This is a genomic window from Pseudomonas kermanshahensis (genome assembly GCF_014269205.2).
In the GTDB taxonomy this organism is placed as follows: Bacteria; Pseudomonadota; Gammaproteobacteria; order Pseudomonadales; family Pseudomonadaceae; genus Aquipseudomonas; species Aquipseudomonas kermanshahensis.
In genome coordinates this window covers 1995508-2918253 of the sequence record NZ_JABWRY020000001.1, presented here as the reverse complement: position 1 = coordinate 2918253, position 922746 = coordinate 1995508, and the positions used below count along the sequence as shown (strand labels likewise).

Annotated in this window: 761 protein-coding genes, 19 pseudogenes and 2 riboswitches (2 of these 782 cut by a window edge); of the genes and pseudogenes, 386 read left to right on the top strand and 394 right to left on the bottom strand. The window is 61.8% G+C overall.

Annotation, left to right across the window (positions count from 1 at the left end; genetic code table 11):
* Positions 1-1234, bottom strand: the 5' portion of a protein-coding gene (locus tag HU764_RS27965) for a M12 family metallo-peptidase (protein WP_186702601.1). Its footprint begins 482 nt before the window's first position; the window shows 1234 of its 1716 coding nt (coding positions 1-1234); its start codon is at positions 1232-1234; its stop codon lies beyond the left edge, outside the window.
* Positions 1235-1570: 336 nt separating this feature from the next.
* Between HU764_RS27965 and HU764_RS13175 the strand changes: the two genes are divergently transcribed.
* Positions 1571-2002: a PACE efflux transporter gene (locus tag HU764_RS13175; RefSeq protein ID WP_027596753.1), complete on the top strand. Its 432-nt coding sequence runs from the start codon at positions 1571-1573 to the stop codon at positions 2000-2002.
* 181 nt (positions 2003-2183) lie between these two features.
* On the top strand, positions 2184-3746 hold the full coding sequence (ilvA, locus tag HU764_RS13170) for a threonine ammonia-lyase, biosynthetic (protein ID WP_027596754.1): 1563 nt from the start codon (positions 2184-2186) through the stop codon (positions 3744-3746).
* A 121-nt stretch (positions 3747-3867) separates the two neighbouring features.
* On the opposite strand, the gene HU764_RS13165 is transcribed toward ilvA, so the two are convergent.
* Positions 3868-5049, bottom strand: coding sequence for a hypothetical protein (locus HU764_RS13165; protein ID WP_186702600.1), 1182 nt, complete (start codon positions 5047-5049; stop codon positions 3868-3870).
* A 302-nt stretch (positions 5050-5351) separates the two neighbouring features.
* Here HU764_RS13165 and HU764_RS13160 point away from each other — a divergent pair, with 302 nt between their 5' ends.
* The gene (locus tag HU764_RS13160) at positions 5352-5585 is read left to right on the top strand and encodes an RHS repeat-associated core domain-containing protein (RefSeq protein WP_225935647.1); all 234 of its coding nucleotides are present in this window, start codon (positions 5352-5354) and stop codon (positions 5583-5585) included.
* A gap of 132 nt (positions 5586-5717) precedes the next feature.
* Here HU764_RS13160 and HU764_RS13155 read toward each other — a convergent pair whose 3' ends face one another.
* From HU764_RS13155 to HU764_RS13145, 3 genes are all read right to left on the bottom strand, one after another.
* A complete protein-coding gene (locus tag HU764_RS13155; protein WP_186702599.1) occupies positions 5718-6185 on the bottom strand; it encodes a VOC family protein in 468 nt (155 codons plus the stop codon).
* A 109-nt stretch (positions 6186-6294) separates the two neighbouring features.
* Entirely contained in the window at positions 6295-7914 is a 1620-nt protein-coding gene (locus HU764_RS13150) for an NADP-dependent glyceraldehyde-3-phosphate dehydrogenase (protein ID WP_027596757.1), read from the bottom strand.
* A 224-nt stretch (positions 7915-8138) separates the two neighbouring features.
* A complete protein-coding gene (locus HU764_RS13145) occupies positions 8139-11795 on the bottom strand; it encodes a leucine-rich repeat domain-containing protein (protein ID WP_225935646.1) in 3657 nt (1218 codons plus the stop codon).
* 502 nt (positions 11796-12297) lie between these two features.
* On the opposite strand from HU764_RS13145, the gene HU764_RS13140 reads away from it, so the two are divergent.
* From HU764_RS13140 to HU764_RS13110, 7 genes are all read left to right on the top strand, one after another.
* On the top strand, positions 12298-13452 hold the full coding sequence (locus HU764_RS13140; protein ID WP_186676816.1) for a GNAT family protein: 1155 nt from the start codon (positions 12298-12300) through the stop codon (positions 13450-13452).
* 43 nt (positions 13453-13495) lie between these two features.
* On the top strand, positions 13496-14614 hold the full coding sequence (locus HU764_RS13135) for a glycosyltransferase 61 family protein (protein WP_186676817.1): 1119 nt from the start codon (positions 13496-13498) through the stop codon (positions 14612-14614).
* A gap of 409 nt (positions 14615-15023) precedes the next feature.
* Entirely contained in the window at positions 15024-15200 is a 177-nt protein-coding gene (eppA, locus tag HU764_RS13130) for an EPS-associated small membrane protein EppA (protein WP_077068395.1), read from the top strand.
* Positions 15201-15548: 348 nt separating this feature from the next.
* A complete protein-coding gene (locus HU764_RS13125) occupies positions 15549-16106 on the top strand; it encodes a polysaccharide biosynthesis/export family protein (RefSeq protein ID WP_186702598.1) in 558 nt (185 codons plus the stop codon).
* 23 nt (positions 16107-16129) lie between these two features.
* Entirely contained in the window at positions 16130-17245 is a 1116-nt protein-coding gene (locus HU764_RS13120) for a hypothetical protein (RefSeq protein ID WP_085273383.1), read from the top strand.
* Between the two features lie 20 nt (positions 17246-17265).
* Positions 17266-18825, top strand: a complete 1560-nt coding sequence (locus tag HU764_RS13115) for a GumC family protein (protein WP_099454019.1) — start codon at positions 17266-17268, stop codon at positions 18823-18825.
* 11 nt (positions 18826-18836) lie between these two features.
* On the top strand, positions 18837-19643 hold the full coding sequence (locus HU764_RS13110; protein ID WP_186676819.1) for a CpsD/CapB family tyrosine-protein kinase: 807 nt from the start codon (positions 18837-18839) through the stop codon (positions 19641-19643).
* A gap of 135 nt (positions 19644-19778) precedes the next feature.
* On the opposite strand, the gene galE is transcribed toward HU764_RS13110, so the two are convergent.
* The 3 genes from galE to HU764_RS13095 form a co-directional block, all read right to left on the bottom strand.
* Entirely contained in the window at positions 19779-20747 is a 969-nt protein-coding gene (galE, locus tag HU764_RS13105) for a UDP-glucose 4-epimerase GalE (RefSeq protein WP_186702597.1), read from the bottom strand.
* Positions 20748-20855: 108 nt separating this feature from the next.
* Positions 20856-23462: a cellulase family glycosylhydrolase gene (locus tag HU764_RS13100; protein WP_420876190.1), complete on the bottom strand. Its 2607-nt coding sequence runs from the start codon at positions 23460-23462 to the stop codon at positions 20856-20858.
* Positions 23462-24988, bottom strand: coding sequence for an O-antigen ligase family protein (locus tag HU764_RS13095; protein ID WP_186676824.1), 1527 nt, complete (start codon positions 24986-24988; stop codon positions 23462-23464). The genes HU764_RS13100 and HU764_RS13095 overlap by 1 nt, the downstream gene beginning before the upstream one ends.
* A 94-nt stretch (positions 24989-25082) precedes the next feature.
* Here HU764_RS13095 and HU764_RS13090 point away from each other — a divergent pair, with 94 nt between their 5' ends.
* The 11 genes from HU764_RS13090 (at position 25083) to HU764_RS13040 (ending at position 37231) form a co-directional block, all read left to right on the top strand.
* Positions 25083-26459 (top strand): oligosaccharide flippase family protein, encoded by a 1377-nt coding sequence (locus HU764_RS13090; RefSeq protein WP_186702596.1) that lies wholly within the window; start codon positions 25083-25085, stop codon positions 26457-26459.
* 275 nt (positions 26460-26734) lie between these two features.
* Complete coding sequence (locus HU764_RS13085; RefSeq protein ID WP_186676828.1) at positions 26735-28201, top strand: FAD-dependent oxidoreductase; 1467 nt, start codon at positions 26735-26737, stop codon at positions 28199-28201.
* Between the two features lie 106 nt (positions 28202-28307).
* The gene (locus HU764_RS13080; RefSeq protein ID WP_027596770.1) at positions 28308-28925 is read left to right on the top strand and encodes an acyltransferase; all 618 of its coding nucleotides are present in this window, start codon (positions 28308-28310) and stop codon (positions 28923-28925) included.
* Positions 28918-29874, top strand: coding sequence for a glycosyltransferase family 2 protein (locus tag HU764_RS13075; protein WP_186702595.1), 957 nt, complete (start codon positions 28918-28920; stop codon positions 29872-29874). Before HU764_RS13080 ends, HU764_RS13075 begins: the two co-directional genes overlap by 8 nt.
* 8 nt (positions 29875-29882) lie before the next feature.
* The gene (locus HU764_RS13070) at positions 29883-30413 is read left to right on the top strand and encodes a serine O-acetyltransferase (protein WP_099454027.1); all 531 of its coding nucleotides are present in this window, start codon (positions 29883-29885) and stop codon (positions 30411-30413) included.
* Positions 30414-30418: 5 nt separating this feature from the next.
* Positions 30419-31396 (top strand): glycosyltransferase family 2 protein, encoded by a 978-nt coding sequence (locus HU764_RS13065; RefSeq protein ID WP_186676834.1) that lies wholly within the window; start codon positions 30419-30421, stop codon positions 31394-31396.
* A gap of 7 nt (positions 31397-31403) precedes the next feature.
* Positions 31404-32405 (top strand): DUF535 family protein, encoded by a 1002-nt coding sequence (locus HU764_RS13060; RefSeq protein WP_186702594.1) that lies wholly within the window; start codon positions 31404-31406, stop codon positions 32403-32405.
* A gap of 49 nt (positions 32406-32454) precedes the next feature.
* Positions 32455-33657 (top strand): glycosyltransferase family 4 protein, encoded by a 1203-nt coding sequence (locus tag HU764_RS13055; RefSeq protein ID WP_186702593.1) that lies wholly within the window; start codon positions 32455-32457, stop codon positions 33655-33657.
* Positions 33654-34841 (top strand): glycosyltransferase family 2 protein, encoded by a 1188-nt coding sequence (locus tag HU764_RS13050; RefSeq protein ID WP_186702592.1) that lies wholly within the window; start codon positions 33654-33656, stop codon positions 34839-34841. Before HU764_RS13055 ends, HU764_RS13050 begins: the two co-directional genes overlap by 4 nt.
* On the top strand, positions 34841-35605 hold the full coding sequence (locus HU764_RS13045) for a WecB/TagA/CpsF family glycosyltransferase (protein ID WP_186702591.1): 765 nt from the start codon (positions 34841-34843) through the stop codon (positions 35603-35605). Before HU764_RS13050 ends, HU764_RS13045 begins: the two co-directional genes overlap by 1 nt.
* A 210-nt stretch (positions 35606-35815) precedes the next feature.
* A complete protein-coding gene (locus HU764_RS13040; RefSeq protein WP_186702590.1) occupies positions 35816-37231 on the top strand; it encodes an undecaprenyl-phosphate glucose phosphotransferase in 1416 nt (471 codons plus the stop codon).
* A 32-nt stretch (positions 37232-37263) separates the two neighbouring features.
* On the opposite strand, the gene HU764_RS13035 is transcribed toward HU764_RS13040, so the two are convergent.
* Entirely contained in the window at positions 37264-38199 is a 936-nt protein-coding gene (locus tag HU764_RS13035; RefSeq protein WP_099454034.1) for a LysR substrate-binding domain-containing protein, read from the bottom strand.
* 146 nt (positions 38200-38345) lie between these two features.
* On the opposite strand from HU764_RS13035, the gene HU764_RS13030 reads away from it, so the two are divergent.
* Positions 38346-39722: an L-serine ammonia-lyase gene (locus HU764_RS13030; protein ID WP_186702589.1), complete on the top strand. Its 1377-nt coding sequence runs from the start codon at positions 38346-38348 to the stop codon at positions 39720-39722.
* Between the two features lie 141 nt (positions 39723-39863).
* Here the strand turns inward: HU764_RS13030 and HU764_RS13025 are convergent, their stop codons facing one another.
* Entirely contained in the window at positions 39864-40541 is a 678-nt protein-coding gene (locus HU764_RS13025; RefSeq protein ID WP_099454036.1) for a DUF3313 domain-containing protein, read from the bottom strand.
* 251 nt (positions 40542-40792) lie between these two features.
* Between HU764_RS13025 and HU764_RS13020 the strand changes: the two genes are divergently transcribed.
* Positions 40793-41176: a type II toxin-antitoxin system RelE/ParE family toxin gene (locus HU764_RS13020; protein ID WP_186702588.1), complete on the top strand. Its 384-nt coding sequence runs from the start codon at positions 40793-40795 to the stop codon at positions 41174-41176.
* Positions 41157-41462 (top strand): helix-turn-helix domain-containing protein, encoded by a 306-nt coding sequence (locus tag HU764_RS13015; RefSeq protein ID WP_186676873.1) that lies wholly within the window; start codon positions 41157-41159, stop codon positions 41460-41462. Before HU764_RS13020 ends, HU764_RS13015 begins: the two co-directional genes overlap by 20 nt.
* A 131-nt stretch (positions 41463-41593) precedes the next feature.
* Here HU764_RS13015 and HU764_RS13010 read toward each other — a convergent pair whose 3' ends face one another.
* The 3 genes from HU764_RS13010 to HU764_RS13000 all read right to left on the bottom strand — a co-directional run bounded on the left by HU764_RS13010 (position 41594) and on the right by HU764_RS13000 (position 45480).
* Positions 41594-42889 (bottom strand): NAD(P)/FAD-dependent oxidoreductase, encoded by a 1296-nt coding sequence (locus HU764_RS13010; protein WP_186676875.1) that lies wholly within the window; start codon positions 42887-42889, stop codon positions 41594-41596.
* A 14-nt stretch (positions 42890-42903) separates the two neighbouring features.
* On the bottom strand, positions 42904-43992 hold the full coding sequence (locus HU764_RS13005) for a polyamine ABC transporter substrate-binding protein (RefSeq protein ID WP_186676878.1): 1089 nt from the start codon (positions 43990-43992) through the stop codon (positions 42904-42906).
* Between the two features lie 129 nt (positions 43993-44121).
* Positions 44122-45480, bottom strand: coding sequence for a glutamine synthetase family protein (locus HU764_RS13000; RefSeq protein ID WP_027596784.1), 1359 nt, complete (start codon positions 45478-45480; stop codon positions 44122-44124).
* 152 nt (positions 45481-45632) lie between these two features.
* Between HU764_RS13000 and HU764_RS12995 the strand changes: the two genes are divergently transcribed.
* Both HU764_RS12995 and HU764_RS12990 read left to right on the top strand, forming a co-directional pair.
* Positions 45633-46532, top strand: a complete 900-nt coding sequence (locus HU764_RS12995; RefSeq protein WP_099454041.1) for a helix-turn-helix domain-containing protein — start codon at positions 45633-45635, stop codon at positions 46530-46532.
* Positions 46533-46613: 81 nt separating this feature from the next.
* Entirely contained in the window at positions 46614-48527 is a 1914-nt protein-coding gene (locus HU764_RS12990) for a DEAD/DEAH box helicase (protein ID WP_186702587.1), read from the top strand.
* 37 nt (positions 48528-48564) lie between these two features.
* Here HU764_RS12990 and HU764_RS12985 read toward each other — a convergent pair whose 3' ends face one another.
* Positions 48565-49950 (bottom strand): aldehyde dehydrogenase family protein, encoded by a 1386-nt coding sequence (locus HU764_RS12985; protein WP_027596787.1) that lies wholly within the window; start codon positions 49948-49950, stop codon positions 48565-48567.
* 106 nt (positions 49951-50056) lie between these two features.
* Here HU764_RS12985 and ptrR point away from each other — a divergent pair, with 106 nt between their 5' ends.
* Entirely contained in the window at positions 50057-50947 is an 891-nt protein-coding gene (gene ptrR / locus HU764_RS12980; RefSeq protein ID WP_099430907.1) for a putrescine utilization regulator PtrR, read from the top strand.
* 76 nt (positions 50948-51023) lie between these two features.
* Here ptrR and HU764_RS12975 read toward each other — a convergent pair whose 3' ends face one another.
* The 3 genes and pseudogenes from HU764_RS12975 to tssG form a co-directional block, all read right to left on the bottom strand.
* Positions 51024-51287 (bottom strand): PAAR domain-containing protein, encoded by a 264-nt coding sequence (locus HU764_RS12975; RefSeq protein ID WP_186676881.1) that lies wholly within the window; start codon positions 51285-51287, stop codon positions 51024-51026.
* A gap of 590 nt (positions 51288-51877) precedes the next feature.
* On the bottom strand, positions 51878-52366 hold the full coding sequence (locus tag HU764_RS12970) for a hypothetical protein (RefSeq protein ID WP_186676885.1): 489 nt from the start codon (positions 52364-52366) through the stop codon (positions 51878-51880).
* A 340-nt stretch (positions 52367-52706) separates the two neighbouring features.
* Positions 52707-53522: pseudogene (gene tssG, locus HU764_RS12965) on the bottom strand (type VI secretion system baseplate subunit TssG); the annotation flags it as partial.
* A 431-nt stretch (positions 53523-53953) separates the two neighbouring features.
* Here tssG and HU764_RS12960 point away from each other — a divergent pair.
* The 3 genes from HU764_RS12960 (at position 53954) to HU764_RS12950 (ending at position 55924) form a co-directional block, all read left to right on the top strand.
* On the top strand, positions 53954-54397 hold the full coding sequence (locus tag HU764_RS12960) for a hypothetical protein (protein ID WP_099454046.1): 444 nt from the start codon (positions 53954-53956) through the stop codon (positions 54395-54397).
* Between the two features lie 57 nt (positions 54398-54454).
* Entirely contained in the window at positions 54455-55201 is a 747-nt protein-coding gene (locus tag HU764_RS12955; protein WP_186676893.1) for a phytanoyl-CoA dioxygenase family protein, read from the top strand.
* A gap of 201 nt (positions 55202-55402) precedes the next feature.
* On the top strand, positions 55403-55924 hold the full coding sequence (locus tag HU764_RS12950) for an acyloxyacyl hydrolase (RefSeq protein ID WP_027596791.1): 522 nt from the start codon (positions 55403-55405) through the stop codon (positions 55922-55924).
* A gap of 114 nt (positions 55925-56038) precedes the next feature.
* Here HU764_RS12950 and HU764_RS12945 read toward each other — a convergent pair whose 3' ends face one another.
* From HU764_RS12945 to HU764_RS12930, 4 genes are all read right to left on the bottom strand, one after another.
* Positions 56039-58174 (bottom strand): TonB-dependent siderophore receptor, encoded by a 2136-nt coding sequence (locus HU764_RS12945; RefSeq protein ID WP_186676896.1) that lies wholly within the window; start codon positions 58172-58174, stop codon positions 56039-56041.
* A gap of 295 nt (positions 58175-58469) precedes the next feature.
* Positions 58470-59360 (bottom strand): universal stress protein, encoded by an 891-nt coding sequence (locus HU764_RS12940; RefSeq protein WP_099454048.1) that lies wholly within the window; start codon positions 59358-59360, stop codon positions 58470-58472.
* Positions 59361-59415: 55 nt separating this feature from the next.
* Positions 59416-60882 carry an efflux transporter outer membrane subunit gene (locus HU764_RS12935; RefSeq protein ID WP_186676899.1) on the bottom strand — a complete coding sequence of 489 codons (1467 nt, stop codon included), beginning with the start codon at positions 60880-60882 and terminating at the stop codon, positions 59416-59418.
* A 17-nt stretch (positions 60883-60899) separates the two neighbouring features.
* Complete coding sequence (locus HU764_RS12930) at positions 60900-61682, bottom strand: helix-turn-helix transcriptional regulator (RefSeq protein WP_186676902.1); 783 nt, start codon at positions 61680-61682, stop codon at positions 60900-60902.
* 415 nt (positions 61683-62097) lie between these two features.
* Between HU764_RS12930 and HU764_RS12925 the strand changes: the two genes are divergently transcribed.
* The 5 genes from HU764_RS12925 to HU764_RS12905 all read left to right on the top strand — a co-directional run bounded on the left by HU764_RS12925 (position 62098) and on the right by HU764_RS12905 (position 105553).
* Positions 62098-68466: a non-ribosomal peptide synthetase gene (locus tag HU764_RS12925; RefSeq protein WP_186702586.1), complete on the top strand. Its 6369-nt coding sequence runs from the start codon at positions 62098-62100 to the stop codon at positions 68464-68466.
* Positions 68467-68673: 207 nt separating this feature from the next.
* Complete coding sequence (locus tag HU764_RS12920; protein ID WP_186715091.1) at positions 68674-91005, top strand: non-ribosomal peptide synthase/polyketide synthase; 22332 nt, start codon at positions 68674-68676, stop codon at positions 91003-91005.
* Positions 91002-102326, top strand: coding sequence for a non-ribosomal peptide synthetase (locus tag HU764_RS12915; RefSeq protein WP_186702584.1), 11325 nt, complete (start codon positions 91002-91004; stop codon positions 102324-102326). The genes HU764_RS12920 and HU764_RS12915 overlap by 4 nt, the downstream gene beginning before the upstream one ends.
* Before the next feature lie 63 nt (positions 102327-102389).
* The gene (gene macA / locus HU764_RS12910) at positions 102390-103547 is read left to right on the top strand and encodes a macrolide transporter subunit MacA (protein ID WP_186702583.1); all 1158 of its coding nucleotides are present in this window, start codon (positions 102390-102392) and stop codon (positions 103545-103547) included.
* Positions 103548-103549: 2 nt separating this feature from the next.
* Positions 103550-105553 carry a MacB family efflux pump subunit gene (locus tag HU764_RS12905; protein ID WP_186702582.1) on the top strand — a complete coding sequence of 668 codons (2004 nt, stop codon included), beginning with the start codon at positions 103550-103552 and terminating at the stop codon, positions 105551-105553.
* A gap of 149 nt (positions 105554-105702) precedes the next feature.
* Here the strand turns inward: HU764_RS12905 and HU764_RS12900 are convergent, their stop codons facing one another.
* Positions 105703-106347 carry a helix-turn-helix transcriptional regulator gene (locus tag HU764_RS12900; protein WP_186676928.1) on the bottom strand — a complete coding sequence of 215 codons (645 nt, stop codon included), beginning with the start codon at positions 106345-106347 and terminating at the stop codon, positions 105703-105705.
* Between the two features lie 220 nt (positions 106348-106567).
* Between HU764_RS12900 and hisN the strand changes: the two genes are divergently transcribed.
* Together hisN and HU764_RS12890 are read left to right on the top strand one after the other, a co-directional pair.
* Positions 106568-107359, top strand: a complete 792-nt coding sequence (gene hisN, locus HU764_RS12895) for a histidinol-phosphatase (protein ID WP_085273361.1) — start codon at positions 106568-106570, stop codon at positions 107357-107359.
* Between the two features lie 87 nt (positions 107360-107446).
* Positions 107447-108178 carry a hypothetical protein gene (locus HU764_RS12890; RefSeq protein ID WP_027596802.1) on the top strand — a complete coding sequence of 244 codons (732 nt, stop codon included), beginning with the start codon at positions 107447-107449 and terminating at the stop codon, positions 108176-108178.
* Positions 108179-108186: 8 nt separating this feature from the next.
* On the opposite strand, the gene HU764_RS12885 is transcribed toward HU764_RS12890, so the two are convergent.
* Positions 108187-109161 carry a LysR family transcriptional regulator gene (locus tag HU764_RS12885; RefSeq protein WP_027596803.1) on the bottom strand — a complete coding sequence of 325 codons (975 nt, stop codon included), beginning with the start codon at positions 109159-109161 and terminating at the stop codon, positions 108187-108189.
* Positions 109162-109559: 398 nt separating this feature from the next.
* Here HU764_RS12885 and HU764_RS12880 point away from each other — a divergent pair, with 398 nt between their 5' ends.
* The 4 genes from HU764_RS12880 (at position 109560) to HU764_RS12865 (ending at position 113690) form a co-directional block, all read left to right on the top strand.
* Positions 109560-110438, top strand: coding sequence for a quaternary amine ABC transporter ATP-binding protein (locus HU764_RS12880; protein WP_275970796.1), 879 nt, complete (start codon positions 109560-109562; stop codon positions 110436-110438).
* 19 nt (positions 110439-110457) lie between these two features.
* The gene (gene proW, locus HU764_RS12875) at positions 110458-111411 is read left to right on the top strand and encodes a glycine betaine/L-proline ABC transporter permease ProW (RefSeq protein ID WP_217835006.1); all 954 of its coding nucleotides are present in this window, start codon (positions 110458-110460) and stop codon (positions 111409-111411) included.
* A 57-nt stretch (positions 111412-111468) separates the two neighbouring features.
* The gene (gene proX / locus HU764_RS12870) at positions 111469-112497 is read left to right on the top strand and encodes a glycine betaine/L-proline ABC transporter substrate-binding protein ProX (protein WP_186702915.1); all 1029 of its coding nucleotides are present in this window, start codon (positions 111469-111471) and stop codon (positions 112495-112497) included.
* Positions 112498-112634: 137 nt separating this feature from the next.
* A complete protein-coding gene (locus tag HU764_RS12865) occupies positions 112635-113690 on the top strand; it encodes a GlxA family transcriptional regulator (protein ID WP_186702914.1) in 1056 nt (351 codons plus the stop codon).
* A 39-nt stretch (positions 113691-113729) separates the two neighbouring features.
* Here HU764_RS12865 and HU764_RS12860 read toward each other — a convergent pair whose 3' ends face one another.
* Entirely contained in the window at positions 113730-114575 is an 846-nt protein-coding gene (locus HU764_RS12860) for an RHS repeat-associated core domain-containing protein (RefSeq protein WP_420876189.1), read from the bottom strand.
* A 421-nt stretch (positions 114576-114996) separates the two neighbouring features.
* On the opposite strand from HU764_RS12860, the gene benR reads away from it, so the two are divergent.
* The 11 genes from benR (at position 114997) to HU764_RS12805 (ending at position 126335) form a co-directional block, all read left to right on the top strand.
* The gene (gene benR / locus HU764_RS12855) at positions 114997-115953 is read left to right on the top strand and encodes a benABC operon transcriptional activator BenR (protein ID WP_186702913.1); all 957 of its coding nucleotides are present in this window, start codon (positions 114997-114999) and stop codon (positions 115951-115953) included.
* Positions 115954-116046: 93 nt separating this feature from the next.
* Positions 116047-116955: an RHS repeat-associated core domain-containing protein gene (locus tag HU764_RS12850; RefSeq protein ID WP_225935645.1), complete on the top strand. Its 909-nt coding sequence runs from the start codon at positions 116047-116049 to the stop codon at positions 116953-116955.
* A gap of 83 nt (positions 116956-117038) precedes the next feature.
* Entirely contained in the window at positions 117039-118397 is a 1359-nt protein-coding gene (gene benA / locus HU764_RS12845) for a benzoate 1,2-dioxygenase large subunit (RefSeq protein WP_186681659.1), read from the top strand.
* Complete coding sequence (gene benB, locus HU764_RS12840) at positions 118394-118879, top strand: benzoate 1,2-dioxygenase small subunit (protein ID WP_027595427.1); 486 nt, start codon at positions 118394-118396, stop codon at positions 118877-118879. Before benA ends, benB begins: the two co-directional genes overlap by 4 nt.
* A 70-nt stretch (positions 118880-118949) precedes the next feature.
* The gene (gene benC / locus HU764_RS12835; RefSeq protein WP_186702912.1) at positions 118950-119960 is read left to right on the top strand and encodes a benzoate 1,2-dioxygenase electron transfer component BenC; all 1011 of its coding nucleotides are present in this window, start codon (positions 118950-118952) and stop codon (positions 119958-119960) included.
* A gap of 133 nt (positions 119961-120093) precedes the next feature.
* Positions 120094-120855 (top strand): 1,6-dihydroxycyclohexa-2,4-diene-1-carboxylate dehydrogenase, encoded by a 762-nt coding sequence (locus HU764_RS12830; protein ID WP_186702911.1) that lies wholly within the window; start codon positions 120094-120096, stop codon positions 120853-120855.
* A 55-nt stretch (positions 120856-120910) separates the two neighbouring features.
* On the top strand, positions 120911-122239 hold the full coding sequence (locus HU764_RS12825; protein ID WP_186702910.1) for an MFS transporter: 1329 nt from the start codon (positions 120911-120913) through the stop codon (positions 122237-122239).
* Positions 122239-123438 (top strand): benzoate/H(+) symporter BenE family transporter, encoded by a 1200-nt coding sequence (locus HU764_RS12820; protein WP_186681652.1) that lies wholly within the window; start codon positions 122239-122241, stop codon positions 123436-123438. The genes HU764_RS12825 and HU764_RS12820 overlap by 1 nt, the downstream gene beginning before the upstream one ends.
* Before the next feature lie 54 nt (positions 123439-123492).
* Positions 123493-124743 (top strand): OprD family porin, encoded by a 1251-nt coding sequence (locus HU764_RS12815; protein ID WP_099429408.1) that lies wholly within the window; start codon positions 123493-123495, stop codon positions 124741-124743.
* 95 nt (positions 124744-124838) lie between these two features.
* Positions 124839-125918 carry a metal-dependent hydrolase gene (locus HU764_RS12810; RefSeq protein WP_186702909.1) on the top strand — a complete coding sequence of 360 codons (1080 nt, stop codon included), beginning with the start codon at positions 124839-124841 and terminating at the stop codon, positions 125916-125918.
* A gap of 204 nt (positions 125919-126122) precedes the next feature.
* The gene (locus HU764_RS12805; protein WP_027595420.1) at positions 126123-126335 is read left to right on the top strand and encodes a cold-shock protein; all 213 of its coding nucleotides are present in this window, start codon (positions 126123-126125) and stop codon (positions 126333-126335) included.
* 213 nt (positions 126336-126548) lie between these two features.
* Here the strand turns inward: HU764_RS12805 and HU764_RS12800 are convergent, their stop codons facing one another.
* Entirely contained in the window at positions 126549-127559 is a 1011-nt protein-coding gene (locus tag HU764_RS12800) for an aldo/keto reductase (RefSeq protein WP_186681646.1), read from the bottom strand.
* A 276-nt stretch (positions 127560-127835) separates the two neighbouring features.
* Here HU764_RS12800 and HU764_RS12795 point away from each other — a divergent pair, with 276 nt between their 5' ends.
* Entirely contained in the window at positions 127836-130016 is a 2181-nt protein-coding gene (locus tag HU764_RS12795) for a PQQ-dependent dehydrogenase, methanol/ethanol family (RefSeq protein WP_186681644.1), read from the top strand.
* Positions 130017-130023: 7 nt separating this feature from the next.
* Entirely contained in the window at positions 130024-131457 is a 1434-nt protein-coding gene (aldA, locus tag HU764_RS12790) for an aldehyde dehydrogenase (protein ID WP_186681642.1), read from the top strand.
* A 115-nt stretch (positions 131458-131572) separates the two neighbouring features.
* Here the strand turns inward: aldA and HU764_RS12785 are convergent, their stop codons facing one another.
* The 3 genes from HU764_RS12785 to HU764_RS12775 all read right to left on the bottom strand — a co-directional run bounded on the left by HU764_RS12785 (position 131573) and on the right by HU764_RS12775 (position 136591).
* Positions 131573-133486: a sigma-54-dependent Fis family transcriptional regulator gene (locus HU764_RS12785; RefSeq protein ID WP_186702908.1), complete on the bottom strand. Its 1914-nt coding sequence runs from the start codon at positions 133484-133486 to the stop codon at positions 131573-131575.
* Positions 133487-133551: 65 nt separating this feature from the next.
* Positions 133552-135072, bottom strand: a complete 1521-nt coding sequence (locus HU764_RS12780) for an FAD-dependent oxidoreductase (protein WP_186702907.1) — start codon at positions 135070-135072, stop codon at positions 133552-133554.
* Positions 135073-135262: 190 nt separating this feature from the next.
* Positions 135263-136591, bottom strand: a complete 1329-nt coding sequence (locus HU764_RS12775) for an MFS transporter (RefSeq protein WP_186702906.1) — start codon at positions 136589-136591, stop codon at positions 135263-135265.
* Positions 136592-136753: 162 nt separating this feature from the next.
* On the opposite strand from HU764_RS12775, the gene HU764_RS12770 reads away from it, so the two are divergent.
* From HU764_RS12770 to asnB, 9 genes are all read left to right on the top strand, one after another.
* Positions 136754-137851 (top strand): sugar diacid recognition domain-containing protein, encoded by a 1098-nt coding sequence (locus HU764_RS12770; protein WP_099454070.1) that lies wholly within the window; start codon positions 136754-136756, stop codon positions 137849-137851.
* Between the two features lie 114 nt (positions 137852-137965).
* Complete coding sequence (locus HU764_RS12765) at positions 137966-139099, top strand: glycerate kinase (protein WP_186681634.1); 1134 nt, start codon at positions 137966-137968, stop codon at positions 139097-139099.
* A 352-nt stretch (positions 139100-139451) separates the two neighbouring features.
* On the top strand, positions 139452-140738 hold the full coding sequence (locus HU764_RS12760; protein ID WP_338109069.1) for a phenylacetate--CoA ligase family protein: 1287 nt from the start codon (positions 139452-139454) through the stop codon (positions 140736-140738).
* Positions 140735-142450, top strand: coding sequence for a prenyltransferase/squalene oxidase repeat-containing protein (locus tag HU764_RS12755; RefSeq protein WP_186702904.1), 1716 nt, complete (start codon positions 140735-140737; stop codon positions 142448-142450). The genes HU764_RS12760 and HU764_RS12755 overlap by 4 nt, the downstream gene beginning before the upstream one ends.
* 9 nt (positions 142451-142459) lie before the next feature.
* The gene (locus HU764_RS12750; RefSeq protein WP_186702903.1) at positions 142460-142867 is read left to right on the top strand and encodes a hypothetical protein; all 408 of its coding nucleotides are present in this window, start codon (positions 142460-142462) and stop codon (positions 142865-142867) included.
* Positions 142864-143148: an acyl carrier protein gene (locus HU764_RS12745; RefSeq protein ID WP_027595408.1), complete on the top strand. Its 285-nt coding sequence runs from the start codon at positions 142864-142866 to the stop codon at positions 143146-143148. The genes HU764_RS12750 and HU764_RS12745 overlap by 4 nt, the downstream gene beginning before the upstream one ends.
* The gene (locus HU764_RS12740; RefSeq protein ID WP_186702902.1) at positions 143145-144140 is read left to right on the top strand and encodes an AMP-binding protein; all 996 of its coding nucleotides are present in this window, start codon (positions 143145-143147) and stop codon (positions 144138-144140) included. The genes HU764_RS12745 and HU764_RS12740 overlap by 4 nt, the downstream gene beginning before the upstream one ends.
* Positions 144127-145512 carry an amidase gene (locus HU764_RS12735; protein ID WP_186702901.1) on the top strand — a complete coding sequence of 462 codons (1386 nt, stop codon included), beginning with the start codon at positions 144127-144129 and terminating at the stop codon, positions 145510-145512. Before HU764_RS12740 ends, HU764_RS12735 begins: the two co-directional genes overlap by 14 nt.
* Positions 145513-145522: 10 nt before the next feature.
* The gene (asnB, locus tag HU764_RS12730; RefSeq protein ID WP_186702900.1) at positions 145523-147358 is read left to right on the top strand and encodes an asparagine synthase (glutamine-hydrolyzing); all 1836 of its coding nucleotides are present in this window, start codon (positions 145523-145525) and stop codon (positions 147356-147358) included.
* 2 nt (positions 147359-147360) lie between these two features.
* Here asnB and HU764_RS12725 read toward each other — a convergent pair whose 3' ends face one another.
* The gene (locus HU764_RS12725; RefSeq protein WP_027595404.1) at positions 147361-148302 is read right to left on the bottom strand and encodes a LysR family transcriptional regulator; all 942 of its coding nucleotides are present in this window, start codon (positions 148300-148302) and stop codon (positions 147361-147363) included.
* 192 nt (positions 148303-148494) lie between these two features.
* On the opposite strand from HU764_RS12725, the pseudogene HU764_RS27960 reads away from it, so the two are divergent.
* Both HU764_RS27960 and HU764_RS27955 read left to right on the top strand, forming a co-directional pair.
* Positions 148495-149142 (top strand): annotated as a pseudogene (locus HU764_RS27960) (SDR family NAD(P)-dependent oxidoreductase); the annotation flags it as partial.
* A gap of 24 nt (positions 149143-149166) precedes the next feature.
* On the top strand, positions 149167-150219 hold the full coding sequence (locus tag HU764_RS27955; RefSeq protein WP_420876201.1) for an SMP-30/gluconolactonase/LRE family protein: 1053 nt from the start codon (positions 149167-149169) through the stop codon (positions 150217-150219).
* Here HU764_RS27955 and HU764_RS12715 read toward each other — a convergent pair.
* Positions 150209-151192, bottom strand: a complete 984-nt coding sequence (locus HU764_RS12715) for a site-specific integrase (protein ID WP_202885423.1) — start codon at positions 151190-151192, stop codon at positions 150209-150211. The genes HU764_RS27955 and HU764_RS12715 overlap by 11 nt on opposite strands.
* Positions 151193-151321: 129 nt before the next feature.
* Between HU764_RS12715 and HU764_RS27675 the strand changes: the two are divergent.
* Both HU764_RS27675 and HU764_RS27670 read left to right on the top strand, forming a co-directional pair.
* A pseudogene (locus HU764_RS27675) lies at positions 151322-151759 on the top strand (RHS repeat-associated core domain-containing protein); the annotation flags it as partial.
* Positions 151760-152161: 402 nt separating this feature from the next.
* Complete coding sequence (locus HU764_RS27670) at positions 152162-152356, top strand: hypothetical protein (RefSeq protein ID WP_225935773.1); 195 nt, start codon at positions 152162-152164, stop codon at positions 152354-152356.
* Between the two features lie 53 nt (positions 152357-152409).
* On the opposite strand, the gene HU764_RS12705 is transcribed toward HU764_RS27670, so the two are convergent.
* Together HU764_RS12705 and HU764_RS12700 are read right to left on the bottom strand one after the other, a co-directional pair.
* Positions 152410-153396, bottom strand: a complete 987-nt coding sequence (locus HU764_RS12705; RefSeq protein WP_186702897.1) for an SCO family protein — start codon at positions 153394-153396, stop codon at positions 152410-152412.
* Positions 153397-153538: 142 nt separating this feature from the next.
* On the bottom strand, positions 153539-156931 hold the full coding sequence (locus tag HU764_RS12700) for an Ig-like domain-containing protein (protein WP_186702896.1): 3393 nt from the start codon (positions 156929-156931) through the stop codon (positions 153539-153541).
* 242 nt (positions 156932-157173) lie between these two features.
* A riboswitch (TPP riboswitch) is annotated at positions 157174-157288 on the top strand.
* Positions 157289-157367: 79 nt separating this feature from the next.
* On the opposite strand from HU764_RS12700, the gene HU764_RS12695 reads away from it, so the two are divergent.
* A complete protein-coding gene (locus tag HU764_RS12695; RefSeq protein WP_027595398.1) occupies positions 157368-158015 on the top strand; it encodes a TenA family protein in 648 nt (215 codons plus the stop codon).
* A 2-nt stretch (positions 158016-158017) separates the two neighbouring features.
* Positions 158018-158677, top strand: a complete 660-nt coding sequence (tenA, locus tag HU764_RS12690) for a thiaminase II (protein WP_186702895.1) — start codon at positions 158018-158020, stop codon at positions 158675-158677.
* 126 nt (positions 158678-158803) lie between these two features.
* On the opposite strand, the gene HU764_RS12685 is transcribed toward tenA, so the two are convergent.
* From HU764_RS12685 to HU764_RS12650, 8 genes are all read right to left on the bottom strand, one after another.
* On the bottom strand, positions 158804-160429 hold the full coding sequence (locus HU764_RS12685) for a dipeptide ABC transporter ATP-binding protein (protein ID WP_186702894.1): 1626 nt from the start codon (positions 160427-160429) through the stop codon (positions 158804-158806).
* Positions 160429-161268: an ABC transporter permease gene (locus HU764_RS12680; RefSeq protein ID WP_186702893.1), complete on the bottom strand. Its 840-nt coding sequence runs from the start codon at positions 161266-161268 to the stop codon at positions 160429-160431. Before HU764_RS12680 ends, HU764_RS12685 begins: the two co-directional genes overlap by 1 nt.
* Positions 161265-162224, bottom strand: coding sequence for an ABC transporter permease (locus HU764_RS12675; protein ID WP_186681613.1), 960 nt, complete (start codon positions 162222-162224; stop codon positions 161265-161267). The genes HU764_RS12680 and HU764_RS12675 overlap by 4 nt, the downstream gene beginning before the upstream one ends.
* A 3-nt stretch (positions 162225-162227) precedes the next feature.
* Positions 162228-163829, bottom strand: coding sequence for an ABC transporter substrate-binding protein (locus tag HU764_RS12670; protein ID WP_186702892.1), 1602 nt, complete (start codon positions 163827-163829; stop codon positions 162228-162230).
* 9 nt (positions 163830-163838) lie between these two features.
* Positions 163839-165158 carry an LLM class flavin-dependent oxidoreductase gene (locus HU764_RS12665; RefSeq protein WP_186702891.1) on the bottom strand — a complete coding sequence of 440 codons (1320 nt, stop codon included), beginning with the start codon at positions 165156-165158 and terminating at the stop codon, positions 163839-163841.
* A gap of 50 nt (positions 165159-165208) precedes the next feature.
* Positions 165209-167647, bottom strand: a complete 2439-nt coding sequence (locus HU764_RS12660; RefSeq protein ID WP_186681606.1) for a TonB-dependent receptor plug domain-containing protein — start codon at positions 167645-167647, stop codon at positions 165209-165211.
* A gap of 175 nt (positions 167648-167822) precedes the next feature.
* Positions 167823-168791, bottom strand: coding sequence for an ABC transporter substrate-binding protein (locus tag HU764_RS12655; RefSeq protein ID WP_186681603.1), 969 nt, complete (start codon positions 168789-168791; stop codon positions 167823-167825).
* Positions 168792-168801: 10 nt separating this feature from the next.
* Positions 168802-169626, bottom strand: a complete 825-nt coding sequence (locus tag HU764_RS12650) for a class II aldolase/adducin family protein (RefSeq protein ID WP_186702890.1) — start codon at positions 169624-169626, stop codon at positions 168802-168804.
* Between the two features lie 501 nt (positions 169627-170127).
* On the opposite strand from HU764_RS12650, the gene codB reads away from it, so the two are divergent.
* The 5 genes from codB to HU764_RS12625 all read left to right on the top strand — a co-directional run bounded on the left by codB (position 170128) and on the right by HU764_RS12625 (position 175316).
* Positions 170128-171393 carry a cytosine permease gene (gene codB / locus HU764_RS12645; protein WP_186702889.1) on the top strand — a complete coding sequence of 422 codons (1266 nt, stop codon included), beginning with the start codon at positions 170128-170130 and terminating at the stop codon, positions 171391-171393.
* Entirely contained in the window at positions 171390-172607 is a 1218-nt protein-coding gene (locus tag HU764_RS12640; RefSeq protein ID WP_186702888.1) for a PucR family transcriptional regulator ligand-binding domain-containing protein, read from the top strand. The genes codB and HU764_RS12640 overlap by 4 nt, the downstream gene beginning before the upstream one ends.
* Positions 172608-172611: 4 nt before the next feature.
* Positions 172612-173853: a cytosine deaminase gene (gene codA, locus HU764_RS12635; RefSeq protein WP_186681594.1), complete on the top strand. Its 1242-nt coding sequence runs from the start codon at positions 172612-172614 to the stop codon at positions 173851-173853.
* Positions 173854-174085: 232 nt separating this feature from the next.
* Positions 174086-175078, top strand: a complete 993-nt coding sequence (locus tag HU764_RS12630) for a DNA-binding protein (protein ID WP_186702887.1) — start codon at positions 174086-174088, stop codon at positions 175076-175078.
* A gap of 67 nt (positions 175079-175145) precedes the next feature.
* Positions 175146-175316 (top strand): DUF6021 family protein, encoded by a 171-nt coding sequence (locus HU764_RS12625; RefSeq protein WP_172961362.1) that lies wholly within the window; start codon positions 175146-175148, stop codon positions 175314-175316.
* A 37-nt stretch (positions 175317-175353) separates the two neighbouring features.
* On the opposite strand, the gene HU764_RS12620 is transcribed toward HU764_RS12625, so the two are convergent.
* Together HU764_RS12620 and HU764_RS12615 are read right to left on the bottom strand one after the other, a co-directional pair.
* Positions 175354-175605: a hypothetical protein gene (locus HU764_RS12620; RefSeq protein ID WP_099454096.1), complete on the bottom strand. Its 252-nt coding sequence runs from the start codon at positions 175603-175605 to the stop codon at positions 175354-175356.
* An 8-nt stretch (positions 175606-175613) separates the two neighbouring features.
* On the bottom strand, positions 175614-176114 hold the full coding sequence (locus HU764_RS12615; RefSeq protein WP_099454097.1) for a DUF4142 domain-containing protein: 501 nt from the start codon (positions 176112-176114) through the stop codon (positions 175614-175616).
* Between the two features lie 167 nt (positions 176115-176281).
* Between HU764_RS12615 and HU764_RS12610 the strand changes: the two genes are divergently transcribed.
* From HU764_RS12610 to HU764_RS12600, 3 genes are read left to right on the top strand one after another with little or no spacing between them, the layout of a single operon-like run.
* Positions 176282-176524, top strand: a complete 243-nt coding sequence (locus tag HU764_RS12610) for a hypothetical protein (protein WP_186702886.1) — start codon at positions 176282-176284, stop codon at positions 176522-176524.
* Positions 176521-177315, top strand: coding sequence for an exodeoxyribonuclease III (gene xth, locus HU764_RS12605; protein ID WP_186702885.1), 795 nt, complete (start codon positions 176521-176523; stop codon positions 177313-177315). The genes HU764_RS12610 and xth overlap by 4 nt, the downstream gene beginning before the upstream one ends.
* 43 nt (positions 177316-177358) lie before the next feature.
* Positions 177359-178927 (top strand): sensor domain-containing diguanylate cyclase, encoded by a 1569-nt coding sequence (locus HU764_RS12600; protein ID WP_186702884.1) that lies wholly within the window; start codon positions 177359-177361, stop codon positions 178925-178927.
* A 33-nt stretch (positions 178928-178960) separates the two neighbouring features.
* On the opposite strand, the gene HU764_RS12595 is transcribed toward HU764_RS12600, so the two are convergent.
* Both HU764_RS12595 and HU764_RS12590 read right to left on the bottom strand, forming a co-directional pair.
* A complete protein-coding gene (locus HU764_RS12595; protein ID WP_186681585.1) occupies positions 178961-179467 on the bottom strand; it encodes a GNAT family N-acetyltransferase in 507 nt (168 codons plus the stop codon).
* A gap of 34 nt (positions 179468-179501) precedes the next feature.
* Positions 179502-180215, bottom strand: a complete 714-nt coding sequence (locus tag HU764_RS12590; protein ID WP_099429372.1) for an MgtC/SapB family protein — start codon at positions 180213-180215, stop codon at positions 179502-179504.
* Between the two features lie 414 nt (positions 180216-180629).
* Between HU764_RS12590 and HU764_RS12585 the strand changes: the two genes are divergently transcribed.
* Positions 180630-181097 (top strand): sterol desaturase family protein, encoded by a 468-nt coding sequence (locus HU764_RS12585; protein ID WP_186681583.1) that lies wholly within the window; start codon positions 180630-180632, stop codon positions 181095-181097.
* 12 nt (positions 181098-181109) lie between these two features.
* On the opposite strand, the gene HU764_RS12580 is transcribed toward HU764_RS12585, so the two are convergent.
* Complete coding sequence (locus HU764_RS12580; protein WP_027593198.1) at positions 181110-182009, bottom strand: bile acid:sodium symporter family protein; 900 nt, start codon at positions 182007-182009, stop codon at positions 181110-181112.
* Between the two features lie 197 nt (positions 182010-182206).
* Between HU764_RS12580 and HU764_RS12575 the strand changes: the two genes are divergently transcribed.
* The 9 genes from HU764_RS12575 to ku all read left to right on the top strand — a co-directional run bounded on the left by HU764_RS12575 (position 182207) and on the right by ku (position 190798).
* On the top strand, positions 182207-183088 hold the full coding sequence (locus HU764_RS12575; protein ID WP_186681581.1) for a Dyp-type peroxidase: 882 nt from the start codon (positions 182207-182209) through the stop codon (positions 183086-183088).
* An 88-nt stretch (positions 183089-183176) separates the two neighbouring features.
* Positions 183177-184085 carry an aldo/keto reductase gene (locus tag HU764_RS12570; RefSeq protein WP_186681579.1) on the top strand — a complete coding sequence of 303 codons (909 nt, stop codon included), beginning with the start codon at positions 183177-183179 and terminating at the stop codon, positions 184083-184085.
* A gap of 4 nt (positions 184086-184089) precedes the next feature.
* Positions 184090-185373 carry an NTP/NDP exchange transporter gene (locus HU764_RS12565; protein ID WP_186681577.1) on the top strand — a complete coding sequence of 428 codons (1284 nt, stop codon included), beginning with the start codon at positions 184090-184092 and terminating at the stop codon, positions 185371-185373.
* A 160-nt stretch (positions 185374-185533) separates the two neighbouring features.
* Entirely contained in the window at positions 185534-185716 is a 183-nt protein-coding gene (locus HU764_RS12560; protein WP_099454107.1) for a con-10 family general stress protein, read from the top strand.
* A 54-nt stretch (positions 185717-185770) separates the two neighbouring features.
* The gene (locus HU764_RS12555) at positions 185771-187105 is read left to right on the top strand and encodes an iron-containing redox enzyme family protein (RefSeq protein WP_186702883.1); all 1335 of its coding nucleotides are present in this window, start codon (positions 185771-185773) and stop codon (positions 187103-187105) included.
* Positions 187105-188058, top strand: coding sequence for a methyltransferase (locus tag HU764_RS12550; RefSeq protein ID WP_186702882.1), 954 nt, complete (start codon positions 187105-187107; stop codon positions 188056-188058). The genes HU764_RS12555 and HU764_RS12550 overlap by 1 nt, the downstream gene beginning before the upstream one ends.
* A gap of 6 nt (positions 188059-188064) precedes the next feature.
* Positions 188065-189216 carry a carboxylate-amine ligase gene (locus HU764_RS12545; RefSeq protein WP_186702881.1) on the top strand — a complete coding sequence of 384 codons (1152 nt, stop codon included), beginning with the start codon at positions 188065-188067 and terminating at the stop codon, positions 189214-189216.
* A 46-nt stretch (positions 189217-189262) separates the two neighbouring features.
* Entirely contained in the window at positions 189263-189844 is a 582-nt protein-coding gene (locus tag HU764_RS12540; protein WP_027593205.1) for a phosphorylase family protein, read from the top strand.
* A 111-nt stretch (positions 189845-189955) separates the two neighbouring features.
* Positions 189956-190798: a non-homologous end joining protein Ku gene (gene ku, locus HU764_RS12535; RefSeq protein WP_099429364.1), complete on the top strand. Its 843-nt coding sequence runs from the start codon at positions 189956-189958 to the stop codon at positions 190796-190798.
* A gap of 56 nt (positions 190799-190854) precedes the next feature.
* Here ku and HU764_RS12530 read toward each other — a convergent pair whose 3' ends face one another.
* The 9 genes from HU764_RS12530 to araD1 form a co-directional block, all read right to left on the bottom strand.
* Entirely contained in the window at positions 190855-191517 is a 663-nt protein-coding gene (locus HU764_RS12530) for a glycosyltransferase family 2 protein (protein WP_186702880.1), read from the bottom strand.
* On the bottom strand, positions 191514-192113 hold the full coding sequence (locus HU764_RS12525) for a class I SAM-dependent methyltransferase (protein WP_186702879.1): 600 nt from the start codon (positions 192111-192113) through the stop codon (positions 191514-191516). Before HU764_RS12525 ends, HU764_RS12530 begins: the two co-directional genes overlap by 4 nt.
* 11 nt (positions 192114-192124) lie before the next feature.
* A complete protein-coding gene (locus HU764_RS12520) occupies positions 192125-192874 on the bottom strand; it encodes a PIG-L deacetylase family protein (protein ID WP_186681567.1) in 750 nt (249 codons plus the stop codon).
* Positions 192871-193914 (bottom strand): acyl-CoA dehydrogenase family protein, encoded by a 1044-nt coding sequence (locus HU764_RS12515; protein WP_186702878.1) that lies wholly within the window; start codon positions 193912-193914, stop codon positions 192871-192873. Before HU764_RS12515 ends, HU764_RS12520 begins: the two co-directional genes overlap by 4 nt.
* A complete protein-coding gene (gene ligD / locus HU764_RS12510) occupies positions 193914-196406 on the bottom strand; it encodes a DNA ligase D (protein WP_186702877.1) in 2493 nt (830 codons plus the stop codon). Before ligD ends, HU764_RS12515 begins: the two co-directional genes overlap by 1 nt.
* A gap of 113 nt (positions 196407-196519) precedes the next feature.
* The gene (locus HU764_RS12505; protein ID WP_186702876.1) at positions 196520-198100 is read right to left on the bottom strand and encodes an aldehyde dehydrogenase (NADP(+)); all 1581 of its coding nucleotides are present in this window, start codon (positions 198098-198100) and stop codon (positions 196520-196522) included.
* 44 nt (positions 198101-198144) lie between these two features.
* A complete protein-coding gene (locus HU764_RS12500; protein ID WP_186702875.1) occupies positions 198145-199698 on the bottom strand; it encodes a UxaA family hydrolase in 1554 nt (517 codons plus the stop codon).
* A 27-nt stretch (positions 199699-199725) separates the two neighbouring features.
* Positions 199726-201042, bottom strand: a complete 1317-nt coding sequence (locus tag HU764_RS12495) for an MFS transporter (protein ID WP_172960359.1) — start codon at positions 201040-201042, stop codon at positions 199726-199728.
* Between the two features lie 64 nt (positions 201043-201106).
* A complete protein-coding gene (araD1, locus tag HU764_RS12490; RefSeq protein WP_186702874.1) occupies positions 201107-202105 on the bottom strand; it encodes an AraD1 family protein in 999 nt (332 codons plus the stop codon).
* A 107-nt stretch (positions 202106-202212) separates the two neighbouring features.
* Between araD1 and HU764_RS12485 the strand changes: the two genes are divergently transcribed.
* Positions 202213-203130 (top strand): LysR family transcriptional regulator, encoded by a 918-nt coding sequence (locus tag HU764_RS12485; RefSeq protein ID WP_099429358.1) that lies wholly within the window; start codon positions 202213-202215, stop codon positions 203128-203130.
* A 53-nt stretch (positions 203131-203183) separates the two neighbouring features.
* On the opposite strand, the gene HU764_RS12480 is transcribed toward HU764_RS12485, so the two are convergent.
* On the bottom strand, positions 203184-204014 hold the full coding sequence (locus tag HU764_RS12480) for an NAD-dependent epimerase/dehydratase family protein (protein ID WP_186702873.1): 831 nt from the start codon (positions 204012-204014) through the stop codon (positions 203184-203186).
* Between the two features lie 84 nt (positions 204015-204098).
* Positions 204099-204824, bottom strand: coding sequence for an oligogalacturonate-specific porin KdgM family protein (locus HU764_RS12475; protein ID WP_027593218.1), 726 nt, complete (start codon positions 204822-204824; stop codon positions 204099-204101).
* 361 nt (positions 204825-205185) lie between these two features.
* Here HU764_RS12475 and HU764_RS12470 point away from each other — a divergent pair, with 361 nt between their 5' ends.
* The 8 genes from HU764_RS12470 (at position 205186) to HU764_RS12435 (ending at position 215367) form a co-directional block, all read left to right on the top strand.
* Positions 205186-206340 (top strand): mandelate racemase family protein, encoded by a 1155-nt coding sequence (locus HU764_RS12470; protein ID WP_186702872.1) that lies wholly within the window; start codon positions 205186-205188, stop codon positions 206338-206340.
* A 69-nt stretch (positions 206341-206409) separates the two neighbouring features.
* Positions 206410-208020 (top strand): ABC transporter substrate-binding protein, encoded by a 1611-nt coding sequence (locus HU764_RS12465; protein ID WP_027593220.1) that lies wholly within the window; start codon positions 206410-206412, stop codon positions 208018-208020.
* A 66-nt stretch (positions 208021-208086) separates the two neighbouring features.
* Entirely contained in the window at positions 208087-209124 is a 1038-nt protein-coding gene (locus HU764_RS12460; RefSeq protein WP_027593221.1) for an ABC transporter permease, read from the top strand.
* 54 nt (positions 209125-209178) lie between these two features.
* Positions 209179-210789 carry an ABC transporter substrate-binding protein gene (locus HU764_RS12455; protein ID WP_186702871.1) on the top strand — a complete coding sequence of 537 codons (1611 nt, stop codon included), beginning with the start codon at positions 209179-209181 and terminating at the stop codon, positions 210787-210789.
* Between the two features lie 62 nt (positions 210790-210851).
* On the top strand, positions 210852-211769 hold the full coding sequence (locus tag HU764_RS12450) for an ABC transporter permease (protein WP_186681551.1): 918 nt from the start codon (positions 210852-210854) through the stop codon (positions 211767-211769).
* Between the two features lie 11 nt (positions 211770-211780).
* Entirely contained in the window at positions 211781-212620 is an 840-nt protein-coding gene (locus HU764_RS12445; RefSeq protein ID WP_099429354.1) for an ABC transporter ATP-binding protein, read from the top strand.
* A gap of 10 nt (positions 212621-212630) precedes the next feature.
* Positions 212631-213407 carry an ABC transporter ATP-binding protein gene (locus HU764_RS12440; protein WP_186702870.1) on the top strand — a complete coding sequence of 259 codons (777 nt, stop codon included), beginning with the start codon at positions 212631-212633 and terminating at the stop codon, positions 213405-213407.
* A 148-nt stretch (positions 213408-213555) separates the two neighbouring features.
* Positions 213556-215367, top strand: a complete 1812-nt coding sequence (locus tag HU764_RS12435; RefSeq protein ID WP_186702869.1) for a glycosyl hydrolase family 28 protein — start codon at positions 213556-213558, stop codon at positions 215365-215367.
* On the opposite strand, the gene HU764_RS12430 is transcribed toward HU764_RS12435, so the two are convergent.
* On the bottom strand, positions 215355-216098 hold the full coding sequence (locus HU764_RS12430; protein ID WP_027593227.1) for a FadR/GntR family transcriptional regulator: 744 nt from the start codon (positions 216096-216098) through the stop codon (positions 215355-215357). The two genes, HU764_RS12435 and HU764_RS12430, sit on opposite strands and share 13 nt — an antisense overlap.
* Positions 216099-216195: 97 nt before the next feature.
* Between HU764_RS12430 and HU764_RS12425 the strand changes: the two genes are divergently transcribed.
* Positions 216196-216897: a FadR/GntR family transcriptional regulator gene (locus HU764_RS12425; protein ID WP_085272843.1), complete on the top strand. Its 702-nt coding sequence runs from the start codon at positions 216196-216198 to the stop codon at positions 216895-216897.
* Positions 216898-216961: 64 nt separating this feature from the next.
* Positions 216962-217423, top strand: coding sequence for a phosphotransferase system, HPr-related protein (locus HU764_RS12420; RefSeq protein WP_099454129.1), 462 nt, complete (start codon positions 216962-216964; stop codon positions 217421-217423).
* 135 nt (positions 217424-217558) lie between these two features.
* Here the strand turns inward: HU764_RS12420 and HU764_RS12415 are convergent, their stop codons facing one another.
* Genes HU764_RS12415 through HU764_RS12400 form a run of 4 tightly spaced genes read right to left on the bottom strand, consistent with a single transcriptional unit; the run spans position 217559 to position 221404 of the window.
* Positions 217559-218506, bottom strand: coding sequence for a lysylphosphatidylglycerol synthase domain-containing protein (locus tag HU764_RS12415; protein ID WP_186681544.1), 948 nt, complete (start codon positions 218504-218506; stop codon positions 217559-217561).
* Positions 218506-219708, bottom strand: a complete 1203-nt coding sequence (clsB, locus tag HU764_RS12410) for a cardiolipin synthase ClsB (protein ID WP_186702868.1) — start codon at positions 219706-219708, stop codon at positions 218506-218508. Before clsB ends, HU764_RS12415 begins: the two co-directional genes overlap by 1 nt.
* The gene (locus HU764_RS12405) at positions 219705-220490 is read right to left on the bottom strand and encodes an endonuclease/exonuclease/phosphatase family protein (RefSeq protein WP_186681540.1); all 786 of its coding nucleotides are present in this window, start codon (positions 220488-220490) and stop codon (positions 219705-219707) included. The genes clsB and HU764_RS12405 overlap by 4 nt, the downstream gene beginning before the upstream one ends.
* Entirely contained in the window at positions 220487-221404 is a 918-nt protein-coding gene (locus HU764_RS12400) for a DUF72 domain-containing protein (RefSeq protein ID WP_186681538.1), read from the bottom strand. Before HU764_RS12400 ends, HU764_RS12405 begins: the two co-directional genes overlap by 4 nt.
* Before the next feature lie 215 nt (positions 221405-221619).
* Here HU764_RS12400 and HU764_RS12395 point away from each other — a divergent pair, with 215 nt between their 5' ends.
* The 3 genes and pseudogenes from HU764_RS12395 (at position 221620) to HU764_RS12385 (ending at position 222880) form a co-directional block, all read left to right on the top strand.
* On the top strand, positions 221620-222171 hold the full coding sequence (locus HU764_RS12395; RefSeq protein WP_186681536.1) for an ATP-dependent Clp protease proteolytic subunit: 552 nt from the start codon (positions 221620-221622) through the stop codon (positions 222169-222171).
* A 193-nt stretch (positions 222172-222364) separates the two neighbouring features.
* Positions 222365-222520: pseudogene (locus tag HU764_RS12390) on the top strand (con-10 family general stress protein); the annotation flags it as partial.
* 90 nt (positions 222521-222610) lie between these two features.
* On the top strand, positions 222611-222880 hold the full coding sequence (locus HU764_RS12385; protein WP_027593236.1) for a DUF6555 family protein: 270 nt from the start codon (positions 222611-222613) through the stop codon (positions 222878-222880).
* 54 nt (positions 222881-222934) lie between these two features.
* Here HU764_RS12385 and paaZ read toward each other — a convergent pair whose 3' ends face one another.
* From paaZ to paaF, 15 genes are all read right to left on the bottom strand, one after another.
* Positions 222935-224989 carry a phenylacetic acid degradation bifunctional protein PaaZ gene (paaZ, locus tag HU764_RS12380; protein ID WP_186702867.1) on the bottom strand — a complete coding sequence of 685 codons (2055 nt, stop codon included), beginning with the start codon at positions 224987-224989 and terminating at the stop codon, positions 222935-222937.
* Positions 224990-225027: 38 nt separating this feature from the next.
* Positions 225028-226260 (bottom strand): OprD family porin, encoded by a 1233-nt coding sequence (locus HU764_RS12375; protein ID WP_186681532.1) that lies wholly within the window; start codon positions 226258-226260, stop codon positions 225028-225030.
* A gap of 32 nt (positions 226261-226292) precedes the next feature.
* Complete coding sequence (locus tag HU764_RS12370) at positions 226293-227855, bottom strand: cation acetate symporter (protein WP_099429343.1); 1563 nt, start codon at positions 227853-227855, stop codon at positions 226293-226295.
* Entirely contained in the window at positions 227852-228160 is a 309-nt protein-coding gene (locus HU764_RS12365; RefSeq protein ID WP_027593240.1) for a DUF485 domain-containing protein, read from the bottom strand. The genes HU764_RS12370 and HU764_RS12365 overlap by 4 nt, the downstream gene beginning before the upstream one ends.
* A gap of 85 nt (positions 228161-228245) precedes the next feature.
* The gene (gene paaE / locus HU764_RS12360; protein ID WP_186702866.1) at positions 228246-229322 is read right to left on the bottom strand and encodes a 1,2-phenylacetyl-CoA epoxidase subunit PaaE; all 1077 of its coding nucleotides are present in this window, start codon (positions 229320-229322) and stop codon (positions 228246-228248) included.
* 15 nt (positions 229323-229337) lie between these two features.
* Positions 229338-229871, bottom strand: a complete 534-nt coding sequence (gene paaD, locus HU764_RS12355; protein WP_186702865.1) for a 1,2-phenylacetyl-CoA epoxidase subunit PaaD — start codon at positions 229869-229871, stop codon at positions 229338-229340.
* A complete protein-coding gene (paaC, locus tag HU764_RS12350) occupies positions 229858-230616 on the bottom strand; it encodes a 1,2-phenylacetyl-CoA epoxidase subunit PaaC (RefSeq protein ID WP_027593243.1) in 759 nt (252 codons plus the stop codon). Before paaC ends, paaD begins: the two co-directional genes overlap by 14 nt.
* Positions 230617-230624: 8 nt before the next feature.
* The gene (paaB, locus tag HU764_RS12345) at positions 230625-230906 is read right to left on the bottom strand and encodes a 1,2-phenylacetyl-CoA epoxidase subunit PaaB (protein WP_004374528.1); all 282 of its coding nucleotides are present in this window, start codon (positions 230904-230906) and stop codon (positions 230625-230627) included.
* 25 nt (positions 230907-230931) lie between these two features.
* Entirely contained in the window at positions 230932-231921 is a 990-nt protein-coding gene (gene paaA / locus HU764_RS12340; protein ID WP_099429341.1) for a 1,2-phenylacetyl-CoA epoxidase subunit PaaA, read from the bottom strand.
* A gap of 228 nt (positions 231922-232149) precedes the next feature.
* Positions 232150-233469: a phenylacetate--CoA ligase PaaK gene (paaK, locus tag HU764_RS12335; RefSeq protein WP_186702864.1), complete on the bottom strand. Its 1320-nt coding sequence runs from the start codon at positions 233467-233469 to the stop codon at positions 232150-232152.
* 111 nt (positions 233470-233580) lie between these two features.
* Positions 233581-234801 carry a 3-oxoadipyl-CoA thiolase gene (gene pcaF / locus HU764_RS12330; RefSeq protein ID WP_186702863.1) on the bottom strand — a complete coding sequence of 407 codons (1221 nt, stop codon included), beginning with the start codon at positions 234799-234801 and terminating at the stop codon, positions 233581-233583.
* Positions 234794-235234 carry a hydroxyphenylacetyl-CoA thioesterase PaaI gene (gene paaI, locus HU764_RS12325; RefSeq protein WP_027593247.1) on the bottom strand — a complete coding sequence of 147 codons (441 nt, stop codon included), beginning with the start codon at positions 235232-235234 and terminating at the stop codon, positions 234794-234796. Before paaI ends, pcaF begins: the two co-directional genes overlap by 8 nt.
* Entirely contained in the window at positions 235227-236744 is a 1518-nt protein-coding gene (paaH, locus tag HU764_RS12320; protein ID WP_186702862.1) for a 3-hydroxyacyl-CoA dehydrogenase PaaH, read from the bottom strand. The genes paaI and paaH overlap by 8 nt, the downstream gene beginning before the upstream one ends.
* Positions 236745-236746: 2 nt before the next feature.
* A complete protein-coding gene (gene paaG, locus HU764_RS12315; RefSeq protein ID WP_027593249.1) occupies positions 236747-237538 on the bottom strand; it encodes a 2-(1,2-epoxy-1,2-dihydrophenyl)acetyl-CoA isomerase PaaG in 792 nt (263 codons plus the stop codon).
* A 35-nt stretch (positions 237539-237573) separates the two neighbouring features.
* A complete protein-coding gene (gene paaF / locus HU764_RS12310) occupies positions 237574-238347 on the bottom strand; it encodes a 2,3-dehydroadipyl-CoA hydratase PaaF (protein WP_027593250.1) in 774 nt (257 codons plus the stop codon).
* A gap of 354 nt (positions 238348-238701) precedes the next feature.
* On the opposite strand from paaF, the gene paaY reads away from it, so the two are divergent.
* The 7 genes from paaY to HU764_RS12275 all read left to right on the top strand — a co-directional run bounded on the left by paaY (position 238702) and on the right by HU764_RS12275 (position 245957).
* Positions 238702-239301: a phenylacetic acid degradation protein PaaY gene (gene paaY / locus HU764_RS12305; RefSeq protein ID WP_186681515.1), complete on the top strand. Its 600-nt coding sequence runs from the start codon at positions 238702-238704 to the stop codon at positions 239299-239301.
* Between the two features lie 77 nt (positions 239302-239378).
* On the top strand, positions 239379-240302 hold the full coding sequence (gene paaX, locus HU764_RS12300; RefSeq protein WP_186681513.1) for a phenylacetic acid degradation operon negative regulatory protein PaaX: 924 nt from the start codon (positions 239379-239381) through the stop codon (positions 240300-240302).
* A gap of 135 nt (positions 240303-240437) precedes the next feature.
* Positions 240438-240782 (top strand): helix-turn-helix domain-containing protein, encoded by a 345-nt coding sequence (locus HU764_RS12295; RefSeq protein WP_186681511.1) that lies wholly within the window; start codon positions 240438-240440, stop codon positions 240780-240782.
* Complete coding sequence (locus tag HU764_RS12290) at positions 240782-241996, top strand: type II toxin-antitoxin system HipA family toxin (protein WP_186681509.1); 1215 nt, start codon at positions 240782-240784, stop codon at positions 241994-241996. The genes HU764_RS12295 and HU764_RS12290 overlap by 1 nt, the downstream gene beginning before the upstream one ends.
* A gap of 88 nt (positions 241997-242084) precedes the next feature.
* Complete coding sequence (locus HU764_RS12285) at positions 242085-242606, top strand: sigma-70 family RNA polymerase sigma factor (protein WP_186681507.1); 522 nt, start codon at positions 242085-242087, stop codon at positions 242604-242606.
* Positions 242603-243451: a FecR domain-containing protein gene (locus tag HU764_RS12280; protein ID WP_186681505.1), complete on the top strand. Its 849-nt coding sequence runs from the start codon at positions 242603-242605 to the stop codon at positions 243449-243451. Before HU764_RS12285 ends, HU764_RS12280 begins: the two co-directional genes overlap by 4 nt.
* A 115-nt stretch (positions 243452-243566) precedes the next feature.
* The gene (locus HU764_RS12275; protein ID WP_186681669.1) at positions 243567-245957 is read left to right on the top strand and encodes a TonB-dependent receptor; all 2391 of its coding nucleotides are present in this window, start codon (positions 243567-243569) and stop codon (positions 245955-245957) included.
* 82 nt (positions 245958-246039) lie between these two features.
* On the opposite strand, the gene rfaD is transcribed toward HU764_RS12275, so the two are convergent.
* Positions 246040-247071 (bottom strand): ADP-glyceromanno-heptose 6-epimerase, encoded by a 1032-nt coding sequence (gene rfaD / locus HU764_RS12270; RefSeq protein WP_186702861.1) that lies wholly within the window; start codon positions 247069-247071, stop codon positions 246040-246042.
* Positions 247072-247682: 611 nt separating this feature from the next.
* On the opposite strand from rfaD, the gene HU764_RS12265 reads away from it, so the two are divergent.
* Positions 247683-248597 carry an integrase gene (locus tag HU764_RS12265; protein WP_186702860.1) on the top strand — a complete coding sequence of 305 codons (915 nt, stop codon included), beginning with the start codon at positions 247683-247685 and terminating at the stop codon, positions 248595-248597.
* A 341-nt stretch (positions 248598-248938) separates the two neighbouring features.
* Here HU764_RS12265 and HU764_RS12260 read toward each other — a convergent pair whose 3' ends face one another.
* On the bottom strand, positions 248939-250030 hold the full coding sequence (locus tag HU764_RS12260) for a hypothetical protein (protein ID WP_186702859.1): 1092 nt from the start codon (positions 250028-250030) through the stop codon (positions 248939-248941).
* A 653-nt stretch (positions 250031-250683) separates the two neighbouring features.
* Positions 250684-251256: a hypothetical protein gene (locus HU764_RS12255; RefSeq protein WP_186702858.1), complete on the bottom strand. Its 573-nt coding sequence runs from the start codon at positions 251254-251256 to the stop codon at positions 250684-250686.
* A gap of 865 nt (positions 251257-252121) precedes the next feature.
* On the opposite strand from HU764_RS12255, the gene HU764_RS12250 reads away from it, so the two are divergent.
* Positions 252122-252727, top strand: a complete 606-nt coding sequence (locus HU764_RS12250) for a DUF262 domain-containing protein (protein WP_225935644.1) — start codon at positions 252122-252124, stop codon at positions 252725-252727.
* A gap of 61 nt (positions 252728-252788) precedes the next feature.
* On the opposite strand, the gene HU764_RS12245 is transcribed toward HU764_RS12250, so the two are convergent.
* Both HU764_RS12245 and HU764_RS12240 read right to left on the bottom strand, forming a co-directional pair.
* On the bottom strand, positions 252789-253856 hold the full coding sequence (locus HU764_RS12245; protein WP_186702857.1) for a UvrD-helicase domain-containing protein: 1068 nt from the start codon (positions 253854-253856) through the stop codon (positions 252789-252791).
* Positions 253849-255453 (bottom strand): AAA family ATPase, encoded by a 1605-nt coding sequence (locus HU764_RS12240; protein WP_186702856.1) that lies wholly within the window; start codon positions 255451-255453, stop codon positions 253849-253851. Before HU764_RS12240 ends, HU764_RS12245 begins: the two co-directional genes overlap by 8 nt.
* Before the next feature lie 147 nt (positions 255454-255600).
* Between HU764_RS12240 and HU764_RS12235 the strand changes: the two genes are divergently transcribed.
* Positions 255601-256395, top strand: a complete 795-nt coding sequence (locus HU764_RS12235; RefSeq protein ID WP_186702855.1) for an HNH endonuclease — start codon at positions 255601-255603, stop codon at positions 256393-256395.
* A gap of 486 nt (positions 256396-256881) precedes the next feature.
* On the opposite strand, the gene HU764_RS12230 is transcribed toward HU764_RS12235, so the two are convergent.
* Positions 256882-261225: an NACHT domain-containing protein gene (locus HU764_RS12230; RefSeq protein ID WP_186702854.1), complete on the bottom strand. Its 4344-nt coding sequence runs from the start codon at positions 261223-261225 to the stop codon at positions 256882-256884.
* A gap of 540 nt (positions 261226-261765) precedes the next feature.
* Here HU764_RS12230 and HU764_RS12225 point away from each other — a divergent pair.
* Positions 261766-262176: a helix-turn-helix domain-containing protein gene (locus tag HU764_RS12225; protein WP_186702853.1), complete on the top strand. Its 411-nt coding sequence runs from the start codon at positions 261766-261768 to the stop codon at positions 262174-262176.
* Between the two features lie 86 nt (positions 262177-262262).
* Positions 262263-263009: a hypothetical protein gene (locus HU764_RS12220; RefSeq protein WP_186702852.1), complete on the top strand. Its 747-nt coding sequence runs from the start codon at positions 262263-262265 to the stop codon at positions 263007-263009.
* A gap of 429 nt (positions 263010-263438) precedes the next feature.
* Here HU764_RS12220 and HU764_RS12215 read toward each other — a convergent pair whose 3' ends face one another.
* Together HU764_RS12215 and HU764_RS12210 are read right to left on the bottom strand one after the other, a co-directional pair.
* The gene (locus HU764_RS12215) at positions 263439-265670 is read right to left on the bottom strand and encodes a hypothetical protein (protein ID WP_186702851.1); all 2232 of its coding nucleotides are present in this window, start codon (positions 265668-265670) and stop codon (positions 263439-263441) included.
* Between the two features lie 321 nt (positions 265671-265991).
* Complete coding sequence (locus HU764_RS12210; protein ID WP_186702924.1) at positions 265992-266918, bottom strand: LysR substrate-binding domain-containing protein; 927 nt, start codon at positions 266916-266918, stop codon at positions 265992-265994.
* Between the two features lie 228 nt (positions 266919-267146).
* On the opposite strand from HU764_RS12210, the gene HU764_RS12205 reads away from it, so the two are divergent.
* The 7 genes from HU764_RS12205 (at position 267147) to HU764_RS12175 (ending at position 274596) form a co-directional block, all read left to right on the top strand.
* On the top strand, positions 267147-268583 hold the full coding sequence (locus HU764_RS12205) for an NAD-dependent succinate-semialdehyde dehydrogenase (RefSeq protein WP_186702850.1): 1437 nt from the start codon (positions 267147-267149) through the stop codon (positions 268581-268583).
* Positions 268584-268595: 12 nt separating this feature from the next.
* Positions 268596-268934: a carboxymuconolactone decarboxylase family protein gene (locus tag HU764_RS12200; RefSeq protein ID WP_186702849.1), complete on the top strand. Its 339-nt coding sequence runs from the start codon at positions 268596-268598 to the stop codon at positions 268932-268934.
* Positions 268931-269926, top strand: coding sequence for an NAD(P)H-quinone oxidoreductase (locus HU764_RS12195; RefSeq protein ID WP_186702848.1), 996 nt, complete (start codon positions 268931-268933; stop codon positions 269924-269926). The genes HU764_RS12200 and HU764_RS12195 overlap by 4 nt, the downstream gene beginning before the upstream one ends.
* 604 nt (positions 269927-270530) lie before the next feature.
* A complete protein-coding gene (locus tag HU764_RS12190; protein ID WP_186702847.1) occupies positions 270531-271148 on the top strand; it encodes a histidine phosphatase family protein in 618 nt (205 codons plus the stop codon).
* A gap of 525 nt (positions 271149-271673) precedes the next feature.
* Entirely contained in the window at positions 271674-272675 is a 1002-nt protein-coding gene (locus tag HU764_RS12185) for a metallophosphoesterase (protein WP_186702846.1), read from the top strand.
* Between the two features lie 9 nt (positions 272676-272684).
* Positions 272685-272816 carry a type II toxin-antitoxin system Phd/YefM family antitoxin gene (locus HU764_RS28115; protein WP_119713699.1) on the top strand — a complete coding sequence of 44 codons (132 nt, stop codon included), beginning with the start codon at positions 272685-272687 and terminating at the stop codon, positions 272814-272816.
* A 1027-nt stretch (positions 272817-273843) separates the two neighbouring features.
* A complete protein-coding gene (locus HU764_RS12175; protein WP_186702845.1) occupies positions 273844-274596 on the top strand; it encodes an SIR2 family NAD-dependent protein deacylase in 753 nt (250 codons plus the stop codon).
* Positions 274597-274649: 53 nt separating this feature from the next.
* Here HU764_RS12175 and HU764_RS12170 read toward each other — a convergent pair whose 3' ends face one another.
* A complete protein-coding gene (locus HU764_RS12170; RefSeq protein WP_186702844.1) occupies positions 274650-274997 on the bottom strand; it encodes a hypothetical protein in 348 nt (115 codons plus the stop codon).
* A gap of 42 nt (positions 274998-275039) precedes the next feature.
* Between HU764_RS12170 and HU764_RS12165 the strand changes: the two genes are divergently transcribed.
* Positions 275040-275495, top strand: a complete 456-nt coding sequence (locus tag HU764_RS12165) for a 3'-5' exonuclease family protein (protein ID WP_186702843.1) — start codon at positions 275040-275042, stop codon at positions 275493-275495.
* 535 nt (positions 275496-276030) lie between these two features.
* Here HU764_RS12165 and HU764_RS12160 read toward each other — a convergent pair.
* The 9 genes from HU764_RS12160 to HU764_RS12120 form a co-directional block, all read right to left on the bottom strand.
* Positions 276031-276333 carry a nucleotidyltransferase domain-containing protein gene (locus tag HU764_RS12160; protein WP_186702842.1) on the bottom strand — a complete coding sequence of 101 codons (303 nt, stop codon included), beginning with the start codon at positions 276331-276333 and terminating at the stop codon, positions 276031-276033.
* A gap of 113 nt (positions 276334-276446) precedes the next feature.
* The gene (locus HU764_RS12155) at positions 276447-276866 is read right to left on the bottom strand and encodes a hypothetical protein (protein WP_186702841.1); all 420 of its coding nucleotides are present in this window, start codon (positions 276864-276866) and stop codon (positions 276447-276449) included.
* 219 nt (positions 276867-277085) lie between these two features.
* On the bottom strand, positions 277086-277652 hold the full coding sequence (locus HU764_RS12150; RefSeq protein WP_186702840.1) for a hypothetical protein: 567 nt from the start codon (positions 277650-277652) through the stop codon (positions 277086-277088).
* Between the two features lie 272 nt (positions 277653-277924).
* Entirely contained in the window at positions 277925-279874 is a 1950-nt protein-coding gene (locus HU764_RS12145) for a caspase family protein (RefSeq protein WP_186702839.1), read from the bottom strand.
* A 2-nt stretch (positions 279875-279876) separates the two neighbouring features.
* Positions 279877-280443: a hypothetical protein gene (locus HU764_RS12140; protein WP_225935641.1), complete on the bottom strand. Its 567-nt coding sequence runs from the start codon at positions 280441-280443 to the stop codon at positions 279877-279879.
* Positions 280444-280612: 169 nt separating this feature from the next.
* Entirely contained in the window at positions 280613-281461 is an 849-nt protein-coding gene (locus tag HU764_RS12135; protein WP_186702837.1) for a DUF7281 domain-containing protein, read from the bottom strand.
* Complete coding sequence (locus tag HU764_RS12130) at positions 281458-282699, bottom strand: hypothetical protein (RefSeq protein WP_186702836.1); 1242 nt, start codon at positions 282697-282699, stop codon at positions 281458-281460. Before HU764_RS12130 ends, HU764_RS12135 begins: the two co-directional genes overlap by 4 nt.
* The gene (locus HU764_RS12125) at positions 282696-283343 is read right to left on the bottom strand and encodes a hypothetical protein (protein WP_174141220.1); all 648 of its coding nucleotides are present in this window, start codon (positions 283341-283343) and stop codon (positions 282696-282698) included. The genes HU764_RS12130 and HU764_RS12125 overlap by 4 nt, the downstream gene beginning before the upstream one ends.
* Positions 283340-287068: an ATP-binding protein gene (locus tag HU764_RS12120; protein WP_186702835.1), complete on the bottom strand. Its 3729-nt coding sequence runs from the start codon at positions 287066-287068 to the stop codon at positions 283340-283342. The genes HU764_RS12125 and HU764_RS12120 overlap by 4 nt, the downstream gene beginning before the upstream one ends.
* 87 nt (positions 287069-287155) lie before the next feature.
* On the opposite strand from HU764_RS12120, the gene HU764_RS12115 reads away from it, so the two are divergent.
* Positions 287156-288097, top strand: coding sequence for a helix-turn-helix transcriptional regulator (locus HU764_RS12115; RefSeq protein ID WP_225935640.1), 942 nt, complete (start codon positions 287156-287158; stop codon positions 288095-288097).
* Between the two features lie 219 nt (positions 288098-288316).
* Here the strand turns inward: HU764_RS12115 and HU764_RS12110 are convergent, their stop codons facing one another.
* Positions 288317-289309 (bottom strand): DNA-binding protein, encoded by a 993-nt coding sequence (locus HU764_RS12110; protein WP_186702833.1) that lies wholly within the window; start codon positions 289307-289309, stop codon positions 288317-288319.
* Positions 289310-289517: 208 nt separating this feature from the next.
* Here HU764_RS12110 and HU764_RS27950 point away from each other — a divergent pair, with 208 nt between their 5' ends.
* The 3 genes from HU764_RS27950 to HU764_RS12095 all read left to right on the top strand — a co-directional run bounded on the left by HU764_RS27950 (position 289518) and on the right by HU764_RS12095 (position 293850).
* Positions 289518-290456, top strand: coding sequence for a tyrosine-type recombinase/integrase (locus tag HU764_RS27950; RefSeq protein WP_186702832.1), 939 nt, complete (start codon positions 289518-289520; stop codon positions 290454-290456).
* Between the two features lie 263 nt (positions 290457-290719).
* Positions 290720-293050 carry an AAA family ATPase gene (locus HU764_RS12100; RefSeq protein ID WP_186702831.1) on the top strand — a complete coding sequence of 777 codons (2331 nt, stop codon included), beginning with the start codon at positions 290720-290722 and terminating at the stop codon, positions 293048-293050.
* 2 nt (positions 293051-293052) lie between these two features.
* Complete coding sequence (locus tag HU764_RS12095) at positions 293053-293850, top strand: HNH endonuclease (protein ID WP_186702830.1); 798 nt, start codon at positions 293053-293055, stop codon at positions 293848-293850.
* A gap of 119 nt (positions 293851-293969) precedes the next feature.
* On the opposite strand, the gene HU764_RS12090 is transcribed toward HU764_RS12095, so the two are convergent.
* The 9 genes from HU764_RS12090 to HU764_RS12050 all read right to left on the bottom strand — a co-directional run bounded on the left by HU764_RS12090 (position 293970) and on the right by HU764_RS12050 (position 303219).
* On the bottom strand, positions 293970-294341 hold the full coding sequence (locus HU764_RS12090; protein WP_186702829.1) for a histone-like nucleoid-structuring protein, MvaT/MvaU family: 372 nt from the start codon (positions 294339-294341) through the stop codon (positions 293970-293972).
* A 192-nt stretch (positions 294342-294533) separates the two neighbouring features.
* Positions 294534-295538 carry a hypothetical protein gene (locus HU764_RS12085; RefSeq protein ID WP_186702828.1) on the bottom strand — a complete coding sequence of 335 codons (1005 nt, stop codon included), beginning with the start codon at positions 295536-295538 and terminating at the stop codon, positions 294534-294536.
* Entirely contained in the window at positions 295531-296208 is a 678-nt protein-coding gene (locus HU764_RS12080) for a TauD/TfdA family dioxygenase (protein ID WP_186702827.1), read from the bottom strand. The genes HU764_RS12085 and HU764_RS12080 overlap by 8 nt, the downstream gene beginning before the upstream one ends.
* Positions 296209-296340: 132 nt before the next feature.
* Positions 296341-296874 carry a hypothetical protein gene (locus HU764_RS12075; RefSeq protein WP_186702826.1) on the bottom strand — a complete coding sequence of 178 codons (534 nt, stop codon included), beginning with the start codon at positions 296872-296874 and terminating at the stop codon, positions 296341-296343.
* 427 nt (positions 296875-297301) lie between these two features.
* Positions 297302-297751: a pyridoxal-phosphate dependent enzyme gene (locus HU764_RS12070; protein ID WP_189662587.1), complete on the bottom strand. Its 450-nt coding sequence runs from the start codon at positions 297749-297751 to the stop codon at positions 297302-297304.
* A 563-nt stretch (positions 297752-298314) separates the two neighbouring features.
* Positions 298315-300942, bottom strand: a complete 2628-nt coding sequence (locus HU764_RS12065; protein WP_186702825.1) for an AAA family ATPase — start codon at positions 300940-300942, stop codon at positions 298315-298317.
* Between the two features lie 240 nt (positions 300943-301182).
* Complete coding sequence (locus tag HU764_RS12060) at positions 301183-301767, bottom strand: UbiA prenyltransferase family protein (protein ID WP_225935639.1); 585 nt, start codon at positions 301765-301767, stop codon at positions 301183-301185.
* A gap of 82 nt (positions 301768-301849) precedes the next feature.
* The gene (locus tag HU764_RS12055) at positions 301850-302809 is read right to left on the bottom strand and encodes an MvdC/MvdD family ATP grasp protein (protein WP_186702823.1); all 960 of its coding nucleotides are present in this window, start codon (positions 302807-302809) and stop codon (positions 301850-301852) included.
* A gap of 14 nt (positions 302810-302823) precedes the next feature.
* A complete protein-coding gene (locus HU764_RS12050) occupies positions 302824-303219 on the bottom strand; it encodes a hypothetical protein (protein ID WP_225935638.1) in 396 nt (131 codons plus the stop codon).
* A gap of 300 nt (positions 303220-303519) precedes the next feature.
* Between HU764_RS12050 and HU764_RS12045 the strand changes: the two genes are divergently transcribed.
* Entirely contained in the window at positions 303520-304215 is a 696-nt protein-coding gene (locus tag HU764_RS12045) for a DUF4145 domain-containing protein (protein ID WP_186702822.1), read from the top strand.
* A 49-nt stretch (positions 304216-304264) separates the two neighbouring features.
* On the opposite strand, the gene HU764_RS12040 is transcribed toward HU764_RS12045, so the two are convergent.
* Positions 304265-306100 carry a DUF4209 domain-containing protein gene (locus HU764_RS12040; protein WP_225935637.1) on the bottom strand — a complete coding sequence of 612 codons (1836 nt, stop codon included), beginning with the start codon at positions 306098-306100 and terminating at the stop codon, positions 304265-304267.
* A 194-nt stretch (positions 306101-306294) separates the two neighbouring features.
* Here HU764_RS12040 and HU764_RS12035 point away from each other — a divergent pair, with 194 nt between their 5' ends.
* From HU764_RS12035 to dapA, 3 genes are all read left to right on the top strand, one after another.
* Positions 306295-307224 carry a hypothetical protein gene (locus HU764_RS12035; protein ID WP_186702821.1) on the top strand — a complete coding sequence of 310 codons (930 nt, stop codon included), beginning with the start codon at positions 306295-306297 and terminating at the stop codon, positions 307222-307224.
* Entirely contained in the window at positions 307221-307556 is a 336-nt protein-coding gene (locus tag HU764_RS12030) for a hypothetical protein (protein ID WP_186702929.1), read from the top strand. Before HU764_RS12035 ends, HU764_RS12030 begins: the two co-directional genes overlap by 4 nt.
* 116 nt (positions 307557-307672) lie before the next feature.
* On the top strand, positions 307673-308548 hold the full coding sequence (dapA, locus tag HU764_RS12025; RefSeq protein WP_186702820.1) for a 4-hydroxy-tetrahydrodipicolinate synthase: 876 nt from the start codon (positions 307673-307675) through the stop codon (positions 308546-308548).
* A gap of 506 nt (positions 308549-309054) precedes the next feature.
* Here dapA and HU764_RS12020 read toward each other — a convergent pair.
* The 5 genes from HU764_RS12020 to HU764_RS12000 all read right to left on the bottom strand — a co-directional run bounded on the left by HU764_RS12020 (position 309055) and on the right by HU764_RS12000 (position 312406).
* Positions 309055-309627, bottom strand: a complete 573-nt coding sequence (locus HU764_RS12020) for a hypothetical protein (protein WP_186702819.1) — start codon at positions 309625-309627, stop codon at positions 309055-309057.
* A 373-nt stretch (positions 309628-310000) separates the two neighbouring features.
* Positions 310001-310555 carry a hypothetical protein gene (locus HU764_RS12015; protein ID WP_186702818.1) on the bottom strand — a complete coding sequence of 185 codons (555 nt, stop codon included), beginning with the start codon at positions 310553-310555 and terminating at the stop codon, positions 310001-310003.
* Between the two features lie 562 nt (positions 310556-311117).
* Positions 311118-311474, bottom strand: coding sequence for a hypothetical protein (locus HU764_RS12010; RefSeq protein ID WP_186702817.1), 357 nt, complete (start codon positions 311472-311474; stop codon positions 311118-311120).
* 72 nt (positions 311475-311546) lie between these two features.
* Positions 311547-311957, bottom strand: a complete 411-nt coding sequence (locus HU764_RS12005; protein ID WP_186702816.1) for a DUF6957 family protein — start codon at positions 311955-311957, stop codon at positions 311547-311549.
* Positions 311954-312406 (bottom strand): hypothetical protein, encoded by a 453-nt coding sequence (locus HU764_RS12000; protein ID WP_186702815.1) that lies wholly within the window; start codon positions 312404-312406, stop codon positions 311954-311956. Before HU764_RS12000 ends, HU764_RS12005 begins: the two co-directional genes overlap by 4 nt.
* A gap of 359 nt (positions 312407-312765) precedes the next feature.
* On the opposite strand from HU764_RS12000, the gene HU764_RS11995 reads away from it, so the two are divergent.
* The gene (locus tag HU764_RS11995) at positions 312766-313245 is read left to right on the top strand and encodes a helix-turn-helix domain-containing protein (RefSeq protein ID WP_186702814.1); all 480 of its coding nucleotides are present in this window, start codon (positions 312766-312768) and stop codon (positions 313243-313245) included.
* A 181-nt stretch (positions 313246-313426) separates the two neighbouring features.
* Here HU764_RS11995 and HU764_RS11990 read toward each other — a convergent pair whose 3' ends face one another.
* From HU764_RS11990 to HU764_RS11970, 5 genes are all read right to left on the bottom strand, one after another.
* Positions 313427-313687, bottom strand: a complete 261-nt coding sequence (locus HU764_RS11990) for a hypothetical protein (RefSeq protein WP_186702813.1) — start codon at positions 313685-313687, stop codon at positions 313427-313429.
* A complete protein-coding gene (locus HU764_RS27645) occupies positions 313680-314126 on the bottom strand; it encodes a hypothetical protein (protein ID WP_225935636.1) in 447 nt (148 codons plus the stop codon). Before HU764_RS27645 ends, HU764_RS11990 begins: the two co-directional genes overlap by 8 nt.
* 768 nt (positions 314127-314894) lie before the next feature.
* Positions 314895-317033, bottom strand: a complete 2139-nt coding sequence (locus HU764_RS11980; protein ID WP_186702812.1) for a TniQ family protein — start codon at positions 317031-317033, stop codon at positions 314895-314897.
* A 194-nt stretch (positions 317034-317227) separates the two neighbouring features.
* Positions 317228-318190, bottom strand: coding sequence for a TniB family NTP-binding protein (locus HU764_RS11975; RefSeq protein ID WP_186702811.1), 963 nt, complete (start codon positions 318188-318190; stop codon positions 317228-317230).
* Entirely contained in the window at positions 318187-320088 is a 1902-nt protein-coding gene (locus HU764_RS11970) for an integrase (RefSeq protein ID WP_186702810.1), read from the bottom strand. Before HU764_RS11970 ends, HU764_RS11975 begins: the two co-directional genes overlap by 4 nt.
* Positions 320089-321357: 1269 nt before the next feature.
* Here HU764_RS11970 and HU764_RS11965 point away from each other — a divergent pair.
* The 3 genes and pseudogenes from HU764_RS11965 to HU764_RS11955 all read left to right on the top strand — a co-directional run bounded on the left by HU764_RS11965 (position 321358) and on the right by HU764_RS11955 (position 325889).
* A complete protein-coding gene (locus tag HU764_RS11965; protein WP_186702809.1) occupies positions 321358-322944 on the top strand; it encodes a hypothetical protein in 1587 nt (528 codons plus the stop codon).
* 238 nt (positions 322945-323182) lie between these two features.
* Positions 323183-323458: pseudogene (locus HU764_RS11960) on the top strand (transposase); the annotation flags it as partial.
* 1174 nt (positions 323459-324632) lie between these two features.
* Complete coding sequence (locus tag HU764_RS11955; protein WP_186702808.1) at positions 324633-325889, top strand: OprD family porin; 1257 nt, start codon at positions 324633-324635, stop codon at positions 325887-325889.
* 456 nt (positions 325890-326345) lie between these two features.
* Here HU764_RS11955 and HU764_RS11950 read toward each other — a convergent pair whose 3' ends face one another.
* Positions 326346-327515, bottom strand: coding sequence for a M20 aminoacylase family protein (locus HU764_RS11950; protein ID WP_186702807.1), 1170 nt, complete (start codon positions 327513-327515; stop codon positions 326346-326348).
* Between the two features lie 24 nt (positions 327516-327539).
* Entirely contained in the window at positions 327540-329171 is a 1632-nt protein-coding gene (locus tag HU764_RS11945; RefSeq protein WP_186702806.1) for an APC family permease, read from the bottom strand.
* A gap of 486 nt (positions 329172-329657) precedes the next feature.
* Here HU764_RS11945 and HU764_RS11940 point away from each other — a divergent pair, with 486 nt between their 5' ends.
* Positions 329658-330143 carry an Lrp/AsnC family transcriptional regulator gene (locus tag HU764_RS11940; RefSeq protein ID WP_186702805.1) on the top strand — a complete coding sequence of 162 codons (486 nt, stop codon included), beginning with the start codon at positions 329658-329660 and terminating at the stop codon, positions 330141-330143.
* A 348-nt stretch (positions 330144-330491) separates the two neighbouring features.
* Here the strand turns inward: HU764_RS11940 and HU764_RS11935 are convergent, their stop codons facing one another.
* A complete protein-coding gene (locus tag HU764_RS11935) occupies positions 330492-331709 on the bottom strand; it encodes a diaminopropionate ammonia-lyase (RefSeq protein ID WP_186702804.1) in 1218 nt (405 codons plus the stop codon).
* Positions 331710-332371: 662 nt separating this feature from the next.
* On the opposite strand from HU764_RS11935, the gene HU764_RS11930 reads away from it, so the two are divergent.
* A complete protein-coding gene (locus tag HU764_RS11930; RefSeq protein WP_186702803.1) occupies positions 332372-333040 on the top strand; it encodes a DUF421 domain-containing protein in 669 nt (222 codons plus the stop codon).
* A gap of 59 nt (positions 333041-333099) precedes the next feature.
* Here the strand turns inward: HU764_RS11930 and HU764_RS11925 are convergent, their stop codons facing one another.
* Positions 333100-333330: a hypothetical protein gene (locus HU764_RS11925; RefSeq protein WP_047583161.1), complete on the bottom strand. Its 231-nt coding sequence runs from the start codon at positions 333328-333330 to the stop codon at positions 333100-333102.
* A gap of 419 nt (positions 333331-333749) precedes the next feature.
* Between HU764_RS11925 and HU764_RS11920 the strand changes: the two genes are divergently transcribed.
* Positions 333750-334697, top strand: a complete 948-nt coding sequence (locus tag HU764_RS11920; protein WP_202885424.1) for an AraC family transcriptional regulator — start codon at positions 333750-333752, stop codon at positions 334695-334697.
* A 116-nt stretch (positions 334698-334813) separates the two neighbouring features.
* On the opposite strand, the gene HU764_RS11915 is transcribed toward HU764_RS11920, so the two are convergent.
* Positions 334814-335341 (bottom strand): phenolic acid decarboxylase, encoded by a 528-nt coding sequence (locus HU764_RS11915; protein ID WP_225935635.1) that lies wholly within the window; start codon positions 335339-335341, stop codon positions 334814-334816.
* A gap of 231 nt (positions 335342-335572) precedes the next feature.
* Between HU764_RS11915 and HU764_RS27640 the strand changes: the two genes are divergently transcribed.
* On the top strand, positions 335573-335752 hold the full coding sequence (locus HU764_RS27640) for a hypothetical protein (RefSeq protein ID WP_420876188.1): 180 nt from the start codon (positions 335573-335575) through the stop codon (positions 335750-335752).
* Between the two features lie 45 nt (positions 335753-335797).
* Here HU764_RS27640 and HU764_RS27635 read toward each other — a convergent pair.
* Positions 335798-336024, bottom strand: a pseudogene (locus HU764_RS27635) (hypothetical protein).
* A 1050-nt stretch (positions 336025-337074) separates the two neighbouring features.
* Here HU764_RS27635 and HU764_RS11910 point away from each other — a divergent pair.
* The 4 genes and pseudogenes from HU764_RS11910 to HU764_RS11895 all read left to right on the top strand — a co-directional run bounded on the left by HU764_RS11910 (position 337075) and on the right by HU764_RS11895 (position 340506).
* On the top strand, positions 337075-338277 hold the full coding sequence (locus tag HU764_RS11910) for a zinc-dependent alcohol dehydrogenase (protein WP_186702802.1): 1203 nt from the start codon (positions 337075-337077) through the stop codon (positions 338275-338277).
* Between the two features lie 13 nt (positions 338278-338290).
* Positions 338291-338522: pseudogene (locus HU764_RS11905) on the top strand (PLDc N-terminal domain-containing protein).
* Between the two features lie 33 nt (positions 338523-338555).
* Positions 338556-339884 carry an SDR family oxidoreductase gene (locus HU764_RS11900; protein WP_186702801.1) on the top strand — a complete coding sequence of 443 codons (1329 nt, stop codon included), beginning with the start codon at positions 338556-338558 and terminating at the stop codon, positions 339882-339884.
* Between the two features lie 82 nt (positions 339885-339966).
* A complete protein-coding gene (locus tag HU764_RS11895; RefSeq protein WP_186702800.1) occupies positions 339967-340506 on the top strand; it encodes a type 1 glutamine amidotransferase domain-containing protein in 540 nt (179 codons plus the stop codon).
* A 57-nt stretch (positions 340507-340563) separates the two neighbouring features.
* On the opposite strand, the gene HU764_RS11890 is transcribed toward HU764_RS11895, so the two are convergent.
* Positions 340564-341088, bottom strand: a complete 525-nt coding sequence (locus HU764_RS11890; RefSeq protein WP_186702799.1) for a hypothetical protein — start codon at positions 341086-341088, stop codon at positions 340564-340566.
* A gap of 196 nt (positions 341089-341284) precedes the next feature.
* Here HU764_RS11890 and HU764_RS11885 point away from each other — a divergent pair, with 196 nt between their 5' ends.
* From HU764_RS11885 to HU764_RS11860, 6 genes and pseudogenes are all read left to right on the top strand, one after another.
* The gene (locus HU764_RS11885; protein ID WP_186702798.1) at positions 341285-342142 is read left to right on the top strand and encodes an SDR family oxidoreductase; all 858 of its coding nucleotides are present in this window, start codon (positions 341285-341287) and stop codon (positions 342140-342142) included.
* A gap of 178 nt (positions 342143-342320) precedes the next feature.
* Entirely contained in the window at positions 342321-342824 is a 504-nt protein-coding gene (locus HU764_RS11880; protein WP_186702797.1) for a CinA family protein, read from the top strand.
* Positions 342825-342889: 65 nt separating this feature from the next.
* The gene (locus HU764_RS11875; protein WP_186702919.1) at positions 342890-343342 is read left to right on the top strand and encodes a hypothetical protein; all 453 of its coding nucleotides are present in this window, start codon (positions 342890-342892) and stop codon (positions 343340-343342) included.
* A 10-nt stretch (positions 343343-343352) separates the two neighbouring features.
* Positions 343353-343796, top strand: coding sequence for a DUF421 domain-containing protein (locus HU764_RS11870; protein WP_186702796.1), 444 nt, complete (start codon positions 343353-343355; stop codon positions 343794-343796).
* Between the two features lie 441 nt (positions 343797-344237).
* On the top strand, positions 344238-346064 hold the full coding sequence (locus HU764_RS11865; protein WP_186702795.1) for a glycoside hydrolase family 15 protein: 1827 nt from the start codon (positions 344238-344240) through the stop codon (positions 346062-346064).
* A 97-nt stretch (positions 346065-346161) separates the two neighbouring features.
* A pseudogene (locus HU764_RS11860) lies at positions 346162-346580 on the top strand (hemerythrin domain-containing protein); the annotation flags it as partial.
* A gap of 35 nt (positions 346581-346615) precedes the next feature.
* On the opposite strand, the gene HU764_RS11855 reads toward HU764_RS11860, so the two are convergent.
* A complete protein-coding gene (locus HU764_RS11855) occupies positions 346616-347527 on the bottom strand; it encodes a LysR family transcriptional regulator (RefSeq protein WP_186678533.1) in 912 nt (303 codons plus the stop codon).
* 164 nt (positions 347528-347691) lie between these two features.
* A complete protein-coding gene (locus tag HU764_RS11850; protein ID WP_085272854.1) occupies positions 347692-348582 on the bottom strand; it encodes a LysR substrate-binding domain-containing protein in 891 nt (296 codons plus the stop codon).
* A gap of 150 nt (positions 348583-348732) precedes the next feature.
* Here HU764_RS11850 and HU764_RS11845 point away from each other — a divergent pair, with 150 nt between their 5' ends.
* The 8 genes from HU764_RS11845 (at position 348733) to HU764_RS28110 (ending at position 356407) form a co-directional block, all read left to right on the top strand.
* Entirely contained in the window at positions 348733-349590 is an 858-nt protein-coding gene (locus tag HU764_RS11845) for a transketolase (RefSeq protein WP_420876187.1), read from the top strand.
* Positions 349587-350588 (top strand): transketolase family protein, encoded by a 1002-nt coding sequence (locus tag HU764_RS11840; protein WP_027593269.1) that lies wholly within the window; start codon positions 349587-349589, stop codon positions 350586-350588. The genes HU764_RS11845 and HU764_RS11840 overlap by 4 nt, the downstream gene beginning before the upstream one ends.
* Before the next feature lie 128 nt (positions 350589-350716).
* Positions 350717-352018, top strand: coding sequence for an MFS transporter (locus HU764_RS11835; RefSeq protein WP_027593270.1), 1302 nt, complete (start codon positions 350717-350719; stop codon positions 352016-352018).
* Positions 352019-352049: 31 nt separating this feature from the next.
* Entirely contained in the window at positions 352050-352448 is a 399-nt protein-coding gene (locus tag HU764_RS11830) for a glucose dehydrogenase (RefSeq protein WP_186702793.1), read from the top strand.
* An 11-nt stretch (positions 352449-352459) separates the two neighbouring features.
* A complete protein-coding gene (locus HU764_RS11825; protein ID WP_186702792.1) occupies positions 352460-354490 on the top strand; it encodes a pyrroloquinoline quinone-dependent dehydrogenase in 2031 nt (676 codons plus the stop codon).
* A 59-nt stretch (positions 354491-354549) separates the two neighbouring features.
* Positions 354550-355302, top strand: coding sequence for an SDR family NAD(P)-dependent oxidoreductase (locus HU764_RS11820; RefSeq protein ID WP_099454167.1), 753 nt, complete (start codon positions 354550-354552; stop codon positions 355300-355302).
* 38 nt (positions 355303-355340) lie between these two features.
* Positions 355341-355976: a glutaredoxin 2 gene (gene grxB / locus HU764_RS11815; protein WP_099454168.1), complete on the top strand. Its 636-nt coding sequence runs from the start codon at positions 355341-355343 to the stop codon at positions 355974-355976.
* A gap of 11 nt (positions 355977-355987) precedes the next feature.
* Positions 355988-356407 carry a winged helix-turn-helix domain-containing protein gene (locus HU764_RS28110; RefSeq protein ID WP_186702791.1) on the top strand — a complete coding sequence of 140 codons (420 nt, stop codon included), beginning with the start codon at positions 355988-355990 and terminating at the stop codon, positions 356405-356407.
* A gap of 112 nt (positions 356408-356519) precedes the next feature.
* Here HU764_RS28110 and HU764_RS11805 read toward each other — a convergent pair whose 3' ends face one another.
* From HU764_RS11805 to HU764_RS11780, 6 genes are all read right to left on the bottom strand, one after another.
* Positions 356520-357521, bottom strand: a complete 1002-nt coding sequence (locus tag HU764_RS11805; RefSeq protein ID WP_186702790.1) for an NADP-dependent oxidoreductase — start codon at positions 357519-357521, stop codon at positions 356520-356522.
* Between the two features lie 52 nt (positions 357522-357573).
* Positions 357574-358317 carry an SDR family NAD(P)-dependent oxidoreductase gene (locus tag HU764_RS11800; RefSeq protein ID WP_186702789.1) on the bottom strand — a complete coding sequence of 248 codons (744 nt, stop codon included), beginning with the start codon at positions 358315-358317 and terminating at the stop codon, positions 357574-357576.
* A 26-nt stretch (positions 358318-358343) separates the two neighbouring features.
* On the bottom strand, positions 358344-359330 hold the full coding sequence (gene acuI, locus HU764_RS11795) for an acrylyl-CoA reductase (NADPH) (RefSeq protein ID WP_186678513.1): 987 nt from the start codon (positions 359328-359330) through the stop codon (positions 358344-358346).
* 61 nt (positions 359331-359391) lie between these two features.
* The gene (locus tag HU764_RS11790; RefSeq protein ID WP_186678512.1) at positions 359392-360225 is read right to left on the bottom strand and encodes an alpha/beta fold hydrolase; all 834 of its coding nucleotides are present in this window, start codon (positions 360223-360225) and stop codon (positions 359392-359394) included.
* A gap of 36 nt (positions 360226-360261) precedes the next feature.
* Entirely contained in the window at positions 360262-361344 is a 1083-nt protein-coding gene (locus HU764_RS11785; RefSeq protein WP_186702788.1) for an alkene reductase, read from the bottom strand.
* A gap of 89 nt (positions 361345-361433) precedes the next feature.
* The gene (locus HU764_RS11780; protein ID WP_099455847.1) at positions 361434-362273 is read right to left on the bottom strand and encodes an alpha/beta fold hydrolase; all 840 of its coding nucleotides are present in this window, start codon (positions 362271-362273) and stop codon (positions 361434-361436) included.
* 129 nt (positions 362274-362402) lie between these two features.
* Between HU764_RS11780 and HU764_RS11775 the strand changes: the two genes are divergently transcribed.
* The 3 genes and pseudogenes from HU764_RS11775 to HU764_RS11770 all read left to right on the top strand — a co-directional run bounded on the left by HU764_RS11775 (position 362403) and on the right by HU764_RS11770 (position 363962).
* Positions 362403-362957 carry a TetR/AcrR family transcriptional regulator gene (locus HU764_RS11775; protein WP_027593280.1) on the top strand — a complete coding sequence of 185 codons (555 nt, stop codon included), beginning with the start codon at positions 362403-362405 and terminating at the stop codon, positions 362955-362957.
* A gap of 417 nt (positions 362958-363374) precedes the next feature.
* A pseudogene (locus HU764_RS28265) lies at positions 363375-363485 on the top strand (hypothetical protein); the annotation flags it as partial.
* Positions 363486-363491: 6 nt separating this feature from the next.
* Positions 363492-363962 carry a substrate-binding domain-containing protein gene (locus tag HU764_RS11770; protein ID WP_477749793.1) on the top strand — a complete coding sequence of 157 codons (471 nt, stop codon included), beginning with the start codon at positions 363492-363494 and terminating at the stop codon, positions 363960-363962.
* Between the two features lie 468 nt (positions 363963-364430).
* Here the strand turns inward: HU764_RS11770 and HU764_RS11765 are convergent, their stop codons facing one another.
* The 5 genes from HU764_RS11765 to HU764_RS11745 all read right to left on the bottom strand — a co-directional run bounded on the left by HU764_RS11765 (position 364431) and on the right by HU764_RS11745 (position 368838).
* Complete coding sequence (locus HU764_RS11765) at positions 364431-364868, bottom strand: GlcG/HbpS family heme-binding protein (RefSeq protein ID WP_027593281.1); 438 nt, start codon at positions 364866-364868, stop codon at positions 364431-364433.
* On the bottom strand, positions 364861-366243 hold the full coding sequence (locus HU764_RS11760) for a metal-dependent hydrolase family protein (RefSeq protein WP_186702787.1): 1383 nt from the start codon (positions 366241-366243) through the stop codon (positions 364861-364863). Before HU764_RS11760 ends, HU764_RS11765 begins: the two co-directional genes overlap by 8 nt.
* Positions 366244-366351: 108 nt before the next feature.
* On the bottom strand, positions 366352-367275 hold the full coding sequence (locus HU764_RS11755; protein WP_186702786.1) for a LysR substrate-binding domain-containing protein: 924 nt from the start codon (positions 367273-367275) through the stop codon (positions 366352-366354).
* The gene (locus HU764_RS11750; protein WP_186702785.1) at positions 367257-367646 is read right to left on the bottom strand and encodes a Rieske 2Fe-2S domain-containing protein; all 390 of its coding nucleotides are present in this window, start codon (positions 367644-367646) and stop codon (positions 367257-367259) included. Before HU764_RS11750 ends, HU764_RS11755 begins: the two co-directional genes overlap by 19 nt.
* 64 nt (positions 367647-367710) lie before the next feature.
* Positions 367711-368838: an FAD-dependent oxidoreductase gene (locus HU764_RS11745; protein ID WP_099454176.1), complete on the bottom strand. Its 1128-nt coding sequence runs from the start codon at positions 368836-368838 to the stop codon at positions 367711-367713.
* Between the two features lie 219 nt (positions 368839-369057).
* Here HU764_RS11745 and HU764_RS11740 point away from each other — a divergent pair, with 219 nt between their 5' ends.
* The 3 genes from HU764_RS11740 (at position 369058) to HU764_RS11730 (ending at position 372449) form a co-directional block, all read left to right on the top strand.
* The gene (locus tag HU764_RS11740) at positions 369058-369981 is read left to right on the top strand and encodes a LysR family transcriptional regulator (protein ID WP_027593285.1); all 924 of its coding nucleotides are present in this window, start codon (positions 369058-369060) and stop codon (positions 369979-369981) included.
* Between the two features lie 352 nt (positions 369982-370333).
* On the top strand, positions 370334-371491 hold the full coding sequence (locus HU764_RS11735; protein ID WP_186702784.1) for an alpha/beta hydrolase family protein: 1158 nt from the start codon (positions 370334-370336) through the stop codon (positions 371489-371491).
* 22 nt (positions 371492-371513) lie between these two features.
* The gene (locus HU764_RS11730) at positions 371514-372449 is read left to right on the top strand and encodes a VOC family protein (protein ID WP_027593287.1); all 936 of its coding nucleotides are present in this window, start codon (positions 371514-371516) and stop codon (positions 372447-372449) included.
* Between the two features lie 124 nt (positions 372450-372573).
* On the opposite strand, the gene HU764_RS11725 is transcribed toward HU764_RS11730, so the two are convergent.
* From HU764_RS11725 to HU764_RS11670, 12 genes are all read right to left on the bottom strand, one after another.
* Positions 372574-373581, bottom strand: a complete 1008-nt coding sequence (locus HU764_RS11725; protein WP_186678487.1) for a formylglycine-generating enzyme family protein — start codon at positions 373579-373581, stop codon at positions 372574-372576.
* Positions 373578-375215 (bottom strand): arylsulfatase, encoded by a 1638-nt coding sequence (locus HU764_RS11720; protein WP_186702783.1) that lies wholly within the window; start codon positions 375213-375215, stop codon positions 373578-373580. Before HU764_RS11720 ends, HU764_RS11725 begins: the two co-directional genes overlap by 4 nt.
* Positions 375216-375233: 18 nt before the next feature.
* Positions 375234-376022: a cyclase family protein gene (locus HU764_RS11715; protein WP_099429316.1), complete on the bottom strand. Its 789-nt coding sequence runs from the start codon at positions 376020-376022 to the stop codon at positions 375234-375236.
* Between the two features lie 11 nt (positions 376023-376033).
* On the bottom strand, positions 376034-377014 hold the full coding sequence (locus tag HU764_RS11710) for an NAD-dependent epimerase/dehydratase family protein (RefSeq protein WP_186678482.1): 981 nt from the start codon (positions 377012-377014) through the stop codon (positions 376034-376036).
* Complete coding sequence (locus tag HU764_RS11705) at positions 377005-377997, bottom strand: fumarylacetoacetate hydrolase family protein (RefSeq protein ID WP_186702782.1); 993 nt, start codon at positions 377995-377997, stop codon at positions 377005-377007. Before HU764_RS11705 ends, HU764_RS11710 begins: the two co-directional genes overlap by 10 nt.
* Positions 377994-378566 (bottom strand): cupin domain-containing protein, encoded by a 573-nt coding sequence (locus HU764_RS11700; RefSeq protein ID WP_099454184.1) that lies wholly within the window; start codon positions 378564-378566, stop codon positions 377994-377996. The genes HU764_RS11705 and HU764_RS11700 overlap by 4 nt, the downstream gene beginning before the upstream one ends.
* Before the next feature lie 63 nt (positions 378567-378629).
* A complete protein-coding gene (locus HU764_RS11695) occupies positions 378630-379835 on the bottom strand; it encodes an MFS transporter (protein WP_186702781.1) in 1206 nt (401 codons plus the stop codon).
* A gap of 112 nt (positions 379836-379947) precedes the next feature.
* Positions 379948-382413 carry an efflux RND transporter permease subunit gene (locus tag HU764_RS11690; protein WP_186702780.1) on the bottom strand — a complete coding sequence of 822 codons (2466 nt, stop codon included), beginning with the start codon at positions 382411-382413 and terminating at the stop codon, positions 379948-379950.
* A gap of 4 nt (positions 382414-382417) precedes the next feature.
* A complete protein-coding gene (locus HU764_RS11685) occupies positions 382418-383506 on the bottom strand; it encodes a WD40/YVTN/BNR-like repeat-containing protein (protein WP_186702779.1) in 1089 nt (362 codons plus the stop codon).
* Positions 383507-383564: 58 nt separating this feature from the next.
* Complete coding sequence (locus HU764_RS11680; RefSeq protein ID WP_186702778.1) at positions 383565-384929, bottom strand: DUF1329 domain-containing protein; 1365 nt, start codon at positions 384927-384929, stop codon at positions 383565-383567.
* A gap of 12 nt (positions 384930-384941) precedes the next feature.
* Positions 384942-386621, bottom strand: a complete 1680-nt coding sequence (locus HU764_RS11675; RefSeq protein ID WP_186678471.1) for a DUF1302 domain-containing protein — start codon at positions 386619-386621, stop codon at positions 384942-384944.
* Positions 386622-386991: 370 nt separating this feature from the next.
* Positions 386992-387462 (bottom strand): MarR family winged helix-turn-helix transcriptional regulator, encoded by a 471-nt coding sequence (locus tag HU764_RS11670; RefSeq protein ID WP_099454190.1) that lies wholly within the window; start codon positions 387460-387462, stop codon positions 386992-386994.
* A gap of 285 nt (positions 387463-387747) precedes the next feature.
* Here HU764_RS11670 and HU764_RS11665 point away from each other — a divergent pair, with 285 nt between their 5' ends.
* Both HU764_RS11665 and HU764_RS11660 read left to right on the top strand, forming a co-directional pair.
* Positions 387748-388701: a PDR/VanB family oxidoreductase gene (locus HU764_RS11665; protein ID WP_186678468.1), complete on the top strand. Its 954-nt coding sequence runs from the start codon at positions 387748-387750 to the stop codon at positions 388699-388701.
* 36 nt (positions 388702-388737) lie between these two features.
* On the top strand, positions 388738-389814 hold the full coding sequence (locus tag HU764_RS11660; protein ID WP_186678467.1) for an aromatic ring-hydroxylating oxygenase subunit alpha: 1077 nt from the start codon (positions 388738-388740) through the stop codon (positions 389812-389814).
* Positions 389815-389922: 108 nt separating this feature from the next.
* On the opposite strand, the gene HU764_RS11655 is transcribed toward HU764_RS11660, so the two are convergent.
* Complete coding sequence (locus HU764_RS11655; protein ID WP_186678466.1) at positions 389923-390843, bottom strand: LysR substrate-binding domain-containing protein; 921 nt, start codon at positions 390841-390843, stop codon at positions 389923-389925.
* A gap of 125 nt (positions 390844-390968) precedes the next feature.
* Between HU764_RS11655 and HU764_RS11650 the strand changes: the two genes are divergently transcribed.
* Genes HU764_RS11650 through HU764_RS11640 form a run of 3 tightly spaced genes read left to right on the top strand, consistent with a single transcriptional unit; the run spans position 390969 to position 393986 of the window.
* Positions 390969-391862, top strand: coding sequence for a sugar phosphate isomerase/epimerase family protein (locus HU764_RS11650; RefSeq protein WP_225935634.1), 894 nt, complete (start codon positions 390969-390971; stop codon positions 391860-391862).
* Complete coding sequence (locus tag HU764_RS11645; RefSeq protein WP_186678464.1) at positions 391859-392638, top strand: SDR family NAD(P)-dependent oxidoreductase; 780 nt, start codon at positions 391859-391861, stop codon at positions 392636-392638. Before HU764_RS11650 ends, HU764_RS11645 begins: the two co-directional genes overlap by 4 nt.
* Positions 392639-392675: 37 nt before the next feature.
* Complete coding sequence (locus HU764_RS11640) at positions 392676-393986, top strand: MFS transporter (protein WP_186678463.1); 1311 nt, start codon at positions 392676-392678, stop codon at positions 393984-393986.
* A gap of 24 nt (positions 393987-394010) precedes the next feature.
* Here HU764_RS11640 and arfB read toward each other — a convergent pair whose 3' ends face one another.
* Both arfB and HU764_RS11630 read right to left on the bottom strand, forming a co-directional pair.
* Positions 394011-394424, bottom strand: a complete 414-nt coding sequence (gene arfB, locus HU764_RS11635; RefSeq protein WP_085272877.1) for an alternative ribosome rescue aminoacyl-tRNA hydrolase ArfB — start codon at positions 394422-394424, stop codon at positions 394011-394013.
* A 27-nt stretch (positions 394425-394451) separates the two neighbouring features.
* The gene (locus HU764_RS11630) at positions 394452-395645 is read right to left on the bottom strand and encodes an MFS transporter (protein WP_186678461.1); all 1194 of its coding nucleotides are present in this window, start codon (positions 395643-395645) and stop codon (positions 394452-394454) included.
* A 192-nt stretch (positions 395646-395837) separates the two neighbouring features.
* Here HU764_RS11630 and HU764_RS11625 point away from each other — a divergent pair, with 192 nt between their 5' ends.
* Positions 395838-396785, top strand: coding sequence for an AraC family transcriptional regulator (locus HU764_RS11625; protein ID WP_202885425.1), 948 nt, complete (start codon positions 395838-395840; stop codon positions 396783-396785).
* Positions 396786-396833: 48 nt separating this feature from the next.
* Here the strand turns inward: HU764_RS11625 and HU764_RS11620 are convergent, their stop codons facing one another.
* From HU764_RS11620 to HU764_RS11595, 6 genes are all read right to left on the bottom strand, one after another.
* Complete coding sequence (locus HU764_RS11620) at positions 396834-398903, bottom strand: hybrid sensor histidine kinase/response regulator (RefSeq protein WP_186702777.1); 2070 nt, start codon at positions 398901-398903, stop codon at positions 396834-396836.
* 257 nt (positions 398904-399160) lie between these two features.
* Entirely contained in the window at positions 399161-400459 is a 1299-nt protein-coding gene (gene dctA, locus HU764_RS11615) for a C4-dicarboxylate transporter DctA (protein ID WP_099454197.1), read from the bottom strand.
* Between the two features lie 37 nt (positions 400460-400496).
* Entirely contained in the window at positions 400497-401438 is a 942-nt protein-coding gene (locus tag HU764_RS11610; RefSeq protein ID WP_186678441.1) for a D-2-hydroxyacid dehydrogenase, read from the bottom strand.
* A gap of 38 nt (positions 401439-401476) precedes the next feature.
* Positions 401477-401854 (bottom strand): VOC family protein, encoded by a 378-nt coding sequence (locus HU764_RS11605; RefSeq protein WP_186678439.1) that lies wholly within the window; start codon positions 401852-401854, stop codon positions 401477-401479.
* Entirely contained in the window at positions 401851-402816 is a 966-nt protein-coding gene (locus HU764_RS11600) for a hydroxymethylglutaryl-CoA lyase (protein WP_186678437.1), read from the bottom strand. Before HU764_RS11600 ends, HU764_RS11605 begins: the two co-directional genes overlap by 4 nt.
* A 16-nt stretch (positions 402817-402832) precedes the next feature.
* The gene (locus tag HU764_RS11595) at positions 402833-404023 is read right to left on the bottom strand and encodes a CaiB/BaiF CoA transferase family protein (protein WP_186702776.1); all 1191 of its coding nucleotides are present in this window, start codon (positions 404021-404023) and stop codon (positions 402833-402835) included.
* Positions 404024-404137: 114 nt separating this feature from the next.
* Between HU764_RS11595 and HU764_RS11590 the strand changes: the two genes are divergently transcribed.
* The 3 genes from HU764_RS11590 (at position 404138) to HU764_RS11580 (ending at position 406634) form a co-directional block, all read left to right on the top strand.
* Complete coding sequence (locus tag HU764_RS11590) at positions 404138-405043, top strand: LysR family transcriptional regulator (RefSeq protein ID WP_412764911.1); 906 nt, start codon at positions 404138-404140, stop codon at positions 405041-405043.
* A 245-nt stretch (positions 405044-405288) separates the two neighbouring features.
* A complete protein-coding gene (locus HU764_RS11585; RefSeq protein ID WP_027593311.1) occupies positions 405289-405984 on the top strand; it encodes a 3-oxoacid CoA-transferase subunit A in 696 nt (231 codons plus the stop codon).
* An 8-nt stretch (positions 405985-405992) separates the two neighbouring features.
* Complete coding sequence (locus HU764_RS11580; protein ID WP_099429294.1) at positions 405993-406634, top strand: 3-oxoacid CoA-transferase subunit B; 642 nt, start codon at positions 405993-405995, stop codon at positions 406632-406634.
* Between the two features lie 109 nt (positions 406635-406743).
* Here the strand turns inward: HU764_RS11580 and HU764_RS11575 are convergent, their stop codons facing one another.
* From HU764_RS11575 to HU764_RS11540, 8 genes are all read right to left on the bottom strand, one after another.
* Positions 406744-409593 (bottom strand): HD domain-containing phosphohydrolase, encoded by a 2850-nt coding sequence (locus HU764_RS11575; protein WP_186702775.1) that lies wholly within the window; start codon positions 409591-409593, stop codon positions 406744-406746.
* 319 nt (positions 409594-409912) lie between these two features.
* Positions 409913-410530, bottom strand: coding sequence for a dTMP kinase (locus HU764_RS11570; RefSeq protein WP_186702774.1), 618 nt, complete (start codon positions 410528-410530; stop codon positions 409913-409915).
* Positions 410531-410544: 14 nt separating this feature from the next.
* The gene (locus HU764_RS11565) at positions 410545-410967 is read right to left on the bottom strand and encodes a PA0061/PA0062 family lipoprotein (RefSeq protein ID WP_099454204.1); all 423 of its coding nucleotides are present in this window, start codon (positions 410965-410967) and stop codon (positions 410545-410547) included.
* A gap of 35 nt (positions 410968-411002) precedes the next feature.
* Entirely contained in the window at positions 411003-411812 is an 810-nt protein-coding gene (locus HU764_RS11560) for a response regulator transcription factor (protein WP_186702773.1), read from the bottom strand.
* Between the two features lie 67 nt (positions 411813-411879).
* Entirely contained in the window at positions 411880-413217 is a 1338-nt protein-coding gene (locus HU764_RS11555) for an MFS transporter (RefSeq protein ID WP_186678428.1), read from the bottom strand.
* A gap of 86 nt (positions 413218-413303) precedes the next feature.
* Positions 413304-413492 (bottom strand): DUF2783 domain-containing protein, encoded by a 189-nt coding sequence (locus HU764_RS11550; RefSeq protein ID WP_186678426.1) that lies wholly within the window; start codon positions 413490-413492, stop codon positions 413304-413306.
* A gap of 7 nt (positions 413493-413499) precedes the next feature.
* Positions 413500-415200, bottom strand: a complete 1701-nt coding sequence (locus HU764_RS11545; protein ID WP_186702772.1) for an FAD-dependent monooxygenase — start codon at positions 415198-415200, stop codon at positions 413500-413502.
* A gap of 122 nt (positions 415201-415322) precedes the next feature.
* The gene (locus HU764_RS11540) at positions 415323-416702 is read right to left on the bottom strand and encodes an aminotransferase-like domain-containing protein (protein WP_186702771.1); all 1380 of its coding nucleotides are present in this window, start codon (positions 416700-416702) and stop codon (positions 415323-415325) included.
* 138 nt (positions 416703-416840) lie between these two features.
* Here HU764_RS11540 and HU764_RS11535 point away from each other — a divergent pair, with 138 nt between their 5' ends.
* From HU764_RS11535 to HU764_RS11520, 4 genes are all read left to right on the top strand, one after another.
* Positions 416841-418127, top strand: a complete 1287-nt coding sequence (locus tag HU764_RS11535; protein ID WP_186702770.1) for a hydroxymethylglutaryl-CoA reductase, degradative — start codon at positions 416841-416843, stop codon at positions 418125-418127.
* Positions 418128-418270: 143 nt separating this feature from the next.
* Positions 418271-418747, top strand: a complete 477-nt coding sequence (locus tag HU764_RS11530; protein WP_186702769.1) for a hypothetical protein — start codon at positions 418271-418273, stop codon at positions 418745-418747.
* Positions 418744-420132 carry a tripartite tricarboxylate transporter permease gene (locus tag HU764_RS11525; protein ID WP_186702768.1) on the top strand — a complete coding sequence of 463 codons (1389 nt, stop codon included), beginning with the start codon at positions 418744-418746 and terminating at the stop codon, positions 420130-420132. Before HU764_RS11530 ends, HU764_RS11525 begins: the two co-directional genes overlap by 4 nt.
* Before the next feature lie 332 nt (positions 420133-420464).
* Positions 420465-421841 carry an amino acid permease gene (locus HU764_RS11520; protein ID WP_186702767.1) on the top strand — a complete coding sequence of 459 codons (1377 nt, stop codon included), beginning with the start codon at positions 420465-420467 and terminating at the stop codon, positions 421839-421841.
* Positions 421842-421880: 39 nt separating this feature from the next.
* Here HU764_RS11520 and HU764_RS11515 read toward each other — a convergent pair whose 3' ends face one another.
* Entirely contained in the window at positions 421881-422825 is a 945-nt protein-coding gene (locus tag HU764_RS11515; protein WP_186702766.1) for a GlxA family transcriptional regulator, read from the bottom strand.
* Between the two features lie 234 nt (positions 422826-423059).
* On the opposite strand from HU764_RS11515, the gene HU764_RS11510 reads away from it, so the two are divergent.
* On the top strand, positions 423060-424067 hold the full coding sequence (locus HU764_RS11510) for a zinc-binding alcohol dehydrogenase family protein (RefSeq protein ID WP_186678394.1): 1008 nt from the start codon (positions 423060-423062) through the stop codon (positions 424065-424067).
* A gap of 186 nt (positions 424068-424253) precedes the next feature.
* Positions 424254-426800 carry an HWE histidine kinase domain-containing protein gene (locus HU764_RS11505; protein ID WP_186702765.1) on the top strand — a complete coding sequence of 849 codons (2547 nt, stop codon included), beginning with the start codon at positions 424254-424256 and terminating at the stop codon, positions 426798-426800.
* Between the two features lie 51 nt (positions 426801-426851).
* Here the strand turns inward: HU764_RS11505 and HU764_RS11500 are convergent, their stop codons facing one another.
* Entirely contained in the window at positions 426852-427604 is a 753-nt protein-coding gene (locus HU764_RS11500) for an SDR family NAD(P)-dependent oxidoreductase (protein WP_186678385.1), read from the bottom strand.
* Between the two features lie 102 nt (positions 427605-427706).
* Here HU764_RS11500 and HU764_RS11495 point away from each other — a divergent pair, with 102 nt between their 5' ends.
* A complete protein-coding gene (locus HU764_RS11495) occupies positions 427707-428630 on the top strand; it encodes a LysR family transcriptional regulator (protein ID WP_085272891.1) in 924 nt (307 codons plus the stop codon).
* 7 nt (positions 428631-428637) lie between these two features.
* Here HU764_RS11495 and HU764_RS11490 read toward each other — a convergent pair whose 3' ends face one another.
* Entirely contained in the window at positions 428638-428910 is a 273-nt protein-coding gene (locus HU764_RS11490; RefSeq protein ID WP_027593326.1) for a PepSY domain-containing protein, read from the bottom strand.
* A gap of 106 nt (positions 428911-429016) precedes the next feature.
* Between HU764_RS11490 and HU764_RS11485 the strand changes: the two genes are divergently transcribed.
* Together HU764_RS11485 and HU764_RS11480 are read left to right on the top strand one after the other, a co-directional pair.
* Positions 429017-429952, top strand: a complete 936-nt coding sequence (locus HU764_RS11485; RefSeq protein WP_186678382.1) for a LysR substrate-binding domain-containing protein — start codon at positions 429017-429019, stop codon at positions 429950-429952.
* A 92-nt stretch (positions 429953-430044) separates the two neighbouring features.
* Positions 430045-431244, top strand: a complete 1200-nt coding sequence (locus tag HU764_RS11480) for an MFS transporter (protein WP_186702764.1) — start codon at positions 430045-430047, stop codon at positions 431242-431244.
* On the opposite strand, the gene HU764_RS11475 is transcribed toward HU764_RS11480, so the two are convergent.
* Entirely contained in the window at positions 431241-432164 is a 924-nt protein-coding gene (locus HU764_RS11475; RefSeq protein WP_186702763.1) for a LysR family transcriptional regulator, read from the bottom strand. The genes HU764_RS11480 and HU764_RS11475 overlap by 4 nt on opposite strands.
* A gap of 190 nt (positions 432165-432354) precedes the next feature.
* Here HU764_RS11475 and HU764_RS11470 point away from each other — a divergent pair, with 190 nt between their 5' ends.
* The 10 genes from HU764_RS11470 to HU764_RS11425 all read left to right on the top strand — a co-directional run bounded on the left by HU764_RS11470 (position 432355) and on the right by HU764_RS11425 (position 441865).
* Positions 432355-433722, top strand: coding sequence for an MFS family transporter (locus HU764_RS11470; protein ID WP_099454219.1), 1368 nt, complete (start codon positions 432355-432357; stop codon positions 433720-433722).
* A gap of 201 nt (positions 433723-433923) precedes the next feature.
* Complete coding sequence (locus HU764_RS11465; protein WP_027593331.1) at positions 433924-434454, top strand: thiamine pyrophosphate-binding protein; 531 nt, start codon at positions 433924-433926, stop codon at positions 434452-434454.
* Complete coding sequence (locus tag HU764_RS11460; RefSeq protein WP_186702762.1) at positions 434442-435038, top strand: thiamine pyrophosphate-dependent enzyme; 597 nt, start codon at positions 434442-434444, stop codon at positions 435036-435038. The genes HU764_RS11465 and HU764_RS11460 overlap by 13 nt, the downstream gene beginning before the upstream one ends.
* Positions 435039-435107: 69 nt before the next feature.
* Positions 435108-436271 (top strand): acyl-CoA dehydrogenase family protein, encoded by a 1164-nt coding sequence (locus tag HU764_RS11455; RefSeq protein WP_186702761.1) that lies wholly within the window; start codon positions 435108-435110, stop codon positions 436269-436271.
* Between the two features lie 63 nt (positions 436272-436334).
* Positions 436335-437537, top strand: a complete 1203-nt coding sequence (locus tag HU764_RS11450) for a CaiB/BaiF CoA transferase family protein (RefSeq protein WP_027593334.1) — start codon at positions 436335-436337, stop codon at positions 437535-437537.
* A gap of 40 nt (positions 437538-437577) precedes the next feature.
* Positions 437578-438420 (top strand): HTD2 family dehydratase, encoded by an 843-nt coding sequence (locus HU764_RS11445; RefSeq protein WP_186702760.1) that lies wholly within the window; start codon positions 437578-437580, stop codon positions 438418-438420.
* Entirely contained in the window at positions 438417-439241 is an 825-nt protein-coding gene (locus HU764_RS11440) for an HpcH/HpaI aldolase/citrate lyase family protein (protein ID WP_186702759.1), read from the top strand. Before HU764_RS11445 ends, HU764_RS11440 begins: the two co-directional genes overlap by 4 nt.
* Positions 439242-439243: 2 nt before the next feature.
* Positions 439244-439864 carry a TetR/AcrR family transcriptional regulator gene (locus tag HU764_RS11435; protein ID WP_186678367.1) on the top strand — a complete coding sequence of 207 codons (621 nt, stop codon included), beginning with the start codon at positions 439244-439246 and terminating at the stop codon, positions 439862-439864.
* A 37-nt stretch (positions 439865-439901) separates the two neighbouring features.
* The gene (locus HU764_RS11430) at positions 439902-440753 is read left to right on the top strand and encodes a LysR family transcriptional regulator (protein ID WP_186678364.1); all 852 of its coding nucleotides are present in this window, start codon (positions 439902-439904) and stop codon (positions 440751-440753) included.
* A gap of 116 nt (positions 440754-440869) precedes the next feature.
* Positions 440870-441865 carry an aldo/keto reductase gene (locus HU764_RS11425; RefSeq protein WP_186702758.1) on the top strand — a complete coding sequence of 332 codons (996 nt, stop codon included), beginning with the start codon at positions 440870-440872 and terminating at the stop codon, positions 441863-441865.
* A 278-nt stretch (positions 441866-442143) separates the two neighbouring features.
* On the opposite strand, the pseudogene HU764_RS11420 reads toward HU764_RS11425, so the two are convergent.
* A pseudogene (locus tag HU764_RS11420) lies at positions 442144-442496 on the bottom strand (alanine:cation symporter family protein); the annotation flags it as partial.
* A 280-nt stretch (positions 442497-442776) separates the two neighbouring features.
* Here HU764_RS11420 and HU764_RS11415 point away from each other — a divergent pair.
* The 6 genes and pseudogenes from HU764_RS11415 to HU764_RS11390 form a co-directional block, all read left to right on the top strand.
* A pseudogene (locus HU764_RS11415) lies at positions 442777-443142 on the top strand (aminotransferase class I/II-fold pyridoxal phosphate-dependent enzyme); the annotation flags it as partial.
* A 195-nt stretch (positions 443143-443337) separates the two neighbouring features.
* Positions 443338-444525 carry an MFS transporter gene (locus HU764_RS11410; RefSeq protein ID WP_420876186.1) on the top strand — a complete coding sequence of 396 codons (1188 nt, stop codon included), beginning with the start codon at positions 443338-443340 and terminating at the stop codon, positions 444523-444525.
* 320 nt (positions 444526-444845) lie between these two features.
* Positions 444846-446039: an aromatic ring-hydroxylating oxygenase subunit alpha gene (locus HU764_RS11405; RefSeq protein ID WP_412764960.1), complete on the top strand. Its 1194-nt coding sequence runs from the start codon at positions 444846-444848 to the stop codon at positions 446037-446039.
* Between the two features lie 5 nt (positions 446040-446044).
* Positions 446045-447181, top strand: a complete 1137-nt coding sequence (locus tag HU764_RS11400) for an FAD-binding oxidoreductase (RefSeq protein WP_186702757.1) — start codon at positions 446045-446047, stop codon at positions 447179-447181.
* Positions 447182-447253: 72 nt separating this feature from the next.
* Positions 447254-448891, top strand: a complete 1638-nt coding sequence (locus tag HU764_RS11395; RefSeq protein WP_186702756.1) for a BCCT family transporter — start codon at positions 447254-447256, stop codon at positions 448889-448891.
* A gap of 196 nt (positions 448892-449087) precedes the next feature.
* Positions 449088-450053: an endonuclease gene (locus HU764_RS11390; protein ID WP_186678354.1), complete on the top strand. Its 966-nt coding sequence runs from the start codon at positions 449088-449090 to the stop codon at positions 450051-450053.
* An 18-nt stretch (positions 450054-450071) separates the two neighbouring features.
* Here the strand turns inward: HU764_RS11390 and HU764_RS11385 are convergent, their stop codons facing one another.
* From HU764_RS11385 to HU764_RS11350, 8 genes are all read right to left on the bottom strand, one after another.
* Positions 450072-451046, bottom strand: coding sequence for a 2-hydroxyacid dehydrogenase (locus HU764_RS11385; protein WP_186702755.1), 975 nt, complete (start codon positions 451044-451046; stop codon positions 450072-450074).
* 11 nt (positions 451047-451057) lie between these two features.
* The gene (locus HU764_RS11380; RefSeq protein WP_186702916.1) at positions 451058-452350 is read right to left on the bottom strand and encodes an MFS transporter; all 1293 of its coding nucleotides are present in this window, start codon (positions 452348-452350) and stop codon (positions 451058-451060) included.
* A gap of 53 nt (positions 452351-452403) precedes the next feature.
* Complete coding sequence (locus tag HU764_RS11375) at positions 452404-453354, bottom strand: sugar kinase (protein WP_186702754.1); 951 nt, start codon at positions 453352-453354, stop codon at positions 452404-452406.
* Positions 453347-454126, bottom strand: coding sequence for an AP endonuclease (locus HU764_RS11370; protein WP_186702753.1), 780 nt, complete (start codon positions 454124-454126; stop codon positions 453347-453349). The genes HU764_RS11375 and HU764_RS11370 overlap by 8 nt, the downstream gene beginning before the upstream one ends.
* A gap of 63 nt (positions 454127-454189) precedes the next feature.
* Positions 454190-455212 carry a LacI family DNA-binding transcriptional regulator gene (locus HU764_RS11365; protein WP_186702752.1) on the bottom strand — a complete coding sequence of 341 codons (1023 nt, stop codon included), beginning with the start codon at positions 455210-455212 and terminating at the stop codon, positions 454190-454192.
* Positions 455213-455447: 235 nt separating this feature from the next.
* Positions 455448-456740, bottom strand: a complete 1293-nt coding sequence (locus HU764_RS11360) for a cytochrome c (RefSeq protein ID WP_186702751.1) — start codon at positions 456738-456740, stop codon at positions 455448-455450.
* Between the two features lie 12 nt (positions 456741-456752).
* On the bottom strand, positions 456753-458537 hold the full coding sequence (locus tag HU764_RS11355) for a GMC family oxidoreductase (RefSeq protein WP_186678336.1): 1785 nt from the start codon (positions 458535-458537) through the stop codon (positions 456753-456755).
* Positions 458538-458540: 3 nt separating this feature from the next.
* The gene (locus HU764_RS11350; RefSeq protein WP_186678333.1) at positions 458541-459281 is read right to left on the bottom strand and encodes a gluconate 2-dehydrogenase subunit 3 family protein; all 741 of its coding nucleotides are present in this window, start codon (positions 459279-459281) and stop codon (positions 458541-458543) included.
* Between the two features lie 303 nt (positions 459282-459584).
* Between HU764_RS11350 and pmrG the strand changes: the two genes are divergently transcribed.
* The 12 genes and pseudogenes from pmrG to HU764_RS11290 all read left to right on the top strand — a co-directional run bounded on the left by pmrG (position 459585) and on the right by HU764_RS11290 (position 476792).
* Positions 459585-460274: a lipopolysaccharide core heptose(II)-phosphate phosphatase PmrG gene (gene pmrG, locus HU764_RS11345; protein WP_186702750.1), complete on the top strand. Its 690-nt coding sequence runs from the start codon at positions 459585-459587 to the stop codon at positions 460272-460274.
* Between the two features lie 2 nt (positions 460275-460276).
* Positions 460277-461155 (top strand): phosphatase PAP2 family protein, encoded by an 879-nt coding sequence (locus tag HU764_RS11340; RefSeq protein ID WP_186702749.1) that lies wholly within the window; start codon positions 460277-460279, stop codon positions 461153-461155.
* A 470-nt stretch (positions 461156-461625) separates the two neighbouring features.
* Positions 461626-463806 carry a type VI secretion system Vgr family protein gene (locus HU764_RS11335; protein WP_186702748.1) on the top strand — a complete coding sequence of 727 codons (2181 nt, stop codon included), beginning with the start codon at positions 461626-461628 and terminating at the stop codon, positions 463804-463806.
* Entirely contained in the window at positions 463806-464684 is an 879-nt protein-coding gene (locus HU764_RS11330; RefSeq protein ID WP_186702747.1) for a DUF4123 domain-containing protein, read from the top strand. Before HU764_RS11335 ends, HU764_RS11330 begins: the two co-directional genes overlap by 1 nt.
* Positions 464685-464695: 11 nt before the next feature.
* Positions 464696-467356 (top strand): annotated as a pseudogene (locus tag HU764_RS11325) (T6SS effector BTH_I2691 family protein).
* The gene (locus tag HU764_RS11320; protein ID WP_186715135.1) at positions 467356-468492 is read left to right on the top strand and encodes a DUF6708 domain-containing protein; all 1137 of its coding nucleotides are present in this window, start codon (positions 467356-467358) and stop codon (positions 468490-468492) included. The pseudogene HU764_RS11325 and the gene HU764_RS11320 overlap by 1 nt, the downstream one beginning before the upstream one ends.
* A gap of 145 nt (positions 468493-468637) precedes the next feature.
* On the top strand, positions 468638-469774 hold the full coding sequence (locus tag HU764_RS11315; RefSeq protein WP_186715133.1) for a DUF6708 domain-containing protein: 1137 nt from the start codon (positions 468638-468640) through the stop codon (positions 469772-469774).
* A 112-nt stretch (positions 469775-469886) separates the two neighbouring features.
* Positions 469887-471023 carry a DUF6708 domain-containing protein gene (locus HU764_RS11310; protein ID WP_186715131.1) on the top strand — a complete coding sequence of 379 codons (1137 nt, stop codon included), beginning with the start codon at positions 469887-469889 and terminating at the stop codon, positions 471021-471023.
* Between the two features lie 224 nt (positions 471024-471247).
* Complete coding sequence (locus tag HU764_RS11305; RefSeq protein ID WP_186704251.1) at positions 471248-472576, top strand: hypothetical protein; 1329 nt, start codon at positions 471248-471250, stop codon at positions 472574-472576.
* 32 nt (positions 472577-472608) lie between these two features.
* Positions 472609-474840 (top strand): Ig-like domain-containing protein, encoded by a 2232-nt coding sequence (locus tag HU764_RS11300; protein WP_186704250.1) that lies wholly within the window; start codon positions 472609-472611, stop codon positions 474838-474840.
* Positions 474841-474856: 16 nt separating this feature from the next.
* Positions 474857-475330 carry a curlin gene (locus HU764_RS11295; protein ID WP_027593362.1) on the top strand — a complete coding sequence of 158 codons (474 nt, stop codon included), beginning with the start codon at positions 474857-474859 and terminating at the stop codon, positions 475328-475330.
* Positions 475331-475346: 16 nt separating this feature from the next.
* Positions 475347-476792 carry a curlin gene (locus HU764_RS11290; protein ID WP_186704249.1) on the top strand — a complete coding sequence of 482 codons (1446 nt, stop codon included), beginning with the start codon at positions 475347-475349 and terminating at the stop codon, positions 476790-476792.
* Positions 476793-477222: 430 nt separating this feature from the next.
* On the opposite strand, the gene HU764_RS11285 is transcribed toward HU764_RS11290, so the two are convergent.
* Positions 477223-478281 carry an IS110 family RNA-guided transposase gene (locus tag HU764_RS11285; protein WP_186683367.1) on the bottom strand — a complete coding sequence of 353 codons (1059 nt, stop codon included), beginning with the start codon at positions 478279-478281 and terminating at the stop codon, positions 477223-477225.
* Positions 478282-478464: 183 nt separating this feature from the next.
* Here HU764_RS11285 and alkB point away from each other — a divergent pair, with 183 nt between their 5' ends.
* The 3 genes from alkB to HU764_RS11270 all read left to right on the top strand — a co-directional run bounded on the left by alkB (position 478465) and on the right by HU764_RS11270 (position 480176).
* Positions 478465-479109 carry a DNA oxidative demethylase AlkB gene (alkB, locus tag HU764_RS11280; protein ID WP_027593364.1) on the top strand — a complete coding sequence of 215 codons (645 nt, stop codon included), beginning with the start codon at positions 478465-478467 and terminating at the stop codon, positions 479107-479109.
* Positions 479110-479188: 79 nt separating this feature from the next.
* Complete coding sequence (locus HU764_RS11275; protein WP_027593365.1) at positions 479189-479476, top strand: hypothetical protein; 288 nt, start codon at positions 479189-479191, stop codon at positions 479474-479476.
* 85 nt (positions 479477-479561) lie between these two features.
* On the top strand, positions 479562-480176 hold the full coding sequence (locus HU764_RS11270; RefSeq protein WP_027593366.1) for a Yip1 family protein: 615 nt from the start codon (positions 479562-479564) through the stop codon (positions 480174-480176).
* Between the two features lie 20 nt (positions 480177-480196).
* On the opposite strand, the gene HU764_RS11265 is transcribed toward HU764_RS11270, so the two are convergent.
* The 4 genes from HU764_RS11265 to HU764_RS11250 all read right to left on the bottom strand — a co-directional run bounded on the left by HU764_RS11265 (position 480197) and on the right by HU764_RS11250 (position 483160).
* Positions 480197-480457 carry a DUF1652 domain-containing protein gene (locus tag HU764_RS11265; RefSeq protein ID WP_186678283.1) on the bottom strand — a complete coding sequence of 87 codons (261 nt, stop codon included), beginning with the start codon at positions 480455-480457 and terminating at the stop codon, positions 480197-480199.
* Positions 480458-480659: 202 nt separating this feature from the next.
* A complete protein-coding gene (locus tag HU764_RS11260; protein WP_099454251.1) occupies positions 480660-481535 on the bottom strand; it encodes a pirin family protein in 876 nt (291 codons plus the stop codon).
* Positions 481536-481636: 101 nt separating this feature from the next.
* On the bottom strand, positions 481637-482509 hold the full coding sequence (locus HU764_RS11255) for an alpha/beta fold hydrolase (RefSeq protein ID WP_027593369.1): 873 nt from the start codon (positions 482507-482509) through the stop codon (positions 481637-481639).
* Between the two features lie 21 nt (positions 482510-482530).
* On the bottom strand, positions 482531-483160 hold the full coding sequence (locus tag HU764_RS11250) for a LysE family translocator (RefSeq protein ID WP_172960357.1): 630 nt from the start codon (positions 483158-483160) through the stop codon (positions 482531-482533).
* Positions 483161-483285: 125 nt separating this feature from the next.
* Between HU764_RS11250 and HU764_RS11245 the strand changes: the two genes are divergently transcribed.
* Complete coding sequence (locus HU764_RS11245; protein WP_099429240.1) at positions 483286-483765, top strand: GNAT family N-acetyltransferase; 480 nt, start codon at positions 483286-483288, stop codon at positions 483763-483765.
* A 142-nt stretch (positions 483766-483907) separates the two neighbouring features.
* Here the strand turns inward: HU764_RS11245 and HU764_RS11240 are convergent, their stop codons facing one another.
* The 4 genes from HU764_RS11240 to HU764_RS11225 form a co-directional block, all read right to left on the bottom strand.
* Positions 483908-484837, bottom strand: a complete 930-nt coding sequence (locus HU764_RS11240) for an aliphatic sulfonate ABC transporter substrate-binding protein (RefSeq protein ID WP_186703744.1) — start codon at positions 484835-484837, stop codon at positions 483908-483910.
* 3 nt (positions 484838-484840) lie between these two features.
* Positions 484841-485884, bottom strand: coding sequence for an L-glyceraldehyde 3-phosphate reductase (mgrA, locus tag HU764_RS11235; protein ID WP_186703745.1), 1044 nt, complete (start codon positions 485882-485884; stop codon positions 484841-484843).
* A complete protein-coding gene (locus tag HU764_RS11230; RefSeq protein WP_186703746.1) occupies positions 485881-487215 on the bottom strand; it encodes an LLM class flavin-dependent oxidoreductase in 1335 nt (444 codons plus the stop codon). The genes mgrA and HU764_RS11230 overlap by 4 nt, the downstream gene beginning before the upstream one ends.
* A 187-nt stretch (positions 487216-487402) precedes the next feature.
* Positions 487403-489610 (bottom strand): TonB-dependent receptor, encoded by a 2208-nt coding sequence (locus tag HU764_RS11225; protein WP_186703747.1) that lies wholly within the window; start codon positions 489608-489610, stop codon positions 487403-487405.
* A 260-nt stretch (positions 489611-489870) separates the two neighbouring features.
* On the opposite strand from HU764_RS11225, the gene HU764_RS11220 reads away from it, so the two are divergent.
* From HU764_RS11220 to HU764_RS11120, 21 genes are all read left to right on the top strand, one after another.
* Complete coding sequence (locus HU764_RS11220; RefSeq protein WP_186703748.1) at positions 489871-490917, top strand: substrate-binding domain-containing protein; 1047 nt, start codon at positions 489871-489873, stop codon at positions 490915-490917.
* Between the two features lie 97 nt (positions 490918-491014).
* Positions 491015-491929 carry a LysR family transcriptional regulator gene (locus HU764_RS11215; protein WP_027593377.1) on the top strand — a complete coding sequence of 305 codons (915 nt, stop codon included), beginning with the start codon at positions 491015-491017 and terminating at the stop codon, positions 491927-491929.
* Positions 491930-492063: 134 nt separating this feature from the next.
* The gene (locus HU764_RS11210; RefSeq protein ID WP_186703749.1) at positions 492064-493200 is read left to right on the top strand and encodes an acyl-CoA dehydrogenase family protein; all 1137 of its coding nucleotides are present in this window, start codon (positions 492064-492066) and stop codon (positions 493198-493200) included.
* A complete protein-coding gene (locus HU764_RS11205; RefSeq protein WP_186703750.1) occupies positions 493197-494141 on the top strand; it encodes a D-isomer specific 2-hydroxyacid dehydrogenase family protein in 945 nt (314 codons plus the stop codon). Before HU764_RS11210 ends, HU764_RS11205 begins: the two co-directional genes overlap by 4 nt.
* A gap of 21 nt (positions 494142-494162) precedes the next feature.
* A complete protein-coding gene (locus HU764_RS11200; protein ID WP_186678255.1) occupies positions 494163-494957 on the top strand; it encodes a class II aldolase/adducin family protein in 795 nt (264 codons plus the stop codon).
* A gap of 146 nt (positions 494958-495103) precedes the next feature.
* Positions 495104-496729, top strand: a complete 1626-nt coding sequence (locus HU764_RS11195) for an ABC transporter substrate-binding protein (RefSeq protein ID WP_186703751.1) — start codon at positions 495104-495106, stop codon at positions 496727-496729.
* Positions 496726-497676: an ABC transporter permease gene (locus HU764_RS11190; RefSeq protein ID WP_186703752.1), complete on the top strand. Its 951-nt coding sequence runs from the start codon at positions 496726-496728 to the stop codon at positions 497674-497676. Before HU764_RS11195 ends, HU764_RS11190 begins: the two co-directional genes overlap by 4 nt.
* A 2-nt stretch (positions 497677-497678) precedes the next feature.
* On the top strand, positions 497679-498569 hold the full coding sequence (locus tag HU764_RS11185) for an ABC transporter permease (RefSeq protein ID WP_186703753.1): 891 nt from the start codon (positions 497679-497681) through the stop codon (positions 498567-498569).
* Positions 498566-500182 carry a dipeptide ABC transporter ATP-binding protein gene (locus HU764_RS11180; protein ID WP_186703754.1) on the top strand — a complete coding sequence of 539 codons (1617 nt, stop codon included), beginning with the start codon at positions 498566-498568 and terminating at the stop codon, positions 500180-500182. The genes HU764_RS11185 and HU764_RS11180 overlap by 4 nt, the downstream gene beginning before the upstream one ends.
* Before the next feature lie 281 nt (positions 500183-500463).
* Positions 500464-501798, top strand: coding sequence for an LLM class flavin-dependent oxidoreductase (locus HU764_RS11175; protein WP_085272925.1), 1335 nt, complete (start codon positions 500464-500466; stop codon positions 501796-501798).
* A gap of 27 nt (positions 501799-501825) precedes the next feature.
* Positions 501826-502926, top strand: coding sequence for an LLM class flavin-dependent oxidoreductase (locus HU764_RS11170; RefSeq protein ID WP_186703755.1), 1101 nt, complete (start codon positions 501826-501828; stop codon positions 502924-502926).
* Positions 502927-503093: 167 nt separating this feature from the next.
* Positions 503094-504656 (top strand): flavin monoamine oxidase family protein, encoded by a 1563-nt coding sequence (locus HU764_RS11165; RefSeq protein WP_186703756.1) that lies wholly within the window; start codon positions 503094-503096, stop codon positions 504654-504656.
* 21 nt (positions 504657-504677) lie between these two features.
* Complete coding sequence (locus HU764_RS11160) at positions 504678-505172, top strand: RidA family protein (protein ID WP_186703757.1); 495 nt, start codon at positions 504678-504680, stop codon at positions 505170-505172.
* Between the two features lie 33 nt (positions 505173-505205).
* Positions 505206-507617, top strand: a complete 2412-nt coding sequence (locus HU764_RS11155; protein WP_186703758.1) for a TonB-dependent receptor plug domain-containing protein — start codon at positions 505206-505208, stop codon at positions 507615-507617.
* A gap of 56 nt (positions 507618-507673) precedes the next feature.
* Positions 507674-507895, top strand: a riboswitch (cobalamin riboswitch).
* Between the two features lie 94 nt (positions 507896-507989).
* Positions 507990-508175: a CbtB domain-containing protein gene (locus HU764_RS11150; RefSeq protein ID WP_027593390.1), complete on the top strand. Its 186-nt coding sequence runs from the start codon at positions 507990-507992 to the stop codon at positions 508173-508175.
* A gap of 9 nt (positions 508176-508184) precedes the next feature.
* Positions 508185-508877, top strand: coding sequence for a CbtA family protein (locus HU764_RS11145; protein WP_186703759.1), 693 nt, complete (start codon positions 508185-508187; stop codon positions 508875-508877).
* A gap of 17 nt (positions 508878-508894) precedes the next feature.
* Entirely contained in the window at positions 508895-509287 is a 393-nt protein-coding gene (locus tag HU764_RS11140) for a cobalamin biosynthesis protein (RefSeq protein ID WP_186703798.1), read from the top strand.
* A gap of 33 nt (positions 509288-509320) precedes the next feature.
* Positions 509321-510073 (top strand): precorrin-4 C(11)-methyltransferase, encoded by a 753-nt coding sequence (cobM, locus tag HU764_RS11135; RefSeq protein ID WP_186703760.1) that lies wholly within the window; start codon positions 509321-509323, stop codon positions 510071-510073.
* Between the two features lie 65 nt (positions 510074-510138).
* Positions 510139-510381, top strand: coding sequence for a DUF1272 domain-containing protein (locus HU764_RS11130; RefSeq protein WP_027593394.1), 243 nt, complete (start codon positions 510139-510141; stop codon positions 510379-510381).
* Between the two features lie 222 nt (positions 510382-510603).
* Positions 510604-511218, top strand: a complete 615-nt coding sequence (locus HU764_RS11125; RefSeq protein ID WP_186678225.1) for a response regulator transcription factor — start codon at positions 510604-510606, stop codon at positions 511216-511218.
* 11 nt (positions 511219-511229) lie between these two features.
* Positions 511230-514502: a transporter substrate-binding domain-containing protein gene (locus HU764_RS11120; protein WP_186703761.1), complete on the top strand. Its 3273-nt coding sequence runs from the start codon at positions 511230-511232 to the stop codon at positions 514500-514502.
* Here HU764_RS11120 and HU764_RS28105 read toward each other — a convergent pair.
* The 3 genes and pseudogenes from HU764_RS28105 to gntR form a co-directional block, all read right to left on the bottom strand.
* Positions 514477-514902: pseudogene (locus HU764_RS28105) on the bottom strand (methyl-accepting chemotaxis protein); the annotation flags it as partial. The gene HU764_RS11120 and the pseudogene HU764_RS28105 overlap by 26 nt on opposite strands.
* Positions 514903-515013: 111 nt before the next feature.
* Positions 515014-515796, bottom strand: a pseudogene (locus HU764_RS28100) (PAS domain-containing protein); the annotation flags it as partial.
* A gap of 116 nt (positions 515797-515912) precedes the next feature.
* Positions 515913-516932: an HTH-type transcriptional regulator GntR gene (gntR, locus tag HU764_RS11110; protein WP_186678217.1), complete on the bottom strand. Its 1020-nt coding sequence runs from the start codon at positions 516930-516932 to the stop codon at positions 515913-515915.
* A gap of 207 nt (positions 516933-517139) precedes the next feature.
* On the opposite strand from gntR, the gene HU764_RS11105 reads away from it, so the two are divergent.
* The 3 genes from HU764_RS11105 (at position 517140) to HU764_RS11095 (ending at position 519527) form a co-directional block, all read left to right on the top strand.
* Complete coding sequence (locus HU764_RS11105; protein ID WP_186678213.1) at positions 517140-517679, top strand: gluconokinase; 540 nt, start codon at positions 517140-517142, stop codon at positions 517677-517679.
* A 112-nt stretch (positions 517680-517791) separates the two neighbouring features.
* Positions 517792-519144 (top strand): GntP family permease, encoded by a 1353-nt coding sequence (locus tag HU764_RS11100; protein WP_027593400.1) that lies wholly within the window; start codon positions 517792-517794, stop codon positions 519142-519144.
* A gap of 92 nt (positions 519145-519236) precedes the next feature.
* Positions 519237-519527 (top strand): hypothetical protein, encoded by a 291-nt coding sequence (locus HU764_RS11095; RefSeq protein WP_186678210.1) that lies wholly within the window; start codon positions 519237-519239, stop codon positions 519525-519527.
* A 139-nt stretch (positions 519528-519666) separates the two neighbouring features.
* On the opposite strand, the gene HU764_RS11090 is transcribed toward HU764_RS11095, so the two are convergent.
* From HU764_RS11090 to HU764_RS11075, 4 genes are all read right to left on the bottom strand, one after another.
* Entirely contained in the window at positions 519667-521094 is a 1428-nt protein-coding gene (locus HU764_RS11090) for a sigma-54-dependent transcriptional regulator (RefSeq protein WP_027593402.1), read from the bottom strand.
* A complete protein-coding gene (locus HU764_RS11085) occupies positions 521063-522556 on the bottom strand; it encodes a sensor histidine kinase (protein ID WP_186703763.1) in 1494 nt (497 codons plus the stop codon). The genes HU764_RS11090 and HU764_RS11085 overlap by 32 nt, the downstream gene beginning before the upstream one ends.
* Positions 522557-522840: 284 nt before the next feature.
* Entirely contained in the window at positions 522841-524301 is a 1461-nt protein-coding gene (locus tag HU764_RS11080) for a sensor histidine kinase (protein ID WP_186703764.1), read from the bottom strand.
* A gap of 119 nt (positions 524302-524420) precedes the next feature.
* On the bottom strand, positions 524421-525014 hold the full coding sequence (locus HU764_RS11075; RefSeq protein ID WP_027593405.1) for a transglycosylase SLT domain-containing protein: 594 nt from the start codon (positions 525012-525014) through the stop codon (positions 524421-524423).
* A gap of 185 nt (positions 525015-525199) precedes the next feature.
* On the opposite strand from HU764_RS11075, the gene gspG reads away from it, so the two are divergent.
* Complete coding sequence (gspG, locus tag HU764_RS11070) at positions 525200-525625, top strand: type II secretion system major pseudopilin GspG (protein WP_027593406.1); 426 nt, start codon at positions 525200-525202, stop codon at positions 525623-525625.
* Positions 525626-525636: 11 nt separating this feature from the next.
* The gene (locus HU764_RS11065) at positions 525637-526827 is read left to right on the top strand and encodes a type II secretion system F family protein (RefSeq protein WP_186678194.1); all 1191 of its coding nucleotides are present in this window, start codon (positions 525637-525639) and stop codon (positions 526825-526827) included.
* Here HU764_RS11065 and HU764_RS11060 read toward each other — a convergent pair.
* On the bottom strand, positions 526821-528128 hold the full coding sequence (locus HU764_RS11060; RefSeq protein WP_186703765.1) for an LLM class flavin-dependent oxidoreductase: 1308 nt from the start codon (positions 528126-528128) through the stop codon (positions 526821-526823). The two genes, HU764_RS11065 and HU764_RS11060, sit on opposite strands and share 7 nt — an antisense overlap.
* A gap of 138 nt (positions 528129-528266) precedes the next feature.
* Complete coding sequence (locus HU764_RS11055) at positions 528267-529208, bottom strand: ABC transporter substrate-binding protein (RefSeq protein WP_186678192.1); 942 nt, start codon at positions 529206-529208, stop codon at positions 528267-528269.
* Between the two features lie 306 nt (positions 529209-529514).
* Between HU764_RS11055 and HU764_RS11050 the strand changes: the two genes are divergently transcribed.
* Together HU764_RS11050 and HU764_RS11045 are read left to right on the top strand one after the other, a co-directional pair.
* The gene (locus HU764_RS11050; protein ID WP_027593410.1) at positions 529515-530123 is read left to right on the top strand and encodes a cysteine dioxygenase family protein; all 609 of its coding nucleotides are present in this window, start codon (positions 529515-529517) and stop codon (positions 530121-530123) included.
* A complete protein-coding gene (locus tag HU764_RS11045) occupies positions 530120-531706 on the top strand; it encodes a rhodanese-related sulfurtransferase (protein WP_186703766.1) in 1587 nt (528 codons plus the stop codon). The genes HU764_RS11050 and HU764_RS11045 overlap by 4 nt, the downstream gene beginning before the upstream one ends.
* Before the next feature lie 15 nt (positions 531707-531721).
* Here the strand turns inward: HU764_RS11045 and HU764_RS11040 are convergent, their stop codons facing one another.
* Positions 531722-532405, bottom strand: a complete 684-nt coding sequence (locus tag HU764_RS11040) for a tetratricopeptide repeat protein (RefSeq protein ID WP_186703767.1) — start codon at positions 532403-532405, stop codon at positions 531722-531724.
* A 255-nt stretch (positions 532406-532660) separates the two neighbouring features.
* Here HU764_RS11040 and HU764_RS11035 point away from each other — a divergent pair, with 255 nt between their 5' ends.
* Complete coding sequence (locus HU764_RS11035) at positions 532661-533905, top strand: DUF1835 domain-containing protein (RefSeq protein WP_186703768.1); 1245 nt, start codon at positions 532661-532663, stop codon at positions 533903-533905.
* 42 nt (positions 533906-533947) lie between these two features.
* Here the strand turns inward: HU764_RS11035 and HU764_RS11030 are convergent, their stop codons facing one another.
* Positions 533948-535069, bottom strand: coding sequence for an MFS transporter (locus HU764_RS11030; RefSeq protein WP_186703799.1), 1122 nt, complete (start codon positions 535067-535069; stop codon positions 533948-533950).
* Between the two features lie 330 nt (positions 535070-535399).
* Between HU764_RS11030 and mexE the strand changes: the two genes are divergently transcribed.
* The 5 genes from mexE (at position 535400) to HU764_RS11005 (ending at position 544207) form a co-directional block, all read left to right on the top strand.
* Positions 535400-536641, top strand: coding sequence for a multidrug efflux RND transporter periplasmic adaptor subunit MexE (mexE, locus tag HU764_RS11025; protein WP_027593415.1), 1242 nt, complete (start codon positions 535400-535402; stop codon positions 536639-536641).
* A 12-nt stretch (positions 536642-536653) separates the two neighbouring features.
* On the top strand, positions 536654-539833 hold the full coding sequence (locus tag HU764_RS11020; protein WP_027593416.1) for an efflux RND transporter permease subunit: 3180 nt from the start codon (positions 536654-536656) through the stop codon (positions 539831-539833).
* Complete coding sequence (locus HU764_RS11015) at positions 539830-541245, top strand: efflux transporter outer membrane subunit (protein WP_186678177.1); 1416 nt, start codon at positions 539830-539832, stop codon at positions 541243-541245. Before HU764_RS11020 ends, HU764_RS11015 begins: the two co-directional genes overlap by 4 nt.
* A 190-nt stretch (positions 541246-541435) precedes the next feature.
* Complete coding sequence (locus HU764_RS11010; protein WP_186678174.1) at positions 541436-542491, top strand: tetratricopeptide repeat protein; 1056 nt, start codon at positions 541436-541438, stop codon at positions 542489-542491.
* Positions 542492-542602: 111 nt separating this feature from the next.
* A complete protein-coding gene (locus HU764_RS11005) occupies positions 542603-544207 on the top strand; it encodes a response regulator (protein ID WP_186678170.1) in 1605 nt (534 codons plus the stop codon).
* Between the two features lie 6 nt (positions 544208-544213).
* Here HU764_RS11005 and HU764_RS11000 read toward each other — a convergent pair whose 3' ends face one another.
* Positions 544214-546286 (bottom strand): hybrid sensor histidine kinase/response regulator, encoded by a 2073-nt coding sequence (locus HU764_RS11000; RefSeq protein ID WP_186703769.1) that lies wholly within the window; start codon positions 546284-546286, stop codon positions 544214-544216.
* A 151-nt stretch (positions 546287-546437) separates the two neighbouring features.
* On the opposite strand from HU764_RS11000, the gene HU764_RS10995 reads away from it, so the two are divergent.
* Positions 546438-547127, top strand: coding sequence for a type 1 glutamine amidotransferase domain-containing protein (locus tag HU764_RS10995; protein WP_186703770.1), 690 nt, complete (start codon positions 546438-546440; stop codon positions 547125-547127).
* Positions 547128-547259: 132 nt separating this feature from the next.
* A complete protein-coding gene (locus tag HU764_RS10990) occupies positions 547260-548066 on the top strand; it encodes a CSS-motif domain-containing protein (RefSeq protein WP_186678164.1) in 807 nt (268 codons plus the stop codon).
* A gap of 18 nt (positions 548067-548084) precedes the next feature.
* On the opposite strand, the gene hppD is transcribed toward HU764_RS10990, so the two are convergent.
* Positions 548085-549161 carry a 4-hydroxyphenylpyruvate dioxygenase gene (gene hppD / locus HU764_RS10985; RefSeq protein ID WP_027593423.1) on the bottom strand — a complete coding sequence of 359 codons (1077 nt, stop codon included), beginning with the start codon at positions 549159-549161 and terminating at the stop codon, positions 548085-548087.
* Between the two features lie 301 nt (positions 549162-549462).
* On the opposite strand from hppD, the gene HU764_RS10980 reads away from it, so the two are divergent.
* Both HU764_RS10980 and rarD read left to right on the top strand, forming a co-directional pair.
* Positions 549463-551049 (top strand): EAL domain-containing protein, encoded by a 1587-nt coding sequence (locus HU764_RS10980; RefSeq protein ID WP_186678161.1) that lies wholly within the window; start codon positions 549463-549465, stop codon positions 551047-551049.
* A gap of 33 nt (positions 551050-551082) precedes the next feature.
* Positions 551083-551970, top strand: a complete 888-nt coding sequence (rarD, locus tag HU764_RS10975) for an EamA family transporter RarD (protein ID WP_099454293.1) — start codon at positions 551083-551085, stop codon at positions 551968-551970.
* Here rarD and HU764_RS10970 read toward each other — a convergent pair.
* On the bottom strand, positions 551933-553504 hold the full coding sequence (locus tag HU764_RS10970) for a TerC family protein (RefSeq protein ID WP_027593426.1): 1572 nt from the start codon (positions 553502-553504) through the stop codon (positions 551933-551935). The genes rarD and HU764_RS10970 overlap by 38 nt on opposite strands.
* Before the next feature lie 250 nt (positions 553505-553754).
* Between HU764_RS10970 and HU764_RS10965 the strand changes: the two genes are divergently transcribed.
* Positions 553755-554336, top strand: coding sequence for a LysE family translocator (locus HU764_RS10965; protein ID WP_186703771.1), 582 nt, complete (start codon positions 553755-553757; stop codon positions 554334-554336).
* Here the strand turns inward: HU764_RS10965 and HU764_RS10960 are convergent.
* The 5 genes from HU764_RS10960 to HU764_RS10940 form a co-directional block, all read right to left on the bottom strand.
* Complete coding sequence (locus HU764_RS10960) at positions 554321-555097, bottom strand: AraC family transcriptional regulator (protein ID WP_186703772.1); 777 nt, start codon at positions 555095-555097, stop codon at positions 554321-554323. The genes HU764_RS10965 and HU764_RS10960 overlap by 16 nt on opposite strands.
* A gap of 10 nt (positions 555098-555107) precedes the next feature.
* Complete coding sequence (locus HU764_RS10955; protein ID WP_186703773.1) at positions 555108-555650, bottom strand: helix-turn-helix domain-containing protein; 543 nt, start codon at positions 555648-555650, stop codon at positions 555108-555110.
* Positions 555651-555746: 96 nt separating this feature from the next.
* On the bottom strand, positions 555747-557198 hold the full coding sequence (locus HU764_RS10950; protein ID WP_172960356.1) for a short-chain fatty acid transporter: 1452 nt from the start codon (positions 557196-557198) through the stop codon (positions 555747-555749).
* A 73-nt stretch (positions 557199-557271) separates the two neighbouring features.
* Positions 557272-557928: a CoA transferase subunit B gene (locus HU764_RS10945; RefSeq protein ID WP_027593431.1), complete on the bottom strand. Its 657-nt coding sequence runs from the start codon at positions 557926-557928 to the stop codon at positions 557272-557274.
* A 35-nt stretch (positions 557929-557963) separates the two neighbouring features.
* Positions 557964-558662, bottom strand: coding sequence for a CoA transferase subunit A (locus HU764_RS10940; RefSeq protein WP_027593432.1), 699 nt, complete (start codon positions 558660-558662; stop codon positions 557964-557966).
* Positions 558663-558802: 140 nt separating this feature from the next.
* Between HU764_RS10940 and HU764_RS10935 the strand changes: the two genes are divergently transcribed.
* Positions 558803-559708, top strand: a complete 906-nt coding sequence (locus HU764_RS10935) for a LysR family transcriptional regulator (protein WP_186703774.1) — start codon at positions 558803-558805, stop codon at positions 559706-559708.
* Positions 559696-560517 carry an aldo/keto reductase gene (locus HU764_RS10930; RefSeq protein ID WP_186678137.1) on the top strand — a complete coding sequence of 274 codons (822 nt, stop codon included), beginning with the start codon at positions 559696-559698 and terminating at the stop codon, positions 560515-560517. Before HU764_RS10935 ends, HU764_RS10930 begins: the two co-directional genes overlap by 13 nt.
* Before the next feature lie 144 nt (positions 560518-560661).
* Here HU764_RS10930 and HU764_RS10925 read toward each other — a convergent pair whose 3' ends face one another.
* Genes HU764_RS10925 through lexA form a run of 4 tightly spaced genes read right to left on the bottom strand, consistent with a single transcriptional unit; the run spans position 560662 to position 566401 of the window.
* Positions 560662-563742 (bottom strand): error-prone DNA polymerase, encoded by a 3081-nt coding sequence (locus HU764_RS10925; RefSeq protein WP_186703775.1) that lies wholly within the window; start codon positions 563740-563742, stop codon positions 560662-560664.
* Positions 563739-565157 (bottom strand): Y-family DNA polymerase, encoded by a 1419-nt coding sequence (locus tag HU764_RS10920; protein ID WP_186678130.1) that lies wholly within the window; start codon positions 565155-565157, stop codon positions 563739-563741. Before HU764_RS10920 ends, HU764_RS10925 begins: the two co-directional genes overlap by 4 nt.
* Before the next feature lie 12 nt (positions 565158-565169).
* Positions 565170-565784 carry a translesion DNA synthesis-associated protein ImuA gene (imuA, locus tag HU764_RS10915; protein ID WP_186703776.1) on the bottom strand — a complete coding sequence of 205 codons (615 nt, stop codon included), beginning with the start codon at positions 565782-565784 and terminating at the stop codon, positions 565170-565172.
* Positions 565784-566401, bottom strand: a complete 618-nt coding sequence (lexA, locus tag HU764_RS10910) for a transcriptional repressor LexA (protein ID WP_085272942.1) — start codon at positions 566399-566401, stop codon at positions 565784-565786. Before lexA ends, imuA begins: the two co-directional genes overlap by 1 nt.
* A gap of 93 nt (positions 566402-566494) precedes the next feature.
* Here lexA and HU764_RS10905 point away from each other — a divergent pair, with 93 nt between their 5' ends.
* Both HU764_RS10905 and HU764_RS10900 read left to right on the top strand, forming a co-directional pair.
* On the top strand, positions 566495-567151 hold the full coding sequence (locus tag HU764_RS10905) for an HAD family hydrolase (RefSeq protein ID WP_027593439.1): 657 nt from the start codon (positions 566495-566497) through the stop codon (positions 567149-567151).
* A 148-nt stretch (positions 567152-567299) separates the two neighbouring features.
* Positions 567300-568211, top strand: coding sequence for a LysR family transcriptional regulator (locus tag HU764_RS10900; protein WP_186678128.1), 912 nt, complete (start codon positions 567300-567302; stop codon positions 568209-568211).
* Positions 568212-568246: 35 nt separating this feature from the next.
* On the opposite strand, the gene HU764_RS10895 is transcribed toward HU764_RS10900, so the two are convergent.
* The 4 genes from HU764_RS10895 to HU764_RS10880 all read right to left on the bottom strand — a co-directional run bounded on the left by HU764_RS10895 (position 568247) and on the right by HU764_RS10880 (position 572530).
* The gene (locus tag HU764_RS10895) at positions 568247-569590 is read right to left on the bottom strand and encodes an MFS transporter (RefSeq protein ID WP_186678118.1); all 1344 of its coding nucleotides are present in this window, start codon (positions 569588-569590) and stop codon (positions 568247-568249) included.
* A 68-nt stretch (positions 569591-569658) separates the two neighbouring features.
* Positions 569659-569988 carry an NIPSNAP family protein gene (locus tag HU764_RS10890; RefSeq protein ID WP_186678116.1) on the bottom strand — a complete coding sequence of 110 codons (330 nt, stop codon included), beginning with the start codon at positions 569986-569988 and terminating at the stop codon, positions 569659-569661.
* Entirely contained in the window at positions 569988-571706 is a 1719-nt protein-coding gene (locus tag HU764_RS10885) for an FAD-dependent oxidoreductase (RefSeq protein WP_186703777.1), read from the bottom strand. The genes HU764_RS10890 and HU764_RS10885 overlap by 1 nt, the downstream gene beginning before the upstream one ends.
* The gene (locus HU764_RS10880; RefSeq protein WP_099454307.1) at positions 571703-572530 is read right to left on the bottom strand and encodes an SDR family NAD(P)-dependent oxidoreductase; all 828 of its coding nucleotides are present in this window, start codon (positions 572528-572530) and stop codon (positions 571703-571705) included. The genes HU764_RS10885 and HU764_RS10880 overlap by 4 nt, the downstream gene beginning before the upstream one ends.
* A gap of 177 nt (positions 572531-572707) precedes the next feature.
* On the opposite strand from HU764_RS10880, the gene HU764_RS10875 reads away from it, so the two are divergent.
* On the top strand, positions 572708-573619 hold the full coding sequence (locus HU764_RS10875) for a helix-turn-helix domain-containing protein (RefSeq protein WP_186678112.1): 912 nt from the start codon (positions 572708-572710) through the stop codon (positions 573617-573619).
* On the opposite strand, the gene HU764_RS10870 is transcribed toward HU764_RS10875, so the two are convergent.
* From HU764_RS10870 to HU764_RS10850, 5 genes are all read right to left on the bottom strand, one after another.
* On the bottom strand, positions 573608-574381 hold the full coding sequence (locus tag HU764_RS10870; protein WP_186703778.1) for an IclR family transcriptional regulator: 774 nt from the start codon (positions 574379-574381) through the stop codon (positions 573608-573610). The genes HU764_RS10875 and HU764_RS10870 overlap by 12 nt on opposite strands.
* Before the next feature lie 70 nt (positions 574382-574451).
* Positions 574452-575909 (bottom strand): amidase, encoded by a 1458-nt coding sequence (locus tag HU764_RS10865; RefSeq protein WP_186703779.1) that lies wholly within the window; start codon positions 575907-575909, stop codon positions 574452-574454.
* Positions 575906-577216, bottom strand: coding sequence for a citrate-proton symporter (locus HU764_RS10860; protein WP_186703780.1), 1311 nt, complete (start codon positions 577214-577216; stop codon positions 575906-575908). The genes HU764_RS10865 and HU764_RS10860 overlap by 4 nt, the downstream gene beginning before the upstream one ends.
* A gap of 80 nt (positions 577217-577296) precedes the next feature.
* Entirely contained in the window at positions 577297-578472 is a 1176-nt protein-coding gene (locus HU764_RS10855) for a M20 aminoacylase family protein (RefSeq protein ID WP_186703781.1), read from the bottom strand.
* Between the two features lie 296 nt (positions 578473-578768).
* On the bottom strand, positions 578769-579542 hold the full coding sequence (locus HU764_RS10850; RefSeq protein WP_225935711.1) for an RHS repeat-associated core domain-containing protein: 774 nt from the start codon (positions 579540-579542) through the stop codon (positions 578769-578771).
* Positions 579543-579749: 207 nt separating this feature from the next.
* Between HU764_RS10850 and uvrA the strand changes: the two genes are divergently transcribed.
* Positions 579750-582266 (top strand): excinuclease ABC subunit UvrA, encoded by a 2517-nt coding sequence (gene uvrA / locus HU764_RS10845; RefSeq protein ID WP_186703782.1) that lies wholly within the window; start codon positions 579750-579752, stop codon positions 582264-582266.
* A gap of 36 nt (positions 582267-582302) precedes the next feature.
* Here the strand turns inward: uvrA and HU764_RS10840 are convergent, their stop codons facing one another.
* The 5 genes from HU764_RS10840 to peaA form a co-directional block, all read right to left on the bottom strand.
* On the bottom strand, positions 582303-583976 hold the full coding sequence (locus HU764_RS10840; protein WP_186678098.1) for a fatty acid CoA ligase family protein: 1674 nt from the start codon (positions 583974-583976) through the stop codon (positions 582303-582305).
* A gap of 125 nt (positions 583977-584101) precedes the next feature.
* Positions 584102-585223: a quinohemoprotein amine dehydrogenase subunit beta gene (gene peaD / locus HU764_RS10835; RefSeq protein ID WP_085272948.1), complete on the bottom strand. Its 1122-nt coding sequence runs from the start codon at positions 585221-585223 to the stop codon at positions 584102-584104.
* A gap of 32 nt (positions 585224-585255) precedes the next feature.
* Entirely contained in the window at positions 585256-585579 is a 324-nt protein-coding gene (qhpC, locus tag HU764_RS10830) for a quinohemoprotein amine dehydrogenase subunit gamma (RefSeq protein WP_008091708.1), read from the bottom strand.
* Position 585580: 1 nt separating this feature from the next.
* Positions 585581-587011, bottom strand: a complete 1431-nt coding sequence (gene peaB, locus HU764_RS10825; protein WP_186678087.1) for a quinohemoprotein amine dehydrogenase maturation protein — start codon at positions 587009-587011, stop codon at positions 585581-585583.
* A gap of 47 nt (positions 587012-587058) precedes the next feature.
* Positions 587059-588624 (bottom strand): quinohemoprotein amine dehydrogenase subunit alpha, encoded by a 1566-nt coding sequence (gene peaA, locus HU764_RS10820; protein ID WP_186703783.1) that lies wholly within the window; start codon positions 588622-588624, stop codon positions 587059-587061.
* Positions 588625-589120: 496 nt separating this feature from the next.
* On the opposite strand from peaA, the gene HU764_RS10815 reads away from it, so the two are divergent.
* Positions 589121-590614, top strand: a complete 1494-nt coding sequence (locus HU764_RS10815; RefSeq protein WP_099454318.1) for an aldehyde dehydrogenase family protein — start codon at positions 589121-589123, stop codon at positions 590612-590614.
* A gap of 136 nt (positions 590615-590750) precedes the next feature.
* The gene (locus HU764_RS10810) at positions 590751-592064 is read left to right on the top strand and encodes an alginate export family protein (protein WP_186703784.1); all 1314 of its coding nucleotides are present in this window, start codon (positions 590751-590753) and stop codon (positions 592062-592064) included.
* A 36-nt stretch (positions 592065-592100) separates the two neighbouring features.
* Here the strand turns inward: HU764_RS10810 and qhpG are convergent, their stop codons facing one another.
* The 33 genes and pseudogenes from qhpG to mdcA form a co-directional block, all read right to left on the bottom strand.
* On the bottom strand, positions 592101-593393 hold the full coding sequence (gene qhpG / locus HU764_RS10805; RefSeq protein WP_186703785.1) for a flavin-dependent monooxygenase QhpG: 1293 nt from the start codon (positions 593391-593393) through the stop codon (positions 592101-592103).
* Positions 593386-594063 (bottom strand): subtilisin-like serine protease QhpE, encoded by a 678-nt coding sequence (gene qhpE, locus HU764_RS10800; protein ID WP_186703786.1) that lies wholly within the window; start codon positions 594061-594063, stop codon positions 593386-593388. Before qhpE ends, qhpG begins: the two co-directional genes overlap by 8 nt.
* Positions 594053-595786, bottom strand: a complete 1734-nt coding sequence (locus tag HU764_RS10795) for an ABC transporter ATP-binding protein (RefSeq protein ID WP_186703787.1) — start codon at positions 595784-595786, stop codon at positions 594053-594055. The genes qhpE and HU764_RS10795 overlap by 11 nt, the downstream gene beginning before the upstream one ends.
* Position 595787: 1 nt before the next feature.
* Positions 595788-597698, bottom strand: a complete 1911-nt coding sequence (locus HU764_RS10790) for a sigma-54-dependent Fis family transcriptional regulator (protein WP_186703788.1) — start codon at positions 597696-597698, stop codon at positions 595788-595790.
* A gap of 203 nt (positions 597699-597901) precedes the next feature.
* On the bottom strand, positions 597902-598702 hold the full coding sequence (locus HU764_RS27945; protein WP_338109068.1) for an RHS repeat-associated core domain-containing protein: 801 nt from the start codon (positions 598700-598702) through the stop codon (positions 597902-597904).
* Between the two features lie 590 nt (positions 598703-599292).
* Positions 599293-600144: a CsgG/HfaB family protein gene (locus tag HU764_RS10780; protein WP_186678058.1), complete on the bottom strand. Its 852-nt coding sequence runs from the start codon at positions 600142-600144 to the stop codon at positions 599293-599295.
* A gap of 34 nt (positions 600145-600178) precedes the next feature.
* Positions 600179-600592, bottom strand: a complete 414-nt coding sequence (locus tag HU764_RS10775; protein ID WP_027593461.1) for a curli assembly protein CsgF — start codon at positions 600590-600592, stop codon at positions 600179-600181.
* Positions 600589-600990, bottom strand: coding sequence for a curli production assembly/transport protein CsgE (gene csgE / locus HU764_RS10770; protein ID WP_186703790.1), 402 nt, complete (start codon positions 600988-600990; stop codon positions 600589-600591). Before csgE ends, HU764_RS10775 begins: the two co-directional genes overlap by 4 nt.
* Complete coding sequence (locus HU764_RS10765) at positions 600987-601514, bottom strand: type II secretion system protein (protein ID WP_099454327.1); 528 nt, start codon at positions 601512-601514, stop codon at positions 600987-600989. The genes csgE and HU764_RS10765 overlap by 4 nt, the downstream gene beginning before the upstream one ends.
* A complete protein-coding gene (locus HU764_RS10760) occupies positions 601489-601863 on the bottom strand; it encodes a type II secretion system protein (protein ID WP_085272959.1) in 375 nt (124 codons plus the stop codon). The genes HU764_RS10765 and HU764_RS10760 overlap by 26 nt, the downstream gene beginning before the upstream one ends.
* Positions 601864-601868: 5 nt before the next feature.
* Entirely contained in the window at positions 601869-602342 is a 474-nt protein-coding gene (locus HU764_RS10755) for a type II secretion system protein (protein WP_033694024.1), read from the bottom strand.
* Positions 602339-604204: a secretin N-terminal domain-containing protein gene (locus HU764_RS10750; RefSeq protein ID WP_027593466.1), complete on the bottom strand. Its 1866-nt coding sequence runs from the start codon at positions 604202-604204 to the stop codon at positions 602339-602341. Before HU764_RS10750 ends, HU764_RS10755 begins: the two co-directional genes overlap by 4 nt.
* Positions 604201-604710 carry a hypothetical protein gene (locus HU764_RS10745; RefSeq protein WP_186678043.1) on the bottom strand — a complete coding sequence of 170 codons (510 nt, stop codon included), beginning with the start codon at positions 604708-604710 and terminating at the stop codon, positions 604201-604203. The genes HU764_RS10750 and HU764_RS10745 overlap by 4 nt, the downstream gene beginning before the upstream one ends.
* On the bottom strand, positions 604710-605273 hold the full coding sequence (gene pilO / locus HU764_RS10740) for a type 4a pilus biogenesis protein PilO (protein ID WP_186703791.1): 564 nt from the start codon (positions 605271-605273) through the stop codon (positions 604710-604712). The genes HU764_RS10745 and pilO overlap by 1 nt, the downstream gene beginning before the upstream one ends.
* Complete coding sequence (locus HU764_RS10735) at positions 605260-605802, bottom strand: pilus assembly protein (RefSeq protein WP_099429181.1); 543 nt, start codon at positions 605800-605802, stop codon at positions 605260-605262. The genes pilO and HU764_RS10735 overlap by 14 nt, the downstream gene beginning before the upstream one ends.
* A 1-nt stretch (position 605803) precedes the next feature.
* A complete protein-coding gene (locus tag HU764_RS10730) occupies positions 605804-606598 on the bottom strand; it encodes a hypothetical protein (protein ID WP_186678036.1) in 795 nt (264 codons plus the stop codon).
* Positions 606579-608249 carry a GspE/PulE family protein gene (locus tag HU764_RS10725; protein WP_186703792.1) on the bottom strand — a complete coding sequence of 557 codons (1671 nt, stop codon included), beginning with the start codon at positions 608247-608249 and terminating at the stop codon, positions 606579-606581. Before HU764_RS10725 ends, HU764_RS10730 begins: the two co-directional genes overlap by 20 nt.
* A 61-nt stretch (positions 608250-608310) precedes the next feature.
* Positions 608311-608844 (bottom strand): response regulator, encoded by a 534-nt coding sequence (locus HU764_RS10720; RefSeq protein WP_186703800.1) that lies wholly within the window; start codon positions 608842-608844, stop codon positions 608311-608313.
* 248 nt (positions 608845-609092) lie between these two features.
* Positions 609093-609734, bottom strand: coding sequence for a SurA N-terminal domain-containing protein (locus HU764_RS10715; RefSeq protein ID WP_186703793.1), 642 nt, complete (start codon positions 609732-609734; stop codon positions 609093-609095).
* 12 nt (positions 609735-609746) lie between these two features.
* Positions 609747-611318, bottom strand: a complete 1572-nt coding sequence (locus HU764_RS10710; RefSeq protein WP_186703794.1) for an ABC transporter substrate-binding protein — start codon at positions 611316-611318, stop codon at positions 609747-609749.
* Between the two features lie 88 nt (positions 611319-611406).
* Complete coding sequence (locus HU764_RS10705) at positions 611407-612072, bottom strand: SCO family protein (protein ID WP_027593475.1); 666 nt, start codon at positions 612070-612072, stop codon at positions 611407-611409.
* Positions 612069-612761: an SCO family protein gene (locus HU764_RS10700; RefSeq protein WP_186678013.1), complete on the bottom strand. Its 693-nt coding sequence runs from the start codon at positions 612759-612761 to the stop codon at positions 612069-612071. The genes HU764_RS10705 and HU764_RS10700 overlap by 4 nt, the downstream gene beginning before the upstream one ends.
* Complete coding sequence (locus HU764_RS10695; RefSeq protein WP_186678012.1) at positions 612758-614749, bottom strand: cytochrome D1 domain-containing protein; 1992 nt, start codon at positions 614747-614749, stop codon at positions 612758-612760. Before HU764_RS10695 ends, HU764_RS10700 begins: the two co-directional genes overlap by 4 nt.
* 18 nt (positions 614750-614767) lie before the next feature.
* On the bottom strand, positions 614768-620635 hold the full coding sequence (mnxG, locus tag HU764_RS10690) for a manganese-oxidizing multicopper oxidase MnxG (RefSeq protein ID WP_186678011.1): 5868 nt from the start codon (positions 620633-620635) through the stop codon (positions 614768-614770).
* Positions 620636-620906: 271 nt separating this feature from the next.
* A complete protein-coding gene (gene madM, locus HU764_RS10685) occupies positions 620907-621671 on the bottom strand; it encodes a malonate transporter subunit MadM (protein ID WP_186703795.1) in 765 nt (254 codons plus the stop codon).
* Positions 621672-621673: 2 nt separating this feature from the next.
* Positions 621674-622096 carry a malonate transporter subunit MadL gene (gene madL, locus HU764_RS10680; protein WP_186678009.1) on the bottom strand — a complete coding sequence of 141 codons (423 nt, stop codon included), beginning with the start codon at positions 622094-622096 and terminating at the stop codon, positions 621674-621676.
* Between the two features lie 62 nt (positions 622097-622158).
* On the bottom strand, positions 622159-623079 hold the full coding sequence (mdcH, locus tag HU764_RS10675) for a malonate decarboxylase subunit epsilon (RefSeq protein ID WP_186703796.1): 921 nt from the start codon (positions 623077-623079) through the stop codon (positions 622159-622161).
* Positions 623076-623690: a malonate decarboxylase holo-ACP synthase gene (locus HU764_RS10670; protein WP_186678006.1), complete on the bottom strand. Its 615-nt coding sequence runs from the start codon at positions 623688-623690 to the stop codon at positions 623076-623078. The genes mdcH and HU764_RS10670 overlap by 4 nt, the downstream gene beginning before the upstream one ends.
* Before the next feature lies 1 nt (position 623691).
* Positions 623692-624483, bottom strand: coding sequence for a biotin-independent malonate decarboxylase subunit gamma (mdcE, locus tag HU764_RS10665; RefSeq protein WP_186703797.1), 792 nt, complete (start codon positions 624481-624483; stop codon positions 623692-623694).
* Positions 624480-625326 (bottom strand): annotated as a pseudogene (locus HU764_RS10660) (biotin-independent malonate decarboxylase subunit beta). Before HU764_RS10660 ends, mdcE begins: the two are co-directional and overlap by 4 nt.
* On the bottom strand, positions 625319-625618 hold the full coding sequence (locus tag HU764_RS10655) for a malonate decarboxylase subunit delta (RefSeq protein WP_186703541.1): 300 nt from the start codon (positions 625616-625618) through the stop codon (positions 625319-625321). The pseudogene HU764_RS10660 and the gene HU764_RS10655 overlap by 8 nt, the downstream one beginning before the upstream one ends.
* A gap of 1 nt (position 625619) precedes the next feature.
* Entirely contained in the window at positions 625620-626576 is a 957-nt protein-coding gene (locus HU764_RS10650) for a triphosphoribosyl-dephospho-CoA synthase (RefSeq protein ID WP_186703542.1), read from the bottom strand.
* Positions 626576-628237, bottom strand: coding sequence for a malonate decarboxylase subunit alpha (gene mdcA, locus HU764_RS10645; protein WP_027593486.1), 1662 nt, complete (start codon positions 628235-628237; stop codon positions 626576-626578). Before mdcA ends, HU764_RS10650 begins: the two co-directional genes overlap by 1 nt.
* Before the next feature lie 344 nt (positions 628238-628581).
* Here mdcA and HU764_RS10640 point away from each other — a divergent pair, with 344 nt between their 5' ends.
* The gene (locus HU764_RS10640) at positions 628582-629652 is read left to right on the top strand and encodes an enoyl-CoA hydratase/isomerase family protein (protein ID WP_027593487.1); all 1071 of its coding nucleotides are present in this window, start codon (positions 628582-628584) and stop codon (positions 629650-629652) included.
* A 16-nt stretch (positions 629653-629668) separates the two neighbouring features.
* Positions 629669-630820: an acyl-CoA dehydrogenase family protein gene (locus tag HU764_RS10635; RefSeq protein WP_099429168.1), complete on the top strand. Its 1152-nt coding sequence runs from the start codon at positions 629669-629671 to the stop codon at positions 630818-630820.
* 64 nt (positions 630821-630884) lie between these two features.
* Here the strand turns inward: HU764_RS10635 and HU764_RS10630 are convergent, their stop codons facing one another.
* Entirely contained in the window at positions 630885-631817 is a 933-nt protein-coding gene (locus HU764_RS10630) for a LysR family transcriptional regulator (protein WP_027593489.1), read from the bottom strand.
* A 125-nt stretch (positions 631818-631942) separates the two neighbouring features.
* Between HU764_RS10630 and HU764_RS10625 the strand changes: the two genes are divergently transcribed.
* The gene (locus HU764_RS10625; protein ID WP_186680092.1) at positions 631943-632206 is read left to right on the top strand and encodes a DUF2790 domain-containing protein; all 264 of its coding nucleotides are present in this window, start codon (positions 631943-631945) and stop codon (positions 632204-632206) included.
* A gap of 1 nt (position 632207) precedes the next feature.
* On the opposite strand, the gene HU764_RS10620 is transcribed toward HU764_RS10625, so the two are convergent.
* Entirely contained in the window at positions 632208-632903 is a 696-nt protein-coding gene (locus tag HU764_RS10620; RefSeq protein WP_186680095.1) for a tRNA (adenine(22)-N(1))-methyltransferase, read from the bottom strand.
* A 100-nt stretch (positions 632904-633003) separates the two neighbouring features.
* Positions 633004-634050 (bottom strand): class I SAM-dependent methyltransferase, encoded by a 1047-nt coding sequence (locus tag HU764_RS10615; RefSeq protein ID WP_027593492.1) that lies wholly within the window; start codon positions 634048-634050, stop codon positions 633004-633006.
* 256 nt (positions 634051-634306) lie between these two features.
* Between HU764_RS10615 and HU764_RS10610 the strand changes: the two genes are divergently transcribed.
* Entirely contained in the window at positions 634307-634867 is a 561-nt protein-coding gene (locus tag HU764_RS10610; RefSeq protein ID WP_186703543.1) for a hypothetical protein, read from the top strand.
* Positions 634857-635054: a hypothetical protein gene (locus HU764_RS10605; protein WP_099430898.1), complete on the top strand. Its 198-nt coding sequence runs from the start codon at positions 634857-634859 to the stop codon at positions 635052-635054. Before HU764_RS10610 ends, HU764_RS10605 begins: the two co-directional genes overlap by 11 nt.
* A 78-nt stretch (positions 635055-635132) precedes the next feature.
* Here HU764_RS10605 and mqo read toward each other — a convergent pair whose 3' ends face one another.
* Positions 635133-636722 (bottom strand): malate dehydrogenase (quinone), encoded by a 1590-nt coding sequence (gene mqo / locus HU764_RS10600; RefSeq protein ID WP_186680104.1) that lies wholly within the window; start codon positions 636720-636722, stop codon positions 635133-635135.
* 156 nt (positions 636723-636878) lie between these two features.
* Here mqo and HU764_RS10595 point away from each other — a divergent pair, with 156 nt between their 5' ends.
* Positions 636879-638099 carry a putative DNA modification/repair radical SAM protein gene (locus tag HU764_RS10595; RefSeq protein ID WP_186703544.1) on the top strand — a complete coding sequence of 407 codons (1221 nt, stop codon included), beginning with the start codon at positions 636879-636881 and terminating at the stop codon, positions 638097-638099.
* Positions 638090-638956 carry a TIGR03915 family putative DNA repair protein gene (locus tag HU764_RS10590; RefSeq protein WP_186703545.1) on the top strand — a complete coding sequence of 289 codons (867 nt, stop codon included), beginning with the start codon at positions 638090-638092 and terminating at the stop codon, positions 638954-638956. The genes HU764_RS10595 and HU764_RS10590 overlap by 10 nt, the downstream gene beginning before the upstream one ends.
* A 27-nt stretch (positions 638957-638983) precedes the next feature.
* Here HU764_RS10590 and HU764_RS10585 read toward each other — a convergent pair whose 3' ends face one another.
* The 3 genes from HU764_RS10585 to HU764_RS10575 all read right to left on the bottom strand — a co-directional run bounded on the left by HU764_RS10585 (position 638984) and on the right by HU764_RS10575 (position 641691).
* Positions 638984-639955, bottom strand: coding sequence for a 5-oxoprolinase subunit C family protein (locus HU764_RS10585; protein WP_027593496.1), 972 nt, complete (start codon positions 639953-639955; stop codon positions 638984-638986).
* The gene (locus HU764_RS10580; RefSeq protein ID WP_027593497.1) at positions 639952-640839 is read right to left on the bottom strand and encodes a 5-oxoprolinase subunit B family protein; all 888 of its coding nucleotides are present in this window, start codon (positions 640837-640839) and stop codon (positions 639952-639954) included. The genes HU764_RS10585 and HU764_RS10580 overlap by 4 nt, the downstream gene beginning before the upstream one ends.
* Before the next feature lie 93 nt (positions 640840-640932).
* Positions 640933-641691 (bottom strand): 5-oxoprolinase subunit PxpA, encoded by a 759-nt coding sequence (locus HU764_RS10575; protein ID WP_027593498.1) that lies wholly within the window; start codon positions 641689-641691, stop codon positions 640933-640935.
* Positions 641692-641811: 120 nt separating this feature from the next.
* Between HU764_RS10575 and HU764_RS10570 the strand changes: the two genes are divergently transcribed.
* From HU764_RS10570 to HU764_RS10555, 4 genes are all read left to right on the top strand, one after another.
* Complete coding sequence (locus tag HU764_RS10570; protein WP_027593499.1) at positions 641812-642729, top strand: LysR family transcriptional regulator; 918 nt, start codon at positions 641812-641814, stop codon at positions 642727-642729.
* 176 nt (positions 642730-642905) lie between these two features.
* The gene (gene treS, locus HU764_RS10565; RefSeq protein WP_186703546.1) at positions 642906-644972 is read left to right on the top strand and encodes a maltose alpha-D-glucosyltransferase; all 2067 of its coding nucleotides are present in this window, start codon (positions 642906-642908) and stop codon (positions 644970-644972) included.
* An 83-nt stretch (positions 644973-645055) separates the two neighbouring features.
* A complete protein-coding gene (locus HU764_RS10560; protein WP_186680111.1) occupies positions 645056-645685 on the top strand; it encodes a riboflavin synthase subunit alpha in 630 nt (209 codons plus the stop codon).
* A gap of 2 nt (positions 645686-645687) precedes the next feature.
* On the top strand, positions 645688-646389 hold the full coding sequence (locus HU764_RS10555; RefSeq protein ID WP_186680112.1) for a YoaK family protein: 702 nt from the start codon (positions 645688-645690) through the stop codon (positions 646387-646389).
* A gap of 42 nt (positions 646390-646431) precedes the next feature.
* Here the strand turns inward: HU764_RS10555 and proP are convergent, their stop codons facing one another.
* The 6 genes from proP to glaH all read right to left on the bottom strand — a co-directional run bounded on the left by proP (position 646432) and on the right by glaH (position 654082).
* Positions 646432-647934 carry a glycine betaine/L-proline transporter ProP gene (proP, locus tag HU764_RS10550; protein WP_027593503.1) on the bottom strand — a complete coding sequence of 501 codons (1503 nt, stop codon included), beginning with the start codon at positions 647932-647934 and terminating at the stop codon, positions 646432-646434.
* Positions 647935-648076: 142 nt separating this feature from the next.
* The gene (hemB, locus tag HU764_RS10545) at positions 648077-649051 is read right to left on the bottom strand and encodes a porphobilinogen synthase (protein ID WP_027593504.1); all 975 of its coding nucleotides are present in this window, start codon (positions 649049-649051) and stop codon (positions 648077-648079) included.
* Positions 649052-649268: 217 nt separating this feature from the next.
* Positions 649269-650162 (bottom strand): PA4780 family RIO1-like protein kinase, encoded by an 894-nt coding sequence (locus HU764_RS10540; protein WP_027593505.1) that lies wholly within the window; start codon positions 650160-650162, stop codon positions 649269-649271.
* Between the two features lie 119 nt (positions 650163-650281).
* Positions 650282-651673, bottom strand: coding sequence for a GABA permease (gene gabP / locus HU764_RS10535; protein WP_027593506.1), 1392 nt, complete (start codon positions 651671-651673; stop codon positions 650282-650284).
* A gap of 158 nt (positions 651674-651831) precedes the next feature.
* On the bottom strand, positions 651832-653082 hold the full coding sequence (gene lhgO / locus HU764_RS10530) for an L-2-hydroxyglutarate oxidase (protein WP_099429153.1): 1251 nt from the start codon (positions 653080-653082) through the stop codon (positions 651832-651834).
* 22 nt (positions 653083-653104) lie between these two features.
* A complete protein-coding gene (gene glaH / locus HU764_RS10525) occupies positions 653105-654082 on the bottom strand; it encodes a glutarate dioxygenase GlaH (protein ID WP_050580735.1) in 978 nt (325 codons plus the stop codon).
* Positions 654083-654278: 196 nt separating this feature from the next.
* On the opposite strand from glaH, the gene csiR reads away from it, so the two are divergent.
* Entirely contained in the window at positions 654279-654977 is a 699-nt protein-coding gene (gene csiR / locus HU764_RS10520) for a DNA-binding transcriptional regulator CsiR (protein ID WP_027593509.1), read from the top strand.
* Between the two features lie 4 nt (positions 654978-654981).
* Here the strand turns inward: csiR and HU764_RS10515 are convergent, their stop codons facing one another.
* A complete protein-coding gene (locus HU764_RS10515) occupies positions 654982-655413 on the bottom strand; it encodes a multidrug/biocide efflux PACE transporter (RefSeq protein ID WP_027593510.1) in 432 nt (143 codons plus the stop codon).
* Positions 655414-655506: 93 nt separating this feature from the next.
* On the opposite strand from HU764_RS10515, the gene HU764_RS10510 reads away from it, so the two are divergent.
* The 4 genes from HU764_RS10510 (at position 655507) to HU764_RS10495 (ending at position 661617) form a co-directional block, all read left to right on the top strand.
* Positions 655507-656361, top strand: a complete 855-nt coding sequence (locus HU764_RS10510) for a LysR family transcriptional regulator (protein WP_186680116.1) — start codon at positions 655507-655509, stop codon at positions 656359-656361.
* Between the two features lie 306 nt (positions 656362-656667).
* Positions 656668-658413, top strand: a complete 1746-nt coding sequence (capB, locus tag HU764_RS10505; protein WP_186703547.1) for a caprolactamase subunit beta — start codon at positions 656668-656670, stop codon at positions 658411-658413.
* Positions 658414-658426: 13 nt separating this feature from the next.
* Positions 658427-660511, top strand: a complete 2085-nt coding sequence (capA, locus tag HU764_RS10500; protein WP_186703548.1) for a caprolactamase subunit alpha — start codon at positions 658427-658429, stop codon at positions 660509-660511.
* A gap of 149 nt (positions 660512-660660) precedes the next feature.
* On the top strand, positions 660661-661617 hold the full coding sequence (locus HU764_RS10495) for an AraC-like ligand-binding domain-containing protein (RefSeq protein WP_099454359.1): 957 nt from the start codon (positions 660661-660663) through the stop codon (positions 661615-661617).
* Between the two features lie 27 nt (positions 661618-661644).
* Here the strand turns inward: HU764_RS10495 and HU764_RS10490 are convergent, their stop codons facing one another.
* Both HU764_RS10490 and HU764_RS10485 read right to left on the bottom strand, forming a co-directional pair.
* A complete protein-coding gene (locus tag HU764_RS10490; protein ID WP_186703549.1) occupies positions 661645-662538 on the bottom strand; it encodes a DUF2950 domain-containing protein in 894 nt (297 codons plus the stop codon).
* The gene (locus HU764_RS10485; RefSeq protein WP_186680127.1) at positions 662535-664001 is read right to left on the bottom strand and encodes a DUF3300 domain-containing protein; all 1467 of its coding nucleotides are present in this window, start codon (positions 663999-664001) and stop codon (positions 662535-662537) included. Before HU764_RS10485 ends, HU764_RS10490 begins: the two co-directional genes overlap by 4 nt.
* Before the next feature lie 204 nt (positions 664002-664205).
* On the opposite strand from HU764_RS10485, the gene HU764_RS10480 reads away from it, so the two are divergent.
* Both HU764_RS10480 and HU764_RS10475 read left to right on the top strand, forming a co-directional pair.
* On the top strand, positions 664206-664457 hold the full coding sequence (locus tag HU764_RS10480) for a hypothetical protein (protein ID WP_186680130.1): 252 nt from the start codon (positions 664206-664208) through the stop codon (positions 664455-664457).
* Between the two features lie 81 nt (positions 664458-664538).
* A complete protein-coding gene (locus tag HU764_RS10475) occupies positions 664539-665258 on the top strand; it encodes a TorF family putative porin (protein ID WP_099429146.1) in 720 nt (239 codons plus the stop codon).
* On the opposite strand, the pseudogene HU764_RS10470 reads toward HU764_RS10475, so the two are convergent.
* Positions 665255-666126: pseudogene (locus tag HU764_RS10470) on the bottom strand (DMT family transporter). The gene HU764_RS10475 and the pseudogene HU764_RS10470 sit on opposite strands and share 4 nt — an antisense overlap.
* 100 nt (positions 666127-666226) lie before the next feature.
* Entirely contained in the window at positions 666227-666637 is a 411-nt protein-coding gene (locus HU764_RS10465; RefSeq protein ID WP_186703550.1) for a Rid family hydrolase, read from the bottom strand.
* A gap of 189 nt (positions 666638-666826) precedes the next feature.
* Between HU764_RS10465 and HU764_RS10460 the strand changes: the two genes are divergently transcribed.
* Positions 666827-667144, top strand: coding sequence for a hypothetical protein (locus HU764_RS10460; RefSeq protein ID WP_186703551.1), 318 nt, complete (start codon positions 666827-666829; stop codon positions 667142-667144).
* Between the two features lie 50 nt (positions 667145-667194).
* Here the strand turns inward: HU764_RS10460 and HU764_RS10455 are convergent, their stop codons facing one another.
* Positions 667195-667407, bottom strand: a complete 213-nt coding sequence (locus HU764_RS10455; protein ID WP_027593522.1) for a PLDc N-terminal domain-containing protein — start codon at positions 667405-667407, stop codon at positions 667195-667197.
* A gap of 98 nt (positions 667408-667505) precedes the next feature.
* Positions 667506-667976 carry an FAD/FMN-containing dehydrogenase gene (locus tag HU764_RS10450; protein ID WP_099454365.1) on the bottom strand — a complete coding sequence of 157 codons (471 nt, stop codon included), beginning with the start codon at positions 667974-667976 and terminating at the stop codon, positions 667506-667508.
* 138 nt (positions 667977-668114) lie between these two features.
* On the opposite strand from HU764_RS10450, the gene HU764_RS10445 reads away from it, so the two are divergent.
* Positions 668115-669122: a GlxA family transcriptional regulator gene (locus tag HU764_RS10445; RefSeq protein ID WP_027593523.1), complete on the top strand. Its 1008-nt coding sequence runs from the start codon at positions 668115-668117 to the stop codon at positions 669120-669122.
* A 6-nt stretch (positions 669123-669128) separates the two neighbouring features.
* On the opposite strand, the gene HU764_RS10440 is transcribed toward HU764_RS10445, so the two are convergent.
* On the bottom strand, positions 669129-669800 hold the full coding sequence (locus HU764_RS10440) for a TetR/AcrR family transcriptional regulator (protein WP_027593524.1): 672 nt from the start codon (positions 669798-669800) through the stop codon (positions 669129-669131).
* Positions 669801-669980: 180 nt separating this feature from the next.
* Here HU764_RS10440 and HU764_RS10435 point away from each other — a divergent pair, with 180 nt between their 5' ends.
* Positions 669981-670865, top strand: a complete 885-nt coding sequence (locus HU764_RS10435) for a DMT family transporter (protein ID WP_186703552.1) — start codon at positions 669981-669983, stop codon at positions 670863-670865.
* A gap of 8 nt (positions 670866-670873) precedes the next feature.
* Here the strand turns inward: HU764_RS10435 and HU764_RS10430 are convergent, their stop codons facing one another.
* Complete coding sequence (locus tag HU764_RS10430) at positions 670874-671758, bottom strand: NHL repeat-containing protein (RefSeq protein ID WP_186703553.1); 885 nt, start codon at positions 671756-671758, stop codon at positions 670874-670876.
* Between the two features lie 216 nt (positions 671759-671974).
* On the opposite strand from HU764_RS10430, the gene HU764_RS10425 reads away from it, so the two are divergent.
* From HU764_RS10425 to HU764_RS10405, 5 genes are all read left to right on the top strand, one after another.
* Positions 671975-672955: an aliphatic sulfonate ABC transporter substrate-binding protein gene (locus HU764_RS10425; RefSeq protein ID WP_186703554.1), complete on the top strand. Its 981-nt coding sequence runs from the start codon at positions 671975-671977 to the stop codon at positions 672953-672955.
* 16 nt (positions 672956-672971) lie between these two features.
* The gene (locus HU764_RS10420; RefSeq protein ID WP_099429139.1) at positions 672972-674363 is read left to right on the top strand and encodes an LLM class flavin-dependent oxidoreductase; all 1392 of its coding nucleotides are present in this window, start codon (positions 672972-672974) and stop codon (positions 674361-674363) included.
* A gap of 106 nt (positions 674364-674469) precedes the next feature.
* Complete coding sequence (locus HU764_RS10415) at positions 674470-675306, top strand: bifunctional allantoicase/(S)-ureidoglycine aminohydrolase (protein ID WP_186680176.1); 837 nt, start codon at positions 674470-674472, stop codon at positions 675304-675306.
* A gap of 101 nt (positions 675307-675407) precedes the next feature.
* Positions 675408-676013 (top strand): START domain-containing protein, encoded by a 606-nt coding sequence (locus tag HU764_RS10410; protein ID WP_186680179.1) that lies wholly within the window; start codon positions 675408-675410, stop codon positions 676011-676013.
* Between the two features lie 90 nt (positions 676014-676103).
* Entirely contained in the window at positions 676104-677027 is a 924-nt protein-coding gene (locus tag HU764_RS10405; RefSeq protein ID WP_186680182.1) for a LysR substrate-binding domain-containing protein, read from the top strand.
* Positions 677028-677075: 48 nt separating this feature from the next.
* On the opposite strand, the gene HU764_RS10400 is transcribed toward HU764_RS10405, so the two are convergent.
* On the bottom strand, positions 677076-678494 hold the full coding sequence (locus HU764_RS10400) for an amino acid permease (RefSeq protein WP_186680185.1): 1419 nt from the start codon (positions 678492-678494) through the stop codon (positions 677076-677078).
* A 379-nt stretch (positions 678495-678873) separates the two neighbouring features.
* Complete coding sequence (locus tag HU764_RS10395) at positions 678874-679296, bottom strand: Lrp/AsnC family transcriptional regulator (RefSeq protein ID WP_027593533.1); 423 nt, start codon at positions 679294-679296, stop codon at positions 678874-678876.
* Between the two features lie 193 nt (positions 679297-679489).
* Here HU764_RS10395 and HU764_RS10390 point away from each other — a divergent pair, with 193 nt between their 5' ends.
* Positions 679490-680542, top strand: a complete 1053-nt coding sequence (locus HU764_RS10390; protein ID WP_186680187.1) for an ornithine cyclodeaminase — start codon at positions 679490-679492, stop codon at positions 680540-680542.
* Between the two features lie 33 nt (positions 680543-680575).
* Entirely contained in the window at positions 680576-681535 is a 960-nt protein-coding gene (gene ctlX / locus HU764_RS10385; RefSeq protein ID WP_186680189.1) for a citrulline utilization hydrolase CtlX, read from the top strand.
* A 156-nt stretch (positions 681536-681691) separates the two neighbouring features.
* On the opposite strand, the gene sodC is transcribed toward ctlX, so the two are convergent.
* The 6 genes from sodC to pobA all read right to left on the bottom strand — a co-directional run bounded on the left by sodC (position 681692) and on the right by pobA (position 688064).
* A complete protein-coding gene (gene sodC / locus HU764_RS10380; protein WP_186680191.1) occupies positions 681692-682207 on the bottom strand; it encodes a superoxide dismutase family protein in 516 nt (171 codons plus the stop codon).
* A 120-nt stretch (positions 682208-682327) separates the two neighbouring features.
* On the bottom strand, positions 682328-683275 hold the full coding sequence (locus HU764_RS10375; protein ID WP_186703555.1) for a FecR domain-containing protein: 948 nt from the start codon (positions 683273-683275) through the stop codon (positions 682328-682330).
* Entirely contained in the window at positions 683272-683787 is a 516-nt protein-coding gene (locus HU764_RS10370; protein ID WP_186703556.1) for a sigma-70 family RNA polymerase sigma factor, read from the bottom strand. The genes HU764_RS10375 and HU764_RS10370 overlap by 4 nt, the downstream gene beginning before the upstream one ends.
* Positions 683788-683840: 53 nt before the next feature.
* Positions 683841-684722, bottom strand: coding sequence for a LysR substrate-binding domain-containing protein (locus HU764_RS10365; RefSeq protein WP_186703557.1), 882 nt, complete (start codon positions 684720-684722; stop codon positions 683841-683843).
* Between the two features lie 70 nt (positions 684723-684792).
* Positions 684793-686598: a gamma-glutamyltransferase gene (ggt, locus tag HU764_RS10360; protein WP_186703558.1), complete on the bottom strand. Its 1806-nt coding sequence runs from the start codon at positions 686596-686598 to the stop codon at positions 684793-684795.
* Positions 686599-686876: 278 nt separating this feature from the next.
* On the bottom strand, positions 686877-688064 hold the full coding sequence (gene pobA / locus HU764_RS10355; RefSeq protein ID WP_186703559.1) for a 4-hydroxybenzoate 3-monooxygenase: 1188 nt from the start codon (positions 688062-688064) through the stop codon (positions 686877-686879).
* Between the two features lie 172 nt (positions 688065-688236).
* Here pobA and HU764_RS10350 point away from each other — a divergent pair, with 172 nt between their 5' ends.
* The 3 genes from HU764_RS10350 to HU764_RS10340 all read left to right on the top strand — a co-directional run bounded on the left by HU764_RS10350 (position 688237) and on the right by HU764_RS10340 (position 690501).
* Positions 688237-689115 carry a helix-turn-helix domain-containing protein gene (locus tag HU764_RS10350; protein ID WP_027593542.1) on the top strand — a complete coding sequence of 293 codons (879 nt, stop codon included), beginning with the start codon at positions 688237-688239 and terminating at the stop codon, positions 689113-689115.
* Between the two features lie 67 nt (positions 689116-689182).
* Entirely contained in the window at positions 689183-689581 is a 399-nt protein-coding gene (locus tag HU764_RS10345; protein WP_027593543.1) for a MerR family transcriptional regulator, read from the top strand.
* Between the two features lie 20 nt (positions 689582-689601).
* Positions 689602-690501 (top strand): hydroxymethylglutaryl-CoA lyase, encoded by a 900-nt coding sequence (locus HU764_RS10340; protein WP_027593544.1) that lies wholly within the window; start codon positions 689602-689604, stop codon positions 690499-690501.
* 529 nt (positions 690502-691030) lie between these two features.
* Here the strand turns inward: HU764_RS10340 and HU764_RS10335 are convergent.
* Positions 691031-691561 (bottom strand): MgtC/SapB family protein, encoded by a 531-nt coding sequence (locus tag HU764_RS10335; RefSeq protein ID WP_186703560.1) that lies wholly within the window; start codon positions 691559-691561, stop codon positions 691031-691033.
* Between the two features lie 154 nt (positions 691562-691715).
* Between HU764_RS10335 and HU764_RS10330 the strand changes: the two genes are divergently transcribed.
* From HU764_RS10330 to HU764_RS10305, 6 genes are all read left to right on the top strand, one after another.
* Complete coding sequence (locus HU764_RS10330; protein ID WP_027593546.1) at positions 691716-691955, top strand: DUF3203 family protein; 240 nt, start codon at positions 691716-691718, stop codon at positions 691953-691955.
* Between the two features lie 121 nt (positions 691956-692076).
* Positions 692077-693480, top strand: coding sequence for a cytochrome c oxidase accessory protein CcoG (ccoG, locus tag HU764_RS10325; RefSeq protein WP_186703561.1), 1404 nt, complete (start codon positions 692077-692079; stop codon positions 693478-693480).
* Positions 693481-693532: 52 nt separating this feature from the next.
* Positions 693533-694942: a GntR family transcriptional regulator MpaR gene (gene mapR / locus HU764_RS10320; protein ID WP_027593548.1), complete on the top strand. Its 1410-nt coding sequence runs from the start codon at positions 693533-693535 to the stop codon at positions 694940-694942.
* A 57-nt stretch (positions 694943-694999) separates the two neighbouring features.
* The gene (locus tag HU764_RS10315) at positions 695000-696655 is read left to right on the top strand and encodes a PAS domain-containing sensor histidine kinase (protein ID WP_186703562.1); all 1656 of its coding nucleotides are present in this window, start codon (positions 695000-695002) and stop codon (positions 696653-696655) included.
* Positions 696656-696719: 64 nt separating this feature from the next.
* On the top strand, positions 696720-698789 hold the full coding sequence (locus HU764_RS10310; RefSeq protein ID WP_186703563.1) for a hybrid sensor histidine kinase/response regulator: 2070 nt from the start codon (positions 696720-696722) through the stop codon (positions 698787-698789).
* Positions 698790-698835: 46 nt separating this feature from the next.
* Complete coding sequence (locus HU764_RS10305) at positions 698836-700542, top strand: ATP-binding protein (protein WP_225935633.1); 1707 nt, start codon at positions 698836-698838, stop codon at positions 700540-700542.
* A 6-nt stretch (positions 700543-700548) separates the two neighbouring features.
* Here HU764_RS10305 and HU764_RS10300 read toward each other — a convergent pair whose 3' ends face one another.
* From HU764_RS10300 to HU764_RS10275, 6 genes are all read right to left on the bottom strand, one after another.
* The gene (locus HU764_RS10300; RefSeq protein ID WP_027593552.1) at positions 700549-701295 is read right to left on the bottom strand and encodes an SDR family oxidoreductase; all 747 of its coding nucleotides are present in this window, start codon (positions 701293-701295) and stop codon (positions 700549-700551) included.
* 472 nt (positions 701296-701767) lie between these two features.
* Positions 701768-703303, bottom strand: a complete 1536-nt coding sequence (locus HU764_RS10295; RefSeq protein WP_085274261.1) for a DHA2 family efflux MFS transporter permease subunit — start codon at positions 703301-703303, stop codon at positions 701768-701770.
* The gene (locus HU764_RS10290) at positions 703300-704493 is read right to left on the bottom strand and encodes an HlyD/EmrA/EmrK family protein (RefSeq protein WP_027593554.1); all 1194 of its coding nucleotides are present in this window, start codon (positions 704491-704493) and stop codon (positions 703300-703302) included. The genes HU764_RS10295 and HU764_RS10290 overlap by 4 nt, the downstream gene beginning before the upstream one ends.
* 30 nt (positions 704494-704523) lie before the next feature.
* Entirely contained in the window at positions 704524-704997 is a 474-nt protein-coding gene (locus HU764_RS10285) for a MarR family winged helix-turn-helix transcriptional regulator (RefSeq protein ID WP_027593555.1), read from the bottom strand.
* 121 nt (positions 704998-705118) lie between these two features.
* On the bottom strand, positions 705119-705736 hold the full coding sequence (locus tag HU764_RS10280; protein ID WP_186703564.1) for a response regulator: 618 nt from the start codon (positions 705734-705736) through the stop codon (positions 705119-705121).
* A gap of 12 nt (positions 705737-705748) precedes the next feature.
* On the bottom strand, positions 705749-707155 hold the full coding sequence (locus HU764_RS10275) for an ATP-binding protein (RefSeq protein ID WP_186703565.1): 1407 nt from the start codon (positions 707153-707155) through the stop codon (positions 705749-705751).
* 195 nt (positions 707156-707350) lie between these two features.
* Between HU764_RS10275 and HU764_RS10270 the strand changes: the two genes are divergently transcribed.
* From HU764_RS10270 to HU764_RS10260, 3 genes are all read left to right on the top strand, one after another.
* Positions 707351-708973, top strand: coding sequence for an acyl-CoA synthetase (locus HU764_RS10270; RefSeq protein ID WP_186703566.1), 1623 nt, complete (start codon positions 707351-707353; stop codon positions 708971-708973).
* Between the two features lie 141 nt (positions 708974-709114).
* A complete protein-coding gene (locus HU764_RS10265; protein WP_186703567.1) occupies positions 709115-710884 on the top strand; it encodes an acyl-CoA dehydrogenase C-terminal domain-containing protein in 1770 nt (589 codons plus the stop codon).
* A gap of 170 nt (positions 710885-711054) precedes the next feature.
* Complete coding sequence (locus tag HU764_RS10260; RefSeq protein WP_085274265.1) at positions 711055-712062, top strand: FecR family protein; 1008 nt, start codon at positions 711055-711057, stop codon at positions 712060-712062.
* A gap of 13 nt (positions 712063-712075) precedes the next feature.
* On the opposite strand, the gene HU764_RS10255 is transcribed toward HU764_RS10260, so the two are convergent.
* Positions 712076-713395: a Na+/H+ antiporter family protein gene (locus HU764_RS10255; RefSeq protein WP_027593561.1), complete on the bottom strand. Its 1320-nt coding sequence runs from the start codon at positions 713393-713395 to the stop codon at positions 712076-712078.
* 187 nt (positions 713396-713582) lie between these two features.
* Between HU764_RS10255 and HU764_RS28095 the strand changes: the two are divergent.
* Together HU764_RS28095 and HU764_RS28090 are read left to right on the top strand one after the other, a co-directional pair.
* Positions 713583-714869 (top strand): annotated as a pseudogene (locus tag HU764_RS28095) (methyl-accepting chemotaxis protein); the annotation flags it as partial.
* Between the two features lie 102 nt (positions 714870-714971).
* Positions 714972-715727: a methyl-accepting chemotaxis protein gene (locus HU764_RS28090; protein WP_371097434.1), complete on the top strand. Its 756-nt coding sequence runs from the start codon at positions 714972-714974 to the stop codon at positions 715725-715727.
* Between the two features lie 32 nt (positions 715728-715759).
* Here HU764_RS28090 and HU764_RS10245 read toward each other — a convergent pair whose 3' ends face one another.
* Positions 715760-717676 carry a S8 family serine peptidase gene (locus HU764_RS10245; protein ID WP_186703569.1) on the bottom strand — a complete coding sequence of 639 codons (1917 nt, stop codon included), beginning with the start codon at positions 717674-717676 and terminating at the stop codon, positions 715760-715762.
* A 174-nt stretch (positions 717677-717850) separates the two neighbouring features.
* Between HU764_RS10245 and HU764_RS10240 the strand changes: the two genes are divergently transcribed.
* From HU764_RS10240 to HU764_RS10220, 5 genes are all read left to right on the top strand, one after another.
* The gene (locus HU764_RS10240) at positions 717851-718867 is read left to right on the top strand and encodes an ABC transporter substrate-binding protein (RefSeq protein ID WP_186680224.1); all 1017 of its coding nucleotides are present in this window, start codon (positions 717851-717853) and stop codon (positions 718865-718867) included.
* On the top strand, positions 718864-719712 hold the full coding sequence (locus HU764_RS10235; protein WP_085274270.1) for an ABC transporter permease: 849 nt from the start codon (positions 718864-718866) through the stop codon (positions 719710-719712). The genes HU764_RS10240 and HU764_RS10235 overlap by 4 nt, the downstream gene beginning before the upstream one ends.
* Positions 719713-719793: 81 nt before the next feature.
* Positions 719794-720657 (top strand): LysR substrate-binding domain-containing protein, encoded by an 864-nt coding sequence (locus HU764_RS10230; protein ID WP_186703570.1) that lies wholly within the window; start codon positions 719794-719796, stop codon positions 720655-720657.
* 109 nt (positions 720658-720766) lie between these two features.
* Entirely contained in the window at positions 720767-721684 is a 918-nt protein-coding gene (locus tag HU764_RS10225) for an AEC family transporter (protein WP_186680227.1), read from the top strand.
* 34 nt (positions 721685-721718) lie between these two features.
* The gene (locus tag HU764_RS10220; RefSeq protein WP_027593568.1) at positions 721719-722330 is read left to right on the top strand and encodes a cell wall hydrolase; all 612 of its coding nucleotides are present in this window, start codon (positions 721719-721721) and stop codon (positions 722328-722330) included.
* A 115-nt stretch (positions 722331-722445) separates the two neighbouring features.
* Here HU764_RS10220 and HU764_RS10215 read toward each other — a convergent pair whose 3' ends face one another.
* The gene (locus HU764_RS10215) at positions 722446-724611 is read right to left on the bottom strand and encodes a TonB-dependent receptor (protein WP_186703571.1); all 2166 of its coding nucleotides are present in this window, start codon (positions 724609-724611) and stop codon (positions 722446-722448) included.
* Between the two features lie 269 nt (positions 724612-724880).
* Between HU764_RS10215 and HU764_RS10210 the strand changes: the two genes are divergently transcribed.
* Positions 724881-725732, top strand: a complete 852-nt coding sequence (locus tag HU764_RS10210; RefSeq protein ID WP_186703572.1) for a CAP domain-containing protein — start codon at positions 724881-724883, stop codon at positions 725730-725732.
* Positions 725733-725766: 34 nt separating this feature from the next.
* On the opposite strand, the gene HU764_RS10205 is transcribed toward HU764_RS10210, so the two are convergent.
* Positions 725767-726741 carry a GlxA family transcriptional regulator gene (locus tag HU764_RS10205; protein WP_186703573.1) on the bottom strand — a complete coding sequence of 325 codons (975 nt, stop codon included), beginning with the start codon at positions 726739-726741 and terminating at the stop codon, positions 725767-725769.
* 102 nt (positions 726742-726843) lie between these two features.
* Here HU764_RS10205 and HU764_RS10200 point away from each other — a divergent pair, with 102 nt between their 5' ends.
* Entirely contained in the window at positions 726844-727455 is a 612-nt protein-coding gene (locus HU764_RS10200; RefSeq protein WP_085274275.1) for a LysE family translocator, read from the top strand.
* 6 nt (positions 727456-727461) lie between these two features.
* Here the strand turns inward: HU764_RS10200 and HU764_RS10195 are convergent, their stop codons facing one another.
* A complete protein-coding gene (locus tag HU764_RS10195) occupies positions 727462-728661 on the bottom strand; it encodes an MFS transporter (RefSeq protein WP_186703574.1) in 1200 nt (399 codons plus the stop codon).
* A 113-nt stretch (positions 728662-728774) separates the two neighbouring features.
* Complete coding sequence (locus tag HU764_RS10190; RefSeq protein ID WP_027593574.1) at positions 728775-729674, bottom strand: LysR family transcriptional regulator; 900 nt, start codon at positions 729672-729674, stop codon at positions 728775-728777.
* A gap of 117 nt (positions 729675-729791) precedes the next feature.
* Between HU764_RS10190 and HU764_RS10185 the strand changes: the two genes are divergently transcribed.
* From HU764_RS10185 to HU764_RS10175, 3 genes are all read left to right on the top strand, one after another.
* Positions 729792-730142 carry a cupin domain-containing protein gene (locus HU764_RS10185; protein WP_027593575.1) on the top strand — a complete coding sequence of 117 codons (351 nt, stop codon included), beginning with the start codon at positions 729792-729794 and terminating at the stop codon, positions 730140-730142.
* Between the two features lie 268 nt (positions 730143-730410).
* On the top strand, positions 730411-732828 hold the full coding sequence (locus HU764_RS10180) for a glucose/quinate/shikimate family membrane-bound PQQ-dependent dehydrogenase (protein ID WP_186680243.1): 2418 nt from the start codon (positions 730411-730413) through the stop codon (positions 732826-732828).
* A 128-nt stretch (positions 732829-732956) separates the two neighbouring features.
* Complete coding sequence (locus HU764_RS10175; RefSeq protein WP_186680245.1) at positions 732957-734225, top strand: carbohydrate porin; 1269 nt, start codon at positions 732957-732959, stop codon at positions 734223-734225.
* Positions 734226-734370: 145 nt separating this feature from the next.
* On the opposite strand, the gene argE is transcribed toward HU764_RS10175, so the two are convergent.
* The gene (argE, locus tag HU764_RS10170) at positions 734371-735531 is read right to left on the bottom strand and encodes an acetylornithine deacetylase (RefSeq protein WP_186680247.1); all 1161 of its coding nucleotides are present in this window, start codon (positions 735529-735531) and stop codon (positions 734371-734373) included.
* A complete protein-coding gene (locus HU764_RS10165; protein WP_099429103.1) occupies positions 735524-736201 on the bottom strand; it encodes a DUF1028 domain-containing protein in 678 nt (225 codons plus the stop codon). The genes argE and HU764_RS10165 overlap by 8 nt, the downstream gene beginning before the upstream one ends.
* A gap of 303 nt (positions 736202-736504) precedes the next feature.
* Here HU764_RS10165 and HU764_RS10160 point away from each other — a divergent pair, with 303 nt between their 5' ends.
* The gene (locus tag HU764_RS10160) at positions 736505-737824 is read left to right on the top strand and encodes a flavin-containing monooxygenase (protein ID WP_186703575.1); all 1320 of its coding nucleotides are present in this window, start codon (positions 736505-736507) and stop codon (positions 737822-737824) included.
* Positions 737824-738240 carry a RidA family protein gene (locus HU764_RS10155; RefSeq protein WP_027593581.1) on the top strand — a complete coding sequence of 139 codons (417 nt, stop codon included), beginning with the start codon at positions 737824-737826 and terminating at the stop codon, positions 738238-738240. The genes HU764_RS10160 and HU764_RS10155 overlap by 1 nt, the downstream gene beginning before the upstream one ends.
* Here the strand turns inward: HU764_RS10155 and HU764_RS10150 are convergent.
* From HU764_RS10150 to HU764_RS10135, 4 genes are read right to left on the bottom strand one after another with little or no spacing between them, the layout of a single operon-like run.
* Entirely contained in the window at positions 738231-739037 is an 807-nt protein-coding gene (locus HU764_RS10150) for a sugar phosphate isomerase/epimerase family protein (protein ID WP_186703576.1), read from the bottom strand. The two genes, HU764_RS10155 and HU764_RS10150, sit on opposite strands and share 10 nt — an antisense overlap.
* Positions 739034-739774, bottom strand: a complete 741-nt coding sequence (locus HU764_RS10145; RefSeq protein ID WP_027593583.1) for an SDR family NAD(P)-dependent oxidoreductase — start codon at positions 739772-739774, stop codon at positions 739034-739036. The genes HU764_RS10150 and HU764_RS10145 overlap by 4 nt, the downstream gene beginning before the upstream one ends.
* Positions 739771-741120 carry an MFS transporter gene (locus tag HU764_RS10140; RefSeq protein WP_085274278.1) on the bottom strand — a complete coding sequence of 450 codons (1350 nt, stop codon included), beginning with the start codon at positions 741118-741120 and terminating at the stop codon, positions 739771-739773. The genes HU764_RS10145 and HU764_RS10140 overlap by 4 nt, the downstream gene beginning before the upstream one ends.
* Positions 741121-741162: 42 nt before the next feature.
* Positions 741163-741990, bottom strand: a complete 828-nt coding sequence (locus HU764_RS10135; RefSeq protein WP_027593585.1) for an amidohydrolase family protein — start codon at positions 741988-741990, stop codon at positions 741163-741165.
* Between the two features lie 147 nt (positions 741991-742137).
* Between HU764_RS10135 and HU764_RS10130 the strand changes: the two genes are divergently transcribed.
* Positions 742138-743091 carry a LysR family transcriptional regulator gene (locus HU764_RS10130; RefSeq protein WP_186703577.1) on the top strand — a complete coding sequence of 318 codons (954 nt, stop codon included), beginning with the start codon at positions 742138-742140 and terminating at the stop codon, positions 743089-743091.
* 126 nt (positions 743092-743217) lie between these two features.
* Here the strand turns inward: HU764_RS10130 and pgm are convergent, their stop codons facing one another.
* Positions 743218-744855, bottom strand: coding sequence for a phosphoglucomutase (alpha-D-glucose-1,6-bisphosphate-dependent) (gene pgm, locus HU764_RS10125; protein WP_186703578.1), 1638 nt, complete (start codon positions 744853-744855; stop codon positions 743218-743220).
* A 148-nt stretch (positions 744856-745003) separates the two neighbouring features.
* Here pgm and HU764_RS10120 point away from each other — a divergent pair, with 148 nt between their 5' ends.
* Positions 745004-745651, top strand: coding sequence for a DUF1345 domain-containing protein (locus HU764_RS10120; RefSeq protein WP_186680265.1), 648 nt, complete (start codon positions 745004-745006; stop codon positions 745649-745651).
* A gap of 252 nt (positions 745652-745903) precedes the next feature.
* Complete coding sequence (locus HU764_RS10115; RefSeq protein ID WP_027593589.1) at positions 745904-746164, top strand: DUF1652 domain-containing protein; 261 nt, start codon at positions 745904-745906, stop codon at positions 746162-746164.
* Here HU764_RS10115 and HU764_RS10110 read toward each other — a convergent pair.
* From HU764_RS10110 to HU764_RS10070, 9 genes are all read right to left on the bottom strand, one after another.
* Complete coding sequence (locus tag HU764_RS10110; protein WP_186680268.1) at positions 746161-748248, bottom strand: putative bifunctional diguanylate cyclase/phosphodiesterase; 2088 nt, start codon at positions 748246-748248, stop codon at positions 746161-746163. The genes HU764_RS10115 and HU764_RS10110 overlap by 4 nt on opposite strands.
* 464 nt (positions 748249-748712) lie before the next feature.
* Positions 748713-750200 carry an efflux transporter outer membrane subunit gene (locus HU764_RS10105; RefSeq protein ID WP_027593591.1) on the bottom strand — a complete coding sequence of 496 codons (1488 nt, stop codon included), beginning with the start codon at positions 750198-750200 and terminating at the stop codon, positions 748713-748715.
* On the bottom strand, positions 750197-753304 hold the full coding sequence (locus tag HU764_RS10100) for an efflux RND transporter permease subunit (protein WP_027593592.1): 3108 nt from the start codon (positions 753302-753304) through the stop codon (positions 750197-750199). Before HU764_RS10100 ends, HU764_RS10105 begins: the two co-directional genes overlap by 4 nt.
* Positions 753301-756399: an MdtB/MuxB family multidrug efflux RND transporter permease subunit gene (locus tag HU764_RS10095; protein WP_027593593.1), complete on the bottom strand. Its 3099-nt coding sequence runs from the start codon at positions 756397-756399 to the stop codon at positions 753301-753303. Before HU764_RS10095 ends, HU764_RS10100 begins: the two co-directional genes overlap by 4 nt.
* Complete coding sequence (locus tag HU764_RS10090) at positions 756396-757667, bottom strand: MdtA/MuxA family multidrug efflux RND transporter periplasmic adaptor subunit (RefSeq protein WP_027593594.1); 1272 nt, start codon at positions 757665-757667, stop codon at positions 756396-756398. The genes HU764_RS10095 and HU764_RS10090 overlap by 4 nt, the downstream gene beginning before the upstream one ends.
* 202 nt (positions 757668-757869) lie before the next feature.
* Positions 757870-758370, bottom strand: a complete 501-nt coding sequence (gene tpx / locus HU764_RS10085) for a thiol peroxidase (protein WP_027593595.1) — start codon at positions 758368-758370, stop codon at positions 757870-757872.
* Positions 758371-758538: 168 nt separating this feature from the next.
* Positions 758539-759819 carry a serine/threonine transporter gene (locus HU764_RS10080; protein WP_027593596.1) on the bottom strand — a complete coding sequence of 427 codons (1281 nt, stop codon included), beginning with the start codon at positions 759817-759819 and terminating at the stop codon, positions 758539-758541.
* A 240-nt stretch (positions 759820-760059) separates the two neighbouring features.
* Entirely contained in the window at positions 760060-761256 is a 1197-nt protein-coding gene (locus HU764_RS10075) for an amino acid aminotransferase (RefSeq protein ID WP_027593597.1), read from the bottom strand.
* 209 nt (positions 761257-761465) lie between these two features.
* Positions 761466-762491, bottom strand: coding sequence for an Ldh family oxidoreductase (locus HU764_RS10070; RefSeq protein ID WP_186703579.1), 1026 nt, complete (start codon positions 762489-762491; stop codon positions 761466-761468).
* 143 nt (positions 762492-762634) lie between these two features.
* Between HU764_RS10070 and HU764_RS10065 the strand changes: the two genes are divergently transcribed.
* The 11 genes from HU764_RS10065 to HU764_RS10015 all read left to right on the top strand — a co-directional run bounded on the left by HU764_RS10065 (position 762635) and on the right by HU764_RS10015 (position 775296).
* Entirely contained in the window at positions 762635-763507 is an 873-nt protein-coding gene (locus HU764_RS10065) for a MurR/RpiR family transcriptional regulator (RefSeq protein ID WP_027593599.1), read from the top strand.
* A gap of 21 nt (positions 763508-763528) precedes the next feature.
* On the top strand, positions 763529-764281 hold the full coding sequence (locus tag HU764_RS10060; protein WP_099429094.1) for a transporter substrate-binding domain-containing protein: 753 nt from the start codon (positions 763529-763531) through the stop codon (positions 764279-764281).
* A gap of 171 nt (positions 764282-764452) precedes the next feature.
* Entirely contained in the window at positions 764453-765172 is a 720-nt protein-coding gene (locus HU764_RS10055; RefSeq protein ID WP_027593601.1) for an ABC transporter permease, read from the top strand.
* Positions 765169-765879, top strand: a complete 711-nt coding sequence (locus tag HU764_RS10050) for an ABC transporter permease (RefSeq protein ID WP_085274374.1) — start codon at positions 765169-765171, stop codon at positions 765877-765879. The genes HU764_RS10055 and HU764_RS10050 overlap by 4 nt, the downstream gene beginning before the upstream one ends.
* Before the next feature lie 16 nt (positions 765880-765895).
* On the top strand, positions 765896-767140 hold the full coding sequence (locus HU764_RS10045) for an NAD(P)/FAD-dependent oxidoreductase (RefSeq protein ID WP_186680274.1): 1245 nt from the start codon (positions 765896-765898) through the stop codon (positions 767138-767140).
* A 20-nt stretch (positions 767141-767160) separates the two neighbouring features.
* Positions 767161-767943: an amino acid ABC transporter ATP-binding protein gene (locus HU764_RS10040; RefSeq protein ID WP_027593604.1), complete on the top strand. Its 783-nt coding sequence runs from the start codon at positions 767161-767163 to the stop codon at positions 767941-767943.
* Between the two features lie 427 nt (positions 767944-768370).
* Entirely contained in the window at positions 768371-769180 is an 810-nt protein-coding gene (locus HU764_RS10035) for a gamma-glutamyl-gamma-aminobutyrate hydrolase family protein (protein WP_099429091.1), read from the top strand.
* A 448-nt stretch (positions 769181-769628) separates the two neighbouring features.
* Positions 769629-770540, top strand: coding sequence for a 5-dehydro-4-deoxyglucarate dehydratase (gene kdgD, locus HU764_RS10030; RefSeq protein WP_027593606.1), 912 nt, complete (start codon positions 769629-769631; stop codon positions 770538-770540).
* Between the two features lie 104 nt (positions 770541-770644).
* On the top strand, positions 770645-772006 hold the full coding sequence (locus HU764_RS10025) for an MFS transporter (RefSeq protein WP_099454424.1): 1362 nt from the start codon (positions 770645-770647) through the stop codon (positions 772004-772006).
* A gap of 78 nt (positions 772007-772084) precedes the next feature.
* Positions 772085-773638 (top strand): galactarate dehydratase, encoded by a 1554-nt coding sequence (gene garD, locus HU764_RS10020; protein ID WP_186680280.1) that lies wholly within the window; start codon positions 772085-772087, stop codon positions 773636-773638.
* 77 nt (positions 773639-773715) lie between these two features.
* Entirely contained in the window at positions 773716-775296 is a 1581-nt protein-coding gene (locus HU764_RS10015) for an aldehyde dehydrogenase (NADP(+)) (protein WP_085274371.1), read from the top strand.
* A gap of 368 nt (positions 775297-775664) precedes the next feature.
* Here HU764_RS10015 and HU764_RS10010 read toward each other — a convergent pair whose 3' ends face one another.
* On the bottom strand, positions 775665-776414 hold the full coding sequence (locus HU764_RS10010) for a FadR/GntR family transcriptional regulator (RefSeq protein ID WP_027593610.1): 750 nt from the start codon (positions 776412-776414) through the stop codon (positions 775665-775667).
* A 197-nt stretch (positions 776415-776611) separates the two neighbouring features.
* On the opposite strand from HU764_RS10010, the gene HU764_RS10005 reads away from it, so the two are divergent.
* Both HU764_RS10005 and HU764_RS10000 read left to right on the top strand, forming a co-directional pair.
* The gene (locus HU764_RS10005; protein ID WP_186703580.1) at positions 776612-777262 is read left to right on the top strand and encodes a DUF998 domain-containing protein; all 651 of its coding nucleotides are present in this window, start codon (positions 776612-776614) and stop codon (positions 777260-777262) included.
* Positions 777263-777336: 74 nt separating this feature from the next.
* Positions 777337-777666, top strand: coding sequence for a hypothetical protein (locus HU764_RS10000; RefSeq protein ID WP_085274370.1), 330 nt, complete (start codon positions 777337-777339; stop codon positions 777664-777666).
* 123 nt (positions 777667-777789) lie between these two features.
* On the opposite strand, the gene HU764_RS09995 is transcribed toward HU764_RS10000, so the two are convergent.
* The gene (locus HU764_RS09995) at positions 777790-778725 is read right to left on the bottom strand and encodes a LysR family transcriptional regulator (protein WP_186680287.1); all 936 of its coding nucleotides are present in this window, start codon (positions 778723-778725) and stop codon (positions 777790-777792) included.
* Positions 778726-778752: 27 nt separating this feature from the next.
* Positions 778753-779727: a quinone oxidoreductase family protein gene (locus HU764_RS09990; protein WP_186703581.1), complete on the bottom strand. Its 975-nt coding sequence runs from the start codon at positions 779725-779727 to the stop codon at positions 778753-778755.
* 194 nt (positions 779728-779921) lie between these two features.
* Here HU764_RS09990 and HU764_RS09985 point away from each other — a divergent pair, with 194 nt between their 5' ends.
* Positions 779922-780830 (top strand): LysR family transcriptional regulator, encoded by a 909-nt coding sequence (locus HU764_RS09985; protein WP_186680291.1) that lies wholly within the window; start codon positions 779922-779924, stop codon positions 780828-780830.
* Here the strand turns inward: HU764_RS09985 and HU764_RS09980 are convergent, their stop codons facing one another.
* The 4 genes from HU764_RS09980 to HU764_RS09965 form a co-directional block, all read right to left on the bottom strand.
* On the bottom strand, positions 780831-781346 hold the full coding sequence (locus HU764_RS09980) for a DMT family transporter (RefSeq protein WP_085274367.1): 516 nt from the start codon (positions 781344-781346) through the stop codon (positions 780831-780833). It abuts the gene before it with no gap.
* A gap of 123 nt (positions 781347-781469) precedes the next feature.
* Positions 781470-782048, bottom strand: coding sequence for a hypothetical protein (locus HU764_RS09975; protein ID WP_027593617.1), 579 nt, complete (start codon positions 782046-782048; stop codon positions 781470-781472).
* A 68-nt stretch (positions 782049-782116) separates the two neighbouring features.
* A complete protein-coding gene (locus tag HU764_RS09970) occupies positions 782117-783409 on the bottom strand; it encodes a PQQ-dependent sugar dehydrogenase (RefSeq protein ID WP_186703582.1) in 1293 nt (430 codons plus the stop codon).
* On the bottom strand, positions 783406-783780 hold the full coding sequence (locus HU764_RS09965) for a DUF2231 domain-containing protein (protein WP_186680347.1): 375 nt from the start codon (positions 783778-783780) through the stop codon (positions 783406-783408). The genes HU764_RS09970 and HU764_RS09965 overlap by 4 nt, the downstream gene beginning before the upstream one ends.
* 246 nt (positions 783781-784026) lie before the next feature.
* Between HU764_RS09965 and HU764_RS09960 the strand changes: the two genes are divergently transcribed.
* Positions 784027-784326, top strand: coding sequence for a hypothetical protein (locus tag HU764_RS09960; protein WP_085274366.1), 300 nt, complete (start codon positions 784027-784029; stop codon positions 784324-784326).
* Positions 784327-784343: 17 nt separating this feature from the next.
* Here HU764_RS09960 and HU764_RS09955 read toward each other — a convergent pair whose 3' ends face one another.
* Complete coding sequence (locus tag HU764_RS09955; protein ID WP_186680299.1) at positions 784344-785156, bottom strand: class I SAM-dependent methyltransferase; 813 nt, start codon at positions 785154-785156, stop codon at positions 784344-784346.
* Between the two features lie 393 nt (positions 785157-785549).
* Complete coding sequence (locus HU764_RS09950; RefSeq protein WP_186703583.1) at positions 785550-787736, bottom strand: OsmC domain/YcaO domain-containing protein; 2187 nt, start codon at positions 787734-787736, stop codon at positions 785550-785552.
* A 253-nt stretch (positions 787737-787989) separates the two neighbouring features.
* Here HU764_RS09950 and HU764_RS09945 point away from each other — a divergent pair, with 253 nt between their 5' ends.
* The 5 genes from HU764_RS09945 to HU764_RS09925 all read left to right on the top strand — a co-directional run bounded on the left by HU764_RS09945 (position 787990) and on the right by HU764_RS09925 (position 793808).
* Positions 787990-788448, top strand: coding sequence for a (2Fe-2S)-binding protein (locus tag HU764_RS09945; RefSeq protein ID WP_186703584.1), 459 nt, complete (start codon positions 787990-787992; stop codon positions 788446-788448).
* On the top strand, positions 788448-790706 hold the full coding sequence (locus HU764_RS09940; RefSeq protein WP_186703585.1) for a xanthine dehydrogenase family protein molybdopterin-binding subunit: 2259 nt from the start codon (positions 788448-788450) through the stop codon (positions 790704-790706). Before HU764_RS09945 ends, HU764_RS09940 begins: the two co-directional genes overlap by 1 nt.
* 17 nt (positions 790707-790723) lie before the next feature.
* Positions 790724-792070: a c-type cytochrome gene (locus HU764_RS09935; protein WP_186703586.1), complete on the top strand. Its 1347-nt coding sequence runs from the start codon at positions 790724-790726 to the stop codon at positions 792068-792070.
* Positions 792071-792213: 143 nt separating this feature from the next.
* Positions 792214-793242, top strand: coding sequence for an XdhC family protein (locus HU764_RS09930; RefSeq protein WP_186680310.1), 1029 nt, complete (start codon positions 792214-792216; stop codon positions 793240-793242).
* Positions 793224-793808 (top strand): nucleotidyltransferase family protein, encoded by a 585-nt coding sequence (locus tag HU764_RS09925; protein ID WP_225935632.1) that lies wholly within the window; start codon positions 793224-793226, stop codon positions 793806-793808. Before HU764_RS09930 ends, HU764_RS09925 begins: the two co-directional genes overlap by 19 nt.
* A 3-nt stretch (positions 793809-793811) precedes the next feature.
* Here HU764_RS09925 and HU764_RS09920 read toward each other — a convergent pair whose 3' ends face one another.
* The 11 genes from HU764_RS09920 to HU764_RS09870 all read right to left on the bottom strand — a co-directional run bounded on the left by HU764_RS09920 (position 793812) and on the right by HU764_RS09870 (position 804461).
* On the bottom strand, positions 793812-794630 hold the full coding sequence (locus tag HU764_RS09920; RefSeq protein ID WP_186703587.1) for a substrate-binding periplasmic protein: 819 nt from the start codon (positions 794628-794630) through the stop codon (positions 793812-793814).
* A 139-nt stretch (positions 794631-794769) separates the two neighbouring features.
* Positions 794770-795732, bottom strand: a complete 963-nt coding sequence (locus HU764_RS09915; RefSeq protein WP_186703588.1) for an alpha/beta hydrolase fold domain-containing protein — start codon at positions 795730-795732, stop codon at positions 794770-794772.
* Positions 795733-795819: 87 nt separating this feature from the next.
* Positions 795820-797100 carry an OprD family porin gene (locus HU764_RS09910; RefSeq protein WP_186680316.1) on the bottom strand — a complete coding sequence of 427 codons (1281 nt, stop codon included), beginning with the start codon at positions 797098-797100 and terminating at the stop codon, positions 795820-795822.
* Positions 797101-797152: 52 nt separating this feature from the next.
* Complete coding sequence (locus HU764_RS09905; protein ID WP_186703589.1) at positions 797153-798022, bottom strand: aldose 1-epimerase; 870 nt, start codon at positions 798020-798022, stop codon at positions 797153-797155.
* Positions 798023-798112: 90 nt separating this feature from the next.
* On the bottom strand, positions 798113-799201 hold the full coding sequence (locus HU764_RS09900; protein WP_186703590.1) for a mandelate racemase/muconate lactonizing enzyme family protein: 1089 nt from the start codon (positions 799199-799201) through the stop codon (positions 798113-798115).
* Positions 799198-800007, bottom strand: a complete 810-nt coding sequence (locus HU764_RS09895; protein ID WP_186680322.1) for an NAD-dependent epimerase/dehydratase family protein — start codon at positions 800005-800007, stop codon at positions 799198-799200. Before HU764_RS09895 ends, HU764_RS09900 begins: the two co-directional genes overlap by 4 nt.
* Before the next feature lie 67 nt (positions 800008-800074).
* Positions 800075-801364: an MFS transporter gene (locus HU764_RS09890; RefSeq protein ID WP_027593634.1), complete on the bottom strand. Its 1290-nt coding sequence runs from the start codon at positions 801362-801364 to the stop codon at positions 800075-800077.
* 86 nt (positions 801365-801450) lie between these two features.
* Complete coding sequence (locus HU764_RS09885; protein ID WP_027593635.1) at positions 801451-801744, bottom strand: Dabb family protein; 294 nt, start codon at positions 801742-801744, stop codon at positions 801451-801453.
* Positions 801745-801757: 13 nt separating this feature from the next.
* Positions 801758-803164, bottom strand: coding sequence for an aldehyde dehydrogenase (NADP(+)) (locus HU764_RS09880; RefSeq protein ID WP_186703591.1), 1407 nt, complete (start codon positions 803162-803164; stop codon positions 801758-801760).
* Between the two features lie 37 nt (positions 803165-803201).
* Positions 803202-803648, bottom strand: a complete 447-nt coding sequence (locus HU764_RS09875; protein WP_027593637.1) for a nuclear transport factor 2 family protein — start codon at positions 803646-803648, stop codon at positions 803202-803204.
* Between the two features lie 3 nt (positions 803649-803651).
* Positions 803652-804461 carry an RraA family protein gene (locus HU764_RS09870; RefSeq protein WP_186703592.1) on the bottom strand — a complete coding sequence of 270 codons (810 nt, stop codon included), beginning with the start codon at positions 804459-804461 and terminating at the stop codon, positions 803652-803654.
* A gap of 172 nt (positions 804462-804633) precedes the next feature.
* Here HU764_RS09870 and HU764_RS09865 point away from each other — a divergent pair, with 172 nt between their 5' ends.
* Complete coding sequence (locus tag HU764_RS09865; RefSeq protein ID WP_186680328.1) at positions 804634-806205, top strand: IclR family transcriptional regulator domain-containing protein; 1572 nt, start codon at positions 804634-804636, stop codon at positions 806203-806205.
* Between the two features lie 18 nt (positions 806206-806223).
* Here HU764_RS09865 and HU764_RS09860 read toward each other — a convergent pair whose 3' ends face one another.
* The 3 genes from HU764_RS09860 to HU764_RS09850 are packed head-to-tail and all read right to left on the bottom strand — an operon-like array spanning position 806224 to position 807458.
* Positions 806224-806865 (bottom strand): LysE family translocator, encoded by a 642-nt coding sequence (locus tag HU764_RS09860; protein WP_186703593.1) that lies wholly within the window; start codon positions 806863-806865, stop codon positions 806224-806226.
* 55 nt (positions 806866-806920) lie between these two features.
* Complete coding sequence (locus tag HU764_RS09855) at positions 806921-807121, bottom strand: DUF1289 domain-containing protein (RefSeq protein WP_027593641.1); 201 nt, start codon at positions 807119-807121, stop codon at positions 806921-806923.
* Between the two features lie 19 nt (positions 807122-807140).
* Entirely contained in the window at positions 807141-807458 is a 318-nt protein-coding gene (locus HU764_RS09850) for a hypothetical protein (RefSeq protein ID WP_027593642.1), read from the bottom strand.
* A gap of 313 nt (positions 807459-807771) precedes the next feature.
* Between HU764_RS09850 and HU764_RS09845 the strand changes: the two genes are divergently transcribed.
* Complete coding sequence (locus HU764_RS09845; protein ID WP_027593643.1) at positions 807772-809523, top strand: BCCT family transporter; 1752 nt, start codon at positions 807772-807774, stop codon at positions 809521-809523.
* 51 nt (positions 809524-809574) lie between these two features.
* On the opposite strand, the gene dddP is transcribed toward HU764_RS09845, so the two are convergent.
* The 5 genes from dddP to HU764_RS09820 form a co-directional block, all read right to left on the bottom strand.
* Entirely contained in the window at positions 809575-810921 is a 1347-nt protein-coding gene (dddP, locus tag HU764_RS09840; protein WP_186703594.1) for a dimethylsulfonioproprionate lyase DddP, read from the bottom strand.
* A 60-nt stretch (positions 810922-810981) separates the two neighbouring features.
* Positions 810982-812010 (bottom strand): glycine betaine/L-proline ABC transporter substrate-binding protein ProX, encoded by a 1029-nt coding sequence (gene proX, locus HU764_RS09835; RefSeq protein WP_186703595.1) that lies wholly within the window; start codon positions 812008-812010, stop codon positions 810982-810984.
* 56 nt (positions 812011-812066) lie between these two features.
* The gene (proW, locus tag HU764_RS09830; protein WP_099429070.1) at positions 812067-813020 is read right to left on the bottom strand and encodes a glycine betaine/L-proline ABC transporter permease ProW; all 954 of its coding nucleotides are present in this window, start codon (positions 813018-813020) and stop codon (positions 812067-812069) included.
* A 19-nt stretch (positions 813021-813039) separates the two neighbouring features.
* On the bottom strand, positions 813040-813918 hold the full coding sequence (locus HU764_RS09825) for a quaternary amine ABC transporter ATP-binding protein (RefSeq protein ID WP_275745068.1): 879 nt from the start codon (positions 813916-813918) through the stop codon (positions 813040-813042).
* A gap of 394 nt (positions 813919-814312) precedes the next feature.
* Positions 814313-814792, bottom strand: a complete 480-nt coding sequence (locus HU764_RS09820) for a VOC family protein (RefSeq protein WP_027595395.1) — start codon at positions 814790-814792, stop codon at positions 814313-814315.
* A 243-nt stretch (positions 814793-815035) separates the two neighbouring features.
* On the opposite strand from HU764_RS09820, the gene HU764_RS09815 reads away from it, so the two are divergent.
* On the top strand, positions 815036-815686 hold the full coding sequence (locus tag HU764_RS09815; RefSeq protein ID WP_085274352.1) for a TIGR04211 family SH3 domain-containing protein: 651 nt from the start codon (positions 815036-815038) through the stop codon (positions 815684-815686).
* Between the two features lie 53 nt (positions 815687-815739).
* On the opposite strand, the gene HU764_RS09810 is transcribed toward HU764_RS09815, so the two are convergent.
* Positions 815740-816618, bottom strand: a complete 879-nt coding sequence (locus HU764_RS09810; protein WP_186703988.1) for a LysR family transcriptional regulator — start codon at positions 816616-816618, stop codon at positions 815740-815742.
* A gap of 103 nt (positions 816619-816721) precedes the next feature.
* Between HU764_RS09810 and argC the strand changes: the two genes are divergently transcribed.
* Together argC and HU764_RS09800 are read left to right on the top strand one after the other, a co-directional pair.
* Positions 816722-817663: an N-acetyl-gamma-glutamyl-phosphate reductase gene (argC, locus tag HU764_RS09805; protein ID WP_085274350.1), complete on the top strand. Its 942-nt coding sequence runs from the start codon at positions 816722-816724 to the stop codon at positions 817661-817663.
* A gap of 80 nt (positions 817664-817743) precedes the next feature.
* Positions 817744-818430 (top strand): GNAT family N-acetyltransferase, encoded by a 687-nt coding sequence (locus HU764_RS09800; RefSeq protein WP_027595391.1) that lies wholly within the window; start codon positions 817744-817746, stop codon positions 818428-818430.
* A gap of 33 nt (positions 818431-818463) precedes the next feature.
* On the opposite strand, the gene HU764_RS09795 is transcribed toward HU764_RS09800, so the two are convergent.
* Genes HU764_RS09795 through HU764_RS09775 form a run of 5 tightly spaced genes read right to left on the bottom strand, consistent with a single transcriptional unit; the run spans position 818464 to position 822901 of the window.
* Entirely contained in the window at positions 818464-819219 is a 756-nt protein-coding gene (locus HU764_RS09795) for an ABC transporter permease (protein ID WP_186703987.1), read from the bottom strand.
* Positions 819219-820424 carry an ABC transporter substrate-binding protein gene (locus HU764_RS09790; RefSeq protein ID WP_186682620.1) on the bottom strand — a complete coding sequence of 402 codons (1206 nt, stop codon included), beginning with the start codon at positions 820422-820424 and terminating at the stop codon, positions 819219-819221. Before HU764_RS09790 ends, HU764_RS09795 begins: the two co-directional genes overlap by 1 nt.
* A complete protein-coding gene (locus tag HU764_RS09785) occupies positions 820411-821232 on the bottom strand; it encodes an ABC transporter ATP-binding protein (protein ID WP_186703986.1) in 822 nt (273 codons plus the stop codon). The genes HU764_RS09790 and HU764_RS09785 overlap by 14 nt, the downstream gene beginning before the upstream one ends.
* The gene (locus HU764_RS09780) at positions 821229-822293 is read right to left on the bottom strand and encodes an acyl-CoA dehydrogenase family protein (protein ID WP_186703985.1); all 1065 of its coding nucleotides are present in this window, start codon (positions 822291-822293) and stop codon (positions 821229-821231) included. Before HU764_RS09780 ends, HU764_RS09785 begins: the two co-directional genes overlap by 4 nt.
* Positions 822294-822340: 47 nt before the next feature.
* Positions 822341-822901: a carboxymuconolactone decarboxylase family protein gene (locus HU764_RS09775; protein WP_027595386.1), complete on the bottom strand. Its 561-nt coding sequence runs from the start codon at positions 822899-822901 to the stop codon at positions 822341-822343.
* A gap of 102 nt (positions 822902-823003) precedes the next feature.
* Here HU764_RS09775 and HU764_RS09770 point away from each other — a divergent pair, with 102 nt between their 5' ends.
* Complete coding sequence (locus HU764_RS09770) at positions 823004-823912, top strand: AraC family transcriptional regulator (RefSeq protein ID WP_186682616.1); 909 nt, start codon at positions 823004-823006, stop codon at positions 823910-823912.
* 63 nt (positions 823913-823975) lie between these two features.
* Here the strand turns inward: HU764_RS09770 and HU764_RS09765 are convergent, their stop codons facing one another.
* Both HU764_RS09765 and HU764_RS09760 read right to left on the bottom strand, forming a co-directional pair.
* Entirely contained in the window at positions 823976-824515 is a 540-nt protein-coding gene (locus HU764_RS09765; RefSeq protein ID WP_099454460.1) for an RrF2 family transcriptional regulator, read from the bottom strand.
* Positions 824516-824600: 85 nt separating this feature from the next.
* Positions 824601-825980 carry an NAD(P)-binding domain-containing protein gene (locus HU764_RS09760; protein WP_186703984.1) on the bottom strand — a complete coding sequence of 460 codons (1380 nt, stop codon included), beginning with the start codon at positions 825978-825980 and terminating at the stop codon, positions 824601-824603.
* Between the two features lie 584 nt (positions 825981-826564).
* Here HU764_RS09760 and HU764_RS09755 point away from each other — a divergent pair.
* From HU764_RS09755 to HU764_RS28080, 3 genes and pseudogenes are all read left to right on the top strand, one after another.
* The gene (locus tag HU764_RS09755) at positions 826565-827767 is read left to right on the top strand and encodes an NAD(P)/FAD-dependent oxidoreductase (protein WP_186703983.1); all 1203 of its coding nucleotides are present in this window, start codon (positions 826565-826567) and stop codon (positions 827765-827767) included.
* A 230-nt stretch (positions 827768-827997) separates the two neighbouring features.
* A pseudogene (locus HU764_RS28085) lies at positions 827998-828768 on the top strand (MCP four helix bundle domain-containing protein); the annotation flags it as partial.
* Positions 828760-829623, top strand: a complete 864-nt coding sequence (locus HU764_RS28080) for a methyl-accepting chemotaxis protein (protein WP_371098201.1) — start codon at positions 828760-828762, stop codon at positions 829621-829623. The pseudogene HU764_RS28085 and the gene HU764_RS28080, both read left to right, overlap by 9 nt.
* Positions 829624-829767: 144 nt before the next feature.
* On the opposite strand, the gene HU764_RS09745 is transcribed toward HU764_RS28080, so the two are convergent.
* Positions 829768-831171 (bottom strand): purine-cytosine permease family protein, encoded by a 1404-nt coding sequence (locus HU764_RS09745; protein ID WP_186703981.1) that lies wholly within the window; start codon positions 831169-831171, stop codon positions 829768-829770.
* Positions 831172-831488: 317 nt separating this feature from the next.
* Here HU764_RS09745 and HU764_RS09740 point away from each other — a divergent pair, with 317 nt between their 5' ends.
* From HU764_RS09740 to HU764_RS09695, 10 genes are all read left to right on the top strand, one after another.
* Complete coding sequence (locus HU764_RS09740; protein ID WP_027595379.1) at positions 831489-831974, top strand: flavin reductase family protein; 486 nt, start codon at positions 831489-831491, stop codon at positions 831972-831974.
* 66 nt (positions 831975-832040) lie between these two features.
* Positions 832041-833081: an LLM class flavin-dependent oxidoreductase gene (locus HU764_RS09735; protein ID WP_027595378.1), complete on the top strand. Its 1041-nt coding sequence runs from the start codon at positions 832041-832043 to the stop codon at positions 833079-833081.
* Between the two features lie 261 nt (positions 833082-833342).
* A complete protein-coding gene (locus tag HU764_RS09730; protein ID WP_003256068.1) occupies positions 833343-833939 on the top strand; it encodes an amino acid synthesis family protein in 597 nt (198 codons plus the stop codon).
* 68 nt (positions 833940-834007) lie between these two features.
* Positions 834008-834841: an alpha/beta fold hydrolase gene (locus tag HU764_RS09725; RefSeq protein ID WP_186682606.1), complete on the top strand. Its 834-nt coding sequence runs from the start codon at positions 834008-834010 to the stop codon at positions 834839-834841.
* Positions 834838-836319 (top strand): aldehyde dehydrogenase, encoded by a 1482-nt coding sequence (locus tag HU764_RS09720; RefSeq protein ID WP_027595376.1) that lies wholly within the window; start codon positions 834838-834840, stop codon positions 836317-836319. The genes HU764_RS09725 and HU764_RS09720 overlap by 4 nt, the downstream gene beginning before the upstream one ends.
* Positions 836320-836332: 13 nt before the next feature.
* On the top strand, positions 836333-836818 hold the full coding sequence (locus tag HU764_RS09715; protein WP_186682604.1) for a flavin reductase family protein: 486 nt from the start codon (positions 836333-836335) through the stop codon (positions 836816-836818).
* Positions 836819-837021: 203 nt separating this feature from the next.
* The gene (locus HU764_RS09710) at positions 837022-837411 is read left to right on the top strand and encodes a carboxymuconolactone decarboxylase family protein (protein ID WP_008100863.1); all 390 of its coding nucleotides are present in this window, start codon (positions 837022-837024) and stop codon (positions 837409-837411) included.
* Between the two features lie 89 nt (positions 837412-837500).
* A complete protein-coding gene (locus tag HU764_RS09705; RefSeq protein ID WP_033697319.1) occupies positions 837501-838265 on the top strand; it encodes a GntR family transcriptional regulator in 765 nt (254 codons plus the stop codon).
* Between the two features lie 2 nt (positions 838266-838267).
* Positions 838268-838831: an NUDIX hydrolase gene (locus HU764_RS09700; RefSeq protein ID WP_186682602.1), complete on the top strand. Its 564-nt coding sequence runs from the start codon at positions 838268-838270 to the stop codon at positions 838829-838831.
* Between the two features lie 204 nt (positions 838832-839035).
* Positions 839036-840832: a sensor histidine kinase gene (locus HU764_RS09695; RefSeq protein WP_186682600.1), complete on the top strand. Its 1797-nt coding sequence runs from the start codon at positions 839036-839038 to the stop codon at positions 840830-840832.
* A 3-nt stretch (positions 840833-840835) separates the two neighbouring features.
* Here HU764_RS09695 and HU764_RS09690 read toward each other — a convergent pair whose 3' ends face one another.
* From HU764_RS09690 to HU764_RS09680, 3 genes are all read right to left on the bottom strand, one after another.
* Positions 840836-842971 carry an ATP-binding protein gene (locus tag HU764_RS09690; protein ID WP_186703980.1) on the bottom strand — a complete coding sequence of 712 codons (2136 nt, stop codon included), beginning with the start codon at positions 842969-842971 and terminating at the stop codon, positions 840836-840838.
* Between the two features lie 87 nt (positions 842972-843058).
* Positions 843059-843691, bottom strand: a complete 633-nt coding sequence (locus HU764_RS09685) for a LysE family translocator (RefSeq protein ID WP_027595370.1) — start codon at positions 843689-843691, stop codon at positions 843059-843061.
* Between the two features lie 66 nt (positions 843692-843757).
* Positions 843758-844372, bottom strand: a complete 615-nt coding sequence (locus HU764_RS09680) for a LysE family transporter (RefSeq protein ID WP_186682596.1) — start codon at positions 844370-844372, stop codon at positions 843758-843760.
* A 111-nt stretch (positions 844373-844483) separates the two neighbouring features.
* Between HU764_RS09680 and HU764_RS09675 the strand changes: the two genes are divergently transcribed.
* Both HU764_RS09675 and HU764_RS09670 read left to right on the top strand, forming a co-directional pair.
* Positions 844484-844936: an Lrp/AsnC family transcriptional regulator gene (locus HU764_RS09675; RefSeq protein ID WP_085274335.1), complete on the top strand. Its 453-nt coding sequence runs from the start codon at positions 844484-844486 to the stop codon at positions 844934-844936.
* A 412-nt stretch (positions 844937-845348) separates the two neighbouring features.
* Entirely contained in the window at positions 845349-846761 is a 1413-nt protein-coding gene (locus HU764_RS09670; protein ID WP_186682594.1) for a purine-cytosine permease family protein, read from the top strand.
* A 63-nt stretch (positions 846762-846824) separates the two neighbouring features.
* On the opposite strand, the gene HU764_RS09665 is transcribed toward HU764_RS09670, so the two are convergent.
* The 5 genes from HU764_RS09665 to glnT form a co-directional block, all read right to left on the bottom strand.
* Positions 846825-848126: an ammonium transporter gene (locus tag HU764_RS09665; RefSeq protein WP_186703979.1), complete on the bottom strand. Its 1302-nt coding sequence runs from the start codon at positions 848124-848126 to the stop codon at positions 846825-846827.
* A gap of 147 nt (positions 848127-848273) precedes the next feature.
* On the bottom strand, positions 848274-849599 hold the full coding sequence (locus HU764_RS09660) for an FMN-binding glutamate synthase family protein (RefSeq protein WP_027595365.1): 1326 nt from the start codon (positions 849597-849599) through the stop codon (positions 848274-848276).
* 15 nt (positions 849600-849614) lie between these two features.
* A complete protein-coding gene (locus HU764_RS09655; RefSeq protein ID WP_099429051.1) occupies positions 849615-850289 on the bottom strand; it encodes a GltB/FmdC/FwdC-like GXGXG domain-containing protein in 675 nt (224 codons plus the stop codon).
* A gap of 27 nt (positions 850290-850316) precedes the next feature.
* Positions 850317-851222 carry a class II glutamine amidotransferase gene (locus HU764_RS09650; protein ID WP_186703978.1) on the bottom strand — a complete coding sequence of 302 codons (906 nt, stop codon included), beginning with the start codon at positions 851220-851222 and terminating at the stop codon, positions 850317-850319.
* 65 nt (positions 851223-851287) lie between these two features.
* The gene (gene glnT, locus HU764_RS09645) at positions 851288-852622 is read right to left on the bottom strand and encodes a type III glutamate--ammonia ligase (RefSeq protein WP_186703977.1); all 1335 of its coding nucleotides are present in this window, start codon (positions 852620-852622) and stop codon (positions 851288-851290) included.
* A 272-nt stretch (positions 852623-852894) separates the two neighbouring features.
* On the opposite strand from glnT, the gene HU764_RS09640 reads away from it, so the two are divergent.
* Positions 852895-853488 carry a helix-turn-helix domain-containing protein gene (locus HU764_RS09640; RefSeq protein ID WP_027595361.1) on the top strand — a complete coding sequence of 198 codons (594 nt, stop codon included), beginning with the start codon at positions 852895-852897 and terminating at the stop codon, positions 853486-853488.
* 294 nt (positions 853489-853782) lie between these two features.
* A complete protein-coding gene (locus HU764_RS09635; RefSeq protein WP_186682588.1) occupies positions 853783-854712 on the top strand; it encodes a DMT family transporter in 930 nt (309 codons plus the stop codon).
* Positions 854713-854904: 192 nt separating this feature from the next.
* On the opposite strand, the gene HU764_RS27620 is transcribed toward HU764_RS09635, so the two are convergent.
* The 3 genes and pseudogenes from HU764_RS27620 to HU764_RS09625 all read right to left on the bottom strand — a co-directional run bounded on the left by HU764_RS27620 (position 854905) and on the right by HU764_RS09625 (position 856749).
* The gene (locus tag HU764_RS27620) at positions 854905-855351 is read right to left on the bottom strand and encodes a hypothetical protein (protein ID WP_225935631.1); all 447 of its coding nucleotides are present in this window, start codon (positions 855349-855351) and stop codon (positions 854905-854907) included.
* A gap of 150 nt (positions 855352-855501) precedes the next feature.
* A pseudogene (locus HU764_RS28075) lies at positions 855502-855633 on the bottom strand (RHS repeat-associated core domain-containing protein); the annotation flags it as partial.
* A gap of 420 nt (positions 855634-856053) precedes the next feature.
* Positions 856054-856749, bottom strand: a complete 696-nt coding sequence (locus HU764_RS09625; RefSeq protein WP_186682584.1) for an NUDIX hydrolase — start codon at positions 856747-856749, stop codon at positions 856054-856056.
* A 138-nt stretch (positions 856750-856887) separates the two neighbouring features.
* On the opposite strand from HU764_RS09625, the gene HU764_RS09620 reads away from it, so the two are divergent.
* Entirely contained in the window at positions 856888-857538 is a 651-nt protein-coding gene (locus tag HU764_RS09620) for an isochorismatase family protein (protein WP_085274331.1), read from the top strand.
* Positions 857535-858734: a nicotinate phosphoribosyltransferase gene (gene pncB, locus HU764_RS09615; RefSeq protein WP_099429045.1), complete on the top strand. Its 1200-nt coding sequence runs from the start codon at positions 857535-857537 to the stop codon at positions 858732-858734. Before HU764_RS09620 ends, pncB begins: the two co-directional genes overlap by 4 nt.
* A gap of 106 nt (positions 858735-858840) precedes the next feature.
* On the opposite strand, the gene HU764_RS09610 is transcribed toward pncB, so the two are convergent.
* Positions 858841-859728: a LysR family transcriptional regulator gene (locus HU764_RS09610; protein WP_186703976.1), complete on the bottom strand. Its 888-nt coding sequence runs from the start codon at positions 859726-859728 to the stop codon at positions 858841-858843.
* Between the two features lie 112 nt (positions 859729-859840).
* On the opposite strand from HU764_RS09610, the gene HU764_RS09605 reads away from it, so the two are divergent.
* Both HU764_RS09605 and ppnN read left to right on the top strand, forming a co-directional pair.
* Complete coding sequence (locus tag HU764_RS09605) at positions 859841-860902, top strand: YeiH family protein (protein ID WP_186682580.1); 1062 nt, start codon at positions 859841-859843, stop codon at positions 860900-860902.
* A gap of 50 nt (positions 860903-860952) precedes the next feature.
* A complete protein-coding gene (gene ppnN, locus HU764_RS09600) occupies positions 860953-862326 on the top strand; it encodes a nucleotide 5'-monophosphate nucleosidase PpnN (protein WP_186703975.1) in 1374 nt (457 codons plus the stop codon).
* Between the two features lie 358 nt (positions 862327-862684).
* Here ppnN and HU764_RS09595 read toward each other — a convergent pair whose 3' ends face one another.
* Positions 862685-863845 (bottom strand): GGDEF domain-containing protein, encoded by a 1161-nt coding sequence (locus HU764_RS09595; protein WP_186682578.1) that lies wholly within the window; start codon positions 863843-863845, stop codon positions 862685-862687.
* A 263-nt stretch (positions 863846-864108) separates the two neighbouring features.
* On the opposite strand from HU764_RS09595, the gene HU764_RS09590 reads away from it, so the two are divergent.
* Positions 864109-864885, top strand: coding sequence for an RHS repeat-associated core domain-containing protein (locus HU764_RS09590; RefSeq protein ID WP_186703974.1), 777 nt, complete (start codon positions 864109-864111; stop codon positions 864883-864885).
* Positions 864886-864950: 65 nt separating this feature from the next.
* Here the strand turns inward: HU764_RS09590 and pssA are convergent, their stop codons facing one another.
* On the bottom strand, positions 864951-866264 hold the full coding sequence (gene pssA / locus HU764_RS09585) for a CDP-diacylglycerol--serine O-phosphatidyltransferase (protein WP_186703989.1): 1314 nt from the start codon (positions 866262-866264) through the stop codon (positions 864951-864953).
* A 173-nt stretch (positions 866265-866437) separates the two neighbouring features.
* On the opposite strand from pssA, the gene HU764_RS09580 reads away from it, so the two are divergent.
* Positions 866438-867430, top strand: a complete 993-nt coding sequence (locus tag HU764_RS09580; protein ID WP_186682574.1) for a GlxA family transcriptional regulator — start codon at positions 866438-866440, stop codon at positions 867428-867430.
* Between the two features lie 39 nt (positions 867431-867469).
* Here the strand turns inward: HU764_RS09580 and HU764_RS09575 are convergent, their stop codons facing one another.
* The 3 genes from HU764_RS09575 to katG form a co-directional block, all read right to left on the bottom strand.
* Positions 867470-868804 carry an MFS transporter gene (locus HU764_RS09575; RefSeq protein WP_186703973.1) on the bottom strand — a complete coding sequence of 445 codons (1335 nt, stop codon included), beginning with the start codon at positions 868802-868804 and terminating at the stop codon, positions 867470-867472.
* Positions 868805-868926: 122 nt separating this feature from the next.
* Positions 868927-870138, bottom strand: a complete 1212-nt coding sequence (locus tag HU764_RS09570; protein ID WP_186703972.1) for a M24 family metallopeptidase — start codon at positions 870136-870138, stop codon at positions 868927-868929.
* A gap of 245 nt (positions 870139-870383) precedes the next feature.
* The gene (gene katG / locus HU764_RS09565) at positions 870384-872642 is read right to left on the bottom strand and encodes a catalase/peroxidase HPI (RefSeq protein WP_186682570.1); all 2259 of its coding nucleotides are present in this window, start codon (positions 872640-872642) and stop codon (positions 870384-870386) included.
* Positions 872643-873077: 435 nt separating this feature from the next.
* Here katG and HU764_RS09560 point away from each other — a divergent pair, with 435 nt between their 5' ends.
* Positions 873078-873983 carry a LysR family transcriptional regulator gene (locus HU764_RS09560; RefSeq protein WP_027595347.1) on the top strand — a complete coding sequence of 302 codons (906 nt, stop codon included), beginning with the start codon at positions 873078-873080 and terminating at the stop codon, positions 873981-873983.
* A gap of 12 nt (positions 873984-873995) precedes the next feature.
* Here the strand turns inward: HU764_RS09560 and HU764_RS09555 are convergent, their stop codons facing one another.
* Positions 873996-874874: a DMT family transporter gene (locus tag HU764_RS09555; protein WP_099453761.1), complete on the bottom strand. Its 879-nt coding sequence runs from the start codon at positions 874872-874874 to the stop codon at positions 873996-873998.
* Positions 874875-875121: 247 nt separating this feature from the next.
* Between HU764_RS09555 and HU764_RS09550 the strand changes: the two genes are divergently transcribed.
* Entirely contained in the window at positions 875122-875946 is an 825-nt protein-coding gene (locus HU764_RS09550; RefSeq protein WP_186682568.1) for an aldo/keto reductase, read from the top strand.
* A gap of 131 nt (positions 875947-876077) precedes the next feature.
* On the opposite strand, the gene HU764_RS09545 is transcribed toward HU764_RS09550, so the two are convergent.
* Both HU764_RS09545 and HU764_RS09540 read right to left on the bottom strand, forming a co-directional pair.
* The gene (locus HU764_RS09545; protein ID WP_186703971.1) at positions 876078-878177 is read right to left on the bottom strand and encodes a putative bifunctional diguanylate cyclase/phosphodiesterase; all 2100 of its coding nucleotides are present in this window, start codon (positions 878175-878177) and stop codon (positions 876078-876080) included.
* A 186-nt stretch (positions 878178-878363) separates the two neighbouring features.
* Positions 878364-879851, bottom strand: a complete 1488-nt coding sequence (locus HU764_RS09540) for an aldehyde dehydrogenase family protein (RefSeq protein ID WP_186703970.1) — start codon at positions 879849-879851, stop codon at positions 878364-878366.
* A gap of 201 nt (positions 879852-880052) precedes the next feature.
* On the opposite strand from HU764_RS09540, the gene HU764_RS09535 reads away from it, so the two are divergent.
* From HU764_RS09535 to HU764_RS09500, 8 genes are all read left to right on the top strand, one after another.
* Positions 880053-881204: an amine dehydrogenase large subunit gene (locus tag HU764_RS09535; RefSeq protein WP_186703969.1), complete on the top strand. Its 1152-nt coding sequence runs from the start codon at positions 880053-880055 to the stop codon at positions 881202-881204.
* A gap of 15 nt (positions 881205-881219) precedes the next feature.
* A complete protein-coding gene (locus tag HU764_RS09530) occupies positions 881220-881756 on the top strand; it encodes a MauE/DoxX family redox-associated membrane protein (protein ID WP_186682560.1) in 537 nt (178 codons plus the stop codon).
* 3 nt (positions 881757-881759) lie between these two features.
* Complete coding sequence (gene mauD, locus HU764_RS09525) at positions 881760-882401, top strand: methylamine dehydrogenase accessory protein MauD (RefSeq protein ID WP_186682558.1); 642 nt, start codon at positions 881760-881762, stop codon at positions 882399-882401.
* Positions 882402-882415: 14 nt separating this feature from the next.
* Positions 882416-882937, top strand: coding sequence for a methylamine dehydrogenase light chain (locus tag HU764_RS09520; RefSeq protein ID WP_027595339.1), 522 nt, complete (start codon positions 882416-882418; stop codon positions 882935-882937).
* Positions 882938-882941: 4 nt separating this feature from the next.
* Positions 882942-883460, top strand: a complete 519-nt coding sequence (locus HU764_RS09515) for a cytochrome C (RefSeq protein ID WP_186703968.1) — start codon at positions 882942-882944, stop codon at positions 883458-883460.
* Between the two features lie 443 nt (positions 883461-883903).
* Positions 883904-884818: a transcriptional regulator FeaR gene (gene feaR, locus HU764_RS09510; RefSeq protein ID WP_186703967.1), complete on the top strand. Its 915-nt coding sequence runs from the start codon at positions 883904-883906 to the stop codon at positions 884816-884818.
* A gap of 118 nt (positions 884819-884936) precedes the next feature.
* Positions 884937-885335, top strand: coding sequence for a c-type cytochrome (locus tag HU764_RS09505; protein WP_027595336.1), 399 nt, complete (start codon positions 884937-884939; stop codon positions 885333-885335).
* A 182-nt stretch (positions 885336-885517) separates the two neighbouring features.
* Positions 885518-886837 (top strand): alginate export family protein, encoded by a 1320-nt coding sequence (locus tag HU764_RS09500; protein ID WP_186703966.1) that lies wholly within the window; start codon positions 885518-885520, stop codon positions 886835-886837.
* Positions 886838-886879: 42 nt separating this feature from the next.
* Here the strand turns inward: HU764_RS09500 and HU764_RS09495 are convergent, their stop codons facing one another.
* Positions 886880-887392: a nuclear transport factor 2 family protein gene (locus HU764_RS09495; protein ID WP_186703965.1), complete on the bottom strand. Its 513-nt coding sequence runs from the start codon at positions 887390-887392 to the stop codon at positions 886880-886882.
* A gap of 13 nt (positions 887393-887405) precedes the next feature.
* The gene (locus HU764_RS09490; protein WP_186682550.1) at positions 887406-888530 is read right to left on the bottom strand and encodes an amidase; all 1125 of its coding nucleotides are present in this window, start codon (positions 888528-888530) and stop codon (positions 887406-887408) included.
* Positions 888531-888704: 174 nt separating this feature from the next.
* Here HU764_RS09490 and HU764_RS09485 point away from each other — a divergent pair, with 174 nt between their 5' ends.
* A complete protein-coding gene (locus HU764_RS09485) occupies positions 888705-889184 on the top strand; it encodes a MarR family winged helix-turn-helix transcriptional regulator (protein ID WP_186682548.1) in 480 nt (159 codons plus the stop codon).
* A gap of 227 nt (positions 889185-889411) precedes the next feature.
* On the opposite strand, the gene HU764_RS09480 is transcribed toward HU764_RS09485, so the two are convergent.
* Genes HU764_RS09480 through iacA form a run of 7 tightly spaced genes read right to left on the bottom strand, consistent with a single transcriptional unit; the run spans position 889412 to position 895025 of the window.
* Entirely contained in the window at positions 889412-889909 is a 498-nt protein-coding gene (locus HU764_RS09480) for a flavin reductase (RefSeq protein WP_186703964.1), read from the bottom strand.
* A gap of 11 nt (positions 889910-889920) precedes the next feature.
* On the bottom strand, positions 889921-890880 hold the full coding sequence (locus HU764_RS09475; RefSeq protein WP_186703963.1) for a PDR/VanB family oxidoreductase: 960 nt from the start codon (positions 890878-890880) through the stop codon (positions 889921-889923).
* Between the two features lie 51 nt (positions 890881-890931).
* Complete coding sequence (locus HU764_RS09470; RefSeq protein WP_186682544.1) at positions 890932-891684, bottom strand: SDR family NAD(P)-dependent oxidoreductase; 753 nt, start codon at positions 891682-891684, stop codon at positions 890932-890934.
* 10 nt (positions 891685-891694) lie between these two features.
* Positions 891695-892171: an aromatic-ring-hydroxylating dioxygenase subunit beta gene (locus HU764_RS09465; RefSeq protein WP_027593647.1), complete on the bottom strand. Its 477-nt coding sequence runs from the start codon at positions 892169-892171 to the stop codon at positions 891695-891697.
* A gap of 14 nt (positions 892172-892185) precedes the next feature.
* Positions 892186-893460 carry a Rieske 2Fe-2S domain-containing protein gene (locus HU764_RS09460; RefSeq protein WP_186703962.1) on the bottom strand — a complete coding sequence of 425 codons (1275 nt, stop codon included), beginning with the start codon at positions 893458-893460 and terminating at the stop codon, positions 892186-892188.
* Between the two features lie 15 nt (positions 893461-893475).
* Positions 893476-893838, bottom strand: a complete 363-nt coding sequence (locus HU764_RS09455) for an IacB protein (RefSeq protein WP_186683363.1) — start codon at positions 893836-893838, stop codon at positions 893476-893478.
* 17 nt (positions 893839-893855) lie between these two features.
* Entirely contained in the window at positions 893856-895025 is a 1170-nt protein-coding gene (gene iacA, locus HU764_RS09450) for an indole-3-acetate monooxygenase (protein WP_027594215.1), read from the bottom strand.
* Positions 895026-895511: 486 nt separating this feature from the next.
* Here iacA and HU764_RS09445 point away from each other — a divergent pair, with 486 nt between their 5' ends.
* The 7 genes from HU764_RS09445 (at position 895512) to HU764_RS09415 (ending at position 903580) form a co-directional block, all read left to right on the top strand.
* The gene (locus HU764_RS09445; RefSeq protein WP_225876706.1) at positions 895512-896462 is read left to right on the top strand and encodes a LysR family transcriptional regulator; all 951 of its coding nucleotides are present in this window, start codon (positions 895512-895514) and stop codon (positions 896460-896462) included.
* Between the two features lie 246 nt (positions 896463-896708).
* Entirely contained in the window at positions 896709-897983 is a 1275-nt protein-coding gene (locus HU764_RS09440) for an aromatic ring-hydroxylating oxygenase subunit alpha (protein ID WP_217835005.1), read from the top strand.
* Between the two features lie 14 nt (positions 897984-897997).
* Positions 897998-898474, top strand: a complete 477-nt coding sequence (locus HU764_RS09435) for an aromatic-ring-hydroxylating dioxygenase subunit beta (protein WP_027593647.1) — start codon at positions 897998-898000, stop codon at positions 898472-898474.
* Positions 898475-898484: 10 nt separating this feature from the next.
* A complete protein-coding gene (locus HU764_RS09430; protein ID WP_099453744.1) occupies positions 898485-899444 on the top strand; it encodes a PDR/VanB family oxidoreductase in 960 nt (319 codons plus the stop codon).
* 108 nt (positions 899445-899552) lie between these two features.
* On the top strand, positions 899553-900797 hold the full coding sequence (locus HU764_RS09425; RefSeq protein WP_186704211.1) for an OprD family porin: 1245 nt from the start codon (positions 899553-899555) through the stop codon (positions 900795-900797).
* A 22-nt stretch (positions 900798-900819) separates the two neighbouring features.
* On the top strand, positions 900820-902127 hold the full coding sequence (locus HU764_RS09420) for an MFS transporter (RefSeq protein ID WP_027593650.1): 1308 nt from the start codon (positions 900820-900822) through the stop codon (positions 902125-902127).
* Between the two features lie 94 nt (positions 902128-902221).
* Entirely contained in the window at positions 902222-903580 is a 1359-nt protein-coding gene (locus HU764_RS09415; RefSeq protein WP_186704212.1) for a spinster family MFS transporter, read from the top strand.
* A 618-nt stretch (positions 903581-904198) separates the two neighbouring features.
* Here the strand turns inward: HU764_RS09415 and catA are convergent.
* Genes catA through HU764_RS09400 form a run of 3 tightly spaced genes read right to left on the bottom strand, consistent with a single transcriptional unit; the run spans position 904199 to position 906622 of the window.
* Complete coding sequence (catA, locus tag HU764_RS09410; RefSeq protein ID WP_099453741.1) at positions 904199-905134, bottom strand: catechol 1,2-dioxygenase; 936 nt, start codon at positions 905132-905134, stop codon at positions 904199-904201.
* 43 nt (positions 905135-905177) lie between these two features.
* Positions 905178-905468, bottom strand: a complete 291-nt coding sequence (gene catC, locus HU764_RS09405; RefSeq protein WP_027593653.1) for a muconolactone Delta-isomerase — start codon at positions 905466-905468, stop codon at positions 905178-905180.
* A gap of 32 nt (positions 905469-905500) precedes the next feature.
* Positions 905501-906622 (bottom strand): muconate cycloisomerase family protein, encoded by a 1122-nt coding sequence (locus tag HU764_RS09400; protein WP_027593654.1) that lies wholly within the window; start codon positions 906620-906622, stop codon positions 905501-905503.
* Between the two features lie 135 nt (positions 906623-906757).
* Between HU764_RS09400 and HU764_RS09395 the strand changes: the two genes are divergently transcribed.
* On the top strand, positions 906758-907630 hold the full coding sequence (locus HU764_RS09395; RefSeq protein ID WP_186683185.1) for a LysR family transcriptional regulator: 873 nt from the start codon (positions 906758-906760) through the stop codon (positions 907628-907630).
* Between the two features lie 169 nt (positions 907631-907799).
* A complete protein-coding gene (locus HU764_RS09390; protein ID WP_186704213.1) occupies positions 907800-909131 on the top strand; it encodes a D-serine ammonia-lyase in 1332 nt (443 codons plus the stop codon).
* Here the strand turns inward: HU764_RS09390 and HU764_RS09385 are convergent.
* Together HU764_RS09385 and HU764_RS09380 are read right to left on the bottom strand one after the other, a co-directional pair.
* Positions 909128-910525, bottom strand: coding sequence for an amino acid permease (locus HU764_RS09385; RefSeq protein WP_186704214.1), 1398 nt, complete (start codon positions 910523-910525; stop codon positions 909128-909130). The two genes, HU764_RS09390 and HU764_RS09385, sit on opposite strands and share 4 nt — an antisense overlap.
* A gap of 70 nt (positions 910526-910595) precedes the next feature.
* Positions 910596-911630 carry an arginase family protein gene (locus tag HU764_RS09380; protein ID WP_186683199.1) on the bottom strand — a complete coding sequence of 345 codons (1035 nt, stop codon included), beginning with the start codon at positions 911628-911630 and terminating at the stop codon, positions 910596-910598.
* A gap of 123 nt (positions 911631-911753) precedes the next feature.
* On the opposite strand from HU764_RS09380, the gene HU764_RS09375 reads away from it, so the two are divergent.
* Positions 911754-912236, top strand: coding sequence for an Lrp/AsnC family transcriptional regulator (locus tag HU764_RS09375; protein WP_027593659.1), 483 nt, complete (start codon positions 911754-911756; stop codon positions 912234-912236).
* A 137-nt stretch (positions 912237-912373) separates the two neighbouring features.
* Here HU764_RS09375 and HU764_RS09370 read toward each other — a convergent pair whose 3' ends face one another.
* Complete coding sequence (locus HU764_RS09370; protein WP_186704215.1) at positions 912374-913285, bottom strand: LysR substrate-binding domain-containing protein; 912 nt, start codon at positions 913283-913285, stop codon at positions 912374-912376.
* A gap of 97 nt (positions 913286-913382) precedes the next feature.
* Between HU764_RS09370 and HU764_RS09365 the strand changes: the two genes are divergently transcribed.
* Positions 913383-914474, top strand: a complete 1092-nt coding sequence (locus HU764_RS09365) for a tartrate dehydrogenase (protein WP_186704216.1) — start codon at positions 913383-913385, stop codon at positions 914472-914474.
* A 16-nt stretch (positions 914475-914490) separates the two neighbouring features.
* On the opposite strand, the gene HU764_RS09360 is transcribed toward HU764_RS09365, so the two are convergent.
* The 7 genes from HU764_RS09360 to HU764_RS09330 all read right to left on the bottom strand — a co-directional run.
* Complete coding sequence (locus HU764_RS09360; protein WP_186683205.1) at positions 914491-915336, bottom strand: LuxR C-terminal-related transcriptional regulator; 846 nt, start codon at positions 915334-915336, stop codon at positions 914491-914493.
* Positions 915337-915389: 53 nt separating this feature from the next.
* Positions 915390-916802: an aminotransferase gene (locus HU764_RS09355; RefSeq protein WP_186683207.1), complete on the bottom strand. Its 1413-nt coding sequence runs from the start codon at positions 916800-916802 to the stop codon at positions 915390-915392.
* A gap of 34 nt (positions 916803-916836) precedes the next feature.
* The gene (locus HU764_RS09350; protein ID WP_186683209.1) at positions 916837-917940 is read right to left on the bottom strand and encodes a polyamine ABC transporter substrate-binding protein; all 1104 of its coding nucleotides are present in this window, start codon (positions 917938-917940) and stop codon (positions 916837-916839) included.
* A 251-nt stretch (positions 917941-918191) separates the two neighbouring features.
* On the bottom strand, positions 918192-918893 hold the full coding sequence (locus HU764_RS09345; protein WP_186704217.1) for an NAD(P)H-dependent oxidoreductase: 702 nt from the start codon (positions 918891-918893) through the stop codon (positions 918192-918194).
* On the bottom strand, positions 918890-920077 hold the full coding sequence (locus tag HU764_RS09340; RefSeq protein WP_186704218.1) for a pyridoxal phosphate-dependent aminotransferase: 1188 nt from the start codon (positions 920075-920077) through the stop codon (positions 918890-918892). The genes HU764_RS09345 and HU764_RS09340 overlap by 4 nt, the downstream gene beginning before the upstream one ends.
* Positions 920078-920099: 22 nt before the next feature.
* Positions 920100-921329 carry an alanine racemase gene (gene alr, locus HU764_RS09335; protein ID WP_027593667.1) on the bottom strand — a complete coding sequence of 410 codons (1230 nt, stop codon included), beginning with the start codon at positions 921327-921329 and terminating at the stop codon, positions 920100-920102.
* Positions 921330-921363: 34 nt separating this feature from the next.
* Positions 921364-922746, bottom strand: the 3' portion of a protein-coding gene (locus HU764_RS09330) for a 5-guanidino-2-oxopentanoate decarboxylase (RefSeq protein ID WP_186704219.1). Its footprint extends 225 nt past the window's final position; only the last 1383 of its 1608 coding nucleotides appear in the window; the start codon falls outside the window, past its right edge; the stop codon is at positions 921364-921366.

Here is a 922746-nt window from a genome sequence, read left to right as displayed (position 1 = left end):
TCAAGCGCCGTGTAGCGTGCCCAGCGGCTGGGTCTCCCAATGGAATTCCCATAAGAGTCCTCATGGGGTCCGAGAATTCGGGGATTGGCGCGCATGGGCTGGTTCGAGCACATCCATAACCCATTATCGTATGGAAGCCTGGGTACATATCGTGCGTCCATCCGCGAGCGTAATTGGGGTTCACCGCGCCGGGATCCGAATACCGATCATGGTGGATACCCAGATTGTGCCCAAGTTCATGCGTCAGACTATAAAGTTGTGAAATGATGGCGGTGACAGCATTGCTTTTTCCTGGGAGGATAACCCCTATTCCGCTCGAGCCTGGCTCATACTTGGCAGAGTACACGACAACCAGATCTGCACGTAGCGCATTACGCTCCTTTAGTATGTCAGCAGAAGTGGGCGTACCTGTTGTCAGTTCGCTAAATTGCTGGCCTAGTGTTTTTCCGCCTTCATCGTAGTTAGCATCATAAAAGCCCACCAAGCGGAAAGTAATGGGCGTCTGGCTGGCCTGCATGGACTGATTAGCGTCATTCAATGCTTGCGTCAGTTCAGCGCGGTTATTCGGCTTCTTGGCCCTTAGCTGATTTGTCGTGACGAACATCACGTCGATTTCACTGTAGGGGGTTGTCGCTGCCTTGGCTTTGCTTGACGCTGTCGCCCCCGGCAGCAGCGGCTTTGCATCCGTTAGGTCGTTAGACTCATCAACCTTGATCAACACATGTTGTCCCGTGCTTACAGAGTCGATTCGATAAGGCTGGCCGTCGACCAATACCCTGCCCACCAGTTTCTCTCCAACACGAACGAGTGACAGGGCGTAGAGCGGATCGTAGTCGATCTCTCCTGGAACCGATGGGTGCGCCTGCTTCCAGGCCGAGGGCACGTAACCTATCCACCCATCAAAGCCAGGGGTGATTGTACTGAAACGGCGCAATTGGAATAGAGCTGTTTTACCACTCGGTAGCGTTACCGCAAGCGCGTGATGAGTATTGCTGACGACCTCCAGGTCGGCCTTGATCAAGGTGATTTCCTGATTTTCAGGATCCGCCAGTAACGATGCCAAGTACCCGGTCGCGTTTTTCTTCAATGTCGCGCGGTCTGGTGTTGGCTCAAGCGTAAAGAGCTGTGTTGCAGTACTTGTGTTTTCGCGCTTAGTTGGTGTAACCGACGAACAGGCTGCGAGCAATGCGCACCCTGCAATAACCAGCCATGCTTTGTTGATGATCGTTTTCACATGTCCTGCTCCTATGGAAGTCCTTAGCCCATAGCAGAGCAATTTGTGCATTGATCTGTCGCCTAGCAGTAGTGCTAGGTAAACGCAGTTGATAATGAGGCCGCTCTGTGCGTAGCACAAACCGATCCTTGCCACTGCGCTTAGCCTTATACAGCGCCTGGTCGGCCTTGACCGGCATCATGGTCAGGGTCTCTGCGTTGTCCACCCGGGCAGGTTGCCCTTATTGAAATTGTCGGTGTCGATCTGCCCCAGTGCCGGTTTGCCCGCGCACGCGGCACTGGTACTCTTGTGGGCCAAATCGTGTCGTTTGGCAGATCGTTTTTCAGGGAGTTGAACATGCAAGGCAAGGCCCGCAAGATCGTCCAGGCCATTCTTTACGAAGCCATCGCTGTTGCCTGCGTGGCACCCGCGCTGGAACTGGCGTTTGGCGCCGGGATGGCTCAATCGGCGGTGTTGTCCGTCCTTATGTCAGGGATCGCCATGAGCTGGAACATGGCATTCAACTGGGGCTTCGAGCGTTGGGAGGCGCGTCAGCCGCAACGCGAACGTACCTTCATGCGCCGGGTCTTGCATGCCTTGGGCTTTGAAGGCGGGCTGGTAGTGATTTTGTTGCCGCTGGTGGCGTGGTGGCTCGATGTCAGCCTGTGGGCGGCCTTCTTGACCAACCTGGCGCTGTTCGTGTTCTTCTTCGTGTATGCGTTCGTTTTCCAGTGGGGGTTCGACAAGGTGTTCGATGTACCGCTTTCGGCGCAGCAGGCAAAGTGTTGACTTGCTGCCCTGCGGCGGGATAAGTTCCTACCCCATGAACACCTTCTCGCACGTGAACGCCATTATTATTACCGCCATTATCAGTTTGGCGGGCTAGCGCGTACGTGCACCTAACCCGCCCTGGAGGCGGGTTTTTACTCTCTGACTCCTGGACAACGTGAAAATAGCCAAGGAGTCATCGATGACCAGCTTCAGCGCCAACCTGCGTACCCCTGTCACGCCACAGCAACTGCTGTCGGAACAGGTACGGCGTATTCTCGCTGCACCCGTGTACGACCTGGCCATCGAAACGCCGCTGCAGGCAGCGCCAGCACTGTCCGCTAGCCTGGGCAACCAAGTGTTGCTCAAGCGTGAAGACCTGCAACCCACCTTCTCGTTCAAGATCCGCGGTGCCTACACCCGCCTGTCACGGCTGACCCCCGCCCAGCGCGAGCGCGGGGTGATCACCGCGTCGGCCGGCAACCATGCCCAAGGCGTGGCGCTGGCGGCTTCGCACCTGGGGCTGAAAGCCACCATCGTCATGCCAACCACCACGCCCTCGTTGAAAGTGGAAGGGGTGCGCTCGCGCGGTGGCCATGTGGTGCTGCACGGTGAGAGCTTCCCCCATGCACTGGCCCACGCCCTGCAATTGGCCGACAGCGAAGGTGCTACCTTCGTGCCGCCGTTCGATGACCCGGACGTGATCGCCGGCCAAGGCACCGTGGCCATGGAGATCCTGCGCCAGCGCCCAGGTGCACTGGATGCGATCTTCGTCCCGGTGGGCGGTGGTGGGTTGGTGGCGGGCATTGCGGCCTACGTAAAATACCTGCGGCCCGAGGTCAAGGTGATCGGCGTCGAGCCGGAAGACTCCAACTGCCTGCAGGCTGCCTTGGCCGCGGGCGAGCGAGTGATCCTGCCGCAAGTCGGCACCTTTGCCGATGGCGTGGCGGTTGCGCAGGTGGGGGCGCACTGCTTCGAGCTGTGCCGGCACTTCGTCGATGAAGTGATCACCGTCAACAGCGACGAACTGTGCGCAGCCATCAAGGACATCTACGACGACACCCGCTCGATCACTGAACCTTCCGGTGCCCTGGCCGTGGCCGGCATCAAGAAATACGTGGCCCGCGAAGGCGTGCAGGGCCAAACCCTGGTGGCGATCGACTCCGGGGCCAACGTCAATTTCGACCGCCTGCGCCATGTGGCGGAGCGGGCCGAGCTGGGTGAGCAGCGCGAGGCGATCATCGCCGTGACCATCCCTGAGCAGCCAGGCAGTTTCCGCGCATTTTGCCAGGCACTGGGTAAACGCCAGATCACCGAGTTCAACTACCGCTATTACCCGGGCAAGGAAGCGCGTTTGTTTGTCGGGGTGCAGACGCACCCGCTGCACGACCCTCGGGAAAACCTGCTGACCAACCTCGCCGAGCAGGGTTACAGCGTGCTAGACCTGACCGACAACGAACTGGCCAAGCTGCATGTACGCCACACCGTGGGCGGGCATGCGGCGCCGGGAGCGGATGAGCGTGTGCTGCGCTTCGAATTCCCGGAGCGGCCTGGGGCGCTGTTGGGGTTCCTGGAGCGGTTGGGCAAACGCTGGAACATCAGCCTGTTCCATTACCGTAACCATGGTGCAGCGGAGGCGCGGGTATTTGCTGCGCTGGAAGTGCCAGGGGATGAGCTGGCGACGTTGCCGCAGACGCTGGATGAGATGGGCTACCGTTATTGGGATGAGACCGAAAACCCAGCGTACAAGCTGTTTCTGGGTTGATCTGTAGGAGCAGCCTTGTGCTGCGAAGAGGCCGGCGACAGCACCCTTGATCTTGGTTATGTTCACTGGCCTCTTCGCAGCGTAAGGCTGCTCCTACAGGTTGCGCGTAGCGCTGGGGTGCTTAGCGCTCACGCATAAAGAAGCCCGCCACATACTTGCGGAAGGTTTCCAGGCTCTTGAAGTCGGCATAGCGCTTGAAGTTCTCGGCATCCGGCTCCGGGCCAATCGGCTGCTCCAGCAGCGACACCGAAAGCACCCGGTCCTGATCAGAGGTCAGCACCAGCTCATCCATCACCTGCCCGCCGATCACCGGTCGACGCATCTGGACCTTCACGCCTTTGCTGGCCATCCAGTCGATCAGCGACACCAACGCCTTGAGTGGCTCACGCTCTTCATCGCGGTACACCGGGAACAGGTGAGCGCGTGACAGCACGGGCACGCTGGCGACATGGATCAGTTCGTAAAAGTGGCTGCCAGCACTAGCAGGCGAATACAGCGCCAACGCCAAGAGCGGCCCGGCTGCACGGCTGCCTCCCCAATACAGGTGGTGGCCCTGGAAGTCGAACCCGTCCTCGCTGCGGCTATTGAACAGCTTGCGCCCTTTGATCTGGTCGACGCAGTCCAGCATCAGGCCATGCCGACGATGATTGCCGAACACCGTCGCCTCGCGCAGACGGGCCTTGAGCATCATCATGTGCTTCATGTCCAGCCGGGTTTCCAGGTAGTTGCTGGCCGGTACCCGCTCCAGCAACGGGTAGCGGCTGGCGACGCTGCGCAGCTCGGCAAACTGCCCGGTGAGGTCTTTTTTCAGGTGGGTGGCGTAGAGGTTCAAGCCACTGATCTCGATCCAGGTCAGCAGCAGCGACAACAGCCGTTGTTGTTCGCGCCGGTCAGTGCCCTCACTGCCACTGCTGTCCTGGGCCGGGCGAAAGTCACCGATAAGTCGCAAAGGCGTATCGGGTGGCAGCCAGGCCGCAGGGGGGACGGGGTCGTCTTCGCGTTCTGCGGCTTCACGCTCGTCCTTGGTGAACGGGCAACCAGGCGCATGCTCGGCAGTGCCTGGGTTGTTTTTCAGGAACAGCGTGCCGGTGTTGCCGTTGAGGGTCACGTTCAGCACCGGCAGGGCGTCCTTGCGGCAGTCGCAGGCCAACCATTGGTTGGCGTTACGCACCTTCATCAGTAACTGGTTGGCTTGCAGCAGGCGAGGGCCAGCGAGCGTGCCTGTGTTGAAACCGACCAGGAGCTCTTCTTCAGCGGGGGTCAGGCTGCGGACCTGCGCGGCGGTCTTATCGATGATTCGCATTAAGGGGCAGCTCCAAGCTACGAGCCTCAAGCTTCAAGCAAAGTTGAGCCGCTTTCAACCAGTTGAGTCATGTTTGCTAGCCTGGCTGGCGTTGCGGTGGATCTTCCTTTGGCCAGAGTGCCTCGCAACAAGCCAGTAGCAGTTCAGTGCCGCTTAGCTTCAGATTTGGGTACTGTCAATTCTACGAGTTGAAAATGAGCGGGTGACGCTTCAGCATGCGGCCTAAGCAAAGGAGCTAATCGGAGACGTTTGCGATGTTCCGATTTGACGATAAACGAACGCTATGATGGGCGCATGGCCAAATGAAAAGAACAGCAATACTTGCTTACGGGGGGATTTGGCCATCTGTAAATCTTTTACAGGCTTACAACGGTGAACGCTCGGACCGGGTGACGGAACGTTATCCACTGGGCAACGGCTACCGAAACTACAGCCCTCAGATTATGCGGTTTACAAGCCCCGACGGGCTTAGCCCTTTTGGCAAAGGGGGGAGGAATGCATGCATACCGCCAGAAAGACCCAATGAACAGCGTTGATCCGTCGGGACACTTCATCGTGGCCTGTTCGCCTGTATCCGGTGAGGGCAAAAGGCCCTCCGCCGGATGTTTCCCGCAGGCGCATCACAAGGCCGAGGCGCGCCCAATTAGAGCGGGTACAAAACGCGCCGCTCAGTTACCACTGAACATCTGCGCGGCGCGGGCGCGAATCTCTTCAGGGCTGAGGTCTTCCTTGTGGGTCGAGACGAACCAGATATTGCCGAACGGGTCCTTGAGGGTGCCGCTGCGGTCGCCATAGAACTGGTCCGTCACTTCGCGCAGCTGGGTGGCGCCGCATGCCAGGGCCTGGGCATAGACCTTGTCGCAGTCTTCGACATACAAGTGCAGGCCTACAGCCGCGCCCGCGAGTTTCTGGCTGGCGGTCAGGCCACCTTCCATGTCGCAGGGGTCGCCGAGCATCAGCGACGAATCGCCGATTTTCAATTCAGCATGCCCCACGCTACCGCCCGGGGCGTCGAGGCGGAACATCTCGACCGCGCCAAAGGCTTTCTTGTAGAACTCGATGGCCTTGGCGGCGTCGTTGATGCCCAAGTAGGGGGTGATGCTGTGCTGGCCTTCGGGGATGGGTTTGGCTGCCATGTTCGCTCTCCTTTGAAACGGGCGCCGGTTGGCGCCCTTTTGCTTAGAGTCGTTTGCACAGATGGAAAATCGACAGCGGCGCTAGACCGATTTTCTATAACGGCGGCCGTTAGAAGATGTAATCGGTGGTCAGGAAACTCGATTGGCGATTGCGGATGATCTCGCTGATCAGCGTTTTGTTGGCCTCCTGGAACTTGGTCGCCACCAACGTACGGATCGAGAACACGCGCAGGGCGTCATGCACCGACAAGGTGCCTTCGGCACTGTTCTTGCGGCCGTTGAATGGGTAGGTGTCTGGCCCGCGCTGGCACTGTGCGTTGATATTGATACGGCCGACCTGGTTGGCAAAGGTGTCCACCAGGCTGCCGATGGTCGCTGGGTCGTTGCCGAACAGGCTCAGTTGCTGGCCGTAGTCGGAGTCGAGCACGTAGTCAATGACGGTTTCCAGGTCGCGATAGGGCACCACTGGCACCACTGGGCCGAACTGCTCCTCGTGGTACACGCGCATGTCATGGCTCACCGGGTACAGCAGGGCGGGGTAGAAGAACGAACCGCGGCTTTGCCCACCGCCTTCGTTGATGACCCGAGCGCCCTTGGCCGTGGCATCGGCTACTAGGCCATCGAGGTAGTCGACCTTGCCCGGTTCCGGCAATGGCGTTAGCGCCACACCGGGTTCCCATGGCATGCCAGGTTTGAGCGCGGCCAGTTTGCGCTGGAACTTTTCCAGGAAGGCGTCGACCACGTCTTCGTGGACGAACAGTACCTTCAGCGCCGTGCAGCGCTGGCCGTTGAATGACAGCGCACCCGTCACGGCCTCTTCGACCGCGTTGTCCAGGTCGACCTGGGGTAGCACGATGCCGGGGTTCTTGGCGTCCAGGCCCAAGGCTGCGCGTAAGCGGTGCGGGCGCGGGTGCAGTTTTTTCAGGTCGCTGGCGGCCTTGTGGGTGCCGATGAAGGCGAACACATCGACCAGGCCGCTGGCCATCAGGGCGCTGACAGTTTCGCGGCCGCGGCCATAAATGACGTTGATCACCCCCGGTGGGAAGCTGTCGCGGAAGGCTTCGAGCAACGGGCGGATCAGTAATACGCCAAACTTGGCCGGCTTGAACACCACGGTGTTGCCCATGATCAGTGCCGGGATCAACGTGGTGAACGTTTCGTTCAGGGGGTAGTTGTAGGGGCCCATGCACAATGCAACGCCCAAGGGGGCACGGCGGATCTGGCCGAGGGTGCCCTGTTCAAGCTCGAAGCGGCTGGAGCGGCGATCGAGGTCCTTGAGCGCATTGATGGTGTCGACGATGTAATCGCAGGTGCGGTCGAACTCTTTTTCCGAATCCTTGAGGTTCTTGCCGATCTCCCACATCAGCAACTTGACCACGGCCTGGCGCTGCTCGCGCATGCGCGCAAGGAAGCGTTCGACGTGCTGTATGCGTTCGGCAACGCGCATCGTCGGCCAGGCGCCACGGCCCTTGTCGTAGGCCTGCACGGCAGCGTCGAGCGCGGTGAGGGCGGTGTCGGCGTCAAGCAGCGGGGCACTGCCGAGAATGACCTGGCGCTCGCCGTCGGCTTCCTTCAGCCAGACCGGGCTGCGCACCGTGGCCAGAGGGCCGTCCCAGCGCCTGAGCTGGCCGTTCACCAAGTAGTCGCGTTGTTCCAGGGGGGCTTCCAGGCGCCAGGTGTCGGGGATGTTCTCGGCGGTCGGGAAAAGTGAATCGAGCAGACGGTCCATGGGTACTGCACCTCACATATCTGAGCGGAGTTCGTGCCAGGTGAAACGCTTCAGCTTCGAGCATGCACCGGTCACAGGAAAAACACCAGTCTGGCTCAACATTGCCTGCACTGCGCCGATGCAAAACTGGGCGGCCGATGCCGGCCGCCGAGTTGCAAGGCTGGCTAGCGCATCCGCGTAGGCAGCGCCTGTCACCTGGGTAACAGGCGATTTTTCGCCGCTCGCTACAGGGGAAGGCGGAACAGATTATAGGGCGGGTGCGTCAACCACGCCTGGCGTAGCACCAGGTCAGCATCGATGGCTGCCAGGCGCCGCCAGAACTCCGTGCGGGCTTGTTGCGGGCGGGTTATGAAAAAATCGTTTTCAAGCAACGGCCTGAGGTCGCGGCGGTACTGAATTGGCAAGCGCTGCCACAGCGCGGCCTGTTCCGGGCCCGTCCCCTCGAAGAACTCTGCATAGTCCCCCTCACACACCAGCAAATCGACTTCATGGGCGGCATTGTAAGCATCGACCTGGGCAAGCATGCCTTCGCTCAGCCACTCGCTTTCCAGGCACAGGGCTTCGGCGGACGGGCCGGGGAGGTTGAAGCCCGCTGGCAACCGCTGAAACTGGTTGCCAGACAGGTCCAGGACGAGAGGCTCGGCAACGACGTTCAGGCCTAGGGGCAGCTCGGACAGGCCACACTCGGACAGAAACAGGGTTTTCAAGTGGTCAAGCCCGTTCAGGTCTGGCGCCTCCAGCAGCGGGTTGCCCGACAGGTCCAGCACGATAAGCCCGGCACACCGGTTCAGCGCTACCTGGTTGCGGTTATCCCAAGTGATGCGGTTGTTGTCCAGATCAAGCCAGGTCAATCGATCGGGGTTGGTCACACGGGGCAGGGCGTCGAAACGGCAATTGGACAACAACAAGCGTTTCAGTTTGGGGAAGCGCTCCAAGAATTCGGCAGGGAGCTGGCTGAGTGCTGGGTTGCTGTGCAGCGATACATGCTCCACATGGGTGAAGTCATCCGGCAGGGCCAGGCTGGCCAGGTCCTGGTTTTCCAGTTCGAGGCCGGAAAGGTCGAGGCTGGCAATCCGCCCCCCGCCTGCAAGTGGCACGCTCGACAGGCGCCGCCAAGCGTTGATGATTGGGCGGATCGCCCGCTGGCGTTGGTGCAGGCGCTGGGGGTCGGGGCGGGCCCATTGCTGCAGGTTGCGGCGCAGCGTATCCAGGCGTTGTTGCAGGTCGCGCAGCCTTTGTGTCGGTGAGCGAAGGTCATTGTCTTCAGGGTCGTTGCCAAGTACATCCTCGATCTCCGAATCAGTGGCATCGGGGTACAGGCGGCGATAGGCGCCGGCCAGTGAACCTGTGTGGCGTGGGTGCGGGGGTTGCGGGTCGAGTGGGCGACCTCCACGCAGTTGGACTGGGCGGGCGCGACGCCTGGCGCGAGGCCCCCACAGCCGTTGTGCAAGGTCATCTCGGTTGTCGTTGACCCAAGCCAGGACGCGCTGGCGTAACGTACGCCCGTCGGCCTGGAGGATCGCTAGCGCGTTGCGCTGGACTTGCGGCAGTGCCTGCTCTACAGCGCGGCACAGGTCCATGTCGCGCGTGGCGGGGGCAGGGCGTTGCCCCAGGTCAGCTTCATAGCCTTCTGCACTTTTGATCACCCGGCAGACGCGGCCTGCTGAGTTGCTGCCGATATGTTCAAGCAGAGGGCCTTCGGGGCTACCCGCACGTAGCTCCAGGCGCACATCGCGCGGCCAGTCGGGCAAGCCATCGAGGGCACTGAACAGCAGGCGTTCGCTATCGGCATCGGCCCGAGCGGGAACGAGCACGCCTTCCACGGCACGTACCAGAGGCAGTTCGCTTTGCGTGTGTTCAACTTGCTGACGTAGCCAGGCAGGTAACACCGCGTCGTTTTCCCAGGCGAGGGATTGCGCGGCGCTCAGTGGCGCCAGTAGACGCCTGCCGAGTACAGCCGACAGGCGAGGGTAGGCTTCCAGCAACGTGCGTGTTGCCGGTTCGATGGGCGCATCGCCGTTATACAACCGTTCGAACAGGTTGCCCGGCGCGTCGCTGCCCAGCGCAACCACCTTCTCTTGCGCGGCCATACGTTGCAGGGTGTCGAGCAGCAAAGCCGGTGGCGGCTGCCCTTCGAGGTGCACGCGGCGCAGGTACGCGGCATCGGTCCCACAAATGCGGCCAGCCAGCTCAAGTTGTTCGGGTGTGAACGCGGCGTAGCTTTCCCCCAAACGGCGAGCCAGTATTGCGAAGGACCACTGTGATGGCTGTTCATGGCTGGCGCGCCAGGCACCCTGTTGATTGTGTTCCAGAGGTGGCTGCCAAGCGTCCTGCGCGTGTGGGTGCACAAGCCGCCACTGCTGTGTCTGCGTGTCCAGGCGCTGCTCGTAGAGGTGGCCATCCATGCGAATGAAATACCGGCCATCGTGCAGGTACTGGCCTTGAGCATTGGCGTGCAGGTTTTCCGGCAATGCCTGGCTACTGCGGTAGGGCCTGAGATCTGGCTGCCAGAGCCGGTAGCGCCCATCGGGCTTGCGAACTTCCTGCAGGCTTTCCAGCAGTGGGCTTTTGAACAACTTCGGCACCACGTGGCCAGCGACTACCAGGCCCCCGATCATGGCCAGGTTCAGGCCGACCGCCTCCAAGTGACGCAATGCCAGGTGGCGGTCACCCTGATGCCAGGCCTCATAGCCTTCGTACACTTCGCCAAGCAGTTGGCATGCCGTCACCGCCAGCATCAGCGTGCCCACGGCGGGGATGAAGAAGCCGGCCAGGTTGAGCGCGTCCATGCCGAGGTCTTCCCACGCTTGCAGGCGGTTTGCCCGGGCCGTAGCGTCGGCTTCGGCAGTCGGCACCGCCAGCTGGCGAGCTTCGCGTTTGAGGCGGTCAAGGTGCAGCGCCTGATAATAAGCAAAGGGTTCCTCGGTGATTGCCAGCCGAGTGGGGCGCAAATCCGCCTCAGGGGCCCGCTGCCATGCCTTGTCGTCGTCAGAAGCGCCTGAGGCGTCAAGGTTTTGGTGCAGCAAGTCGAGAAAGTGCTGCTGCTGACCCTGCTCCACGTACGCCATGAACGTCTGCCGGTCGGTGGGTTCCAGCAGCAGGGCCGCCAGTGCCTCGTGTACAGCCTCAAGGTCGGCGCATTGACGCAGGGCCTGGTCGTGGCCTGGCAAATAGAGCAGCAGCCCGGTGATGCCGGTGTCGATCAGCATCACCTCATGCAAGGTGATACCGAACAGTGCCAGTTGCCAGCAAGGCATCTCGTTGCCCTGCAGAAACAGGTCGACTTGGTCGCGCGCGGTGCCGGTGAGCACATGCCGTAGGTAAGCCAGGTCGGCCGCCAGGCGCAGCCTGTCCTTGTACACGGCCATGGCCTGCTCGCGTACAGGGGGCTTGGCGAAATGCTGCTCCAGATGGTCTTGGTACTGCTGCCCCAAGTCCAGCGAACGGCACAGCGTGGCAAAGGCAGCGGGTGTCAGCGGTAGTCGCTCCACTTCGTACCGTTCCGAGACCAGAGGAAAATGCGCCGGAGATGTTTGCGGGCCCAGTACCACAGTGCCTTGTAACTGGACGGTTGTGACTTGGATGTCGGGGCTCAGGGCAATGGCGCTTTGGGCGCTGAAGTGTTCGTCATCGGCGAAGTTCTGCAGCGCGGCCTGCAGCAGCGTGTCACGACGATGACTGTTCAGGTAACGCATGCCTGCCCAATGCCAGGTGCTTTCTACTCGAAGCAGTTCGGTAGCACGAAGTGGCGCGCTGCAGCCGAGTTCGGCAAGGCGTGCCGTCAGCCGGGGCTCAGCGAACGCAGTGATCTGCTCAAGCCCCTCAAGGGTGCGGGCCAAGGTGCTTTGCGAGCGCAGTAGGCGCGACTGGCTACGGTGCACGGCCTGACGAAGATCAGGCGCGGCATTTGCAAACCAGGCCTGCGTGTAATAGGCCGTTAGTTGACTTTGCCTCAAGCTGTGCCATTGAGGCGGGCTATTTGGTGTGCCCAGGTGGGCAGCTGTGTTTCCAGCAGTGTTTGATGCGGTTCAAGCGTTGAAAGGGATGGCATGTCGATGCTCCTTTATGAGGAGAGAGCATCAAACGGTATTGATTAATAACCAGGTGGTAACCCGGTATTGCCTGCAACTCAACAGGCGTCATGTGTTAGCGTCACACGATCATCAAAATAAAAAGAGAATTTTGACGTCATAAAATAGATTGGCATGCTGTCAGAGTGCCGCTTGCCAAACCGTTGCCTGGCATCTTAAATTGTTACTGAATGTGAGAGTGAAGTTTCGATAGTAATCTTTTGTATATCAGTGCGTTGGGTGTGTTTATTACAGCTAAATATGATCTTGTTCTGATCTGCCCATAGACAACATCAAAGGACGTCGAAGAAGAATGAAACAGCACTTGGCAGCGGTGGCACGAAGACTCATCTCTCCTTCGACGCGCTACGAGATCAGGCTGCTTGCCAGCCAAGTCCGTGAAGTGCTTGGCCGAGCCTGTGTCTGGCGGTGGGAGGTCGCCAGGTTCAGGCTGCAGCAGGAAAGCCCCTACGAAATCCTCTACATCGGGCGCAAGCAGCAGCGCGAGATGGCCAAGCTGCTGATTGGTGGCAAGGCTGCGGGCAACGCTCCGGTTGCCGGCAGCAGTGCAGAGCCAGACGCGTCGAACCATGTGGTGGTGGTGAGTGAAATACCCACCACAGGGGCGTTGTCCGTGCCGCACTACCTGAGTGCCGTGGTACCACTGGGGCGAACGCTGGATGACATTACCGCCCGCTACGACAGCGAGTTGCGCCGTAGCATTCGCAAGAACCGGCCGCTTTATCAGATGAGGCAGACGCTGTCGGATGAAGAAATCGCAATGGCTGACAGCCAGTTGCTGCGCCCCTATGCCACGGCCAGGCAGGGTATTCATGCTGCGCAGTTTCCCACGGACGATGTGTTCCGCATTGCCAAGAGCGTCGGGCGCCTGGACCTCATCACCTTGGGCGACGAAGTGATCGGTTGCCACCTGGGTTGTGAAGTCACGCGCGGTGGCAAGCGCTACTGGAGCACCCTGCGTTTTGGTTATAGCGAAGCGGTGTTTTCAGATGCGAAAAAACTGCGTGAGGTGAACTCCATCACCACCTTCATGGCGCTGGAGTGGGCGTTGCAACATGGCTTCGATTATTACGACATTGGCCTGTGCCTGGCGCGGCCGGATGACGGTTTGCTGAAGTGGAAAAGACGGCGCGGTGGCGACATTGATTCGTTGGGCAACCACGCCTACCTGTTCGTGCGGCTGCCCAAGACCGGGACGGCGAAATTTCTTTGGGAAACGCCAATGTTCGCGGTTGAAGGCGACAAATTGACACTGCACCTGGGCCTACCGGACGGGCCGAGCGATGAAGAGGTCGCCAGCCGGTACCACGAGATGGTCTTTGGCGGCCTGCACAAGATTTATCTCTATGGTGACAAACGTTCGGGCGAGTCGTTTATCGAGACCTTACGCACGCGTTACGCCAATTTACAGTCGCCGCCGACGATGGAAAGGATCACATCCAACTGAGTCGTTCTAAGGCTTGTGACCACGCCACTCCGGGGAGCACTTCATGGGCAGCGATATCTCCAAATTCAGCGCACCGTCTGCCGGTAAACGGCATAAGTGGACCCTCGCCGCATACAAATACATGGCGCGAAAGCGGCTTGCACGTAATTCTTCCATCGACCTGAAAAGCATCGCGTCAAAAAGCTGGGATATCGCGCCTGGTGAAACAACGGTTTCCCCGCCCGCCTTCTATTTGCCCAATCAGTTGGAGCGGGTGACGGGGTGGGAGGCAAAGCGCTTCTACCCCTACGTGCATCCCGCCCGCACGATGGAAGGTGGGCTCAGCGTGGCGCAGGGCCCTACCCGTGGGTACCTGATCAAGGACGTGTGGTTGGTCGATGGCGCGCTCTACAAAGGCAAGGCCAGCCACTGGTTATCCTTGAAACCGAGCACCTTCCCGCGGGTTGTGGTGGAGCACGAGATCGAGCGCGCGGCCATCTACTGCACGCAAAATGGCAACTCCTGGTTTGGCACCTGGTTGATGGAAGACTGCGTCACCTATGCCCTGGCCTGCAACGAGGGCGTGCCGGTGACCACTGCGCCCTCTGCGCGCTACCCACTGTTTACCCAGGCGCCGGCTTATGAAGACTGGCTGGGCATGAAGCCCCTTCGTTTGCGCAGCGCGTTTTTCCGTGAGCTGGTGCTGTTCGACGACCAGAGCAACAACCAAAGCCGCCACTTGCGCTACCGGGCCATGGGCGAAAAGCTGCTGTCGCATGTGCCCCACGAACCACACCCCGGTGTATTCATATTGCGTGGTGGCGACGGCGACTTGCGCTTCCTGCGTAATGAAATGGCCGTAGCAGAGCACCTGCGCACGCACAGGGGCTTTCGCATTGTCGACCCGCTGAAAACCGACGTGCCGAGCATTATCGCGGCGTGCGCCGGCGCCAGGGTGGTGGCTGGGGTCGAAGGCAGCCAGCTGGTTCACGGCGTGAACGTGCTGCAGGCCGGCGGCTCAGTATTGACGTTGCAGCCACCGAACCGTTTTGTCAGTTACTACAAATACCTGACAGACCGCGACCAGCAGCACTTTGGCTTTGTGGTGGGCATGCCGGAAGGCGATGGGTTCAGGATTGACATCGATGAGGTTGAGCGCACCCTGGATTTGATGCCGGTGTAGCAACCTGTTAAGCCTCAGCTAAAAGCGCCAGATTTCGTTCGTAAGGCCAACCATTAGCATTTGGTTTCTCAGCGATGAAACGCAAGGGCTTGCCTCCTTCACGTCTTCGATTGATCAGCTATCACAATCGCGCCAGCCGCCGGGGTCGCCTGTGCGGCTACTATCATTGAAATGTTTGCCATATCAGCGCCTTACACTTAATTGCCCATACTCTGGCAGTACCGAGAAACGCCTGCAGTTTATGTGTGACGGCATTTTGACGAAGCCACCCCTTGCTCATTGAATTTTATTATGGTGTCGGATCATTGACGTAGTGTCATTGTGCCCATAAGCTCAAATCAACAGCGAGGAAGTCTCCCGCTAAACCCACCAATAAATATTTTTATTATCCTCTTTATAGGAGGGGGTTATGCGCTCGACACTGTTCATTAAATCAATCTTCTTGTTGGTGCTTTTAAGTGGCGCTGCACGCGCTGCTGATTCTTATGTCAATCAAAACAGTGTCATTCCTGTCGCAACGGCAGGGTGGTTCTTCGCCTTTGCAGTGATCGGTTTTGTTGCCGTTGCCAACAGAAGAAAGATTTAAACGTTCTCGCCTGGCAAGGGTAATAGGGGGCTTTAACAGTTGATCAATTACGGGGCTTTTTTTGAGCTGTCGGTAAATTGACGTCTGAGGTTTGTTGTTGATGGCTTCGCAGCCGCTGACAGCTTGTCAATTTTCCAACTGTTGCTATATTCCAGTGGCGACTCATCGCCATTAGCCGTAGGGTGTCGCAGCGGGCGGGTCAGGCAGGGTGTCGAGGTGTCAAGGTACAGGGCCTCCAGGAAGGTTGAGGCCATCGCAGCAGGCAGTGCGGTTGCGAAGTGGAGCGAGAGTTGGTGTGCCGTTCTCATTCAGTGCTCTTTGTCAGGCCAGTAGGCCGGAGGGACCCTCATGGTACGTTCATTGTGTTCCGCTTTTTGCGTGCTGATGCTGTGGTCTGGTAGCGGCAACGCGGTCGAAAATAGCGCAGCTTATCGGCTCAGCCCTGGCGATGTTGTAATGGTGTCCGTCTGGCAAGAGGAGAGCCTGCGTCAAGAAGCCACCGTGCTACCCGATGGCAGTATCACCTTCCCCTTGGCAGGGCGGATCGATGTCGCTGGCCTTGATGTCACGGCCGTTGAAAAACAGGTCGCTGCCAAACTCGAAAAATTCCTCCCCGATCCGAACGTCAGCGTTGTCGTCAAAAGCATCGCCGGCAACCTTGTGTACGTGCAGGGCAAAGTGATCAAGCCAGGGCCCGTACAAATGGCGGGGCCCACGGCCGTATTGCAGGCCTTGAGCATGTCGGGTGGTTTGGACAAATTCGCTGACGAAAGCGACATCAAGGTGGTTCGCGGCCAGGGGGCTTCCCAACGGATTCTGCCCGTGAGATATAGGGACCTGGTTTCCGGGCGTGACATGTCCACCAACATTCAACTTCAGGCTGGCGATACGCTGGTCGTTCCTTGATCTTGCCTTAATAAGAACACTTAATGCCTCTTCTTAGAACAACTAGCATTGCAACGGCAATCATGGTCTTGCCGTTTACGGACGCGGTCCAGGCAGCAAATTGGCAGTCATCGGTGGTGGTACCGACCTCGGTCGAATACGACAGCAACCCGTTGTTGCTGTCGTCTGAAGAAAAGGGAGTGACGCGCACCATCATTGCGCCCGACTACACCCTTGTCGGTACCTTCGACCGCGACGAATTACGGTTGGGTCTTGGCATGCACGTGTTGCGCTCTTCAGACACGGACATCGTCGACGACCGCGAAGACCCCAATGTAAGCCTGGGCTGGCAACGCGACACCGAGAAAGGGCGTTTTGGCCTGGTGGCCCAGTACAACGAAAGCTCCACGTTGTCTGGCATTGTCCAGGACACCGGCGTGGTGACCACCGACGGCACGCAGAAGCTGTATACGCTGGCGGGTAATTGGAGCAGCGCCATCACCGCGCGCAGCACATTGTCCAACGAAACCAAGTACAGCCGAGCGCGTTACGACATCAACACGCTGACTGGCTACAACGAGCTTGGCAACGTGACAACCTGGACCTACGCCTGGAACGAGCGGGCCGATGTGTATACCCGGTTTGGGGTGAGGCGCTATGAGCCCGAACAGGACCTTACTGCGACCGCCTCTAACAGCTATACCCCTGCAGTTGGGGTGAAGTATCAGTTCTCGGAGCGCCTGAGTGCCGATGCGCACGTTGGCGTCAACCAGGTGTCCGGCTCTGAAGGTGGTCGGCGCGGGGAGGGCGGGGCTTCGCTGCTGTATACCGGCGTGCGTTCCGACCTCAGCTTGAGTGCCGAACGCAGCACGGTCGCCAGCGCGGAGGGTGGTTTTGCCGAGCTCGACATGGTGCGCGGTATCTACAGTTACGCGGTCAACGAGCTGACCCGCGTCGGCGCCGATGCCACCTGGCAAGACAGCAAAGGGCAAACCCCCAACACACTGCAAATGTACAGTGTCTGGGCCAGCCGGGAATTTTCGCCTTTTTGGGATCTGCGCCTATCGTTGATGTACAAGGAGCGGCGGCAGGACGATGCACCCACTGCGGATGCAACAATTGTTGGTTTGACGTTGACGTATAGGTACCCCGACCTCTGAACTTCAGCCTGGTGGCCTTTATGAAGTCTGACTACGAGCTTTCCCTTAAAGATTACATCGCCATCATCAAGGATAGGGCCCTGTTATTAGGGATCAGTATCGTAGTCATTCTTGCCGCGACCGTGGTGGTCGCGGTCAGCGTGCCACCGATCTATCAGTCCACCGGGACCATTCTGGTGGAGTCGCAACAGATTTCCCCCGAGCTGGTATCGGCGAACAACAACAGCTTTGCCGATGAGCGCATCGAGGTTATTCGCCAGCGCGTCATGACCCGCGAGAACCTGCTGCGGATCATCGACAAGTACAGCCTGTTCGCTGACAAGCGGCTCAGCGAAAGCGACAAGATCGACCAGATGCGCAATGCCATTGTGGTCGCTACCCTCAGCACGTTCGTCAGAGGGCGGGGTGAGGCCACGGTCGCATTCAATGTGTCCTTCGAGCACAAGCAAGCCCAGGTGGCCAAGGATGTCGCCAACGAACTGGTGACGCTGTTCCTCAACGAAAACCTCAAGCAGCGCACCGAGCGCGCCAACGAAACCACCGAATTCCTAACCCAGGAAGCCAACAAGCTGGGTGCCGAGCTTGCCAGCCTGGAAAACCAGCTGGCGGACTTCAAGCAAGCCCACGCCAATGCCTTGCCTGAGCACCAGTCGCTGCGCATGAGCATGCTGTCGCGTTCGGAGCTCGAATTCAGGGAGGTCGACCGCGATTACAAGACCGCGCAAGAAGAACTGCGTTACCTGGAGCTTGAACTGTCGGCGGCCAATGCCGGCTTGACCACCAAGGCTGACGGTACCCGGCCGTCCAGTGCCGACCAGCCACAAGACCTGCCCAGCCTCAAGGCCGAGTACGCCCGGCTGCTGACCAAATACAAGGACGCGCACCCGGACGTGGTTGCGGTCAAGCGCAAGATCGATGCCCTGCAAGCCAGCGGCGGCGGCAGCAAGGCTGCGTCGTCGGTCAGCCTCGATGTGGCGCGGGTGCGTGCGCGGATTGGCGCGGCTCAGGAGCGCATCACCTCACTGGCGGAGCAAAAGCGTGAGTTGGTGAAGAAGATGGAAGGCTACGAGGCGGAGATTCTTGAAGCCCCGCAAGTGGAGCGTGGCCTGGTCACCTTGATGCGCGACCACGACAACGCGCGCAAGAAGTACGAAGAAATCCGTGCCAAGGAAATGGGCGCGAAAATTACCGAAAGCCTGGAACAGGAAAACAAGGCAGAGCGTTTTGTGCTGCTGGAGCCACCGCTGCTGCCCGAAAAGCCGATCAAACCCAACCGCAAGAAAATCGCCGCCCTGGGCCTGGTGCTGGCACCGGCAGGCGGTGGCGCGTTGGTGATGCTGCTGGAAATGCTCAATCAACGGGTACGGGGTGTAGGGGCGCTAGAGAGCGTGTTGGGCAAGCGTGTGCTGGTGACGGTGCCCTTCATCACCACCCAGGCGGAACTGGCAAAGCGTAAACGCTGGCGCAACCTGCTGATCCTGGCGGTGCTTGTGCTGATTGCTATGATGGTAGTGCTGGTGCACGTGTTCTACATGCCGTTGGATGTGTTGCTGTTCAAGGCTATGGCGCGGTTTGAATAGGGAAAGCAGTGATGGACAGGATCAAGCCGGTAGTTGGCAATGGTATTCATCAAGTTTCTCCAGGTGCTGCCCAGGCACCGCAAACCGCCCAAGGGGCGGAGCCTCCAGAAGTGCCAGGGCAATTCGATTACGTGAAGACCAAGGTGGTGCCGTTGCGTGCGGAGCACCTTGAGCGCAATCGGATTGTCGCGTTCAACAAGAACTCGAACATGAGTGGGCCGATCGACCTGTTGCGCACGCAGGTGCTGCAGGCGATGGAGGAAAACGGCTGGCGCACCTTGGCCATCACCTCGCCAACACCCGAGGCGGGCAAGACGGTGCTGGCGATCAACCTGGCCATGAGTATCGCGCACCACACGACCAAGACAGCGCTGTTGGTGGACTTCGACCTGCGTCGCCCCAAGGTCGGCAGCAGCCTGGGCTTGCCGATGGAAAAGGCCCTCAACGAGTTGTTGTCTGACCAGGCCGGGCTCGAAGAGGTGTTGGTCAACCCCACGTTGCCGCGTTTTGTCGTGCTGCCAACGCGGGTGCCTATTCCGATGTCTACCGAAATGCTGTCGTCCCCGCGGGTGAACAACCTGATCAGCGACTTGCGCAGCCGCTATGAGTCGCGCATCTGCATTTTCGATTTGCCGCCGCTGTTGAGCTCAGACGATGCAATCACCGTGATGCCCAAGTTCGACTGTGTGTTGTTGGTCGTGGGCAACGGCATGAACAGCAAGCAAGAGATCGAGGAATGCCTGCACCACCTGGCGACGGTCAACCTGATTGGTACGGTGTTGAACAAGGCGGATGAGAAGCCGCGCACCTATTACTGATTATTCACTATCGGGATGCAGGAGCAGCCTTGTGCTGCGAAGAGGCCGGTGACAGCAGCGAAGATTCGCTGTGTTTTCACCGGGCTCTTCGCAGCACAAGGCTGCTCCTACACCCAATAGTGAATAGCCGCATGATTACGGCCGAGGCCACGGGTACTGCAACTCCCACCCCCAGGCGTGCGCCACGATCTGCTCCAGCGATGCATACGCTGGCCTCCAGCCCAACACATTCATCGCCTTGCCTGCATCCGCCACCAACCTGGGCGGGTCACCCGCGCGGCGGGGTGCATCGAGTGTGTGGATCTGCCGGCCCGTCACTGTGCGGGCGGTATCGATCACTTGTTGCACTGAAAAGCCCAGGCCATTGCCCAGGTTGAACGCCGTGCTGGGGCCGCCAGCGACCAGGTAGTCCACTGCCAGCGCATGTGCCGAAGCCAGGTCGGCGACATGCACATAATCACGAATACAGGTGCCATCGGCGGTGTCGTAATCCCGGCCAAACACCGTGACCGCCTCACGCCTGCCAGCGGCCGCCTGGAGGATCAACGGTATCAGGTGAGTTTCCGGCTCATGGCGCTCGCCCAGCTCCCCGTCAGGGTCAGCCCCTGCGGCGTTAAAGTAGCGCAGGCACACCGACTTCAGCCCGTAAGCACGGTCGAAGTCCTCGAGAATTTGCTCGACCATCCACTTGCTGAGCCCGTAGGGGTTGATCGGTGCCTTGCCATGCGCCTCGTCAATGGGCACATACAGCGGGTTGCCGTAAACGGCTGCGCTGGAGGAAAACACCAGCCGCTTGATGCCCGCATTCACCATCGCCTGCAGCAATGTCAGGGTGGCCGCTACGTTGTTCTGGTAGTACTTGCCAGGGGCGCCAACCGACTCGCCCACCTGAATGAACGATGCGAAGTGAAAGACTGCATCGAAGTGGCACTCGGCGAACAGCACATCCAGCGCCGGCTCGTCGGCAATGTCGAGCTTGGCCCATTGCACCCCAGGCCCTGGCGACACAAGGTCCGCCACCACCACATCATGACCCGCGGCCAGCAAGTGCTTGACCATGTGCGAGCCGATATAACCTGCGCCACCGACAACCAGAAACTTCATCCGTGCCTCCAGGACTCTGCTGTTGTACAGACGCCGCGGGTCGTCCCTGAATCGAACAGGTGGGAGTATCAGCTACAGGTCTCTTGAGACTGTAGATGGCCAAATGCCCTATTTCAAGAACAGCCAGTTGGACATGTACTGGCCATCGAACGTGATCACATAGCGCCCGTTCTGGTACGCCACTGGCAATTCCTTGAGCTGCGCGTGTGCATCGCGCGCGAACAGTTTCAGACCGCCCGCCGCCTGGATGGCCAGGGTGCCTTCGAAGGGCTCGACATTGAACGGTGTCTTGTCGTCGACCTTGGGCACAGCCCGGGTGCCCAGTGAGATCAGCAGGCTGCGAGCCTGGCCCAGCGGTTTGGCATCTAGGCTCTGCACGACGACACTGGCATAAGGCGTCTTTGCCTGTACCTCGACCTGCCCAAGGTTGAGGGTTCGACCGCCCAGCCAGCCGGTCGCCGCCTGGGTCAGGGGGGTATCGATAGTGTAGAGGCCTTGTTGCCAGTTGCGCTTGAGCTCCCCGGTATCGGTTACCGACTCGCTGGCGTCAGGGGGCAGCAACGATTGGGCAGGGTCACGCAGCACTTGGGCATCGGTCGGGATGACGCTGGGTTTCAACCAGGGCAACTCCGGCGTCTGCGGCATGGCGATCTGCAGCCTGCCTTTTTCCATGGCGGTGCGCAGCAGCAGCGAGTTGCGCGGCGTGATGTCTTGGTTGAACAAGGTGGCGGGTGTTGGCGCGAAGACGTAACGGGTGGTGGCTTGCTGCACGTCCGCACGGCGGTAGAGCAGGGCAGCCGCGGGGAGCGTGGCCAGCATGGCCGGGTCGTTGTACGCGTGCCAGTTGTCTGCCGTGCGCCAACCGCTGTTGAAGGCCTGCTGACTATAGGCATATTGCATCATGGCGTCCCAGCCTTGGTGGCTGGCCGTGCCCGCCACATACAGGGGCAGCGAATGGCGGTCGGGCAGGGGGAAGGGTTCAGCGTTCCATTCGGTGACCGTCAGGGGCAGGCCGACGACCTGGGCCGCGGCAATCCAGTTGATCATCCCGTCGCTGGTCAGCGGGTTCTTCTCGAGCTGGCCGATGGCGCCGTAGCTGTGCGCATCGATCACATCGCCCGAGGTCAGCGCGGGCAGCGCGCTCAGGCCATTGCCGCCCCAGGTGCTGGTGGTGGCAATGGGTACCTTGACCCCCAGACTGCGCAGGTGCGTAATCATTTCGACATCGAAACGGCGTTCCAGATCATTCAAGAAGAGCTTCGACGGGCCATGTTCCCAGGCGCGCCAGGTGCGGTCTGCAGGCAGGTCATTGTGCTTGGCGAAGGCGTCTGCCTGCTCCTGGTAAAGCTTGGTATGTGCGGGGACTTTTTTGTCCGGCATCAGGGCGTTGCCGTAGTGCTGGGTGATGTCGTTTTCGTTGGTGATCAAAACCGCAGCAATGGCCGGGTCGTCTTTGTAGGCTAGGCCGGTGTAGGGGTTCACATGGGTCATGTACTGCTCAATAAAGCGTTTCATGGCCTGTTGAATGCTCTTGTTCACATAGGCGTAGCCTTTAAGGTCGACCCTGGGCTCGCCCTTGGCCAGCTCCTTGAAGTCATCGATGTTGTCATTGGCGGTGAGGGCGCGCTGTACGTGCATGTCGAGCCAGACGTAGATGCCCTCGTCCTTGAGGCTTTTGACCCACAGGTCGATCTTGCGCAGCGACTCGGCATTGAGCTGCTGGGTATCGCGAATCAAGGTGCCGTCGCCAAACACGTTCGGGCTGACCCATGGGGAGTCGTGGTGGTGCAGCCGGACGAGGTTGAAACCCAGTGCCGACAGGCGTTTGGCCTGTTTGATGATTTCCTCGTCTGGCGTCTTGAACAGCGAGTACGCAGACAGGTTAGTGCCCCAGAAACGCACGGGGGTGTTGTCCTCGAACGCCAGTTGCTCGCCGGAGGCCTTTACAAAGCCGCGCTTGCCTGCCGGTTTCTCGGGAGCGTTGAGAAAAGACAGGTCGACCGGCGAGGTTTGCCAGTCAAGCTGGTCGTCGGGCCACTGCGCGGGGTCTTGCAGGCCAAAGCGCTCGGTGGGGGTTGGGCCCAGCTCGATATCGCCCGTCACGTTCAATGTCGCCTTGATCTGCTGCTGGCCGGCGCTGATGGGGTCTTTGTAGAAGAATGCGCGGATCTCGGCATTGCTGCCGGGCTCGAAGTATACCTTCGCCAGTGCAGGTTCGAAGCGCATCTCGATGCGCCTGCCTTGCGCATCCTTGCCCCAGGACCAGCCCCGGTTGTCGGGCAACAGCACGGGGGCGCCCATCTCCCCGTTGAACAGGGCCGGGTCGAACTGGAAAACGATGCCGCCGCCCATCACGTTGGTCTGCCTGCTGTGTGCGGTCAGGTCGAACGCCCAGGTCAAGGTTTGTGTTTGCGGCTTGCGGATATCCGCCGTCAGGTCGAAGTCCAACTGCTTGTTCTTGCCCTGCAGGGTGTAGCTGTAGGGCGCATTGACCTTCATGGCAGTGTAGAAGCCAGTCCAGCTCCAGTTAGCCGCCCAGAAGTCGAACTTGGCTTTCATCACCTGCCCGCCACCGCGTGTCACGCTGGGCAGGCCGTTTTGCTCTTCGACGCTGACGACCCACCCGGAGGCCCAGCCAGCCTGGGACATGACGGCCAGGCCAACGAACAGGGATACCCGCATGAAGGGGCGCAAGGGGAAACGGCTCATGGGCATCACCTGATTTGAAGGCCGGCAGCGGGAAGGTCGCTGGCCTGGCTGGAACGGAGCCTGCGCACCCGCTGTATGTAGGCCACCCCAAGCCCTGCGACCGACCAGTACACGGTGGGGATGATAGTGATGCTGCTGACGGTGAAGATGATCACCAGGATCCCCACCAGCGTCGCCAACAGCGCCCGGCCCAGTTGCCGTTGCTCGTCATCCTTGTCGGGGAACGCGCGCATGGCCTTGCGGATGCCCAGCAACACGGTGACGAAAAATGCCACGAACAGCGCGAGCCCAACCAACCCGACCCGCAGGGCCAGGCTGACGTAGGTGTTGACGATGTCGATAATGCCTTCCCCCTGAATCATCGACTGCATTTCAGGGGTGTTACGGAAGTCGAACGAACCGAACAAGGGGTTACGTTGGATCACGATCCAGGAGTTGTCGATCAAGCGTTCCCGGTAGGTGATGTTCTCTTTTTCGATATTGCCGATGAAAGGCAACAGGTCCAGCACCTTGTCGCCCCCAGGCAGCACAGTCAGCAGCGGCAGAGCCAGTACGCCGGCAAGGGCAAGCACAGTCAGGCGCTTGATGGCGCCTTTGCCCATGGCAATGAACACCACGACGATAACCACAGCGCCAATCCAGGGGCCGCGGGACAACGGCGCGAAAAGCCCGGCAGCCAGCAGCAGGGCGCCGAGCACCCGCTGCAGCTGGCTGCGCACATAGCCCTGGACGAACAGGTACAGGCCGATGGCCACACTCATCACGTAGCCCAGCGCAATTGCCTGCCCGGTGGTGGCGCTGGCCCGTAGCGAGCCACCACGGCTCAGGTAGCTGGACATGCTCCACTGCACGCCCATGGCATCGATCAGGGCGTTGTACAGCAGCCAGTGGCGGACGAACTCGGCAAAGCCGATCAGTGCCAGGACGAAGGATGCCAGTACGAATGCCAGCATGGCGTCCTTGAAATCACTGATCTCCTTGAGCCCTCGGCTGGCGACGTAGTAGGGCAAGAACACATCGACATACAGGTAGAGCGCCTGGCGCAAGGTGTCGGTCAGGGTGGTTTCACGCAGGTACAGCACACTCATCAGCACCAGGCTGGCCGCCAGCAGCTTGTCGGGCCAGGTGCGGCCGAAGCGCAGGGTATCGCTTTGCCTGCTCAGGGCCAGCGCCGCCGGCAGCAGCACGCACAGCGTCAGCAGGCGAACATGGTTGAGGTCGACCAGGTAGTTGACCACGCCAAACCCAGGTATTTGCACCGAGGCCGGCGGAATCAGGAACAGCAACATGAAAAACAGCGCCATGGCATTGCGTTCGCGCCGCCCGGCGATGTACATGATCAGCCCGGCAGCGGCCACGTACACCCAGAAGCTGTGGGAGGCGAAGGCCACCAGCGTCAGGACGAACCACAGGTTACGCCGGCGCTTGAAGTCGCTGTAGGGGATGAGGTCTGTCGCCGGGCGGCGCGCCATGACAAAAACGACGCCTGCCAGAAACAGAATGACGATCAACGCACGAAAATGTTCAGGCATTGGCTAAGGACACCTTTCCCTTGGTGGGCACGGCTAGCATCATGGCTAATTGAAACTATAGTGACTTTTAGCCAATCAGTCAGAGATTGAAGTCATGCCGTCGATTGATGTGTCAGCCTCCGCGAGCCTGCGCAAGCGCGCACTGAAGGCCGGGTCATGGAACCTGGTGTCGCTGGTGGCGTCACAGGTCATGCGCCTGGGCGGCAACCTGATCATGGCCCGTTTGTTGCTGCCGGAAATGTTCGGTGTGATGGTCATCGCCACCACGGTTTCGGTACTTTTGCACTTGCTGTCCGATGTTGGCCTGCGCCAGAACATCATCCAGAGCCACCGGGGCGACGACCCCGAGTTTCTCAATACCGCCTGGACCGTCCAGATCATCCGCGGCTTCGTCCTGTTTGCCCTGACCTTGCTGCTGGCCGCCGCCTCCTGGTTCGCGCAGTTGGCCAACCTGTGGCCGGCGGACTCCACTTACGCCGCCCCCGAGCTGCCGATGGTACTTGCGGTGACCGGCCTTTCGGCCATCATCTGGGGATTCCAATCGACCAAGATAGATGTCGCCGTACGAACTTTCCAACAGAAGCGCGTGGTATTGGTGGACCTCGCCTCGCAAGTGGTCGGTTTGATCGCGATGCTGGTGATTGGTTATTTCACCCGGTCGATCTGGTCGCTGGTGATCGCCGGCCTGGTCAGTGCCCTGGCGGGCACCTTGCTGGGGCACCTGGCGCTGAAAGGGCCGAACAACCGCCTGCAGTGGGACCGAAGCGCGCTGACCGAGCTGATCGTGTTTGGCCGCTGGATACTGCTGTCGTCGATGGTCGGCGTACTGGCCATGTACGGTGACCGAATCTGGTTTGGTGCGAGCATGTCAGCGGGGCAGTTGGGGGTGTATTCGATTGCCGTGCTGATCCTCGGGTCCGTGCAGACCGGGTTGCTGAAACTGGTGGGCTCGGTAGCGCTGCCCGCGTTCAGCGAAGCCGCTCGGGAAGGTGACAAGGCACGCCTGAAGGCGCTGTACTTCCGTTTCAGGTTGCTGGTCGACCTTGTGATGCTGTTTGCCTGCGGGGTGTTCCTGACCGCCAGCCCGTTGTTGATCGGCTGGATGTACGACGCGCGCTACACCGAGGCGGGTACGATTCTTGCGATTCTTTCGCTGTCGTTCTTCACGCTGCGCTATACCTTGGCACATCAGATATGGATTGCCCTGGGCCTGACGAAATACCAGGCCATGGACAACATCATCCGGCTAGTCTCGTTATGGGGCTTGTTGCCACTGCTGCTGGCCATTGGCGGTGTCGACTACGCAATCTGGGGGGTGGCCCTGCATACCTTCCCGACGCTGCTGTTGGTGGTCTACGTTAACTGCAAGCTGGATATCTTCAGTGTCAAACGCGAGTTGGTGGTACTGCCGATGGTGGCCGTGGGGGCACTCTGTGGGCTGTTGGCGACCCGTTTCTTCGAATGGCTGTGATGAGGCCAGAGGCGGGCGATGGTGCAATGTGGGGGCGGTCGAGTGACTGATTGTTAACACTTCATCGAGATAGGTCTGGGGATCATGGGGAAGCTTACGTTGTGTACTCCGCAGTTGGGTCGTAGGGGTTTTCTCCAGAGCTGTGTCCTGCTGGGCGTTGGCGGCGCGGTGTTTGGGGTGGCCGCAGACGTTGCACGCAAACCCGTCGAAAAACCCGGGTTCGTGGTGATCAACGGCTGGGTGTTGCCTTCTCAGTACTTCCGGAACGAGCCAGCATGATCAAGGACTATCAGCAGCAGAAAACGCTGCGTGACGACTATGACTTTTGCATCATCGGGGCCGGCCCCGCTGGCATTACCCTGGGCCTGCGGCTGGCAGCTGCGGGTTGGAACGTGCTGCTGGCCGAGGGCGGTGGGCGTGAATATTCGCCGCACTCGCAAGGGCTGTATAAGTGCGCCTCGACGGGGCTCGAACTGTACGCCGAGGAAACACGCCTGCGTTACCTGGGCGGCACGTCCAACCACTGGGCAGGGCGCTGCCGGCCGTTCACCCCTTCAGACTTCGCCGTGGCGCCGCCCGGCGACTTGCCCGGCTGGCCGATCCCCTACTCGGAGATCGAGGGCTACCTGGCGGCGGCCATGGACATCGTCGATTTGCCGCCAGGCTCGGAGTTTCACGCGATGAACACCGGGCTTGCGGGTGATGACTTCGAACCCGACCGCTTCCTGCTGAGCCCTCCAACGCGCTTTGCGCAGAAGTACGCGACTGCACTGAACGAGACCCACGGGCTGGATGTGTTCATCAATTGCAACTGCGTCGACCTGGAGTTCGACAAAGCGTCGGGCCATGTGGTGGCTGCGGTGGTGTCCGATTACGACCGTCATCGTCAGCGCGTGGTGGCCAGAAACTTCATCCTGGCGACGGGCGCCATCGAGAATGCCCGGCAGTTACTGAACAGTGAATCCCTGTTGGCCGCGGGTATCGTCAACAAGGAAGGGTTGACCGGGTGTTGCTTCATGGAGCACCTGAACATCGACATGGGCACGTTCATCCTGAAGTCGGACCAGGATACCCAGATGCGTCAGTACTACACCACCGACGCCTTTGTTGAGGAATACCAGGCCGGTAAAGGCAATATCACCGCTTCACTGCTCTCGGACGTGCAGACGTATGGCCGCACGGCCGAGGTCAAACACTTTCTGGAAAACCTTGCCTGTGACATGGGCGTCGCCGACAAGATCGCCTTCTTTGCCAAGTTCAGCTGCCCGGGCGACGGTGTGATCGGCACCATGATCGAGCAGTTTCCCAACCGGCAAAGCCGCATTTCACTGCTGGACGAAAAAGACGAGTTGGGGGTGGCCAAGGTCAACGTGCATTGGGCACTGAGCGAAAGTGACAGGCACACCATCAAGTGCATCGGCACCGAACTGGCCAAGCAATTTGCCGACATGGACCTGGGCTTCGTCAAGCTCAACGATTTCGTCTACGACACATCGGTGCCGTTGAAGATGGCGCCGCATGCCCATCACATGGGCACCACGCGCATGGCTGCGTCACCTGAGTTCGGTGTGGTCGACGCCAATTGCAAAGTGTTCGGTACCCAGAATCTCTATGTGGCGGGAAGCAGTATCTTTGCCAAGGGCGGCGCGTCCAACCCGACCATGCCGTTGTTGCAGTTTGCCGTCAGGTTGGCGGACCACCTCAATGAAAAGTTGAAATCGGCCACGGGTGCCGCGGTGTAACGCACGTTGTAAACGGGTTGAGTGCGATGCGGTCAGCACCAAGAAGAATGAGACCGAAGTCGCCTCAGGGACAGTTCAGAATCGCATTGATTGTGAGGCTCGCAGAATGAATGGATGGATACGGAGTGCACTGACGCGTTATGTCAACTCGACCGGGCGGGGAAGCTCGACGTACAAGAAGTTGTGTAATCCAACGGGGCGAGAGTGGGGGATCTATCTGGCCCGTTGGGGTAAGTTTCATTCAGTAGGGGACAACTTTCATATCAATACTGGGTGCAACGTTACCGACCCTGCGCTGGTGCGTATTGGTAACAACGTTGGCCTGTCGGATTGCACACTGATCGGCCACGACGGCGTAGTGGCATTGATCGAGCTCTGCTACGGGAAGCACCTCGATTCGGTCGGCTATATCGACATCAAGGACAACTGCTTCATCGGCCATGGCGCGATTGTGATGCCCCGCGTGACCATCGGGCCCGATGCGATCGTCGCTGCCGGTGCGGTGGTTACCAAGGACGTGCTGCCGGGCACCGTGGTGGGTGGCAACCCGGCCAAATTCATCTGCACCACCGAAGCACTGATCAAGAGGGTGGAGGAGCGCTGTGAAAGCTACCCGTGGATAGAACTGGTCAAACAGCGCAAAGGGGCCTTTGACCCGACCGTGGAGCCTGCCCTTGCCGCACAACGACGGCAGTACTTCTTCGGGGACGGTAGCAATGGATAGAAAACCCGTCGATGTGATGGTGGTCAATTTCAATACTGCGTCTTTGCTGCAGCCCATGTTCGATGCGCTGCGCCAGGCCGACAGCGAAAAGCTTGCCAGTTACCTGGTCGTCGACAATGCCTCGGTCGATGATTCTGTGGAACGCATGGCCCAGGTGTGCCCCGAGGCGCTGTTGCTGAGCAACAAGAAGAACGTCGGTTTCGGGCGCGCCAATAATCAACTGCTGGCGCACTTGAAGGGCAAGTACGCACTGCTGCTGAATACCGATGCCTTCGTGGCGGCCGATTCACTGGCCAAGACCATCGAGTACATGGACAACCACCCCGAGTGCGGCGTGCTGGGCGTGCGCCTGGAGGGCCGCGATGGCGACCTGCAACCCAGTTGCCGCTACTTCCCGACACCCCTGAACGTGTTTGTCGGCCGTACTGGGCTGGGCCGTTTCTTCCCAGGCTTGAAAATGGTCGATGAGATGACCTGGGACCATGGCTCGGTACGTGAATGCGATTGGCTGCCCGGTTGTTTCTACCTGGTGCGTCGCGAAGTGCTGGACCAGGTAGGCCTGTTCGATCCACGCTACTTCCTCTATTACGAGGAGGTTGACCATTGCAAGCGGGTCAAGGAAGCGGGCTGGAAGGTCGTCTTCTATCCCCATACCACGGTGGTGCATATCGGCGGCGAAAGCTCCAAATCGGTCAGCGAACTGGAAGCGGCCAGCCGGCAGATTTCCAGCTACCAGATCGAAAGCGAAATGCTGTACTTCCGCAAGCACCACGGCGTTGCCGGGCTGGCGTTGCACATGCTGCTGGTGTGTGTGGGTGACCTGGTACTGGCACTCAAGGCACTGTTGAAGGGGCGAGGCCGCGCGGCGATCCGGGCGTGCTGGCGGCACTGCCAGACTACCTGGTCGCTGTTGTTCAAGACACGGTTCGCAAGCCAACCCACACGGTAGGTGACGTCATGTTCGAGAATATCCGCGCCGACTTGCGTGCACACGGGGGTGATTGGGGCGCCCAGGGGTTTTGGGTATTGCTGGTGTATCGCTTCGGGCGCTGGCGCTATGGTGTGCGCCCGGCACTGCTGCGCAAACTGTTCTCCATTCTCTACAAGATCCTGTTCAAGTTCGTGCAGATCATCACGGGTGTTGAATTGCCCTGCGAGGTCGTGATCGGCCGCAACTTCGTCATCGACCATTTCGGCGGCATCGTGATCAGCGGTTATGCCCGCTTTGGCGATGACTGCCGAATTCGCAACGGTGTGGTGGTGGGGCTGAAGAATGTCAGCGAGCCGATTGCGCCGGTGTTCGGCAATAACGTCGATATTGGCACAGGGGCCAAGGTGCTGGGCAACATCCGCATCGGCAACAACGTGGTCATCGGCGCCAACGCCGTGGTGCTGGTGGACGTGCCAGACAACGCGTTGGCGGTCGGCGTGCCTGCGACCATCAAGCTGCGCAACCCCACCGAGGCGGCGCAGTGCACGGTCGAGTGAGGCCCATGGTGACAGGTATCGGCGTTGTAGTGATTGGACGCAACGAAGGCCTGCGTCTGGAGCGCTGCCTGCGCTCGTTGGCGCACGGTGCGGACCGGGTGGTGTACGTGGATTCAGGCTCCACCGACGGTTCCGTGCAGATGGCACAGGCCCAAGGGGTCGAAGTACTGGCGCTCGACATGAGCCGGCCGTTTACCGCAGCCCGGGCCCGCAATGAGGGCTTCACCCGCCTGCAACGCCTGTTGCCGTCGATGCACTACGTGCAGTTTGTCGACGGCGATTGCGAGGTGGATGCGGCCTGGCTGGGCGATGCCCAGGCCTTCCTTGATGCACGCCCAGACGTAGCGGTGGTGTGCGGGCGGCGTCGTGAACGGTTCCCGCAACGCTCGGTGTACAACCTGCTGTGTGACCTGGAGTGGGACACGCCCATCGGTGAGGCGAAGGCCTGTGGGGGGGATGCGTTGATGCGCGTCGATGCCTTCACGCAAGTGAGCGGCTTTCGCCCGGACCTGATCGCCGGCGAAGAACCGGAGCTGTGCGTCCGCTTGCGCGCCAAGGGGTGGAAAATCTGGCGCCTGGCCGCTGAGATGACCTTGCACGACGCTGCCATGACGCGTTTCAGCCAGTGGTGGCGACGCAGCTTGCGCGCCGGCCATGCCTATGCCGAGGGTGCCTTTTTGCACGGGCGAGCGCCAGAGCGCCATTGGTTGCGAGAGTCCCGCCGCGCGTGGCTCTGGGGCTTGGGCATCCCCCTGGCGATCGTGTTTGCCAGCGGCCTGCTGGGTGTGTGGGCGCTGCTGCTGTTGCTGATCTACCCGCTGCAAGCGGTGCGCCTGGCGCGTCGTGCTGGCAAGCCGACACGCGAGCGCTGGCTGCAGGCGGTGTTCCTGGTGCTCGGCAAATTCCCTGAAATGCTTGGGCAGGTAAAGTTCCTGATGAACAGGTTCTGTGCCGGCAAAGCCGTGCTGATCGAGTACAAATGAGATTCCTATGATTGCCAGATCGATAGTGAAAAGTGTGCTCACCCTGCAGCCCGGCTACTCGCTGCGGGCCTTGAACAACAAGGTCAAGCTAACGCGGCAGATCACCCGGGAGTGGCCCGCGCTGAAGGCCTTCATGCAGCGCATGTCGACGGCGCTGGGTGATGACCGGTTTGCAAGGCTTGGGGTCGATTGCATCGGTGTCGTGCAATGGCCCTACATCAGCAAGGACTGGGAGGCGCAGGAGCGGCTCGGTGTGGTGGCGTCGCATTTTGAGGTGGTTGCCCGGCAGTTTCCCACGTTGCTGCTGCTCGATCGCGACGAGCGCCTGACCCTGTGCGACCTGTCGGCCTATTCTAAGGGCTGCGCGCTGGTGCTGGACCGGCCGATCTGGTTCAAGCGCGAAGGGGAGCTGGTGCTGAACCTGTTCCAAGGGGATTTGCGCGTGGCATCGCTGGCGTTCAGCCTGTGCCGCCAGCACGGTGAGCTGTGCGTGTTCATCGGCGCCGTGCAGGGCATTCACAAAGGCATCGACAGCGAAACTTCGCTGAACATCTACCGGGACTTGACCAAGGACTTCGAGGGCCTGCGCCCGCGCAGCTTCCTGCTGGAGGCCTTCAAGTGCATCGCCAGAACGTTGGGGGTGGTGCATATCTACGCAGTTGGCGATGCGCACCGGCATCATCGCCATCCTTACTTTGGCGCTGATAAGGCGCACGACCTGGCCGCCCACTACGATGCCATCTGGCTGGAAAACGGCGCCACGCCTTCGGAGCGCGACGACTTCTTCAGCTTGCCGCTGGCCGCTGCCAAGCGCGCCGCAGACGACATCGCCCCCAAGAAGCGTGCGATGTACCGCCGGCGTCATGCCTTGCTGGATGAGGTATTCGCGCGCGTTGAAGCGGCTTTATCAGGCAGCGAGCCCGTCCATGGGCTACAAGGGATGAAGGGGGATGTGCTTGAACGTGCATCGGCAGGGAGCCCACCGCCGGCGATCGACAGCCTGAAGTAACGGGTTGCAGTTGGTAAGGCTCATTACGCAGGCATTGATCTGGATTTATATGCGCATTGCTTACTTCATCAATCAGTACCCGAAAGTCAGCCATAGCTTCATTCGACGCGAAATTCTGGCGTTGGAGCGCCAGGGCATGGAGATCCAGCGCATTGCCTTGCGGGGTTGGGATGCCGAACTGCAGGATGACGAGGACATCGCCGAGCGGGGCAAGACCCGCTGCGTGTTGCAGCACGGCCTGAAGGGGTTGTTGGCGCCCACGCTACAGGTGCTGCGTGCCGAGCCACGACGCTTTTTCGCCACCCTGTGGTTGGCCCTGCGCCTGGGCCAGCGGGCGGATCGCGCCTGGCCCTATCACCTGGTGTACCTGGCCGAGGCCTGTCAGGTACTACTCTGGTTGCAGGCCTTTGGCGCGAAGCATGTTCATGCGCATTTTGGCACCAACTCGACCGAGGTTGTGATGCTGGCCCATGCCCTCGGCGGGCCTGCCTACAGCTTTACCGTGCACGGGCCGGAAGAATTCGACAAACCACAGTTTCTGCATGTGGGCGAAAAAGTCCGGCGCGCCGCGTTTGTGGCGGCGGTCAGTTCGTATGGGCGCAGCCAGTTGTTCCGTTGGGTGGCGCACGAGCACTGGGAGAAGGTGAAGGTCGTGCATTGCGGCCTGGAGCGCGACTTCCACGCGGTTGCCGCCGTTGCCGCACCCTCGGCGCCACGCCTGGTGTGCGTCGGGCGCCTGTGCGAGCAGAAGGGCCAGCTACTGCTGATCGAGGCGGCCCGCCTGCTGGCCATCCAAGCCATTGCATTCGAGCTGGTGCTGGCGGGTGATGGCGAAATGCGCGAGCAGATCGAAGCCCTGGTCGCCCAGCATGGTTTGCAGGCGCAGGTACGCATCACCGGCTGGATCAGCAGCGCTCAGGTGCGGGAAGAAATCCTCGCTGCCCGTGCGTTGGTGCTGCCGAGTTTCGCCGAAGGCCTGCCGGTGGTGATCATGGAGGCCATGGCATTGCGCCGGCCGGTGCTGACCACCTATGTGGCAGGCATCCCGGAGTTGGTGCGCCAGGGCGAAAACGGCTGGTTGTTCCCCGCCGGCACGGTAGAAGAGCTGGCTGCGGCAATGGCCGACTGTCTGTCGCAACCGGCCGACGTGTTGCAGCGCATGGGGGAGGCCGCTTACCAGCGGGTGCTGCAACGCCACGATATCGACACCGAGGCCGCCAAGCTGGCCCGCTACTTCAAGGCATCCGCATGATCAGCATCGTGACGTGGTTATTGAGCCTGGTGGCGTTTTGCATCTTCGTGCCCGCGCTGGTGTTGTTTGCGCAGGTACTGCTGGCGTGCCTGCCGGTGCGATCACGACCTGAGGAGGATGTTAGGCGCCCGCGCGTGGCGGTGCTGGTGCCCGCGCACAACGAGGCCTTGATCATTCGGTCGACCCTGGCAAGTGTCGCCCCGCAATTGCTGGCGCAAGACCGCTTGCTAGTGGTGGCGGACAACTGCACCGACGACACCGCGCAGTTGGCACGCAGCGCGGGCGCTGAGGTGGTGGAGCGCGACAACGACCTGTTGCGCGGCAAGGGGTATGCCCTGGACTTCGGCGTACGGCATCTGGCGCAGCGTCCACCCGAGGTGGTCATTATCGTTGACGCCGATTGCCAGGTGGGCGAGGGCGCCATTGACCTGCTGGCACGCCGTTGCCTCGAAGCTTCACGGCCGGTGCAGGCGCTGTACTTGATGCGCGCGCCCGCCGGCGCGGGCCTGAAGGTGCAAATCGCGGAATTTGCCTGGCGGGTCAAGAACCTCGTTCGCCCGCGTGGTTGGGCACGCCTGGGCTTGCCCTGCCAGCTGATGGGCGCGGGTATGGCCTTCAGTTGGCGCGACTTGGCTGCGGTCGACTTGGCCAATGGGCACCTCGTCGAAGACTTGAAGCTTGGTCTGGACTTTTGCCGAATCGGCAAACCGCCGCTGTTTTGCCCGGATGCGCAGGTCACCAGCCAGTTTCCGCTCAGCCAGGAAGGCTTGAGCAGCCAGCGCACCCGCTGGGAGCATGGCCACTTGGGGGTGATCCTGGCCGAGGTACCCAAGCTGCTGGTGAGCGCGGTCACTCGGCGTAACGCGCCCTTGCTGGCCATGACCCTGGACCTTCTGGTGCCGCCATTGGCGTTGCTGGTCATGGCTCTGGTAGGGGTTGCATGTGTTGCCTGGCTGGCTGCGCTGCTGTTCGGTATCACTGCACCTGCATGGGTCGCCACGGGTGCCCTGGTCATGCTGGGTGTTGCAGTTCTGCTGGCGTGGGGCCGGTTTTCTCGCGAACTGATCCCCTTTTCGGTCTTGCTTTACGCCCCGTTCTACGCCGCGAGGAAGATTCCCCTGTACCTGGGGTTCTTGATCAAGCGGCAGGTAGAGTGGGTGCGCTCGAAACGGGATGACAGCTAATGGGCGAATGGCAAAACAGCTGGAAAACGATTATCGGCAAACTTCAGACCGTGAGTGACCCTGCACACGAGCAGCGCTTGCTCGAGGCCCTGGGCCAACCTGAGGCGCCCACGGTGCTGGGTTTTGTCAACGCCCACGCCATGAACCTGGTCGCAGGCAACGCCGATTACTGCCAATCGCTGGCCTCGGCCGATGTGTTGCTGCGCGATGGTGCGGGCATGGCAATCCTGTATCGCCGCCTGGGCCTGGCCCCAGGGCTGAACATGAATGGCACGGATTTAATCCCCAAGCTGCTGGCGGCCTTCAAAGGGCGACGGGTGGCATTCTGGGGTACTCAGGAGCCATTCTTGAGCCGGGCGGTAGCGTGCAGCGAGGCGCGGTTTGGCGTGTTGCCGGTGTCGGTTCACGACGGATTTGCTGAAATGGCCACCTACCTGGAGCTTGCGCGGGTAACGCAGCCAGAGCTGATCGTGCTGGGCATGGGGATGCCCAAGCAAGAAGCCGTTGCCGCTCGCCTGGCTGCCAGTGGGGGGGCGTGCCTGATCGTGTGTGGCGGGGCGATTCTGGATTTTCTCGGCGGCAAGGTTAGCCGGGCGCCGCAATGGCTACGGCGATTGGGCGGGGAGTGGGTCTACCGCTTGCTGAGAGAGCCCAGGCGCTTGTTCATGCGCTACGTGGTGGGCAACCCGCTGTTCCTGTTACGCACCCTGCGGTGTACCAAGGCGATGACGCTTGGGGCCCGGAACACCCCAAGGCGTATCTGATGATTCTGCCTCCCGAGCCGTCCGAAACGGCCAAAATCCATGGCAGGAGTGATTCCGCCCGCCGGGTGTGCGGGCGACTGCTACAGTGATAGCAAGCGCCCAGGGGGCGGCGAAGACTATTCAGTGTGCAGGATTATATTTTAAAGGCTGGTATTGATTGACTGAATAAGCTGCCAGGCATGTGCTGCGCGCTAATTAATGAGGTCTGAAATGGTTCTCGAACCCAGAAGCAGTCGTTCCTTACTTCAACGAAGAAGCAGCGTAAGTAACGCCATTCAGGCCGGCCTTGATGGGATTGCAGTCACCGGTGTCGCCTGGTACTTGATCTACGATCAGTTTGGTCACATTACCTCGGATTATGTGATCATGCTGCTCTTGTTGATTGGGGCGCTGGCCGTTATTTATGATCATTATGCGATCTATCGGACCAACGTGGGCTTGTCCATCAAGGCGTTCAGGTTATTCAAGGCCTGGTCAGCAACGTTTTGTTTTCTGGTGGTCATGGCGTTTTTGACCAAACAGAGCGAAACCTATTCGCGGTTGTTGGTGGTGCAGTTGTTCGTCATTGGTTATGTGGTGCAGTTGTTTTTGCATTTTGCAGTGCGTGAACTGCAAAAACGGTTTACCGCGCACGCTCGGCTGGACAACGCACTGATTATTGGCGCCGGCGACCTGGCCAACTTCCTGCACCAGAAGATCAGTAACAACCCGTGGTTCGGTGAGCGTGTGCTGGGGTGTGTGCTGATAGACGATGTGGTTGAACAGGGCGCGCCTGATGCAAAGCAACGCCTGCCAGTGCTGGGCCACGTCGCTGACCTTGACGAGATCGTTGCCAAACATGCTATTCGCACGGTGTACCTGGTGACGCCATTAGGCGGCTCGGCGGTCATTAACGAAGTGTATTTGAAGTTGCTCGACAAGTGCATTGCAGTGAACTGGGTGCCGGATATCTTCTCGCTGCGTTTAATCAACCACAGCGTCCGTGAAATTGCCGGTATCCCGGTATTGACGTTGTCAGAAACGCCGTTGACCGGCATGAGCCTGTTCCTTAAAAACCTCGAAGACCGCGTGTTGGCAGCACTGATATTGCTGTGTGCATCGCCGGTGCTGTTGGCAGTGGCGATAGCCATCAAACTAGACAGTCGCGGCCCGGTATTCTTCAGGCAAGAACGCATGGGCTGGACCGGTGAATCGTTCCGGATATGGAAGTTCCGCAGCATGCATGTTCATCAACCGGAAAACGGTGTGGTCAAACAGGCCCAGAAGAACGACCCGCGACTGACCCGCGTTGGGGCTTTTATTCGCAAGACCAGCCTGGATGAACTGCCGCAGTTGTTCAATGTATTGACCGGCGAAATGTCGTTAGTGGGGCCGCGCCCGCATGCACTTCAGCACGACACGCTGTATTCGCAGGATATTGTCGACTACTTCGCGCGACACAACATCAAGCCTGGCATGACCGGCCTGGCACAGGTCAGGGGCTTCCGGGGTGAAACCAAGGACATCGAGCAGATGATTCAACGGGTCGACTCGGACATCGAGTACATCAACAACTGGTCCTTGTGGCTCGATTTCGTCATTTTGGTGCGCACGCTCAATGCTTTTACCGGCAAGCAGGCCTATTAGCCGGGGTCGACGAGCTGCCCCGGGGCAGGCACTCAACCCAACGGGTGCAATTCCCTGAAGCCACGGGCCTCTTCCACCAGCCAGTCATGCACCGCGCGGGCACCCGGCTGGGTCAGCCCGCCCGGCGGGTAATGCACCACGTAACGCTTGTGGTTGGCGATAGCCACGCCGAACGGCACGATCAGCGCCCCCCGTTCCAGTTCATCGTTGAGCAAGGTACGCCGCGCGATTGCCACGCCAACCCCGGCAATCGCCGCTTCAATGGTCAAGTGGTTGCGGTTGAAGGTATGGCCCCTGCGCACGTCCAAGCCACCTGCGCCGATGCCTTCCAGGTAGAACTCCCATTCAGCGTATTCCGAGGCGCCCCGCCAGGCGGTGATGTCGTGCAGCAGCGGGTAATGCGCCAGGTCAGCGGGCCCGTGCAGCGGCGGGCGACCGCGCAGCAGGGTGGGGGAGCACACGGGAAAGATCTGCTCGTCCAGCAATGGCGTCGACAACATGCCAGGGTAACTGCCGTCGTTCAGGTCGATGGCCAGGTCGAAGTCGCCCGGGTGCAAGGCTTGCGCACTGTCTTCGGCCACCAGCCGCAACTCGATGTCCGGATACCGCTGCTGAAAGCGCGGCAGGCGCGGCGTCAACCATTTGGCCAGGAAGGAGGGGATCGAGCGCAGGCGCAGGGTGCCGCGGATCTCGCCGGCGTCCAGGCGCAGCAGCTCGGCCTCAATGCTGCCATAGGCCTCTGAAACCGTTTGCGCCAGGCGTTGGCCTTCGGCGCTCAGCTCTACCCCACGGGCACGGCGCAGGAACAGTCGATAGCCCAGCCGTTCTTCCAACTGGCGCATTTGCTGGCTGACGGCGCCAGGGGTGATGTGCAGTTCTTCGGCGCAGCGGGTAAATGACAAATGCCGGGCTGCACAGGAGAACACATGCAGCCAGACGAACATCTGGCCATTGAGTTGTCGTCGCATCGTTTAGTACCACTAAAGCCTTGCTTAGGAAGTTTCGTTGGTCATCTTCGCGGGAGCAGGTCAGTATCGCTCAAGTTCGCAGTAGTGTTCAATTTCTCCAGAGAACCGCGCCTTGGCGATTCTGCCCAACGTGGTCAGGCATTAGTATGGCTATCAGTGTTTTCGACCTCTTCAAAATCGGCATCGGCCCTTCCAGCTCTCACACCGTAGGCCCGATGCGCGCAGCGGCAACCTTTGCCCAGGCCCTGCGTGAGCGGGGCTTGCTGGCCCAGGTCAGCCGTGTCGAGGTGCGTCTGTATGGCTCCCTTTCGGCCACGGGGGTCGGACACGCCACCGACCGTGCCTGCCTGCTTGGCCTGATGGGGCAGTGGCCCGACCGGATCGACCCGGCCACGATCGAGCCACGTATCGGTCAGGTGATGCAGGAGCAATGCCTGATGCTCGATGGCAGCCATCCCCTGGCGTTCAACTACACCCGCGACATGCTGCTGCTTGAGCAAAGCCTGCCGTACCACCCGAACGCCATGAGCCTGGAAGCACTGGACGAGCAGGGCAGCCTGTTCAGCCAAACCTACTATTCGGTGGGCGGTGGTTTCATCGTCGAGCAGCAAGAAATCGATGCCCCCCAAGGCGAGGCGAATGCGGTCGAACAGCCGTATCCGTTTGCCAGTGCGGCTGAGTTGTTGGCGCTGTGCAAGGCGCACGGAATGGGCGTGGCGCAGCTGATGATGGCCAACGAATGCGTCTGGCGCACGGAAGCCGAGGTGCGCGAAGGCTTAATGCGCATCTGGGCAGCGATGCGTGAATGCGTCGACAATGGCCTGCGCAATGAGGGCATCCTGCCGGGCGGGCTCAAGGTCAAGCGCCGGGCTGCGCGTTTGCACCGCAGCCTGCAGGAGTTGGGCAAGCCGAACGTGATTGGCTCCACCCTGAGCGCCATGGAATGGGTCAACCTGTTTGCCCTGGCGGTCAACGAAGAAAACGCTGCCGGCGGGCGCATGGTCACGGCGCCCACCAACGGTGCGGCAGGGATCATCCCGGCCGTGTTGCACTACTACATGAAGTTCAACCCGGATGCCTGCGACGACGATGTGGTGAGGTTCCTGCTGGCGGCAGCCGCAGTCGGCATCCTGTGCAAGACCAACGCGTCGATCTCCGGTGCCGAAGTGGGTTGCCAAGGCGAAGTAGGCTCGGCCTGCTCGATGGCAGCCGCAGGCCTGGCCGAAGTGCTCGGTGCCACGCCGCCGCAACTGGAAAATGCCGCGGAAATCGCCCTGGAGCACAACCTGGGGCTGACCTGCGACCCGGTGGGTGGCCTGGTGCAGGTGCCGTGCATCGAGCGTAATGCGATTGCCGCGGTCAAGGCGATCAACGCCGTGCAAATGGCCCTGCGCGGTGATGGCGAGCATTTCATCTCGCTCGATCAGGTTATCCGCACCCTGCGCGACACCGGTGCGGACATGCATTCCAACTACAAAGAAACCTCGCGCGGCGGCCTGGCCGTCGCCTTTGTCGAGTGCTGATTCGCAGCCCAAGGTTTATTCAGGGGCATTGACACGCTACCCGGTAGGAGCAGCCTTGTGCTGCGAAGAGGCCAGTGAACACATCATCAATCTTCGCTGCTGTCACTGGCCTCTTCGCAGCACAAGGCTGCTCCTGCACGGTCAACGGCTCTTCTGTTTCAGCGTCAGGAAGCTCGCACGCATGTCCTTGGCCCAGCCGTCGAGCACTGGTTTGACGTCATTGAGGGTGAGTTTCTGGGTGTCGTTCTCCAGCTCCTTGCCCGCGCCCTTGCGCACCACCTGAGCGAGCACTTTCTGACTGGCACCGTCCAGGAAGGCCGCCTCTACGCCAACATCTACTTCCTGGTCACGGCCGCCCATGGCGGTATTGACACCCGCCGAGATCAGCGCAATAGGGATGACCTCATAAGGCTTTAGGCCTTCGTTGCTGGTAGACACGGCGGTGATCGCCGGGCGTACCACGATGGTGCCTGGGCCGGGGGCTTTGGCCAGGGTCAGCACGCTGCCCAATTCACGTCGCATGGCTTCGTTGAAGTAACGGGTAATCTCCTGCAGCGTCTGCGCCGAAATGACCGCTGTCGGTTGCGGCTTGGGGTAGAACTGGCTGGGCTCGATGAACACCTGGCTGTATTGATTGACGTTGACCTTGGGGTCGATCCAGCGCATCACCGGCGCGCCGGATGGGCTTTCAGCGGGCTGCAAGCGGCTGTAGTCCTTCAGGAAACCGGAGTAGTCACTGGGGTCCACGCGGTTGCTGGAGCAGGCGGTTACGGCAAGCAAGGCTGCGCACAACAAGGTGATGCGGGGCAATGATTTCATGATCGTGATGCATCCATGAGAGGTCGGCCAGAACAACGCTAGCAGGTGCAGGGCAGTTGGCCAGTGACCAGGGCAATCTTGGGAGCTGGCGCAGTGGTGTAATGGGGCGAAGGCGCCTTCTATTGGCGTAAATGCCGGAAGCCCGATGTGTAACAGAGAAGATTCCTACGTCACAGTAGGATCACGATGGCTTTTCATCTGCGCTCGGTATTGGAAAACCATGCCCGTAACGGGTATGGTTGGAGCGAGTCATGGAGATTTTCAAGCGCAAGGATTTCGCGCGTTGGCAAGTCGGGCAAAGGCTTACTGACAGTATGTTGTGCAAGGCGGTAGAAGAAATGCGCAGAGGGTTGGTTGATGCCAGCTTGGGTGGCGAGTTGTTCAAGCAGCGCATTGCGGGCCACGGCGCAGGTAAACGAGGCGGTTTTCGGACTGTGCTCTCTGCTCGGATAGGCAGCCGTTATGTTTTTCTGCATGGGTTTGCCAAAGGCTGCAAGGCGAATATCACGCTGGAAGAGCAAAGGGCGCTCCGCTTTGCGGGCAGGGTTTTTCTCGAGTTGTCATCTATGGCGCTCTGCCGGGCGTTACAGTCAGGTGTATTAATGGAGGTCTGTTGTGAGCAGCAAACTGATTGAGTCGTTGCGTGATGACCTTGCCCTCTTGCATGAAGCAGGTGCCATCGGCAAGGTCACCCTACGCGATTTCGAAGCAATCTGCCCTGCGCCGGTGCGGGATTTCAGCCCGCTGGACATACGGCATTTGCGTGAGGCGCTGAATTTCAGCCAGCCAGTGTTTGCCATGCACCTGCACACGAGTGCTTCAACCGTTCGAAAATGGGAGCAAGGCGAGACACGTCCAGCAGGGCCGGCGCTTAAACTCCTTAACGTAATACAATTCAAAGGCTTACAAGCTATTCTTTAAGTATTTTATTCGTAGTGGGTTCTAGCGTTAATCACTAGCATTCATTAAGTTAACTATTACTCTTCATGTATTGTCTTATTGTCGCTGCCCTCATCGTACCAGCGTCCACGACGAGGGCACACAGGCAGCACTTACCCCAGCACCTCGCGTAACCGGTACCACAACATCCCCAACGCCAGCAGCGGTGAGCGCAATGCCTTGCCGCCCGGGAAGGTCAGGTGCGGCACCGCACTGAACACATCCAGCCCTTGGCTGTGGCCCACGGCAATGCCCTCGGCCAGCAGCTTGGCTGTCCAGTGGGTCACGTTCAGCCCGTGCCCTGAATAGCCTTGGGCGTAGTAAACGTTAGGGTGCTGGTGCAGCCGCCCGACCTGCGGGAAGCGGTTGGCCGTGATGCCGATCATGCCGCCCCATTGGTAGTCGATGCGTACTTCGGCCAACTGCGGGAACACCTTGAGCACTTTCGGCCGCATGTACGCGGCGATGTCCTTGGGGTCGCGCCCGGAATAGTGGCAGGCACCGCCGAACAGCAAACGCCGGTCGGCAGTGAGGCGGTAGTAGTCCAGGCCTACCTTCTGGTCGCAAAGCGCCATGTTTTGGGGGATCAGGCTATTGGCGAGCGCCTCGGGCAGTGGCTGGGTGGCCACCACGTAACTGCCGGCCGGCAGCACCTTGCCGCTCAGGCGCGGCTCCAGTTCATCGAGGTGCGCGTTGCAGCCAAGCACCAGGCTCTGTGCCCGGACCTTGCCGTGGGCGGTATGCAGGGTCACGCTGGGGCCATGCTCGATGCGCAGCACCGGGCTCTGCTCGAAAATGCGCACGCCAAGGGCTGCGGCCGCACGTGCTTCGCCCTGTACCAGGTCCAGTGGGTGCAGATGGCCCGAGCCCATGTCGACCAGGCCACCGGCGTACTGGTCGCTGGCGACGATCTGGTGCATGTGCTCGGGGCTGACCAGGCGGGTTTCGTGGCGATAACCCAGCGCGGCCAGGTCCTCCTGTTCCGCCTTGAAGGCGGCAAACTGGGCGGGTGTGTTGGCCAGTTCGCAGAAGCCCCACTGCAGGTCGCAGGCAATGCCGTATTGCTCGATGCGCCTGGCCACCAACGCCACCGAATCGATGCCGGCCTGTTGCAGGTAGCGCACGCCGTCCTGGCCGACATAGCGGGCAAAACCACTGACGTCATGGCCGATACCGCGGATCAGTTGGCCGCCATTGCGCCCACTGGCACCCCAGCCGATGCGCCTGGCTTCCAGCACGATCACCGAAAGGCCGCGCTCGGCAAGCTCCAGTGCGGTATTGACCCCGGTCAGGCCACCGCCGACCACGCACACATCGGCGCTCAGTTCGCCGTCCAGGCTGGGGTAGGGCGCCGCGTCGCGAGCCGTGGCAGCGTAGTACGAAGCAGTGTGCAGGGTATCGAAAGGCATGGTGCGTTCTCGGCTCAACGGTTGGACTTGATCTTGCTCCAGGAGCGGGTCATCACGCGCATGATCTTGGGGCTTGGCGTGCTGGAGATGTACAGCTTGTCCAGCACTTGCTGGGGTGGATAGACCTCGGGGTTGTTCACCAGGGACGCATCCATGTAGGCCTGGGCGTCGGGGTTGGCGTTGGCATAGCCGACCGTGGCACTGACTTTAGCGATTACTTGAGGCTCAAGCAGGTAGTTGATGAACGCCAGTGCCTGGTCCGGGTTGCTGGCGTCCTTGGGGATGGCCAGCAGGTCGAACCACAGGTTGCTGCCTTCCTTGGGAATGCTGTAGGCAACCTTGACGCCGTTCTTGGCTTCCACTGCGCGGTTGGCGGCCTGGAACACATCGCCGGAGTAGCCGAAGGCCACGCAGACATCGCCGTTGGCCAGGTCCGAGACATATTTGGAAGAATGGAAGTAGGTGATGTAGGGCCGCAGTTCGAGCAGGCGGGCTTCAGCCTTGGCATAGTCTTCGGGCTTTTCGCTGCGTGGGTCCATGCCCAGGTAGTTGAGAATGGCCGGGAACAGCTCGTCGGGCGAATCCATGAAGGCCACGCCACACTGCTTGAGTTTTTTCAGGTTCTCGGGCTCGAACAGCACCGCCCAGGAGTCGATGTGGTCCACGCCCAGCGCGGCCTTGACCTTGTCGACGTTGTAGCCGATGCCATTGGTGCCCCACAGGTAGGGCACGGCGTACTGGTTGCCGGGGTCGTTCTGCTCAAGCTGTTTGAGCAGTTTGGGGTCCAGGTGCTTCCAGTTGGGTAGCTTGCTGCGGTCCAGCGGCAAAAATGCACCGGCCTGGGCCTGGCGGGCGAGGAAGTGGTTCGAGGGCACGACCACATCGTAGCCAGTGCGGCCGGCCAGCAGCTTGCCCTCCAGGGTTTCGTTGGAATCGAACACGTCATAGACCACCTTGATCCCACTGCTGGCCTGGAAGTCGGCCAGTGTCGTGTCACCGATGTAGTCGGTCCAGTTGTAGACGCTGACGGTCGGAGCGGCCTGGGCAGCTGCGCCGAACAGAAAGGTGAATGCAGCGGGAACCAGGGATTGCAGATGACGCATGTCGACACCTCGTTGGTCTTGTTCTTGGGTTCGGTGTATCGGGGGCTGCGTTGCAGCCCTTTCGCGACGCAAGGCCGCCCCCACAGGAGAGCGCGGTCTTGCGTCCTCGCTCGGGCAGTGCCCTTGGGTTTAAACGCTGAGCATCAGGAATTCACGTTCCCAGGAACTGATCACCCGTTTGTAGTTCTCGTGCTCGGCACGCTTGACCGCTACATAGCCTTGGACGAACTGCTTGCCCAGGTACTGCTGCACGGTTTCGCAGTCTTCCATGTGCTGCAGGGCATCTTCGATGGTGATGGGCAGGCGCAGGTTGCGTCGCTCATAAGCCCGGCCCTGCACCGGCGCACTCGGGTTGATCTTCTCGACCATGCCCAGGTAGCCACACAGCAGGCTGGCAGCAATGGCCAGGTAAGGGTTGGCATCGGCGCCCGGCAGGCGGTTTTCCACGCGCATTGCATCGGGGCTGGAGGTTGGCACACGCAGGCCGGCGGTGCGGTTTTCTTCACCCCACTCGACGTTGACCGGTGCCGACGTGTCCGGCAAGAAGCGGCGGAACGAGTTGACGTTAGGTGCGAACATCGGCAGCAGCTTGGGGATGTACTTCTGCAGCCCGCCGATGTGGTGCAGGAACAGCTCGCTCATGCTGCCGTCTTCATTGGCGAACACCGGCTTGCCGGTCGCGATGTCGACCACGCTCTGGTGCAGGTGCATGGCACTGCCGGGTTCGTCAGTGATCGGCTTGGCCATGAAGGTGGCCGCCACGTTGTGCTTGAGCGCGGCTTCACGCATGGTGCGCTTGAACACGGTGATCTGGTCGGCCAGGTCCAGGGCGTCGCCGTGGCGGAAGTTGATCTCCATTTGCGCCGGGCCGTCTTCATGGATCAGGGTGTCCAGGTCAAGGCCCTGCAGTTCGCACCAGTCATAGACGTCTTCGAACAGCGGGTCGAATTCGTTGGCGGCATCGATCGAGAACGACTGGCGACCGCTTTCTGCGCGGCCCGAGCGCCCCAGGGGTACCTGCAGCGGCAGGTCTGGGTCTTCGCAACGCTTGGTCAGGTAGAACTCCATCTCCGGTGCAACGATCGGCTGCCAGCCTTTGTCGGCGTACAGCTTCAGCACCTTCTTCAACACGTTGCGCGGCGACAGCTCGATCGGGTTGCCTTGTTTGTCGAAAGTGTCGTGAATCACGATCGCGGTCGGCTCGATTGCCCAGGGGATCTGGTACACCGCAGTCGGGTCAGGGCGGCAGACCATGTCGATGTCGGCGGCATCGAGCAGGCTGTAGTAGATGTCGTCGTCAACGTAGTCGCCGGTGACCGTCTGCAACAGCACGCTCTCGGGCAGACGCATGCCACGTTCGTGCAGGAATTTGGCGGTCGGTGCGATCTTGCCGCGGGCGATGCCGGTCAGGTCGCTGATCACGCATTCGACTTCGGTGATCCGGTGTTCTTTCAGCCACGTGGACAGCTGATCGAAGGGGGCGTTCATACAGACCTCTTGGTTGGGTTTTTGTGTGCGCGGCGGGAGCGGGTGGCTTCCCAGGTGACGCGCTGGAGACTATCTTGGTCGCAGCCCCCTGGGGCGATCTATCCACTTTCTCCGATAATCAATGCACCAAAAGAGTGCATACAGGACAATGCGTGACAACGCTCAACGCCTTGCAGGTTCAGGCTTTCCACACCACCGACGTCACCGAGCAGGTGCGTGCCACCCCTGGCTGGCAACAGCAATACCGGCAAATGTCGCCCGGGCATTTCAGCGGCGAACTGCGTTGCCTGGGGCTCGATGGCGTGGAGGTTTATGAAGAACGGCTCAATACCCGTGTCGAGCAGTTCTTTCGCCCCCCCAGTGGATCGCTGGCGTTCTGTTTCGACCGCAGCGAAAACAGCCTGTACCTGCTCAACGAGCAGAGCCGCAATATCTGGATCACCCCGGAGAACTACGAAGAAGTGGCCGTGGTGTTCGACCAGGCGTTTCTGGCCCGTCATGGCCTGGATACGCAGCGCCTGGAAGGCTTGTTCATGGTGCCATTGGGCAGCGGCCAGAACGCCTTGTTCGGCAGTTGGCTGAGCGCCACCCTGACCCGTTTGGGCAACGCCGATTGCCCACTGCAGGGGCAGGCGCTGGCGGAACAGTTGCTGGAAGACTGCCTGTTCATCCTCGACAGTGCCTGCCAGCGGCTGGACAGCGGTGCGCTGGGCAGGCGCAGTGAAGAGCGCTTGATCATGCGGCGGGTCAGTGAATGGGCGGCGGACTGCCCCGAAGAAACCCTCAACCTGGTGGCACTGGCTGATGTGGCCGGAGTATCGCTACGCCAGTTGCAGCAGGCATTCAAGGCCTTTACCGGTATGCCGCCGGGGACCTGGCTGCGGTTACGCCGGCTAAACGGCGCGCGACGGGACTTGTTGCGCGGTGGCGAAGTAACGGTAGCGGAAGTCGCCATGCGCTGGTCGTTCTGGCACCTAGGGCGGTTTTCCGAGAGTTACCGGCAGCTGTTCAAGGAGTTGCCGAGCGAGACCCTGAAACGGCGCAGGGGCTGAGGGCCGGCAGCCGGTGCATTGAACCCAGCACCCCCCACGGAAAGTTGCTATCGTGCCGACCTGTTTCCACCCGAGGTCCCGATGTTCTACCTGCCATTGCTCAGCGACCAAGCCGACCGCCTTGCCAGCGAACCCACCGCCAGCGATTTTTTCCCGACTGCCAGTTTGCTGGAGGCCGCGGCGGTGCTGTTCGTGCAAAACCTGCCACGCCAGCCCGCCACTGCAACGGCCGACGCTCAGGAGCGGCGCTTTGCCGAAATCGTGCGCATCGCGAACGAGGTCGAAACGGCCGCGCCGGGGCGCTTTCAAGGCCAGGTGGCGCAGCATTTCGACTGCGAGGCATTCGCCATGGGCCTTGGCATGCTGGGTGAGAATGGCATCGGTTTGCTGTCCGCCGAGGTCCAATACGACGTCGAGGACCTGCAGGATGACCAAAGCCAGTGGAGTTTCCAATTTGCCGATACCTACCGCCAACAGGTCACGCCGCTGCATCCGGTCTATTTGCCATCGCTGGCCAGCGACCTGCTGCTGAGCGATCAACAAAACCGCCTGCTGCGCGAGTTTCTGTCAGGTGTTGACGAGTCGGTGGCGGTGCAAGGCTTTGCCGGCACCGGCAAGACGTTCCTGATTCACCAGTTCGCCCGTTTGCTCGACCCCCAGCGCACGCTGCTGCTGGCCTTGACCGAGGGCCAGCTGCGCGCATTGCAGGCACGCGTCAAGGACGCCCAAGCTTACACCGCACTGACCTTCGGCCAACTGGCAGACGAGCTTCTCAACCGAGACCTCACCAGCAACGGTTGGCGCTTGCGTGACCCGTACCGCACCAAATTGTCCTGGCGCCCGCAGGAGGCGCAGGTGGTGAAGTGGCTGAATATCCCCGATATCGGCCCGCTCGCCGCCCGCGACGTGGTTGCCTTGTGCATCAAGGCCGTGCGCAGTTTCTGCCGCAGCGGCGATGCAGAGGTCCAGCTTCACCATTTGCCCTGGGCCGGGCCGGGCACCTCGCCACTGGATCAGGAAGTGCTGCTGGAAAAGGCCCGGCTGTACTGGCAGGAGCTGATTCGCCCCTCAGCGCGGGAGATTCAACTGCCGGTGCGTGATTACCACCGGGTCAAACTGCTGTCGCTGACCGCTGACATGATCGACAGTCGGTACACCCACGTCATCGTCGACGAGGCCCACGAGCTGTCGGCACCGATGCTCGCCGTGCTGGACCGCAGCCCGCAGTCGATCATCACCCTGGGCGACGAGCTGCAGAACCTCAATGGCTTGAGCCCGCACCACGGTGGCTTCATCCGCCAGCGTTACATCGACCATTCGCTGCGCGCCGGGCCTGCCATGGATAACGTCCTCAACCCGCTGATCCAGGCGCATCCGGCCAAGATCCAGGCGGCATTCAGCGGCAGTGCCGAGCACTACACCCGGGTCAGTTTCTTCGACACGGTCACGGTGCCAGAGCAGCCCACGGCACTGATTGTCGATGACGAGTGGGGCCTGTTTGGCTGGTTCCAGCGCCTTACGCACCAAGGGGTGCCGTTCGTGTTGTTGAAGAGTGCGCGCAAGGATTTCGAGCTGTTCGTCGAAGATTGCATCGAGCTGTACCGCTACGGCACCCGGCCGCGTCACCCCATGCTGTTCCGCTACGCCAGTTGGCAGGCGCTGGAGCAGGACAAGGGCGATGACAAAGCCTTCGTAGCGGTCGCCAACATGCTGCGCAAGGGCTATACACCAGAGCATTTCGCCAAGGCCAAGAGCCGTTATCGTTGGGACAAGGCGCCCAAGCTGTTCCTGGGGCGGGTGCGGGACGTGAAGAACATGGAATTCGCCCGGGTGATGGTGTCACCGGAGCTGATGGTCGCGCCCGTGGCGGCGGGCAATCGCAACGAACGGGCGCGGATGCTGGCGGGCCTGTATACCGCCTGTTCGCGGGCACGGCATGAACTGATCGTGCCGGGGGGGATGCTGGACTGGGTGAAGGACCAGGTCAGGGACTGAGGAAATCGGGGCCGTCAGGCGGCCCCGATTCCCTCCGTCAATTACGGTCCAGCCACACCGTTTGCGCGTTGGTGAATTCCCGCACACCAAAGTGCGACAATTCGCGGCCAAAACCACTCTTCTTCACACCGCCAAAGGCGACGCGGGGGTCGGATGCGCAGTAGCCGTTGATGAACACGCCACCGGTATCCAGTGCTGCGGTCATGCGTTCAGCCAGCGCATAGTCGGCGGTGTAAATGGTCGACGCCAGGCCGAATTCGCTGTCGTTGGCCAATGCCACGGCATGGTCGGCATCCCGCGCAGTGATAATCGCCGCCACTGGCCCGAACAGTTCCTGCTTGAACGCGGTCATTTCCGGGGTGACGTTGGCAAACACGGTCGGTGCGTAGAAGTTGCCCACGCCTTCGATCTTGTTGCCGCCCAGCAGCAAAGTAGCGCCTTCGGCGAGTGTCGCCTGAACCTGCCCATCGAGTTCATCGCGCAGGTCATAGCGGGCCATCGGGCCGATGTAGGTGTCGTCTTCCAGCGGGTTGCCAACCTTCAGCTGGCGCGTTGCTTCAACAAATTTTTGGGTGAATGCTTCAACGATGCTTTCTTCGATGATCAGGCGTTTGGCCGCCGCGCAAACCTGGCCGGTGTTCTGGTAGCGACCGATGACGGCCGCCTTGACTGCGGCATCCAGGTCGGCATCGGCCAGTACGATGAACGGGTCCGAACCGCCCAGCTCCAGCACGCACTTCTTCAGCGCGGCACCGGCTTGCGCACCGATCGCCATGCCAGCGCGCACGCTGCCGGTCAGGGTCACGGCGGCAATGCGAGGGTCGTTGATGGCGCGGGTGACACCGTCCGGCGTGACGTTCAGCACTTCAAAGACGCCTTCCGGCAGGCCGGCATCCTTGAACAGTTCGCCCAGCAAGTAGGCGCTGCCCATGACGTTCGGGGCGTGCTTGAGCACGTAGGTATTACCCGCCAGAATCGCCGGGACAGCACCGCGCAGCACTTGCCAGATCGGGAAGTTCCACGGCATCACGGCCAGGATCGGGCCCAGCGGGCGGTACTCGATGCGCGCTTTTTCGACCTGGGTTGGTTCCGCTGCCAGCATGGCAGGGCCGTGCTCGGCGTACCAACGGCACAACCCGACACACTTGCTCACTTCGCCCCGGGCCTGGGTGATCGGCTTGCCGATTTCACGGCTGATCATTTGCGCGAACGCTTCGGCCTTGGTTTCCAGCGTGTTGGCCAGGGCGAGCAACCACTCACTGCGCTGACCCAGCGACACCTGGCGCCATTGGCCATAGCCCACCTTGGCGCGTTGCAGCGCCGCTTCCAGTGCGGCGTCGGTATCGAACGGGTAGGCGCCAATCTGCTCGCCGCTGTGCGGGTCGAGGGAGATGGCGTGGGTCAGGCTGCTGATCGCGCTCATGGTGGAAACTCTCGCTGTTGTTGATCCGTGACGCCAGACTAGTGGTGTAGGGATTTAATGAAAACTGAATAATAATGAGCGAAACATTCACGTTTGGAGAATGACTGTGGACCTGGTGCAACTGGAAATCTTCAAGGCAGTGGCCGAGCAAGGCAGCATCAGTGCCGCCGCGCAGCATATCCATCGGGTGCCCTCGAACCTGACCACACGTATCAAACAGCTGGAGGAAGACTTGGGCGTCGAACTGTTCATCCGCGAGAAAAGCCGCCTGCGCCTGTCGCCAGCGGGCTGGAACTTTCTCGAATACACCCGGCGCATTCTCGACCTGGTGCACGAGGCGCGGCTAACGGTGGCCGGCGAAGACCCGCAGGGCACCTTTGCCTTGGGTTCGCTGGAAAGCACCGCAGCCGTGCGGATCCCGGCCTTGCTGGCTGCCTATAACCAGCGCTACCCCAAAGTCGACCTGGACCTCTCGACCGGGCCGTCGGGGACGATGCTCGAAGGGGTGCTGTCTGGGCGATTGGTCGCGGCGTTCGTGGATGGGCCGGTGTTGCACCCGACGCTGGAAGGCATGCCAGTGTTCGAGGAAGAGATGATGGTCATCTCGCCCCTCAACCATGCGCCCGTAACCCGCGCCCAAGATGTCAACGGCGAGAATATCTACGCATTTCGGGCCAACTGCTCGTACCGCCACCACTTCGAGAACTGGTTTGTGCAGGATCAGGCCGTGCCGGGCAAGATCCACGAGATGGAGTCGTATCACGGCATGCTGGCATGCGTGAGTGCTGGTGCCGGGTTGGCCATGATGCCGCGCAGCATGCTCGACAACATGCCGGGCTGCAGCACGGTGAGCGCCTGGCCGATGTCGGAGGATTTCCGGTATTTGAAGACCTGGCTGGTGTGGCGGCGGGGGGCGGTTTCGCGCAGTTTGAGTATGTTTGTGAAGTTGTTGGAAGAGCGGCAGGGGAGTTTAGGTATGGCTGTAGATACCGTATAGAGCAACCTTCGAGAGCAGGGGCGTAGCTACCGGCGCTTGCCACGACCCGAAGGCTCTCTCTTCTTGGTTTATCAACTCAGCGATGGACGCTGCTGTGTGATGCGCTGGCAATCAAGCTGGCGCCGCACGCGGTTTTCATGCCGTCAAGGGCGACGGGTACTCCGTTGACGCGGTACGTGTCACTGCCTTCGATGATTGGAAACTCGCCTTTGCACAGAGGGCAGAAAACCATGCTGCCTTCGCCGGCCATTGGTTTGCCGTTGAGGTTAGTATCGTCTATGGAGCCGATCACCATACCACCATGGTCGGTTGGATCCCCAGTCCTTACAATGCTCTTCATGTGAATTTCTCTTGTGTGTTTCAGGTAGGTTAGGTCACTCAAATGACCCTTAATGCGGCGAATGCTACTGTGAGGGGGTTTTAAGTGCGTACAGATTTGTGTAAAAATCCCAATGAATAATTTTTGAGTTATTTTCATTTGCGTATAGAGTGTTTACGTAATCTAGTTCTTGTGCGTATGGTTGCCATTCTTTCAGAGTGGTTGTAATTGCTGGGAAGGCATCATCTATGTTGATGATCATTATGGTTTCTGATTCCTTTAGGTCTATGAGTGATGCTGCGGCGAGTATCTCCATGATTAATTTGTCTCTTTGGATAGAGTGTGCTTCATATTTGTCGGGGATTTTATCCCAATGAATGTTGGATGCGCCTGTTGGTAGTAGCATCCTGGTTTTCATAGAGGTGGGTGTCGATGTAAGCTTGGCATTCTGGTGTGAAGCTCATCGGTTAAATCTCCTTATTATTTTTCCAACTGTTTTTTGTGTTGCCTCAAAGCAAATTGTTATTTCGTTTTTCCTGTTGAAAGCATTTATATGAGCCTTGTGTCTGTTGTCATATCCCACACGAAATCCCCGGTGTTCATCTTAATTGTCATGAAGGTAGGGGTTCCTGATTTGGTAGTAGTCGCCTGATAGTGCACTCGTATAGTTTTTTACTTCCATAAGAAGAGTAGTCAATTGAGATTTGAATTGAGAGGTCGCTAGTAAAAAATCTTAATTCGTCACTGACGCTTTTGTCAAAGTCAAATTGAGGATTTATAATGGTTTTTTTGGGTAGTTTTATGGCTCCATAATATTTCCAGTCTTCGTCGATGAATGCGTAGAATTCTTTTTGATATAATTCGGGCGAGAAGCGGTTCAAACACTCGGAAAAGGAGTGGAGTTCCTCGTTTAGGCAGGTTTTTAGTTTTAATTTTTTTATTTTATTTAGTACATCATCTGTCTCAGTTAGCTTTAGTTTTGCTATTTTCTGATGGTTGTTAGTAAATATTTCTCGGATTTTTTTCTCGTGGCTATTCTGTATTTTTTTTCCTTGTGCTTTTCTATAGAGCAACTCTTTATCATATGGATTGATAGTCAATTGCAGCACTCCTTAGTGTAAAAGACTTTTCCTTTTCCATTTCGAATTTGTGGCCGATTATGTCTGCTCATTCTGGGGTTTCCATCGTCATCTAGTTTAACCTTTCCCGCTTCCCAGTGTGGTTTTTCGATATGGCTGCTATCTAACGTTTGCTGCTGCACAGATGCAAGGCCTTTCGCTCCTCCTGGTTGCGCCATCTCATAACGGTATTCAAATCCGGATTGGTTCCTGGATTGACTAATGGGTTGCTGACTTGTAGGGATTTTTGCCTGCCTCATAGCTTCACGCCTAGCTCCCCTCGAAGTGGCAAACGGATTGACTTCACTTCCTAGTGCTTCTGGAAGTTACCGCCGCTGGGCAAGAATTCGCGAAACTGCGGCTGATTCAGGCCAGCGATCACGATGGTGAACTTGCTGTTGCGTGATTCGGTGCTGTCGCCGACCAAGAAGTTGTTATCGAGTTGGCAATTGCGGGTGCCTAGGCCATTGCGCTGGGGCAAGGGAATCGGCACCGTACGTTTTTCGTATTCACGGATAACCACCTGCTGCAGGTCGAAGCAGTGCGCGATCATGCCGGCCACCATGCTCGGTGATCGGCTGCGGCTGGCGATCATCCCCACATAACTGAGCAACCGGCTCCACGGTAGCGGTGTGGCGCCTCGCAACGCTGAGTCATCCAGCCCGATGAGGGCAAAGATGTAGCGAGAGAAGCCATCTTTTGCGCCCGGTTGAAAGCGCCGGTAGTAGCGGTACTTGCGCCATCCCTGATGCAACAGGGTGTGCAGGCGATGGTTGAAGAAGTTGAAGTACGCCGGACGCAGCCCGATGCCATGAGCGTGTTCGTAGGCAATGTCGTCGAGATAGTAGGTGGGCAGCGGCGAATCTGTGCCATGCAGCCCCAGGAAGCTGGCCTGAATCCGATAGCGATCGTCCTCCAGGCGGTCAGCGCGCAGTACGTCGGCAACCGGGAACGATAAACTGGGAGAAACCTCCAGCCGCAAGCGGCGCCGAGCCTCCCGGGACAGGGGGCGTTGTTCGAGATCGTCCCCGTGCAGCTGGTGCATCAGTTCCAGTAATTGGAAGTAGGTGTACTGGTGCGCGCTACGTAGAACAATATCGGCTCGTTGACGACGTGTTTCTTTATCGAGGTTGTCCATAGCGTATTGCATATCCCACTGTGTTTGATTATGCCTGTCGTGGCGCTATTTGATCTGTGTTGATGTAAGTCATGTTGTTGGATGATGGGTTATGTTCGATCGGTGGATCTTTAAAAGTTTGTAGGAAAATTCGCTATCGCGTTCGTCGAAATTAAACAGCTCGAACACTGGAGTGCATTCTTCCGGAAATTCACGATGTACTGGGTGATGGTTTCCTGTCGAGTATTTGGGTGTAAGAAAATGTGTGTTCGCTAGTCGTTTGCCGATCCAGCTTTTTTGAATAAAGAGTGCAATATGCCCATGAAATATAAATGCGCACGTTGAAGCGCCGACTTGCTGCCCGTGCCCGGACGACCCTCTGTCAGTAAGAAAACGAGTGTCGTTAGAGAGCGTAATAATAGGTAAACCATCCTCAGAAGGAGGGTTCTACCATGCGTAATCATCACTATGCCCTTGGTGCTGCGCTACTGCTCACCCTGGCCATGCCTTGGACGTTAGCGGCGGCTGCCGACCTCAATGCGCCTATCGACATGCAGGCTGTCCAGCTGCAGCCGCAAGAGCAAAACGGCATCCGTTATCTGGAAGGCGGTATTGGCCAGGATGAAGCCAATGCCCTGCGCAAGACCAAAGGGTACGACTTGCATGTCGAACTCTCGGCAGGCCCGGGAAGCGAGTTCCAGAGTGGCGCCACAGTCGACATCCAGAGTGCACAGGGCCAGCCCGTGCTGAGCGTTACCAACGTAGGCCCGCTGCTCTATGTGCAGTTGCCACCGGGCCATTACAAAGTTACCGGCAACGCCCAAGGTGAGACGGTACAACAGCAGGTGGCCGTCGACGGCAAAGCGCCTGTGACGGTGAACCTGCACTGGCGTTGAATGGCACAGTCCGGGCAGGAGTACATCTGTACTCCTGCCGAATGGGAGCGCACCGCCATGAGCCTGGACCTTCAGCTGGAGATGTTGGACGAGCGGGGTTTTGTGTTGATCCCCGGTGTGCTCGAACCCCTGCGTATCGCTTTGCTGCGCTGCGCCATCGATGACTTGCAGCCCATTCACTGGGATTACCAAGGGCTGCTCGAACACTACAAGTGCGTGTTCAACCGCAACCCCCTGTGGTTGCCCTTTCTGGATCTGCCACCGCTTATCAACCTGGCCGAGGCCGCGCTCGGCGAGGACTGCCACGTGATCGGCCAGACCGCCTGGCGCAGCCACCCCGGCTACCCCGGCATGGCGCTGCACCTTGATCACCTGCCCATGAAACTGCCTGCCTGGCTCAGCGAGCGAGGTGCCTTTACCCAGCCCATGCAGATCCTTACCGTGCAGCTGTACCTCAGTGATATCGATCACAGCATCGGGCCGACCTGGATCGTGCCTGGTAGCCATCGTGCAGCACGCCCACCCGAGGCCGGCGAGTCCGAGTGGCAAGGGCGTGAAGCGCATCCGGTGTTGTGCAAGGCGGGGGATGCATTGGTGTTTCGCAGTGATGTCTGGCACAGCGGCGGCGCCAATTGCACGCAGTCGCGTGAGCGCGACATGCTGCAGGTGCATTACGGCCGACGCATGGTGGCGCAGAAGTTTTCGCCGTATTTGCACTGGCAATTCAACCCGCAGGTGTTGCAGGAGGCGACGCCGAGGCAGCGGCGGCTGTTGGGTGAGCATGAAGAGGCGGCCTACGACTGAATGGCGACAGGGCCCGTGATAGGGCGGTCGCCCTGGTATTAGCCAATGGTGGCAAACAGCTTTCAACTTTCTGATTATCTGGACAATAATCAGAGAAGTATTACTTGGTGTGACCGGTTTGGATGCGCCGGCCACCGCATAAGCTCGAGGGGCTCAAGCCCCCACTTTGCCCGTGTTGTAGACCATCAGGAGATGTCATTGATGAAAACCCGTCTCGCTGCTTCGCTGGCCGCTGCAGTGCTGGCCTTCGCGGGGGCCAACCTGGCCCAGGCCGCGCAGGTATCGGCTGCAGTTGGCGCCACCAGCCAAGGCGACATGACCTACCGTATCGGCCTTTCGTTCGACTGGGACAAGAAATGGCTGGAAAGCAGTACCGGTTATGTGACCGGTTACTGGGATGCGGCCTACACCTATTGGGAAGGCGGCGACGCCAGCGGCGCGCACTCGTTGTCGTTCAGCCCGGTATTCACCTACGAGTTCAGCGGTTTCACCTATACCCCATACATCGAGGCCGGTATTGGCCTGGCGGCATTTTCCAAGACTGAAGTGGGCGACCAGCGCCTGGGTTCGGCGGTCAACTTCGAAGACCGCATTGGTTTCGGCCTGAAGCTGCCAGGTGCGCAGAAGGTCGGCATCCGCGCGATGCATTACTCAAACGCGGGTATCAAACAGCCTAACGACGGGATCGAGTCTTACGCGTTGTTCTACAGCAAGGCGTTCTGAGTTTGATGCGCTTTTTGTAGGAGCAGCCTTGCGCTGCGAAGAGGCCGGTACCGGCAACAGATATGCAGTGCCAGTACCGACCTCTTCGCAGCACAAGGCTGCTCCTACAGTCAGCTAGAAGGTGTACGAAACCCCGGCCTGCACCGTTCGCGGTGCGCCCGGGTACACGTAGTTGTTGAACGCCCCTTCGTCATACCCTTTGTTGAAGACGTTCTTCACATCGAGGTTCAGCCGCACGTGTTCATTGACCTTGTAGAAGCTGAGCAGGTCAACCACGCTGTAGCGCTCCATGGTGTAGGTCGTCACGGCTGTCTGGCCGGCGCGATCATCCACGTATTTCAGGCCAACACCCAATCCAAGGCCTTTGACCGCGCCGTCCTGGAATTCGTAAGTGTTCAGCAGGCTGAAACTGTTGCGTGGGATGTTGGCCAGGTGGGTGCCGGTAGGCAAGCTGGTGTCTTTTGTCACTTCGGCATCGACATAAGCGTAGCCACCTATCACGCGCCACTCGGGGGTGATGTTGCCCGCAATGTTGATGTCCAGCCCGCGGCTGCGCACCTCACCTGCTGCAATGCTGTAGACCCCGGTGGGGTCGTTGGGGTCGCGTGCCAGCACGTTTTCCTTGACGATGTGGTACACCGCCGCATCGATGCTCAGCTGGCGATCGAGCGCTTCCCACTTCACGCCCAGCTCGTAGGATTTACCCTTCTCCGGGTCGAAGCTGCCGCCTCCCGCAGGGGCGCCACTGTTGGGCTTGAATGAACGCGCCGTGTTGGCATAGACCGCCACCGTGTCGGTCAGGTCGTAGATCAGGCCAACGCGCGGGGTGACGCCGTTCTCGCCCTTGCTGAAGTCACGGGTGTCGACCAGCTTGTCGTCATAGTCGTGCTCAAAGCGCTCGAAGCGGATGCCGGCCAACGCTTTGAGGCGCTCGGTCAACGCCACTTGGTCCTGAATGAAGAAGGCCCAGGTCTGCAGGTTTTCCTTGTCCCAGGTGGTGGTGCGTGTCAACGCGGGCCTTGGCTGGCCGAGCACTGGGTCGTAGATATCGATGGGGTAGGTGCCGACGGCTGCCGAGGAACGCTGGATGATCGAGTTGTAATCGTAGTTTTCGTACTCGATGCCGGTCAGCAGGGTGTGGCTGAAACCACCGGTGTCGAAATGCCCGGTAAGGTTCAACTGCCAGTCACGGTCAGTCCATTCCAGTTTGCGGTAGTTGAAGTTGCGCTGCAGGGTACGCCCGTCAGCGGGTGCGCCGTTGGCTTCGACCGCGTTGCCCTTGAGCGAGCCATCGAGAAACTGGAACCCGCCCCCCAACGTCCAGTTGTCATTGAGCAGGTGCTCGAAGCGTACCTGGGCCATGTTGTTGTCGTTGTGCAGCACGTTGTCGCTGCCTTTCTCCCAGATATAGGTGTCGCGCGAGGCGCTGCCGGTCTGGGTGGCATAGCGGGTCAGGCCGCGGTCCAGTGGGTGGTTGTTGCGCATGAAGTCGCCTTCGAAGACGATTCTGGTGCTGTCGTTGACCTGCCAGCTGACCACGGGCGCCACGTCGTAGCGCTCGCTCTCGACATCATCGCGAAAGCTCTCGCCACCTTCGCCAAGCACGTTCAACCGGTAAGCGAGCGAGCCGTCCTCATTCAGCGGGCCGGTGGCATCGAGGGTAGCGCGGTGCATGCCTTGGTCGTCGATCTGGCTGCCCAGGGTGACCTTGCGTTCAGCCAGCGGTTGCTTGCTGACCACGTTGAAGGTGCCACCAGGGTCGCCACGCCCATACAGGCTGGTGGCTGGGCCGCGGATCACTTCAAGGCGCTCGACAGTATTGGCGTCGGGGGCGTTGGGGTAGCCGCGGTTGATCGGGAAGCCATTGCGGTAGAACTCGCCCGTGGTAAAGCCACGCACCGTGAACGTGGTCAAGCCCTGGCCGCCAAAGTTGTTGGCGCGGCCAACGCCGCCGGCGTAGTCCAGGCCATCTTGCAGCCGTGTGGCGCCGGTGTCTTCGAGCACGTCCTTGGGGACCACGCTGACCGATTGCGGGGTTTCGTGCAGGGCGGTGTCGGTGCGCGTGGCGCTTGCCGAACGGCTGGCCTTGTAGCCGACGACCGGGCCATCGGCGCGTTCACTGTCGGCAGTACCGGTGATACTCAAGGCCTGGAGTTCGATCCGGGCGGGGTCGCTGGGCGATTCGGGCTCAGCCCAGGCCAACGGGGAGACAGCATGAAGCACACAAAGCGAAACGAACGTGCGACGCATCGACGGTACGATCCTGGAGTAGGGCGCTAGGGGGAGGGGTAGAAAGCGTCGCGACACTACTACGAATCATTATCAAATGCATTCTTTTTAAATGGAGCGCGCGTGCCAAATGCCTACCTTCACCGCCGGCCCCTGTAGGAGCGGCCTTGCGTCGCGAAAGGGCCGCGCAGCGGCCCCAGCAATATTGTAGGTGACACTGAAATCGGGGACTGCTCCGCAGCCCTTTCGCGACGCGAGGCCGCTCCTACAGGGGCTGCGGATTAATGACGAATCGGGCACATAGTTCGCCGAATACTCAATGCATCGCCTTGATCGCCAGCACATTGCACAGCGGATGCTCCAGCACATGCGCCGTGGTACCGCCCAAAAAGGTCTGCATGGCGTCGTGGCGATGGCTGCCCATGACGATCACATCGACCCGGCTATGGCTGACGAACTGGGCAATCGCACGAATCGCTGGCCCCTCGACGAAATGCCTGCGCTCCAAGGGCACCTGGTGATGGTCGCCCAGGCGGTTGAATGCTGAACGCTGTGCGGTACGCACACTGCCATCGAAGCCAGGCATGGTGACGGTGCCGGCACCGAAGTCGGCGATGTGGGTCTTGGCCGCGTCGCACACATGCAGCAGGTGCAGTTCGGCATTGCACTGCAGCGCCAGCGCATGGGCGCTGTGAATGACCTGCTCATCGAGGTGTTCACCGGCGCCATGGCTGTTCAGGTCCACTGCGGCGGCGATCTGCTTGGGCAAGGGCAGGCGGATGTCACTGATCAGGTGCACGGCAACCGGGCTGTCCTTGAGCAACTGCCAGTCCAGCGGTGTCACCAGCAAGCGTTTGAGCACCGGTTCGTGCTGCACGTCCTTGATCAGCAGGTCGCAGCCCAAGCGTTCGATACGCTCGAGCACGCTGGCCAACGGGTCGCGGGTCAGCAGCAGTTCGGTGGACACATCCAGGCCGGCGTCGGCCATCTGCTCGGCTTCATCGGCCAGCCACTGGCGATTGTCGCTGAGCAGCCGTTCACGCTCCCGGCCATCGCTCATCAAACCGAAAGTGTCGACATCGTCGACGAATACGTTGATATCGAGTAGCGCACCGCTTGACTCTGCCAACGCCGCCGCGCGTTGTAGAGCCGGCGTGTGGCGCATCTGCGGGCCGAGCATGACGAACAAACGCTTGAACTGGCTCATCTCACACCTCCGCGTGTGGAAGCCCCCCGGTTCATGCCTGGTGATCTGGCCCTGTTCAGTCTAGACCCACGTAGGCACCCTTGGGCGCCGCTTCGCTTGCGCTTGCCGCAGACGGAGCCTGGGTGTCAGCGGCCTCTTTCCACCCGCCACCCAACGCCGCGTACAGGTTCACCTCTGCCACCAACTGCGCCAGGCGGTCATTGATCAGCCCCTGCTGGGCACTGAACAACGAGCGCTGCGCGTCGAGAAAGGTCAGGCTGCTGTCCACGCCGATCCGGTAGCGGTGTTCAGCAAGGTTGTAGTAACGCTGGTTGGAGGCCACCAAGTCGCGTTGCGCCTGCAGTTGCCGCTGGTAAGTCGCCCGCGCCGCCAAGCCGTCGGCCACTTCCTGAAAGGCGCTTTGGATTGCTTTTTCGTACTGCGCTACCTGAATGTCCTTCTGCAATTGGGCATAGTCCAGGCTGGCACGCAGGCTACCGGCGGTGAAGATCGGCAGGTTGATCTGTGGCTGGAACAGCCAGGTCCCTGACCCTGCATCGAACAGCCCACTGAGCGCCGGGCTGGTACTGCCGGCATTGGCGGTCAGGCTGATGCTCGGGAAAAACGCCGCACGCGCGGCGCCAATATCGGCGTTGGCCGCACGCAGCTGGTATTCGGCCTGGAGGATGTCGGGGCGGCGTTGCAGCAGGTCTGACGGCAGCCCGGCTTGCAAACCGGCGATCTGTTCGTCGGCCAGCGGCAAGGCGCCGAGGCCGTCGGCCACAGGGGCGCCCACCAGTACCGTCAGTTGGTTGAGGTCTTGGGCGACTTGGCGTTTGTAACGGGCGACGGCCGCCCGGGTACTGTCGACACTGGTCCGCGCCTGGATCTGGTCCAGGGCCGACACTGTGCCGGCGCGGCGCTGGTTGGCGGTCAGGCGCAGGCTGCGCTCGTCCGCGGCCAGGGTTTCGTTGGCCAGCGTCAGCAGTTCCTGGTCGGCACGCCAGGTCAGGTACACGCTGGCGACACTGGCCACCAGGCTCAATTGGGTGCTGCGCCGGGCCTGGTCGCTGGCCAGGTAAGTCAACAGCGCTTGGTCACTGAGGCTGCGCAGGCGACCGAACAGGTCCAGCTCATAAGCACTCACGCCTAGCGTCGCAGCAGTGGTGGAACTGATCATGCCCTGGTCGGTACCGGTCATGCGCCGCGGCAGATACTGGCGTTGCCCCTGGCCATTGGCCGAGACCTTTGGCAACAGCTCGGCGCGCTGAATGCGGTATTGGGCGCGGTAGGCTTCGACATTGAGCGCCGCGCTGCGCAGGTCGCGGTTATTGGCCAGGGCGCTGTCGATCAGTTGGCGCAGGCTCGGGTCGTGGAACACCTGGCGCCAGTCCTCGATGGCCGGGTGCTTCTGCACATCGCCGGCGTAGGCCGGCCCTTGCGGGTACTGGGTGGCGACGGGGGTGTCCGGGCGCTGGTAGTCAGTGGCCAACGAACAGCCGCACAACAGCGCCGCGCACAGGATAAGGCTGGATCGGGGCATCAGAGGGTCTCGCAGAGTCAGGCGCCTGCCATCCACTTGGTCAAACCATGGCGGCCACTGACCCCCAGCTTGGCGGTGGCGCGCTTGAGGTAGGTTTCGATCGAGCTGTTTTTCACGTTAAGCCGCTGCGCCATTTCTGGCACCGTGCCGCCCGTCAGCAGGCCCAGGCAGACCTCCTGTTCACGCGTCGAAAGCCGCACGGCTTCCTGCACCAGCCGTTCACCAAAGGAGTGGCGTAACGCGCCCGCCTGCAGATCGCACAGCGGCGACCCGGTCTGCCGCGCGGCCCCTTGGTTGAGCAACTGGCCGTGGTGCTCGACCAGGGGCAGCAAGGTGTCGGACAGGCTTTTCAACTGCGACAACTCACTCAACGAAAAGCCCCGCTGGCTGGGCAGGCGGTGAAAGCAGATGACCCAGCGCCGGGCACCGCTGCAAGACACCAAGTTGCACTGGTGGGCGCTGTGGCGCGGGTGGTCGGTGTCCGGGGGGGCCTTGAATTCGATCAGCAGCGGGTCTTTCATCTGCATGATGCTCTGCAGCAGAGGGTGGCGCAGAGGATCGACGCCGGGCAGTTCAGGTGCTGGGCCGGCGCTGCCGAGTACCCTGATGCGGCTGATGCTGGCGCCGCGTGGCTCGAGGGTCCATTCGCTGAGGTCGAGCCTGTGGATCGGCACTTGGGCATCGACCAGTTGCAACATCTGTTCGGCAAAGCCCTCGGCGCCGGTACTGGCGATCAGTTCGCCAAGTTGCAGATACAGCTGGGGGTCGGGGCGGTGTTCGAGGCTGTCGGTCAGCTTCATAGCGTTGTCATCCTTGATCCAAAGCGTTACGGCGGGTGGTGTCGCAGGCGAGTCCTCCGGGTGGCGAGTGGTTTGTGGCGGTATTCAAGCCCGGCCTGGGGGCCGCGTCTGTAATGGAAAACAGGGACAGAAAGTGCCACCGATTACGGATCAGTGGGGCAGGGCACTTACAGGCGAGACACTGCACATGAACGGATAAGCCAGCCAATTGACGTCAGAAGCGTGGCGATCAAGGCCTGATCCAGACCGATGGCCCCTGGCGTAGGCCAAACCGGGCAGCCGCTGTGGCAAATCTCCTACATGTTTTTCAGCAGCCATCGACAGGCCCGGTGCGTGTCCGGGTTTCGGGGGCCATACAGCCTGAAGGTGGGGTGCTTGAATCCGCGGATGATCAACCAGAAGGACCTGCCGAACCATGCCTGCCGCCCAAACCTTTGCCCTGACCGTTGCCCAGCGCGACATCTGGCTGGATCAGATCAGCCACGGCGACTCGCCGCTGTACAACATCGGCGCGTACGTCGAACTGGCCGGCGGGGTGGATGCCGAGCGGCTAAACCGGGCACTGGCGCACCTGGTCGCCCAGCATGATGGCCTGCGCACCGTACTGGTGACGCACGCGGGCCAGGGTGGGGTAGCCCGCCAGTACTTTGCCGAGGCCCTCGATGTGCAACTGGTGCAGCACGATGTCCGCAGCGCGGATGACCCGTTCGGCGCTGCCCAAGGCCTGTTGCAAACACAGATGCAGACACCCTACCGCCTGGATGCCAGCCCACTGTGGGGGGCGACATTGATCCGCCTGGGCGAGCAGCGGTACCTGTTTGCCGTGCAGGCCCATCACCTGATTCTCGATGGCTGGGGCGTGGACCAGTGGTTCAAGCAGATCGCCGATCATTACCGCCTGCTTGAACAGGGGCTGGCATTGCCAGACAGCGCACCGTCCTACCGCGCGTTCATCGAGGACGATGCCCAGTACCAGGGTTCGCCACGCCATGACCGCGACCGCGATTACTGGCTGGCCAAGTACCAGCAGCTACCCGATGCCTTGCTGGCACCCCGCGAGCGCAATGCGCAGCACGTGTCGCCGCCCAGTGCGGTACTCGAACAGCCCTTCGATACCCGCTTGCTGGCACGTATGCGTGCCCTCGGTACCACGCTGCAGGCCTCGCCCTTCCATGTGCTGCTGGCGGCGTTGCATGTGTGCAGCGCACGTACCTGGCAGCGTGACGAGTGGGTGGTCGGCCTGCCGGTGCGCAACCGTGGCAACGCCCAGTTCAAGTCTACCCTGGGGCTGTTTACCCAAGTCAGCGCACTGCGCATGGACTTTGGCCGTGAACGCTCGTTCAGCGCGTTGGTACAGGGGATCCGCGATGCGCTCAAGCAAGACTTTCGCCATCAGCGTTTCGCCCTTAGCGAACTCAATCGCAGCCTTGGTGCATTGCGTGAAGAGCGGCCGCACCTGTTCGAGCTGATGGTGTCATTCGAGGAGGATGGCAACGACCTACGCTTCGGTGACGTGCCCGGCCACACGGTGATGGTCTGCAATGGCCACGAGCCCACGCCCTTGAGCATCCACCTGCGTTGCAACAGCCAACGCGACAGCGCGTGCCTGCACCTGGTGCACAACCGCGCCTGGTTCAGCGATGAAGATGTGACAGCGTTGGCCGAGCGCCTGCTGCATGTGCTGGCGCAAGGCCTGGAACAGCCCGAACAAAGTATCGCGGCGTTCGATCTACTGACCGCCCGCGAGCACGCCCGCCTGCGGCAGTGGAATGCGACGGCGCAAGCAGCGCCTGAACAGGCTGAGGCGTTGATCCATCGTCGTATCCAAGCTCAGGCCAACGCCACGCCACACGCCGTGGCGGCGCAGCACGACGGCCAGCGCCTGAGCTATGGCGAACTCGACCGGCGTGCCGACGCGCTGGCCCGGCACCTGGCAGCCCTTGGCGCCAAACCTGACCAGCGGGTAGCGGTGGTCGCCCAGCGCGGCCTGGACACCTTGATCGGCCTGCTGGCCGTGCTCAAGGCCGGGGCCGCTTACGTGCCGATTGACCCTGCCCACCCGCAGGAGCGCCTGGCCTATCTGCTGCAAGACAGCGCGCCGGCCGTGGTGCTGACCCAGTCGCGGCTGCTCGACCGCCTTCCACCCCATGGCCTGCCACAGGTCGTGTTGGACCGCTGGGACTGGAACACGGCAACCGCCGCAATGCCAGCCCCTGTGCAGCCGCAAGCGAGCGACCTGGCCTATGTCATCTACACCTCCGGCTCCACCGGCCAGCCAAAGGGCGTGATGGTCGAGCACCACATGCTGGCCAACCTGGTCGCCTGGCACTGCAGTGCCTTCAACCTGGGCCCCGGGCGCCACCAGTCGAGCCTGGCCGGCTTCGGCTTTGACGCCATGGCTTGGGAGGTGTGGCCCGCGCTGTGCAGTGGCGCTACTTTGCACCTGGCACCGGTGCGTGACGGTGCTGAAGACATCGACGCCTTGCTCAGTTGGTGGCGCGCCCAGCCGCTGGATGTCAGCTTCCTGCCCACCCCGGTGGCCGAGCATGCCTTCGCCCAGGGCGAGCTGCACCCGACCTTGCAGACCCTGCTGATTGGCGGCGACCGTCTGCGGCGCCTGGCCCGCGAGCGGCGCTACCGGGTCATCAACAACTATGGCCCCACCGAAGCCACGGTGGTGGCGACCTCGGGCGAAGTAAACGCCGGCGGCCCGCTGCATATCGGCCGCCCGGTGGCCAACACCCAGGTGTACGTCCTCGATGAGCAGTGCCGTCTACTGCCAATCGGCGCCCCAGGCGAATTGTATGTGGGCGGCAAGGGGGTGGCCCGGGGTTACCTCAATCGGCCGCAGATGACCGCCGAGCGTTTTCTCGATGACCCGTTCAGCGCGCTGGCAGGGGCACGCATGTACCGCACGGGCGACCTGGTACGCTGGCTGCCCGACGGCACGCTGGAGTACCTCGGGCGCAATGACGACCAGGTGAAAATCCGCGGTGTGCGGGTTGAACTGGCCGAAATCGAGGCCGCCCTGGCCAGCCATGCGGCGGTGCGCGAGTGCGTGGTGATGCTTCGCGATGGCCAGTTGCAGGCTTGGTTCATTGGCGAGGCGGCGGTGCTGCCCAGAGTGCTGCATGACCACCTGCGCGAGCGGCTGCCAGTCGCTTTGTTGCCGGTGGCCTATGTCAACCTGGCCAGTTGGCCATTGACCGCCAATGGCAAACTCGACCGCCGTGCCTTGCCGACAGCGGACGAAGCCGCCAAGGTGCGCCGCGAGCACGAAGCGCCGATCGGCGACGTCGAGCAACGCCTGGCCTTGCTGTGGGCCGAATTGCTGCAGGTCGAGCGGGTAGGGCGCCAGGACCACTTCTTCGAGCTGGGCGGCCACTCGCTGCTGGCCGTGCAACTGATAGAGCGCATGCGCCAGCAGGGCCTGCAAGCCGATGTACAGGTACTGTTCGGCCAATCGACCCTGGCCAGCCTTGCGGCCAGCGTAGTGGTCGGCGAAGCCGCGCGCGTGCCGGCCAACCGGGTTCCGCCAGGGTGCCAGCACATCACGCCGGGCATGCTCACCCTCAGCGAACTGTCGCAGGTTGATATCGACCGCATCGTTGCCACGGTGCCGGGCGGCGCAGGCAACGTGCAGGAAATTTATCCGCTGGCGCCCCTGCAACAAGGCCTGCTTTACCACCACGTCACCGATGCTCGCGACCCGTACCAGCAGCAGGCTTTGTTCACCTTTGCCAGCCGCATGCAGTTACAGGCCTTCACCGAAGCGTTGCAGCAGGTGATAGACCGTCACGACATCTTGCGCACCAGCCTGGCCTGGGAGGGGCTTGAACAGCCCCAGCAGGTGGTCTGGCGCCAGGCCCTTCTGACGGTCGACAACTGGGTGGGGGAGGCACACGCAGGCAACATAGCCGGGCAAATGCGCAGCCACTTCGACCCCCAGCAACGGCCCTTGGACCTGCGCCAGGCACCGATGATGGCGCTGGCCTGCGCCGAGGATGCCCAGCACGGGCGTTGGTTGGGCTTGCTGCGCTTCCACCACTTGGTCAACGATGCCGTTTCGCTGCAGGTGCTGTTGGGCGAGCTGGACGCCTTCATGGCTGGGCGCGGCGAGCCGTTGCCGGCACCTGTGCCGTATCGTGACTACGTGGCGCTAAGCGCTGCCCCCGAGCGCCAGGCCCGGCACGAAGCCTTCTTCCGCGAGCAACTGGCTGGCATCGAACCACCAGCGCCGATTGCCGGGCTGGGTGGCGAGCCGGTCGACGAGGGTGACCTGCACAGCCACAGCCAGGTGATCGATGCGCCGCTGGCAGGGCTGTTGCGCGCTCAGGCCCGGCACCAGGGCGCGAGCCTGGCCAGCCTGCTGCACCTTGCTTGGGCCCAGGTGCTTGGCGCCCTCGGTGGGCGTGATGAGGTCACCCTGGGCACCGTGTTGCTGGGCCGCAGCATGGCTGGCAACGGGGCTGATCGTGCCCTGGGCATGTTCATCAACAGCGTGCCCTTGCGGGTAGGCCTGGCGAATCGCTCGGTCGACCAGGCGCTGAGCGAGACCCACGCGCGGTTGGCCGCCTTGCTTGGCCATGAAGATGCGCCGCTGATCCTCGCCCAGCAGTGCAGTGGTTTGCCCGCCGGCACGCCGCTGTTCAACAGCCTGATCAACTACCGCCAAGGGGCAGTAATGCTCGGTCCGGTATTGCCCGGCGTAGAGCTGGCCGAAGCCAGTGAAGTACACAGCCATGGCCTGGTCCTCACGGTGGACGACCATGCCGACGGGCTACAGCTCGCCCTGCGCGCGCCGCGTGCGATTGGCGCGCAGCGGGTGCTGAACTACTTGTTGACCACCTTGCGCCAACTGGGCAATGCCCTGGCCGAGCGCCGCAGCACGCGCCTGGATGCACTGTGCGCGGTGCCGGACGGCGAGCTGCACCGCTTGCTGCAGGGCTTCAACGCCACCGAAGACCCGCAAAGCCCGGTCAGGCAGACCTTGCCGGCGCTGTTCCAGGCCCAGGTGCGGCGTACACCCCATGCCATCGCCCTGCAGGCTGAGGACGGCTGCCTCGATTACCAAGCCCTCAACGCCCAGGCCAACCGCCTGGCCCACCACCTGATCGCCCTGGGTGTTAAGCCCGACGCGCGGGTGGCGGTTTGTGTCGAACGTGGCGTTGCACTGATGGTCGCCTTGCTGGGCGTGCTCAAGGCAGGCGGTGCCTACGTGCCACTCGACCCCGCTTACCCGGCCGAGCGGCTGCGCTTCATGCTGGAAGACAGTACGCCGTCGGTGGTGCTGGTGCACGGCGCTACCCTGGGCCTGTTCGAGCAAATGCCAGGCCCTGTGCTTGACCTTGACCGGGGCGATTGGCACACCTGCTCGGCAGCCGACCCGCAAGTGCCAGGCCTGGGCCCGAGGCAGTTGGCTTATGTGATGTACACCTCGGGCTCCACCGGCACCCCGAAGGGAGTGATGGTCGAGCACCGTGGCCTGTGCAACCTGATGCACTGGGGTTCGCGCATCTGCCCGCCACGCTCGGGCGATGCTTTGCTGCAACGGGCGCCGTTCACCTTCGACGGTTCGGTCTGGGAGCTGTTCTGGCCGCTGACCGCCGGTTTGCGCCTGGTCCTGGCGCGCCCTGATGGGCACCGCGACCCTGCGTACCTAGTGCAGTTGGTGCAGGCCAGGCAGGTGACCACGATCAAATTCGTCCCGGCGCTGCTGCATCAGTTTTTGGAAGAGCCGGGTGTTGAGCGTTGCACTAGCCTGACGGACATTTTCTGCGGCGGCGGTGAATTGACATTGGCGCTGGTACAACGCCTACGCGAATGTCTGCCCACGGTGCGTCTGCACAACGTCTATGGCCCGACCGAAGCGACGGTAGACAGCACCGCCTGGACCCTGCAGCCGCACGAACCGCTGCCGTTGATCGCGCCCCCGATCGGCCGGCCGATCGCCAATACCCGCCTGTATGTGCTCGATGCGCATGACCGCCCGGTGCCACTCGGCGCGGTGGGCCAGTTGCACATTGGCGGCGTCGGCGTGGCCCGCGGCTACCTCGGGTTGCCGGCATTGCAGGCTGAGCGCTTCATCGCCAGCCCGTTCGTCGAGGGCGACCGCCTGTATCGCACGGGGGACTTGGTGCGGTACCGCCTGGACGGTGAGCTGGACTTTGTCGGCCGCAACGATTTCCAGGTCAAGCTGCGTGGGTTGCGGGTCGAGCTGGGGGAAATCGAAGCGTCGCTGACGGCGCATCCGGCCATCGGGCAGGCCGTGGTGCTGATGCGCGAAGAGCGCCTGGTGGCCTACTTCACCTGCCGTGAGGGCAGTAGCGCACCCGCGCTTGAGGTGCTGCGCAGCCACGTGCTGGCGCGCATGCCCGATTACATGGTGCCGCAGGCGTTCGTGGCCCTGGCCGAGCTGCCGTTGAGCAACAACGGCAAGGTCGAGCGCCAGGCCTTGCCAGCGCCGGGGGCCGAGGCAGTGATCAGCCGCCAGTACCAGGCCCCGCGCGGCGAGCTGGAAACGGCGCTGGCCGAGATCTGGACCGATGTGCTGAAGATCGAGCAGGTTGGGCGTGACGACAACTTCTTCGAGCTGGGCGGCCACTCACTGCTGGCGGTCAGCCTGGTGGCACGCATGCGCCAGGCCGGCTTGCATGTGGATGCCCGCACCTTGTTCAGCCAGCCGACCCTGGCTGCGCTGGCCGCCAGCACCCGCCTCGAGCAGGTCGAGGTGGTGATACCGCAGACCACCATTCCCAGCCTGGGCAAACGCAGGCGCATCTGAGATTGCCGGGGCCGCGTTGCGGCCCATCGCCGGCAAGCCAGCTCCTACAGGGTGCTCACAAGGTCTAAGCCTGCGCAGATACCTGTGGGAGCCGTCTTGCCGGCGATCGCTTTCCGAAATTGTCCCCGCTTCCCATGTCAGACCGACCGGTCACGATCCTTTAGCGTGTCCACGATTCCCATTCCAGGCAAAGCAGGATGCTTACCGATGCACTTCAGCGAACTGATGGCTGCTCTTTCCACCCGTGCGATCCGACTCCAGCGTGAAGACCAGGACCTGATCGTCCTCGGCGATGACGATACCCTGGACGACAGCTTGTGGGAGGCGTTGTCACGGCACAAGCCGGCGTTGCTGGAGATGCTCGCCGAACGCGATGACGACTGGCTCAGCCCGGCCTTCCGGATCACCCCCGACATGCTGCCGCTGGTCACGCTGGACCAGGAAGCCATCGACCGCATCGTCGCCAGCGTGCCGGGCGGCGCAGCCAACGTTCAGGACATCTACCCGCTGGCCCCGCTGCAGCAGGGCATGCTGTACCACCACCTGTCCGCCACCGAGGGCGACCCGTACCTGTCGCAGGTGCAACTGCGCTTCGCCAGCAAAACCCACCTGGAAGCCTTCGCCGAGGCGCTGCAGTGGGTGATCCAACGCCATGACATCCTGCGCACCGCGCTGCACTGGGAATACCTCGACCAACCGGTGCAGGTGGTCTGGCACGAGGCGACGCTGGTCCGCGAAGCCGTGCCAGTCGCTGGCAGCACAGCCCTTGCTGAGCTGTGCGCGCGCTTCGACCCGCGCCAGTATCGTCTCGACCTGCGCCAGGCACCGTTGATGCAACTGATGCACGCGCAAGGCGAGGGCACTACGTGGGTGGCGCTGCTGATGTTCCACCACGTGGTGATGGACCATACCGCCCTGGATATCGTGCGCCGCGAAATCCAGGCGCACATCGCTGGCCAGTCCGACCGACTGGCGGCCCCCATGCCGTTTCGCAATGTGCTGGCCGCCGCTCGCCAGGCACTGGATGAGGACGCCCATGAGCGCTTCTTCCGCGAGATGCTGGGCGACATCGATGAGCCCACGCTTGCCTTCGGCCTGCAGGACAAAGGTGATGTGCAACTGGAGCAAGCACGCCTGACCCTGCCACCTACGCTCAGCCAGCGCCTGCGCAGCCAGGCCCGGCAACTCGGCGTGAGCCCGGCAAGCGTGTTGCACCTGGGCTTTGGCCGGTTGATTGGGCAGCTGTCGGGCCGCCAGCAGGTGGTGTTCGGCAGCGTGCTGCTGGGCCGCATGACCACCGGCGACGGCAGCGAGCAGGCGCTGGGGATGTTCATCAACAGCCTGCCGTTGCGCATCGACCTGGGCCCAACCAGCGTGCGTGACGCCCTGCTGGCCACCCACCGACGGCTCAGCGCCTTGCTCGGCCACGAACAGGCGTCGCTGGCCCTGGCCCAACGCTGCAGCGGTGTGGCCGCGCCGGCGCCGCTGTTCAATAGTCTGCTCAACTACCGGCACAGTGACGCCGGTGATGCCGCCGAGATCATCCCGGTGGCTGCTGGCATCGATATCGTCGGCGCCGAGGAGCGTACCGATTACCCGCTGACTGTCAGCGTCGACGACCTGGGCGACGCGCTGCGCCTGACCGTGCAGAGCCTGCCAGCGTGGAGCGCGTCACGCCTGTGCGCGCAGTTCGAACAGGTATTGGCAAGCCTGGTCGACGCCCTGGAACACACCCCCACGGCAGCGCTGCAAGGGTTGCAGGTATTGCCGCCTGCCGAGCGTGATCAGGTACTGCAACAGTTCAACCACACCGCCCAGCTTTATCCGCAGGGGCAGACCGTACACGCCATGGTCGAGGCCCGCGCCGCCACCGCGCCAGCAGCGGTTGCGCTGTTGCAGGATGGCCAGGCGCTGCGTTACGACGAACTCAACCGCCGTGCCAACCAACTGGCTCACCAACTGATCGAACGCGGCGTTCAGGTGGGGGACCGCGTGGCCCTGTGCCTGCCGCGCAACAGCGGGCGCGTGGTTGCGTTGCTGGCAGTGCTTAAAGCGGGCGCGGCCTACGTGCCGGTGGACCCGGCGTACCCAGCTGAGCGCATTGCCTACCTGCTGGCTGACAGTGCCCCGGCACTGGTCGTGAGCGAGACTGCGGTGAACGGGCTGCCGGCCGAGGTGCCGCGCCTGGACCTGGACCCCATCAGCACCTGTACTGCGCACGACAGCAACCCACAGCGACCTGGGCTGGACGTGCAGCAACTGGCCTATGTGGTCTACACCTCCGGCTCCACCGGCCAGCCCAAGGGGGTGATGATTGAGCACCACACGCTCGCCAACCTGGTGCATTGGCACTGCCAGGCCTTTGCGCTGGACGCCGATGCGCACACGTCAAGCGTGGCCGGTTTCGGGTTTGACGCCATGGCCTGGGAGGTCTGGCCAGCCTTGTGCGCCGGGGCCACGCTGCACCTGCCACCCGCGCACATCGCCAACGAGCATGTCGATGAGTTGCTCGACTGGTGGCTGTTGCAGCCACTGAAGGTCAGCTTCCTGCCCACCCCGGTAGCGGAGCAGGCCCTGCGCCGCGAACACCAGCACCCGACCCTGCGCACCTTGCTGGTGGGCGGGGACCGCCTGCGCCAGTTCGAGCGAGCGCCAGGCTTTGCCCTGATCAACAACTACGGGCCAACCGAAACGACTGTTGTCGCCACCTCTGGGCAGGTCTTGCCCAACGGCGCACTGCACATCGGCCGGCCCATCGCCAATACCCGCGTCTATGTACTGGACGAAGGCTTGCAGCCAGTCCCGGTTGGCGTCGCGGGTGAGTTGTTCATCGGCGGCGCGCAAGTGGCGCGGGGCTACTTCAATCGCCCGGCGTTGACCGAACAGGCTTTTCTTGTCGACCCGTTCAGCGAGCAGCCCAACGCACGCATGTACCGCAGCGGTGATCGGGTGCGCTGGAATGCCGACGGCACCCTCGACTACCTCGGCCGCAACGACGACCAGGTGAAGATCCGTGGTGTGCGGGTTGAGCTGGGTGAAATCGAGGCCACCCTTGCGGCGCAGCCGGGTATCGACGCCGCCGTGGTGCTGGTGCGGGGCGAGCGTTTGCTGGCCTGGTTCACCGAGACCGCCCCTGTCGCCCTCGACGCCTTGCGCCAGGCCCTGCAGGCCCGCTTGCCGGCGCACATGGTGCCGCTGGCGTTCGTGCGCCTCGATGAGCTGCCGCTGACCAGCCATGGCAAACTCGACCGCCGTGCGCTGCCTGACCCAGAGGCCTCGCAGTTGTTTGGCCAGGCCTACGAAGCGCCCACGGGCGAAACCGAAGCGACGATGGCGGCGATCTGGGCCGATGTGCTGGGTGTGGAGCGGGTAGGGCGCCATGACAACTTCTTCGAACTGGGCGGCCACTCGCTGCTGGCGGTGACGTTGGTCGAGCGCTTGCGCAAGGCTGGCCTGCTGATCGATGTGCGGGTGCTGTTCGCCCAACCGACCCTGGCGGCCTTGGCCGGCGCGGCGGGCATCGGCCACGAAGTGAAGGTGCCGGCCAACCGGGTGCCCGCGCAGGCCCAACGCATCACGCCGAGCATGCTCAGCCTGATCGACCTGGACCAGGCAGCAATCGACGACATCGTCGCCACAGTGCCGGGTGGCGCCGCCAATGTGCAGGAAATCTACCCGCTGGCCCCGCTGCAGGAAGGCATTCTCTATCACCACCTGAGCGCCGAGCAGGGCGACCCCTACCTGCTGCAGACCCGTCTGGCCTTCGACAGTGTCGAGCGCTTGCTGGCCTGGGCCGGTGCGCTGCAAAAAGTCATTGATCGCCACGATATCCTGCGCACCGCCGTGCTTTGGCAAGGGCTGGCGCAGCCGCTGCAAGTGGTTTGGCGCAAAGCCGAGCTGGTGGTCAGCGAAATCGACGACCTGGCCGATGACGATGGCCTGGCGCGGGTTGAACAGTTGCATGCCCGGTTCGATGCGCGGCACCACCGGTTGGACCTGACCCAGGCGCCATTGACCCGCCTGTATTACAGCCTGGACCCAGCCAACCAGCAGGTGGTGGCGATTCTGCTGTTCCATCACCTGACCCTCGACCACACGGCCATGGACGTGGTCGCCCGCGAGATGCGCGCCTTGCTGTTTGGCCAGGGGCACACACTGCCGGCAGCGGTGCCATACCGCAATTACGTGGCCCAGGCTCGCCTGGGTGACCAGGCGGCCCACGAAGCGTTCTTCCGCGAGATGCTGGCGGATGTCGAAGAACCAACCTTGCCACTGGGCTATGCCGATGTGCAGGGCGATGGCCGCGGCATCGAAACGGCGTTCCAGGCACTGGACGGCGAAGTTGCCCACGGTTTGCGCACCCAGGCGCGGCAACTGGGCGTCAGTGCCGCCAGCCTCATGCACCTGGCCTGGGCGCGCGTACTGGGCGTGCTGGCCAACCGCGATGATGTGGTGTTTGGCACGGTACTGATGGGCCGCCTGCAGGGCGGCGAGGGCGCCGACCGGGCGTTGGGGATGTTCATCAACACCCTGCCGCTGCGGGTGGACACCACGCTGGCCGTGCGTGCCGCCGTGCGCGCCACCCACCGCAACCTCTCGGCCTTACTGGGCCATGAGCACGCGCCGCTGGCCTTGGCCCAGCGCTGCAGTGGCGTGGCCGCGTCCGCGCCGTTGTTCAGTGCCTTGCTCAACTATCGGCACAGCGCCGACGCGGCCACCGGCGAGGCAATCTGGGAGGGTGTGCGCCTGCTCGGTGGCGAGGAGCGCAGCAACTACCCGCTGACCCTCAGCGTCAATGACCTGGGTGAAGGTTTCACCTTCAGTGTGCTGGCTATCGCAGGGATGGGTGCGGCGCGGGTCGCCGCCTGGATGGTCAATGCCGTCACCCAGCTGCTGCAAGCATTGCAGCAAGGGCAGGAGGCGCGGGTCGACAGCTTGTCGATCCTGAGCGACGAAGCGCGCCAACAGCTGCTGGGCAGTTTCAACGCCACCGCACAGCACTACCCGCAAGGGCAGACGGTGCACGCGCTGGTGGAGGCCCGCGCAGCCGACACCCCGGATGCCACGGCCGTGAGCCAGGATGGCCAGGCACTCAGCTATGGTGACCTGAACCTGCGGGCCAACCGCCTGGCGCATCAGCTGATCGCACGCGGCGTGCGCGGCGGTGACCGCGTGGCATTGTGCGTGGGCCGCAGCGCCGAGCGAGTAATCGGCCTGCTGGCCGTGCTCAAGGCCGGCGCTGCCTATGTGCCGGTCGACCCGGGCTATCCTGCCGAACACATTGCCTACCTGCTGGCCGACAGCGCACCCGCCCTGGTGCTGAGCGAAACGGGCATTGCAGGCCTGCCTGCTGACATACCCCGCCTGAACCTCGACCAGGCCGCCGCCGATGATGCCCTGGACAGCAACCCGCACGTACCTGGGCTGGACGCGCACCACTTGGCCTACTTGGTCTACACCTCCGGCTCCACCGGCCAGCCCAAGGGCGTGATGATCGAGCACCACACCCTGGCCAACTTGGTGCACTGGCACTGCCAGGCCTTCGCGCTGGAGGCCGGTGTGCGTACCTCGAGCGTCGCAGGTTTTGGCTTCGACGCCATGGCCTGGGAAGTATGGCCGGCGCTGTGTGCCGGTGCCACGCTGCACCTGCCACCTGCGCACATCGGCAATGAACATGTGGATGAACTGCTCGACTGGTGGCTCGAGCAGCCGCTGGCGGTCAGTTTCTTGCCCACGCCGGTGGCCGAACAGGCGCTGCGCCGCGAACGGCAACACCCGACCTTGCGCACCTTGCTGATCGGTGGCGACCGCCTGCGCCAGTTCGACCGCGATCCAGGCTTCGCCCTGGTCAACAACTATGGGCCGACCGAGACCACGGTGGTCGCCACCTCTGGCCAGGTCTTACCGGGTGCGGCGTTGCACATTGGCACCCCCATCGCCAATACCCGCGTCTATGTGCTCGATGCGCATCGCCAAGCGGTGCCCGTGGGCGTCGTGGGCGAGCTGTACATTGGCGGCGCGCAGGTAGCGCGGGGCTATTTCAATCGCCCTGAACTGACCGAAGAGCGCTTCCTCGCCGACCCGTTCAGCCGCAAGCCCGGCGCGCGCATGTACCGCAGTGGCGACCTGGTGCGCTGGAACGCCGATGGCACGCTGGACTACCTCGGCCGCAATGACGACCAGGTGAAGATCCGCGGCGTGCGCGTGGAGTTGGGTGAAATCGAGGCGGCGCTGACGGCCCAGGCCGGTATTGCCGATGCCGTGGTATTGGTGCGTGGCGAGCGTCTGCTGGCCTGGTTCACCGAACAGGTGCCGGTGGCGGTCGAGGCCGTGCGTCACGCGCTGCAGGCCAGCTTGCCGGGGCACATGGTGCCGCAGGCGTTCATCCGCCTGGACCAATGGCCGTTGACCCGCCATGGCAAGCTGGACCGCCGGGCCCTGCCTGAGCCGGACGCGGCCCAACTGATCAGCCAGGGCTATGAAGCCCCTGCCAGCGAGACCGAAGCGGCCATGGCCAGCGTCTGGGCCGACGTGCTGGGCGTGGAACGGGTAGGGCGGCACGACAACTTCTTCGAGCTGGGCGGCCACTCGCTGCTGGCTGTGACCCTGATCGAACGCTTGCGCCAACAGGGCCTGCAGACCGACGTGCGGGTGCTGTTCGGCCAGCCCACCGTGGCTGCACTGGCTGCCGCGCTGGGCAAAGGTCGCCAGGTCAGCGTGCCCGCGAACCGTATTCCAGCGGGCTGCACCCACATCACCCCCGCCATGCTGCCTTTGCTGACGTTGGACGCCAGTACCCTCGAGCGCATCGTCGCCACGGTGCCAGGTGGTGCTGCCAACGTGCAGGACATCTACCCGTTGGCACCGCTGCAGGAGGGCATTCTCTACCATCACCTGAGTGCCGCAGACGCAGACCCGTACCTGCTGCAGTGGCGTGTGGCATTCGACAGCCAAGCCCGCCTGTTGGCCTTCGCCCAGGCCTTGGACAAGGTCATCGCGCGCCACGATATCCTGCGTACCGCCGTGCTCTGGGACGGCCTGGTGCAGCCGGTGCAGGTGGTATGGCGCAGCGTGCCGGGCTCGGTGCTGGTCAATAGCAGCGAAGCCACCGGGCCTCTCGACCTGAGCCAAGCCCCACTGATCCGCCTGCTGCAGACCCCACAGCCAGGCACCGAAGGCCTCGAAGCCACTCTGCAGTTCCACCACATCGCCCTGGACCACACGGCAATGAAGGTGGTGCTGGAAGAAATCCGCGATCACCTGCGCGGCCAGCAGCCCAGCCAACCGGCCGTGCCGTACCGCAACTACGTGGCCCAGGCGCGCCTGGCCATCAGCGAGGCCGAGCACGAGGCGTTCTTCCGCGCCGAGCTGGCCGACATCGACGAACCGACCTTGCCCTATGGCCTGGCCGACCTGCAGGGCCAGGCCAGCGCCTTCGAGTTGGCCACGGTGCAACTGGCCCCTGAGCAATACCGGTGCCTGCGCAGCCAGGCCCAGCAGTTGGGCGTGAGCGCCGCCAGCGTGCTGCACCTGGCCTGGGCGCGGCTGGTGGCCGCCACCAGTGGCAACGACCGCGTGGTGTTCGGCACTGTGCTGTTGGGGCGCCTGCAAGGCGGCGCTGGCGCTGATCGCGGCCTGGGCATGTTCATCAATACCTTGCCACTGCGCCTGGACCTGCAAGGGCTAGGCGTGCGCGCAGGGGTGCGCCTGGCCCACCAGCGGCTGAGTGCATTGCTGGTGCACGAGCACGCTTCGCTGGCCTTGGCCCAGCGTTGCAGCGGCGTGGCTGCGCCAACGCCGTTGTTCAGCGCCATGCTCAACTACCGGCATGGCGCCAGCCAGCCCGAGCAGCAAGCGCAACGCGAAGCCCTGGAAGGCATCCAGGCACTGCCCAGCGGCGGCCACGGCAATTACCCGCTAAGTGTCAACGTGGACGACCTGGGCGATGGCCTGCGGCTGACGGCCCAGGTCAGCGCTCAGGTGGGCGCGCAGCGTGTCTGCGACCAACTGCTGCAGGTGCTGCACGGGTTGCTGGATGCACTTGAGCACGCGCCTGACACGCCAGTGCAGCAGTTACCGGTACTGACGCCTGATGAGCGCCGGCGACTGCTGGCCAGTGCCCCGCAAACGCCTCACGACATGGCGCAACCGCTGCACGGGCTGTTCGAGGCCCAGGTACGGCGCACGCCCACTGCCATTGCACTGGTCGCCGAGGAAGGCGAGCTGAGCTATCGCCAGCTCGATGAGCAAGCCAATCGGCTTGCTCATCATTTGATCGGCTTGGGCGTCAAACCGGATGATCGTGTAGCGATCTGCGTCGAGCGCGGGCTGTCGATGGTGGTCGGCTTGCTGGCCATCCTCAAGGCAGGCGGCGCGTATGTGCCAGTTGACCCGGGCTACCCGGCTGAACGTATCCGCCACATGCTGAGCGACAGTGCGCCGCTGGCCGTGCTGGCGCACAGCGCTACCCGTGAGGTCGTACACGGCACCCCGGTGCAGTTGATCGACCTCGATCAACCTTGCTGGGAAGCCCAGCCGATCAGCAACCCTCGCGTAGCCGCGCTGAACGCGAGCCACCTGGCGTATGTGATCTACACCTCCGGCTCCACAGGGCAGCCCAAGGGGGTGATGGTCGAACACCGCAACGTGGTCAACCTGGTGCGCTGGAGCCAGCGCCTTTGCCAGCTACCTGGCAAAGGCGCTGTGCTGCACAAGACCCCGGTCAGCTTCGATGCCTCGGTGTGGGAACTGTTCTGGCCGTTGTGCAGCGGCCTACGCCTGGTACTGGCGCGCCCGCACGGCCAGCGTGACCCGCACTACCTTGCGCAATTGATCGAGGCGCAGCAGGTCAGCGTGGTGCAATTTGTGCCGGCGTTGCTGCAGCAGTTCCTCGAAGCACCTGCGAGCGCTCGCTGCGCCAGCCTCAGCGATATCGTCTGCGGTGGTGGTGAGTTGACCCAGGCGCTTGCCGCTCAGGTACGCGAGCGCCTGCCGGGTGTGCGCCTGCATAACGTGTATGGCCCGACCGAGACCACCGTCGATTGCAGCGCCTGGACGCTGGAACCGGGCGCGGACCTGCCGCACGGGGCGTTGCCGATTGGTACCGCCATCGACAATACCCGGCTGTATGTACTCGACCACTACGACCAACCCGTGCCGTGGGGCGTGGTCGGCCACCTGCATATCGGCGGCGCGGGCGTAGCGCGGGGTTACTTGGGCTTGCCCGAACAGCAGGCCGAACGCTTCATCGCCAGCCCCTTCGTTGACGGCGATCGCCTGTACCGCAGCGGTGACCTGGTGCGCCAGCGCGAGGATGGCAACCTGGTCTTCCTCGGCCGTAACGACCACCAGGTCAAAATCCGTGGCCTGCGCATCGAGCCGGGCGAGATCGAAGCCTGCCTGGTGCGTGTGCCCGGTGTGCGCGAGGCCGTGGTACTGGCTTACGATGCCCCGTCCAGTGGGCCGCGCCTGGTCGCCTACCTCACCGGTGAGCCACCCGAGGCGGACAGCCTGCGCCAGGCACTGCTGCACGACCTGCCGGAATACATGCTGCCGGCACAGTACATCCACCTCGACCAGTTGCCGTTGACGCCCAATGGCAAGCTCGACCGTAAAGCGCTGTCCGCGCCGGATGCCGCCTTGCATGAACGCCCCTACCAGGCGCCGCAGGGGCAGACCGAAACCCTGCTGGCCCAACTGTGGGCGCAACTGCTGGGCGTCGAGCACGTGGGCCGTCACGACAATTTCTTCGAGCTGGGTGGCCATTCGCTGCTGGCGGTAAGCCTGACTGCGCGTCTGCGCCTGGAAGGGCTGCAAGTCGATGTACGGACCCTGTTCGGCCGGCCTACCATCGCGGCCCTGGCCGAGACCTTGGGTCGCAACCAGCAAGTGCGGGTACCTGAAAACCGCATCCCTGCCGGTTGTACTCATATCACCCCAGACCTGTTGAGCCTGATCGACCTCGACCAACCCGCGATCGACCGCATCGTCGCGCGCGTGCCGGGCGGTGCGGCCAATGTGCAGGACATCTACCCGCTGGCCCCGCTGCAGGAAGGTATCCTTTACCATCACCTGAGCGCCGAGCACGATCCCTATGTGCTGTATTCCCGGCTGCGTTTTGACAACGGCGAACGCCTGCAAGCCTTCGCCAGCGCGCTGGACCAGGTCATCGCCCGCCACGACGTGCTGCGCACAGCAGTGCTATGGGACGGCCTGCCGCAGGCTGTGCAGGTGGTCTGGCGTCACGCCCCGCTGCAGGTCCTGCGCGACGACGATGCGGCTACCGTTGGCCTGGACTTGAGCCAAGCGCCGCTGATTCGTCTGCTTCATCGCCAGGCACCGGGCAGCGAGTGCATCGAAGCCACCTTGCAGTTCCACCACATCGTCCTCGACCACACCGCCCTGGAGGTGGTCGGTGAGGAGTTGATGGGCTTCCTGCAGGGCACGCCGCCGGTCCAGACCCCCGTGCCGTATCGCAACTACGTGGCCCAGGCGCGCCTGGGTGTCAGCCAGGCCGAGCATGAGGCGTTCTTCCACGAGCAGTTGGCGGATGTCGACGAGCCGACGTTGCCGTTCGGCCTTAGCGATGTGCAAGGCGATGGCCTTGGCATGCAAGAAGCCAAGCTGGCGCTGTCGGCCGAGCTGGCCGCAGGGCTGCGGCGCCAGGCACGGCACCTGGGCATCAGTGTCGCCAGCCTGTTCCACCTGGCTTGGGCGCGCCTGTTGGCCGCTGCCAGCGGCAAGGACCGCGTGGTGTTCGGCACGGTGTTGCTGGGGCGCCTGCAAGGCGGTGAGGGCGCCGAGCGGGCGCTCGGCATGTTCATCAATACCTTGCCGCTGCGGGTCGACCTGGGCGAGGTGAGCCTGCGCGAAGGGGCGCAGGCCGTGCATCAGCGCCTCAGTGCACTGCTGGCGCACGAACACGCGTCCTTGGCGTTGGCCCAGCGCTGCAGCGCTGTGGCTACACCGTTGCCGTTGTTCAGCGCCATGCTCAACTACCGCCATGGCGCAGAAGCCAGCGCCGAACAGCGGCAGGCGTGGCAAGGCATCGACGTGCTCGAAGGTCAGGAGCGCACCAACTACCCGTTGAGCCTGAACGTCGACGATTTGGGGGAGGGCTTCCGCCTGGTTGCCATGACCCCGGCCGATGTAGGCGCGGCGCGTATCTGTGGGCAGATGAACCAGGTGCTGGAGGCCATGGTCGAGGCGCTGGAGCAGACGCCGGAACTGCCGGTGCAGCGCTTGCCGGTGCTGGAAGCGCAGGAGCGTGAGCGTGTGCTGCTGGGCTTCAACGACACGGCGGTGGATTATGACCTTGAGCAGACCCTGCACGGGATGATCGAGGCGCAGGTGTTGCGTACGCCGGATGCGGTCGCGGTAAAAGCCGAAGAAGGCATACTGAGCTATCGCCAGCTGAATGAGCAGGCCAACCGCCTTGCGCATCACCTGATTGAGCTCGGTGTTAAACCTGATGATCGGGTGGCGATCTGCGTCGAACGTGGGCTGTCGATGGTGGTTGGCTTGCTGGCCATTCTTAAGGCGGGCGGCGCGTATGTACCGGTTGACCCCGATTACCCAGCTGAGCGCGTGCGGCATATGCTGAGCGACAGCGCGCCGGTGGCGGTGCTGGTGCACAGTGCTACGCGTCATGTACCGGATTCGGCCCAGGTTATCGACCTGGATCAGCCGACCTGGAACGCCCAGCCGTCCAGCAATCCAGTTGTCACCAGCTTGACCCCGCGTCACCTGGCCTACGTGATCTACACCTCAGGCTCCACCGGCTTGCCGAAAGGCGTGATGAACGAGCATGCCGGCGTGGTCAACCGCCTGCTGTGGATGCAGGAGGCCTACAACCTCGGCGCTGACGACGTGGTCTTGCAGAAGACCCCATTCAGCTTCGACGTATCGGTATGGGAATTCCTCTGGCCGCTGCAAACTGGCGCACGTCTGGTCATGGCGCGCCCCGGCGGCCATCGCGATCCGGAGTACCTGCGTCAGGTGATCCGCAGCGAAAACGTCACCACCTTGCACTTCGTGCCCTCGATGCTGGATGTGTTCCTGGCCCATGGTGACGTCTCGGCGGCTTCGTTGAAGCGCGTCCTGTGCAGCGGCGAAGCCTTGCCGGGCAGCCTGGTTCGACGCTTCCACGCGCAATTACCAACCGTTGAACTGCACAACCTGTACGGCCCGACTGAAGCAGCGGTGGACGTGAGCGCCTGGCACTGCGTGACGGCACCGGACAACACCCCCATCGGCAAACCGATCGCCAACACCACGCTGTACGTACTCGATACGCTGGGGCAACCCGTACCGCAAGGCGTGGCTGGCGAGCTGTTCATCGGCGGCGTGCAAGTCGCCCGAGGCTACCTGAACCGCATCGAACTGACCGCCGAACGCTTCCTCGACGATCCGTTCAGCACCCGCCCTGGTGCACGCCTGTACTGCACCGGCGACCTGGCGCGGCACCTGGCCGATGGCAACATCGAATACCTGGGCCGCAACGATGACCAGGTGAAGCTGCGCGGCCTACGCATCGAGCTGGGTGAAATCCAGGCTGGCCTGACGGCCATCGAAGGCGTGAAAGAAGCCGTCGTGGTCGCCCGCGACCAGCGTCTGGTGGCGTATTACACCGGTGAGCAGCAGGCCGCAGACGTTCTGCGCACGGCATTGCTGGCCCACCTGCCGGAGTTCATGGTGCCCGCGCTGTTCCTGCACCTGGACGCATTGCCCCTGAGCCCCAACGGCAAACTCGACCGCAAGGCTTTGCCACTGCCGGACACCGAAGCCCTGCAAAACCGTGCGTACGAAGCCCCAGAAGGCGAAACCGAAACCCTGCTGGCAACGATCTGGGCCGAGCTGCTGGGCGTTGAGCGGGTAGGGCGGCATGACAACTTCTTCGAACTGGGCGGCCATTCGCTGCTGGCGGTGACCCTGACCTCGCGCCTACGCCAACAAGGCCTGCATGCCGATATCCGCGTACTGTTCGGCCAGCCGACCTTGGCAGCGCTCGCCGCTGCGGTGGGCGGTGAAACCCGCATTAGCGTGCCAGCCAACCGCATTCCGGCAGAGGGCACACGCATCACGCCGGACATGCTACCGCTCGCCGAGCTGTCCCAGGCGGCCATCGACACCCTGGTCGCGCAGATCCCCGGTGGCGTGGCCAATGTCCAGGATGTCTACGGCCTGGCCCCGCTGCAGCAAGGCATCCTCTACCATCACTTGGCCAGCGAAGGCGCAGACCCCTACGTGCTGCAGGCACGCTTTGCCTTCCCGACGCAATCCGAACTCGATGCCTTTGCCGCAGCGCTCGACCAGGTCATCGCCCGTCACGACATCCTGCGCACCAGCATCCACTGGCAGGGCCTGGAGGAGCCCGTGCAGGTCGTCTGGCGCACTGTGCCGGCAGTCGGCGCAGCCGTGCGCGGTGATGAAAGCAGCACCACGCTCGACTTGAACAAGGCCCCCTTGATCCGCCTGCTCCCTAGCCACGGCGAGGGGCGCGTGGAAGCCACGCTGCTGATCCACCACATCATCCTCGACCACGCAGCCGTCGAACAGCTGGTGGCCGAGATCACCGCTGTGCTGCAAGGCCAGGCCCTGTCGCAGGCCAGCGTGCCCTACCGCAACTATGTGGCGCAGGCACGGCTGGGCGCCGATAGCCAGGCTGACGAGGCACTGTTCCGCGAGCTGCTGGGCGACATCGACGAACCCACCACGGTATTCGGCCTACGCGATGCGCTCAGTGACGGCAGCCGTGTGTTGGACAGCCGTCTGGCCCTGGACACGGCGCTGGCCGGCCGTTTGCGCGAGCAGGCCCGCCTGCTTGGCATCAGCGTCGCCAGCCTGGTGCACCAGGCCTGGGGGCAGGTGCTGGCGCAACTGTCAGGGCGCGAGGAAGTGGTGTTCGGCACGGTGTTGCTCGGTCGCCTGCAAGGCGGCGAGGGGGCTGAACGGGCCCTGGGCATGTTCATCAACACCTTGCCGCTGCGAGTGAGCGTGGGTGCCACGGCGGTGGCCGAGGGCGTACGCCTGACCCACCAACGGCTGGCCCGCCTGCTGGCCCATGAGCAAGCCTCGCTGGCGTTGGCTCAGCGTTGCAGTGCAGTCCCGGCGTCTCAGGCGCTGTTCACCAGCCTGCTCAACTTCCGCCACAGTGCACCGGCCAAGGCCGAGCTGCGCCAGGCCTGGCAGGGTATCGAGCAACTGGCCGCGCATGAGCGCAGCAACTACCCATTGGTGGTCAACGTCGACGATGTGGGCGACGCCTTTGTGCTGACCGTGCAAGCGGTGCCGGAGGTCGATGGCGCGCAGGTCTGCCGCCTGCTCAGCACCGCCCTTGAGCAACTGGCCCAAGCCCTTGCGCAGGCGCCGACCACGGCCCTGCACAAGGTGAGCCAACTGGCAGTTGCCGAGCGCGAACTGGTGTTGCAAGGCTTCAATGCCACCCGCCGCGATTACCCACGGGAACATGCGCTGCACACCCTGTTTGGCACCTATGCCGCGCTCAGCCCGGCTGCACCGGCGGTGGTTCACGGTGGCCGGCAGTGGAGCTATGAGCAGCTCGAACAGCACGCCAACCGCCTGGCTCACCACCTGCTCGCCCTGGGCGTGCGCCCTGGCGATCGTGTGGCCCTGCTGCTGCCCCGCAGCATCGAGTTGCTGGCTGCGCAACTGGCGGCGAGCAAATGCGCGGCGGTCTTCGTGCCGCTGGACAGCAACGCGCCTGCCGAGCGCCAGGCCTTCATGATCGAAGACAGCCAGGCGCGTGTCTTGCTCACCTTCAGCAGCGAACAGCGGGTAGGCAATGCCCTGCGCGTCGAGCTGGACCGCCTCGACCTCACCGGGTACGCGCAGCAGTCGCCGGGCCTGGCGGTAGCTGCCGAAAGCGCCGCCTACATCATGTACACCTCCGGCTCTACCGGCACCCCTAAGGGCGTGCAAGTGCCGCACCGGGCCATCGTGCGCCTGGTGATCAATAACGGCTTTGCCGAATTCACCTGCCAGGACCGTGTCGCGTTCGCCTCCAACCCTGCGTTCGACGCCAGTACCTTGGAAGTCTGGGCACCGCTGCTCAACGGCGGCACGGTGGTCGTCATCGACCAGGACCAGGTGCTGTCGCGTCAGGCATTGCGTGAGGTGTTGCTGGCGCAGCGCGTCAGCGTGCTGTGGCTGACTGCCGGCCTGTTCCATCAGTTTGCCGATGACCTGCTGCCGGCATTCGCCAAGCTTCGCTACCTGATGCTGGGCGGCGATGTGCTGGACCCGGCCATCGTCGGCCGGGTGCTGCGCGAAGGCGCCCCACAACACCTGCTCAATGGCTATGGCCCGACTGAAGCTACCACCTTCAGCACCACCCACCTCATCGCCACGGTCGGCGAGGGCAGCATCCCGATTGGCAGGCCGATCGGCAATGCCCGTTGCTATGTGCTCGACGCCCGTCAGCAGCCGTTGCCGGTTGGCGCGGTCGGTGAGCTGTACATCGGCGGCGCTGGCGTCGCCTTGGGGTACCTCGGCCAGCCGGCTCTTACCGCTGAGCGCTTCCTCGACGACCCGTTCAGCCGTGAGCCGGGTGCGCGCATGTACCGCAGTGGCGACCTGGCCTGCTGGCAGGCTGATGGCACCTTGCGTTACCTGGGCCGTGCCGACCAGCAGATCAAGCTGCGAGGCTTCCGCATCGAGCTGGGTGAAATCGAAGCGCGCCTGGGCGCGTGTGCCGGTGTGCGTGACACGGCCGTGGTGGTGCGTGAGGACGTGCCCGGTGACAAGCGCCTGGTGGCCTATTTCACCGCCAACAACCCGGCCCCTGGCATTGCCGAACTGCACCAACAGATGCAAGGCCAGTTGCCGGACTACATGCTGCCAGCGGCCTACGTGTGCCTGGATGAATTGCCGCTGACCGCCAACGGCAAGCTTGACCGCCGTGCCTTGCCGCAACCCGGCAGCGAGGCAGTACTCAGCCGCGCCTTCGAGGCGCCACAGGGTGAGGTCGAAACCACCCTGGCGGCGATCTGGGCCGACCTGCTCAAGGTCGCGCAGGTCGGGCGCCACGACCACTTCTTCGAGCTGGGCGGCCATTCGCTGCTGGCCGTGACCCTGGTTGAGCGCATGCGCAAGGCCGGCCTCAGCGCCGATGTGCGCGTGCTGTTTGCCCAGCCCACCCTGGCGGCGCTGGCCGCCGCCGTGGGCAGCGGTCGCGAGGTGCAGGTGCCCGCCAACCGTGTGCCACACACGGCCCGCCACATCACCCCGGACATGCTCAGCCTGATCGAGCTCGACCAGGCCAGTATCGACCGTATCGTCGCCACGGTGCCGGGTGGCGCCGCCAATGTGCAGGAAATCTACCCGCTGGCCCCGCTGCAGGAGGGCATCCTGTACCACCACTTGAGCGCCGCACAGGGCGACCCGTACCTGCTGCAGTCGCGCCTGGCCTTCGACAGCCTGGCGCACTTGCAGCGCTGGGCGGGCGCCTTGCAGCAGGTCATCGACCGGCACGACATTCTGCGCACCGCAGTGGTCAGCGAAGGGCTTGCGCACGCAGTACAAGTGGTTTGGCGGGAAGCGCGGATGCAGGTGAGCGCAATCGAAGGCCTGGCTACTGGGTCGGTGATCGATGCCTTGCAGGCCCGCTTCGACGCCCGTCACCAGCGCCTCGACCTGTCGCGGGCACCCTTGCTGCGCCTGCTGCATGCCGATGACCCGGCCAACCAGCGCGTGGTGGCGATTCTGCAATTCCATCACCTGGCCCTGGACCATACCGCCATGGAAGTCATCGCCAGCGAGATGCAGGTGTTGCTGGCGGGCCAGGGCGAACGCTTGCCGGCGCCAGTGCCTTATCGCACCTATGTTGCCCAAGCCCGCCTTGGGGCCGACGATGCCAGCCATGAAGCGTTCTTCCGCGAGATGCTGGGGGACCTTGATACCCCGACCTTGCCGTTTGGCCTGAGCGACGTACAGGGTGACGGCCACGCTATCGAAGAAGCCCACCTGGTCATCGACGCCAGCGTGGCGCGCGGCTTGCGCGAACAGGCTCGGCAGCTGGGCGTGAGTGCCGCGAGCCTGGCGCACCTGGCCTGGGCACGGGTGCTGGGTGTGCTCGCCAACCGCACCGATGTCGTGTTTGGCACCGTGCTGATGGGGCGCTTGCAGGGCGGTGAAGGGGCCGACCGGGCGTTGGGCGTGTTCATCAACACCTTGCCGCTGCGCATCGACTTGACTGCACCGGTGGCGCAGGCGGTGCGCGCCACCCATCAGCGGCTCTCGGCGCTGTTGGCGCACGAGCATGCCTCGCTAGCGTTGGCCCAGCGCTGCAGTGGCGTGGCCGCGTCCACACCGTTGTTCAGCGCCTTGTTCAACTACCGCCACAGCACGGCAGGGGTGCCTGCCGACGGCGATACCCACAGCCAGGGTGTTCGCCTGCTGGGCGGTGAGGAGCGCAGCAACTACCCGCTGACCCTGAGTGTCGACGACCTGGGCGAAGGCTTTGCCTTGAGTGTGCTGGCCCAGGCAGGCATTGGCGCCGAGCGGGTCGCTGGCTGGATGAACCAGGCCCTGGTCGAACTGCTGCAGGCGCTGACGCAGTCTGCGGCCAAGCCGGTCGAGGCATTGTCGATCCTGGACCCGGTGGCCCGGCAGCAGGTGCTGGAAGCGTTCAATGCCACCGCACGCGACTACCCGAAAGGGCAGGCCGTGCACGCCCTGGTCGAGGCCCAGGCGGCCCGCGCACCGCAAGCGGCAGCACTGGTGCAGGATGGCCAGGTACTGAGCTACGGCGAGCTTAATCGCTGCGCCAACCGCCTGGCGCATCACCTGATCAGCCGCGGGGTGAAGGTCGGCGACCGGGTGGCATTGTGCTTGCCGCGCACCCTGGAGCGCCTGGTCGGCCTGTTGGCCATTCTCAAGGCCGGTGCGGCCTATGTGCCGATCGACCCGGCCTACCCAGGCGAACGCATCGCCTACCTGCTTGAAGACAGCACGCCGGCATTGGTGCTGGTCGATGCGGCCACCCTGGCGCTGGTGGGGGACACCCCACGTGTCGAGCTGCACCGCGATGCCTGGCAGGGCGCAGCCGACAGCAACCCCTGCGTGGCAGGCCTGGATGATCGCCAACTGGCGTATGTGATCTACACCTCCGGCTCTACCGGCCAGCCGAAAGGGGTGATGGTCGAGCATGCGACCCTGGTCAACCTGGTGCACTGGCACTGTGAGGCCTTTGCCTTGAAAGCCGGCAGCCATACCAGCACGGTGGCCGGTTTTGGCTTCGATGCGGTGGCCTGGGAGGTGTGGCCGGCGCTGTGCACGGGGGCCGTGCTGCACGTACCGCCCGCACGCATTGCCGGTGAGCACGTCGACGAATTGCTCGACTGGTGGCTGGAGCAGCCGCTGGCCGTCAGCTTCCTGCCCACACCCGTGGCCGAACAGGCGCTGCGCCGCGAGCGTCAGCACCCGACCTTGCGCACGCTGCTGGTCGGCGGCGATCGCCTGCGCCAGTTCGAGCGCGACTCAGGTTTTGCCCTGGTCAACAACTATGGCCCGACCGAAGCCACCGTGGTGGCCACGTCCGGGCAACTGCTACCCGAAGGGGCGCTGCATATCGGTAAGCCTATCGCCAACACCCAGGTGTATGTGCTCGACGAGCGCCGCCAGCCGGTGCCGGTGGGCGCCGTGGGTGAGTTGTACATTGGCGGCGCTGGGGTGGCCCGCGGTTACTTCAATCGCCCGGCACTGACCGAGGAGCGCTTCATTGCCGACCCGTTCACCGCCCAACCCCATGCGCGGCTGTACCGCACAGGTGACCTGGTGCGCTGGAGCGCTGACGGCACCTTGGATTACCTGGGCCGTAACGACGACCAGGTGAAGATCCGCGGCGTACGGGTGGAGCTTGGCGAAATCGAAAGCGTACTTGCCGCGCAGCCTGGTATCGGCGATGCGGTGGTGCTGGTGCGTGGCGAGCGGCTGCTGGCCTGGTTCACTGAAACCACACCGGTGGCGGTGGACACACTGCGCCAAGCTTTGCAGGCAAGCCTGCCCGCACACCTGGTGCCGTTGGCCTTCACCTGCCTGCCAGCACTGCCGTTGACCAGCCATGGCAAGCTCGACCGCAAGGCGTTGCCCGATCCGGATCCGGCGCTGCTTGCAGGCCAGGCCTATGTCGCCCCGCAGGGCGAAGTGGAAATGGCCCTGGCAGCGGTGTGGGCTGACATGCTGGGCGTTGAGCGAGTGGGCCGCCACGATAACTTCTTCGAGCTGGGTGGCCATTCGTTGCTGGCGGTGAACCTGACCGCGCGCTTGCGCCGCGAGGGCGTGCAGGTGGATGTGCGTACGCTGTTTGGCCAGCCGACGGTGGCGGCACTGGCGACGACCCTGGGCCAGGTGCAACAGGTGCAGGTGCCGGACAACCTGATCCCGGCCGGCTGCCCGCACATCACCCCCGGCATGCTGCCGCTGGTGGCGCTGGAGCAGGCGGCCATCGACCGTATCGTTGCCCAGGTACCCGGCGGTGCCCGCAATGTGCAGGACATCTACCCGCTGGCACCCTTGCAGGAGGGCATCCTGTACCACCACCTCAGCGCGCAGGGGCACGACCCTTATGTGCTGCAGTCGCGCTTTGGGTTCGCCAGCCGCGAACACTTGAACAACTTCGCGGCAGCATTGGACAAGGTCATCGCCCGCCACGACGTGCTGCGCACAGCGGTGCTCTGGGAAGGCCTGCCGCAGCCGGTGCAGGTGGTCTGGCGGCAGGCGCCGTTGTCGGTCATGGCGCGTGGTCGCGACAGCGAGGCCATGCTTGACCTGAGCAAGGCACCGCTGATCCGTCTGCTGTACACGCAGCAGCCGGGCGCGGCCCGCATCGAAGCCACCTTGCAGTTCCACCACATCGTGCTCGACCACACGGCCATGGAAGTGGTCGGCGAGGAGCTGATCGGTTATCTGCAGGGTGCGGCCGAGCCGGCCCAGGCACCGGTGCCGTACCGCAACTACGTGGCCCAGGCGCGCCTGGGTATCAGCCAGGCGGAGCATGAAGCGTTTTTCCGCGGGCAACTGGCGGATATCGACGCGCCAACGCTGCCGTTCGGCCTTAGCGATGTGCAGGGTGACGGTCGTGACATCGAGGAGGCCCAGCTGTGGCTGCGTGACGACCTGGCACAAAGGCTGCGCCAGCAAGGCCGGCAATTGGGTATCAGCGTCGCCAGCCTGTTCCACCTGGCCTGGGCGCGCCTGCTGGCGGCCGCCAGTGGCCAGGACAGCGTGGTGTTCGGCACCGTACTGCTGGGCCGCCTGCAAGGCGGTGAAGGCGCCGAGCGGGCGTTGGGCATGTTCATCAACACCTTGCCGCTGCGGGTCGACCTGGGCGGTATCAGCCTGCATGAAGGGGCCCATGCTACTCATCAGCGCCTCAGTGCCTTGCTGGCCCACGAGCATGCATCGCTGGCCTTGGCCCAGCGCTGCAGTGGCGTGGCTGCGCCCTTGCCGTTGTTCAGCGCCATGCTCAACTACCGGCACAGCACGCAGGTCACTGACAGCCAGCGGCAGGCGACGCAAGGTATCGACAACCTAGAAAGCCAGGAACGCAGCAACTACCCGCTGGGCTTGAACGTGGATGACCTGGGGGAGGGCTTCCGCCTGGTTGCCATGACCCCGGCCGACGTAGGCGCGGCGCGTATCTGTGGGCAGATGAACCAGGTGTTGGAGGCCATGGTCGAGGCGCTGGAGCAGACGCCGGAACTGCCGGTGCAGCGCTTGCCGGTGCTGGAAGCGCAGGAGCGTGAGCGTGTGCTGCTGGGCTTCAACGATACGGCGGTGGATTATGACCTTGAGCAGACCCTGCACGGGATGATCGAGGCGCAGGTGTTGCGTAAGCCGGATGCGGTCGCGGTTAAAGCCGAAGAAGGCATACTGAGCTATCGCCAGCTGAATGAGCAGGCCAACCGCCTTGCGCATCACCTGATTGAGCTCGGTGTTAAACCTGATGATCGGGTGGCGATCTGCGTCGAACGTGGGCTGTCGATGGTGGTTGGCCTGCTGGCCATCCTCAAGGCCGGCGGCGCGTATGTGCCGGTTGACCCCGATTACCCAGCTGAGCGCGTGCGGCATATGCTGAGCGACAGCGCGCCGGTGGCGGTGCTGGTGCACAGTGCTACGCGGCACGTACCGGATTCGGCCCAGGTTATCGACCTGGATCAGCCGACCTGGAACGCCCAGCCTTCCAGCAACCCCGTTGTCACCAGCTTGACCCCGCGTCACCTGGCCTACGTGATCTACACCTCAGGCTCCACCGGCTTGCCGAAGGGCGTGATGAACGAGCATGCGGGCGTGGTCAACCGCCTGTTGTGGATGCAAGACGCCTATAACCTCGGCGCTGACGACGTGGTCTTACAGAAGACACCATTCAGCTTCGACGTATCGGTATGGGAATTCCTCTGGCCGCTGCAAACCGGCGCACGTCTGGTCATGGCGCGCCCCGGTGGCCATCGTGATCCGGAGTACCTGCGTCAAGTGATCCGCAGCGAAAACGTCACGACCTTGCACTTCGTGCCTTCGATGCTGGATGTATTCCTGGCCCATGGTGACGTCTCGGCGGCTTCTTTGAAGCGCGTCCTGTGCAGCGGCGAGGCCTTGCCGGGCAGCCTGGTTCGACGCTTCCACGCGCAATTACCAACCGTTGAACTGCACAACCTGTACGGCCCGACTGAAGCAGCGGTGGACGTGAGCGCCTGGCATTGCGTGACGGCGCCGGACAACACCCCCATCGGCAAACCGATCGCCAACACCACGCTGTACGTACTCGACAACCAAGGCCAGCCAGTACCGCAAGGCGTGGCCGGCGAGCTGTTCATCGGCGGCGTGCAAGTCGCCCGAGGCTACCTGAACCGCATCGAACTGACCGCCGAACGCTTCCTCGACGACCCGTTCAGCACCCGCCCTGGTGCACGCCTGTACCGCACCGGCGACCTGGCGCGGCACCTGGCCGATGGCAACATCGAATACCTGGGCCGCAACGATGACCAAGTGAAGCTGCGCGGCCTACGCATCGAGCTGGGTGAAATCCAGGCTGGCCTGACGGCCATCGAAGGCGTGAAGGAGGCAGTTGTTGTCGCCCGCGACCAGCGTCTGGTGGCGTATTACACCGGTGAGCAGCAGGCCGCAGACGTTCTGCGCACGGCATTGCTGGCCCACCTGCCGGAGTTCATGGTGCCCGCGCTGTTCCTGCACCTGGACGCATTGCCCCTGAGCCCCAACGGCAAACTCGACCGCAAGGCTTTGCCACTGCCGGACACCGAAGCCCTGCAAAACCGTGCGTACGAAGCCCCAGAAGGCGAAACCGAAACCCTGCTGGCAACGATCTGGGCCGAGCTGCTGGGCGTTGAGCGGGTAGGGCGGCATGACAACTTCTTCGAACTGGGCGGCCATTCGCTGCTGGCGGTGACCCTCACCTCCCGCCTGCGTGATCAAGGCCTGGAAGCCGACGTGCGCGCCCTGTTCGACCAACCGACCTTGGCGGGCTACGCAGCCATCACAGACAGAATGGAGATCGTCCTGTGAGCATCAACCAACTACTGGCAACACTGACGGCCAAAAACGTGCAACTGGCGTTGAAGGACGGGCAACTGGCCGTCCAGGGCAACCGCCAGGCCCTGACCGACCCCGCGTTGGTGGCGCAACTGCGTGAACACAAGCCAACGCTGGTGGCGATGATCGAGCGCGGCGAGTACGTGGCCGTGAAACAGGGCGCGGTACACGTGCCGTCCAACCTCATCGAGCCGGGCTGCACGCGCATTACGCCGCAGCACCTCAACCTGATCGACCTCGACCAGGGCACCCTTGACCGCATCGTCGCCTGCATCCCCGGCGGCGCGGCTAACGTGCAAGACATCTACCCACTGGCACCGCTGCAGCAGGGCATGCTGTTCCACCACGCCAGTGCCACCGACAGCGACCCGTACGTGATGCAGGCGCGTTTCGTGTTTGCCAGCGAGGCCCGCTTGCAGGCGTTTGCCGATGCGCTCCGTGGCGTGATTGCCCGCCATGACATCCTGCGCACCTCGGTGCACTGGGAAGGGCTCGAAACGCCGGTGCAGGTGGTCTGGCGCCACGCTGACCTGCAGGTGGCGACGTTACCCGATAACGACCCCACGCGCGGCAGGCTCGACCTGACCCAGGCACCGCTAATCCGCCTGCTGCGCGAGGCCGAGCAGGCCGATGGCGCACTGACCGCCACCCTGCAGTTCCACCATATCGCCATGGACCACAGTGCCTTGGAGGTGGTGCGTCACGAACTGATCGCGTTTCTGGCCGGCGAGGGTGATCGGCTGGGCACCCCGGTGCCGTTTCGCAATTATGTGGCACAAGCCGTGCTGGGTATCAGCGAGGCCGAACACGAGGCGTTTTTCCGCGACATGCTGGGGGGGATCGACGCGTCGACCCTGGCCTACGGCATCCAGGATGTGCAAGGCGTGGGTGAGGTGCACAACGAGCACGCGCTCGACCTGCCACTAGCGCTGTGCCAGCAGCTACGCGGCCAGGCGCGTAGCCTGGGCGTGAGCGTCGCCAGCCTCTTCCACCTGGCCTGGGGCCGCGTGCTGGGCGGGCTGACGGGGCGCGAGCAGGTGGTGTTCGGCACAGTGCTGATGGGGCGCTTGCAGGGCGCCGAAGCCACCGACCGGGCGCTGGGGATTTTCATCAACACCCTGCCGGTACGCGTTGACCTGGACAGCGCTGACTTGCCGACGGCGATCCGCGCCACCCACCAACGGCTGAGCGCATTGATGCGCCATGAACACGCGCCACTGGCCCTGGCCCAGCGGTGCAGCGGTGTGGCGGCGCCGGCGCCGCTGTTCAATGCCTTGCTCAACTACCGCCACAGCGCAGTGGACAGCACCCAGCCACGCCGTGCAGCCCTGGCCGGCATCGACATCGTCGAGTCTGCCGAGGCCACCAACTACCCCTTGACGCTCAGCGTCGACGACTTGGGCGAAGCATTTCGCCTGACCTTGCTGGCCAGCGCCGAAGTGCCGGCGCAGCGCGTCTGTGCTTACTTGCAGCAGACCCTCGAAAGCCTGGTGCAGGCACCGCAGTCGTCGGTCCTGGCGTTGGCCATGCTCCCCGACAGCGAGCGCGAGGAACTGCTGGAAGCGTTCAACCATTATCCGGCCCCCTATGAGCGGCAACTGACCCTGCACCAGCGCATTGCACACCGCGCCGAGTTGCACCCTGACGCCGTCGCCGCCACCTGTGACGGCGCGCGCTTGAGTTACGCCGAGCTCAACCGCCAGGCCAATGCCCTGGCGCAGCACCTGATCAACCTGGGCGTGCGGCCTGACGACCGCGTCGCCGTGGTGGCGCGGCGCAGCCTTCAGACGCTGGTCGGCTTGTTGGCGGTACTCAAGTCTGGGGCCGGTTACGTGCCGGTAGACCCCGCCCACCCGGATGAGCGCGTGCACTACTTGCTGAACGACAGCGGCCCGGTAGCGGTGCTGACGCAGCAGGCGCTGCGTGAGCGCCTGGGGGCTGTCGCGGTGCCGGTGGTGCTGCTCGATCAGCCGCACTGGCCTGTATGCGAGAGCGACCCGGTTGTGCCGGGGCTGAGCGCGTGCCACCTGGCCTATGTGATCTACACCTCTGGTTCCACCGGGCAGCCCAAGGGCGTGATGGTCGAGCACCAGACCGTCAACAACCTGGTCGACTGGCACTGCCGCGCCTTCGACCTGTGCCATGGCCGGCACACTTCGAGCCTGGCCGGTTTTGGTTTCGACGCCATGGCCTGGGAAGTCTGGCCGGCGTTGTGCGCCGGGGCCACGTTGCACCTGGCGCCGGCGTCGGAGGGCAACGACGACCTGGATGCCATGCTTGCCTGGTGGCAGGCGCAGCCCCTGGACGTGAGCTTCTTGCCGACGCCGGTGGCCGAGTATGCCTTCAACCATCAGCTCGAACACCCGACCCTGCGCACCCTGTTGATCGGCGGTGACCGCCTGCGCCAGTTCAACCGCACCCAGCGCTTTGCCGTGGTCAACAACTACGGCCCGACCGAAACCACGGTGGTGGCCAGCTCCGGCGTGGTGGAAGCGGGCGGGGCGCTGCACATCGGTCGGCCGGTCGATAACGCCCGTCTGTACGTACTCGACCCACACCTGCAGCCTGTTGCGCTGGGTGTGCCAGGTGAGCTGTACATTGGTGGCGCCGGGGTTGCCCGAGGCTACCTGAACCGCCCGGCGCTCACCGCCGAGCGCTTCCTCGACGACCCCTTCGTCGCCCGTGGGCGCATGTACCGCACAGGCGACCTGGTGCGCTGGCTGGCGGACGGCACCCTGGACTACCTGGGGCGCAACGACGACCAAGTGAAGATCCGCGGCGTGCGCATCGAACTGGGCGAGATCGAAAGCCGGCTGAACGCCCTGGCTGGCATCGATGAAGCCGTGGTACTGGCCCGTGAGGACCAGCCCGGCCAACCGCGCCTGGTGGCCTACTTCACCGCCCAGGCAGGCGTCGAACCGCTCACCCCAGAAGGCCTACGCAGCCAATTGCAGGCGCACCTGCCGGAATACATGGTGCCGATGGCCTATGTCGAGCTGCCGGCGTTGCCGCTGACGGCCAACGGCAAACTCGACCGCCGCGCTTTGCCACGCCCGGAGCGCTCGGCGCTGTTCGAGCAGGGCTACGAGGCCCCCGAAGGGGCGTTGGAGCAGGCGCTGGCAACGCTATGGGCCGAGTTGCTGCACGTTGAGCGAGTCGGCCGTCGCGACCATTTTTTCAGCTTGGGCGGGCATTCACTGCTGGCGATGCGCATGGTCTCCCAGGTGCGCCTGCGCCTGGGTGTCGAACTGAGCCTGGCCGACCTGTTCGCCAACCCCGAGCTGGCCGCCGTGGCCGAGGTACTGGCCCACGCCGGGCGCAGTGAGCTGCCGGCGATACGCCCAGTGCCGCGCGATGCGCCGCTGCCGATGTCGTTCGCCCAACAGCGGCTGTGGTTCCTGGCGCAAATGGAAGGCGGTAACCAGGCTTACAATGTGCCGCTGGCCCTGGGCCTGCGCGGGGCACTGGATGCCGATGCGCTGGAAGCAGCCTTGCTGGGCATCATCGAGCGCCACGAGACCTTGCGCAGCCGCTTCGTACCACGCGATGACAGTGCCGAGGTGGTGCTGGCCGCCACCGCGGGTGCCGATTGGTTCCAGCGTGAAGACCTGAGCGTCGATGCGCTGCCCGCCCGCTTGCATGAAGCGGCCAGTGCGCCTTTCGACCTGGCCCACGGGCCGCTGTTGCGAGCGCGTTTGCTGCGTCTAGGCGCAGAACACCATGTGCTGGCCCTGACCGTGCACCACATCGTTGCCGACGGCTGGTCGCTGGGCGTGCTGACCCGCGAACTAAGCGCGCTGTATACGGCCTGCTGCCAGGGCCAGGATAATCCGCTGCCGGCCCTGGACATCCAGTACGGCGACTATGCCGTGTGGCAGCGCCGCTGGTTGGCCGGCGCCCAGTTGCAGCGCCAGGCCGATTACTGGCGCCAGGCCCTGGACGGTGCACCCAGCCTGCTCAAGCTGCCCAGTGATCGCCCACGCCCCGAACGCCAGGACTTTGCCGGCGCAAGCCTGCCACTGCAGTTGCAGCCCCGCCTGGCGGCTGGCCTGCGCAGCCTGGCCCAGCGCCACGGGGTAACCCTGTACATGGCCGTGCTCAGTGCCTGGGCCGCCGTGTTGACGCGGCTGTCCGGCCAGGGCGAAATCGTCATCGGTTGCCCTGTGGCGGGCCGCGGCCGTGCCGAGCTGGAGCCGCTGGTGGGCTTGTTCGTCAATACCCTGGCCGTGCGCATCGACACGGCTGCCGCACCAACGGCGCAAACCCTGCTGGAGCAGGTCCGTACGCGCGTGCTGGAGGCTCAGGCGCACCAAGACCTGCCATTCGAACAGGTGGTGGAAATCGTCCGCCCAGTGCGCAGCCTTGGCCACACCCCCTTGTTCCAGGCCACGCTCAACTGGCAGGCGATCGAAGGTGGCGCCTTGCAACTGCCGGGCCTGCGCCTGGAAGCCGTGGCCCAGGCTGGCCAAGTCGCCAAGTTCGACCTGACACTGAACCTCGGCGAGTTCGGCGACACGCTGGCCGGCACCCTGGACTACGCCACCTCGCTGTTCGACGAAGCGACCGTGCGGCGCTATGTCGGCTACTTCGAGACCTTGCTCTGGGCCATGATCGGCGATGATCAACAGCCGCTGGCACAGGTGCCGTTGCTTGGCGACGCCGAGCGCCACACCCTGCTGCACAGTTTCAATGCCACGCAACGCGATTACCCCCGTAACCTGGCCGTGCAGCAGCTGTTTGAGCAGCGCGTATCGCGCCATCCCCTGGCCGTGGCGGCAGTGCAGGGCGGCCAGGCGCTGTGCTACGGGGCACTTAACGAACGCGCCAACCGCCTGGCCCATTACCTGATGGGCGCAGGTGTGGCACCGGGTGCCTATGTGGCCGTGCTGCTGCCGCGCTCGTTGCACCTGCTGGTGGCGCAACTGGCTGTGCTCAAGTGTGGCGCGGTCTATGTACCGCTCGACATTCATGCCCCGACCGAGCGCCAGGCCTTCATGGTCGAGGATTGCCAGGCCACCGCGTTGCTGACGCTTGCTGGCACACCGGTTGAGTATGCGGTGCGGCGGGTCGACCTGGACCAACTGGTCCTCGATGACCAGCCTGGCCACAACCCTGGGGTGGCCCAGGACGCTGGCAGTGCGGCCTATGTGATGTACACCTCTGGCACCACAGGCAAACCCAAGGGCGTGTGCGTGCCGCACCGGGGTATTGCGCGGTTGGTGCTGAACGAGCGGTATGCCGGGTTGCTGGCCAGCGACCGCATCGCTTTCGCTTCCAACCCGGCGTTCGATGCCAGCACCCTGGAAGTGTGGGGCGCGTTGCTCAATGGCGGGCAGGTGCGGGTGATCGACCACCGCACGCTGGTCGACCCAGCGCTTTTCGCGAAGGCGCTGGCGGAGCAGGGCATCACCGTTCTGTTCTTGACCACGGCGTTGTTCAACCAGTACGTGCAGTTGATCCCCGAGGCCCTGGCCGCGCTGCGCGTGCTGATCAGCGGCGGTGAGCGTGCCGAACCTGCAGCCTTCCGCACGCTGCTGCACAAAGCACCTGGGCTGCGCCTGCTCAATGGCTACGGGCCCACCGAAACCACCACGTTCGCAGTGACCTGCGAAGTGCGTGAATTGGCGCCCGACGCAGCCCAAGTGCCGATTGGCCGGCCGATCGGCAATACCCAGGTGTATGTGCTGGACGCCTGGCAACAGCCCGTGCCGCAAGGCGTGGTCGGTGAACTGTATATCGGCGGCGACGGCGTGGCGCTGGGTTACCTGAACCGCCCAGAACTGACGGCGCAGCGGTTTATCGATGACCCGTTCAGCCCGCAGCCGGGCGCTCGGCTGTACCGCACCGGCGACCTGGTGCGCTGGCAGGCCGACGGCCAACTGGAGTGCCTGGGGCGCAATGACGACCAGGTCAAGATTCGCGGTTACCGGATCGAGCTGGGCGAAATCGAGCAACAGTTGGCACTGGCACCGGGTGTCGGTGAAGTCGTGGTGATGGCTGTGCCGAACGAGCAGGGCCCACTGCGGCTGGTGGCCTGGTTTACCCGGCACGAGGCCCCAGTGGAGGCCGCTGACCTGCGTGCCTTCTTGCGTGGGCGCTTGCCGGATTACATGGTGCCTACCGCTTTTGTGGCATTGCCGCGGATGCCACTGAACAACAATGGCAAGGTTGATCGCCAGGCCTTGCCGGCGCCGGCACCACAGGACCTGGCGGTGACAGCGTACGAAGCACCGGAAGGCGAGCGCGAGCAGGCGCTGGCCACGTTGTGGGGCGAACTGCTGCACCTGGAACGCGTCGGGCGACACGACCGCTTCTTCGAATTGGGCGGCCATTCACTGCTGGCGATGCGCATGCTGGCCCAAGTTCGCCAACGCCTGGGGCTGGAGCTGGCATTGGGCGACCTGTTTGCCGATGACAGCCTGGCAGCGGTGGCCGCCTGCCTTGCGCGTGACGGCGACACCTTGCCGGCTATCCAGCCGGGCCCGCGTGACGGTGCTTTACCGCTTTCGTTCGCCCAGCAGCGGCTGTGGTTTCTGGCGCAGATGGAGGAGGCCAGCGCGGCCTATCACATTCCCCTGGCCCTGCGCCTGGAGGGCCGTTTGGACTCTGGGGCGCTGGAGCGCGCGTTAAGGCGTCTGGTCGAGCGCCATGAAAGCCTGCGCAGCCATTTTGTCGAACAGGAAGGCGAGCCGCAGGTGGTGCTGGCAACCGGTAGCGAAGGCTTCCTGTTTGGCCGGGACCTTTGCCAGGGCCTGGATGAAGCCGCCATTGCGGCGCTGATCCGCCAGGAGGCGAGCCAACCCTTCGTGCTTAGCCGCGACCTGCCGGTGCGTGGGCGCCTGCTGCAGCTGGCCGAGGACCACCACCTGCTACTGCTGACCTTGCACCACCTGGTGGCCGACGGTTGGTCGCTGGGGGTGTTGGTGCGCGAGCTTGGCGAGTTGTACCAAGCCTTCAGTTGCGGTGGCGACGACCCCTTGCCGGCCTTGCCCGTGCAGTACATCGACTATGCCTTGTGGCAGCGGCGCTGGCTGAGCGGCGATGCGCTGCGCCAACAGGCGGATTACTGGGTTGGCCAGCTGGCCGGGGCACCGGCGCTGCTCAGCTTGCCTTGGGATCACCCACGGCCAGAGCGTCAGCAGTATGCCGGTGACAGCGTCGCGCTGAGCCTGGATCCGCGCCTGAGTGCCGAGCTCAAAGCCGTGTGCCGGCGCCATGGCGTCACGCCTTACATGCTGTTCATGGCGGCTTGGGCAGTGTTGTTAAGCCGGCTTGCCGGCCAGGATGAAGTGGTGATCGGCTCGCCGGTAGCCAACCGCAGGCAGGCTGAAGTGGATGGCCTGGTCGGCATGTTCGTCAATGCCATGGCGTTGCGCGTGGACACCTCGGGGGCACCGGATGTGGCCACGCTGCTGGCCCGGGTAAAGGCCGTGGTGCTGGGCGGGCAGGCGCATCAGGACTTGCCGTTCGAGCAGGTGGTCGAGTTGCTGCGCCCGCGCCGAAGCCTTGCGCATACGCCGCTGTACCAGGCCACCCTGGACTGGGACGCCAGCCCGGAGCGCCAGGCGCTGCAATTGGCCGACCTGTCGGTGAGCGCAGTGAGTGGGCCTGCGTGCATTGCCAAGTTCGACCTGAGCCTGAGCCTGGGTGAGCGCGCCGAAGGTTTTGCCGGCGGTATCGTGTTTGCCACAGCCCTGTTCGAACGCTCGACCATCGCGCGTTATGCGGGGTATTTCGAACAACTGCTGTGGGCCTTCGGGGAGAGCGATCGGGCCATTCCGGGCCATGTCGGGTTGCCGGATGCCGATGAGCGCAAGCGGTTGCTGCAGGGCTTTAACGACACGGCGGTGGATTATGACCTTGAACAGACCCTGCACGGGATGATCGAGGCGCAGGTGTTGCGTACGCCGGATGCGGTCGCGGTTAAAGCGGAAGAAGGGGCGCTGAGCTATCGCCAGCTGAATGAGCAGGCCAATCGATTAGCGCATCACCTGATTGATCTGGGTGTTAAACCCGATGATCGGGTAGCGATCTGCGTTGAACGTGGGTTGTCGATGGTGGTTGGTTTGCTGGCCATCCTCAAGGCCGGCGGCGCGTATGTGCCGGTTGACCCGGACTACCCAGCGGAGCGCGTGCGACATATGCTGAGCGACAGCGCGCCAGTGGCGGTGCTGGTGCACAGCGCTACGCGGCACGTTCCGGATTCGGCCCAGGTTATCGACCTCGATCAGCCGACCTGGAACGCCCAGCAGTGCAGCAACCCAGTTGTCACCAACTTGACCCCGCGTCACCTTGCTTACGTGATCTACACCTCAGGTTCCACCGGCTTGCCGAAGGGTGTGATGAACGAGCATGCCGGCGTGGTCAATCGACTGCTTTGGATGCAAGACGCCTATAACCTCGGCGCTGAAGACGTGGTCTTGCAGAAGACTCCATTCAGCTTCGACGTGTCGGTATGGGAATTCCTCTGGCCGCTGCAAACCGGCGCACGTCTGGTCATGGCGCGTCCTGGTGGCCATCGCGATCCTGAATACCTGCGTCAGGTGATCCGTAGCGAAAACGTCACGACCTTGCACTTCGTGCCCTCGATGCTGGATGTGTTCCTGGCCCATGGGGACGCCTCGGCCGAAGGCCTCAAACGCGTCCTGTGCAGCGGCGAGGCCTTGCCGGGCAGCCTGGTTCGACGCTTCCACGCGCAATTGCCAACCGTTGAACTGCACAACCTGTACGGCCCGACCGAAGCAGCGGTGGACGTGAGCGCCTGGCATTGCGTGACGGCGCCGGACAACACCCCCATCGGCAAACCCATCGCCAACACCACGCTGTACGTACTCGACAGCCAAGGCCAGCCGGTCCCGCAAGGCGTGGCCGGCGAACTGTTCATCGGCGGCGTGCAAGTCGCCCGAGGCTACCTGAACCGCGCCGATCTGACCGCCGAACGCTTCCTCGACGACCCGTTCAGCACTCGCCCTGGTGCACGCCTGTACCGCACCGGCGACCTGGCGCGTCACCTGGCCGATGGCAACATCGAATACCTGGGCCGTAACGATGACCAGGTCAAAATCCACGGCTTGCGCATCGAACTGGGCGAAATCCAGGCCAGCCTGACGCGGATAGAGGGGGTCAAGGAGGCCGTGGTGATCGCTTATGAGCAGCAGTTACTCGCTTACTACACGGGCGAGTCGTTCCCTGTGGAGGCGCTGCGCTCGGCATTGCTCGGGCGCCTGCCGACCTTCATGGTGCCGGCGCTGTTCGTCCACCTGCAGGCACTGCCCCTGAGCCCCAACGGCAAGCTCGACCGCAAGGCTTTGCCGTTACCGGATACCGAGGCCCTGCAGAACCGCGAGTACCAAGCGCCAGAAGGTGAAACCGAAACCCGGTTGGCAACGATCTGGTCCGAACTGTTGGGCGTTGAGCGGATAGGGCGGCACGACAACTTCTTCGAGCTGGGCGGCCACTCCCTGGCGGCAATCCGGCTGGTCGACAAGATGACCAAGGCGGGCCTGAAGGTGGCCATCAACGATGTGTTCCAGCACCCCAGCGTAGCGTTGCTGGCGGCCAGGCTCGGCAGCCCTGACGCTGCGCACCGCGGGGTGATCCGGGTGCGTGCAGGGGGTAGCCAGACGCCGCTGTTCCTGGTTCACGAATTCACCGGCCTGGATTTCTACTTCCCGGTGCTGGGCCAGCACCTACCCGGTGATTTCCCTCTCTATGGGCTGCCCGGCATCCCGGCCGTTCAACCGCAGCCACAGACGCTCGAGTGCCTGGCCCGCTATCAGGTCGAACAAATGCGCAGCGTGCAGCCACAGGGGCCGTATCGCCTGGCAGGCTGGTCGTTTGGCGGGATAGTGGCCTTCGAAATGGCTAACCAATTGCTGGGTGTGGACGAGGAGGTCGAATTCCTCGGTTTGATCGACACCTATGTGCCGCGCCTGGCCGACCAGGGCAAGGCGCGCTGGGAGGGACCACGTGCACTCGAACGGCAGTTGCTGTTGAACTGCAGCACGTTCTGGCGCACGCAAGGCCCGGCAGGCGCCGACAAGCTGGTACGCCTGCAGCAATTGGAGGCCGGTCAGGCCGATTTTGCCACGCTGGTCGCCAGCTGCCGCGAGCACCAGTTGCTCTATGGGCTGTGGGCGAGCATGACCGACGCGCAACTGATGCACTACTTCACCCGTGAACTGGCGCACGGCCATGCGCTGGCGCATTACCGCCCTTCACCGTTGAGCGTGCCGGTGCACCTGCTGCGCGCCGAACAGGGCAGTGACAGCCAGTCGACTCTGGGCTGGCGCGAGACCCTGCCGTCCCAGGCCCTGGTCCTTCTGGGCGTGCCGGGGGACCACCGCAGCATGATGCAGGCGCCCCAGGTGGCCGCGCTCGGTCAGGCGCTTGGCCAGCTACTGGGCAGTGTGCCTAGCACGAACATCGTCAAGGCAGCGGCTTATCAGCCCTTGGTGGCGATCCAGACTGGTCAGCACGGGCATGCACCGTTGTTTTGCGTGCCGGGGGCTGGCGACAGCGTCACCAGCTTCATAGGCCTGGCCGAGGCCCTGGGGCCGGACTGGCCGCTTTACGGCCTTCAGGCGCGGGGGCTGGACGGCTGCTCGGTGCCGCACACTTCGGTGGAGGCTGCTGCCGATTGCCATGTGCAGGCCATCGAGGCGCTTTATCCGCAAGGGCCGCTGAACCTGGTCGGGCATTCGTTTGGCGGCTGGGTAGCACATGCCATGGCTGCCCGGTTCGAGGCCAAGGGCCGGCAGGTGCGTTCATTGACACTGATCGACAGCGAAGCGCCGGGTGAGGGCGGCACCTGTGGCCAGCCCTACACCCTGGGCGCAGCCTTGCAGCGGCTGATCGAGGTGTTGCAGCTGTCCACCGGAAAAACCCTGGGTATTGACCCACGCGCCTTTGCCGAGGCCAGCGACGACCAGCAGTTGAGCCAGTTGCACGCGGCCATGGTGCGGGTCGAATTACTGCCGGCGCGGTCGCAGCCAGGGGCGCTGGACGGCACCGTACGGACCTTCGCCACGGCGTTGCGCACGGCCTACCGGCCAACGTTGAGCTACCACGGGCCGGTCGGCCTGGTACTGGTGGATGACCCGGGCCTGGATGCCTTGGGCAATGCCCGCGAGCATGCCGCCATGCAGGCCGGTTGGCAGCAACTGATGCCCACGCTTGCGCTGTGGCAGGGGCCGGGTGACCACTTCAGCATCCTCAAGGTGCCGGATGTGTTCAGCCTGGCGGCCTGGTGGCACGACGGGCAGGCGCTGCACCACGGCAAGGTTACCCCTTAAAGATGGGCCTTCCCGGCCCCACTGGGGCCGGGTCATGCGAACCCCGAGAGATAGTGAGTGTTCATGGAAAAGTCCAGATTCCGCAAATTCAGCCTCGGCATCGCCGTGGCTCTGGTCGCCGGCATCACGCTGTATGCCGTTCAGGCCCCGGCCAAACCGCCGCAGTACATCACCGCCACGGTCGAACGTGGCGATATCGAGAACGCCGTGTTGGCCACCGGCACGCTGCAGGGCATCAAGCAGGTGGACGTCGGCGCCCAGGTGTCGGGCCAGTTGCGCTCATTGAAGGTCAAGCTGGGTGACAAAGTCACCGAGGGCCAGTGGCTGGCCGAAATCGACCCGCTGGTGCTGCGCAATACCTTGCGCCAGGCTGAGGTCGACGAGGACAAATTGCAGGCCGAGCGCCGTTCTAGCCTGGCCCAGCTCAAGCAGGCCAGGCGGGTGTATGAGCGCTATCGCGAACTGCAGGCCGACGAATCGGTATCGCGCCAGGACTTCGAGAACGCCGAGTCCGAATACGAGGTGCAGCAGGCCGCCGTGCGCTCGCTCGATGCGCAAATCCAGAGTGCCCGGGTCGAGATCGACACGGCCAAGGTCAACCTGGGCTACACCCGTATCAATGCACCGATCAACGGCCATGTGGTGGGCATCGTCACGCAAGAAGGGCAGACCGTGATCGCCAACCAGTTGGCGCCCGTGCTGCTCAAGCTGGCCGACCTCGACACCATGACCGTCAAGGCGCAGGTGTCGGAAGCCGATGTGATCCACATCAGCCCAGGCCAACCGGTGTACTTCACCATCCTCGGTGAAGACAAACGCTACTACGCCAAGCTGCGCGGCACCGAGCCGGCCCCGCAGAACTACGCGCAAAGCACCGACAACAGCGATGGCAGCGCCACGAAACCCAATGGCGCGGTGTTTTACAACGCCCTGTTCGAGGTGGCGAACCCTGAGCACCGCCTGCGCATCTCGATGACCGCGCAGGTGCACATCGTGCTCGACACGGCCGAAGGCGTGCTCACTGTGCCGGTGGCCGCCCTGGGCGCGCGCAATGGCGACGGCAGCTTCCCAGTGCGGGTGCTCGATGCCAAGGGCTTCGCTCAGGTGCGCAACGTGCAGGCGGGGATCAACAACAACGTCAAAGTGCAGATCAAGGATGGCCTGGCCGAAGGTGACCGTGTGGTGATCGGCGAACCGGTGTCTGGCGAAGCAGGGGCGTGAGCATGAACATGAATGTCGAGCTGAGCGCACACAGCGCCGTTGCCTGCAACAACGGCGAGCCGTTGTTGCGCCTGCAGGGGGTCAGCCGCAGTTTTCTGGCCGGCGACCGCGAGTTCCTGGCGCTGAAGGGTATCGACCTGCAGATCCACAGTGGCGAGCTGGTGGCGATCATTGGCGCCTCTGGGTCCGGCAAGTCGACCCTGATGAATATCCTCGGCTGCCTGGACAACGCCAGCAGTGGCAGCTACCAGGTCGGCGGGCAAGAGACGCGCACGCTGGACGACGATGCCCTGGCGGCGCTGCGCCGCGACCATTTTGGCTTCATCTTCCAGCGCTACCACCTGCTGCCGCACTTGGATGCCCTGCACAACGTCGAGATTCCAGCAGTGTATGCCGGCACTGCGCACGGGCAACGCCACGACCGGGCACGTGAGCTGCTCACGCGCTTGGGGCTTGCCGGGCATCTGGAACACCGCCCCAGCCAGTTGTCCGGCGGGCAGCAGCAGCGTGTGAGTATCTGCCGGGCGCTGATGAACGGTGGCCAGGTGATCCTCGCCGACGAGCCGACCGGTGCGCTGGACACGGCCAGTGGCAAAGAGGTGATGAATATTCTGCTGGAGCTGCACGCAGCCGGGCACACGGTGATCCTGGTGACCCACGACCCCAAGGTCGCCGCGCATGCCGAACGGGTCATCGAGGTCAGCGACGGTCAGATCGTCAGCGACCGGCGCACGGGCACTGCAGCCATGCCCACCCCGGTGGCCGAGCCGGCACCGGCCGCCTCGCCGGCAAGGCGCCTGGTCGCCAGCCTGGGGATGTTCCGCGAGGCCTTCAAGATGGCCTGGATCGCTTTGATCTCGCACCGCATGCGCACCTTGTTGACCATGCTCGGGATTGTCATTGGCATCACCTCGGTGGTGTCCATCTCGGCCATCGGTGAAGGGGCCAAGGGCTACGTGCTCAAGGACATCCAGGCAATTGGCAGCAACACCATCGATATCTATTCGGGCAGCAACTTCGGAGACAGCCGGGCGAAGACCATCGAAACCCTGGTGCCCGCCGACGTCACGGCGCTCAACGCGCTGTACTACGTCGACAGCGCCACCCCGGTGATCGGCCAAAGTACCTTGGTGCGCTACCGCAACCTCGATGTCGATGTGCAGCTCAATGGCGTCAGCGAACACTACTTCCAGGTGCGCAACATTCCCCTGGCCGCCGGTATCGTGTTCAGTGCCGAGGACGCCAGGCGCCAGGCCCAGGTGGTGGTGATCGACCACAACACCCGCAAGCGCCTGTTCGGCCCCAACGTAGATCCGCTGGGGCAGGTGATTCTGGTGGGGAACCTGCCGTGCACGGTGATCGGCGTCACCGCCGAGAACAAGAACCTGTTCGTCGCCAGCAACCAGCTGAATATCTGGGTGCCGTACGAGACTGCTGCTGGCCGCGTGCTTGGCCAACGCCACTTGGACAGCATCAGCGTGCGCATCAAGGACGGCGTGCCCAGCAAACGGGTCGAAGAGGAGGTGACCAAGCTGATGCTGCAACGCCATGGCACCAAGGACTTTTTCACCAATAACCTCGACAGCATCATGCAGACCGTGCAAAAGACCAGCCGCTCGCTGACCCTGCTGCTGTCGCTGATCGCGGTGATTTCGCTGGTGGTGGGCGGTATCGGGGTGATGAACATCATGCTGGTGTCGGTGACCGAGCGTACCCGCGAGATCGGCATTCGCATGGCGGTGGGGGCACGGCAGTCGGACATCCGTCAGCAGTTTCTGGTGGAGGCGGTGATGGTCTGCCTGTTTGGCGGGTTGGTCGGTATTGGCTTGTCGTACGGCATCGGCTACCTGTTTGAGTTGTTCGTCAAACAGTGGGAGATGGTGTTCTCACCGGCGTCGATCGTGATGGCGTTTGCCTGTTCGACGTTGATTGGGGTGGTGTTCGGCTTTGTGCCAGCGCGCAACGCGGCCCGGCTTGACCCGATCGAAGCGCTGGCACGGGATTGAGGTGCCCTGTGCCTCAACCCGTGTAGGAGCAGCCTTGTGCTGCGAAGAGGCCGGTGATAACACCGTGAATCTTCGTTGCTATAACCGGCCTCTTCGCAGCACAAGGCTGCTCCTACACGGTGATTCGTGCCCAAGCGGGAATTACAAGATCAAACTGCCGTATACATCCAGCGCATCAACGAATGCCGCCCGCTGATACCCAGCTTGATCGCCGCCCTGCGTAAATAGCTTTCGACCGTATTCACCTTCAACTCCAGCCGCTCGGCCTGCTCCGGTGCGGTATGCCCGGCCAGCAGGCCAAGGCACACCTGACGCTCCCGTTCGGACAGCTTCAGCCCCGATTGCGCCAGGCGGTCAAGAAAACGCTGTTCGAGGCTCTCTTGCGTGGCGCGCTCGGCGGCGGGTTGCAGGGCATCGATGTGCTTTTCCAGCATCGGCAACAGCAGGGGCGAGATGTCATCCAGGCGGTTGCGCTCGAAGGCGGAGAAGCCATAGGCGGAGTCAGCGCGCAGCACCTGGATTTCGTAGCGGGCGTCGCCTTTGCGGCGAATCAGGTGCAAGCGCGACGGGTCGCTGCAGTCCCTGCTTGGCTGCACGTCCGAGGAAAATACGGTCTCGTTGATCACGGGCGCGTTGGCTTCAGGGCCAGCCGGGGCCACGGGCAGCAGGCGTATGTGCGTGGCGTCGATGGTCAGGTGGGCCTGGATCAGGTCGTGCAGCATGCGCGGGAATTGGCGGCTGCCGGTGCTGGCAATGACTTTGCCGATTTGTGGGTAGAGCAGGTGCGAATTCATCGTGTCGTCCATGAGGTCCGGTGGTGCAATTTCCCGTCTGGCTGTTGGCCCGCATCCTGGGCCGCATTCGGGAGGTGATGGGTATCCTAGTACAACGATTGAGTGACGGTTAAATGAAGTGGCGATAGTGGCATAATAATGGCTTCTATGGCAGGCGACTGCTGTGGCGCGGGTTGTCGGGTATGATGCTTGCCCCCATCATCTTCAAGAGGCCTGCCCCATGTCCCTGAGTGCTGAACAGATTGGCGAATTCCGCGCCTTTGCCGAGCAGTTGGCCGATGCCGCCGCTGTGGCGATCACGCCGTATTTCCGTGCCAGCCTGGACGTCGAGGACAAGGGCGGGCGGTTGTACGACCCGGTGACGGTGGCCGACAAGGCGGCTGAAGATGCGATGCGCGCGCTGATCCAGGCGCGCTATCCCGAGCACGGTATTTTGGGTGAAGAGCAGGGCGTGGCAGTGGGCACCAGCCCCTTGACCTGGGTACTCGACCCGATCGACGGTACCCGCGCGTTCATCACCGGCTTGCCGCTGTGGGGCACCTTGATTGCCTTGAACGATGGCACGCGTCCGCGGGTAGGGGTAATGAACCAGCCTTTTACCGGCGAACGCTTCGTTGGCACCCCGGAAGGTGCCTGGCGCAGTGGCACGCCGCTGAAAACCCGTGCCTGCGCCGACCTGGCCTCGGCCACGCTGATGTGCACCACCCCGGACATGTTCGACACCGCAGCGCGCAAGGCAGCGTTCGAGACCGTGGCCGGCAAGGCTCGGCTGATGCGTTACGGCGGCGACTGCTATGCCTATTGCATGCTGGCGTCGGGCTTTGTCGATGTGATCGTGGAGGCGAGCCTGCAGCCGTATGACGTGCAGGCCTTGATGCCGATCATCGAAGGGGCGGGCGGTGTGATCACGGCCTGGGATGGCAGCTCGGCGCAGCATGGTGGGTGTGTGGTGGCCTGTGGTGACCCGGCGTTGCATGCGCAGGTAGTGGAGATGTTGCGTCACGCCATGTGACATCGCACTTTTTCGGTTTCTTGGGCTCTATGCTTGGCCAGGCTGCACTGATCCCCGGTGTGGCCGCCGAATATCGACCCGGTGCCGATGGTTGCAAGCCCTTCCAGAATAGTCCCCGGCCTGCTGTTGGCAGGCGCCCTGACGTGCCTGTGCGCCTGTACCCAAGAGCAGGGCCGTGACATCGTCAGCCAGTTCGGCAACGGCAAGCCCAGCGAGCTGTTCCAGACCAGCGTCGACCGCCTGGCGACGTTGTCGATGCGCGACAACCTGCAGAGCTTGTACCTGCTGATGAACAAGCTGTACCTGCGCAACCCCAACCAGTGGAAAATGTCTGGCTACGTCGATGCCGCCACGGCCGAGCGGCAGATCCGCATAGCCATCGAACAGCGCCAACCGTTGGCGCAACTGGGCAATCGCCGCGACCTTGCCGCCTTGAGTTACGCGCTGAGCCCCGAGTTTCGCGGGGACCGGGTCGGCGCGTTCATCTATGCCATCGGCAGCATGCTGATTACCGCCCATGGCGGGCGCACCGAGTTCTACATGACGGACACCATCGACCCGCTGTTCGTCAATAACGCGGCACGCAATATCGAGAAAGCCACCTGGATGCTTAGCCAGCGGCAGGATGCCAACGGCGTGCTGTTGCTGTTCTCCAACGAGATTTCGGAGGAGGGCAGCAACCTGAGTTTCGCCGTCGAGTTCGGCAAGATCGTGGCGCGGCTGGATTTGCTGGCAGAGCTGCTGGACGAGCGCTATCGGCGGATAGGGCTCAATTATGCGCAAAGCCTGTTGTTGATGAATTTCTTGCCGGTGCAGTGACCCGGGCCTTAAGTGGCGGCCGTCAGCAACGGTTGAAACTCCGCCAACAACCAGTCACGCAACCGTCGGCAACTGGCGTCATGTTCCTTGTCTTCGTTGAAGGCCAGGAAATGGAAGGTGTCCTTGAGCACCAACTGCTGTTCGACCGGCCGCACCAGCAAGCCTTGCTCCACCAGCGGGCCCACCAGGTGGTGCCAACCCAATGCCACGCCCTGGCTACTCAGGGCAAGCTGCACCAGCAGGTTGTAGTCATTGGCATTGAAGAAATGCGGCGCCGTGCTGGCACGGCTCTTCAGGTCGACGTCATGGAACGCCAACCAGACATTCCAGTCGACGTGCTCGGCCACCTGTGAGCGCCCATAGGGGCTGAGGTTGAGCAGGGAGCCGTCGCGAATCCCTTCCAAGGTAGCCAGCTGTGGGTGCTGTGCCAGGTATTGCGGGCTGCATACCGGGTAGACCACATCATGGTTGAGCGGGTGGCAGCTGTAGCCGGCCTGGATCTTGCCCAGCTTGGTGATGTAGATGTCCGGCCGTACGCCAGGCTCCATCGACAGGAAGTTCTGGGTCGTCACCAGGTTGATGTCGATGTCGGGGTTTTGCTCGAAGAACTTCGGCATCCGTGGCCCCAGCCACAGGGCGGCAAACGCTGGCGAGCAGCACAGGGTAACCACGTGCTTGGGGTTGATGTTGCTGCGGATTCGCTCGGCCGCCTGGGAGATGTTGACGAACGATAACTGCACCGCATCGAAGAAGATTGAACCCGCCACGGTCAGCTCTACCGCGCGGCCGACACGGGTAAACAGTTCGGCACCCAGGTAGGTTTCCAGTTCACGGATCTGCCGGCTCACGGCGGCCTGGGTGACGCACAGGGCCTCGGCGGCACGGGTGAAATTCTGGTATTTGGCGGCCGCGACGAAGACTTTGACCGCGCGCAGCGAAGGCATCTTGATCAAGGTCTGATCGGGTTCGGAGTGTCTGACCATGTCGGTAGGGTTCAGGTCCTGTGTAGGAGCAGCCTTGTGCTGCGAAAGGGCCCTTACCGGCATCCCATAACCAGTGTATGAGCGGGCCTCTTCGCAGCACAAGGCTGCTCCTACAAAGGGCGGGGCGGGGTTCAGGCCTTGATTGATAACTTCAGGTAATGATTAGCGCCCTGCAAATGTCGTTGGACCCACCCTGGGCCAAGGCATAACGTAAATCCCACGGCGCGACATTGAGACATCGATGTCGAATAACTTTTTGAAGCAGGACTTTCTGCGTGCCGGTGTTGACTCACGTTCGCTCTTGAACGGACTGCCAAGCGTACTCGCTCTGATCTACCCGCCTTACCGAACAGTGCGATGTTGATAGATTGGTTAATAAGCATAATAACGAGGGTCGTATGAGCCATGCCGATGAGATTCTTTCGGTAAACAACATCTTCAAAGTGTTCGGCCCCAACCCGAACATGGCCATGGAGATGCTCCGCAAGGGCGCCGACAAGAACGAAATCTTCAGAAAGACCGGCCATGTCGTCGGCGTGTTCGATGCAAGCTTTTCCGTCAAACGTGGCGAGATCTTCGTCATCATGGGCCTGTCGGGCTCGGGAAAGTCGACCATGGTGCGGCTGTTCAACCGCCTGATCGAACCCACCGCCGGCAGCATTCACCTCAACGGCCGCGAAATTACCGGCCTGTCCGATAAAGCCCTGCTCGATGTGCGCCGCAAGGAAATGGGCATGGTGTTCCAGTCCTTCGCCTTGATGCCGCACATGAGCGTGCTGCAGAACACCGCCTTCGGCCTGGAAATCGCCGGCGTTGCTGAAACCGAACGCCACCGCCGTGCCCGCGAGGCGCTGAGCCAGGTCGGCCTGGCCGGCCACGAGCACAGCTACCCGCACCAGCTGTCCGGCGGCATGCAGCAGCGCGTGGGCCTGGCACGGGCGCTGGCCAACGACCCGACCATCCTGTTGATGGACGAAGCCTTCTCGGCCCTCGACCCGCTGATCCGCAACGAGATGCAGGGCGAGCTGATGCGCCTGCAGGCCGAGCAGCAGCGCACCATCCTCTTCATTTCCCACGACATCGAGGAAGCCATCCGCATCGGCCATCGCATCGCGATCATGGAGGGCGGCCGGGTGGTGCAAATCGGCACCCCGCAGCAGCTGATCAACCAGCCGGCCAACGATTACGTGCGCGCGTTCTTCAAGACCTTCAACAGCCGCTGCCAGTGTTCTAGCCTGGCCAACAGCACGCCGTTGCAGTCCCTGAGCCGCCACTGACCCCCGCGAGGTTTGCCCCATGTCCGAATTCAGCCTGCTCGACCCGTTCCAGGCGGCCACCATCCCCCTGGGCGACTGGGTCACCGCTACCCTCAACTTCCTCGTGCACAACTTCCGTGAGGTATTTCGCGCCATCCGCTGGCCGATCGACCAGGTGCTCAACGGCATCGAGTTCACCCTGCAGAGCATCCCTCCCACCATCGGCATCCTGCTGTCGTCCTTGCTCGGCTGGCAGCTGGCGGGCAAGCGCATGGCGCTGCTGTGCTTCGTCACCCTGACCCTGCTGGGGCTGATCGGCGTGTGGTCGGAGTCGATGACCACCTTGGCGCTGGTGCTCACTTCGGTGTTTTTCTGCGCGGTGATCGGCATCCCGCTGGGCATCGTCTGCGCCCGCAGCAACCGCCTGGAAAGCATCATCCGCCCCGTGCTCGATGCGATGCAGACGCTGCCGGCGTTCGTCTACCTGGTGCCGGTGGTGATGCTGTTCGGCATCGGCAACGTGCCGGGTGTGCTGGTGACCATCGTGTTTGCCCTGCCGCCCCTGGTGCGCTTGACCAACCTGGGCATCCGCCAGGTGCCGGAAGACAAGATCGAAGCGGCCCGCGCCTTTGGCTGCACGCCGCGCCAGATGCTGACCCGCGTGCAGCTGCCGCTGGCCACCTCGACCATCATGGCCGGGCTCAACCAAACCCTGATGCTGTCGCTGTCGATGGTGGTGATCGCCTCGATGATCTCGGTCGGCGGCCTGGGCCAGATGGTGCTGCGCGGCATCGGCCGGCTGGACATGGGCCTGGCCACCGTCGGTGGCATGGGGCTGGTGCTGTTGGCGATCTTCCTCGACCGCCTGACCCAAGCCATGGGCGCGCGCACCAATGCCGACCCGAGCCTGCGCTGGTACCACACCGGGCCCGTGGGTGCGGTGCTGCGCCTATGCGGCTCAGGGCACGCTGCAGGGCGGCGCAAGACCGGCTGACGCAAACACATTCGTACTGCCGCACACGACATAAAAACCAGAAGAAGGTACGCGACGATGTTGGAATCCAAGTTCTCCCGCAGCATCCTGCAAGGCGCCAGCGCGCTGGCCCTGGTAATCGCCTCGCTGTGCGCCAACGCCTCGGCCGACAAGCCGGGCGAGGGCGTGAAGGTAACGCCGATCTTCCCCTCCATCGCCGAAGAGCGCTTCCGCGGCGAAGTCGCCATGGAAGGCCTGCGCGAGCTGGGCTACAAGGTCCAGGAGCCTAAGGAAACCGAGTACGGCGTGATGATGGTGGCCCTGGCCAACGGCGATGCCGACTTCACCGTGCACCTGTGGGACAAGCTGCACGACAAGTTCTACCAGCAGGCCGGCGGCGATGACGTGATGGTCAAGGCCGGCGACATCATGCCTGGCGTGCTGCAGGGCTACCTGATCGACAAGAAGACCGCCGAGCAGTACCACATCAAGTACATCACCGACCTGAAGAAGCCGGAGATCGCCAAGCTGTTCGACACTGACGGCAACGGCAAGGCCAACCTGACTGGCTGCAACCCTGGCTGGGGCTGCGAGCTGATCATCTCGCACCACATCAAAGCCTATGACCTGGACAGCAGCGTGCACGTCGACCAAGGCTCGTACTTCGCGCTGATGGCGGACACCATCACCCGCTACAAGGAAGGCAAGCCGATCCTGTACTTCACCTGGGTGCCACAGTGGATCTCCACCGTGCTGGTTGAGGACAAGGACGTGGTTTGGCTGGAAGTACCGAAGACCGACCTGCCGGATGGCAACAACGATGTCGACACGATGTACAAGGGCAAGAACCTGGGCTTTGCGGTCGACAAGGTAGAGGCGGTGCTGAACAAGGAATTCGCCCAGGAAAACCCGGCAGCCACCAAGTTCCTGTCGCTGATGCAGATCACCACGGCGGACGAGAGCGCGCAGAACCTCAAGATGCAGCAAGGTGAGAAAAAACCTGCTGACATCACCCGCCATGCCAAAGAATGGGTTGCGGCGCATCGCCAGCAGTTCGACGCGTGGCTGCAAGCGTCGCTCGCGGCGGCGACACAGGCCAGCAAGTAACCTGTTCCATCGGTGAGCGCTTCTTCGCGGGCAAGCCCGCTCCCACAGGGTTCGTGCCAGCGTTGGGTTTGCGCGCTGCCTGTAGGCGCGCTTGCTCGCGAAGAAGCCAACGCGATTTTTGCAGTTGAGTCAAAGCCATGAACCATTTCGAAAGCACCCTCAAGAACGCCAACCTGGCCCACCTGGACACCTCAGGCCGTACCTCGCTGTCGATGCCGTGCCAACGCGTCGCCTTCGTGTTACGTGAGCATTTCTCCATGATGGCCTTTACTGCGGCCATGGACACCCTGGTCACCGCCAACCTGATGAGCGCCACGCCACTGTTCCAAATCCAGGTAGTGGGTGATGGAGCACAGGTCATGAGCGACCTGGGCATCGCTTTGCCGGTCAACACGCCACTGGCCGAACTCGATGTGCAGGTGCTAGATACCCTGTTGGTATGCGGTGGGTTTCGGGTGCGCCTCGAAAGCGCACCGCTGCTGCGCGCCAAGCTGCGCCAGGCCGACCAGCATGGCTGCCAGCTGGGTGGTCTATGGAACGGCACCTACTTCCTGGCCGAAGCGGGCCTGCTCAATGACCACGACTGCGCCTTCCACCCCGATGGCCGGGCGATGATGAGCGAGCTGTTCCCCAAGGTACGTGTCAGCCGCCAAGCCCATGTGCTGGACGGTCGGCGCCTGAGTTGCGCAGGGGCTAGCAGTGCCCTGGACATGATGCTGGCCTTGCTCGAACACAGGGGTGGCAACGGGTTGCGCCGGGCGGTGGAGCAGATGCTGGCCTGCGATCGCGCACGGGTGATGAGCGATGCCCCGGCCACTGCAGCGGACATCGACCCCAGCCTGCCCAAGGGCATACGCTTGGCCCTTGAGCTGATGCATGCGAATATCGAAGACCCGATCGGCATCGACGAAATCGCCGAACATGCAGGCTTGTCGCGTCGGCACCTGGAGCGGCTGTTCCGCCGCCATGTACAGGCGACACCGCCGCGCTACTACCTGGAATTGCGCCTGACCCATGCCCGGCAGTTGCTGCAACACACCAGCAAGTCTTTGACCGAAGTGGCCGTGGCCAGCGGCTTTGTCAGTTTTCCGCATTTCTACCGGCGTTTTCGTGAGCTGTTCGCCGTTGCGCCGCGCCAGTTTCGGGCGAGGAGCCAGGGGTGGGCAGGGCGGCAGGAAGTGGCGGTGCATTGAAAGGTTGCGTTCCGCGCCATGAGCCATGAATGTGCCTTGTCACTCTTCTGCCCTGATTTGCATATTGTTGATGGTCAAGGCTCCGTCGGCATGTCTCAGGAGCGTATGGGTCAGATCTGACATATATTCTGGCAACTCTTGAGCTAGCATCTGGGTATTCTCTGCGGCAAGACTTTGAACATGGTTTCTCAAGGTCCGGTAGTTGGCATGGTTAGGTGATTGAGGATTGCCAAAGCCCTGTCTGTTCGCTTGCAATAGCGTTATTGAAGAGATGACGTAGTTGTCCAGCACATCTTGTGGATTAGGTGCGGCAGCCGGGGCTCCACCTATATTGATCGCGCGTTGCGCTGCACTCGCTTCGGGCGCCACTGGAGCCACTGGAGCCTGTAGAGGCGCAGGATTTCGATCAGCTGACGCCGCGGGAACGGCGTGCCTCCTGTTGGCCGCTCTGTTTGGGTCGTGACGGGTTCGTTGAATTGCCCGGCTGCGAAGCACGAGTAGCTCATTTGGAACTAGCGCGTTTGGCTCGCCCGCCCGTCCCTCTGGGTCAACCAAGTTGACCGGGTCGCCGTTACAATAGGCATAGCTGTTCAAACCACCATTCCCGAATGGGCTTACTTTATCGGGAGAAACGAATCTGCCCAAGGCTGGGCTGAACGAGCGGTAGCCATTTCCCAATAAATATAAGCCTGTTATTGGATCTTGTTGCTCGCCTGTAAATTTAAGTCGGATGGGCATCTGAGAAGGCGCGAGGGCGAACCCAAAGGGCAAATAATTTACAAGGCCAGTTTTCCCTTGTGCGTAGGCGATTATTATCGAGTTTTGGCTGTTGGTAGCCAACAAGGTGAAACCGGTTTTTGTATTAATCATCAGAATACCCAGCAACACTCGCGCTCGTAGATAGATAGCTCCGAATTGTCACTTGTTGTAAGCGTGCTAACAACTAGCAGAAATACCAGGTAGCTGCATTTACCTTTGCCTGTGCCGGCCTTTTCGCGGGTTAACCCACACAGCGTCTTCCTCGGCCCTCGAGACCTTCGCAGCCCTGTACAGAGGCCAGCACAGGAAAATACTGTTCGATAAGCGAACACTAGCTGCATCCGACCTGTCCGCTATCCGCCCATGCAATCCCATCGCCACATTGCCCAACCCCCGCCTTTTTGCTGTAGTGTACCTAACCACCGGTTGTCGCCTGCCCCCGCGACCCGTAACCGGGCCGATAGAATGACCGTGACGACCGCAACCACAGCCCACAAGGCTGTAGGAAGCGGCGACTAGAACAATAACGAAACCGAGTGCCTTGCCTATGGAAAGCCGCCTGCTGAGCGAGCGCAGTAGCGTGTTTCACCACGCCGATCCTTATGCTGTGTCCGATTATGTGAACCAGCACGTGGGCCAGCACTGCATCGGTTTGTCGCGCACCACCCACCCCCAGGCCAGCCTCAGCCACCGCAAATTCGCCGAACTCGACCTGTGCCGCATCAGCTACGGCGGCAGCGTGCGCGTCACCTCGCCCGCGTTGGAAACCATCTACCACTTGCAAGTGTTGCTCAACGGCAACTGCCTGTGGCGCGGGCCCCAGCGTGAGCATCACTTGGTGCCGGGCGAGTTGTTGCTGATCAACCCGGACGACCCGGTTGACCTGACCTACTCGGAAGACTGCGAGAAATTTATCCTCAAGGTGCCGACCCGGCTGCTCGATTCGATCTGCGAAGAACAACGCTGGCATCGCCCGGATGGCGGCGTGCGGTTCCTGCGTAACCACTACCGGCTGGAAGAGTTGGACGGCTTCGTAAACCTGCTGGCGATGGTGTGCCATGAAGCCGAGGTGAATGAGTCGTTGCCGCGGGTGCAGGGGCATTACAGCCAGATTGTGGCCAGCAAACTGCTGACCTTGATGAGCACCAACATTCGGCGCGAAAGCCTGAGTGCACCGGCGGCTAGCCTGGAGCGGATTCTGGATTACATCGAGCGCAACCTGAAGCTGGAGCTGTCGGCTGAGGTGCTGGCGGAGCAGGCCTGCATGAGCGTGCGGTCGCTGTATGCGCTGTTTGATCGGCACCTAGCTACCACGCCTAAGCATTATGTGCGGCAACGCAAGCTAGAGCGGGTGCAGGCGTGTTTGAGTGACCCCACGTGTGGGGTGCGGAGTGTGACGGAGCTTGCTCTGGATTACGGCTTCCTGCATTTGGGGCGGTTTTCCGAGGTGTACCGGCAGCAATTTGGTGAGCTGCCATCGCAGACCTTCAAGCGACGCGGTTAAGCGGAGCCGTGCTTCGTACCTGTTATTTCTGCCAGTTGCGGGCGGATTGGCGCGGACCCACCATTTGCCTTCATGGATAAAATGGTGGCACTTATGTCTACGTCGCAGCAATTGTATTTTTACTCGCCGGAGGGTCTGGCGATGGTCAAATATCCTGGTACGCAGGCATCGACTATGTTGCGCGCCGCAGAGCAGGTGCTCGCCCAGAAAAAAGATGAACAAGTTGCGATGTGCTCAAGTGACCTGCAGGGTTCGATCATAGGGCTCACGGGTGATAAAACGTCTTATTCGATTCAGTACACGCCTTACGGCCATGACGCTGACATCGTGGATGCCCCTTTGCTGCGATTCAACAGTCAGCGGAAAGTATCCGTCACAGGGCACTACTTATTAGGGCAGGGATACCGTGGGTTTAACCCTGTTCTGATGAGGTTCAATAGCCCCGACAGTCTGAGCCCATTCGGTGTAGGAGGGCTCAATTCTTACATATACTGTGGTGGGGACCCTGTTAACAATACTGATCCCAGTGGTCATAAGGGCGTTCGGAAGCAAAATAAAACTGGCATTAGGCCTGATACAGGAAACACTAAAAGTGGGGATACTATCAATCCAGATTATTCACGGGCGCGCTCTCATGTTGTGAGCGAGGATGTTGTAGCTACAGTTAACGAGCTGGGCCGCAATAATGGGAGCCAATTGCAGAGAATTGTTGAAGCTCCGATATGGTCTAAAGGAGACTATTTAGTGGTGGAGGGGAGTGTTTTAACACTGTCCAAGAATTACGGAGAAACACTCAGCACGAACGCCCAAGTAACGACTACAGCGAGCAACTTTCACAATCCCCTGGCGGAGCAACAGCGTAGAATATGGGAGGCGCTTAAGTTTCTTACTCCGCTTCACGTTAAAATGAAAGCAGCCGAGGACATCCCTCGTATTACCAGTTGGCTCCATGACCCCAAACGGCTGGTTCCAAAAGTGCGAGATCCCGACAAAGCTGGATAACACTCTGCACAATCCGGATAGTCCCCCACCCGTCGAATCCCTAACCTGACCCGGTCTGAACAATAACAATGGAGACCCTGGCCATGTCCCTGGGATTCGACTACCTCAATGCCATGCTCGAAGACGACCGTGAACAGGGCATCTACCGCTGCAAGCGCGAGATGTTCACCGACCCACGCCTGTTCGACCTGGAGATGAAGCACATCTTCGAGGGCAACTGGATCTACCTGGCGCACGAAAGCCAGATCCCCGACAAAAACGACTTCCTCACCCTGACCATGGGGCGCCAGCCGATCTTTATCGCGCGCAACAAGGATGGGGTACTCAATGCCTTCCTCAATGCCTGCAGCCACCGCGGCGCCATGCTGTGCCGGCACAAGCGCGGTAACCGTGCCAGCTACACCTGCCCATTCCATGGCTGGACCTTCAACAACAGCGGCAAACTGCTCAAGGTCAAAGACCCGAGCAACGCCGGCTACCCCGACAGTTTCAACTGCGACGGCTCCCACGACCTGACCAAGGTCGCGCGCTTCGAGTCGTACCGGGGCTTTCTGTTCGGCAGCTTGAATGCCGATGTGAAACCGCTGGTAGAGCACCTGGGCGAGTCGGCCAAGATCATCGACATGATCGTCGACCAGTCGCCCGAAGGCCTGGAAGTGCTGCGTGGCGCCAGTTCGTATATCTACGAAGGCAACTGGAAGCTCACCGCCGAGAACGGCGCCGACGGCTACCACGTCAGCTCCGTGCACTGGAACTACGCCGCCACCCAGAACCAGCGCAAACAGCGCGAGGCGGGTGACGAGATCAAGACCATGAGCGCAGGCGCTTGGGCCAAGCAGGGCGGGGGCTTCTATTCCTTCGACCATGGCCACCTGCTGCTGTGGACCCGTTGGGCCAACCCAGAAGACCGCCCGGCCTACGAGCGACGTGACCAGCTGGCCGCCGATTACGGCCAGGCGCGCGCCGACTGGATGATCGAGAACTCGCGCAACCTCTGCCTGTACCCCAACGTGTACCTGATGGACCAGTTCAGTTCGCAGATCCGTATTGCCCGGCCGATTTCGGTGAACAAGACCGAAATCACCATCTACTGCATCGCGCCCAAAGGCGAGAGCGCTGACGCCCGTGCCAAGCGCATCCGCCAGTACGAGGACTTCTTCAACGTCAGCGGCATGGCCACCCCGGACGACCTTGAAGAGTTCCGCTCGTGCCAGACCGGCTACGGCGGCGGCACCGGCTGGAACGACATGTCCCGCGGCGCTGCCCACTGGGTCGAGGGCGCTGACGAGGCGGCCCAGGAAATCGAGCTCAAGCCGCTGTTGTCAGGCGTGCGCACCGAGGACGAAGGCCTGTTCGTGCTGCAACACAAGTACTGGCAGGACACCATGATCCAGGCGCTCAAGGATGAACAGCAACTGATCCCCGTGGAGGCCGTACAATGAGCCTCTACGAAACCGTGCGCGACTTCCTCTACCGCGAAGCGCGCTACCTGGACGACGCCGAATGGGACCAGTGGCTGGAGCTGTACGCAGCCGATGCCAGCTTCTGGATGCCGTCCTGGGACGATGACGACCGCCTCACCGAAGACCCACAAAGCGAAATCTCGCTGATCTGGTACGGCAACCGTGGTGGCCTCGAGGACCGGGTGTTCCGCATCAAGACCGAGCGCTCCAGCGCGACCGTGCCGGACACCCGTACCTCGCACAACATCAGCAACATCGAGATCGTTGAGCAGGGCGAGGGTTACTGCCAGGTGCGCTTCAACTGGCACACACTGAGCTTTCGCTACAAGACCACCGACAGCTACTTCGGCAGCAGCTTCTACACCCTCGATTTGCGCGGCGAGCAGCCGTTGATCAAGGCCAAGAAGGTGGTCCTGAAGAACGACTACGTGCGTCAGGTCATCGACATCTACCACATCTGAACCGAGGTAACGCGAGCCGCCCGGTGTGCCGCATGGCGCGCCGCGGGCAGGCTCGCCCGCGAGGTGCAACATGAGCTTCCAGATCGCACTGAATTTCGAGGACGGGGTAACCCGCTTCATCGAGGCCACTGGCCATGAGACCGTGGCTGACGCCGCCTACCGCCAGGGCATCAACATCCCGCTGGACTGCCGCGACGGCGCCTGCGGTACCTGCAAGTGCAAGGCCGAGTCCGGGCGCTACGACCTGGGCGACAACTTCATCGAAGACGCCCTGAGCGAGGACGAAATCGCCGAAGGCTATGTGCTGACCTGCCAGATGCGGGCTGAATCCGACTGTGTGGTGCGCATCCCGGCCTCTTCGCACGTGTGCAAGACCGAACAGGCCAGTTTCGAAGCCGCCATCAGCGACGTGCGCCAGTTGTCGGCGAGCACCATTGCCCTGTCGATCAAGGGCGAGGCGCTGAGCCGGCTGGCGTTCCTGCCGGGGCAATACGTCAACCTCAAGGTGCCCGGCAGCGAGCAGAGCCGCGCTTACTCGTTCAGCTCGCTGCAAAAGGACGGCGAGGTCAGCTTCCTGATCCGCAATGTGCCGGGCGGCTTGATGAGCAGCTTCCTCACCAACCTGGCCAAGGCCGGCGACAGCATGAGCCTGGCTGGGCCGCTGGGCAGTTTCTACTTGCGGCCGATCCAGCGCCCACTGCTGTTGCTGGCAGGTGGCACCGGGCTGGCACCGTTCACCGCGATGCTGGAGAAGATCGCCGAGCAGGGCAGCGAGTACCCGTTGCACCTGATCTACGGGGTCACCAACGACTTCGACTTGGTCGAACTGGACCGCCTGCAGGCCTTGGCGGCGCGCATTCCAAACTTCACCTTCAGCGCCTGCGTGGCCAACCCAGACAGCCAGTACCCGCAGAAAGGCTATGTCACCCAGCACATCGAACCGCGCCACCTCAATGACGGCGATGTGGACGTGTACCTGTGCGGGCCACCGCCGATGGTCGAGGCAGTCAGCCAGTACGTTCGCGAGCAGGGCATTACGCCGGCGAACTTCTACTACGAGAAGTTCGCCGCCGCGGCCTGAGTTTCCTTGGGGCCGCCCTTGTGGGAGCGGGCTTGCCCCGCGAACACGGGCGCAGCCCGTGCCATCCACCGTGGGGTCTGCTAGCGGGGCAAGCCCGCTCCCACAGCGTCCGCGTCAGCATGGAGAAATACTGATGAACACAAGATTTCAAGGCAAAGTCGCCCTGGTCACCGGCGCCGCCCAAGGCATTGGCCGCGGCGTGTGCTGGCGGCTCAAGGCCGAAGGCGCGCAGGTGGTGGCGGTGGACCGCTCCGAGTTGGTCCACGAATTGGCCGGGGAGGGCATGCTGACCCTCACCGCCGACCTCGAACTGCACAGCGATTGTGCCCGCGTCATGGCCGCTGCGGTCGAAGCGTTCGGCCGCCTCGACATCCTGGTCAACAATGTCGGCGGCACCATTTGGGCCAAGCCTTTCGAACACTACGAAGTGGAACAGATCGAGGCCGAAGTGCGCCGCTCGTTGTTCCCCACCTTGTGGTGTTGCCATGCCGCGTTGCCGTACATGCTCGAACGCGGGGCAGGGGCCATTGTCAACGTCTCGTCCATCGCCACCCGTGGCGTCAACCGCGTGCCCTACGGCGCGGCCAAAGGCGGCGTCAATGCGCTCACCGCCTGCCTGGCTTTCGAAACCGCCGGCCGCGGTATCCGTGTCAATGCCACTGCCCCTGGCGGCACCGAGGCACCGCCACGGCGCGTGCCACGCAACAACGCCGAGCAGAGCGCGCAGGAAAAGGCCTGGTACCAGCAAATCGTCGACCAGACCCTCGACAGCAGCTTGATGCACCGCTACGGCAGCATCGACGAGCAGGTCGGCGCCATCCTCTTCCTGGCCTCCGACGAAGCCTCCTACATCACCGGCGTAACGCTGCCGGTAGGGGGCGGCGACCTCGGCTGAGTCAGCCCCCCGGCAACCGTTTTCCTCCACAACAAAAACAACAGAGACAGATGCCATGCGAACCCTTGACGTGCACCCGATCATCGATAATGCGCGCTTTACCGCGTTCCACTGGATGGTCATGGCCTGGTGCGGCCTGCTGCTGATCTTCGACGGCTATGACTTGTTCATTTACGGCGTGGTACTGCCGGTAATCATGAAAGAGTGGGGCCTGACGCCCCTGCAGGCCGGCGCCCTGGGCAGTTATGCGCTGTTCGGCATGATGTTTGGCGCCCTGGTATTCGGCAGCCTGGCCGACCGCATCGGGCGCAAGAAGGGGATCGCCATCTGCTTCGCGTTGTTCTCCACGGCAACCATCCTCAACGGCTTTGCCACCAGCCCCAGCGAGTTCGGCATCTACCGCTTCATCGCCGGTCTCGGGTGTGGCGGCTTGATGCCTAACGCCGTGGCATTGATGAACGAATACGCCCCCAAGCGCCTGCGCAGCACGCTGGTGGCGATCATGTTCAGTGGTTATTCGCTGGGCGGCATGCTGTCGGCAGGCGTCGGTATTTTCATGCTGCCGCGTTTCGGCTGGGAGTCGATGTTCTTCGCTGCGGCGGTACCGCTGCTGCTGTTGCCGGTGATTCTCTACTACCTGCCAGAATCCATTGGCTTCCTGGTACGTAAAGGGCGTACCGAAGAAGCCCGCAAGCTGCTCAAACAGCTTGACCCCGCGTGCGACATCCAGCCTGGTGACGTGCTTCAGGCAACCGACCGCAAGGGGGCTGGCAGCTCGGTCGTCGAGCTGTTCCGCAACGGCCTGGCCGTGCGCACCCTGGCCCTGTGGCTGGCGTTCTTCTGCTGCCTGCTGATGGTCTACGCGCTCAGTTCATGGTTGCCGAAGCTGATGGCCAACGCGGGTTACAGCCTGGGTTCGAGCCTGTCGTTCCTGTTGGCGCTGAACTTCGGTGGCATGGCCGGGGCGATTTTAGGGGGCTGGTTGGGCGACCGCTACAACCTGGTCAAGGTCAACGTCGGTTTCTTCATTGCAGCCGCGCTGTCGATCAGCCTGTTGGGGGTGAACAGCCCGATGCCGGTGCTGTACCTGCTGATCTTCATCGCCGGCGCCACCACCATCGGCACGCAGATCCTGCTGTATGCCGGCGCGGCACAGATGTATGGCCTGGCGGTGCGCTCCACCGGCCTGGGCTGGGCGTCGGGCATTGGCCGCAATGGCGCCATTGTCGGCCCGCTGCTGGGTGGCGCGCTGATGGGCATCAACCTGCCGTTGCAACTGAATTTCATCGCGTTCGCCATCCCTGGCGCGATTGCCGCGCTGGCCATGGCCGTGCACCTGGTCAGTGGCAAGCGCCATGGCCTGTCCACGGCGGCGCAAGCGTAATGAAAACCTTGATCAAGGACAGCTCGCTGTCCGCCATCGTCGCCGGCTGCCTGGCGACGATGATCTCCTACGCTGGCCCATTGGTGATCATCTTTCACGCTGCCGAGGCCGCGCAGTTGTCCCATGGCCAGCTGTCTTCCTGGGTCTGGGCCGTTTCCATGGGCAGCGGAGTGCTCGGCGCTGTACTCAGCCTGCGCTACCGGGTGCCGGTTGTGATCGCCTGGTCGATCCCAGGCTCGGCGCTGTTGGTCACGGCCCTGCCTGAACTCGGCTTGGAGCAGGCCGTGGGGGCGTACCTGGTGGCCAACCTGGTCCTGCTGCTGATTGGCATCAGCGGGGCCTTCGACCGCATCATCGCGCGCCTGCCGGGCTCCATTGCCGCCGGCATGCAAGCCGGCATCTTGTTCAGTTTCGGCATCGAGGTGTTCCGCGCCTTGCCGGTACAGCCGCTGCTGGTGGTGGCGATGTTCATCACCTATGTGCTGATGCGCAGGCTTCAGCCGCGCTATGCGGTGGCCGCCGTACTGTGCGTGGGCACCGTGGTGACCGTGGCCAGCGGGGCGTTTCGCAGCGAGGCGTTGGTGCTGCAACTGGCCTCGCCGCAATGGATTGCCCCGCAATTCAGCTTGGCGGCGGTGTTCAGCCTGGCGTTGCCCATGGTGCTGGTGGCCCTCACAGGGCAATTCATGCCGGGGATGGCGGTGCTGCGCAACGCCGGTTACGCCACACCGGCCAGCCCGCTGATCAGTGCCAGCGCCATCGGTGGCGCCGTGCTCGCGCCTTTTGGTTGCCACGGCCTGAACCTCGCGGCCGTCACCGCAAGCCTGTGCACAGGCCATGAGGCCCATGAAAACCCGCGCCGGCGCTATGTCGCGGCCGTTGCCGGCAGTGTGCTGTACCTGCTGCTTGGGGTTGCTGGGGCCACGTTGATGTCGCTGTTCGCGGCATTTCCGGCGGCACTGATCGCGGCCCTTGCCGGGCTGGCCCTGTACGGGGCAATCAGCGAAGCCCTGGCACGCAGCCTCGCCGAGCCTGCTGAGCGAGATGCCGGGCTGTTCACTTTTTTGGTCACCGCTTCGGGGGTGTCCTTCCTTGGCCTGTCGGCGGCGTTCTGGGGGCTGCTGTTCGGCCTGCTGGCCCACGCGCTGCTCGTTCTGCGGCGGCCTCAAGCGCGGGAGGTAATGCGCCGCACCCCATGATGCCTGTGTTCCCAGCGCTTTATTCCATAAAAACAAGATCAAGAGAGCTTCGGAATGAACCACACCCCTTGCGTCGCTATTGGCCTGACATTGCTCAGCCCACCGCTGCTGGCTGCTGAAGGCGGCTTCTTCGAGGATTCGAAGGCCAGCCTCAGTGCCCGTAATTACTATTTCAGCCGCGACTTCTCCGACATTGTCGGCGCCAATCAACAGTCCAAGGCCGAGGAGTGGGCCCAGGGCTTCATACTTGACTTCAAATCGGGGTACACGCCTGGCACGGTGGGGTTCGGGGTGGATGCACTCGGCCTGCTGGGCATCAAACTCGACAGCAGCCCCGACCGGGTCAATACCGGCCTGTTGCCGGTGCATGGCGATGGCCGCGCCGCAGACGAATACAGCCGCCTGGCGCCGACGTTCAAGGCCAGGCTGTCGAAAACCGAGCTGCGGGTGGGCGAACTGCAGCCCAACCTGCCAGTGCTGACATTCAGTGATATCCGCCTGCTGCCGCCGACTTACCAAGGTGCCAGCCTGTTGTCGACCGAGCTGCAGGGGCTGACCTTGCAAGCCGGGCACCTGACCTCAACCCACCTGCGCAACGAGGGCGGCGACGGCAAGATGAATGCCATGCTCGGCCACGTGCCAATGCGTCAGGCTGAAGGTGACGCGTTCAACTATGTGGGGGGCGACTACGCGTTCAATGCGAACCAAAGCAGTGTCAGCCTCTGGTACGGGCAGTTGGAAGATATCTACGAGCAAGGTTTTGTCGGCCTTAAACACAGCAAACCTGTCGGCGACTGGGTGCTGAGCGCCAACCTTGGCTATTTCACCGCCCGCGAGGACGGCGACGCCCTGCTGGGCAGTATCGATAACCAGGCATTCTTCTCGCTGTTCACTGCCCGCCATGGCGGGCACAGCTTCCATGCAGGGTATCAGGGCATTTATGGCGACAGCCCGTTCCCGCGGGTATTTGCCAACATCTCCCCCTTGGGCAACGAGGTGCCAACCTACGAGTTCGCCTACACCGACGAGCGTTCCTATCAGGTGCGCTACGACTACAATTTTGCCGCCATGGGCGTGCCGGGGCTGACGGCAACGGTGCGGTACATCACCGGCAACAATGTCGATACCGGGCAGGGCTACGAGGGTCGTGACCGGGAGCGCGACCTGGATATCGGCTATGCGGTGCAGAGTGGGGCGTTGAAAGGCCTGGGCATTCGCGTGAGAAATGCCATGGCACGGTCCAACTACCGCAGTGATATCGACGAGAATCGCTTGACCCTGGTGTACACCTGGCAGTTGTTGTGACTACCCAGCTGCCATCTTTTGTCACTGAGCCGCATTTGCACCCAGAGGGTAGAGGGGGTTAGCTTTCACGCGTCATCCTCTCAGGAAATCCCGCCTTGGACTCATTGACCCAAGCCGTACTCGGCGCCGCCCTACAGGGCACTGTGCTCGGTCGCATCCAGGGCCGCCGAGCGCTGCTGTACGGCGCAGCGCTGGCCACATTGCCCGACCTGGACGTAGTCATCCGCTACGCCGACCCGGTGTCGCAGATGACCTACCACCGGGGGTTCTCCCACTCCCTTTTCGTCCTGACCGGGCTGGCGCTGCTGCTGGCCTGGTGCGTCAACCGGTGCTGGCCAGGCAAAGGCTATACCGTTCCGCGCCTGTTCCTGGCGTTCTGGCTGGTGCTGGTCACGCACCCGGTGCTGGACGCTTTTACCGTGTATGGCACGCAACTGTTCTGGCCGTTGGCGCTGACCCCGCAAAGCTGGGCTGCGGTGTTCATCATCGACCCTGTCTACACCGTGCCGCTGCTGGCGGCAGTGAGCTACACCCTCGCCAAGGGCGTGACGGGTACTGCCGTGCGGCTGCTGACCCTGGCACTGGTTTTCAGTACGGCCTACCTCGGCTTTGGCCTGGCTGGGCGCATGCAGGCGGAGCAACGCTTTCAGGCCGCGTTGGACCAGCAGGGCATCACGGTCAGCGACGTACGTGCCGTGCCGATTGCCTTCAACAGCCTGATCTGGCGCGTGCTGGCCAAGACGCCGGACGGCGACTACTACGAAGGTGTCAGCAGTGGGTTCGACCAGCAACCGCCAGAAATGCAGCGCCTGCCACGCAACCTTGAGCTGGCCGCTGCGCTTGGCGGTGCGCCTTTGCATCAGCGCCTGCGCTGGTTCACGGATGACTGGTTGCGCTATGACGAAATCGACGGGGCGCTGGTGGTGACCGACCTGCGCATGGGCATCCCCGGCAACTACACCTTCCGCTTCAACATGGCCCACCGTAATAGCCAGGGGCACTGGATTGCCGACACGCCCACGGCGTGGCGAGGGGCAGGGGTGGCATCGATGTTCAACGGGCATGACCTGGGCTTGATCTGGCGGCGTATCGTCGATCAGCAACCCCCATTGCCACTGGCTGAGTGGACTTCGCGCTACCTGGGGCCGGCTGCAGTACCGCCCAGGGGCGATTAAACGAAGATTCTGTTTACCGCCGCAGCCCCCATTTTGCGGGGGAAATCGGGTACAGGGCACAGCTATTTTGCGGCTTGGTGGAATTCTTAGTAGCTTATCGTCGCCAAAGCGCTCAATATGCCACTGCAGGGGCTGGTTGTTTGATAAGGCCCTCGTTGTAATTTCACGTAAAACGCATCAAATAAGCCATCGAGGGCTCAGAGCATGTCCAACAGACAAACCGGTACAGTTAAATGGTTCAACGATGAAAAAGGGTTCGGCTTCATTACCCCAGCGGGTGGTGGCGACGACCTCTTCGTTCATTTCAAAGCCATTGAATCGGACGGCTTCAAGTCGCTGAAAGAAGGCCAGACTGTTAGCTTTGTTGCCGAAAAAGGGCAAAAAGGCATGCAGGCCGCCCAAGTGCGACCTGAGTAAGACACGCACCCGCCGGCTCGGCGTTCGAACAGGTGCTTGCAACCTTGCGGGTTGACCTGGGTGCTTGATCGAACGGCGTGAAGCCTGGCAATTGTGTGGCGTGTAAAGAAAAGCTCCGTATCGAAAGATAGGGAGCTTTTTTTGTATCTGCCGCAACGCGGTAGAACCGCCAAGCGGCTTTGCAGCCCCTTGGCTTCAATCAAACGGCTGCCATCAATTGCGCGCCAGTCGCCCACTCACGTAGTGCGCCACGTCATTGAACCCTGGCGTCGAGGCATGGCCCGGCGTTACCAGCGAATCGATGAACGCTTCATCCTCCGCCGTGATCTTCACGTCCAGTGCGCCGGCATAGGTGTCCCATTGTGCTTCGGTGCGCGGCCCGACAATGGCCGAACTCACCAGTTGGTTATTGAGTACCCAGGCAATCGCGAACTCGACGATGCCCACGCCCTTGGCTTCAACATAGGCCTGGATCTGGCGGGCGATGGCCAATGATTCCTGGCGCCATTCCACTTCCATGATCCGCTTGTCCTGGCGCCCGGCACGGCTGCTGGCATCTGGCACCGAGCCGGGTGCGTACTTGCCGCTGAGCACACCGCGGGCCAAGGGGCTGAACGGCACCACGCCCAGGCCATGGTAAGCCGCAGCGGTCAGCTGTTCGGGCTCTGCCTGGCGGTTGACGATGTTGTACAACGGTTGGCTCACCACCGGCTTGGCCACGCCGAGTCGCTCGGCCAGGTGGCACAGCTCGGCAATGCGCCAGCCGCGGAAGTTGGACACGCCCCAATAGCGGATCTTGCCTTGGCGCAGCAGGTCGCCGATGGCTTGCACGGTTTCCTCCAGCGGTACCTTGTGGTCTTCGCGGTGCAGGTAGTAAACGTCAAGGTAGTCCAGGTCCATGCGCGTGAGCGTCGCGTCGATGGCATTGAAAATGTGCTTGCGCGAAAGCCCGCTGCGGTTGGGCAGGCCGTCGGCCGGGCCAAAGCCGACCTTGGACGCCACTATCCAGTCCTGGCGATGGCGCGCCACGGCTTCACCGACGATTTCTTCCGAACGCCCGCTGTTGTAGACATCGGCGGTGTCGATGAAGTTGATGCCCTGGTCCCAGGCTTTTTCGATGATCCGCAGTGAGTCCTCGGTGCTGGTCTGCTCGCCGAACATCATGCTGCCCAGGGTAAGGGCGGAAACCTGCAGGCCACTCTGGCCAAGGGGACGGTAGATCATGCGGTTGAGTCCTTTGCAGTGGGCTTGTCTGCCTGTTTTACACACAACCGCACGCCATTGAAAGCCCGCCACAGTGGCTGACACACCTGTGCCATGCCTGCATCAGCTGTGCCATGGCTGCTGCATGTGCAGGCCTCAGCCATTGCCCGGCCGTTTGGCTAGCAACCGCTCTGTAATGCCTGTTTCGAGGATGCTGGGTGATGCTGGCACAGCCGTTGCTCTGTCTGTTATCGACGCCTGATGCGGTGTCGCCATAACAAGAACGGAGAACCGACCATGAACCGAACAGGCCCGCACCGCCGGCCCCTTCCGCACGCCTTGGGCTGCCTGGCCCTTGCCTTGGCGTGCTGCGCAACCGCTTTTGCTGCAGAAGTGGATGGCAAGCGGATCATCCAGGCCGACCAGGAACCTGGCAACTGGATGAGCCACGGCCGTACCTACGATGAACAACGCTTCAGCCCGCTCAAGGCCATCAACCAGGACAACGTCAATCAATTGGGCCTGGCTTGGAGCTATAAGCTCGACCTGGACCGGGGTGTAGAAGCCACGCCTATCGTGGTCGATGGGGTGATGTACACCACGGGGCCGTTTTCCGTGGTGTATGCCTTGGATGCCCGCAACGGCAAGCTGCTGTGGAAATACGACCCGCAGTCAGACCGCAATCGCGCCGGTGAGGCGTGCTGTGATGCGGTAAACCGCGGCGTGGCCGTGTGGCAGGGCAAGGTCTACGTCGGCGTGCTGGACGGGCGCCTGGAGGCGATCGATGCCAAGACCGGCCAGCGCGTGTGGTCGGTGGACACCCGCGACGACCATAAGCGCAGTTACACCATCACCGGTGCGCCGCGGGTGGTCAATGGCAAGGTCATCATTGGCAACGGTGGGGCAGAATTTGGTGTGCGTGGCTATGTGACGGCTTATGACGCCGAAACCGGCAAGCAGGCCTGGCGCTTCTTCACCGTGCCGGGTGACCCCAAGCTGCCGCCTGAAGACAAGGCCATGGAGATTGCCAGCAAGACCTGGCACGGCGATGCCTTCGTCGAGTGGGGCGGCGGCGGCACGGCCTGGGATTCGTTCGCCTACGACCCTGAGCTGAACCTGTTGTACATCGGCGTTGGCAACGGCTCGATGTGGGACCCTAAATGGCGCAGCCAAGCCAAAGGCGACAACCTGTTCCTGTCGTCGATTGTCGCCGTCAATGCCGATACGGGTGAATACGCCTGGCACTACCAGACCACCCCCGGTGATGCCTGGGACTTCACCGCCACCCAGCACATGATCCTCGCCGAGCTGCCGATCAACGGCAAACAGCGCAAAGTGCTGATGCAGGCGCCCAAGAATGGCTTCTTCTATGTGCTCGACCGGGCCACCGGCGAGTTGCTGTCCGCGAAGAATATCGTGCCGGTGAACTGGGCCAAGGGCATCGACATGAAAACCGGGCGGCCGATTCTCGACGATGAGGCAGCGGCCTACTGGAAGGACGGCAAGCGCAAGCTGGTGACGCCGGCATTCTGGGGCGCGCATGACTGGCACCCAATGTCGTACAACCCCAACACCGGCCTGGTGTACATCCCGGCGCATATCATGTCGGCCTATTACGAGCACATCCCCGAAGCACCCAAGCGCAACCCGTTCAAAAGCGTGTACCAGCTGGGCTTACGCACCGGCATGATGCCCGAAGGTGCCGATGGCCTGCTGGAGATGGCCAAGACCTGGTCCGGCAAGCTGATCGCCTGGGACCCAGTGAAACAGGCGCCGGCCTGGGAGGTGCCCTACATCACCATCTTCAACGGCGGCACCCTGAGCACCGCCGGCAACCTGGTGTTCGAGGGCAGCGCCGATGGCCGTGTGATCGCCTATGCCGCTGACACCGGCAAGAAGCTGTGGGAATCACCCGCCGCCAGTGGCGTGATGGCAGCGCCGATCACCTATTCGGTCGATGGCGAGCAGTACGTCACCTTCATGGCCGGCTGGGGCGGGGCCTTCTCGACGTTTGCCGGGGCGTTGTCGTTGCGTGCCGGGGTACAGCCGTTCTCGCAAGTGCTGACCTACAAGATTGGCGGTACCGCCAAATTGCGTGAGCCAGCGCCGCCCGCCAATGCGCCCGAACCCCCACCATTGACCGCCGACGCCCAGACTGTCGCCGCCGGTGCGGCCCTGTACGACGGCAACTGCTCACAGTGCCACGGCATCCATGCCGTCAGCGGCGGTGTACTGCCAGACCTGCGCAAACTCGGTGCTGACAAGCACCAGATGTTCCTTGGCATCCTCTATGGCGGCCGCGTGCCGGATGGCATGCCGTCGTTTGCCGACAACCTCAACCCCGAGCAGGTCGAGCAGGTGCACCAGTACCTCATCAAGCGTGCCCATGACCTGAAAAGCGAAGGCAACGCCTGGCAGCAATTCAGCGCCAAGCCGGCTGCCCAGCCGTCACTGGCCGACAACCCGTCACAGGAGTGAGATGACCATGACTGAAGCGATCTACCAGAACTACATCGACAACGCCTTCGTACCCAGCGAGGGGCTGATCGAGGTGTACAACCCGGCCAACGCGCAGTTACTGGGGCGTGTGCCGGAGTCGCCGGTCGATCAGGTGGAGCGGGCCATTGCAGCGGCACGCAACGCGCAAAAAGGCTGGGCAGCGAAACCTGCCATCGAACGCGCCGGCTACCTGCGTCAGATCGCCGCCAAGGTGCGTGCCAATGCCGACCGCCTAGCGCGCATCATCACTCAGGAAGGCGGCAAAGTGCCGGGGCTGGCGCAGGTCGAGGTGAACTTCACCGCCGACTACCTCGACTACATGGCGGAATGGGCGCGGCGCCTTGAAGGCGAGGTGCTGACCAGCGACCGTGCCAACGAGCACATTTTCCTGATGCGCAAGCCGCTGGGTGTGGTGGCTGGGATACTGCCCTGGAACTTCCCGTTCTTCCTCATCGCCCGCAAGATGGCGCCGGCGCTGCTCACGGGCAATACCATCGTGATCAAGCCCAGTGAAGAAACGCCCATCAACTGCTATGAATTCGCCAAGCTGGTGGCCGAGACTGACCTGCCAGCGGGGGTGTTCAACGTGGTCGGTGGCAAGGGGGCCAGCGTCGGCCATGGGCTGTCGAGCCATGCCGGTATCGACCTGGTCAGCTTTACCGGCAGCGTCGCTACGGGGGCACGGATCATGGCGGCGGCAGCGCCGAACATCACCAAGCTCAACCTTGAACTGGGCGGCAAGGCCCCGGCGATTGTGCTCGCGGACGCTGACCTGGACTTGGCGACGAAAGCCATTGTTGCCTCGCGGGTGATCAATACGGGCCAAGTGTGCAACTGCGCCGAGCGGGTGTACGTGGCGCGCAAGGTGGCCGACGCCTTCGTCGACAAGGTGGCCAAGGCCATGGCAGCGACCCGATACGGCGACCCGTCGCGCCAGGCTGACCTGGACATGGGGCCACTGATCAATCAGGCCGGTCTCGACAAGGTAGCGCAGATGGTGCGCACGGCGGTCGGGCAGGGCGCCCAGTTGGTGACCGGCGGGCAGGTAGCGGACCTGGGGGCCGGGTTCCATTACCAACCGACCGTGCTCGCGGGCTGCGCCGCCGACATGGAGATCATGCGCAAGGAAATTTTTGGGCCGGTGCTGCCGATTCAAGTGGTCGATGACCTGGACGAGGCGATTGCCTTGGCCAATGACAGCGAGTACGGGCTGACGTCTTCGCTGTACACCCGCGACCTGAACGCGGCGTTGAAGGCTAGCCGCGAGATCGATTTTGGCGAGACCTACATCAACCGCGAGAACTTCGAGGCCATGCAGGGCTTCCATGCCGGGGCGCGCAAGTCCGGCATCGGCGGGGCGGATGGCAAGCACGGGTTGTATGAGTACACGCGCACGCAGGTGGTGTACATCCAGGGATAAGGGTTGGCTTTTCTGGCCTCTTCGCGGGCAAGCCCGCTCCTACAGGTGAGTCCACAGGCTTGAAAACTGTGGTGTACCTGTGGGAGCGGGCTTGCCCGCGAAGAGGCCGGTACAGTCACCCCAACTGGTTCGGCTGAACGATCCCGTACCGCTTCATCTTCCGATACAACGTCGACCGCGAAATGCCCGCAGCCTCTGCCGCCAGGCTCATGTTCCAGCGCTCTCGCTTTAAAACCTCCAGCAAGTGCCGCGCCTCGGCATCTTCGACCTGCTGTTCCAGCACTTTTGGCCTGGCAGGCACTGCACGGTTCAGTAGCTCCTCCGGCAAATCTGCCAGCTCAATGACCCCACCTTCCGCCAGCGCGACCGCCTGGCGCAACGTATTGAGCAACTGCCGCACGTTCCCCGGCCAGGCATACCCCAGCAAGCAACGCTGGGCCTGATCGCTCAAGCGCAAAACAGCCCCTCCCGGCAACCCCGCCAACAACCGCTCGATCAATTCACGTCGGTCACTGCGCTCACGCAATGCCGGCAACGTCATGCGCATGCCGCATAGCCGGTAGTAAAGGTCTTCGCGAAAGCCTTTATCGCCAATCATGGCTGGCAGGTCCTGGTGCGTTGCCGAAATCACCTGAATATCCAGCGTCACCGGCGCCTCTGCGCCCAGTGGTACCAGTTCGCGTTCGGCAAGCACCCGCAGCAGGCGCGTTTGCAGGTGCGTTGGCATGTCGCCGATCTCATCAAGGAACAACGTGCCGCCATTGGCCTGCTCCAGCTTGCCTTTCATGCCCTTGCGATTGGCACCTGTAAAGCTGCCAGCGCGGTAGCCGAACAGTTCGCTCTCGATCAGCGACTCGGGTATCGCCGCACAGTTGAGCGCGACGAAGGGTTTGGCGTGGCGCTGGCTAGCCTGGTGCAAGGCACGGGCGAAGGCCTCCTTGCCAGTACCGGTTTCGCCGTTCAGCAAAATGGCGATGTCCTTGTCGAGCACCTTGCGCAGGCGTTTCACTCCCTGTTGCAACTGTGCATCCTCGCCTGCCAATTGCTCAAGCGTGGGGTACGCCGCCCGCGCGGGCAGGGGCCGCGACGGCGTGGATTGGCGGTAGCCGGCCGGTATACGCAGGCCGACGTCCAGCAGATGCGCCTGCACATGCCCGTGCAATTGAGTGCCACGGGCACCGCCGCGCGTAAGGTCGAGCAACTGGTCAATGTTGGCGGGCAGCAGCTGCTCGATCGCCACGCCCAACAGCGTGCCGGCATGCGCTAGGAAGGCCGCCCGATTGGCGCCGATCACCCGGCCGCCTTCGTCCAGGGCCAGCAGTTGCTCGGCGGCAAGGTCGGAGAAATCATCACGCGGCTTGATGGCCAAGGTCAGGCAGTCGCGGTAGCGCTGGCGGAAATGGCTGTTCTCGATCAGCCGGGCGTACAGCGTCACCAACTGCAAGGTCAGGTGCTGGGCCTGCTTGGGGCCGTCGTTATAGAGGCAGGTCGCGTTGAGGCAGCCGAGCAGTTGGTTATGGGCATCGAAGATCGGTGCCACCGAGCAACTGAGCCGGGCGTTGGTTGCCAGGAAGTGTTCCTGACGGTGGATGGTCAGCGCTTGCTGCGAGGCCAGTGCAGTGCCGATGCCGTTGGTACCGGCGATCGACTCGTCCCAGCGCGCGCCGACAATCAACCCGGAGCGGGTGTAACGCTGGTGGTCGGCTGGCAGGCGGGCATCAAGGGTGATGCCGTCGGCGTCGCTGAGCAGCACGGCAAAACCGGCGTCCACCACACGCCTTGCCAGGCCACTGACGCCTTGGCTGGCGATGCTCAGGTAGGCCTCGTGTTGGGCCTGGTGCTGGCGGATTTCGGCAGCGCTGAGGATGTTGTCGACGTGGCGCAGTTCAGGGTCCAGGCGGTGCTGGGTGAGGCTGCGGTACCAGGATTCGGCAATCACCGGTTCTGGCGTCAGGCCGCGCTCGGCGAAGTGGCAGTCGACGAAGGCGGCCAGTTCACTGGCGCGGGGTGAAGGGGTGTGCGCGGCCATGGGCGCTCCACGAAATACTTGTTATTAGAGGTGGGGAAACCATAGCTGATTTTTTCCCGGAAAAGTCAGCCAATCAGCTTCAGCGCCTCGTCCAGGCGCAACGGCCGCTTCATCCGCTGCGATAGCTGCGCCATGGCATCCGAGTAGCCCTTGGCGATGACGGCCTCGACTTGCTCATCCACGCATTGCAGCGCGACGAAATCGCCTTGCTCCGGCTGGCCGACGAACTCGATGCGGTTCCAGTCCCGTGCATGCCCCAGGACTTCATAGGTGCGCCCATGCTGGTAGGTCCAGAAGAACGGCACATCTTCGTAGCGGCGCTGCTCGCCGAGCATGTTGGCCGCAGCGATCACGCCGTGTTGCTGGGCCAGGCGCCAGTGTTCGATGCGCACGGGCCGGTCAGCCAGGGGGAAGGTGGCGATATCACCAGCGGCCCACAGCCCGGGTGCCGCACGCATTTCGGCATTGACCGGCAGCGATTTATCGTCGGCCAGCGCCACCCCTTGCACATAGGCTGTGGCAGGTTTGACCCCGGTGCCCAGCAATACCAATGGCGCCTGCAGCCGTTCACCGTTGGCCAGCAACACGGCCTCCACCTTAGCCTGGCCTTCGAAACGTTCGACTTCGGTGGGGCCGTGAAAGACCACGCCTTTGCGTTCGTGCAGTTCGCGAATGCTGCGCCCGATACGTTCTCCCAATTGTTTGGCCAACGGCACCTCATGGCGGGTGACCAGGTGCACCTGCAGGCCGTACTTGCGCAGTGCAGCGGCGGCCTCCAGGCCGATGAAACCGTCGCCGACGATCACCACCGGCTGCCCGGGTTCTGCAGCGTCGAGCAACAGCGCGGCGTCCTCACGTGAGCGCAGGGTGAATACACCCGGCAGATCTGCCCCCGGGAGCGCTGGACGTTGCGCTTTACCGCCCGTTGCCAGTAGGCAAGCGTCATAGTCGATGTGCTGGCCGTCGGCAAGGATGATCTGGCGTTTCTCGCTGTTGAGTGTGCGGACCTTGCCGTGCTGACGGATCAGGTGGCCTTTGCGCAAGTCATCCGCTTCGAGCAGGGCAGGGACTTCATCAGGTGGCATTTGCCCAGCAATGACGAATTTACTAAGCGCGGTCCGGTCGTAGGCCGGCTGGTGTTCCTGGTCGAGCCAGACCAGGCGGCCGGCGAAACCGTGCCGCAGCAAGGTAGCGACGGCGGCACTGCCGGCGGCGCCGGCACCGACTACCACGAAACAACGGGCATCGCTGTGCCGCGGTGGCTCGGCCTTGGCCAGGGGTTGGTCATCCACCCACACCTCATCACCTTTGACCCACGCACGGTAGCGGCGCAGGTCGGCCAGTGCCGGCGGTTCGCACACCGCACCTTCGTCCACGGCAAACGCCGCCTTGTGCCATGGGCAGACCAACAGCCCCGAGCAGATCACGCCCTCTTCGAGCGGGGCGCCAGCGTGCGGGCAGTTGGCCTGGTAGGCATGCACCAGGTCGCCCTGGCGGATCAGGATGAGTTCTTCACTGCCGGCCTGCACACGCAGGGGGCGGTTGGGGTCGAGCTGATCGAGGCGGGCCACGGCGTGCTGGGTCATGGGGGTTCTCCAAAGGGGCCTTTGGAACCATTTGACGCCTGTGGTGATGAGTTGCTGACCCGAGCCGACGATCGGGGGCATTGCCCTGTAGGAGCAGCCTTGTGCTGCGAAGAGGCCGGTGATCACACAGCAAATGTTCGCTGCTATCACCGGCCTCTTCGCAGCACAAGGCTGCTCCTACACAGGCGTTCTAGTTGGCCTTGGCCGTGACCAACGCCCCTGCGCGCGTTACCCGCAGCGCCACCAGGCTACCGACCACGATCAATGCCGCCAACGAATACAGCGCAGCATCAGTCGAGCCGGTCTGGTCCTTGATGAAACCCACCAGGTACGGGCTGAGGAAGCCGGCCATCTGGCCCACCGAGTTGATCAGCGCAAGGCCGGCCACGGCCGCACCTGCGCTGAGCAGGGCGGTAGGCATTGGCCAGAACATCGGCAGGCCGGTGAGGGCGCCCATGGTGGCGATCGACAGGCCAAGAATGGCGATGGTCGGGTTGCCGGCGAAGTTGACCGCAATCAACAGGCCAATGGCGCCCATCAGCATCGGCACGACCAAGTGCCAGCGACGTTCGTTGCGCTGGTCTGCCGAACGCCCGCAGACGATCATGAACACGCCCGCCAGCAGGTACGGAATGGCGCTCAGCCAGCCAATCAGCAAAGGGTTGTCGAAGCCCATGTTCTTGATGATCGACGGCAGCCAGAAGTTGATCGCGTACACACCGCTCTGGATGCAGAAGTAGACGAAGCCGAACGTCCAGATCAACGGGTTGGTCAACACCGCGAGCACGCCGTCACCGGTGGTGGCGGGTTTGCTCGCGGCATCGGCCTTCAGGTCGGCTTCGATCAGTTGGCGTTCGGTCGGGCTCAGCCAGGCGGCTTTCTGGTAGCCGTCGCTGAGCAGGCGAATTGCCAGGCAACCCAGAACGACGGTGGGTAGGCCCTGAATCAGGAACAGCCATTGCCAGCCGGCAAGGCCATGCTGGCCGGCGGCGAAATGTTCGAGGATCCAGCCGGAAAACGGCCCGCCCAACAGCCCCGACACCGGGATCGCCGACATGAACAAGGCCATGATGCCGCCGCGACGGGCCGCCGGGAACCAGCGCGAGAGGTACAGCACCACGCCAGGGAAGAAGCCGGCTTCAGCCGCGCCGGTCAGCAGGCGCAGGGTGTAGAACTCGGTGGGGGTGGTGACGAACAGCAGGCAGGTCGAGAGGCTGCCCCAGGCGATCATCATCAGTGCGATCCAGCGCCGTGGGCCGAAGCGGTTGAGCGCCAGGTTGCTCGGCAGGCCGCAGAGGACGTAGCCGATGAAGAAGATACCGGCGCCAAGGCCGTATACCGTTTCGCTGAATTTAAGCGCGTCGAGCATCTGCAGCTTGGCAAAGCCGACGTTGACGCGGTCCAGGTAGTTGAACAGGTAGCAGATGAAAATGAACGGAATCAGCCGCAAGGTGATGCGCCGGTACAGCGCATTGCGGGTGGTGTCCGTGCCTTGGTCAGGGGCTGGGCTGTGTGCCATGATCGGGTTCTCTGTTGTTATGGTTGTCACCGCGTCGCCTGTTCCGGCGCTCGCCCTGACGAGTCTCGGGGACAGCGGCGTGCCTGTCTTTGTGCTTTTGCACAGCGATTGACCAGGGGCGCTGTGCCAGGGACCAAAGCCTACCACCCTAAGGACCCTTGAATGTTCGAACTCGACCATGACCTGGCGCAGGATATCGTTGATCGGGCGATGGCCATTTTGCCGTGCAACGTCAATGTCATGGACAGCCAGGGGTTGATCCTGGGCAGTGGCGAGCCGGAGCGCATCAACACCCGCCACGAAGGCGCACAACTGGTGCTGGCCAACGGCCGGATCGTCGAGCTCGACGTGGACGCGGCCAAGTGCCTCAAGGGCGTGCAGCCCGGGGTGAACCTGCCATTGATGCTCGATGGCCGGCTGATGGGGGTATTGGGCCTGACCGGCGACCCGCAGCAGCTGCGTACCTATGGCGAACTGGTGCGCATGACTGCTGAAATGCTCCTGGCCCAGCGCCACCTGCAGGTTGAACAGCAATGGCGGCGGCAACGCTGCGACGACCTGCTGGCCTTGCTGTTAGGCGGCAGCGGCGATTCGCCTCGGCTGCTCGATGAAGCCCGTCAGCTTGGCCTGAAGCCGCAACTGCCAAGGGTACCTTGCCTGTTCGAGCTGGAATCAGGGCCGCCTGCCGAAGCCCTGTCGTCCTGGCTGATGAGCCGTTACCCGGACAGCTGGTGCGTCAGCCCCGCACGGCAATCGCTGCTGTGGTGTCGCCCGGCGGGCCTGGTGCTGGACGACGCGCGGTTGCTGGAGCGCCTCGAACGTCACGGCTGGCAGGTTGAGCGCTTGGCCCTGGGGTGCATGGCGCAAAGCCTGGAGCAACTGCGCCGTGGTTATCGCCGGGTGCGCGACCTGCTGGCTTATGGGCAAGAGGTGCTGCCGGCCGAGCGCCTGCTCAGCCTTGAGCGGTACCGGCTACCGGCCTTGCTGTGGCGGCATCGCAATGACGATGCGCTGGATGAGCTGTTGCAGCCGCTGCAACGCATCCGCGCCAAGGACGCCAGTGGTCAGCTGATCGCGACCTTGCGCGCCTGGTGTGCCCATGATGGCCAGAGCCAGGCCTGTGCCGACGCCTTGGGCATTCACCGCAACAGCCTGCGCTACCGGCTGGAGCGGATCGCCGAGCTGGGCGAGGTCGACCCCTTGCGGATGGAGGGGATGCTCAGCCTGTACCTGGGGTTGCAGTTGTTGCGAGCTGAGTGAAACGCGGGCCGAAGGCATTTGCCCAAACAACGCCTCCGCCGTCTTGTGCATTTGACCGAGGCCACCTTGCCAGGCAACTGTCAGCATGCCGCTCATCTGGACAGGAGAATCCCCATGAAGATCGTCATCGCCCCCGACTCGTTCAAGGACAGCCTCGACGCTGCCGGTGTCGCCCGCGCCATTGCCACCGGCCTGGCCGAGGTGTGGCCGGATGCCGAACTGGTCGAATGCCCCATGGCCGACGGCGGTGAAGGCACCATGGACGCCATCTTGGCCGCCAGCCAGGGCGAATTACGCCGCCTGGCTGTACGTGGGCCGTTGGGGCACAGCGTCGAGGCCGGCTGGGGTTGGCTGCCGCAGAGCCGCACGGCGATTATCGAAATGGCCCAGGCCAGTGGCCTGCAATTGGTGCCCACCCAGCAGCGTGATGCCTGCCGCAGCAGCACCTGGGGTACGGGCGAACTGATCGCCGCCGCCTTGGCTGCGGGTGCCCGCCGCATTGTCTTGGCCATTGGCGGCAGCGCGACCAATGACGGCGGCAGTGGCATGCTGCGCGCCTTGGGGCTGCGGCTGCTGGATGCCGAGGGGCAAGCACTGGAAGAAGGGGGGCTGGCCCTGGCAAAGCTGGCACGTATCGATGCCAGCGACCTCGACCCTCGGCTGGCCGAGGTCCAGGTCGAGGTTGCGGCCGACGTCGACAACCCACTCTGCGGTGCCAATGGCGCTTCGGCAATATTCGGCCCGCAGAAAGGGGCAAACCCGCAGCAAGTAGAAGCACTGGACCAGGCACTGGGGCACTTTGCCGATCACTGTGCGCAATTGCTGGGCGAGGACGTGCGTGATTTCCCGGGCTGCGGCGCTGCAGGCGGCATGGGCTTTGCGGCCAAGGCGTTCATGGGCGCGCAGTTCCGACCTGGCGTCGAGGTGGTGGCTGAGTTGGCCGGCCTGGACGGGCTGGTACAAGGCGCCGACCTGGTGCTGACCGGCGAGGGGCGTTTCGATGCCCAGACCCTACGTGGCAAGACGCCAATGGGCGTGGCACGGGTCGCCAAGCGCCATGGTGTACCGGTGGTGGTGCTGGCAGGCACGCTGGGGGAGGGGTATCAGCAGTTGTATGGCCATGGCATCGACGCGGCTTTTGCGTTGGCGAGCGGGCCGATGAGCCTGGAGCAGGCGTGCGCCAACGCCCGCGAGCTGCTGCAGGCGCGCGCCGGTGATATCGCCCGGCTGTGGCGCTGCGCGGTGTAAGCGCGGTCAGAGATTTCCGTGTAAGTGCAACTAGTGTGGGGGCTGCTTTGCAGCCCTTTCGCGCCCTAAGGCCGCGCCTTCACGTCCATGCCGAAGTTATGAGTCTTGGCAAATATGGAAATTATCTTTGTTTGATATCTCGCCATAAACAAAGGCCGAATCGCTGATTTCGATCAGAAAAGCACTACATACAACCCACGCAAAAGGCTCTATTTCGGCCCAGTAATACCGTCCGACTCTCACCGCTACTTACTATTAAGTATTTTACTTAACCCCCGTCGCTCGCCAATTCTCTGCACTGTTTATTCGAGAGGGCGAGTCGATGTTAGTTCATGGTGATAAGGATTTCGGCGTGTTGAAGGATGCCGAGGGCGAACTTCAACAGCAGGTCGGGCGTGTGCCCGATGCCGCATTCTATGAACGCAAGTTGCAAGCAGTCTGGACGCGTGCACAACACAGTAGCCATTACGCAGGGATTGGCCCCTACAGCTTCACAGCGTTCCAGCAATTGCCGCTGACCGCCAAGGCCGCGCTGAAAAGCCAACCCCTGGCGTTTTGCACCGTAGCCCTTGGCGATGCGGCCAAGTACTACGCCACCACCGGCACCACCGGCGAGCCAACCCCAACCCCGCGCCTGAAACACGACATCATCTGGAATGCCGTCAGCGTCGCCAGCCACTGGCGAGCGGTGCTGCAGCCCGGGGCGCGGGTGGCCAACCTGATGCCATCGGACATCGTGCCGGTCGGCGACCTGATCGCCAACGTCTGCGAATACCTCGACGTGTCGCATGTACGGCTCTATCCCTTTACCACCGGCATCACCGACTGGGAACGGGTGTGCACGACCTTCGACACCTACCGGCCCACGGTGCTGTTCATCGCCCCCGGCGTACTGGTGCAACTGACCCGCTACCTCAAGCAGCGGGAGCTGCTCGACACGTTTGCCCAGTCGGTGCGCACGATCATGCTGCTGGGCGAGGTCAACACCCAGCCGTTTCGTGACCGTTTGGCCCGCGGGTGGCACTGCGAGGTACACGATGCCAGTTATGGCAGTACCGAGACCGGCACGCTGGCAGCCGTAGGCGCGGACCAGCAGATGCGCCTGGCCACGGCCACCAATTATTTCGAGCTGCTGTTGCCGGACGGCAGGCTGGTAACGCCCGCCGAAGGCCTGACCGGCCGCCTCGTCGTCACCCCGCTGAACCTGTACGCGCGGCCGTTACTGCGGCTGGACACCGGCGACAGCGTCACCCTTACCGCGCCTTGGCAAGCCGGGCAGAGCAGCCCCAGCCTGTTGGTCAATGGCCGCGACAGCGACAGCATTGCGGTGGCCGGGGTGGACCTTGAGATTCGCGCCGTCGAAGAGGTGGTCTACGGCGCCTGCGACGCCACCGGTTATGTGATCGAAATCGATCGCCAGAACGACAGCGCCGCGTTAATCCTTGAACGTGACGTGCACTGGGACAACGCCCAGGAAGGCCCATTGCAAGCGCAGCTGCTGGCACGTTCCGAGCAACTGATGGGGCTGCGCTGGAGCCGTGTGCTGTTCGTCAACAACTTGTCGGCCATCAACAAGAGCGGTGGCTCGCAAAAAAGCTGGAAGAAGACCAACCTGCGCTTCGTGGGGGGCAAGCAATGACCACGTCACCCCTTGCCCAAGGGCACGGCCTGGGCAACGGCCAGCCTGACTTGTGGTGCACGTACGCCGCGATCCGCAGCCTGGCCTGGGTCGAGCGCCTCGACAGCGTCGATACGCCGGCCCTGCACAGCTATATCCAGTCCCGGCGTAACCGCGACGGGGGGTTCGCCTGGAGCAAGGGCATGCCATCCGACGCCTGGGCGACTTTTTATTGCACCGAAACGCTCAAGGACCTGGGTATCGCCATCGACCATGGCGCCCAAACTGCCGATTGGCTGCAAACGCTGTTCGACGGTGATGCTTACGCCATGTGCCCTGGGCAGACGGCGGATGTCTGGGCCACCCACTATGCCGTGCGCACGTTAATCGAGGTGTGCCAGGGGCAGGTGGCCGATGCCCCGGCGTTGTACGCCTGGCTGGAAGGGCTGCAGTGCAGCAATGGCGGCCTCAGTTGGTCCGCGGACTTTGCCCAGCGCAACTTGGCCGACACCCGTGCCTGCTTCTACGGCGTAATGGCCGCACGAGCCCTGGCCCAGCAAGGGCTGCCCGCACCGCGGTGGGACCTGCCGCGGTTGATTGCCTGGTTGCAGGCGCAGCAGGTGGAAAGCGGCGGCTTTCGTTTCAGCGAGGCTGCCGAGCAGCCGTGCCTGTGGGCGACCTACCGCGCCACGGCTAGCCTTGCGGCATTGCACGCGCAGCCGTTGGCGCGCCACGCGTGTATCGCCTGGATCGACGCACTGCGTCGGCCCAGTGGCGCTTTCGTGCGTTGGCAGGGCTATGACGGCGAGGACGTCTGGGCCGCTTTTTGCGCGGTGGGCTCGCTCAAGGCGTTGGGAGAGCCGGTGGCCCACCTGGCAGATGACATTGCACGGTTCATCGCGACCTTGGCGCTGCCTCAGGGTGGCTACACCTATCGGCAAATCGACAGCGCGGCGGATGTGCTGACCACGGCGGCTGCCGTGCTTGGCGATCAGCTGAGCGCTGCGCAGCGGGCGGCAGCCTTGCACTGGATCGAAGGCTGCCAGATGCCTAACGAGCCTGGGCTCATGTACATGCCAGGGCGGGGCGCTGAAGTCCGCTGCACCAATTGGGGCCTGGCGGCGGGCGCCTTCGCCGGCCAGCCAGCGGCGCGCAAGGCGGTCGGGCACTGGCTGGCCTCATTGCAGAACCCCGATGGTGGCTTCGGGTTCTGGGAGGGGCGCGGGTCGGACTTGGTGTCCACGGCGTCTGCGGTGGCGATCCTCCAGCAACTGGGCAATAACGCTGGGGTCGACCTCGTGGCGCTGGAGGCCTTTGTGGCCAGTTGCGCTCAGCAAGGTGGGCACGCCGCCTACCCACGAGGGCAGGCGTCCTTGCGTGCCAGCCTGCAAGCCTTGATCTGCCTGAACCATGTGGGCTGGGATGTGCGCGAGCAGGCAAACGAACTGCTGGTTGCGCACAAGGTGCGCCAGGGCGGCTTCGCCAACCTGGGGCAGCGCATCCCTGATTTGCTCAGCACCTACCAGGCCGTGGCGTTTGGCGCCGCGCAGGGGTTGCCGGTCGACCGCGCGCACCTGCAGTTCTTTCTCGACAAGGTGCGCAGCGGCCAAGGCCATGCCTGGTCGCCGCTGTACCTGGAGGGCCACGACGCACTGTCCGATTGCCTGGGGCGCCTGTTGCAGGCGTTTGCCGAAGGCAGGCGTCAGCACCTGCCCAACCTGCAGCTGTCGTGAGGAGCAGGCATGCCAACCATTACTGTTACCTGCGCACCACTGCAGCCCATCGAGCGCAAGCGCCTGGCCCTGGCGTTCACCCGCCTGCTGAAAGCGCAGGGCGCCGATACCGCGCACTGCATGGTGTTTTTCAATCCGCTGGAACCGGGGTGCGTGTTCAGCGCCGGCATGCCGTTGCCGACCGTGGATGGCAGCGGCGTGGCGTTGCAGTTCTACCTGCGCATCACCCTGTCGGTGGCGCGCGACGGGCTGGCCCATGCGGCCTTGGCCGAAGGCCTGCACCGTTGCCTGGTCAGTCACTACCCGAACGCTTTCATCTATTTGCAGTTTGATCCGATCCTGCCAGAACACGTGTTCTACAGCGCGGGAACGGCATTGATCAATGCCCACCATCAACAAGGAAAACCAGGCGCGTGAGCAACCTTTCTATTGAGCAGCAGATTCGTCAGGCACTGGCGCAACTACTCGGCGACGAGGTCAACGCCATCGATAAGCGTGACAGCTTCCGCGATTTTCTAGGCGAACGCTTCGACAGCCTGATGGCCGTCGAAGTCATCACCGCCATTGAAGCCTGTTTCGCCATCGAAGTGGATTACCTGAGTGACGACGTTCGCTACTGGTTTGAAACACTGGAAAAGATGGAGCAGTTCGTCGCCCAGAAACGCGAAGACCAATTGACCCTGCAGGCCACCCCGTGAGCGGCGATCATCTGTTCACCACGTCGGGCTCCACCGGCGCGCCACGCCACTGGCTACGCAGCCACGCGCAGATGGTCGACGAGGCCGCGCTGATTCTCGGCCGCTGGGCGGCTGACGCGACCGAGATTCTGTCATTCGCGCCGAGTTGCCACAGCTACGGGATGATCCTGGGCGAGGTCGGTGCGCAATGGCTGAGCGCGCGGTTACAGGCCTGCTCGCTGGAACAGCAGCTTTTACCGCAACTCGATGGCGACGGGCCCTGTGTGATCCTCGCCATTGCCAGCACCTGGCGGCTCTTGCCTGCACTGCTGGCGCGCCTGTCAGCACGGCGTTCAGTACTGGTGGTGCACAGCGCATCGCTGTTGCCACCGGACGCATTGGCCACCGTGCACCGCTTCGCAGGGCCGCAGGTGCGCTTCATCGAGCTGCTGGGTGCCACCGAAACCGGCGCCATGGCCTATCGCGCGCTGGATGCGCAGAGTACCGCAGAGCAACTGTGGACGCTGCTGAGCGATGTCGAGTTGCTAAGCCCGATCGGCGCAGCCGGCCCGCTGGACGTCAGCAGCCCACGCATCGCGCGGGAGCAGGGCGCTGCAACCCCGGCACACCATCATCGTTGCGATGACCTGGTACTGCCATTGGACGCGCGACGCTTTCAATGGCTGGGCCGGGCCAGCAGCCTGATCAAGGTCAACGGGGTTCGGCTCGACCTGGCGCGCCTGGCCAGCGAACTCGGCCAACGCCTGCAATGCCCGGCCCTGGCCTGCGTAGCGGTGCGCGATGGGTTGCGCGCCGAAGCGTTCGAAGTGCTGTTCAGTTCGCCAACGTTAACCGAACAGGCCGTGCGCGAAGCGCTCAAGCACTGGCCTGCGCACCACCCGCGACCGGTCGCCGTGCGCCGGGTCGCACACCTGCCGCTGTCTGCCACTGGCAAGCCCCAACCGTGGGCCGCCTCATCCACTGTCAAGGACTACACCCATGAGCCACGCTGATACCCAGGGCACCATCGCCCATTACCTGAACCACTGCGGTGCGCCGCTGGCCAGTGGCCGCGAACAGCCCGAATACCTCGGCCTAAGCCTGCGCAAGCGCCTCGAACTGCTGGAACGCAGCCCTGCGCTGGCGGCTGATTGGGCTGCACAGTATGAGGCGTGGCGCGATCACGCCGACAGCCACTATCGCTGCCTGACCAGCACCCGCCCAGCCGAAGCGCCGTGGGTCCGGCTGGGGGTGAAGGACACCGTGGACGTCGCCGGCCTGCCGACCCGCCTGGGGCTGCGCAGCTACCGTCACTACCCGCAACGCAGCGCCGAGGCGCTGAGCCACCTCGACCCGCGTATCGCGCTGACCAGCAAGGTGGCGACCACCGAGCTGAACATCGCGTTCGGCGCAGGCTGCCGCAACCCGCATTTCCCGACCATCGACCCATCGGGTTCCAGCACCGGTTCTGCGGTTTCCGTGGCTGCAGGCCTGTGCGACATCTCGTTGGGTACCGATGTGCTGGGCTCGGTGCGTTGGCCGGCGTCCCACTGTGGCATGGTCGGCCTGCGCATGACCCACAAGGCCGCCAGCCTGGCCGGTGTATTCCCGCTGTCGCCACGCATGGACGCCTTGGGTTGGGTGACTCGCAGCGCCGACGACCTTGCCCTGCTGCTGCCGATGCTGGGCTTGGGGCCGTTGCTGGGCGATCAGCAGCCGCTCAAGCAGCAGTACCGTGTCGGCGTGCTTGAACACGCGCTCGACCCTGCGCTGACCAGCGCACCAATGCTCGACATGTTGAGCCAGGCCCGTATTGCACTGGCCGACCTGGGCATGGCCCCGCGTGAAGTGGCCATGCCCGACCTGTGGGCCTGCCGTGGCGATGCTTGGCAGCTGTGCGCGCGCGACGCTTGGCTGGCATCTGCGGCCTGGGCGCGGCGCTTCGACTGCGAACTGCATTGGTCAACGCTTAGCGCGCTCAAGGTGGGTGAAGGGGTAAGCGACAGCGACTACTCGCGCATTCATGCCCGCATGGACGCCGTGCGGGCGGGTATCGATGCCTGGTTCGAGGCCGCCCAGGTGGATGTCGTTATTTTCCCGATGGACCCGAACCGGCCCTTCGACCGGCGTAGCCCACAACCAGGTGATTCGACCATTCCGTCTCCGGACGATCACGACTACGCCCAGAAAATCGGTTTCACCCCTCTGGCCAGTTTCAGCGGCCTGCCGGCGATTACCGTGCCGATCGCCCTCAGCGCTGACGGCAAGGCGCCCCTGGCGATACAGATCATGGGCCGACGCGACAGCGAGCAACAGTTGCTGGACATCGCCAAACGTGTGCAGGCGTTGATCGGCCTGCTGCCTACCCGTCGTCTTCAGGTGTAAGGGGCGAACCATGTGCGGAATTACAGGCTGGGTGGACTACACCCGCGACCTCGCGCAACAGCGCCAGGTGCTCGGCGCCATGACCGATACCCTGGCCTTGCGCGGGCCGGATGCCAGCGGCAGCTGGCAGCACCGCAACGCCTTGCTGGGGCATCGGCGCCTGGCCATCATCGACCTGAGCGGTGGCGTGCAGCCCATGACCTACCGCTTCGCCACGGGTGAGGAAGTCGTACTGGTGTACACCGGCGAGGTCTATAACCACCATGCTCTGCGCGAGCGGTTGCGCCAGGCCGGGCATGTGTTTAAAACACGCAGCGACACCGAGGTGGTGCTGCACGCCTACCTGGAGTGGGGCGAGCTGTGCTGCGACCATCTCAATGGCATGTTCGCCTTCGCCGTGTTCGATGGGCGCGATGGCCACTTTCTGCTGGTGCGTGACCGCTTGGGGGTCAAGCCGCTGTACTATGCCCGTCACCAGCAGGGGCTGCTGTTCGGCTCTGAGATCAAGGCGATTCTTGCTCACCCCGAGGTTGCCAGCACCCTGGACGCGGTCGGCCTGGTGGATGCCTTGAGCCTGTCCCGCGGCACCACCCGCACGGCCTTTCGCGGGGTCAGCGAATTGCCGCCGGGGCATCGTTTGTCCTGGCGGCCCCAGGGGCAGGTGAAGATCAGCCGCTACTGGCAGTTGCAACGCCGTGAGCATCAGGACGACCTGACGACCACGGTCGAACACACCCGCGAGCTGCTCGACAATGCCTTGGGCGAGCAGTTGCATGCTGATGTGCCGGTTTGCTCGCTGCTGTCCGGTGGCCTGGACTCGACCCTGCTGACCGCCATGGCGCAACAGCGGTTAGTGGCCGAGCAGGGCGGGGCGGTGAATTCGTTCTCGGTGGATTTCGTCGGCCAGGCCGAGCAGTTTCAGGGTGATGCGTTTCGCCCCGAACGTGACCAGCCTTATGCCCTGGCGGCGGCCCAGTATATTGGCAGCCGGCACCAGACCATCCTCATCGACAACCGGGAGTTGGTGTCGGACCCGGCCCGCCTGGCGGTGTATCGCGCCAACGACAGCGCGGCCACCTTCGGCGACGTAGACACCTCGTTGTACCTGTTGTTCAAGGCGATCCGCGCGCATTCCACGGTGGCCATCTCCGGTGAGGCGGCAGATGAAGTGTTTGGGGGCTACGCCTGGTTCCGCGACCCGCAGGCCGTGGCCGCATCGCGCTTCCCTTGGCTGTCGCGCATGCAACTGCTGCAGCCCGAGCTGATCAACCCTGAGTTCAACCGGGCCTGCGATTTTGCCCAGTATCAGGACAGCTGTTATCACCAGGCCCTGGACAGCGTCGAGCATCTGTCAGGGGACAGCCCGCAGGAACGGCGCATGCGCGAAATCTGCCACATGCACCTGCAGCGCTGGCTGCCGATTCTGCTCGACCGCAAGGACCGCCTGAGCATGGCCGCGAGCCTTGAGGTGCGGGTGCCGTTCACTGATCATTCACTGGTGGAGTACGTGTACAACGTGCCGTGGTCGATCAAGGGCAAGGATGGCGAGGAAAAATGGCTGCTCAAGCAGGCCGGCGCCGACCGGGTTCCGCCTGCGGTGTTGCAACGGCGCAAAAGCCCGTACCCAACGTCGGCGAACCTGGCCTATGAGCGCTTTCTGCGCGAGCGCATTCGGCAGTTGCTGAAGGCGCCAGACAGGCCCGTGTTCCAGGTCATCGACCATGGTCGGCTGGCCGCCGAGTTGCGCCAGCCCGAGGGCTATTTCAACTCGCAACTGCGGCGTAACAACCTGGAGACGGCCCTGGCGCTGGACACCTGGCTACGTGAGTACCGGTTGACGGTGTAGGGCTACAGGATCAGAGGGTTCTGCAGGGTGTCGCTGAAGCGCTTCGGCGCGCCCTGGTCGAGCATGGCGATGAAACTGCCCAGGGCCGGCGAAGCGTTCTGGATGTTCCAGTTCATGTACAGGCCCATGGTTGGGGTGGGCTGGTCCTTGATCGGGCGGATCGGGCGGAATTGCACGCGCTCACGCAGCGTCGAGTAAGCGATCGATTCCGGCACCAGGGCCACGCCGAAGCCACAGGCGACCAGGCCGATCAGGGTGTGGATCTGCGCCGCCTCCTGCACCACCTTGGGGTAGAAACCGGCCGATTCGCACAGGGCGATCAACTGGCTGTGGTAGCCACTGCCCAGGGCTTGCGGGGTGAAGACGAAGTCCTCTTCGGCAAAGTCGCGCAGGTCGACCAGCGGCTGATGGGCCCTGGCGTGGTTGGCGGGCAGGGCCATGATGATCTGCTCGTTGAGCAACAGCCGCGACTCGATGGTATCGGGCGGCATCGGCAGCTTGCGCATGAAACCGATGTCGGCTTCGCCGGCCATCAAGGCCTTGGCCTGCGAGGCTGAGGGCATCTCGCGGATGGTCAGGCGTACATTCGGGTAGACCTCGCGGAACCTGCGCAAGGTCGTGAGCAGCGACTCGTAATACGCAATGGAGATGGCCGTGATGGTCAGCTTGCCGCAGATCCCTTCCGAGACATTGCGCGCGTACTCGATGCCTTGCTCCAGCTCTTTGAGCGTGCGGTAGGCGGTTTCCAGAAAGGCCATGCCAGCGGCAGTCAGCTTGACCCCGCGCTTGTTGCGCAGAAACAGGCTGAAGCCGAGCTTTTCTTCAAGGCGGTTGATCGCTTGGCTCAGGGGCGGCTGCGCCATGTGCAGGCGGATGGCGGCCTTGTGGAAGTGCAGTTCTTCGGCCACGGCGATGAACTGCCTGAGCAAACGTGTCTCGATCATTCTATGTTCCTTCATCGACTTGCCGGGGTGCCTGGCAGGCGCCCCCCCTGCAAGGCGGCCATCATAGTGCGTGGCCACCGAGTGACAAAGCCTCGGTGATATCCCTGAGATATCAAAGTTGCATGCTTTTAATATTAAGTCATTGATTTTTTTATTGTTATCGTAAAAAAGGAGAATCGAAGGTGCCCTGCAATGCCAATCACAGACCCATTCAAGAACAAAGTCGCGATCATCACCGGTGCTGCTCAAGGGCTGGGCCTGGCTTACGCCATGGCACTGGCCGAGCGAGGCGCCCGCGTGGTCATCAGCGACCTGGGGACTGACCGGGCAGGCCAGGGCGAGGACCCGTCGGCGCTGGCCCAGGCACTCGCGGCCCTGCAGGCCAAGGGCTACAACGCGATCGCCCATGCCGGGCAACTGGAAGACGAAGGCGCCTGCCAACAATTGATCGAGCTGGCCATCGCGCAGTTTGGCGCACTGGATATCCTCATTCACAATGCAGGCTGGGTCGATTACCAGGGCATCGAAGCGCAGGAAGAAGCCTTTCTTCAGCGCGCGCTGGGCATCAGCGTGCACGCCCCGGTGTGGCTGGCCAAGCATGCCTGGAAGTACCTCAAGCATTCCGCCGCCCCGCGCGTGGTGCTGACCACCTCGGACCGCGCCATGTACCAGCGCTATTCGCAGCCGGGGCTGGTGGCCTATTCAGCCGGCAAGATGGCCCAGGTCGGCATCATGAACGCCTTGAGCATGGAAGGGATGGAGCACGGCATCCTGGTCAATGCCATCTCGCCCGTGGCCAAGACTCGCATGTGGGGCGTGACCCAGGCACCGGAAGAGCTCAAGCCCGAATGGGTCACCCCAGGGTTGTTGTACCTGGCCAGCTCGCTGTGCCGCGACACGGGCTACATCCTGCGTGCCAGCAACGGGCAGTTCACCGCCACCCGTTTCACCGAGAACAGCGGCGTCAGCTACCCACGCGACCTGGCGCGGGTACAGGCGGGCAACTTCAAGGAAGTGGCCGAACGCTGGAGCCGCATCAAGGAATGCCACTACGTACCGGTCAAGGTCGCCAACACCCGCGCCGACCTGGGCGAGAGCCCGGTTTGGGACGCGCGCAGCGGCGCGCTGTACTTCGTCGATATCACCGATGGGCGCATCAATCGGTTGAACCCGGACGGCGAGGTCGAAAGCCTGTATGAGTCGGCCGCACGCATTGGCGCCCTGGCCCTGACCGACCAGGGCAACCTAATCTTCACCGAGGATTCCAGTGTCGCCATTCTGGACGTGAACGCGCGCAAGGTGCGGCAATACTCCGTGCCGGTTCACCCGCGTTCCACCTACCGTTTCAACGATGGTGCCTGCGACCCCCAGGGCCGTTTCGTCAGCGGCCTGATGGACGAAGCCCCAAGTGGCAAGACCGGCGCCTTGTTCCGTTTCGACGCGGAACTGAGCGACCAGGTGATCCACGATGGCATGGCGCTGCCTAACGGGCTGGCCTGGTCGGAAGACGGGCACAGCGTTTACTTCGTCGACTCGGTCGCCCGCGCCATCTACCGCGCCGTGTACCTGCCCGAAGGCCGCTTGACCGAGGTTACGCTGTTTGCCGAAACGCCTGCCGAGCTGGGGCGCCCAGACGGCATTGCGCTAGACCGCGAAGGCGGGCTGTGGGTGTGCCAGTTCAATGGCAGTTGCCTGCTGCGTTACGACCGTCACGGCCACCTGACCGACCAGGTGGTGATGCCGGTGACGCGCCCGACCAGTTGCTGCTTTGGCGGTGAAGGGATGACCACCTTGTATATCACCACCGCGCGGTTCGGCATGAACGCTGTGGAGCTGCGGCACTACCCGGATGCCGGCGACCTCTATGCAATTCGCCCGGAAATCGGCGGCATTGCGCGCCACGCCTTCAAGGAATGAGGTTGTGCACCTGGCTGGCCGGTAACACGGCCAACTCGCCAAAGCGTTGCGCCGAGTCGATGTAGCGCAGTGCTGACTTGGCGTCCTTCCAACCCACGTAGCTCATCAACGACTTCAGTTCCCAACCATTGGCCGTGGCCCACGTGGCGAAACCACGGCGCAGCGAGTGGCCGGTGTATAACGCCGCCGGTACCCCGGCACGCTCCAGCATGCGCCGGAGCAGCCCGACCAGGCTGTTGCTGTTGAGCGGCGTGTCGCTGAGGTTGCCCCAGCGGTCGAGCTTGCGAAACACTGGGCCATGGGCGATGCCAGCCACTTCGATCCACTGCAGGTAAGCGCTGACCGGGCACAATGCCTTGAGTGCCGGCGTGCGGTGCTGCACGCCAAGCGCTTCGCGGTCACCCTTGCTGCGAGGCAGAAACAAGGTGATACCGACACCGGCTTCAGCCTGGATGTGCTCGACGCGCAGGCGCGCCAGCTCATCCCCCCGAAACCCTCGCCAAAACCCCAGCAACAGCAGCGCCGTGTCGCGACGCGCTCGGCGCAGGGTGGTCAAGTCATGGCATTCGCGTGCCTGGCGGGCTTCGTCCTCGAAGCATTGCACGGCAGTTTGCAGGTGTTGCAGCAACAGCGGTGCAGCCTGTTTTGGCGGTGTCGGGTGCAGGGTGCGAATACCGCGCAGTACCTGGCGCACCAGCGGCGCCTTGGTCGGGTCGGGGAAGCCCTGGCTGATGTGCCATTGGCTGAGGGCCGCGAGGCGTTGACGCAAAGTGCTCACCGCGTGCTGCTCGGCGTGGTCGGCCAGGTAACGGGCCACGCCCTCGGCGGTGGCCGGCAGAAAGCCACCCCATTGGGTCTCGAAATGGTCGATGGCAGCCTGGTAGCTGCGCCGCGTGTTGTCACGGGTGGCGGCGCGGACGTAGCGCTCGATGTCGGTCATGGTGCTGCGTTCATCCTCATCCAACGTCCCCATGATATTGGGTATTCAGTATATGGACAAATTGATCCGGCTCCCAGGATTGAAGACTGGTAAATTTACCAGTTACCTCTCAGGGAGGGCAGCGGTAAGCTCAAGCATACAGTTCAGTCGACGGTGGGCAGCATGGTTCTCAAAACACAATACTTTTATCAAGGCAGCCACCCAAGTGTTGTGATGAGCACCAGGGGGAAGTTTGTTTTCGTTCGTAGTGGACCTCTGCCGTTGGCTGAGTTTCGGCATGACGAGACCTTAAGCCGTACGTTATTACTGGCTTGTGATGGCAACCACTCGGTACTTGATCGGTCCGATCATACGGCTCACCCACTTGAACCTTGTCGCTACACAGCCTATGGGCATGACAACAATGCCCTCAGTACGAGACTCGGCTTTAATGGGGAGCTACAACGCCTGCAGGAGCATCTTTACCTATTAGGCAATGGCACACGCATTTACAGTCCATCCCTCATGCGCTTCTATACGCCAGATTCTTTTAGCCCTTTCGGTGCAGGCGGTTTCAATGCCTACATCTACTGCAGTAACGATCCGGTAAATTATACGGATCCCTCGGGGCACGCGGGGAAACCCAGAGGAATGAATACGCCAGAAAGAATCCACCCTCCCAGTTCCCCCATTGGCGCACCGCTCTCGACGCCTAGTTGGGATGCTAGTTGGGATGAGGGTTTATATCCTCTGCCATCTCCTGCTGCCATACCTACCTCCCCAGTGCCCTCGCCGGCTGTTTCAAACAGTCCCGTAGCAAGCCCCCTCGCACAGACGGGTAGGCAATCACCCGATCCCGTAACAATCCCCCCCGCACAGATGGGTAGGCAATCACCCGTTCCCGGAACTTCCTCAGCTTTGTATCAACCACTTGGGCCGCTCGTCAGGCGTTACGGTTTTACAATGACTAAAGAGGGTATTGCAATAGCCCAGGTCCCAGCGTTGCTGAGGTGGAACGATTCTATGACTACCTCCGTGGGAAAATTAAGTGTTGAGCAAACTAAGTTGGCTCGCAAGTTAGTGATCGAAGGTAAAATGCAGGGTTCATCTGGAAATATAGAATGGCACAAGTTGGGCTTTATTGTTGAAGTGCCTGTCCGCAAGGGCATCTGGCAATCAGTATTGGCCAAAGCGAAAAGGCTACGGAAATCTAATTAGTTGCGGGCCGTGCAGCGGTATAAGTAGGTTGATGACGGTAAGATTATTTGCCATCAAGGTTTCGCTGTATCCGCCAAAGGCGTCTGCAAGCGTGTGGTTTCTTCTTCGATGTAGGTCATCAGCGCAGCGACCTCGGCATCGCCCAGGCGCATGTTGGGCATCGCCAGGCGGTTGTATTGCTCGTACAGCAGCATCGCCAGTGGGTCTTTTTGCGCAAGCATCTGATCTGGCTCTTTCAGCCAGCGGCTCAGCCAGCGGGCATCGCGTTGCCGGGTCACGCCTAACAGGTCGGGGCCGATGCCCCGTTGCACGCCTGGCTCGGCGTCGCCCAGGGTATGGCAGGAAGAGCAGCGGGTGCGGAAGATCTGCTCGCCGCTGCTGGGCGAGCGGACTTCCGGCGCATGGGCGTAGTCGTTGGCCATGGCGCTGGCTTGCTTCCAGTTGTGCAAGCTGTTGCCCAGGCGGTCGGCGAGGATGTAGGGGCTCTCGAAGGGCGAGGCTTTCATCCAGCGGCCGGTGGCCTGGTTGCCGATGATCAGGCTCAGGTTGTGGTCTTTGGAGCGACCGTTTTCCAGGCCTTCAATGTACAGGCCCAAGCTTCTGCGCAATTGCTCGATGTCGGCAGGCTCGCCGGTAAGCAAGGTCCAGCCAGGCCCAATGGCGAATTTTTCGGCGTAACGTTTGAGGGTGGCCGGCGTGTCGTTGTAGGGGTCGATGCTGATGGAGTAGAGGAATATGTCCTTGCCGACCCGGTCACCGAGAATCTTTTGCACCTGGCGCAGGCGCGCGGTTTCCACTGGGCAGGAGTCGGAGCAGCCGGTGAAAATGAAGTTGATGGCGACGACCTTGTCTTTGATCAGGTCATCGAAGAAGTGCACTTTTTCACCGTCCTGGGTCAGCAGGGGGGTATTGGGGAAGTAGTCGGCGCCCCAGGGGGTGGCGGTTTCTTGGGGAGGGGCTTGCCGGGGTTGCACGGGCCAGAACGGGATGCTGGCAGCGAACAGCGACAGCACGAGCAGAACACGCCATGAGCCAGTCATGAAGTCGTCCTCCGTAAAAGATCCTACACAAACCGTTGTAGGAGCAGCCTTGCGCTGCGAAAAGGCCAGTGAAAGCACCGAAATTGCATTGTGTTGTCACTGGCCTCTTCGCAGCACAAGGCTGCTCCTACAGCTGATTTGCCTACTTGATGCTGATTGGCGCTGTCACGCTTTGCCCCAGCGTCGACGTCACGGTCGCTGTCGCCGGTGTTGCTGGCCCGTTGCCGGTAGTGGTGGCCGACAACCTCCAACGGGCACCTGTGGTGGCCGCGGTCAGCGTGGCAGCACCCAGGTTCAACGGCCCGCTGGTGGTGGCCACCGTCACGTTGATGGCATTGCCGGTAGCCACCGAGGTGGTGCCCGCCAGCGCCCAGGTGTAGCGATTGCCGCTGCGCACTTGCACCGAGGCACTGCTGACCTGGATGTTGTCGACCGGTACTGCCGGGCTCACCGCGATGCTGACCGCCGCCGGGGCGACCGACTCGGCACCCTTGGCGTCGCGCGCCGAGTAGTTGAAGCTGGCGGTGAACGGTGTGGCGACGGTGGCCGGTGGGGTGTAGGTCACCGTGGTGCCGTCGGTGCTGGTGGTACCCATGCCCGAATCCGGCTGGCTGAGGCCAATGACGGTCAAGGGCAGGTTGCGCTCGGGGTCGGTGTCATTGGCCAGCACATTGAGCGTGATCGCCTTGCCGGCCGTGGTGGCAGCACTGTCGTTGACCGCAACCGGTGGCTTGTTGGTATCGTCGTTATCATTGTGGCCCGACGTGCGGAAGGTCGGCAGGCCTACAGAAGCGACGTATTCCACACCGTCCCAACCCGGCAACGGGGTTGGCATCACCTGGAACTGGCCAGGGTGCTCCAGGTCCCAGCGCAGCAGCATCGACGAGTCTTCGTGCTGGGTGTTGTGGCAGTGCTCCATATAGGTGCCGGCAAACTCGCGGAAGCGGATGGCCATTTCCACTTCTTCCGACGAATCGGCATCCGGCCCGATGCGATAGACGTCCTTACGCGCCCACTTTTCCCACTCTGGCGGTGCCTTGCCGTCGCGGCTGAGCACGATGCCTTCCTCGAAGTGCACATGCACCGGGTGGCTCCAGCCGTTGCCGCCGTTCTTGATCTTCCACACTTCCAGGGTGCCGTCGCCGCTAAAGCCGCCTTGGGTGGCTTCGCTGGCCAGTTGCGGCGCTGCGTTGATGCGACGTGGGTCCATGCTGTAGCCGAAGCCGCCATCGGTCTTGATGGTCCAAGGGTCGGTGTCGGTGCCGTCTGAACGGCCGAAGATGAACTCGCGGTGGCGGGCATCCTTGAGCTTGGCCTGGTCAGCCACAGCGTTGCGGTCGAGGGTCAGCGGGATCATCTTCAGGCCTGCGGCCTTGCCCGGCTTGGCAGGTTCATAAGCGACTGGGTCCATGCTCAGGTCCTGGCCGCTGTAGGGTTGCACCAACAGTTGCAGGAACTTGCCCACCACCGGGTCGCCTTGGTCCCACTGCGGGCCCTTGCTGGTCTGCTTGATGACCGCCTTGTATTTCTCCGACAGCACGTCCGCCAGCGAAATAGCCTGGTTCGGGCCCTTGCCTGACTGGTGTTCCATCAGGTTGACGAAGTACAGCTTGTCGCCTGCCTTGATGCCGTTCTTGGCGAAGTTGATGATGATGTCGTAACGCTCGGCGATGGCTTGCAGCGGCAGAATGCCGTTGTTGTCCTTGAGGTCACCGTCACCGTTGAGGTCCAGGGTGCCGTCGAATGGCACGGCATGTTCCATGATGTTGCCGTCGTTGGCGATCATGTGGAACGGCACGCGGGCATACGACACATTGGAGCCAGTCGGCCCCTTGAATTCGCCGCTGCTGCCAGCGATTTCACGCACCACGGCAAATTTGAAGTAGCGCGACACCGACCCATTGAGGATGCGGAAACGGTAGCTGCGCGCCCGTACTTTCAGCTTGGGTTGGTACTGCCAGTTGACCAGGATCTGGTCGCCGAGGAAGCCGTCGGTGTTGAACGGGTTGAACCACAATTGGCCGTTGGCATCCCAGGCTTTGTCGGCAATCACCAGGTTGACGTCGTAGTCGCGGTTGCCCCACGGCATGGCCGAACCACTGGGGAAGCGCAGGTTGACGCCATCCTGCAGGGCCTCGTTGCCGCGGTCCAGGGCGCTGTAGTAGTTCATCATCACGGCGTTGCCTTTGTAGACGTTCTGCGCCGTGAAATCCATCATGTGGTCGTGGAACCAATGGGTACTCATGGTTTCGCGCCAGTCGCCACGAATCTTGATGCTGCCGTTTTCGCAGGTTTTAAGGCCCGGCGAGGTGTCGTTGACGTACAGCGTTTCGCCCGGTGAGCAGGGGAACGCCGCGCGCGGGTCCTGGGCGCGGGTGTTGATGGTGTCGTAACCGGCCAACTGCACCGGCCACCGGTAGTCGTAGTACTGGCCGGGGAAGAAGTAGGCGTTGGCAAAGCCATCGCTTTCGGCCGGGGAGTGGCCGTTGTGCTCGTGGGTCGAGATGGTGTGCAGGCCAAAGCCGCCGTTGGCCGACGGGTCGATCGGCAAGGCGTTGTAATGGCGCATCAAGATCGGCTGACCATAGCGGACCATCAGCAGCTTGGGCGGAAAGGTGCCGTCGAAGGTCCACAGCGATTTGTGGTTTTGTAGAGGGAAACTTGGGTGGAAGCGGGTGTCGATGCCCTTGGTGGTGCCCAACGTGGTGGGGATGTCCGAGGTCTGGTAGTACAGCCCGCCCGGCGCGAACTCGCCGACCGCATAGTTGTGCATTTGCTTGCGGTCACGCAACCCTAGGTTGATGCGTGCGCCAGCTTGGGCGGTCTTGAACGCAGCCTGAGGGTAGAACTCGTTCCAACGCTGATGGGACCAGCCTTTTCCTGGGGGGCGGCCTTCAGCCGGCGAGCCGACCGGGTGGCGGTTGAGAAACATCTCGATCTGCGCCTTCCACGGGTTGCGGTCGAGCACGTTGGAATACTGGGTGGGGAATGGGTATAAGCCTGGTTGTTTGAGGAACGCTTCCAGGGCGGTGCCACTGGGGCCGCTGCGGGCGACCACATTGGGATCTTGTGCGGGGGCCGCGCCCAGGGTCGGTACAGGAAAGGTCAGGTCCGGTGCCGGGATGCTGGGGTCGAGCTTTTCCGGGCCGAACTCTTCGAACAGCAGCAGTTGCTGGGTGAACGGCCGCGCACCGAACAGCGGGCTGGGCTTGCCGTTGGTGGGGTATTTATCAGAGGTTTGCAGGGCGGGCGGCAGTACGTTGTCCTGGCGCACGGTCGAACGGTCACCGTAGGCACCATCGGTGAGCTCCAACGAGCCTTCGTTGGCTTCCGGCAAGGTGTACAGGTTGAGCAACGCCGGGTTTGGGTCGTCCGGCTGGTCGGTGTAGGCCGAGGGGTCGGTCGGCGGGGGCTGGCCGACGTCATCGAGGGAAGACGCGATTGCCGGGTTCAGCCCAAGGCTGAGCATCAGCACGGTGACGGCAGACAGTTTGAATGTGTGCCTGGTTGGGTGACTCACGGCAGGTGTTTTCATTGCCTGGTGCCTCGCTCGCGGCGTTATGGCTTGGGGCCATCAATGGCGTTTTGCCTAGTAACAGGGCCTGAGCAACGGCTGTGCCAACAGATGTTGCGGTAATGCTTTGTTAAACAAATCCTTTAAAAACCTGAGTCGCGCTAAATAATGGCGTGCCAGGCTGGGGACCTGTACCCACAAGCGGGTCACCCAAGGCCCAGAGTTTGGGGCGTGACAGCACCTTCCTACCTGCTGTATACCTGTGGGCCACCAAGGGGAGCCCGGCAACGGGCTGAGAAACCGCTGAGCGTTGCAGCGCGGTGACCCTTCGAACCTGATCCGGATCATGCCGGCGAAGGGATGGGACATGAAACCTGCCTTTTTGCCGGCCTCACTGCGAGGCCAGTCCATGCCAGCTTCAACGGTCTCGCTGTCACCCCCTGCAGAGGACAGCATCATGACCGAACGTTTCACGCAAACCCTGCGCCGTCAGAGCGAGCCGACCTGGTCGGCGGCCATCGGGCACCGCTTCGTTAGCCAACTGTGCGACGGCAGCCTGCCGGACCCGATCATGGTCCGCTACCTGGTGCAGGACCACCGCTTTCTCGACAGCTTCCTGACCCTGCTCGGCGCTGCGATCGCCACCGCGGACACCTTCGAGGCACGCCTGCGCTTCGGCCAGTTCGCCGGCATGATCTCCAGCGATGAAAACACCTATTTCCTGCGCGCCTTCGAGGCGCTGGACGTCAGCCCGGCGCAACGCGCAGAGGCCGCAGACACTGCGCCGACCGCAGGCTTCAAGGCGATCATGCGTGAAGCGGCCGCCACCCGCTCGTACGCCGCCGCGTTGGCAGTATTGAATGTCGCCGAAGGGTTGTACCTGGACTGGGCGCTCAAGGCGCCGAAACCCTTGCCTGAACACTTCGTGCATGCCGAATGGATCACCTTGCACGACAACCCGGCGTTCCAGGCGTTCGTCGCCTTCCTGCAGGCCGAACTGGACCGCGTTGGGCCGCAGGAAGCCGAGCTGAGCACCGATTTCTACCTGCGTACCGTGGCCTTGGAGCTGGCCTTCTTCGATGCGGTTTACGAGGGGGAGGCGTGAGCATGGATATTTTCGATCGCCTCAAGGCCGCCACCACGGGCGAGTGGCACCGCTATGTCGAGCATGATTTCGTGCAGCAGATGGGCGAAGGCACGCTGAGCGAGGCGGCGTTTCGGACGTACCTGGTGCAGGACTACCTGTTTCTGATCCAATTCGCCCGCGCCTGGGCCCTGGCCGCTTACAAGAGCCGCTTGCCGGCCGACATCCGCGCCGCCCAGGCGGGCCTCGCGGCGATTCTCGACGAAACCGAACTGCACCTGCGCCTGTGCGCGCGTTGGGGGCTGACCCAGGCTGATATCCAGGCCGCACCCGAGCACCAGGCCACGGTGGCGTACACCCGCTATGTGCTCGACTGCGGCGCCGCCGGCGATTTGCTGGAGCTGCATGTGGCGTTGGCGCCCTGTGTGATCGGCTATGCGGAAATTGGCCGGACGTTGGCTGAGCGGATTGGTGACCTGAGCGATCACCCTTACCGTGAGTGGATCGCTGAGTATGCCGGGGAAGGGTATCAGCAGGTGGCGGCCAATGCCCGCAAGCACCTGGATGAACTGGCCGCGCGGAGCATGACCGAACAACGCTTCGAGGAGCTGGCAGGGATCTTTGGCCAGGCGTCGAGCCTGGAGGCCGATTTCTGGCAGATGGGGCTGGATGGCGCGAAGTAGGGATCAATGGTCCTCGTTGATCATTGGAAACTCCAGGTAGGAGCAGCCTTGCGCTGCGAAGAGGCCGGTGAAGACACCGTTAATCTTCGCTGCTGCCACTGGCCTCTTCGCAGCACAAGGCTGCTCCTACCCGGATCGCGCATGACGGGTAGGCAAGGGTAGTGGGGCCGGCTGCAGGCCTCGCCACCCTGGCATATCCGCCAGCAAGCGGCGTGTGTACTCACTCGCTGGTTGCTCGAATACCTGCTCGGTAGGCCCTTGGTCCACAAGCCTGCCCTGGCTCATCACCAGCACCTGGTCGCTGATGCCGCGTACCGTGGCAAGGTCGTGGGACACGAACAGATAGGTCAGGCCCAGGTCGCGTTGCAAGGTCTGCAACAGCTCCAGCACTTGCGCCTGCACCGGTGCGTCCAGCGCTGACAGCGGCTCATCCAGTACCAACAGTTCCGGCTCGGCGGCCAGCGCACGGGCGATGGCGACCCGTTGCCGTTGCCCACCGGACAACTGGCCAGGGCGCCGCTGCAGCAAGTCGGCAGGTAGCCCGACACGCTCCAGCAGCTCGACCACCCGCTGGCGATCATCGCGCCGGTTGCCGATGGCGAAGGCGCGCAGCGGCTCACTGATGATGTCCAGCAGGTTGTGCCGCGGGTCGAGTGCAGCCCAAGGGTTCTGGTAGACCAACTGCACCCGGCGCCGATAGGCCTGCAACTGCTTGCGCCCTGCGCCAAGCACCTGCTCGCCATCAAACAACACGCTGCCTGCGTCGGCCTGCTCTAGGGCCAGGATGATGCGCGCCGTGGTGGACTTGCCAGAGCCCGACTCGCCAACCAGGCTGGTAGTGCTGCCACGAGGCAGGCTGAAACTGACATCCGCCACCGCCGCCGGCCCCTGGCGGTTGAAGCGCCGCTGCAGCCCAGTGACCTGCAGCAAGGGCGCCGCAGGGTGATCGGCCGGGCGGGTACGACGCTGCTGCAACCGTGCCAAGGGTGAGGCATTGAGCAACTGGCGGGTGTAGGGGTGGCTGGGGGTATGCCACAGGTGTTCGGGCGTGCCGCTTTCGAGCAGTTGGCCGTGGCGCATGACCAGAATACGGTCGGCCCGGTCCAGCGCCACCGCCAAGTCATGGGTGATCAGTAACAGGCTGCTGCCGCGCGCGCGCACCAAATGCTGCAAACGGTCGAGGATCTGCCGCTGGACACTTACGTCGAGGGCACTGGTGGGCTCGTCGGCGATCAGCAGCGGCGGGTCATTGGCCAGGGCGATGGCGATCAATACCCGCTGGCACATGCCGCCCGACAACTGATGGGGGTAGCACCGCAGCAGTTGCTCAGGTGCCTTGAGGCCAACTTGCTGTAGCAAGACCAGCGCCTTGGCATGGGCTTCACTGTGCGCTACGCCATGCACGGTCATGGCTTCGATTACCTGGGCGCCGATGGTCTTGACCGGGTCCAGCGACGTACCTGGGTCTTGTGGCACGAAGCCGACCAGCCGGCCACGACGGGTTTGCCAGTCGCGCTCATTGAAGGTGTCGAGTGCCTGGCCCTGTAGCCACAGTTGGCCGTTTTGCCGTGCTGTAGCCGGCAGCAGACCCGCCAGGGCGGCAGCGGTGGTGGACTTGCCTGAGCCGGACTCGCCGACCAGGCAGACGATTTCGCCCGCGCCAATCTCCAGGTCCAACGCCTGTACGGCGGGTTGTTGGCTGCCGGGGTAGTCGACGCGGAACTGGCGGATACGAACCAATGGCGAACTCATCACGCTGCTCCTTGAAGTTGTTGCAGGCTGCGCGCCAGTTGTTGAGTGGCCAGGACCACTGCGGCCACCACCAGGCCAGGCAAGGTGGTGTACCACCAGGCGACGACCATGTAGTTGCGCCCCTCGGCGATCAGCAAGCCCCATTCCGGCTGGGGCGGCGGCGCGCCGAAACCCAGAAAGCTAAGCGCCGAGACGGCCAGCACAGCGCTGGCGAATTCCAGTGCGGCCAGGGCCAGCAACGGCCCCGCGGCATGTGGCAGCACGTGGCGGCAAAGGTTGGTCCAACTGCCAACCCCGGCCACCTGCGCCGCTTCGACAAAGCTGCGGCGGCGCCAGCGCAAGACTTCGCCACGGGCGAGGCGGGCGAACATCGCCACCGAGGAAAGCCCCACGGCGAGGGCGATTTCCAGCGTGCCGAAACCCAGGGCGGTGACGATGGCCATCGCCAACAACAAGGCAGGAATCGCCATCAGGACTTCCACCCCCATCGCCAGCAGCCGGTCGGCGACGCCACCGAACCAGCCGGCAATGCCCCCCAGCAGGCTGCCGGCAACCAGGGCGATCAGTACCGCGATGCTGGTGGCCTGCAGCGACAGTGCCGCGCCATGCACACAACGCGCATACAGGTCGCGGCCCAGGTGGTCCGTGCCGAACCAGTGGTCGGCGGAGGGGGCTTGCAGGGCCTGGCGTGGGTCAGCCAGCAGCGGGTCGGCGCTGCTGAACAGGTTCGGCCAGAAGGCCCAGCCCAGCACCACGATGAACAAGGCCACGCTCAGCGTCAGTGGCAGGCTGGGCCAGCGCACCGGGCGTGCCAGGCGGTAGGCAGGTTGCAGGATCATAGGCGGCTTCCTTGGCGGATACGGGGGTCGAGCAACGGGTAGGCCAGGTCGGTCAGCACGTTGGTCAGCACGTACAAGGCGGCGGCCAGCAGTACTACGCCCTGGACCACAGCGATGTCCTGGCTGGCAACAGCACCTTGGGCCAAGCGCCCGATGCCATCACGGGAGAACACGGTTTCAGTCACCACCGCGCCGGCCAGCAGATTGCCCAGCAGGGTGCCGGCCAGGCTCAGCAAGGGGATCGCTGCGTTGTGCAGAATATGCCCGCCAAGCAGCCGCCATGGCCCGACACCCTTGCTGCGCAGGGCCTGAACAAAGGGCTGTTGGCTGACCGTGACGATCGAGCGGCCAAGCACCTGGGCGATCATCGCCGCGCACGGCAGGGCCAAGGTCACGGCCGGCAGAACCAGGCTGGCCAAGCCTTGCCCACCCATGGCCGGCAGCCAGTGCAGTTGAAAGGAAAACAGTTGCAGCAGCACCAGCCCGACCCAGAAGGTCGGCAGCGACACCACCACAGCGGGGGCATTGTGCAGCACGCTCTGCAACGGTCGCTGGCGCACGCGATGGGCCGCGAGCGCTAGGCAGATGCCCAGTGGCAGCGCCAGGCCAAGCGCCGTCAAGGCCAACGCCAGCGTGGCCGGCAATGCCGCTGCAAGGGCTGCGTTGACCGGCTTGCCGGTCTGCAGCGAAGTACCCAGGTCTAGCTGCAGCAACCGCCACAGGGCACCGGTGTACTGCTGCCAGAGGCTGCCGTCGAGGTGATAGCGAGCGCGCAGCTCAGCGACCTTGACCGGGTCTGCCGAGCCCGGTTCGCCGCTTTGCGCCAGCAGGATCGCTACCGGGTCACCGGGCAGCCCATAAAGGATGGCAAACGACAGGCTAAACGCTGCCCACAGCACCAGCAGTGACTGGGCCAGGCGCCACAGGTGCGCGGGGTGATGGTTCAGGGCGTTCATCGGTCAGTGACTCCCCGGCTGTGCCAGCCAGGTGTCGTAGAACTGCAAGCGGGTCGAGGCCTCGTAATGCAGGCCGCGCACCGCATCGCGGAACGCCGTGACCGTAGCGGCCTCGACCAGCGGGATCACGTGGCCCTGCTCGAGCAGCTCGCGGCTGGCCTGGTGGATCAACGCTCCGCGCCTTTGCACATCGAGGCTGGCGGCCGAATCGATCAGGGTCTGGTCCAGTGCCAGCGGGCCTCGCACGTTGACGTTGCGCCCGCTGGCGAGGAACACCGTGCGCAGCACGTCCGGGTCGGCGCGGGTCAGGTTGAAGAACCACAGTTCGTAGTTCAGCGATGCCTGCAGCAGGCTGACTTGGCCGATGGTGGACTTGTTCAGGCGCAGCTCGATGCCGGCCTGGCGCAGTTGCTGCTGTACCAATTCCAGCACCGGTGTGCTGGCCTGCCAGTAGTCGAGGGCAAAGCTCAAGCGCTTGCCTTCACGCTGCCGCCAACCGTCGGCGCCCTTGTGCCAGCCGGCGCTGTCCAGCAATTGGCCGGCACCTTGTGGGTCGTAGGCGAGCACCGCGCTTAGGTCCTGGTAGTAGGGCGTGCTACTGGCGAGCACGGAACTTGCTGGTTTCTGGTAGCGGGAGATCACGCCCTTGAACTGGCTGCGGTCGATCGCCTTGTTCAGTGCCTGACGCACCTTGGCATCGTCCAGCGGCGGGCGGGACTCGTTGGGCGTCAGGTTGAAGACGATGCCTGGGTTGGACCGCGCGATGGACGCAATACCCTGGGCCTGCAGCACCGCTTCGTCCTGTACCGGCACGCTGGTGTTCACGTCGATTTGCCCGGACAGCAGGCTGCCCAGGCGCACACCGGACTCGGGCAGGATGTGAAACTCGATAGCCTCCAGCCAGGCACGGCCCTTGTGTTCGGCCAGCGAAGACGGCCAGGCGTAATCGGCGCGGGCCTCGATGCGCACCAGGCGGTTGTGCTCGAAGCTTTTTACGTTGAATGGCCCGGAGCCCACCAAGGCGCCCTGACAGCGTTGTTCGGCGCTACGTGCCAGGGTACTGGGTGCCAGCAGCCCCAGGCTCATGGTCGAGGTCGCCTGAAGGAACTGCGCGTTGGCCTGTTTGAAGCGGATGCGCACGCTCAGCGGCCCAATGACTTCGACGGTTTCAAGGCCAGCCAAGTAAGTGCTGGCCAGTTGTGCCTGGGCACCGAGGGCGACGATGGCCTCGAAATTGGCCTTGACCGCTGCGGCGTCCAGCACGCTGCCGTCGCTGAAGGTCACCCCTTCACGCAGGTGAAAGATGAACTGGCGCGAATCGTCGCTGACTTCCCAGCGCTCGGCCAGCCAGGGCACGATCTCGGCGGTCTGCGGGTCTTGGTCGGTCAGCGAGTCCACCAGTTGCCGGCCAACGTTGAGGGCGGTGTTGTTGCCCGCCTGTTGCGGGTCGATGCAGTTGGGGTCGCCGTCGAACGCCACCCGCAGCACGCCGCCATGCTGCGGCTGCGCCGGGGCGCCCGTGTTGGCCTGCTGCACGCTTTTACCATCGCAGCCGGCCAGGCTCAGGGCGATGGCCAGGCTCAGTGTCGCCAGGGGTCGGAACATGGGCTCTCCTTAAAAGAAGCGGTTGGCGCGGTAAGGCAGGCCTAGGTTTTGCCGCAGGGTGGTGCCGGCGTATTCGCGCTGGAACAGGCCGCGGCGTTGCAGCTCTGGGATCACGCCATCTACGAAGTCATCGATGGCTGAGTGCAGGCCGCTGAACATGATGTTGAAGCCATCGGCGGCGCCGGCTTCGTACCAGGCCTGCAGGTCGTCGGCGATGCTCTGCGGGGTGCCGATCAGGATGCGATGGCCGCCGGAGGTGAGTTGGTTGAACAGTTGACGCACGGTCGGCCGCTCGCGGCGGATCAGGTCGAACACCAGCTTTTGCCGGCTCTGGTGGGTGTTGGTGGTGAAAGTCTCTGGGGGCAGGGGCACTGCTTCGTCGAAGGGCAACTCCGAGAGGTCGTAGCCGAGGCTGGCGAAACGCGAGATGGAACTGAGAAAGGCTTTGGGCTCCAGCAGTTCTTGCTGGCGGTCGTACTTGGCCTGGGCTTCAGCCTGTGTCTTGCCCACTACCGGCGAGACGCCCGGCAACACTTTCAGTGCATCGGCACGGCGCCCAAAACCGGCGGCGGCCTGCTTGGTCTCCTGGTAGAACGCCTGGCCTTGGGCAATGGTGTGCTGGGCGGTGAAGATCAATTCGCCAACCCGCGCTGCCAGCCGCTTGCCAGCCACAGAAGCGCCGGCTTGGGCGACCACCGGGTGACCTTGCGGCGATCGCGCCACGTTGAGCGGCCCGCGCACCTGGAAGTGCTCGCCCTGATGCTCGAGCACATGCAGTTTGTCGATGTCCAGCCAGGTACCAGTGGCCTTGTCCTGGACAAACGCATCGTCGGCCCAGCTGTCCCACAGGCCGCTGACCACGTCGTAGAACTCTTCGGCACGGGCGTAGCGGTCATCGTGTTCGACGTGCTCCTGGCGGTTGAAGTTTTCGCCGCCGCCCAGCGACGTCACCAGGTTCCAGCCGGCTCGGCCTCCGCTCAGGTGGTCCAGTGCAGCGTATTTGCGGGCGATGTTGTAGGGCTCGTTATAAGTACTGCTGGCCGTGGCGATCAGGCCGATATGGCGGGTGCTGGCGGCCAGCGCCGGGGCAAGGATCAAAGGGTCCCAACGCACGCTGTTGGGGCCACGCTGCAGGGCCAGGTCGAGTTTGACGTCGAGGGTGTCGTTGAAAAAAAGCGCGTGAAACCGCCCGGCTTCCAGCTTGCGGGCAATGTATTGGTAATGCTCCAGGCTCTTGAAGGTATCGAGCGGTGCCTCCGGTAGGCGCCAGGCGCTGCCGCTGAGGGTGCCGGGGATGAACGCGCCGAGTATGAACGGGCCGTGGCTCATGGTGTTTCTCCTGGCGCCCGCCACACACGGCGGGCGCTGTGTAGGTAGGGTCAGAAGTTGTAGGCGATGCGCGTGTACCAGAAGCCGCCGTAAGGGTCGAACGGCGAAATGGCACCGAACTTGGGGAAGCCATTGGTATCGCCGGCGGGGTAGCCGTTGTTGTCGGCACGCACGTCGAACAGGTTGTTGGCACCCACGGCGACATCGAAGTGGTCGGTCAGGGCGTAGGCGACTTCCAGGTCAGTCAGCCACTTGGCGCCGTAGGTCACGTCATAATCGGGGTTGGCGTCGCGGGCGATGACTTTGTCGTAGCGGGTCAGGCCGGCGTTGATGGTGAAGCGCTCGATCTGCCAGTTGGCGCTGAGCATCAGCTTGGTCTTGGGGTTGGCCACGGTCAGGTAACCCTGGGCGACGCGGTCGAACAGTTCGAGGTTGTTGCCTGCGGCGCGCAGCGATGCCGGTGTCTGCTTGATGTCGTCGATGATGGTCTTGTTGTAGTTGACCCCCAGGCCGTACTTGACCCGGCCAAAGCGCCCATAGTCGACGCGGTAGTCGGCCACCAGGTCGACGCCACGGGTGGTGGTGTCAGCTGCGTTGGTGAAGTACTTGACGCGGTAGCCTGGCTTGTAGCCGTTGGCGACCAGTTGCTGATCGACGCCGTTGCCATAAAGAAAGCCCGTCAATGCAATGCGGTCGCGGATTTCGATCTGGTAGGCATCCAGGGTCACGCTGGCCTGCGGCAAGGGTTGCCAGGTCAGGCCGAGGCTGATGTTGCGTGACTTTTCCGGGCTGAGGTCTTCGGCGCCCAGGGCTTTGGCCAACGGCGAATCAACCCGCACGGTCTTGGCTTCGACGAACTGCGCCACACCGTCGACGGTGGTGTACTGGTTGGCGGTCTGGGCGTAGACCGACTGCGACAGCGACGGGGCGCGAAAGCCGTTGCTGAGGGTGCCGCGCAGGGCAAAGGTTGGGGTGAAGTCGTACCGTGCGGAAAACTTGCCGCTGCGGGTATTGCCGCTGCTGTCATCGTATTTTTCGAAGCGCGCGGCCACGCCGAGCCAGAGTTTTTCCGTCGGGGTCAGGCCCAGGTCGAGGTAGCTGGCGTAGCTGTTGCGGCTGAGTTGGCCTTCATCTTCCGGGGTCAGGGTAATGGCGCCTTGGGCGCCCACCGCTGCCGGTTGGCCTGCCAAGGGGCCGCTGGGGTAGAAGTAGCCGCCGTTGATGTACGAGAGCGGGTCGTCGGACTCGGTCTTGTAACGTTCGTGGCGGTGTTCCAGGCCCCAGGAAACCTGCAAGGGCTTGGCCAAGCCAACCTCGAAGGCGCGGGTCAGGTCGAGGTTGTTGGTCCACTGGTCGAAGGTATTGGTATAGGTGTCGAAGCGGGTCGGGCTGGTCGGGCCGAGCGAGGCGTTGAGGGTCTCGTCGGCACCGGCTTGGCCTTTGTCGCGGCCGAAGGTGGAGCTCAGGTCCCAGTGCCATTCGGCGAACTCACCCTTGCCACCGGCGGCTGCCTGGTAGTCGGTTTCTTCCAGGGTGTAGAAGGGGGCGGTGCCGTCCGGGTAGATCTCGGGGATGATGTTGGTGGAATTGGGCCGGCGGTAGTTTTGCCCGCCGCGGGCATCACGCTTGCTGAAGGTCGAGAAGGAATACAGGGTCAGCGCGTCGCTCACCGGCAGTTCGGCGTTATACGACAGGTTGATGGCCTTGATCTTGGGCAGGCCGTTTTTTTGCACTTCGCGGTCGGCGGTGTCGTTGCGGGGGTCGCCGGCGAAATACAGGTTGCCGGTGGCGGCGCGTGAGCGGGTGGCGGTCTGGACCGACTTGGCGTCCAACGCATAGTTTAAGAAGCCGCCGTTGTCGCCCAGGGCCAGGCCCTGGTTGAGGGTTTGGCGCAGGTTACCGCCGTCGCCGTCCTCATAGTATTGGCCGTACTGGGTGCTGGCCGATCCGCCGTTGTCGCGCTGCTTGAGGATGATGTTGATCACCCCGGCGATGGCGTCGGAGCCGTACTGCGCCGAGGCGCCGTCGCGCAGTACTTCGACGTGGTCGATGGCACTGATGGGGATCATGTCCAGGTCCACCGGGTTGGTCCCGTAGGCGGCGGTGGAGTCGAGGTTGATCACTGCGCTGTTGTGGCGGCGCTTGCCGTTGACCAGCACCAGTACGTTGGAGCCATTAAGCCCGCGCAAGCTATAGGGGCGGGCGATGCTGTCATTGGACGAACCGGAAGGGCGCTGGGAAAACGATGGCAGCGTTTTCTGCAGGGCACCGCGCAGGCTGGACTCGCCGGTTTGCTCCAGTTGCTTGCTGTCGATGACGTCGATCGGTGCCGGGCTGCTGGTGACGGTACGCACTTCGCTGCCCCGCGAGCCGGTGACGATCACCGTGTCGAGGGCGGCATCATCCTCCGCTGCCATGGCCAGGGGGGTGAGCAGGTAGCCAGCGAATACGGCGGGTGCCAGCGTTAAAGAGGTAAACACAGACTTCATGACTGTTCCTTGGGTTCGATTGGCAGATCAGGCCCTGGATGTGCGATCGAACGGGCTCTCATAAGGTGTTTCACGCAGTGCAGGCGCAGCCTGGCCCGCAGGAGGTCCGTTGCTCCCGTGGCTAGGTGCCTGTGAATCGTCCGGCGCGCGCCGGTGCGGGGTGCCGCGCGGGTCTCTAGCCGCTGAGCAAGGGGGTGAAGCGGTCGTCCCAGAAGCCCCGCACATCCAGTGCCTGGCGAATCAACCCACTGTCGTGGAACAGGTCGGCGATGTGTTGCTGGGCAACGATGTCTGCCTCGCTGACGGGCAATAGCCGACAGGGCTGCTGACGTTGCGCGAACTGTTGCAAATAGAGGTCGCTGGAAATCCCGGTAAGGGCATGGTTACGTGCAGCCCATTCATGGGGGTTGTGCTCGACCCAGTCCCAAGTGGCTTTTTCGCGCTGCAAAAAGTCGCGAATGGCGGCCTGTTTGCCCGGCTGCTGCAACGCCTGGGCGGTGGTTGCAATCAGGTAGTTGCCGCAGTGATAGGGGCTGGCGTCGGCCAGCGCCATGCCATCCATGGCCGTCTGCGCTTGCAGGGCACCGATACCGCCGGCGACGATGGCGTCCAGGTGGCCGTTTTGAAATGCCACCAGCGCATCCCGGGCAGGCATGGGCCTGGCCTGGATATCGGCAAGGGTCAGGCCGTTGTCGCGCAGCAGGTTGAGCATCAGGTAGTGGGTGTCGGTGGCGCGGACGAAGCTCACGCGCTTGCCCTTGAGGTCAGCGATGGAGGCGATGCCGCTGCTGCGTTTGACGATCACACTGCTGCGGTTCTGCTCGCCTTGGTAGCTGGCGATCAACACCAGCGGGTTACCGGCCACGCTGGCGAACAGGGGTAGCACCGGGCTCATGAAGGCGTAGTCGAGGCTGTTGCTGGCAAAGGCCTCCAGCACCATGGCGCCCCCGGGCACGTCTACCCAGTGCAGCGGGTAGGGTGTTTGCGCTTGCCCCGCGTCGGCGAGAAAACTCGCGGCCTGGCCCTTGTAGCGCCAAACCCGCAAGGCTTCATTGGCGCGTACCAGGGCGGGGGCCAAGCCTACGGCCAGCCCGGCAATGGCGCTGTGGCGTAGCAAGGTGCGGCGGCTGATGCTGATTGCCATGGGGTGCGCCTCAGTCCAACAGGTCGGGTTGTTGCTGGACGATGCGGTCCCACAGCGGCAGGAAGTTTAGCCAACCGAACAGCTCGCGCTGGGCAGGGTCGACTTGGGCTTCGTCAAGGTCCGGGATACGCGGTTGGCCGGCAGCGTAAGCCAGCAGGTGGGCGCGGGCGCTGTCGTCGGCGAGGATGAAGCGCCAGGCGGCGCTTTCCACAGTCTGGCCCGTGGTCCACAGGCCGTGGTTCTGCCAGACCAGCAGGTTGTTGTCGGCGAAGGTTTCGACGAAGGCTTGTGCCACTTGGTCGCGGTTTTGCAGCAGGCCGCCTTCCGGCGTGCGCAGGGCGTGGCGGTCGAACAGCACCTGCTCACCGGCGAAGGCAGACGACTCTGCAGTGATTGGCTGGAACAAGCGCCCCAGCGCTGACCAGACCCGCCCATGGAAGCCATGCAGGTGCGCAATACCCACCACGTCAGGCCGGGCGCGTTGCAACGCGTAATGCAGCTCAAGGGCGCTGGTATTAAGCAGGCCGTCACCTTCGACCACCTGGCCTTCGCCGTTTACCCGCAGCAGGTCACGGGTGCGGATGTGCGAGAACGGCACCCCTAGAGGGTTGATCCAGTAGTGGTCGGTCTCGATCGGGTCGCGTGCCGTAAAATGGCCGGCCAGGCCTACTTCAAAGCCCAGTTCGGCGAACAGCCGATAGGACGCTGCAAGGCGCTGCTTGCGGTGCAGGCGCTCGGCGAGCGGGTCGCTTAACGTGGGCGCAGCGGTGATTTGCAGGCGATGGTCGAGGTTGGGCAGGCGGGCGACACTGTGGCGCGCAGCAGGTTGGCTCATGGCAGTACCTCACGGAGGAAATGATCGTTTGCCGATCATCCGTTCTGCCATGTCCGCCGTTTCAAGGGCAGGGCTCGCAGGGGGATGAATCGGGGCCTCCACCATGCGAGGGGTCGGGTCTGAAGGGACTGTAGCAAGGGGGTAGGGGCGGGAAGAAATACTGTTTTGATCTATTTTTATTATTATTTTTACGAATAAAAAATAGCGATGATATTTGAATAATGCATGTAAGGCGTGTGCTTGCCCGTGACGCGGGGCCTTACGGGCAAAGCCCTGGCTGAAGCATGGGTGAAAACTACTCAACGCTGTTCACCTTTGGTGCGTAAATGCCTCAAATCAAGGCAGCTGGCACACATCATCTCGACTCATTCGATGCTTAAATGTGCAGAGTGCACAGTATTGTCTGTGCTGTTCGCCCGTTGCGCTTCGGTTTCCATCCCTTGTAAAACCGGCCCGCATATTGCTCTTCCTGCTCCCGTCTACCACCCGGAGCCCCGTGCAATGAGCTCACCAACCGAATTCCCGCTTTGCGAAGCCCCGCAGTCGTCCCGCAAGGGCCTGCTACCGATAGCCATGGTGCTGTTCAGTTTCACGTTCTTCACTGGCACGATGTTCGCCGGTGGCAAATTGGGCATGGCCTTCAACTTCGTCGACATGCTGTGGGTTGCCACGGTCGGCAACACGCTGTTGGCGTTATACGCCGCAACCCTCGCGTTCATCGCGTCACGCAGTGGGCTGAACACCGTGTTGATGGGCCGCTTCTGCTTCGGTGAAGCGGGCAGCCGACTCTCCGACTTCTTGCTGGGGTTCGCTGAACTGGGCTGGTACGCCTGGGGCACCGCGACCGTGGCGATCGTGCTGGTCAAATTGTTGGGCCTGGCGAGCGGCTTCACTGTGCCGCTGATGGTGCTGTTCGGCCTGGGCTTCAGTATTACGGCCATTATCGGCTTCAAAGGGCTGGACCTGTTGTCGCGGGTATCAGTGCCCTTGATGTTCGTGCTGTTGCTGGTGTCGATGTACATCGCCACCCACGATGCCGGTGGCTTTGCTGGCCTTGCCGCGGTGGTGCCACACGAGACCATGACTTTTTCGGCGGCCGTGACCATGGTTTTCGGCACCTTCGCCAGTGGCGCCACCCAGGCCACCAACTGGACACGCCTGGCACGCAGCGGGCGGGTGGCGGTGGTTGCCAGCATCGTTGCGTTTCTGCTGGGCAACGGCCTGATGGTGGTTGCCGGTGCCTGGTGCGCGATGGTGTATCAGCAGGCCGACATCGTCGAGGTGATGATGCTGCAGGGCCTGTCGTTCGCGGCGGTGGTGATGCTCTGCCTGAACCTTTGGACCATCCAGGGCCCGACCATCTACAACGTGTCGGCAGCTGCCTGCCACCTGCTGCGCAGTGAGCGGCGGCGGACCGCGACGCTGGTGGCGGCAGGGGTGGGCATTGTGCTGGCGATCGGCGGCATGTACGAATTGCTGATTCCGTTTTTTGTGCTGTTGGGGTCGGTCATCCCGCCAGTAGGTGGGGTGATCATGGCCGATTTCTGGTATCGCCACCGTGGCCAGTATCCCGCATTGGCCACAGCCACCCTGCCGCGTTACAACCTGAGGGGGCTTTGTGCCTATGCCGTCGGCGCGGTACTGGCGTATGCCTCGCCCTGGGTTGCGCCGTTGGTAGGTATTGCTGCCTCGGCGCTGTGCTACATCCTCTTGCTTGAACTGAGCGGCCGGCGCCGGGTGGTGGGCGAGGCCGGTGTCGAGCCGTGAGCCTGGCACTGGAAGACATTCTGCACCTGCCTGGCTTGCAGGAGATGACCGTGCGCGCAGGCGCACGCAACCTGCAGCGTCGGGTGCGCTGGCCTTACGTCGCAGAGAACGAGGGCATCGCCGAGTGGGTGATGGGCGGCGAACTGGTGTTCGTCACCGGCATCAACCACCCGCGTGGCGAGGCCAACCTGCTGAGCCTGGTGGAAGACGGCGAGGCCGAGGGTATTGCCGGCTTGGTGATCCTCACTGGCGGCACTTTCATCCAGGCAATCCCGCCAGCGGTGGTTGCCCGCGCCGAGCAACTGGGCTTGCCGTTGATTGAGCAGCCCTATGCGCTGAAAATGGTCGTGGTCACCCACCTGATCGGCACGGCCCTGGTGCAGATGACCCAGGTGCGCCGCTCGCGCAACGACATCCTCGGGCAGCTGTTGACCGGCGACTACCCAAGCCTGGCCATCGCCCGGCAACGGGCAACGCACCTGGCCCTGGCGCTGGACGAGCCGCGACGCCTGCTGGCGCTGCGTTTGTCGGGCGTCGATGGCGTATTCGAGCGCCATGGGCTGGCCCAAGGCGAGCGCTTGTGGCAAGGCATTCGCCAAGCCCTTGAAGACCAGCTGGAGGCCTGGTGCCGCAGCCGGCCGGGCAGCGTGACGGCCCACTTGCCGGGTGACCTGTTCGTACTGTTGCTGCCCGATGCACCGGGCTTGCCTGCTACGCTGGCCGCGCTGCACCGGCAATTGGCGGGCGTGGCAGGGGAGTTGGGCCTCTATATGGGGCTGTCGAGCCTCGCGGAAGATTGCGCGCACTACCGCCGCGCGCTCAACGAGGCCCGCCAGGCCCTGGAAGTGGCGCAAAACCTGCGTCCCGCCAATGGCTATTGCGATTTCAGCGAGCTGGGCGTGCTGCGCCTGCTGCAAGGGATCGTCGATCGGTCGTTGATCGACGACTTCGTCGCCCAGACACTAGGGCCGCTGATCGCGCCCGGCCGCAAGCACCCGAATACACTGGTGCATACCCTTGATGCCCTGCTCAAGGAAAACGGCAACGGCCTGAAAGCCGCGCAACGCCTGGGGCTGCACCGCAATACCATCAATCAGCGCATTCAACGCATCGAACACCTGAGTGGGCAGTCGCTGGACGACCCGCTTTTCCGTATGAATGCTTCGGTCGCCATGCTGGTGTGGCGCATGACCGAAGCCCAAGGCAAGGAGTAACGCCATGAACATCATCAACGCAAAACTGCGAGGCAAGGCTGGCCTGTTTCGCATCGAACTGAACGGTGACCGCATCGCCAGCATCACGCCACAGGGCGACCCGGTGGCGCCAGGCGGCGCTGATGACCTGGATGCCAAACAGAACCTGGTGGTTGCTCCCTTTGTCGAGCCGCACATTCACCTGGATGCCACCCTGACGGCCGGCGAGCCGAAGTGGAACATGAGCGGCACGTTGTTCGAAGGCATCGAACGCTGGGCCGAGCGCAAGGAAATCACCACCCACGAAGACATCAAGGGCCGCGCCAAGAAGACCATCAACATGCTGGTGGACCACGGTATCCAGCATGTGCGCACCCATGTCGACGTCACCGACCCCAAGCTCACTGCCCTTAAGGCCATGGTCGAAGTGCGTGAGGAGGTGCGCCATTTGGTCGACCTGCAGATCGTCGCCTTCCCGCAGGAGGGCATCGAGTCGTATGCCAACGGGCGGGCGCTGATGACCGAAGCCGTGGCCATCGGCGCCGACGTGGTCGGCGGTATTCCGCATTTCGAAAACACCCGCGACCAGGGCGTGTCGTCGGTCAAGTTCCTGATGGACCTGGCCGAGCGAACCGGCTGCCTGGTGGACGTGCACTGCGACGAAACCGACGACCCGCAGTCGCGCTTTCTCGAAGTGCTGGCCGAAGAAGCGCGGGTGCGCGACATGGGCGCCCGGGTCACGGCCAGCCATACCGTGGCCATGGGCTCCTACGACAACGCCTACTGCTACAAGCTGTTCCGTTTGCTCAAGTTGTCGGGCATCAACTTCGTCTCGTGCCCGACCGAGAGCATTCACCTGCAAGGGCGCTTCGACAGCTACCCCAAGCGCCGCGGCGTGACCCGCGTGGCGGAGATCGACCGGGCGGGCATGAACGTGTGCTTTGGCCAGGACTCGATCGTCGACCCGTGGTACCCGTTGGGCAATGGCAACATCTTGCGCATTCTTGAAGCCGGGCTGCACATCTGCCACATGCTCGGCTACGAAGACTTGCAACGCTGCCTGGACCTGATCACCGACAACAGCGCCCGCACGCTCAACCTGGGGGAGCGTTATGGCATCGAGGTGGGGCGGCCGGCGAACCTGCTGCTGCTGTCGGCGCCGGATGATTACGAGATGGTGCGCAGCCAGGGGCATGCGCTGGTGTCGGTGCGCAACGGCAAGGTGCTGATGCGGCGTACGCCGGCGCAGGTCGAACGCCTGGCCTGACACCGCTGCACGCTGCAAACGCAACGCCCCGCTGGCTTTTGCCAGGCGGGGCGTTTTGCTTTCTGCGCTTCGTGTACGCGTTTCCCAGTCAAAAACCGCTTATTCAGCCCTTCACATGCGATAAGCCGTGATTATTCCATGTTAGATATCACTTGAATTAGAGGTGATGAACGGTCAAAATTAGTACGTAATTACATATTACGTATTCCAGTACAAAATCGTAGGAGCACGCATGGCCCGGGGCGGTATCAACAAGGTGGTAGTGCAGCAAGCGCGTCAGGCGCTGATCGCCCGCGGGGAGAACCCCAGCATCGATGCGGTACGTATTGAGCTGGGCAACACCGGCTCGAAAAGCACGATTCATCGCTACCTGAAGGAGCTCAATGGCCAGCAAACCGTGGCCACGGCGGGCGCCCCTGGGTTGAGCGACACGCTTGGGCGTTTTGTCGGGCAGTTGGCAACACAGCTACAGGAAGAGGCGGATATACGCATCGAAGAGGCCGAAAGCGTTTTCACCCAGCAACGCGAACAGCTCGAAGCACAATTGCAGCTGGCCCAAGAAGCGCTGGCTGCGGCGCATCAACAGCAAAAGATCCAGGACGCGGCACTGGCTGCCGAATCGGAGAAACTGCTGTCCACGCAAAGCACCTTGCAGGCTGAGCAACTGCGCAGTGCCAGCCTCAATCAGTCATTGGGCGAGTTGCAGTTGCGCCTGAACGACAAGGAAGAGCAGGTGCGGTCACTCGAAGACAAGCATCGCCACGCCCGAGATGCCCTGGAGCACTACCGCAGCGCCAGCCGCGAACAGCGCGAGCAGGACCAGCGCCGCCACGAGGCGCAACTGCAACAGTTGCAAGTTGAAGTACGGCAACTGCAGCAGGGCATGATGGTCAAGCAGGACGAACTGACCCGCCTGCACCGTGATAACGAGCGCTTGCTCGGCGAGCATCGCCAGGCCACCAACGAACGCAAGGCACGTGACGAACTGCTTGAACAGCGGGACGCGCAGATTCAGGGCCTGCGAACGATTTTGGCTCAAGCCCAAGGGGCGACCGAGGAAATGCGGCGGCAGTTGGATGTGCAAACGCAAAACCTGGAAGACAAGCGCGAACTGTATGCCGAACAGGTGCGCCAAGTGCAGCGTCTGCAGGATGAGCTGCTAGAGCGCGATGAGGCGCTGAAGGCGGTTCGCTCGCAATTGAGCGAAGCCACTCAAGCAAAATGAGCTACTGATAAATCAAACTTCCTCGGGCTGATGCTTTCTTCCGTATACATTCACAGGAGAAAGTGCCATGCCAACGCCTGGAAAGCAGCACACACAGCAAGAGGGGCCTCATTCTTCCGATCACGGTGACAAACAGGAAGACCTGGGGTTCGACCCGGACTCACCAGACTTGGAAGACCCGCAGGTTGACCCGCAAGGCCCGGCTATCGCTCCGCGTGACGTCGAGAAAGATAAATGAGAGAAGGGGCCGCTGAGCGGCCCCGCATTCACGTTGGCTAGCGCGCCAATTGCTTCGCGGCTTCTACCCCCGAAGCGGACAGCTTTATCGGATACTGCAGGCTAATGCGGTGATCACCGTCTATGGCAACGGCGCCATCGTGAATCAATCCGTGGTCCTGGAGTGTCTTCAACATGCCGGCCACCGCTTTTTCACCGCGGTAGTTGTCCAGCACCTCCTTGCCCAACCCCTCGGGGTGGGCATGCAGCAGACGGGTCAACACTTCCGAGCGCAATGCATCATTACTCATATCTGGCCTCACTTACCGTGCTTGGCCTGAAGTGCCTTGGCATGCTCCAGGTGCTGTTCGAGTTTAGGCAGCGTAGCGCTGGCGAATGCCTTCAGTTCAGCCTTATCGGACGATGCCGCTTCTTTCTTGAACAGTTCGACGGCCTTCTCATGGGCATCGACCTGGTTGTTGATATAAGACTTGTCGAAGGATTCATCACGCCATTCCAAGATCATCTTCTTGACCTTGTCGGTCAGCGCTGCTTCATCCGGGACAGAAATATCGAGTTTACGGGCAATGTCGCCAAGCTTCTGGTTGGCCTGGGTATGGTCAGTCACCATCTGCTGTGCGAATGATTTGATGTCGGCGCTCTGGCTTTTCTCTTTGGCCAGGTTGCCTGTCACCACCTCCGCAATACCCGCTTCGGTGGCCGCGTCAACGAAATCATCGGAACTCGCTGCCATCGCATGCACAGAGGCCAGGCCCAATGCTATCGACAACCCGATGCGCTTGATCAATAAATTGCTCATGCTTCACTCCTTAACCGTTGGCGCGACTTCAGTGTCGCTTACAGTTGAGCGCTCGCAGGCGGCAAAGGTTTAAAGAGTTTGCCGGCCGGCTCCTTTTCTCAGTGAGGTTGAACGCTGGCGCAGGGCAAGGCTCACACATTCAAAGCGGGTAGCGAGGAGCCACGCACATGAGCATTGAACGCAGCATTCCTGAGTTGCAGGCTTGGTACGCCCAGTATGACGATGTCAGTTACCAGCGCGAGTCACCGGATGCCTATCATCATGAACTGGTGCGCACGGCCGAAGCCCTGCGTGATGACGGCGCCATCGACTGGGATGACTGGTTGCAGCTCAAGGCCATGGCCGACCAGGCACACATCAACGCGCTCGAAGATGCAGTACAGGCGCATATCGACGACCCTGACGCATGAAAGCGCTGAAGATCGCCACCTTCAATATCAACGGTATTCGCAGCCGATTGCCGGCATTGATCGCCTGGCTAGAGCGAGAGAAGCCTGACATCGCCTGCCTGCAAGAGCTGAAAGCGCCCGACCAGCAGTTCCCGCGTGAAGCGCTAGAAACGGTGGGTTACGGGTGTTTGTACCAAGGGCAGCCTTCGTGGAACGGCGTTGCTATTCTCGCGCGTGGCAGTGAGCCACTCGAAGTGCGCCGCGGCCTACCCGGCATGGAGGATGACGCCCAGAGCCGCTACCTGGAGGCAGCGGTGCAGGGGCTGATCATCGGCTGCCTCTACCTGCCCAACGGCAACCCGCAACCCGGGCCTAAGTTCGACTACAAACTGCGCTGGTTCCACTGCCTGATCGACCATGCGGCCAGTTTGCAAAAGAGCGGGCACCCGGCAGTGTTAGCCGGCGATTTCAACGTCGTCCCCACCGATTTCGACATCTATAACCCGCGCTCCTGGCTCAAGGACGCGTTGCTGCAACCTGAGACCCGCGATTGCTACCAGCGTTTGCTCAACCAGGGCTGGACAGATGCGCTGCGCCACCTGCACCCTGACGAGCGGGTTTATACCTTCTGGGACTATTTTCGCAATCACTGGCAGCGTAACGCCGGGCTGCGCATCGACCATGTGATGCTCAACCCTGAACTTGCGCCTTACCTAAAGGCTGCAGGCGTGGACGCCTGGGTACGCAACGAACCCAAGGCCAGCGACCATGCACCGGTGTGGATCGAGCTGGCTTCGCGTAAGCAGCGCTGAACTATAGTCATAAGCGGCGAACGCGAGACAACAAGGGAATAGGATGTGCGCAGCCAGGAAACAGGATGACGATGGGCACCTCGCGGTAGCGGGCGAGGGCCGCGCTGTGGCGTTGTTCCGCCAGGTCCTGGCGTTCATGGTGGTGGTGATGCTGGCCTTCGTGATGGTAGAAGGCTGGCGAATCTGGCGTGATTACCGTCACGCGTTCAGCAATGCCGAAAACATGGTGACCAACCTGGCTCGGGCGACGGCGCAACACGCCGAGGACGCCATTCGCCAAGTGGATGTCGTCAGCGCGTCCTTGGCCGAGCGCCTGGAGGGCGATGGTTTCGAGCATATGAACCGCCCGCGCCTGCAGGCATTGCTTGCGCGGCAAAAAGCGCTCATGCCGCAGTTGCACGGGCTGTTCGTGTATGGCGCGGATGGCCGCTGGCTGGTTACCGACCAGGCGACCCTACCGCCCAACCTCAACAATGCTGACCGCGACTATTTCGTTTACCACCGCAATCATCGCGACCGGCAGGTACGCATCGGTTCGGTGGTGCGAAGCCGCTCGACTGGCGACTTGATCATCCCCATCTCGCGGCGCCTGGAGTACCCCGACGGGCATTTTGCCGGGGTGCTGTTGGGCACGATCAAAGTGGACTGGTTCGTGCGCTATTACGGCGATTTCAAGATCGACGAGCGTGGCGCGCTGGTGCTGGCCAAACGTGACGGCACGATTCTGGTCCGTCGCCCGTTCGTTTCGAGGGTCGTTGGGCGCACATTGGCCAACAGCGAAGTCTTTCGCAACCACTTGCCCTATGCCGATGAAGGGCTGGTCGAGGCAGTCGCGGTAGTCGATGGCACGCCTCGCCTATATGCCTACCGGGCGCTGTCGAGTTACCCGTTGGTGGTAGAGGCTGGCCTGTCGCGGGAATCCATAGTGGCGCCCTGGCGGCACGACGCGATCAAATCAGTGGCTGTGCTGTTGCTGTTGTTAGTGGGGTTGGCAGCGTTCGGCGGGGTAGTGTTGCGCCAACTGCGCGAACGCATTGTGATAGAGCGCGCCTTGCACCAGGCGCACCAGACGCTGAAATCCCTGGCCATGACCGACAGCCTGACTGGGCTTGGCAACCGCCGGCGGCTGGATGCAGTGTTCGAGCCCGAGGTGCGGCGGGCTCGACGGCAAGGTTACCCAGTAGCGCTGGTGATGCTCGACCTCGACTACTTCAAGGCTTACAACGACCGTTACGGGCACCTTGCCGGCGACGAGTGCCTGCGGCGTTTCGCCGAGCTGCTGCAACAGGCGTTGAAGCGCCCGGCAGACCTGGCGGTGCGCTTCGGTGGCGAGGAGTTCACGCTATTGATGCCCGACACCGATGGGCCGGGCGCCGAGCTTATCGTGCAGGAAATACAGCAGGTGTTGCGCCGCCATGTGATCGAGCACGGCGGCAGCCCATTGGGGCGGGTGTCATTCAGTGCCGGCATTGCCATCGGCGACCCGGCTCGGCAAGCCATAACGCCCGAGCGCCTGATGGCGGCGGCAGATAGCGCGTTGTACCAGGCCAAGGGGCAGGGGCGGGACGGTTACTGCGTGGCTAACAATGCCTCGGCAGGTGTAGACCCATGATCGCCCATCAAGGGTGAGCACGGCAGGCGCTGTTCAATCGATGCTCATGCGCATTGCACAACGCCCGACAAGCCCATGGGCATGCTCGTTGGCCAGAATGTCCCGCAGCCGCGTGCACAACAGGCCTTCATCAATAGCCTCGAACCCATAGCGTGCATAGAAAGGTGCATTCCAGGGCACGTCGACAAAGGTGGTCAAGGTCAGTTCTCGAACGCCGGCGGCTTGCGCCGCATCGACCAGTTGATTCAGCAGCAGGCGCCCGATCCCTTGCCCTTGAGCCTCCCGGCGCACGGAAACTTCATGAATGTGCAATGCCTGTTGCTCCCGCCGTGCGCACACAAAGCCTAGGATCTGCCCGGCGTCACCCTCCGCCAGCCAGCTTGCGCCTGCATCGACGAATCCTTGATGCGCTGTGCTGTCCAGCACATCGCCTTGTGCCAGCCACGCCAGCGCCGGCAGTTGGGCGAAGGCCTGGGCGGCTGAACGCTCGACCTCGGCCAGCCAGGGGATGTCGCGGGTGAGGGTAGGGCGTATATGCACAGTCGGGTCCTGCAAACCGTGGGATGGGTGGGCGTCAGTCTGCCGCCACCTCTTGTGGCTGCAACTGCCAGCGCACCGAGCTTACACCTTTTTCCAGGCTCACCCGGCTGACCAGCCGTTCCAGCTGCGCCGGTGCCTGCGGGTTGCCCAGCAGTTCGGCGCGTACTTCGAGGCGCGCCGGGTTGGGCAGGTCCTCGCTGTGCAGCGATTGCAGGCGCAGCTCCGGGTCGCCCAGGCTGTGCAGCATCAGGCTGCGAACCTGGATTTCATCCTCGGCACGGCACACAACACGCACTTCGAAGCGTTGCTCCACTTCAGTGGCCGGGACGATGTCCTGGCGGTCCAGGCGCTGGGCGATGTCGCGCAGCAGGATGTTGGCGCACAACACGGCCAAGCTGCCCAGTGTCGCTTCCAGCAGCAGCCCAAGGCTGCACAATACGCCAACGGCGGCCGTGCACCACAGCGTGGCGGCAGTGTTCAGGCCGCGCACGTTGAAACCGTCGCGCATGATCACGCCGCCCCCGAGAAAGCCGATCCCCGACACCACATAAGCGGCCACGCGCGAGGCGTCGTTGGGGGCCATGCCCGGCACAGCCTGGGTCATCAGTACGAAAAGGCAAGCGCCGGTACTGACCAGCGCATTGGTACGCAAGCCAGTGAGGCGTTGACGCAGTTGACGCTCGGCGCCGATCAGGGCACCCAGCAGCAGGGCGATGCTGACACGCAGCAGAAAGACTTTCCAATCCATAGCAAACCTCTTCCACGGGCACACGCCCGCATGAACGCCATCTGGTGTTGGCGTGGTTGAATAACCAGAAAATGCGCAGGACCACAGAAGGGAAGAAAAGAGGAAGCTGCAGCCACGGGGGCTGAAGAAATCCACCATCAAGCCATGACGGCGAGACAGTGGCAGGGCACTGCCGGACTAGCTCGCCAAGTGGGCCTGTCGCAAGCGACTGGGGCTACTGTCCAATGCAGGACTCCTGTTTGGGGATGCGAAATTGCGTCGCGGACCTTACGCCCCGAGATAGGCGAGGTCAAGGGTAAAAACATGACAAGGGCTTCATCAGGAAAGTGCCTACAGCCCGTCACGCCTGCATGGAAAAATAGGCGGGTAGTCGGTAACCTTGCGCCTTCCCTTGCGATCACCCGGACCCGTTACATGCTGTTCAATCTCGCCGTGCTGCTCGGCACACTGGTGGCCATGGAGGGTGTCGGCACACTGGCGCACAAGTACATCATGCATGGCTGGGGCTGGTGGCTGCACCGCTCGCACCATGAGCCACACCTGGGCATGCTCGAGACCAATGACGTTTACCTGCTTGCGCTGGGGCTGATCGCCGCCGGCCTGGTGGCGCTGGGTAAAGCCGGGTACGCCCCCTTGCAGTGGGTGGGTGGGGGCGTGGCGGGGTACGGCCTGTTGTATGTGCTGGCTCACGACGGCTTCTTTCATCGTCACTGGCCCAAAAAACCGCGGCCAGTCAGCCGCTACCTCAAGCGCCTGCATCGTGCCCATCGGCTTCACCATGCGGTCAAAGGCCGGCAAGGCAGCGTGTCGTTCGGCTTTTTCTACGCTCCGCCCCTTGCAGTGCTCAAGCGCCAGTTGCGCGACCGACGCGAGCGGCCCTGACCGTCACGGCGCTCAGTTGACCGCGTTGCCCTCAGCCTCAACGGTTTCTGCCACGTGCCCGCGGCTCACCCACCAGCCAAACCCTGCCGCCGTGAAGAACATGATCAGGCTGTACAGCGCCGCCGGCACCGCCATGGTGGCGTTGTTCAGCAACGAAGGGCTCAAGGCCAGCGCGATCGCCAGGGTACCGTTGTGGATGCCGATTTCCATGCCGATGGCGATGGCCTGGCGCTTGGGAATCTTCAACAGCCGGGGCACCCAGTAGCCTACGGCCAGGCTCAGTACGTTGAACAACAGGGCAGCCAGGCCTACCACGGGGGCGTACTCGACCACCGTCTGCCAGTCCTTGGCCAGCGCGAGGATGATGGTGAAGGCCAGAAACAGTGCCGCCACCAGCTTCATCGGTTTTTCCATGCGTGCGGCAAAGCGCGGGGCAAAGTGGCGGATCAACATGCCCAGCGCCACCGGCAGGAGGACAATCGCGAACACCTGCAACACCTTGGCAAACTGCAGCGGGATGGCCTGGTCCGAGGCCATGAACCAGCCTAGCGACAGGTTCACCAGCAGCGGCATGGTGAGGATCGCAATCAACGAGTTGACCGCCGTCAAGGTGATGTTCAATGCCACATCGCCGTGGGCCAGGTGGCTGAACAGATTGGCCGTGGTCCCCCCCGGCGAGGCCGCCAGCAGCATCAGCCCCACCGCCAGGGCGGACTCCAGGCCAAAGCCGTTGGCGATCAGGAAGCACACCAGCGGCAGCAACAGGATCTGGCAGACCAGGCCAATCACCACAGGCTTGGGGTATTTCACCACACGGGCGAAATCGGCCAGGGTCAGCGACAGCCCGAGGCCGAGCATGATGATGCCCAGGGCCAGGGGCAGAAATGCGGTGAGCAGGGGCGAGGCAGTCATGAAGGGGCTCTCGGATCAGGGAGTCGCACAAAGGATTCCGAGGAGTGTAGGTGGCACTGCATTGATAGCTAATTGCAAAGCGCCACCTCTTGGTAACCTTTTGTTACCGAGTGCACCGTGCGCAGCGTCTGCATGCCGCGTTGCGATGGGCGTCCCGGCGCAGTAGCATGCGCGCTTTTACCGAGGATTAGCCTGTCATGCCGTTTCAGCAAGGTCTGCTTGCCACGCCGGTGCCGGCCCATGCCCGCCACCTGTTCTTCACGCTGCACTCGCCCGAAGCGCTGCCCGCCGCACTCGACGCCTTGCTGCCGCAGGTCGACGGCCAACAGTTGATCCTGGGCGTCGGCGCGCCCTTGGCCAAGGCCCTGGGCCGTGACGTGCCGGGTTTGCGTGCCTTCCCGCTGCTGGACGCCGCCGTGGAGAACCCCAGCACCCAGCACGCCTTGTGGCTGTGGCTGCGGGGTAACGAGCGTGGCGACCTGCTGCTGCGGGCCCAGGCCCTGGAACACGCGCTGGCACCGGCGTTGCGCCTGGCAGACAGCGTCGATGGCTTTTTGCACCGGGGTGGCCACGACCTGACCGGCTATGAAGACGGCACCGAGAACCCGGTGGACGAAGACGCCGTGCAAGCCGCCATCGTTGACGACGCGCCCCCTGGCCTCAACGGTTCCAGCTTTGCCGCGTTCCAACTGTGGAAGCATGACTTGGAGTACTTCAAGTCGCTGCCCCAGGCGGACCAGGACAACATCATCGGCCGCCGCCTCAGCGACAACGAAGAGCTTGACGACGCCCCGGCGTCCGCGCACGTCAAACGCACCGCCCAGGAAAGCTTCGAACCTGAGGCGTTCATGGTCCGTCGCTCGGTCGCCTGGGCTGACGCCCGTGGTGCTGGCCTTGCCTTCGTGGCGCTGGGCCACAGCTTCGATGCCTTCGAAGTGCAACTGCGGCGCATGAGCGGCCTGGAAGACGGCATCATCGACGGCCTCTACCGTTTCAGCCGGCCACTGACCGGTGGTTATTACTGGTGCCCGCCGATGGGTGAAACCGGCCTGGACCTGCGCCTGCTGTTGCAGGCCTGATCGCTAACATCCAGATACAGAATCACTCGCCGAGGCGGGGTAGAGCGGCTAGCCTTGAAAGTTTCCGGTTCATGACGGGGGCTTTTCCATGTATGCACGTCGTGATGTCCTACGCGCCGGTGCAGCCTTGGGGTTGCTGGCCGCAAGCCCTTGGCTGCACGCAGGGGCGGCGAGTGGCCTGCTGACGCGCACTATCCCTTCCACCGGCGAGGCCTTGCCGGTCATCGGTGCCGGTACCTCTGGCAGTTTCGAGGTCGAGGCCGGCTCGCCTCAGTACCAGCAGCTCGGCGCGGTGCTCAAGGCCTTCTTCGAAGGTGGCGGCAGGGTCATCGACACCTCGCCCAACTACGGGGGGGCCGACAGCATTCTGGGCCAGTTGCTGGAAGAGGGCGGCTGGCACAAGCAGTGTTTTTTAGCCACCAAGATCGCCGCCGACAGCCAGGCCGACGCACAAGCGCAGTGGCAAAGCAGCCTGCGCAGCTTGCGCACCGACAAGGTCGACCTGCTGCAGATCCACAACCTGCGCGATTGGCAGACCCAACTGCCCTACGCCCGCGAACTCAAGCAGCAGGGCAAGACCCGCTACGTCGGCATCACCCATTACCTGAACAGCGGCCAGGATGAAGTGGCCAGGATCGTACGTAGCGAACCGCTCGACTTCATTCAAATCAACTACTCGGTCAACGCCCCACAGGCCGCGCGTGAGCTGCTGCCATTGTGCCAAGACAAGGGCGTCGCGGTGCTGATCAACCGGGCGTTCGATGACGGCCGGCTGTTTGCCCGGGTCAAGGACCAACCGTTGCCTGGCTGGGCGTCAGAAGTGGGCATCGGCAGCTGGGCACAGCTGTTTCTGAAGTTCGCCATCAGCCACCCGGCAGTGACCACGGTCATTCCCGCCACCAGCCGCCCTGATCGCCAGCTCGATCAGCTCAAGGCCGGGCATACGCCATTGCTCAGCCAGGCGCAGCAACAGGCGCTGATCGAACAGTTCGGCTGACACCATGCAAGGCTGGCGGCGGCGTCTGGACCAAGGGCTGAACATACAACCGGGCGAAGGGCCGGCGGTGGTTGCCGGCCTGTTGTTGTTCTACTTGCTGTTCACCGGCTACTTCATGCTGCGCCCGGTGCGCGAGACCATGGGTGTGGCCGGTGGCGTGGATAACCTGCAGTGGCTGTTCACCGGCACCTTCGTCGCCACCCTGGCATGCCTGCCGCTGTTCGGCTGGCTGGCATCCAAGGTGAGGCGGCGGCAAATCCTGCCCTGGACCTACGGGTTCTTCACCAGCAACCTGTTGCTGTTCGCGGTGCTGTTTGCCCAGGCCCCGGACGATGTATGGACTGCGCGCGCGTTCTATATCTGGCTGTCGGTGTTCAACTTGCTGACCATTTCACTGGCCTGGAGCGTGCTCGCGGACCTGTTTGCCACCGAACAAGGCAAACGGTTGTTTGGCCTGCTGGCAGCGGGTGCCAGCCTGGGCGGCCTCTGCGGGCCGATCCTGGGTACCTTGCTGGTGGGCCCGCTGGGGCATGAAGGCCTGCTGGTACTGGCCGGGCTATTTCTGCTAGGCAGCACCGGCGCTGCCCTGTTTTTGCAGCGCTGGCGAGACCGTCATCCGCTGCCGGCCCATCTGCAGCGCTCGACGTCCAAGCCGTTGGGTGGCAACCCGTTCGCGGGGGCTACTGCCGTGCTGCGCTCTCCTTATTTGTTGGGCATCGCGCTGTTCGTGGTGCTGCTGGCCAGTGTCAGCACGTTCCTGTACTTCGAACAGGCGCGTATTGTCAGCGAAACCTTCACCGACCGTACCCGGCAAACTCAAGTGTTCGGCCTGATCGACACCGTTGTCCAGGCCTTGGCGATACTCACGCAGGTGTTTCTGACCGGGCGCCTGGCGAAAAGGATGGGCGTGGGCGTATTGCTGGTGGCGGTGCCGTTGATGATGGCCGCAGGCTTTGTCTGGCTGGCAGTGGCCCCAGTGTTCGCCGCCTTCGTGGTGGTGATGGTGGTGCGTCGGGCCGGTGAATATGCGCTCGTCCGGCCGGGGCGGGAGATGCTCTTCACCGTGTTGTCGGCAGAAGACAAGTACAAAGCCAAGAACTTCATCGACACTGTGGTCTACCGCGGCGGTGACGCCCTCAGCGGTTGGCTCAAGCGGGCATTGGATGTGCTGGGGGAGCACCCGCAACTGGCGATGCTGATTGGCGCGGCCATTGCGTTGGGCTGGGCGGCAACAGGCGGCTGGCTGGGCCGTTGCCAAGTCAAGCTGGACCCGTCCGGCGCTGAGTAAAGCGCCGGAGCGCTTGGCGCGCCAAATAAGCAACCACTGCTTATTTAATGCCACCGGTCCGAACCTCTCGCAATAAAACGAATCCCTCGATATCGCCGAACTCCGAAGCTATGTACGGCAAAACGCCGTGCTTCCTGAAGTCATATGAGGTTTCACGACCATGGCTAACAAAGAGAACAGCCGCACCGGCACCCAGGGCAAGGAAGGCAGCCAAGGCGGCAGCAAGAACCCAGGCAACTTCGCCAACGACCGCGAGAAGGCTTCTGAAGCCGGACGCAAAGGCGGTCAGTCTTCGGGCGGCAACATGCCCAACGACACCAGCCGTAAAGGCGGCCGTTCGTAACTGAGGAATACGCAGTGCCGGGGCGACCTGGCACTGCATTCAGAGGAACACGGCATGACGGTGCTGACCCGCAAGACCGCTATACATGAAAGGTCTATGACCGCAAGCCATAGCCTGCAGCACAGGTACCAGAGCCTTTTGCAAGGTCACGACGGCACAAGCGCTGTGTGGCTTGATGAACAGATCACCCGCGTAGAGCAGCACCCCGACGACCTTCCGCCCAGCCCCTCACAGCTCCCTGCCTGGAGCGCGCAGCATGCCGCCGAGGTTGCCAAAGCCTATGCCGAATACTTACAGCAGCGACGCGAAGGGGGAGCACGCCGGTATTTCAGCAACCGCGCCCATGCGTTGTGGTTTCTGCAACAAATCGCGCCGACCAAAGCCGTGGATGGGGCGTGGCTGCACGGCACCCTCCAGCATTGGCAGGACCCGCGTTACCACGGGCTGATCCGCACTTACCTTGAAGAGCTGGGCAATGGCGATCCGCGTTGTAACCACGTGTTGATCTACCAACGGCTACTGAGCCGTCTTGGCTGCCTGGAACCGTCACATCTGGATGACAGTCGCTATCTGCAGGGCGCCGTGCAGCTCGCCCTTGGCGCGCACGGTGACGCTTTTTTACCCGAAGTACTGGGTTATAACCTGGGCTATGAGCAGCCGCCACTGCACCTGCTGATTACCACGTATGAATTGGCAGAGCTGGGTATCGATGGCCACTACTTCCAACTGCATGTGACCATTGATAACGCTGCCAGTGGCCATGCTCATCTGTCTATCCAGGCTTTACAACAGCTGTGCCCGGCAGAAGATCCGCAGACCTTCTATCAACGGGTGCGACGCGGTTACAGGCTTAACGAACTCGGAACGCCAGCGGCCACCCTGATCGGTGAATTCGACCTGCAGGCGCAGTTGTTCGCTGCCCTGGAGCGCAAGCGCCAGTATGGTCAATACATGCACTCCGACCACTGCCGCTTGCAAAAGCGCACCATCAATCAATGGTTGGCAGAACCGGGCGCCATGCCAGCTTTCGTCGATGCGCTGCAGGCCCAAGGCTGGATTCGGCGCGGAGAAAACCCAGTGCACAGCCGCTGGTGGGCACTGATCGATGGGCCTACTGCGCCCATGTTCGGGGTATTCACCGCGTACGAAAAGCAGTTGTGGCATGACTGGATCGCTGACAGCTGGCAAGCCAGCACGCGACGCGTGATGCCGGGCAGTTGGGACACGGGTTTGCCAGGTGAAAGCCTGCCCGATTTCAACCAGCAGACGGCCTCGCTGGATACCCTGGTAGAGCGCATGGCCGGCAATCGTCATGCATTGCCTGAGGGGTTGCTGGCCACTCAAGCTTTCGTGCGTGCAACCGGCCTGGCTCAAGAAGGATGCCATTGATGCTGCTTGAAACAGACCTGTCCCAGGCAGACCAGGTACTGCTGCAACTGGGCCAGCGCCTGCGTGCCGACGGCTACCGCTTTACCTGCGTCAGCCCGGCCACCCATGCCCGCAACAATGCCCGCGATGACGCCAGGCAGGCGACGAACGTGCGCGACGTGTTCGGCTGGAGCCGACCGTTTGCGCCTTCGCAGATGCCTGCCGACCAATTAGCCCCGTTGGAGCGCGCGCAAGTGCTGGAGCACCACGGCGGGCTGATGGCCAGCTCGGTGCGCTGGTCCACGCTGGATGACCTGCTGCTGGTCCATTCGGCTTACCCGACCCACGCCTGCGACGCAGTATTCTTCGGCCCCGACAGCTACCGCTTTGCCCAGGTCATCCACGATCACCTGCGGCACAGCCCGTGTCGGGTGGAGCATGCGGTCGACATCGGTTGCGGTACCGGCGTGGGCGCGTTGATCATCGCGCGCGCCGCTCAGCATGCGCAGGTCAGCGCGGTCGACATCAACCCGCTTGCGCTACGCTACACCACCATCAATGCCGCCTTGGCGGGTATCAACAACGTGTCGGTGGTGGCCAGTGACCTGCTCGACGGCCTAAGCGGCCGATTCGACTTGATCGTCGCCAATCCCCCTTACATGCTGGACCTCAGCGCGCGCACCTACCGCCACGGCGGTGGGGCGCTGGGCGAAGCGCTGTCGCTGCGTATCATCGAACAGGCTCTGGAGCGCCTGAGCCCTCGGGGCACCTTGTTGTTGTATACCGGTGTGGCGATCATCGAAGGCCGCGACCCGCTGCTTGAGGCTGTTCGTTTGCGCTTGGCGGGCCAGGCGTGGTCTTGGGTCTACCGGGAAATCGACCCTGATGTGTTCGGCGAGCAACTGGCCGAACCCGGCTATGAACACGTCGAGCGCATAGCCGCCGTAGCGCTTACTGTTACCCGCGACGGCTGAACCAGCATGCTCCGGCCTTGCACGTTTGGCCTCGAAGAGGAATACCTGTTGGTGGACCTTGCCACCGGCAAGGTCCCAACGTTGCCAGCGTCGAGCCTGGCCAGGCACTGCCGAGAGGTATTGGGGCCGTACTTTGCCCAAGAGATGTTCCGCTGCCAGATAGAAGTCGCCTCACCGGTGTTCGTTAACCTGTACCAGGCACGGGAATTCTTCGTGCATGCGCGGCAGCGGCTGAGCGACGTACTGGCGGCGCAGGGTATGGGCCTGTATGGCGCAGCCAGCCACCCCAATGCACCTTGGTTACGGCATAAGCCGGCAGCCTCGGCACACTACCGCCAGCTGTTCGACGACTACCGGCATGTGGCACGGCGCAGCCTGCTCAACGGTTTGCACGTGCACGTAGGCGTACCGGCTGACTGCGATCGCATGCAACTGATCAATCGCCTGGTGCCCTGGTTGCCGTTGCTACTGGTGCTCAGCACATCGTCACCCTTATGGCTGGGCCAGGCGACCGGCTACATGAGCTACCGGCGGGTCATTTGTGGCGAGTGGCCTCACATGGGGTTGCCAGAGCCATTAGCGGATTGGCCCGCCTACGAGCGCTACCGAGCCTTGCTGCAAAGGACCGGCTCACTGGCAGAAAAGGGTGATTTCTGGTGGGCGATCAGGCCTTCGCAGCGCTTTCCGACAGTCGAGTTACGTATCTGCGATGGTTGCCCTTGCCTTGAGGACGCATTGAGCATTGCCGGCGTGTTTCGCCACTTGGTCGAGCACAGCCTGCAGCCAAGGCATGAACGTAGCCCCTTCAATCGCGAGCTGCGCTGGGTCGCACAGGAAAACTACTGGCGAGCCATGCGCTATGGGCGCCATGGTCAATTCATCGGTGCCGATGCGCAGCAGCCGGTCACGGCGCAAGGCTGGCTTGGGCAGTTGCAGGGCCAGTTTCCGGTCGACACTGTCGACGCCGAACGCGCCTTCCTGCATGCCCACGGCATTCTGCGCGAGGGCACCAGCGCGGATCGGCAATTGCACTGCCTGGAGCGCGCTCACGCCGATGGGCAAAGCGCAGCACACGCTTTACAGGCCGTGGTCGAGCAAGTGGTGACGCAAGGACACGCCGGATTGCCAACGGCTGGGGTTGCAATTACACAGGGTTGACCGAAAATGGCCGCGCCCTTTGCAGCCACTCGGAACGTCCTGCGCCATGATGCTGATCAAGCAATTTCCCCAGATCACCCCGACCGACACGCTTTTTGTCTTCGCCCTCGAGGCAGAGGCGGGCACTGTGTTTGCCGATGTGAACACCGTGTTCACCGGCATCGGCAAGGTCAATGCCGCCATCGCACTGACCAAGGCCATTGCCCAGCGCAAGCCCAAGTTGATCGTCAACCTGGGCTCTGCCGGCAGCCAACGCTATGGCAAGGGCGAGGTGGTGTGCTGTACCCGTTTCGTGCAGCGCGACATGGACGTCACGCCATTGGGCTTCGCCCGGTACGAGACGCCGCTGTCTGACATCCCGGTGCTGCTGGAACACGGCGAGGAAATCCCCGGGCTTGCCCTGGGTACCTGCGGCAGTGGTGACAGTTTCGAAGTCAGTCACGGCGAGGCACCTTACGATATCGTCGACATGGAAGCCTATGTGCTGGCCCTGATCGCCCGTGACGAAGGCATTCCGTTCGTGTGCCTCAAGTACATTTCAGACGATGCCGGCAGCGACGCGGCAGACGACTGGTCGGTGCAGGTTCACTTGGCCGCCGAAGCCTTCAAGCGTGTGTTGTTCAGCTAAAAAAGCGGCGCTGCCCGCCGCAGGGCAGCCTGACTAAACCTTCCCGGCGCGCCGCAGTCACTTCCAGTAGAAGCCCCGATAGACGCGGGGCCTGGCGGGAGGTGATTAACGATGGCTAGGGCAATCTGGAAAGGCGCGATCAGCTTTGGGCTGGTGCACATCCCTGTCTCGCTCAATACCGCTGTGCGCACCGAGCGGGTGGATTTCGACTGGCTCGACAAACGCAGCATGGAGCCGGTCGGGTACAAGCGGGTCAACAAGGTCACAGGCAAGGAAATCGACAAGGAGCACATCGTCAAAGGTGTGGAGTATGAAAAAGGCCGCTATGTGGTGATCAGCGAGGAGGAGATCCGCACGGCCCGGCCAGAAGCGACCCAGACCATTGATATTTTCTCGTTCGTCGATGCCGGTGAAATCCCCCTTCAGCACTTCGATACCCCGTATTACCTGGCCCCCGACCGCCGTGGCGGCAAGGTTTACGCGCTGCTGCGCGAGACCCTGGCGAGTACCGGCAAGGTGGCCTTGGCCACGGTGGTGTTGCATACCCGTCAGCACCTGACGCTGCTGCGCCCGCTGGACGATGCACTGGTGATGATCACCTTGCGCTGGCCAGAGGAAGTGCGAGGGCTGGAGACGCTGGAACTGGACAAGAGCGTGACCGACACCAAGGTAGACAAGCGTGAACTGGACATGGCCAAGCGGCTGGTGGAGGACATGAGCGGGCCGTGGCAGCCGGATGAATACCACGATGCGTTTCGCCAGACGATCATGGACCTGGTGGAAGAGAAGGCCAGTAAAGGCAAGATCAGCGTGGTCGAGAAGGGCGAGGGCGGCAGTGCAGAGAAAAGTGCCGACATCATCGACCTTACCGAGTTGCTCAAGCGCAGTTTGGGGGGCAAGGGTGGGGCTACTGGCAAGAAGAAGCCTGCCAAGCGGACCCGGAAGGCTTCTTGATCTTTCCATCTATGTATCGGCAGCCCACTCCTGTGGGAGCGCTATAAGCCTGCGACTCAGGAGGGGGAGGCTTCAAGGCCTGCCAGAAAATCCCCAAACCCTTCCCGGGCGCGGCTGTCGCGTCGGCTGCTGGTCGCCACGCTGTGCCGTGCCGTCCAGGAGATCTGCGCACCGTGCGCCTCCAGGTCGCGCACCAGTTGTACGTCTTCATGGGCCGGCAACGGCTGGAACCCCCCGATACGCAAATACGCCTGTGCACTGACCCCAAGGTTGGCGCCATGGATATGCCGGTGCCCCTCTCGCGCCTGATAATGGCTCAGGTACAACCGGCGCAACGCGGCATTCTGCCAGGGCTGCCAGCGCTCCACATGCACGGTGCCACAGACCACGTCCGCACCACACGCCAGTTGCGACAGTAACCAATGCGGCGGCACCTGGCTGTCGGCATCGGTACAGGCCAGCCAGCTGGCGCCCTGTTCGATCATCTGTGACGCGCCGGCACTGCGCGCCATGCCAACATTGCCTGCGTGCACTTCCAGTGTCTGCACCTGGTGCCGCCTGGCAACCGCCGCACTACCATCGCTGCAGCGGTCCAGCACCACCAGTATTTCGACCCGATAGCCCGCCAACTCAGCCTGGTCTGCAGCCGCCCGCACGGACTTGAGGCAACGACCCAGGCGGCGCGCTTCGTTGTGCGCGGGTATGACCACGGCAATCATGGGCAGGTCTCGTCGAGGTCGATCACGCTGGGCTGGCAGGACCAGTATTCGAGCAGAAAGTCCGCTTCTTCATGGCGATAGACGGGGTACAGCGGCAGATGCTTGCCCAGCATGCGATGCACTTCACGCCCGTCCTGGGGGCAGCCCGCGATCGGGTGTTTCCAGTGGCAGGCCAGCAGGCCGCCGTCGTCGCTGAGGCTGGCGGCTGACTGTTCGATCACTTGCAACCAATCGGTGGGATCAAGGTAGTAACCCAGCTCACTCAGCACGATCAGGTCAAAGCGCCCACCGGGCCAATCACCCGGAAGCCTGCCGAGTTCGACCGAGGCGTGGCTGACCCCGGCCAAGCGTTCCCGCGCGAGGCCTACGGCAGTTGGGTTCAAGTCCTGGCACAACAAGTCTGCACACCGCTCGGCCAGCAAGGCACTCAGCTCGCCATTGGCGCACGCAGGCTCGAACACGCGCTCATAGCATTGGCGTGGCAGGCTGGCCATGACCAGCTCGCGTTTGCGCTTTTCGTACCAGCGGGTGCGAAAGGCCCAAGGGTCTTCGCTGCTGGCGTACAGGTCGGCGAAATACTGTGCGTCGAGGCTCATGACAACTCCCTTTACAAGAACACCAATTCGAAAGGCTGTAGCAGGCACTCCTGCAAGTTCGCTGGCAGCACGGGCGGTTGGCCTTCATCTGGCTCGAGTTGGCTGATGTGCGCGGCCAAGGCCTTGCGCTTGCGGGCCAGGCGGGTTTCATCCAGCTGCACGCGATGAGCCCGTGGCCAGGGCAGGCGAGGGTCGTCAGGTTGCGCCCAGTGCCAGGCCCAGACCGGCACCTCCACCAATTGCACCTTGCGCGCCATTGCCGCTTGCGCGGCGGCCCTGCCCACCGCCTCGTGGTCGCAGTGGCCGTCGTTGCGCCAGGTGGCCATCAGCACGTCGTCAGGCTTGAGCAACTGGCTCAGGTGGTTGACTAGAAACGCCTCGTCCCGCGGCAGCGCGCCGTCCTTCAGGTGCAGCCTGCGCCAGTCCAGCCGGTTGAGGTCAAGTTCGAGCTGTTGCAGGGCGTGGCGGCTCTCCAGCGGCCGCTGCCTGCGCAAGCGGTGCTCGGTCCAGTGGCTGGAGCCTGGGTGGCTGCCTTCGCCATCGGTAGCGGAGACCAACACCAGGTCGTCCTCGCGCCCATGAAAGCCTGCCAGTAAACCACCCGCCATGAGAATTTCGTCATCCGGGTGCGGGGCGATCAGTACAAGCCGGCGGCCAGGCGGGCACAGTTGCCCTGGGTCGATCCAGGTGGCCCTGGCCAGGTGCGCGGCGTGCTGCCAGGCCGACCAGGGGGTACCGCTACTCGACTCGATCAAATTCATAGTTGCCAGGCTCCTGCCGGCAGGGTAGCCAGCTGCTGTCCGAGGGCGGCCAGGTCACGCTCGGCGTGGCTCTGGCGCAGGAACACCGGCAAGTCGGCACTCAACCGGGCAAAGTGGCTGCTGCGGCAAAACGGCGAGGCGCCCAAGGCGCGCCCCACGTGATGGATCACGTGCTCGACGGCCTGTTCGACCTGTGCGCGGGTACGCCGTACTTCGAAACAGGCGTCTGCGCCCGGCTGGCGGTCGATCCAGCCCGCACACTCGCGCAGCGCCGCCCTGGCACCGCACAAGGCGGCGTCCACAGCCCCCAAGTGCGCGTCGGCGTGCGGGTCTGGCCGCGGGTTGCGACAGTGTTCGCGCAGGTAGTCCGCCAGGGCCTCGGCGCCGCCGTACCAGCACGCCGCGATGCCACCACCCCCGTGCCAAAAGCCGGGTCTGGAGAGGTACTGCCCGGGCCGGCCGATGGCAATACCAGGGGTATGGTTGAACTCGACCTCGACGCTCGCGGTAATGGCCATGCCGACCGCCTGCCACTGTTCGATACGCAAGCCTTGGCTGGGGTGCGACAGCTCTATGGCCACCAGCTGCGGTTGGTCGTCTTCACCCCATGCCGTGATCAGGGCGCGGTCGATTTGCAAGGCGCCCGAGCACCACGCCTTGCGGCCCGAAAGCCGCACCTGCTCGCCCTGGCGCTCGACGATACGTGCGCGGGCATCTGGCGGTTCCGCCGCCCAGACACCCCAAATGCCGTCCTGCGCATGGTGCGCGGCACCACATTCGGCCAGGATCGCCAAGGCATCGGTGTGGGCTTCGTAGAGCTTGGCCAAGGCCATGTCACAACCGGCAATGCGGGCCAGGCTCTGCCAGCGGCGCAGCGTGTTGCCCTGGCCGGGCAGGGGCAGCAGGTCAAGGTGGTCGGCCTGCAGCGCCTGCATCAGCGCCGGCAGTTGGGTATCGAGGTTCAGTGCCTGCGGCCTTTCGGTGAAGCTGCGCAACAGGCGGTCGAGGGTATTCAAATCAAAGTCCTGAATGATGCTCATCAGCCCAGCCCTAGCTGTTTGCGCATGCGCGCAGTGATCGATTGACGGGTCTTGCCCATGTCGGCCCAGGGGTCGTCCACCTCGGCCAGGCGCTCGTGCAGGTTACCGATGTGCCATTGGTTGGCACCCTTGAGCTGGGCCAGCTCTTCACGCCAGATCGGCACGGACACCGGCAGGCCCTCCCGGGCGCGCAAGGAATAGGCACAGGCGGTGGTGGCGCCTTTGCCATTGCGCAGATAGTCGATGAAGATGCGCCCGACCCGGTTCTTCGGCCCCGACACGGCGCTGAGGCGATCAGGGAACAGGTTGGCCAGGTAATCGACGATCGCATGGCTGAAGTCCTTCACCTCGTCCCAGCCCGCTTTTCGGGTCAGCGGCACGACAATGTGAATGCCCTTGCCACCACTGGTCTTCAGAAACACCTTCAGGCCAAGTTCGTCGAGCAGGGTCAAGGTCAGCTGCGTGGCCTCCAGCATGGCTTTCCAGGGCAGCGCCGGGTCCGGGTCCAGGTCGAGCACGAAGCGGTCCGGTTTGTCGAAGTCCTTGTCGGTGGCGTTCCAGGTGTGCAGTTCGAGCATGTTCATCTGCACCGCGCCCAGCAGAGTATCGGCGCGGTTGATGACCATGGCGGCCTGGCCGGCCTGTTTCTTGTCGTAGCTGACCACGTTGGGGATGTGCAGCTGGCCAGCGTTTTTCTGGAAGAACAACTCGCCACCGAGGCCATCGGGCGCGCGTACCAGCGCCACGGGGCGGTTTTTCAGCTGGGGCAGGATCCATTGGCTCACCTGCGCATAGTATTCGGCGACTTGGCGTTTGGTGGTGGCGCGGGTGGCGTCGATGACGCGGTCAGGGTGGGTCAGGCGCAATTCGCCCAACGCCTCGGGCTTGTGTTGAGCCTTGGTTTTGGCCACGGACTTGCCAGGCATGGCGTGCTCCAGGTCGATCGCGGTCGCAGGTTTGTCATCACGCAGGCCGTGGAACACCGCATGGCGCACCACGCCGTCTCGGGTCATCTGTGCATAGGCGACTTCGGCCAGCAGCGTCGGCTTGAGCCAGTGCACCCCCCGGACTTCGGCGCCGGTCGGTGGCTTGCTCAGCATCGGCTTGGGGGTTTCCAACGGTTTGAGTCGCGCATGAATGGTTTCCAGGGTGGCAGCACTGAACCCTGTACCGACTTTGCCGGCGTAGCGCAGCGCGCCGCTGTCGTCGTGCACGGCCAGCAGCAAGGCGCCAAAAGCGCTGCGGCTGCCCTTGGGGTCGGTGTAGCCGACAATCACGAACTCCTGGCGTTGCTGGCACTTGAGCTTGACCCAGTCGGCGCTGCGGCGCCCGGTGTAAGGGCTGTCGGCGCGCTTGCCGATCAGGCCTTCCAGGTTCATGCGGCAGGCGCTGTCGAGCAGGGAGTCGACCGGTTGATCGAAACCTTCGGAAAACCTCAGCCACTGCGCGTCGGCCTGTTCAAGCAATTGCTGCAGGGTTTTGCGCCGCGCTTGCAGCGGTAACTGGCACAGGTCCTCGCCGCCCAGGAAGGGCAGGTCGAATAAGTAGTAGAGAATGTGCTGATCGTCCTCGACATCGAACGCGTTCTGCAGGGCCTGGAAGTCGGCCACACCGTGTTCGTCATTGACCACCATTTCGCCGTCCAACCAGGCCGAGTCGAGGCCCAGCGTGCGCAGTGCATCTCGCTGATGGGGCAGCTTGGCGGTCCAGTCGTGGCCATTGCGGGTAAAAAGACGCACGTCATCGCCGTCGATGCGCGCGAGAATCCGGTAGCCATCGAACTTGACCTCGTACAACCAGTCGCCGGCGGGTGGCGAGTCGACCAGCGTCGCCAGTTGCGGTTGCAGCGTGTCGGGTAACGGGGCCTTCTGTGCGCCTGCCTTGCGTTTGCGGGTACGCGGCGCCGCTTTTTCGGCAGGCTTGCTACGCCTGGGGACCAGGGTGCGCTCGCTGAGCACGCTGTCGGGCTGGGCTTCGACGATGCTGTAATCGGCCTCGCTACGGGCTTCGCCATCGTGCGATTTGACTAGCATCCATTGCTCTTTCTTGCCCGCCAGGTGGGTCCGGAACAGGTTCCAGACACCATTGAGCTTCTCGCCTTGCAGGCGAAAGCGCAGCTTGCCCTTGGCATAGGCCTGCTGCGCATCACCTTCAGGCTCCCAGATGCCACGGTCCCAGACGATCACATCGCCCGCGCCGTAATGGCCTTCGGGGATATTGCCCTCGAAATCGGCGTAGTCCAGCGGGTGATCTTCGACGTGCACGGCCAAACGCCGCACCTTCGGGTCCAGCGACGGGCCCTTGGGGATGGCCCAGCTCTTGAGCGTGCCGTCGAGTTCCAGGCGGAAGTCGTAGTGCAAGTGGCTGGCGTCGTGCTTCTGGATGCAGAACTGCAGGGCATGGGGCTTCCGGCCCCGGCCACGTTTACCGCTCGGCTCGGGCGTGGCATTGAAGTCACGCTTGCGCTGGTATTCCTGCAGGGGCTTGGCCATGGCGGGGTCCTGAAGAATCGCGGGGGCTCTTCAGGTGGGAGGGGGTGCGGTGAGGGGAGTTCAAAATTTCCCCCCGTCGAGCGCCTGGCGGCTCGACGGGGGTAGAAGGGCCTTTAGCAGCTTGAGCGGCTGCCCTCACCATCGACCAGGCGCCAAATACCCAGCGGATTGGCGTTCTGCAACGCAGGGGGCAGCATCGCATCAGGGTAGTTCTGGAAGCACACGGGCCGCAGGAAGCGATCGATCGCCAGCGACCCCACCGAGGTGCCGCGGGCGTCCGAGGTGGCAGGGTATGGGCCGCCGTGGACCATCGCATCGCACACTTCGACGCCAGTGGGGTAGCCGTTGAACAACACGCGGCCGACCTTGTCCTGGAGCAATTCACTCAACCAGCTGAAGCCTGTCAGTTCTGCTGCTTCGCCAATGACCGTGGCGGTCAGTTGCCCGCGTAGGGCTTGCACGGCGGCGCTGAGTTGCGCCTGATCTTCAACTTCAATGACCAGAGTCGCGGGCCCGAACACTTCTTCCTGCAGCAGCGGGTCGCCGTTCAGCAGCAGGCTGACATCGCCCTTGAACAGTTGCGGCTGCGCCTGCCGCTCGCCTTGCTCGGCGCCGGCCAGGTGGGTGATGCCGGGGTGCGCGTGCAAGTGTTGTAGGCCCTGGCGGTAGCTGGCCAGGGTGCCGGAGTTGAGCATGGTCTGGGCGCCTTGCGCAGCCATTTGTGCTTGCAGGTGCTCGACAAAATGGCTGAATGCAGCAGAGCGCATGCCCAGCACCAGGCCTGGGTTGGTGCAGAACTGGCCACAGCCCAGGGTCACGGACGCAGCGAGCTCGCGGGCCAGTGCGGCGCCTCGCTGAGCCAGCGCTTCAGGCAGCAGGATCACCGGGTTGATGCTGGACATCTCGGCAAACACCGGGATCGGCTGGGCCCGCTCCGCAGCCATGCGCATCAGCGCGTTACCGCCCTTGAGCGAGCCGGTGAAACCCACGGCCTGGATGGCCGGGTGCTTGACCAGCCACTCGCCGACGCCCGCACCGTAGACCATGTTGAAGACGCCCGCCGGCATGCCACTGCGCACCGCGGCACGCAAGATGGCATCCGCTACACCTTCAGCGGTGGCCATGTGGCCGCTGTGCGCCTTGAACACCACCGGGCAACCAGCGGCCAGGGCCGATGCGGTATCGCCGCCTGCGGTGGAGAACGCCAGCGGGAAGTTGCTGGCCCCGAACACGGCAACCGGGCCGACCCCGATTCGGTACTGGCGTATGTCCGGGCGCGGCAGCGGCTGGCGCTGCGCCAGTGCGCGGTCGATGCGGGCGCCGTAAAAATCACCCCGGCGCAGTACCGTGGCGAACAGGCGCATCTGGCCGCTGGTGCGGGCACGTTCCCCCTGGATTCGGCCGGCGGGCAGGGCCGTTTCACGGCATACCGTGGCGATGAAGGCGTCACCCAGTGCATCGAGTTCGTCGGCAATCGCCTCCAGAAACACTGCGCGTTGCTCGGCCGGCAGGTTGCGGTAGGCCGGGAAGGCCGTGGCAGCAGCCTTTGCGGCCGCATCCACTTCGGCTTCGGTGGCTTGGCTGAATGCGCCGGGCAGCGCTTCGCCAGTGCTGGCATCCAGGCTCCTGAGCAGCGAATTGCCTTGCGCCGAGCGCTGGCCGCCGATGTAGTTGTGACCAAGGATCTGGGTCATGAGGGCTCCGATAATCGTTAAGGCAGGTACATCAAGGCAAGCAGTCAGGTAATGGCGCCGATCTGCCACGGCACGAACTCGTTCTGCCCGTAGCCATGCTGTTCGCTCTTGCTGCGCTCCCCCGATGCGATGCGCAGCATCATCTGGTAGATGTGCTCGCCGCGCTCTTCGATGGTCATGCTGCCGTCGGCAATGCCGCCGCAGTTGACGTCCATGTCGTCTTCCTGGGTTTCCCACAGGCGCGTGTTGGTCGCCAGCTTGATGGACGGCGAGGGCGCACAGCCGTAGGCGGAACCGCGGCCGGTGGTGAAAGCGATCAAGTTGGCACCCCCGGCGACTTGGCCAGTGGCCGAGATCGGGTCATAACCGGGGGTGTCCATGAACACCAGGCCATGGGCGCGCACCGGCTCTGCGTATTCGTACACATCCACCAGGTCACTGGAGCCGGCCTTGGCGACCGCACCCAGTGATTTTTCCAGGATGGTGGTCAAGCCACCGGCCTTGTTGCCGGCCGAAGGGTTGTTGTTCAGCTCGGCGCCCATGCGCTGGCAATAGGCTTCCCACCACTGGATGCGGGCGATCAGCTTTTCACCGACTTGCTGGCTTACGGCGCGGCGCGTCAGCAAGTGCTCGGCACCGTAGATTTCGGGAGTTTCCGACAGGATCGCGGTACCGCCTGCGGCTACCAGCCGGTCCACGGCATTGCCCAGCGCAGGGTTGGCGGTGATGCCCGAGTAGCCGTCCGAACCCCCACATTGAAGGCCCACGGTGAGGTGGCGCACGCTGACTGGCTGGCGCTCGACCTGGTTGGCTTCGGCGAGCAACGCCTTGACCTGGGCAATGCCGCTGGCGATGGTCTTGCTGGTGCCACCAGTGCCCTGGATGGTGAAGGTGCGCAAGGTGTGGCTGCTTTGCAACCCTTGGGCGGCGAGCAGCTCAGGGATCTGGTTGGTTTCGCAACCCAGGCCAATCAGCAGCACCGAGGCGAAGTTGGCATGCACGGCATAGCCGCCCAAGGTCCGGCGCAGCATGGCCAAGGCCTCGCCAGAGGGGTCGACGGCGCAACCGACGCCATGGGTCAGGGCCACCACGCCGTCGACGTTCGGGTACGGCGCCAACGCTTCGGGGTGAATGTCACGGCGAAAATGGTCGGCGATTGCCCGGGCCACGGTGGCCGAGCAGTTCACCGAAGTGAGGATGCCGACATAGTTGCGCGTGGCGACCCGGCCATCGACCCGGACGATACCCCTGAAGGTGTCGTCGTTGGGCGCCTGCGCGCCACGGGCATCGACGCCAAAGGCGTAGTCACGGGCAAAGTCACCCATTGCCAAGTTATGCACGTGCACATGCTCGCCTGCGGTGATGGCCTGGCTGGCGAAGCCGATGATCTGCCCGTAGCGGCGCAGCGGCTGGCCGGCCGCAATGTCGCGCGCCGCCACCTTGTGCCCAGCAGGGATTGGCTGGCGAACGGTGATGCCTTCGTCCAGCAGCAACCCTTCGGGCAGGGCCTGGCGGGCGATGAGCACGTCGTCGAGCGGGTTGAGTCGGATCACGGCGTGGGCAGCGCGTTCACTGCCTGTTGTTGTAATGAGTTGCATGACAGTTACCTCAATAGGGCGCGTGGCTCAGGCCAGCCCGCGCTCGCGATAGTCGATCAGGCCAGAGAACAGCATCAGGCCGAAGGCCATGACCACGAAGAAGATCAGGGCCAAGAAGTACGAACCGGTGAACTGCACGATCAGGCCGATCAGGATCGGTACCAGCACGCCGACCATGTTGCCGCAGAAGTTCATGCTGCCGCCCAGAACGCCGGCTTTGGATTTACCGCCGAGAATGGCCGGCAGGCACCAGTACATGCCGCACCAGCGGATGAAGAACAGCGCCACGCACAGCAGGGCGATCACCCGTGCAGCATCGGGGGTGTAGGCCACCAGCAGGATGCACAGCGCGGCGACGGCAGCGGAGCCTGCGAACATGCTGCGCATGACCGTGTTCGGCTGGCCGCCATTGGCTTTCCACTTGTCCGAGATCCAGCCGCCCACCAGCTCGCCGACAAAACCGCACATGAAGATCAGGAAGGTCGCGCCACCCATGGCCTTGATGTCCAGGTTGTGGGCTTGGTGCAGGTAGCTTGGCATCCAGGTCAGCAGGCCATAGAACACGCTGTTGTAGCAGGCGTAGCCGGCGAACATGCACAGCACCGAGCGGCTTTTCAGCAGCTCTTTGAGTACCGCCTTGCGGTTGCCGTTGGCCTGGGTCGCGGCGTCGTTGGCTTGGGTGATGTAGGCCAGCTCGGCGGCGTTGACCTGCGGGTGTTCGCTGGGGTGGTTGCGGATGTACCACCAGGCCCAGATGCCTGCCGCCACGGTGCCGACACCGGCGATGATGAAGGCGATGCGCCAGGAGTCGAACCAGGTGATCAGCCCGGCGATGATGATCGCGCCAAACGCTGTGCCCAGCGGCGCGCCGCCGTCGACCAGGGTGGCGCCGCGGCCACGTTCGTTGGGGGTCAACCAAGCGCCGTTGAGTTTGGCGCCCGCCGGCATGATCGGCGACTCGGCCACGCCCAGGCCAATGCGGGTGACCAGCAGGGTAATCCAGTTGTGGGCAAAGCCGCCCAGCGCCTGGAAGGCGCCCCAGCCGATGGTGGCGACACCAATGATGTTGCGCACCTGGAAGCGGTCGAGCAGCACACCGGCCGGGATCTGCATCAGGGCGTAGGACCAGAAGAACGCGCTGAGGATCAACCCTTCAAGTGCTGGGGTGAGTTCGAACTCGGCAGAAATCAAGGGCAGGGCCACCGACAGCGACGCCCGATCGATGTAGTTGATCGCTGCCAGCAACAGCAGGATCAGGAAGATCCGCCAGCGCACGGTGGTCGGCTTGGCGGTGTCTGTGCTGGCCGTGGCGGCTGTGGCCGCCGGGTAAGGGGTGTGTTTCATGCTCATCTCACTGTTGTGATTGTTATGAAATGCCGCGGCGGCGCGGCCCTGCGCCGCCGTCGGTTCAGAGCGTCTTCACCTCGCCAGGTGAGATGGCCGAAGGCGTCCCGGCAATGCCATTGCACAGGGGGGCGCCGAAATCAGGCAGGCTGATCTCGAACACATCGCCCTCGGCGGGCTTGATCTGGTCGGCGAACGACAAGGTCGCCGTGCCGAAGAAGTGCACGTGCACATCGCCTGGGCGCAGGAACTGGGCGTACTTGAAGTGGTGATACTCCAGGTTGTCCAGCGAGTGGCACATGTTGTCCTCACCGCTGAGGAAGGCCTTTTCCCAGATCACCTGGTTGCCGCGACGAATCCGGCTGATGCCATCGAGGTGGCGGGGCAGCTCACCGACCCGCAGTTCAGGGCCAAAGGCGCAACTGCGCAATTTGGAGTGAGCCAGGTACAGGTAGTTGCGCCGTTCCATCACATGGTCGGAAAACTCGTTACCGATGGCAAAACCCAGGCGGTAGGGCTGGCCATCATCGCCGATCACATACAGGCCGGCCAGCTCGGGCTCTTCACCGGCATCTTCAGCAAAGGCCGGGCGCTGCAAGGCCTGGCCAGGGCGGACCACAATGGAGCCGTCGCCCTTGTAGAACCACTCCGGTTGTACGCCCGCGGTGCCCGGTGCAGGGCGGCCCCCTTCGATGCCCCACTGGAAGATCCGCGCGGTGTCGGTCAACGCCGCCGCATCGTCGATTTTTTGCTGGTGCATCTTGTCGCGGGTGGCAGCACTGCCCAGGTGGGTCAGGCCGGTGCCGCTGATCAGGCAATGGGCTGGGTCTTCGTGGTCCAGCGGGGGCAGTACGCGGCAGTCGCTCAGGGCCTGGCTGTAACAGTGTTGCGTGCTGTCCAGGCCGCGTTCGAGCACTTCTGCGGCCAGGCTGGTGTGGTTGCGGATCGCGGCCAAGGCCAGCTCACGCATGGAGTGGGTATCACGCACGACCTGGATCAGGTCGCCTTCGACCACGCCGACGTGGCGTTGGCCGGGTCCGGTTTCAAATTGGATCAGGCGCATGCGGGTTCCTGTGTTGTTCTTGTTGAAGATGCAGGTCACTTTAATTTTCCCCGCTGTTGCTGCCTAATGAGACCTGCTGACCCCGTGATAACTTTAAGTGATCCCCTATGCTGCCACCCCTGAGTTCCATGGCCTCGCGCCTTCGCCTGCGCCAGTTGCGGTTATTGATCAGCCTGGATGAGCTGGGCTCGATTCATAAAGCGGCCGAGGCCATGTCGATCACCCAACCGGGGGCGACAAAAGCCCTCAACGAGATTGAATCGACCCTGGGCGCGGTGCTGTTCGAGCGCACCAGCAAGGGCCTCGAGGCCAATGACCTGGGCCGTTGCGTGCTGCGCTACGCGCGCCTGATCAGTAACGACCTGGCACACCTGCGTGAAGAGATGCTGGGTATTCTGCAGGGCCATGGGGGGCGTTTGTCGGTCGGCACGATCATGGGGGCGGTGCCGATATTGGTGGAGGGGTTGGCGCGCCTGCGTGAAAGCCAGCCAGACCTGTCGGTGTCGGTAGTTGAGGACACCAGCGACCGCCTGCTCAACCTGCTCGACCAGGGCCGCCTGGACGTGGTGATCTGCCGGACCAGTGTCAGCCCGCGGCCCGCCGCCTACGACAGCGTGCCGAAACACCAGGAGCAATTGGTGCTGGTGGCCAACCCTGCACACGCCCTGGCCGGCAGCGAGACCTTGAACCTTGCGCAGTTGGCCAGTTCACGCTGGGTGGTATTCCCAGTCAACATGCCCATGCGCTTGACGTTGGAGCGCGAATTCCGCGAAGCGGGCCTGAGCTTTCCGCAATACCCGATTGAAACGTCCTCGACCTTCACCACGTTGTCGATGCTGCTGCAGGACCCGGGCTTGCTCGCTGTGATGCCGTGGGATGTGGCCAAGGTCGCACTGGACCATGGCATGCTGGTGCGCCTGCCGCTGCAGCTGAAGTCGCGCAGCGAGCCGTACGAAGTGGTCACGCGCAAGGGCGTGGAGTTGAGCCGGCCTGCGCAGATGCTGGTGAGCATTCTGATGGCATGAGCCCGCTGCACCGCTCGGGTGCAAGGGGCTTTAAAGGGTGGCAGAGCGCGGGGTCAGTCGCCGAATGGGCCGGCGACGGTGAAGGCGCCACCTTGCAGGTGCGCGCTGGCATCGTCAGTGGCAGGTTTTGGCTGTTGCTCGAGTTTTTCGCGAAAGCGCTCCGAGCTGTCCTGCGGATTGAAGCCCAGGTGCGCCGCGTAGCGGTTGTCCCACCACAGCTCGCGGTTGGCCGACACGCCATACACCACGGTGTGGCCAACGTTTTCAGCGAGCAAGGCCCGTTCTACCAGGTGCGAAAGGTCTGCATAGCTCAGCCAGGTCGAGAGCATGCGCATGTTGCGCGGTTCTGGGAATGACGAGCCGATGCGCAGGCTCACGGTCTCGATGCCGTAACGGTGGAAATAGAAGGTGGCGAGGTCTTCGCCATACGATTTCGACAACCCGTAATAGCAGTCTGGGCGACGCACAGACTGCGCATCCACCTGCTCGTCTTGCGGATAAAACCCGGTGACGTGGTTGGAGCTGGCGAACACCACCCGTGGGATCCCGTGCTTACGTGCCGCTTCATAGATATGAAAAGTGCCGCGGATATTGGCGTCGAGAATCTCTTCGAACGCACGCTCCGTGGAAATCCCACCCAAGTGGACGATGGCATCCACGCCTTGGGCAAGCGCCAGTACACCGGCCTTGTCCGCAAGGTTGCAACTGATCACTTCTTCATGGGCGCCCGCTGCGGGCGCCATCGCACTGATATCGGAAGCCCGTACGACGTTGGCGTGCGCCTGCAGGGCTTCGCGCAGGATCTGCCCGAGCCCGCCGGCGGCGCCGGTCAGCAGCAGGCGGTTGAACGGTTTGCCCTGGGTGGGCGAGGAGGGTGTGGTCATGGCGAGCGCCTTGGCGTGAGGGGTGGTTGGGGGGTAGTTGGGCGACAACGCCGGGCCACCTGGCAGGCACCCGGCAGCGCGGCATTACATGAAGTTGTACTGGATGCCCAGGCGCCAGCGGGCCTGGCGGTCGTCGGTGTAGGCGTTGACCTTGATGTCACCCACTTCCATGAACGGCGCCCATTGCTTGTTGAGCTTGTACTTGACGATCAGGTTTTGCTCGTAGTCGCTCTTCTTGTTGTCGTAGCGGATGTAGTCGGTGTCGAAATAAATGTACTGGTACTCGAAGGCCCACGGCCCTTTCGGGGTGTAGCCGAGCCAGCCTTCGAGCCGAGTGGTGTTCTGGTTGTCCTTGGCGCGGTCTGCCTTGGAGTGGTCGATCTGGTCGCGGTCGAGGTTGCGCGCGTCGTGCCGCACACGGGTGGCGACGTACCAGGTGTCGCTGATCTTGTAGTTGTACTTCAAGCCGAACTTGTAGGTGGTGGCGTCCTTGGAGCTGTCCATCTGGAACGCGGGGGTGAGGGTCGACTTGGGACTCAGCTTGTAGTTGTAGTCCACGGTGAACTCATGGCCGTTGTTGACCATGTTGTCGTACGCCACGTCCTCGCGGTCGCCGGCGGTCTTGTACTTGATCTCGGCGGCGAAGCCCAGGCCAGTGTCCATCCGGTAGTTCAGCTTGATCCGGTCGGAATGGATGCTGTCGTCTTCGGTGTAGCCGTGGCGGTAGTTGATGCTGGCCGAGTCTGCGCAGGCATAAAACGACAGGCCGAGTGTACTGACAGCAATGAGATTGCGGAGTGTGGTGTTCATTCGATCTTCTTTTCTTGTTTTTGTTGAGGTCGTTTTGAAGCGGGTGGTCACGATCGGATGCGGTAAGGGGCAGGGCGCCGCGATCAGATGCGGCAAAGTTATCGTACAACATTTCGGTTGTCTACGATTTCTTCAGTGGTTGTCGGACGACCCTCTCGGATCGCCTTTGAAATGCCTGATATAGAGGCTTTAGTGCAACCATAGGAATGCGATCGGTATCCCAAAAGAGGTAAAAAATCAGAAGGCAAAGCCATTTTTTAAAGTTTTTAAGGGGTGCTTTTCAAAAGTTGTATGATGACGTAGGATGACCTCCAGAGCGTGACTCACCCGCCACAAATCCAATAAGAAGGCTCAGACGTCCATGATCATCACTGCTGTAAACGTCCAGGTTTTTTCCTACCCCACGCGCCGCGCTGTCGACAGCGCCGGCCATGCCCACCCCGGTGACGTAACCCAGGCCAAGATGGCGCTGCTGCGCATCACCACCGAATGCGGTAACGAAGGCTATGCACTGGGTGCCCCTGAACTGATCCGCCCCTACGTGCTCGATGGTTTCGTGCGCAAAGTGCTGGTCGGCGCAAACGCCTTCGACCGCGAGAAGATCTGGCACGACCTCGCCCACTGGCAGCGCGGCAGTGCCAGCCAGTTGACCGATCGCGCCCTGGCGTTGGTCGAGCAGGCCTTGTGGGACTGGGCCGGGCGCAAGCTCAATGTGCCGGTGCACAAGTTGATTGGTGGCTACCGCGACAAAGTGCCTGCGTATGGCTCTACCATGTGTGGCGATGAGCTTGAAGGTGGCCTGTCGACCCCTGAGGAATACGGGCGCTTTGCCGAAACCCTGGTCAAGCGCGGCTATAAAGCGATCAAGCTGCACACCTGGATGCCGCCTGTGTCGTTCGCGCCCAGCGTGAGCATGGATATCAAGGCCTGCGCCGCGGTGCGCGAGGCAGTCGGCCCGGACATCGCCCTGATGATCGACGGCTACCACTGGTACAGCCGCACCGACGCCCTGATCATCGGCCGTGCCCTGGAAAAGCTCGACTTCGCCTGGTTCGAAGAGCCGATGATGGAAGACTCCGCCGAATCCTATGCCTGGCTGTCCAGCCAGTTGGACATCCCGGTACTGGGCCCGGAAAGCCTGGGTGGCAAGCACCTGAGCCGGGCCAGTTGGGTCAAGAACGATGTGTGTGACATCCTGCGTGCCGGGGTTGCCGGGGTCGGTGGCATCGCCCCATGCCTGAAGGTGGCGCACATGGCCGAGTCATTTGGCATGGATTGCGAGATCCACGGCAACGGCGCAGCCAACCTGGCCGTGGTCGGGGCGATCAAGAACTGCACCTGGTACGAGCGCGGCCTGCTGCACCCGTTCCTCGACTACGACGAAGTACCGGCCTACCTCAAGCGCCTGGTCGACCCGATGGACAAGGACGGCTTCGTGCACCTGTCGGACCTGCCGGGCCTGGGTGAAGAGATCGATTTCGACTACGTCGAGACCCACACACTGCAACGCTTCTGATTCGTGCATGGCGGCACGCGCCCTCGCGTGCCGCCCGAGAGTCCAATAACTATAAAAAGGCAATCTCACATGAGCGTTCTCCCCACATTCTGGGCAGGGGTCCTTGCTGCATCGCTGGCAATGACCTCGGTACCTGCTGCTTTCGCCAAGACGCCGGCCGACCAGTTGATCGTCGGCATGAGCATGATCAACCTGTTGTCCCTCGACCCAGCCGGTGCCACCGGGCTGGACGTTTCCGAGGTCAACGCCAACCTGTACGACATGCTGCTGGTGCAGGATGCGCAGCAACCGGACCAGCTGGTGCCGGCGCTGGCGCAAAGCTGGCAGGTCAGCGATGACCGCAAGACCCTCACCTTCAAGTTGCGCGAAGGCGTGAAGTTCCAGTCCGGCAACGCGTTCAGTGCCGAGGACGTCGCCTGGTCGCTGCAGCGCATCCTCAAGCTCAACTTGGCCCTGGCCTCGACATGGAAGGCCTACGGCTTCACGGCGGGCAACGTCGCCCAGTACATGCGCGCCAGCGATGAACACACCTTTGTCCTCGAGCTGCCGCGGCCGACCGACCCGCTGTTGGTGCTGAATACCCTGGCGACCTCGCCCAGCGCGTTCATCCTCGACCGCAAGGTCGTCCAGCAACACCAGAAGGGCGACGACATGGGCGCCGCCTGGCTGACCACCCATGCCGCTGGCAGCGGCCCGTTCATTCTTAATGACTGGCGTGCCAACGACGTGATCCTGATGAGCCGTTTCGACGGCTATTGGGGTGGCCCGGCCAAGCTCAAGCGCATCGTCATGCGCAACATGACCGAATCGCAGTCGCTGCGGCTGATGGTGGAGCGCGGCGACCTGGACCTGGCCAAGGGCATGTCCGCCCCGGACATCGAAGCGCTGGAGAAGTCCGACAAGGTGCGCACCGAGACCGTGCAGCGCGGCACGCTCTACTACGTGGCGCTGAGCGTCAAACAAAAACCCTACGACGACGCCCGCGTGCGCAAGGCCGTGCGTTCGCTGATCGACTATCAGGGCATCAACCAGACCGTCATGCCGCATTACGGCCAGCTCAATCAGCGCCCGCTGCCGCTGGGCCTGCCGGCACGCCTGGACGATCCCGGCTATAGCCTGAACGTGGCCGAAGCAAAAAAACTGCTGGCAGAAGCCGGTTACCCCAATGGTTTCAAGACCACCATCCGCGTGCTCACCGAACCCCCGTTCATCAACATTGCCTCCAGCCTGCAGGCCACCCTGGCCCAGGCCGGCATCCAGGCCACCATCGTCACCGGCACCGGCAACCAGATCTACGGCGCCATGCGCGAACGCAGTTTCGACATCCTGGTAGGCCGCGGCGGCGGCGGTGCCGAGCGGCACCCGCATTCCAGCTTGCGCACCCTGGTGTACAACCCGGACAACCGTGATGAAGCCAAGCTGAGCAACTTCCAGGGCTGGCGCACGTCGTTCTACAGCCCTGAGTTGAACACCCTCATCGAACAGGCCGAAGTCGAACCGGACAAGGCGCGCCAGTTGGCCCAGTACCAGCAGATCCAGACGTCCCTGGACGCCCAAGTGGGCGCGATTCTGCCGGTGTCGCAGATGACCGACACCGTGGTGCTGTACCACGACGTGCAGAACTATCAGGCCCACAGCGCGGCCACCACCCGTTACAAAGACGTCTACAAGTCGCGATGAGCGGGACGGGGGCGCCCGCGCCCCTTACGCCTCGGTGTTTGCTGAACGCTTTTTCAGGAGCCTGTTATGTTGCTTTCGACTGCCTCTGTGCTGGGCACGCGCGTGTCTGCCACTGCCCGACGGGCCAGCACGGTCCTGGTGACCTTGCTCGGCCTGTTGGCGCTGACATTCTTCATTGGTCGGGTGATGCCGCTGGACCCGGTGCTGGCCGTGGTCGGGCCGGACGCCGACAGCTCCACCTATGACCAGGTCTACCAGGCGATGGGCCTGGACAAGCCGATCTGGACCCAGTTCGGGCTGTACCTCAACGATTTGCTGCACGGTGATTTCGGCAATGCGCTGCTCACCGGCCACCCGGTGCTGGAGGACATCAAGCGGGTGTTCCCGGCGACCATCGAGCTGGCCACGCTGGCGATCCTGTTCGGCATCCTCATCGGCCTGCCGCTGGGTGTGGTTGCCGCCAGCAACCAGGGCAAGCTGGGCGACCATGTGGCTCGGGTGATCACGTTGTTCGGTTACTCCACGCCGATTTTCTGGGTGGGCATGATGGGCCTGCTGGTGTTCTACGCCTGGCTCGGCTGGGCGGGCGGGGCAGGGCGTATCGACCTCGCCTACGACGGCATGGTCCCGGACGTGACCGGCCTGCTGCTGATCGACACCGCCCTGGCGCGTGACTGGGAGGCGTTCAGCAGTGCCTTGCGCCACATCATCTTGCCGGGGCTGATCCTGGGCTTGAACTCGGTGGCCTATATCAGCCGCATGACGCGAAGCTTCATGCTCGAGCAGTTGTCGCAGGAATACATCATCACGGCGCGGGTCAAGGGCCTGTCGCGTCGCCAGGTGGTGTGGGGCCATGCGTTTCGCAACATCCTCGTGCAACTGCTGACCGTGGTGGCGCTGGCCTACGGCTCGCTGCTCGAAGGCGCGGTGCTGATCGAGACGGTGTTCGCCTGGCCGGGCTTTGGCCAATACCTCACCAGCAGCCTGATGCTCGGTGACATGAACGCGGTGATGGGCTGCGTGCTGGTGATCGGCCTGATCTTCGTCGCCCTCAACCTGATCAGCGATGCCCTGTACAAGGTGTTCGACCCAAGGACCCGCTAAGCCCCCAGGGGCTGCGTGAACACATTGCATAACTATAAAAAGAAGGACGCCCACATGAAGACTGCACTTCCCCCGCTGCACATGAGCCTGCTGGGTGCAATCCTGGCCCTGGCGCCGATGGCCGCCGTGCAGGCCAAGACCCCTGCCGACCAGTTGATCGTCGGCATGAGCATGGTCAACCTGTTTTCCATCGACCCGGCCAATGCGCCGGGCCTGGATGCCTCCGGGGTCAACGCCAACCTGTACGACACCTTGGTCAAGCGCGACCAGGGCAACCCGGAAAAACACCTGCCACAGCTGGCCGAACGCTGGGACATCAGCGAAGACGGCAAGCAGATCACCTTCCATTTGCGCAACGACGTCAAATTCCATTCCGGCAACCCGCTGACCGCCGAGGATGTGGCTTGGTCGCTGTACCGGGTGATGAAGCTCAACTTCGGCCTGGCCACCACCTGGAAGGCCTACGGCTACAACGTCGACAACATCCAGGCGCTGATCCGCGCCACCGATGCACAGACCCTGGTGGTCGACTTGCCACAACCGACTGACCCGCTGCTGCTGATCGACTCGCTGGCGACCTCGCCCAGTGCGGTCATTGTCGACCGCCTAGAAGTGCTGAAGCATGAAAAAAACGGCGACCTCGGCGCCGCCTGGCTGGTCACCCATGAAGCGGGGAGCGGCCCGTTCACGCTGGCCAAGTGGAGTGCCAACGATGCGTTGGTGATGAACCGTTTCGACGGCTACTGGGCTGGCCCGGCGAAAATGAAGCGGGTGCTGGTGCGGCACATGACCGAGTCGCAATCGCTGCGCCTGATGCTCGAACGCGGCGACCTGGACCTCGCCTACGGCATGGCCGCACCGGATATCAAAGCCGTCGAGCGCTCTGACCAGTTGCAGGTGCAGCCCTTGCAGCGCGGCACCATGTACTACGTGGCGATGAGCATGAAGCAGCCGGAGTTCGCCAACCCGAAAGTACGCGAAGCCGTGCGTTACCTGATTGATTACAAAGGCATCGACGAACAGGTCATGCCGCATTACGGCATGCTCAACCAGCAACCGATGCAACTGGGCCTGGACGCGCGCCTGCCAGACCCTGGCTACCGGCTCGACGTGGCCAAAGCCAAGGCGTTGCTGAGCGAAGCCGGCTACCCGGAAGGCTTCAGTACCACGCTGCGGACGCTGTCTGAACCGCCCTTCATCGACATTGCCGCGCGCATGCAATCGACCCTGGCCGAAGGCGGCATCAAGGCCAGCATCGTCACCGGCACCGGCAACCAGGTGTACGGCGCCATGCGTGCGCGCAACTTTGAAATGATCGTGGCCCGTGGGGCCGAGCGCTATCCGCACCCGTACTTCAGCCTACGCACCTTCGTCTACAACCCCGACAACAGTGATGCCGCCGGGCTGCCCAACTTCCAGGGCTGGCGCGCGTCGTTCTTCGACCAACAGCTGAATGCGCTGATCGACCAGGCTGGGGTCGAGCGTGACGCCGGCAAGCGCCTGAACCTGTACCACCAGGCACAGCAGCGTTACGACCAACAGGTCGGCCCGATCATGATGATCTCGCAGATGACCGACACCGCCGTCAGTGCAGTGGACGTCAAGGGCTTCACCGGCGATGACGCCGAGGCGACCCGTTACCTGGGCGTCTACAAGCAACGCTGAACACTGCCGAGGGCGTCTGCGGGCGCCCCAGGTGGCCATGATTTCACATCGAGAACATGCCGATGATTGCCAACCTGTCTTCTACCGTTTCAAGCGACAAGCCGCAGGCCGACAACGCACCTGCGTCCAGTGTCGATGCGCTGTACAAAAGCAGCCTGCGGGTGCTGCGCCACCTGCTGCGCAACCCGATGACCCTGGCTGGCCTGCTGGTGGCCTTGCTGCTGGTGGTGGTCGCCGCCTTCGCGCCGTGGATCGCCACCCATGACCCGGTCGTGCAGAACCTCGCCAACGCCCTGCAGGCACCCGGTGCCGCGCACTGGTTCGGCACCGACGAGTACGGCCGCGACATCTTTAGCCGGCTGGTGTACGGCTCACGCATCACCCTGTACATCATTACCCTGGTGACCGTGATCGTCGGCCCGATCGGGTTGTTCATCGGCACGGTGTCGGGGTATTTCGGTGGCGTCGTCGACACCGTGTTCATGCGCATCACCGATATTTTCATCTCGTTCCCAAGCCTGGTGCTGGCGCTGGCGTTCATTGCTGCGCTCGGCCCTGGCCTGGAGCATGCCGTGGTCGCCATCGCGCTGACCTCATGGCCGCCGATCGCTCGCCTGGCGCGGGCCGAAACGCTGTCGCTGCGCAAGGCTGACTTTGTCGTTGCGGTCGAGCTGCAGGGCGCGTCGTCGACGCGGATCATCCTGCGCCACATCGTGCCGATGTGCCTGTCGTCGGTGATCATCCGCCTGACCATGAACATGGCCGGCATCATCCTCACCGCGGCTGCATTGGGCTTTCTTGGCCTGGGCGCGCAGGCGCCGTTGCCGGAGTGGGGCGCGATGATCTCCACCGGCCGACGCTACATGCTCGAATGCTGGTGGCTGGTGGCCGTACCGGGGGCTGCGATCATGCTGGTGAGCCTGGCGTTCAACCTGTTGGGCGATGGCCTGCGGGACATTCTCGACCCGCGTAGCGAGTAACTGGAGGCTTTATGTCGACGCTCAAACTCACTGTCGATTCGCTCAATGTGCGCTTCGTCAATGGCAAGAAAGAAATGCACGCGGTACGCGATGTGTCGTTCACCTTGGGCCGCGAGAAGCTCGCCATTGTCGGCGAGTCCGGTTCGGGCAAGTCCACCGTCGGGCGCAGCCTGCTCAAGCTGCACCCCAATAGCACGCAGATCACTGCCAAGGCCCTGCAGTTCGGCGATGTCGACTTGCTCAGTGCCAGCGAAAAGGCCATGCAGAAGATTCGCGGCCAGCGCATTTCGATGATCATGCAAGACCCCAAGTATTCGCTCAACCCGGTGGTCAAGGTGGGCGATCAGATTGCCGAAGCCTACCTGGCGCACCACAAGGCCAGCCGCAGCGAGGCCCGTGAGCGGGTCTTGCTGATGCTGGAAAAGGTCCATATCCGTGACCCCAAGCGGGTCTACAACCTGTACCCGCATGAAGTCAGCGGCGGCATGGGCCAGCGCATCATGATCGCCATGATGGTCATCACCAACCCGGAGGTGATCATCGCGGATGAGCCGACCTCGGCGCTGGATGTGTCGGTACGCCAGCAGGTGCTCAATGTGCTCGAAGAACTGGTGGTGGAACAGCAGATGGGGCTGATTTTCGTCAGCCACGACCTCAACCTGGTCCGCAACTACTGCGACAGGGTGCTGGTGATGTATGCCGGGCGGGTGGTCGAGTCGCTGGCCGCCTGCGACCTGCAATATGCCGAACACCCCTATACCCGTGGCCTGCTGGCGGCCCTGCCGAGCATGGACAACCGCCGCCCACGCCTGCCGGTCCTGCAACGCGACCCGCTGTGGCTCACCTGCTGAGGGAACTTACATGAGCATGATCCAAGCACAATCGCTGAACCTGAGTTTTGGTGTGGGCGCCGCCTGCAACCAGGTGCTGCACGATGTCGACCTGACGGTCGAAGACGGCGAGTCGTTCGGCCTAGTGGGCGAGTCGGGTTCGGGCAAGACCACGGTCTTGCGCTGCCTGGCCGGGCAGTACCGGCACTGGAACGGGGCGCTGAGCATTGCCGGCGTCCCGCTGCAGCACAAGTTGCCCAAGGAACACTTTCGCAAGGTCCAGATGGTGTTCCAAGACCCTTACGGTTCGCTGCACCCGCGGCACACCATCGACACCGCGTTGCGCGAGCCGTTGACCATTCATGGCCTGGGCGAGCGCGATGACCGCATCAACGACATCCTGGTCAAGGTCGGCTTGAACGACAGCTTCCGTTACCGCTACCCGCACCAGCTGTCAGGCGGGCAACGCCAGCGCGTGGCGATCGCCCGGGCGCTGATTCTCGAACCCCGGGTGTTGCTGCTGGACGAGCCGACGTCGGCCCTCGATGTGTCGGTGCAGGCAGAGATTCTCAACCTGCTGGCGGACCTGCGTCAGCGCGAGAAACTCACCTACCTGATGGTGACCCATGACCTGGGTGTGGTCAGCCATTTGTGCGACAAGGTCGCGGTGATGCAACAGGGGCGGATTGTCGAGCGCCTGGACAGCCAAGCCTTGAGCCAGGACCTGGCCAGCCACGACTACACCCGCATGCTGGTGCAGGCCAGCCGCGATTTCAGTGCTGAATCGCCGCGTATGGCGCTCGTCTGAAGCGACCCGGGGCTGCTGCGCAGCCCATCGCAGGCAAGCCAGCTCCCACAGGCCACCGCTGCCCGGTAGGAGCTGGCTTGCCTGCGATGGGCCGCAAAGCGCCCCCCAAGGCACAACTGTCACAGGCAAAAACAAGGAAGATAACCCCATGCCGCATGCAAACACCGCGACCACCCGATCACTGTTGACTGTCCTGGCACTCGGCTTCAGTTCACCCCTTTGGGCACTCGAAGCGCCGAGCAAAGTCCTGGTCCCGACGCTGGCCTACGACGACCAGCAGATAATCCTGGTCTGGGAGAAACCCGCCGACCCTGCCGACATCGCCGATTACCACGTCTACGCCAATGGCAAGCTGCTCGGTGGTAGCAACGCCAACAACGGGCACGTGTCCCCGGCCAAACCCTATATCGACCGCTTCTACGAGCAGGACACGCGCAATTTCCACCACCGTATCGCCATCCACAGCTACACCGCAGTTGGCCTGGCCCCCGACACTGAATACCGCTTCACCGTGCGTTCGGTGGACCACGCCGGCAAGGAATCGGCCGACAGCCCGGTAATCGTCCAACGTACGACCGCCGTGCCGGCACTGTTCGACGTGCGCCACTATGGCGCCAAGGGCGACGGCCAGACCCTCGATACTGCCGCCATCCAGAAGGCCATCGACGCCTGCACCGTCGGCTGCAAAGTGCTGCTGCCAGCAGGTACCTACAAAAGCGGCGCGCTGTACCTCAAAAGCAACATGACCCTGGAAATCGCCGAGGGCGCGACCCTGCTCGGGTCCGAGCGCGCCGAAGACTACCCCCGCGATGGCTATATCCAGTACCCGTACTCCACCACCGTACGCCCGGCCTCGCTGATCAACGCCTTGCCGCGTGACCCGCGTGCGCACCAGGCATTCGAGAACATACGCATCGTCGGCAAGGGGGTCATTGATGGTAATGGCTGGAAGCGCAACGCCGACATCGTCGATGAACGTGGCCAACCGCTGCCGTTCTACCTGCCCAGCGACAACACCCGCTACCTGCAGGACGGCGTGCTGGCCAAGGCCCAGGTCGCTCGCGCCGTGGCCGAAGGCATGAACGTCAAGGATGCCTATGGCCAAATGCGCTCGTCGCTGGTCACCTTGCGCAACGTCAAGAACGTGTTCTATGGCGGCTTCACGGTCCTCAACCCGGCTTATCACGGCATCATGAACCTGGAGACCGAGAACGTGGTGCTGGCCAACACCACGCACAAGACCTACGACGCCAACAACGGCGATGGCATCGAATTCGCCAACAGCCGCGGCGCATTGGTGTTCAACAACTTCTTCGACACCGGCGATGACTGCGTCAACTTCGCAGCCGGCACCGGCGCCGATGCGGTCAAGCAAAGGCCCCAGGAAGACGCGTGGATCTTCAACAACTACTTCCGCAAGGGCCACGGCATGGTCGTGGCTGGCAGCCACACGGGGGCGTGGATCCAGAACATCCTGGCCGAAGATAACGTGTCTGACGGCACCGATACCGGCTTACGCATGAAGAGCACCAATTTCATGGGCGGTGGCGCGCGTAATGTGGTGTTCCGTGATTCGGCGATGCGCAATACGGTCAAGCAGGCGTTCATCTTCACCCTCGACTACAACGACCCGAACGCCAAGCTGGACTACAAGAAGTCGACCATCGCCGGCCAGTTCCGCGATGTGCGGGTTAGCAATGTAACGGTCGAGAATGCCCAACTGGCGGCGATCGAGGTCAAGGGCGACAGCCTGCACGGCGCTTACCACCAAGGCCTGTCCTTCGAGCGTGTGCGTTTCAGCGGGCCGGCCAAGGCCAAGATCGATGGCTTGAAGGGCTCACGGTTCGACACGGTCCACTTCAGCGAAACCGGCAGTGCCAACCCGTGGCAGGTCAGTGCCAGCGACGGGTTGGTCTTCGAGGATGTGCAACCGGCGCCTGAAGCGGCTCACTCGCTGTAGACAGCCTGGTGTTTCTGCGCCTCGCGCAGGCGCATGCGGCTATTGCTCAAATGCAGGAACATGGCCGCACGCGCCGCATCGACCTGCTTGCTGACGATGGCGTCGAAGATTTGCTGGTGTTCGGCGTTGATCCCCGCCAGGTAGGTGCTGCGGTTGCTCTGCCCGGTATAGGCGGAGTTCATCCGGGTGCGCGGGATCAGCTTGGTGCCCAGGTGTTTCATGATGTCGATGAGGTACGGGTTGCCGGCCGCTTTGGCGATCTTCAGGTGGAACTGGAAGTCGGCGTTGGTGGTACTGCCGGACTTTTCCGGGCCTTGCAGCAACGCCTGCAACGCTTGCTCCAGCTCGTCGATGGCCTGTGGCGTGGCCCGTTCGGCGGCCATGCCTGCAGCCTGGACTTCCAGGCTTAGGCGGAACTCCAGCAGGTCGAGGACGTCGGACAACAGCACAATGGTAGCGGGCCCGACGTTGAAGCCTTCGGGTGCCGGCATGTCGAGGACGAAGGTGCCGACGCCATGCTGGGTCTCGACCAGGCCTGCCGCCTGCATGCGCGACAACGCATCACGCACTACCGAGCGACTGACGCTTTCGGCGGCCATGATCTGCGTTTCGGTGGGCAGTTTGTCGCCGCGTTTGAGGGTGCCGTCACGCATGCGTTGGGCAAAGCGTTCGACCAACGATTCGGCCAGGCGGCGAGGTTTGATTCGGGCAATAGCCGTGAGGTCAGACATCATCGTGCTCTTGTGAGATCAGCGGGCATTATAGTGCGTTTTGACGTAAAACTGCGGTTACAATCGTTCATCGTCTGGTTTTTGAATGGATCCTCTGATGGAGCGTGTCAACCCTGAACGACGTGTCAGCCTGGCCCAGCAACTGGTGCTTGAACTGTCACGTAGCATACTGGCCGGCGAGCTACCGGCGGGCACCAAGTTGCCGACCGAACAAGCCTTTACCGAGGCGCGCAAGGTCAGCCGTACCGTGGTTCGCGAAGCGATGTCGCGGCTGCAGGCAGAGGGCCTGGTCGAGACCCGCCGAGGCATCGGCACGTTCGTGGTCGACACCACCCGGCCAGGCGACTTTCAGGACAGCCAGCACGAGAAGGGCAGCGCCCTCGATGCGGTGGCGCTCATCGAATTGCGCTTGAGCCTGGAGGTGGAGTGCGCTGCGCTTGCTGCGCAGCGTGCTACGTCAAGCCAGTTGCAGGCCATTGCCGACGCCCTGGGCGAAGCCAATGCTGTGGGGCCGTTGCACCAGGACAGCACGCGCATCGTATTCGAGTTTCACCTGCAAATTGCCCTGTGCACCGGCAACAGCTTCTTTATCGATGCCATGCGCCACCTGGCCGATACCCTGATGCGTGGCGCGCAGAGCAACGTTACCCAACAGCAACGCGCACAACAGGTGCGTGAGCGCGAGCAGATTTATGCTGCACTCGCGCACCAGGACGCCGATGCCGCCCGGGCAGCGATGCGGCTGCACCTGACCAACGAACTGCACCGTGCGCAACAAGCGGCCCAGCCCCCGGCGTAAAAACTCTGAATTTTCCCGTGGTGGGCGCAGTCGACCGTGTATAGCCCACTGACGGAGTACGCACATGTCTCGCCCCGATGAACCCAAGCCTTACACACCTACCGAAATCGACGACACCGAAGACCGCATGGGCAGTGTCCATGAGCTGGACTTCAGTGACCGTCACGACGAACGCGAAGGGCGGGTGGGCGACGAACGACCTGCCCGTGAAGACGAGCATGAGTTTCCACCACAGCGCGTCGCCGAAAGTGGCATGACCGGCGGCGAAGCGTTGAGCGACAGCCTGCACGAAGACAACGTCACCTATGACGACATGAGCCCGGATACCTTGCTGGACGAGACCGGTGCTCGCGACCCGTTTGAAGAGGGTGACGGCGAAGGGCCGGCAGACCAGTCGTTGCGGCAAGTCAATGCTAACGAGATTGGCGGTGGTTTTGGGCTGGATGAGGCTGAACTGGCGCGTTCGGCGCCATTGGACGGTGAGCCGTGGACCGATGATGTGGTTGATGAGGAAGATAAGTCCTAATTGATCGGGGCCGCTGCGCGGCCCATCGCCGGCAAGCCAGCTCCTACAGGAGAGCGAGATTCCTTGTAGGAGCTGGCTTGCCGGCGATGGGCTGCGCAGCAGCCCCAATTCCCCGCGCCGATGCCCTGTAGAGCGCTAGGCCGGATTATCACGCTGGCGCATGGCCTTGGCGCGTTTCTCCAGAATCAGGTACGTGATGACTGCCAACAGCAGCGGAAGCAGGTAATACAGCGTGCGATACCCCAGCAATGCTGCTACCAGCGTACCCTGTTGCATCTGGCCATGCAGCAACGCCAGAAACACCGTCTCAAGCACGCCAAGCCCGGCCGGGATGTGCGCAACCACGCCGGCCACGCAACTGATCAGCAGTATCCCGAGGATCGATGGGTAGAAGGCTTCGCCAGGCAGCAACCAGAAGATCAGCAAGGCCATCAACGCCCAGTTGCTGGCGCCAAGGGCAACCTGGGCCAGCGCCAGACGCCAGCCAGGCAAGGTGACTTCGTGATCACGCCATTGCCAGGTGCGTTTTTTCGCAAAGCCGCAGGCCAGCAAGTAGCCGATGGCGATTGCCAGCAAGCCAAACCCGATCAGTTGCAACCCCGTTGCCCCGACTGCCCAACTGTCCGGCAGGTCCACCAGGCGCAGGGCGAATACCGTACCCGCCAACAACATGTAGCCCATCCAGTTGGTGAGTAAGCCAAGGGTCAGGATGCGGGTGATCGTCGCGGTATCCAGACCTAGCCGGCCGTACAGCCGATAACGCAACGCGACGCCGCCCACCCAGGTGGTGAAGTTGAGGTTGAAGGCATAACAGACGAATGCCACAGGCAACACCTGCCTGGCAGGCAGGTTGTGGCCTGTATAGGCACGCGCCAGCAGGTCGTAGCTGGCAAACGTCAGGTAGCTGAACAGCGCAACCGCCAACCCGATCGCCAGAGTGCCAGGCTTGTAGGCCAGCAGCGACTGGCGCACCTCGTCCCAGTCCAGGTTGCGCGCCAGCATGAACAGCAAGGCTGGAATCAACAAAAGGAAGAGCAAGGTGAACAGGCGCTTGGCCCAGATTTGCCAACGTTTACGCGCCATCACGTCTGGCCCTCATGCATATCGCCGTGGGCTTCTACCTCCGGCTGCACCGAGCGCAGGCGCTGGCGGTGCGCCGGGAACCAGCCGGCAATGCGCGGAAAGTGACGTATGGCGTGGAAGCACAGGAAAATCAGCGGCGCACGCCACCAGTAACCGCGAACCATCCGCTCCAAGGTGACGGCCTTGCACTCTTCGCTGGCCAGCGACTGCAGGTGCTGATGCAATTGTTGGTTGAAGCCGTGATCGCGGATGAACAGGTTGGCTTCAAGGTTCAACGACAGGCTCAAGGGGTCGAGATTGCTCGAGCCGACAGTGGCCCACTGGTCATCGACCAGCGCGACCTTGCCATGCAAAGGCCGGCTGCAGTACTCGTGAATGTGCACACCATCGCGCAGAAGATAGTTGTACAACAGCCGGGACAAGGCCCGCACCCAGCGCATGTCTGGCTGGCCTTGCAATATTAAGGTCACATCCACCCCACGCCTCGCCGCGTTGCGCAGCTCCCGCAGCAACCGGTAACCCGGAAAGAAATAGGCATTGGCCACCACGATACGCTGCCGGGCAGCGCGGAAGGCTTGCAGGTACTGGGCTTCGATGGCCGTTCTGCGCTGGCCATTGTCGCGCTCGACCAGCAGGGCAGTGATAGCCCCGGTGGGCTCGGTGACAGGACGCACCTCACTGGGTGGCTGCAGCACGGGGGACATCAGGCGACGGCTGGTGGCATGCACCTGCGCGACCACCGGGCCGGTAACCTCCACGGCATAGTCCTGCTTGGCCATGGAGCCGTAGTCGCCCAGGTGATCGGCACTGTAGTTGATACCGCCGATGAACGCGCGCTGCCCATCGATGACCACGATCTTGCGGTGCAGGCGGCGGAACAGGTTGGTGCGCATGCCCACCAGCCGGGGCTGCGGGTCGAAGGCATGAAAGTTGACGCCGGCTTCGGTCATGGCCGAGATGAACGTGTCGGGCAGGTCGGCAGTGCCGTAACCATCGACCGCCACTTCGACGCGCACGCCGCGCTGCGCGGCGTCTATCAGCACCTGCTGCAACTGCTGGCCGACCTTGTCATCGAAGATGATGAACGTCTCCAGCAGGATTTCCTCCCGCGCCTGGGCCATCGCTTCAAACACGCGCGGGTAATACTCTTCGCCGTTGATCAACAGCTGCACGCTGTTGCCCTCTAGCCAAGGTCGGTTCATAGGCTGATCTCCGCAGTGAGGGGGGCATGGTCGGAAAGGTGCGACCATGGGTACTTCGACAGCACCTGCGCCTTGCTCGGCATGGCATTGCGCAGGTAGATGCGGTCAAGCCGCAACAGCGGCAAGCGCGCTGGAAAACTGCGCGCCGGGGTGCCGAAACGCTCGCCAAAGGCTTCAACCAAGTGTTCGGACAGCGCCACATCCGCTTTTAGGCGCCAGTCATTGAAATCGCCGGCAATGATCACCGGCGCATCGGGCGGCAAGCTGTCGAGCAGCTCCAGCAACAGGCGTACCTGGCGCTGGCGGTGTGATTCTCGCAGGCCCAGGTGCACGCACACTGCATGCACCTCTTTATGCCCAGGCACCTCTAGGCGGCAATGGAGCAGGCCACGCTGCTCATTGCCGTCGATGGATACATCCCGGTTGTCGAACTGGCTGATGGGGAATTTCGACAGCAAGGCATTGCCGTGGTCGCCATGGGGGTACACAGCGTTACGACCATAGGCGAACTGCGGCCACATGCTGTCGGCCAGAAACTCGTACTGCGGCGTTTCCGGCCAGGCTGCGTGGCGCTCGGCATGCTGCTGGTGGCTGCCGTGCACTTCCTGCAGAAACACCAGGTCGGCGCCCGTGGCGCGCACGGCCTCGCGCAGCTCAGGCAGGATGAAACGCCGGTTGAAGGGGGTGAAACCCTTGTGCACGTTGAGGGTCAGCACGGTCAGCGTTTGCACCGTGGTGACGTTGTCGATGATGCAACGCGGTGTGGGCAAGGTCTTGTTCATAGCTCAACCTCCGGCTCGACACCGGGTTCGGTGAGCAGGTCATAGTCCAGCTTCAACTTCTCCAAAAGGCGCCGGGCATCGTAGGGCGCGTGGACCTTCTGGTCGTTGTCGAAGTAGCAGTAGATATCACGCGTGGCACGCTTGGGCGGTGCGCCGGGTAGCACGGTGTGTGCGTCGTCTGCCTGGCTGCCTTGGCTCCATCGCAGAATGCGCTGTTTCCAGCGGCGCAAGGCCTGCGCCGTGTAGCCACTGCTGTAGAGCTCCACATCACCGTGCAGGCGCATGTAGACGAAATCGGCCGTGACATCTTCGACATAGGGCCATTTCCCTGCACTGTCAGCCACGACCAATGCCACGCGGTGTTTGCGCAACAGCTTCACGAAGGCTTCGCACAGAAAGCTCTCGTGGCGGATTTCTACGGCGTGGCGCAAGCGTGCGTTGCCTCTGATTTCGGTGCCGCCATTGCCCTTGAGCCGCTCGTCACACCCTTGTGCGCATTCGCGCGCCGCTTTTCGGTTACGCGGCAGCAGCGCCAGAAACTGTGCAAAGCGTGCTTCGTCGAACTTCATGTTGGGTGGGAACTGCCACAGAAACGGACCCAGCTTGTCGCCCAGTAACAAAGGCCCGGAAGCAAAGAAATTGGCCACCGGCGCTTCGATGTCCTTGAGCCGCCGTACATGGGTGATGTAGCGCGGTGCCTTTACCGAGAATACAAAGCCGTCCGGCGTCTCCTCACGCCACCCCAGATACCGTTCAGGCGTCTGCAGGCTGTAGAACGAGCCATTGATCTCGATGCTGTTGACTGCCCGCGAGGCGAACGCGAGTTCACTGTCCTGGCGCAGCCCTTTGGGGTAGAAATCCTTGCGCCAAGGGCCATAGCGCCAACCTGATATACCAATACGGATCTCGCTCACGCTGCCTTCCTCATTGCCAGCTTTTTGAGAGGTCGCTCTGAAAGTGCGACTGATGCGCGGCCGTGAGGTTCAGCACGGTTGACCAACGGGGAATGCACGCAGAGTTGAACTTTGCCGCGGTTGGCGTCTCCACCGCATAGCGGGTGCAAAAGACGACTACACCCCATGACGGATTGGCCATTCACCGGCATGAACCGCCAACCCTGGAGGCAACCATGGCCAGACACATCATCCATTTCACCGGGCCGATCAACTCATCCACCTGCGGCAACCTGATCAACACCTGTTCGCGCGCCATGCAGCAGGGCGCACAGCTGCTGCAACTGAACATCGCGACCATGGGCGGGGAGTGCAGCTACGGGTTTACTTTGTACAACTTCCTGCGGGCGCTGCCGATTCCGCTGCATACCCACAACCTGGGGACGGTGGAATCCATGGGTAACATCCTGTTTCTGGCGGGCGAGCATCGCACCGCCTGCGCGTTCAGCAAGTTCTTGTTTCACCCTTTCCATTGGACGCTGCACGGTTCGGTCGACCACGCCAGGATGGCCGAATACGCCATGAGCCTGGATTACGACCTACGGCTGTACGCTCAAATCGTGGCAGAGCGAACCCAAGGCAGTTCCGAAGTGCTGGACGTGCCCCGTTACCTGATGGCCTACCCGCGGATACTGGGGCCGGAGGAAGCACTGGAGAGCGGGCTGATCCATGCCATCGACGAACTGCCGATCGAGTCCGATTCCACCCAGTGGAGCGTGCATGCCTAATGCCGCCACGCAAGCATTTGGCCTGGTGGCGTTTGGCACCACCCGTCAGCCGTGTGCAATTCGATTGAGCATTGCCCGTATTTGCTGGCTCGGAATCAAGGTACGGCCCAGCAACCTTTCCATCGCAAGGAGATACGACATGGCGCGTGATCAAGAACGTACCAGCCAGCGCGGCGGCACCAAGGAAACCAACTCGGGCAATTTTGCCAACGACCGGGAGAAAGCCTCCCGGGCCGGGCACAAAGGCGGCAAGGTGTCGGGTGGCAACTTCGCCAATGACCGTGAACGCGCCGCTGAGGCCGGCCGCAAGGGTGGCCAGAACAGCCATGGCGGCGGACGGCGATCGTAACGATTGTCCTAGGTTGGCAAATTTTTTGAATTTTCTGGCACTGCCCAGATCAATCAAAAGGTCATCCATGGAGAAGAGGAGGCCCCTGCGATGCCTGGTCCACAGCTGTACATCATCGACTACCAACTGCATGGCCAACCGCGCAGTTTCATCATCCGCCTGGAACGGTTGGACAATGCCGAGGCCTGGCATTGGGCCAGCTGTGATGCGGGCATCGGCATCATTCCGAAATTCGGGCGGGAAAAGATCAAGAAAGTCAGCAGGCCAATGGCCGAACGGTATGGGATTACCGCCGTGAGCTGGCGTATTTCCGGGAGCAAGCCCAATCAATCGGTGGGTGACCCAGCCGTGGTGGGTTGATGAATGAATGAGCGATGGGCTGCGAGGCAGCCCATCGTTTGGCAGGTAGGCTACTCAGTCAACCTTCTTCAATACCAAGGTCAGAATGTCATAGCTGGCCACCAGCTCCCCCAGCTGGTTGGTAACCTCAACGTCCCACGCCACCACGCCTTGCGGCTGCCCCAACGGGCTAGCCTTGCCCTGGTCGATCTTGCGCTTGCAGGTCAGGCGGGCCTGGATCGTGTCGCCAATGCCTACGGGGTTGATGAAGCGCAGGGTATCCAGGCCGTAGTTGGCCAGCACCGGGCCGGCGCCAGGGGATACAAACAGGCCCGCTGCTGCCGACAGCACGAAGTAGCCATGGGCGATACGCTTGCCAAACTGCGATTCCTTGGCGGCGATCTCGTCGAAGTGCATGTAGAAGTGGTCACCCGACAAGCAGCCGAAGTTGACCAGGTCTGCCTCGGTCACCGTACGGCGGTGGGTTAACAGCGACTCGCCGATACGCAAGTCCTGGAAGTAGCGACGGAACGGGTGCACTTCGCTCTCGATCACTTCTGCGCCGCGCACGTACTCGCCCGTTACCGCCGTGAGCATGCTCGGTGAGCCTTGTACGGCCGCACGCTGGAGGTAGTGCTTGACTGCGCGCAGGCCGCCCAGCTCTTCACCGCCACCCGCGCGGCCGGGGCCGCCGTGCTTGAGTTGCGGCAGCGGCGAGCCATGCCCAGTGGATTCCAGCGCGGCTTCGCGGTCCAGCACCAGCAGGCGGCCGTGCCAGGCAGCCGCCACGGGGATGGCTTTGGCGGCAACGGCGCGGTCGGCAGTGACCAGGGTCGCCACCAGGCTGCCCTTGCCGCGGGCAGCCAGGGCCAGGGCTTCGTCAAGGTCATCGTAGGCCATCAGCGTGCTGACCGGCCCGAACGCTTCGATATCGTGCGCACCGCCTTCAGCATGCGGGTCGCGGGCCTGGAGCAGGGTCGGCGCAAAGAACGCGCCCTCGGCAACACCCTCACCACGCGGCGCGAAACCGTCACTGGCGCCGAACAGCTGGTCGCAGCTCTGCAGCAGGCTGCGTACACGCTCGCCGACGTCGCGCTGCTGGTCATGCGAGGCCAGGGCGCCCATGCGCACGCCTTCCACTGAAGGGTCGCCCACCACCACCTTGCTCAGGCGCTCGCGCAGGCGGGTAGCGACGACATCGATATGCTTGGCTGGGACGATGGCGCGGCGGATGGCGGTGCATTTTTGCCCGGCTTTGGTGGTCATTTCGCGGACCACCTCCTTGATGTACAGGTCAAACTCTTCGCTGTCCGGGGTCACGTCCGGGCCGAGAATCGCGCAGTTCAGCGAATCCGCTTCGGCGGTGAACGGTACCGAGTTGCGGATCAGGTTCGGCGTCACGCGGAGTTTGGCGGCGGTATCGGCGGAGCCAGTAAAGGTCACTACATCTTGCCCCTGCAAGCGGTCGAGCAGGTCGCAGGTGCTGCCGATCACCAACTGCAAGCTGCCGTCGGGCAATAGGCCCGACGCGTTCATCAGGCGCACCACGGCTTCAGTCAGGTAACTGGTCGAGGTAGCGGGCTTGATGATGCACGGCATGCCGGCCAGGAAGGTCGGGGCAAACTTCTCGAGCATGCCCCAGATCGGGAAGTTGAACGCATTGATGTGCACGGCGACCCCAGCACGCGGCACCAGGATATGGCTGCCAGCAAAGTGGCCTTGCTTGCCCAGCGGTATTGCAGGGCCTTCGTGCACCAGGTTGCCGGAGGGCAGTTCGCGGCTGCCGATGCCGGCATAGGCGAACAGTGTGGCGTTACCGCCTTCGATGTCGATCCAGCTGTCGGCGCGGGTGGCGCCACTGTGGTGGGACAAGGCGTAAAGCTGCTCTTTGCGCTCGGCCAGGTACAAGGCCAGGGCCTTGAGGCGGGCGGCGCGCTGTTGGAAGTCCATGGCCATGAGTGCGGCCAGGCCACGGGCGCGGGCAAAGTCCACGGCTTCGGCGAAATCCGGGCGCTCTTCATGGCTGTAGGCCAGAACGTGACCGTTCAAGGCGCTGCGCAGGGCCTGGGCGCCGTGCTGGCCGATCCAGCGACCGGCAATGAAGCTTTGCAGGGTTGGGGCGTCAGACATGCTGTTCTCCATGCTGTTCTAATGGGGGAAGGGCGCTATTACCACAGCGCCAAGGTGTAGCCGATGATCAGGCGGTTCTCGTCCACGGCATTGGTCAGGCCATTGCCGGAACGGAAGGTGACGTTGCGCCAGCGCAGGCTGACGTCTTTGAACGGGCCGCTCTGGATGACGTAGGTGAGGTCGGTGTCGCGTTCGCGCTCACGGCCGTTGCTGACCGTGGCGGTCTCGGCGTGGCGGCCGTCGGTGTAGCGGGTCATGAAACTCAGACCCGGGATGCCCATGGCGACGAAGTCGTAGTCGTAGCGCACCTGCCAGGAATCGAGCCCGGCGCGGGTGAAGGTGTTGTAGGTCACCAGGTTGACCGTGAACGGGTCGCCGCCGTTGACGAAGGGGAAGGCGCTGTCGCCGGACATCTGTTGCCAGGTGGCGGTGAACTTGTGCGCCCTGACGCCGAGGGTGAACATGGCGTTGAAGTTACGGTTGTCGATGTTGCCGGCGCGTTCGGCGCCGTCGTTACGGCTGTCGAAATAGCGCAGGTCGCTGCGCAGGCTCAGGCCTTCGCCCAGTGGGCGGGTATCGACCAGGCCGACGAACTGCTGGCGGTAGATGTCTTCGAGCTTGGCGTAGTAATAGCTGACGCTGGTCTGCGGGGTGATGGCGTAGCTGCCGCCGCCGAAATCCAGGTGGTCGCTGCTGGCTGCGCCGTAGCCCATGTCGTCGCGGCCGGACGAATCGCGCAGGTTGGCCTTGGTGAGGCGCCCGGCGTTGACGGTGAGGCCATTGAGTTCCTGGCTGGTCAGCAGGCCGCCCTGGAACGTGGAAGACAACAGACGGGTGTCGTTGTACACCACCACCGGCAGGATCGGCTGCAGGGTGCCCAGGCGCAGGGTGCTCTTGGAAACCCGTGCTTTACCGGTCAGGCCCAGCTCGCTGTAGTCATCGACAGGCTCGTGGCTGTTCGGGCCAAAGGGCAGCAAGCCGGTGTTGCGGCGGTCGCGGCTGGAGTCAAGCTTGAGACCCAGTTGGCCCATGGCGTCAACGCCGAAGCCCACCGGGCCTTCGGTAAAACCGGACTCCACGCGGGCGGTAAAGCCTTGGCCCCATTCCTCGGCCTTGGCCTGCGGAGCATTGCTCTGGCGGAAATCGCGGTTGATGTAGTGGTTGCGCAGTTCCAGGCGTGCATGGCTGTCGCTGACGAAGTCGGCCATAGCCGGCAAGGGCAGGGCGAGCGTGGCAAGCCAAGCGGCAGAAGAGAAGCGAGTGCGGTTCATTGTTGTTGTACCCGACATGGTTATTCTCGAAATCAGTGCTTGCTGGCGCCGGCAGCGCCGATACCGGTCATGGAGCGAATGAACTGCGCCAGGTAGCGACCACGCTCCTCGCTGGCACGCGCGGAGGTGTCGGTGACCGAGAACACCCAGGCGCCGAAAAACGCCAGGCTCATCGAGAACAGCGCCGGGTTGCTGTAAGGGAACAGCGCCTGTTCGTTGTGCAGCACGTTGACCCACACTGCCGGGCCGAGTACCACCAGCACCACGGCCGAGAGCAAACCGGCCATGCTGCCGCACACTGCACCACGGGTGGTCAGGCCCTTCCAGAACATCGAGAGCAGCAGCACCGGGAAGTTGACCGATGCAGCCACGGCCAGTACCAGGCCTGAGAGGAAGGCGATGTTCTGCGACTCGAACACCAACCCCAGCACCACTGCCAGCAAGCCGATCACCAGGGTGGCGATACGTGAGACACGCATTTCTTCCTGTTCAGTGGCCTGGCCTTTGCGTACCACGCAGGCATAGAGGTCGTGGGAAACCGCCGAAGCGCCGGACAACGCAAGGCCCGCCACTACCGCAAGAATGGTGGCGAAGGCCACGGCAGAGATGAAACCCAGGAACAGGTTGCCACCCACTGCCTGGGCCAAGTGCACCGCGACCATGTTGCCGCCGCCGATGATCGCGCCTGCCGCATCGCGGTAGGACGGCTCGGTGCCGACCATGACGATGGCGCCAAAGCCGATGACGATCAGCAGCAAGTAGAAGTAGCCGATGAAACCGGTGGCGTAGAACACACTCTTGCGCGCTTCCTTGGCATCGCTGACGGTGAAGAAACGCATCAGGATATGCGGCAGGCCGGCAGTGCCGAACATCATGCCCAGCCCCAGGGAAATCGCATCGATCGGGTTCGACAGCAAGCCACCCGGCGCCATGATCGCCTGGCCCTTGGCATGCACGGCCACGGCGCTGGCAAACATCGCTTCGGTGCTGAAACCAAAGTGTTTGAGCACCATGAACGCCATGAAGCTGGTGCCGGACAGCAGCATCACGGCCTTGATGATCTGCACCCAGGTGGTTGCCAGCATGCCGCCGAAGGTCACGTAGGCGACCATCAGCACCCCGACCAGCATCACCGCGTACAGGTAGCTGATGCCGAACAACAGCTCGATCAGCTTGCCGGCCCCTACCATCTGGGCCACCAGGTACATCAGCGCGACGACCAAGGTGCCGAATGCCGAGGTCAGGCGGACTGGGGTTTGCGCCAGGCGGTAGGACACGACGTCGGCAAACGTGTACTTGCCCAGGTTGCGCAGGCGTTCGGCGATCAGGAACAGGATGATTGGCCAGCCGGCCAGTACGCCCAGGGCGTAGAGCAAGCCGTCGTAGCCGTTCATGAACATCATGGCCGAGATGCCCAGGAAGGACGCGGCGCTGATCATGTCGCCAGCGATCGCCAAGCCGTTCTGCATGCCGGTCAGGCCGCCGCCAGCGGTGTAGAAGTCACTCGCCGAGCGGGTCCGCAGTGCGGCCCAGCGGGTTACCAGCAGGGTGAAGCAGACAAACACCATGAACATCGAAATGGCAGTCCAGTTCATTGCGCGCACTCCTGCTTGACCTTGTCGTTCAGCGGGTCGAGCACGTTGTTGGCGCGGTGCACGTAGATGCCGGTGAGGGCGAACGACAGCAGCACCATGAGCACGCCCACCAGCATGCCAACGGTGGTCACGCCACCGCTGAGCGATTGGCCGAGGGTGCTGGGGGAGAACGCCACCAACAGGACGAAGCCGTAGTAGATCACCAGCATGGCCAGGGTCAGGGTGCCGTTGAGGCGACGTTTGCGCCGGACCAGGTGCTGGAAGTCGGGGTGGTTGGCGATGCTTTCTATGCGTTCGGGGGTCATGGCAAGCGATCTCTTGGTGTTGTAGTTGTTTTTGAGGTCACACAGGTGTTGCGGTGGTGCTTAGGGCCTCTACGCGGGCCAGGTATCAGAGCTGGTCGAAGTCGAGCACCACTTTGTCGCTCACCGGGTAGGTCTGGCACGACAGCACATACCCCGCCGCCACTTCGTAGTCTTCCAGCGCATGGTTGCTGTCCATCTCGACCTCGCCTTCGATCACCCGGCACTTGCAGGTCGAGCACACGCCGGCCTTGCACGAGTACGGCAGTTCGGCGCCGATGGCGTTGCCGGCGTCCAGCACGTTCTGGCTGTTGCGCGGCAGGTCGAAGCTCAGCGCCCGGCCATCGCTGATCACGGTGATATGGCTGAGCGCCGAATCCATCTGGCGCGCAGCTTCACGGGCTTCGCGGCGCGCTTCGCTGCCCGCGGCGGCGAACAGTTCGAAGTGGATCCTGTCCTTGGCCATGCCGTTGGCCTGCAGGCTGTCACGCACGGTTTCAGTCATGGCCTGAGGGCCGCAAATGAACGCAGCGTCCAGCGTGGCGACGTCCAGCCAACGGGAGAACAGCTGGCCGCATTTGTCGGCATCGATCCGGCCGTTGTACAGGTCGACGTCCTGCTGTTCGCGGCTGAACACGAAAATCAGGTTCAGGCGGTCCAGATAACGGTTTTTCAGGTCTTCGAGCTTGTCGCGGAACAGCGCACCGGAGCTTGAGCGGTTGCCGTAGAGCAGGGTGAAACGGCTGTGCGGTTCTGTTGCCAGGGTGGTGGCGATGATCGACAGGATCGGCGTAATGCCGCTGCCGGCGGCAACGCCCAGGTAGTGGCCTTCGCGGGCGGGGTCGAGCGGCACGAAGAAGCTGCCCGACGGCGGCATCACCTCCAGTTGCTGGCCAGCCTTGAGCACTTCATTGGCAAAGGCCGAAAAACGCCCGCCTGGCACGCGCTTGACAGCCACACGCAGCTCGCCGTCCTGCACGGCGCTGCAGATCGAATAGGAACGACGCACTTCTTCGTCATCCAGCTGGGTACGCATGACGAGGTACTGGCCCTGGGTGAAGCGGAATTGCGTCTGCAGGTGCTCGGGTACGTCAAAGACGATGGACACGGCGTCGCGGGTCTCGTTGCGTACTTGCTTGATGGTCAGGCTGTGAAACTGGCTCATGGTGTTCTCCACGGCTCAAATGCATTTGAAATAGTCGAATGGCTCCAGGCACTCGCGGCAGCGGTACAGCGCCTTGCAAGCCGTGGAGCCGAACTGGCTGAGCAGTTCGGTATGCGCGCTGCCACACTGCGGGCAGCACACTTGGGGCGCCTCACCGAGCAGGCTGCGCTTGCTGGTGCTGCCTTCGGGCGGCGCTATGCCATAGGCGCGCAAGCGTTGGCGGCCCAGGTCGCTGATCCAGTCGGTGCTCCAGGCCGGGGTCAAGCGCCGCTCCAGTGCGGGGGCAGCAAAACCGGCCTGTTGCAGCGCGTCACGGATATCGGCCTCGATCACCTCGGTCGCCGGGCAACCGGAATAGGTTGGCGTGACGACCAGGTGCAGGTGGCCGGCGCGCCAGTCCAGGTCGCGGACAATGCCCAGGTCAACCACGCTCACCACCGGCACTTCCGGGTCCATGACCTGCTCCAGCACCGCCCAGGCCCGGGCCAGGTCGTCGCCTCGGGCGGCACGGGCGCCGAGGTCGCTGGCGATCAGCTCACCAGGTCGCATCGGGGTAGGCCCGTGGCAGGAACTGCATTTCGGCCAGCAACAGCCCCAGGTGCTCGGTGTGCAGGCCTTTGCGACCGTCCAGGTAGAAATAGCTGGCGGCTTTGGGCAGCGGCAGCTCGACCGAGTCGAAAATCGCGCTTACCTGCTTGAGCCAGGCCGCGCCGACGGCGGCCGGGTCAGCAGCGATTCCGGCTTCGGCCAGCTGAACTTCGCTGTCGCTACCCGCGGTCAGTTCAACGGTGAAGCGCCACAGCGCTGGGATGGCGTCTAGCATGCGCCGACGGCTTTCGTCGGTGCCGCCGCCCAGGCGTTGCACCCACTCACCGGAACGACGCAGGTGGTAGGTGACTTCCTTGAGTGCCTTGGCAGCAATGCCGGCGATACGCTCATCACGGGACGCAGCCAGGCCCTGCAGTACCGCGAAGTGCCAGGCGTCGTATAAAAACTGCTTGGTCATGGTCACGGCGAAGTCACCATTGGGTTGTTCGACCAGCAGCAGGTTGCGGTAGGCGCGTTCGTCACGGCGGTAGGCAAGGGCATCGGCGTCACGGCCGTCGTCGAGCAATTCGGCGGCGTAGTCCAGCCAGTTGCGGGCTTGGCCGACCAGGTCGAGGCCGACGTTCATCAAGGCCAGTTCTTCCTCGATGGCCGGTGCGTGGCCGCACCATTCACAGAGCCGCTGGCCCTGCACCAGGGCACTGTCGCCCAGGAGCAGCAAATAGGGGATAAGCGCTTCTTTATGCATGACCAACCTCACATGTGTCCGACTTCGTCGGGCAGCTCGTAAAAGCTGGCATGGCGGTAGACCTTGTCGTCCGAGGGGGCGAACAGCGGGTCTTTCTCGTCAGGGGAGGAGGCGGTAATCAGCGCCGATGGCACCACCCACAGGCTCACGCCTTCGCTGCGGCGGGTGTACAGCTCACGGGCATTCTCGATGGCCATGGCGGCGTCGGCGGCATGCACGCTGCCGACATGCTTGTGGTTCAGGCCGTGCTTGCTGCGCACGAACACTTCGTAGAGGGTCCAGACAGACATTTTCGATCTCCGCATCAATCGCCGCTCAGGCGGCGTTCTTGTTCTGTTGCTTGCGCGCATAGGCCACGGCGGCCTCGCGTACCCAGGCGCCGTCCTCGATGGCCTTGCGCCGGGTGGCGACACGTTCCAGGTTGCAGGGGCCGTTGCCCTTGATGACTTCGTAGAACTCGTCCCACTGGATGTCGCCGAAATCGTAGTGGCCGCGGGCTTCGTTCCACTTCAGGTGCGGGTCTGGCGCGGTGCAGCCGAGCAGTTCGAGCTGTGGCACGGTCTGGTCGATGAAGCGCTGGCGCAGCTCATCGTTGGTCTGGCGCTTGATCTTCCAGGCCATCGACTGAGCGCTGTTGGGGGAGTGCTCGTCACTGGGGCCAAACATCATCAACGACGGCCACCACAGGCGGTTGATGGCGTCCTGGACCATGTCCTTCTGAGCCTGAGTGCCGTGGCGCATCATGGTCAGCAGCAGCTCGTAACCCTGGCGCTGGTGGAAGCTCTCTTCCTTGCAGATGCGGATCATGGCGCGGGAGTAGGGGCCGTAGGAGGTGCGCTGCAGCACCACCTGGTTGACGATCGCAGCGCCATCGACCAGCCAGCCTACGGCGCCCATGTCGGCCCAGCTCAGGGTCGGGTAGTTGAAGATGCTCGAGTACTTGGCCTTGCCGCTGTGCAGCTTGGCGATCTCTTCGTCGCGGTCGGCGCCGAGGGTTTCCATGGCGCTGTACAGGTACAGGCCGTGGCCGGCTTCGTCCTGAATCTTGGCCATCAGTTGCAGCTTGCGTTTCAGGCTTGGGGCGCGGGTGACCCAGTTGCCTTCGGGCAGCATGCCGACGATTTCCGAGTGGGCGTGCTGGGAGATCTGCCGGATCAGCGTTTGGCGGTAGGCCTCGGGCATCCAGTTTTTGGCTTCGATCTTGATCTCGGCGTCGATCTTTTCCTGGAAGTCGCGCTCTTCGGGCGACATTTCGTCCAGGGACTTGACGCGTTTGACGCCGGTTTCGACTAGCTGTGCGTACATGTTCCGACTCCTGCTAAGGCATGAGTCATTTGTAAGCGATACAAAACATAACGTCAAACAGTTTTATATGTATCGAATAAGATTTGTGTATCGCTTTGCGGACCTTTCGCAGCACAAGGCTGCTACTACAAGGGCGCTCACCACCTGTAGGAGCATCCTTGCGCTGCGAAAGGGCAGGCAAAAAAAAGCCCCGGACTGAGCCGGGGCCGTAAAAAGGCAGCTGATAAGTCAGCTGGCCAACCGTTTGTCGAACACGTGGCACGCCTTGCCTTCAGAACGCTTGAGCGTGCCGCAGGGCTGCAGTCGCACCTGGGTGCTGATACCGATGTAGGTCTTGATCTGCTTGGTCAGTTCACCGATCAGCAGCTTGCGCTGGCCCTCGTCCATCGCCTGGCATTCGCCACGCAGCTCCACGTGCACCTCGACACTGTCCAGGTTGCCATTACGATACAAATGAATCTCATACATCTCTGAAAGCTGTTTTATTTTTAGCACCTGCTCCTCAATCTGGGTCGGGAACACGTTGACCCCACGAATGATCAGCATGTCGTCACTGCGCCCGGTGATCTTGCCGATCCGCCGCATCGGCCGCGCGGTGCCTGGCAGCAGGCGGGTCAGGTCGCGGGTACGGTAGCGCACCATCGGCAGCGCCTCCTTGCTCAGCGAGGTAAATACCAGCTCGCCCAATTGCCCGTCCGGCAGTACCTCGCCGGTAACCGGGTCGATGATTTCGGGGTAGAAGTGGTCTTCCCAGATGGTCGGGCCGTCTTTGGTTTCGATGCACTCCATCGCCACCCCGGGCCCCATGATTTCCGACAGGCCATAGATGTCGAGGGCCTGGATACCCAGGCGCTGCTCGATGGAGCGCCGCAGTTCGTCGGTCCAGGGCTCGGCACCGAAGATGCCCAGGCGCAGCTTGAGGTCGTGCGGGTCGATGCCCTGGCGCTCGATCTCGTCGGCCAGGTTGAGCATGTAAGAGGGCGTGACCATGATGATGTCGGGCTGGAAGTCGCGGATCAGTTGCACCTGCTTCTCGGTCTGGCCACCCGACATGGGGATGACCGTGCACCCTAGCCGTTCGGCACCGTAATGCGCGCCGAGCCCGCCGGTAAACAGGCCATAACCGTACGAAACGTGCACTTTGTCGCCTTTGCGCCCGCCGCCGGCGCGGATCGAGCGGGCCACCACATTGGCCCAGGTGTCGATGTCGTTCTGGGTATAACCGACCACGGTCGGCTTGCCCGTTGTGCCGCTGGAGGCATGCAGGCGCACGACCTCTTCCTGGGGCACGGCAAACATGCCGTACGGGTAGTTGTCGCGCAGGTCGTTCTTGCCGGTGAAGGGGAACTTGGCCAGGTCGTCGAGCGACTTGAGGTCATCGGGGTGCGCGCCGCATTCGTCGAAGCGTTTGCGGTACAGCGGCACGTTGTTGTAGGCGTGTTTCAGGCTCCAGCGCAGGCGCTCCAGCTGGTGCTGGCGCAGGGCGTCGACGCTGGCGGTTTCCATAGGGTCAAGCAGGGCACGATCGGCATCATGGTACATGTTCATGGCTTCACTCGAATTGTTCTTGTACGCCGACCGGCGCGGGTTCGCAGCCGGGCGGTGAGTGTCATGGGCGCAGCATAACCGGCTGCGTTGCGTTCGGTCACAAGCCGTTGGTCAGAGGCGCTCGATGACCATGGCGATGCCTTGGCCAACGCCGATGCACATGGTGCACAGGGCGTAGCGTCCGGCAGTTTCTTCCAGTTCGTGCAGTGCGGTGGTGACCAGGCGCGCGCCACTCATGCCCAACGGATGCCCCAGGGCAATGGCGCCGCCGTTCGGGTTGACCCGCTTGTCGTCGTCGGCCAGGCCAAGCTCGCGCAATACCGCCAGGCCTTGGGCAGCGAAGGCCTCGTTTAGCTCGATGACATCCATGTCGGCCAGCGACAGCCCGGTGAGTTCGAGCACCTTGCGGGTAGCCGGCACCGGGCCGATGCCCATGATGCGCGGCTCGACCCCGGCCACAGCCATGCCGACAATGCGCCCGCGGGCTTTAAGGCCATGGCGCCGGGCCGCTGCGGTGCTGGCCAGCAGCAGTGCACAGGCACCGTCGTTGACACCAGAGGCATTGCCAGCGGTGACACTGCCACCCTCACGAAACGGCGTGCCGAGCTTGGCCAACTGCTCCAGCGTGGTGTCGCCACGCGGGTGTTCGTCGTGCTCGACGCGCTTGGCCGGGCCTTTGCGCTGGGGGATCTCGACCGGCACGATTTCCTGTGCCAGGCGGCCTCGGGCCTGGGCGGCGGCAGCCTTGTGCTGGCTGCGCAGGGCGAAGGCGTCCTGGTCTTCACGGGAGATACCGAAACGAGCAGCGACGTTCTCAGCCGTCTCAGGCATCGAGTCGGTGCCATGTTCGGCCTTCATCAACGGGTTGACGAAGCGCCAGCCGATGGTGGTGTCGAACAGTTCGGCGGCGCGGCCAAAGGCTTGCTCCGATTTGCCCATGACGAACGGCGCGCGCGACATCGACTCCACGCCGCCGGCCAGCATCAGCCCGGCTTCACCGCAGCGCAGGGCACGGGCCGCGTTGCCAATGGCATCCATGCCAGAGCCGCACAAGCGGTTGAGGGTGGTGCCCGGCACCTCAATCGGCAGGCCCGCCAGCAGGCTGGCCATGCGGGCAACGTTGCGGTTGTCCTCACCGGCCTGGTTGGCGCAACCGAGGATTACGTCGTCCACTGCCGCCCACTCCAACTCCGGGTGGCGGGCGATCAGGGCCTTGAGCGGGATGGCGGCCAGGTCGTCGGGGCGCACGCCGCTCAAGGCGCCGGCGTAGCGGCCGATCGGCGTGCGCACGGCGTCGATGATCAGCGCATCGGCCAGGGTGTGTTCAGTCATCTTGTGTCTCCTGCGCGAGCACCGTGCCGCGTACTTTGTAGGATTTGCCATGGAACATCGCCACCAGCTCACCGCGCTGGTTCTCGATGCGAACGTCATACAGGCCGGTACGGCCTTTACGGCTGACTTCACTGGCCGTGGCGGTCAGCACGTCGTCGCGCAGCGCCGGCGCCAGGTAATCAATGCTGCAACCCAGGGCCACGGTGGCCTGGTCGTAACTGTTGCAGGCGAAGGCGAAGGCTGAATCCGCCAGGGCGAACAGGAAACCACCGTGGCAGGTGCCGTGGCCCTGGATCATGTCGGCGCGCACCGGCATGCGCAGGCGCGCCTGGCCAGGGCCGGCTTCGAGTAGGCTGATGCCGAGCCCTTGGGTGGCGTGATCGCGGGAAAACATGGCATCGGCACACGCTTGTGCCAGCTCGATTTCAGTCATGCAGATTGCCTCCTTGGGCTTCGCAGCGGCGCAATAGCAGGGAAGGGCGATAGCGGCTTTCGCCGTAGCTGCGCTGCAGGTTGTCGAGTACACGCAAGGTCTGGCTTATGCCGATGCGCGAGGCCCAGGCCAGGGGGCCGCAGGGGTAGTTCACGCCGGCGCGCATGGCCAGGTCGATATCGGCCGCCGAGCCAACGCCTTGCAACACGGCATCGGCGGCTTCGTTGGCCAGCATCGCCACCGTACGCAGCACGACCAGGCCAGGCAGGTCGGCGACTGCGGTCACTTTCAAGCCGGCGCGTGTTAACAAGCCCACGGCCTGGTCGCGGGCCTCACGGGTGGTGTCGGCAGACCAACTGATCGCAATGCGGGAAGCCGTGCTGTAGTCCAGGGCCAGATCGACCAGTACCAGGTTGCGCAGGCCTTCTTCGCGGGCACGCTGCGTGGCCAGGCGGCCGTCGGAAAGCGCCAACGTGGCATCGCCGACCTGGATCACGCCATTGCCGGCGCGCTCGGTCACGGCGATGCCGCTGTCGCGCAAACGCTCGACCAAGGGCTGCATGACGCCCAGGTGCCCCTCGATAACGCAGGACGCAACCTGCGCCGTGCTTTGCAGCTCTGTAGGTTGCGGGCGCTCGGCGCCTTCGGCGTAGCTATAGAAACCTTGGCCGGTTTTGCGGCCAAGGCGCCCGGCATCCACCAACTCCTTTTGCACGAGCGAAGGCTGGAAGCGGAAATCGCCATAAAACGCCTCGAACACCGAACAGGTGACGGCATAGTTGACGTCATGGCCGATCAGGTCGGTGAGCTCGAAGGCCCCCATGCGAAAGCCGCCGGCGTCACGCAATAGCGCATCCAGGCTGGCGCAATCGGCTGCACCTTCCTGCAACAGGCGCAGGCTCTCGGCGTAGAACGGCCGGGCTACACGGTTGACAATAAAGCCCGGCGTTGAGCGGGCATGCACCGGCTGTTTGCCCCAGGCTTTGGCGGTGTCGTAAAGGCAGGCGGCCACGGCAGGGTCGGTAGCCAACCCCGAAACGACCTCGACCAGGGCCATCAACGGTGCCGGGTTGAAGAAATGCATGCCCACCACTTGCTGTGGGCGCTTCAAGCCAGCGGCCAGGCTGGTGATCGAGAGTGACGAGGTGTTGCTGGCCAGGATGCAGTCGTCTGCGCACAGCGCTTCAAGCTCGTGCAACAAGGCTTGCTTAACTGACAGGTGTTCAACGATGGCTTCGATCACCAGGCGGGCATCGGCCAGGGTGTCGAGGGTGTCGGCTGGGCACAGGCGGGCGACGATCGCTTCCCGCTCGCCCGCAGGCAACTTGCCTTTTTCTACCAAGCGGGCGAGCTGACGATCAATGCCCGCCACTGCCTGGGCGGCGGCGCCGGGGCGGTTGTCGTAGAGTTTGACCGGGTGGCCGGCTTGCGCGGCCACTTGGGCGATACCTGCGCCCATGGCGCCTGCACCGATCACGGCCACTTGGGTGTTGCGGTCGAGTGCGCTCATGCTCAACGCCCCTTGAACGCAGGCGTGCGCTTGTTCATGAAAGCGCTTACGCCTTCGCGGTAGTCCTCGCTGCGGCCAGCCAGGCGCTGCAGGTCGCGCTCCAGTTCCAGTTGCTGGTCGAACCCGTTATCGAAACTGGCATTCAGGCTGCGTTTGATCAGGGCCAGGCCGTAAGTGGGCTGCGTGGCGAGGTGGCGGGCGAGGGTGAGGGCCTCGTCGCGCAACGCGGCATCGTCGACCACGCGATGGATCAACCCCCATTGCTGGGCCTGTTCGGCCGTCAGGCGTTCGCCCAGCATCGCCAACGCCTTGGCCCGCGCCATGCCGACTAGCCGTGGCAGCAGCCAGGTGCCGCCAGAATCCGGCACCAGGCCGATCTTGCAGAAGGCCTGGATGAAGCTGGCCGAACGGGCGGCCAGTACCAGGTCACAGGCCAGCGGAATATTGGCCCCGGCGCCCGCAGCCACGCCGTTGACGGCGCAGATGACCGGCAGCGGCAAATCGCGCAGGGTGCGCACCAGTGGGTTGTAGAACTTATCGATGGACTCACCCAGGTCCGGCATGTCGGCCCCTGGCGCGACATTGCGATCAGACAGGTCCTGGCCTGCACAGAAGCCGCGGCCTTCGCCAGTCAACAGCAACACCCGTGCATCTTTGCTCTGGCGTACTTGCTTCAAGGCTTCGCGCACTTCCAGGTGCATGGGCGTGTTGAAACTGTTCAGCTGCTCCGGGCGGTTCAGCGACAGGAGGGCAACGCCGTCCTCGATGGAAAACAGGATGTGTTCGAACGTCATGGCAGACTCGCTTGGTCAGTCGAATGGGGAGGTGCTCAGCAGCCTTTGAACCGGGCCTGGCGTTTTTCCTGGAAGGCGCGAATACCCTCATTGCGGTCGGCGGTGCCGGCGAGCAGGGTGAACGCGTGGCGCTCGAAGCGCAGGCCACTGGCAAGGTCGGTATCGCCGGCCTTGAGCAAGGCTTCCTTGGCCAGGCGCACTGCCAGCGGCGCCTTGGCCGCGATAATGCGGGCCACTTGCACGGCCCGCTCCACGGCCAGTTCCGGCTGGGTGATTTCGCTGATCAGGCCGGCTTGCAAGGCGTGCTGGGCGCTGATGGCTTCACCGGTCAACACCATGTGCATGGCCAGCGGCTTGCCAACCGCGCGCAGCAGGCGCTGGGTGCCGCCAGCGCCGGGGATGATGCCGAGGTTGATCTCCGGCTGGCCGAAACGGGCGTCGCTGCCCGCAATGACGATGTCGGCGCACATCATCAGCTCGCAACCGCCGCCCAGGGCGTAGCCGTTAACGGCGGCGATCAGCGGCTTGGAAAACGCGGCTATCCGTTGCCAACACGCAACGCGAGGGTCATTGAGTATGCCGACCAGGTCGCGCTCGGCCATCTCGCCAATGTCGGCGCCGGCGGCGAACGCCTTGCGGCTGCCGGTAATCACCACGGCATGGGTCTGATCATCACGCTCGGCGGCATCCAGCTCGCTGGCCAGCTCGGCCAGCAACGCTGTGCACAGAGCATTCAGCGCTTCTGGCCGTTGCAGGGTGATGAGCCGGACGCCGTGCTCCGGCGCTTGCGCATCGAGATAACGAGGCATATCGGGTTCCTCTGGCTGCTCGCACGGCACATCGATTGGCCGGCATTTCTTGGAATTGTTTGCAGGGACGTGGGCTGCACCACGTTCAGGTGCGGACAGTATATGCCTTATGCGATACACCAAAGCAACATCAAAAAGCGTTTAACGTATCCCTTTGTGGTGATTTCTGCGCGGGAGATGAGCTATTCAAAAAAGTGATTTAACGATTCATCTTCAGATAAATAGGGCTTTTTCTGTAAAAACAGGTTGCAAATAAGGCTGACAACAAAGCGATACAGGCATCGCACAATTGACGCGCTACATTTTTGTGATACAAGGACTTGTCACATTTCAAATCATTTCAGGAGCTTTGCCATGCCTTGCTACCGGCTAGACGGCCTGACCCCCGTGGTTCATCCAACTGCCTATGTGCACCCGAGCGCAGTGCTGATTGGCGATGTCATCGTTGGCCCGCGTTGCTACGTCGGCCCGCTGGCCTCACTCAGGGGCGACTTCGGCCGCATCGTGCTGGAGGAGGGCGCCAACCTACAGGACACCTGCGTGATGCATGGCTTTCCGGGGGGCGACACGGTCATAGAACGCAATGGGCATGTCGGCCACGGCGCGGTGCTGCACGGGTGCCGCGTGGGCGAAGATGCCCTGATAGGCATGAATGCCGTGGTAATGGATGGCGCCCATGTAGCCCCGCGCTGCATCGTTGCTGCCACGGCCTTCGTCAAGGCGGGGTTCGAATGCGCCGAACAAAGCCTGGTGGTGGGTAGCCCGGCACAGGTCAAGCGCCCGCTGACCGACCAGGAGCTGGCCTGGAAGCAGCGCGGCACAGCGGAGTATCAGCACCTGACGCAGCGCTGCATGACCGCGCTGGTCGAATGCCCACCGCTGACCGAAGCCGAGCAGGGTCGCCCGCGCATGGGTGACTCCGGCATCCGGCCCAAAGGCAAGTCGCCAGCATGAGCCTGTCTGCGTCACGCAATGGCCAGGCAACCCGCCGCGCAGGTATAGTCGGTGCTTTCCCCGCGCACAGTTCCTCCATGAGCACACTTGCCCCACTGAACAACCTGATCACTCGTTTTCAGGAACAGACGCCGATCCGCGCCAGCTCGCTGATCATCACCCTGTACGGCGACGCTATCGAACCGCATGGTGGCACGGTGTGGTTGGGCAGCCTGATCAACCTGCTGGAGCCGATCGGCATCAACGAACGGCTGATCCGCACCTCGATCTTCCGCTTGACCAAGGAAGGCTGGCTGACCGCCGAAAAAGTCGGCCGACGCAGCTATTACAGCCTGACGGGCACTGGCCGTCGGCGCTTCGAAAAAGCCTTCAAGCGCGTCTACAGCCCCAGCCAACCCGCATGGGATGGCGCCTGGACCCTGGTGTTGCTGTCACAACTGGAAGCCGGCAAGCGCAAAACCCTGCGTGAGGAGTTGGAATGGCAAGGCTTCGGGGTGATGGCGCCCAACGTGATGGGCTGCCCCCGTGCTGACCGCGCGGATTTGGCCGCGACGCTGCGCGAGCTGGAGGCCAGTGATGACAGCATCGTGTTTGAAACGCACACCCAGGAAGTGCTTGCTTCCAAGGCCATGCGCGCGCAAGTGCGCGAGAGTTGGCGTATCGACGAGCTGGGGCAGCAGTACAGTGAATTCATCCAGTTATTCAGGCCGCTGTGGCAGGGCCTTAAAGAGCAGCCGCAGCTCGATGCGCAGGATTGCTTCCTGGCACGCACGCTACTGATTCACGAGTACCGTCGGCTGCTGCTGCGCGACCCGCAACTGCCTGATGAGTTGCTGCCAGGTGATTGGGAGGGCAGGGCAGCACGGCAGCTGTGTCGCAACCTGTATCGGCTGGTGTTTGCCAAGGCCGAAGAGTGGTTGAACAGTGCGCTCGAAACGGCTGACGGCCCACTGCCTGACGTGAATGAAAGTTTTTACAAGCGCTTTGGTGGTCTTGCATAGCGATCTTTAAGGTTAACCCTGGTTAACCTTATACTAGATAATACTTACTAAGATGAGTATTATGCGTTTCTTATAAAATCTTTAAGTGTGCTATGGTTAACCTTAACTCAGTTAACGTTAACCATGGCGAGCCTTATGACGACTTATTTTCCAGTCGCTTGCGCCGATACCCTCAGTAAAATCGGCCTTTTGGTCAAGGCACGGCGCCTAGCACTCGGCCTGCGCCAAGCGGACCTTACCGCTGCCATCGGCGTCTCCTCGCATACCCTTCGCAAGATCGAAGGCGGCTCGGAGCTCGTCGACCTGCGTTCATTCATGCTGGTGTTGTGGCGCCTGGGCATCAGCGAAACCGTTTTCGCCTCGCTGGAAGGCATAGAGCAAACCTCCCAGATCACCCGGTTCAGTGATGACGATGATGCCCACCAGAGCCTGGCATCCCGCCGCGTGCGGCTGGCCAAACCCAAGCCTGAGGAGTTCTGATGTCCCGTGCCTACATCTATATGGAGCACCCCGAGACAGGTGAAGTCATCACCCTTGGCCGGCTGACCCTCAAAGGCAAGCTCGGGGAGTTTCTTTATGCACCTGACCACGTCGCGCGCGGCGGCTGGGTCCCCGACCCAATCAATTACCCGTTACGCGCCGAGGCCTACACCGGCATCGTCAAGAACCGCGGCATACCCGGCTTCATCAATGACGCCATGCCCGATGGCTGGGGCGAGCGGCTGCTGCATCGGGCGTACGGCCAAGAACTCGGCACCCTCGACTTCCTGCTCAAGTCACCCAACAACGACCGCGTTGGCAACCTGATGGCAGGCGGCGCAACAACCCCCGCACCCGGCTTAGGCGATGGCGCAGTACCAACCTTGAAAGGCCTGGCCAAGTTCGTCGCTGCGTGCGAAGCGGTGTACGACGGCCAGCTCGACGCTGAGTCGGTGGCCACCCTCAACGTGCGCCAACAGCGTTCGGCCCTGGGTGGCGCACGGCCAAAACGTACGCTGCAGGATAACGGTATGCTGATTCTGGCCAAGCCGCGTGATCGCTTCGACCATTACGACCTGCCCTCGATCGAATATGCCTGCATGACATTCGCCGCAGGGAAGGGCTTGAACGTGGCCAAGACCGCGCTGCATGCTGAAACCCCTTCGACGTTGTTGATCGAACGCTTCGACCGCACGCCCATAGCACAAGGTGCCCGACGTATCCCGATGCTCAGCGCGCTGACCTTGCTGGATTCGGAGTGGAACGGGGCGCACCATCGGGATTGGCGCTATGCCGCCGTGGCCGATGAAATGCGCCGCCGGGGTGTGCCCGATACCGACCTGCAGGCGCTGTTCAAGCGCATGTGCTACAACGCCTTGGTGGGCAACTCCGACGACCATCCACGCAACCATGCGGTGATCTGGGTTGACGGCGGGTGGCGCCTGTCGCCCATGTACGACGTGCTGCCCATGCTTGAAGAAGGCCCCGCACAGACCTTGGCTATGGCAGTTGGCCGGGAAGGCAGCCAGATTAGCCGCGCGAATATGCTCAGCCATCACGCGCACTTTGCCCTGACGCGGGAGCATGCAGAGCATCTGCTGGTGGAGGTGGCGGGGTGGGAGGACGAACTGAAGGCGTATTACGCTCAGGTGCTTGCCGGCAGCGACCTGGACATGGCGGTTGATGCGGTAAGCTCGGTTCGCATGCTCAGTTAAGAAGAAGGCGGAGGCGGGTGACACTGCTTTCAAATGACATGCATTCCCATTTATACTTGCATCTCATTTCCTCTCTGTTATCGCTACCGTGCAGGCAGATCCTCCAAAGCCATCCTTGCTCGCCACCCTGGTCCGTCACTACGACGACCTGGTCGATCATGTGCGCCGACGCTTCGGCGAGCGGGTGTTCGCGCGTGAAGTCGTTCACGACCTGTGCGTTCAGTTGCTGGAGGATGACGAGAAAGAAGGGGTGCGCAAGCCCCTGGCGCTGTTACGCAAGATCGCCCACGACAACGCCATCTCGCATTGCCGCCGCGAGCGTCGGCGCAGCAGCTTGATCGTCGCCATGGCAGAACTGCCCGACGTCACCTGTAGCGCAGCGCCACAGGAGCGCCATGTCGACGCGGCGAAGACACTGGACAGGCTGATTGCGGCTATTTCCCGATTGCCGCCGCGTTGCCAGGCCGTGTTCATCATGCACAAGCTGCATGAGGTCCCCCAGGCTGAAGTCGCGCAGCGCCTGGGGATCTCGCTGAAAACCGTAGAAAAGCATTTGCGCGTCGGTATGATCGCTTGCCGTGAACATCTGCAATCCGAGGTGGCGCAGTGAGCCGTCCACGAAACAAAGACGATGCTGCAGTCGATGAGGCGCTGGCCGCGTGTCGCGAGACCTTGAAGCAGCGCTTCCCTTTACCCAGCTCGCCACCTGCCCGCAAGCCCCGCAAAGGCAGCAAGGTACTCCCGCTAGTATTGCTGGCCCTGGCCGCAGGTGTGGCCTGGAAGGATCCTGCGTACCGCAATGAACACTTTGTCACGCAGGTGGGACAACGCCAGGCGATACAGCTGGCTGATGGCAGCAAGATCAAGCTGGATGGGGGCACTGAGGTACGCGTCAGCTGGCATTTGCGCACCCGGCAAGTTGCACTGGTGCGTGGCCAGGCCTTATTCGACATTTCGCCCATGCACTATCGGCCGTTCTTGGTCGATGCAGGCAACGCCGACATACGCGTGGTCGGCACCCGATTCAACGTCAACATGTACGCGGGTGACGTGCGGGTTACCGTTGCGCAAGGCAAGGTGGCAGTCACAGGGCGCGCGGCGGACCGTACCTCGCTGCTCATGCCTGGGCAGCAGGTGCTCGTGCAACAGGGCATCCCCGGTGAGGTGGTCAAAGGCAATGCCGAAGACGCTAGCGCCTGGCAAGAAAGCCGCTGGGTTTTCGCCGGTACGCCACTGGCTGAGGTGGTTGCTGCACTGCAACGGTATTACGCCCAGCCGATCGAACTGACCGACCCTGATGTCGGCAAATTGCCGCTTTCAGGTGTTTTCAGCAGCGACAGCGTCGAAACGCTGTTGGCGTTACTGCCGGAGATTCTCCCGGTGAAGCTGAGCAGGGAAGGCGGGGTCGTACGCATTCAGCCCCAAGCGGAAAAAAATAATTCTCCAACGAGGTAGGGTTGGGGCCGTCGCGAAGCGGCTAACTCTCTGCACCTCATCTCCTGGAGAATAACAAGTGAGTCAGCTCTTCCTGCGTACACCTTGGCACGTCTCGATTTTGACCAGCACCTTGATGGCCAGCCAGTGGTCGTTCGCGCAAACCATGGTGGTTGTCGATTTCAATATTCCTGCATCAACGCTGGAAAGCTCGCTGAATGCAGTGGCTCGCCAAACAGGTGCTCAAGTGCTGTTTTCCAGCGAGCTGACTGCGAGCAAGCAGGCGCCGGCGCTGCACGGACGTTACACAGTGGCGCAGGCGCTGGGCCAGGTGCTCGAGCAGAGTGGGCTGGTGGTGCAGGCGCGTGATGAGCGGACATTCATCGTTTTACCGTCAAACGAAGCAGCGTCAGGTAATACGCCGTCTACGACCGCCAGCCCCATTGAACTAGCAGGCACGGAGATCACGTCCTCTCGGCTTTCCAGCGGTGTAGTACCGCAGGCACGCCAGGTCAATGTGATCGAACGCGAGCAACTGAAGCAATTGCGCCAGGGCTCTGATGGGCTGGCGACGCTACTGGCCAAGAGCATCCCTGGGATGGCCGACTCCAGCCGTACCATCACCGATTACGGGCAAACGCTGCGCGGTCGTACGATGTTGGTCCTGGTCGACGGCGTGCCGCTGAACACTAACCGCGACTCTTCGCGAAACTTGGCCAATATCGACCCTGCATTGATCGAGCGCATCGAGGTGATTCGCGGCAGTAGCGCTATCTACGGCGCTGGTGCAACGGGAGGGATCATCTCCATCACCACGCGGCCCGCAGGCGGCGAGCAAATGGCAGAGACCACGCTAACGGGCGTTTCGCCCTTGAGCCAAGTGGGCAGCGATGGCCTGGGAGGGCAGTTGCAGCATCATGTTGCCGGCGCCCAGGGTGCCCTGGATTACGCATTCGATTTCGGCGCACGCCATATCGGCGCCTCTTACGATGCCAAAGGGCACCGCATTGCGCCCGAGCCTAGCCAAGGTGACCTGTTCGATTCCAACAGCTACAACATTGGCGGAAAGGTTGGTTGGCGCATCGATGAGCTGCAACGTATTCAGCTGTCCCTCAGCCATTACAACGCCGAGCAAAACAGTGACTATACCGCCGACCCAGCGGTCAGCCGATTGCCGCCTGGTTCCGTACCCGCACAACCGTTGTCCGGGTTGTCCCTCGACGAACAGAACCAGATCAAGAACACCTTGGTGAACCTTGAATACGGTCACTCGGAAGTGCTCGGGGGAACATTCAATGCCCAGCTTTACTACCGCGACTATTTCACCCGCTTCACGCCCTTCGATGCCCGTGGCGTTGCCACACGTGGGCGCAATGTCGATCAAGTCATGCAGAACAGCGAAGTCGTTGGTAGTCGCATTACCTTGCGAACCCCGATCGGCGGGGCAGATACCGAACTGTTGTGGGGCGGCGACTTCAACCAGGAGCGCAGCGACATGCCGATCGATATCTTCGACCCGCAAGCGTTTGATGCGAGCGGCGGAACGGTATTCAATAAAATCGGCAAGTTGAGTTACATGCCTGACCTGACGTCGCGCAGCGTAGGTGCGTTTGCACAGTTACAGCATCGTTTCAACGAGCAGTGGTCCATGGAAGGCGGCATCCGTTATGAATATGCCACCGCCGAATACGGGGACTTCATTCCGCTGTCTGAATCAAGCACCGCCAACCCCGCCACGGTGGAAGGCGGCAAAGTCCATTACGATGCATTGCTGTCCAATATCAGCCTGACTTACTCGCCCGTTAGCGGCCAGGCGGTTTATGCCGCCTTCAGCCAAGGTTTCCAATTACCTGACATTGGCGTGCAGCTGCGTAACGCACGCCGTGGTTTCGATATTGGCTCGTCCAACCTGGAGCCGGTCAAGACCAATAACTACGAACTCGGTTGGCGCGGCGAGCTGGGCGAGGAGACGTTGGCGTCGCTGGCTGTTTTCTACACCACATCAAAACTGGGCGATGTTCAGAGCTTCAACAATGGCCTGATCCTCACCCGCACCCAGGAGCGCATCTATGGCGTGGAAGGCAGCGCTGACTGGTTGACCAGCGACGAGCATTGGGGGGCAGGGGGGAGCTTCACTTGGATGAAAGGGCGCGAGCAACCAGACGCTGGCGATTGGCAAGACATGACAGGCTATCGCATTCCACCTGTGAAACTGACAGCGTATCTTCAATACAAGCCAGACGAAGATTGGAGCCATCGCGTGCAGGCGACTTACTTCGGTGCAGAGGATTACCGCCTCAAAGGTGTCGAAAGCTTTGGCAGACGCAGGGTAGATGGCTACACCACGGTGGATATCATCAGCCAATACCAGCTGAGTGAGCATGATCAGGTCAGCGTGGGCGTCCAGAACTTGTTCAATCGGTATTACTATCCGCTGTACAGTCAACTGATGCGTAACAGTAACAACACCAGCCATTTGCCTGCGCCAGGCACTGTGTTAACGGCGAGTTATACCCACCAATGGTGATCGGCAGGGCCCCTTTAGGCTGGTTTAAACATAACTACACTAAATGAATATTTAGCGTAGTTATGTTAAGAAGTTGCGAATATCAAGCTGCCGTCGCTTGGCTGAAAGGAGCAGGCGGCGGGCTTTGCAAGCCTTGCAACCAATCACAATACAGACTTACCCCTTGTTCCACCGTCAATGTTGCCGTCTTGTAACCTGCATCGCGTAAGCGCTGCAGGTCAGCACACGTGTAACACTGGTACTTGCCGCGTAAATGTTCAGGAAACTCACTGTACTCCAGAATGCCTTCAAGCAAGGCCATCTCCAAGGACAGTGGGGGTTGGCCTTGGTATTTGCGTAATCGGTTGATCACTGCCAGCGCAACATCATTGAACGACTGGGCGCGTCCGCTACCTACATTGAAAATGCCGCTTAGTTGCGGGTGATCAAGGAAGAATAAATTGACCCTGACCACGTCATCCACCGAGACGAAATCACGCAAATGGCTACCGCTAGGGTAACCGCCGTAGCTGCCGAACAGACTGACTTTGCCGCGGGCCTGGTACTGGTTGAAACAGTGCAGGGCCACCGATGCCATCGCGCCTTTATGCTGCTCATGGGGCCCGTAAACGTTGAAATAGCGCAATCCAACGACCTGACTGCGCGAAGCTGACAACTGCCGGCGCACATGCTGATCGAACAGGAATTTGGAGTAGCCGTAGACGTTCAATGGGCGCTCACAATCGCGCTGTTCACGAAAGTCCTGGCCAGCACCGTAGACTGCTGCCGATGAGGCGTACAGGAACGGAACCTGTTGCGCCTGGGCAATCTCCAGCAAGTCCCGGCTGTAGCGATAATTGTTATCCATCATGAAACGGCCGTCGGCTTCGACGGTACTGGAACATGCGCCTTGGTGCAGCACCGCACGTACGTTGCCAAATTGTCCGCGCCGAAACCGGTCTAGGAAGTCATCCTTGTCCAGGTAGTCAGCGATGTCACTGTCAGCCAGGTTGAGGAATTTGTCGCCTGCGGTGAGGTCGTCGACGGCGATGATCTCGGTTTGGTTGCATTGGTTGGGCGCCTGTACGAGGTTGCTACCGATGAATCCCGCGGCGCCGGTTACGATGATCGTCATGCCAGATCCCCATAAGGGTGCGGAGATCGGATTTTAGTGGAGGGAATCTGCAGGGATGTTAACCAAGGTCAAAGGATGGGATGGTTGGGTGGGTTGTCGCCGTGGTACTGGTTTCGAATCTGGGTATCCCACGGGCGTGTGGGTTTATACGAGAGTTCGCATAATGCATATTATGTTAAATCGAATATTATGAGGAGATGCTCATGTTGTTGTGTCCACTTCCACCAATCCCCGGTCGGAACTCCAAGAAACCCCGTTCGACGTAAAATCAGTCGTTTGCGATGACATCCTCATACCGCTCCTCAGGCTGTCCTCTCATATAACCCCGTTTCATCATTTCCACTCTCAGATTGGCCAATGCGCGACTCATCTGGTATAGCTAATTCAATGCCCCAAAATTTTAGCTCGCGAGTGTACCAATGGCGCGGCCGTTCATCCCATTCCCGATCTTCCCTCCGTACATGTATTGGTGTCCCAGCGATCAGCCTAACGCCTTAGCAAATCTCCAAGTCTCGATCCGCCTCCATGAGGTTAGTAGCGTCTGTCAGCCATTCATTTGCACTTGGTACACAGAACGGTTTATCAGTTGGCTGGCCCATAATTGGAGTCCGTTGGATTCTCACCTGCAGTATGGCCGCCGGATCGTCGCGCTGGAAAAAATGCTCAATTGGAGCTTTGCGAACGAGCTTTGCTTGCTTGATTGGACGCGTGCGGACTATGAGCGTTATTGCAAATTTCTTCAAAGCCCACCGCGCAACTGGACAACCGATAGCAGACAACCTAGGTTTGTGGGAAACCCAGCGAATGAGTTCCGAGACTGGTCGATCAACCCTGCTTGGGCACTTTTCAAAGTCAAATGTGTCGGGAGCGACCCTGATGTCGAGCGAAATGTGACGCAACAGGAGATTCAGTGCGTGAGGCAGTTCCTAGATTTCTATCTTAGGGACGTATCGGTCAATAGAGAGAACGTAGCCGCCAAGCCCCCCGGGTCTCTCGAGTTTAGAGCCCTAAAGGATCGAGGATTCATTTCCGACGAAGTCCTGAGTTGGATGTTGAAGGCAATCGAGAGCCTTGATCGGAGCGTTCATACTATCCATGTAATATCGATGTATTTGATGATCGCTCGACATTCGCTACGCCCCATGTGGCTAGTGCTGGGCAATAGAGCCAGTCCAGGCCGCATTGATCAATTCAAGCGGAATATTGATGGTGTTTGGCAGGAGATCCAACGCAAAGGTGGTGGTTTTAGGCCGTTGCCACGTGCTTTTGGTCAAGCCTTCGAGCGCTATCTGAATTATATGAATATTGACGCCATGCAACCCTTGCCAGCTCTCAGCCTCTTTCCCAGGGAGCACTCATCTGGCACCCTTGATATGCGAGCCCTTGCGAATATTTTAAGAACGATTAGAGAGATGCTGGCAGATGAGGCAAAGACATCCGATAACCCTGAGATCTCACAAGCGGCTGATCAGATCCGGCGCCTAACGCCTGTCATGCTATCCAAAGGGCCGTTTACGGAGGTCTAAGTAAAGCCAAACACCGGGCGGGTCGCCCTGCTTGGCATCTATCCTCACATCGTCAGGCCGCCGACCTGCACGCACTGTTATTAGAGAATATTGCCGTGGTGAAATCAGTTATCGCGCCAGTGCATCCGCAATGGCTGCCTATTGAGGCAGACACTTAAGGTTTAGCGCTCAGAGCAGAGTGGCCGCATGGTGGCACCGTACACCCCCGTCCCACTTTTCCGTCGGGCCCAGGTACTCCAGGCGGTTGCCAGGGAATAGTGCACTTGGCTTCTATAAAGCCGGAAAGGAGGGCCTGCACCCTCCTCCTTGTGCACTGAGGAGCAAACACTTGAAGTAAGACCTCAGCTTTTTTTGAAGAGCTGCTTGAGATCTTCAATCGTCATTCTTTCTGAATCTGAATTAGGCTTAAGGCGGTGCGGGTTCGGCTGCTTCATGCCTATTGATCTCGAAATTTTATGAAAAAGAGCTTCTATTTGTCCGCGCATTGGATTGGTGCGATTATAATAGTGGATGATTTCAATTCCGGCTTCTGACGCTATTTTTTTAAAGCGTTCTGAATTAAATGAGTCACCTATATCAAGCTGAATAATGCCATAGGCTTCGTTTTCACTCGCTCCTTCATTGTCACGAAGCGCAGTCGAATCAAGCGCATCGGTCAAAGCGTTGACCGCTTGACGGTCTGGGGTGTCGTCCAACGAGACAGCGCTTCCAATGCTAATTCCAGAGGGGATATCGAGAACCGCAACTGCCCAGGGCCGTACCACTGAGCCGTCATCCCTTTGAACCTGCACAGCCATTCGGGTGCATTGAATAGCCGTCCTGCTACCTTTGACTGGCTTGACTCCCCTCAAGAGCAATCCAGAGCGGCCTGCTTTCCCATGAGTGAGCAGCACATTGATTTCCTGAAACTCAGCATCAGGTGCAATGCTCTGCAATGAGACTTCGGCATGCACCTGCCATGAACGACGCGCTTCCCAAATTGGCTCATGAAATGAAAAGCGTTGGTCAGGGCTCAGCTTGTACCTCGAGCTCCAATCTGGCCCAAGGTGCACACCCTTTTGCGGGTTGTTTGTCAAAGCTGCGATTACTGCGTTCATTCCATGGCGCTCAAGGTAAGCGTCCACGCTTGGAAGAACCTGAGTTGGCAGGCATTGCTCCAGCGCCGCTATGCACTTGGGCAACACCTCGCCCGGGAGCTCGAACAGTTCAGCAGCACGGCATTCGCCAAGCTCCTGGTTGAGAACGATGAACTCTGCATCGGACAGATGATGCTCAAGCTCTTGATCATGCTCTTCGTGTTTGAGTGCCCTGTAGGTGTGGTAGCCAAGGAGCGCAGCAAGGACTTCCTGAAGTTTCGCGTGTGCCACCTCAATGCCGGCAACGTGGAGTTCCGCTTTAGCATGTCGGGCAGCTTTGGTGAGAGTGTTGGCCATCTCATGATCCTCAATAGCTGTCTTTGCTGCTGGTCGCTTTATCTGTCGCAAGACAGCTGAGTCACAAGATGCTGGAAGGAAGTGATGGGTGAAGAACCTCTTTGAGTCGACCAGAGCTGAGGTGAGGCAACCTCATATGACTGTAGCTCATTGGCGAGCATAAACAGCATCATTTAGAATTTGCCTCCCTCAGCGATTCAGGTTTCATAGGTGCGCAATGATATTTCTATTCCGCCTTTGGGATTTCTGCTTCCCGGATCGAAGGTCAGAAGCCGAGAAAGCGCGTGAACGTCAATTCATCGAGGCGGTGAACAGCCTCAAGACCCTCAGGGTGACTGACCGCGGCACGATGTCGATCGACCCAGAGGAGATTCGCGACCAGATACTAGAGAGTCGCGAAGCCTTGAAGCATCTGGTGGATCCAGCGCATAGAAAGGCCCCCGGGGCTCCAACTAAAAGCTGATTGTATAGGTCTTGGCGTGCCCCGCTGGGGACGGCTGTCGTAAACAGCGCCACCGGCTAGCGCCGGCGTCCCTGCCCGTTGGGCTTCCATCCTCACGCCTCCGGCCGGAGGCCTGCGCGCTCCGCTTGCTATCGAGCCGCCCTAGCCCGCCAACTGACCGTTGATTCAAGCGCCGGCCTTAAGAAGCACTTCATCCCCGGATTTTATGTCCTTGACGTCCGACGACTTCAAAAAGGCATTCTCGCGGGTAGACCTCCAACTGCTGTCCACTGGCCTCGAGTAGCTTCTCCTTTAGCCAGGCTGCATCGTCTTTCGAGAACGAGTACCCCATCCATTCGAGCTCCATCTCGAAGCCACCAGGTTTGAGGGTGCGGATCGTTACCAAGATATTCCCGCTTGGGGCGTCCGTAAGCTCGGGGCTTGCATCGGTATAGGGCACTTCACCCGTGGCGCTCAAATGCCAGTCCGAAATCAGTCGGAATTTTCGCTGCAGAACGGTATCGTCTTCTCGAACGGCTGCCGTTGTGGTTTCTGGATCAGTTTGATCATTGAAAGCGATGGCCTCTGACAGAGAGAAGGCCAGCTCATATGCGACTTCGGCGCTGAAATTCAGACCGTAAGAGTCGAATTCGATCCGAACTGCGCCCTCACCTCCAGATTTGATGGTGCATTCGTAGTGCTCATCAAGCTCTCTGTCGCGCCAGCAGAGCATTTCACGTTTGAATACTTGATCTTTTGGTGCGGTGGTATTTCTCAAGCTCATTAAACTCTCAGTAATGACTTTGTCTATATAGTCATAAACGGTTCGATTTTTCAGAACTTGAGGTGGAACAGAGAATATTTTGAAATTTTTTTAGCGTGCCCCTTTCGGGGTGGGCTGTTGTGAACCAAGCCACCCGTCACGCGGGCGTCTTGGCCCTTCGGGCTGCCATCCGCACGCCTACGGCCTTTGGCCTGCGCGCTCCGCTTGCATGAGCGCGCGCAGCTTTCTCAATCATTCTCGGTCATCTTCCGAATCACCAAGACCAGGGTCGCGACTTTTCTGAGTATCATCGCTAGGAGTGGCGTCATCATCTCGAATCAAAACATCGAGTTCCTGGTATTCAAATTTAAACCTATGATCTTCCGAATCGAAGGATTGAGTCTTTTGATCAGGCTTGTCCGTATGCTCTAGCATTGTCAGTGATTTGTTGTGGTATATACCCACTCCGACAATCAAGCCGATCTCCCTGTCAGTTATTACGACTACGCGGGGCGCGGAATGCCCAGCCTTACATTCGGTTCCCCTGTATTTCATAGCGCGCTCCTCTCATGGCGGCAACATCAGCGGTTCGGCTATCAGCGTAGCTTTGAGTTACGTACGCACATGATTTTCCAGACGAGCGGGCCTCAGGTGAAGTGGCACTTAGGCAAAGTAAGACCTGATTGCTGACCAAGATTTAGCAAGTTGCTATTCGACATAAATTAAGCATCTGGTAATTCTACGATTTCAAAAGGGGCTTTGCTCCTCCTTCGCATTGCTCAATGCATCTGATGTGTTATCTTTGCGACATCGTCGAAGCCCCCAGAACAATTTCAGTAGAAATGCCCAGGTGGTCTGGATATCCCCTTTCAGTAAAAGACAGTCAATGCTCACATCAAACGCAGTATTCCAACGGCTCAGCGGCGCTGATGAATCCGGCAGTGTTCGAATGCCTCAAAAGCAGCTCGACGCGACCCTGTATATGTTCCAGGTCGACATGCTTGCAGTAAACCTCGAAGCATACTCGGCAGATCCCGCCCGGGCTCGCGCCAAGTACCCATGGGCAACCCGGTTTGCCATGGGTCATCCCCTCGCCCCCTGGCAGCGGCCTGCAGTCTGGACAGAGGAACAGCAGGTGCGTTTTATCACATCGATCTGGATGGGTTCAGACCTTGGGTCGTACCTGGTGAACGGATGGTATGAGTTTGCCGACGGCGGTGCTTACGAGCTGAACAGCGAGGTTTTGCTCGATGGCCAGCAGCGCCTCACCGCCCTGGAGAGCTACCTGCTTGGCAAGTTGGGCGTGCCTGATGCGGATGGGTGTGTGCGGTATTGGGCAGAGGTCGGTGACAAGGAGCGTAAGCGCTTCCTGGCTATGCCTTTCGCTCAAGCTCGGGTGCATTCTGGTGACGAGGCTGCGCTGCGTAAGGTTTACGACCTTCGAGCCTTCGGTGGAACCCCACATACTGAAGATCAGCGCGCTTCAAGGTAGCCCGTTTATGAATGGTGGCGCCGATATGGCCGCCACCCTTTGCATTTGTCTCTTGAAGTAGTCAAGGCTCCCAGACCGGCAGCGTCGACTTGCCTGGCTTATCTATTACGATTGCCAGGCTCTGTTTTGCACGCGTTGCTGCTACGTAGAACGCGGCCGCAGACATAGCTTCAAGGCACGCTTCCTTCTGGATGAAAGCTGCGATGGGCCCTGTTGGCACGACTAGCACACGCTCGAACGTAGCGCCTTTAGAGACCTTGAAATTCATGAAGTCGAGGGTGAACTCCCTCCCCGATGCCACTGTGGCACGAAGGCATTGCGGCCGGTACCGCTCTACGTATTGGTCAACGTGCTTCGAGTGCACCAGGAACACACCGTCATGGTCAGAGACCTCGTGGTTCTCCGAGGTTGTGCCAGGAAAACCCCAAGACTCATCAAAAATGGTGTCAGAGAACGTTGCGATCTCAGTCCGACACCGATAGGTGACCGTCGCGTAGTTGATACTCAAAAGCCCACCCTGCTCTCGCTCCTGAAACCATTCGAGAGCGCCGGCATAGCCATACTGCTTATTCTTCTGCCCCCTCGGGTTGGTCGACAGCACGGCCTGGCGTACATCACCGACCATGCGAACGTCGATTCGGGACTGCAGCAGATCATGGATGATCTCCCAGTCGTACCCACTCAGATCCTGAACCTCGTCGATCAGAATTTCGTCGTAGAGGTGCTCTAGGCGACGAAGCAACGCAGGTGTTGCGGCCATTAGCTCGCGCGCCAGGCGGCCGAGCTCGCAGCCGTAGACCTGGTTGCTTCCGTCCATGAACCTTTGCTTGCCCTTGGCGAACCTGTAAGGGCGCCCTTCGAAATTGAAGCCCCCTACCCGTTCACCGGGGAATTTCACCGGCAGGAACGGCTTCGCAAAGTGGCGAAGCAAAAACGTGTACCAACCCAGCACCTCGATGTTGTGGAGATCGCCAGCCTGAGCTCGTAGCCGATGGGAAAGCTCTTGCTGATTTGTCTGGGTGAACGTGGCGACAAGGACGCGGCGGTCACTGGGCAATCCATTGCAGTGATCTACGAGGCCCTGGGTTTTTCTCCCGCCGGCGACCGCCAGGGTCAGATGGTTAGGCATTGTGAATGAACTCCGCCGCAGCCTTCATGTAGGGCGGTGGGCCGAGGACTTCGTCAGACTCGGCGATTCGAATAGCCCCTTCCGTTTTCTCACGTGTCATCCAAGTCGCCAGGTCGGCCGCATCGGTGATGCCGAGGGTCTTGCGCAGTTGAGGTTCGCCATTGGCAGTAATGAGTTGAGGCTCAAGAGTCGCACCGTCGGCTACCTCCCCAATGAAGAGATCTCTGCGCTTTGCTTCCAGCCACTGCTCAACTGGTTTACGGAGCTCAGTCGGGTCAATGCCATCGTTGTCGCGCATGACGGCGACAGGCTTGTTGATGGCCGCACAGAGCTCTAGGCACCGAGCCAGTGCCAACCCGCGCATGCTGATGACATCAACGCCATGGGCCATCGGGCGAGCCCCGTAGAGATCCTGATAGACACGTTCGAAAATAATCTCATCGGATGGCCCCTCAACCAGGACGACTCTTCTCGCCAGCACGAGGCGGAGGGTGTCGTAGCCTGGGAGCTTTTGAAAATAGCTCACCGTTGTCGGATCGAGCTCCGTGATCTTGGCCGCGCTGTTGCGGTGGAGTAGTAGCAATGCGTTGAGTCCGAGCCGGTTCAAAACGTAAGTGCTGTGGGTAGAGATGAAGAGCTGCTGCTCCTCCGTCGCCAAGTCTTCAATACGATCAAGCAGAGTCGTGAGACTGGTGTGTGAGAGGTGGTTTTCAGGCTCCTCGATCATCACGATTTTCACGCTTGAAGAATGCCGTTTCATCGCGAGGGAGATCTTGATCGCGGCTTGCTGCCCCTGACCAGCCATCGCGAATGGAAGGCCATCGACGTGGGGGGTCACTACGCTATCCCAGGCTGTTCGAGAGGTCTGATCCATAGCCAGCGCCATAGGCTCAGACTGTAGAGCAGCGCCAAGTCCCGCAAGCCGCTTGTTCACCGGCGCCAGCGCCCCTTCAGTCATGGATGCTTTGACGCCTCGATAGTCCAGCGAGATTTGCGCCTTCTCGGCTGACTCCAGGTGATCGCTCAGAATTTGCCGAAGATGGTAATCGACCCCGGCAGCGGACTTGACCGTCCGAGAATCGATCGTGGCCACCGATAGCGCCCGTGGGCGCCGAGTGAGCTCGTTGTCAGCAAACGACCGCCATTCGTAGGTGTAATACTCAACGGGCAGCAGGTGTGAAGGATCCTTGAGCCACTGATCCAGCTCGTCTTGGTATTCCTCGTTCGGGAAAATGGAGAGGAATACCCCCGGGCACACGTTGGTAGGCACGTCCGCATTCACCGCGCCGAGTAGCACCTGCAAATCAGCTACATCTTGCAGATAAAGCTCAATCAGGATCTCCGGAAGCTTAGGCGTCTTCCCTGCTTTCCGAAGTGCCAGAAACTCAGCCACCATTTCAGTGTTGAACCAGTGTGGATTCAGTTCTTCGAGGATCCCCCGCCCACCTATACGGCCATTCAGCGCCAGCGAAATGGCCTCCATCAATGTGGACTTCCCAGCGTCATTGTCACCGACCAGGATGTTTACGCCCGGGTTGGGCTTGAGCTCGAAATTTTTGTAGATGCGGTACCCACGGATACGGATTTTTGTGATCACAGTCGACGTTCCTTGGCGAAGTGCTGTTGTATGGCGCTTTGATAGCCCCGTGGCCTGATGCTATAAGCGAAGCGCTAACGTTGTCGACTACGTCACGTTCCGCACGTCCCTCACCACCCTTTCGGTTCTCCACGCCAGGATCTGCGCATGACCACTCCGTACTACCCAAACCGCAAAGCGTTCATCCTATCCTTGGGAGCGACATGCAGAAATTGGAATTGGAGCTGGTCGTTTGTGAATCACCAAGAGCGCAAGATCATTTTTGGCGCATGGGATATCCACATAAGTGGCGGTCGTACACTGATCCTCAGCGAGGATTGGGAAATCGAGAATGGGCGTCGTAACCACGGTTATCCGCAGAGCGTGGAGCATCTCAGGCTGGTTGGAGAGGAAGGATACGAACTCTATACGTTCAAGATTACACACTCAGATGAGCGCCAGGATGAGGACGGTGCGGGCCCTGCAAAGATCAAAGACTTTGAGCGCTCCATCCTTCGTAAGTGGCTACTGAAGCAGGATGGCGAGTGGTTTGCGTGCGACGAGCCACCGATGCCAGCACTCCCTGAAGAGGTCAGTAAGCCCGAACTGTACCTAGAGGGCGCCGTCCGAGAGGTAAAGGTTAATGCCTATGAGCGTAGCGCTCAGGCTCGGGCAGCATGTATTAATCACTACAAAGCGGTTTGCTATGCGTGCGAATTCGATTTCGGACTGGTTTATGGCGAGGTTGCCGAGGGACTCATCCATGTCCACCACATCGTTCCTCTGAGTACGATCGGCACCGAGTACAAGCTTGATCCGATAAAGGATCTGATCCCGCTGTGCCCGAACTGCCATGCGGTGGTGCATCGTGGATCCGAGGTCATGAGCATTGAAAAGCTCAAGGAGTGCTTGGCCGATGCAAAGCGGCGCTCTGCCCTAACGGCCAGACTTCAAGGTTTGTAACGCGGTTTTTGGAATGTAACGTGACCGATGTTACATTCCAGAAACTACGTTACAAATCCGGGGCTGTGGGCTCGTCATCAGGTGGCGGCAGCAATAGATGCGAAAACTCAGTCGGAACGGGCCGCATCCCGATGCGCCTGGAGGTGAGCCATCTCCCTCTCCCATTCCTCTACGAACTTTTCACAATCATCGAAGTACGGGCCAGCGGCAACTCGGGTAGACCCGATGCTCGCTTGGGCGAATCGATCCCGCCAAGGCGTCGGGATCGTATCCTCGTCAACGACCAAGCGGCCTGAAGATCGAGGAGATTTAGTGACTAGGTCGAGGAGATGTTTGCAGGACAAGGACACGTCGCAAAGGTCGCGCTCGACCAGATCCAGCTCTTGGAGGACAGATTCCGCTTTAGGGTCGCCAGGGCGGAGATCGGAGAGAGCCCAAAGCAGCCGTCTGAATCGACGCTCGCCTTCAATGAGATCGGCCAAGGTTTTACCCCTCCTCACTCAGGCCGGCTTCCACCTGGTTGGCCTTGATGGCTTTAGCTGCTGCCTGTCCTCCTCGCTTGGTAAGGTCGATGCCGATAACCCTTATGTCCTCAGCGCCAGGATATCTAGAGGCGATACTCAACCAGTGTTCCTGCAAGGCTGTTACCAAGCCGTCAAACCCGACTCGATCACCCTTTGGGGTCTCCCATCTGGTTTGATCATCTCGGCTGACAAGCAAAAAGATTCCACAGGTCGACCTGTCATCGCGAAGGTAATCCCCGCATAGCTGATTCTCGAGTCGCTCGAAATGCTGCGGCCCGCTCCAGTTCTGCGAGAGCTTCAGTTCGACCGGTACGGGGGCATCGAACTTGGTGTTCAGGAACCTGTAATCAGGTCGCTTGTCGTCCGCAAGCTGCTCTTCCTGGACTACTCCGTAGCGGCCTGTAGCGCGGTCTCTACACCAATCTCCGATAAATTTTCGAACTGAGGTCTCTTGGCTTGAAGGTAAAAGCAGCTCAGCCCAGCTTGAGTCGCTCTCTTCCAGCAGATGCTTCAAATCCAGTAAGCGGTCAATCGCGAGGTTCCAAAGCTCCCGGTGCGTCGAAGGGGTGTTTTCCAGCGAGTTATGGAAATCAATGACCTTCTCTGGGGGCCAAGGCGGTGTTTGCGAGTCGGCCGTAGCTTTCTGCTCAGCATAAAAAGCACTCCATGGGCGAAGGCTCTCTACGGGATGGGCCTGGGCAATTTCCTCCAAGGCTAAGAACGCTTCTTTACCAGGTGTTTCTCGAATGAACGCCAGCAGTCCGTCGCGAGCATCCTGAGCATCGTCCCTCAGGCCAGGAAAGCAAACGTCTGTTCCTGCGCGCGAAATGTCATCTGTGATACGTACGTACTCGTTAACGAGTAGATAAAGCGCTTTGGCGTGCTTTACCGTCTTGTAGTTTTCCCGGCAACGGCGTGCATTTTGGCCACCAACAAGGCCAATGAGGCAGAGCATTGCGAAATGCGCTTTTTCGGCATTCGAAGGCAGCGAGTCGATACGAGCTGCCAAAGCCGGGATACCCTTTGCGGGTTCCGATCCAATCCACACAGCAAACCAAGACGGTGCGATATCCAGATCGTTCTCTGCGATCGCACGCTCGCTGGCGAGCTCTGCCAGAGCCTGGTCACTGACCGATGACTCCACTAAGACGCTCAGGACAAGTTGTAGAGATTCCAGAGTTTTCACGGGTTGAGCCAGGCGCGCCATCAACGGAGTTGCTAGCGCTTCACACAGCCATTCACCACCGTGGCGCAGCCTACGTAGTACATGATTGCCACCCGAATCCGAGTATGGCTGACCCAGCTCGTAACAGATTTCATGCGCTACGATATCTCGAATAGGATGCGGGTGACGTTCGAACAGCTTGGGCAGCCACACCGGGAAGCGGCCGAATTCAAGTAGGGCATAACGCATCGCGTACGCTGCATCTCTACGGGACATCTCAAAGAAGCCTGCCGCCTCTTCCCTAGCTTCTATAGCAAGCCCGGTTAGCCCTAAAATCACCTGATAGGGGGTCGAGTTCGCCTCCGCTCCCTCCGAAGGCAGCCGTGGAAGGTAGCCCCTCCAGAAATGAATCGCACCCTCACGAAAAGCTTGAGCGACTGGCATTCCGAACTCAGGAACGAGTGATTCCCAGTTGCCGCTGCTCCATGAATTTGAGGATGAAGCCCCCTCCCTCATTTCGTTTAGAAGGTCGCTTTGATGACGAGTCATCATGCCTGGCTCGGGACTGTTGATCTGCGCTACCTTAGCCCCGAGCCCGTCGCGCCACTCGCGACGTCGATTCGCTGCCGCAACTTCTCGCTTGGCCGACTCTTCTTTCCTCTGAGCTTGCTTGATTTCCCATTCCTCTACTTCTCGTTTCGGTGGGTTCAAGAGGAGGTCGAGTTTCTCACGAAGCGCCGCATCGGATTCAGTGGCCTTTTGAAGCTGAATCTTCCACTCAGTCGGCCTACCATGTTGTTTGTAGATTTCAACGCCCATACTCATCGCCATGTGGCGATCCTGAAAATCAGCGAGGCTAACAATCTGGTCGCAGGCGAGACTGAAATTCTCCTTGTTCAGCGTCCAAAATGGCCGGAAGCCGATCAGTTGCCAGACGTTGATTACGGCTTCGTTTTGATGCACACGCCCCTTACGAGCAACCTCAACGTCATACCAGAAGAGTTTGTAGTCGAGTTCAGGCCAGTTGGGTACGGTTGCTCTGAGGTTTTCGCCTAGCTCGCGAACGTCTCGCTCATCGTAAATATGGGCCTGGGCGAGCTTACTCAAGATTGCTAGAGCGACTTCATCGAGCGCAAACGAATCGCGCTCCTGGATCAGCCGAAGGACACCTTGACCAGCGATTTCGGCAACCCAGATGTACCTCTGGGAGATGGTATTGAATCCGTGACTTTTGGTAGGAGGCTTATCCAAGAGCTCTCCCAATCCGCGGATGAAGGTAGGGAGGTGTTCCAGCGGCAAATCTGCTGCCAAGGATGAAAGCCTCATCGCAAGGCTATCCCTACCGCTATAGCGTTCCTTCTTCGCGGCCCGCTCGATCGCCTCCAGCAGCCAACAAAGTGACTCACTGCTCGACGGTAAGTTATCTACGAGCTCTGCCACCCATTCCCGGTTGACCTCCTTGTCACCGGCCAACAACCCCTGGCGCACTTCTGCGATGTCCTGAGGCGTACCCAAATCGATCACAGCACGAATGGCTGCCAAGCGCGTGTGCTTGTGCGGCGCGGTGAGGGCAAATTGCTTGGCTTCTGCGAGTGCACCCACGACCTCCCCTTGCCAAACCATGCGCAGCAGGAACCAAGTGATGTCGTCGTCGTTGCTGTAGAGCGCCAGCAGGTCTTTGATGTCTGCGGTGAGATCATGGTGAGCGAATCGTTGCACTGCAGAATAGTCAGTGACCAACCAGCTATGTGCCGGCTGCGCCAAGTGTTCGCAAGCTTTGCGCAGTACGCTTCGGCGAGTCGTTAGCTGTAGCTGTCCTGGATCACCCCCCTCGAAAAATACTTCCGGGGCAACCTCTTCTAGCCTTGAGCAAATACGCGTGTCCAAGAGCGCCAGCCAAGGTAGAACTGGGCGTAGTGAAGGGTTGATGACCTGAATACCATATTGGGTGCGGAAGAACAGATTCTCGATTTTCACTCGAGAGGCAGCATCGAGAATCAGCCCGTGAAGCCACTCAGCCGTTAGGTATTCTCGGACAGTCCGATGGTGAAAACGTACTGTTCCATAGATGCCAGGCTCGAAGATCGGCCGGCTCAGCAGCGCGCCAGCGTCTTCGTCATTCCACCCCCTCAGGACAGAGCGTACTGGGATGCCCTGTTTGTTGGCGTCGCCATCCGGTACGCGGACAGCAGACATCTGACCCAATGTTGTTGCGGCAGCGATGAGACGGACACCTTCGCGGAGTTTTTCTGGAGCGATGGGTTTCATCTCAGCTCGATTTTGGTCGTGCTCTTCTAGGCGACGATCGATGCTGCTCCTCATCAGCTCTAGACGCGATCCAATACGTTGATGAGCGTGCCAATAGTCGACGAGCTCCAGGAAATCCAACGGGCGCGTCGTCAACGACCATGCATCCCTGCGGTCAAGTTCAACTCGGAACGCTTTGGCGTCGTCTACACCTGTGGCTGCGAAGAATCGGTCGACCTGCTTGCCATGGATGTCGTCCAAAGTCACTACAAGGAATGACCCGCGTGACTTCGTTTTTGTCGGAGCCGTGTGCGCCACAGCGTCAGGCACATCTGTCGCATTCACAGGCGCTCGCTTGTCAATGGACTCAAGGGCAAACGTCGACTCACATATCGCTAGATCCGTCCTGGCGCGCCACGCTGTGCTGCGCCCAGTAATGAGTATGTGCGCCTGGGCGCCAAGGCGCCGGGTCAATCGGCCAATTTTGCGGATTGCGCGCTCAAAATCTCTCGGATCCTTTAACCGAGCCTCGTCCACTGAATCCATGAACAGCCAACCTTCGGCGCCCGAATCTAACCAGCTTTCGAACTCATCGAAGCTACCTTCCTCGATTGCGTCTTCCAAATCCTGGGAGACGTTTTCGATCCGTAGAAAGAAGGCCATCTTCCCTTCGCTACGGAGCTGGCGAGTGACGTTCCGGATTTCCGCGGTTTTACCCGATCCAGCCTCCGAAAGCAGTATCACTCGGCGGTGCTTAAGCAACTCTGGCCAGTGAAGATCTCCGCTCCCGTTATGACGACCGCTCAGCTCTACTTCATCAGACGCGTCTGAGTCGAAGGGGATTATGGAGAAGGTACGATCAAGGTCGATGAAGGCATCCAAGTGCCACGTCATAGCGAGTCTCAAGCAAGTCGTGAGCAGTCCCAATATGGGCTGCAGAGGCTCTGGCATCCTACCTGAATTGGCGCCAGCATCGGTGCCCACCTTAGCTGTGTGACTGAAGTCCGTGAGCGCCAGCTTGATCGACTCAGCTATGCCTGCGGTACGAGCCACGCGCTTCGCTTGGTACTGCAGAGTTCACTAATGGCGTGTCAGAGAGAGGCCCCCGAGCGCTTCGAGCTGGTAGTCGGTGACTGTCTGAAAAGCGTGCTCGGCCTCGATGCGAAGAGCCTCCACCTCAGCCTCAGGTTTCCCATCCGCCTTGGCTTGATCGTATCGCTTCATGGCCTCTATTGTCTGCTGATAGAGAGGGTCATCTGGGAAGGCTGGCTTCAGATTTTTTCGCTGCATATTCTTAACCTCATATTGCTTCTGCGCTGCGAATAAGCGGCGCGGTGTTACCTCTACATACGAGTGCTCATTTCCACCCATGATAGGCTAGAGGCAGAATACGTAGCCCCCTATCAAAATGGCCAAAAACGCAGAGAACGAAGCATGACGCTCAAAGCCTCCTTCGCCAACGTGCTTCGTGCACTGCGCAGCAAGCGTAATATCACACAGCGGGACTTTGCTGACACGACCAGCCGCACCTACCTATCAAAGCTTGAATTAGGGAAATCAAGCATCACCCTGGACAAGCTTGAACAAATCAGTAACCGACTCGAATTGAGCCCGTTGACGCTCCTCACGCTGACACTGAGCGAGGATACTGGAAGGTCTGCATCGGACTTGATGTCAAAAATGCGAGCCGAGCTTGATGAGCTTCAGCGCGATGGTGGTTTGCCTGGCCTGAGCATCCATCTGAACGATTCAAGCACCATTCAATTGTCTGGTCGTCGCCCGCCTCGTGCGGCTAAACCCGGAGAGCAACGTTCAATGCAGACCGAGCTAGCTTTCACGAACTAGCAAGCTCACGGCTAGACGAACGATAGTCCAGGGCCCATGCGGAGATGTGCTTTTGCTATCATCTGCGTCATTTTTACGGCGGGCAGATGATGGAAAAAGCTGTAGCGGAATTCTTGCGGGAGAAAAAAGATGATCTGCCGTCTCTTTACGATTGGGCATTCGATGATCACTTGGCGACCACAGAGTTTGGTATCGCTTTTACAGGCAAAACCTCATTCGATCGCACCCTTGAGCTGAAAGCAGGTCTTCGAGATCTCGTTCTCTCAACCCGTTGTGAAGCTGAGCATGCCAGAATAGCCACCTATTTCATTAAGGTATGGGGTGGTATCACACGTTTCTCAAAAGTCAGCGAGACGTTGGAGTCCTTCTCCTCTCACAGAGGCTCCCCAATGGTGCCGGCGGGGTTCAAGCCCTCCTTCAAGCTCATCAGCAGTTGGTCAAAATGGGCGTCTATCGTCTGCCCAGATTGGGCATGTATTTATGATGCTCGCGTGGCGTACTCTCTGAATGCCATCAATTACCTCACAGGCTCTGAGCACCCTATTTTTCCGATGCCTGAAGGCCGCAACACGCGGCTAAAGATGCTGGACATCACCACATTGCTGCTGGCTGAGCGGTTGCTCCCCGGCGAAAGCAGTGATCCGAAAAGCATGAGGAAAAAGCATTTTGTGCCAGAGCAAGATGCCTACCTTCGATACCTATCCATCGTGCGCAAGGTGAGCAAAAATCTGTGGGATGATGAAAAGCACATTCATGAGGTAGAAATGCTGCTTTTTGCTCTGGCTGACGGTGATATCTACCAAGAGGTTTTCAATCGTCTAGCAAAGGTTTGAGGCCTACCCCCAAACCTGCTTCGTGTTCATTCTATCCATGCGCGTAGGCGATATAGAGCGTCCTGAGTCAGGCCCACCTTACAGTGGTGACAAGCTAAGGGTACATTCGTACTCTTGGCATGCTGCTCCCTGAAGCCTTACCAAGGTGAAGCGGCAATAACACCGAGCACCATTCCAACGCCTACCACGCCTCCTGCCACGATTTCGAGAATCGCAGTGGTTTCAGCGAAATGTCTAAGACTTGAGCTGAATGATGAAGCTGAGCATGACTGACAGGAGGATCCAGACGCTGCCCCTAGCCCCATATCACCCTGGTGGATCCCTGCTATTGAGTCGCTTTTTGTGCCATCGACTCGCATCTCTTTACTCCATTCACAGCCGAACATTGGCAGCCTACCCTCAACTGGCCTGATATATGAATCGAATCGCTCAAGGCGCCAGAATAATTGCAATCTCCCTCAGCAATGCTCCCACTTGTGCGTGATCTAGCCGAGCAAGAGCTCGATCAATAGAGCTACCAGCCCTACGCTGTCCTAGCTGATCGGCGGCACTATCCAACCCAGCCGCAGCCCTGACGCGCGCATCCTCCTGAGGCGCACCTACACTGGCCAGCATCTCTCCCAGCCGCTGCTTCATCGTTCTCACTGCGTCAGGGGTTCCCTCTTCAATTGCCAGAGCGATTAATCCTTTGATCGCTCTCTCTAGAATTCCCCATCCGGTCTCGAGCCTGCCGCCTTTCTTTGCCCATGAAAGCAGAAGGCTTTGGCAATCCAGGTAAAAGTCTCGACAGTCTCGTCGGTAGCCTTCAACCGCGGCATTGAACAGGCTATCAGTGAGAGAAAAGGTTTCGACAAAAGTCACAGTCTCTCTATCGTCAGGCAGCCATGACAGAGTCGAAACGAGCCAGCTAGCGTGCTTCCGCAACTCTTCTGACGCGTGATCCGAGGTTGCAGCTGCGTTCGATATAGCATTCAGGAGGTTTGAAATCTCTATGATCCAGTTGATTGCATCAAAAGTGAAATGGGATCTTTTTTCTACAGCGAACAGGAGGAGATCTTTTAGCGGGTCGTAGATCTGATTAGCCCACTCTTCAAGGTTCTCGATGATCCTGGCAGCGTGCTCGTTGCCCTCTGGCGCCGCCAATAGCTGATTTGCCAAGAGGTTGAGCTTTGCTAGGAGCGAGGTAGCTTGAGTAACTGAAAAGTAAGGGCCCAGTGTGCTGCAATGCGTTGAGCTAAGCGGAGTGTCAGCGGTAAGGAGGAACAATTTCGCAGCGGTGATGACTGTTGTTCGAATCTCGCGAACGGTGTAGTCAATGTCGTGCTGCCCCTTTGTCAAAAGATCGTAGGTGATGAGCGAGAGCTGTTCGAATGCGACCAACGTAACGGGTTGGTGGCTTTTTTTGAGAGCACCGACAGAAGAAAGCGTGCCGATCTTCTGCACAAGGCTGATGATTTCCGTAGGGGTTGTGCACTCGAGTGCAACCCTCGCTACGCGCCCCATTTGGCGAATTCCTTCCATCATGACGTCAGGGAACTCTCGTGGCGCTACAGTTTCCACCGCGTTTGCCAGATATCCCGACGCAAGCATCGCGTGATGCTTGGTCGGATTTAGTCCTGGGTACTCAATCTGGAGGTAGATTGCGTAGAGCGCCGCAAGGGTTCGCAATGTGCTTTGGGCCAGCCGTTCATCATTGCCGGTCAATGCTGCCTGCATAGTTTGGCGCAAATGCTCAAGTGTGGTGTTGATGAATCCGTCGGTTGTGCCAGGTACGTCTATGAACAAATTGGTGGCAATGAATGTGCCTCGCTTTGCTTCGCAGTAAGCAGCATTTATCTCGATTATCTGGCGAAAGGCATTATCTGCAACTTCGTAATCACCTTGAGCGGCAAATCGTTTGGTGTATGAAATTGCGTAGTGGATTGCCCGCTTTGCTTCAGCATCCCAGGCTCCATTCTGCATAAAGAATCTCGTTTTAGGCCCGTTGAGTCTTGCTTCAGCGCCCACTTGATCAGCATCGAGTTGGGGGACTTCCCCAATGGCAATCGCAGCCAATTCTGACAGCTGGCTCCACTTCTGAAGGTCACGGCTAGCGACGCCCGACATAATTGAAAGCTGCTCGACCGGATTGATGATCTGAAGAGCACGGCGATAGGCATAGATGAAAAGCAGCACAATGGCCGCGACACCCCACACTGCCCCAAAAATCGCCGGAACGGCCCAGGTTCCACTGGGTAGTAATGATGCCCCCGCAATCAGCAAGGCCACGAGGAAAGATCCCAGAAACGAGAAAAGTAAGCGTCTATCTGAGCTTAGTTGCCTGAATAGGCCGTGAGGCATACGCTCGACATTGATCTGCATCGCAAACACCACGAGCGAGAATGCAATGGTCGCCGATCCGATCAGCGCAGAGCCGGTACCGCCAAGCAGTGATTTCAGTGTTGCGAGATTTTCCGGTATGCAGAAATAGCCACCAGCTAAACGTTGAAGAGGTGGCAAGACGACTACTGCGCTAGCCGCAACCGCCAGCAATAGGAACGTTGCAAGCTTGAGCCCATGAAAATGACGCCACTGTTCAAAACGAATTCTGCTCTGATGAAGGCGAAGCAAAGCAGATGCACGACTCTTTCTGAAGTACGCATGCAGTGCTGGCGCCCCCATCGAATATCTCCCTGTCACATTGACTTGTTGTTAAGCAGATGCATTAGCTCGTTGCTGGCGTCTTGCTGCACACGATCCGGTAGATGACGTTGTTCATGGCGACATAATGCCACATAGGTCAGTCTATTATCGTCGCGCCAGCTGAGCCTTACTCCTTCATGCCAGGTGATGCCGGAGCATCAAAGGTACCTGAAGTCCCTGGGCCTGCGCGATCCATAAATTACCCCTTCTCTTACGCGTGTGAGCGACGAGCCACTGGATGCGATACTAGAGCTTGATGATTGAGCCTGGGCGAGTCAGACGCTCATTGCTTCCGATCTGCTAACAAATGAGTTCCTCGGCAATAACTGCCAGCTGGCTTCCGACTTTGTCCTTCAAAACCTCGATGAACCGGGTGATCTTAGCGTCGATGAACTGCCGTGATGTGTACACCGCGTACACGTTCCGCTCCTCGGTGAAGTAATCCGGAAGCACACGGATCAGTTTTCCCGCCCGCAGATCGTCGATGGCTGCAAAACCCGCCAGCAAGCCAATACCGGCACCGCTTCTGACAGCGACAGACATCGCCTCCATGTCATTAACACTGAAGCTTGGCCCGCTGGGGATGAACGTTGCATCGCCCATGCGACTCTTGAGGTGCCACTCATCTCGGGCGTAATCGACGGTACCTAGCAACAGGCATCGATGATCAACCAGATCCGCAGGTGTCTCGGGTGCTCCATGCTTCGCTAGATAATCTGGCGATGCCACCAGCACGCAGTGGCTGACTCCAATTTTCTGGCTCACATAGCTTGAGTCTGGCAGCACCCTGGCGATCTGTATTGATACGTCCAACTGGTCTTCCAGCAGATTCGGCATTCGCTGCGAGAGCATCAAGTCGACCGTTACGTCACCAAACGCCTTGCGGTACTCCAGTGCGGCCTCAGTAACAAGGTGTCGAGCAAGGCCAGGCACACAATGGACGCGGAGAATGCCTCGAGGTTGGAGCAATGCGTTGCTCGCTTCTGCCTCAGCGTTTTCAAGGTCGGCCAGGATAACGGTACAGCGCTCGTAGAATCGTCTGCCCGCATCGGTGACTGACAAGCGCCGGGTGGAGCGCTGAAGCAGGCGCGTATCGAGCATCTGCTCGAGCGCCGACACCGCCCTCGACACGTTTCCCACCGTGGAGTCGAGGTGATTGGCCACTGCCGTGAAGCTACCCATCTCAACGACCCTCACGAACACCGACATATTAGAAAACTTGTCCATCGACCTCTTCCCCTGAGCCGGCTCATTCACCTGCCACTGTGTGCAAATCAGTGCGCATTTGAAAGCGATTTTGCCTTTCTGCACAACAATCATTCCCTTCAGTTGGGCTAAATCCATCCCGGCGACCTCCATAGACTCAATTCCACGGGCCGGCGCCAGCCACCGTCTTCCAAGCCCTGCGTAGCTTCCAGTGCAGGCCAACCAGAGAACCCTATGAAGGTCACAGCCATGAACACTCCCTATGACTCGCTCTATCTTTTCATCGGCGGCAAATGGATCGACGCAGACGGCCGTAAAACGGCGACCGTCAGAAACCCCGCAACTGAAGAAATCATCGGTCAGGTGCCGCTGGCTACTGCTGACGAGCTTGATCTGGCCCTCGAGACGGCGAAGCTCGCGTTTGAACAATGGCGCAACACGGTTCCAGCTGAGCGTGCCCGGGTTCTCAAGCGCGCTGCCGACCTGATCTTGGAACGTACGGCACACATCGCCGCGCAGATGACGCTGGAAGAAGGCAAGCCCATTGGCGAGGCCATGGACGAGGTCACCCGGGCGGCAGAGTATTTCGAATGGTTCGCTGAAAGTGCGCGTCGCATCGATGGTCGTGTGGTACCAGCCAACCGTCCCGGTGTGCTGCAACTGGTCAAGCGCCAGCCTATAGGCCCCGTGGCTGCTTTCACCCCCTGGAACTTCCCGGCGATCACGCCAGCACGCAAATTGTCTGCCGCGCTGGCGGCCGGCTGCAGCGTCATTCTCAAACCTGGTGAGGAAAGCCCCTCCACTGCCCTCGCCCTTGCTCGTGCCTTGGATGATGCTGGGTTGCCGAAAGGTGTGCTGCAGGTCGTGTTTGGAGTACCCGATGAGGTCTCAAGCCAGCTGATCGCGTCGCCGATTATTCGCAAAGTGACCTTCACGGGCTCTGTGCCCATTGGCCGCTTGTTGTCGAGTCGCGCAGCCGAGGGCGTCAAGCCGATCACGCTCGAACTGGGTGGCCATGGCCCAGTGCTGGTGTTCGAGGATGCCGATGTGGAACGCGCCGCTGTGGAAGGCGTCGCCAACCGCTTCCGCGGTACCGGCCAGGTCTGCATTTCTTCAACCCGTTTCCTGGTTCAACAGGGTGTCTACGAGCAATTCGTCGACCACTTCGTGGCTGCTACTAAAGCATTGAGGGTTGGAAACGGTATGCACCCCCATACGCAGGTCGGGCCACTCGCCAACCTGCGGCAACTGAACAAGATGGAGGAACTGGTGGCTGATGCCGTGGCCAAGGGGGCTCAGGTGTTGGCCGGCGGTGAGGCGTTGCCTGGCCCGGGCTTCTTCTTCGCACCAACGGTGTTGGCCAACGTGCCGATGGACGCGCGAATCATGCATGAAGAGCCGTTCGGCCCCATCGCTATCGTGATGCCATTCGATGGCCTGGCTGATGGATTGGCCGAGGCTAACCGCTTGCCCTATGGCCTGTCGGCGTATGCGTTCACCAGCAATGCGCGGACGGCCATCGATGTTGCCGATGGCTTGGAGGCCGGCATGATCGGGATTAATCAATACCGCATCGTCGCCACAGAGCTGCCCTTTGGCGGGATCAAGGAGAGCGGTCACGGCTCGGAAGGCGGCATCGAAGGTATCGAGCACTATCTCACCAACAAATTCATCAGCCAGATTTGAGGAGTCGCCTTCATGACAGGTCTCAACTTTACAAGCCCTCGTGAGGCGGCCAGAGCTTTTACACCGAAACTCTCGGCGTTCATTGACTCGACGCTTTACCCGGAGGTTTGGGGCGACGCCTCGCTGTCACCACGCGACCGCAGTCTCATTACCATCGCGGCACTGATTGCCGGCGGTCATTCCGATGAGTTGCCGGCCCATCTGCGGCGAGCCGTTACCAACGGCATAACGCGTGAAGAACTAGCCGGAGCCATTACCCATCTCTCCTTCTATGCAGGGTTTCCTGCTGCGATCACTGCATCTGCGATCGCCCATTCCACGCTCGTTGACTCGGAGCCATTGAAGCCATGAAAGCGATCACCTTTGAAACCTTTGGCGGCCCTGAAGTGCTCCAGGTCAGTGATGTACCCCTGCCGGAAGTCCGTCCCACAGACCTGCTGGTACGCGTGCACGCTGCCGGCGTTAACCGAGCTGATCTGACCCATCGTACCGGTGGCTATGGCCGTCCCAACTTCGGGGACTCGCTGATCATAGGTCTGGAGATTTCCGGTGAGGTGATCGAGGTTGGCAGTGAGGTGTCAGGCTATCAAGTCGGCGATCGCGTGATGGGGGTTGTGGGTGGCGGCGCCTACGCTGAAATTGCGCGTATTGATTACCGCATGGCAATGCCGATCCCTGCTGAGCTCGACTACGTGCATGCTGCTGCGATCCCGGAAGTTTTTGTGACAGCTCACGAAGCAATGATCCACCTGGCGAAGCTGAAACCAGGCGAGTCGGTACTCATCCATGCCGCTGCGGGTGGCGTTGGTTCAGCAGCTGTGCAGCTCGCTTACGCCATGGGGGCCAAGATCTTCGCCACCGCCGAGGTTGGAAAGCTGTCCCGAGTCGAGAATCTGGGCGCCGATTTCACCATCGATTACAAAACGCAGGACTTCGCCCAGGTCGTCGGGCAGCACACGGAAGGGCAAGGTGTCGATGTCATCATCGATTTTGTAGGTGAGCCCTACTTCACCAGGAATATCAAGTCGCTCGCCAAGGGTGGCCGCCTGGTACAGGTAGGAATTCTGGGTGGAGGTGGTGAAGTAAGTCTCAAGCTGGAAGACGTCCTTTACCGCCACTTGCAGATCATCGGCACGGTGATGAAGTCCCGTACACAGTCCGAAAAGCATGCAATGGTCAGACGCTTCCGCGAACATTGGCTCGATCGCTTTGAGGGTGGAGGCAGTCTCGAGCCAGTGGTTGATAGCACCTTCCCATTGGCGCGAGCCGCGGATGCACACCGGAAAATGGAGGCTTCACTCAATGTCGGAAAGATCATCCTGACAATGTCGGCAGAGACCTGATTCAGTTTCCTTCACTCAATTTTCACGGGGGTTGGGAGACTCTGAAGCCATCCCTACGTGTGATAGACCTTGCCCGCCTAGCAGCGGGCTTTCTTTTGCCTGTGGCCGCGACCGGCTGGCCAAGCAGGAACACTTCGTAAAATCGGACTACTCGGATCCGTCAGGACGGGCAAGCAGTTGGAGCAGCTGATCAATCAGCCCTCGCGCATCCTGTTCGTACCCTTCACGCCACCGGTGCGACCAATCTTGAGGAGATCCCTCCTCCTCCCACTCGGCCAATGCGAGGCCATTGACTATCTCCATCTCAAACCAAAGGGTCTTCCACCCTTCAGCGTCTGACACTAGGTTGGAGTTTTGCCAGGCGAATTCCGTCTGAGCCACGAGACGTGACCAGCTCATCAGAGCTTGAGGTGCTTCTTGGGCCAGTACCCTTAGCGCCGAAACTGTCAGCACGAGTTTCCTTCAGAGTTTACGAACACACTGCTCTGCATTCTGCCAGAGAGAGCTCTCTTTTCACGATCTCTCCCTTTCGCCATGGCTATCCCACACGTTGCCATGCCAGCATGGCGCAATCCAAGCAACGTGAGCCAGGGAAGGATAGTCAATGAAGAACGTCAGGCTGATACGCCACGGCGAGAGCGCCGCCAACGCTGGCGAGCCAACTAGGGATCACGCAAGCATTCCTTTGACGGCAAAAGGCCTGGAGCAAGCCCGTATCGTCGCTCAGTCGATCACCAGCGCCCCTGGCCTCATTCTGGCCTCACCGTTCCTTCGCGCCCAAGCAACCGCACTTGCTACCACGGCACTGTATCCTGGTGCTGCTTTCGAAACTTGGCCGATTCACGAATTCACCTACCTTTCGCCGGCGCGCTGTGTAGATACGACGCTCGCACAACGGCGGGGCTGGGTCGATGCTTACTGGCAGAGATCAGATCCTGCTTTTTCTGACGGCGAAGGAGCGGAGTCCTTCCGTGATCTCGTGGCCAGGGCTCTGCATTTCCTTGACCGAATCGCAGAACACTCGGCCAATGAGATCGTGGTGTTTTCACATGGTCAGTACCTCAACACAGTCCGCTGGCTCCTCGAGAAACAGCCGCAGGAGATCGACGGTGATGCAATGCTGGATTGGCGTAAATACGAGATAGCGAACCATATCCCGAATTGTCAGGGGTTCTCGCTCAGCAGGCATACGGACGGAAGGAGCTGGGCTCTCGGTCGCTGAAAACGTCAGAGCGCTACATCAACAGTCGCAGTCAATACACTCACCATGGCGGCGCCGAAGGAGTTCTTTAGCCCGGCATGGATTTCTTCGGGTGAGTGCAGCAGCAACTGATTTAGGACAGTGCGGAGGGCTGCAGTGGCGTCGATTCACCCGTCCAAAAGGGCTTTAGCCGCGTCCAGGGACAAGCTCATGAACGTTAACCCGTCCGTGAAATGTTGGATATCGCTAGACGCGGGAGCAGCGCTTTTTTTCAATCTTCGATCACGCCCCGCCAAGCCATTCAATATGGTGAGTAACGAATCTCATGGCGGCGACGGATTTTTTCGTCTCGGCGCCAGCTCAGCGCTCTCCATAGTGATCCCATTTTGGGACATTAACCCATAAAAACGCCCTTAATGTTCCCATTTGGGATCATTACGGGAGGCGTGGCTGAAGGGGCAGCGTTCTCGACGTATGCGTTGGATAAGCGGAAAATAGGCGGCTTATCGACCTGCCGGCAACGGCACCGGAGACGTACCCTGCCCCATGAATTCTAAGGTTCTCCAGCTTCCAAAAAACCTCCACGGTCGCGACTTTGTAGTCGGAGACATCCACTTCAAAACCACCGACCTCCATCGCGGGTTGCACGCGCTGGGATTCGATAAGGCTAAGGATCGGCTGATCGCTGTGGGAGATGTCATTGACCGTGGGCCAGGCGTACTTGATGGGCTGAAGCTACTCGGCGAGCCCTGGTTCTTCAGCGTCCAGGGCAACCACGAGCGAATGCTAATCGACGCTTATGGCGCTAATCCCGAGGCTCGCTATTCTGCGCATGGCGCTGGCTGGTGGATGACGATCGCTGATGAGTCAAAAGCGATGATCATCGAGAAGCTTCGGAGTCTTCCGGTCGCGATCGAGGTTGCGTCGAATCGGGGCGTCGTCGGCGTTGTGCACGCAGATGTGCCGGCGGGCATGGCTTGGCCGACCTTCCTGGAGCAACTCGACAATCCCGCAATGGAGGAGATCGCCTTGTGGGGGCGAGATCGGATCGTTAAGCACCATCGTGAAGGCGTCCCGGGTGTGTGGCGGGTCTGTACAGGGCATACGTGGATTCCGCGGCCGCTGAGGTTAGGCAATGTGCTGGCGCTGGATGTCACCGGTGGCGCCGATGGTTCGCTGGCCATTTACAGCATTCAGGAAGACAAGATCTTCATTGATGGTGTTGCTACGTCGATCGACCAAGCTGAAAGCTTGAGCGAGCAGCTCCAGCAGCTTGAGCAGCGAGCTGTAGCTCTCAAGACGACAGTGAACAGCAACAAGCTCATAGAGACACAGGTTCTGGCTGCGGAGCTGGAGACAGTTGTGAAGCTGGTCAATTCGATGTGGCAAGACGTTCGCGAAGGTGTTGAGGAGCAGCAACGGCTGGTAAACGCGCTGCATGGGCTGAGCCTTGCGACTGGCGAGCGTCGGGGCGCCAAGCTCGACGAGCTATGTGCCAGGTATGAGAACACGCAGGTTGAAGGGCTCCTTCGGCGGTTGTTAGGTTAAGAGGGTTTTATGGAATACGTGATGAGCATCAGCCAGGCGCGTCGACGTTTTCGTCGAGTGCTCAAGCTCGCAGAGAAAGGTCATACGTTCATTTTGACCCGGTGTGGGAAACCAGTATGTCGGTTGGAGCTCGACGAGTAGGCATACAGAGCTTTCGAGGGCGTGCCCGTTGGGTCGGCTCTCGTGAACCAAGCCGGCCGCTTCGCTTTCGTCTTGGCCCTCCGGGCTTCGATCCTCACGCCTTGCGCGCTCCGCTTGCTCGCGGTACCTGATCAGTATGCAGGCAGAGAAGCTTCGGGGGGATTCATTGGTGAAAAATGACGAGGAGGCTGGCGTGATATGCGACCTATACGGCGAGTCCACGCGGGTAGATGGCGGTGATCATCAGTTCGGATCACTGAGCACCAGCTGGGGCGCTGGCTCACAGTACGGGTCGTTCAGGATCTGCCCTGCTGCACGCGCGGGTTCGACCCTGCACTCTGCTGTGTCCTGAGCGCGGCTCCAAACATACCCTTCAGTCGTTCAATGATTCCAGGTTGCCCTGAGTGACGGGCTGCCTCGAGTTTCTGGATCTTTGCGATCATTCTGACGATGCTTTCCCTAGCGCGCTGGCGACTTTCTGTCCTTTTCATTGGTGCCTCGGAGATGGTGTGGATGGCGTCTCGCGAGCTTCACCCTAGCATTGTGGAAAACGGCGCGCCTACCCCATCGGAGACAATGATTTGTCCTAGCGCGGGTAAACTGTATATGCATACAGTATTATTTTCCCTGCCGGTAGATTTGATACTCAGAGCTCGCTGCCGTCTCATAACTGTCCAGAAAAGGCAGCTAAATTAGCCTGGAAGGCCCGTGGTTTGGGGCTTAAGAGAAATTATGGGGCTTTGATGGCATGTCCGGTTCCGTGCCGTTCTACCAGCGCCAGCGATGCAAAATCTACTCAATCGGTGTGAGTTTCTCCGTACCTGACAGATTAACTGTATATCCATACAGTTATTTTTGATGTGAACCGCCCCTACCCGGTCTTACCTGCGTGTTAGCGCCAGCTTGGTTTTCTGGACACTTATACGACTTACACAAACACTGCTGCTCGATCCCTCACCATCGCACAATGACCAAACAGGGGTAGGCTCGGGTAACCTCAAGGGAACGAATTTCCCAGGACATCTCAATGCCGCTCACTACCATCGCTAAGCTGTTGCAGGAGGCAAGGCACGTTGTCGTTTTCACCGGCGCCGGCGTATCCGCCGAGAGTGGAATCCCAACATTCAGAGATGCATTGACCGGTCTCTGGTCACGATTCGACCCTGCTCAATTAGCGACAGCCGAAGCGTTCCGTGCGGATCCTGGGCTGTGCTGGGGTTGGTATGAGTGGCGTAGGTTGAAAGTGCTCCAAGCACAGCCGAATGCAGCTCATCTCGCGATAGCAGAACTCGCTAAGCACGTTCCTAGGCTGACAGTCGTGACTCAGAACGTAGATGATCTGCATGAGCGAGCTGGGAGCAAAGACGTGATCCACCTACACGGCAGCCTTCACTCACCCAGGTGCATAGACTGCGGTAATCCTCACATGGCACCCCTTCCTTCTGATGACTTATCCGTGGATGGTTGCCGTCTTGAGCCTCCTCGGTGCAGTGCATGCAACGGATACATCAGACCCGGAGTCGTCTGGTTCGGAGAAATGCTTCCAGACGCAGCTTGGGACGCGGGTTTTGCTGCCTCAGGTGCCTGTGATCTGTTCTTCTCGATCGGCACATCCGGTGTCGTATATCCAGCCGCAGAGCTGCCCCTACGTGCGTTAGGAGCAGGCGCGAAAGTCATACACGTCAATCCTGCTCGTGTAGAGGTCTGCAGCCAGGAGATTTGGCTCAACGGTTCGGCCGCAGACATGATGAAGGCGCTCCTTGAGCAAGCTTTTGGATGATACGTGCTCAACGTTTGTGCTCGGGCTCGTAGCGCAGCAGAGCCTCTTTTGCGTCAGATGCCCATATCATCATCAATTCGCCTTCCCACCAGTTCACGAGGGAGGACGTCAGCTGGCACGAGCAGCAGGAGACGGTCTGCGAGGTAATCGCTGTAACACGCCAGGATCGTAACTCTATTGGGCAGATCGTCTGGGCCTGGCGCCTTGATGCCCGCCTCCACCTGAGCGCTCTTAACTATCCTGAGAATGTCCTCGCCTAGCCATTGCCGTTCGAGATACTCCTTTTGGCTGCGGGCGGGTCTCGGCCCGAAGGAACGCAGCAGATCAACCACGGTTTCGAGAAGTCTTTGGGGGCCCAGGTGTTCCAACGCAGCTTTCCAGAGCACTCCTTCTTGGGCCATGGTGAATCGATTACGAAGCATTAGTGGTACAGGATCCTTCTGATGAGAATTTTTCTAGATTGCGAATTCACGCAGCTCAATGCCACATCAAAGCTGATTTCGCTGGCGCTGGTTGCAGAGGACGGCAGGGAATTTTATGTCGAATTGCTCGACACATGGCACCTCGACGACTGCAGCGACTTTGTAAAGGAGATCGTGCTTCCTCAATTGTGGGGTGGCGACTACAGCTGCCCCATACTCGATGCCCGGGACAAGCTGTTGGCGTTTCTACGCTCATTCGATTCCATGACCACCGTGGTGACTGATGCCCCGGAGTTCGATTGGGAGCTGTTCTGCGAACTCGCGTACCACGACGGTAAGTGGCCGCAGAACGTTTATCCGGCGCCCACCAATGCACTCAGCCTCGAGCCGCTGAACGATGGATCAGACCTCCCCCATCATGCTTTGCTCGATGCGCGGATCATCGCCGGGATGTTTGTCCCGAAAGTCAATGGCTAGGCACTCCTCCGTCACTGCTTCTGCTGTCCGTCCTAGAGACTGTGCCAAAAACCTCCAGAAGGACGGTGGAGTCGACAGCTTGTGGATTCAGAGGTGAGAGCACATTTGTACTCCGTGCGCCACAACTTGATCGGCATGTCAAATACCCACAAAAAATAAGGCTTATTTGCATGCTGTTTTGGCTGCAAAAGCTAGCTGAGGGCCTTCCAGGCCCCAAAGAGCCGACAATTGTTCCTGCAGGCATGCCCACAGTCAAAATCCCTAAAGATTTACCCTCAAATTCACCCAAAAAGTCGCTTCGCAGTAGATCAAATTCGATAAGGCAAAACGCAGGCATGCGAGCCAGCGCGATGCGGCATGTTCAGGTGTGGCAGGGACACCGCTGCTTTGCTTTTGAGAACAAACAAAAGGACTCCGTTTTTGAATTTTTGATTCAAGGGTAGCGCCTCAAAAATGTCGCATTTTTGATAGAAGTGACGCATTTGTGATAGCTCTGAGTTTTTGGGGACGCCCTTTAGCAGGTGTCGACTCATACCTATAGGGGAATGGCAGAGCGCTCGACCTCAGGCTTGAGATGCTCAGGCATGTTGTTCGCGACGTTCAGATCAATCGGAATCCCCAGCATTTCCTCTAGCGTCGACTCAAGATCCAAGATGTCGAAGAGGGAGATCTTCCCTTCCCTCTCAGCTGGTATGGTCACGAGGAGGTCGAGGTCGCTGCCCTCGATGTCTTCGCCGCGGCAAACGGAGCCGAACATACGGACGTTTACGAATCCATACGCTTCGACAGCTTGCCTGATCTGCTGAGTTTTCCCTTGGATCGCGTCGGATGGTTTCACGGTGCACCTGAAGTGTCGCCTGGCTGACTGACTGCTTGGTTAACGAGGGTGATCTAATGCGCTTACAGGGTGGGTGATCCGCGTAAGAACCACTCACCTCATCCTGAGCGACATTAGTCTTCGAGGAGTTTCTTCACGATCCAGGTCGCGTATGGCAAGGCTGCCAGACCCATGAGCTCGGTCTTGAAATTCCCTATTTGCTGCCAAGTGAACGCTTCTACGGCAAGGCCGGAGACTATGATAATCGCCACAAATGCAGGCCATGCCTTGGCGAACAACCGTACCAGATCACTACCTGAGATCGAAGCCGCGATGAGGGGATACGCCTTACGGTAACTTCTGCCGATGCACGCTAGGTACAAGGCACAGGCCACTACGACAGCCAAAAGCACCGACGCGCTCACATTGACTGTCGCGAATGCCCAGCACAGCGTCAGCAATTGGGTGCCCACCCAGCCCAATTGCTTGATGTACTTATTGGCAGTAGTCATTTCGGGAATGGGAAATCGAGGGTCGTATGATGATCCGAACATCTTTATTCCTAACGTTCAGGCGAGCCCCATGCTCGCCCTCTCCCCATCGTAATAGTGTTCGACGCGTTCGCCTAACCGAAACATAGCCTTGAAATACTGGCGTAAAAGACAGAGTTATGAGCAATGGCGTCCCTTCTGCGGCTCCTCCCGAGCGGAAGCCGCAGTGAGGTCAGCCTAAATCAATAGAATCAACGTGGAATTGCCATTCCATCAGCGGACTTAGGTTGCGTCAGTTGCATCAGGCGCTGCTGGTTTAGGGGCGCGGATCTTGTGCTCCCGGAAATCGAAGAAATGGGAGAAAAGTCGTTGCCATGCACCGATCGAGGCAAGTTCACTGTGGTCATAGCCCATGGAACGCATAACCTCGTTATGGCACATAGCATTTAGCACGTGCAGCACAGGGGGCTCTGAAGCCTCGATCGTTAATCGATCTTGCCTGATCGAGAGCAATTCTTCTTCGCTGGGAGGGCTAAGCAAGCGTTTTTCTAGATCGACGTACTGACGAACGAAGTCCGCGTGAGCCCTGGCCCTCTGAGCGCTCGAAACGACTAGGTTGATCGTGGAGATGAAGGTGACCAGCGCTGACATTACCAGTGCCAACGATTCGGCTTTTTTGCTTAGCACTCCATAAATGGCTGCAGATCCGAACATGACCGAGGCCATGTTAGTGACCTTGTCCAAGGCGTCGAAGTAGGCCGTTCGCCTCAGGTGGTAGCGGATTGATCTGCGAATTGCAAAAATCTGCTTCTCCCAATCTATCTGAAGTGAATCTGCCAAATCGCTCATCAGTTCCCTCTACTTGGCCGTGGTCGAGGGGCTGGTGGTTCTAGGGTGTCAAACACTGTATTTCGATCCTTCTTCTCAAATGACTCGTCTCTGAGGGCCTTACCCTGGTCGCCCTGCCCTCGTCTACGAGGTACCTGTTTATCGGTGTTACTTGGCTTTTCTGCCATTTTCCCTCCTATTTCTGTGCAGCACCAAAAGAATGGCTCAAAGCCATCGTGGCTGGCGATGATATGGCATTGCGGTTAACCTGCGCTAGCTGGTTCAGAAGCCCCTTACGACGCCTGCGCGCTCTCCGGTATCATGCTAGTGGTATCGCCGTGAAGCACATTATTCAGTAAGAACCAAGGCACGCGATCTGGAGTGATGAGTGCCGAACAGATTGCCCCAATCCGAGTGGCGCGCAGAGCGAGAGAGCTATCGCCCAGGAATTGGGGCTTGCAGGCTATGTCCCAGCGCTCTAAGAGCTCTTCAACCTTCCAGACCTTATGACCAATTTGGAACACATGGTTGATTCCTGCGCGAACAACCGGGTGGTTGAACGCCAGATGACTATCCGGAATGAAAATATTGAGATGTGCATGGTCGAGGTCTACGAGATGCATATCGAGCTCTTCACGCAGGCAGAATTTACTGCAGGTAAGCATTACTAGCGCGAGTGTTTCAGACGGTGAGCTGCTCAGTTGTTTCAGCCCTTCTGGGTTCTTCCGCGCCCGTGCCGACAGGTAGCTGTAGGCCTGGGGTGGTTCGAGCAGGGGGCGAGCTAGCCCACCGCCACAGTCAATGAGTGTGCTGATTAGTAGGCTAACAATAAGCTCGCCAAGGCCATTCATTTCGGTCGCACTTACGGCTGTCAGGAAAGCTGCCCAGAATGGGGCCTCATCCTCACTCATACCCGCCAGAACGCTTGCATAGTGAGTAGTGAGGTAGCCACTGATTTCTTCCATGCAACTGCGCACGGCAGAGTCGTCGGTACCCAGTTCATGAGCAAAGTGCAAGGCAGCAGCGCTCCAGCCAAGAATCCTGGATATTCGCTGAGGAAGATAGAAAAGATCAGGTATGCCATGCCTACAGAGCGCTTTTTCGTTCGAGTGGAGTGACTTTACAATCTCAAGCAATGAACGCTCGCACTCATCGATTAGCCGCTGCGCTAGCACGGCGATACATGCAGCTGAGTTACTATCTTTTCCAGATGACTCTAGCAGCAGCGCTATGCATGTAGCGCTCAGCTCGACTAACGCAAAAGAGTTTTGATGGCGACGAGCATTTTTCTCAAGTGAATGCCAGATGCCCTCAATGAAAACGGCTGGTGCATCTGGAAAGGCCTCAAGTCTAGTCATGAACTCAGACAGCACGGGTAGGAGCTTATCGGGCCCTAAATCCTGATCTTGGGCAAACAACAGACTGTAGAGTGCCGAGGAATGCTCACTGATAGCCTGCCCGGCTGGCGATGCTGGAGTGATGCCCGTCAGGCCGAGTAGCGAGGTCGCATGGGTATCACTGGCGTGAGGGTTGCCAAACAGCGGCATGTGACCATAAAGGTTCACTCCCCATACCGAGGGCATTTGCTCAGCGTTGGTTTGTTCGGAAACGTGTTGAGCTGCGGGCCGCCCGATGTCCACCAGGTCGAGATATCTAGCTCGTGAGCCAGTGTCGAGTTTTCCCTGCAAGACCTCCAGTAAAGCTGCCGTAGCGTAGCCTCCACAGTCATCCTCATAGGCATATTGATTAGAGGCAGAAGAGACAAAGAATGAGACACCGAAGGTTTTCGACTTGCCGATGACCTCAGGCTTTAGTAGGACATTGAGGTTGGAAACCAAGCCGGCTGCGCTGCAGGCGTCAATGATGACGTTGCAGTGAGCGGCCTTCAATTCGTTGAAGAACTCAAATAGCCGGCTTATGGCATAACCGGTTGTTGATAGACGGTCAGGTCGAGTGTCTCGTAGGCATAGAAAATAGCTGTTGTTAGCCTCTTCGCCATGTCCTGCAAAATAGATCGTGAGGCTTTGGATCTCTCTGTATTTATCCTGGAGCTCAACGAATATGTTCTCAACGTCACCCCTATTTGGGTTGAGCAGGAGGTATGAGTCCTCTGCAGAAGTGCAGCTCAATTCTCCGGTCGTCAATGCAGTTCTGATAGCAGCCGCATCGCTCTCAGCGCCACGGAGCGTATCCATATGCTCGTAACCATCACATCCGATACACAGTAAGACTCGGGCAGCCATAACTACATTTTCCTGGAGAATTTTGCTTTACGCTCGGACTCTCGTGCGATTGCCTCCGATACCTTGCGTCTCAGAATCTCTACCAATTTGGCCTGGAACTCTGGTGAGCGAGTGGAGGGATCATTTTCAATGAGCTTTGCAGTGGCTGGGCTGCCCCTGAGCTCCGGGCGTGATATCGTTCCATCCTTGTTTACTGAGAACTCAATGCTATTGATAGTTTCGAGCAGGTGCTCCCCTATGCTTTTTCCATTTCCGTCAATGACGTTCCCACTTTCTTCACAGGTGTCTGACAGCATCTGATAGAGAAATCGCTCAAAACTCTCAGCCATACTCTTAACAATTTCTTTCTTTGTACGTTCGATTACGTCTAGCCGCCCTATCATGACATCCTCCATATCGAGCCAGGTTTCATGAGAAAGCGTCTGTGCTTGAGCAACTCGATCTGGCGCATAGCTGTGGTGAGACTGCCAAGCGCCGCCATGGTTGAAGACAAGGGCGTTCTCGCCTCCCCCTACCTGCTTCTGGGCATTTCGAAGCTCCTCGCCAGTTTCTTTGACGAATGCTTTCATCACGCTCTCCGCCTGGGAGTCGAATGGAAATGGGTGATTCCTATCGCGCATCATTGCTCCTAACCCGTTTCCCTAGCTGAACCCGATAATGCCATAACGCCTTCACCAGAGACGCGAGAAAAGTGCCAAGCAAGAAGCTCCAGCGAAGCATGTCACTGACTTACCTGTCCTATGCCAGGGGCGCGTCAGACCAGACTTTCAGCTTCTGCCCAGCCATTGATTCCTGGCTAAACCCGGTGCGAAGATCCTTGAGGAGGCACGCCAATGGATGACCTGACTTGAGCAAGCCATCCATCATGTGCGCCTGGGTCATGTAGTCATGAGGCTTATCCAGCTCCCTTGCTTTCAGCTCATGTAGCCCGTCAAGCGTGCAGCTTACAATCCCACAGCAACTGGCAGCGTTTAAGCTGTTGGCCAACCCCTGAGGATCGGTGTCTGGGAAGTAGTACACGTTCGGAGTCGCTTTAGCCAAGGCTGCAGCTGACGCGATTGAAAATTGTGGTGACCCTCTAAACACCCACGGAGCACCCACAAGTTCTGCCGGCACTTGGTAGAGGTGTGCTTGCAAGAGAACCTCAAGGTTTTCGATCATGACGAAACAATCGAGCCCAGCTACGAGATCTGCAGGGATAGCCAGTGAGCCGCCTTCAGGAATCTCATACTGGCGATCAGCCAAGACCACCTTACCCTCTGGGCTGCTAACCAGTACCAGGTTTCGGCTGATGACCTCGTTAGATGCCTTCTCTACCCGAGAGCGGCCGGCCAGCTCTATCCTTGAACCTTCAACCTTCCTTGCCTCAAGGGGATCCCACTTGGCTTTATCGATCAGCAGGTTCCTGAGTGCTTGGCGATCAGCAGGACTTAGCAATAGCTTGCTACCACTGATCTCACCGACTCCGTAGTGTTGATGAATCGTCTTCCATAGCTTGCCCAACCCAACACTGTCATGCCCCATGCGCACGAGGGTGCTGATCATCTCTAGGCTTCGCTTGCTGCGTAAAACGCTGTGGTCACTCATTCGCCGCGTCTCTTGATGCGTAGGGTTAGGTCAGTCACTACCTGGTTCGCGATACCTCTCGGCATGGGCTCGGCTACAGGTTCGAGCACGTACCTCAACGGTATTTCAGTTTTTTCCGCTACAACCAAAAGGTTTCGATAGTAGGCGTCAAGTGCATACAGCCACACGTTAACGCCATACTCCCGTTCGGCATTGTCGGCCCAATAACGGCTAGCACTCTGCGGTGTCCGGCTCTCCTTTAAGGCCTCCAGCATCGCCTCCAGGTGCGGCTGGGCAAAAGGAATTGGAGCTTCTACGACCTCCACCTCAGTGGGTATGACGCGTGCCGGCGGCCTGGCCCTAGGATCTTCACTCGCCTTCCTTACCTTGGGAGCGGGCAGCGACTGAATAAGAAGCGCCATGTCGTCAATTGCTTGTGAGTCTTCCACTGGAGGATGAAGGTGGCCTCCAATAGCTAACGGTGAAGCACTGACCCACTCCGCGGCGTCCGCCCGATCCAGAATGTCATTCAGATCTGGTACGTTCCCAGCTTGGAGCCAGCTCTCGACGGCGAGCACGACCTGGCGCATGCGATTGCGTTTTCTGACAGTCACTCCCAACTGGTCGAGCCTTTTGATCAGATCAACAAGGCGAGTTCGCTCCCTCATAACTGCATTGTGAAGAGTAGTGATCAGCAGTCGACGTAATGTCCTATCGCTGAAGCACCAGCTTGAAAGCTTGTTGTACTCAAACGAATCGAGCTTGTTAGCCAAGCGCTCCAGTCGTTCGACAGCCTGCCGAATGTCACGCAGACGGTCTTCGAATCTAGGAGAAAAACCGTACCTACCCTCAATAAACTCAGTCGCTGCCCGATGCTCATCGCGCAGATGAGTCACCACCTGTCGAACGGCAAGCCAAATCGACCTTTGCTCCCTTTCAGCGTCTGCGTGAGAGAAATCCTTAGCTGATTGGAAGCGCTCACAAGCCTGCTCAATCTTGACCAGCAACTCTTCAAGGTCTGGAGCCGAAAGCTCAAAGCGCTGCGAGCTGATCCTTACGCCCAAGTCGATCAAGAGCGATGAAGGATGAAGACTGCCCTCAAACTCGTCGACAAGGTGCTGTCTGATCAGCCACATAATGCCGTTGGTCATGATCTCTGGCTTGCTTGCGCCTTCTTCGTCTGCCTGGACAATCAATTCAAGTGTTGAGGCGTTGGCAATCAGGTGTTTTCCGAGTGTTGCCCAATCTTCTGCTCTCACAGGATGAACTCACTCTGCGCGTCACCGGCTGGCTCAATCTCGACTTCGGGCAGCAATTTCTGGTGCTCAACGATCCAGGACATGGCTCTGTAGAGATAAGCCATTTTTCCAGTAGCTATGTAGATAGAGGATGCAGTCCCCTTTCTGATCAGATAGCCCTCCTCCTCCATCGTTTTGAGCACCACGGAGAGCTTGTCACTGTGGCTCTCGCCGCGCTTGGATTTACGGAAAAAGGTATGCCCAGCAAGATCACGCAGCAGATCAGCACAGATTGTGCTGCTCTCTACCTGGCTCAGTAACTCTGCAGTGAATACTTCCTCTCCGGGCGCTAGGCAGGCGTCACCACGTCCGGCACGCGCGCATAGCTGAATAAACTCTACAACCGGCCAGATTGCATCTCGGATTCGCTTGAAATCTTCTGAGGCTGCAGCGCGGTCTTTAGGGTGGGACAGATTTACGAAGCGAGAGAAGAACGCACTTGGTTGCTCAAGGTCTCCCAAGCAACCGAGAGTCCTCCCCAGTGGCTGCAGAGCTTGCTCAATGGAGCGAGCATATGTAGCGTTGCATAGCTGGTTGTAGAGCTCTGGAGCAGAGTACCGGCAGATAAAGCGTCCTGCCAACAGGCTTTCGAGGGCGTCTCTCATGCGATGATCTCCTGCTCTTCATCAAGCTCCAGCTCTTCATTCAGAGCAGCCAGCCTATCAGTCTCAGGTGCTTGGTATTGTTTGACGTAAACTGCGCCGGAAGGACGGCGATCAAGCGCATAGAGATGGGTGAAGTGCCGGATAAGCTCAGGCGCGCCGCCTGGGAAACCCAGCATGAGCTGAGAGTTACGAGCGTTGAAATACTTGAGCAACGTATATGCGTTGTTCACATCGAGCTCCAAGGCTTCATCGATCGGCAGCAGCAAATCGAAGTCAGCATCTCGTCGAATGAGTTCAAAAAGGGCCTGATAGATCATCCCTACGATGATTTTGAGCTGCCCCGTACTAAGCCCATCTCCCAAGTCTGCCGTGTTGAAGGCAACCTTTTGCACGCCGTTGACCATCCAGCTCAAAGAAACGTCGAAACAGTCAGCAAGCTTTGTTGAAAGCCAGCCGCCAGCCTTCATCCGTCGTTGCATGGAGATCAGGCGTTCATTGAGGGCGTCTGTGGGAATTTCACCAGCTGGCTTAACCCGCCAGCGGTTGTACTGATCGACGAGAGCATCAATATCATCCCATGCACTGATATCGTGGATCCTGGAAACCACTCGGAACTCAAAATTCGTGAACTGCGGAAACGCCGCAAGTACCTCGTTCACCTTCTTCGTTGCCTTGCGGCCTAGCTCCATGATCGACCGATGCAGGCCATTGAGCACGGACTGATTTTCGGCCACCTGGGTGCAAAGCGCTCGGGTACGAGTAATCAGCTTGCTACGCTGCACGTCATGGCCTTCTGCGAGATAAATCAGCAGTTCAGGCGTGGCGTGGAACCACGCTCGCTCGCCAGTTGCGTCAGCGTGGCGTGATCGAGTAGCGATGTCTTGAATAGCATCGTACTCAGCAGTGTCACGCGGGCCGCCCATGGCCTCCAATTCGATTTTTCGGAAGAGATTGCGGCCTTCAGTCCGCTGGCTCTGGGCATCTCGCTGGAGGCGCCCCACCTCGCTCTCTATGTCGGCCGCTGTAAGTTTCCGCAAGCTGTCCAAATCAGAGTTCACGAAAGGGGTGAACTCCAAGCGCTTCAGGACGGAAGAGAGGATCAGCAAGCCCACTTCGATCTGTGAAAGCTGTTCGTTGAGCGCCGACTGGGCGGCCCTAAATGCACTTACTTGCTCGTTACGGGCTTGTACCAGCTCGCGAACCTCATCAAGAATGCGGCTCGTCATTCCGGCTGCCTGAAGGCGAGCTGCCTCAAGGGCCGGCAGTTTAGGAAGGTCATCCTTGAGCCAGAGCTGATAGTTGCGAAGCTCGGACTGATACTGGCTGAGTAAGGTGAGCTTCGCATTTATAGCTGCCATCTCTTCCTCAAGCTTTGAGATGATTGCGGCATCTACCCCAGCTTCGGTGAGCTCATTCAATCGCGCTTGATGGTAAGACTTGAGCTTTTCCTCCTTCTCCTGGTCGAGCTCGTCGCAGGCAGCTTTTTTTAAGCGATCGATCTCTCCCAGCTGAGCCGCTGTCTCCGCCTTAATCCTCTCCACGATAGCTTTAAGGTTCTCAACGTACTCTCGCTGAGTGTCCTTGAGCTCCTGGCGTTGGGTGCCGTGAAGGTTAAGTTGCTGCAAAGCCTCAGCTACGGCGCTGGAACACAGTGACCGCTCGTGCGCAATTTGTTCAGCCCCATCCTGCTCTAACGTAGAGATCAGCCCTTGCAGGGCCTTAATGTTTTCAAGATGCTTGTTTTGGCGCCCAACAATCTCGGCCTGCCCTGCCTGATGAAGCCTCCGTTGCTCCGAAAGACCAGCAGCTTTGCGACTGAGATGTTGCTGTTCCTCCTCAATCTCCACCAGGTGCTGGTTCGCCAGTGCTAGGCTCGACTCGATGGCATCGCTGTTGGCCTGCGCTACAGGCTGAAGCCGATCCAGATCTAACTGAATTCCGTAAAAGCCTGATGTATCTAGCGTTCCAGTCGGCGACAGGTCAGACCGCAGCAGAATTTCAGGATTGATAACGCGAGCAATGGATTGCTCCCATGCAGGGCACTCAGCACGGAGAAACGCCAGCAACGTGTCATCACTCGGATTGAGCTGGCGACTCAACAAGTTCACTTCAGCACGCAGTTGTTCCCGGCGACTTACTAGGTGTTGCTGATCATCCGCTACGGCCTGTTGATCTTTAGCGAAGCGGCGTTGCTCTGCTTCATGCTCGGTGAGCTCAACCGCTATCTTGTCCAGCTCGTCACGGATAGCCTGCACAGCTTTTTGCTCATTTTGGATTGCTTCCGCAGCCTCCGGAAGCAACCGTATTGATTCCAGGAACGCAGCCTGCTTCCTGTGCTCAGCAAGGGCAGTGGCCAGAATTGTATTTTTGCCATCATGGGCTTCGAGTTCAGCAGCGTGCTTTTCACGAACCGATTCGGTCTGTTGCTCAAGCTGTTCCAGTTGCGCGTGCGATTGTGTCCTGAGATCTGCCTGCTTGGAATCGGCCTCTTGAGTACGCTTCGCCTTGCGCTCAAGAACCGAGCGAATGAGATCTCCCTCCAGCCTTTCATAACGGTGTTGGATTCCCTGGCCCTGATCAACGAGCACGGTGTGCTCCTCGTTCAAGACACGGAGGCCTTCCTCGATCGCAGTTCTTGAGATGTAATCATTCATCAGAGATGGGATGATACTTTTCTCAAAATCAGCGCGTTGAGCGGTCAGCTTCTCAACATCAGCTACTGCTTCTCTCTCTGCCCGACGCGCGCTCCCTAGGCGCTCCTGGACAGCTTCATTTTTGTCGTTGTAAACATCCGTTGCAGTGCTTTCGCGCTTACGAGCCTCTTCGATCTGCTCCTGAAGGCTCACCTTTCCAGCCAAAGCCTTTTCGTGCTGGTCTGCCGCAATCCGTTTCAACCGACCTTGCTGCCCCTCATTGGTTACTAAGCGCGGATGCAGCTCTGAAAGGCGATTGATTAGCGGCCGGATGCGAGACTCCATGATCAGGTAGCTGGCACGGCTATCAACCGCGCCGGTGAATGCAGCTAAATCCATCCCTGAGAGATCTACGCTCTCCACTCCAGTCTCTTGCTGAAGGATCTCCTTCATAGCCGATTTCATGGAGTCAAACGTGCCTTTAGACTCCAAAAGCGAGAACATCAGGTTATCGATACCACCAAAATGGTGCCTAAATGGTGCAAGCGAATAGGTACGTCGAAGGGCTGCAATCAAGCGTTTGCGGTCGGAAGAATTGATGCCTTCAAGGTCAGCTACACCTGTGTTGTACTGGATGACCCTAAGGTAGTCGCGTGGAGTGAGCTCCGGAGTGCAGTCGATTCGCATATTCGCAGCACGACGCTGTAGACTGCTCGGCTCGACTAAAAGACCAATGGTTTGATCCACATACAAGAGCTCCGCATCCCATGGGCTGCTTATCAGGCGATACGCGTACCCTGAGGAGGAGCGATGAAGCACTGCACATCGCGGCACATTCTCATGATTCAGGTACTCAAAAACGATGTAGCTAGTGAAGCTAGGCAGATAGTGGTCGGCAAAGCTGGATGTGTTTGTCCCCGCCTTGACCATCCTGCCGGCACTGGCTCCGTAGAAAAGTGGGATGAGCTTCAGAAAGGTCGATTTACCAATGCCATTGGTACCTGTCAGGCAGGTATTAGCATCAACAAGCACTTCGGCCTTGTCGCCGGCACAAAGAGAGTCAATCAGAACGATGCGGAGCAAACGTGACATAGCAAACCTCTGAGGAAGGAGTCACGTGGCGTGCCCACAAGCGACCAGCTAAAATGAGCGCCACTAGAGATCATAATGATCTTGTGCTTGGACGATAACGATCCCGGCGCAAGCTTGCAACTGAGGTTTTATACAGTGAGTTCGACCGAAGAACTTCCGCAGCTGTCGCAGAAGCAGCGCGATCGACTGGCTTTCATCGAGCTCCAGGCGTGGTTTTGTGGGGCGGTATCGCGCCAAGACATCGTTCAGCGTTTTGAGCTACAGACAGCTGCAGCCACTCGCGACCTGGCGCTTTATCGGCGATTAGCCCCAGAGAACCTGACTTTTGATACCCGTACGAAGGCCTACACGCCGGCCGATGATTTCAAGCCGATTTTTGAGTTCACCTCAGAGCAGGTATTCACCTGGGTTAGTCGAGGGTTTGGTGATGCAGAGCCATCCACCTGGACTCCAGGTATCCTTTGCCTGGCTCAACCACAGCTTGCGAAGCCGCGGCTAGACACTCTTGCGTCTATTTGCCGAGGGATTAAGCGTGGGCACGCGGTAAGGATTGAATACGAGTCCCTGCGTGAGAAAAGCGAACGGGAGTTTGTTCCGTATGCGCTGTTCGACAATGGCCAAAGGTGGCATGTGCGCGGATTTGATCGAAAGAGCGGTCAATTCAGGGATTTCGCGATCACTCGTATTACGGGTGTGAGCGCGGTTGAGGGAGCTGTACTCCCACACGAACAAATGGACGAGGATGATCAATGGAATAATCGAGTAGAGCTGGAGCTTGTTCCTCATCCTCAGCTCGGGAGGCCAGAGACTGCGCTGCTCGACTTTGGTATGGATGAAAGCGCTACGCTGAGGATTCGGCTCCGCTCTGCTGTGGTCGGTTACGCCCTCCGCCAGTGGTCAGTTGACTGCAGCCCTGATCACTCTCTCAATCCTCTTGAGTTTCGGCTCTGGTTGAAAAATCCATTGGCGCTTTATGGTGTTCATAACCTCGAGTTGGCTCCTGGCTATCGGCGTAACGACGGAAAGTAATGCTAGGGCAGCGCAATCTCATGCTCACCCTGCGCATTGAGCTGCTGACCTGGATTTGGGGTCGCCCACCATCTATGAGCTGAAGGCAATGTCAGCAGCGTTGCCTTGCAGCCATATGGCTAGCCGGCCTGGCGCCGAGTGCTCATACAGACGCAAGCCTCAATTGGTGCATCACTCCAAGCAACCCCAGCATGGAATGAATTTTTACTGCTTAAGGCGCTAGCGGGCAGGGTCGTCAACTTCCTTGGCGGTACGGTAGGTGCTGAGCTCCGCTTCAGCTTCTTCAAGCCTTATGACCAATTCGCTCTCTCGCTGCTGGCCTGCTGTAGCATCCGATCGTACGTCGATTACTTCCTTGGCCTTCGCCTCCAATTGCTGTGTCAAAAGCTCCTTGGCCCCTTCGCCTCGAGCAATTGCTGCGTTGGCGATGCCGAGATCTCCTTTCAAGCGCTCAAGAGCATCTCGCTGCTGCGAAACCTCTTTGGTCTGCTGGCGACTCTCGCCAATCAATCGCTCATTGTCACGAATGAGTCGACTGATCTCCTCTTGCTTAACCATTAGCGTCTGCTGGATGACTGTCAGCTCTTGCTGCATCTGATAGACCTGGGATTCATGGCGGCTCAGATCCTGGTCTCGCTGCTCCTTGACCGAAGCACGGTAGTGTTCGAGGGCCTCCCGGGCATGCGCATGCTTTTGCTCCAAGGACTGGATCTGCCCGTCCTTCTCTTGAACCCGCACCTCTAGATCAGTGCAGCTCTGGCTGAGCCTGGCGTTGCGGGTGAGCTCGGCCTGCAGTGAGGAATGAGTCGTTTTGAGCTCTTCATCCTGAGTTTGCAGGGCGGACTGCAGCTTGGCGACCTCGTCATTAGCTTGATTCAGCTGACTTTGAAGTGTACCGACCTCCTGCTTCATTGCCTGGCGCTCAAGATCAAAGGAGGCCCGTTCATGCGCCAGCGCCTCGTTACCTTCCTCCAGCAAGCGCTCCAGCATTTTGCCCACCAGCCCAGTCAGCTCATCACTTAGCCTGGAAGGAGAAGCCGATGGCCGAGGATCATGAGCTTCTATTTCCTTCAAATAGCGCTGAATTGTCGTCTTTGAGCCGGTATTTCCAAGTTCGATACGAATCGCGTCAATGCTTGGATTCTGGCCTCGAGCAACCAGCGTTTCACGAGCTCTGCGCACAAGCGCCAGGTTAATACCGCCTCTAGCCATGATCCCTCCTACGATTTCGTACTGTTTTACGTGTCATGTAATTACGTGCCACATTATCACGTTAAAAATCGTTTCGTACCTTAAATTTTGGCAAGATATAATCACGAATTATGGCTTGCCAGCCAATAGAACGGGGGTAAAATGGCCTGGAAGGCGGTACAAATGGCCAAGGCTAGCCACCGAAGGCTGAAAACGGGGAAATGACGTGGTGGATAAGGTCAGCAAGGCAGATAGGTACTTGGAGGCAAGCGTTCGTCAGAACACTTCGAAGAGCTATGCGGCCGCCCTCTCCCACTACGAAGTCTCCTGGGGCGGCTTCCTGCCTACCACCACTGAGTCCGTTGTGCGCTATATTGCGGAGTACGCCGACCAGCTGGCGTTGAGTACGCTAAAGCAACGCCTGGCTGCGCTCGCTAACTGGCACCAAAGCAATGGCTTCCCCGACCCCACCAAAGCCCCCAAGGTCAGGCAGTTGCTGAAGGGCATCCGGGCGATACACCCCGTGCAGCAGAAGCAAGCGGCTCCTCTGGCGTTATTGCACCTCGAAAAAGCAGTGGCGCACCTGGAGGATGAGGCCGTTCGGGCAAGAGCCGCCGGCAACATGGCGGCTCTTCTCAAGGCGACCCGCGACATCGCTTTGCTCACAATTGGCTTTTGGAGGGGATTCCGCGGGGACGAACTGGCTAGGCTCACGATCGAAAATACGCATGCAGAGCGATACGTCGGGATCAGGTTCTACCTGGGGTCTTCCAAAGGAGACCGGCACAACACTGGCCGTGAGTACAAGACACCATCACTGAGCAAGCTGTGCCCGGTCGAGGCGTACCTGAACTGGATCGAAGCTGCTGGCCTTACTCGTGGCGGGGTGTTCAGGGGGATTGATCGCTGGGGCAACATCAGCGATCGCCCGATCGCGGCCCACAGCCTTATCCCTCTCCTCCGCGACACCTTGAATAGGTGTGGCTTGCCCTCCGAGATCTACAGTGCTCATTCGATCCGACGAGGATTTGCTACCTGGGCAGCCAGCTCTGGCTGGGACATCAAGACGCTTATGGAGTATGTGGGCTGGAGTGACGTGAAGTCAGCACTGCGGTATGTGGAGCCGGCGCAACAGTTCGGCGGACTTATCCGAAAGCTGGAAAAGTGACCTCTGGTTCAGTGCAGGCCGGAGCCATCATGCCCCCCCTCCTACACCCAAACAGCCTGAGATCAAACTTGTAGACCAGGATCGTCCATGTGCGATGCTTCGCTGGGGTTGATCCTCCTTTCAAAAAGTCGCACGCGCCCCCTGCAGAATGCGCATTCACTCTCTCTTGTTCATGGCACAATAGTGGCCATCGCTGGCTGCCTAGCTCCATGCCATAGCATCTGAGCCTAGGCGATATAAAACTCGTGATGGCTGAAACGATAATGGAACTGATTGCGCAAGATGTTGACTGGACTCAAATTCGCCGAAAACTTGTTTCCAAGTTGTCTTCACTGAGATTAAACGGAGCTGACGCTGACTGGGTGATACTCGTATTCGCGGTTGCTGATTTGAATAGCGACAACGACCTAGAGCTAGAGCTAGAGCTAGATCGCCTATCCGCTCCGGAAGATTTACGGAGCAAGGTTGAAAGACATTTTCGACCGGATAGCTACGCCATTAAAATAGCGCTTCACGGGCTAAATGATGAAGCGTTCTCAAGTTGCTATTATGTAGTGCGAAATCATTTGCTTGCCATCAATGATGACGGCATTCGCAATTTCATAATATTCATAATCAACCATATCCTATCATCAGGTTATGGGGTAACAGCCAGCTACCCACGGATTTCAGGATTTTTAGCGGCCGGGATAGTTGAATGCCTCGATTGCACTTCAATTATTGACGTGCAGCCGATCACTGGTCAAATTGCCATCGACTCAAAATTCAAGTCTTACCACATGATTGGGAATAACCGAAGTGGTGAGGACGAGCTGATACGGCTTAAGCTCGAAATGCATGATGTTAGACACACCGAATTTGGGTTCGATGGAATACTCGACTACCCTGCACAAAGTCCTGTCTACGTGCTTGACCTAAATCGCAGAGATGCGCAGGTGTCGTCGAGCCTTAGAGTACCAAAAATTACGCCGTTGCTAGACCTTCTCGCCATGGGGGTGACTGGCGAATTTGTAGTGATAACACCTCAGTTTAAAAACAAAAGTCACAAGTACGCCCTTAAGGTGTTAAATGTATTGGCTCAACACTGCTCTATTAATGCAGTCATAAGTTTTTCAGCACCAGCAGCAAGGTCATCCTCATGCGGTATGCTGATTGTCGCTAGCTCGGATACCAGCCGAGAAGATGGCAGGGTACTTGAAATTGATGTGACTCGTCATAATCCGTCAACTAAAGACCTCAGCTACCTAGATGCAGCGAACCTTGCAAGCTCGATTTTTGGCATTTGGGCGCGGAGCGGAGCCAGTCCTAATAATGTTTTGCCAACTGTTCAGCGCATCATCAATGCTCAATTCTCAGGCGGCTATGTCGATATACCATCTCTCTGCAGGGTAATGAGTCGTAAAAGTAATAGTTTATTCCAGTCCAGCGATTTCATGGACGTGAGTGATTATAATAAGGATAGCTATCAACCTAGCCTTCTGATTAACGGGGCTCCCATTCTGCAGAGCCTCACTGAATCCCAGGTCAATAAGTGCCTTTATATCATCGGCAATAATGGTGTGGGCAAGAGCTTTTTGCTATGCGACCTCATCCACCAGCTTGCGGAGAGAAGAATGGAGTGCACAGCACTGTCGATATCTCGAGCTGATAGGTTTCCGAAGGCAACGGGAGAGCTGAGACGATACTATAAACAGGTTGGCGAGTCTGAATCTCTCGCAAAAAGGAGTGAGGCCTCAACAAAATCCCTTATTTCTATACTGGAAAGCTCTAGGCGCTTTAATATTTTCGCTAATATTCTGATCGAACTGGGTTTCAACCAGGAAGTCTACTTGCTTCGAAAAGGAAAGGCGGAGAAGCGGAGTGATGACGACGACGGCTTGATTTCATTGAATCTTACTACTTCTCTTGATCAGGAGGCCATCGACGCAGCGAGACAAGTCGACCCCGCTAAATATGAGATAGGTATCGTCCCGCGGCAAGAACACGAAGCACACTCGAACAATCATGATATCATCGTCCGGTTCTCAGATCTGAGTTCTGGCGAGAGAAACATCATTCAGCTGATTGTACTTCTTGTTAGCGCAGCAGACTACAATGCAACTTACTTCATTGATGAGCCAGAAATCAGCCTTCACGTACGATGGCAACAGGTGCTGCCGAGGGCCTTCTCAATTCTGGCAGAAGCATTTGAAATATCCGTAGTCGTGGCCACACATTCTCCCGTAATGATAGCTAACGCCAAAGGCAGTAACTCGTATTGCTGGAATGTCAATGAAGGTGTTCTTGACCTTTTAGACCTTGAAGACAGGCATTCGGTTGAGACTATCCTGCTGCAGGGCTTCCATACTTACACGCCCCACAACAGAGAGGTTCATGAAAAATGTGCCAGACTTGTCTCCGGTGTAATTGAGCTCGTCAACACCGATGCGCGTGAAGCTAGTAGTTTCGGATCCTCGGCAATCGCGGATCTCTCTGCCATCAGTGATATAATTGATAAAACCGCAAAGCATGATAACGGCGCGCAGAAATATGGCGATCTTGACCTAATTCACAAAGCCATAACAGCAATTCGCTCAGTTATTCAGGTGAGCTAGCAATGACACACTTTAACTTCAAGAGCCCAGCCGAAATTGCAGCGTTCGAGGCTAGGTATAGTGACGAATGCCATGGGGTAAAAAAACACAAGCCGGGCACGCTTCGTCTCCTGAAGGAATTTGCGGGTCGTGCTGCGACTGAGTTCGACAGCCGACAAGCGGGAAACCCTGAAAGCCCGAATGATTTGTGGGTTGATCTTTACGAGCATAATAAAATTAAAAATTCAGGGGTCACTGGCAAACTTCTTCGCAAGCACCTTCGAGATTTTCTCGAAGCGGAGCAAGATCGTAAATGCTGCTACTGCCAGCGCCCCCTGGTGAATATTTCTCACGCAAAAACAATTGAGCATATTTTACCAAGGCAGCCCTTCGTACAGCATTCTTTTCATCTCTGGAATCTTGCGGTTGCTTGTTTTGATTGCAATCACGCTAAAAGCAATGATTGCTGGGTTGACCCAGCTTTAGCTTCAGTGGCAGCCTACCCAAAGCCGCAAGATTTTGTTGACTCTTACCACCCGCGCTTTCACGTGTACGACGAGCATGTCAAGTTTGTACGAGTCCAAACAAACACTGTAAACATATCGCTATATATAGGGCGCACCCTCCAAGGGAAAAATCTTTGTAAAAGCCTGCTTAAAAAAGTCTCTGCGAAAGATATTTTGCTGAGCAGTAACCTGCTCCTGAAGGAAAGCATCCAAAAGCTCCACGACAACATGCCTAGCCTTGACGGTAGAGCTGCTATAGCAGTTGACGAGTTCAATGAGGCTCTGGCAGGCATAACACTTAAATTGATCCGCTGATCATTTTAAGCAAGATTGTGGATCTATTCAGATTCGAATTTCATTCTGTCATTGCTGAAGCATCCACCTCAAAGCTTCGAGGGAAGTAGTCATCACTACTCCCCTCGCGTTGCTGCGTGTCAGCCTTGAACAGAAACCCAAGACTCAACAACGTCTGCACCAAACTCGGCTTTCCACTCCTTCAGCAGCTTGTGATTACCGCCTTTAGTTTCGATGATTTCGCCGTTGTTCGGGTTCTTGTAAACCTTTACGCCACGAGGTTTGCGGAGAGTTTTCTGTGGTGCCGCTACTGATGCGCGACGGCCCGCTTCAGGATCGAGAATGTTGATTACGTCACGCAGACTGAAGCCATATTTGGCCAAAAGATCGCGGAGTTTGGTTTCGAATTCAATCTCTTTCTGAAGCTCGGAGCTTCCTTTCAATTCTTCCAACTCAGCGAGCTGAGCCGCAAGAGCCTGCTCGAGTTTACGGAATTCGGCCAAGCGCGACATAGATTTCTTCCTGTGGTAATGGATTACTGTGTAAGGTGCCATCCTAAACGATATTGACGAGTACGCCCCTATCGATGCAGGTTATGGCCGTTTGTCTTGATAAGTCGCTGTCCCCACGAAGCCCTCGCTCCAATGGCTTTGCGGCCCCGGGATCCTTGGGCTTTCCAGCAGTCTTCGTAGGTAGTCTACAGCCTAGTCGTTTCCATAGTCTGGCTCATACTCAATCTCTCGCTCATCCTGCTCAACGTACTCTTCATCAAAGCCTGCAGCGTTCATCGCTTCGGCACCCTCTAGGTGCAGATCACAAGTTGGGCAGTAGAACTCGACTGGCGTGGAGTAGCGCTCAACCGTTTCGTATCCACTTTCATGATCCTGCTCGATGACCTCTTCGTGGATACGATCGCCCCCTAAGAAGGCTTTGCTTTCACATGCAGGGCACGGAATGTCCCAGTGGCTATCCAAGAGGTATCTAAATGCATCCTGATACGTCCACCACCTGAGGCTCTGGGACTGCTCTCGCAGCGCCTTGATCTCTTTAGGAGAACGCTTTTTCGGCTTCTGCTGTGATGAGCCGGATGCCTCCTCGGGCTTTTCAAAGGTTGCTCGGGCGTTCGCGATACGCTGTTTGGCCGCCTGCACTTTGATCGTGTGGAAATCCTTTGCAAGGGCAGCAGGGATTTTTGACTCACTGCCCACCCAATCCTCCAGCTCGAGCTCCATGGATGCAAGGATGAGCTCTGAGGTTGTCCAGAACTCCCCCTCCCAGTCGCTATCCATGACGCCGGCGTATGCTGCCTGGCCCGAATGGAGTTCGGCATTTCTACGTGAGGAGATCAATTCGCATGCCTTAGCATGTGGTGTGCCGAATTTTGCCACCGTGTGTTTCAGTCGTGCGAAAACCACGTGAGCACTGATAGTCTTCACCTTGGTGTCAGTTTCGACACCACAAGCCTCCAAAAGGCTATTCGGATTGTCGGTTTCCACGACCAGGCAAGGATGAATCGCCGCCAGCTGAGCTTTACCCAGGAGCTCAAGGGCCAAAGCAGCCCAGATCTGATAGACCTCGGAATCCTTCGAGGCCTTGGCCTGCAACGCTCGCGAGGCGTAAAGCCGAGACTTTCCTAACAGCGCCTCCGCCGAGATCACTGATGGCACTTCCTTGCGCGGCTTTTTGGCGGTACTTCCTGTGTTAGCCATGGTTGCTTCTCTCCATTACGGTGACCCTCAGGAGCTTCCGCTCAGTGCTACCCTGTGCTGCTCCACGCCGATGTAAAAATCGCCAGTTATCAAGCAGTAGCAACATCCCGGCCTGCCAGGTGATTGCATGTTCTTCTGCGGGCTCAAAGAGATCGATCGCGCGCAAGATTTCGTGAGCGCCGGCGTCCATTGGCGTCATGCAGCCAGGGTCGTACCTGTAGTAACGATCGGAACTGCCTCGAGCCGTGGTGTAAAAACTGTTGCCGCCATTGGTAACCCTGAAGGTCGACGAGCGAGCGGCCCCCGCGTTCAAAGGCTTGAATGCGCTTCCTTCAGAGAAGAGAGTTTGAGCAGCGTCGGGGGCGGCCTCTAAGCAACCCATAACGAGATAGCGGGGCGGTGTAGCCCAGTGAGCCCCGTCGGTGTGCCATGGAAATGGTCTCAGACCATAACGGGCGCTGAGAGAGCGGAGATTCGCAGATTGCGTGTCAGTCGGAATCAGCACGTCAATCAAAGGCCCTCCACGGCGTGTTGTCCTGGGCTGCCCAATGGAAAAAGCTATTTCGAGCGCCGCTTGCTGAATCACCGCGGCGGTATCGTCCGGCAACTGAAGGCTTGCCCAGCCATTTGAATACAAATCTGATAGCGCATTCTCGACCAGATGGGGCATTTTGCATCCTAGTGCCTGCTGGATTGGCTGCGGGGCCAAAATGAACAATTGTAGACCCCGCAAACGAGTCGACGCGCGCTCCCTCGCTGGCAATGCATACAGCCCCAAGACAGCGCTAGCGTATCGACTGAGTCACTCTTCCCTGATCTTGCAAGTCATGACTCCCTTGACTCCAAAATCGCAGTCCTGGGCGCTAATTTTATAAGCTACCCCATTAGACTCGATCGTAGCGAAACTTTTCGGGCGCTGCTGAATTGAGTCCCAAACGGTGTAGCCTGCTGCCGCTGCAGAGATCAACAATATCGCGAGACTCACAGTATTCGGTGTCTTTCCGGACTTAGTCAGCCCGATGATTGCGCTGACACACGAGCAAACGGCGAACACAGCCAAAGAAATTGCAAGCCCTTTGTTATGAGGGCTTTCATACAAAGCAATAACCAGCGCGCCAGCCATTGCGCCTGATAGGGCTGCAATTGCATTGTCGCGACTCCCTTCAACAAACCTTTGAAGCTTCTCGCCCATAAAACCTACTCCTTTATAATACCTTGCTTGGTGGCTGGCCGTATCACGCAAACCATTTTTGAACAGCAGCAAAGCGGAATTCCACTTAGTCGAATCAATATCGGCAGCAGCAAAAAATTCTTTAGCGTAAACGTGAAGGCTCACATATCTGCGCAGTAGCACCGTTAGAAGCGCTGCGAGTCCACCGGCAGAGGGATAGAGCAACAGCTAATTTGTGCACCCGAGAGGTAGCGATATCACTACCTAATGCTCTAGCAAGCGACCTAGGAAATGGTGCGATACATCGCCTCGAATCTAGACTGATCCTCACAATCTCTCAGTCTCTTCTCCAAGCAGGTTGCCTGAGCGGGCACTCCTGAGCTGGTCACATAGCGGCTCGCTTCCCTACCAAATTAGTTGGAAAGCGGGGCTGGTGTCCTCTTGCAGGTCTCCGCGCCAACCTTGATGACCGAAAATGTTGAGGCGGCGTTGCCGCACCTCATATGCCTCAGCGTTGTGAATCAGCTATCGATCGATAGGTGCTGCTCACCGAGGGCTCACGCACCGTTGTAGTGATGGTTTTTACAACCTTTCATCTCACTACGGTGATTTCTTGAGCGACCTTGTCAACAAGCTCTAGGTCGCCGCCAGATACCTGCCCTGGAATCGAGTCAGGCAACTGATCTACGAGCACTACCTCGGCGCCCAATGCTCGCATCATTCGAGCGCGCTCTTCGGAGTTGCTTTTCGACATCACAGCAATGAACGGGTAACCTTTGATTTTGCAGACAATTGCTAAGCCGGTGCCCATGTTGCCAGAAGTCAGTTCAACAACGGTCTGACCCGGGCTGAGTACACCTCGACTCTCCGCCTCTTCGATCACCCCAAGCGCCGCGCGGTCTTTCTTAGAAAAACCTGGGTTCAGGTAGTCCAGCTTGGCCAAAATAGTCCCTTTAACCCCGTACGCTTTGGTCAGCCTATCCAGCCGCACCAGAGGGGTGTTCCCGATAGCTTCGAGAGTTGAGTCCAATACTTTCAACATGGCTGCTCCTAGATTTTGTTATGAGCTTTGAGGGAGGTTAGCCTTAGGATGGATCAGCATCTGGGTGATGAATTGGACAATCGTGACACTGGTTAGCAGTCAGCTGAACGTTTCCCTGCTTACCTAGCCCATCGTACGGGTGGTCTTGTGCGCCTAGGGGGGGGCTCTGGGTAACAGCTTGCGCCCCAGTAGCTCGCCAATGGGTGATCATGAGTCATGACAGGCAGTCAGAGAGGTAACGCTGAAATGCCTTGGTCTCTACCGATGGGCAGCCAAGATAAGCTCATCAAAAGTGAGCTCGGGTGAGGGCTATGAGGCTCGAGTGATTCTGCTACTTCCTAGCGTGGGATACGCTTTGGGGATGATCGAGGCGACCGAGCCACCTCTCAAGCTATTCGCTGAAGCGGTGGTAGCTGATGGGCGGTTAGCTCCACCCTTTTCAAACCTCGGGGACATCATCTCCGTTGGGATTGAGGCGGCGTAGACGGGAGAACCCGCCGGCTGCCAGAGGACGCTGTAGCGAAGCGGCACCGATTGTCGATGCCGCTTCATGCCGGTTAAAACTAACCGTTCCTCAAGGCTTCAAGCCCGCCATCCATAGCCGAAGCAGCATCCACAATAGCCCGAACTGCAGCGCGATCGAATTCGTGATCGCGTTGCGAGTCATGCGTTCCACCGTTCAAGTAATGCCATTCGATAGATGTCCCGCTCCTGGCGAGCAATGCATCGAGGCCTGCCAGAATTTTCTCCACGCCTTGGTGTGGGTTGGGGATTCTTCTCATGGCGCTGCGGAGCTTCACGCACTTGTTGTTCAGCTCCCAGTTGGCACGCGGGCCCGTAAGCTTGATCTCGAGTGCTCCATCGTGCTTCTTACCTAACCACGTCCAGGCTCGATCCGTTAGGCTCTCAATTGCTGCTCGAGAGTGACGCAATGCATCTCGCTTCTCCTCCGCCTGGACTGAGGCCTGCGCCAAGAGCACGTAGTTTTTGGTTGGAGGATCAGTATCGATGCGTAGATGATGCTCCCCTTGATGTGGAAGAAATTTGTAGCGTCGGATTTGGGCCGCTCGCTGAGCACCAATCTCCTGCTGGATTCGATGCAGGAATTCTTCGGCATGTGAGGTGAGGATGACCTGCTTAGCATCCAGGTGACCGCTCTCAAAGAACGTGCGCCAGATGCCATCGCGGTGCTCGTCATCAATGGCATTCACAACGTCGTCGAAGACCACTATCGGGCAGTTTTCCGCGATATTCTTCGCCAGCAGGATCGCTAGGCCTAGGCACCGGATATGCCCCTCGCTCAGGATCATTAGCGCGTCAAAGCGCTCACCTGGCTGACCTACGAATTCAATTTCGATTTTTCCATTTTCGGCGAGCGGCAGTCTGAGCGCGTGAATTTGCGCAGGTGGAGGATCCTCGCGGTTGAACAGGTTGTACAGATCGCGAGCGCTATCACCTAGTCCCTGCAGAAGCTGGGCTGGCAACGCTGCAAGGTAGGCCTGCAATTGCGGCAGGTATCCGTCATAGGCGGCCTTGACCCGCCTATTGTGTTCAAGAGTCAACGCTTCACGTGCGACCTCTTCGATCAGTTGCTGATTGTCAGCTTCGAACTGGACAATCGTTGCTTGAGCCTGCGTGAAATCAGCGAGAGCTTGAGATCGAAGAAGTTTGCATCGCTCAATCTCGGTCTTGAACCCATCAAGCCTCATCCTCTCCTGGGCCAGAGTTTGCCTTTGCTCAGTAATTTGACGGGTAGCGGCATCAGCCTGCTCAACACGATTGACCAACGCCAAGAGGGCCAGCCATGCCCTATCATTCTCATCTACCCATGGTTGAAACCAACTGCCTGTAGACGCCGGCGGAAGCTCTGGCAATTGCGCAGCTTGAAGTTCGTTAGCACACACCTGTGCCACGGCACCACATGCACGCCGCACTTCGGCATGGAGGGAGCGGAACGACTCGTTAAAGCTGTTGGCTGCCGTTTCTGATTGCTGCTGCAACCCCTTGAGCTCAGCCAATTGCGCTAGCCCTGCGCGTGCACGCTCGAATGGGTTTTGGACAACGTGATCCAGGTGAGTGCCACACGCTGGACATGATGTCGCGTTATCTGCCAGCTGAAGGAGCGCTTCATACAGGTTCGAATATGAGACCTCACCAGCCCGGGCAGTCAGTGCCTGTTGCGCTGCTTGGCTTGCCGCATATGTGTCATAGACCTCTCTCCGCTTCTCCTCCAGAGAGGCTGCTGTACATCCATGCAGCACGGGTACAGGCGATTCCAGAACGCCTTGGAGATATGCCAGGCGCCCCTGCACCTCCTGCGTCCCCGTGATCCAGTCGACGCAAGCTTGGTAGGTGCTGCCCGGATGAATTCGGACGGCTAGATCCTCCTCCTCCCTGGCTACTCCGGCAACACGCTGCTCGTAGCCATCGATCTGCTGCTGCGATGCTGCAACCTGACTACGCCTCCCCTCGAGCTGTAAAGCTTTAACGCTCGAGATGCTCAGATTCTCATCAAGGGTGGCGTTGAACCCGCGGACAAATTCGCTGAACTGGTCAACACCAAACAACGTTGCAATCAACTGACGTTGGTCACCTGGTGTTCGGGCAGCTATTCGGCCAAAGTCATCGAGTCGATTTTTCTCCACGAAGCAGAAGCGATAGTCCTTTTCGCTTGCGTGGATCTGAGTAGTTTCTCCACCATCGAGCGAGCCGAGCAATCGCGGAGCTACGTGACGACGAAGGCGCGCATTGTCGCAGTAAGATCGATGAGCAAAGCGCTTGGCCTCCGCTTCACTGATCGAACCAAGCATTGCGGTTTCAAGGGCTTCGAAAAAGCTGCTTTTCCCCGTTCCGTTAGGCCCGTAAACCAACGTAATGTCGTGGCTCAGGTCGAAAACTTCAGGTTGCATAAACCCACGAAACGGGCCGACCTCCAGTCGACTCAACCGTAGGTGAGCACGATCTGCCTGGTTAGCTTCCGCAGCCTCAGGTAATTGAGTTGGGGTGTTTGCTAGATGCTGTAGCGCTATCGGAGCGAGCCGACTGGAGCGACCCCGCCTTTGCGTACCAACCTCGGCCAGGCTCTGTAAATTGGCCATGATCAAGTTCGCCATACGACGCACATCTTCGTGTACTGGCTGACCAGCCAGGTAAATCAAGAAACGCTGATACTCCGCTTGTAGACTCGACATGACAGCTCCGTGTGTTGACCAACCATCGTCCCGCTACCTCTTTGGGCAGTCGAACAAAGAGCGTAGATCGAAAAAGCTGTAGTGGCCTTGCGAAACAGACACGAGTGCTGTCGACTCTGTATCTCCCAATTTCAGACTTAAAGGCGAAGATTCCGCACGCAGCTAGAGCACTCACACAGGCTTAATGGAGGATCAAAACTCCTGGGATGCAGGTTAGCGACATCGAACAGGGTCATGCAGTCACGAATAGCACATGATCAAAAGAGTCGGGGCTGGAGTGCCCATCAGCCTGGTACTTTCCTCAACCACCCAAGCGCCAACTGGCCATACTACTTGGAGCACCAAGAGAATCGTGAAAGTCAGGAAGGCACGAAGCAGATACTCATGGGTCATCTTGATACCGGTCACCTTCTCGTTGACCAGCGTGTAGTTGTGTAGAACAGCGCGGGCGAGCTGTTTGGCTAGGCCTGCTTTAGGCGAACTCTCTTTCCAGGTATTGGCTAGCTCACCTGGGCCAAGCTGAGCGAACCCGGCGACTTTGAGCGTTCTGAAGGCCCAAGCCCCTGCGCGCAGGAGGAAGGCAACGGCCAGTCCGAATAAGAGGAGGCTGATGCAACCTAGCCATTTGCTCGACTTGTCGCTCCAAAGAGTTGGCAGCAGTGAGACAAGTACGGGAATCAGCGCCGTGATGGCGGCCAGGTAAATACCTGCTTTCGCATCAGCTCCCTTCCGACGGTCAACTTCTGCATCAAAAAGACGCCGCGACTCTTCCAGCACCACGTCGCTGTCCGTCGACCAATCACCCTCTCGAACAGATGCAGCCATCCCCTGCTTCCATTCCGTATCCTCGGCCTGCTCAGCAGACGACAATGGGATGAGGGTCGGCCAGAGCCAATGGAGCCAGTCTTTAGGCTGAAGCAATTGCGCTCACCGTTAACTCATCTACGATCGCCGCGGCAATAGGGTAACCCGTTAGATTTTCAATCCAAGCCCACTGCCCGTTCGGATTGATCTCTAAGAACCACAGTTTGCCTGAACGATCGCAAACCAAATCGATTGCGCCGTAACGAAGGCCTAGGCGCTGAACGAGCTTCACGCACTGACGTTCAACCCTCCGTTCAAGAACAATCTTTTCATGGCGAAGATCAGGACGACTACCTTTGCGCCAGTCAGTTTCCGTTTCCTCGCTATCTTGCGACCAAATCGCAGTAGCAAAAACCCGCTCACCCACGACAGTCACTCGCACATCGTATTGCTTCAAGATCTCTGATTGCACAATGAATGGGGTAAGCCTGATCGCTTCCGCTTGGTCATCCTCAATCTCAGCGAGTCGTGAGGTGAAGATGACGCGCTCCGTCTCGCCTTCAAGCACCGCTTGACGGAGAGGCTTGCCAATGGCCTGGCCGAGGGCAGAGAGGGCCTTAGCACATGAGATGTCGTTCGTGATGAATGCTTGTGGTACGTTGAAGCCGATCTCCTGCGCGAGAAGGAGCTGCATCGGCTTGTCTTCAGCCATGAAAATTTTGGTAGGTGAGTTCAGCCACCGGCCGTCCAAGCGGGAATAAAGGCTTTTGAGGAAGCTGCTCCACTCCGATTCGATGTAAGCCCGCTCCCCCGGATCCGTTACCGTGTCCGGTACAACTGGAGCTCCCGGCCTACGGAAATAGGCCCCAGTTATCTGCGAACCACGAACAACCACCCCTTCCAGTGAGATAGACCAGGCGTCCCGGGGAAATCCTGCCATCGAGCACAACGCTTCGGGCAATTGCTCGGTATTGAGTCGGACAAAAGGCTGGCCGCGCCGGCGGAGCTCAGCAACCACGTAGTCCATCGTGATATCGCGACGATTTGTCACCAACAACAGCATGAGGCGCTTCCAGATCAGTCCGAGTAATAACGGGTGTCCAATCCGAAGGTAGGATCACCATTGTCATCACGCTCCAGCTCAACGTTGGTCTTCGTGATCAGCTCAAGGATGTGGTTGGCATTGCACCGATCGTCGCGCTCAGTGTTCGCATCGGTTTTGGTCACGAGTTGCAGCAGATGGTTGCTCGAGTCGAACCTATGCAACTGGCCTGAATCATCCGATTGACCTCGATAAGGACTGGGATCGTCGTCATCGCTTTCGACCTTCTGATAGGTTTTGGTCAACAATTCTATCTGCCAGGACGCCTCGTCATCTTGCTCTGCGTTGACCTTGGTCTTGGTCATCAGCTCATTCAGCGCGCCGTCAGCGATGACTGGAACTACTCCATCAGAAGCCTCAACGGCCCACATCTGGAGCTCCGGAGAATAAAAGCCCGGGATACTGTCCTCTCCGGTTCTAGGCGTCGCAAACCTGGATAGAAAGGGCGACGATTTTTGAAGGGCTCCCAAGCTGGCGTCTCCTGTGCCGGCGAGTCGCGAAAGGCGACAATCCCTGGACAATACCATTTCGCCAGCATGACGGTAAACGATGGCGGGTAGCATGGAGAACAAAGCGCAAAGCTCAGTAAGGTGGTCTCGATACGCTCACAATCCTAGCCCTCCGGCGGAAGGCAAGATATGTTTTGCACACTCCCCTAGGAAATGGGCACGATGAAGACATCGACCAAATACACCCTGCACGCCAGTGAAGGCCATGAACTCGAACTACCTTGCGGCAAATGTTGTTCAAAGACGTTTCATCGCGTGGTGTGCTCAGCTTGTGTCGAGTCCTCTCGTGAAGACCAGCACAATTTCCATGAGTGGTGGGTCGACAATCAGATCGTCCAATGCCAAGGCTGCAAAACGTTTTCGTTTCGCATGGCCTCTGGCGACTCAGAAGACCGTGATTACGACGAAGATGGCCAACTGCAGCTTTTCGTGACGGAAAACCTGTACCCACCGCGGATGGAGGGAGTTGGCAACATAGGGTTTGACCTCTGGTGGCTGCCACCGCCTCTCAAAGCCATCTATGAGGAATCACTTAAGGCACTCACCGGCGGCCTGCCCGTACTAGCCGCAATCGGGATGCGCGCCCTCCTGGAAGGCGTCTGCAAGGAGAAGCAGGCGAAGGGAGATAACCTCTACTATCAAATTGAAGACTTAGCGTCCCGAGGGGTTCTAAACCCTCAGAACGCGAAAATCTTGCACAAGGTAAGAGCACTGGGAAACGAGGCTGCACACGAGCTGACGGCACAAAAGGCTTCGCAGCTAGCCTTGGCCATGAACATTCTTGAGCATCTCCTCAAAGATGTTTACATCAACCCAAGGCTTTACGAGCAGGAGTTCCCCGCCACTCCTACACCGTGACCACTGCCTCAACGCTCCACCAGATTTAAGCCTGGCGAAACGATCAGGGCTACGTCCTCGGTACCGTCTCCCAGAATGGCCCCGAGACATACTTGAGCATGAACCACCAGGCGTAAACGGTCGACTCTGCATAGATTTGGTCGTCATCAAGCAGCCCATGAGCAAAGGTGTTTCTGAGGTTTGGGCCATATGGGCTGCAGAACACCGCTCGGATTTCGAAAGCTACGTCATCACCCAGCAGCTCTGATACGCCTTCGACATCCATGAGGGTGCTCAATCCATTTTCGGTAACGATACCGTCAGCGCTGGACGTCGAGGTATTGAGACCTGCCTCCTTCATTCGATGTCGAATCAGTGCCTCCATCTGAGGAATGAGGAAATGTGCGGCCATGCCAAAATCCCCTACGAACCCCCAGTACAACCCCTTCCCCACCATGTGCACTCGATTTGGAGGCACGAGTGACGATGCTTTGGCCAGCTCAACCATGTCGACCTCCTTGACACAGTGTGCTTCCGAGATGATCGCAAGCGCCGGCAAAACCCCACCCCTTACCGTAAGTCTGATGGTGTGCAAGTGTTCGCTGACCATCTTGGCCTGGACTGTGTACTCGTCTTCTTCAGTCAGTTCGGTACCGAAGGACAGTGGCGGTCGCTTCGCAATCACTCTGCCAGTCTCATCAAAGAAAACTGCCTCTGTCAGAGAGCTGACTATCCCTGTACGCAGTGACTTCAGCGCTCCCTGACGGGATTCAGCGGGCGAGCAAAACGGGTACATATTGGCGAGATGATAGAGGGCAGTACCAAAGGACTGACCTTCGATTAAGCGCTTGGTACGCTTTACCAGTTTCGTGATGTCTGTCTGAGTTGAGATCAGACTCATCTGCTCAACCACCCGTGCACCTGCCTCAGCAATTCTCTTACGCAGTGCAGGCAGAACCGTGTCGACAGCTAGTTCGGCGCGATATGCCCCCGGAACTGCTCGGTAGGTCTGAAGAGCATTTTCCAAGGCATTTTGCGCCACAATCGGGTGCGTCTGCTCACCTCTCACCTCGGCCTCTGATACCCATGTCTCAGCAATGGCCACTGTCATTTTTGCAGCCTGTAGGTGACGCTTAAACAAGGCAAAACCCTTACACGCAGTGTCGAAACACTGTCGGGCCCTAAAGATATCCTGCTTGCTCACGAAGCAGCGACCGAGCTCAGCCACCTTTTCTGGTAACGCGGAGACTTCGGGATGTTCAAGCTGATAGTCCATGACCGTCTCGACCAACCCAACGGCAAATGGAAGTTCCTGGTGAATCGCCTGCTCGATTGCATCCATGATTGCCTGGGTAAGGTTCGAGAGCCGCCCCTCATCTCCTCGGCCAATCATCTTGGTCAGGGACAACGCTCTCTGGAAGCACTCTCTACCTTCTTGGTACCAAATCTCATCATTCAGTGGCACCGTCGCATAGCCATCGATGGCGGCTCGGGCGTGGCGAATGTGCTTGAAGCCAGGAGTGATCCAGAGGAGATCGGAGACCCTCGCCTTCAATAGGCCGTTCGGGAGGCCGTCAACCAAGTCGTTAAAGAACACATACTCTTCGTCGACCATGCTTGCCGGTGACATTGAATGCCGGTCGCCGATGAGTAGGTAGGGCCTGAAGGGCTCATTTTTGTTGGTAGTGTCCAGCATCATCATGCATAGATCCGCCAACAGCCACCATACCCTCGCTGCCTCAAACTCCTGGGCCTCCGAGGCGGCCTTTGCCAGTCCTGTCATCGCTCCGGAGAGGGCCGAGTAAGTTGGTTCAGTTCCGGATGTGGCTTGCTCGAAATCGGCCTGACAAAAAGCGTCGACGCGCAGCGGAATAGCTTCAGGATAACGGGGTTTATGCTCTGACATTACGTTCTTACACGGGACAATCGGAGGGCAATGTCTACGACGGGGCTTGCACAAAAGCAAGGAATTTTCAGGAAAGAGCATTGTGAGACGACGGCCAATCGCTACAGAATGAGGGAAGCGTCCAAAACCACGTCCTAGAGGCCTCGACATTAAACTGCCTGCGCCTTAGTGGGATCATTGATTGAGGGATCAAGGTGTTTTCGTACTCATTCGCAATAAAGCTGACAGATCGCAGTATCCTCGCTTCTTCTTCCCCTGCCGTGTTCGAGCTCGATAGCAAGGGCATCAAAATCGAGCAAAAGGAGGATGACGTCTTTCTGATTTCATCGGAGGGATATGCAACGGAGCAAGAAGCACTCGAGCAGCTCGTCACCTTGCTCATGAAGGTGAAGGTCACTTTGCTCAAGCTTAAGATTCCACACGAAGACTGGCTGTCATTCAGTACCGGTCAGCGGCTTGCAACGAGCGTTGTCGGCAGCTTTTTTGAGAAAGCCAACATTGTTCCTCTCAGCTTCCAACCCCAAGCCTACGAGTCGTCACGTCATCAGCATTGGCCGGGAGCAAAAGCCGTAGCTGAGGCCTTTGTGCTGGCAACGCTTACGGACATCACCCTTCCTGACTCCTCCTTCAATTACGATACCGTGCGAATCCTAGAAGCGCTGAGCGTGCTGGGACTAGCCCTGGCGTCACCCCACGCCAAATCGAAGCTGATTTTGTCGATGACGGCGATAGAAGTCCTCAGTGATCGAGGTGAAGTCGACCAGGAAATTAAAGATGCGCTCGACGCACTGAAAGGCCAGATTAATCTGATTAAGGCCACAGACGCGACGAAAGACGTGCTCGCGAAGGTGTTAGAGAGCGCTAAAAGAGAGACTATCTCTAAAGCTGGTAAGCGAGTTGTAAAGGAGTACCTTGGTGGTCGCCAAGCCAAAGAGTTCTATCGACTCTATGATGTTCGATCGGAGCTCGTTCACGGCAACCCATCACGGCTGACCTTTGACATTGATGGCCACTCAGAGGTTGAAAAGGATGCTGAAATTGGGTTCAACCTAGCTCTACAGCTAGCTTTGAAGTTCCAAGATGAAGCACCCAGTGATGTAAATCAGGAAGCGGCCGAGCAGTGATTGATACCGCTGGCGTGCCGCCCACCCAGAGAAACTCAGCCGCAAATGCATTTTTTGAGTCCAAGCACGCGAGCGCGCAGGCCGACACCGCCGAAACCGAGCCACAGCGTGGCACGGCTCACGACAGCCGTCCGCGCTGCAAACCCAGATTCGACGAGAAATGCCTGTTGACTAAACACAGCCGCCTTACGCACTATCGGGTAGCACCTCTTCGCAACGGATCACCCATGATTCTCATCACCGACCACATGCTGACTGCCAAGGGCCTCTCTGCCCAGGCATGCGCATGCGTGTCCGTTGCCAAGAAATCCAAGAAACAGTCGCTCATTTGACCGGGGCGCTGTCCCGTCAGATGAGCTGACAGGACAGATAGCGCTAGGTCTTCTCCCCGCTTGATTCCCATTTCCTCCTCTGACGTCGACTAATCGGTCTGCCTGAGGAGTAATGCATGTCTAATTTTCGCGGTATCTGGGTTGCACTGGTCACACCATTCCGTTCGGGACAGGTCGATTTCCACGCCCTGCACGGCTTAGCCAAGAAGCTCCTCGCTGACGGAGTGAGAGGCCTCGTGGTTTGCGGTACCACGGGCGAGGCCGCTGCCATGAGCAAGGATGAGCAACTTGAGGTACTGGATGCAGTTCTGCAGATCGCCCTGCCAGGCCAAGTGATCATGGGCCTGTCGGGCAATAACCTGTCGGAAGTCCTGACATTCCAGCAACAGATCCAGAGCCGTGACATCGCCGGCGTCCTGGTTCCAGCTCCCTACTACATCCGACCTTCGCAGCAAGGCATCAAGGCTTTCTTCCAAACGGTTGCCGACGCCTCCTCTGTCCCAGTGGTGCTCTACGACATCCCCTATCGAACAGGTGTGAGGATTGAGCGAGAGACGCTGAGAAGGATCGTGCATCACCCTAGAATCGCTGCTGTGGAGGACTGCAGTGGTGATATCGAAACCACCATGGCCCTGATCGCCGACGGAAACGCAGAAATACTGACTGGCGAAGATATCCAGATCTTCAACAACCTTGCCTTGGGCGGCGCCGGCGCAATCTCGGCTTCAGCACACATTAGTCCCAAGCTATACGTTCAGATGATGCAGGAGATGGATAGCGGCGACCTCATCTCTGCCAGAGCCACGCTCTATCGACTCCTGCCCTGGATAAGAATTGCATTCATCGAACCCAACCCCGCTGTCATCAAGGCAGCTCTGAGCGTCCAGGGCATAATCACCAACGAACTTCGCGAGCCCATGCAACCTTGCTCATCAATGACAATTGAACGTCTCGGGTCTGTGCTTTCAGATTTGGTCTGCCAGAGCGCATAGGCCGCCTTGTGGCCCGCAGGGTGTGGTGCTTCAACCTAAAATCACCGCACCCAAGGCCCTCGGATCGCTGCTTTGGTGAGTAGCGTCGCAATACGGGCAACGACTGCAGATACGTTGCCATCGACCAGCTCCGGTTAGGCCAGAAAAATCCGAAAATTTCTCTCTTCTGAAAAGCATTCAAACCAGATCAAACCCAGGTAAATAGGGGTATTCACCGCGTCCTAAAATGCGCAAAAAAATCCGCAGCTTTTCTGGGATGGAGGTGAATGAGACGCGCGACACGAACCCGAATGACAATGCCCGAACCTTGCTCCTTCGCGGGGACATCTCTACTCGCGTTGTGTGAAGTCTGACCACAACAGGGTGCGAAGCACCCCCATCGTGATTCGGGTAAAGCGTACTGGCCCACCTATCAGGCACATGATTAGCCGGTGCTCCGCAATCCTCGCAGGTTCTCAACGACAGCTGAGAAGCAACACTCACCGCACCGTTACAGGCTTGTATGGCTAGTTATACTGCTTTGCTGCCAAAAACGCGGCGACCCATAATTGATTGGCCAGCCATTCCGCCTCTGCAGGGCTAAGCAGCCATTTCACATAAGAAAATTTCAGTCGGACTGAAGCCTCGTGTGGCCTGATCAACAGATCGTAAGTGGCCTGCGCTTCATCACTGAACTCAAAATCTGGACTTGGATCTGGATTCTGCAGCGCTCCTCTCGCAACAAAATGAGCACCATGCCCCTCGTGAGTAATGGGGTCGGCGGCGTCTTGCGAAAGACGAAGACTAGGGATGATCAACTCGGCCCAAAGAGAAACTGAATCGTGGAGCTTCTTGGCCTCCTTGCTACAATCACCTGTTAACGAGACGCTTAGATGGACGAGCGCATGCACCAAACTTGATGCGACCAGATGGGCCTGGTGCGGCGTGTACGATACTCGCAAGCCATTAAACCAAGTATCTATGAGACCTGACTCCATCAGTCTCAAAGTAACTGGAAAGGTTTCACTTGTGCCTGAAACATAGAAGCTCGAAGGGGCTTTAAAAGAATTGCTAGGCTGAAGCAGCTTACGGGAGGCCATGATAGCACCTAAATTATGCTTTTATACTTATAAACGGTTCACTTCACAAAACCTTGAGCACAATTTGATTTTTTACCTCAAAATTTTCCAAGCAAAACCTTCAATGACAAAATAATCGCTCATGAAGCTGTTTCCAAACAGCAGGGAACGGATACAGCTTGGCTATGAGTTCTCCGATGGTGATTGCTGAACAAAACGGAAAGCAGCCCACAACCTATCGCGTGCCATGAGCAAGCGGAGCGCGCAGGCCGCCCCGGCCGAAGGCGTGCAGGATGGAAGCCCGGAGGGCCGAGACCTGCAACAGCAGGGCTCGGTTTACGACAGCCTGTCCGCGGAGCGGCACGCCCAAGCTACCAATCTCAGGTAAGACCGCTTACTTGTGGAGCTTACTGAAACGCTCAATCACGACACCTGGAGCAACGCTCGGCCAAGATTCTAGATTTCCGGACTTGCGCCAGAAGTTTATGATGCACCAGGCAAAGAACAACGCTGGCACTGCACCGCCGAGCATTGAATAGCTGTGCAAAATGGGTAAAGCTCCTGTCCGCGGATGGTCTGCGAGCACTGGAAGAAGCGCAAGAAGAAAAACAGCTACATACGCGACAGCGAACCAGATCGCCCCATAGACCATCATATACACTGGAGTAGCCAGACGAAGCTTGGTGAGACTGCGAATTCGTCCGCCCTCCTCTTTGAACGCATAGACCACGACAGTATTTTTTAATTTGTTCCTGGATTTTTTGTACACACAATACAAATCGTAGTATTTGCCCGCCTCGATCTCTTCGTAGAGCTTAATCGGAATGTCGGTGTTCGGAATTAAAACACCATCGATCTTCATGATTACCCGAACGCTTCCTTCCTTATGCTCAAAAACTCGAATGTCCTCGAGCCTTCCCGAAACCTTGATGTAATCAGCGATTGCCACGATATAACTCCTGTCAAGAAAACACCCAGAACCTGGCTATAGGCGAAGGGAGACCGCAAGCAGCTCCGACCTGAAGCCACTTTTTTGAAATTTGGATTTAGTGAGTAACTCCGCGAAGCGGCACTCTCAAAAACGATGTGCCAGCCTACACCACTGTTTTCGAACCACTTCCATCATGTACTGAACACAAGGTACGAACCCACCTAGCAGGCACTTGCTTACCCGGCCCTCCACAATCCTCACAGGTTCGCAACGAAAGCTGAGCAGCAACACTCACCGCAGCATGGCAGTAGTCATCGCCCCCGTCGTAGAAGAAATGGAGCTCGCCGAATTTGGACTTGATCTGCGCAACCGTCACCGGCACCACGCCTGGATGCCGATCCGAGTGCTCCTGCAGGGTGTCGCACAGCGCCAAGAGAATCCCTCTCCATCCTCGACTGCAGTAGATATCGTCCACACCAAGATCAGAGAACAACCGTGGATACCGGGCCCTGAATTCATCGATCGAAATCTCTGGTAGCGCAGCTGACAACACCATAATTCTCACCTAGCTAGAAGACTCTCAAGCCACAGCCATCTGCAGGAAATCCCGCAGTGAATTCCGACCGCCCTCTCGACGAAACGCAGCCATCACATAGCGGCTACCCTCCACAGTGGTCAGCACCCAAAACCGCCCTTCCTTCCCCAGCCGATCGACCTTTGCCGTCTGAACAACACGACCATCAGCATAACGGCCTGCAGGGTCGTCACCTTCAAACCCAAACACCACTCCGCCACCTGCCCGAGAGATGATGAAAGCATCTGTTAGGTAGGCGGTAACAGGCGCAGCGAACCCTTGCTCCATCGCCCGGGCGATTCGCAGCAGATCGAAGTCAGAGTGCCGCTTACTGTGAAATTGGAGCTTGATGGATGTGGCCATTGAGTGTCCTTACAACCTGGATTCTTAGCACGTCGCTGCGTGAGGAGCGCTCCATACGCAGTGCTGCGATGCTTAAAAGAAAGAGAAGATGGTTTTGAGGCTAGCCTTCTGACGACGGCCAGGGCCAAGCAACACGTAGACAGTGTTCCTTGTCGCGGCGAAAACCCCATCCACGAATGAGGCACACATCGTCGACCGAACCCAGCCACCAGCAGGAAAACGCCCCTCACTGTCGTCAACAACGCAGTGAGCAAATACGATCAGAGGCACCAGGCCCACGGCCTTCACCTTGGCCAACTCATCCTCGGTTAGGTCAGGCTCGAACAGCGTCCAGTCTTCGACGATGCAGTACGACCTGCGTGGGAAGCGCTCGACAACCAGAGCACGAGCAGCTTCAACAGACAACTCAAGGCCGGCGGCAGGGACATGGTTATCTGATAGGAGCTCGCTGTCGACAGAGCTTTCGAGCTTACCTTCGCTCATTGCAAGCTCCTTTTCGCACTCAGGGCGTCGTACAAAACCCGCATCTTGGTGAGCGACGCTACATCCAAATTCGTACGGTACGAATCATGGTAAACAGAACCACCGTCAACCGTAACGACGCAGACACTGTCACCATCCTGGTCATCTCCGATCGCCAGGCTCTTCACCTTCTCCATCCGCCATGCACCGCTACCATTCATGTTCGCTGGGGTGACAACCTGGATCTCTTTGACGAAAACCTTCTCGTCCTGGGACTGGAGGACTTGCTGCAATTTCAGCTCGTCATTGACCATGAGCTCAAACTCATGACCCTTGCCCTGCCCGACCATCACTACCGAGAGATGGAACCAGTGCTTTCGGAGCATTCGTGTCACGGCGTGCCAATGAGCAAGCCCCTCCCCAAACATCCCTGGGAGGCCTGCCATATCATTGTCGTCTGTTCTGAACATCGATCATCTCGGTGAAGCCATCGCTTGAGCGACGCATTGAAAATTTCGGGTTATTGCCCAACCGCGGCTCTGCGCGGCGGCTCCGACTATTCCGTATCAGAGGTGAACGTGCACGGACGCAATGGCGATGCAGTGAGCCATGACCCGGAGAACCTTAACCCTGGGCGATCCGATGCATACAGGGCCGCATGAGCCTGACTTAAAGGTTTTCCATAAATTGGTAGCTGGGCACTGGGCTCAAGATCAGACGTCCAGATCCGCCTCGCTCGGCCAATCAAGCGACCCATGCAGAATAGGGAATATATTCCATGGATTGAATTTAATCAATGTGGCTCTATCCTCAGCTTTGGGGAGCCGTCATGCCACTGAGAGAGTCATTAGCCGCAGTCCTCCGGCTCGTGAGGGCTTCGCGCGGCCTCAGCAAGGATGACTTCCAAGGTCTGATCGATCCCAAGCACGTTTACAACCTCGAAACCGCCAAGAGCGGCGTAACCCTCGATACGCTGGAAGCAATCGCTTCAGTGCTTCAGGTCGATGCCCTCACCCTCCTCACCGTCGCAGCGAGCCTTGAGCGTGGCCAATCGCACAAGGATTTGCTCGCGCACCTCAAAGACGATGGTCAGCAACTGGCTGAACTTGGTGTGCTAGCGAAATGGCATGGGGAGTTTGAAGACGGATCGCTGGTCGCGACCAAGCCTGGACGAAGGACGCCTCCGGAGACGGTGGAGGCTATCTTGGCTTGTCAGGCCCAAATGATGAGTCAGAAAGAAACGGCCGAGGCTACAGGTGTTTCAGCCGCCACTGTAAGCCGTATTTGGAATCGTACAACTTGTGAGTAAGGTATTTGGGTCGCTGGTTTCTGATTAGTGCCTGCCTAAAGCGTACTGCCCGAAAAACTATTTCTTACGCGCAGATAGCAAGCTGGAAGCCTAACGGGGCCGCTGTCGCGGGGCACCCCGCGGTTAGGTTTGTGCCAGTGGTATGCGCAGAGGCCCTCGCAGGCACACTTAACTAATGAATCTACCGCGCGTCACGCCTATTCCGCCTTTGAGGCTGCCGGTCTTTATCGTGCTTCTTTCGCTCTGACTCTAAAGCGCGGCCGGGATCAATCAACTTAAGGATATCCGTGACGCTAAAGTCATATCGCTGAGCCAATTTATCCAGTTCGCCAAGAAATTGGGCAGCCCTAACAACTTCCGGATCGCGAAGAAGTGGTGTAATCGCCTCATAATCCTTTGCAATACGTTTGCTCAATGCAAAGAATTCCTCAACATTATTCACTCACTTTCTCCCGTACCCTATCCTCGCGACTTGCAATATCTGACGAAGTCGCTTGTTGATGTTGCGCATCTGAGCTACTAGCCCCCCACTCTCTATCCACATCCCGCTCAGAATCTGCATGAATGGTGTTGCTTTGGTGCGAAGGCGATGTCACACCTATTCGTTGAACCATCTCCAGTAATTCAGTGTTCGTCTTGGCCCTCAAGCCTTCAGTATCATCTACCAAGACCCTGGCAGCCCGTTCCCCCCTAGATTCGAGGAGGTCGTAGACTTGACTGAAGCTGTACCCATAATCCTTAGCCAACGCCTCAAGCTTCAAATAGAATTCTACATCAAGCTTGTAATCCAAGCTTTCCTGCTGTTTTTTAAGCGTGCGCAGGGTCTGCTCAAGCTCAAACTCCTTGAGTCGATACTCTACAAGCGTGTGCGTCCTAACCATTAGCCACTCCAGCTACTCGAGAGATTCGGGAGGAGATTCTCTCAGTATAGAGATGTTCACGATCGATAAAAACCCTTTCCTAAACGAAGCAATTTTTCATATAAATCAATATATTATATGCGACTACAAGGGTTACTCGACCATTCGTCAGATTGGGTGTACCGGTCAGGCTCATCTGGTAGGTTGCCAACATGAGGTTTTCTCAAGACTAAAAATCACCCCAAAAATCACTGTTACCAACGATGCATCAATACAGCCGACAGCAACGATGGCTGGCGCAGGCCAAGGAAGCCGAAGCTCCTGTCAATTTAACGGTAATTAGGACAGCCCTTTCCGATTGATCCGACTCAGCTTTCCCAACACGCGCCGATACCCTAGGGTCATCGTCCTGTCAATTTACAGCATATGTCAGATACGCTCAGGAATTCTTCAACTGGGAGAGAAATCTAAGGAAATCAAATGGTTATAATTTTTCGTTAACGTCGATACAATGAGGATTTAGAGCCTATGGAGGCTCCCCACCGATTGGAGCTTAACGGTCAGCTTCACCAATACAATGAAATATTAATCGTGACCGCCGTAGCATGGCCGGGCAAATCATCCTAAGGCGAAGGTTAAAACCAGCTCAGCCTCGGATGCGAAAGCTTCCAAATCCCTGCCATAATTTACCTGAGGGGAGCCTACTGTGACAATCTCCGCGCACTAGCCACTATCATCAAGCCTTCAGAATCTTTGTTTAACATCATTAACTCAGGAGCTCCTCGCACATCATTCAAGAGCCCATTTGATACTTTGGAATTCTAATCTGCATAATGTCGACCTTGCCAGCGCCACATAAATCCCCCTCTGATTCCGACCATAGGAAAACCTACCCGCCGAAGATATTTCGACTTGAGATACAGGGAACGGAATAGAACGCGCCCTAGTAGCATTCTGTATAAACGCAGCCTCAGAATCATCAATAACTCCAAACCCGACACCCAACATCCAATACGCTACGGCAACGTCTCGCGGGCGCGAGGTGTCGTACATAAAAAAACTAGGCATACTTCCTCGCTCGCCCCTAACATCTAGTTTAGAGTCAAAGCGATTAAAGAAGTACGCTCGAGCGAATCCGCACGCCCCCGTTCTGCTGACATCTTGGAGCCAGTAAGACATCAAGAAACCAGCGGCTTGTTTCGTGGGTGTTGTATTAACGGTGAGGCTAGAAAACCACGTTTGCATCCTGGCTGCTAGCTCCACCAAGCGATCGTTATCTGCTCTCGCGTGAGACGATGATGAGTGTTGTAGCGGAAACTGAGTAGTAAGCTTTGAGGCTGGGCTTCCTGCGTACTCAGCGAAAGCAGTCCAAGCTTTGTCTAACACTGTGAAAGTTGAACTCACCAGTCGCTGCAAGAGAACTGGACTGTCGTGGCGCAGACAGGCACTGAGGTGCGGTTGCCGCCAATCCAAGCGCAGCGCTGGAGCAATCCCAGCTGCCAGATCAACCTTGAAGCACTCAGGGCAGTAATTCCGAGATTCGTAATAAGGAATTGTTTGAGAACCGAAAGTTCGATGGCTGTCGTTTCCTTCCGTGGTGTCATCACTGAACAGATAAGCACTGTCGTCGTTGCTCTTCGGAATGGCGAGGTTGCATGTCCGCGCTGTGGAAGAGAAGTGCCCCGTAATGTAGAGCCGGTCAGCCAGGCTCAGGCACTGCAGCAGTTCAAGATTACTCCATTGCAAATCGGGGTCTGACCCGTCCCTACCGCAATAGGTTGCCAGGAAACTACCCAGCTCGTAACCAATGATGTGACGCGAATCCGTCGCGACTCGCGCAATCCAGGAGGAAAAGGATTCGTTGTCAACCGCCGGGTAGTCATAGCGGAGTTCTGATTCCTTGGTGACTGAGATCGATAGCCCTGATTGAACGCCGCAAAAATTTCCTGCGGCATCGTTCCTAAGGCTTTTTGCAGTGGCGCTCTGCGCGCCCCCTGCATCCAGACCATTTACCTTGGGCTCAACTTGACGCGATGTGATAGCCGGATGGGTTGCGCTAAGCGCTCCCAGGCTACAATAAGCGTATGAACCCGCCTCCTCGTCGCACTTCCACATAGAAAGCGACTGGTCATCGTTTGAGGTTGCCCTCTGAGTTCTCTCCATGATCTGATGAAGTAGCGCTGTGACCGCGACCCCGACCTCTCCACCCGACGTCAAATGAACCGCATCAATGTCCAAGCCCTCAATGCGATATGAAGGGCATGGGAGCAACACGTTAAGCGCAACATCAGTCATGAACCGCTCAAATCTCGAATCAGCAGGCATCGGGTTGAGATGTATTTTCCTCAATCTAAGAGATACGTCATTGAACGCAATCTTCAGCCATTCCAACGAATCGGCCAGACCAAAGAGAACGACCCGTGACTTTTTATTAGCCCGTATCAGCTGAATAATTACAGCAGCATTGGCCGCCTGGGTTACGTCGTCTGAACCGTAAATGTCTAGGTCATGGATAAGGAGACAGTCGAATTCCCGGGCCTTCAGCACTGCAAGCTGAAAAGAGTTTAAACCCGCTTTTGCTAATCCCGATCTCGCGACAACATCAGGTGGGATTCGCAGCGCCTGATCCAGGTTTACTCTGAAATCGTTAGGTTCAAGACTCGAAATCTCATCCATGGACAAAACATTACGACCTGCTGCACGCAGCTGCAGGGCAAGCTGGTTCGCCAGCGCAGTCGCGCCACATCCGGGAGCCCCGACTACAAGCATTACTTCTCTCGCTGCATCGACCGCGCCCGCTCCATGTTCGTCGCCTTCCGCGCAATGAGAAGGATCATGTAGGGACAAACAATATTGATAGCACTCGTTCAAGGCATCCTGATTGCCTGAGGCTTCTGACCAAAAATCCTGGGGTTCATTTCTTCTCAACACTAGACTCCTACATCGCCTGTGCGAGGAACGAAAATCGTGATTGCTTAGGGCTTGAATTTGTGCAGGAGTTCCTCTGTGATATCCCAGCACAAACTACTGCTGTAGCAATAATAGCCCAACTGCACCCTCTGATCAGCCTGATAAAAGCGAACATTGGATACACGACGCTACCAACGGCCTACATTACGCACCTATTTCAAAGGTGCCGTCTGGGGAAGTGGAACAGGCCGAGTCTCCAGCCTTGCAAGCGCTTCGTTCACACCTTGCATTTTTTTCCACGCCTTCGAAATGCTTTTTTCATTGATGTATTCCTGTCCGCTTTCGATCTCCAGGCGACATGCCTCCCGCAGAATTTCTACAACCGCCCGGCGTGAGCAATAGTTTACGGCAGCACCATTCTTGACAGTTGTCGTCCGGGCACTTTCATAAAGTTTTTTAAGGAGCTTTCCATTGATTACAGACTTTTGCATCAAAGGCATGTAGCACATGTAGCCATTCACAAAAGATTCGCCTTCAAAATCATTTTCCCATGGAGTTAACTTCGAGGCACGAAGACTGAAACGAGTCAAAATAGTAGCGTCGTCATAAATATCCGCAAAGCCATCTTCGGTTCCGCTCAGAATTACATTCATCTGCCAAGAAGGGCCAGCAAGCCCTTTAATCGCGCCGAACTCGCGTGTGAAGCGCATCTTCGACAGAGCTTGTTTCAGCAATGGAGTTTCATCGATGAACACACAACGGACATTATTTTTCCTGATCAACTGCTGAGCCAGAGCAACATCACGGTAGGACAAGGTGAGCGGTCTTTTGTAAAATTGCTTACCCAGCTCAGCCAAGAAGAGCTTCATGACGTTCGGGTTTGCAATATTCTCTACAAGGTCAATGTAAATCACCTTTCCAGACCAGTTTGAATCTGACTTGAAGCTTTGAGTCTGCCAGCGTTGACCTAGTAACGACTTGCCAAGGCCCGCATGCGCGATTAGGGACATCCCCGGATTTGACGTGCACCTCGGTAATGCGACCAATCGCTGCGCGCTCAACTCCGCGGCCATAGCTGAAGGATGCATGAGAAACAGCTCCCGCATACAGGCAAGTGCGCGTTCTTCAGCTGGTAGACTTAAGAGCTCTCGGGTCTTATCAGAAAGGTGATTCATAGGTCGTCATCTCCCATCATAGGTGGCGCTGGGCCACGTGGTGCTGGTGCTGAACGCTCATCTGGCGTAGATGCCGTAGCAGTTGATGTAGAGTCCACAGAGTCTGCGATCAAATCTGGAGACAACGCATTTAGCGACCTTTCCTGGAGTTCGCGAGACTGTTCGAGCCGTTTCAGATGCTGATCGGTGATCAGCGTCCCCATCAGCCTCCGCTGTGCATTCAAATATAGCAACCCTTGAATTGTCAGCTGGTTCTTGGGCTGTCCGAATTTTCGCTTAATATCCCATTCCCACATGGTTTTTGGGATTTTTTTTATATCCTTATTTATTAGCCTTATTTCTTCCCATTGACCCTTGAATTCCACCCAAGCGTGGTGGATATTATTATGATCTATTTTAATTCTAACTGGCTGCCCCACTTGATTCTTATACGGGCCAGCCTCATAAAGCAGCTCTATCGTTAATATTCCTTCACGCCTGACCCGAGGATTACGCTCGTGAAGAATATCAATCCAGAATTGTTTCGGATTATGCAGCGTCCTAGGAATACTTATCACGCCGTCACGTGCTCCGAAACTCTCCAGCCAACGCTGGTTAGGCGTAAGACGGTCGGATCCCGAATACTCGTGCCAAACACAAATTCCAGTAATGATCAACACAAACAAATCTTGTATAGAGTATTTCGCCATCGACTGAGGATTTTCGCCGCGCACCATCTTTCGATTAGACGCAATAGCTCCGTGCAATCTCTGCATAAATAAAGGATTTATTTTTCCAAATGCCCGCTCCACTTTACCGCCACTTTGAGGTCGCGTCCTTCTCTGCGGAGTTATTCCATGCTTGTCGAGTCCAGCAAGAACTGTTTTGGCGTTTAGATCTCCTCCTCCATCAACCCGGTAGACTTCCCCGGCCCCATACTGCATCCAAACGAACTCCCGCTTCAGCCCAAACTCTTCTAATAACGCATCTTTGGGCTGAATCGCCATTAACATCGCGTCAGCCAGTGTGTTTCGAGACGGAGCTCTAAATGAAAGCGCAAACCCAAGATACGAGCTAGTGTGGTCATCCACAATTATTGTTAAGTTTGGCCGCCCTAACCATTTCCCCGTATCGGGATCAACCGCATGGCAATCCAGAGGGCTATTATCTGCGTGAATTAATTGAAGTGCATGGGTCGTATGCACCCCAAGTTCATAGGAATTATATTTATCACGGGCGAATTTTGAGCCCATATCTTTAGTTGCTTCTTCGCGGGCTGACACATGTTGCTCATACCAGCGTCTCATGGTTGAAGCAGATGGCGCGTCGTCTATATTCAGCTCGAGTAACCGTGCTCGAGCACCATTGATCCTAGCTTGCACGGTTTTACCTGGGCCTACTGCATCCTTTTTGCTCGCCTCAACCATAACATCACGAACTTCTTGGCTGAACTGATTAACGCCCTTGGGCCGACCCGGTCTTCCTGGCACAAGACTTTCCCAATGGGGCCATTTCCTATACTTAGCCAAGAGCTCATTCAGAACTGTTAGCTTTATATCAAGCTTTTCCATCGCCCATACTTTGTCAGCCTTAGTTATTTCTTTAGCTTCATACAAAGGCTTAATGATACGCTCTCGCTTTCGAGCTATAGAAATCTGATCATCGGTGTATCGGGATGAGGGTTGAAGCTCTTCAGCCTTTTCACGCCTCTCTGTGTCAATGGCAAGCGCTTCACTACGCATCCGCTCAGTAATATCTAAAGAAATTTTTAAAACTGAATCCCGATCTACCTCCCAAGGCCCCTCCAACGTATCCGAAGATTGAACAATGTACTTATCCGATTCGGCGTTGTAGCGGAGCACAATGAAAAAGCCTTTGCGCTCTTTTAGGAAAACGCTCTCGCCTGGTATGAACTCCATAACGGTAGCTATACACGATATGGTGAAAAAAATGCCGGAGCGCGCTGCACGGCAAACTTAGCAAGCCTAGCACGAACCACTTTCAACGTTGGCGAGGCAATTCCATAGAACTCACACCGATAGACTACATGTCTCCAGCAATCAATCTGAGTGTATGACGGGAAATATGAAAGCTTGAACTCTCTTTGAATGATATAGGTCGTCAAGGGCATTAGACGATAATTTGCCGATTCCATCTTCATGATACCAATGTATTCCATGATCAATGGCTCGGTATAGTCCGCCCCTACAGAGGGCTGAAGTGGCACTCGAGAATTAGCAAGCTTGAACGCGTTTACGGTCTCATGCATATGTTCTTCAAAAGCACTGCATCCGTTCTCCAAAACGCTTACCCGCGAGGGGCTGAGGGAGAAGCAGCACCCATCCGAAAGCCTGCAGAGCTTGACGGTGTCGCGTGGTGGCCGATGGATGCTGACAACGACCATAAGATCGGAGCCTAAGTCCGAGGTTGCGAAAGCGCCTACGAAGGACATAGCCTTCTCCTCGAGTGTGGAATGAGTCCAATAGTGGAATTGTAGACCTCGCTCAGCACGCTGAGTGACCGTCTATCCAAATAAACGGCGAAATGTATCTTATTGATTTATAAGGGATGGCTTTCAGTAATCTCCGTTTTTTTGTAAATAAATTAACGGAGATTTCTGAGAACCTGATGTTCAGACGTTATTTTTCAATGAGATGGGGAGCGAACGGGGGTAAGAGAAAATGGACATGTTGTCCAATATCACATACCTCTGTGACCGTCACCTATGTGACCCCCACTGATTAATTGGAAACGTGGACGACTTAATCGGAAAGCTTTCCATGCCAACCAGTTAGGTTGCAGAACTGACGTACTATCTCAACCCGGTTACGCCTTTTCTGTCAGTACTAAATTGGAAAAAACCGCTCTGTAGCCCCTGATTTCTGGTGTCCGCCGCCTGCGACCAAATCTCTCTTGGTGTACCGCGTGGCGAAAGTAAATTGGAAAATAGAACTCAGTCATACCGACATCGGCGCATACCCTTGTTTTCAATGAGCTTATTTCCGTTCAATATCCTAAGCTGCTCCCGTACTCTGGGCGATTGGCGAGAGTTAATCGGACAAAAATTCGCCGGCATGGCTAATGCCGCCTAGATGTTTGCGTTCATAGCACCTACTGTATAGATTCAGATGCTGAGATCTCTAAGGTTCAAGGCTGTCAGCCTTCGCAATTGCCGGCCCGCATTTGGGATGCATATTATGGTTCTGAGGTTTCACGGACTGCTGACGCATCCTGTCTCGCCTGCCGAGGGCGTCAGCGAACGGTCTCGTGCAGAAAAGGAGTTGGTGCGTGTTTACCTCCAAAGTCTTCCGTCGGCTTTGCGTGCTCAAGAAAGCTATGCGTTGATGACTGACTATACACAGGCTACCAAGGCTGCGCCCGCTCAGGCGCGGTGGAATCAATCGATTTTAGAAAAGTTTTTGCTTTGGAGCTTCATTGTTAAAACGAAGTCCCTGGCGGAACTAAATAATAGCGATGTGCAAGATTTTTTGAGCTTCTGCAATGCCCCTCCTGAATCATGGATGTCAAAGAGCAACGATAGATTTGTAAAAGAATTCGGCCTTCTAAAAGCCAACCCAGAATGGCGTCCATTTCACTCTCCCTTACGCTCTCATGGGGTCAGGTGCGTTATTAATCGATTTTTTGGTTTTAACTCTGAAGCCATCGGTCTTGTCCTTTGTCCTTCTAGTCGACCCGAAACTACTCATGTGAATACATGCAGTTGCACTGATGCCGAGTCGCTGTGCGGCGAATACCTAGGTGCGTTAAAAGAAATCACGAAAGGAAAGAAGGGGTTAGAGCTTGGCCTGTTTATGTTCGCCACCTCGTTTTATCTTAGAATACCCTTGAGGGATTGCCTTGAATACCTAACTTTCGATTGCTTTGATTTTTCGGACAGGACCAATGGAAGATTCAAAGTCAACACAGGTAAAGGATCGATTTTCGGGAGAGTCCCTGAACTTTATATGGAATATTTTTTTCGCTGGAGACAGATTTCACACTTGCCGCCCTACCCTGCACCTGATGAAATGCAACCATTGTTTCATCGGCTAGCAAAAAATTATCCGACAGCGTATCTTCCAAAATTTGACGTAAATGGTGTGCTTCCCACAACAATGTTAAGAGCTTTTAATGAGGGTTGCGCGCAGTGCCGTAAGCTGAAAGGTCAACTCCTAAGCAGTTCTGATAGAAGCAAAAAATACAGAACTAAAGTCGTTAATAAGCAGGAGGCTTTTTCTACGATTGAACAGCTCTACCAAGAGTCTAGTAACGTTAACCATGACAGCTCTGCTACGCCAGTCCCTTTGTATCTCGTAAAAGAAGGACTCGCGGAGCAATTGCCTGAAGAATTAATAACTTATTTTTTGACCTCGTTTAATCCAGCTGGCAGTAAGGAGATTTACTCGGCTGGAGCGTCCCTGTTTTGTTTATTTGTTCAGAGGGAGCCGAACTGTCTGAATCTTCGCGCGTTTGAAAAGCTTACCCTTTGGTCGATCCTTGTAGCTGGTAAGAGTCCGGCAGATCTTGATGCGTCAGATGCCAAATCGTTTTACCTATTCTGCTTGAATCCTCCAGCGCAGTGGGTCGGCGCGCGGATCTATTCCAGATCGAGCATTTTATGGCGGCCGTTCCTTAAGCGACGCCCGGGCAAAGATAACCATGTTCCTCGCGCCGGTATGATCGTGAGATGGTGCAATGCTTGCTACATCCACCTGGTGCAGGCTGGTATTTTGCGCTCAAACCCATTTCAGCGTTTAAACAAATATATTAACTAAAAAGCCAATGGGCACGGCCAAATGCCGGCTGTGCGGCTGCTGCGAAGCTCTTTTTGACGACGCTCATGAAACTGGACGAAGACTATCTGCTGCTGGACTCCTAATCGATGCCGCTTGCAAGCGGGCAGCGGACACAAGCCAAGGCTGAGGATGATTGTTGAGCTCTTTGGCCTTCCTCGCTGCATTAAGCCATTTTTTCACCAACGTAGAACGTGAAACGTGATGGGCGTGGTATCAGTTCGTTGCCCAGCGCATGATGGAGTCCGACGTCGGAGGCCTGTGCGGTGCCGGCTTCGATGTCAAAAGCCCAGACCGCACAAACAGCCGAAATGGCTACCGTGACCGCCTGTGGCAAACCCGCGCCGGCGACGTCGACCTGAAGATCCCCGAGCTGCGCCAAGGCAGCTACTTTCCAGGCTGTCTCGAACCTCGACGCACCGCCGAAAAGGCCATGGTGGCGGTCATTCAGGAGGCCTACATCCAAGGCGTCTCAACGCGCTCGGTGGACGAGCTGGGTTTTCAAGGTCTTCAATGCGACCTGGCAGCGTTGTCGCGTGCACTTCATGCTCAACGCCATGACCCACATCAGCAAGCGATAATCCACAGGCCAAGCTGTCGGCCGTGATCAACTAAACGGCAAACTCAGTGGCCAGCGCCATGATGAGTTACACAATTTCCCGGGACATGCTCCATTCAAAGCCCAGCATCTGATCCAGAGTGTACCTGATCCCCTGCGCCCAAAACGACCCAACTGAAAATACACCCCATCTTAGATCCTTCCGAGACGTCGAGAATTAAACATGATCACTTTCGATTTGAACACAAACGACGCCGAGGCCCTGCTCCGCCATTGCGTGCAATTCATCCCTCAATCAGCCGACGCTCGGGAAGACCGTCGTTTGGAGGATGCTCTCCTCACCTTGGCGGAAGCGCTGAGAGCTCACCTCGAATCTGAGTAATTTTTTGAGGTCGGGAACCCTCGGCCCCTCTCCTCTCTCGCAAATGGCGCGACTTTGCCATAACGAAGCGGGCTTGCCCAGCGAACACGGGCGTAGCCCGCGCCAGCTAACTCCAATGCATGGGCCGGCCGCTTCGCGGGACAAGCCCACTCCTACATAATCACTGGCAACTTCACTGGCACCTCTGGGTCGAAAACCGCCAGTGGTGACCAACCGCAATCGATCCTTTGCAGCCGTTCAAGGTGTTTACGAAACCGAGTTCAATTCAAAGAGGCCTACGCGAAGCGCCGTGGGAAGACCATCGCAAGCGCCGTAATCATAGAATACTTGCGGAGAGTTTTACTTGACTGTCTTCTAAACGTATAGAGTTCGACGCCCACCACTCCGCAACTGACCCGAGATATTTCCGCTCCTGAAGTCTAGAGAATTCGCGCCTGAACCCCGGCGAAGACAATGAAATAAAATTCCATTTTCTTAAAAAAATATCAACAAAACTCCTGAATACACGTCGAATAAGGGCATTTTTTCCACCTCATAAAACTTAAGATCCCTAGGCGACACCTGAGCATTAGTGCCAAATACGGCCTCTCAAGCCCATAAACAATAATGAAAAGAGATAAAAGTCAACTCAACACAATAAGAGTCGCCCTACCACAACCAGCTCGCCAGCTTATTAGGTGAGCACACCCTCCGCACTCCAACTAATAACAACGCAATAGGGGTAGAACCATGCAGCAGCCCTCCTTCATAGCACTAGCGGTTATCGCGTACAGCACAATCAGTATTGTCGCTCAGGCCAGTGATCAATCGGAGTCAAAAGGTTTTATTGAGGATGCGGATGTGAAGCTTCGGCTACGCAACGCTTACTACAATCGAGACTTCAAAGATAGCGCACCGGATGCAAAGGTATGGGGGCAAGGATTTGTTGGTGTTGCTCAATCGGGCTTTACACAGGGCACTGTAGGTATCGGAGCCGATGCATTCGGCATACTCGGTATCAAGCTCGACAGTGGTCGGGGGCGTAACTACAGAGCCTTTTTTGATACGGACAGCAATGGTCGTCCAGTTGACGATCTATCTCAGGCAGGAGGGGCTGTAAAGATTCGACTTTCAAACACCACAATCAAATACGGTGATCAATTTCCACTCCTCCCGGTGCTCGGCTATGCAGACAACCGCCTGCTGCCGGAGTCTTTTACTGGAACACTTATCACAAGTAAGGAGATCGACGACCTAGAGGTAAACGCTGGCCACTTCACTGGAGACAGTCCAATGGGGGATGCCGCTCGAGATCCAAATCACTTGAAGAAAATTAATTTAATAGGCGGCACCTATCAGCCATCAGAAAACGTTAGCTTCTCTCTCTACCACTCAGATGTTCAGGACATGTATAAGAAACTATATACAAACTTGAACGTAAACTTCCCACTTAGTGATCAGCAAGCATTGAATTTCGACTTCAATGCTTACCGTACCAGATACGCCGATGACTCTGCCGCTGGGTTTGCACTGGGTGGTGATGGAAATAACGATAGGAATACCATCTGGAGCTTAGCCGCCAAGTACAGCTTCGGCCCTCACGCCATTATCCTGGCGAACCAGCGTAACACTGGAGATGCAGGATACGCCTATGACTTTGGCGATGGTGGCTCGGCGATCTATGTCGCTAACTCTTACTACTCGGATTTCAATCTAAAAAACGAAGACTCTTGGCAGCTTAGTTATGAGCTCAACTTCGCAGGCTACGGCGTACCAGGTTTATTCTACAAAATAGCCTATGTCCGCGGCACTGACATTACCACCAGCACCAAAACTGATGCCACCGAACGAGAGTTATTCAACCAAATATCATATGTAATTCAAAGCGGGCCTGCCAAAGACCTTTCACTCAAGCTTCGAAACTCCATTTACCGATCTGACAACAGCGTCGGGCCAGACCTGAATGAGATCCGAGCCTTTATTGATTATCCGATAGACATATTCTAACCTCGTCCATCTCAAAAATCTTACTTAAACCTGGTCGATAGTTTAGCCACAGCTGCTATCGACCTTTTTGTGCCACTCCAAAGAAAAATATTAAGTAACACCTGCGCAGCACAACTTCCAACACGCAATTGCATATTGCATTTTTTGAGCGAGTTGGTCGGCTTCAGGCGGACAGGCTTACGTTACCTCGTCAGCTAAAAGCCGATCAAACCACCTGGCAAGCTCAAGGCGGCCACGTCTCAATACTGGAAGTAACAGTAGGTATGACACAGCCCCAAAACGTAAATATCGAGCTTTGCGCCATTACGCGCATTCATCGACAAAATACATCATTGGCAGTGAGTGCGGCGCACATAGAAGTCTATGATTAGAGTGGAAGGGGTAGCCATCATGCATAGAGTGATACTTAAGAGTGATAGGCCATCCACTAGCGGAATGAGAGGATGGCCTATCCATTTAAGCGAGGGGGAGACTCAAACGTACAATTTCAGCAAAGTAGTGTGCGCCTGTAACGAGAATTTTGTCATTGAAGTCATACTTCTCATTATGTAGCGTTACGGAGCCCTCCTCATCACCTGCTCCATTTCCAATAAGCATAAAGTTGCCAGGGACAATCTTAGTGAAAGCCCCAAAATCCTCAGACCCCATCAATACGGATGCGTTACCGTCGACATTTTCAGCGCCCACTATCCTCTGAGCTGCATCGACAGCAAGATTTGTGCTATCAGACCAGTTCGTGGTGATTTCAAATTCGTGGGTGTACTCAAACTCGCAAGTAGCTCCGAAAGATGCGCAGATACCCTCACAAATCTCACGCATGCGCTTTTGCAGTAGAGCTTGAACTTCCGGATGGAAGCTACGAGTATCTCCCTTAATTATGACATTGGAAGGTACCGCATTTCGGATACCATCAGTAATAAATTCCGTACAGGATACTACCGCCTGGAGCGATGGATCCACATTTCGCGAAACTACAGTCTGCAAAGCGAGAACTATTTGTGAACCGATTACAATTGGATCGACCCCCATATGAGGGCGAGCTGCGTGAGTGCCTACACCTTTAATCCTGATGACAAAATTATCTTCACTCGCCAGGAACCCACCAACACGAGTAGCAAACTTTCCAGCTGGAATTCCCGGCATATTATGAACACCATAAATGGAGTCAACTGGGAACTTTTCAAATAAACCATCTGCAATCATGGCCTTCGCTCCTCGGCCATGCTCTTCTGCCGGCTGGAAAATGAAGCGAACAGTACCGTCAAAGTCAAGACGAGAACACAGCAGATCAGCCGCGCCGAGCACCATAGCCATATGTCCGTCATGCCCGCAAGCATGCATCTTGCCTTCGATCTGCGATATGTGTGCTCGACCTGGCGCTACTTCTGAGATGCCGAGAGCATCCATATCAGCACGGAGACCGATGACCTTTGTACCCCCGCCCACCTTCAGGCTGGCCACCAATCCCGTACCACCAAATCCCTTGTGTACTTCAAGGCCAAAGCTTTCAAGAATCTGTTTGACCTTCTCAGCAGTTTCCACTTCCTCAAATCCAAGCTCAGGATGCCTGTGGAACGAATGCCGCCACGCTGCGATTTTGCTTTTGAACTTTTCATCAATGATCATGCTTGCGCCTTCCTGATTTTCCGATTAAACATGAGAAACGCCTGACAAAGGCTCAGACTCTCCACTGGCTTTACGATCATCTTCATAACCGCATGCAATACGTTCGACAAGATAAGGAGTTCTGTAACCACTGTTTACACCCCATTTGAAAAACAAAAGTGCGACAACAGCAACCACTAGCATATCCCAGCCTTCAGACAGAACCCCAATCCCACCGAAGGATGGGCTGCCGATGTACGAAGTAACTGCGGCAACAGGCAGGTAAACGATCAACCAAGCGGCAGCACGGACATCGCGACTGATAGATTCCGGATTGTTCTTCTTTTGGAAATAGAAATAGATCGGAAGCCCGGCAATGATCAAGAAAATAATCTGACCACTCAAAGGCCAGCGTGCCCAATACAAAATCAATGCTGCGCAAACAAACGCGAATGGCGCAATAATGCTAAGCCCACTGATGCGGATAGATCGTTCGACATCTGGAGCTGTCCGACGCAGCGACATGACGCTAACTGGCCCGATAAGATAGCCGACCGCAACTGCCACGGAGACCACCCCTGCCAACGCTCCCCATCCTTTGAACCAGAACAGGAAAATGAAACAGAGGAAAAGATTAATCCACATGGCGATACGAGGAACTTGGTATACAGGATCGAGCACACCAAAGATTTTAGGCATCGACCCATTTCGCTCCATGGCATGAAGCATGCGTGCCACAGCCGCCTTATAAATAACTGCACTACCAGAAGGGCTCACAAATGCATCAATATAGAGCAGTATAGCTAGCCAGTTCAGGTTAACAGCTAGCGCCAACTGCGCCATTGGAGAACTAAAGTTCAAGTTACCCCAACCTTTAGCAACCAGCCCCGGATCCAAGGCACCAATGAATGCCACTTGCAGCATTACATAGATGACCATGGTAATTAGCAAAGATCCGATCAATGCGAACGGTATACTGAATTTAGGATTCTTGGCCTCACCCGCCATAGAAATCGGCGCTTGGAATCCATTATAACTGAACACGATGCCGCTGACGGCAACGGTAGTCAGCACAGCATTCCAACCATTGGGGGCAAAAGCCTCCATTGAGGAAAGACCGAAGTTCTCTGTATGGTAGCCACTAGACAAAAGCGCTACCGCAGTAAAGAGAGGAACCACAAGCTTAAAAATGGTGATAGCGTTACTAGCTCTCAAAAAAAGCTTAACACCCCAGTAATTGAGACCGAAATACACCATGATCAGCAAACAGCAACACAACAGCCCGTATGTATTAAGCGCACCATCCGTAGCGAGGCTTTGCGCCCAAGGATAAGGCCAGGAGGCTAAATATTGAACAGATGCTACAGCTTCGATTGGGACTACCGCAACTAAAGCCAGCCAAATTGCCCAAGCACCTATAAAACCGAGTAGTGAACCATGGGAGTATTGCGGATAACGAACCATACCTCCCGAGTCTGGAAACATGACGCCCATTTCAGTATAGGTCAAGGCGATGGCTATCATCACCACGGCTCCAATTACCCAAGCCAAGATTGCAGCTGGCCCAGAGAGTTGAGCAGCCTGATAGGAACCGAAAAGCCATCCAGAGCCTATAATTGAACCAATTGCGGTATACAGTAACGAGATAGGGCCTATTCTTCTCTTGTACGAACCCATAAAACGCTCCAAATTTGTTTTTCTTATTAATCCCACGCTCAAGCTGCGGGAGCACCTAACAGAGTTCTTCGTCCCAGCTAAAACTCTCCAACAAGCACGAAGATCCTATGAAGCTTTTCACACCTCGGTTCAATTTTATTAGAGAAAATCGCACCTAAATCTCAATATCTGAACGAGGAACGGAATAAATTTGAGGTTTATGGGCATTTAACGGAAAAAAATTCACATCGGCACTCATATGCTTACCCAGAGCGCGTCAGTGATGCAGCATCCATAGGTGGCCAGCTGAGGGGTAGAGAGGAGCCAGGAAGCACATGAACGTACACTCCTGTACCGTTGCCCCTCCTCCATTTACGCCATAGGCGACTCAGCTTGTCCTCCATGAACATCTGAATTATATTCCCCTATCAACCTAGCACCTCACCTAAAAAACAGGTTGGCCGGAATTTTTTACCGATTTCAATCCGAATATCGAGAAACCACACCATGAAATCTGCTATTGATGGGTTCGACCGAGTGATCATTTCACTGATCCAGGAGGACGGGCGCATGCCCCAGAGTGAACTCGGTGAGCGCGCTAGCTTGTCCACAACAGCTGTTAACAGACGCCTAAAAATCCTCTCAGACTCAGGTGTGATTGAAGGGTATACGGCATCAATCAATCCATCAGCCATGGGTTATAACCTTACGATAATCGTGGAGGTAATGATGGAAAGTGAGAGATCAGACCTCCTTGATCAGATGAGAAAAAAGTTTGAATCTTGCTCACAGATCCAACAATGCTATTACGTCGCCGGCGAATGCGACTTTGTTCTAATATTTTTAGTACGAGACATGACGCAATACGTGGAGCTAACCAGAACCCTCTTCCACGAAAACAACAACGTCAGATCATTTAAAACATTGGTGGCCATGGATCGCGTCAAAGCAAGCATGAACGTCCCAATAGACAAGATTCAAAAACAATTCTAACCAAGACTAAAAAGCCAAGATATCTCCCCTATAAGTTCAAGCAAGATATTTCGCTTATAAAGGAGAATGAAATCATGGCAAGCGCAAACATCTGCAAGGCTCTGACACGGTCGAATCCTGGCTGACCAGGTGATCTTGATTTGAGTACAAAAGGGCCCATTGAGGGCCCTTTTTTGATTACTGGATATCAAACACTGCATTGCTAGGGCTATTTGTCCGAACATCCACGGTTGGTATGCGGATAAATCAAAAGCTCGGAATTCGAAGCCTCCCTTCGAATGCGTGTCTGAAGGATGAAGCCGGGGAATACTTTGAGAGTGAACACCCTGCTCCATCTGGACTGCAAAATTAATCCAATTTTGAAGCTAACCAAGCGATTTGGCGCGAGGCAACGGACTCAGCCGACTGACCGACCAGATCCTCAAATACCTTGGGTGCAGTTGCACCTTCGGTACTAATCAACAATACCCGTGACATAGCGTTAATGCTTATGTCTGCAGCCAGGCTCGGAGACTCTACCACCCTTTTCAATGCAGATAGTCCCGCTACTGCAGATTCGCCTGAGATCAGAGGAATGTCACTGCCATTTTCCACGGAGAGACGGCGCATGGAGGCGATCGCGTCCTCATCCGAAATAGTCATGAAGAAGTCGACGGCAGGCTGCAGGAATTTCCAGGCCAATGGCGAGGTTTCGCCGCAAGCCAAACCGGCCATGACGGAATCGACAGAGCCAGTGGCCTTAGTCGCCTTTCCGGCAATCGCACTTTGGTACAAGCAGTCTGCTTGCTCCGGTTCAACGATAACGAACGTCGGGCGCTTGCTGCCGTAAAACTCCCAGAAATAACTAACGATGCCAGCAGCGAGCCCACCCACACCCCCCTGCAGGAATACATGAGTGAAGTCTTCTCCATCTGCGATCGAGTCAATGATCTCGGCTGCGATGGTGCCATAACCCTGCATTACGTCACGCGGGATAACCTCATAGCCTTCGTAGGACGTGTCGGAGACAACAATCCAGTCGTTGGTGGATGCTAGAGACGCTGCATGTTCCACGGACTCGTCATAGTTACCGGTGATTCGTACAATCTCGGCATCGTAAGCTGCAATGGCTTCTTCCCGCTCGATGCTTACATTCGCGTGCAGAACAATCACGCATTTGCAGCCAATATCTTTGGCTGCGGCAGCCAGACCTTTACCATGATTACCGTCAGTGGCGCTTACGACAGTGAAGGAGGCTAGTTCGCGCTTGTATTCGCCACTGAGTAAAAGCTGGGGGTTGAATTTGCAATCTGGGAAGGTGCGGAGGATCAGGCGCAGCAGGGCAATGGGCGCGCCTAGTGCTTTGAAGCTACCGAGCTCGGAGCGTACAGATTCATCCTTCACTTTAATCGAAGCAACTCCCAGCTCGGTGGCCAGGCCTGGGAGGCTGTGAAGAGGCGTCCCCTCATTGATTTTGTTCCAAGTCGAAAGCCAAGAGCGGCTCTCAGCTGCTTTGCTTATACTCATTATTTCGCGGAGATCAGCAGGATAGCTATCACGACGCGCATTTTTGTTGGCAGTGAACATTCAATATCTCCTTGGTAATTTTAAGAATTTACAATCAAGGACAAAGTGTCATCAGAGAACGAGTGCATGATTGGTGCTGAGAATAATAGATGATGGAGGGACTTAAAAAAGCACGATTTACTCAGCGCTGTTGGAATTTTTTTGCGTTTATTCAGCTCTACGCGCAAAAAAATTTCTATGAGTTCGATGTCCGATGAGGTTTTATTATTATGTGGGATATCAGAAATTTATATCTACGAACGCCATGTCAAGCTATTGCTCGATACGATCCAAACAGATGATTTTTGAGTTACCCAACCACGCGCTCGGTGTTGGCTATTCATGAGGAGCAGGCGGAACATTGCTCCGATGGCTCATTGGCCCTCTATTTCAGGCGCGAGATGAGCGTCGGATACCAAGTGAAATAGTTGGTTTGATCATCCAAATTTAGCCCCAGAGGCCAGCGTTTGAGCTATTAGTCAAACGTTTCCTGGTTTCGCCGGCTTTCGAGTTGTTGGTAGATTTTTGGCGGTGAGCGAAGCGCTCTGGGTCACTTATCACGCGGTACCCGAATAGAGCACCTTGGTTATGATTTCGAGCACTAGGTGCTCGCTCAGGTTGGATCCCTCCCGGCAACAGGAGGCAGTTGAAACTCAGCAAAAGTTTCATTTGATCTGCAAAGGATGCTCATTGGCGAGTTCCCACTGACCTTTCTCTTTGAGGTCGCCCTTCGTGTTTCAGCGGCGTTTCTAGCAGTGTTCTTCTTTCTGAAATTCAGTGGTCGGCGTGGAATAAGGCAGCTGTCTCGATTCGAGCTCGTGGTGATCCTCACCTTGGGCTCAGCCGCAGGCGACGTGACGTTTTACGAAGATGTACCCCTCCTCCCGGTCGCGTTGGTTTTCCTCACGCTTCTTCTGCTTTATCGCGGGACTGTTTACATGATGAGGCGCAGCAGAACATGCGAGGCGTGGATCGATGGGTTGCCCATCACGGTCGTAAAGGACGGAATGTACGAGATCCATTCGCTGCGAAATTTGAACATCTCATCCAACGAGCTCTTCATGGAACTGCGCCAACAAGGCGTGGAGCATCTTGGCCAAGTTGGACTCGGCCTATTTGAAACCGATGGCGATATCAGTCTGTACTTCTATGGGCCAGATGACACCCGGCATGGGCTATCGGTGCTGCCAGTTGAACATCGTCCAGAGTACCTGGCACCGCCGAACGCGGGCCTACATTGTTGCGTCAGCTGCGGCTTCCCAACCTTCCATGAACCTCAAGACTCAGTCGTGTGTGAACGCTGCGGACATAACGTCTGGTCACCTGCACTGAATACCTTACGCAACCGCTAGACCACATTTTCGCCATTGCTATCCCACACGACACCATCCCACCCATGCGTGTAATTAGCCTACCAATGCTGATCAGCTTGGACGGAGTGGGCGTATATCAATGCTTCGTCCGCAAGCTCCAGCATATCGGCCAAGGTTCCTGAGTCTACGTCGTGCGTATCACGTAGCGCATAGGCGTGATGCAGAAGCTCCCTGTGATGTTTCTTAGGTGCGAGGAGTAAGGCCTCGGTATCGTTGAGCAGCTGCCGCCACTCTTGGATCGACATTACCGGCAGATTGGTGCCTGTCATGATGGCATCCCCTTTTACTGTATACGCATACAGTGTTCTGAAAAAGCCCGGCTGCATAGGTAGTGCGGACGAAATGCGCCTGCGATGGCAGTCAAGGTTGGCCGAAATTGAGCAGGGCTTGCCGAGCACCCACAGAGCCTGGACTCGGCTGACACATCTTGGGTTCATCCAAGCGGTTTGCGATAGCCCTTTCCCGATACATTCACGTCCTTTTCACATACGGTGTGGGAACGAGTGGCCTTCATTGCTAAGAACACTGACCCTCTCGCCTAGCCCTAATCTTCTGCGCGTAAGCCGGCGGATCAGTAGAGTAAATGGGTAGTTTTCTTGCCTAAATGTCCAGACCGTACGCTTCGGACATGGACAGCTGGAGTGACGCGGAAGTAGTGTTTTGCCACACGATGATCGGAATTCTCACCATGGCCGCCACCACAACGCTACCCGCAAGCACGAACCCACTGGCCACCCTGTGCAGGGTGATCGGTACCCACGCGCCCACTGCGGGCGATTTCGCGACAGGCATTGCAGACCTCAGCGTCTATAGGCGTAACGCCCCAGCACCACCAATGACCTGCATCATCGAGCCGAGCATCGTGCTGGTCGTGCAGGGCGCCAAGGAAATGGTCATTGGCAGCGACGTGTTCCCCTACGATACGACTCGCTTTCTGGTCACATCGCTGAACATTCCCGCCAACTCAGCGGTGACGATGGCCAGCGATGCATCACCGTGTCTCGGTTTGGTATTCAAGCTCGACCTGCGCACGCTGGCAGAGCTGATTGCGCAAGATGGTCGTCTTCCTGTAAGTGGTCAGTTTTTCCATACCAGCGCTGGCGTGGGAGAACTGGGCCCGAAATTGATGGATAGCTTCGCCCGTCTGATTCAGCTGCTAGAGGAGCCGGTTGCGATACCAGTACTCTGGCCTCTGATTCAACGAGAGATCCACTATCGCTTGCTGTTGAGTGAACAGGCCCCTCTGCTGCGCCATATCGCCTCCGTAGGCAGCAAGGGCCATCGAATTGCCAAGGCCATCGACTGGATGAAGCTGAACTACGCCGCGCCTCTACGAGTGGACGAGCTGGCCTCCCAGGTTCAGATGGGGCTCTCCACCTTCCATCAGCATTTCCGTCAGCTCACCGCCATGAGCCCGCTGCAGTACCAGAAATGGCTGAGGTTGAACGAGGCAAAAAGATTGATGCTCAACGAGCATCTGGATGCCGCTACCGCTGCCTTTAAGGTCGGCTATGAAAGCCCGTCACAGTTTAGCCGCGAGTACGGGCGTCAATTCGGTACACCGCCAAAGCGCGACATCGCAGAACTGCGCTCAAGTGCAGAGAGAGCTGCCGCCGAGACTCCTGGCATTTCTTGAGGCTCAGCTTTCGAGAAGCCAGCCAACCTGGGAGGGCAGGAGAAATCATGCCAGGGAATACTCTCGAATGGTCATTTGCCCTCCCCAACGCATGCCACGAGCACTCGAACTAGAACTCAATTTTGCCTATCGAGAAAACCATCTGGAAGCTGCCCGGGCGCAGCATTGATAACTTCATCATTATCGGCTCCGCGCTGCTCCATAAATGTTATTTTGGCGAATTCGCTGATAATTACATAAGGGTACGCTGGCCCCTCATCTCGAAATCGATTCATGTCCTCTATAAAGTCATTTTGGTAGCAAATTGTTTTTTCCGGATGTTGCCCTTCTCCAGCAATCCATTGGGGGAAGAAAATTGTTCCGTGAAGTCGGCGTTGCGCAACGTCGAACAAAAGGCTCACACAGGTTCCGGTCGGCTCATGCCAATCAACTTTGAAAAGACCGGGGCCGACTTGTACCAAGGTCATCGTTTGATGCGTTACCCACCGTCCGCCGACTAGCCCCTGATGAATGCGGTAGTCACAAGTGTGCGCATTACGCGCGTACCATTCATATTTCCAGCCGTTGGCATACGTATAGATGAAGTGGGTACCGATGAATGATGACAAATCCTGAGTCGGCTCTATATCAGTGATATTTCGCATGGAAGCTCCTCTTTCCATAGAACGAAAGGGTGATCGCGACTTGATCGCCTGGGCTGATTCCTATGATCGGATATAATATTGAACCATAAATTACGTAAATTTATGATTGAACACAGCTTCTTGAACACGATGATTCAGGCTAGCAGGGCGGTGCTGCCTTCGCCAGTCGTCCTCTACATATGAAAGCTGGGCGGCAAGGCTGATCGGGGTAGCCTTGAGCCGACGACAAGAGTGAGCGAGCTGGACACAGATCTTAGAAGCGTAGGTCTGGGCTTGTTCATCGTCCGGGAAATAGCCAAGGCCCATGGCGGCGATGTGGCCGTCAATTCCACGAACGAAATGGATACGTCATTTTGTGTGAGTTTCACCCGTACCGGTAATCCGCCCCCAATGGACGCACCACCCTGCTAAACACCTGGTCGGCGCTTCTCCTCTCGAATGAACTGTTAGCCTACCTCAGACACTTCCAGCAGCGTCCGTTGAATTCGTATCGGGTGGATTATTGCGGTTGGTGCATTCGTAATCAGCGTCGGCACGCTTAGGGAGACGCAGGATCAGCCGCGTTTTCTCTTGGGTATCATAAAGATCGAGCCCGCTTCCAATGCACGCGGGAAGCCAATCCGCCTAGGAAAATACTCTTTTCCAGTAGGGACAGCGGGAACGACAACAAAGCGCTTCCGCATGGCCACCCTCAATCTACAGTTCTTTAGCATTAATCTTGCTGTAGGAAGGATGCCTGCAATCCAAAGTTCATTTTCTTTGATGAGGCGGCGTGGATGAGGCTACGGGTAGGTACCGGACTCACCAGATATCCGGCGGCAACAACACCTACACGATGAAAATCTCAAAGGCCGATTGATGGGCAATAGCCTTTACTCGCGATGCCATTTTGGTGGCCACCGCCGACTATCTCTTTCCAGTGCCCTCGAGCATTGAATGGGGTAATCTCCCGCCGCTTTTGCACCTCCCCCTCACCGACCGGATTTCTGGAGTAGCTATACGTGGAATGCTGCAACATTGGTGCTGCTGCAATATTGGCTTGGCGTAACCGATTTCTGAGAACGGATGCCCTCGGTGAGGATGATTATGAGAGGGCGTGCCGTAGCGCTGAAGACCTAGAATCTTCCGGGATCATCCGCCGTAGAGAATGGGTTCACCTGGTGAGGGAGGCCAACGCTGCGCTGCTCAATTTCGATGAGACACGTGCGGCCTAGCCATCTCTGGGGAACCGCCAACTGCGGTAGTAGTAGGTTGAACGGGAGCGTTGCCCAGCAGCCCAATATGATGAGCAAGTCCAACGCCACTCATGAGGTAAAAAGCTATGGCCGCCCCAAAGGATCCCACCAATCTCCCGCTTGATCCGTATGTTGATCCAATACCGCACAATCCTGGGGAACCTGTCCCACAACCTGAGTCGGAAGCTCCAGATTGGCCTGAAGGCCAGGTTCCGCCAGAGGAGCAATCTGATGGTTGAGCGGTCACGCTAGTCTATCGGTCGCTGCCAGTCACGGGCCTCTCCCACACCGATAACAAGCTCGCACTTCATCTTCCTCCCCGCTGAGCAGCCGGGAGAAGCGCCGACTCTACATCACGCCACCGTGACTCGTCCGGTCTGTCACCGCGCTCAAAGCAGTAATGACTACCACCGGACTTGTTGGTCTGAACTTTGCCGACTGTCATGGCTTCCCCTGCATACCTATCACGGAAATATGCGGCTGCAGGAGCTGACACCCATGAGAGCATTGACCTACCACGGAGCAAACGACGTCAGGGTAGATAACGTCCCTGATCCCCTCATCGCGCAAGCAGACGACATTATCCTTAGGGTCACCGCCACAGCGATCTGCGGTTCCGACTTACATCTGTATCGAGGCAAGATTCCGGAAACCGAAGCAGGAGATATCTTCGGCCACGAGTTCATGGGAATCGTCGAGGACACCGGAAGTGCAGTCACTAATCTACAGATTGGCGACCGAGTGGTGATTCCCTTTGTTATCGCCTGCGGCAGTTGCTTCTTCTGTCAGCACGATCTGTTTGCCGCCTGCGAAACCACCAACACTGGGCGCGGCTCAATCATCAATAAGAAGGGCATTCCTCCAGGCGCGGCGCTGTTTGGATACAGCCATTTATATGGCGGTATCCCTGGCGGTCAAGCTGACTACGTCAGGGTACCCAAAGCTAATGTCGGCCCCTTCAAAGTCCCTACTGACCTATCCGATGACAAGGTGCTTTTCCTGTCCGATATTCTGCCCACCGCGTGGCAAGCGGTCATTAATGCGGAAATTGGCCAGGGTTCATCGGTGGCTATCTACGGCGCCGGGCCAGTTGGTTTGCTGAGTGCCGCCTGTGCACGAATGCTCGGTGCCCAGACTATCTTCATGGTCGATGACAATGATTACCGCCTGGCATATGCCCGGGACGCTTACGGCGTTGTACCCATCAACTTCGAGCAGGATGACGATCCTGCAGACAGCATCATTCGTCAGACGCCAGGTATGCGCGGCGTTGACGCGGTAATCGACGCGGTCGGCTTCGAGGCCAAAGGCAGCACTGCCGAAACGGTGATGACGGCACTGAAGATCGAAGGCAGCAGCGGCAAAGCGCTGCGCCAGAGCATTGCTGCCGTGCGACGGGGCGGCGTTGTCAGCGTCCCGGGTGTGTACGCCGGCTTTATCCATGCCTTCATGTTCGGCGATGCCTTCGACAAGGGACTTACCTTCAAGATGGGCCAGACCCATGTCCAGAAATACCTACCCGAACTGCTGGAGCACATCGAAGCAGGACGCTTGCAACCGGAACTAATCGTCACCCACCGCCTGGCACTCGAAGAAGCGGCCATGGGCTACAAGATGTTCGATCAAAAGCAAGATAACTGCCGCAAGGTCATCCTGGTGCCAGGCGCTGCGGCGGGTACCCTAGGCCCTGACTACGTGTAGAGGAGCCAAGGTCATGAACGGTCTCGCCAGTTACTTCTGGATTGCCGTGGCGGCAATTCTCTTACTCATCGACCTGTGGGCTCGTGAGCGTATTCAGGAGCGACAAGACGGATGCGGTCAAGGCCGCCTGGGCTCTGCTGATCGTAGCGTTACCGCTTGTTGGACTGGGCATCTGGGGCGTTGCTGGCCCGCGAGGCATCAAGCGAGGCTCTGGGCCCACTTCTGACGAGCACAGCAAAGGCTGACATTTCTGAGCACCACCTATAAGGGGTTGCAACATGATTGATCAAGCGACAGGCATGAAATTAGGCGAACGCTACAGCGTAGAGAACGTCGAGCGCGCCCATCAATTTCCCGGTTTCTTTCTGGACGGAAAATACTACCTTGGGCCTGAACTGCTGACGGCTGTCGGCTGGCTCGAAGGGACAACGTTCATCTATGACAGCCTGGATGCGGAAGGCGAGCCTGTCTTCCCGGATCGGGTGGCAGGCACCATCGAGGGTTTGAAATTGGTGCTGATCGACGGCTCCGCTCTTGAGCTCTCGAGGATTGAACCCACTTCTATCCTGGCGTCTGCGGGCGAAGAGCTCGAGCAAGACCCGCCCTCAGCAGCGCCATCAGGCCCAGCGCCGACAAAAGGCCCTTTGCGCGGCAAAGTGGTGGTCATCACCGGCGCTTCAAGCGGCATAGGCAGGGCCGCCGCGCATGCGTTTGCCTGCAAAGGTGCTCGCCTGGTGCTGGCGGCGCGCGATGAGGAAGCGCTGTTCGACGTGTTGGACGAGTGCACCGATTGCGGCACGGACGCTGTGGCAATCACCACCGACGTGACCCGCAGTGAACAGGTACAAGCGCTGGCCGAGCAGGCCGCCGTATTTGGTCATGGAAGGATCGATATCTGGGTCAACAACGCCGGCGTTGGCGCGGTCGGCAGTTTCGAGGACACGCCATTGGAGGCACATGAACAGGTCATTCAAACCGACCTGGTCGGTTACCTACGCGGCGCCTACGTGACCCTTCCCTTCTTCAAGGCTCAAGGTATCGGCATTCTGATCAACACGCTGTCACTAGGCAGTTGGGTAGCCCAGCCCTATGCCGCGGCTTATTCGGCGAGCAAGTTCGGCCTGCGAGGCCTGACCGACGCGCTGCGGGGAGAGTTGACGGAATTTCCCGACATCCATGTCTGCGATATCTACCCAGCGGTCATGGACACGCCGGGTTTCAGGGATGGCGGCAACTACACCGGCCACGCCCTCACCCCGCCTGGGCCGATCTACGACCCGGAGTTGGTGGCAAAGGCCATGGTGGCATGCGCCATTTCCCCTCGTGCGCACACCACAGTCGGCGCCGTCGCCCGCGTTGCCCACCTGGCCAGCTTCCTGGTTCCAGGACTACCGCTGCTGTCGGGCTGGCTGACACGCCGGGGCCTCCGCCACAGTCCCACTGCAGCTATTTCATCGGGCAACCTGTTCGAGCCACCCAGTGGCCGACGCAGCGTGGAAGGAGGTTGGCGAAACCGAAAAGACAACAAGCCGTTGTTGGTGAGCGCGGCAGTCCTCGGCATCATTGCCGGGTTATTCATTACCCGCACTCAACGGCGGCGCCGGTGATTTGAACCACTCAGCATCGCGCAGGAACTTTGCCTGCCGGTGACCGCCCTATATCAGGTCTATCGGTACGAGGAGATGAACGATGAGTGCACAACTGAACGGCAAGCGCGTGGCCTTTCTGGTCACCGATGGCTTCGAGCAGGTAGAGCTGACGGGCCCGCGTGAAGCCTTGGAAAACAGCGGTGCCGTGGTCGATATTCTGAGTGAAAAAGAAGGGAAGGTACATGGCTGGAACCATGACAAGCCCGCCGACGAATTCGCCGTTGATGCGACGTTCGACGGTGCCGCCCTCGACCTGTACGACGCATTGGTGCTGCCTGGTGGCGTGCAGAATTCCGACACCATCCGCCTGATCCCCGGTGCGCAAAAGCTGGTGAAGAGCCATGACGCGGCTGGCAAGCCGCTGGCCGTCATCTGTCACGGTGCCTGGCTGCTGGTGTCCAGTGGCTTGGCCAAAGGCAAGCGGATGACCAGCTACAAGACATTGCAGGACGACATTCGCAATGCGGGAGGCGATTGGGTGGATGAGCAGGTGGTGGTGGACGGCCACCTGATCACCAGCCGCCAGCCCGACGATATTCCGGCTTTCAATGAACAGTTAATCAAGGCGCTGGCAGGCTGAGCGAAGCTTTCTACCCGCGCCCTCCGGTGCCGCTTCAGCGCACCTGGAGGGCGTGGGTCACGCCAGCTGGATGTACACCGAATAGGTGCCCAGCAAGACCCAGAAGCCGAGGAAAATCCAGGGCGTGCGCAGGGAGAAAAGCAGCGACTTGCGGTGCCCCGCCTGTGAGGTTTCAGCTTCGCAGAATAGCGGCGACTCGTCATAGGCCAACCCCATCATAGGCTCACTGCGCAGCAGGTGGCTCTGCTTCAGTTGCCAGTGCTCGATGATCTGGAAGGCAGCACGGATGCCTGGCCAGGCGTTCAGTGAGCTCAGCACACCCAGCAGTGCCAGAAACGCCGGCACCATCAACGTGAACATCTCGCCCCAACCCTGATTCAGGTTGCTTATCGATGACACGAACGCGATCACTAGGAATGACTGAGCAGCAAGGTAGGCATCGGTACGGTTAGCTAAGATAGTGGTCTCGTACTGGATTTCGCGTCGGTAGAAATCCAGCCGCTCTTTCGGGGTACCGAACATTCTCGCATTCTGCTGATCGATCTCATGTTCGGGGGTGGTGGGCGTGATGATTCGAGGCACCTTAATGCTCCAGTTTGATGGTCGAGCCTTGCACGCAAAGCGCGAGACGAGTGAGCGGTAGAGCTATCCCACGCTTGAGAATTCAATGGAAATCCAAGGCTGACCACCGGTCGTGCAAATCCTGAATTCATCTCAACGCTGAGCTTTCGCACCTCTCGAAGGGTAATGACCGTTCTCAACTGCAGGAGCTTCCAACATGAGCGATTACCCGACTCCTCCGTTCCCGTCTCAACCGCAAAGCGTGCCCGGTTCACAACGCAAGATGGAGCCCTACCCGGACTGTGGTGAACAGACCTACACCGGCAACAACCGGCTGGAAGGTAAAATCGCCTTGATCACCGGCGCCGACAGCGGCATCGGGCGCGCAGTAGCGATCGCCTACGCTCGGGAGGGTGCTGACGTTGCCGTTGCCTACCTGGATGAGCACGAAGATGCGCAAGAAACCGCGCGTTGGGTTGAGGCCGCTGGCCGGCAGTGCCTGCTACTGCCAGGCGACCTTGCGCAGAAACAGCACTGCTACGACATCGTTGACAAGACCGTGGCGCAGTTCGGACGCGTCGATATTCTGGTCAACAACGCCGCGTTCCAGATGGCCCATGAGGGCCTGGACGAGATTGACGATGATGAATGGGTGAAGACCTTCGATACCAACATCACCGCCATTTTCCGCATTTGCCAACGCGCGTTGCCCTCGATGCCCAAAGGCGGTTCGATCATCAACACCAGCTCGGTCAACTCCGACGACCCATCCCCCAGCTTGTTGGCGTATGCCGCCACCAAGGGGGCCATTGCCAATTTCACTGCAGGCCTGGCCCAATCACTTGCCAAGAAAGGCATCCGGGTCAACAGCGTGGCGCCCGGCCCGATCTGGACACCGCTGATTCCTGCCACCATGCCCGATGAAGCCGTCAGGCACTTCGGTTCAGGCTACCCGATGGGGCGGCCGGGGCAACCCGTCGAAGTCGCCCCGATCTACGTTTTGTTGGGCTCTGCTGAAGCAAGTTACATCTCGGGCTCACGGTACGGAGTTACCGGCGGAAAACCCATCCTCTGATGCCTTTACTGAGGCCAGATGTGCTGGCCTCAGTGCTTCCTCTACCCTTCATGAAGCGGCGTTTTCTGCTCGGTCGAATGATGATCGGGTCAAGAAACAAAGCGAACCTGCGCTAAACCGGTGAACCATTTACATTGCGTATACGTCCACCGCAAAAGAACAACGAGTCGACACCAAGATGGCAAGTGACCCCGTACTGGCCGTGCTCGGCTATCTCAAAGACCACCACCTGGTACTCACCACTGCCGAGTCCTGTACAGCAGGCTGCATAGTCGCTTTGCTGGCGGCCTTCCCTGGTACTGGCGAGGTGCTGGAAAGCGGCTATGTCGTGTATTCGCCCACCGCCAAGAAGCGTCTGCTAGGTGTAAGTCCGGAAACCATCGAACGCTACGGGCTGACCAGCGAGCCAGTTGCCTGGGAAATGGCGCTAGGGGCATTGAAGGACAGCGATGCCAACGTCGTTATTGCAACGACCGGTGTAGCCGGGCCTGGCCCAGCATCCGGGGTTTTACCCGGCACGCTGTGCTTCGCGTGGGCGTTCGCCGGCGAGCCGATTGCCGTGTTTACCTGTACCCAGCGTTTTTTTGGAGAGCGAGCGCAGGTCATGCACGACGGCGCCGTCTATGGGCTCACCCGCCTGATCCACTATCACGAGCGCTGGCTACGTGGGGAGCGAGCCTAAGGGGTTTAATTGTGACGGATGATGAACTGGTGTCCAGACAGCACCCTGTCCAGGAAGACATGGCCATGCAACAGCGCGTTTGGCGCTTCGAACGTGTGGGTTGGTACGTGCTGGTGGTCATTGTCTTACTTGGGTTGGCCGGCGTCTTCGGCAACGGCCCGCTCAGCAATGCCCAGGTCACGAGCGCGGATGGCCGTTTGCATGTCGAGTACCAACGCCTCAGCCGTAGCGGCACGACTGACTCCCTGCGCATCACGGTTCGCGGTAGCGCCCGAGAACCCATCATGGTGCTACTCGATGGTTCACTACTGCGCGAAGCCAGTATCGAAACCCTGCAGCCCCAACCACAAGCCTCACTCTCACAGGGCAAGGCCATTCTGCTGCAACTGGGTACAAGCGAGGATGGTATTGCCACACTCTACCTCACCGTGCGCAGCGAGTATGTGGGCACCCTTGAAGGTATTGTGCGTGCAGGCCCATCCAGTGCTGTCCACTTCACCACTTTCCTATTCCCCTGAGGAGCGAGTAATGGATTCGATCCTCCGCGCAGCCGGCATGTACGTCGCATTGATGCTGTTGTTTCGCGTCGCCGGCAGACGCTCACTGGCCGACCTGACCACCTTTGACTTCGTACTGTTACTGATCATCGGCGAAGCGACCCAACAGGCTTTGCTGGGCGATGACTTTTCCTTCACCAATGCCATGTTGGTCATTGCGACGCTGATAATGCTGGATGTCGGGCTGTCGCTCGCAAAACTCAATTCAAAGCCCTTGGCGCGGCTGCTCGACGGCCACGCAACGCTGGTCGTCGAAAATGGCCGTTTTCTTCAACACCGCATGCGTCGAGTTCGGCTCACGGAAGACGACATCCTCGAATCGGCCCGGGACAGCCAAGGGCTCGAAAAAGTAGAGCAGATCAAATTTGCCATCGTCGAGCGCAATGGAAAGATCTCGATCATACCCAACGAGTGACGACGCCCTTCTGCCCGCGCTGATTAAGTGACGAGGATGGCATGATGAAATTCGATAGCGGGGATGGACTCACAACCGCGCCGGGTAGTGAGCCACTCTCGCATTCGAGGGGTGTCGAAGATTTGACCCTCTTCCATCATTACCAGAACGAGCGTTTGGGACATGCGATAGCTTCCGCACTCCGAGCAATGGCGCTCCTCCCAACCCGTAGCACATTCAACGGACTCAGCATGTCCGGCGCAAATCAGACAAGTCATGAAGCCTCCTTTTGCTCTTGTTAGTAGGAGGGGGGAAGTCAGGCGACTGGCGCCTGTGACGCTATTGAGAGTTCGATGGCCATTTGAAATTCCCTTTATGTGAATCCGTGAAAAGCGCGCGAGCTGGAAACTGAGACGAACTCTGCATTCGACGGCTATGTCCGAACAGGACAACCTACCTCGGATGCGTCGCGTGGAAATTACATCGGTCGATGGATGGCAGCACGGTGAGCCTCAGCGAGATGAAGGCGGTTGGTTATTGCTGGAGGAATACGGAGCGCTCGGCGATGGGCGCTCTGTAGCCTTGATTGGCCTGGATGGATCCATCGACTGGTGGTGTGTACCCCACATGGATTCCCCGCCTCTGTTCGACCGATTACTCGCGCCCCATTCAGGTGGGTTCTTTTCCATTACGCCTTGCGAAAACTACCGCGCAGAACGCCGTTACCTTCCAGACAGTAATGTACTGGAGACACTGTTCGTCACGCCCAATGGCCGTGCCCGACTGACCGAGTCCCTCAACAGCGGGCCAGTGGGCCGTTTGCCATGGGCCGAACTCGGCAGACGCATAGAGGGTATCGAAGGGCAAGTCGATTTCAACATCGCCATCGACTTCGGCACCCAAGCCGACACCGTCAGTCCCTACCTTGCACCGAACGACAACGGCTGCGTTTTCCATGCCGGACACATACTCGGTATGTTCATCCACGACGCCCAGTTGCGTATTGATCGCAAGGACGATATGGGCGTCAGGGCATTCGTCAGCGTTGGCCAAGGACAAAGAACCGTACTGGCTATCGTCGCGGGACGGGATGAGCCGTTGGTGCTTCCCCCGCTCGAACTCATCGACGAACGTATCGATGGCTCCCACCGTGAGTGGCAGCAATGGTCGAAAGGCCTGATCTACGACGGCCCGTTCAAATCGCTGGTTGTCCGCAATGCGCTGGCATTGAAGATTCTGCTGTCCTCACCGAGCGGCGCGATCATGGCGGCAGGCACCTCGTCGCTGCCTGAGCGGATAGGCGGGAACAAGAACTTCGATTACCGCTTCGCCTGGATCCGGGATGCCGGATATACCATCGAAGCCTTCCTCGCTATCGGCGCGCAGCCTGAGGCCAAGGCAGCCTTTACCTGGCTGTTGAATCGGCTAGGTGAACATGGCCCACGTGTATTTTATACACTCGACGGTGCCATCGGCGATTGCACCCGCCCGGTAGACCTGCCGGGTTACAAAAACTCGCCACCGGTGGTGGGCAACGACGCCCGCGACCAGCTCCAGCATGGAGTATTCGGCGATATATTCGAAACCGCCCGTTGCTTTATCGACAGCGGCAATATCCTTGACGCGACAAGCGCGACGATCCTCTCTGGGCTGGCCGATCAATGCGCCGATAGCTGGAAAAAGGCCGACGCCGGAATCTGGGAGCTGCACGAGAAACGGCATTACACCTTGTCCAAGATCAGCTGCTGGCAGGCGCTGAGTCGGGCCATAGAGTTGGCAGATGGCGGCCACCTGCCGACCACCTGCCGTGAGCGGTGGCACCGTGAGCGTCAGCGTATCCAAGCGTGGGTAGATGAACATTGTTGGAACGAGAAACGCCAAACCTACGTGTTCTATGCGGGCAGCGACCGCCTGGACGCGTCCATCGCACTCGCAGTGCGTTTCGGCTACCCCTCGGGGCCACGCTTGCATAGCACACTCGAAGCCATACAGGCGGAACTGGGGACAGGGCCCTTTCACTACCGATTCAGCCAGGCCAGTGAAGAGGAAGGTTGCTTCCTGGCCTGTACTTTCTGGCTCATCGAAGCTTGGGCACTGATAGGTCAATGCGACCGCGCTGAAGACGCCTTCCACCGTGCGGTAAACGGCCTTGATCACGGCGTCGGCATCTACTCCGAAATGGTTGATCCAGCCACCGGCCAGTTTCTTGGCAATCTGCCACAGGGCTTGACCCATCTCGCGGCACTGCGCGCCGCGCTGGCGATTGGCGGTCAAGGGCCAGAACGCTAAAACAGATCGACCCTACGCATCATCTTTGAACCCTGCCGTTGTCGGCCACTCAACTCTTAGGAAGTCAGTATTTACCCACCCGTGACGAGGTGCCTCCATGAATGCTATCGATCTGCTGATTCAAGACCATAAGGTAGTCAAGGAACTGCTGGAAGAACTCTCATCGACCACTGAGCGTGCCGTAAAAAAACGCGCGATTTGCTGCACCGCATCGAACAAGAGCTGCAAATCCACACCGCGTTGGAAGAGGACATTCTCTATCCAGCGATCAAGGAAGCCGGTGGTAAAGAGGAGGCCAAGATGTACTACGAGGCCAAAGAAGAACACCGGACAGTGGACTCACTGGTACTCCCTGACCTGCTCCATACCGAAACAGGAACGCTCGAATTCGCCGGTCGGGTGAAGGTGATGAAGGAACTGCTTGAGCATCACATCGAGGAAGAGGAAGGCGAGCTCTTCCCCACCGCGAAGAAGCTTCTCGGTAAAGCTCAATTGGAGGAACTAGGACAAGCCATGGTTTCACGGGTTGATCCATCGTCAGCCGCGATGGATCAGCTCCGTGTTTGCCAAGCCGGCGCACGCAGCAGCAAATGGTCGAGCAAGCGACGCGCAGACAGGCTCAAGGCATGGCGGTCGCGCATGCAAATGACGAACTCGCCAAGCGCCCAGTCATCGGTCAGCGGGATCACTCTCAGGTCGAACAGCTGCGCATAGCGCACCACCGCCTCCTGCGGGAACACTGCGAGGCCCAGGCCGAACTGCACCAGACGATAGGCCGCGTCAAAGGACGACACGTACGAGCGAAAACGCAATTCCTTGCCCGCCGCCTCAGCGCTGTTGCGCATGAAGGTATTGAGCGTGGCGAATGCAGACAAACCCAGATGCTCGTAATCCAGCGTCTCTTCGAACGCGATACTGCCCCGCCCGGCCAGCGGGTGATCGGCGCCAACTACCACGGCCAGATGATCCTGCCGGTACGGCACGAACTCCAGGTCGCCAACGGCCATCGACTTGCGGCAGATGCCCAGGTCTGCATTGCCCTCCGCTACCCCGCGCACCACATCCGGACTGAAGCGTTCTTCGATATCCGCCTGAATCAACGGATTGTCGAGCATGAAGTCCGATAATTCCTCGGGAAGGAACTCCATGATCGACGAGACATTGGCTAGCACACGCACATGCCCGCGTGCGCCGTCCGCGTATTCACTCAGTTCGCTTTGCAGAGATTCGATGGCGCGGGTCAGTCCTCGTGCATGGCGCAAAAGTGCGACACCCGCCGGGGTAGGTTCGACGCCACGCTTACTGCGTTTGAGCAGAGTAATACCAAAGCGCGCCTCAATGTCCGAGATTCTCTTGCTGACAGCGGAGGGCGCCATGTATGCACGCTCGCTGGCTCGGGCGATAGTGCCTTCTTCGCAAATGATTACGAACAGGTGCAACGATAAGTGATCGAGGTGCTGCATCACATTTCCCACTACTAGAGACGACGAGCATAGCTGCCGCAGCAGCCGAGCCAGGGTGCTTGCATTTCCTTCATCGCCTTAGCTTGACTCCGCCGGCGGGGATTTCCAAGAAGCCAGTGCACACCGTCTGATTCTCCAGCGTCAACGCCTTGGGCTTCGGCAGCTCAAATTGCTTGAGCCGATAGTGCTTTGAACATCCACTGCTTAAACTGAGAAACTGCATGGGGCTGCCTAGGTCGGCGGGGATGCACTAGGTAGTGACCAACGTACCGAACGCTATTGCTGACATGGCGAAGCGGACTGACCAAGCGACCGCTCGCCAATTCCTGCTCGGCTAACAAATCAGATTCAAGTACTACGCCCAGACCTCCTGCAGCAGCAGCTATGCCCATAGAGCTCCGGTCAAACGCCAAGCCGTAGTTACTCGGTGGCTGCATTCCATTCGCTGCAAACCAGCCTCTCCACTGGACGGACTGACCGTCGCTTTGGATTAGGAACTGAGAATATAAATCCTGAGGGGTGCGCAGATGCTTGGCTACCTCCGGGCTGCACAGCGGTGTTAACTCCTCGATGCGCAGCGGCGTCTTCTCATGAGGCGACGGTCTGGGCTCACCGTAGACGATGTCCAGGTCGAAATCATCGTTATCGAACAGCGCATAGTCTGTGCTCGCTGAAATACGCAGATCAATTCCTGGGTGGTCTTCTAGGAAACTCGCTAACCGCGGCACCAACCACTGGCTGGCGAAGGTGGGCGCCGTGTGCAGACGTAGAGGTACCGCAGGCTCGTTGGTCGCGATCGCAAGGCCTCGACTCATTTCTTCAAACCCGCGCTGAACGTGATCCAGCAGCATGGCGCCTTCTAGCGTCAGGGATGTGTGGCGCGTGTTCCGCGTGAAGAGGGTAAGTCCTGCGGCCGCTTCCAGTTTGCGAATCGCATGGCTGACCGCGCTCGGGGAAAGATCGAGCTCCTTTGCTGCCTCGACAAAAGAGCAGGTACGACCCGCTGCTTCAAAAACTCTGAGGGCAGGGAGAGGCACCCGTTTCAAAAGCTTCATAGATGAATCCAGTTCATTAGTTGACGAATTTAAACCTTTTGTCGAGCCACTATTTTTACATGAATATCAGGGCATTACCCAATACGGTTGCTGACTGATGAATAGATTGCGTCAGTAAACCCGGATCGCTGGTCACCAATGGAGAACAATATGACCGAGATTCACCACCCGCTTTTGGCCAGGATGTCGGAACACGCGTGGCGTATTCGGCGTTTTGCCTTGCGCATGGGAGAGGTTCAAGGCCAGGGCTATGTGGGCCAGGCGCTGGGCTGGGCCGACGTGCTTGCTGTCGCCTACTGCCACGCCATGAATATTCGTGCTGATGACCCGGAATGGGAAGGTCGTGACCGCTTCCTACTGTCACACGGGCATTACGCCATTGCTCTATACGCCGCCCTCTTGGAAGCAGGGGTTCTTCCAGAAGCAGAGCTAGAAACCTACGGCTCCGACGACAGCCGACTGCCGATGTCCGGGATGGCGACCTATACGCCCGGCATGGAGATCTCGGGTGGTTCACTCGGTCAAGGCTTAGCGATCGCGGTAGGCCAAGCTCTTGCTCTGCGCATGAAGGGCAACGATGCCTTCGTCTACAACTCGATGTCCGACGGAGAACTGGATGAGGGGGCGGTGTGGGAAGCAGCTATGTCGGCATCGCATCATCAGTTGGGCAACCTGATCAACTTGGTAGACATCAACCGCCAGCAGGCTGATGGCCCCTCCCATGACATCCTCCAGTTCGAACCCCTGGCCGATAAATGGGCAGCGTTTGGCTGGCATGTACAGCGTGTAGACGGCAACGACCTGCAAACCGTGATCGAGGCGTTCGACATTGCTCGCGGTTTTACGGGGGACAAACCTCGCGTGATCCTGTTCGACACGCTAATGGGTAAGGGTGTGCCTTTCCTGGAGCAGCGGGACAAGAACCACTTCATCAGGGTCGAGCCCGAGGAGTGGCAGCAAGCACTTACAGACCTCGACGAGATCTATGCGACCCGGAGCCCACAATGAACGCCGCCTCCTCTACAAAGCCGAAACTCACCACTTCGTCCATGATCGCCTCTATCGCAAGCGAGGGTCAGCGCACCACGTCAGCACCGTTCGGCCACGCCTTGATAAAGGCAGGCCAAAAGAACCCACGCATTGTCGGCATGACTGCAGATTTGGCCAAGTACACTGACTTGCACATTTTCGCCCAGCGCTATCCAGAGCGTTTCCTGCAGATGGGCATGGCTGAGCAGTTGCTCATGGCTGCTGCCGGCGGCATGGCCAAGGAAGGCTTCGTGCCTTTCGCCACCACCTACGCGGTATTCGCCACCCGACGCGCTTATGACTTCATTCATCAAGTGATCGCTGAGGAAAACCTGAACGTCAAAATCTGCGCAGCGCTGCCGGGCTTGACGACTGGGTACGGCCCGAGCCATCAGGCTACAGAAGATCTGGCGATGATGCGCGCGATTCCGCAGATGATGGTTATCGATCCTTGCGATGCATTGGAAACCGAGCAGTGCGTGGCCGCGATCGCCGAGCACGACGGCCCTGTCTATATGCGCCTGCCTCGTGGGCGGGTACCGCTGATTCTCGACGAGTACGATTACCGATTCGAACTCGGTAAAGCCCAGCTCCTACGAGATGGCAACGATGTGCTGGTCATTTCCTCCGGCCTTATGACGATGCGTGCTCTGGAAGTCGCAGACGAACTGGCCAAGCACAAAGTGGACACCGCCGTTTTGCACGTTCCGACAATTAAGCCGCTCGATGTCCAGACCATCCTGGAGCAATGCCGGCGCGAAGGCCGTCTGGTGGTCATTGCGGAAAACCACACTCAAATCGGCGGCCTGGGTGAGGCCATCGCCATGGCGTTGTTGCAGGCCCGCGTACAGCCTGAAGTACGTCACGTTGCGCTGCCCGATCAGTTCCTGGATGCAGGCGCACTGCCGACATTGCACGACCGCTACGGCATCTCCAAAGACGTCATGGTCGCCAACATTCAGCGCTGGCTAGGCTGACCATTCTCTGACCATACGGTGGTACCCGCTCACGTTGAACGCCCTTCTGCCTGGGCTCGTTGAGCGGGCTCGTGCCGTACAGCCCGATACTCCTCTGGATCGTCCCAATAAGTACAAAGGTGATGGCGATGCAAAAAGGCACCAGTCTCCTGAAGAAAAAACGTGTATGGATCTATGCGTTTCTCTTCACCCTGACCTTGATCAACTACGTCGACCGGGTCTCGCTCTCAGTCGCATCCAAAGTCCTCAAGGAAGAATTCGATATCTCGCCAGTTGCGATGGGATACCTCTTCTCATCGTTCGTGTGGCTCTATTTCCTCGCTCTCATCCCCATGGGCTATCTGGTGGGCCGCTTCGGCCCCAAGAAGGTTAATGGTTATGGGATCGGTGTTTGGTCGGTTGCAACGGCCTGCACTGCATTGTCGACTGGTTTCATCTCTTTGCTCAGTTGCAGGCTGATCATGGGCATGGGAGAAGCTACCACCTACCCCGCCGGTGCCCGGGTCATTCGCGAATGGATGCCGCTTAAAGAGCGCGGTATGGCCACTGCGGTCTTCCACAGCGGCAGCCTGGTTGGCCCGGCCATTGGTGCCATTGGTTTCGGCTGGCTGATCAGTACATTCGGCTGGCGCATCGCATTTGTCGTGGCCGGTGCATTGGGCTTCGTCTGGCTGGCTGCCTGGTTGAAGTGGTACAGCCATCCCGCTAAAGCGCCGTGGCTGGGGGATGCCGAACGCGCAGAAATTGCCGCTGGCAGCGTCTCTTCCAGTGCAGACCCTGCCCGGACTGTTTCCCTTGGTCTGAAAGGCCTCGCTCGCTCTAGCAGCATGTGGGCCATCGCCTTGTCCCATGGATGTGCGGTCTATGCCACCTACTTCTTCCTGACCTGGTTGCCAAGCTATCTGCAAGCCGAGAAAGGTCTGACGGTGATGTCGAGCGGTATCTACACCGCGATTCCGTATCTGGGCGCTGCAATTCTTGCCATCGTCATTGGTCGCTGGAGTGACAAAGTGATGCGCCCAGGGGCCGCAGAATCGGGACAGAGGCGCATGGTCGTTGCCAGCGTCTTGCTGGCGTCTTCGGTCATCTTCCTGGTTCCTGCAATCGACAATACCTGGGCAATTCTTTTCGTAATCACGCTTTCGCTAGCCACTTGTGCCTCAGCGATTTCCCTGAACCTCTCGCTGGTCAACGATCTGGTGCGCTCGGAAGACGATGTCGGCACTGCAGCTGGCTTTATCACTGCAGTCGGCAATCTGTTCGGTCTCCTCGCTCCGATCGTGACTGGCTACGTGGTGGCCGGCTCTGGCAGCTTCGCCTTGGCCTTCGTCGTCGTCGGCGCATTACTTGTGATCGGCTCAGTCCTCTCGATGTTCTGCACACGTCGGCCCATCGGCTTTACAGCCTCCGGCAAACAGGCCGTGGCCTGAATCAATAGCAAATGAAGGAAGTAGTGGCGTCATGAATCAACGTAGTAATGAATCCCGCAGCAACGGCCGGGCCTCGGCTGGTCACAGCGGGAAATGGCGGCTGGCGACCGTCGTGTTAGCCCTGGCGCTGGGGGCATTTGGCATGGCCCTTTTTGGCGGAGGCGTATGGCTGATGGCTTTGGGCGGTAGCTGGTATTACGCCCTCACCGGGGCGGGATGCGTAGTAACCGCTGTTCTGCTGTGCAGGCAACGATTAGCAGCTGTGTACCTGTTCGCCGTGATCTGGGGCCTGACACTGGTCTGGGCTTTATGGGAAGTCGGACTCAACTGGTGGGGGCTTGTACCACGTCTCGTGGCAATCACCGTCATCCTGTTGTTGATCCTTGCCGTGTCGCCGTCATTGCGTCGCGCCCCCCGCTCTGCTGCGTAAAGAGGTTTGTAATGTTCCTAACAGTCAAATGCAGAAGCGCGCTGGCGCTCGCCATTTCTTGCGTGCTTCAGATGCAGTTCGCTCAAGCTCAGCAGATGCCTCAGGTAGGCAGCGATTGGCCATTCTATGGCGGCGATCACAACGCTCAGCGCTTCAGCCCACTCAAGCAGATTACCCCGGAAAACGTCGGGCGCCTGGAGCGCGCATTTGTGTATCACACACGGGACTTGCCGAATCCTGGCAGTCGGTACTCGCCTGAAACAACCCCGGTCAAGGTCGGCAACGACCTGCTGATGTGCTCTGCTAAAAACATCCTTATTTCAATCAATGCTGCAACCGGCAAGGAAAACTGGCGTCACGACCCTGGAGTTCCTGATCAGGCCATTCCTCACGCAGCAGCATGCCGCGGCGTAGCGGTGTATACCGCGCCAGAGATCCCTGAGTCCGCACAATGCCGCAGCCGTGTGGTAGAAGCGACACTGGATGCGAGGCTGGTAGCTGTAGATCTGCGCACGGGCGAGCCTTGCAAGGACTTCGGGCAAAACGGCACCGTAGATCTTTGGGAAGGTCTGGGCAAAAAAGTCCCCGGCTGGTATGCGGTTACAGCGCCACCTACCATCGTCAATGGCGTGGTGGTCACGGGAGCACAAATCCGCGACGGTCAGGACGAGGATGCACCTTCTGGGGTGATTCGCGGCTACGACGCGATCACCGGGAAAATGGCCTGGGCTTGGGATCTGGGTAACGCTGAAAACGTTCATGGCCCAGCCGAAGGCAGCACCTACACCCGTGGCACCCCGAATATGTGGACGGCTGCAGTGGGCGATGAGCAGCTTGGCTACGTCTACCTGCCGATCAGCAACTCCTCAATTGATTACTTCGGCTCCAACCGTAGCGAGGAAGAAAACAAGTATTCGACCTCACTGGTGGCCGTCGACGTGAAGACGGGCAAGGACGTATGGCACTTCCAGACCATCCGCCATGATGTGTGGGATTATGATCTGGGCAGTCAGCCAACCCTTCTTGATTTCCCTGATAAGGACGGAAAACCAGTGGCTGCAGTGCTGCTGCCGACGAAGCAGGGTGACATCTACATCCTGGATCGCGCAACTGGCGAGCCTCTGGTTCCGATTGGTGAAGTCAAGGCACCAAAAGGCGGCTCCGTTGAACCCCAATTCCTGGCTAATACTCAACCTACCTCCGAGTGGCACACTCTACGCAAGGCGCCGAAAACCGAAGCGGACATGTGGGGCTTCTCACCACTCGATCAGTTGATGTGCCGCATCCAGTTCCGCCAGGCCAACTACGAAGGCTACCTGACGCCGCCATCGGTGGATCGTCCCTGGATTCAATACCCAGGCTACAACGGTGGCTCCGATTGGGGTTCGGTCGCGATCGACCCAGTTCGACGACTGCTAATCGCCAATTACAACGACATTCCTAACCTCAACCAGCTCATACCGCGTGAACAGGCAGACAAGATGGGGCTCAAACCTATCTATGCGCCAAAGGTTGATGAGACCTCGCTGAACAAGGCTGGCAGCAAATCGGGCAAGGGCGAAGGTGGAGCATCGACCTATCCGCAGGTCAACGCGCCTTACGCGATCAGTGTGAATGCGGGATGGCGTAACTGGGGCACCGGCGTACCGTGCTCGGCACCACCGTATGGCGGAATTCGTGCAATCAGCCTGGATACCGGCAAGACCGTGTGGGACGAGCCGCTGGGTACCGCGCGTCGCAACGGGCCTTTCGGCATCCCGTCGCATCTGCCACTGAATATCGGCTTGCCGAACAATGGCGGAACGGTGGTCACCGCAGGTGGACTCACCTTCGTCGGCGCGGCGACTGACAACTTGTTCCGAGCCATCGACACGGCTACCGGTGAGGTGCTGTGGGAAGACGCATTGACGGCGGGCGCCCAAGCCAACCCGATCTCGTACGAGGTTGATGGCGAGCAGTATGTGCTCGTCTCAGCGTCTGGCCACGCCTTCATGGAAACCGGCACCAGCGACGAAATCATCGCATACAAGCTGCGTAAGTAATGCCTTGACGGGGCCCACTTGGGCCCCGTCTTGACACTGATTCACAGAGGAGTTTGATCATGGATTTGGGCTTGCAAGGTAAACGCGTACTGGTTAGCGGAGCTTCCAGGGGTATCGGGCGGGCAATTGCCAAGTTGTTTCTCGATGAGGGCGCCAAGGTGGCATTCTGTGCTCGGGGTACCGCAGGCGTCCAAACGACGCAACAAGCACTCGGTCATGACGCCATCGGTACCGCCGTTGATGTCACCCAGCCCGACCAGGTGCAGGCGTGGGTCACGGATGCAGCGCAGCGTCTTGGAGGAATCGATATCGTCGTGCCGAACGTGAGCGCTCTGGCTGGCGGAGATGACTTGCAGACATGGCGGCGAGCCTTCGACACCGATTTACTGGGAAGTGCGACGATGGTCAAAGCCGCCTTGCCCGCCCTGCGTGAATCGCAAGCCGCATCGGTTGTCCTAATTTCCAGCGTATCGGGCCGCGAAGTCGATATGTTCGCCGAGCCATACGGCGTATTGAAAGCAGCCTTGCTGCACTACGGTAAAACGCTTTCTGCACGCCATGCGCGCGAAGGTATTCGGGTGAACTCTGTCTCCCCAGGAAACGTATATTTTCCTGAGGGCGTATGGGGTGACATAGAGCGCGACCAGCCCGAGACCTTCGCGAAATGCCTAGCTGAAAACCCGTTGGGCCGCATGGCTACACCCGATGAAGTAGCCAAAGCAGTCGTATTCCTGGCCAGCCCTGCTGCAAGCTTTACCACCGGCACAAACTTGCTCGTGGATGGCGGACTGACACGCTCAGTACAGTTCTGAGCATCCAGGCCCAACGGTAGTAATCCGGTTAAATTTGAATGATGAAACTCTATTTTTACGAACATTGCCCGTTCTGCACGCGTGCTAGGATGATCGTTGGACTCAAGAGTCTCCCGGTGATGCTTCAGGTCATCATGGAGAGCGATGCCGAAACGCCCCTGCGCCTGATTGGAAAAAAGGCTGTGCCGATCCTGCAGAAGGAAGACGGCAGCCATATTGGGGAAAGCCTAGATATCGTGCGATATCTCGATGGCATCGGCCCGACAGTACTGGTGGCGCCGCAAGACCCAACCTTGGACGCTTGGATCAAAGAAGCCTGGCCCACGGCACTCAAGCTATTCATACCACGCTTCGTCCAGGCAGACTTCGCAGAAATCAACACGCCAATGGCAAGAGAGGCGTACCGGCTGCGGGAGGAACAAGCCTTCGGGGATCTGGAGGCTTTGCGTGGAGCCACATCCAAGCTGGTGGCGGAACTGCAACCTCTGATCAACGACCTTGTTCCGCTGGTAAAGGACAGAACAACAATCGGCATCAACGATGTGACGCTTTGGCCCGTATTGCGATCGCTCTCCATCGTTCGAACCGTTGAATTCCCAGATCAAGTGCGCGATTACATGCATCGATTGAGTGAGGCATGTGGCGTTCCCCTGCTCTTCAACCAAGCTGCTTGACCAACAGATAGATGGCTATTTTAGAGCCCAGCGTAAGCTCCCAGAAAGGCGTGGGAGGCAATTCCTACCTAGGACATCTTGAAGATCAGCAAGCTTTCACGCCCCCCGTACGTGAGCTCATCGTGGATGCAAGCACGCGGACTGTCAGATTCGAAGATCTTCACTTTCCGCTCAAGGCCACGTCTTGCCGCCTTTTGACATTGCTTCTTCGCCATCAAGGAAACGTCGTGAGCCGAACGACGATCTATGAGGAAATTTGGGGATACCAGTTCAATCCCGGTACCAAGATCATAGAAGTACAAATTTGTTATCTGAGAAAAGTGCTTAAGGCCCTACAAGCGCCGTTCGAAATCAGGACACTACGCGGTAGAGGGTTAACCATTCGGGGGGTTGAGTCATCTTCGTCACTACGGACTGAGAGGGGCTTCTGAGCCAATCTACTGGGTACGTGAATCTCTGAAGAATGAGATGCCGAGCCTCGGATGACGAGACTAGCGACTAGCCGACAAAGGGGAGCTTTCGCTCCCCTTTGCGCCCAGGTGATCACCTCACCTTCACCACTACCTTACCTTTGGCTCTGCCTTCCGCGACGTATGCCAGAGCATCACGCGTCGAATCCAATGGGAAGGTGCGATCCACTACAGGCTTGATAATCCCAGCCTCAACCAGCTTGGCCAGATCAGCCAGTTGCGCACCACTCTCCCTCATGAACAGAAACTTGTAGCTGACGCCCTTCTGCTCAGATTTTTTCCTGATCCCACGGCTGATCAAACGCACGACCTGCTTGAACAACCAGGAAAGGCGAAGCTGCTCAGCAAACTCAGGGGTAGGTGGGCCAGAGATGGAAATCAACTGACCACCTGGCTTCAGTACCTGGAGGGATTTTTCGAGAACATCACCGCCCAGCCCACTGAGCACGACATCGTAATCACTCAACTGCGATTCGAAATGCTGGGTCTTGTAATCGATCACCACATCGGCACCCAGCGCCTTAACCCACGGCACATTGACGGTACTCGTGGTTGTTGCGACGAATGCTCCCAGGTGCTTGGCGACTTGGATGGCGATGCTACCGACGCCACCGGAACCGGCATGAATCAGAACCCTTTGCCCTGGTTGAACCTTGGCCATTTCCGCCAAAGCCTGCCAGGCTGTGAGGCCCACCAATGGCAGCGAAGCCGCCTCCTCCATGCTCAGATTGGTAGGCTTGGGCGAGACTGCCGCTTCGTTGACGGCCACGAATTCCGCAAAGCCGCCCATACGCGCCTGGCCGACACGTGCGTACACCTCGTCGCCCACCTGGAAGCGGCTGACTTTCCCACCGATCCGTTTCACGATGCCAGCGACATCGTTACCCAAGATCAGGGGCATCTGGAAAGGCAGAATCCGCTTGAACTCGCCCTTGCGGATTTTGATATCAAGAACGTTCACGCTTGCAGCGTGGGTCTCAACCAGAACATCGAAATCACCCACCTTTGGCTCTGGCACTTCAGTGATATCACCAACGACGTCTTTGCCGTAGCGATCAATCAGAAACGCTTTCATATCTTCAAAATTCCAAAACGTAGATGTGCCGGAAGTGCAGGTGATCAGGCGATCACCAACTTTCTTTGAACGGCCTAAGGTCGAGTTCTTGAGTCCAGGCGGATCGTGGCTGCCGATGCAACGTCCAGTAGTTCTCAGCAATTGCCTCGTAACCCAACAGCCCCTCTTCCCCGATGCTCTCAACCCTGGCCGGGGCGGCATTTCGCAGACGATCACCCAGGATCCCGCCATCGATCACGACATGAGCCACATGAATACCTTTAGGCCCATACTCGCGTGCCATGCTCTGAGAGATCATCCGCAAACCAGCCTTGGCGGCGGCAAAGTGGGCAAATCCAGGCTTGCCCCTTAAGCTTCCGGAAGCACCAGTAAAAATCACGGTGCCTCGACCCAGAGGAACCAGCCGCCTGGCTGCTTCTCTGCCAACGAGGAAGCCGGAATAGCAGCCTACTCGCCAAAAGTCCTCGAACTGGCTGGCTGTGAGCTGAGTGAAATCGATCAGGGCGTTATTGCCCGCGTTGAAGACCACGACGTCGGCAGGGGCTCGGCCCGCGCCTGGAGACATCGCAAGATCAAACGCTGCGATGACTTGCTCTTCGACGGTGACATCAGTCTGCAACGCTTCGGCGCTCCCGATGCCGGAACTCCCAATGTCTGCAACGACTTCCTCGATCTTTTCCAAGGTTCGGCCTGCGACAATGACGTGATACCCCTCTTGGGCAAAACGCTTACAGACCGCTCCCCCAACACCTCGGGTAGTGCCAACACCGAACACGATTGCAGTAGGCTGACTCATTTATCCGACTCCTCGAAGTGATGGCCTCACTCGTTCACGTTGACCACAGTACGCCCACGCACTTTCCCTTCGAAAAGCTCGCGAACAACACGCGGCACATCTGCCAAACCAACGGTTTGGACGGTCTGACCCAGCTTGTCCAAATCGAGGTCGCGTGCCAGGCGAGACCACGCTTCAAGACGGACTTCACGCGGTGCATTCACCGAGTCGATGCCGGCGAGCGTGACGTTACGCAGAATGAAGGGCAGCACCGAGCCAGGAAGATCAGCGCCTTGAGCCAAGCCGAAGGCGGCTACAACACCGCGATATTTCGTTTGGGCCAGTACGTTGGCCAGGGTGTGGCTGCCCACGGAATCAATCGCACCAGCCCAACGCTCAGCCCCGATTGGGCGACCCGCTTCAGAGAGCGTATGACGGTCGATGACCTCAGCGGCACCAAGTGACTTGAGGTAGTCCGACTCGCTGAGACGACCTGTTGAGGCGACCACTCGATAGCCGAGCTTCGACAGCAGCGCGATAGCGATAGAGCCAGCACCACCGTTGGCCCCGGTCACCAAGATGTCGCCACGCTCAGGAGTCAGTCCGCCGTGCTCGAGTGCCAGCACGCTCAGCATCGCGGTGTAGCCAGCGGTTCCGATGGCCATGGCGTCTTTGGTGGTGAATTCGTCCGGGATTTTGACCAGCCACTCGCCCTTCACACGAGCCTTTTGAGCAAAGCCTCCGTGGTGGCTCTGGCTAAGCTCCCAGCCATTAGCGAGCACACGGTCTCCAACCTTGAATTCCGGGTTGCTCGACTCGATGACGGTGCCGGCGAAGTCGATCCCAGGGATCAGGGGGTAGCTGCGCACCACACCACCACGACCGGTGAGAGCCATCGCGTCTTTGTAGTTCACCGTGGAGAACTCCACAGCAACGGTGACGTCCCCTGGCATGAGATCCCCTTCAGAGAAATCCACCACGTTCGATGAGACCGTTTCACCCTCTTTCGTGAGAAGCAGCGCTTTAAATGTCATGAGTGACTCCTTCAGCAAGAAAAGCGGGCAGCCCCGCTTTTCTTCAGATGCAAGTAAATGGTCAGTCAGCAAGGAATGCGAGCGCTTTCGCAGAGAAGTCAGCGTGGTTCTGGAAAATCCCGCCGTGGCCTGCGTCCTCGTAAATAACCAGGGTAGAGCCGGGAATGCGCTCTGCCATATCGCTGCTCAGTTCGGACGGCACCATGATGTCCTGGTCGCCGTTGGCGATAAGCACTGGAATATTCAAGCTAGCCAAGTCCTGCGGCGCTTGCTGGCCCCAAGCCTGAATGGCTTGAAGTTGACGACCGAATACTTCCTGGGTGACAGGAACATCGCGGTCGATCTGGCGCTCAAGCATGGCCTTCAAAAAAGCGTTGGCAGCCTGCTGGCTCGTCTCACTCGAAGTGAAGAAGAGATAGGTCTTCGGATCGATCCCTTCGGACGTCGCCCTCTCAATCAGCGGCATGGACACTACGGCGACCTGGTCAATGTCCTTACCCCCTGCAGGGCCAGTGCCGGTCAGAATCAGTTTGCGCACCAGGCCGGGTTGGGTGATCGCGATCTCCTGAGCAACGAAGCCACCCAACGAGAAGCCGAAGAGGTCGACCTTGTCGAAGCCCAGCGCCTTGATAAACGCCACGGAATCGCGGGCCATTTCTGCGACGGTGAGCGGCGCAACACCACCAGACAAACCAATGCCGCGATAGTCCGTAGCGATTACATGGTGATGCTTGGCCAGCTCGTCGACGATGCGTGGATCGAAGTTGTCGAGAACGGCTCCCCAATGATTCAGGAGGATGAGGGGAACGCCACCTTTGCGCCCGAGCTCACGGTAAGCGAAGGGAACACCATCGATTTCGAGGGTCTGGTTGGGTGCGGCGATGTACTGGGTCATATTAATGATCTCGAATTGAAGATGGACGCGCTGGGCTTAAGCGTTTTCCAGTGCGGGATAATCGATGTAGCCCGCTGCACCGCCACCGTAGAGGGTCGAGGGGTCGAAACTGGCCAACGCAGCACCGGAGTTCAGTCGCTCGACCAAGTCAGGGTTTGCGATGAAGGGCCGGCCAATCGCAAACAGATCTGCTTGCCCTGCCGCCAATTGAGAGGAAGCGAGCTCCACGTCGTAGCCGTTGTTGACGATCACGGTATTGGTGAAGCGCCTGCGCAGGCCGGCGTAATCAAACGGAGCAATATCACGTGAGCCACCCGGCACACCTTCAATAACGTGGAGGTACACCAGGCCAAGCTCATTGAGCTTGTCGATCAAGTAGTCGTACTGCTTTTGAGCATTGGTGCTGGAAACATCATTGAACGGGGAGACAGGCGAAATGCGGATGCCCGTGCGCTCGGCGCCAATTTCTGATGCCACCGCCTGGGCAATTTCCAGAACGAGCCGTGCCCGGTTGGCTACCGAACCACCATAAGCGTCGGTACGTTTGTTCGCGCTGTCCTTCAGGAATTGATCCAGCAGGTAGCCGTTGGCTGCATGGATCTCGACCCCATCGAAGCCGGCCTTGATGGCGTTAGCTGCAGACTGTCGGAAGTCTTCGACAATGTCTGGGAGTTCTTCGATACGAAGCGCACGAGGCTCGGAGACATCCACAAGTTCGTTATTCACGGAGACCTTGGCAGCAGCTCGGATTGCAGAAGGTGCTACAGGCGGTTGACCGTCCTGGTAAACGACGTGCGATACCCGGCCAACGTGCCAGATCTGAAGGAAGATACGACCACCCTCAGCATGGACGGCATCGGTCACTTCGCGCCAAGCGCTCACCTGTTGTTGGGTGAAGATGCCGGGCGTGTTCTGGTAGCCCTGAGCTTGCTTTGAAACTTGGGTAGCTTCAGTGATCAACAACCCTGCAGAAGCGCGCTGGCTGTAGTAGGTAGCGGCGAACTGGCTCGGCAGCAGGCCCTCCTCCGCTCGGTTGCGCGTCAGCGGCGCCATCACGATACGGTTGGAAAGGGTGATTGCCCCAAGGGTGTAGGGCTCAAATACGGATTTCTCAGCCATTCTCAACATTCCGATACTACGAATTAGGTTTCAAACACACCGCTATTGAAGACGCTTACGCGCCCCCAGCAGCCCAGGTGGGGGTGGCCTTACTCTTCCAAGAATTGGAGAGCGTGTTTCAGGAAGCGCTCGGGATACTGGAAGTGAGCGGCGTGACCGGAGTCCGGGTAGATCAGCAGCTGGGCATTCGGGATGTTCTGCACCAGGCTCCACGAATTGATCGAAGGGATCATGACGTCGTCTACGCCATTAACTACCAAGGTGGGCTGCTTGAGCTCGTTGAGGTAAGAGAAGCGGTTCTCGCCCTGTGCCGACTGGACATAGGCTGCAAAAGCAGCGCCCTGTGCCATGGCGACATCAATCGAGCTTGGGGTGTCTTGATCGGCGCGCTGGTTGCGGCGCTCCCAGAACGCCAGGCCCGCCTTCTTGGCTGCTTCCGAACGACCGAAGAAGAGGAACAGGAAGTTTTCGATGGTCGGAACGGGGTTCGAAGCGGCCTCTCTCACCCCCTCCGCCATGGTTGGATCACCACCGCGCAGTCCGGTGCCGAGCAGCAAAAGCTTGCGTACCAACTCGGGGTGACGAAGCGCCACCTCCTGAACTTGCAGACCACCGATGGAGAAGCCAAGCAGGTCGACTTGGGTCAGCCCCAGTGCCTTGATGGCCGCTGCAATGTCATCCGCCATTTGCTCAATGGTCGTGGCCGGTGTTCCCGACGACGACGCTACACCCCTACCGTTCAGCAGGATCACTTCACGACCCGCAGCCAGACCATCAGTGATGATCGGATCCCAGTGATCGAGCCCACCACGGAAGTGGGCAATGAAGACCAGGGGAACACCTGAAGTATTACCCCAGCGACGGTAGGTGAAGGTGTCGCCGCCTACTTCTACTGTGCGGGTCGGAACGGTGAGATGGGTATAGCTCATGACATTTTGCTCTCTCAGTGGAAGACATAGCCTAATGATGATGATCGTCATCAATCCAGTCAACAACTTTGATTATGAACGTCATCAATGTATGATATTGGTTGGCTTGATAGCGAAGAGAGCTGAGAAATGAAGGTCACCAAGGCCCAAGCACAAGCTAACCGGGCCCATATCGTGGAAACGTCCTCCACGCTATTCCGTGAGCGCGGCTACGACGGCGTGGGTGTTGCAGACCTCATGGGAGCTGCCGGCTTCACCCACGGCGGTTTTTACAAACACTTCAAATCCAAGGCGGATTTGATAGGTGAATCCGCGACGTGCGGAATCAACAAGACGGTCGAGCAGATGCAGGGCATCGAGCTCGCCGACTTCGTCAATTTCTACCTGTCCCGCAAGCACCGCGATGAGAAAGGGAAAGGTTGCACCCTAGCGGCACTGGGCGGAGACGCCGCTCGACAGTCCAATGACATCAAAGCAGCTTACGAGGCTGGGATTGAAAAGTTGCTGGAGGTTTTACAGGGCAAGGATGACGAACCGAAAGCAAGTCGTGCGGAAATCATCGACACCTTCGCACACGCCCTCGGCGCCTTGATTCTGTCTCGCGCTTGTCCGGACGACTCACCACTAGCTGATGAAGTGCTCAGCGTGTGCCGTGAGCAGATCATGGACAAATTGACGCCCTGAGGCAGGCCCATCCATTGCCCATGAGCGTCACTGCTCGAGCATGAGTCCTTTCCACTTGAAAGGTGGATGCCCTGGTATGGAGATCAGGCCGCCCGCATCTGCGGCGTCTTCGGCCACTTCCCTAGGCGCAACCTTTTCCCCGCCCTCAACAGATGACTGATCAGCAGGCAGTTCAGTCGAATCGAGAGCACCTACACATTCGGTAGTTCCAGGTACAGGCTTTTGCATCGAGCGTCCTTAGAGTCAGAAACCATAAGCCCAATGATTATGATCATCATCATTAAAGTCAAACCTTTGATGTCAACCATAATCATTGAATGCGATAGCTGCCGTTCCTGATGAGGTGGTTGGCATGGCCAGACCGTTCGATCCGAATGCGACTTACTTGAATTCCAGGCGAAAAAACCGCCAACAGGGGCGGTTCGCAACGAACCACCATTCGGCATGATCAATGCCATCGATATGCACACCCGTAAAGTGCTGTGGCAGAACCCGCTGGGTACTGCTCGTGCGAACGGCCCGTTCGGTCGGGACATTGCCTTCGTCGGGCGCAACAGCACCTATTCGGTAAGCATGGAGCGTTTGCACGGCTACATGGAGTGCTTGGAGAAAAACGGGATTACCCCACATCCGGACTGGATGATCGAAACTGCCATCAGCCTGGCTGGCGGCAAAGACGGCATGAGTCGCCTGCTCGACATGGATCGTCGGCCGACAGGAGTGGTTTGCTACAACGACCTGATTGCCACTGGCGCGCTCAGCGAGCTGGGCAACCGAGGACTTAAGGCGGGTGAGGACATCGCTTTGATCGGGAGTGACGGGGTCGCGAGCTCCGCATACTGCAACCCTCCCCTCACCACCGTGGCCCTGGAGCCTGAGCGTATTGGAGAGGTTGCTAGCGAAATGCTCATGAAGCGCCTGAAGAACCCAGACGCCCCTGCCATGAAGTTCTTACTCAAACCGAAGCTGATTGTGCGTAAAAGCTGCGGCCTGACGCGTAACTAATCAACCCGAGAATTGGCAGCTATGCAGGAGGCTCGGAGAATTATTTACTTCTTATTAGCACGCGCAGGTTGGTTACCTTTCTGCCGCCTGTCAATCCTCAGCGAGAGCCGAGCAGCTTCATAAAAACAGACTTTGTTCTTTCCGAATGTGAGCTGACGAGCCGCACCTTGCGGCCCGCTATCAGAGATCTTGACTTTGGTCGCTAGGGCTTCCTGTGTGACGCGGGGGTTCATCCCATTCCCGATCTTTCCTCCCTCTTGTACGCCGACCGGTTCATCAACTGGATCGCCCACAACTGCATCCGTTGAATTCCCAACGGCAATACAACACATGCATCTAGGGCTTGGATTGGCGCGGGCAGATTTGAGACTGAAACTTTTTCAGATATCCGAGGCTGAGCGCACCAAATAAGCGTATGAAATGAGAAAAGCCACCCAAGCCGCAGTGGCAAAAGTGGCTTTTTTCCTATCAACATGCCCCACTGTCGGGCATCAAGTTTGCCCCCAGCACACCGGCAATCGCACAGCGTTCGTCGTTGTCGGAGCTGTCACCGCTGATACCGATAGCGCCGATCACTTCCCCTGCCCCATTACGCACCAGCACCCCGCCGGGCACCGGAACCATATTGCCGCCGGCCAGGGCACTCAATGCATTGAAGAATGCAGGAAGCGCGGCAGCACGATGGGCAAGTTCGCGGCCGCCAAAGCCCATGCCGAGCACTGAGGCGGCCTTGCCCGACGCGATTTGCGGTCGCAGCAGGCTGGCGCGCTCGTCGCGTTTGAGCGCCAGCAGGTGACCGCCGGCATCCAGTACCGCAACACAAAGTGGCTGCAAGGCTAACCGCCGTCCCTCTGCCAGCGCAGTGTCGACCATCTGCGACGCCAGTTCCAGGGTGAGCTTATTCATGCCGGCCTACCTCTTGCTCAGGTTCAGGTGCGCTGCGCTTGCCCATTTCCACGGCCCGTTGCCGGGTGTGAAGTTCGGCCCATTTCACCGTGTTGAAGTCACTGACCTTGTAGGGATCGTAGCCCGGTACCTGGGCCTCCACGCGATGCCCGCCTAGGTACACGTCACGTATGCGCTCGCGCTCCTGAAGAATCGAGACGTTCTGCAGGGGGGAGCCATCAACACAGATGAAGTCGGCGCGACGGCCAACCTCGATGGCGCCCACCTGCTGCGCCACGGGCATCATCCGCGCGGCAACCGAGGTTGCCGCGCGCAATGCCTGGGCAGGGCTGAAACCCAACCAGTCGACAAAAATCTCGATTTCACGGGCGTGCCATTCACCGTAGGGAGTGATGGCGAAACCGCTGTCACTGCCGGTCATGAACGGCACACCGGCTTCCCGGGCGCGGCGCAAGTTGCGACAACCCACCTCGATCACACGGCGCTGCATCGCAGCGTAACCACAGCGGGTCGAAGGCTCGTAATCCTCGGCAAATTCGACGTTGTTGGCGAGCATGGTGAAGGTCGGAGCGAGGTGACTACCCGATTCGAGTATTGCCTCGATACAGGCATCGTCTAGGAAAAACCCGTGGAAGATCACGTCCACCCCCGCCTTCGCCGCATACAGCACCGCTTCGCGGCCATAGGCATGCACGGCGACCTTTTTTCCAAGGCGGTGGATCTCCTCGACCATGGCGCGGGTCTCGTCCTGGGTGAACGCGGCGATATGTTCCCCGTTGGGACGCATGTGCGGGCCGTCCATAGCGATCTTGATCAGGTCCACGCCATCCTTGGCCTGGCGACGGATTTCCGCAATCTGCTCGTCGCGGGTAGCGCACAGGCGGCCAGAGAAATACTCAGGCGTACCGACCCAACTGGGGAACCAATCGTTCAGGCTCTGCCGGTTGGCGATTACATTGCTGCTGGCGGCGATGCGAGGGCCACTGAACATACCGGCATTGATAGCGTTGCGTACGGCAATGCTGCAATGCCCGGCGTCACCCGGCACCACCACCGAGGTGTAGCCGGCGGCCAATACATGCTGGGTAAAAAACAGACCGCGCAGGGCGCGAAATTCCGGCGAGACGTGCAGGTCGATGTCTTCCTCGCTCTTGGCGTTGCCGAACACCAGATGGGTGTGGACATCCACCAGGCCGGGCATGACGAAGTGTCCGCCAGTGTCAATCACGCGTTCGCCAGGCAATGGCTGCGGAGCGGTCTGGCGAGGGCCGACATGGGTGAACATACCCTTTTCGATGATCAGCACCTGGTCGTGTCGAGCCTGGTCCTCAAGGCCAGTAAAGAGGGTTTGGCAGTGAACGTGGCGTCTGGGCATGTCGGTCTGTCCTGTTGTTGTCGTACCGACACGGTATTGGGCAGCCAATGCCTGAGGAAGTGAAGTTTCCTACTGGCCGGCCATGACAGAAATTGATAGCCGTCGTTGTCAGCCCGCCACCTCCGCCAACAACTGGCGCAGCCAGACCAGCGCCGGGTCACTGTCCTGGTAGGCGTGCCATTGCATCACCTGCAGAGTGGCGGGAATGGCGAGTGGTGGTGGCAGCAGGCGCAGAGGAAAGCGCTGCGCGTAGAGGTGCGCCAGGCGACTGTGCAGGGTCGATAGGCAGGGGCCGCCAACGATGAATTCCGGTATCAACGCGAACTGGTCCACCGCCACAGCCACCCGCCGCGCCAGCCCCTGGCTTGCGATAAATTCCGCTTCCATGCTGCCCTGGGCGCCTGCGCCGGTCTCGCGGACCACATGTGGCGCTGCCAAGTAATGCTCCAGCGTGAGGCCGTCCATCAGGGCGCAATTATCCCTGCAGGCAATGACGCTGAAGCTGTCTTCGAACAACGGTTGTTGCGGATGACGCGCCGAGCCATGGGCAAGCGGCAGGATCACCAGGTCGCAGTGTCGGTGCTCCAGGGCCTCATCCACCAGGCTGCCCGGCTCGGCACCGCGCAGCGGCACCAGCGTGAGAAGTTGCAAGTCGACCTGGGGCGCAAGGCTGGCCAACCGTCGCATCAGCGCCGGCATGAGCACCGCGATCACATAATCTGACGCAATGATGCGGAACTTGCGGCGCGCCGCTCCCGGGTCGAAGCTTGCATTGGCGAAGGCAATGCCCCGCGCGTTTTCCAGTACCTGGTCGATACGTGGGTGCAGTGACTGCATCAGCGCCGTGGGCAGCATGGCGCCGCCCACGAGGACAAACAGCGGATCGTTAAAATGCTCCCGCAGGCGACCCAGGGCCGCGCTGACCGCTGACTGGGTCAGGTGCAGGCGCACTGCGGCGCGCGTGACGTGCTGCTCGACAAACAAAGCGTCCAGCACCACCAGCAGGTTCAGGTCTAGTCCATGGAAGCGCACGCAATAGCCTCATCGTTTGCCCGAGGGCCACCCTCCTCCAGCCAAACATTTCCCGAAACGTCGACCTTTACCATCAGTGCTTGCAGCGACTGGCCCTGACAGGGGCCAAGCACGCAGAAGCCGTTGTCGGGTTGAAACAGCGCACCATGAGCAAAGCAGACGATGTGCCGGCCATCGCCAGACATGAAGCGGTCCTTGCGGTACTGCATGGCCACGTCCAGGTGCGGACACAGGTTTCGATAGACACGCACCTGGCCACGCCAGCGCAACGCAAGAACGGTATCACGCCCCTGGGCCCAGGGGTCGAACCCACGTGCAAGGCCTTCCTGCAACTCGTCGTCGCGGCAAAGCAATGTCAAATCCTGGGACACAGAGACCTCGATAACTCAGGGGGTGAACGCGTAAATACCGGAATAGCCGCCACGGCTAGCAGTTTCAGATCGGTTCGGCGGTCAGCTTGAGCATCGCCTTGGTCAGTCCGATGCGATCGAACGTCGCGTCACGGGCCATTTCCCTCTCCCCGGCCATGATCGAGTTCTCGCTGATGTACTTGCAGCGCTCAAAGCGGCGCGTCATGAAACGCTCAAGCCGCTCCTCCACCGAGCCGCTGCCGCACAGCTCCAGGCTCAGAACCAGCGCGTCTTCGATTGCCATCCCGGCGCCCTGCCCCAGATGCGGCGTGGTTGCATGAGCCGCGTCGCCAATCAGCAGCACACGGCCTTTGAACCAAGGTTCGTTGACGAACACCACTTCCATGGGTTTGTAGACCACCTGGCTGCTGTCGGTAATCTGCTCGCGCAGCTCGCCCACTAGGCCTGCGATCTTACTGATGCGGTCACGCATCAGTTCGGCCAACTGTGCCGGCTCATAGCGGGGGTTACCCGGTTCGTGTGAGGTGGAGAACATGTACATCAGGTCATCGGACAGCGGTACCAGGCCGGCGTTGCCCTCAGCGCCGACATAGCTCGCCAGATGATCAATGGAAGGATGTCGAGGAAAGTTGTAGCGCCACACGGCCTGCCCGGTGAAACGCGGCTTGTAGGTGTCGCCAAAGAGCATGCCGCGAATCTTCGAGTAAACGCCGTCGGCCCCCACAACCAAGTCGTAGCGAGCAGCGCTGCCATCGGTGAAGCTCACATCCACGCCGGCCGCGTCTTGTTGGAAGGATTCTACCGACAAGCCAAGGCGTACCTGGGTGCCAAGGTCGATCGCAGTGGTGCTCAGCACCTGGTGCAGAGACAGGCGCGAGATACCGACGTTGGCGGGATACTCCGGGCCGGCCAGGCGCTGGCCTGGGATGCGTACCAGGGCATTGCCCTGCAGATCGTAGATGCCAACGTCCTCGAAGGCATAGGCCGCTTCGAGGTAGCCTTCGAGCACGCCGAGGCGGGCCATCTCTCGCACTACGTTGCTCTGCTGAATGATGCCGACGCCATAGACGGTCCACTCGGACTTGATTTCCACCAGGTCCACCGCGATGCCCTGGCGGCGCAATGCGATGGCCGCGCAGAGGCCACCAATCCCGCCGCCGACTACGAGTACCTTGCTGATATCGCTGCTCATGGATGAATCCTTGTTCTTGTTGTGGGAGCGCAGGGTCGATCGCGAGCGTGACAACCCGAGCATTAACAGTGTTTTGACCGGGACCACGCCAGCGCGGCTGGATAGCACAACAACAGAGAGGCCCTTAGGAGCACAGGCTAGGAAGGGAGGAACAATTTGACTAATCGTTAGTCGGGATGCAGGGTATCGCGAAAATAAATACAACAAGAGATGCCCGTGATGCGCTTTAAACACCTGGATTTGAACCTCCTGGTGGCGCTGGATGTACTGCTCGAAGAGCAGAACATCACCCGTGCCGCCGCCCGCCTGCACATGACCCAATCGGCCACCAGCGGTGTGCTCGGACGCCTGCGGACCTACTTCGAAGATGACCTGCTAGTGCAGGTGGGCCGCAAGATGATGCCCACTCCACTGGCAAAGGAACTGGCGTTACCGGTTCGCGACGTACTGCTGAAAATCCAGACCTCCATCACCGCCAAACCAGTGCACGACATCTCCGAGAGTAAACGTCACTTCCGCATCATGGCCTCGGACTACCTGATCAGCGTGCTGTTCGCCGAGGCGATTCGCGAGATCAACCACGAAGCCCCGAACATCACCTTCGAACTCATCAGCCCCGGCCAGACCGCCATGGAAATGCTCATGCGCGGCGAAGTGGACCTGATGATCGCGCCAGAGCACTTCATCGTTAAGGAGCACCCCTCACAGCTCTTGTTCGACGAACAGCACGTCTGCGTGGTGTGCGCCGAGAACCACAGCATCGGCGAGCGCCTGACACTGGAACGCTACCTTGAGCTGGGCCATGTCGGCGTCGCCTTCGGGCGCAGCCGTACGCCCGGCATAGAGGAGTGGTTCATGAGCCAATACGGTTGCAAACGCCGCGTGGAAGTCATCACCCACGACTTCAATACCTTGGCGCAACTGGTCATTGGGACCCAACGCATCGCCACCATGCACAGCCGCCTGGCACGGCTTTATGCACGCAACCTGCCGCTGCGCATCTTGCCGCCGCCGGTGGAGCTGCCGGCCATGCAGGAATACATGAGTTGGCACCGCAGCCTGGACCGTGACCCCATGCTGCGCTGGCTGCGCGAAAAGCTGACGGAGATGGTCAGCCGCCCAGAGTCTGCCGTTACCGCTTGAGCCCCTCGGCATCCGGGGTCCCGCTACAGCCCCGTCCCGGATGCGCAACCAAACGATACTGGCGATGCGTCCCCTCAGCGTTCGCCATGCCTGCCATCACGGCGGCACGCCAGGTATCTCGCAATCCGATAGCTGGCATCCAAACAAGCGATTTGTCCAATCCTTTGGCCCATGCGAGCTTGCGCAAGCTGCCCCAAGGGGCGGCCGACGCCCGCGCCACTGCCTGATGCGGGAGCGTTCACACCGGGTTGCCCGACTTGAGCCCTGCCGATCTGCGAACAGCGCCTCGGGCGATAGCCCTGGCTATGCAGGGTCGATTGCGGCCAGGACCAGAAGAAGGAAAAACAACAATATGTTCCGCTATTTCCCCACCAACTACGTTTGGAACCTCTCGGTAAACCTCGCTATCGAGATGGGCGCGCGCATCGGTGAAATCGTCGAAATGTGCGAACCGCTTCAGGAAGCCGCCAAGCAACCTGACGCCGACGGAACCCGCGCCTTTCGAGAAGCCTGGTCGAAGACGGCCGACAAACTCTGCGACCTGGCCCGCGAGGACGAAGAGAAAGGCCGCCTGCTTTCGGCCGGCGAAAAGTACAACCGTGCCGCAACCTACTACCTCACAGGTGAACGCCTGCAAGCTCACGGCGCCCCAGGTCGCATGGCGCTTTACCAACGCTTCCTCGACACCTTCGCCCGCGGCATCGCGCTCTCCGGCGAGAATTGCGAGCGGGTCGAGATCCCCTATGAGGGCAAAGTCATTTCCGGGCTATTCATCCGTGCCGAAGGCGTACAGGGGCCGGCGCCTCTACTGCTGCAACTCAACGGCCTGGATTCCACGAAAGAAATGAAATACCGGGTTGGCCTGCCGACCTGGCTCGCCAAGCGGGGCGTGTCATCGCTAGTGATCGACCAGCCGGGCGCCGGCGAAGCGCTGCGCCTGCACGACCTGAAAGCCCGTTATGACGCCGAGCATTGGGGCAGCCGCGTGTTCGACTGGCTGGAAACCCGTGCGGATGTGGACCCCAAGCGCATCGGCTGCGAAGGCGTGTCGCTGGGCGGCTACTACTGCCCGCGTGTGGTGGCTTTCGAGCCGCGCTTTGCCTGTGGCGTGGTGTGGGGCGCCAACCACGACTGGCGCGACGTGCAAAAGCGCCGCCTGGAACGCGAAGGCAGCTTCCCGGTGCCGCATTACTGGGAGCACGTGCGCTGGGTGTGGGGCGGCAAAAACATCGACGAATTCATGACCATCGCCGAAAACGTCCACCTAGACGGCGTGGTGGAACGGATCAAGGTGCCGTTCCTGGTCACCCATGGCGAGCAGGACTCACAGATCCCGCTCAAATGGGCCCACCGCACCTACGAACAACTGGTCAATAGCCCCAAGCGCGAACTGAAGATCTTCACCCCGCGCGAAGGCGGTGTGCAGCACTCCAGCTTCGATAACTCCATTAACGCCGGCCAGTACATCGCCGACTGGGTCGCCGAAAACCTCGGTGGTCGTACCGCCTGATAGACAAGAAGAGAAACCGACCATGAAGATCATCGGACCTGATTACCTTGTGTTCGGCGTCGACAACGTCGACGCCTGCGTGCAATACCTCACCGACTACGGTTTGAAGCCGGGCAAGCTGGACGAAGCCGGCGGCTACCTTGAGGCCCTGGACGGCACTGGCATTGAAATTCGCCACCGCGACGACCCACGCCTGCCCAAGGCCATGGAGACTGCGAACACCCTGCGCGAAACCGTTTACGGCGTAGCCGACGAAGCCACCCTGCAGGCCATCGAGGCCGAACTTTCCAAGGACCGCACCGTTGTGCGTGGGGAGGACGGCGTTTTGCGCGTGGTGGACGACATGGGCTTCGCCCTAGGTTTTCGCATCACCCTGCGCCGCCCGTTGGTGATGCCCGGCGAGATAAGCAACGCCCCCGGCGCACAGCTGGGCCGCGCCATCAACTCGCTGGGCGCCAGCGACGACATGCCGGCTTTGCCACGCAGCCTGTCGCATGTGGTCTATTTCGTGCCTGACCAGGCCAAGGCAGAAGCGTTCTACACCCGCCTGGGCTTTGTCTGCACCGACCGCTTCGTCGACACCGGCCCCTTCCTGCGCCCGGCTGGCACCCAGGACCACCACACCCTGTTCCTGATCCAGACGCCGCCGTTCATGAAAGGTATCGAACACTTTACCTTCCACATGGGTGGCCCAACCGAGGTAATGATTGCCGGTACCCGCTTCGTCGAGAAAGGCTATGAGTCGTTCTGGGGGCCAGGGCGTCACCAGCTGGGGTCCAACTGGTTCTGGTACTTCAACAGCCCCATGGGCTGCCACGTGGAATATGACGCCGACATGGACCTGCATGACGAGCGCTGGACCGCGCGGGTTGCAGCGCCCGGTGCCGACAACTCGCAGTACTTTCTCTTCCACTACCAGGAAAAATGGGCCCCTGGCGGCCCGCCACCCAAACATTGAGGGTGGGTGGCTCCACGAACGCTGACACGCCGTGAGCGGGTCGCCCCCTATACCCTGGGGCGACCCGCTCTTCGTTTCCCGGCAAACCGGTTGGCGAGGGGTCATTCAGACTGCTTGTACTACCCTACCACTCCGAGTGGGTCAAGGTTGTTGGCGGGATACGGCGAATGGTGCGAAAGCCCACATGAGAGGTCGCCAGGTCCGCATCCTGGCGCTCACGTGCCGCCGTGCGATAGCGGGCGCAATAGGACGCGGCGCAAAGGTAGGAGCCACCCTTGATGACCTGAGGACGCGACGGTGCAAGCGCGCTACGCAATTGGCTCGGATCGCCATTGGCGTGACTGATCAGCGGCCCCCATTGGGCATCTGCCGTCCATTCCCAAACGTTGCCGATCATGTCGAACAGCCCAGCGGCGTTGGCGGCAAAACAGCCCACTGGGGCAACGCCAGCGAAACCGTCCTCGGCTGCGTCATGCACGGGGAACACGCCCTGCCAGTAATTTGCGGCGGGCTGGCCGTTGCTGTCGCGTGGTTCCTCGCCGAGACGTTGCGAGGGGTCAACGCCGCGCGCTGCATATTCCCACTCGGCCTCGCTGGGAAGGTCGTTGCCGCGCCACTGTGCGTAGGCCTGGGCGTCCGCCAGGGTGACCAAGGTCACTGGGTATTGGTCCAGGTTGGCCAACGGCCCGTCCGGGCCCGATGGGTGGCGCCAGTCAGCACCCCTTACGTAACGCCACCAAGGCAACGCCGACCCGCCGCTGGCCGTGTCCAGCGGTACGTGGAACAACGCGGCGCCACCGGAGCGCTCAGCCTCGGTGATGTAATGGGTGGCCTCGACAAAGGCGCCGAACTGCGCGCGGGTAACCTCGGTGCGATCGATCCAGAAGTCGCCGACGTGCACTGGGGCTAACGGTCGCTCATCCGGGTAACCCCCATCAGTGCCGGGGGTGAAGCGCCCGCCGCTGACGCGGACCATCCCGGCCAGCGGGTCGTTGCCCCAACCCGCCGGCAAGCCACCGTAGGCCTCGCAGCCGGCGACATTGCCCAAGGGCAGGCTGGTGGGCGAGCGCGCAGCTACCGTCGCCAGGGCCAGCACACTCAAGCCACCCACGACGAAGAGCTGGCGCCTCATGGGGCCTTGGCCAGAGGCGGTGCGACCACTCCGACACGGCGGGCGTAGTCCTGCCAGGCCTGCTGCAAGCGTTGCGTGGTTTCCGGCTGGCTGGCGGAGAGGTCGTGCTGCTCGCCGCGATCGTGCGACAAGTCGAACAACTGCCAACGCAACGGTGGCTGGGGCTGGCCCGGCATGCTCCAGGGCACCAGGCCAAGGAGTTTCAGGTTACCTTCGCGGTAATAGCGGCTGCCAAACAGCTCACCGGCCATTACCGGCTCAGCCCGGCCTTTGCCTTCGAGCATCGGCAGCATGGAGCGGCCGGTGATGGGATGCTTGGGCTGGCCTTGGTACTGGTCACCCGGGTCCGGCAGACCCGCCAGGGCAAGGAAGGTCGGCGCTAGGTCATCCACCCGTGCCACACCACGCTCCAGCCCCTGACGACGGAGGCTGGCCGGCAATTGTACGATGGCCGGCACGCTGATACCGCCTTCGGCGGTGCTGCCCTTGAACAGCCGCAGTGGCGCCGCGCTCACCTCTGCCCAGCGCAGCCCGTAGTCGATCTGCGACCCGCGTCGGCCGAGATTCTCCAGGCGGTTGTCGGTATTCGGGCCGGCGGGGTAGTACTGCTCGTGGCGTTCGCCAGCGGGGCCGTTGTCGGACATGAAAACGATCAAGGTGTTGTCCATCTGGCCGCTGGTCTGCAGGTATTCCAGCAGGCGACCGACGTTGTGGTCGAGGTTGTCCACCATCGCGGCGTAGATCTCCATCTTGCGCGCCTCGATGCGCTTGCGCTGGGGGTCCAGTTGGTCCCAGCCAGGCAACTGCGGGGTGACCGGGAGCGGCGCGGCGCTCTGGAAGTCGGCAGGCAGCAGGCCTTTTTCTTTCATGCGCTCGATTCGCGCCTGGCGAACCGCGTCGTAGCCGCCGTCGTAGCGACCGCGGTATTTATCCAGGTAAGCCTGCGGTGCTTGCAACGGCCAGTGTGGCGAGGTGTAAGCCGCATACGCGAAGAAGGGTTTGCCACTGCCCTGCCCCGCCTTCAGGTACGCCAGCAACTTGTCGGTATAGAAGTCCGTGGAATAGAAGTCATCCGGAAGCTCCACTGGCTTGCCATTCTCGCGGTAAGAGAGTTGTTCGATCTTCGCGGTCGAGCCAGGGGCGGGCTTGAAGTGCACCCCACCCCCTTCGAGCAGGGTGAAAGACTGCTCGAAGCCACGACGGTCCGGGCCCTGCTCCGGGGCCAGGCCCAAGTGCCACTTGCCGACCATGGCGGTACGGTAACCACCATCGCGCAAGAGGCCGGCGATAGAGTGCGCCTGTTGGTTGAGGTAGCCCTCATAGCCTGGCTTGCCTCGCTGGAATGGCTGCATCCCTTCGGCCATGGTACCCAGCCCGGCCAGGTGGTTGTCGGTGCCGGACATCAGCATGGATCGGGTCGGCGAACAGGTCGGCGCAGCGTACATGCTGGTCAGTTGCAGGCCACTGGCCGCCAGGTGATCGAGGCTCGGTGTGGCAATTTCACCACCGAAGGCGCCGAGGTCGGAGTAGCCCAGGTCATCGGCTACGATCAGCAATATATTGGGGCGCTCGGCCGCGCCGGCGAAGACTGGCGCAAAGCACGCCAAGGCCGCCAACAGTATGCGTAATCGCATAGGGAGTTGCTCCTGTTCTTATTCTTCGAAGATGGCCACGGCGCGGACGAAGCCGGCCGAGGCATGCTTGATCTTGTAAGGGAAGCAAGACACCAAAAAGCCGCTGGCCGGCAGGCTATCAAGGTTGGCCAGTTTCTCCATCTGGCCGTAGCCGATGTCGCGCCCAGCCTTGTGGCCTTCCCAGATGATCGACGCATCGCCACTCGCGGCGAAGCGTTCGCGGGTGTACTTGAAGGGTGCGTCCCAGCTCCAAGCGTCGGTACCCACGACTCGCACGCCGCGCTCCAGCAGGTAGAGGGTGGCTTCACGGCCCATGCCGACGCCTGCTTCCAGATACCCCGGCTCGCCGAACAGGCTGCCGGCACGGGTGTTCACCAGCACGATGTCCAGCGGTTGCAGCTCATGGCCGATACGCGAAAGCTCAGCGTGCACCTCGGCGCCAGTCACCACATGGCCATCGGGCAGGTGGCGAAAGTCCAGCTTCACTCCCGCTTGCAGGCACCACTCCAGCGGCAGCTCATCGATACCGAACGCCGGCTTGCCGCCGTCGGTGGTAGAGGCGTAGTGCCAAGGCGCATCCATGTGAGTGCCGCTGTGGGTGGTGATCGACAGGCGCTCTGCTGCCCACGACTCGTGCCCCGGCATCTGGTCCAGGGACAGGCCAGGGAACATCGCGGCCATTTCAGGCCAACCCTGCTGGTGGTCCATGTAGTCGATCTTGGGCAGCAGCGGCGGCGGGTCGGTGTAGGGGTTGTTGTCCAGTGTTACCGAGAGATCGACGAGGCGGCGTTTACGGGCAAGGGTCATGGCAGCAGGTCTCAAAGGGTTTGTAATGACGCGCGCGCATGGCGCGGGCGTTGGCTCAGGCTAAGGGCGTTACGCACCAGCGTTTGGGCAGAGCCATCGTGATGAAATCCCAGGGCTCGCGATTGCGGGGTACGCAAAGGCGGATAGCGGCCGAACAGGGCCTCCAGGTCCACGTTCGGCTGGTAGCTCACCAAGGCCCGACGGTCGTCGCCGAAGGCCTCGGCCAGAGCCTCGACCACTTGGTCCATGGCCAGATGCAGCACTGGCAACTGCCACACCCGCTGAGGGCCGGGGTTTTGCAGTTCGGCGGCATGCAGCAGGTTGTCGACGCAGCAACGCGCCGACATCCACCAGGCGGTGGCCTGCGGCGACACCGGGCAGCAATAGTTTTCTCCAGCGGCAAGGGCGTGCATCAGGTCGCTCATGAAGGCCGAACGCAAGCCGTTCGGCTCGTGGGGCCTTGCGACGATGCCCGGTAGCCGCAATGCGCGGCCATCTACCTCGCCACGGCGGGCGAGGTCATTGAGCTGGGTTTCCACCATGACCTTGTGCGCGCCATAAGACAGCGCCGGACGCGGCATCCACTGCTCGTCCATGCGTGCCGGTAGTTGCGCGCCGTACACGGCCACGCTGCTGGCGTAGACCAGCACCGGTGGCCGCGCAGCGTTGCGCAACTGGTCGAGCAGCTCCAGGGTCGCCAGCAGATTCACCTGCCGGCCCAATGCATAGTGCTCCTCGGCTGCGCCGCCGGGGACGCTCACCAGATGGAACACGACATCCACGCCATCGGCCAGGGCGCGGCGTAACAGGGTCGGTTCTGCGATACTGCCGGCGAGCAAGCGCAGGCGCGGGTCGGAAGGAAAACCCTCCAGTTGCTGATCCAGTAACACCAGCGCTTCCAACGGCTGGCCTCGCAGTTGGCCCTTGTCGAGCAGTCGTTGCACCAGCAAGCGGCCAAGGAAACCGGCAGCTCCGGTAATCATCACGCGCATGGCGGGGCTGCCTGGACTACCTGCTGGTCGATGGCACCGAACAACGGCGAACCATCCGTGTTGCGGGCCTCCATGCGAATGCGGTGACCGAATTGCAGGAAGCCGGTGCGCGGCGCGCCATGCTCGATCATTTCAATGGCGCGGCGCTCGGAAATACACGCCGACCCCACGCTGCGATCGGCATTGGAAACGGTGCCGGAGCCAATCACGCTACCGGCGCCGAGGCGACGGGTCAGCGCGGCATGGGCGATCAACTGGTGGAAGCCGAAGTGCATGGCGCCGCCATGCGGGTGGCCAAACCACTGGCCGTTCCACTCCACTTTCAGCGGCAGGTGCACGCGACCGTCGCGCCAGGCATCTCCCAGCTCGTCTGGGGTAACTGCGACCGGGGCGAAGCTGGAGGAGGATTTGGCCTGGACGAAGCCGAAGCCGGTCTTCATTTCCCGTGGCGCCAACGCCCGCAGGCTGACGTCGTTGACCTGCAGTACCAGGCGAATATGCTTCAGTGCCTGTTCGGCCGTGCAGCCCATGGGCACCTCGTCCACCAGCACAGCGAACTCGCCTTCGAAGTCGATGCCGTGGGCCTCGCTGGGCAGTGCAATGTCTTGCTGCGGGCCAAGGAAGTCGTCGCCAGCGCCCTGGTACATCAGCGGCGTGGACTCTACGCCTTCGATGGGCGCAAGGTTGAACGCTCGCTGCATCAGCTCGCCGTGGCTGAGGAAGCAAGAGCCGTCCAGCCATTGCCAGGCACGCGGCAGCGGCGCCATCACGCGGTTGGGGTCGAAGTCGAAGGCGCCGGCGAGTTCACCTTTGTTAAGGGCATCGTAGCGGCCGCGCAAGTCGGCCTCCACGTTCGGCCAGTCATCCACGGCCGCTTGCAACGTGGGGGCGATATCGGCGGCGTCCACCGCACGGCTCAAGTCACAGGAAACCAGTAGCAGGCGGCCGTCGCGGCTGCCGTCGTCGAGTGTGGCAAGCTTCATTGCAGCATCTCCTTGAGTTCGGGGGCGTAGCGGCCGTCAAGCAGGATGAAGACCATCCGCGCCATGTTCTCGGTGCGGTTGCTCCAGGCATGGTTGGTGCCGCGCTGGACCACGATGTCGCCACGTTTGAGGTGGACTTCCTCGCCGTCGAGCACCAACCACACCTCACCCTCGGTGACGAGGCCGTAGTCGAGGGTTTCGGTGCGGTGCATGAGCTTGTGCCTGGAGTCCGCCTTGCCAGTGCCTGCATGGGCTTGGCCGATCTCGGCGAAGGCCGCAGCGGCATCCTCGGCGCTAACTTGGTTCTGCACGCTGTCCGGCGGGATATCCACCACACGGATAACGCTGCCCTGGGCACCCGGGGAAAGTTGCAGGGGCTTGTCGGTTGGGTCGGCGCCATTGTCCAGCAGCGCAGGGCTGACGCTGCTGTTCCAGACCTCATAGAACAGGGTGCCGGGCACCGCCTTGAGCGGGAAGTTGTTGAGCGTGGGGCCTGCCAGGGTGACCACGGCGCGGCCCTCGTTGTCGTGGCCGGTGACCACGCGCTGGAATGGGGGAAGTGCTTGCATGAAAACTCCTTTCAATCAATTGCCGTCACGCGGCGTTTTCCAGGGATTGGGGCATGGCTACCTCTAGATGTGATCAGACGTGGTAGTAGCGCCAGCGCCGCGCGAACGGAAACACTTCGCCAGCACCACGCAGGCGAGCGCCAGCAGCAACTGGGCGACAGCCACCACCGTCAGGGCGCCAGGCAATTGGGCGACCACGCCGCCATTGAGGCCCAGCACCACCAGAGGGCTGATGAACTCGCCGGCGAATAGGGCCGCGGTAAAGCCTCCGGTGGCGCGGCCGCGCTGCGTGAAATCGACCTGCCTCATCACCCCGGTGATCAGGGTCGGCAGCATCAATCCGATGCCCAGGCCATTGATCAGCACCGCAACCGCCACCAGCGCTGGGTTGGCGGTGGTGGCCATCAGCAGCCCACCGCCCCCGGCTGTGGCGAAAGCCAGCAGCAGCAGATGTTGCCGGCGCTGGCCGTTGAGCAGGCGGAAGCTCAGTGCACCGGCCAGCACGCCGAGCTGGTTGGCGCCCATGGTCATGCCGATCTGCTGGGGCGAATCGACGTGCAGCAGGGTGAGCAGGAAGCCAGCTTGCACCGGCACGATGAATAGGCTGATGCCCGCCAGTACGGTGAGCAGGTACAACGGCAAGAGCCTGCGCCACGGGAAGTCTTCAGCCTTGCCAGACAACGCCGCGGCTTCAGCGACCTTCGGCTCCCAGAGCAGCATTGCCATCAGCGGCAGGAGCACCAGGCCGGCGCCGTACAGCACGAAAGGCAGACGCCAGTCGTTTTGCCCAAGTGCGCCGCCCAAGGCGATGAACACTGCCGCCGAAAGCGAAGTGGCGACCATCTGCAGGGCGAACAGGCGCTCGCGCCGCCCGCCCTGGTAGTAGTCACCCATCAGCGTCGTGCAGCAGGTCATGATGCCAGCCTCCGCCAGGCCCAGGCCTGCACGGCTGATGACGATACCCAGCAGCGACTCAAGCCACAGCGGCAGCAGCCCGCAGAGGCTGTAAAGCATCATCGAGGCCAGCAACAGCGGCTTGCGCCCCAGACGGTCGGCGATGACACCGGCAAACGGCGCCAGCAGCGCGATCACTAACGCCGGAATGGTCAGGCTGATAGGCACCAGCACTTCGGCGCCGGGTGTATCGGCAAAATGCGCCTGCATGCGCGGCAGTACAGGTGCCAGCAGCACCGCGCCCAGCACCGGCAAACAGCTGCCAAACAGTAGCAACAAGGATTGCGGCAAACCCGCCTGGCGCTCAGTGCTCATTGCAGTGCGCCTCCATGGCCGTCTGTAGGACGCGCGGCAGTGCGAGCCAGAGGGTTTGCAAAGTCTCGATCAGTGGTGTCATACCCATGTGCTCTTGTTGTTGGGGCGAAGGTCAGCGGGTGGCGGTATCCAGCAACAACGGGCGACCCGTGGCGGCGGCCTTGGCGGGCTGCATATCGGCGACTGGCTCGGCGGCGACGACTGCATCGCTGCGGCGGGTCGCTGGTAGCAGGAAATAGGCGAGCGCTGGCAATAGCAGCAGTGCGCCGACCATGTTCCAGACGAACATGAAGGCCAATAGCACGCCCATGTCGGCCTGGAACTTGATGGGCGAGAAGATCCAGGTGCCGACGCCGATGGCCAGGGTCACGCCAGTGAGCATCACCACCTTGCCGGTGGAGACCAGCGCGCGGTAATAGGCTTCGGAAAGGCTGGCGCCCTGGCGCAGGTGGCCAAGCATGATGCTCATCACATACAGCGCGTAGTCGACGCCAATGCCCACGCCCAAGGCGATCACCGGCAAGGTGGCGACCTTGACGCCGATGCCCAGCCAGACCATCAACGCCTCGCAGAGAATGGAGGTAAGCATCAGCGGGATCACCGCACAGAGGGTGGCGCGCCAGGAGCGGAAGGTGATCAGACACAGCAAGATCACCGCGCCGTAGACCCAGAACAGCATCTCGCGATTGGCTTCCTTGACCACGATGTTGGTAGCGGCCTCGATCCCGGCGTTACCGGCAGCCAACTGGAATTTGACTTCGTCGGTGTCGTTGGCAGCGGCGAAGGCTTCGACGTGCTCCACCAGCCGGGTCAGCGTTTGCGCCTTGTGGTCGGAGAGGTAGACATAGAGCGTGAGCAAGTTGCACGACTCGTTGTACAGCCCGCGCGGCGCGCTGGCGGTGATCATGTTAAGCATCGCCTGGTTGTTCTGCAGTTCGTACCACTTCGGGCTGCCTTCGGAGAGACCCACCAGCATCCGACGGTTGAGCAGCGCCAGCGAGTTGGTCGAGTCCACGCCCGGCAGGCTGCGCAGTTGCCAGTCCAGCTCATCGACCTTGCGCAGGATGTCGTAGCGTGCGCAGGCGCTGTTTGGTGTACGCACCATGATCGCGAAAAGATCGCTGCTGGCCCCGTAACTGCGGGTCATGAAGGCATCGTCCAGGTTGTAGCGCGAGTCGGCGCGCAACTCTGGGGCCCCGGCGTCAAGATCGCCGATGGCCAAGTTCAGGCTGACCAGGAAGCCGAGCACTGCCATCACCAGGCTGACAACCACGCAGACGGCGGCCCAGGGCTTGCGGGTGAACAGGTCAAGGAAGCGCCAGAATGCATGACGCACCTGGCCCCCCTCCTCGGCCCGCTCGCTTCTAAGGCTCAACGCAGCAGCGCGAGGACTGACGCCGACATAGGAGAGCAGCACCGGTAGCAGGATCAGGTTGGTGAAGATCAGCACGGCCACACCGATGCTGGCGATGATCGCCAGGTCCTGGATCACCTGGATCTGGATAAGCATCAAAACGGCAAAGCCCACGGCATCGCACAGCAGCGCAGTGAGGCCTGCGAGGAACAGTCGGCGGAAGGTGAAACGCGCAGCCACCACGCGGTGCATACCGCGACCGATGTCCTGCATGATGCCGTTCATTTTCTGCGCGCCGTGGCTCATGCCAATGGCGAACACCAGGAACGGCACCAGCACCGAATAGGGGTCCAGTTCGTAGCCCAGTAGGGGCAGCAGGCCAAGCTGCCAGACCACCGCCACCAGCGAGCAGAACACCACCAGCAAGGTACTGCGCACACAACGCGTGTAGCCGTAGAGCACCACCGTGGTGATCAGAATGGCAACAGCGAAGAACAGCAGGATCTGCTCCAGGCCTTCGATCAGGTCACCGACTTTCTTGGCGAAACCGGTGATGTGGATATCGACGCTGTCGCTCTGGTACTTCGCCCGCAGGATCTCCAACTGATCGGACAACACCCGGTAGTCCAACGGCTTGCCATCGGGTATGCGCGCCATCAGCGGCACGTAGATGATGCTGGAGCGCTGGTCGAAGGCTACCAATTGACCGATCTCGTTGGACAATTGCACGTTGCGCCGCAGTTCGCCCAGCGATGACGGGCTGCCATCGTATTCATCAGGAATCACCGGGCCGCCGTCCAGGCCCTCTTCGGTCACCGAAACCCAACGGGTGGCAGGCGTCCACAGCGACTTCATGTAGGCGCGGTCAACACCCGGCAACAGGTAGATCTGGTCGCTCAGCGCCTGCAGGGTACGCAGGTAATCGGCGTCGTAGATATCACCGTGGCGGTTGGTGACAGCGATACGCACCGCATTGCCGATGCCGGACAACTCCTTCTGGTTGTCCAGGTAGTTGGCGATGTAGGGGTGCCCGGTGGGGATCATCTTCTCGAAGCTGGCATTGAGCTCCAGGCGGCCCGACTGCCAGCCGAGCAGCACGGTGGTCAGCAGGCACAGCAACAGCACCCAATGGCGGTGATTGAACAGTGCGCGTTCGATCAGCGATCCAGAGCGAGGATCGAAGCTATCGGACGCGGATGACAGAGTTTGGCGAGCGGAATTCATTGACTCACTCCGAAGCGGAAACGGTGGGCTGTGGCAGGCGCGAAAGCCCGGAGAACCCCGCGGCAACGAGGCTGCCATCGGCGGCCTGGACGATGCCTGAGACCGGTTTGCGCAATGATTCGGAGACCGGGGTGAATCCCGAGGGAGCGCTTGCAAACAATCCGCCCGCTTGATTGGCCAGCAGCACGCGACCATCGTTTAGAACACTGGCATCACTGAAGGACACCGGCGCCAGGGTCGGCAACGCTTCGGCGCGCCCGGCCCCGGGCGCCAGGACAAACGCGTGGCCTTTGAGCCCGCCAATGAGCAGTGCACCGTCGCCGCGCGCTGCCAAGGTGAACAGCGTGCCGGCATAGGGGCTGCTTATCTGTTCGAAGTGTTCTCCGTCCAGCGCCCGCGCTAAGTAGCCCTGCTCGCCGGCCAGCACCAAGTCATTACCTTGGTACGCCACGGCATACAGGTGCAGGCCCATTGGGTTATCGATCTGGCCCATCGCTGAATGCCAGCTAGCGCCGCCGTCATCGCTGCGCAAAGCCAGGCCGTAGGCACCGACCACCAGCACATGCTTGGTGTCACGGGCTGATAGCGCCAGGAGTGGTTTGTCGGGCCCTTCAGCAAGCAGGCGTTCGGCGGTTTGTACGCGTACTTGCGCCACTTCGTCATCCGCCTGGTTCGACAGCGCGCTTTGCGCTGCCTGCAATTCAAGCTGCGCTGCACGCAGGCCATCGAGCTGAAGTCGCCAGCTTTCGCCACCGTCGCCCGTCCCCAGTACCACACCACCATGGCCCACGGCCCAGCCGACATTGGCATCGGCAAACTGCACTGCGGTGAGCCCCACCGATACCGGCACGCTGGCTTGACGCCAATGCTCGCCGTTGTCATCGGATAGCAGGATCAGACCGCGTTCACCTACCGCCACCAGGCGCTGGCCCGCCAAGGCCAGGGCAGTGAAAACCCCGCGCTGAGGGTTGGCAACCTTGGCCGCCGGGCTCTGTAGTACGTCGCCGACCACCAGCCCTTGAGCCAGGCAATAAGGCGCAAAAGGCATAAGGAGGGCCAACAACAGGCCACTCAACTGACGCAGTGTGTTCATATCTACCTCGATTCTGTCGCAGGAGGGGAAGGCGCTATGCACCCTCCCCTGAACATCGTCAGCGCACGCCGCGCCCGGCCATTGCGGCAGGTGAGAATTCAGCAGGTTTGTAACGTTCAACCGAGGCGTACTGCTGAGCTTTGCCGGTGTATACGTTCTGGATGAACCAGGCACCGGACACCAGGTCGTAGAAGCCCGAAGACAACTGGGCCACCGCCGGTAGGTCTGGCATCACCGCAGGCAGCGACCACAGGGTCTTGGCCAACTGGCCATTGGCGTCCCAGCGGTCACCGAGCATGGCTTGCCATGTGTCCTCGTCGAGGTAGTACCGCCCTTTGGGCAACTGGTGACGCTTGCCGGGTGCAAGTTCGGCGTCTACCACCCACACACGATGGAGCTCCCAGCGCACTTGATCGGGGTTCAGGTGATGTTTGTCGAACAGCTCTTCAGGCTTGCCGGCAGCCTGGACCTTGTTGGTGTTGTAGGGGATGTACATCTCTTGCTTGCCCACCAACTTCCAGTTGAAGCGGTCCAGCCGACCTTGGAACACACTCAGCTCATCGAACGACATCACGCCTGCAGTCGCCGGCGTAGGAGTGTCGCAGCAGGCGTTGGGCAGCTTGCGCACTCGTCGCTGGCCGGTCAGGTAGACGTGCGCCTCTGACTTGTCGCCATTGAGGTTGGTACGTCCCATGATTTGTTCGCCTGCCCGCAATGGCGGGCCAACGTTGAGCAGGCGGAACAGCCAATAGTCACCGTCGAAGCTGGCGGCGTTACCATCCTTGTAGTAATACGGCATCTCCTGCACCGCTTTGCCGTCAGTGGTGAGCACTTGAGCACCATCGGCGGTGATCAGGTAATGCCGGAAATCCATCGCCAGTGACGTGCCGCGCCAGTTGAGGATGTGGTTCCACATCGCCTCTGTGCCGTCTTTCGGGATCGGGAACGGAATACCGCCGTAGGCACCTTCGGGCACAAGGCCTGCACTGCTTTGCACCAGCTTGGCGTGCTTGGCATTGTTCAGGGTGTTGTCGTACACCCATTGCGGAGCTGCAGCGCTGCGCCGGGTTGGATAAACGTCGATGCGATAGGTATCCGGGTAACGCTTGAACATGGCTTTGGTGCCATCGCTGAGTTTGGCCGCGTACTGGTCCATGTTCTTGCTAGTGATGCTGAACAGCGGTTTGTCAGCGGCAAACGGATCGCCGCGCTTGCCACCCTCTTTGAACGCGGGGTCCACCTTGGTGTAGCCGCCGTCCCAGGCCGGAATGCTGCCGTCGGCGTTACCGGCGCGCTCAGCGCCCAGCGGCGTCAGTTGCTTGCCCAGATCATCCGGGCCAGCGGCTTGCGCGGGTTGCAAACTGAGCGCGGCAGCGCCGAGCAGGGCCACACAAAAGTGCTTGAGTGAGAAAGGAATGTTCATGCACGCGTCCCCTCAGAATGTTGTTTTGACCGAGAAGGCCAGGTAGTCCCGGTCTTTCAGTGATTGTTTGAACGTAAACTGGCTGGCGGCGTTGAGGTTGGTGTCCTCTGGGCCGTAGTAGTGGGTGTAGGTCAGGCCGAAGGTGACTCGGTCCAGGTAGGTGGCACTCAGGCCGATGTTGAAATCGCCACCGCGGTCCGGGCCGAAGCTGCTGATCACCGCCGATTTGCCCATGGGGAAGTAGCTGACGCCCACTGGCACACTGAGGTCGATGCCAGGGAAAATCTGCCGATATGTCGGGCTGTACACCAGCTTGATGCCAACGCCGTCGTCGGTAGCGCTCGGGTCAAGCGCAGCACGGTTCTTGGTGACACTGAGCAAGCGGTTCCAAGCGATTTCGCCGACCAGGCTTGCCTCATTGGCGATGAACGAGGGGCCCAGCGACGCCAGCATGTTGAGGTTCAGGTGCGCCGTGCGGCCCACGGCATAAAGCGGATGGTCGTCATTGTCGGCAACCATGCCCGGCGTAACGGTCTGGCCGTTGGAAACCAGCGGCATATTCCAGCGCATGGAGGCTTCACCGGCGAAGCTGTACTCATTCAGCGTGGTGGCAAAGCTTGCGCCCAGTGCACGGATCTCTTCGGGATAGACCCAGTAGTATTCGCCGATCTGGCCAGTGGCGAAGTTCGGTCCGGTAGCGCTTGGCTTCAAGTACAGCTTGGGGGATTTGTCGTGGTACTGGATGGCGTAAAGGCCGTACTCAACGGTGTCGGCGGTGTAGCGCAACTGCAGGCCGCCCTGCCCCGAGCTCTTGGCTTCTTTGTCGTTGCCGTGGAAAAAGGCTGCCGGGCTGCCGGGGTTGCCGCCCAGAAATGGCGGGAACGGTGCGCCGACAATCAGTCGCTCGTTACCTTCGCCAATGGTGTCGCTCACCGAAAAATAGCTGCCAGCCCCCGGCAAACGGGTTTCTTCCCATTCGAACTGGTAGTAAGCGCCGACTGACAATGCATCGGTCAGTTGATAGGTGGTCGACAGCTGGCTGACCGGCCGGGTGATTTCCTTGAACTGGGTGTTGGGTACCGACACTGCCTTGACCACGTCTACCGGTGCCATACCGCCAGCGATACCGTTGGCGCCGAAGAACAGGCTTTCACCCCAGATCAGCCCGTGGCGGCCCAGACGTACCGAGAGCGCACGGTCGGCCAGATCACCGTTCCAGTAGACAAAGGCATCCAGTAGCTCGCCGTCGCCGCCGTGCAAGTGGCGGGTATCGTCGGTGAATTCGTCGTAGGCAACCGAACGCTGGTTGGCCCGCGTCGGGTCATTGTTGTCGTTGTCTTTCTGGTATTCGGTATCGAACCAGCCCGCGCCACTGATTCGCGCGCCGTATTCGCGGTAGCCAATGTCCAGTTCAGAGAGTACATCCAGGCGGTTGGAGATCAGGCCCTTGTCAAAGTTGCGGTCGCCATCGTCCTGGTTCAACGCCACCGAGCCGCTGCTGAGCTTGCTGCTTTGGTCCTTCAGGCGCCAGGCAGAGCTGTACTTGAGCGTGTTGTCCCACCGCAGACTGAGGTCAGGGTTGTCGGTCTGCACTTCAAACGCCTGGGCACATGGAAGACCGCAGACCAAGGCAGTGGCGAGCGTCAGAGTGAAAGGCGCACGCCGCGCTGCGGCGATGGAGCGAATAGCCATCGAACGAACCCTCTTTTATTGTTTTTGTTGGCAATTTTCTTTGCCACCACGGCCGGACGAGGCGAACGGGATCGATGCGATCGACCTGCCGAGGTGAAGTCAGCTGGCGGGATAGACCAGACGACGGGGACAGGTTGACCTCAGTGCAGGGCTCTGACTAATCGCTTGTTGGGATGTGACCTATCGGCAATCGCGATACTTGTGGCCAAGCATTGAATAGTGCGGTTGCGATGCTCCGAGGGGGGGTATGCCCGCGCAAAGGTGCGAAGGCAGCCTGGAAGGTTGATACCGGAAGGGGGCGCCGGTAGCCGGTAGTGTTATCTCAGGTGCAGCTTGGTCGTCGAACGGATGAAGATCATGGTCATCACGCTCAGGGGTTCTCTGGATCGTAGTCGTTGACGTGAGAGACCTGGCTGTTCAAGCGTCCAAGCAAGTTAATCAAGGTATCGACTTCGGCTGACGAGAGGCCACTCAGCAAGCGACGCTCTCGTTCAAGCGCAACCATCAAGACCCGGTTGTACAACTGCACACCGCTCTCGGTAAGCGAAACGGTGTAGCGCCTTCCGTCAGCAGGATCTACTTCCGTACGAACTCGCCCTGCCACCTCCAGCGCCTGTAGAGAGCGGCTAACAGCACTTTTGTCGAGGCCGATCACCTGGCAGATACGATTCGCCGTTATCCCGCTTTCCACTGCCAGCATGGACAGCATCCTCCACTCCACAACGCCAATCCCGAAGTGTTTTCGATAGCACTGCGAAGCCCCTGAGGAGAGTTTGTTCGACAGAAAATTCAGCAGCGCGGGCACATAGCGGGCGAGGTCTAGCTGGGGGGCTGAGGACATCGAGAGCACACCTTAAATTGGCCTTGAAGAAAATTAGTTGACACCGCAACCAATTGGTCCGAGGATTTACTCAACCGATAGCTGGGGCCAGCCCAGCATGATATGCCGTCACAGCACCTCACAAAAATAATTATCAGGTAGTGCCATGAACACCCGTCACCGAGTCACTTCCCGCGTCCCTGGCTGCAAGCCAGAGCTGCCGCCATTCGCGCCAGGCTGACCTCCTCCCGGTCGATCGTTTACCTGTGAATTTTCAGTAGCCACTTGAATGTGGAGGGATGAGTCATGTTTGAAGTCAACGTCAGCCGCAAGGCAATCGAAGCAGAAGGTGTTTGCAGCTTTGAATTGAGCCCCTTGGATGGCGGATCACTTCCGCCCTATGAAGCCGGTGCCCACATCGACGTTCATGTACCAGGCGGGTTCATTCGCCAGTACTCGCTGTGCAATGACCCACGAGAGCGTAATCGCTATCTCATCAGTGTTCTGAGGGAGCCTAGCTCCCGCGGTGGCTCGCAGGCAATGCACTCAGCTGTAGAGCAAGGTCAAACGCTGACGATCAGTGCGCCACGCAATCTGTTCCAGCTCGACCACCGCGCAAAGCGCCACCTGCTGTTTGCCGGGGGCATTGGTATTACCCCAATCCTGGCCATGGCTTATGAGCTTTCGCATCGCAGCCTGGAGTTCGAGCTTCATTACTGCTTCCGCTCCAGCGACCGTGCAGCATTCGTTAACGCACTTGCTCATGCGCCGTTCGCGGACCGCGTCACTTTCCATGATGACAGCGGCGTGCAGCAGCAAAAACTGAATGCCGCCGCCATTCTCGATAGGGTCGATCAAGGTTGCCATCTGTATGTGTGCGGCCCCACCGGCTTCATGAACCACATTCTGGAAACCGGCGAGGCTGCCGGCTGGCCGCAAGCGCGCATGCATCGGGAGTTCTTTGCGGGCCAGATCAGTGACCAGGGTTCGAACACGCCCTTCGAGGTAGTGCTCGCCAGGAGCGGTAGAGCCTTTGAAATTCCAATCGACCGCAGCGTATTCGAGGTGTTGGACGACGCGGGAATTGAAGTTCAAACATCCTGCGAACAAGGCGTGTGTGGGACATGCGTGACACGCGTGCTGGAGGGTATCCCGGATCACAGGGATCAATTCATGACCGCCGATGAACACGCCAGGAATGATTGCTTCACGCCGTGCTGCTCCCGGGCAAAGTCACCTCGACTCGTACTTGACCTCTGATCTCTAACCAACACATTCACTGCAACGGAGACTCCTATGACTGCCTCTCCCCTTCAGTCACTCGCCCAGGATATTGCACCCGCCAAGCCTTCCACATTCCCGCTCAATCAATGGTATGTGGCTGCGTTGGGCTGGGAACTCAAGGATCGTCCCGTGGGCCGGACCTTGCTGAACACATCAGTCGTGATGTTCCGCACCGCGGATGGCAAGGTGGCGGCACTCGAAGACCGATGCTGTCACAGGGCACTACCGCTGTCTGATGGAACACTTGAAGCCAGCGGCCTTCGCTGCGGCTATCACGGTCTCTTGTTCAATGAAGCCGGTAAATGCATTGAGGTCCCCGGCCAGGAAAAAATACCTAGCAAAGCAAAAGTGGCAGCCTTTCACGTGGTTGAAAAAGACCAGATCGTTTGGATCTGGTTTGGCAGCCCCGAACACCCAGAGCCTATCGATGAACCTCCTGCCTACGATGTTCACACGAATGGGCATTATCTTTTTGAGGGTGACGTGTATCACTACGACGCGCCCTATCAGCTCATACACGACAACTTGATGGATCTAAGCCATTTGGGCTATGTCCACCTACGCACCATTGGCGGCAACGCCAGCGTTCACATGAATGCCCAGATGACGGTAGAAAGTGACGATCATTCGGTTCGCGTTGTTCGACACATGCCTGACTCCGTCCCACCTCCGACCTATATCGCCGCCTACCCATTCAAGGGCACTGTCGATCGCTGGCAGGAAATTGAGTTTCATATCAGCCACTTGCGTATTTGGACCGGCGCTGTAGATGCCGGAACCGAGCCCCTGGACAATCCGCAGCGGGGCGGCTTCCACATGCGCGGCTTCCACGGCGTGACCCCGGAAACCGAAACCACTAGCCATTACTTCTGGACCATCGCCACCAACCCGGAAAGCAATCACGAAGAAGTTAAAGCGAAAGTAGTTGAGCAAACCATGATGACATTTGATGAGGACAAAGTTGTTATCGAATCTCAATACAAGAACCTGTGTCGATTCGGTGAACGGCAGATGATTGATATTCATGTTGACGTCGGTGCCAACAGGGCCCGCCGGATCATAGAAAGGCTTTGTCACGCCACCCGCTGAATGCCCAGTGCATTTATATCGTGCGGTTATCAGGCTACGGGGGCGAGCGGGATCGTCCCCCATCACCACCTGCTGTAGGTCAGTCGATATTGAGGCCCATCCAGTCACTCAGTTTTTGGGCTGCACTTGAGCACACCATTGCCTCAACAGCTCGGCAAAAACAGTCGCCGCCTCTGATAATGGCCGGTCTGTCGGGGACGTCAATCCTATCGGCGCACGAAGCAGTGTGCTGCTGAACGGCAATTGCTGAACTAACCCCATGCGTATATCCAGATCGACCACCCCCCGCTGAACAAACCACACCCCATCGAAATCTTGCACATACACTCGCGAGAATGTCTCGCTCAGAGATTCCTGTATTTGAAATCCCTCAACCCCGCCCTTGGATAATAGAAAATTGTCGACGCTGATCCGCACCAAGGTCCCGTGCGGCGAAACGACGAGCGTGTAGGGGCGCAGATCTTCCAAACCAAGATGACGCTGCCGGGTCAATGGGTGGCCACTGCGTACCACAAGCACCAGATCCTCTTCGTAGAGTGCTTCAAACACCACACCTACCATGTCCCGTCCGATCAAGCGACCCACGATCAAGTCGAGTTCACGCGTTCTCAGCTTGCCCACCAGGTAATCGTAAATACCGGAAGCGACCTGCACCTGAATATGGGGATATCGTTGCCGCATCTGCTCTACGACAGGTGCAAGCATGTAACCAGCAGCAGTCGGTAACGCACCCACTTTCAAAACCTGAGGTGCTTGGGGCACATCTTTCACTTCCTCCATGGCCAGCCGGAAGTTGGCCATGGTCTGAGTGGCATGCTTGCTGAACGCCTCGCCCGCTTGCGTCAGTTGTACCCCTTTTCGCCCACGCACCAGCAACTGGGCGTCCAGTTCCTGCTCAAGCTCCTTGATGCTTTTGGATACCGCCGACAGCGTGATGTGAAGAAGCTTGGCAGCCGTCACAAGGCTGCCAGAGCTAACGACTGCGAGGAACACCCTGAAATGACGAAGACTGATGGGTGATGGCTTCATTCAACACCTCTGTTTATCAACCCACAGGTTAACCAAAGGTGGCTTTTATATCAATTTAATGAACCAGCTGTTTGATTTAGCATCCAGCCACCCCACCACCTAGGGGTGTGATTAAGGTGCTGTATATGACACAACAAAAAACGCCGCGTTTAGGCGTCTCCAGCGCTTCGCTGCCTACGCTTTCCCCAGAACACCTTGTCGAGCACTTAGCGCGGGAAGGCTACCAAGGTGTGGAATGGCGGGTGGCAAATGTCGATAACCTGGATGCTGGGCGCCCATGGGACGCGCGAAGCAATAACCGCTGTACCGTGCCTCCCACTCATCAGGCTATTGATCGCATTTACCGTCACTGCCAGTCGCACGGCCTCGAGATTTTTGGGCTAAGCCCTTACCTGGCTGTCGGGGACATTGAAAATGCGCGTCTCCTCATTGACCTGGCCGCTCAAGCAGGTCAAGCCCGACTTCGACTCTGGGGCCCTGGCTACGAGAATCAGCGTTATGCCGCCGGCTATTCGACTATGCGCCGCTTCCTCGATGACATTGTCCCGCTCGCCGAAAAAGCAGGTATTCAGCTCGCGCTTGAAGTCCACCAACGAACCATCTGCTCTAGCCCTTCGCTTGCAATGCGAATCGCTGAGCACTATCCGGCGCAGCAGCTGGGCATCATTTACGACCTAGGCAACCTCGCAATCGAGGGGCGAGAGGACGTGCAGCTGTCGCTGGATCTGATGGGCGATTACCTCGCTCACGTGCAAGTTAAAAATGTGGCGTACGTTCCGCAGGCCCCTGGCGAGGGCTGGCGCTGGGAATGGTGCCCGCCGGATGAGGGGGTGCTACCGCTTCAATCCATGCTGAAAACGCTCCGAAAAAACGGTTTCGACGACTGGATCTCAATTGAGGATTTTGACTCGAGCCACACCGACGTATCGAAGCTGTCCCGGAACCGGGATCTTGTGCGTCGCTACATGAATATGACCACCGTCGCTTGCGAAACAAGCCCTGAGGTACCGTGCCCATGAATACAACACATGAAAATCGCCGCGTTGCACTCGTCACCGGCGCCGCTGGAGAACTGGGGCGGGCAATCTGCATTCGCTTGGCCAAAGATGGAATGCACATTGCGGCCGCTGATATCGACTTGGAAGCGACTCAGGGCTTCTTGAAACAGCTTCAACTGGCGCCCGGCCAATGTGCCGTTGCAGTCCAGGCTGATCTTGGCATCCCCGCGTCGATCCGTGAAATGGTCGAGCAGGTGGGTCAGCAGTTTGGTCGCATCGACGTTGTGGTCAACAACGCTGCCGTTAACCACCGAGGTTCTATCTACGACTTCGACGTCGCGAAGTGGGATCACATGATGGCTGTAAACCTCCGCGCTCCGGCGTTGATTTGCCAGCACGTCGCCCCCTACTGGCAGCGACAAGCAAGTGGTCGAGTAATCAACATGGTGTCGCGATGCTGGGTAGCGGGCGGACCTCCTGCCTATGTGGCGTGCAAGGCTGGCTTGGTGGGCCTGACACGATCGATGGCTCGAGAATTAGCCGACTACAACGTCACCGTAAATGCCATTGCGCCAGGCCTCTTACCCTCCGCATTCACACTGGATGGACGTGATGCAGAGAGCTTTGAGCGAATGGCGCAGGGGTCTATCAGCAATACCCCACTGAAGCGTCTGGCCACGCCAGAGGATATTGCTGGAACTACTTCTTATTTGGCTTCTGGGGACGCCGGATTCGTAACCGCCGAAGTCATTCATGTCTGCGGCGGTAGCCAGCTGGCACCATTTGGCAGCCGCTGAGTTCTCTTGAAAAAACAATTACAAGAAAGGTGTCACCATGCATTCAGATGCCACAAACCACCGGCGCATGGCCCGCAGAGCTGCATTCGGCAGCTTCCTGGGTAGCGTCGTCGAGTACTACGACTTCTTCATTTACGGCTCTGCCGCAGCCTTGGTTTTCAGCACCCTCTTCTTCCCCTCCAATGACCCTATGGCGGGTACGCTTGCTGCGCTTGCCACCTTCGGCGTTGGCTACATAGCGCGCCCAATCGGCGCATTGGTTTGCGGTCACCTGGGCGACAAGTGGGGCCGGAAGCAAGTACTGATGATGACGCTGCTGCTGATGGGTCTCGCAACATTCACCATCGGCCTTCTGCCAACTTACGCGACAGTGGGTGCGTGGGCACCAGCGCTGTTGGTTTTATGCCGTTTGCTTCAAGGGTTTTCTGCAGGTGGAGAACAGGTGGGTGCCAGCTTGCTGACCATGGAGCATGCTCCGGGTAAAAGTAAAGGGTTCTACACAAGCTGGTTGATCAATGGCGCCTCCATGGGGTCGATCCTCGCCACCTCAGTGTTCATCCCGCTCTCCATGTTGAGTGAAGAGCAGCTTCTGAGCTGGGGATGGCGCATTCCGTTCTTGCTCAGCGCAGTAATGGTCGTGATCACGTGGATTATCCGTCGCGGCGTTGAAGAAAGTCCCGAGTTCAAAGCAAGCAAACCTGCCAGTGACCTTCCGCCTGTCGTCGACCTCATGCGCAACGAACGTCGCGCATTCTTTACTGTATTTTGCTGCGCATTGATCTGTTCGGTTTCCTCCCTTGTGATGATATTTGGCCTCTCCTGGGCCACCAATAACCAAGGGATCGATCGGCCCTCAATGCTTACTGCGATTGCAGCCAGTCAGGCGGTAGCGTTGGTGTGTCAGCCCTTGTTCGGGCTGTTGGGTGACCGAATTGGGCGCAAGACAATCTTCACGGTGGGCGCATTCGCTTGCAGTGCAGGGGTATTCTTCTTCCTCTGGTCAATCACCACCGGAAGCATTGGTCTGATCATCTTCAGCACTGTTGTACTCAAATCTTTGCTTTACAGCGCCCCTAATGCCCTGTGGCCTTCGTTCTATGCAGAGATGTTCAGCATCCGTGTGCGCTATACCGGTGTCGGCTTAGCCACCCAGCTGAGTTTCATCGTTGCCGGTTTCTCACCTAGTCTGTGCTACGCACTCATGTCCAACGGTAGCGACTGGGTCCCGGTCGCGTGCTTCATTGGTGGCCTCGCCTTGGTAGCGGCAATCGCAGCCCTGTCATCCAGGCCTGCCGCCCTCGCCGCTTCGGCTCCAACTCACAACCTGCAGGCGCAATCACAGCATTGACCCAGAGGTGCTGGCCTAACCGCACTAGAAGTCCACCCTACCCCGACCCGCCTTGACCGTACTCCGCCTGGCTTTTCCTTCGAGGCGGCGGGTCTTCGAGCCGAGGGTCGGCTTGGTGGGGCGGCGTTTCTTCTCGGTCTTGCCGGCACTGATGATCAACTCGGCAAGACGCGCCAGTGCGTCAGCACGGTTCTGCTCCTGGGTGCGATACTGCTGGCCCTTGATGATCAACACGCCGTCACCGGTGATGCGGCTGTCACGCAGCGCCAGCAGCCGCTCCTTGTAGAACTCGGGCAACGATGAGGCACGGATGTCGAAGCGCAGGTGCACGGCGCTGGACACCTTGTTGACATTCTGCCCACCCGCGCCTTGCGCGCGGATGTATGTCAGTTCGATTTCGGCATCCGGCAGATGCACGTTATTGGAGATGGTTAGCATGACTGGCCCTTGTAGTTGCCCCCATTATCACCGCCTGCGCCGATCTCCCATAGCGTTTGTGATAACACTCAGCGTGGCTGCGATGAGCAAGAATACGCCACTGGCCATAAAGGTAGCCCGGTAACCGGCCCCGTCGTACAGCAAGCCGCCCACTGTGGCACCAGCTGTGATCGCCAACTGAATCACCGCAACCATCAAGCCACCACCGGCTTCTGCATTGTGCGGCAGCGCCTTGGCCAACCAGGTAAACCACCCCACGGGTGCACACGTTGCGATCAGTCCCCAAAGGCCGAGCAAAAACGCGACTGGAACCACCCAGGTACCCACTGCGATCACGGCGAATGCGATAGCGCTCATGATCAGCGGGATTCCCACCAAAATCCTGTTCAGGTCTCGGTTAACAAGCGCGCCCACCAACAGGGTGCCTAGCAAACCTGCGGCACCAATGACCAACAGCAGGAGCGAGAGCGTGGGCAGGTCGACAAGCGTGACCGTCTCCAGGAAAGGCCGCAGATACGTGAAGAGTGCGAACTGTCCCATGAACAGGAAAGCTACTGCACCCATGCCAAGGGCGATCTTGCAGTCACCCAGCAAGCGCAGGGGGCCGAAGGCCGATACCTGAGTGCGCTGGCTCGGCATAGCCGGCAGCGTGAAGGCCTGCCAGATCAACGCCAATGCAGCCAACGGCACGACGCAAAAGAACGCCCCTCTCCAGCCAATCAAGCCGCCCAGGTAGCTCCCAACGGGCGCCGCGATGGCCGTGGCCAACGCAGTACCGCCCTGCATCACGGCAATAGCCCGCGCAATGAGGGCCTCTGGCGCGATGCGCATCATTACAGCAGTGGACATCGACCAGTAACCGCCAATGGCAATTCCAAGCACCGCGCGCCCTACCATCAACGTCAGGTAGTTTGGGGCAAACGCCACCACCGCGCCAGAAACCAGCATGAGCGCAGTTGTGGCCAACAGCACAGGCTTGCGGTCGATCCCCTGGGTCATGGTTGCAAGCAACAGGCTGGTGATGACAGCAAAGAAACCGGAGATTGAAATGGCCTGCCCGGCTTGGCCTTCAGTCAGTGACAACTCGGACGCGATCGGCGTGAGCAAGCTCACCGGCAGGAACTCTGAAGCCACCAGGGCAAAAGCACATAGTGACATCGCCAGGACAGCGCCCCAGACGTGACGGCTTGAGTGTTGAAGGGGTATTGCTGGGCTGTTCATAGCGGTTCTCGTTGTATCAATCTCAAAGTGCACGGGCCTCAACTGCCGCCAATATTCCTCGCATAAACCAGCACACCAGTAGAGCAAACGGGTAGTTTTCTTGCCTAAATGTCCAGCCCCTGGTCACCGGACATGGACAGGGGAAGTGACATGAAAGTAATGTTTTGCCATACGATGATCGGAACCCACGCCATGGCCACCCACGCATTAACGCCTTCAAGCACGAACCCAATGGCCACGCTGTGCAGGGTCATCGGCGCGCACGCGCCCACTGCGGGCGATTTCCCGACAGGCATTGCAGACCTGAGCGTGTACCGACGTAACGCCCCAGCCCCACCGATCACCTGCATCGTCGAGCCGAGCATCGTGCTGGTCGTGCAGGGCGCCAAGGAAATGGTCATCGGCAGCGACGTGTTCCCCTACGATACGACTCGCTTCCTGGTCACCTCGCTGAACATACCCGCCAACTCAGCGGTGACGATGGCCAGCGATGCAGCGCCCTGTCTCGGCCTGGTATTCAAGCTCGACCTGCGCACGCTGGCGGAGCTGATCGCGCACGATGGTCGTCTTCCTGTGAACGGTCAGTCCTTCCATACCAGCGCTGGCGTGGGTGAACTGAGCCCGAAATTGTTGGAGAGCTTCGCCCGTCTGATTCAGCTGCTAGAGGAGCCGGATGCGATACCGGTGCTCTGGCCCCTGATTCAACGAGAGATCCACTATCGTTTGCTGTTGAGTAACCAGGCCCCTCTACTGCGCTATATCGCTTCCGTAGGCAGCAAGGGCCATCGAATTGCCAAAGCCATCGACTGGATGAAGCTGAACTACGCCGCGCCTTTGCGAGTGGACGAGCTGGCCTCCCAGGTGCAGATGGGGCTCTCCACCTTCCATCAGCATTTCCGTCAGCTCACCGCCATGAGCCCGCTGCAGTATCAGAAATGGCTGAGGTTGAACGAGGCGAAACGGTTGATGCTCAACGAAGACTTAGATGCTGCCACCGCTGCCTTCAAGGTCGGCTACGAGAGCCCCTCGCAGTTCAGCCGCGAGTACGGGCGCCAGTTCGGCATGCCGCCCAAACGTGATATCGCAGAGCTGCGCCTAAGCGCGGAGAGAACAGCTATCTCCACGCCTATCGTGGCGTGAACCCCGACGCGGGATAAACCGCCCAAGCTGCGATACTACAAGTACCGATTAGCTACGCTTGAGCAAAGCATTAACGTTCAACGTCAACGCTTCAAGCGTGAACGGTTTCGTCAGCACAGCCGTGTTGGGCTCAAGCTGGGCATTGTCCAAGACGTGCGGCTGCGCATACCCAGTCATGAACAAGACCGGAAGCCCCGACCGAGTACAGCGCCCGGCATCGGCCATCTGCCTGCCGTCAATGCCTCCTGGGAGGCCAATGTCGGTCACCAGCAAATCGATGCGGGTATCCGAACGCAGTAATTGAAGGCCCGCTAGACTGTCGGCGGCCTCAATGACGATATAGCCGCAGTTACCCAGCGCTTCACTCACAAACATGCGGACGGAGGGCTCATCATCGACGACCAATACCGTCTCGCCTGGCAAGGCCATTGGCGATTCAGGCAAGGACTCTGCGCGAGGTGCAGCTTCGACGCTGGCTGCAAGACTGGGTAATTGAAGGAATACCCGGGTTCCTCGCCCCTCTTCCGACTCGATCCTGACCTGCCCGCCCGATTGTTTGGCAAAGCCATAAATCATGGACAGTCCAAGCCCGGTGCCCGCCCCTACGGGTTTGGTCGTGAAGAACGGCTCAAATACTCGAGTGAGCGTTTCGGAACTCATGCCGAGACCGTCGTCGGCGACACAGATTGTGAAGTAGGTGCCAGGCTCCAATTCCGGATCCAGCTCGGCCCCTTGCACCAGTTCCTCGTTGTAGGTCTTGATGGCGATTGACCCTCCGCCTTTCAACGCGTCACGCGCGTTGATGCACAAGTTCAGCAGCGCGTTCTCCACTTGGGCCGGGTCGACCAGGCAGGTACTCGATGTCGCGCGGAGTTCCACCTTGAGTTGAATGGCTGGCCCTACTGTCCGACTTATTAGCTCCTCCATATCGCTGATGAGCGTGTTCACATTGGTATGAACAGGCATCAGTGTCTGGCGGCGAGAGAACGCTAGCAGCCGGTGAGTGAGTGAGGCCGCCCTATTCGCCGCACCGTGGGCCACCGTCAGGTAGCGCTCTACATCAGCTATACGTCCCTGCTTCAAGCGGAGCTTGATCAAATCAAGGCTCCCCGTGATGCCCGCCAGCAGATTGTTGAAGTCGTGTGCGATGCCTCCGGTCAATTGGCCGACCGCTTCCATTTTTTGCGATTGACGCAGCGCTGCTTGCGCCGCTTCTCGCTCGGCCACAGCTTCTTCAACCCTCGCTTCCAAAGTACGGTTGAGCTCAAGCAGCTCCGCCTCGGCATTTCTTCGCGCGGTTACATCGATGGATGAGCCGATCAGCCCCATGACCTCGCCTGCTTCGTCACACAGTGGCGCTTTGACCGAAAGCCAGTAGGTGGCTGTGCCATCCGGCATGTCGACACGTTCTTCGATCTGAACGGCCTGCCCGCCCTGCATAATGTGCCGATCGGTTTCCATTATCTGGCGTGCTTGGGCTTTGTCTTCCAAAAACTCCAAATCGGTTTTGCCCAGGTAGAGCTCCGGTGGCTTGCCAACCAGTTGGGTGACACCATCGTTGGCAACGATCAGCCGCCCCGCTAGATCTTTTGCGTAGACAACACCCGGAACGGCAGCAGTGAAGGTACGAAGCAACGCTGACATCCTGTCGCGCTCAGCTTCTGCTGACCGGCGTGACTCAATGTCCATGAGAACGCCAGGGAACCGAACAGCGCGGCCTTCATCGTCAAGCTCAGCTCTACCATTAGCCTCAATCCAACGGTAGTTGCCATCATGCTGTCTGACGCGGTATTCACACCGGTAGGCCCCCCCGCGGCTCATCGCCTCTTCGATATCGGCAGAGACACGTTCACGGTCGTCAGGGTGAATAGAGGCGAAGGCTTCCTCAATCGGGATACCCGCCAGGCATTTATCTGCTGGAAGTCCAAAAGATCGCGAGAATCGCTCATCCGCAGTCACTTGGTTGTCAAGGATGTTCCACACCCACGTTCCAACGATCGCGCCAGCATCGAGCGCCAATTGCAGGCGCTCCAAAGCGCTCGTCGGAAACGCGGACTCCTGATGGGGTGATGCGGGAGCATCCAAATCTCCTGAAGAGCCGGCGCCTTCGCGATCCATAAATTGCCTCTTTCTTACGCTTATGAGCGACTTGTCACTGGAGGCGATTCTAAAGCGTGATGCCGAGCGATAGCGAGCACAGCGCTTCGCCTTTTGGAAGCGCACTCGCGTGGAGTACATTTGTACTCCACGCGGAATATCTCATATAGCGCTTACACCGGAACGGCTGAGGCATGCTCGCCTCATACCTGAAAAGTTACGCGCCAGCCCGCCTGCTACCTGTGCGTGGCAGGCATTAGGAAGGCCAGCACGTAAACCTAGCCCAGCTCGCGTTTGAGTTGTTCTTGATCGAGAACACCTTCCCAGCGAGCCACAAACAGTGCGGCGACACCGTTACCAATCACATTGATCAGTGCACCGCCTTCAGAGATGAACCGGTAGACGCCCAGCACCAACACCAGGCCGGCAGCGGGAATGACGTCGATGGAGCCAAGCGTCGCAGCCAGCGTGATAAACGCGCCCCCGGTCACGCTCGCTGCACCCTTGGAAGTCAGCAGCAGGATGAGCAGCAGCGTTATCTGGTGATAGAGCGATACATCGATATCCAGGGCTTGGGCGATAAAGATGGCCAGCACTGTCATGTTGATGCAGCTACCGTCCAGGTTGAAGCAATAGCCTGACGGCACCACCAGGCCCACCGTGGACTTCTCGCAGCCAAGCTTCTCAAGCTTGGTCATGAGTCGCGGCAGCGCGGACTCAGAGGACGATGTGCCGAGCACCAGAAACAGCTCTTCCCTGATGTACTTCAAAAACTTCCAGAGGCGGAAACCAGCCAGCCGAGCGGCAAGGTTCAAGATCACGAACACGAACACAAGGCCGGTCACGTAGTAGCAGATCAGCAGGTTTCCATAGGCCGCGAGCGATCCGATACCGTACTTGCCCACCGTGAATGCCATGCCACCGAAAGCGCCCAGCGGTGCCACGTACATGACGATTTTGAGCATCCGGAAGAACGCTTGAGCAACCAGATCAATCGTCGCCAACAGCGGTTTGCCGATAGGCCCTAGCAGCTGGAGCCCAAAGGCGAACAACACAGAGATAAACAGTACCTGAAGGATCTCGCCGTCAGCGAAGGCGCCAAACACGGTGGTGGGAATGATGTGTGTCAGGAAGCCAACAACGCTTTGATCGTGTGCCGCCTTGGTGTAGCCAGCAATAGCGGATGCATCCAGCGTAGCGGGATCAATGTGCATCCCTACCCCAGGCTTGAACAGGTTTACACCTATCAAGCCAACAATCAGTGCCAAGGTAGTCAAGACTTCGAAATACACGAGAGACTTGAAGCCAATACGACCGATCTTCTTGAGGTTCTGCATGCTGGCGATGCCGCTCACGACGGTGCAGAAGATGATCGGCGCGATCAGCATCTTGATCATCTTGATGAACGTATCGCCTAACGGCTTCATCTGCTCACCCAGACCTGGGCTTATGTGCCCCAGCAGGATACCCAGCAAGATCGCCGCTAAAACCTGCACGTAGAGATGGTGATAAAATGGCTTGCGTTTGATCACCGGGGCGTCAGGAATATCGGATGAAGAGCTGATTGTTTTTGTCATGGCGCTCTACCTGTTCAAGTTGTAAGTGCTAGTGCGGTCAGCAGACCACGTTGATCGGCTTCCCTGCGGCGAAGGCTTGGATGTTCGAAAGCAAGATGTCCTTGAGGCGGGATACGCTGCTCTGGCTTGCCCAGCCGACGTGAGGCGTGATGATGAGATTTGGCAGATGGCAGTTCAGTAATGGGTGATCAGCGCGCGGTGGCTCTCCATCCAGCACATCAAGCGCAACGCCACCGAGGTGACCGGAGTGCAAGGCTTCGAGGAGTGCGTGTTCGTCAATGAGCGACCCACGAGCGGTGTTGATCAACAGGGCTCCGGGCTTCATCTGAGCAAGCTGCGGTGCGCCGATCAGATGCTGGGTTTGCGCGGTCAGCGGGCAGTGCAGCGTAATGGCGTCCGACTGCTGCAGCATGTCTTCGAACGAGACATAACCGTCACGGACAGTGGCCGCGCCGCGATGCTCGGCGAAGATCACCTTCATCTCGAGCGCTGAAGCCAACCGGGCCACCCTACTTCCGATATCACCGCGCCCCACAATACCCAGGGTGGCGCCCCGGATGTCGAGGATCGGCGTACCGTGCACGCAGAAGTGATTGGAGGTGGGCCAGTGACGTGACGCGGCCTCACGGTATTCGAAGAGGCGCCTGCGGAGTGCGAACAGCGAGGCGACAACTGCTTCAGCAACGCTTACAGCTGAGTAAGCCGGTGCATTGCAAACGGTAACGCCCAAATCCCTGCACGCTGCGATGTCGATGCAATCATAACCGGTCGCTGCGACGCAGATCAGCTTCAACCCAGAGAGTTGTTCAAGCTGCACCCGCCCCAATTTCACCTTGTTAGTAATGGCGACCTGGGCATCTGCAAGCGCAGCGACCACCTCGTCAGAGCCAGTGCGCTCGCGGACAGTCCAGCTGTTAGCAAATGTGGGGCGCGGCATGGCAGACGGCAGGCTGGCGCCGTCCAGGAATACGATATTCATGAAGTACCTCTTGTTATTTTGTCAGGACGCGAGCGCGTTCACAGCAGCTCGGAAATCTCGATCAGGTTGAGATCTGGGTCGCGCACGTAGACTGAACGGATAGGCCCAGTGGCGCCCGTGCGCTGAATGGGCCCTTCAACGATCGGCCACGCCTGGGCCTGCAGATGTGCAATCACCTGTTCTAGACCGACGCTGGCGATGAAGCACAAGTCCAATGCGCCAGGAACGGGCAGATGGGCCTTCGGCTCGAACTCCTGACCGCGGACGTGGACATTGATCTTCTGATTGCCAAAACAGAACGCCAGGCGCCCTGCCCCGAAGGTCTCGATGCGCATGCCCATGACGCGGACATAGAAGTCTTTGCACGCCTCGACATCAATGGTGGTAAGTACCAGATGGTCCAGGTGGTCAATCACTTCGCCCCCTCCGGTATCGCCGACACGACTTGCTTGGTCATGTTGTGGACGTGATCAGGGATGGGATGCAGGTTCAGGCGCTTACCCGCCTTGAGGATCTGGCTGGGCGTTGAGTGCCCGATCAACCCCGGTAGGCGTGCTGAGGCCAGGAGGATTTTGTCCAAGTCGACGCCGGTGTCGTATCCGATCAGGTCGAGCATATGAACGAGGTCTTCAGTACACACATTGCCACTCGCGCCCGGGGCGTAGGGACAGCCGCCCAGCCCACCGAGTGAAGCGTCAAACCGATCGACCCCGGCCTCGAGTGCGGCCAACGTGTTCGCCAGGGCCATGCCGCGGGTGTTGTGGAAATGTAACGTCACCTGCAGTTCAGGGAAGCGTTTAAGCACTTCAGCTGACAAGGCTTGCACCTGAGAAGGGAACGCCATGCCTGTGGTGTCACACAGCGTAACCCCACGCACACCCAAATTTGCGAAGCGGGCAACCCAGCTCATTACCTCTGAAAACGCCACATCGCCCTGCATCGGACAACCGAATACCGTAGAGAGCGACACGTTCACGGCAACGGGGCCTTGGCCAATAACCGAGACGACTTCCTTCAATTGAGCAAAGGAGTCTTCACGGGTCATGCGCAGATTGGACCTGTTGTGGGGTTCGCTCACCGACATGACCAGATTGGCCTCGTCGATTCCGCAACCCAATGCGCGCTCGGCACCCCGGACATTGGGAACGAGCACCGTATACTCGACTCCGGGCTGGCGTTTGATGCCATGCATCACGGCTTCTGCGTCACGCAGCGCCGGAATCGCCTTGGGCGAGGTAAACGAGGTCACCTCAATTTTGGCGAAGCCGCACTGGCTAAGCGTGTCGATCATCGAAATCTTGTCAGCCGTCTCGATGAAGGTTGATTCGTTCTGGAAGCCGTCACGGGTTGCGACTTCTTGCATAAATAGACGTTTCATCAGGTTACTCCGTACTTCAAATAATGCCGCGTGCGCGCCACTGTTCACGGGTTTGCGCATCGATGCCGTACGCATTCAAGACGTGGTCGGTGTGCTCGCCGAGGGTCGGTGCCCTTGATCGCAATTGCCCTGGCGTGGAAAGGAGCTTGGGCACGATACCTGGCAGGGTGACCGGTGTTCCATCGTCCAGCGTGCTCGCCAGCAACATGTCACGAGCCTGGTAATGGGGGTCGGCTGCGATATCGGCGGCGTCGTAGATCTTGCCGGCAGGAATGCGCGCATCGTTCAGCGCATCCAGGACTTCTTCAAGCGAGCGCTCGGCCGTCCAGGTTGAGATCGCAGCGTCGATGCGGGCCACGTGTCGAACGCGGCCATCGTTCTGCTCAAGCTCAGGATCATTGGCGAGATCGGGACGATCAATCTTCTCCATCAGGCGGCGATAGATGCTGTCCCCATTACCAGCGATCAGCGCATACTTTCCATCCTTGCAACGGTATGCGTTTGTGGGTGCGATCCCAGGCAGGCTGCTGCCAGCCGGTTGGCGAATGGACTCGAATACCGAGTACTCAGGGATCAGGCTTTCCATCATGTTGAACACAGACTCGTACAGCGCGACATCAACCTGCTGCCCCTCGCCGTTGTTCTGCTCTCTATGGCGCAAAGCCAGAAGAACGCCAATCACCCCATGAAGCGCAGACAGAGAGTCACCGATCGACACCCCAACCCGCACAGGCGTACGCCCTGGCTCACCAGAAAGATGGCGTAAGCCCCCCATGGCCTCTCCAATGACACCAAAGCCCGGTAAGTCACGGTAAGGGCCGCTCTGCCCGTAGCCAGACACACGCAGCATGACCAGGCGTGGGTTGATTTCGCGCAGGACGTCCCACCCTAGGCCCCACTTTTCAAGCGTGCCGGGGCGGAAGTTTTCGATGAGGATATCAGCGTCTCCAACCAGCCGTTTGACCACATCATGGGCCTCAGCCTGACGCAGATCCAGCGTAATAGAGCGCTTGTTACGCGATTGAGAAGCCCACCATACGGACGTTCCGTTGTGGAGCATGCGCCATTTGCGCAGAGGGTCGCCGGTCACAGGTGGCTCGATCTTGATAACGTCGGCACCGAACTCGGCGAGCATCTTGGCAGCAAACGGGCCAGCAATCAGCTGCCCCATTTCGATGACCTTGATGCCTTGTAATGGGAGGGTCATGGCGTCATCCGCTCTTGTTGGTTGTTATGGCAGGATGATCCCTCTCATTGTGCATGATGAAAATTGCGAAATTATCCAGTACCCTTTCCAAAATCGAAAGGCTAGGAGCCGTTGATGAGCCTTCTACATGTTGATTTGGTATCCCTACGCCTCCTGGTCTTCGCGGCAGAAACGCTCAATCTGACCCAAGCGGCCCATCGCGCAAACATGACGCTCTCTACCGCAAGCAAGCGCCTGTCTGAGCTAGAGCGAATTACCGACTGCGCACTGTTCGTCCGTTTGCCACGCGGGGTGGAATTGACTGCAGCGGGTCGAGGCATCGCTGATCACGCTCGGCATATACTCGAGAGCGTCAACCGTATGGCCTGCGATGCAAATGACTTTGCCATGGGGGTGCGGGGTCACGTTCGACTGACCGCCAACACGTCTGCTGTCGTGCAATTTCTACCCCAGGATCTGGCGTGCTACCTTGCCGATAACCCGCATGTCCGCATAGGGATGGACGAAGCGCTCAGCGACGACATTGTGGACGCTGTTTTCAATGGCCGAGCTGACATCGGGATTTTTGCTGACAACGTCGCGTCTGAGGGGCTGTTGAAGAGGGTCTACCGGCGTGATCAACTGGTGCTGCTGGTGCCCACTGATCACCCACTGACTGCATCGAGCGAGATAGCGCTGGCGGACGCGCTAGACTACGATTTCGTGGCACTCAACCAAGGCAGTTCCCTGCTGCGGCGCTTGACTGACGCAGCAGTAGCGAACGGAAAGATGCTGAAGGTTCGCATTCAGGTCAGCAGCTTCGATGGGATCTGCAGGATGATCGAGGCCGGCCTTGGCGTGGGCGTTCTGCCACTGGCATCAGTGAGGAAAGAGCTGCTAGGGACGCAGATCCAAGCCATCAGGCTCACCGATGACTGGGCCATGCGAACGCTGTATGTAGGGGTTGCAGGTGAGACCCAGCTATCGCCTGAGGCGGCCAAGCTGTTCGAGTATCTCGCGGGTAGAGAAAACGACCTGTAATTTGCGCAATGACGCCAGCACGATTCAAAGAAAACCTGGGCTGAGATGCCCATCAACAATACCCGCACACCGCACAATAGTTCGATAATCGCACAAAATCCGCTCCCCTCTCTCTACTTGTGCCCAATCTTGCGGCACGCTATCGGCAGTCAGCAAACATTTCCTAGGCGCTGACTGGCCCAGTCGCTTCGAAGCGCGCCGGCCAGGTCGACAATCCCTACTCCAGGAAAAACCAGGAGCTCGCTTTGATCAATAAAACGTTTGAGTCCATCGCCAGCGCGGTGGAAGGCATCACCGACGGTTCGACCATCATGGTCGGTGGCTTCGGTACTGCCGGTATGCCGTCTGAGCTGATTGATGCTCTGATCGCCACCGGTACCCGCGACCTGACCATCATCAGCAACAACGCCGGCAACGGTGAGGTCGGTCTGGCCGCGCTGCTCAAGGCGGGCAGCGTGCGCAAGGTGGTCTGCTCGTTCCCGCGCCAGTCCGACTCCTATGTCTTCGACGAACTGTTCCGGGCCGGCAAGATCGAACTCGAAGTGGTACCACAAGGTAACCTGGCCGAGCGTATCCGCGCCGCGGGCTCGGGCATCGGTGCGTTCTTCTCGCCGACCGGCTACGGCACCCTACTGGCCGAAGGCAAAGAAACCCGTGAGATCGACGGCCGCCAGTACGTCCTGGAAATGCCGCTGCACGCTGACTTCGCGCTGATCAAGGCGCACAAGGGTGACCGTTGGGGCAACCTGGTTTACCGCAAGGCCGCTCGCAACTTCGGCCCGATCATGGCCATGGCCGCCAAAACCGCCATTGCCCAGGTCGACCAGATTGTCGAACTCGGTGAACTGGACCCGGAACACATCATCACCCCGGGTATCTTCGTCCAGCGCGTGGTCGCCGTCACCGGCGCTGCCGCTTCTTCGATCGCCAACGCTGTCTGAGGCCTGCCATGACCATCACCAAAAAGCTCTCCCGCACCGAGATGGCCCAGCGCGTGGCCGCAGACATTCAGGAAGGCGCCTACGTCAACCTGGGCATCGGCGCACCGACCATGGTGGCCAACTACCTGGGCGACAAGGAAGTGTTCCTGCACAGCGAGAACGGCCTGCTGGGCATGGGCCCAAGCCCCGCGCCGGGCGAAGAAGACGATGACCTGATCAACGCCGGCAAGCAGCACGTGACCCTGCTCACCGGGGGTGCCTTCTTCCACCACGCCGACTCCTTCTCGATGATGCGTGGCGGCCACCTGGACATCGCCGTACTGGGCGCCTTCCAAGTGTCGGCCAAAGGTGACCTGGCCAACTGGCACACCGGCGCCGAAGGCTCGATCCCGGCCGTAGGCGGCGCGATGGACCTGGCCACCGGCGCCCGCCAGGTGTTCGTGATGATGGACCACCTGACCAAGTCCGGCGAAAGCAAGATCGTGCCCGAGTGCACTTATCCGCTGACTGGCATTGGGTGCGTCAGCCGCATCTACACCGACCTGGCCGTGCTGGACGTGACGTCCGACGGGCTGAAAGTGGTCGAGATCTGTGCCGACATCGACTTCGACGCGTTGCAGAAGCTCAGTGGCGTACCGCTGATCAAGTAATCCGCGCAAAGCGTAGGTATCCGCCTGCCGGCGAATGGACCTGAAACGGTCGCATCGCCGCCAAGGCGGATTCTACAGTGCGCGTTCGCAATTTCGAGCTATGGCTCCCCTAGATCTGCTGTAACCAATACCCCACATCCACCTCATCCATCTGCTCGGCCCGCAAGAACCGCTCGCCATATTCCCGATACACGCCACTGCTCAGGAACAAGCTCAGCAGTTCACCATCCACATGGTTGTCCCGTGCCATGAACACCAGAATCTTCACCGATTCGGACAGGGTCTTCGGCGCCTTGTACGGCCGATCCGCCGCCGTCAGTGCCTCGAAGATATCGGCGATCGCCATCACCCGTTCGGCGATACCCAGGTCTGCCTTGCCCAACCGCCGCGGGTAGCCAGTGCCGTCCATTTTTTCATGATGGTTGCCGGCGATATCGGGCACACGCCGCATCTGGCGCGGAAACGGCAGCGAACTGAGCATGATGATGGTCTGTACGATGTGTTCGTTGATCTTGAAGCGCTCCTCGTCGTTCAGCGTGCCGCGGCGGATCGACAGGTTGTACAACTCGCCATGGTCGCTGGCATTGGCCGGCAGGCGCATGTCGAAACCCCAGACATTGCGCGGGTCGCCTTTGGCTACCGGTGGTTTGCGCGGCCCCCAGGGCACCCGGTGTTCGCTGCGGTCGGCCAGTAGCGGTTCGTCCACCGGCAGTTGCACAGGCGGCGCACCGGCAAAGCGCGCCTCTTCGTCGCGGGAGATGCCCAGGCGGTTGTCAAAATGGCGCTGCCAGCGCCGCTCGCCGATGCGGCGCAAACGCTCGACGTCTTCGTCCTGCATGCACTCGCCGCCAATATTGGCCTTGGCGACGAAGGCGAACGCCTCCTGCAGTTCAACCTTGCTCTGATCAAGCGTACATTGCAGCACCTGCCGATCCGCGCCGCTGGCCACGCCTTGCCAGTACACCAGCTCGGCGTCGCGCCAGAGCACCTCGAAGCGCATGCGCACCTCATGGATGCGGTTGTACAGGGTCTCCAGCTTGGTAGCCTTGTCCACCACATATTCGGGGCTGGTGACTTTGCCGCAATCATGCAACCAGGCCGCTACCCGAAACTCATAACGCTCGGCCTCGCTCATGGTGAAACCGGCGTAGGGGCCGCTGTCGGCCGCCACGGCCTTGTCCAACAGCATCTGCGCCAGTTGCGGCACGCGTTCGCAGTGGCCTCCGGTGTAGGCACTCTTGGCATCGATGGCATCGGCCAGCAGCTTGATCATGGCATCGAGCAGGCGCTGCTGGTCCTCGACCAGCTGGCGGGTCTCGATTGCCACGGCAGCAGCGCCGGACAGTTCCTCGACAAAGCGTCGGAACGGTTCGCCCATTCCATCAAGCGCCTGCTCACTTGCCAGCTGCAGCACCAGGATGCCGAGCAACGCATGACCACGATCATTGAGCACCACCGCGTGACCGCGGCCCTGTAATGCCAGGGCCTGTGTCACGGCGTTCGCCAGCTTATCAGGGGCGTGCTCGCCAATCGGCAACGCCTCTGGGTAGCCCTCGCCTCGGCAGGCGGCGGCCAGGCGCAACACGTCGCGCTCGGCATCGAACAGGTACACCGCGCCAGCGCTGGCCCCGGCAGCATCCACCAGTGGGGTGAGCACCCCGTCGAGCATGTGTTCCAACTGGCTTTCACGGCTGAGCGTCAGGGTGATCGCCTGGAAGTTGCGGATAGTCCCGGACATGCGACCAAGCACCCGGCTCAACTCACGCACCTCGGTCACCTGCGACTCAACCCCCACCTCACGGCTGAAATCGAAGCTGGCCAGGCCACGCACCTGATCGGCCAGAAGGCGCAGCGGGCGGCCGATTCGCCGGCCCAGCAAGCCGCCGAGCGGCAGCAACACGCCCATCAGCACTGCGGCCCAGAGCAGCTGCTCGACCAGCACCTTGCGTGCGTCGGCCAGCAGTTCGTGGGCCGGCACGGCAATCAGCACCTGCAAGTCTTGCCCGGCCAGGGTCGTCAGTTGCTCGAGCATGCCGTACCAGGTTTCACCGTCCACCTGGAACGCTTCAGGCTGGCTGCCCTGGGGCAAGCGCGCGTAGAGCTGTGCCAGGCTCGGGATGCCCAGCTCGGTGATACGGGACAGGCGCACGGCCTCCCCTTCATGCACGATGACCCGCGCCAGGTCCGGGTACGCCACCACACTGCCCTTCCCGTCTACCACGGCGATCTCGGTGCCTGCGGTCATGCGCATGTCGCGGGTTTCGCTGGCCAGGTCGTCGACCGAGACGTCCATGCCGACCACCGAGCCGCCGTCGACGCTGCGCTGGGCCATGGTCATGCCGATCTCGCGGGTGGTGAAGAACACGTAGGGGTGGGTAAAGACAGTGGTGGATTGCCCGGATGCTTCGACGAACCAGGGGCGTACGCGGGGATCATAGCGGTAGTTCGGCTTGGCCTCGGACTTGAGTAGCGCCAGCGCCGGGTCGTAGAACCGCCACTCCCCCAGCAGCGTGCCGTCGTCGCCCTTGCTGACGCTCTGCACCAGAAACGCGGTTCCTTCAGGTGCGGCGTAACGCTGGAGCAGTTGCGGGTCCTTGAGCCTGCGCACCAGCAAGAACTCGCCATTGGGGTAGCCCATATAAGCGGCGCTCAGCATCTTGTTGGCGTTGAGGCTTTCGACCAGTTGCGGCAACCGCTCCAGGCGCTGCGCGAGGGTGCTGGCCGTCGGGTTGAAGGCCAGCAGGCGGATGCTGCTTTGCACGGGGTCAACCATGCGACGGGCGCGTTCATCGATGGTATTGCCGAACTGCCGGGCAGTGTCGCCGGCGGCAGCCACCAGCGTCTGCTGGACACCACGATAGCCCTGCCAGGCAAGCCCCGCGCCCAGCAGCGACATGCCCAGCACAATGGCCAACGCCACCAGCCATTGCAAGGAATAGCCGCGCCCTGGATTGCTCATGGCTGCGGCCCTCTGCCGCCTGAAGGCGCTGTAGCAATAAGCACACGCCATAGGCCACCTGGCTTCAGAGCAGCACGAGCGATCAACATGCAGCCCATCCCGGGTACTCCATGTGTGGCGATGCGAACAGTGTAATCAGCCAGGACGAACAGCCAGGCTGTAGAAGGGCAATGCATGATTCACGGTTCGAGCATAGACCGTACCCGGCCGGGTAGCACCCTGGCCTTTGATACTGTCATCTAGGTTCGAAATCGGCAGCTGGAAGTACATTTGTACTCCACCATGAATCTCTTCACGCGCCACGTGGATCAAGCAGCGTTTACTGGCATCCCAACACCCTGTAAATCTGCGAAACCACCTGCATCGTCGCCTCTTCCACCGTCCCTTCATTCCGGCACAACACCCACCCCTGCTCCGCCACCGCCCGCTCGAATGCCTCGGTACTGGCCACCTGTTCCCCCAGGTTGAACATCACCGTGCTCCCCAACCCACGCGAGCGCGCCGCGGCCCTCGCCCATGAAACCTCAGGGTCGGTGACCACGCCGACATGCAGGTCTGGCACGCGCACGTTTCGCTCGATGTTCAACCGCAGAATCTCCGCAAACGGCACTGTCCGCCGAAACGCGGCATCGGAGGGGTACCAGCGATCGATCAGGATGATGCTGCCAGGTGGCTGCTTGGGCAGCACATGCTGTGAGATCCAGCTTCGGCTATCGGCCAAGCGCTCACAAACCCCTAACTCCAGTTCCCGGCAAGGGTTTCTGGCAAGTTGGTTGACCAAGGCCATGGTTTCACCCCTGTTGGGGTCGTTATTGCGCTCGCAAAGCCGGATTACCTTGATGTTGCCTGCCCTCAATACTTTTGTAATGGCCTCCAGCAAGGTGGTCTTGCCGGTGCCTTTGGGCCCATCCAGAGAAACGAACAGCGGACGATTCATACGGCCGGTATCACTCACATAAGACAATAGAACTCGCTCACCTCTGCAACCTTCTGCCCTTGGGCATCGTATAACCGCGCCTCCGGCGTCAAGGCCATCGAGCGCGCCTCCAGCACGTAGCGCTGGCCCGCCTTGAAGTGCGGGTAGTTGAGGGTCAGGTAGCATTCGCGAACGGTGCTGCCCCCCATCATGCTCATGCCTGAGCCACCGCTGGCCTCGAAGTCGAAACGGACAATCAGCTCATGACTGCCAGGGCTGACCTGGAAAAAGCGACCGTCGCGCAGGCGCTGATTGTCGAGACGTTCGGCCATCAGCACCCTGTCGTTGGGGAACGGCACTGAGAAATCGACCCAGGCCATCTGCGGGTTGGCGGCCGGCATGGGCGCCTGGCAACCTGCGATTGCTGTGATGGCGAGCAACATCATCAATCGGCGCATGATAGAGCCCTCATGGGATCATCGATCCGCACAGTTCAAACCCACTGAGCTTGCGTGGCCAACCCGAACAGCTCGCGCAACCCATTGATACCCAGTTTACGGTAAAGTCGCTTCACATAGGTGGCCGCGCTGACAGGCCGAACGCCCAGTTGCTCTGCAATCTCTTCCACCGCAAGGCCGCTGAGCATCAGGCGTAGCAGATCCTGCTCACGCAAGGTCAGCGCCACAGGCTGCTGCTTCATCACCCGCTCGGCCATCAACAACGGCATCTCGCTGGCTTGCAGGTGGGCGTGATAGTGCAGGCGTACAGCCTGAATAAGCAGCGGCGCCAGGGCTTCCAAGTAGTGAATCTCCTGCTGAGAGAACCGCCCATGCTCGCGGCCACGGTAGAAGTTAACCGACAACCACCTGTTGCTTTCGCACAGCGTCAGCAAGGCAACGCGTTCAGAAATCTGTGGCTGCTCGTAGCAAATGCGCCGGTACTCCGGGTGCGTGATGTCATCGATGGACTGGCGCTGCACAAGGGTGTTGGCGAGGCAGCTGTTTTGGCTCATAGCGAGCTGATTGCCGTCCAGGCCAAAGAAGCGCTGTACATACTTGTTGGAAATCACGGGCAGCGAGACCTCTCGCGCCCGGTCCGCAAAGGAGAACACCTCGGCATTGCGCCGCTTCGGATAAGCAAAGATCGTGCATTGGGCCAATGGCACGCCTGTGCCGATCACTTGCAGCAAATCTGCTGCGAGGAAACGGCTGCGGTTCTGGCCAACCCTGGCAAACAGGTTGGCGGTGTGAGCAATGTTGAGGCTGTGCTCACCACTGCCGGGGCGCAAGGGCCAGTATTGCATGGCAGACTCTCTAAACGTGTCAGGCGCAGGGTTGATGCCAACTACGTACCTGACACTTTATCACCCTTCAAGGCTGGTGCTCTGGCGTCGAGATCGGCAGGCGCAGGGCCAGCAGTGCCCCCAGTATCATCAAGGTAGCGGCATAGGCAAAGCCTGAGCTGAAACTCAAGGTCAGGTCTTTTAGCCAACCGATGACCAACGGGTTGACGGCCGAGCCGATATTGCCCACAGCGTTGATCACCGCAATCCCCACCGCACGGGCATTGAAACTCAACGCCTGGTCAGGCGTGGTCCAGAAGATCGACATGGCGCTGTAGGAACCGCTGGCCGCCATGCATACCCCCAGCAATTGCATCGCGGGGTAGCTCGACACTGCTGTGAGGATCCAGCCTATCGCAGCCATTAGCATGGGCAGCACCAGGTGCCAGCGGCGCTCGCGTGTGCGGTCCGAGTGCAGACCCCAGACGATCATCAGGATGATGGTGCAGACTTGAGGGATAGCGGCCAGTAAACCAATCGACTGATTACTGCTGACACTGTTGAAGCTTTTGACGATCAACGGCGTCCACACGGCAATCATTGCCAATGTATTGACGAGGCAGAAATAAACCAGACAAAACAGCAGGATCCGCGGAGAGGCCAGTTCGCGCCACACACTCCGAGCATCTTGTGTGGCGGCTGCTGAGCCAGAAGCCCGGTCCGCAGACAGGGCGTGGTGCAGCAACGCCTGTTCCTCGCTATCCAGCCACTTCGCCTGCTGCGGGCGGTCATCCAGATAACTGAACACAACGCACCCCATCACCACTGAAGGCAGGCCTTCGAGCAAGAACAGCCACTGCCAGCCCTTCAGGCCCCAGATACCGTCCAAGCCCAGAATGAGCCCGGACAAAGCAGAGCTGAACCCGGCGGTAAACGGCATGGCGATCATGAACAGTGCATTGGCGCGGGCCCGATAGGCCGATGGGAACCAAAAGGTCAGGTAAAGCAATACGCCAGGCAGAAACCCAGCCTCAGTCACCCCCACGAGCATGCGCAACAGGTAAAGCGAGGTGGCATCAGTGGCAAACAGCGTGCACGTGGACGCCAGCCCCCAGGCAATCATCAGGCTGCCAATCCAGCGACGGGCGCCGATACGCGCCAGAGCGATGTTGCTGGGGATACCACAGGCAATGTAAGCGATGTAGAAAAACGTGCTGGCCAGGCCAAATTGAGTACCCGTCAGGCCCAGATCGCCCATCATGGTCAGGCCGGCGAAACCGATGTTGATGCGGTCCAGAAACGACAGCACGAAGCAGACAAACAAGAAGCCGATCAGCCTTTTCGAGATTTTTTTACACACGTGCTGGTAGCGGTCTTCAGCAGCGGCCGTCGAGGTGGCCGCGTTCGCAATATGACAACGCGTCATTGGGGGGCTTCCTGATTATTGTTATAGGAAGGCTCACCGGTTTGAACAGACAAACCGGTGGCAACTGCAAGGGGCGAGCCTGCTAGTTACAGGTCCAGCAATGCTGTGTGCGTCAGCGCCTGGAATTGCTCAGCGTCGCCAAGGGCATGGGCACTGAGCAGCGCCAGTTTCACCAGAAACAGTTCGCGTTTTGCCGCTGAGATTTGATCGAGGGCCCCCGCGAGCTGGTCGTACAGGTGTTCAACGTCGCTAATGGTCAGTTGCTTGTGTTCCATGATGTTCTCACTCCTTGCCCAAGGCGGTTTCGACGGCATCACGCAAGGCGGGCCCAGTGAGGTGCTGCCAGCGGGCGCATACGTGCTGATCTGGGCGCACCAGGTAGGCACTGCCTGCCGCAGCGCCATAACGGGTGCGCAGATGGCCGTTGTGGTCGTCTATCAAGCCGTCAGCGCCACTTACCTCGCGTTGTCGATTACTGGCGATCGCCAGCAACTGCAGGGGGACGCCGTTCTCGCGAAGGGATTGAATCTGTGCCTGAATCTCGCCTGGCACTTCACCCGCATCGGTGAAATACAACAAGTAGAATGCTGCCCCCAGCCTGTCGAACAGGAACTGATCATCGCCTAGGCGAATATTCAGCAGAGGCGCTCCCTGGTGAGGCCCGCAGGTGAAAAGTGAGTTGTCGTCGTGCCTGTAGTTGAGTGCGGAGTCCACATAATCATGCGGTCGAGAGGTACGCCAATGATACAGCGGGCGCACGAAAGCCTGGGTCAGCGACAGCGACAACACGGCATCGCGCAACAGGCGATAGCCCGAAGTGGGTGGCGTCATGAAGCGGGTACTCTTCCCTGCTTCGGCAATGATCTCGCGCGCGGCCCCCACCCGCTCCGCGCTGTATGAGGCAAGCAGGCCCGGGCCGGCGACGCCCTTGATGGTCAACGCCAGCTTCCAGCCCAGGTCGTGGCAGTCCTGGAAGCCGGTGTTGGCGCCACGCACACCGAAAATGGGCAACAGGTGCGCAGCATCGCCGGTGAAAATGACCCGATCATGCAGGTAATTCGGCAGTGTCAGTGCGCGCGCCGAGTAAACGGAACACCAGTCCAGTTCCCACTGCGGGTTCTCTACCCCTAGGATGCCCAACTGTGCATTGATGCGCGTGCGCAGGGAGTCGGCAGACAAGGCCTGTTCCGGCGTTTCATCGCGCGCCAACTGATAATCGATGCGCCAGATATTGCCCGGCTCGCGGTGCATGAGCACGGTATTGCCCGGGTTCCAATGCGGGTCGAAAAACGCCAGGCGTTCGGTCGGCAGGTCGAGCTCAATCTTGATGTCGGCAATCACAAAGCGCCCTTCGTACGAAGCGCCTTCCAGTTGCAAGCCCAGCAAGCTTCGAATCGCCGAGCGGGCGCCATCGGCCGCAATTACCCAATTGGCTTGCAGGCTGTACTCGCCTGCCGGGGTATCGACCATGAGTGTCGCGTGATCGTCAGCCTGGGTCAGCGCTTTGACCTGGTTGCCCCAGCGCAGCTCGATCATCGGATTGGCCTGGCAGGCGTCGACCAGAAACTGCTCCAGGCAAGGCTGCTGCAGGTTGGTCATGGGCGCGAAGCGGTCGTCCGTGCCGTGCGGCGCCTCCATGCGAAACACCCGTTGATTACGGTAGTAGGAATTGCCAAAGCGCCAGGCCAGGCCCGCCGAAGTGACGCGTTCAGAGAGGCCGACTTGCTGCAGAATTTCCAGCGATCGACGGGTGAAGACGATGGCTCTGCTGCCTTCGCTGACCTGCTGTTCAGACTCCAGAACGATCGACGGTAGACCGTAGCGAGCCAGGTCCAGCGCGGTGGTCAGGCCAATGGGGCCAGCACCGACAATCACCACAGGGTATCGCTGCGCCGGGGTGGGATTCACGCTGACGGTGTGTGCAGGAAAAACCTGGTAATCGAAGTAAAGTGAGCGACGAGGCTCGGCTAGGGGGGTGTGCATCGCACTGCATCTCCGGATTGTTATGCTTGTTGGCCTGGGCCATTTCGGATTTGCAGAGGACTTTAAGCGGTGTGCGGCAAATGCATGTCCCCTTGAGGAGACAACTTCACGCAAGACTGACCTTACTCTGCCTCACGCCCCAACACCGCCTTGAGCAACGCATCATTCAAATAGGCCACGTTCAAGCGCGTCCAAGGGTTAACCCGCGCCTGCTCCGGCGCAAAGATATGCCCTGGGGCAATCATGAAGCCCTTGGGCAGTAATTGCCGGGTCAGCTCCCTGGCGTCGTCGACATGGGCAAACCTGGCCCACAGGTACAGGCTTTGCTCGGGCCGCGCGAATACCTCGGCGCCGATCCCGTCGAGCATCTGCAAGCCCGCGCTGGTAGCGGCTTTCAAGCGCTCTTGAAGGCGGATCACGTGGCGCAGGAAGTGCCCTTCGGTGAGGATGACGTCGACCGTGCGCTCGCACAGCTCCGAGGTGCTGGTGTGCAGCAGCATCTTCAGGTCGCCCAGTTCATCGATCAGCTCTTTGCTGCCCGCGATAAAGCCCACTCTCAAGGCCGCTGACACCGACTTGGAGAAGCTGCCGACATACAGTGAGCGCTGCAATTGGTCCAATGCCGACACCTTGATTGCCGCGGCCGGTTTGAAATCGGCCATTGCATCATCGTCCACCAGCAGGAAGTTGTGTTCTTCAGCCAATTGCACCAACCGATGCGCCTTGCTGGGGGAAATATCAGACCCCGTCGGGTTGTGGCCGACAGACTGGATGAAGAACAGCTTCGGTTTATGCAGGCGCAGGTGCTGCTCCAGCACCTCGATATCCGGCCCATCTGCCAGCCGAGGTACCGAGAGCATGCGTGCGCCTTGCAACTGCAGCTTGCCAAACAGCGGGTAGTAGCCAGGGTCTTCCACCAACACGCTGTCGCCGGGGGCGATGAAGCGGCGAATGATCAGGTCCAGCGCATGGTTGGCGCCGTGGGTGGTGACGATTTGCCTGGGGCTGGCGGTGATTGCATAGCTGGCCAGCTTTTGCACCAGGTGTTGACGCAGGCTGGCGTTACCCAGGCGGTTGCCATAACGAAACAGCGTGGTGACGCCGGTGCGCATGATTTGCCGGGTGAACTTGTCCAGGCGCATGTCCATTAACCACTCCACCGGCGGGAAGCCCTCGCCCAATGGGGAATGACCAGGCTCGCGGACGAACTGCTGACGCATCAGCCAAATGGTGTCCATCGCCCGGGTGTAGGGCAGTGGCTCCTCTGGCTCGTTGCTGCGTGGCGCGCCCTGCTTGACGAAAAAACCTTGCCCGTGGCGCGCTTCGACCAGGCCTTGCGAGGCCAGCGACTCATAGGCATTGATCACGGTGTTTTTCGAATGGCCGAACAAACGCATGCACTCGCGCAGGGACGGTAGGCGTTCGCCAATGCGGTACGTGCCGTTGCCGATCTGCTCGGCCAAGGATGCTGCCAGTTGCTCTGCGAGTGTCTGCCGCGCCATCGCCAGGTGTCCCGAATACCTTGTCTGAACAAAGGGTACAGCTTAGGTACTGTCTGGCCAAACTGTACCTTCTTTCACCAGACAGATCGGACTACGGTGGCGCCAACTCACAACAATAACTGCAAGGTACCCCTCCCCATGAGCATCGACTCCCGCCTGCCCATGTTCCGCGCCATGTCACCCGCTGAGCGCCTAAGCCACTTGCAGGACGCACTCGAACTGCCCCAGGCAGACGTCGCCCTGCTGCGAGACGCCGGCGCCTTGCCGTTGGACATCGCCGACGGCATGATCGAGAACGTGATCGGCACCTTCGAGCTGCCCTACGCGGTGGCCAGCAACTTCCAGATCAACGGCCGCGACGTGATCGTGCCGTTGGTGGTGGAAGAGCCCTCGGTGGTCGCCGCGGCCTCGTTCATGGCCAAGCTGGCACGCGAGGCCGGCGGCTTCAAGACGTCGAGTTCGCTGCCATTGATGCGCGCCCAGGTACAGATCGTCGAGGTCGCCGACCCCTTCAATGCACGCTTGAGCCTGTTGCGCCACAAAGACGAAATCATCGAACTGGCCAACCGCAAGGACCAGCTGCTCAACAGCTTAGGGGGCGGTTGCCGTGACATTGAGGTGCATACCTTCGCCCAGAGCCCGCGCGGGCCGATGCTGGTGGCCCACCTGATCGTCGACGTACGCGATGCCATGGGCGCCAACACGGTCAACACCATGGCAGAGGCAGTGGCACCCTTGCTCGAAGAAATCACCGGCGGCAAGGTCCGCCTGCGTATCCTCTCCAACCTGGCCGACCTGCGCCTGGCCCGCGCGCAGGTGCGTATTGCCCCAGAGCTGCTAAGTACCGGCGCCTACACAGGTGAAGAGGTCATCGAAGGCATCCTCGATGCCTACAACTTTGCCGTGGTCGACCCGTACCGCGCCGCCACCCACAACAAGGGCATCATGAATGGCATCGACCCGTTGATCGTCGCCACCGGAAATGACTGGCGTGCGGTCGAGGCCGGCGCCCATGCCTATGCATGCCGTAATGGAGACTACGGTTCGCTGACCACCTGGGAGAAGGACAGCCAGGGCCATCTGGTCGGCACCCTGGAGATGCCCATGCCGGTCGGCCTGGTCGGCGGCGCCACCAAGACGCACCCCCTGGCGCAGCTGTCACTGCGCATCCTGGGGGTTAAAACCGCCCAGGAGCTGGCCGAAATCGCGGTTGCCGTCGGCCTTGCACAAAACCTTGGCGCGCTACGGGCACTGTCGACCGAAGGCATCCAGCGCGGCCATATGGCCTTGCACGCGCGCAACATTGCGCTGTCGGCGGGGGCACGCGGCGACGAGCTGAACTGGCTGATCAAGCAGATGGTTGAGGCCCGCGACGTGCGTGCTGACAAAGCGGCAGAACTGCTCAAGCACAAGCGGGCGCCGTAATGGAGGCGGTACGGCTGGTCGAGGTGGGTGCGCGGGACGGCCTGGGGTAGCGCGCGCCCTGCTCGCCCAGCGCACAATGGCTTAAACGTCCTCTCTTCACGTTCATAACAATAAAAGCCCGCAAGGGCAGTGGGAGATTCTTCATGAAGTCCGAACTGTACGAAGTCTGGGGCGACACCGTAGACGGTCGCCACCTGGTCTACGCCATCGCCATTGGCGCCGTGGTCAGCCTCGGCGCGTTCTTTACCGCGCAACAGCTGCTGGTGGGTTGGGTGGCGTCGGCGCAAATGGCACGGGCCTACGCAATGTTGGTTGGCATTGTCGGCTGCCTGGTCGGTGGCGGCATCAGTGCCGCGCTGTTCAAGCCCAAGCGCACTGTGGTCGAGCACCTGGCCGACCCTGCCTGGCGGGCCAAGATCCTGGTCGAATTGCAGAACGAGTTCGGCCCGCTGGGCAGCCTCGCCGACCTGCCTGCGGCGACCCTTGCAGAGCTGAAGGAAATGGACCTGTACGACCTGTTCGCCGAGTACGAAAAAGGCCTGCCTGCGCTGCAGAACGACCCGAGCGCCCCCGCTACCGCGCCTGTACAGGCCGCCCCTGCCCACGGAGGCCGGCCATGATCGCCTTGGTGATGGATCAGTTCCTCGTAGCCCTGGGCATGGGCATCCTCGGTGCGGTGATCTTTGCCGGCATCGGCCTGATTTCCGGCAGCGACGAAACCACTACCCTCGCCCCCTTGACCCTGCTGGTGGTGCTGCTGGGCGTGCCAGCGGCCGGTGTGCTGACGTTCTTCCTGGCCGGTGCCGTGGCCAAGCACATGACCCACGCGGTACCGACCGCGCTGTTGGGTATCCCCGGCGACACCATGGCAACGCCACTGATGCGCGAAGCCAACTTCCTGCGCAACCTGGGCGTGCCGCACATTGCCCTGCGCAAGATGATTTCCGGAGCTGTGATCGCAGCGTTGATCGCGGTACCTATGGCAGTGCTGTTCGCCGTGATGCTGGCGCCGTTCGGCGACATGATCAAACAGGCCGCGCCCTGGGTCTTCCTGCTGGCGGCAGTGGCCATCGCCTGGTTCTCCAAGGGCCGCCTGGCAGCGGTGCTGACCTTGATCCCGTTCGTCATGGTGATTGTCGGCCTGCAAAGCCTGACCGCGCAGTACGGCGTTAAGCTCAGTGTCAGTTACTTCCTCGGCATCGCTATCGGCCCGTTGATTGCGGCGCTGTTCTGCCTGCTCGCGCCCGCCGAACGCGCCAGCATGCGCCGCCAGCAGGTGCGCACGTTCTCGTTGTCGCCCGATGTGAAGCGCTGGGGCGGGTTCTTCCCCAACCCGCTGCGCGTACTGGACAGCAAGCAAACCCTGTGGACGGCGATCACTGCCGTTGTCTCCAGCGCCACATTCGTGTTCAGCCCGGTAGCGATGACCGTAATCATGGGCGAGGCCGTCGGTTCACGGATCAAGCACGTCTACCATCGCCTGACCACGGTCATCACCGCGCGCAACGGCGTCACCGAATCGACTTACCTGGCCGAAGCCTTGATTCCGCTGATCGCCTTCGGCCTGCCGCTGAGCCCGGTCGCTGCTGGCCCCGCCGCACCGCTGTTCAACGCCCCGCCACGCTTCAGCGTCGATGCTGCAAGCGGTGAGGTGAATAACCTGCATTCGTTGCTCAGTACCTGGGAGTTTCTGGGCTACGGCATGTTGGCGGTGGTGGTCGCGATCCTGATCGCCTACCCCTTCACCATGAATTACGCGCACCGAGCTGCTGCCTATGTGTCGCGCAACATCAGCCACGAAGCGGTGATCGCGACCTTTGTCGGCCTGATCCTGGTGATTGGCATCTGGGAAGGCGGCCTGTTGGGGTTGCTGGTGATTGTCACCATTGGCCTGCTGGGTGGTTTTCTCTCACGCTTTCTCGGTTTCAACATCGGCGTGCAGTTCATGGGGTACTACACCGCGGTGTTGACCGTGCCGGCGATGATTGCCCTGTTGGGGGTATAAGATCGAGCGCCGCCCGCGCGGCGCTCGATCTACGCACCATTTCCCCAACCCATTTCACTCAATTCCCCAGCCAGCAAATCACAGCCGATCCTGCCCTTCATTGCGCCCATAGGAAAAAAACGCAGGATGTTGTGCGCAGAATTCGCTTGAGATGCACGGCCGCTTTGCCCATGGTGGCCAGCCTGACAGCTATTGCCTGAATAAAAGGCTGCAGGGCGTGGACGCAGGCGCACGACGATGCCTGTGGGTGGGGCAGACAATGTCTGCAGTGGCAAACCTTGCACTGCAGCATCATTGCCGACGCCTCCCAGATAATAAGAGAGGACAAGGAAATGCAATCCAACAGTCTGAAGCAAAGCCTGAAACAACGGCACATCACCATGATCGCGCTGGGCGGGGTGATCGGCGCGGGGCTGTTCATGGGGTCGGGCAAGTTGATTGCCTCGGCAGGGCCTGCCGCGATCCTGTCGTATTTCATCGGCGGCATTGTGGTCACCCTGGTGATGTTCATGCTCGGCGAGATGGCCTGCCGCAACCCGGATGCAGGCTCGTTTTCAACCTATGCCAACAGCTACCTCGGCGAATGGGCAGGGTTTACCGTCGGCTGGCTGTACTGGCTAAAGTCGATGCTGACCATCACCTTGGAGGCGGTACTGCTGGGCGCCATCCTCAACGATTTTCTGCCTTGGCTACCCATCTGGGCCGGCGCGTTCATCATGCTGGTGACACTGATGGCAAGCAACGCCTACTCGGTCAAATCCTTCGCTGAAGTGGAGTACTGGCTGGCCGCGATGAAGGTCGCCACCATTCTGATCTTCATGGTGCTGGGGCTTTCGATTCTGCTCGGCCTGCACAGCAACATCCCTTCCCCTGGCTGGGTCAACCTGACCGCGCACGATGGTTTCATGCCCAATGGCCTGTCGCCGGTCATGGCGGGTGTGGTGGTGGTGATCTTCTCGCTGGGCGGGAGTGAAATCGCTGCCGTTGCCGCCGGTGAATCAGAGAACCCTCGCAAGAACGTCATCCGGGCCATCAAGAGCGTCATTCTGCGAGTGATGTTGTTCTATGTCGGCTCGGTGTCGATCCTGATCCTCTGCCTGCCGTGGACAGACACGGAGAACCTGGCGTCCCCGTATGTGTCGCTGTTCAGCCTGGCCGGGTTCAGTGGCGCCGCAGTGGCCATGAAGATCGTGTTGTTCATCTCGTTCATGTCGGTGATGAACTCCTTCATGTTCTCCAACTCGCGCATGCTGTTCTCGCTGAGCCAGCGTGGGCATGCGCCGAAGCTGTTCTCTCGCACCACGTCCAAAGGGGTACCGCTCAATGCGCTGCTGCTGAGCCTGAGCATCTGCCTGTTGATCCTGACCGTGCACTTTGTCAGCGGCGGCGACCTGTTCATGACCCTGGCCAAGAGCAGCGGCACGTTCGTGATGATCGTGTGGATCTTCATCATCGTCGCCCACTTCGCCATGCGCTGGAAAACCCGGCATGAAGCGGTCGACCCTACGGCGTTCCGGGCGTGGTTCTTCCCTTACGCCAACATCGTTGCGCTGTTCGCACTGCTGGCGGTGATTATCACCCAGGCATTCGACCCGGCTTCGCGGTTCCAGTTCTGGTTCACCTCGGTGACCTCACTGTTTGTGCTGGGGGCGTACCTGGTGATGCGTAATCGGCTGGCGGGGAAGACAGTTGGCTACGTAGGTAGCTGATGGTCAGCCTGATCCCAGCCCATAGGGCTGGGACAGGCACTACATAACCCGCCGTGCATCCCTGCGCACGGCCTGCGGCGGCACGCCAAAGCCGCGCATGAACACCTCACGCATATGGCGGCGATCCCTGAACCCCGTTTCCCTCGCCACCGTATCCAGGCTGTGGCGGCTTTGCTCGATCATCAACCGGGCGGCCTCCAGGCGCAGGCTTTCCACCGCCTTGGCCGGTGATTGCCCCGTCTCCGCAGTAAACACACGGGTGAATTGCCGGGGGCTCAGGTGCACCACATCCGCCAGTTCCTCAACACTGAGCGGGCGGTTAAGGTGCTTGCGCGCGTAGTCCAGCGCGCTCTGGATGCGGTCTGACTTGGGCGCCAGCGACAACAATTCCGAATGCTGCGACTGGCCGCCAGAGCGGCGTTGATGCATCACCAGCTTGTGCGCAATAGAACGGGCAAGCTCAGCCCCCAAGTCCTTTTCCACCATCGCCAGCGCCATGTCCAGCGCGGCGGTCATCCCCGCCGAGGTCCACACAGGGCCGTCAACGATGAAGATGCGGTCGTCCTCGACCGTGATTCGCGGGTGCATGCGCTGCAAGGCTTTGGCGTAGGCCCAGTGCGTGGTGGCGCGACGGCCCTCCAGTACACCCGCTTGGGCGAGCACAAATGTACCGGTGCACAACCCAGCAGTGCGACGCGCACCGTCGACAAACCCCCGCACGCTTTTCAGCACGTCGTCGGAAGGCGGCGTCAACGGGGTCAGTGTACCAGTGACCATCCAGCTGTCAGCGAGGCCCGGCGCCCCCAAGGGCAACGTATCGATGTGCATCCCTAAAGAAGAGCGCACAGTCCCCCCGCCGATTGAGTAGTTCTGAATCCTGTAGACCTCTTCGCCCGCCACAAGGTTGGCGAACTCGAACACGGTCTGCGTTGCCAGGGACATGACCTGGAAGCCCTCCGTGATCAGATAGCCGACTCGATGCATTGCTGTGCTCCTTAACGCCATGTCCTGAATCAGTACTTTATGCGTCATTTAAGCCGCAGGCAAACTTGAGCATCATGGCGCCAGTCCCTACCCGCGGAGCTGCACCATGAGCCAAAGCGTTCGCTCCGCCATTTTCACCCCCAGCGTGAAAGTCTTACTTCATTCAGCGGGTTTCTGGACTAAACCCAAGCGGATAGCCTGCGCCCAACTTCCCATTCCACTGAGGTAATGCCAATGAAGGCCGTCGTATACACCCAAGCCGGTTTGCCGATTCAAGACCCACATTCGCTGTTCGACACAGACCTGCCCAAGCCAACACCCGGCGCCCGAGACCTGCTGGTCGAGGTCAAGGCCATTGCCGTCAACCCGGTCGATACCAAAGTGCGCGCCTCACGCCAGACCGGCCAGCCACAGGTATTGGGGTGGGACGCGGTGGGGATCGTGCGCGAAGTAGGCGCCGAGGTCACATTGTTCCAGCCAGGCGACGAGGTCTTCTATGCCGGCGCCATCGATCGCCCGGGCAGCTACAGCGAATATCACCTGGTCGACGAACGCATTGTCGGGCACAAACCGCGTAGCCTCGACGATGCCAGTGCCGCCGCGTTGCCATTGACCTCCATCACTGCCTGGGAACTGTTGTTTGATCGACTGGGTATCGCGCCGAGCGGTGGCGTGGGGCAAAGCCTGTTGGTGATCGGGGCTGGCGGCGGCGTCGGCTCAATCCTGGTGCAACTGGCCCGGCAGCTCACGCAACTCACGGTCATCGGCACCGCCTCCCGGCCCGAAACCCAGCAATGGGTCAGCGAACTGGGTGCCCACCATGTCATCGACCATTCGGCTTCGATCGCCTTGCAACTGGAAGCACTCGGGGGCAATCCTGTTGATTATGTGATCAGCCTGACGCATACCGATACCTACCTGCCGCAGCTTGTGGAGGTGCTTCGCCCACAAGGCAAACTCGCACTCATCGATGACCCCGCGCAGTTGGACGTCATGCCACTCAAGCGCAAATCGCTGTCGCTGCACTGGGAACTCATGTTCACGCGCTCGCTTTACCACACCGAAGACATGATCAAACAACACGAACTACTCGAGAAGGTATCAGCGCTTATCGACGAAGGTGTACTCAAGACCACCGTCGGCGAGCACTTCGGCACCATCAACGCGGAAAACCTCAAGCGTGCCCATGCCCTCATAGAGCGTGGCCAGGCCCGGGGCAAGATTGTTTTGGAAGGTTTCTGACCCCGGCACACTGTTGCAACTTCCAAGAGGGCCAACTTTGCGCTGGCCCTCTTGCGCCCCTGATGACGAAGCGTAACGCGCCCGCTAGAATCAAACGCTGAATGTGACCGTAAACACTTCGTTTGCCTGAAACTGTTCGGCGGTCATGCAGGCAGCCGGTGTCTGGTAAACCGGCAGGGGCCGCCTATGACTTTGCAACCTCCCGTCAATCTGACCAACTGCGATCGCGAACCCATCCAGATTCCGGGCAGCATCCAGCCGCACGGTTGCCTGTTGGCCTGCAATGCGGCAGCAAGCGTGGTGCTGCGTCACTCCGCCAATACCCCAGGCATGCTGGGCGTTGCCGGGGACATCAACGGTCAACGCCTCGAAGCAATTATCGGCACCGAGGCTGCGCATACCCTTCGCAACGCACTGGCACGGGTCAAAGAGGGCACTCGCCCGGCACTGTCGTTTGCCGTGAGCCTGCCGTCCGGTCAGGCGTTCGATATTGCCGCGCATATTTACAAAGGCACCGCCATCCTCGAGTTCGAGCCCTGCGGTGCAAGCATCGCCGAGCCGATTGAGCTGGTCCGCACCGTCATCGCCCAACTGCGCGAGATCGACCGCTCCGAGAAGCTATTCGCCGACACTGCCCGACGTGTGCGAGCGCTGCTGGGCTACGACCGGGTGATGATCTACCAGCTTGGCGTTGACGGCGCTGGCAAGGTGATTGCCGAGGCCAAGCGCAGCGGCCTGGAAAGCTTTTTGGGGCAGTACTTCCCCGCGTCCGACATTCCGCAGCAGGCGCGCGCCCTGTACCTGCGCAATCCGGTCCGCATCATTTCCGATGCCCAGTTCAAGACCGTGCCCATCACCCCTGTGCTGGACCTGAATGGTGAACCGCTCGACCTGTCCTACGCGCACCTGCGCAGCGTCTCGCCCATTCACTGCGAGTACCTGAGCAATATGGGCGTAGGCGCGTCCATGTCCATTTCGATCATCGTCGACGGCGCGCTCTGGGGGCTGATTGCCTGCCACCATTACGCACCCCGCACGTTGTCCATGGGCCAACGCGTCGCGGCAGAAATGTTCGGCGAATTTTTCTCGTTGCATATCCAGACTCTGCGCGCCAAGCAAAGCCTGGAGGCCGCCGCCTACGCACGCGAAGTGCTCGACAACCTGCTGCGTGATGCACACCGCACCGCCGACTTCGAGGAACTGCTGCGTGCTCGCATGACGGACTTCAAGGCGCTCATCCCCTGCGACGGCATCGGCATGTCGCTGCAAGGCCGCTGGACCGCTGAGGCACTGACACCGCCAAACGTGGCGTTACCCAGCTTGTTGAGATTCGCCGAAGGTGTCGCCGAGGGCCGTACCTGGGCTTCGAACTGCCTCTCGATGGCGCACCCACCTGCCCAGGATTACGCCGTCGACGTTTCGGGCGTGTTGGTCATTCCGATGTCACAGCAGCCCCGGGATTACCTGATGCTGTTTCGCAAAGAGGTGATCGAGACCCTGGATTGGGCCGGCGACCCCAACAAAACCTACGACAGCGGCCCGTTAGGTGAACGCCTGACGCCACGCAAGAGCTTCGCGGTGTGGAAACAGACCGTTCACCACCACTCACAGCCTTGGTCCGAGCAAGACCGCCAGTTTGGCGAGGCCATCCGCGCCGCGATAGTCGAGGTGGTGCTGCATAACAGTGAGCTCATGGCCGACGAGCGCTCCAAGGCGGACGTCCGCCAACGGATGCTCAACGAAGAGCTCAACCACCGGGTGAAGAACATTCTTTCGCTGATCGGTGCGCTGGTGGCCCACCCCACCGCCGAAAACCAGACCCTCAACAGCTACGTGGCAACGCTCAAAGGCCGCATTCAGGCGCTTTCCCTGGCGCATGACCAGGTCGTGCGAGGTGATGGCGGTGGGCGCTTCTCCACGCTTCTGGAAGCCGAGCTGTCGCCCTACCGCACCTCGGCCGATGTCATCGAGCTGAACGGCCCCAGCCTGCTGCTTGATGCCCGCGCCTACTCGGTGCTGGCCTTGGTGCTCCACGAACTGGCGACCAACGCCGCCAAGTACGGCGCGCTGTCTCGGGCAGGTGGCAAGCTGGCCGTGAGCTGGCAGGTCGATGTGAGTGGGGCGTGCGACATCACGTGGCGCGAAAGCGGTGGGCCAACGGTTCGCCCACCCAGCCGAAGTGGTTTCGGTTCGGTGCTGATCGAACGCAGCATCCCCTTCGACCTCGGCGGCACCAGCACGCTCGAATACAGGCCAGAAGGGCTGCAGGGGTATTTCAAGATCCCTGCCAAACACCTGACCCAGGTCGAAACGGTCGATGCCGTTGCGCCAACGGCGCCACCGGCTGCGCCTCATGTCAGCGGCTCGGACCTGGTCAAATCCTGCGTGCTGATTCTCGAGGACCAGCTGGTCATTGCAGTAGGCCTCGAACAGATTCTGGCCGATGCGCTGGTCGAAGACGTGATTACCGCAAGCTCCGAAGCCGAGACGATGAAGCTGCTCGCCAGCCGCAGGCCGGATGTCGCGGTGCTGGACATCAACCTGGGGACGGGCACGTCGATTGCCGTCGCCGAAGAACTCACGCGCAAAAACATCCCGTTCCTGTTCGCCACCGGCTATGGCGACAGCATCAGCATTCCTGCGCATTTGAAGCACGTCCCTGTTGTGCGCAAGCCCTACGATGCCCTGTCGATTCTGACGAATCTGGAAAGCCTGATCGACAGCAGGCAGTAGGCAGCGGGAGCACACGATCGTCCGCTGCCTACCCTGCCCAAGGCTCACGCCCTAGATCTGAGCCTGACCGCCATCGACAAACAGTTCGGCGCCATTGACGAAACTTGAGTCATCGCTCGCCAGGAAGACGGCGGCATTGGCAATTTCCACAGGCTCACCCACACGCCCCAGTGGCACCTGGGCGGCCAGGTAGTCCAGCAACCCCTGCTGTTGCTCTGCATCGGGGCCCGCCAGGTCAACCAGGCCTGGGGTTCGCGTGGCACCTGGGCTGAGGGTGTTGACCCTGACCCCGCGGTCCTTCAGGTCGAGGATCCAGCTGCGTGCGAATGCCCGAACGGCGGCCTTGGACGCCGAGTACACGCTGAATGCCGCAGTCCCGGAGCTACCGGCGGTAGAGCCCGTAAGAATGACGGAAGCGTTCGGCGCCAACAACGGCAACGCTTTCTGCACCGTGAACAGCACACCTTTGACGTTGCGGTCGAACGTATCGTCGTAGTGGGCCTCGGTGATGTCTCCCAAGGGGAGCATCGAGCCGCCACCCGCGTTGGCGAACAGCACATCCAGACGCCCCTGTTGCTGGCCGATTTGGGCATACAGTGCGTCCAACTGGTCAAGCCGGGTTGAATCGACGGCGATGCCGGTGGCGTTACCGACCAGCGCTACGGCCTTGTCCAGCTCGCTCTGGCGGCGGCCGGTGATGTACACATGGGCGCCCTCCTCTGCGAAACGTTTGGCGGTGGCCAGGCCGATACCGGTGGTGCCGCCGGTTACCAGTGCGATCTTGCCTTCAAGTTTGTTGCTCATGGTGTTTCTCCCGAGGGGTAGTGATTGGGTGTGGGAGAAGCTTATCGACGCACCGATATTTTCAAAATAGAATCATTTGAAACTCATCATTGCAGAAATGAAATGGCAAGAATTCCCGATTTTGAAGGGCTGGCAATGTTCGCCAAAGTGGCGGAAGAAGGTTCCTACGCAGCGGCAGCGCGCGCCATGGGCGTGTCGGTACCGACGGTATCGCGTGCGGTGGCGCGTCTGGAGGCACGCTTGGGCGGTCGTCTGTTCAATCGCACGTCACGCCAGCTTTGCGTCACCGAGTTCGGCCAGCGCATGGTCGAACAGGCCAGCGCGTTGTACCGCCAGGCAGAAGAGATGGAAAGCGCCGCCCAGGAGATGTCGGTGCAGCCACGGGGCTTGGTGCGCCTGGCGGTGCCTATGTCATTCGGCTTGCGCTGGGTAGCGCCGCTGCTGCCCGCGTTGATGGCCAGGTACCCCCAGTTGGAACTCGACCTTCACTTGTCAGATTCGACAGTCGATCTGGTTGCCGAGGGGTTCGATGCAGCACTGCGTATTGCAGCACTGCCGGATTCGTCCTTGGTGGCGAGACGTATCTGTGCGGTCACGCAATACCTGGTAGCCGCGCCGTCATACCTTGCGCGTCATGGACGCCCTGAGCACCCACGCGACCTGGTTGACCATGCCTGCATGAGCTACGCCTACCGCGCCCGCAGCCAGGTTTGGCGGTTCACCCACAGTGACGGCACCGAACAAGACGTCGTGCCGCGGGGGCCCCTGCGTGTGACCAATTCTGATGCGTTGGTGGCGCCCTTGCTGGAGGGCTTGGCGATCGCCGAATTACCGGATTTCATCGCCTCCGAATACTTGGCGGACGGCCGCCTTGAGCACCTGCTACCCACGTGGAGCATGACCCAAGGCGGCTTGTATTTCGTCACACCCTCAGCCCGAAGCCGGCCGAGAAAGGTCCAGGCCTTGGCTGATTTTTTCATCGAGCGGCTGGCCGGGTCACAATGGCTGACGCCAAACGTGACCTGACGGTGGCTCAATTATCCAGTTCATCCTTGGTGATATTGCCGGAGTGGGGATCAACGTGGAATTCGTACTGCTTGCCATCGGCCTTGATGCCCTCGCCTTCCCAGTGGCCGTCATCCGCTTCAATCTTGGTGATCTGGGTGTAGCCGGCGCCTTTAAGCACCGTCTCTGCCTGGTCTTTGTTCACCTTCCAGTCTGCACCTGGTTGGTCAGCCCACGCGGCACTAGCGCCCAGTGCGCCAACCAGTGCCAACCCCGTCAATACGCGCGTCATGGTTTTCATCGTCAACATCCTTTTTGCCTGAGTTAAAGGATGCGACTTGGGCGCTGTCGTTTCGGTTCAATCATCGTTACGCTTGCAGCCACGTTCATTACACAAAGGGTTGACGGTGCACTCCTCCGAACGTTTGAAGGGCATTGACGTTTTTGTCTGCGTGGCAGACCTCGGCAGTTTTGCCGCGGCGGCGCAGCGCCTGAACCTGACCAGCTCGGCTGTCAGCAAAGGTGTCGCGCGGCTGGAAGCTCGCCTGGGCTTACGCCTGTTCGAGCGCACGACCCGTCGGCTTGCCCTGACCGATGCGGGGCAAACGTTCTACAAGACCTGCTCACGCGTGCTGGCCGACCTCGAAGCATCGGAATTGGCCCTGCATGAAGACTACTTCGAGCCACGGGGTCGGGTGCGCATCGACCTGCCCGCAGCGTATGGGCGGCTGCACGTCTTGCCGGTCATTCTCGACTACCTCAAACGCCATCCCCAGTTGCAGCCACACGTGTCCTTTACCGACAGCTTCGTCAACCCGACCGAGCAGGGTATCGATATCGTGGTACGTATCGGCGGCACGGACGTTTGGCCGGAGGACCTGGGGCACCAGTTCATCGGTGCTCAACGGTTCATCTTCTGTGCCTCACCGGGCTACTTGCAAGCCCGTGGCACACCGCTCGATGAGGCGGACCTGCAAGCCCATGACTGTGTGGTTTACGGGCAGCCCGACGGGGTGGGCAGCCCCTGGCACATGACCGGTATGCAACCGGGTGAAATGGAGCGGCGCTTCATGCCGGCGCGGCTTGCCATCGGCGATGGCGAAGGGGTGGTACAGGCAGTCGTGCAGGGGTTGGGGGTCACTCAGGTGCCCACCTGGCTGGTCAATCAACAGCTGGAAAGTGGCGCGTTGATTGAGGTGTTGCCGCACTTGGCAACAGATGGGCTGCCGATGAACGTGGTGTGGCTCAAAAAACGCGAGGCCCTCCCCCGCGTCAGGGCGCTGCTGGATGTGCTGCTGTACGCACTGCGAACAGACGGCCACCGCCTCGCGCCCTGCGATTAGTGAATATAATTCGCGCGCCATCTGAAATATTGCCCGTAATAGGCTTTTTAAGAATCAATACAATGGCAGCCCCTGATTGAGGAACTGCCTGCATGACTGCTGTTGAACGCCCACCCGTGGGCTTTGCGACCGACCGACGCGCGACCTTGGGGACTTTGGTCCTCGCCGCCTCCGCCTTTTTAATTGTCACTACCGAGTTCTTGATGGTCGGCCTGCTGCCCGGGCTGGCACGCGACCTTGATGTCTCGATTTCGACTGCCGGGCAGTTGATCACGCTGTTTGCCTTCACTGTCATGCTGGCGGGCCCGCCGTTGACGGCGGCACTTGCTCACCTGGACAGGCGCAAACTGTTCGCAGCCATCCTCGCCTTGTTCGCGGCGTCCAATGCGCTGGCGGCCCTTGCGCCAAACATCGGGGTCTTGGCAGTGGCGCGTTTCCTGCCCGCCCTGGCACTGCCTGTCTTTTGGGGTACAGCCAGCGAAACGGCCGCCAGCATGGTCAGCCCTGATCGCCAAGGGCAGGCCGTCGCGCGGGTCTATCTCGGCATCTCAGCTGCGCTGTTGCTGGGCATCCCATTGGGGACGTTGGCGGCTGACGCCATAGGCTGGCGCGGGGCTTTCTGGATATTGTCTGCTGCATCGGCGGCCATGGCCTTTGCCGTGCTCATCTGGATGCCAGCGGTTGCGCGCCTGCCCAGGGTCGACTTGCGCCAACAGGCGCGGATCTTCCGTGAACCGAACTTCCTCGCCAATGTGGCGCTGTCGATCATGGTGTTCACCGCGATGTTCATTGCCTACACCTACCTGGCCGACATGCTCGAGCGTACCGCAGGTGTTGCAACTGCGGATGTCGGCTGGTGGCTGATGGGCTTCGGTGCCATTGGTTTGCTGGGCAACTGGCTGGGGGGGCGAGCTGTCAGGCATTCGCCGATCAAGGCCACTGCGCTGTTTCTTGTGTTGCTGGCGATGGGCATGGCGGCCTTCAGCCCACTGGCCGCTGCGCCTGTGACGCTCTGGGGCGCACTGGCACTGTGGGGCATCGCCAATACGGCGCTCTACCCCATCTGCCAGGTGCGCGTGATGCATTCGGTGGCGCACTCTCAGGCACTGGCTGGCACCACCAACGTGTCTGCCGCCAATGCCGGTATTGGCTTGGGTGCGCTGTTGGGTGGACTGGTCATCCCAACATTCGGGGTGTCGACGCTGGGCTATGTGGCCGCAGGGGTGGCGCTGCTGGCGTTGCTGTGTGTGCCCGCCGTGGCGCGGCTGCAGCGTCAGGCACCCAGCGCTTAAAGCATGTGCCCCGCCCAGATGCCCTGCGCTACCAGCTCTGAAGCAAGCTCGACGAAGGTTTCACCCACATAGCGCGTGGCTGGGCTGACATGCCTGTCCGCAGGCGACACCATGACCAGCTTGCGCATCGGTGTCGGCTCGATCAGTGGCGCCGCACACAAGGTGCCGTTCTGCAGGTGGGTGTAGATCGAGGCCAAGGGCAGCGCAGTCAAGCCGAAGCCATGACGCACCAGGTCGATCATCGCCCCGAACGAATCGGCCTCGACATTGGCGGCAATCTTGAAGCCGACGTCCGCGGCGCAGTGGTCCATGATCTTGCGCAAGCCATGGCGCGGGCTGGGCAGCACCAACTGCTGCTGGGCCAGGGTTGCGAAGTTGACCGGGTTGTCCCACGCCAAGCCTGCGCTGGGCGGCCCGACCAATACCAGGTTCTCCATCATCACCGGCACGATGCGCAAGGTGTGCAGCGGCTCCAGGTCATAAGAGATCGCCAGCTCCAGTTCGCCACGCTGAATCCAGTCCACCAGGTAGCCGCTGAAGGCCGACGAGAAACGGATCGACAAGTCCGGGTGGGCTTCGCGGATCCGGGTCACCAGGGGCACGGTGACGATTTCTGCGATGGTCGGTGTGGTGCCGATCGCCACGGCCCCGCGAAACGATGCATGCCCGCCCACTACCGAACTGCGAATGGCCTCCAGTTCATCCATGATCCGCGTAGCGTGCTGCAGCACTTCGCTGCCGGCGTCGGTGATGATCATCCCGCGGCCATGGCGCGCGAACAGGTAGACCCCAAGCTCCTTCTCCAGTTGCCGGATCTGCCGGCTCAAGGCGGGCTGTGCAATGTGCAGCCTGTCGGAGGCCTTGCTGAGGCTGCCAAGCTCGGCAACATGGATCAGGGTTTTGAGTTGAACAACGTCCATCGGCAGGCCCGTGTCGAGGCAGAAGGTAACTGGCAGTCTAAACAGCACACCTGTCAGCAGCTATAGAATTTCAGCATATCAGTTAGTCAGCTAGTCCCCTTATTGACGGGCCCACTCTGGAGTAGCGTGAAAACAGGGTCGATCACCGATCGGACGCCCGCTACAAGAATAAGACCAGAGGCTGACTACCATGCCAACTCCCCGCTCCAGCACCACCCTCGTTGAAGATGCCCCCGCCCGCCAACCCAATCGTGTCAGAGCGATCATGGGGGCCTGCTCCGGCAACCTGGTCGAGTGGTATGACTTTTTCATCTACGCCTATACGGCAATCTACTTCGCGGCGTCGTTCTTCCCCAAAGGCGATACCACCACGCAGTTGCTGGCCACCGCGGGTGTGTTCGCCGTCGGTTTCTTCATGCGGCCCCTGGGTGGGTGGATTTTCGGCTGGCTGGCCGACACCCGTGGGCGCAAGGTGTCGATGATTATCTCGGTGTTCATGATGTGCGCCGGGTCGCTGCTGATCGCGGTGATGCCGACCTATGAAACGGTGGGTATCGCCGCACCGATCATGCTAGTCGTTGCACGGCTGATACAGGGGCTCTCGGTGGGTGCCGAATACGGCACCGGCGCAACCTACATCAGCGAAATCGCGACACCAGGCCGGCGTTGCTTCTATGGCTCGTTCCAGTACTTCACGATCATCGCCGGGCAATTGCTGGCCCTGTTCACCGTGGTCATCCTGCAGCAGACGCTCAGCGATGAGCAGTTGCGTGAATGGGGCTGGCGGATTCCGTTTTTCATTGGCGCCATCAGCGCCGTGGTTGTCGTGTACCTGCGCCGCTCGATGCACGAAACCGCCTCGAAAAAAGACATGCACCGCGAGGGTGCCGGGTCGTTGCGCGGCATGTTCAAGCACAAGCGTGCCGTCGGGCTGGTGATCGCCTTTACCATCGGTGGGTCGCTGTACTTCTATACCTTCACCACCTACATGCAGAAGTTTTTGGTGATATCGGCAGGCTTCGACGCGGCCACGGTGAGTTTCATCATGACCTCGGCGCTGATTGGCTTCATGCTTTGCCAGCCGCTGTTCGGCCTAATGGCCGACCGGCTCGGGATCAGGACGCACATGCTGATGTTCTCGAGCCTGGGCGTGTTGCTGGTGATCCCGCTGCTGTTCGCAATCAAGCATACCCACAACCCCTTCATGGCCTTTGCGCTGGTCTTCGGCGGGCTGGTCATCGCCTCGCTCTACACCCCGATCGCGGGCATCGTCAAAGCCGAATTGTTCCCCCCGGCAGTGCGTGCGCTGGGGGTCGGGTTCCCGTATGCCATCGGTAACGCGGCGTTTGGTGGGACCGCTGAATATGTCGCGCTGTCGTTCAGGGCCGAAGGGGTCGAGGACTACTTCTTTTTCTACGTGGCCGCCGTCCTGTGCGTGACCTTCATCGCATCGATGCTGATGCCCAACCTGACGCGGCATGGGTACATCAGTGGCGATGGCAGGGTCGAGGAGAATACTGGTATGCCGGCCAGCAAGGTGCAGACCGCCAAGGCCTGACCTCGCCGACATTGCCACTTTATTGACCCGCGCGGCCCTGATGGCTTCCCCGAGCAAGCCACCAGGGCCGCTTCGTTTTGCCTGGCCGGCCACTCCGCGAGCTATGCCATGACGGCATATCTCAAAGAGAAAAACGGTAGTCGTCGGTACCCCGCGTTGCCTGCATGATGAGGCAAAACAAGAGCAGCACTGGAGACAACCATGTCATCGCAAGAAGCTGAACAAAGCTGGCAAGAAGACGTTTTCCGCGTCCTCAAGGCCCACGACGTCAAGCATGTCGTGTTCGTTCCGGATGCCGGTCATTCGGCCGCTATCCGCATGTCGTACCAGGACCCTGATATCAAGGCCGTCGTTCTCACCACCGAAGAAGAAGGCATTGGTTATCTGGCCGGCGCCTGGCTGGGCGGTGAACGCGGTGCACTGTTGATGCAGTCCAGCGGCGTCGGTAACTGCATCAACACGCTGGCCCTGCAGAACTGCGCGGGTTTCCCCCTGCTGATGGTGGTGACCATGCGCGGTGACTGGGCCGAGTTCAACGCTTGGCAAAACCCCATGGGCCAGGCCACCGAGGCCTCGCTGCAACTGATGAAGGTCATGACCTGGCGTGCCGATGTGCCAGAAGACGTTGCGCCACTGCTGCATGGCGCCGCCACCATGGCCTTCAATGGTGATTCCGCCACTGCCTTGCTGCTCGGCCAGCGCCTGATCGGAGAAAAGAAATGGGTCAAGTAAGCGCCAACCACACGCTGTGCCGCCGTGAGGTGGTGCGTACCCTGCTCGCTGATCGCCAGGATGTACTGGTCGTGACCGGCCTGGGCTCGGCGTCTTACGACGTCATGGCTGCCGGTGACCACGATGGCAACTATTACCTCTGGGCGGCCATGGGCAGCGCCATCACCGTAGGCCTGGGCCTGGCCAACGCGCAACCCGACAAGTCGGTGGTGGTCGTCACCGGTGATGGCGAGCTGCTGATGGGCTTCGGCGCCCTGGCGACTGTCGCCCTGCAGAAGCCTGCCAATTTGACCATTGTGGTGCTGGACAACGGCCACTTCGGCGAGACCGGCATGCAGGTCAGCCACGCCGGTTTCGGCATCAAGCTCGACCAGGTTGCCCAAACCTGCGGCTTCAGCTGGACCCGCGAGATTCACGACATGGAAGGCGTGCATGACCTGCGCGAACGCTTCGCCAGCCGCGAAGGTGTGAAGCTGGCTACCGTCAAGATCAAGGCCGAGAACCCACCCCGCGTGCTGCCGCCGCGTGACGGCCACTACATCAAGAACCGCTTCCGCGCTGCCCTGGGCTTCCAGCCTCTTTGACCGTGTCAGGCGCAGGTTGGCAGCCGAGCCACGACAAGGCTGCCAGCCTGCGCCGCCTGGAGAACAATAATGAGCGACTACGACAACGAAGAACTCAACGCCATCCGCGAGGGCGTGCGGGCCCTGTGTGGTGATTTCCCTGCCGAATACTGGCGCAAGATCGACGAAGAAAAGGGCTTTCCGGAGGCCTTCGTCAAGGCCATGACCGATGCGGGCTGGCTTTCTGCGATGATTCCGGAAGAGTACGGTGGCTCCGGCCTGGGCCTGGCCGAGGCCTCGGTGATTCTTGAGGAAGTCAACCGTTGCGGCGGTAACTCCGGCACCATTCACGGCCAGATGTACAACATGTTCACGCTGCTGCGTAACGGCAGCGAAGAACAAAAAGGCTATTACCTGCCAAAACTCGCCAGTGGCGAACTGCGCCTGCAGTCGATGGGTGTCACCGAGCCTACCACCGGCACCGACACCACCAAGATCAAGACCACGGCCGTGCGCAAGGGCGACAAGTACGTCATCAACGGCCAGAAGGTCTGGATTTCGCGCGTCCAGCACTCCGACCTGATGATCCTGCTGGCCCGTACCACACCGCTGGCAGAGGTGAAGAAAAAATCCGAAGGCATGTCGATTTTCCTCGTCGACCTGCGCGAAGCCATCGGCAACGGCCTGACCGTGCAGCCCATCGCCAACATGGTCAACCATGAGACCAACGAGCTGTTCTTCGACAACCTGGAAATCCCTGCCAGCAGCCTGATTGGCGAAGAAGGCAAAGGCTTCCGCTACATCCTCGACGGCCTCAACGCCGAGCGCACGCTGATCGCCGCCGAGTGCATCGGCGATGGCCGCTGGTTCATCGAAAAGTCCAGCCAGTACGCCCGCGACCGCGTGGTGTTCGGCCGCCCGATTGGGCAGAACCAGGGCGTGCAGTTCCCGATCGCCGAGGCGCACATCGAGATCGAAGCAGCCGACCTGATGCGCTGGCGTGCCTGTGCCGAATACGACAGCGGCAAGAACGCCGGCGCCGCGGCCAACATGGCCAAGTACCTGGCGGCGAAGGCCAGTTGGGAAGCCGCCAACGCCTGCCTGCAAACCCACGGCGGTTTCGGCTTTGCCAACGAATATGACGTCGAGCGCAAGTTCCGTGAGACGCGCCTGTACCAAGTGGCCCCGATCTCGACCAACCTGATCCTGTCGTACGTCGCCGAGCACCTGCTGGAATTGCCACGCTCGTTCTGACCGATGCCGCCCCTGGTCGCCAAGGCGCCAAGGGGCCCTGCCATGACAAGAGAGATAACCATCATGAGCCAGCCTACGGCAATCCGCCCGCTAGACGGCATCACCGTCATCAGCCTCGAACATGCCATTGCTGCGCCCTTCTGCACCCGTCAACTGGCGGACCTTGGCGCCCGCGTGATCAAGGTCGAACGGCCGGGGGTCGGTGACTTTGCGCGGGGCTACGATCAACGGGTCAACGGCCTGGCTTCGCACTTCGTCTGGACCAACCGCTCGAAAGAAAGCCTCGCTCTGGACCTCAAGCAGGACATCGCCGGCGACATTCTCGACCAGCTTCTGGAGCAGGCCGACGTGTTGGTGCAAAACCTGGCGCCGGGCGCCGCTGCGCGCCTGGGGCTGTCGTTCGAGGCGCTGCATGCGCGGTTCCCCACGCTGATCGTCTGCGACATTTCGGGCTACGGCGCGGGCGGCCCTTTTGAACAGAAAAAGGCCTACGACTTGCTGATTCAGAGCGAAGGCGGCTTTTTATCGGTGACCGGCGGCCCGGGTGACGAGCAGATGGCCAAGGCGGGCAACTCGATTGCCGACATCGCGGCCGGCATGTACGCCTACACCGGCGTGTTGTCGGCCCTGCTGCTGCGTGGCCGCACCGGCGAAGGCAGCCATGTGGAGGTGTCGATGCTGGAAAGCCTGGTGGAGTGGATGAACTACCCGCTGTACTACGCCTACGAAGGCGCGACCCCGCCGCCCCGCGCCGGCGCGGCGCACGCGACCATCTACCCGTACGGCCCCTTCCCCACCGGCGATGGCAATACCGTGATGCTCGGTTTGCAGAACGAGCGCGAATGGCGCCTGTTCTGTGAACAGGTGCTGCTGCAACCCGCGCTGGCCGACGATGCGCGGTTCTCTGCCAACTACCTGCGGGTGGCCAACCGTGAGGCTTTGCGTGCACTGATCATCGAGGCGTTCGCCGCCCTGGACTTGGACACGGTGGTTGCGCGCCTTGATAGCGCCAGCATTGCCAACGCACGGGTCAACGACATGCAGGGGGTGTGGCAGCACCCGCAGTTACAAGCCCGCGACCGTTGGCGCCAGGTAGCCACGGCAAACGGCAGCATACCCAGCCTGCTGCCCCCGGCCAGCAGCAATGCCTACCGCCCACGCATGGACCCAGTACCAGCCTTGGGGGAGCACAGCGAATGCATCCTCGCCCAGCTTGGGCTGTCTGCCGAACGTATACAGGAACTGCGCCGCGATGGGGTCATCTGACCCCTGCAGGCACAGCGTTGAATGATCGAGGACCACGACAATGACAACACACGACCTCAGCCGCTGGATTGGCCGTAGCGAAACCAGCCACGATCGCATCACCCACAACCTGGTCAAGCGCCTCGCGGCGACCCTCAGCGAGCCCGCACCCTCGGCGGGAGAACCGCTGCCCCTGCTCTGGCACTGGGCGTTCTTCCAGGACCCCGTCGAGGCCACCGGGCTAGGCGCCGATGGCCACCCCGCGCGCGGCGGTTTCTTGCCGCCAGCAGACAACCGCAACCGGATGTGGGCCGGCAGCCGCCTGACCTTCATCAGCCCTTTACAGGTGGAAGCGCAGGTAGCACGCCACTCGACGATTCTCAACGTCGAAGAAAAACACGGCCGCACCGGGTCGCTGCTGTTTGTCACCGTCAGGCACGTGTATGTCCAGGATGGCCATGAAGCGCTGATTGAAGAACAGGACATCGTCTACCGCGAGCCCACCCCACCCAAGCTTGGCGGTACCGAGCCGGCACCCGCCGGCGCTTGGCAGGAGACCGTGACGCCCGACGCAACCCTGTTGTTCCGCTACTCGGCCGTCACCTTCAATGGCCATCGCATCCACTATGACTGGCCCTATGTCACTGACACCGAAGGCTACCCGGGGCTGGTGGTGCACGGGCCCTTGATTGCCACGCTCAATCTGCGCGCCTTTGCCCGTGCCAACCCCGCCGCCCAGATACGCCGATTCAGCTTCCGCGGCTTACGCCCGTTGATTTCGCCGAACACCTTCGAGGTGGGTGGGCGCCTGCTCGAACGCGGCAAGGCGCAGCTTTGGGCAACCGCCGAAGCGGGCATGGCGCAAACCGCAGAAGTCGAATTCAGCCTGGAGGCCAGCCAATGAGCCAGGCCATCGTGCGCTCTGCCCTGTTCGTCCCCGCCAGCCGCCCGGAACGTATCGCCAAGGCGCTGGCCAGCGGCGCTGATCGGGTGATTGTGGATTTGGAAGATGCCGTTGAAGAAGCGGCGAAGGCGCAGGCGCGGGACAACCTGCAGGCATTTCTGGCCGAGCAGCCCGAGGCCTGCGTGCTGGTACGGGTCAACGCCCCGCAGCATTGGGCGCACGCGGCTGACCTTGCGCTGTGCCAGCGTCACGCCGGTGTCAGTGGCATCCTGCTGCCCAAGGCCGAAACGGTCGAGCAGGTGCAGCGTGCGCGTGCTACCGGCAAGCCGGTCTGGCCAATTATCGAGAGCGCACGTGGGCTGGTCGCCCTGCCCTTGCTGGCGGCCTGTGAGGGCGTCGAACGCTTGTCCTTTGGCAGCCTTGATCTGGGCCTGGACCTGAACCTGCGCACGGCCAGCGAAGCCGCCGAACAGGTGCTCGGGCAGGCGCGCTATGCCGTCTTGCTGCACAGCCGCGCTGCCGGCCTTGCGCCGCCGCTCGATGGCGTGCACCCGGACATTCAGGACGTCGCTGGCCTGCAGCGGCACGTACAGTTCGCTCGCGACATGGGCTTTGGCGGGGCCTTGTGCATTCACCCCAGCCAGGTCAGCGTGATTCATCGCGCCCTGCAACCTTCGCCCGATGAGTTGGAATGGGCGCACCGCGTGTTGGCTGCGGCCGAAGGCGGTGCCGGCGTGTTCACCCTGGATGGGCAGATGGTGGATGCGCCGGTGATCCTGCGCGCCCGTGCCCTTGTGCACGCCGCAGGCAAGGGTGAATAGCCATGCCCGACGCCCGTCACGTGCAACAGTGCCCCAGCCCTCTGCTCACTGTGGCACAGGGCTTGATGGCAGAAGTCGGCTATGGCGCCATGAGCATGCGCCAGCTCGCGGCCCGGGCTGGCCTGCAGCCGGGCAGCCTTTACCACCACGTTGCGAGCAAACAGGACCTGCTGCTCGATGTATTGCTGGACATTCTCGCCCAGCGCCTCGAAGCCTGGCGCCGAGGGCCCTACACCCGCGACCTGCGCGGCTACCTGCGGTTTCAACTCGCGCGCCAGGCATCGCATCCCTTTGAGGCGTTGTTGCTGCGCCACGAATCACGCCATGTCGAGCCTGGCCAACGTGGGTGGCTGGAGCAGGCGCTCAATCGTTCACGCGCGCCTTTGTGCCAGATCATCGAACACGGCCAGCAACAGGGGCGTTTCACGGTGGGGGATATCGCCAGCGCAGCCGAGGCGATTCTGGCCCTGATAGACACCGCCGAAGGTATGCGCCGTCGGCCAATGCCGGTGGATGACGCGAAAATCGAGGCCTGGGTAATACAGATGAGCCATGCGCTGCTGTCGGCATGCCCGCCTGCAAAACGGCCGGCACGCACCGCCCGGCTGACGGGAGCCACCTGAAACCGCGTATCATCGGGCCTCACACCAGAGGCCTGTCATGTTCGATTGGGAAGACCTGCGTCATTTTTCTGCATTTATCAGCGCCGGCTCGCTGTCGGCCGCTGCCAAGCGCTTGGGGGTTGACCACGCCACCGTGGCGCGGCGGATCAGTTCGCTGGAAGCCTCGCTGCAGTTGAAGCTGGTGGACCGCCGCCCACGGGCTTACGCCCTGACCGAACAGGGCGTGCGCGTTGGCGAGTTTGCCGAGCAGATGCTGGCATCCTCGTTTGCGCTGGAGCATTTTGCCAGTGCCGACCAACAGGCCGTTGCAGGCGAAGTCGTGATTGCCGCCCCGCCCGCGCTGTTGGGCAGCATGGTGGCGCGTAGGCTGGGCGAGCTGTACAAACGTTACCCTGCCTTGCAACTCACCTTGGTCGGCAGCAAGTCGCGCGCGTCGCTGGCCCGCCGCGAGGCGGACGTGGCAATCACCTTGGCCAGGCCCACCGAGCCAACCCTGGTGGCCAGCCTGCTCGGGCATCTCGAATACAGGCTGTACGCATCGGCGGCCTACGTGCGCCGACGCGAACCGCACCTGTACATCGGCTACGACGACTCTCAGGCGAAATCCCCACAGCAGCGCTGGCTGCTTGAGCAGGCCGCAGGTCGCCCTTTCGCCCTGCACAGCAACGACCTGCGCATCCAGGCTCAGGCTGCGGCCGGTGGCGTGGGGGTAGCCTGCCTGCCCGGCTTCATGGCCGAAGAGTACGGGCTCAAGCAAGCCTGCGAGGACGCCAGGTCGATGAGCATCGAAATTTGGCTGGCCGTGCACGAGGACGTGCGCAACACCCCCCGCATCAAAGCCGTAACGGATTTTCTGCTCGAGCAGGTCAAACCCCTGCTGCGCTTGTGAATTTTTGCAGATATCACCTGCACATCCTGGGAATTTGCACGCTTACGTCGCGCCGCTAACCTTGTTCCATCGCTCGGCTACACACGCTGGGCAATGCTGACCAAGAGGATTCACAGATGCAGTACGTCAAACTCGGCAACACCGGCCTGGACATCTCCCGACTGTGCCTGGGGTGCATGACGTTCGGTGACCCAGATGCCGGTACCCATCCCTGGACCCTGGATGTGCAACAGAGCCGCCCGATAATTCGCCACGCGGTAGAGCAAGGCATCAACTTCTTCGACACAGCCAATAGCTACTCGGCGGGTACATCGGAAGTGATCCTGGGCCAATTGCTGAAGGAATTCACCCGCCGTGAAGACACCGTCATCGCGACCAAGGTCTTCTACCCGGCGAACATGTGGCAAGGCGCAAGCAAGCCGAACGAGCAAGGCCTGTCACGCAAGGCGATCCTCAGCAGCATCGACGCCAGCCTGACCCGCCTGGGCGTGGATTACGTCGACCTCTACCAGGTTCACCGCTGGGATTATCACACGCCGATCGAAGAAACCATGGAAGCCCTGCACGACGTGGTCAAGGCCGGCAAGGCACGCTATATCGGTGCGTCTTCAATGTATGCCTGGCAGTTCGCCAAAGCCCAGCACGTCGCAGCGGCCAATGGCTGGAGCCGGTTCGTGTCGATGCAGAACTACCTCAACCTGCTGTACCGGGAGGAAGAGCGGGAGATGATCCCCTTGTGCCAGGACCAGGGCGTCGGGCTGATGCCCTGGAGCCCGCTGGCCCGTGGCCGGCTGACCCGGCCCAAGGGCCAGGAAACCGCGCGCACGCTCAGCGATGTTTCTGGCAAGTCGTTTTATGCAGGGACAGAAGTCGAGGATGGCCGAGTGATCGATGTGGTCGAGCAGATTGCCAGCGAGCGTGGCTTACCCATGGCTCAGGTTGCCTTGGCCTGGGTGCTCAGGCACCGCGCCGTGTCGGCGCCGATCATTGGCGCATCGAAGCCTGGGCATCTTGACGATGCCATTGCGGCATTGGGGGTGCAGTTGTCTGATGAAGAGGTTGCGCGGTTGGAAGCACCGTATGTGCCGCATGCGGTTACCGGGTTTAAGTAGGGGTTGTAGGCCGTGGTGCAAGGCTGGCGTTTCGTGGGGCTGCGGACATCGAGCGCCGCCCGCGCGGCGCATCGCAAGCAACGCTCGCTCCTACGTTTGTTTCGGGCCAATTATTCCTGGGGCAAACGCACGCGACCGTCTTGGTGCATGGCGCAATATTGCGTCAAACCCGCAAGGCGGTCGCGCGCAAATATCACAGGCCTCACTGGCCCGAAACAGATGTGGGAGCAGCCTTGTGCTGCGAAGCGCCGCGCGGGCGGCGCTCGATCTCGCAGGCGCTAAAGAGCTTGAGGCATGCGCGTCTCGCTCCCCCCCTCAGCCGCAACCTGATCGCCCTCCGGCCAGGCGCGTGGGTCCAGGTCTAGATCGCGGAACTGGCTAGCATCAAATACCGGTATCTGCACCCCGGCCTTGCGCTGCTGGTCATAATCGTCAATCAGGCGCAGCACCACCTTGCCCAACAACGCCAGTGCTACCAGGTTGACCAGGGCCAGCAAGCCACCGCCGCCAGGGCATCCTGGGTCAGCACCAGGCCATCCCCTCCGAAACCAGGCGTGTAGAAGCCCGATAGCAAAATCAGCAACGCCGTGCAGGTACAGATGACGAACGTGTCGAAAAACACACTGAACGCCTAGCAGTGGATGAAAACGACTAGGTGATTGCCGCCAGGCCGGCATGGTGGATGCCGTGCGCGCTGACCGCTCGGTGGCCGTCGTGATGCATGACAGCCAATTTGACGCGATCAATACGGAGCACCACCGATGAGCGAGCAGGACACCGACGGCGGCGTCCAGCGCCTGAACCTGACCAGCGCCCTACTGGGTCAGCTACCCGGAGATGGTACAACTGTGTGGCGCCCGCAGCGCGATCGTCACGTGTGAGGCCAGCAGCGGTTTCAAGCTGACGCCTGAGCGGTTGCTGCGCTGGTAGGCCCGAAAGCGTTCATCCATCAAAGCCGGGACGTGTTTCAGCGCCGCCGTGACCTGATGGTGAAGGCGATTGATGGGATCCCAGGGTTGCACTGCGAGCACCCGGCCGGGGCATTCTATGCCTTTGCCAATTGCGCCGGGCTGATCGGCAAGACCTCCGCGGGTGGTCGTTACCTGGCCACTGACGAGGATGTCGCGCTGGCACTGCTCGACGAAGCCGATGTCGCCGTGGTGCATGGCAGTGCCTTCGGGCTCGGGCCTTACCTGCGCATTGCCTACGCGCTGGACGATGCGTCGCTGATGGCAGCGTGTGATGCGCTCGGGCGCTTCTGTCGCGCGGCCAGGTAGGAGCAGCCTTGTGCTGCGAAGAGGCCGGTGAAAACACCATCAGTCTTCGTTGCTTGTACTGGCCTCTTCGCAGCACAAGGCTGCTCCTACACCGAAGGGGTGCGCCTGTGGGCGAGGCTGCGGCCTCGACGTTTTGGCCAGAGATTGTCTATGATCCCGCGTTGAACGTTTCAGCATGTTTCAAAAGGGATTCAAATGTCTGTCCATGAAGCACCACCGCTAGCCCTGCCGAAAAGCACTGTCGCCAAGATGGAAGCCGCCATGGCGCTAGGCAGCTTTGCCATTGGTACCGGCGAATTCGCCATTATGGGGTTGATGCCGGACATCGCCAGCAACCTGCAGCTGAGCGAGCCCCAGGTGGGCCACGCCATCAGTGCCTACGCGCTGGGCGTGATGGTCGGTGCCCCGACCCTGGCGATTTTGGGGGCCAAGCTGCTGCGCAAGCACATGTTGCTGCTGTTGATGGCGCTGTATGCCCTTGGCAACCTGGCCACGGCGTTCGCCCCCTCGTTCGGCGGCCTGGTCGCTTTCCGCTTCATCAGCGGCCTGCCCCATGGCGCCTACTTCGGCATCGCTGCGGTGGTGGCATCGAGCATGGTCGCCAACAACCAACGGGCAGGCGCCGTGGCGCGGGTGATGATGGGCCTGACGCTGGCCATGTTGCTGGGCAACCCTGTTGCCACCTTACTGGGCCAGTACTTCGGCTGGCGCTCTGCCTTTGTGTTGGTCGGGGCGATCGCCCTGTGCACCATTGCCCTGGTCTGGCGCTTCGTGCCGCAACCGCACGATGAAGTGCGCAGCGACCCGCGCAAAGAACTTAAAGCGTTCGCCCTGCCCCAGGTGTGGATGGCGCTGGCCATTGCATCGATCGGCTTTGCCGGCATGTTCTGTGTGTTCAGCTACCTGGCGCCCACCATGCTGCACGTGACCCAGGTATCGCCGCAGTGGATCCCCTTCGGCCTGGCGGCCTTTGGAGTCGGCGGCATCGTCGGCAACATCGCCGGTGGCAAGTTGTTCGACCGCTTGCAGTTCCGCGCCGTCGGGCTGGTGCTGATCTGGTCGATTGCAGTGCTGCTGTTCTTCACCTTCGCAGCGCATTCGTTGTGGACCCTGCTGCTGGGCGTCGGCCTGGTGGGCACCATGATTGCACTGGCAGCCCCCTTGCAAATCCGCCTGATGGACATTGCCCATGAAGCCCCCAGCCTTGCAGCAGCCTCGAACCACGCCGCGTTCAACCTGGCCAATGCGCTTGGGCCGTGGTTGGGTGGCATGGCCATCACCGCAGGCATGGGCTGGACGAGTACGGGTTATATCGGCGCTGCAACCGCGTTGGTCGGCTTGGGCATTTACTTCGTTGCGCGGCGTATGAAGGGTGGGCATTAACACCGGTTAATCGGGGGCGCTGCGCGCCTCCGATCCCGCTAATAAACAGAACAACTTGCATTAATTAACGCAGCAAACTTCTATTAATTGTCCCATCCGTAATATCGCTCAAAACCCCCGCCCCACAGCCTCCCACTCGCATAACCTCAAGTAATACCAGACAGAAAATTAAGCGCATTGACGCCTTTTCAGGGCCACTTCAATAATCCGCGCCAGACGTCTTGGTCGATTAAAAATAAAAGTGCCTGAGGACAACAATGCGCCCTTCATCGAGCAAAACCCATCGCGAACTGATTGCATCCCGCCAACCTGGTTTTGGCATGAATGGCGCGTTGTACAGCCGCCAGGATGTTTTCGAAACCGACATGGAAATCTTCTTCAACCAGCATTGGATACAGGTCGCCGTTACCGCCGATGTCGATGAACCCGGTGATGTCTTTACCGTCGATATCGGCAAATCGTCGGTGCTGATCCTGCGCGACGATGATGAACAGATTCGCGCCTACCGCAATGTGTGCCGCCACCGCGGCGCGCGCCTGAAAGAAGCAGGCAAATCCACTGTCGGCATGCTGGTATGCCCCTACCACCAGTGGACCTACGACCTGGACGGCAGCCTCAAGCATGCCAGCCACATGGGCAAGGGCTTCGACCCCAAGTGCCGCAGCCTGATCCCGGTGCACTGCAAGGTTGTCGGGGCCCATGTACTGGTGTGCCTGGGCGACAACCCGCCTGAAGATATCAAGGACCTCGAAGCGGTGATGGGGCCGCGCTTCGCGCCGTTCGACCTGGCCAATACCCGCATCGCCTACGAACTCGACTACATCGAGAACGGCAACTGGAAGCTGGTGATGGAGAACAACCGGGAGTGCTACCACTGCGCCGGCACCCACCCGGAACTGATCGTGTCCTACCAGTCCGAAGACCTTGGCGTCAGCCTGGAAGAGATGAGCGACGAGGCTCGCGCGTCCTACGATGCCTATCAAATCCGCAAGGCCGGCATCGAAGCTGACTGGGCCAATTCGGGCCTGCTCTACGAGACTGTGGAGCATTTGCAGGATGACGCCCCCACGCAGTTTCGCACCCAGCGCATGATCATCGCCGGTGCGGGTGAATCGCAGACACTCGATACCCAGGTTGCCTGCCGCAAACTGTTGGGCAACCTGACCCGTCGCGACCTGGGCGACACCCACCTGTGGGGCAACAACGCTTGGGCTCACGTGATGAGCGACCACGCCATGATCAGCTGGATCATCCCGCTCTCGCCGGACCGCACCCTGGTGCGCACCAAATGGCTGGTGCACCGCGATGCCGTCGAAGGGGTCGACTACGACCTGCAGCGCCTGACCGAGGTCTGGGTCGCCACCACCCAACAGGACGCCGCCCTGGTCGCCATCACCCACAGTGGCACCCAAGACCCCGCCTTCGTCCCAGGCCCCTACTCCACCTACACCGAGCCGTACGTCGACCAGTTCGCCCGCTGGTACACCTCGCGCCTCGCGGCACATGGGGTGTGAAGGAGATGACCGTGCTCGAGAACATTGCCCAGAACATTGCCGGCCTGCGTGCCGACCAGCGCTTCACCGACACCGACCACTGGGCCGCCCATGGTGCCCAGTGGGCCAGCGGTGAAAGCAAACGCATCGAATGCCTGAGCGTTGTGGACGAGACCCACGACGTGAAAACCTTCACCTTCCACAGCCCAGACTACCCGGCGCTTGCCTACGAACCAGGCCAGTTCCTCACCGTGTCGCCCGTGATCGGGGGGGCCAGCGTGTCGCGCTGCTACACCCTGTCCTCGACACCGACCCGGCCGTTCACCTTTGCCATCACGGTCAAGCGGGTGCCGGGCGGCACGGTGTCCAACTGGTTGCACGATAACCTGCGCCCTGGCCACGCCCTGGCTGCTTCTGGCCCCGCGGGCATCTTTACCCCAGTGGCGGGCCCTGCGCGCAAATTGCTGTACCTGTCGGCCGGCTCCGGCGTCACCCCGCTGATGGCGATGACCCGCGCCGCCGCCGACCTGCACGCCGACCTGGACATCGTCTTCGTGCACAGTGCGCGTACGCCTAAAGACATCATCTTCCGCGATGAACTGGCGCGCCTCGAACGCTCCATGCCAGGGCTGCGGACGCTGTTCTTCTGCGAAGGCGCTGGCGACGAGCCCGACTGGGACGGCCCGATCGGGCGCCTGTCGCTGGACGCACTGCAGCGCCAGATCCCCGACTTCAAGGAGCGGGCGGTATTCACCTGCGGGCCAAAAGGCTACATGGAGGCGACCAAAGCCTTGTTGGCGGGTGCTGGTTTCGACTTGGCCCGCTACCACCAGGAAAGCTTCGACATCAACGCCGAAGCCGAGCCGGCAGCCGCCCCCGCCGCCCCCGGCCAGGCCCTGGACAGCTTCACCGTGCGCCTTGCCCGCTCTGGCAAGGCATTCACCATGAGCGCCGACCAGACCGTACTGGCCGCTGCCAAAAAAGCCGGTGCCGTAGTCCCCTCCTCGTGCAGCCAAGGTGTGTGCGGTACCTGCAAGACCGCGGTACTGCAGGGCAGCGTCGAGATGAAGCACAACGGCGGCATTCGCCAGCGTGAAATCGACAAAGGCCTGCGGCTGCTGTGCTGCAGCCGCCCGACGTCGGACCTGGTGATCGACCTCTGACATTCGACAAGGACGCCCTGTTACTGGGGTGTCCTTTTTTGCCGTCTTGCGAAAATAAAAAGGATATGGACGATGCGTGCAAAACAAGGCCTTTTCAAAGGCCTGAACCCTATTGTAACGGTAGGGTCGATCTCAATCGTGGTGGCGTTCGTGGTGCTCTGCGCCTCTCATGGCGACCAAGCTGCGGGGGTATTCAAGGGCGCGTCGGACGCCATTCTCGACCACCTCAAGTGGTTTTACCTGGCGCTGGTCAGCGCCATCCTCGGCTTACTGGTGTACATCGCCTTCAGCCGCTATGGCACCCTCAAGCTCGGGCGCCCCGACGAAAAACCCGAGTTCAGTTTTGCCGCCTGGATCGCCATGCTGTTCAGTGCGGGCATGGGCGTTGGGCTGATCTTCTGGTCGGTTGCAGAGCCGGTGCTGCACTACGCCAGCAACCCGTTCACACCGGGGCTCACCGACCAGGCCGCGTCCATGGCCATGCGTATAACCCTGTTGCACTGGGGCCTACACCCTTGGGCGATCTTCACCGTGATCGGCCTGGGCCTGGCCTACTTCGCCTACCGTGAAGGGCTGCCACTGGCGCTGCGCTCGATCCTGTACCCGATCATCGGCAACCGCATCTACGGGCCGATTGGCCATACGGTCGACATCATTGGTGGCGCGGTCACTGCATTCGGGGTGTCGCAATCGCTGGGGTTGGGCGTCGAGCAGATCAACATGGGCATGCATCAGGTGTTCGGCACGCCAGTCACCCTGTCGTTCAAGCTGAGCATCATCGCCGTCGTCACCGTGATCGCCTCGATCTCGCTAGTGGCCGGTGTATCGCGTGGCATGAAGCGCCTGTCGACGCTGAACATGTGGATTTCCCTGGGGCTGATGCTGGTGGTGCTGGCCCTGGGCCCAACCAACTACATCATGAACCTGCTGTTCGAGTCGGCGGGCGACTACGCGCAGAACATCATCGGCATGAGTTTCTGGACCGACGCCCAGGCCGACAGCAGTTGGCAGAAGAGCTGGACCGCCTTCTACTGGCCGTGGTGGATGACCTGGGGGCCGTTCGTTGGCCTGTTCATTGCGCGGATTTCCCGTGGCCGGACCATCCGCGAACTGGTGTTCGGCGCGTTGCTGGTGCCGACCTTGGTGACTATTTTGTGGATGGCCGTGTTCGGCGGTGCCGCACTGAAGGATGAGCAGCAAGTGCGCCACGCCTATCAAGCACTGCCGGTCGCCGAGCAGGCAGCGGCCGGCGCGTTCCAGGGTGGCCCGATTCTGGAAGCCACGCGCAAGGAAACCACCACGGCCATGTTCACCTTGCTCGACCGCCTCGACGGCCCCACGCTGGGTGCAATCCTCAGCGTGATCATCTGCCTGCTGCTGGCCGTGCATTTCGTCACTGCGGCCGATGCCGGGACCCAGGTGCTGTGCATGCTCAACTCGCTGGGCAGCATCGACCCACCCAACTGGATACGCGTGCTGTGGTGTGTGCTGGAGGGCGCCATCGCGGCCAGCCTGGTGATTGCCGGCGGCTTGCTGGCGATTCAGATGGCCAGCATCGTGGTCGGCCTGCCGATTGCGTTCTACATGTTGCTGGCCGGGTACAGCCTGATGCGCAGCTTGTTTGCCAGTGATGCAGTGATTACTGGACCGGCGCCGGTGCATGCGGGCGCTGAAATTCCACGGCCTGCCAACGAACTGGCCGCTGGCTGACGTCATCGCATTGTAAGAGCAGCTTTGTGCTGCGAAGAGGCCAGTGCCAGAGACGAAATACTGTGGTCTGTACCGGCCTCTTCGCAGCACAAGGCTGCTCCTACCAGGACCGCGCTTGACGGAGGGGGATTCAATCCAAATCAATAAGTTAGATTTCGATTAGAATGCAGTTCCTTAACTGAAACCTGCTGCCCCCATGAAAAAACTGCTTTATGCCGTAGCGCTCCTGCTCGCCGTCAACCTCCCCGCCTTCGCCAACCCGCCTTCCACCTTCACCGAAGCCAAGGTCGTCGCCAAGCAAAAGGTCTACCTGGACCAGGCAAGCAGCGCCATGGGCGACCTGTATTGCGGCTGCAAATGGACCTGGGTGGGCAAGTCAGGTGGGCGCATCGATGCTGCCTCCTGCGGTTATGAAACCCGCAAACAGCAAAACCGCGCCGAGCGTACCGAGTGGGAACATATCGTGCCGGCCTATACCTTCGGCAACCAGCGCCAATGCTGGAAAAACGGCGGCCGCGAGCATTGTGTCGATGACGACCCGGTCTTCCGCGCCATGGAAGCCGACCTGTTCAACCTCTACCCGGCCGTGGGCGAAGTCAACGGTGACCGCAGCAACTTCAACTACGGCATGGTCGCTGGCAACGCCGGGCAATACGGCCAGTGCTCGACCAAGGTCGATTTCGTGCAGCGCGCCGCCGAGCCGCGTGACGAAGTGAAGGGCCTGGTTGCCCGTACCACCTTCTACATGTTCGACCGCTACAAGCTGAGCATGTCGCGTCAACAGCAGCAACTGCTGATGGCCTGGGACAAACAGCACCCCGTCTCGGCCTGGGAAAAAGAACGTGACCGGCGCATCGCCGCCATCATGGGGCACGCCAACCCGTTCGTGACGGGCGAACGCAAATGGACAGCCGACTACAAGCCTGTTGGCACTGGTGTCGTGCAAGCCATGCCGGCCAAACCGGTCAGCGAAGCGGCCAAGCCCAGCCTGGCCAGCACTGCAGCAACAGGCGCTGTGCTCGGCAACCGCAACAGCCATGTCTATCACCTGGCCAATGGCTGCCCGGGCTACACCCAGGTGGCCTCGAAGAACCAGGTGATGTTCGGCTCCGAGGGCGAGGCGCAAGCGGCCGGCTACCGCAAGGCGGGCAACTGCCGGTAACCGCTGCGCTTCGGTGCATCAACGCCCGGCTGTTGGGTTCACCAGGTTTGCCGGGCGCTCACCGGCCAACGCGCTGAGAAGGTTGTCTACCGCACAGCGCGCCATGGCCTCACGGGTATCGTGGGTGGCCGAACCGATATGCGGGGTCGCCACCACGTTGTCCAGTTGCAGCAGCGGTGAATCACTGGGCAACGGCTCCTGGACGAACACATCCAGGCCCGCGCCGCGTATGCGTTTCTCCCGTAAGGCCTCGATCAGCGCGGCTTCATCCACCACCCGTCCACGCGCAATGTTCACCAGCATTGCCTCGGGCTTCATCAAGGCAAGCTCACGCGCGCCGATCAGCCCCTCGGTGGCGGCACTCAGCGGCACGGTCAGGCAGACGAAATCAGCCTGTTGCAGAAGGTCGTCAAGGCTGCAGTGACGGGCGTCGTAACGGGCCTCCACCGCAGGCTTGGCGCGTGGGCTGTGGTAAAGCACCCGCATGCCAAAACCGGCCGCGCCGCGCCGGGCCAACGCTTCGCCAATCCGCCCCATGCCAATGATGCCCAAGGTCTTGCCGTGCACATCCGTGCCAAAGTGCGCAGGCTCAAGGTTGGCTTGCCACTGGCCGTCACGCACCCAGCCCGCCAGCTCCACGACCCGACGCGCACTGGCCAGGATCAAGGCAAAGCCGGTGTCGGCGGTGGTTTCGGTCAGTACGTCGGGCGTGTTGGTCAGCATCACGCCACGCCGGGTCAGGTCGGCGATGTCGTAGTTGTCCACGCCTACCGACACGCTGGCGACCACCTCCAGTTGCGGGGCCAGGTCCAGCAGGCTGCTGTCCAAGCGCAGGCTGGCACCCAACAGCCCGTGAGCGCCCGGCAACGCATCGCGCAGGCGGGCAAGGCCATCGGGCCCGGCCGTGTCCACCCAGGTCACGTCAACCTGTTGCTGCAGGCGCGCCATCAACGTCTCGGACAGGCGCTTGTAAAGGACGATTCGCTTCTTCATAGCAGGATTTCCTAGTGGCTCGTGGCCAGATGAGAGCCGCCGTGCTTGGCCCGGCCAGCGGTGTGTGAGGTTTTAAGCGCCGCCGTGAGCGCGACTGCCGTCAGCAGTGCACCGCACATGAACAGGTACGAGGCGCCCGGCCCGCCGGTGGCGCCATTGAGGTAACCGACCAGCCACGAGCCGCCGAACGAACCCAGCGCGCCCATGCTGTTGATCAAGGCCATGGCGCCACCGGCGACGTTGCTGGGCAGGATCTCCGGCACGATGGCGAAAAACGGCCCATAGGGCGCATACATGCAGGCGCCAGCAACCACCAGCAATGCGTAGGACAACCAGAAGTGCTCACTGCCCAAGGCATAGGAGCCATAGAACGCCAGCGCCGCAATCAACAGGGGCGGCCAGACGAAGCGCTTGCGCTTCTGCAAGCGGTCCGATGCCCAGGACACCCCGACCATGGCCAGCACCGCCGCCAGATAGGGCACCGACGACAACCAGCCGGCCTGGACGATGTCGACGTTGGCCGCCTGTTTCAGAATCGACGGCAGCCAGAGCACGAAGCCGTACACGCCGATGCTCCAGCAGAAGTACTGCATCGACAGGATGATCACCTGGGGCGAGCGGAACGCTTCGCGGTAGTTCTTCACCGGTTTGATGCCCTGCTGTTCTGCTGCCAGGGCGTTGTCCAGATCGGTCTTTTCCTGCTCGCTGAGCCACTTGACCTGAGCCGGGCGGTCGTCCACCAGGCGCCACCAGAAGAACGCCCAGATCACCGCAGGCAGGCCTTCGATGATGAACATCCAGCGCCAGTCGTAGTGCTTGATGAGGTAGCCCGACACCACCGACATCCACAGGATGGTCACCGGGTTGCCGAGCATCAGGAAGGTGTTGGCCCGGGACCGTTCGGCGCGGGTGAACCAATGGCAGAGGTACACCAGCATCGCCGGCATCACGGCGGCTTCGACCACGCCAAGCAGGAAGCGGATGCCGATCAGCATGTACACATTGCTGATCATGCCGGTCAGGGTGGCCAGGCCGCCCCAGAGGATCAGGCTGACGAAGATCAGCTTCTTGACGCTGCGTTTTTCGGCGTAGATGGCCCCAGGTACCTGGAAGAAAAAGTAACCAAGGAAAAACAGCGCACCCAGCAACGACGACAGCACCGGGGTGATTTTAAGGTCGTCGGCCATGCCGGACGCTGCCGCGAACCCATAGTTGGCACGGTCCAGGTAGGCCAGGCTGTAGGTGATGAACACGATTGGGATGATGTACCACCAACGGCGACGCGCGAGACTTGTCGTTTGCATCATGTGTACTCCTGAGCTTTTTGTTTTTGTCGCAACAGGTAGGGGCCAGGCGTTCAGGCGCTTATGCGCAGGTCATGGGTTTCGAGTTCGTGACGCAGCGGCAAACCTTCCATGTCGCCGCGCGACTGCACGGCTCGGCTGCCACACCAGTTACCACGCGCCACCGCCTCGGGCAGTTCACGGCCTTCGAGCAGCGCACTGAGCACGCCGACAGCAAAGGCGTCACCCGCACCGACGGTGTCGACCACCTTGGCCACCGGCACGGGGGCTACCTGGCCATCGCCTTTGGCGGTGCGAAAGTACGCGCCTTCGTCACCCAGCTTGATCACCACCAGTTCCACCCCTTTGTCGAGGTAGAACGCGGCAATGTCCGCTGGTGCGTGCTGGCCGGTCAGCAGGCGGCCTTCTTCAAGGCCCGGCAGTACCCAGTCAGCCTTGACTGCCAGGGCATTGATCTCGTGGATCATGCGCGTGCGGTCCGGCCACAGCGCTGGGCGCAGGTTAGGGTCAAAGGAAATGCTGCGCCCGGCAGCGCGCATGCCATCCACCAATGCATGCGACAAGGCCCTGCACTCGGCTGAAAGCGCCAGCGGGATACCGGTGGCATGCAGGTGGCGGGCCTGCAACCAATGTGGGCGGATCAATGCCGGGGACAAACGGCGCGCCGCTGAATGGCTGCGAAAGTATTCCACTGCCGGGTCACTGCCATCATCGCAGCGGGCTTTGAGCTGAAAACCGGTGGGGTGTTGCGGATCGACTTCAACGTCGCTGCAGTCCAGGCCTTCTCGCCGCAAGCTGTCGAGGACAAAGCGCCCCAGGGAGTCGTCGCCCACCCTGCTCAGCCAGCGGACCTTGAAGCCCAGCCGCGACAGGCCGATGGCAACGTTGCTGTCGGCACCGGCGATGCGTTTGCCGAACTGCCCGACATGCGCCAGGTCCCCCACCTGCTCGGCGACGAACATGGCCATGGTTTCGCCGAAGCACAGCACGTCATGCTCATGCATGGCTGACCTCCTCGGCCAGGCCCAGCGCAGACAGCGCCACTACCTGGGCACGGGTCAGCGTGAGCAAGTCGTCGGCGGCCAACGGGTATTCCACGGCACGCACCACGCCGGGCGTGAACGCGGCCAGCAAGGCATCCCACGCTTGCAGATCGTCAGCCTGCGGCGGCACGGCGACCAGTCGCCCACCGGGCTGGCGCTCGACCGCCTTGCAGTGCACATAGCGCACCCAATGCCCCAGTTGGCGAGCCGCTTGCTGCACAGGCTCGCCCTGCCATTGCCAGTTACCGATGTCGAACGTCATGCCCAGCGCCAGCCCAAGGTCATCGGCGCGCTGGAAGAACGTGAGCAGCGGCGCGATGCGCCCGCCTTGCTCGGTCTGGTCGTTCTCGACCAACAGCTGGGGGCAATCGTCAGGTAACAGCGAGCGTAAGGCCGCCACATCGCAGGTGTCATCGAAATGCCCCAGCGATACCTTCAGGGCCACCGCGCCCATCGCGCGGGCCAGCGCCAGTTTCTGCGTCAGGCGTGGGTCTGGCAGGCCCTGCGCCGTCCACAGTTCAAGGGGCGAGGAATACAGGCATTCGAGCCGCAACGCGGTGACGGCGGCGGCCAGCGCGTGGGTGTCCGGCGCGCTTTCGAACAGTTCTTCACGAAATTCGACACGGGTTACGCCGGCAGCGGCCAGCATGTCCAGAAAATGCACCTGTCCGCGCTGCCGTACCAAGCTGGCACCGTAGCTGGAGAGGCTGATGGAAACGGGGTTCGAGCGCATTGTTATTGTCCTTATGAAACCGGTTTCATTTTTATGCACGTCAAGCCGCAACGTGCCTTTCGTTCAGTCGCGTGAGTGGGTTGAACCTCGGATGATCAGGTCGGCCTTGAAGTCGATGCGCCGTGGCGCCCCGCGTTCGCCGCGCAGGCGGCCCAGCAGGCACTCGAATGCCGCCACACCGATACGCTCGGTGGGTTGGGCCAATGCCGTGATGCCGCTGCCGACCAAGGGGTACCAGTCCAGTTCGTCGATGGCGATCAGGCCAACGTCGTCGAACAAGCCGCAGCCGGCCTCGTGCAGGGTTCGGGTGACGGCCAGCGTCGCCACACCGTTGAAGGTGAAGATGGCTTGAGGGCCATGACCGCTGGCCGAAAGAAATGAAGCCAGGCCGGCGTGAAGGTCGGGGCTGACTTCCAGCACCTGTTGACGCATGCCCGGGCGCCGGTTGATGGAAGCCCCGAACGCCTGCACCCGCTCCTGGCGCGAACTGGTGCCATCGAGCGGTTCGGTTACCGCCAGAATGTCGCGGTAGCCTTGCGCCTGCAGGTGATCCAGGGCTTGTTCGACGGCGTCGGCATTGTCCAAGCCGACCAGGTCGACATTGAGTTCAGGCAGTTGACGGTCCACCAGCACCATGGGCATGTCGCGCTGCAGGTTCAGCAGTTCGCCGGGATGATGGCCGAGGGTGTTCACGATCAGGCCCTCGACGTTGTAGGACTGCAGGGCCACCAGGTGATGGCGCTCTTGATCGTCGTCGCGGTTGGTGTTGCACACCACCAGGCTGTAGCCGTGTTGGCGGCAGGCGGTTTCGACGCCGTGCATCACCGCCACCGAATAGGGGTTGAGGATGTCTGCCACCAGCATGCCGATCAGCCGAGTCTGGCCGCGTTTGAGGCCCCTGGCCATCTGGTTGGGGCGATAGCCGAGGCGCTCGATGACTTCTTCCAGGCGCTTGGCGGTCGCCTCGGCCAGCAACTGGCGATCGCCACCGATGTAGCGCGAGACGGTGGCCTTGGACACACCGGCCACACGGGCTACTTCGCTGATGGTCACCCGCTCGCGGGCATTGGCAGGCAAATCGGTCATGGGTGTCCCTTGTGATTATTGTCGGTGACAGGCTATGAAACCGGTTTCAATACACCAAAACCGGCGCGTTTCGTCACCTACCGTTCGTCGGCAAGTTTACACGTTCCCGGTAGGAGCAGCCTTGTGCTGCGAAGAGGCCAGTACCCGCCACGAATTTCTGTGGTCTGTACCGACCTCTTCGCAGCACAAGGCTGCTCCTACAGGGGGGCATGCAAGCTCTGAATTTTGCGCAGTATTAGTGGCTCGTCACCTGCCCAAGGTCATCCCCAGAGGTGTGTTTCAGGTCATCCGTGCGCAGCTTGGCGATATCGTCGGCCTTCACCGCCCCGCCCTGGTTGCCCCAGCTGGTGCGAATGAAGCTCACCACATCAGCGACCTCCTGATCGCTCAGGCGCCAGCCAAACGCCGGCATGGTGAAGTTCGATGGGGCCGTGTGCGTCGCAGGCACCTTGCCACCGGCCAGCACCACATGGATCAGCGAGGTGGCATCAGCGGTCTGCACCACCGGGTTACCAGCCAGTGCCGGGAACACCCGGCTATAGCCATGGCCATCGGTGCGGTGGCACGCCGCGCAGTTGTCGATGTACACCGACGCCCCACGCTTGCTGTCATCGCCGTTCCACAGCGCCTCGGCGACCTGCTTGTCATACGCATGCGGCTGGTCATCGGGGTTGCTGGGCGGCAGCGTTTTCAGGTACCGGGCAATGGCCGTCAGGTCAGCCTCGCTCATGTACTGCATGCTGTGCTCGACCACATCACTCATGCCTCCGAACACCGCACTGCGGTCGCTTCGGCCGGTCTTGAGAAACTGCACCAGCTGCGCTTCGCTCCAACTGCCCAGGCCATCCTTGTGATCACCGCGCAGGCTCTTGGCAATCCAGCCTTCAAGCGGGGCGCTGCCTGCCAGAAACTGCTCGCCATCCTGCGGGCTCAGTGCCTTTTCCTGCATGGTTAGGGCGCGCGGGGTATGGCATGCGCCACAGTGCCCCAGCCCTTCGACCAGATAAGCACCGCGGTTGACGACCGGGTCGGCAGCAGCCGAGGCCTGCCAGGCCTTCACCTGCGGCGCGAACAAACCCCGCCAGATCGCCAGCGGCCAGCGCATGCTCAACGGCCAGGGGATGTCCGTCGCCTTGTTCGGCTGCGCCACCGGCTCTACGCCCTGCATGAAGTAGGCATACAACGCGCGCATGTCGTCATCGCTGACGCGTGCATACGAGGGATACGGCATCGCCGGGTACAGCGTGCTGCCGTCCTTGCCGACGCCATGGCGTACGGCCTGGTCGAAGTCTTCGAAGCTGTAGTTGCCGATGCCGCTGGCATCAGGGGTGATATTGGTCGAGTACACCGTGCCGATGGGGGTTTCCATGGGCAGCCCGCCGGCGAATGGCTTGCCGCCCTTGGCCGTGTGGCAGGCCACGCAGTCGCCCGCGCGCGCCAGGTACTCGCCTTGCTTGACCAGCGTGCTGTCAGCCTGGGCTGAAAGGCTTGCACCACACAGGATGGTGGCGATCAACAGTGTCTTCATGCTCATCGCTCCTCAAGCCTGAACCAGTGGGCCAGGGTTTTTCAGGTACTGCTCACGGATCGCCCGTGCAGACCAGTACGTCAATGCCGCGACCAAACCGGTCGGGTTATAACCCAAGCCCTGCGGGAATGCCGACGCCCCTGGGACGAAAACGTTGTGGACGTCCCAGCTCTGCAGATAGCGGTTAAGCGCACTGGTCTTGGGGTCAGTGCCCATGATTGCGCCACCGTTGAGGTGGGTGGTCTGGTAACTGGCAGTGTTGAAGTGTTCCTTGACCTTTTTGCCCAACACCGCAATGGACTTCGGGTTCATCGCCTGGGCGATCTTGCTGAGCTTGTCGACCATGAACTGATTCATCTTGATGTCGTTTTCCTGCCAGTCGAAGGTCATGCGCAGCAACGGCTGGCCAAAGGCGTCCCGGTAGGTCGGGTCCAGGTCCAGGTAGTTGCCACGGTACGACTGGTGCGCGCCATGCGCGTCCATGGAAACCTGGTGGGTGTAATAGTCGGCCGTGGCCTTTTTCCAGGCGCTGCCCCAGATGGGCGTGCCGGGCGGGTTGGCGATACCGGCGATCGGGCGGCTGCCCGCCTGGTTGACCCACATGGGTGAGCCACCGACAAAACCGTGCGGCCCGTGATCGAAGTTGTCAGCGTTGAAATCATCGATCGCAATGCCGTTACCGCCAGCACCGATGAAGTTGTTGGTGTAGGTGTCCTTGTCGAAGAACGCCTTGACCGTGCCCATGTTCTGGTACGCGAAGTTGCGCCCGACAACGCCTTCGTTCTTGACCGGGTCATAAGGCTTGCCGATGCCGGACAGCAGCATCAGGCGCACGTTGTTGAACTGGAAGGCTGCGAGAATCACCAAGTCCGCCGGTTGTTCCACCTCCCGGCCTTGGGCGTCGATGTAGGTCACGCCTGTGGCTTTGCGCTTGCTGTCATCCAGGTTCACGCGCAGCACATGGGCATTGGCGCGCAGCTCGAAGTTCGGCACCTGGCGCAGTGCGGGCAGGATGTTCACGTTGGGCGAGGCTTTGGAGTACATGTAGCACACGTAGCCGCTGCAGAAGCCGCAGAAGTTGCACGGCCCCATCTGTGCGCCGTACGGGTTGGTGTAAGGGCCCGACGTGTTGGCCGAAGGCAGGTTGTAAGGCTTGTAGCCGAGGCTGGTGGCGGCCTTTTCGAACAGTTTTGCCGATACCACGTTTTTTTGTGCAGGCAGCGGGAACGGGTTGGAGCGATCAGGCGCATAGGGGTTGCCGCCCTTCCCTTCACCCACCACCGCGCCGTTCACGGTCCAGGCCTGGCCCGAGGTGCCGAACACCTTCTCGGCAAAATCGAAGTACGGCTCAAGCTCCTGGTAGGTGACGCCGAAGTCCTGGATGGTCATGCCTTCAGGGATGAACGCCTTGCCGTAGCGTTCTTCGTAATGGCTGCGCATGCGCAGCTCGATCGGGTCTACCCGAAAATGCACGCCGGACCAATGCAAGCCCGCGCCGCCCACGCCCTTGCCTGGCAAGAAGGCGCCCAACTGGCGGTTGGGCAACGCAACGTCGTTGACGCTGTGACGGATGGTGACGGTCTCTTTCGACACATCGACGAACAGCTTCTTGCGCACGCTGTAGGTCAGCTCATCGATCACCTGCGGGTAGCTGCCCTCAGGGTAGGTGTCCTGCATTGGCCCGCGCTCGAGAGCGACCACCTGCAGCCCCGCCTCGGTCAATTCCTTGGCCATGATCGCGCCGGCCCAGCCGAAGCCCACGATCACGGCGTCTACTTTCTTCAACACATTCGCCATGCTTCAGGCCCTCTCGCCACGGATCGACACTGCCGGGAACGGGTAAGGCTCGTTGCGCTCGACCCAGTCCATGAAGTCTGCCCGTGCACCGGGGAAGCCGATCTGGGTCCAGCCCACCATGCCTTTGTTGCCACCGTGAATCGGATCGCAGAAGAACCCCTCGCGGGTGTTCTGTACCAGCAAACTGAAAAACAGCGTGGCCGGCAGCGCGTCGAACACCAGCTCACCGGCTTCGACCTTGGCGAGAATGCGGTCTCGGGTAGCGCTATCTTGCGCAGCAAACACTTGGCCCGAGTTGGCTTTGCACCAGCCGTCCACGGCAGCGATGCCCAGCCGGTAGATCTGTTGCGGGCTGAGTTGCAGTTGGTAGCCCAGTTCTGGTGGGGCGTCGGCGTTAAATGGCCCCTGCATGTACCACTGGGCGCCAGTGGCATACGGGGTATTCATCTGGCGGTCGATGAACTCGGCGGCACCCGCTTCGAGCGCACCTGGGCCCAGTTCGTCCGCAGGGATGATGCGGGCTACGGCCGCTTGCACGAAGGCCCATTCTTCGGCGGTGAAAAAGGTTGGCTGATAATCGCCCGCAGGCGCAGCGACAGGCACCTTGGGCTCACGCACAGGTTCGGCCAACAGTTGGCTGGCACCCAGGCCCAGCCCGGTGCTGGCCACGGTGGCGACCGGTATCAAGGTCAAGGTCTTGCGCAGGAATTCCCGGCGCGGATTGTCTGGGGCATGCTCAGGCATTTCAAATCCTCATCAGCGGTAGGGGCGGCCTTGGTTTGCGCCATCTGATTTTTCAATGGGGTACTCGCGCAAGCGGGCGCGTGTAGAAGACAGCCGAATAATCTAGCGCGTTCAGAAATGTTTTGAAACCGGTTTCATTCTTGACATTGTTGGCCTTCAGCAATAATGCCCAACATCGCGGATAAGGTATTTTTCACATCAGCCTCACCCTCTGGCGACATCCTGCTACCTAAAGTGCGCGCACTCTCAAAGGATCCGAGCCACCGGTTCCGGTCCGTTGTACGCGCTCACTGGAGTGACAGCATGCTGCATGGCGTCATCGACACCCCGCCGGCCCTTAAGCTCGCCCGGCACTACCGATTGCCCCGCGCCAAAGCGCTGCTGGTGGCGATTTGTGTATCGGTTGCGCTGGTGGCTCTCGCCGCATGGGCTGCCGCACGCCCTGCCCTTGCAGACCTTGGCAACCCGCATACGTTGCACAGCAGTGGCTTGCACAGCGCCTGGTCCAAGGGTTCTGTCATTGTGGTGATTCGTCACGCCGAACGCTGCGACCGCTCACGGGGTGCCTGCCTGGACGACCCCACTGGTATTACCCTGGCGGGCAGCCGGGTATCCGCCGACGTCGGCCAGGGCCTGCAACGCCTTGGCCTGCGCAGCGCCGATGTGTGGGCCAGCCCGGAAATGCGCACCCGGCAAACCGCGCAGTTCATGTTCGGCAAGGCTATCGCCACCCAGGACTGGCTCAACCAGTGTGACCACACCTTCGCCAGCAATGCCTTCGCCCACAAGCAACCCGGCCGCAACCTGGTGTTGGTCAGCCACAGTAGCTGCCTGGAGCAGATGGAACGCCAGCTCAACGTCGACACTGATGCGGATTCCAACCGCTACGCCAGCGCGCTGTTCATCACCCAGGGCGAAGATGGCAAGGCCCGCGTGCTGGGCCAGCTGGATGCCAGCCAGTGGCGCAAACTCGCTGATGCCCGGGAAATCTGACCATGCCTGTACCTTCACGCGCCGCCTTCTACCGCAACAACCTGCTGCTACCGCTGCTGCTGGCGGGCATCGTCTTCGTCGCCTTCGACCTGACCGAACTCGACCGCTGGATCAGCAACCTGCTGATCGACCCGGCCACCGGCCAGTTTCCGCTGTTGCACAATCAATGGTTCGAAAAGATCACCCACAAGTGGCCACGGGTATTACCGAACTGGACCGGTGAACTGGCCGTGATCGGCTCGCTGCTGTCGTTCGCCTGGCCGCGCCTGGACAATCACCCGCAATGGGGCCTTACGCGGTGGCTGGAAACCGCCCGAATCGCGCCGGTATTGCGCTTCACGACCCACCACCGTCGCGACTTGTTGTTCGTGGTGGTCGCCTTCGCGCTGTGCACCACCGTCATCCATTACCTGAAAAGCCATACCAGCGTGTACTGCCCGGTGGAAACGACGCTGTACGGCGGCCAGCAGGTGCGGGTCGAGTGGTTCGAGCACTTCTCCTGGCTGGACAAGGCTGGCGATGGCCGATGCTGGCCAGGCGGGCATGCGTCCAGTGGTTTCACCTTGCTGGCCCTGTACTTCGTGGCGCTACGCCACCGCTGGATGCATGCGCGCAAGCTGCTGGTGGCGATCCTGTTGCTGGGGTTCGTCTACGGCACCACCCGCGTGCTGCAAGGGTGGCACTACATGTCCCACACGTTTTGGGCAGGTCTGTTCGTCTGGTTCACCACCTGGGCCACTGCCTTGCTGTTCTATGGGCGCCTGGCCTTGCAGGCGCCAAATCACAGCCCTGCAAGGCATTGTTCCCCAGCCCATTCGATCAGCTCACTACCCTTGCAAGCCCAGCTTTGCGCCGAGCAAGAACCGCATCGAGATGCTTGAAAGCACTTTTCGCCTTCACTAGCTGCAACCAAGTGTTTCTTAGCAGAGTAGAAATCGAACTTTCCTACACGTTTATAGGACGCTCAATACTCACCCATGAATTGATTCCTCGTTAGTGTTCAGGCTTCAGCCAAATGCTTGCGTCTGGCCGCATGGTCGGCCCATGCCCAGTGCATACGCTGCCCGCCCAAACACGAGGACCAGGAATGTTCAGTGAGCCCGATGGCACTGGTAAAACAGTGCCCACCAACACCCCAATCCTGCTTGAAGTCGTGCGTGGGGATCAGCCATCGCATACCCGTGCACGACGTGAAAGCACCGCCACTGCGCAAGCTGCCGGCATTACCCCGGAGCCCGCAGTTGCTCTCCGTCATCCCCGCCGAAGTTCTCGAGTCGCTCAACGTCATCTTGCAGCAGTAGCGGGCAAGTGCTCGTCATGACCGTACTCAGGCACTTTCGGGGGAATTCACATGCCTAGCCAATCCGATTTGCGCTTCACCTTCCAGCCGCTGGTCGGCCAGGTTGAGTTTGAAGTGGTTTCGTTCGAGCTCGACGAAGCGGTCAGTACACCTTTCCAATTAAGCCTGGAGCTGGTCAGTTACCAAGACGATGTCGATTTTGGCCAGCTGCTCGACAAACCGGTGCTATTCACCCTGTGGCGGGGAGACCGCCCGTTGCGCTACGTGCACGGCCTGGTCAGCACCTTCAGCCAAGGAGAGACAGGTTTTCACCGTACGCGTTACCGCGCCTTGGTCGAACCCACGCTGGCGCGGGCCGGGCTGCGCTCGAACTGGCGCATCTTCCAGGAAAAAACCGCCACGCAAATTCTTGAGCTCATGCTCAAGCGCCAAGGCATCCTTCATTTTGAACTGCATAGCCGCGGTGAACATGCGATACGAGAGTTCTGCGTGCAGGCCGGTGAAACCGACCTGAACTTCATCGCCCGCCTGGCCGCCGAAGAAGGCTTTGTCTACCGGTTCGAGCACACACCAAAACATCACATGCTGGTCATCACCGACCGGTTACTTTCGATGGGTCAGATCAGCCGTGGTGTCATCAAGACCGATGATGACGATGAAGGGTTCGTCGATGACGATGACATCGACCCCAACGCAGTGCTGTACCACGCCAATAGCGGTGGCGTTCAGGCAACACCTTGTCTACGCAGACTGCGCTACAGCGAGCAGGTGCGCACTGCACGACAGGTGCAACGCGACTATACGTTCACCAACCCCGAATACCGCCTGGAACATCGCGCAGAAGCAAGTGGCCTGACACACCAGTCCACCGCGTACGAGCGTTTTGACTACCCCGGCCGCTACAAGTGTGAGGCGGTCGGCGTGCCCTTCACCGCGACCCGGATCACCGCGCTGCGCCATGATGCCTGTATTGCCGAAGTGCAAGGCGATGATGTGCGCCTGCAACCGGGGCTGAGCTTCACCCTGATTGAGCACCCGCGACAAGACTTGAACGTGCACTGGCGTGTGATCAAGGTGCACCACGAGGGTACCCAGTTCACCAGCCTGCAGGAGGAAGCCGCCGGGGCCAGGCAAGGCACGCGCTATAGCCAAGACGCCGTACTGGTGCCAGGCAGAACCGAATGGCGCCCAGCGCCGTTGGCCAAACCACGCATTGACGGCCCGCACATGGCCACCGTCGTCGGCCCAGTTGGCGAGGAGATCCATTGCGACCAGTGGGGCCGGGTCAAGGTCAGCTTCCCTTGGGACAGGGAAAGCAAAAACAATCAATTCAGCTCCTGCTGGGTGCGGGTGTCGCAAGGCTGGGCTGGTGGCAGCTGGGGCTCGATGGCCATCCCGCGTATTGGCCAGGACGTGATCATCCAGTACGTCAATGCCGACCCAGACCAGCCGATGATCACCGGCCGCACCTATTGCGGCAATCAGCTGCCACCGTACGACCTACCCCAGTTCAAGACGCGCATGACCATCAAGAGCCAGACCCATAAGGGCGCTGGCTTTAACGAACTGCGTTTCGAGGACGAGCTGGACCGCCAGGAGGTGTTCATCCATGCAGAAAAGGACCAGAACAACGTTGTAAAACATAACAAAACGACGCGCGTCGGCAACGATCGCGACGAACGGGTCGAGCGTGACGAAAAGGTTTGGATTGGCCGGGACCGCCGGGAAGAGGTCGTCCAGGACGAGTCCGTCAGCATCGGCCAAGACCGGGTGCACGAGATCGGCAATGACAACAGCCTGACGATTGGCCGGACGCACACGATCGTCACAGGCCAGGACCGCATCGAGACGGTTGGCAACCAGCGCCAGGACGTTACCAAAGCCAACCACACGGTTGAAATTGGTGGCCACCTCGAACAGGTGGTGGGTGGTCATCACCTGTTGCAGACCGGAGAAGCCATCCGGCACACCACCAAGGTTTATGACATACAGGTCAGCGAGAGCCTCACCATCCGGAGCCCAGGCGGGCTGCTGCGAATCGATGGGGCCGGTGTCACGCTGGACGGCGTGGCACTGGCCTTCAAAGGGCCGGTCAACCAGCAGGCAAAGGGCAGCCATTTCACAACGTCGACCGCGGGCATTCCAGAGCCCGGCGAACCCGTTTGCCTCAGTTGTTTGCTGAAAGCGATCACAAACGGCCACAACATGATCCGGATGGCAGGAGCGCACTGATGCCCAGTCCATTCGTCAGAGCACTGGTCAAGGTCCTGCGAACATCCGACCGGTACCGCCTGAGCGCGGTTGTGGAAATGGCAGATCTTCCACCCGAGGTTCGGGAAAACCTGACTCAGTACTACTCGCAGCGCTGCTGGCCACTGTTGCAGCAAGCCCAATTCAGCAACTTGCAGGCAGTGGGCCCGTGGCTGTTCGGTTCGCGTCCTGGCTCCGATGTTTCAGCCCAGTACGACTTTCAATGGCAGCTCGAACAAGGTGCAGGCGGCGCCGTATGTGGCTGGATAATCAGCGCATTGCCACCTGCCGAACTCGCCCTGCACTTGAGCCAGGCCAACATCGTCACAGGCGCAGATGGCCATTCGTACCTTCTGCGCTACCACACCGCTGCTGCCCTGCAAGCGCTCGATAGCCACCGTCACTTGCCTGGGGTGAGCGAATGGTTGGCACCCATCCATCACTGGTGGGCACCTGTAGCACATCCGCACAAGACGCTGTGGTTGCAAATAGCGGGCGGCGATCAACCTCACGCTGCGCATGTCACGCCGATCACACTGGACGAAGCTTGCTGGGCAGCATTGGCCGGCGACCCGCTGAGCTACCAACTTGCCGATGTACTGAAGGACGGTCAGCACTGCCCAGCCTTGGCGGGTGCCTGCCACGGCACGCGCGTCGGCCTGATCCAGCATTACCTCAACCAGGCACGCGAGCAAGGCCTGGCCCGTGAGGAGGATCTCATCACCTATGTACTGATGATGGCTCGCGACGGTGATCAGCTCAACACCTCACCGGCCTGGCAGGAGGCAATCGTCGCCACCCGCGAACAGCACACCGCCCTTATCGACAACGTGCAGCGACGCCTGCGCACAAAGGACTAAAACACACGCCCATGGATTCGCTCACCGACACGCTCGACCTGTGCAGACGTATCACAACCGGCTACCGCCCCGCGCTACGCAACAGCCCCGTCGCCGACTGCACCCGCCGCTTCGAACTGCTGCCCTTGCGCTATGCCGCCGTTGGCGGCAACCCGGCACAACGCGCCCGGTTGCCCAAGTTGCCGGGCTACCTCAGCCCCTTTCAGGAGGTGGCTGCACTGACCCACTCCAGCTACGCCATCCGCCCGCTGCGCGAAGGCTTTCTTTACCTGCTGATCAAACGCCACAGCGCACCGGCGCACGAATGGCACAGCCAGTACCGCGTGGCGCCGAATGGCTCACTGTTGTACATCAGCGCCGACGCCCCTTGGGAGCCTGCCCCTAGCGCAGGCAACCTGGAGGACATCGTCCGCGCCTTCGGCTGGACCATCACGCTCTACGACCTGGACGACATCCAGGAGCTGCGCCCGTTGTTCAGCCCCTCCCCGCTCACGCCGCGCATGCTCGACAACTACCGCCTGCTCGAAGACGAGTACCGCAGCAGCCTGCCCGCGATCGATATCGCAGGGTTCATTCAACCCTCTGACGCGCCGCCACAGCCCCACGTGCTCAAGCACGACCAACTGAACTGGGTAGCCGACTTCAAGGCCCAGGACGACGCAGACCTGCAGGCCCTGCTCGACCAGCAGCCATTCAACAACGCTCAGATCGTGTCCCCGCACGCTTCACGGCAAGCCCTGGCGCCGCCCATGAATCAAACCAAGCCGCGCGGCGCCGCTATCGTGATCGAGGATGCCCTCGGCATTACCCAAGAGCTCAATGCCTGGCGCAACGCAGCCGTCGAAGAGGTGAAGACCCACTGGCTGCAGCGCGTTGTGGAGCCCGGCGTGGACAATGAGCGCAAACTACTTGTTGCGCAGTCGTTTCTGGAGATCGAGAAGCTCTACCCGCAGATGATGGCCGAGCGCATCGTCAAGCGTGAGGTCATGGCCGAGGCCGTGCGCAAGCAGCCGGTGACGCCTGTGGACTTCTATGGGTTCACCGACCACGCTCGCCAGCAGGCCGATGCACATGACGCCCGGATGAAACCTCATCTGGCGCAGTACGAACGCGAAGTCCGGGCCAAGGTTCAGGCCCGCCAGGATGCTGGCGAATTCAGCAATAAGTTCGACCAGAAATACGGCCATCTGGTCGACCGCCAAGCCATGCACGATCAGCTCGCAGGCTTCGAGCAAGCGATGCAACAAGCCCAGCAAGCTGCAGAAGACCGCGCCAAGGACCATACCCGATGGCTCCTCAGCGAACGCCTGCTGCAGGCCCTGGACCGTTACGACAATGCCGACCTGATCAATGGCTTGGCCTTTGCCGAGCAAACCGGCCAGTGCGTAATCGGCATGGAGCTCAGCGAGTGGGGCGCGACGGTACTGGACCACTGGTGGCGCAGCGATGTGGCGCATCGGGGCAATCTGGCAATGCGCGGCATCAGCTACAACCAGAATGACATCCGCGAAGCGCTTGCCGCGCTTCTGGAAGCGGCCAAGGCCGAGCCGGCCTCAGAGACGTCTTTCACGTTGCGTGAGTCGCTCGCCCGGCAGGCGCACATCGCGGCGAATGCCTTCGGGCGCATCAACACGCTGTACGAGGAGCTACAAAGCAGAAACAGCACCGCCAGCATCGGCTTGTATGCCTGGTACGTCGCGCTGGGGCGCCAAGTGCTGCGTACCGGGGCACCCAGCAGTGTGGACCGCGCGCTGCACCATGGCCTGCGCCTGACATTGTTCGCCTCGGTACATGAAACGGCTGTCGACATACGTCTGGGCGAAGCGGCTCGTAGTGGGCAGCCCTTGAACCCACAGCGCAGTGGTGCCCAGGTTGCACGCTATCTGGACCAGGCCTGGGCTGAAGGCCTGATGCAGGCCAACAACAGCGACTTCTACAAGGTGCGTGCTGCAGGCCTGGTGTGTTTGCTCGAAGGCATGCTGATGGCCTTCAAGGCACGCGAGCTGCCTGACAGTGATGCACGGGTGAAAACCGAACTCTTGGCTGCCGCGATGACTACGGCGGCGGCGGGCTTCGAGATTGGCGCCAGTTATGTGGACCAGGTGGTGACGCGGTATGGCGCGAATAGTGTGACTGGGAGAGGGCGGCGGCGAGCTTGGGGAGGTTGAAACTTTGGGGGAGTTTGGCGGGTATGGGCGGGGGTGCTGGCGTGGTGGGATTTTGTAGACTGGTACAAGCAACTAGAAAGCAAACCGACTACGAAGCAAGAGTGGAAGAAATCGAGGATGCTGGCCGCTGCATACATTCTACGAGGAGCGGCAACTATTACATTATCATTGGCAGAATTTGGAACGGCCGTCGCGATTGCGAAGCCACTATTCGATCATTTGGCAAACTCAAGCTCTAATAAAATAGTAAAGCTGCTTAGCCGATCCATGGCAGGGATCGCAAACACTCTCGGCACGCAAGCTGCTCGTCTGCTGCTCGCTCGATTAGTACTGGGAGCCTTTTGGATAGGCCTCGCCCTAACGCTCATAATTTACATTCTTGAAGATGACGCACTGGAGAAATGGTGCAAACGCTGTTGTTTCCACATCGGGAATAGCGCCAGTGTTTATAAGGAAGAAGATGAATTGAACGCTCTATATTCCGCGTTTAGTGAGGTTTTGTAATGTACTTGATCGAATGGGGATTTTGGCAGATGGCAATCGAGTCAGAAGCCACGCGAAAAGCCTCCGAAGCACAGATGACACCTTCAGAGAAGCGATCAGCTAAAGACTTCTACGAGGGGGATCTGGCAGAAGATATCCATTTCCGGTCGGTCAGCGAAAAACCGCATACGCGCGGCCCCGTGTTCGCCTTCAACGATGTTTTTATGGAGATGCGCTGCGGTGGCTCAGAAGAGAAACGTGGACTCCTTACACTTGCGATGCTCGTCGGAGTTATGCCAGTCATAGCAGTCACGACAATCACCGCATTAAATTTCCTTTGGGTTGATATAACGGTTCCAGCTTCACGCTCATTTATAACTTTGGCACTCACCCTTATCATGATGCTAGTCGCTGGCACCGCACTGTATCTATACTCAAAATATGGGTTAAAAATCACTCGCTTGGAGATGCTGACCAGCCGCCACCTACTCATTCGCTTCAATCGAAGAACCCAACAGGTCCACCTCCATCGACCAAGTTATTGCGGCGGCATCGTAACTTTCCCCTGGAGAACAACCGGAAGCACAGGCCTGTATCCAGAGGACGACTCACTCAGCGTAGGCGTGAGACTAGGCCTGATATGGCACCCCAGCCATACCGGCCTCCCCCACATGGAAATGGCCTTCGTCGGCAAGCAAGGCCAAGGCGGCAGCGAGCTCCGCGACGAATGGGAGTTCATCCGCCGCTACATGGAAGAAGGCCCTCACGCCGTCCCCCGCCCCCGTCTTAGCACCCAGTTACCCTCGCCCATCCAGGCATTCAGCGCCCAATTCGAAGGCCTCGGCCGTTTCTTCCGCAAAAGCAGCTGGCTGTTCAAACTCGCCCTGCTCATGGTCTGGCCCGCTTTCGTCATTGTCGGCACCGCGCACTGGTTCAGCCTGCTGCTGTGCTGGCGACCGCGCTGGCCAAAGGTGATCCGCGAGGCTGGCTTGCCCGGCAAACCAGTGCCTCCACCCACCACCTTGAGTGACTACCCGCCCGACATCCAGGAACGCCTACTCGCCAATGCCGACCGTTGGCAACTCAAGCCCGGCAAGCGCCCCGAGAAGAAACCACGCAAACCGCGTACGCCCAAAAACCCAAAGGTGTTCGATTGATGTCAACTATCACCGAAACGCTAGACCTTTGCAGCCGTCACAACCGGCTACCGCTCCGCGCTACGCAACAGCCCCCGTCGCCAACTGCTCCGGAACAATAGGATTTTTTGGACGACCTAAATTCGGTTTTCAGCGAGGTCTTAAATTGTATTTGATCGAATGGGGATTCTGGCGGATGGCAACCCAATCAGAGTCGGCACGCAAATCGCTTGAACTAGAAATGACGTCAGCAGAGAAGCGCGCTAATCGAGATTTCTATCAGAGCGACCTGGAGGAAGAGATTCATTTCCAAACTGTCAGCGAAAGGCCTTATGCAAGAGGTCCGGTTTTTGCTTTTAACGAAATATTTCTAGAAATGCGCTGTGGAGGATCTGAAGAAAAGCGCGGCCTCATTACGCTCGCAACTCTCGGCGGGATAGCTCCGGCCGCCCTTATCTCAATAACCATCACCATTGGTTTCATATGGTTAGACATAACCGACCATGAAACCCGCTCCCCAATTACGATACTCACCACCCTTATAATGTTATCCGCTTCTGCGACCATCATTTACTTATATTCGAAGTATGGCGTTCGTCTAACCAGACTGGAAATGTTGACCAGTCGCCATTTGCTTATTCGCTTCAATCGAAAAACCCAGCAAGTCCACCTCCATCGGCCAAGTTATTGCGGCGGCATCGTAACGTTCCCTTGGAAAACAACCGGAAGCACAGGCATCTACCCTGAGGACGACTCACTCAGCGTAGGCATGAGACTAGGCCTGGTCTGGCACCCCAGCCGTACCGGCCTCCCCCACATGGAAATGGCCTTCGTTGGCAAGCAAGGCCAAGGCGGCAGCGAACTCCGTGACGAATGGGAATTCATCCGCCGCTACATGGAAGAAGGCCCACACGCTGTCCCCCGCCCCCGTTTGAGTACCCAATTACCCTCGCCCATCCAGGCATTCAGCGCCCAATTCGAAGGCCTCGGCCGTTTCTTCCGCAAAAGCAGCTGGCTGTTCAAACTCGCCCTGCTCATGGTCTGGCCCGCTTTCGTCATCGTCGGCACCGCGCACTGGTTCAGCCTGCTGCTGTGCTGGCGACCACGCTGGCCGAAGGTGATCCGCGAGGCCGGTTTGCCCGGCAAGCCAGTGCCATCACCCACCACCTTGAGTGACTACCCGCCAGACATACAGGAGCGCTTGCTTGCCAATGCCGACCGTTGGCAGCTCAAACCCGGCAAGCGTCCCGAGAAGAAACCACGCAAACCGCGTACGCCCAAAAAGCCGAAGGCGTTCGTCTGATGTCATCCATGACCGACACGCTCGACCAGCGCAGGCGAACCACATGCAGCTACCGCCCTGCGTTAGGTGGAAACCCCGCTCAACGCCCCCGCTTAATCAGCGAGGCCCTGTAATGTATATTGTGGAGTGCGGCCTATGGCGAATGGCCACAGAATCAGAGGTCGCGCGTAACAAATTCGACAGCGAAAGAAGCTCATCGGATAAACGTGCCGACGAGGATTTTTATGAAGGAGACTTAGAAGAGGACGTTCATTTCCGCTCCGTCAGCGAAGCACCCCGCACAAGGGGCCCCATATTCGCACTCAATGAAACCTATCTGGAAATGCGTTGCGGGGCCACTGAAGAGAAGCGAGGATTAATCACCCTCATGACCTTAGGGAGTTTAATTCCGATACTCTATACCGGAGCTATAACAACGCTTTACTCAATCTATCTAGACATACTATCTCCTTATGAAATCTCGCTCATCGACGTCATACTAATACTGCTTATGACAAGCATGGATTGCGCGATTATCTATTTTTATCTTAAGTACGGTTTACAACTTACACGTTTGGAGATGCTGACCAGCCGTCACTTACTCATTCGCTTCAATCGAAAAACCCAACAGGTCCACCTCCATCGACCAAGTTATTGCGGCGGCATCGTAACTTTCCCCTGGAGAACAACCGGAAGCACAGGCCTGTATCCAAAGGACGACTCACTAAGCGTGGGCATGAGACTAGGTCTGGTCTGGCACCCCAGCCTTACCGGCCTCCCCCACATGGAAATGGCCCTGCTCGGCAAGCAAGGCCAAGGCGGCAGCGAGCTCCGCGACGAATGGGAGTTCATCCGCCGCTACATGGAAGAAGGCCCTCACGCCGTCCCCCGCCCCCGTCTGAGCACCCAACTGCCCTCGCCCATCCAGGCATTCAGCGCCCAATTCGAAGGCCTCGGCCGCTTCTTCCGCAAAAGCAGCTGGCTGTTCAAACTCGCCCTGCTCATGGTCTGGCCCGCTTTCGTCATTGTCGGCACCGCGCACTGGTTCAGCCTGCTGCTGTGCTGGCGACCACGCTGGCCGAAGGTGATTCGCGAGGCCGGCTTGCCCGGCAAACCAGTACCTCCACCCACCACCTTGAGTGACTACCCGCCCGACATCCAGGAACGCCTACTCGCCAATGCCGACCGTTGGCAGCTCAAGCCCGGCAAGCGTCCCGAGAAAAAACCACGGAAACCACGCACCTCCAAATCGTCAAAAACACCGACATAAAAGCGGGCTGAACAGGCAAACGAGTGGGTCGCAACCACCGACCCAATTCCCCAATGCTGGGGGTACCGGGCCCATTGGCAATCACCGTAAAAGAAACCCACGCAACGGCCGTATCCCCCGTTGTGTGAGGCCTGCGAGTCATTTATTTCGGTTTGGCACGGCTATTGCCGATCTCCTCCCAGACGCCCCAAGTCCATGGGCCCGTTTGCAGGAGGAATTGACTCATGCTCCGACCGATACCCCACCCGCTGGCAGTGGCGATTTTCGCCGGCATGCTCCAGATCCCGGCACAGGCTGCATTGAACGCTGTCGACCCCGGCCCCTACAACCTTGCCAATGGCAACTTTGCAGGCTGGTACCAGGACAGTCATGGTCGCACCCTCGACCTGTGCTTGACCAAGGCGGTGAGTTCAAGGGTCGCCGGTGCTCCCGGCGCGCCGGCGTACATGTGCACACTGCTACCCACTCCCGGCGTGTTCGACGACACCCAACCCATCGCCTTCCCCACCAACTTCCCTGACGAAGCCTTCTGGTTCACCGCCGACGCCGCCATCGTCGACGCTGCACGGGGCATCGACCTGAGCTACGGCACGGCCATCGAGGCAGCATTTGCCGCCGAAGAGCCGGTCGAAGGCGACCAGGTCAGCTTCGCCCGGGTGCGTATTCGCGTCGATGTGCCGACTGCAGGCACCTACGTGATCACCCACCCTTACGGGGTCGAAGTCTTTGACGTACCCGCCGGTGGACGCCGAGCGATCAACATGACCCGCGACATTGGCATCGCTGGCGCTGGCGACTTCAGCGGCGCGCTCAAAGGCGATGTCGGGCCGTTCCTGCGCAGCGTCAATGGCCCCTACACCGAAGGCAGCGAGCGCTTCATCGGCGACCCGAACCTGGATGAGCGTGTGACCGGCAGCCCGTTCAACACCAACTTCGTGCGCATCGAAGGCCCGGGGGGCATCGACCTGCGGACCGAGCTGTTCTCGATCTCGGGCAAGCTTTCCGATGTTGCCCTGCCCACGCCGCTGATGCCGCAGCGCACCACCTACTCGCGGCGCACCGAGAATGGCGACCTGCACGCCCAGCAAGATGTCTTCGTCATGGCCCCGCCGCCACCGGCCGCCGTCACCCTGACCAGCCAGACGCCAAACCTGAACCTGACCGAAGCCAACGGCACCGGTGCCTGGTACGCCCAGTCGGTACTCAACCCGAATGTGCCCACCACGCTGGTACTGACCGCCGACAACAGCGTGGCCATCCCGACCAGCAGCCTGACCACGGCCAACCTGCCACTGACCGACCTGGTGACCATCACTCAGGCTGAATACCACCTGTCCACCGGGCAACTGACGCTGGTCGCCAGCACCAGTGACGAAACCAGCCCGCCCGCCCTCACCGCCCACACCGGCAACGGCACGTTGCTGGGCAACCTCAGTGGTAACGGCGCGGTGAAGACATTGAGCACATCCCTTTCGCCCATCCCACCGGCCAAAGTGCAAGTCACCAGCGCCAATGGCGGTAGCGACAGCGAAGACGTGGTGCTGGTGCCATGAACAGACAAAGGCTCAGCCCTCAAGGAGGCAGCATGAACACTTGGCCACGCCGTGCGCTGTTCGCCGCCGGTTTCTCCCTCACTGTCACCAGCGCTGCCTTCGCCGCGCTGTCCGATGTCGACCCCGGGCCCTACACCTTCGCCACCGGCGGCTACCCGATGTGGTACAAGGACGGCAACGACCTGTCGCTTGAGCTGTGCCAGTCACGCGCCACCAGTTCGCGGGTTGCCGGCGCGCCGGGTGCACCGTCCTACATGTGTACCTTGTTGCCGGAGCCGGGCATCTACGACGACGCCTTACCCCTGGTGTTCCCCGACAACTGGCCACCCGAGATGTTCTGGTTCCTGGCCGAAGCCACCATCCCGGCAGTGGGCAACAGCGGTTATGAGCTGGACGCCTATGTCGCCGGCCTTGAGGCCGCCTTTGCTGCTGAAAACCCGGTGGATGGCGACCAGCAGAGCTTTGCCCGCATCCGCATCCGCGTCTCGGTACCCCGGGCCGGTGTCTACACCATTACCCACCCCTACGGTGTCGAGACGGTCAACGTCACCACCCCTGGCCGGCGCGCGATCAACATCACCCGTGACATCGGCATCGGTGCCCCTGGTAACTTCACCGGTGCGCTCAACGGCGCGCTGGGCCCATGGCTAAGAGGCGCTGGCGGGCCGTACCTGGAGGTCAACCCAGACACCGGCGCCACCGACACCTTCATTGGTGACCCGAACAGGCCCGAGACCGTGATCGGCAGCCCGTTCAACACCAACTTCATCCGTATTGACGGCCCGCCCGGGCGCATCGAAACGTCGCTGTTCACGGTGTCTGGCAAGGTGCTCGACCAACGTGCGCAAACGCCGGTGACCCTGGAGCGCGCCACCTACTCGCGCAACGGCTCCGGCACCCGTGTGGAGGTGTTCGCCAAGGCGCCGCATGACGCTAGTCTGTGCATGCGCAATGGCCTGGCACTGATCGGCACGCCGCCTTCGTCTTGCCAGTTCAACCTGCTGACAGACAACAACGGGCTGTTCTTCAGCCAGCAGTTCGGCCAGGCCGTGCCGCCCGCCGTGGTGGTGGTGACTGCCAGCAACAGCACTGCCGGCACCCAGCCGACCGCACTGTCGAGCAAGCTGACTGACGTGGTCAAGGTCAGCACCGCACGCTACGACTGGGCCAACAAGCGCCTGTTCATCGAGGCCCGCTCCAGCGACGAAGTGGCCATCCCCGACATGCTCGCCCAAGGCTATGGCCGGATGTCCAAATCGGGCACGTTGCAAAGCCTGACCGTGAATGACCTGGCACAGCCGCCGGCCACTGTCACCGTCAAGTCGGCCCATGGCGGCAGCGATGTGGAACCGGTGATCGTGGTCGGCAATGCGCCGGTCGAGGCCGCCAACCAACCGCCGCTGGCTCAGGCCGATGTCGGCAGCACCAGTGTCGGCATCCCGCTGACCCTCAACCTGCTGCTGAACGACAGCGACCCGGACGGCAACGTACCGCTGGCCATCAGCGACCTGACCCAACCCGGTACCGGCCTTGGCGGCGTCGTGCTCAACGGCACCACCTCGGTCACCTACACCCCACCCGCCGGTGCCACGCAACCGCTGGTGGCCACCTTCAACTACCGGGCGGTGGATGCCAAAGGCCTGAAGTCGGAACCGGCCACGGTGACCATCAACGTAGCCCCCAACCAAGCGCCGACGGCCAACCCGGAAACGGTCGCCACCCTGGGCGTGCCGCTGACCATCAACGTGCTGGCCAACGACACAGACCCGGAAGGCAACCTGCCGTTGACCGTTGCCGCCGTCACACAACCCGCTGCCGGCCGAGGCACCGTCAGCACCGATGGCACGACGGTGACCTACACCCCACCGGCCACGGTGACGGCGGCCTTTACCACCACCTTCACCTACCAGGTTCGTGACTCGCTGGGGGCGCTGTCCAACGCCGGTACTGTCACGGTCAACGTGTCGCCACGCCCAGCCGCCGAGACCTTCGCGGTCACCGCAGCCACGGTCACGGCACGCTCCAACAACCGGTACAACTGGGACATCAGCGGCACCTCGTCGGTGACCACCGGCAACGTTGTGACCGTACGTGTCACCACTACCACCGGCGTGCAAACCCTGGGCACCACTACCGTACCGGTCACCGGGCGCTGGCGCCTGGCGGTCAGCAACAGCACCACGGTGATCCCGACCGCCGCGCCGACGGCGACCATCACCACCAGCCCAGGGACCACACGCACCGTCAACGTCGTCGTGCAGTAGAAGGCGGGAGAACGCCATGAAATGCCTGTATCCACTGTTGCTCTGCCTGGCCCTGGCGGGCCAGGCCAGCTGGGCCGAGGACCTGATGGACAACGCCGACCTTGCGGCCGGCAATGACCTCGGCGACCCCGTGATCATCCGCCTGTTACCGGTCGGCGCCGGCCAGGCAGCGGTGATCGAGCAGCAAGGCACGGGCAACCGCGCCGCCCTCGACCAGAACGGCCAGGCCCTGCTGGGCCGCATCGTCCAGGCCGGGGGCGCGCAAGAGGCGTACATCCTGCAAGAAGGTAGTGACCTGATGGCCAGCATCAGCCAGCAGGGATATGGCAACAGCGCGTCGATCCGCCAGAGCGGCAGCAGCAACAGCGCTGCCATCGACCAGATCGGCAACAACAACAGCGCCAACATCGTGCAGTCCGGCACGGGCCTCAACAGCTCCGTGACCCAAGCCGGCAATGGCCAGCATGTTCAGATCACCCAATACCGATAGACCTGGAGGCACCACCATGTTCAAGCTCGCTCCCCTCAGTGCCGCTATCGTCCTTGCCCTCGCAGGCCAGGTCATGGCTGCCGACAGCACCTCGACCCAAACTCAAGACGGCAAGGAAAACATTGCCGAAGTGACCCAGACCCTCGCGCCGTTCGCCTCGGCCACCCAGTCGCAGACCGGCAAGGGCCACAACCACCTGGCGGTGCAGGCCAACAGCACCAGCGATATCCAACAAAGTGCCACCGGCTCGTACAACGCAGGCTACGCCGAGCAGTTGTTCGAGAATGGCAGCCAGATCACCCAGCAGGCCGGGGGCAGCTACAACGACGCCTTCGCCAGCCAGTCGCTGGGCGAGAACAACCAGTCGCTGCAGACCCAGCAAGGCACTGAAAACCGCTCGACCGTGTGGCAGGACAGCCAACTGGGCAGCCAGGCCACCACCCAGCAGTCCGGCCAGCGCAACGAAGCCTTCGTCGAGCAGACCTTCGGCGGCAGCAACAACCAGAGCATGATCATCCAGGCAGGCGCCGACAACTACGCCGCCGCCGAGCACCTGACGCATAACGACGGCAACATCCAGATCTACCAGGACGGCAAGGAAAACTGGGCTTACGGCGACCAGCGCGACGGCGAGGGTGGCACCATCGGCCTCAGCCAGACCGGTACCGGCAACTCGGTGGAGGTCTGGCAAGACACACAAGTTGGCAGCCAGGCCAACGTCACCCAGACCGGCCAGCTCAACGAAGGCTACATCGACCAGAGCTTCGGCGACGCTAACAAGGCCACCCTCACGCAAAAAGGCAAGGCCAACGCCAGTTGGTCGGACCAGTTCGAGAGCAACAACTCGACCACCACCATTTCGCAGACCGGTAACAACAACCTGCACTACACCTACCAGAACGGCGAAAACCTGAACTTGACCGTGACCACCCAAGGCAACGGCAACAAGATCACCGCCAGCAACTGGAAAGGCGACAAGATGGGCGGCCAGTTCGGCGTCAACCAGACGGCCGTGATCAACCAGTACGGTAACGGCAACGGCGTCAACCTGACGCAGAACGGCGACAACCACCTGGCCACGCTGAACCAGACCGGCAACAACAACGCGATGCAGACCAAGCAGGCCGACAGCAACAACGAACTGTTCTTCGAGCAGAACGGCACCGACAACATCCTGGTCGCCGACCAGCGCGGTACCGACAACTATGCCTTCGGCCGCAGCGAGGGCACCGGCAACGTCATCAACCTGGACCAGTCCGGCTATAGCAACCAGAGCTACACCAACCAGCTCTACGGCAGTGGCAACGAGGCCACCATCAAGCAGGCCGACAGTATCAACGTCGCCTACGTGACCCAAGGTGGCCAGGGCAACAAGGCGTTCGTCGACCAGAGCGGCATGGCGCAAACCGCCACCATCAGCCAGCTGGGCAGCGCGAACATGGCCACTGTGACCCAAAAATAACCTGCTCCCCCCTTGAACCGCGGTGCTCACTCTCCCTGGTGCCGCGGTTCCTTTTTATTGTTTCCCTGCTACCTCACCGCCCTGTGTAGGAGCAGCCTTGTGCTGCGACGAGGCCGGTGACATCAGCGCAAATTTACTGTGTTTTCACCGGCCTCTTCGCAGCACAAGGCTGCTCCTATGTATGGACTCGCCCACACTGTCTAGCTGCTTTTGAACTTAGGAACCCGGTTGCATCTATGTATCAGGCCTATTCGAGGAAGCTTTTTGCTTCTGGCCAACATCGTGGTGAGCTCGCAGCGTGCCGTTTACATTGAGGCCATTCATCAGGCCTGTAGGAGCAGAGGCATCTGTCTGCGACGGTCTTACCAGGGGTCAATGTTCACTAGCAGGGGTTGGAGCGCTCGGCGCCCCGGTGGCATTGCTCGGTTGATCAGAGGCTCATAGCAGCCTCCGAGTTGCTGTTCGGTTTGCGCTGATATACCTGATCGCTCTGCAACAAGGCCCAGATAATGCGCAGATTTCGATTAGCCAGTCTGATCGCCGCCTCCTTGCGTCCAAGGCGGGATAGCCAGCGTAAAAGGCGGTGATCGTCTGGCTGATCGGAATCAGGCCTTAGCTGACTCAAGACAGCATGCGCCCCCTGGATCATCAGGCTGCGTATGTAGCCATCACCTCGCTTGCTCATCCTGCCCAGCCTGATTTTGTTTCCGCTGCTGTGCTGGTCGGGCACGATACCGAAGAAGGCGGCATACATTCGGCCACTGGCGAAGCGGCTAGGCTCGGTCTGTTTCGCCACGATCGCCGTGGCAATGATTGGGCCCACGCCACGAATGGTGATCAACCGCTGTGCGACCTTATCTTCCTGGGCTGTCGCTTCAAGCCGCCTACTCAGCGTCGCAATGCGTTCACCCAGAGAGAGCCAGTCAGTCAGCAGCTCATCGAGCAACTCGCGCAACAAGTCGGGCAGAGGTAAAGAGGCATCTTCAAGAGCCCGTGGCACATGCGAATTGATCGCCGCATCGCCTTGAGGCATGGAGACGCCATGCTCTAGCAGCAGGCCACGTATCTGATTACCCAGCGCTGTATGCCGCTTGATGTTGCCGCGCCGGACACGGTGCAGCGCTTGAATAGCCAGTGCTGTAGTGCTCTTGATCGGGATTGAGGCAATACTGGTATCGCGACCGGCACGCAAAATGGCATGGGCGTCGTTACGGTCATTCTTCGCGCCGCTGCGGTGTTCGGCAACGCGTTGCGCAGGCAGGATCCGAACCGGATTACCCTTGGCCTGCAGTAGTCTGGCCCAGGCTTGCGCACCAGGACCGCACTCCATTAAGACAGTCACCGTCACTGGCAGCTTGATTAGAAAATCATGGAAATTTTGACGGGATTTGATGCGATTTTCGTAGATCACCCGACCGGTAGCATCCTCGCCTGCTAACTGGAAGACCTGTTTGGCCAGGTCTACGCAGAGGGTTGTGCAAAGCTCCACATCAGTGGAAGACAGGGGATCGTGCTTCGAACTATGCTTCTTCATGGTCTCGCCCTCGCTGCCGTTGGCTTCTTTGAACGCCACCGTGGCACTGTGATGCCTCGGCGGGGGCGAGTCCATCGATTACACGGGGAGCGCATGAGGCGGGGTAGAATGAAACACCGTAAGCCTGGTGCTGCTTCCATGATCCAGTCCGACCTCGACCTGTTCGGCCCCCAGCCGCAACGCCTGGCGAGCCATACCGTGCTGCTGCCCGGCTTCGCCCTGGCCGAGCTCGAGGCCTTGTTAGACGCTTTGCGCCCGGTGCTGCGCGCCGCGCCGTTCCGGCACATGCACACGCCTGGTGGCCTACACATGGCTGTCGCACTGACCAATTGCGGGGCACTGGGCTGGGTCAGTGACGAGCACGGCTACCGCTACACCCTGACCGACCCGCAGAGTGGCCAACCCTGGCCCGCGTTACCGCCGGTGCTGCTCGGCCTGGCAAACCGCGCTGCGGCCGTCGCCGGATTCGACGACTTCGTGCCCGACGCTTGCCTGGTCAACCACTACTTGCCAGGCACCCGTTTGAGCTTGCACCAGGACCGTAACGAGCAGGACTTCAGCCAGCCGATCGTGTCGATTTCACTGGGCTTGCCGGCAGTGTTCCTGCTGGGCGGGCTGCAGCGCTCGGACAAGACCCAGCGTGTGCCGTTGAGCCATGGCGATGTGCTGGTGTGGGGCGGTGAGGATCGCTTGCGCTTTCATGGTGTGCTGCCCATCAAGCCCGGCGTGCATCCGCGCATGGGCGAGCGGCGGATCAACCTGACCCTGCGCAAAGCGGGCTGATCAGGTAAAAACTTGAACATCCGGGCCTGAAAGGCTTCTAAAGAGGAGCCGCGTCAGCGTTCACAAGGAGCCCATGCCCATGAAAATGCCCGGCCGCGCACCCAATACCTTTGTGCAGCTGGATTACGTACGCGATACGTTGTTCGGCCCGGTCGCCCAGAGCGTGGAATGCCAATGCCAACTCGCCGCCCTCAACCTGCAGGGCCGCCCTGCCCTTCGCTTGCACATCTGCCCGCCGCTGCCCGACAAGGTCGATCGCGCCCATAGCGTGGCGTTCGTCTGGGATGGCCGCACCTACCGCGGGGTGGTGCGTGACCAGGGCAAATGTGGCGATGGCGGGCTGAACCTCTTGCTGGAGCTGCAATAAGGTGATCAACGGCGATCAAATGCGCTGAACCTGCCCGCAACTGCGCGTCTCCATAGGAAAGAGCCCACGCCTTCTGGAGACCGTCATGAACAGTCCACTGCTCAAGCTCTTCACCCGCCCGTCCGATGCCTGGATGGAGATACGCCGCGCCGAAGAGGACCATCCGCAGCAATACCTGCCTCGGCTGCTAGCCCTGGCGCTGATCCCTGCCATTTGCCTGTTTGTCGGCACCACCACGTTCGGCTGGAGCCTGGCCGCCGAAGAACGCGTGCGCCTGAGCATTGGCAGCGCGGCGCAGTTGGCAGGCCTGCTGTACGCAGCCACAGTGGTCGGGGTCATGATCATGGGCGTGATGATTCGCTGGATGTCACGCGGCTTCGATGCGCAACCCAGCCTGCAGCAATGCATCGGCTTTGCCGCTTACTGCGCCACGCCGTGGTTTTTCGCGGGGGTGGTTGGGTTGCTGCCGATTCGCTGGCTGGCGCTGACTGCGCTATTGGCTGCTTCGGCTTATGCCAGCGTGCTGCTGTTTGGCGGGCTGCAGACATTTCTGCGGTTACGCAAGGAGCAGGCCATGCTGTTCGCCGCCTGTGTGTGGGGGGTTGGGCTATTGGTGCTGGTAACCATCCTGGTGTCGATGATCCTCTTTTGGTTCAACGGCCTGATGCCGGAATATGTGCGCCCGGCCAGCCTCGGCTGACCGGGACACAAGGTGCAGGCTCAGGCAATCGCCCTTATTGGCGTGGTCGGCTTGTCACGCAGCGCATGAAGCTGCGAAAGCAGGTTCACGACGTCGCGGCAACTGTTGAGGTCCTGCAGCGCAACGCCTGTCAGGGTAACGCCCGCTTCGAGGCGCTGCCCCTGGCCCAGGCGGATGGTCAGGTGGGCGCCATCCGCGCAACTGACCTCGCAGCGATCAGGCAGGCAGGCTTGCTCGATCATCTGCCGCATCTCTAGCATTGAAACGCCTATCAACGACATTGTACGACCCTCTCTGTACTGGATGGCCTGTTGTTTAGGTACGCCTTTGCCAGGCATGGTGCCAATTGATATTGCGCATGCTCAGGCGGCCGTCCATGCGCCGGAGCAATGATGGTGCGCGGGATCATCTAGCACCTTAGTGGAAGATCACAGGCCAGCCAGGACTGTTCGATCGGCTGCACAGAGTTGACGACGAGCGGTCTCAGCTGCCCTCGGCCTGCATCTGCCCGAACCGGCCGGCATGGAAGTCGTCGAACGACTCAGCGATTTCTGCCTGGCTGTTCATCACGAATGGGCCATAGCCAACGATCGGCTCATCGATCGGCTCACCGCTGAGCAGCAGCACACTGGCGCCTTCCAGCGCCTCGAGCACAACGTCCTCACCGCCACGCTCGAGCAATACCAGGCTGGCGGGCCCGGCTTCCCGTTCCCCGTTGACCCGCACAGTCCCGCGCAGCACCACCAAGGCGGCGTTACGCCCCGCCGCTACGGGCAGTTGCAAGGTCGCTTGAGCATTCAGGCGCAAATCCCAGACATCCATCGCGGTGAAGGTCCGCGCAGGGCCTTGGTGGCCTTGGAATTCACCCGCGATCACCCGCAGGCTGCCACGCTGGTCATCCAGCGCCACCACCGGGATATCCGTGGCAAGCAACGTCTGGTAACCCGCCGCGGCGCGCTTGTCACGTGCGGGCAGGTTGACCCAAAGCTGGACCATTTCGAGTGTGCCACCCGTGCGGGCGAATGCCGGCGAATGGAATTCTTCATGGATAATGCCATTGGCCGCCGTCATCCATTGAACGTCGCCGGGGCCGATCAAGCCACCGGCCCCCGTGGAATCGCGGTGTTCGAGCTCGCCTTGGTAGACGATGGTCACCGTTTCGAAACCACGGTGCGGGTGCTGGCCGACGCCGCGTCGGTCACGTGTAGGGGTGAAGTCGTGCGGGCCGGCGTAGTCCAGCAGCAAGAACGGGCTGATCTGGCGGGCCAGGTCGTCGTAGGTGAACAGGCTGCGCACGGGGAAGCCATCGCCTACCCAGTGGGCGTGGGGGCTGCGGTGAATACCCAGAATCTTTTTCATGAGAAGTCTCCTCTCTTGGCTGGTATCACCTTACCAATGATGCCAATAAGCCGGTAGGCAGCTTAAATGGCATGCATCGTCTCACCTATGGAACGACAACGTCACGGTTGCAGGAAGGCCAACACCTGCTCGGCGGCCATGGCCGGGTCCTCCTGCATGAAGCAGTGCCCACCGGCGACCTGCCGCGCGCTCACGTTGGGGTTCAGCGCCGCCAGGCGTTTGACCGAATGTGGCACGAAGGGATAAGTCTGTTCGCCATACAGCACCCGCGTCGGTGTGTGGATCGCGGCCAGGTTTGCCCACATGCGCTTGGGGAACGAACTGAAAATTTCCACCTCACGGCTTGGCCGGCACTTGAGCACTACCGCCTCGCCACAATCGCCAATGGCATGCTCTACATAGGCCAGCATTGCTGCATCGGTCCAGCCTTTGAAAATGCCGCGCCCCTGCAGCGAGGCCAGTGCCGCCTCACGATCAGGCCAATGGCTGCGGCGGTTGGCCGCCTTGCGCGCCAAGGCATGGCGCTGATGCAGGCCCACCAGCGCTGCAGCCCCCATCACACCGATCATACGGCGGCTGAACAGCACCGGGTCAAGCAATACGGCCCGCTCGAACAGCGTGGGTGCGCTGGCCAGGATCAGCCCCGTGAGCACGCCACCAAAGCTGTGCCCGAGGGCGAAGCGCGGCACCTCGCCATACTCGCCACGCCCGCTTTCGAACGCCTCCACCGCCAGTTCAGCGGTGCGGTTCCACCCGCGAAACACCCCGCCATGGTCGCTGTCACCATGGCCTTGCACATCACACAGCCACAGGTCGAAATGCTCGCCCAGGCGCACCAGCAACGGCTGGTACGCCAGGCAGCAGAAGCCGTTGCCGTGCAGAAAATGCAGCAAAGGCTTGCCACTGGCGGGTGTGCGCCACCCGCGCAAGGTGAAGCCTTCGGGGCATAGGTGTGACCAGGGGATCAACTGCATCGGCTTGCTGTACTCATCGGTCTATGAAAACGCCGATTCTACAAACAGCAGCGGGTAGAGTGAAATCACCAGCAGCAAGGCCATCAGGACATTGAACAGCATCAGCCAGCGCGGGTTCTGCAACAGGTTGCGCAAAGCGCTGCCAAACATGACCCAAACCCCGACGCTGGGCAGGTTGACCAGGGCGAACAGCGCGGCGATGACGACCACGTTCATCACGTAGCCCTGGGCCGGTGTATAGGTGGTGATGGCCCCCACCGCCATCACCCAGGCCTTGGGGTTGACCCACTGAAACGCGGCGGCGCCCCAGAACCCCAGCGGCTTGCGGGCCTTGGCCGAATCCGTGCCGATTGGCCCCGAGGTCGCGATTTTCCACGCCAGGTACAGCAGGTAGGCCGCGCCGGTGTAACGCAGCACGGTGTACAACGGCGGCCACGCCTTGAACACCTCGCCCAGGCCCAAACCGACGGCCAGCACCATGACCATGAAGCCAAGGCTGATGCCCATGGCGTGCGGGATCGAGCGACGCACGCCGAAGTTCACACCCGAGGCCAGCAGCATGGTGTTGTTCGGCCCCGGGGTGATGGAAGATACGAAGGCAAACAGCACGAACGCTGTAAGCAGGTCGGCAGAGGCAAGCATGGCAGGCATTCCACAATCATTATTGGTGCTGTCACACTAACGGAGTCGCCCTGCCTTGCGACCGGTACAGTTTTGCTAAATTAAATAGATACAAATACTGTACCGATCTCATCCCGTTCAAGGAAGCCCGCCCCATGAGCCTCACTATCCGCCCCGCGGTGCGTACCGACGCCGCGCAGATTCTTGCCTTCATCACTGAGCTTGCCGACTACGAACGTGCACGCCACGAGGTGATCGCCTCGGTTGCCGATATCGAACGCAGCCTGTTCGACGAGGGCAGTACAGTGCACAGCCTGATCTGCGAGCGGGATGGCCAGGCGATCGGTTTTGCTGTGTATTTCTACAGTTATTCGACGTGGCTGGGGCGTAACGGGATTTATCTGGAAGACCTGTACGTCACGCCCGAGCAGCGCGGCGATGGTGCCGGGCGCACATTGCTGCGGCACATTGCCCGCGAGGCTGTGGAGAACGGCTGCGGGCGCCTGGAATGGAGTGTGCTGGACTGGAACGAACCTGCGATCGGGTTCTACCAGTCGCTGGGGGCCGAAGCGCAGGCTGAGTGGGTTAAATATCGACTGGATGGCAAGAAGCTGTTGGCGTTTGCCCAGGGTTGACCCCAAATACCGCCGAAATCCCCCTGTAGGAGCAGCCTTGTGCTGCGAAGAGGCCGGTAAGGCTCATAGAAATAGTGTGGCAACACCGGCCTCTTCGCAGCACAAGGCTGCTCCTACAGGTCAATGAAAGACGAACGCTGGCTCAGTTCCGTCGCCACACCGCCCCGGCAATATCCACCCGCTTGGGCAGCACCTTGTTCTGGAAAAACAGCTCCGCCGTGCGCTGCTGCGCTGCCACGATCTCATCGCTCACCGGTATCACCGGCGACGCCGGCCGATGGCTGAAGCTGCGCCGCACCACCGCCTCCGGCAAGCCCATGAACTGTGCAAGCAACTGGATGCTACCGGCTTCATCACTGCGCGTGAGCGCCTCGGCCTGGCTGATCGTATCCAGCAGTTGACCAACAAACGCCCCGTTGGCCTCGACGTACTCACGCGCCCCCAGGATGAAAGGCCCGATCAAGCCCAGCCCTTGGCCATCGGCCAACAGCCGTGCCTTGCCCTCCAGGTCAATGGCCGAATAGAACGGGTCCCAGATCGCCCAGGCGTCCACGCTGCCGCGCTCGAACGCCGCACGCGCATCGGCAGGCGCCAGGTACACCGGCTGCACATCGCGGATGCTCAACCCGGCCTTGGCCAGGCTGCGCAGCAACAGGTTGTGCGCACTCGAGCCTTTCTGCAGGGCAACTCGCTTACCCTTGAGGTCGCCGACGCTGGCCACCGGGCTGTCTTTCGGTACCAGAATCACCTCAGCCTGCGGCTTGGGCGGTTCAGCGCCGATGTACAGCAGGTCGGCGCCGGCCGCCTGGGCGAAGATCGGCGGAATATCACCGGTCGAACCGATGTCGAGGCTGCCAATGTTCAAGGCTTCTAGCATTTGCGGGCCGGCCGGAAACTCGATCCACTCAACCTGGGTATGGGCAAAGCGTTGCTCCAGAAGGCGATGCTGCTTGGCCAGGACCAGGCTGATCGAGCCCTTCTGATAGCCAATGCGCAACGTCGCAGGGTCTGCCGCCTGGGCAGCAGCGGCCAAGCTCAGCAGTAACAGGACGGCAAGGCGTAGCACACGCATGGGTCACTCCTTCCAGTCGGTAGAGGGTTTTTCCCAGAGGTTGATTCCGCCTTCCACGGCGTACTGGTCGATGGCCGCCAACTCCTCGGGGCTGAACGTCAGGTTATCGAGTGCGGCCACGTTTTCGATGATTTGCTCCGGCCGGCTTGCACCAATCAGTGCCGAACTCACGCGCGGGTCGCGCAGGGTCCAGGCCAGGGCCAGTTGCGCCAAGCTCTGGCCTCGCCCCCGGGCGATTTCATTGAGGGCGCGGGCGCGGGCAATGTTGTCTGGCGACAGATGCTGGGGCAGCAACGAGCCACCGCCGGCGCGGTTGACGCGGGCATCGGCGGGAATGCCGTTCAGGTACTTGTCGCTGAGCAGGCCTTGGGCCAGCGCCGTGAACACGATCACCCCGGCCCCGAGCGCATCAGTGGTGGCCAGCAGGTCACGCTCGATCCAACGGTTGAACAGGTTGTACGAAGGCTGGTGGATCAGCAGCGGCACCTTCAGTTCGGTCAGCAGCGCCGCGATCTCGGCCGTCTTGCCCGCCGAATAGGACGAAATGCCGACATACAGCGCCTTGCCCTGACGCACGATGTCGGCCAGGGCAATGGCGGTTTCTTCCAGCGGCGTGTCGGCATCGAAACGGTGCGAATAGAAGATGTCGACGTAGTCCAGGCCCAGGCGCTGCAGGCTCTGGTCGAGGCTGCTGATCAGGTATTTGCGCGAACTGCCGCCCTGCCCGTATGGCCCTGGCCACATGTCCCAGCCCGCCTTGCTCGAGATGATCAGTTCGTCGCGGTAGCTGCGCAGGTCTTCACGCAGCAGCCGGCCGAAGTTGGTTTCGGCGCTGCCGTAGGGCGGGCCATAGTTGTTGGCCAGGTCGAAGTGGTTGATGCCCGCATCGAATGCGGTGCGCAGCAACGCGCGTTGGGTATCGATAGGCGTCGCATCACCAAAGTTGTGCCACAGGCCCAGGGACAGGGCCGGCAATACCAGGCCACTGCGGCCGACACGGCGATAAGGCATGCGCGCGTAGCGCTCGGGGTGGGCGGCGTGGCTCATGGTTGACCTCGTTCGGTAAAGAAGGGATTGGCAGGGCGCTGCAGCCCCAGGTGTTCACGCAGGGTGCGGCCTTGGTACTGACGGCGGAACAGCCCGCGGCGCTGCAACTCGGGCACGACCAGGTTGGCGAAATCCTCCAGCCCCAGGGGCAGGTGCGGCACCAGCACATTGAAGCCATCGGCGGCACGGCCCTCGAACCAGGCCTGCAGTTCATCGGCGATGTGGGCCGGGGTGCCGATCAGGCTGTAGTGCCCTCGCCCGCCGGCGATGCGCCGGCCAAGCTGGGCGAGTGTCAGTTGCTCGTTGCCGGCAAGTTCGGTGAGCAGTTGCTGGCGGCTGCGCTGGCCATCTTCGGTGGGCGGCAGTTCGGGCAGCGGGCCGTCGAGCGGGTAACCGGAAAGGTCGAAATTGCCGAGCATGCGCCCGAGCAAACCAACCCCGACGCGCGGGTCGACCAGTTCCTGAAACTGCTGGTACTTCTCTTCAGCTTCAGCCTGGCTATGCCCAACCACCACAAACACGCCAGGCATGATCTTCAGCGAATCCCCGCCCCGCCCGTAAGCGGCCAGCCGGCCCTTGAGGTCGGCGTAGAACGCCTGGGCGCGGGCCAGGCTCGGTTGCGCGGTAAACACCACCTCGGCACTCTGCGCGGCCAACTCGCGGCCAGTTTCCGAGGAGCCCGCCTGAACCAGCACCGGCCGCCCCTGGGGCGAGCGGGCGACGTTCAGCGGGCCTTTCACGCGAAAGTGCTCGCCTGCGTGATCCAGGGCACGCACCCCATCAGGACGGTGGAACAGCCCACCGGCCTTGTCGTGCACGAAGGCGTCGTCAGCCCAGCTGTCCCACAGGCCCTGTACCACCTGCTGAAACTCCCGGGCTCGAGCGTAACGCTCGGCATGCGGGATATGCGCCTGGCGGCCGAAGTTGCCCGCTTCGGCGGCCGCGTCCGAGGTGACCAGGTTCCAGCCAGCGCGGCCGCTGGACAGGTGATCGAGCGAGGCGAACTTGCGTGCTACGTGGTACGGCTCGTTGTAGCTGGTGGTGGCGGTGGCGATCAGGCCGATGCGCTCGGTAACGGCACTTAACGCCGACAACAGGGTAAGCGGTTCGAAGTAGGTGGAGCGTGCACTGTGGCTAGCCAGGGCGTCGGTGGGCGCAGCGACGCTGTCGGCCACGAACAACGCGTCGAAACAGGCCGCTTCGGCGATCTGCGCGGCGCGGCGGTAGCTGCTGAAGTCCATGGGGTCGGCCGGTACGTCCGGGTGGCGCCAGGCGGCCACGTGGTGCCCGGTGGCCATGAGGAAGGCGCCCAGGCTCAGTTGACGGCTCATGTCGATCTCCTTGATGGGGTTTGCATAGCCCTGTGATAGGACATTGGAGACTGTGGGAGCGGGCTTGCCCCGCGAATGGTCCCCCGCGGTGCATGGCACCGGCTTTGCCGGTGTTCGCGGGGCAAGCCCGCACCCACACGGCCCTGCGAAATCAATAAGTTTTGCTTTAGCTCTAGAGGGCGATTACTCAAAAATCCTTGCGCAACTGCACGCCGAAGTAGCGCCCGTCGTCGCGCGGTACCGAGCGGTAGATGTAATCGCCACCGCTGGCCAGCATCTGCGCATACGACTTGTCACCCAGGTTTTTGCCCAGCAGTGCCACACGCCAACCGTCGTTGTAGTCGGCCAGGGCAATGCTGGCGTTCCAGATGCCGTAGGCGCCCTGCACGGTGTCTGGGTTCTGGTCCAGGCTGAACTGCACCGAATCCTGCCAGCTGTAGTCGCTGGAAAGCTCGACATCCAGGCCGTTGTCCAGCGGGATCACGTAGTCGGCACGTACGTAGGTCTTCCAGTCCGGGGTAAACGGCAGGTGGCCACCGTCGATGTTGCAGTTGGCCGCGGCCCCTGCCGGGCAGTTGAAGTGGTCGACACGGGCCTTGGTGTAGGCCACGGCAGTAGTCAACTTCAGCTGCGACGTCGCCTGGAAACTGGCATCCAGCTCCACACCCTGGGTCTTGACCTTGCCGGCGTTGACCAAGCGCGTTACCACCTGATTGGCCACGGTGTCGAAGAAGTTGGCCTGGTAGTCGTCGTAGTCGGTGTGGAACACCGCCAGGTTGGCAGTCAGCCGGTTGTCCAGCGCCGTGCTCTTCAGGCCGACCTCATAAGCGTCGGAGGTTTCCGGCTTGAGGGCGCCGGTGTCGCGCGGCTGCATGTTGAAGAACACGTTGTAGGCCGGGCCTTTGTAGCCACGCGAATAGGTGACGTAGCCGGTGAGGTTGTCGTTGAAGTCGTATTGCAGGCCGGTGCGCCCGCTCCAACCGTCCTCGTCCACCGAGCCGGAACTGGCGGTCGAAGGCTGGATGCCGGTGACCGCGGTGGCCGAGCTGGAGACCCGGCGGTGGTCGTACTCCAGGTCGTCGTGGGTCCAGCGCAGGCCGAAGATGGCGCGCAAGTCGTCGGTGAAGTTGAAGGTGTTCTCACCGAACAGCGCGACGCTGTCGTTGGTCGTTGAGTAATCTGCCCGCCCCGTGTTGGCCACGCCGCCGTTGACCGACAGGCGCTGGTAGGTTTCGTTGGACGTGCCGTGCATGTAGAAGGCGCCGAGCACGTACTCGTTGAACTGCCCTTTGGGCGATGTCAGGCGAAACTCCTGGCTGTATTGGTCGTAGTCCACCGTGCCCTTGTCATGGGACGCGGTCACGGGGAGCAACGCACGGCGGTCGCCGTCCTGGTACTGGGTGTTGTCCCAGCCACGCCAGGCGCTGATCGAGGTCAGGGTGTAGTCACCCAGCTGCCAATCTAGCTGGGCCGACAAGCCTTGGTTCTCGTCTTCGACGTGGGTCTTGAAGTCACTGTTGATATCGCGGTTGTGCGCGCTAGGGGTGACCGGGCGCAGTTGGTTGGCAAACGCTGTACTGGCGCTTGTGATCACACCGCTGGGGAGTGTGTCTTCACCTTTCATGTAGTCAGCGATCAAGGTCAGGCGCAGGTCTTCGTTGGGTTCGAATTCCAGCTTGCCGCGGGCACCTTTGCGCTGGTAACCATTGACGTCGTGGCCATTGGCAACGTTTTCGACATTGCCGTCGTAATCGCCCCACAAGGTGCTCAGCGAGCCCTTGAACTGTTCGCTGAGACGCCCGCCAATGCCGAAGCGCAGGCGGTTTTCATCGCCACCGCCAAAGTGCGAGTAATCCACGTAGCCGCGGGTTTGCTCGGGGATGGCCTTGCTGACCACGTTCAGCACGCCGGCCGACGCGTTCTTGCCGAACAGCGTGCCCTGCGGGCCACGCAGCACTTCGATGCGCTCCAGGTCGAGAAGGTCGAGGGTAGATTGGCCCGGCCGCCCGAATACCACGCCATCGACCACGGTGGCCACGGTGGGCTCTACGCCTGGGGAGGTCGAAATGGTGCCTACGCCCCGGATGAACAGCGAGGTGTCCTTGTTCGACGCGCCTGCCCGGTAGTTGAGTGTCGGCACCTGTTGGACGATGCTGGCCACGTTGTTGCGGTTGTCACGCTCGAGCTGCTCGCCATCGATCACCGAAACCGCCACCGGGACTTCCTGCAGGCTGGCTTCACGGCGAGTGGCCGTGACCGTCACCGCGCCGAGGGCCGTCGCTTGCGGCGCACTCTCGGCAGGTTCGGCGGCTTGGGCGCCCTGGCCGAACGCGGCCAACAAAATGGCCGCTGCCAGCGGCCGGCGTTGTGTAGTAGGAAACGGAGTTGTCTGCATGCTGCTCACTGCCTTATGGGACCAGACCAGGCCCACGTTCACGGGCCGACACGGAGGGTGCTGTGGTTGTCTGGTCTCGCTCGTGCGAGTGGCAGGCGCTTGCCAACAGCAGCGCTTGTTAGCGCTAACATGAGCAAGTATCAGAGGGCGCTGCTTAGCACGTCAAATACTTAAAAGTCAGATTGATATGCAATAAAGCTATTTGCCAGGCGCCATTGCGTTAGCGCTACCATCGCGCCATTTCCCGATGAGGCGACCCTGTGAGCCAAGCCAAGGATTCCCCCCGAAAGCGCCGTGGTGCAGGTCGCGCCACCCTGGCCGACGTGGCGCGCGCGGCAGACGTATCGGCGATCAGCGTGTCGCGTTACTTCAACCAGCCTGAGCAGGTTTCACCGCCTCTGCGTGAGCGCATAGAGGCCGCTGTGCAGGCGCTGGGCTACGTTCCCAACCTGGTCGCCGGGGGCCTCGCCTCGGCGCGCGGGCGTATTGTCGGCATGGTGATCCCGAACATCTCGGGGCCGATCTTTGCTCAGACCATCCAGGCCTTCAGCGACACCCTAAGCCGCCATGGCTATCAGTTGCTGCTGGCGTCCAGCTACTTCAGCGAAGAACAGGAAGAGAGTGCGGTGCGTGCGTTCCTCGGCTGGTCGCCGGCGGCGTTGGTGGTCACCAGTCATTTCCACAGCCCGGCGACTGAAAAGATGCTGGCCGAAGCTGACGTGCCCGTGGTCGAGATCTGGGATTACCGCCCCGAGCGGGCGCCGTTGCAGGTCGGTTTTCTGCATCACCAGGTCGGCGTGCAGGCGTGCCGCTACTTGCTGGAAAAAGGGCATCGACGCATCGCCTTCGTGCAGAACAGCGCAGCCGGCGACTTGAGCGCGTTAGAGCGGCGTGACGGGTACATCGAGGCCTTGGCCGAGGCCGGTCTTGAACCCTGGGTGTTTGTGCCCTCCGCCGATTGCGCGCCGTTCGAGGCAGGCAAACAGGCAATGGAGGCACTGATCCGCCGCACGCCACGCCCCGAGGCGATCATCTTTGCCAATGACAACCTGGCGGCCGGCGCCGTGTTGGCCGGCCAACGTGCGGGGCTGCGGCTACCGGATGACGTGGCGATCGTCGGCTTTGGCGACTACCCCTTCGCCGACATGCTGCTGCCCAGCCTGACCACGCTGCGGCCGCCCTCGCGGGAGATTGGCGAGGTGGCGGCCTTGCGCGTCCTGCAACACCTGGGCGCCATCGCGCATGAGGGTGAAGTGCAACGGTTGAACCTGCTCGCCTGTGAACTGGTAGCCCGCGAAAGCGCCTGACGGCAAGGCACTGATGCATCGGGCGCTGTGACAATCCGCACAATGAGGATTATTCTTCCAAGGTATGTCCCACAGCCCCAATATGTGAGCGCCGAATATGAAAATCGATGACATGGACGCCTTCGTGGCGGTCATCCGTTGCCAGTCGACCAACCTCGCCGCCGAGGCCCTGCAACTCACCCAGCCGGCCATCACCCGTCGCGTGCAGAACTTCGAGGAAGACCTCGGCGCCACCCTGCTCGACCGCAACACCAAACCGCTGAAGCCAACGCCAATGGGCCTGCGCGTGTATGAGCAGTGCAAGGCGATCCTGCGGGAGATCGACTCACTGCGTGAATTGGTCGCCAATGACGGCGCCCCCTCAGGCACATTGCGCCTGGGCGTGCCGCAAACCCTGGGGGACGTGGTGCTGCTCGACGCCCTGGCGCAGATTCGCGACACCTACCCGGTGTTGCGCACCCAAGTCACCAGTGGTTGGGGCAGCAGCCTGATCGCACGCATGGAAAACGGCGAACTCGACGCCGCTGCCGCGCTGTTCCCGCCTGGCAAAATCTTCCCTGAGGGCATCACCAGCCGCTCCATCGCGCGTATGCCACTGCGCGTGGTGGCCGCCAAGGGCAGCGCCAGCAAGCGCAGTTACAAGCTAAAGGATTGTTACACCCGCGGCTGGGTGCTCAACCCCGACGGCTGCGGTTTTCGTGCAGGGCTGCAGCGGGCCTTGAGCGAACAAGGGCTAAGCCTGTCGATCAACCTGGAAACCTTTGGCACCGACCTGCAACTGGGCCTGGTCGCCAACGGGCAAGGGCTGGGTTTGGTGCCCGAGCCGCTGCTACAGAGCAGCCGCCATCGGGATGCACTGGATGTGGTCAACGTGACGGATTTCAAACCGCAGGTGGACTTGTGGCTGTTCCATCCACGGTACCTGGGCAACCTGCAGGAGCCGGTGGAGCTGTTTGGTGAGATTGCCGGGAACAGGCTGCAGGCCGCGCCCACAGCAGGAGACCACACATAATAAAATATTTGCATATTAGAGATTTTTTAAATTCTACAAACAAATAATTAGCATAGAACTAAAAAGACTTTTACAGCGCTCATCCAGACGAATACGGTCTTAGAAACCCACCGTGTTCCAGGGATGAATACTCCATGAGTCACCCCCCATCCACCGCTGCTCTTGCCGAGCTGACCCAGGCCCTTGCTGCCAACGCCGAGCGCTATGACCGCAGCGGTCAGTTCCCCGCCGACAACTTCAGCCTGCTTCACCGCCACGGCCTGCTGAGCCTGACTGTGCCCCGCGCCCTGGGTGGCGGCGGGGCCGACCTGGCCACTGCGCGCCAGGTGGTTGCCGCCGTTGGCAAGGGCGACCCCTCCACGGCGCTGATCCTGGTCATGCAGTACCTGCAGCACTTTCGCCTGCAGGACGAAGCCCGCTGGCCCGTGCAGTTGCGCTTGCAGGTTGCCCGTGACGCGGTGGCCAACGGTGCGCTGATTAACGCCTTTCGCGCCGAACCCGAACTGGGTACGCCGGCCCGTGGCGGCCTGCCGGCCACCGTCGCGCGGCGCACCGCTGCTGGCTGGCGGCTGTCTGGGCGCAAAATCTACTCCACCGGCAGCTACGGCCTGACCTGGTACCTGGTGTGGGCGCGCAGCGACGATAAAGACCCGCTGGTCGGTGGTTTTCTGGTGCACAAGGACACGCCCGGCATCAGCATCGTCGAAGACTGGGACCACCTGGGCATGCGCGCCACCTGCAGCCACGAGGTGCGCTTTGACGACGTGCTGATCCCGCTGGACCACGCCGTCAGTGTCAGCCCTGCCAGCGCGCCGCGGCCCGAACTCGATGGCACCGGCCTGCTGTGGATGTCGGTGCTGCTGCCGGCACTTTACGACGGCGTCGCCCAGGCTGCGCGTGATTGGCTGGTGCAGTTTCTCAACAACCGCGCACCCTCCAACCTGGGTGCATCGCTGGCGAGCCTGCCGCGCTTCCAGGAGGTAGTCGGGCGCATCGATACCCTGCTGTTCGCCAACCGCAGCCTGCTGGACTCGGCCGTCGCCGGGCACATTGACCCGCGCCATGCCGGGCAGATCAAACACCTGGTCAGTCGCAACGCCATCCAGGCGGTCGAGCTGGCCATCGAGGCTGCCGGCAACCCTGGCCTGTCCCGCCGCAACCCGCTGGAGCGGCACTACCGTGACGTGCTGTGCAGCCGCATCCACACGCCCCAGGACGATGTGGTGCTGGCCCAGGTTGGGCGCAGCGCACTGGCGGAGGTGGCAGCATGAGCCACTCGATCATTGTCAGCCAGCTTGACCCTCAGGCCAACCACTACCTGCGCGAACACCTGCCCGACCACGAAGTCATCGACCTCGCCCCCGGCCAGTTGCACGTGGATGTGCCTGCCGATGTGTTCATCGTGCGCCCGATCAATATTCGCGGTAACCGCGTAGATACCCCGCCGCCAGGCTGGCCCTGGTCGCTGCGCTGGGTGCAGGTGGTGTCGTCGGGCATCGACTTCTACCCCGACTGGGTATTCCAGGGGCCGCCGGTGACCAGCGGCAAGGGCGCCAACGCCGAGCAGGTCGCAGAGTTTGCCCTGGCCCTGGTGTTTGCCGCCGCCAAGCAACTGCCGGGGCTGTGGGTGAAGGACGCCGACTGGCGCCTGACGCCCTTGGCGCCGTTGCGCGGCCGCACGTTGGGCATCTTCGGCTTCGGCAGCATTGGCCAGAGCCTGGCGCGCAAGGCCACCGCGCTCGGCATGCGCGTGCTGGCACTGAACCGCCCTGGGCAGCCGATTGCCGAAGTGCCCGGTGTCGAGCGCGTCGAGCGCCTGCAGCACCTGTTCGCAGGCAGCGATCACCTGGTCATCGCCGCACCGCTGACCCCAGCCACACGTGGCCTGATCGACCGCCAGGTGCTGGCCCAGGCCAAGCCCGGCCTGCACCTGATCAACATCGCCCGCGGCGCCCTACTGGACCAACAGGCCTTGCTCGAAGCACTCGACAGCGGGCTGATCGGCCGCGCCAGCCTCGATGTCACCGACCCGGAACCGTTGCCGGCGGGCCACCCGCTGTACCACCACCCCCGCGTATTCCTGTCGCCGCACACGTCGGCGATTTCCGAGGACGGCTACCCCGCGCTGCTCGACGCCTTCCTCGACAACTTCGCCCGCTATCGCGAGCAGGCGCCGCTGCGCAACCTGGTCGATATCCAGCGTGGCTACTGACCTTCTCTTCTGGAGCACACCATGAGTTCATTGTCTGTCGTATCCCCACAAGCAAACACCGTTCGCCAGCGGGTCAGTGCCGAGGAATGGGAGGTGCGGGTAAAACTGGCGGCCGCCTATCGCCTGGCGGCATTGTTCCGCTGGACCGACCACATCTACACGCACTTTTCGGCGCGGGTGCCCGGGCCAGACGAGCACTTCCTGATCAACGCCTTTGGCTTGCTGTTCGATGAAATTACCGCCTCCAACCTGGTCAAGGTAGATGTCGACGGCACGATCATCGACGACCCACTTGGTCTAGGCATCAACCAGGCCGGTTACGTCATCCACAGCGCCATTCACCGCGCGCGGCACGACCTCAAGGCGGTGCTGCACACCCACACCCGCGACGGCGCCGCCGTGTCCGCCCAGCGGGATGGCCTGCTACCGATCTCCCAGCATGCGCTGGCCTACTACAGCCGGGTGGTTTACCACGACTACGAAGGCGTCGCCCTGGACCTGGACGAGCAACAGCGCCTGGTTGCCAACCTGGGTGACAGCAACATCCTGATCCTGCGCAACCACGGCCTGCTGACCGGCGGGGTCAGTGTCGAGCATGCGTTCCGCGAGCTGCATGGGCTGGAGCGGGCGTGCAACATCCAGGTGGCGGCGCAGGCCGGCGGCAATGACCAGTTGCTGCATGCGGCACCGGCGGCGATTGCCAAGGTGCACGAGCAGTCCAAACGGTTTTCCGACGGGCTTGGCGAAGGGATTCAGCGCCATTGGGATGCGCTGATCCGCCAATTGGACCGTGAGGGGCGTGACTACCAGGACTGACTGGCAGACCGCTGCTGCTTGGGCTGGCCTCTTCGCGGGCAAGCCCGCTCCCACATCCATCAGGTACACCGCTGTACCTGTAGGAGCGGGCTTGCCCGCGAAAAGGCCAGCCCAGGCAACCCAATGACATCAGAAGGAACGCCCCCATGCCGCCACTCCCCCGTGCCCGCCACTTGCTTAACGCCTGCGCCCTGGTGCTCGCCCTCACCGGCTGCTCCCCCGCCACCGAGGACACCAGCAAAACCCTCAATATCGCTTTCTGGGGCGACAACACCACCCTGGTCAGCGTCGACCCCTTCCAGGTCTATTGGCTCGAACACCGTGTGCTGCTGCGCAATGTCGCCGAGTCCCTCACCGACCAGGACCCTGACAGCGGCCGCATCATCCCCTGGCTGGCAAAAAGCTGGGAAGTCAGCGATGACGCCCTCACCTACACCTTCCACCTGCGCCAGGACGTCAGCTTCAGTAACGGCGAGCGCTTCGACGCCCACGCCGTGAAGACGGCCTTCGACACCAACAAAGCCTTCGCCACGCAGTTGCCCGCCACCTTCGGCGCGACCTACCTCGCGGGCTACGACCACGCCGACGTGGTCGACGACTTCACCGTGCGCCTGGTGCTCGCCCGCCCCAATGCCGGGTTCCTGCAAGCCACCTCGACCACCAACCTGGCCATCCTGGCGCCCGCGTCCTACGCGCTCAGCGCCCAAGAGCGTTCGCTGGGCAAGATCATCGGCACTGGCCCATTCGTACTTGAGCACTACACCCCGGAAGTCGGCGCACGCCTGGTGAAACGCCCTGACTACGCCTGGGCCTCGGCCAACGTGAAAAACCCCGGCGCGGCCCACTTGGATGCCGTGGACATCAGCTATATCCCCGAAGAAAGCGTGCGCAACGGCCTGTTCCTGCAGGGCAAGGCCGACATCCTCTGGCCGCGCAACCCCTTCTCCGAAGTCGACCTGAAGCTGTTCCAGGCCAAGGGTGCGACCATTCAGAGCCGCTCGCTGCCAGGCCCGGCGCTGAACCTTTACCCCAACACCCGCAACGACCGGTTGCTGGGTGATCGCCAGGTACGCCTGGCCTTGCAGAAAGCCATCGACCGTACCAGCTACGCCCACACCGTCTACAACGCCGAGTTCCCGGTGGTGTCCGGGGTTTATGACATCACCACCCCGTATTTCAAGGCCCAGGCCGACAAGCTCGCCTACGACCCACAAGGCGCAGAGCGCTTGCTCGACGCCGCCGGCTGGAGCAAGGGCGATGATGGCTATCGGCACAAGGATGGCAAGCGCCTGACCTTGCGCTACAACCTAACGCCGGCCGAAAGCGCTGGCGACGTGCTGATCCAGGACCAACTGCGCAAGGTGGGCATCGACCTCAAGCTCAATGTACTGACCCGCGCCGAATGGGTCGCAGGCAATGCGTCGGGTAACTACGACCTCACCTCCACCTACATGACCCGCGCCGACCCGATCATCCTCCAGACCATCCTCGACCCGCGCGCCGCCAACAGTGCCACCCTCGCCACCAATACCTATGAGCCCCAGACCCTGACCCAGGCCCAGGCGCTATTCGACGATGGCATTACCGCCACCCACGACGCTCAGCGTGCCCAGGCCTACGGCCAACTGCAGGACCTGCTCATCGACCAGGCCTCGGCGTTCCCGTTATACGAGCGTGTCTGGCAGGCCGCCACCGCGCCCAGGGTCAAGGACTTCCGCTGGACCGCCGAGGGCTTTGCGTTCCTCAGCGATATCCAGGTCGCCCAGCCATGAACCGCTACCTGATCGGGCGCATCGGCCAGGCGCTGCTGGTGCTGTGGGGGGCCTACACCATTACCTACTTCATCCTCTACCTGCTGCCAGGGGACACCTTGGCGATCATGCTCAGCGCCTCGGGCATGGAGGCCGACGGCCTGTCACCTGAAGACCTGGCCAAGGCGCGCGCCTACTACGGGCTGGACCAGGGGATTTTCGAGCAGTACTTCGACTTGCTGTGGCGCGCGCTGCAAGGCGACCTGGGCCGTTCGCTGTCGCTGAACAGACCGGTGACCGAGCTGCTGGCCGAGCGCCTGCCGCAGACCTTGTCACTGGCCGGCTTGGCCATCGTGCTGTCGTTGCTGTCCGGTATCGGCCTGGCCTACCTCACCGCGTACCTGCAATGGCGGCCGCTGAAGGTGGCGCTGTCACGCGTGCCTTCACTGGGGTTCTCGGTGCCGGTGTTCTGGATGGGGCTGCTGCTGATCCAGGTCTTCGCCTTCGGCCTGGGCTGGTTCCCGGCCACCGGCAGCCAAGGCTTCGCCAGCCTGGTGCTGCCAGCCGTGACCCTGGCCATCCCCAGCGCCGCAGTCTATGCCCAGGTGCTGCAACGCGGTTTCCAAGGCGTGTGGCACGAGCCCTACATCGCCACGGCGTTCGCCAAGGGGCTGAGCCGCGCCCAGGTGCAGGCCCGGCACGCGCTGCGCAACGCGGCCCTGCCGATTCTTACCCTGGTGGGACTGCAAGTGGGCAATACCGTGTCCGGCGCCGTGCTGGTCGAGACCATCTTCTCGCGCAACGGTGTCGGTCGGCTGGCCCAGGAAGCGGTGTTGCGCCAGGACATCCCGGTGGTGCTGGCGATCGTCGCGGTATCGGCGGCGGCCTTCGTACTGGTCAACCTGATCGTCGACCTGCTCTACCCCTACCTTGACCCCCGCATCACGCATGCCACGAAGGTGACCTGACCATGACCACCGATACCCGCCCGTTCCGTGCCGCCGCACCCGCAACGCCCTGGAAGCGCCGCACCCGCGTGCAGCGCTTGGGCCAGGCAGTGGCACCTTTGTTATCGCGCCCTGGTTTCGCCCTGGCGCTGCTGGTGGTGCTGTTTGCGCTGGCCGCCGCCGTGGTGCCGCAGTGGCTGACCCACTTCGACCCCTATGCCACCTCGCCTGCGGCCAAGCTGACCGCGCCCGGTGCCGCGCACTGGTTCGGTACCGACGAACTGGGCCGCGACTTGTATACACGCGTGGTGTACGGCGCCAGCCTGTCAGTGCAAGCGGCACTGCTGGCGGTGGGCATCGCCCTGGCCGGTGGCCTTGGTTTGGGGGTATTGGCGGGGTTTGCCGGAGGGCGAGTCGACGCGGCGCTCATGCGTGTGATCGATGTGCTGCTGGCCCTGCCTGGTCTGCTGCTGGCCCTGGCGATTGTCACCGCCATCGGCTTCGGTACGGTGCCTGTGGCGATCGCCGTCGGCGTCGGCATCATCCCGGGCTTTGCCCGCACCACCCGCGCCGAGGTGCTGCGGGTCAAGACCTTGCCCTATGTCGAAGCCGCGCGCCTGGGGGGCGCCAGTTGGTGCCGCACCTTGCTGCGGCACATCCTGCCCAACGCCTGGGGGCCGGTCGCGGTGCTTGCCACGTTGGACTTCGGCGCCGCGATCCTGGCCACCGCCGGCCTGAGCTTCCTCGGCTTTGGCGCGGCGCCCCCGGCAGCAGAATGGGGCACGCTGATCGCCAACGGCCGCCACTTTCTGATCACTGCCCCGTGGGTGTCGCTGCTACCGGGCCTGTTCGTGGTCGCCGTGGTGTTCAGCCTCAACCATCTCGCCCGTACCTTCGAGGAGCCCCATCGATGAGCCAACACCCCCTGATCGCCGTGCGCGACCTCAGCGTCAGCTACCACGCTGGCGGCCATACCACCCAGGCAGTCAAACACCTGTCGTTCTCCATGGCCCAGGGCGAGACCGTGGCCATCGTCGGTGAGTCCGGTTCGGGCAAGTCGACCTTGGCCAACGCGCTGCTTGGCTTGCTGCCGGGCACTGCCCGAGTCGATGGCGGCCAACTGTGGGTCGATGGCATCGACGTGGCGCACGCCAGCGAACGGCAGAAGCGCCACCTGCGCGGCCGTACCCTCGGCCTGGTACCCCAGGACCCGATGGTCAGCCTCAACCCGACACTGCGCGTTGGCCAGCAAATCGGCGAAGCACTGGCCCTGGCCCACGGCCGCCGCTACCGCAGCCTCGACGCCGATGTGCTGGCGCTGCTGGGCCAGGTCGGCCTGGACCAGCCGGCCCTGCGCGCCCGCCAATACCCGCACGAACTGTCGGGCGGCATGCGCCAACGGGTACTGATCGCCATTGCCCTGGCCGGCAACCCGCGCCTGATCATCGCTGACGAACCCACCAGCGCGCTGGACGTGACGGTGCAACGCAAGATCCTCGATCACCTGCAACGGCTGGTGGCCGAACGGGGCATCTCGCTGCTGATCATCACCCATGACCTGGGCGTGGCCACCGACCGCGCCGACCGCTTGCTGGTGATGAAACAGGGTGAACTGGTCGAGCAAGGCCCGCCTCGCCTCGTCGTTCAGGCACCACAGCACCCCTATACGCGTGACTTGCTTGCGGCAGCGCCCGCCTTTACCCATCGCCGGCGACCAGGGCCATTGACGCCAGGTACGCAACCGATCCTGAGCCTGGAGGGTATCGGCAAGACATTCGAGTTGCCGAAGACAAAGGGCGAGGACAACCGCTTCGTCGCCCTGCAGGGCCTCAGCCTGCAGGTGCACCCAGGCCAGACCTTGGCCATCGTCGGCGAGTCCGGCTCTGGCAAGAGCACCACCCTGCGCATCGCGCTTGGCCTGGAGGCGCCCAGCCAAGGCCGCATTCTGTTCGACCAGGTAGACGTTACCGGCCTTGGCTGGCGGGCGTTTCGGCCCTTGCGCCGGCGCATGCAGCTGGTCCAGCAAAACCCGTTCGCGGCCCTTGACCCCCGTTTCACGGTGTTCGACAGCATCGTCGAGCCCCTGGTGTCGTTCGGCCTGCTCAAAGGCCCCGCGCTGGAACAGGCGGCCCGTGAGCTGATCGAACGCGTGCACCTGCCCGTCAGCTACCTGGACCGCCTGCCCCGCGAGCTGTCCGGTGGCCAGCGCCAGCGCGTGGCCATTGCCCGGGCATTGGCCCTGCAACCCGAGTTGCTGTTGCTCGACGAGCCGGTCAGTGCACTGGATGTCTCGGTGCAGGCGCAGATCCTGGCGCTGCTGGATGAATTGCAACGCGAACTGGGGATCGCCTATGTGCTGGTGTCCCATGACCTGGCAGTGGTGGCGAGCATGGCGGACCACGTACTGGTGCTGCGCCAAGGGCAGGTGGTGGAGCAAGGTACGGTAGACGAGGTGTTCGATCGGCCAACGAGTGACTATACCCGTGAACTGATCGCGGCCATCCCTGGGCACAAAGCCGCCGCATAAGTCATGACTCAATATTATTTATTTGCATTTATGCAAGATCAGTAAATAACTAAAAAACATAATTAGCATAGAACCACAAAGCCTTTCACAACCTCACCCCATACCCGCTAAGGTCACTCCAGACCGACCCCATTCCTGGCGGAGGCCGTCCACCACGACCACGCCAGGAGCCTTGCACGCATGACCCTTCCCTATCACCCACCCTGCTTCACCGGCGCCCCCGCGCGCGGTGACGCATGGCGGTATCGATTCCATTTGCAGCACAACCCACAGGTATTCCCATGAGCAAACGACAGATCCGCCTGGGCGCCATGATCCATGGCGTCGGCCACGGCTGGGGCGAATGGCGCCACCCTCAGGCGCTTGCCGATGCCAGCGTTAATTTTGGTTTCTACAAACAGCAGGCGAAGTTGGCCGAGGCAGCGAAGTTCGACTTCGCCTTCATCGCCGACAGCCTGCACATCCACGCCCGCTCCAGCCCTCACTACCTCAACCGTTTCGAGCCGCTGACCATCCTCTCGGCGTTGGCTGCAGTGACCGAGCACATCGGCCTGGTGGCCACGGTCACCGTCAGCTACACCGAGCCGTTCCAGGTGGCGCGCCAGTTCGCCTCGCTGGACCTGATCAGCGGCGGGCGCGCCGGCTGGAACGTGGTCACTTCGTGGCTTTCCGGTACAGCCGACAATTTCGGCAAGGCCGAACACCCGCCCCATGCTGTGCGCTACAGAATCGCTCGCGAGCACGTGGACGTGGTCAAGGGCTTGTGGGACTCGTGGGAAGACGACGCCTTCACCCGTGACAAACAAAGCGGGCAATTCTTCGACCCGGCCAAGCTGCACACCTTGGGCCACCAGGGCGAGTTCTTCAAGGTCAAGGGCCCGCTGAACATCCAACGTTCACCGCAGGGCCAACCACTGATCTTCCAGGCGGGCGTGTCAGAAGAAGGTCGCAATTTCGCGGCACAGAACGCCGACGCCCTCTTCGTCAGCCCCGAGTCGTTCGACGACGCCCATGCCTATTACCAAGACCTCAAGCAACGCGCCTCACGCCATGGTCGCAACCCCGACGCGCTGTTCATCCTGCCCGGCATCCGCCCTATCGTTGGCCGTGACGCCGAGGAAGTCGAGCAGCGCTACCAGCAGGCCGTGGACCTGGTGAGCATCGAGGACGCACTGGTTGCCCTTGGCCGCCCGTTCAACGACTACGACTTCAGCCAGCATGACCTGGACGCGCCCTTCCCCGACCTCGGCACTTTAGGCAACGACAGCCACAAGGGCACCTCGGACCAGCTCAAGCAACTGGCCCGCGACGAAGGCCTGACCCTGCGCGAATTGGCGCTGCGCTTCTCGCGCCCCCGCCGCGACTTCGTCGGCACCCCGGCACAGGTGGCCGATGCCCTGCAGCACTGGTTCGAACAGGGCGCCGCCGACGGTTTCATCATCAACGCGCTGCTCCCCGACGGCCTGCAGTCCTTCACCGAGCAGGTGGTGCCGCTGCTGCAGGCCCGTGGCCTGGTGCGCAGCGCGTACACCGGCACCACCCTGCGTGACAACTTCGGCCTCAGCGTGCCGGAAAACCGCAACACCCAGCGTCGCACCCAGCCGGCCGTTGCCTGAGCCCACCCCAACAAGGAGTTCTGTTCCATGAGCCTCGAATTCATTGGCCTCATCGGCCCCCAGGAAGGTAGCGAATCACAGGCACCACGTGGCCCGCTGGTCGACCTTGACTTCATCAAGGCATTTTCCCAGGCCCAGGAGTACGGCGGCTTCGACAAGGCGCTGCTGGCGGTCAACACCAGCGCACCCGACTCGCTGATCCTGGCCAGCTACGTCGCCGCATTGACCGAGCGCATCGGCCTGCTGGTCGCGCACCGCCCGGGCTTTCAGGCCCCTACCTTCGCCGCTCGCCAGTTCGCCACCCTTGACCAGTTGAGCCGTGGTCGCGCCTCGATCAACGTCATCACCGGCGGCGACAGCGGCGACCTGCAGCGCGACGGCGACTTCCTCGACAAGGACGCCCGCTATGCCCGTACCGACGAGTACCTGCAGGTGCTGCGCGACACCTGGACCCGCACCGAACCGTTCGACCATGAAGGCACGCATTACCGCGTCGAAGACAACCTGACCCTGGTCAAGCCCGTGCAGCAGCTGCCCATCTACTTCTCCGGTGCTTCGGATGCAGCCGTCGAAGTGGCCGCCAAGCATGCCGATGTGTACATGATGTGGGGCGAACCGCTGGAGCAGGTACGCGAGCGTATTGCCAAGGTGCGCAAGGCTGCAGCCCGTTATGGGCGTGAAAAGCACATCCGCTTCAGCCTGTCGCTGCGGCCGATCCTGGGGGCTACCGAGGAGCAAGCCTGGGACCGTGCCGAGCGCATTCTGGCCGATGCCCAGACGCGCATCGGCATCCGCCAGGGCAACCGCCGCGAAAAGAACTTCGGCAAGAGCAACGCCGGCTCAGAGCGCCTGGTGCAGTTGGCCAGCCAGCGCAAGGTGCATGACACCCGGCTGTGGACCGAGATTGCCGCGTTGGGCGGCGGTGCGGGCAACTCGACGTCGCTGGTAGGGACGGCGGACCAGGTGGCTGAGGCCGCGCTGGCGTACTACGAACTGGGGGTTAGCACCTTCCTGTTCCGCGGGTTCGATCAGTTGCGCGATGCGGTGGAGTATGGCCAGGAACTGATTCCGCGGATTCGCGGGTTGGTGGCGCAGCGGGAGGCTGGGCGTAGCGCGCGGACGGCTTAGTACACCTTGATGCCTCTAATGCCGGTGAGACCGAGCGTCGCCGATCTCACCGGCCCTGCAACACCTCAGACATGCACCACAAATGGATTTGTGCCAACCGTCGGGCTGCGTCATGGGCCCGACTGACCTGCTGCACACATCCGAATCGCCCTTTCGGAGACCGTGACATGGGATTGTCCCGCAGAGACCTGATCACCCGCCTCGCCGCCCTCGGCGGCTATTCGGCAACCCTGGGTATGCTCGGGCAAAACGCCCTCGCTAGCACCTTCCAGCCCCTGCAACTGGCCACCAACGGCGGTAATGGCAAAACCGTGGTCATTGTCGGCGCCGGTATTTCCGGCCTGGTATCGGCCTATGAGCTGCGCAAGGCCGGTTTCAACGTGAAAGTCCTGGAGGCCCGCGAGCGCGTCGGTGGCCGGGTATGGACGCTGCGTAATGGCGACTCGATCGAGCACAACGACGGTTCCCGCCAAACCGTTGAATTCGACACGGGCCTGTTCTTCAACGCCGGTGCTGCACGCCTGCCCAGCCACCACCTGACCATCCTCGGCTATTGCCGCGAACTGGGCGTCGAACTGCAGGTGCTGGTCAACAGCAGCCGCAACGCACTCGCCCAACCAGACCTCAACCGACCACCGCTGCTGTTGCGCCAGGCCGTCAACGACACCCGCGGCCACTTCAGCGAGCTGCTGGCCCGCAGTGTCAGCCGCAACAGCCTCGACCAGGACCTCAGCGCCCCTCAGCGCAAGGCACTGCTGGACTTTCTGAAGGTCTATGGCGACCTGGACCCCCAGCAGCAGTACCGGGGCTCGGTACGCTCGGGCTACACCCGCTTCGCCGGTGCCGGCGACCAGACGCCCATACAGCGCCAGCCGCTGCCCCTGGAGCAACTGTTGGACAGCAACCTGCTGTTGCCCCTGGTGTTCGACGAAATCCCCGAATTCTCTTCCACCATGTTCCAGCCGGTCGGTGGCATGGACCAGATCCCCAAGGCGTTCTATCGCCAGGTCAAGGACAGCGTGCAACTGGGCGCCGAAGTACTTAGCGTGCAGACCGGCGAGCAAGGCAGCCGTGTGGTTTGGCGCGACCGCAAGAACGGCCGGCAACACGTCGAAACTGCCGACTACGCGATCGTCACCCTGCCCTTGCCGCTGCTCGCGCGTCTGGACACCAACTTCAGCGCCGACTTCCGCAAGGCCATCGGCCTGGCCGAGGGTGACAAGGCCAACAAGGTGGCCTGGCAATCGCCGCGCTTCTGGGAGACTGACTTCCAGATTTACGGCGGCCTCTCCTACATCAACCACGAGGCTCGCACCCTGTGGTACCCCAGCGACCGGCTTAACAGCGAACAGGGCGTACTGGTCGCCACCTACAACACGGGCGAGGTCGCGCAACAGTTCGCCGGCAAAGGCTTGCAGGCGCAGATCGCCTCCTCGCGCCAGGCAGTCGAGTCACTGCACCCTGGCCACAGCCACAAACTCAGGCGTCCGCTGGCGGTGAACTGGTCGAAGATCCCGTTCAGCGAAAGCCCGTGGATCGTCCACGACGAAGTCGCCCAGCCCGGTTACGACATCCTCAACCAACCGCAAGGCCGCACCTGGCTCGCCAGTGATGCCCTGGCCCATGGCGGCGTTGGCATCTGGCAGAACAGCGCAGCCGAATCGGCGCGGCGTGTGGTCGGCCTCATCGCCCATCACGCCAGCCAAACCTCTCACGGCGTTGCGGCCTGAACCACACAAGGAACCCAGACCATGCCACGTCTTCTTCTGCTAGCCGGAGTACTCATGGCCCTGACCCTCAACGCCAAGGCCGAAGGCATCAAACGCATCGACCCGCCAGGCTCGAGCTTCCCCATCTCGCAACTGGTGACCGTGCCCGCTGGCAGCCACCTGACATTCGTCAGTGGCACCCTGCCGGACATCGCCGACCCGAACGCGATCAAGGGCAGCAGTGCCGCCTTCGGCAATACCGAGACCCAGACACGCTCGGTACTCAACAAGCTACGCACGGCCCTGCGCAGCCAAGCGCTGGACCTGGGCGACATCGTGCAACTGCGGGTGTTTCTGGTGGGCGACCCCGACAAAGGCGGCCACCTTGACTTCGATGGCCTGCAGGCGGCGTACACCGAGTTTTTCGCCACTGCCGAGCAGCCGCGCAAACCAACCCGAACCGCGATCCAGGTCGTGGCCCTGCCATTGCCTGGTGCCCTGGTGGAAATCGAAGCGATCGCGGCCAAGGCGCCCTGAGTGCGCCATGCCGTCAGTTAAGGAATTTTGTGCATGAAGCAACCTTTGACCACCGCCTCGCTGCTCCCCGTTGCCCTGCTCGCAGGGCTCAACAGCGCCACCGCCCTCGCCAGCGAACCCGCCGCCTCGGCATTGGGCACGGTGATCGTCACCGGCAACCGCAGTGCGGAAAAACGCACCATCACCTCCAGCCCCGTGCCCATCGACGTGATCAGCGCCAAGCAATTGCAAGAGACCGGCAAGCCCGGCCTGATGGAAGCCCTGAATGCCAGCGTGCCGTCGCTGACCCTGCCGGAAAAGACCGGCTGGGACGCCAGCGGCATGGCCCGCGCACCGAGCTTGCGTGGGCTCAATGCGGCCCAGGTGCTGGTGTTGGTCAACGGCAAGCGCCGCCACACCAGTGCCACCTTGAATATCAGCGGTATCAATGCCGGCGCCGCACCCAGCGACCTCGATCTGATTCCGATCAGTGCAATCGATCACGTTGAAGTGCTGCGTGACGGAGCCGCCGCCCAGTATGGCTCGGACGCCATTGCCGGAGTGATCAACGTGATCCTCAAAGCCGATGCCAGCGGTACAGCGGTGACCACCGCAGGGCAAGGCTACGACGGCAAGAAGCAAACCGTTCAACAAAGCCTGAACAAAGGCTTCGAACTCGGCCGCGACGGCATCTTGCAACTTGCCCTAGATGCGCGCAGCCAGAACGACGACAACAAGGCCAGCGCCAATGGCTACAGCCAGGCCGAAGCGTTCGACCGTGCTGGCAAGGTCACCTACGGCGGCTACGGTACCCCCAAGATCAACCTGCTGACCTTGGGCTATAACGCAGAACTGCCGGTCAACGACGAGCTCAGCCTGTACTCGTTCAGCACCTGGTCCTACCGTAAGGCCGAGCAAGGCCAGAACTTCCGCCTGCCGACCATCGTCAACACCATTACCACCGGCCCTAATGGCTACCCGGCCGGCTATACGCCCACCTGGTACATCGAAGAACACGACTACCAGGCCGCCCTCGGCGCCAAGGGCCTGGTCGGCGAGTGGGACTGGGACTTGTCCAGCACCTATGGCCGAAACGAGGCCGAACAAGGCACCTGGAACAACCAGAACCCGTCCTTGGGCGAAGCCACGCCGAACCATTTCGAATCGGGTACGTGGATCGCCTCGCAACTGACCAGCAACCTCGACTTGCACCGCACCTTCGACATCGGTCTCGGCAAGCCCCTGGACGTGTCCTGGGGGCTGGAGCAGCGCCGCGACACCTACCAGGTCAAGGCTGGCGACTGGGCCAGCTGGGCCGATGGCGGTTATTGCGCCAGCCCCGGCAACTGCGCGGCCTCCGGCGCGCAGGTCACCAATGGTATCTCCCCAGCCGAGGCCACCAGCGCCAGCCGCAACAGCTATGCAGGCTACCTGGACGTTGGCTTCCACCCACTGCCGCAGTGGTACTGGGGCGCCGCCGTGCGCTACGAACACTACGACCGCGGCATCGGCGCCACCCGCAGTGGCAAGCTGACCACGCGCTACGAATTCACTCCCGAACTGGCCCTGCGGGCCACGGTTAGCAACGGTTTCCGTGCGCCTTCCTTGGCCAACAGCCTGTTCAGTGCCCGCTCGACTACCTACGGTGTGGTGAACGGGGTATATCAGTCGATCAACTACGGCGTGCTACCCGTGGACAGCGCAGCGGCTCAGGCGCTGGGGGCCGAGGCGCTCAAACCGGAAAAATCGGCCAACTACAGCCTCGGCCTGACCTGGCAGCCCAGCGAGCGGCTGGCGTTCACCGCCGATGCCTACCTGATCAACGTGCGCGACCGAATCACCCTGACCGGCACCCTGCTCGGCCCAGAGGTGACGGATACCCTGCTAGCCAGCGGCATCGACTCGACCTCTGGCGGCCGCTATTTCACCAACGGCGCCGACACCCGCACCAAGGGGCTGGACGTGGTGGGCAGCTACGACCAGGACCTAGGCGGCGCCGGCTCGCTAAAGTGGACGGCCGCGTTCAACTGGAACGACACTGAGATCCTCGACTACAAGCAGAGCGTGAACATCCTGGGCACGCCCTATGAACTGATGAACCGGGAGGCGCGCAACTTCCTCACCGACGTTCAGCCGCACACCAAGCTGATACTCGGTGCCAACTGGCGCTGGGACCGCTATCGCGTCAACCTGGGGCTGACCCGTTACGGCGCGTGGCGTGAGGTGAATGCCGCCAACGATCGCTCGCTGGACCGAGAATACAAGGCTCGCTGGATCACCGACCTTGACCTTGGCTACCAATTGACCAAAGACCTTGAATTGGCCATCGGCGCGCGCAACCTGTTCGACGTGTATCCCGAACGCCAAGCCCCCAGCAGCAAGACCATGGTCAAGGGCTACGGGGCTTATTCGCCGTACGGCTTCACCGGCGGTTACTACTTCGGGCGCGTCACCTACAACTTCTGAAATACTTTTCACGCGCACACCGCTGTGCAATTGACGGAAAACCTGCCTCGTGGTCTCCTAATGCCTCGCGTTCAGGTGCCCCTCAGGGGGTGAAACGGGAAACCGGTGCGTCGCAAGCCCTCGACCAGGGCCCGACCAAGCCGGTGCTGCCCCCGCAACGGTAAGCGAGCGAAGCGTCTAGACCACTGTGCCGCGTCATCTGGCATGGGAAGGGGCGCTTTTCAGGAGCCCTGCTCCTCCTCGTGAGCCCGGAGACCGGCCTGACGTTTATGAACACCCCGCGGTGGGCGGGCGCTGTCGCATTCCCCTGGGCGGATCACGTTCGGGGCTGCCGCGCTTGCTCGTTGCCCACAAAAAGCAGAGGAACGCGTCATGCCCGTCACCAGCGCCAAACACAGCATTGCCACCCCCGTCACCCTCAGTCAGCGTGTCGTCATCGCCGTCGGCGCCAGCCTGCTGGGCCTGTGCCTGGTGTACTTTGCCGGCTTCTCGCACATCGAAGCCGTGCACAACGCGGCGCACGATACCCGCCACAGCGCCGCCTTCCCCTGCCACTGAGTACGCCCCATGATCATGCGAATTGCCCGTACCGCGGGCTTCAGCGGGCTGCTCGCGGCCTTGCTGCTGACCCTGCTGCAAAGCTTCTGGGTTGCCCCGTTGATCCTTGAAGCAGAAACCTACGAATCCGCAGCCCCTGTTGCCGAGCATCACGAACACGGCGCCGAAGGGGCCGCGGCCCATGAACACAGCGCCGAAGCCTGGTCGCCTGAAGACGGCTGGCAACGCGTGCTGTCCACCACCGGGGGCAACCTGGTGGTGGCGGTTGGCTTCGCGCTGATACTGGTCGCCCTGTACAGCCTGCGTGAACCGAAGCGCGTGGGCACCGGCGCCCTGTGGGGCCTGGCGGGGTTCGCCGTGTTCTGCCTGGCCCCTACCCTGGGCCTGCCGCCAGAGCTGCCGGGCACCGCTGCCGCTGACCTGGGGCAACGCCAGGCCTGGTGGATCGGCACCGCAAGCGCTACCGCACTGGGCCTGGCCCTGTTGGTATTTGCCCGCCACTGGCTGGTGAAAGCGCTGGGCGCCGTATTGCTGGTACTGCCGCATGTCATCGGTGCACCGCAACCTGAGGTGCATCAAAGCCTCGCCCCTGAAGCCCTGGAAGCCCAATTCAAGGTCGCCAGCTGGCTGACCAACGCCGCCTTCTGGCTGGCCCTGGGCCTGCTCAGCGCGTGGCTGTACCGCCGCTCTAGCCAGGCCTGATGGCTTTCGACACCACCCTGCCGGCGTTGTACGCCGGCTTTGGTTGCCGCCGGGGGTGCCCGGCGGACACCCTAGAAAACCTGCTGCGCCAAGCCTTGGCTGACAATGGCTTGGCGCTGTCAGCACTGCGCGGTATCGCCAGCATCGCCCTCAAGGCTGACGAACCTGGCCTGCAGCAGCTTGCCAAACGCCTTGGCCTGCCCTTGCTGCTGTACGATGCCGGGCAACTTCAGCCCTACGAACCCCTGCTCAGTCATCGCTCGGTCATCGCCCATGCCCACAGCGGTTGTTGGGGCGTCGCAGAAAGCGCGGCGCTGGCCATGGCCAGCCAGCACCTCGGCACGGCCCGGCTGCGGGTCGCACGCCAAGTGCTCGGGCCGGCTACCCTCGCCTTGGCCTGCGGGCGATAATTCGCAGCATCCCTTTCATCGCAAGGACTTTCCATGACGGTCTACTTCATCGGCGCCGGCCCCGGCGACCCGGAACTAATCACGGTCAAGGGCCAGCGCCTGATCCGCCAGTGCCCAGTGATCATCTATGCCGGCTCGCTGGTACCCGCGGCTGTGCTCGAAGGCCACCAGGCCGTGACCGTGATCAACAGCGCCGAGCTGCACCTGGAACAGATCATCAGTGCTATGCGCACGGCACACGCGCAAGGCCAGGACGTGGCCCGCGTGCACAGCGGTGACCCGAGCCTGTATGGCGCAATCGGCGAGCAGATCCGCCATCTGCGTGAGCTGGGCATCGACTACCAGATCATCCCAGGCGTCACCGCCACTGCCGCCAGTGCGGCCCTGCTGGGCTGCGAGCTGACCCTGCCACAGGTGTCGCAAACGGTGATTCTCACGCGCTTTGGCGACACTTCGCCGATGCCGCCCGGCGAGCAATTGGCCGACCTGGCGCGCCATGGCAGCACCTTGGCCATCCACCTGGGCGTAAAAAACTTGCCGCGTATTGTCAGCGAACTGTTGCCGCACTACGGCCCGCAATGCCCGGCTGCCGTGGTCCATCGCGCCACCTGGCCGGACCAGGACTGGGTGCGGGGCACCCTTGACGATATCGTCGAACGCGTGGCGCTTAAGGATTTTCGCCGCACTGCGCTGATTCTGGTCGGCCATGTACTGGGTGACACGCCTTTCGCCGAGTCGGCCTTATACCGTGCCGGGCACGCGCACCTCTTTCGCCCTGGCGACTGAGCATTGCCAGCGTTAGCGCTGGCGTAGCAGACTCAAGGTTCCCCCTGCCACCTGGAGCTACGCCAATGCTGGAATTACGACCCAATTGCGAGTGCTGCGACGCTGACCTGCCGGGTGATAGCCCAGACGCCTTAATCTGCTCCTTCGAATGCACCTTCTGCCGTGCCTGTGCCGACACCCGCCTGCACGGCCGCTGCCCCAACTGCTCCGGCCAGTTGCTGGCACGCCCGCCACGGGTCGGCCAAGCACTGGCCAACAACCCCGCCTCGACCCAGCGCGTGCGCAAACCTCATACCGCTTGCGCCTAAAGGCCTTGTGCAAATAGGCATCGCCACGCCACGCGGGCGGTGCCCATCCCTGTTTTTTGTAGGATTTTTCAACAACACCTACAGGGTTATTCAACAACTCTATACTCGGCATTACCAAACGTAGGGAATGGCCGTATCTTGCAGCGCTTCCGATAACCCCCCTTGCAGACGTATTCCTGAGTGTTCCAGGAAGCGGACCACAGCCCTACAGGAGTTTTCTTCATGACTACCGTCCTGATCGTCGACGACCACCCTATTGTCCGGCTCTCCCTGCGCCTGCTGCTCGAGCGGGAGCGCTTTCACGTCGTGGGTGAAGTTGCCAATGGCAGCGAAGTGGCTCAGGCAGCACGCGAACTACGGCCGGACGTGGTGCTGCTGGACATCGGCTTGCCCGGCCTGGACGGCATGGAGGTCATCAAACGGCTTCAGAGCCTGGAGCCAGTGCCCAAGATCATGGTGCTGACCGGGCAGGCTACCGACCTGTACGTGAGGCGCTGCCTGGATGCAGGCATCGGCGCCTTCGTCACCAAGGACGAAGACCACGAGGCCCTGCTGTTCGCGCTCAAGGCCTTGGTAAAAGGTTATTCGACCTTCCCGCAGATGTCGGTCAACAGCAATTCGCTGGAGAGTGAACCGACACGCCTGGCCAGCTTGTCCAACCGCGAAATGGAAGTGTTGCGGCGCCTGGCTCGCGGTGAAAACAACAAGAATATAGGCACCTGCATGAACCTCAGTGCCAAAACCATCAGCACCTACCGGGGCCGCATCATGGAAAAGCTCAAAACAGAATCGTTGGTAGAAATGGTCGATCTGGCCAAACGCAACAGCGTTTACTGAGCCCAGCCGCCATGACGCGCCTGCTGGCGAGCATCCTGTTGGCCATCGGCATGGCCAGTTCCCCTGGGTTGTTCGCCGACAGCGAACCTCGGCAACTGCTAGCGCGCTCGATCAGCGCCGCGGCGCCCTTGCAACTGAGCGACCAGGACCGCCAATGGCTGCAGCAGCGCGGCCAGCTGGTACTGGGCAGCTCGCGGCCTGACTACCCGCCGTTCGAAATCAACATCAGCGAGCGTGATTACGAAGGCCTGAGCGCCGACTATGCAGGCATCATCGCCGAGCAGTTAGGGATCCCGGTCGAAGTGCGACGCTTCGACAACCGCCACGCAGCCATCGCCGCACTGCGCGAGGGCCGCATCGACCTGCTCGGCAGCTCCAACGCCTTCGAGGCGGCGGATGCTAAATTAGGCCTCAGTTCGCCCTACGCCGACGACCTGCCGGTCATCGTCACCCGCGAAGGCCGCACCCTGAAAAATGCCCTCGACCTCGACGGCCTGCGCCTGGCCATGGTCGACCACTACCTGCCCGCCAGCGCCGTGCGCTCGCTGTACCCCAAGGCGCAATTGAGCCTATACCGCTCCACCTTGGCCGGCCTTGCCGCGGTCGATCTGGGTGAGGCCGACGCCTACCTGGGCGATGCCATCAGCACCGACTTCTTTATTGGCAAGAGTTACCAGGGCACCTTGAAGATCGACCATTTCTGCCAGGTGGCCCCGGGTGCCTTTGCGTTTGCCATGGCTGACGACACCCCCCGTTTGCGCGGGTTGGTCGACAAGGCCTTGGCCCGAATCACCGAGAGCGAGCGCTTGACCATCCTGCGCCGCTGGACCAGCGGTAACACCAGCCTGCTGCTGGAGCGCCACCTGACCGCCTTGACCGCCGAAGAGGCCGCCTGGATCGCCCACAACCCGACCGTCAAGGTACTGGTCAACACCTCACTGGCACCGCTGACGTTCAACGATACGCAGCACCGTACCAACGGCATCACCTTGGAGCTGCTCAAGCAAATTTCCCTGCGCACGGGCCTGCACTTCAAACCCATCGAGAGCCAGTCGGCGCAGGCGATGATAGAGCGCCTGGCGCGCGGCGACGCGCAGATGATCTGTGCGCTGGGCTACGGCACCGAGCGTGCCAAACAACTGCGCTTCACCCGCCCTTACCTGGTCAGCCCCAGGGTATTGGTGACCCGCAACGACGCCACCTCATCGGCGCAGGCCAAAGCCCTCGATGGCCAGCGTGTCGCCCTGGTACGTGGCTCGCCGCAGCGCGCAGACCTGCAGCGGCGCTTCCCACGCGCCAAGGTAGTCGAAGTGGACAACCCCCTCGGGCTAATGGAAGCCGTGGCCAGTGGCACCGCCGACGTGGCCCTGAGCAACTACATCAACGCCACCTACTACATCAACCATGTGTTCAAGGACCAATTGCGTATCGCCAGCGTGCTGGACGACAGCCCGGCCATCGCGGCATTTGCCGTGGCCCCGGACCAACCTCAGCTGCAGGCCATACTCGACAAGGCGCTGCTGAGCATCCCCCCCGAAGAACTGGACCAACTGATCAACCGCTGGCGCACCAGCACGCTGGTCAGTGACAGCCCATGGCGCGACTACCGCACGCTGGCGCTGCAAGTGCTGGTGCTGTCCGCCCTGCTGTTGGCCGGGGTGGTGTTCTGGAACACCTACCTGCGCAAACTCATCCACCAGCGCACCGACGCCCAGCACGCCCTGCAAGCCCAGCTAGCCTTGAGCCGCGGCCTGCTCGAACAGTTGCGCCAGGCCAAGGACGATGCCGAACAGGCCAGTCAGACCAAGAGCACCTTCCTGGCCACCATGAGCCATGAAATCCGCACACCGATGAATGCGGTGATCGGCCTGCTCGAACTGGCCCTGGAAGACAGCCGCGCCGGCCGCTGTGATACCCAGACCCTGCAGACTGCCCACGACTCGGCCATTGGCCTGCTGGAGTTGATCGGCGACATCCTCGACATCTCGCGCATCGAGTCCGGGCACATGACCCTGCAACCGGTGCCGACCAACCTGGTCGAACTGGTGCGCAATACGCTGCGGGTATTCGAAGGCAATGCGCGGATCAAAGGCTTGCACCTGCACAGCACGCTGCCCACCGCACCAGGCTGGGTCATGGCAGACCCTTTGCGGCTCAAGCAAGTACTGTCCAACCTGATCAGCAACGCCATCAAGTTCACCGAGCGCGGCGAAGTGCACGTCAGCCTTACCCTGTCGGCCGCCGACGGAAATAGCGACCTGCAGGTCGAACTCTGCGTACGCGACACCGGCATTGGGATCAGCCCGGAAGACCAGGCCCGGCTGTTCAATGCCTTCGCCCAGGCCGATGGCCCGCGGGCACGCCAGGGCGCCGGGCTGGGTCTGGTGATCAGCCGCACCCTGGCCGAATTGATGGGCGGCACGCTGAGCCTGCACAGCGTCGAAGGCGTGGGCAGCAAGGTGCAAGTCTGCCTGCAGTTGCCCGCCAGCCAAGCCCCCACGCCTGCCGAGCAGCGCGCCCCGGTGCTGGAAGCCAGCAGCGGGCCGCTGAACATTCTGGTGGTCGACGACTACCCCGCCAACCTGCTGCTGCTAGAGCGGCAACTGCACACATTGGGGCATCGCGTCACCCTGGCTGAAAACGGCGAAATCGCGCTGGACCGGTGGCAGGCAGCACGCTTCGACCTGGTGATTACCGACTGCAGCATGCCGATCATGGATGGCCACGAACTGACCCGCCGCCTACGCAAGCTGGAACACGAGGGCGGGTTGATGGCCTGCAGGATCCTCGGCGTCACCGCCAACGCGCAGGCCGAGGAACGTGCCCGCTGCCTGGCCAGTGGCATGGACGAATGCCTGTTCAAGCCGATTGGCCTGCAAACCCTGAAAAACCACCTGCCCCAGGCCAGCACGCACACACCGCCTGTTCAGGCCCAGGGCAGCGGTTTCAACCTGAGCGAGCTGCGCCACCTGACTCAGGACGACGAACAGCTCACCCGGCACCTGCTCGAACAGCTGTCACAAAGCGCCAGTGAAGATTTGGCCGCACTGTGTGCACTCGGGCCAGATGCGGGTAGCGACGCCGTGCGCGCCTTGGCCCACCGCATCAAGGGTGGGGCAAAAATGCTCAAGATGCGCACGCTGGTCAAGCACTGCGAAGCCATCGAACAGGCGCAGGCCCAAGGGCTACCAACGGCTGAACTGCGCCAGCAACTGCAAGCCAGCATGCAGGCCCTGTTACACGAACTCAGTGCCGCCCTCAGTGCAATTGCAACGTCGAGTTGATCTGGCTGATCGCATCGACCACGTGGCGTGACCCTTGCTGGATTTCCATGATCACCGTGCCGGCCTCGTTGGCCAGGGCCACGCCATGGCCGGTACGCGTCAGGCTCGACTGCATGCTTGCCACCGCCAACAGCGACAGGTCATGGTTTTGCCGCACCACATCGACGATCTCCAAGGTGGCCTTGCTGGTACGCGCCGCCAGGTTGCGCACTTCATCGGCGACTACGGCAAAACCGCGCCCATGTTCGCCGGCGCGCGCCGCCTCGATGGCCGCGTTCAACGCCAACAGGTTGGTCTGGTCGGCGATGCCGCGAATGGTCAACACGATCTGGCCGATCACGTCCGACTGCTTGCTGACTGCATCGATACTGCGTGCGGCGTCATTGAGCTCCTGGGAAATCTGTTCGATTACCTGCACCGCCTGCTGTACCACCTCGGTGCCCTTGCGGGCGCAGGCATCGGTTTGCATGGAGCTGGCGTGGGCGGCATCGGCGGCACTTTGCTGGGTGCAGACCTGGCTGGTGATGTCGCTGGCGAACTTCACCACCTTGTACAGCCGGCCCTTGCTGTCGAAGATCGGGTTGTAGGAGGCTTCGAGAAAGACCGTCTGGCCTTGCTTGTTGATGCGCTCGAAGCGGTGCGAATGGTATTCCCCGCGGTTGAGCGAGGCCCAGAACTCACGGTACGCCGACGACTCCCGCTCCTGGGGCAGGCAGAACAGCCCGTGGTGGCGCCCGACCACCTCTTCCAGGCGGTAGCCCATGGTGGTGAGAAAGTTCTGATTGGCCTTGATCACCCGCCCGGCAGGGGTGAACTCGATCACCGCCATGGAGCGGCCGATGGCCTTGAGCAGGCTCTCGCTTTCGTGCTCCTGCATAACGCGCTGGCTGATGTCCGACGCCACCTTGATCACGCTGGTGACCTGACGCTGCTCATCCAGCACCGGCATGTAGCTGGCTTCGAGCCAAACCTCCCGCCCTGCCTTGTCGACGCGCTCGAAGGTCCCGCTGATGGCCTTGCCCTGCCCCAATTCACGCCAAAGCTGCTGATACTCGGCCGTCTTGACGTAGGCCGGGTCGCAAAACAACCGATGGTGCTTGCCGCGTAGCTCTTCGACGCTGTAACCCATGGCCTGGCAGAAACGCTCGTTGGCGTCAAGAATGGTGCCGTCGGGCGCGAACTCGATCATCGCCATCGAACGGCTGATTGCCGCCAGTTTCGCTTGCGCGCTGGCCAGTGCCTGGTGACTACGCTGAATCTCGAGCAAGTCGGACTTGCGATGGAAATCGAACATGACGCCGGGCTCCTTTATGCGCGGGATGTCCTGAGCATAGATGGGCAACTGCGCCGTGCAAGCACATTGATATCACCTTGTAATTAACACCCCAGGCGCTACTCGGGCACCGCGTGTCACGAGCTTTCGCGCACCATCAACTCGAAACCAAGGTCTTGCTGCTCGGTGGCCACCCGCTTGCCGTCAAGCAACGCCAGCAGGGCCTGCGCGGCGCCCCGACCAACGGCAGCCCGCGGCGTGCGAATCGAGGTCAGCCGCGGGACCATGTGCGCTGAAGCGGGCAAGTCGTTGAAGCCGACCATCGCCACCTCGCGGGGTACTTCAACGCCCTGGCGCAGTGCCTGCAGGACCGCACCCTGGGCCAGGTCGTCGTTGCAGAAGAAGATACCGTCGACATCCGGCGCCTGTTGCATCAGCTGGCTGAACAACGTACTGCCCAGCGCGATCGAGGAAGGCTCCGGTGCAAGGATTTCCAGCTCCGTCGACTGCAGCCCTGCCTCGGCGAGGGCCTGGCGGAAGCCTTCGGCACGCTGCATCACCCGTGGGTCGAGCTGCGCGGCAATGAACGCCAGCCGGCGCCGCCCACGCTCGATCAGGTGCCTGGCCGCAGCGCGCCCTGCCTGTTGCTGCGAGAAGCCCACCGACAACGCACCCGCCTCGCCGCCCAGCTCCATCATGTGCACGCAGGGCACGCCACTGGCCGCCAGCATCTGCCGCGCGGCGTCACTGCGCTCGAACCCGGTCAGCAGCATGCCGCAAGGCTGGTAGGCCAAGTAGTTGCGGATCAGGTTTTCTTCTTCGGCAATGTCGTAGTGATAGTTACCGATCAACACCTCAAGCCCTCGCGGGCGCATCACCTCGTGAATGGCTTCGAGGGTGTCGATGAACAACTGGTTGGACAACGACGGGATCAGTACCACCACCGACTGGCTGCGCGCCGAAGCCAGTGCACGGGCTGCCGGGTTGGCGACATAGCCCAGGCTGGCCGCAGCAGCGGCAACCTTTTCCACCAGCGCCGGGGCAACCGTGCTGACGCCGCGCAAGGCGCGGGATGCGGTGATCGGGGAAACCCCAGAAAGCCTGGCGACTTCTGCCAGGGTAGGACGACCGGTGGTGCGAGAGCCTGTGCGTGACATGGATGTTGTAATTTTACTACTTGCCAAGGGAGGGGAACGGCCACTAAGGTAGCGCTGTCTTAGGACGCAGGCAATGTAATCTTTGGTAGCGGTTCCACGTGCACTGTGCCAAGCGTCCATACTGCGTAAGGACAAGACCAATAACACCGGGGAGGTGGCTGTTCGTCAACGACGAGACAGCGCTATCTCACCCCGCAGGAGGTACTGATGAATTCTCCCCTGTCCGCCATTGTAGTGATGGGCGTGGCTGGCTGCGGCAAAAGCTGCGTCGGCGCTGCCATTGCTGCCAGAAGCGGCGGCCGCCTGATCGAAGGCGACGCTTTCCACCCTGCCGAAAACATCCGCAAGATGAGCGCTGGCATCCCCCTGGACGATAACGACCGAGCCGGCTGGCTGGTGCGCCTGGGCCAGGAGCTGCAAGCCACGGTGCAGTCGGGCGAACGCCCGATCCTGACCTGTTCAGCACTCAAGCGCCGTTACCGCGAAACGTTGCGCGCGTCCATGCCGGGCCTCGCGTTCGTGTTCCTTGAGCTGACCCCTGCCGAAGCCGAAAAACGGGTCTTGGCGCGCCCAGGGCATTTCATGCCGGCGAGCCTCATCGACAGCCAGTTCGCAGCGCTCGAATCGCCGCGTGGCGAGCCACGGACCTTGCCGCTGGACGCCACCCAGGCCATCGACGCCTTGGCCGAGACGGTAGACACCTGGCTAAAGCCTTGCGGTGAGCAGGACCTGGCGCAAACCGCCTGAACCTGGCGGTTTATCCGGCTCACCCAAGACAGCGCTGTCTCGACCAATGAAAGCGCCTGAAAGTTCCATAACGTTACGCCCAAAACAACGATAAGACCGAGGCATTAAAACCATGTTCGGACTGGCTACTGATACCTTCCTGCTGCTCGACGCACTGGTCACCATCGTCGGGCTGATCCTGCTGATCACCCATTTCAAAGTGCACCCCTTCGTCGCCCTCACCCTCGCGGCCGGCTTCCTCGGCCTCACCTCCGGCATGCCGGTGGCCAAGGTGATGAAATCGTTCCAGGACGGTTTCGGCGGCGTTCTGGGCTTCGTCGGTATCGTCCTCGCGCTGGGCACCATGCTCGGCAAGCTGATGGCCGACTCCGGCGGCGCCGACCAGATCGCCCAGACCCTGATCCGCGCCTTCGGCAAGAAGAACGTGCACTGGGCCATGATGTTCGCCGCCTTCCTGGTTGGTATTCCGCTGTTCTTCGAGATCGGCTTCGTGTTGCTGATCCCGTTGGTGTTCATCGTCGCCCGGCGCTCCGGCGTTTCGCTGGTAAAAATCGGTATTCCGCTGCTGGCCGGCCTGTCCGTGGTTCACGGCCTGGTGCCGCCGCACCCGGGGCCGTTGCTGGCGATCGGCATCTTCCATGCCGACATCGGCAAGACCATCTTCTATGGCCTGATCGTCGCGCTGCCCACCGCGATCATTGCCGGCCCGCTGTTCGGTAACTTCATTTCACGCTACATTCCGGGCAACCCGTCCCAGGAGCTGATGGACCAGATCGCCAAGGAGTCCGACCAGGGCAACCTGCCGAGCTTCACTATCACGTTGGTCACGGTACTGCTGCCAGTGGCGTTGATGCTGCTCAAGACCTTCGCCGACGTGGTCCTGCCGGCCGAGCACATCGTGCGCCAATGGATGGACCTGATCGGCCACCCCATCACCGCCCTGCTCGCTGCGTTGCTGCTGGCCTTCTACACCTTCGGCGCGGCGCGTGGCTTCAACCGCCAGCAGATCATGAAGATGCTCGACCAGAGCCTGGCGCCCACCGCCGCCATCGTGCTGATCGTCGGTGCCGGCGGCGGCTTCAAGCAGATGCTGGTGGATACCGGTGTCGGCAACGTGATCGGGCAAATGGCCGTGCAGGCCGAAATCTCGCCGATCATGCTGGCCTGGCTGGTGGCGGCGGTGATCCGCATCGCCACAGGTTCGGCGACGGTCGCGACCATCACGGGCGCGGGCATCGTGGCACCGGTGATCGACCTGGTGCCGGGGGTCAACCGTGAGCTGCTGGTGCTGGCCACCGGCGCCGGCTCGCTGATCCTGTCACACGTCAACGATGCCGGGTTCTGGCTGGTGAAACAGTACTTCAACATGACCGTGGCCGAGACCTTCAAGACCTGGAGCATGATGGAGACCATCCTTTCGGTGGTCGGCATCATCTTCATCATGTTGCTGTCGATGGTGGTGTGACCGTTGATCGGGGTGGGGGCACCAGGCGCGGGCTTAATGGCCCAATCGAAATAGAAGCCTTGCCCCCATCCCGATGCAAAGGAGCTTGCCCCATGATCCGCACCTTCCTGCTTGCAGCCGTACTGGTTTCACCGCTGGCCCTGGCGGTCGGCACTGGGCCCACCTACCCCGACGACCCGCACAACCCAGCGCCGACACCGGGTGTAGACAGCACGCTCAACCCCATTGAAAAGCCGATGCCACGCGACACCGACCCGCGGATCGAGGGCAATGACCCCGAGAGCCCGCCAGCCACCCAGGATGATGGACGGGATTTGCCAGGGATGGATGGCAGTGGCTCGGAAGGTACTGGGCGCCAAGGCACGAGCACGGGCAACCCTTGACCCCCCTGTAGGAGCAGCCTTGTGCTGCGAAGAGGCCGGCGCCAGCAGCGAAGATTCACTGTGTAGTTGCCGGCCTCTTCGCAGCACAAGGCTGCTCCTACCCAGAGCGCGCGCTTGGCCTAAGAAAAGGGGGCAATGCTCACCACTGCCGCTTGTCTGGCCTGGTCAACCCGAGCTTTTCGATCCGGTAACGCAGCATATCCCGCGATAGCCCCAGCATCCGCGCCGACTTGGTCACATTCCAGTCAGTCCGGTCCAAGGTCTTGCACACCAAATCCCGCTCCATGTCCGGCAGGCTGGTACCCGGCTCTGGCTCATGCCGTGGCATCTCAAATACTGCAGGCGCCTGCTGCTGTATCAACGGCTCGTCGATCAGCGTCATGCACAGGTTCAACTGATGCGATTGCACCACCTCATTGGGTGCCAGCAACACCGTCTGCTCCAGCATGTTGCGCAGTTCGCGCACGTTGCCAGGCCAGCTGTAGCTCAGCATCAGGGCCTCTGCCTCGGCGGAAAAACGCAGGTTCGGCTTGCCATAGCGCCGCCCGTGGTGCGCTAAAAAATGCCTGGCCAACAGCAGGATATCCTGCCCCCGGGCATACAGCCGCGGTACCTTCAAGGCGATGATGCGTAGCCGGAAGAACAGGTCGCGGCGGAACTTGCCTTGCTGCACCATCTGTTCGAGGTTGCAGTTGGTAGCGCTGATCACCCGCAAGTCGACCTTGCGCTCCTTGACCGCGCCAATGCGGCGGATGCTGCGATCCTCCAGCAGTTTGAGCAGCTTGGCCTGCAGCACAAGGTCCATCTCGCCGATTTCATCGAGGAACAGCGTGCCGCCATCAGCGGCCTCGACCAGGCCTACGCGGCGCTCCTTGGCATCGGTGAACGCGCCTTTTTCATGGCCAAACAACTCCGCCTCCAGCAAGTTGGCCGGGATCGATGCGCAGTTGAATTCGATGAATGGGCCCTTGCTGCGCGAGCCATCAAAATGCAGGGCCCGGGCCACCAGTTCCTTACCAGTACCGGTCTCACCCTCTACCAACACCGGCGGCAGGTCGTCGCTGGCCATGCGCCGCTCGGCGTCCAGCACCTGGCGCAGGGTGTGCTTGAGGCTGTGCATCACCGGCGACTCGCCAATCAGTGCCTGCAGCCCGGACTTCTGCGCCTCGCGCTCCTGGTAGAACGACAAGGTGCGCTCCATCCTTTCAGCCGCCAGGGCCTTGTCCAGGGTCAGTTTAAGCTCGGCCAGCACCACCGGCTTGGTCAGATAATGAAAGGCGCCCTCCTTCATGGCCTGCACCGCGTCTTCGACATTGCCGTAGCCGGTCATCATGATGACCTTGAGCGCGGGCGCCTGCGCCACCAGCACGCGCAACAGGTCATGCCCACTCATGCCTGGCAACGAGTTGTCGGTCAGCACCGCATCGGGCTGGGCCTGCTTGATCTGCTCCAGCGCAAGCTCCGCGCTGTGGCAGACCGTCACCTCGTAACCCTTGAGGCTCAGGTAGGTGCGAATGTTGTCAGCAAGGATTTCATCATCCTCGACTACCAGGATGCTGTGTTCCATGGTCCCCTCCCGCTGCGATATTGAAAGTAAGGCTTACGCGGGTTCCTTCCTCTTCGCGGCTGCTCAGGCTGACCGAGCCGCCAAAACGCTCCATGATGCGTTGCACCAGGGCCAGGCCTACACCGAGGCCGCCCTGCTTGGTGGTGAAGAACGGCTTGAACACCATCCGTTCCTGCTGTTGGCTCATGCCCTTGCCGGTATCGCTGAGCAGCAGCATGGCACGTTGGCCGTCCTGCACGTTCACTTGGGCGCGTAGCACACCCCCTGCCGGCATGGCTTCAAGGGCATTGGAAAACAAGCTGTTGAGGATTTGCGTCAGCTGCAGCGGCTGGCTGGCCACACACTGCACGTCGGGGCCCTCGTAGCAGAACTGCACGCCGTTGCGCGCCATCTGCTGGGCGAAGGCCAGGTGGGTGTCCTCGATGGATGCGACCAGGTCCACGGCCTCGGGCTCGTCACTGGTCGGGCGCAACGACACCAGCAAGTCGCGCACCCAACGTGACATGCGGTCGACCTGGCTGATGATGTCGGTGATGTTCTTCTGTGCGGTGGGGTTGGCGATCTCCTGGGCCAGTTCGGCGCTGGAGCGGATGTTGGCCAACGGGTTGCGCAGGCTGTGGGCCACCGCAGAGGACATTTCGCCCAGTGCCACGTAGGTTTCACTGGCTACCAGGCGGTCTTGCTGCTGGTTGAGCATCAGCGCCGCCCGGCGCACGATCCAGAACAGGCCAAAGTAAATCAGCGCGCCACCCATCAGGGTCGAGGCCCAGATCAGTACATAACCGCGCTGGATACGCCGGATCAGGTCCTGCGGCTCCTTGTAGATTTCCACCATCGACAGCACCTGCTCGCCTTGGCTGTCGAACAGCGGGATGTAGTTTTCGATGAACAGGTACTTGGGTTCGCGCAGAAACTTCTGTTCTTCACGGTCGTCCTCGGCCTGGTGGTAGCTGGCAGACACCGCTTTGCGCGAACGGAACGCGCGCTCCAGGTCGCCGTCCTCCTCGATCCGCTCGCCAATCAACTGAGGGTTGGTGGACCAGACAATGGTCCGGTCGCGGGCGTAGACGTTGGCCAGCAGGGTATCGGGCAGGTGTTCGACGTGGTCGAGGAACTCGACACGGGTCGATTCGGCCAACGCCGGGGTGAACTGCAGGTGTTGCAGGTCAAGGCGCGGATCGAGCAGTTCGCCCATGGTGGTGCCCGGCGGCAGTTGCGAATGGCGGACCTCGGCCTGGGCCATGGCCTGGATGAACTGAGCGGTGAGCATGGCATCGCGCTCCACGCTGTCGCGCACCACGAAGCGCGTCGACACATAGCCCAGGCCACCGGCCACCGTGGCGATGATCACCAGGCTGATGATCGAAAACCAACGCAACAGGTTGAACTCGCGCAACGGCGCCGCAAAACCACGGGTGGCCGCAGACGCTTTGTCGGGCACTTCGTTTTCCAGCATCTGCATTGAGGGGTTCCCGCGCTGGGCGTCCGTTCAGAAGCGCACCCTTGCCACGATTAGTAGCAATTTAATGGCACTTCACCCAGGTCGCCAAGGCGACCCGTTGTTGCCATGCTCACGTTGCAAAAAATCAGCCAGTAGGCTAAAGAAAAGACATATTCATATTTTTCAATCACTTGAGATAACTTATTAAACCCTGGTCAAGCTTCAGTCCCCACTTTTGGGTAACCATTACCCAAAAAAATCTAGCTGTTATAAATCATATACTTGCGATCTGAACCTAAAGCCCACTAAGAAGACTTGGCCAACCTGAAATTCAGCGAAACGCGGGTGCCATGCCCTAGGCTGCTGCTCAACCTCACCGCGCCACCAAAGCGCTCCATGATGCGTTTGACCAGAACCAAGCCAACGCCCAGCCCGCCCTGCTTGGTGGTGAAGAACGGCCTGAAGGCCATGCGCTGCTGTTGCTCGGTCATGCCCTTGCCGCTATCGGACAGGCGCAGCGTCAGGCCGCGCCGGTCGTGGCGCACCACCTCGACACGCAACTTCCCGCCCTGCTCCATCGACTCCAGTGCGTTGGCAATCAAACTGCTGAAAATCTGCCGCAGTAACGCCGGGTGCCCCAACACCTGAACCGCCGGTAACGGTTGCAGGTCGAGGGTGACGCCGCTGCGCGCCAGCGGTACCGCAAAGGTCTGCAGGCTTTCCTGCAGCGCCTGCGGCAGGTCCACCGCCACCGCCTCGTCATTGAGCGGGCGCAGTGACTGCAACAGCTGGCGGATCCACTGCGACATGCGGTCGACTTGGCTGATGATGTCGTTGATGTTCCTTTGCGCCGGGCCCTCGTCGAACGCCTGCGCAAGCTCGGCACTGGAGCGGATGCTCGCCAGCGGGTTGCGCAAGCTGTGCGCCACCGCCGAAGACACCTCGCCCAAGGCCACGTAGGTTTCATTGTTGATCAGCCGTTTCTGCTGCACCGCCAGCAGCTTGGCCGCGCGGCGCATGATGCCGTACAGGCCGATATAGACCAGCCCGGCGCCGACGGTGATCGCCATCCAGATGAGGATCAGGCCATGTTCGATGCGCACGATCAGGTCATGCGGTTCCTTGTAGATCTCCACCATGGCCGTGACGTGCTCGCCATCGGCGTCGAACAGCGGTATGTAGTTTTCAATGAACAACTGCTCAGGCAGGGTCACGAACTTTTGCTCTTCGCGTGCCCGTTCGAAGTCGTGGTAGCTGGCCGAGACCCGCATTTTGTACTCGAAGGCGCGGTCCAGGTCGTCGTCGCCTTCGATCAACTTGCCGATCAGCGCCGGGTTGGTCGACCAGATCACCGTGCGGTCCGGCGCATAGATATTGGCCAGCAGCATGTCCGGCAGGTGGGCGATGTGGTCGAGAAACTCGCCCCTAGCCTTGCGCCGGGCATCGGGGTCGACATCCGGCAGCGCCGTGCGATCGGTACGCGGGTCCAGCAATTCGCCCATGGTGCGCACATTGGGGATCGACACATGGCGCACTTCAGCATCAGCGATAGAGGTGATGAACTGAGCGGACAACAGCGCATCGCGCTCGACGCTTTCATCGATGATGAAACGGCTGGAGATCAGCCCCAGCCCGACCGCGACCGAAAGGATGATGGCCAGGCTGACCCAGGCATACCAGCGCAGCAGGTTGAACGGCTTGCGTGGGGCTGTCGCCTCGGTACCGGCAGGCACTCCAAGGGCGTCGGAACGGGGGGCGATGTCCATGGCGGACTCCACAGCTGGGCACCTTTGAAGGTTATAGCCCAGAGTTGGGGGAACCATGGTTCTAAATTGATGTCATCCGCCGAAGGGTGGCCGCCGCGCTGCTCGGCCACGTCGTTTTCCTACAGCGGCGAGTCGTCCGCCAGCCCTTGCAGCTTGCGGTAATCGCGCAGCACGTTGGGCACGTAGCGGCGGGTTTCGGCGTACGGTGGCACTGCCCCACGGCGCAGCACCGCGTCGGGGCCGGCGTTATAGGCGGCCACGGCCAGGGTGATGTCATTGTCGAACAGGGTCAGCATGCGTTTCAGGTAGCGTGCCCCACCCTGTACATTGTCCTCAGGATCCAGGGCGTTCTCCACGCCCATCTCACGCGCGGTATCGGGCATCAGCTGCATCAGCCCCACCGCGCCCGCCGGCGAGCGGGCCTTGGGGTTGTAGCCCGACTCAGCCTTGATCAGCGCATGCAGCAGTGCTTGCGGCACGTTGTGGGCCAACGCTGCAGCGGCCACCAGCTCGGCATAGGGCCGCCCGGTGATCATTTGCGCACCGGCAGCGCCCGCCTGGGCCAGCGGTTCGCTGATCACCCGCTGATACTGGCGCCCGGGCCGATGGACGTTGGTCAGTACGTAGCCGCCCTTGGCATCGATGGAGATGTACACATCGGCCTGGGCGGCACCCGCCGCCAGCCAGATCAAACCCAGGATAAGTCCACGCATGTCGGTCGCCTCTTCGTCGTGGCCCCCGATGTGGGGGAAATGCCCCGGAAAACCCGAGGTTGCAGACCACGACGCAAGCACTGTGCCGCTTCCTGCACCGCATGGCGCAAGGCCCCGAGGCAGACGTGCACGGCTGTTGCATGGTGCCTGCCACAGCATGTTCCTACGCAGCGGAGGGCATCACCATGCAGCGCAGATCCAACCCCCAACGTGGCTTCACCCTGCTCGAACTCCTCGTGGTGCTGGTTGTGCTCGGCCTGCTGGCCGGTATCGTCGCGCCCAAGTACTTCAGCCAGCTTGGCCGCTCGGAGGTCAAGGTGGCGCGGGCGCAGATCGAGGGTTTGAGCAAAGCCCTGGACCTCTATCGCCTGGAAGTCGGGCATTACCCCAACAGTGAACAAGGCTTGCAGGCACTGGTCATCGCCCCAAGCGGCGAGGCCCGCTGGACCGGCCCGTACCTGCAGAAGGCCGTGCCGCAAGACCCGTGGGGCCGCGCCTACATCTACCGGCAACCCGGTGAGAACGGCGGCGAGTACGACCTGCTGTCGATGGGCAAGGACGGCCAGCCCGGTGGCGACGGTGAGAACGCCGAAATCACCAGCTGGCAATAAGGAGCTCGGCCATGCGCTACAGCCTCAAGGCCCTGGGCAGACAGGGCGTGGTGCAATTGCAGATCGATGCCGAAGATGCCGACCAGGCGCGCCGCCAGGTCGAGGACCAAGGCTTGCGGGTGGTCAGCGTGAAGGGCCAGGGCAGCGCCTTGCGCGGCATGGCCTGGCGCCGCGAAGCGAGCTTTGACCTGGTGTTGTTCAGCCAGGAGCTGTCGACCCTGCTCAACGCTGGCTTGCCATTGATCGATGCTCTGGAAAGCCTGGCGGAAAAAGCCCCCGCTGCGGCCTCGCGCAAGGTGCTCGGCGAACTGGTGCGCCAGCTGTACGAGGGGCACTCGCTGTCTCAAGCGCTGGGCCGCCAGCCCAGGATATTCCCGGCCCTGTACGTGGCGCTGGTGCAGTCCAGCGAGCGCACTGGCGCCCTCGGCGACGCCCTCGGCCGCTATATCGCCTACCGGCAACGCCTGGACCTGGTGCGGCAGAAACTGGTGGGGGCGTCGGTTTACCCACTGCTGTTGTTGCTGGTCGGTGGTGGCGTGGTGCTGTTTTTGCTCGGCTACGTGGTGCCGCGCTTCAGCCAGGTGTTCGAAGGCATGGGTACCGAGCTGCCGTGGCTGTCACGCCTGCTGATGCAGATCGGGTTGTTCTTGCATGCCCAGCAACTGCCGCTGGCGCTGGGCAGCGTGGCGGGCATCACCGCCCTGGTGCTGCTGCGCCGCCACCCGCTGGTACGGCGCTGGGCAGCGCGCCAGCTCAGGCGCATGCCAGCGCTGCACCAGCGGCTGATGATGTACGAACTGGCGCGCTTCTACCGCTCGCTGGGCATCCTCCTGCAAGGCGGTATTCCTATCCTCACGGCCATGGGCATGGCCCGCGGGCTGCTGGGTAGCGCCGCCGCGCAGGGTCTTGAACAGGCCAGCCAGCGCGTGGCCGAGGGGTTGCCGCTGTCCGATGCGCTGGAAGTTGGGCAGCTGGTGACGCCTGTGTCGCTGCGGCTGCTGCGCGCCGGTGAGCAGTCGGGCAACCTTGGCGAAATGCTTGAGCGTTGCGCCGACTTTCACGACCAGGAGATTGGTCGCTGGGTGGAATGGTTCGTGAAGCTGTTCGAGCCGCTGCTGATGACGTTCATTGGCCTGTTGATCGGCTTTATCGTGATCCTGATGTACATGCCGATCTTCGAATTGGCCTCGAGCATTCACTGAAGGCTAAGGCCGAGGCTTTCGCGCAATGTCGTGCCTTCATACGCGGTGCGGTAGACGCCACGTGCCTGCAGCAATGGCACCACTTCTTCGGTGAAACGGCGGAACTGGCCTGGATGGCCAATGTAGATATTGAAGCCATCCAGCGCCCGCGCCTCGAACCACTCGGTCATTTTTGCCGCCACCGTTTCGGCGGAGCCGACGAATGCCCCCGGGCGTAACTGGCGGCTGAACTCCACCGCCTGGCGCAAGCTGAAGCCCTGCGCCCGCGCCTGGTCGGCAATACGCTTGGCATTGGTGAAGAAGCTGCTGCGGGCATGCTCCAGGCTCTCCTGAGGGAACGGCGCATCGAGGTCGTACTGGGTGAAATCGTGCCACCCGAAATTGCGCCCGAACTCCTTGAGTGCCAGTTCGAAGCTGTGGTCCTGCTGGTGGTAGTGGCGCTCGATCTCACGGGCGTGGGCATCGGTGTCGCCCACATAGATTTCTGCACCTGGCAGTACCAGCAACTGCTCCGGGTCTCGCCCCAGGCGCGCGGCACGTTCCTTGACGTCACGATAGAAGGCCTGGCCCTGCTCGATGCTGGCCGCGTGGGTGAAGATCACATCAGCGGTGGCGGCGCCCAGATCGCGGCCCTGCTGCGAGTCGCCAGCTTGGAAGATTACCGGTTGGCCCTGGGGCGAACGCTGGATGTTCAAGGGCCCCACCACCGAGAAGTGTTCGCCCTTGTGGTTGAGCGCATGCAGCTTCGAGGGGTCGAGGAACTGGCCCGTGGCGCGATCACGCGGGAAGGCACCGTTTTCATAGGAATGCCACAAGCCTTGCACCACTTGCACGTGTTCCTCGGCGCGGGCGTAGCGGGTGTCGTAGTCATAATGCTCGTCACGGCCATAGTTACCAGCAGTGCCGGCATCGCCGCTGGTCACCACGTTCCAGCCGGCGCGGCCTTTGCTGATCAAGTCCAGCGAGGCCAGGCGACGGGCGACGTTATAGGGCTCGTTGTAGGAGGTGGTCAGGGTACCGACCAGCCCGATATGCCGGGTGGTGACGGCCAGGGCCGAGAGCAGGGTCAGCGGCTCCAGGCGGTTGAGGTAATGCGAGGGTGAGCCGGGGGTGATGTATTGGCTGTCGACGATGAATATCAGGTCGAATAGCGCAGCCTCGGCCTGGCGGGCGATGTCGATGTACCAGTCGATGTTGACACTGGCATCGGCCGGCAGCTCGGGGTCGAGCCAGAGGTTATGGCGGCCAGGGCCGCCGCAGCCCATGGTCAGGGCGCCGAGTTTGATTTTGCGGGTGGTCATGGGGAGTCCTCTGAAGTGATGGGGCTGTACCGGCCTCTTCGCGGGCAAGCCCGCTCCCACAGGAAAAGCGCCATCTTCAGCGTCGACGCGGTCCCTGTGGGAGCGGGCTTGCCCGCGAAGAGGCCGGCACAGCCAAACTCAATGGTCGTTGGCCAGCGCCGCTGCAAACGAGGTATCGAACAGGCTCGCTGCCGGGTAGGCCTTGATCAGCCCAAGCCCGGCAAAGAAGTCCACGGTCTTCTGCGCATCGACAATCACCTGGGGGTTGAGTGGCGCCACGTCGGTGCGCGCGCGGGCGAACCAGGCCCGGGCAATGTCGCGGTCGGCGCGGGTGCGCTTGGCCCAGGCGTCGGCATAGGCCTCGGTGTTGGCAGGGTTGTTCAAGGTCCAATCACGGGCCTTCTTCAAACGCTGCAGAAAATCAGTGATCTGCGCACGCTTAGCGTCGACAGCCTTGGCGTTGGCCACCACAAAGCTCTGGGCCGGAATCAACCCTTCGGCCGTGGCCAGCACTCTGGCGCCTTGGCGCTCCTGTTGGGTGACATAGGGCTCCCAGGTCGCGATCACGTCCACCGAACCACCATCCAGGGCGTGCGAGGCATCCAGCGCGCTGAGGTAGCGCAGCTCCAGTGCATCGCGGGGCACGCCGGCCTTGTCCAGGGCGCTGAACAGCAGTTGCTGGCTCCACGAGCCTTTCCACAGGGCCGCGCGTTTGCCGCGCAAGTCTTCAAGGCTGTGAATGTTCGAATCCTTGCGCGCCAGGATGGCGACCCCTTCGAGGTTCTGCCGGCTCACCGCAATTACCTTGATCGGTGCCCCCAAGGCACCGAGAAACAGCGGCGGCGCATCGCCCAGCAGGCCAATGTCGAGGCTGCCGACATTCAAGGCTTCAGCCACCGGGGAGCCTGCAGTGAACTGCTTCCATTCCAGGGTATAGGGCACGTCATCGAGCACGCCGGCGGCTTCCATCACCGCACGGGCATTAAAGCTTTGATCGCCGACCACCAGGGTCTGCGCGGCGGCGGCCAGGCTCAGTGAGGTGGCCAGCACACCGGCGGCCAGTTGCTTGAGGTATCGCACGTTCGTCTCCAGGGCCAATAAAGGCGCAACTAGGTAGTCGATCCGCCCGTGCGGTCTCGCTTTGATAAATGACAGTGGTATGCGCTTTGAATCTAACCAGCGCCTTGCTTATAAGTTATCGATGTATAAAGCCTGTGGGAAATTCGTTGTAGGCATAACCTAATGCCTCCGACGGTGGCCTATTTCAAAACAGATAGGCGAGCCTGTAAATGCATTTTTTGCATATTAGCTTATGATTAATTTTACTTTTGTGAATATTCAGCGAGTTTGCTAGGGTTAACCGAAACCGTCAGCCGAGCCTGAACCATGAGCCAACCCCTGCGCCTGGAGCGCCTTCGACACTTCATCGGTGCGCTTTCGGAGCTGCTTGACCGAGCCCCCGACGAAGCCACCCTCCTCGACCAAGGCCAAGGCCTAATGCGCAGCCTGGTCGCCCATGACGACTGGTTACCCGAAGCTCTCGCCCAACCGGACCCAAGCCGCTACCAGCAATACCTGCTGCATTGCGACTCGCGCCAACGCTTCTCTGTCGTCAGCTTCGTCTGGGGGCCAGGGCAGCAGACGCCGATTCACGATCACCGAGTCTGGGGGCTGATCGGCATGCTGCGCGGCGCTGAATATTCGCAAGGTTTCGCCCGCAGCGAGCAAGGTGCGTTGCTGCCGGCCGGTGCGCCGGTGCGGATCGACCCTGGCCATGTCGAAGCGGTTTCGCCGCGTATCGGCGACATTCACCAAGTCAGTAACGCCTTCGACGACCAAGTGTCGATCAGCATCCACGTCTACGGCGCCAATATCGGCGCGGTCAGCCGGGCGGTGTACCTGGCCGACGGCACTGAAAAACCCTTCATCTCCGGCTACTCCAATACCCTCCTGCCCAACATCTGGGACCTGTCCAAAGAGAATCCAGCCCCATGAGTACTGTCGCCACCCGTTCCTTCCATGACATTCGCCGGGCCTTGCTGGCCCATGAAGAGCTGGCGTTGATCGATGTTCGCGAGGAAGACCCGTTCGCCCAGGAACACCCGCTGTTTGCCGCCAACATCCCGCTGTCGAAGCTGGAGCTGGAAGTCTTCGCCCGGGTACCGCGGCGTGACACCGCCATCACCCTGTATGACGACGGTGAAGGGCTGGCTACGCTGGCTGCCGCGCGCCTGTCGGCGTTGGGTTACAGCGATGTGGCACTGCTCGAGGGCGGCCTGGCTGGCTGGCGCGCGGCTGGCGGCGAGTTGTTCCGTGACGTCAACGTGCCAAGCAAGGCCTTTGGCGAGCTGGTTGAAAGCGAGCGGCACACGCCGTCGTTGGCGGCCGAGCAGGTGCAGGCATTGCTCGATGCCAAAGCCGATGTGGTGGTGCTCGACGCCCGTCGTTTCGACGAGTACCAGACCATGAGCATCCCCGGCGGCATCAGTGTGCCGGGGGCCGAACTGGTATTGCGCGTGGCCGAGCTTGCGCCGAACCCCGCCACCCAGGTAATCGTCAACTGCGCGGGGCGTACCCGCAGCATCATCGGCACCCAATCACTGGTCAACGCCGGCATCCCCAACCCGGTGGCGGCACTGCGCAATGGCACCATCGGCTGGACGCTTGCCGGCCAGCAACTGGCTCACGGCCAGCAACGCAGCTTTGCCCCCGTTAGCGACACCACCCGCGCCAGCGCCGCCGGCCGTGCCCGCGCCGTGGCTGACCGTGCCGCAGTCGCGCGGCTGACTCGCGATGGCCTGGCGGCCTGGCAGGCAGAGCCCCACCGCACCACCTACCTGTTCGATGTGCGTACCCCTGAAGAGTTTGCCCAGGGGCATCTACCGGCCAGCCGCTCGGTCCCCGGCGGACAACTGGTGCAAGAGACCGACCATGTCGCCAGCGTGCGCGGCGCCCGCATCGTGCTGGTGGATGACGACGGTGTGCGGGCCAACATGAGTGCCTCGTGGCTGGCCCAGATGGGCTGGCAGGTCGCCGTGCTGGACGGCCTGTCGGCAGTGGATTTCAGCGAGCCCGGCGATTGGCAGGCGCCATTGCCGGAACAGCCCCAGGTGAGCGAGATCGGCGTTGACCAATTGCATGACTGGCTGCAAGCGCCAGGCACGGTGCTGCTGGACTTCACCACCAGCGCCAACTACGTCAAACGCCACATCCCAGGTGCTCATTGGGCGATCCGAGCGCAGTTGCCGCAGGTGCTGGAGCACCTGCCGGTTGCCGAACGCTACGTGCTCACCTGCGGCAGCAGCTTGCTGGCGCGCTTTGCGGCGGTCGACTTGCAGGCCCTGACACACACACCGGTGTATGTGCTGGAGGGCGGCACTGCGCGCTGGATTGCCGCAGGCAAACCGCTAGAGCGTGGGGAAACGCACCTGGCAGTGGCGCGCAGCGACCGCTATCGCCGGCCGTATGAAGGCACCGACAACCCGCGTGAAGCCATGCAAGGGTATCTGGACTGGGAGTTCGGCCTGATCGCCCAGCTAGAGCGTGACGGTACGCATGGGTTTCATGTTGTCCGTTAACGTGCGCCCCGGTCATCAGTGACGGAGTAGGTAGGCACCCGCTGGAACATGCTTTTGCAGCTTCTTGCATTTGCCCGGCGGGGGTTGGTGCCCAGGTGGGCGATCGGGGTACCAGATTCGGCATTTGCCTGGCGGCGGCCTGTGGCCCCGCGGTACCTCGAAAGCAGCGTCGTCCATGAGGTATTCAGGCATGCCCACGCGCTGCTGACCGGCAACGCCCGGGCGTTGCTGGGCAGCAGCCAGGGAGACTGATCGCGCGGGCTCCGGGCTGGCCTCTGCGGGTATTACTTGAACGGCCGACGCCTTTACAGCACCCGGCGGCGTACCCGAAATCCGGGCTTGGTTCGCCGCCTCGATCAATTGCAGATTGCGATTGCGCAAGGCCACGTTGCGTCCAACCCGCAGGTTGGAGCGCGCCGCCAACACTTCAGCCTGTTCGTATTGCCCCTGCTGCAGGCGCAGCACACCCAGGTAGTGCAGCGTGGCGGGGTTGTTCGGCTGGATTTGCAGCGCCCGCTCCAGCGTGGCGGCAGCCTGGTCCAGTTTGCCTTCTGCGTACTGCCTGGAGGCTGTTTCGATCAGCAGGGTCGAGGCCGTGTTACTGCTTGCAGGCGCCGTGCGCTCGCCGGCGGTGATGGAATCGCACGCGGTGATGCTGAACAACAGGGTTAAGGCCGACAGCATACGCTTGCTTGGCATGAGGAACGCACTCGACGGGTCCAGGTGGGCCTGGTTCGAAAGAAGACGCTATCGACCTGAACATGCCATCGAAGTTCCCGATCAACCGCTCAGATACGCGTCAGGCCATTGCTTCACCGCCCACTAGCCGCTAGAGTCCGCCCTAAGGCGTTCGCTGCGCCTGCGGTCCGCGCGAAGGGGTGCCCAAGCCACGCTTCATCTCATTTTCATTCCAGCTCCCGGCTTGTCGGCGGACCGAGCCCCAAAGGAGTTGGCATGCCCGCCATCCATGCTTCCCGTCATCACGGCCTGCTCGATCTGGCCGACCTGCGCAAACGCGCCAAACGCTTGCTGAAAGCGCTAAACAACGGCGAGGCCGAGGACGCGCGCGCCCAACTGCGCCTACTCGGCCTGACTGGCCCGCATTACAGGCTCGCTGACACCCAGTGGCTGCTGGCCCGTGAGACGGGTTTTGCCAGTTGGCCAAAGCTCAAGGCGCATGCTGACGCTGTCGCCTTTGCAGCGCGCCACCCAAACTTCACCGCCGATGGCGAGGCCACCGTGCAGCACTGGCGCTGCGGCAATGACATCGCCCATAGCTTGCGCACAGTGGGCTTTAACGGCGCGTTTCACATGTTCGACGACCCGATGGTCATGGGGCCGGTGCCGGCACTGCCAGAAGATGAGTACTGGCCCGTGCGTGCCGCGTATACGCAACAGGCGTTCAACCTTGGCGCGCAGGACGTCGAGCAGCGCCAGGCTAAACAGCGCGCGGCACTGGCACAGTTGAACGCTGACAGCGAAGTTGTGCTCTGGTGCGAAGGGGATGCTTACGATCAGCTATTTTTGATCCGAGTTCTGGCAAGCCTGCCCTGCCTGCCGCGGCGGCTCGAACTGATCGAAATTACCGAGGTGCCCGGCGTCGAGCGCTTCATCGGCATCGGCCAACTCGCCCCCGACCTGCTTGCCTGGCTTTGGCCACAACGGCGGCCTTTGGGCCCAGACGCCATAGCGTTAGCGAAGCAGGCTTGGGCTGCCTATACCGCACCAGACCCACGCGCCTGGGCTGCCCTTGCGGCTCAGAAGCACCCGTCTTTACCCCAATTAAGCGCAGCACTTGCGCGCCAGTTGCAGGAACTGCCAGGGGCAAAGGATGGCCTGAGCCTCACAGAGCGCTTGCTGTTACGTATCCTCGCGCAAAAGGGTGATCGCCCGGCCGGCCGAGTGTTTGCACAGCTGATGATGCACGATGAACCATTGCCTTACCTGGGCGACCTGATGTTCCACGTGCTGCTGCAACCGCTGATCCATGCACCGCACCCGCTGTTGCTGGAAGGCTCAGGAGAGGGCTGGACGCAACGGCCCTTGAGGCTGACTGCACTGGGCGAAAGCGTTCTCGACGGGCAGGCCAATTGGCTGGATCAGGCGCCTCCCCCGCGCTGGGTTGGCGGTGTACTTATCGACGCTGAGCAAGCGCCTTGGGTAGTCAGCGAGCGAGGCGAAGTCTGGCAGCGCCGTTAGGGAAATGCTGCTGGCGCTTGAACTCAAAGGGACTCAACCTTTTCAAGCGCCGGCACGTACCCGCCGCATCACCATGCCCACCAGCACCACATTGACCAGTGCCAGCAGGCACAAGGTTACCAATACCCCCATTGAGCCAAAGTGCTCAAACAGATAACCACCCACCAGCGGCGTCAATGCCTGGCCGATCAGCGAAGGCCGCGACATGCGCCCCATCAGCAGCACATACTGCGCGGGGGGCATCATTGACAGCGGCAACAGCCCGCGCACGATCGCTCGCAAGCCGTTACCGCAGCCGAATACCAGCAGGCCCACGGCCGTGGCCGCCGGCACCAGCGTCACCAGCAGCAAGCCCACCAGCACCAGGCTTACCCAGGCCAGCGCCGTCCAGATCGGGTGACGCTTGCCCGCCAGAATCTGCAGCACCCGCGAGGCCACCTGGCTGGGGCCGAGCATCGCCGCCAGGCCGATCGCCACCGGCAGCGAATGCCCAAGGCCCTGGAGCACGGCGACCAACTGCACGGCAATCGCCGTCATGATGATCGCGCCAATGGCGAACATGCCGGTCAACAGCAGGTAGAGCTGGCGATCTACCCCGACTGCAGCGCTGTTCTGATGCGCCTTGCGCACCTCGACCTGCCCGCCTGGCGGCAATACACGCCAATACAACGGGGCTACCACCAGTAGCAGCACGACCGCATAACACACGCAGGTCATGCGCCAGCCCAGATGCTCGATGGCCAAGGCTACGGTCGGCCACGACAGGGTCGAGGCAAAGCCGGCAATCAAGGTGATGCCAGTGATAGCTTTGCCAGCACCCTCGCCATACAGGCCGCCCAGGGTCGAGAACAGGGCCTCGTACAGCCCCATGGCCATGCCCACACCGATCACCGCCCAGGCCAACAAGAACACCACCAGGCTGTGGCTGGCAGCCATGATCAGCAGGCCCGCTGCAACCACCGCACCACTGGCCGCCATTTGCGGGCGGCCGCCGTAGCGGGCGACCAAGCGGCTGGACAGCGGGGCGCACAGCGCCGAGACCATCAGGCTCAGCGACAACGCGCCGTATACCCACTGGCTGGGCCAGCCAGTGTCACGGCTGATCGGGTCGGCCATCACGGCCATGAGGAAGAACGAACCGCCCCAGACCAGGATTTGCAGGATGCCCAGGCAGACGATGCCGAGGGGCCTGGGGAATTGGGGGGTGCTTTTCACTACGAGGCCTTGAGTCACATACGAGGGTGCCTGCACCGGCCCTTTCGCGGGGCAAGCCCGCTCCCACAGGAAATGCGCCACCTTCAGCATTGACACGGTTGCTGTGGGAGCGGGCTTGCCCCGCGAAAGGGCCGACAAGGGCACCCTACCATGCCCACCATCGATGAAATATCCCGACATATCATTCAGCGTGATAATAACCTTCGCCCCGTTCGATTCGTGCCTCACGCGCAAGACACTCACACTCCGCCCACTACTAATACATTGGCGGAGTTCTCCATGGAACAATCACTCAAACCCTTGCGCTTTCCACTCGCTGCCCTGGCAGTCGTAGTGCTCAGCGCTTGCGGTCGAACCCCCGACGCCGTGCAGGCGCCCGCCGCGCCCAAGGTCAGCGTGGCCAAGGTGATCGAGCAGCCGATCAACGAATGGGACGAGTTCACCGGCCGCCTCGAAGCCCCGGAAACCGTCGAAGTGCGGCCACGGGTCTCGGGCCAGATCGACCTGGTTGGTTTCACCGAGGGCGCGCAGGTCAAGAAAGGCGACCTGCTGTTCCAGATCGACCCACGCCCGTTCCAGGCAGAGGTCCGCCGCCTCGAAGCCCAACTGCAACAAGCCAAGGCTACAGCCATTCGCAGCGCCAACGAAGCCCGCCGCGGCGAGCGCCTGCGTGACAGCAACGCGATCTCCGCCGAGCTTGCCGAGTCGCGCAGCAGCGCCGCCGCCGAAGCCCGCGCCGGGGTCGATGCGATCCAGGCCCAACTCGACCTGGCCCGCCTGAACCTGAGCTTCACCCGCGTGACCGCGCCCATCAGCGGCCGGGTCAGCCGTGCCCAGTTCACGGCCGGCAACATCGTCACCGCCGACGTCACCCCGCTGACCAGCGTGGTCTCCACCGACAAGGTCTACGCCTATTTCGACGCCGACGAGCGCGTGTACCTCAAGTACACCCAGCTGGCGCGTGAAGGCCAGCGCGGCCAGGCCACCCCGGTGTACCTCGGCCTGACCAACGAAACCGGCAACCCGCACCTGGGCCAGATGAACTTCGTCGACAACCAGGTCAACCCGCGCACTGGCACCATCCGTGGCCGCGCCGTGTTCGACAACCGCGACGGCCAGTTCACCCCTGGCCTGTATGCCCGCCTGAAGCTGGTCGGCAGCGCCCAGTACGACGCCGTGCTGATTAACGACGAAGCCGTCGGCACCGACCTTGGCAAGAAGTTCGTGCTGGTGATGGACAAGGACAACAAAGCCGCCTACCGCGCGGTAGAGCTGGGACCGAAGCTAGAAGGCCTGCGCATCGTGCGCAGCGGCCTGGCCAAGGACGACCGCATCGTGGTCAGGGGCCTGCAGCGTGTGCGCCCAGGCTCCACGGTAACCCCGGAAGACACCCCGATGGCCAGCGAGCAGACCCTCGCCGCCCTCGCCCAACAGCGCCAGGCCCTGGAGGCCAGCAACCCGGCGCCGAAGGTAGCGGGCGCCACTGTAAAAGTCGCCAGCGCCCAAGCGCCACGCGGTTAAGGGACCACATCGATGAACTTCTCGAAATTCTTCATCACCCGGCCGATCTTCGCGGCGGTACTGTCGCTGGTACTGCTGATCGCAGGGTCGATCTCGCTGTTCCAGTTACCGATCAGCGAATACCCCGAGGTAGTGCCGCCTACAGTGGTGGTGCGTGCCAACTTTCCGGGCGCCAACCCCAAGGTGATCGGTGAAACGGTCGCCGCGCCGCTGGAGCAGGCCATCACCGGCGTGGAGAACATGCTGTACATGTCCTCCCAGTCCACCGCCGATGGCAAGCTGACACTGACCATCACCTTCGCCCTGGGCACTGACCTGGACAACGCGCAGGTGCAGGTCCAGAACCGTGTCACCCGTACCCAGCCCAAGCTGCCGGAGGAAGTGACGCGCATTGGTATCACCGTCGACAAGGCCTCGCCCGACCTAACCATGGTCGTGCACCTGACGTCGCCGGACAACCGCTACGACATGCTCTATCTGTCCAACTACGCCATCCTCAACATCAAGGACGAGTTGGCGCGCCTGGGCGGCGTGGGTGATGTGCAGCTGTTCGGCATGGGCGACTACTCGCTGCGCGTGTGGCTCGACCCGAACAAGACCGCTTCGCGCAACCTGACCGCCAGCGACGTCGTTGCGGCCATCCGTGAGCAGAACCGCCAGGTTGCGGCCGGCCAATTGGGCGCCCCGCCCGCCCCCGGCTCCACCAGCTTCCAGCTGTCGATCAACACCCAAGGCCGGTTGGTCAATGAGGAAGAGTTCGAGAACATCATCATCCGTGCCGGGGCCGATGGCGAAATCACCCGCCTGAAAGACATCGCCCGGGTCGAGCTGGGCTCCAGCCAGTACGCCCTGCGCTCGCTGCTGAACAACCAGCCGGCGGTGGCGATCCCAATCTTCCAGCGCCCAGGCTCCAACGCGATCGACATCTCCGACGAAGTGCGGGCGAAAATGGCCGAGCTGAAGAAGGACTTCCCTGAGGGGATGGACTACAGCATCGTCTATGACCCGACTGTGTTCGTCCGTGGTTCGATCGAAGCGGTAGTGCACACGCTGTTCGAAGCGCTGATTCTGGTCGTCCTGGTCGTGATCCTGTTCCTGCAGACCTGGCGCGCCTCGATCATTCCGCTGCTGGCCGTGCCGGTGTCGCTGATCGGTACCTTTGCCGTGATGCACCTGTTCGGCTTCTCGCTCAATGCCTTGTCGCTGTTCGGGCTGGTATTGGCCATCGGTATCGTGGTGGACGACGCCATCGTCGTGGTGGAGAACGTCGAGCGTAATATCGGGCTTGGCCTGAAACCGCTGGAAGCCACGCAAAAGGCCATGAGCGAAGTGACCGGGCCGATCATCGCCACCGCCTTGGTGCTGTGCGCCGTGTTCGTACCTGCGGCGTTCATTTCCGGGCTTACCGGCCAGTTCTACAAGCAATTTGCCCTGACCATCGCCATCTCGACCGTGATCTCGGCATTCAACTCGCTGACCTTGTCGCCGGCCTTGGCGGCTGTGCTGCTCAAAGACCACCACGCGCCCAAGGACCGTTTCTCGCGGTTGCTGGAAAAGCTGCTGGGCAGTTGGCTGTTCGCGCCGTTCAACCGGTTCTTCGACCGTGCCAGCCACAGCTATGTTGGCGGCGTGCGCCGGGTCATCCGCTCCAGCGGCATCGCCCTGTTCGTCTACGCTGGCCTGATGGGCCTGACCTACCTGGGCTTCTCGTCCACCCCGACCGGTTTCGTACCGGCCCAGGACAAGCAGTACCTGGTCGCCTTCGCCCAACTGCCAGACGCCGCCAGCCTCGACCGCACCGAGGCGGTGATCAAGCGCATGAGCGAAATCGCCCTGAAGCAACCGGGTGTTGCCGACTCGGTGGCCTTCCCAGGCCTGTCGATCAACGGTTTCACCAACAGCCCGAACAGCGGCATCGTGTTCACCCCGCTCAAGCCATTTGACGAGCGTAAAGACCCGAGCCAGTCGGCAGCCGCCATCGCCGCCGCGCTGAATGCCCAGTTCGCCGACATCCAAGACGCCTACATCGCGATCTTCCCGCCTCCGCCGGTTCAAGGTTTGGGCACCATCGGCGGCTTCCGCCTGCAGATCGAGGACCGCGGCAACCTGGGCTACGAAGCGCTGTACAAAGAAACCCAGAACATCATCGCCAAGAGCCACAACGTGCCGGAGCTGGCTGGCCTGTTCACCAGCTACCAGGTCAACGTGCCACAGGTCGATGCAGCCATCGACCGCGAAAAGGCCAAGACCCACGGCGTGGCGATCAATGACATCTTCGACACCCTGCAGGTCTACCTGGGCTCGCTGTACACCAACGACTTCAACCGCTTTGGCCGTACCTACCAGGTCAACGTTCAGGCAGAACAGCAGTTCCGTCTCGACGCCGAGCAGATCGGCCAGTTGAAGGTGCGCAACAACCTGGGCGAGATGATCCCGCTGGCGACCTTCCTCAAGGTCAGCGACACCTCCGGGCCTGACCGCGTCATGCACTACAACGGCTTCATCACTGCCGAGATCAACGGCGCAGCGGCACCGGGCTACAGCTCTGGCCAGGCCGAGGCAGCCATTGAAAAACTGCTCAAGGAAGAGCTCCCCAACGGCATGACCTTCGAGTGGACCGACCTGACCTACCAGCAGATCCTCTCGGGCAACACCGCGCTGTTCGTCTTCCCGCTCTGCGTGCTACTGGCCTTCCTGGTGCTGGCCGCCCAGTACGAAAGCTGGAGCCTGCCGCTGGCGGTGATCCTGATCGTGCCGATGACCCTGCTGTCGGCCATTACCGGGGTGATCATCTCGGGTGGCGACAACAACATCTTCACCCAGATCGGCTTGATCGTACTGGTGGGCCTGGCGTGCAAGAACGCGATCCTGATCGTCGAGTTCGCCAAGGATGAACAAGCCAAGGGCCTCGACCCGCTGGCTGCGGTACTGGAAGCCTGCCGCCTGCGCCTGCGGCCGATCCTGATGACCTCGATCGCCTTCATCATGGGCGTGGTACCGCTGGTGTTCTCCTCCGGTGCCGGCTCGGAAATGCGCCACGCCATGGGTGTCGCGGTGTTCTCGGGAATGATCGGCGTGACCGTGTTCGGGCTGTTCCTGACGCCTGTGTTCTTCTTCCTGATCCGCCGTTTCGTCGAACGCCGCCAGGCCCGCAAGGCCGAACGCGTTCAATCGCTGGAGAGCCACGCATGAATATGCTCAAGCCCCTGACCCCGAGCCTGTTGGCCTTGGCCCTGGCGGCCTGTGCGGTGGGCCCGGACTACAAGACGCCGACCACCGAGCCTGCCCATTTCGACACTGAAATGCAGGCCAAGGCCTACGACCGCAGCCGCTTCGAAAGCATCTGGTGGAAGCAGTTCGACGACCCGGTGCTGAACCAACTGGTGCAGGCCTCGCTCGACGGCAACCGTGACCTTCGGGTGGCCTTTGCCCGGCTGAAGTCGGCCCGTGCGATCCGTGAGGACGCCTCGAACGACCAGTTGCCGGTGGTCACCAGCCGTGCCAGCAGCGAAATCGGCAAAGGCCAGGTCCCCGGCCAGACTGAGCAGCGGATTAACAGCGAACGCTACGACCTGGGCCTGGACATGGCCTGGGAGCTTGACCTGTTCGGCCGTATCCAGCGCCAGATCGAAGCCAGCGAAGCTCAGGAAGCCGCTGCCGCAGCCGACTTGCAGCAATTGCAAGTCAGCCTGATCGCCGAACTGGTCGACGCCTACGGCCAACTGCGTGGCGCGCAATTGCGCGAGAACATCGCCCTGGCCAACCTCAAGACCCAGCAAGAATCGCGCAGCATCACCGAAACCCTGCGCGATGCCGGGGTCGGCAACGAACTCGACGTGGTGCGGGCCGATGCGCGCCTGGCTGGCGTCGAGGCCACCGTGCCGCAGCTGCAGGCCGAACAGGCGCGCGCCCGCCATCGCATCGCCACCCTGCTTGGCCAACGCCCGGATGCACTGAGCGTCGACCTGTCGCCCAAGGCCCTGCCGGCGATCGCCAAAGCGCTGCCGGTGGGCGACCCTGGCGAGTTGCTGCGTCGCCGCCCGGATATCCGCAGTGCCGAACGCCAGCTGGCGGCCGCCACGGCCAACGTCGGTGTCGCCACCGCTGACCTGTTCCCGCGGGTCAGCCTTAGTGGCTTCCTCGGCTTTACCGCCGCACGCGGCTCGCAGATCGGGTCTTCGGCAGCCAATGCCTGGGGCCTTGGCCCGAGCATCACCTGGGCGGCCTTCGACCTGGGCAGCGTACGGGCCCGCCTGCGCGGTGCCAAGGCAGACGCCGAAGGCGCCCTGGCCAACTATGAGCAGCAGGTGCTGCTGGCCCTGGAAGAGTCGGCCAATGCCTTCAGCGATTACGACAAGACGCAGCAGCGGCTGCTGTCGCTGATGCGCCAGAGTGACGCCAGCCGCAAGGCTGCGGAGCTGGCGTCGATCCGTTATCGCGAAGGCACGGTGGACTACCTGGTGTTGCTCGACGCTGAACGTGAACGGCTCAGCGCTGAAGATGCCCAAGCCCAGGGTGAGGTCGAGCTGTACCGCGGTATCGTCTCGATCTACAAAGCCTTGGGCGGTGGCTGGCAACCTGAAACGGTGGCCAGCACGCGCTGATTTCACCCGCTTTATCGACTCCTTTGGTTGGTTCCTCCCCCAACCGTTTGCCCCGCTGGCCTCGGCCTGCGGGGCTTTTTTTGATGCCTTGTACGGGCTGTGACGGCCGTGGCACCGCCAAGCCTTCAGCGGTTGCATTTGCCCCCTAGCTGCCCCAAGCTCTGCCCTTCCTGCCGCCACGGACCGTCCGATGCCCAGACGCAACCGCTACCTGATCGCCTTGCTGCTGCTGATTCTGGTGTCGGCCATGATCAGCTACTTACCGCGAGACGACCAGCCGGCCCCGCCTACGCTGCCCGCGCACAGCTACGCCAAGGCCTTGCGCCAGGCCCATGAAGGCTTGCCGGGGGCAGCGCGGGTGCTGTACCAGCAGTTGCAACGTAACGACCTGGCCCCAATCCGCCGTGCGGCCCTGTATGCCGAGCTGCCCAACTACCCCTCCCCCCAGGCGCTGAAACTCGCGCGCCTGGACCTGGAGCATGCTGACCCGCTGGTACGCCGAGCCGCCATCGCCGGTATCCGCCGCCTGCTTCCCGCCGCGCAACGCAGCCTGGTGCTGGGCCCGTTGCTCGATGATGCGGATCAAAGTGTACGTTTCGCTGCCGTGGACGCCTTGCTCGGCCTCGACCCGGACGCCATAGGCCTGTACTTCGGCCCGTTGCAGGCCGCCCTTGAGCAGTATCAGCAGGCGCTGGAGCAGCAGCCAGAAGACGCCGACGCGCAGGTGCACCTGGCGCGCCTGTACCTGCACGAAAACGACTACACCCAGGCTGCTACAGCCTTGCAACGCGCCCTGCAGGTTGCACCGGGCAATCTGGACGCGCTGGCAACCCAGGTACGCCTGCTGGAGCGCCAGGGCCATCACGACGCCTCCCGCCAGGTGCTGGCCAAGGCCTTGCTGCTGAGCCCCGACTCGGCCTTTCTGCAATATGAACTCGGGCTCTGGCTCAATCGCCACGAGCAACGCGAGTACGCCCTGCTGGCCTTATCGCGTGCGGTGGAGTTGGACACGGACAACGCCGACTATCGCTACTCGCTGGCAATGACCTTGCATGAGCTCGACCAGGTCGACGCTGCGCAAAAGCAGCTGGAAACCGTGCTCAATCGGCAACCGGCCAATCGCCGGGCCCGGCTGTTGCTGATTCAGTACTGGAAAGAGACCGGCCAACTGCAAAACGTCCAGGTGCTGCTGGCCGAGCTAGAGCGCCAGAACCCTGACGATCCGGTGCTGCAACAGGGCCTGTAGGCCCCGCCCCTGATTCGTTGAACCCTAAGCGGCAGCCCGTGGTCCAGTGAGTATCGAACCACTGGCGGCAGGCCAAGCCTTGGCCCTGCCCATTGTCACAGGAGCGTCGCTTTGGCCAGTTCGTTGGCGCTGGACGAACGTGCCTTGATCCTGGCACCCCCGCAACTTGCCGCGGATACCGCGCGTCTACTGGCGTCCGCTGGCATCGAGAGCCTGTGCACCCTCGACATCGCCAACCTGCACGCCTGCCTGATCGAAGGCGCAGCCTTGGTCATCATCGCCGAACAACATTTCAGCAATGGCCCGAGCGTACCGTTGCAGGGGTTTATCGACCAACAGCCCAGCTGGTCCGACCTGCCCATCTTGTTGATCATGGACTTGGCCGCCACTGCCACCCGGCCTTCTCACCCGCCTGACGGTAACCTGATGCAGTTGCTCTGCCCGCTTGATCACGGGCAAGTGCTGCAGCTGGCGCGTATCGCGCAGCGCAACCGCCGCCATCAATACCGGGCACGTGATCAGCTTTCAGCACTGCAACAGCGGATGGACGCCCGCAGCCAGGAACAGCACAGCAACGAGTTTGCCCGCACACAAATTCGCAAGATGGAAGCTGTCGGCCAGTTGGCCGGTGGCATTGCCCATGATTTCAACAACCTGCTGACGAGTATCGGCGGCAGCTTCGAACTGATCGAGCGACGCTTGAACAAAGGCCGAAGCGACAGCCTGGAAGGCATTTTGCGCATGGGCCAGGAGGCCGTGTCACGCGCAGGAAAATTGACCCATCGGCTGCTGGCCTTTTCCAGCCGGCAATCGCTGCACAGCCAGCGGGTCGACCTGCATGCACTGCTGGAGGCGAAGCGCCTGAACGCTGGCCTGACCCACTCGGTGACCCTACAACTGCACGTGCCCAACGACCTGTGGGCCGTGGAGGCCGATGATGGGCAACTGCGCGAAGCCCTCGACAACCTGCTGCTCAATGCCTGCGAAGCCATGCCGACCGGCGGCCTGCTGCGTATCGAGGCCAGCAACCAGCAGATCGAGGCCGAGCAGTTCGCCGACGGCGCCTTGAACAGCGGTGATTACCTGCGCCTGCGCATCATCGACAACGGCCAGGGTATGTCGCAGAGCACGTTGGAACATGCTTTCGAGCCGTTTTTCAGCACCAAACCCGTCGGCCAGGGCATCGGCCTTGGCCTTTCCATGGTGTATGGCTTCAGCAAGCAGTCGCATGGGCATGTCACCCTGCTGAGCAAGATCGGCCATGGCACCCAGGTCGACCTGTACTTGCCGCGGCACGTCGGCGAGGCGATGCCCAAACGCCCAGCCCTCGCACCTGCGCCTGACAGCACGGGCCACACTGTGCTGGTGGTCGAAGACGACCCGCATGTGCGCCAGTTACTGTGTCAGGCACTGAGTGAAGACGGCTTCCCTTGCCAAACCGCCGCCAACGCCAATGAAGCCCTGCAGATCCTGCGGTCGTCGCAACGGATCGACCTGTTGGTCAGCGATGTTGGCCTGCCGGGCATGAATGGGCGGCAACTGGCGGAGATCGCACGTACCTTGCGGCCACGCCTGCCGGTGCTGTTCATTACCGGGTACGCGGAAACAGCCATGGCGCGCGAGGGCTTCCTCGGCGCTGGCATGCACCTTATCTGCAAGCCATTTGAGCTCAAGCAGTTGCAGGCGCAGGTGACGCAGATTCTTGGCAAGCCCTGAACCGGTTCAACCGTCTAGCATGTGCAAAGCCTGGTTCGCTAAGTGCTCCAGCGCGAACGGCTTGAGCATCAATGCGGTGCCCGGCTGATCGAGCAGTTGGGCTTCGATCGGCTGGTCGGTGTAGCCGGTGATGAACAAAATCTTCTGCGACGGCACGATCATGCGGATTGCCTTGGCGACTTGCCGCCCGCTAAACCCGCCCGGCAAACCGATATCCGTGATTACCAGATCAAAAGGCCCGTCATGGCGGAAGCGATCCAGCGCTGAATTGGCATCTTGAACGTCACAGATGGCAAACCCGCGTTCGATGAGAAACTCGCGCATCAGTGCACGCAGGTTGAGTTCGTCATCGATCAACAACACGCGCTGGCCTTGCGCGCGATTAACGCTTGGCAGGCATACCAGTGGCTCTTCCGGAACCGGCGCCAGGCTACGCGGAAACAGCATGGAGACTTTTGTCCCTTGGCCTTGGGTCGACTCGATCCACACATAGCCACCCGACTGCCCGACAAAGCCATAGACCATCGGCAGGCCAAGCCCCGATCCCCGTCCCAGTGGTTTGGTCGTGAAGAAGGGTTCAAAGGCCTTGGCGACCTCAGCGGCCGACATCCCGTGGCCGTCATCCTCGACATGCAAGGCCACATAGTCGCCAGGTGGCAGCCCGTTCTCATCCGGGAAATGCGTCGCCAAGCGTTCGTTGACCGTTCTGATCCAGACACTGCCGCGCTCAAGGCACGCTTCACGGGCATTCGCGCACAGGTTGATCAAGGCATTTTCAAACTGGGTGACATCGACGCTGACAGCCCAGGGGGTGACGTCCAGCTCCCACTGCAGGCTCATTTCCGCGCCCAGCGCCTGCTGCAGCAAGGGCTCGATCAGAGACAGCTGTCGGTTGACATTAAGTGGCCTGGCATCCAGCGGCTGGTTGCTGGAAAACGCCAACAGCCGGTGGGTGAGGTTCATGGCCCGTTGCACAGAGTCTCGCGCCAGTTCCACATAGGTCTCAATGCGCTCCAGGCGCCCTTGTAGCAAGCGGCGTTGCAACAACTCGAGGCTGCCACCGATGCCTGACAGCAAGTTGTTCATTTCATGGGCCATGCCGCCTGCCAGTTGGCCAACCACCTCCAAACGCTCACTGTTGCGCAACAAGGCCTCGGACTGGCGTGTGGCTTCTTCGCGGTCTGCGGTGATGTCGCGGCCGACGGCGGTCAGTAAGTTGCCATCGAATGTAGCGGACCAGCTAAACCAGCGGTAGTGGCCGTCCTGGTGGCGCAGGCGGATATCGATCTGCTCAGCCTCCTGACCCTGCACAAAGCTGGAGACCGCCACCTGCACTTCAGCGCGGTCCGCTGGGTGGATCAGCTCCAGTATCGACATGTTCTGTACCAACGCCTCACTCCAGCCCAGGATGCGGTGCCAAGCGGGGTTGGCCGCGTGCAGCGTCAGCTCGCGAGTAACGATCATCATGGCATCACGGGACAATCGCCAGATTTGATCCCGATCGGCCATGTAGCGCTCAAGCTGTTTTTCAAAGGCCGTCGCCTGCTCGCGCCAATGATGGTGCGCCTCGACACTGGCCTTGGTTTCGATGACCGTGTGTAGAAAACCCGCAACGCCACCCTGCTCATCCCGAATCGGCGAGTAGCCGAGGGCACACCACAAGGGGTCGTTGACGTTGCCGCGCTCGATGCGTAGCGGCGGGTCTTCGACGAAACTCGAACGGCCTTCGAGGGCCTTGAACACCCAGGGCCCCATGCCCTGCCAGGCATCGTTCCAGAGCACGTCGAACGCCTGCCCCAATGCGTCCTGGCCATCGCCCCGGAGCATCCGATAGGCGTCGTTATGGACCACGCTCAGGTCCGCCCCCCACACCACCGCACACGGGAATGGCGACACTTGCATCATGTCGACGGCAATGCGCAGCGAGGCCGGCCAGCGTGGCAGCGGCCCCAGCGAAGTACGGCCCCAATCGAATTGGGCAATGCGTTCGCCCATGGGATCAGCTGATGCTGGGTTGGGCGCCAGCAGCATGACCTGCGGCTCAGCCTCGCGCGGAGTACCGTTTGCGACCAATCTCATGACTCCAATGGCTGATGGGTGGCGACGTTGTTCACGTTAGCACAGCATGCGCTGCATTTATGGCGTACCGGCAGGTGGCAGCTATGCTGATTAGGTTTTCCACTGAGCCATGGAATAGCGGTCCCTTTAGGTTGCCGATGGGAGTGTGGTCATGAGCAAGAAGAAGATGCTGGTAGTGCTGACCAATACGGCCAAGTACCCGACCCTCAAACGGGCAACCGGGCTGTGGTTGGGCGAGGCCGTGCATTTTGTCGAAAAAGTCGAGAAGGCCGGCTACGACGTCGATTATGTCAGCCCCAGCGGCGGCTATGTGCCGATCGACCCGCACAGCCTGCAAATGGCACCTGACCTGGACTGGAAGTGGTACGACGACAAGGACTTCATGACACGTCTGGGTGCCACACTCAGCCCGGGGCTGGTCAAGGCTGACGACTATAGCGTCATCTATTACACCGGTGGGCACGGGGTCATGTACGACTTTGCCAATGACCAGCCGCTGCAAGAACTTGCGCGCAAGATCTACGAGAATAAAGGCGTTGTGGCGGCCGTTTGCCACGGCGTTGTCGGCCTTTTGAACATCAAGCTCAGTGACAACAGCCTGCTGCTGAAAGACCGTCAGGTCACCGGTTTTTCCAACATCGAGGAACAACTGGTGGAACTGGACAAGGTTGTGCCTTTTCTCACCGAAAACGAACTGGTTGCCAGGGGCGGTATTTACAGCAAGCACGATGACCCGTGGAAACCTTACGTGGTGAGCGACGATCGGCTGATTACTGGGCAAAACCCAGATTCCACTGCAACGTTGGCTGAAAAGGTACTCGCAAGACTCGAAGCAAAGTGACGGCTTACGCCTGATTACTTCATTTCTCGAAGCGCAGGCCGCACGCGGACTACATCCGACACGCAATTGATTACATAGGCTCCCAGACTACCTGCCCACCACGGGCAACCTCAGACTGGAGAACAATAGCCTATGTCGAAAATCATGCATGCCGGGCGCAGTTTGCTGGAATTGCTGCTCATCATGGCCATTGGGCTGGTGCCGGTGGTGTCCGGGTTGCTGGTCATGGTGTTTCAGCTGGAGAAAAAGCTCGAAGAAAATGCACAGATCTCCGTGCAGGAAGCGGTATTCACCATCGATAAAGTGCTGGACCGCATGCAAAGCACCGTTATCCTCGCCCAGCCTGTTGCAGGCAAGGCGTGCGCCGAAGTCCACAGCACCCTGCAGGAGCAGGTAGCCCGTGACCCCTTGCTACGCTCGTTGACCTTGGTGCGCGACCAGGAAGCGTACTGCAGCACCCACTCGGACTCCCTCGACCATCTTTCGGCCTTCGCTCAATCCGGGCAACAGGTTGAACTCGCGCTCGATTCGCCAGCATTACCCGCTACGCTGGTGACCCACTTTCAGGAACCGGGCAACAACCCGAGCGTGATCGTGACAGGCTATGCCACTGAACTGCGCAACGAACTGCGGGCTTTTCAGGATGGCCTGACACTGCTTCTGGAGTTCGGCGACCAGTACATCTGGAGCCATGGAGACAGCCGCGAACCGCATCGGCCTTCGCAGTCCGAGTATGCCCAAAGGGCGCTCTCCGAGAGGTATGGGTATGCGGTGAGGGGCGGTTATGCCAGAGGCTATACGGCGCAAGAAATCCGCCAATCGATGTTGCAGGTCCTGCCCTCGCTGGTACTGGTAGGCATCGTGACCGGCTCGATCGTCTACTGGGGTTTGTTCAGGGCGCGTCGCAACAAGCGTGGTACCGCCGCCGAAGCGGCATGACGGCGGTACCAGCACCTATCAATCGGTACTCAATACACCGCGGCGAACCTGGTCCCGTTCGATGGATTCGAACAGGGCCTTGAAGTTACCTTCGCCAAAGCCATCATCACCCTTGCGCTGGATGAACTCGAAGAATACCGGCCCAAGCAAGGTCTCCGAGAAGATCTGAAGCAGCAAACGCTTGTCGCCCTGCTCTGCAGCGCCATCGAGCAGGATGCCGCGCGCTTGCAGTTGGTCGACAGGTTCACCGTGGCCTGGCAGGCGCTCTTCGAGCATCTCGTAGTAGGTCTGCGGCGGCGGGGTCATGAAGCGCATGCCGATGCCCTTCAGGGCATCCCAGGTCTTGAGCAGGTCGTCGGTCAGGAAGGCCACGTGCTGAATGCCTTCGCCGTTGAACTGCATCAGGAACTCTTCGATCTGCCCGGCGCCCTTGGACGATTCTTCGTTGAGCGGGATGCGGATCATGCCATCGGGTGCGGTCATGGCACGCGAGGTCAGGCCGGTGTACTCACCCTTGATATCGAAGTAGCGGATCTCGCGGAAGTTGAACAGCTTCTCGTAGAACCCGGCCCAGTAGGCCATCCGCCCACGGTAAACGTTATGGGTCAGGTGATCGATGATCTTCAGGCCCGCGCCCACCGGGTTGCGGTCTACGCCTTCGATGAAATTGAAATCGATGTCGTAGATCGAGCTGCCTTCTTCAAAGCGGTCGATCAGGTACAGCGGCGCGCCACCGATACCCTTGATCGCGGGCAGGCGCAGCTCCATCGGGCCGGTTTCGATTTCGACCGGCTGAGCGCCCAGTTCCAGGGCGCGGGCATAGGCTTCGTGAGCATTGCGAACGCGGAACGCCATGCCACAGACCGACGGGCCGTGTTCGGCGGCAAAATACGAGGCGATGCTCTTGGGTTCGTTGTTCAGAATAAGGTTGATGCCGCCCTGACGGTACAGGTGCACGTCTTTGGAGCGGTGGGTGGCGACCTTGGTGAAACCGAGTATCTGGAAAACCGGCTCGAGCACGCCAGGGGTCGGCGATGCCAGCTCGATGAACTCGAAGCCCATCAGGCCCATTGGATTTTCGAAAATATCAGCCATGTTCTTGTCCTCATCTACAGCGAAAAATTAGTGATTTCCGGGGATGTAGAACAGAACAGGCGGTGAGCACGGGATGCCACGCACGCTGCGAGCGAGGAAGCCACCAATGATCAGTTTGAACCCATGGTTTGTCATATGGACCCATTCTCGGCGGGCTTGATTCTCCCGAATGTGGAGAACCTTATTGTTGTATTCGTAACTGGATTCTACAGTGCGTAAATTGGTTTGTCGCGCTTTAGTTCGCCCGTGCCCCCGACAAACGGCTATCCTCTGCACGTTCTCTTCAACAGATTAGGCCAGTATGCCCCTCACCCGTAAAAGCCGCGCCGGCTGGAGTTGGCGCACCCTGCTGCCTTGGGCGATCGGCGTGCTCCCGGTAGCCTGCGGCCTGGGGGTGATGAATTGGCAGATTGACCGTGAACTGCATGCCAACAGCCATGCCACTGCCGCTCAGGTGATCGACCATGTCGAGCGTATTCTCGACACGGCGTCCAGTACGGCACAAGCGCTGCTGCCGTTGGCAGGCGACCCGTGCGCGCAGGTGCAACTGGCCCTGCGCGGCCAGGTCACGCGTAATGCCTTTGTGCGCTCCACCAACCTGTTCCAGCACAACACGCTCTATTGCTCCTCGCTGTTCGGTGAGTTCGATGAGGCCGTCGACGCTGGCGACTACGCCAACGGCACGCTGTGGTTGATGGATGGCAACTCGGTAACGCCGGGCCATGCCCTGCTGGTGTATCGGGCCAGCGACGGCGATCGTGGCGCGATCACTACCGTCGATGGCGACCACTTGCTCACGGCACTGCGCCTGATCGGCCCGGACGAAACGCTGCAGATCCGCGTCGGTAAGGATTGGATGGGCAAGGACGGTGCTGTCCACGAAGGCTCACCGCCCACGGCAGCGACTGCCGCGGTGACGTTGAGCTCAACCCGCTACCCGTTCAGCGTGTACGGCGGCTATGGCGCCGACAAGCAAGGCCAACTGCTACTCAGCCATTACCCCGCCCTGCTTAGCCTGCTGCTGATACTCGGCGCGGTAGCCGGGGCGGTGTGCCACTGGCAAGTCCGCCGCGCCACTTCGCCGCGCGTCGAACTGCAGCGCGCCCTGGAGGCCGACGAGTTTCTGCCGTACTTTCAGCCGGTGGTACGCAAGGGGGATTACCAGTGGGCCGGTGCCGAAGTGCTGATGCGCTGGAACCACCCCCGCGAAGGCCTGGTGCGCCCCGATCTGTTCATCCCCTACGCCGAGCACAGCGGCCAGATCGTCGCCATGACCCGCGCGCTGATGCTGCATACCGCACAGAGCCTGGCGCCGTATGCCGCGCTGCTGGAGGATGGCTTCCACATTGGCATCAACATCACCGCTGACCATTGCCGCGACCTGAGCCTGCTCGACGATTGCCGGACCTTTCTTCAGCACTTTCCGCCAGGCCGTGTGGCGCTGACCCTGGAACTGACCGAGCGCAAGCTGATCGAAGCCACGCCGGTGACCCTTGACCTGTTCGAGAAGCTGCATGAAATGGGCGTGATGATTGCGTTGGACGATTTCGGCACTGGCCAGTCGAGCCTCAACTACCTGCGCCAGTTCAAGGTCGATTACCTGAAGATCGACCAAAGCTTCGTTGCCATGGTTGGGGGTGACGCATTGTCGTTGCACATCCTCGACACCATTATCGAGCTGTCGGGCAAACTGGGCCTGGGCATCGTCGCCGAAGGCGTCGAAACCGAGACCCAGCGCGACTACCTGGCCCGGCATAACGTCGACTTCCAGCAAGGCTACCTGTTCGCCAAGCCCATGCCGGCTGAGGCGTTCCTCGAAGCGCTGGCCGCTCGCCAAGGCGTCTCGCGGTTGCCGCAGGACGCGCCCCCTGAGATCATGCGCGGCTGATCCAGCCGCCCAACTCTCCCATTCGAGGCATTCGTGTCAAAAGGCATCCTTTCATCAGTCATGGCGTCGTGCTTGTTCGCCGTGATGTACTTCTATACCTCCCTGCTCACGCCGCTCGATGGTGAGGAAATCTTTGGCTGGCGTACGCTGCTGACGCTGCCTTGCCTGACGCTGTTCATGCTGGTTTCGAAGGACTGGCAACGTGTCGGTGAGCTGCTGGGGCGGGTACGGCGCACCCCGGTGCTGCTGCTGGGGATGGTCGGTACGTCCTGGCTGATGGGGGTGCAACTGTGGCTGTTCCTCTGGGCGCCGTTGCACGGGCGTAGCCTGGAGGTCTCGATGGGCTACTTCCTGCTGCCACTGACCATGGTCTTGACCGGGCGCCTGGTCTACGGCGAGCGCCTGTCGCACTTGCAGAAAATCGCCGTGTGCTGCGCTGCGCTGGGTGTCGGGCACGAGCTGTACCAACATGGCAGCTTCGCCTGGGAAACCTTGGTGGTGATGATCGGTTACCCGATCTACTTCGTGCTGCGCCGACGCTGCCGCACCGACCACCTGGGCGGTTTGTGGTGCGACATGTGCCTGCTGTTGCCGTGGGCCCTGTACTTCGTGATCCAGGGGCCGTTGTCACCTGCGGACCTGCAGATGCACCCCGGCCTTTACGCCTTGATCCCGGTACTGGGGGCGATCAGCGCATCGGCCCTGATCGCCTACGTGTTGGCCAGCCGCCTGTTGCCGTTCAGCCTGTTTGGCCTGCTCAGCTACGTCGAGCCGGTATTGCTGGTGGGCGTGGCCCTGCTGCTGGGTGAGAGCATTGGCCCGGATCAGTGGCTGACCTACCTGCCGATCTGGGCCGCAGTGCTGGTGCTGGTGCTCGAAGGCTTCAAGCACCTGCTGCGTCAGCGTCGCCGCTCGGTATAAGCCGCACCTGGCGCACGCGCCGCTCCTCAACCGCCTCCACGGTCAGCGTCCAGCCATTCCAGGCCAGGCGATCCCCCACCATAGGCAGGCGGTCCAGCAAGCTCATCACCAGGCCCGCGAGGGTCTGGTAGTCCTCGGTAGCACGCGCGCTGAAACCGGTACGCGCCTGCACCTGGCTGAGGTTAAGGGCACCGCTGACGACAAAGCCATCTCCCTCTTCGACGATACCCGGCCCTTCTACCTCACTCGCATCCGGCAGCTCACCGGCGATCGACTCGAGGATATCGGTCATGGTCAACAGGCCGGTGAAGTCACCGAATTCGTTGACCACGAAGGCAATATGGGTCGATTGACCGCGCATCTGCTCAAGGGCGTTGAGGATGCTGAAGCTTTCCAGCAGGTTCAACGGCGCCCGGGCCATGCGCTCCAGGTCTGGCTGGCTGCCTGACAGCAATTCCTTGAGCAGCTCCTTCTTGTGCACGAAGCCCAGTGGTTCATCGATGCGGCCGTCGCGGATCAGCGGCAGGCGCGAGTACGGCGAATTGGCCAAGGCTTCGGTAATGGCTGCGGCCGGCAGCGCCAAGTCAATCACATCGACCTCGGTGCGCGCGGTCATCACCGTGCGGATCGGCCGCTCGGCAAGGTTCAGCACACCGCTGATCATCACCCGCTCACGGCGGTCGAACAGCACCTCTTCACCACCGCCCTCGACCAGGTCGGCGATTTCTTCCCCTACCTCGTCAGCCTCGACCCGACGGCCGCCCAGCAGGCGCAATACCGCATGGGCCGTGCGCTCACGCAGCGGCTTGTGCTGCTGCAGGCTGCGCTTGCGGCGCGCACGGGCCAGCTGGTTGAACACCTCGATAAGGATCGAGAAGCCGATGGCCGCATACAGGTAGCCTTTCGGGATATGGAAGCCCAGGCCTTCGGCGGTCAGGCTGAAACCGATCATCATCAGGAAGCCCAGGCACAGCATGATCACAGTCGGGTGGGCGTTGACGAAGCGGGTCAGCGGCTTGCTGGCGACAATCATGATGCCGATCGAGAAGATCACCGCGATCATCATGATCGACAGCTGCTCGACCATGCCCACGGCCGTGATCACAGCGTCCAGCGAGAACACCGCATCAAGCACCACGATCTGCGCGACGATCGGCCAGAACGCCGCGTGACGGACCGCACCGCTGGCCTGGGTGACATGCCCTTCAAGCCGTTCGTGCAGCTCCATGGTGGCCTTGAACAGCAGGAACACACCGCCGAACAGCATGATCAGGTCACGGCCCGAGAAGCTCTTGCCGAATACCTCGAACAGCGGCGCGGTCAGCGTCACCATCCACGAGATACTTGCCAACAGGCCCAGGCGCATGATCAGCGCCAGGCTCAAACCGATGATCCGCGCACGGTCACGCTGATGCGGCGGCAGTTTATCGGCCAGGATGGCGATGAACACAAGGTTGTCGATACCCAGCACCAGCTCGAGGACGATAAGCGTCAACAGGCCTAGCCAGGCCGTGGGGTCGGCTAGCCATTCCATTAGCGGGTACTCACGAGGGAAGCGTCACAAGGACAGGTAAAAGGTGGCCGAGAAGGCCAAGGACAGGGGGGTTCCGCGAAGGTGCTCATAGGTACCTGAATAGAAATTGGGTAAGAGATCCTACAATCACAGCCTGTTTTTCTGACAGTGAGAAACTATTACAAAACCTGTAACAGGGGACTTTCATTCAATACAGCTGACGCCCTGCGCCTGAAGAATAGCGTCAACTTCCACCACCTGGATTACACCCATGAGCCTGTCTTTGTCCATGGCCGCCTTTGCGCTGGCCGCCTCGATTTCCCCTGGCCCAGTCAACATCGTCGCCCTGGGCAGCGGTGCCCGGCATGGTTTGCGCGCAAGCCTGGCGCACGTGGCCGGGGCCACGCTGGGTTTCTGCCTGTTGCTGGTACTGGTCGGGCTGGGCCTGCATGAACTGCTGTTGCGCTGGCCACTGCTGGGGGTGCTGCTGCACGGGGGAGGTATCGCGTTTTTGCTGTACATGGCGTGGAAGCTGGCCCGCGACGATGGCCGCTTGGGCAGCGATCATGCACAGCCCGCCCCGTCTGCCTGGCAGGGCGCGGCCATGCAGTGGCTCAACCCCAAGGCGTGGTTGGCGGCGGTGGCAGGTGTCGGCGCCTACACAGGGGGCGACCAACAACTGTTGTGGTTGTTCACCTGGATCTATGGGCCGATCTGTTTCGTCTCGGTGGCCAGTTGGGCATGGGCTGGCAGTGTGATTCGCCAATGCCTGGGCAACCCACGGCGTATGCGCTTGTTGAACCGAGGGCTGGCCTTATTGCTGGTGGGCAGCGCGGTTTACCTGCTGCGATAATGCCCCGGCGTCGCAGCCAAATGCCGCTTGAAGGCACGCTGCAGGTGCGCCTGGTCGGCGAAGCCTGCTGCCAGGGCCGCGTCGGCAATCGAACTGCCCTGGCGCAGTTGCGCGCGCGCGCACTGCACACGCTGGTCAAGCAGGTAGTCGTGGGGCGTTAGCCCAAAACGCTGGCGAAACGCGCGGATCAGGTAGGCGCGGGACAAGCCGCAGGCTTGGCAGATGTCTTCAAGGTCTAGCGGGTCGGTACGGTGTGCGCGGATGAAGGCCGCGGCGGCTTCCAGCCGAGGATGATCCGGCTTGGGTGCCCCAGGCTCGCCACCCAGCGCGCTCGACAGCCTCTGGAAGAACGCCGCAAGCCGGGCTTCGCGATCACCCAGGTTTTCGTCGAACAGGTCGGCAAACACCTGCAGCAAGGCGCTGTAGAGGGCCGGCGAGGTACTGGCAACCTGCGCCGGCAACTGGAAGCCGAGCCTCTGCAACCACGCTACGTCAACGAACAGCATCAGGTAGGACCAGGCCTCGCCCTCGATGGGGTTGCAGGTGTGCACCACCCCTGGGTTCATCAGCACCGTGGTGCCCGCGCTGACTTCGATCCGGCTGTCAGCGCTCAGGTAGGTGCTGCGCCCACCGGTGATGGCGCCGATGGAAAAGCTCTCATGGGAATGGGCGGCATAACACACCTGGCGCCCGTCCCCGACCCGCCGAGCCTCGACGAAGGGCAATGCTGGATCGCGCCAGAACCGCGACACCTCGATCATCGCCCTGCCCTCATTCGCCGTTGTCGTGTACCACCACCAGCAACTGCGCCGGGCGCGGCCCGACTGAACGCAAGCGGTGAGGTGTCTGGGCGTTGAAATGCAAGGCGTCGCCCTGCTCCAGCAGCACCCGTTCGTTCATGAAATCGACCTCAACCTGCCCGGCATGGACGAACAGAAACTCCTCGCCCTGGTGTTCCTTGAACGTCGGGTCACTGAACTCGGTGGGCGGCTGAATCAGAAACGGCAGCAGGCTGCGCTGCCCTACCTGGCTGGTCAGCGCCGCATAGCCTGGCCCTTCGCCGTCGCCCACCAGCGCCTGGCGTTCAGCGTGGCGCACCAGGCTGTAACGGCTCTGCGCGGCGTGTTCTTCAGCGAACAGCTCTTCGACATTGACGTTCAGCGCCCGCGCCAGTTTCAGCGCGGCAGCGATCGACGGCGTGTTCAAGCCGCGCTCGACTTTGGACAGGTAGCTTTTGGTCATGCCGGTCTTGTCGGCCAGCACTTCCAGGGTGATACCCAGTTTCTTTCTCAGCAGTTTCAATCGGATCGACATGTGAAGCAGTTTCCCAGGCGAAGGCAGATGCAAGGCTCGCGCACACCGATGATACGTGGAGTGCGCGCGAAATGCTGGCCTTGACCGGGCAAATTCTCACGGCATCACGGGCGGCACGTACTGCAAGGTCGTGCCCAGTGCCCACAGCAGCACCAGCACCAGGGGCGCATGCACCAGCAACTGCACGAACGAGAAGCCGATCAGGTCGCGCGCCTTGAGGCCCAGTACCCCCAACAACGGCAGCATGTAAAACGGGTTGATCAGGTTTGGCAGCGCCTCGGCGGCGTTGTAGATCTGCACCGCCCAGCCCAGGTGGTATTGCAAGTCATTGGCCACCAGCATCACGTAGGGCGCCTCGATGATCCACTTGCCACCGCCCGAAGGGATGAAGAAGCCGAGCACAGCCGAGTACACCCCCATCAGCACCGCGTAGGTGTCGTGGGAGGCGATCTGCACGAAGAAGGTGGAGATGTGATGGGCCAGCGTCTGTTCGTCCACCCCTTTGACCTGGGTGAGGACCGCCGCAATCGAGCCATACAGCGGGAACTGGATCAGCACCCCGGTGGTGGTCGGCACCGCGCGGGCCACCGCATCGAGGAAGCTGCGCGGGCGCCAGTGCAACAGGGCACCCAGCATGATGAACAGGAAGTTATAGGTGTTCAGCCCGGAGATGGCCGTGATGGCGGGCTTGGTGGCGAACTCCTGATACAGCCAGCCACCGGCCAGGGCTACCAGCAGCAAGGTCAGGATGGGGCTGTACTCCAGCCACTCACCGGGCCGGCTGCGCTGGGCCGGTGGCGGCGCGGTAAAGCTTGGGTCGACACCGCATTGTTGCGCGGTACGGGCACTGCTAGGGCCTGGTGCGGTGGCATAAGCCACCACCAGCGACACGATCACCAACGCCGCCAGCAGGACGCCGGACTGCCAGAGGAAGATGGTCTCGGTGAACGGAATCACCCCGGTGATCGACAGAATCGACGGTGGCAAACTGGCCGGGTTGGCCTGCAATTGCGCCGCCGAAGACGACAGGCCCAATGCCCATACCGCGCCAAGGCCCAGGTAAGCCGCAGCACCGGCTGCACGGTAATCCATGTTCAGGTCGCTGCGCCGAGCCAGGGCGCGCACCAGCAAGCCACCGAACACCAGCGACAGGCCCCAGTTGAGCAACGAGGCCAGCATCGAGATCAGCGCCACCCAGCACACGGCCGAGCGGCCGTTCTTGGGAATGCGTGCCAAACGGTCGATCAGCCGCGCGGCAGGCGGTGAGCTGGCCACCACGTAGCCGCCGATGACCACGAATGCCATCTGCATGGTGAACGGGATCAGGCTCCAGAAGCCATCACCAAAGGCCTTGGCGGTGTCGGTCGGTTTGGCGCCCATGGCAAGGGCCCCCACGCACACCAGTACGACGGCCAGGGCAGCGAATACCCAGGAATCAGGGAACCAGCGTTCGGCCCAGTTGGAGCAGCGCAGGGCAAAGCGGGCGGAGCGGCTGTCTTGGATTTCAGCGGCCACGATCAACTTCCTTTTATTGGTTTTATCGGACATTTCTACAGCAACGCAAAAAACCTGTAGGCGCAGCCTTGTGCTGCCCCTACAGGTTGAATGACCCGCTTGCGGGTTAGAAGGTCATTTCTTTCACATCATCCGGCACGATCAGCTTGCCGGCGGTCTTCTCGATGATTTCTTCAACGCTCACCCCCGGCGCAGTCTCGCGCAGGATAAAGGCGCCATTGTCGATTTCCAGGTAGGCCAGGTCGGTCAGCACCTTGCGGATGCAACCGGCACCGGTCAGCGGTAGGCTGCAGCGCGGCAGCAGCTTGGACTCACCGTCCTTGGACGCGTGGGTCATGGTCACGATGATATTGTCGGCACCGGCCACCAGGTCCATGGCACCGCCCATGCCCTTGACCAACTTGCCGGGGATCATCCACGACGCGATGTTGCCTTGCACATCCACTTCGAAGGCGCCGAGCACGGTGAGGTCGACGTGGCCACCGCGGATCATGGCGAACGATTGCGCCGAATCGAAGATCGACGCGCCACGGCGAGCGGTGACGGTTTGCTTGCCGGCGTTGATCATGTCGGCATCGATCGTGCTCTCGGTGGGGAATTCGCCCATGCCGAGCAAGCCGTTTTCCGACTGCAACATCACATCCATGTCAGCGGGTACGTAGTTGGCCACCAAGGTCGGGATGCCGATGCCGAGGTTGACGTAGTAGCCGTCCTTCAGTTCACGGGCGACGCGTTGCGCCATCTGTTCGCGGGTCAGTGCCATGGTCAGGATCTCTTTGTTGTTCTGAAGGATGGCGCTCAGGCCTTGACGGTGCGCTTTTCGATACGCTTTTCGAAGGTGCCAACAATCACGCGGTCAACGAAAATACCCGGGGTGTGAATCTCACTGGGCAGCAGCACGCCCGGCTCGACGATCTCTTCCACTTCGACCACGGTGATCTTGCCGGCCGTGGCCGCCAGCGGGTTGAAGTTTTGCGCGGTGTTGCGGTACACCACGTTGCCGTAGTGGTCGGCCTTCCAGCCCTTGACGATGGCAAAGTCGCCTGTGATGGACTCTTCGAGAATGTAGTGGCGGCCCTTGAATTCACGCACCTCTTTGCCATCGGCGACCGGGGTGCCGTAGCCCGTGGCGGTGTAGAACGCCGGGATGCCAGCACCACCGGCGCGCATTTTTTCGGCGAGGGTACCTTGTGGGGTCAGTTCGACTTCCAGCTCACCACTGAGCAGTTGGCGTTCGAATTCGGCGTTTTCGCCGACATAGGAGGCGATCATCTTGCGAATCTGCCGGTCTTGCAGCAATACGCCGAGGCCGAAACCGTCGACACCGCAGTTGTTCGACACCACGGTCAGGCCCTTGACGCCACGGCGCTTGATCTCGTTGATGAGGTTTTCCGGGATGCCACACAGGCCAAAACCACCGGCCAATACCGTCATGTTGTCGGTCAGGCCGTCGAGGGCCTCTTCATACGTTGCTACGCGCTTGTCCAGTCCGGCCATGTTGATCCGCCTTTTGTAGTTGTTGAACCGACGAGGCTGTCGGTGAGCGTGTGCCCCCATCTTCACCTTAGTCGACTGATTTGTTAATTTTGTTTTCATCATCGATTGATAACTTTTTCAAAACAACGATCAGGGCCGTCATGAACGTCAAGCAACTCCGCGCCTTCGTCGCCGTGGCCAAGTACCAGAGCTTCGCCCAGGCCGGTGAACACCTGCATGTATCGCAACCGGCGTTGAGCCTGACCATCAAGGCGCTTGAGGAAAACCTCGGCGGCGCCCTGCTCAGCCGCACCACCCGCAGTGTCAGCCTGACTGCCGAAGGTGAGGTACTGCTGCCGCTGGCCCGGCGCCTGCTGGCCGACTGGGACGACACCGAAGAAATGCTGCGCCAGCGTTTCACCCTGCAACTGGGGCGTGTTTCGGTGGCGGCCATACCGGCCTTCGCCGGTAACCTGCTGCCGCACACCCTCAAGGTGTTTCGCCAGCGCTACCCGAAAGTCAACGTCACCGTGCATGACGTGATCAACGAGCAAGTACAGGAACTGGTGCGCCACCGTCGCGTCGAACTGGGCATCGGCTTCGAACCGGACAACACCGATGGCCTGGACTTCTACCCCCTGTACATGGACCGCTTCGTCGCCGTGGTGCCCGCCGACTCGCCACTGGCCGGGCTGCCCCAGGTCAGTTGGGCGCAACTGCTGGCCGAAGACTTCATCGCGTTGCAGCGCCCGTCGGCGGTTCGTCTGTTGATGGAACAGAACGTCGCGGCCAGCCATGGCAAGTTGGCGGTGGCATTCGAGAGCCATCAACTGTCGACCGTTGGCCGCATGGTTGCCAGCGGCCTGGGCGTCAGCGCGGTGCCGGCGCTGTGTATCAACCAGATGCAGGAGCTCGGTGCCCGCTGCGTGCCGCTGGTCGAGCCCGCCGTGGAGCGGCGCATGGGTGTCATCGCGCTCAGTGAGCACAAACTGTCCACCGCAGCGCAGGCGCTGCTCGAGGTACTGCTTTCCCATACCCAGATCCCGGAGGTGACATGCGATACGTGAAACTGGCAGGTTCGAAGGTGCCGGCCATTGGCCAGGGCACGTGGTACATGGGTGAAGACCCTGGCCGCCGGGCCGCTGAAGTGGCAGCCCTGCAACAAGGTATCGAGCTGGGCCTGAGCCTGATCGATACGGCTGAAATGTATGCCGAGGGCGGCGCAGAGCAAGTAGTTGGCCACGCCATCGCCGGGCGCCGCGACCAGGTGTTTCTGGTCAGCAAGGTCTACCCGCACAATGCCAGCCAGCGCGGCGTGCCTGCCGCCTGCGAGCGTAGCCTAAAACGCCTAGGCACTGACTGCATCGACCTGTACCTGCTGCACTGGCGTGGCCAGCATCCGCTGGAGGAAACCGTCGAAGCGTTCGAGCGGTTGCGCGAACAAGGCAAGATCAAGCGTTGGGGGGTGTCCAATTTCGATGTCGATGACTTGCGCGAACTGCACAACCCCGATTGCGCCACTAACCAAGTGCTGTACAACCCGGTGCAACGCGGCATCGAATTCGACCTGCTGCCGTGGAGCCAGAAACGCGCCTTGCCGACCATGGCGTATTGCCCATTGGCCCAGGCCGGGCAGTTGTTGCAGCACCCTGTGCTGGCCGAGATCGCCGAGCGCCACGGTGCGACACCGGCCCAGGTCAGCCTGGCCTGGGTGACCCGTGATGAGGGGGTGATTGCCATTCCCAAGGCGGTAAACCCAGAGCATGTGCGACTGAATGCGGCGGCCGGCTTGCTGACCCTGAGCAGCGAAGACCTGCGGGCGATTGACCGAGCATTCCCAGTACCGACCCGCAAGCAACGCTTGGCGATGGTCTGAAGCCCTTGCCTAACCCTTGTAGGAGCAGCCTTGCGCTGCGAAGAGGCCGGCGATACCAGAGAAGATCTGCTGAAGTTGTCACCGGCCTCTTCGCAGCGCAAGGCTGCTCCTACAACGGTCAACGCAACAGGCAACGCTGGCAGGCTAATGAAAATCGCGGCTGCGCACATCCAGCCCCTGCAGCAAGGTGCTGATATCCTCCAGCCGCCGCGCAATCAGGTGACGCACCCCGTTCTCCTGCTCCAGCCGCCCGCTCACCTTGAGCAATTGCGCCCCCACCAACGCCCGCCTCTGCCGCTCGGCCAAGTCACGCCAGACCACCACGTTGACCATGCCGTACTCATCCTCCAGCGTCACGAACGTCACCCCGCTGGCCGTCTGCGGGCGTTGCCTGCCCACCACCAGCCCGGCCACGGCAATGTTGTCGCCATGCTCGACAGCTGACAGCTCGTGCGAACTGCGGCAACCCAACGCTCGCAAACGAGGGCGCAGCAGCCGCAACGGGTGGGGCCCAAGCGTGGTGCCCAGGGTCTGGTAGTCGGCAACCAGGTCCTCGCCGACAGTCGGTGCAGGCAACGCAACCACGACCTCAGGTAACGCTTCGACCTCTGCGAACAAGGGCAACTGTGGCTGCACCGCCGCCACCTGCCAACGCGCCTGATGACGGTCACGCGCCAAAGCCCTCAGGGCCCCGGCATCAGCCAGACGGGCACGGGCGCGGTGGTCGAGCCCTGCACGCAGGCACAAGTCTTCAACATCGCGCCAAGGCCGTTGCGCCCTCGCCTGCTCCAGACGCCGGGCGTCAGCTTCGGCAAAACCACGGACCTGCCGCAGCCCCAAGCGTATGGCCAGCGCGTGTTCACCCACCGGTTCAAGCGTGCAATCCCATTCGCTGTGAAACACATCCACCGGCCGCACCTCGACGCCCTGGCGCCGGGCGTCCTGCAGCAGTTGGTCAGGGCTGTAAAAGCCCATCGGCCAGCTGTTGACCAGCGCGCAGGTGAAAATGGCCGGCTCATGGCATTTGAGCCAGCTGCTCGCGTAACACAGCAAGGCGAAACTGGCCGCGTGGGACTCGGGGAAGCCATAGCTGCCAAACCCCTTGATCTGCTCGAAGATGCGCTCGGCAAACGACCGTTCGTAACCATTGCGCAACATGCCTTGAATCAGCCGTTCGCGGTGCGGCTCCAGCCCGCCGTGGCGCTTCCAGGCCGCCATGCTGCGGCGTAGCTGGTCGGCCTCGCCCGGGCTGTAATCGGCAGCCACCATCGCCAGCTCCATCACCTGTTCCTGAAACAACGGCACACCCAGGGTGCGCTCGAACACTTCCTGCAATTTAGGCGAGGGGTATGTCACGGGCTCCTGCTTCAGGCGCCGGCGCAAATACGGGTGGACCATGTCACCCTGAATCGGCCCGGGGCGCACGATGGCCACCTCGATGACCAGATCGTAGAACGTGACGGGCTTGAGCCGCGGCAACATGGCCATCTGCGCCCGAGATTCGATCTGGAACACGCCCATGGTTTCGGCTCGGCTGATCATCGCGTAGGTGGCTGGGTCCTCCCCCGGGATGCTTGCCAGCGTCAATTGCCGGCCCCGGTGGCGCTGCAGCAGGTCGAAGCAGCGGCGCAAGGCACTGAGCATGCCCAGCGCCAGCACATCGACCTTGAGCAAACCGACCATGTCCAGGTCGTCCTTGTCCCACTGGATCACGGTGCGCTCTTGCATGGCGGCGTTTTCCACTGGCACCAGTTGATCCAGCGGCTGCTGCGAGATGACAAAACCGCCAGGGTGTTGCGACAGGTGCCGGGGAAAACCGATCAGCTCACCGGCCAGAACCAGCACCCGCCGCAGCGACGGGCTGCTGGCCTCGAAACCGGCCTCGGCCAGGCGTTGCGCATCGGGGATGCGATCACTCCAGCGGCCACAGCACTTGGCCAGCGCATCCACCTGGTCCGCCGGCAGCCCCAGCACCCGCGCCACATCACGCACCGCACCGGCAGCATGGTAGGTGTTGACCACGGCGGTGAGTGCGGCCCGGTGCCGGCCATAGCGCCGGAACACATACTGGATCACCTCTTCGCGGCGGTCGTGCTCGAAGTCCACGTCGATGTCGGGCGGCTCATTGCGTTCGCGGGACAGAAAGCGCTCGAACAGTAAACGGTGCTCCATGGGGTCGAGTTCGGTAATCCCCAGCACGAAACACACCACCGAGTTGGCGGCCGAGCCCCGGCCCTGGCAGAGGATATGCTGGCTGCGGGCGAAGGCGACGATATCGTGCACGGTCAAAAAATAGCTTTCGTAGGCCAGTTCCTCGATCAGCGCCAGCTCCTTTGCCAGCACCTCGCGCACCTTGTCGCTCGGCCCACCCGGCCAGCGCATCGGCAAGCCGCGCTCGCACAGCTCGCGCAGCCAGCTGGCCGGGGTGTGGCTGTCTGGCACCAATTCACGCGGGTACTGGTACTTCAGTTCGCTCAAGTCGAAACGGCAGCGCTCGGCGATGACCAGGGTCTCGGCCAGCAGGTCGGCCGGGTACAGTTCCTGTAACTGCTCAGGGCTGCGCAGGTGACGCTCGCCATTGGCGTACAGGTAGCGACCCGCTTCGGCCACCTGGCAATGATGGCGGATGGCGGTCATGCAATCTTGCAGGGCACGGCGACCGCGTGCATGCATGTGCACGTCACCGCAGGCCACTGCGCGGATACCGACCTTGCTCGCCAACTGGCGCAGTTTGCCAAGCCGCACCTCGTCATCACTGCCACGGTGCAGGTGCACGGCCAGCCACAGCCGCTCGGCGAACAGCGTGCGCAAACCCTCACCGGGTTCAGGGTCGTCGGCATCCTCGGCAACCCACAGCGCCAGCAAGCCTTGGTGATGCTCGCGCAGGTCCTCGCTGAACAGTTGATAGGCGCCCTTTTCCGCCCGCCGTCGCGCACGGGTAATCAGCGCGCACAGGCTCTGGTAACCGGTGAGGTTTTCCGCCAGCAGCACCAGTTTCGGGCCATCCTGCAGGCGGACTTCGCTGCCGATAATCAGCCGCAGCTGGTGCGCCTTGGCGGCCTGCCAGGCGCGGACGATACCGGCCAAGGTGCACTCATCGGTGATCGCCAGGGCGTCATAGCCCTGCTCGCGCGCACGCTTGAACAACTCATCGGCACTCGACGCCCCCCGCTGGAAGCTGAAGTTCGACAGGCAGTGCAATTCGGCATACCCGAACCGGCTCATGCAAACCAGCCTTGCAACCACAAAGGGCCTGGCTGGCTGAGGTCGCGGTAGGCCCAGCCGCGCAGGCCGTCGCGGGTTTCGATGCGGTAGTAGTCACGGCGCACGTCGCCCCCGTCCCACCAGCCCGACTCGATGCGCTCGGCATGCCCCAGCACACGGTGGCCGGCCGCCTCCAGCGCCACGGGCGCCGGCAACAGCCAGCCGGGGCGGCTACCCGGCAACACCGGCAGGCTGCCTTGGGCGCCCTGCTCTGCCGCTTGCCAGGCACATTCGGGGCGGTGATCGGCCTCGGCGCTCAGCCCCTTGACGGCCTCGTCGCCCAACCGTGCGCGCAAGCGTTCACGCAACTGCTCCCAGGGCTGCGCCTGCTGGGCGCGGGGATCGAACAGCGCCTGGTGCTGGGGCACGAAAGGTGGCAGGTCATCGGCGACCAAGCGCAGGTTGCGTACCGGGGCGGGGATTTGCAGGGGCTCCAGGCGCCCTTTTGCCAGTTCGAAGAGCATGGCAGGGTCACGTTCGGCCGCCAGCAGGCCAACCTTGAGCAACGTGTCCGGCCCTTGGGCATGCTCCAGGTGCAGGCAAAAACGCTGCACGCCACAATCGCGCCCAGCCAGGAACGCGCCGAGGTCGTTGAGCATTCTGCGCAGCGGGAACAACAACGCCTGGTGCGACTCCACGTCGAAGTTCAGCTCCAGGCGCGACTCGAAGCGGTCCGGCGGCTGGTAGAAGCCCAGCCCCAGGGTACGCAGGCCGAGCAGTTGGTCCAAGTGCAACTGGACCTGCGCAGAAAAGCGCTTGGCCAGGGCGTCGCGCGGCAAGGCCAGCACCTGGCCCAACTGGCGCAACCCCATGCGGGCAAAGGCCTCGGCGGCCTCTAGCGGCAAGCCGACACGGTCGATGGGCATCTGTGCCAGCACGGCGCGGGTGGCGTCGGCACAGGTTACCGCCAGGCCATCGTGGCCGTTGGCGAGCATGCGGGCCGCCACCGGGTTGCTGGCCAGCACGATGCGCTGCCGCAAGCCCAACGCGCTGAGCTCCTGGCGCAGGCGTGCCTCGAACAACGGCCAGGGGCCAAACAGCTGCAGGCTGGAGCCGACCTCCAACAACAAAGCCCTTGGGTAATGCAGGCTTACCTGGGCGCTGAAGCGATAGGCCCAGGCTGCCAGCAGCTGTTGCAACTGCTCGATGCGTTTGTCATCGGCCTCTACGCAGGTGAAGCCATCGGCCAAGGCACGCGCCGTGGTCAGGGTTTGCCCGGCACGCAGGCCGAGCGCTGCGGCAGCGGGGTTGACCGCCTGTAGCACACGGCGCTGTGTCGGGCCGCCAATCACTACCAGGGGCGTTTCAGGGTCGTCACGCTCGCGCAGAACAGTGTCCAGCGCCAGCTGTGGCAGCAGAATGCAGGCCCAGAGCATGATGCATCAGCCTCAGCCGGGCAGCGCGATGGGCAGCGCTGGCGGCATGCCGCCCCGGCTCTTGAGCACACGCCACTGTGCCGGCCGAGTGTCGATGGCAATACGCAGAGCGGCCGGCGACGGGTTGTGTGCCGCCTGCTGTGGGCGACAGGCGAACGCCAGCGCCTGGCCGGTCTCGGCGGCCACCTGCAGGCGCCGCAGTGCCCGGTCATCGGCGCGCTCCGGCCAGCACAACACGGCGGCGCAACTGCCTGAACGCAGGCATTGCTCAGCCGCCCACAGTGCGTCGGCAGGCGTGGCGCTAACCTGGGCCAGCCAGCGTAGATCCACCCCCGCTGCCTGCCAGGCCGGGGCATAGGGAATGAACGGCGGCGCGACCAGCACCACGCGGCCACCTTCTGTAGTCAGGCGCGCCAGTGAGGGCCACAGCAGTTGCAGCTCACCGCACCCCGGGCTGGCCAGCAGCAGTTCGCTGAGCGCCGCGGCCGGCCAGCCGCCCTCGGGCAGGCGTTGGTCGAGCGCGGCATGCCCGGTCGGCTGCAACCCCAGTGGCCGGGCCTGAACCTGCCGCCCGCGCCAGACCTGACGCTGATCGAGCAGCCTGTCGAGATCGACCACCGCGCCCATCAGTCGCGCCTCAGCAGGCCGCAGAACACGCCTTCAATGAAGAACTCCTGCTCAGGGCCCACATCGATCGGCGCATAGGCCGGGTTGCGCGGCAACAGCCGGTAACCGCCAGGCTGACGCTGCAAGCGCTTGATGGTCACCTCGCCGTCCAGGCGGGCGACCACGACCTGCCCGTCACGGGCCTCGCCCTGTTGCCGAATGCCGACCAGGTCACCGTCGAAGATGCCGTCATCGACCATCGAGTCGCCGCGCACTTTCAACAGGTAATCGGGCGTGCGCCGGAACAGGCTGGGGTCGAGCAGCAACTGCTCGTGAATGTCGAGGTCCGGGCCGATCGGGGCACCTGCCGCGACCTGGCCCAGCACCGGCACTTCCAGGATTTCCGGGCGGCGCAGCGGTTGAGCCAGGCGAATACCTCGCGCCTGGTTCGGCGTGACGTCGATATGGCCGGCCTGGCACAGGGCGGTGATGTGTTTACGCGCGACGCTGCGCGAGGCGAAGCCGAAGCGCGTGGCGATGTCGGCAAGGCTCGGTGGCTGGCCGTGGTCAGCAATGCGCTCACGAATAAATTCGAGAATGGCGCGGCGTTTGGGGGTCAGATTGTCCATGGAGTACATTTGTACTCTTTTCGCCACACACTGAACAGCCCCCTTCGTCGTCCGCATTGGTTATGATCGTCGGGCTTGTGTTTTTTCATACCTGGATACCTGATGCTGACTGCCCTGCTGTTCGACCTCGACGGAACCCTCACCGACACCGATACCCTGCACCTGCAGGCTTTCCGCCAGTTGCTGCGCGAGCATGACGGCCGTGAACTGAGCCAGGCCCAGTTCGATGCACAGGTCAGTGGCCGGGCCAACGGCGAACTGTTCGCCGAGTTGTTTGCCGATGCCAGCCCGCAGCAATGCCTGGCCCTGGCGGATCGCAAAGAGGCGTTGTTCCGCTCGCTGGCGCCGTCGCTTGCGCCCATGCCCGGCCTGTTGCGCTTGCTGGAGCACGGCCAAGCCTGTGGCCTGGGGATGTGCGTGGTGACCAACGCCCCCCGGCTCAATGCCGAGCACATGTTGCAGGCCATGGGGCTGGAGGCCCGCTTCGAGCATGTGTTGGTGGCCGAGGAGCTTGAGCGAGCCAAGCCGGACCCGCTGCCCTACCTCACCGGGCTACAGCGGCTCGGGGCCGAGGCCGGGCAAGCGCTGGCCTTCGAGGACTCGTTGCCCGGGGTCAAGGCTGCCAGTGGTGCGGGGATCTTTACGGTTGGCGTTGCGACTACTCAGACTGCCGAACGCCTGATGGACGCCGGGGCTGGGCTGGTGATCGAGGACTTTGATGATGCGCGGTTGTGGGCGTTGATTGAATCGATGGGGTGAGGTGTGCATGGTGCATGCTTTGAGTTCAATGGCGCCTGTGAGATCGAGCGCCGCGCGGGCGGCGCTCGATCTCACAGGCGCCACAACACTCAACCCCTACACCTCGATGCTCTAACCTTCAACCGCTGCCCAACCTCTCAGGCCGCCCATGCTCATCGACGAAGAACTGACCCTCAAAAAGCTGGAAACCTTCCTCGCCTTCATGCGCAGTGGCAACCTCGGCCGCGCCGCCGCCGAGCTGTCCACCAGTGCCGTTAGCGTGCACCGCGCCATCCACTCGCTGGAAAGCGCCTTGCGTTGCCCCCTGTTCAAGCACGAAGGCCGGCAACTGATCCCGCTGGAAAGCGCCTACGTGCTGGAGAAAAAAGCCCGCCAGCTGATCCAGGACGCCGAGCAGATGGTCCGCCAGACCCGTGAGGCTGCGGGGTTCTATGCCGAACGTTTCCGCTTGGGCGCCCTGTACTCGCTAACGGTAAAGACCGTGCCAAAGCTGGTCATGGGCCTGAAACTGCGCCGCAGCGCGCTCAACATCGACCTGACCCTGGGCTCGAACGTCGACCTGCTGCAACGCCTGAAGAACCACGAACTGGAGGCCATCCTGGTGTCGCTGGACGAAAGCGTCTGCGACCCCGCCTGCGAGCAATTGCCGCTGTTCTCCGACGACATCTTCCTTGCCGTCCCCACCGACTCGCCCTTTGCCGAGCACGCCGAGGTGGACCTGGCCGACCTCGCCGACTCCACCTTCATCACCCTGACCCAAGGCTTTGCCACCCACCGTGATGGTGCGCGGGTATTCGAGCAGGCAGGGTTCGAGCCGAAGGTGGCCATGCAGGTGAACGATATCTTCACCCTGCTGAGCATGGTCAGCTCCGGCGTTGGCTTTGCCCTGCTGCCAGGGCGAATCGCTGCGGTCTACGAGAACCGGGTGAAGTTGATTGCCCTGCAACCACGCTATCGCCTGCAACAGCACATTGGCGTGGTGTTTTTGAAGGCGCGGGAACGGGAACCGAACCTGCTGGCGTTGCTGGCTGAATGCAGGATGTACAGCCGCGAAAACTGAGCGAAAGCCTGCAGGTGTTCATGTTCCAGCGACCTTTACACCGCTTGCCGGGCGGCGCGCCGGCCTGAACCGGCATGACGCCCCTGCAACAACACTGCCAGCGCAGCCAATACCGCCGGGATCAGCAACGACGCGAACACCTGTGCAAAGCTCCAGCCCATGGCCAGCATCTGGGCGCCGGCAAACGCACTGAGAATCGCCCCGAAGCGGCCGATGCCACTCATCCAACTGGCACCGGTCGCCCGCGCTTCGGTGGGGTAGAACGCCGCTGCCAAGGCATTCATGCCCACACTCGCGCCATTGAGGCCAAAGCCCACGGCCCAGGCAATCGCGCACAGCCAGGCAAAATCCCCGGCCACCTGGCCAATGGCGAAGATCACCGCACCGCTGAACAAGAAGGTCAGCATCAGTACCCGTTGCGGGTTGCAGCGGTCCATGGCCCAGCCCACCGAGATCGCCCCCAGCGGCCCGCCGATCTGGAAACAGGCGGTGACGATGGCCGCTTCGGCCACCGAGAAGCCGCCCCCCTCCTTTACCAAGGTGGGCAACCAGCCGCTGAACAGGTAAACCAGAAACAGCGCCAGCACGTAGCCAGCCCAAAGCATCAACGTGCCAAAGCGGTAGCGCGGCGAGAGAATGGTCGCAATCGCCCCACCACTGCTGGGCGCGCTGGCCGGTACGATGAAGGTGCTGTCGGCGTTGACACGCTCCGGTGCCAGGCGGCTGACGATGGCGTGGATGCGACGCTTGTCAGCACCCTTGCTGACCAGGAAGGTGACCGACTCGGGCAACCTCCAGCACAGCAACGGCACTGTCAGCAGCGGCAGCACGCCGCCCAGCACCAGCACGCTGCGCCAGCCCAAGTTGGGGATCATCCAGGCACTGACAAAACCGCCTGCCGCCGCACCCAGTGAGAAACCACAGAAGGCCAGAGTGATCAGCAGCGAGCGGCTGCGCGCCGGCGCGTATTCACTGACCAGGGTGCTGGCATTGGGCATGGCGGCGCCCAGGCCCAGGCCGGTCAGAAAACGCAGGGCAACAAGGGTCTCGAGGTCGGGCGAGAATGCCGAGGCCAAGGTCCAGATACCAAACAGCAGGACACTGCCCAGCAAGACCGCCTTGCGCCCATAGCGGTCGGCCAAGGGGCCGGCGATCAGTGCACCGAGCGCCAGGCCGATAAGGGCCGCGCTCAACACGGGGCCCAGGCTTTGCGCGCCCAGGCCCCAATCGCTTTTCAATTGCGGTGCGATGAAACCGATGAGGGCGACGTCCAGCCCATCCAGGGCGATGATCAGAAAGCCCAAGAAGACCACCCATTTCTGGTAGCGGCCGATGGGTTGCTGGTCGATCAGTTGGCGCACATCAATGGCGTTGTTCATGGGGTATCACCTGTTGTTGTTTTTATGAAGGTGCATCGGCAGTGGGCCGCCATGCGACCCAGACAGCATTACCGGTGAACGAGGCTGGGCAGCCGCACAGGCCGGATGATCCGCGTCTCTTGGGCCACGACCAGATCGCGGGTGGCCTGCAGGTAGGCTGCGAAGTCCGGGTCAGCGTCCCGCGCGGCGCTGCGTTTTTCGAAATCATCGAGGCTGTCATAGCCCCACAAGTGCACCACCTGGTTGAGCGGGCCAATGCTGCTGGTGTAGAACGCCAGCGGCGCACCGAGATGGCGCAGCAGAATCGGCATGGCCAGCTGGTCGAAGGCTTCGAGAAAGGCCGCCATGCCACGTGGGCGGATGGTGTAGACCCTGTGATCGACGACAGGCTTGTCCATCATGCAACCTCCCGCGCTTTGCCCGCTGTCGCCAGCCCTTGTTCGACGCCCGCCAGGTGGCGCCCGGTGATGTAGCCAAAGGTCATGATTGGCCCCAGGGTGATGCCCGCACCGGGGTAATTGCCGCCCATGATGCTGGCGCGGTCGTTGCCGACGGCGTACAGGCCGTCGATGGCCTGCTGATCGGCGCCCAGCACTTCGCCGACCACGCTGGTGCGGATGCCGTCGAAGGTGCCCAGGTCACCCATGATCACCTTCACGGCAAAGTAAGGCCCCTCGGCCACTGGCGCCACGCACGGGTTGGGCGTGTGCTGCGGGTCGGCCAGGTAGCGATTGAAACGCGTGGTACCTCGCCCAAACTGGCGGTCCTCACCCTGAACGGCGCCCAGGTTGTACTCACGTACGGTCTGCTCCAGCCCGGCGGCATCGATCCCGGCCTTGCGCGCCAGCTCGGTGAGGCTGCTGCCCTTGAGCAAGTAGCCGTTACGCAACAGCGGCCCCAGCGGCATCGGCGAGGGCTTGGCGAAACCCAGGCCGTACTTGGCCAGGGTGCGCCGGTCACAGACCAGCCACATGGCGGTTTCCGGTTGCTCTGCACACGCCTCGATCAAGGCGGCACCCACGTCGTGGTAGGAATTCGATTCGTTGGTAAAGCGCTTGCCTGAGCGCAGCACGCCGATCACACCGGGCTTGTAACGGTCGAGCAAATGGGGGAACGCGACAAATCGCCCTGCCCCCATCGGCACCTTGGACACCGGCATCCACGCCGCCGCCGCTTGCAGGCGGATATCGACCTTGGCGCCCATCGTTTCAGCCATACGCGCACCATCACCCGTGTTGCCTGCTGGCACCGGCGAAAAGTGCTCGCCACCCCGACGCACATGCGGGTAGGCCTGCTTCAACCGTTGCACGTCATGGGAAAACCCACCACAGGCCAGCACCACGCCGCGCCGCGCCTCGATGCGCAGTTCGCTGTCGCCTTGTTTCGCCAACACGCCAGTGACCCGATTGCCTTCACGCAACAGGTGCCTGGCCGGGGTCCCGGTCAAAATCGGAATGCCCAGGTCCAGCGCCGACTTCACCAGCCGCGCCGCCAGGGCATTGCCGCTGGTCACCTGAGTGCCGCGCCGGTACAGCGCCAACTCCTTGAGGTGGGTCAGCAAGCGCTTGGCCACATACACGAACGAGGTCAGCGAGCGGGTGGCATTGAAGAAGTGCTTGAGGTCGGCATTCGACGAATTGAACATCATGCCGATGAAGGTGATGGTCTTGAGCGGTGGCCGCAGGCGTGCCATGTCGGGCCCAAGGCCGCGAATGTCGTAGGGCGCTGCCAGTATCGAGCGCCCGACATCGACGCCACCTTCCACGTGTGGGTGATAGTCGGGGTACAGCGTGGGGACGAATTTGACGGCGGTCTCGCGCTCGAAGAACTCGACCATGTCTGGCCCGTGACGCAGAAACGCCTTGACCGCCACTTCGTCGAAACAGTCGCCGGTTTCGTTGCGCAGGTAGGTCAGCGCCGCCTCATCGCTGTCGTTCATCCCATGCCGGTTGCCCGGCACCCACAGCACCCCACCGGAGAACGCCGTGGTGCCGCCGAAGCAGTCGTCCTTTTCGATGACGACCACATCCAGGCCGTGTTTTTTCGCAGTGATCGCCGTCGCCAGGCCGCCGGCTCCCGCCCCCACCACCAGTACATCGCAGGTGCGTGTGTTCATGCGCGTACGCCCTCGAAACCGGGGCGCGGGATCAACGCCATGGGCATGCTCTCCAGCCCGCCATCGACCGTCAGCTCGGCGCCGTTGATGTAGTCGGCACGCGGGCTGGCAAGAAACAGCACCGCCTCGGCGATGTCCTGCGGCTCGCCGATGCGCTGGTTGGCGGTCATGGCGCTGCGCTGGCGTTCGATGTGCGGGTCCGCGTAAAACGCCGCCGACAGCGGCGTGCGGATCAACCCCGGGCACACCGCGTTGCTGCGTACCCCGCGCGGCCCCCACTCTACGGCAATCTGCCGGGACAACATGCTGACCCCGGCCTTGGCCGCGCTGTAGGCACCACTGTTGGGTTGAGGGTAATGGGCCGCGATCGACGCTACATGCACGATGCGCCCCTGGCCTCGGGCAAGCATCAAGCTGCCGAAGGCCTGCGAACACAGCAGGTAGCCGCTGAGGTTGACCGCCAACACCTGGTTCCATTGCTCCAGGGTCAGCACGTCGAGCGAACCCGGGCGCAGCACACTGGCGTTGTTGATCAGTACATCGCAGCGGCCGTGCAGCGCCTGCACCTGTGCCGCGGCGTGGCTTACGCTGTCGGGGTCGGCGATGTCGCACCCCAGCGCGCTGACCTCGCCGACACTGTGCTCGCCCAAGGTGGCCGCCAGCTCACGGCACTTGCCCAGGTCGCGGTCCAGCAACACCACATGGGCTTGCTGTTCGACCAACGCGGCAGCCAGTGCCGCGCCAATGCCGCCGGCCGCGCCGGTCACTACACAAACGGCTGAATCCAGGCCCAGCCAGTGAGCGCTAATCTTGTTGTTATGCATGCTGCTCTCCAGAGTGTCGCTTCATCTGGCGAACAGCCTAGGGCTGACAGGCACCCGGGCAGAATGGACAAAACCTGCAACCAACCCCACATTCCCGACAATTTGCTGCTCCGCCCCTGAACCTGTTCAGCGGCTGTGGCACAGTAGCCGGGTACCGATCAAAACAATTACAACACCATGAACAAGATCCCCAATTACGCCCTGTACGGTGAGACTGCACAGCCGGTGTGGCACGAGTCGCTGCATGTGGAGTCGATCTCCAAACGCTCCGGTGCCCACAACTGGGAGATCGCCGCGCACCGTCACGAAGGCCTGCTGCAGTTGCTGTACCTGCAAAGCGGCGGCGGTGAAGTGCTGTTCGACAGTGACCGCGTGCAGGCCCAGGCGCCCTGCGTGGTGTACGTGCCGGCGCAGGTGGTGCATGGCTTCCAGTGGGCCGGTGCGGTCGAGGGCCAGGTGATCACGGCGGCGCAGCACCCGCTGGAAAGCATCACCCAGGTACTGGCGCCGAACCTGCTGGCAACGGTCCGCAAACCCCAGGTGATCGCCCTGCCCCGCTGGGAAGCCGACGAAGACCCCCTGCTGCCGTTGTGCCGCGCCCTGCACGAGGAATACCACAACCGCGCTCGCGAGCATGTGGCCAGCAGCATGTCACTGTTGCTGACGCTGCTGATCCAGGTGCTGCGCCACGAACCACAGGCCAGTGGTAACGGGCGTCGCCCACCGTCCAGGCGCAGCCAGCAACTGACCGGGTTCCGCGAGCTGGTGGACATGCACTTTCGCGAGCATTGGTCGTTGGGGGCTTATGCCGCTGAACTCGGGCTGACGTTGGCCACGCTGGGGCGGCTGTGCCAGGAACACCTGGGCATGACCCCGATGAATGTCATCAACGCCCGGTTGGTGCTGGAGGCCAAACGGGCGCTGGGGCATTCCAGCCTCAGCGTGAAAGAGATTGCCCATGACCTGGGGTTTGTCGATGTGGGGTATTTCAGCCGGTTTTTTCGCAAGCACTCGGGGGTGAGCCCGAGTGAGTTTCGCGAGGCCGCGTTGCCCGCAAAGAGGCCAGTACAGGTTTCTTCAAGCCTCTAGCGCATGCTGCACCTGGCCCACTGTCGCCGCCAATCGGTCCAGGTGCAGGCTCAACACCCGCTCCACCGGCGCCTGGTCCACCGGCCAGTGCAGGGCGATGCTGCCCGCCAGTTGCCCCTCGACCCGCACCGGCAAGGCGATCGCCCGGATCAGAAACGGCAACCGCACCGGGTATTCCCAATGCCCCTCGGTACGCTGGCCAAAGCCCTTGTGCGCATCCTCCTCGATATCGCGCAACAGGCTGTCATCACCCAACCGTTGGTGGCTGGCCAAGCGCTGCACTTCGTTACCGTCCAGCTCCCCCAGGCACGCGCGCCCCATCGCCGAATGAAACAGGCTGGCATGGTGGCCGACGATCTGGCAGTTGTTCGGGTAGCGCTTGCGCAACACCTGAGGGATGGCGCTTTCCATCACCTCCAGCCGCTCGCCATCGAAGCACGACAGGTCTGCCACCAGCCCGGTGCGTTCGCTCAGCTCAAGCAGCCAAGGCGCCGCCTGCTCCACCAGGCGCCGCTTGAAGCGCAACTGGCGGTCGCCGAACAGGCGCCGGGCACACAGGCGATAGCGCCGGTCGCTCAAGCCCCGGTAGACCCACCCCTGCTCCTGCAAGGTGGCGAGCATGCGCGAGACCGTGGCCTTGGGCAGCGCCGTCAGGTAATGCAGTTCTTCAAGCCCCAATGCCTGGTGTTCGCCCAGCAAGTCGACGATGGCCAGCGCCCGCTCCACCGAGCGTACGCCGCCACTGTCTGTCATGTTGCCCATGTGTCTGACCTCCCTGTCACTTGGCGGGTTGGTCATCATGCACAGCAAGAACCGCGCCTACCCAGGGCCTTTACGCAAGTTGCAAGCACGGCGGCGGCCGCCGTTCGACCCAGCGGCTCAGTTGCTCATGGGCATGGGCCAGTTGCAACACCGCGTGGTCCGCCTGGGCTGGGCCAATGATTTGCAGGCCCATCGGCAACCCCGTGGTACTGAAACCCACCGGTACACTGATGCTCGGCAGCCCTGCCAGGGTCGGCCCGATTACCACCTCCATCCAGCGGTGATACGTGTCCATCGTTCGCCCTGCGACCGCCTTCGGCCACGCCTGCTGTGCATCGAAAGGGAACACTTGGGCCGAAGGCAACAGCAGGAAATCGTAACGTTCGAACAACCTGCCGAGGGCCTGGTACCACGCACTGCGGTCTATCGAAGCCTGGTACACCTGCGCAGCATTCAGGTGCAGGCCGCCCTCGACTTCCCACTGCGCCTCAGGCTTGAGCAGGGCACGCTTGCCCGGGTCGGCATAGGCAGCACCGAGGGTGCCGTGCACCAGGAAGTGGCGGTGGGTCAGCCAGCATTGCCAGAGGCGCGCCAAGTCAAAGGCCGGCTGGCAGGCCTCGATCTGGCAACCCAGCTCGGCAAAATCCGTCAGGGCCGACTCGCACAGGCTCAGCACTCCGTCTTCCATCGGCAGATAGCCGTCATAATCGCCCAGCCAGCCCAGCCGCGCGCCCTTAAAGTCGCGCTGCAACCCTTCAGCGAAATCAACCTTGCCGCCACTCAGCGACAACGGCACCCTTGCATCGAAGCCTGCCTGGGTCGTCAACAGCCGCGCGACATCGACCACGCTGCGCCCCATCGGCCCTTCGGTGGCCAGTTGCTGCAGGAACACCTCCGGCGCCGGACCATGCGGCACCCGCCCCTGGGACGGGCGCAGGCCGAACACGTTGTTGAACGCCGCCGGGTTGCGCAGCGAGCCCATCATGTCGCTGCCATCGGCCACCGGCAGCAAACGCAGGGCCAAGGCCGCCGCGGCCCCGCCACTGCTGCCGCCGGCCACCCGGCTTGGGTCGTAGGCATTGAGGGTGGTGCCAAACAGGGTGTTGTAGCTTTGCGAGCCCAGGCCGAACTCCGGCACGTTGCTCTTGCCGACGATGATCGCCCCACTGGCCCTGACCCGTGCCACGCTGACCGCATCGTGTTCGGGCACCTGCTCAGCGAACAGCGGCGAACCCAGGGTGGTGCGCAGCCCGGCCGTGGCAGCAAGGTCTTTGATTGCCTGGGGCATGCCCTGCATCCAGCCCCTTGACTGCCCCCGCGCCAGTTCACCGTCGCGCTCATCGGCTTCGGCCAGCAGCACCTCGGCCGCACGCAGCGACACCAGCGCATTGACCTGCGGGTTGAAACGCTCGATATGGGCGAGGTACGCCAGCATCACCTCACGGCACGATACTTGGCGGGCATGAATTGCGCGGGACAACACCTCGGCATCCAGCGCTACGATTGGGTCGATGGCTAGCGGCTTCACGGTTTCACTCCAAGGTTGAACGCGACAGCTTTACCCGCACGCGGCGCTTCTTTCAGGCAGTAGGTGCCCAACAGCGTCAGCAGGCAAGCAAACAGTACATAGAACGACGGCGCCACCGGCGTGTTAAGGGCTTTGCTCAGCCAGGTGACGATCAGCGGCGCAAAGCCGCCGAACACCATCACCGCCACGTTGTAGGCCACCGATACCCCGGTCGAACGCACCTCGACCGGGAACTGCTCGGCCAGGGCAGTCGGCGCCGGGCCAAAAAACCCGCCGATGGCGGTGCACAGCAGCAGCTGCATCACCAGCAGGCGCTCGATCGACGGCGCCGCCGCCACCCACACGTACAACGGATAAACCATCACGAAGAAGGCCAGGGTGAAGGCCATTAGTACCGGTCGCCGGCCCAGCCGGTCAGACAAGGCCCCCGCCAGCGGGATGACCACGGTCATCAACCCCACCGCGAGCATCTGCACCAACAGCACCTGGTCCAGCGGCAACCCGAGGTTCTTGTGGGCGAAGGTCGGCATGTTCACCAGCACCACGTAGAACGATACCGTGGCGCCACACGCCAGGCCCATCGACACCAGCAGGCTGCGGCGGTGTTCCCGCAGTACCTGCCACAGCCCCGGCGCCTGGCCCTTGGCCTGTTTACGCGCCTCTAGGAACTCTTCGGGTTCTTCCATGTGCTTGCGAATCCACAGCCCCACCGGGCCAATCAGCAGGCCAAGCACGAACGGGATTCGCCAGCCCCAGCTGTCCAGCGCCTCAGGCGTGCACAGGTGCGTCACCAACGCCACCATCGCCGCCCCCGAGAACACCGCCAGGCACTGCCCCACCAGTTGCCAGGAGCCATACAGGCCTTTGCGATGGGCGGGTGCGCTTTCCACCAGAAACGCTGTTGCGCTGGCGTATTCGCCCCCTGTAGCGAAGCCCTGGAGCATGCGCGCCACCACGATCAGCAACGGCGCGCCCATGCCGATGGCGAGGTAGTTGGGCGCAAAGGCGATCATGGCGATGGACACGGTCATCAGGCGGATGATCAGCTGCATGGCCGCCTTGCGGCCTTTGCGGTCGGCGTACATGCCCAGCAGCACGCCGCCCACCGGGCGCATGAAAAAGCCCACGCCGAAGGTGGCCAGGGCCATCAGCAGCGAGGCGTATTCGTCGTCGGAGGGGAAGAACTGCCGGGCGATGATGCTCGCCAGAAAGCCGTACACGATAAAGTCATACCACTCCAGCGCATTGCCGATGACGGCAGCGACCACCTGCCGGGTACGCGACACGCCTGTGCTCGAAGTCTGCATAGGGAACACTCCATTCATCTGTTGGGTGATGACCCAGGCACAGCCGCGCCCAGGTTCCAGCGGCAGTCGTCAAATAAAGGTCAGGCGGGCTCGAGCCAGCGCTCGGCAAGCGCGCCCCAATAGGCGGCGCCGGTCAGCAGAATGTCGTCGTTGAAGTCATAGGCTGGGTTGTGCACCATCGGCCGCGACACGCCATTGCCGATGAACAGGTAGGCGCCCGGGCAACGTTGCAGCATCCAGGCGAAATCCTCGCTGCCCATCAATTTGCGGGTGTTGCCGTCCACCGCGTCGGCACCGAGCAGCTCCACGCCCACTTCTTGGGCGAAGGCGTTCTCTGCGGCATGGTTGACCAGTACCGGGTACGCCGGCCGGTGTTCGATGCTGGCGGTGCAGCCAAAACTCTCGGCTTGGCTAACGATGATCGCGCGTACTCGCGCCAGGGTCTGCGCCCGCACCTCGGCATTCAGCGCCCGCAGGCTCAGGCGCAGCACCGCCTGCTGCGGAATCACGTTGGCCGCCTCGCCCGCCTGCAGTGCCCCCACAGTGACCACTGCGGCTTCCTGGGCATCGATATTGCGCGCCACCACCGTCTGCAACGCCATCACCACACTGGCCGCTGCCACCAGCGGGTCGACGGTCAGGTGCGGCATCGAGCCATGCCCGCCGACGCCTTCGAGGGTTACGCTGAGCAAATCCTGCGAGGCCATCATCGGCCCATCGCGAAAGCCCAGGTGCCCTGCCGGCAGCCCCGGCATGTTGTGCATGCCGAACAGTGCATCACAGGGGAAGCGCTCCAGCAATCCGTCGGCGAGCATCGCCTCGGCGCCGCCCTGGCCCTCTTCGGCCGGCTGGAAGATCAGCGTCAGCGTGCCGTCGAACTGCCGGGTCGCCGCCAGGTAACGTGCAGCGCCCAGCAGCATGGTGGTGTGGCCATCATGGCCGCAGGCGTGCATGCAGCCTTGGTGCCGGCTGCTGTAGGCCGCTCCGGTGGCCTCATGGATCGGCAGCGCGTCCATGTCGGCGCGAAGCCCCAGCTTGCGTGGGCTGCTGCCGTTGCGCAGCACCCCCACCACCCCGGTCTTGCCGACACCGGTGTGAACCTCGTAGCCCCACGCTTGCAGCAGCCGAGCGACCAGCGCCGAGGTGCGGCTTTCTTCAAAACCCAGTTCCGGGTGTGCATGGATGTCGTGACGGATGGCGTGCAGGTCGCTGGCCACGTCGTTGAGCCAAGCCAGGATGTGTTGATGTCGGGACATGCGGAATCTCCTTGCGCGGGTATGTTCCCGTTCTTGTTGTTCGCGGTGAGATCACGACGGGGAAGGCAGGTCGTGTTGGCTGACAGATAAACGCGAGTGATGGGGGGAGCACAATCGAATGTGGTTCCGCAGGGTGGAACTGGGCATGGGGGATTGCATGCGGGCCGCCAGGTGAACGGTTTGAGATCTTCAACGCCTAGGAGATGGAGCGCCGCCCGCGCGGCGCTTCGCAGCACAAGGCTGCTCCATCTGTTTCGGGCCAATTATTCCTGTGGTATGGCGCGCGGCCGACGTACCTAACCGCCGCCCCTCACAGTTTTGATTTGGACCAACAGGACCTCCTCTGGCCTGGGGCTTAGGATCGCCGACTCTTGACCACGCATACGATTCCAGCCAGCAGCTTCTTTCAGTGACTCCCAGAACAGCTCAGGCAGTGGGAGCCTGTTCGCCGTGGCCTCTTGAATCGTCGACGTTAAGTCGGTGTACAACTGTCTCAACTTGCCCACACCCGCCACGGATGCAGCCCCTATGCCGACTAGCGTGGATGCCTCACTCGCTAGCGAACCCATTGGAAATGCATAGGCCATCGCAACGCCAGGGACTTTTGTCAACGTACTCACCAACCCTCCATTGAATATCAACGCATTGTTAGTGCGGCTCGATGCATCGTATTCCGGTGGCACAGGCCTCCCTTGGGCCTTGGCAACCGATCTTCTGACGATAGTTTTCGAGGCTTTATTCAACGCAGACAACATGCCCACAGTTCCCCATACCAAGCCTGTCCCCTGGCCGACTATGCGCGTAGCGGAATGGCCGTCACGGTCAACATTGTTGACAGGATCCCCCAAGCAGTACGCATAGGCATTGAGCCCACCTCGGCCGAAAGGGCTAAAAGCATCCGGGCTGTAAAAGCGCATCAGCCCTGTACCGTAGGCACGCTTGCCGTTGCCAATCAGATAACCATTTGGCAGTAGCGCATTCGGTTCTCCAACAAACGCTAAGCGTGGGCCGCCCCTGCCCACGTGATAACCATAGGGCGCATAAGCCCGCAATGGGGGGGCCCTGAACATCTGGAGCGAGGGTTGCTTATCATTGGGTAATAGTGCCGTTGTTTGCATGTTTCGAGCCTGCTCAACCTGTGTTTAGAGGGCCAGGCTATTCATATGAATTGGCGTACATAACTCTCAGAACTACTGAAGGGAATCATTTTCCCGTCACTGTCTTTGCTGTTACTGGTACCGTTGGCGCACCGTTCAGCCACAGCCTAGGACTGCGTCATGCCTCCAAGCCAAACCACCCCAAACGGCTTCGTCCGCGTCCGTGGCGCCCGCGAGCACAACCTCAAGAACATCGATGTCGATATCCCCCGCGACGCGCTGGTGGTGTTCACCGGTGTATCGGGCTCTGGCAAGTCTTCGCTGGCCTTCTCCACCCTGTATGCCGAAGCCCAACGCCGCTACTTCGAGTCCGTCGCGCCCTATGCCCGGCGCCTGATCGACCAGGTTGGCGTGCCCGATGTGGACGCCATCGAAGGCCTGCCGCCGGCGGTGGCGCTGCAACAGCAACGCGGCACGCCCAGCGCGCGGTCCTCAGTGGGCAGCGTCACCACACTGTCCAGCTCGATCCGCATGCTTTACTCGCGCGCCGGCCATTACCCGGCCGGGCACGCGATGCTGTATGCCGAAGACTTCTCGCCCAACACCCCCCAGGGCGCCTGCCCCGAATGCCACGGCCTGGGCCGCGTCTATGAAGTGACCGAGGCAACCCTGGTCCCAGACCCTTCACTGACCATCCGCGAGCGCGCAGTGGCGGCCTGGCCCATGGCCTGGCAGGGCCAGAACCTGCGCGACATCCTGGTAACCCTGGGCTATGACGTCGATATTCCCTGGCGTGACTTGCCACAAGCGCAGCGCGACTGGATCCTGTTCACCGAAGAAACCCCCACCGCCCCGGTGTACGCCGGCCTGACCCCGGCGCAAACCCGCGCCGCCCTCAAGCGCAAGCAGGAGCCCAGCTACCAGGGCACGTTCAGCGGCGCCCGGCGCTACGTACTGCACACCTTCATGCACTCGCAAAGCGCGCAGATGCGCAAGCGCGTGTCTCAGTTCATGCGCCCAAGCCCCTGCCCGCTGTGCGCGGGCAAACGCCTCAAGCGCGAAGCGCTGAGCGTGACCTTCGCAGGCCTGGACATCGCCGAGCTGTCGCACCTCTCGTTGCAGGCGCTGGCCGAGGTGTTCCGCACGGTGGCAGCGCCGGCCTACCTGGACCAGCACCAGGGCGACCTGACCTTGGAAAAACGCCTGGCCGCCCAGCGTATCGCCCATGAGTTGCTGGCGCGCATCGACACCCTGCTCGACCTCGGGCTGGGCTACCTGGCCCTGGAGCGCAGCACCCCGAGCCTGTCCTCAGGTGAGCTGCAGCGGCTGCGCCTGGCCACCCAGCTCAACTCGCAACTGTTCGGCGTGATCTATGTGCTCGACGAGCCTTCGGCCGGCTTGCATCCTGCCGACAGCGAGGCCTTGTTCGAAGCCTTGCAGCGCCTGAAACTGGCCGGCAACTCGGTCTATGTGGTGGAGCACGACCTCGACACCATGCGCCGCGCCGACTGGCTGGTGGATGTTGGCCCTGCCGCCGGTGAACACGGCGGCACCATCCTTTACAGCGGCCCGCCCGAGGGGCTCGCCCGGGTCGAGCAATCGTGCACACGTGCCTACCTGTTCGGCGAGCACGCCCAGGCCGTTCGCACACCGCGCCAGGCACAGGACTGGCTAGCGCTGGAGGGCATCACCCGTAACAACCTCGACAACCTCAGCGCTCAGTTCCCGTTGGGGTGCTTCACCGCCGTGACGGGTATTTCCGGTTCGGGCAAATCCAGCCTGGTCAGCCAGGCGCTGCTGGAGCTGGTCGGCGCGCACCTGGGCCATGCCGAACAGCCTGCCGAGCGCGAAGAACAGAGCCTGGAGGACGACCCCGAACCAACCAGCAGCGGCCGGGTAAAGGCCGGGCTGGGCAGCATCAAGCGCCTGGTGCAGGTCGATCAGAAACCCATCGGCCGTACCCCCCGCTCCAACCTGGCCACCTACACCGGCCTGTTCGACGCCGTGCGCAAACTGTTTGCTGCCACCGAGCACGCCAAGGCGCAAGGCTTCGATGCCGGGCGTTTCTCCTTCAACGTCGCCAAGGGCCGCTGTGCAACCTGCGAGGGCGAAGGGTTTGTCAGCGTCGAGCTGTTGTTCATGCCCAGTGTCTACGCGCCCTGCCCGACCTGCCACGGTGCCCGCTACAACCCCGAGACACTGGCGGTGACCTGGCAAGGGATGAACATCGCCCAGGTGCTGCAACTGACGGTCGAACACGCCATGGCGGTGTTCGCCGAACAGCCGTCAGTACGGCGCAGCCTGCAAGTGCTGCAGGATATCGGCCTGGGTTACCTGCGCCTGGGCCAACCGGCTACGGAGCTGTCTGGCGGCGAAGCGCAACGCATCAAGCTGGCCACCGAGTTGCAGCGCACGGCGCGCGGGGCGACGTTGTATGTACTGGATGAACCCACCAACGGCCTGCATCCCCAGGATATCGACCGGTTGCTGGTACAACTCAACCGTCTGGTGGATGCCGGGCACAGCGTGGTGGTGGTCGAGCATGACATGCGCGTGGTCGCGCAAAGCGACTGGGTGATCGATATCGGGCCGGGGGCTGGGGATGCGGGGGGCAAGGTTGTGGCCAGTGGCACACCGCAGGCCGTCGCCGGGTGCGTTGAAAGCCGTACCGCCAGCTTCCTGGCCAAGGCGTTGTAGCGGTGCTGGGCACCGGCCTCGCCGGTGCCCATGCCATTACCCCGCCGACAGTTCCGCGATGCTGATCTCGCGCATGCGAAACTTCTGCACCTTGCCGGTCACCGTCATCGGGAACTCATCGACGAAGCGGAAATAGCGCGGCACCTTGAAGTGCGCAATCCGCGCCCGCGCCCAGTCACGCAGCTCGTCTTCAGTGGCTGCATGCCCCGGGTGCAAGCGCACCCAGGCGACGATCTCCTCGCCATACTTGCTGCAGGGCACACCAATCACCTGCACATCGGCCACCGCTGGATGGGTGAAGAAGAACTCTTCCAGCTCACGTGGGTAGATGTTCTCGCCGCCCCGAATGATCATGTCCTTGCTGCGCCCGACGATGCGCACGTAGCCCTGCTCGTCCATTACCGCCAAGTCACCGGTGTGCATCCAACCCTCGGCATCGATGCTCTCGGCCGTGGCCTTGGGGTTGTTCCAGTAACCCAGCATTACGCTGTAACCGCGGGTGCACAGTTCACCGATCTCGCCGCGTGGGGCTGTGCGGCCATCGGCATCGATGACTTTGTTCTCCAACCGTGGCTGGGTACGGCCGACGCTGGTCACGCGGCGTTCCAGGTCGTCATTGGCACCGGTTTGCAAGGACACCGGGCTGGTTTCAGTCATGCCGTACGCGATCTGTACCTCGGCCATGTGCATCTCGTCGATGACCCGTCGCATCACTTCGATCGGGCAGGTCGCGCCGGCCATGATCCCGGTGCGCAGGCTCGACAGGTCGAAGGCACTGCGTTGCGGGTGGTCCAGTTCGGCGATGAACATGGTGGGCACGCCGTACAGCGCGGTGGCCTTTTCCTCGGCCACTGCGCGCAACGTGGCGAGTGGGTCGAAGGCGTCGTTGGGGTAAATCAAGGTGCTGCCGTGGGTCATGCAGCCCAGGTTGGCCATGACCATGCCGAAACAGTGGTACAGCGGCACCGGCACCACCAGCCGATCGTGCTCGGTCAGGCCCAGGCTTTCGCCCACCATGTAGCCATTGTTGAGGATGTTACTGTGGCTCAGCGTGGCACCCTTGGGAAAGCCGGTGGTGCCGGAGGTGTACTGGATGTTGATCGGGTCGTCACAGTGCAGTTGCGCCTGGCGGGTGGCCAACGCTTCGGCACTGATGGCGTCGGCGCGGGCCTGCAGGGCATGCCAGGCGAGAAAGCCCGGCGGCGGTGAAGCGGCCAGGCTCACGACCCCGCGCAACTCGGGGAACCGCTCACAGGCCAGCGCGCCCGGGTGGCCCTCGGCAAGGCCCGGGATCAGGCCCAGCAGCATGGCATGGTAGTCGGAGGTCTTGAAGGCATCGGCGCAGATCACCCAGCGGCAACCCGCCTGGCCCAGGGCGTAGTCCAGCTCGCTTGCGCGGTAGGCTGGGTTGATGTTGACCAGGATCGCACCGACTTTGGCGCTGGCGAACTGGGTGATGCACCACTCGGCACAGTTGGGCGCCCAGATGCCCAGGCGGTCGCCGGCTTGCACCCCCAATGCCATGAGGGCGCGCGCGTGCTGGTCGACCGCCTCGGCCAGTTGCCGCCAGGTGTAGCGCAAGGCCTGGTGGCGGACCACCAGGGCTTCGCGGTCGGGGAAGCGGGCCACGGTGGTGTCGAAGGCGTCGCCGATGCAGTGGGTAAGCAGGGGTTTGTCCTGGTTGCCCTGGGAATAGCTTGGCTGGGGCATGGGCGTTCTCTTGTTGTTCTTGTACTGGTCATACTGGCCCATTCGCGGGACAAGCCCGCTCCCACAGGTCTCTTGCACAATTCTCTGTGGGAGCGGGCTTGTCCCGCGAAGAAGCCAACTCAAAACTAACGGATGAACACCTGCGGCGTAGTGGTCGACATGTCCCCACCCGGCAGCTTGATGTTCCTCACCTTCTGCAGCGTTTCGGGGTCGAACACCGCCAGGTCATTGAAGGTGCCGCCCAGGTACAGCTTGTCGCCCTTCTTGTCGAAGGTCACGCAGTAGTAGGTGTGTTCAAGGTTAGCCGCCTTGATCAGCTTGCGTTCCTTGATGTCATACCGCGCCAGGCGGTTGAGCACGCCGTAGATCTGGTTCGGGTCCTTCGGCGAGCGCAACCCGGTGAAGTACAGCTCGGTCAGGTCGGCGAACTCCTGGGTGTGGGTCTTGCCGGTTTTCAGGTCGACACTCAGGTAACCGTAGAGCAGTTCGGCGGTATTTGGGTCCTGCTTTTCGTCCTTGAACTTGGCAATGGTGTAGAGCATCGAGAACTCGTGCCGAGGGCTCTGATGCGGCCAGAAATACAGCACATCCGGGGCGCTGTAGCCGGGCCGGTTCCAGGTGCGCAGCGGCAATGCCACCTCATACTTGCCGGTTTGCACGTCCATCTTGTAGATGTCCGGGCCCGCCACGAACAAGCTGCCGTCGTCGGCGGCCCGCATCAGGTACACCTGGCGCGGCATAGGGAAGGTACGCGCAGGCTTCGCATCAAGGCCATCGGCCGTGCGGAACACCTCCAGACGCGGCGGCTTGACTACATAGTGATCGTTCAGGCGCTGGGTCGGGTTGACGGTGGCATACACCTCTTTGCCATCAGGGCTGATGGCAAACGAATACATCGACTTGCCGACCTCCCCTGGCACGCTGGACAAGTTGGCGTGGAAGGTGGTCTTGCAGGTGTCCAGGTCAATGCCGTAGATGTCAGCGTAGTGGTTGTTGAGGATGTAGGCGGTACGGTTGTCCGGCGCCATCATCGCGGTGCCGGGGCCGAACGCATCGGGCATGCGGCAGCTCTTGTACAGCGCATCGCTGGCCACATCCACCACATGCAGGTTGTTCGGGTAGTTGGTCACGATCAGGTATTCATGGCCAGCCTTCAAGGCCGGCCCGGTGTCGTCAGCCTGTACCGCCCAGGCGCTGGCCGTGGCGGCGACGGTGAGCGCGAGCTGCGCGCAGAGTCCAGGTTTCATGCGGTTTCCCCTTGTCATTCTTGTTGGGCCGGTCACTTGTCTTTCGGGAACACGGTGCCGAGGTTGCGCCAGTCGTCCTGGGAGTTGGTCGCCTGGGCGTTCCAGTCCTGGTAGGTGCTCATCATGTCCGGCACCTGCGCTGGCCACCAGCAAGGGTCGGAACAGCCGTAAAGGTCGGCTTCCATGGGCTGGCACAGCGAGCTCACGCCACCAAAGGCGTCCACTTCCCAACCCGGGTCGGTGGTGGCGGTACAGCCTGCCACCGCGCTCATCGCCATGACTTCTTCGACACGGTCTTCGGCAGCGGCCTGCTCGAGGATGCGCGCCTTGTTGTTCAGGGGCTTCAAGTGCTTCATGTCAGTGCGCCTTCCGCGGGGTGATGTAGCGGTCGATGAAGGCCGGGTTGGCGGCCATGATGCGGCTGTAGACCTCGATGCCGAAGTCGACCCAGTCGCGCATCAGCTCGCAGTAGTGGTAGGTCGGGTGCTGCGGATCGCCGTAGCGGGCATAGCTCTCGTGGTAGCAGCCACCGGAGCACAGGTTGCGAATACGGCAGCTCTCGCAGCCGGTGTTGCTGCGGTCCAGGCGTTGCGACAGGAAGTCATTGAGCTGGGCCTGCTTCACACCTTGGTGCACGTTGCCGAACGTCGGCAGGCTGGAGCCGGTGAAGCGGTGGCACAGGTTCAATTCACCTTCATGGTCTACCGCCAGCATTTTCAGCCCGGCGCCGCACGGCAGGGCCTTCTTGTGGCCCTCGTGGATGTCGGTGATCAGTTGGTGCAGGTTGGAAAAGCCGATGTTGCGGTGCTCCAGCGCGGCTTCCAGGTAGCGACGGCCCAGGGCCTTCATGTTGGCGAACACCTGCACCAGTTCGTCGCTGGTGAGGTTGAATGCCGACAGGTCGCCCGAGGTCACCGGGGCGAAGCCGACTTCGGCAAAGCCCATCTCGTTGAACAGGTGATTCCAGATGGTCTCGACATCGGTGATGCCACGGGTCAGGGTGACCCGCGCCCCCACCGGGCGACTGGTATAGCGTGACAGCAGCATCTCGGCCTTGCGCCGCACCACGTCATAGGTGCCCTGCCCGCCCACGGTGATGCGGTTGCGGTCGTGCACGGTCTTCGGCCCGTCGATGCTGATCGACAGCCCGAAACGGTGGGCGTTGAGCCAGTCGATGATTTCTTCGGTAAGCAAGGTGGCGTTGGTGGTCATGATGAACTCCACCTGCTTGCCGGCCTCGGCGAAACGCCGCTCGCAGTAAGCGACCATGTGTTCGATCAAAGCCCGGTTGGACAACGGCTCGCCGCCGAAGAACACCACGCTGTAGCGTTGCTCGTCAGGGGACTCCTTGAGCAGCATCTCCACCGAGGCCTCGGCGGTAGCGGTGCTCATCTTCTTGCCGGCAGAGGGTTTGTCCAGGTCTTCCTTGTAGCAATAGGTGCAGCTGAGGTTGCAGCCGGTGTTGACGTTGAGCACCACCGTGTTCAACGCCGTGCGCTCGACCTGCTTGAGGGCGATTTCCGGCGTCAGTGGTGAGCCGTCGCTGACCACTTCCAGGGCGATCAGCTCGCGCAGGGTGTCCTGGATGTCGGCACCGGCAAACTGCTGACCGAGGCGCTGCATCAGCTCCTCGGCGGAGCAGCCTTGCTGGCGCAGGGTGTCGATGATGCCGCCGGTCACCGCGTCGGTGGCGAACAGCGAGCTGCTGGGTATGTGGAACAGCATGCGGTCGGCATCCACCTGCACTTCGTGCAGGTTGCGTTCGACCAGGTTCAATAGTGCGCCCATGGCGACCTCCGATAATCGATCCGTTGGAAAACGCGTTCACACCTGCCTTATGGCAAGGGCGGGTTGTTCCAGCGTTGGACGGTGACGATCATGTGGCCCTCGCCGGTCTGGCCGCCGTCAGCCAGGGTGGCGATGACTTTCAGGTTGCCAGCGTTGTTGGTCATCATCTTGCGTGCCGGGTTAGGCCCCGCACCGCCGGGTACGAAGACGCCGTCGGCCTGCATCTGCCCGGCGAACTTGACGTCCTCGTCCTCGACGGCACGCTCGTTGAACGGCTCGACCTTCCATTGGGCGGGCAGGTAACCGATGCGCAGCGGCTGGCCGCTGGCGTCTTTGCCCCAGGCTTCGGCTTCGAAGCGCCCCTGCACCTTCGGCACGGACGCGCCGTTTTCACCGATGCGGGCAATGGAGAACGCCGGCACCACCTTGACCTCGTCGACCTTGTCGTAAACCGCCAGGTTGACGCCCTTGAGTGCGCCCACTGCAACGTCTCGCTGGCCTGGCTTGGCGTCTGCCGCCGCGCGCGCCTTGACCCGCACCAGGGTCGGGGTGGCCTCCAGCACTTCTGTCACTTCAACACCTGCGCCCAGTTCCGGCTTGCCCGTCAGGCCGCTGCCGACCAGGGTGATCTCGCTTTCGCTGCCCACCTTGATGAAGGCCGGTTGCACTGCCAGCAGGCGTGCCTTGCCGTCTTTCACCGCGCTGAAGTCCAGGCCGCGCTCGTCGTGATCGGCCTCGAACATGCGGCCTTTCATCTCGCCATCCAGTGCCGCGAATACCTGGCGTAGGTTGCTGTCACCCACCTTCACGTTGCCGCGCCATTCATAGCCGTTGTAGAGGATCGCCGAGCCGCTGCCATTGAACGGCGTGCCGTCGGCGTAGCTGCCTTTGACCTCGACCTTGAAGGTGTCAGCCTCCCCTGCACTGACCGTCATCACCCCACGGACATCGCCTTTGGCCAGCATGTGACCGCTGAACGCCCACTGCCCTGGCAAGGCATCGGCCTTGGGCCGGGCCTGTTGCCATTCGGCCCAGGCCGGGCTGTCGAGCGGGTAGCGCTTGGCCAGGTCCGGCACCATTTGCTTGAGGGCGATTTCAAGCCAGTCGCGGTCACGCGCCTGGGCCTGGTATTCGAGAGACGGCCATTGGCCGAGGTGGAAGTTGACCAGGTGTTCCCATTCCTGGGCCGGGCGACGCTGCAGGGCAACGCGGGCACCGGAGTGGCAACGGCCACAGGTTTCGCTGAGCTGTTGGTCGAAGTGTTCGACGGTGTTCAGCCGCCGCTCCATGGCGTAGCGCACGCCATCGGTCTCGCTGGGCGCCAGCCCCTGCTTGTCGGCCAGGTACTTGACCAGGGTGCGCCGGTCATCGTCGCTGATCTGCAGGCCGTGCATGACCTGCATGCGGGCGATGCTCATCAGCCAGCCTTCCGGCGTTTTGCGCTGATGGCTGATACGGCTGTAGGTGTCGTTGCCTTCGGGGATATGGCACCCCATGCACTTGGTTTGCAACAGGTTAGGGCCCTGCTCGGCCGCCATGGCCTGGGTGCTCAGCAGCGCGGCGGCGACCAGCGCCAGTTTGCCCGCATGCCGGCGGAGTCGAGTCGTCTTCAAGGTCAGACCTCCACGGTTGTTGTTCTTATCGTTCTCGCACGCTTTGGTACAGCAGGTGTGCATGTGACAGTCGTGATACAGAAACTGTGCCACATACTGGAAAGTTGTTGTATATCAGACTCTTAGTAGGTTTCGCGTGGTTGCGCAGGCACGCCGGTGTAGAGCCGAAGCGTGCCATTTCGCGACAGGGTGTTTCATCCTGAGACAGGGCCTGCTCTGCAGGCCATTCGCGGGGCAAGCCCGCTCCCACTTAAACGGCGCAGCGGCTGAGTTCGGCTCTATCCCTGTGGGAGCGGGCTTGCCCCGCGAAGAGGCCTGTATAGCCACTGTTCCACAACCGTCTCACACCGTCTCAATGTGCAACAGCGCACGCCCGCAATCACAACCTTGCATCCAGGCAAAACCCAATAACTACAGGGCTTTAACGCCATCTGCTCAGGTTGGCACGCCCATTGCGCCTGTGCCCGACACACCCAATGACAAGAGGCACCGCCCCATGCTTTCCGAACTGCCCATCCTGCCCGCCACCCGCGCCTTCCTCGAACGCAAACTGAAAATGCGCATCGGCGCCGACTGGCAGGACGCCGCCAGCGGTCGCACCCTGTCGTTCCGCAACCCGGCCACCGGCGAGGTGCTGGGCGAAGTACCCGCCGCCGACGCCGACGATGTCGACCGCGCCGTGCGGGCCGCGCGCCAGGCCTTCGACGACTCGCCCTGGAGCCGCCTGCGCCCGCGTGAGCGGCAGAACATGCTGTGGCGCCTCGCCGACCTGATGGAGCGTGACGCGCAACAGTTGGCGGAGCTTGAGTGCCTGAACAACGGCAAGAGCGCCGCAGTGGCCAAGGTCATGGACGTGCAACTGGCCATCGACTTCCTGCGCTACATGGCCGGCTGGGCCACCAAGATCGAGGGTAGCACCGTCGAAGCCTCGATGCCTTTGATGCCCAACGACCAGTTCCACGGCTTTGTCCGCCGCGAGGCGGTAGGCGTGGTGGGTGCCATCGTCGCCTGGAACTTCCCGCTGCTGCTGGCCTGCTGGAAGCTGGGACCAGCCTTGGCCACGGGCTGCACCGTGGTGCTCAAACCGGCCGACGAAACCCCTCTGACCGCACTGAAATTGGCCGAGCTGATCGAGGAAGCCGGCTACCCGGCAGGCGTGTTCAACGTGATCACCGGCACCGGCCTGAATGCCGGTGCAGCCCTGAGCCGCCACCCCGGCGTCGACAAGCTAACCTTCACCGGCTCTACCGAGGTCGGCAAGCTGATCGGCAAAGCGGCCATGGACAACATGACCCGCGTCACCCTGGAACTGGGCGGCAAGTCGCCGACCATCGTCATGCCCGATGCCAACCTGCAGGAAGCCGCTGCCGGCGCCGCTACGGCTATCTTCTTCAACCAGGGCCAAGTGTGCTGCGCAGGCTCCCGGCTGTATGTGCACCGCAAGCACTTCGACAACGTGATCGCCGACATCGCCGGTATCGCCAATGGCATGAAGCTGGGCAGCGGGCTGGACCCTTCGGTACAGATGGGCCCGTTGATCTCGGCCAAGCAGCAGGACCGGGTCACCGGCTACATCGAACTCGGTCGCGAGCTGGGCGCGACCATTGCCTGCGGCGGCGAAGGTTTCGGGCCGGGTTACTTCGTCAAGCCAACGGTGATCGTCGATGTCGACCAGCGTCATCGCCTGGTGCAGGAAGAAATCTTCGGGCCGGTGCTGGTGGCGATGCCCTTTGATGACCTCGACGAAGTGATTGGCATGGCCAACGACAACCCCTACGGGCTGGGGGCGAGTATCTGGTCGAACGACCTGGGGGCGGTGCACCGGATGATCCCGCGGATCAAGTCGGGCTCGGTGTGGGTCAACTGCCACAGCGCACTCGACCCGGCGCTGCCGTTTGGTGGTTACAAGATGTCAGGCGTCGGCCGCGAAATGGGCGCGGCGGCCATTGAGCATTACACCGAGCTGAAGTCAGTGTTGATCAAGCTCTGATCTTTTCCTTTACCGGCCTCTTCGCAGCACAAGGCTGCGCCTACAAAAGCACGCGGTCCCTGTAGGAGCAGCCTTGTGCTGCGAAAAGGCCGGCACAGGCCGGCCCAAACACAACAACAAAAACATGGAGCACACCATGAAGCACACGCTCGCCTGCACGTTGGCACTTTTGTTCAGCACAACCCTCACCCAAGCCCACGAGCTCTACAACCAAAACGGCACCACCCTCAACGCCGACCTCGAAGCCCTGTTCGGCGTCTTCCACAGCGACGAAAGCTACAACCAGGCCGGCAACCGCCAACCCGGCAGCAGCAACTGGCGCGAGGGCTACGTCAAATACGGCCTAAGCGGCAGCCAGGCCCTGGCCGACAGCGGCGCACTGTATGGCGCCGTCAACCTGCTCAGCTCTGCCACCTGGGGTGATGGCGACGCTGCAGGCCTGACGCTCGGCGACGAACGCCGCACCGCCTTCGAAGACCTGTACCTGGGCTGGCGCTCAGCCAACCTGTTCCCGGCCCTGGGCGAAGATGGCATCGACCTCTCCGGTGGCCGTCAGGTGGTGACCCTGGGCGATGGTTTCCTGATCCAGGGCGACCCGGTCAACCTGGGCAAGGTCGACCTGGGCGCCAACTTCGACCGCGGCGGCGCCTATTACCTGGCCGCACGCAAAGCCTTCGACCGCACCGCCGTGCTGCGCCTGGGCGGCAAGCAAGGCTGGCGTGGCGACCTGATGTGGCTCAAATCCGACAACCATTACCAGGCCGACACGTCGATGGCAGTGACCAACATCGAGCATGTCGCCGACGCCGGCACAATCGGGCTCAGTTGGATCCGCGGCCTCGACGTCGATCAGCGCTACGCGCAGATCATGGGCCTGGAGCACCGCGACGGCATGGACACAGTCAGCCTGCGCGGGCGCGGTAACCTGGGGGTCAAGGACCTGGAACTGGCCGGCGAATACGTCACCCAAGACCGCACGGGCGGGCGCGAGAACGCTTGGTACCTGGAGGGCAACTGGACGTTTTCCGAACTGCCCTGGACGCCCACCGCCACCTACCGCTACAGCCGTTTCTCAGAAGACTTCGACCCGCTGTTCTATGGCCTGAGCCGCGGCTACGGCACCTGGTTTCAGGGCGAGGTGGCCGCCAACTATGCCGGGCCCTTCAACAAGAACAGCCAGGTGCACCACGTGGCACTCAAAGGCAAGCCGCGTGACAACCTGACGGTGGGGGCGCTGTACTTCGACTTCGACACACTCGACACCGACCAAGGCAACCTGGGTGGGCGCGAGCTGGACCTGTATGTGGAATGGATGGTCAACGACCACCTGCTGATCAGCCCGCTGGTGGGGTTCTACAAGCCGGAGCGCAGTGCGGCGAATGGTGGGACGCAGATGGGTAGCCGCGATACCGGGACCTATATGCAGTTGGTGGTCGGGACGTTCTTCTGACTGGGGATCTTGGGGCCGCTGTGCGGCCCCTGGATCTCAGGGCCTGCCCTGCTCCGCCAGCCACCGCCGCAGCATCATCTGATGCGCCTCTGAGTGGCTGCTCATGACCTCATCCAACGCCTGCCCAGCCAGCACCGCGCGCACCACCGGTGCCAACTCCACCCCCTGCAAGTGCCAAACCCCCAACGGCTGATCCGCCGTCACTACCACTTCGGCCTCATCCACAAAACCATCACGTAACACCGGCCTGCGCGCTACCTGCACTGACTGCCAATCGGCCGCCAAATGCAACGGCTGGGCATCGGGCCAACTCCGCCGACGCGCCCAGAACGGCAGCCCGGCGCGTGCCTGCTCCTGAGCATAAAAATCCCGCCCGATACGGGCAAAGCGCATGAACAACTGCTCAACCCGCTGTTGATGAAATTGGCGCGCCAGCGCTGCCCGCTCGGGCCGTCGCAACAGGGTATTGATCACCACAGGCGCCTGCAGCGCCGAGGACAGCGACTGGAAAATCCCATTCCCCGATAGTGGGTCAACCGCCATTGCAGCATCCCCCACCCGTATCCAGTCATCCCCCACGCATTCGCCGGCCAGTATCGCGGTACTGCTACGGGCATGTACCTGTGCAGGTTCCATCGCCTGCGCTCCGAACAGTTCGGCCACTGACGCCGAGTCACGGCGCCGTGTGGCGCAGTACTCAGGCAGGGCGGCCTTGGTCGGCACCCCTTGGGCATCGAGGGTAATCTGCCAATAACAGCGCCCATCGGCCAACCTGGCCATCCAGGCCCAGCCGTCATCCAGGCTTTCCACCGCCGAAGCCGGTGCGCCTGGGGCGTCATGCCAGACATTGAGCAAACTGATCGTCTCAGGTCCGCGCATGCGGTCAGCTGCCAACGGTGCCTGGCGCCCACGGGCCTCAACCAGAAATTCAGCCTGCAGCATCTGCCCGTCGTCCAGGCGCACTTGATGACCCTCGGCACGCGCCACCTCACGGATGCGCCCTTCGATCAGCGTCACCCCTGCCCGTGCAAGGTCAGCACGCAAGGCACGGTCGAAGCGTTGCCGGTCGAGCAGAAACTCCTGGTTCATCTGCAGGTGCTCGCCATTCCAGCGCACCTGACGTGTCGCTGGCATCGCCGCCTCGCTCAGGGCCCCACCTAGGCCCGCGTGGCGAAGACCTTCCAGCACCCGCTGCGAAACGCCTTCCACGGCAGCAAAGCGGCGCCAGTCGGACACCACCGTGACTGGGTAGCCCAGGCGGCGCAGGCCGATTGCCGTGGCGGCCCCCGCAGGCCCGGCACCCAGCACCACGATGTGCGGCTCACTCATCCTCGGCACCTCGCCGCTCAGGACCGCTGAATGCGGCATGGGCGCGCAGCCAGTCGAACACCTGCTGCCGCCCCATGCCGGGCCGCTCACGCAGTAACGCTGCAACGCGCCCGCTCAGCGCAGCGCAACCCAGGCTTGCCCCTGCCCGGCCACCGGCGCCGACATGGCCACCGAAGTCCGCCTGTGCAGTGCCCAGCCAGGACCACTGCCCCGGTGCGCAACGGGCATCGCCGGTCATGCGAATCACGCCCGGGTAACTGGCCGGGTACACCGCCCCACCCTGCGCCGGGCTGGAGGCGCACAGCAGCACGCCAGCCGCCTGGGCCTCGGCGCAGGCCTGGTGCATTATGGGCCGGTCCTGCAGCAGGCCTAGGCTGAGGTTGATCAGCGTCGCCCCCTCTTCCACCAGCCATAACAATGCGGCGGCCACCTGCAACGCACTGGTGCTCGCCTGCGCAGAAAACACCTGGGCCAGCAACAGCGGCACCGGGCCAGATTCACGCAGCAGGCCAGCGACTACGGCACTGCCGTGGCCTAGTTGGTCGGGCAACGCTTCGCCTTCTCGCAGCTGGCCTTCCTCAAGCCAGAAGCGTCGTGCGCCCAGCAAATCCAGTGCTTGAGCAGACGAGCAACCGCTGTCGATGACCCCGACACGCAACTCATTGCCCATGCTTGATGGCCTCCTGGAGCAACACCTTCAGTTGCCCATCATGCAGGTGCAAATGCAAGTCAGCATCGGCGAGGGTCGAGGCTCGGTGGCTGATCAGAATGCGCGTGCGCCCGGCAAACAGCTGGTCGATGGCCGCGATCACTTCGCGCTCGGTCGCTTCGTCTACCGCCGACGTGGCCTCGTCCAGCACCAGGATCGCAGGGGCCTGCAACACCGCGCGGGCAATGGCGATACGTTGCTTCTGACCGCCAGACAGCTGCTGGCCACGCTCGCCCAACAGCCCGTCCAGCCCCAACGGCAGGCTTTCGACCAGGCTGTCCAGGCGCGCCAGGCGCACCACCCGTTCAAGTTCCGCACGGCTGGCTTCGGGCACCCCGTAGGCAAGGTTCTGCGCCAGGGTGCCACGGAACAGCACGATGTCCTGGCTGACCACGGCAATGCGCCGACGCAGCGCCGCCAGGTCGAGTTCGCGCAGGTCGGTGCCATCCAACAGGATGCGCCCAGCGTCCGGGTCGTAGAACCGTTGCAGCAGATCGATCAAGGTCGACTTGCCGACGCCAGAGGCGCCGCTGATGGCGACCTTCAGGCCACCCGGTACGCAGATATTCACGTCGCTCAGCACCGCGCCTTGGCGCCCGTCATGGGCGAAGTGCAAGGCCTCCAGGCGCAATTCACCTGGCCCGTCTGGTATCGGCTGTGGCGTGTCCACCTGGCGCACGGCAACGGCTTCTTGCTTAAGCTCCATTACCCGGCCCAAGCTCACGGCCATGCGCTGCACCGCCACATACAAGCCCAACAGGCTTTGCACCGGCCCGACCGCCATGCCCATGTAGGTGGAAAACGCGATCAGCGCGCCCAGTTGCCAGGTACCTTGGATCACCCACCAGCCGCCGACCAAAAAAGCGCAGGCGCGGCACCAGGAGGTCAGCGTGCCGGGTATCGCCTGGGTAAAGAACTCGGTCACCTGCACCTTGAGCAACTGGCTCATGTAGCCCTGGCCCAACTGGTCCAGGCGCCCGGCTTCCCGAGCCTGCTGGCCAGCCGCCTGAATGAACTTCATGGCCGGCAGCGTCTCGACCAGAAACGACGAGACATCGGCCGAGCGCTCACGCAAGCTGCGCACCTCGCGCTCGACCTTGCGCCGCATCCAGCGCAACCACAGCACCTCGAGCGGGATCAGCAGCGCCAGCAACAGCGACAGCTGCCAAGACAACATCAGCATCAAGGCCACCGCACCTATCAAGCCGATCACGGCAGACACCGCTGAAAACAGCGAGTCCACGGCAAAGCGCTGGATTTCGGCGACGTCGCCATCCAGCCGCGAAAGGATATCGCCGATGCGCCGCCGCCCGTAAAAAGTGGGCGACAACTGTTGCAGGTGGCGGTAAAGGTCATCACGCAGCGCGAACAGAATGCGCCCGGACAATCGCGTATGCAGGTAGCGGTTGACCCCGGCCAGCACGGTGCCCAGCAGGCCCGCAGTGATCATGATCGCCGCCATGTGCCAGAGGGTCTGGTAGTCCTTGGCCAACAGGCCTTCGTCGATCAGTGTCTTGACCAGCCAGGGTTGCGCCAGGGCCAGCAGCGACGCGCCCAAGGACAAGCCCAGCAGCACACCGATGGCGCGTCGATGGGGGCGGACAAAACCATACAGCCAGGCCAACGCCTGACGCATGAGGACAGGGTCGCTGGTCTCCACCAGCCTTGCGAACAACCCCCCCATGTCAGCTACGCAACTGCTTGAGCTTGCGGTACAGCGTCGCCCGGCTGATACCCAGGGCCTCGGCGGCTGCCGAGACGTTGCCCTGGTGGCGGCCCAGGGCGCTGCGAATCAGCTCCAGTTCATTGTCCTTGAGGCTGCCGGACGGCGTCGTGCCGCTGGCCAGTTCATCGAGTAGGCAATCGGTGAGGTGATCGAGGGTCAGCACCTGCTCACCGTCCTCACGCATGGCCAACGCGGTGCGCACGACCATCTCCAGCTGGCGGATGTTGCCTGGCCAGTCGAAGCCTTCGAGCAAGGCGCTGAATGCCGGGTCCAGGCTCACGCCCTTGGCGCCGGACTTGTCCAGTAGCCCTTGGATGATCCCGGCCAAGTCGTCACGCTCGCGCAGGGCCGGCAGGCGCAGCGAGACGCCATTGACCCGGTAATAGAGGTCTTCGCGAAAATGCTGTTCAAGCACCAGGCGTTTGAGGTCGCGGTGGGTGGCGCAGATCAGCGCCACGTCGATGTCCTGCTCATCACCCGCGCCCAGCGGCGCCACGCGGCGCTCTTGCAGTACCCGCAACAGCCTGGCCTGCAGGGCCAGCGGCATGTCGCCGATCTCGTCGAGGAACAGCGTGCCGCCATGGGCCTGCATCAGCCGCCCGACCATGCCGCCACGGCGTGAGCCGGTGAACGCCCCTTCGCGGTAGCCAAACAGTTCGGATTCGATCAGCCCTTCGGGAATGGCCGCGCAATTGACCGCCACAAACGGCTTGTCGGCCCGCGGGCTGTCCTGGTGCAGGGCCCGGGCGACGACTTCCTTGCCGGTGCCGGTCTCACCCAGCAGCAGTACCGGCAAGCCATTGCCCAGGCCCTGGCGGGCCATACGCAGATTGCGCGCCAGGCGTGGGTCGCCACCGGCCAGTGCATCGAGCGCCGGTGACGTGTTGGCCAGCGCCGGCTTGCTCACCGCCACGCTGCTGTTCAACTGCCCGTGACGTGGCAGTTGCAACGCGCGGAAGAAGAACTCGCCCTTGGCCGTCTGCACACTGCTGACACCGCCCGGCCAAAGCCGGGCGATGAAGGCCGGCGAGCGCTCGCCGAGCAGGTCGCTGCTACGCCGGCCAATGAGGTCCTGGCGCGGCACCTGCAACAATTGGCAGGCACTGTCGTTGGCCGCCAGCACTTCGCCGTCCAGGCTCAGTGCCAATAGACCGTGCCAGGCACTGTTGAGGTACTGCGGGCGGCTATGGAAGGCCAGCACCAGTTGCTCGGGGTGGCACAGGCCGAACAGCCGGCCTTCGATGTTGCCGGCTGCCAGCATCAGCGTCGACAGGCTGTCCTGCGGTTGCGCCATCACGCCTTCGCGGGTGATGTCGAGCACACCGATCACCTCGCCCCGCGGGTCACGCAGCGGCACCGAGGTGCAAGAGAACGGGCTGAGGCGATCGAGGTAGTGTTCACCGCAGTTGATCAAGGTCGGCCGCCCTTCTACCACGGCCGTGCCGATGGCATTGGTGCCACGCAGGGATTCGCTCCAGCAACTGCCTGGGTGCAGGTCACGCAGGCCTTCGCGGCTGAGCACGTGGGTTTGGCCTTCGATGGCCAGCACGTTGGCCTGGGCATCACCGAGGATGATGATGCCCGCCTTGCCCTGGCGCGAGACCAGGTAATCCAGCTCGGGGGTGACGGCATCGACCAGCAAGCGGTTGCGCTCCAACAGCATGCGCAGGTCATGGCCTTGCTCCAGCCCCAGGCCAACCTGCTCGCCTTGCAGGCAGTCCAGGCCATGGCCCAGGCTGCGGCGCCAGGACGCGTCGATCTCGTCGCGCAGCATGCCCAGTGGCAGCTCGCCTTCGCTGGCCAGCTTGAGCCGGGCCTGGCGGGATTCGTGTAGCGGGTCTTGGGCGTTTGTTATTAGTTGTCGCGCCATTTTCTACTCCGGCTGCGCCCCGCACGGTAGAGGGGAACTGGCTTGGGAATTTTGCGCAGTGTGCGGGAGAAATGGCCTGGCGTCATCAGGCTGCTGTCGGGAGGGTTTGGTTGGGCGTCCTCGTGGAGGAAGGTCTTCGCTTTGTAGAGCAGGCTGCGTTTGTTCAACTTGGATTACGTGCTGGACCGAGCCGCGATGGGGTTTCAGGGGGCTCGCACTGTGTTTACAGACTGGGCAGTTGAATCTAATATTTTTTTTTGATATCTGGCCATACGTTTGAGGTATTGTTCAATCGATTCTTTAGCCGATTTATTATTAAGATAATGTCCAGACTCAACAAGCTTCTCCACACCCGACCAGCCATACATACTATGGATTGGACTTTCAATCTTATACTGAATAGCGCTCACCAAGTAAAAGCGGGGGAAGCCTTCTCCATAGGCTGCAGGTCCAGCCATGTAAGTATCTACCATATATTCCGCAATTTGGTATGCCGTCGCCTCCTCTGATTTCCTCAGCGCTTCCCAAAATTCTGGCCCTACGCTAAACGATGCATCCGCTTTTTCACGCACCTTCGATGAACCTGAAGATTTTTTATTACCGCGATCAATCGCCTTGTTTTGTAGGGGCGAACGCTTTCCCCCGTTTTGACTACGCCCGTTGACGTGCCCTTTTTCTCGCGCAGTAGTCACTCCCCTCATCATCGCACTCGGATCCCAGTAGTTGACGGGGTCTGCGCCGCAGTACATATAAGCATTCAAACCACCTTCAGCGAACGGACTCAAGATGTCAGGCGAGAAAAAACGCATCAATACGGGGCTATAAGCCCGCCTGCCACGCCCTAGTAAATCGCACCCAGAAGCACCATCACGGTGCTCACCATTGAAACCAATCAACGACGCTTTCGATGTCAGATCTTCGAACCCATACGTGCTGTAGGAGTGCGTCACTGTTCCTTTCAGTACAGAGTTTTTCCCATCCACCGCCAGCAATAACGCACCCATCGGCATCTCCTTTCTATCTCATTCGCTCAACACTCAGTCTCAGCGCGCAGCCTGCTACTCGCCTGCGCTTCAGCGAGTTGCAGCGTCAGTTGCTTACGCTGTAATAATAGTTGCGCATGGCCCCTTCTCGAATAAGCCTGAGTGCTTTAGATAATTGAATTACTACTCCCTGGCACGTTACGTCAGGCCAAATCCTCCGACTACTGGCAAAAATGTCAGGTGACAAAATTCAAATTCGCGAGAGGGCTTAGGCCGCAAAACGCCTTTGCCTAATGTTTACCGAAACTGGGACTGACACAAATAATTGCCAACACTGGTCCCCTCCCTAACCCCTCCACCTGCAATGACCTCTGATTCAAGCTGGGACCTGTGTGGCTTGCCAGCGATCACCGGCAAAGCCGGTGCCATGAACCGCGTCGCCTGCATCGCCGGCAAGCCCCACAGGGTCAGCAAATCGCTTGCGATACTAGCTCTGTGTGCGAGAGCGCAGCCCAAAGGGCTAGCTGATATCCCACAGGGATAGCCTGATTTCAAGAGCGACGCAGCACCTGTGGGAGCGGGTTTACCCGCGAAGAGGCCCTCAGGGTCGATCACGGCTGCTGATTCTGACTCAGGTACTTGTCCACCGTGGCCTTGCCATCCCCACCATCCCCCGCCACCTGCCACAACCGCCGCTCGATCCCCTGCGCCAGCAAATGCCCCACCGCCGCCTCGATCGCCGACAGCACGCACAGCTGCGCCGGCTCATTGGTGGTATACCCCACCTCCGCCTCCAGCAACTTCTTGAACTCGATGAACTTGAACACCCCAGCACTGCGCCCAACCGAGTAGATGGTCTTGCTGGTCATGACGTTGGCCAGCACCTGCCCGGTGCGCACATCGACTGCGCGCAGGTTCACGGTCACCTGGTCGACGCGGTATTCGCGGGAGATGTCTATGCCTAAGTAACGCGCCCCTTCCCCGCCACTGCGCACGTTGGTGTCATAGGCGATGATGCCGCCTTCGAGCATCAGGTTGGCGGCCTGCAACGGCGGCAGTTCGCCCATGATGTTCTCTGCCACATCCGGCTTCTTCTGCGAGGCGCGGATGATCTTGCGTTCGGTCAACAGGTTCTGCAGGCCTTCACGCTCCAGCACCACGAACCAGCCACTGGCGCTCAGGGCGTCCATCAGCATGCTCGCCGCGCCTTGGGTGACGCTGGTCGAGAACGAACTGGCCGGGGTGGGTTTGTACTGCCCGGTCTGGTCGCGGAAGCCATACACCACCGCCATCAGCCGGCCTTTAGGGCGTGGCATGTTGATCAGGTCGTAATAGGTCGAGGCGCGCGGGGTCAGGGTCGGGGTTTCCGAGTCCTGTTCGGCGGACATGGGTTCGCGCAGGCTGCAACCACTTTGCAGGCCAAGGGCGGTGAGGATCAGCAGCGTGCTCAGCAGACGTTTCATGGTGTTCTCTCCCCAACATAAATGCCTTTCCCTCTCAGGGGTTCAGGCCGCTGACCTCAATGATCGAAATTTCTCCTGTGGCGCGGTCGGTGACCTTGATGCTCAGCGCCCCTGAATCGTCGATAACGTCGATCAGGAAGGCATCGGTGGCCATGCTTCCGGTGCTGCCATTGCTGATGTTGTCCAGCAGCTGCGACAACATCCGCGACTCCAGCTGATTGCTGAAGCGCTCCAGGGCCGAGGTGCCCGAGAAGGCAGACGCGCGGTCCTTGAGGTCGGGGTCGTCGTAATCGTTCTGCGCCTGGGCGTTGTTCAGCAACCAGGTGCCGTTGAGCGGGTTGCCGCCGAAGGCCGGGTTGACCGGGGTGTACACCAGCTCGGTGGCCTGGGCAGCACAGGCGCTGGCCAGCAGGCAGGCGGCGATGCAACGGGGAATGCGGGTTTTCATAGCTCGTCCCTCTCCAGATCGGTGGTGTCCTGCAGCAGGCGTTGCAACTTGCGTTGGATGATCTGCTGCTTGACCAGGTCGGCGGCCGCGACGGCCTCTTCTTTGAGTTCCGTGGTGTTGGGTGGCAGGAAGCGGCGGTACATCACGTCGCGCTCGAACTCCACGGTGATCAGGCTGCCCCAGCGGGCATCCGGGCGTTCGCGCACCACCAGGTTGAAGTCCAGGCGGCTGGTGGCACGCAGGCGGTCGGCGAAGTAGTAGTAAAAATCGTGGCCGATGTGCGAGATGGTGTTGTCGACGATAAAACCCATCATCTCGTCTTCTTCAGCCGCCTTCACCGCGCTGCTCAGCGAGCTCGCCAGCAACAGGCTCAGGCACAGCGCAGCCAGGCGGTTCATGGCGCGTCTCCCGGGCCGGCATGGGGCTGGGCACCGTTGGGGCTGTCGGCGAACGCCTGCTCGGCGACGAACTGCCAGTCGCTGTAGTGCTCCAGCCCTTCGAAACCCGACCACTCGGCGGCAAAGCCACTGCGTTTGAACGGGGTGGCGTCCGAGCGGCTGTGCACGCCGGTGATGCGGCCGTCGATCGAGCGCAGCAGGCCCCAGTCGTCGCTGTTGGTGATCGGGTCCGGGTAGAGCCTGCGGATGTGCCGCTTGGCCTCGGGGAAGCGGTTGTCCTGCAACAGGTCGGCCAGGTCCTGGGGGTACTGGGCCAGCCCCGGCGATGCCCGGTAGTAGCTGCGCAGGGCTTGGGCGTACTGGCTGCCGACCCACAGCAACTGGCGCTCGTGGTCGCGCTGGGCGGCACTCGACCAGACCGTCCCGGTGGCGGCCAGGGCCACGCTGCTGACCGCGATCAGCAGCAGCACGCCCAGGTAGGTGAAGCCGGCACAGGCTTTACCATTCAGCATAGAGGCTGCCATCACGCGCCCTCCCTGTAGCGCCGCTTTTGATGTCGGCCACGCCACCGGCCACACCTTCAGGCGGTGGCACCAGTTGCCAGGCATCGCTGCGTTCGGTGATTGGGTCCACCGGGGTGTTGCGCAGGTAGCGCAGCTCGACCAGTTGCTCCAGCGAATCGGGGTAGTGCCCGGTGTCGCCATAGAAGTGGTCCAACGACTCGCGCAGCACCGCCAGGCTCTGGCGCAGGGTGGCCTCGCGGGAGCTTTCCAGGCTGTTGAAGTAGCGCGGCATGGCGATGGTCATCAGCGTGGCGATAATCGCCATCACCACCAGCAGTTCGATCAGGGTGAAGCCTCGGCTGCGTTTCATGGCCGTCACCATTGCCCGTAGGGAATATTGTTGAGGCCTTTGCCACGGGCCTTGGAATACACGTCGAAGACGTCTTCGCCTTCCCGTGGGCTGTCGGGGCTGCTGTCGTAGGCACGCAGGCCCCAGGCCCCCTCATCGTCCTCCTTGGCCGCCAGCAGCGGGTCGTGGGGGATGCGCCGCAGGAAGTAGAACTTGGCACCCTTGGCACTGCGCACATCACGCACCCCGTCGACCAACACCTGCAGGTTGGGCGGGTAGCCGCTGGCATCCAGGCGTTTTTCGATGTAGCCGGCGTCAAAGGCGCGCTTGTAGGCATCGATTGCATCACGGATCTGATACAGCGCCTCGCGCAGTTGCTGCTCCTTGCCCCGGCGCACCACGGTTTCGGTCAGCGGCGCGGCCATGCTGGCGAGCAGCCCGAGCAGTGCCAGGGTCAGCACCACCTCGATCAGGCTGAAGCCTTGCATGCGGCGTTTCATGGGCGTGGGCTCCCGTTGGCAGGCACCACGGCCATCTGGCTTTCCACTACCGGCGTGTCACCGGACGGCGTATTGCCCGGTACATCGGTTGGCGGCAGCGGCGCCATCTGGCGGACTTGCAGGCTCGACTCGGTGCCGGTGGCAAACTCCATGTCCGACGGGCTCTGGTACGGCAGGTTGCGCACGATGCGCGGGGTAATCGCCAGCACAAGTTCGGACTTGCTCATGTCGTCCTTGTTGCTGCCGAACAGCCGGCCCAGGCCGGGGATGTCGCCCAGGCCGGGGATCTTGTTGCCGCTGGCGTTGTGGTCGTTACGCACCAGCCCGGCCAGTACCTGGGTTTCGCCGTCGTGCAGGCGCAGGCTGGTCTGGGCGTTGCGGGTATCGACCTGAACCGGAATGGTGCCCTGGCGCGTGGCTTCCAGTGGGGTGGCGTTGCTGACCTCCAGTGCAATCTTGATCGCCACTTCGTTGTTCAGGTGCACGGTAGGCTGCACTTCAAGCTTCAGGCCCACGTCCAGGTAGGTGACGCTTTCGGTGATCACTGGGCCCTGGGTCGACGGCACCGAGGTGGCGCTGATGATCGGCACCCGCTGGCCGATGTGGATGCGTGCCTGCTCACGGTTGCTGACGCGGATCACCGGGCTTGCCAGGGTGTTGATGTCCTTGTCCTGGGCGTTGATCTTGGCCTGTGGGGCCGGCGAGATACTGATGCGGCTGGAGTCGATGCCGCGCAACTGGTCCAGCACGCTGACCGGTTTGCCGTCGGAGGTCAGCACGCCGAAGGTGTTGGGCCATTGCAGGCCGAGGTCGAGGATGCGCGAGGTGGCCACCTCCATAACCTCCACTTCCAGCACCACTTCGGGGTTGGACTGGTCCTGGGACTGCAGCAGTTTCTCGGCCATGCGCACCGCGTCGGGGCTATCGCGCATGGTCAAGGTGTTGAGGCGCTCGTCGACAAACACGTCGCGGGTCTTGAGCATGGTCTTGACCATGTTCAGCGCCGTGTTGGCGTCGATGCTGGTCAGGTAGAAGGTGCGCATGACCAGTTCCTGGTAGTCCTTGGCCTTTTGCGGCGAGTCGGGGTAGATCATCAGGGTGTTGTCGTTGACGATCTTCTGGCGCAACTGGTTCTGCTCCAGCAGCAGGGCCACGGCGTCCTCGATGCGGACGTCGCGGACGAAGATGGTGGCCTTCATGTCTGGGCGCAGGTCTTTGTCGAAGATGAAGTTGATGCCGGCAACCTGGGACAGCACTTCGAAGATGGTCTTCAGGTTGGCATCACGAAACTCTAGGGTGACCGGGCGCTCCAGCTTGCTGCGCAGCTGCGGGAAGGGCTGCGCGGTGCGTGCCTGGACGTTCTCGATGTCGCTGCGCAGGGTCATGCCCTTCTGGTTCTGCGGGTCCAGGCGCAGCACTTCGCGCATGTAGCGCTCGGCACCGAACAGGTCGCCCTGGCGCAGGGCCGCCTGGCCGAGGGCGACGCGTTCGTCGAGGGTGCGGATCAGCTCCAGTTGACGGATGCCTTCCTGGGCACGGCGGTTGTTGGGCTCGATGCTCAGCACCCGGCCGTAGCCCATGCGCGCACCGGCAAAGTCGTGGCGGATACGGTCGCTGTCGGCCTGGCTCAGCAGTGCCTCGACCGCCGCCTGGCGGCCATGGGCCAGGGCGATGTTCAGTTCGGTGTCGCGCGGGTCTTCACGCAGGGCCTCTTCCAGGCGCGCGATGCCGGCTTCGTACTGCCCCTCCTTCATCAGTTCTGCGCTGTCTTCGCGTACCGCACTGGAGCCGCAGCCGGCGATGGCCACGCACAGCGCCAACAGCAGGAACGGAGCAGGCTTGCACAGCTTCGATGACTTCATGGTGCGCTCCCGACAGACAAGGTCTGCGACTGATGCAAAGGCAGGTAGACCAGGCTCAGCTCGTTGGCCGAGACCCGGTCGAGGCGGTAGGTGTCTTCGATGACGTCGCCCTGGCGCACGACGTAGAGTTTTTCGCCGCTCTGCAGAAACACCTGCAGGTCGTCGCGATCGCCCAGGCGGCCGACGAACTGGAAGGGCAACGCCGGTGCCGTGGGTGCGGCAACCACCACGGGTGTGGCGATGATCGGTTGTTCGGTGACGGTGGCCAGGGCCTTGGGTTTGGTCCAGCGCTGGCTCGGGAACAGGTCGGTGGAGGCCTGTTCTGGCCTATTCGCGGGCAAGCCCGCTCCCACCGGTTCCATGGGCACCCCCGAACCTGTGGGAGCCGGCTTGCCGGCGATTGGGGCGTCCTCGACTTGCTGGCCAAACCAATGCCCAGGCGCCCACGCCAGCGCGGCAGAAAGCCCAAGAAACCCGAGCCAGACCAACCCACGTTGAGTATTCATCACGACCTCGACAGGTAGAGGGTCATGCGCAGGCGGGCGTTGAGCTCGCTGTCGCCGATGCGTTTGCGTTGCAGCTCAAGGTCTTCCAGCACCAAGGTCGGCAGCTGGCCAAGCAGGCCCTTGAGGAAGCCGCGGATCTGCGGGTAACTGCCGCGGACCGGCAGCACGATCTGGTAGCGCGCCAACTGGGTTTTCGGGTCGATGCCCAGGGCGTACTCGCCGCGTGCCAGGCTGATGCGCTCGGCACTGGCCAGGTGATACAGGCGCTCGATCAGTTCGCTGGCCTGCGGCTGACCGGGCAGTTGTTGACGCAGGGTGTCGAGGGCCTGCTGCTCGGGCTTGACCGCGATTTTCAGCTCGCCGCGTTGCACCCTTCCCACTTGCACACTGGCGTCTGCCTCGCTGGCCCGCAGTTCGCGCACGCTTTGCCATTGCGGCAATACACCGGCCACCGCCACGCCGACCACCAGCAGGCCAACGGCAACGGCGGCCAGGCCCACCGGGCCGATCCGGCGCAGGTGCTCCTGAATGATCAGGCTGCTAAGCGGTTCAGGGGCGCGCATGGCCGGTCTCCCAGGTGGCAGTGAGGGTGAAACGCACCGGGTGCTCCGGCTGGCTCACCATCACCTCGTGATTGAGCAACGAAACATCGCTGAGCTCGGCACTGGCCTCCAGGCGCTGGTGGTACTGCAGCATCGCCTCCAGGTTGCGCGCCTCGGCGGCAATTCGGACCTGGCCCTTGCGAGCGTCCGGGGTCAGGCCAAGCAGCGCCACATCGTCCTGCGGCAGTGCTTCGAGCATGGCGAACAGTTGCTGCCAGGGCCGTTGCAGCTGCTGCGAGACATTGCGCATCTGCGCCAGGCGCTCGGCCTGCTCGCGGCTGGCTGCACTGCTTTGCGGCGCCGCGGTGGCTGGGCGCCGGCCCAGTTGCAGCTCCAGGCTGTGCAGGCGGCCTTCGAGGTCGACTTGCTCGCCCTGCAGGTGGTGTTGCAGCAGCACCAGTGCGGCCACCCCTGCACAGCCCAGGGCCAGCAGCGACCAAGCCAAGGCGCCATTGCGGCGGGGCTGGAATTCCAGGTCGAGGCGGCGCATGTCAGGCCACCGCCCGCCACATGGCGCACAGGGGGTCGGCTTCGCTGGCCGGCTGGCACAGCTGCACCGCTGCCAGTTGCGGCACGTCGCCGCGGCCGGGCGCATGCAGGTAGACCCGTGGCAGATGCTCGCCGTACAGCTCGCAGGTACGCTCGATCAACGCTTGCAGGGCCTGGTCGGTATCGGCACAGCCTTGCGCCAGCACCTGCTGCCAGGCACCGCCAGCAGCCAGCAACAGCACGCTGCGGCGCGGCTCGGCGAGGACGAACAGGAAGTCGCCTTGTGCCAGCTGCGCCGAACAACGGTTGTAGGCCGCCATCAGGTACGGCTGCACCGAGCGCAGGCTCAGGCGGCTTTCCCGGCCCAGCGCCTGCAGCCGTTGCAGCAAGGCCTCGGGCAACGCCGTGGCAATGCGTGCGGCACCTGCCGGCTCCGGCGAGAGGACGATGCGCCAGTCACCCAGCGACTGGCCGAAGAGGTTTTCGAAGCAGGCCCGCGCATAAGCATCCAGCTCGCGTGGATGGCCAATGGCATCGCTCCACGGTACCAGGCAGAAGCGGCTGTAGCGGGCCGACAGCAACACCCGCAATTGGGCGCCGTGTACGGCGTGCTCGGCCAGCAGTGCGCCCAGCGCTTCGACAGCAGCTTCCCAGGCCGGTTGGGCGGCGTCGCAGCTGAACTCGCGGCTGCCCAGCCACTGGTGCTGATTGCCTTTCCAGCAACCCAGGCCAACACCCTCGGCGCCGAGCACGGCACAGTATTTATGAGCAGCACGATCACGCAATGAATGTGACACGGTTGATCTCCTCAAGGGTGGTGCGGCCGTCACGGACCAGGTCCAGGGCCGAGGCCCGCAGCAAGCGCAGGCCGCGCTGGCAGGCGAGTGTCTTGATCTGCGACAGGGGGCGGCGTTCGACGATCATCTGCCGCAGGTCATCGTCCAGGTGCAGCAGCTCGGCGATGGCGCTGCGGCCGCGATACCCGCTGCCGCGGCACTGGCCACAACCCTGGGCGCGGACGAACGTCCAGCCGGCCACGGCGGCGCGTGTCAGGCCCGAGGCCAGCAGGGTTTCATCGTCCACTTCGCAGGCGCTGGCGCAGTGCGGGCAGGCCAGGCGAATCAGGCGCTGAGCCAGGATGGCGTTGAGCGCCGAGACGAAGCTGTAGGGGTCGACCTGCATCTGGCTGAAGCGGCCGATCACATCGAAGACGTTGTTGGCGTGGATGGTGGTGAACACCAGGTGCCCGGTCAGGGCCGACTGCACGGCGATCTGTGCAGTGTCTGGGTCGCGGATCTCGCCGACCAGGATCTTGTCCGGGTCGTGGCGCAGGATCGAGCGCAGGCCGCGGGCAAAGGTCAGGCCCTTCTTCTCGTTGACCGGGATCTGCAACACGCCGGGCAGTTGATATTCGACCGGGTCTTCGATGGTGATGATCTTGTCAACGCCGTGGTTGATCTCGCTGATCATGGCGTACAGGGTGGTGGTCTTGCCGCTGCCGGTGGGGCCGGTGACCAGGACCATGCCATAGGGTTCGGCGGCCAGCCGGCGCAAGGCACGCAGGGTTTCGTCGGCAAAGCCCAGGGCCTGCAACTGCACGCCGCTTACCTTGTCGGACAGGTCCTGTTTGTCGAGCACCCGCAGCACGGCGTCTTCGCCAAAGATGCTGGGCATGATCGAGACCCGGAAGTCGATCTGCCGCTCACCCACGGCGACCTTGAAACGACCGTCCTGGGGCACGCGTTTCTCGCCGATGTCGAGCTCGGCCATGACCTTGATGCGCGAGATCACCTGGTCGGCGAAGGCGCTGCCGCTGGCCTTGCCGGCACCGTTGAGCACACCGTCGATACGGTACTTGATGGTCAGGCCCTGGCCGGTCATGCCCAGGTGAATGTCGCTGGCGTGCAGTTTGAGGGCGTCGTAGAGGGTCGAGTTGACCAGCTTGACCACGCGGCTCTGGTCTTCGCTGATGCTGGTCAGCGACAGGCGTTGCAGCGGGTCGCTTTCGCTGCTGGCTTCACTGTCGTGGTCAAGCGCATCGACCGCGTGGAAGCTTTCTTCATGGCGGGCCAGGAACGTCGCCAGCTCGGCGGCGTGCGCCAGGTACAGCGGCGCGCCTTGCAGCACATCGTCGATCCAGGCCAGGCGCGCAGGGTCGAAGGGGTCGGCGAACACACCCATCAGTTCGCCGCCCTGCTCGATCAGCACGAACTCGCGTTTCAGGCACTGGGCCAGGCTGACCTTGTCGAAGCGAGGGGTGCTGGCCAGCAGCGCCTGGCTGTGCAGCACGGGGTAATGCAGGGTGATGCCGAGGCGGCGGGTGAAGGTGTCCGGGGTGTCGTTGGCCAGGCGCTCCAGGCAATTGAGCAGGCGTTCGTCACTGGCTTGCAAACGGGCCTGGGCCAGCAGCTCGCGTGTAAAACCGGCAATCTCGAGTACTTCGGGCATGGCCTGCGACTCCGCTCAGGGGGCGCGTCGCAGGCTGGCTCAGCCAGGGCAGCGGGCGCCGCTATTCCCCTGTGAGCAGTTGTTCGTCATCCGGACCTGGGGGCTTGGCGCCATTACGGCGGCGGTCAGCCAGTACCCAGCTACCATCGTACAACTGCAGGGGGAACGATTCGTTCCTGGTCTGGCGTCGTTCGACGAACCCTTCTGCCGGGTTGTCCGTGGCCCTGCGCCGGCGCTCGATGCCCATCAGGTCGAGGATCGCGCGCGCCAGTTCCGCTAACGGGAACGGTTTGAACAGGACATGGGTCACGCCAAGTTCGGCGGCTCGCTCACGGACCTCGGCGGTCGGGTGGGCGGTGATCAGCACGAAGTGGCACTGCCTGTTCTTGCGCACGGCCTCCAGTACCTGAAAACCCTCCATATCGGGCAAGCGGTAATCCAGCACAATCACTTGCGGTGCCAGGCGTTCAGCCTGCTCGATACCACTGGCACCGTCGTGGGCAACATGAACTTCCAGGCCTTGCGCCTGCAAATACGCCTGCAGGTTCTGCGCAAGAGTCTGTTCGTCATCGACTACCAATACTCTGTTCACCAAGGTCGACTCCCCAAAACTGCCCGGTTTCCCGGTCTGCGAAGTGCGGCCTTGATAAGGCTTGAGCAGGCTTCGTGCCAGGCGTGAATAGTCATGCTGCACCACTGTAAGTCGTTGATCTGGCAAGGGTGCCCGAAATCACCCCTGGCGCGGCGAGCAGGCGAGCTCGCCCGGTTCCCCACATCCGGGGAACCTGATGGCACTTTGCCAAGTCGTTATTCCCCAGCTTTGGGGAAACGCCATCGGGGCCTTCAGTCGGCGATTTCCACTTTAGCGGATTCGCGCAAACGTTGGCGCACAGCTTGCCGCGCTTGCGCCTGCAATTGCCCGATGAGCGAGGTCCTGGCCAAGACCAGACCCTGTTCACGTATGACAGAAGGGTTATCACTTTGGTTCTGCGCTCCTTGCAGTCTTTGTCGATTGGCCATGTAGAAGGCCTCCACCTCGGCCTGGCTGGGCGCGTCGACCGCGCTGAGCTGGGCATACACCCGCTGGGCAGCCAGCTCGCGGCGGGTGTAATCAGCGTACTCTGCCCTATCGAAGCCTGCCTGCGCCAGACGCCGTTCAAACACTGTCGGGCTGCCAAACGCCGCCTCCACTTCACCAACCTGGGCAGACACCTGTTCATCACTGATGCCGATGCCCTGGCGTTGGGCCTCCTGCCACAGCAGCTCCTTGTCGATCAGCTCGTCCAAGGCCTGGTCGCGCAGGCGCTTGTACAGGGTCGGGTTGCGGATGCTGGCCACCGCGCGGCCCTGGGCTTCGAGGTATTCCGTGAAGTAGCGCTCAAGGCGCATCACATCGATCTCCACACCGTTTACCCGCGCGGCCGGCACATCGGCCCAACTCGCCTTGGCGACCAGCAGCAACAGGCACAGCAACAGGGTACGCATGGCAACCTCCGCTCAAGGGGTGTCCGGCACTGGCCGGTACGGGGTGACCGAGGTGAAGCGCGGCCCGGGCAAGGCCACCGCCACCACGTGGGCACTGGCCATGCCCTGCCGGCGACCGGGGCCAAAGCCCAGGGCTGGCGTGAGGCCGGTAGTGACGTCGTGCAGGCCCTCCAGGGCCGTGATCAGTTGCTCGCGGCTGGCATCTCGGCCGATCTGTTTAAGGGCCTCTGTCAGCAAGCGCAGGGCGCACAGGGTGTTGACCTGCAAGGACGCCTGACGCGGGTCCAGGCCCTGGCGTTGTTGCAGCCCGGCGAGGGTCGCCAGGCCTTGCTCGGTCCAGTCTTCGGGCACGAATGGGTAGGCAAGGTAGACGCGCTGCGACCACTGCGCAGGTAAGTTCGCCACGGCCCCGACCACCTGGCTGGACGCTGCAAACAGGTATGGCTGGCGGCCTGCCGCCTGCAACGCGGCAGCCAACTCGGCAAAGGCCTGGGCGCGGCCAACGAAGACGATGCCCTGGCCGTCCACCGCCTGGCCATCGAAGGGCTGCAGGGCGCCGGGGGCCCAGCCTTGCTGCACAAGCTGTTCACGCACCTGCTCGGCCAGCGGCGCTTGCTCGTCACCGGCATACACCACACGCAAGCCATCTGGGGCGAGGCCCAAGGCGTCACGGGCGTGGCCGGCCAGGCTCAGCAGTTGCGCAGGCAAGCCCGGCAGCGGGTCGAAGATCTGCGCACTGCCGCCACTGCGCGGGGTGCTGCCGATCAGCGGCACGTTCTGCTGCGCCAGGACGGTGGTCAGTCGCTGATCGAGCATAGGTGCCAGCGGGGTAATCAGGCTGAACACCTGCTCCTTGTCCAGCAATTGGCGAAGGGCCTGCTCGGCGCTGTCGGCGTCGCTGCCCGGGTCGAGCACCACCAGTTCCAGGCGCCGCCCGTGCACACCGCCTTGCTGGTTGAGTTGCGCCAGGCCGTCTTCCAGTACTGCGCGCACCACGTGCCCTGCTTCGGCCAGCGGCCCGGAGCCCGGCAGCAAGGTGCCCAGGCGCAGCACGCCCTCCTTCACGCCCGGATCGCGCTCATCGGCCAGGCGTTTGAGGTAGGCGGTGAGGTTGCGCTGGTCGGCCAGGGTCAAATCGAAACGCGGCATGGCGGCGTCCAGGCGATTGCCGGCAGGGTCCACCCCCTGCTGGATCGCCCTGGCCAGGCTGGCGTCGGTATAAGGCGGGTAACTGCGGCCATTGGCCTGCCGCTCGCCCTGGCCCAGGGCCAGGCGTTGCCAGTCGAGGCTCGGCGGGCGTACACCGCCTTCGGCGCGGCCGCGACCGTCGGTGCCGTGGCAGCTTGCACAGGGTAAGACGCTGGCAGGAACGCTCATGTCGCTGGAGCCGACGCGTGCCAGCAATTGTGCGTCGCTGCTCGACTGGCCTTCGCGGTACAGACGCTTGCCGGCCTGTTCGTGTTCGGTGAGGTCGAGGGCAAAGGTTGAGCCGCACAGAGTGAGCCCTAGCACGCATACCAGGCTTTTGTAGGAGCGGCCTTGCGTCGCGAAAGGGCTGCGCAGCAGCCCCAACAGTCTCTGCATCGACACCAAAATCTGGGGCCGCTGCGCAGCCCTTTCGCGACGCAAGGCCGCTCCTACAAGGGCATTGGCCAGCGCAAGGTTCATGATGTCACCGCCCTGCCAGCGGCTGGGCCAGCAGCTGCATGCGCTGCGCGATCGCCATCGGTGGCGCATCGGGGCGGATCTTGCTCCAGCGCTTGCCTGCCACGTCACCGGCAATCAGCTGCGTGGAATGCTGTTCGGGGCTGGGCAGGAACTGGCCGATGCGGCCCAGGACCAGGTCGACACTGGCCTTGTCGCCAGTCAGGAACAGCCAGTTGGGGCCGTCCACGCCCTGCTTCTCGGCAAAGGCCTTGAGCGCCGCCGGGGTGTCGTTGAGCGGGTCGCTGCTGATCGAGACGAACGTCACCTGCCCGGCCAACGCCGGCCCCATGGCCTCGCGTACCTCTCGCAGCTTGCGGGTGATCAACGGGCAGGCGTCGGTGCAGTGGGTGAAGATGACGTTAAGCATCACCACCTTGTCCTTGAGCACATCGCTGTAGAAGCGCAGGTCGCGGCCATTCTGGTCCTTGAGCACGGTGTCAGTGAACCAGGTCTGGGCATCGCGGGTGCCGCCGCCGCTGGTCATCGCCTGGGGCGCTGCCTGTGGCTCGGGCGCCTGCTGGGCATGGCCTTCATGGGCCAATGCGACCGAGGCAAGAATCCACAGGCAACCGCCCAGTACCAGCCAGTCGAGACCGCGCATGCCGGCGCGGCGTGAGATCAGATGGCTCATGGTTGCACCTCGTTATGGTCACCGGTGTGGTCGGCATGGTGTTCGGCGATGGCCGTGCTCTTGGCATGCACCCGGCGTGCGCTGAGGCGGTTGATTTCCGCGACCAGTACCGCCGGGTCGGTGAAGCCGTAGTAGCGGGTCCAGTGGCCGCTGCGGCCATCGCCCACCAGAATCAGCGGCGGGTGCTGGCTGAGGTCGGCACTGAAGCTGCCCAGGCCTTTGAGGGTTTCGGTGATGGCGTACGACGTACCGGTCAGCCAGCTCCAGCCCGGTCCTGTCTGGAAGGCCTTGGCGTAGCCTTGCAAGCGCTTGGAATCGTCTCGCTGGGGGTCGACGCTGATCGACACCAGATGGATTTCTTCACCCACACGGCCACCCAACTGCTGCTGGACCTTGCCCATGATCGACGACACCACTGGGCACACCGTGGTGCAACTGGTGTAGATGAAGCCCATCACCACCAGGTGATCGCCGACCAGGTCCTTCTCCAGGCGCACGGGCATGCCGTCCTGATCCAGCAGCGAGACATCGGCAAAGCGCACACTGGCTTTCTCCTGTCGCGCGGCGGGCGGTTGCTCGGCATGGCCGCTGTGGTCATGCCCGGCATGGGCCAGGGCCAGGTTGCTGGACAACAACAGGGGCAGCGCCAGGCTCAGGCCCAGCCGTGTGAAAGCATGCTTGGCGTTCATCGCACACTCCTGGTTTGCATCTGGGAAGCGTCCCCTTGGGACGCCGTGGAGGCCGAGGCCGGCAGGACGCGCAGGCTGGTGTAATTCTCTTCGGCAAACTTGCGGCCCAGCGACGGTGACTGCACATGCAGGTACCAGGCGCCGGCTTCGGGCAGGGTCAAGGCCGCTTGGTAGACACCCTCGCCCACTTCTTCCAGGCGCAGGTTGCGCGGCATCGACGACGGCGCCAGGAAGTAGCGCAGGCTCAGGTCGTTCAGGCCCAGGCGCGGTTCACCGTCGTCGCCGACGATGCGCACCCGTGCGGTGAAGGCGCTGTGCTGCGGCAAAGGCTGCTCTAGGCCAAGGAACTCGGCATGCGCGCCCTTGTGCTTGCGGGCATTCGGCGCCTCGCCCACATCGGTGCTGAAGCAGTGGATGATTTGCGGCTGGTTGAGCAGGAAGGCCACGTCGAACTTGCCGGCCGCCGGCAGCTTCACCGTCGAGCCATACACCCCTGGGGCCACCTCGCGCAGGCTGCGGTCGACGACGATGGCGGCGCGGGCCTGGTGGCCGCGGTTGTTGTAGCCCGACATCGGCGCGTTCATGCCCTCGGCGTAGAAGTAGGTGGTGTTGTCTACCGGGTTGACCACGAACACCGAGTTGTCGTCACGCGACACCGATAACCCTTGTGCCAGCGGCAGATCACCGGCTTGGCGCGGCGCGGCAGGGCCGGCGTCGAAGCCCTGGACGATCGGCGAACGCCCTTCCCCAAGGCTGCTCAGGTTGATCATGCTGACCTTGGGCGAGGCCAGGCCGCGGACGTAGGCATAGCCCTTGGTAAAGGTCAGTTGGTAGGGTTCGGCCGCCACCGGGATGCGGTGGATGAGCGTGTCGGTACTGGCATCGATCACCAAGGCTTGGTTCTCCAGGGTGTTGAGCACGATGCCGTAGCGCCCGTCGCTGCTAAAACGCATCGGGCCCAGGCCCTGTTCCGCCGTGACGGTGTGGCGCAGTTGATGGCTGCGGGCATCGATGACCCGCACCGTGCCTTCTTGGCCGTCGACCACATAGACCGCCTGGGACAGCGCCGAGTAGCTCACCGACAGCGGGTGCGGCCCCACCTCCAGGGTCTTGGCCAGACGCATTTCAGGGATGTCGATGATGCTCAAGGTGCCGCTGTCGCGGTTGCTGACAAAGGCGTAGCGCGAGTCGCTGCTGAAGGCGATCTCGTGGTGCCCGGAGCCAGTGGCGAAGGACTTGAGGGTGCTGCGCCCGGGCACGTCGATCACCGTTACCCCGCCCTTGGCCGGGTCGCTGCTGTTGTTGCCGACCCACAGCCGATGCTGGTCCGGTTGCAGCGCCACCCGCGTCGGTTGGTCGCCGGCATCCAGGTCGGCCACGCGGGTGAAGGTCTCGGTATCGATCACCGACACCTTGCCGCGCTCCGGGATCGACACGAACACTTGCTTGTCGTCGCCGGTGGCCGCCCAGTCCATGGGCCTGCCTGGCAGTTCGATACGGGCCATGGTGCTGGTGACGCCCCCCACCGAAACCGTCGGGTCGATGACCGTCAGGCTGGCGTCCTTGTTCAGCATCAACAGGAAGTAGCTGTTGAGGTCGAGCAACGGCCGGGCGCCAATGCTGCTTTTCAGAAACAGCGCGACACGGGCCTTACAGCTTTGGTCGCGGTCGCCGACCGGTGCCGACTGGGCCGGGTCGATCCAGGCCCCCGGCGCCATGCCCGACAGCGGCTGGCCGCTGGCCTGGTCGCTGACCTTGAAGCGCACGTTGGCGAAGGCGCCTTCGCGCAGCTCGCCCCCGGCCAGCGGCCGCGCCTCGAACTCCACGGTCACCCCGTCCCGGCTGAGCCGGTGCAGGACCTGCGGGTCGGCAGGCTCCTGCAGCAGCTCGCGTGGGTCGCACCAGAGCTGCTCATACGCCACGCCCAGGCCGATCAGTGCCACTCCCAGCAGTACCCCCAAGTAAGCAGGGCGAGTCTTCTTGTTCATGCTCGCACTCCAGTGTCGTTATTGTGGCGCAGCCGTTGCGGGCGGCGCTTCGTTGCTGACCCGCAAAATCCCCCACAGCCCCGAGAGGTTGCCGTAGGCGGCATAGTCGCGGAATAGGTAGTCCCCCGGCACCGCGTTGGCACCACCCGCGCTGGGCAACATGAAGCTGAAGTGCGCCGCTGGCAGTACGCTTTCCTGGGCCCCGATGTAGATCGACATCGGGTTGAAGCCGAAGCGCACCGAGCCGATGCCTGGCAGGTTCATCGGGTAACCATCGGCGTCGTTCTTCTCGGCCTGGTAGGCGTGCAGTGGCCACAGGTGCCCGTCCAGCTGGTAAGTGATGCCGCGGCTGCCACCGCTGGGCATCAGCACATGGCTGCGTGCCGGCTGGCCAGGCTTGGCCCAGAGCACGGGCGTCTGCGGGTCGCCACCGACCAGGGCGTTGCTGTAGGCCATGTGGGCGTTTGGCACATCGGCGAAGCCATTGCCGTCGGCGTGGCCGAACGGTGCGTCCGGCGCCATGCCAAAGCGCAACCACAGCGGTTCGGTCTTGTAGTTCATGGCCATGTTACCGTTGTCCTTCGGATCGCCCGGCACGCCATTGCCTTCAGTAGCGATACCTTCCACGGGGCGGCCGTCAGCCCAGCGCATGTTCATCGAGCGCTGCCACACCGTGACGAAGTCGCGGTAGTCCGGCTGCCCGCTGACTTTTACCGTGGCCTGAGCACGGCTTGCGGTGTCCTCGGTGAAGGTGGCGGTTTGCGGCAGGATGCTCATGGCGCCCACCAGGCCTTTTTGCGGCTGCTTGATGAAATCGGACGGGGTCAGGTTCAGGCCGCCGAATTCGATCGCCGTGGTGTTGATGTTGTCCACCGTGCGGCCCAGTTGCAGCACCGGCTTGCCTTCACGCTCCAGGTGCCCGGCGTAGTACTGGTACACCTTGCTTGGGTAGGCACCGCTGTTGCCGGCACGCGGCGGCACGGTCTGCACCGGGTTGAGGCCGACGTTGGCACCATCGGACTTGGTGATGTCGTAGGCCAGCAGCTGTGCGTGCAGGCCAACATGGCTGGACGGCCGCATCAGGTTGTTGTTGAACGCCGTGGAGCCTTCACTGCCATTACGGTCACGCTTGACCACGTTCTGCATCACGGCCGTGCTTGGCAGGTCGGGCATCACCAGCGGCAGGCGGTTTTCCAGGGTGATACTGATACAGTCGCCGGCATTGGCGCGCAGCACCAGGGGCTCTACCGGCACGCCGGGTTTGAGCTTGCCTGTGGTCGCGTCCAGGTCTGCCTTGCGCACATACAGCACCGCGGTCGGGTCGTGCAGTGGTGCGCTGTGGCCGCCAACGGTGAAGGTGGTGCCGTCCTCCTCATCCACCACGGTCACCTGCGGGATGCTGGTCTTGCGGCTGTTGAACACCAGCGTGCCACCGCCAGGCTTGAGCGGCCCACCGACATGCTGGCCGACGCCGGCCGGGTCGGTGATGCTGACCCCGTGGCGGTTCTCCAGAATGTCGTTGGCCAGTGCGGCAACGATCTCGTAGCTGCGCTTGACCGTGGCGCGGGTACCAATGCCATTGGCGTTGGTGGTGGTTTTTGGGCAGATGCCATCAAAGTTTACGGTGTTGCGCATGGCCACCGGCTGCGGGTTGTTCGACAGCGGGAACAGGTCCGGGCGCAAGGTGGTGTAGTTGCGCATGATGCCCCAGATGCCGTTCCAGTAGCCTTCCAGTGCCGCGTCCAGCGAGTACAAGTAGTCGCCATTGGTGGCCGCAGCGCTGGAAATCATCGACACCGGCGCCATGAAGCCCAGCTGCTCGGAGATGCCGATCATCTGCGATGCCTTCCACCCCGAGTTGGAGCTGCTGCCGAAGCCCGAGCCATTCTGCAGCCACTTGACGCCGTGCAGCGTGACGTTGTGCTCCTCTTCATGGCCACCGGCATGCATGCGCAAGCGCACGTTATCACCCGAGTAGGTGCGCAGCAGCGGCGTGAACGGGTCACCGGGCTCGCTACCGGCGGTGTTGATGTGCGGCGGGAACACCGTGGTGCCACCGGTTGGGCCGACCGCCGAAGTGATCGCCGAAGGCGCCATGTTCATCGCTGGGATGGCACGGTCGGTGCGGCTCTGCAAGGCATAGCTCAGGTCACCGCCCAGGCCGTCGGCCTGCATGCCGCGTTTGCCGTCCGGGGCCACTTTGTTGGGGTCGAACACGCGCAGGGCCAGCGGTTCGTTACGGTAGTTGACGACGAACATGCCTGGGTCATCCACCGAAATGGCTTGTGGGCACGGCCGGCTTGGGCAGCCAGGGCTCAGGCCACCGCGCGACTCGACCACCGATTCGAGCAGCGACGAGGCTTTCTGCCGGACCGGTGGGTTGATGGCGTAGCGGAAGCTGTCGGCCGTGGCCGGGTACGACTGGCCATTGGGAATACCGTCCGGCCCTGCGCCCACGTACACGCCGGCTTCATAGGCATGCTGGAAGTCGCTGTACTCGAGGAAGAACTCACGGTAGCTGTCGTTTTTGCCGTCGCCATCGTGGTCACCGGTCTTGATCACTGCTTGCCACGAGGTTGGGCCACCGTCCTGGCGCGCAGCCGGGTTGTACAGCTGCTCGCCGGTTTCGGCGTGGTACCAGGTGGAGCCGGCAGGTTCGGCCAGTACCGTGGCGTACAGGCCCAGTTGCTGGTGGGTCGATGGGCCAAGGTGGTCGTGGGTGAAGATGGTGCCCAGGCCGCGGTCGACGTTGTGCACGTTGACCACAGGGTCGGCGAACCAACGCTGCATGGCGGTACGCGCGCCCAGCCAGTCGGCCCGGCCAAAGCGCCCGAAGTACGGGTGCTGCTTGGCGCTTGGGCAGGCGGCGGTGCCGTCTCGGCTATCGCCTTCGGTGCAACCGTTGTAGGCGCGAATGGCATGCACGCGCTCGACCACGCTGCCGGGTGAAAGAATGCCGTCCTCGTAGTTCCAGCCGTTGGCAGAACCATCGGCCGCGGTGAGGTCCCACTTGGGCAGGTGGATGTGCTGGCCAATCACGTCGGTTGGGGTGCGCACCTGGTAGTCGTCCATCTCATAAATGGACGGGATCAGGTTGGTGTGCTGGTACATGGTGCAATCGAAGGTGTTCATGCGCATCACCAGCGGCTCGGGTGGGCGCTGCTTGGTGATCACTGGCCAAGCGTCTTCCCAGAGGGCAATGATGCGCGCCTGCGGGAAGTGGTAGCCGACTTTGTTGTAGACCGCATCAAACTGTATGTTGGCGCCTTTATAGATGCGTGGGCGGTCGGCGGTGAAGGCAGACGCACCCCGGAAGCTCATGCCGGTCAGGCTTTCACCGCTGGCGAACTCGCCTATGCCCGAGGTCTGGGTAAGGCGCTTGCCGCGGTCGTCCATGCACGGTTCAAAGAACGGTGCCCCAGCCGTCGGCAAGGCGCCATTGGTGCGGAAGTTGCGCGCCACCGGCTGGCTGCCCGGCATCAGCGCATAGCTGGGGTGCTCAGCCTTGGCGTGAAACTTCATGGCCGCCTGTTCGACTTCGGTGCCCTCTTCCGGCAGGTAGATCGGCTTGGCTTTATGCACCACCTTGGAGAAGTCCAGCTTGGTGGTGGTGGTCAGTGCTTCGCCACCTGCCGAGATGCCATCCAGCGCGTGCCGGCCCAGGCCACCATCCCAGCCATCGACCTGGTTGGGGTCCAGGTTGGCCCACAGGGCATTGCCGCTGTTCTTCAGTTGCTGGGCAAGCGCAGGGTCGAGCATGTCCAGCGGCGGGGTCGGTGGGCGCTGGCCGACGCTGCTTTCCATGCCTCCGATCCAGAACGGGTAGCCTGGGTTTTTCAAGGTGCCGTCGGCGTTGCGGTTGGTTTCGCTACGGTCGACCAGGGCCAAGGAGCCGACAGCCTTGGGCGCAGCTGCCCCGTGGCCATGGTCATCGTCGCCCTCTTCTTCCTCTTCATCATCGTCCTGCTCGTTTGCGGCCACCCACTGCTCTGCAAGCTTAGGCACCACGACCACTTTGCCCGGCATCGGCGCCATGGCTTTGCCCGGCAGCGGGACGATGGCGGGGATCGGCGTACCGGCAATGATTTCACCGTCCGGCAATGCCCGTGCGCCGACGGCTGGCTTGCCACTGCGCAGGGCAAACGGCGTGCTGTGGAAGCCGTTTGCATCCTGGCCACTGACCTCCAGCCGGGTACCTTCCTCGAACACGTCGTGCACCCGCCACATGGCCCACATGCCTTGGGCGAAGTGCGGGTAGAAATGGCAGTGATAGATGGCATCGCCGGCTACGCGGTTACGGTTGCCAGAGCCGCCGTTGGCGATCTCGTAGGTGTACCCGATGCCCGGGCCGATGCCTTGGGCGTCCACGTAATCGGAGTTGTCGTCGTTAGGGTTGAACAGCCACTGGTGGCCGTGCAAGTGGAAGATGTGCTGCTCATGACCATTGTGCGTATTACGGAACTTGGTGAAGTCGCCAATGTAGCTGTGGTGGACGTTGGCCGGCTCCGACGGGTACAGGGCCATGCTGGCCTTGACGCCCACGGCATTAGCCGGTGGGGTTTCGCCGGGGCGGATGTTCTCCAGGCCGACGTTGGCTGGCACGTCCACCAGCGTGCCGATATCGCCCACGGTGTGCGCACTGAGGAAGAACTCCTCGTAGGCGCACGACAGGCAGTCATGCATCGGGCCCACGCCCAGTCGGTTGGCCACCACCTCGGCGCCCATGCCGCCCGAGCCGTAGTTGATCATGAACGAATCGCGGGTCGGCTCCAGCACGTGGCCCATGATCGGGTCGGCCCAGTAGCCGGGGAAGGCCTGGGTGCCGGCCACTTCGTCGGCGAACTGCGAGGCGAAATCACGGAACGCATCCAGCCGGTTGGGCAGCGCCGGGTTGCGCTTGTTGACGCTCTCCAGTGGGTAGGTCGAGCGGGGGAAGCTGCCGTCTGGGTTGGGGCCCATGACGATGGCATCGGTCTCGCTGTTGAGAATCTCGTTGCCATCGACCATCGCGATGATCGGCTTGCCGGCCTTGCCTTCGGTGATCCACGGCTCTGCCTGCGGGTAACGGGCCTGGTAATCGATGACAGGTTGGCCTGTGGGGGTGCGGCCGGTGGTGGCCAGGCGCATTTCTTCTTCGGTCAGGGTGTTACGGAAGGTGCGCCCGCCTTTGGGCACCACCACCACCTGGCCGAACAAGCCGTTGGCAACGTTGCCGGCTCCGCCCTGGCCGCCGAAGGTCGCGCCTTGGCTGGTTGCGGCGAAGGCCCCTTCGCGTTCGGCGTACAGGGTGTAACTGCGGGTGTTGCCCGGCGACACCAGGAAGTTGCCATTGCGGCCGGTGTTGGCGGCGATGTCGCCAATGCTGTTGACGGCTTGCATGCCGTTGACCTGGAAACCTACGTGGCGGTCGCTGACTTGCTCATCCGCAACGAAGTGCTCACCGCCTTCATTCTCGAATTCGGTTTCCGGCCCTTCTTCTTCCTCACCTTCGGCCTCGTTTTCTTCGTGGTCGATACCGTGCTTGTTTGGGTTGGCCTGGTAGGCCAGCAGGTTGGTCAGGTTGACGGTCAGGCAGTCACCGGCAGCGACCCGCAAGACGATTGGCCGTGGGCGTTTGTCCGGGCGCAAGGTGACTTTGCCAGGCACTGCGGCTCCGCCTTTGCCAAGCGGGACCTGGTGCTCGTCCACGACATCTTCGCGCAGGGCGAACATCATGCCATTGGCGTTTTGCGCGCCAAGGCGGTTGAACATCAGCGGCTGGTCCAGTGCGACCACATTGGCAACCAGGGTGCGCTGGCACTGCACAGCTGCCTCGCTGGTCGCTTCCCAGCCGAGCAGGGCCAGGACAAGGGATGACAGGACGGGGCCTTTGAGCGGGGTCGACATGCTGCACCTCCGGAACACAGGGTCTCTGCGTGGAGGTTGAGCAAGGTATATGCCAGATGAGAATTGTTATATTTTTTGGTGAGTTACAGGGCTAACCGAAACAGATTGGGGAGGATTCCCCAGCGCTTTTCCCCGATTCGGGGGATGGGGCTGCGGGTAGGGGCAGCCCTGTGCTGGGAAGAGGTCGGTGACAACACCGTAGATAGTCGCCGCTAGTAAGGGCCTCTTCGCAGCGCAAGGCTGCTCCTACACAGAGGGCGTGAAGGGTGGGTCAGCCGATCAAGCCGCGCACGCAGAAATACAGGATCGAAGGGCCCATCAAGCAGCCCAAGCCGGTATGGAAGGTCGCGGTCAGCGCGCCGTACGGCACCAGCCGCCGGTCCGTGGCCGCCAAGCCTGCGGTCACCCCCGACACCGTCCCTGCCAAGCCACCGAACACCATGGCCGAACGCGGGTTGTCCAGGGCCAGCAGGCGGGCCGACACCGGGGTGAACACCATCACCAGGATGGCCTTGATCAACCCGGTGGCTATCGACAAGGCCATCACGTCCGAGCTCGCACCCAGCGCCGCCCCCGTCACCGGCCCGACGATATAGGTCACCGCGCCCGCGCCAATGGTGGTCATGCTTACGGCATCGCGATAGCCGAAGGCATAGGCCACCGCCGCACCTACGATAAACGGCAGCACCGTGCCCAGCAGCAACGCAACGGCGCCAATCATCCCGGCCTTGCGCGCCTCGGTGGCCTGCACTTCGAAGGCCGTGGCGACGATGGCGAAGTCGCGCAGCATCGCCCCACCCATCAGGCCGATGCCAGAGAACAGTGCCATGTCCGCCAGGCCCTTTTGCCCGCCGGTCACGGTACCGCCAACCCAGGCCAGCACCAGCCCAATGACGATGGCAATCGCCGAGCCGTGCACCCGGCCGAACGTCAGGTATTTGGACATCAGTACCGACAACCACATGATCGCCCCGACAACCGCGAACGCGGTGACCAGGCCGTTGTGTTCCAAGGCATTGTCAACGATCGGCCACATGATCAGCGCCCTCCTGCAGGGGCAACCTGCCCAGGTGTTTCGGGTGTGGGCTCCAGTGCGGGCAAGGGTTCACCGCGGTGGCTGCGGCTGATCAGCGCGATGGTCGCGCCACACACCAGTACCGCGCCGACAGCCGCCAGCAGCGCCACCGGCCCGCCGTGCAGGGCCGTGACCACGTTCTGCTGGGCCGCCATGGCCACCACCACCGGAATGTACATCGCGCCCCAGAAGCCGACGCCGAATTCGCACTCCTTGCTCATGCCGCCGTGGCGGTGCATGTACAGCCGCGCACAGATCAGCAGGATCATGGCAATACCGACCCCGCCCACGTTGGATTTGACGCCCAGCAGCACGCCCAGGAAGTCGCCGACGATAACGCCGGCAAGCGTGCACACTGCCAGCAGAGCCACACCATAAATAATCATTGTTGTTGTCCTCAGGTGTTGTCGAAGTTGCTTGTTGTTGTCCTTCGCGTTGCACAGCACGGTCATCGGTTGCCGGCCACCTCCTGACGCATTAAGGCGTCGACGCTATCCAGCCGAGTGGACTCGATGGCTACCACGCGGCCATTGGCGAACACCTGGCGGGCCAGGCCGCTGAGCACACTGCCCGGTGGTATTTCCAAGTGCAGGCGCACCCCGCGTTCATAGGCGTTGCGCAACGTGGCACGCCAGTCCACCACCCGCGCCATGTTGCCGGCCAGGTCGTCGCGCAAGCGTTGCGGGTCGTGGATCGGCCGTGCACTGCTGCCGCTCAGGTAGGTGATGATGGGCCTTCGCAGTTCGACCGCAGCAAAGGCCTCGGCCAGTTCCGCAGCCGGGGCGTCGAGCAGTGGGCAATGGGACGGCACGCTGACCGCCAGGCGCCGCGCGACGCCCTGGCCCAGGCTGCGCGCGCGTTGGGCCACCGCAGCCATGGCCGCCTCGCTGCCGGCAATGACGATCTGGTTTTCGCTGTTGAGGTTGGCGATGTAGACCTCACCGCCCGCCTCCACCAGCAAGCGCTCGACACTGGCCAGGTCCAGGCCACTCAGCGCGGTCATGCCATACCCCTGCGGATAGGCGCGCTGCATCAACTCACCGCGCAGGGCAACCAGGCGCACGGCATCGGCGAACGCCAGCGCACCGGCCGTGACCGCGGCGGGATACGCCCCTATCGACAGCCCTGCCACATAGTCGGGGGCGGGACTTTGCTGCAGCAGTCGGCGCGCCCAGGCCACCCCGGTCAGCAGCAGGCACAGCTGCACGGCCCGGGTGCTCTGCAATGCCTGCTCGCTGTCCAGGCCCAGCACCTGATGGCCCAGCGTATCGCTGGCCTCCTCCAACAGTGGGCCGGCCCCCTCGGGCAAGCGGTGCAACATGCCTACCTGCTGGGCACCCTGGCCGGGGAACGCGAACAAGCTGCTCATGCCGCACACCCCCAGGCAGCCCAGGGGTCAGCCACCAAGCGCGCGCCATGGGGCGACTTGAGTAGTACGCGGCGGGCAACACCGGCCCACTCACGCAGGGCCACGGCACCTGCCGGTGTTTCCAATTGCACATCGATACGGCATGGCGCGCAGTCCAGTATGTCCAGCAGTTCCCGTGCTTTTGTGCGTGCCAGGGGGTGTGGCGTGCGCACGACCACGTCCAGATCACTGGCCAGGTGCAACACGCCAGTCTCGGTGGCGAGTTGGTACCCCACCCCACCTGTCGGCCCCCAAGCCAGCCCGGTGGTATCGAGCACCGGGGCCACCGAGGCCAACGCCTGCAATGCAGGCCACGGGCTCGGTGCTCGCCAGCGCAGGGCCTCAGGGCTTTGCAGGCGTTGGATATCGGCCAGGCGCATCTGTGTGCCCAGCCGCTGATCCCGGCTCAGGCCGCGCAGGCCCACCGCCACCCAGCCGTCAGCGCAGGCGGCGCGGCGCACCACCACAGGCTGACCGCTTGCCACCACCTGATGCGCCCACTGCGGGGCATCTTCAGGCAGCGCGCAAAGGGGCAACCCCCACAGCAGGTCGTGCGCGCGTGGGCTATTCATCTCAGGCCCCCTGCCACTGACGGCGCAAGTGTTCGCGCACCTCGCGGGAGGCGCGCCGGTTTTCGCCCACCAGCCGCGATGACAGGTCGGTCGAGTTGCCGATATCGCGCACCGCTTCGGCCAGGCAGGTACGTACCTTGGCCAGGTCGGCTGCACTTGGCGTCTCGGCGTTGTCCACGCCAAGACGTCGCCACAGCAAGCCCAGCGAGGCATAGCTGTCGAGGTCATAGGCCATCGGCGGTACTTCGGCGGCCAGGGCCTCCAGTGCTTCGACGCTGCGCAATGTAATGCGCGCGGCAGCGGCCTTGCCCATGGCGTGCACCATCACCCCAGCGTCGTCCAACGCGATCAGGCGCTGGGCTTGATAGCCATGCGCGAGGAAGGCGCCAGACATCGCCTTGCCGACCAGCAGCCCAATCACCGGGTGCCCGGCCAAGCGCGCCTCGGCATACGCCTGCACCGCACCGGCCAGCGCCTGGTGAATGCCCAGCGCCTCTTCGCGGCGGCCATAGGCCTGGCTGGGCACATCGATGACGGCGACGATGGCCCGCTTCTCGCCGTCGCGGTCTGCCGCGACCGCTTCGCTCACCGCCTTGGCCAGCCCCCAGCCTTCCAGCAAGCCGACCTCGCCCGCACGCGCCCGGGGGAACGGGTTATGCGCATCGGGCACCACGGCAATGAAGCGCGCCAGGCGGTTGTCCAGTTCGCCGTCGATCACCTGCAGCGACGCGGGGTAACCCGGCAGCACTTGCCCGCCGGCCAGGCCCGGCAGCCAGTTCATGGCTCGGTTCATTTGGCTTCTCCTTGGTAGAGGCTGCATACGGCGGCGGCATCCAGTTGCGGGCAGTCATCGCCGAGGCGCGACAGCCGCTCGAGGTACCAGGCGTGGCGGCGAGCACGGTCTGTGGCGGGGGTGTCGAGCAGGTGCACAAGCTGCTGGCGTATTGCATCTGCATCATCGGCCACGTAGCCGTCGACCAGCCCACTGGCATGGCGCTGCTCGCCACCGGTCAGGCTCCAGATAAAGGGGCGATCCTTGGCGTCGTATTCAGCGATGCCCGCTTCCTGCTCGATGACCTGCGGGCCATTGAGGCCCAGGCGCGCCTCACGGGTGACCAGCAGGTGGCTGCACAGGCCGGCAGCGATGGACATACCGCCGAAGCAGCCGACCGAGCCTGCGATCAGGCCGATCACCGGCTGGTAGCTGCGCAGCTCGACGATCGCGGCCTGGATCTCGGCGATTGCCGCCAGGCCCAGGTTGGCTTCCTGCAGGCGCACGCCACCGGTTTCCAGCAGCAGCACGGCGCAGGTCGGGGTGCCGTTGCGGTTGTCTTCGATGGCCAGTTCCAGTGCACCGGCGATCTTCGCCCCGCCCACCTCCCCATGCTGCCGCCCTGGAAGCCACCTCGATAGCGGCGACCACCGTGTTGCGGCCATTCAGCCGGCCTTTGGCGATGACCACGCCATCATCGGCCTGGGGCACGATGCCCTGGCGCGGCAGCCAAGGTGACATGAGCCGGTCGAAGGGGCCCAGCAGCTCGCGGAACGTGCCCGGGTCAAGCAGTGCCCGGGCGCGCTGGCGGGCGCCCATTTCGACGAGGCTGCGGCTGTGCAGCAAACGCTCGGTGTCAGTCATGGGCGATCTCCTCGAAACCTTGCTCCAGGCGCAGGCGCACCACGCCTGGGGTGGCGCCAAAATCATGGATGTCGATGTTCACCGCTGGCCATTGGCGGCCTTCGAACAGGCGCTGGAACAGTTGCGTCCAGCGCGCGCCGCTGCCGTTGACCGACGTCACGACCTGGATCTGCAGGCTGCCGGCGATGCCGGGTTCGATCAGTACTTCCAGGTCGCCGGAGCTGACGCAGCCGAGCACGGTGCGCCCGCGCCCTGGTTCGGCGGCGGGGAATTGAAAGGTCAGGGTTTCCATGTCACAGGCTCCCGGCTTTGTCGAGGAACAGGCAGGCCGCCAACAGATCGGCAGCGCCACCCGGAGAGGCATTCAGTTGCAGTAAGTGTTCATCCAAAAGGCGCAGTTGCCGCCGCCCGTCCAGCGTGGCGCTGCCACCGGCGTCGAGGACGGCGCGGGCACCCTGCTGGACCGTGGCCAGCCCTTGTGGCCCGGCGCGCCAAAGCACACAGGTGTCGGCCAGCGCCGCCATGATCGCCAGCAAGGCATCGAGCCGCGCGTGGGTTTCGCTGGCACCTAAGGCACGGCTGCGCTGGAGCTGTGGCAGGCCATGCGCGATAACCGCTGGGAAACCCAATTGCGCCTGTTCACGGGCTCCGCCGCTGCCATAACGGCGCCTTACGTGGGCACCATGGCTGTCTTCCGATGTTGCGCCCGGGTCGTCGATCAGCGCGATGCGCCCGGCGCGGGCCGCCACTGCGCACGGGTCAGCGTGGGGACCCAGGGCACAGGCCGCCACCAGCAGCCCCAGAGCCCAGATCGCGCCTCGGTGGGTATTCACCCCGCCGGTGGTCGCCAGCATCGCGACCTCGCCTTCGCGGCCAATGCGGCCTAGCGCAGTGCGCAAGGGCTGGCCGACGCCGCCAATGGCCTCGGCCGCTTCGGCCATCTGCCGCAGGCACGGCCACAGGGCCAGCGCCGACGCATGCATCAACGCTAGCGTCATGTCGGTGTGCGCACCGTTGCTGCGGCGGTCTACCAGGCCCGGTTTGGGCGACAGATCGACTTCGTCGATCAGGGCTTCTACTGCCAAATCCGCCAGGTGATCGGCCAGAGGGATTTTGGTTGTCTGTTCAGCCCTCTTCGCGGGCAAGCCCGCTCCCACAGAGCCCCCACTGGCTTTAAGGCCCGTTACATACCGGTAGGAGCGAGCTTGCTCGCGAAGCAGCCCATGCGATTGCAGGTCGAGTACTTTCATCACCAGCTCCTGAACCGTGCGGGTGGGTTGTACAGGCCACCGGACCATTCCACCAGGTCGGCGATGCTGCGCGCAGCCAGCAGCTCACGGCTGGCATCGGTACGGCGGATGCCCAAGTCCTCGGGCAACGCCACCAGGCCCTGCTGGCGCAGGCGCTGGGTGTCTTTGGGGTCATGCCGCAGGCCAATGGCGGTGACACCGGCCACGGCTGCAATCATCTGCTGGCGTTCCTCAAGGCTGCGCGCTTTGTACAGGTAGGCGATGCCTTCTTCGGTGAGCAAGTGAGTAACGTCGTCGCCGTAGATCATCACCGGTGCCAGCGGCATGCCGGCTTTTTTCGCCACTTCGACCGCATCGAGGGTTTCGACGAAGGTGGGCTTGCCGCCTTCCTGGTAGGTCTCGACCATCTGCACCACCAGCTTGCGGCCGCGCTCGAGCATCGTTTCGGGCACGGTCATGTCGAGCCAGGCTGGTGTCGCGTGGCGGCGCCCACGGGGGTCGTGGCCCATGTTCGGCGCACCGCCAAAGCCCGCCAGGCGGCCGCGGGTGACGGTCGAAGAATGGCCGTCGCCATCCACCTGCAACGTGGCACCAATAAACAGGTCGACGGCGTACTGCCCCGCCAACTGACACATCATGCGGTTGGAGCGCAGCGAGCCGTCGCGGCCGGTGAAAAACACGTCCGGGCGCTGGGCGATGTAGTCTTCCATGCCCAGTTCAGTACCGAAACAATGCACGCTCTCGACCCAACCCGTTTCGATAGCGGGAATCAGCGTGGGGTGAGGGTTGAGCGTCCAGTTGCGGCAAATTTTGCCTTTCAGGCCAAGGGATTCGCCATAGGTCGGCAAGATCAGCTCGATGGCTGCGGTATTGAACCCAATGCCATGGTTCAGCGACTGCACCTGGTGTTTTTCATAGATGCCACGGATCGCCATCATCGCCATCAGCACATGCACCGGCTTGATATGGCGTGGGTCGCGGGTGAACAGCGGCTCGATGTAGAACGGCTGGTCGGCGACCACCACGAAGTCGACCCAGGACGCGGGAATATCGACGCGCGGCAGGTCGTCGACCCGCTCCACCAATTGGTTGACTTGGGCAATGACGATGCCGTCACTGAAGGCGGCGGGTTCGACCAGGGCCGGTGTGTCTTCGGTGCTGGGGCCGGTATAGAGGTTGCCATCCCGGTCGGCCATGAAGCCCGCGACCAGGGTCACGTTGGGGATGAGGTCGACCAGCAGCCGGGAGTACAGCTCGATGTAGGTATGGATGGCGCCGACTTCGAGCAGGCCATCTTCCAGCAGTTGCCCGATACGCAGGCTCTGTGGCCCGGCGAACGAGAAGTCGAGCTTGCGGGCGATGCCCCGCTCGAACAGGTCGAGGTGTTCGGCACGGCTGACGCTGGGCATGATCATGTGCAAATCGTGCAGCCGCGCCGGGTCGACCTTGGCCAGTGAGCGGGAGAGAAAATCGGCCTGCTTCTGGTTGTTGCCTTCCAGCACCACCCGGTCGCCGGGGGCGAGTAACAGTTCCAGTGCCTCGACGATATGCGCGGTGGGCAGCACCACACCGTCGGCGAGGTGGCGGACCCGGTCGAGGCGGCGCTGCTTCTCGGCGCGCCGCCGCGACCATTGCGGCGGTGGATTCTTGGTTGTTGTCATGGTGACTCCACGGATTCGCTGTCGTGGAGCCACCTTAGGGCGAGGCGTGAGGGTGCATCAATCAAGCTGGATGGGTGATCGTTACGCTCAGGTTAATGAATTGAGGGTGGGGTGGGCTTGGGGTGTATGGCGTGATATTAGTGGCGGGCGCAGTTCGAGCGCCGCGCGGGCGGCGCTCGATCTCCCAGGCGCTGCAAGGCTTAACCTGAACACAAGGCAAAAATGCAGAACACCCCTGCAGATTTGCCGATTGTGCACGACAAATTCGCATGACAGGATCCAGTGATCCTCCAGCGAACTCCAGACTTCACTTGGAAAATCAATAACAAAGCAGGGAGAACGCGATGACCGCGCATGCTTACACTTCGGCGACGGATCATGTCTTGGCTGAAGTCCGCAACCAGATTGGCCACCTGACCCTGAACCGCCCCGCCGGCCTCAATGCCTTGACCCTGGATATGGTGCGCAGCCTGCGCCAGCACTTCGACCAATGGGCAGACGACCCGCAGGTGCGCGCAGTGGTACTGCGTGGTGCGGGCCCTAAAGGGTTTTGCGCCGGTGGCGATATCCGCTCGCTGCACGACAGCTACAAAAACGCAGAACGCCTGCATGAAGACTTTTTCGTCGAGGAATACGCGCTCGACCTGTGCATCCATCATTACCGCAAACCGGTGCTGGTGCTGATGGACGGCTTCACCCTCGGCGGCGGCATGGGCCTGGCCCAAGGCTGTGACCTACGGGTGGTGACCGAACGCAGCCGGCTGGGCATGCCGGAAGTCGGCATCGGCTATTTCCCGGATGTGGGCGGCAGCTATTTCCTCTCACGCCTCCCTGGCGAGCTGGGCACTTACCTCGGTGTCACTGGCACCCAGATCCAGGCCGCCGACGCCCTGTATTGCGGGCTCGCCGACTGGCACGTGCCCTGCGATAAACTCACCGCACTCGACCAGGGCCTGGACCGCCTGACCTTTGGCGACCACCCGCTCAAGGACCTGCAAGGCCTGCTGGCCAAGCTCGGCACTCAGGTGCTGGATGACGCGCCGCTGGAGAAGCTGCGCCCGGTCATCGACCATTTCTTTGCCCTCCCCGACTTGCCAGCGATCATCGAGCAACTGCGCACCGTCAGCATCGGCGACAGCCACCCATGGGCCCTGGCCACCGCCGACCAGCTGGAAAGCCGCTCGCCACTGGCCATGGCGGTTACGCTGGAAATGCTGCGCCGCGGTCGCCACCTGGCACTTGAGGCGTGCTTTGCCATGGAGCTGCACCTGGACCGCCAGTGGTTCCAGTACGGCGACATCATCGAGGGCGTGCGTGCCCTGATCATCGACAAGGACAAGCAGCCACGCTGGAACCCGCCCACCCTGGCCGAGCTCGAGCGCCAGCGGGTCGACCAATTCTTCGAAGGCCTGTGAGCCCGGGAGTACACAGATGCAAGACCTGGAACTGAGCGAAGAGCAGATCATGATCCGCGACATGGCCCGGGACTTTTCCCGTGGCGAAATCGCGCCCCATGCCCAGGCCTGGGAAAAAGCCGGCTGGATCGATGATGGCGTGGTCCGCAAGATGGGCGAGCTGGGGCTGCTCGGCATGGTGGTGCCTGAAGCCTTCGGCGGCAGCTACACCGATTACGTCGCCTACGCCCTGGCCGTGGAAGAAATCGCCGCTGGCTGCGGCGCCACCGGGGCGATGATGAGCATCCACAACTCGGTGGGCTGCGGCCCGTTGCTGGCTTATGGCACAGCCGAACAGCAACAGGCTTGGTTGCCACGCCTGGCCACGGGCGAGGTAATTGGCTGCTTCTGCCTGACCGAACCCCAGGCCGGCTCCGAGGCGCACAACCTGCGCACCCGTGCCGAACGCGTGGAGGGCGAATGGGTGATCAATGGGTCCAAGCAGTTTGTCAGCAATGCTCGCCGAGCAGGCCTGGCGATCGTCTTCGCGGTGACCGACCCGGAACTGGGCAAGAAAGGCCTGTCGGCCTTCCTGGTACCCACTGACAACCCTGGCTTCAAGGTTGACCGCAGCGAGCACAAGATGGGCATCCGCGCCTCTGATACCTGCGCGGTGACCTTCGACAACTGCCGCATCCCGGCTGCCAATATGCTCGGTGAGCGCGGCAAGGGCCTGGCCATCGCCTTGTCCAACCTCGAAGGTGGGCGTATCGGCATCGCCGCGCAGGCATTGGGTATCGCCCGCGCCGCGTTCGAAGCCGCGCTGGTCTACTCCCGTGATCGGGTGCAGTTCGGCAAGCCGATCAACGAACACCAGAGCATCGCCAACCTGCTGGCTGACATGCAGGTACAGGTGAATGCCGCACGCCTGCTGATCCTGCATGCAGCCCGCTTGCGCAGTGCCGGTAAGCCGTGCCTGTCGGAGGCTTCGCAGGCCAAGCTGTTCGCGTCGGAAATGGCCGAGCGGGTATGTTCCATGGCCATCCAGGTGCATGGTGGCTATGGCTACCTGGAGGATTACCCGGTGGAACGCTATTACCGCGACGCACGAATCACGCAGATCTACGAAGGCTCGAGCGAGATCCAGCGGATGCTGATTGCACGGGAGCTCAAGCACTATCCGCTGTAGCGAGTCGCCAAACCTGTGGGCGCCGGCAAGCCAGCCCCACAGGTTCCAGCTAAATCAGCCCGTTTCAGCGCCAATACCGCTCATCATCCACTATCCGCGCATGGGCCTCGAACAGCGCCGGTAGCTGTTCCTTGAGGTAGTCGATCCAGGTACGCACCTTGGCATCCAAGTAGTGCCGCGACGGGTAGATCGCGTACAGCGCACACTCGCGCAGGCGATACGGGGCCAGCAGCCGGCGCAAACGCCCCTGCTCGATGGCCTGGCTGGCGGTGTAGAACGGCAACAGCCCGATGCCCATGCCCAACTCGCTGGCCAGCAGCATGGCGTCGGCTACGTTGGTCAGGAAGCTGTCTCGCGGCGCGATCACGCACTGATCGACGCCTTGCGGGAATACCCAGTCGCCTTCATACATCGGATACGCCATGCGCAGGCAACGATGATCATGCAGGTCTTCCGGCCGCTCAGGCACCCCAAAGGTCTCCAGATAGCTGGGCGCGGCACAGGGGATGCTGAAGATGTCGCCCAAGGGCACTGCGATCAATTGCGAGTCCGGCAAGGCCCCGTCCACGGTGATCACCACGTCATGCCCTTCAGCCAGCGGGTCGGGGTTGCGTTGGGACAGGGTCAATTCGACCACCACCTCAGGGCACAGCGCGTTGTAGCCCGCCACCAGCGGCATCAGCAGCAGGCCCAGGCCATGCGGGCAATGCAGGCGCAAGCGGCCACGGGGCGTGAGGTGCGCGCCGCGCGCTTCGCCCACGGCTTCTTCGGTCAACAACATGATTTGCCGGGCGCGCTCAAGAAAACGCTCGCCCGCCTCGCTCATGCGCAAACGGCGCGTGGTGCGGTGCAGCAGACGCGTCTGTAGCTGGTTCTCAAGCTCGGCAACGATGCGCGACACCTGCGCCGCTGAAATATCCAGGGCATTGGCAGCCGCCGCAAAGCTGCCGCACTCCACCACCCGGGTGAAGGTACGCATGGCATGCAGCATGTCCATGAGGGATGGGCTCCTTGTTCAATCTTATTCTTACGCTCAAGGCAGGAATCTATCACGGGTTAGCCCATTTATTGTGGATCACCAATGAATACATCATTGGTAAAACATTGAAAAAGGAACCTGCCATGAAACGTTCGATCGCTGTGCTTGCCGTTACCGCTGCCCTCGCCTCGTTCGGCGCCTTGGCTGACGCGGGCACTGACCAGCCTGTTGCCAGCAGCAACTACGAATACGGCATGCCGCTGGATGTGGCCAAAGTCATCTCCATCACCCCAGCCAGCAATGCAGCCGATTGCCAGGTTGGCACCGCGCACATGGTCTATGTCGACCATCAAGGCCACACCCGCGAAATCAACTACCGGGAAATGGGCAACTGCTCGCAGCAGTAAGTCAGGCCAATACCTGGTTGATCCAGGTGATTTGCCGGGCGAAATCGTCGCGCTTTTCCTGTGGGATTGCATCCCGGGCGCGTTCGAAGTTGGCCAACGTCTGCTGCTTCTGACGCAACATGCGCTGCCATTTGGTCATGAACGCTGGGCTTTTCTCGCGCATCAACAGTGGGCCGAAGTACAGTTCTTCGGCGGTATACGCCACTGCCTCACACGGTTCGGCGACGATGATTTCGTAGTCGAAGCGGTTCTCCCGCAGCAACTCTTCGCTGACGATGCGATAGCCATTGGTCATTAGCCAGCCCCGCAGCGCGCACTCGCCGCCATTGGGTTGCAGGATCAGGCGCTCGGTGCCGTTCAAGCGATGCTTGCCGCGTTCCAGAATTTCGCACAGGGTGTCGCCGCCCATGCCGCAGAGGCTGACGGCAGAGATCCGGTCGTTTATTTCGATCGCCTCTAGCCCATCGGCCAGGCGAATGGTGATGCGTGCTTCCAAGCCATTGCGGCGCACATTGCGCTGAGTGGAGGCAAAGGGCGTCTGCGCCACTTCACCGGCCACGCCGGCTTCGATAGTGCCGCGCAGCATCAACGCTACCGGCAAGTAACCGTGGTCCGAGCCGATATCGGCCAGGCGCGCGCCGTGTGGCACATGCGCCGCCACGCGCTCCAGGCGCATGGAGAGTGTCTGTTCGTTCAACGTAAGCCCCTTGCTCGACAACCGGGCGCGATTCTGACGATCAGGGCGCGGCATTACAATGCGTAAAAGCCGAATGGCCCGGTTGCGGCAAGGGCAGCGGCTATTTACGCGCCTCCAGGATGAGGTTGAACGGTGTCTGCGTCGCACGCCGGAACCGAGTGAACCCCGCCTCTTCGAACACCGCCCGCAGCCGTGCCTCCCCGGCCTGGGCACCCAACCCCAATCCCACCTCCTGAGACAGCGAGTTCGGCGTGCAGATAAACGTCGACGCTGCGTAGAACAAGCGCCCTACCGGCGTCAGGTTGCCCTCCAGCGAGTCTTCGGCGTACGGTTCCACCAGCATCACCGTGCCGTCAGCCTTCAAGGCACGGTAGGCATGGCGCGCCGCGCCCACTGGGTCACCCATGTCGTGCAGGCAATCGAAGAAACACACCAGGTCATGGTCGTGGCCGGGGTAGTCTTTAGCAGTGGCCTGCTGGAAATGCACCCGCGCGCCCAACCCCGCCTCTTCGGCGCGCTGGTTGGCGGTGGCGATGGATGGCCCGTGATAGTCGTAGCCAACAAAGGTCGATGCAGGAAACGCCTGGGCCATGACCAACGTCGAGGCGCCATGGCCACAGCCCACATCGGCCACCTTGGCGCCCGCTTGCAGTTTCGCCACTACCCCGTCCAGCGCCGGCAGCCACTCGGCCACCAGGAACGTCCGATAACCCGGCCGGAAGAACCGCTCGGTGCCGCTGAACATGCACGGGTGGTGGTCGCCCCACGCCAACCCGCCGTCGCCACGCATGGCCGCGACCAGCTTGTCTTTGTCGTGAAACAGCGCCGCCACCACTGCGGCGCCACCGGCCATGTAGGCCGGCGAGTCCTCCAGCGCCAGGGCCATGGCCTGTTCTTCGGGCAGCACGAAACTGCCCTTGTCATGCACCATGTAGCCCGACGCCGCCTGGGCATTGAGCCATTCGCGCACCAGGCGCGGGTGGCAACCGGTCTTGGCCGCGAGCGCGTCGGGGGTGGTCGGCAGGCTGTCGGCCATTGCCCGGTACAGCCCGAGTTCGTCGCCCAGAATGACATTGGCCAGGGTCGCCGCAGCGCCCATGTCACCCACCAGCTTGCCCATGAATTCGTGAAGCCGTGCCTCGTCCATGACCTGCCCTCCTCTGCAAGAAGGCCACCGTCGACGAGGGAAGTCCGGGTCCGAGGGGGCGGTGGTCGAATGATTTGAAAGGCGCGCCGCACCACCATCTGCGACGGGCTGTTTGTAAGTTTAGATGCCAAGAACTAAGCAGAGGCGGTTTTGGACTACGTCTACCCGGGAAAACAAGAAGGAGGTTATCGGCCACTTCTGGTGACCGTTAGCAATAGCATCAAACACCTGATAACGGCTGGTGATGTGATTGCAGATGGACGCTATAGAACTGGCAGCACTGATTGGCTTCAAGCAGGCTGCTCGAGGCCAAATAGTACTGGAAACCCGGAACAGAACCCTCAACCTGGATAACCGGTTAATGGTCGAGGAAATTGATCATAAGGCTATAGAGGCCCATGAGCGCTGGCATCCCAACCCACATGACTTCGGCTGGGATCGTGTGTTGCAATGGAAGCGCCGACGTGCTCATGCACGCGCGCTGGACATTGCCATATGGCATGGCAATGCGCTTGCTGGCCTTTGTTGGGCTTCACCACAAGGCAGCAAGGAAAAGATCATGGTGCTTTACCTTCAGCGTAACCCAGACAATTACCTGGTGACACGAGGCTACATAGCGCCCTTGTGCATGAGCGGCGTCCGCTTCTACGCCCTTATGCTCGGGTTGAAATGGGTTGTAGTGAAAGACCCACTCCCTGAAGCGCGTATCGCCTATCAACAGAATGGTTTCCGGCAGGTAAAAGGTATCGGGCTTGCCTATGACCTACGTGGTGATTATGCTGCCTTCAACCATGAGGAAATACATGATGTCGACTAAAAGCAGCGATTTCAGCGCATCTGTAGCGCATTTCAGGGCAATTGCTGACGCAAAACTGACGCGCTTGCGGCAGTCGGCGCAGTACGAGAGTTTGCTGAATGGGGACGCAGTAGAAGCGTTCACCAAGGTCGAGGGATCTGTCTACGCGGGTGCCTCAGGCAAGCGCCGCAAGTGCTCGCTTGGCTGAACCTGACTGCGCGGCTCTGGAGAAGCAGCCGCGCAAGCCAGCAACAGTGATTGCCCCAATAACACCAACCTCGAACTTTTACGGCGCTTCACCACCCGACGGTGGATTCAGTTGCAGCACCTCATTGGTATACGTCCACTCCTGCTGCACCCTGTCCGGGTGCTCGTTCAGGCGAATGCCGTAAGACGGCACGATCTGCTTGATCTTCGCTTGCCACTGCGGCGAGGCCACCTTGTCCTTGAACACCTTGTTCAACACATCCAGCATGATCGGCGGCGCGGTCGAGGCACCCGGTGAGGCCCCAAGCAGGCCGGCGATGCTGCCGTCCTTGGACGTGACCACTTCGGTACCCAGCTTGAGCACCCCACCCTGGGCCTCGTCCTTCTTGATGATCTGCACCCGCTGGCCGGCTTGCCACAGGCGCCAGTCTTCCTTCTTGGCCTCGGGGAAGTAGGTGCGCAGCGCTTCGAAGCGGTCATCGTCCGACTGCAAGACCTGACCGACCAGGTACTGCACCAGATCGAACTCACGTACCCCTACCCTCACCATCGGCCAGGCGTTGTGCACACTGGCGCTGGCGAACAGGTCGAGCAACGAGCCCTGCTTGAGGAACTTGGTCGAGAAGGTAGCAAACGGCCCGAACAGGATCATGCGCTTGCCATCGAGGACACGGGTGTCCAGGTGCGGTACCGACATCGGTGGCGCGCCGGTTGCCGCAATGCCATAGGCCTTGGCCATGTGGCGCTGGGCAATGGCCGGGTTATCGGTGACCAGGAACGAACCACCGACCGGGAAGCCGGCATAGTCCTTGGCTTCATCGATGCCCGACTTCTGCAACAGGGGCAGCGCCGCGCCGCCGGCGCCGATGAACAAGAACTTGGCATCGGTGGCCGCCTGGCTGCCATCTTTCAGGTTCTTGTACTCGACATGCCATGAGCCGTCGTCGTTGCGGGTGATGTCCTGTACCTCGCTCGACAGCTTGAGGCCGAAGTTAGGCCGAGTCTGCAGGTAACCCACATACTGCCGAGTGATCTCGCCAAAGTTGACGTCGGTACCGATCGGCGTCCAGGTCACGGCCAATTTCTGATTGGGGTCGCGGCCCTCCATCATCAAGGGCACCCATTTGCGGATCTGTTCGTGGTCTTCGGAATACTGCATGGGCTTGAACAGCGGGCTGGCTTGCAACGCCTCATAACGCTTCTTCAGGAAGCGAATGTTGTCGTCGCCCCAGACGAAGCTCATGTGCGGTGTGGTGTTGATAAAGGAATGGGGGTTCTTCAACACGCCCTGCTTGACCTGCCAGGCAAGGAATTGGCGGGTGATCTGGAATGACTCGTTGATCTCCACGGCCTTGCTGATGTCGATCTTGCCATCTTTTTCTGGCGTGTAGTTCAGCTCGGCCAAGGCCGAGTGGCCGGTACCGGCGTTGTTCCAGCCGTTGGAGCTTTCTTCGGCCACCTTGTCCAGGCGCTCGACCATCTCCATCGACCAGCCGGGCTCCAGCTCGTTGAGCCAGATAGCCAGGGTCGAACTCATGATGCCGCCGCCCACCAGCAGTACATCGACCTTTTTGGTTTCAGCGGCCTGGGCGTTGAGCATGACTGCGCCCAACCCCATGGCCAGCGCCAGGCCGGCCAGCGCCCGCTTCGCTTCGATCGTGATTGTCATGTCCTCTCCCGCGCGCCTCGTTGCTGTCCGTAAGTCCAGCACAAGCTTAGCTGACGGATTTACTCGGGCATTGATCCACCGCCTTCATCGATTGGGCTTGCAATCAGGGCATTCTCAAAATACTGTATGAATATTCAGTGTTTCGAGTCAGCCGCCATGCAACTCATCGCCAAACTCGGCATTCTTGCCGACGCCGCCAAGTACGATGCTTCTTGCGCCAGCAGCGGTGCGCCCAAGCGTAGTTCGCGCGGCAGCGAAGGCCTGGGTGCCACCGATGGCATGGGCATTTGCCACAGCTATACCCCGGACGGGCGCTGCGTATCGCTGCTCAAGGTGTTGCTGACCAACTTCTGCCTCTACGATTGCCAGTACTGCGTCAACCGGCGCTCCAGCAACGTGCCGCGGGCGCGCTTTACCCCAGAAGAGGTGGTGCGCCTGACCCTCGACTTCTACCGGCGCAACTGCATCAGCGGCCTGTTTCTCAGTTCGGGCATCATCCGCTCGGCCGACTACACCATGGAGCAATTGATCCGCGTGGCACGCCTGCTGCGCGAGGAGCACAACTTCCGCGGCTACATCCACCTCAAGACCATCCCCGATGCCGACCCGCTGCTGATCGAAGAAGCCGGGCGCCTGGCAGACCGCCTGAGCGTCAACATCGAGTTACCGACCGACGCCAGCCTCAAGCGTCTGGCCCCTGAGAAACACGCGCACACCATCCGCCAGGCCATGGCGGTCATCCACCACGGCCAGCAAGCCGTGGCCAACGAACCCAAGGCGCCGCGCTTTACCCCGGCCGGGCAAAGCACCCAGGTCATCGTCGGCGCAGACGCCACCGACGACAGCACCCTGCTGCGCAATGCCGAGTCCTTGTACCAGGGCTACGGCCTCAAGCGCGTGTACTACTCGGCTTTCAGCCCGATCCCCGACAGCCCCGACAGTGTGCCCCTGGCAGCGCCGCCGCTGCTGCGGGAACACCGCCTGTACCAAGCCGACTTCCTGCTGCGTGGCTATGGCTACAAGGCCGGCGAACTGCTGGCGCGAAGCGGCAACCTGGCACTGGACATCGACCCGAAGCTTGCGTGGGCGCTGGCCAACCGTGAGGTCTTCCCGCTGGATGTGAACCGCGCCGAGCCAGCCTTGCTGGCACGCATCCCGGGCATCGGCCTGCGCAGCGTGCAGCGTTTGGTAGCGCTGCGACGAGAGCGGCGCATCCGCTACGACGACCTGATTCAACTGCGCTGCGTGCTGGACAAAGCGCGCCCATTCATCGTCACCAGTGACTACCGCCCGGCCCAGGCCGAGCTGCGCAGCGGCCTGCTGCGCGAACGCCTGCGCGAACCCCAGGCACCGGTGCAAATGGGGTTATGGGGATGATCGCGCTCAACTGCGATGACAGCTTCGCCACCTGGCGTGACCAAGCCCGAACGCTGCTCGGCCATGGCATTGACCCAGCCGACGTCACCTGGTCACAAGGCCCGATCGATGATCTGCTGGCCATCCCTGCACCGCTGCCCCAAGGCCCCGGCCCGTTTCGCGGCAAAGTGCCGGCAGCGCTACTGAGCCAGCTGGAGCAGGCAGCCTGCTACCGCGGCGAGCAACGCTGGAACCTGCTGTACGAAGTGCTCTGGCGCGTGGCCCATGGTGACCGCACCGCGATGCTGGCCGGCGATCGCCTGGGCAGCGAATTGCACCGGCGCATCAAACAGGTCAGCCGTGAAGCCCATCACCTGCATGCCTTTGTACGCTTCGTGCCGCTACCCGAAGCGTTGGCGCAGCAGCTGCAACTGGACCTGGTCGCCTACTACGAACCCGCCCACGACATCCTGCACAGTGCCAGTGCGCATTTCGCCGACCGCCTGGGCCGGCAACGCTGGTTGATCGCCACCCCCGCCGACGCTATCCGCTTCGACGGCCAGGCCTTCGACTACCGGCGCACCTGCCCTGACGAGTGGCGGCAATGGGCACGCAATGCCGACGACCCCGGCGCCGAGCTGTGGCGCACCTACTATCGCCACACCTTCAACCCCGCCCGCCTCAACCCGGACGCGCTGCGCCTGCACATGCCGGGGCGGTTCTGGCGGCATTTGCCGGAAGGGATGCTGATACCCCAGCTCGAAGGCCTGGCACGCCAGGGTAAGCAGCGGGATGGGCAGGCGCTGGAGGTGGCTGCGCAGCGGGGAAAGCAAATAAACGAGAACGGCCAGAGAATACCGAAATCCTCTGACCGATAACGGGAAAGCAAGATCCGGCCCCAGCACTCAGCCAAACAGCCTGGCAACACACCCCAGCTTCTTCTTGTACGACCGCCGCGCCTCCAACGCCTGCTCCAGGCTCACCGGCAAAAACCGCGCCTGCTGATTAGGCTGCATCTGCCCGACCAGGTCCAGGTCGGCACTGATCACGGTGCCGATCATGGCATACCCGCCTCCGGACACCGCATCGCGGTGCAGAATGATCGGCTCCAGCCCCGCCGGCACCTGGATCGAGCCGATCGGATAGCAGCTGTCGACGATGTTCGAGGGGTCCGAGCCGGCGCCAAACGGCTGCTCACGCGGCTGGAAACTCAATGGGCTACCGCCTTTGTAGCGGTAGCCGATTCGGTCTGCCTCGGAGCCGACGGTCCACGCCTCGGTAAAGAAGCGCTGCGCCGCTGCATCGGTCAGGCGATGGAAATACAAGCCTGGGACCACCCGCAACACCACCTCGCCACCCAGCGACTGTCGCAACGCCATCGGCAGGCTCGCGCCGGCGCGGGTCTTGCCGCTGGGCACACCGACCGGCAGCACATCGCCTGCCAGCAACTTTCGCCCATGGTGCCCACCCAAGGCCCCCAGCGCGTAAGTCGATCGGCTGCCGAGCACCTCGGGCACATCGATACCTCCGGCGACAGCCAGGTACGCCCGGGCACCTGCTGTGGGGAACCCGAAGCGCAACACCTGCCCTGCCCTGACCGCGAACGCGGTGTCAGGGCGCTGCTCACGGCCGTCGAGCAATGCCGGCATCTGCGCGCCGCACACCGCCACCAGCGCATCCTGCTGGAACTCAAGTTCTGGGCCCACCAGCGCGCATTCAAGCCCCGCAGCGCCTGCCGGGTTGCCGACCAGATGGTTGGCTGCGCTCAAAGCGTACTGGTCAAGCGCCCCGGAAGGCGGAATGCCCAGGTGGTAATAGCCCTCGCGACCGAGGTCCTGTACCGAGGTGGCCAGGCCGGGTTTGAGTACCTTGATCATGCCAGCACCTCCTGCAGCGTCTTGGGGTAGCCGACCGGGTCGGCGAGGAAGGCATCCAGGGAGAACGCAACCGGACGAATGCGCAGGTTGAAGCAACCGTCTTCCACATCCGCCACCGCCTGGTCATAGGCGCGGCGGTCGATCGGCTTGAACTGCACGATGTCACCCGGGCGGAAGAACACCATGTGCGCCTTGAGGTAGGCCAGCGTCTGCTGCGGGTCGTAGATCGGTGCCGGGGTGACGCCAAACATCTGGTAGCCTCCCGCCCCGCGCACCGAGTAGATGCAACCGAAGCACCCGCCATGGCCAAGGGTCAGCTTGGGCGTGTCGGTACGTGGGCGCAGGTACTTGGGCACCTGCAGTTGCCGCTCGCGCTCGACCATCTGGAACATGAACGGCAGGCCGGCGACGAAGCCAACCATCGACACGAACCAGGGTGCGCCGCTGTGGGCGGCGATGAACGCCTCGACATCGGCCAGGCCGTTGACGCGCGCCGCATACTCAAGGTCGGTGCTGCTCGGGTCCTGGTGGCGATCGCGAAAACGCATCAGGGTTTCGTGGGTCCAGGGGTCGTTGTACAGCACCGGGATTTCGATGATGCGGGTGTGCAGCGAGCGCTCGGCCACCGCCTCTGCCTCGGCGCCGCGTACGGCTTCGAGCAGGGCCTCGGGGGCAATACGGTCAGGGTCGAAGCGGATCTGGAACGACGCGTTGGCCAGGCACACGTCGAGGACGCCCTCCAGGCCAAGCCGCTCCACCGCGCGGGTGACGGCCATGCCTTTGAAAAAGGCCTCCAGCGACATGCTGTCACTGACTTCGGCAAACAGGTGCTCGTCGGCACCGAAGCTGTAGCGGATCGGGGTAGAAGCAACCGGCTCGGCCATGACTGTTCCTTTTCTTGGAATCTTTATAGAAAGGCAGGCGAAATCAAATCGATGCAGCGGCCCCGGCCTAGGTGCGCCAGGTGCCGGTAAAACTCAGCGTGGTGCACGCACCTCGATACCGGCCTGATCCAGCGCCTTGCGCGTTGCCTCGACCAGGTCGAGTGCGCCGGGGGTATCGCTGTGCAGGCAGATGGAATCGAACGTGATGGCCAGGTCCTGCCCCTCGACCGTGCGCACCAGGCCTTGCTGGCAAGCGCGCAGCACGCGCTCGGCGACGGCCTCGGGTTGGTAGCCGCGCACGTTGCGGGTGAACACGATGGAGCCGCTCATATCGTACTCGCGGTCGGCATAGAACTCGCGCACCACCGGCTGGCCCAGTTCTTCGGCAATACGGCAGATCACCGAGCCTGGCATGCAGTACAACAACAATTGCGGCTCGACCACGCGCAGGTTCTGCACCAGCAGCCGGGCCGCCACCTCATCGCGCGCCAGGTGCATGTACAACGCGCCGTGGGGCTTGATGTGCTGCAAGGTCACACCTTGCGCACGGGCGATTTCACGCAGCGCACCCAGCTGGTAGAGGATGTCGTCGACCAGCTCCTGGGCGGTGGCATTGATGTGCCGGCGGCCGAAACCGACCAGGTCACGAAAGCCTGGGTGTGCACCGACGCCCACGCCCAGCGCCTTGGCCCGCTCGACAGTGCGGCGCATGGTGCCGGGGTCGCCGGCATGGAAGCCGGTGGCGATGTTGGCCGAGCTGATAAAAGCCATCAGCTCGTTGTCGACGCCATCACCGATGGTCCACGGGCCGAAGCCCTCACCCATGTCCGAATTGAAATCCACCACCTGCATGAACGTATCTCCTGGCACTTGTGACTGCATGCAAGCCACGTTAGATTTTCCACACCCCCTTGGGAAGATCTATAAACAGATAGGGTGTCTTCTGAAAATCAGATACACCGGGAGCCAACCGTGTCATTGACCCTGCGCCAGGTCCGCTACTTCGTCGCCACTGCCGAGATCGGCCAGATTTCACAGGCGGCGATCCACCTGAACATTTCCCAGTCGGCGGTGACCACCGCAATCAAGGAACTCGAAGCGATGCTCGGCGTGCTGCTGTTCCAGCGCTCGGCCCAGGGCATGAGCCTGACCGAGGCGGGCCGGCACTTTCTGAACCGCGCCTACGTGATTTTGCGCAGCGTCGACGATGCGCTGAACAGCCCGCTGCCAGACGTGCGCGCCAGCGGCCTGCTGCGCCTGGCGGCGAGCTATACGGTGATTGGCTACTTCTTGCCACACCACCTGCAACGCCTCGAACACTGGCACCCGGACGTGACCCTGGAAGTGCATGAGCAGGAGCGCAGCGCGATCGAGCAAGGGCTGCTGGAGGGGCGCTTCGACATGGCCGTGGTGCTCACCGCCAACCTCACCCACCCGGATATCGTCTCGGAAACCCTGTTCAACTCCGAACGCCGGCTGTGGCTGCCCGGCCACCACCCGCTGTGCGAGCGCTCGGCGGTGAGCCTGGCCGATGTGGCCAGCGAACCGTTCATTCTGCTGACCGTGGACGAAGCCGAACAAAGTGCCATGCGTTACTGGGAGCAGGCCGGGCAGCGGCCCAGCGTGCGCGTGCGGACCAGCTCGGTGGAGGCCGTGCGCAGCATGGTTGCCAATGGCAGCGGCGTGGCGATCCTCTCCGACCTGGTGCACAGGCCATGGTCGCTGGAAGGCAAGCGGATCGAGACAGTGACCATCAGCGACCCGGTCACGCCGATGAGCGTGGGCCTGGCCTGGCATCGCGAGCGGGCGTTCAGCCCGGCGATGCAGGCGTTGCGCAACTACTTTCATGGTGCATTTCTGGCACCGCAGCAGTTGTCGGCGCGGCGGTGAACCGCTGGGTTGCCGACCTCACGGAATACGCGTCCCTGGGGCTGCTTCGCAGCCCTTTCGCGACGCAAGGCCGCTCCTACACACAAAACGTGCAGGAGGCGTAGACCTGATCCGAACGTTCCGCCTGCAACGCCGTCATAACTGTGGCCGGTGCCGACACGCAGAGAGGACGCGAGATGACCCAACCCGACCCGTCATACATCAAGTGGCTCGAGGACCGTTCCATGCTCAAGGCCTCCCAGGAACGGGCTCGCCTGTATTCGGGGCAATCGCGCCTGTGGCAGAACCCCTACGCCGAAGCCCAGCCCCGCCGCGCCACTGAAATCGCCTCGGTGTGGCTCACGGTCTACCCCGACGCCATCATTGCCCCAGAGGGCGGCTCGGTGCTGGCGGCCTTGGCCCACGAGGCGCTGTGGAAGCGTTTGTCGGAAATTGGCATACAAGGCGTGCACACTGGCCCGATCAAACAGTCCGGCGGCGTGCGTGGCCGCGAGTTCACCCCCAGCGTGGACGGTAACTTCGACCGCATCAGCTTCGGCATCGACCCGCTCTACGGCAGCGAGCAGGACTTGATCCAGATGAGCCGCATGGCCGCTGCGCACAACGCTGTGACCATCGATGACCTGATCCCTTCGCACACCGGCAAAGGTGCCGACTTCCGCCTGGCTGAGCTGGCACACGGGGCCTACCCTGGGCTCTACCACATGGTCGAAGTGCGCGAGGAAGACTGGCCGCTGCTGCCCGAGGTGCCGGCAGGCCGTGATGCGGTCAACCTGTTGCCGGCTGTGTGCGACGAGCTCAAGGCCCGCCACTACATCGTCGGTCAGTTGCAGCGGGTGATCTTCTTCGAGCCTGGGGTCAAGGAGACCGACTGGAGCGTCACCCCGCCCATCACCGGCGTCGATGGCAAGACCCGGCGCTGGGTGTACCTGCACTACTTCAAGGAAGGGCAGCCGTCGCTCAACTGGCTCGACCCAACCTTCGCCGCCCAGCAGATGATCATCGGGGATGCCCTGCATGCGCTGGACTGCCTGGGCGCGCGTGGCCTGCGCCTGGATGCCAATGGTTTTCTCGGGGTGGAAACGCGGCTCCAGGGCACCGCCTGGTCCGAAAGCCACCCGCTGTCGATCGTCGGCAACCAGTTGATTGGCGGCATGATTCGCAAGGCGGGCGGGTTCAGCTTTCAGGAGCTTAACCTGACAATCGACGACATTGCCCAGATGTCCACGGGCGGCGCCGATCTGTCCTATGACTTCATCACCCGCCCCGCCTACCAGCATGCACTGCTGACCGGCGACACCGAGTTCCTGCGCCTGATGCTCAAGGAAATGCACGCGTTTGGGATCGACCCGGCGTCCTTGATCCACGCCCTGCAAAACCATGACGAGCTGACCGTCGAGCTGGTGCACTTCTGGACGCTGCATGCCCATGACATGTACCTGTTCAAGGGCCAGACCCTGCCTGGCAGTATCTTGCGTGAGCACATTCGCGAAGAAATCTATGAGCGTTTGTCTGGCGAACATGCCCCCTACAACTTGCGCTTCGTCACCAATGGCATCAGTTGCACCACCGCCAGCCTGATCACCGCCGCGCTGGGTATCCGCGACCTTGCGCAGATCGACGCAGCGGATATCGAGCGCATCCAGAAAATCCACCTGCTGCTGGTGATGTACAACGCCATGCAGCCCGGTGTGGTCGCACTGTCCGGCTGGGACCTGGTCGGCGCCCTGCCCTTGCCTGCCGAGGCGGTGGCCGAACGGATGCTCGATGGCGACACCCGCTGGATCCACCGTGGCGGCTACGACCTGGCCGGGCTCGCCCCCGACGCCGAGGCGTCGGTGCGCGGCATGCCCCGGGCGCGGGCGCTCTACGGCAGCCTCGACAGCCAGCTCGAGAACAGCGACTCGTTCGCCAGCAAGGTGAAAAAACTGCTGGCCGTGCGCCAGGCCTATGGCATCGCCACCAGCCGCCAAGTGCTGGTGCCCGAGGTCAGTAGCCCTGGTTTGCTGGTGATGGTGCACGAGCTGCCAGCGGGGCGCGGCATCCAGATCAGCGCACTGAACTTTGGCCAGACGGTCATTGCCGAGGAGCTGCTCTTGACCGGCTTCACACCGGGAACGGTGGTGGACATGATCAACGAGACGGTCGAGGGGGATTTGACCGAAGATGGGCGCTTGATGGTCAACCTGGAGCCGTACGAGGCGCTGTGCCTGCGCATCGTGAACAGCAGCGGGCATGTGTGAGGGGCAGCGGCCGCCTTGCTTTTACCGCTTCAGAGGCATAGCTTCCGGGGGACTTCATTTTCCCGTGCCCAGGAGCAATTTCCATGTACACCGGCATCGTCCAGGCCGTTCGCCCGCTGCTTGCTGTGACCCCTTACCCAGGCCACCGGCAGTTCACCGTCGACCTCACCCCTGAACTGCTCGACGACCTCAAGATCGGCGCCAGCGTCAGTGTCGAGGGCACGTGCCTGTCCGTCACCGAGATCGACGGCACCCAGGTGAAGTTCGACGCCATGAATGCCACCCTCGAACGCACCAACCTGCGCTGCCTGACGGCCGGCCAAAGCGTGAACATCGAGCGCTCGGCGAAGATGAACGCGGAGGTTGGCGGCCACCTGATGGCTGGGCACATCGCCACCACCGCCGAGATCGTCGAACAGGTGATCGAAGAGACCGGTGCGTTCATCCGTTTCCGCATGCCAGCGCAATGGGCCAAGTACGTATTCCCCCGCGGCTTCCTGGGGGTCAACGGTTGCAGCCTGACCGTCGCCGATGTCGATGACAATGTCATCACCATCAACCTGATCCCCGAGACCTTGCGCCAGACCACGTTCGCCCACTACAAGGCTGGCGAGCTGCTCAACATCGAAGTGGACCACCAGACCATGGTGCTGGTCGATGTGGTCGAGCGAACGCTCAAGGGCACGCTGGCCCGCGAAACACTGCTGCGCTGAGCATGCTGCCCAACGCACTGCCCGCCCGCAACGCACGACGGCTGAAGCTGCAGGCCCTGCGCGGTCGCGTGGGCCTGGGGCTGGTAGCCGCGCTGTCGGTACTGGCCGGCATGACGGATGCTATCGGCCTGCTGGCGCTGGGTGATTTCGTGTCGTTCATGAGTGGCAACACCACCCGTCTGGCAGTGGCCATCAGCGAGGCGGACCTGGCCATGGTGCTGCGCCTGAGTGGTGCGGTGCTCGGCTTTGTAGCAGGCAATGCGCTGGGCGTGATACTGGCCCGGGCCTGCCGACGCCGCGCCTGGCCGGTGCTGCTGGTGGTCGCCGTACTGCTTGGCATGGCGGCGGCCTGGCCCCTGCAAGCCACCTTTCCGGCGCTGCTGGCAGCGACGCTGGCGATGGGCATGATCAATGCCGTGGTCGAACAGGTGAATGGCCTGCCGATCGGCCTGACCTATGTCACCGGCGCCCTGTCCCGCTTCGGCCGCGGCTTGGGGCGCTGGTTGCTGGGCGAGCGGCGCAACGGCTGGCGAGTACAGCTGGTGCCTTGGGCTGGCATGCTGCTGGGCGCCGCACTGGGCGCCTGGCTTGAGCACCAACTGGGCCTGCAGGCGCTGGCAGGCAGTTGCGCGCTGGCGTGCCTGCTGGCCCTGGTGACTCGGTTCATTCCGCGCTCATGGCAACGCGGCTACATGCCGCGTTAATCAAACGCTGCGGGTAGCGCCGAAGAACCCTCGGCCCGTCCCTTAATCGATGCGCGGGTGTTGCTGCACCAGCAGTTTGCGCTTGGCCTCAAGCTCGGCGATCTGCGTGTCGATGTCCTCGATCTTCTGCTCGATATTGTCGTGGTGCTCCTGCAGCAGCTCGCGCGCTTCATCGATGTCCGATGCGGCAGGTGCTGCGCCGCGCAGCGGCTTGTTGGCGGTCTCTTTCATGGTCAGGCCAGTGATCAGGCCGATGGCCGCGATCACCATCAGGTAATACGCCGGCATGTACAGGTTGCCCGTGCTTTCCACCAGCCAGGCCGCCAAGGTCGGGGTAAGCCCCGCGATCAGCACCGAGATATTGAAGGCACTGGCCAACGCGCTGTAGCGGATATGCGTGGGGAACATCGCCGGCAACGTCGACGCCATCACGCCGATAAAGAAGTTCAGCAGCACGGCAATGATCAACAGCCCGGCAAAGATCAGCCCGAGCGCACCGCTGTTGATCAGCATGAAGGCCGGAATGGCCAGCGCGAACAGCCCGACACTGCCGACCATGATGAAAGGCCGGCGGCCGAACTTGTCGCTGAGCAGGCCGATGATCGGTTGCACGAACAGCATGCCGACCATGATCGCAATGATGATCAGCACCCCGTGGTCTTCGCTGTAATGCAGGTTGTGCGACAGGTAGCTGGGCATGTAGGTGAGCAGCATGTAGTAGGTGACGTTGGTGGCGATCACCACGCCAATGCAAGTCACCAGGCTGCGCCAGTGTTGGGTGGCGACTTCCTTGAACGACACCTTGGGGCCGGAGGCCAGGCCTTCGCGGTCGCCCTGCTCAAGCTTCTCGACGTGTTGCTGGAACGCAGGTGTTTCTTCCAGCGCATGGCGCAGGTACAGACCAATGATGCCCAGCGGCAGGGCCAGGAAGAACGGCAGGCGCCAGCCCCACTCAAGGAACTTCTCCTCGCCCAGCACGGTGGAAATCAACACCACCACGCCTGCGCCGAGCACAAAGCCTGCGATCGAGCCGAAATCCAGCCAGCTGCCGAGGAAGCCGCGTTTGCGGTCGGGTGCGTACTCGGCAACGAAAATCGACGCCCCGGTGTATTCACCGCCCACCGAAAAGCCCTGGGCCATCTTGGCCAGCAACAGCAGGATGGGCGCCCAGATGCCGATGGTGGCGTAAGACGGTATCAGGCCGATGGCAAAGGTGCTCAACGACATGATCACGATGGTCGCGGCGAGAATCTTCTGCCGGCCGAACTTGTCGCCCAGGGCGCCGAAGAACAACCCGCCCAGCGGGCGAATCAGAAACGGTACCGAGAACGTCGCCAGGGCGGCGATCATTTGCACACTGGGGTCGGCGTTGGGGAAGAACACCTTGCCGAGCGCGTAGGCAACGAAGCCATAAACGCCGAAGTCGAACCACTCCATGGCGTTGCCCAGTGCGGCAGCGGTGATCGCTTTGCGCATCTTGGCGTCGTCGACGATGGTGATATCTTTCAAGCCAATTGGCTTGACGCTTTTCTTGCGAGATTTCATGCCCATTTCCTTGTCACTGAATGCTCTATGGCATCAGAGACAAAGGGACACAAAATAATTCAGCGCTTAGTAAATTTTTTGTGGCTAGAGGCCATCTTCGGGTATTCGCGGCCCTTGGAGGGCCGCGAATACCTTCTACTGATCAGATGCCTTCGCGGGCCAGGTCCATGGCGAAGTAGGTCAGGATCAGGTCGGCGCCGGCGCGCTTGATGGCACCGATGCTCTCACGCACCACGCGCCCTTCGTCGATGGCACCGGCGAGGCCGCCGAACTTGATCATCGCGTACTCGCCACTGACCTGATACGCCGCCAGCGGCAGGCGCGAGGCCGCGCGGATGTCGGCGATCACGTCCAGGTAGGCACCGGCCGGCTTGACCATCAGCACATCGGCCCCTTCCTGCTCGTCGAGCAACGATTCGCGCACGGCTTCGCGGCGGTTCATCGGGTTCATCTGGTAGCTCTTGCGGTCGCCTTTGAGCGCAGTGCCGCCCGCTTCGCGGAAGGGGCCATAGAGCGACGAGGCGAACTTGGTCGAGTAAGCCATGATGGCAGTGTCATGGAAGCCTGCGGCATCCAGGGCGCCGCGAATTGCCTGGACCTGACCGTCCATCGCCGCCGATGGCGCGATGAAGTCGGCACCGGCTGCGGCCGCGACCACGGCCTGCTTGCCCAGGTTGGCCAGGGTGGCGTCGTTGTCCACGCCGTGGTCGTGCACCACGCCGCAATGGCCATGGCTGGTGTATTCGCAGAAGCAGGTGTCGGACATCACGATCATTTCCGGCACGGTGTCCTTGCAGATCCGCGCCATGCGCGCCACCAGGCCGTTTTCGTTCCAGGTGTCACTGCCAACCTCGTCCAGATGGTGCGAGACACCAAAGGTCATCACCGACTTGATGCCGGCGCGGGCGTAGCGCTCGATTTCCTGCGCCAGCAGCTTTTCAGGGATGCGGTTGACGCCAGGCATGCTGGTGATCGGCACGAAATCGTCAATGCCTTCTTCGACGAAGATCGGCAGGATCAGGTCTTCAAGGCGAAACTCGGTTTCCTGGAAGATCGAGCGCAGGGATTCGTTCTGGCGCAGACGGCGCGGACGAACGGAGGGGAAACGGTTGGACATGACAGCTCCAGGGAATATGGACGGCGTACACCATATGCCTGTTGAGCTTCAGTGAAAAGGCTGAATGACGAGATTGTGTCTTGCGGTGGGAGTAATAGCGGAGATTTGCAGCGCATGTGCCGGCCCCTTCGCGGGTACACCCGCTCCCACAGGGGTGGGGGCGCCCATCAGGTACAGCGCTTTGGGTAAAAGCGGCGCTGTACCTGTGGGTGACTGTTTACTGCAACCAGGGCGGTGGCGGTTCTTCGCCCTTGACCGGACCGCGCTCGGCATCGGCCAGCGCCGCTCGGCGGCGGGCGTCGTCGAGCCGTGCGGCGTCGATTTCGCGCAGCACGCCATCCACGTCGGCAGCCTCGTCATCCTCCTCGTACTCGCCGGTCAGCGGGCTGTCCGGTTTCAGCTCGCCGGCCTCGTACAACGCCCACATTTCCTGCGCGTAACGGGTGCTCTTGAGCTCTGGGGCGAAGCGGCCGAAGTACAGCGCCATGTTGCCCACATCACGTTGCAACATGCTGAACGCATGGTTGTTACCGGCCGCATCCACCGCCTGCGGCAAGTCGATGATCACCGGGCCTTCAGGGCCAAGCAACACGTTGAACTCGGACAAGTCACCATGCACCAGCCCCGCGCACAGCATCAACACGATCTGGCGGACGACGAATGCATGGAACTCGCGGGCCTCGTCGGCTTCCAGGTGCACGTCGTTCAGGCGTGGCGCGGCATCGCCATCGGCGTCCGTCACCAGCTCCATCAACAGTACGCCATCCTGGAAATCATAAGGCTTGGGCACCCGGACACCGGCACTGGCCAGGCGGAACAGGGCCGCCACTTCGGCGTTCTGCCAGGCGTCCTCGGCCTCTTTGCGGCCGTATTTGGAGCCTTTGGCCATGGCCCGGGCCTGGCGGCTGTTGCGGACCTTGCGGCCTTCCTGGTACTCGGCGGCTTGGCGAAAGCTACGTTTGTTGGCTTCTTTGTAGACCTTGGCGCAGCGCACTTGGGTACCGCAACGCACCACGTAGACGGCTGCTTCCTTGCCGCTCATCAAAGGTCGCAGTACTTCGTCGACCAGGCCGTCTTCGATCAGGGGTTCGATTCTTTTTGGAGTCTTCATCAGGCTTGAGTTCTGGGGTCCTGTGGCCGAGCCGTGGAGGTGGCGGTCATCCTCTCACAGCCTGATGGATCTTGCTCGTCTGTGATGCAACGTTCGTCTGTTCAGGGTGTTTCGGGCGCCTAGGCGCCCTGCCCCACAGCACTGCCTTGCGCCACCCGCGCCCGTCGGCGGGTGATCAACAACCCCGAGCACACCACGAACACCGCCAGCACCATTGTCGAAACCACTTCAAGGCGATGATCCGGGCGGAACAGCATCAGCACCAGCACGCTGCTGATGAACAGGATCACGCCCCAGGTCAGCCACGGGAACAGCCACATGCGGTAGCTCAGCGTCTTGCCCTGGGCGGTCAGGCGCTTGCGCAGGCGCAGCTGGGAAATGGCGATAACCAGATAAACCAGCAAGGCAATGGCGCCGGAGCTGGCCATCAGGAAGCCGAACACCTTGGCCGGCACCAGGTAGTTGGCGATTACCGCCAGGAACGCCGCCCCGGTAGACAACAGCACCGCGACAATCGGCGTACCGCTGCGGCTGGTCACCTGCGCACAGGCCGGCGCGTCACCACGGCGGCTCAACGAATAGACCATGCGTGAGGCGGTGTACAACGACGAGTTCAGGCAGCTGGTCACCGAAGTCAGCACGACGAAGTCGATGATGGCCTTGGCATGCGGCACGCCGAGCGTATCCAGCACCGTGACATACGAGCCTTCAGTGGCCAGCCGTGGGTCGGTCCAAGGCACCAGCGCGATGACGATGAAGATCGACAGGATGTAGAACAGCGTGATCCGCCAGATCACCGAGTTGGTGGCCTTGGAGATGTGCTTGCCCGCCTCGTCGGACTCTGCAGCGGCAATGGTCACCACCTCGGCCCCAAGGAACGAGAACATGGTGATCAGCATGGCGCTGAGCACCGCGCCGAAGCCGTTGGGCATGAACCCACCGGTATCCCACAGGCGCGAAACACCGCTGACACCGGAGCTGGGCAGCAGGCCGAAAATGGCACAGGCACCCAGAATGATGAAGGCGACGATGGCAATGACCTTCACCAGCGCCAGCCAGAACTCGAATTCACCGTAGTTTTTCACGCTGAACAGGTTGGTGGCGGTCAGCAGCAGCGTAATCACCAACGACAATACCCAGATCTCCATCTGCGGCACGTAGGTGTTGATGATGGTGGCGGCAATGTTGGCTTCGATGGGGATGATCAACACCCAGAACCACCAGTACAGCCAACCGATGGTGTAGCCGGCCCACTTGCCGATGGCAAGGTCGGCATAGGTGGAGAACGAGCCGGTGTCCGGCGAAGCGACTGCCATTTCCGCCAGCATGCGCATCACCAGCACCACCAACCCGCCCGCCAGGATATAGGCCAGGATGGTTGCAGGCCCGGCTTCGGCGATGGCCCGCCCAGAGCCAACGAACAGGCCGGCGCCGATCACCCCGGCAATGGACAGCATGGTGACATGCCGCGATTTCAATCCATGACTCAAATTGTTTTTGTCTGTTTGCATGGTCTTACCTTCTTATTCTTGTCATGCCCGCGCTAGGCCGTCAGCACGCATGTCTAGCGAACGTGGGCGCGAAAAAGCCCGCCCTGCCCTAAATGGTGAGTAGGGCAAGGACGGGTTGAGTAAAACGAAACGCAGATCCGCCGGGGTTAGCTGCCGCCTCAGCCCGCAGCGCGCTGCTTGCCCGCCAAGTCAGGCTTGAGCGAGCCGCCCCCTTGGCGGCTGACTTGTTCGCAGACCTTCTCGACGATGTAGGCGCCGATCGGAATGGCAGAGGTGGCGGCAGGCGACGGCGCATTGCACACGTTCACGCTGCGTGCGGAGTTGACGAAGAGGAAGTCGTCGATGAGCTTGCCATCGCGTGACACCGCCTGTGCCCGCACACCCGCCGGGTATGGCGTGAGGTCGTCCTTGGTGATGCTCGGGCAGTACTTCTGCACCTGCTTGAGGTAGCCGCCCTTGAACAGCGAGTTTTTCATCTCGATCAGGCCCGGCCGCAGGTTCTTGGCCAGCACCTTGAGGATGCCGGGTGTGGTCAGGGTCTGGAACATGTCGCCAAGGCTGACGTCGGACTTGCGATAACCTTCGCGCTTCATCGCCAGTACCGCGTTTGGCCCGACGGTCACGGTACCGTCGATCATCCGCGTCAGGTGCACACCCAGAAACGGCATGGACGGGTCCGGAATCGGGTAGATCAGGTGGTTGACGATCTGGTTGTGCTGCTTGGGCAGCAAGTAGTACTCGCCGCGGAACGGGCAAATCACGAAATTGGTCTGGATGCCCAGCATGCTCACCACGCGGTCGGCCATCAGCCCCGAGCAGGTGACCAGGAAGCGGCTGTGGAACTCATCGCTGCGGGTACGCACGATCACCTCACTGGCGCGCTCTTCCAGGCCAATCACCTCGGCGCTGTAGCGGATCTCGCCACCGGCACGCTGGAACTGACGGCCCATGGCCGCCGTGACCTCGGCGTAATTGACGATGCCGCTGGAGGGGACAAAGATCCCGCCCAGGCCGACGATGTTGGGCTCGCGCTCATGCAACTCGGCAGCAGACAGCCATTCACGCTCCAGGCCATTGGCCGCAGTGCGCTCCCACAACGCCTTCATGCGTTGCATTTCCAGGTCGTTGGTGGCCACCAGCAGCTTGCCACACTCATCGAAGGCGATGCCGTGCTCGGTGCAAAAGGCCTTGGTCGCCTTGTTGCCTTCCAGGCAGAAGCGCGCCTTGAGGCTGCCAGGGGTGTAGTACACCCCGGCATGGATCACGCCGCTGTTGTGCCCGGTCTGGTGGCGGGCCGGGCCGGACTCTTTCTCCAACAGGAGAATCTTGGCGTCCGGGTACACCTTGATCAGGTGCATGGCAGTGGACATGCCCACAATGCCACCGCCGATGATGATGAAGTCGTACACAGTGTTACCTCCCGCGCCGTGTTTACTGGCCGCGCTGGTACAGCGGCTTGGGGAAGGCGACATAGCCGCGTTGGCGCATCAGCTCGCGGCGCAAGCCATCGTGCGGGGTGAAGCGGTCGCGGCCGTGGAGCCAGAACAGATTATTGATCAAGACGAAGCTGCCCACTGCCACCGGAACGGAAAGTTTCTTGTCGCTGCCCTCCAGCGATTCGGACAAGGCGTTCAGCCAGATACCTTCCTCGAAGTTTTCCGGCTGCACGAACTGGTCGATGTAGCGCATGGTCGGCCGGCCTTCGGTATCGGTATCGAACACCGAATGGAACACGTCCTCGGCCACTTTCTTGCTCGGTGGCGCGGTCCAGCGCATCTCACGGCGCGCCATCGGGTGGCGGAAGAACGCGTCGCAGTCCTCCCAGTCGTCCAGGTGCAGCAGCAGCGAATTGCCGCCTTCCATGTTCTTTTCGTCGATCTTCAGCATCAGCACATAGTCGGTGATCTGGTTCACGAAGGTGCCGTCGTTGTGCAGCTCCATGACGCGGTGTGGCTGGCGCAGGTAGCTGTCGGAGTTGTCGCTGTTCACGACCACGAAGCGGGCGTAGTACTGGCCGCTCATGGCGTCGTAGTTGGAGCGACCGATCAGGTGGGCGCAGGCGGTGGTGAACTTGACCATGTCCTCGGCCTGGCTCACGTCATCCAGCCCGACCGGGGTGATCAGCATGCCGCCGCTGGCGCGGTCGAGGATGGTGTTGAGCAATACCGGGCGCAGCGTGCCTTCGCACAGATCATCAAGGATTTCGCCCACCCGGAAACGCAGGAACGACTTGTACTCCAACGCCTGCACCGGCCACTCGGCCACGGCCTTGACGAACGCCTCCACGGTCTCGCGGGCAAAGGTCAGTTCAAGCAGACGCGGCGACTGCTTCGAAGGGGCGATGGTGTAACCCCGCGGTTCGAGTGGCAACGGCATGACAAGTTCGTCGATCTGCGTAAAAGCGTTCATGGCTAGGTCCTGGCAGAAAAAGTGAGTGGCGCCGCCCAGTGTGTGATCTGGATCAGTGCAGGCGAAGCAAAAATATCGCCACTCAACGAAAATGTCTACATTTTTATAAAACGAAGATAAAGAGCGAGTATGTCCATTGTTTTTCGTCCGCCAGTGGTTTCGGTATGATCGGCAAAACGTTTTGAGGAACAGGACCTTGGAAGCGCTCGCGCCCCGACAAAATTCAGCATTCAGCGGGTATGAGAGGCTCAAGAAAGACATCATCCGTGGCGTGTTCAAGCCGGGGGAAAAGCTCTTGATGAGCACCCTCAAAGACCGCTATGAACTGGGTGTAGGGCCTCTGCGCGAGGCGCTCTCGCAGTTGGTGGCCGAGCACCTGGTGAATGCCATCAGCCAGAAGGGCTACCGTGTCGCCCCCATGTCACTGGCGGAGATGAACGACATCTACGATGCCCGCGCCAACCTGGAAGCCATGATCATCAGCCTGGCCATCGAACGCGGCGACGACGCCTGGGAGGCCTCGGTGCTGGCCTGTTCGCATACCTTGGCCAAAGTGGTGGAAGTGAAAACCCGCGAGCAGCGCCTGGACGTCTGGGACGAGCGGCACAAGGCGTTTCACACCGCCATCGCCTCCGGCTGCGGCTCCAAGCACTTACTGCAGGCACGCACCTACCTGTTCGACCAGGCCGAGCGTTATCGGCATCTGTGGCTGACGCAGACGGTGTTTTCCGAGCAGGCCCTTGAACTCAAGCGCCAGGAGCACGCGGCGTTGGTGGAGGCGATTCTGGCCCGCGACGCCAAGCGCGCCAGCGCCATGATGCACTCGCACCTGATGACCCCCGTGCCAATCATCGCGCAAATCATGCATGCCGAGGGCATCGGGCGCGGGGAGTAGGCCGTCAGGCGGCGGCCTGGCGCTGGACCACATAGTGCCGGGCTTTGTCGAACGCCCAGTTGTACACCACGGTGTAGGGCAGGATGATCACGAAGAAGCCCAACTCGACCATGAACGCCTGAAGCAGCGAAATATCCAGCATCCAGGCCGCCACGGGCAGGCACCACACCACCAGGCCTGCCTCGAAGCCCAGGCCATGGGCGACACGCGCCCAAGGCTTCCAGGCAACCCGTTCGGTCTGCACGACGCGGTCGATCAGTGCGTTATAGGCCACGTTCCAGGCCATGGCGATCACTGACAGGGTCACCGCCAGCCCCCCGGCCGTTGCCAACGACTTGCCCAGCACCCAGGACAACAGCGGTGCGCACAACAGCACAGCGAATACTTCATAACCTACGGCATGGACCATGCGTTCGGTGAAAGAGACCTTTTTCATCTTGAATTCCATCATTTGCTTGAGACGTGCTTCCTATTTTCTTTGATGGAACAGATACTCGCGATATAGCTCCTATCGGTTTTATCAATACCTATGCGCTACTCACCTGAAGCTTTGCTTGCCTTTGTCGAAGCCGCCGCGCTGGGCTCGTTCTCTGCGGCGGCCCGCAAACTGAAGAAAAGCCAGTCCACCGTGAGCATTGCGATAGCCAATTTCGAGGCGGATATCGGCTGCCCCCTGTTCGACCGCGGCGGGCGCCACCCTACGCTCAATGCTGCCGGGCGCCAGGTATTGCCCCATGTCGAAGCGATCCTCGACGCCAGTGCCGGGCTCGACGCCCTGTCACTGAGGCTGGCTGAGCACGTTGAAGCGTTGGTCTCGGTGGTGATGTCGGACAGCTACAGCGTCACCTTCCAAAGCGCGGTCATGGCCGGCTTCGCACACAGCTACCCGCATACCGAGCTGCGCTGTGGGCCCTCGGAAGACGCTGACGTGATCGAGTTGGTGCAGCAGGACATGGCCCAGATCGGCATTCTTGCCGCGCAGCGCCAATACCCCGCCGATGTCGCCGTGGCGCGCCTGCCTGAGCAGGCGGAGTTTTGTGTGTACGTGAGCGCCGAGCACCCGCTGGCGGCGCTGAGCACGGTGCAGCGCCAGCACTTGGAGACCGTACGCCAGCTGTACATCAAGACCTACGCCCCCAGCCTGCACCACGACCGCGGCCAGGCCTGGTCGGCGCCGGACTACCTGACCTTGCTGGAGTTCGCCGCCCGTGGCTTTGGCTGGGCAGAACTGCCCAAGGCCCTGGTCACGCGCTTTGGCAGCGGCTTGGTGGAATTGCAGGTGGCCGGTTATCCGCGCCGCGTCGACATGGACATCGCCTGGTCCCGCCGCCGAGCCCTCGGCCCAGCCGGACAATGGCTGGTGCAGCGGTTGCTGGGCGTATAGGAAATCGACCAGACAACAGTGAACATTGTGGGAGCGGGCTTGCCCCGCGAATGGGGCTACGCGGTGCATGGCACCGGCTTCGCCGGTGTTCGCGGGGCAAGCCCGCTCCCACGTCAATTTTTAGAAATGGCGCAAGACAGTTGCTCCCACAGGATGATGGGCTAAAGCCGCCCAAACAGTGCACCCAAGCGCAACAAGCAGTACACCCACCGACAAGTCAGCCACCCCGCTCGCCCCGTAGCCTGTCACCACGCGCCGATCAATGCGGCACGCACCCAAAAGCACAAGAACAAACGTTGGTGACCTATGAAAACAGTAGATCCGATCACCCTTGCGGTGGTCCGGGGTGCGCTGGAAACAGCGCAGCGCGAAATGACCTTGACGTTGGAAAAGACCGGCCGCTCCAGTGTGTTCAACCTGGCCCATGATTACTCGAACTCGTTGTTCGACCACCTCCCCGAAATGATCCTGCAAGGCCAGGACATCCCCATCCACCTGGGTTCACTGATCCCCGCCATGAAGTGTGTGGCCGAGTTTTTCGGTGACGATATCGCCGAAGGTGACGTGATCTACCACAACGACCCGGCGTACAAGGGCAGCCATATCCTCGACTGCTGCATGTACAAGCCGGTGTACTACCAGGGCGAACTGGTGTTCTGGACTGTATGCAAAGGCCACCTCACCGACATCGGCGGCCCGGTACCGGCCGGCTACAACCCGGACGCCAAGGAAATCTACGCCGAAGGCCTGCGCATCCCGCCCGTGAAGCTGTGGGAAAAGGGCAAGCGCCGCGAAGACGTGATCAACTTCATGCTCACCAACATGCGCGCCCGCCCCTATCAGGAGGGCGACCTCAACGCCCAGTACGGCGCCTGCAAAGTCGGTGAGCGGCACCTGCTCGACCTGCTCGACAAGTACGGCGTGGAGCAGGTGCGTGCCTGCATCGCCGAACTGAAGAACATGGCCGACCGCCACATGCGCGCCTTGCTGCGTGACGTGCCGGACGGCCACTACCGCGGCACCGCCGTGCTCGAAGACGCCGGCCACGGCCTGGGCGAACTGGCCATCACCGCGCATGTCGAGATACGCGGCGAGCAAGCCCATGTGCGTATCGAAAGCCCGCCGCAGGTGCCCTACTTCATCAACTCCTACGAGGGCAATTCGGTGTCGGGTGTGTACCTTGGCCTGATGATGTTCGCTCAGGTCGCACCGCCCTACAACGAAGGCCTGTATCGCTGCGTCACGGTCGATGTCGGCACCAAGGGCACGCTGTGCAACGCCCAGGAGCCAGCCCCCCACGTCAACTGCACCACGACTCCGATGGAAACCTTGGCCGATGCCGTGCGCACGGCACTGGAGCAAGCCTCGCCGCAGCGGGTCACGGCCTCCTGGGGGCATACCAGCGGTATCAACATCGCCGGCCACGACCCACGCAACGGCAACAGCGAGTACGTGACCATGGTCCTGGCCTCGATCATTGCCGGCGCGGGGGCCAACAAAGTCATGGATGGCTGGCATGCCTGTGGGCCGCTGTGCTGCTTCGGTGCCTTGATGAGCGGTGACATCGAGCTGCTGGAGCACGCCTACCCGATACTCATCCACCGCTACAGCCTGATGGCCGACAGTGGCGGCGCCGGTGAATTTCGCGGCGGCTCCGGCACCCGCTTGGAGATCGAGCCCCTGCAACACGCGATGACCGTGGTCGGCTTCGGCGAGGGCCGCCAACTGCCCACCGCCGGCGCCGCCGGGGCCCGCAATGCCCTGCTGGAGCCCAAACTCGGCCGCCTGATCCACCGTCATGCCGATGGCTCGGAAGACCACTACACCCAGAACCCCATGCTCACCCTCCAGCCCGGCGAGCGGATCATCAACATCAACCCAGGGGGCGGCGGGTATGGCGACCCCCTGCGCCGCCCGGTAGCCGCCGTGCTGCAAGACCTGCGCAACGGACTGGTCTCGCCCCAGGGCGCCGCGCTGGAATACGGCGTGGTTGTCGATGCTGGCGGCCACCTCGACGAAACCGCCACCCGCCTTGCCCGCGACCTGCACTGACCGGAGACCCATCATGCGCAATCAATATCGCCTGGGCATCGACGCCGGCGGCACCTTCACCGATTTCATCCTGGCTGACCGCGATGGCGGCGTGCAGCTGTTCAAAGCCCCTTCCACGCCGCAGGACGGCACCCTGGCCATCCGCGCGGGCCTGGCGCAAATCGCCGACGCCACCGGCCGCACGCCGGCCGAGATCATCGCCAACTGCGACCTGTGCATCAACGGCACCACGGTCGCCCTCAACGCCCTGATCGAACGCACCGGGGTCAAGGTCGGCCTGCTGTGCACCGAGGGCCACGAGGACAGCCTGGAAATCCGCCTGGGCCACAAGGAAGAGGGCCACCGCTATGACGCCCACTACCCGCCCGCGCACATGCTCGCCCCGCGTCACCTGCGGCGCCCGATCCGCGGCCGCATCCTCGGCGATGGCCGCGAGCACAGCCCGCTGGACGAGCACGCGGTGCACGAGGCCATCGACTACTTCCGTGCCGAAGGCGTGGAAGCGGTGGCCATTTCCTTCCTCTGGTCGGTGCGCAACCCCAGCCATGAGCAGCGTGCCGCCGAGCTGGTCAGGGCAGCGCTGCCCGGGGTGTTCGTTTGCACAGGCGTTGAAGTGTTCCCGCAAATCCGCGAATACACCCGCACCTCCACCACCGTGGTCAACGCCTACCTGAGCCCGGTGATGGCGCGCTACGTGGCGCGTATCGACAGCCTGTTCGAGGAGTTGGGCGCCCAGCAACCGGTGCGCTACTTCCAGTCCAACGGTGGCCTGGCGCCCGGCCACCTGATGCGTGAGCGCGCGGTCAATGCCATCAACTCCGGCCCGGCTTCGGCGCCCCAGGCGGGGCTTTCGGTCGCCCGCCCGTTTGGCATCGACAACGTCATCACCGTGGACATGGGAGGCACCTCGTTCGACATCACCCTGACCAATGCCGGGCGCACCAACTTCAGCAAGGATGTGGACTTCCTGCGCCAGCGCATCGGCGTGCCGATGATCCAGGTGGAGACACTGGGTGCCGGCGGTGGCTCCATCGCGCACCTCGACGAGTTCGGCATGCTGCAGGTGGGGCCCCGTAGTGCGGGCGCCAAGCCTGGCCCGGTGTGCTACGGCAAAGGCGGCAGTGAACCCACCGTAACCGACGCCAACCTGGCCCTGGGCTACCTGCCAGACCGTGCGGTGCTGGGCGGCAGTATTACGCTCAATCGCCAGGCTGCGCTGGAGGCCATCCGCAGCAAGATCGCCGAACCGCTGGGCATCAGTGTTGAGCGCGCCGCGTTTGGCATTACCACCCTGGTCAACCTGAACATGGTCAACGGCATCCGCCGTGTCTCCATCGAACGCGGCCACGACCCGCGCGACTTCGCCCTGATCGGCGCGGGTGGCGCAGCGGGCATGCACGTGGTGCGCCTGGCCGAAGAAATTGGCATGCACACCGTGTTGATCCCCAAGGTGGCCTCTGGCTTGTGCGCCTTCGGCCAGATCCTTTCGGATGTGCGCTACGACCAGCTCACCAGCCTGTCGATGCGCCTGGACGCCGAACACGCCGACCTCGCGCAGCTCAACCAGGCCCTGGCCGAACTGCGCCAGCAAGGCTTGGCGAACCTACGCGAAGACGGCTTCGGCGACCAGGCCAGCAGCTGCCACTACACCCTGGAAATGCGCTACAGCGGGCAGATCCATGAGTGCAGCGTGGAACTGGAGCGCCACAGCCTGGACAGTGACGGGCTGGCAGCGTTGATCGAGTCCTTCCACGCTCGCCACCAGACGCTGTACTCGTACAGCGAACCCGACAGCCCAGTAGAACTGGTCAACCTGGAGTGCTCGGTGATCGGTCACCTGCCGCGCCCACCGCAGCCAGAACTGCAGGGGCCGACCCAGCCACCTGCTGCAGTCCCGGTGGGCGAGCGCCCGATGCTGTTCAGTGCCGACGGCGAGTGGCAGCACACCCCGGTGTTCAACGGTAACCACCTGCTGCCCGGGCAAACGGTGCAAGGCCCCTGTGTGATCGAGGAGGACACCACCAACATCGTCGTGCCGCCAGGCTGGCAGGCCTGCCTGGAACCTTCGGCCACGTACCGGGTGACACGCGGGGCTTGATCAAAGGGTCGGCACGCGCCGATCATGGGCGTGACACCCGCCCGGCAGCGTTGCGCTGCCGGGCGTTTTTGCACAATAACAAGAGCTGCTTGAGTAGCTTGCCTGCAGTTCCTTTTTTCAATGCTGCCCTCTTTGAAAAAGGACAACCCATGCCCACAGAACTGTCGACCCATGGCTGGCCGCAACCCGAACGCCAGGCGCGCTGGGCCGAAGCCATCAGCGACACCTACTTCCCCTTGAGCTTGGAATTTGCCGCCGAGCAACCCTTCAATGGCCACCTGCAGCGCTGGAGCACCCCCAGCACGCCGCTGAGCCTGTCACGCCTGCGCTCCAGCCAGCTTGGCTATTCCCGCAGCAAGGCGCACATCGGCCAGGACACTGACGCGTTCTACCTGGTCACCGTGCCCAGCCGCAGCGAGGTGCACTTCGAGCAGGATGGCCATCCATTGAGCTGCCGCCCAGGCGGTTTCATCGTCGAGCGCGGCGACGCGCCTTACCGTTTCCATTACCGGGCCGAAAACGACCTGTGGGTGCTGAAGCTGCCTGAACGCGCGCTCAAGGCCAACTTGCTCGGGCACAAGCGCTACACCCGCCACTGCTTCGACGCCAGCCAAGGCCTTGGGCGCATCTTTGTCGAGCAACTGGACCTCTGCGCGCGCCACTTCGACGCCAGCCCCGCAGCCGCCCGCCACCTGCTGCTGGAGCAGGCCAGTGCGACCCTGCTGCTGGCCTTGCAGCAGGACGAACGGGTGCTGGGCAGTGAAGGCTCCAACCTCAGCACGCTGCACCTGACCCGTGTCGAGCACTACGTGCTGCAAAACCTCGGCGACCCCGACCTGTCACCGCAAGCCGTCGCCACGGCCTGCGGCCTGTCATTGCGCTACCTGCACAAGCTGTTCTCGATCACGCCCTATACCCTGGGCGAATGGGTGCGCCAACAGCGCCTGGAGGCAGTGCATCGCCAGCTGTGCGACCCGCACTGCCATCTGTCTATCGGCCAACTGGCGTTTCGCTGGGGTTTTGCCGACCAGGCGCAGTTCACCCGGGCCTTTCGCCAGCGCTATGGGTGTACCGCCCGCGAGGTGCGCGCGGCGCGCGCGCACTGAAGGCGGCGGCGCAGGGATGCGCCGTGCTCACTCGATCGCCGTGGTATCGACCTCTTTCCAGCTGTCATCCGGGTCGAAGCGTTTCATCTCCTTGGCCAGCCTGTCCCCGTGTGGCCCGAGGTCTTTCTCGAAGACCTGGCCGTCATGGCTGATCATGAAGCTCATCACCCCTGTGTCGTCATACTTCGCTGGCCAGGCGATCAGGGCAAAGCCGCGGCTCATCTGGTTGCCAATCAGGTAGCTGTAAGCGCCACCGGGAGCCGACGGGCCTTGCGCACCGAGGATGCGGAAGTGGTAGCCATACCAGTCGTCACCCACCACATCCTGGCCGAACAGCGGCCCCAGCGGGCTGACCTGCCCATCACCTTCATCGTCCCAGTACAGGCCGTCATGCTTGCCAGGCTCGCTGAAAATCTTCTGCGCGTATTGCAGCGCACCATTACCGTTGCGGTCTTGTGAGGCGTAGTCCATCTGCGCGTCGTGGTACGCCAGCATCGACTGCACGGCGCCCAGTTCGTTGCGGCCAATGCGCCGGGCGCGGATTTCGGCACTGCCGGCCTTGAGGTCGAAGCGCCAGCCCTGGCTGCTTTTGCTCAGGGGTATAGGCAACGTCCAGTGATCACTGCCCACCGCCAGTATGGCCTTGCCTTGGGCCGTCATGTCGATGCTGTGCTGCACGCGATACTGCTCCAGGAACGTGTCCACATCGCTGCGTTGCACACCCCCACGCGGGATGTAGGTACGCCAGTCATCGCCCAGCAGTTGGGCCAGGCGGGCTTCATCCGCCTTCTCTTGGCCCAGCGCCGCGACGAAGGCCTCCACGGCCTTCTCCGGTGTCGGAAAAGCGTCTTGCGCTGCGGCCAGGGATGACCAGGCCAGGCCTGCAGTGAGCAGCAATGCCCCGAGTAATGGACGGTTCATCGACGGCCACCTCCCCCGCGGCGTGCAGGCGCACTGGGCCGGGAGATCGGGTGCCCGGCGGCACGCGATGCGTTCGGCCGCTGGGCGAACGACTGGCTGGTGCGGCCGCGGCTGGCCTGCGCGCTGGTGCGCGACGGCGAGCGCACGCCATCGAAGGCATTGTTACGCGCCCGGCCTGCGGTATTGGCGGGGCGGTTCTGCGCCCCTGGCCGCGCCTGGCCTTCACCTTGTCTGCGTGAGTTCACCTGGTTGTTCTGCTGCCGGCCTTGGGTATTACGTGTGTCCTGTCGGCGGTCGGCTGGCCGTGCCGCGTCGTTACGCGATTGCATGCGATTGCCGACCGAATTGCCCGCCTGCGCCTCGCGCACCTGCTGGCGGGCCTGGCGGTTGCTGGTGGCCGGCCGCTCGATGCCAGCCCGGTCCATTGAAGCCCTGGCGTTGTTGCGTGCCTGGGCACGCTGGGCGTCGTCGCCACGGAACGCGGTACGCTGGGTAGCACCGTCCAGCTGGCGACCATATTGCTGGCGGCTGCGGGCATCGCGGTAAGGCACACCCTCGCGGTTCGCGGCGTTGTGCTGCCATTTGTTCTGGTTGTTGGTGATGCGGTTGTTGCCGTTGATGTTGTTGTAGCGGTTGACGTCGATGTCGATGTCATTGTTGCCCCAGTCACAGTCGCCCCACAGCGAACTGACAATCGCCACGCCCGTACCGAAGGCCAGGCCCGCCACCAGCGCAGAACCGGCGTAGTACATCGGCGGTGGCGGGTAGTACACCGGCGGCGAGGCCGGGTAAGCCCAGGTGCCGTAGGTGGTGGTGGGGTTGTAGCTGGGCACGTACACCACTTGCGGGTCGGCCGGCTCGATAATGATGGTGGTGGGCGGGCTGCTGGCCGGGGCCGCCTGCTTGCTGCTACCACCGCTGGAAGCCGGCGCTGCCGCCGGAGCCGCCTGCACGGTCACATTCTGGTACTGGTTGCTCTGCAGGTTGCCGGCCGCCTGCGCTTGATGACGCAAGCGCTGCACGCCGGCCATGACATCGTCGGGTTGCGCGAGGAAGGCGTCGCCCAGGCGTTGTACCCACACGGGGTCCTGGCCCAGGGTCGCCAGCAACTGCGGGAAGGCCACCAGCGCCTGCACGCTCGGGTCCCACGGCTGTTTCGCCACTTGCTTGACCGCATCGTCGCCAGAAGCCTTGGGGTTGGCCTTGGACCAGGTCACGGCTTCACTCACCTGCCCCGGGTAGGTGGCGGCCATCAGCACCTGGGCCAGCAACGCGTCGGGGTACAGCGCGATGGGTGCGAGCATCTGGTCCAGTTGCTCCTGGGTGAACACCGCCTCTTTGGCCGCGAGCGTGTCGGCTTGCGGGGCCGGGTCCGGCGCGGGTACCTCTTCTGCCAGCACCCGGCCAGGTGCAGCGCTCAGGCACAGCACCGCCGAAAGGACGGCAATCAATGGCATGCGCATCGCTAATCCCTAAGAGGTCAGACCGCGTGGGTTAAGGGTAGCAATGGCAATCCGTTTGACCAGCAGAGAGGGCGCTAACTTTTCGCACTGATGGTTGTATCGATAGTGACTATCGAACGAGGCAATTTCTACTGATCGGCCCGGCCCAATAACCTAGCGCCATTGATTCGAACTTGGCGAATCCCCGCACCCCGGAGCTACCCGATGAATACCCTGGCCCGCCTCTCGCTCACTGCCCTGGCCGCTACCGCCATCGCCCTGTTGGCCGGCTGTGCCAGCCACCCCGAACTGCGCCCGTACAGCGCCGAAGAAACCCGCCAACTGCAACTGGAAGCCTTGCAACGCCGTGGCCTGTCGCTGGACGACTATGAACAGCAACGGCGGGTGATCCAGCGTGCCAACGACCTGCCTGTGGTCACTGAAGCCGCCGACGCTGACCCTTCGACCAAAGGCTGAAGGGCATAGCCAACGGTTCCCTCCTCCCGCCTGCGCAGGTATCCTTTACCGCTCAACCGCAAGCCTTCCAGGACGGAGACCATGACCAGGCCCCTTCTGTTGCTGAGTGCTGCACTGCTCTTCAGCCCCCTGCTGCTGGCCCAGCAAATGAAACGCGAACTGGGCGACATCGACTTCACGCTAGGCACCACACCCTCCCGCAGCATGGCCCAAGGGCTGATTTCGCCCAGCGCCATCGGCGCATTCCATGGTGGCCTCGACCTCAGCCACCGCAGTGGCTGGTACCTGGGCCAATACGCCCCGAGCATGGGCGTCACCCCAAACTCCACCCTGCGGTTGGACAGCTACCTGGGCTACAAGCACCACTTCGACAGCAGCCTCGGTTACGAGGTGGGTTTGATTCATTACAGCCAGCCCACTGTCGCGGGCCCCGACAGTTACGCGCTGTACGGCGGCGTGTCGGTGCTGGGCAGCCGCTTTGGCGGGGCGCTGCGCGACAACCCCGACAACCGCACCGGCACCCTCTTTGCCGACTTCGGCCAATTGCCGCTGTTCGACGTCGACCTCACCGTCAAACTCGCCCATCACCGCTTGGGCACGCCGTTCACCATTGGCGATGGCAGCCAGGTGAATGCCTTTTCCGACTGGTCGCTGGAAGTGTCGCGGCCTTGGCTGGGCATTGACCTGAACCTGATCTACAGCAACTCCAACCTCAGTGGCGGCGGTTGTGATGCGTATTCGGGGATCAACACGTATTGCGAAAGCGTCGTCACGCTCAAGGCGCAGCGCAGCTTCTTTTAACGGCGCGGTGCCAGCGCCAGCGCGATACCGCCCAGCACCACGACACACGCCACTAGCAAGCGCAACGACAGCGGCTCACCAATCAGGCAAACCCCGCCCACTGCGGCAATCACCGGCACACTGAGCTGCATCGTTGCCGCCTGTTGTGCGCTGACCTGCCTGACCACGCCATACCACACGGCATAACCCGCCCCCGAGGCCAGCACGCCCGAGGCAAGCGCATACAGTAAACCGGGGGCGGTCAACTGCGTGCCGCCACCGACCCACAGCACGGGTGCCAGCAGCACCAGGCATGGCAGGCTGCGGGCAAAATTGCCGACGGTATCCGCCAACGGCCTGGGTGAGCCTTTGCCTAACAGCGAATACACGCCCCACGCCACGCCCGAGGCGGCCATCAACAAGGCGCTGGTCAAGGGTGGCGCCTCTGCACCGGGCAACAACAGCACCAGCAGGCCAGCAAAGGCGATCAGCATGCCCAGCAGCATCCGCGGGTGATGCGCTCGCCTTTGTACGCGGCAAAACCAAACATGGTGATCTGCACGGCGCCGAACAACAGCAACGCACCTGCGCCAGCGCCCAGTTGCAGGTACGCCGCAGAAAACAGAAATGCATAAAGGAACAGCGCCAGGCCGCCTCTCCAACTGCCGCCCTGGGGGACTGCGGGCTTGCGTAGCCGTATCAGCAGCAAGAGGAACAGCGCACCACTGGCCAGCCGCACCACCGTGAACGATGCGGGGTCGATAGCCCCGTCCCGCAGTGCCAACCGGCAAAACACCGAATTGGCGGCGAAGGCCACCAGGCTGAACAGTGCGGGCCAGAGCCAGGCCCTGGCCTTGCGGTCGGTAAGCGTGGTGGTGCCGGTGCTCATGGTGGGGTCACCTCTGAGAGGGTTATTGTTGTTATATCGGCCCTGCAGCTACCGATATACAACAGAGTGTTTCCCTGGCGCCACCCCCGAGCGGCAGCCGCTACAGCGCTGCCACCGCGTCGATCTCCACCAGCATGCCGCCCAGCGCTAGCCGAGGCACGGGTATCAGTGTGCAGGTCGGTTTCATGAGCGGGCCCCAGGCCCTGTCAGCCTCGGCCACCCATTGCTGCAGACGCGCCTCGCTGTGATCGACGATCAGCAAGGTCAGCTTGAACACCTGTGCCAGGCTGGCGCCTTTGGAGGCCAGGGCCGTTTCGAGGTTGGCCAGGGCCTGTCGGGCCTGGTCGGCGAATGCCGGCGACAGATGCCCGTTGGCGTCCTCGCCGCCCTGGCCGGCGATATACAGCAAACGGCTGCCGGCAGGCACTTCTGCGACATGGGAATAGGCATTGTCACTGGGGTCATACAGCCCTGCAGGGTTGGACAGCTGGAAAGGTGCTGAACGGGACACGGTGAATACTCGCACGGAGAAAAGTGCCGCCGAGTATCAGACCTCGAGTTAGCTTGAGGTCAAGCGCTGTAGGACTTTTCACATGACGCGGTCAGCGTGTTGAACCACGTGTGTGTTTTCAGCGGCGTCTGCCTGCCGCTAGAGTGCAAAACCCGGCACGGAGGCCTGCCCGCAACAAGGAAAGCGACAATGACCAAGCACCACTTTCAACTTGCCTACACCATTAACCCACGGCATGACGGCGATGACGACGAGGCCGCCCGCGCCCGGCTGCACTTGCGCAACATCGGCTGGGACACCGTGGACCACATCGAAACCACCCTGCTAGGCGTGGTCCAGCTTTACCAAGGCACCACGGCAGCCCGTGTCGATGAAGCCGAAAAGCAGATTCGCGGCCGCATACACGAAGAGCTCAAAAGCCTGCGTGTGGTGTCGCGGGTGAAGTTTCACGGCAGCCTGATGGTCGACGGCCTGGGCCAGGCCATTTACTTCAGCATCGTGCCCTGAGCCGCGAGCAGTGACCGCACCAGGCGCCCCCGCGCCTGGTGCCATGGCCATCACTTTTCTTGCAGCACTGCCCTGCCCTTCACCGCTCGCGGCCCGCGCCACGCCCAGAACAACAGGCCGGGGAACGGCGCATAGACCACGAAGACGACCCACAGCATCTTGCGTTCTGCGCGGCGGTCACTGCCGATGATGTGCCAGATGGCCCAGATTTCCAGCAGGATCACAAAGGCCGCGATGATGATCCAGATCGTTCCGATTTCCATGAGCACTCTCCCATTTGGCATGTAATGGGTTGGGTTGCAGTGAATGCTGAGGGTTCAGATTGATTTACCTGGTGTCAGGGCGCTATATCCGGTCAACCTCAGTGACGCGCTGCCTGCTCCAGCGCTGCCTTCAACGCCACCGCATCGGCAAACGCCCGCTGGCTCACCAACGCACCGTGCTCCAGTTGCAACCACTGCACCTGGCCCTCCTGCCCCGGATAGCGACTGGCCACCCTTCCTTCACGGTCGAGCAGCACCCGATAGTTGTAATCGCGCATGGCGGGGATCGCGAACAACTTGCTGATCAGCGCCGGCATGCGCTGGATGTCGGCAACGAAGACCGCATCGCGGGCTTCCAAATAGCCCTTGGGCTGCTCGGCCAGTGCCGCCTTCACCAACTTGGCACCGTCCATGTCCCGCGCTACCAGCAGAATATGCGTGCCGGCATCGAGGCTGTACGCTTGGTCGTGCTGGTCGAGCAGCGTCCACGGGGCAAGCTTTTCGCCCGGTTCCAAGGCATTGGCCAGCAACGGCAACAGGCTGAGCAACAGGGTAACGGCATATTTCATCAACGGCATCCTCAATCGTAGAGTCACCTGGCAGATTGCCTTAACACGACCTGAAATACGACAGGCCCACCCAAGAGATTGTCTTTCCCCCGGCCACCCGCCACACTCCGCCTGGCCAGCCAGGAAGCGGAGTCCAGAGTGCCCACCCCACGCCAGTTCAGCAAGAAGACCAGCACCAGCAACATGCTGAGGCTAAAGTCCACCACCGGAAATGCCCAAGCGCCCTATCGGGTCGACTTCGTATTGCTCGAACACTTCTCCATGGCCAGCTTCACCGTGGCCATGGATGTGCTGGTCACGGCCAACCTGCTGCGCGCCGACAGCTTCCAGTTCACCCCACTGTCGCTGGACGGCGACCGGGTGCTGAGCGACCTGGGGCTGGAGCTGGTCGCCAGCGAACTGTCCGCCGAAGCGCTCAAGGAACTCGACCTGCTGATCATCTGCGGTGGCCTGCGCACCCCGCTCAAGTACCCTGAGCTCGACCGCATGCTGGACGACTGCGCCGCCCATGGCATGGCCCTGGGCGGCCTGTGGAACGGCGCCTGGTTCCTGGGCCGCGCAGGCGTGCTGGACGACTACGGTTGCAGCATCCACCCCGAGCAACGCGCCAGCCTCTCTGAACGCAGCCCGCAAACCCGCATCACCCCGGCCAGCTTCACCCTCGACCGCGACCGCCTCAGCGCCGCCAGCCCCAATGGCGCGATGGAGCTGATGCTCGGCCTGGTCCGCAGGCTGTACGGCGATGGCCTGGCCGAAGGCGTCGAAGAAATATTGTCGTTCTCCGGCGCGCGCTATCGCCAGGTCGGGCCCGGGGCGAAAAAGTCCATGAGCCTGCACATGCGCACCATCGTCGAGCTGATGGAAAACAACCTCGAAGAAACCCTCAGCCTCGATCAACTGGCCGCCTACAGCGGGCGCTCACGCCGGCAGATCGACCGCCTGTTCCAGGCCCAGCTGGGCACCTCGCCGCGGCGCTACTACATGGAATTGCGCATCACCAAAAGCCGCCGGCTGCTGCAGTATTCCGACCTGTCGGTGATGGAAGTGGCAGTGGCCTGCGGATTCGTGTCGGTGTCGCACTTCAGCAAGTGCTATGCGGCGTACTTCGGCTACCCGCCGTCACGCGAGCAACGGCTGGGCGAGTGACCCCGCTCAGGCGCGGATATAGCGGATGACTGCGTCACAGATCATGTTCTTGTGGCGCTGCTTGATCTCGTCGTCGGCGAGGTCTATCTGGAAGATCTCGCCGAAGGTGTGGCGGTTCGACACCCGGTAGAAGCAGAACGAACTCATCAGCATGTGCAGGTCGATGACCTCGATTCCGGAACGGAACACGCCTTCCTGCTCGCCCCGACGCAGGGTGCTGCCGAGCGCTTCGAGCACCAGGCTGCTCATTTCGCGGATGACCGGCGACTGCTTGACGTACTCGCCATAGTGAATGTTTTCGGTGCAGATGATGCGCACGAAATCGACATTGCGGTCGTGGTGATCGAAGGTGAACTCCACCAGGCGACGGATCGCCTGCTCGGCCGGCAGCGACTCCAGGTCCAGGCTTTGTTCGGTCTTGCGGATATCACCGTAGAGCTTGACCAGGCACTCGACGTACAACTGCTCCTTGCTGCCGAAGTAGTAGTAGATCATGCGTTTGGAGGTGGCGGTGCGCTCGGCGATGGCATCGACGCGCGCGCCGGCCAGGCCCTGCTGGACGAACTCGTTGATGGCGGCCTGAAGGATGTCCTCGCGCGTTTTCTCGGGGTTGTTCTTGCGCGACTTGCGCACCCCTTCGATCTCAGGCTGGCCGAGGCTGACTACGGAATCACTCATACCCACTCACAGGCTGTTTATTGGAATGAGGGGATTATCCGTGAGCGCGGCCATGCAGGGAAGCACGCTGTTGGTCGGGTAGCCATCAAAGGGCATTACAGGCAAACCACTGGCGGCGCTTGTAGTCACGCCCCTCAACCCGCTAGCCTGCGTTTCTCTGCCCCGGACGGACCCTGCCGCATGCAACCGCGTGACCTTGCCGCTTACCTGTTTCTGGCCATTGCCTGGGGCTTTTCCTTTCTGGTGGTGCTCAAGACGGTGCACGCCTTTGGCTGGGTCGGCGCGGTCAGCCTGCGCTCGCTGATTGCCGGCAGTACTTTGGCCATTCTGGGCGCGGTGTGCGGCCGTGCCTTGCGCCTGCGACCGTTGCTGAAACCGCTGCTGGTGATCGGCGCCACTACCGTGGCCGGGCAGTTGATCGGGATGTCTTACGCCACGCCACGGATCGGCACCGCCATGGCGGCGATCTTCGTGGCCACCATCCCGCTGTTCTCGATGATCATCGGCCGTGTCTGGGGGCTGGAGAAGATCACCCTGCAAGGCCTCATCGGCCTGCTGCTGGGCTTTGTCGGCATCGCCATGCTGGTGGGCTTTCCGGCCCAACCGGTCAACGACGTCTTCATCCACGGCTGTATCGCGTCGCTGTTCGGAGCCTTGAGCGCCGCGTTCGGCAGCAACTACGCCAGCCTACACGTGCGTGGCCAGGACCCGTGGACGGTGACCGGCGGCGCATTCCTGGCCGGCGGCCTGATGACCTTGCCGCTGTTGCTGGTGGTGCCCGTGCCTAGCGTGCTCCAGGCCAGCGACTGGCTTTACCTGCTGATCAGCGGCGGGGTCATGAGCGCTACCACGTATGTGCTGTTTTTCGGCCTGGTCGCCCGTATCGGTGCCACCCGCGCCATCAGCGTAGAGTTCGTGGTCACCCTGGTGGCGGTGCTGGTGGGGGCGCTGTTCCTCGATGAAACCTTGAGCCTGCTGCAGGTCGCCGGCGGCGGGGTGATCCTGCTCGGCTGCATGCTGGTGCTGGGCTTGCTGCCCGGGCGCAAGCAACGCCTGCCGAGCTGAACGATTGGTCAGTCACGCTGCGCGGTGCTGCGCTCCATCGGTGGAGTCAGGTGCAGCACGCGGTTGCGCCCGCCCTCAGCCAGCAGGTAGCCGCCCTTGCCATCGGCGACGATAGACTGGGGCGCCTTGAGGAACGACAGCACAGTCTGGCGCGAGCCATCGGCGTCGATACGCAGCAGGCGGGCGCGGTGCGTGTTGTCTTCGCTGATCCACAAACCGCGCTGGTCGCAGAACAGGAAGGTTGGGTTACGCAGGCCATCGACCACCACCGGGTCCTGGCCGTCTTCGGACAACGCGCGGACCTTGCCGTTGGCTTTCTCGGTATACAGCAGGCGGCCATCGCTGCAGCGGGTCAGGCCTTCGGTTTCGGTAAGCCCGGAACGCAGCACGTCAAGCTGGCCAGTGCGCCAGTCGTAGCGCATCAAGCGGCCATTGCCCTTGCGGTCCTCGATGGCATAGAGGAAATCGCCATCATTCCACAACCCTTGCACGCTCTCGCCGTCGAACAGCCGGGTCACCTGGCCATCGCGCGACAGGCTGACCGGCGCGAAGCCCCCTTCCTGGCTGAACACCCAGCCGCCGTCGACGGCGACCATGCCATCAGGTTTGGACAGGTTGTCGATCACCACGACCCGGTCGCCCTGGGCGGTGATCTTGAGGATGCTGCCTTTGCCGTCGTCCAGTTCGCGGCTGACCAGCAGGCTGCCGTCAGCTTGTGGCAGCAACGAGGCTGCTTTGGCCACGTCGCGGTACAACACGTCGACGTCCCAGCCGCTGGCAGCCTGGACGGGGTAGAAACTCTGCCAGGCAAAGAAGCCAAGCGTGGCCGCGAGTAGGCTGGCAGTAGCGGTCAGGGCGATGCGGGTGCTGCGCTTGCGCAGGATGTGCGGCATGAAAAGGCTCCTCAAACGTGATCGGGATCCTAACAAAGCGATGTGAAAAAAAAGTGATGGCACAGTGCCCTTCTGTGCAATCGCACGCCGCTAAACTACAAAAAGGATATAAAAATAACTAAACATTCTAACCAAATGGAATTAAAAAATTGAAAGCCAAACGCCACCTCCTTAGTCTGGGCGCACGGATTACCACCCCTTCCAGGAGCCCCCCTCATGCCCACCCGTGCCTTTTCCCCCTTGCGCCGCCTGTTGATCGGCGGCCTATTGGCCAGTGTCGCCAGCGCCTTGCTGCCCTGGTCCAACGCCCTCGCCGAAGACGCCAAAACCCTGCGGATCGGCTATCAGAAATTCAACAGCATCAACATTCTCAAAGGCAGTGGTGCCCTGGAGAAGGCCCTCGCCCCGCAGGGGGTGACCGTCAGCTGGCACGAGTTCGCCGCGGGCCCGCAACTGCTCGAAGCGCTGAGCACCGGCGCCATCGACCTCGGCCACGCCGCCGACGCCCCCTCGGTCTTTGCCCAGGCCGCCGGCAAGCCAGTGGTTTACCTGGCCGCCGAGCAACCCTACCCGCGCGGTATCGGCCTGGTGGTACGCGAACAGGACCACCTCACAGGCGTGCAGGACCTCAAAGGCAAGCGGGTGGCTACCGGCCGTGGCTGGAACGCGCAATACCTGTTGGCCGTCGCACTGGAGCAAGCCGGCCTGAGCTACCAGGACATCACCCCCGCCTACGTCAATAACGCAGCTGATGCCGTGGCCGCCCTGCAATCGGGCAGCGTCCAGGCCGTGACCCTGTGGGACCCGTTCCTTGCCGCGGCAGAAAGCCAGCCGGGCTTGAAGAACCTGCGTGACGGCAGTGGCTTGTCCAATAACCGCACCTTCTACCTGTCCACCGCGGCATTCGCCGACCAGCACCGCGCCCTGCTCAAGACCTTCTTCGCCGAGCTGGGCAAGGTCAGCCAATGGGCCAACGCCAAGCCCGCCGAAGTCGCCGCGCTGCTGGCGCCGCAGCTGGGGATCAAGGCCGATGTGCTGGAAGTGGCCAGCGAGCGCCGTAACTACAACGCCGTCGCCATCACCCCGCAGATCGTCGCCGAACAGCAAAAGCTGGCCGACACCTTCCAGGGCCTGGGCCTGATCCCGCGTAAGTTGCAGGTAGCCGATGCGGTCTACCCGGCTTCCGTGCTGCCGTGACCGGAGAATGACCGCCATGCCCCGCCCGATCCGCTTCAACGCGTTCAGCATGAACGCCGCCAGCCACCAGTCCCCCGGCCTGTGGCGCCACCCGCGTAACACCAGTGTGGCCTTCAACCGCCTGGGCTACTGGACCGACCTGGCCCGTCTGCTGGAGCGCGGCCTGTTCGACGCGCTGTTCATTGCCGACGTACTGGGCATCTACGACGTCTACCAGGGCGGCCCCGAAGCGGCCTTGCGCGGAGGTGTGCAGGTGCCGGTCAACGACCCGCTGCTGCTGGTCCCGGCCATGGCCGGCGTAACCGAGCACCTGGGCTTTGGTGTGACTTTTTCACTGACCTACGAACACCCCTACCCCTTTGCCCGGCGCATGTCCACGCTCGACCACCTGAGCAATGGCCGCGTCGGCTGGAACATCGTCACCGGCTACCTGGACAGCGCCGCGCGTAATCTGGGCCTGGCCCGCCAACTGGGCCACGACCAACGTTACGACCTGGCCGAGGAATACCTGCAGGTGCTGTACAAACTGTGGGAGAAAAGCTGGGACGACGACGCGGTGGTGCTGGAGCGTGACAGCGGCCGTTATATCGACCCTTCCCGGGTCCACCCGATCGGCCACGTCGGCGAGCACTTCCAGGTGCCCGGCACACACCTGTGCCAGCCCTCGCCGCAACGCACGCCGGTGTTGTTCCAGGCTGGCGCCTCGGCACGCGGGCAGCAGTTTGCCGCGCAGCATGCCGAGTGCGTGTTCATCAGCGGGCCGACGACCACGGTACTGCGCCGCTATGCCGATGGCATTCGCCAGGCCAGCGAAGTGGCCGGGCGTGGTCGCGACGAGGTGTTGATCTACGCCCAGGCACTGTTGATCGTCGCCCCCACGCGTGAAGAGGCCGAAGCCCGCTTTGCCGAGTACCGGGGCTATGTCGACCTGGACGCCGCGCTGGCCCTGCTGTCGGGCTGGACCGGCATCGACTTCGCCGGCCTCGACCCCGACGCACCGATCGAGTATGTCGAGAACGATGCCGGCCGCGCCGCCCTGGCCGCCTTCACCGCCGCCGACCCCAACCGCCGCTGGACCGTGCGCGAAGCGGCCGAATTCGTCGGCCTGGGGGGCCGTGGCCCGGTCCTGGTCGGCGCTGCCAGTGACATCGCCGACCAGTTGGAAACGTGGCTGGACGAGACCGGCATCGACGGTTTCAACCTCACGTACGCGGTGCAACCGGACGACCTGGCCAACGTCGTCGAGCTGCTGGTGCCCGAACTGCAACGCCGCGGCCGCTACCCCTTGCACTACCAGGATGGCACCCTGCGTCACAAGCTGTTCGGCCAGGGCGACCGCTTGCCGGAGCAGCATGCAGGGCGCCAGGTTAGCATTCAGCAAGCAAATACCGGGTATTCCAACATTTAATTTGTAGATGGCACGCGCTCGACCCTATTCTGTCGGCACATCCCCTGCGCCGCACCGGCCGGTGCGGTTCACGGCACGGGGAGAGAACAACAAGTCGAGATCGTCCATGTCGAATCATTCCTACTTCGCCCCCCACGGTGGGCACCCAGCTCAAACCGAGCTGCTGACTGACCGTGCCATGTTCACCGAAGCCTATGCCGTCATCCCCAAGGGCGTGATGCGTGACATCGTCACCAGCCACCTGCCGTTCTGGGACAAGATGCGCATGTGGGTCATCGCCCGCCCATTGACCGGCTTTGCCGAGACCTTCTCGCAGTACATCGTCGAAGTGGCCCCGGAAGGCGGCAGCGAGCGCCCAGAGTTGGACGTAAACGCTGAAGCCGTGGTGTTCGTGGTCGAGGGTGAGCTCGACATCACCCTGGAAGGCAAGCCCCACACCCTGAAGCAAGGCGGCTACGCCTTCATCGCCCCAGGCGCCGAATGGAGCCTGCGCAACCACAGCAAGGCCAACGTCACCTTCCACTGGCTGCGTAAGCACTACCAGAAGGTTGAAGGCCTGGACCTGCCAGAGTCCTTCGTCACCCACCGTGACAACGCCACCGTCATCGAAATGCCGGGCACCGAAGGCCGCTGGAAAACCACCCGCTTCGTCGACATGGCCGACATGCGCCACGACATGCACGTCAATATCGTGACCTTCCAGCCGGGCGGCGTGATTCCGTTCGCTGAAACCCACGTCATGGAACATGGCCTGTACGTGCTGGAAGGCAAGGCTGTGTACCGCCTGAACCAGGACTGGGTCGAAGTCGAAGCCGGTGACTTCATGTGGCTGCGCGCCTTCTGCCCGCAAGCCTGCTACGCCGGTGGCCCAGGCAACTTTAGCTACCTGCTGTACAAGGACGTCAACCGCCACGTGCACCTGACGCTCAACCCACAGCGCTAAGCGTTTAGTTAAGCCCAGCCTGTTGGACCGAAGCCCGCCTCCCTGGCGGGCTTTCTGTTTGCCGCTCATACTGAACAATCTTGCCCTGCGCGGTGCTCACCATGAACCGCTACCGCCTGCTTGCCGCCTTGTTGCTGGCGCTGTCCAGTACCGTTCAGGCGACCGACGACTGGAACCTGGCCTACGACAGGGAAGGCATTCGTGTCTACCTCAGCGGCGCCGGCGATTCCCCCTACCAGCAGTTTCGCGGTGTCAGCACCATGAAGGCCAGCGTACGCACGTTGACAGACCTGCAGGAAAACCTGCGCGTGGCCTGCAAATGGCTGTATGCCTGCGCCGAGATGCGCTTGCTGGAGGTCGACGGCGACAGTACCTGGGTCTACCTGACCACCAACCTGCCGTGGCCGACCCTGCCGCGGGACATCGTGGTCAAGGTGACCACCGAACAGCGCGACGACGGCACCCTGCTGCGCCACCTGAGCGCCGACCCTGGCAAGATCCCCGAAGTGGAGGGGCTGATCCGCGTGCAGCGCCTTAGTGGTCAGTGGGTGATGAAACCGCTGGGTGACAAGCAGACCGAAGTCACGTACCAGCTCAAGGCAGACCCGGCCGGGGATGTGCCGGGGTGGCTGGCCAACCGCTTTGTGGTGGATGCCCCGGTGGTGACGTTACGCACGCTGCGGGCAGTGGCCGAGCGCCAGCACTGAAGGCATGCTGGCGACTACCGCCCTGGCGGTTTTTCTGCCACTGTCTGGGCGCGACGCGGACCAGCGCGTCGCGCCTTGCCAGGACGTCGCATGAAAACACAAGAATACGGCAACAAGCACAAAGGCTACCGGCGCATCATCCCGTCGATGACGGCACTGCTCGAATTCGAAGCCGTGGCCCGGCACAACAGCTTCACCCTGGCCGCGCAGGAGTTGGGCGTGACCCAGGCAGCGGTGAGCAAACAGGTCAAGCAGCTCGAAGAAACCCTCGGCAGCCAGCTGTTCCAGCGCCTGCACCGGGGCGTGCGCCTGACCAGCGAGGGCCAGGCCCTGTATGCGGTCATTTCCGATTCGCTGCAAAAGATCGCCTCGGTCTTCGACCGCCTCAGCGAGGGTGGCAATGAGCAAGAACTGGTGCTGAGCTGCACCGCGACGTTTTCCCAGCTGCGGGTCATGCCGCGCCTGGGCACCTTGCGCACCGCCCTGCCCCACGTGCGCCTGCGCCTGGCCACACAGATGTTCATGGGCGACCTGCGCAATCACGATGTCGATCTGCTGGTGCGCTATGGCAACGGGCGCTGGGAGGACGGCACCGCCGTGCAGCTGTTCGAGGAAGAAATATTTCCGGTGTGTTCACCCGACTGGCTCACCCGCAACAGCCTGCCGGAGTCACTAGAAGGGCTGTACGGCGCCGACTTGCTCGATGCCGATGCCACGACCGAGGGCTGGATGACCTGGCCTACCTGGTTCCGCGAAGCGGGTGGGCACCCGCCCAAACTTCGCTACAGCCTGCGTTGCCACTTGTACGCCGACACCGTCCAGGCGGCGCTGCATGGGCATGGTGTGGCGCTGGGGTGGGGTCGAATGGTCGATCACCTGTTGGCGTCCGGTGAGCTGGTGCGCCTGACCGACCTGGTGGTCAAACCCCGCGAGGCCTACTACTTGGTAGTGCCCCATGGCCGCAGCACTACCCCGACCATTCTGGGCTTGGTGGACTGGCTGCGCGACAGCTGAAAGCGACAGTGGCCGTGGGCGATACCCCAGGGCCAACTGCACTGCGCTTCAGGAAGCCGTAGCCGCTACTTGCCGAGCGCACACCTTAACCCGGCGCCGGTAGGCGAGCAGCAAGCCGATGTACCACAGCGGCATCACATACAGCGCGGTGCGTGTGTCAGGCTCGAGCGCCAACAGGCACAACACGAAGATCAGGAACAGCTGTGCCGATGCCGCCGTCACTTTGCCACCTGGCAGCTTGAACCTGGACTGCTCATGCGCCTTGGGGTTTTGCCGACGGTAGGCAAAGTAGGACATCAGGATCAGCGACCAGGTGACGATGATCATCACCGCCGAAATGGTCGACACCAACGTGAAGACCGTCATGACCTCCGGGATCACGAATAACAGCGTCAGCGCAATCGCCATGCACACCCCCGAAAACACCAGCGCCCTGACCGGCGTACCCGACCCGGACAGCCGCCCGAACGCGGTCGGCGCCTGTTGCTGGTGGGACAGGCCGTAAAGCATCCGCGACCCCGAATACACACCGCTGTTGGCCGACGAGGCGGCAGACGTCAGCACCACGAAATTGATGATGCCGGCCGCAGCCGGCAGGCCGCCCAGCAGGAACAGCTCGACGAACGGGCTGCGGTTTGCCGGCACATTTGCCCACGAGACCACGCTGATGATGCACACCAGCGAGCAGATGTAGAACAACAGGATGCGCACGGGAATGGTGTTGATCGCTTTGGGCAGGGTCTTTTCCGGGTCCTTGGCCTCTGCGGCCGCGGTACCGATCAGTTCGGTGCCCACAAACGAGAAGATCGCGATCTGGAAGCCGGCGAGGAAGCCGAGAATGCCATGTGGCATGACCACACCGGGTGCCACCAGATGGCTGAAGGACGCCGTGACCCCGGCTGGCGACGTGTAGGACGTGGCCACCATCACCAGCCCCGTGACCACCAGCAGCACGATCGCCACGATCTTGATCAGCCCGAACCAGAACTCAACCTCGCCAAACGCCTTTACCGCCAGCATGTTCAGGCCCAGCAGCAGGAACATCGTGGCAAATGCCGGTAGCCAGGTGGGCACCTCGGGGTACCAGTACTGGAAGAAGCCTGCCACTACGACCACATCACCCACCGCCGCGACCACCCAACTGAGCCAGTAGGACCAGCTGAGGATGAAACCGGCGCGTGGCCCCAGGTAGTTGTGTACCAGGTCTGCGAACGACTCCATGTGCAGGTTGGCCAGCAGCATCTCGCCCATCGCACGCATGATGCAGAACACGAAAAAGCCGATGATGGCGTACACCAAAATGATCGAAGTGCCGGAAAGCGCAATGATCTTGCCCGAGCCCATGAACAGCCCGGTGCCGATCGCACCACTGATCGAAATGAGCTGAATGTGCCTGTTTTCCAGCCGTCGCTTCAGCGTACGGCCAGGCTGCCCAGTCGCGTCTTGCGAGTTGCACGTTTGCTGCATAGTTGACCTCTTATTCTTTTTCTGTGAAACCACATCCCTTCACTGCGCACTTTAATTGGTACGCACGTGCACACGCGTTGTAATAACAAGCGCAGCAGGCATGGGTATTAACGCAGACGGAAATACACGCCCCGACGAAACTTCTCATCAGGCTTAATTAATTATGAAAGCCCATCACACGTGCACGCCGATTAATCTGGTCATGCCCGGCAAGACATTTAAACGTGAAACACAGGGTGCTGACGCTGTTTCATTTTGCCAGCCGTTGTGGTCAATCGGAACGCTACAGACTGCACACACGAAATGGGATTTGTTGCACTGTGAAAGGCCGGGGTGACAGTTTGCGCCAGGCGCCTGCCCATTCCGGCTATCGCAGTGATCACATCTTGAAGGTGGAGAGCAAAATGCTGGTCTCGGTGTTCTCGATGTGCTGTATCGAGCGAATGGTGTTCAACGCCCGGTCGAAGGCCTCGAGGGTGTCCGCCCGCAGCTCGGCCATCAGGTCCCAGCGGCCATTGGTGGTGTGGATGGCCACCACGTTGGGGTGCCCGCGCAGCGCGTGCTTGACCTCCGCAGCATGGTGGCCGCTGATGCCGATGCTGGTAATTGCCCGTACGCCTTGCTCCAGGGCATCTGACCTGAGGCGAATCGTGTAGCCCATGATCACCCCTTGTTCCTCAAGCTTGGTGATGCGGTTCTGCACCGTTGCCCTGGCAACCTTGAGTTTCTTGGCAAGGGTGAGGATCGGCGTGCGTGCATTATCACGCAACAGCGCGATCAGTTCCCGGTCTACAGTATCCATGGTGCCTGCCCATTAATCAGATTGTTATTCTAGGGTCGCAGATTGTCTAGAAAGATGACGAAACTGGCAACCTGCTCTCTTCAATTTGACGCAACCTTTCATCAAACTCTTCGTGCTGGCAACCCCTCAACAATCTTAAGCGTTCACCCTGCAGGCCTTGAGGTGAGAGCGCGCGCATAAAAGGTGCAAGAGCATGACGTATTTCATTGATGTTCCAACCATGTCCGATTTGGTCCATGACATTGGCGTAGCGCCCTTCATTGGTGAACTCGCCGCCGCCCTGCGCGAAGACTTTAAACGTTGGCAGGACTTTGATAAGTCCGCCCGTGTTGCCAGCCATTCGGAAGTGGGTGTGATCGAATTGATGCCGGTCGCCGACACGCATCGCTATGCGTTCAAATACGTCAACGGGCACCCTGCCAATACAGCAAAAGACCTCCATACCGTCATGGCCTTTGGGGTGTTGGCCGACGTGGCGACCGGTTACCCGGTACTGTTGTCTGAACTGACCATCGCCACCGCCCTGCGCACTGCCGCCACATCCTTGATGGCCGCCCAGGCACTGGCCCGGCCGAACGCGAAAAAAATGGCGCTGATCGGCAACGGCGCGCAAAGCGAATTCCAGGCACTGGCCTTCCACAAGCACCTGGGTATCGAAGAAATCGTCGCCTTCGACACCGACCCGCTGGCCACCGCCAAGCTGATCGCCAACCTCAAGGAATACAGCGGCCTTACCATTCGCAAGGCCCGCTCTGTTGCCGAGGCGGTCAAAGGCGTCGACATCATCACCACGGTGACCGCCGACAAGGCCTACGCGACCATCATCACCCCCGACATGCTCGAACCCGGCATGCACTTGAACGCAGTGGGCGGCGACTGCCCAGGCAAGACCGAACTGCATGCCGATGTATTGCGCAGCGCACGCGTGTTCGTCGAGTACGAACCGCAGACCCGTATCGAAGGTGACATCCAGCAATTGCCTGGCGACTTCCCGGTGGTCGACCTCTGGCGTGTACTGCGGGGTGAAACCGAAGGCCGCCAAAGCGACAGCCAGGTAACCGTATTCGACTCGGTGGGCTTCGCGCTCGAAGACTATACCGTACTACGGTATGTACTACAGGAAGCCGAAAAGCGCGGCCTGGGCTCAAAAATCGACCTGGTGCCCTGGGTGGACGAAGACCCGAAAGACCTGTTCAGCCACACCCGCGGCCGCGCTGCCAAAAGCCGCATCCGACGCGTTGCATAACCCTACGGTCAGCTCTTAATTTCGGTATTCCAGATGGCATTTCCAACGCGTTCGATTCAAGCACCTGCGGCAGTGGTCATGGTCAGGCCGCACGCCTTCACCCCCAACCCGGAAACAGCGGCAGACAATTCGTTTCAGAGCACCCACCCTGACGTCGCCGCGCAGGCCTTGGCCGATGTGGCGCGCGACGAAGTCACCCAGGCCGCGGGGCGGCTTGAAGCCGAGGGTGTGCGGGTGCACCTGTTCGACGACTTTGGCGAGCAGAACACGCCGGACTCAGTGTTCCCTAACAACTGGTTTTCCACCCACCCGGGCGGCCACATCGCGATCTACTCGATGTATTCGCGCAACCGCCGCCGCGAACGGCGGGCAGATGTCATCGAGATGCTCAAGCATGAGTACAGGGTGCAGGATGTGATCGACTATTCCGGGCTGGAACAGGACGAGCTGTTTCTCGAAGGGACCGGGGCAATGGTGTTCGACCATTTGTCCAGGGTCGCCTACACCGCCCGCTCCAACCGCGCCGACCCGATCGCCCTCGAGCGTTTCAGCACGCACTTCAACTTCGAGCCCATGGTGTTCGACACGGCCGACGAACAAGGCACGCCGATCTACCACACAAACGTCCTGATGTGCGTGGCAACGGAGTTTGCACTGGTGGGGTTTGACACGTTCACCAACCCGAGCCGTGCGCAGGAGGTGCGCATGCGCCTGATCGAGTCGGGCCGTGATGTGATCGACCTGAGCAACCAGCAGATCAGCCAGTTTGCCGGCAACGCCATCGAGCTTTCCGGGCGTGATGGTCGAATCCTTGCGCTTTCGCGCAAAGCGTTCGACAGCCTTACGGGCCAGCAGCGTCAACGCATCGAGCGTTCGGCGCGGCTGGTGCCTTTGGATGTGCCGACCATCGAGATGGCCGGGGGCTCGGTGCGCTGCATGATCGCCGGGATTCACCTGTCACCGAGAAGCTCACGCCCGCTTTCGATCAATTGATTCAACGTGTCGTGAAGGAGATCAACTGACCCTGTGGGAGCCGGCTTGCCGGCGATGCAAGCGCCGCAGTGTATGGCACCGGCTTTGCCGGTGATCGCCGGCGAGCCAGCTCCCACAAGACCCTGCTAAATCAATACGTTATGAGTTCCAAACGGTTTACTGCACAACCCCGCATGCCATCCGCGCACCACCACCGCCCAGTTTTTCCGGGTGGTCACTGTGGTTGTCGCCACCGGCATGCACCATCAACGCATGGCCTTTGAAGTCCGCAGCCTTGAGGCGTGGCGCGAGCACCGGATAGCTGGCCTTGCCATCGGCCCCCACGTACAGCGCCGGCAAGTCACCCCGGTGGCCGCTGTCATCGTAGGGGCCTTTATGCGCCTGGGTCGAATCCGGGTCCCAGTGGCCACCCGCCCCGCCAGCAGGCACCGGCTTGCCGTTCTCCTCCGTGGGAGCACACGACGCATTCTGATGCAGGTGGAAGCCATGCACGCCGGGTGGCAGGTCGTTGAGATCAGGGGTCAGAAGGGTGCCGTATTGGTTTTGCTCAATGCTGATGGTCCCGATCGACTTGCCTGGGCCGTCGGGGCCTGCCAGCTTGAGCTCCACCGTCTGGGCGGCCTGCGCAAGGCCGGTGCTGGCCAGCAATGCAACGAAAAGCGCTGCTTTCATGTTGGTTCTCCATGGCGTGGGATGACGGGTGTCGTACCCAGGTAACAGTTGGGACTGCACAGCCTGCCAGGTATTCCATTTGGCCACAGACTGAAACACTTCCCCCTGTGCGGTATGCACTCAGGCAGGTTGCTTGCGCGGTGTCAGCGACACCCAGTAGCGGGTCCGGTAATGCACCTGCAGCGGCAGGCTGGCAGCCAACAAGGCAAGGATGCGGTCGTTGTCGTCGAGCTGGAAGGTGCCGGTCACGCTCAGGCGCTCCAGGGCCGGGTCCCAACGCAGCAGCCCGGGGCGATAGCGGTCGAGTTCGCGCAATACATCGCCCAAGGGCTGGTTGTCGACCATCAACAGGCCTTGCTGCCAACCCGGTAACTGTACGTCGAACGCCTCTATAGGCCCCGCCCCGCCTGCAGCAAGGGTTACCCTCTGCCCAGCCTGCAATGACAGCGCGCCGCCCTGGGCCGTTTGCAGGCGCACGGCGCCATCGCTGACCGACACGCGGTAGTGCTGCCCTTGCTGACGCACACAAAAACTCGCCCGGGTAGCATAGACAGTGCCTTGGGCGGTCTGCACCTGCAACGGGCCGACGCAGTCCACGGCAATCTCACCCCGTACCAGTTGCACAACGTGCTGGCCGCCCTGCACAGACAGGTTCACCGCACTGGCAGTGTTCAAATGCACGCGCCCTCCCCCTGCCAGCACGTGGCCACGCCGTTCTCCGGTGGCGGTGTGCAGGTCGGCGCGCCAGCTGTCCACGGGTAGCTGACGGTAGCCATACCAAGCTAGCGGCGCCAGCGTGCCGATCGCCAGGGCCTGGCCCAGCAACCGGCGGCGGTCAGGGTCCGGACGGTCCAGGCAGGCCACGGCAAGCGACGATGGCACGGCGGAAAACTGCGTGCGCAGGGCCTCGGCTTTTTGCCACAGCGCTTCATGGGCAGCGCTGCGTGCACGCCAGCTAAGCAGCGCGGCAACCTGCCCATCATCCAGCGGGCCAGCGTCCTGCAAGGCCAACCAATGCGCGGCCTCGCGGGCCAGCTGCCGAGCGCGGGCGTCGACGGGCGCGCTCACAACGCCACCAACAGGCAATGCGCGTACGCCTTGACCATGTAGCGTTTGACCGTACGCTCAGAGACCTGCAAACGCTCGGCAATGGTTGCGTAGTCGACCCCTTCCAACTGCGCCCATAGAAAAGCTTGGCGCACGGCGCGTGGCAGGCCGTCGAGCAGTTCGTCCAAGGCCTGCAAGGCTTCAAGCAGTATCCAGCGTTGCTCTGGCGAGGGTGCCAGCGCTTCGGGCAGGTTGGCCAGGGCTTCCAGGTAAGCGCGCTCCAGGCTGCGTCGCTTGTAGTGGTTGATCAGCAGCCGCTTGCCCACGGTCAGTAGATAGGCCCTGGGCTCACGCAGGCTGGGTAGCCTCTGCCCGGGGTGCGCGGCGAGCACCCGCAAGAAGGTGTCCTGGGCCAAGTCGGCGGCCTCCCAGGCATCGCCCAGGCGGCGCGAGAGCCAGCCTTCCAGCCAACTGCGATGGTCGCGGTAAAGCGTGCCGAAGGAGGTTTCGTCTGCCGGGGTGGAGTCGGTCATTCAAGGGCACGCTAGCGGGCTAAAGGTATGAATGCGACTGATTCTAATTGCTTTTAGATCCCACCTCCAGCCAACAATTGCGTCATCACCTCGGCCAGTGCCTTGACCATCACGTCTGCCGTGGGCCGATGGACGATGACGATTTCGTAGCTGTCGACCTCGGGCAGCCCCTGCTCACCCCCCAGCACCCGGTGCTCGCGCGTTGCCGCCCGCGGCGGTAGCAGGCTGATGCCCATGCCATCGGCGACTGCAGCCTGGATGCCGCTGAGGCTGGAACTGGTAAAGCTGATGCGCCAGCGCCGGCCCATGCCTTCGATGGCGGTGATCATGTCATCGCGGTACAGCCCGCGTGGCGGAAAGGTCACCAACGGGATCGGGTCGAGTTCAAAAGCCGGCGTGCGCGCACTGTCTATCCACTGCAGGCGCTCTGGCCAGCAGGCCACCCCTTCGCGGCTGTTGCGCCGCTGCTTCAGCAGCACCAAGTCGAGCTCGCCATTGTCGTAGGCTTGGCTGAGGTCACGGCACAGCCCGCTGGTCACTTCCAGTTTGACCTGCGGGTGCAGCCGGCTGAACGCCGACAGGGCGTTGGTGGTGCGCCCACCGACGAAATCCTCGGGCACGCCAAGGCGCACGGTGACACCGACCATCGCCCCTGCCAGCGCTTCGAGCATCTGGTCGTTCAAGGCCAGCATATGGCGGGCATAGCCGAGCAAGGTCTGCCCAGCGTCGGTGGGCAGCACGTCACGGTTGCCGCGCAACAGCAAACGGTGGCCGACCATTTCTTCGAGTCGCCGCACCTTCTGGCTGATGGTGGACTGGGTCGAGTGCAGGCGTGCGGCGGCGGTGGTGAAACTGCCGCAATCGGCCACCACGACGATCGCGCGCAGCAAGTCGAGGTCGAACAGTGCTCTATTCGATTTCACGCTGATAGACATCTGGGTATTCAACTTCTGAATGGCAAGGTAGCGTTCTATCACGCCACCTCATACCCCGCAACGCGCTTGCTCAATCGCCGAGTGCCGCGCCTTCGCGTCGCGGGTCAGCCCCCCCGGACCAGCCAGCGCCAGTGCGCTGGATGATCTGCATGCCGCTGGTCATGGTCATGGGCGTGACCTCGTGCCCCCAGGCCGCCAGTTGCCGGATCAGCGCCGGGCTGGTCAGCCCCGCTTCCACCTCGGTACCGGCATTGCGACTGCCGAAATTGGGCAGGTTGCTGGCTTGTTGCGGGTTTAGTTGCCAGTCCAGCAGGCCGACCAGCGCTTTGTTCACGTAGCCGATGATCTGCGAGCCGCCGGGGGAACCGAGGCTGGCCACCAGTTCACCCGATGACCGCGAAAACACCAAGGTCGGCGCCATGGCCGACAAGGGGCGCTTGCCCGGCTCGACCCGGTTCGCCACGGGCTTACCTTGCTCCTGTGGCAGAAACGAGAAATCGGTCAGGTGGTTGTTCAGCAAAAAACCTTTGACCATCAAATGCGCCCCGAACGCCGCCTCCACTGACGTGGTCATGGCCAAGGCCTGGCCACTGTCGTCCACGGCAGAGAGGTGCGACGTGGAAATACGCAGCGGCGAACGGTCGGGGGCCATGGCCAGGTCGGCGCCCTGCGGGGTACCGGGGCCGGCGCGCTTCATGCTGTAGGTGCCGATCTGGGCGGCACGCCCAGCGAGGTAGGCAGGGTCGATGAGGGCTTTGACCGGCACCGGCACGTAGTCGCTGTCGGCCAGGTATTGGGCACGGTCGGCATAGGCCAGGCGTTCGGCCTCGGCGATCACGTGGACCGCCAGCGGCGTGGGCTCCAGGCCGGCGGGCGATGACGTTGCGCGTGGCGCAAGTTTCGCCAGGTCAAAGTGCGGCGAAGCGCGCTGTAGCGCTTCAAGGATGCCCAGTGTCTGCAGTACAGCGACCCCGCCCGAAGAAGGCGGCGGCATGCCACAGATACGCCACAGTTTGTACGGGCCACAGACCGGCTCCCGCTCGCGCGCCCGGTACTGGCTCAGGTCCTGCAATGACAGTTGCCCGGCATTGGCATGCCCACGCACCTGGGCAACGATCGCTTCGGCCACTTCACCGGTGTAGAACGCATCAGGCCCCTGCGCGGCGATGCGCGCCAGGGTCTGCGCAAGCTCGGGGTTGCGCAGCAACGTGCCGACCGGCACTGGCTTGCCGTTTTCGCCGAGGAAGTAGCGGGCCATGCTGGGTGAGCGTGCGACATAAGGGTCAGCTGCCAGCAAGGTGTGTAGACGCTCAGAGACTGGAAAGCCCTTTTGCGCCAGCGCTATCGCAGGTGCGAACAAATCCTGCCACGCCAGCTTGCCATGCTGTTCATGGGCCAGTTTAAGCGCCCGCAGCACGCCAGGAACGCCGACCGCACGCCCACCGATTTGCGCCGCCCTGAATGGCATCGGCGTTCCGTCGGCTTGCAGGAAGAGTGATTCCGTGGCCGTTGCAGGTGCTGCCTCACGGCCGTCGAACGCCTGCACACGCTTGCCGTCCCAATAGAGGATGAAGGCCCCACCACCTATGCCACTGGATTGCGGCTCGACCAGGGTGAGCACCATCTGCATGGCGATCGCCGCATCGATGGCACTGCCACCGGCGCGCAGCATCGCACGCCCCGCCTCGCTGGCCAGCGGGTTGGCAGCTGCGGCCATGTGCCGGCTGGCGTGGACGGGTTGCAAGGCGCTGCGGTAGCCGGACTGCAATTCTGGGGGTGGGGGTAGTACCTGGTCGGCCCAGGCTGGGCCAGCGGTGGTGGCCAGGCTTAGGGCGGCAATCAGTTGCCGGGGGCGTGATGAGAGGCTTGAGTGCATGGCGATGGATTGATTTCGCTTTTGAGATCGAGCACCGCCCGCGCGGCGCATCGGAGCAACGCTCGCTCCTACGTTTGTTTCGGGCCAATTATGCCTGTGATGGCGGCGCGCGACCGCCTTGTTTTTCCAACTCGATATCGAGGCGGGCACCAAGGGGCGCGCGCGCCCATGCCATAGGACTCACTGGCCCGAAACAACCGTAGGAGCGAGCGTTGCTCGCGATGCACCGCGCGGGCGGCGCTCGATTTTGCAGGCGCTGAAATTCTCCAGCCCTACCCCTACGCCACCTCTTCGAACGGCAAGCCCACATAGTTCTCGGCAATGTTCACCAACCCCGCCGGCGACGACAGGAAGTACTCGCGGTCAGCCTCCTGCATCTTCTGGTCCCAAGCGTCCTTGTGCGTACCAAAGTCATGCAGCAACTGGGTCATGAACCAGCTGAAACGCTCGCCCTTCCAGACCCGGCGCAAGGCCAGCGGCGAGTACTGCTGCAACAGGTCGGTGCGCCCTTCGTGGTAGACCTTGACCAGGATCCGGTACAGGTAATTGACGTCCGATGCCGCCAGGTTTAGGCCCTTGGCACCGGTAGGCGGGACGATGTGGGCGGCATCGCCGACCAGGAACAGGTGCCCGTACTGCATCGGTTCGACCACCAGGCTGCGCAGCGGGGCGATGCTTTTTTCCAGCGCAGGGCCGGTCACCAGGCTCGCTGCCACGTCCTCGGGCAAGCGGGCCTTGAGCTCCTCCCAGAAACGCTCGTCGGACCAGGCTTCGACCTGATCGTCCAACGGCACTTGCAGGTAGTAGCGGCTGCGCGTCTGCGAGCGTTGGCTGCACAGCGCGAAGCCCCGCTCGTGATGGGCATAGATCAGCTCGTGATTGACCGGCGGGGTATCCGACAACAAGCCCAGCCAGCCAAACGGATACACCCGCTCGTACTGCTTGAGCACACCCTCGGGGATGCTCTGCCGGGAAACGCCGTGGAAGCCATCGCACCCGGCGATGTAGTCACAGTCCAGGCGGTGAACCTGCCCGTCCTTTTCGAACGTGAGGTATGGACGCTCGCCTTTGAGCTCATGCGGCTGCACATTGCTCGCCGCGTAGATGATCGGTGCACCACTGGCTTCACGGGCTTGCATCAAGTCACGGGTGACCTCGGTCTGGCCGTAGACCATCACCGTCTTGCCACCGGTCAGGGCCTTGAGGTCGAGGCGCTGGCGACGCCCGCCGACCAGCAACTCGACGCCTTCATGCACCAGCCCTTCGCGGTCCATGCGCGCAGCCACGCCGGCCTCACGCAACAGGTCGACCGTGCCCTGCTCCAGCACGCCGGCACGGATGCGGCCGAGCACGTATTCGGGGGTCTGGCGTTCGACGATGACCGTCTCGATGCCGGCCTTGTGCAGCAACTGGCCGAGCAGCAGGCCGGAGGGACCTGCACCGATGATTGCAACCTGAGTTTTCATTGTTGTTGTCTCTAGTCGGGCGATGCCGGCCCTGGACTGGCAGTGGCATGGCATCTGCTGTTAGGGTTTACACCTGCATTTTTACTGGCAAAGGCTGCCGGTTAAGTGTGCTATTCCATGCAAAACCTGCACTTTTACAAAAAACGTTCGATTAACGGACAGGCAAAACCGCATGAAATCCACCCTCCCCGGCATTCCGTTGTTCCAGCTGTACGGCGAAAACCAGGCGTGGCCTGGCACCGACCTGTTGCACTGCGAGTCGATCCCGGCACGCAGCCGCTTGCACCACTGGGAGATCAAGCCGCACCAGCATGCCGAGCTGTTCCAGTTGCTGTATGTGCAGCGTGGCCAGGCCGAGGTGGAGATCGAAGGTGTCCGCAGCTCGATCAGCCAGGCCGCCATCCAGGTGGTACCGCCACTGACCGTGCACGGCTTTCGCTTCAGTGCCGACATCCAGGGGCATGTACTGACCTTCGGCACCGCGCTGGTGGCCGAACTGGAACAGCAACTGGGCGCGCCCGTGGGCATGCTGGCCACGCCGGCGTGCTATGCGTTGGGCAAGGACCGCCAGCGTTTACGCAGCCTGATCGACACACTGCAGCAGGAATACCAGGGCAATGCCCCGGCACGGGCGACGATGCTGCAGGCGCTGGTGACCGCGTTGATGGTCTGGATCAGCCGCCGGCAGCAACTGGGCCAGGCGCCCCGTAACCGTGACGAACGGGACCGGCAGTTGCTCGGGCAATACCTGCGCCTGGTCGAGGCGCATTACCGCGAGCATTTGTCCGTGGAGGACTTCGCCGCGCGCCTGAACGTCTCGAGCCTGCAGCTCAACCAGCTGTGCCGGGCACTGAGCGGGCAAACGGCTTTGCAGGTGGTGCATCAGCGGCTGCTGCTGGAGGCGCGGCGCAACCTTCTTTATACGCGCATGAGCATTGGGCAATTGTCGGATAGTCTCGGGTTTACCGACCCCACCTACTTCGCGCGGTTTTTCAAGCGGCTGAGCGGGCAGACGCCCAATGGCTATCGCCGGGTGGGGGTGCCTGAATAGCGCCCCTGCTTGACGTAAACGTCAACCTGCATTCAGGATAGCCCCATACCCCACGCCGAGCCCCCGCATGAGCCTGCAGACCTACAGCATCTCCGACCTGTCCCGCGAGCTGGACATCACCACCCGTGCCATCCGCTTCTACGAGGAACAGGGCTTGCTGAGCCCCGAGCGACGTGGCCTGGAACGCATCTACTCGGCGCGTGACAAAGTCAGCCTGAAGCTCATCCTGCGCGGCAAGCGCATTGGTTTTTCCCTCGCCGAATGCCGTGAACTGATCGAGCTGTATGACCCCACCAGCGGCAACCTGAAACAGCTCAACAGCATGCTGGTGAAAATCGCCGAACGACGTGCCCAGTTGGAGCAGCAGATGCTCGACATCCACCAGATGCAACTGGAGCTCGACACCGCCCAGGAGCGCTGCGAGCAGGCCCTTGCCGCGACCTTGAACAATAAAGACAACCGTTGACCCGCCACAGGAAACCCGCCATGCCCTTGCCTAAAGAAGTCCGTCTGGTCGAAGTAGGCCCCCGCGACGGTCTGCAGAACGAAGCTCAGCCCATCAGCGTCGCCGACAAGGTGCGCCTGGTTGACGACCTTACCGAAGCAGGCCTTGCCTACATCGAAGTCGGCAGCTTTGTCTCGCCCAAGTGGGTACCGCAGATGGCTGGTTCCGCAGAGGTGTTCGCAGGCATCGTGCAGCGCCCCGGTGTTACCTATGCCGCCTTGGCGCCGAACCTGCGCGGCTTCGAAGATGCGCTGGCTGCCGGGGTGAAAGAGGTGGCGGTGTTTGCCGCAGCGTCCGAGGCGTTCTCGCAGCGCAACATCAACTGCTCGATCAGCGACAGCCTCAAGCGCTTCGAGCCGATCATGGAGGCTGCGCGCAGCCACGGCGTGCGCGTGCGTGGCTATGTGTCGTGCGTCTTGGGCTGCCCTTATGAAGGCAAGGTCAGCGCCGAACAGGTCGCCCCGGTCGCCCGCGCCCTGCATGACATGGGCTGCTACGAGGTATCGCTGGGCGACACCATCGGTACCGGCACTGCAGGCGATACCCGCCGGCTGTTCGACGTGGTGTCGGCCCAGGTGCCGCGCCAGCAGTTGGCCGGGCACTTCCACGACACCTATGGCCAGGCCTTGGCCAACGTCTATGCCAGCCTGCTTGAAGGTATCAATGTGTTCGACAGCTCGGTGGCCGGGCTGGGTGGCTGCCCCTATGCCAAGGGCGCCACCGGCAATATCGCAACCGAAGACGTGGTGTACCTGCTACAGGGGCTGGGCATCGAGACGGGCATCGACCTGGACCGCCTGATCGCCGCAGGGCAACGCATCAGCACGGTGCTGGGCCGCGCCAATGGGTCGCGAGTGGCGCGCGCACGCAGCGCGCACTAGTCACACGGGTGTCACATGAATGTGGGTGGAGTGTTACCTCCCCCACGTTTCGCAGCAAAAAATCGGGTAACAGGGAAACAAATCGACAAAATTTCAGGTCGAGCGTTTTCCACCAAAACACCTAAGTGCTTGATTTTAAAGGATTTGAAAAAGTTGGCACGGGCCATGCTATATCTTTGGTACAAGAACAATAAAAATGTGACACCCAATAAAAACAACAGGTAACGGCTCTGACATAACAAGAACAACACGGCAGAGGCGTAGCAAGCAGATTTTTTTGGAGTAGACACGCTTTTCAGGGGTACGCCCCGCGGTCTGACACAGAACAATAAAACTACCTCAAGGTAGCGGCAGTCAGCATCGGATCAGTCAGGATGAAAGCAGGTCAGCGCTCAAAAAAATACGTTTGTTCTTGACCCCGCATGGGGGTCGCCCGCGACACAAAGACTGGCTGACAAAAACAACAAAAGGCCGTCTTCAATAATAAAAAGAGCAGGCAACAACGCTTTGGGGGGAGCTTCGGCTCCCCTCAGTGCTTCCTGCCCTCCTCCTCGCTCTGTTTCTCCTCATCCTGTTTCTCGACCTTGTCCACCAACATAGGCATCGTGCCCAGCACCAACAGTGCCAGCACCGTGCTGATCAATGCCGTGGCTTCGCGCCCCATGCCGGCGGCCGTACCGATCGCGGCAGTCATCCACAGCCCTGCTGCGGTAGTCAGCCCTTTCACATGGCTGGCGTCCTGGCCGTTACCCTTGAGAATGGTACCCGCCCCCAGAAAACCGATCCCGGCGACAATGCCCTGGATCACCCGGCTTAGCGCCTGCTCGTCGGCCCCGGCCATGCTTGGCGCCAACACGAACAGCGCAGCGCCCAGTGAGACCAGCATGTGGGTGCGCACGCCGGCAGACTTGCCTTTGTGCTCACGCTCGAAACCCAGCACCGCACCCAGCACGGCCGCCATCAGCAGGCGCACCAGCACCCGCGTGACTTCGCGCTCGTCGCCGAGGTCGGCGAACTCGGCCTGAATGGTTTGCCAAATCGGATGCCACCAAGGGTTCATCGTGACGCTCCTGATCAAAATGCGCTGGGGCTGCCTCTGTGAGAGTTGACTCGCGCAGCGCCAGCAAGTGCGATACATCCCGCCCAGCGGATCGATGCAGCAACCACCTCTGCACAGTGGTCACAGCTGTAACCGCCACCAAGAGGACATTCCCATGCCGGTTGAAATCGACGAAAGCACCCGCCGTTGCACGCTCATCGGCGACCATGTGCACCTCGAAGGCGATGGCCCTGCCATTGAAATCATCACCGATGAACAGCTGCGCATGTCGGTGGCGGTGCTGGCGGGGGAACGGGTGCCGATCACCGAAGCAGAAGCTGATGCCCTCACCGTAGCGGGTGCGGTGGATAGCCGCAGGCATCTGAAGACCAGCGTGCCAGGCTCGGTAATCTAAGGCCTGGCGTGGTTTTGCTGATCATCTGATACGGTTTTTATCGCCAAACCTGAGCCTGTGCTGATAACAGCTCGGGGGCCATAGTGCTCATGCCTGATCGAGGCCTGATGAGCACCGAGCCATGAACGATAGAATCCCCTTTACCGAGATCGCCGCGCCCGCAAGTTCAGCCGCCAAACGCCACGTTGACAGCGGCCTTCACACCCGCAGTTTCACCGGGCTGTACCGCAACCTGCGGATCGGTTTCGCGGGGGCCTTGTTCGCACTGTTCTTTGGCACTGCCTGGCTTACCTGGAACGGCCGCCAGGCAGTGCTCTGGGACTTGGGCAGCAGCAAGTTCCACATCTTCGGCGCAACGTTCTGGCCGCAGGATTTCATCCTGCTGTCTGCGCTGTTGATCATCTGCGCCTTTGGCCTGTTCGCCATCACGGTCTACGCCGGCCGCGTGTGGTGCGGGTACAGTTGCCCACAAAGTACCTGGACCTGGTTGTTCATGTGGTGCGAAAAGGTCAGCGAGGGTGACCGCAACCAGCGCATCAAGCTTGCCGCTGCCCCCTGGAGCCTGGAAAAACTGGCCCGCCGGGCGCTCAAGCACAGCCTGTGGCTGGCCATCGGCTTGCTCACCGGGCTGACCTTCGTCGGCTACTTCACCCCGATACGGCCCCTGGCGGCAGAACTGTTGACCTTGCAGTTGGGTGGCGTCGCGCTGTTTTGGGTGTTGTTCTTCACTGCCGCCACTTACATCAATGCCGGCTTGCTGCGCGAGGCAGTGTGCCTGCACATGTGCCCCTATGCCCGCTTCCAAAGCGTGATGTTCGACAAGGACACCCTGGCGGTGGCCTACGACCCGCGCCGCGGCGAAACCCGTGGCCCACGCAAGAAAGGCAGCGACGCCCACGCCCAAGGCCTGGGCGACTGCATCGACTGCACGATGTGCGTGCAGGTCTGCCCCACCGGCATCGACATCCGCGATGGCCTGCAAATGGCCTGCATTGGCTGCGCGGCCTGCATCGACGCCTGTGACGGGGTCATGGACAAGATGGGGTATGCCCGCGGCCTGATCGGTTACAAGTCTGAACACAGCCTGCAGGGCGGCACCACCCACTGGCTGCGCCCGCGCCTGTTGGGCTACGCCGCGGCACTGGTGGTGATGATCGGCGCGTTGGTAGTTGCCTTGCAACAGCGCCCGATGGTGTCGCTGGACGTGATCAAGGACCGCGGCCTGTTCCGCGAGAACGCCCAAGGCCAAATCGAGAACATCTACCTGCTCAAGGTCATCAACAAGACTGAAAGCACCCAACGTTATCACCTACGCCTGCTGGACGCTGACGGCTTCACCCTGCAGGGCAAAACAGAGTTCATCATCCCGGCTGGCGAAATGAGCGAACTGCCGGTCTCGGTGGCGATGCTTGCAGAACGCCCAACCAGCAGTTCGCAAACCTTGAGTTTCGAAGTGCAGGACAGTGACGAACCTGCCGTGCGCAGCGTGGCACAAAGCCGCTTCGTCGCACCGATGAACCGCTGATCCCTTACACTGTTTTTCCACCTTGCCTGCCAGGCTTCGACAGAAGGCCAGAATGAAACGCTACGAACGATTCGCCGATGACATTGCCGAACTGATCCGCTCGGGTGTGCTAGGCCCTGGCCAGCGGGTGCCCTCGGTGCGCTATGCCAGCCAGACCCACGGGGTCAGCCCATCCACGGTGTTCCAGGCCTATTACCTGCTGGAACGGCGCGGGTTGATCCGCGCGCGCCCGCGTTCGGGGTACTTCGTCAACGCCCATGCACCGCGCCAGTTCTGCGAGCCGCAGGCCTTGCAGCCGGTCAGCGAGTCCACCGATGTCGACGTCAGCGCGCTGGTGTTCTCCATCCTCGACTCGATAAAGGACCCCAACACCGTGCCGTTCGGTTCGGCCTTCCCAAGCCCCGAACTGTTCCCGCTGCAGCGTTTGTCGCGCTCGCTGGCCAGTGCCAGCCGTGCGATGGACCCGCGCATGGTGGTCACCGACCTGTCGCCCGGCAACCCTCAATTGCGCCGGCAGATTGCCCTGCGCTACATGGTCGGCGGGCTGATGTTGCCGATGGAAGAGCTGCTGATCACCAATGGCGCGCTGGAAGCCCTGAACCTGTGCCTGCAAGCCGTGACCGAACCCGGCGACCTGGTGGCGATCGAAGCGCCGGCCTTCTATGCCTGCCTACAAGTGTTGGAGCGGCTCAAACTCAAAGCTGTGGAAATTCCCGTTCACCCCCGCGAAGGCATGGACCTGAGCGTGCTGGCGCAGACCCTGGAGAAGCACCCGGTCAAGGCCGTATGGTGCATGACCAACTTCCAGAACCCGGTAGGCGCCAGCATGCCGGAGGCCAAGAAGCAGGCGCTGGTGGAGTTGCTGGCACGCCATCAGGTGCCGCTGATCGAAGACGACGTCTACGCCGAACTGTATTACGCGCAACAGGCACCCAAACCCGCCAAGGCCTTCGACACCCAAGGCCTGGTGATGCACTGCGGTTCGTTCGCCAAGAGCCTGGCGCCCGGCTACCGCATCGGCTGGGTGGCCGCCGGGCGTTTCGCGCAGAAGATCGAACGCCTCAAGTTGATGACTTCGCTCTGCGCATCGATGCCGGCACAGGCGGCCATCGCCGACTACCTGCAACACGGCGGCTATGACCGCCACTTGCGCAAGCTGCGCTACGCGCTGGAAGGCCAGCAAGCCAACATGCTCGCCGCCATCTCCCGCCACTTCCCGGCGCAGACGCGGGTCAGCCAACCGTCTGGGGGCTACTTCCTGTGGCTTGAACTGCCAGAGCAGATGGATGCGCTCAAGCTGTTCCACATGGCCTTGGCCCAGGGCATCAGCATCGCGCCCGGCCCCATCTTTTCACCGACCCGTCGCTTCGGTAATTGCATCCGCCTGAACTACGGCAGCCCCTGGCATGACGGCGCCGAAAAGGCCATGGAAACCCTGGGGCGAATCATTCGTTCATTTTGATAGCTGTCAGCCTGCGCCGCGTCTATAGTTGCCCGATCCGCTCACCGGTTCGCCACCATGCAGCCAGTCACGCAAGCTTCCTACGAGCAACTGCAGGCACGTGTCGCAGAGCTTGAAACCCTGCTGGCCCAGCGCGGTGACATTGCGCAGGCAAACAACAATCTGCTCGGCGAACTGGTCGATAACAGCTTGGCCAACGTATTTGCAGCCGACCGCAAAATGCGCCTGTTGGCGATCAATCGCACAGCCCGCGAAACCTTCCAGCGGTGGCGCGGTTTTGTGCCGCAGATCGGCGATTACATCCCGCAGTTTCTGGCCAACCAACCGGACATCATGGGCCGCTTGGCCCCGGTGTGGCCGCGCCTGCTGGCCGGCGAAGCGTTCATCGACACCATCGCCCTCGGGCCACCTGACGCCCTGCGCCACTATGAAATCCGCTACCACCCGCTGCTCGACGCGCAGCAGCGCATCCAGGGCGGCTATATGTTCGCCTACGACATTACCGAGCGCATTGCCGAGCAGGAACGCCTGCACCAAACCGAAGAGGCGCTGCGCCAATCACAGAAAATGGAAGCGGTCGGCCAATTGACCGGTGGCATTGCCCATGACTTCAACAACCTGCTTGGCAGCATCCTCGGCGCACTGGAGCTGGCCGAGCAACGCCTGAGGCAGCATCGTGTGTCCGACACCGCCAGGCTGCTCGAAGTCGGCAAGAACAGCGCGCTGCGTGCAGCCTCGCTGGTGCAGCGCCTGTTGGCTTTTTCCCGCCAGCAGACACTGCTGCCGCAACCCGTCGATGTACAGCGGTTGGTGGCCGGCATGCACGACCTGATCCGCAGTTCGATCGATGCGCACATCGACTTGCAGGACCGGACACTGGCCGGTCAGTGGTCGATCCGCATCGACCCCCAACAGTTAGAAAACGCCCTGCTGAACCTGTGCATCAACGCCCGCGATGCCATGCCCCTGGGCGGCACCCTGCGCATTGGCTGTGAGAATGCCGAGCTCGACGACGAGCAGGCCCGCCGCCTGGACGTGCCGCCAGGGCAATTTTTGCACATACGGGTGGACGACACTGGCATGGGCATGAGCAAGGACGTGATGCAGCGTGCCCTCGACCCGTTCTTCACAACCAAACCCATGGGCCAGGGTACTGGCCTGGGGCTGTCGATGGTCTATGGCTTCGTGCGCCAGTCTGGCGGGCAATTACGCATTGACAGCACGCCTGGGCAAGGCACCAGCGTCCACCTGTATCTGCCCCGGAACGAAAGCACCACCCCCGAGCATCCTTGCGCTGCGCCTGAAAATACTGACGCCAGGCCGGTTCACAGGCCACACCGGATCATGCTGGTAGAAGACCAAGCGACCCTGCGCCTGGTACTCGGCGAAGTGCTAAAAGAGCTGGGCCACGAGGTCCAGGTTTTCGAGGACGGCCGCAGCGCACTCCAGGCGTTGCAGCACAGCCCATTGCCTGACTTGTTGATCACCGATGTTGGCCTGCCCGGCGGCATCGACGGCAACCAGCTCGCAGAGGCCTATCGGGGCCTTGCCAACGAAGCACCGGTGATACTGATCACCGGCTACGACATTGCCAGCAGCATGGCCCGAGGCTGGCCTGCAGAGCGCACCGAGGTGCTGTCCAAGCCCTTCGAGCTCAAGGCACTGGGTGAGCGGATCGATCGCTTGCTGGGCGTGGACGCGCATTTGCGTTAAGGGTGTTCTCGCCCTTGGGGTGAACACGTTAGAGTTTGGGCCTTTAATTTCGTCGGACGTCGGCATGCCTTCCCGCGACCTGCTTTCCCTGCGCCAACATGTCGAAGACCTGGAGCGCCGTAACGCGCTGCTGGAGTCGCAGTTGGCGAGCCACCAGGAGCACGATCAGATCCTCTATCGTTCGTTGTTTGACACCATGGACGAAGGGTTCTGCATCATTGAATTCTTCGATGGGCCACATGGCCCATTGAGTGACTACGTGCATGTCGTGGCCAATGCGGCGTATGCGAAACATGCCGGCATCCCCAATGTGGTCGGGCAAAAACTGCGCGAGATGGTCCCCGATGAGGCCGACGATTGGGTAGCCCGCTACGGTGAAGTGCTGCGCACCGGCGAGCCGCTGCACTTCGAACAGGAGCTGGTTGCCACTGGCCATGTCCTGTCCGTCACGACCTTTCGCGTCGAACCCGCCGAGCGGCGCCAGGTGGCGGTGCTGTTCAAGGATGTCACCGCACGGCGTCGTGCAGAGCTGGCCTTGCAGCGCATGAACGAAGAGCTCGAAGAACGGGTCAATGCGGCGCTGGCAGAGCGCCGGTTGTTTGCCGAAGTGGTCGAGCACAGCCTGGCTAACGTGCACATGATCGATAGCAACATGCGCTGGCTGGCGATCAACCGGCAGGCCAAGCTGGAATTTCATTACCTGTACGGCGCCACCCCGGAAGTGGGCGACTCTGTGAGCACGCTGATGGGCGACAACCTCACCGACCTGAACGTGATCATGCCGATGTGGCAACGTGCGCTGGGGGGCGAGCAGTTCACAATAACTCAGCGTTTCGGCAAGGGGGCTACACAACGGCATTACGAGCTGCGCTTCAACTGCCTGCGCGACCCTGATGGTGCGATTCTTGGTGCCTACTTATTCGCGTATGACATCAGCGAACGCGTCGCCGCCCAGCAGCGCCTGCTCAGCGCTGAAGAGGCACTGCGGCATGCGCAGAAAATGGAGGCCGTGGGGCACTTGAGTGGTGGCATCGCCCATGACTTCAACAACCTGCTGGGTAGCATTCTGGCGGCCCAGGAATTGATGCAGCAACGCTTGCAACAGGCGCGTCACGACCAACTCGGCAGCCTGCTGGACGTTGCCAGTGGCGCGGCGCAGCGTGCCGCCGCCGTCGTGCATCGCCTGCTGGCGTTCTCGCGCCAGCAGACGCTGCAACCCCAGCCCACCGATGTCACCCAATTGGTCAATGACATGGAGCAGCTGGTCCGTGGCAGCATCGGTCCGTCCATCCAGTTGCACAGCCACTTCCCGCAGCACCTGTGGCCAACGTTCATCGACCCGCCACAGCTGGAAAACGCCCTGCTCAACTTGTGCATCAACGCCCGAGACGCACTGCCAGAAGGTGGCGCGATTACCCTCAGCGGCGACAACCTGACCCTTGACCTGCAGCGTGCCCAAGGGCTCGACCTGGCTGCAGGCGATTACCTGCGCCTTGGGGTCAAGGACAACGGGCGAGGCATGTCGGCAGAGGTCGCGGCGCGCGCCGTGGATCCGTTCTTCACCACCAAGCCGATGGGCCAGGGCACTGGCCTTGGGCTTTCCATGGTTTACGGCTTCGTGCGCCAGTCAGGGGGGCAGATGCGTATCCTGTCCAAGCCCGATGAAGGCACGCTGGTCGAACTGTATCTGCCCCGCCACCTTGCGTGGCAAGCGATGAACAGCTTCCAAACCCCGGCTCAGCGCCCGGCGAGTTGCAACACCGTGCAGGCTGGGCAAATCGTGCTGGTAGAAGACCAGGAGCCCCTGCGCTTGGTCATCCACGAAGTACTCGAAGAGCTCGGCCATGACGTCCAGGCATTCGCCGACGGCCCAAGCGCGCTGGCGTATCTCGAGCGCTGCCCGCCGCCGCACCTGCTGATCAGCGATATCGGCCTGCCCGGGGGCCTGAACGGTCGGCAGGTCGCCGACCGATGCCGCGTACGGCACCCGCACATAAAAGTGCTGTTCATCACCGGTTACGATGAAAGCGCTGTACTCAGCCACGGCCAAACCCTGGAAGCATCCAGTGTATTGACCAAACCCTTTGACCTGGCGGCACTCGTGGAAAGGGTCGCACAGCTGCTGATGCATTAGCGGCCTGTGGTTTATCGATGGAGCGAAATGAATGCCCGGTGAATGCTTGAATACAACCGATGAGCTGGAGGGTTTACGCCAGCGAATCGATCAGCTCGAACAGCAAAACAGCCAGTTGAACAGCGAACTGTTGCGCTTGAACGCACGCGCGCAGGCGTCGGAAGGCTACCGCTTTCTGTTCGAGAACATGGAAGAAGGCTTCTGCATCATCCAGTTCATCGATGGACCGCTTGGGCCATTGAGCGATTACGTACACCTGATGGCCAACCCGGCCTACTGCAGGCATGCCGGGCTGCCCAATGTCGTGGGCCGTACCCTGCGGGAAGTGATACCCGACGAGGCCCATGTCTGGCTGGACTACTTCGGCACCGTGGAGCGGACTGGCAATCCGCTGTACTTCGAGCATGAGTTGCTTGCCACCGGCCGCTGCCTTGGGCTGGCGGCAATCCGTATCGAACCGGCCCACAACCATCAGGTGGCGGTGATCTTTCGTGATGTGACAGCGCGCAAGCGCGCTGAGAGTGCCCTTCAAGACCTCAACGCAGAGCTTGAGCAGCGTGTCGAACAAGCCGTGGCGCAGAGCCAGAAGGCCGAAGAGGCTTTGCGCCAAGCGCAGAAAGTCGAGGCTGTAGGTCAGCTGACAGGGGGCGTTGCGCACGACTTCAACAACTTGCTCGGCGGCATACTCGGCGCACTGGAGCTGGCCAGGGACAGGGTGGCCATCGACCAGCCCAAGGCAACCATCACCCCCTTGCTGGAAAGCGCCCATAGCGCGGCACAACGGGCTGCGGCGCTTGTTCATCGATTACTCGCGTTCTCCCGTCAACAGACCTTGCAGCCACGCGCCACCGACGTCGCGGTGCTGGTCACCGGCATGCTAGACCTGATCAGCCGCAGCACCGGCCCCCACATCGAACTCGACTACCAGTGCAGCGACGCTTGCTGGACGGTGCATATCGACCCTCCTCAACTTGAGAGCAGCCTGCTCAACTTGTGCATCAACGCACGCGATGCCCTGCCCGACGGGGGCAGGGTCCGTATCGCCCTGTGCAATGTCTCGTTGACCAGCGAGCAAGCTGCGCAGCTTGAGCTGACGCCTGGCGACTACCTCTGCCTCAGCGTCGAAGACAACGGCAGTGGCATGACGGATGAGACCCTGACCCGCGCCGTCGACCCGTTCTTCACCACCAAACCGCTTGGCCGCGGCACGGGCCTGGGGTTGTCGATGGTCTTCGGTTTTGTGCGCCAGTCCGGTGGGCAACTGCACATCGCATCGTCCCTGGGCCAGGGCACCACGGTGCGCTTGCTGCTGCCGAGACACCACGCGCAGCCTGCGCCTGCCGTACTCAAACCCGTTGCACCGGCACCGCGCTCCAATACAAGCGCGACAAAGCGAATCGCCGTGGTCGAAGATGTAAGCGCCATGCGCCTGGTGATTGCTGAAGTGCTGCATGACCTGGGCCACGACGTGATGATGTTCGAAGATGGCCCCCAAGCGCTTGCAGGCTTGGCAGAGCAACCCGCGCCCGACCTGCTGATCAGCGACGTGGGCTTGCCGGGCGGGATCAACGGGCGCCAGTTGGCCGACACGTTGCGCGGGCGTTACACCGGGCTCAAGGTGCTCTTCGTCACGGGCTACGACGAAAGTGCAGCGCTGGCTAACGGCAACCTGGAAACCGACATGCGCGTGCTGACCAAGCCCTTCAGCCTCGAGGCACTGGCCGAGCAGGTCGGCCAGTTACTGGAAGGATAAGGCGCCTCAGCGCCCGCCGCCCAAATCGACGAAGCTGCCGGTGGAATACGAGGCCTTGTCCGAGAGCAACCAGACAATGGCCTCGGCAACTTCTTCTGGCCGGCCGCCGCGGCCCATGGGCAAGCCGGGTTCGAGCTTGGCGACCCGGTCCGGGTCACCGGAAAGCGCATGGAAGCCGGTGTGTATATAGCCTGGGCGCACGCCATTGACCCGCACGCCCTCGCCTGCCACTTCCTTGGCCAAGCCAAGGGTAAAGGTATCCAACGCGCCCTTGGAGGCCGCGTAGTCGACGTATTCGTTGGGCGAGCCCAGGCGCGCAGCCACTGAAGAGACGTTGACGATCGCCCCGCCCTGCCCGCCATGCCGACGCGCCATGCGCAACAGCGCATGTTTGGCGCAAAGCATGGGCCCAACGACATTGGTCTTCATCATCTTGAGCAAGCGAAACTCGGACATCTCCTCGACACGGCTCTGCTGACCGATGGTGCCCGCGTTGTTGACCAGCGCAGTCACCGGGCCAAGCGCCTCATCGACACGTTGGAACAGCTGAATGATTTCATCCTCGACACTGACATCGGCCCGCACCGCAATCGCTTCGGCGCCAAGCGCGCGAACCTGCCCAAGGACGCGCTCGGCAGCCTGGTCATCCGCGTGGTAATTGATGCAGATACGATACCCCTGCCGAGCGGCCAGCAGGGCTGTCGCCGCGCCGATACCTCGGCTGGCGCCAGTAATGACGATGACATTCTCCATGGGCCTGCCAATGCTGTTGAAAGTGGGCTTTCGACAATAGGACAAATGCCAACGCATGGGAATGCCACCCCTTCCCCAAAGCGCACAATCGCACGCAACGTTGACCCAGCTCTTGATCCGGCCCTTGATCCAGCTCTTGATCTTGATCTTGATCTGGCTTTTGACCTTCAGCGACTCAGGAGGCCGAGCGCAGGCCTTGCGGAGGGAGGTGACGGGCAAGGATGCCCGTCAAGCGCTGGGGCCCAGGATGGGCCCTGCAGCGCGGTCCTCCCGGGAGCAAGGCCGTAGCGAGGGGACCCCGAAGCGCAGCGTAGGGGCCGTATTATGGAGCGCAGCCCTTTTTGGTTACTTTTTGGGGCGTTTGCCAAAAAGTGACCCGCCGTAAGGGCGGAAAGGTGACTAAGCGTCGCCCCGGCAACTGGCCCCTGCCTATCTCTCAATACCAGCGAAGGCCCCATCTCTAGCCAAAGAATCAATGCCCCGCAGAAGCCGGCCCAGCCTTAGCCGTAAACGGCGGCCGCGCAAACCAAACCAACAAAATCAACCCCGCAAACACCCAGGTCATCATCATGAAATAGTCCACCGTAGACATCATGTAAGCCTGCGCATTCACGATCTGCTCCAACCGCGCATAGTTCTGCACACTGGCCCCCCCAAGCTGCTCCAGCGTATGCCGCGTCGCCGGATCAAACTGGCTGATATTCTCACTCAGATACGCATGATGCTGATCCGCCCGCCGTATCCAGATCCACGTCGTCAGCGACGCCGCAAAACTCCCCCCCAGCGTACGCAGAAAGGTCGCCAGCCCCGAGCCATCGGCAATCTGATGCGGCGGCAAGTCCGACAGCAAAATGCTCAACGTCGGCATGAAGAACAGCGCCACGCCAATCCCCATGAACAATTGCACCAACGCCACATGCTGGAAGTCCACCTCACTGGTAAACCCAGCCCGCATGAAGCAGCTCGTGCCAATCGCCAGAAACGCCAACCCCGCCAGCAGCCGCAAGTCGAACCGATGCGCGTACTTGCCGACAAAGGGCGACATGATCACCGGCAACAGCCCGATCGGCGCAACCGCCAACCCCGCCCAAGTCGCCGTATAACCCATCTGCGTCTGCAACCACTGCGGCAGGATCAGGTTGATACCGAAGAACCCCGCATAGCCCCCGACCAACACGATGGTGCCGACCCGGAAGTTGCGGTGCACGAACAGCCGCAGGTTGACCACCGGATGCCGATCGGTCAGCTCCCAGATCACGAACACCGCCAGGAACACCACCGAGATCAAGCTGCCCATGATGATGAACGACGACTCGAACCAGTCCAGGTCATTGCCCTTGTCGAGCACCACCTGCAACGCCCCCACCCCCACGATCAGCGTCAAAAGGCCGATGTAGTCCATCGGCTGGCGGCTGGTTACCACCGGCCGCGAGCGCATCTGTTGGCGTACAACAGCAGCGGCGAACAGGCCGATCGGCACGTTGATGAAGAAGATCCACGGCCAGCTGTAACTGTCGGTGATCCAGCCCCCTAGTATCGGCCCGGCGATCGGCGCCACCACCGTGACCATCGCCAACAACGCCAGGGCCATCCCCCGTTTCGCCGGCGGGTACACTGCTATCAGCAAGGTCTGGGTCATCGGGTACAACGGCCCTGCCACCACGCCCTGCAACACACGAAAGCCCACCAGCTCCGGCATCGACTGGGCGATGCCACACAAGAACGATGCCAGCACGAACAGCAACGTGGCCCAGATGAACAACTTCACCTCGCCAAAGCGCCGGCTCAGCCAGCCTGTAAGCGGCAAGGCGATGGCGTTGCTCACGGCGAACGAGGTGATCACCCAGGTGCCCTGCTCATAGCTCACCCCCAGGTTGCCGGAAATAGTCGGCAAGGCCACGTTGGCGATGGTGGTGTCGAGCACCTGCATGAACGTTGCCAGCGACAGACCGATGGTGGTCAGCAACAGGCTCGGCGGCGTGAACTGGGCGGCAGCCTGGTTGCTCATCGCTGCGCCGTCTTGCCGGATGCGCTGTTCTCGTGAATCAGCCGGGCGATCAAGTTATCGGCATCGACCAGTTGGCGGTCGTACACCTGGGTGGTGTAGCTGGCCTGCTGTGGCGGTTGCTGGGCCAGGGTCGGGCCGCTCTGGTCGTGCAAGTCGACCTCCACCAGCGTCGACAGGCCAATACGCAGCGGATGGTCCTTGAGCTGGTCCGGGCTTAGGTGAATACGCACCGGCACCCGCTGCACGATCTTGATCCAGTTGCCGGTGGCATTTTGCGCCGGCAGCAGAGCGAACGCGCTGCCAGTGCCTGCACCGAGGCTGTCGACCGTGCCGCTGTACTTGACCGCGCTGCCGTACAGGTCGGCGCTGATTTCCACCGGCTGGCCGATACGCATGTCGCGCAGCTGGGTTTCTTTGAAGTTGGCATCGATCCACACCTGGTCCAGGGGGATTACCGCCATCGTCGCGGTGCCCGGCTGCAGGCGCTGGCCCAGTTGCACGGTGCGCTTGGCGACATACCCGGTCACCGGCGCTACCAAGGTGGTGCGGGCGTTGTCGAGGTAAGCCTGGCGCAGGTCGGCAGCGGCTGCCATCACTTCAGGGTGCGAGGAGACCACGGTGTCGTCGACCAGCGCGGTGCTGGTGTTGAGCTGCTGACGGGCACTGGCCAGGGCGCTCTGGGCCACACTCAGGTCGTCACGGGCGTGGGAGATTTCTTCTGCAGCAATCGCACCGCTGTCGGCCAGCACCTTGCGCCGGTTGTAGTTGTCCTGGGCCTTTTGCAATTCGGCCTGGCGCGTCTGCAACTGGGCCTTGAGCCCATCGACGTTACTGTACAGGCCACGCACCTGGCGCACCGTGCGCGCCAGCTTGGCTTCGGCAGACTGCAGCGCCACCTCGCTGTCGGACGGGTCGAACTGCAGCAGCACTTGGCCGGCGTGAACCAGGTCGCCGTCATCGGCACCAATGCTGGTGACGGTGCCGGTCACCAGCGGGGTGATCTCCACCACGTTGCCATTGACGTAGGCGTCATCGGTGCTTTCGTGCCAGCGCCCGACCAGGGAATACCAGGCCCAGGCGCCGACACCGCCAAGGATCAGCAGCAGAAGCAGGCCAAGCAGCCAGGCCTTGCGTTTGCGCGACGGCGCAGGTGGGTCGGCAGGGGTTGGGGTGTCTGTGGAAGTGGCCATGACAATACCTTGGATAATGCGTAACAGGGGTCAACGATCGCCAAAGCGGCGGATCGTCAAAGGGTCGCCAGCGCTGAGCAGCACCTTGGCCAACAAGCGCTCGAGCGTTTTGAGCTCTTCGGGTTCCAGTGCGCCGCACAATTCGTTCATCGCTGCCGCACCGATTTCTGGCAGCCGGTCCGCCAAGCGCTGGCCATCGGCGGTCAAGGCCAGGCGCACCTGGCGTCGGTCATCGGCGCAGCGGTTGCGCAGGATCAGGCCCTTCTGCTCGAGGCGGTCGAGCATGCGGGTCATCGAACCGCTGTCCAGGCCCAGGTAGCGGCACAGTTCGGCCGGGGTGTCCACCTGGTACTGGGTGACGATGATCAACACCTTGAACTGCGCGGCGGTGACGCCCTCTGATTCGAGGTGCCAGTCGAGAATGCGGTCCTTGAGGATCGCCGCGCGGCCCAGCAGCATGCCGATGGCACAGGTCTGGAAGTTTTCTGGAGAGAAATGCGCCATGGAGTCTGCCCGGTTAATTGTTTAAAAATATTACTGCCTAGGCAGTGAATGTCAAAGCTTTGATTAGGGTGCTATGCAAAATTTCATGAATTTGCATAGCACGGACCTTTGTGGGCCGCGCCTACATCAATGCTGGCACCACGCCGCAGGCGATCGCCATGCCTACCAGTTCCGCCAGGCTTCCTGCTTGCAGCCGTTTCATCACCCGCCCCCGGTACAGGTCAACGGTCTTCACGCTAACCCCGAGGCGCTCGGCGATCTCACGGTTGTTCAAGCCTTGGGCCAACGGCACGAACACATCGCGCTCACGCGGCGTCAGGCCATCGACCCGCGCCTGAACCTGGGCCAACGCCTGGTCGCTCTGACGCGCGCGCCCTGCCCGCTCCAATGCCGCCTGCACACTGTCGAGCAGCAACTGGTCGCTATAGGGTTTCTCGATGAAATCGCAGGCACCCGCCTTGAACGCCCTAACCACGATCGGCACGTCGGCATGGCCACTGACAAAGATCACCGGCAGGTCCAGGCCCCGTTCCTTCATCAACTGCTGCACCGCGAGCCCGCCCAGCCCAGGCATGCGCACATCCAACAGCACACAGGCCGGGCCGTCATCGATGCACGCGTCCAGAAACGCCTGCCCACTGGCAAACGACAGGGCCTCGAGCCCCACCGACTGCAGCAGCCAGACCGTGGAATCACGCATGCCCTGGTCGTCGTCGACCACATACACCTTCGCTTGCACCCTGACCTCCCGTTATTCCCTGCTCACTGCCAAGCGGCAGCACAACACCAACCCACCGTTCGCGCCCGCACGCGCCCATAAGCTGCCACCAAAGCCTTCGATGAGGCTGCGGCTCATGCTCAGGCCCAGCCCCAGGCCATCGGCCTTGCTGGTGGTGAACGGGGTAAAGATTTCATCCAGGCGCTCGGCCGCCACGCCCGGCCCTTGGTCCGTCACTTCGACCAACACGCCGTCGCCTTCGCGCACGGCGCCCAGCAGGATACGTGAGGGCCGTGCGCCCTGCTGCTCGCGATTGGCATCGATGGCATTGCGCAGCAGGTTCAGCAGCACCTGCTCCAGCAACACCCGGTCGGCATACACCGCCGGCAATTGCGCGCTCATGCGCAGTTCGATGCTGACCTGGTCGCGCGCCGCCTCCCAGGCACACAGGCGCATGGCTTCATTGGCCACATCGAGCATGTCGAGCGCCTGCAGCCGGCGCGGCCCTTTACGCAGGAACACGCGTAGCCGGCGGATCACCTGCGCGGCGTGGGTAGCCTGCTCGGTGATGCGCTGCAGCCCCTGCCCGACCCGCTCACGCGCCTGCGGGTCGCGCTCCAGGCCTTGCAGGTAACGCTGGCTGGCGTTGGCATAGTTGACCACCGCCGCCAACGGCTGATTGATCTCGTGGGCGATGCCGGACGCCAACTCGCCCAAGGTAGCCAGCCGCGCGCTGTGGGCCAGGCTCTCCTGGGCTTCGATGCGCAAGGTGATATCACGGGAAACACTGACGATTTCCACCACTGCCCCGGTGTAGGTCTCGCGGATGGCGCGGCTGGCAATCTCGAACCAGCGGTAGCCGCCCGCCGCCTGGCGCACCCGGCAGGTCATGGTGTGGTAGCCGTCCTGGTCCAGGGCAGCAGCAGCCTGGGCCAGCACCTGGCGGCGTTCACGCGGGTGCAGCAAGGTCCGCACGGCCATGCCCCGCAGTTGCTCGGGCCACCGGCCCAACAGGCGGAAGGCCGCCGGCGAGGCGTCGAGGAAGCGCCCGTCAGGGCTGTGCCGGGAGATCAGGTCCGTGGTGTTCTCGATGATCAAACGGTACAGGCGCCGGGCGCGGCTGGCTTCGCGTGCACCCTGGCGTTCGGCGCTGGCGTCACGGCAGCGGCCAAGCACCTGCTGGCCCCGGTCATCTGGGATGAACGTCCACAGCACGATGTGCTCGCCAACCTGTACCTCCACGTCGGCAATTGCCCGGTGCTGCCGCAGGCAGGCCCGCACCAGCGCGGCGCAGTTGGCCGGTAGCCAGGCCGCCAGCGGCGGGCCTTCCTGCAGCAAGGCCTGCAAGGCCGGGTTGGTGGCCAGCGGCCTGGCATCGGCGGCCAGCAACAGGCTGGGCTGCGGGTCTTTGGCAAGCAAGGGAGACAGGGTCTTGTCCACGGCGTGCAACTCGTTGCTATAGTAGTTTTACTATATTGCTATAGTCGATATTCTATCTACCATAGCGACTCGCGTAAAACTGCGACAGGGGAAAGCGGCCAACCGTACGCTTTTCCACACCCTGAACAGAGCTAACAATCAGCCACCGGGGGTCACGCGCACAGGCTGCGCCTGCCTCCCCTACAGGATTACCGCATGTCGATCTATGCCCAGGGCCTGATGCCCGCTGCCGTCAACCATGTCGCCCTCACCCCATTGAGCTTCATCGAACGCACCGCTGCGGTGTATGGCAACTACCCGGCTGTCATCCATGGCGCCATCCGCCGTAACTGGCAGGAAACCTACCAACGCTGCCGGCGCCTGGCCAGCGCCCTGGTGGGGCGCGGCATCGGCCGTGGCGACACGGTCGCGGTGATGCTGCCAAACACCCCGGCCATGCTCGAAGCGCACTTCGGCGTGCCCATGACCGGTGCAGTGCTCAACACCCTCAACGTTCGCCTGGACGCCGAAGCCATCGCCTTCATGCTGCAGCACGGCGAGGCCAAGGTGCTGATCACCGATCGCGAGTTCCACACGGTCATCGAAGCCGCCCTGGCCTTGCTCGAACACCCGCCCCTGGTGGTCGACGTCGATGACCCGGAGTACGGCGAAGGCCGCGCGGTCAGCGCGCTTGACTACGAAGCCCTGCTGGCCGAGGGCGACCCGCAATTTGCCTGGGAATGGCCCGATGACGAATGGCAGGCCATTTCGCTCAACTACACCTCCGGCACCACCGGCAACCCCAAGGGCGTGGTCTACCACCATCGCGGTGCCTACCTCAACGCGCTGGGCAACCAGATGACCTGGGCCATGGGCCACCGCCCGGTGTACCTGTGGACCCTGCCCATGTTCCACTGCAACGGCTGGTGCTACCCCTGGACCATCACCGCCTTGGCCGGGACCCACGTGTTCCTGCGCCGGGTCGACCCGCAAAAGATCCTCACCCTGATCCGCGAACACCGGGTCACCCACCTGTGCGGCGCGCCCATCGTGCTCAACGCCCTGGTCAACATGCCTGAGGCCGCCAAAGCTGCCATCGAGCACCCGGTGCAGGCCATGGTCGCAGGCGCCGCACCACCCGCCAAGGTGATTGGCGCGGTGGAAGAAATGGGCATTCAGGTGACCCACACCTACGGCCTGACCGAGGTGTACGGCCCGGTGACGGTCTGCGCCTGGCATGAGGAATGGGACGCGCTGCCGCTGGAAGCGCGCGCGCGCATCAAGTCCCGCCAGGGCGTGCGCTACCCGACGCTCGACGGCCTGATGGTCGCCGACCCGCAAACCCTCGCCCCGGTGCCGCGCGACGGCAACACCCTGGGCGAGATCTTCATGCGCGGCAACACGGTGATGAAGGGTTACCTGAAAAACCCTGAGGCCACGGCCGAAGCCTTCCGCGGCGGCTGGTTCCACACTGGCGACCTGGCAGTCTGGCATGCCGATGGCTATGTCGAGATCAAGGACCGGCTCAAGGACATCATCATTTCCGGTGGCGAAAACATCTCCACCATCGAAGTCGAAGACGCCCTCTACAAACACCCAGCGGTGCTGGAAGCCGCCGTGGTGGCGCGCCCCGACGACAAATGGGGCGAAACGCCCTGCGCCTTCGTGGCACTCAAGCCTGGCCGGGAAGACACCCGCGAAGCCGACATCACCCACTGGTGCCGTGAGCACTTGGCCGGGTTCAAAGTGCCGAAGACCGTGATTTTTGGCGAGCTGCCCAAGACCTCCACCGGCAAGATCCAGAAGTACGTCCTGCGCGACCGCGCCAAAGCCCTTTAAGGCTGTAACTGCCTCTTCGCGGGTAAACCCGCTCCCACAAGAACAGCGCCGTTCTTGGGAACTGCATTAAACCGGTGGGAGCGGGTTTACCCGCGAAGAGGCCCGGCCAGACAACTTATTACTCACTTCCTCGAGCCGACGATGCCCCACTACACCGCCCCACTGCGCGACATGCGCTTCATTCTCCACGATGTGTTGCAGGGCCCTGCCCTGTGGGCACGCCTCCCTGCCCTGGCCGAGCGCATCGACGCCGACACCGCCGACGCCATCCTCGAAGAAGCGGCCAAGGTCACCAGCCAGCTGATCGCCCCGCTCAGCCGCAACGGTGACGAGCAGGGTGTGCACTTCGAAGCCGGCCAGGTCACCACCCCGGATGGCTTTCGCGACGCTTGGCGCACCTACCGGGAAGGTGGCTGGGTTGGCCTGGGCGGCAACCCCGAGCATGGCGGCATGGGCATGCCGAAGATGCTGGGCGTGCTGTTCGAAGAAATGCTCTACGCCGCCGACTGCAGTTTCAGCCTGTATTCAGCCTTGAGTGCCGGCAGTTGCCTGGCAATCGACGCCCACGCGAGCGAAACACTCAAGGCCACCTACCTGCCGCCGCTCTATGAAGGCCGTTGGGCCGGCACCATGTGCCTGACCGAACCCCACGCCGGCACTGACCTGGGGTTGATCCGCACCCGCGCAGAACCCCAGGCCGATGGCAGATACCGCATCAGTGGCAGCAAGCTTTTCATCACCGGCGGCGAGCAGGACCTGACCGAAAACATCGTCCACCTGGTGTTGGCCAAGTTGCCGGACGCACCGGCGGGGGCTAAAGGCATCTCGCTATTCCTGGTGCCTAAGTACCACGTCAATGCCGATGGCAGCCTGGGCGAACGCAACGCCGTGCAATGCGGGTCGATCGAGCACAAGATGGGCATCAAGGCCTCGGCCACCTGCGTGATGAACTTCGATGGCGCCATCGGCCACCTGGTCGGCGATGCGAACAAGGGTCTGGCGGCCATGTTCACCATGATGAACTACGAGCGGCTGTCCATTGGCATCCAGGGTATCGGCTGCGCCGAAGCGTCGTACCAGAGCGCCGCACGCTACGCCAACGAACGCCTGCAAAGCCGTGCCGCCACGGGCCCGCAGGCGAAGGACAAGGGGGCCGACCCGATCATCCAGCATGGCGATGTGCGGCGCATGCTGCTGACCATGCGCACGCTTACCGAAGGTGGCCGGGCCTTTGCGGCCTACGTGGGGCAACAGCTGGACCTGGCCCGCTATGCCGAAGACGCCGGAGAACGCGAACATGCCCAGCGTCTGGTGGCACTGCTGACGCCCGTGGCCAAGGCGTTTTTCACCGACAATGGCCTGGAAAGCTGCGTGCTCGGCCAGCAGGTGTATGGCGGCCATGGCTACATCCGCGAATGGGGCCAGGAACAACGCGTGCGCGACGTGCGTATCGCACAGATCTATGAGGGCACCAACGGCATCCAGGCCCTCGACCTGCTCGGGCGCAAGGTGCTGGCAGACGGTGGCCAGGCGCTGGCCAGTTTCACCGCCGAAGTGCGCGCCTTCAGCGTTGCCGCGCCACTGTACCGCGAAGCCCTGCAAGCCAGTGTTGCGCGCCTGGAAGCCACCAGCGCCTGGCTGCGGGCACGCGCAAGCCAGGACGCCAACCTGGTCAGCAGCGTGGCCGTGGAGTATTTGCACCTGTTCGGCCTCACCGCCTACGCCTACATGTGGGCGCGCATGGCCGCCGTGGCGCAGGCCAAGCGCGAACAAGACCCGTCCTTCCATGAGGCGAAACTGGCGTGTGCAGCGTTCTTCTTCCAGCGCGTGTTACCACGCAGCCTGGGGCTGGAAGCCAGTATCCAGGCCGGCAGCGCGAGCCTGTACGGGTTGACCGCGGAACAGTTCTGATCAGCGTGGGGGCGTAAAGCGCCCCCAGGCACTGCCCGCGAAGGGTTCTCAAACGCTGAAATTCCATTGCAAATCCGACGAAAAACCGGCACAACTGATAGTCATTCGCCATTACCTCGGTTCTCGGGAACCCTCTAGCAAGGGTAGAATGCGCAAAACCCGGAGCCGCAATGAATCACGACCGCCTCAATCCCAGCCCAGACGATGCCATTACCGACGCCGCCGCGCAGTGGTGCATGCGCCTGCACGCCGATGATTGCACGGCGGCAGAGCGCGAGGCGTTCGCCCGCTGGCTAGCGGCTGACCCACGGCACGCTGAGGAATACCAGGCGATGCTGGAAATCTGGCAGACTGCCGACCTGCTGCCGCGCAACGCGACCGTGGTCGACTTCAACCCGCCGTCACGCCAGGCCGCACGCGTGCGCAACTGGCGCCCGCTGGCCTCGGCTGCGGCCATCGCCCTGGCGGTACTGCCATTGGCAGGCTGGATGGGCTGGGAACAAGGTTGGCTGCCCAACCATTACCAGCACTTCGAAGCCAGCGACCGGATGCAGACAGTAGAGCTGAGCGACGGCAGCACGGTGCAGCTCAACCTCAATACCGAGCTGACATACCTCAACTTCAAGGACCAGCGCCAGGTTACCCTCAAGCGCGGCGAGGCGTTCTTCAAGGTCCAGCACGACAGTGCGCACCCCTTCATCGTCCACGCTGGCCGCGGCCAGACCCGGGTAACCGGCACCCAGTTCAACGTCTGGAAGTACCAGGACCAGGTCAAAGTCACCTTGGTGGAAGGTTCGGTGCTGGTGTCCAGCGACGGCAGTGCCGGTGGCTACCGCCTAGGCCCTGGGATGCAGGCCAGCTATCACAAGGGCGATTTCGAGCCGCAACTGGCGCAAAGCGACGATTACGGCAATGCCTTGGCTTGGCGCAATGGCAAGCTGGTGCTCGATAACCTGAGCCTGGAACAGGCGTTGCCAGTGATCAACCGCTACCTCGACGCCCCGCTGCTGCTGGCCGATGCCAGCACCGGGCGGATCCGCATCAGCGGCATCTATAACACCCGCGAAGTCGGGCGCCTGGTCAACAACCTGCCCAAGGTGCTGCCGGTCTACCTGACCCGCAGCAAGGACGGCAGCACAGTCCTCAACAGGATCTCGCCGCCGCCCGACAAGGGCTGACGCCCTCCCCGCCTTACAGCGTCATCGCCGCCAACCAGCCAAACGCCAGCAGCGGCAGGTTGTAGTGGATGAAGGTCGGCACCACCGTGTCCCAGATGTGGTGGTGCTGGCCGTCCACGTTCAGGCCCGAGGTCGGGCCCAAGGTCGAGTCCGACGCGGGCGAACCTGCATCCCCCAATGCCCCGGCGGTACCCACGATGCACACCGTGGCCACGGGGTCGAAGCCCAGTTGCACGCACAGCGGTACGAAGATCGCGGCCAGAATCGGCACGGTGGAGAACGACGAGCCGATGCCCATGGTCACCAGCAATCCCACCAGCAGCATGAGCAAGGCGCCAACGCCCTTGCTGTGGTCGATCCACTGCGCCGATGTCTCGACCAGGCTCTTGACCTCGCCGGTGGCCTTCATCACGTCGGCAAAACCCGATGCTGCAATCATGATGAAGCCGATCATGGCCATCATCTTCATGCCTTCGGTGAACAGGTCGTCAGTGTCTTTCCAGCGCACGATGCCCGACAGCGAGAAGATCAGGAACCCGACCATGGCGCCAATGATCATCGAGTCCAGCAACAGCTGGACGATAAACGCCGCCGCGATCGCCAGGCCAGCGACCATCAGGGTCAACGGGTTGTATTGCACGCTGACCTGCTCGACCTGCTCGATACGCGCCAGGTCGTAGTCGCGCTTCTTGCGGTAGCTGAAGAACACCGCCAGCAACAGGCCGGCGAGCATGCCCGCCGCCGGAATGGCCATGGCATGGGTGACATTGACGCCGCTCACATCGACCCCGGCGCGGGCGACGTTGGCCAACAGGATTTCGTTGAGGAAGATGTTGCCAAAGCCCACCGGCAGAAACATGTACGGGGTGATCAGGCCAAAGGTGATCACGCAGGCGATCAGCCGACGGTCGATGCGCAGACGCGTCAACACATACAGCAGCGGCGGCACCAGCAGCGGGATGAAGGCGATGTGAATGGGCAGGATGTTCTGCGACGACACCGCCACCACCAGCATCAGGCCGATCATCATCCACTTCACTTTGCCGCCATTGGCATGGCCCTGGCGGTCGATCATGGCCAAGGCCCGATCGGCCAGGGCGTGCGCCAGCCCTGACTTGGCGATGGCCACGGCAAAGGCGCCCAGCAGCGCATACGACAATGCCACGGTGGCGCCGCCACCCAGTCCGCCATTGAAGGCCTTCAGCGTGCCCTCGATGCCCAAGCCGCCGACCAGGCCGCCGACCAAGGCACCAATGATCAGGGCGATGACCACGTGTACCCGCGACAGGCTGAGTATCAGCATGATGCCGACCGCGGCGATCACTGCATTCATGGTTGGCTTACCTCATAAGGACAGAAAAAAAGCGCGCACTCTGAAGCAGTGGGCGGCAGATGTCAAAAGCGCCATGGTGCGGCGCATTACTCAGCCCCGCCTTAATTTAAATTGAACGTTTGAATAAAGAAAAAAGCGCGATGGCCGACACAGTCGACAGCCAGAACTATTACAAGGGATTCGCCCCATGCCTTTGCGACAACTTTCCATCCAGTGGAAGATCACCCTGCTCGCCGGTCTGTGCCTGGCCGGCATCGTCACCCTGCTCGTCGGCCTTTCGCTGTACCGCATGGACCACAGCTCGGACCTGGTCAAGGCGAGCAGCATGCAGATGCTCACCGATGCGGCCCAGGGGCGCATCGAGTCGCAAGGTGAAGTGCAGGCCTTGAACATTCGCCGTCAATTCATGGACGCCTATCAGTACGGCGCCGGCTTCGCCCGCCAGGTGCTGTTCCTGCGCGAGCAGGCTGAAAAGCGCTTTCTCGACGCTTACGACCTGCGCGAGGACATGACCCGCCAAGTGCGCGCCGCGTTGCAGGCCAACCCCGACCTGCTCGGCATGTCGCTGGTGTTCGAGCCCAACGCCCTGGACCACAAGGACAACCTGTTCACCGCCAAGCCAGCGCTGGGCAGCAACGAAACCGGGCGTTTCGCGCTGTACTGGTCGCAACCACGTGCCGGTCAGCTGACCGCCATGGCCCTGCCCGAGCATGACATGGCCAACACCGAGATCGGCCCCAGCGGCCAGCCCGCGAACACGTGGTGGGTGTGCCCACGCAGCAGCGGCAAGGTCTGCGTGGTGGAGCCCTACTTCTATGACATCGATGGCCAGCGGGTGCTGATGACCAGCATCGTCTTCCCCCTGGCCGTCAACGGCAAGGTGATCGCCACCCTGTCGATCGACATCAACCTCAACAGCCTGCAGGCCTTGACCCAGAACGCCAGCCGCGGCCTGTACGAAGGCCGCACCACCGTGGGCATTCTCAGCCCGGCGGGCCTGTTGGCCGGTTACAGCGCCGATGCCGGCAAGCTGGCTCAGCGCTTCGACCAGGTCGACACGGCCAAGGGCGCCGAACTGGTGCGCAAGCTGGCCGAGGGCAAGCTGAGCATCCTGCACGACCAGCAACGCCTCAAGGTGCTGGCGGCCTTCGAGCCGATCCCCGGCGCCCAGCCCTGGGGCGTGCTTCTGGACGTGCCGGAAAACGCCCTGACCGGGCCCGCCGAAACGTTGAAACAGGAACTCGATACACTGAACACCAGTGGCACCTTGCTGGAGCTGGGCCTGGGCCTGGCCGCTGCAATCGCCGGCCTGCTGCTGGTGTGGCTGATGGCACGTGGTGTGACCCGGCCGATTCTGGGCGTGGCGGCGATGCTCAAGGACATCGCCAGTGGCGAAGGTGACCTGACCCGCCGCCTGGCCTACCAGAAGCAGGACGAACTGGGCGAGTTGGCCGGTTGGTTCAACCGCTTCCTCGACAAGCTGCAGCCCACCATTGCCGAGGTCAAACGTTCGGTGCAGGCCGCCCGTGGCACGGCTGACCAGTCCTCGGCGATCGCTAGCGAGACCAGCGCTGGCATGGAGCAGCAGTACCGCCAGGTTGACCAGGTGGCGACCGCCTCGCACGAAATGAGCGCCACCGCCCAGGACGTTGCCCGCAGCGCTGCCCAGGCTGCGCAGGCAGCCCGCGAGGCCGACCAGGCCACCCGCGAGGGCCTGGCCGTGATCGACCGCACCACCCACAGCATCGATGCCTTGGCCGCCGACATGAACAACGCCATGGCCGAAGTCGAGGGCCTGGCGCAGAACAGCGAGAAGATCGGCTCGGTGCTGGAAGTGATCCGCTCGATTGCAGAGCAGACCAACCTGTTGGCACTCAACGCCGCCATCGAAGCCGCCCGCGCCGGTGAGGCCGGCCGTGGCTTTGCCGTGGTCGCCGATGAAGTGCGCAACCTCGCCCGGCGCACCCAGGAGTCGGTGGAAGAAACCCGCCAGGTGATCGAGGCCTTGCAGGCCGGTACCCGCGAAGTGGTCGGTGCCATGGACAACAGCCATCGCCAGGCCCAGGGTGGCGTGGAGCAGGTCGGCCAGGCCGTTACTGCACTGCAGCGCATCGGCCAGGCAGTGACGGTGATCACCGACATGAACCTGCAGATTGCTTCGGCCGCCGAAGAACAAAGCGCGGTGGCCGAAGAGATCAACAGCAATGTCGCAACCATTCGCGACGTCACCGAATCGCTGTCAGGGCAAGCCAACGAGTCGGCGCGGGTCAGCCAGTCGCTCAACAGCCTGGCCAATCAACAACAGGCGCTGATGGATCAGTTCCGCGTCTGAAGCGTTAGAGGCCGGCGCTTGCCGGCCTCACCTCAAGGTTCGAAGCGGCCGTTGCCGAGTATGCGATCAAGCATCACCAGCGCACCGTGCACGTTGGGCCTGGCCCCCATCGGCAGGACATCGGTACCCGGCACGGTGGCGTCTTCGTATCCGGACGCCATGACCAGCAGGTGCATCTGGTCGGCATTCAGGTAGACGTGATGGTGCTCCATGGCATACGACTGGATCAGGCTAAGTGCGCCCGTCACCATGGGAGTTGCACTGGAGGTGCCGGCGTAGTTCTCGGAGTAGTCCCTGTTTTCACCGGGCAGGTCCTGCAAGTCGCCTCTGGACAACGTCACGACGCTATCGCCCCAGGCGTTGAGCATGCGATGGCGGTAGCGGTAGTTGGAGTACGCGTGGGGCTTGCCGCTGTACGATTGACAAGCACCAATCAAGATGACCCCAGCATCGCCGTAATCGTTGAAGTAGGGCCAATTGGCAAGATCGACGCCCTGGCTAGCCTGGGTCCCTTTTTGCGCCAAGGTCTTACTGCTGCCATTGGCAGCCGCATTGATCACCACGGCGCCTCGCTGGGTCAGTTGCTGCATCACTGTCCACCAGGCCTTGTCGTGCACGGACGGCAACATCGTACTCAGCACGGACGGGTTCGCGGTCTGACGGTTGATAGCGACGATATCCCCTGGCTCAACATTGCGCAGCAGGTCTTTGAGCACCTGATAGCTACCGTGAGTGTCCATCAAGCGGTTGTGGTAGAGGTACAATTCGCTGTCATGGCTGACACCCGTAGCCCCGAGGCCATTGCGCGCCGCCAGAATGCCCCCCACAGACGCAGTTCCGTGCTTGGGGTCATCGTTTGGCTTTAGCGAGACTATCTTCAGGTCAGGATTGTCCCGCAGGTCTTCATGGTCAGGAAACAACCCACCGTCACTGAAATGGATCCGCGAGCCTCGCCCAGTTACCCCCCCGGCCCAGGCCTTGCGCACGTTCAATCCTTTCCATCTTGGCCCTGGTGCGTCGAGGTAATGCTGGCGATGCTCGAAGTCGGGCGTGGGCTGGGCATTTTCGTGGGCTCGATTGCCCGCCACCACGGCGGTGCCGGTCAACAGCGTGGCTACCACCGCCGCCGCGCCAAGCAAGATCAGGTTTGGCTCAGCGCTGGCTTGCAGAAAGTGCATGGACTGCACGTACTCCAGCGCGGCCAGGGTCTTGAGCAGTGCGAGGTAAGTGTCGTTGAGCATGCTCGGCGGCTGCTCCAGGTAGCAGAACGTGCGTAATGCCTGAAGCCGATCGTCATGCTGCTCCTGCTCATCCAGAACAGGCCGGGGGGTAAGCACGGTAATCAGATTCGGCCAATAACGAACCAGTACCGAGCCTGAATCGGGTTGCAGATCATCAAGCAGCCGTTGGTAGCCACCCGCTTCGAACGCGATAACCAGCGTGGGGTACGCGGCACCTGGCGCTACTGCCGCAAGGCTTTGCGCGGGCTGCTCACGAGGTTCGTATTCGCGGCTGCTCTGGTCCACCTCACGCTTGCCTCGCCCGCCCGCGGCCGGCAGCGGTATTTTTTCGAGCACGCTTCGGTTCAACTCCTCGGCCTTGATTTCGAGCACCAAAGGCGGCAAGTCAATGATCCCGGCAGCCCCGGTAGGCCGGTTCGCAGCCCGGGCATATTCATCTAGCAGGACGACCCTTGGCCGGATGCTGTAGACACCTACCGCTTCTTCGGCGATCAACGTGGCTGGGCATCCGTGGTCATTCAAGCGACCACTGTGCGCCTGTGACTGTACCGAAACGCCTCTGAACGAAACCGCACCCTCAGGCCCGGCCCGCTCCAGCTCGTAGCGAATGCTTCTGATTTTGTGCAGGTCTGCACCCATGCACCGAACGTGAAATTTTCCGTCGAAACAGAAGTTGCGGTAATAGACAAAACTCAAATCAAGGGTCATCAGGAATGCCTCGCGCCGTGGGCCAAATGGGCTGCCGAAATGGCAGCGCACACTCTTGCAACCGCGCGCCACGGAGCACAGAGAGAGCGCCTTCCCTGCCCCCGCCAGGCAAAGCAGACAAAGAGGTCGTCTACACTTGCCGGCACTGACTCAGCAGCTACCGAGGAGGCCCCGATGAAGAGAATTCCAACGCTGCTGGCCGGCCTGCTGCTGGCTGCTGGCTTGGCCAGCACCGACAGCGCCGCCTCAGCGGAACGCAACGCACCGATTCACTTTGGCGCAATTGGTTGGGAAAGCGGTGCACTCACCACCGAGATCCTGCGCCTGATCGTCGAACGGGGTTACGGCTACCCCACCGACACACTGCCCGGCAGCACCGTGAGCATGGAAGTGGCCTTGGCCCGCAACGACCTGCAGGTGATCGCCGAGGAATGGGCCGGGCGTAGCCCCGCGTGGATCAAGGCCGAGCAGGCCGGCCAGGTGTTCGCCCTAGGCGACACGGTCAAGCACGCTGAAGAAGGCTGGTGGGTGCCGGCCTACGTGATCCAGGGCGACCCATCGCGCAACCTCAAGCCCTTGGCACCTGACCTGCACAGTGTCGACGACCTCAAGCGTTACCCCAAGGTGTTCAGGGACCCTGAAATACCGGACAAAGGGCGCTTCCTCAACAGCCCCAGTGGCTGGACTTCCGAGACGGTCAACAGCCAAAAACTCAAGGCCTATGGGCTGGATGCGCTGTACAACAACTTCCGCAGTGGCTCTGGCGCAGCGCTGGATGCCGAGATCAGCTCGTCCATCCGCCGCGGCCAGCCAGTGCTGTTCTATTACTGGAACCCAACCCCGCTCATGGGGCGCTACAAGCTGATCCGCTTGCAAGAGCCACCCTTCAATGAAAAGGCCTGGGCCACCCTGACAGATGCCAGCAACCCCAACCCGCAAGGTAGCCAGTCACTGCCAGCCAAATTGTCGATTGGCGTTTCCAAGGCGTTCAAAGAAGGCTACCCGGACCTGGTGGCGGTGTTCGAAAAAGTCGACCTACCGATCGATCGGCTCAACAGCGCCCTGGCCGAGATGAGCGAAAAGCGCATCTCGCCCAACCAGGCTGCCCTCGCCTTTTTGCGCGATAACCGCGATGTGTGGAAAGCCTGGTTGCCTGCGCAGGTCGCAGCCAAGGTCGAGGGCAGCCTATGAGCGGCGGCTTTCCCGAAGCCCTGCAATTTTCCTTCGCGGGTCGCGTCAACCAGCTAGTCGACTGGCTGGTGTTGAACTACGGCGACCACTTGCGCAGCCTCTCGGATCAACTGCTGCAACTGCTGGTGGGGCTGGAAAACCTGCTGCGTCTGTTGCCCTGGTGGGCACTGTTGCTGGTGGTCGGGCTGCTCGCCTGGCACGCCAGCCGCAGCCTGTTGCGCAGCCTGATGATGGTGGCCCTGCTGGCCTTGATCGGTGTGCTCGGGCTGTGGGACAAGCTGTTGCAAACCTTGGCCTTGGTCCTGATCAGCACGGGCTTGTGCGTGATGGTCGGCGTACCGCTGGGCATTCTGCTGGCGTCCCGCCCGCTGGCTCGACGGCTGTTGATGCCGGTGCTGGATGTGATGCAGACACTCCCGGCCTTCGTCTACCTGATCCCGGTGCTGATGCTGTTTGGCCTTGGCAAGGTGCCAGCGGTGTTCGCCACCCTGATCTACGCCTTACCGCCACTGGTGCGGCTGACCGAACTGGGCTTGCGGCAGATCGACCCGTCCTTGTTGCAGGCTGCGCACGGCCTGGGTGCCAGCCGCTGGCAGCGGCTACGTCGCATCGCCCTGCCACTGGCCCTGCCCAGCATCATGGCCGGGCTCAACCAGTCGGTGATGATGGCGTTGTCGATGGTGGTGGTGGCTTCGATGATTGGCGCCCGCGGGCTGGGTGAGGATGTGCTGGCGGGGATCCAGACCCTTAACGTCGGCCAGGGCGTCGAGGCGGGGTTGGCGATCGTGGCGCTGGCCATGGTGATTGACCGCATCAGCCAGGCGTATGGGCGCACGGGGCGTTGAAGTACGCAGATGCCGGCTTGCCGGCGACCGGCCCCGCACTGACAATGCACGCCTGCCCGCTCAGCCCTGGAGCCCCTTCGCGTGTCCCTCAAAGCCCTGCGCACCCTGGTGACCATCGCCCGCCACGGCACCTTCGCCCGTGCCGCCGACCTGCTCAGCCTCACCCCTTCGGCCGTGAGCCTGCACATCAAGACCCTCGAAGACGAACTGCAGGTCACCCTGTTCGACCGCAGCCGACGGCAAGTCGTGCTGACTGAAGCCGGGCAGTTGGCGGTTGCGCGCGCCGAGAGCATCCTCGGCGCCTATGACGAGCTGGCTGATGCCTTGGCCAGTGGCCCGAGCCTGCGTGGCCGCTTACGCCTGGGGGCGATCCACACGGTGCTGGCCCGGCGCTTGCCCAAGGCCCTGCTGTGGATCAAGACCCACCACCCGCAGTTGCACATCAGTGTCGCCTCGGGCATGTCGGCAGAATTGGCGCGGCGCGTCGAAGACGGCGAACTCGATGCGGCGATCACCACCGAGCCGGTCAGCCCCTACCCGCAGAGCCTGGTCTTCACCCCGCTGTTCGCTGACCGCTTCTGGGCCATCGCCAGCCCCGACCTGGCTAGCCAGAGCGTGCCCGAGCTACTGGCCAGCCAACCGTTTCTGCGCTTCGACAAACGCGCCTGGGCCGGACGGCAAATCGAACAGGAGCTGCGCCGCCAGCACCTGCAAGTCAGCGAACAAATGGAGCTGGACAGCCAGGAAGCCCTGGCCACCATGGCGGTGATGGGCCTGGGCGTGGCCATCATCCCCATGGCCGACGCGGACCTGCAGCGCTTGCCGCCGGCAACCTGCCTGCCGTTTGGCGAGCCGCAACTGACGCGCCGGGTGGTGCTGCTGGAGCATGAGAAAAGCCAGCGGCGCCACCTGAGTGCGGTGCTAAAGACGGCCCTGGATGCCTGAACCGCGGCAACCGTGCAGTTATTCTCAACGGTCACTGAAGAAAACAACGTTTTTACAAACCAAAGCGCCCCCGTAGTCTGTAGCGGTACCCGACGACGGAACGCCGACCATGCTCCACCTTCTGCTGACCACACTGCTACCCATCATCCTGCTGATTGCCCTGGGCACCTTTCTGCGTGTGCGCGGCTTTCTGGCCGAAACCTTCTGGCCCGGTGCCGAACGCCTGAGCTATTACGTGCTGCTGCCGTCGCTGTTCCTGCATGGCCTGGCCACCGCCAACCTCGACGGGGTACCGATACTGGGCATGGTCGCAGTGCTGATGCTGTCGACCCTGCTCGGCGCCCTGCTGCTGGTGCTGTACCAAGGCGCGGTGAACCACGACGGTGCCGATTTCACCTCGGTGTTCCAGGGTGGCATTCGCTTCAACAACTACATCGGCGCAACCCTGGCGGCGGGCATCTATGGCAGTGCTGGCATTGCCTTGGCGGCCGTTGCCAACGCCGCCATCGTACCCTTGGTCAACCTGCTGTGCGTACTGGTGTTCGCCCGTTTCAGCGCACGCCACAGCTCACCGGCCACGGTACTGCGGGCGATCTTCGCCAACCCGCTGATCGTTGGCTGCGCGGCTGGCCTGCTGCTGCGGGTCACAGGGCTGGGCTTGCCGGCAGGGCTTGAACCGACGGTCAAGGCGCTCGGCCAGGCCGCCCTGCCCTTGGGCCTGCTGTGCGTAGGCGCAGCCTTGGGCGGTGCCAGCGTCGGCCACCAGGTGCGCCCGTTGATGGCCGCCTCGGCGTTCAAGTTCCTGGTCATGCCGCTGACTACCTGGGGCCTGTGCCGTGTGCTCGGCCTGGGTGGACAGGCGGCAGTCGTGGCCGTGCTGTTCCAGGCCTTGCCTACGGCGTCCTCGTCCTATGTGATGGCCCGGCAGATGGGCGGCAACGCACCGCTGATGGCCACCATCATCGCTCTGCAGACCGTGGTAGCCGCCGCAACCCTTCCTTTGGTGCTAATGCTTACGCTTGGCTAGACTCTGAATCAACCCAGCGATCGGAAGCTCGGCCATGCGCCTCTCGTGGATGGTAATCGGCTTGACCTCGGCCCTGCTTGCAGGCCCATTGCACGCCGCCGACACGGCCAAGGCCGCGGTCGCCGAGGACAAGGCCGAAGTCCTTGAAGAAAAGGTGGTCGAGGACGCCCCGCCGCCGAAAAAGGCCGAAACCATCACCCCAGGCGAAGTAAAAGCAGTCGACCCGGCAGGCCAATCGCCGCTAGACGACAGCATCACCTGCCTAGCCCGCACCATCTATTGGGAAGCCAAGGGGGCCAACGAAAAGGACATGACGGCGGTGGCCAGTGTCGTGCTCAACCGCCTGGGCCATGATGGCTTCCCGGACACCATTTGTGGCGTCGTCAAACAGGGCGTGGAAACCAAGGCCTGCCAGTTTTCCTGGTGGTGTGACGGGCGCTCGGACCAGGTCGAGGAAGCGCAGCGTTACGACATCGCCAAAGAGATTGCGCGCAAGGCGCTCAACCAGCAGCTCAAAGACCCTACCGGCGGTGCGCTGTACTTCCACGACCGCAATGTGCACCCGGATTGGGCCAAGGCCTACCGCAAGACTGCGGTAACCACACATTTTCTGTTCTACAAGCCTAAGCAGGCGCAGGCCCGCTGACGTGTGTGTGGGTGTAGGAGCAGCCTTGTGCTGCGAAGAGGCCGGTGAAAGCAGCGAAGATTCACTGTGCTTTCACCGGCCTCTTCGCAGCACAAGGCTGCTCCTACAATGAGGGTCAGAAGTCTATCGAGCCGGAGAACTTGACCAGGCGCGGGTCGCCTTGGGTCAGGTAGCCGCCGTTGGCCGAGGCCCAGTAGTTCTTGTCGGTGAGGTTCTCCACGTTCACCCGCAAGGTGACCTCTTTCTGCTGCACCTTGAACCGGTAACGTGCGCCTACATCGAAGCGGTTCCAGGTTGGCAGGGTGAGCGTGTTGGCCGGGTTGGCGTACTGGCCACCGGTGCGCAGCATGCGGGCATTAAGCGCTACGCCTTGCAGGCCAGGCACGTCCCAGTCGACGCTAGCGTTGAGCTGGAAGGTCGGTACACCGACCGCATGGTTGCCATCATTGGTACCGTTCTGGGTGTTTTTCAGTTCTGTGTCCATGCGGGTGCCGCCGGCCATCAGGCGCAGCCCCTGCAGCGGCTCGCCGAACACGCTCAGCTCAACGCCCTTGTTTACCTGCTCGCCGTCCTGGACGAATACATTGCCCTGCACGAAGCCATCGGTGGGCCGCTCGATACGGAACAGCGCCAGGTTGGCACCGAAGGTCTGGTAGTCGAGCTTGACCCCTGCTTCGATCTGTTTGGTCTTGGCGGGTGGGAACACTTCCCCGGCGTTGATGACCTGCCCCGACGCCGTCGCGCCCTGCGCCAGGCCCTCGATGCGGTTGGCATACAGCGAGATCGACGGGTTGAGCTTGTAGACGATGCCGTACACAGGCGTGGTCACCGACTCGTCGTAGAACGCGTTGCGCCCAAGGTCTGCGCCCTCGCCGTCATAGGCATACCCTTCGACCCGCAATTGCTGGCGCCTCACCCCCACCGTGACCAGCAGGCTATCGTCGAACAGGCCCAGCGTATCGGACACGGCAATGCTGCGGTTGCGCGTCTTGCCGGTCACCCCAGGGTCATCCAACTTGCCACCGGTAAAGGTTGGGGTGGTGGGCTTGGGCAACGGGTCAGTGTGATAGAGGTTGGTGGCCTGCGCGTTGTAGAAGACGAACGCATTTTCTTGCTGGGTCCAGATGCTGGCCGCACCAATGTTCAGCTGATGGCTGACCGGGCCGGTCTGCATGCGGCCGTTGATGCCCCCCATGAAGGTGGTGTTGTCTTCATTGTGGGGGATTTTCGAACCGGCGATGGTGGCGTCGCCCGTGGCGGCGTTGGTCAGGATCGGCGTGCCGTAGAAGCCGTTCTCATGGGTGTGCTTGACGCCACCGGCCAGGTAGCCGCTCCAATTGTCGTTGAAGTCGTAGTCGCCCCGGGCCATGCCGAACGTGTCTTCGGTTTCAGTCCAGGCCCAGTCCTGGCCATAGTTGTGGTCGGCATCTGGCGCGCGTGGGATATCGGTGAGGCCGGCCCCCAGGCGCACCGAGTTACGCAGGTGGTTGACGCGCTGCTTCTGGTAGCCGAAGTCGGTAGACAGGCGGAAGTTGTCGCCCCGGTAGTCAAGGCCGGCAATGAACAGCTTGCTACGTTGATCCTGGTCGTCGACTGCGGTTTCGCCTTCACGTTGCGACAGGTTCAGGCGCACGCCAAAGCGGTTGTCCTCACCGAAACGCTGGCCGATGTCCAGGTGTTCGCCAACGCGGCCGTCGCTGCTGATGTCTTGGGTGTAGCGACGCGTGGGGACATCGCCGGCACGCTTGGGCTGCAAGTTGACGTTGCCGCCAAGGCCGGTTCCGGTCGGGCTGGCGCCGTTAAGGAAGGCGTTGGGCCCCTTGAATACCTCGACCCGCTCTACCGCGTCGGTTGATATCATCTGCCTGGGCAACACGCCGTACAGGCCATTGAACGCCACATCATCACCGCTGAGTGGCAACCCGCGGATGACGAACACCTGCGACTGGTTGCCGAAGCCAAACGACTGGCGCACGGACGGGTCGTTGAGCAGCACATCGCCGATATCCTCGGCCTGCTGGTCCTCGATCAATTGCGCGGTGTAGCTGGTCATGGTGAACGGCACGTCCATCATGTCCTGATTGCCCAGCACGCCCATCTGCCCGCCCCGCGCGACCTGCCCACCGGCAAAGGCTTGCGGGAGTTCGCCCTTGACCTTGGCAGACTCGGCGTCGATAGCAGTGGCATCCAGCTGGATCACGCCATCAGCCGCCTGTGCAGTAACCGCAACGGAACAGCAGACAGCGAGAAAGGTCGATTGATAATGACGGGGTCGTGCCATGAAAGGCTCCTGGGTATCGGATGGACGCCTTCCTGGCAACGTGGGTGGAGGGCATAAATTAATCGCGATTGCGAATAGTTTCCAGCTGAAGTTACGAATAATTACCAAGTGATCGCACTTTTTGCGCGTCCAGTGGTCTACTTCCTCTTATGCCGCCTGCAACGATTGCCGTCGTTTGTATTGCTTTGCACGGGACTGGGCCAAAAACCCTGTGCTTGTGTAGGATGAGCAGCGCTTACCACGACGCTGCCAGTCATAGGGAGATTCACATGCGCGTCCTGTCATCTGTTGCCGCCTTGTCGCTGGGCCTGGTCATCGCGACCGGGGCCTTGGCCGTCACCGGCGAGGAGGCGCAACTGATCGAATCGATCAACGTCTACCGCAGTAAGGCCCAGCCCTGTGGTGGCGAGGCGTCGCTGGAACTACCGCCACTCAACAGCGACACCCGTCTGGCGCTGTCGCCCGAGGGCACGCGCGATTTGCAACAGGCCATGTCCCGCGCGGCCTACCCGATGGTGAACGTGCAGGCCATCAGCCTCTCGGGCCCGCGCGATGCGCGCGCGGCCATGCATGCCATCGAGGAGAGCTTCTGCCAGGTGGTGCTCGACCCGCAGTTCGTCGACATCGGTGTCAGCCAGGAAGGCCGCGACTGGCGCATCGTCCTTGCTCGCCCCCTGCTCAGCAGCCGCCTAGGGGATTGGCAGGCTGAAGGGCAGAAAGTGCTGCAAGAAATCAACGCTGCGCGCAAGGTGCCACGCCAATGCGGCGGCCAGCCGTTTGCCGCCGCGCCCGCGCTGAGCTGGAGCACCGTATTGGCCGGCGTTGCCGCCACCCATACGCGGGCCATGGCCAACCAGAACTTTTTCGACCATATCGACCGCGACGGCCGCACCCCTGGCGATCGGGCCGAGCTGGCCGGTTACTTGTATCAGCAGATCGGCGAGAACATCGCTGCAGGCCGCGACACCGCGCATAAGGTGGTCGACGGCTGGCTGGCCAGCCCTGGGCATTGCGCGACCCTGATGAACCCGGATTTTCGCGAGCTAGGGGCGGCCTATGCCGTCGACCCGAAGAGTGATGCGGGGATCTACTGGACGGGGATGTTTGGCACACCGCAGTAAAAGCCAGAACAGCCTGGGCGGGCGATGCGGCCGCTCAGGCAACAGCGGCACCTTCGCGCAGTTGCAGTGCCGTACAGCCAAAGCGCCGCCGCACGCATTTACCCAGGTGGCTGGCATCCCCCAACCCCACTTCATCGGCAATCTGCGCCAGGCCGTGGCTGGAATTGAGCAACCGCCAGCGCGCTTGCTGCAAGCGCATTTCCAACCACCAGGCCTTGGCGCTCATCCCGTGGCTGGCCTGGAATTGACGGTCAAGCTGACGCCGGCTGATGCACAGCTCCGCCGCCAGGTGTTCGACCGACAACGGTGAACCCAGGTGATGCCGCATCAACGCCAGGGCCCGCTGCACCGCTCGCCCGTGCCCCACCCCCGGCTCCAACGAACGCAAGGCATGGCGGCTGTCGCGCGTCTCGTCCACCAACATGTCGGCCAAGCCCTTCAGCGCCCGAGCCCGGCCACAGGCACGCGACAGCAGTTCCACCGCTAGGTCGATTGCCGCGGTCCCTCCCGCGCAGGTAATGCGCCCACCTTGAATGTGATAGAGCTGGTCGCGCAGTACCTTCAGATGAGGGAACGTCGCTCGAAACTCGGCTTCATGCCGCCAATGGACCACTACGTCATGCCCGTCCAACAGGCCGCAAGCGGCCAAGAGGAAGGCGGCGTTGTCGACGGCCACCAGCTTCACACCCGCCTTGGCAGCCCGCTTCAGCAACGCCTTGTAGCGCGGAGCCAGTTCAGCGGTGGCCATGGCGTTGCGGCCGCCGAACAGCACTAGGTAGTCGTAGTGGGCCATGTCGAGCTGTTCGGCAATGGCTTCCACCTGCACCACCGCACCACTGCTCGCGGGCACCGGGTCTAGGGTCAAGCCTGCCAGGGTCCAGCTGCAATAGCGCTGCTGGCTGTAGTCTTCGTCATCGGCGCTGAAACGCAGCTTGTCGAGAAATGCACCGAACGGCAGCAGGGCAAACGCCGGCAGGGGCAGGATCAGCAGGCGGATATCAGGGGGCATGAGAGCACGTCCAGATCAGACTATCGAATGTCTAGATCATACCTTCGAAAAAACGCGTTGTGCCCTAGACTGGCGCTCTCCAACCCTATCAGGCACTCCCCCATGGCACTCGACACCTGGCTTATCTACCTGCTGGCCAGCATCGGCCTGTCGCTGACTCCAGGCCCCAACAGCTTGCTCGCGTTGACCCACGGCGCGCTGTATGGCGCACGCCGTACGCTGTTCACCATCGTTGGCGGGGTAGTTGGCTTCAGTGCCTTGATCGCCCTGGCAATGTTCGGCCTCAGTGCCCTGCTGCAAACCTCTGCAGCAGTGCTTGGCATACTCAAATGGGTGGGCGGCGCTTACCTGGTCTGGCTGGGTATCCAGCTGTGGCGCAGCCCGGCGCTGCACCTTGAAGTGACGCAGCGGGCCCGCAGCCTGGGCAATGCGGGCCTGTTTCGTCAGGGCCTGCTGTCGGCCATGGCCAACCCCAAGGTGTTGCTGTTCTACGGTGCGTTTCTGCCGCAGTTCCTCGACCCTCAGCGTGGGCTGTTGATGCAGTTCGTGGTGATGGCGGCGACCTTTGCCAGCGTGGAATTCCTGGTCGAATACTGGCTCGCGCGTTTGGCGTTTCGCATCCGGCCCTGGCTGGCCAAGGGTGGCAAAGGGTTCAACCGCTGCTGTGGCAGCTTGTTCGCAGTGATCGGCGTCGCGTTGCCACTGGGGCGCTGATTCAGCTCAGCCGCGGCGCCCTTGCAGGAGGAACACCAACAGCGCCAAACCCGGCAGCCCGGCACCCACCAGCGCAACCCCCTGCCAACCATACTGGGCAAACACGGCACTGGCCACCGACGAACCCAGCGCCCCGCCCAGGAAGATACTGGTCATGTACACCGCGTTCAGGCGCCCGCGGCTTGCCGGGTCCAGCGCATAGACTTCGCGCTGGCCAATCACCATGTTCATCTGCACCGCGAAGTCCAGCAACACACCGGTCAGCCCAAGGCCGATCACACTGAAGCCCGGTGCCGTCAGCCCGACCAGTAGCGCCACAGGCGCCAGTACCAACGCCGCCAGGGAACCTGCACGGGCATGCCCGGCATCGGCCAGGCGGCCGGCGATGGGCGCGGCCACGGCCCCTACCGCCCCTACCAGGGCGAACAGCGCGATCTGGCTCTGCGACAGGCCATGCGCCTCCGCCAACGCGAGGGGTACAGCCGTCCAGTACAGGCTGAACGCAGCGAACATCAACGCCTGGTACAGCGACCGTTGACGCAGCACCGGGTAACGGCGCAGCAACGCGACCAGCGACAGCATCAGCCCGGCATAGCTGGCTTTGTGCTCCGGGACCCGGCGTGGCAGGGTCAACGCCAACAACAGGATGATCGCCAGCATCACGCCCGCCGCGCCGATGAACACGGTGCGCCAGCCGAAGTGATCGGCCACCAGGCTCGACACCGGCCGCGCCAGCAGAATGCCCAACAGCAGACCACCCATGATGTTGCCGACCACACGGCCACGCTGTTGCTCAGGGGCCAGGTGCGCTGCCAGGGGGATCAGCATCTGCACCGCGACCGAACTGAACCCGATCAACAGTGCATAGCCCAGAAACAGCTGCCCTTGGCCACTGCTACTGGTACCAGCCAACAGCAGGCTGACGCAGGCCAGCACCGCGGTAGCGATCATCAGGCGGCGGTTTTCCAGCAGGTCGGCCAGCGGAACCAGTAACAGCAGGCCTAAGGCATAGCCCAGTTGGGTCAGGGAAACGATCAGGCTCGCCCGTTCAGTGGACAGGCCCAGGTCGGGGGCGATCAGCCCAACGATGGGCTGGGCATAGTAGATATTGGCAACGATGGCGCCGCAGCAGAACGCCAGCAGGGTCACCAAGGCCCGGCTCAGGCCAGTGGCCGACGGCTGCTCTGCGGCTAGGGAGGGGTTCATGCGATGTTCCTCAAGAAGGGACGGAATATGCCACACACCTTACCCAGACGTGCCGCAGGCGAGAATCCGGCGGGCGCGCAACAGGGCTTTGCACCCTGCGCAACGCTGACGGCTCAGTGCGCCAACAGGCCTTCGCAAAAGGTGATGAAGGCGTTCACGCGGCGCGACCCGCGATGGTTGGGCAAGTACAGCGCGTTGATCCTGTCGTTGGCAGTACCGGGGCTGACCTGCCAGTCGCCGAACACGCGCTGCAGCGTGCCATCGGCCACGTCCTCACGCACCAGCCAGTCGGCCAGCAGGGCAATGCCGCTGCCAGCCAACGCGGTTTCGCGCAACAGGTCGGCATTGGCGCTGCGCAACGGCCCGCTCACGTCCAGTTCCAGCACCTCCTGGCCCCGCGTCATGCACCAGGGGCGCGCCTTCTGCCCATAGCGAAAACGCAAGCAGGCGTGCTCCAGCAATTGCTGCGGGTGCTCCAGTGCTGCACGACCGGCCAGGTAGCCCGGGCTGGCCACCAGCCAACGCTCGAACCGGCCCAGTGGGCGGCACACCAGTTCGTCATTGGGCGCTGGGTCACCCAGCCGGATCGACAGGTCGTAACGGCCATCGAGCAAGTCGTCCAGGCGGTCGCTCAGATCGATGTCCAGTTCAAGCGCCGGGTGCTTGGCCAGAAAGGGCCCCAGGTGCGGCGCAATCACCCGCCGGCCGAATTCCACCGGCAGGCACAGCCGCAGCACACCGACCGGCTCCTCGCCCCGGTCAGCGACACTGGCATCGGCTTCATCCAGCGCTTCGAAAATGCCCCGGGCCCGCGCGTAGTAACGGGCACCCGCCTCGGTCAGGCTGACCTGGCGCGTCGAGCGGTTCAACAAGGTGGCCCCCAGCTCGGCCTCCAGTGCATCGACCAGGCGGGTCACCGACGAGGTCGCCACGCCAAGCTTGCGCGCGGCCGCGGAAAACCCCTGGGCATCGACCGTCGCCGCGAACATCTTCATGGCCAGCAGCTTGTCCATGTGTCTTCCGTCTTTTAAAGCTCGGAACAGTCCTACAAACCGCAGGGATGGTCAAGAAGCGCACGCCCCCGCAATCACGTCCATAGTGGAAGCACCTCCCTTTGAACGAGATTTCAGATGGCCCCCTTCAACATGCTGAATACCTTGCCTCCCTGCGACCCGACCGCTGCCGAGCGCGTCGACGAACTGCTCAGCCGCCCCGGTGTGCGCATCGAGCGCATTGTTTCCAGCGGCCAATCCAGCCCGCCCGGGTACTGGTACGACCAGGCCGAAGGTGAGTGGATCGTGCTGCTCAGCGGTGCCGCGGGCCTACGCTTCGAGCATGAAAACCATACGCGGCTCCTTCAGCCCGGCGACTGCGTCGATATACCAGCGCATTATCGCCACCGCGTGGAATGGACCGCGCCGGGCATCGCGACAGTATGGCTGGCCGTGTTCTACAGCAGCGCTAGCCCTTGGCCGGAATAGGTGTCGAACCGTCCAATCGGGGCCTGCTGGCGCAGCGTGGCCCCTGCACACATTGCTTTTCGACGACTCGACCAAAGTATGAGTACTGATTCCATATCTGTCATGAACGCTTTGTTTACTGCATTTTTCGCTGCCTGATCTAGACTTTTGCCAACACCTTGGCAAGTTCAACCCTGCGACAATCAGCCTCACAAAACTTTGTACTAACTTGTTAATTAGCTTGCTAAGGGCTTAAACTGCGCCCATTCCACCTGCTGAGATCCCTGGCATGAAAGAAACACCGCGCGCCTCTGGCGCCACAAACCTCATTCTGGTCGGCCTAGGCGTTATCGTCGCCCTGCTCGGCCTGCTCCTGGCCGCCGGCGGTATCAAGCTGGCCGGCCTCGGCGGCTCCTGGTACTTCCTGATCGGCGGCCTGGCCATGGCCATCGCCGGTATCCTCATCGCACGCCGCAAGGTCGCCGGTGCCTGGCTGTATGCCCTGTTCCTGATCGGTACCGCAATCTGGGCCGTGATCGACACCGGCCTGGTGTTCTGGCCGCTGTTCTCGCGCGTGTTCATGTTCGGCGCAATCGGCATGGTCGTGGCGCTGGTCTACCCCCTGCTGGTACGTGCCAACGGCGGCACCGCTGGCCGTGGCGCGTACGGCCTCGCAGGTGTGATGGCGGTGGCATTGGTCATTGCCGCAGGCAACATGTTCGTTGCTCACCCAAGCGTCGCTCCGACCGGCAAAGGCCCTGGCATGACCCCGGTCGAAGCCGGCAAAGAGCAGAAAGACTGGGCCCACTACGGCAACACCGAAGGTGGCAGCCGCTTCGCCGCGCTGGACCAGATCAACCGCGACAACGTCAACAAGCTCAAGGTGGCCTGGACCTACCACACCGGTGACGTCGCCATCAGCGACGGCAACGGTGCCGAGGACCAACTCACTCCACTGCAGGTTGGCAACAAGGTGTTCATCTGCACCCCGCACAACAACCTGATCGCCCTCGATGCCGACACCGGCAAAGAGCTGTGGAAAAACGAGATCAACGCCCAGTCCAAGGTCTGGCAGCGTTGCCGCGGCATGGCCTACTTCGACGCCACCGCGCCGTTGGCCCAGCCAACCCAGCCGAACAGTTCGCCCATCGCCATGGCCACTGTCCCGGCCGGTGCCAACTGCCAGCGCCGTCTGCTGACCAATACCATCGACGGCCGCCTGATCGCCGTCGACGCCGACACCGGTGAGTTCTGCCAAGGCTTCGGCAACAACGGCCAGGTCAACCTCATGGCTGGCCTGGGCGATGTGCCGGACTCCTTCTACCAACTGTCGTCCGCGCCGCTGATGGCCGGTACCACCGTGGTGGTTGGCGGTCGCGTTGCCGATAACGTTCAGACCGACATGCCAGGCGGCGTCATCCGCGGCTTCGACGTCATCACCGGCGCCATGCGCTGGGCCTTCGACCCAGGCAACCCGGAAGACCGCAACGCCCCGGCCGACGGCAGCACCTACGTGCGCAGCACCCCGAACAGCTGGGCCCCGATGTCGTACGACCCGGCAATGAACACCGTGTTCCTGCCGATGGGTTCGTCGTCCACCGACATCTATGGCGTAGAACGCAACAAGCTGGACCACACCTACGGTGCTTCGGTCTTGGCACTGGACGCCACAACCGGCAACCAGAAGTGGGTGTACCAGACTGTTCACAACGACCTCTGGGACTTCGACCTGCCAATGCAGCCAAGCCTGATCGACTTCACCAAGGATGATGGCAAGACCGTACCTGCGGTGGTGATCGGCACCAAGGCCGGGCAGATCTACGTGCTTGACCGTGCAACCGGCAAGCCGCTGACCCAGGTCGACGAAGTTCCGGTAAAACCGGGCAACATCCCGAACGAGCCGTACTCCCCGACCCAACCAAAATCGGTGGGCATGCCACAGATCGGCGCGCAGACCCTGACCGAGTCGGACATGTGGGGCGCCACCCCGTATGACCAGCTGCTGTGCCGCATCGACTTCAAGAAAATGCGCTACGACGGCCTGTACACCGCGCCGGGCACCGACCTGTCGCTGAGTTTCCCAGGCTCGCTGGGCGGCATGAACTGGGGCAGCATTTCCACCGACCCGGTGCATGGCTTCATCTTCGTCAACGACATGCGTCTGGGCCTATGGATCCAGATGATCCCTTCGCAGAACAAAGGCAACGCGGCCTCCGGTGGCGAAGCCTTGAACACTGGCATGGGCGCCGTACCGCTCAAGGGCACGCCGTATGCAGTGAACAAGAACCGCTTCCTGTCGGTTGCCGGTATCCCTTGCCAGGCTCCGCCGTTCGGCACCCTGACCGCGGTTGACATGAAGACCCGCCAAATCGCCTGGCAGGTCCCGGTCGGCACCGTCGAGGACACCGGCCCGCTGGGTATCCGCATGCACCTGCCGATCAAGGTCGGCCTGCCAACCCTGGGCGGCACACTGTCCACCCAAGGTGGCCTGGTGTTCATCGCCGGCACCCAGGACTTCTACTTGCGCGCCTACGACAGCAGCAACGGTAATGAAATCTGGAAGGCCCGTCTGCCGGTTGGCAGCCAGGGCGGCCCGATGACCTACGTTTCGCCGAAAACCGGCAAGCAGTATGTGGTTATCACCGCCGGTGGCGCGCGTCAGTCGACTGACCGTGGCGACTATGTGATTTCTTACGCCCTGCCGTAAGACTGCGTCGCCTGCTTCGCGGGTGAACCCGCTCCCACAGGATGATCACTGCACTTGCAAAGGGTGCAGGCCCTGTAGGAGCGGGTTCACCCGCGAAGAGGCCCTAGAACACTACCCGAGACCCCGCAATGCCATCCGCAATTCGCATCACTTCTCCCCTCCTGCTCGCCCTGGCCAGCACCACCGCCCTCGCCGACGGCGACCTGATGACCCGCAACACCCTGACCGGTGACTGGGGCGGTCTGCGCCATCAGCTGGAAGAAGACGGCGTCAAGTTCACCGGCGACTACAGCGGTGAAACCGCCTACAACACCCACGGTGGCCTGCACCGTTCGGCCCGCTACTCGCAGAACCTCAAGCTGGGCGTGCAGTTCGACCTGTCGAAACTGTACGGCCTGGAAAACGGCGGCAAGGTGCAGTTGACCATCAATGACCGTCGCGGCAACAGCGCCTCGGAAGACCTGGTGGGCAACCGCTTGCCGATCCAGGAAAACTACGGTGGCCTGTACACCCGCCTGACTGAACTGAGCTACGAGCGGACCCTGTTCACCCCGGCCTTGAACGTCAAGCTCGGCTACATGGCCATGGGCAACGACCTCGGCGGCTTGGACAGTGGCATCCTGTGCAACTTCATGAACGCCGGCTTCTGTGGCCACCCACTGAACATGTCGGGCGGCAGCGGCTGGACCAACTACCCCAACGCCCACCTGGGCGTGCGGGTGAAATACGACCTGTCGCCGTCCTGGCAGCTGCGTGTCGCGGCCTTCAACGTCGACCCCGAGAGCAACGGCAATTCCAGCCGTGCCTGGCACCTGGGGCCCAAGCACACCACAGGTACCGTGGTACCGGTTGAGCTGGTGTACAAACTGCAAGGCGAGCTGCCAGGTGAGTACAAGCTGGGCTACTACTACGACAGCTCCGATGTGAAACGCATTGGCAGCGACAAGGAAGTGTCCGGCCGCGGCGGCCATTACCTGCTGATCGACCAAGCCGTGTGGAATGACCCACGTTCGCCAGGCCGCAGCCTGCACGCCTTTGGCCAGTACTCGGCATCGAGCGAGGCCGCTTCGCCGTTCACCAAGTGGTATGGTACCGGCGTTGTGCTGTACAAGCCGTTCGAAGGCCGCCCGCGCGATACCCTGTCGCTGGGCTATGGCCGTGCCGTGCCAAACCCACGCAGCCGCGATGTGCTGGAAGACGCTGCGTTCAACGCAGGGCAACAGTTCCCGAACATCGACAGCGCCGAGCAGTTGATTGAACTGAGCTACGGCTACCAGGCCACGCCATGGCTGAACCTGCGCCCGGATGTGCAGTACATCATCGAGCCGGGTGCGTTCTCGGGCAAAGCTATCGACAATGCGCTGGTAGTGGGCCTACAGGTCAAGGCCACGTTCTGATTCATCACGGCATTGCCCGCATCCTGTAGGAGGAGCCTTGTGCTGCGAAGAGGCCCGTGACAGCACAGTGAATTTTCTCTGCTGCCACGGGCCTCTTCGCAGCACAAGGCTGCTCCTGTCAGGAATGCCTACCGGCAAAAATGACTCAACCTTCGCGCAGGTAATCCACCAGCCGCAGCAGCATCTCATCGCACCCCTGCAACTGCTCGGCACTGACAAACTCGTCCGGCTTGTGCCCCTGCTCCATGCTCCCCGGCCCGCAGACCACCGTCGGGATTCCGGCCTGGTCGAACAAGCCGCCTTCAGTACCAAACGCGACCGTGCCGAACGCCGCTGAACCACTGAGCAAGGCGACCAAACGTGCCGCTTCGCTGTCAGCCGGCGTGGCCAGCCCCGGGTAAGCACTCAGCGCCTCAAGGCGAATATCGGCGCCCTGGTTGACGGCGCGCATGCGCGGCAGCAACTCAGCCTCGGCGTAGCCCTGCAACTGGTCAGCCACCCCCTGAGCATCGAACCCTGGCAATGCGCGCACCTCGAAGTCGAATTCGCATTCCTCGGGCACGATGTTCAACGCCCTGCCACCTTTGATCACGCCGGTCTGTACCGTGGAAAACGGCGGATCGAAACGCGTGTCATGGTGCTCAGGCTGTGCCAAACCATTACCGATCTCACCTAGCTTGCCGATCAATCGCGCGGCGTACTCGATGGCGTTCACCCCATAAGGCGCATAAGCCGAGTGACAGGCGGCACCGTGCACCTGGCAACGCATTGCCAACTTACCCTTGTGCCCCAGCACTGGCTTGAGCTCGGTCGGCTCGCCGATCAGGCACAACCGCGGCTTGTGTGGGCGCTGCGCAAGCGCCGCAAGCATCGAGCGTACGCCCAGGCAACCCACTTCTTCGTCATAGGAGAACGCGAGGTGCAGCGGAATACGCAAAGGCTGCGCGAGAAACGCGGGGACCGCTGCCAGGACAGAGGCGATGAAGCCCTTCATGTCCGCAGTACCCCGCCCATACAGGCGCCCCTCCCGCTCACTCAAGGCAAACGGCTCGACCGTCCAGGCCTGGCCGTCAACCGGCACCACATCGGTGTGCCCCGAAAGCACTACACCGCCAACGTCCAGCGGGCCGAGGGTGGCAAACAGGTTGGCCTTGGTGCCCTCAGCGTTATGGAACAACTCGCATTCCACGCCAAGGTCCGCCAGGTAGTCACGGATGAAACCGATCAGCGCCAGGTTCGAATCGCGGCTGACCGTGGCAAAACCGATCAGCCGGGCAAGCAACGCGCGGCTGGTGCGCTCATTCATTGCCCGGCACTCCATAGCTTGGCGCGGCGGTCGGGTCGAGGGCGCGGGTCACGTAGTCCTGCATCTGCGGGCGATAGGCTTGCCACAGGCCATCGAGCTGGCCGATCGGGTCTTCATCGGCCCAGTCGACGCGCAGGTCCACCAGCGGCCAGGTCAGCTCGCCGGCAATCTTCAGCGCTGCGGAATGCACCGGCCCGGCCTCGCCCCCGGCCGCCATCGCCGCCTGCATGGCCGCCAACAAGCGATCGGCCAGGTGCCCGCCGGCCTGTTCAAACGCGTGCACCATGGCCTCGATCACCTGCTTGGACGCCAGCAAGTTACCCGCAGCAGCGCACTGCTCGCCGGCCACGGCATTGTGCACCCCAAGTGCCTGCTTGCCAGTAAACAACGCGACCTGGCCCTGGCTGTCGATCACGGTGACCTGGCGGTATTCGCTCCAGCCATTGGCGTTGAGCACCCTGTCTAGTGCAGCTGCCGGCGGCAACTGGCCCTGCTCCAGCACATCGAGCAGCTGCGGCCCCAATGCCGGCAAGGTGATGTTCTGCGTTGCGACCGCCCCCACACCTGCGCGCACCCAGGGGCAACGCGCCCCGACCGCGATGCTCGACGAGCTGATGGCGATACCGACTTGGCCGGTTTCCTGGCAACGACCGATGATGGAGAAAGTCATGTCATGGTTCCTGTTGTTCTGTCCGATGCAGGGCATTCTGGGTGGAACCCTCCAGCGCGCGAAACCACCTTTTTCCGAGGGCTTGAAGAGGAAAAAACTAAGGCCGCCCGCACCACCCCGAACGGCATGAAAAATCCCCCTCAAGCACCGCGGCAAGCCCTATGAATCAAGGCCTTCGCCGTTTTATCGGCAAGCCCTAGCTAAATACTATTTTCGCCATTTGCGCAGCGTCCCTAGTCTGGCCCCAGGCAACGGCGGTCCTCCAACCGACCTGACAAAAACCGCCTGATAAAGGGCTCGGACATGACTTTGAACAACCTCGAAATCGACACCCTCGTCGTCGGCGCCGGCCAAGCCGGCGTGGCCATGAGCGAACACCTGAACAAGCTCGGCGTGCCGCACCTGGTGCTGGAGCGCAAGCGCATCGCCGAAGCCTGGCGTACGGGCCGCTGGGACTCGTTGGTCGCCAACGGCCCGGTCTGGCACGACCGCTTCCCTGGGCTGGAATTCAACCTCGACGCCGATGCCTTCGCTGGCAAGGATCAGGTTGCCGACTACTTCGAACAATACGTGCGCAAGTACAACCTGCCGGTGCGCACCGGCATCGAGGTGAAGAAGGTGGTGCGCAACAGCGATCGCCCAGGCTTCACCATCGAAACCAACGAGGGCGTGATCCGCGCCAACCGCGTGGTTGCCGCCACTGGCCCGTTCCAGCGCCCGGTGATCCCGGCCATCGCGCCAAAGGACGAGCGCCTGCACCAGATCCACTCCGCCGCCTACTACAACCCTGAGCAGCTGCCCGCCGGTGCCGTGCTGGTGGTGGGCGCCGGTTCTTCGGGCGTGCAGATTGCCGAAGAACTGATGCGCGCCGGGCGCCAGGTATACCTGTCGGTCGGTGCCCATGACCGGCCGCCGCGTGCCTACCGCAACCGCGACTTCTGCTGGTGGCTGGGTGTGCTGGGCGAGTGGGACGCAGAAATCGCCAAGCCTGGCCGCGAGCACGTGACCATTGCTGTCAGCGGCGCACGCGGCGGCCACACCGTGGACTTCCGCGCCCTCGCCCACCAAGGCATGACCCTGGTCGGCCTGACCCAATCGTTCGCCGATGGCATTGCCACCTTCCAGGACAACCTGGCAGACAACATCCGCCGTGGCGACGAAAACTACCTGGCCCTGCTCGATGCCGCCGATGCCTACATCGAACGCAACGGCCTGGACCTGCCTGAAGAGCCGGAGGCGCGCAAGCAACTGCCCGACCCTGAGTGCCTGAGCAACCCGCTGCACACACTCGACCTGGCCCAGGCCGGTGTCAGCACCATCATCTGGGCCACCGGCTACGGCGTGGACTTCAGCTGGTTGCAGGTCGACACCTTCGACAGCAACGGCAAGCCACAACACCAACGCGGTGTTGCCCGCGAGCCTGGCGTGTACTTCCTCGGCCTGCCTTGGCTGTCACGCCGCGGCTCGTCGTTCATCTGGGGCGTGTGGCACGACGCCAAGCACGTCGCCGGGCACATCGCCACGCAACGGACCTACCTGGCCTACCGCGACAGCGAACAACGCGCCGCGGATGAGCAGCAACAACCCACGATCAGCAACGTCAGCACCCTCGGAGCCCACTGATGCCAACCCATACCCGTATCCGCATGTTCAACACCAAGGTCACCTACCCTAACCAGACCCTGGACAACGACCTGTGCCAGGCGGTGCGTGCCGGCAACACCATCTACGTACGCGGCCAGGTGGGCACCGACTTCGAAGGGCGCCTGGTAGGCCTGGGCGACCCTCGGGCACAAGCCGAACAGGCGATGAAAAACGTCAAGCAACTGCTTGAAGAGGCCGGCTCGGACCTGTCGCACATCGTCAAGACCACCACCTACATCACCGACCCGCGCTTCCGCGAGCCGGTGTACAAGGAAGTCGGCAAGTGGCTCAAAGGCGTGTTCCCGATCTCCACCGGGCTGGTGGTGGCGGGCCTGGCCCAGGCCGAGTGGTTGATGGAAATCGATGTGATCGCCGTGGTGCCGGATCAGGCCTGACCTGCCGGCACCCCGCTCAGCCAGGCCTGCGTGACTCGCGCAGCTGCCGTTAGCCGCTCTGCCCCCTGCAAGTGGGCAGACGGCACCTCGACGCTGAGGCTGACGTCGTGGGGCAAGGCTGCGAGCAACTGCGCCAACGGCAGCTGCCCGTGGCCAGGCAACTGCCTGCCCTCCCGCGCTTCCTGGATGATGCCGTTGTCGGGTGGTGCCTGCAGCGGGGCATCGCACAACTGCACGGCGCGCAAGTAACGCGGGTCGATTCCGGCAAGGTCCGCTACCGCTGCGCCAGCACGAAACAAGTGCAGGGCATCGACCAGCACGCTGCTGTTGTCCTGCCCCGCCCCTGCCACCACGGTATAGGCCTGGTGCACGTTCGCCACCGGCCGCCAGCGCATGAATTCAAGGTCCACGCGCACGCCATAACCCCCTGCCAGCTCGCACAAGGCCGCGAAATGCCCGGTCAGCCGCGCGACATCGGCATCATCGCCCGACACCGTCAGGCTTACCGCCCCCAGCTCCGCACCTGCCGCCAGCAAAGGCTCGTAATCGGCGACCACCACCTCGGGCGTCAATGACACGAACTCGATATCAGCGACCCGTACGCCCTCACCCACCATCACCGCCTTGAGCTCACGCAGCGCCAGGCTGCCCGCCGTTACAGGGTAGGCCAGCGCACCCGGCATCACTGGATGCAGGCGCAGCCCCACCGCGCTGAAGCCGGCACGGCTCGCCTCGCGCACCAGCACGGCTGGCGCCAGGTCCAGTGCCGTCAGGTGAGCGACGCCCAGGCCCCTCAATAGGTCGCCCTCCCGCCACTGAGGTCGAACACGAAGCCAGTGGTGAAACTGCACTCTGGCCCGGCGATCCAGCTCACCATGTTGGCGATTTCCTCGACCTTCAGGAAGCGCCCCATGGGGATCTTGGCCTTGCTCGCTGCGATGTGCTCCGGGGTCATTTCGGCCATCAGCGGCGTTTCTACCATCGCCGGCGCCACGCAGTTGAGCAGCACGCCATCCTGCGCCAGCTCCTTGGCTGCGGCCTTGGTGAAGGCGATCACGCCTGCTTTGGCCGCCGAGTACGCCGAGATGTACTGCACGCCATCCTTGCCCGCCATCGAGGCGACGTTGACGATGCGTCCGTAGCCGCGTTCGCGCATGTGCGGGATGGCGGTGCGGCAGCAATAGAACACTCCGTTCAGGTCAATGGCGATGACCTTGTCCCAGGCCGCTGGCGGGTATTCCCAGGCGGGTACCACTGGGCCATTGATACCGGCGTTGTTGACCAGGATCTCGACCTGCCCGACGTGTGCAAGCACGTCGGCAAATGCCGCTTCCACCGACGCCAGTGATGAAACATCGACAGACTGGCGCAGCACCGGCTCAAAGCCGTTTTCGGCTGTGTCCCAGCCATCGACCGCCAAGTCCCAGATCACCACGTGGGCACCTGCGGCGTGCAGCCGCTGTGCAATCCCCAGGCCGATGCCACGCATGCCGCCGGTCACGATTGCAGTCTGCCCTTGCAGGTATTGGCTCATTGCTTTGCTCCATTTTCGAGGTTAGGGATGTCTGGCAGACGACGCAGGTCGCTCACCATGAACAGGTAACACAGGGCACCGAGGACGGTGATCGACGACACGAAGGCCAAGGCCCAGACGAACGACCCGGTCATCGAGACGATGATGCCGATGGTCAACGGGGTGACGATGCCCGCCGCGTTGGCGAACAGGTTGAACAGGCCACCGCTCAAGCCCAGCAGGCCCTTTGGCGCGATGTCGGAAACGATCATCCAGGCCAGCGCCGACATGCCTTGGGCGAAGTAGGCGATGCAGAGAATGGCGATTACCAGCGCGTCGGACTCGACATAGTTAGCCAGCACGATCACCGACGCGGTGAGCAGGCCGGCAATCACTGGCAGCTTGCGCGCCACGTTCAGGGAGTAGCCGCGGCGCAGCAAGGCATCGGACAACCAGCCACCGACCAGGGTGCCCAGCGAGGCGGCGATGAACGGCAGCACCGCGACCCAGCCAACCTTCAGCCACGGCATGTGCCGCTCGGTGACCAGGTAGGTCGGGAACCAGGTCAGGAAGAACACGTTGGTCGAGTTGCAGGCAAACTGCCCCAGGCAGATGCCCAGCATGTTGCGGTGTTTGAGCAGAGCCGGGATCTGCGACCAGCGGAATACCGTGGCTTTCTGGCCACCGTCGACCACGCCACCGCCAGCTGCGATGTAGTCGAGTTCGGCCTTGTTCGCCGTGGTGGACTGGTGCGGTTCATGGTACTTGCGCCACCAGACCAGGCCATAAAGGATGCCCATCAGCCCGACCGCCATCAGCAGAAAACGCCAGCCGTACGCGTGCAGTACCCAGAACAGCAGCGGCGTGAGAAACGCAAGCCCCGTGTATTCGGCAAATGTGTAGATGCCGGTCGCCCTGGCCCGCTCACTCTGTGGGAACCAGGTCGCCACCACGCGGCTGTTGGTGGGGAAGCACGGCGCTTCGGTCACCCCTACCAGAAAACGCATGCCCAACAGCGACAAAAAGCCCTGGGCCAACCCTTGCAGGCCAGTGAACAGCGACCACAGCGTCAAGGCCAGCCAGTACGTGAACTTGGTGCCCAGCCGGTCGATGAGGATCCCGCCGGGGATCTGGGCCGCCGCGTAGGTCCAGGAAAACGCCGAGAAGATCACGCCCATCATCGCGGCGTTAAGGCCCAGGTCGGCACTGATGCTAGGCGCCGCAATGCCCATCACGCTGCGGTCAAGGTAGTTGATCATCGTGCCGCCGGAGATCAGCGCCAGGATCATGAAGCGGGTGCGGGTGCGTTGTTGCAGGCGTGCAGGCGTGTCGAACGCCCCCACGCCGAGGTTCTGTTCAGTGTTCATGACGGTTGCTCTCTTGTTATTGGAATGGCAAAGGGCGGTGCGCTAGGCAAACCCGAACAGACGTCGCGGTGTGTCCCACATGACGGTGCGGCGCAGTTGCGCATCCGGCATCAGTTGCTCGGCCAGTTTCAGCAGCGGCCCGTAGTCCACCCGCGAGCGCTGACGAATGAACGGCCAATCGGAGCCCCACACGCAGGCCTGTGGGCCAAACGCTTCGAGCAGGGCATGAACGTAGGCACTGCTCTGCGCCTGCAGCGCATCGGCCGAGGCGAACTTCTGCATGCCGGACAGCTTGACGCTGGCCCGGCCGCTTGCGGCCAACCGCAGCAAGGCCTGGAAACCCGGTTGGTGAATACCGGCGCTCACCTCCGGGCGGCCGCAATGGTCGATCAACACGCGCGCCGACGTGCGCTCAAGCAGCCCGCGCAGCGCCAGCAACTGGTCTTCGCACACCTGAATCTGCGCAAACAGGTCGAGCTCGGCGAGCTTGCCGAACAACCCGTCGGCTGCATCCAGGCTCGCCACACCGTACAACGCCGGGTTGAAGGCCACCCCGACCACCCCTTGCGCCTGCAACGTAGCCAGCGCATCCAGGGTGATGTCAGGGCTAACCACTGCCACCCCCTTGAAACGCCCCTGCCCAGTGGCGAGCGCGCTCAGCAGGCAGCTATTGTCGGTGTGGTAGCCGCTGTTCGGCCCCACCAGCAAGGCATGCTGCACGCCATAGGCGTCCATCACCCGGTTGAATTGCTCGAGGGTGGCGACCTCCTGCCCGGACGGGGCGTAAGGCGCGTCGGGGTGATAGGGAAAGCGCGCAGGGTCAAACAAATGGTTATGGCAATCGATCTTGGGTTCATCGAAGATGTTCACGCAACACTCCCGTCAAGCGCCGCTGCGCTTGCCTGCAGATCTTGTTATTGTGCGCCGCGAAGGCGACTCGGCAGGCTTCAAGATACTGCGTGCCCGGCGTCTGCGCTCATACCCAGATGGCGAAGACCATAACCAAAGGTAATGCTCATGCCCCTCGACCATGACGGCCCGGAAGCCCGCAACCTGGTGTTCAAACTGCGGCACATGGAAGTGTTTCGTGCGGTGATGTTGACGGGCTCGATCAGCGCGGCGGCGAAGATGCTCTATGTGTCGCAGCCGGCCGTGAGCAAATTGATCCAGTACATCGAGGGGCGGCTGGCGTACCGCTTGTTCGAGCGTATCAACAACTGCCTGGTGCCGACCCACGAAGCGCAGATTCTGTACCGCGAAGTCGAGCGGGTGTATCAGGCCGCGCTGGAGGTCAATGAATGTGCGTTGTCACTGGGCAGTGGCGGCCACCGTAACCTGCGCATCTCGTGCAGCGCCTCGCTGTCGACCGTGGTCATCCCGATTGCGCTGGCCCAACTCAAGCGTGAGTCACCCTCGCTGAACATCGAGTGGCAGACCTCGTTGATGGGTGAAATGCCGAACCAGATCCTGTCGAAGAAGGTCGACCTGTCGATTGCCGCCTTGCCGGTGATCCACGATCACCTGCATTCACGCGCGTTCATGCGCGGGCGCATGGTGGTGGTGATGCCGCCGGAGCATGCCTTGGCGCGGCATCCGTCACTGGCGCTGGAGCAACTGCAAGGCCATGCCCTGCTGCTGTTCAGGCCCGACATGCCGTTCGGCAAATTGCTGGCCGAACAGATCCACCAGCGCGGGCTGCAGTTGGAGTCGCTGTTGTCGTTCACCAATGCCAACGAAGCTGTGGCCTTGGTCAAGCAAGGCATGGGCATTAGCTTGATCGACGAATTTGTGGCGCAGGACAGCGGCTTGACGGTGGTCCCCCTGGCCGACGAAATCCACTTCGACATCAGTTTCGTCTATTCGCGCTTCGAGCCACCTTCGCACTCGGCGCTGCACCTGATGCAGGTGCTGCATGCCCAGGCCCTGAAGCTGGGGCGGGGGATCGAGGGGTTCGCGTTGCCAACCCCTTGATGAACCGGGGCCGCCCGGCGGCCCATCGCCGGCTCCCACAGGTAACTGCGCAGGCTCAGACCTTGCGAAAAACCTGTGGGAGCCGGCTTGCCGGCGATGGGCTGCAAGGCAGCCCCTTGAGTACAATCAGGCGATCGCCGCGTCCACCAACACCTGCGCTTCCTGCACCAGGCGCTGCAGGTGCGCCTCGTCGATAAAGCTTTCGGCATAGATCTTGTAGATGTCCTCGGTGCCCGACGGCCGTGCGGCAAACCAGCCATTGGCGGTCATCACTTTCAACCCGCCAATCGCCTGGCCGTTACCCGGTGCATGGCTGAGGATCTGCACGATTGGCTCACCAGCAAGCTCTGTGGATTTAACCTGCTCAGGTGCCAGCTTGCTCAACAACGCCTTCTGCCGGGCATCCGCCTTGGCCTCGACGCGGGTGGCATACGGCTTGCCCAGTGCTGAGGTCAGGTCGGCATAAGCCTGGCTCGGGTTGCGACCGGTGCGTGCGGTCATCTCGGCGGCCAGCAAGGCCGGGATCAAACCGTCCTTGTCAGTGGCCCAGACCGACCCATCGCGCCGCAGGAACGAAGCCCCCGCGCTCTCCTCGCCACCAAAGCCCAACGACCCGTCGAACAGGCCCTGGGCGAAGAACTTGAAGCCTACCGGCACTTCGAACAATTTACGGCCCAGGCGCTCGGTAACGCGGTCGATCAGGCCGCTGGACACCACGGTCTTGCCCACGGCTGCGTCGCTGCGCCATTGCGGGCGGTGGCGGAACAGGTAGTCGATGGCCACGGCCAGGTAGTTGTTCGGCTGCAGCAGGCCATCCGGGGTGACGATGCCGTGGCGGTCGTGGTCCGGGTCGCAGGCAAAGGCCACGTCAAAGCGCTCGCGCAGGCCGATAAGGCCCTGCATCGCGTAGGGCGAGGATGGGTCCATGCGGATCTGGCCGTCCCAGTCGACGGTCATGAAGCGGAAGGTCGGGTCGACCTCGCTGTTGACCACTTCCAGGTTCAGCTTGTAATGCTTGGCAATCGCCGACCAGTAGTTAACCCCGGCGCCGCCCAGCGGGTCGACGCCCAGGCGCAGGTTGGCGCTGCGAATCACGTCGAAGTCGATGACATTGCCCAGGTCTGCCACGTAGTGGCTCACGTAGTCGTGGCGGTGCGTGGTGGCCGCCTGCAGTGCCTGGGCATGGTCCATGCGTTTGACGCCAGCAAGGTTCGCAGCCAGCAGCTCGTTGGCCTTGGCCTCGACCCACTTGGTCACGTCGCTGTCGGCTGGGCCGCCATTGGGCGGGTTGTACTTGAAGCCACCGCTTTGCGGCGGGTTGTGCGACGGCGTGATGACGATGCCATCGGCCAGGCCCTGCTCGCGGCCACGGTTGTAGCACAGGATGGCGTGGGACACCGCTGGGGTCGGCGTGTACTCGTCGTCTTTGGACAGCATCACCTGCACGCCATTGGCCGCCAGCACTTCCAGGGCACTGGCCGTGGCCGGTGCCGACAGCGCATGGGTGTCGGCGCCAATGAACAGCGGGCCATCGATGCCCTTCTCCTGGCGGTACAGGCAGATGGCCTGGGTAATGGCCAGTACGTGGTACTCGTTGAAACTCAGCTCAAGCGAGGTGCCTCGGTGCCCCGAGGTGCCGAAGGCCACCCGTTGGGCCACCACGCCAGCATCGGGGCGGCCGGTGTAGTAAGCGGTGAGCAGTCGGGGGATATCGACCAGCACGCTGGCCGGAGCCGGCTTGCCTGCCAAAGGACTGAGCGTCATGCAGAAACCTCGAGTTCAACGAATGTTGGTGTTGGAACGTGCAGTGTACTGAGAGTTGCAACGCCGCGCGACGGGCGACGCGATGAAAGCCGCCAGCACCTGGCGATGGTCTAGAGTATTAGCCACCACTCCCCGGCAACGAGGCCCCATGGCTTTTCACCGCCTGACACGTACCCACCCTCGCCTCACGTTCGCCACCCTGGTCGGCATCATCGGCGCCTGGCTGATCCCTGCCGGTGACACGGTCCAGCACATTCTGGTCGGCTGGAACCTCGGCGTCTGGCTCTACCTGCTGCTGGTCCTGTGGCTTACCTGGAGCGCCAACCCGGAAAAGGTCCGCAACGTTGCCCAGGTCGAGGATGAGAACGCCGGCCTGGTCCTGCTCACCGTCTGCATCGCTGCCATCGCCAGCCTGGCCGCAATCACCTTGCAACTGGTCTCCAGCCGCGGCCTGCAAGGCAGCGCCCTGGCCCTGCACTACTTGTACACCGGGTTGACCGTGGCCGGCTCCTGGCTGTTGATCGGCTGCATCTTCAGCCTGCACTATGCCCGGCTGTTCTATACCGGCCAGAACCATGAGCCCCCGCTGCGCTTTGCCGATGGCGAGCGCAACCCGGATTACTGGGACTTTCACTACTTCTCGTTCACTATCAGTGTGGCGGTGCAAACGTCCGATGTCGGCGTCGCTGGCAGGGGGTTGCGCCGGGTGGTGCTGGCACATTCAGTGGTAGGGTTCGTGTTCAACACGGCCATTCTGGGGTTCACCATCAACATTGCGGCCGGCCTGCTGGGGTAGCACACACCGCTCGTCCGAAAACCCAGTGCGGTAGAGGCGGCCGTTACCTGCGGCACCCCGCAAGGAAAACGTTTGCCAGGCGAGCTGCCGGTGGATAGCGGCCCTAACAGCACTGTGACCTAGGTCAAACCTCCACGATTCCGGCGTATTCCCACCCTGGGCAATGGCGTGGCAGGTGCTATGGTTACATTCCCGGCGGCCGTGCACGCGGCCTCCCGCTCACCGCGTCCAGGTACGGACAAGGAGGCTGGCATGAACAAAATGACGTTCCCGAACGCCTGCCAGGTGATGCGCTGGCATTTCCACCCGCTCGGCTTCGAAGCCAGCATGGATGCACCGCGCAGCATGATCGCGCGCTTATTCGACCGCGCCACCGGAGAAACCTTGCTGGCTATTGCCGGCATCCCCTGCGCTGCGATCATGGCCGCTGCGGATGTCGAGCGCATTATTGAAGCGGTCGAGGCTGAGATGGACGCCTTCGTACCCGTCTTCGCCCTGCGCGACGCAGGCTAGACTGCCACCTCGGGCGTCTCCCGCATGGCCTGCAATTTGCCCATGAATTGCTCGGCTGGCACCGGTTGCCCGAGCAGATAACCCTGCAGCGAATCGCACCCCAGGCGGGTGAGGAAGTCTTGTTGCTTGTCCGTCTCTACCCCTTCGGCAACGATGCGCAAGCCCAGCGCCTGGCCCAGTGCGACAATCGCCGAGACGATCGCGGCGTCATCGCTGTCCTGCTCCAGGTCACGCACAAACCCCCGGTCGATCTTCAGCTCGTTGGCAGGCAGTCGCTTCAGGTACATGAGGCTGGAATAGCCCGTGCCGAAGTCATCGATGGACAAGTCCACGCCCATGTCGGACAGGCGCTGCAACACTGTCAGGCTGGCATCGGCATCATGCATGGCGGTGGTCTCGGTAATCTCCAGGGTCAGGCAGTTGGCCGGCAGGCCGTTTTCGCGCAGGGCCCGGGCCACGCTGTCGACCAGCCCCGCATGGCAAAACTGGATGGCCGACAGGTTGACTGCCATACGCCACCCCTGGTGGCCCTGGTTCAGCCACTGGCGCATCTGCCGGCAGGCTTCGTCAAGCACCCACTCGCCAATCGGGATGATCAGGCCGGTTTTTTCCGCCAGGCCGATGAACCGGTCAGGCAGCAGCAGGCCCTGCTGTGGGTGCTCCCAGCGCAGCAACGCTTCGGCACCGATTGGCTGGCAGGCCTGGGCATCGAACTTGGGCTGATAGTGCAGGCGGAACTGGCGCTGCTCCAGGGCCTGGCGCAGGTCCTGCAATAACTGCAATTGCTGCCGGGCGTTGCTGTTCATCGACACGTCGAAGAAGCTGTAGCCGTTTTTACCGGCGCTTTTGGCGTGGTACATCGCGGCATCGGCATTGCGCAGCAACTCGTGCTGATCCTGGCCATTGCCGGGGTACAAGACGATCCCCAGGCTGGCCGTGAGCTGCAAATCATGCTCGGCGACGCGAAACGGCCGCGACACCAGGTTGACCTGCTTGACCGCCACGTCCATGGCATCGTTGGGCTCCTGCAGCTCCACCAGCAGCACGAACTCGTCGCCACCAATGCGCGCCAGCGTGTCCTGGCTGTGTAAATGGCCGCGCAGGCGCGCCGCGACGGCCTTGAGCAGCAAGTCGCCGACATGGTGACCAAAGGCATCGTTGACCGGTTTGAAGCCATCCAGGTCGATGAACATCAGCGCAAAACAACCGCCCTGCTCCGCCACCTTGGCGATGGCTTGCTCGATGCGGTCGGCTAACAAGGTGCGGTTGGGCAGGTCGGTGAGCGTGTCGTGCAGGGCCAGCTGGGTCAGTTCCTGGTTGGCCAGGGTCAGCGAGCGGGCCAGTTCCGCCGTGCGCGCTTCGAGACGTGCGTCCAGTACCGAGGTCAACAAAGCTACCGCCAGCACTGCCAGGGTGGTGATCAACACCAGGTAGACCAGCCCGTCGCCTTGCAGCCCACCGGCCAGCGCACCACAGAAACTGCCCTCGGGGAAATTGGCTGCGGCCATGCCGGTGTAGTGCATGCCGACGATGGCCAAGCCCATGATCACTGCTGCCAGGCCACGAATCTGCCGGACGTAAGGGGTGTGCTTGCGCAAGCGGAACGCGATCCACAACGCCGCTGCCGAGGCGCCCACGGCGATCATCAGCGAGGCGCCGAACAGCGCAGGGTCATAGTCGATGCCCGGCAGCATGCGCAGCGCGGCCATACCGGTGTAGTGCATGCAACTGATGCCCGCGCCCATAATCAACGCGCCAAAGCCCAGTTGCAGCCAGGGCAGGCTCGGCTGGCTTACCAGCCACAAGGCAAAGCCTGACGACAGCACCGCAATCAACAGCGAGAACGCAGTCAGGCCAAGGTCGTAGCCCAGGTCAATGGGCAGGCTGAACGCGAGCATGCCGATGAAGTGCATCGACCACACGCCGACCCCCATGGCCAACGCACCGCCCCCCATCCACAGGTGCACAGCCCTGCCCTTGGCCGTCGCGATACGGCCGGTCAGGTCAAGGGCGGTGTAGGACGCCAGGATCGCCACGCACAGCGAAATCAACACCAGCGAAGAGGAGTAGCTACCGGTCAGCATTGGGAGTTCCAGCGACGGGCCAGGGGGCCCGGAAAAAGCTGACGATTGTACTCAAGCTTTGGCGAAACGCACGGTGTTTTTGCGAATGGGAATGGATCCAAGTGCTGGGATGCCACGGCTGGGCATACGTACCTTGCGCTGCGAAGTGGCCCGTATGCCTGGTAGCGCTGTATTAGCCGTTAGGGCCTCTTCGCAGCACAAGGCTGCTCCTACAAGGAAGGGCTAAACCCTATGTTCAATGCGAAGTTCGTAATCCTCAAGGCCCGCACGTAAGACTCAGCGGCTACCAAAGCCCAGTAATGCGCACGTCTTTGTAGGAGCAGCCTTGTGCTGCGAAGAGGCCCGTATGCCTGGCAAAGATGTAGTAGCCGTAAGGGCCTCTTCGCAGCACAAGGCTGCTCCTACAGTGATCGAGGCATGGGTCCACGAAGTGGCACTTATAGCCCAGCATGAATGGCCAGCCATCACTCCTGTTCGGCAAACGCCTGCTCGGCATCCCAGCCGCCGCCCAGCGCGGCAATCAGTTGCACACTGGCCACCAACCGCCCCTGCAGCAGGTTCAGCACACTGCGCTCGTTGCTCAGCGCGGTGGTCTGCACGTTCACCACATCCAGGTAGCCAATCAGCCCTGCACGGTACTGATTTTCAGTCAGGCGCAGCGACTCACGCGCCGCGTCCAGTGCCTCCTGGCGCACCACCGCTTCATCGCCGTACACCTTCAGCTGCACCAGGAAGTTCTCCACCTCCTTGAAGCCATCCAGCACGGTCTGGCGGTACTGCGCCACGGTCTGGTCGTACACCGCGACGGTGCGGTCCACCTCGGCGCTGCGCTTGCCCGCATCGAACAAGGTCATGGCCAGCGAAGGCCCCACCGACCAGTAACGGTTCGGCAGTTCGATCCAGTTGCTGAAGCTGCTGCTGGAATACCCGCCACTCATGCTCAGGCTCAGGTCGGGGAAGTAAGCGGCCCGCGATACCCCGATATTGGCATTGGCTGCCATCACATTGCGCTCGGCCGAGGCAATGTCCGGGCGGCGTTCGAGCAACTGCGAGGGCAACGTCACTGGAATTTGCGGCAGCGCTGGGATGGTCTTGCTGTCTGCCAGGGCAAAATTCGCCGGGGCCTTGCCCAGCAACACGGCAATGGCATTTTCAAACTGCGCACGCTGCCAGATCAGGTCGATCAGGTCCGCCTGGGTGCTCTTCAGCTGCGTGCGCGCCTGCGCCACCGCATCCGGGCCAGACACACCGGCACGGTATTGGTTTTCAGTCATGCGCAGCGAGCGTTCGTAGGTGGCCACGGTCGCTTCCAACAGGCGCTTCTGCTCGTCGATCACACGCAACTGCAGGTAGTTCTGCACCAGCTCCGACTGCTGGCTCAGGCGGATCGAGGCAAGGTCGGCGAAGCTGGCTTCGGCACTGGCTTCGTTAGCGTTCAACGTCTCGCGCAGCTTGCCCCACAGGTCGATCTCCCAGCTCACGCCGAGCTGGGTGTTATACGTATTGCGGATGCCGCTGCTGTTGTTCGACAGGCTGGAACTCGAGCTTCCAGTACCCTGGGCAGAGCGGTTCTTGCTGGCGCTCAAGTCCAGGCTGGGGAACAGCGCGGCGCGGCTGCTGCGCACCAGGGCCTGGGCCTGACGGTACTGGGCCTCCGACTGCGCAACCGTCTGGTTGCTGCGGTTGAGCTCTTCGACCAGCGCATTGAGCCCGGCATCGCCGTAGACTTCCCACCAGGCGCCACGGGCGATCGCGTCCGAGGGCTTGGCCTGGGTCCAGCCCTCGGCCTGCTTGTACTGCGCCGGGGTGCTCAGCTCGGGGCGGTGGTAGTCCGGGCTCAGGGTACAGGCACTGAGCAGCGCCACGCACAGACTGGCGCCGAGCAGACGCGAGCCACGCCCCAGGGTCAATGACTGCAGGGCACGGTGAAGCGGTGTCTGGGCAAAATTCATAGCGGGGTTTCCAGAGCGGCGTCAGTGCGTACGCCGCGCCAATGGTTGAAACGGTGACGCAGGCGGTCGAGGTACAGGTAGACCACCGGCGTCGTATAAAGGGTGAGGATCTGGCTGAAGACCAGGCCGCCGATGATGGTCAAGCCCAAAGGCTGGCGCATTTCCGCCCCCTCGGCACGGCTCACCAGCAACGGCAAGGCGCCGAGGATGGCCGCCAGGGTGGTCATCAGGATCGGCCGCAGGCGCAGCAGGCAGGCGCGACGGATCGATTCCTCCGGCGACAGGCCTTGTTGGCGCTCCAGCTGCAGGGCCAGGTCGATCATCAGGATCGCATTCTTTTTCACCACGCCGATCAGCAAGAACAGGCCCAGCAGCGAGATCAGGCTGAACTCGCCTCCAGTGACGTAGAGCGCCAGCAAGGCACCGACGCCGGCCGAGGGCAGGGTCGACAGAATGGTCAGCGGGTGAATGTAGCTTTCATACAGAATGCCCAGCACCAGGTACACCAGCACCAGCGCGCCCAGAATCATGAAGGGTTGGCCCTCCTGGGTCTTGGCAAAGGCGTCGGCGGTGCCACCGAGTTTGGCGATGACTTCCTCGGGCAGGCCAAGCTTGGCCACCGCCCGCTCCACTGCAGCCATGGCCTGGTCGGGGCTGTAGCCTTCGGCGACGTCGAAGGCGATGTCTTCGGAAGCGAACTGCCCTTCGTGGCTGACTCGGTCATTGGCCAAGCTGTTTTCGTAGTGGGCGATGGTCGACAACGGCACGCGGGCACCGTCGCTGGTGATCACCTGCACCTGTTCCAGCGTGCTCGGGTCCCAGGCGTATTTCGGGTTGATCTCCAGCACCACCTGGTACTGGTTGAGGCTGTCGTAGATGGTCGAGATCTGCCGCTGGCTGTAGGCGTTGTTGAGCACCGTGGTCACCATGTCCATGTCGATGCCCAGGCGCTTGGCCTGATCACGGTCGACCACCAGGGTAACCTGCGGGGTACCCGCGCCATCACGGGCGTCGATGGCGGTCAGTTCGGGCAATGCGCGCACCGCCGCGACCACTTTCGGGAACCACTCGCGAAGGGCCGCCAGGTCGCCACTCTGCAAGGTATAGAGGTACTGCGACGACGTCTGGTCACGCCCACCGCCACCCAACTGCAGGTCCTGGTCGGCCATCAGGAACAGCCGCCCGCCGGGCACCTTGGGCATCTCTTTGCGCAGGCGCTCGATCACCTTCTGGGCATCCATCTTGCGCTCGCTGATCGGTTTCAGGCGCACAATCACCATCGCATTGTTGGTGCCACTGTTGCCGCCGATGAAGCCAGCAACGCTCTGTACCGCAGGGTCGGCCAGCAAGGCGCGGCGGTAGGTTTCCATCTTCGGCTGCATCACGCTGAACGACAGGCCATCGTCACCACGGATAAAACCAATCAATTGGCCGGTGTCCTGCTGCGGCATCAGCGTCTTGGGCACCACCACATACAACGCGATGTTGATACCGATGGTGGCCAGCAGGCTCAGCAAGGTCAGGCGCTTGTGCCGTAGCACCCAGCCGAGGCTGCGGTCATAGCCGTTGACCATGCGCTGATGAACCTTGTCGCTCCAGCGCTGCAGGCGGCTCTGTTCGGCCTGGTGCGGTTTCAGCCAACGGGCGCAGAGCATCGGCGTGAGGGTCAGCGAGACCACCAGCGAGACAATGATTGCAGCCGCCAGGGTGATGGAAAACTCCTGGAACAGGCTACGTACGATACCCCCCATGAACAGAATGGAGACGAACACCGCCACCAACGAAACGTTCATCGACAGCAGCGTGAAGCCCACTTCCTTGGCACCGAGGAACGCCGCACGCATCGGCGGCTGGCCGTCCTCGATGTGCCGGGAGATGTTTTCCAGCACCACAATGGCATCGTCAACCACCAGGCCCGTGGCCAGGATCAGCGCCATCAGCGACAGGTTGTTGAGGGAGAAACCGCACAAATACATGACCGCGAACGTGCCCACCAGCGACACCGGTACTGCCAGGCTGGGGATCAACGAGGCACGCAGGCTGCCGAGGAACAGGTAGACAACCAGAATCACCAGCCCCACCGCGATCAGCAGCGTGTGCTCAGCCTCCTTGAGGGTGGCCTTGATCACCAGCGAGCGGTCCATGGCCACGTTCAGCTGCACGCTGGCTGGCAACAACGACTGCAACGCCGGCAACTGCGACTTGATCTGGTCGACCGTCTCGATGATGTTGGCGCCGGTCTGGCGGTTGACCACCAGCAACACCGCGCTCTGGTCGTTGAAGAAGCCGCTGTTGTAGCGGTTTTCAACGCTGTCTGTGAGGGTGGCGACGTCGGACAGGCGCAGGATGGTGCCGTTCTGCTGGCGTATCACTACCGGCTCGTAGTCCTTCGCCGTTTCCAACTGGTCATTCGCCCGCACCTCCCAACTGCGCTCGGCATCCTCGACGAAGCCCATGGGCCGGCGTTGGTTGGCGTTGGACACGGCGGTACGCACCTCGTCCAGCGACAGGCCGTACTGGTTGAGCAACTGCGGCTCCACCGAGATGCGCACGGCGGGCAGCGAACTGCCGCCGATCTGCACCTCCCCTACCCCGGATACCTGGGCCAGGCTCTGGGACAGGATGGTGTCAGCCAAATCGTACAACTGGCCTTTCTTCAGCACGTCAGAGGTCAACGACAGCACCATGATCGGTGCCTGCGAGGGGTTGATCTTCTTGTACGTCGGCATGCTGCGCATGCCACTGGGCAGCAGGTTACGGGTGGCGTTGATCGCCGCCTGCACCTCACGCGCCGCACCGTCGATGTCACGGCCCATTTCGAAGCCGATGACCACCCGCGTCGAGCCCTGGTTAGAGCTACTGGTCAGCGTAGTGACGCCCGCGATACTGCCCAGCTTGCGTTCCAAAGGCGTGGCCACCGTGGCGGCCATCACCTCCGGGCTGGCGCCGGACAGGTTGGCCTGCACCACGATCACCGGGAAGTCCATCTGCGGCAGCGGCGCAACTGGCAACAGGCCGAAGCTGACGCCGCCCAGCAGCATGATCGCCAGGCTCAGCAGCATCGTCGCCACCGGGCGACGAATAAACGGTCCGGACAGGTTCATGCCTCAGCCTGCTTGGCATCAGTGGCCGGGCGCCAGCGACGGGCCAGGCGGTCGAAGTACAGGTAGATGACCGGCGTAGTGAACAGTGTCAGCACCTGGCTGACCAGCAGCCCGCCCACCATCACCAGGCCCAGCGGCTGGCGCAGCTCGGCACCGGACCCGGTCGCCAGCATCAGCGGCACGGCGCCGAACAGCGCGGCCAACGTCGTCATCAGAATCGGCCGGAAACGCAGCAATGCGGCCTGGTAGATGGCGTCCTGCGGGCTCATGCCCTGGTTGCGCTCGGCTTCCAGTGCAAAGTCGATCATCATGATCGCGTTTTTCTTGACGATGCCGATCAGCAGGATGATGCCGATAATGGCGATCATCCCCAGGTCGTTGCCACTGATGAGCAGCGCCAGCAAGGCACCCACCGCCGCCGAGGGCAAGGTCGAAAGAATGGTCACCGGGTGGATGTAGCTCTCGTAGAGCACACCCAGCACGATGTACATGGTCACCACCGCGGCGAGAATCAGCAGCAAGGTGCTCGACAGCGAGGCCTGGAAGGCTTCTGCAGCGCCCTGGAAGCGGGTCTGCACGCCGATCGGCATGCCGATGTCCTGCTGCACCTGTTCGATCACCTTGACCGCCTCGCCCAGCGACGCGCCATGGGCCAGGTTGAACGACATCATCACCGCCGGGAACTGGCCGATGTGCGAGATCGCCAACTGCGCCTGGCGCTGCTCGATACGGGCCAACGCCGACAGCCGCACCTGGCCGCCATCGGTGGCCTTGACGTGGATCGACTCCAAGGCCTGCGGCCCGATGCTGGCGGCGGCTTGCGACTGCAGCACCACGCGGTACTGGCTGGCCTGGGTGTAGATGGTCGAGATCTGCCGCTGGCCAAAGGCGTCGTACAAGGCGTTGGTGATCTGCGAAACCGAGATGCCCAAGCGGCTGGCCATGTCGCGGTCGATCACCAGGTACACCTGCAGGCCCTTGTCCTGCAGGTCGCTGGCCACATCGGCAAGCTCTGGGCGCTGTTGCAGCGCCTGCACCAGCTTGCCGCTCCACTGCGCCAGCAGGTCGGCGTCAGGTGACGACAGGCTGAACTGGTACTGGGTGCGGCTGACCCGGTCCTCGATACTCAAGTCCTGCACCGGCTGCATGAACAGGCGGATACCCACCAGCTTGTCGAGCTGCGGCTGCAGGCGGCTGATGACCTCGCCAGCGGTCACATCCCGCTCGCCGTGCGGCTTGAGGTTGATCAGTAGGCGCCCGCTGTTGAGCGTGGCGTTGTCGCCATCCACGCCGATGTAGGACGACAGGCTCTGCACCGCCGGGTCCTGCAGGATCACCTTGCTCAGCGACTGCTGGCGTTCGCTCATGGCGGCGAACGAAGTCGACTGTGGCGCCTCGGAAATACCCTGGATGACGCCGGTGTCCTGCACCGGGAAGAAGCCCTTGGGCACGGCGATGTACAGGACCACGGTGAGCCCCAGGCTGGCCACGGCCACCAGCAGGGTCAGCGGCTGGTGTTTGAGCACCCACTGCAGGCCACGGCCGTAGTGTTCGATGAGCCAGTCGATCCAGGCGCCGCTGGCGCGGTAGAAACGGCCCTGCTCTTCTTCCTTGGGCTCACGCTTGAGCAACCGCGCGCACATCATCGGCGTAAGGGTCAACGACACGACCAGGGAAATCAGAATCGCCACCGCCAGGGTGATGGCGAACTCGCGGAACAGGCGGCCGACCACGTCGGCCATGAACAGCAGCGGAATCAGGACCGCGATCAGCGAGAAGGTCAGCGATATGAGGGTGAAGCCAATCTGCCGGGCGCCCTTGAGCGCGGCCTGCATCGGCGTTTCGCCTTCTTCGATGTGGCGGGAGATGTTCTCCAGCATGACGATGGCGTCATCCACCACGAAGCCGGTGGCAATAGTCAGAGCCATCAGGGTCAGGTTATTGACCGAGAACCCGGCCAGGTACATCACGCCAAAGGTGCCGATCAACGACAGCGGTACGGCGATCGAGGGGATGATGGTGGCGCTGAAACGGCGCAGGAACACAAAGGTGACCATGACCACCAGGACGATGGCGATCAGCAGCTCGTGCTGCACGTCCTTGACCGCGGCGCGGATGGTCTGGGTGCGGTCGGTCAGTACCGACACGTCCAGGCCGGCAGGCAGGTTATCGGTGATCGAGGGGAGCAGTTCCTTGATCCGGTCGACCACCTCGATGACGTTGGCGCCCGGCTGGCGCTGGATATTCAGCAACACCGCCTGGTTTTCGTTGGCCCAGGCCGCGAGGCGCTCGTTTTCGGCACCATCGACGATCTCGGCGACGTCCTTCAGGCGCAGCGGCGCGCCGTTGTTATAGGACAAGATCAGGTTGGCGTATTCCGCGGGGGAGCGCAGTTGATCGTTGGCATCGAGCATCGACACCCGGGTCGGGCCATCGAAGTTACCCTTGGGCTGGTTGACGTTGGACGCCCCGATCAGCGTCCGCACGTCCTCGAGGTTGAGGCCGTTGGCGGCCAACGCATCGACGTTGACCTTGATACGTACCGCCTGACGCTGGCCGCCAGCGATGCTGACCATACCCACGCCACTGATCTGGGCAAGCTTCTGGGCCACACGGGTGTCGACCAAGTCGTTGAGCTTGGGCAGCGGCATGGTCTTGGAGGAGATGGCCAGGGTCAGCACAGGCGTGTCGGCTGGGTTGACCTTGTTGTAGACCGGTGGCGCCGGCAAGTCGCTGGGCAGCAAGTTGCTGGCAGCGTTGATCGCGGCCTGCACCTGTTGCTCGGCAACGTCCATGTTCATGTCGAGGCTGAAACGCAACGTCAGCACCGACGCCCCGCCGGAGCTGGTCGAGGCCATCTGGGTCAGCCCCGGCATCTGCCCGAACTGGCGTTCCAGCGGCGCGGTGACCGCACTGGTCATGACTTGCGGGCTGGCCCCTGGGTACAGGGTCATGACCCGGATGGTCGGGTAGTCGACCTGCGGCAGCGCCGAGACTGGCAGCAGCTTGTAGGCAATCAGGCCGGCCAGGACGATGGCCAGCATGCTCAGCGTGGTGGCGACCGGGCGCAGGATGAACAGGCGCGAGAGGTTCATGCGCCCGCCTTGCCTGCTTCACCGGCTTGGGCCGAGCCCTTGGCGTCCTGGCCCTGCAGGTGCTGGCCCGGCGTGGTTGGCACCTGCGAGCTGTCTTCGACCACCTCTACCTTGGTGCCTTCACGCAGGCGATCGGTGCCTTCCAGCACCAGGCGATCGCCGGCAGCCAGGCCTTCAACGATCACGCTGTTCTCGCCATCGCTGGCGCCGACCTTGAGCTTGCGGATATTGACGGTGTTCTGGGCGTTGACCACATAGGCAAAGGTGCCATCGTTGCCAAACTGGATAGCCGCAGCCGGGGCCAGCACCACCTGTTTGAGGGTGTCGGCCAACAGGCGCACATTGACGAACTGGTTGGGGAACAGCGCCAGGTCCTTGTTCTCGAAGCGGCCCTTGAACTTGAGGGTGCCGGTGGTGGTGTCGATCTGGTTGTCGATACTGCCCAGTACCCCGGTGGACTGCAGCTTGCTGTCGCTGCGGTCCCACGCCTCGACCGGCAGGCTGGCGCCGCTGCGGTAGCGTTCCAGCACGGTGCTCAGTTCGGTTTCTGGCAGGGTGAACGCGACGTTGATCGGCTCGGTCTGGGTGATGACCACCAGCGCGGTAGCGTCGTTGGCAGCCACCAGGTTGCCCAGGTCAAGCTGGCGCAGGCCTACCCGGCCATTGATCGGCGAGCGGATCTGGGTGAAATCGAGGTTCAGGCGCGCATCGCTGACCTGTGCCTGGTTGGTCTTGACCAGGCCTTGGAATTGCGCGACCTGGGCTTCTGCTGTGTCGAGGGTCTGCTTGGCGATGCTGTCCTCGGCATACAGGCCTTTATAGCGCGCCAGGTCGACCTGGGCGTTTTTCAGCTGTGCCTGGTTCTGCGCCAGGGTGCCTTCGGCCTGCTGCAAGGCGATGCGGTAGCTGCGAGGGTCGATCTCGGCCAGCAGTTCACCAGCCTTGACCTGTTGGCCTTCCTTGAAGTGGATCTTGACCAGCTCACCGGCCACACGGCTGCGCACGTTCACGGTGTTGGTCGCGGTGACCGTGCCCAGCGCCTTGTAGTACAGCGGGAAATCGCCCACCCGAACCGGCTCGACACGCACCGGCACCGGGTCGCTGGAGGCCCCGAAACCTGGGCGCCCGCCTTTGCCCATGCGCCCGCTGCTGGCTTCTTTATGTGCAGGCGATGCGGGCCACAGCCACCAGGCCAGCAAGGCCACCAGCAGCAGGATCAGCAGGCCGACGAGCCAGCGACGGGGGGAACGGGAATTGGACGCTTGCATGGGTTGAACGAACCTTGTTCGGAGTGACGACTTGGGAGGGTTGAACGATAAGCACTGGCATCGTTTTAGCAAAGGCCCTTTACCAGAGGTTTACCTTTGCCTGACGTTGCCAAAACACTGAACTTTAAACGAAAACGGCCCGGAAATCGTTCCGGGCCGTTACAGGGTGTTGCTTGGAGCGGTGGGCGGGGCTGGAGTTCCCTTACTTCAGAACAGCCAGCGCAGCCTCGTAGTTCGGCTCGTCAGCGATTTCACCGACCAGCTCGCTGTGCAGCACGTTGTCGTTTTCGTCCAGCACGACCACTGCACGTGCAGCCAGGCCAGCCAGCGGGCCGTCGGCGATGGCCACACCGTAGTTTTCGAGGAACTCGGCGCCACGCAGGGTCGACAGGTTCTTCACGTTCTCCAGGCCTTCGGCACCGCAGAAGCGCGCCTGGGCGAATGGCAGGTCGGCGGAGATGCACAGCACCACGGTGTTGGCTACATCGTTGGCCTGGGCATTGAACTTGCGCACCGACGTGGCACAGGTTGGGGTGTCGACGCTCGGGAAGATGTTCAGCACCTTGCGCTTGCCGGCGTAGTCCTGCAGCGACTTGTCAGCCAGGCCTTCACCCACCAGCGAGAAGGCTGGCGCCTTAGCACCGGCTTGCGGCAGGTTGCCCTTGACCTGAACCGGGTTGCCTTTGAGAGTCACTTGAGCCATGGACGAAATCCTTATGCGGGGTTTGAAAAGGACACCGAGTTAAGCATGAAGGCGGCCGGGTGCCTATGGGTGAAGCAAAAATTGTTTTATTGCCAGACAATTCTTGTGGACAAAAAAATGCCCAGGTCGCAACAGGCGACCTGGGCATTGCGTGTCACCGGCGGTGGATCAGCTCAGCAAGCCGTAAACCACCGACGTCAGCGCAACCACGCCAACCGCGACCACGAACACGTTGGACATCGCCCCACTGTACTTGCGCATCGAAGGCACGCGGCGAATGGCGTACATCGGCATCAGGAACAGCAGCACCGCGATGATCGGGCCGCCCAGCGATTCGATCATGCCCAGAATGCTCGGGTTGAGGGTGGCGACGATCCAGCACACCACCAGCATCAGCGCCGCGACCACGCGGTCCAGGGCTTTGGCGCCCGGGCGCGCGCCGGTTTTGGCAATGATGCCTTTCAGGCCTTCACTGGCACCGATGTAGTGGCCCAGGAACGACTTGGCGATAGCAATGAAGGCAATCAGAGGTGCGGCAAACTCGATGGTCGGGTTGCTGAAGTGATTGGCCAGGTACGACAGGATCGACAGGTTCTGCGCCTTGGCTTCCGCCAGCTGGGCGCTGCTGAGGGTCAGCACGCAGCTGAAGACGAAGAACAGCACCATGGCCACCATCAGCAGGTGGGCGCGGGCGAGGATCTGGCCGCTGCGCTCATCGGCATGCTCGCCGTAACGGCGCTTCTGGTCGACCGCGAACGCCGAGATGATCGGCGAGTGGTTGAACGAGAACACCATCACCGGAATCGCCAGCCACACGGTGTGCAGGAAGGCCGAGCCCGACGGCAGCTGGGTGGCGCTGTCGAGAATACCACCGGTCCAGTGCGGTACCAGGTACAGGCCCAGCAGCGCCAGGGCCACGATGAACGGGTAGACCAGCAGGCTCATGACCTTGACCGTGGCCTGCTCACCGCAGCGCACGATGGCCAGCAGGCCCAGGATCAGCACGAACGACAGGATCGCCCGCGGCGGCGGCGTCATGTGCAGCTGGTGCTCCATGAAGCTGGTGACGGTGTTGGTCAGCGCCACGCTATAGATAAGCAGGATCGGGAAGATGGCGAAGAAGTACAGCACGGTGATCAATGCACCGGCGGTAATGCCGAAATGCTCCTCGACCACTTCAGTGATGTCCCCGCCCTTGCGCCCGGAGAGGACGAAACGGGTCAGGCCACGGTGGGCGAAGTAAGTCATCGGGAAGGCCAGCACGGCCAGGATGATCAGCGGCCAGAAGCCACCGAGGCCAGCATTGATGGGCAGGAATAACGTACCTGCGCCGATGGCGGTGCCGAACAGGCCCAGCATCCAGGTGGTGTCTTGACGTGCCCAGCTGCCCAAGGCTGCCGGGGTCGATTCTTCATAGCGCCGTTCGACGCTTGGGGCCTGCTCATTCATTCCGGGTGTAGCTCCACTCGCAAGACTGCAACAGGGCTGGGAATGGCGAACCAGACGCTTCGCGCTCCCCAACCAAAAAAGAGGGGCGCGATTGTGCACTGAAAGTGGGCGGTTGCGAAGCCCCGTCCGAGGGACGGTTGCACTTGTCATGACAACTGGGTGAAACCGGGGGCCGCTTCGCGCCCCTTTCGCGACGCAAGGCCGCTCCTACAGGTGTTGCGCGAAGCGGCCCCTATCACATCACTTCTGAACGGCGGCGAACGCCTCGGCAACCCGTTGCAGGTTGGCCGGACGCAGGCCGGACATGCATACCCGGCCGCTGTCGATCAGGTAAACGCCGAACTCGTCACGCAGGCGACGCACCTGCTCGACGCTGAAACCGGTGTAGCTGAACATGCCGCGTTGGCGCAGGAAGAACTGGAAGTCCTGGCCTGGCAGCAGCGTGGCCAGCGCATCGACCAACGCCTGACGCATGTCCAGGATGCGTTTACGCATCACTTCGACTTCTGCCGCCCATTGGGCATTGAGCGCGGCATCGCCCAGTACGCCGGCGACCAGTTGGGCACCGAAGTTGGGTGGGCTGGAGTAGTTGCGGCGCACGGTAGCCTTGAGCTGGCCGAGCACGCTCTGCGCGGTGGCGTCATCGTCGCAGACCACCGACAGGCCCCCTACCCGCTCGCCGTACAGCGAGAAGATCTTCGAGAACGAGTTGCTGACCAGGCACGGTACGCCGGCACGGGCCATTTCACGGATGGCGTAGGCGTCTTCCACCAGGCCTTCACCAAAGCCTTGGTAGGCGATGTCGAGGAACGGGATCAGCTGACGTGCCTTGACCACTTCCACCACCTGCTGCCACTGGTTCTGGTCCAGGTCGGCGCCGGTCGGGTTGTGGCAGCACGGGTGCAGCAGCACGACGCTGTTGGCCGGCAGGGTCTGCAGGGTTGCCAACATGCCGTCAAAGTCGACGCCACGGCTGACCTGGTCGAAGTACGGGTAGGTATGCACCTTGAACCCGGCACCTTCGAAGATGGCGCGGTGGTTGTCCCAGGTCGGGTTGCTGACCCAGACTTCGGACTGCGGGAAGTAGCGCTTGAGGAAGTCGGCACCCACTTTCAGTGCGCCAGAACCACCCACGGTCTGCACGGTGGCCACGCGGCCGCCGGTCACGGCCGGGTGATCGGCACCGAACAGCAGTGCCTGGATGGCTTGGCGGTAGCTGGCAAGGCCTTCCATCGGCAGGTACAGCGACGCTTCGTGAGCAACGCCTGCGATGCGTTTTTCGACGGCATCCACAGCCGCCAGTTGTGGCACCACGCCGGCTTCATCGTAGTACAGGCCGATACTCAGGTTGACCTTGTCGGCGCGGGGATCGGCCTTGAAGGTTTCCATCAGCGAGAGGATCGGGTCGCCGGCATAGGCATCGACATGTTTGAACACAGCGTGCAGCTCCTTGGATCAGGACAGTTCGGAATGGCTGCCCTGAGGATACCCGGAGTCGCGGTGGAGGAACATCACCGATTGTGCAGGTTGTCTATGCAAGATTGCACAGCCCTAGATTCGTGCTGCCTGTAACGGCCCTTTCGCGGGTAAACCCGCTCCCACAACGCCAAACCTGTGGGAGCGGGTTTACCCGCGAAGAGGCCGGTTCAGGCAACTAATGCCTTGAGGCCCTGCAGTTCCTGCTCGGTCAATGCCACGCCCTCTTCCTCGGCCACCTCGCGCTCGCGGTAACGCCGCTCCCCGGGCATCCGCGTCAGGCCCACGGCCTGCATCTGCTCCACCAGCTCGCGGCTGCGCTGGGCGAACCGCTCGCCTTCGGCCTTGCTTGGGTCGATGACGATGATCAACTGCCCGGTCCAGGGCGTTTTGGCCCCAGGGTGCGAGGACCAGTCGAACTCCCACGAGAAATGGCCGCCCGTCAGCGCCGCCGCCAGCAGCTCGACCATCATCGACAACGCCGACCCCTTGTGCCCGCCAAACGGCAGCAAGGCGCCGCCTTCGAGAATGGCCTTGGGGTCGGTGGTCGGCTGGCCGTTGGCATCTACGCCCATGCCCTCGGGCAACTGCTGGCCGGCCCGTGCAGCGATCTGCACATCGCCATGGGCCATGGCGCTGGTGGCCATGTCAAAGACGATCGGATCATGTTCGGCACACGGCGCGGCAAAGGCGATGGGGTTGGTGCCAAACAGCGGTTTGCGTGCACCATGCGGCACCACGCAGGTCATGCTGTTGACCACACTCAGGGCCACCAGGCCCTCTTCGGCGAACGGCTCTACATCCGGCCACAGCGCCGCGAAGTGGTGCGAGTTGTGGATCGCCAGCACTGCGATGCCGGCATTGCGTGCCTTGGCCACCAACAGCTCACGGGCCGCCGCCAGCGCCGGCTGGGCAAATCCGCCCGCTGCATCGACACTCACATAGCCAGCCGCCACATCGCTGACCTTCGGCCTGGCCTGGCCATCGACCCAGCCACTGGCCAAGGTCGAGACATAGCCCGGAATACGGAACACGCCATGGCTGTGAGCACCATCGCGCTGGGCGCTGGCGCAGTTGTGGGCCAGCACCTGGGCCACGGTCTCGCTGCAGCCATGACGCTGGAGGATCGCCTGCAACAGGTTCTGCAGCTCGGTAAAAGGCACACGCACGGCAGTGCCAGTGGAAGGTGCGGACATCTGAAGCTCCTTGTTGGAATTAGAGTGGCTACAGCGTTGCAACGACAAAAACTTTCCTGCATGTGACAGCTATCTGTCAAATATTGACTTGATGACAGAAAACATTCATTTTCTATCGCAAGCCTCACCCCCGGAGAAACAGCATGAGCCAACCGATCAAGCAACGCCTGGAAAACAGCCTGCAAGGGGCTGCCGCCTCAGGCCGCACGATCGCCAGCTACATGCTTGCCAACCTGCACGAACTGCCCTTTCAGACCTCGGCCAGCATCGCTGCCAAGCTGGGTGTCAGCGAATCCAGTGTTGGCCGTTTCTGCCGCTCGTTAGGTTATGCCCACCTCAAGGCGCTCAAGCAAGACCTGCAGAACGACCTGGGCGATGGCCCGTGGCTGGTTGGTGACCGCCTGCAAGACTACCGCCAGAACCATGATGCCAGCGACAACGCCGGCAGCCTGGAGCTGGAAATCGCCGCCCTGGTGCGTGTGCACGAGTACCGCCAGAGCGAGCCCTGGCATCGCGTGGCACAGCGCCTGGCAAGCAAACCACGGGTGTTCATCGCCGGCTTTCAGACCGAGCGCGGCGTCGCTATGTGCATGAGCCACCTGCTGCAGTACCTGCGCGATGGCGTACAACTGGTCGACCTCAGCGCCGGGCACTTCGGTGAGGTGCTGTTGGGCCGCGCCGAAGACAGCGCCCTGGTGGTGTTCGAGGCGCGTCGTTATTCCCGCCACGCCCTGCAGCTGTGCCAGAAGGCGCGCGAGGCTGGCATTGCGGTCACCCTGGTGACCGATACCTTCTGTGACTGGGCCGATGCCAACGCCGACGAGGTGTTCCGCATCCCCACCGAATTCAACCTGTTCTGGGAATCCACCGCGACCATGCTGTCGTGGGTGCACCTGATGGTCAACGAGGTCTGCAAGAAGCTCGGGCCGGATGTTGAAAAACGCTTGGAAGCGACTGCCGCTCTACATAACGAATTCGTCGGCTACACCTCGTGGCCGGCGGGAAAACAACAATAGCAAGAGTGCAAGAGGTGCGAGATGAACAAGACCATGGCTATGGTAGGTGCGTGTGCCCTGCTGCTGGCGGGCGCCGCCAGTGCTGAAACCCTGCGTTTCGCCACCGAAGGTGCCTACCCGCCCTTCAACTATGTCGACGCCGATAACCAGCTGCACGGCTTCGACATCGACATCACCCACGCCCTGTGCGAACAGATGAAAGTCGAATGCACCCTGGTCGCCCAGGATTGGGAAGGCATCATCCCGGCCCTGATGGCGCGCAAGTACGACGCCGTGGTCGCGTCGATGATCGATACCGAAGAGCGCCGCAAGAAAATCGCCTTCACCGATCATTACTACCGTACCCCGCTGACGGTGGCTGTAGCCAAGGACAGCAAGATCACAGACGCCCAGAACAACTTCGTCGGCTACACCGTGGGCGCCCAATCCTCGTCTACCCAAGCCATCTATGCCGAAGACGTCTACGGCAAGGCCGGTGCCGACGTGAAGCTCTACCCGACCATGGATGAAGCCAACGCCGACCTGGCCGCAGGCCGCCTGGATGGCGTGATCGCCGACAAGTTCCCCCTGCACGAGTGGATGACCAAGAACGGCCAGGACTGCTGCAAGATCCTCGGCGACGTGGCCGACACCAAGGCCGACGCGGCCATTGCCGTGCGCAAGGATGACGAGGCGCTGCGCCAACGCCTGAATACCGCACTGCAACAGATCGTTGCCAACGGTACCTACCAGAAGATCGCCAGCAAGTATTTCGCCTTCGATATCTACAACTGATCTTCAGGAAACGACGCAATCCTGTAGGAGCAGCCTTGTGCTACGAAAGGGCCACAGAGTGGCCCCCTGCAATCTGTGCCGCGGCATACACCCTGAGGCTGCTCCGCAGCCCTTTCGCGACACAAGGCCGCTCCTACCAAGAGAACGCGTTGCCCACCTTAGGGGTTTGTCATGCTCGATCAATTGTCCTTGCTGTCCTTCGCCAGCGGAGGCTGGGGCCAGGCGTTGCTGGCCGGCGCCTTGGTCACCGTTTCGCTGGCCCTCGCCTGCCTGCCCATCGGCCTGCCGTTGGGCCTGGCCGTAGCGTTTGCCGCACGTTCGCGCAAACGCCTGCCACGGGCCTGGGCCACGACCTTTTCTACCGTGTTCCGCGGCCTGCCCGAACTGCTGACGCTGCTGATCATCTATTACGGCTGCCAGATCGCCGCGCAAAAAGTGTTGGCCGCCCTCGGCTATCAAGGCGAATTCCTGATCAACACGTTCCTGGCCGCCATGATCGCCTTCAGCCTGGTGTTTGCCGCATTCTCCAGCGAAATCTGGCTGGCGGCCTTCAAGACCCTGCCCAAAGGGCAACTTGAAGCGTGCTCGGCACTGGGCCTGAGCAAGCGCACAGGCTTCTTCAAGGTGGTGCTGCCACAACTGACGCGCATCGCCCTGCCCGGCCTGTCCAACAACTGGTTGTCGCTGCTCAAGGACACCTCGCTGGTGTCGACCATCTCGCTGGTCGACCTGATGCGCCAGACCAACCTGGCCGTCAGCGTGACCAAAGAGCCGATGTTCTTCTATGGCGTTGCCTGCCTGGGTTACCTGCTGTTCTCGGCGGTCTCGGGACGGGTCTTTGCCTTCATCGAACGGCGCAGCAGCCGTCACCTGCAAGGAGCCCGGGCATGAATATCGAACAATGGCTGGCAGTCGTCCTCGACCCGGACCTGCTGGAACGCTACGGCCCGCGCTTCGTCGATGGGCTGCTGGTGACAGCCAAGCTGGTGGCGATTTCATTCACCCTGGGCGCCGTACTCGGCCTGCTGCTGGCACTGGCACGCTTGTCGCGCAGCCAGGTGCTGCAGCGCATGTCGGCCGGTTATGTGTACTTCTTCCGCGGCTCGCCGCTGCTGGCGCAGTTGTTCCTCCTTTACTACGGCCTCGGCTCGTTGAAAGGTTTCTGGCAGGACGTCGGCCTCTGGTGGTTCTTCCGCGAAGCGTGGTTCTGCACGTTGCTGGCATTCACCCTGAACACCGCCGCCTACCAGGCCGAGATCTTCCGCGGCAGCCTGATGGCCGTCGCGCCTGGGCAGCATGAGGCGGCGCGGGCACTGAACCTGAGCCGCTCGACCACCTTCTTCAAGGTGATTCTGCCGCAGTCGCTGCTGGTGGCCATCGGCCCACTGGGCAATGAACTGATCCTGATGATCAAGGCCAGCGCGATTGCTTCGCTGGTGACCATCTACGACCTGATGGGCGTGACCAAACTGGCGTTCTCGCGCAGTTTCGACTTCCAGATCTACCTGTGGGCCGCCGTGCTCTACCTGGTGATCGTCGAGCTGGTACGGCGCCTCCTGAAACACCTGGAAGCCCGCCTGGGCCGCCACCTGAACTGACCGAAGGATACGTTCCATGCATTGCCAGACTCTCGTCCTCGGCGCCGGCATTGTCGGCGTCAGCACCGCGCTGCACCTGCAGGCGCGCGGGCGCCAGGTGATTCTGATCGACCGCGACGAACCCGGCAGCGGTACCAGCCATGGCAACGCCGGGCTGATCGAGCGCTCCAGCGTGATTCCGTATGCCTTCCCCCGGCAAGCGGGCGCGCTGCTGCGCTACGGCCTGAACCGCCAGCCCGACGTACGCTACAGCTTGCTGCACTTGCCCAAGGCCGCACCGTGGCTGTGGCGCTACTGGCGCCAGTCGGCACCGGGGCGCCTGGCGGGTGCCGCCGCCGACATGCTGCCGCTGGTACAGCGCTGCGTCGAAGAGCATGACGCGCTGATCGATGCCGCCGGCCTGGAAGGGCTAATTCAGGCCAAAGGCTGGATCGAGGTGTTCCGCGACCCGGCCCTGTTCAAGCAGGCCAAGGAGGACCTCAAAGGCTTGAGCCGTTACGGCCTGCAGTACGAGATTCTCGAATGCGGGCAGCTTCAGGCACGCGAACACCAACTGGACAGCACCGTGGTGGGTGGCATTCATTGGCTCGACCCGAAGACCGTGAACAACCCCGGCGCCCTCACCCGCGGCTATGCGGCGCTGTTCGTCCAACGTGGCGGGCAGTTCCTGCATGGCGATGCGCGCAGCCTGCGCCAGGTCGAAGGGCAATGGCAGGTCGACAGCCGTCGCGGCCCGGTCACCGCCGACGAAGTGGTGGCCTGCCTCGGTCCACAGTCGGCAGACCTCTATGAAGGCCTTGGCTACCAGATTCCGCTGGCAATCAAGCGCGGCTACCACATGCACTACGCCACCCGTGACGGTGCGCAACTCGAGCATTCGATCTGCGATACCCAAGGCGGCTATGTGTTGGCGCCCATGGCCCGGGGCGTGCGCCTGACCACCGGTATCGAGTTTGCTGCCAGCGACGCGCCAGGCAACGAAATCCAGCTGCGCCGCTGTGAAGCGTTGGCCCGGCGGTTGTTCCCGGCACTCGGCGAACGCCTCGATGACGCGCCGTGGCTGGGCCGGCGCCCGTGCCTGCCAGACATGCGCCCAGTGATTGGCCCAGCGCCGCGGCACAAAGGCCTGTGGTTCAACTTCGGGCATGCACACCATGGCCTCACCCTGGGCCCGGTCAGTGGCCGGCTGCTGGCAGAACTGCTGACCGGCGAGCGCCCGTTTACCGACCCTGCGCCCTACAGCGCGACACGTTTCGACTGAACCCTGCGGAGAACAACAATATGACCGCCCCTTTGAGCCTTGCCAGCCTTGCTCCAGCACCCGACCCGCGCCCGGTACTGATCCGTATCGAGGGTTTGAACAAGCACTATGGCGCGTTTCATGTCTTGCGCGACATCGACCTGCAGGTCCGCGAAGGCGAACGCATCGTCCTGTGCGGCCCGTCCGGTTCGGGCAAGTCGACGCTGATCCGCTGCATCAATCGCCTGGAAGTGGCCGAAAAAGGCAGCGTCCAGGTGGATGGCACCGACCTGGCCGCCACCACGCGCCAGGCGGCGCAGATCCGCAGCGAGATCGGCATGGTGTTCCAGCACTTCAACCTGTTCCCGCACATGAGCGTGCTCGACAACTGCCTGCTGGCCCCCACCAGCGTGCGTGGGCTGTCGCGCAAGGACGCCGAGGAACGCGCGCGCATGTACCTGGCCAAGGTCGGCATCGAAAGCCAGGCGCACAAATACCCCAGCCAGCTGTCCGGTGGCCAGCAACAACGCGTGGCCATCGCCCGCGCCTTGTGCATGAAACCCCGCATCATGCTGTTTGACGAGCCGACCTCGGCACTGGACCCAGAGATGGTCGCCGAGGTGCTGGATGTGCTGGTGAAACTGGCCGACACGGGCATGACGATGCTCTGCGTCACCCATGAAATGGGCTTTGCCCGGCAGGTGGCCGAGCGGGTGCTGTTCCTTGAAGGTGGGCAGATCATCGAGGACAGCCCGCCGCAGGTGTTCTTCAACCAACCGAAGACCGAGCGGGCCAAAGGGTTCCTGGCGCAGATACTGCACTGAATCCGTGTAGGAGCAGCCTTGCGCTGCGAAGAGGCCAGTGCAGACACGAAGATTTACGCTACTGCCACTGGCCTCTTCGCAGCGCAAGGCTGCTCCTACACGGTGGCGTGCCAATGCATACGCCGCCTTCATTGCACCGCTGCAATGAACCAACTGCGTCGTTAAATATAATTGACCTCACCTCCTGCCAAACCCTTGCCGCCACAGGCCTGCAACGGTTTAACCCCCCTGAAATCGGCGTATAGCCCCCTCTAAAGCCTCTACCAGTCGTTTGACATATCGAACGGCTCTGGCAAGCTAGTAACAAGTCCCGACCGGAATCGTCGCCTCTGACGAGCCGGCAGTGCTCGGGGCTTCAGGTCGCACTCAAGGCCCCGGCCGTGCGCCTGCACAACAACGACAGGTCGAACCTGTCCCAAGGTGACATATGTCCAACAGCAACATTGGCAACAAGCAACCTTCCCTGCGCAAACCCGTCGTCCTGATGACCATGGGCAGCCAAGAGCGCAAAGGCCATGACTATCAGGTCATGACCCACAAATACATTACTCCGCTGGTCGACTTCGCCGGTTGCGTCCCGGTCCTGGTGCCCACCTGCTGTGGCACTGAAGACCTCGAGACCTACTTGGACATGGCCGACGGCGTCTACCTGACCGGTGCCGGCAGCAACATCGACCCGGCGCTGTACGGCCAGGAAAACGAAACCCCCGGCAAAGGCCAGGACAAGGCACGCGACCTGTTCGACATCCCGCTGGTCAAGGCAGCCCTCAAGCGTGGCCTGCCGATCTTCGGCATCTGCCGTGGCATGCAGGAAATCAACGTGGCGCTGGGTGGCGACATCTACCAGAAGGTGTACGCCGAGCCAGGCTTCAACGACCACCGCGAAAACCCCGAAGACCCGGTCGACGTGCAGTACGCCCAAGTGCATGCCGTGAAGGTCAAGCCAGGCAGCTGGCTGCGCGACACCCTGGGTTGCGACGAGATCCGCGTAAACTCGCTGCATGGCCAAGGCCTGCGCAACCTGGGTAAAGGCATTGAGCCAATCGCCCTCGCCGAAGACGGCCTGGTCGAGGCTATTCATGCCCCGAGCATTTCGCCCTTCCTGTTCGCGGTGCAGTGGCACCCCGAGTGGCAAGCCGCGAAAAACCCTGATTCGATCAAGATCTTCCAAGCCTTCGGCGACGCTTGCCGCGCCCAGGTTCGCAAGTCCCAGGTCAAGCACCATCAGGCTGCCTGACACAAAGCTTCGTTAGCTTTGATCGCGGGGCGGCGCAAGGCCGCCCCCGCTTCCCCGGTCACCCTCTGCTGGTCCCAGAACTCTTCCCGTGGATGCGGGCGGCGGGCTTGCGCCTGTCTCCGCGATCGTTTTTTCCTTCCCCCTCAAGAGATACGATGACTGTTTGCCATGAGCCTGGGTGCCAGGCTTCATGCATGATCGGTTTTCGCCTACTACGCCCCATTCGCGGGCAAGCCCGCTCCCACAGGGTTTTCTGGGTGCTGAATGTTTGCGCTTTCCCTGTGGGAGGGGGTTTACCCGCGAAAGGGACGCCTGCAGAAACACGCCTTCCTCAGCCCATCAGGGAAAAAAAATGCATCGAGGGACTAGTCATCGTACAAGTTGTACGATAACTTACCTCCATCGCTTCTACACACCCTCACCCAAGCGCCACAGGATGCCTATAACAATGAATCCACAAGAACTGAAATCCATCCTCTCCCACGGCCTGCTGTCTTTCCCGGTCACCGACTTCAATGCCCAGGGCGACTTCAACCAGGCGGGTTACATCAAACGCCTGGAATGGCTAGCCCCTTATGGCGCCAGCGCCCTGTTCGCAGCCGGCGGTACCGGTGAGTTCTTCTCCCTGGCGGCCAGCGAATACAGCCAGGTGATCAAGACTGCCGTCGACACCTGCGCCACTTCGGTACCGATCCTCGCCGGCGTTGGTGGCTCGACCCGCCAGGCCATCGAATACGCGCAAGAAGCCGAGCGCCTGGGTGCCAAGGGCCTGCTGCTGCTGCCGCACTACCTGACCGAAGCCAGCCAGGACGGCGTCGCCGCCCACGTCGAAGCCGTGTGCAAATCGGTGAAGATCGGTGTAGTGGTCTACAACCGTAACGTCTGCCGCTTGAACGCCGACCTGCTGGAAAAACTCGCCGAGCGTTGCCCGAACCTGATCGGCTACAAAGATGGCCTGGGTGATATCGAGCTGATGGTGTCGATCCGCCGCCGCCTGGGCGATCGTTTCAGCTACCTGGGTGGCCTGCCGACCGCCGAAGTGTATGCGGCTGCCTACAAGGCCTTGGGTGTACCGGTCTACTCGTCGGCCGTGTTCAACTTCGTGCCAAAGACCGCGATGGACTTCTACCACGCCATCGCCCGCGAAGACCACGCCACCGTTGGCAAGCTGATCGACGACTTCTTCCTGCCGTACCTGGACATCCGTAACCGCAAGGCCGGCTACGCAGTCAGCATCGTCAAGGCGGGCGCCAAGATCGCCGGTTACGACGCAGGCCCGGTGCGCACGCCGCTGACCGACCTGACTGCTGAAGAATACGAAATGCTCGCAGCCCTGATGGACAAGATGGGTCCGCAATAAGCGAACCCCCGCGGCCTGTCTCAGCCGCACCCGGAGTGGGAAGCCCCCACTCCGGTTACACCTCGTGAGCCCGCACAAAAATAACTAGTGGGAGTACTACCAGCATGCAAGCGACTAAGAAGACGCATGTGCGCTACCTGATCCTGTTCATGCTGTTTCTGGTGACCACGATCAACTATGCCGACCGCGCTACCATTGCAATCGCAGGCTCCAGCCTGCAGAAAGACCTCGGCATTGACGCCGTCACCCTCGGTTATATCTTCTCTGCCTTTGGATGGGCTTACGTGGCCGGCCAGATCCCTGGTGGCTGGCTGCTCGACCGTTTCGGCTCCAAGAACGTCTACGCCTTCAGCATCTTCACCTGGTCGCTGTTCACCCTGTTGCAAGGGTTTGTCGGTGGCCTGCCGGTGGCATGGGCAATCGTGACGCTGTTCACCCTGCGTTTTCTGGTCGGTTTTGCCGAAGCCCCGTCGTTCCCGGGCAACGCCCGCATCGTCGCGGCCTGGTTCCCCACCGCAGAACGCGGCACGGCCTCGGCCATCTTCAACTCGGCCCAGTACTTCGCCACCGCACTGTTTGCCCCGATCATGGGCTGGATTGTCTTCAGCTTCGGTTGGGAACACGTGTTCGTGGTCATGGGCGGCCTCGGCATCCTGTTCTCGTTCGTCTGGATGAAGACCATCTACAACCCCAAGCAACACCCGCGCATCAGCCAAAGCGAGCTCGAGCACATCGAGCAGAACGGCGGCCTGGTGGACATGGACCAGAAACGCGGCAACGACGGCCCGAAATGGGGCTACATCAAGCAGTTGCTCACCAGCCGCATGCTGCTGGGCGTGTACCTAGGCCAGTATTGCATCAACGCCATCACCTACTTCTTCCTGACGTGGTTCCCGGTGTACCTGGTGCAAGAGCGTGGGATGACCATCCTCAAGGCGGGCATCATTGCCTCGCTGCCGGCCATTTGCGGCTTCATCGGTGGCGTGCTGGGCGGGGTGCTGTCGGACTGGCTGCTGCGCCGCGGCAATTCGCTGACCTTCTCGCGCAAGCTGCCGATCGTCTGCGGCCTGTTGCTGTCGACCACCATGGTCTTCTGCAACTACGTCGACGCTGAATGGATGGTGGTCGGTTTCATGACCTTGGCCTTCTTCGGCAAAGGCATTGGTGCACTGGGCTGGGCTGTGGTCGCCGACACCTCGCCCAAGCAGATCGCCGGCCTTTCGGGCGGCCTGTTCAACACCTTCGGCAACATCGCCTCGATCACCACGCCCATCGTCATCGGCTACATCATCAGCGCCACCGGTTCGTTCAAGTGGGCCCTGGTGTATGTAGGCGCCAACGCCCTGGTCGCGGTGTTCAGCTACCTGGTGATCGTCGGCCCGATCAAGCGCATCGAGCTGCATGAAACCCCAAAGGCTGAAGCCGACGTCACCGCCAATGGTGACCTGGCAAGCGCCCGACACTGAGTGAACACGCCCGCGCCCGGCACCTGCCGGCCGCGGGCGGATGTATAAAGCCTGAGCAATCACAAGAAGGGCCCGAACATGCAGTTGATCGAACATTCCGACTCGCCCCGCTACGTCCGCCTGCACGATGACGACAATGTCGTGGTAGTGGTCAACGACGGTGGCCTGGGCGAAGGCGCCCGCTTTCCCGACGGCCTGACCCTGGTCGAAGGCGTGCCGCAGAGCCACAAGGTCGCCACCGTACTGATCGCCAAAGGCGAGCCGGTGCGCCGCTATGGGCAGATCATCGGTTACGCCCTTGAAGACTTGCCCCAAGGCAGCTGGGTTCAGGAAAGCCAGCTGGCCATGCCAGAAGCCCCAGCGCTGGACAGCCTACCGCGCTGCGACGCCGTCCCCGACGCCTTGCCGCCGCTCGAGGGGTTTACCTTCGAGGGCTACCGCAATGCCGACGGCACCGTCGGCACCCGCAACATCCTCGGCATCACCACCACCGTGCAATGCGTGACGGGCGTGCTGGAGCATGCGGTCAAGCGTATTCGCCAAGAGTTGCTGCCGTTGTACCCCAACGTCGATGACGTGGTCGCCATCACCCACAGCTACGGCTGCGGCGTGGCGATCAACGCCCGCGATGCCTACATCCCGATCCGCACCGTGCGCAACCTGGCGCGCAACCCTAACCTTGGCGGCGAAGCGCTGGTCATCAGCCTGGGCTGTGAAAAGCTGCAGGCCGGCCAGGTCATGCACGACAACGACCCCTCGGTAGACCTCAGCGACCCGTGGCTGTATCGCCTGCAGGACGCCAGCCTGGGCTTCGGCGAAATGATCGAACAGATCATGGCGCTGGCTGAAACCCGCCTGAAGAAACTCGACCAGCGCCGTCGCGAAACGGTGCCCGCCAGCGAGCTGATCCTGGGCATGCAGTGCGGCGGCAGCGATGCCTTCTCCGGCATCACTGCCAACCCCGCGCTGGGCTATGCCTCCGACCTGCTGGTACGCGCCGGCGCGACCGTGCTGTTCTCGGAAGTGACCGAAGTGCGTGACGCCATCTACATGCTGACCTCCCGCGCCGAGAACCAGGACGTGGCTGAGGCGCTGGTGCGCGAGATGGACTGGTACGACCGCTACCTGCAGCAAGGTGCGGCCGACCGCAGCGCCAACACCACGCCGGGCAATAAGAAAGGCGGCCTGTCGAATATCGTCGAAAAGTCCTTGGGCTCGATCGTGAAGTCCGGCAGCGGCGCTATTCAGGGCGTGCTCGGCCCTGGCGAGCGAGTCGCCCGCAAAGGCCTGATCTTCTGCGCGACCCCGGCCAGCGACTTTGTCTGCGGCACCTTGCAGCTCGCAGCTGGCATGAACCTGCATGTCTTCACCACCGGCCGCGGCACGCCGTACGGCCTGGCCATGGCACCCGTGGTCAAGGTGTGCACCCGCACCGAGCTGGCCGAGCGCTGGCCTGACCTGATCGACATCGACGCCGGGCGCATCGCCACAGGCCGCTCGAGCATCGAGGAACTGGGTTGGGAGCTGTTCCACTACTACCTGGACGTGGCCAGCGGCCGCAAGCAGACCTGGGCCGAACAACACCGGCTGCACAACGACATCACCCTGTTCAACCCGGCGCCGATTACCTGATGTAGCAGTTTGGCATGGCCCCTGTGGGAGCGGGCCATGCCGTCCTTCAGCCTTTTATTTCATCAAAGGAGCACCCCATGCCTGAGATCCTCGGCCACAACTTCATCGCCGGCCAGCGCAGCGCCGCTGGCGCGCAACGCCTGCAGAGCCTGGACGCCACCACTGGCGAGGCCCTGCCCTACAGCTTTGCCCAGGCCACCGAGGCTGAAGTGGACCAAGCCGCTCAAGCCGCCGCTGCCGCCTTCGCCGAATTCCGCCAACTGGCCCCGGCGCGCCGCGCCGAATTCCTCGATGCCATCGCCGCCGAACTGGATGAGCTGGACGACGCCTTCGTCGCCATCGTCTGCCGCGAAACCGCCCTGCCTGCAGGGCGTATCCAGGGCGAGCGCGGGCGTACCAGTGGCCAGATGCGCCTGTTCGCGCAAGTCCTGCGCCGCGGTGATTACCTGGGGGCACGCATCGACCTGGCCCTGCCGGATCGCCAACCGCTGCCTCGTGTCGACCTGCGCCAGATGCGCATTGGCGTAGGCCCGGTTGCCGTGTTCGGTGCCAGCAACTTCCCGCTGGCCTTCTCGACTGCCGGTGGCGACACCGCCGCCGCCCTCGCCGCAGGCTGCCCGGTAGTGTTCAAGGCGCACAGCGGCCACATGGCCACAGCCGACCTGGTCGGTTGTGCCATCCAGCGCGCCGCTGAGCGCACCGGCATGCCCAAGGGCGTGTTCAACATGGTCTTCGGCGGCGGGGTCGGCGAATGGCTGGTCAAGCACCCGGCGATCCAGGCCGTCGGCTTTACTGGCTCGCTCAAGGGTGGCGATGCGCTGTGCCGCATGGCCGCCGAACGCCCACAGCCGATCCCGGTGTTTGCCGAGATGTCGAGCATCAACCCGGTGATCATCCTGCCCGGCGCCCTGGCCAAACGCGGCGAAGCCATCGCCCGCGAACTGGCAGGCTCAGTGTGCCTGGGTGCCGGCCAGTTCTGCACCAACCCTGGCCTGGTGATCGGCCTGCAATCGCCGCAATTCAGCCAGTTGCTGGCCGACCTCGGCCAGCACCTCGACCAACAGGCCGGCCAGACCCTGCTCAACGCCGGCGGCCTGCGCAGCTACGTTGGCGGCCTGGAGCACCTGCACGCCCACGCTGGCATCGAGCACCTGGCCGGCCAGGCACAGGAAGGCAACCAGGCCCGCGCCCAGCTGTTCAAGGCTGACGCCCGCCTGCTGGTCGACGCCGACCCGTTGCTGCAAGAAGAAGTGTTTGGCCCGACCACTGTGGCCGTCGAAGCCCAGGACAACGAACAACTGCGCGCCGCACTGCTCGGCCTACGCGGCCAACTGACCGCGACCCTGATCGGCGAGCCGGAGGATTTCGAAGCGTTCGCCTGGCTGGTGCCGCTGCTGGAAGAAAAGGTCGGCCGGATCCTGGTCAATGGCTACCCGACGGGTGTCGAAGTGTGCGACGCCATGGTGCATGGCGGGCCATACCCGGCAACCTCGGATGCACGCGGCACGTCGGTCGGCACCTTGGCCATCGACCGCTTCCTGCGCCCGGTGTGCTACCAGAACTACCCGCAGGCGCTGCTGCCTGAGGCGCTGCGCGATGGCAACCCGCTGGGGCTGCGTCGCCTGGTGAATGGGCAGTGGAGCGAAGAGGCGATCTGATCGTCTTAGAATGGAAAAAGCCCCGCACATGTCGTAATGCTGTTCACTTAAGTTATCCATCGCCTGTATTGGGGCCGCTTTGCGGCCCATCGCGGCACAAGGCCGCTCCCACAATGTTCGCGCATGCCCTGTAAATAGGGGCATAACGCGGTCGGTGTGGGAGCGGCCTTGTGCCGCGATGGGCCGCAGAGCGGCCCCGGCATTCTTAACTGAACAGCATTACGCACATGTCGGGGCTTTTTCTTTTGTCTGTACCGGCCCCTTCGCGGCTGAACCCGCTCGCACAGGGGTGGCACAGATTTCAGGCCTGCAGTGATCCTGTGGGAGCGGGTTTACCCGCGAAGAGGCCAGCCTGGGCGACAGAGGGCTCAGACCCCCTGCGCCTCCGCCTCTTCATGCGCCTGACGCAACCGCTCGCGGCTGTTGCTCAAGTGCATGCGCATGGCCATCTTCGCCCCTTCGCTGTCTTGCCGGGCAATCGCTTCGTAGATCGCCTCGTGCTCATGCATCAACCGGCTCATGTAGTGCGCCTGGTCATCATGGGCCAGGCGTGCCGAATTGAGCCGGGTACGTGGAATGATGCTGGTACCCAGGTGGTTGATGATGTCGGCAAAGTAGTGGTTGCCGCTGGCCTGGGCGATGCGCAAGTGGAACTGGAAGTCCGCGGAAACGGCATCGGTCGCATGGGCCGCGCCTTCGTTGAGCTCGTCCAGCGCTGCGCGCATGCCAACCAGCTGTTCATCGCTGCGCCGCTGCGCCGCCAACCCTGCCGACTCGATCTCCAGGGCAATGCGCAACTCCAGCACTGCCAGCACTTCGCGCAGGGTCACCACGGTCGCCGGGTCGATGCGGAAACCGCCCGTGGCCGGTGCGTCCAGCACAAAGGTGCCGATGCCATGGCGGGTCTCCACCTGGCCTGCGGCCTGCAGCCGCGAGATGGCCTCGCGCACCACGGTGCGGCTGACGCCCTCTTCCGCCATGATCTGCGATTCGGTCGGCAGCTTGTCGCCGCGCTTGAGCTGGCCGCTGCGAATTCGCTCGGTCAGCACCGTGACCAGTTCCTGGGCCAGACTGCGCGGCTTGCGCCGGGTCCTTGCCTGTACCTGCTGCTCTGTCATGCCCTGTATTTCACCTTGAAAGACAGCGCCCATAATAGCGCAAGCAGTTGTACGATCACATACACCCAATGCGGTATTTCACACTGTGTCTGCGACACGCGTAATGCGAAAAATCAGCGCCACATGCTGGCCCAAAGCCAGCGAAAGGCTGTACCGTGCGGCTTCGCGCTCACTTATCCATGGAAGGAAACGACAGCATGAAACCGCTCGACCGCATTCTGCTCGCCACTGGCCTGCTGATCCCCCTGTGGCTGCTGGCCGGCGTGTGGCTGACCGCCCAGGCGTACCCCGGCTATGACCACCTGCAACAGGCCATGAGCCAACTCGGCGCCGTGGGTGCAGCTACCCAGCACTGGTCACCGCGGGTCAACAACTTCCCACTGGCCGTGTTGTTCGCACTGTTTGCCTGGGGCCTGGCCCGTCGCTGGCAGGGATCGACCCTGGCGCGGGTCAGCGCGGCCCTGGTGCTGCTGCATGGCCTGGGCAGCCTGGGCACCGGCTGGTTCCCCTGCGACCAAGGGTGTGCACCGGCACAGCCTTCGCTGTCGCAGCAGTTGCACAACCTCTCGGGCTTGCTGATGTTCCTTTCGTTGACCCTGGCCAGTGCGCTGTGGGCCTGGCTAGGCAACCGGATGGCCGGCTCACGGGCCTTGAGCCTGTTCTCCTTGGCAGCCGTAGTGCTGGCGATCGTGACCGTCGCGCTGATGGGCAAGGCTGTTGAAAGTGGCCATCTGTTCGGCTTGTACCAGCGCTTGAACTACGGCGTATCGGTCATCTGGGTGGCAGGCCTTGCCTGGGCCAGCCTGCGTGCCCCCGCCTCAGGGCGGTTGCGAATGGCCACTGCCTGACGGCAAATTGCTGGCCCCCAGGTGTTTGAAGGGAAGGCAAACTCCCTTCCCCTTCAGATGCTTAGGACAGCAACATGCGAGTACTTCTAGCAACGATGGCTGGCTGCCTGCTGGCCACGGCCGCCTTCGGCGTGCAGGCCAGGACGCTGAGCCAGAACGATCGCCAGACCTGTGGCTGGGGCGCACAGATCGCCGCAGAAGCCCAGCAGGCCAAGCTATCAGGGGTAACCCTGTATGCCACGCGCAAGAAGTTACAGGCGCGCAAGTTCGCCAAGCCGTGGATGCGCATGACCGCGTTCGGCATTACCGAGCAGACTTACAACAGCCGTTCGCGATTGAAACCTGCGGCGATCAAACAGACCTATTACGAGCAATGCGTGCAGCATGCCGTCGCAAGGCGATAAATCCATATTTCTCAATAGGTTAGCCTGATTATTTTCAGCAAAATCTTAACAACAGGCAAAACAGCTAAAAATAGTTTTTATCGTTTATTTTCAATTAGTTAAATAATAAAATTAAGGCGAAATCTAAAGATGATCGCCCTGGTGCCGCCAGGGCGCTCCCGCACTGAACTGCTCAGTCACCCACGCCTTGAAAACCCCGAGTGCAGCGGTGTTCAGCCGTGCCGTAGGCCGCACCAGGTAGATCCCTGCCGCCACATCGAGCTGCCACTGCGGTAGCACCCGCACCAAGCGCCCACTGGTCAAGTCCTCACCCATCAACCAGTCGCCGCCAGCCAATATGCCCACCCCCCGGCGGGCAGCTTCGAGCAAGGCTTCATTGTCATTACTGCGCAACGAACCACTGACCTTGACACTGACTTGCTGCGCTTGCCGGGTGAGGCGCCATTCGGGAAACGAACGCAAGCCGCTGAAGCCGAGGCAGTTATGCCCGGCTAGCTGCTCAGGCTGCTGCGGCGTGCCATGGCGGGCCAAGTAACCCGGCGAGGCGCAGAGGATGCGGCGGTGATCGCACAGTTGTTGCGCCACCAGGCGGTTATCGGCCAACTCGCCGATACGGATGGCAGCGTCAAAGCCCTCGCCGATCAGGTCAACGAAGCGATCAGCGTACTCGGCCTCCACTGTGACCTGCGGATAGGCCAGCACAAAATCCGCCAACATCCCGCTCAACCAGCGCCGCCCCATGGCCGCCGGCAAGGCGAGGCGCAAACGCCCCCGCACCGTTACCGCCCCTTGCGTGGCTTCCTGTTCGGCTTCGGCGATCAGCCGGCTGGCCTCACGCACCCGCGCCACCAACCGTTCACCTTCGTCGGTGAAGCGCAGTTGCCGCGTGCTGCGCTCAACCAAGCGGATACCAAGGCGTGCTTCGAGTGCGCTCAGGCGCTTGGACAGCACCGTGGGGTGGCGCGCCAGTTGCTGTCCAGCAGCCGCGAACGACCCCTGCTCGTGTAGGGCCAGCAAGGTGGCAAGTTCATCGGCGCGGCGGCTGTCGAAGGCATCCATGGCAAGGCTCGGCAGAAGGTAGGAAAGTCAGGCAGTGAGAATCAGCGCCCCTTCCGACAGCCCTTGCTCCAGGTCCGCGTGGGCCCTGGCCGCTTCGGCCAGCGGGTAGCGACGCCAGACCCGAGGCTGGATGATACCTGCGTCGACCGCCGCCAGCACATCGGCGGCGCGCTGCTGGTACTCCTCGACGGTACGCGTATGGGCTGCCAGTGACGGGCGCGTCAGGTAGAGGGAGCCCTTGGCATTGAGCGTGGCCACTTCAATGGCCGCCGGCGCGCCGGAGGTGCCGCCAAATGACACCAGCAACCCGCGCGGGCGCAGGCTGTCCAGCGAGGCCTCCAGCGACACCTTGCCGACACTGTCATACACGACGTCCACGCCCTCGCCCTGCGTCAACTCACGCACCTCCTTGGCCAACGTGGCCGCCTCGAACACCATCACGTGATGGCAGCCCGCCGCCCGCGCCCGTTCGACGCTCTGTGGTCGTGACACTACGCCAATCACGGTCGCCCCCAGGTGCCTGGCCCAAGACGCCATGAGCTGCCCCAATGCCCCGCCCGCGCCATACAGCAGCACCTGGGTACGCGGCCCCACGCGGTAGGTGCTCTTCAGCAGGTACTGCGCGGTGATGCCCTTGAACAATACGGCTGCGGCGGCTTCGGCATCCAGTGAGTCCGGCAGCTTTACCAGGCGCTCGGCAGGGAACAGCCGCCCGCTGGCATAAGCGCCTACCGGGCCCATCGCATACGCCACCCGGTCCCCCACGCGCACATTGCCCACCCCTTCACCCACCGCGCTCACCCGCCCGGCGCCCTCAAGCCCCAGGCCAGACGGCAATGCCAGGGGCACCCCGCCCTTGCGCTGCAGTACGTCCAGCGGGTTGACGCCCATGGCGGTCTGCTCCAGCCACACCTCGCCTGGCCCTGGCACTTGCGGTTGGACGTGCTGCACCTGCATGACATCAGCAGTGCCGGTGGCGTTGAGTGTTATACGGCTGGCCATGATCGATTCCTGTGAGGATGACGGTTTCGATACAGGCTAATTAGGCATGGCAAGTTGAACAATACGGCGCAGTGCAGATGATTTCTGCAACCCGTGCAGCAATAGCCGACCGCCATGCGCACCGCCGCCCACCCAAACCAGGACATCTGTTAGGCTGATCAAAGCCCGCCAAACCAGCCTCGACTATTCGCCCCATGGATGAACTGCGCAAGATCGACCTCAACCTGCTGCTGGCCTTGCATGCACTGCTGACAGAGAAGCACGTGACCCGCGCCGCCCTGCGCCTGCACCGCAGCCAGCCGGCGGTGAGCCACGCGCTGGCACAACTGCGCAGGCACTTCGACGACCCTTTGCTGATACGCCAGAACGGCCGCATGGCCCTGACCGCACGTGCGCAGGCACTGGCCAAGCCGCTGCAAGATGCCTTGGGCAACCTCAACGCGCTGCTGGCCGCTCCACTGTTCGACCCTGCCAAGGCGCAGCGTCGGTTCCGTTTGTCATTGTCCGACTATGCTTCGCGCATCATCCTTCCGCCCCTGGTCCGCCACGTGCGCCAGGTAGCACCCGGTGTGGACCTGGCAATCAGCCAGGCCAGCCGTGAAACCATGCTGGCCCAGCTGCTCGACGGGGAGCTCGACCTGGCCTTGGGCCTATTCCCCGAGCTGCCGCAGAGCATCACCGCCCAGCCCCTGTTCGAGGAACACTTCATCAGTGTTGCCGACCGCCAGGTGCTGCCTGCCAGTGGGGGCCTAGCGTTGGCCGACTGGCTGGCTCGCCCCCATGTGTTGATGGCCATGCACCCCGATGCCCATGATGAAATAGAACGGGCATTGGCCGCCCACGGCCTGCAGCGGCGGATAGCCCTGGCACTGCCGCACTGGAGCGCAGCGGTCGAGGTGCTTGCGGGCACCGATCTGATTCTCACAGTGGCCAGCCGCGCGGTAGGTTCATTGCGCCAGCATCAGGCGTTGCGCCGGTTTGAGCCGCCACTGGCCATTCCTTCGTTTGCCTATCAGCAGGCCTGGCACAGCCGCAAAGACAGCGACGCCGGGCATCGCTGGCTGCGCGAGGCCGTGTGGGCCTGCAGCCAGCCAGGCACTTGATCAGCGCTGTGACTGCTCGAGCACCACAGGCTTGGCCGCAGCGCTGCTCCCCCAGTTCCCCTGGACCAGAAACACCCCACACAGGATCAGTACCACGCCGGCCACCCGAGCCAGGCTGACCGGTTTGCCCCCCAGCCCCATTACCCCGAAATGGTCAGCGATGACCGCCGTCAAGATCTGCCCTGCCACCACCAGCACCAGAAAGCCTGCAGCGCCCAGTTTCGGTGTCAGTGCTGCCGCGCCGGCCACGTAGAGCGCGCCCAGCACGCCGCCAATCCACAGCCACCACGGCCCTTGGAGGGCCTTGCCCAGGTCTGGCGTTGGCACCCGCAGTATCAGCAGCGCCGCAATCACCACCACAGAACTGACCGTCAGCGAGGTGAACGCCCCCCATAACCAGTGGCCCAACGCCCGGCCAACAGCGGCGTTGCCAGCTGCCTGAAACGGCAGTACGGCACCCGCCAGCAACGCCATCGCGACAGGGATACCCAGCAGAACCATCGACTTGCTCAACATGACCACCCTCACCTTGTTGTGTGATGGAGGCCATGATCGATGGATCTGCAACGCTTATGGAAATCAAACACATGCACCCCGACTATTCGCCGCATGAATAGCCGGGCACCTCACACGCCGAACCTAGCGTGAGGTCTCTACGCGCAGCACTTCGGTGTAGATGGCATCGACCGTTTGGCCGACCTTGAGGTTCTTCATGCGCGCCTGCAGGTCAGGGTTCTCGACCTTTACCACCTGCAGCTTGCCTTCCGGCGGCAGCAGGCTCACCTCATGCTTCTTGAGGTCGATCTTCTTGATCTGCGACGTGACCTTGACCTGGCGGAACGCCTCACCGCCCGGGTTGGGGTTGTCCTTGGTGGCGCGAATGCTGCCGGACTCATCACTCACTTTAGGCGCGCCGCCCACGTCGGTATTGAGCACATAAGCCACAGCGCGGGTCACGTAGATGTCAACCGTGTCGCCGACCTTGAGGTTGGGCAGCGCCTTGGCCTTCTCGGTCAATTGAAAGGTCACAGGCTTGCCGTTGGCGCCCTCCACCGTGACCTGGCGGCTGGCCAGGTCGATAGCCTGCACCTTGGTGGTGACATGGCTTTCCAGCGCTTCGCTACCAATCGGCACATCAGCGGCCTGGGCCGTGAAGCTGCCAGCGAAGACCAGCGAGGCGAGTGCGACAGCGCGAGCGAGTGAGCTAATGGGTTTCATAGGCCTGCTTCCCTGTATTCGTTTCCGGGTTGGCGCGTGAAAGGTTCACGCGCCAACAAGCATAGTCATTACTGGCTGCGCGTCACCCGCCAGACCGTATTGGCCAGGTCGTCGGCAATGATCAAGGCACCGCGCGGGTCGACGGTGACCCCTACCGGCCGCCCACGCGTCTTGCCGTCCTCGCCCCGGAAGCCCGTGGCGAAGTCGATCGGTTCACCTGCCGGCTTGCCATTGCTGAACGGCACGAAGATCACCTTGTAGCCCACGGGGTTTGGCCGGTTCCAGCTACCGTGTTCACCCACGAACACCCCATCGGCGAAGCGCTCGCCCATGGCCGGTACCGAGAAGTCGACCCCCAATGCAGCCACATGCGAGCCAAGGCTGTAGTCCGGCTTGATTGCCGCCGCCACCTTGTCCGGGTTCTGTGGCCTGACTCGGTCATCGACGTTCTGGCCCCAATAACTGTAGGGCCACCCATAAAACCCGCCTTCACGCACCGACGTCAGGTAGTCCGGGACCAGATCAGGGCCGAGCTCATCACGCTCGTTGACCACCGCCCACACCTGCCCGCTCTGCGGCTGAACAGCCAAGGCCGTCGGGTTGCGCAAGCCGGTCGCATAGGGCCGGTGAGCACCGGTCTGGGCATCGACCTGCCAGACCATGGCCCGATCGATCTCCACTTCCAGGCCGCGCTCGGTGATGTTGCTGTTCGAGCCGATACCCACATAAAGGAAGCGCCCATCAGCGCTGACGGCCAGCGACTTGGTCCAGTGGTGGTTGATTTCAGCAGGCAGGTCGGTGACCTTGACCGGCGCACCGCTGGCCTTGGTCTGGCCCTGTTGGTAGTCGAAACGCACCAATGCATCCTGGTTGGCCACGTACAGCTTGCCGTTGGCAAACGCCAGGCCGTAAGGGGCGTTGAGGTTTTCAGCAAACACCGTCTGCACCTCGTAGGTGCCATCGCCGTCGGCGTCGCGCAGCAAGGTCAGGCGATTGCCGCCTTTGACCTGGGTATTGCCCTTGGCCTTGATCTGGCTGGCGATCACATCCTTGGGTTTGAGTTTAGCGGCGTTGCCGCCGCGGCCTTCGGCTACGAGAATATCGCCATTAGGCAGCACCAGGCTCTGGCGCGGGATGTTCAGGCCGGTGGCGATTGCCGTGACGCTGAAGCCCTCAGGCACAGTCGGCTTCTGCTCACCCCAGGCCACTGGCTCAGCGATCTTCATGCTCGGCAGCAAACCACGCTGTGGCTCAGGCAGCTTGGGGTCCGGGCCATGGGCTTGAGTGGGCGTGCCTTCCCCACCACAGGCGCTGATCAGTAACGCCATGCTCAACAGGCTCAAGGTATGCAAAGGCTTCATGCCACACCTCCCGAACGCAGGTTGCTAAGGCCAGTCCACGCTGCGACAGCTGCGAGCCCGGTCACAATGACCGACAGCACCAACCCCGACGGCATCACTGCCCAGGCGTCCTTGGCATGCTCGAAGGCATTGACCAACCCCAACACCCAGGTCGCCAGCAACAGCACGAAATACAGGGTCGCACGCCCGCCCTTGCGCTCGGCGCGGATCAGGTTGACCAACGCGAACAGCAGCGCCAGCCCACAGAACACCAGGCCACCGGCAATCAGCCAGGCCGCGAAGTTGCTCCATTGGATCTGGTAGCTATTGAAGTAGGCGATATCGCTCAGCAGCGCGCCAAGAAACAGCGGAACACTGCCGGCCAGCAGCATGGCGTGCAGTGGGCCTGGCGTGCAGCGGTAAAGGGTTTGCTCAGATGCGGTCACGGCGCCTCCTTATCGTTCAGTGACCCGAGCCTGATGACAAAGACATCATCAAGCGTGCGCGGGGTGCGCTAAAGAAAGGAGCGTCTCTACGACGGGATAGTTCACCGTTTCGCTTGAATGGTATCCTGCAAGCACCCGCGCTGTACTTTTCCACCTTCAGCGCTTTGGCATCATTCGAACAAGGAGAACAGCATGAGCGACTACCGGGAGCGCACGTGGGCGTTCTGGGCACTGAACACGCTGCTCATCCTCGGCCTGGGGCTGAGCGCGGGCTGCTCCAGCAAAAAAAACCAAGCCCGCTATGCGGCCTCCACCGTTGGCTCCAACTGCTTCGCCAAGGCCGTACCGACTACGGGCGAAGGTGGCCTGGCCTGGGGCAATACCCTGAGCATTGCCCGGCAGAAGTCGCTGAACAACTGTGTGCGCTATGCAGGCAGGTCTGGGGGGACGCCGAAGACCTGCCAGGTGGTGATGGCCAAGTGCAAGAACTAGGCAGCAGTCGCTGACGCTCAACGCCGCGTGATCACCACCTCCAGATACTCGCTGGGGACCACCAGCGAGGCCCCGCCCCCCACGTTGTTTTCATTCAACAGCGCAGTCAGGTCGCTCTCCAGCGCATTGGCGGCTTCAGGCGCCAATGCCGCAAACGCCTTGTGCACCGGCCCATACCAAGTGCGGAACACATCGATGAAGTGCGCTGCAGAGCGATAGCGGAAGTTGAAGTGTTGACGGGCGACCTGCATCTGGCCCAGCGCCCTGTCGAACAGTACCCGCAACTGCTCCTCGTCACCCCAGCGCGAAGGGGGCAATGCCCCGGCTGGCGGCGGAACGTGGCGCCCGAGCGTCTTGAACATCTGGCCAACGAAACCCTGCGGCGTCCAGTTCGCCAGGCCAATCCGGCCGCCGGACCGACAGACGCGGCTCAATTCCCGCGCGGCCTGGGCCTGATCGGGGGTGAACATCACACCGAAGGTCGACAGAACGGCATCGAATGCACCCTCGGCGAACGGCAGCGCTTCGGCATCGGCCACTTGAAACATCACGTTCAGGTGCTCGGCCTGAGCGCGTGCCTCACCGCGCTTGAGCAACTCGGCCACGTAGTCGGTGGAGGTGACGCGGCAACCGCGCCGCGCGGCGGCCAGGGTGGCATTGCCGTTGCCGGCCGCCACGTCCAGCACCTGCTCGTCCCAGCGCAAATCACAGGCTTCGGCCAGGCGTTCACCCACCAGCTGCAGGGTGGTGCCGATCACGGCGTAGTCACCGCTGGCCCATGCAGCTTGCTGGCGGGATTTCAAGGCATTGGTATCCAAAGGGGTGCTCATGGTCTGCGCCTTCGTGTTGTGCGCGGCCGAGGTCCTTCTGGCAGTCATCGCGCCATGGATAGGTTGAGGGGTCAAGCCCGTGGGGGCAGCAAAAAATTATGCGCCTGATGGGGGAAACGGCAAGCGGTGGGGGGTGAGAGGCAAGACGGATTTGAGATAGCGGAAAGCATTAACCGCTATATGGGGATGGTTGCGAGGTGTACGGTTTGGGGGGGTTGGCGCTTGCGGGATCAAGCGCCGCTTGCGCGACGCTTCGCAGCACAAGGCTGCTCCTACAATTGTTTCGGGCCAATTAATCCTGCGGCAGGGGCGCGCGACCTTCTTGGCGCCGAATCGGGCCTGTGTAGGAGCAGCCTTGTGCTGCGAAGCGCCGCGCTTGCGGCGCTCGGTCTATCAGGCAAACTTGGCCCGAGCCGCATGCAGCTTCTTGTAGCTCTCGATCAAACGCAAATGACGATCCAGCCCTTCCAGCTTCATGCTGGTCGGCGTCAGGCCGTGGAAGCGCACGCTGCCGTCCACCGAGCCCAGCACCGCGTCCATCCGCGGGTTGCCGAACATGCGGCGGAAGTTGGTTTCGTAGTCTTCCATCTCTAGGTCATCATCCAGCACCACTTCCAGCACCACGTTCAACGCCTGGTAGAACAGGCCACGCTCGACGGTGTTGTCGTTGAACTGAAGGAACGCCTCAACCAGCTCCTTGGCATCTTCGAAGCGCTGCACGGCCAGGCAGATCAGTAGCTTCAGCTCAAGAATGGTCAACTGGCCCCACACCGTATTGTCGTCGAACTCAACGCCGATCAACGTGGTGATGGTGGTGTAATCGTCCACATCGCAGTTGTCCAGGCGCTTGAGCAGCAACTTCAGCGAACGGTTGTCCAGGCTGTGCAGGTTGAGGATGTCAGCGCGGAACGACAAGGCCCGGTTGGTGTTGTCCCAGATCAGGTCCTCGACCGGGTAGATCTCCGAGTAACCCGGCACCAGGATGCGGCACGCGGTGGCACCGAGGTTGTCGTACACCGCCATGTACACTTCTTTGCCCAGGTCGTCGAGGATGCCGAACAGGGTCGCAGCTTCCTGCACGTTGGAATCTTCGCCATGGCCAGAGAAGTCCCACTCGACAAATTCGAAATCGGCCTTGGCGCTGAAGAAGCGCCACGACACCACGCCGCTGGAGTCGATGAAGTGCTCGACGAAGTTGTTCGGCTCGGTCAGCGCGTGGCTTTCGAAGGTGGGCTGCGGCAGGTCGTTCAGGCCTTCGAAGCTGCGGCCCTGCAACAACTCGGTGAGGCTGCGCTCCAACGCCACTTCCAGGCTCGGGTGCGCGCCGAATGAGGCGAACACGCCACCGGTGCGCGGGTTCATCAAGGTCACGCACATGACCGGGAACTCACCGCCCAGCGATGCGTCCTTGACCAGCACCGGGAAGCCCTGCTCTTCCAGCCCCTGAATACCGGCAACGATGCCGGGGTACTTGGCCAGCACTTCCTGCGGTACATCCGGCAGGCACAGTTCGCCTTCGAGGATCTCGCGCTTCACCGCACGCTCGAAGATTTCCGACAGGCACTGCACTTGCGCCTCAGCGAGGGTGTTGCCCGCGCTCATGCCGTTGCTGAGGAACAGGTTCTCGATCAGGTTGGACGGGAAGTACACCACCTCCTGGTCCGACTGGCGCACGAATGGCAGCGAGCAGATGCCCCGCGCGGTGTTGCCCGAGTTGGTGTCGTACAGGTGCGAGCCGCGCAGTTCACCGTCGGGGTTGTAGATTTCCAGGCAGTTCGCGTCGAGGATCTCGCTGGGCAGCGCGTCCTTGGGGCCCGGCTTGAACCACTGCTCGTTCGGGTAATGCACGAACGGCGCGTTAGCGATGTCCTCGCCCCAGAACTGGTCGTTGTAGAAGAAGTTGCAGTTCAGGCGCTCGATGAACTCACCCAGCGCCGAGGCCAGCGCGGCCTCCTTGGTTGAACCCTTGCCATTGGTGAAGCACATCGGCGACTGTGCATCGCGCACATGCAGCGACCACACGTTGGGCACTATATTGCGCCACGAGGCGATCTCGATCTTCATCCCAAGGCCCGCGAGAATCGCCGACATGTTGGCGATGGTCTGCTCCAGCGGCAGGTCCTTGCCCGGGATGTAGGTACTGGTGTCCGACACCGGCATCAGTAACCCCTGGGCATCGGCGTCGAGGTTGTCCACCACCTCGATGACGAATTCAGGCCCGGTCTGCACGACCTTCTTTACCGTGCAACGGTCGATGGAACGCAGGATGCCCTGGCGGTCCTTCTCGGAAATGTCTTCAGGCAGCTCGACCTGGATCTTGAAGATCTGGTTGTAGCGGTTTTCCGGATCGACGATGTTGTTCTGCGACAGCCGAATGTTTTCGGTGGGGATGTCGCGGGTCTGGCAGTACAGCTTCACGAAGTAAGCCGCGCACAGGGCCGAAGACGCCAGGAAATAGTCGAACGGCCCCGGGGCCGAACCGTCGCCTTTGTAACGGATCGGTTGGTCGGCGATCACCGTGAAGTCGTCGAACTTGGCTTCGAGACGGAGATTGTCGAGAAAATTGACCTTGATTTCCATGCGGGATTACCGTGAGTTAAGCGTGCAAAACGAAATTGGCCGGCATTATCCGGGTTTTTCGCCTGGAAGTCCTGTTTGCCTGCCGCCAACGCCCGCCTTGCGCATTCCGCCGAATTCCTTGCCTGATCCTCCTGACCTGTCGGCAGCGCCTGCTCGCCGGTCGTAGCGCTGTGCTAGCGTTTCTGGATTGGGGGCAACGTATCCCCACTCACGACGACAACGCGACAGCAAACCGATGATGAGCAGGTGAACCATGGAACTACGCATCAACCAGAAGACCTATCAGGTCGAGGCCGACGCTGACACGCCCCTGTTGTGGGTGATCCGTGACGACCTGGGGCTGACCGGCACCAAGTATGGCTGCGGCCTGGCGCAATGCGGCGCTTGCTCGGTGCTGGTGGACGGCAGCGTGGTGCGCGCCTGCGTGACCCCGGTGGCAGGCGTGGTCGGGCGCGAAGTGACCACCATCGAGGCGATCGAGGACGACGCCGTTGGCAAGCGTGTGGTCGCGGCCTGGGTCGAGCACCAGGTGGCGCAGTGTGGCTACTGCCAGTCAGGCCAGGTGATGGCCGCCACGGCGCTGCTCAAGCACACGCCCCAGCCCAACGACGCGCAGATCGATGCCGCGATGGTCAACCTGTGCCGCTGCGGCACTTACAACGCCATCCATGCCGCCGTCCACGAGCTTGCGGCCCAGCGGGAGAAGGCGTGATGAACACGCGTATCGATACCCCTGCCGAGCTGTCGGCGCTGCCGCTGGGTGAGCCGGTTAACCTGTCACGCCGCCGCTTCCTGCTAGCCTCGGCGGGCGCCGCCGCGGGCGCGCTGGTACTCGGGTTTGGGTTGCCGCTGGGCTCGGCACGGGTCCAGGCCGCCACCACCGCGGTCCAGGAGCGCGGCACACAAGTACCGGCCTTCCTGGAAATTCGCCCGGACAGCACCGTGCGCCTGCTCTGCCCGTTCATGGAGGGTGGCCAAGGCACCTACACCGCCATGGCACAGATCGTCGGCGAAGAACTGGACGCCGACCCGGCCACGTTCCTGGTCGACAGCGCGCCGCCTGGCGAAGCTTACGTGGTGATGGAAAACGGCATGCGCATCACCGGCGGCAGCATGTCGGTACGCATGAGTTACCCGACCATGCGCCGCCTCGGCGCCCTGGCCCGGGCCATGTTGCTGCAGGCAGGTGCCGAGCAGTTGGGGGTGCCGGTCGACGAACTTTCCACCGAACCCGGCAAGGTCATCCATGCACCCTCAGGCCGCTCGGTGCCCTACGGCGAACTGGCCGCGCGCGCCCTCGACCTGCCGGTGCCAGACCCGGCCAGCGTGAAGCTGCGCGACCCCAGCCAGTTCCGCTGGATCGGCAAACCGGTGCGCCGGGTCGATGCCTATGACAAATCCACCGGCAAGGCCGTGTACACCATCGACATCAAGCTCGACGGCATGCTCCACGCCGCCGTCCAGCACGCACCGCGCCTGGGCATGACGGTTGGCAGCCTGCGCAACGAAACACAGGTCAAGGCCATGAAAGGCGTGCATTCGGTGCATCAACTACCCGGCGCGGTGGCGGTGGTCGCCGAACGCTGGTGGCATGCCAAGCGCGCAGTCGAGGCCCTCCAGGTGGACTGGCAGGAGCCCGGCAGCGATTCGCCGGTAAGGCCGATGCCGGCCGACTTTTCCAGCGACGCCTATCGTGACCGCCTGGCCACCGAGCAAGGCCCGGCCCGCGACGAGGAAAACCAAGGCGATGTGGCCGGGGTGCTGGCCAAAGCCAAGACCAAGATCGAGGCAACCTACCATAACCAGTACCTCAACCACGCCCAGCTCGAGCCGCCCTCAGCGCTCGCCCGCTTCAACCCCGACGGTTCGCTGGAGGTGTGGTTGCCCAACCAGGCGCCGGACATGTTCCGCGACGACATCGCCAAACGCACCGGCCTCGACCCTGCGCGCATCACCCTGCACTCACCCCTGCTGGGCGGCTTTTTTGGCCGGCATTTTCTGTATGACTCGGCCAACCCCTACCCGCAGGCCATCGCCCTGGCCAAAGCGGTGGGCCGCCCGGTCAAACTGATCTGGAGCCGCGAAGAAGAGTTTCTGCGGGATGTGTTGCGGCCGCTGGCGGTGGTCAAATTCCGTGGGGCACTGGATGACGATGGCCTGCCTGTCGCGATAGAAGCCGTGAGTGCCACCGAAGGCCCGACCGAGGCACTGGCCGGCAAACAAGGTGACAAGATCGACCCCACCGCCCTTGAAGGGCTGTCGGGCAAGTCGTACGCCATCGCCAACAAACGCATTGCCCAAATCTACGTCAAAGGCCCGGTCATGCTCGGCTACTGGCGCTCGGTGGGCAACTCGCTGAACGACTTCTTCTACGAAGCCTTCCTCGACGAGCTGGCCGACAAAGGCGGCAAGGACCCTTATGAATTGCGCCTGCATCTGTTGCGCGACAACCCGCGCCTGACCACCCTGCTACAGGCGGTCGGCGAGTTGTCCGGCGGCTGGAAGCGTGGGCCATTCACGGCCGAGGACGGCAGCAAACGGGCACGCGGTGTGGCCATGGCCTCGCCGTTTGGCTCGGAGGCGGCGGTTATCGCCGAAGTGTCGATCGAAAACGGTCAGGTCAAAGTGCACGACATCTGGCAGGCCATCGACCCAGGCAGCATCGTCAACCCGGCGATCATCGAAGCCCAGGTCAACGGCGCCGTGGCCCTGGGCCTGTCGCAGACCCTGTTGGAAGAAGCGGTGTACATCGACGGCAAGCCCCGGGCGCGCAACTACGACCTGTACCCGATCCTGCCGCCTTCGCGCATGGCCCGGGTGCATGTGCGCATCGTCGAAAGCGGCGCGAAGATGGGCGGCATCGGCGAACCACCGCTGCCCGCGGTTGCACCGGCGGTGGCCAACGCGGTAGCGCGGCTGACCGGCCAGCGCATCCGCAGCATCCCATTGAGCCGCTACACCTTCACCTGACAGGACAAGGAACGCCCATGACCCACAGCCGATTCGCAAGAACCGCCGGCTGGCTGGCGCTGCCGTGCCTGGTCGCGGCAGGCCTGCTGGCCTGGTATGTCACCCGGGAGCCCGCGTCGCCTTTCGTGGCCGAACACAATGCCAGCGTCGACGCGGCGCTGGTCAGCCGCGGCGAGTACGTGGCCCGGCTCAGCGACTGCGTGGCCTGCCACAGCCTGCCCGACAACAAGCCGTTCGCCGGGGGCCTGGAGATGGCCACGCCGTTAGGCGCGATCCATGCAACCAACATCACCCCAGACCGGGACACCGGCATCGGCGGCTACAGCCTCGCCGACTTCGACCGCGCCGTGCGCCATGGCGTCGCCCCCGGTGGCCGGCGTCTGTACCCGGCCATGCCCTACCCCTCCTACGCCAAGCTCAGCGATGACGATGTGCGTGCGTTGTACGCGTTTTTCATGCGGGGCGTGCAACCTGCCAACCAGCCGAATATCCCCAGCGATATCCCGTGGCCGCTGAACCTGCGCTGGCCCATCGCGTTGTGGAACGGGCTGTTTGCGCCCACTACGCCCTACGTGGCCAAGGCTGGCCAGGACCCTCTGTGGAACCGCGGCGCTTATATTGTCCAAGGCCCCGGGCACTGCGGCAGCTGCCATACCCCGCGCGGCCTGGCTTTCAACGAAAAGGCTCTGGATGAAGACGGCAAGCCGTTCCTGGCCGGCGCGCTGCTCGATGGCTGGTACGCGCCGAGCCTGCGCGCCGATCACAACACCGGCCTTGGGCGCTGGAGCGAAGCCGAGATTGTCCAGTTTCTCAAGACTGGGCGTAACCGGCATGCCGTGGTCTATGGCTCGATGACCGAGGCGTTCAACAACTCCACGCAGTTCATGGCCGACGAGGACCTGGCGGCAATCGCCCACTACCTGAAATCGCTGCCAGGCGATCCGCAACGTGACGGCACGCCCTGGCAGTACCAAGCGGCATCGGCGGCGGCGACACTGGAGCGCCCAGGCGCCCACACCTACGTCACGCGCTGCGCCTCTTGCCATGGGCTGGACGGCAAGGGCCAGGCCGAATGGATGCCGCCGTTAGCGGGCGCAACCTCGGCCTTGGCCGGCGAGAACGCCTCGGCGATCAACATCACCCTCAACGGCTCGCAACGCATCGTTGCCGCTGGCCTGCCCGATGCCTACCGCATGCCGGCCTTCCGCGAGCAATTGTCGGACCAGGAGGTTGCCGAAGTACTGAGCTTTGTGCGCAGCAGTTGGGGCAACCACGGCAGCGCGGTGGATGCACAGGCAGTTAGCACGTTGCGCGGGCACACCGACCCGGCCAGCAGCAGCCCAATCATCTTGCATATGCGATGAAGTTTCATCGAGAACGGCACGGTCTCTATAGGCGTTCACCTTGGGTTGCCGGCTCCCACAGAAGGGTGGATGAGTGATTTCCCCACACAACCCTGCTGAATCAGTAAAGGGTCGGCACAGGTATTACGCTTTGGAGAATGAGAATGGAAAGCATCGACCTGCTGGTATTGCGCACCGCCCGTGACTGGCTTGCCAGCGGTGAACGCGTCCTGCTGGCCACCGTGGCCCGCACCTGGGGCTCCTCCCCTCGCCCGGTCGGTTCGATGATGGCCCTGCGCAGCGACGGTCGCGTGGTCGGCAGCGTGTCCGGTGGCTGCATCGAGGACGATCTCATCCACCGCTACACCACCGCCTATGGCGGCCCCGGCATGCAGACCGGGCTGCCGGAGGTGGTTCGCTACGGCGTCAGCGCCGAGGACGCCCACCGTTTCGGCTTGCCCTGCGGCGGCACCCTGCAACTGATCCTCGAGTTCGAGCCATCGGCAGCACACCTGGCGCAACTGCTGGCCGGCCTGGACAGCGGTAGCCTGATACGCCGCGAGCTGGATGTGCGCAGCGGCGCAGCCACGCTTACGGCCAGCGCCACACCGGATCAGTTCAGCTTCGACGGCCAGCGCATGCTCAGCACCCTCGGCCCTGGCTACCGCGTGCTGCTGATCGGCGCCGGCGCGCTGGCCGAATACCTGGCGACCATGGCCCTGTTCAACGGCTTCACGGTGTCGGTGTGCGACCCTCGGCCCGAGTACATGGGCGGCTGGAGCGTCGACGGCGTGGTGAAGCTGGCCGGGATGCCGGACGACGTGGTTCGCGCCTTCGCCCCCGACCTGCGCAGCGCCGTCGTCGCCCTCAGCCACGACCCCAAGCTCGACGACCTGGCATTGCTCGAAGCCCTGCACAGCCCGGCGTTCTATATCGGCGCCATCGGCTCGCGGCGCAACAGCCAGCTGCGCCGCGAGCGCCTGATGGAACACTTCGGCGAGACCGAAGCCAGCCTCCAGCGCCTGCACGGCCCTATCGGCATCTACATCGGCAGCAAGACCCCGGCCGAAATCGCCGTCAGCGTCATGGCCGAGATCCTTGCTGCCAAAAACGACGTGAGCCTGCCTGGCGCGGTCAACGTGACCAAGGCCAAGCTTGCCCGGGAGGCCGAGGCATGCCTGCACACCCCATGACCTGCGCCGCGCTGGTGCTGGCGGCTGGGCGATCGCAGCGTTTTGGCAGGGACAAACGCCTGGCACGGTTGCCTTCGGGGCAGACGCTGCTGGCAGCGACGCTGTCGCGTGCATTCGAGCAGTTCGCCGTGGTGCACATCGTGCTGCGCCCGGACGACGACGCGCAACAACTGGGCATCGACCCGCGTGCCCGGATCGTATGGGCCGACCAGGCCGAGCACGGCATGGGCGCCAGCCTGGCAGCGGGGGTCACCGCCCTGTTGCAGACCCCCGCCCAGGCGGTGGCGGTGCTGTTGGCGGATATGCCGTGGATCGCACCGCGTACCTTGCACACGTTGTGCGAGCAGGCCAGCGCTACACGTATCGTGCTGCCGCTGTACCAGGGCCAGCGCGGGCACCCGGTGCTCTTCGGCCGTGCGTTCTGGCCGGCACTGGCGCAGTTGCACGGCGACCAAGGCGGCAGGCAGGTCATCCTGGACAATCCGCGGGCGTGTGCCAGCGTAGCCGTCGACGATGCTGGGGTGGTGCTGGACGTTGACGTGCCTCAAGCCCTGACGTCGATGTGAGGGTCAGTGAGCGAGCGCTTGCGACTGCTGTTGCTGCCAACGTGCCAGGTTCTGCCGCATTAATTGCTCCGGCAACGTGCTGGACACAACCTGGTTCATCTCCCGCGTCAGCGCTTCGCGCAACTGTGGCTGATTGCAGGGCGATTTATGTGACACCGCCAGGTACAAGCCTTCGCTGGACACGGGCGGGTCCAGCACCTGCAGCTTGTCCTGCATGCCCAGCGTCTGCGCCAACGCCATGCCGGGGTACTGCTCGAAAACCACATAGTCGCTGCGTTTGAGCAACAGTTTCTCGAAGGCCTGCTTGGCGCTGGGCACCGCTTCGAGCGTGAGGCTGACACTGGCATAGTCATCGAACTGCTGGCCATGGCTGTTATTGACCAGTGTCCCGCCTTTACGACCTTGCAGGTCCGACCATTGCTGATAGGCAAAGGCCCCTTGCTGGCGCACCCAGACCACGCTGGGCGTGTGCAGGAATGCGGGGCTTATGAAGTCCATCAGCTGGGTGCGCGCTTGGGTCAGAAAATACCCGGCCAGCAGGTCGATACGGCCCGTGCCCACTTCCTCCTGGGCACGCGACCAAGGCCCGCCATAGACCACCTCCACCTCCAGCCCGAGTTGCTTGCCCAAGTGCTTGAGTAAGTCGGCATTGGCACCGATCAACTGCTGAGGGTTGTGCGGGTCACGCCACAGGTACGGGGGGTATTCAGGGTTGCCAGTGGCCGTCAGGTGCTGGCATGCCGCCTGCGCACCCGCGCCCATCGGTAGCAGGGACCCGCACAGCAACAACAGCAAGGCGTGGCGAACGCAACGCTCGATCATCTACAACCCTCGGCACAAGTGGCACCCGGCGACCCGGCGTGGTCGCCAAAGGCTGCCACATCCCGTGGAAGACTGCAGCATCTGGCTTCGCGTGGTGTAGACAGTCTGGCCCCATAATGGCGGGCAGGCAGGTTTTTCGTCAGTGCGCAGATGCCCCGCCGTCGGCGGAATCGAGGGTGCCCTGCGCCCACTGCAGCAACTGTACGGCCATTCGGTCCCAAGCCTGCTCGACCTCAGCCACCCCGAAGGCGCGCAGGCTGGAATGCACCATCCCCTCGCCTACCCAGGCATCGGCCTGCACCCCATGCGCCGCAAGCGCGTCACAGTAGGCGATGCCGTGATCGCGCAGTGGGTCGACACTGGCCACCAGCACCCAGGCCGGGGCCAGCCCGGCGAAGTCATCCGCCTCCAACGGCATCGCGCAGGGGTCATCACGGTCGGCCTTGACCGGCAGAAACCCTTCTAGGGACTTCATCAGCCCCGCCACCGTCATCATCGGTGCCTCTGCATGCTGCTGCATCGACGGCAACTGCCGCCGGGCAGTCAGTACCGGGTACACCAGCAATTGCCCCACTGGCTGCGGCTGGCCGTCACGGCGCAGTGCCCTGCACAAGCCGGCCGCCAGGGTGCCGCCTGCGCTGTCGCCGGCGACCATCAAGCGGGCCTGGCTGAGGCGCGCATCGACCTGGCCACTGCGCAACGCCGACCACACCTTCAGGCAGTCCTCCAGCGGTGCAGGGTAGGCATGCTCTGGCGCCAGCCGATACTCGACCGCGACGATGGCGATCGGTGCCCGGCGCGCCAGGGCGTAAGCGAACCAGTCGTGGGTATCGAGGTTACCCAGGTCCCAGCCACCGCCGTGCAGGTACAGCAGCGTTGGCCAGCCACCTTCCGGTGCCGGGCCGGCGGGTTGATAGCAGCGCAGGCGCAGGCCCTGCAGGTCGATGTCCTCGATACCCCAGCCTTCAGGCGGTGGCGGTGTGCAATTGCGGCAGGCTTGCAGGAATGCCGAGCGCCGGGCGGCCAGGCTGTTGTCGGTCGCGGTGAAACGCTTGCTGTTGTCGATGTAGGCCTGCATGGCGGGGTCCAAGGGCTGGGGCACTGGTGTCTTCCTGGGGGGATGTGAATCGGTTCGGGATTGTTGGGGGCGCGTCGCGAAGGGGCTGCAAAGCAGCCCCAGGCCAAAGGCTCAAAACAGCGGCAAGGTATAGGCAATGATCACGCGGTTCTCGTCGCGCCGCCCGGTCGCATCTCCGCGCAGTTCGACGTTGCGCCAGCGCAACGCCAGGTTCTTCAGCGGCCCGCTCTGGATCACGTAGGTAACATCCAGGTTGCGCTCCCACTCACTGCCATCCTCCCCCGCCACCTTGAAGTTGTCCCCGCGCACATAACGGGCGAACGCCGTCAGCCCCGGTACGCCGAGGGCGGCGAAATCGAGGTCGTAGCGGGCCTGCCACGAGCGCTCCTGGGCACGGTCGAAGCGCAGCACCTGTACGGCGTTGGCAACCCCCGGCAGGTCAGTGTCATGAATGAACGGCAAGGCGCTGTCGCCTGCGTTGTATTGGTAGCCAAGGCGGAACGTCTGGGCCTTGAGGTTGGCGCTGAGCATCGCCGAAGTCATGCGGCTATCGAGATTGCCAGCCTTCTCAGTGCCCGACTCGCCAGTATCGAGGTAGTTGAAAGTGCCGGAAAGGTTCCAGTCGCCGGCTTTGAACGCCTGGGTACCGGTATACAAGGTTTGCTGGTAGACGTCGGCAAGGCGACCGGTCCACAGCCCCAGCGACGTCTGCGGGGTGGCGCGCCAGGTGCCGCCCAAGTAGTCGAAGCGGTCACTGAACACGCTGTAGTAGTTGCCCACCTGGATGTCGCGAGCGCCGGCGAACTCGCGCTGGTTGACCTTGCGCATCTGGCCCAGGCCAATATCGAGGTTGTCCAGTTCGCGTATATCGAGCATCGCGCCTTCGAAAAACTGCGGCAGCAAGCGCGCATCGCCGGCGCTGACCAGGGGGATTTTGGGGAACAGACCGCCCACCTTCAACTCGGTTTTCGAATACTTGAATTTGACCGCTGCCGTGGCCTCGGAAAACTCGTCAGCCGAACGCGGGTCAGCATTGCGGGGCCCACCCGCACGGTTGTAGGCGCCCGGCAGCAGCGCCGAGCCACTGCGCGATGGCGATGAATCCAGTTTTAGCCCCAGGCCGGCATAAACGTCCACGCCCACCCCGACCGTGGTGTCGGTGTAACCGGACTCACCTTTGAGGATGAAGCCCTGGGCCCACTCCTCCAGCTTGGACTGCGCAGGCTTGGTGGAGTCGCGCAGGTCGTGGTTGTAGTAGAAGTTGCGCAATGTCAGGTTGGCCTTGCCGTCCTCCAGAAAGGCCGCCTGGGCACACAGTGGGCCCAGCCCGAGCAGCAGCGACAAGGGTTTTGCAGCGCGAGCGAAGCCCGCTCCAGTCGAGGAGAGTTTCATTGTTGTTGTTCTCTTTTATTGTGGGTGTTGGATACAGCGCTCGGCAAAGCTGTCAGCGTCGCTGCCAGGTAAATTCGAGGGTGGCTTCAAGCCGCTGGCCAGGGCCCAGCACCTGGGTGCCGGTATCGCCCCAGGCCTGTTCAGGCTGGTTGAAAGCATCGGCCAGGTGCGAAACCGGCTCCAGGCACAGGTATCGGCTGCCGGTCGGGGCAAAGGCAACGAAATGGCTCAGGGGTGGGCTTGCCTGCAGTTTCAGGCTGCCCGCCGGGTAATCGAGTTCCAGTAGCCCATCCCAGCAGGACTGGTAGTGCGCCAACGCCTGGGCGTCATCGGCGTCGATCGACACAGGCTGCGTGGCCTGCCGAAAGCCGCCGGTAGCCAGGTACTGATCATCGATCTGCCATTCCCGGCCAACCTGGTAACGTACGTTCAGCCCCGCATGGCGTTGAAAATACGGGTGCAGCCCAAGGCCCGCAGGCATGGGGGAATCCCCCTGGTTGAGCAGCGCCAGGACGATGCTCAAGCGATTGCCTTCGAGCACGAAACGCTGTTCGGCACGAAATGCCCAGGGCCAGTGCTCGCCTTGGTAATCGCAGGCAAGGGTCAACTGCCCGGCACAGGGTTCCAGCACGTGCCACGCCAGTGTGTGCGCCACCCCATGCAAGGTGTGCGGCCGCGCTGCGGGGTGAGCCGGCAATGTATAGGCCTGCCCTGCAAACTGCAGTTGGGCATTGCGAATACGGTTGGAGTACGGCACCAGCGGGTACGCGCCAGCCCGCGGCCAGTCGAGCGGGTCGAAGTGCTCGGCCGAGATCGGCAGCAGCACGTCGAGCCCCTCGGCACGCAGGTGGGCGATACGCCCACCCCAGGCAGGAAGCAGCCCGACAGACCAGGTGGCGTTGCTCAGAACCAACGGTTGCATAGGACCTCCGATGCCCTCACGGGCACACGTCGCCCCTGCCGCCGCGCCGTGGCACAGCGGAGGGGAGCAATTACGGGATACGCGCCAGCGTCAGCGGCGGTAGCGCTCGGCTACTTGCACGTCGATGTCCAGGCCAAGGCCGGGGCCCTGCGGGATCTGCAACAAGTTGCCCTGGCGCAGTTGCTCGACCGGGTACAACCAGGCCGCCGGTTCGACGAACAGGTACTCCACTTGTGGCACGCGCTGTTGCACCGCCGCCAGGTGCAAGGTGGCGATCAGGCCGGGTCCGAAGTACGGGCAGTGCGGCAATACCACGGCGTTGTGCTGGTCAGCGAGCGCGGCGATGCGCAGGCATTCGGAAATACCCCCGACCTTGGTCACGCTGGGCTGGATCGAATCGACCGCACCTGCCACCAGCGCCTGCTCGAACTGCACGGCAGTGCACCAGTTCTCCCCTGCCGACAACGGCACTCCCTGGCCGCGCAAGCTGGCCAACGTGGCGAAATCTTCCGGTGGGAATATCGGCTCTTCCAGCCAGGCCAGTTGTAGGTCCGCCAATGCTGGCAGCCAGGCGCGGGTGTCCGCAGCCGTCCAGGCGCAGTTGACGTCGGTCGCCAGCGGTATGTCGTTGCCAACGGCGTCGCGGCAGGCGGCGATCTCCGGCAACGTCACCTCATGCAACTTGATGTCACAAAAGCCCATGCGCAATGCCTTTTCGCAGATCGCCGGGGCCACCTCATCATCGGCATAGCGCACCAGGCTGGCATAGGCTGGCACCTGCTCGCGGTGGGCCTGGCCCAGCAGGCGATGCAAGGGCACGCCCTCGCGGCGGGCGGCGAGGTCCCACAGGGCGATATCGACGCCGGAAATGGCAAACATCGTCACCCCATAACGCCCGAACAGGTGCAACCGCAACTGCAGTTCGCGGTTAAAGGCGGCGATGTCATCGACCTGGCGGTGCAGCAGCAGCGGCGCAATCAGGCGATCGATCAGGGCCTTGGTGGCATCGGCGACGAAGTAGCCAAAGGCTTCGCCCCAGCCGACGTTACCCTGCTCGTCTTCCAATCGAATCAGCACGTTTTCCAGCGTGTGCCAGGTGGTCGGCGTGATGCCCAGGCCCTTGCCGCCATCCTGGAAAGGAATTTCCACGACCTGGGTATCGATACGGACGATTTTCATGCTTGCTCCAGAACACTGGCCAAAGGCACACCGGCGTAGGCCCCCCCAACGTGATCGCGGCCAGAGCCTACCGGCGCCATGGCCTCGTAGGCCAGGAAGTCGTCGGCCAGATGATCGCTGGCATTATCCTGGGGGCAATAGCCCAGCGCACGGGCGCGGCGGTTATGGAAGAACGCATCCGGGCACTCCGACACGCCATAGACGATCTCGTGACGCACCTGCGGGTGCTCCAGGCCGATCAGCACCAACTGCGCCAGGTCGCGGGCGCTGGTCCACAAGCGCAGCCGACGGGCGTCGGCCACCTTGGGGTCGGCATTGCCGATGCGCACGACGAATGTGGCCAGGTCGCTGCGCTGCGAAAACATGGCGCAGGCCGCTTCGCCAAACACTTTGCTCAAGGCGTAGTAACTGTCCGGGGCCACCGGGCTGTCGTCGAAATGAGTGGCCGCCTGGCTGTGGTACTGGCCCAGCACATGGTGGCTGCTGGCAAACACGAAGCGCTTGGCGCCAGCCCGTTGCGCGGCCTCGAGCAAGTACAGGGTGGCATGGTAGTTGGGCTGCACAGTGCTCTGAAAGTGAATGTCGGTGCCGTGGGCGCAGGCCAGATGAAGCACCGCGTCAATGCCTTCGGTGGCTTGGCGGACGAAGGCCGGGTCGGTCAGGTCGCCGACCAGCGCAACTTCGCCTGCGTTCAACTCGGTGACCGGCCTGCGGTCCAGCAGGCGCAGGGTGAAACGCTCGCGCAGGTAAGGGCGCAGCGCGGTTCCGACGATACCGGCGGCGCCGGTGATAAGAAGCGTAGGCATGGCGAATTCCCAAAAACGTGTGAAGTGCAGAAGCCCAGCGGGTTGCCCCGCTGGAGGTGCCATCAAGTCAAGCGGTAGCGACGGCTGCTGCCTGTTTTGCCGGTTTCTGGCCGACGAACAAGGCGACGATCAAGGCCCCTACAACCCCTAGCGCCGCCGCCAGGCCAAAGCCGCTGGCGTAGGTGCCGGTGGACTGGATAATGAACCCGGTCACGGTCGGCGCAACGATGCCCGAAAGGTTGGCCAGCCCGTGCATGAAACCACCAGCCGTACCGACCTGATGATCGGGCACGGCATCCTGGATCAACGACCAGTAAGCCGGCGCAGTCAGCATCAAGAAGCCGATCGCCACGGTCATGACCGCGACCGTACTGGTCACGCTTTGCACCTGCCCGGTCAAACCGATGCACACTGCCGCAATCAGCAGGCACGTAACCAGCACCACCTTGCGCGAAAACAGTTGCTTGCCGGTGCGTTTGAACACCCAGTCGATCAGCAGCCCACCGCAGACGAAGCCGACAGTGCCCACCAGCCATGGCAACGCGGTGACAATACTCATGGCCTTCAGGTCGATGCCCTTGGCGTCGATCAGGTAACTGGGGAACCAGGTCATGAAGAAATACAGAATGTAGTTGTAACAGAACAGCGAGACACCGGTGACCAGCACCGAACGCTGCAGGATGATCTGCAAAACCGGCGTGCGCGGCGCCTCTTCCACGGCGGTCACGGGGGCTTCGCGGCCCTCGTTGATCAGCGCCAGTTCTTCGGCCGAAACCTGCGGGTGTTCCTTTGGCGTGGACGCTGCCATGCGCCACCAGGCAATGGCCCAGAGCACGCCGATCACTGCGATGACCACGAAGGCCACTCGCCAGCCCAGCCACAACGCGAGGAAACCGACGATGGGACCGGCCAAGGCGCCGCCCAACGGGCCGCCCGCTTGGTTGATACCTATGGCGCGGGCACGCTCCTTGATCGGGAACCAGCTGTTCACTGTCTTGTTGGCCGTGGTCGAAACCGGCCCTTCACCTACACCGAACAGGGCGCGAACGATCAGCAGCGACCAGAAGTTGAACGCCAGGGCGGTAGAGCCACACAGCACCGACCAGAAGCTCATGGACCAGGTCAGTACGCGTTTGGGGCCGTAACGGTCGGCCAAGTAGCCACCGACGAAACAGAACAGCGCGTAACCGAAGAAGAAGCTGCTGAAAATCATGCCCTTCTCGGCGGGCGTGAGGTGGTATTCCTGGGTGATGAAAGGCATGGCGATCGACAAGGCAGCGCGATCGACATAGTTGATGATCATGGCCAGAAACAACAGGGTCAGGATCGTCCAGCGGTAGTTCTTTTTCTTGTTCATGTACGACTCCGCCCGGCACCTGTGATGCCGGATCTTTTTTGTTATAGCGCCTGGCCCCGTCAGCGAGCCGGGCGCTGATCAGAGGTCTAGACGCTGTAATCCACCGCTACCCACTCGAAGTACTGTTTAAGCTCGGCGACCAGGGCCTGGTGCGCCGGGTGTGGCAGGTAACGCTGCACGGCCTGGGCATCGTCGAAGCTGGACTCGAGGATGTAGTCCCAGCAGATCGGCCGATCCAGTTCGTTGGCGGCGACTCTCCAGTCGCGAATGAAGTCGATTTCTTCCGTGAGGCCGCGCATCCGCGCCACCAGCCTGCCTTCCAGTTCAGGCTGGGCATCCACCCCGGCCAGCCGGCGGAACAACACGATATGTCGCATCATCGCCCTGCCCTCCTCACCCCAGCACCCAGGCCGGTGCGTCCTGCAAGGCGACCGGGCGCAAGAACCGCTCGATGGCCGCAAAACCCACCGAGGTGGTCTGTGGTGCAGTGGAGGCCGGCCATGGCCCGCCATGCTGCTGGGCATGGCACACGGCAACACCGGTGGGCACGCCGGCGAACAATACCCGCCCGGATACCCGCTGCGCAGCACGCAACAACCGGCGGTTGTCCTCGCTGTCGGCGTCCAGGCCCCACAGCGTGGTGGTCAGGGTACCGCCCACCGCATCCAGCACGTCGGCGACCTGGCTGATCGACTGCGCGGTGACGACCAACGCGGCCGGGCCGAACATCTCTTCACGCAAGTGCGCATCGGCAATGAAAGCGGCCGCGTCGGTGGCAAACAGCCGCGGCGCGGGGCCGGCACCCTCGGGCTGCTGCGCGAACAACGGCCGGGCAAGCTCGGCCACGCTGGCGGCAGCGGCCTCAAAGCCTTGCTGCATGCCGGGGGTGAGCATACGGTGCGTGCGGATTGGCGCAATGGCTTCGGCCAATTGAGCGATGAAGCGCTGGCTGAGCGGCGAATCCAGCAGCACGATCACGCCGGGGCTTGTGCAGAACTGGCCGCAGCCAAGGGTGATGGAGGCGGCCAGGGTCTTGGCCAGGCCTTCGCTGTCGTGCTGCAGGGCGGATGGCAGCGCCACCAACGGGTTGATCGACCCCAGCTCACCGAAGAACGGCACCGGGCGGGCACGGGCATTGGCCGCCTGCCACAAGGCTTTGCCGCCTTGGTAGGACCCGGTGAACGCCACTGCGGCAATCGAGGGGTGCTGCACCAGGTAGGTACCCGCGGCGCGATTGGGGGCTTCGGCCAAGGTCAGCAGGCCTTCCGGCAAGCCCTGGGCACGCACCACGGCCGCCGCCAAGGTGAATACGGCGCGAGACAGCTCAGGGTGGCCGGCGTGCGGCTTGACCACCACCGGGCAGCCGGCAGCCAGCGCCGAGGCGGTGTCCCCACCGAGCACCGAGAAGGCGAACGGGAAGTTGCTGGCTGAAAACATCGCCACCGGGCCCAGTGGCCGCTGGATACGTGACAGCCGTGGGCGGCCAGCGGGAGGAGCCCCCGCCACTGCGGCATCGTCGACTCGGCGGTAAGGCACGCCGGCTTCTACTTCAGTGGCAAAGCCGCGCAGCTGAAACGCGGTACGGGCGACTTCACCGTTGAGGCGTGCCTCGCCCAGCCCGCTCTCACGGTCGGCGATAGCGACCAGGTCCGGCTGGTGCTGCTCCAGCGCATCGGCCAGGCCGCGCAGCAACGTGGCGCGCTGGCTGGCGCTGGCGTCAGCCCAAACGTGCGCAGCGGCAGCAGATTTGGCCACGATGGCGTCGATGGCGGCCAGGTTGGGGTCTTGATGAGAGGTCATTGCTTTACTCCTGAATCGTTCAGTGCAGCCACCGTGCTCAACGAGCCTTCGGCTCCAGGTGATAGCCACGGCCGACGTAGTCGAAATCGACCAGTTCGTTGATTTCCACGTCCTGCTGCGCTGGCGAGGCGTAATAGGCGCGGATTTCCTTGATCAACCCGGTCTGCTCATCGAACAGGTACCACTCGTCCCCACGCACCGCAGTGCCAAGCTTGCGCTTCCAGTGGGTCCACTCGATCACCGCTTCGTCGCTGTCATGGCTGACCAGGATCTTTTCGATGGTCCACTGCGAGCCCAGCTGCTCAACGCACCACACCCATTTGCGGGCGATGGTGTCTGCGCTGCGCCAAGGGATTTCTGGCAAGCCCGCCGGAAAGTAGTGCACCGCGTCAGGCGTGAAGCAGGACACCAGTTGGTCGTAATCACCTGCGTTGCAGGCAGCGAAATAACGGCGGATCAGTTGCGCATGCTTGTGCTCGGCCATGGTTCAGGCCCCCTGCTGGGTGATGATCGACGGGATCGCCGGGCGGCCAGCGGCAACCCAGGCATGGTAGTCGGAGACCGACGCCGGGCTCGGCGGGTACACGCCCCACAGCGCTTCGCCGGCCGCGATGCGCATGGCCAGGTAGTGCTCGATGTCGTCTTGCACGCTGCACACCTCGGCCATTTCCTCGGCCAGGTGCGCAGGCACCACGGTCAGGCCATCGGCATCACCGACGATGATGTCGCCGGGGTACACGGCCACGCCGGCACAACCGATTGGGACCTGAAGGTCGGCCACGTGGTGGTAGGAGATACGCGTGGTGGCGGTAATTTCCCGGGCATAGGCCGGCAGGTTCATGGCAGCGATCTCGCTGCCATCGCGCAGGGCGCCATCGGTGACGATGGCCTTGGCCCCCCGGGCCAGCAGGCGGGTTACCAGAATATTGCCGGCCGAGGCGGCAGCCGGGTCGTTGCGGCTGTCGATGACCAGCACGTCACCCGGTTGAATCTGCTCCACACCCACCCATTGCAGGTTGTCGTCATTGGGCTTGGTGGTCATGGTCGAATAGGTGTCGATGTCTTCACGGGCCGGGATGAAGCGCATGGTGAAGGCACGCCCGGCGAACGGTTTTACATCACGGGTCATGGCACGCAAGCCAACCAGCGCCGGCTGGCGGAAGCCACGCTTGAACAGTTGAGTGGTCAGCGAGCCGCTGCTGCACGTGGCGAGCTTGGCAAGCACTTCGTCGCTCACCTCGACCTGTTTGGCAGAGACACTCTCGTGGGCATCGGCGTAGTTATGGATGACGGACATTGTTGTAGGTTCTCCTCGCGGGTTCATCCGATGATCGGCCCAGGCGAAATCCCACAATGTGGGACACATAATCGCTTCAAGCCCTGCTGAGGCTGATTCTATGGCGGAAAATCCCGCTGAAAAGAGGCAGACTGTGCCCCTTGGCAACCGAGTTCCAAAGGGTGGGAAAACAATGAAAACGGGTGAAGGCACCGCAGCACTGGAAAAAGCCCTGGATGTGTTGCAGGCCATTGGCGCTACCGCTTCGGGCATCAGCCAGGCTGCACTGGCCGAGCAAGTACCGCTGCCGCGCACCACGCTGTACCGCATCATCGCCACCTTGGTGGAGCGCGGCATGATCCGCCGCGACCCGACCCGCAAGGTCTATCGCCTGGGCTTCAAGTACCTGGAGATGGTCCGTAACGCCTACCTGGAACCTGACCTGGTGGCGGCGGCCAGCGAAGAGCTGCGCGCGCTGCGCGACCTAACCGGGGAGACCTCGTACCTGGCGGTGCTCGATGGCAACCAGGTGTTATCGCTGGAGCGCTGCGAGGGCGCGCATACCCAACGCTCGGCGGCCAGCCTCGGCCAAGGCAAGCCGGTGTACTGCACGGGGCAAGGCAAGGCGATTTTGTCGGCGCTCCCTGCAGCCGCTCGCGATGAAATTCTCAAGGGGCTGGTTTTGGCACCGTTGACCCCTCTGACCATCACTGACCGCCGTCGGCTGCTGGCTGAGCTGCAGATCACCCAGACCCGCGGCTACGCCCTGGACGACGAGGAAATCCGCCTGGGTGTGCGCTGCGTCGCCGCACCGATCGTCGACAAGCAAGGCCAGGTGCGTGGCGCCCTGAGTGTCGCAGGGCCAGCCTACCGGCTGACCCTGGAACGCCTGACGCTGCTCGGCCCTGAACTGGCCGAGGCCGCACGCCGGGTAGGCGAGCAATTGCGCCCCGACAGCGCACCGCAAGCCGCGGGCGAACTCAGCGTGGTACCCGGGCCTTGGGCATTCCATGGCGCGTTTCCGCGCTGGCATGCGGGCCAGAAGCGCTTGTACTGGGCCGACACCCTGGCACCGGCGATCCACTGCTGGGACGGGCACACCAGCCGCCAGCTGACGCGCCTTGACCTGCCGGTACGCGGCATGGAGCTGCACCCCGACGGGCTGCTGGTGGCCCAGGCTGGCGGGTGGTCGTTGGTCGACTGGGAAGGCCATGAGCACCCGCGTCAGGACCTGCTCGGCAGCCGTCTGCTGGCGTTGGCCACGCACCCTTCGGGGGCCTTGTGGGCGTGCGCGAAGACTGCCAGTGGTTGCCTGATCGGCGAACTGAGTGCTGAGGGCGAGTTGCGCCATGGCTGGTCGTTACCGGAGCAAGTCAGTGCTTTCCGCTGGGACGCCAAGGGCTCAGCAGTATATGCACTGGCCCCGGAAGCCGGTGACATCCTGCTGCTGCAGCCGGGCAGCAGCAGCGTGCGCAGGCTCGCCTCGCTGCCACTGGGGGGTGGCCGGCTTGGCGGTTTGGCGCTGGACAGTGAAGGTGGGGTGTGGACCACCCAACTGGACGGTTGGAGCGTGGCACGCTTCGATGCCGACGGTAATCTGGACCGCATGATCGGCCTGCCGGTGCCGTGCCCTACAGACCTGTGCTTTGGCGGGGAAGCAGGCGCTACCTTGTTCATCACCAGTGCGCGGCAGGCCCTGAAGCTCGAAGCGTTGGGCAATGCACCGGACTCAGGATGCCTGCTGCAAATGCATACACGGGTTTGAGGGCCCTGCGGTTAACCTTTACGCGGCCTGACGACGCATGGTCAAAATGGCCGCACCGAAGCCAATGAAGGTCGTCCCCACCACCCGGCTCACCCAGCGCGAAAGGCTGGGCCGGGTCAACACGCCCTTGGCACGCGAGGCCAGCGCGGCGTACAGGGTCAGCGAAACGAGCGACAAGGCGACAAAGATCCCGGTCAGGATCAGGAACTGCGGCAGCAACGCTGCACCCTGATCGATGAACTGCGGGAACAGCGCCGTGAAGAACATGGTCGCCTTGGGGTTGGTCACCGCCGTCAGGAACGCCGATTTGTACAGTTTCATCGGCGTCGGGCGTTGCTTGGCCACCCCTGCCTCCGCCCCCGACTCCAGCATCGGGCCTTTCTTCAACAACTGCCGTGCGCCGAGGTAGAACAGGTACGCGGCACCGATGATCTTGACCGCATTGAAAAGGACTTCAGAGCTGGCCAACAAGGCGCCCAGCCCGAGCATGGCCGCTGCCGACAGGCAGAACAGTCCCGAACCATTGCCCAGCGAGGACCAGACAGCGCTGCGCTGCCCGTGGGCCAGGCTGTTGTTGATCGCCATCAGCGTTGCGGGGCCAGGGCTGGCGATGGCGATTGCAGCGACCAGGGTAAAGGCGAGAAGCGAGTGAGAATCCATTTTCCAGGCTCGATTTAACGTTCAGGGAGTTGAGTGTTGAGGCAGCAGACAACGGTCAGTCGGTATTCTGCCGTTTCGCGTTCTTCTTGACGATGGCCTTCATCCGCGTGGCCGCGCGCTGCACGGTGGCCATTTTCTCAGGGCGCTTCATGCCGCGCCACTTGCGGATTTCTTCACGGGTGCGGCCACAGCTTACGCACAGCTCGCTGTTGAGCTGGCAAAGCGAGACGCAGGGGTTGTCGATGTCTTTGGCCATTACACGCTCAAGACCAACATCAGGCCGGCATTTCAGCGCGCACACGTTCGGCGGCTTCTTCAAAGACTTTGCGAAGCTCTTCGGACTTGGCCTTGGTAATCGACTTGGCGGCCAACAGTTCCTCCACCACACGAACGCACTGTGCCTCGGCAGTTTTCAGTTGCTCACGGTCAGAGGCGTCGGCGATATCACCCAGATAAGGAGCAACGAGGTACACGTACCGGTCCTGCAGCTTGAGTGTTTCCAGGGCATCGAGGGCAGTCTGGAACCGTTGGGCAGCGGCAGGGCTCATGCTCAATTTATCGAAATGAATCAGGCTCACACGGTCAGTGGCCATTGACGAATCTCCGTTTCCTGATAAGGCCAGGCTCGCAGGCAGCGCCGCTTCTACGGTGCTCGGGAGTGCGGGCCAGGGTAATGCCCATCAGGGTACCAGAACGCGGGACAAATAGGGCCATCGCCCCCGGAACTAAAAGTATTAAACAGGTCGTTCAATGGATGCCCCACGGCGCATTCGGGACAGGAAGCGCTGTGACTCGCACAGGATAATCGGCCCGGCAAGACTCCCCCGCCGAGACCGTCATCGACCCCGGCAGCCCACAACAACAAGCCTGCACGCGCAGGTAAGCCACAAAGGGGCAACACCATTCATGGCAAAGGAACACATTACCGAAACGCTCGACCTTGGCGTGACGGACCCCTCGAAGACTGCAGAAGCGCGCCAGGACCGGCACCTCGAGGGCAAGATCGACTGGATCGTCTTTGGCATCACCAGCATCCTGGCCATCGGCTTCGTCATCTGGGGCTTCATCAGCCAGGCCAGCCTGGCCGCCAGCGCGTCCTCGGCACAATCCTGGGTCATTCTCAACTTTGGCTGGTTTTTCGTACTTACTTCGACCGTGTTCGTCATCTTCGTGCTGTGGCTGGCCGCCAGCCGCTACGGCAGAATTCCGCTAGGGCGTGATGGCGAAGCGCCAGAGTTCCGCACGGTTTCCTGGGTGGCCATGATGTTCAGCGCCGGTATGGGCATCGGCCTGATGTTCTTCGGCGTTGCCGAACCCTTGTCGCATTACGTGTCACCGCCTCCCGGGTCGACCACCGGGCAATCGAGCGAAGCCATGCAGGTGGCCATGGCCACCACCCTGTTCCACTGGACCCTGCACCCCTGGGCCATGTATGCCATCGTTGGCCTGGTGATCGCTTACGGCACCTTCCGACGCGGCCGCTCGCAGCTGATTTCCACCGCCTTCCGGCCCCTGATCGGTAAACACGCCAACGGCCCAATTGGCCGTGTGATCGACATGATGGCGATTTTCGCCACCTTGTTCGGCTCTGCCGCCTCGCTCGGCCTTGGCGCCCTGCAGATCGCCGGTGGCCTGGAGTACAACGGTTGGATCGAGAGCCCCGGCAAGCTGTTCTACATCTCGATCATCACCCTGCTGACCATCGCCTTCGTCACCTCTGCGGTCTCTGGCATCGGCAAAGGCATCCAGTGGCTGTCCAACACCAACATGGTGCTGGCGCTGGTGCTGGCAGTGTTTGTGTTCCTGGTTGGCCCGACGCTGTTGATGCTCAACCTGCTGCCCACCTCCATCGGCATCTACATCAAGATGCTGCCAGAGATGATGGCCCGCACCAACGCCAGCGGCGGTGAGCAGATGGACAGCTGGCTGGCCGGCTGGACGGTGTTCTACTGGGCCTGGTGGATCTCCTGGACGCCTTTCGTCGGCATGTTCATTGCCCGCATCAGCCGCGGCCGCACCATCCGCCAATTCGTCACCGGCGTGCTGCTGGTACCGAGCCTGGTCAGCCTGGTGTGGTTCACCATCTTCGGCGGTGCCGCCATCGACGCCCTGCGCGAAGGCAGCTTCGCACTGGTCAATGGCGCCGTGAACAGCAACCATGCCCTTTATCAGTTGCTGGACAGCTACCCGCTGGCCTCGGTGACCTCGGTGCTGGTGATGATCCTGGTGGGTATCTTCTTCGTCTCCGGTGCCGATGCCGCGTCTCTGGTCATGGGTACCCTGTCGGAGCACGGCACCACCACGCCATCACGGCGCACCGTGATCTTCTGGGGGGCGCTGACCGGCACGGTGGCGGCGATCATGCTGGCGATCGGCGACCCACGCGACCCCGGCGAAGCGCTTACCGGGCTGCAGAACCTGACCATCGTGGTGGCGCTACCCTTTGTCGTAGTGATGGTGCTGCTGTGCCTGGCGCTGTACCGCGACCTGCGCAAGGACCCGATGATGCTGCGCCACTTGCGTGGCACTGAGCTGATCGAAAAGGCCGTGCTGTATGGCGCGGTGAAACACGGCGAGGAGTTCTACATCGTGGTGCAGGAGAAGAAGTCCGCGAGCAAGCAGGCACAACCCCTGGCCGACGCCGAGCTGAACGGATAACCCCTACGCTGCAACGACCCGGGACCGCCAAGCGGGCCCGGGCCGCTTCAGTCACTCGGCGAGAAAACTGCCTTCGAATGGGTAATGGGTCAGCACTTCATACCCCGTCTCCGTCACCAACAGCTGGTTCTCCAGTTTTATCCCGTCCCGCCCTCCTACCTCCCCCACATAGGCCTCTACGCACAGCGCCATGCCAGGCTGCAGTTCCCCTTCGTAACCGTAGGCGTCGAAGTCTTCCGGGTAACGAATGCAGGGGTACTCGTCGCACAGCCCCACGCCATGGAACATCACCCCATAACGCTGGGCACGGCAGCTTTCCGGCAGACGATGCCCGTTAGCGGTGAGCTCGGAGAAACGCACGCCAGGCTTGACCATGTCGGCGTTGACATGGATGTGCTCATGGGCGATTCGATACAGGCGTTTTTGCTCGGCCGTCGGTTCAAGCCCGCCACACATCCAGCTGCGCGACATGTCGACGCAAAAGCCGTACACGCCGATCAGGTCGGTGTCGAACGACAGCAGGTCGCCGTCGCTCAGCACCCGTGGGCCGGACTCCTGATACCACGGGTTGGTACGCGGGCCGGAGCTGAGGATGCGGGTTTCGATCCACTCGCCGCCACGGCGGATATTACCGCTGTGCAACGCCGCCCAGACGTCGTTCTCGGTTACCCCGACGCGCATGGCCTGGCGCATTTCAGCGATGGCAGCTTCACAGGAAGCCACCGCGCAGCGCATGGCGCGGATTTCATCGGGGCCCTTGATCAAACGCGCGAACTCGGTCACCGCCTGGCCGTCGTGCACCTGCACGCCCAAGGCGTCCAGGGCTCGCAGGCCGGCAACCTCGATGCGGTCCACGGCCAAGCGGCGGTTGTCGCCGGCATGGGTTCGCAGCAGTTCGTCGACCTGGGCACAAAAACGCCGGGCATGTTCGTCGGTACGCTCGCCCGTTTCGAAGTAGAAGAACGACGCGCCACTGCGCAGCTCACGCACCAACGGCAGGTGTGCCGAGAGGTGGTCGCAGCCATGAAAATCCCACAGCACCACATGCCCACTGGCAGCGACGAAACAGGCACGGGCGGGGTTGTGGGTGGTCCACAGCTGCATGTTGGTGCTGTCAGTGGCGTAGCGGATGTTCAACGGGTCGAATAGCAGAATGCCGCCGAGGTCACGGGCCACGAGTTGCTCGCAGATGCGTTGCAGGCGGTACTCACGCATCGTCGCCAACTGCGGCACCTGCAGGCCGAGCGCGGCCCACTCGGCGAACGCCAAAGGGGTCGGGCCGATTTCACTGCGGTCGTTGTCATCGACCGAGCCGTCGGCCCTGAGCGCGGCAGCACGCTGGCGCGACGGGTCGATACGGCGTGACTGGGCGGGGATCGAGAACGGCGAAGTCATCATGGTGCGAGGGCTTCCTTGATCGTAGTGTTGGAAGAATCACCCACCTGCAAGGTGGCGCCGCTAGTTGCTGGCTTGCACCGCTGTCGCTCGCGCGGCCTGCAGCCATTGATCAAACTGCTGACGATGCGCTGCAATCCACGCCTGGGCGTGGCGCTGAATGTCGCTCAGGTTCTTCTCGCCGTTCTGCATCTTGAGGTTCTGCGCGCTCTCGTCCGCCGCGCTGATCTGCACCAGCGACAGAAACTTCAGTGCCGCCGGGTTCTTGTCGGCGAACGCTCGGTTGAGTACCGCTTCGACCTTGTCCACCGCAAAGCCCAGGTTCTTGCCCTCGAACGTGGTATCGACGCTGTTGCCGCCGCCCGGCAAATCGGTGTTGGGCACTTGCAGCCACACCACGTCGCGCCCCTCCACCATCACCCCGGCCACCCACTGGGGTACCCAGGTGTAATAGAGCACCGGTTTGCCTTCCTTGAAGCGGGTGATGGTGTCGGCCATCAAGGCGAAATACGACCCTTGGTTGACGTGCACAGTCTTGTCCAGGTCATAGGCTTTCATGTGGTGGGCGATGACCAGTTCGCAGCCCCAGCCGGGGTTGCAACCGGTCAGATCGGCCTTGCCATCGCCGTCGGTGTCGAACAGCTTGGCCAGCTCGGGCTTCTTCAGGTCGGTGATGTACTTGATGTTGTATTGATCGGCGGTTTTCTTGTCGATCAGGTAGCCCTGCAACACGCCAGGCATGATATCGCCGGCCTTGACCATGTTCTGGTCGCCGCCGGCCTTCTCGTAGAAGCTGGCGTGCAGCTTGTCCCACAGGTTGACGCTGAAGTCGGCGTCGCCGTAACCGACTGCCAGAATCATCGTGGCGTATTCGGTTTCCTTGGGTTTCTGCACGTTGTAGCCCAATTCGCGCAGGCCCTGCATGGCGATTTCGCCGCGGAAGCGTTCTTCATCCACCGAAGGGAACGACGGGGTTATCTTCACCCCCTCCCCTGGCTTGTCGGTGGAGGCGCTGGCGCCCAGGCACGTCACGGAAAGCGCGATGGCACAAGCGCACTGAAGCAAACGACGGGTGAACGGGGACTTGTACATCTTCGCGTACCTTTTCGGGTTGATGTCGAGGGTTGCGGCAGATAGAACGCGGTGTTTCAGGCGGCCTTGCGCTGCCCTTGTGGTTGCGCCGCGCCACACAGGCGCAGCACCAGGCCCACCGGGCCGGTGTGGTACCAGCGCAGGCTCGGGTCGGCATTGGTGCGCGCGCCCATGGCTTGGGTCAGGCGGTCGAGGAAGATCGCCAACAGCACCAGCCCCATGCCACCGACGGTGGCCAGGCCCATGTCCAGCCGGCCGATGCCGCGCAGCACCATCTGGCCCAGGCCGCCGACCGAGATCATCGAGGCGATCACCACCATTGACAGCGACAGCATCAGGGTTTGGTTGAGCCCGGCCATGATGGTCGAGGTGGCCAGCGGCAGCTGCACGCGGGTCAGCATCTGGCGCGGCGTGCAGCCAAAGGCGCGGGCCGCTTCGATCTTGTCTTCCGGCACCTGGCGGATGCCCAGGTTGGTCAGGCGCACCAGCGGCGGCAGGGCAAACACGATGGTCACCAGCACGCCCGGCACGTTGCCGATGCCGAACAGCATCACCACCGGCACCAGGTAGACGAACGCCGGCAGCGTCTGCATCGCATCGAGCACGGGGCGGATAATGCTTTCCAGGCGGTTGCTGCGGGCGCAGACGATGCCCAGCGGGATGCCGATCACCGCGCAGAAAAACACCGAAGTGAGCACCAGCGCCAAGGTGGTCATCGACTCCGACCACACGCCGATCAGCCCCAGCAGGGTCAGGGTGACGAAGCACAGCAGCGCCATGCGCTTGCCCGCCAGCTGCCAGCCGAGCAAGGACGACAGCAGGATGCCGATGGTGGGAGGGATGCTCTGCAGGGTGAACTCGATGCCGTTGAGCACCTGGTCGATCGGCCAGCGGATGGCGCGAAACACCTCACGGAAGTTGTGCACGAGGAAGTTGAGGGTAGCGGTGACCCAGTCGCCCAGGGGGATGGTGGCCGCCTGGAACGGGTCGAGCAGGCTGAATTCGGACATGGGGCAAACCTCGCGGGGGTCAGTGGCGGCTCAGGGACTGCAACGGCGTGCTGTTGGCCAGGCTGGAACACTGGCAGCGGCTGTTGAAGGTCTTGAAGAACGCGCGCACGTAATCGTTGGCCGGCTGGTTGATCAGCTGCTGCGGGGTGCCGATTTGCACCACCCGGCCGCCCTCCATGATCGCGATGCGATGGCCGATGCGGATGGCTTCCTCGATGTCGTGGGAAATGAAGATGATGGTGCGCTGCTGCTCGGCCTGCAGGCGCATCAGCTCGCCCTGCATCTCGTTGCGGATCAGCGGGTCAAGGGCCGAGAAGGCTTCGTCCATCAACAGGATGGTCGGGTCGTTGGCCAGCGCCCGTGCCAGGCCCACGCGCTGCTGCATGCCGCCGGACAGCTGGTGCGGGTAGCTGTGCTCGTGGCCGGCCAGGCCGACCTGGCTCAGCGCCTCGCGGGCACGGCGGTGGCGTTCGGTTTCAGCAACGCCGGCGATTTCCAGGCCGAAGGCGGTGTTCTGCAGCACGCTCATGTGCGGCATCAGGGCGAAGGACTGGAACACCATGCCCATTTCCTTGCGGCGCACATCGAGCAGGGCTTTATCGGACAGCCCGGTGATTTCGCGGCCGTTGAGGTGAATGCTGCCGGCGGTGGGTTCGATCAGGCGGTTGAACAGCCGCACCATGGTCGACTTGCCCGAGCCCGACAGGCCCATGATGACGAAGATCTCGCCACGTTTGACGGAAAAGCTTGCATCGAAGACGCCGACGACGTGGCCGGTCTTGCTGAAGATTTCGTTCTTGTCGGCGCCCTTGCGGAGCATCTCCATGGCCATGTTCGGGTTGGGGCCGAACACTTTGAAGATGTTGTTTACCGAAAGAATCTCATCGGCATGGCTCATACGACCCTCTTTCTTTTTGTTATGACCAATAAATGATCGGCATCCTTTCCATGGGCGGAAACAGCTGCAGACGTGCGATTGGCAGGGTGCTCAAAAAGCAGTGAGCGAATCAGAACTGTGATGATCTTATGGTTGAGCCAGCGGTGCGTGGCACGCTGGTAAAGCCTCGGGGTAGCGGGCTTTTGTGAAGGACTGGCTGAACTGTAGCCCTGGCGATCGGCATGGAATAGAACGGAAGCGTCAATTTATGGTATGCCGGGGCCCAGGGCTTGCCACGGCATAGGGACTGTAGGAGCAGCCTTGTGCTGCGAAGGCGCCGGTGCACACACCCACGGTTCAGGATGGGGTCACGGGCCTCTTCGCAGCACAAGGCTGCTCCTACCGGGTAAGTGGGTCACCCCTTCAATGCTGCCTCAATCTTGGCGACATCGATCTTGCCCATTTCCATCATGGCCTCGAACGCCCGCTTGGCAGCAGCCCGGTCGGGATTGGCAATGGCCTCGATCAGGATGCGTGGGCAGATTTGCCAAGACACCCCCCACTTGTCCTTGCACCAGCCACAGACGCTGGCCTCGCCGCCATGGCTGACGATGGCATCCCACAACCGGTCAGTCTCGGCCTGGTCTTCGGTGCTGACCTGAAACGAGAACGCCTCGCTATGGCTAAAGGCCTTGCCCCCATTGAGCCCCACGCAAGGGATACCCATGACGATGAACTCGACGGTAATCACATCGCCTTGCTTGCCCGACGGGTAGTCGCTAGGGGCTTGGTGCACCGCCACTACCCGGCTGTCGGGGAAGGTGCGGGCGTAGAAGTTGGCCGCCTCTTCGGCGTCATGGTCGTACCACAGGCAGATCGTGTTTTTGGCAGTCATGGCAGGGCTCCATGAATGAGAGTGGGCCTTTGAGTCTAGTTCACGGCCTTGCCGTCGGCGCCGCTGCGTGGCCCGGCATACGCCTTGAGGACGGCCGGTCTTTGCAACATTCTGCAGACATTTCCGACGTTAGGTAGTGAACCTGCTTACATAAAAAAGGTCTTTCGCTGACGGTCAACTCACCGACCGGTTCACCGGCCCAGTCAGCGGGCCTACTTTTGTCCTGTTCCAGCGAAGACCAACATGCCCGAATCCCGCCCCACATTCTCCGCCCTCCCAGCCCTGCGCGGCGGCCTGATCGCAGCCCTGGTGGCCCTCGCCGCCCCGGTGCATGCCGAGGAGCCTGCCAGCGATGCGCGCTGGGTCAGCGACAGCCTGAGCACCTACGTGCGCAGCGGCCCGACCGATGGCCACCGGATTGTCGGCACCCTCAAGTCCGGCCAGAAACTGACGCTGGTCACCACCCAAGGCAACTACAGCCAGGTGCGTGGGCAGAATGGCGACCTGGTGTGGATCCTCAGCAGCGACCTGCAGGCGGTGCCAGGCCAGGGCGAACGCCTGCCGCAGCTCGATGCCCAGGTCGCCGACCTGTCGGGGCAGCTCAAGAGCATCGATGACAGCTGGAAAAACCGCGTGCAGGGCATGCAAGAGACACTGGACTCGCGCAAGCACCTGATCGACGAGCTGGAAGCGCGCAACAAAGCGCTGAACGAACAGCTCGACCAGAGCCAGTCGACCTTGCGCGATACCCAGGCCCGCCTGGGGGATGAGAACAAACAGGTGATGATGCGCTATATGGTGTACGGCGGCAGTATTGCAGGCGCGGGCCTGCTGATGGGGTTGATCTTGCCGGCGCTGACGCGTGGGCGGAAGAAGAATGACCGCTGGTTCTGATTTGGGGTGCTTAAGGGGCTTGAGGCGGGCGCCAGGAGGCATGCACCCGCCCCCTACAACAGCCGCTCCAAAGCCTCGAGCACATGCGCTGTGGCACGTTCAGCCTGCCCTTCACGGCAGGCGATGCCCAGTTGCCGCCACAACCCCGGACGCAACGGTCGCCGGGCAATCCGCCGGTCCAGCTCGGGCGCCTCGCCCTCCTGCGGCAGCAATGTCGCGCCGTAGCCGGCCCCCACCAGGCTTTTGATCGCATCGTTGTAGTTCAGCTCGATGCGCGGCTCGGGGAACAACCCCGCCGCAGCGAACCATTCCCCCGTCACCCGCGACAACTGCGTGCTGCTGTCATTGAGAATCAACGCCCGCTGCGCCAACCATGCCGGAGTCACCTTGGCCGGCGGCTGCCAGTCGACCGGCACATAGGCCAAGATCGGATCGCGTCGCCACGGGGTGATCTTGAGCCCTTTGCCTGCCACTTGCGGCAAGGCCACCAGGCCAATGTCCAAGGCCCCCTCGCGCAACCGCGCCAGCGACGCCTGGGAGGTCAGCACCTGCACCTGCACATCGATCCCCGGGTGCACTTCGCGCAGGTACTCGAGCGCTTTGGGCAACAGGTGGGCAATGGCGCCAGTCGAAGCCCCCAGGCGGACCCGGCCAGTCAGCCCCTCGACCTGACGGCGCACCTCGTCCAGCGCCAGGTCGGCATCGGCCAGCAAGCGACGGGCTCGGGCCAGCAGCGTCTCGCCGATGGCCGTAGGCCGTACCTGCCCACGGTTGCGGGTGAGCAACGGCGCGCCGACCCGTGCCTCCAGCTCGGCCACATGCAGGCTGATGGTGGGAGGGGCCAGGTTGAGCCGGCGAGCGGCCTCGGCAAACGAGCCGAGGTCGGTGATTTCGACCAGCGTGCGGAGGCGGTCGAGGCTGATTTCGCGCATGACTAGCTTCAGAAATAATGAACATCAGCATCATGATATTCAAATTTCCTTTAGTCCAGCCGCAGGCGAGCATAGGCCACCCTCCCCTGACCGGACCTCGACCATGCATACCCCTGTTGTCTTTATCGACGGTGACCAAGGCACCACTGGCCTGCAGATTCACGCCCGCCTGCACGGGCGCAATGATGTGCGCCTGCTGACCCTGCCCGAGGCCGAGCGTAAAGACCCGCAGCGCCGCGCCGAAGCCATCAACAGCGCCGACATCGCTGTGCTCTGCCTGCCCGATGACGCCGCCCGCGAGGCCGTCGCGGCAATCCACAACCCGCACGTTCGGGTCATCGACGCCAGCTCCGCCCACCGCACCAGCCCCGGCTGGGTCTATGGCCTGCCGGAACTGGACGCGCAGCAAGCCGAGCGCATCGCCCACAGCACACGCGTCAGCAACCCCGGCTGCTACCCCACCGGCGCGATTGCCCTGCTGCGCCCGCTGATCACCGCCGGGTTGCTGCCAGCGGATTACCCGCTGAGCATTCACGCCATCTCGGGGTACTCCGGCGGCGGCCGCGCCGCGGTCGAACGCCATGAGCAGCCGAGTGCCGAGAACACTCCAACCCTGCAGCTGTATGGCCTGGAACTGGCACACAAGCATGTACCGGAAATCCAGCAACACGCCGGGCTGTCGGCACGGCCGGTGTTCATGCCTGGTTACGGCGCCTATCGCCAGGGCATCGTGCTCAGCATCCCGCTGCAGTTGCGCCTGCTGCCCGGCCAGGTCAGCGCCGAACACCTGCAGGCCTGCTTGGAACAGCACTACCAAGGGGCTCGCTATGTTCAGGTGATGCCCCTGCACCAGCAAGGCCCCGCAGCGCCACTCGACCCCGAAGCATTGAACGACAGCAACGACCTGCGCCTGGCGCTGTACGCCAACCCGGCGCATGGCCAGGTGCTGCTGACCGCTGTATTCGATAACCTGGGCAAAGGCGCGTCCGGGGCGGCGGTACAAAACCTCGACCTGATGCTCGCCGCGCTACAGGCGCAAGGCTGATTGGGCAAAACCGGTTAAACTGTACGTCCCGCGTCAGCATGGCGCGGGTTGTATTCCCAGCCGCCGGAGCCCGCCCCCCGATGTTCATCCTGAGCCGCCTTGACAGCGTGCCGCCCGAGTCTTTCCAGAACCAGATCCGTGAGCTGGTGATCCATCACGTCGGCGAATTGAGCAGCGTCGCCATTCTTGCCGACAACCCGCTGTATCCGCTGTACCAGTACGGCGTCGGCATGGAAGTGCACCAGTACTTGCAGGCCATGGACGGTAAACGCGGCCTGTCGGTGACGCTGACCCTGGCGCTGGACGCCGATGCCCCCGACCAACTGCTCGGTTTCGCCCTGGCGTTGCCGGCCGATGATGATGCGCAAACCTGCGCACTGGCATTTCTTGCCGTGCGCGCCAGCCATCGCCGCCAAGGTATCGCCCGCGCACTGTTAGGTGACCTGCAGGCGCAGCATGCCTATGTCGAGCTGAACACCTTTGCCGGCCAGGTGCCGTGGTTCGAAGCGATGGGCATGCAGGTGGTGGCAGCCAACGGGCCGCAGGTGCTGATGAGCAGCACCGGGCACGCCAGCGAGGCGCTGATTGGCCGGCTGGATATCGGGCCGATCTACCAGACCACCGAGGTGCATCAGATCCACACCTACCTGCTCAACCAGCAAGGCGAGGATGCGATGATCGAGGCCGAACAGCTGCGCGACGAGCGCTTGGACCAGTTGGCCATTCAAGCGCAGGAATGTGTCCGCCAGCGCAAGACCGTGCACTGATGCTGTGGGGCCGCACGGCGGCCCCAGCTCTTTTCAGCCATGCACCCAACGCCGATGCAACCCACGCGCCAGGGCATCGAGCATGAACCCCAGCACCCCGATCAGCAGCACCATCGCCATCAGCTCCGAATACGCCAGCCGGTCACGGGTGTCGAGGATGAAATACCCCAACCCCGCACTTACCCCCAGCATCTCGCAGGGCACCAGCACGATCCAAAGGATGCCGATGGCCAGGCGCACACCCGTCAGCACATGGCCGATCACCCCTGGCACGATGACCTTGCACAAGGTCTCCCAGCGCGTAGCACTCAAACTGCGGCTCAGTTGCAACCAACGCGGGTCGAGCTGACGCACACCTGCCGCAGTGTTGAGCAAAATCGGCCACAGCGCGGCAAATGCCAGCAGGAAATAGATCGGCTGGTCACCCACCCCCATCAGCATCACCACCACCGGCATCCACGACAGCGGCGAGATCATCCGCAAGAACTGGAAGGCCGGCGTGGTCGCCGCCTCCAGGTGCCGATAGCTGCCCACCAGCAAGCCGAGGGGGACACCGATCAACAAGGCCAGCAACAGCCCGATCAGGATACGTTTGAGGCTGACCCACACGTGGCCGTAGACCTCGCCCTGCCCCAGCAGCTCGGCCAGGCTGGCCAGAGTCGCCGCCGGCGAAAAACGCGCCGACAGGCCATCGGCCTCGCCAAACCATGCCACGCCGGCCCACCACGCCAGCAGCAACCCCAGCAGCCCGGCCAAGCCTAGGCTGGTATGAACGACATGCTTGCGCATCAGACCGCGAACTCCTCGCTACGCTCGAAGTTGTCGGCAATGCCGAACACCGACGGCCCGCCAACGGCGGTAATGGCGTTGCGCACGAAACGGTCGTCGACCAGGTCGCGGGCAGTGTGCGCTGGGTCCAGGCCGGCCAAAAAGCCACTGTCGCCTTCGATCAGGGTGTGCTGCAGGCGCTTGATCAGTGCTTCGGTGTAGCTGGGGAACGGGTATGGCTGGAAGTCGATACGTTTTTCGTCCCACTGCTGATGCTGGATCGCGCCACTGGCGATATAGCCTGCGCGGTCTTCGGCGGCTGGCGCCAGGACTTTGCTCAACACCGCCACTTCGTGCGGGGTGTACTTGTTGGGGCCGGCCTTGGACAGCAGCGCGGCGGCTTCGGCGCGGTGCTCGCGCGTCCACTGCTGGGCTTTGACGATGGCGTTGACCACCTTCTGCGACCACTCCGGGCGGGTGTTGAGGTCGTGCTCGTGCATGAACACCACGCAGCAGGCGTGGTTGCGCCACACATCGCCGGTAAAGCGCTGCACGCGGCCCACCTTGAGGTTCTCGGCCAGGGCGTTGAACGGTTCGGCGACGATGTAGCCAGCGATACGCTTGCTGGCCAGCGCCGGCGGCATGTCGGACGGTGGCAGCACCAGCAGGTTGACCTCGTTGGCCGCCAGCTGCGCACTGGCGGGTTTCGACACCGGGGTCAGGCCGCTGTCATTGAGCATCTGCTGCAGCACCACGTTATGGATCGAATACCAGAATGGGATGGCCACGGTCTTGCCGCCCAACTGCTTCATGTCGGTAATGTCGGGCGCCACGGTCAGCCCCGAGCCCCCCACATGGTTCCAGGCCACGACCTTGGCCGGTACCTTGCTGGCGTAACGTGCCCAGACGGTCATCGGCGACAGCAAATGGATGACGTTGACCTGGCCGGAAATGAACGCTTCGATCACCTGCGCCCAACTGCGCAGCAGCACTGGGCGCTCGGCTTTGATGCCTTCGGCCTCGAACAGGCCATTGTTGTGCGCTACCAGCAAGGGGGTGGCGTCGGTGATCGGCAGGTAGCCGATGCGCACCGGCGCGTCCGGCTCGGCAGCCGCACGGGCCTGCAGGCTCGACAGCAGCGGCAACGCACCGGCGGCAGTAAGCATGGCGCCAAGCTTGAGGAAGTCGCGACGCGAAGAAGCGGAACAGCAGTCATCCATGCACATGGACAGCCTCCGAGGGCAAGGGGGTTGAGGAAGGTGGGTCTGTGCGGCTTGCCCGCCGAAGGGTTTTGACAATCTCGATACGCAACGCACCCAGTTCCTCGACCCGCTGTGCGCGCGGTTGCGGCAGGTCGATGCGCCACTGGCCGAGCACTTGCGCTGGGTGGTTGCCCAGTAGCAGGACCCGATCGGACAGCAGCAGGGCTTCGTCGATATCGTGGGTGATCAGCACCGCAGCGGTATTGTGGGTGGCGATCAGTTGCAGCAGCAGTTGCTGCATGTCGGCGCGGGTCACTTCGTCGAGGGCACCAAACGGCTCGTCGAGCAACAGCACTTCAGGCTGACGCGCCAGGCAGCGCGCCAACGCCGTGCGTTGGGCCATGCCACCGGACAGCTGCGCCGGGTACTGGTTACGGGCATGGTCCAAGCCCACGGCGGCAATGGCATGGTCGATGCGCGCACGCCGTTCGGTGGCGGCCAACTTGGGTTGGCGAGCGAAATCCAGGCCGAAGGCGACGTTCTTTTCCAGGCTCAGCCAAGGCAACAGGCTGGGGTCCTGGAAGGCCACCGCCAGGCGCGGGTGCGGCCCTTGCAACGGCTCTCCGTGCAACATCACGCTGCCGCCACGCGGTGCCTGCAGGCCCGCCAGCACCCGCAACAGGCTGGACTTGCCAACCCCGCTGGGGCCCAGGATGGACACCACTTCGCCCGGTGCCAACTGCAGATCGAACCGCGCCAGCACCTCGTGCCAGCTACCCTCGCGGGGGTAGCCGAGGCTGATAGCTCGGGCTTGCAGCACGACTTCGCTCATGCCGTGCCCGCCTGGCGTTGCAGTTCGGCGTGCAGCTGCACCAGGCTTGGCGTGACGATGGGCACGAACGCCGATTCGCGCCAACGGCGCGCGAAACCTTGGCCGTACTCGCTGAGGTACGCTTTGCCACCACTGGCCTGCAGCTCGAGCTGCACCGCGTCGGCAGCACTTTCGGCAAGGATGATGCGCAGTTTGAACAACGCCGCTGGCTGCTGCAGGAAGCGCCCGTCGAGCAGGCCCTGCTTCAGTTCACTCACGGTGTTTTCCAGGCGTTCCTTGAGCACCTGGCGGGCCTCTTCGAGGAACGAACCACGGCCTTGCAGGTGCGCCGCCACTTCATCCAACGCGCGCCGGGCCAGGCCGATGGCCATGCCGCATTGCAGCGCGAGGAAGGCCGGGCGTACCTTGGGCAGGAACTCACGGGCGTTTTCATGCAGCAGCCACTCGCGGCCCAGCTCGACCTGATGGAACGCCAGCGCGGCGGTATTGCTCGATTGCAGCCCCATTAGTTGCAAGTCGTCCGAGCGCTCCAGCCCTTGCACCTCTGACGGAATGGCCAACACGAAGGGCGCGCGCTCGGCATCGCACTCGATGGCCGCGGCCACCACAAAACCGCTCTTGCGCAGATTGGTCACCCAATGCAAGCGGCCCTCCAGGTTCCACCCCTCGCTGCTGGGGCGCCCACGCACCTGCAGGCTCTCGATGCCCGAGAGAAACTTCATGGCGTTGGACAACCCGGTGGCGCCTGCCAGCTCGCCTGTCAGCAACCTCGGCAGCAGGCGTTCGCGCAGTGACTGATTAGGGCTTTGCAGCAGGTATTCAATGAAGGCGCGCTGGCCCCAGCAGACGAACGCCGCCGCCAACGAACGGCTGGCAATGGCGGCGATGGCTTCGACCGCATCGGTCACCTGCCCGCCCGTGCCGCCCTGGGCCGGATCGACGCCGATGCGCAGCACCTGCGCTTCAGCGATCTGCGCCAGCACCAGGTGCGGCTCGCACGTGCCCTGGTCAATGGCCTCGGCGTTGGCATCCAGCCATTGCCGAAATGCACAATCTTGCATGTCTGTACTCCTTTGAAAACGCCGGCGGGGCCGGCACCCCACGCGGATTACGCAGAAGGCTGCCAGCGGTACTTGCTCAGCTCGTCGTTGAGCGGCGTCTGGGCGAAAACATTAGCAAAGTTGCACAGGGTTGCGAGGCTCACGCCCAGAATCACTTCCAAGGCGTTGCCTTCGCTGAAGCCGGCCTCACGAAATGCCTGGTAGGTGGCCTCGCTGACGTTGCCACGGGTGGCGATGACTTCGCGAGCGAACGCGGCCAGGGTCTCGTAACGGGCATCGGGCAGTTCACCCCGCGCACGCAGCGCATCGACCACTGCCTCCGGCAGCTTGGCCTTGTTCAACGCGACTGCGGTGTGGCCGGCGACACAAAAGTCGCAGCCATGCTGGGTGGCAGCAATCAACTGCACTACCTCACGCTCGGCCAGGGTCAGCTCGGACTTGCCGTTAAGCGCCGACACGGTCACGTAGGTTTCCAGCGCTGCCGGAGCGTTGGCCAGCACGCCGAGCAGGTTGGGGATGAAGCCGGAATTTTTCTGGGCATTTTCAAGGAATGGACGGGCCGCTTCCGGGGCGCTCTGCAGAGTGTGTAAAGTAATGCGCGAGGACATGGAGGGGTCTCCTGTGGTGGGTGTCCTTACAGTCTGTTGGTTATAAGAACTACCCTCCATATTCATCAGTCGCCTTTCCTTGCTCCTGAGTCTTTGCATTAGATGATTTCGTCCAGCCACCTTGTCGATTGGTTATTAGAAGGCCTGGAGCTCGACGCCAGCCTGTTTCATGTCGGCCGCTATTGCGGCGGCTGGCATGCCAGCACGCAAGGCATGGGCCGCGCCAGTTTCCACCTGGTCGTGCAGGGCCATTGCTGGCTGCACCTCGATGGCCAGGCCGAGGCAGTGCGGCTGGAAGCTGGGGATGCGGTTTTTTTGCTGCGTGACCTGGCGTATCGGCTGTCTAGTGACCAGAACCCCGTCAGCGCCTGCACCCAGCCGCGCCAGGCGATGCAGGCTCTGGATGCCACTGCCGGCGATGGCGTGGGGCTGGTGTGCGGGTTCTTTCACTTTCGCCCGGGGCTGTCGTCATTGATCGTGGAAGGCCTGGCCGACTGGATTCTGCTGCGCGCCAACGAGCCCGCCGGGCATGCGGCGCGGGCGCTGTTCGGGCTGATCCTGGAAGAATGCGAACGCCTACCGCCGTCGCAGACCTTGCTGGAGCGGTTGACGCATTTGTTGTTCCTGTACGTACTGCGCCAGCAAGTGCATGCCGGGCAGCCCCTCGGCGGGCTGGTGGCGCTGGCCCGGCAGCCGGCGTTTGCCGCGTTGCTGGTGCAACTGATCGAACAGCCTGGGCAAGCCTGGACGCTGGAAAACATGGCGGCGTGCACGGGGCTGTCGCGGTCAGCGTTTTTCAAGCGTTTCAACGAACTGGCCGGGCAGTCACCGGGGCAGGTGCTGCTGGCGTTGCGCATGCGCCATGCGTCCCAGCTGTTGCAAGCGGGCAACACCGTGGAGCAGGTGGGCGCGCAGGTGGGGTATCAGTCGGTGGCGGCGTTTACCCGGGCGTTTGCCAAGGCCGTTGGGGTGCAGCCGGGGGCGTATCGCAGGCAGCATGAGGGGCGTTGATTTGTGTTTGCCGGGTCGGGCCTCTTCGCGGGCAAGCCCGCGAAGAGGCCTGGGCAGGTTGACTTAGACCTGACTCACCGGGATATCACCGCCACCCTTGCCATCCCGCCGCTCCCCCATCCATTCATTGACCTGCTGCCCGAACGCGGCAGGCGCCTTGCGCCCCACGCGCCGCGCCAGATCTAGGATGGTCTGCTGCGCCAGCGCCTCTTCCATGCGCTTTTGCGCGCCCAGCATCACCGCATGAATGGCACAGGTGCCTTCGGTCGCCCAACCCGGTGGTGAGCCGTCAAACAGCGTGCAACGCTCGCGAATCTCACGGCAATCGAAGAGCTTCTTCGGCCCGTCGATAGCCGTGACGATATCCAGCACGGTGATCTCATCCGACGGCCGCGCCAGGCGAAAACCGCCGCGCACCCCTTCAGTGGCAACCACCAAGCCGGCGCGAGCCAGCTTGGTGAACACCTTGGCCAGGTATTCCTGCGGCACGCCTTGCAGCGCCGCAAGGTCGCGCACGCTGGACTCGCGCGTGTCTCCGCGCTCATCCACCAGGTACAGCAGGCAATGGATGCCATATTCGACGCCAGCACTGTACAGCGACATATCAATCTCCGACCAACTTTGTCGCAATAATACGCCGATAGCGCCAGCGCCGAAAGCATTCCCTCGTTTGACGCGATAGAAAACCCTACCCGCGCAGTACCTTCACCTCACCTTGCTTGCCGTCCGTTTCCCGCAAGTACTCCTGCAGCGAGTCGTCCATCGCCTGCATCCAGCGGGTATGGTGGGGCACCGCTTGGGTACCGGTGATCACCGAGCGGTACGACTTGTCGCGGTAGCCCATGATGTCGTGCTTCTTGTCGGTCTTCCATTGCAGGAAGATGCGGTTCACCGCCTCGATATCGAAGCTTGGGTAATCCGTCTGCTCGATCAGGTGCCTGATGTATCGGCCTTGGAATTCGTACATCGAGGCCGTGGTATCCAGGCCCAGCTCATCCTCGCGCCAGCGCTCGCTGTCGGCATGCATGGCGGCCTTGGTCGGCAACGTGATGCGCCCCAGCATGTAGTCGCGTGCAAACCATGCCTGTGCGTCGAACAGGTTGAAGCTGTACCAGAGGTCCTGCATGCCCAGGTAAATCAGTTGCGGGTTTTGCTCCCACACCACGCCTTGGTACAGCCCCGCGGGCCACAGGCGGTTGTTGGTCTTGAGGGTGAGTTCCTCCGGCAGGAACGGGAAGTGATGCTGGTAACCAGTGCACAGGATGATCGCATCGACGCGCTTGTTCGACCCGTCGGCGAAGTACGCCAGGTCGTTCTCGACCCGGACCAGTTGCGGGCGTTCTTCCCAGCCCTTGGGCCACTTGTAGCCCATCGGTTGCGTGCGGTAGGCCGTGGTGATCGAGCGTGCACCGTACTTGTAGCACTGCGAGCCGATGTCCTCGGCCGAATAGCTGCTGCCGACAATGAGCAGGTCCTGGCCGTTGAACTCCATCGCTTCGCGAAAATCGTGAGCGTGCAGGATACGCCCGGTGAAGCGCTCGAAGCCTTCGAACTCCGGCACGTGTGGGGTGGAAAAGTGCCCACTGGCCACCACCACATAATCGAACACCTGCTCGACACCAAGCCCTGCGCTGTAGTCGTGGGCGCTAACGGTGAACTCGCGGGTGGTTTCATCGAAGCTGACGTGCTTGACCACGGTATTGAAGCGGATGTAATCGCGCACCCCGGCCTTCTTCACGCGGCCCTGAATATAGTCCCACAGCACTTCACGCGGCGGGTACGAGGAGATCGGCCGGCCAAAGTGTTCATCGAAGCTGTAGTCGGCGAACTCCAGGCATTCCTTGGGGCCGTTTGACCACAGGTAACGGTACATGCTGCCGTGCACGGGTTCGCCATGCTGGTCGAGGCCGGTACGCCAGGTGTAGTTCCACATACCGCCCCAGTCAGCTTGCTTCTCGAAGCACACGATTTCAGGCATGGGGGCGCCCTGAGCATGGGCGGATTGGAACGCACGCAATTGTGCAAGGCCGGACGGGCCGGCGCCGATGATAGCGACACGAAGAGTCATAGTGATTCCTGAACAGTTGAACGCTGAAAAAATGCAAAGGCTCCCCAACCCCAAACGGCAAGAGGCCGGGGGTGGTGAAATTCAGGCGTTACGGTGCAGGTGGAGGGACGGGGCGTTTGCGCATCTGGCTAAGCAGGATGTTGACGGGCGGGATCGACAACACGTGGTACAGGCTCGAAAGCGGGGAGCGTGTCATGGGGGTGGGCCCGTATCCATTAGCGCAGGGTGCGTAATGGGGGCCTGAGGGGCGCAAGATACGTGTGATCTCGTACATGGGGGCTGAAATGGCCTCTTTTCTTTATGGTTTCTTTTTTATCTATAACGGATGGGGGTGGGGATATCAAGGATGGCGACCCTCCCCCCTGCCCCGAACGACCGCTCGTCGCCAGCAAAACCTTCGTTTCACCGTCAAAAACCCATCGAAACATGGCCTTCCCAGGTGTTGACCGGCGGGTTGCGCCCCTACCTGGGACGGAAAAAAACTTGCAGGCACAAACTACGACCAATAAAGTCGTAGTTATTCGAGCGCACTTGCTGTGTCATCGAAGCCCTTTTTCCCTACATGACCGTTGCGGAGCACCTGCATGAAATCCAACATCCTGATCATCGGTGCCGGCTTTGCCGGTGTCTGGAGCGCGCTGAGCGCTGCTCGCCTGCTGGACCAGGCACAACGTGAAGACGTGCGTATCAGCGTACTCGCCCCTCAACCCGAGCTGCGCATTCGCCCACGCTTCTACGAAGCGGATGTGCATAGCATGAAGGCGCCGTTGGGCGAGCTGTTCGAGGCCGTGGGCGTGCACTTCATCCCTGGCAACGCCGACAGCATCGACGCCGACGGGCGCAGCGTGAGCTACACCGATGCCCAAGGGCAGCCCCAGCAGATCCACTACGATCGCCTGATCCTCGCTGCAGGCAGCCAGGTGGCGCGCCCGGCTGTACCAGGCCTTGCCGAACACAGCTTCGATGTCGACCAGATGGAGTCGGCCGTGCGCCTGGAACAGCACCTGCTGGGGCTGGCCGCCCTGCCCGCCTCCCCGGCGCGTAACACGGTCGTGGTCTGTGGTGGCGGGTTCACCGGCATCGAGACGGCAACCGAAATGCCCGCACGCTTGCGCACCCTGCTCGGTGACGGCAGCGCGGTGCGTGTGCTGGTGGTCGACCGTGGCGCCCGTGTCGGCGCGGCGTTGGGCGCGGGCATCACCCCCTCGATCGAGGCCGCCTCTGCACAGGCGGGTGTCGAATGGCTGACCGGTACCTCGGTGGTGGCTGTCGATGCCGGCGGCGTCACCCTGGACAACGGCGAGTACATCGCCAGCAGCACGGTGATCTGGACCGCAGGCGTCAAGGCCAGCCTCTTGACTGCACAGGTCGCCGGCGAGCGTGACGGCGCAGGCCGCCTGCGGGTCGACGACCACCTGAAAGTGGTTGGCCAGGCGCACATCTATGCCACCGGCGACACCGCCTGGGCCGCTGTCGACGAGCTGGGCAACCACGCCCTGATGACCTGCCAGCACGCCATCCCCATGGGCCGTCACTGCGGCAACAATGCCGCTGCCGACCTGCTGGGCATCGACCCGGTCATCTACCGCCAGCCCAAATACGTCACCTGCCTAGACCTCGGCGACTGGGGCGCGGCCTACAGTGAGGGCTGGGTGCGTGAGCTGAAGTTGCACGGCCAGGAAGGCAAGGCACTCAAGCGCCAGATCAACTCGGTGTGGATCTACCCACCCGCCGCTGACCGGGCACTGGCGCTGGCCGCTGCCGACCCGCTGATCCCGATCGTCTAGCACCTGAAAGCGAACAAATCCGTCAAAAAACGACGGATTTGTCCGCACATGTCGTTACATTGAATGACTGGTCAATAATGATGTCCATATGCCATCATTTAAATAAAACATTTCCGAGGGTGAGGCACACACACTAAATCCGCAGCGCATCGAGAGCTGGCACCACCCCCGGTGACCCGGCCTTCCGTCCATGCTCTTGACGCCTGCACGCCACCGTCAAGGAGCATTCCATGCAGTTACGGAATATGAAGATCGGCATTCGCGCAGCCAGCGTATTCGCCCTGTTGGGCGCACTCGTGCTGGGCATGGGCCTGATCGCCCTCTACGAGACCCGGCAAATGGACACGGCCACGGACGAGATCCGTGTCACCTGGTTGCCCGCCGTGGTCGCACTCAGTGAAATCAGCAGCAACCTCGGCCGGGCCCGCGCTTTGACGCTGCGCACGGCGCTGGATGACGATGACAGCGAGCGCGCACGCAACCTCGACCTGCTCAAAGGCATCAACGTGCAGCTCAAGGACGGCCTACAGGACTACGACAGCACCATCATCGCCGCCGACGACCGCGCCCTGTTCAATGCCTTCAGCACTGCCCACCAACAGTACGTCGACCTGCAGGCGCAGGTGCTCGACGACATCGCCGCCGGGCACATTGACCAGGCCAGGCAGAAGATCAACGGCCCGCTCACCCTGCACGCCGACAGCATGATGAAAGCCATGGCGGCACTGATCGCCTACAACAGCAAAGGTGCTGAAGTGGCCTCGCAACGTAGCAGCGATGTCGCAGACCAAGCGTTGACCGCCATCATCGGCTCACTGCTGGTGATCATGCTCGCGCTGGCAGCCATCGCCACGGTGCTGACCCGCAGCATCGTCGTGCCCCTGGCCGACGCGGTGGCCGTGGCCGAACGCGTGGCCACCGGCGACCTGACCCGCGAAATTCGCGTGATCGGCCGCGACGAACCGGCGCAACTGCTGCGCGCCTTGAGCCGTATGCAAGACAGCCTGCGCGACACCCTGCGCAAGATTGCCGCATCGTCCGACCAGCTGGCCTCGGCCTCGGAAGAGCTGCACACCGTCACGGAGGACACCAGCCGCGGCCTGCACCAGCAAAGTGCGGAGATCGACCAGGCCGCTACTGCTGTCAACCAGATGACAGCCGCCGTGGAAGAAGTGGCGAACAACGCGGTGAGTACCGCAGACGCGTCCAAAGGCGCCGACCGCACCACCCGCGACGGTCGCGACCAGGTCAACCAGGCCTTGGCGTCGATCCAGCACCTGGTCGACGACGTCACCGGTACCTCGGCCGAGATCGAACTGCTGGCCAACAATGCCAACGAGATCAGCCGCGTGCTCGATGTGATCGGCGCGATCGCCGGGCAGACCAACCTGTTGGCGCTCAATGCCGCCATCGAGGCAGCACGGGCCGGTGAGGCAGGCCGTGGCTTTGCGGTAGTCGCCGACGAGGTGCGCGCACTGGCCCACCGGACTCAGCAGTCCACGGCAGAAATCGAACAGATGATCGTGGGTATCCAGACCGGCACCGAGCGCGCGGTAAGCGCCATGCACAGCAGCCAAGGGCGTGCCACGGGCACACTGGAAGTGGCCCAGTCTGCAGGCCAGGCACTTGAGGTGATTGCCGAAGCGATTGCCTCGATCAACCAGCGCAACCTGGTGATCGCCAGTGCGTCGGAGGAACAGGCGCAGGTGGCGCGGGAGGTAGACCGTAACCTGGTGAATATTCGCGACCTGGCGATGCAGACGTCGGCGGGTGCGAATCAGACCAGTGCGGCGGCGCAGGACCTGTCGCGGTTGGCGGTGGACCTGAATGGGATGGTTGCCCAGTTCAAGGTTTGACTCAAGATAGCTGGGGCTGCTTTGCAGCCCATCGCGGGCAAGCCCGCTCCTACAGGTAGGACGCCAGCCTTGAGGTCAGCTCACAGCTCTGTGGGAGCGGGCTTGCCCCGCGAAGGGGCCGCACAGCGGCCCCAGTTTTGATCATCAGTCGTTCACGCTGACAGCCCGCGCACTGTTAACACTCTGCCCGCGCGTCGCCAGGCAGTAATACAGCGGCACCGTCACCAGCAACCCGATCAGCCAGGACAAATCAGCCCCTTCGACGATGTTCGAATACGGCCCCACATACAGCGCCGTATTGGCAAACGGCAGCTGCACCACGATCCCGCACGCATAGGCAATGATCGCGTGGTGGTTGAAGCGCCCATAAATGCCGCCGTCGGCACTGAAGATCGACGCGATGTCGTACTGGCCCTTCTTGATCAGGTAGAAGTCGATCAGGTTGATCGACACCCACGGCACCAACACCAGCAACAGCGCCAGGATCAAGCCGATGAACTGGCCAATGAAGCCCGCCGACGCATTCAGCGCCACCAGGCCGCAGCCCACCAGAATCACCGAGGCCAGGATCACCCGCACCTTGATGCTCGGCGTCCACTTGGCAAAGAAGGTCTGGATGGCCGTGACGATCGACAACACCGCGCCATACAGGTTGAGCGCGTTGTGGCTGATGATGTTGAGCAGGAACAACACCATCAGGATCGGGCCGAGCCAGCCGGTGGCTTGCTTGACGGCGTCCATCGCGTCCGTGCCTTCCGGTACGCACAACACCGCCACCGCACCAAAGCTGAAGCACAGGATGGTGCCCAGCGTGGCACCGAAATAGGTGGCCCAGAACGGCTTGGCAATTCCGACTTCTTTAGGCAGGTAGCGTGAGTAGTCGGAGGTGTACGGCGAGAAGCTGATCTGCCAGATGGTGCCCAGCGACACCGTGGCGATGAAGCCCGACAAATTGAACGCACCGCGGCTGAAGAAGTCGGCCGGCAACTCCTGGATGAACATCATGATGAACCCGGCCAGCAGCGCCGACCCCATCACCCAGGTACCGATACGGTTGAGGATATGGATGAAGCGGTAGCCGATCACGCCAATGGCCGTCGCGCTGAGGGCGCCGATGACGATGGCACCAGGCATCGGCACGCTCGGGGCGATACCGTGGATGGTCTTGCCCGCCAGCACGATGTTGGAAATGAAGAAGCCCACATAGATCAGCGCCGTGAAGAACACGATCAGCAGGGCGCCATAACGGCCGAACTGGCCGCGGCTCTGGACCATCTGCGGAATGCCCAGCTGCGGTCCCTGCGCAGAGGCCAGGGCGATGACCACGCCCCCGAGCAGGTGGCCCAGCACGATAGCGACAAGCCCCCACACCAGGTTCAGGTGGAACACCTGCACCACCATCGCACCGGTGACGATGGGCAGCGGCGCAATGTTGGTGCTGAACCAGAGGGTGAACAGGTCGCGCGCCTTCCCATGGCGCTCGGCAGGTGGAACGTAATCGACCGTGTGATTCTCGACAAACTGGTGTTGCGATGACGGTTGGGACATGGTTTTCAGCTCGAAGGGTCGTTTTTATCTTTGTAAGGAAACCGCGTCTAGGCGGCCTCTCAGCTGCGGACCATATTATGGTATTCCAAACTTTTGACAACACTGATTCGGCTTAAAAAACCCTAACTGATCCGGTTCAGCACCTGTAGCTGGGGCATTGAAATTCCGCCAAGCCCCCTATCCATGCGGCTTTGCGCCATTCATCGTGATTTTGCTGCGGCGGAAAATTCCGCTTGCAAATCGAGTATTACGGTATACCATCAGACACATCAACGATAAAAACCGCGGACCACCGCAGCCCTTCTGAGGTACATGAGATGATCGACGCAACCGTCTACAAGAACGTCCTGGGCTCTTTCCCGTCCGGCGTTACCGTCATCACCACCCTGGACGACGACGGCTCGATCGTCGGCCTTACCGCCAGCGCCTTCTCCTCCCTGTCGATGGACCCGCCGCTGGTGCTGTTCTGCCCCAACTACAGCTCCGACTCCTACCCTGTGCTGATCAAGCAGAAGCGCTTCGCCATTCACCTGCTTTCTGGTGAACAGCAAGCCGAAGCCTATGCGTTCGCCAAAAAAGGCAAAGACAAAGCCACCGGCATCGAGTGGTCCCTGAGTGCGCTGGGCAACCCGCTGCTGGCCAATGCCACCGCCATCATCGAATGCGAACTGTGGCGTGAATATGAAGGTGGCGACCACGCCATCATGGTCGGCAAGGTGCACAACCTGATCGTCCCCGAGCAAGCCCCGCAGCCGATGATCTACTGCCGCGGCAAGATGGCCAGCCTGCCCGCCTTCGCCTGAAGCACCTAGCCTTATTACTGACGCCTGGTGCGCCAGGCGAGACTTTCAAGCTCCGAGGAAAGCCCCATGAAATTTTCGTTGTTCGTACACATGGAACGTTGGGATGAACAGGTCAGCCACCGCCAGCTGTTCGAAGACCTGACCGAACTGACCCTGATGGCCGAGAACGGCGGTTTCAGCACCGTGTGGATCGGCGAACACCATGCTATGGAGTACACCATTTCGCCAAGCCCGATGCCGCTGCTGGCCTACCTCGCCGCGCGCACCGAGAAGATCCGCCTGGGCGCCGGCACCATCATCGCGCCGTTCTGGAACCCGATCCGCGTGGCAGGCGAATGCGCCCTGCTCGACGTGATCAGCAACGGCCGCATGGAAGTGGGCCTGGCGCGCGGCGCCTATCAGTTCGAATTCGACCGCATGGCCAATGGCATGCCTGCCACCGACGGCGGCAAGGCCCTGCGTGAAATGGTGCCGGTGGTGCGCAAACTGTGGGAAGGCGACTACGCCCACGACGGCGAGGTGTACAAGTTCCCCACCTCCACCAGCGTGCCGAAACCGTTCAACGCTACACCGCCGATGTGGATCGCCGCCCGCGACCCAGACTCGCACAACTTCGCCGTGGCCAACGGCTGCAACGTCATGGTCACCCCACTGATGAAGGGTGACGAAGAAGTACTGGACCTGAAAAACAAGTTCCAGGCGGCCCTGGACAACAACCCGGATGTGCCCCGCCCACAATTGATGGTGCTGCGCCACACCCACGTGCACAGCCCGTCCGAGCCCGAAGGCTGGAAGGTTGGCGCCCAGGCGATCTCGCGCTTCTACCGCACCTTCGACGCCTGGTTCGGCAACAAGACTGTGCCGGTCAACGGCTTCCTGGAGCCGAGCCCGGAATCGAAGTTTGCCGAAGTGCCGGCGTTCCAGCTGGAAAACATCCGCAAGAACACCATGATCGGCACGCCCGAAGAAATCATCGCGCGCATCAAGTACTACCAAGAGCTCGGCGTCGACGAGTTCAGCTTCTGGTGCGACAACAGCCTGCCCCACGCCGAGAAGAAAAAGTCGCTCGAGCTGTTCATCAAGGAAGTGGTGCCGGCGTTCGCCTGAATTCCCTTTGCCTGAAGTAGTTGCGGGATCAGCCCGCTCCCGGGGGCCCTAGTGGCTCTTGCGAGCGGGCATTTTTTTGAGTTTCAGGCGGCCTCTTCGCGGGCAAGCCCGCGAGGGGGCCGGTACAGACGCCGCGCAAATCAAGGGATCAAGCAACCTTTCGTCCCCCAGGGAGAGATTTTTCAAGCCCCCTCTTGCACAACAAATATTATGGTATACCATCAGACAACAAGAGCTGATAACCCTCACCAGGAGCCACCCATGAGTTTCGAAATCCGCAAGATCGTCACCTACTCCGAAGAGACCCGCATCGAAGGCGGCAAGGCCACCGACAAACCGGTGACCATGGTCGGCCTGGCCGTGGTGATCAAGAACCCGTGGGCGGGTCGTGGTTTTGTAGAAGATCTGAAGCCGGAAATCCGTGCCAACTGCTCTGAGCTGGGCGCACTGATGGTCGAGCGCCTGACCGCCGCCATCGGCGGTGCCGACAAGATCGAAGCCTACGGTAAAGCCGCGGTGGTCGGCGCCGACGGCGAAATCGAACACGCCTCTGCCGTGATCCACACCCTGCGTTTCGGCAACCATTACCGCGAAGCGGTACAGGCCAAGAGCTACCTGAGCTTCACCAACAAGCGCGGCGGCCCAGGCACCTCGATCCAGATCCCGATGATGCAGAAGGACGACGAAGGCCTGCGTTCGCACTACATCACCCTTGAAATGCAGATCGAAGACGCCCCGCGTGCCGACGAAATCGTCGTGGTCCTGGGCGCTGCCGACGGCGGTCGTCTGCACCCGCGCATTGGCAACCGCTACATCGACCTGGAAGAACTGGCTGCCGAAAAAGCCAACGCTCAATAACAACAACCAAGACGGGCCGGGGCGTGGCGTGCTTACCCGCCGCGCCCGACCTTCAAGGAGCGCCCTCCATGATTCAGCCTGTCGCTGAACGTACACCGGCCGGGACTAGTTACCTGGACCAAGGCCAGGGCCAACCCGTGGTGCTGATCCACGGCGTGGGCCTGAACAAGGAAATGTGGGGCGGTCAGTTCGTTGGCCTGGCCAACGACTACCGCGTCATCGCTTACGACATGCTCGGCCACGGCCAGAGTGCGTTGCCAGCCGCCGACACCAGCCTGGAAGGCTACGCCGCCCAGCTCGTCGAGTTGCTCGACCACCTGCAGATTGCCCAGGCCACCGTAATTGGCTTCTCCATGGGCGGCCTGGTGGCCCGTGCCTTCGCCCTCAACTACCCGCACAGGCTGTCTGCCCTGGTGGTGCTCAACAGCGTGTTCAACCGCACCCCCGAGCAGAGTGCTGGCGTCATCGCCCGCGCCGCCCAGGCGGCGGAGCTCGGCCCCGACGCCAACGTCGACGCGGCCCTCGACCGCTGGTTCAGCCGTGAATACAAGGCAGCCAACCCGGCGCAGGTCGCCGCCATTCGCCAGGTGCTGGCGAGCAACGACCCGCAGGGCTACCACACTACTTATTCGCTGTTCGCCACCCAGGACATGTACCGCGCCAGCGACCTGGGCAGCATCCAGGTGCCGACGCTGATCGCCACCGGCGAACTCGACTCGGGCTCCACCCCGGCCATGACCCGCCAGCTCGCCGCCAGCATCCCTGGGGCGCACAGTGTGGTCCTCGCCGAGCAACGGCATATGATGCCGGTGGAAGCACCGCGTGAAGTCAACAAGATGCTGTTGGACTTCCTCAAGCAAGCCCGCACCCTCACCGAATCCGCCAAGGGGATTGTTGCATGACCCTCGTACGTTTCCAGATGTGCATCGACGGCCAATGGCTCGATGCCCAGAGCGGCAAGACTTTCGACAGCCTCAACCCGGCCACCGCCCAAGCCTGGGCGCAACTGCCCGATGCCGACGAAGCCGATGTGGAGCTGGCCGTGCAGGCCGCCCAGCGTGCCTTCGAAAGCCCAGCCTGGCGCAGCATCACCGCCACGGCGCGCGGCAAACTGCTGCGCCGGCTGGGCGACCTGATCACCGAAAACAAAGAGCACCTGGCCCAGCTGGAAAGCCGTGATAACGGCAAGCTGATCCGCGAAACCCGCGGCCAAGTCGGTTACCTGCCCGAGTTCTTCCACTACACCGCAGGCCTGGCCGACAAGCTCGAAGGCGGCACCCTGCCGCTGGACAAGCCAGACCTGTTCGCCTACACCGTGCACGAGCCGATTGGCGTGGTCGCCGGGATCATCCCGTGGAACAGCCCGCTGTACCTGACGGCCATCAAGCTGGCCCCGGCCCTCGCCGCCGGCAACACCATCGTGCTCAAACCGTCCGAACACGCCTCGGCGACCATCCTCGAGCTGGCTCGCCTGGCCCTTGAAGCCGGCTTCCCGCCGGGTGTGGTCAACGTGGTCACCGGCTATGGCCCTAGCACCGGCGCGGCCCTGACTCGCCACCCGCTGGTACGCAAGATCGCCTTCACCGGCGGCGCCGCCACGGCCCGCCATGTGGTGCGCAGCAGCGCCGAGAACTTCGCCAAGCTGTCGCTGGAGCTGGGCGGCAAGTCGCCGAACATCATCTTCGCCGACGCCGACCTGGACAGCGCCATCAACGGCGCCGTGGCCGGCATTTATGCCGCCTCCGGGCAAAGTTGCGTGGCCGGTTCACGCTTGCTGGTACAGGACGAGATCTTCGACGAATTCGTCAGCCGCCTGGTCGAGCGCGCCAAGCGCATCCGCATCGGCAACCCGCAGGACGACGCCAGCGAAATGGGCCCGATGGCCACCGCCCAGCAACTGGCCGTGGTCGAAGGCCTGGTCGCTGCGGCCAAGGCCGAAGGCGCCAAGCTGCACCTGGGGGGCAAGCGAGCCGAGGTCGAGGGTGACGGCTGGTTCTACGAACCCACCCTGTTCGAGTGCGACAGCAACTCGATGACCATCATGCAGGAAGAGGTGTTCGGCCCCGTTGCCGCGGTCATCCGTTTCAAGACCGAAGAAGAGGCCCTGGCCATTGCCAACGACTCGCAGTTCGGCCTGGCGGCCGGCATCTGGACCCGCGACCTGGGCCGCGCCCACCGCCTGGCCCGTGACGTACGCTCGGGCATCATCTGGGTCAACACCTACCGCGCGGTGTCGGCCATGGCACCGATCGGTGGCTTCAAGAACAGCGGCTACGGCCGTGAGAGCGGCATCGATTCGGTGCTGGCCTATACCGAGCTGAAGACCGTGTGGATCAACCTGTCCACCGCGCCGATGCCCGACCCGTTTGTGATGCGTTAAGAGGTAGCACGAGATGATCGAACCAGGCATCTACAAAGACGTGATGGGCTCCTTCCCGTCCGGCGTTACGGTGGTCACCACCCTGGACGCCGACGGCGGCATCGTCGGTATCACCGCCAGCGCGTTCAGCGCGCTGTCGATCGATCCGGCGCTGGTGCTGTTCTGCCCCAACTACGCCTCCGACACGTACCCAATCCTGCGTGACAGCAAGCAGTTCGCCATTCACCTGCTGTCTGCCGAGCAAACCGCCGAGGCGTATGCCTTTGCCGGCAAGGGCAAGGAAAAGGCCAAGGGCATCGACTGGCACCTGAGCGAGTTGGGCAACCCGTTGCTGGCCAAGGCCACGGCGATCATCGAGTGCGAACTGTGGCGCGAGTATGACGGCGGTGACCACGCGATCATCGTCGGCGCGGTGAAAAACCTGGTGTTGCCGGCAGATCCGGTCACCCCGATGGTCTACCACAAAGGCAAGCTGGGCGCCCTGCCCCCGCTGGGCTGATACCCTTGGGGCTGCCCTGCAGCCCAATCGCCGGCAAGCCGGCTCCCACAGGATCGCCACGGTCCTGTCTGCCTGTGCTGTACCTGTGGGAGCCGGCTTGCCGGCGATTGGGCCGCAAAGCGGCCCTGTTCCACCCATTTTTTAGGGGCCGCGCTACCCTCTCACCCTTGGTTGCGGCCCCTGTTTTGATTCGGAGCTGGTCAATGAGCAACGAAAAGTACGAGAAAGGCCTGCAGATCCGCACCCAAGTGCTGGGCGAAGACTACGTCAACCGCTCGATCCAGAACGCCGACGACTTCACAAAGCCCTTGCAAGAGCTGGTCACCGAGTATTGCTGGGGCCATGTCTGGGGCCGCGAAGGCTTGTCGCTCAAAGAGCGCAGCATGATAAACTTGGCCATGATTTCCGCGCTCAACCGGCCCCACGAACTCAAGCTGCACATCCGCGGCGCATTGCGTAATGGCCTGAGCCGAGAACAGATTCGCGAGATCCTGCTCCAAGTCGGCATTTATTGCGGCGTACCCGCGGCGGTGGACAGTTTCCGCCTGGCCCGCGAAGCGTTCGCCGAAGCCGATGCGGAGTCAACCCGTTAACAACGGGCTGTTCGAACCACCGTAAGGAGCAGCGCCCGGTTCGGCGTGCTCCGCGGGTTGGCGCAACAGCCTCATAAAGAGCGCACCTGATGAAACGCCAGCCACTCGACGACAGCTTCAAGGTCAACCGCAACCCCGTTACCCTGCGCGAAATCGTGCTCGACAAGCTGCGCGCCGCGATCATGAACTTCCACTTGCTGCCAGGTGACCGCCTGGTGGAGCGCGACCTTTGCGACCGCCTCGGGGTCAGCCGCACCTCTGTACGTGAAGCCCTGCGCCACCTCGAATCCGAAGGCCTGGTCGAGTTCGCCGACGCCAAAGGCCCGCGCGTGGCCATCATTACCCTGGAAGATGCCCGCGATATCTACGAGCTGCGCTGCGTGCTCGAAGGCTTGATCGTCCAGCTGTTCACCCTCAATGCCAAGGCCAAGGACATTCGCGCCCTGGAGCGCGCGCTGGAGGTCAACCGCGAAGCCCTGGAAGAAGGCGAACTGCAACAGGTGCTCGACTCGGTGCAAGGCTTTTACGATGTGCTGCTGGAAGGCTCCGGCAACCAGGTTGCCGCTCAACAGCTGCGCCAATTGCAGGCCCGCATCAGCTACCTGCGCGCCACCTCGGTGTCGCAGGAAAACCGCCGCGGTGCCAGCAACCGGGAGATGGAAAAGATCGTCGAGGCGATCAAGGGCGGTGACCCACTGGTCGCCCACCAAGCCTCGGTCGATCACGTCCGCGCCGCCGCCAAGGTGGCCCTGGACTACCTGCGCCAGAAGCAGGATGACAACACCAAGGTGCGCGACATGGTCGAGCCCCTGGCCCTCAAAGAGCCACGTATAGAACCCCGCATAGGCCGCTGACCATGCCCAACGCCCCGCGCTACTGCCCGCACTGCACCACGGAACTGGCCCGGGGCGTTCCCACAGGCGACACCCACGAACGCCTGCATTGCACCGGCTGCGGCTACATCCACTACATCAACCCGAAAATCATCGCCGGCTGCATCATCGAGCGCGATGGCAGGTACTTGCTGTGCCAGCGGGCTATTCCACCCCGCCCTGGCACCTGGACCTTGCCCGCCGGGTTCATGGAAGCGGGCGAGACCACCGAGCAGGCGGCGTTGCGCGAGGTGTGGGAAGAAAGCGGCGTGCACGCCGAAATCGTCTCGCCCTACTCGATTTTCAGCGTGGCCAAGATCAGCGAGGTGTACATCATCTTCCGCGCCATCGCCACGCAGGAGACCGGCCAGTTCGGCCCGGAGACACTGGCCTACAAGTTCTTCGAGCCGGACGAAATCCCCTGGGAAGAGATCTACTACCCGGCCATCCGGCAGATTCTCGAGCGGTATATCCTGGAGCGCCAGGCCGGGGTGTACGGCATCTACATGGGCAATGACGATACCGGCAAGGTGCATTTCATTCGCTGAGCCTGCACGATTCGGTAGGAGCAGCCTTGTGCTGCGAAGGGGCCGGGGATAACAGCGGAGATCTTCGCTGCTTTCGCTGGCCTCTTCGCAGCACAAGGCTGCTCCTACACGCGAAGAGGCCCGCACAGACGACATAAAGCCCTCGCCAATTCGCTATTCTCGGTGCACCCTTATCCTCCCAGCTATGAAGGATCGGCAGCACACATGGCGAAATGGCTAGACGGCGGCGGGCTGATGGCCGAACGCATCCGCCAGCACGATTGGACCCACAGCCCACTGGGCCCGCTCGAGGCCTGGCCGAGCGCGCTCAAGACCTCGGTGGCCTTGTGCCTGGCCTCGCGCTTTCCGCAAGCCGTGCTGTGGGGCCGCGAGCTGATCACTTTGTACAACGATGCCTTCATCCCTATCCTCGGTAGCAAACCTTTAGCCCTAGGCCGGCCGTTCAGTGAAGTGTGGCAGGAGGCCTGGGGCGAAATCAGCGCCATGGCCGAACACGCCATGGCCGGTGAGGCGATCTACATCGAAGACTTTCCCTTGGTCATCGACCGCAACGGTGCCCCCGAACGCGCCTACTTCACCTTCTGCTACAGCCCGATCCGCGGCGAAGACGGCACTGTGCTGGGCATGCTCGACACGGTGACCGAAACCACCACCAGCGTGGTCAACAGCCAGCGCCTGAGCTTTCTCGACGGCCTGGGGCGCGAAGTGGCCAATGCCACCGACCCCGAGCGGATCATGGCCATCACCACCCGCATGCTGGTGGAACACCTGCATCTGTCCAGCTGCGCCTACGCGGTGATGGACCCCGACCAGGACGGCTTCAACATCTGCGGCGACACCGTCGCCCCCGGCTCGCCGCGCCTAATCGGCCAATACCGCCTGGCCGACTTCGGTCGCCTGGCTGTCAGCCGACTGCGCGCAGGCGAACCGCTGGTGATCAATGACAACCTCAACGAACTGGCCGCCGAGGAAGCCGCGACGTTCCAGGCCATCGGCATCACCGCGACCATCTGCATGCCGCTGATCAAGGACGGTCGCCTGACCGCCCTGATGGCTATTCACGACAAGGCGCCCCGGGTATGGACGGGCTATGAACTGCGCCTGATCCGCGAAGTCACCGAACGCTGCTGGTCGCATATCCAACGGGTCCAGGCCCACGCCGAAGTGCGTGAAGCCTTGGCCGCGCTGGAGGCGCTCAACGCCTCCCTGGAGCACCGCGTCGAAGAGCGCACCGCCCAGCTGCTGCACACCGAAGCCGTGCTGCGCCAGGCACAGAAGCTCGAGGCCATCGGCCAGTTAACTGGCGGTGTGGCACACGACTTCAACAACCTGCTGACCATCATCCGCTCGTCATTGCACTTCTTGCAGCGTCCCAACTTGGATGAAGCACGCCGCGAGCGCTACCTCAAGACCATTGCCGACACCGTCGAACGCGGCGCCAAGTTGACCGGCCAACTGCTCGCTTTCGCCCGTCGGCAGGCCTTGAGCCCACAAGTGTTCGAGGCCGGGCCGCGGCTGCAGGCCATGGCCGATATGCTCGATACCGCTACCGGTGCACGGGTTCAGGTGGAAATCGAACTGCCAGAGGCGCCTTGCCATATCCGCGCCGACCTCAGCCAACTCGAGACCGCGATCATCAACCTGATGCTCAACGGCCGCGACGCCATGGCCGGGGAAGGCACCTTGCGCCTGCGCCTTCAGGCCAACCAACGCCTGCCCGGCCTGCGTGGGCAGGCCGCGCAAGCCGGGCCCTTTGCCGCCATCTCGGTAGTGGACAGCGGTGTCGGCATCGCCAGCGAGCTGCTCGATCGCATCTTCGACCCGTTCTTCACCACCAAAGCGCCCGGTGAAGGCACCGGGCTTGGCCTGTCCCAGGTGTTCGGCTTTGCCAAGCAGTCCGAAGGCGATGTGGAGGTGATCAGCGTCGAAGGCCAGGGCACGACGTTTACCCTGTACCTGCCGCAACAAGCGCCCTCTGCCGGCCCTGAGGCTTCTGAATAGCGGCTACCGTTGCGCGGCCAACAACCGCGCCACACTCTGCGCCAGCTCAGCACGCCGGTACGGCTTGCGCAGCACTTCGAAGCCTTTGAGTTCGCGCGGTGTCAGGTTGGCGTAGCCGGTAATGATCAACACCGGCAGGTTGGCCTGGCGCTGGCGCATCTGCTGGGCGAAGCGCACGCCGGTCATCTCGGCCATCACATGGTCGGTCACCAGCACATCCGGCACTAGCCCCCGCTCTACCAGCTGCAAGGCCGCCGCCGCACTGTCGGCCTCGATCACTTCGTAGCCGAGGTCGCGCAGTTGCAGCGCTGTGGCATGGCGAACGATCGCTTCGTCATCGACCAACAGCACGTGGTTCTTCCGGCCGGCCAATGGCGCTTCGGCTGTATCGCTGTCGCGGCAGCTTGCCGCCACATCGCTGGTCGGCAGCCACAAGGTCGCCTCGGTGCCCTCACCTGGCCACGAACGAAGGGTAAAGCCACCGCCCGACTGCACGGCCAAGCCCTGCACCATCGGCAGGCCTAGGCCGGTGCCTTTGCCCACCGCCTTGGTCGAGTAGAAGGGCTCGAAGCAGCGGCGCAGTTGTTCAGCGTCCATCCCACAGCCACTGTCACGTACCTGTAGCCAGGCCAGCCGCGCCGCGGCCACACCTTCCGGCCTCGGCGGGCCGTTTACATCGATACCGGCGACGATACTCAGCTCACCGCCTTCAGGCATGGCGTCACGGCCGTTGACCACCAGGTTGAGCAAGGCCAGCTCCAGTTGATGAGGGTCGGCCACCACGGCCGGTAGCGCCGGGTCGACCTGCACGTGCACGGTAATGGTCGGCCCCAGCGAACGGGCGATCAGCTCACGCATGTCTTCCACCAGCGCCGCCAGAGACACGGCTTGGGGTTTGAGGGTTTGCCGGCGGGCGAAACTGAGCAGCCGACCGACCAGGTTGCGCGCCCGCTCGGCAGCCTGCAGGCCGCCGTCGATCAGCCTGGGGGCACGCTCGGACTGTGGGTTGCGGCGCATCAATTCGAACGAGGCAATGATCGGCGTGAGCATGTTGTTGAGGTCATGGGCGATGCCACCGGTCAATTGCCCGATCATTTCCATCTTGTGCGCTTCGTGCAGCTGCAGCATCGCAGATTCGCGCTGAGCCAGGGCCGACGCCACGCGCTCCTCCAGGCTTTCGTTGAGCAGGTGCAGCGCCCGCTCGGCCCTGGCATGGGTAATCGCCGCCCAGGCTTGCTTGGCGCTCTCTTCCACCAGCTGGCATTCGTCTTCAGGGCACAGGTGCGGGGTATGGAAATGCACACTGAGGGTGGTCTCCAGCCGGCCAGCGCGCAGGACCGGCACATGCAGGCTGTAAGGCTGCTGCACCACCTGCCCCGCTGCCAGTTGCTCGCGCAACGAAGCACCGAAGCTCGCGTAGGCATGCTGGCCGACGAATGAGGGCAAGGCCTCGGACCAGTCATGTGCTACCTGGAAGTTGCTGCCGTCGCCTTGGTCTTCACCAAAGTAGACCCGTGCCGCGCCGAGTCGCCGTGCCAGCCGACTTACCGCGAACGCTTCGATCCGCTCTGCATCACCCAGCGCGGGTAAAGCACGGCCCAGCTCCAGCAAAAAGGCCTGGCGCTGCTGGAAGCGTACGCGCTCGGTAGTCTCAGTCACCAGGCACAGCACGCCACCGACGCTGCCGTCAGCCTCGCGCACAGCGGAATAGGACACATCAAAATAGGCCGTTTCCCCCACGCCGTGGCGCTCGATGTAGAAAGGGCGATCCTTGGCCGAGAAGGTCTGGCCGCTCTCGCGCACACCGCGCAGCAACGGCTCCAGGTCGTCCCACAGCTCACTCCAGTTTTCCTGGGCCGGCCGCCCCAATGCCTGCGGGTGCTTGGTGCCAATGCTCGGTGCATAGGCATCGTTGTACAGCGCCACGTAGGCCGGCCCCCAGAACAGCACGCATTGCGCTTGCGCTGGCAGCAGCGTGCCCATGACCGTCTGCAGGTGCGGCGACCAGGTGTGGGGGGGACCCACTGGCGAGCCGCGCCAGTCCATCGACTGGAGCAGGCTGCCGACGCTACCGCCGTTGAGCAGAAAGCCCAACGGTGGATTGCCCGCGTCGGTGGGGGGTTGTTGAAGCGATCTCATGTCAGGGAAGTCCCGGGCACATTGCCATCCATCTGATGGATAGGAGGCCTGCAAGTACCCGTTCGTTCCCTTGCTCTCAGACGTTTTTCAACGGCGCCCTTCAGCCAGCATGCGCAAGGCCAACCCGGCCAGCACAGTGCCCATCAACCAGCGCTGAACGCGCTGCCACAGGGGCCGCCCGCCTAAGAACACGGCGATGGAGCCGGCCATCACCGCGATCAAGGCATTGACCGAAACGCTGATGGCGATTTGCGTAGACCCGAGCACCAGCGACTGCACCAACACGCTGCCGTGACCGGGCTCGATGAACTGCGGCATCAACGACAGGTACATGACGGCGATCTTCGGGTTCAGCAGGCTGGTGGCAAAGCCCATGGTGAACAGCCGCCGCGGGCTGTCCGCTGGCAGGTCGCGGACCTGGAATGGCGAGTTGCCGCCAGGCCGAAGCGCCTGCCAGGCCAGGTACAACAGGTACAGTGCGCCACCGATGCGCAGCACGTCGTAGGCAAACGGCACGGCCATGACCAGCGCGCTGATGCCCAGCGCAGCGCAGAGCATGTAGATGACGAAGCCCAAGGCCACACCACCGAGGGAAATCAACCCCGCATTGCGGCCCTGGCAGATCGACCGGGAAATCAGGTAGATCATGTTCGGGCCGGGCGTCAGCACCATGCCCAGGCAGATCAATGCGAAGGTCAGCAGTTGGGCGGTATCGGGCATGGGGCACGTCCTGGTTGTGCGAAATGTAGCGGCGAGTGTATCCGAGCGGCGTCAACGCCGGTAGCGTCAGCCCAACTGCCCGGCAATCAGCCCCAGGGCCACGGCGATCATCGCCACGCCCGACACCCGCCCGACCATCTTCGCCGCCCCTGGCCGGGTGCTCAAGATGGCCTTGGCGCCGTACCCCACCAGCGAATAAATCACCAGCGAGCTGCACAGGTGCACCAGCCCCAGCAGCAGGATCTGCACCGGCACCGGCCAGCTTGACTGCGGGTCGGTGAATTGCGGCAACAAGGCCAGAAACAGCAGGAATACCTTCGGGTTAAGCCCACTGACGCAAAAGCCTTTAAAGGCCCAGCGCGAGCCGGACTCCCCCACCCCGTCCTGCCCCGCTTCCGGCACGCCGGGGCTCAACAACAGGTTGCCGCCCAGCCACAACAAATAGGTGCAGCCTGCCAGGGTCAGCAACGTCAACGCCAACGGGTGCCCCGCCAACAAGCTGCCCACGCCGGCCGCCACCACCAACGTCGCAAGGAAGTGGCCCGACAACATGCCCGCCACCGCAGGCATCACCCAGCGGCCACGCATACCCGCCGAGATGGCGTAGGCCCAGTCTGCACCAGGGGTAATCACGAACAGCAACGACACGGCCCAGAACGCCGTCAGCACACTGATTGCCACTTGAATCTTCCTTATGTCTTGGCTTGGTATGCAGAAAGATTACGGATTCCTTCGGGGCATTTTCTTTCGTATATTCCCCGTCATCGCACATATGCTGGAAGATTCTTCTCCATGGACAGAACTGATCGCAAAATCCTTGCCGAGCTGCAAAAAGATGGTCGCTTGTCGGTGACCGAATTGGCGGATCGCGTGGGCCTGAGCCTATCGCCCTGCCATCGCCGGCTGAAGGCGCTGGAGGAATCGGGCGCCATCCTGGGCTACCACGCGCGCCTGGCGCCGGCTGCACTGGGGCTGAACTTCGCCGCGCTGGTGTTCGTCACCCTGCGCGAGGTGACGCGCCAGCCGGTGGCGGACTTCGAGGCAGCGTTGGCCGAAATCCCCCAGATCGTCGAGGCGCAGCGGCTGTTCGGCGACCCGGACTACCTGCTGCACGTGGTGGCGAAGGACCTGCCAGCGTTTCAGAAGCTGTATGACGAACACCTGACCAGCATTCCCAACGTGAAGCGGTTGAGTTCGACGTTGGTGATGAAGGAAGTGATCCAGGACCGGCTGTTGCCCATGTAGCTGTGCAGGCCTGCTCTGGCCTCTTCGCGGGCAAGCCCGCTCCCACAGGACCCCACCGATCTTGAGCACGTGGTCCTCCTGTGGGAGCGGGCTTGCCCGCGAAAGGGCCGGCACAGGCGGACTATTTATCTGCACTGAAAACGCGCACCTCGCACCAGCCCGGTTCCCGGCCCATTCACCCGGAGGGCGCCAACCCCCCAGGCCCAGGCCTTCCAGCCGTATGGCCCGCTCCTTGCTACCACTCGTCCCTTAACCTTTTGTCAGCCTTAGGTTTTTTAAGGTTTATGGGCACATATTTACTAATTTCTCGTTATCCCCGCACCCCCCATCATCCCTCCAACAAGAACGCGTCGCCCTTCGCCGGCACGCACCCGGGCAGTACCCCATGCCCTACCTTGCCTTGGAGTCAGTCATGACCAGTGCAGCCAACTCGGCACCCCTCATAGAAAAACACACGATCGGCTACGTGCCCCCGCAAGACCGCCATGGAAAGGTAAGGGATTTGTTCACACTGTGGTTCGGGGGCAATATCGCGCCCCTGCCCATCGTCACCGGCGCGCTGGGCGTGCAGCTGTTTCACCTGAACCTGGTGTGGGGCATCGTCGCCATCCTGGTCGGCCACTTGGTCGGCGGGGTGCTGATGGCGCTGCACTCGGCCCAAGGCCCGCAGATGGGCATCCCGCAGATGATCCAGAGCCGCGCCCAGTTCGGCACACTTGGCGCGCTGCTGGTGGTGGTGATCGCCGGGGTCATGTACATCGGGTTTTTCGCCTCCAACATCGTCCTTGCGGGCAAGTCGCTGCATGGCGTGGTCGAAGCCGTGCCGGTACCGGTGGGTATCGTCATTGGCGCACTGGGGTCAGGCATCATCGGCATCATCGGTTACCGCTTCATCCATGTGCTCAACCGCATCGGCACCTGGGTGCTGGGCATCGGTATCGTGGTCGGCTTCGGCTATATCTTCACCCACGTGCAAAGTGACGACTTCCTCACCCGCGGCGGTTTCAACCTGGCCGGCTGGCTGGCCACGGTGTCGCTGGCAGCGTTGTGGCAGATCGCCTTTGCCCCGTATGTGTCGGACTATTCGCGCTACCTGCCGGCCGACGTCAAGGTCAGTTCGACCTTCTGGACCACTTACCTGGGCTCTGTGCTGGGCTCGAGCCTGTCGTTCATCTTCGGCGCGGTCGCGGTGCTGGCAATCCCGGCGGGCATGGACACCATGGACGCGGTGAAACTCGCCACCGGCACCCTGGGCCCGATCATGCTGGTGCTGTTCCTGCTCAGCGTGATCAGCCATAACGCCCTCAACCTGTATGGCGCGGTGCTGTCGATCATTACCCTGATCCAGACCTTCGCCTACCGCTGGATCCCCACCGCCAAAAGCCGTGCGGTGCTGTCGCTGATCGTGCTGGCGGCTTGCAGTGTGGTGGCCGTGTGCGCATCGAAGGACTTCATCGGCCACTTCGTCGACATGGTGCTGGTGCTGCTGGTGGTGCTGGTGCCATGGACGGCGATCAACCTGATCGACTTCTATGCCATTCACAAGGGTGACTACGACATCCAGTCGATCTTCAAGGTTGATGGCGGTATCTACGGGCGTTACAACCCGCAGGCGCTGGTGGCCTACGCCGTGGGCATCGTGGTGCAGATCCCGTTCATGAACACACCGCTGTATGTCGGGCCAGTTTCCGAGCACATCAACGGGGCAGACCTGTCGTGGCTGGTGGGGCTGGCGATTACCTCGCCGTTGTACTGGTGGTTGGCTTCGCGTGACAGCGCTTACCGTCGTCGGCAGATGAGTGCCAAGTTGGCCATGGGGCACTGATTCAGCCTGTACCGGCCTCTTCGCGGGCTTGCCCGCGAAGAGGCCGGTACAGACACCTTGTAGTCAGAGGTTATAAGCCCGCTCATTGTGCTCCGCCAGGTCCAGCCCCTGCTCTTCCTCCTCCCGGCTGGCCCGCAGCCCGACAGTCAGCTTGATGGCGCCCAGAATCGCCCAGCTCACCACAAAGCAATAACCAAAGGTAAAGGCCACGCCTTTCAGTTGCACCAGTGCTTGCCCAAGGGGCGTAATGCCTTCCACATAACCGCCCAACGACGGCGCGGCAAACACCCCGGTCAATAGCGCGCCAACCATCCCGCCCACGCCATGCAGGCCGAACACGTCGAGGCTGTCGTCATACCCCAATGCCTGCTTCAGCCGGGTCACTGCGAAGAAGCAGATAGCCCCCGTCAGCAAGCCGATCACCAGCGCCCCCAACGGCCCGACAAAGGCGCACGCCGGCGTGATGCCAACCAACCCGGCCAACGCACCTGAGGCCGCCCCCAGTGCAGTGGGCCGCCCATGCATGAGCTTTTCGGTAATCAGCCAACCGACAATCCCTGCGCAGGCAGCCACCATGGTCGCCAGCATCACCACCCCTGCCCCTTGGTTGGCGGCAAGCCCCGAGCCCACGTTGAACCCAAACCAGCCCACCCACAGCAAACCGGCACCTACCAGGGTGAAGCCGAGGTTGTGCGGCGGCATGGCCACCTGTGGGTAGCCCTTGCGCTTGCCTAGCATCAACGCTGCAGCCAGCGCCGCCACACCGGAGTTGATGTGCACTGCGGTGCCGCCGGCAAAGTCCAGCACACCCCAGTTGACCATCAATGCCCCTGGCCCGCCCCAGACCATATGGGCAATCGGTGCGTACACCAGGACGAACCAGGCGCCCATGAACAACAACGAGGCACTGAATTTCATGCGTTCGGCAAAGCCGCCGGCAATCAGCGCAGGCGTGATGATCGCGAAGGTCAGCTGAAATACCGCGAAGACACCTTCCGGGATGGTCCCTACCAGGCTGTCATGGCCGATGTTCAGCATCAGCGCCTTGTCCAGGCCGCCGATAAAACTGTTGAAGGTCAGTTGGCCTTCAACCATACCGCGGGTATCCACCACCAGGCTGTAGCCGAACAGTACCCAGAGGATGCCGATGAGCCCGGCCACGGCGAACAGCTGGGTGAACACCGAGAGAAAGTTCTTGGCCCGCACCATGCCGCCGTAGAACAGCGCGAGGCCCGGGATGCACATCATCAGCACGAACATCGCCGCGCAGATCATCCAGGCGGTATTGCCGGTGTCCAGGGTGGGCTCGGCGGCGTGAGCCAACGGCGTCAATGCCAACAGCACAACAGCAAGGGCAAGCTTCATGGAGTCACTCCTGTGCGAATGGGGATGCAGCGGGGGCTGCTTCGCAGCCCTTTCGCGACACAAGGCCGCTCCTACAACGGACCGCGATCATCTGTAGGAGCGGCCTTGTGTCGCGAAAGGGCCGCAAAGCGGCCCCAGAAGGTTGAATCAGTACTGAGCCTGGCCTGGTACCCAGGCAGTACCGGCCAGCGGTACCCGGGCCATGGCGGCTGCTTCCACGGTCAGCGCCACCAGGTCCTCAGGGTCAAGGTTGTGCAGGTGCGACTTGCCGCAGGCACGGGCCATGGTCTGCGCCTCCAGCACCAGCACGCGCAGGTAGTTGGCCAGGCGCCTGCCGGCCTCTTCCGGGTTCAGGCGCTTGGCCAGTTCCGGATCCTGGGTGGTGATACCGGCCGGGTCGCGGCCGTTCTGCCAGTCATCGTAGAAACCGGCGGCCGAGCCAAGTGCCTTCAACTGCGCATCCAGGCGCGGGTGGTTGTCGCCCAGGGCGATCAGCGCGGCGGTGCCGATGGCCACTGCGTCAGCGCCCAGGGCCATGGCCTTGGCCACATCGGCGCCGTTGCGGATGCCACCCGAGACAATCAACTGCACCTTGCGGTGCATGCCCATCTCTTGCAGTGCCTGCACCGCCTGCGGGATGGCCGGCAGGATCGGAATACCGACGTGCTCGATGAACACTTCCTGGGTCGCGGCAGTACCGCCCTGCATGCCATCGAGCACGATCACGTCAGCGCCGGCCTTCACCGCCAGCTTGACGTCGTAGTACGGGCGGCTGGCACCGATTTTCACGTAGATGGGTTTTTCCCAATCGGTGATCTCGCGCAGCTCGGCAATCTTGATCGCCAGGTCATCCGGGCCGGTCCAGTCCGGGTGGCGGCAGGCACTGCGCTGGTCGACACCGATCGGCAAGGTGCGCATGCCGGCCACGCGCTCGGTCACTTTCATGCCCAGCAGCATGCCGCCACCGCCCGGCTTGGCGCCCTGGCCAAGGACGATCTCGATGGCGTCGGCCTTGCGCAGGTCGTCCGGGTTCATGCCGTAGCGCGACGGCAGGTACTGGTACACCAGGTGCTGCGACTGGCCCCGTTCTTCCGGGGTCATGCCGCCGTCACCGGTGGTGGTGCTGGTGCCGGCGATGGTCGCACCACGGCCCAGCGCTTCCTTGGCGTTGGCCGACAACGCGCCGAAGCTCATGCCGGCGATGGTCACCGGGATCTTCAGGTGGATCGGTTTCTTGGCAAAGCGGGTGCCCAGCACCACGTCGGTGCCGCATTTTTCGCGGTAGCCTTCCAGCGGGTAGCGCGACACGCTGGCGCCGAGCAGCAGCAGGTCATCGAAGTGCGGCACGCGGCGCTTGGTGCCACCGCCGCGAATGTCATAGATGCCGGTTTCGGCGGCACGCTGGATTTCCTGGATGGTCAGGCGATCGAAGGTGGCCGACTCACGCAGTACCGGGGGGAATTGCTCGCTCATGGGGTTGCTCCTGGATCAGTACGCGGAGGCGTTGTCGACTTTGAAGTTGTACAGCTGACGGGCCGAGCCATACCGTTTGAAATCGGCGGCTTTATGGTCGAGGCCCGCGTCGTTCAGCAGCGTTTGAAGCTCTTGCAGGTGCTCGGCGCGCATCTCTTTCTCGATACAGTCCGAACCCAGCGACTGGACCGTGCCCTTGACGTAGATGCGCACCTCGTACAGCGAGTCTCCCAGCGCATCGCCGGCGTCGCCGCACACCACCAAACGCCCGGCCTGGCCCATGAAGCAGCTCATGTGGCCAATGCTGCCGCCGACCACGATGTCGACGCCCTTCATGGAAATACCGCAACGGGCACCGGCGTCGCCCTCGATCACCAGCAACCCACCGTGGGCGGTTGCACCGGCGGCCTGAGAGGCACTGCCCTTGACCCGCACCGAGCCGGACATCATGTTTTCCGCCACCCCCACGCCCACATTGCCGTGCACCGTAATGTTGGCTTTCTGGTTCATGCCGGCGCAGTAGTAGCCGGCATGGCCATCGATCTCTACCGAAACGTCTTCGTTGATGCCGACAGCCAGGTTGTGTTTGCCGTCGGGGCGCGTCACGCGCCACTCACGGTCTTGCACCTCACCGTGCAGGGATTGGTTAAGGACACGCACCGAAGTGCTGGAAAGGTCGATCGTCTTCATAAGATTCTCCAGAGGTTCGGTGGCAGGTCAGGCGCTTTCGCGCTCCCAGACGTACAGGGTGGCCGGCGCCGGCTCCCAGACCTTGGCGTTTTCAATACCGGGTAGGCTGGCCAGGGCCTGGTATTCGGAGGCCATGGCCACGTAGTCGTCGGTTTCGGCCAGCACCGCTGGCTTGCAGGCGATCGGGTCGCGAATCACGGCAAAACCGTTGCGGGTGCCAATGGCAAAGGTGAAGAACCCGTCCAGGTCTTGCAGAGCCCCGTCCAAAGCCTTGGCCAAGGTATCGCCCTGCTGCAGGCGCCAGGTCAGGTAGCCGGCAGCCACTTCGGTGTCGTTGTCGGTCTCGAAGCTAATGCCTTCACGCTTGAGTTCCTGGCGCAGGCGGAAGTGGTTGGACAGCGAGCCGTTGTGCACCAGGCACAGGTCGGCGCCCGTGGAGAACGGGTGGCTGCCCTCCAGGGTCACCGCGCTTTCGGTGGCCATGCGGGTGTGACCGATGATGTGGCTGCCCTTCATGCCGGCCAGGCCGAAGCGGCTGGAAATCTCAGCCGGCAGGCCCATGCCCTTAAGGATTTCGATGCTCTGCCCGGCGCTCATGATGCGCACTTCAGGGGCCAGCTCGGCCAATGCAGCACGGGCGGCAGCTTCTGTGGTGTGCACCTTGAGCACGGCGGCGCTGGCGTTCTGAAACCAGTCCAGCGAACAGCCCAGGCGCCCTTCCAGTTGCCCCATCAAGCTGGCCCACAAATAGCCCCCATCAAGGGCCTGCAACGTCAGTTTCACCCAGCCGTCCGCCACTTCATCGCCGTAGATGGCAAAGCCGGCGCTGTCAGGGCCACGGTCGGTCATGGCGTGCAGCATGGGTTCGAAGAGCTTGCCGAGCTGGGCTTCCAGCTCAGGCTTCTTCAGGTACAGACCTACGATTCCACACATGGTGATGCTCCTTACTAGGCAGTGGGCGACCGCTGTTTTGAGGGCCGCCCAAGGGATGGGGGCGGTCAGAAAAACTCGGTGTAACGCTGGATTTCCCAGTCGGAAACGTGGCGGCAGTACTCCACCCACTCCATGCGCTTGAGCTTGATGAACTCGTCGACGATCTCTGCGCCGAGCACCTCGCGGAACAGGTGGTCGGCCTCGAGCGCGTCGGCGGCTTCCTTGAGCGATTGCGGCAGGGTCTTGATACCGCGTGCAGCGATTTCTTCGAGGCTCAGGGTGTAGAGGTTCTCGTTGCACATCTCGCCTGGGTCGAGCTGGCGGTCGATACCATCCAGGCCAGCCGCGATGATCGCGGCAGTGACCAGGTACGGGTTGCAGCCCGCATCCGGCAAGCGGAACTCAAGGCGCCCGTAGGGGATGCGGACCATTGCCGAGCGGTTGTTGGCGCCCCAGGCAACGAAGGCTGGGGCCCAGGTCGAGCCGGACAACGAGCGGCCAACCACCAAGCGTTTGTAGGAGTTGACGGTTGGCGCCGCGAAGGCACACAGCGCCGGGCCGTGGGCCATCAGGCCAGCGGCGAAGTGGTACGCCAGCTTCGACAGGCCCATGCCGCTGCTGTCGCTGGCGTCATGGAACAGATTCTTGTTGGTGCTGCTGGCCAGCGACAGGTGAAAGTGCATGCCATTACCCGCGCGCTTGGGGTCGGGCTTGGGCATGAACGAGCAGATCATCCCCAGGTCGTTGGCGATTTCGCCGGCCGCCATGCGGAAGAACGTGAAGCGGTCGGCCGACTCCATGGCGTCGCTGTAGGTGTAGTTGATCTCGAACTGGCCGTTGGCGTCTTCGTGGTCGATCTGGTAGATGTCGAAGCCCACGGGCTGCAAGGCTTCGGTCAGGCGCTCCAGAAACAACCGCGAACGCGACAGGCCCTTGTAGTCGTAGCACGGCTTGTCGAGGTTGTCCGAGGCATCCACCAATTGCAGCTTGCCGCCTTCGTCACGGCGAAACAGGCTGAACTCGGGCTCCAGCCCGGTGTTCAGCGTCCAACCCTTGTCGGCCAAGCGCTGCACCTGTTGCTGCAACACGTAACGGCTGTCATAAGGCCAGGGCTGGCCGTTGACATGGCCGACGCACACCACCCGGCCATAGCCGGGCTGCCAGGGGACCGGGATCAACGTGGCCAGGTCGCCCCGGGCCATGAAGTCCGGGCCGTGTGGCTCCATGCCCATGCCGCAGATGGCGAACCCGGCAAAACCGGCGCCCTCCTCGGCCACCATCTTGAGGCCCGAGACCGGCACCGATTTGGTCTTTGCCGAGCCATGGATGTCGACAAACTGCGCCAGCACATACTTGATGCCGTGCTGATCGAGGGTGCGCTGGGTTTCTGCTGGCAACATGGGTTGAACACTCCTGGGTAAGGGGTCGCTTGTAATTCCGCATGGGAAACTTACTTTCATCACAGGAATGCAAAGCGCTTGCCAGGTTTACCTCCACCGGCCTTTTCGCGGCGGTTCGGCGTGAAGAGGCCAGCCGCCATTACCCAGGAAATTCCGTTGTAGATATGGGAAACTTGTTTTCACCTGAGGAAAACGACTGCCACCGCAGCAGCATTTCGCACTTTCTCAGTGCGATATATTTATTCTTGAACTGAAACCGTGCAGGACATTAGATGCCGACCGAAACCCAACCGCGCCTTCGCCTGGAGCAGTACCTGGGCTTGCAGATCAAGCGCCAGCGCCAGGCCCAGTCCCTCAAACTCGCCGATGTGGCGCGCATCGCCGGTATCAGCCAAGGGATGCTTAGCAAAATCGAGAACGCCCAGGTGTCCACCAGCCTCGATACCCTCAGCCGCCTGTGCGATGTGCTGGGTATGCCGATGGCCAAGCTGTTCAGCCAGTACGACCAACCTGACGGCAATGCACTGCTGGTGAAGGCCGGTGAAGGGCTGGAGGTGGTGCGCCGGGGCACAGAAAAGGGCCACACCTATCATTTGCTCAATCACGCCAGGGGCCCGAAGAAGCACTTCGAGGCCTACATGGTGAGCATGGATGACGCCAGCGAAGAGTTCCCGACCTTCGCCCACCCAGGCACGGAGTTCCTGCATTTGCTGGAGGGTGAACTGGTGTACCGCCACGGCAACCAGCTCTATCACATGCACGCGGGTGACAGCCTGACCTTCGATGGCGAAACCCCGCACGGGCCGGAGCAGCTCGTGCAGGTGCCCATCCGCCTGCTGTCGATCATGAACTACGGCGAAGAGTAAGGCGGCGCGGCGCGACAACGATCAATGTCGCGATCAGACAACCAGACGTCGCCCGCGACCGGCCCCGCAACCCTGTATACAAAAATAATACACACATCTGCCAGCCCCGCGCCGTGGGCTGGCAGACGCGGTAATTGCGAGTTAACAGCCTCGCTTCACAATTCCAACGCTGTGGCGCCTTTTTGCACCGGGCAATTCGTCCGGGCTCATAACGATAAAACTCCCAGTTTTGAAAACCCGCGACGCGTCGGCCGGGAGTGCTTGCGCGCGCACATTGTGAAGCATTTGACTGCCATGATCGCTACCTCCCTCCCCGTAGCCGGTGCCTCCACCGGCCACCGCAACGCGCTGCTCGTTGCCCACATCGCCGCCGTCCTGTTCGGCCTGACCGGCATCCTGGGCCACTTGATCGAAGCCGACGCCAGCATTATCACCTTCGGCCGCGCCACCTTTGCCTTCATTGCCCTGGGCTTCGTCGCCGGGCTCAAGGGCACCCGGCTGCTCGACGCCCTGACCTTGCGCAACCTGCCAATCCTCGGCCTGACCGGCGCGCTGCTGGCTGCCCACTGGGTGACCTTCTTCTTTGCCGTCAAGGTCGGTGGGGTGGCCGTGGCGACCCTGGGCTTTGCCAGCTTCCCCGCCTTTATCGCCATGATCGAGCGCGGTGTGTTCGGCCAACGCATTGGCGCCACCCAAGGTTTGTTATTGCTGATGGTGACGGCAGGCCTGGTGCTGGTCGTGCCCACCTTCGACCTGCTCGACAAAGGCACTGTCGGCCTGCTGTGGGGATTGGGGTCTGGCCTTGCCTTCGCCTTGCTGACGGTCGCCAACCGCCGCCGCGCATCGAGCATGAACGCGATGCAAGTGGCGTTCTGGCAGAACGTGGTCGTGGCCGCGCTGGTGGCACCGTTCGCCTTCACTCACTTGGGCAGCACCAGCCTAGGCGGCCATGACTGGCTCAACTTGGCGCTGCTGGGCGTGTTCTGCACCGGGCTGTCGCAGTTCCTGTTCGTCAAGAGCCTGGAAGGCCTTGAAGCGCGTACCGCCGGCATGATCATCGCGCTGGAGCCGGTATATGCGATTCTTGGGGCGTGGTGGTTGTTTGGCGAGCAGCCGAGTGTGCGCATGGCGGCGGGGGCGGCGTTGATCGTGTTGGCGACGCTGCTGGCTGCGGCACGCAAGGCGCCGGCGGAACACGGTGATACCAGCCGCTGCGCGCATTGATGCTAGCGTGTTGCCTGCATGCATCGAATGGCGCATGCACAATACCTGTGGAATTTGCCCGCGAAGCAGCCGACGCAGTGGATTGCACCGGCTTCCTCAAGCATCCCAGCGCCACATTCAAGAAATTCAGGACGGAAATCTTCGCCAACAGATACGATGGAAGGCCGCTTCGATCTCTTCCAAGCTCTCCGCTCACTCTTCCGGAAATAGAGAACTGTATGGCGGGGGGGCATCTGAGTGACGTCGAATACTCTGATTATCATCCGCAATGACAGGAGAATTACTTGAAAATTGAGCATTAAGAACGCGCATATTCTCGTAATATCTTCCGTATATTGCCGGGTCACCAGGCTCACCAATTGATACACCCGTCAGCCAATCCCAAACCTTCCCCAGCGAGCTTCTTTCTGGCAAACCATATTTAGACTTCCCCATCCACCCGCTTCCAGCATCGACACGATATTTTCCGTCCAGCACTGGCGCGAAAGGATTTACACCGGAATAATAAATATTATTATTTACATCACTAAAACCCACATAATAGGTATTGCGATCTTTGACACTGTAGAACTCAGCAGCATATTGTTCACTCCTGGGAAAATTATTCTTCATGATTTGTTCATGAACATGTTTGAGCATTCGCCTCATGCTCCCCGGCAGACCTATATCCGCCATTACTTGACTGGTACCCGTTGGCACTTTTCGATGAAAATTCCAAATGGATGATCGACCTGAAGGGTCTGCTCGATTTACAGGATCACCGACACAATAAACGTATGCATTCAGTCCTCCCTTACCGAAGGGGCTAGCCTTATCAGCGCTGAGAAAACGTCTGAGGGCAGGGCTATAGTACCTATAGCCAATACCCAATGGGGAACATTCACTTAGTAAATCAAATGGTTCCCCATTGAACCCGACTATCGCAACTTCTTTTTCTGTCGATAAACCGTATGGACAGTAACTCGCCCCACTGGCTTCCTGAGCACCGCGTGCCGCAAGTATCGAGCCCCCCCATCAACCTGCAACAGTTTGACTGTCCCTTGCAACTGTGCGACCCCCTGACCCCCTGCAACCATAAGTCGCACGTTCCCCAGGCCCATTTGACAAACCCTTTGAGCGTTGGCATAAAAAAACATTAATGCCGCAGGCTTATTCATTGATCCCTCATAAGATAGCCTTATCACTGAAGCCCACTCTATATGTATTACGGCTTTCGCGAACCTAGCAATTTTACCAGGTCCATCGGAACGTTCACTGCGGGTTCTTCCGCCGCAAACGACTAAAGATAGTCATACTTACCGCAATGGGAGGCAATGCCTCTAGAATTGCTCGACTTAGCCCCTACTGCAACAAACTGCGGTCAAACATGAACGGCCGCTCCCCCTGCGGCGTGTACTGATACAACTGCTGCGGCCTACCCAGCTTAGGCTGATTCTTCTCCCCGGTATCCCTCACCCACCCCAGCTCGCGCAAGCGCTCCAGGCGTTTGCGCAGCGAGGTGTTGTTCACCGCCTGCCCCAGGCACGCCTGCACCGCCCCCAAGGCATCGAGCACGGTGAACTTCTCGGCCAGCAGGTACAGCGGCAAGCTGCTATACACAGTCTTCGCCGCCAGCCGTTCGCGGGCGCGCTCCACCAGCAAGTTGTGGTCGAAGGGCAAGAGCACCTTGCGCCCCAGCACGCTGTCCATATCGACAAACGCCAGCTGCTCACCTTCAACGGTCTGCCCTGGGTCGAGCAAGGCCAGGTAGTAGGTGCTCAGCGACCAGCCACGCGGGTCACGGAACGCATTGCCTTCGGTACCCACCTGTTCCATGTAGCACGGCACCACCCGGGCCTTCTCCCGCAAAGCGCGGTCGGCCGCGCCCTCCAGGCTGGTGTCGGGGATACGGCCGTTGACGATCACACCCGGCAAGGCCCACTGGCCGGCGTGCGGTTCGCGCTCACGGCGGTGCAACAACACTTGCAGATGTTGGGCTTCAGGGGCCATGCGTAAGGCGACGATATCGACGCTGGCCAAGACTTCAGTGCTACTCAAGGGAACGCTCCACGCTTCAGTAACTCCATAATCCACCAGAGCAGTTAAGTAGCACAAGAGGCTTTATTTCAATGGCTAGTGCTTGACACACTTAATGCACCAGGTGGAATATATAACCATGCCAGCGAGGAGAGCACCATGAAGATCGCCAGTTTCGATGTCGACGCGCAAAACGGCTTCACCGCCAACGCCCCGCAGGAGCTACCCGTGCCCGAGGGTGATGAAATCGCCGCCGACCTCAACGCCATGGCCCTGCGTGCAGACCTGCGCCTGGGCAGCAAGGACGCTCACCCGGCCAATGCAGCCTGGGTGGTTGCCGACCCGGCCCAGATGCTGCAACCGCTGCCGCTGGCCAATGCCGACCTGACCTGGGTCAGCCACTGCGTGCCAGGCACACCGGGCTTCGAACTGCTGCCTGGCCTGCCCGCCCCCATCGATTACGACTACTTCGTGTGGAAAGGCGTCGAACCCGACCTGCACCCCTATGGCGCCTGCTACCACGACCTGGCCGAACGCCGCTCCACTGGGGTGATCGAATACCTCAAGGTGCAGCAGGTGGGCGCCGTGATCGTCGGCGGCCTGGCCCTGGACTACTGCGTCAAGACCACCGCCCACCAGCTGCGCCGGGCCGGGTTCCAGGTGTTGCTGTACCTGCCGGCTTGCCGCGCCCTCACCCAGGCCGGCGCCATCGCAGCCTGCGGCGCATTGGCCGCCGAGGGTGTCATCCTCTGCGGCGACGAAGCCGCGCTCGACTACCAACTCTCGCTGATCAAGGAAGACCGCCCATGAGTGACAGCGTTTTCGGCCCGCGCATCATCCAGAATCTGCTGGACACCGACTTCTACAAGATCACCATGATGCAGGCGGTGCTGCACAACTACCCCAACGCCGAGGTGGAATGGGAATTCCGCTGCCGTAACGGTGAGGACCTCTCCCCTTACCTGGCAGAAATCCGCTACCAGGTCGAGCAACTGGCCGATGTCACCGTCACCCACGACCAATTGGCCTACCTCGAAAAAATCCCGTTCATCAAACCGGACTTCATCCGCTTTCTGAGCCTGTTCCGTTTCAACCTGCGCTACGTGCAGGTCGGCCTGGACGACGCCGGGCAGCTGGCAATCCGCGTGCGCGGGCCGTGGCTGCATGTGATCCTCTACGAGATCCCGCTGCTGGCAATCATCAGCGAAGTGCGCAACCGCTACCGCTATCGGGAAGTGGTGATGGAACACGTGGGCGAGCGGCTGTACCAGAAGCTTGACTGGCTCAAGGCCGAAGCGAGTGCCGATGAGCTGGCAGGCTTTCAACTGGCCGATTTCGGCACCCGACGGCGCTTCTCGTACCGGGTCCAGGAGCAGGTCGTGCACATTCTCAAGCGCGACTTCCCTGGCCGCCTGGTCGGCACCAGCAACGTGCACCTGGCCCGCGAATTGGAACTCAAGCCCATCGGCACCATGGCGCACGAATGGTTCATGGCCCACCAACAACTGGGCCCGCGCCTGGTCGACAGCCAGGCCGCTGCGCTTGAATGCTGGGTACGGGAATACCGCGGGCTACTGGGCATCGCCTTGACCGATTGCATCACCATGGATGCGTTCATGGGGGATTTCGACTTGTACTTCGCCAAGCTGTTCGATGGCCTGCGCCACGACTCGGGCGACCCGCTGGCATGGGCAGAAAAGGCCATTGCCCACTATGAAAAACTGGGGATCGACCCGCGAAGCAAAACGCTGATCTTCTCGGATGGGCTGGATTTCGCCAAGGCGCTTGGCCTGTACCGCGCGCTGCACGAGCGGATTAACGTGAGCTTTGGCATCGGCACCAACCTCACTTGCGATATCCCGGGGGTGGAGCCGATGAACATCGTGATCAAGATGACAGCGTGCAATGGGGCGCCGGTGGCGAAGATTTCCGACAGCCCGGGCAAGACCCAATGCCGGGACGAGAACTTCGTGGCGTATCTCAAGCACGTGTTCAAGGTGGGTTGATACCGCCGCGAAAGGCCAGCTTTGCTAGGATCTGTACGGTAAGTCTGGTCATCCATCATTGTGGGAGCGGGCTTGCCCCGCTCCCACAAAACTTTTCGTACAGAGCCTAACCCTCTTTCGGCTGCCCCACACACAACTCCATGAACCGCGCCGCCGCCCGCGACGGCGTGGCGGCATGGGGCATCAAGATGGAAAAGCGCCTGACCAGTGGCTGCGGCGTAATGCGCAGCCGCCGCAACACGCCATCCTCATGGCGAATCGACATGGCCGACACAAAGCCAATCCCCATACCTGCCCGCACCGCTTCCTTTACCCCTTCCACACCGGCGATTTCCATCGCGACGCGCATTGCCACGCCACTGCGGGCAAATGCCCGCTCGACAATCTGCCTCACCCCTGACCCACTCTCGCGCAGCACCAGTGGGTAGGCCCCCAAAGATTCCAAGGTCTGCACCTCGTCACCGGCCAACGGATGACTACTGGGCACGATCGCGACGATCTCATCCTCACGCCACGGCGTTATCCCGGTGCCCAACGGCAACTCCTGCCCGGGAGGCCCTTCGATCAAGGCGATATCGACACTGCCCAGCGCGGCGACAATTTCAGCCGTGTTGCCATTGGAGGTGCTCACCGACACGTCTGGGTAGCGTGCGTGGAAGTCGGCGATGAGGTACGGCAGCAGGTAGCTGGCCGGCGTGGTACTGGCGCCGATGCGCAAGGTGCCGCGCTCCAGGCCGCGCATGGCCTCGCGCAGGGCCTGGGCCTGGCGGAAGGTATCGCGCAGCCGCTCGGCATGGGCCAACAACTGCTCACCTGCAGCCGTGAGGCGCACGCCGCGCCCTGCGCGTTGGTAAAGGGGCTCACCGAAAGCCTCCTGCAGCAACTTGAGCTGCCCGGACACAGCGGGCTGCGACAGGTGCAACGCCTGGGCCGCGTGGCTGATATTGCCATGCTCGGCGACGGTGGCAAATGTTATCAGCTGTTCTGGGGTCATGAATTCAAAATATCAGCTAAACGGATACTTTACATCCTAAATTACGATTTTTTATAAGCTTATAACCAGATTAACGTAGGCCTTGTCGAAATACCTTTCCCGGAGGACTCACATGGCCACGGTTCCATCCCACCCCGCCTACGCGCCTACCCTCTCTACCCGAGGGCGGCTCAATGGCATTTTGTTCGTGGCGCTGTTCGCGCTTGCCGTCACCCAACTGGCAGCCTTGCCCGCCATCGCCAACCTGGGCATTAGCCCGCTGATCGTCGGTATCGTTGCCGGTGCCCTGTACGGCAACGCGCTGCGCGATGGCGTGCCGGCGAGCTGGGCGGCGGGCATCAACTTCTCGGCCCGCGGGCTGCTGCGCATCGCCGTGGCCTTTTTCGGCCTGCGGGTCAGCCTGCAGGAAATCGCCGAAGTCGGCTGGTCGGGCCTGACGGTTTCGCTGCTGGTGGTGGTCAGCACCCTGCTGATCGGGCTCTGGTGTGGCATGAAGCTGCTCAAGCTGGACCGCGACACCGCGCTGCTCACCGCTGCCGGCAGTGCCATTTGCGGCGCCGCTGCAGTACTTGCGTTCGAGTCGGCGCTGCGCAGCGCCCCGCACAAGAGTGCCATGGCCGTTGGCAGCGTGGTGCTGTTCGGCACCCTGTCGATGTTCCTTTACCCCTTGGCGATCAATGCCGGATGGCTGCACCTGGATACCCTGGGCGCGGGCCTGTTCCTGGGCGGCACGATCCACGAAGTGGCCCAGGTGGTAGGTGCAGCCAGCAACGTCAGCCCCGAGGCGACGCACATCGCCACCATCGTCAAGATGACCCGGGTGATGCTGCTGGTGCCGGTGCTGCTGGTGGTAGGCCTGTGGATCAGCCGCTCGCGCCAGCCGGGCCAGGCGCAAGGCAACGGCCGCATCGCCATGCCCTGGTTCGCTTTCGGCTTCCTGGCGCTGGTGCTGGTGAACTCGCTGCAGGTGCTGCCTGGCAGTGTGACCCAGGCGTTCAATAGCCTCGACACCTTTGCCCTGACCATGGCCATGACCGCGCTAGGGATGGAGACACGCTTCAGCCAGATCCGCCAGGCAGGGCCACGGGCGCTGCTGACCGGGGCGATACTGAACCTTTGGCTGGTGGGGGGCGGGCTGGCGATTACGCTGGGTGTGCAAAAGCTCTTCGCATGACTTATGGTGTTGTCTAAGAAGGATGTTTTACCTGCACAGGAAAGACTTAGATGCCCCAACGCCATGTCATAAATGCATCCGTCAGCCCCAAAGGCAGCCTGGAGACGCTGTCGCAACGTGAAGTCCAGCAACTGAGCGAAGTCGGTACCGGTAGCCTCTACACTCTGTTCCGCCAGTGCGCGCTGGCCATCCTCAACACCGGCGCGCATGTCGACAATGCCAAGACCATTCTCGAGGCCTACAAGGACTTCGAGGTGCGTATCCACCAGCAAGATCGGGGCGTACGCCTTGAGCTGCTGAATGCCCCCGCCGATGCCTTCGTCGATGGCGAAATGATCGCCAGCACCCGTGAAATGCTGTTCAGCGCCCTGCGCGACATCGTCTATACCGAAAGCGAGCTGGCCAGCCAGCGCATCGACCTGGAAAGCTCCCAGGGCATCACCGATTACGTGTTCCACCTGCTGCGCAACGCCCGCACCCTGCGCCCAGGCGTGGAGCCGAAGATGGTGGTGTGCTGGGGCGGCCACTCGATCAGCAGCGAAGAATACCAATACACCAAAAAGGTCGGCCACGAACTGGGCCTGCGCAAGCTGGACGTCTGCACCGGCTGCGGCCCTGGGGTAATGAAAGGCCCGATGAAAGGCGCTACCATCGCCCACGCCAAGCAGCGTATGCACGGCAGCCGTTACCTGGGCCTGACCGAGCCGGGCATCATCGCCGCCGAAGCGCCCAACCCGATCGTCAACGAACTGGTGATCTTGCCGGACATCGAGAAGCGCCTCGAGGCCTTCGTCCGTGTCGGCCACGGCATCATCATCTTCCCGGGCGGCGCCGGTACTGCCGAAGAGTTCCTCTACCTGCTCGGCATCCTCATGCACCCGGACAACCAAGGCCTGCCCTTCCCGGTCGTGCTCACTGGCCCCCGCAGTGCCGAGCAGTTCCTGCTGCAACTGCACGCCTTCGTCGGCGCCACCCTCGGTGAAGCCGCGCAAAGCCACTACCAGATCATCATCGATGACCCGGCCGAAGTCGCGCGCCACATGGTCGAAGGCCTCAAGGAGGTCAAACAGTTCCGCCGTGAACGCAACGACGCCTTCCACTTCAACTGGCTGCTGAAGATCGACGAGGGTTTCCAGCACCCGTTCGACCCGACCCACGCCAACATGGCCGAACTCGCCCTGCGCCGCGAGCTACCGCCCCATGAACTGGCCGCCAACCTGCGCCGAGCGTTTTCCGGCATCGTTGCCGGCAACGTCAAGGACAAAGGCATCCGCCTGATCGAAGAACACGGCCCCTACCAGATCTGCGGCGACAGCGCAGTATTGGAGCCACTGGGGCGATTGTTACAAGCATTCGTCGACCAGCACCGCATGAAGTTGCCGGGTGGTGCCGCCTATGTGCCGTGCTACCAGGTAGTGACCTGAAAACGGTGATCTAGCGCCGGCTCTTGATCTTGATCTGGCTTTTGACCTTCAGCGACTCAGGAGGCCGAGCGCAGGCCTTGCGAAGGGAGGTGACGGGCAAGGATGCCCGTCAAGCGCTGGGGCCCAGGATGGGCCCTGCAGCGCGGTCCTCCCGGGAGCAAGGCCGTAGCGAGGGGACCCCGAAGCGCAGCGTAGGGGCCGTATGATGGAGCGCAGCCCTTTTTGGTTACTTTTTGGGGCGTTTGCCAAAAAGTGACCCGCCGTAAGGGCGGAAAGGTGACTAAGCGTCGCCCCAATGCTGGATCACCCCCCCCCTCAAAACCAACACCAACACCCACACCCACACCCACACCAACGATCAAGAAACCAAACCCTCCCGCTCAACCAGCCGAATACTGTCACGCCCCCCGCGCTTCGACTCATACAACGCCACATCCCCCTGCTCAATCAACGCCGCCAAACTCACCGGCGGCTGATCAAACACATTAGCCCCAATACTCAACGTAACCGCCTGCGGCGTAGGCACCGTCTGCCCAGCAAACTGCTGAAACCGCTCACGCAACTGGCTACCCAGCTCCACCACCCGCTCCCGCGTCGCCTCACTGAGCAGAATCACAAACTCATCCCCCCCAAGCCGCGCCGCCAGCGACCGCTCCGGCAACACCGCACGAATCATCTCGCTCAAGGCGATCAACAGCCGATCCCCCGCAATGTGCCCGTGCAAATCGTTGACCAGCTTGAAGTTGTCGATATCGATCAACAGCAAGGCCCCCGGCCGCGCCGGGCTGACCTCTTTGAAAAAGTGCGGCGCCCGCACTTCCAGCGCCCGCCGGTTGTACAGCGCCGTCAACGGATCGCGCGCCGCCAGCCGGGCGATACGTTCTTCACGGCGATAACGCACCGTCCCCGTCATCGACAGCGCAATCAACATGATCGCCATCGCCCCCTCGACCAGGGAAATCTGAATGATCAGCCCGCCAAAGGTCGCCAGGTCAATCAAGGTGCCCGGCGTGATCGCAATGATCGCCTTCGCCACATAGAACAACCCATGGATCAGCAACACATAGCGCAATTGCACCGCGCCCACGCTCAGCGACCTGCCGTGGGGCTTCAACAAAAAGCTGGCCTTGAGGGTCAACAGCGCCACCAGCAACGAGTTGACCATCAGCATCACCTTCGACCACTCCGGCCCCGCGGGCAGCAGCAGCAAGGCGAACCACATCGGCACCATCAGCAACCAGGTGCGCGACAGGCGGTTCTGGGTAAAGCGCAACACCCCCATCAGGAAAAACGCATGCGCCACCACCAGCAACCCGTTGGCGAACCAGATGCCGATCAACAGCAAGCCAATGCCACGCAACAGGGCCAGGGTGGAGCCGACGGTAATAGTGGCGAAGCCCGCGCTCCAAAACAGGAGTGAAGCCTCGCGAACGCTGCGCCATTCGATCGCCAGGTACAAAGCAGCAGCGGCTGCCAGGGCGATCGTAATCGTCAGCATCGTGGGTGGATCAAGCGCCATAGACGGTTTGGCCTATCTGGTTAACGAGGAAAACGCCTCATTGTATTCGTTTGCCATTGGTTTTCAGAGGGGGAACACGCAAACGATCATATCAATTCAAAGCGCCCTCACAGCGCAGCACCCTCCAGTTGTTAACTGTGCTCCAGGTTGCGTAGCAGTACCCATTTTCACTACGCATCTATGAACCTAGCAATTTTACCAGTAGCACATTCAGCGTTGAACGTTAAGAATGCCTGAAGCGCTCACCTCCGATGGCTGCATAAATGAATGCAAATGAGCTTTACCCTAATTTTTCCGGTGACTACACTGCCTACGGTTTTATTCCAACCTCTAGGTATTCTCAAACCGTCTGTGGCTTCCATGGTCAGAGAAAAGATTCGCTTATGGCAGTCTATTGGTTGGGCAATGGATACCGCGCCTACAGTCCGATCCTTATGCGATTTTTGTCGCCCGATAACGTAAGCCCCTTCGAAGCCGGAGGTATAAATGCTTATGTATATTGTGAAGGTGACCCTATCAACAACAGCGACCCGACCGGGCACATGAAGACCGGCGTTGATCACCTTCTTATTAGGCCAGAGGGGGCTCCCCGTAACGTTCCAACTGCACCTCAGGTCTCGGTCGCCACCCGAAACCGATCACTATCACCTGGGACAATCCAGGCCTACCTTGGCGATGTGCTACCTACGACCTCTTCGAACAGCGGGCAGTTCCAGGCGCCGCCTTCCGCCACCGGTCCGAGAATACAAATTTCTCACGATCAATATGTCGCAGCCCGCAACTTCATCAACCAATTTTTTGCGAAATCTCTACCAATTCCACAACAGTATGTTGCAGAATACAGGTTCATCATGAACGCCTGGCTAGACACTTTTTACTTAGGGAGCCTTGAGCATCACAATGCTGAACAAATGATAGTTTCAACACCGTCTTTCGAAATGCATCAGCGCAAACGAGTTGGTTGCCAGGTCCGGACCATATTGGACAACATCACGGCACAATCGCTTAATAACCATATCGCTACCAACGTGCGATCTTAGTACCTTAGTACTTTACTGTGTCGACGTTGTCTAACAGCGTAGATTCACCACGCTGCGATAGAGGTTCAGAGGACCCGTTTGATCAACGGTTCAAGGCGGCTATAGCGCAACCGCCGCAAGAGCTTGCGCACCTCCTTGGGGTGCTCGGCCTTGACCCCGAGCTCGGCCGCTGAATCGATTTTCCGTGCGTGCCGGCGTATCCCCGTCAATTCCACGTCCCGAGGCACCAACCACTGCCCTGCTGGGTCATCGATAAGCAAGCCATTCTCAAGGTCCAGGTTGAAACCACGCGGGTTGAGGTTGTTACCGGTCAGCAGCGAATAACGCTGGTCGATCCACAACCCCTTGGCATGGAAGGTGTGCCCGGGGTCGTTCCAAATCCGCACTTCGAGCTGGCCATTGGCAAGCGCGGCCTGGCGACGGCGGGCAAAGGCGCGCAGGTTGTCCTCGTACAAGTAGGGCAACGCACCGCTAGCACTGAAAGGCTCACCCGGAGCGATATAAAAGTCATTGGCCGTGCGATCGCCGACGATCAGCTCCACGCGCACGCCACGGTCCAGCGCGTGGTCGATTTCGCGCATCAATACCCGAGGCGGATTGAAATAAGGCGTGCTGATGATGATCTGAGTGCGTGCAGCGGCCAGCAGTGCGCAAAGTGCTTTGTTGAGCGGGTTGCCCCGCCCAACGCCAAGCAGCGGGATGACCCGCAAGCCCTGCCCCGCTTCGCCGGCGGGCACCTCATAGACCATGCGCCGCAGCCGCGCGCGCAAGCGCCGGATGTCACCGCGCAAGCTGCGGGTCGCGGGCGGTGCCGGCAAGTCCAGCCGCGGTGTGGCGGTGTGGTGCAGCAAACGTCTAACCAGGTCGACCATGGCATCGGCCAGCGCAGGCGACTGGAACAGGTGATAGCGATCCAGGCGATAGCGGTCGAAACGGTGCAGGTACACGTTGTTGAGGCTGGCACCGGTGTAGATCACACAGTCGTCGATGATGCTGCCTTTCAAGTGCAACACACCAAACAGCTCGCGGGTTTGCACCGGAACGCCATGGATCACCACATCCAGCCCACGCAATTGACGCTGGGCCTGGTACCAGGCCGCATTACCCGGCTGCCGCCCGCCCCCCAGCAGGCCACGGCGGGCACGGAACCAGTCGACCACGACAGTAATTTCCAGGCCTGGCCGCGCGGCCTTGGCCTGGTACAAGGCATCGAGCACTTCCTGCCCGGCCTCGTCTTCCTGCAGGTACAGGGCGACGATGACGATGCGCCGGGTCGCCGCCGCGATACGGTCGAGCAGGCAGCGACGGTACGCCGCGGCATCGGGCAATACCTGGATCGCCTCAGGCGCGAGGGCGAAACCTGGCAGCGCTGCCAGCATGGATTCGGGGTTCACGTAGGTTCACCTTCTGTCTGCATTCAGGTCCATTCCTGGCCACCAGCCCGGGGTGTAAGATCGACCGGGTAACGACCTATAACAACAAGAATCATGCGAGGCCTGTTTTTCTCACTGCCCCCGACGAATCACGCCTCAGCTTGCACAGGAAGATCGCAATGGTCCACCCCGTTTCTGCAATCGTAACGCCTTCGCCCGCCAAGACCTTCGGTTTTCTGATCTTGCCCAACTTCACCACCATCGGCCTGGCGTCGGCGGTGGAGACCCTGCGCATGGCCAACCTGGCGGCCCGCCGGCCGATGTACCGCACCGTGCTGATCGCCGCCAGCGATGAACCGGTGGCGGCAAGCAACGGCATGCGCGTGTTGCCTGACTACAGCATCGACAACGCCCCGGCGCTGGACACCCTGTTGGTGGTCGGGGCCAACCCGATCGATCGCAGCCGTGGCAACCGGCCCTTGATCGACTGGCTACGCCAGCTGGCCCGCCAACGCCTGCCGTTGGGCGGCATCTGCACGGGCAGTTACCTGCTGGCCAAGGCCGAGTTGCTCAAGGGCTACCGCTGCACCATCCACTGGGAAGACATGCAGACGTTGCAGGAGCAGTTCCCCGGTATCGTCATTTCTGGCCAGCTGTTCGAACTGGACCGCGACCGCTACACCTGCTCGGGCGGTGTGGCGGCCATGGACATGATGCTGCAACTGGTGGCCCGGGAAGAAGGTGGCCAGGACATCGCCGCCAAGGCCGCCGAACTGCTGCTGTGCGACCGTGTGCGTGGCGAGCGCGAACGCCAGCGGGTGCCCCTGCGCACCCTGCTCGGCAGCGCTCAGCCCAAGTTGAGCCAGGTGGTGGCGATCATGGAAGCCAACCTGGAGGAGCCACTGGGGCTGGAGGAGCTGGCCAGCCTCAATGAAGTGACCGTGCGCCAATTGGAGCGGTTGTTTCATAAATACCTGCAGCGCACGCCCAGCCAGTATTACCTGGAGTTGCGGCTGTCGCGGGCGCGGGAGCTGTTGTTGCGTAGCGATGTGCAGGTGCGAGAGGTGGCGTTGGCGTGTGGGTTCAGCTCGCCGGCGCATTTTTCCAAGAGCTACAGCCGATTTTTTGGGCTGTCGCCGCTGGGGGAGCGGCGGCAGGCTTCGTTGCACTGACATCAGAAAGTGCAGGGCTCTTCGCGGGCACAGATCGAATCAATCCTTCAGGGCCGCATGCGCCGTCTCCCGGCACATCAGCATCGCCACCAGCGCCACCAGTGCTGCGGCCAACAGGTACCCCGCCGGCGCCAGCTTGCTGCCGGTCACCTGTATCAGCCAGGTGGCAATGAACGGCGCCGTCCCGCCAAACAAGGCATTGGCCACGTTGAAGCTCAGGGCGAAACCACTGAAGCGCACCCGCGTCGGGAAGATCTCCGCCAACAGGCACGGCAAGGTCCCATCGTTCATCGCCAGCATCGCGCCAAACAGAATCTGGATGGCCAGAATCACCAGCAGCGGTTGCCCATCGAGCAACGTGAACAAGGGCACGGTGAGCCCCAAAAACAGCAGCGAGGCGATCACCAGCATGGTCTTGCGGCCAAACTGATCCGACAGCCGCCCCATCAGGAAAATCAGGCCGATGTAAGTGGCCAATGAAACCGTCGAGGCAATGAAGGCATCTCGCTCGGTCATGCCCAGCTCAGTAGACAGGTACGTCGGCATATAGCTGAGCAGCAGGTAGAACGCCACCGCGTTCAGGCACGTCACGCCGATACCGATGCCTAGGCTGCGGCGATGCTGGGTCAGCAACTCGCGAATCGGTGCCGGGGTCATGCAGGCCTTGTTCTCGAGACGCTGCTCCATCTCCAGAAACTTGGGAGTGTCCTGCAGGCTCATGCGGATGTAACGGCCCACCAGCCCGAACGGTGCAGCCAGCAGGAACGGCAGGCGCCAGCCCCAGCTGTGCAGGTCCTCGGTGCTGAGTAGCTCATGCAGCACCGCCACAAACGCCGCACCGAACAGCAACCCCGCTGCCGTGCTGGCCGGCACGATACTGGTGTACAGGCCACGCCGGCCCTGGGGCGCGTATTCGGCCAGGAAGGCCGATGCCCCCGCGTATTCGCCCGACGCCGAAAAACCCTGCACCAGGCGTATCACCAGCAACAGGCACGGTGCCCATAGGCCGATCTGCGCATAGCCAGGCAGCAGCCCGATGCAGAAGGTCGAGATCGACATGATCAGGATCGACAACGACAGCGCATTGCGTCGCCCATGGCGATCACCAAAGTGGCCCCAGACCACGCCGCCCAACGGGCGAACGAGAAACGACAGGGCGAACACCGCGAAGGTCGCCAGCAGGCCGGTAGTTTTGTCGGTTTGCGGGAAAAACGTGGCGGCAATGATGGTGGCGAGGTAGCCGTAGGCGGCGTAGTCGAACCATTCGACGAAGTTGCCCATGAAACTGGCGCGCGCGGCCTTGCGCAGGGCCTGGCGTTCGGCGCTGTGCACGGCGCCGCCGAGGGTGGGAGCGTTCAGGGTGGTGCTGGACATGACGGGTACCCTCTGGTTCTTCTAATTGGAGGCAGGGTCTGGTGGTCATACAGTGGTTTTATTGTTGTTGGTGCCGGCCTCTTCGCGGGTAAACCCGCTCCTACAGGGGCCGGCACTGAGCATCATTTGCGGATGATGTTGTGCTCCGGCCCGTACGGGAACTTGGTAATGTTTTCGGCGCCGCTGTCGTTGACGATGAGGATATCGTGCTCGCGGTAGCCGCCTGCACCCGGCCGCCCTTCGGGCAGCATGATCATTGGCTCGATCGACACCACCATGCCCGGCTCCAGCACGGTGTCGATGTCTTCGCGCAGCTCAAGCCCCGCCTCGCGACCGTAGTAGTGGCTCAACGTCCCAAACGAATGGCCATAGCCGAACGTGCGGTACTGCAGCAGGTCGTGACGCAGGAAGATCTCGTTCAGCTCACGGGCAATGTCACTGCAGCGCATGCCCGGGCGCACGAGTTTCAGCCCAGCCTCATGCACCTCGACGTTGGCCTGCCACAGGCGCAGGTGATCATCCGGGCAATGGTCGAGGAACAAGGTGCGCTCAAGGGCGGTGTAATAGCCGGCGATCATCGGGAAGCAATTGAGGCTGAGGATCTCGCCCTTGCCCACCGTGCGGCTGGTGACCGGGTTGTGCGCGCCGTCGGTGTTGAGCCCGGACTGGAACCAGGTCCAGGTGTCCATCAGCTCGCCGTCGGGGAAAGACGTGGCGATCTCGCGAACCATCGCCTGGGTGGCGTGCAGCGCCACTTCGTACTCGGGCACATGCTCACGCAGGGCCTCGACCACTGCCGCGCCGCCGATATCGGCCACCCGCGCGCCGTGCCGGATCAACGCCTGCTCTTCTGCGGACTTGATCATGCGCATGCGCATGCACGGGGAGCCGATGTCCAGCAACTCGGCCTTGGGGTAGCAGGCGGCGAGCTTGGCGTGGTTTTGCAGGTTGAGGTGGTCGTATTCCACGCCGATGCGTGAGGCCAGCGGCAGCGCTTGTTGAATGGCGACGAAGAAGTTGTCGCGTTGCCAGTCGGTGTAGACGATGTTGTCGGTGCCGACCGTGCGCCGCCAAGGCTGGCCGCCATCGATGTTGGCACTGATCGAGACGACCTTGTCCTGGGTCACCACCAGTGCATAGGGGCGGCCAAACGAGCAGTAGAGGAAATCACTGTAGTAATTGACGTTGTGGTACGAGGTGAAGATCGCCGCTTCGATGTCCTGCTCGGCCATGTAGGCCCGCAGACGGGCGTGGCGGGCTGCGTATTCCTGAGCGGAGAAGGTCGCTTTGACCTTGTCGCCGTTGCGGATCTTCAGGGTTTTTGGCATGTGCATGGTCGGGTTCCTTGTCGTTGTGAGCACGCTGTTTCAGGCCGGCCGCCTGAGAAGCATTGCAACAGAACGAACGAGGACACTTTTGTATCTATCCGACCTGGAATTGGCGGGATGGCCACCGACGTGTAGGAGCAGCCTTGTGCTGCGAAGAGGCCGGTACAGGCAGCCCGAATTGCGGCTATCTGTACCGGCCTCTTCGCAGCACAAGGCTGCTCCTACACAGGCTGTGGGGTTTCAGGCACGCTTTATTTCAGATCAAAGCGGTCCAGCTCCATGACTTTTACCCAAGCTGCAACGAAGGCCTTCACAAACCTGTCCTTGCCATCGCTGCTGCCATACACCTCGCTCAACGCCCGCAACTGGGCATGCGAACCGAACACCAGGTCAACACGGCTGCCCGTCCATTTAACCTGCCCGGTCTTGCGGTCCCGGCCTTCAAAGCGCTCGTTGTCGGCTGACGTCGGCGTCCACTCCACGCCCATGTCCAGCAGGTTGCGGAAGAAGTCGTTGCTCAACGTACCCGGCTTGTCGGTGAACACCCCGTCCTTGTTGCCGCCATGGTTGGCACCCAGCACGCGCAGGCCGCCGATCAGCGCGGTCAGCTCGGGCGCCGTCAGGGTCAGCAGTTGGGCCTTGTCCAGCAGCAGTTTCTCGGCCTTGACGCTGTAGCGGTCCTTGGTGAAGTTGCGGAAGCCATCGGCCAGCGGTTCCAGCACGGCGAACGACTCGACATCGGTCTGTTCCTGGGAGGCATCGACGCGGCCGGGGCGGAAGCTGACGCTGCCACTGTAACCCGCATCCTTGGCGGCCTTCTCCACGGCGGCGGTACCTGCCAGCACGATCAGGTCGGCCAGGGAGACCTTCTTGCCACCGTTGTTGAACTCGCTCTGGATCTTCTCCAGCGCTGCCAAGACCTTGCCTACGCCCTGGTTCGCAGCCCAGTCTTTCTGCGGTGCCAGACGCAAGCGTGCACCGTTGGCACCACCGCGCTTGTCGGACCCACGGAAGGTCGAGGCTGAGGCCCAAGCAGTCGATACCAACTCGCCCACGCTCAAGCCTGAAGCCAGAATCTTGGCCTTGAGCGCAGCGACATCCTGCTCGCCCAACGATACCGGGTCGGCTTTAGGCAGCGGGTCTTGCCACAGCAATTCCTCGTTGGGCATTTCTGGCCCGAGATAGCGCGCCAGCGGGCCCATGTCGCGGTGGATCAGCTTGTACCAGGCACGGGCAAAGGCGTCCGCCAATTGGTCGGGGTTGTCCTTGAAGCGGCGGGCGATCGGCTCGTAGATCGGGTCGAAGCGCAGCGCCAGGTCGGAGGTGAGCATGGACGGCGCATGGGTTTTGCTGGGGTCATGGGCATCCGGCACGGTGCCTGCGCCTTTGCCTTCCTTCGGCCGCCACTGGTGCGCACCGGCCGGGCTCTTGGTCAGCTCCCACTCGAAATTGAACAGGTTGTTGAGGTACTCGTTGCTCCATTTGGTCGGGGTTGAGGTCCAGGTCACTTCCAGACCGCTGGTGATGGTGTCGGGGCCTTTACCGGAGCCGAATTTGTTGGCCCAACCCAGGCCCTGCATCTCCAGGCCCGCAGCCTCGGGCTCGGCCCCCACATTGTCGGCGGGGCCTGCGCCATGGGTCTTGCCGAACGCATGGCCCCCGGCGATCAGCGCCACGGTCTCTTCATCATTCATGGCCATGCGGCCGAAGGTTTCGCGGATGTCTTTGCCCGAGGCGACCGGGTCGGGGTTGCCTTCCGGGCCCTCCGGGTTGACGTAGATCAGGCCCATCTGCACGGCGGCCAGCGGGTTTTCCAGGTTGCGCTCGGCCTGCAGGTTGCGGCTCTGTTCTTCGCCGTGCTTGGCGGGTTCGGCCACCAGGTCACCCTGGCCGGGTTCCTGTGCCTTGACCTGCTCCTTGCCGTAGCGGGTATCGCCGCCCAGCCAGACCTTTTCCGAGCCCCAGTACACGTCTTCATCCGGCTCCCACACATCGGCACGCCCGCCAGAGAAACCAAAGGTCTTGAAGCCCATGGACTCCAGCGCGACGTTACCGGTGAGGACGATCAGGTCAGCCCAGGAAATCTTGTTGCCGTACTTCTGCTTGATCGGCCACAGCAGGCGCCGGGCCTTGTCCAGGCTGACGTTATCCGGCCAGCTGTTGAGCGGGGCGAACCGCTGCTGACCGGAACCGGCGCCACCGCGGCCATCGCCAATGCGGTAGGTCCCGGCGCTGTGCCAGGCCATACGGATGAACAGCGGGCCGTAGTGGCCGAAGTCGGCGGGCCACCAGTCCTGGGAGTCGGTCATCAGGGCCGTCAGGTCTTGCTTCAGGGCCTGGAAATCGAGGCTCTTGAAGGCGTTGGCGTAGTCGAAATCCGGGTCCATCGGATCGGATTTGGCGGTATGTTGGTGAAGGATTCTCAGGTTGAGCTGGTCAGGCCACCAGTCACGGTTGGTGGTGCCGCCACCTGCGGTTTGATGGAACGGGCATTTCGATTCGTTCGACATCTGTGGGTACCTTTGGGTCGGTTATCCAGATTTCCGGTCTATGCCAGGTGTTCTATCAGCCGAGCGCTTGGGCTCGTGCCTACCCCTCATCAGGTCTGGTCGGTGTCTTGCCGACACGGGGCTAGCGAAGCTGTCACGACCGGGCGGCACAGTCTTGAACACAAGTGCTCAGGCACGCCCCGGCCGCGGAATTCACAGGGCCAGGGGAAAGACTAGCCGAGCTTGGGCAGACTTCTAATAGAGCGAGTATTACGGGGTAATAGGCTGGCTCTGTCAGCGTTTTGCCGTGCGGGCCTTTTCGCGGGGCAAGCCCGCTCCCACAGGTAGATTCGCGGGCTTGCCCCGCGAAGAGGCCGGCACATCCATACAAGGCAAGCGGGCCTGCGCCGTGCTTCAATACACCGTCAATTCCCTAAACCCCGTGAGCCAAGCCCCATGAACCGCAACGACCTGCGCCGCGTCGACATGAACCTGCTGGTGCTGTTCGAAGCCCTGATGATCGAACGCAACCTGACCCGCGTCGGCGAAAAACTGTTCATCACCCAGTCCACCGTCAGCGCCGCCCTCGCCCGCCTGCGCGAGCTGTTCGACGACCCGCTGCTGATCCGCAACGGTCGGGCCATGGAGCCCACGCCACGGGCGATGCAGATTTTCACCGAGCTGGGGCCGGCCATGGATGTGATTTCTTCCGCCATCAGCCGTGCGCGGGCGTTCGACCCCGCCAACAGCTGCAACGTATTCCGCCTCGGGCTTTCGGACGACGCCGAGTTCGGCCTGCTCCCTGCCCTGCTTCAAGCCTTGCGCGAAGAGGCACCCGAAATCAGCGTGGTGGTGCGGCGGGCCAACTTCCTGTTGATGCCAGGCCTGCTCTCCAGCGGCGAGATTTCGGTGGGCGTGAGCTACACCACCGACCTGCCGGCCAATGCCAAGCGCCGCAAGTTGCGCGACATTGGCGTGCGCGTGCTGCGTGCCGACGATCGACCGGGGCCACTGACCCTTGACGAGTACTGCGCCCGCCCGCATGTGATGGTGTCGTTTTCTGGCGACATGAGCGGCAACATCGACCTGGACCTGGCGCGTATCGGCCGTTGCCGCAAGGTGGTGCTGGCCGTGCCGCAGTTCGGCAGCCTGCGCGCGCTGCTGCGCAACACCGAACTGATCGCCACAGTACCGGACTACGCCGCCTGCGCCCTGGCCGATGACGGCAGCTTGCGCGCCGACCCAGCGCCCTTCGAAATCACCGAGGCAGAACTGTCGATGGTCTGGAGTGGCGCCCAGGACAACGACCCGGCCGAGCGCTGGTTGCGCGAGCGGATCCTGCAGTTCATGGCCTCGCCATGAACCCAGGCCGTGTCACTTGCTCCGCTGCATCCACGCCGCGCCCAGGCCACTGATGCAGATGATCGAGATCCCCACCAGGCTCAGGCTGTCTGGCACCTGGCTGTAAAACAGCAGCCCAAGCAGCCCGGCAAACACGATCTGGCAGTAGCTGAACGGCGCCAGCAGCGCCGGTGCGGCATGGCGAAACGCCTGGGTCAGCAGCAGGTGGGCCGTCATGCCGAAACCACCCAGCGCCAGCATCAACAGCGCGTGGTCCCAGCGCGGCACCTCCCAGAAAAACGGCACCAGTGCACTCATCGCCAGGGTGTTGCACAGCCCTGCATAGAAGTTGCTGGTGGTGGGGCTGTCATGGGCAGCCAGAATCCGCGTCAGCAACTGATAGAAGCAAAAGCCCAGCGCCGAGCCGAAGGGGTACAGGATCGCTGGCGTGAACATCGCCCCCCCGGGGTGCACCACCACCAGTACCCCGATAAAGCCCATCACCACCGCCACCCACTGCCCCACCGTCACCCGCTCCTTGAGCAGGGGTGCCGACAAGGCCGTGACCAGCACGGGCGCGAGGAAGTTGACCGCCGTGGCCTCCGCCAGCGGCAGGTATTGCAGGCCGGTGGTGAACAGCAGGCTGGTGCTGAGCAGGCTCAGGGCACGCAGGGTCTGCAACAACGGGCGACGGGTGCGCAGTACATTGAGGCCAGACTTGGGCAGGAAGATCCCGGCCATCAGCAGGGTGTGCACCACATAACGCGCCCACACCACCATGATGATCGGGTACAGGCCACCGAGGAACTTGGACAGGGCATCGTGGCTGGCGAACAGGAACGTCGCCACCACCACCAGGGCGATACCACGCAGCGGTTGATTGACTCCGGACAGCGGTGTTCTGGAACTCATGGCGTTCTCGACGGCGGCGCGGCCGGATGCTGCGCCCAGGGAAAGCCGCACAGGGCTGGCCTGGCGGATGAAACTGCTCGAATTCTAGAAGAGATAGCCGAGCATAAGGAAGTTCAATTAGCGCTTGTCCAGGCCAAACGCAATTTCCGTTCGCTGATCGACCACTTTCGCCCCGCCGCGCATGGTCCGCGCCGGGCTGATCGAAGACCATTCCCTACGGACTCTGTAACCACTACAAGGAACTGTCATGCGAAGGCTCACCACCCCTAACGGCCTGGACCTGCCCTGCATCGGCCTGGGCACCTGGCCGATGACCGGCAGCGAGTGCACCCAGGCCGTGCGCCAGGCCCTGGACCTGGGTTACCGACACATCGACACCGCCACCGCCTACAACAATGAAGCGGCCGTGGGCCAAGCCCTGCGCGAGAGCGACGTGCCACGCGAGCAGATCCACCTGACCACCAAGGTCTGGTGGGACCGCCTGGACCCCAAAGCCATGCGTCAGTCGCTGGAAGACAGCCTGCGCGTGCTGGGCACCGAGCAGGTCGACCTGTTCCACATCCACTGGCCGGGCAAGGACTGGGACTTGGCCCGCAGCATCGAGACCTTGGTAGCCCTGCGTGACGAAGGCAAGGCGCGCAGCATTGGTGTCGCCAACTTCCCGCTTGGCCTGCTGCGCCAAGTGGTCGAGACGCTGGGCGCGCCGTTGTCGGCCATTCAGGTGGAGTACCACGTGCTGCTCGACCAGCAGCCGTTGCTCGACTATGCGCGCCGCCACGACTTGCTGCTCACGGCCTACACCCCGCTGGCACGCGGGCAGGCGGCGCAGCAAGAGGTGATCCAGGCGATCGCCCGCAAGCATGGCGTCCTGCCGAGCCAGGTGGCACTGAAGTGGTTGCTTGACCAGGACGGCGTCGCGGTGATCCCCAAGGCCAGCAGCCGCGAGAACCAGATGGCGAATTTGGCGGCGCTGGACGTGCGGCTGGATGATGAAGACCGGGCATTGATTGCGGGTTTGCCTAAGGATCAGCGCGTGGTCAGCCCCGACTTTGCGCCTGACTGGAATAGCTGAGCATGACCGGGGCCGCTGTGCGCCCCATCGCCGGCAAGCCGGCTCCCACAAATTGCGCGCACCTCGCGATCAACGCTGTACCTGTGGGAGCCGGCTTGCCGGCGATGGGGCGCGCAGCGGCCCCCGCGCACCTAGCCCCACAGCAACGCCACCTGCTTCAACCGCTCACTCGCCGGCACAGGCCGCCCATACAGGTAGCCCTGGAAGTGCGAGCACCCCTCTGCCGCCAGGCGCCGCATCTGCTCTTCTGACTCCACACCCTCGGCCGTGGTCTTGATCATCAGGCTGTTGGACAGGTCGGTAATGGCGCGGATGATCGACATGGCTTCGCGGCTGTCGCACATGTCATGCACGAACGACTTGTCGATCTTGATCCGGTCGAACGGGAACGAACGCAAGTACCCCAGCGACGAATACCCGGTACCGAAGTCGTCCAGCGAAATCGACACACCCAGGTCTTTCAGCGCCCGCAAGGTGCGCACGTTCTCTTCACTGTTACCCAGCAACACCGACTCGGTGATCTCCAGCTCCAGGCGCCGCGCCGGCAAGCCCGAATCAGACAGGGCCAAAGCCACGGTATGGACCAGGTTGGCATTCTTGAACTGCACCGGGGACAGGTTGACCGACACTGTCTGTTCGCTGTCCCAGCTGGCCGCTTCCTGGCACGCCAGGTTCAGCGCGCGGATGCCGAGCTCGTGAATCAGCCCGGTCTCTTCGGCGATGGGGATGAAGTCCATGGGCATGACCATGCCGCGGGTCGGGTGCTCCCAGCGCAACAACGCCTCATACCCCGTCACACTGCTGGTCTGCTGATCGACCACCGGCTGGTAGTGCAACTGCAGTTGACCAAGGTGCAGCGCCGTACGCAGGTCGGTTTCCACCAGGCGGCGTTGGCGGGCGGCGACATCCAGCTCGACATTGAAGCACTCGTACCGGTTGCGTCCATTGCGCTTGGCTTCGTACAACGCCATGTCGGCATAGCCCAGCAGTTGCTCGGCCTGGTCATTGTCGTCGGGGGCGATCGCCACGCCGATACTCACACCCACCGTGAACTGATGCCCCTCGATCTGAAACGGCGGGCAAATGGCATTGATCAGGCGCTGCGCGGTATTGCACGCGGCATCACGGCCATCCAGCCCCGTGAGCACGATGGCAAACTCGTCACCGCCCAGGCGGGCCAACGTGTCGTGCTCGCGCAGTTCGCGGCGCAAGCGCTTGCCCAGCTCACGCAGCAGCTTGTCGCCGAACGCGTGACCTAACGAATCGTTGATGTTCTTGAAGTTGTCCAGGTCCAGGCACAGGGCAGCGGTCAGCTTGGCGTTCTCATCACCGCGTACCAAGGCTTGGCGCAAACGCTCATGGAACAGCGTGCGGTTGGGCAGCCCGGTGAGGGCATCGTGGTGCGCCATATGGTGGATCTGCGCGTGGGCCGCCAACTCTTCAGTGGCATCTTCGGCCACGAACAGCACATAGTCGGCCTGGCCCTCGCGGTGCTGGCTGAGCAGCGTACGGCTGCGCAGGGTGCGTGGCCCGCACTGGGTGTCGACCCGGGTTTCGGCGGCATAGCCCTTGGTGCTGCGTGCCCCGCGAGCGAGCTGTTGCTCCAGGTAATCGGCTGCAGCCGGCGCCAGGCTTTGGGCAGGCAGTTGCCCGATCATGCTTGAACCCGGCACACCAAAAAGGCGTTCGGCCTGCTGGTTGGCCAGCAGGATGCGCTGGCTCTCCAGGTCCTGAACCATGACACTGGCCGGGATGTTGGCAATGACCGAGTCAAGAAACTGCGACAGCTTGGCCATCTCTTGGCTGTACTGTTCGGCCAGTTCCTTGGCTTTGAGCAGCTCCAGCTCCTGCTGGTGGCGTTCGGAGATGTCGCGGGTGACCTTGGCGAACCCCACCAGGCGGCCGTCATCGTCATGCACCGCGTCGATCACCACATGCGCATGGAAGGCCGAGCCATCCTTGCGCAGCCGCACACCCACCTCTTCGAAGCGCCCCGTGCAACGCGCCTGTTCAAGGTTGTGCGCGGGCAGCCCGGCAGCCCGTTCGGCTTCGCTGTAGAACAACGAGTAATGCTTGCCGACGATCTCGTCGGCAAGGTACCCCTTGGCCCGCTGGGCGCCGGGGTTCCAGTTGGCAACAATGCCTTCGGGGGTGAGCAGGTAGATGGCATAGTCCACCACGCTCTGGATCAACAGCCGATACATGATGTCGGGGCTTGCGACTAGCGACATGAAATTAACCTGAACCTTCGACGGCCACGAAAAGGACCCCGGCGCTGCGCAACCGGGTCTTGTACAGAAGTGATGGCATTATGCCGGTCACTCGTATTTTGTGAAGTGGTTCACAGAATTTTGCTGCACTGTCCTTTGCCGTACGAAGGGCTGAAGGCGGGGACGTGCCTGGCCCCTCACCCTTCATCAGTACCTGATCATCACCGATTTCAGTTCGGTGTAATCCTCGATGAACGCACTGCCAAACTCACGCCCTACCCCGGATGCCTTCGACCCACCAAACGGCACCGCCGGGTCGAGGAAGGTGTGCATGTTGACCCACACCGTGCCCGCTTCGATCTGCGGGATCAGCCGCAGCGCCTTGGACAGGTCGTTGGTCCACAGGCTGGCGGTCAGGCCATAGGGGCTATCGTTCATCAACGCCAGCAACTGCTCTTCATCGTCGAACGGCAGCACACAGACGATCGGGCCGAACGTTTCCTCGTGCAGCAACGGGTCACTGGGGTCATTGGCCAGCACCACCGTAGGCTCGACGAAGTAGCCCGGCCGATCAAGCGCCTTCGCCCCACAGACCACCGTGTTACTGGCCCGGGCACGCTCGAAGAAGCCGAGAATCTTCTGCAGGTGCGCAGCATTGGCCAAAGGGCCGAACTGGGCGTCGGGGTCGAGCGCCGAACCAATCTTCAACTGCCCCAGCGCTTCACCCAGCTTGCGGGTAAATTCCTGAACCTTGCTGCGGTGCACATACACCCGCTCCGGCGAAGCGCACACTTGCCCCTGGTGCACGAAGGCCGTCTGCAGGATGCCTGCCACGGCGCCGTCCACGTCCACATCGGCCAACAACGCTGCCGGGTTCTTGCCCCCCAGCTCCAGCGTGGCGCGGGTCAGGTTGGCCGCCATCGCGGCCTTGCCGACGGCGATACCGGTCGGCACCGAGCCTGTGAACGCGACCTTGGCCACGAGCGGGTGCTCAATCAACAGCTGGCCCGCCTGCCCGCGCCCATTAACCACGTTGAACACCCCCGCCGGCACCCCTGCCTCGACCGCCAGTTCGGCGATGCGCAGCAGCGTCAGCGGCGTGAATTCGCTGGGTTTGATCACGATGGTGCAACCGGTGACCAAGGCAGAGGCGATCTTCCAGATACCGATCATCACCGAGAAATTCCACGGCACGATCCCCGCGACCACGCCCACCGGCTCACGCAGGGTAAAGGCGGTGTAGCGCTCGCCACCGAATGAAGGCAGCGACGGGGTCATGGTCTGCCCAGTGATCTTGGTCGCCCAACCCGCGAAATAACGCAGGAAGACTACACTTTGAGCGATCTCCAACCCCCGCGAGAGGTTGATCGACTTGCCGGAACACAGGGTCTCGAGCTGTGCCAGCTCTTCGGCATTGGCCTCGATCAGGTCAGCCAAGCGGTTGAGCACCACGCCTTTCTGATAGGGGGAAACCTCAGCCCAACTGCCCTTGAAGGCCTGCCGGGCACTGAGCACCGCACGTGCTACTTCCACCTCGCTGGCCTCGGCAACCCGGCTGATGACCGTGCCGCTGGAGGGGTCGTGGATATCGACTGACGGCCACGCCTCACCCGCCTGGTATTGGCCCTCGATGAAATGGCCATGGGGCCTGGCGAGGAACTCGACCACGGCAGGTAACAGTTGGATATCGCTCATGACATGACTCCTGGAAGGCAGCGCAAAAGTGTGTGCGGGCCGATCTTCAGGCCCCCGCCTACCCGCCTGCCAGCCCCGACCGGCGTTTTGTCAGGGAGCCTCAAGAGAATGTCACGCTGGCCAAATCACCACGCCGGCCCAGGCGGCACACTGCGATCACTGCGATATCTGCATAACCCATAACAACATCGGAGATAGCCAATGCGTCGCGTAGACAGGCTTAGCATCTCGGCAGCCCTGGCCTTGGCCCTGGCTGCGAGCACAAGCGCGGTGCGGGCCGACCTGCCCGCCGAAGAGATCGGCCAGAACACCCTGCCGTTCCCGCCGGACCCTCACCGTGTCTACATCCTCGATGTGGACTTCAAGAACCCCATCGCCGGCAAGGTGGTGGTGGTCGACCCCAAGGCCAAGCGCATGCTCGGCATGACCACCAACGCCTTCGTCGCCCCAACGGCGCTGAGCCCAGACAACCGCACCCTGTACTCGGCCAACCTGTTCTACTCGCGTGGCACCTACGGCGAACGCACCGACGTACTGGTGGCGTGGGACACCCAGACCCTGCGCCCGCAATGGGAAGTGGTACTGCCCGCCAAGCGCGCCTCCACGCTCACCGAGAAGTACGCGATGGGCGTCAGCGCCGACAGCAAGCTGGCATATGTCTTCAACCTGACGCCGTCGACATCGGTGACCGTGGTCAATACTCAGACGCACACGGTCGCCAGCGAAGTCGCCATCAGCGGCTGCGTACTCAACTACCCAGTCGGCAAACGCAGCTTCGCGTCACTGTGCGGTGACGGCCAACTGCTGGTGGTGACACTGGATGATGACGGCAAGGAAGTCTCGCGCACCCAGACGCCGTTCTTCGACCCGAACAAGGTCCGCCTCAACGAGCGCGCCATCGCCAACGGCGACACCTACTATTTCACCACCACCCATGGCGAGGTGTACCCGGTGAGTTTCGAAGGGGGCAAGGCCAAGCCGCAGCCCACCTGGTCGCTGGTCAGCGACGAGGAACGCAAGCAAGGCTGGGCGCCGGGTGGCTGGCAAGCCCTGGCCTTGGCGCCAGGCCTGAACCGGCTGTATGCGCTGATGCATGACCAGCACACCGATGGCAAATGGGAAGACCCGAGCACCACCATCTGGGCGTTCGACCTGAAGACGGGCAAGAAGCTCGGCACGCTCGACTCGCCCAAGCCAGTCTGGAGCCTGCAGGCCAGCCATGACAAGGCGCCCATTCTGGTGGCCACTGACCTGGAAGGCGGCGTGCAGTTCTTCGACCTGGCCACCGGCAAGCACAGCGGTGCCATGGACCAGATCGCCGACACGCCCGTGCTCACCTTGGCCCCTTGGTAAACAGGAGACCCGACCATGCTCGACCCTGTTCTCGTGATTGCCAGCAGTACCGCTTTGGCGACGCTGCTGGCCAGTGCCGCCAGCCACAAGCTACGTGACCTGCGCGCGTTCAGCGCCATCGTGCGCGACTACCAACTGCTGCCAGCACCCCTGGCACCGGTAGCCACGGCAAGCCTTGCACTGGCCGAACTGGCCCTGGCGCTGGCCTTGCTGCTACCCGGTGGGCGAGCCAGCGCGGCGTTGGCGGTGGTGCTGTTGATGGCGCTGTATGCCAGCGCCATCGGCATCAACCTGTGGCGTGGCCGCCGCGACATCGATTGCGGCTGTTCAGGCCCCGGCGCTGCCCAGCCACTGCGCCCAGTGCTGTTGCTGCGCAACCTGGTGATCGCCCTGTTGGCCGGCCTGGCGGCGCTGCCCATGGCCGAGCGTGCACTCGGTGCCCTGGATATTTTCGTGGTGATTGCGGCCAGTGCCGTGGCGCTGCTGATTCATGTGGCGGTGGATGGCCTGCTGGCCAACCAGCCGCGTCTTGCCAAATTGACTGGGAGATAACCCATGCAACTGCTTATCGCATCGAACATTTTGCTCTGGCTGCTGCTGATCGCGGTGGCGTTCACGGTCATGGCCCTGGTGCGCCAGATCGGCGTGCTGCATGGCCGCATCGCGCCTGCCGGTGCGCTGATGGTAGACAAAGGCGTGACGGTCAACGACCCCGCCCCACAGGTCACCGCCGCCGACCGTCATGGCCGCCCGGTAAACATCGGCTACCGCAGCGAACGCTCGCAACTGCTGTTCTTCCTCGCGCCCGGCTGCCCGGTGTGCAAATCGCTGCTGCCGGCGGTCAAGTCGATTGCCAAGGACAACAGCGGCGAGCTGGACGTGATCTATGTCAGCGACGGTGATTTTGCCGAACAGCAGGCCCTGATCGACGCCAACGACTTGCAGCAAGCCACCTATGTGGTCGGCCCCGAGATCGGCATGACCTACCAGATTGGCAAGCTGCCGTACGCCGTGTTGATCGACCAGGCCGGCACCCTGCGCGCCAAGGGCCTGGTCAACTCCCGCGAGCACCTCGACAGCCTGTTCGAGACCGTGCACCTGGGCAGCGCGAGCCTGCAGCAGTACCTGCACGGCAACCACGCGCACGGCCATGCTCACGACCATGACCATGCCCACCCACACAGCGCGCAACACTGATCGCGGAGCACACCATGAGTTTTCTCGACAAACTGTTTGAACGCTCCAGCCGTCATGTCGCCGACACCACCTCACGGCGCAAGGTGCTGGCGCGCCTGGGCTCGCTGATCGTCGCCGGCGCGGCCCTGCCGGTGCTGTTGCCGATCGACCGCACCGCCAAGGCGCTGGCCGCCGAGCAGCCGAAAATGGGCGACCCAGGTGACCCGACCAGCTGTGACTATTGGCGCAACTGCTCGATCGACGGCTTCCTGTGCTCGTGCTGCGGCGGTTCGATTACCTCCTGCCCGCCCGGCACCGATGCCTCGCTGGTGACCTGGATCGGCACCTGCCGCAACCCGGCCGATGGCAAGAACTACATCATCTCGTACAACGACTGCTGCGGTAAGCACGCGTGCGGCCAGTGCGCCTGCTCGCGCAACGACGATGAACAACCCTTGTATCGCCCGTTCAACAACAACGACATCAACTGGTGCCTCGGGGCTGAGTCGAAGATCTACAACTGCACCGTTACCATCATCCGCGGTGTGGCGGTCTAGCGCCGTGAAGGCCCTGACCGCGGTGTTGATCCTGTGCCTGCTGGCGCCTGTCGCCCAGGCCAGGACCCTGCCCAACCCCAACCAGCGCCCGGCGCCGGGCAACGAGGTGCCACCGGTGCCGATTGCCCAGGCCGGTTATTCGGTGCCGGTGAATTATCAGTTGCAATGCGCCGGCTGCCACCGCGACAACGGCGAAGGCTCGGCGGCCAACGACACGCCGCGCATGCAGGGGTTTGTCGGCAACTTCCTGCGGGTGCCGGGCGGGCGCGAGTTTCTCGTGCGGGTGCCGGGGATCTCCCAGTCGGCGCTTAATGATCAGCAGATTGCCGATTTGCTTAATTGGCTGCTGGCGCGGGACGGGATGGCCGGCAACAGCTCACCCGAACAATGGCCGGCGTACAGCGGCGAGGAAGTGCATCGGGTACGTCAGAACAGCATGCTCAACCTGCCGCATGTGCGCGCCGGGTTGATCGAAGCGATGCAGGCCAAGGGCATTCCCATCAGCGATGGGCTTGGCCACTGAATCACGCAAGCGTTGTGCCTTCAGCCCGCCCTGTCAGCGGGCTTTTTTTTGGTTGTCGGGTGGTTTTTTTGGGGGGGGTTGGGGGTGTTCGTCGCAGGATTTTCGGCGCCTGTGAGATCGAGCGCCGCCTCACAACCTGAGGCAGGCACCTCGTCGCCCTCACCCACCCTGCCAAAGTGCAACATCTGGAAACAAACCTGTATCAATTGGCTACATCCCAGCGCATTCCAGCGCACTAATCACACCACTACCACTGCCAACACCCTCATCACAAATAAAATTAATCCCAATTAAAACAATTCACTAGCAAATACCCCCTGCTACACCACTACCTCTCAGGCCCGATTTTTGCTTGAAAATTCAAGTGAATTATAATGCTTTAAGGCACCCCTCCAAGAGTTCGCTCAAGCGAACCGTTCCACGTCCTACCGTGCGAGGCCCCCATGACACCAGCAACCTGTGTTACCGACGATCACTTCCAGGCCTGGCTCAGCCAGGTCAACGATGCCTGCGGCCACTTCAACGCCCGCAAGCTCGACGCAGGCTTCGTCGGCCAGCTCGAAAAGTGCCAGGTAGGCCAGATTTCCATGAGCATCGTCGACATGACCCACGTCAACCTGTTCCGCGGCCCGCGGGAAATACGCGCCAGCGGTGCCGACAACTACTATGCAGTCTTGCAGATGGCCGGCACCTCGCATATCGAGCACCAGGATGCACGCATCGAACTGCGGCCCGGCGACCTCACACTGATCGACGCCAGTGCCCCGCTGGACATGCACTTCCACCAGCGCTCGCGCCAGTTGTCGCTGATTTTGCCGCGCACTCAGGTCGAAAGCGGCACCCGCGGCGTCAGCGTGGCCTGCGCCAAACGCATCGAAGCGCAAACCCCGTTGGCCAGCATGGCCCGCCAGATGATGCTCGAAGCCGGCCGCACCCAGCACATGGCCAACAACGAAAGCCAGGCGGTACTGGAGGCGCTGATCGCCTTGCTGCGCCCCGCCATCACCCAGGACTCGGTGCCCGGCAGCCACGAGCGCATGTTCCGCAAGGCCCTGGCACTGATTGACCAGCGCATCACCTGCGAAAGCCTGACACCTGAGTTCATTGCCCGCGAAGTGGGCATCTCCATGCGCAGCCTGTACCGCATCTTCGCCAAGCACGACTTGGTCATCGCCCAGTACATCCGCAACCGTCGCCTCGACTTCTGCGCCGAAAGCCTGCGCAATCCGTCGATGGATCAGAAGGTGTCGTCGCTGGGGTATGCCTGGGGTTTTTCCGATTCGAGTTATTTCAGCACCGCATTCAAAGGCCGGTTTGGCATGACCCCAGGCGAGTACCGCAAGCGTCACGCCAACTGACAAGCCCAGCAAACACCCTGGCAGGCACAACAAAACCCGCCCGCCTGTACTCGCACACAATCAAGCAGAACACCAACAAGAAGCAGCCCCGCGCTGCCCTACCCAGGAACCGTGCGTGATGTCGACCGTCGTATCCAGCAAGTTCGTAATGCCCTTCCTGCTCGCCGCGCTGGCCAGCCCGCTGGCCCTGGCCGAAGACTGCGCAGCCCCGCAGCGCCAACAGGGCGAACAGGTGTTTGCGCGCGACTGCGCGGCGTGCCATTCGGCGCAAAAGGATGGCCCAGTGATGATGGGCCCCAACCTGCACGACGTGGTGGGCCGTACCCCCGGTACCGTGCCAGGGGCCAATTACTCTCAGGCCATGAAAACCCGCCAGGCGGCCTGGACGGCGCAAAGCATCGGCGCCTTCATTGCCCAGCCACAGGCGGCAGTACCCGGCACCTACATGCCTTATGCAGGGTTGCCGGACGCGGGCGAACGCCAGTCGGTGACGTGTTTCCTCGCCGGCCTCAAGTAACCACGTTTGCCCACGAAGGCCCCGCAATGGGGCCTTCTGCGTTTTTAACGCCCGCCCCATCAGCTTGGCACACCGCCAAAGTCAACTGGCAGCCAGGGCAAAAGCCCAGGGCTGGGCTTGCTTCATGATCATTGGCACGTCTTCGGAACTTCTGCCAAAACCATGACAAAGGAAGCCAGACCATGCACCACCGCCCGTTCCGCCTAACCTTGGCCGCACTCCTGGCCGGGGCTTCGCTGAGTGCGTCCGCGCACGAGCTGTACAGCGATGCCGAACGCCATCTGAACGCCAATGTGGAAGCCGTGTTCGGGGCATTCCACAGCGAACGCAGCTACGCCATCGCCCGCGGCCAACCCGGCTCCACCTCGTGGCGGGAAGGCTATATCAAGTATGGCTTGAGCGCCGACCAGGCCCTGGGCAGCGTCGGTTCGCTGTACGGCGCCTTCGCCATGCTCAGCTCAGCGACCTGGGGCGACGGTGATGCTGCCGGCTTCAGCGATGGCAGCGAACGCACCAGCAAGATCGAGGATGCCTACGTGGGCTGGAAGTCCGGCAACCTGGTGCCGATCCTGGGCGAGGACGGTATCGACCTGTCGTTCGGCAAGCAGATGGTCGCCGTGGGCGATGGGTTTCTGCTTCAGGGTGACTCGCTGAACGTCGGCCATGGCCTTGCCGATGGTCAGTTCAACCGGGGCGGTGCGTACTACCTTGCCGCTCGCAAGAGCTTCGACAAGACCGCCGTGCTGCGCCTGGGCGGCAGCAGTGGTTGGCGCGGCGACCTGATGTGGCTGCAGTCAGACAACCGCGCGCAGGCCAACACCGAACTGCACGTCGCCACCCTTGAGCACGTGGCGGACGCCGGCACCGTCGGCCTGACCTATATCGGCACTACCCATGTCGACGAGCAGTACGCCTCCCCGCTGCAACTGGAACGCGATGGCATGAAGACTTACAGCCTGCGTGGCCAGGGCAATGCCGGGGTAGACAACCTGTTTTTGTCCGGGGAATACGCCAAACAGGACAAACCCCATACCGCCACCGAGGACGCCTGGTACCTGGAAGCCGGCTGGACCTTCGCCGACCTGCCCTGGCAACCGAACCTGAGCTACCGCTACAGCCGCTTTTCCGAGCAGTACGACACGCTGTTCTATGGCCTCGGGCGCGGGTTGGGTACCTGGTTCCAGGGTGAAGTGGCCGGTAACTATGCCGGGCCATTCAACAGCAATGCGCGGGTGCAGAAGGTCGGCCTGACGGTCAGCCCGACGCCGACGTTGAACCTTGGCGTGATGGGGTTCCATTTCGACACCATCGATCGCAGCCTGGGCAATGTGGACGGACGCGAGCTGGATATCTATGCCGAGTGGACCCTCAATGATCACCTGATGATCGTGCCGCTGGTGGGGTTGTATCAGCCGGATCGCAGCGTGGAGCAAGGGGGGACGCAGTTGGGCAACCACCACGACAACCTGTATGGCCAGGTGGTGTTCGTCAGTACCTTCTGAGCTGCAGGCACTGGGGCTGCTTTGCAGCCCCAGCATCCGTGACTACCGCTCTGGCACCGGCAACGGCGCGTCGCTGTTCCACGCCGTCACTGGCCGGCTGAACAGGTTCTCGGTCTGGAAATGCGCCATGCGCCACTGGCCCTCTTCCAGCGCAAAGCGCACGGTCAGCCGGGCAGCATTGAGGTGTGAGGCGCCGTCGGCAAAGGTACTGGTCTGCAACATCACCCAGCGCCCCAGCCCTTCCTCACCGGCCACCTCGATAACCTCACTGGTCAGAAAGTGCACATTCAAGGCGAAATGCGCCGGGGTCTTCATGTAGGTGGCGAACATCGCCCGGATCGCTTCGCGCCCGCGGTAGCCGCCAAAACTCTCGGCGTACTTGGCGCCCTTGCCCTCCCACACCGCATCACGGCAAAACAGCTGCGCCAGTTCATCGAGCGGGGATCGCGCGTCCAGTTGGTCGCACAACGCCATGTAGCGGTTGATGCAGACGCGGATGGCCTGCTGGTGTTCAAAGCTGCGCAGGCGGGCCTGGAGTTCGAGGATATCGGTCATCGCAATCGTGGCCTCAATGATCGTTGCCGGCGTACAGGTTCAGCAGCACGCGCTCGGCCACTGCCAGCAATTTCTCATCGGCGCCTTTGGCCGCCACCAGTTGCAGGCCAACCGGCAAACCTGCCTCGCTGCCTAGCGGAATGCTCAACGCCGGGTGCCCCGACAGGTTGAACGGCCGCACCAGCGAGGTCATGCCCAGCACCGCGCGGGTATCGGCGGCGTCCTCCAGGCGCAGTGGGAAGTCCGGCATGGTCGGCAGGGCCAGGACATCGAAGTTGGCCAGGGCCTGGTCGACTTCTTCAGTAAAGCGTCGACGCACCTCCTCTGCCTCGGCCAGCGCCGTGTCAGTGGTCTGCCCCGCTGCCGCCAGGCGCCCGGCGATATCGCTGCCGACCTTGCCGGTTTGCAGAAGGTGACCACAGCCTTCGAACGTCTCGCGGTTGATCACGACCATGCCGGCGTCATAGGCGGCGCCAAAGTGTTTGAGTTCGACATTGCCCAACGGCAAGCCACTGGCGCTCAGGGCCCCGTGCACCACCTTGTGGATGGCGGCCTCGGCGGTCACCCGCAATACGCCGATGCGCGCCCTGGCCGGTACCTGGGCGGGGACGAAACTGGGGTCGATCATGCTCATGGCGCGTACCAGCATCGGCAGGCTCGCGGCGAACGGGCCCACGCAGTCGAGGCTGGTGCGAGCCGGCATCACGCCTTTACGGCTTACCCGGCCAAACGTTGGCTTGAGGCCGAACACGCCACAGCAACAGGCCGGGACACGCACCGAGCCACCGGTGTCGGTGCCCAGGCTGAAATCCGCCAGGCCCGCGGCCACCGCAGCTGCCGAGCCGCTGGACGAGCCACCGGGTATGCGCCCCGGAAAGCGCGGGTTGGCGGCCGTGCCGGTATAGCGGTTGATGCCGGTCGTGCCGAACGCCAGTTCGTGCAGGCTAACCTTGCCGGTCAGCCGGGCACCGGCCGCCAACAACTGGCTGACCACGTCGGCATGCCGCTCGGCCAACGGCGCATCCTCTAACGCCTGGCTGCTGGCGCGGGTCGCAGTACCGGCGACATCGATGGTGTCCTTGACCACGACCCGGGGGCCGGTGCCGCCCAGATCAAGGGTTTCTACTATGATTGTCATTGTTGTGCAGCCCTCTTCAAGAATGGATGCCGGGCCTTGGCCCAGCCGATAAAATGCGTGCCGATTACTTGAAATGTCAACTGAACATTCCAGTATTATGCGCCCGCTTTACGGTAGCCAAATGCGCGGAAACGTCTATGATGTCGCGACTATTTCCGCACAAGTAGTGAATCGATGAGCAACTCGAAAAACACAGGCCACAGCCACCACGACCCAGCCAGCGATGAATTTCGCAAGGAAGATTTCCCCTTCTACTGGCTGGCGCGCGTGCATGGCCGCTACACCCAGAACATGGAACGTCTGCTCAAGAAGATCGACCTCGACGTGCCGCGCTGGCGCGTGCTGTGGATCCTCAACGAGAACGGTGAATCGAGCATTTCCGAGATCTCCACCCACGCCATCGCCAAGCTGTCGACCATCACCAAGATCGTCTACCGCATGAAGGACGACGGCCTGGTCGATACCGCACCAAGCCCGGAGGATGGGCGCGTGACCCAGGTGCGGATCACCGAAGTCGGCCTGCAGAACATCGAGCGCATGCAGGACGTGACGCGCGAACTATTCCAGCGCAGTTTCAAGGGGCTGACCGAAGCACAGGTGCAGCGCCTGAACCGGATGCTGGAAGTGGTGTTCCATAACCTCGAAACACTTTAACTTAACGCCCAATCCCCCCCCCTGTAGGAGCAGCCTTGTGCTGCGAAGAGGCCGGCGCAAACGGCACACATCGCCGGTACTTTCACTGGCCTCTTCGCAGCACAAGGCTGCTCCTACACAGGTCCGCGCAAGCTGTTCGGCACGCCTTCGGGAGCACACATCGCGGGTGCTTTCACCGGCCTCTTCGCAGCACAAGGCTGCTCCTACACAGGGTCAGCGCAAGCTGCTCAGCACGCCTTCGAGGCCTCGCATACCCGGTGATAGGCGCGGTTGAAATACACCAGCCCATCGTCCGCCCCACCCTGGCGGATGTCCTGGATCTCGCAGTAGAAAATGCTGTGCGAACCCACCTCATGCACCTGGGCAATGCGGCAGTCGAAGTTGACCAGCGCCTCCTGCATCACCGGCGCGCCGCTCTCCAGCACGGTCCAGTGCGTGGTCGCAAAGCGCTCTTCCGTGCTCAGGTTGCGGTTGGCAAACGCCCCCGACAGCTCCTGATGGGTACCGGCCAGCACGTTCACGCACAGCGCACCGTTGGCCTTGAATTGCTCATTCGAATACGAGGCGCGGTTCATGCACACCAACAACGTGGGCGGCGCGTCGGTCACGCTGCACACCGCCGACGCGGTAAAACCGAAACGGCCTGCGGGGCCATCGGTGGTGATGACCGATACGGCGCCACCGAGCAGCGCCATTGCATTGCGAAACTGGCTTACATCTACCATGGTCATGCTCCTCAGATATCCAGCACCAGCTTGTTGGACTTGGCCCGCGAGCAGCACACCAGGATCTGGTCGTTCGCGGCTTTTTCTTCATCGGTCAGGTACACATCGCGGTGGTCCGGCTCGCCTTCGAGCACTTCGCACATGCAGGTCCCGCAGACGCCCTGCTCGCAAGAAATGTCGATCTTGATGCCAACCTGGGCAAGCGCTTCGAGGATGGTCTGCCCCTCGGCCACCTGCACGGTCTTGTTGCTGCGCGCCGCCACCACTTCGAAACCTTGGCCACTGGCGTCGACCTCGACCTGGAAGTACTCCTTGTGGATGTGGTCTTCGGCATAACCCTGCCGACGCGCGCCCTCAATCACCCAGTCCATGAAGCCGGACGGGCCGCAGGTGTACAGGTGGGTGCCCTGGCTGGCAGTGCCCAGCACCGCCTGCAGGTTCAGGCGCTGTGCCGGGTCTTCATCATCGAAGTGAGTGACCACCCGCGCGGCGAACGGCGCCGCCGCCAGCGCCTCGAGAAACGCACTGCGGCTGCGCGAGCGCCCGCAATAATGCAGTTCAAAATCCGCGCCCTGCTGGTGCAGGGCATGGGCCATGGCGATCATCGGCGTGATGCCGATACCACCGCCCAGCAGGATCGAACGGCTGGCCTGCGGCGCCAGCGGGAACAGGTTGCGCGGCGCACTGATCTGCAGCTCGCGCCCTTCCAGCAAAGTCTCGTGCACGCCCAGCGAGCCGCCGCGTGAAGCTGGGTCTTTCAGCACGCCCAGGCGATACACCGAAGCATCGGCCGGGTCACTGCACAGCGAATACTGGCGCACCACGCCGGGCGCGACGTGGATATCGACATGCGCGCCCGCCTCGAAGGCCGGCAACGCCGCGCCATCAGCGTGCCCCAGATCGAGGACGACCACGTCGGCCCCTTGGATCTCGCGCTTGCGCACGACTACGTTCAACAATTGTTCATTCATGGCCGGTGTCCCGTGTAACGACAGGAGGCGCGCAGCGCCCCGCAAAAAAAATCAACGCATGAACAGGCCGCCGTTCACGTCCCAGGTCGCCCCGGTGGTGAAGTAGGCTTCGGGCCGCGCCAGTTGCACGATCAGGTCGCCCAGAAAACCGGCGTCCCCCAGGCGCTGCACCGGGATGTTCGCCAGTAGCCCTGGCAGGCGCTCGGCAGGCACCGCGGCATGCACCGCCGGCGAATCGATCGGGCCGGGGGCGATGGCGTTGACCGTGACGCCACGGGCAGCGAACTCCTTGGCGAAGATCTTGGTCAGGGTGACGATCGCGCCCTTGCTCGCCGCGTAGTGCGCGCCGGTCGCGGTGCCGCCGTTCTGCCCGGCCAGCGAGGCCATGTTGATGATCCGCCCGTAACCGGCCTCGGCCAGGTACGCGCCGAACACCTGGCAACCGAGGAACACGCTGCGCAGGTTCAGGCCAACCACGGCGTCGAATTCTTCCGGGCTGATCTGCATCAGCGGCGTGGTCTTGGTCACCGCAGCGTTGTTGATCACCACGTGCAGGGCGCCAAAGTGCTCCAGCACCTGGGCCAGCGCCTGCTCGAAATCGGCCTTGCTGGCGACATCGAGCTTGACCGCGAGGGTACGGCCGCCCTGCCCTTGCCGGGCTTGCTGCAGTTGTTCGGCGCTGGCCTGAGCGAGCGCCAGGTCACGGTCCGAGACCACCACGTCAAAGCCTGCGGCAAGCAGTTGCGCGCAGAAGCGCTGGCCCAAGCCCTGGCCGGCGCCGGTTACCAATGCGACTTGGTTCATGGTCGGTTCCTCACAGGATGTAGCCGATACCGGCGAGGGTATCGTCACTGTTGATCAGGCTGATCACCTTGCGGTGGATCTTGAAGCTGCCTTGCGCCCGTACCAGGGTGTAGGTCAGGTCGGCGCTGTAGTGCTTGAGGCTCTCTTTGCGGAACTCGCGCACGTTCTGCGCGCAGCGCACGGTGACGTTGACGCCGTCGTCGCCCAGCACCCGGAAGCGCGAAATCGTGCGCACGGTGCGCGGCTGCGGGCTGGTGGAAATCGACTCGCCGCCGATCAACCGCTGCACGCGCAGGCCACGCATGTGGTGGTCGTCGTAGGCGTAGTTGAGGGTGTTCTCGTAGTCACTCTCGCGCGGGTCGATGGGGATGATGTACGTGCCTTTTTCGGTCCATTGGCCGAGCCAGGTGTCGTACTCGCCGTGGTCGAGCATGTCGCCTTCCTGCCAGATGAAAGCGGTGACTTCTTGCAGCAATTGCAGGTTCATAGGGTTCTCCACGCTCACGCCGACATCATCTTTTTCCACTGCTGGTACGCCGCGCGCATGCCGGTTTCGGCACTCACGTCGGACACCAGCCCGTCTGCGCTGGGCTTCTCGCCCGGCAGGCCGCGGTTGAGCATGATCCACAGGTCTTCACCGGCACGAGCGCCTTTCTGCACGCGCTCCCAGGCCTCGGAATCGTCCGGGGTGCCAAAGCCCATCGGGCCTTGGAAGTGCTCGTGCAGGCGCAGGCGGTAGCGGTTGGCTGCGGCTGGGCCGCCGTCCATGGTGATCACCGAGTGGTGGATTTCGGTCTCGGTCACCGAGATCGGCTGCAGCACGCGGAAAAACGCCATCGAGCAGGCGACGTTGGGGAACAGGTTGAGGTTGAAGCCCGAGCCACCGACGGCGCGGACGATGCGGCGCACCTGCTGCTCGTCGATGCCTTCGTCGCGCAGTTCGGCGGCGAGGGACTCGAAGCGCTCGGGGATCGGCTTGTCGAGGTCGGCTTCCAGGTCCACCAGCTCGGGGATCATCACCATCACGCTGTGGCCGTTGCCGAGGTCTTCGACGTAGCCTGGGCCTTTGACGAAGTCGAACAGCTCCAGGGTCTGCTCGTCGACCGAGGACAGGAAGCTTTTGTGCACCAACGGGAAGTGGTAGGCGTCGGTGGTGTTTTCCAGCTGGATCTTCCAGTTGCCGGGGAAGCGGAAGCGGTGCTCGCCGGGGACCTTGATGCCGTAGCCGGCGCCTTGCTTCATGAACAGGTCCATCCACTTCTTCGCGGCGCCGAGGAAGTCTTCGAGCGGTTCGATGTCGTCCTTGAAGGTGGCGAAGACCATGCCGGCGTAGCGCTCGACGCGCAGGCTGACCAGTGGCAGCTCGGCCTTGTCCAGGCAGTCGCCGTAGCTTTCCGGGTGGGGAATGCCGCGCAGCGAGCCATCGAGGGCGTAGCCCCAGCCGTGGTAGGGGCAGACGAAGCTGTTGGTCTTGCCCTTCTTGTGCTCGCAGACCGTGGCGCCGCGGTGGCGGCAGCGGTTGAGCAGCACGTTGATGGCCTTTTTGCGGTCACGCACGACGATCACCGGCTGTTTGCCGATGAAGGTGGTCTTGTAGCTGCCGGGCTCGGGGACTTCGCTCTCGTGGGCGACCCAGACCCAGGTGCTGTGGAAGATCTTCTGCAGTTCGGCGTCGAACAGGGCCGGGTCGGTGTAGAGGGAGGTGTGGACGCGGTCGGGCTGGACCAGCTCGGCCGGGTCTACCGTCAGGTTGACGGCGGGGATCAGGTTGCTCACGGTATCGTCCTCGACTCAGGCGCGCTGGATGATCAGTTCGCGGCCGACACGGGCCTCGACCTTGGCGTAGCGCCACAGCTTGTACGGCCCCTCGCCCACGGCCGTGGTGCGGAACAGGTTGCAGGCGGCGTGCACGGTCTCGATGTCCGGTACGTCGGCCAGCAGGTAGGTGGTCCAGGGGAAGCCGTCGGACGGGCCGACCATACCTTGGTCATCGTCCATGTTGCCCAGCACGTTCACCCCGGTCAGGTCGTGAATGCCATTCCACATCGCGCTGAAGGCGGCCCACACCTGCAGCTGCTCCTCACGGGGGGCATCGAAGAAGTTCTGGTTGATGCCCATGCAGAACAGCACACGCAACGCTTTCTTATCGCTCATGACAAAATTCCCGAAAGTTACAGGTAGCCCGGAAGGGGCTGTTTACCGAAGAACATCGCACCGGCGTTCTGGTACGTGACGTCGCCCATGAAGGCGTGCTGGGTCACCACCTGCGCATCGTTGACGCAGCGGGCCAGCGGGCTTTCGTTGTAGATGCCGGTCATGCCCGAGAGCATCTGCGCACTGCGTGCCACTTCAGCGGCCACGCGGGCGGCATGGGTGGAGGACAGGCGCAACAGGTTGGTGACGTCGACCGGTACCGGGTCGCCCGCCACCACGTGCTCCCAGGCACGTTCGATGGACTCGTAGAAGAACGCGCGCGCCGAGCGCAGCGCCGCCTCGGCCTTGGCCACATCGACCTGGGCCAGCGGCCGGTCGGCCAGTGCCGGGGCGCCGGTCACCGAGATGCGCCCACTGGCCATGCCTGACAGTTCGTCCAATGCAGCGCGGGCAATGCCCAGCCCGACCACCGAGAGCACCTGGGTGGCGAACGACAGCGATGGGTAACGGAAGAACGGCTCGTCCAGGTTGGGCTTGCCGCCGCGCACGAAGGTCCACTGCTCGCCCACCACCACGTCCTCGACCACCAGGTCGTGGCTGCCGGTGCCGAGCAGGCCGACGGTGTCCCAGGTTTCTTCGATGCGCGCCTGCTGGCGCGGCATCACGGCCAGGCGCGGCAGGTCGAGCTTGTCGCCATTGCGTGGGGCAATCCCGACACCCACGATGTCCGCACCCATGGACCCGCTGGAGTACTTCCAGCGGCCGTTGACCTTGAAGCCTCCAGGCACGATCTCGGCCGGTTGTGGCGGGAAGATGCCTCCGGCAAACACCGTGTCGGGGCTGTTGCCGTAGATCTCGGCGATGGTCTCCAGCGGCAGCGCCGCCAGGTACACGGGGCTCATGCCGAAGCTGGCCACCCAGCCGGCAGAGCCGTCTGCATGGGAGATGCGTTCGATCATTTCACAGAAGGCCCCCGGCGAGCACTCAAGCCCACCAAAGCGCTTAGGCACCAAGGCGCGGTACACGCCATGGGCCTTGAACGCGTCGATCACATCGCGGGATATGTAGCGCTGGCGGTCGAACTCACCGAGGCGAGCACGATCACGAACACCGTCAAGCAAGGCCTCGAAAGCAGGGCCAGAGGCGAGCGCCGACACAGGCGCGGCACGCAGGCAAAGCGAATCCATGGACATTCTCCGTCTCAGGCGCGGTTTTTGTACTGATGCTTGTGGGGGGCGTTGGCTGGGCTCGTGGAAGGCAAGCACTGGCCATACAGAGGGGCGAAGGCAGGTTCGGGCGGCATGGTCTGTCTCTCTTGTTTTAGGTGCCGGTGACAAATATTTGCGGCGATTTACGTGAATTGTCAATTGAATTTTCACGCTAAAACAGGAGAAAAATTTACCTATACCTAACGGATAAACCCTCTAAAAATTGGCTATCTACATGATTTAAATGGATTTATACGACTTCAAAAACCGGTTTCAACGCGCCTAAAAAAACTAACGACCCGCGCCGATATCACGAAAAATTTTTAGCGCCTTTTTCACATGATTTCGGACAGAAAAAAACGCGTGTACGATGGCCTGGCATGGAGCGCGACAACGCCGGCCACCCACGCCGAGCACACAAAAAAAACAAGCCAACGCCCCACCAGGATGGATGGGGACACGCCAATGCCTGCCGTGATTACTCCCGAGGTCGAGGTCATGCCCACCCGCCATATCGATCTGCAGGACCACCGCCTGCGCTACCTGCACCTGAGCCATGACAAGGGCTCCATGCGCGCCGCTGCCGAAGTGCTCGGCGTCGCCACCTCATCGGTCAGCCGGCAGATCGCCCGGCTGGAAGAAGAACTGGGCATCGAACTGGTGCGCCCCGGCACCCACCGCATCAGCCTGACCGCCGCGGGCGAGGCTGCCGTGGACTACTACATCGAACGCATTCGTCAACACGCGCTGCTGGTCGACCGGCTGGATGAATTGCGAAGCCGCCAGCAAGCCTCGACGGTGATCGCCATCGGCGAAGGCCTGCTGGGGGCACGGGCGATCAATTCGTTGCAGGGCTTTTTGCACGCGCACAATGCGCACAAGGCCGAGATCATCAGCGCCCCGTCATTGGAGGTGCAGCGCATGGTGATGAACGACGAGGCGCACCTCGGCGTGGTCTTTGCGCCTAACGCATCGGCCCGCCTGACGCGCCTGTTCAGCCTGGCGCAGCCATTGCGGATGATTGTTCACCGTGACAGCCGGATGGCCGAGCGCTCCACGGTCAGCCTCGCCGAAGTGGCCCGCGAATCACTGGTGCTGCCCGGCGCCAACTTCCGCGTGCGGGAGCTGGCGGATGCCGCCTGCAAGGACCAGCCGTTCGCCATCGTGCCCACCCTCACCTCCAACTCCCTGGCGGTGATTCTGGACTTCGTTCGGTCGGGGCTGGGCGCCACCTTGCTGGCCGAACTGCCGATCATCGACGAGCTCAAGAACGGCACCTTCAAGGCCCTGGCCATCGATTGCGAGGCGATGAACGCGACCGATATCCAGATTGTTACGCGCCGTGGGCGAACCTTGGATGGCATGAGCCGGGAATTGGCGACGGAGATGGCCAAGGCGGTGCGGATGGCGTTGTGATCTTGGTGCTTGTCTTGGTGCTTGTCTTGGTGCTTGTCTTGGTGCTTGTTTTGGGAGATGCAGCGCCTATGAGATCGAGCGCCGCCCGCGCGGCGCTCGATGTCCGCCCCCACAAAAAAACTACGCCGAACGCATAGCCACCCCCCATTGCAAAAAACGCAACAACATTGATCCCCCCTGTCATTGAGCCCCACCCCCCTGCCCTTTAGCGTTGCTCTCATAAGAAAACGCCCCATAGGTGACCCCGTGAGCAACCTGATCCCCGCCGTCAACCTGACGGTCGACCCGGCCGAGCTGGTCCAGCCCGACCGTGTCCACACCTCCCTCTACACCGACCCGGCCCTGTTCGACGCCGAACTGCAGAAGATCTTCCACAGCACCTGGATCTGGGTCGCCCACGAGAGCGAAGTCCCCGAGCCCGGCAGCTACAAGACCACCTTCATCGGCAAACAGCCGGTGATCGTCGTGCGTGACCGCAAAAAGGCCATCAACGTGCTGCTCAACCGCTGCCGCCACCGCGGCGCCACGGTCTGCGAGCACAAGAAGGGCAAGACCAACAGCTTCGTCTGCCCCTACCACGGCTGGGGCTACGCCCTCGACGGCTCGCTGCGCGGCATTCCCCACCCGGAAAGCTACGGCGACTGCCTGGACAAGGCCGAGCTGCCACTGGTCAGCCTGCGCGTCGAGCGCTACGCCGGCATGGTCTTCGCCACCTTCAAGGACGACATCGAACCGCTCGAAGACTTCCTCGGCGCCGCGAAGAAGTGGATGGACCTGTTCATGAAGCAAGGCGCCGGCTACGGCATCAAGGTCCCCGGCGAGCACCGCTTCCGCTTCCCCGGCAACTGGAAGATCCAGCTGGAAAACACCACCGACGCCTACCACTTCCCGTTGGTGCACAAAAGCTTCCTGTCCTCGGTCGATGAACAGACCCTGGAGCTGTTCGACTTCGTCAAAGGCCCCGGCTATGTCGAGGACCTCGGCAACGGCCACAGCGTGATGGTGATGATCCCCGAGCTGGTGGACCTGGAAGCCGACCTCGACAAGCCGATCCCCGAGCGCTTCGAGTCCCTCGCTGCCGAACTGCGCGACGAAGGCATCGACGAGCAGCAGGTGCGCCGCATCGTCCGCGCCGTCGGTGGCTCGGGCTTCAACCTCAACCTGTTCCCCAACGTCGCCTGCTCGATGGCGTTTTTCCGCGTGCTGCAGCCGATCTCGGTGACCGAGACCGAAATCCACCACTCGGTGATTACCATGGACGGCGGCCCAGCCGCAGCCAACCGCTACCGGCTGCGCCTGCACGAGCACTTCCAAGGCCCGATGGGCTTTGGCACCCCGGACGATTCCGAGGCCTGGGAGCGCGTGCAGAAAGGCGCTCGTGCCGGTGAAGACCTGTGGATCATGCTCAACCGCGGCCTGCCGGGCGAGAAGCCCAGCGCAGACGGGCTGGTGTCCGACGTGAGTGCCGAAACCGGCATGCGCGCGGCGTACCAGCAGTGGAAAAAGATGATGTCGGCGTGAGCGTGGAGAACCCTATGAACCTGCAATTGCTGCAAGAAGTCACCGCCTTCATCTGGCAGGAAGGCGACATGCTCGACCACGGCGAGTACGACACCTGGCTCGGCCAATGGACCGAAAAAGGCACGTACATCATCCCCATCGACCCGCGCGAGAGCGACTACGAAAACACCCTCAACTACGCCTACGACGACCACCACATGCGTGGCCTGCGCGTGCAGCGGTTGATCGGCGGCGAGTCGATTTCCACCAGCCCGCAGCCACGTACCGTGCGCACGATTTCGCGCTTCCGGGTGCTGGGCGACGACGGCGTCAACGTGACCGTGCGCTGCGCACAGAACGTGCGCGAGTTCCGCAAAGAGAGCCTCAAGCACTACAGCGCCGACCTGACCTACACCCTGGTACGGGCGCAAGGCAGCTTCAAGATCCACCGCAAGGTGATCAGCCTGATCAACAGTGACGATACCCTCGCCGGTATCGGCTACATCCTTTAGGGCCACGACCATGAGCGAACAACTGCTCGATGTGATCGTGCAAGCCCGCGAAGTGCAAGGCGGCGACGTGGTCGTACTGGAGCTGGCCGCGGTCGACGGCCAGGCCCTGCCGCGCTTTGCGGCAGGCGCCCACGTCGACCTGCACCTGGCGCCCGGCCTGGTGCGGCAGTATTCGCTATGCGGCGACCCCGCGCATGCCAATGTCTACCGCCTGGGCGTGCTCAAGGACAGCCAGTCTCGTGGTGGCTCGGTGGCGGTGCACGAGCAGCTGCAGCCCGGCACGCCAATGCGCATCAGCGCGCCACGCAACCTGTTCCCGCTGGCCTGCGACGCCACGCGCTCGATCTTGCTGGGCGGTGGCATCGGCATCACCCCGATGATCGCCATGGCCCATGCCCTGCATGCCCAAGGTAAACCGTTCGAGCTGCATTACCGCGGCCGCTCACGCAGCCGCTGCGCGTTCGTCGACGAACTGCTCGGCGCACCGTTCGCGGCCAGCGTGTTCACCCACTTCAGCGATGAAGGCCCTGAGCAGCACCTGGACCTGGCCCAGGTGCTGGGCCCCGCCATGCCTGGCGTGCACCTGTACACCTGCGGCCCGGCGGGCTTCATGGATTGGGTGATCGCGGGGGCGCGCCAGCAAGGCTACGACGACCCACACATCCACCACGAGTACTTCCAGGCCGAGGTCGACACCTCGGGCGGCAGTTTCGAGGTGGTCGCCGCACGCAGCGGCAAGACCGTTCAGGTGCAGGAAGGCCAGCCCCTGACCGCCGCCCTGCGCAGTATCGGGATCAAGGTCGAGGTGTCCTGCGAGCAAGGTGTGTGCGGCACCTGCCTGTGCGACGTGCTCGAAGGCGAACCCGACCACCGTGACCACTACCTGACCGAAGAGGAGAAACACACCAACGAGCAGATCGTACTGTGCTGTTCCCGGGCGCGCGGCAAGCGCCTGGTGCTGGATATTTGAAAAACAAAAACAATACGTGACAGACAAGCGGGCGCAAGACCTGCAGCCCTTCTGCCCAGTTGCTCGACTGCCCAGGACTTGTACTGATCACACTTCCAGGATTACCCCATGGAACTCAAATGGCCGTTGCGTGCGAAACCGTTTTGCTTGTGTGTGGGCGCCGTATTACCCCTGATGTGCTTGGCCGATGTGGTGGATGACAGCCACCTCTCGCTCAATTTCAGAAACCTCTACCTGAACCGTAACTTCACCAACCCCAGCGCGCCGGTGTCCAAGGTCGGCAACTGGTCGCAGGGCTTCGACCTGCAGTTCGAATCCGGTTACACCGATACCCCCGTGGCGGTCGGTCTCGACCTCAACGGCCAATACGCCGTGCGCCTGGACTCCACCGGCAACGATGGCTCGCTGCCCTTCAGCAAGCACCGCCAGCAGGCCGCCGACGACTACAGCCGCGGCGGTGCGACCCTGAAGCTCAAGTACGCCAACACCAAGGTACTGATCGGCGATCAGAAACCTTTCTACCCCGTCGCCTCCAACGACCCCAGCCGGCAGCTCGACACGATTTACCAGGGCGCGGTGATCGAATCACGCGACATCGACAACCTGACCCTCGTTGGCGGGCGCTTCTGGTCCATCGTCACCCGCGAGTCGTCCAACCATGAGCGCCTCTACCGCTACGGCACCCGCGACGACCAGGACAGTGATGGCCTGGACTTCGCCGGCGCCACCTACGCCCTGACCCCAGACCTGCAAGCCAGTTACTTCCATGGTGTGCTCAACGACATCTACAAGCAGGACTACGGCGGCATCAAGCACGCCCTGAAGTTCGCCGACGGCTACCAGTTGAAAACCGACGTGGGGTACTTCAACAACCGTGAAGACGGCGCCGCACGCAGCGGCGCCGTGGACAACCGCGCCTACTTCGGCCTGGTCACCCTGGAAAAAAGCGGGCACATGCTGGGCCTGAGCTACCAGCGCATGACCGGCGATACCGTGTTCCCGACGTTGAACGGCTACGTGCCGCAGCTGTGGCTGCCGAACTGGGCGGGCCTGCCGTTCATTCGCCCGGATGAACGCAGCTGGTCGGTGCGTTATGGCTACAACTTCGCCGCCATGGGGCTGCCCGGGCTGAAGCTGTTCACCCGCTACATCAAAGGCACCGACATCGACCGCGGCCCGGGCCTTGCAAGGGACCAGGAAAGCGAGCGCGACATCATGCTCAGCTACGTGATCCAGAGCGGCCCGCTCAAGGACCTGGCCTTCGACCTGAAGAACATGCGTACCCAACAGCAGTACGGCAACGACTACAACGAGTATCGCCTGATCACTTCCTACACCTGGAAGTTCTGGTGACCGGCCCGCATGGAGATGGCTCATGAGTAACCTGAACACCAGCATCACCCGCGATACCGACCCGCGCACCATGCGCCGCATTGTCATCGCCTCGGTCCTGGGCAATGCCCTGGAATGGTATGACTTCTTCCTCTACGGCACGGCCGCAGCACTGATTTTCGCCCCGCTGTTCTTCCCCGCCGGCACCGACCCGGTGCTTGGCACCATGGCCTCGTTTGCCGGTTTCGCCGTGGGCTTTCTGGCACGCCCGCTGGGTGGCCTGATCTTTGGCCATATCGGCGACAAGGCCGGGCGCAAGAAGGCCTTGGTGATGACCCTGGCGATCATGGGTGCGGCAACCTTCGCCATGGGCCTGCTGCCAACCTTCGAACAGGTCGGCTACCTGGCCCCCGCCTGCCTGGTGATCCTGCGCGTGCTGCAAGGCGTTGCCTCGGGCGGCGAATGGGGCGGTGGCGTGCTGCTGCTGAGCGAGAACGCACCCAAGGACCGCGTCGGCTTCTATGCGGCCTGGAGCCAGCTGGGTGTTTCCGGCGGGTTCGTACTGTCTGCCGCTGCGTTCTACCTGGTGCAGATGCTGCCCGTCGAAGACATGATGAGCTGGGGCTGGCGGGTGCCATTTTTGGCCAGCATCCTGATCTTTGGCGTAGGGGTGTACATCCGCCGTCGCCTCCCAGAGAGCAAAGCCTTCGTCGAGGAACAGGCCCAGCAGGACAAGCCCGAGCACATGCCGGCCATGGAAGTGCTGCGCAACCACCCCAAGGCCGTGCTGCAGGCCATGGGTATCCGCATTGCCGAAAACGGCAGCGCCTACCTGTTCCTCGCCTTCACCATCGCCTACGCCAAGTTCACCGGCCTGGATACGCAACTGGTGCTGGCCAGCGTGATGGTGGCGATGATCGTCGAGGCCGGCACCATCGTGTTCTGGGGTTGGCTGTCGGACATCATTGGCCGGCGGGTGGTGTATGCCATCGGCTCGGTCGGTTTGATGGTGCTGGCGTTCCCGTTCTTCTGGATGCTCGATACCCACTCACCGGTGTGGGTGTACCTGGCGGCGTTGCTGGGCATGGCCTTCTGTCACGGCGCGATGATCGGCACCCAGCCGGCGCTGATGGGTGAGCTGTTCCCGGCCAAGGTGCGCTATTCGGGGCTGGCCATGGGGCACGAGATTGCCTCGATCTTCTCCGGCGGCCTGGCGCCACTGGCGGCGACGGCACTGTTCAGCATTTACAAGGATGCCTGGCCGGTGTCGGTGATGCTCGTGGTGATGGGCGCGATCACCACCCTGGCGGTGATTTCCATCAAGCCACAAGCCTCTGCAGACAATAACTGACCGCGTGTTCAGCCCCTTCGCAGGAGCGGCCTTGGGCTGCGAAGGGGCCATCAGGCTGTCCCAATCAGGGCTGTCCCCTCAGGAACTTGCAAGCATGAATACCCTGACCGAAGCGCAACACCTCAAGCACACCCAAAAACGTTACGTGTACGAATGGTATGTGGTCATCCTGTGCATGGTGGCCTACATCTTCTCCTTCGTTGACCGGCAGATTCTGGCCCTGATGATCGAGCCGATAAAAGCCGACCTGCAGCTGAGCGACACCCAGTTCAGCCTGCTGCACGGCCTGGCGTTTTCGCTGTTCTACGCCTTCATGGGCATGCCCATCGCCTACCTGGCCGACCGCTTTTCGCGGCCACGCATCATCGCGGTCGGGGTGATTTTCTGGAGCTTCGCCACCGCCGCCTGCGGCCTGAGCAAGAACTTCACGCAGATGTTCCTTGCCCGTATCGGCGTGGGCGTCGGCGAAGCGGCCCTGTCGCCTTCGGCCTACTCGATGTTCAGCGACCTGTTCCCCAAGGAAAAGCTCGGCCGCGCAGTGGGCATCTACTCCATCGGGTCGTTCGTCGGTGGCGGCATTGCCTTTCTGGTCGGCGGCTACGTGATCACCTTGCTCAAGGACGCACAGACCATCGAGGTGGCCTTCCTTGGCGCCATGAAGGCCTGGCAACTGGCGTTCTTCATCGTCGGCCTGCCTGGGGTGATCGTGGGCCTGCTGATCTGGCTGACCGTGCGCAACCCCGAGCGCAAGGGCGCGCAGCTGGACGCCGACGGTAATGTGCGCAAGGTGAAGCTCACCGACGGCCTGCGCTTCATCGGCCGTCACCGGGCCACGTTCAGCTGCCACTACCTGGGCTTCTCGTTCTACGCCATGGCGCTGTTCTGCATGATGAGCTGGACACCGGCGCTGTACATCCGCAAGTTCGGCATGAGCCCCGAGCAAGCCGGCTTCATGCTCGGCACCATCCTGCTGCTGGCCAACACCACGGGTGTGGTGTTCGGCGGTTGGCTGACCGACCACCTGGCCAAGCGCGGCCGCAGCGATGCAGCCATGCGTACCGGGGTAATCGGTGCGCTGGGCATGATCGTGCCGGCCGTGCTGTATTCGCAGGTGGACCAACTGTGGCTGTCGGTGACCCTGCTGGTACCGGCCATGTTCTTCGCCTCGTTCCCCATGCCGGCGTCCACTGCGGCCATGCAGATCCTCTCGCCGAACCAGGTGCGTGCGCAGGTATCGGCGGTATTCCTGCTGATCAGTAACCTGCTGGGCCTGGGCTTGGGCACCACGCTGGTGGCGCTGATCACCGACCGCTACTTCGGTGTACCGGCTGCGGTCGGTTCTTCGATGTCGATTGTCAGCTTCGTCGCGTCGTTGCTGGCCATCGTGTTGCTGGCCAAAGGCTGCAAGTGCTTCCGACACAGCATGCAGCGTGAGCACCCCGTCGCGGCCTGAAGTGTTGGCCACATAGGCCAGCATGACCCGATTGTAGTCGGGGGCACTGGGTGCCAGGCTTGGCATTTTCAGCGCCTATCAGATCGAGCGCCGCCCGCGCGGCGCTCGATATCCGCCCTACCTCCATGCCCAAGGCAAGCACCTGGCTGCCTTCACCCTGTCTGCCGACAAACCAGGTGCCTGGCTCGGCATTTTCAGCGCCTATCAGTTCGAGCGCCGCCCGCGCGGCGCTTCGCGGGGCAAGCCCGCTCCCACATCTGTTTCGGGCCAGTTATTCCTGAAGCATTGGCTCGCGCCCCCTTTTCTCGCCCACCTCAATATCGCGTCGTACGAACAAGGGGCCGCGCGCCTCTATTACAGGCGAGACTGTCCCGAAACAGATGTGGGAGCGGGCTTGCCCCGCGAAGCGCCGCGCGGGCGGCGCTCGATATCCGCCCCACCTCCAAGCCCAAGGCAAGCACCTGGCCGCCTTCACCCTGTCTGCCAACAAGCACATAGCAGCCCGCTTCCCCAATATTCCTTGTAAACACAAAAAAGCCCGGACCCTCCCCGCACGGAAAGGCCCAGGCATAAACGGTGAATACTGTGGAGGCTGGCTGCTCCTACAAGGGTCGAGCTTTAGCCGTCTTGCAAAGCACGCGGTCGATGGCTGCGGGTTTCAGCCTCAGGCGCCTGCGCAGCCTGCAACGTGAAGTCGAAGGCCAACTCGGCGAAACGCTCCCCTTGCACGCCCCGATCATGCGCCGCCGCCGCATCCTCGACAAAGCGCAGGTCACCGATCAGCCCATCACGGGTGGCATAGGCAAAGTCATCCCACAGGTATTGGTCACCGGCGAAGTTGATCTGCGTGGTCAGGTGGCGATGCCCCGGCGCGGAGATGAAGAAATGCACGTGCGCCGGGCGCTGGCCGTGGCGGCCAAGCAAGTCCAGGCACTCCTGAGTTGGCCCCTGCGGGTCGCAACCATAACCGGACGGCACGATGGAGCGGGCGCGGTAGCGGCCCTCTGCGTCAGTGATGATGCGTCGGCGCAGGTTGTACTCGGACTGGGTCGAATCGAAGTACGAATAGGTGCCCTGGGTGTTGGCGTGCCAGAGGTCGACGGTAGCGCCTGCCAGCGGCTTGCCGTCGGCGCCGAATACCTGGCCCTGAAGGAACATCACTACGCCGGGGTCGGTGCCATCGTCCATGCGTGCTTCACCTTGGCTAAGCGGCGCGCCTGCAACGTACAGCGGGCCCTCGATGGTGCGCGGGGTACCGCCGGTCAAGCCCGCTTCGGCATCCTTGGCGTCTTGCAGCAGGTCGATGAAGTGCTCGATCCCCAGGCCCGCTGCCAGCAGGCCCGCCTCGTTACGGCCGCCCAGGCGGTTGAGGTAGTCGACGGCATGCCAGAACTCGTCCTCGCTCACTTCAAGGTCTTCGATCAGGCGGGCAGTGTCCTGCAGCACGCGCAGGATGATCTGTTTGAAGCGCGGGTTACCCTCGGCGTGCCCAAGGCCTGCGACTTCTTCAAAAAACGACTGGATCTCGGCAGTGTGGGAAATTTTCACGGTCATTTTGCTTACCTCATCTTGTTCTTGTCAGGTAGTCAGGGACGAATCAGCGGTCGTCACTGTGGATCGACGACGGGTGGCGGCACAAGCCGTCCACCTCGATCTCCATGTACGGGAACAGCGGCAGTTGCATCAGGGTGTCGTGCAGGGCCTCGACGCTTGCCACATCGAACACGCTGTAGTTGGCGTAGTGCCCGGCAATGCGCCACAGGTGGCGCCAGGTACCTTCTTGTTGAAGGCGCTGGGCCAGTTCCTTTTCATCGGCCTTGAGCTTGGCGGCCTTGGCCGGGTCCATGTCGACCGGCAGTTTCACGGTCATCTTCACGTGGAACAGCATGCGGGTTCTCCTTAAGGCGTTGAATGTACAGTTCAGCGGCGGGCGAAGCGCGCCAGGCGCTGCTCGTCCAGGGTCAGGCCAAGGCCTGGCGTGCGTGGAATGTGCAGCTGGAAGTCGTGGTACTGCGGCGGCTCGTTGACGATCTCTTCGGTCAGCAGCAGCGGCCCGAACAGCTCGGTGCCCCAGGTCAGCTGGCGCAAGGTGAGGAACGCGTGGGCCGAAGCCAGGGTGCCGATCGAGCCTTCAAGCATGGTCCCGCCGTACAGGGCGATACCGGCCGCTTCGGCGATTTGCGCTGTGCGCAGCACTGCACGTGGGCCGCCGTTCTTGGCAATTTTCAGGGCAAAGATGCTGGCGGCACCGTCGGCGGCCAGGCTGAAGGCGTCTTCGACGCTTTCGATCGATTCGTCGGCCATGATCGGCGCTGGGCTGCGCTGATTGAGACGCACCTGGCCGCCGCGGTTGATCCGCGAAATGGGCTGTTCGATGAGGTCGATTCCGTTGTCGCCGAGCACCTGGCAGGCGCGCAGGGCCTGGGACTCGTCCCAGTACTGATTGACGTCGACCCGCACGCTGGCGCTGTCACCCAGCTCGCGCTTGATCGCCACCACGTGCTTGAGGTCCTGCTCCACCGGGTTGGCGCCGATCTTCAGCTTGAACACACGGTGGCGACGGATCTCCAGCATGTGCTGGGCTTCGGCGATATCACGGGCGGTATCGCCACTGGCCAGGGTCCAGGCCACTTCCAGGCTATCGCGTACTCGGCCGCCCAGCAGTTCGCTGACCGGCAGGCCCAGGCGCTTGCCCTGGGCATCGAGCAAGGCGCTTTCGAGCCCCGACTTAGCAAAGGTGTTGCCCTTGGCCAGCTTGTCCAGCTTGAGCATGGCGGCGTTGATGTTGTCAGCCGGCAGGCCGATCAGCGCCGGTGCCAAGTGTGCGTCGATATTGGCCTTGATGCCCTCGGGGCTTTCGTAGCCGTAGGCCAGGCCACCGATGGTGGTTGCCTCGCCGATACCTTCGACGCCGTCGCTGCAACGCACGCGCAATACCACCAGGGTTTGCTGCTGCATAGTGTGCATGGCCAGCTTGTGCGGGCGAATGGTCGGCAGGTCGACGATAATTGCATCTATACGTTCAATCAGGGTGTTTGTCATTGTTGCCAGGTCCCGTCAGATCGGACCGCAGATGGCAGACCCGATAGTTGCACTTACTTGTTTGATCAAGCATTGCGCGAGACCCTGATACCCGTCCAATATCAAATGAATCTCCCACCATACCCTGGAGGTCTGATGGAACTGCGCCACCTTCGCTACTTCAAGGTGCTGGCCGAAACGCTGAACTTCACCCGTGCCGCTGAGCTGCTGCATATCGCCCAGCCGCCGCTAAGCCGGCAGATCAGCCAGCTCGAGGAGCAGCTCGGCACGCTGCTGGTGCTGCGTGAGCGCCCGCTGCGCCTGACCGAAGCCGGGCGGTTCTTCTATGAACAGACCTGCACCCTGCTCCAGCAACTGGAAAACATCAGCGACAACACCCGCCGCATCGGCCACGGGCAACGCCAATGGCTGGGCATCGGTTTTGCTCCCTCGACCTTGTACACCGTGCTGCCAGCGCTGATCCGCGAACTGCGCCAGGACAACGAGCTGGAACTGGGGTTGAGCGAAATGACCACGCTGCAGCAGGTCGAGGCACTCAAGAGTGGCCGCATCGACATCGCCTTCGGCCGTATTCGTATCGATGACCCGGCCATCCTCCAGCAGGTGCTGTGCGAAGACCCCTTGGTCGCGGTATTGCCCAAGGGCCACCCGTTGGCAGGCACCCCGCTGACCCTCGCGCAACTGGCCAAGGAGCCGTTCATTCTGTACCCGGCCAACCCCAGGCCCAGCTATGCCGACCATGTGCTGGCCCTGTTCGCCCACCACGGCATGACCCTGAAGATCAGCCAGTGGGCCAACGAACTGCAAACGGCCATCGGCCTGGTGGCCGTCGGGCTCGGCGTGACCCTGGTGCCGGCGTCGGTGCAACAGCAGCACCGCACGGATATCGAGTATGTCAGCTTGCTGGACACCAGCGCCGTCAGCCCGATCATCCTAAGCCGTCGCAAGGGCGATGTGAGCCCGATCGTGCAACGGTGCCTGGCGTTGATTGCACAACAGGCGACGTGATGGGCTGCGCTATCACATCGAGAGCGACCAGTGGGAGCACCAACACCACCGTAACTTACATGAACTGGCCAAGCTTGGAGCCCTTTCCGACCGGTCCGGCGCCCCAGCACGGCCACTCTTACAAGAGCCATCAGCCCCCTGGCAATCCCCACCAGCACAGGAACAACGCATGATTCACGGCAAAACGCTAGACGCTTGGTACGCCTCCCACCCGCGGGTCGAGGACTTGGTCGCGCTGCGCGAAACCTGCTGGTTCAACCCAGGCATCGTGCCCACCGCACAAGCCCTGGGCGACGTCGGCCTCACTGCCACCGACGTCAGCGCAGCCAGTGCCCGGCTGCAGCGGTTTGCACCGTACCTGGCCGAGGTGTTCCCCGACACCGCCGCGTCTGGCGGCATCATCGAGTCGCCGATTCGCCCGCTGCCTGCCCTGCAGCACACCTTGCTGCAAGAAGCTGGTCTTGCCCAAGGCGGTGCGCTGTGGCTCAAGGCCGACAGCGAGCTGCCGATTTCCGGCTCGATCAAGGCCCGCGGCGGCATCCACGAAGTGCTCAAGCATGCCGAAGACCTGGCCCTGGCGGCCGGCCTGATCACCCTGGGCAGCGATTACCGAGTACTGGCCAGCGATGACGCCCGGCAATTTTTCAGCCAGTACAAGGTAGCGGTCGGCTCGACCGGCAACCTCGGGCTGTCGATCGGCATCATGAGCGCGCGGCTGGGTTTCCAGGCCACGGTGCACATGTCGTCGGATGCGCGGCAGTGGAAAAAGGACAAGCTGCGCGCCAACGGCGTGAGCGTGATCGAGTACCCCTCCGACTACAGCGTTGCGGTGGAACAAGGCCGCCAGCAAGCAGCAGCGGACCCTACTTGCTACTTCGTCGATGATGAAAACTCGCCTCACCTGTTCCTCGGTTATGCCGTGGCTGCCGAACGCTTGCAGGGCCAGTTCAAGGCCGCCGGCATCAAGGTCGATGCCGAGCACCCGCTGTTCGTCTACCTGCCCTGCGGCGTGGGTGGCGGGCCTGGTGGGGTGGCGTTCGGCTTGAAGCTGCTGTTTGGTGATCACGTGCACTGCGTCTTCGCCGAACCCACCCATTCGCCCTGCATGTTCCTTGGCGTGTACACCGGGCTGCATGACGAAACCAGCGTGCAGGACTTCGGCATCGACAACGTCACCGCAGCCGATGGCCTGGCGGTAGGCCGCCCTTCCGGCTTTGTCGGCAAGGCCATGCAGCGCCTGCTCGACGGCTACTACACGGTCACGGACGAGCGGCTGTACCAATTGCTGGTGCTGGCCCATGATCTGGAGCAGGTACGCCTCGAGCCCTCGGCGCTGGCCGGCATGCCCGGCATGGTGCAGGTACTGCAAGCAACGCAGTACCTGGCGCGCATGGGGCTGACGGCGCAGCGCATGGCCAACGCCACCCACTTGGTGTGGGGCACCGGTGGCAGCATGGTGCCGGATGACGAATATGCCGCCTACCTGGCCAAGGGGCGTTAGGCCTTGCGCCGGCGATAAGCCACAAGCAGAAAGACAAACCACAACGGCATCACGCACAGGGCCATCCGCGTATCCGGCTCAAGGGCCAGAAGCACCAGCACGAAGCCGAGGAAGGCCAGCGAGGTGACGGCCATCGGCACGCCACCCGGCAGCTTGAACTTCGACGCCTGGTGCGCGGCCGGGTTGTGCTTGCGGTAGGCGATGTACGCGGCGAGGATCATCGACCAGGTGAAGATCACCAGAATCGCCGAGATGGTCGAAATCAGCGTGAACACCGTCATCACCTCGGGGATGATGAACAACAGGGCCAGCCCGGCCAGCATGCACATCGCCGAAAACAGCAAGCTGTGCACCGGCACGCTCAGAGCCGAAAGCCTGGCAAAGATGGCGGGTGCATTGCGCCGCTCAGCCAGGCCAAACAGCATTCGGCAGCCTGAATAGACGCCGCTGTTGGCAGAGGATGCCGCCGACGTCAGCACCACGAAGTTGAGCATGCCGGCAGCGGCGGGAAAGCCGGCCAACAGGAACAGCTCGACGAAGGGGCTGCGGTTGGCCGGCACTTCTGCCCACGAGACCACGCTGATGATGCACACCAGCGCCAGGATGTAGAACAGCAGGATGCGCAAAGGAATAGTGTTGATGGCCTTGGGCAGCGAACGGTGCGGGTTCTTTGCCTCGGCGGCGGTGGTACCGATCAGCTCGGTGCCAGCGAAGGAAAACACGGCAATCTGGAAGCCTGCGAAAAACCCACTGATGCCATGGGGCAGCACCGCCCCGGGCGCCACCACGTTGGACAGCGAGGCCACCACGCCATTGGGTGACACATAGGCGGTGGCGATCATCACCGCTGCGGTGATGATCAGCGTGACGATGGCCACGATCTTGATGATCCCGAACCAGAACTCCACTTCGCCGAAGATCCGCACCGCCAACATGTTCAGCCCAAGCAGCACGAACAGGGTGAAGAACGCCGGTATCCACGCGGGCACATCCGCATACCAGTACTGGAAGAACCCCGCCACGACCACCACGTCGCCGACCACCGCCACGCTCCAGCTCAGCCAGTAGGACCAGCTCAGCACGAAGCCGGCGCGCGGGCCCAGGTAGTGGGCGACGATGTCGGCGAACGATTTGAAACGCAGGTCAGAAAGCAGCAGCTCGCCCATGGCACGCATGACGAAGAACACGAAAAAACCGAGGATCGCGTAGACCAGCAGAATGGAGGTACCGGACAGCGCGATGACCTTGCCCGAGCCCATGAACAAGCCGGTGCCGATGGCGCCACCAATGGAGATCAGCTGGATATGGCGGTTTTCCAGCGTGCGTTTGAGGTGCCCGTCTTGGGCTGAGTCTGTAGGTTTGCTTTGATCAAGGCTTGCGGACATGTCTTGCATGAGCGACCTCTTTTTATTGTGGGTATCAGGGCTTTCGAACAAGGCCCGCGCAGGGCCTTGCCGCGGTGTGCTATCGAACCGCGCCTTCGAACCCTTGCAGCGTGTTCACGGCATTGATGCCGATTTCATCGACCATGTAGCCGCCCTCCATCACGAACAGCGTCGGGATGCCTACGCGTGCGATCTCGGCGCCCAGGCGCAGGAAGTCTTCGCTGGTGAGCTTGAAGTGGCTGATCGGGTCGTCCTCGAAGGTATCGACGCCAAGCGACACGACAAGAAAGTCCGGCTGGTGCGCGACAACGCGCTTGAGCGCGTCCTGCAACGCCAGCCGGTACTGCGCCCAGAGGGTGCCTTTGCCCAGCGGGTAGTTGGCATTGAAGCCCTCCCCGGCCCCCGCGCCCTGTTCGTGGGCATAGCCGGAGAAGTACGGGTAGGACACATGCGGATCACCGTGGATCGAGGCGAAAAACACATCGGGGCGGCCGTAGAAGATGTTCTGCGTGCCGTTGCCGTGGTGGAAATCCACGTCCAGCACGGCCACGCGCCGTGCACCCTGGCTCAGGCAGCGTTCGGCGGCAATGGCGGCATTGTTGAGGTAGCAATAGCCGCCCATGTATTCGCGGGCCGCATGGTGCCCAGGGGGGCGGCACAGGGCGAAGGCACTGGGCGCGCCATCGATTACACGCTGCATGCCGGTCAGTGCCACGTTGGCACTGCTGCGCACGGCTTCCCAGGTGCCGCCGGTAATCGGCGCGCCGGCGTCCATGGCGTAGAAGCCCAGTTTGCCATCGATGAAGCCCGGCTCCCGGTCGATGGCCAGGTCGCGCACCGGCCATACCAGCGGCAGCGCATCATGGGTCTTGCCGGTGGCGGTCCATTCTGCCCAGGCATTTTCCAGAAAGCTCACATAGCGCTCGCTGTGCGCCGCGACATAGCAGGCACGGTCGAACGATTGCTCGGCGATGACATCGCCCAGGCCTGTGGACTGCACACGCGCCAGCACGGTATCGGCACGCTGAGGGTTCTCGAATGACGGCGTGATGGCCCCGTCCTTGAGCTCGGAGCCATGGTGCAAGCGGTGTTTGTTGCTAAAGACTGTCAGCACGCGAATGTCCTTTTTCAAGGTGGTATCGGATAACCAATTTTCGCGACAGACCGCTGAAAATGCTTTGCTTTATGCTCAGCCAAACCGGATGCTTGAGCGAAACATTCACCCGGTAGCCCCATAATGAGCAAAGCCTTTGCTTACGAAGAACTGGACGAAGTAGACCGCGAACTGCTGCGCCTACTGCAGGAGGACGGCACCTTGTCCAGCGCCGCCTTGGGCGAGCGCCTGTCGATGACCGTGACGCCCTGCTGGCGCAGGCGCAAACGCCTGGAGGAGCTGGGCCTGATCAAGGACTACCAGGCCAACCTGGACCGCAAGAAACTGGGTTATGACGTCATGGCCTTCGCCCAGGTGCGCTTCGGCAACCATTCGGCCGAAGCACCTGACGACTTCGAGCAGGTGATTCTGAAATTGCCGCAGGTATTGTCCTGCCACAAGGTCACGGGTGAGGCTGATTACGTGCTGACGGTGCTGGCGACCGACCTGGAAAGCTATGGCCGTTTCGTCGAAGACGTGTTGCGGCGGCAACCCGGTATTGCTTCGATCCAGTCGAGCCTGGCTTTGCGCGAAATCAAGGCGGTTAGCCGGATACCGGTGAGGTAGCCGCATAGAAACAACCATCCTACCCTGTGGGAGCGGGCTTGCCCGCGAACACCGGCGAAGCCGGTGCCATACACCGAGTCGCCATCTTCGCGGGCGAGCCCGCTCCCACAGAGATGTCGCTACCTTTAAAGCCAAACTCAATCCGGCAAGCTGTACCGCTCGGCAAAGTACTGCCGAAAGAAATCCACCGCCACCCGCACCTTGGCCGAACTGGCCAGCGGCGAGGTGTACACGGCCCAGATATCGGCAGGCTGGTGATAGTCACTCAGGACTTGCACCAAGCGCCCATCCTGCAGGCTGTCGTGCACATCCCACCAGGAACGCAGCAATATCCCACGCCCATCCAGGCACCACTGGTGGGCCACCTCGCCATGGTTGCTGGACAAGCCCCCTGTCACCCGCACGCTTTCTTGGCCCTCAGGGCCTTCGAGCTGCCAGATACCAAACGGGTGGTCGCGCTCCTTGATCACCAAGCAGTCATGGCTGCCCAGGTCGGCCAGCACTTTCGGTGTGCCTTGCCGCGCCAGGTACGCAGGTGAAGCACAGAGCACTCGCCGGTTCTTGGCCAGCAACTTGGCGATCAGATTGGGCGCGATGGTATTGCCCACGCGGATGTCCAGGTCGACCCCCTCCTCGATCAGGTCCACCAGGCGGTCATGCACATCCAGCCGAATATCCAGACGCGGGTAGCGCTCGGCCAGTTCCGACAAGGCTGGGGCCACGAACCTGCGCCCCAGGCCCAAGCTGCTGGCGATGCGCAGTTGCCCTGCCGGTTCGCGGTGCTGGGCACTGATGTCATCGCCCATGCGCTGCACCGCATCGAAAATCTGCAGCGCCCACTGGTACACCCGCTCACCCTCTTCGCTGATCGTCACCCGCCGCGTGGTGCGGTGCAGCAAGCGCACCTGCAGGTTTTGCTCGAGCACGCGAATGCGTTTGCTGATGTACGCCGCCGACATGCCCAGCTCGTCGGCCACGGCGGCAAAGCTGGCGCGCTTGGCCACCTGCAGAAAGATATTGAGGTCGTCGAGGTTGGGCAGATTATTCACGTTTCGTGTTCCAAGAATCCATGAAAGGCTGGATTATCTCCGATTGAAGGCCTTATAGCATGGCTCGCACCTGTTCCCTAGCCAACGAGTGCGCCCCATGACCAAGACATTCAGAATCGCAGCCATCCCCGGTGACGGCATCGGCACCGAAGTGCTCCCCGAAGGCATTCGCGTGGTCGAGGCTGCCGCTCGCAAGCACGGCCTGGCCATCAGCTTCGAGTTCTTCGAGTGGGCCAGCTGCGATTACTACCTGGCCCACGGCAAGATGATGCCGGACGACTGGTTCGAGCAGCTCAAAGGCTTCGACGCTCTGTACTTCGGCGCAGTCGGCTGGCCCGACAAGGTCCCGGACCACATCTCGCTGTGGGGCTCGCTGCTCAAGTTCCGCCGCGACTTCGACCAGTACGTGAACATTCGCCCGGTGCGCCTGTTCCCGGGCGTGCCGTGCCCGCTGGCCGGCCGCGCACCCGGCGACATCGACTTCGTGGTGATCCGCGAGAACACCGAAGGCGAGTACTCGTCCCTGGGCGGGCGCATGTTCGAAGGCACCGAAAACGAGATTGTGCTGCAAGAATCGGTGTTCACCCGCCGTGGGGTCGACCGCATCCTCAAATACGCCTTCGACGTGGCACAAACCCGCGCGCGCAAGCACGTCACCTCGGCCACCAAGTCCAACGGCATGGCCGTGAGCATGCCGTACTGGGACGAACGCACCGCAGCCATGGCTGCCAATTACCCGGAAATCAGCTGGGACAAGCAGCACATTGATATCCTCTGCGCCCGCTTCGTGCTGCAACCGGACCGCTTCGACGTGGTCGTGGCCTCTAACCTGTTCGGCGACATCCTTTCCGACCTCGGCCCGGCCTGCGCAGGCACCATCGGCATCGCCCCTTCGGCCAACCTCAACCCCGAACGCAAGTTCCCGTCCCTGTTCGAACCGGTACACGGCTCGGCGCCGGACATCTTCGGCAAAAACATCGCCAACCCGATCGCGATGATCTGGTCCGGTGCGCTGATGCTCGAATTCCTCGGCAACGACGGTGCCGACCCGCGCTACCGCGCTGCTCACGATGACATCCTCAAGGCCATCGAGCAGGTCATCGCCGCAGGCAACACCACCCGCGACATGGGCGGGCAAAAGTCCACCCAGGAGGTCGGCCGGGCCATCACTGCCCTGATCGAGGCCTGACGTCGCAGGGCCGCGCCTACAACGCCTGGGTGTGCTCGACGGCACCCTGGCGCAACCAGTCGATAAACCGCGCAAACAGCTCCGACTGTGAATTGATCTCAAGCTTCAGGTACAAATTCTTGCGGTGCATGCGCACGGTCTCCGGCGAGATCCCCAACTCCACCGCCGTGGACTTCACCGAGTGCCCGCGCAAGATCATATGCGCCACTTCACGCTCACGATCCGTAAGCACCTGGCAGCCAAAACTCTCGAACGCTGCCTGTACGCTGCCCCGTTCGGCCGAGGCCGTGGCAGGTTCAAGGTTGTAGCGGGCATAACGCACCAGCAGCTCGCGCACCATGGGCTCGACCGCCCGCAACAGGTCGATCTGCCCGCTACTCAAACCCGTGCCACTGCACCCCTGAAACAAGCTGAACGAAAGCTTGCGGCCCTCGCTGAGGTCGACGATGTAGTAACTGTCTTCACTGCAGCCGGTGCCCAGGTAGTAGGCCTTGTAGTAGTCGCTGTCGAAGAAGTTGTCCGGGGCGATTTCCTGCAAGTGATAGAACCCTTCGGCCAAGCCACTCTGCACGGCCAGGCAAAAGGGGTCGAGCAGGTAGCCCGCGCTGAAATAACGCCCTAGCACCGCATCACGATGCACCTCGGGGATGCCCTGCTTGTACAGCAGGCGCGGTGCACGCCCCTGGCATTCGAGGCTGATCATCATCGACTCGACCTGCACCAGTTGGCTGATCGCAGCCGCCACGTAGCTCAGGGCATCGGCTGATTCACAGTGGGCGAGCGCACGCTGCAGCGCTGCATGCCAGTGCTGCAGCGCCCCCAGCGAGAGGGTGAGCGGAGTGTCGGAAGTGGCCTGGGTCATGCCCGGCAGTCTAGCCTGCCAGGCACGCCCACGCACAGCCCTTTGCGCCAGGCTCATCGCCCTTGGTACAGCCCTTGCGCGGTCAGTTCGCGCGCCGTTTCGATGATGCACTGGCGCAGGGTTTCGACGATCTCGTCGACTTGCGCATGCGTGATGATCAACGGCGGCGACATCACGTTCAGGTGCATGATCGGCCGCACCAGCAGCCCCTTGGCCTGGGCTTTGCTGTGGATACGCTCACCGATGTTGACCGCATCAGGGAACAGCGCCTTGCTGGCTTTATCGGCAACGAACTCGACACAGGCCATCAGTTTCAGGCAACGCACATCCCCCACCAAAGGCAGGTCGCGCAAGGTTTGCAGCCGTTGCTCCAGGTAGCTGCCCACGTCCTTGACGTGCGCCAGCAACTGCTCGCGTTCGATGATTTCGATGTTCTTCAATGCCGCCGTGCAGCACACCGGGTGCCCGCTGTAGGTGAACCCGTGGGTGAAGCAGCGGCCCTTGCCTGGCTCGGCGATCACCTGCCAGATCCGCTCGGAGAAGATGCACGCGCCCAGCGGCAGGTAGGCCGAGGTCAGGCCTTTGGCGGTGGTGATGATGTCTGGCGTGACACCGAACAGTTCCTCGCTGGCGAAGAAGGTGCCCAGGCGGCCGAATGAGGTCACCACCTCGTCGGCGACGAACAGGATGTCGTAGGTCTGGCACACCTGCCACATACGCTCGAAGTAGCCCTTGGGCGGGATGATCACCCCGCCCGAGCCCATGATCGGCTCGGCGAAGAACGCCGCCACATTGTCGGCGCCCAGGGAGAGAATCTTGTCCTCGAACTCGGCCACCAGGAAGTCGAGAAACTCGGCCTCGTCCATGTCGTCCGGGGCACGGTACGGGTTGGGGTTGGAGACATGGTGGATCAAGTCATGGTCGTAGTCGAACTCTGGCACGCGGTCGGCAGCCTTGTTGCCAATCGCCATGGTCAGGGTGGTGGAGCCGTGATAGGCGTTGTAGCGCGCGATCACGTGCTTCTTGTCCGGTTTGCCCCGGCAGTTCTGGTAGTACTGAATCAGCCGGTAGGCGGTATCGACGGCGGTAGAGCCACCGGTGGTGAGAAACACGTGGTCGAGGTCACCTGGCGCCAGTTGCGCGAGCTTCTGGCACAGCGCGATGGCGACGTCATTGGCCATGTCGGAGAACGGGTTGGAGTAGGCCAGCTTGCGCACCTGGTCGGCAATGGCCAGGGCCATCTCTTCACGGCCCAGGCCGATGTTGGTGCACCACATGCCGCCGACCGCATCGAGAAAACGGTTGCCGTGGGTATCGCGAATATAGGCGCCCTCACCTGCGACGATGTTCAGCGCACCTTGCTCGCGGTGCTCGTCGAACACATGGTAGCCGTGCATATAGTGGGCCTTGTCGGCGTCCACCAGTGGGTCGTGGGCAATGGCGAATGCTTTGCTGGGTGTGGCCATGGGCAGCTCCTTGGCGGGAATCGTTTGGCAGTGTTCAGAAACCGGTCTTGACCGTGCTCCAGACCCGGGTGATGGCGCGCATGTCCTTGGGGCTCTGGGTCTTCTGGGCGAACAGGCGTTGGCGGGTCTGGACATCGGGGTAGATCGCCGGGTCTTGGCGGATGTCGGCGTGCACCAGCGCCGTGGCAGCCGCATTGCTGTTGGCGTAGTGGATGAAGTCAGTGACCTTGGCCATGGTCTGCGGCTGCAGCAAAAACTCGATGAAGCGGTGAGCATTGGCCGCGTGCGGCGCGTCTTTGGGGATGTAGAGGTTGTCGAACCAGATCAGCGAGCCTTCCTTGGGGATGAAGAACGCCAGCTTGATGGCCTTTTTCGCTTCTATGGCACGGGCCTGGGCGGTGGCGTAGTCACCTGACCAGGTCAGGGCCAGGCAGACATCGCCGTTGGGCAGGCTGGTGAGGTAGTTGACCGAGTCGAACTTGCGAATGTACGGGCGAATGCCCATCAGCAGCTGCTCGGCAGCCTTGAGGTCGGCGGGCGCTGCGCTGCGGGGGTCCTTGCCCAGGTACTGCAGGGCCAGCGGGATCACCTCGGTCGGCGCGTCCATCAGGGTGACACCGCAGTCGGCGAAGCGCGAAACGATCTTGGGGTCGAACAGCATGGCCAGCGAGCCGATCGGTGCATCGGGCATGCGCGCAGTGATCTTGTCGACGTTGTAAGTGATCCCGGAGCTGCCCCAGGTATAGGGAGCCGAGTACTTGAGGCCGGGGTCGTAACCTTGCAGGTTGCTCACCACCTGCTCATCCAGGTTGTGCCAGCTGGGCAGTTGCTGCTTGTTCAGCGGCTGGAACACGCCAGCCTGAATCAACGGGGGTACCAGGGAGGCGTTGAGCATTACCAGGTCGTAGCCGGAGCGGCCGGTGAGCAATTTGGTCTGGACGGTTTCGTAGCCATCGAAGGTGTCGTAGATGACCTTGATGCCGGTGGCCTTCTCGAAGTCGGCCAAGGTGGTTTCGCCGATGTAGTCGGTCCAGTTGTACAGCCTTAACGTGTTACCGCTGTCCCCCTCTACCGCCAGTGCCTGCGTCGCGGTCGACGCCAGCAACAGGCTGCCAATCACCTTCAGTGCCTTGCGCATAGCAACTCCATCGTGTGACTGCTCCGGATCGAGCCGATGGGTTCACTATCGGGGGATTTGCTTGAAGGCAACATACCCCGAATGTGTGGGTGGTCGTTTTTGGGCAGATACTCATTGGTAGGTACTCATAGCCCTATCGCCGGCAAGCCGGCTCCCACAGGTATCGCACACAATCCAGAGTCGGTGCGGTAACTGTGGGAGCCGGCTTGCCGGCGATAGGGCCGGATCAATCGACTCAAACTCGGGTTGATTCACGCCAACGGGTACAACGCCTCATCGAACTGCGCCAACCGCGGGAACACCAGCGGCTGATCATCCGCCAACTGCTGCAGGCGCTGCTGATACTGCTGCAGAAAACCCTGCCGCGCTTCGTCGCTGATATACGGCACATGCCAGGCCACAAACGGCGGCAGTACATCGAAGCCAACGTACGCCAGCGTCCCCCGCAGAATCGGCCGCAACATGTCCTCGAGCGGCCCATGGATAGCCCCTTCGCCGAACATGTGCTCACGCCCGCCAAGGGTCACCGTCACCAGTGCCTTCTTGCCGGCCAGCCCACCCTGGTCGTAGAAGCGCTTGCCGCCATAACAGACACCCGACACCAGCACCCGATCGATCCAGCCCTTGAGCATGGCCGGCGCCGAGAACCAGAAGACTGGGAAGTTCAGCACCAGCAAGTCGGCCCATAACAGCTTGTCCAGCTCTTGCTGGATATCTGCGGCAATGGCGCCGCTCTTCACCCCCAGGCGCTGCTCCAGCGCGTACACCAGGTACTCGGGGTTCTCCCGCGTGGCGAAATCATCCGCACTGGCCACCGGGTTCCAGCCCATGGCATACAGGTCGCTGACCTTGACCGCGTGGCCCTGGGCGCGAAAGGTAGCCACCGCTTGGTCACGCAGGGCGGCGGTGAAGGATTGCGGCTCGGGGTGAGCATGGACGATCAATACATTCACGACAGTTCTCCTTGCATCAGTTCACCCGCACACCGGGCAATGCGCTGGCACGCCTCGGCCAAGCCTTCGGCGCCTACCACCAACCCCAGGCGAATATGCCCGGCGGCGCTCGGGCCAAAGGCTTCTCCCGCCAGTACCGACACACCTTCGCGGTCCAGCAGGCGGTCAGCGAAGGCCTGGGCACTGAGGCCGGTTTCGCGGATATCGACCATCACGAACATGCCACCGTCGGGTTTGAGCGCCTTGACGCCCGGGCAACCAGCCAACTGTTCGCACACCAGGTCCCGGCGCTGGCGATAGGCGTCGCGCATCGCCTCAAGGGCGGGCAAGGGCTGATTCAAGGCCACCACGGCGGCGTCCTGGATAAAGTCCGGCGAGCCATAGAGCATGCACAGCGCCAGGTTCTCCAGGTGCGTGGCCAGCTCAGGCGAGCCCACCACCCAGCCCACCCGCCAGCCGGTCATGGCATGGGATTTAGACAGGCTGTTGAGGGTTGCGGTGCGCTCGGCCATGCCTGGCAGGCTACCCGGGCTGACATGCTCGCCTTCGTACAACAGTTCGCTGTACACCTCGTCGGAGATCAGCCACAGGTCGTGGGCGACGCACAGCTCGGCCAACGCCTCCCAGGTCGAGCGCGGCAAGCTCGCGCCCGAAGGGTTGTGCGGGCTGTTCAGGGCCAGGGCGCGGGTGCGTGGGGTGATGCGCGCGGCCACGTCCTGCGGGCACACCCGAAAGCCGTTCTCCGGCTTGACCGGCACCGGCACCACCGTGGCACCACAGGCACCGAACACCGCCTCGTAAGTGACGTACATCGGCTCGGCGACGATCACTTCATCACCCGGGTCGAGCACGCACTGGGCGACGCAAAACAAGGCGCATTGGGCACCCGCCAGTACCGTGACCTGGTCAGCACTGACGGGCTGGCCGCTGCGCTGCCGGTGGCGATCGGCAATGGCCTGGCGCAGCGCGAGTTTGCCGCGTACATCGGCGTAATGGGTGTGGCCGGCACGCAGGCTGTCGATGGCCGCTTCGACGATGGGGGCCGGGGTGTCGAAGTCCGGGTCGCCCACCGACAGCAGCAAAACGTCCTTGCCCTCGGCCTGCATCGCCAGGGCGCGGTAGTGGATGTCCCAGGCGGCAGCACCGTCACCGGCGATGCGTTGGGTCAGCTTGGCATAGCGCATGGCAGTCTCCCTTCAAATGCGGTCAATCGACGAGAATCTTGGGGTTCGAGCTGCCCCACACGGTGTAGAGGTCGGCCAGTAAAGCGCCGTTGATTTCCTCCATCTCGCCCTGGGTAATCTCGCCACCGGCCTGTTTACCGAACAGCACCACCTCGTTGCCGTTCTTGACGTCTGGGAAGTCGGTGACATCGACCATCAAGGTGTTCATCGATACCTTGCCCACCACCGGCACGCGGTGGCCGTTGATCAGCACATGGCCCTTGTTGGTGAACACCCGGCGGTAGCCATCGGAATAGCCGACGGTGATATTGGCCAGGCGCGAGTCGCGCGCCAGGGTGAAGGTGCGGTCATAGCCGACAGTGTTGCCAGCCGGGTAGCTGTGCACCGCCGCCACCCGCGACTTGAACTGCATGGCACGCTTGTACTCGGTACGCTCGGGCACGGTGTCGCCGAACAGCGCACCGCCGGTGCGGACCATGTCCAGGCGTGCTTCCGGCACCTCCAGGGTGGCGAAGGAGTTGGCGGCGTGCAGGGTCAGTTGGCGGCGGTCGAGCTTGGCATGTTTGATCAACCAGTCGGCCTGCTCGTTGAACGCTGCCAAGCCCTTGCGCACGTCATCCTTGTCTTCAACGGCGAAGTGGGTCATCAACGCCACCAGCTTGAGGTGCTTCTGGTCGGTGATCTGCAGTGCCTCACCTCGCCCGCTCCAGCTGGCCATTTCCACGCCGTTACGGCTCATGCCGCTGGAGTTGAGCGCCAGGTGAATGCGCAAAGTCTTGCCATGGCGCTCGGCGATGGCATCGGCCTGGCGGGCGAACTCGGCGCTGCCGACCAGCTCTTCCATGTCGTATTGCAGGGCATCTTCCAGCTCGCTCAGGCTGGCCAGGCGTACCCGCACCAATTGCCCGGTGAAGCCGCTGGCCCGCACCACGCGGGCTTCCTCGTTGCTGGCCACCGCCACGCAAGGTACGCCAAGGGCGATCACCGACGGCATCACCAGGCCAATACCGTGGCCGTAGGCGTCTGCCTTGAGCACGGCGCACAGCTTGGACTTGCCACCCAGCTCCGCTTGCAGGGTGCGAATGTTGTGTTGCAAGGCACTGGCACTGATCTCGACCCAGGCGTTGCTGTTTTGCACGGTCAGCGCGTTGCTGCCGTTGTCCATCGACAGCGGCGGCGCGGCATACAGCGGGGCTTGGCCGGTGATCAGCAGGGCCAGGGAGGCAGCGAGGAGCGTACGGCGAAATTGCATGGTGGTTTCTCTTGTTATGGACGATGCGCTGCGGTCAGCAGACGCAGGTATGTTTGAGTTCGATAAAGGTCACGCCTGGCGTGGCGAAGCCGTCGGCCAGGTCAGCCTGCAAGGCATCCAGGTCACGTGGCTGACGCACCGCGCAGCCAAATGCACGGGCCAGGCCGATGAAATCAGGGTTGCGCGGCAGTACGCCGACCGGCTCGATATCCAGGCCGAGCATATCGTCGCGGATCTGGCCAAGGGCGTCATTGTTCCACAGCAATACCACCAACGGCCGGTCCAGTTCCTCGACCGCAGTGGCCAGTTCCTGGGCGGTGTAGAGGAAACCGCCGTCGCCCACCAGCACCAGGCCGGGGCGATGATCAGTGGCGAGCATGCCGCCGATACCCGCCGGCAAGCCATAGCCGAGGGTGCCGTAACCGGTGGGGTGCAACCAGCTGCGCGGCGCCCGGCTGGCAAAGGCGTAGTTGCCGGTGTAGGCCAGTTGGGTCATGTCGCTGCTGATGAAGGCGTCGTCTGGCAGCACCGAGTCGATGCGGTCGAGAATGGCCTGATGGATGGCCTGCAACGGTGCGTGCCCAGTGCGAATGGCCTGGCGCAGGCCGGCCACCGCTTCGATGGCCTGGCGAGGGTCGCGCTCGACCTCGGGCAAGTGCGCCAGTAAAGCGTCGAGGGTCTGTCGAGCATCGCCGTGCAAGGCCACCGCGCACGGGTAAAAATCGTTGAACTTGCGTGGGTCGATGTCGACCCGCAGCAACTCACCGTTGAGCGGCAGGCGCTCGCGCCAGAAGTCGGTATCGGCCATTTCGGTACCCACCGCCAACACCACATCGGCTTCGCTGATCATCTGCCAGCCCGGCGCGACGCACAGGCTAGAACCCGCGTTCAATGGCGCCTCAGGCGGCAGCAGGCCCTTGCCAGCGACGCTGGTGAATAGCGGCGCTGCCAAGCGAGTGCTCAACTGTTCGAGTTGCGCGGCGGCCTGCAGTGCGCCACCGCCGGCGATGATCATTGGCCGTTTCGCTGCGGCCAGTTTCAGCGCGGCCTGCTCCAGCGTGCCCCGGTCGGGCTGGCCGCGCCCAGGGCGACGTACCACCGCGTCGCTCCAGTCACGGGCAACCGGCGCGGCCAGCACGTCCAGCGGGACCGAGATGTGCACCGGGCGCGGGCGTTCGCTGTCGAACACTGCCCAGGCACGGGCAATCAGCTCGGGCAGGTCTTCAGCGCTCAGTGCCACGGCGGAGAACGCCGTGATCGGCGCGGTCATGGCGCGCTGGTCCTGGGTTTCGTGCAGGCAGCCCCAACCTTTGCCCAGGCTGGCGGTGTGGTTGACGCTGGATATCACCAGCAACGGGATCGAGTCGGCATAGGCCTGGCCGATGGCAGTGGCGGCATTGGTCACGCCTGGGCCGGT

Coding starts and splice junctions, on each gene's coding strand:
- HU764_RS11150 (WP_027593390.1), top strand. CDS start 507,990: ATGCCCGTCACCAGCGCCAAACACAGCATTGCCACCCCCGTCACCCTC.
- HU764_RS10490 (WP_186703549.1), bottom strand. CDS start 662,538: ATGAACCGTCCATTACTCGGGGCATTGCTGCTCACTGCAGGCCTGGCC.
- HU764_RS10650 (WP_186703542.1), bottom strand. CDS start 626,576: ATGAAAGTACTCGACCTGCAATCGCATGGGCTGCTTCGCGAGCAAGCT.
- HU764_RS10370 (WP_186703556.1), bottom strand. CDS start 683,787: ATGACCGACTCCACCCCGGCAGACGAAACCTCCTTCGGCACGCTTTAC.
- HU764_RS10760 (WP_085272959.1), bottom strand. CDS start 601,863: ATGAAACGCAGCCGAGGCTTCACCCTGATCGAACTGCTGGTGGTGATG.
- HU764_RS12045 (WP_186702822.1), top strand. CDS start 303,520: ATGAAGACATCGACCAAATACACCCTGCACGCCAGTGAAGGCCATGAA.
- HU764_RS09950 (WP_186703583.1), bottom strand. CDS start 787,736: ATGGAAATCAAGGTCAATTTTCTCGACAATCTCCGTCTCGAAGCCAAG.
- HU764_RS12080 (WP_186702827.1), bottom strand. CDS start 296,208: ATGCCCCATCTGGTCGAGAATGCGCTATCAGATTTGTATTCAAATGGC.
- HU764_RS12985 (WP_027596787.1), bottom strand. CDS start 49,950: ATGAGCGCGATCAGCAGCCTGACCCACGCCATCTCCCTCGACCCGCAC.
- HU764_RS11080 (WP_186703764.1), bottom strand. CDS start 524,301: ATGGACATCGCCCCCCGTTCCGACGCCCTTGGAGTGCCTGCCGGTACC.
- HU764_RS12005 (WP_186702816.1), bottom strand. CDS start 311,957: ATGAGCGAAGGTAAGCTCGAAAGCTCTGTCGACAGCGAGCTCCTATCA.
- HU764_RS09740 (WP_027595379.1), top strand. CDS start 831,489: ATGATCGACGCAACCGTCTACAAGAACGTCCTGGGCTCTTTCCCGTCC.
- HU764_RS11525 (WP_186702768.1), top strand. CDS start 418,744: ATGATCGCCTTGGTGATGGATCAGTTCCTCGTAGCCCTGGGCATGGGC.
- HU764_RS10900 (WP_186678128.1), top strand. CDS start 567,300: ATGCTCATCGACGAAGAACTGACCCTCAAAAAGCTGGAAACCTTCCTC.
- HU764_RS12210 (WP_186702924.1), bottom strand. CDS start 266,918: ATGGACAAGTTTTCTAATATGTCGGTGTTCGTGAGGGTCGTTGAGATG.
- galE (WP_186702597.1), bottom strand. CDS start 20,747: ATGAAGTTTCTGGTTGTCGGTGGCGCAGGTTATATCGGCTCGCACATG.
- HU764_RS11935 (WP_186702804.1), bottom strand. CDS start 331,709: ATGTTCACTGCCAACAAAAATGCGCGTCGTGATAGCTATCCTGCTGAT.
- HU764_RS11475 (WP_186702763.1), bottom strand. CDS start 432,164: ATGGACGTTGTTCAACTCAAAACCCTGATCCATGTTGCCGAGCTTGGC.
- mnxG (WP_186678011.1), bottom strand. CDS start 620,635: ATGTCGACCCCGCTCAAAGGCCCCGTCCTGTCATCCCTTGTCCTGGCC.
- HU764_RS09700 (WP_186682602.1), top strand. CDS start 838,268: ATGCCCAACGCCCCGCGCTACTGCCCGCACTGCACCACGGAACTGGCC.
- HU764_RS11360 (WP_186702751.1), bottom strand. CDS start 456,740: ATGAAGACACTGTTGATCGCCACCATCCTGTGTGGTGCAAGCCTTTCA.
- codA (WP_186681594.1), top strand. CDS start 172,612: ATGAACATCATCAACGCAAAACTGCGAGGCAAGGCTGGCCTGTTTCGC.
- HU764_RS11530 (WP_186702769.1), top strand. CDS start 418,271: ATGAAGTCCGAACTGTACGAAGTCTGGGGCGACACCGTAGACGGTCGC.
- HU764_RS11565 (WP_099454204.1), bottom strand. CDS start 410,967: ATGCGCCGATTGATGATGTTGCTCGCCATCACAGCAATCGCAGGTTGC.
- paaH (WP_186702862.1), bottom strand. CDS start 236,744: ATGAGCGCACTCGACCGCAACACCCAAGTGGCCGTGATCGGTGCAGGC.
- paaD (WP_186702865.1), bottom strand. CDS start 229,871: ATGCGACCTGGTGAGCTGATCGCCAGCGACCTCGGCGCCCGTGCCGCC.
- HU764_RS11465 (WP_027593331.1), top strand. CDS start 433,924: ATGTCATCGCAAGAAGCTGAACAAAGCTGGCAAGAAGACGTTTTCCGC.
- HU764_RS10185 (WP_027593575.1), top strand. CDS start 729,792: ATGGCCCCCTTCAACATGCTGAATACCTTGCCTCCCTGCGACCCGACC.
- HU764_RS11845 (WP_420876187.1), top strand. CDS start 348,733: ATGACCGAGATTCACCACCCGCTTTTGGCCAGGATGTCGGAACACGCG.
- HU764_RS11190 (WP_186703752.1), top strand. CDS start 496,726: ATGAACCGCTACCTGATCGGGCGCATCGGCCAGGCGCTGCTGGTGCTG.
- HU764_RS11765 (WP_027593281.1), bottom strand. CDS start 364,868: ATGAATAAGCTCACCCTGGAACTGGCGTCGCAGATGGTCGACACTGCG.
- acuI (WP_186678513.1), bottom strand. CDS start 359,330: ATGACATTTAAAGCGCTGCTTCTCACGAAAGAGGGTGAAACGGTCTCA.
- HU764_RS11655 (WP_186678466.1), bottom strand. CDS start 390,843: ATGAAGCCATCACCCATCAGTCTTCGTCATTTCAGGGTGTTCCTCGCA.
- HU764_RS12460 (WP_027593221.1), top strand. CDS start 208,087: ATGTTGCTTTCGACTGCCTCTGTGCTGGGCACGCGCGTGTCTGCCACT.
- HU764_RS13140 (WP_186676816.1), top strand. CDS start 12,298: ATGAAACAGCACTTGGCAGCGGTGGCACGAAGACTCATCTCTCCTTCG.
- HU764_RS10310 (WP_186703563.1), top strand. CDS start 696,720: ATGCCTTCCCGCGACCTGCTTTCCCTGCGCCAACATGTCGAAGACCTG.
- HU764_RS12175 (WP_186702845.1), top strand. CDS start 273,844: ATGCCGCTCACTACCATCGCTAAGCTGTTGCAGGAGGCAAGGCACGTT.
- HU764_RS11620 (WP_186702777.1), bottom strand. CDS start 398,903: ATGGATCGCGAAGGCGCCGGCTCTTCAGGAGATTTGGATGCTCCCGCA.
- HU764_RS11275 (WP_027593365.1), top strand. CDS start 479,189: ATGAAAATGCCCGGCCGCGCACCCAATACCTTTGTGCAGCTGGATTAC.
- HU764_RS12920 (WP_186715091.1), top strand. CDS start 68,674: ATGCACTTCAGCGAACTGATGGCTGCTCTTTCCACCCGTGCGATCCGA.
- HU764_RS10955 (WP_186703773.1), bottom strand. CDS start 555,650: ATGTCGATCCGATTGAAACTGCTGAGAAAGAAACTGGGTATCACCCTG.
- HU764_RS09655 (WP_099429051.1), bottom strand. CDS start 850,289: ATGAAGACGATCGACCTTTCCAGCACTTCGGTGCGTGTCCTTAACCAA.
- HU764_RS09890 (WP_027593634.1), bottom strand. CDS start 801,364: ATGAACAAGAAAAAGAACTACCGCTGGACGATCCTGACCCTGTTGTTT.
- HU764_RS11545 (WP_186702772.1), bottom strand. CDS start 415,200: ATGCACACCCCCCTAGCCGAGCCTCGTCGCTCACTTTACTTCGATTAC.
- HU764_RS11245 (WP_099429240.1), top strand. CDS start 483,286: ATGAGCCTCACTATCCGCCCCGCGGTGCGTACCGACGCCGCGCAGATT.
- HU764_RS28080 (WP_371098201.1), top strand. CDS start 828,760: ATGCAAGACAGCCTGCGCGACACCCTGCGCAAGATTGCCGCATCGTCC.
- HU764_RS12095 (WP_186702830.1), top strand. CDS start 293,053: ATGACACACTTTAACTTCAAGAGCCCAGCCGAAATTGCAGCGTTCGAG.
- HU764_RS09475 (WP_186703963.1), bottom strand. CDS start 890,880: ATGAATGAACAATTGTTGAACGTAGTCGTGCGCAAGCGCGAGATCCAA.
- HU764_RS12440 (WP_186702870.1), top strand. CDS start 212,631: ATGAGCATGATCCAAGCACAATCGCTGAACCTGAGTTTTGGTGTGGGC.
- HU764_RS12420 (WP_099454129.1), top strand. CDS start 216,962: ATGTCTCGCCCCGATGAACCCAAGCCTTACACACCTACCGAAATCGAC.
- hemB (WP_027593504.1), bottom strand. CDS start 649,051: ATGTCCAACCGTTTCCCCTCCGTTCGTCCGCGCCGTCTGCGCCAGAAC.
- HU764_RS13150 (WP_027596757.1), bottom strand. CDS start 7,914: ATGGACCGTCTGCTCGATTCACTTTTCCCGACCGCCGAGAACATCCCC.
- HU764_RS12990 (WP_186702587.1), top strand. CDS start 46,614: ATGTTCTACCTGCCATTGCTCAGCGACCAAGCCGACCGCCTTGCCAGC.
- HU764_RS12680 (WP_186702893.1), bottom strand. CDS start 161,268: ATGATCCTGCAACCTGCCTACCGCCTGGCACGCCCGGTGCGCTGGCCC.
- HU764_RS10945 (WP_027593431.1), bottom strand. CDS start 557,928: ATGGCACTGACCCGCGAACAGATGGCGCAACGCGTCGCCCGTGAACTG.
- HU764_RS09605 (WP_186682580.1), top strand. CDS start 859,841: ATGGCCACGGTTCCATCCCACCCCGCCTACGCGCCTACCCTCTCTACC.
- HU764_RS10575 (WP_027593498.1), bottom strand. CDS start 641,691: ATGCAGGTGGTGGATTTCAATTCGGACATGGGTGAGGGCTTCGGCCCG.
- HU764_RS27620 (WP_225935631.1), bottom strand. CDS start 855,351: ATGCTCAAACATGTTCATGAACAAATCATGAAGAATAATTTTCCCAGG.
- HU764_RS10625 (WP_186680092.1), top strand. CDS start 631,943: ATGAAACGTTCGATCGCTGTGCTTGCCGTTACCGCTGCCCTCGCCTCG.
- HU764_RS12520 (WP_186681567.1), bottom strand. CDS start 192,874: ATGAATTTGATCGAGTCGAGTAGCGGTACCCCCTGGTCGGCCTGGCAG.
- HU764_RS12195 (WP_186702848.1), top strand. CDS start 268,931: ATGAAAGCGATCACCTTTGAAACCTTTGGCGGCCCTGAAGTGCTCCAG.
- HU764_RS10270 (WP_186703566.1), top strand. CDS start 707,351: ATGTCGATCTATGCCCAGGGCCTGATGCCCGCTGCCGTCAACCATGTC.
- HU764_RS11640 (WP_186678463.1), top strand. CDS start 392,676: ATGCATTCAGATGCCACAAACCACCGGCGCATGGCCCGCAGAGCTGCA.
- HU764_RS10965 (WP_186703771.1), top strand. CDS start 553,755: ATGAGCCTGTCTTTGTCCATGGCCGCCTTTGCGCTGGCCGCCTCGATT.
- HU764_RS10430 (WP_186703553.1), bottom strand. CDS start 671,758: ATGCCGCACATCCTGCGCAAGCGCAGCACCCGCATCGCCCTGACCGCT.
- HU764_RS12170 (WP_186702844.1), bottom strand. CDS start 274,997: ATGGCCCAAGAAGGAGTGCTCTGGAAAGCTGCGTTGGAACACCTGGGC.
- HU764_RS09480 (WP_186703964.1), bottom strand. CDS start 889,909: ATGGTAGATGTAAGCCAGTTTCGCAATGCAATGGCGCTGCTCGGTGGC.
- argE (WP_186680247.1), bottom strand. CDS start 735,531: ATGAATGAGCGCACCAGCCGCGCGTTGCTTGCCCGGCTGATCGGTTTT.
- HU764_RS11800 (WP_186702789.1), bottom strand. CDS start 358,317: ATGAGTCAGCCTACTGCAATCGTGTTCGGTGTTGGCACTACCCGAGGT.
- HU764_RS11830 (WP_186702793.1), top strand. CDS start 352,050: ATGAATCAACGTAGTAATGAATCCCGCAGCAACGGCCGGGCCTCGGCT.
- HU764_RS11130 (WP_027593394.1), top strand. CDS start 510,139: ATGCTGGAATTACGACCCAATTGCGAGTGCTGCGACGCTGACCTGCCG.
- HU764_RS12770 (WP_099454070.1), top strand. CDS start 136,754: ATGTTCGAACTCGACCATGACCTGGCGCAGGATATCGTTGATCGGGCG.
- HU764_RS10485 (WP_186680127.1), bottom strand. CDS start 664,001: ATGCGCATGCCATTGATTGCCGTCCTTTCGGCGGTGCTGTGCCTGAGC.
- HU764_RS09340 (WP_186704218.1), bottom strand. CDS start 920,077: ATGCGCTATGCCAAGCTGACCCAACGCATCGCCGGTGACGGTGCTGCC.
- HU764_RS12135 (WP_186702837.1), bottom strand. CDS start 281,461: ATGAGTGACCACAGCGTTTTACGCAGCAAGCGAAGCCTAGAGATGATC.
- HU764_RS09360 (WP_186683205.1), bottom strand. CDS start 915,336: ATGACCCAGGCCACTTCCGACACTCCGCTCACCCTCTCGCTGGGGGCG.
- HU764_RS12575 (WP_186681581.1), top strand. CDS start 182,207: ATGCCGTTTCAGCAAGGTCTGCTTGCCACGCCGGTGCCGGCCCATGCC.
- HU764_RS09735 (WP_027595378.1), top strand. CDS start 832,041: ATGAAATTTTCGTTGTTCGTACACATGGAACGTTGGGATGAACAGGTC.
- HU764_RS12675 (WP_186681613.1), bottom strand. CDS start 162,224: ATGAACGCCCTGAACCATCACCCCGCGCACCTGTGGCGCCTGGCCCAG.
- HU764_RS09775 (WP_027595386.1), bottom strand. CDS start 822,901: ATGTCCTCGCGCATTACTTTACACACTCTGCAGAGCGCCCCGGAAGCG.
- HU764_RS12865 (WP_186702914.1), top strand. CDS start 112,635: ATGAACCATTTCGAAAGCACCCTCAAGAACGCCAACCTGGCCCACCTG.
- HU764_RS09720 (WP_027595376.1), top strand. CDS start 834,838: ATGACCCTCGTACGTTTCCAGATGTGCATCGACGGCCAATGGCTCGAT.
- HU764_RS09580 (WP_186682574.1), top strand. CDS start 866,438: ATGGTCCACCCCGTTTCTGCAATCGTAACGCCTTCGCCCGCCAAGACC.
- HU764_RS11125 (WP_186678225.1), top strand. CDS start 510,604: ATGACTACCGTCCTGATCGTCGACGACCACCCTATTGTCCGGCTCTCC.
- HU764_RS12395 (WP_186681536.1), top strand. CDS start 221,620: ATGGCCAGACACATCATCCATTTCACCGGGCCGATCAACTCATCCACC.
- HU764_RS11885 (WP_186702798.1), top strand. CDS start 341,285: ATGAGCGATTACCCGACTCCTCCGTTCCCGTCTCAACCGCAAAGCGTG.
- HU764_RS10285 (WP_027593555.1), bottom strand. CDS start 704,997: ATGGCGCATTTCTCTCCAGAAAACTTCCAGACCTGTGCCATCGGCATG.
- HU764_RS10265 (WP_186703567.1), top strand. CDS start 709,115: ATGCCCCACTACACCGCCCCACTGCGCGACATGCGCTTCATTCTCCAC.
- HU764_RS11670 (WP_099454190.1), bottom strand. CDS start 387,462: ATGTCCTCAGCCCCCCAGCTAGACCTCGCCCGCTATGTGCCCGCGCTG.
- HU764_RS12215 (WP_186702851.1), bottom strand. CDS start 265,670: ATGGGGGCGCCAGCACTGCATGCGTACTTCAGAAAGAGTCGTGCATCT.
- HU764_RS11455 (WP_186702761.1), top strand. CDS start 435,108: ATGAGCGACTACGACAACGAAGAACTCAACGCCATCCGCGAGGGCGTG.
- HU764_RS10155 (WP_027593581.1), top strand. CDS start 737,824: ATGCCAACCCATACCCGTATCCGCATGTTCAACACCAAGGTCACCTAC.
- HU764_RS11975 (WP_186702811.1), bottom strand. CDS start 318,190: ATGAATCACCTTTCTGATAAGACCCGAGAGCTCTTAAGTCTACCAGCT.
- HU764_RS11785 (WP_186702788.1), bottom strand. CDS start 361,344: ATGGCTGAGAAATCCGTATTTGAGCCCTACACCCTTGGGGCAATCACC.
- gabP (WP_027593506.1), bottom strand. CDS start 651,673: ATGCAAACAGACAAAAACAATTTGAGTCATGGATTGAAATCGCGGCAT.
- argC (WP_085274350.1), top strand. CDS start 816,722: ATGCATACCCCTGTTGTCTTTATCGACGGTGACCAAGGCACCACTGGC.
- HU764_RS11550 (WP_186678426.1), bottom strand. CDS start 413,492: ATGGAACACAAGCAACTGACCATTAGCGACGTTGAACACCTGTACGAC.
- HU764_RS09425 (WP_186704211.1), top strand. CDS start 899,553: ATGGAACTCAAATGGCCGTTGCGTGCGAAACCGTTTTGCTTGTGTGTG.
- HU764_RS11650 (WP_225935634.1), top strand. CDS start 390,969: ATGACACAACAAAAAACGCCGCGTTTAGGCGTCTCCAGCGCTTCGCTG.
- HU764_RS10695 (WP_186678012.1), bottom strand. CDS start 614,749: ATGAACAAGAAGACTCGCCCTGCTTACTTGGGGGTACTGCTGGGAGTG.
- HU764_RS12975 (WP_186676881.1), bottom strand. CDS start 51,287: ATGAAGAGCATTGTAAGGACTGGGGATCCAACCGACCATGGTGGTATG.
- HU764_RS12290 (WP_186681509.1), top strand. CDS start 240,782: ATGTCCCGTGCCTACATCTATATGGAGCACCCCGAGACAGGTGAAGTC.
- HU764_RS12145 (WP_186702839.1), bottom strand. CDS start 279,874: ATGGCTGCCCGAGTCTTACTGTGTATCGGATGTGATGGTTACGAGCAT.
- HU764_RS12765 (WP_186681634.1), top strand. CDS start 137,966: ATGAAGATCGTCATCGCCCCCGACTCGTTCAAGGACAGCCTCGACGCT.
- HU764_RS09900 (WP_186703590.1), bottom strand. CDS start 799,201: ATGAAAATCGTCCGTATCGATACCCAGGTCGTGGAAATTCCTTTCCAG.
- pilO (WP_186703791.1), bottom strand. CDS start 605,273: ATGCGCGCCCCTGAACCGCTTAGCAGCCTGATCATTCAGGAGCACCTG.
- paaE (WP_186702866.1), bottom strand. CDS start 229,322: ATGAGCCAGTTTCACAGCCTGACCATCAAGCAAGTACGCAACGAGACC.
- HU764_RS13100 (WP_420876190.1), bottom strand. CDS start 23,462: ATGCCCATGAGCCGTTTCCCCTTGCGCCCCTTCATGCGGGTATCCCTG.
- HU764_RS11145 (WP_186703759.1), top strand. CDS start 508,185: ATGATCATGCGAATTGCCCGTACCGCGGGCTTCAGCGGGCTGCTCGCG.
- HU764_RS11490 (WP_027593326.1), bottom strand. CDS start 428,910: ATGAAAACCATGACGCGCGTATTGACGGGGTTGGCACTGGTTGGCGCA.
- grxB (WP_099454168.1), top strand. CDS start 355,341: ATGATGAAACTCTATTTTTACGAACATTGCCCGTTCTGCACGCGTGCT.
- HU764_RS10750 (WP_027593466.1), bottom strand. CDS start 604,204: ATGAAGTCATCGAAGCTGTGCAAGCCTGCTCCGTTCCTGCTGTTGGCG.
- paaI (WP_027593247.1), bottom strand. CDS start 235,234: ATGACTGAAATCGAGCTGGCACAAGCGTGTGCCGATGCCATGTTTTCC.
- HU764_RS12580 (WP_027593198.1), bottom strand. CDS start 182,009: ATGACTGCCTCGCCCCTGCTCACCGCATTTCTGCCCCTGGCCCTGGGC.
- HU764_RS10960 (WP_186703772.1), bottom strand. CDS start 555,097: ATGATCGAGGTGTCGCGGTTCTGGCGCGATCCAGCATTGCCCTTCGTC.
- HU764_RS13070 (WP_099454027.1), top strand. CDS start 29,883: ATGTTCGAGAATATCCGCGCCGACTTGCGTGCACACGGGGGTGATTGG.
- HU764_RS09670 (WP_186682594.1), top strand. CDS start 845,349: ATGACCAGTGCAGCCAACTCGGCACCCCTCATAGAAAAACACACGATC.
- HU764_RS13020 (WP_186702588.1), top strand. CDS start 40,793: ATGGAGATTTTCAAGCGCAAGGATTTCGCGCGTTGGCAAGTCGGGCAA.
- HU764_RS09355 (WP_186683207.1), bottom strand. CDS start 916,802: ATGGCCACACCCAGCAAAGCATTCGCCATTGCCCACGACCCACTGGTG.
- HU764_RS11185 (WP_186703753.1), top strand. CDS start 497,679: ATGACCACCGATACCCGCCCGTTCCGTGCCGCCGCACCCGCAACGCCC.
- uvrA (WP_186703782.1), top strand. CDS start 579,750: ATGCCTCCAAGCCAAACCACCCCAAACGGCTTCGTCCGCGTCCGTGGC.
- HU764_RS10610 (WP_186703543.1), top strand. CDS start 634,307: ATGGACGCTATAGAACTGGCAGCACTGATTGGCTTCAAGCAGGCTGCT.
- HU764_RS10950 (WP_172960356.1), bottom strand. CDS start 557,198: ATGTCCGATAAAACCAATAAAAGGAAGTTGATCGTGGCCGCTGAAATC.
- HU764_RS11380 (WP_186702916.1), bottom strand. CDS start 452,350: ATGCAAACGACAAGTCTCGCGCGTCGCCGTTGGTGGTACATCATCCCA.
- HU764_RS11495 (WP_085272891.1), top strand. CDS start 427,707: ATGGCAAGAATTCCCGATTTTGAAGGGCTGGCAATGTTCGCCAAAGTG.
- HU764_RS10145 (WP_027593583.1), bottom strand. CDS start 739,774: ATGAGCCAATACCTGCAAGGGCAGACTGCAATCGTGACCGGCGGCATG.
- HU764_RS11875 (WP_186702919.1), top strand. CDS start 342,890: ATGCAACAGCGCGTTTGGCGCTTCGAACGTGTGGGTTGGTACGTGCTG.
- katG (WP_186682570.1), bottom strand. CDS start 872,642: ATGTCGAACGAATCGAAATGCCCGTTCCATCAAACCGCAGGTGGCGGC.
- HU764_RS10350 (WP_027593542.1), top strand. CDS start 688,237: ATGAAATCCACCCTCCCCGGCATTCCGTTGTTCCAGCTGTACGGCGAA.
- HU764_RS10180 (WP_186680243.1), top strand. CDS start 730,411: ATGAAAGAAACACCGCGCGCCTCTGGCGCCACAAACCTCATTCTGGTC.
- HU764_RS11780 (WP_099455847.1), bottom strand. CDS start 362,273: ATGAGCTATACCCATCTCACCGTTCCGACCCGCACAGTAGAAGTAGGC.
- HU764_RS12880 (WP_275970796.1), top strand. CDS start 109,560: ATGAGCCATGCCGATGAGATTCTTTCGGTAAACAACATCTTCAAAGTG.
- pssA (WP_186703989.1), bottom strand. CDS start 866,264: ATGCTGGCAGCGCTGCCAGGTTTCGCCCTCGCGCCTGAGGCGATCCAG.
- HU764_RS11040 (WP_186703767.1), bottom strand. CDS start 532,405: ATGCCAAGCAAGCGTATGCTGTCGGCCTTAACCCTGTTGTTCAGCATC.
- HU764_RS10070 (WP_186703579.1), bottom strand. CDS start 762,491: ATGTCCGCACCTTCCACTGGCACTGCCGTGCGTGTGCCTTTTACCGAG.
- HU764_RS13055 (WP_186702593.1), top strand. CDS start 32,455: ATGCGCATTGCTTACTTCATCAATCAGTACCCGAAAGTCAGCCATAGC.
- hppD (WP_027593423.1), bottom strand. CDS start 549,161: ATGGCTGATATTTTCGAAAATCCAATGGGCCTGATGGGCTTCGAGTTC.
- HU764_RS11255 (WP_027593369.1), bottom strand. CDS start 482,509: ATGCAGTTGATCCCCTGGTCACACCTATGCCCCGAAGGCTTCACCTTG.
- HU764_RS12785 (WP_186702908.1), bottom strand. CDS start 133,486: ATGGCCGCGCACACCCCTTCACCCCGCGCCAGTGAACTGGCCGCCTTC.
- HU764_RS09705 (WP_033697319.1), top strand. CDS start 837,501: ATGAAACGCCAGCCACTCGACGACAGCTTCAAGGTCAACCGCAACCCC.
- HU764_RS12235 (WP_186702855.1), top strand. CDS start 255,601: ATGACCACTCCGTACTACCCAAACCGCAAAGCGTTCATCCTATCCTTG.
- HU764_RS11870 (WP_186702796.1), top strand. CDS start 343,353: ATGGATTCGATCCTCCGCGCAGCCGGCATGTACGTCGCATTGATGCTG.
- HU764_RS09395 (WP_186683185.1), top strand. CDS start 906,758: ATGGAACTGCGCCACCTTCGCTACTTCAAGGTGCTGGCCGAAACGCTG.
- HU764_RS09540 (WP_186703970.1), bottom strand. CDS start 879,851: ATGAGCGATATCCAACTGTTACCTGCCGTGGTCGAGTTCCTCGCCAGG.
- mdcE (WP_186703797.1), bottom strand. CDS start 624,483: ATGAACCGAGCCATGAACTGGCTGCCGGGCCTGGCCGGCGGGCAAGTG.
- HU764_RS11480 (WP_186702764.1), top strand. CDS start 430,045: ATGACTGCTGTTGAACGCCCACCCGTGGGCTTTGCGACCGACCGACGC.
- HU764_RS12085 (WP_186702828.1), bottom strand. CDS start 295,538: ATGGCTAACACAGGAAGTACCGCCAAAAAGCCGCGCAAGGAAGTGCCA.
- HU764_RS09760 (WP_186703984.1), bottom strand. CDS start 825,980: ATGACTCTTCGTGTCGCTATCATCGGCGCCGGCCCGTCCGGCCTTGCA.
- benB (WP_027595427.1), top strand. CDS start 118,394: ATGAGCCTCTACGAAACCGTGCGCGACTTCCTCTACCGCGAAGCGCGC.
- HU764_RS11580 (WP_099429294.1), top strand. CDS start 405,993: ATGACCATCACCAAAAAGCTCTCCCGCACCGAGATGGCCCAGCGCGTG.
- HU764_RS12615 (WP_099454097.1), bottom strand. CDS start 176,114: ATGAGCAATTTATTGATCAAGCGCATCGGGTTGTCGATAGCATTGGGC.
- HU764_RS13045 (WP_186702591.1), top strand. CDS start 34,841: ATGGGCGAATGGCAAAACAGCTGGAAAACGATTATCGGCAAACTTCAG.
- paaF (WP_027593250.1), bottom strand. CDS start 238,347: ATGCCTCGTTATCTCGATGCGCAAGCGCCGGAGCACGGCGTCCGGCTC.
- HU764_RS10220 (WP_027593568.1), top strand. CDS start 721,719: ATGCGCCTCTCGTGGATGGTAATCGGCTTGACCTCGGCCCTGCTTGCA.
- HU764_RS09675 (WP_085274335.1), top strand. CDS start 844,484: ATGGACAGAACTGATCGCAAAATCCTTGCCGAGCTGCAAAAAGATGGT.
- HU764_RS11180 (WP_186703754.1), top strand. CDS start 498,566: ATGAGCCAACACCCCCTGATCGCCGTGCGCGACCTCAGCGTCAGCTAC.
- HU764_RS12890 (WP_027596802.1), top strand. CDS start 107,447: ATGGTTGCAAGCCCTTCCAGAATAGTCCCCGGCCTGCTGTTGGCAGGC.
- HU764_RS09945 (WP_186703584.1), top strand. CDS start 787,990: ATGGAACTACGCATCAACCAGAAGACCTATCAGGTCGAGGCCGACGCT.
- HU764_RS12650 (WP_186702890.1), bottom strand. CDS start 169,626: ATGAGCCAACCTGCTGCGCGCCACAGTGTCGCCCGCCTGCCCAACCTC.
- HU764_RS10050 (WP_085274374.1), top strand. CDS start 765,169: ATGAATATCGAACAATGGCTGGCAGTCGTCCTCGACCCGGACCTGCTG.
- HU764_RS11510 (WP_186678394.1), top strand. CDS start 423,060: ATGAAGGCCGTCGTATACACCCAAGCCGGTTTGCCGATTCAAGACCCA.
- HU764_RS11195 (WP_186703751.1), top strand. CDS start 495,104: ATGCCGCCACTCCCCCGTGCCCGCCACTTGCTTAACGCCTGCGCCCTG.
- HU764_RS09555 (WP_099453761.1), bottom strand. CDS start 874,874: ATGAGTTCCAGAACACCGCTGTCCGGAGTCAATCAACCGCTGCGTGGT.
- HU764_RS28115 (WP_119713699.1), top strand. CDS start 272,685: ATGGAATACGTGATGAGCATCAGCCAGGCGCGTCGACGTTTTCGTCGA.
- HU764_RS12275 (WP_186681669.1), top strand. CDS start 243,567: ATGGCCAGCCAGTGGTCGTTCGCGCAAACCATGGTGGTTGTCGATTTC.
- HU764_RS13010 (WP_186676875.1), bottom strand. CDS start 42,889: ATGCCTTTCGATACCCTGCACACTGCTTCGTACTACGCTGCCACGGCT.
- HU764_RS12370 (WP_099429343.1), bottom strand. CDS start 227,855: ATGAACTGGACTGCCATTTCGATGTTCATGGTGTTTGTCTGCTTCACC.
- HU764_RS10435 (WP_186703552.1), top strand. CDS start 669,981: ATGCAACCGCGTGACCTTGCCGCTTACCTGTTTCTGGCCATTGCCTGG.
- HU764_RS11835 (WP_027593270.1), top strand. CDS start 350,717: ATGCAAAAAGGCACCAGTCTCCTGAAGAAAAAACGTGTATGGATCTAT.
- paaY (WP_186681515.1), top strand. CDS start 238,702: ATGCCTTGCTACCGGCTAGACGGCCTGACCCCCGTGGTTCATCCAACT.
- HU764_RS12820 (WP_186681652.1), top strand. CDS start 122,239: ATGAAAACCTTGATCAAGGACAGCTCGCTGTCCGCCATCGTCGCCGGC.
- HU764_RS27645 (WP_225935636.1), bottom strand. CDS start 314,126: ATGGTTAGGACGCACACGCTTGTAGAGTATCGACTCAAGGAGTTTGAG.
- HU764_RS11820 (WP_099454167.1), top strand. CDS start 354,550: ATGGATTTGGGCTTGCAAGGTAAACGCGTACTGGTTAGCGGAGCTTCC.
- HU764_RS12715 (WP_202885423.1), bottom strand. CDS start 151,192: ATGGGGACGTTGGATGAGGATGAACGCAGCACCATGACCGACATCGAG.
- HU764_RS12665 (WP_186702891.1), bottom strand. CDS start 165,158: ATGAGCCACGGCCCGTTCATACTCGGCGCGTTCATCCCCGGCACCCTC.
- HU764_RS10225 (WP_186680227.1), top strand. CDS start 720,767: ATGCTCCACCTTCTGCTGACCACACTGCTACCCATCATCCTGCTGATT.
- proX (WP_186702915.1), top strand. CDS start 111,469: ATGTTGGAATCCAAGTTCTCCCGCAGCATCCTGCAAGGCGCCAGCGCG.
- HU764_RS11015 (WP_186678177.1), top strand. CDS start 539,830: ATGAATATGCTCAAGCCCCTGACCCCGAGCCTGTTGGCCTTGGCCCTG.
- HU764_RS10290 (WP_027593554.1), bottom strand. CDS start 704,493: ATGGCCACTTCCACAGACACCCCAACCCCTGCCGACCCACCTGCGCCG.
- HU764_RS09715 (WP_186682604.1), top strand. CDS start 836,333: ATGATCGAACCAGGCATCTACAAAGACGTGATGGGCTCCTTCCCGTCC.
- HU764_RS12190 (WP_186702847.1), top strand. CDS start 270,531: ATGAAGAACGTCAGGCTGATACGCCACGGCGAGAGCGCCGCCAACGCT.
- HU764_RS10735 (WP_099429181.1), bottom strand. CDS start 605,802: ATGCGCCGCCTCGACCTGGAATTCCAGCCCCGCCGCAATGGCGCCTTG.
- HU764_RS10885 (WP_186703777.1), bottom strand. CDS start 571,706: ATGAACACACGCACCTGCGATGTACTGGTGGTGGGGGCGGGAGCCGGC.
- HU764_RS11335 (WP_186702748.1), top strand. CDS start 461,626: ATGCCTAGCCAATCCGATTTGCGCTTCACCTTCCAGCCGCTGGTCGGC.
- HU764_RS12560 (WP_099454107.1), top strand. CDS start 185,534: ATGGCTAACAAAGAGAACAGCCGCACCGGCACCCAGGGCAAGGAAGGC.
- HU764_RS10410 (WP_186680179.1), top strand. CDS start 675,408: ATGAACCGCTACCGCCTGCTTGCCGCCTTGTTGCTGGCGCTGTCCAGT.
- HU764_RS10815 (WP_099454318.1), top strand. CDS start 589,121: ATGCTTTCCGAACTGCCCATCCTGCCCGCCACCCGCGCCTTCCTCGAA.
- rfaD (WP_186702861.1), bottom strand. CDS start 247,071: ATGACGATCATCGTAACCGGCGCCGCGGGATTCATCGGTAGCAACCTC.
- HU764_RS11340 (WP_186702749.1), top strand. CDS start 460,277: ATGCCTGTACCTTCACGCGCCGCCTTCTACCGCAACAACCTGCTGCTA.
- HU764_RS13115 (WP_099454019.1), top strand. CDS start 17,266: ATGAAGTCTGACTACGAGCTTTCCCTTAAAGATTACATCGCCATCATC.
- HU764_RS11930 (WP_186702803.1), top strand. CDS start 332,372: ATGCTCATTGGCGAGTTCCCACTGACCTTTCTCTTTGAGGTCGCCCTT.
- HU764_RS11855 (WP_186678533.1), bottom strand. CDS start 347,527: ATGCAGCACCTCGATCACTTATCGTTGCACCTGTTCGTAATCATTTGC.
- HU764_RS12260 (WP_186702859.1), bottom strand. CDS start 250,030: ATGGCCAACACTCTCACCAAAGCTGCCCGACATGCTAAAGCGGAACTC.
- HU764_RS13085 (WP_186676828.1), top strand. CDS start 26,735: ATGATCAAGGACTATCAGCAGCAGAAAACGCTGCGTGACGACTATGAC.
- HU764_RS11310 (WP_186715131.1), top strand. CDS start 469,887: ATGTATATTGTGGAGTGCGGCCTATGGCGAATGGCCACAGAATCAGAG.
- HU764_RS10420 (WP_099429139.1), top strand. CDS start 672,972: ATGCCCCGCCCGATCCGCTTCAACGCGTTCAGCATGAACGCCGCCAGC.
- HU764_RS28090 (WP_371097434.1), top strand. CDS start 714,972: ATGGAGCAGCAGTACCGCCAGGTTGACCAGGTGGCGACCGCCTCGCAC.
- HU764_RS12375 (WP_186681532.1), bottom strand. CDS start 226,260: ATGAACCGCACTCGCTTCTCTTCTGCCGCTTGGCTTGCCACGCTCGCC.
- HU764_RS10215 (WP_186703571.1), bottom strand. CDS start 724,611: ATGGCACGACCCCGTCATTATCAATCGACCTTTCTCGCTGTCTGCTGT.
- HU764_RS10335 (WP_186703560.1), bottom strand. CDS start 691,561: ATGAACCCTTGGTGGCATCCGATTTGGCAAACCATTCAGGCCGAGTTC.
- HU764_RS12825 (WP_186702910.1), top strand. CDS start 120,911: ATGCGAACCCTTGACGTGCACCCGATCATCGATAATGCGCGCTTTACC.
- HU764_RS12090 (WP_186702829.1), bottom strand. CDS start 294,341: ATGTCGCGCTTGGCCGAATTCCGTAAACTCGAGCAGGCTCTTGCGGCT.
- HU764_RS13030 (WP_186702589.1), top strand. CDS start 38,346: ATGGCTATCAGTGTTTTCGACCTCTTCAAAATCGGCATCGGCCCTTCC.
- HU764_RS13065 (WP_186676834.1), top strand. CDS start 30,419: ATGGTGACAGGTATCGGCGTTGTAGTGATTGGACGCAACGAAGGCCTG.
- catA (WP_099453741.1), bottom strand. CDS start 905,134: ATGACCGTGAAAATTTCCCACACTGCCGAGATCCAGTCGTTTTTTGAA.
- HU764_RS12065 (WP_186702825.1), bottom strand. CDS start 300,942: ATGTCGAGTCTACAAGCGGAGTATCAGCGTTTCTTGATTTACCTGGCT.
- HU764_RS11355 (WP_186678336.1), bottom strand. CDS start 458,537: ATGGCGAATGTGTTGAAGAAAGTAGACGCCGTGATCGTGGGCTTCGGC.
- HU764_RS11715 (WP_099429316.1), bottom strand. CDS start 376,022: ATGACCCTTGCCCGTAAACGCCGCCTCGTCGATCTCTCGGTAACACTG.
- HU764_RS09985 (WP_186680291.1), top strand. CDS start 779,922: ATGGATGAACTGCGCAAGATCGACCTCAACCTGCTGCTGGCCTTGCAT.
- HU764_RS12935 (WP_186676899.1), bottom strand. CDS start 60,882: ATGCCCCGATCCAGCCTTATCCTGTGCGCGGCGCTGTTGTGCGGCTGT.
- lexA (WP_085272942.1), bottom strand. CDS start 566,401: ATGTACTCCATGGACAATCTGACCCCCAAACGCCGCGCCATTCTCGAA.
- HU764_RS12295 (WP_186681511.1), top strand. CDS start 240,438: ATGACGACTTATTTTCCAGTCGCTTGCGCCGATACCCTCAGTAAAATC.
- benR (WP_186702913.1), top strand. CDS start 114,997: ATGGAAAGCCGCCTGCTGAGCGAGCGCAGTAGCGTGTTTCACCACGCC.
- HU764_RS09725 (WP_186682606.1), top strand. CDS start 834,008: ATGATTCAGCCTGTCGCTGAACGTACACCGGCCGGGACTAGTTACCTG.
- paaB (WP_004374528.1), bottom strand. CDS start 230,906: ATGTCTGTCTGGACCCTCTACGAAGTGTTCGTGCGCAGCAAGCACGGC.
- HU764_RS13155 (WP_186702599.1), bottom strand. CDS start 6,185: ATGGCAGCCAAACCCATCCCCGAAGGCCAGCACAGCATCACCCCCTAC.
- paaK (WP_186702864.1), bottom strand. CDS start 233,469: ATGAACATGTACCATGATGCCGATCGTGCCCTGCTTGACCCTATGGAA.
- HU764_RS13120 (WP_085273383.1), top strand. CDS start 16,130: ATGCCTCTTCTTAGAACAACTAGCATTGCAACGGCAATCATGGTCTTG.
- HU764_RS09895 (WP_186680322.1), bottom strand. CDS start 800,007: ATGCCTACGCTTCTTATCACCGGCGCCGCCGGTATCGTCGGAACCGCG.
- HU764_RS10495 (WP_099454359.1), top strand. CDS start 660,661: ATGCCCACAGAACTGTCGACCCATGGCTGGCCGCAACCCGAACGCCAG.
- HU764_RS10255 (WP_027593561.1), bottom strand. CDS start 713,395: ATGAATGCAGTGATCGCCGCGGTCGGCATCATGCTGATACTCAGCCTG.
- HU764_RS12200 (WP_186702849.1), top strand. CDS start 268,596: ATGACAGGTCTCAACTTTACAAGCCCTCGTGAGGCGGCCAGAGCTTTT.
- HU764_RS12220 (WP_186702852.1), top strand. CDS start 262,263: ATGATGGAAAAAGCTGTAGCGGAATTCTTGCGGGAGAAAAAAGATGAT.
- HU764_RS12525 (WP_186702879.1), bottom strand. CDS start 192,113: ATGAGCCTCGACGCACAGTATTTCGCCGACCTGTACGCCAGCAGCGAA.
- HU764_RS11300 (WP_186704250.1), top strand. CDS start 472,609: ATGAACACTTGGCCACGCCGTGCGCTGTTCGCCGCCGGTTTCTCCCTC.
- HU764_RS11410 (WP_420876186.1), top strand. CDS start 443,338: ATGTCTGTCCATGAAGCACCACCGCTAGCCCTGCCGAAAAGCACTGTC.
- paaX (WP_186681513.1), top strand. CDS start 239,379: ATGAGCACACTTGCCCCACTGAACAACCTGATCACTCGTTTTCAGGAA.
- HU764_RS10460 (WP_186703551.1), top strand. CDS start 666,827: ATGACCAAGCACCACTTTCAACTTGCCTACACCATTAACCCACGGCAT.
- HU764_RS11450 (WP_027593334.1), top strand. CDS start 436,335: ATGAGCCAGCCTACGGCAATCCGCCCGCTAGACGGCATCACCGTCATC.
- HU764_RS09495 (WP_186703965.1), bottom strand. CDS start 887,392: ATGACCGATATCCTCGAACTCCAGGCCCGCCTGCGCAGCTTTGAACAC.
- HU764_RS10130 (WP_186703577.1), top strand. CDS start 742,138: ATGCCCCTCGACCATGACGGCCCGGAAGCCCGCAACCTGGTGTTCAAA.
- HU764_RS09415 (WP_186704212.1), top strand. CDS start 902,222: ATGAATACCCTGACCGAAGCGCAACACCTCAAGCACACCCAAAAACGT.
- HU764_RS09485 (WP_186682548.1), top strand. CDS start 888,705: ATGAGCAACTCGAAAAACACAGGCCACAGCCACCACGACCCAGCCAGC.
- HU764_RS10850 (WP_225935711.1), bottom strand. CDS start 579,542: ATGTTCAGGGCCCCCCCATTGCGGGCTTATGCGCCCTATGGTTATCAC.
- HU764_RS11425 (WP_186702758.1), top strand. CDS start 440,870: ATGCAGTACGTCAAACTCGGCAACACCGGCCTGGACATCTCCCGACTG.
- HU764_RS10745 (WP_186678043.1), bottom strand. CDS start 604,710: ATGAATACTCAACGTGGGTTGGTCTGGCTCGGGTTTCTTGGGCTTTCT.
- HU764_RS11665 (WP_186678468.1), top strand. CDS start 387,748: ATGTTTGAAGTCAACGTCAGCCGCAAGGCAATCGAAGCAGAAGGTGTT.
- HU764_RS10635 (WP_099429168.1), top strand. CDS start 629,669: ATGCAAGACCTGGAACTGAGCGAAGAGCAGATCATGATCCGCGACATG.
- HU764_RS10035 (WP_099429091.1), top strand. CDS start 768,371: ATGTCCAACAGCAACATTGGCAACAAGCAACCTTCCCTGCGCAAACCC.
- HU764_RS10875 (WP_186678112.1), top strand. CDS start 572,708: ATGAACAAGATCCCCAATTACGCCCTGTACGGTGAGACTGCACAGCCG.
- HU764_RS09795 (WP_186703987.1), bottom strand. CDS start 819,219: ATGCGCAAGCATGTCGTTCATACCAGCCTAGGCTTGGCCGGGCTGCTG.
- HU764_RS10890 (WP_186678116.1), bottom strand. CDS start 569,988: ATGGACAAGCCTGTCGTCGATCACAGGGTCTACACCATCCGCCCACGT.
- HU764_RS12435 (WP_186702869.1), top strand. CDS start 213,556: ATGCCGCATGCAAACACCGCGACCACCCGATCACTGTTGACTGTCCTG.
- HU764_RS09640 (WP_027595361.1), top strand. CDS start 852,895: ATGCCGACCGAAACCCAACCGCGCCTTCGCCTGGAGCAGTACCTGGGC.
- HU764_RS11995 (WP_186702814.1), top strand. CDS start 312,766: ATGCCACTGAGAGAGTCATTAGCCGCAGTCCTCCGGCTCGTGAGGGCT.
- HU764_RS10120 (WP_186680265.1), top strand. CDS start 745,004: ATGGCTTTTCACCGCCTGACACGTACCCACCCTCGCCTCACGTTCGCC.
- HU764_RS09505 (WP_027595336.1), top strand. CDS start 884,937: ATGTCGACCGTCGTATCCAGCAAGTTCGTAATGCCCTTCCTGCTCGCC.
- HU764_RS10105 (WP_027593591.1), bottom strand. CDS start 750,200: ATGAATTTTGCCCAGACACCGCTTCACCGTGCCCTGCAGTCATTGACC.
- mdcA (WP_027593486.1), bottom strand. CDS start 628,237: ATGACAACAACCAAGAATCCACCGCCGCAATGGTCGCGGCGGCGCGCC.
- arfB (WP_085272877.1), bottom strand. CDS start 394,424: ATGCTAACCATCTCCAATAACGTGCATCTGCCGGATGCCGAAATCGAA.
- HU764_RS11925 (WP_047583161.1), bottom strand. CDS start 333,330: ATGACAGGCACCAATCTGCCGGTAATGTCGATCCAAGAGTGGCGGCAG.
- HU764_RS11710 (WP_186678482.1), bottom strand. CDS start 377,014: ATGCGCGTGATGATTACCGGAGCTGCCGGTTTCCTTGGCCGCTTGCTG.
- araD1 (WP_186702874.1), bottom strand. CDS start 202,105: ATGCGCCTGATCCAATTTGAAACCGGACCCGGCCAACGCCACGTCGGC.
- HU764_RS12255 (WP_186702858.1), bottom strand. CDS start 251,256: ATGAGCTTGAGAAATACCACCGCACCAAAAGATCAAGTATTCAAACGT.
- HU764_RS12120 (WP_186702835.1), bottom strand. CDS start 287,068: ATGTCACGTTTGCTCCGCATCGTTCTGATTGACTCTCTTTGTGCCGGC.
- HU764_RS12885 (WP_027596803.1), bottom strand. CDS start 109,161: ATGGTCAGACACTCCGAACCCGATCAGACCTTGATCAAGATGCCTTCG.
- HU764_RS11350 (WP_186678333.1), bottom strand. CDS start 459,281: ATGCCTGAGCATGCCCCAGACAATCCGCGCCGGGAATTCCTGCGCAAG.
- HU764_RS12570 (WP_186681579.1), top strand. CDS start 183,177: ATGTATGCACGTCGTGATGTCCTACGCGCCGGTGCAGCCTTGGGGTTG.
- HU764_RS09575 (WP_186703973.1), bottom strand. CDS start 868,804: ATGTCCAGCACCACCCTGAACGCTCCCACCCTCGGCGGCGCCGTGCAC.
- HU764_RS12795 (WP_186681644.1), top strand. CDS start 127,836: ATGAACCGAACAGGCCCGCACCGCCGGCCCCTTCCGCACGCCTTGGGC.
- HU764_RS09920 (WP_186703587.1), bottom strand. CDS start 794,630: ATGATCGAGCGTTGCGTTCGCCACGCCTTGCTGTTGTTGCTGTGCGGG.
- HU764_RS11630 (WP_186678461.1), bottom strand. CDS start 395,645: ATGAACAGCCCAGCAATACCCCTTCAACACTCAAGCCGTCACGTCTGG.
- benA (WP_186681659.1), top strand. CDS start 117,039: ATGTCCCTGGGATTCGACTACCTCAATGCCATGCTCGAAGACGACCGT.
- HU764_RS12230 (WP_186702854.1), bottom strand. CDS start 261,225: ATGACGTGGCACTTGGATGCCTTCATCGACCTTGATCGTACCTTCTCC.
- HU764_RS11165 (WP_186703756.1), top strand. CDS start 503,094: ATGGGATTGTCCCGCAGAGACCTGATCACCCGCCTCGCCGCCCTCGGC.
- HU764_RS10065 (WP_027593599.1), top strand. CDS start 762,635: ATGAGCCAACCGATCAAGCAACGCCTGGAAAACAGCCTGCAAGGGGCT.
- HU764_RS09635 (WP_186682588.1), top strand. CDS start 853,783: ATGATCGCTACCTCCCTCCCCGTAGCCGGTGCCTCCACCGGCCACCGC.
- HU764_RS09820 (WP_027595395.1), bottom strand. CDS start 814,792: ATGACTGCCAAAAACACGATCTGCCTGTGGTACGACCATGACGCCGAA.
- HU764_RS10475 (WP_099429146.1), top strand. CDS start 664,539: ATGACCAGGCCCCTTCTGTTGCTGAGTGCTGCACTGCTCTTCAGCCCC.
- HU764_RS10560 (WP_186680111.1), top strand. CDS start 645,056: ATGTACACCGGCATCGTCCAGGCCGTTCGCCCGCTGCTTGCTGTGACC.
- tpx (WP_027593595.1), bottom strand. CDS start 758,370: ATGGCTCAAGTGACTCTCAAAGGCAACCCGGTTCAGGTCAAGGGCAAC.
- HU764_RS10870 (WP_186703778.1), bottom strand. CDS start 574,381: ATGGGCAACATGACAGACAGTGGCGGCGTACGCTCGGTGGAGCGGGCG.
- HU764_RS09430 (WP_099453744.1), top strand. CDS start 898,485: ATGAGCGAACAACTGCTCGATGTGATCGTGCAAGCCCGCGAAGTGCAA.
- ggt (WP_186703558.1), bottom strand. CDS start 686,598: ATGCACTCAAGCCTCTCATCACGCCCCCGGCAACTGATTGCCGCCCTA.
- HU764_RS11500 (WP_186678385.1), bottom strand. CDS start 427,604: ATGAGCAACAAACTTGAAGGCAAGATCGCACTGGTAACCGGCGGCACC.
- HU764_RS10585 (WP_027593496.1), bottom strand. CDS start 639,955: ATGATCAAGGTACTCAAACCCGGCCTGGCCACCTCGGTACAGGACCTC.
- HU764_RS10365 (WP_186703557.1), bottom strand. CDS start 684,722: ATGTCTATCAGCGTGAAATCGAATAGAGCACTGTTCGACCTCGACTTG.
- sodC (WP_186680191.1), bottom strand. CDS start 682,207: ATGAAAGCAGCGCTTTTCGTTGCATTGCTGGCCAGCACCGGCCTTGCG.
- HU764_RS12150 (WP_186702840.1), bottom strand. CDS start 277,652: ATGAGCGATTTGGCAGATTCACTTCAGATAGATTGGGAGAAGCAGATT.
- HU764_RS13040 (WP_186702590.1), top strand. CDS start 35,816: ATGGTTCTCGAACCCAGAAGCAGTCGTTCCTTACTTCAACGAAGAAGC.
- HU764_RS11540 (WP_186702771.1), bottom strand. CDS start 416,702: ATGGCGCGGCAGACACTCGCAGAGCAACTGGCAGCATCCTTGGCCGAG.
- HU764_RS10810 (WP_186703784.1), top strand. CDS start 590,751: ATGAAGCACACGCTCGCCTGCACGTTGGCACTTTTGTTCAGCACAACC.
- HU764_RS10970 (WP_027593426.1), bottom strand. CDS start 553,504: ATGGAATGGCTAGCCGACCCCACGGCCTGGCTAGGCCTGTTGACGCTT.
- HU764_RS10015 (WP_085274371.1), top strand. CDS start 773,716: ATGCCTGAGATCCTCGGCCACAACTTCATCGCCGGCCAGCGCAGCGCC.
- HU764_RS13095 (WP_186676824.1), bottom strand. CDS start 24,988: ATGCCTGAACATTTTCGTGCGTTGATCGTCATTCTGTTTCTGGCAGGC.
- HU764_RS12495 (WP_172960359.1), bottom strand. CDS start 201,042: ATGAAACACACCCCTTACCCGGCGGCCACAGCCGCCACGGCCAGCACA.
- HU764_RS12250 (WP_225935644.1), top strand. CDS start 252,122: ATGCTCACATCAAACGCAGTATTCCAACGGCTCAGCGGCGCTGATGAA.
- HU764_RS10315 (WP_186703562.1), top strand. CDS start 695,000: ATGCAGCCAGTCACGCAAGCTTCCTACGAGCAACTGCAGGCACGTGTC.
- HU764_RS11445 (WP_186702760.1), top strand. CDS start 437,578: ATGACAACACACGACCTCAGCCGCTGGATTGGCCGTAGCGAAACCAGC.
- HU764_RS13025 (WP_099454036.1), bottom strand. CDS start 40,541: ATGAAATCATTGCCCCGCATCACCTTGTTGTGCGCAGCCTTGCTTGCC.
- HU764_RS11320 (WP_186715135.1), top strand. CDS start 467,356: ATGTACTTGATCGAATGGGGATTTTGGCAGATGGCAATCGAGTCAGAA.
- HU764_RS09620 (WP_085274331.1), top strand. CDS start 856,888: ATGAAGATCGCCAGTTTCGATGTCGACGCGCAAAACGGCTTCACCGCC.
- HU764_RS11295 (WP_027593362.1), top strand. CDS start 474,857: ATGAAATGCCTGTATCCACTGTTGCTCTGCCTGGCCCTGGCGGGCCAG.
- HU764_RS12685 (WP_186702894.1), bottom strand. CDS start 160,429: ATGAGTTCGCCATTGGTTCGTATCCGCCAGTTCCGCGTCGACTACCCC.
- HU764_RS10040 (WP_027593604.1), top strand. CDS start 767,161: ATGACCGCCCCTTTGAGCCTTGCCAGCCTTGCTCCAGCACCCGACCCG.
- HU764_RS10260 (WP_085274265.1), top strand. CDS start 711,055: ATGAATCACGACCGCCTCAATCCCAGCCCAGACGATGCCATTACCGAC.
- HU764_RS09455 (WP_186683363.1), bottom strand. CDS start 893,838: ATGAGCGATAAGAAAGCGTTGCGTGTGCTGTTCTGCATGGGCATCAAC.
- HU764_RS10790 (WP_186703788.1), bottom strand. CDS start 597,698: ATGGCGCGACAACTAATAACAAACGCCCAAGACCCGCTACACGAATCC.
- HU764_RS10400 (WP_186680185.1), bottom strand. CDS start 678,494: ATGCAGCAAACGTGCAACTCGCAAGACGCGACTGGGCAGCCTGGCCGT.
- capA (WP_186703548.1), top strand. CDS start 658,427: ATGCGCAATCAATATCGCCTGGGCATCGACGCCGGCGGCACCTTCACC.
- HU764_RS12930 (WP_186676902.1), bottom strand. CDS start 61,682: ATGAAGCTGACCGACAGCCTCGAACACCGCCCCGACCCCCAGCTGTAT.
- HU764_RS10235 (WP_085274270.1), top strand. CDS start 718,864: ATGAGCGGCGGCTTTCCCGAAGCCCTGCAATTTTCCTTCGCGGGTCGC.
- HU764_RS12555 (WP_186702883.1), top strand. CDS start 185,771: ATGACGGTGCTGACCCGCAAGACCGCTATACATGAAAGGTCTATGACC.
- HU764_RS12245 (WP_186702857.1), bottom strand. CDS start 253,856: ATGCCTAACCATCTGACCCTGGCGGTCGCCGGCGGGAGAAAAACCCAG.
- HU764_RS11850 (WP_085272854.1), bottom strand. CDS start 348,582: ATGAAGCTTTTGAAACGGGTGCCTCTCCCTGCCCTCAGAGTTTTTGAA.
- HU764_RS11940 (WP_186702805.1), top strand. CDS start 329,658: ATGAAATCTGCTATTGATGGGTTCGACCGAGTGATCATTTCACTGATC.
- HU764_RS11250 (WP_172960357.1), bottom strand. CDS start 483,160: ATGCCTGCCATGCTTGCCTCTGCCGACCTGCTTACAGCGTTCGTGCTG.
- HU764_RS11105 (WP_186678213.1), top strand. CDS start 517,140: ATGAATTCTCCCCTGTCCGCCATTGTAGTGATGGGCGTGGCTGGCTGC.
- HU764_RS09490 (WP_186682550.1), bottom strand. CDS start 888,530: ATGACAATCATAGTAGAAACCCTTGATCTGGGCGGCACCGGCCCCCGG.
- HU764_RS10995 (WP_186703770.1), top strand. CDS start 546,438: ATGAGCAAGAAGAAGATGCTGGTAGTGCTGACCAATACGGCCAAGTAC.
- HU764_RS09685 (WP_027595370.1), bottom strand. CDS start 843,691: ATGCCCGATACCGCCCAACTGCTGACCTTCGCATTGATCTGCCTGGGC.
- tenA (WP_186702895.1), top strand. CDS start 158,018: ATGGATATTTTCGATCGCCTCAAGGCCGCCACCACGGGCGAGTGGCAC.
- codB (WP_186702889.1), top strand. CDS start 170,128: ATGAGCTCACCAACCGAATTCCCGCTTTGCGAAGCCCCGCAGTCGTCC.
- HU764_RS10045 (WP_186680274.1), top strand. CDS start 765,896: ATGCATTGCCAGACTCTCGTCCTCGGCGCCGGCATTGTCGGCGTCAGC.
- HU764_RS11175 (WP_085272925.1), top strand. CDS start 500,464: ATGAGCAAACGACAGATCCGCCTGGGCGCCATGATCCATGGCGTCGGC.
- HU764_RS11430 (WP_186678364.1), top strand. CDS start 439,902: ATGTTCGATTGGGAAGACCTGCGTCATTTTTCTGCATTTATCAGCGCC.
- HU764_RS10440 (WP_027593524.1), bottom strand. CDS start 669,800: ATGAGTGATTCCGTAGTCAGCCTCGGCCAGCCTGAGATCGAAGGGGTG.
- HU764_RS09940 (WP_186703585.1), top strand. CDS start 788,448: ATGAACACGCGTATCGATACCCCTGCCGAGCTGTCGGCGCTGCCGCTG.
- HU764_RS10655 (WP_186703541.1), bottom strand. CDS start 625,618: ATGGAAACCCTGACCTTTCAATTCCCCGCCGCCGAACCAGGGCGCGGG.
- HU764_RS11240 (WP_186703744.1), bottom strand. CDS start 484,837: ATGCGTGTGCTACGCCTTGCCGTCCTGTTACTGCTGAGCTTGGCCGCT.
- csgE (WP_186703790.1), bottom strand. CDS start 600,990: ATGAACCGCCTGGCTGCGCTGTGCCTGAGCCTGTTGCTGGCGAGCTCG.
- HU764_RS12695 (WP_027595398.1), top strand. CDS start 157,368: ATGACCGAACGTTTCACGCAAACCCTGCGCCGTCAGAGCGAGCCGACC.
- glnT (WP_186703977.1), bottom strand. CDS start 852,622: ATGTTGCCAGCAGAAACCCAGCGCACCCTCGATCAGCACGGCATCAAG.
- HU764_RS09860 (WP_186703593.1), bottom strand. CDS start 806,865: ATGGATTCTCACTCGCTTCTCGCCTTTACCCTGGTCGCTGCAATCGCC.
- paaZ (WP_186702867.1), bottom strand. CDS start 224,989: ATGTCTGACGCCCCAACCCTGCAAAGCTTCATTGCCGGTCGCTGGATC.
- gspG (WP_027593406.1), top strand. CDS start 525,200: ATGCAGCGCAGATCCAACCCCCAACGTGGCTTCACCCTGCTCGAACTC.
- HU764_RS10165 (WP_099429103.1), bottom strand. CDS start 736,201: ATGACTTTCTCCATCATCGGTCGTTGCCAGGAAACCGGCCAAGTCGGT.
- HU764_RS10200 (WP_085274275.1), top strand. CDS start 726,844: ATGGCACTCGACACCTGGCTTATCTACCTGCTGGCCAGCATCGGCCTG.
- HU764_RS10300 (WP_027593552.1), bottom strand. CDS start 701,295: ATGGAGAATGTCATCGTCATTACTGGCGCCAGCCGAGGTATCGGCGCG.
- HU764_RS12610 (WP_186702886.1), top strand. CDS start 176,282: ATGAGCATTGAACGCAGCATTCCTGAGTTGCAGGCTTGGTACGCCCAG.
- pcaF (WP_186702863.1), bottom strand. CDS start 234,801: ATGACTGAACACACCCTGGCCGATGCGCTGATCATCGACGCCGTGCGC.
- HU764_RS13075 (WP_186702595.1), top strand. CDS start 28,918: ATGGATAGAAAACCCGTCGATGTGATGGTGGTCAATTTCAATACTGCG.
- HU764_RS10480 (WP_186680130.1), top strand. CDS start 664,206: ATGAATACCCTGGCCCGCCTCTCGCTCACTGCCCTGGCCGCTACCGCC.
- HU764_RS09880 (WP_186703591.1), bottom strand. CDS start 803,164: ATGACCTCTCATCAAGACCCCAACCTGGCCGCCATCGACGCCATCGTG.
- HU764_RS09800 (WP_027595391.1), top strand. CDS start 817,744: ATGTTCATCCTGAGCCGCCTTGACAGCGTGCCGCCCGAGTCTTTCCAG.
- HU764_RS11075 (WP_027593405.1), bottom strand. CDS start 525,014: ATGCGTGGACTTATCCTGGGTTTGATCTGGCTGGCGGCGGGTGCCGCC.
- HU764_RS11205 (WP_186703750.1), top strand. CDS start 493,197: ATGAGCCACTCGATCATTGTCAGCCAGCTTGACCCTCAGGCCAACCAC.
- HU764_RS12450 (WP_186681551.1), top strand. CDS start 210,852: ATGATTGCCAACCTGTCTTCTACCGTTTCAAGCGACAAGCCGCAGGCC.
- macA (WP_186702583.1), top strand. CDS start 102,390: ATGGAAAAGTCCAGATTCCGCAAATTCAGCCTCGGCATCGCCGTGGCT.
- HU764_RS09695 (WP_186682600.1), top strand. CDS start 839,036: ATGGCGAAATGGCTAGACGGCGGCGGGCTGATGGCCGAACGCATCCGC.
- HU764_RS09390 (WP_186704213.1), top strand. CDS start 907,800: ATGATTCACGGCAAAACGCTAGACGCTTGGTACGCCTCCCACCCGCGG.
- HU764_RS10860 (WP_186703780.1), bottom strand. CDS start 577,216: ATGCAGACTTCGAGCACAGGCGTGTCGCGTACCCGGCAGGTGGTCGCT.
- HU764_RS12000 (WP_186702815.1), bottom strand. CDS start 312,406: ATGTTCAGAACAGACGACAATGATATGGCAGGCCTCCCAGGGATGTTT.
- HU764_RS09690 (WP_186703980.1), bottom strand. CDS start 842,971: ATGAGATCGCTTCAACAACCCCCCACCGACGCGGGCAATCCACCGTTG.
- HU764_RS10140 (WP_085274278.1), bottom strand. CDS start 741,120: ATGAACACTGAACAGAACCTCGGCGTGGGGGCGTTCGACACGCCTGCA.
- HU764_RS09535 (WP_186703969.1), top strand. CDS start 880,053: ATGCGTCGCGTAGACAGGCTTAGCATCTCGGCAGCCCTGGCCTTGGCC.
- HU764_RS09400 (WP_027593654.1), bottom strand. CDS start 906,622: ATGACAAACACCCTGATTGAACGTATAGATGCAATTATCGTCGACCTG.
- HU764_RS12775 (WP_186702906.1), bottom strand. CDS start 136,591: ATGGCACACAGCCCAGCCCCTGACCAAGGCACGGACACCACCCGCAAT.
- capB (WP_186703547.1), top strand. CDS start 656,668: ATGAAAACAGTAGATCCGATCACCCTTGCGGTGGTCCGGGGTGCGCTG.
- HU764_RS11560 (WP_186702773.1), bottom strand. CDS start 411,812: ATGCAATACTGGCCCTTGCGCCCCGGCAGTGGTGAGCACAGCCTCAAC.
- HU764_RS11330 (WP_186702747.1), top strand. CDS start 463,806: ATGCCCAGTCCATTCGTCAGAGCACTGGTCAAGGTCCTGCGAACATCC.
- HU764_RS09665 (WP_186703979.1), bottom strand. CDS start 848,126: ATGAAGCTTGCCCTTGCTGTTGTGCTGTTGGCATTGACGCCGTTGGCT.
- HU764_RS11160 (WP_186703757.1), top strand. CDS start 504,678: ATGCCACGTCTTCTTCTGCTAGCCGGAGTACTCATGGCCCTGACCCTC.
- HU764_RS09930 (WP_186680310.1), top strand. CDS start 792,214: ATGGAAAGCATCGACCTGCTGGTATTGCGCACCGCCCGTGACTGGCTT.
- HU764_RS09815 (WP_085274352.1), top strand. CDS start 815,036: ATGCCCGAATCCCGCCCCACATTCTCCGCCCTCCCAGCCCTGCGCGGC.
- HU764_RS09875 (WP_027593637.1), bottom strand. CDS start 803,648: ATGGCCGAGCACAAGCATGCGCAACTGATCCGCCGTTATTTCGCTGCC.
- HU764_RS09465 (WP_027593647.1), bottom strand. CDS start 892,171: ATGAACCTGCAATTGCTGCAAGAAGTCACCGCTTTCATCTGGCAGGAA.
- HU764_RS09765 (WP_099454460.1), bottom strand. CDS start 824,515: ATGTCGCTGTACAGTGCTGGCGTCGAATATGGCATCCATTGCCTGCTG.
- HU764_RS12100 (WP_186702831.1), top strand. CDS start 290,720: ATGGAACTGATTGCGCAAGATGTTGACTGGACTCAAATTCGCCGAAAA.
- HU764_RS11790 (WP_186678512.1), bottom strand. CDS start 360,225: ATGACCCAGTACATCGCCGCACCCAACCAGACCCTCGAAATCGATGGT.
- HU764_RS11825 (WP_186702792.1), top strand. CDS start 352,460: ATGTTCCTAACAGTCAAATGCAGAAGCGCGCTGGCGCTCGCCATTTCT.
- HU764_RS09500 (WP_186703966.1), top strand. CDS start 885,518: ATGCACCACCGCCCGTTCCGCCTAACCTTGGCCGCACTCCTGGCCGGG.
- HU764_RS11090 (WP_027593402.1), bottom strand. CDS start 521,094: ATGGAACACAGCATCCTGGTAGTCGAGGATGATGAAATCCTTGCTGAC.
- HU764_RS28110 (WP_186702791.1), top strand. CDS start 355,988: ATGGCTATTTTAGAGCCCAGCGTAAGCTCCCAGAAAGGCGTGGGAGGC.
- HU764_RS09965 (WP_186680347.1), bottom strand. CDS start 783,780: ATGCTGCTGGCCGGCAGTGTTCCGCTGTTTCTTGGCGCGCTGCTGAGC.
- HU764_RS11895 (WP_186702800.1), top strand. CDS start 339,967: ATGAGTGCACAACTGAACGGCAAGCGCGTGGCCTTTCTGGTCACCGAT.
- HU764_RS13035 (WP_099454034.1), bottom strand. CDS start 38,199: ATGCGACGACAACTCAATGGCCAGATGTTCGTCTGGCTGCATGTGTTC.
- mexE (WP_027593415.1), top strand. CDS start 535,400: ATGGAACAATCACTCAAACCCTTGCGCTTTCCACTCGCTGCCCTGGCA.
- qhpE (WP_186703786.1), bottom strand. CDS start 594,063: ATGGGCAATGAGTTGCGTGTCGGGGTCATCGACAGCGGTTGCTCGTCT.
- HU764_RS12585 (WP_186681583.1), top strand. CDS start 180,630: ATGCTGTTCAATCTCGCCGTGCTGCTCGGCACACTGGTGGCCATGGAG.
- HU764_RS11370 (WP_186702753.1), bottom strand. CDS start 454,126: ATGCGCTCGAACCCCGTTTCCATCAGCCTCTCCAGCTACGGTGCCAGC.
- eppA (WP_077068395.1), top strand. CDS start 15,024: ATGCGCTCGACACTGTTCATTAAATCAATCTTCTTGTTGGTGCTTTTA.
- treS (WP_186703546.1), top strand. CDS start 642,906: ATGACCCAACCCGACCCGTCATACATCAAGTGGCTCGAGGACCGTTCC.
- HU764_RS11675 (WP_186678471.1), bottom strand. CDS start 386,621: ATGGCTATTCGCTCCATCGCCGCAGCGCGGCGTGCGCCTTTCACTCTG.
- HU764_RS10880 (WP_099454307.1), bottom strand. CDS start 572,530: ATGCATAACAACAAGATTAGCGCTCACTGGCTGGGCCTGGATTCAGCC.
- HU764_RS10725 (WP_186703792.1), bottom strand. CDS start 608,249: ATGCCCGAAGTACTCGAGATTGCCGGTTTTACACGCGAGCTGCTGGCC.
- HU764_RS12205 (WP_186702850.1), top strand. CDS start 267,147: ATGAACACTCCCTATGACTCGCTCTATCTTTTCATCGGCGGCAAATGG.
- HU764_RS11910 (WP_186702802.1), top strand. CDS start 337,075: ATGAGAGCATTGACCTACCACGGAGCAAACGACGTCAGGGTAGATAAC.
- HU764_RS13110 (WP_186676819.1), top strand. CDS start 18,837: ATGGACAGGATCAAGCCGGTAGTTGGCAATGGTATTCATCAAGTTTCT.
- HU764_RS12925 (WP_186702586.1), top strand. CDS start 62,098: ATGCCTGCCGCCCAAACCTTTGCCCTGACCGTTGCCCAGCGCGACATC.
- HU764_RS11085 (WP_186703763.1), bottom strand. CDS start 522,556: ATGCAGATGCTGGAAAACGAAGTGCCCGACAAAGCGTCTGCGGCCACC.
- HU764_RS11660 (WP_186678467.1), top strand. CDS start 388,738: ATGACTGCCTCTCCCCTTCAGTCACTCGCCCAGGATATTGCACCCGCC.
- HU764_RS10930 (WP_186678137.1), top strand. CDS start 559,696: ATGCGATACGTGAAACTGGCAGGTTCGAAGGTGCCGGCCATTGGCCAG.
- HU764_RS11520 (WP_186702767.1), top strand. CDS start 420,465: ATGCAATCCAACAGTCTGAAGCAAAGCCTGAAACAACGGCACATCACC.
- HU764_RS11840 (WP_027593269.1), top strand. CDS start 349,587: ATGAACGCCGCCTCCTCTACAAAGCCGAAACTCACCACTTCGTCCATG.
- HU764_RS12470 (WP_186702872.1), top strand. CDS start 205,186: ATGATCATCACTGCTGTAAACGTCCAGGTTTTTTCCTACCCCACGCGC.
- HU764_RS10090 (WP_027593594.1), bottom strand. CDS start 757,667: ATGCAAGCGTCCAATTCCCGTTCCCCCCGTCGCTGGCTCGTCGGCCTG.
- HU764_RS11625 (WP_202885425.1), top strand. CDS start 395,838: ATGGCCACCCACGCATTAACGCCTTCAAGCACGAACCCAATGGCCACG.
- HU764_RS10755 (WP_033694024.1), bottom strand. CDS start 602,342: ATGAAACGCCGCATGCAAGGCTTCAGCCTGATCGAGGTGGTGCTGACC.
- benC (WP_186702912.1), top strand. CDS start 118,950: ATGAGCTTCCAGATCGCACTGAATTTCGAGGACGGGGTAACCCGCTTC.
- proW (WP_217835006.1), top strand. CDS start 110,458: ATGTCCGAATTCAGCCTGCTCGACCCGTTCCAGGCGGCCACCATCCCC.
- HU764_RS13125 (WP_186702598.1), top strand. CDS start 15,549: ATGGTACGTTCATTGTGTTCCGCTTTTTGCGTGCTGATGCTGTGGTCT.
- HU764_RS09590 (WP_186703974.1), top strand. CDS start 864,109: ATGAATGCAAATGAGCTTTACCCTAATTTTTCCGGTGACTACACTGCC.
- HU764_RS11010 (WP_186678174.1), top strand. CDS start 541,436: ATGCCCAGACGCAACCGCTACCTGATCGCCTTGCTGCTGCTGATTCTG.
- HU764_RS09865 (WP_186680328.1), top strand. CDS start 804,634: ATGAAAACGGGTGAAGGCACCGCAGCACTGGAAAAAGCCCTGGATGTG.
- HU764_RS12905 (WP_186702582.1), top strand. CDS start 103,550: ATGAACATGAATGTCGAGCTGAGCGCACACAGCGCCGTTGCCTGCAAC.
- HU764_RS10980 (WP_186678161.1), top strand. CDS start 549,463: ATGCCCCTCACCCGTAAAAGCCGCGCCGGCTGGAGTTGGCGCACCCTG.
- madM (WP_186703795.1), bottom strand. CDS start 621,671: ATGTGGCCGATCGTTGACAATGCCTTGGAACACAACGGCCTGGTCACC.
- HU764_RS11535 (WP_186702770.1), top strand. CDS start 416,841: ATGAGCATCGACTCCCGCCTGCCCATGTTCCGCGCCATGTCACCCGCT.
- HU764_RS09420 (WP_027593650.1), top strand. CDS start 900,820: ATGAGTAACCTGAACACCAGCATCACCCGCGATACCGACCCGCGCACC.
- HU764_RS09560 (WP_027595347.1), top strand. CDS start 873,078: ATGAACCGCAACGACCTGCGCCGCGTCGACATGAACCTGCTGGTGCTG.
- HU764_RS11735 (WP_186702784.1), top strand. CDS start 370,334: ATGTTCCGCTATTTCCCCACCAACTACGTTTGGAACCTCTCGGTAAAC.
- HU764_RS11230 (WP_186703746.1), bottom strand. CDS start 487,215: ATGAGCCGTCAACTGAGCCTGGGCGCCTTCCTCATGGCCACCGGGCAC.
- HU764_RS09925 (WP_225935632.1), top strand. CDS start 793,224: ATGCCTGCACACCCCATGACCTGCGCCGCGCTGGTGCTGGCGGCTGGG.
- HU764_RS11610 (WP_186678441.1), bottom strand. CDS start 401,438: ATGAATATCGTATTCCTGGACGGCGCCAGCCTGCCGTCTGCCATGCCG.
- HU764_RS10765 (WP_099454327.1), bottom strand. CDS start 601,514: ATGGCAGCCTCTATGCTGAATGGTAAAGCCTGTGCCGGCTTCACCTAC.
- HU764_RS09870 (WP_186703592.1), bottom strand. CDS start 804,461: ATGTCCGTCATCCATAACTACGCCGATGCCCACGAGAGTGTCTCTGCC.
- HU764_RS10345 (WP_027593543.1), top strand. CDS start 689,183: ATGAGCCTGCAGACCTACAGCATCTCCGACCTGTCCCGCGAGCTGGAC.
- HU764_RS12815 (WP_099429408.1), top strand. CDS start 123,493: ATGAACCACACCCCTTGCGTCGCTATTGGCCTGACATTGCTCAGCCCA.
- HU764_RS09825 (WP_275745068.1), bottom strand. CDS start 813,918: ATGAGCCATGCCGATGAGATTCTTTCGGTAAACAACATCTTCAAAGTG.
- HU764_RS11270 (WP_027593366.1), top strand. CDS start 479,562: ATGAACAGTCCACTGCTCAAGCTCTTCACCCGCCCGTCCGATGCCTGG.
- HU764_RS12590 (WP_099429372.1), bottom strand. CDS start 180,215: ATGGATTGGAAAGTCTTTCTGCTGCGTGTCAGCATCGCCCTGCTGCTG.
- ku (WP_099429364.1), top strand. CDS start 189,956: ATGGCTAGGGCAATCTGGAAAGGCGCGATCAGCTTTGGGCTGGTGCAC.
- HU764_RS10940 (WP_027593432.1), bottom strand. CDS start 558,662: ATGGCCGGACTGGACAAGCGCGTAGCAACGTATGAAGAGGCCCTCGAC.
- HU764_RS10925 (WP_186703775.1), bottom strand. CDS start 563,742: ATGAGCCGGTTCGGGTATGCCGAATTGCACTGCCTGTCGAACTTCAGC.
- HU764_RS12125 (WP_174141220.1), bottom strand. CDS start 283,343: ATGAGAGACGCCCTCGAAAGCCTGTTGGCAGGACGCTTTATCTGCCGG.
- HU764_RS09785 (WP_186703986.1), bottom strand. CDS start 821,232: ATGAGCGAAGTCGTGCTGCAAGCCCGAGCTATCAGCCTCGGCTACCCC.
- HU764_RS13090 (WP_186702596.1), top strand. CDS start 25,083: ATGCCGTCGATTGATGTGTCAGCCTCCGCGAGCCTGCGCAAGCGCGCA.
- HU764_RS13005 (WP_186676878.1), bottom strand. CDS start 43,992: ATGCGTCATCTGCAATCCCTGGTTCCCGCTGCATTCACCTTTCTGTTC.
- HU764_RS11460 (WP_186702762.1), top strand. CDS start 434,442: ATGGGTCAAGTAAGCGCCAACCACACGCTGTGCCGCCGTGAGGTGGTG.
- garD (WP_186680280.1), top strand. CDS start 772,085: ATGCAGTTGATCGAACATTCCGACTCGCCCCGCTACGTCCGCCTGCAC.
- HU764_RS09910 (WP_186680316.1), bottom strand. CDS start 797,100: ATGAAACTCTCCTCGACTGGAGCGGGCTTCGCTCGCGCTGCAAAACCC.
- HU764_RS10990 (WP_186678164.1), top strand. CDS start 547,260: ATGTCGAAAATCATGCATGCCGGGCGCAGTTTGCTGGAATTGCTGCTC.
- HU764_RS12755 (WP_186702904.1), top strand. CDS start 140,735: ATGACCACGTCACCCCTTGCCCAAGGGCACGGCCTGGGCAACGGCCAG.
- HU764_RS09850 (WP_027593642.1), bottom strand. CDS start 807,458: ATGGCCACTGACCGTGTGAGCCTGATTCATTTCGATAAATTGAGCATG.
- HU764_RS11290 (WP_186704249.1), top strand. CDS start 475,347: ATGTTCAAGCTCGCTCCCCTCAGTGCCGCTATCGTCCTTGCCCTCGCA.
- HU764_RS11730 (WP_027593287.1), top strand. CDS start 371,514: ATGAAGATCATCGGACCTGATTACCTTGTGTTCGGCGTCGACAACGTC.
- HU764_RS10590 (WP_186703545.1), top strand. CDS start 638,090: ATGGGGATGATCGCGCTCAACTGCGATGACAGCTTCGCCACCTGGCGT.
- HU764_RS11590 (WP_412764911.1), top strand. CDS start 404,138: ATGAGCCTTCTACATGTTGATTTGGTATCCCTACGCCTCCTGGTCTTC.
- HU764_RS09780 (WP_186703985.1), bottom strand. CDS start 822,293: ATGCAAGATTGTGCATTTCGGCAATGGCTGGATGCCAACGCCGAGGCC.
- mgrA (WP_186703745.1), bottom strand. CDS start 485,884: ATGAGCCACGCCGCCCACCCCGAGCGCTACGCGCGCATGCCTTATCGC.
- HU764_RS11390 (WP_186678354.1), top strand. CDS start 449,088: ATGAAAAAACTGCTTTATGCCGTAGCGCTCCTGCTCGCCGTCAACCTC.
- HU764_RS11945 (WP_186702806.1), bottom strand. CDS start 329,171: ATGGGTTCGTACAAGAGAAGAATAGGCCCTATCTCGTTACTGTATACC.
- HU764_RS11470 (WP_099454219.1), top strand. CDS start 432,355: ATGCCAACTCCCCGCTCCAGCACCACCCTCGTTGAAGATGCCCCCGCC.
- HU764_RS11600 (WP_186678437.1), bottom strand. CDS start 402,816: ATGAAACGTCTATTTATGCAAGAAGTCGCAACCCGTGACGGCTTCCAG.
- HU764_RS12155 (WP_186702841.1), bottom strand. CDS start 276,866: ATGTTCGGATCATCATACGACCCTCGATTTCCCATTCCCGAAATGACT.
- HU764_RS09790 (WP_186682620.1), bottom strand. CDS start 820,424: ATGTGCATGGATGACTGCTGTTCCGCTTCTTCGCGTCGCGACTTCCTC.
- xth (WP_186702885.1), top strand. CDS start 176,521: ATGAAAGCGCTGAAGATCGCCACCTTCAATATCAACGGTATTCGCAGC.
- HU764_RS10705 (WP_027593475.1), bottom strand. CDS start 612,072: ATGAGCCATCTGATCTCACGCCGCGCCGGCATGCGCGGTCTCGACTGG.
- HU764_RS11570 (WP_186702774.1), bottom strand. CDS start 410,530: ATGAATCGTCCGCTGTTCGTTTCTCTGGATGGGCCCAAAGGCACCGGC.
- HU764_RS09385 (WP_186704214.1), bottom strand. CDS start 910,525: ATGCAAGACATGTCCGCAAGCCTTGATCAAAGCAAACCTACAGACTCA.
- HU764_RS09550 (WP_186682568.1), top strand. CDS start 875,122: ATGCGAAGGCTCACCACCCCTAACGGCCTGGACCTGCCCTGCATCGGC.
- HU764_RS11260 (WP_099454251.1), bottom strand. CDS start 481,535: ATGAAAAAGATTCTGGGTATTCACCGCAGCCCCCACGCCCACTGGGTA.
- HU764_RS12385 (WP_027593236.1), top strand. CDS start 222,611: ATGCCTGGTCCACAGCTGTACATCATCGACTACCAACTGCATGGCCAA.
- HU764_RS10540 (WP_027593505.1), bottom strand. CDS start 650,162: ATGAAGACTCCAAAAAGAATCGAACCCCTGATCGAAGACGGCCTGGTC.
- HU764_RS09955 (WP_186680299.1), bottom strand. CDS start 785,156: ATGAGCACCCCTTTGGATACCAATGCCTTGAAATCCCGCCAGCAAGCT.
- HU764_RS12950 (WP_027596791.1), top strand. CDS start 55,403: ATGAAAACCCGTCTCGCTGCTTCGCTGGCCGCTGCAGTGCTGGCCTTC.
- HU764_RS11155 (WP_186703758.1), top strand. CDS start 505,206: ATGAAGCAACCTTTGACCACCGCCTCGCTGCTCCCCGTTGCCCTGCTC.
- HU764_RS11725 (WP_186678487.1), bottom strand. CDS start 373,581: ATGAGGCGCCAGCTCTTCGTCGTGGGTGGCTTGAGTGTGCTGGCCCTG.
- HU764_RS11385 (WP_186702755.1), bottom strand. CDS start 451,046: ATGAAGAAGCGAATCGTCCTTTACAAGCGCCTGTCCGAGACGTTGATG.
- HU764_RS12780 (WP_186702907.1), bottom strand. CDS start 135,072: ATGACCCAGCACGCCGTGGCCCGCCTCGATCAGCTCGACCCCAACCGC.
- HU764_RS09975 (WP_027593617.1), bottom strand. CDS start 782,048: ATGAAACCCATTAGCTCACTCGCTCGCGCTGTCGCACTCGCCTCGCTG.
- HU764_RS12505 (WP_186702876.1), bottom strand. CDS start 198,100: ATGACCCAGATCCTTGGTCACAACTACATCGGCGGCCAGCGCTCGGCG.
- HU764_RS10005 (WP_186703580.1), top strand. CDS start 776,612: ATGAAACCGCTCGACCGCATTCTGCTCGCCACTGGCCTGCTGATCCCC.
- HU764_RS11265 (WP_186678283.1), bottom strand. CDS start 480,457: ATGTCGTTGATAGGCGTTTCAATGCTAGAGATGCGGCAGATGATCGAG.
- HU764_RS12600 (WP_186702884.1), top strand. CDS start 177,359: ATGTGCGCAGCCAGGAAACAGGATGACGATGGGCACCTCGCGGTAGCG.
- paaC (WP_027593243.1), bottom strand. CDS start 230,616: ATGCATAAAGAAGCGCTTATCCCCTATTTGCTGCTCCTGGGCGACAGT.
- HU764_RS11695 (WP_186702781.1), bottom strand. CDS start 379,835: ATGAGCACTGAGCGCCAGGCGGGTTTGCCGCAATCCTTGTTGCTACTG.
- HU764_RS11970 (WP_186702810.1), bottom strand. CDS start 320,088: ATGGAGTTCATACCAGGCGAGAGCGTTTTCCTAAAAGAGCGCAAAGGC.
- HU764_RS09650 (WP_186703978.1), bottom strand. CDS start 851,222: ATGTGTGGAATCGTAGGTCTGTACCTGAAGAAGCCTGAGCTGGAAGCC.
- HU764_RS11045 (WP_186703766.1), top strand. CDS start 530,120: ATGAGTACTGTCGCCACCCGTTCCTTCCATGACATTCGCCGGGCCTTG.
- HU764_RS10715 (WP_186703793.1), bottom strand. CDS start 609,734: ATGCGTACCCTGTTGCTGTGCCTGTTGCTGCTGGTCGCCAAGGCGAGT.
- HU764_RS13160 (WP_225935647.1), top strand. CDS start 5,352: ATGAAAAGAACAGCAATACTTGCTTACGGGGGGATTTGGCCATCTGTA.
- HU764_RS09530 (WP_186682560.1), top strand. CDS start 881,220: ATGCTCGACCCTGTTCTCGTGATTGCCAGCAGTACCGCTTTGGCGACG.
- HU764_RS11050 (WP_027593410.1), top strand. CDS start 529,515: ATGAGCCAACCCCTGCGCCTGGAGCGCCTTCGACACTTCATCGGTGCG.
- HU764_RS10110 (WP_186680268.1), bottom strand. CDS start 748,248: ATGCTGACCGGTAGCTACTCCTCTTCGCTGGTGTTGATTTCGCTGTGC.
- HU764_RS11200 (WP_186678255.1), top strand. CDS start 494,163: ATGAGTTCATTGTCTGTCGTATCCCCACAAGCAAACACCGTTCGCCAG.
- HU764_RS09905 (WP_186703589.1), bottom strand. CDS start 798,022: ATGCAACCGTTGGTTCTGAGCAACGCCACCTGGTCTGTCGGGCTGCTT.
- HU764_RS11680 (WP_186702778.1), bottom strand. CDS start 384,929: ATGAACATTCCTTTCTCACTCAAGCACTTTTGTGTGGCCCTGCTCGGC.
- proW (WP_099429070.1), bottom strand. CDS start 813,020: ATGTCCGAATTCAGCCTGCTCGACCCGTTCCAGGCGGCCACCATCCCC.
- HU764_RS10100 (WP_027593592.1), bottom strand. CDS start 753,304: ATGAACCTGTCCGGACCGTTTATTCGTCGCCCGGTGGCGACGATGCTG.
- HU764_RS12165 (WP_186702843.1), top strand. CDS start 275,040: ATGAGAATTTTTCTAGATTGCGAATTCACGCAGCTCAATGCCACATCA.
- HU764_RS10210 (WP_186703572.1), top strand. CDS start 724,881: ATGCGCGTCCTGTCATCTGTTGCCGCCTTGTCGCTGGGCCTGGTCATC.
- HU764_RS12625 (WP_172961362.1), top strand. CDS start 175,146: ATGCCAACGCCTGGAAAGCAGCACACACAGCAAGAGGGGCCTCATTCT.
- HU764_RS12660 (WP_186681606.1), bottom strand. CDS start 167,647: ATGAAGTCTGTGTTTACCTCTTTAACGCTGGCACCCGCCGTATTCGCT.
- HU764_RS10055 (WP_027593601.1), top strand. CDS start 764,453: ATGCTCGATCAATTGTCCTTGCTGTCCTTCGCCAGCGGAGGCTGGGGC.
- HU764_RS11880 (WP_186702797.1), top strand. CDS start 342,321: ATGGCAAGTGACCCCGTACTGGCCGTGCTCGGCTATCTCAAAGACCAC.
- HU764_RS11865 (WP_186702795.1), top strand. CDS start 344,238: ATGCGTCGCGTGGAAATTACATCGGTCGATGGATGGCAGCACGGTGAG.
- HU764_RS10920 (WP_186678130.1), bottom strand. CDS start 565,157: ATGCTCTGGGCCTGCATTCTGCTGCCACAGCTGGCGCTGGACACTGTT.
- HU764_RS11685 (WP_186702779.1), bottom strand. CDS start 383,506: ATGAACACACTGCGTCAGTTGAGTGGCCTGTTGTTGGCCCTCCTTATG.
- HU764_RS10555 (WP_186680112.1), top strand. CDS start 645,688: ATGCTGCCCAACGCACTGCCCGCCCGCAACGCACGACGGCTGAAGCTG.
- mqo (WP_186680104.1), bottom strand. CDS start 636,722: ATGACAATCACGATCGAAGCGAAGCGGGCGCTGGCCGGCCTGGCGCTG.
- HU764_RS09520 (WP_027595339.1), top strand. CDS start 882,416: ATGAGTTTTCTCGACAAACTGTTTGAACGCTCCAGCCGTCATGTCGCC.
- HU764_RS11955 (WP_186702808.1), top strand. CDS start 324,633: ATGCAGCAGCCCTCCTTCATAGCACTAGCGGTTATCGCGTACAGCACA.
- HU764_RS12670 (WP_186702892.1), bottom strand. CDS start 163,829: ATGTTCCGACCCCTGGCGACACTGAGCCTGGCCATCGCCCTGAGCCTG.
- HU764_RS11215 (WP_027593377.1), top strand. CDS start 491,015: ATGAAAATCGATGACATGGACGCCTTCGTGGCGGTCATCCGTTGCCAG.
- HU764_RS12050 (WP_225935638.1), bottom strand. CDS start 303,219: ATGTGGGCCGTTGAGGCTTCTGATGGAGTAGTTCCAGTCATCGCTGAC.
- HU764_RS10780 (WP_186678058.1), bottom strand. CDS start 600,144: ATGAAACGTCTGCTGAGCACGCTGCTGATCCTCACCGCCCTTGGCCTG.
- HU764_RS10615 (WP_027593492.1), bottom strand. CDS start 634,050: ATGGACGAGGCACGGCTTCACGAATTCATGGGCAAGCTGGTGGGTGAC.
- alkB (WP_027593364.1), top strand. CDS start 478,465: ATGATCCAGTCCGACCTCGACCTGTTCGGCCCCCAGCCGCAACGCCTG.
- HU764_RS12735 (WP_186702901.1), top strand. CDS start 144,127: ATGAGCCACGCTGATACCCAGGGCACCATCGCCCATTACCTGAACCAC.
- HU764_RS09710 (WP_008100863.1), top strand. CDS start 837,022: ATGAGCAACGAAAAGTACGAGAAAGGCCTGCAGATCCGCACCCAAGTG.
- HU764_RS09730 (WP_003256068.1), top strand. CDS start 833,343: ATGAGTTTCGAAATCCGCAAGATCGTCACCTACTCCGAAGAGACCCGC.
- HU764_RS13135 (WP_186676817.1), top strand. CDS start 13,496: ATGGGCAGCGATATCTCCAAATTCAGCGCACCGTCTGCCGGTAAACGG.
- pmrG (WP_186702750.1), top strand. CDS start 459,585: ATGCTGCATGGCGTCATCGACACCCCGCCGGCCCTTAAGCTCGCCCGG.
- peaD (WP_085272948.1), bottom strand. CDS start 585,223: ATGAAACCTGGACTCTGCGCGCAGCTCGCGCTCACCGTCGCCGCCACG.
- HU764_RS09470 (WP_186682544.1), bottom strand. CDS start 891,684: ATGAACCAAGTCGCATTGGTAACCGGCGCCGGCCAGGGCTTGGGCCAG.
- HU764_RS12750 (WP_186702903.1), top strand. CDS start 142,460: ATGCCAACCATTACTGTTACCTGCGCACCACTGCAGCCCATCGAGCGC.
- HU764_RS12465 (WP_027593220.1), top strand. CDS start 206,410: ATGAGCGTTCTCCCCACATTCTGGGCAGGGGTCCTTGCTGCATCGCTG.
- dddP (WP_186703594.1), bottom strand. CDS start 810,921: ATGATGACTTCGCCGTTCTCGATCCCCGCCCAGTCACGCCGTATCGAC.
- aldA (WP_186681642.1), top strand. CDS start 130,024: ATGACTGAAGCGATCTACCAGAACTACATCGACAACGCCTTCGTACCC.
- imuA (WP_186703776.1), bottom strand. CDS start 565,784: ATGGGCGCGGTGGTCGATCTCGACAGGCTGCTCGATCAGCGTCAGGTC.
- HU764_RS11375 (WP_186702754.1), bottom strand. CDS start 453,354: ATGCATGAGCATGACGTGCTGTGCTTCGGCGAAACCATGGCCATGTTC.
- HU764_RS09810 (WP_186703988.1), bottom strand. CDS start 816,618: ATGCGCGAAATCAGCCTCGACCGCCTCCGCACGCTGGTCGAAATCACC.
- HU764_RS09855 (WP_027593641.1), bottom strand. CDS start 807,121: ATGGCCAAAGACATCGACAACCCCTGCGTCTCGCTTTGCCAGCTCAAC.
- HU764_RS10340 (WP_027593544.1), top strand. CDS start 689,602: ATGCCCTTGCCTAAAGAAGTCCGTCTGGTCGAAGTAGGCCCCCGCGAC.
- HU764_RS12540 (WP_027593205.1), top strand. CDS start 189,263: ATGATGCTGATCAAGCAATTTCCCCAGATCACCCCGACCGACACGCTT.
- HU764_RS12455 (WP_186702871.1), top strand. CDS start 209,179: ATGAAGACTGCACTTCCCCCGCTGCACATGAGCCTGCTGGGTGCAATC.
- ligD (WP_186702877.1), bottom strand. CDS start 196,406: ATGGCCAAGCCCCTGCAGGAATACCAGCGCAAGCGTGACTTCAATGCC.
- HU764_RS12475 (WP_027593218.1), bottom strand. CDS start 204,824: ATGAACACCACACTCCGCAATCTCATTGCTGTCAGTACACTCGGCCTG.
- HU764_RS11000 (WP_186703769.1), bottom strand. CDS start 546,286: ATGAGATTGGTCGCAAACGGTACTCCGCGCGAGGCTGAGCCGCAGGTC.
- glaH (WP_050580735.1), bottom strand. CDS start 654,082: ATGAACGCTTTTACGCAGATCGACGAACTTGTCATGCCGTTGCCACTC.
- HU764_RS12545 (WP_186702881.1), top strand. CDS start 188,065: ATGCTCCGGCCTTGCACGTTTGGCCTCGAAGAGGAATACCTGTTGGTG.
- HU764_RS10295 (WP_085274261.1), bottom strand. CDS start 703,303: ATGAGCAACCAGGCTGCCGCCCAGTTCACGCCGCCGAGCCTGTTGCTG.
- HU764_RS12405 (WP_186681540.1), bottom strand. CDS start 220,490: ATGAACAAGACCTTGCCCACACCGCGTTGCATCATCGACAACGTCACC.
- HU764_RS12565 (WP_186681577.1), top strand. CDS start 184,090: ATGCAAGGCTGGCGGCGGCGTCTGGACCAAGGGCTGAACATACAACCG.
- HU764_RS11645 (WP_186678464.1), top strand. CDS start 391,859: ATGAATACAACACATGAAAATCGCCGCGTTGCACTCGTCACCGGCGCC.
- asnB (WP_186702900.1), top strand. CDS start 145,523: ATGTGCGGAATTACAGGCTGGGTGGACTACACCCGCGACCTCGCGCAA.
- HU764_RS10010 (WP_027593610.1), bottom strand. CDS start 776,414: ATGACAGAGCAGCAGGTACAGGCAAGGACCCGGCGCAAGCCGCGCAGT.
- HU764_RS09770 (WP_186682616.1), top strand. CDS start 823,004: ATGATTTCGTCCAGCCACCTTGTCGATTGGTTATTAGAAGGCCTGGAG.
- proX (WP_186703595.1), bottom strand. CDS start 812,010: ATGTACAAGTCCCCGTTCACCCGTCGTTTGCTTCAGTGCGCTTGTGCC.
- HU764_RS12630 (WP_186702887.1), top strand. CDS start 174,086: ATGGCCCGGGGCGGTATCAACAAGGTGGTAGTGCAGCAAGCGCGTCAG.
- HU764_RS11020 (WP_027593416.1), top strand. CDS start 536,654: ATGAACTTCTCGAAATTCTTCATCACCCGGCCGATCTTCGCGGCGGTA.
- HU764_RS12040 (WP_225935637.1), bottom strand. CDS start 306,100: ATGTCAGAGCATAAACCCCGTTATCCTGAAGCTATTCCGCTGCGCGTC.
- HU764_RS09375 (WP_027593659.1), top strand. CDS start 911,754: ATGAGCAAAGCCTTTGCTTACGAAGAACTGGACGAAGTAGACCGCGAA.
- HU764_RS12445 (WP_099429354.1), top strand. CDS start 211,781: ATGTCGACGCTCAAACTCACTGTCGATTCGCTCAATGTGCGCTTCGTC.
- gntR (WP_186678217.1), bottom strand. CDS start 516,932: ATGTCACGCACAGGCTCTCGCACCACCGGTCGTCCTACCCTGGCAGAA.
- HU764_RS10160 (WP_186703575.1), top strand. CDS start 736,505: ATGACTTTGAACAACCTCGAAATCGACACCCTCGTCGTCGGCGCCGGC.
- HU764_RS10630 (WP_027593489.1), bottom strand. CDS start 631,817: ATGGACATGCTGCATGCCATGCGTACCTTCACCCGGGTGGTGGAGTGC.
- paaG (WP_027593249.1), bottom strand. CDS start 237,538: ATGACGTTCGAACACATCCTGTTTTCCATCGAGGACGGCGTTGCCCTC.
- HU764_RS10905 (WP_027593439.1), top strand. CDS start 566,495: ATGCTGACTGCCCTGCTGTTCGACCTCGACGGAACCCTCACCGACACC.
- HU764_RS10175 (WP_186680245.1), top strand. CDS start 732,957: ATGCCATCCGCAATTCGCATCACTTCTCCCCTCCTGCTCGCCCTGGCC.
- ppnN (WP_186703975.1), top strand. CDS start 860,953: ATGCCCCAACGCCATGTCATAAATGCATCCGTCAGCCCCAAAGGCAGC.
- clsB (WP_186702868.1), bottom strand. CDS start 219,708: ATGAACCGACCTTGGCTAGAGGGCAACAGCGTGCAGCTGTTGATCAAC.
- HU764_RS11100 (WP_027593400.1), top strand. CDS start 517,792: ATGTTCGGACTGGCTACTGATACCTTCCTGCTGCTCGACGCACTGGTC.
- HU764_RS12960 (WP_099454046.1), top strand. CDS start 53,954: ATGCGTAATCATCACTATGCCCTTGGTGCTGCGCTACTGCTCACCCTG.
- paaA (WP_099429341.1), bottom strand. CDS start 231,921: ATGTACGCACAGCTAGTCGAAACCGGCGTCAAACGCGTCAAGTCCCTG.
- HU764_RS12430 (WP_027593227.1), bottom strand. CDS start 216,098: ATGTCTGACCTCACGGCTATTGCCCGAATCAAACCTCGCCGCCTGGCC.
- HU764_RS11965 (WP_186702809.1), top strand. CDS start 321,358: ATGCATATTATGGTTCTGAGGTTTCACGGACTGCTGACGCATCCTGTC.
- HU764_RS12010 (WP_186702817.1), bottom strand. CDS start 311,474: ATGGCCACATCCATCAAGCTCCAATTTCACAGTAAGCGGCACTCTGAC.
- pncB (WP_099429045.1), top strand. CDS start 857,535: ATGAGTGACAGCGTTTTCGGCCCGCGCATCATCCAGAATCTGCTGGAC.
- HU764_RS12140 (WP_225935641.1), bottom strand. CDS start 280,443: ATGAAAGCATTCGTCAAAGAAACTGGCGAGGAGCTTCGAAATGCCCAG.
- HU764_RS10450 (WP_099454365.1), bottom strand. CDS start 667,976: ATGAAATATGCCGTTACCCTGTTGCTCAGCCTGTTGCCGTTGCTGGCC.
- HU764_RS10640 (WP_027593487.1), top strand. CDS start 628,582: ATGACCGCGCATGCTTACACTTCGGCGACGGATCATGTCTTGGCTGAA.
- HU764_RS12225 (WP_186702853.1), top strand. CDS start 261,766: ATGACGCTCAAAGCCTCCTTCGCCAACGTGCTTCGTGCACTGCGCAGC.
- dapA (WP_186702820.1), top strand. CDS start 307,673: ATGTCTAATTTTCGCGGTATCTGGGTTGCACTGGTCACACCATTCCGT.
- alr (WP_027593667.1), bottom strand. CDS start 921,329: ATGCAATTTCGCCGTACGCTCCTCGCTGCCTCCCTGGCCCTGCTGATC.
- HU764_RS09445 (WP_225876706.1), top strand. CDS start 895,512: ATGCCTGCCGTGATTACTCCCGAGGTCGAGGTCATGCCCACCCGCCAT.
- proP (WP_027593503.1), bottom strand. CDS start 647,934: ATGAAATCTCGCAAGAAAAGCGTCAAGCCAATTGGCTTGAAAGATATC.
- HU764_RS12425 (WP_085272843.1), top strand. CDS start 216,196: ATGGAGCGTGTCAACCCTGAACGACGTGTCAGCCTGGCCCAGCAACTG.
- HU764_RS10330 (WP_027593546.1), top strand. CDS start 691,716: ATGCCGGTTGAAATCGACGAAAGCACCCGCCGTTGCACGCTCATCGGC.
- HU764_RS09960 (WP_085274366.1), top strand. CDS start 784,027: ATGAGCGACTACCGGGAGCGCACGTGGGCGTTCTGGGCACTGAACACG.
- HU764_RS12530 (WP_186702880.1), bottom strand. CDS start 191,517: ATGATTGCCGTGGTCATACCCGCGCACAACGAAGCGCGCCGCCTGGGT.
- HU764_RS11170 (WP_186703755.1), top strand. CDS start 501,826: ATGAGCCTCGAATTCATTGGCCTCATCGGCCCCCAGGAAGGTAGCGAA.
- HU764_RS11035 (WP_186703768.1), top strand. CDS start 532,661: ATGCCCGCCATCCATGCTTCCCGTCATCACGGCCTGCTCGATCTGGCC.
- HU764_RS10840 (WP_186678098.1), bottom strand. CDS start 583,976: ATGCCCCAGCCAAGCTATTCCCAGGGCAACCAGGACAAACCCCTGCTT.
- HU764_RS11065 (WP_186678194.1), top strand. CDS start 525,637: ATGCGCTACAGCCTCAAGGCCCTGGGCAGACAGGGCGTGGTGCAATTG.
- HU764_RS12725 (WP_027595404.1), bottom strand. CDS start 148,302: ATGATCGAGACACGTTTGCTCAGGCAGTTCATCGCCGTGGCCGAAGAA.
- HU764_RS10425 (WP_186703554.1), top strand. CDS start 671,975: ATGCCCACCCGTGCCTTTTCCCCCTTGCGCCGCCTGTTGATCGGCGGC.
- HU764_RS10395 (WP_027593533.1), bottom strand. CDS start 679,296: ATGGATACTGTAGACCGGGAACTGATCGCGCTGTTGCGTGATAATGCA.
- HU764_RS10060 (WP_099429094.1), top strand. CDS start 763,529: ATGAACAAGACCATGGCTATGGTAGGTGCGTGTGCCCTGCTGCTGGCG.
- HU764_RS12940 (WP_099454048.1), bottom strand. CDS start 59,360: ATGAGCCAGTTCAAGCGTTTGTTCGTCATGCTCGGCCCGCAGATGCGC.
- ctlX (WP_186680189.1), top strand. CDS start 680,576: ATGGCATTTCCAACGCGTTCGATTCAAGCACCTGCGGCAGTGGTCATG.
- qhpG (WP_186703785.1), bottom strand. CDS start 593,393: ATGAGTGAGCCGCACATCGTGGTGCTGGGTGCCGGGCCTGCGGGGGCC.
- HU764_RS12805 (WP_027595420.1), top strand. CDS start 126,123: ATGTCCAACAGACAAACCGGTACAGTTAAATGGTTCAACGATGAAAAA.
- HU764_RS27945 (WP_338109068.1), bottom strand. CDS start 598,702: ATGGGTGCGTTATTGCTGGCGGTGGATGGGAAAAACTCTGTACTGAAA.
- ilvA (WP_027596754.1), top strand. CDS start 2,184: ATGACCAGCTTCAGCGCCAACCTGCGTACCCCTGTCACGCCACAGCAA.
- kdgD (WP_027593606.1), top strand. CDS start 769,629: ATGAATCCACAAGAACTGAAATCCATCCTCTCCCACGGCCTGCTGTCT.
- HU764_RS10245 (WP_186703569.1), bottom strand. CDS start 717,676: ATGACCCTTGATTTGAGTTTTGTCTATTACCGCAACTTCTGTTTCGAC.
- HU764_RS10390 (WP_186680187.1), top strand. CDS start 679,490: ATGACGTATTTCATTGATGTTCCAACCATGTCCGATTTGGTCCATGAC.
- HU764_RS12620 (WP_099454096.1), bottom strand. CDS start 175,605: ATGAGTAATGATGCATTGCGCTCGGAAGTGTTGACCCGTCTGCTGCAT.
- HU764_RS11920 (WP_202885424.1), top strand. CDS start 333,750: ATGGCCGCCACCACAACGCTACCCGCAAGCACGAACCCACTGGCCACC.
- HU764_RS11690 (WP_186702780.1), bottom strand. CDS start 382,413: ATGAATTCCGCTCGCCAAACTCTGTCATCCGCGTCCGATAGCTTCGAT.
- mapR (WP_027593548.1), top strand. CDS start 693,533: ATGAAACGCTACGAACGATTCGCCGATGACATTGCCGAACTGATCCGC.
- HU764_RS11400 (WP_186702757.1), top strand. CDS start 446,045: ATGACCGTGCTCGAGAACATTGCCCAGAACATTGCCGGCCTGCGTGCC.
- HU764_RS12485 (WP_099429358.1), top strand. CDS start 202,213: ATGCTGCCACCCCTGAGTTCCATGGCCTCGCGCCTTCGCCTGCGCCAG.
- cobM (WP_186703760.1), top strand. CDS start 509,321: ATGACGGTCTACTTCATCGGCGCCGGCCCCGGCGACCCGGAACTAATC.
- HU764_RS12700 (WP_186702896.1), bottom strand. CDS start 156,931: ATGAAAACACCTGCCGTGAGTCACCCAACCAGGCACACATTCAAACTG.
- HU764_RS10080 (WP_027593596.1), bottom strand. CDS start 759,819: ATGAATGAGCAGGCCCCAAGCGTCGAACGGCGCTATGAAGAATCGACC.
- HU764_RS09435 (WP_027593647.1), top strand. CDS start 897,998: ATGAACCTGCAATTGCTGCAAGAAGTCACCGCCTTCATCTGGCAGGAA.
- HU764_RS11305 (WP_186704251.1), top strand. CDS start 471,248: ATGCTCCGACCGATACCCCACCCGCTGGCAGTGGCGATTTTCGCCGGC.
- HU764_RS12655 (WP_186681603.1), bottom strand. CDS start 168,791: ATGGCAATCAGCATCAGCCGCCGCACCTTGCTACGCCACAGCGCCATT.
- HU764_RS11575 (WP_186702775.1), bottom strand. CDS start 409,593: ATGAGCAATCCAGGGCGCGGCTATTCCTTGCAATGGCTGGTGGCGTTG.
- HU764_RS09935 (WP_186703586.1), top strand. CDS start 790,724: ATGACCCACAGCCGATTCGCAAGAACCGCCGGCTGGCTGGCGCTGCCG.
- HU764_RS11705 (WP_186702782.1), bottom strand. CDS start 377,997: ATGAAGCTTGCCACACTCGACGACGGCAGCCGCGACGGCCGCCTGCTA.
- HU764_RS09745 (WP_186703981.1), bottom strand. CDS start 831,171: ATGTCCCAACCGTCATCGCAACACCAGTTTGTCGAGAATCACACGGTC.
- HU764_RS10195 (WP_186703574.1), bottom strand. CDS start 728,661: ATGAACCCCTCCCTAGCCGCAGAGCAGCCGTCGGCCACTGGCCTGAGC.
- pgm (WP_186703578.1), bottom strand. CDS start 744,855: ATGACGCTCAGTCCTTTGGCAGGCAAGCCGGCTCCGGCCAGCGTGCTG.
- HU764_RS12020 (WP_186702819.1), bottom strand. CDS start 309,627: ATGGCCTCCCGTAAGCTGCTTCAGCCTAGCAATTCTTTTAAAGCCCCT.
- HU764_RS12515 (WP_186702878.1), bottom strand. CDS start 193,914: ATGAGCATCATTCAGGACTTTGATTTGAATACCCTCGACCGCCTGTTG.
- qhpC (WP_008091708.1), bottom strand. CDS start 585,579: ATGAAGCACTTGAAGCCCCTGAACAACAAGGCGCGCATCCTCGAGCAG.
- HU764_RS09570 (WP_186703972.1), bottom strand. CDS start 870,138: ATGCACATGCCAAAAACCCTGAAGATCCGCAACGGCGACAAGGTCAAA.
- HU764_RS11395 (WP_186702756.1), top strand. CDS start 447,254: ATGCGTGCAAAACAAGGCCTTTTCAAAGGCCTGAACCCTATTGTAACG.
- HU764_RS10240 (WP_186680224.1), top strand. CDS start 717,851: ATGAAGAGAATTCCAACGCTGCTGGCCGGCCTGCTGCTGGCTGCTGGC.
- HU764_RS12480 (WP_186702873.1), bottom strand. CDS start 204,014: ATGACCACACCCTCCTCGCCCACCCAGGGCAAACCGTTCAACCGCCTG.
- HU764_RS13060 (WP_186702594.1), top strand. CDS start 31,404: ATGATTGCCAGATCGATAGTGAAAAGTGTGCTCACCCTGCAGCCCGGC.
- HU764_RS12800 (WP_186681646.1), bottom strand. CDS start 127,559: ATGATCTACCGTCCCCTTGGCCAGAGTGGCCTGCAGGTTTCCGCCCTT.
- HU764_RS10205 (WP_186703573.1), bottom strand. CDS start 726,741: ATGCCCCCTGATATCCGCCTGCTGATCCTGCCCCTGCCGGCGTTTGCC.
- HU764_RS09610 (WP_186703976.1), bottom strand. CDS start 859,728: ATGACCCCAGAACAGCTGATAACATTTGCCACCGTCGCCGAGCATGGC.
- HU764_RS10855 (WP_186703781.1), bottom strand. CDS start 578,472: ATGTCCCGACATCAACACATCCTGGCTTGGCTCAACGACGTGGCCAGC.
- HU764_RS11120 (WP_186703761.1), top strand. CDS start 511,230: ATGACGCGCCTGCTGGCGAGCATCCTGTTGGCCATCGGCATGGCCAGT.
- HU764_RS10115 (WP_027593589.1), top strand. CDS start 745,904: ATGAACAAAATGACGTTCCCGAACGCCTGCCAGGTGATGCGCTGGCAT.
- HU764_RS10605 (WP_099430898.1), top strand. CDS start 634,857: ATGTCGACTAAAAGCAGCGATTTCAGCGCATCTGTAGCGCATTTCAGG.
- HU764_RS11740 (WP_027593285.1), top strand. CDS start 369,058: ATGCGCTTTAAACACCTGGATTTGAACCTCCTGGTGGCGCTGGATGTA.
- HU764_RS11405 (WP_412764960.1), top strand. CDS start 444,846: ATGAATGGCGCGTTGTACAGCCGCCAGGATGTTTTCGAAACCGACATG.
- HU764_RS09755 (WP_186703983.1), top strand. CDS start 826,565: ATGAAATCCAACATCCTGATCATCGGTGCCGGCTTTGCCGGTGTCTGG.
- HU764_RS10775 (WP_027593461.1), bottom strand. CDS start 600,592: ATGAAAACCCGCATTCCCCGTTGCATCGCCGCCTGCCTGCTGGCCAGC.
- HU764_RS12070 (WP_189662587.1), bottom strand. CDS start 297,751: ATGTTGAAAGTATTGGACTCAACTCTCGAAGCTATCGGGAACACCCCT.
- HU764_RS10710 (WP_186703794.1), bottom strand. CDS start 611,318: ATGCAGAGACTGTTGGGGCTGCTGCGCAGCCCTTTCGCGACGCAAGGC.
- HU764_RS09595 (WP_186682578.1), bottom strand. CDS start 863,845: ATGGCGCTTGATCCACCCACGATGCTGACGATTACGATCGCCCTGGCA.
- HU764_RS10095 (WP_027593593.1), bottom strand. CDS start 756,399: ATGAACCTCTCGCGCCTGTTCATCCTGCGCCCGGTCGCCACCACGCTG.
- HU764_RS10595 (WP_186703544.1), top strand. CDS start 636,879: ATGCAACTCATCGCCAAACTCGGCATTCTTGCCGACGCCGCCAAGTAC.
- HU764_RS10415 (WP_186680176.1), top strand. CDS start 674,470: ATGTCGAATCATTCCTACTTCGCCCCCCACGGTGGGCACCCAGCTCAA.
- ccoG (WP_186703561.1), top strand. CDS start 692,077: ATGAACGATAGAATCCCCTTTACCGAGATCGCCGCGCCCGCAAGTTCA.
- HU764_RS27670 (WP_225935773.1), top strand. CDS start 152,162: ATGACTACCTCCGTGGGAAAATTAAGTGTTGAGCAAACTAAGTTGGCT.
- HU764_RS12830 (WP_186702911.1), top strand. CDS start 120,094: ATGAACACAAGATTTCAAGGCAAAGTCGCCCTGGTCACCGGCGCCGCC.
- HU764_RS10580 (WP_027593497.1), bottom strand. CDS start 640,839: ATGGCCGAGCCGGTTGCTTCTACCCCGATCCGCTACAGCTTCGGTGCC.
- HU764_RS10000 (WP_085274370.1), top strand. CDS start 777,337: ATGCGAGTACTTCTAGCAACGATGGCTGGCTGCCTGCTGGCCACGGCC.
- HU764_RS12500 (WP_186702875.1), bottom strand. CDS start 199,698: ATGCAACTCATTACAACAACAGGCAGTGAACGCGCTGCCCACGCCGTG.
- HU764_RS09980 (WP_085274367.1), bottom strand. CDS start 781,346: ATGTTGAGCAAGTCGATGGTTCTGCTGGGTATCCCTGTCGCGATGGCG.
- HU764_RS12055 (WP_186702823.1), bottom strand. CDS start 302,809: ATGCTGTTGTTGGTGACAAATCGTCGCGATATCACGATGGACTACGTG.
- HU764_RS11900 (WP_186702801.1), top strand. CDS start 338,556: ATGATTGATCAAGCGACAGGCATGAAATTAGGCGAACGCTACAGCGTA.
- HU764_RS11365 (WP_186702752.1), bottom strand. CDS start 455,212: ATGACCGATTTGCCTGCCAATGCCCGCGAGCGGGTGACCATCAGCGAA.
- HU764_RS11095 (WP_186678210.1), top strand. CDS start 519,237: ATGATCCGCACCTTCCTGCTTGCAGCCGTACTGGTTTCACCGCTGGCC.
- HU764_RS10510 (WP_186680116.1), top strand. CDS start 655,507: ATGCGCTACTCACCTGAAGCTTTGCTTGCCTTTGTCGAAGCCGCCGCG.
- HU764_RS11805 (WP_186702790.1), bottom strand. CDS start 357,521: ATGAAAGCGTTTCTGATTGATCGCTACGGCAAAGACGTCGTTGGTGAT.
- HU764_RS11595 (WP_186702776.1), bottom strand. CDS start 404,023: ATGACCCTCCCATTACAAGGCATCAAGGTCATCGAAATGGGGCAGCTG.
- HU764_RS12110 (WP_186702833.1), bottom strand. CDS start 289,309: ATGGCTAGAGGCGGTATTAACCTGGCGCTTGTGCGCAGAGCTCGTGAA.
- HU764_RS13000 (WP_027596784.1), bottom strand. CDS start 45,480: ATGAACGCCCCCTTCGATCAGCTGTCCACGTGGCTGAAAGAACACCGG.
- HU764_RS10515 (WP_027593510.1), bottom strand. CDS start 655,413: ATGAAAAAGGTCTCTTTCACCGAACGCATGGTCCATGCCGTAGGTTAT.
- HU764_RS09995 (WP_186680287.1), bottom strand. CDS start 778,725: ATGGATGCCTTCGACAGCCGCCGCGCCGATGAACTTGCCACCTTGCTG.
- HU764_RS09365 (WP_186704216.1), top strand. CDS start 913,383: ATGACCAAGACATTCAGAATCGCAGCCATCCCCGGTGACGGCATCGGC.
- HU764_RS09545 (WP_186703971.1), bottom strand. CDS start 878,177: ATGTCGCTAGTCGCAAGCCCCGACATCATGTATCGGCTGTTGATCCAG.
- HU764_RS09885 (WP_027593635.1), bottom strand. CDS start 801,744: ATGATGCGACATATCGTGTTGTTCCGCCGGCTGGCCGGGGTGGATGCC.
- HU764_RS11440 (WP_186702759.1), top strand. CDS start 438,417: ATGAGCCAGGCCATCGTGCGCTCTGCCCTGTTCGTCCCCGCCAGCCGC.
- HU764_RS10405 (WP_186680182.1), top strand. CDS start 676,104: ATGAAAACACAAGAATACGGCAACAAGCACAAAGGCTACCGGCGCATC.
- HU764_RS12705 (WP_186702897.1), bottom strand. CDS start 153,396: ATGACTGGCTCATGGCGTGTTCTGCTCGTGCTGTCGCTGTTCGCTGCC.
- mauD (WP_186682558.1), top strand. CDS start 881,760: ATGCAACTGCTTATCGCATCGAACATTTTGCTCTGGCTGCTGCTGATC.
- HU764_RS09350 (WP_186683209.1), bottom strand. CDS start 917,940: ATGCGCAAGGCACTGAAGGTGATTGGCAGCCTGTTGCTGGCGTCGACC.
- HU764_RS13080 (WP_027596770.1), top strand. CDS start 28,308: ATGAATGGATGGATACGGAGTGCACTGACGCGTTATGTCAACTCGACC.
- HU764_RS11720 (WP_186702783.1), bottom strand. CDS start 375,215: ATGCGATTACGCATACTGTTGGCGGCCTTGGCGTGCTTTGCGCCAGTC.
- HU764_RS10935 (WP_186703774.1), top strand. CDS start 558,803: ATGAACGTCAAGCAACTCCGCGCCTTCGTCGCCGTGGCCAAGTACCAG.
- dctA (WP_099454197.1), bottom strand. CDS start 400,459: ATGACAAAAACAATCAGCTCTTCATCCGATATTCCTGACGCCCCGGTG.
- HU764_RS09660 (WP_027595365.1), bottom strand. CDS start 849,599: ATGAGCGAGCAATTCCCCCCGGTACTGCGTGAGTCGGCCACCTTCGAT.
- HU764_RS11915 (WP_225935635.1), bottom strand. CDS start 335,341: ATGCGAAATATCACTGATATAGAGCCGACTCAGGATTTGTCATCATTC.
- HU764_RS11435 (WP_186678367.1), top strand. CDS start 439,244: ATGCCCGACGCCCGTCACGTGCAACAGTGCCCCAGCCCTCTGCTCACT.
- HU764_RS09990 (WP_186703581.1), bottom strand. CDS start 779,727: ATGGCCAGCCGTATAACACTCAACGCCACCGGCACTGCTGATGTCATG.
- HU764_RS12185 (WP_186702846.1), top strand. CDS start 271,674: ATGAATTCTAAGGTTCTCCAGCTTCCAAAAAACCTCCACGGTCGCGAC.
- HU764_RS12060 (WP_225935639.1), bottom strand. CDS start 301,767: ATGGCTGCATCTGTTCGAGAGGGTGATTGGTCGACGGACAGCGACGTG.
- HU764_RS11060 (WP_186703765.1), bottom strand. CDS start 528,128: ATGACCACCCGCAAAATCAAACTCGGCGCCCTGACCATGGGCTGCGGC.
- madL (WP_186678009.1), bottom strand. CDS start 622,096: ATGATTATTTATGGTGTGGCTCTGCTGGCAGTGTGCACGCTTGCCGGC.
- HU764_RS11775 (WP_027593280.1), top strand. CDS start 362,403: ATGAAGGTCACCAAGGCCCAAGCACAAGCTAACCGGGCCCATATCGTG.
- catC (WP_027593653.1), bottom strand. CDS start 905,468: ATGCTGTTCCACGTGAAGATGACCGTGAAACTGCCGGTCGACATGGAC.
- HU764_RS12955 (WP_186676893.1), top strand. CDS start 54,455: ATGAGCCTGGACCTTCAGCTGGAGATGTTGGACGAGCGGGGTTTTGTG.
- HU764_RS10895 (WP_186678118.1), bottom strand. CDS start 569,590: ATGAACAACGCCATTGATGTGCGCCAACTGATCGACCAGCAACCCATC.
- HU764_RS11515 (WP_186702766.1), bottom strand. CDS start 422,825: ATGCATCGAGTCGGCTATCTGATCACGGAGGGCTTCCAGGTCATGTCC.
- HU764_RS12900 (WP_186676928.1), bottom strand. CDS start 106,347: ATGAATTCGCACCTGCTCTACCCACAAATCGGCAAAGTCATTGCCAGC.
- HU764_RS11225 (WP_186703747.1), bottom strand. CDS start 489,610: ATGCAGACAACTCCGTTTCCTACTACACAACGCCGGCCGCTGGCAGCG.
- HU764_RS10190 (WP_027593574.1), bottom strand. CDS start 729,674: ATGGACAAGCTGCTGGCCATGAAGATGTTCGCGGCGACGGTCGATGCC.
- HU764_RS10700 (WP_186678013.1), bottom strand. CDS start 612,761: ATGAACGCCAAGCATGCTTTCACACGGCTGGGCCTGAGCCTGGCGCTG.
- HU764_RS11505 (WP_186702765.1), top strand. CDS start 424,254: ATGACTTTGCAACCTCCCGTCAATCTGACCAACTGCGATCGCGAACCC.
- HU764_RS13175 (WP_027596753.1), top strand. CDS start 1,571: ATGCAAGGCAAGGCCCGCAAGATCGTCCAGGCCATTCTTTACGAAGCC.
- HU764_RS09970 (WP_186703582.1), bottom strand. CDS start 783,409: ATGAAGCCTTTGCATACCTTGAGCCTGTTGAGCATGGCGTTACTGATC.
- HU764_RS10795 (WP_186703787.1), bottom strand. CDS start 595,786: ATGGGGGGGTTGTTCGCAAGGCTGGTGGAGACCAGCGACCCTGTCCTC.
- HU764_RS11555 (WP_186678428.1), bottom strand. CDS start 413,217: ATGACGCGTTGTCATATTGCGAACGCGGCCACCTCGACGGCCGCTGCT.
- HU764_RS12550 (WP_186702882.1), top strand. CDS start 187,105: ATGCTGCTTGAAACAGACCTGTCCCAGGCAGACCAGGTACTGCTGCAA.
- HU764_RS11760 (WP_186702787.1), bottom strand. CDS start 366,243: ATGCCCAGACGCCACGTTCACTGCCAAACCCTCTTTACTGGCCTTGAG.
- HU764_RS11745 (WP_099454176.1), bottom strand. CDS start 368,838: ATGAGCAGCGATATCAGCAAGGTACTCGTAGTCGGCGGCGGGATTGGT.
- HU764_RS10670 (WP_186678006.1), bottom strand. CDS start 623,690: ATGAATAGCCCACGCGCGCACGACCTGCTGTGGGGGTTGCCCCTTTGC.
- feaR (WP_186703967.1), top strand. CDS start 883,904: ATGACACCAGCAACCTGTGTTACCGACGATCACTTCCAGGCCTGGCTC.
- pobA (WP_186703559.1), bottom strand. CDS start 688,064: ATGAAAACTCAGGTTGCAATCATCGGTGCAGGTCCCTCCGGCCTGCTG.
- HU764_RS12850 (WP_225935645.1), top strand. CDS start 116,047: ATGTCTACGTCGCAGCAATTGTATTTTTACTCGCCGGAGGGTCTGGCG.
- HU764_RS13050 (WP_186702592.1), top strand. CDS start 33,654: ATGATCAGCATCGTGACGTGGTTATTGAGCCTGGTGGCGTTTTGCATC.
- HU764_RS11950 (WP_186702807.1), bottom strand. CDS start 327,515: ATGATCATTGATGAAAAGTTCAAAAGCAAAATCGCAGCGTGGCGGCAT.
- HU764_RS11700 (WP_099454184.1), bottom strand. CDS start 378,566: ATGCAAGCACTTCCCCCATTCCAGCGCGTGGTCACCGGCCACGACAAC.
- HU764_RS09845 (WP_027593643.1), top strand. CDS start 807,772: ATGGCAAAGGAACACATTACCGAAACGCTCGACCTTGGCGTGACGGAC.
- HU764_RS12365 (WP_027593240.1), bottom strand. CDS start 228,160: ATGACCCCCGAACGCATAGAAAGCATCGCCAACCACCCCGACTTCCAG.
- HU764_RS10455 (WP_027593522.1), bottom strand. CDS start 667,407: ATGGAAATCGGAACGATCTGGATCATCATCGCGGCCTTTGTGATCCTG.
- HU764_RS13165 (WP_186702600.1), bottom strand. CDS start 5,049: ATGCGAATCATCGATAAGACCGCCGCGCAGGTCCGCAGCCTGACCCCC.
- HU764_RS12945 (WP_186676896.1), bottom strand. CDS start 58,174: ATGCGTCGCACGTTCGTTTCGCTTTGTGTGCTTCATGCTGTCTCCCCG.
- HU764_RS12415 (WP_186681544.1), bottom strand. CDS start 218,506: ATGGCGCGTAAACGTTGGCAAATCTGGGCCAAGCGCCTGTTCACCTTG.
- mdcH (WP_186703796.1), bottom strand. CDS start 623,079: ATGAGCAGCTTGTTCGCGTTCCCCGGCCAGGGTGCCCAGCAGGTAGGC.
- iacA (WP_027594215.1), bottom strand. CDS start 895,025: ATGGATTCGCTTTGCCTGCGTGCCGCGCCTGTGTCGGCGCTCGCCTCT.
- peaB (WP_186678087.1), bottom strand. CDS start 587,011: ATGGGCGCACTATTGAACCTGGTCGAACGCAACCTGCACGAAGTGCAG.
- HU764_RS10025 (WP_099454424.1), top strand. CDS start 770,645: ATGCAAGCGACTAAGAAGACGCATGTGCGCTACCTGATCCTGTTCATG.
- HU764_RS11210 (WP_186703749.1), top strand. CDS start 492,064: ATGAGTCACCCCCCATCCACCGCTGCTCTTGCCGAGCTGACCCAGGCC.
- hisN (WP_085273361.1), top strand. CDS start 106,568: ATGTCCCTGAGTGCTGAACAGATTGGCGAATTCCGCGCCTTTGCCGAG.